The following is a 746,031-nucleotide window of genomic DNA, read 5'->3' as shown; positions in this document are numbered from 1 at the left end:
CTTTTAATCTTACCAAGTTATCAACCTGAAGTCAACAACTTTTTTCAAGATTATCATGTCGCCACTGACCGGACTCGTTTGTCGTTCAGCAGCGACATGTACTAATATATCAAGGTTCTTTATTGAAGTCAATTGAAATTTAATATTTTACTATAATTTTTTTGGAGCCCGATAATATCGGTGATAAACTCCTTTCCCTTTCGTTTCGACGTCCACTATTTCAACGAAGCCTTTATCCGTTAAATATTCAATCAGCATGCCAAGATCAACAGAGTAATGACCGGCTTCTTCATGATTAAGAAGTTCCTGAAAACTCCATTGTTCTTTTTGTTCCAAAATATTTATAAGGTGCTCCGATGCCACTTTGGTCCGGGAGTGAATCAAAAATTCGCTGGCTAAAAATAATAATTCGAGTCTTTTATCGATTTCCTCTTCGCTTGTGACAAGTTCTTCATATAATTTGTATATTTCAGGTTCAATCTGTTTCACCTGATTCCAGACGGTCACTTCAGGATGGAATCCATTTTCGATTACAGCTAGCCTGGCCAGATGGTGCAGAGAATGAACGATATGATTATAGGCATCAAGATAGTGCCTGGATTCAAAAAACACCTTCCCATCCATATATCGGCGGATCAGCTTCCCGAATTCCATTCCCATTTTGATTTTCCTTCCGTAAAAAGGGAAATCTCTCAATTCAGTTTTGAGGCCCTGCACATATTCGTTGCGATCAAAAAGGATTTTCCCATTGAACAGCCAATCGATCACTTTCCGATTGGTACCCAGCAGGATCCATTCCCGCAGCTTTTCTTCTGTGACGATATGTAAGGCGGCCTTATGGTCTTCATAAGTGTAATGTTTAACGAATACCGGTTCATCAGAGTCCTTTACAATAAGAAATAATACAATATCGAATGTATCAGTAACCGGACTCGATTTCTTGCTTTGTTCTATTAATAGGACGCCTAGTGTATTGGGATGGCTTGTACGTTCCTGATAAATCGGGCGTAAAATGTCTTCCATTTAAAACTCCTCCACATCAATCATTGGTTGGTAACTATTTCGACATCGAAACAGGATTTCCTTCTCTTTATATAGTCATTTTTCGACAAAAGGTTTTCCTGTCCCCTCACTCCACCAAATATGGTATAGTATTTTTCTAGGAGGGACAATCATGGCGAAGAATTATTCCAGTAAGATCAATAAAATCCGTACATTTGCTTTAAGCTTGGTTTTCATCGGATTTATCATTATGTATGTAGGTATATATTTTAAAGAGCATCCATGGGTAATGACTATATTTATGCTGCTTGGTTTTCTTGCTATCATCGGCAGTACTGTGGTTTACTTCTGGATCGGAATGTTGTCGACAAAGGCAGTTCAGGTTACATGTCCCAATTGCGGTAAGGTCACTAAGGTCCTGGGCCGGGTAGACATGTGTATGTATTGTAATGAACCGCTGACTCTGGATCCTGGTCTAGAGGGCGAAGAATTTAATGAAGAGTATAATAAAAAGAAATAATGAGCACAAAAAAAGACCTTCCTGAACGGAGGTCTTTTTGTTTCTGCTTCTAAATTGTACGATTAAGTATCTGAAAGCAGTTCATGATTTTTCAACTTCACTTTCGACAGGGCAAAAGAAAAAAAGATGGTTGTGAGAGCCATCTTTTCAATGAGTTTCTTTAGTTGAGCAATCTGTACAGGTACCGTAAATTTCCATTCGGTGATTGTTTACTTTGAATCCCGTTACATGCGAGGCAAGCTGCTCCACCTCATCCAGACCAGGGTAATGGAAATCGACAATTTTGCCGCAGTTGTCGCAAATGACATGGTAATGGTCTGACGTTACAAAATCAAAGCGACTAGAAGCATCACCATAGGTCAGCTCTTTAACCAGGCCGACTTCACGGAAGACCCGCAGATTGTTGTATACAGTAGCCACACTCATATTCGGAAACTTTCCTTCAAGTGCTTTATATATGTCATCAGCTGTTGGATGAGCCATTGAATCAATGAGATATTCTAAAATCGCATGACGTTGAGGGGTGATACGGACACCAGTTTCCTTCAATGTTGAAATTGCTTCTTTTAATTGTCCTTCTTCTAACATCGCCATGCACCTCTTTTCATAAGAATTATTATTTTATAATCTTTATAAATAGTGTACTAATCAGGGGTACACTTTGTCAATCTTTCTACTATTGCTGGTGTAAATTTTTCTCCTGTTCACCGAGCTGCTGGTTGATGTACCTTGCGGCCACGAATAAGAAATCTGATAGTCTGTTCAGATAAGACAGCACCAAAGGATTCACATCATCCCCAATGCCGACTGCTTCCCGCTCTGCCCTTCTCACAATCGTCCTTGCGGTATGCATTGCTGCCCCTGAAGGATGTCCGCCTGGCAGGATGAAATTTTTTAACGGTGTCAAGTTCCCATCCAGGAAATCGATTTGTTCCTCAAGTTCTTTGATGTTTTCATCATCAAGTTTCCACTTCACATCTTTTCCTGGAGGTGTAGCAAGTTCCGCGCCTACATGAAAAAGAACCGTCTGGATTTTATGAAAGAATCCCTCAAACTTTTCTTTGCCATCAAAGTACTCTGTTTTTAAATAGCTTAACCCGAGTCCGATCATTGAATTCGCCTCATCACATGTGCCGTATGCTTCGACCCGCTGATCTTTCTTTGAAACACGTGAGCCGTATACAAGTGAAGTGGTTCCTTTATCCCCTGACTTCGTATAAATCTTCATATTAATATCCCCTTTCGGCATCGATCACATTTATATATTCTCCACTCTTGTTACTATATGCTTCCAGATTCTTTTTAAAGATATCCAACGCTCTCGGCATATACATTTTTGTGATACTCGACATATGTGGTGTTACGGTGATCCCTTCTTCCTGCCAGAATGGATGTTCTGCAGGAAGTGGTTCTTCTTCGAATACATCCAGAAATATATGTCCTTCCTTCTTTTCGCTTGCTGCATCAAGAAGGATTGATTCTTCCACTAAATCACCGCGGCCGATGTTAATGAAAACCGCAGAATCCTTCATCATCTCAAAATGCTCCTTCTGCAGAATATATTTTGTATTCTCAGTGCTTGGAAGTACTGCAACAATATAATCCGCATAAAGCAGGAATTCCTCAAAATCCCGAAGTGTGTACATATGATCGAAGTGATTTACTCTTTCCCCTGTTGAATTCACTCCTGCCGTCTTCATATTAAAGGCTTTTCCTAACCGCGCTATTTCACTGCCGATTGCCCCTGCCCCCAAAACGAGCAGAGAGGCATCATTCAGCTCGGAGGTCGGGAGTCTTCTGCTCCATACTCCTTCTTCCTCCTGCTTCAGAACTGATTGAAGCTGTTTAGCATACTGAAGCATCAATCCGAAAGTGAACTCTGCCATCGGAATCTTATGTATACCCCTTGCGTTGGTGACCAGGATCCCCTTTTTCCTGATTGATTTAAATGGCATTTTCTCAAGTCCGGCAGATGTCACCATGATCCACTTCAGACGCTGTGAAAGTTCTATATGCCGGTCGTTCAAGTCTTCTCCCATCGTGACAATGATTTCTGCTTGGGGTAAAATATGCTGCGCTTCACCGATATTTTTAAAGAATGAAAATTCAACTTCAGGAAAGCGCTGGACCAAATCCTCGGCAAACTCTTCCTTAGGCTGAAATGTTACAACCACCTTCATCATTAAACCTCCTATCCCTATTGGGAATATTTTATCACATTGCGGGTTTAATCATAAAAAAAGAGGATCGATTCAAATCGATCCTTTACACGGATGAGACTGACTTATTTGAGGAGGTTGCCCTACTCTTACTATATGACAACCCCGATGATGTGAATGGACAAAAGCCTCACCCTTTGTAAAATAGGCTTCAAAATAGGCTTACGAAAGGTTTTCTTCTATATAACGGAGAGCTTCCTCCACGTGTCCTTTCACACGGACCTTTCTCCACTCTTTTGCAAGGGTTCCTTCTTTATCAATGATGAAAGTGGAACGTTCGATACCCATATATTCTTTTCCGAAGTTTTTCTTAAGCTTCCAAACTCCATATTCTTCAGCAACTTTATGATCTTCATCCACCAATAATAAAAATGGCAGGCCATGCTTGTCCACGAATTTTTCATGCTTCCCGACCGGGTCCGGACTCACACCCAGGATCACTGCATCATGTTTCCCGAAGTTTTCATGTTGATCCCTGAAGTCGCATGCTTCAGTGGTACAGCCCGGTGTCATATCTTTCGGATAAAAATAGAGCACCACATGTTTGCCTCTGTAATCGGATAACTTTACCTTCTCACCATTGCTTGCCGTCAATTCGAAGGCTGGCGCTTTTTGACCCGTTTCAACCGTCATTTCAAAATCCCTCCATATTCGCTCTTTTCTACTGATAGCGTACCCAATAGGAAGGAAAAACTCAAATCATACGGGGTTATTTGTCATAATTCATAAACGATTTCACAACAAACGCAGCAGGGATCGTATACCCGAGCCAGGATTCTATGAGTGCGATCCCCCTGCCGATACCGACAGGAGTCACATCCCCATATCCGACAGAAAACAAAGTGATGCCGCTGAAATACATCGTCGTAAATACATGATCAAAAAAATCACCTGAAACAGGATGGCCATTTTCAACCAGTATTGGTATGCCTTCGAGCTCTAATAGTGTAAACAACAGTCCGAATCCGATCATGATGGTTACATAGCACATCCCCAAAAAGAAGAAATGATGAAATGAAACATAATGAATTTTCCACCTGGAAGGATAGAATAAAGCTCTTAAACTCATGAACATACAAAACAGAATCATAGAAGCGATTACTACTATCATAAGAATTCCCTCATTTCAGGCTTGTCTTTGTATATGTACGCACACCTGCAAAAAATCATTCCGGCTTATTCGTTCATTTCCACGCAGGATTCAATTTGCTAAAAAGCTCTCACGCATACTACAATAGAAAAGGTAAGCTGACTGGCATGAAGAATCATCTAAGTTTATTTATTCAGGAGGGTACTCAATGAATTTCACTCAATCAGAATCCTTACATAAAGATGCATTGGAACATATTGTAGGCGGGGTAAACAGCCCATCCCGATCTTATAAGGCAGTTGGAGGCGGCTCTCCAGTTGCAATGGAAAGGGGAAAAGGGGCTTATTTCTGGGACGTGGACGGGAATAAATACATCGACTATCTGGCAGCATACGGGCCGATCATCACAGGTCACGCACATCCTCATATCACGGAAGCCATTACAAAAGCTGCTCAAAACGGCGTCTTATACGGGACACCTACGCGCCATGAAGTGAAGTTCGCGAAATTGATTAAAGAAGCAATGCCATATATGGATAAGGTACGTTTCGTCAATTCAGGTACGGAAGCTGTCATGACGACAATCCGAGTCGCCCGTGCTTATACAGGAAGAGATAAGATCATCAAGTTCGCCGGCTGTTATCATGGACACTCTGATTTAGTGCTTGTTGCGGCAGGTTCAGGTCCTTCTACTCTGGGTACACCTGATTCTGCCGGAGTTCCGAAGAGCATCGCACAGGAGGTGATCACTGTTCCTTTCAATGATATCGAACCTTTTAGGGAAGCAATGGAAAAATGGGGAGATCAGATCGCTGGCGTTCTCGTCGAACCGATTGTCGGGAATTTCGGAATCGTTGAGCCAAAAGAAGGCTTTCTCCAACAAGTAAATGAGATTGCCCACAGTGCAGGCAGCCTGGTCATTTATGACGAAGTGATAACTGCATTCCGATTCATGTATGGCGGAGCGCAGGATATGTTAAAGGTCAAGCCTGATTTGACTGCGCTTGGCAAAATCATCGGCGGCGGCCTGCCGATCGGTGCGTATGGCGGTAAATTGGAAATCATGGAGCAGGTTGCACCGCTCGGACCTGCCTACCAGGCCGGAACGATGGCAGGAAATCCTGCATCCATTCTTTCAGGAATCGCTTGTCTGGAAGTACTTAAACAAGAAGGTGTCTATGAGAAAATGGACAGACTCGGCCGGATGCTTGAAGAAGGTATTTTAGCTGCTGCTGAAAAACATGATACCCCGATCACGGTTAACCGGTTAAAAGGGGCGCTCACTCTTTATTTCACAAAAGAAAAGATCGAAAACTACGAGCAGGCAGAAGCAACGGACGGCGAGATGTTCGCCAGGTTCTTCAAACTCATGCTCAACCAGGGTATCAACCTGGCACCATCAAAATACGAAGCATGGTTCCTCACGACAGAACATACAGAAGAAGATATCAAACAGACCCTGGAAGCAGTTGATAAAGCGTTTGCCCAATTATAAGGTCTATTATAAATGCCCCGCACATACTAATTGAGCTGGGGCATTTTTTTTGCAGAGTTCTTTATAATAATGACTGTAAAATGTAAACCCTCCCAATCCTTATAGTTTAATATTTCGTTTAATTCCTGTTACGATAGGTAATAAAAATTGTATAAAACTATTTTCATTTGCCTATTGATATTGCCTTAAAGTACCTGTATAGTACAGTATTGTTTATCAAATCGTTACAAGAAAGGACCTGTTTTCATGAAACTTGGCGCCCGCATTCTTAAAACGGGAATTGCGATTGTCATCGCATTACTTGTTTCACAATTATTAGGATTGCCTTCTCCCGTATTTGCTGGAATTGCTGCCATTTTCGCTGTGCAGCCGACCATCTACCGATCCTATCTATCGATTGTCGAACAATTCCAGGCAAACCTGATCGGGGCGGGAACTGCCGTACTATTTGTTCTTTTATTTGGAAGCAATCCGCTTGTCGTGGGACTGGCTGCCATTGTAGCCATATCTATCATCTTAAAATTAAAGCTGGAAAAGACGATCGGCTTGGCATTGGTGACGATGATCGCCATCATGGAAGTCACAGATCAGGCGTTTATCCAGTTTGCACTTATACGTTTTTCAACGATTATGATTGGGGTATTTTCCTCCTTTCTCGTAAACTTGATTTTCATGCCTCCTAAATACGAAACAAAACTTTACTATCGTATTTCGGATTCAAGCGAAGAAATCCTGAAGTGGATCAGACTGAGCATGCGTCATGCGACTGAATTTCACTTATTGAAAAAAGACCTTGAACGCATGAAGGAAAAATTGATTAAGGTCGATCAGCTATATCTGATGTATAAGGAAGAAAGGGATTATTTCAAGAAAAACTCCATATCGAAGAGCCGGAAACTTGTCATATACAGACAGATGATTTCCTCGGCGAACCGGAGTTTGGATATTCTTAAGCGTATCAATCGTTATGAAAACGAAATCCTTCAACTTCCTGATGAATTAAAGGGCATCATGAAAGGGCAGCTCGACTGTCTTTTGACATATCATGAACAACTATTATTAAAGTTCATCGGTAAAATGCATCCCCAGTCGGATTCAGAAGCTTATCAGGATGTTTGTCTGAACCGGAAAGAGCTATTGAAAATGATGCTGGCTGAAATACAAAACAACAGCGTGAACGAAAACGTACAAAACTTCCACATGCTTCATATCTTCTCGGCCATCTTTTTATATGATGAGCACCTGGAGCATTTGGAGAAATTAATAACGAGCTTCCAGTCTTATCATACGGATGAAAATGAAGTGGAAATCGGTGAAGAAGAGGAATAAGTAAAAGAGCGTCAAACCACAATTGGTTTGACGCTCTTTTATATTAATTCTTCATCTTTGGATCAAGTGCATCCCGGAGACCGTCGCCCATCAGGTTAAACCCAAGTACGGTCAGCATAATCGCGAGTCCCGGGAAGATCATGGTCCAAGGTGCCTGAAGCATGAACATGCGGGCGTCGGCAAGCATTTTCCCCCATTCAGGAGTCGGTGCCTGCGCACCAAGACCAAGAAATCCAAGGGCCGCGGCTTCAATGATCGCTGTAGCGATGGCCAGTGTCCCTTGTACGATGATCGGCGCCATACTATTCGGCAGGACGTGACTGAACAATATCCTGCTGTCCTTCATGCCGATCGCTTTTGCAGCCATTACGTATTCTTCCTGTTTAACGCTTAACACCCTCGAACGTATGAGACGTCCAAAGTTCGGAATGTTGATGATGGCAATGGCGATCAAAGCATTTCGAAGTGATGGTCCAAGTGCCGCCACAACTGCAATTGCAAGTAGAATACTTGGGAAGGCAAGCATGATGTCAAAGATACGGGAAATGATGGTGTCAACCCATCTACCGTAATAACCTGCGACAATTCCCAGTAAACTCCCCGCTACCGCAGATCCGATTACAGCGAAAAAACCTACCCATAATGAAATCCTTGCCCCGTGAATGATTCTTGACAAGATATCGCGTCCAAAATCATCCGTTCCAAGCCAATGTTCGGAGGAAGGAGCCTGCAGCCTTTTGGATAAGTCCTGTTCGTTAATTCCCTGAGGAGCAATTAAAGGTGCTGCGATCGCAAGGATTACGAAAAATAGAACGATACAAAAACCGACCAAAGCAATTTTATTTTTAACGAAACTTTTCCATGCCTCCTTCCAGGGAGACACAGTTTCTTCTTGCAGAGACGGATTAAACTCTTTTTGCGGTTCTGCTATTTCTGCCATGAGAGTTCACCTCTTTCTTCTGTGGATGTTAGTTATATTTAATACGCGGATCAACAGCTGCATACAGCAGGTCGACAATCAGGTTGATCGTTACGAATATGGTGGCAACCACCAGGATCCCCGATTGAATGACTGGATAATCACGGTATCCGATTGCTTCATATATGTAGCGCCCGATCCCCGGCCACCCGAAAATGGTTTCGGTTAAAATTGCTCCGCCCAGCAGGAGCCCCATCTGCAGCCCGATGACAGTCAAAACAGGAATGATGGCATTTTTCAGGGAGTGCTTGTATACGACCCAGAACATTTTCAATCCTTTTGCACGGGCCGTGCGGATATAATCCGAACGCATTACTTCCAGCATACTTGACCGCGTCATACGGGCAATGATCGCCATAGGAATCGTTGCGAGTGCGATTCCCGGAAGGATAAGATGTTTAAATACCTCTCCAAGTTGAGAAAAATTCCCCTGAATCAAACAGTCAAGGATATACAGATTTGTTATCGAATCCACCGGATTACGGATGTTTTCCCTTCCGGTTGTAGGAAGCATGTCCAGCTGAATTCCGAAGATCCACTGTTCCATTAACCCAAGCCAGAAAATGGGCATGGATACACCTACCAGAGCAAGGATCATGGCGGTGTAATCAAACCATGAATTTTGGAACCACGCACTGACGATACCTGCATTCACCCCAACAAATACAGCAATGATGATGGCCACAAATGCAAGCTCGAATGTCGCAGCCAAATATGGCCAGATTTCTGCAGATACCTCTACCTTAGTACGGAGTGATTCTCCCAGATCACCCGTCAGGAGTCCCCCCAAATAATTGAAATATTGAACATACCATGGATTATCGAGCCCTAGTTGTAATCTAAGGGCTTCCACGGCTTCTTTAGTTGCCTGCTGGCCTAAAATGACCTGAGCAGGATCACCCGGTATGGCACGGATGATGAAAAATACGATTAACGTCATCCCTAACAATACAGGAATTAATTGAAGTAATCTTCGTATGGTGTATTGAAACATTTTGTTCACCTCTCTGAATGGAGATTCTATGATACTTAGAAGATAGTTCCTATCAAGTGCTCAGCTAAACTATGTATAAACGGGGGAGAATACTAAGATATCTCCCCCGTTCTTTACTGATTATCGTTCGATATCCACAGCACCTAACCAGTCGGATCCAGTTGGATGCGGTTTGAAGTTTTTCACTGCTGCACTTCCAGCCAATAGCGGCGTAGAGTGAGCTAATGGTACCCAAGGAGCGTCTTCATGAATGATTTCCTGAGCTTTTTTGTAAAGCTCTTCACGCTTCGCCTGGTCAACTTCTGTCTGAGCATCGATCAGGATTTTGTGAAGCTCATCGTTTGAGTAGTAAGAGTAGTTGTTGCTTCCGATATTATCTTTATCAAGTAATACATATAGGAAGTTATCAGCATCACCATTGTCACCAGTCCAGCCAAGTAAGAAAGCGTCAGCTTCACCTTTACTTGCTTTATCTAGGTAAGTAGCCCACTCATACGATACGATATTGGCTTTTACACCGACTTCAGCCAAGTCAGCTTGGATCGCTTCCGCTACTTTTTGACCATCCGGCATATATGGACGAGGTACAGGCATAGCCCACAGATCCATTTCAAATCCATCTTTCAATCCTGCTTCAGCAAGAAGTTCTTTTGCTTTCTCAGGATTGTACTCGTACCCTTCAATTTCATCGTTGTATCCAGCGATTACCGGAGGCATCGGATTCTTCGCAACTTCTGCTCTTCCTTCGAAGAATGCGTCTACAATCTCCTGCTTATTGATTGCGTAGTTGATTGCCTGACGTACTTTAGGATCATCAAACGGCTCACGGGTTGATGTCAGACCTAAGTATCCAACATTCATTGATGGACGTTCGAATAATTGTAATTGCTCATTGCTCTCAACCTGAGAGGCATCACTCGGATTTACACCATCAGCAAGATCAATTTCCCCTGAAATCAATGCGTTGAGACGAGCTGAGTTTTCAGGGATTGATTTAAATACAACTTGGTCAAGCTTTGGAAGGTCTTTGTTCCAATAGTCTTCATTCTTTTCAAGAACGATTTTGTCATTACGTTTCCATTCTACAAATTTGAAAGGACCGGTTCCTGCATCTGTAGGTGCTTCACCCAGTTTATCTCCCAATTCATCAATTGCTTTAGGGCTTACGATCGCGAACGGACTCATTGCGATATTTTTCAAGAATGGTGCCTGCGGGCGTTTTAATACGAATTCAACCGTTTTATCATCCACAGCCTTCACTTCTTTGATTACGTGGCCTTCATCACCCTTGAACCCGCCAAACATAGAGCTGTAATAAGGGAATTTGTCTGCATCCCCATTCATCCAGCGTTCAAAGTTCTTAACAACTGCATCCGCGTTGAAGTCAGTTCCGTCCTGGAATTTAACGCCTTCACGAAGTGTGAACGTATACGTTAATCCATCGTCGGAAACCTTCCATTCTTCTGCAAGTCCAGGATTTGGTTCGGTATCCTGTTCACCAAATTTCACTAATGTTTCGAAAATATTCTTTGTTACTTTAAATGATTCACCGTCTGTAACGGTTGCAGGGTCAAGAGCAACTGAGTCTCCCCCGCGTCCAAAGATCAACACTTTAGGATCTCCGCTGTCTTTACTGTCACTGTCACCGCCTGATGACTCCTCTGAGCCTCCGCATCCGTATAAAACGGACGACAAGACTAAAATCAAAAGCATTAAAATTGACCAGCCTTTTTTCCTCAATGAAATCCCCTCCTGAAAATTGTTTATATACTTATGAGACTTGCCGCCTAATAGAGGTGGCAAGCTACATAATGCCCTGGTTGGTGTTCCTTGAATTCCGGCACCTTCTGTTTACAAACTTCCGTTGCATGGGGGCAGCGGGTATGAAATGTGCATCCGCTTGGCGGATTGGAAGGGCTCGGAATATCTCCCTGCAGCAGGATCGTCTCTCTCTTAAAGTCCGGATCCGGAATCGGAACCGCGGAGAGAAGAGCCTGGGTATAAGGGTGCAATGGTTTGTCATATAACTTCTCACTGTCACTGAGCTCCACCATTTTCCCCAAATACATGACGCCGACTCTGTCGCTTATATGTCTGACTACACCTAAATCGTGAGCAATGAAGATATAGGTGAGTTCGAACTCTTTTTGCAAATCCTGCATCAAATTTAAAACCTGGGACTGAATCGATACGTCCAATGCAGAAACAGGTTCATCTGCTATGATCAGTTTCGGTTTCGTCATGAGTGCCCGGGCAATCCCGATCCTCTGTCTCTGCCCTCCGCTGAATTGATGCGGATAGCGTTTTGCATGATAACTGCTTAAACCCACTATGTTCAGAAGTTCATGTACTCTCTTTTTGCGTTCTTTTGCCGAGCCCATTCCATGGACTTTGAGCGGTTCTTCCAAAATTTTTTCAACGGTATGCCTTGGATTCAGGGACGCATATGGATCTTGAAAGACCATTTGGATTTCCCTTCGGATCTTTCTCATTTCAGAGTTTGATAGACTCGTAAGCTCACGATCTTCAAAAGTGACCTTTCCTTCTGAAGGATCGATCAGCCTCATCAGCATCCGGCCGGTGGTAGACTTGCCGCAACCGCTTTCACCAACTATTCCTAAGGTTTCTCCTTTATTGACTGTGAAAGAGACTCCATCTACCGCTTTTACCGAACTTACGGGTCGGCCAAGAATCCCTCCTGTAATCGGGAAATGTTTCTTAAGATTTTCAACCTTCAGCAATTGTTCCGTCATAAACTCCCTCCTCTGTTTCATCGAACAGGAAGCACCTTGTGCAATGTCCTGGTGTCGTTTCAAATAATTCAGGTGTTTCTACTAAGCAGCGGTCAAAAGCAAAATCGCAGCGCGCTGCGAACCGGCATCCTCTTTTGATAGCCCCCGGCTTTGGAACACTGCCTTGAATCGAGTGAAGCCTTTGCTGTTTAACACGCATATCAGGCACGGACTGGATGAGCCCTTTTGTATAAGGGTGCTGTGGATTTTTGAAGATTTCCTCCACTGTGCCTTCCTCGACGACTTTACCTGAATACATCACAACAATTCTTTCACATGTTTCTGCCACTACCCCTAAATCGTGAGTGATCAGCAGCACTGCTGTATTCAATTCCTTGTTCAGTTTTTTCATCAATTTTAAGATTTGCGCCTGTATCGTTACGTCCAGTGCTGTGGTAGGTTCATCGGCAATCAACACCTGGGGATCGCAGACCATGGCCATTGCAATCATGACCCTCTGCCTCATTCCCCCGGATAATTGATGTGGATATTCATTAATCAGTTCATCAGAACGTGGAAGACCTACCATTTTCATAATCTCTACTGCTTTGGCTCTCGCTTGTTTCTTTGACGCTTTTGTATGTATTCGAATCGCTTCGGTTAATTGATCTCCTATCGTAAAGACCGGGTTTAACGAGGTCATCGGCTCCTGGAAAATCATAGCTATATCATTTCCCCGGATATCTCTCATTCTCTTTTCGGATGCTTTTGTCAGGTCTTCATCCCTATATAGGATCTTACCTCCTGTGATTTTTCCCGGCGGGCTGGGTACGAGCCCCATTATTGAAAGGGATGTTACACTTTTACCGCATCCGCTTTCACCAACCACTCCCAGTATTTCTCCTTCATTCACGTGAAAACTAACTCCATCGACAGCAGGGACTTCTCCGTCATCGGTAAAAAAGGAGGTCCTTAGATCTTCTACGGTTAGTAAAGGACGTGCTTGACTCATTCAAATCCTCCCCTTAAAACAATTCTCTCTTTTCTAAATTATGATTATTTTCTAAATTTTATATGTTTTCTATTATACAAGATGTTACAAATGTTGCAATCTATTTTCAGAACTTTTCTATTAATGTGATTTATCGTCTCAGTTTCCTAGTTCATTTCAATATATGTCCAATTATTCGTTTCATTCTTGCTATTATCACGTTATTTAGACCTAACGAAGTTAAATTTCATGGATAAATAGGTCTTCTTTCAAATAAAAAAATCATGACATTTCACCCATATATTATTACGGTGAAATGTCATGATTAGGTTATTGATCCAATTGCTGGACCTGGAAGAGCTTATGATAATGTCCTTGTTTTCTCATCAACTCATGATGGGTTCCCATTTCGGCCACTTCCCCGTACTCCATGTGGATGATGCGATCTGCATGGGTGATGGTGGACAGACGGTGGGCTACTATGAATGTGGTCCTGTCTTTTGCGAGTATTTCCAGTGCTTCCTGGATCAAATGTTCACTCTCAAGATCAAGGGCAGATGTAGCTTCATCGAGAATAAGAATGGGAGGATTCTTCAGAAAGACCCTGGCAATCGCCACTCTTTGCTTCTGCCCGCCTGAGAGCTTGACTCCTCTTTCTCCCACTCGGGTATCGTAACCTTGAGGGAGCTTCATGATGAATTCATGGGCATTTGCCGCTTTGGCTGCCTTGATGACATCTTCATCACTTGCTTCCGGATTACCGAATTTGATATTCATCTTAACAGATTCACTGAAAAGGATATTGTCCTGCAGGACCATCCCGATTTTATCCCTGAGCGACCTGACTTCGAATCGTCTGATATCTGTGCCGTCTAATTGGATTTCTCCTTTTGTTACATCATAAAAACGTGGAATCAAGCTGACTAGGGAAGATTTACCTCCCCCGCTCATTCCGACAAGAGCAACGGTTTCCCCCGACCGGATGTCTAAATTGAGATTTCTCAGTACCTCTTCTTCCTTTGGATCGTACTGAAATGAAACATTCTTGAACTGGATATCCCCTTTTACATTACGGCAAGGTACCGCCCCTGGCACGTCATCGATATCATACTTTTCATCCATGAATTCAAAGACCCTGTCCATAGAGGCAATCGATTGTGTCAAAGTAGTCGATGAATTCACAAGCCTTCTCAATGGATTATACAGCCGGTCAATATAAGCGATGAAGGCCGCCATCGTACCAATGGTGAGCTCTCCTTCTATTACCTGCAGACCTGCGTATCCGATGATGATCAGCGGAGAGATATCAGTGATGGTATTCACCACAGCAAAGGCTTTAGCATTCCAGCTCGTCTGCTTTAAAGCTTTAGATAAAAAATTACTATTCTGCCCTTCAAACTGCTTCTGTTCGTGGTCCTCTACTGCAAAACTCTTAATGACCGACATCCCCTGCACTCGTTCATGCAGATGACTCTGCACTTCTGCAAGCGCCTGTGAACGCTCTCTCGTCAAGCCGCGCAGCCTTCCGAAGAAATATCGTACCGAAAAGGCATAGAACGGAAACGCAATCAGTGAAACCAGCGTCAATGTCACATCCATCGTGAACATGATGGCCAGGGCAATGATGATAGTGGCTGCATCCAGCCATAGATTCATCAGTCCAGTGATAACAAAGTTCTTCGTCTGCTCAACATCGTTGATGACCCTCGATATGACTTCACCTGCCCGGGTATTGGAATAATATTTAAAGCTTAATTTTTGTATATGCGAAAAAAGGGTATCCCTTAAATCGAACAGGATCTTATTTCCTGTCCATTGTGCAAAATATTGCCTGTAATATTCAACAGGCGGCCTGATGATGAGAAACAGCACGAGCATGACGCCCATGATCGTGAGTAAATGACTTGTTTTTTCATTTGTCGTCAAGCTTCCATTCCCTACAATATCATCGATGACATATTTAATCAGAATCGGGATCAGAAGGGGAATGGCGAACTTTATAATACCTATTAAGAGTGTACCAATAATTTGCCAGCGGTAAGGCTTAACAAATTGCAGGTAGCGTTTGATACTATCCAAGATACTGCTCCTTTCCTATTTGTGATAAAATATTCCCAATAAAAAGGGATGACCCATCAGGAGCACGGTATTCCCTTTCTCCATGTGCCTGTGCAGGAAGAGAAAAGGAGGCTCCTTACTGGGTCAGCCCTTCGTCGACTATACATTTGTTCAGGTTGGTTACCCCCTATGAGTCAAGTAGCGTTCATACCAGATATCAATAAAGTCAGGTGCAAATGGGCCCTTCCTTTGTCGAATCCACCGTACAAGCTTGTCAACATTCCTTTTAAGGATGTGATCGATCACATCCGGGTAACCGTACAATTTCCGATGAGCTTCGTATTCATCCTCATCAAGTAAGGTATACGTCATATCGGGAAACACTTTGATGTCCAAGTCATAATCGATGTACTTGATTGCTTCATGATCGTATACGAATGGTGAACTTAAATTACAATAATAATAAATCCCGTCCTCACGGATCATACAAATAATGTTAAACCATAGTTCAGAATGAAAATAACAGATTGCCGGTTCACGCGTCATCCATGTTCTGCCGTCGGATTCCGTTACGAGAGTCCGGTCGTTTCCACCGATGATGATATTGCTTGTCCCCTTGAGGACAGTCGTCTCATTCCATATCCGGTGGATATTGCCATCATGCTTATAACTATGTATTTGTACAGATCGCCCTTCAGTGGGAACAGCCATTGTATCCCCTTCTTTCCTAACAAATTCCATGTATATATAAGTGTTTATTCTATTATTATAACGTTTCCGTCGAAAATTTAAAACAAAAGGGCTGTCTTTAAAGAAAATCTCCTTTAAAGATGGCCCGATTTTTTTACTTTTATTTAGCTTTGAGTGACATTTTTGAAATCCGTTGTTGATTTCCGTTCAAGCACTGGAACCGACTCCAGATCAATAGTCTTCTTTTTCATACCAGTTATGATGTCACTTCACTATAATCTTTCTGATAAGAACGTATGACATCTTCTGTCTGTTTCTGAAATATCATATGGATTTTTTTAAGCTCTTGTTTCTTTTGGATGATTTCACTTTTCATTGATTGGACCTTTACCATCTCCTGCAACTTTATAAGTTCTTCTTCAAGCTTCTGACAGCGCTCAATCTCTGCCTGAAGAAACAACAGTTTATCCATTGTCGCAAGCTGTTCGGATACTAATTGATTAAACCTTTGCTGCATTAAACCTACCATCCCTTCTAATCAAGCTCTCTTACACATTCTTCTTCCAGTCCCCAAACCCTTTGACTACATCTGTCATAATCCCACCAGTTTTGTCGACAGAAGCATTGAGGGACGGGCCTTTAGCAAAACCAAAGGCCCGCCCCTCAATGCTTTAACATGAAAAAGCACCCGTTCATTTGAACGGGTGCTTTGTTCTGGTCTTCAGAGATTAGCGTTGTTGACCAGAGTTTTGAGATTTTTTAGCTTGGGATTGAGCGTTTTGTTGACGTACTTCTTGAGCGTTTGTTTCTGAAGCGAACTCAGTACCGAATTGTTTCTGAGCTCCTGCAGATTGTTGGTTTTGTTTTTGCACTTGTTGTGCGTTAGTACCAGCTTGAGTTTGGTTTGGTTGTTTTGCCATTGTAATCACCTCCACGCTAATTAAGATAACCAGGCGGGGAGAAGACTATCCAAAAAATTTTCGGAAAAACATTCCATGGTGAAGCATTAAACGAGCAGAGACCTTCCACCGTCTACAATGATTGTCTGACCTCTGATCATAGAAGAATCGTCAGAAACCAGGAACAGGACCGATTTCACAAGATCTTCGATTTCAACCATGCGTCCTGCTGGAGTATTTTTGCGTGCATCCTCCAATAATTCTTCGCGATTCGGGAAATGTTTAAGTGCATCCGTGTCAATCGCTCCTCCGGAAACTGCATTAACAATGATATTCCTTGGAGCAAGCTCCACCGCGAGGTAACGAGTCAGTGCTTCTACCGCTGCTTTAGATACACCTACTGTGGTGTAATTATCCAGGTAGCGAATCGATCCCAGCGAACTTATGCTGACGATTTTCCCGCCTTTATCCATCAGTTTTGCCGCTTCCTGTGCGCAGAATAATAACGCTTTACTGTTGATGTTCATCGTCCAATCCCAGTGTGACTCTTCCAGTTCCATTACAGGTCGAAGGACTCCTGAAGCTGCGTTGCTGACAAGTACATCAAGACGTCCGAATTCTTCTTTTATCTGCTCGAACATCGCTTTGATTTTATCGACATCGCCTACATTTGCACGGACGACAAAAGCTTTGCGTCCCAATTTTTCCACTTCATCAGCCGTTTCGAGTGCACCTTTTTTGCTGCGGGCATAGTTCACGACGATATCGTATCCCTGCTGCGCCAATTGTTTGGCAATCTCTCTACCAAGTCCACGGCTGCTTCCTGTTACCAATGCTACTTTTTCACTCATTCCAATCATCCTTTCAACATTCAATTACCAAATCAAGCAATTCTTTTCTTAAGCATAATCAGACGCACTTTACCAAAAACTATAATATAGATTCTTATTTACGGGAGGTCTGAATGTATGTATGTAGGTCGGGATATGACGGAGCTGTCCATGCTCCCAAAACGTGAATGGAAGAAAAGTGAACTTGCTTATTTTCATCATTCACTACAACAAATAGTACCCTATTTAAACGTCGAAGGACAATCTATTCATCGAGAAATCATTGTAGAAATCGAAAACCGTGGTGGATTGAACCGCGGGGAAGCCGATTATACACATGGCACCAAGACGGTCTACGATTGAATTTCACGATTTACAGAGTCTGCCCCCCATTGTATTAAAGCAACGGAGGACTGGCCACTAAATCATGTTTCCAGCTGTTTAATAATGGTTTCACTGGTTTCTTTCCAAATCTTCTGGTGGGATACCGGGAATGCATACTTTTCCATTTCTTCAATCGTTACAGCAATCAGATCGGTTTCTTTTAAAGTGGATGTTTCCACACTGCCGGCATATACTTCTATATCCCAGATAATATGTGTGAATACATGCTGAATTTTGGTCATGACCCCAGCTTTAAGAGTGGCCTCAACACTATAAGCTTCTTCCATGCGTTCTTCAAGCTGCTTTCGGCCGCTTCTGGTCGAGCTCACTTCAAAGTTTGGGAATTCCCACAGATTCGCCAGCAGTCCGGAGCTCGCGCGTTTATGGATCACGACCCGGTTATCTTCTGTGAATAGAACGGCTGCAGCCATATTCAGTTTGCGAGCTGCCTTCTTTTTTGATTTGACAGGGAGCTCTGTCTGCACACCTTCATTAAACGCATGACAATGATCGCGTACTGGACACAGCAGACAGGAAGGCGAGGTCGGAGTACATATTAATGCACCCAGTTCCATTAGCGCCTGATTGAAGTAGGAAGGATTTTCCTTGGAAATAAGGGCTCTTACTGCTTCCTCAAACACTTTCCTTGTAGATGGCTTTGCAATATCCAGCCAGATGGAAAGGATCCTTGAGAACACCCTCATAACATTTCCGTCCACTGCTGGTTCCGGTTTCCCATAGGCGATACTCAATATGGCACCTGCAGTATATGGACCGACTCCTTTCAATGAAGAAATCTCTTTAGGTGTGTCAGGTACGATCCCCGAGTATTTTTCAGAAACCTCCTTTACAGCCGATTGGAGGTTTCTGACTCTTGAATAATAGCCGAGCCCTTCCCATGCCTTCAATACCTCATCCTCGTCTGCCATGGCGAGAGCATCTATAGTAGGAAACCTTTCAAGGAAACGATTAAAATAAGGGATGACAGTATCGACTCTGGTCTGCTGAAGCATGATTTCGGAAACCCACACTCTATATGGATCCCGATCCTTTCTCCATGGCAGGTCACGCTGTTCTTTTGAAAACCAGGTGATTAAATCATTTTGAAATTCTTCTTGATCAATGGTTATTAAATGCTTTAATGGTTCATCTTTCAATTTTGTACCTCCAAAGATGTTAGATGTTACGATGAATAGGGAATAAATAATGTATTATGAACTCTTTTTCATTGCTGTTAATGATTTTTTCATTTGAAATCAACTCCTTTTAACCTTATCATGAAGGGCAACGAAAACAAACGAAATCAGCCAAGGGAGGACTTTTTTTGGATACAGGTACTCATGTTGTTATGGGATTCGCTCTGGGTGGCCTGGCTACTCTCGATCCCGCAGTTGCTGAAAGCAGCGCCACTTCTGCCAGTGTTCTCATAGCTGCAGTCATCGGTTCTCAGATCCCTGACATTGATACAGTGTTGAAGCTCCGTAACAATGCAGTATATATACGTCATCACCGGGGAATCACTCACAGTATCCCCGCTGTCCTCCTGTGGCCGCTGCTCATTGTCGGCTGCATCTATCCTTTTTTTCCTGAAGCCAACTTGCTTCATTTATGGATTTGGACATTTATCGCGGTATTCCTGCATGTCTTTGTGGACATATTCAACGCTTACGGCACCCAGGCTCTAAGGCCGATTTCGTCGAAATGGGTCGCTTTGGGCGTCATTAACACGTTTGATCTGCCCATTTTTTCCATCCATGTGATCGGATTGCTTTTATGGGCATTCGGATTACCGCCTGGAGAGACATTCATAGTCATGTATATCATCATTTTCGCCTACTATGTACTCCGTTTCCAGGTTCAAAAAGCAGTTAAGAATGCAGTTAAAAGAAGAATACCCGAAGCCGAAAAAATCATCGTCTCCCCCACTATACGTTTCTTCCAGTGGAGGCTTGCGGTGGTTACGAAGGATAGATTTTATGTGGCGAGGGCATTCAGGAGATCGATTACGATTTTTGATGAATTCAAACGGATACCCGTACCCGATCTGCCCGTTATAACGTCCGCTAAAAAAGATAAGAACTTAGCGGCGTTTCTCTCCTTCTCACCTGTTTACCGATGGGAAGTCGACGAATATGACGATCATTTCGAGGTACGCTTCATCGACCTTCGATACAGGAACAATGGTCATTATCCATTCGTTGCACTCGTCCAGCTCGACAAAGATCATTCTGTGGTAAGCTCCTATACCGGATGGGTATTCAGCGAAGAAAAGCTCCGTAAAAAAGTAGATATAGACATTTTAATCGATTAATCCACTGAGGGACGGGTCTTTATCATGATAAGACCCGTCCCTCAGGGCTTTAATGCAGCAAATCATCCCTACTGCTTTCATCATCCCCAACAAACAGATGCTTGTATTTCGGGTTTCTAGCTGCAAATTCGTGTATACGGGATCCATAGTTCGTAATCCATTGACGGACCACTTTCTCAGTCATTTCTTTCCCCTGATATTCGTAGCCCGCTTTTGCATAGGTGGTTTCAAAGTCTTCCCACACCAGCTCGATCCAAGTTCTCGCCCGCTCATATGACAGCCGCGGATTATTCTCCATTAATAATTCAGTAAGCTCATGGAATGTCGACTCCATTGTGTCTCCTCCTTTTCCATTTGTTTTTTATGATAATGTACTGAGATCCATCCATACTAATAGTACGTGGTTAAGCTTAGTGGTCGTCTTTGCTTCTTCACGGTATAAGATATTGAGATAACCTTTTAGGAGGCAGATTATGCGTAATAAAACAACCGGGTTCCCAAATATGAATAACAATAAGTTCGAAGGAGAACCAAGAGCGAAAGCCGAATATGCATCTAAAAGGGCAAATGGCACCATCAATACCCATCCTCAAGAACGTATGGCGTCTTCAGGAAAAAGAAAACAAGACTCGATTTGACGAAAGTTAACTTTAGGGGGTAGTCACGATGGCAAACATGAAAAACAACTTCTACCGAAATAAGTACAGCAGTCCATTCAATAAAGGATTCTATAATCCGAAACATGCACATGCACAAGCAAATGGACAAACCACACAAACCCAGAATATGATCATTCTGGAAGCTGAAACCCGTAAGCGTTCTTAAACCTGTCAAGGTCCGTCACTCACCGCTAAAAGCTGTGAGTACGGACCTTGGTTTTAATTATTGTCAGGTTTCAAAAGGGAAATCGGAAGGGCTTCCTCTCCGCCCTTGCCGCCAAGACGGTAACCCCAGGCAAACACACCGTTCAGATAATCAACTTTAAAGAAGACGCCCGGGTCCCCTTCAATGGCGTAAATGCCGCCTGGTTTGTAATTTTCAGGGTTCATCAAGTAGGCTTGGGCCATCAGTGCTTTTCGCTCAAGTACGGCAAACTCATTGACGATGCCGAGCTGTTCGGCTTTCCTTGCCTTTTCCTTAAGCCGACCAATTTCCTGCTGTAATTCATGCTGCGACATTTCACTGTATCTTCTCTCTTGCTGTTCCATCTTCTCATCACCTCTACTAATGATAAGTATAGATAAAATGATACAATAAGGAAAGTGGATAAGCTCTATTCGTCATGCTGTCTCTTTTCACATTCATATTTACATTTCAGAAAGGACGAATCATCATGAAAAAAGCAATTATTACAGGCGGAGGCACCGGTCTTGGTAAAGAGTTAGGAAAGCTGCTTTCAAAAGAGTATCATATCGTTTTGTTAGGACGCACAAAACAAAAGCTGGAAGAAGCTGCAATTGAAATAAAACAAGAAGGCGGCGACGTTTCCTATGCCGTCCTTGATGTGCGATCACCATTGGAAATTGAACAGGTCTGCTCTACAGAACTGCTTCAGAATGATATTGAATTGTTGATACATAACGCAGGAGTCGGGTACTTCGGTCCATTGACGGAGGCAAATGATGAAGACCTTGAAACAATGTTTGAAACCAATGTGCTTGGTCCGATCCGATTGACCAAAGCCATTTTGCCACATTTGGAAAAAGGAAACTCCACTATTCTCAATATCATCTCAACAGCAGGCTTAAAAGGAAAAAAGAATGAATCGCTCTATGTCGCAAGTAAGTTCGCACTAAGAGGATTCGGCGAAAGCCTCCAGAAGGAATATGAAGAATCTGGTTTAAGAGTCGTCAACGCTTATATGGGGGGCATGGATACGCCATTCTGGGACGGAAGCGATCATATAAGCAATCGTTCACGATTGCGCTCTCCAAGAGAAGTGGCAGAGATCATTGTTGAACAATATCCATCAAAGGATGAAATCGTCATTGAATCAAAAAAAGCAACGTAAAAAAGTCGGGGAACTAGCCCGACTTTTTTACTCCCTCTAACCTATTCCTCTTCTTTCAGTACTTCTAATAGCTGGTCAATTTTCTCCATCGGGAATCCCTTCCGATAAAGCGCCTGCTTCATTTTCTGTTCGTATTCATACCCTTCGTACTTAGATGATAATCTTCTATGCGCTTTCTGCCCCTGATGATAGAGGGCATCCCATTGTTCATCCGTATCACGCCCGGTCTCGACCGTTTCCCATACCGCCTTCATGACTGCACCCTGATACCCTTTACGCTGCAAATTCTGGTCTATCTTCTGTTTTGCAATCCTAAAGGAATCTTTGCGGTATTTTTTCAATAGTTTTTCTGAAAGCACAGCCGCCTTTTCAACCTGCATTTCAAACGTAAAAGCCTCAAGAGCTTCTTCAATAAATGGATCATCGACACCTTTTCTGTACAGTTCACCGCGTATCCAGCCAGGTCCTTTATCAGACGTGTTGATTTGGGTGCCTGTGAACGCATGTGCAAATTCTAAATCATTCAAATACTTCATATCATTTAGTTTATGAATGACTTCATCAATGATGCCTTCTTCTACTTCACCGTCTTTTAAATGCTCCCGAATTTCCTTTTCTGTTCTCATTCGGTACGACAGGAAATGAATTGCTTTGTTCAACATTTTTTTTACATCATCTTCATACTGCATTTCAGATATTTCGAGCTCGTCCACTTCGAGTCCTTTTCTCAACCCGAATTTGGCGAGCACGACTTCATCCACGCTGAAAGCATACTTGCCGTCAATAAATAAATTATATCGTTCATCATTTTTCACTTGCTTCGTAATCTTTGATATGACACCCATATTTTCCACCTCCTTCTTAATGTAACACATCCGTTTATGTTTTTATTTCTGCAAATAGGTAAAATAATAAGTAATACTGGAGGGATGCACATGAAGATTGCCATTACAGGAGGCTCAGGTTTTGTCGGGCAGGCGGTCACCGATGAGTTGGTGGATCATCAACATGAAGTGGTGATCCTCACCAGAAATCCTGATAAATATGAAAATCGTCCAGGCATCACGTACGTTAAATGGCTGACAGATGATGCACATCCTCAAAAGGATCTTGAAGGCACGGAAGTATTCATCAATCTTGCAGGCGAATCCATTAACAGCGGCCGATGGACAGAAGACCGGAAGAAACGGATCATAAACAGCCGCATCTCATCTACTCAAGAAGTGATAGAATTAATGAAAAATCTAACCGATAAACCAACATGTCTGATCAATGCAAGCGCCATCGGATACTATCCTTCATCGACGGCCAACACCTATACGGAAGCATCCACTGAGAAGGCACATGACTTCTTGGGGGAAACCGTTCAGATTTGGGAAAAAGAAGCATCGAAAGCGGAACATCATCATTTTCGTGTTGTCTATACCCGATTCGGCATCATCCTTGGTGACGATGGAGGAGCGCTCCCGCGGATGGCCTTGCCTTATAAAATGTTTGCAGGCGGGACCGTGTTGCCCGGAAATCAGTGGATGTCATGGGTTCATATAACCGACGTGGCAAGGGCGATTCGGTTTGCAGCTGAAAATGAAGCCGTTTCTGGTCCTGTTAACGTAACCGCTCCGACTCCGCTAAGGATGAAAGAATTCGGCATCATACTCGGAAGTGTCCTGGGAAGGCCTCATTGGATTCCGGTGCCTCCATTCGCCTTAAAACTGGCAATGGGTGAAATGAGCCAACTCGTATTGGATGGCCAAAAAGTACTGCCCAGCGTCCTTTCAGAGAATGGCTTTCAGTTTGAATACACTGAACTTGAAAGTGCACTCGTAAATATTTATCATTCTCGTTAGGTATGTCCCCTTCTTTTAAAGGTAAAAATATTAGTAAATCTTGAAAAGAAGGGAAGTACATAGGATGGATAATAAACGTAAAAAAGACAAAGACAGATCCAAGCTGTCAAGCATGCAGGAAGTAAACTATTCAAGAGAATTCAAAAGAGCTGACCGAGCTGCCGGATTCAGTCCTAAACGACACACCTAAGCAAATATTACCTAACTAAAAGTTCCCGTTTTGATAAAAAATAAAGGTACAAGCTCACATATCCGTGAGTCTTGTACCTTTGTTTTTTAACCTGACTAAAGGGGATGTTTATATTGGGCAGATCACGAGGACATAAAAAACGCGACAAAAACCTGAACAGCTTGCCACAGACACCAGCTGCATTAAAGTCAGACGGTATCGATGAAGAGTTCTCAAGGGAACTTGCCGACCAGGCTGACATGGAAGCGCAGGCTCGCGCAAATGCAGCGAACCAACGTGCACGAGTGAAGAAAAACCAATAGCAGCCCCTCACGGTTGAGGAATGGACCTGAGGAATTCGAACGAGCCGCCTTTTACATGGGCGGCTTTATTATTTTGAATCAATAGTGAAAAGGATGAAAGTTAGTTAAAATATCTCATTATTTTTACTATTCGTAATGAATTTTGCATAGGAATTGCTCCATTCAAAGTATTAAGATAATCGGTAAGCATCTATTGGAAAGGAATTTTGCGGACTGTGAACTTATTCTTGCCGGATTGATAATAATCTTGCCGATTTTGAACTTAATTTGCCGTTTCGATACACATTCTTGTCGATTTCTCTAATGATTTAGCTAATTAACTTATTTTTCCAACAAAATAAAGAAATCTCCCGCTTTTCAACAGGGGAATCACCATTCAAACAATGATTCCTTTCTTATTGTCATCTTTATGCAACAGATGTTGTCTCAAATATGGCATTACCCACTGATCTGCACCCCGGTAGTATGCCCCCCTACCAGTGAAGAGAAGAATTACTGCCACTGTTAGAAGAATTGGATTTGTGCTTACTGTCCCTGCCATCAGGAATTTCAGATTCATGAATGCTCCTGCAAGTAATGCAGGCACTGTCATTAATCCAGTGATTAATCCGAGACCAATCAGAACTTCTCCCCAAGGAATCAGGATATTGAATAGCTCGACATTTGGTACTGCAAATCCATTTAAGAACGCAGCATACCAACCTTGAACCACTGGATGCTCACCTGCTGCCTTGGCTGCCGCCCCTTGCAGAAATCCGCTTGCGTCAAAACCATCATTGACTTTATGCAAACCTGCATCAATCCACTTGATCCCCAGCCAAATTCTGAACATTGTCCACACTACGCTAACCTTTTCATTATGCCACCATTTCATGATGGTTCATCTCCTCGTTATATATTGTGAAATATTTCACAATAACATGCAAAAAAATAATTTGTTTATCAGCTGATTGGTGATAGATGTTTGTGAATTGTTTCACATTTACCTTACACTATAACATACTCCTCACCCCCAATTTCTGCAATAGACATTTTGCACAGTTCATAAAGCTGTCATAAACCTCCCGATGAAAACATCAACATCCACACTAAACCCCTCACTGAGCTGCTCAGTAAGGGGTCATGTCTACACCAGCCCCACGATCTCATCCACCCAATCAGACCGCTCATCCTCACCAAGCTTTTCACACAGACATTTATGTATCCGTTTGAATTCCGGCACAATATCCTTCATTACTGCATAGATCTGTTCTTGATTATGGCATGCGTCCCAGCCTGCCAAAAGCTTCTGCTTCCCCGTATCAAATGGAGATCGATCTCCTTCATATTTCGACCACTCACCTGGGGCATTTGGCTGCCTGCCATTCACCATTTCCCATCCCGCTGCAATCGTCCAACGCATCATGTCCAATGAATGAAGTGCATAGTAAAGTTCGGCTCTTTGCACCCTCCTGTACACCTCATGCATATGGGCGAAAAATTTACTTCTCCATATCTCGAATTCGCCGTGACAAACTTCATACTGAAGAGGTTGTGATTGTTCCCAAACACTTCTGACAATGTGGTAAGGATCGTATTCAATATGTGCTTCTTCTTTAAAATAATGTGAAGGTTCCAGATCTTCTTCTTTATAGTAAAAAGCATCCACCTTTACGAAACTTTTATAGTGAGCGACTGTATGTTTTGCCCAAGGGAAATCTTCATAAAATAAAACCTCTCCCCAAAGCTTGGCACGTACCTTCTTGTTTATTCTATACTTTTCATATACTTCTTCTTTAACGACGATTCTCAGATCTAAATCTGAAAAGCGATCGTGATTCCCCCTTGCCATCGATCCGCCATAAAAGACTGCCAGAACATTTTCGTCATTCACCAAGTCCCTTTTTATTGCTTCCTTTAATTTTTCCCGTTCTCTGATCAAATTCGCGTCTCTTTTTCCGTGTTTCGTCTCGCATTTCACAGCCATTCAACCCCTTCTCTAGTAAATCGTATTCCTCTCTTTCACTACTACGAAATCTTCCTCCCTGATCCCATTTTTATCTGATGTGAGCAGGGACTGAAATTCTGTAAATAATTCTTGTATTTCTTCACATTGATTAATCAAATCTATACTCCTTTTATATTCATCTTCATCTCTATACCGTGTGATTTCCATCCACTTTGAAGGATTCTCCTTGCTTCTAAGGTGAAGTGAATGAGAGTCTATATGCCGGCTGTAAATCTCTCCGGCTTTTTGCTGGATATTTAAATGTTCTTGTTCTTTATCAGGCTGGATATGATATTCATATATTTTTATGAACATGAATACACCCCTTCTCTTTTATTCACCCTCCATGGCTACTTAAAACTAGTCATCGCCTAAATTCTACCACAATTCACCTTTCTCTTTTTGTCATTTTCAGATAATCTAATGATAAATGTAGTAGACTTGAAATGAAATGAAGCATGATACTTAGTAGATAGAAATTACCTGACGGGAGTAGAGTGTATGAAATCGCAGAGAAAGCTTTGGAGAATGTGGAAGATTGTTTCACTGGCTGTTTCGATCGTCCTCAGAACGTATTGGTATGAGTTGAGAGGGAAATCGGATACAGAAAAAGATAGATTGTGGGAGAAAATCGGGAAGGAATTCAAGCAGACTTTATTTGAATTGAACGGTGTCCTGATCAAGGTTGGACAACTGATGAGCATACGTGAGGACGTGATGCCGAAAAGCTTTGTCGATCAGATTAAAGACCTGGTAGACCATGTTCCACCTTCTCCGTGGGAAGACATCGAGAAGGTGCTCGAATCGGAGTGGAAATCTCCTGTCAGCATGAAATTGCTATCACTGGACCGTGAAGCTGTAGCCTCTGCATCCATAGGGGAAGTGTACAAGGCCCGGCTGACCGATGGAACACAGGTGGCGGTGAAAGTTCAGCGTCCTGAAATTCCTGTTTTAGTGAAAACCGATTTCAGATCGCTTGCCATCATCCTCCGGTTTGTGAGGCATTTCGCTCCGATACCCAAGGGCTTGATCAATTTTAAGATGCTCTATAAGGAACTTAAGCAGGTCATCGAGCAGGAGCTTGATTTTTATAAAGAAATGAATACGGCAATCGCTTTCAAAGAAAGATTTAAAGATCACCCAGGTGTTAAAGTGCCAGATGTTTATCCGGATTTATGTACAGATAAAGTACTTGTAATGGAATGGGTGGAAGGCGTCAGACTTAACGACACTTCAGAGATTGCTCGATTTGAACTGGAAGGTGAGAAGCTTGGAAAGAGATTATTCCGACTGTTCCTGCCTCAATGGCTTGAAGCCGGGACCTTTCATGCAGATCCTCATGCCGGAAACATCCTGATACAGCCTGATGGAACTTTCGTTTTATTGGACTTCGGGATGGTAGGGGAAATCTCCAAACGTGATTCTGTTTATTTTCAACAACTGCTGGAAGGCATCTTGTTGAAGGACTATCGAAAGGCAGCCGAGGCCCTTGCACAATTAGGTTTTCTATTACCAAAAGCGAGCCTTCAAAGTATAGAGCAGCTTCTCGAGGAATTTGTGTCCATCGACATGGAACAGTTCAAACAAATGGATCTGATCGCTGTGAAAAAAGAAATGAACGAAATGATGAAATCCTTGCCTGTCCAGGTGCCGACCCGTTTCATTTTTCTCGGGCGTTCGTTTGCCACGATCGAGGGGCTGAGCTACACATTGTGTCCGGGAAAGGAAACTCTCGACATTATGAAACCCGCATTTCTAGATTGGGTAAAAAACTCAGATCGGAATAAATGGGACCTCTTGCTCAAATGGATTGCATCACAGCCGCTGTTTCAAGGAATCCATAGATTCCGTAAGCTTATCGACGTTCCCAATAGAATGATCCAGCAAAGGGATGAACATCATATAAACGTTTTTCAATTCAGATTGTATGAAAATCATAAGAAACACGCACTTACACTTTTCATTATCGGAACGTTCGGCATCTTCTTCGGTTACCATTTTGAATCGGAAGTACTTTGGCAAGGGAGCGCTGCCTTATCCGGGATTGGTTTACTCGGTTATTCGGTCACCGGATTGAAACAAAAAAGATGGTTAAATACAGTAAAAAATCGTTAGGATAACAAAAGCGCTACACCCTCCGAGGTGCTGCGCTTTTGTTATCGATAAGAGCACTCCCAGCTGGTGCACACGATGTTCCGTCCGCTTTGCTTGGCTTTGTACAATGCTTCATCTGCTTCTTGGAACAATGATTCTTTCTCTTCCGTACCCGGAATAAAAGCTGAGACACCAACGGAAACAGACAACTGAAGTCTATTCTGATCCGGCAGGAGAAATCCATACTCATATACAGCTTCTCTCACACGCCCGGCAATTTCTTTTGCCTGGTGCACCGTGCAGCATGGAAGGAGCAATGAAAATTCTTCTCCTCCATTCCGTGACAAAATGTCACCGGCCCTGGTCAGTCTGCTTAATAATTCAGCAAGCTGCTTTAATACTTCATCACCAGCTGTATGGCCGTACGTATCATTTATTTGTTTGAAATGATCGACATCAATCAGACAGATTGCACACGCTTCATTCTCCTCGATCGCCTCCTGGATCATCCGGTTATAATGACTGTCAAACGAACGGACATTATACAGGCCGGTCAATGCATCCCTTTGGGCATTTTCTTTATACCTATAATAGCGCTCACTCGTGTTCCTGATATAATCGACAAAATACAGCGTCAAGTATCCGCCGATTAGCGTACTGAGAACGTGAAATAAAGCAAAATCAAGCACCTCGGAATAATTGTCCACCACGATATAAAGGGCAGCCGAGAAGATCATTTGACTATAGATAAGCAGCACGGTCCACCTTTTCCAAGGACCCGCTTTCAGGAATTGTACAATCACTCCAGATCCGATAGCAATCGCAAGCATCATGAATAACGCTACATATGAAGAGAAGTTCACATCAATGAAGAAACGTCCTGCAATGATGATTGCAGCCGAAATGATCGTCGGCAGGAATCCGCCATAGAATGCCACTAGAATAACCGGTATATGCCTTAAATCGAGTATGGTCATATCATTGACACCAATGCTGTAGTGCATGAGTATATTCCCGAGTAATCCGGCCAGAATGCCATCAATTACTTTTATGGGTACCGGTGATGCCATGGTCAGCCTATTTTTCCTGAAGAGTTGGTGCCATACGAAAGTGAACGACATTATCAGCGATATGTTTATTACTAAATCACTTATCATATCTGTATCTTTCCTCACATTTAATATAATAGGTAAATTATACCGTATTAACGTATATAATTTCACGCTTTACTTCAAATAATTCACATTATTCATATTCTTCAAGAGGAACGGCAGGAGTATGCTGATATTTCTTTAACTCAATTCTGTCTTTCCCGCTAAATACCACCCCTTCTTCTTCCAGCAGCTTTTTCTGCAAAAGGAATTGATCTTCATCTTGAAAGCCGATTTCACCCTTGCTATTGATAACCCTATGCCATGGGAGATGATGCTTTCTGCTCATGGAATGAAGAATCCTTACTACTTGTCTTGCTCCCCTTGGACTTCCTGCACTGCCTGCAATCTGCCCGTATGTCATGACTTTCCCAGTCGGGATGTCTTTGATGATGGTTATTGCACGTTCAGTAAAACGTTTCAACAATGGCACTCCTTTCTATCTTATATGTTTAGTCTTCGTGATTATATGAAATAGTAATAAGGATTGAAAGATATGGCTCTAAGCCTCTTTCCTACAATATTCTACTCTTTTATAATAAACTAAAGATCAACAGAAGAGAGGACGTGATGTTTATGTCGATAAAATTAATCGCATTGGATATGGATGGGACGCTTGTCAACCACGAAGGCGAGGTTTCTCCAGAAAATGAAAGGGCCATCCGGCGGGCCAAGGAAAAAGGTATTCATGTAGTACTGAGTACGGGACGATCACTTCGTAAGTGCAGGGATATTTCAGATGAACTTGGCCGTTCCTCTTATTTGATCACTGTAAATGGCGGGGAAATTTATGATCATGAATACCAACTGGTGGACACTACTCCACTTGATACAAAGCTCGTGAAGCTTCTCTGGACATTAAAGGAAGAACATAATGTCTATTTCTGGTCTTCGACAACACAGGGATTATTCAATACCCATAATCCCTTTGATCAGGAAATCGATGCGTACAACTGGCTGAAATTCGGATTCGATATTCAAGATGACGAAGTACGCAAAGTGGTGATGGATGAATTGATGAAAAATAAAGCACTCGAAATCACCAATTCCAGTCCGACTAACATTGAAATCAATCCAGCCGGTGTCAACAAAGCAGCGGCGTTAGTAAAGGTGTGCAAATGGCTCGATCTGTCGATGGAAGAAGTAATGGCTGTCGGTGACAGTATGAATGACATCGCCATGATCAGGGAATCCGGTTTCGGAGTGGCGATGGGAAATGCCCAGGAAAAAGTAAAGAAGGCAGCGGATTGGGTAACTGGTCTGCACACAGATCATGGTGTCGCTCAAGCGATCGATCGAGTACTTTCTTCTGAAGAATACAAATAATAAAAGAACGTGGTCCCCGCATTTGGGACCACGTTCTTTTTGTCGCAATATAGGAGTACCCAGCAAGCAGACGCACTGTCCTTTCTTACCTGATTGCTAACTCATCATTTTCAAGCGACACGATGACTTCTTTTACATTTTCTTTTTCAAGAAGTAAATCAGCCATTTTGTCTTCAACTTGCTCTTGGATCACGCGGCGCAGCGGCCGTGCTCCAAATTCAGGGTGATAACCTAACTCAACCAGCTTGTCTTTTGCTTCTTTCTCAACTGTTAAAACAATCTTTTGATCGTTAAGATCAGCTTGGAGATCAGCTAGCATCAGATCAAGGATTTGAAGAAGCTCTTCATTTTCGAGTGGCTGGAATTCGATGATACTGTCAAAGCGGTTCAGGAACTCAGGCTTGAAATAAGCTCCCAATGATTGCAGGATGGTTGTTTCCTTCACTGCATCCGTGCCGCCTGTATCAAAGCCTACAATCGTTTCTTTCTTATTTGTCACTCCTGCATTACTTGTCATGATGATGACCGTCTCCTTGAAACTTACCGTTCTTCCTTGACTGTCCGTCAATCGTCCATCTTCAAGGATTTGCAGGAACATATGCTGTACATCAGGATGTGCTTTCTCAATTTCATCCAGCAGAATGATGGAATAAGGATTTCTTCGTACTTTCTCTGTCAACTGTCCAGATTCTTCGTATCCGACATATCCTGGAGGAGAACCGATCAGTTTGGATACAGAGTGCTTCTCCATATATTCACTCATATCCAATCGAAGCATACGATCCTTTGAACCGAATAATTCTTCAGCCAGCGTCTTTGTTAGTTCTGTTTTTCCGACACCAGTCGGACCCACGAACAGGAATGTCCCAATTGGGCGGTGCTTTGCCTTTAATCCTGCACGGCTCCGGCGGATTGCCTTCGCTACCTTCTTCACAGCTTCGGATTGACCGATTACTTTGTTCGAAAGATTTGTTTCCAGCTCTTTCATGCGCTTACGGTCATCGTTTTGAAGCTTCCCTACAGGAATGCCGGTCTTCGTTTCAATGATTGCCTGAATCATTTCTGGTTCGACAACAGACTTTTGTGAAGTGCCATGTTGATGCTGTCTCCCCAATTCAGCTTCTTCATCGCGAAGCTTAGCTGCTTCCTCATAGCGTTCTTCCACCGTTGCTTTTTCTTTCATTGCTTTTATTTCATTTAATTTCTTTTGAACGTCAGAAGTATCTTTGCCCTCTGATCGCAGGTTCATCTTCGATCCTGCTTCATCCATCAAATCGATTGCTTTATCCGGTAAGAATCTGTCCTGTATATAACGGTGAGAAAGTTTCACACATGCCTCGATCGTTTCATCGTTAAAGATTACACGATGGTAGTTTTCATATTTTTCGCGTAATCCTTTCAATATTTCTATTGTCTGTTCAGCAGTAGGTTCATTGACCATCACCGGTTGGAACCTGCGTTCGAGTGCTGCATCCTTTTCGATTTGACGATATTCCTTCAGTGTAGTCGCTCCTATTATCTGGAGCTCGCCGCGGGCAAGTGCAGGTTTTAAGATATTTCCTGCATCCATGGAACCTTCCGCAGTACCTGCACCTACTAATTGGTGGATCTCGTCGATGAATAACATGACATTCTTACGGTTTTGCAGTTCGTTTATGATCGCTTTCAACCGTTCTTCAAAAGAACCGCGGACTCCAGTACCAGCCGTCAATGAAGCAACGTCCATTACGTATACTTCTTTGTTTAGAAGTTTGGATGGTACATCTTCTGCGACAATCTTTAGTGCCAGTCCTTCAGCTATTGCCGTCTTGCCTACTCCCGGCTCACCGATCAGAACCGGATTGTTTTTGTTGCGGCGGTTCAGAATTTCAGTCACACGCTCTACTTCTTTCTCTCTTCCGATGACGGGGTCAATAAGACCCGCCTTCGCTGCGTGAGTTATATTGCGTCCGAATTGATCGAGAATACCGTTACCGCCGTTGCCTCCTGATTGTGTCACCGGGCTATGCTGCTCTGCTCCGAATGCTTGAGGGTGATGCCCGCTTATATTAAAGTTTTTAAACAATTCGTCCAAAGGAATTCCGCCATTTACGCCAGAAGGCATTTTAGAATGTTGCTGTTGAAAACAATCTGAACACATCTGCACTCGCGCTTTATGATTGTTAACACGTCTATACACTTCCACCGTTGCCTGATTTTGATGACACACTTGACATTTCATACAGTATTACCTCCTGATTGGCATTTATTTATATGTTGAAGATTTAGTTGTAAGCCATGTGATTTAAAGGTCATAATCATTGTGTTTTGACTTTGACTTTCTTTGACCTTATGAACACAGTATAATTTGACCTTTTTTGACTTTCAAGATTTTTGCTTATGGAAATTTTTAGAATATGTCACTTTCTATGTAAAAAACATGCAAAAAAGCTGGCGTTTTGATTGGCCAGCTTCCCCCCTATTAATACCAAAGATCACGTTCGTCATATTCGTATTCTTTTTTGTACTGCTTACTTTTGGATTTTTGTTCTGATTTATTATTATTATTTTTTTCATGTTTATCTTCTTGTTTATCTTCTTGTTTGTCTTCTTTTTTATCTTCTTTTTTATCTTCTTGTTTATCTGTTGTTTGTTCTTGTTTATTTTTTGCTTTGTTTTTACGTCGGGCTGATACTCCATCAATCAGTTTCATTATGTCCATGCCCTGGGCAAGGTTTAAAAGGTTAATAGGGATCGCGGTCCCTGTACCACCTTTCGATTGAAGTAATGAACTCAAGCCATTGATCAGTGCCTTCATATCGATTTCTTTTCCTGATGTTAATTGTCCCAATTGATTTTTTAACGCATCATTTTCAAGAATTCCGCTTACGAGTCCTTGCAGGACGTCCAAGTTTAGTGAGTTTCCTTTTATGAAATCAGCTGTTTTGCCTTTCAATGAGTCCATATCAGCAAGATTTTCAGGAATGATTGATTGAAGTTGGTTTTTAAGAGAATCCGATTGTTGTTTTAATTCATTGCTTAGTTCATTTTCTTTTAACGCGGATGTCATCATTTCCAATGCTGAATCGATTGTAATTTGTTCGCCGTCTTTATTGACCTTGTCCTGAATGAGTTTGTAAAGTTCTTCTATCATATTTTTGTTATCCATGTATGTTACCCCCTTTCCTCATTCTATTATCGATAAGGTAACTTTTTATAGAAAGCGGTTAAGATAACCGCTTTCTATGGGATTCATTTCTTATTCAAACAATTCACTGATGACTACGATGAGTAGTAGAGCAATCCCGATAATTAATGCAGCGATCGGTGCGATGCCTAATGTTATTAAAAACGCTACCACTAGTAATACCAGTAGAAGTTTGAAGAAATCAAAATCTTCTCCTGCAGCATGATGAGCTGGACCTTTTGGCATGAATATCCACCTCCTTGTTCATTTCTTTAATATATTATGGTTGTCCACATGGAATAGTTTGTTATAGATAACTAGTATCTAGTAAAATGGGTGATTCGCTTAGTAGATGAAAGAAGTAGAATGTTGTTAAGAGGAAGTATGAAAGAAATGGCGTACACATCTTGTAATGGGAGACAAAAAAGAAGCCGGATAAACCGGCTCCTTTACTCTTGCTGATTTAAATCGTCAAACGATTTCACGATCCCAATGGCGGTGCGCTGATATAGCTTCGATAAAGTCAGAGGTGAATGCCTCTATTGAATCTCCGGTCACCACACCTGAATCATCCTTAATTCCGATTTCTTCCAGGATCGATGTCCCCTCATGTGTTGCACCGATAGGCTTAAAGTGGGCAAACGCTTCTTTTAAAAAATAGGAAGTGTCCTTCTTGAATTTCTTATCTGCTTCGTTACCTCCAACCACGTATAAGCTGTCGAATAAAACGGAATCGCATGTCAAAAAAGTGTGATCCACTTCCAATTCCTCACCGTCTGCTCCTTTCAGCACACCCAGCTTGCTGCTGATGATTTCTGGCTGAAGACCTTGTTCTTTTAATCCTTCCAGCGCAGTTGTGATTTCTTTTCCTTGGAATCCTTTGCTGACAATGACCCCTACCTTACGTGTATGAGGTTTCTTGACTGTGTTTTCCTGACTTAATGCCGGAGACGATTTGGTTACTCTGGAACCCGGCCCTTCTGGAATCTCTGCTCCTATCGCTTCAGCGAATCCTTTTGCCAGGTCAAGACTGACATGCGCGAACATATCGACCACTTGCTGCTGAACGGATTTACTCATGACTTTTCCCAGTTCGAAGCTGAACGCATCAATGATGTGCTCTTTCTCCGGCTCACTCATACTATTCCAGAAAAGTGTGGCTTGAGAGAAGTGGTCTTTGAAACTTTCACTTCTTGCACGGACTTTGCGTCCTTCCATTTTTTCCTGATAATGAGTGTAGCCCCCTTCCTCTTCACTTGCTGGTGCAGGAGTATTATCCGCCAGTGAATTCTTGTGATAGCTCACCTGACCTTTATTGATCGTTTGTCGTCCGTATCCGTCACGCTGATTGTTGTGGAAAGGGCAGACTGGACGGTTGATCGGCAGTTCATGGAAGTTCGGTCCGCCGAGACGGATCAGCTGCGTATCTGTGTAAGAAAATAAACGTCCTTGTAATAAAGGATCATTTGAGAAATCTATACCGGGCACGACGGAACCAGGATGAAATGCAGCCTGTTCAGTTTCGGCAAATACATTATCCACATTTCGGTTCAGTGTCATTTTACCAATTATTTTCACCGGAACTTCTTCTTCCGGCCAAAGCTTTGTTGGATCAAGCACATCAAAGTCGAAGTTGAATTCATCTTCTTCTTTAATCAATTGAACACCGAGTTCATATTCGGGATAATCCCCATTTTCTATTGACTCATGTAAATCACTTCGGTGGAAATCAGGGTTCTTACCATTAATTTTTTGTGCTTCGTCCCAGACGAGAGAGTGAGTTCCAAGTACCGGTTTCCAGTGGAATTTAACAAAGTGGGCTTTTCCTTCTTCATTGACGAAACGGAAAGTGTGAACCCCGAATCCTTCCATCATACGGAAACTCCGTGGTATTGCACGGTCTGACATCGCCCACATGACCATATGGGCAGACTCCTGGTTGTTCGCTATAAAATCCCAGAACGTGTCATGTGCAGTCGCTGCCTGAGGCATTTCATTGTGAGGCTCCGGTTTGATCGCATGCACAAGATCAGGGAACTTAATGGCATCCTGGATGAAGAAAACGGGAATATTATTTCCCACTAAATCATAGTTGCCTTCTTCTGTGTAGAATTTTGTTGCGAACCCGCGGGCGTCACGGACTGTCTCGGCAGATCCCCTATTTCCTGCTACCGTTGAAAAGCGGACGAATACTGGTGTTTTCTTCGAAGGATCCTGCAGGAAGCCTGCTCTCGTATATTCTTTCATAGACTCGTAGACTTCGAATTCACCGTGGGCAGCAAAACCCCGCGCATGGACGATACGTTCCGGAATCCGTTCATGGTCGAAATGAGTCATCTTTTCGCGGAAATGGAAATCTTCCATCAAAGTCGGTCCGCGTTCTCCTGCTTTCAAGGAGAATTCATCTTCTGACACCTTCAATCCCTGGTTGGTGGTAAGATGTTTTCCGCTGTCGTCGACACGATATTGATCAAGCTGTTCATTCTTGCTATTGCCGTTGACACTGTTTTTCTTCTCGTCACTCATTCTCTCATCCCTTCCCTTTACTATGTAAATTGCTCTGTTCGTTCTATACCCCTCACCTTAATCTATAAACATAAATTGGAATAGTCTACATGCTGAAATCGTTTTCGTTTCAAAGAGAGAAAATGGTAACATCCGTGTTATACTCTATAATGAATAGAAATTCCAACAATTAGGAGTGCACTCATGATCGAAGAAATCCACTGTCCTTTCTGTCATCCTCACATAGACCCGGAACAAAACATCATTTTCGAAAATGAGACTTGTTATTTTTTGCAGCATAATCTCCAACAAGATGTTCTCGAAGGGTGCGGGGTCATCGTGCCAAAGAAACACCAGCAGGATGCGTTTGCACTGACAAAAGAGGAATGGAACGATACTTACGACTTGCTTCAACAAGCCAAATCCTATCTCGATGATAGATTTCAGGCAGACGGATATACACTCGGGTGGAATGTCGGGAAGGTATCCAATCAATTCATCTTCCACAGCCACTTTCATATCATTCCCCGCTACAATGATGAACCCCTTGCTGGGAGAGGGGTGCGTTACTGGTTAAAGCAGCCTGAAAACAAACGACCAACTAGATGATTATCATGGCCCGCCCTTCTCTTCTTTAGAAGAACGAAAGGCGGGCCGTCTTATATCCTTGGAAAAAACTTCTTTACAAGCGTAACAATGTTCTGCTATAGTACATATACAATAACGTAACAATGTTTTGTTACACTTAATGAAAGAGGTGATCTACACTTGGATGCCGACCTAATATCAAAGAAGGAAGTCCTGGAATTGACCGGCATTTCTTATGGGCAGCTCTATCGCTGGAAACGCATGAGTATCATTCCGGAAGACTGGTTTATCAAGAAGTCCAGTTTCACAGGTCAGGAAACCTTCTTCCCCCGGGAAAAAATGCTGGCAAGGATTGAAAAAGTGAAAGAGTTGAAAGACACCCATTCACTGGATGAATTATCGAATTTCTTTTCACCGAATCCGACGAAGATTGAGATCACATTAGATTCATTACGGCTGCAGAAGATTCTCCAATCGGAAACCATTTCGTTCTGTACCCCTCTCTTAAAAAATGTGAAATCAATTGAATTTCCAGAAATCCTCTACATGTTCATTCTTGAAAAAGCGCGTATCCGATTAATCAGTGAAGAAGATCAACTGTCACTGCTTCAGTTTTTACATGAATACTTCGATGTAGTTGACAGTCCCTCTTATGAACTGCGGGGACTGCGAAAAAAAGATACAGTCATTTGGATTTTGCTCCCGCTCCACTCCGACACATTCATTGACAGGACAACAGAGACGATTGTGAAGCTCGATTTACTCCAAATGTTTGAAGAATTAAAAATCACTTTGACAAGTGTAAACAATAATTGATCTGGAGGAATAGTAGATGAGTACTGTTGAAAATAAAGAATTACATGATTTGAAAATAAGCGGGTCCGGTTCATCCGGCGGCGGCAGGTTCAATTCGGTGAAAATCAGCGGGAGCGGAACGATTCAAGGTGATATCGACTGCAAGGACCTCAAAATCTCGGGATCCGGAAAAATTAATGGAAAAATCATAACGGAAGAGTTTAAAACCAGCGGGTCTTCAAGAATCATCGGTGGCATCAAAGCAAAAGAAATTTCGATCAGTGGAAGTACAAGGATAGAAGGACCGGTCACAGCAGCAGAAATGACAATAAGCGGATCCAGCAAAATCAGTGAGGATCTTACATGCAAGAACTTCAAATCGAGCGGGTCGACAAAAATTGATGGCAAACTACAGGGTGGAACCATTAAATCAAGCGGGTCATTGAAGGTAGAGAAAGATTGTGAAGTGGAATCTTTTATTTCAAGGGGCTCGGTGAGGATAAACGGGCTTCTCAGTGCCGATAAAGTGGATATTGAAGTGAGTCATGAATCTTTCATCAAGGAAATTGGCGGGGAAATCATTGAAGTGAAAAACGACCTTTCCACAAAGCTCCTGAAACAGGTTGTGAAATTCTTTATGCAGCGTAGTGACTGCCTTCGATCAGAATTAATTGAAGGAGACGAGATCTACCTGGAAAACACAAAAGCAAAGCTCGTAAGGGGAAAAAATGTAAAAATCGGAGAGAATTGTGAAATCGAAACAGTCGAATACTCCGGCACATTCGATATTAAAGACGGCAGTACAGTAGGTAAGTCCACTAAGAATTAACCTGCATCTGACATCATAATAACTAGAATAATGAGGCTGGGACAAAACAAAAATCAACTGCCTAAAGACGAACATTATCAGTGTTGACCCTGAATACCACTAATGATTTCCGTGCAAGACTTCGCTTTCCGCGGGTAGCCCGTGAGCCTCCTCGGCAAGCCTGCGGTTAGAAAAGCGGAGGCGGCTTGCCCAGAGGCGACAAGCATAAGACAGAGCAGCCATAAAGGCGCTCTTTGCCTTTTTGGATGGCTTGGCTTATGACTCGAGCCTCTAGCCGCCGGAGCTGGACAGGTCTCACTCCAGTCATTTTCCCGCAGGAGTCTTCGTCTTGCACTCCAATCAACCGCTGGAATAAGCAAGATACTAAATGGGCGTTTGAACTGAGCTAACAATAAACCCGAACTCATTTGAACTAAGGATCCAAATGAGTTCGGGTTTTATTCAGACTAAAACACTTTTGTCCCAGCCTCTTGAATGGTTATATGAATTCAAAAGCGGTATTTGACCAACCCGCCAATCAGTTCAGCAATGTTTTTGAAACGCCTGGCTGCTTAATGGCAGGCTGGATCAATCGTTCCTCATGATTTATTTTTAACAGCGCAGATAAAGTTTCATCGACACTGGTCGAAATGCTGGTGAGATATTGTTGAATTCTGACCAAATGATCACCAAGTTCTCTCTCATCACCAAGAATACTGGATATTATTTCCATTGGTTGATCACTATTTAATAAATACACCAACTTTTTCTCTTTTAACAACTCCAGGTTGATCTCTTCCTGTCCCGGTAAAAAATCATGAATGAAGATCGGTATTCTTTTATACAAAGCTTCCGTAATTGTCACACCGCCCGGTTTAGTAATGATGGCATCAACAGAATCGTAAATCTCATTCAGTTCTTCCCGGTCTTCAATATACATCAAAGGCTTTATATTCGGTTTATTCGAGAGCATATCAAATAATTTCTTATTATGTCCGCACAAAACAGTGAACGTATAATGATCAGCCATGGCAGGATCAACCATGAATTCCTGTATTACGCACAAGCCATTATTACCGCCTGCAATAAGCAGATGTCTTTGGTCTGTTTCACTTTTTTTCCACTTATATTTGGCATTTTTAAACATGTCTGAAACTGGTACCCCTGTTGTATAGATACAATCTGGGCTAATGGAATATTCATTGATTAGATCCTGCTTTGTTTCATTGCCTGGTACCAGGTGGAAATCTATATTTTCTTTATCCCACACTCCATTGATAAAGAAATCTGTATACACATTGATCGTTTTCGGTTCGAAAGCCAATGATTTTTTCTTCAGCTTACCCAGTATCCTTGATGGAAATGAATGGGTGCAGATGATGTGGGACGGCTTTTCTTCTTCCACTAATTTTTTCAGCTTCATCTCGAAATAGACCGAACACAATGACAGACCCTTCATCATCCCCCTATAATCATCGCTCATCATCAGCTGTGAATAGAAACCTTTATAACTTTCCGGATAAGTCTTTATCCACTTCATATAAAAACCCGAGACGGCATTTTCGAGTAATTGATTGGAGAAAGACAGGAAATCAATAATCTTCACCTCTGCATCCGGATGGCAGCTTTTTATCTTCTGTTGCAGTACTTCCGCTACTTTGACATGTCCAGTCGATACACTGAACATCGACAATAGGATGATTTTCAAAGCTATCCCCTCACTTTCCTTCGCTTCCTTAGATAGCGTGCCAGTGATGATACGATAAAAATGACCAATAAACCGACCCCTAGATAAGGAACATAATTAGGGTTAATCGGAAATGAACTTCCGAGTCCCCATCCCAGCAGGATGTATGTGATAGTCCATATCATCGAACCCGCACATGTAATAAGCAAATACCTCATGATGTTAATCGAAAAGATCCCGGACAGGTAAGGGGCGACCTGGCGAAGTCCCGGCATGAAAAATCCCATGACCAAGGTTTTTGATGAATTCCGCTTGAACTGCGTTTCAAAATCATCTGCCTTGTCCTTTGTAATCCCTATCCATTTCCCGTATTTATTGATGATCGGATACCCGATTAACTTTCCACCGTAGTATCCACCGATCATTCCGGTATAGGTTCCGAGGAATGAAAATACAATCCCCCATAACATGGATAACTGGCCGTGGGCTGCCAATACCCCGATTAAAAAAAGCAGCGATTCTTCGGGTGAAGGAATCCCTACGATTCCACAGAATAAAAACAGAAAAATGATGAAATAACTGTACATTTGTATATAGTGAATGATCTGTTCGCTGCCCATGCTATGACTCCTTCATTTGAAATGCATCATCCAGGGAGATGAAACGGATATTTCTGTTCAGCGCCTCCTCAATATATGCATCTAAACATTCTACCATATAATGAGGAGCTTCCTCCTCGGCACCAAACGTTGCCCCGTTGTCATGAAGGACGAAGATTGCTCCGCGGGTATCTGCCTCATTTAACCGTTGAAGCAAGTTTTCCTTACATTCCTTCACTTTCCAGTCCTTAAAGATATGGGACCATATGACAATATGCCAGCGCCTGGTGAAGAATAAAGTGAACAGGTTAAGATGTCCCCATGGCGGACGGTAGAAGAAAGCCTCTTCATCGGTCAACCTCTTTATGATCTGATTCGAATTATCCAATTGACTCTTTAATCCAAGAGGGCTTAAGAACCAGCTTGATCGATGTCTGTAATGGTGAACCCCAAATGAATGACCAGCCGCCTTCATCCGATCGATCAATTCAGGATACCGCTCTGCATTCTCACCCACAATGAAGAATGTTGCCTTAACCCCGTGTTTCTCAAGAACATCCAATAGTTGCCGGGTATAAACCGGATGAGGACCGTCGTCGAATGTTAATGCGATGGTATCGTCCTGCGGTACCCTTCTGATGATCCGCACGTTCAAACACCGAATGATTATTGTACTTAAAATTGAATAAATGAAAAAAATGCCTATGATAATAACCACTATTTCAACCAATGGTTCTACACTCCCAGCGGACAAGTTAAGCAATGCCTGCCTATTACAATTCTTCAGGGCACGGTCAACTCACATAAATGAAGCATCACTGCTTCTTTTCCCTATGTCATCTTATAATGCTTTCATTATTTTATCAATCATCATTACCCTGATTGCAGACATGATAATCCTCTGCTGATTTATGCGGTACTTAAATCCCCCGACCTCACTTGCCATTATGAGATGATTTTGTTCAAATTGCACTTTCCCACACACTAAATAAATCATATTTTTATTCTGAATGTTCTGTTATATTAATAGGTATATAGTACAAATTTATCAAGCTTTTTGGAGGACTTTATGACTCGTCTTACTGAGCACCTGATCGTCATCTCATTCGATTGTTTATCGTCACAGGACTACACCTTACTAAAGGATCTCCCCCACTTCAATGAACTGCTCACGAACGGATTCCTCTGTAAAAATGTAGAAACGATCTATCCATCTGTCACCTATCCATGTCATGCCACAATCGTGACCGGGAATTTCCCGAACCGTCACGGTATCATTAACAATACCTTCATTCAACCAGGCATGGTGTCCCCGGACTGGTACTGGCATCGCCGGCATGTGAGAGGCACCACTTTATATGATGAAGCAAAGAAGGCCGGCATGACGACAGCCGCCTTATTGTGGCCGGTTACTGCCAAAGCCGATATTGACTATAATATGCCTGAAATCTTCGCCAATCGCTCTTGGCATAATCAGATACTTGTATCCCTTTTTAACGGGAGTCCGCTTTATCAACTAAGTCTTAACCGCCGCTTCGGTCATATCAGGAAGGGGCTCAATCAGCCGGAACTTGATGACTTTGTCCTGGAGTCAACAGTTGCAACAATTAAAGAAAAGAAGCCCCATTTACTGCTTGTTCATTTTACCGACCTTGATACCCAGAGGCATTATCATGGTTTTTCCTCGGATGAAGCACATACCGCCATACTCCGTCATGACCAGAGGCTCGGAAGGATCATCGGATCTCTGAAGGAAGCTGGAATATATGATCACTCTGCTATCGCTGTAATTGGAGATCACAGCGCGCTTGATGAATCAAAAGCTGTACAATTAAATGTTCTGTTGAAAGAAAGAGGCTTCATCTCCCTTGATTCAGGGCGGAAGGTCAAAGACTGGAAAGCATATTGTAAAGGCTGTGACGGTTCTGCTTATGTTTATGTTAGAGATAACACTGTCAAAAAGGAGGTCGAACAGCTTCTCTATGAACTTTATGAAGATCCTTCAAACGGAATTCAACAGATTTACTCCGGTGAAGAAGCTGGTGAAATGGGGGCAGATCACACTTGTGCCTTCATGCTTGAAGCCCGGCACGGGTATTATTTCAAAGATTCACTGGATGGTGAACTCATCCATACCATCACTCATGAAGATGTGAAAGAAAAACGATATACATGGGGCTCTCACGGCTATTCCCCCAAAAAAGAAAACTACACGACCATTTTCATCGCAGCAGGGAAAGGAATCGTTCCTCATAAAGAGATCGAAGCCATGCACCTCGTAGACGAAGGTCCGACTTTCGCCCGGCTGCTGGGTCTCGATTTAGGAAAAACAGACGGGATTGTAATGGAAGAACTGATAGAAGAATAAATAGTAGAAAAGGGGATTAAGTTCCTGGGGGGGAATAGGATGATGAAACGATTTACCAAAGAAGAAAACAGCTGGATCTTTTATGACTGGGCAAACTCTGCCTATTCAATCATTATCTCAACGGCGGTTTTTCCACTCTTTTATAAAGCGGCAGCCACTAATGCCGGTGTCAGTCCCGCAGATTCCACTGCGTATCTGGGTTATACCGTTGCGATCGCCACCTTCATTTTGGCGCTGCTCAGTCCCATCCTTGGTACAATTGCAGATTATCAAGGCTATAAAAAGAAATTCTTCACCTTCTTCTTCGCTCTCGGAGTGACGTTTACAGCGATCCTTGCGTTTGTTCCCAGTGATCAATGGCTTTTACTTTTGATTTTCTATACGGTGGCAGCCATAGGATCTGCAGGTTCAAATGTCTTCTATGATGCTTTTCTCACCGATGTCACCACAGAAGAACGTATGAATAAAGTGTCATCGAGAGGATTCGGGTTCGGATATATCGGGAGCACGATTCCCTTCATCATCAGCATCGCAATCATTGTGTTGTCACAGAATGGAATCCTGCCGCTTACGACCACCGTTGCAAGTAAAATCGCATTTTTGATAACCGCCGTCTGGTGGGGACTGTTTTCAATTCCGCTTATTAAAAACGTTCATCAGCGTTACTTCATCGAACGGGAACAGAAGCCTGTGGTAAACAGTTTTAAGCGTCTCGGCAAAACACTGAAAGAAATCAGACAGTATCGTGCACTCTTCTTATTCCTACTTGCTTATTTCTTCTATATTGATGGAGTCGGAACGATCATCACGATGTCGACCGCCTATGGTACGGATCTCGGAATCACAGCAACGAATTTGCTGATCATCCTGTTTGTCACGCAGGTGGTTGCCGGACCGTTCGCGATTTTGTATGGACGTCTGGCAGAACGATTCACAGGAAAAAAAATGCTCTACGTCGGAATCAGCGTCTATATCGTTGTATGCATTTATGCATACTTCCTTGAAACGACCCTGGATTTCTGGATCCTCGCTATGCTCGTCGCTTCCTCTCAAGGCGGGATCCAGGCACTCAGCCGCGCTTATTTTGCCAAATTGATTCCTAAGAAAAACTCAAATGAGTTCTTCGGTTTTTATAATATTTTCGGTAAATTCGCTTCCATCCTGGGTCCTCTCCTAGTCGGAGTAACCGCACAGGTCACGGGCGACTCCAGCAGCGGTGTATTCAGCCTGGTCATTCTCTTCATCATCGGTCTCATCATTCTTGCCTTTGTACCTGAACCAAAAGCTGGCGAAGTCAACAAGCCGATCGTTTAATCAAAAGAGCCTGGTCCTCCAGAAACGGGAGCCAGGCTTTGTTCATTAAAATGTATGTGCCATATCCCTTGCACGTGCGATTCCGTCCGCTTTGATCCCGGCTGCTTTATCGGGCATGGCTGCATGACCCTCAACAAATAAGCCCTGAAACGACGGCACTCCGAAGAATTGCATAATGATAGTGAGATAACGGTGGCCCATTTCCATCTCAGCAGCCGGTCCCTCAGAGTAGATGCCGCCTCGTGCCTGGATATGAAGGGCTTTCTTATCCGTTAATAGCCCGACAGGACCTTCCGGGGTGTACTTGAAGCTCTTTCCTGCTACTGCCACAGAATCAATGTATGCTTTCATAAGGGGAGGAAAAGAGAAATTCCATAAAGGAGTGACAAAAACGTATTTATCTCCATTAATAAATTGATCTGAAAGTTCATTCAATCGCTGAACCTTCTGCTTTTCATCAGGGGACAGCTCTTCAAACCCTTTACCCGACTGCAGCTTCCCCCAGCCGCTGAATACGTCTGCATCAATATGAGGAATATGTTCTTTATATAAGTCGATATGTACTACTTCATCATTTGGATTCACTTCTTTGTACGTATCCATGAATGCTTTTGCTGCAGCCATACTGTAAGACATCGTATCGTCATGCGGATGTGCGGTGATGTACAATAATTTGGTCATGATATTCCCTTCCTTATCTTCAATTTTTCGTCTTATTCATTTTGTGAAGAAATTGATTTTCTATTCGCAGAAATTTAGATACCGGTGATTCCCGGTCATAATTAGCAAGCAAACCTCCCGGGGGATTCCATAAAAAAAGATGCTGTCATCTCTGACAACACCCCGTCTTCTCACTTTTCCTCTGTCACGGCTTCGAAAGGATTTGCACCGATATTTTTTCTCATTTCCCCAGTCAACTCGAATGGCTCATTCTCTGTTGGTGCACCGTCTGTCATATGGCTGCTTCCATCGTAATGAAATGGTTTATTTTCCATCAAACAACACCTCCGTCATGTTAAGTATAATGTGTCCCTTGTCCATCGTTTTATTCTTAAGCAACATAAGTCTGCTTCGTAAACGTACCACTTGAAAAACGATGACTTTATCACTAAACATATTCACTTATGTAATTCTTTATACCTATATGAAAACCCTCTAAATTTCACGTTAAATATTAAAATGTTGCACGGCATATCCAAAATGCGTACAAAAAAGTCTACCCACAGAATTCGTGAATAGACTTTGCCTTACATATGGTGTTTCTGTTGTTTCGTATAGAACCGATTCCTCTTCCTCTTGATAATCATTTCTTCCAGTGTTCCTGCCCCGCAAATGACTCCCATAATGATGAACAATAGTCCCAGTAAATGATAGGAGGTGATTTTTTCGCCTAAGAATATGGCAGCCCCTATTAAGGAGAAGAACGTGTTGAGATTAAGAAAGATAGAGGCCTCGGCTGCCCCGAGCTGACCGATCGAATGGTTATACAGCATATGTCCGACAGCAGTCGCTAGCATAGCTGAAGCAATAAACAGCATCCACATCCCAATCGATGCCCCACTTAGCTGCGTGAGTCCCTCCGGCTCTGTGACTAAGCCGATACAGAACAGGATGACGGAACCGAATACAAGCATATATCCAGTTAATAAACGTGGATCAAGCGTTTTGGCTGCCCGGCTGATGATAATGAAGCTCAGTGCCTGAGAAAAGATGGAAATGAACACCATCGCATCTCCGCCATTCAGATTTCCGAGTCCTTCCCCTCCTGATAATACAATGGTGGAAACCCCGATGCCTCCGAGAATAAACCCAATGACTTTGATGACTGTCGGCCGGTTTCTCAGTAGAATGGAAGCCAGGAGCGCCGTCAGCAGCGGACCTGTTCCCAGTATGAGACCCCCGTTGGTGGAGGTGGTCAGCGTTAAACCTACAGACAGAAAGTAATGATGGCTCACAACATTCAGAAGCCCGCCGCCAATGATAAAGATGCTTTCCCGTTTAGTCGGTTTTCTTACTTTTTTCATGATTCCCAAAATGATAAATACCGTAACTCCTGCAGTAAAAATTCGCAGTGATGTTATCGTTACGGGGGTGAACTCTGTCACCAATGTTTTCAATGCAGGGACATTGAACCCCCAAATCATCATGATAAACACTAATACTAAGTATGTCTGCCATTTTTTCAATGTACTCAAGACCTTTTCAGTAGATTTCTGCAGTCATGTTTCCTGCATTTTCATTTCATCATATCACCCCTTTTACTTCTTTACTACGGTGAATCACCAAATTTATGTAAGAAATTTGATTCTTACAGAGTTTTTTAATATATGAAGATAGACATGAAAACTTTATGCTATAGTAAATAGCGAAAGGAGCGATTTACTATGAATAATCAAGAATTACCGCCTAAAACATGCAGCATCGAGCGTCTCGTAACAAAGGAAGAAGACGTTGACCTGGTTCTTCAGGGTAAAAAAACGGCAACCCGCCGTAACGGACGTTATGCCGATGTTGGGGAAATCATGGAATTAAAAGGTAAAAAGTACATAGTGGATAAAGTATACTCTCAATCTCTTGGAGAATTGACCGATGAGCATGCGCGTCAGGAAGGCTTTCAATCAGTGGAAGAATACAAGGAAACCATTCTCTCATACCATCCGGGAATGCCTTGGCATCCAAAGATGAGAGTCTGGGTACATGAATTCAGTGCCGTAAACAACTAGGTCAGGGATATGGATATATTCTATCGAATCATTATTTATCTCCACGTTCTAAGTGTAGTGGCTTCTATCGGTCCCTTTTTCATTTTGCTGCCGATGATCAAGAAACTGCGCACAGCTTCAGGAGAAGAAGTGACTCCGTACTTGGATACATTCCGTTTTACTGTAAGGTTATCCAAACACGCTGGACACGTACTAGTCGGTTCAGGAATCCTGTTGGTATTATTGGGTCCCTGGTCTTGGGATACCCCGTGGATCGTCATGACCCTCTTAATCATGTTCTGCTCACTATTCTTTCTGGCAAGGGCCTTTTCCCCGACGCTCAGAAAGTTTGACGATGAGCAAGAGGAACGGGAACCTTTGATCGCAAAACTGAAACGAACGATATGTACTTACCTCTTTCTTCTGCTCGCTATGCTTTGGTTTATGGTAGTCAAGCCGAATTTGTGGTAAATAGAAAAAGAACATCCTGTTTGGTCATTCTTGCCTTCCGGGATGTTCTTTTTCATTATTTATTAAACAACAATATTCAATAACCCTGCCGTATTTTCATAAGAGCACAATATTCCATTCATTTGAAGGTCCTTATTTTGCTTATTTACAGGGTTTGACAGATCTTCAACAAAGCTACTCTCTATCTTTTGAATTCAGCACTTTCATGAAGTAGGCGGATGGAAGCAGAAGTCCGATGGCTGCTTCTAAGAGTGCGAAGAAGCGTAAATGTCCCACTGGAAGGAAGTCGCCATATCCTACCGCCAAGATCGTCACCCCGCTGAAGTATAGGTAATTTGTAAAGGAATGGGGTACTGGCTCTCCATCCGGCATGCTGTATCGCAATACGGTACCATTAATGCCCAATCCATAGTAAAGGACGGCAAACGCAATCATGACTCCCGTGAGTACAAAGAATAATTTATAGAACATCTTCGTACTGAAGTAACTGTATTTGAATTCTTTATTCTTAAAGAAATAGATTAAGTTAATGAGTATAAACAAGATGGCTCCTATTACTAATAAACTTCCCAAAACAGAAGATGCCTCCTTATAGATCTTTGGTCCATTCTTTATTTACCACTTTCAGGATGTTTAAAACGACTGATTTTTTTCATTCATACGTACTTCCCCCCTCCAAAAAATGGAAGATATCCCCTATCATCCACCTAAACTTCCTTCACGAATGATATTTTTATGGTAAACTAAGAAAGTTGTGTTTTCATTTACATGTTTACTAGAAACGAGGAGGAACCATCATGGATTTTCTATTTCCATTGGGGCTTGCAATTTCGTCAGGTGCCATCTTTGCCCTGTTAAAAATTATTGCGATTGATATAATCCTGTCAGGAGATAATGCGATCGTCATCGCGATGGCAACGAGAAGCTTGCCTAAGGAGCTTCAGAACAAAGCAATCTTCTGGGGTACGGCCGGTGCCGTCATTTTACGTATTCTATTCGCGGCTATCATTGTATACTTGCTGGAGATTCCATTCGTTCACTTGATAGGTGGAATTCTTCTTTTATGGATTGCTTATAAAGTATTGGTAGAAGAAGAAGGAGAAGCCAATATCAAGTCACACACAGGAATGAAACAAGCGATTACAACGATCATTCTTGCTGATGCAGTGATGAGTCTTGATAATGTAGTTGCCGTTGCAGGAGCTGCACATGGTCATATCGGAATGATCGCTCTTGGGGTATTCATTTCCATCCCTATTATGATTTTCGGTTCAAAGGCGATTGTGAAAGTTCTTGAGAAATATCGCTGGATTGCCTATTTAGGTGCAGGAATTCTGGCATATACCGCAGGTGAAATGATTGTGAGAGATCATCAATTCATGGATCTTCTGAACATTCATCACGGACCCGCAACTTATGCCATTACATTCGGCCTCGCCGCTGCTGTCCTGCTGATCGGTTATCTGGTCAATAAAAAGTCGGCTGCATCCGTTTCAGAAGAAAGACTGCATGAGGTAAATTAATAGAGAAGAAGATGCTTACTGAGAGAGTAAGCATCTTTTTTATTTTCGAATATTATGTTCCAGGGAACAACCGGCAGGGAAAACGGGGTTCAGTTCACCATCATCTTTTTGACAAGTTCTCGATTTTTCTTTTTGAAGACGTCGTTATGGGATGACACCATCGCAATTTTATCCGCTTCCGGCTGGATATACTTCTTGGCTCTATTGACAGCATTCGCCGCATCCTGGAAAGCCCCGGCGATCAAATTGACTTTTCCTTCATGCATCAGGATATCACCAGCAGCATAAAGACCCTCAATAGACGAATCGCTTGTTGACGTCCCTTCAATGTAGAAATCATTCACCATTTTGACATTCAAACTGCTGTTTTTCAGCAGGGAAGCATCAATTTCATACCCATGATTGATGATCACTTCATCGATATCAAGATTGGTCACTTCCCCTGTCTGATGATTGGTCAATTGAACCTTTTCGATCCGTTCGTGATTACTATCAGCCATCAGCTTGGTGATCGAAGTATGAAATAAACATGAAGCAGAGCTGTTGATCAGCTGTGCACATTGGGCTTCGTGCCCATTCAGTGCTCCTTTTCGATACGTCACATACACTTTTTTTGCGATTGGCTCCAACTCATTAGCCCAGTCCACTGCTGAGTTTCCGCCGCCGGAAATAACGACTGTCCTGTCTTTAAAACTTTTCAGCGACTTCACTGTGTAATGCAAATTAGACACTTCAAACCGCTCAGCACCTTCAATATCAAGCTTTTGAGGGTTGATGATCCCGCTTCCAACAGCCACGATTACACTCTTTGAGAGATGTTTTTGTCCTGAAGAACCCTCCAGAATAAACAAGCCTTCTTTATTACGTGTAATGCTTTCCACTTTTTCATTCAGCACGACCTCCGGATCAAAGGTCAACCCCTGCTGAACGAGCTGCTTGATCAGTTCTGCCCCTGGTGTCGGAGTGAGCCCCCCTACATCCCAGATCATTTTCTCAGGGTATACATGTATTTTCCCGCCTAACATCGGCTGATACTCGATGATCTTTGTTTTCATTTCCCTCAGACCGCTGTAAAAAGCAGAGTAAAGCCCTGCCGGACCTCCTCCGATTATCGTTACATCAAATAATTCCTTTTCTTTCATATCCGTCCACTCCCCATAATCAATCATTATTGATTATCATTCTCAATTACATACTACCTCTTTTTCTACACTGTGACAATGAAAAATTCTATTGACATTGGTAAAAAAGAATTATAGTATGGTATTGTTCGAGAATGAGAATCGTTATCATTAAATCCCAATCATAAATGGAGGGCTAAGGAATGGTTCGCCTATATACGGAAGAATTAAACATTGGCTATGGTGACCGCTTAATTGTGAAAGATCTCAGCGTTCAAATACCGGATAAACAAATCACCACCATCATCGGGTCGAATGGGTGTGGTAAATCAACTTTGCTGAAAGCGATTACCCGCATCATCCCCCATCAATCCGGCAATGTACTATTGGATGGTGAAAATATATCCAAAGGAAATACGAAGGAATTAGCCAAAAAAATGGCGATTCTTCCTCAGACTCCTGAAAGTGCCAGCGGATTGACAGTCGGTGAATTGGTTTCTTACGGACGGTTCCCTCATCAAAAAGGGATGGGGCGTATGTCCAGGAAAGACTACGACGTCATCAATTGGGCACTAGAAGTGACAGGCACTTCGGACTTTAAGTACAGACAAGTAGACGCATTATCCGGAGGTCAGAGACAGCGTGTGTGGATTGCGATGGCCCTAGCCCAGGAAACGGATATCATCTTCCTTGATGAACCAACTACATACCTCGATATGGCACACCAGCTGGAAGTACTTGAACTCCTGCAAAAGCTGAATGCCGAGCAGGAACGCACCATTGTCATGGTGCTTCATGACTTGAATCAGGCCGCACGCTTCGCAGATTATATCGTCGCCCTCAAAGAAGGTGAAATTGTCAAAGCCGGTACTTGTGAAGAAGTCATCACCCATGATGTCCTGAAGAAAGTATTCCAAATTGACGCTGCGATTGGTAGAGACCCTCGAACAAATAAGCCAATGTGTATCACATACAACCTACTTAAAGGAGAAGATCAACATGAAAAAATGGATACTCCCGTTTACTCTGCTGTTGGTGCTATTGGTTAGTGCATGCGGCAACGGTTCTACATCTGATAAAGAAGAAGGTAACGATTCAAATAAAGACAGCAAAAATGACACGATCACATACGAATCAGAAAACGGGCCGGTTGAAGTTCCAGCAGACCCTCAGCGTGTCGTCGTCCTTTCATCTTTCGCAGGAAATGTCATGGCACTTGACGTGAATGTGGTCGGTGTTGATTCATGGTCTAAGATGAATCCACGCTGGGAAGACGATTTAGAAGGAGTAGAAGAAGTAACCGACGAAAGTCTTGAGAAGATCATCGAACTGAACCCGGATCTCATCATCGGTTTATCCAATATCAAAAACGTTGATAAATTAAATGAAATTGCTCCCACTGTCACTTATACATACGGAAAAGTGGATTACCTTACTCAGCACATCGAAATTGGGAAACTATTAAACAAAGAAAAAGAAGCGCAAGCATGGGTGGATGATTTCAAGAAGCGTGCTCAGGAAGCAGGCGATGAAATCAAAGCCGAAATCGGTGAAGACACTACCGTTTCCGTTATTGAAAGCTTCGATAAGCAATTATATGTATACGGAAACAATTGGGGACGCGGTACAGAGATCCTCTACCAGGAAATGAACTTGAGAATGCCGGAAAAAGTAAAAGAACAAGCTCTTGAACCTGGATACTTTGCCCTTTCGACAGAAGTCCTTCCTGAATTTGCAGGAGATTACATAATCCTGAGTAAAGACCCGAATGGCGATAATTCATTCATGGAAACCGAAACATATAAAAACATCCCTGCTGTGAAAAACGACCAGGTCTTCGAAGTGAATATGATGGAATTCTATTTCAATGATCCACTGACACTTGATTATCAGTTGGACTTCTTCAAAGAAAAATTTCTAGGCAATTAATCCTGAAGAGGAATTCTTAGTACTAAGAATTCCTCTTCCTTTATAAATCAAAAAAGAGATGATGATTGAACATGACCACTTCTACTAATCAGCGAAATATTCCATTTATTATAAAATTAATAACTTCAGCCGTAATCTTTGCTGCCTGCTTCCTGATTTCAATGGTGTTCGGTGCAGCAGAAACCACTTTAAAGGACGTTTGGTTCGCCCTTTCTTCTTTCGATACAAATGAAAAAGCAACCATCCTCCAGGAAATTCGTATCCCCCGGGCAATCGCCGCCATTTTTGTCGGGGCTGCCTTATCTGTTTCAGGTGCCATTATGCAGGGGATGACACGTAACCCGCTTGCAGATCCTGGTCTGCTTGGGTTGACAGCCGGAGCAAACGCAGCTCTCGCCATTACCATTGCCTTCATCCCTTCTGTGAATTCACTCGGGATTATGATTGCCTGTTTTATCGGTGCCGGCGCGGGAGCCATTATGGTATTCGGGATCAGTTCCATGAAAAGAGGCGGTTTTTCCCCTCTTAGGATTGTGTTGGCGGGGGCGGCCGTGTCTGCTTTTTTATTTGCGATAGCCGAAGGTACTGGCCTTTTCTTTAAAATTTCTAAAGATGTATCTATGTGGACTGCAGGAGGTTTGATCGGAACTACATGGGGGCAGCTGCAAGTGATTGCCCCATTCATTGCGGCAGGGATCGTCGTTTCACTCTTTTTGTCAAGACAGCTGACCATCCTCAGCCTGAATGAAGAAGTTGCCGTCGGATTGGGGCAGAGAACTGCTTTTGTCAAAACAATTCTATTCATTGTGATTATACTATTGGCCGGTGCGGCCGTTGCTTTGGTAGGGAATATGGTCTTCATCGGACTAATGATCCCTCATATCGTACGTGTGATTACCGGTACGGACTACCGCTTTATCATACCAGTCTCCACTTTGCTAGGTGCATCATTCTTACTGCTTGCAGATACATTGGGGCGGACCATACACGCACCTTATGAAACGCCTGTTGCGGCTATAGTAGCAATGTTGGGTCTGCCTTTCTTCCTGTTCATCGTCCGGAAAGGAGGGAAGGGTTTCTCATGATACATCCTGATTTGATAAAAAAACAAAGACTGCTCCTTTTACTGTTGTCAGTTTTGATTCTTTTAACGGCATTTATAAGTATTGGATTGGGGTATTCATCGGTTTCTTATGGCCGTCTCTTACCCACTCTTTTCGGGTATGGGAGCTTCAAGGAAGAATTCATCCTATTTTCAATCAGACTGCCGAGGATCATCATTACCGTTCTTGCAGGTATGGCGCTTGCTCTTTCCGGTTCGATTCTGCAGGGAATTACCCGTAATGATCTGGCCGATCCGGGAATCATAGGAATCAATTCCGGTGCCGGGGTTTCAATTGCGATTTTCTTTTTATTCTTTCCCATCGATGCTGCTTCGTTTGCATACCTGCTCCCGATTGTTGCTTTCGTTGGAGCCATGATTACCGCATGCTTGATCTATTTATTTTCTTACAGCAAAAGAAACGGCATACAGCCTGTGCGGTTAGTGCTGGTCGGAGTCGGATTCTCGATGGCTTTCTCGGGACTTATGATCATCCTGATTTCAGCTGCTGAGCGTCAAAAAGTCGACTTCATCGCCAAATGGCTTGCGGGAAGCATTTGGGGGACTGACTGGCCATTCATTTGGGCAATTGTCCCATGGCTTGTCATTCTTATACCGCTTACACTCTATAAATCTCAAATGCTGAATCTGCTTGGCTTGAGTGAGCCTGTCTCTGTTGGTGTAGGGATTTCAATCAATCGCGAGAGATTCCTTATGCTCATGGTGGCAGTTGCTTTGGCCGCTTCCGCCGTTTCGGTTACAGGAGGAATTGCTTTCATAGGACTGATGGCCCCTCACATGGCTAAAGCATTAGTAGGTCCCCGCAGCCAGATGTTCATACCGGTTGCCATTCTACTCGGCGGGTGGCTCTTGATGCTTGCCGATACTATTGGAAGGAACATATTGGAGCCGGACGGAATTCCTGCCGGGATCATGATTGCCTTGATAGGAGCGCCTTATTTTATGTATTTGTTGTTGAAGAAATGATCGAGCACATTACAACTAAATATTCTTCATAAATAAAAAAAGGTGGTACCGGGATTTTCGGTACCACCTTTCGTTTTATCTAACAGACGCTTGCGGCTCATTGCCCTTATCCATAATTTCATTTTTATCCTTTTCTACAGTCTTTTTACTCCAGTAGGTTGCGATGATTGGTCCCGAGATGTTGTGCCAGACTGCCGCAATGACACTCGGGAGCGCTGCCAGAGGTCCGAAATGGGCAGTTGCAAGGGCCACCCCAAGCCCTGAGTTCTGCATCCCCACTTCAATCGAAATGGCACGCCGTTTGCTTTCATCCAATTTCATCAGGCCGGCTGTACCATACCCCAGCGCCAAACCAAGAATGTTATGCATCATCACAGCTGAGAAAACCATGAAGCCGGAAGATGCAATATTCTCAACGTTTGCAGAAACAACTGCTGATACAATAATGATGATTGCCGCCACCGAAATCAACGGAATGACATTCAGACTTTTTTCCACGGTGCCCGGGAACAGCTTTTTGATTACCAAACCAAGCGTTATCGGTATGATGATCACCTGTACGATTGACAGGAACATGGCATAGGGATCGACCGGAAGCCACTGTCCGGCTAACGCCAATAATATGAGAGGTGTGGCCAGGGGCGCCAGCAGTGTGGAGAGAGACGTCATCGCGACCGATAATGCCAGATTGCCTTTCGCCAGATACACCATGACATTCGACGCTGTCCCGCCTGGAACTGAACCTAACAGCACCAAGCCTGCTGCAAGCTCGTCCGGTAAACCCATCACATATGCAATCCCAAACGCGCCGAGGGGCATGATAATGAATTGAGCAAGTACCCCTGTGATGACAGGAAGCGGCTTTTGAAGAACAAGTTTGAAATCAACCGGCTGGAGCGTCAACCCCATCCCGAACATGACGACACCGAGAAGGATCGTGATATAGCTTCCCAACGGTAAAAATGGTGCCGGAATGAAATAGGCGGCCGCGGCCACAAGAATGACCCAGACGGCGAAATACTTTCCTGCCAGATGACTGATAGATTCCAGTAGTCTCATCCCTTTTCCTCCTTCGTTGTATGGATCAGTTTATGGGGATTCAATAGTCCGGACGGGTCAATGGCATCCTTTATATTCTTCATGACCTGCAGTGCTCCGCCATGCTCCCTCTTCTGATATTTCATCTTCCCTGTTCCTACCCCATGTTCTCCGGTACATGTCCCGTTTCTCTCAAGGGCATATTCTACGATCTGTTCATTGAATGCCTCTGCACGTCGGACTTCTTCCGGGTTGCTTAGGTCGAGCATGAGAAGTGCATGATAATTCCCATCACCAACATGGCCGAGGATGCCTCCTGTAAGATTAAGCTCATCAAGCTTTTCGCGGGCGGAATTGATTGCACCGGATAATTCGGATATGGGTACACAGACATCGGTTACCATCATCTTTTTACCAGGATTGCCGTGGATATATGCATATGCAAGATTATGACGAGCATCCCACAGCTTATTCCTGGCTGCCTGGTCTTCCTCGAAATGAACCTCCTCACATCCATGGTCTGAAACGATTTCCTGCATGAATGCCACATCCTGCTTCAGCCCGGCTTCGTTTCCGTGAAACTCCAGAAACAAGGTCGGCTTCTCTATATAATCTGTATCACTGAACATGTTCACCTGCCTCATCGAAGCCTCATCGACCAGTTCCACTCTGGCAACAGGGATCCCGGCTTGAAGAATCGAGACGACCGCTTCGACTGCATCCTCAATATGTGGGAATGACGCTCTTGCAGCCAGGATGTGTTCAGGTATTCCATATACTCTCAATGTCAATTCAGTAAAGCATCCAAGCGTCCCTTCAGAACCAACAAATAAATGATTCAGATTATAGCCTGATGAGGATTTTTGTGCAAGGTTCCCTGTGTGTATGATTTCCCCTGATGCAAGCACGACTTCCAAATCCCTCACCTGATCTCTCATTACACCATATTTGACGGAAGTCGTCCCACTCGCATTCGTGGCAGCCATCCCTCCCAATGTCGCGTCAGCACCAGGATCCACTGAGAAAAATAAACCATGTTTCTTCAGTTCCTTATTTAGCTGGGACCGGGTCACTCCCGGCTGCACTCTGACAAGGAAATCCTTTTCCCTTACTTCAAGAATTCTGTTCATTTGGGAAAAATCAATGCTGATCCCTTTGTCATAAGGAATCACGTGTCCTTCCAGGCTTGTGCCTAAACCAAATGGGACGATCGGAGTACCATATGTACCTGCCAATTTTACAATCTTGCTTACTTCCTCTGCATTCTCAGGGAACACAACAATATCAGGAGAGAACGGGTGATGATAAGATTCATCCTTCCCATGCTGTTCCAGAACCGTTTCATTTGTTGTTACTTGATGACTTTTCAGCAATTCTTTTAATTCATGAAGCAGCCCATTTACTTTAACTGTCATCCAGCTCTCCTCCTTTGGCAAATTGTATAATGTATGCAATTATACATAATAATCTGAATTTTACAATAGGATCAGAGTGATTTTTACTCATGAGTTTAAAAAACGGGAGCTTGGGAAGTTTAGAAAAAACTATCTGAGGGAAACACAGAAATAATTCATTCATTAAAGGAGGCACAAAATTGAAAACGTTAACCATTGAAGTTGAGTACTCCCCGGACTCTTTATCTACTGATGAAGCGAAAGATCAAATTAAGAAGTCTCTGGTCGGTTCTGATTTTAAAGTCGTTTCCTTTGCAGACTCTCAATCAGATACAGATTCCTCTTACAAAAAAATGCACTCTTCCCTGCCGAATCAGCCAAAAGGTGCAGATCCTGATGTCAACTCAACCGGAGCAGGCGGCATGGTATCACCTGACTCAAGCGGCTATCCGAATAAAGACTGATGGAAGCTGGCACAAAACTAAAACATTATGGCCTATAAAAAAATCCGAACCAATTCGAATTCTAAATAAAGAATTTGAATGAAAGTTCGGATTTTTATTCGGCTAGGACACATTTATCCCAGCCTGTTTTCATCCCTACTGTTCCGTTGCTTCCTCAATGAATTCCATCAGCCTGCGTTTGTATTCTTCTTCCTCGTCAAGGAAACCTTGTGTATGACCGACATCCGGTATGATCCATAATTCTTTTTTACCTGATGTTTTTTCATATAACAGTTCAGCCATTTCCGGCGGTACAAGCTCATCTTTTTCACCATGGATGATAAATAGTGGTAACTCACTTTTCTTTTTCTGAACCTGATTCAGTGCTGATGCCTCCTCAAATGAAAATCCAGCCCGTATTTCAGTGACCATGCTTGTAATATCCATCAGCGGGAAAGAAGGCAGATTGTAAAGGTACTTCAACTGATGAGCCAGTTCATCTTTAACTGAAGTGTATCCGCTGTCCGCTATGATTCCTTTTACTTCACCGGGAAGGTCTTCGCCTGCTGCCATGAGGACAGTCGACGCACCCATTGAGAAGCCGTGAAGAAAGATGGAAGTATCATTCTTTTCTTCTATGACATAATCAATCCATTTTCTTAGATCGTTCCGATCATGCCACCCATATCCGATATAGTCCCCTTCACTTTTCCCATGCCCTCTTGCATCGGGCTTCAATATGTTATATCCCTTTTCATAATAAAATCTTGTCACTTCAGGCAGCTGCTCGTTGTTTCCTTTATAGCCATGAGCCAATATAACCGTTTTACCAATCCCGCCATCATTGTTCAGATATAGTGCACTCAGCGTCAAACCATCGTCACTTTGAATTTCCACTTCTTCGAAATTCTGTTTCACCGTCCAGCTCCTTAGATCCTGCAATCGTTTCTGTTCTTCTTCCAGCGCACTTACCGCTTCAACCGCTTCCTCTGAACCGTAAAGCTTGATCGCTTCATCACTGCGGTTGATGGCGACGTCATAAAAATAATTCGCAGCACCGACAAGAACGATCATTGTTATGAAGAGCAGCCAACTTATAATCAAGCCGATGCGTTTTATCATATACGTATCTCCTTCACTACTATACTTTCGTTACACTTACTTGATACCCCGGAGATTTTTACTAGAAACCTGTCAGTTTGAGGAAGCTGCGTAAATAAATAAAAAGCACCCAGAAACTCTGAGCGCTTTTAGTCCTCACATTATTTTTTCTCTAATTCTTTTACTCTTTTTTCAAGTTTGCCGGCAACCGATAAAGCACTTATCGCTACCCCCAGTGAACCAACCGCAATGGAAAAAGCGAATATCAATCCGGTATCCACATGTAATTCCTCCTTTATTCAGTCATTGTGTAATCTTACTTTATACTTTCGCATCAACTATTCAATTCGCCTTTTTTACCCAAGACTTTTTAGGAAGGCTTCATGAATACAGACTATGATTCATCCCCTCTACCTGTCCTCATTTCCTCTTGGGATTCCCCCTTATCAGCACTTAGAGCAGGGGCAGCCTCTTCCTCTGCTGTCGATTCTGAAATTGCCGGCTGCTGAAAGGGTCTTTCCGGCCGTCTATTTGCATAAGACCTTAACAGTTCACCAACATCGATCCCTGTCATTTCCTTCAACGGCTCCTGCATATCCACCATCGTTTTTGTGATGCTTCTTCCAAACGATGGGACGCCCTGACCATTACCGGAATCAATGATTTTCACCGAATCAATATTGTTGAGAGGCTGTGCGATCTTCTCTGCAAACACAGGAAGCATTTCGATCAGTTTTTCTGTAATGATGACGTCTCCGTGTTTCTCCATTGCTTCAGCCAGCAGTTTACGTGATTCCGCCTCTGCCTTACCGCGCTGTCTGATGACATCCGCTTCAGCTGAACCTTCCTCACGGCGGATTTTCGCTTTCGCTTCCCCGTCGATTTCAGCTTTACGCGCTTCTGCTTCAGCTTTACGGGTCGTCTCATAGTATTCGGCGTCTGCTTTGGTTTGACGCACTTTCGATTCCTCTGCCTCGAGCTTAACCGCTCGTTCACGCTCAAGGAATTGAAGCGTCAATTCTTCTTCTTTTACTTCTTTGGAAAGCTTGGCTTTTTCCAATTCATAGGATTGCTCCGATTTCGCCCGTGCACGTTCTGTTTCTTCCTTGAATGCCGCATCTTTGATGTCTTTTTCCTTTTTGGACTCTGCGATGGAAATTTGGCGTTTATACTCTTCTTCCTTCGCTTCCTGGTCGGTCTGGGCTCGGTGAATCCGCGTCTCTCGTTCAGTATTTGCTTCCGCAATTTCAGCTTGCTTGCGGACTTCGGCGATTCGTGGCCGGCCAAGGTTTTTTAAGTATCCATTTTCCTCATCGGCATCGCGTATATCCGTCAAGCCGAGAGAAGTGATTTTGAAGCCCATCAGATCAAGCTGCTTCTGGGCGATCTCCGATACGTCGGCGTTAAACTTCTCACGGTTGCTGTTGATATCTTCCACGGTCATTTTTGACAAGATTGCACGAAGATTACTTCCTAGTACTTCAATAATTTCATCTTCGATTTCCTTCTGATCTTTACCAAGGAATTGTTCCGCATAGTTAGCGATTCCGTTTAGCGTGTCGGCCACCTTGACCATTGCAACGGCATCTGCCACGATCGGCACGCCTCCGTTTGTATAGACACGCGGTGTGGACAGTTTCAATTGGAAAGAAGTCAGATTAACAGGCGTAGACGTCTGGAATCGTCTCAGGCGGTATCCACCGCCCCTTATGATTTTCATGGAACGCCCTTCCTGGTCGGTGAAAATATTCGTCTCTTTCTCTGGATCCCCGAGTTTCGGACCCGTAATGATCAATGCCTGATTGGATCTAGCAGTACGATAGCGGAATCTCATCCAGAAATAATACGCGATCCCAACGATCGCCGCTACGATCAATACAGGAATAAGGAACATAATTACTCCGATTGCAGTTAGTGAACCCATTCTTACCTACCCCCTGAATAATAGTTAGCAGTCATACTCTTCTCTGCTTTTATAATGGTTATATGACTATCTACGGATCACGATCACTAAAGGTTTCATAAAAATTGGGAAAATATCAGTATATTCCCTTTTTATTGACAAAGTAAGGATGGAAGACGTCGAATATGGTAGAATAATAGCGTTCGCAAATTTCATAATTGCTCATTGGTGAAGAGAGTCTGTTGACACTCTTCTTAAAAGGGAAGTAGGTGAAAATCCAACGCGGTCCCGCCACTGTAAGGCTGAGATTTCTTATGATGCCCACTGTTTTCTTTTAGGAAATGGGAAGGGATAAGCTATCGAAGATGCCGAGCCAGGAAACCTGCCAATCGGGAAGAACACAGAGTTCCTACGGGAGATAGGAGGGTGTTACGCTATATGGAACAACACATCTGGTATCAATGGATCTTGATTGTTCGTCTGGAATAGCAGTATCTCCTCGTTATAAAAGGGAGATGCTTTTTTATATTCAAGACAGATGAGGAGATGACAGGTTATGGAACACGCTTATCCAACTGAACGTTCACGTACGATCCAGACTAAATTGGTACTGCCGCCGGACACAAACCACATGCAGACGATTTTTGGAGGAAAGGTATTAGCTTATATTGATGAAATAGCTGCACTTGCCGCCATGAAACATTCCAGCTCCGTAGTGGTCACCGCCTCCATTGATTCGGTTGACTTTCTTTCATCTGCAACAGTCGGCGACGCACTGGGCCTTGAAGCAATTGTGACTTCAACGGGAAGGACTTCAATGGAGGTTTATGTAAAGGTATACTCTACGAATCTACTGACAGGCATCCAGACCCTCACCACTGAATCCTTTCTTACGATGGTAGCCGTTGATGAAAACGGAAAACCAAAGCCCGTACCGAAAGTCATTCCAGAATCAGAGGAAGAGACCCGGCTGTTCAACACCGCTCTCAAGCGGAAGGAACATCGGAAGAATCGGGCTTTGATCAAGTAATAAAAAAGGGGATGAACGATTTGCTGTTCATCCCTGCTGCCTACCAATAAAAAAACACTGAACCTGCTATGACACCAGCCCATGCAACTGACGCTATCCAACCAACCCTAAGCAAGTCCCTATCTGTAAAATAACCATACGTGTAACTGATCAAATGTACAGGAGACTGGGTGACTAGAAAGAAGCCCGGCACGCAGGCAAGGAACACAGGCATTGCCATATGCAAAGGCGATAAAGCCGGGTTCGAGGTTCCAATCGTGATAGCCAATGGAAGCATGATTGTCAAGAAACCTAATATATTCACAAACACAATTCGAATGATGCTTGTACTAATAACAAGAATCAGAGAGACTACCCAAGGGGAATGACCTGCAAGAATATGATTCAAAGCGGCAGCCATCCAATCGATTGTACCGGTTCGGATCAACATCCCTGATACCATTAATGTCGAAGCAAAAAAGAGGATCAAATCCCAGTCAATGGACTTTCTTGCCTGCTCCCATCCCCACACCCCCGCGTAAGGAAGTACAGTCACGCAAGCACCGAGCAGACCGATTTGGGGAATGGAATACCCGTGTAATGGCTGGGTGACCCATAAGATCAATGTCCCCCCTATAATGATCATGACTTTCTTTTCATTCGTGCTTACAGGTCCCAATTCACCGATCTTGTCCTCAATTAACTTCATTAGGAGCTTTCTGTTTATTTTTTCTGGAGGGAATATAAACAGGAAGATCCCCCACAGAATGAAAATAAACAACAAAACCGGAATCCCGAATAACATAAACCATTTTAAGTAGTTCAAATCGGGGGATACGTCATTCATGATCCCGAACGCATAAATCGTAGAGCTTGCCCCCGTAGCAACAAAAGCACCTGAAATAGCAGCCAGATAAGCAATCCCTATAAACAAGGATTTACCTAAATGGTATACGTCCCCTATTTTCTTTAGACTTTTCATTAAACTGTCCAGGACAGAGGACACCAGACTTCCCTTTCCGACATTAGAAGGAATGAGAATGGACAGCACAAGCATCAACAAGAAAGAAATGAAAATCAATGCTTTTCCGGATCCCCTGGAGAGCCTTAGCATATAAAGAGATACCCTGCTTGCAAGTCCTGTTTCAATAAAGGATGATGAAATGATGAATGTCGAGAATAACAACCAAACAATTCCCGAACTGAAGTAGCTCAGAGTTTGTTCATAAGAGAAAAAATGGAATGAAAGAAGCAGAATGAATATCAGAGAACTGAAAGCAAGCGGAAAGACTTTGCCTATCCATAATATTTGAATGATAATAAGAGCCGCGATTGCTTTCCATTTGTCATCCCACCCAAAAACAGGCAAAAAAAACAACCCATACATGACTAATGTAAAGACCAATAGTAGTGGTTTTCTCATTGTTTTAACTCCCATCTATGAAGTCTTCATCCAAAAGGAAAAAGTCACCGATATTCAGGTGACTTCCTTTCTTTTCAACCACTAAAGATCAATTCGTAATCTTTGTATCCTGCTTATGGCCAAGTACATAGCGGGCAGCAGTGGAACCTGCCAATTTCCCATAAACCGCTCCTGACATCAATCCCGACCCTCCAGGATAGTTGTGATAGAAGATTCCCCCAACCATTTCTCCCGCAGCGAATAACCCTGACAATGGTTCACTACCTTTTTTCAATACTTCTCCTGATGGATTTACATGCAGACCTCCGAATGAGAAGGTAATTCCGCACGTCACCGGGTATGCATAGAAAGGGCCCTTTTCAATCTTTAATGCCCAGTTCGTTTTTTCAGGGTTTAAGCCGGCTGTCTTCTTCCCGTCTTTCTCTGTCGGATTGTATTCCCCTGCTTGAACGGCTTGATTATATTCTTCGATCGTTTTTAGAAATTGCTGTTTGTCCACAGATAACTGATCGACTAGCTCAACGAGGGTTTCACCCTTATAACAGGTGGCTTCTTCCAGGTCATATTCCTTTCGTAGAAGTGGACGTACTTCAGAATCGTAAATCTGATAAGCAACATGGTCAGGTTGTTTCAGAATTTCCCGGCCATATTTTGCGTATGTATAATTCCGGAAGTCAGCGCCTTCATCTACGAATCGATTCCCCTCTTTATTCAGCATGATACTCAGAGGATAGGAATGTTTCTTATAAATATCCCCTGGTTTATTGAAGTCCCCGACTTTTGGTGCATTAAAGTCTGTCCCTATCGAATGACAGCCGGAATATTCCCCAAACTTCTCTGCCCCAATAGCTGTCGCCATCGAAATCCCGTCACCCGTATTGTATTCAGTACCACGGACGATCGCTGCTTCCCATTCTTCACCGAGATGTTTACTTCGAAGTTTTTTGTCTGCTTCCAGACTCCCGCATGCCAGAATAACTCCGGTTGTTTCAACAGTCATCTCATTTTCACCCTGTTGGACGACAACACCGCTGATTTTTTCTTCTTTTTTTACAAGTTCCACTGCTGCTGCCTCGTACCAGATCTCAACACCAAGCTCCTGTGCCCGTTTAAACAGCTGCTTCATCAATCCGATTCCTTTATTTTCGGTCTTAACCGGGAGACCTCCCCAAAATTGACGCTTGCCATCCTTTTCATAAGACTGATTCTCGTAATTCAATTCAAATTTAACTCCATGTCCTTTCATCCAGACCAATGTTTCAAACGAACGATCCACCAGCTGTTTTGCAAGTTCAGGCTGACTCTCGCCTTTCGTGACGCGCATGATATCTTCATAATAGTCCTCTTCATGATAATCCGGCATGACAATCGCAGCGGCATCCTCATCTGAAAGTTCAGGTACAACTTTACGGATATCGTTGAGATGATGATAGGCAACCCTGATCGCTCCATCTGTGAAGAATGAATTTCCGCCTCTTTTATACTCTGGTCCTTTCTCCAGTACCAACACTTTCGCTCCTTCTTCACATGCCGAAATGGCAGCACATAAAGCAGCATTACCAGCACCAACAACGACTACATCATAAGATGTTTGATTTGACATCTCCATTACCTCCCATTGTTACATATCTTTTGTAATCGGGTTAACAGGGTCTTTCCCCTTCTTCTTTAGAGCTTTTATTAGCAATGGATAGAATAGAGACAGAAGAGTTAAGACAGTTAATCCGATTGCTATCGGTGTTTCAAAGAAGATACCTAAGTTTCCATTCGATGAAAGAACCGCCATTCTGAAATTCTGTTCCATATCAGCACCAACAATCAATGCCAGCACCAATGGGGCAATCGGAAAATCCATTACCTTCAAAAACAATCCGAATACTCCGAAAATAAGTAATAAAAAGAAGTCCACAGCACTGTAACTGAGTGTGTACGTTCCGATAAATGCAAGAATCACGATGACCGGATATAAAACCTTCGCAGGCGTATCAAGGATTTTAACTAATAGTCCAACTAGTAAAATATTGATGATAACCAACGCGATATTTCCTATGAACATACTATTGATCAACGTCCATACGGTATTCGGATCATTCTCAAAAAGCAATGGGCCAGGCTTCATCCCAAGCATGACGAGTGCTCCAAGCATGACAGCCGTAGTTCCGGACCCTGGAATCCCCATTGTTAATAGAGGGATCATAGCTCCCACTGAAGCAGCATTATTTGCTGACTCCGGTGCAGCAAGTCCTTCCACTGCCCCTTTACCGAATTCATCTGACTTTTTGGAGATTTGCTTCTCCGTCGAATAACTGATCATGGAAGCGATCGATCCTCCTGCCCCGGGGAGAACCCCGACGATGAATCCAAGTGGTCCGCTTCTAAGAATTGGCCACATTGACCGTTTCCATTGATTTTTTGTAAACCAGATTTTACCGACTTTCTTTTTCTCTTTTTGCACATGATCAATCTTCAAGTAGTTGTAAAGCACTTCACCGACTGCATAAACCCCAATGATGACGATTAAGAAATCAATCCCTTCACTTAAATGGGAGCTGCCAAAAGTAAATCGATAGACTCCACTTTGAGTGTCAATACCGACAGTACTGAGCATCAATCCAAGAAACATGGCGATAAATCCCTTGATCATTTTCCCTACAGACAGAGATACAATGGCTGATAGAGTCAACAACATCAAAAGGAAGTATTCAGCAGGACCAAATTTCAATGCGAAGCTAGCCAGTGGTTCAGCCAGGAAGATGAACCCTATTACTGCCATCATCCCCCCTATGAAAGAGGCTACAGCAGATATCGCCATCGCTTGTCCTGCCTGTCCTTTCTGAGCCATCGGATACCCGTCAAATGTTGCCGCTATCGCTGACCCATCCCCGGGAGTATTCAACAGAATCGAACTCCTGGATCCACCGTACATCGCACCATAATAGATGGCTGCCATCAGAATGATTGCACTGACGGGTTCCATCCCGAATGTAATCGGAATCAACACAGCTACAGCAGTTGCCGGCCCCAGACCAGGCAGCATCCCGACTATTGTTCCAAGAAACCCTCCGATGACAACCCACATAATATTAACTGGTTCTAAAGCAGTCATTAATCCCTGCATAAAGTTGCTCATATCCATTTAGCTCACCTCCTATGGCAGACTGACTCCTAATAACACACTGAATGCATACCAGGATAGAAAAGAAAAACTGATTGCAACAATCACATTCACAACGGCTTTCTTGATTCCATTGACTGTAAATAATAAAGCGCCCAAAAATAGTATGGTAGATAATAAGAAACCGATTCTCTCAAATATCAGAGCATAAATGGCCCCGTATAATACTGTGAGCCCAATTAGTTTAGGTGTTCTCCCTTCAAGCAGCAGCTTAATATCCATATTGGGGCGGTTTATATTTTTCCACTCCTGGAACAGATAAAAGATGCTGAAGATCAACATGAATGCACTTAAGCCTATTGGAAAATAAAGAGGACCATTAGGGTTCCCAAGGTTCGCTTTTGGCAGGTTCATCGATCCGATCAGAAAGGAAAGGCTTAATAATATTAAGAAAATCGGCATTCCGAGTTTAATTGTTCTCACTCATTTCACCCTCCTATAATGGCATCGACCGGGGAACCTCTTCCTTTCCCCTCCAATGCCATTCTGCGTCTTGATTAATCGGTTAAACCTGAACTGTTCACAAGATCCGTATACAGTTCTTCTTGCTCCTTCATGAATTGCTTAGTTTCTTTACTATCTTTATAGAAGTCATCCCAGTCATTGTTTTTGAGCATCTTCTTCCATTCATCCGTTTTGACCATTTCTCCAATTTTTTCATCCCAATAAGCCACTTCTTCTTCTGTCATATCCGGCGGTCCCATGATTCCCCTCCAGTGAGGAAATACCATATCCACACCCTCTTCTGTCCAAGTGGGAACATCATCCAGACCTTCGAGTCTCTTTTCAGAGGAAACAGCAAGAATTTTCAGCTTCCCTGCTAAATGCTGCTCCTTCACTTCTGACAGGGAAGTCGTTACAGCATCAACATGTCCGCCAAGTAACGCAGTCACGACATCTCCCCCGCCTTCATAGACAAGGAAATCAAGTTTGGTAGGGTCGATCCCTTTTTCACTTGCCGCTTGTACCAGAGATAAGTGGTCATCATTACCAAGCCCAGGTCCTACCCCTATCTTTAATGACTTGGGGTCCTTTTTCATTTGGTCAAGCAGAGCGGTGGCTGTGTCATACTTTGAATCCACCGGCACTGCCAATGCCTGCCACTCTGTCGCCAATGTGGCGATTGGAGTGAATTGTTCATGAGACAAATCACTTTGTCCAAGTAATTTATTTGTCAGTACCAGGCTCGAATTTATCGCAAGGTAGTGGGAATCTTTCGTTTCAAGATACTTCCACCCTGCCTCACCGCCTCCGCCGGGCTTATTGATAACATTAATATTCTTATCAACAATATCATTGTCCCTCAATACCTTTTGTACGGATCGTGCCGTCAGGTCCCAGCCGCCGCCCGGAGAAGCGGGAGCAACGATCTCAATATTCTTGGAAGGAAAATCCTTGCCTCCCGATGCAGAGCTTGAACAGGCAGTCATCAAAGCCATAACTGCAATAATCATTATCATGCCTAATTTTTTCATATTATCCAGCACCCCTTTTGTTTAATTGTTGTACTCACCTGTTTTCATCACCATATCCATCCGGTGAAATACGTTAACTTAATCCTAGTAGCTGAATCAATTTGTGTAAACGTTTTCAAAATATTGTGTTTTAAAAAACTTGTGGACCTTTTGTTCATTTTGTTCAGAATATTTATAATTATTTATAAATAACCCTTTCCTTCCCTTTCAAAGAACAAAGTCTGCCACATTAGTTTAAAGGAATATCCTTTAAACTGTGCCAGACCTGAGTTATTGGTATTATCCTATCCTGTCATTGCCCAGTCGATATCTTCTCTCCGGCCGCCCTACAATTCCATATACATGCTCGACCGACGCTTCCTTATTTCCCACTAAATATTCCAGATACCTTCGGGCAGTCGTTCGGGAGGCTCCCATCTTTTCACCTACTCTTTCTGAGGTGATGCCTTCTTTTTCTTCATGCAGGATGTCCGTCACCTTATGGAGCGTTAAATAATCGATCCCTGGAGGTAGATGGTTTCTTTTTTCAGCTTCTTTCGTTTGATTTCCGCCAAAGAAATGGTCCAATACTTGTTGGTTAACTTCATTAGCTGAAGCAAGCATCATTTTCTTTTGTAAATACGCCGCCATAGCTTCTTGAAATTTTTCCAAAGCTACAGGTTTAATTAAATATTGTTCGACTCCATAACTCAAAGCCTTCTCTAAAAAGGTTTTGTCTTTGGCAGCAGTTATCATCATGATGTCAATAGAAGGAAATTCCGCCCTGATTCGATGCAGCAGGTCCGTACCCATCTGATCCGGCATATAGACATCCAATAGAAGTAAATCCACTTGCTGCCTATGCAGAAATTCAATTGTTTCCTTTGCATTCATTGCTTTACCGGCCAATTTCAACTTTGGGTTTTTCTTAAGAAATTCTTCATGTATTTGTGCTACACGAAAATCATCTTCTGCTATAAGTACTTTAATCATACCCATTCCCCTTTTGTTTGTTTATCTTTCGGCAGTATGACAGTCATCACCGTTCCTTCATTTTCATAAGAGCTCCATTCGATCGAGCCTCCAAGGAGCACTAATTCTTCTTTCACATTCGAAAGTCCATATCCACGATTAGTACCTTTAGATGATATACCCTTTTGAAATATCAAATGTTCCTCCGCTCCTGAAATGCCTTTCCCGCTGTCAGCAATTTCGAATATAATATCTTCCCCGATATCAGTTACAAAGAAAGAAACGAATTTAACCTTTTGATCGATTACAGCTTCGAATGCATTATCTATGAGATTACCCAATATAACGATAAGAGGGGAAATTCCAATATAGTGCGGAAGAGGGGAAAGTGAACTTTCACCGTCTATTTGAAAATCAATTTTCTTTTCAGAAGCTTTCGCTATTTTGCCTAATAAAATGGCTTGAACTTTTTCATCTAAAATACTTTGAAAAAAAATTGAAGATTGGTATTCTTGAAGATCCGCTTCTTGCTTGATGAAATGAATAGCTTCTTCATACTTGTCCAACTGGATCAATCCGAGAAGAACATAAAGTTTATTTTTAAACTCATGAGTCTGAGCCCTTAAGTCATGTGAATACTGTTGAACTTCCGACAGGGCATCAACCATTTTTTTGATTTCAGTACGGTCTCTGAAACTGCACACTGTACCTACCTTTTCGTTGTTTTCAATAATCGGCTGGGCATTTACGATCATCGTCTTCTCTTTATATTGAAGTTCGATGTTTGACACGATCAGGGGAGAGTCGAAAATATCCGCCACTGCTGCAGATTCAAGGATTTCTGTCACCCTTTTTCCTTCCACCTCATCTTGAGTATCAAGTAATTCACGGGCCGATTGATTCATCATTGTAATCGTCCCTTGTTGGTCGATTGCAACGATTCCTTCCTTTACGGATTGAAGGATCGCATTTCTTTCTCTAAATAGGGCGCTGATTTGATAAGGTTCGAGACCAAATGTATCTTTTCGTATACTTCTTGCTAATAAAAGACTGCCGAAAATCCCAAGGATCAGTACGCCCCCGGATAGGGCAAGCATTGTACGAATTTCATATGCAATGCCGTTGCGGATGGTTTGCATACTAAACTCTACCGCTACTGTCCCTTCAATCCTTTTATAGTTATCATAGTGGATCATAACCGGTACAATCCCTTTTAATACTTCGTTCTCACCTTCCCCGGTATGAATCAGATCATTGCTTCCATACACAAGCGTCCGGAATCTATGATTTTTTTCATCGCTTCCGTTTCCCTGTCCTACAAAGCTATATATTTGTCCTTCCCGGTTTTGAATAAGGATGGCCGTTGCTTCTACCTGTCCGCGGATTTGTTCCGTAACCGCACTTAAATTATCTACGGGCTCATTCTCTCGGAAAGATTCCTGAATCACTGGCATATATGACAGTGTCTTGGCGGTCTGCATCGCCAGTTCCTCCGCCTGTTCTACATCTTCCTGAGATTCCCTGTAGGCAAACATCCAGGTTAACAATCCGATTACGATAAGCAGAAGTGAAATGACCAGGCCCAGTATCTTTATTTGCAGTGGTACTTCTAGAAGTCTTTTCATCTAAATACTCCCAATATACTGAATTTTCTACCTGTAAATATATCATTATTTTCTGCTAAAGGGAAACTGCGTGCTAAGTGTTTAATTCCAGTATTAACTTTTCGGAGGCAGCCCTCGAGACACAAGGAAGGATGACCCTATGTGAGCTCTTCTGCTCCTTATTATAAAACATATCAAAATGTTCCACCTCACCCTGAATCACGTTCAATTCACAGGTGCCGCAGCGGCCCGTGCGGCAGGAGTATGGTGTTTGGATTCCTTCTTCAAGCAGAGCGTCCAAGAGCGTTTGATCCTTCCTGACTGAAATGATTCTGCCTGAATCAAGGGCGACTTCAAATGGATGAGCTTCCTTTAACTGAGGCGCCGTAAAACGTTCAAAATGAATACTTCCTGGTGGATATCCATAGGTCTCTGCCCTCTGTGTAAAATATTCAATGAACGATTGTGGACCGCAGAAATATACATGTGTTCCGATTGGATGCTGTAGCAGGCTTGCATCTGTCAGCCTGTTCTTTTCCCGTGAAAAATAAAATGAAGATTGATGTGGATATTTCTCTTTCAAATAAGAGTAGAACGGACACGACTTCCTTGTTTTAGACGTATAGTGGAGTTCGAAACCAGCTCCTCTCCTCGTAAGCTCTTCCATCATGGACAAAAAAGGAGTAATACCGATTCCACCTGCATAAAATACGTGATGTCCAGCTTTGAAACTGAGTGGAAAATAATTTCGGGGATAGCTGATCCGCAGACTGTCCCCAATCTTTATTCTATTGTGCCAATACACTGACCCTCCTTTTGAGTTATCATTTTGTCGGACGGCGATCCGATACACTTGATCACTGCCATGGTTGGTCAGGGAGTATGACCTGGACAGGACTCCATCCCCCGTGTCTATATACGTTATAATATGAGACCCTCCGCTGAATAGAGGTAAAAAAGCACCATCTTCAGGTGCGAGAGTAAACACTTTAACGTCACTGATTTCCTGTTTTATTTCTACAACCTTAACCGGTATCTCTTGATGTATCTTCATTTATCCCACAGCCCTTTCATCTTTTCGCAGCATATCCGAGATATGCATCACGCAGCAAAGAATAGTGGTCCGAAATAACAAGTATTAATTTGCAGTGAGTACACTTCAACTCCAAAGTCGATTCAGACTCCCGTATCCGTGTCATACCATGACACCTGCTGCAAAAAATGTTCACGATTTTCTCCCCATGCCCCATGAACTGCGCTTCCTCTTCTGTAAAACCAATACTTTCTGCTAACGCCTTTATTTCCTTATACCGATCCCAGCAGACAGAGACATATAAATAGCTTCCCATCTTCTGAGATCGCAGCCACATTTCCAATTCAGGACTCTTCTTGATTTCCACAAATCCCGTTTCAAACTCCCCGTTCTGTGCCTTCACCGCCAATATGACCGGCTCTAAATAGCTCATTCCCTCTTTATCCCCGCAAAATAAGTATTTTCTTTTTCCCGGTAAGAAGACCGGCGTGCTTTTCCCCATAAGGATTCACCTACTTTCCTTCATCCTGTCTCCTGAGATAATCCAGTACAGGTTCTTTAAACATGGAGATTCCTTTATACTCTGCGACAGAATCAGGCAGTTCCTTGAGTATGTGAAAAAATTGTTTAAGCCAATTTGGATTCGAAGCGAACTTTTCGAGAGAGAGCAAATGAGTATGAATGGTAAACAGAACTCCATTTGATCCCGGCATCCTGAAAAGTTTCTGGACTTCTACCCTGAAATGAACAAATTCTCCCGCATTATCTTTCGTGACCTTTCTTCGATCGCCTCCCCATTGATCGAAGGTTTCCAATGAAGTATCCAGACGGTTCCCCGCCATCAGAGACCAGTTCCTGCGTACCCAGGGGGCCCCTGCTTCCATCTTCAATAAAAAAGTAAGGATCCGGTCATCCAGTCCTTCCTCTTTAAAACCCGGTATCGGTCTATGAATCTGTTTAAAATTCATGCCTGCATTAAATGCAAGGGACCAGTTCGCCGGAAAACAAAGCTGCCCTGCATCCATATATAAATCGCCGTCTCTTTGCATCATAAAGATCAAATCTTCCTGCACATGCCGTCCGATGAAATCCAACGGCTGCCAAGGGAGACTGGATTCATCACCGTAAATAAAGTGGTGGGTTTCGTTCAGTAACTTGTTATGAAGTGTCCATTTCCGATTCTGTTTCTCAAGTGAAAACAGCTTCGGATTATATGCAGTCAAGTGATTGATTATCGTACTTACAATCTCCCACTGTGCCAGTTGAGTGTGGGGAAGCGAGTGAAAGCAGCGTTCAGGATGGTTCTCAAGGAGCTTTCGTTTCAGTATCATTTCTTCTTTATACGTGGAAGTAACTGTGATTGAGCTGGGGGTTTCCAAGGGGATGGAATTGTTGGAATAGCGGTACACCTCCCCCTTGAATGGATATGGAAACTCTTTTATATCTGCAGCAGTATTCATACAATCATCCTTTTTTCCGAAAATTCTTTCTTTTATTTTATAGGAAAATGGATTGGATTTGAAGGGCGTTGTATCTTAAAAAAAAAAAGAGGCTGTGGCAAAAAACATAAAGGGGAATTGACTCTATATACCCTAATGATTTCCGTGCAAGACTTCGCTTTCCGCGGGGAGCCCGTGAGCCTCCTCGTCGCGTTCGCTCCTGCGGGTTAGAAAAGCGGAGGGGCTTTGCTCAGAGGCGGGAGGCATAAGGCGAATCGGCCACGAAGGCATTCTTTGCCTTCTTGGACGAGTTGACTTATGACATGTGCCTCTAAGCCCCGGGGCTGGACAATTAGAAAAGCGGAGGCGGCTTGCTCAGAGGCGACAAGCATAAGACGAGCAAGCCGGAAAGGCGCTTTTTGCCTTTTTGGCTTGATTGACTTATGAACTCGAGCCTCTAGCCGCCGGAGCTGGACAGGTCTCACATAAGCTACTTCTCCCGCAGGAGTCTTCGTCTTGCACTCCAATCAACCGCTAGAACAAGCTATATACTAAATGGACATTTGAACAAAGATAGTAAAAAACCCGAACTACTTGAACTTAGAATTCAAATTAGTTCGGGTTTTATTCAGATTAAAACACTATTGTCCCAGCCTCCTTCATTCAATTAAGCGGAGTCCCGGGCGGTATGTAGGAAGGTGGGGCTTTCAGCCAGCCGCGTTGTTTCATCTTTGTCTTCAAATCCATTCCGAACACAGATTTTTCCGCTTGGAATCTGATCCACATCAGGCCGATGTCGCTCCTTACACTTTGGCTGTTATTGGTGGCACACATCACGATATTCGTTGCCACTTTAGCTGAAATAAGATTGGCAATTTCAGTGTCTGTCGCTTTCACACCTAAGGGTATACTGTTAGGATTGGAGACCGGCTTTCGTTTGGATGTATCTGCAAGGGGGATCCCTTCCTTGACCATGAACTCTTCAAGCGTCTGCTTCTGGTGAGTCGCCAGTTTCAAGGCATCTTTCAAGAGTTCTACCAGGTCTTTATCCGTTGTGGTATTCATGGCAGCGTCGAGGATCGGTATCTCTTCTGCAATGGCCGTATAATATAACCAGCATCCCATCGCTTCTCCGATATGTGCTCGAGGCTTCGGTTCATCGTCGAATCGTGTCTTCAAATAATCAAACAATGCTTCCATCGTATTGGGCACAGGAAATCACCTCTTAGAGAATTTATCATTGGTTAGGATGTCCTGAAATCGGGAAGCTACTCATTATCGTTGGATAAAAAATGGAAATTGACAGATGTCGTTTGGTATCAATCTCAGTCTCTTCCCTGTCCTTCGTTTATCTTTCCTTCATAATACTGTGTTAGTTCAGGATAATCTTCTAAGTCCTTCTTTCCTTTTTCACTGATGCAGTAAACACCTCTTTGTACCCTGTCGAACCACTTATAATAATTCTTCTGCAAAATGGAAGGGGTTTTGTCGCCGGTCCCAATCAGTTTCAACGCCTTTGGGGACATTGGTCCAAGTTTATCGAGACAGCATGCGATCTGGATGCAGCTTTCTTTATATGCAGTCATGATTTTCATCTTATTGCTTCCGCCTATATTGTAGTCGGCACTGCGCCCTTCGATTTCTTTAATGAGGGCGATTCTTTTCCGTTTGCTGTAGGACATGACTTTATTACGGTCAAACGGCTTGGGATGTGCAACAAATTCAACCATCGGCCTGGTGGTCAGTGTTACGGTAATCAATCCTACTTCCAGTCTTTTTACCAAGTGACATATGTCATTCCACCTTCGGGAACGGGTGCGTTTCGGCTTGGGGATGGCGATATACACATGCTCTGTCAAACGCTGCCGTTTTGCAGCCTGTATCAGCAGATCAATCGTCAATGAGAGCTTGAGCTCCACAATGACCAGTTCTTCCCCTTTCACTGCAGTCAAATCACAATCTTTCACTTCACCGTTGACCTTGTAACCAAGTTTGGTGAAATGCTTTTGGATGGGATGATAGAGGTCGGCTTCTTTACTTTTTTTTTCAGTCATATGTAAAACCTTCTTCATGGATAATGTACTTATTAGAAGTATAGACCATTTTCAATGGTTTGTAAGGGTCATTTATAGAATAAGAGAGGGACGCCCCTGTATAATGGGTCCGTCCCTCTGGAATAGGAAATAATGTACATGATTGTTGGACATTATTACTGCCCAATTGATTTTCGTGCAGGATTTCGCACTAAAAAGAATCTTAAACGCCTTGAGTCCGGATTTTCTCAACCTCATCCGCCACAAACTGGACGGAGGTTCCGACGACTACCTGAATCGAGTTGGTTCCGACAATGTTGATACCAGGTACACCAGTGGCCTTGATTCGTTGTTGATCAACCGCATCCATATCCTTGACTTCCACTCTCAGGCGGGTCACACAGTTGTCAACGGATGTTACGTTCGCATCTCCACCAAGCCCAGCGTATATCTCAGCAGCCATCGCAGCGAAACGGTCACCTTGGGAGACAGGGTTCGAAATCGCACCTTCTTCAGTATCCTCTTCTCGTCCAGGCGTCATAAGATTGAATTTTGCAATCAGGAATCGGAACAGGAAGTAATAAATGAATGCAAATATGATACCCTGCACGAGCAGCATATAAGGCATATTCGCGAGCGGAAGTCTTGAACTCAATACAAAGTCGACGAATCCGGCACTGAATCCAAACCCTGCTGTCCATTGGAAGAAGGACGCAATAGCCAGTGAAAAACCTGTCAACACTGCATGAGCAACATAAAGAGCCGGTGCTACGAACATAAATGCGAACTCGAGAGGCTCAGTAACCCCGGTGAAGAATGACGCAAAGCCTGCTGCAAGCATAAGTGATGCCACTTGCTTTTTCTTTGCAGGTTTCGCAGCGTGATACATAGCAAGGGCAGCTGCCGGTAATCCAAACATCATGACCGGGAAGAATCCAGCCTGATACATTCCGGTCACACCCTTCTCCCCTTTTCCTGACCAGAAGTTTCCGATATCATTTATTCCAGCCACATCAAACCAGAATACCGAATTCAAGGCGTGATGAAGCCCGGTTGGAATAAGTAATCGGTTGAAGAATCCATACAACCCTGCACCCGCGAAGCTCAGGTCACTGATTTCCTTACCGAATGATACAAGTGCCGTATAGATAACCGGCCAAACGAATAACATGATGCCCGATACAACGAGCATTGCCACTGCAGACATGATCGGCACCAGTCGTTTGCCGCTGAAGAAAGCGAGCGCATCCGGCAGTTTCACGTGACTGAAACGATTATACATGCTGGCTGCAACAAGACCTGAGATAATCCCGACAAACTGATTTTCTATTTTTCCAAATGCAGGATTTACACTTTCAGGGTCTATTCCCTGCAGCAATGCTACTGCATCTGTTGAAAGCAGTGTCGTAATGACGAGAAACGCGACCAGTCCACTAAGTGCAGCAGATCCATCCTTTGCTTTCGCCATCCCAAGAGCAACACCGACAGCGAATAAAACAGACATGTTATCAATGATCGATGAACCGGCTTTAATCAGGAATGCCGCAACCGGACTTTCTGCACCCCAGCCTGTTGGATCGATCCAATACCCGATTCCCATCAGAATCGCAGCCGCCGGAAGAACGGCAACCGGAAGCATCAGTGACCGTCCGATCCTTTGTAAATATTTCATCATTTTCTTTTCCCCCTATCTTGTGAGTTCTCCGCTGATTCTTTTCGGCCAACTTATGAATATCACTGACATCACTTACCGTCTTGTGGAGGCAGGAAGTTTTGCCCTGCCCCGGACAAAACTTCCCCTAGTAGAAACTATTCATAAGTGTACGAGTTTAGAATCATATGTATTTTTAAATGAAAACCCTTTCATCCATTTTCCCCTTAAAAAACACAGGAGAAAAGAGACTTATGGCTTAGTAGAATAGTAATAGAAAATTCTGGTAATGGCAAGGCTTTTTTCGAATGATTCTTTTATCAAAAATAGACCCCCAAGGATGATTCCCTGGAGGTCCGTTCTTCAACTATGGTAGTTCAGTTGTTCCCATTAAGAAGCGGTCGCATTCCCGCGCTGCCCCGCGTCCTTCATTGATCGCCCATACGATCAGACTTTGGCCCCTTCGCATGTCTCCTGCTGCAAAGACACCTTCAACATTTGTTGTGTAGGTATCGTACTCTGCATCGACAGTTGTGTTGCTTTTCGTTTCAACTTCAAGCCCCTTCAACAGACCTTGCTCCGGACCACTGAAGCCTATCGCAAGAAGGACAAGGTCGGCAGGCCAGACTTTTTCCGTGCCGGGAAGTTCCTCCCGTATACGATTGCCGTTCTCATCGATTTTCAATGAAACGTTCACCGTATGCACTTCCTTAATATGCCCTTCTTCGTCCCCGACGAACTTCTTCGTCATGACTGCATAGGCACGGGGGTCATGACCGAATACTTCTTCCGCTTCCTTCTGTCCGTATTCCACACGGTGGATGACCGGATACTGCGGCCAGGGGTTCCCCACTTCGTCCCGGATGGATCCTTTTTTCGCATATATATCGAATTGAGTCAGGCTCTTGCAGTTATGTCGAATGGACGTAGCCAGACAATCTGTACCGGTATCACCCCCGCCGATGACAATTACATTCTTCCCGGCTGCAGATAGAAAGTTCCCATCTTCGAAATTGGAGTCCAGTAAGCTCTTCGTGTTGGCGTGCAGGAAGTCCATTGCATAGTGGACACCTTTCAAGTTTCTGCCTTCCACCTCCAGATTACGATGAACCGTCGCTCCCCCGCAAAGGATGACCGCATCAAATTCACTCTTCAATTCCGAAGCGGAAATGTCCTTGCCTACTTCTGTATTGGTAATAAATGTAATTCCCTCTTTTTCCAGAATATCCACACGTCTCTTTACAATAGAATATGGAAGCTTCATTTCAGGAATTCCATAGGTTAATAAACCGCCCACTCGGTCATTTCGTTCGAATACGGTTACCAGATGACCTGCTTTATTCAGTTGTGCTGCGGCGGCAAGCCCTGCCGGTCCGGAACCTACTACCGCGACCCGTTTACCCGTCCGGATCTCAGGAGGCTGAGGTACGACCCATCCTTCTTCAAACCCCTTCTCAATTATGGACCTTTCCACCGTCCTGATTGCGACAGGAGGTTCATTGATGCCAAGGACACATGCTCCTTCACAAGGTGCCGGACAAGCAAAACCTGTGAATTCCGGGAAATTATTCATTTCATGCTCGCGCTTTAATGCTTCTTTCCATTGCCCTTGATACACCAGGTCATTCCATTCTGGAATCAGATGATAAACTGGGCACCCCGTCGTGACCCCTGCAAGTTCCATACCGGACTGACAGGTAGGGACACCGCAATCCATGCACCGCGCCCCCTGCTTTTTGACTTCTTCCTCGGAAAGCGGGAGGGTATAATCATCCCAGTCTTTCGTCCGTTCGGCAGGATTCCTTTCATCCAGCGGCTGTCTCTTATATTCCATGAAACCAGTTGGTTTTCCCATTCATATCCCCCTCCTTTTTTAACTGTCCAGCTACAGGGCTTAGAGGCACATGTCATAAGCCAAATCGGCCAAGAAGGCAAAGGGCGCCTTCGTGTCCGAGTCGTCTTATGCCACCCGCTTCTGACCAAAGCCCTTTCGCTTTTCTTATTTAGCCGGTTCTAATATTTTTGTGCTTTCTTCGAAGGCTGTCATTTCAGCTTCGTATTTCTCTAATCCGCTGTTTTCCAGTTCTGAAATTCTTTCTTTCATTTTCAGATAGGATTTCGGAATCACCCGTACAAATTTGGACACATACGCGTCCCAATTAGCCAATATCTTCTTCCCATTCGCACTATTTGTATAATTAACATAGTTTTGAATCAGATCATATACTTCCTTTGTTTCTTCCGGATCGAATAGTGGTTGCAGAAGGACAAGCTCCTTATTGCAGCGGGAACTGAATGTTCCGTCCTCATCCAATACATAGGCGGTTCCACCGGACATTCCTGCCGCAAAATTCCGCCCTGTACGGCCCAGGATGACCACCCTGCCTCCGGTCATGTATTCACAACCGTGATCACCGACGCCTTCTACGACTACATTCGCACCGCTGTTTCTTACACAGAAGCGTTCTCCGGCAATTCCGTAAATGTACGCCTCCCCGGCAGAGGCACCGTAGAACGATACATTTCCGATGATGGTGTTCCGTTCAGGCACAAACGTGGATGTAGGATCAGGATGAACGATGATCTTACCGCCTGATAATCCTTTTCCTACGAAGTCATTCGCATCCCCGACTAGTCTCAAGGTCAATCCTTTCGGAATATAGGCTCCAAAGCTCTGCCCCGCCGAACCCGTGAACTTCAAACGGATCGTGTCTTCCGGCAGGCCTTCTGCACCGTAGCGCTTCGTAATTTCGCTTCCAAGCATCGTACCTGTTACACGGTTGATGTTCCGGATGGCAGTCGAGACTTCAATCGGCTCCTTATTCTCAATCGCTTTCCGGCATCTTGGAATCAGTTCCTGGTAATCAAATGTCTTCTCAAGTTCGTGATCCTGTTTTCTGACAGCATACCTGCTCACTTTCTCAGGTACATCCGGCTGGTGTAGAAGCGCAGATAAATCAAGTCCTTTCGCTTTCCAATGGTCAATTGCTTCATTTGATTGAAGGACATCTGTACGTCCGATCATTTCATTGATCGTTCTGAATCCAAGCTGTGCCATCAATTCCCTTGCTTCCTGTGCAACAAATCTCATGAAGTTCGCCACATGTTCAGGGTCGCCCATGTATTTCTTGCGAAGCTCGGGATCCTGTGTCGCAATACCGACAGGACAAGTGTTCATATGACATACGCGCATCATGACGCATCCAAGGACAACAAGCGGTGCAGTTGAGAAGCCAAACTCTTCCGCGCCAAGCAGGGAAGCTACAACAACATCGCGTCCGGTCATCATTTTCCCGTCTGTTTCCACGACAATGCGGTCACGCAGGCGGTTCAGCAACAGGGTCTGATGTGCTTCTGCAAGTCCGATTTCCCAAGGGAGACCGGTATGCTTCAAGCTTGTTCTCGGAGCAGCCCCCGTCCCTCCGTCGTATCCTGAGATCAACACTACATCCGCACGGCCTTTTGCCACACCTGCAGCTATTGTCCCGACACCGACAGCCGATACGAGTTTCACGCTGATCCGTGCCTGCGGGTTTGCGTTTTTCAGGTTATGGATCAATTCTGCAAGATCTTCGATGGAGTATATATCATGGTGAGGTGGTGGTGAAATAAGCTCCACTCCCGGAGTGGATCCACGCACTTCTGCCACCCATGGATAAACCTTCTTGCCTGGCAGGTGTCCGCCTTCGCCAGGCTTCGCGCCTTGTGCTACTTTTATTTGAATTTCATCTGCGTTGACAAGATAATGGCTAGTCACTCCGAAACGTCCGGAAGCAACCTGCTTAATCGAACTCCGGCGAAGGTCTCCACTTTCATCACGAGTGAATCGGTTTGGATGCTCGCCGCCTTCACCAGAGTTGCTTCGTCCGCCGATACGGTTCATGGCGATCGCCAGTGCTTCATGTGCTTCCTGACTGATCGAACCAAATGACATCGCCCCTGTCTTGAATCGCCGGCAGATTTCTTCCACCGATTCAACTTCTTCGATTGGAACCGGCTGTCTTTCTTTAAAAGAAAGAAGTCCGCGAAGGGATTGCAGGTTTTGTTTCTCATCAGTCAGCATCGCAGAATATTTCTTGAACGTATCAAAGTTATTCGTTCTGCATGCCTGTTGAAGGGTATGAATCGTACTTGGATTGTATTGATGATCTTCCCCATTTTTACGGTATTGGAATTCATCCCCTGATTCCAATGTTCGGTTGTAGTCTTTTCTATCGACATAAGCTCTGCGGTGGCGCATAAGCACTTCTTTTTCAATGATATCAAGCTTGATTCCGCCCAATCTTGAGGAAGTCCGCGTGAAGTATTTGTCGATCACTTCTTTATGGATCCCGATCGCTTCGAAAATTTGAGCTCCGCGGTAACTTTGGATGGTTGAAATCCCCATTTTCGAGAGGACCTTCATGACTCCATCGGTTGCTGCTTTCACATAGGTCTTCACAGCTTCTCTATGAGTTTTATGCTGAAGCTCACCTTTATTCACAAGCTCACGCAGTGATTCATATGCAAGATATGGTGTGATGGCTTCAGCACCGTATCCAAGCAAGGTGGCAAAGTGATGAACTTCCCTCGGCTCCCCGGATTCAACGAGAATGCTGACTTTCGTGCGAGTCCGTTGACGGATGAGGTGTTGATGGAGTCCGGAAACAGCCAATAATGCAGGAATAGCTGCACGTTCCGCTGCTACTCCCCGGTCAGACAGAATCAGCAATGTCGCTCCCTCTCTAATGGAAGCATCAGCTTCTCCGAACATGCGGTCCAGCGCTCCTTCAAGCTGGCCCTCTTCTTCGGTTGCCTTAAATAAGGTAGACAGGGTGACCGCTTTGAATCCTTCTTCGTTTTGATAACGAAGTTTTTCAAGCTCTTCACAGGTTAATACCGGTGTCTCCAAACGGATATGACGGCAGCTTTCTGCACCAGGGTTCACGAGGTTGCCTTCAGCCCCGATCGTCGTTCCCACGGAAGTGACGATCTGCTCACGGATAGCATCGATTGGCGGGTTTGTGACCTGTGCAAACAATTGTTTGAAATAGTTAAATAACAGTTGAGGTTTCTTGGACAGTACTGCCAAGGGTGAATCATACCCCATCGAACCGACCGGATCTTTCCCATCGGTTACCATCGGTTTGATGAGCTTGTTTACTTCCTCGGTTGTGTATCCGAACGCCTGCTGCTGGATCAATATTTCCTCAGACGTGTAGATTTCTGGACCAAATGGAGATTCAGGAAGGTCCTTCAGTTCTTTTTTATTGTTATTCAGCCAATGTCTGTACGGCTGTTCATTTGCCACTCTGAGTTTGATTTCTTCATCCGGGACCATTCTTCCTTTCTCCAGATCGACAAGAAGCATTTTCCCAGGCTGAAGACGATCTTTGTAGACAATATCATCAGCAAAGATATCAAGTGCCCCTACTTCAGATCCGAGAACAATCATGCCATTTTTTGTTACATAATACCTTGCCGGCCGAAGTCCGTTACGGTCAAGACATGCCCCGATCTGTTTACCATCTGTAAACACGAGGGCTGCCGGTCCGTCCCACGGCTCCATCAGGCAGCTGTGGTATTCATAGAAGTCTTTTTTCTTCGGATGGATTGTATCATCATTTTCCCATGGCTCCGGCACCATCATCATCGCTGTATGTGCAAGCGACCTTCCAGACAAGTGAAGGAACTCGAATGCATTATCGAACATGGATGAGTCACTGCCCGTCTCATCAATGACCGGGAGAATTTTCTCAAGTTCTTCTTCACTGAAAGCAGTTGAATGGCATAGCTGTTCACGCGCTCTCATCCAATTGACGTTTCCTCTTAATGTATTGAATTCTCCATTATGGATGGTATATCGGTTAGGGTGTGATCGCTGCCAGCTTGGAAATGTATTCGTACTGAAGCGGGAATGCACCAGTGCAAGTGCGGATTGGAACTCAGGGTGATTGAGGTCGATGTAAAAAGAATCGAGCTGTTCGGGAATGAGCATCCCTTTGTATACAATGGTTGTGGAAGATAAGCTGCACAAGTATACGTCCTTCAGTTCCTCAATCTCTGATGTTTCTTTCTCGATCCGTTTTCGGATTACATAAAGTTTTCGTTCAAAATCCATTCTTGTTTTCATATCAGCAGAAGCACCTATAAACACTTGCCTGATAAACGGCTTCGATTTGGAAGCGACTTTCCCTACAAAGGAATCATTGATCGGAACAGGTCTCCATCCAAGCGTCTTCTGTCCTTCTTCTTCGATGATGCGTTCGAATAATTCCTTGCTTTGCATACGCGAATCATAATGTTCGGGAAGGAAGACCATCCCTACTCCGTATTCACCTTCGCCCGGCAAGATAATATCCTCTTTTTCACACTGCTTTTTGAAAAACCTGTGAGGAATTTGTGTAAGGATACCAGCCCCGTCACCAGTGCTTGTATCTGCGGATTGTCCGCCGCGGTGCTCAAGGTTGCAAAGGATATTAATTGCGTTCTGGACGATATTGTGTGACTTTCTGCCATCTATATTGGCAATCATTCCGATACCACATGCTTCATGTTCATGCGCCGGATCATACAATCCCTGCGCTACAGGAAGATTATTTTTCATACATAAAGTCCCCCTCTTCTTAACTACCATTATTGAAAGATAATAAAATCTTTTAATCGAATTTTCTTAATTTTTGTTAGTATATCATGAAAAATAGAAAAAACGAAAAATTTAGTCAACGGTTTTAACCCTTTAAACATCGATATTTGTCGAATATCAAGAAGAAAACAAGAAAGGAAATTCACCATTTTACTAAATTTTCAAAAACTTTAAAACCTTGCTATTTCAATAAAGAAATCGTTTTCAAAAATCTCTTGAAGGAGGATACATACTTATTAACTCTTTTGAATTTTTATGTGAAAATTTTCTATGAATTTTTTTTTTAAGGGACGAAATTTCATTGATGATTTTTTACGGTACCTAGTAATAAATCCGCTGTTAATTCAATATTATATAGCCGCTTTTAGTGTAGCCCAAACATTATAATACACTGAGTGTATAGAGACTTAAACAAAAAAAAACAACCCCGATTGATGGGGTTATTTTCTCCTTTTCTCTTTTAATGATTCACTCTCTACACGATCCATAAAGTCAGTGACTACTTTGTTGTTGTTTCTCTCGCCTCCCAGTTTTAACAGGACTTTGCCAAGGAAGTTCAATCCTTTGTTCTGACCACTGTAAATAAAGTTGGTTTCTTCTTCATCAATCTTAACAAGCGTAAAACTGGCTTCGATTTCAAATGCCTTTGCCAAGGTGAATCCAATTTTATTGTGTTTTTTTTTTGGCATGTTATCATATTCCAAATCTTCTACTATATACGTCTCTATACGTTTTCCTTCTTTGTATTTCTGTTGAATCTTTGTTCCCACCACGCCTTCCTTTTGCTCCAATACTTTATTTTCTACTACATTCGGCATGATCCGCTGAATGTTTTCGAGTTTAAACAAGTTCCAAATTTCTTCAATGTTTACTGGTATGATACGTTCTTCGTTCCATTTAATCATTTTGCTCATCTCCTATTCCCAGTTCAAAAAAATCATCCATCTCTTCAATAATTCCCTGAAGACGTGTTACTTCTGCTTCTAAATTTCTTTTCTTTTCCCTGATCAACCTCTCGAGGTTATCAAATGATTCATCATTTACAACAGCCAGCATTTCCTGAATGGTAAAATTGAATCGCCTCAAGTACACCAATAATCTCGCAACAAGATACGAATTGTTATCATAGTAGCGGTATTTGTTGTGTGGATCGATATAGACCGGCTCCAGCAATCCGATATCAGCATAATAGCGCATTGTCTCTTTGCTCAGACCGGTCATGTTTGAAAACTCACTTACCTTGTACATTTTGGCCACCTCTTACTATGATGATAAACGATGTTGTGCACTACATGGTCAATATTTTCTTTATAGTTTTACTTTGGTCACTTCTCCCGATGGCGTCTTCGTCTTGCACTTCAATCACCAGCCGGAACCAGCTTAGCACATAAAAAACCTATCTCTTCGGCCTAAAAGAGATAGGAATATACTACATTTTTTATCAAATTCGACATTTTCCAGGAAATAAATAAAATGTATTCGACAGGGTTTGTCGTTTCATAAGTATCAGATGATAACCCCAGTAATAATTGCAACTATTGTCATTACAATGGTTGTTCCAAACGCCCATTTAAAAATGAACTTCTGGTGGTCGGCCAATTCCACTCTGGCCAATCCAATCAGTAAAAATGTAGAAGCTGTTAACGGACTTAATGGGAACCCTGTTGTCATTTGTCCTAATACTGAAGCCCGTGCCATTTCTACCGGAGCGACCCCATAGATATTTGCTGTCTCGCTAAGAACCGGAAGGACTCCAAAATAATAGGCATCCGGGGTAAACAATAAACTAAGCGGCATTGCTAAAACAGCCACTAATATGGACATCGCTCCACCCACCCCCTCAGGAATGATACTTACTAATGACTGAGCCATAGCCTCAATCATTCCAGTACCTGAAAGAATGCCAGTGAAAATACCAGCAGCAAAAATAATTGAAACTACTGTAACCATACCCAAAGCTTGAAGTCTTACTTGTTCTTGTTGTTCTTCCGACTTACGGTAGTTAACTATTAAAGCAATAGCGAATGCTACCATGAATACAATAGGAAGAGGAAGCCAGACTTTTATAAGGGCAATGATCGTAAAGATGGTCAAGAGTAAATTAAACCAGAATAATCCGGGTTTTCTCATATTCATTTCATCTTTGGACAACTCTTTTTGGAAATCATATTGGAAATCTTGGATGCCAATTCTGTTTCTCTCTTTTTTTCCCAGGTAGTACGCAACAAACAAGACCCATATGACCCCTGCTATCATGGCTGGAATCAATGGATTAAATATAACTGCGGGATCAATATCTAACGCCGTACCTGCTCTGGCTGTCGGACCACCCCACGGCAATAAATTCATTACACCTGCCCCGAGGGCAACCATACCGGCTAATACAAGACGGCTCATTCCGAGTCTTTCATATAGAGGTAATAGTGCTGGAATGGTAATCAAAAAAGTTGAGGCTCCCGATCCATCTAAATGCGTAAGCATTGCAATTACCGCAGTTCCAACTACAATCTTTAAAGGGTCCCCTTTTACAAGTCTTAATACTCTGGAGATGATTGGATCAAACAATCCTGCATTATTCATAACACCAAAAAACAAGATGGCGAACCCTAACATGATCCCTGTCGGTGCCACACCTACAATCCCATCCAGCATCAGCTTCCCTAATTCTTTTGTAAACCCTGCAAGCAGCGCAAAAACTAAGGGAACTAATATGAGCGCTACAATAACCGAAACTCTCTTTGATAAAATAAGATATAAGAAGACTGCTATTGTTAAAAATCCGAATAATGATAACATAATTCTCCCCCTGTAATTTCAAATCAATATCAAGTACTCCCCATCCCGCAACAAGAAAGTCAGTCACATTCAATTGGAAATTGCACTTCCATCTCTAAAAGAGCACTGCTGAAACTTTTCCCGTGAGTATCCAGGGAAACTGAAGTCGTCACTCCTCCAAGCAGACTGTTTGTGCATACAAAATTAAAAGCCTTTATAGATGGGACTTCATATCTTGTAACCTCACCCATCACTATATCTTTCAAGTGCATTTTCACTTTTTCTGCCGTTACAATTTCCTTAAGGAATTCATAATCTTTCTCAATGTATGGAATAAGGGACAAATTAATGATATTTCCTTTATCCCCTGTTCTGCTGTGGGCAATCTCATAAAGTTTTATCGTTTTAGTCATTTTTAAACACCTCTACTTTTCTATCCAAATCAACAATTTCTCTTGAAAGAAAGGTGGACACAATTCCTATACACTCTGAAACTTTTTTCCGGGCTCCTCCTCCTCCATATGGACCGTTCGTATATAATGCTTCAATTTCGTTACCAACTTTTTCTGCTAGTACTTCGTTTTCAACTAGAACAGCTGCACGCAACCTGACTTCATAAGGTCTGTACTCATCAAATGATGTTCTGTGAATGGATGAAACCCCAATTAAGTCCAGCCTCAATTCATTTATGCCATCTGCATTGCCTAACCTTTTTTTTATGACTTCTTCTGCCAGCTTTGCTCTATCAATAGCAGTACTGCCCGCATAAGATATTTCTCCTTCCCCTATAAAGCCAGCCTGATACCCAATAGATACTTTGTAGGTTTCAGGCTTCTCTTTACCACTGCCGCCTGTCACCCGTACTTGGTCCCTTGCAATTTCTTCTAATGATACTGTACTAAAATCCGCCTTTACATCTGGAGTAATGTATTGACTTGGATCATGAACTTCATAGAGCAGCTGCTCCTTGACTGTTTGAAGATTTACCACTCCCCCCGTATTGTCCGGCTTCGTGATTACGGCACTTCCATCAGCATGTATCGCTGCATAAGGAAAACCGAGTTCTTCAAGATTCGGTACTTCTTTTAACCCCGGATCAGCAAAGTAACCACCTGTAATTTGACCTGCACATTCTAATAGGTGACCGATGACAGTACCTTTTCCAAGTAATTCATAATTGTCCAAGTCCCAGCCAAAGTGGTGAATCATTGGCGCCAATGCAAGTGAAGGATCTGCAACCCTGCCAGTGATAATGATATCTGCATCACTTTCTAATGCAGGAAGAATGGAGTCTGCTCCGAGATAGGCATTAGCAGAAATTTTATGAGTGATATCATTTACCGTCTTTTCATTTTCTAACAGAGCAAAGCTGCCGGATAACTTGTTTAACACATCATCTCCCGTTACAGCAGCGACTTTGATTGATATATTTAATTTTTCTGCAATTTCTACTATTTTCATTGCTGCAGCCTTAGGGTTTGCTGCACCCATATTAGAAATGATTCTAAACCGTTTTACGTCTAATTCTGGTAGTAATGCATACATTCTTTCTTCTAATAATGGATCGTAGCCCCTTGAAGGATCATGAAGTTTTTCTTTCTGTGCAATGGCTATTGTTCTTTCAGCCAAACATTCCAACATTAAATAATCTAAATCTATTTTTTTCACTAAGTCCACTGCAGGGTCTAGACGATCACCTGAAAAACCTGCACCACTGCCTATTTTCAACATTGTTAACACCTCAGTAAGTAATTTGATTTTCCATGAACCAATAATGCGACTTTTTTTATCCTCCTTTCTTTTGAATAAGAAAATTATTACTACTTATTCGTTATGCAATTTTCGTGCCAATAAAAAAAACGCTTAATGAAAGCGTTTTCTAAAATGAATTTCTACTAATTTAGAAATTAATAATGATTCTCTGCAAACCCTTTACCGAACGCATTCACAAAATTTTCTAAATTATTGGAATGAAGAATATCCTTTTTCTAATTTCTTAGAATCCCACTAGTGATTGATCCTGTGCTTCTTCATTTTATTGTAAAGGGTAGCCAATGAGACTCCCAATACTTTTGCAACTTTCTTTTTGTCTTCAAGATCATATCCGTATTGTTTGAAGGTGGAGATGATTTTCTCCCTTTCTGCTGCATCAATCGTCTCTTTTAAAGATTTAATCATTTGCCCATCAATTGATTCTTTATAGAGAGATTCCGGTAAATGCCGAGGTTTGATGGCTCTATCTTCAGTCATACAAATCGCATAATCCAATGCATTTTTAAGCTCTCTTACATTGCCCACCCAATCATGTTCCTGAAGTATTTTCAATGCAGCATCGTCCAGTATATATTTAGAAGGGTTATTATAATTGCTTTTTTCTAATATAGACTGAATGATTTCAGGGATATCCTCCCTTCTTTCCCGAAGCGGTTTTAGATGCAGATGCAATACATTCAGTCTGTAAAACAAATCTTCTCTAAAGTGATTTTTTTCAATTAATTGATGCAAATCTCTATTTGTTGCCGCTATAACTCTTACATTTACTACTTTTTCCCTTGTTGAACCTACCCGGCGTACCTTCTTTTCTTCTAAAACCCGTAAAAGCTTGGCTTGGAGTTCATAGGTGAGTTCGCCAATTTCATCAAGAAAAATGGTTCCTTCATTTGCCACTTCAAATAAACCCATCTTGCCCCCCCTTTTAGCACTTGTAAATGTACCTTCCTCATAACCAAACAATTCGCTTTCAATTAATGAAGCAGGAATTGCTGCACAATTCACAGGAACAAAAGGACTTCCGTAACGATGGCTTGCGTTATGAATTGCCTGCGCAAAAAGTTCTTTACCCGTGCCGCTTTCTCCGGAAATGAGGACCGGTAAATCAGATTCGGCCGCCTTACTCCCTAAGCGTATGGTTTCCTGTAATCCTCCGTTAACACCGATAATTTGTTCAAAGGTATATTTAGCTTCATATAGTGAATTCATCTGTTGTTTTAACTGACTTATTTTTTCTTTATTCTTTTTTAGTTCCTTCGAAAGCTTATGCACCTCTGTAAGCCCTTTACATATTGAAACAGCACCGATTATTTCATTATTCAGCAGAATTGGGGCCATATCGACTACGTACTCAACTTCGCCTTCTTTCCGATATATACCGACTCTGGTTCTGCCGTCTTTCAACGTTTCTCCAAGCTGTGCTTTGGGACGAACGCTCCTTAGCTCCTTCCCGATAATTTCTTCTGGTGATACCCCTGTTATCCTTGTATATTCAGGATTGATCAGTCTTACAATTCTTTCCTTATCAATAATGAGGACTCCATCATGAATAGACATAATTGCAGCTCTCAACCATTGATTTTGTTCACTTCCATTTAATCCAGGGAAAACGTCATCTAATACCGCCTCCGCCATCTTCTTCACCGCCTTTATGAAGATTATTCATTCAGATACTTTACCATCGTCTTTTACCTAACATTCAATTTACACTCTAATTATATTCTTTTCATCTATAAGAAGTCTTTTCACTTTCTCTGACGCCTCATCAATACTATTCACTTTCAAAATGATTTTCTGATCCTCTGCGTACTTTCCTGCAGTATGGATGTATCTGGGGTCATAATAGTATTCGAGTAGCAGTTCGAGGATATATTCGTAATTTCCGTTCTTCAGTTCTTCCTCGATTGTATTTGCGACCGGGCTGTGAATACGGCGTTTTATTCTTCTGAACGCTTGTGTGAATTCTTCATGATGCTCATGAAGCCGGTATTCTTTCATGAGGTGCGCGACTCTTTCTTTAATAGGGAGCTCTATGAAGATGTGCGTCGCCTGTTCTTTTTTATTCAAAAGAAACGGAGGCAGTTGAACTTTGCCGACGCGTTTGCTTTCCGCTTCGAATATGACAAAGGGGTGTTGTTCAAGACGAGTGATCTCCCTGACGAGGAGCGAGTCAAAGGTTTTCTGATTATGCGGTGCGAGACCTATGCCTCCGAATACAGAGCCTCGGTGATTGGCAAGCCCTTCAATATCAAGGACCGGAATTCTATCGCTTTGCAATCTGTGTAGAATTTCTGTCTTGCCTGTACCGGTACCCCCGTTCAGGACAAATGCTTTCGGTTTCATTTCAAGTGTTTCAAGCTGCTTCATCACCCACCGGCGATAGGCTCGCACCCCTCCCTTGATCCGGTGCGTCTCAAACCCCATCAGATCGAGGAATGTTGCTGCCGCTTTGCTTCTCATCCCTCCCCGCCAGCAGTACACCACTTTCTTACCAGGGAGCTCCTTGAATTGCTTAATGAAGGCAGGGAGCTTTGCGGAAAAGAGTTCAAGACCTCTGTCCGTTGCAGTCTCTTTGCTCACTTGTTTGTAAAGGGTCCCTACTTCCGCTCTTTCTTCATCGTTGAAGACGGGAATGTTGTAACTTCCCGGTATCGACATTTCTTCATATTCTGAAGGGGAGCGTACATCAACCAAGACAAATTCATCGCTCTCTGAATTCAGTAATTCATCAATATCCATTTCCTTGAACAAGTTGCTTCACCTCTTTTTGATTTGTAAGTCCAGTATGGTCAGAATTTTTATATGTAATAAGCTTACTTTTATACTAATCTATTCAACCGTCATTTTCTATCGGATTGGACATAAAAAAACACCCTCACTCTATCGGTGAAGGTGCTGGACCATTGTTAATGCATCTTTGTCCGCTATGATCGTGACGTTGGGATGGTTTCTGAGAATAGATGCAGGGAAACTTTCTGTTACTTCATTCTCCAGGAGTTTCTTCATGGCATCCTGCTTTGATTTTCCTGAAACGAGCAGAAGGATTTCCCTGCTTTTCATGATGGTAGAGATGCCCATCGTAATGGCCTGACGGGGCACTTCATCAATTGAAGAAAAGTAACGGGCATTGGCTTCCCTTGTCGATTCGGTGAGTTCCACCAGATGTGTACCTGATTGGAATGATGTTCCTGGTTCGTTGAATCCGATATGACCGTTTTCGCCGATTCCCAAAATCTGAAGGTCGATACCCCCAGTCTCTTCAATCAATTTCTCATATCGATCGCATTCCTTTTGGAGGTCTGTGGCCATACCGGAGGGGATATGCGTATTCTCCAGGGCAATATCAATATGTGAAAACAGATTCGAGCACATATATTGAAAATAGCTGTTCGGATCCTCCTTCGAGAGTCCGATATATTCGTCGAGATTAATGGAGTTGACACACTTGTAGGAGGTGCCGTTCACATGATGGTCCTCAATGAGTTCCCCGTATAGTCCTGTTGGGGTCCCGCCGGTTGCCAAACCCAGGGTCAGACAATCCGATTTCATAATTTTACCGATCACGTGCTGTGCTGCTTTTACACTCATCTGCTTATAGTCAGACACTTCAATGATTCTCACACGTCATCAACCCCTCTTTCATAAGCAATTTCCCCTTTACAAATCGTCATAAACACGTTCAGTTGATCATCCAGAATGACGAGATCGGCGTCTTTACCCCAAGTTATGCTTCCTTTCCTGTTGAAGACGCCGAGTTGTTTAGCAGGGTTTTCAGAAGTAATCTTGATCGCTTCCTCTATCGGGCATCCGGTAAATTTCTGGATATTCTTAAAGGCGGATTTCATCTCGAGCACACTACCAGCGAGCGTATCCTCGTCTAACATTGCCATGCCGTCCTTAACGGTTACCATCTGACCTCCAAGATCATACTGACCGTTTTTCAGACATTTTGCACGCATGGAATCAGTGATGAGAATCATTCTGTCCCCTGTGATCTGCTTAAAGGCAATATCTACCGCTTCCGGCCTGACATGAATGCCATCAGCAATCAGCTCCACCATTACTTCCCCTCGATTGAACGCTGCTCCAACGATTCCGGGTTCACGGTGATGAAAGCCTGACATCTGATTGAATAGATGCGTTACATGAGATACACCTTTGTCGATCGCTTCACCCATCTCATCATAAGAAGCATTGGAATGACCTGCCGACGCTATGATCCCCTGTTGTTTCAAATGCTGGATGAGACTATGCTCTTTGTCCATTTCAGGTGCCAGTGTCACCAGCTTGATATGATTTCCTGAAGTCGCCTGCCAGCTTTCAAATGTATCCACACACGGTACTGCGATATGATGCAAAGGCTGTGCTCCAGCTTTGCCGCTATTGATGAATGGACCCTCTAAATGGATACCGAGGATTTCTGCCCTTCCTGTTTTTTGGTGACGATCGATATAATTTCCCGTACTGACGAGCGCCTTTTCTATATTTTCTTTCGACTCCGTCATCGTCGTCGCGAGAAAGCTTGTCGTCCCTTCCTTTGGTAAGGATACCGTCATCGTGTCAAGTGCCTCTGAGGTAGCATCCATTATATCTGCACCGTTGACACCATGAATGTGGACATCAATCATGCCGGGAATCACCGATGTGTTCTTCGGCAGGGAGATCCCGGTAAATCCTTCATCATTTTTGAGACTGGTCATTTCGCCTACTTCTGAAATGGTCCCGCTTTCTATTTTGATAAATCCATTATCAATGACTTTATTTTGCGCATAAATTTTTTGATTTCGAATGATATAGTTAACAGGGCGTGTGAACATATTTCCTCTTCCCTTCCATTATCATGATCTAGTTTGACTGTATCATCTTGAACGCATAGTTGTCTATACCAATTACCATTTTTCATAATTTAAGTTTATTATACCTATTAATTTACGATGAAAATTAGCAGCCCACCACAGACTGGTATAGACATCACTTCATTTTGAATGGTAATATGTTTGTGATTAAGAACTCAAATGCACTCTAAGATTTATATAAATATCGTAGGAAGGTGACAGCGAACGTGGTAAATAAACAGTCCCCATTACCTCTGTATTACCAAATTGAAGAACATATAAAAGGGTTGATCGACTCTGGAGGATTAAAACCCGGTGATGTGCTCCCTTCTGAAAGAGAATTGGCCGAATCATTCAATATAAGCCGTATGACCGTAAGGCAGGCCATCACGAACCTGGTGAACAAGAACCTTTTATATCGAAAAAAAGGCAGCGGAACTTATGTTTCCCATCATAAGTTCGAACAATCCCTCCATGGACTGACTTCTTTCAGTGAAGATATGAGAAGTAGGGGTTTTGAACCCGGCAACAAGCTCATTCACTTCGAATTGTCCAGTCCCACCGAAGAATTGGTCCATCACTTCTCTTTACAAGGTGAGGATCTGGTCTACAAGATCAAACGGATCCGGCTGGCAAATGGTGAACCCATGGCCATCGAGACAAGTTATATACCGGTGAAGCTGATTCCCGGACTCAGCCAGGAGATTTTATCGAAATCGTTGTATCAATATGTAGAGGAGCAAATTGGAATAAAGCTGGGCCATGCCTCCCAAACAATCGAAGCCTCCGCCGCCACTGAAGACGATGCCAAGCATTTGCAGCTTGAGCTTGGCGAGCCTGTTTTATTTATCCAGCGGGAAACTTTCCAGGACGACGGCGCTCCTTTCGAACTGGTAAAGTCAACTTATCGGGGAGATAAATATAAATACAAGATGAACATTGAGCGGTTACGATAAAAAAACTCACCTGAGAGACATCATGATCCTTCAGGTGAGTTTTTTTATCTACTTTTCTTAAAAGCTAGTTCTTTTCCTGGTAAAAATGGTATAGACATCTATACTAATAGTTGATATGATACTTTGTAAGCGAATTCATTTTATTACTACATTTTTATTACAAAGGGGAGAATTATATGCGGAAGGAAGAAAGATTGGCCAGAGAAATAACCGAGCTTCTTGGCGGACCGAGCAATATCGCTGCGCTGGAATCATGTATGACGCGTCTGCGCGTTAAGCCGATCGATGAGAGCAAGGTTGATTTGGCAGGCATCAAAAAAGTTGATGGGGTGCTGGGAGTTGTCGAAGCAGAAACACTCCAAGTCATTTTGGGACCTGGTATTGTGACGAAAGTTGCTGCTGAAGTATCTGCATTAACAGGAAAATCCGTATCATCTGTGGACGAGGATGAAGTCGAGGACTTTTCTTTCGAAGGACTTGCGGACCGTACGAAATCCGACTTAAAGAAAAAGAACGCCACTCCTTTTAAGTTATTCCTGAGAAAGATTGCGAGTATATTTATTCCATTGATCCCTGCCATCGTGGCTTCCGGATTAATCGCCGGACTTACGAATGTGATCATTCGCTCAGGTGCAAATCCCGAGTCTACATTCATCCAGATATTAGACTTAATCGGCTGGGGCTTATTTGGTTACCTTGCCATCTTCGTAGGTATTAATACGGCGAAGGAATTTGGCGGATCACCTGCACTTGGTGGTGCTGCCGGGATCTTGATCATCAATCCTGGACTTGCAAACATCACCTTATTCGGCGATGCACTCGTACCGGGACGCGGCGGCCTGATCGGTGTTATGCTCGCTGCTGCATTCATTGCGTTTCTTGAAAAGAGAATCAGGAAAGTTGTTCCATCCGCAGTTGATATCATCGTGACACCGACTGTTTCATTGCTGATCACCGGGTTTGCTACGTTACTCATACTTCAGCCTGTAGGAGGATTCGTTTCGGATCTCATCACAGAAGGATTACTCGGCCTTATTGATATGGGAGGTTTCTTTGCAGGTCTGATCCTTGCAGGAACATTCCTTCCATTGGTTGTAACAGGACTTCATCAAGGATTGACTCCAGTTCATATGGAATTGATCAATACAATCGGAAATGATCCATTGCTTCCGATCCTTGCGATGGGTGGTGCCGGCCAGGTAGGTGCTGCATTTGCGATTTACTTTAAAACAAAGAATCAAAGGTTGAGAAAAGTCATCAAAGGCGGGCTTCCTGTTGGAATCCTTGGAATTGGCGAGCCGCTTATTTTCGGAGTCACCCTCCCGCTTGGCCGTCCATTCATCACAGCTTGTCTCGGCGCAGCTGTAGGTGGAGCATTCCAGGCTGTCTTTAAAACGGCAACCATCGCCATCGGAGTATCCGGTATCCCTCTTGCCTTCCTAATGGATGACGGACAAATCCTTCTATATCTGGCGGGCGTGCTGATTGCCTACGTATTCGGTTTCATCTTCACATGGATGTTTGGATTCAATGAAGAAATGGCAAAGGATATTTGAGTAGATTCATATTATAGTAAAGAAGGAGGATCTTCCTCCTTCTTTACGTTTTAGTTGGAGTGTGAAATGAACATGCTTGGAATTTCCGTTTATTTGAAAGAAGAAAACAGGAAGAAAAATGCTGAATGGATAGAGAAAACCTCCTCTCATGGTTTTCGGTCCATCTTCACTTCCCTTCATATACCCGAAGATAACCCGGACACATATAAGGAATTGCTTCAAGAGCTGGGCTCCCTCGCGAAAACGCATCACATGGAACTGCTGGCTGATGTATCACCGCTGTCGCTGGGGCATCTTGGCCTCGACTGGAGTACACTTCCACAATTATTGGAGTGGGGCCTTGCTGGAATTAGGGTGGACTATGGCTTTACTGCTGATGAAATCGTCAGCCTGTCCAAACTCATGAAAACCGGTATAAATGCAAGTACCGTATCTGAATCAGAGCTTGACAGCTGGATCGAAAAAGGATTAAATGTGGAAAACGTGGAAGCCTGGCATAATTTCTACCCCCGTCCGGAAACAGGACTGGAACTTGATTTCTTAATCGAAAGAAATAGTATGCTGAAATCGAAAGGCATCACCACGATGGCGTTCATCCCGGGTAATGAAACGCTGCGCGGACCGCTCTTTGAAGGTCTCCCTACCCTGGAACAGCACCGTCATGCATCTCCTGCTTTTGCAGCAGCACAATTAAAATATTCAGGATTCACCGATAAAATACTCATCGGAGATCCGGCTGCAAATGAGAAGACCCTAAAAGAACTCAGTTTGATCAATAAGGGAATCATCCCCATAACCATCGATCTGCACCCCGGCTCGGATTACACATCGCTGCTGACCTGTATTCATACCAACCGGATGGATCCTGCGCGGGACGTCATCAGGTCAGTGGAATCACGCTCCTATGCCCGGAAAGGGATCCGGATTGCGCCACATAACCAGATCAAGCGACGTATAGGATCTGTCACCGTCGACAATGAATACTACGGAAGATATTCAGGCGAACTTCAAATCGTCAAAAAGGACTTACAAAGAGATGATAAAGTGAATGTGATTGGTGAAGTCATTCCGGAACACCTTCCCCTGATGCAAGAAATAAAAGCCGGAGGAAAATTTCAACTACTAGTGAGGGATAAGATATGAATCTAACGAAATTAAACACTGAACAGCAGAACCCCAAGACGCTAAACATCGATTTAATGGAGACAGAAGAAATTATCTCGATCATCAACCAGGAAGATCTTCTCGTTCCTAATGCGATTGCAAAAGAAATCCCTGCCATCAGTTCTGTGGTCGACCGAATTGTACAAGCCTTCAATGAAGGCGGCCGATTAATTTATACTGGAGCAGGAACATCTGGCCGCCTTGGCATACTGGATGCCTCAGAATGCCCGCCAACATACGGCACGGACCCGGAAATGGTGATCGGAATCATTGCAGGCGGTAAAGAAGCGACAACAGAAGCGATAGAAGGCGCTGAAGATGACAGTGAACAGGGCAAGCAGGATTTAGTTGATATCCGATTGACTGCAAGGGATGTCGTGGTCGGGATTGCTGCCAGCGGGAGAACCCCCTATACCATCGGGGCGCTTTCATATGCGAACGAAATCGGCGCTGCATCAGTCTCCGTTATATGCAGCAAAGACTCTGAAATGGAGAAGATCTCCTCTTACACGATTGCACCGATTGTCGGCCCTGAAGTGGTGACCGGATCAACACGCATGAAAGCGGGCACTGCCCAGAAGCTAGTACTGAACATGCTGACCACCGCTTCCATGATTAAAACCGGCAAAGTGTACGGCAACCTCATGGTCGATGTCCAGATGACTAACGAGAAACTTCGTAAACGTGCAGAAAACATTGTCAAGACAGCTACCGGCGTCTCAGACGAAGAAGCAAGCTCAGCGTTGACCGAACAGGACAACAACACGAAAGCGGCCATCCTGCAGATCATGACAGGTCTCAAAGGGACCGAAGTGACAGTATTACTTCATGAGCACTCAGGTCATTTAAGAGAAGCTGTTGCTGCTTTTCATCGTGCTCAATAAACGATTTTCAGGGGACTGACCTTATCGTGTGATAGGGTCATTCTTTCTTTCATCTATGAAAAATCATTATAAAAGGTGGTAATGTAATTGATCACACCCTCCCTTAAAAAAAGGTTCACTGACATAGTCGGTGAAGAAAACTATAGAGACAGCTCAGCAGAAAAACTCGTCTATTCCTATGATGCAACCCCAAATTTCCAATCGATGCCCGACGGTGTCATCGTCCCCCGCTCGACTGAGGAAGTTTCTGAAATTGTGAAACTTTGCAATGAGCACGGTGTACCCATCGTGCCCAGAGGTTCCGGTACCAATCTGTGTGCGGGGACATGCCCGACTGAAGGCGGACTCGTCCTGCTTTTCACTCATATGAACAGCATCTTGGAAGTCGATGAAGAAAATTTGACGGCCACCGTCCAGCCGGGGGTGGTGACACTGGATTTGATACATGAAGTCGAAGCCCGGGGTCTATTCTATCCTCCCGATCCAAGTTCAATGAAAATATCAACGATCGGCGGCAATATTAATGAGAATTCCGGCGGTTTGAGAGGACTGAAATATGGCGTCACCCGGGATTACGTCCTCGCTTTGGAAGCTGTACTTCCAAACGGGGATATCGTGCGGACCGGCGGGAAACTCGCGAAAGACGTGGCCGGATATGACCTGACCCGCCTTTTTGTCGGGTCGGAAGGAACCCTTTGTGTCATTACGGAAGCGACGCTGAAGCTCGTTCCCATTCCTGAAACAAAGCAGACGATGCTCGCTCTTTATCAGGATATTGAAGCTGCTGCTCAAACTGTTTCAAGTATTATTTCAAACAGGATCATCCCCGCCACTCTTGAGTTTTTGGATCAGCCAACATTAGAAGTTGTGGAGGATTTTGCAAAAATCGGCTTGCCGGTTGATGTGAAAGCCGTTCTTTTGATTGAACAAGACGGTCCCGCCGAAGTGGTTGCGCGCGATATGAAACGGATGGAAGAGGTTTGTCTGGAAAACCAGGCGGTGTCCGTCCAATTGGCCGCGACTGATGTGGAAGCCGAGGCACTCCGTACGGCGCGCCGGTCTGCCTTGTCTGCACTTGCCCGCCTGAAGCCGACGACCATATTAGAAGATGCCACGGTCCCCCGCTCTGAAATCGCCAAGATGGTAAAAGCCATCAACGAGATTGCGGATCGATATGAGTTGAAGATCTGTACTTTCGGCCATGCTGGCGACGGGAATCTGCATCCGACAGTGGCAACGGATGCCAGGGACCATGAAGAAATGGAACGGGTAGAGGCGGCTTTTGAAGAAATCTTTGCACATGCCATTGATCTCGGCGGAACGATTACTGGTGAGCACGGAGTCGGAATGATGAAGGCACCTTATCTGGAGTGGAAGTTGGGTCCCGAGGGAATCGGTGCGATGAAAATGATCAAGCGGTCGTTCGATCCAAACAACATCATGAACCCGAATAAAGTATTTGCTAAAGAATCAAGAAAACGAGTGGTGATTTCAAGATGACAACAACCAAAGAAAGACAGCAGATCAAGCACGAATTCCAGGAACGGATGGATCAGGATGAGCTGCTGAACTGCATGAGATGCGGATTCTGCCTTCCATCCTGTCCCACTTATATCGAATCGGGATTTAAAGAATCTCACTCACCACGCGGCAGGATCGCTTTGATGAAGGCGGTTGTGGACGGTGTAATCGAACCGGATGAAGACGTGGAGCGTTCACTTGATCTTTGTCTCGGCTGCCGGGCATGCGAGCCAGTATGTCCCTCAGGTGTGAACTATGGACATTTATTAGAAGAAGCCCGGGACATCATCAATCAGAATAAGAAACATTCCCTTCCAGTCCGCGTACTGAGAAAGACGGTATTCGAAGGGTTCTTCCCTCATCCGGGAAGAATGAGGATGCTTACTTCGCTTCTTGGTATCTATCAGCGTTCCGGGTTGCAAAAGGCCGCCCATGCCTCCGGTGTGATGAAACTGTTCCCTGACAGTATGGCGACCATGGAAAGAGTGCTGCCACAGGTTCCAAGATTGAAAGACATGAAGAACCGGCCGAACGCTTTGTTCTCCATCGGGGTAGCCAGAAAAAAAGTCGCTTTCTTTTCAGGTTGTTTGATGGATACGATGTTTTTGGAAACGAACAATGCGACCACGAAACTTTTGCAGCTGGCAGGCTGCGACATTGTAATCCCTGAGCAGCAGACATGCTGCGGTGCCTTGCATGGTCACAGCGGGGAAAAAGCTTCAGCCAAAGATCTGGCCAAGAAGAATATCGCAGCTTTTGAAGACTCTGATGTCGACTACATCATCACCAATGCTGGGGGCTGCGGAGCGTTTCTTGTGGACTATGACCACTTGCTGAAGGATGAGCCTGAGTGGAAAGAACGCGCTATCCGGTTTAAAAATAAGATTAAAGACATCTCCTCTATTTTAGTAGAATTGGAGTTTCATAAAAAAAAGAACCTTCGTACGGATGCACAGCGCATTACGTATCAGGATTCATGCCACCTCCGAAATGTGCAGAGGACATTCATGGAACCCCGGCTCCTCCTCCAATCAATTGAGGGTGCGGAATATAAGGAAATGAAACAAGCCGACCATTGCTGCGGCTCGGCAGGCATCTATAATATCGTCGAATCGGAAATGTCCATGAAGATACTGGATCATAAGATGGAGAATGCAGAAGCAACACATGCCGTAACAATTGTCACAGCGAATCCAGGATGCCTGCTGCAAATGAAGCTTGGGATCGAAAGAGAAGGCCTGTCTCATAAAATGCGGGCGGTTCATATTGTGGACTTTTTGCTTGAAGCTGTGGAGGAATGAGGAGGACTGCCCTTTTAGGGTGGTCCTTTTCTGTGAGGAGTAAGGGCTTGGTTGGATGGTGGTGCCTGGCACACTAGATAAGTGAGGAAAGCTGTACCTGGTACATTACAACTTTTTTGTACCTGGTACACCTCAAAAATTACCAAAATCCAAAGGCCCGTCGCTCACTACACTAAAGGATCAAAGTGCTTTTTCCTCTGCATATTCTTTTGTGGTGGCCTCAATTGCTTCATTCATGATATCGACCATTTTTTTCAGCTCCTCTTCGTTTGCTGCGAGTGGCGGCATGAAGACGATTGTATCTCCTATCGGACGTGTCAGCATGCCGAGCTCCCTCATTTTGAGGGTGGTCTGGTATCCGACTCTATCTTCCCAAAGGAAAGGTTTTTTCGAGTCTTTGTCTGCAACCAATTCGATGCCGCAAATCATCCCAAGCTGACGTATATTCCTTACGTGGGGATGACTCTTTAACGGCTCGAGCAGATTTTGAATAATCGTTGTTTTTTCTTGAGTTTGCTCGATTATGCGTTCTCTTTCATAGATTTCAAGGTTGGCAAGCGCAGCCGCGCATCCAAGCTGGTTCCCTGTGTACGAATGGCCGTGGAAGAAAGTTTTTAATGACGTATAGTCATCGTAAAAGGCTTTATAGATTTCTTCCGTTGTCAGGGTCGCTGCTATCGGCAGGTACCCGCCTGTAATCCCTTTCGCAACCATCATGATATCCGGCTGAACGTCTTCATGCTCGACTGCGAACATTTTTCCGGTCCTGCCAAATCCGGTCGCCACTTCGTCGACGATCAGAAGGACATTGTATTTTTTGCACAGCTGCTCCACCCCTTTGAAATAGCCCTTTGGCATAATGTTCATTCCACCGGCTCCCTGAATAAGGGATTCAACAGTCATCCCTGCAATTTCATGGTGATGTTCTTCCAAAATCAACTCCAGTTCTTGAAGAGCCTGGTCGCGTATTTCATCTTCATCAGTCAGTTCAGGATGATGATAGACATCAGGGAATGGAGCGACCAGAGTGTGGAACATGAGAGACTTGTAGACACGGTGGAAGATATCCACTTTCCCCACACTAATTGCTCCGACAGTATCGCCATGATAGGCATTTTTGAGCGTGATGAATTTCTGCTTGTCCGGCCTTCCGATATTCTGCCAATATTGATAGGCCATTTTGATTGCGATTTCGACCGAAGTTGCACCGCTGTCTGAATAGAATACCCGTTTCAGTTTTTCAGGAGAGAGATCAATCAGTTTTTCTGCTAATAAAATCGATGGAATGTTGGACGCACCGAGCAAAGTGGAATGAGCGATTTTATCCAGCTGTTCTTTGATCGCACTATTGATTTCCTCATTTCGATGTCCATGAACGTTCAGCCAAAGAGAAGAATAGGCATCAAGATATTCGTTTCCGTATATGTCACGGAGATATACGCCCTCTCCACTTTCGATTACTAGCGGATCAGCATCATAATCTTTCATTTGTGTAAATGGCAGCCATAGATACTGACTGCTTTTTTCAATAAGCTTCTCTGGATTCATGCTGCATCGCCTCCTCTAAAACATTGATGTCCCATTTTTCAAGAACCTTTCCTAAAGCCAGTTCTTCCATTTCATCTTCTTTTATGTATGGGAAGGTGCCCACGATAGGAACGCCAGATAATTTCTCCAGCATCCTCTTATTGTCTTCTTCGATTTCAGGCAATTCATCAGGTGTTATCCGGTTAAGGATGATACCTGCGATATTTATGTTTCTCTGCTTCAGTGCCATTACCGACAGAACCGTGTGATTGATCGTTCCAAGCCCTGCCCTCGCTACCAAAATGACCGGCAGCCTCAGGTGTTCGATCAGGTCAATCATGGTTTCTCCCTCATTCAAAGGGACGATCAACCCGCCTGCTCCTTCGACGAAAACAAGCTCATGTGAGTTTAAAAGTTTCTGAGTTTGATTGATGATAGGCTGAGCCTCGATCTTTTTTCCTTCCATCGCCGCAGCCAAATGAGGAGAGCTTGGTGTTTTTAGCAAATATGTATTGGTTTCGTCCCCAAATCGCCGTTTCGCCAATCGTTCATAAAATACGGTATCCGGTGCAACCAGCCTGTCTCCTCCCCACTCGGCCCCGCTTTGTACAGGTTTATAAGGAAAAACATCGACTCCCTTGTCCAGAAAATAACGGGTTAACACGGCAGTGATCATCGTCTTGCCAATCTCAGTGTCAGTTCCTGTTATGAAAAAACCACTCAAAAAATCTTCCCCCTTTTTATTTATGTTAACTATATTTACATTTTAGTTAACATATTTAATAATATGTATCATACCACATATTTTTTGAGAGGATGATATGAACATGAGTAAAACGAAAGAAATTGTCTTATGCGGTCTTTTTGCCTCGTTGATGGCTGTCGGGGCGAATGTTTCACCGTTTCTGATGATCGGCGGGGTTCCCGTCACGCTTCAATTGATGTTTTCCATTCTGGCAGGAGGGATGCTCGGGAGCAGGACAGGCGCTAAAGCGATGACGGTCTATTTGACTCTCGGACTGGTTGGGACTCCAGTCTTTGCACAGTTCAAAGGCGGCCCTTCAAGCTTATTGAGTCCCACATTCGGATTTGTGCTTTCTTTCATCGCTGTAGCATTTGGAGTAGGAATGGTGCTTGAAAGAAATCGCACCTTGACTGGATATGCTGCTGCGGGAATCCTGGCCATAGCGTTGAATTACATAATCGGTACGAATTTCATGTATGCAGCTCTATCATTCTGGGCTGAGGCACCGAGTGATTTCAGTTACACAGTCGCTTGGGGATGGATGGCAGCCTACCTTCCTCTGGATCTTGGGGTCACGGCTGTTTCAATGGTGCTCTTACAGCGGTTATATAAAGCCGTTCCGTCTGTTAAACCGCAGTACGTATCTAAATAGGGCTTACGGATTTTTAAGAAGAACACAAAATAAAAACTCAGCAACTGATTTTGTCTCTTACATCAGCTGCTGAGTCAATAAACCAGCCCATATACCAAAAACCGTTCATATACATTATGCTCGTACTCCCCGGAAAGATTGATCTCCTTCTTCAGTTCGAACAATGGGTGATTCTCAAGATAATGAACATAATCATCTGAACTGTAGTACAACACAATTTCAATGTCACGGGGAGAGAATTCTAAAGAGAACAGGATATTATTGATGATTTTCATGAAAATTTGGACTGAAAACGGATTAAAGAAATAGAAGACATTGTCGGCGGGATGGATTTCATACTCTTCGGCCAGGCAGCAATGAAATTCGATTGAGCTTCTTCTGCCTTTTTTCTTTTTCAAATAGCTATCCCGGTTTTCAACGGCTTGCTGATAAAATTGTTCATTCATTTCGATACCGATTACCGTCGATTGAAATAAATAATGAATAAAGAAATTGAGCCTGCCTTTCCCGCTGCCAAAATCAACGACTCGGTCGCTGCTTTTTAACTCGTATGATTGAAAAAGATCTTGCAGGGCGCTGTATGGGGTCGGTTCGTACCGATGGTAGTGAATCGATCGCGGCATCCCCACTTGGTCCTTACCCGTTTTTATATTTAACAATTCATCGAAATTGAGTTCTTTCATATCGATCTCCTGTCTCGGCCCCGTCTTTAGTTATTTAACGCAGTGAGGGAATGGTCTTACTTTTTGATCGGTTTAAGGATGGTCCGCTGCATAGGTACTCCGCCCATGGTAACGTTCCGTTCAATGAAGAGGTATTCTTTGCCGTCTATGATAAAACGTCCGTTACCTTGATAGTGAACTTCTTTGCCTTCTTTTTCAAGTTCTGCCTTGATTGCTCCGATATATTCCTTCCCCTTAAAATAACGTTCATCAAAATCGATTTGAATATTCCCTTTCTCATAACCCATGAGAAAATTAAATAAGAGGAACATGCCGATAACGACCGGGATGGCCAAGATGATTTCCATGATGAGCATCTCTCCTTCCATTGTATTACCATATTATACGAAACAACCAGAATATGGTTTCAAGAATCGTCTACCAATCAAATAATGTGAATCCTCAAACAACTTATGATATTTTAAGAGAGACTATTATTTCAAGTGAGGAGCGAATGTACAAATGCGGGATAAAGAAGCACTTAAGCAGGAAATACTGGATGCTTATAAATTCAGGCATGCCACAAAGCAATTTGATCCGAATAAAAAAGTAGAGGATGATGATTTTCAATTCATCATGGAAACCGGACGCTTATCGCCGAGTTCCTTTGGCTTCGAGCCTTGGAGATTCCTTGTCATTCAAGAACCCGGCCTTCGTGAAAAAATAAAAAACACAGCATGGGGAGCATACGGAAAGCTGCCCGAAGCAAGCCATTTTGTCATCTTACTGGCACGCACGAGACTGGATACAGAGTATGATTCTGCCTATCTTCTCGATCACTTTAAAAATGTCAAAGGCATGCCGGAAGATCATATGAGTAAATACCTCGAGAAAATTGAGCAGTTCCAAAAAGTTGACTTTGACCTTTTGAACGGTGAGCGTCCTCTCCTCGACTGGGCTGGCAAGCAGACGTACCTCGCGCTTGGCAACATGATGACGGCAGCCGCTCAAATCGGGGTGGACTCCTGTCCGATCGAAGGATTCGATATCGAGAAAATGAATACTCTGTTAGGTGAAGAAGGCCTGCTTGATGACGGTCATTTCAGCATCTCAGTCATGTGTGCATTCGGATACCGGGTAAACGATCCTGCACCAAAAACACGCAGATCTTTTGAGGATGTTGTGAAGTTTGTTTGAGTAAAAAAAGGAATCTTGCTGCGAAGCAGATTCCCTTTTTTATGTCATTTACTTAAGGGACTACCTTTTAAACCAATCCGCTCCTTCATCCATATGGACAAATGGGATATCTGTATCCACTTCACCTGTAAGCCGATCATGTGAAACATCTATCCCCCTCAGCCATTTTGCGAAATCAAATATGACAGGGTCCCGATCCCCTCCCAAGGCAAACCAGGCTTTCATTTCTTTAGGAAGATAAGCGGATGTATGAATCGTGCCTGCCCAACTGCCATAAAGATCTGAGAAGACGCCTCGATTACTGTCGTTCATGAGACGGAAAGCGTCTACAATGCCTGGGTTCCTCCCTTTTTCTTTTTCCATCACCGCCAATCTTCGCTTTGAATCAACCAGGTGATTTCTATTTTCCTCTTTCATGATTTCAAAGTGATTAGTACAGGTGTTTGATTGCCTTACCTTAACCCCGCGGGGAGAGGTTTCAACGATGAAGGTCCGGCTGGTCTTATCATACACGACATAACTGAACGAATGCCGATGGGGGATTTCCTTCAGTAGATCCACTGCTTCCTCTACCGAAGCAGCCGCCTCAAGTACAAGCCTGCCAATCATGCAGCAGATGAATCCATCCCCTGGATTCTTCCGATGCATGAAATTGTATCCGACAGCGAGTCCCTTCTCATTCATGCCGTCCATCCGTCCAGTAACCCTTTGACTTGGTCCGATCATCGCGTATCCTGTATCCGTCGGCTGGTAGAAAACATAGCGCCCTTCGTACGTCTTGGGATGATAATCATAATTCCGGATTAAATAATTCTCACCCGTAAGAATCGAACACCCGGAACGAACATAATCGACCCTGTAACCGCCGAATTCCTTCAGCACCTTCTCGATCGGCCACCCAAGTACATCCTGCAATCCGAGAAGTTCATCCCAGATACCCGGGGCAAACCTTGTAATGATTGATTTCGTTTCTTCCACTTCTATTGAAAATCGCGGCTTCCTCACCTTCCATTGATTGTCTCGATTCTTTACCGTAATGGAATCCTTGATTCGTTCTCCCTGCATATATCCGAATTCATAATGATTCCCTCTGAATTGAATGATGTCGCTATGTATCGTTTTCACTTTGGTCCCTCATTTATATCAGTTTTTTTCTTATTAAGAATAATGGATTGTTAGGGATAAATAAAGAATATGAAATTGTGCCTGATTCAAATACTGAGTTTCGAGCAAGGCACCTTCATGATTGATATACCTTTAGATGCAACCATTAAAAAAAGGAACAGTCACCTGTCCCTGAATAAATTCATAAATTCATTCTATTTCTTTTTTTCAATGATTTCATCGATAATCCCATATTCCTTCGCTTCATGGGCACTCATGAAATAATCTCGATCTGTATCGAGGGCGACTTTCTCTAAAGACTTCCCTGTTTTTTCCGAAATGATCTCATTAATATGCTCTCTCAGCTTCAATATTCTTTTTGCCGATATTTCGAGATCTGTCGCCTGCCCCCGTGCTCCTCCGAGCGGCTGGTGAATCATGATTTCACTGTTGGGAAGTGCGAATCTTTTTCCTTTGGCACCTGCAAGTAATAGCATCGCGCCAAAGGATGCAGCCATACCCGTGCAGATTGTGCGGACATCCGGGCTGATATATTCCATTGTATCAAAGATGGCAAAGCCTGCCGATGTTGAGCCTCCTGGACTGTTTATATAAAGTGAGATGTCTTTCTCAGGATCGTCCGCTGCCAGAAATAACAGCTGGGCAACGATGCTGTTGGCCATGTGATCATTTATTTCATCACTCACCATGATGATACGGTCTTTTAACAATCTTGAGTAAATATCATAGGAACGCTCGCCTTTACTTGACTGCTCGATAACATAAGGGATGGTACTCATTTTCATTCCTCCTTAAAGCTTATGCTGCCATTGAGAGGACGCTTGAAGGAGTGGAAGAACTTCTTGTAATGGAAGGCATTGCAACCAGCTTCGGTACGGAATGAGTGGAAATCCATACCGGGAGGCCTTCGATTAATCGAGACGGATCCTGTGAGTTTATGCTGTCCTGCAGAATGGTCAGGATGTCTACCTGAAGATGTTCTTCCCAATACTCCTGATTGGAGATTGTTTCATCATGTTCAGAAAGGTTTTCAAGTCTGGCTCTCGTCCTTCTGAGGAGTGCTTTCACGGCTGTATCCGTCATGTTTAAGAGTGCGGCGATTTCAGAGATTTTGTATTGAAAGGCTTCTTTCAGAACGAGTGTGATGAGCTGCTTTGGTGTCAGATTTTTTGTCAGTTTTTCCAAAGTCCCGTCAACCCTTTCGCCCCTTTGTTCCACAGGGTGATCGGGCACATTGCCGAGCATTTCTTTACTTTGTTTGCGGATTTTATCAATCCATGCATGATAAGCCATTTTCTTCAATAGCGCAGCGCTCCACTTTCCTTGATCAGGGTAATGTTTGAGTGCCCTGCAGATGGATTCCTGACATAAATCTTCCCCGTCCCATTTATTCTTGGTAAGAAATAAACAGTAATGCTGCAGCTTTTCCACTAACTCACTCAACCCCTGCGACTCCATTTCATTTTCTTTCCTCACAGACTCACGAAACATATTCCTTCACTCCTTTATATCCTCTCACGCTAATAACGTCTTTCGAATAGAAAAAGATACCGGCAAACGAAAATTTTATTAAGTCTCTCATAAATTAATCTTTTTTCTATTATAGTCTATCCCTTCATAAAAGTTATCCAGAAAAACAAAAGCCCGCCCCATGCTGCTTTAAAGCAGTGCGGGACGGGCCGTTGAATTATGCTTCTTTGTTGTTTTTCAGGAACATGTAGAGTGATGCACCGAAAATGATGATGTAACCGATGATGCTCCATATGTCAGGGATCTGCCCGAACAGGAAGATGCTGATGAGAGCGGAGTAAACCACAGTTGAGTAAAAGAAGATCGAGATCTCTTTTGCCGGGGCAAATTTATAGGCAATGGTGATGCCAAATTGACCGATGGTTGCAAAGAATCCTGCCCCCAGCAGGTAAACCCATTGCTTTACGCTCATCGGCTCGTAGAAAGCGAGCACAAATGGCAGCAGGATCACCGTGGTGAAAAAGGAAAAATAAAATACGACAGTGTAAAATTTTTCCTTCGTTCCCAATACCCTGAGCACTGTATAGGCACCTGCCGCAAATACGGCGGAAAGTAGACCTGCAACATAAGGGATCGTCTCATAGGAGAAGGCAGGTTTAATAATAAACAGTGTCCCGATGAACGCGATGATGATGGCCGTGATTTGAAAGGTTCTCGCTCTTTCTTTTAAGAAGATCGATGCAAAAATGATGGTTAAAAATGGACTGAGCTTATTCAGCATATCTGCGTCAGACAGTACGAGGTGATCGATTGCATAGAAAAACAATACGATTCCGGCAGCACCAAGACTGGAGCGCAGAAGAAGAAGCTTCTGGTTTTCCTTTTTACCAAACAGCCGCTCCCCATGATATTTAACAAACCCGAAGGCGATGATGGCTGATACAAAGTTCCTGAAGAACGTCTTCTGAATCGTCGGTACGTCCCCGGAAAGCTTTACTAGCGCTGCCATCATCGAAAACCCGAAGGCGGATAATAGTAAAAGAAAAATGCCTTTATTTCGATTTGTCATGGTTTCCTCCGATAAATGATATTTCATTTTCCAACCTTCTTAGTTTAACAAATATGGGAACAAGGTCAAAAAATCTGTTTGTATGGGGACCAAGAGGTGATCATACTCCTTCTCATTGCATATAAAAAAAGCCTTCCCCTCCTCATATGAAAAGGGAAAGACGCTTTATTTATCATCTACAATGATATACGTTGCCTTGACTGGTCCATGAACCCCAACGATCAAATTCATTTCTATGTCCGCTGAATTACTTGGACCCGAGATGAAGTTCACACAAGAGGCTACAAGTTCGCCGTCTGCAGTCTTGTTATGGATATCCTTTGCGACCTGCGTGATACGGGGGACAATCGTGCTTTTCGGGATGATCGCAATATAGACGGCAGGGAGCAGGCTCACTGCACGTCCTTTTCCTTTGCCGCTGTATAACACCACTGTGCCCGATTCTGCAAGAGCTGCATCGCTGAATGTGATCCCAATATCCGCTGCTGCAGAGTATGCCAGACTTTCTTCCCGTTCATCCCCATCCCACTTGCGCATATCAATTCCAACATCCTTCAATTCATCCGTAAGACCGCCCAGCCCGAATTCCTCAAACCTGGGGTCGTCCCATGTGACAACCGTTTTCCCTCCGTACTCATTAATCAAATGAGGGATCAGTGTTGAAAGTTCAGCAGTTACGGTTTCATGGACTTCTGTGTGAATGAGGAAGCATTGTTTTTTCAGTACTTCAACCAACTCATCTTGCGAAAATCCTTTATACACATCCCATTGCGGGTTACGCTTCCATACAGGTTTCACTACCTGTTCACGGCGTTCACGGCCGAAATTACCTGCCAGATTATTTAAAAAAGAGCTTCGGTTATGAATTTGTCCAATGCTCATTTCTGTCCACCTTCTCTGCTTCTCTTTTTATACCAGTCCCTGAATCGTTCTTTTTTCGGTGCAGGAAATTCACGGATGTCCGTCCAACTCTTCAACGGGCCAGGACCTTTTGATATCCTGCCGTCTTTCGTGAAGGCAGCCATCGATGACGGGGCAAGCCTCGAACCGATATTGTACATCGCTGGTGAAGCGGTACCCATACTGAATGCTTTCATTGACAAATTTTCAAAGACAGGCGCCTTCCCTTCACGCTCTACGATGATCTGACGGTGACGAAGCAGATGCTCATGCAGCGGGATTTTGACAGGGCATGCTTCCGTGCAGGCTGCACACAACGTCGAAGCAAATGGAAGTTCCTTATATTCATCGTAGCCCCCCAGCAGCGGGGATAACACTGCACCCACCGGACCTGGATAGATCGATCCGTAGGAATGACCTCCTACATGACGGTATACAGGGCACTCATTTATGCATGCGGCACACCGGATACAATGAAGGATGGATTGAAATTCAGTACCCAGTATTTTGGAGCGGCCGTTATCGACGATCACGAGATGAAACTCTTCCGGTCCATCTGCATCCCCTGCTTGTCTGGGCCCGGTCAATGCCGTCACATAGCTGGAAAGCTTCTGTCCTACCGCAGCCCGGGTCAACAGGCTGACTAGTACCTCCATTTCCTCCCAGGTCGGAGCAATGCGTTCCATGCCCATCACGGTGATCTGTGTTTTCGGGATCGTCGTTGACATCCTGGCGTTCCCTTCATTCGTGACAAGGGTTATTGTACCGGATTCTGCTATCGCGAAATTACAGCCCGTGATGCCGATATCCGCCTGAAGGAATTCCTTCCTCAATGTTTCCCTTGCAAACAAGGCAAGCTCCTCCGGCTTCTCTGTCTTGTCATAGCCGAGCTTCTTCTTGAATACATCGCGGATCTGCTCTTTATTTTTGTGAAGGGCAGGTCCGACGATATGTGACGGGGGATCATGATCGTCCACTTGCAGGATCCATTCCCCGAGATCTGTCTCGATTACTTCGCTTCCCGCTTTCTCCAGCGCTTCGTTGAGATTGATTTCTTCCGTCACCATTGATTTCGACTTGACGACTTTTTTGCCTTTTTTCTTTTTCACCACATCAGTAATGTATTCATTCGCTTCCTCCGCCGTCTCTGCAAAAAAAACATGCCCGCCACGCTTGGCCACATTTTCACTCAACAATTCAAGATAATAATCAAGATTCTCAATCGTGTGTGTCCGGATTTCTTCACCCAGTTTCCGCCATTCCTCCCAGTTACCGAGCTCTTCAGCGGCGTTCATGCGTCCGCTTCTGAAACGTCCCTGAGCAGATGAAACGGCTCCGCGCATAAAGGTATCTGCAAGTCCTTGTGAAACCCGGTCATTAAACGGTTTATCCCCGATCTTCATCGGCATATCACTGTTCCCCCCTGCTGTTCAGGACAGAGGCAATATGCATCACCTTGATCGGTTTTGCCTTGCGCTCGACCCGTCCTCCGATATTCATTAGGCAGCCGCAATCCGCTCCAATCAGGATGTCGGCTTCCGCTTCTTCTATACTGCGAACCTTTTCATCTACCATTTGTTCTGAAATCTGTGACATTTTCACGGAAAACGTCCCGCCGAATCCACAGCAGTGATAATTGTGGGGAAGCGGTTTCATTTCGAGTCCGTCAACGTGGTGCAGTAGTTTCATAGGCGCTTCTTTCACGCCGAGGAGACGGGTCATATGGCAGGATGTATGAAAAGCAGCTTTACCATCCAGCTTCGCCCCCACCTTCTCCACTCCCAATACTTCCACAATAAATTGGGTGAGTTCGAAGGTTTTATCCGCCAGCCTCCCCGCACGTACCTCCCAAACCGGATCCCCTTTGAAGACATGAGGATATTCCCTGAACATCGCAGCACAGGATCCGGAAGGGGTTACTACATAATCAGAATCTTCAAAAACGGTGATCATATGTTTCATTGATTCCTTCGCTTTTGCAGCATGTCCACTGTTGTAAGCGGGCTGACCGCAGCACGTCTGTTTTTCGCGAAAATCGACCTCGCACCCTAACCTCTCAAGCAATTCAACTGTGTCCTTTCCAACATCCGTCTGGAAGATATCGACCAAACACGTAACAAACAAGGAAACTCTCATAAGTGTGCACCTTTCCTTCTGATAGAATGGGATGATCATTCTTTATCAAGTATAAGTACCAGTATAATGAAAGTTTCTATGTATCTCAATAATGTTATTTGAATTTTCCGAAAACAAATTTTCGAGCTATCTTTGTCCTTCATGGTAATTATGATGTTCTTTCGACTTTTCACACCGTTTTACGTATTTCCGACTAAGTACTATTCAAAAAAAATCCCCTTATCAAAATTTGATAAGGAGTACTGAATATACATTATTGTTCGAGTATCTCTTTTATTTTCTTTAAGTCTTTCTGATTTGCTTTTTCCATGAGCTTAGACATGAATGGGGTGAATATTTTTGAGAAACCACTTGGTTCTCCCTGGTTTCTTAACGTCATCTTCGTACTATTTTCCTCAAGCTTTTCCCACGTATAGGTTGTTTTCATCGGGAAAGGCCCATTAGCTGTTCTCATAACCAGTTTTTCACCAGGGATATACTCCTCTATCTTATAAACATAAGCCAGTTCTCTTCCCAAAAACGCTGCTTTAAAAGCGATTTGAGATTCAAGAGATAAAGGTTTGTCCGTCAGCCACTCGGCTGAATCGATGTTGACGTACCATTCGGGAGCGTGATCAGGATCTGAAGCGTATGATGACACCTTTTCTCTCGGGCATTGAATAGTTATCTCTGTTTTAATATCAACCATGAACCTTCCTCCAAAAAAAAGTTACTTTTTTTCTATATAGTTTTTCAAGCACGTGCCGAGAAGATACTTCCATCCTTCTGTATGTTTCTCTTCCCAGTCTTCCTGAATGATACCTGAAGCTGAATGAGATAACGAAAGTAGTGTTTCACCATTCTTTTCTTCCAGACGATAGATATAAGAACTGTTGACGGCTCCCTGCATACCTAAATGTCCATGTATCCGGATTTCTTCGGGGGCGTTGACATAATACACATTTCCCCAGACCGCTCCCTGGCTGTCTCCCCATTTTTCAATAAACTGACCACCAGGAGCCGGATCGAAAGTAAACTGCGATTTCTCACCTTCTGGAGCCAGCCTGAATTCCCACCAATCCTCTGCCTTTGTTGTCAATGCGTGAAAAACCTCTTCCCGTGTAGCCTTGATCATCATTTCCTGTTCAATTATAAAAGCACGGCTTTGTTCTGTATTCATGTCTTCCTCTCCTTTTCTATTCTCGGCGATCGTACGCAAATTCAGCAATGAGTTTGCGTTCGCCTCCATATATTTTCCTACCCAACGGCGATGCATTTCCTGAAGCGGAACGGCATTCAAATAGTTTTTTCTGTATTTCCCTTCCCGTCTGATTAACACCAAATCCCCCTCTTCAAGAATGTTTAAGTGCTTCATGATGGCATATCTGGTTACGTCGGGGAAATGTTCATTCAGTTCACCCGTTGTTTTGGGTGATTGTTTAAGAATATCCAGTATGGCTCGTCTGATCGGATGACCAAGTGCTTTAAACAGACTTGAAAGTTCCTCTTCATTCATAAAAGAAAATCCTCTCTCATGTGAACAAATGGTCACATGTAATATGTGACTATATAGTAACATGTATTCTTTTTACCAGTCAAGTTGATTCTTTGAAACCTTTCCTCAATTGAACGTAATTAATAGGAATCCGATTTATCCTTCCCTTTTTAGGGTAACTTGTAAATAGATACATAGATGATGAATCCATTCATCAATACGATGACAAGGTGGTTACAATATGTACTGGGTTATCGCACTGTTTGATACCGAAACTGAACGCTTAATTAAACATATATGGAAAGAATTACGTGAAGAGTCGATCTCTTATTACATAGATGAGGTTCAGGATGGCAGACCTCACCTTACACTCGCAAGTTATAAAGAGCTCGACAAGAAAAACTATATCCGGCAGATGGAGACTTTTTATGATAATAAACGAGGCTATGATATTACGTTTAATCATATAGGTTCGTTCTTGAATTACAATACGCTGTTCCTGTCCCCCACTGTCACGGAGCAGCTTCTTGACTTTCATACGGAACATCATAAACACTTTGGTACCTATAATACGGAGGCAAATAAATTGTATGAACCCCGACAATGGATTCCTCACGTTACCCTTGCCAACAATCTTGAACCTGATCAGTTATCGAAAGCATTTCATTATTGCGTGGACAGGATCGGGCAGACAAAAGGAAGGATCGAGGAAGTGGGATTGATTGAATTGGTCGAGCAAGACGGGAACACGATGGAAGCCCCGATCATTTATTCAAAAAAACTGAAGTGAATATGAGAAGAAGCTTGAGGAAGTATCTCCAAGCTTCTTTTTTCCAGTTGATTTATTTTTTCTTAATCGGAATCCATACTTCACATCGATAGTCGTCATCCAGTACATTCCCAGGTGGATACAGTTCAAACTCAGGACCTCCCGCGTGCTCGTAGCCTGTTGATGGAAACCATTCCGAGTATACTTTCTGCCAGACGTGTTGGATGGCATTGGGCATCGGACCGACAGATGTGAATACCGCCCATGTAGCAGCTCCTACCTTTTTCGAATCGAAAATCCCACTGTCGTGATCACTTTCCGCACCAATGAAATAGGTGAATGTTTCATTAGGATGATCAAACTCTATGCACATGCCCATCAGTTCATCCATGCCAGTCTGTTCGCATATTTGTCGGGTCACTCCATTCCCGTTCACTTCACTCCAGAAATGAGTGATGTCATTCTTGTTTTGACCTCCAGCCATTGTCACCCTGATCCCTGTTCCGACTACTTGAAACGATTCTTTCTCAACAATTCTGTAATCCATTTCTTTCTCCCCTTTTAATTGAATTTGAAAAGAGATGCGGGGGAATGCTTTAAGAGACGTCCCTGACCTCCTGACTGCAGAGGGAGATACTCCATGGGTTTTGCGGAATGCTTTTGAAAAAGATTCAGGTGTTTCGTAACCATATCGAAGTGCCACATCAATAACTTTAACGTCTGGTTTCATCAGTTCCTGTGCAGCAAGGGTGAGCCTTCTCCTGCGTATATAATCTGCTACGGTGAAACCCGTCACGATATGAAACATCCTCTGGAAGTGAAATTTTGAACTCAGGGCTATGTGCGCCAAATGGTCGTGTTCTATCTTATCCTGAAGATTCTCTTCAATATACTTGATGCAATCATTCATCCTATGGAGGATCTCCATGCATATTCATCTCCTTCTACAAAAAAGTTTATCAACTTTCGTTTGCAGGTTCCTGTCTGTTTGTGCGTTGACGTGACAGGCTGGAAATCCACAACATCCTGTCCTTCTATTATTCTTCAAACCGGGGTGTTTCCCCTTTAATAAGCGTTGACATATAACCAAAGGGTGTTATATCCTATTGAAGTAAAACCATTTGGTGTTATATAATAAGGAAAGTGGGTTACACGATGACAAACGAACGTAAACAAGTAAGGGATATCGAACAGACAGCCGTCTTCAACGCTCCCATCCAAAAGGTTTGGGACGCGGTATCAACTTCTGAAGGAATTGCAGAGTGGTTCATGCCGAATGATTTCCAACCGAAAGCAGGTCATGAATTCCATATTCAATCCCCCTTTGGCCCTTCGCCATGCAGAGTGCTTGAAATCGATGAACCGAACAAGCTGTCTTTTTCTTGGGATACTGATGGATGGGTAGTGTCCTTCTTCCTTAAGGATCTGGACGGAAAAACTGAATTCACCCTGGTGCATGCCGGATGGAAGGAATCTGATGAAATTCTTACCAAACCAAATGAGAAGGCATCAGTCATTCGCGATCGCATGAACAATGGATGGGTCGGATTGGTGAATGACCGCCTCCGTAAGGTCGTGGAGGAGTAAGTGGAAGCAGCGAAACATGATGTCTTTCAGGCTATTGCAGACCCGACTCGGCGAAAAGTGATGAGATTACTTGCTGACAAAGAGCTGCCGATTTCTGAAATCTGCTCTCACTTCACGATCAGCAGGACAGCCATCACGAAACATCTTCACATCCTGTCAGAAGCTGAATTGATCAGCGGGAAGAAAATCGGCCGTGAAAAAATCTACAGCCTACATCCTGAACCACTCACGGAATTACGAGAATGGCTGTCTTATTACGAACGCTTCTGGAACAATAAACTTTCGATGCTTAAATATTATGTGGAAGAAGCGGAAGATGAATCATAGAGGCTGAGACAAAACTAAAGTACTATATACTATAGACGAACAATCTCTAGTTAAATCTTTTTGTCACTGTTAAACACCGTTTTTGATTTCCGTGCAAGACTCCGCTTTCCGCTGGCGGCCGGTGAGCCTCCTCGTCGCAAAAAGCTCCTGCGGGTTAGAATAGCGGAGGGGCTTTGCTCAGAGGCGTGTGGCATAAGGCGAATCGGCCATGAAGGTGTTCTTTGCCTTCTTGGACGAGTCGACTTATGACATGTGCCTCTAAACCCCGGAGCTGGACAATCAGAAAAGCGGAGGCGGCTTGCTCGGAGGCGACAAGCATAAGACAAGCAAGCCGGAAAGCGCTTTTTGCCTTTTTGGCTTGCTTGTCTTATGACCTCGAGCCTCTAGCCGCCGGAGCTGGACAGGTCTCACATAAGCTACTTTTCCCGCAGGAGTCTGCGTCTTGCACTCCAATCAACCGCTTGAACTAGCTAAAATGAATAACAAACTTTAACAGGACCTTTAATTCAAATCCGAACTAATTCGAATTTGAATTAAAGGTCGGATTCTTATTCAGATAAAACACATTTGTCCCAGTCTTTCCTTTTTTCTTTATTAGTAAGTGAATAAACGAACATGATAGTCACGCATTGAGGTGAAGGTCCCATCCGCTTCCAATTTCCCTTTCCAATCAATACACGTAATCGGGACTCTATGAATTCATTACCTATCGTCTGATCGATCTGCCCGATAACCTCTCCTATGACTCTCCCCGCTTTGATATACTCATTTTCATGTTTGTTCAGTATTCCTTTGGCTATATCGAGGATAAACTCATCATAGTAGTCTTCAGATGCCCCATTCAGCCTTCCATTCCTCCATAAACGTAATGTTTGGTTACTCTCGGAAAGCTCCTTCCATTCGCGGTTCAGGTCATCTAAATCATAATCTGTAAGCGGAGGGTCATTTTTAGAATGGTTATAAATTACCTCCAACTTCTCTGGAGGAATTTCTCCAGAGTAATATGGAATATAGAATCGCTTTGGCTGCTTAAACAGCTTTATGTACTTCATGGTCGGATTGATGACAAATACAGCATGATCCTTCTCTTTCAACAGGGCAGCGGCATAACGCAAGCCCGTTTGCTCATGCGCATTTTCACCAGCCCAGATCGTGATGGATTCCCCTCTGGGAATAGAGTCCAGAAACTCCAGCGTTTGATCATAATTCTTTTCGCCTTCTTCAAAGTGATTACGTTCGTTGATGAGGTTGTTGTGTTTCCACTGAAACCGCTCTTTTACGCCTCTTTCACAGTGCAAATCATTAACCGGACCGGTAGAGAATACATCCCAAAGCGCATGAACTATATGAATATTCCTCAGCCCCATGTTGCTTAGAGTGATTTTCAAGCAGCCTCCAACTGATTGGCTGAATACAAGGTGAATCATCTGCGCTTCCTCCCTTATTTTTCCATATTTAAACAATCTTATATATGGCGAAACTTTTCTACATTTTCATACGTATGTATACTTAATAACTTCACATTAGGACGTGATAATTTGAATAAAATCGAGACATACAAAGACATTTATGCAGTTATAAAAAAGAGTCTTAGTTGGAAGGTGACGGACACTCGCTCCCTCATGATGATTGCATCGCTTTATGTAACGAATAATAAGGACTTTGACGGCGTCCGTCTTGAGGAAGTGGCAGACCATATCAAAAAGGAAGTCGGTTTTTTTACCACGCTTAATTCTCACCAGCGTTATATATTTGCCGCAATGCTATACTCCCGATATCAGCATCCTGAAGAGAAAATCACGGACTTCATTGAGACCTATAAAGCGTTAGTGGATGCAGGATTCTCAATGGGGGCGTATACATATATATCTGCGATGGTGCTGATTATTGAAGAAGGAGGCAGAGAAGAGACCGCAACCCGTGCAATGGATGTGTATAAAAAAATGCGTAAAAAGCATTTTTTCTTGACCGGGAAAAGCGACTATCCCCTCGCTATGCTGCTTTCTCTGAGCAGCCGGGACTCGGATGCGCTCATCCATAAGATGGAACTTTATTATGAAAAGCTGAATGAGTCCGGCTTTTACAAAGGAAATGATTTGCAGACGATGAGTCATATTTTATCACTTGTGGATGACGTCGATTCAAATGAATTGGCGGTTCGCTGCACAGAAATATTTGATACATTCAAGAAAGAAGGAATCCGGCCGAAATCGATGTTTTATCCACAGATCGCCATGCTTTCTTTATTGAAAAATGGAAAAGAACACGTTGAACAAGTGAATGAAATCAGAGAGGAATTAAATAATGATAAATTGTTCAGGTGGCAGAAGGACATAAATCTGATGATGGCCGTTACCCTGCACCTCAGCGATCAAATCGAGAACTCCTCTCTTCTGCAAACGAACCTTTCCACCACCATCGAGGTGCTTATCCAAGCACAGCAGTCGGCATCAGTTGCAGCAATAGCCGGTGCAACAGCAGCAACCAGCAGCGGAGAATGACTAACTGGGACAACCCTTTATGACACTAAAGGGCTGTCTCTCTATGCATTAAAATGTGATAATATAAATTAAAATATCATGTTTTTGCAGCTGGAGGTTTAGAATATGCGGATTGGAGTTTCAGATGATTTAGAACGCGCCGTAAAGTTGTTTTCTGGTTCTGAAGAAGAGTATTTGGAGATTCACGATCAGGAAGGTAAAACGATTGGCATTTTGACACTGGATGATATGAAGGAGTTGTTCCAGGAGGTACAATTACATCAATCAGTAGGAGAAATCATTCATAAACTTTCGGCCATCGAGCAGCCTTCTCAAAATCGGTCAAGAATCAAGAATGATTATAGTGAACTGCTTGAGAATGATATTTTCACAGACATCATCAATTCCCTCTATGACGGGGTATTTATTACAGACGGTTTAGGCATAACGGTAAAAATAAATAAAGCGTATGAGCGGATTACTAACCTGAAACCTGAGCAGCTGATCGGTTATCATATGGAAGAAATTATTAAGGCAGGCTATATTTCAAAATCCGCTTCCATCCAAGTAATCAAAGAAAAAAAGCCGGTTACATTGATGCAGACCATTCATAACGGCAGAAACATAATAGTATCCGGGACACCTATTTTCAATGAAAAAAAAGAGATTCTTTATGTAATCAACAGCGTAAGGGATATTACTGAGCTGTTGAAACTCAAGCTTCGAATTGAAGAATTTCAAGAATTGAAAAATTTACGGCAAAGTACAAATGCAACATTCTTGAGCGATTCAACACAGTCATCATTCTATCATAGTGAAAAAATGAAGAAGACATTTGAAATCATTGACCGAGTGGCGAAAACGGATGCAAAGGTACTCCTTCAAGGTGAAACCGGAGTCGGTAAAACAATGGTCGCAAAATATATTCATGAGCACTCAAACCGTACCTCAGGAAGCTTTTTGGAGCTTAACTGCAGTGCCCTTCCTTCAAGCTTGATTGAAGCTGAACTATTCGGGTATGAACCCGGGGCATTCACGGGAGCTCTGGCAAAAGGTAAAAAAGGGCTATTGGAAATTGCTGATAATGGCACCTTATTTCTGGATGAAATCGGGGATCTGCCTTTGGAGCTCCAAGTGAAATTACTCAAAGTCATCGAGGACCAGGCCTTCATCCCGATCGGGGCATCAAAACTGAAACAAATAAATGTAAGAATTATCGCAGCTTCCCACAAGAATATTAAAAATCTCGTAAATGTAGGAGAATTCAGGGAAGATCTTTACTATCGGTTAAATGTAGTACCAATTGAAATTCCTTCTTTACAAGATCGCCAAGAAGAAATCATCCCTATGGCAGAGCAATTCCTTGAGGAATTCAATAAAGTATATGGAATGACCAAGACGTTAAGTATTGAAGCATTGAACATCCTTCATGAATATAAATGGCCGGGAAATATCCGGGAATTAAAAAATTGCATTGAACGTTTAGTGGTCACCTCCCCTATAGATAGAATAGATCCAGAGGATTTGCCTTATGAACTCTCTGAAACAAGTAACAAGAAAAATGACTATATATATGAAATGGAGATCATTCCATTAAAAGAAGCGCTGGATCATGTCGAGAGAAATTTAATAACAAGAGCATTAAAGAAATATAAAACAACACGTAAAGCAGCGGAAGTATTACAAGTCAGCCAATCCACAATCGTACAGAAAATGAAAAAATGGGAGATTTGATTATTTTTTTAATCAAATCCCCTTTTTTGATTCGTTTTCCAATCACCATTTTCTAACACAACCATACATAACCTTCTAGTTTAACTTTTCTGAAAGTTGGCACAAAACTTGCATCACCTTTCACAAAGGGTATTTTCCTAGAAGCTATCTACGAGTTTATAAATAAGAAAGGAGCTCATCATCATGACCATATCCACATTCAAAATTGCGAACAAGCTCATCACAGGGAAAGGCGCTACAGAGGCGATACCTAAAGAAATTCAGCGCCTGGAAATCAAAAACCCACTAATTGTGACAGACGAAATTTTACAGAAAGCAGGTGTCGTCGATCAAATCACCCCGTTTCTGAAAGGGCTCACTTGCGGGATATTTACTGGAGTAAAGCCTGAACCAGAATTTTCGGTGGTCCATGATTGTACGAACATGTTCAAGGAAGGGGCTCACGATGGACTGATTGCTATCGGAGGAGGAAGTGCCATCGATATCGCCAAGAGTGTTTCTGCTTTTGCAGGCTTTGATGGGAAGCTCACGGATTTAGTGGGGACAGACCTCGTACCGAAGAAAGGCGCACCGATCATCGCTCTTCCCACTACAGCGGGAACCGGCTCTGAAGTAACGAATATTTCAATTCTTTCTGATAAGGAAGCTCAGCTGAAAAAAGGCATCGTCAGTGATTACCTGCTTCCCGATGTTGCGATTGTGGCACCTGAGATGACATTGACGATGCCGCCTTCGGTTACGGCGGCAAGCGGAGTTGATGCACTTGTCCATGCAATCGAAGCTTATATATCGGTGTACGCCTCTCCAATTACTGATGCCCTTGCTATATATGCAATTAAAATGATCGCTGAAAATCTCCCGAAAGCATACGCCAGCCCGTCCCATTTAGAAGCACGCGAAAACATGGCGACTGCAAGTTTGATGGCAGGAATGGCTTTTGGAAATGCCGGAGTTGGCGCTGTACATGCCCTCGCCTATCCACTCGGGGGACGCTACCATATTCCACACGGAGTAAGCAATGCCCTCCTCCTTCCTTATGTGATGGAATGGAATAAGATTGCCTGCATGAAGCGTTTCCGGGATATCGGATTGGCTTTAGGTGAAAAAGTAAGTCATTTATCGGACGCCGATGCCGCAGACCAAACCGTTCATGCAATGAAACGATTGTGCAGCTCAGTGAATATTCCTTCTGGATTAAGAGCATTCTCCATTCCTGAAAGCGATATTCCGGAAATGGCAGGAGATGCAAGCAAGATTGAACGTCTGCTAAACAATAACCCTCGTAAACTCACACAGGAAGAAATCGAACAAATTTACCGGGCTGCCTACTAATCTGTATTTTCATATAAAGGACGGGATGAAAAATTATCAAACAAAGTTTGAAAAAGTGTCTTATCTATTTATGAAAAGGGGTATATTATATGTGGAAAAATCGTAAACATGGTGAGGAATCACCTTACATTCCATTAGGACCATTCAAATTAAGACTTCCATTTATCCATTATAAGTTTGAGTGGCCGGACTATGTACAGGGGCTGCTTCTGTGTGCAGTGGACTTAGCTGCAATTCCATTGATGATTGAACTGTTGGGAATGCCATTTGAAGTTGCTTTGGCCGTCGTGTTATTGAATGGTTTGCTCTATTTGACCCATCATTTACTTGGCGATCCGGTTGTTCCAGGCTGGATCACACCGGCCATACCTTTAATCATGGCTTATGTATCAACGTTTCCAGAAGGCGAAGAACGGGTGCACGCACTGATCGCCTTCCAGCTCACACTCGGCCTCTTCTCCATTTTCTTAGGGGTGACTGGCCTTGCAAAGAAAGTGGTGTCATTTGTTCCACCTGCGATTAAATCCGGCGTCATTCTGGGAGCAGGATTCGCTGCGGTCATTTCTGTTTTCCAGGTTGGAGGCCGTTTCGAAAGTTTCCCGTGGACAATTTCAATAGCTGTTGGTATCGCATTTTACATTATTTTCTCGCAGCATTTTAATCAACTTAAAAATAAGAGTTCCCTATGGGGGCTAATTGGGAAACTCGGAATTTTCCCTATCATTATTTTAGCGGTAATCATTGCTCCATTATTCGGAGAAGCACCTTGGCCGACGATTGAATGGGGCCTGATCAATCCAGATTTCAGTACTCTTTGGAGTGAATATACGGTATTTGGAGTAGGTTTCCCCTCTGCCATGTTATTTGTGAGTGCCCTGCCGACAGTACTTGCAGCATACATTGTCTTATTTGGTGACGTCCTTCAAAGTAAGGCGTTGATCGAAGAAGCTGATGATCTCCGCCGGGATGAAAAAATCGACTATAATCCAAACCGGGCTCATATGATTTTTGGCGGACGAAATACTATCATGAGTATCCTCGGTCCAGATGTTACGATGTCAGGTCCCTTATGGGCAGCCATGCAAGTAGTTGTAATCGAACGATTCAAAGAAGGAAAAAAAGCGATGCATTCTCTTTTTGGAGGGTCTGGTTCATTCCGATGGGGGACGAACACAGGGCTTCTATTGCTTCCCATAGTCAGTTTAGTAGAACCGATTCTCGGAATTGCACTGGCTCTTACTCTATTAATCCAAGGTTACGTAAGTGTCCGTGTAGGTATCCTTGAAGCCCGCAGTCATAGAGATCTTGGGATTGCAGGGATCATCGGGGCAGTGTTGGCCACCAAAGGAGCAACTTGGGGCTTTGCAGTCGGAATCATTCTCTGTGTACTCATCTATGGCAAGAAGTTTTTCAAAGGTGAAAATGATAAAATATTCACGAAAGATTTAGAAAAAGATGAAATAAAGCGAATTTCATAATATATGAAAAGAAAAGGAGGACAAACATGCAACACTACAATATGCTCATTAACGGTGAAGAAATCGGAAGTGATTTATCCAAGGTGGAAGTGACCAACCCTGCTACTTCAGAGGTTGTTGCAACGATTCCAAGAGGAGGAAAAAACGAAGCGGCAAGTGCTGTCGATGCGGCAGCCAATGCTTTCCGTGACTGGTCTCAGAAATCTGTCTATGAAAGAAGCGATCTCATCCGCAAATGGTACGATTTGATCAATGATCACAAAGATGACCTGGCAAGGACCATGACGTTGGAACAAGGAAAACCGCTGAAAGAAGCACAGGGTGAAATTCAATATGCAAATGGATTCATCTCCTGGTACGCGGAAGAGGGAAAACGTGTTTACGGTGAACAAATTCCTGCGACACAGACCAACAAACGATTATTCGTATCGAAACAGCCTGTCGGAGTCGTGGCCGTTATCACGCCGTGGAACTTCCCTGCTGCGATGATCACCAGGAAAGTAGCTCCTGCCCTTGCGACGGGCTGTACAGTCGTCATAAAGCCTGCCAATCTTACCCCATTGACCGCGTTGAAAATGGCTGCCCTTGCTGAGAAAGCAGGTATCCCGAAAGGAGTTGTCAATGTCGTCACAGGGGATTCGAAAGCGATTGGTGAAGCATGGCTAGAAGATACACGCGTGCGCAAACTGACCTTCACGGGATCGACCGAAGTGGGCAGACAGCTGATGAAAGGTTCGGCGGACACCATCAAGAAAGTTTCCCTTGAACTTGGCGGACATGCTCCTTCCATCGTGATGGACGACTGCGACATCGATAAAGCAGTCGATGGAGTCATCGCCTCAAAATTCCGCAATGCCGGTCAGACTTGTGTGTGCTCCAATCGGGTATACGTCCACGAAGACATAAGCGAAGAATTCACTCAAAGGCTTGTGAAAAAAGTTAAAGAGTTGAAAGTTGGAAACGGACTTGAAGAAGGCGTCGATATCGGCCCTCTCATCAATGAAGGTGCTGTGGAAAAAGTCCAGAAGCATATAGACGATGCAGTGAGTAAAGGGGCGAAAGTGGTAATCGGTGGAAATGCCGGCAAAGGTTTATTTTTCGAACCTACCGTCCTGACAGATGTAAGTGAAGATATGCTTTGCATGACGGATGAAACATTCGGTCCGCTTGCGCCCATCTCGACATTCAAGACACAGGAAGAAGCGATCGAACGTGCAAATGATTCCATTTATGGACTTGCAGCTTATGTCTTTACAGAAAATATCACGCGGGGCATCCAGATCTGTGAACGGTTGGAGTACGGGATCGTCGGTCTGAATGACGGTGTCCCTTCGACCCCTCAGGCCCCGTTTGGCGGATTCAAACAGAGCGGTCTCGGCCGTGAAGGCGGACATCATGGGATTGAGGAGTATTTGGAGGTTAAGTATATTTCGGTTGGATTATAAATCGGATCATTTATCCAGCTTTATAAAACCCCATCGGTACAATTCAATCCGATGGGGTTTTACTTTTTTTTGACTACATAGTCATTTTCACATCCAACAGTGCTCTGAAAAAAATTAAAAAGCAACCAAAAAACTGATGCCTCTTACTTTACAACTGACTATTTTCCTTTTCCATCTTCCTTCAAATCCAGCCAGGTCAACACCTCTTTCAGAATTGTATTAACCTTTTTACTCACATATTCTTCCCCGTATATACGCTTCGCTTTCTCAAGATCTTCAAGGACGCCCTCCTCCAAATCGATAAAGGGGGTATCCTCTTCCATATCATTATAGAGCTCGATCATCGCCTCTAGTCCCTCTTGCATCTTATCAATCGCATCACTGTATTTTTCGGTTTCATCTTTGTTCGCTCTCATATTATCACCCGTCAATAGTATGTGTGGGAATTGATGGGATTATACTTTATTCAGCTAAAGGCAGGACCCCAGATTCATTAAAATAAGTACCTCCCCTTAAACCGTTTGTACTATTTTGAATGGCAGCATATCAAAGGACAATGGCAACAGCCCGGATAGTTCAAAAAACTCATTCTCTGGCAAACTTTCACATACTACTGGACAGCCTGGGGGTGGTACTATATATAATAGTAAAGGTCACAAACAGTAAACGCTTACATCAAGAGGAGGATTTTATGTTAGATGTGCTAAACAAGATCAATTCATTTCTTTGGGGGACACCAAGTTTAGTACTGTTATTCGGGACAGGCTTATTTTTAACAATCATGCTAAGAGGACTGCAGTTCAAAAAACTATTCTATGCGTTCAAGCTGGCTTTCACGAAGGATAAAAGTACAGGTTCTTCCGAGTCAGAAGGGGACATCAGCAATTTCAAGACACTGATGACTGCTTTATCGGCTACAATCGGGAACGGTAATATTGCCGGTGTCGCGACTGCCATCACGATTGGCGGACCGGGTGCGATCTTCTGGATGTGGATCGTCGGACTGCTCGGGATGGCGACGAAATATGCAGAAGCGCTGCTTGCGATGAAATACCGTGTAAAGAATAAGCACGGTGAGTATTCAGGGGGACCAATGTACTATGTGGAAAAAGGACTCGGCAGCAAGTGGAAATGGCTTGCTGTCTCATTCGCTTTATTCGGTGCGTTTGCCGCACTTGGAATCGGGAACAGTGTACAATCCAATACAATAGCGGATGTAATGACGACAAGTTTTCATATTAATAATTGGGTGACTGGTTCAGTCCTTGCGGTACTGACCGCGTTAATCATTTTCGGCGGAATTCAGCGCATCAGTACAGTTGCTTCTTTCTTTGTTCCGATTATGGCGTTCTTGTACATCGGCGGATCGCTATTGATCATCGGGTTGAATTATGACCTGATCATCCCGGCTTTCAAACTCATATTCTTTTACGCTTTTAATCCTGTTGCTGCCGCCGGAGGATTTGCCGGCGTTGTTATCAGCGAGGCGATCCGCAGCGGCGTTTCACGGGGGATTTTCTCCAATGAGGCAGGTCTTGGTACTGCAGCCCTGATAGCAGGGAATGCAAAGACGGATCATCCGGTAAAGCAGGCTTTGGTTGCGATGACTGGAACATTTATCGTGACCATCGTTGTTTGTACCATGACTGGATTAGTTCTGATCATCACAGGTTTCTGGGATCCGAGCGGCGGAGCGATTTCAGGTGTCCAGCATTCACCGGACCTGGACGGAGGTGCACTGACGAGCGCGGCGTTTGCGCATTCACTCGGTATAGCGGGTGAATACATCGTAGCGTTCTCGGTAATCTTCTTCGGTTTCTCGACAATTGTGGGCTGGTATATGTATGGCGAGAAGTGTTTTGAGTACCTGACAGGCTATCGGTACATTGCATCCTACCGATTGATTTATGTTGTTGCGACAGGTATGGGTGCTGTCGCGAATCTTGAACTGGTATGGGCATTTGCAGATATGTCGAATGCGCTTATGATGATTCCGAACCTGATTGCATTGCTCCTTCTTTATAAGGTGATTGTGAAGGAGACGAATCATTACTTCAATGAGTATTTACCAGGTCAAATGCAAGCTTATCCGAAGAGGAAAGCAAGTTAATGACACAGCCGGAGCGAGGATATTCGCGCCGGCTGTTTTTGATTACTTTTTGATAACCTTTATTTCCTGGCAAGATAAACGATCTTCTGTTTGCTTCCTGTCGGCTGCATGCCTTCCTGGAAATCTGCGCAGATGTCTATTTGTGAGAATCCTATTTCTTTCAGCACGAGAGCCAATTCTTGGACCCCATACCATCGTAAGGCGAATCGTTGAAGTTCTGCAGCGATGAGTGTCCCCTCCCGCCATTTCTCATATTTCAGATGATTCACTTTACGCTGCTGGAAGAAATCAGCTTCAATAAGCTTGCTCTCCATGGTAATGGTATCCCCATCTGGTAATGGGAAGACTGATGTATGGACCTTTCCCGTTTCAAATTGGCCATCAGGCAGGAATATATCCATTATTAGACTTCCGCCTGGCTCCAGATGTTCATATAGTTTCTTTAATGCCTGGATAGATTCCTCACGATCATCGATCAATAGAAAGGATCCGCCCGGGATGATAATCGCTTCATATTTGTGAGGCAGAGCCAGACTCTGCAATTTTGACTCATACAAATCGGCTTGCAGCCCGCTATCTGTAATCCGGCGTCTGCAGGATGCCAGCATCTCCGGCGAATCATCCACTCCGTCCAAATTAAGACCACTTTCCAACAACGGAATGATGACTCTTCCAGAGCCGACCATTGCCTCGAGCACACGCCCTTTACAGCTTTGAAGCTTTCCTTTGTAAAACTCAATATCCCCGCCGAAGGATTGTCCGACTTTTTTTGTCAGATCATATACTTCGGTACATAATTTACCATAATGACTAAACGACATAGAATGTCCTCCAAAAATGATTTCACTGTAATATCCAATCTTCTTCAAATGAACAAGTGCCCGCCCCCATCTAAATAGGAGCGGACAGCTTCTTCATCTGAATGAAATGGCTCTCAATTGTTTATATGCTGCTGACAGGTCTCCTTCCCCTATGAACATCACCGTCGGTCTCACTTTGACACACTGCCCGGTGGAGGCTGACCAGTCTTCCGAGGAAGCAATGACGAGTACTTCCTGGTTGATATAGCCTTCGGTCATTTTGGAGGAATCCGGGTGAACGACCATGATCTTTTCTTTTCGTTCATCCGAGCCCGAGTGAACAAACGGTGTGTCTCTCAGTGCAAACTCTTCTACACCAGCATAATACGTATCGAATTTCCCTTCAGTCGGGAGATTCAAATAGCATGATGACAGATTATCTCCAGGCTTGAAGAATGCCTCAAGATCAACGGTTTCGTTCACAAACGTCCTTCCTGACTGCTGTTCGATCTCACAGTAAAATGCAATGACCGGAACCTCAGGAAGCGTCAGGGCAAATTGGCGAAGCGTAACGCCCTTCATCGTTTCATGCTTGCTAAATTCCGTCGTCAAGCAAAGTCCCTTCCAGGCATTTCCTTTGTCATCATGTTTTACAACTGACTGGATATTCGTCGATTCCTTCAGCATCGAGTATGGACTGACATTTATGAAACTGTATCTCACACCGCCGCCCCATGGATTCCACCAGGCTTTCGGTCCAGGTTCCGGGAACTGATGATGCAGGAATTCTTTCTCCTTGTAAATCAAGGAGTAGACACCAGGAAAGTAGGCGGCTTCCGCTTTAAAGGAAAGTATTCCGTTGTCCACCGTCCAGCCCGATTCATCATGGACCACTGAAACCTCCAGATTTCCTTTTACCAACGTGACGGTTTCCAATGATGCATGCTGTCCCCGTGAGCGGAATTGCCCTCTGATCCGCTGTAATCCGGGTTCAGAATGCGTCATTTCAATTTTCACTTCAGTCACTTCGTCCTCTTTTCCAACCGTATGTTCCAAGCTCTTACCATATGCACTGATCATCAATTCCCCTTCGAGATAAGGAGTGAGTTTCGAACGGAACGAGTAATTCACTCGTTCCCCTGCAGATGACACAAGGGTTCCATCTGAAGTTTCAAGAGCATATAGGGAGCATTCTTCCATGCGCGGAGCAACCTCTCCGAGCACAAATTCCCTCCACTCTTTCCAGGTTGGGGACACATTGACCCCGACTTGGATCGGTCCGAGGCATACTTCCTTACCGGCTGGAAGGTGATCGATCTTGTATTCGATGGCGAAATGCCAGTCATTCTTTCTGCCCAAGGCCTCTTCAGGCCAGGCAAGCCCTTTGGATTCACCATTCGCATCGGACGTGTACAGCCACCTTTCAGAAATTTCCTTATCCCGGATGTAATCCATGAAAGGTTTAATCGCTTCATCACCGATCACGGCTCCCTCTTTTGACGGGATGGCCATGCGTTTGAATTCAATTGGAAGCGGCTGAATAAGGAGTAGCTTCTCTTTCGCTTCTTCTGCCTTATTTACAACTTCATGTTTTAATTCCACCAGTCCCGAACCATAGACCTTCATATACGTGTTCAGAACCACTCCCGGAAAAGCTTCGGATTCCAAAGACGTTTTCATAACTATTGCTTCGGGAGTTTCAATGAATTCAATCGCAGATGCTTCTTTCTTGGAAAATTCTTCGCTGAATGGTTTGCCCAGTTTTGGGGTGAAAAGCGTCAGCGGATTTTGTTTGGACAGAATCGAACCTGCTTTGACAAAATGGTTCCTCTTTTCAACTTCGACATAATAGGGACCGTTATAGCAGGTCCAATGCCCTTCTGTTTCCCCTCCGAATCTCGCTCCAAGACCAGGAAAAGCAAGTGACAGCTTCGTTTTAAACTGAAATCCTTCATCGTTGGGTTTTCTGACTTCCACAAGGACCTCTTCAGAATAGAAGCCGTGTTTCAACAATTGGCATTGTAAAGGAATGGACACCCTGCTTTTTGCTTGTATTTCGAATGTATATTCCGATTTCTCCATGTGCAGGATTTTGCTTTTTGGCAGCTTGATGGTCCATTTTGCATCTTCTTCAAGTTGACTTTCAATGTCTAAATAAACATCCAGATCCTGATTCGGACGGAAATGTTTTTTAACAGTACGCAAATGGAGCTTGGCTGCCTGCTTCGGGAATACCCCCATTTTCAAAGGAAATAACTTGCCGTCAACTTCAATATCCGCACCAATAACCGGATGTGTCTTCCACGGGCTTGGTTCCCGTTCAGGCAAAGTAAGGACTGCAGAATATTCGCCTTTCCACTCGTTTACCACCGTTTCTTTCCCTATGAAACTATGATTCACGACTTCCGTGGACATTCCCCACAGTGACACGTCCACAGGTTTATCCGTTTTATTTATCACATGATAAGAAACTAACTGCTCTTCTTTTTCCAGCAGTTTAAAATCAGGAAGATTCATTTCTACCAGAAGATCCTGCGTTTCAATCAGACGGATGCCGCGTCCCGTCCGTTCAAATTGAATCCGGACAAACTCGTCCCCCGCTTCCCACTTGTATTCATAGTAAGTATGATCATTCTCCTTGATGCCATCCGGTTTCACCTCAATGACACGCTGACTGGAAGAATACCAGTCATTCTTATCAAAGAACGGCTTAAGCCAGTCGATCTGCAGCACGGACGGAATGAAATTCATTAAGTGAGTCGTATCATCGCGGTCCTCCCAGAAGAATCCGCACTTCTTATAAAGCGGTACAGCTTTCGTGTTGCCCGGCCATGTGAATAAATCAAGACGCGGCCACTTCATTTCAATCGTTTTCTCAAGTGCCTTGAGGACGAGCTGTTTGCCGATCTTTAAGCCATGATAGTCCGGATGGACATTTAACAGCGGTATATAGAGCGCACCTTCATCCTCGCGGTAATGAGATAAACCGCAATACCCGACGACCTCTTCTCCCAATACAGCAAGGTATAAATGCAGATTCGTAGAGTTCGCTTCTTTCTCTATAACATCCTGCTCTGTAGTGACCGTGGCATCGCCGCCCCAGCTCTCCCGGCTTTCGTTCCACATCTTGGCTATACCCTTTGCAAGACCTTCGTGGTATTCTACTATTTTCACTTTCTCCATTGTCGTCTTCATAAGTTCCTCCTGCATTCTGACTTTCGCTATGTCTTTATATGTCTGACCTCACACTTTTTTACCTCTTGTGACACTCCATTGAAAATAATCATCATCTTAATCTCCTCCTTTTTAATATTGGAAAAAATTACTTCCCATCCACAGTTTAAAATGTTATGCCTGATAAGTAAAGAATATTCTAACTCTTTATCACACTGCTGCATTGAGGGAAGCGCACTCCGCACGGTGATCGAATGGGGCGGGATTTCAGGCTTTCAGCAGTGGGAAGCGCAGAGGGCGGGCGTCCAGCCCCCTGTGCTTTCAGTTGTATTTGTTTCTATATTTGCTTAGGGTCAGCAGTGGCCAAATCCATTGATAGCTGTGATAGCGGACATAGAATTTCCCTTGGAGGCCAGCACCTGTGGGGTAGGTAACTGCTTGGGAAGTCTGTTCCTTGTTGATGATATCCAGGAGTTTTCTAATCCCTTTTTCAATGGGTGCTGTCGGCTGCTCTGATATACTGATGAGCGCATCCAATGCCCATGCGGTTTGCGAGGCTGTACTGAAGGAAAGCGGAATATACATCTCTTTTTGGTCGCTGCAGCACGATTCTCCCCAACCTCCGTCACTTCTTTGAATACTTTCAAGCCACTCTTTTGCTCTTTGAAGGCTTTTATCCGTTGCAGGAACTCCTGCGGCACTCATACCGGTGACCGCTGCCCAAGTTCCGTATATATAATGAATCCCCCATTTGCCCGGCCATGAGCCGTTTTCCTCCTGACTCAGCTTTAACCATTGGATGGCCCTTTTCATTTTCTGATGATCCTTTGTCAGTCCTGCCCTGCTTCCCAGGAATTCAAGAGTTCTCCCCGTCAAATCAGGAGTGGAAGGATCGATTGCTGCTGCTTCTGCGCCGTCCATTGGAAATGAAGCTAGAATCCCTTTTGTCTTGTTCTTTTCAAAGGCGGGCCAGCCTCCATCACGGTTCTGCATGCCCAGCACCCAAGCGATGCCCCTGTCCCATGCCTGCCGGATCTCAGGCTTTTCACTGGCTGAATAGGTAATGGCACGTAATGCAGCTGTCGAATCATCGACGTCAGGATGGATCAAATTGCTGTCTGAAAACCCCCAGCCACCTGGAGAAATGGTTGGAATCTCGATGGCCCAATCTCCGAATTTATAATGCTGCTTCTTCACTAAATAGCCAACTGACCTTTTTATCATCTCATCTTCACAGGAAACACCCGACTCTTGCAGCGCATCGGAAATGAGTGCCGTGTCCCAAACTTGGGAAGGTGAATTTTGTACATGAGGTCCGTTTTCGGTATGACAGATCATCTTTTTCAAACCGTTGATGGCATGTTGAATGACTGGAGATTCATCCTTATACCCGATGGATTTCAACGCATATAGCATAAAAAAGGTAGCGCTGAAATAACTGAGGCAGGTTCCATCCGACTCTATCCGCTTGTGCATGTATTCGTGTGCAAATTGTTGAGCGTGAGAACGGATGGATTCGGGCAGACCCGCAATCTCTTTTACACCTTCTGTTATTTTTCCCAGGAGAAACATAACCCGCTCATCGCTCTGATTTCGATTGGAATGAAGAAAAAGATGCCTGATGTTTGGCGTCCGAACTGTCTTCAAATGATAACGGCCATCCCTTAATAATAGAAACGGGACCATGTGACCCCTGGCGTAGCTGCTGAAATCCCAAAAGCTGATGGGAAAGCTCCTGGGTATAAGCAGAATTTCAATCGGGACAGGTAAAAGATGCCGCCATTCATACTGTCCATGAACGGCAAGCATCAACTTTGTGAGGGTATGAGCCTCTTCCAAGCCTCCTTTATCTTTGATGAATTGTTCCGCTTTTTTCAAACGCTTGTCTTCTCCATCAAGAAGTCCACTGAACCTCAACGCGAAATAAGCTTCGATCGTGGCAGAAAGATTCCCTTCTTTCTCATCCGTAAATACCTTCCAGGTCCCTTCTTTAGTCTGCATTTCCAAGAGTCTTCCGACTAACTGTGACAGCAGCCTGTCTTCATCCAGAAAGAATGAACGGATGAGGATGATCATATAGGCATCCGTCATCAGACTGTTCTCAAAACAAAAAGACCAGCTGCCGTCCGGTTTTTGCCTTTGCCGGAGAATCTCCTCCATTTTTTTGATGGTACCTTCAATTTCCCCTCTCATATTCAAGCCTCCCGCTGTCATGTTTGACGTCTTTGATATGTATATGTTGCAACGCCTCATGTTAGTAGTTTGCGAGAATGCAAGGGTGCATCCATTCTAAAAAAACAAAAGCAATCATTCCGGCTGGATGATTACTTTTGTTTTTTTATTTGAACATCATGAATACCATTTATGCCACATATGATCGTTTCTTCCCCTGACAAAGGTGTCTATGCGGTTCCTTCCCCATGAAACAGCTCCAGGTGCGGAACGCACTCCTCCGCGTGGGGCCCCGAGGTCTTCCCATCTGCTCCACCGCGAGCCGTCCCACCATTTATGCCACATCGTATTGTTGTCTCCACGGACAAAGGTGTCAATCCGGTTGGGAGCCCAGGATGAGGCTGCAGGTGCTCCTTCGAAACCGCCCCTTGGCGCACCGAGATCCTCCCACTCGCTCCAGCGGGAACCATTCCACCACTTATGCCACATCCGGTCATTATTCCCTCTCACAAAACTGTCGATCCGGTTCGGGCCCCATGATACGGCTCCTGGTGAATTCCTCACTCCTCCTCTTGGTGCTCCAAGGTTTTCCCATCCGCTCCACCTGGATCCGTTCCACCATTTATGCCACATATTATAGTCATCACCCTGGACAAACACATCTAAACGGTTTGCAGACCATGAAGCGACAGCCGGGTCTCCTCTAAACCCTCCAGGAGGACCGCCAAGATCTTCCCACTGGCTCCAGCGGGAACCATCCCACCATTTGTGCCATAAGGAGTCCCTGTCGCCCCGGACGAATGTGTCAATCCGGTTCGGCCCCCATGAAACAGCTGCAGGTGAACTCTTCAACCCTCTCCGTGGTGCACCCAGATCCTCCCAATCACTCCATCGGGAGCCGTTCCACCATTTGTGCCACATCCGATCATTTTCACCACGGACAAACGTATCCAGTCTGTTTTGCTGCCAAGATGCTACAGCAGGAGAGCCTTTCATTCCTCTTGGCGGTGCACCAAGGTCTTCCCAGTTCTTCCAGTTTGCACGCCATTCATCATAAATTCCCCCGTCATAATAAGAGTTCGGGTAATACTGAACTTGATCGGCATGCACAGCCGGATAAAGATTAGGGTCGTAATAATAAGGCTCATTCGGATAAAATGCTCTCTGGTCATAAGGTTCAATTGAGTAATAATGTGGATTTACAGGCCAATAAGTATACTGGCTTCCATCTTCACCATTCCGAAATACAGGTTGATGATAATCGTTTCTCCAATCATACTGGCTGACAGGATAAACATAAGGAAACATTGATTTTCCCCTCCTTCTCAATCTGTATTTACCTTATGCAGAAAGCTGGTGGCAGGAGTAAGTACACTTTCATTCCCCCTTTAGTGACGAATCATATCCACAATCTTATTGTAAAAGTTGAGGGAAAATGATAATTTCAAAGGGAAAACAGACATTTAAAATACATGTTCTAAATACTTATTCGGACTTTTCTATAGAAGGGTGATGTATCGATGGATACTTTCAATAAAAATGGCGGTCTTTCAATAATTTCAGAGGACATGTCTTCTTTATTACAATCAATCGGAACTCCCCGTCATGTAAAAAAAAGCACCTTCTTATTTCAGGAAGGCGAAAAAGCTGTTGACTTATTACTGATAAAATCAGGTGTATTCCAAGTAAGCAAACTGAATCTTGAAGGCAAGGAATTAACAATGGGAATTTACAAAAGGGGCGACTGCATCGGGGAACTCACTCTCTTCTCGGATGATGCCACCCACATGCTGAGCTCTTATGCACTTGAAGATGGGGAAGACCTCATCATTCAAAGGGATCACTTGGAAAAGGCTCTGATGAACAATGCCCCGCTCACCTTTGAATTCATGAAGTGGATTTCCACACAGTTAAGAAAGAACCAGTCAAAAATCAGGGATTTAGTCATGCACGGAAAAAAGGGTGCTCTCTATTCCACACTGATCCGTATTTCGAACTCGTACGGGGTGAAAGCAGATCACGGGATCCTCCTCGATATTCACCTCACCAATCAGGAGCTCGCTAGTTTTGTGCATCGACACGGGAGAGTGTCAACCGCATTCTGAGTGAACTGAAGATAAAGATAGACTACTCAGCGAATGGAAGGATCATCATTCTCGACCTTGCATACCTCCGGGAAGAAATCGGATGTGAAAATTGTCCCATCTATATTTGTAATATAGAGTAATAGAAGATGGAAAGACAAGGACAACAACTGAACTTGTCCTTATTTTTTTTGCTATGGATATACATTATGTTCATTTGTGTAAAAAGCGCCAATCACTGCGAAAAGAGTCTTTGAATGAAGTCTTCTCTAAATACTGACATTATCTGTTCATTTCCCTTATATTTCCCGGGCTATATTCGACATCAATCCCGCAAATCAGCCTTTCGATTGCCCTAGCCACCCACTATTTCCCTAGAAATCCTCCATTCGATTCAATCATCTGTCCCGTCACCCATTGAGAGTCACTGCTTGCAAGGAAACGAATCAGTTTCGCTGCGTCTTCCGGCATTCCGAGTCGCCCCATCGGAAACATCGGCAGAAACGCTTGCCCCATCTCTTCATCAATCCAGCCTGAATCGGTCGGCCCCGGGTCAACAGAGTTTACGGTAATACCAAATGGAGCAAGACCTGTCGCCAGTGGGGCTGTGATCGCCTTCAAGGCACCTTTTGTGGCAATATAAGCAAGATTATCAGGGTCAGGTCCCCCTGAAACCATAAATACGATCCTCCCCTCCCCGCCATCAGGGTTCGATTTCTCGAACTCCCTGGCAAATTCCAGCGTGAGCATGAGCGTACCTCGATTATTCACATGATAATGTTTATCCAATAAATCTGTATTAAGCGTCCGAATAGTTGACGGTGCACAGTATGTGGCATTGTTAATCAAGATATGAGGTGTCCCAATCGTTCTCTTGACACGATCAAGAATCCTTTTTGGTGCATGATCATCTTCCAGATCCGCTTTCATATGACTGGCACGGACACCCATGCCTATTAATCTATCTTTTAACCGCTGCGGCCATTCTTCTTCCACACCATTCCCTTCCGTTTCGTCAAATGGAATCCAATGTGTAAAGAATATATCAGCCCCCGCTTCAGCGAGCGCAAGGCAAATCGCCGTTCCGATGCCGCCCGAACGGCTGGCTCCCGTGACAATGGCTGTTTTTCCACGTAATGAATTCATATGAATCCTCCCCTGTCATTCTATTAAAATCAGTCTATAAAATGGCACTTACAGAATCCCAGCCATCATCATCCCACCCCCCTTATCTACTCACTGTATTTTACCAACTTCATATGAAAGAAAAAAGCTCCAGTTCATGCTAACCGGAGCTTTTCTTATGTCCAGCTACAGGGCTTAGAGGCTCGGGTCATAAGCCTCTTACCAAAGCCCTTTCGCTTTTCTTATTACAATGCTTCTTTGATCACTTTTTTATAATAGGCTACGGACAGTATTCCAAATATGGAGTAGAGAGCCGCATAGAGCACCATCACGATAATCATTGGTGTATCGAATTCCCCTCCGAATAGAAACCAGCCGGATTTTACTGCGAAATAACTGTGCACGAGACCAATCATAAGCGGGATCCCGAAGTTGAAGATCTGCTTCGCTCCGATTCCCTTGATTAGGTCCGTTTGTGTGAAACCGAGCTTCCTCAGGATCGTATAATTCGGTTTCTCCTCTTCACTTTCATCCATTTGTTTAAAGTATAGGATGCACCCTGATGTGATGAGGAACGTCAAGCCAAGGAAGCCGACGATGAACATGACAAGGCCGATACTTCGTTTCTGAGTCATCTCAAGGTTCATTTGCGAATCATGATCATACCCTTCATCAAAACCGAGGGACACAAATAGGTCATTTGCTTCCTTTACCTTTTCTTCATTATCGATATCAATTCCGATGTAAAGTGTGGAACCCTTTTGAATTGCGGGGTCGATGTCCTTTTTCAACTTTTGAAAGGTCGAGTCGTCCACAATACCTACAGGTGATCCGCCTGAGGTATAATACCACGAAATCGGGAACTCATCCTTCATTCCGAGATACTGCTGAGGAATCGAGTCTGTTTTCCCATTCCACACCACTTCCCCTGAATTGTTTAAAGGCAGCACTTTCTGGAGAAGGTCGCTGTAGCCGGTAAACAGTGTTTCGTCCTTCCCTACATCGATTCCTTTGATTTCTTTATCACTGATGACGGAAGTTTCCATCTGATCGAGGCTTCCATTCACGGCAAAATCGGATTCCGCAATGTCTTTTAAATCTGCGGACACCTGAATGACTTCAATTTCATCACTGCTATACTGGATATCATTTTTCTCTAAAGCCTTTTTGAATGTTAAAGCAGCTTCTGCATCTGTAAATGCGAAGTCAGCCGGAACATTATCCTCAGCCAATTTCTCAGCTGAGTAATAGGAAATGTAGCTAAGGGACAGCAGTCCGATTGCCAATGCCGAGACGGTTGTAATGATCGTCAATAGCAGTGAATTCGATTTCATTCGAAACATGATTGACGAAAGTGACATGACCTGATTGATATTCAGATATCCGCCCTTTTTCTTCCGGATGAGATGAAAGATGAAACTGACCGATCCTTTATAGAATAGATACGTACCGATGATAACGGATGCAAGGATGAAAATCATCGCACCGAACAGCTCCGTCATCGTCATGAAGTCCCCCTCGAATAATTTCGAGGAAACATAGTATCCGGAGACGATCAGGATGATACCGAGTATCCCTAAAATCATCTGAAATACAGAAATTTTTCTCACCTTTGTTTCTGTCGATGACTTCACTCGGAACAGGGATAAAATACTTTGTCTCTTGATGAACAGGTAATTCATCATCATGATCAGTACGTAGATGGCACAGAAGACAATCAATGTCTGGCTGAAAGCCTGTGAAGAGAAATGCAGTTCCGCGATTGCCTCGACTCGGGTGATTTTATAGAGGATCATGATGATCAGCTTCGAGAAAGTGAAACCGATCAAGATTCCGAACACCATGGATCCGAAGTACAGGATGAAATTCTCCATCGTCAGTATACGGAAGATTTTATTCTTCGTCATACCGATCAGTTGGAATAATCCTATTTCTTTGCTCCTCCTCTTGATAAAGATGGTATTGGCATAGAGAAGAAATATGGATACGATCGCCACAAGCATGATCGAAGCCGCACGGATGGCCGCCCCTCCTTTGATGGACCCTTTCGCTGCATCCATGGAAGGATCATACTGCAGCGTGACAAAAGCAAAATAAAGCGCAACGCTGAAGATCAGAGCGAACACGTACAGAAAGTAATTCTTGAGGTTCTTTTTCAAATTCCTGAATATAAGTGTATTAATGTTCATTCTGTACACCGCCCAATACACCCTGTGTCTTCATGATGTCCTTGAAGAATGCCTGCCTTTCCTGACCGCCTTTGTTCAACTGGGTATAGATCTGGCCGTCTTTAATGAAGATGACCCTGCTGCAATAGCTGGCTGCAACCGGGTCATGAGTCACCATGACGATCGTTGCTTTCAGCTGTGAATTCAAGTCACTTAATTTCTTCAACAGATCCGATGCTGATTTAGAATCGAGGGCACCAGTGGGTTCATCGGCAAATATGATGCTCGGTTCATGAATGAATGCGCGTGCAGCAGAGGTCCGCTGCTTTTGCCCGCCTGAAATTTCGTTTGGATATTTATCTTTGATTTCGGATATACCGAGTTGGGAAGCCAGCATCTCAAATTTTTCATCCGCTTCCCGCTTAGATGTCTTGGTGATCGATAAAGGCAGGAGGATATTTTCCTTGACGGTTAACGTATCAAGCAGATTGTATTCCTGAAAGATGAAACCGAGATGATTTTTCCTGAACTCGGCCAGTTTCTTTTCTTTCATCCTTGTCATCTCATTGTTTTCAATCTTGATCATACCTTCGCTTACTTTATCAATAGAAGAAAGCACATTGAGAAGTGTTGTCTTCCCGGAGCCGGATGCCCCCATGATTCCCACAAATTCACCCTGCATAATGGTAAGATCGATCCCTTTCAACACTTCCTGCTTATTGAATTTGTTCCCATAGCTTTTATGAAGTTTCACTGCTTCTAAAATTGTCATCATTCAATACTCCTTTTAGTTGGTACGTTCATTATAAAATGACAATTGATCATTTTCCTTTTATTGGACGAACAAAATGAAAAAGCATGTGACACTTTCGTCACTTGCTTATCACATGGTCGAATTCATTTTTTTTCGGGAACGTAAGAGTAATCAATGTTCCTTCTCCCAGAGTCGACTGTACATTTACGTCTATGAGGAGAGGCTCCGCTACTTTTTTCGTCAAATACAGCCCCATTCCCGTCGAACCCTGATTGTGATGATCGGTTGTAGATGTAAAGCCTTTTTCAAAAATACGTGGAAGGTCCTTCGGGTCTATCCCCCGGCCATGATCCAGGATCGTTAGGATGGTTCTGCCTTCTTTACGGTAACTCCTGACTTCAATATCCGACTCTTCGCTGTATTTAACCGCATTGGTCATCAGCTGCCTGATCATGAATGCAAGCCACTTGCTGTCAGAGAGTACCTCAGTCACTGCGAGACCGATATCAAAACCGATACCCTTTTGAATACACCAGGATTGAAGTATTTTGATTTCTCCGTAGAGGATGTCTTCGAGCTCGCATTTTTCTATGTATAGATCATTCTCAATGACATGCATCCTTTTTTGATGAAGCTGCTGATCGAGGAGAAGATGGATCCTGAGCCATTCGTATTTAAGTGGTGCTTTGAGATCACGGTCAGCCAGACGCTCGATCATCAAACTCATCGCAGTTAAAGGCGTCTTTACTTCATGGATCCATGCCAGAAGTTCATCTTTTTCCTGATCCAGCATTCTTCGGTTCACTTCAGACTTTCCTTTAAGCTGCTCTGCGTGATCGATCAGACTGCTGTATACGATTCTTTCAAAGGGCGAATCTGGTGCAGGCATCCCCGTCACATTCGGGTTGCTGTCCCACTCATACAGATCCGTATAGAATTTGGTTTCCCGATGAAACCTGACAATCAAGAAAATAGTAAACACAAGTGAGGATAGTACAACCACATAAAAAATAGATGTGAATGGAAGGGCTGAATCAAGATATGTGACGAAGAGCAGGAGAAGCTGAAGTGAGATAAATAGCAGGATCCAGCTTTTGCGTTCCCATAGATATTTCCTGATCATAAACGATCCTTTTCCAGGGCAACGTATCCCTGGCCAACTTTCGTCTCAATGTACCCGCCCAGCCCAATTTCATCCAGCCGTTTGCGCAGCCGATTCACGTTTACTGTCAACGTGTTATCACTGATGAATCGTTTATCATCCCACAGAGAGTTGATCAGGTTGTCCCTGCTGACAATCCTGTTTTTTTGAGCAATCAACAGTTTGAGGATGAATATCTCATTCTTTGTCAGGTCGATTGTACCGTTTTCATTGCTGACGGTATTTCTTTCGTAATCAACGGCTGCCCCGCACCAGGTTTTGAGGCTCACCTGCTCCGTGTTGTAATTGTAGACACGGCGGAGAGTGGCATGGACCTTCGCGATCAACACATCAAAGTGGAACGGTTTCTGGATGAAATCATCCGCACCGAGCTGCATCGACATCACCATATCCATCGGATGGTCCCTTGAGGATATGAAAAGGATCGGGACATTTGAATGGGACCGGATCATCCGGCACCAGTGAAAACCGTCAAACTTTGGCAGCTGGATATCGATAAGAACAAGGTCAGGCTTAAACGCTGAGAACTCCTCCATCACCCTGCTGAAATCATTTATGCCGCGAACATCATACTGCCACTGGGTTAGGCGGTTTTTAATTTCATTGAATAGAGTTGTATCGTCTTCGATCAACAGGATATTGAACACAATCATCACCACACTCATAAGTTAGTTAAATTTTAGCCTATTTCTGAATCGATTTCTAGAAATGATTGGAAAGGAAAAAGGACTTTCACAAAAAAGTCCTTTTTCCTTGGCGCTATTCCTTTATTTAACCACATACTGCTGATATTTTTCATAATCAGCACGTTTACATTCAACCGTCAGCTTTGTTCCATTTTCTTCGTATTCCGTAGCAAGCACATTTGCCTGTTCATTAAAATATGAAATCAGTTTACCCTCTTCGAATGGAATGAGCATTTGACATATTTTAAAGTCCTTGAACACATGGCTCTTGATCACGCCGACCAGTTCATCAATTCCGATTCGTTCTTTTGCCGACATATAGATGCGGTCGTTTACGACTTTCGGCAGGCTCTCCCCATCGACCAGTTCCGCTTTGTTGAATGCGTATACGACCGGGATATCCCCGACTCCGATATCATCCAGTGTTTCATCTGTTACCTTCATCAACGTTTCATAGTGGGGATCCGAGTAATCAACAACATGAATGATCAGATCTGCTTCAGCCACTTCTTCAAGCGTCGACCGGAATGCCTTGACGAGGTGATGCGGGAGTTTGTTGACGAAACCGACTGTGTCCGTAAGCAGGAATGCTTTTTTATCCGGAAGCGTGATGTTTCTTACAGACGTATCCAGCGTAGCGAACAGCATATCTTTTTCAAATACCTTCTTGCTTTCACCGGGATTGAATTGTTCGACCAATGCATTCATTGTCGTCGACTTCCCTGCGTTGGTATAACCGACAAGTGACACGACCGGCAGCCCGCTCTTTTTTCGTTGTTTTCGCTGGGTAGTACGAAGGTCGACCAGTGCTTCCAGCTCTTTATTTAGAGCCGTGATATTGTCCTCGATCCGGCGGCGGTCGAGTTCAAGCTTCGTTTCACCCGCACCCCTGTTTTTCAGTCCGGATCCCCCACCCTGCCTGCCAAGGGATTCACGTCTTCCGACCAGACGGGGCAGCATGTATTGAAGCTGCGCAACTTCTACCTGAAGCTGTGCTTCTTTCGTTTTCGCCCGTTCTGCGAAAATATCCAGGATCAGCATCGTACGGTCCATCACCCGGATATCGAGTCTCTCTTCAAGCACCCGGATCTGTGAAGGAGACAGTTCATCATTGGCGATAAGGACATCCGCTTCCGTTTCTTCAATTAAAGGCAGCAGCTCCTCAATTTTCCCTTTGCCGAGATAATGCACATGATTCCTGCGCGGCAAATTCTGGGTCATTTCAGCCGCGACATCGATTTGCCGGGCATCAGCCAGCCCTTTCAATTCAAGCATGCTGTAATCGAAATCTTCACCCTGTTCCTTTGTGTTGACGCCTATAGCAATTGCTTTTAAACGTTCTTCCATCATACAATGTTCACTTCCCATTCTAAAATAATAGTAAAAAAACACAGACCGCTGCCTGTGTAGGATTGTAAATGGAACGGCCGCAGCACGGCGGTCCGTTGAAGTCTATTTTCCCCTTGGGATCATAGAGGTCCGCGTTCCTTGCTTCATGCAGACCGGTCTGAACAAAGATATCCATATCCACACGGACTGACCGTTTGGAATGGGTTGAGTCCATTATTCAATTCTATTTTTAAAGACACAAAAAAGAGGAGTCCTTCGCCCCCTCTTCTTCACCATCACGATCAAATGAAGTTTCCCTTAAAAATAGGCAGACCAATTCCATTTACCCTGCACACAGGCAGAGCCTTGAACATATTCAGTTATCTGTTCAAATCGCGGAATCGAAGTCTGATTAAAATCAAAGGGAAAACCTCCATTTCTTGTAAGTTATGACTATCTTATCACATTTCAACGGTGATGAGAAGAAAATTGTGATGAATGCCAGTCACACAAGTGGACCGGACTGGCATTCGGTTGTTGGTCATGTCACCAGCGGGCTGTGAGCATTTTACGTCTTGTGTAGAACTCCACACCGTCTGATCCATTGGCATGGAGATCTCCGTAAAAGGAGTTTTTCCAGCCGGAGAACGGGAAGAATGCCATCGGGGCTGGTACGCCGATGTTGACACCGAGCATGCCGACTTCGATGAATTCCCGGAAGTAGCGGACATCGCTGCCGTCCTTCGTGAACAGGCATGCCCCGTTCCCGAAGTCAGATTCATTGGTAAGCTTGATCGCGTCTTCCAGCGTATCCACCCTTACCACTGATAATACAGGTGCAAAGATCTCATCCTTCCAGATCTTCATGGAAGAGGTCACGTTATCGAAAATCGTCGGACCGATAAAATAGCCATTCTCTTTATAGGCTTCATCATGACGGCCGTCCCTTACCAATGTCGCTCCTTCTTCCACTCCGCTTACGATATAATTTTCGGTTTTCTTCTTATGATCATCACGGATGACAGGACCAAGGAAAACATCTTCCTCGAGGCCGTTCCCGATTTTAAGGGCATCTGCTTGATCGTTCAATTTCTGGATAAGGCTATCGGCAACATTCCCTACGGCGACAACGACAGAGCACGCCATGCAGCGTTCACCGGCAGAACCGTAAGCAGCTGCGATGATTTCTTTCACTGCCCCATCAATGTCCGCATTCGGCATCACGATGGAATGATTTTTCGCACCGGCAAGTGCCTGTACCCGTTTTCCGTTACCGGCACCTGTCTTATACACATACTCGGCAACCGGTTGTGAACCTACGAACGAAATGGCCGGCACATCTTTATGCTGAAGCAGGCTGTTTACGACATCATGTGCACCGTGAACCACATTCAATACCCCATCCGGGAGCCCTGCTTCCTGGAAGAGCTCAGCCAGCCTGTTGGCAAGGAGCGGCGTCCGTTCGGATGGTTTCAGGACAAAGGTGTTGCCGCATGCAATCGCAAGCGGGAACATCCAGCACGGCACCATCATCGGGAAGTTGAATGGAGTGATCCCTCCGACTACGCCTACCGGATAGCGGTACATTCCTGATTCAATATTCGTCGCGATGTCCGGAAGCTGTTTCCCCATCATCAGGGTCGGTGCACCTGCTGCGAACTCCACGCATTCAATTCCGCGCTGTACTTCACCGTAGGCTTCTTTAAAACTTTTGCCGTTTTCTTCCGTAATCAGCTTCGCAAGACCGTCCCAGTTCTCAACGAGGAGCTGCTGATATTTAAAGAGAATGCGGGCACGTTTCGGAACCGGTGTCCTGCTCCAGGATTGAAATGATTCTTTCGCCGCTGCTACCGCTCCGTCCACATCTTGACTTGTTGAAATCGGCACCTGCGCGAGCTCTTCTCCTGTAGCCGGGTTTGGTACTGATTGGTAGTGTTCTGTTTGCGCGTCCACCCATTTTCCTTTGATAAAGTTCTTCAACGTGTTCGTCGTTGCTGTTGCCATGAATGATTTCCCCTTTCAAGATATGATTTCGCGTCTGGTTACAGAGTCTGCCAAACAGCTTACAAATTATTTAACCTTTTCCCCTGCCGAGAACTGATAATCGTAGCAGGAAAGATACAGGGCTTCTAGTTCTTCCCTCGTCGGCACCCTTGGATTATTCGCCGGACTGCCGCTCATAAATGCATCTTCCGTCATCTTGCCCACCGCATTCCTGAAGGCATCTCCATCAATTCCCCAACCTTTAAGATTTGGAATGCCAAGTTCCGTACAGAGTTTCTTCACAGAAGTCACGGCAATCCCTGCGTATTCCTCATTCGTCAGATTACGGTTATCCTTTTCGAAAATACGTCCTAAATCAGCCAGGCGGTCCACACAGTTCTCTTTGCTGAATTCCAGCACTGCCGGCAATAACATGGCATTCGAGTAGCCGTGGGGGACGGGAAACAAAGCCCCGATCGGCCTGGACATCCCATGCACGAGGCAGACCGATGCATTCGCGAACGCCATTCCTGCCTGCATCGCACCGAGACTCATCGCCTCGCGGGCATCCAGGTTTTCCCCATTGTGATAGGAAGGGGATAGATTATCCACAATCAGTTCCATCGCCGACAGTGCAATCGTATCGGTCATGGGATGGGCTTTCTTGGACAAATAGGCCTCAACGGCATGACTCAGTGCATCCACACCGGTTGCGGCCGTAACACTTTTCGGTGAAGAGATCGTCAGCATCGGATCGGCAATTGCGACATCCGGCATGAACGCAGGCTGTTTGATCATCATCTTCACATCATTGGAAGTGTTGGTGATGACCGTCACGTCCGTCGCTTCTGAACCTGTACCTGCGGTAGTCGGTATGGCGATATGGGGCACGGCCTCCACTCCGGCGATTCTGCCATTGCCCATGTAGTCACCGATGGATCCTCCGTTTGTTGACAGCACGGCGATTGCCTTCGCGGTATCGATGCAGCTCCCTCCACCGAGCGAAACGATTACATCGCAGTTTTCTTTCTCTAGCATTTCCAGTGACTCTGATACATAGCTATCCGTCGGTTCTGAAGAGACACCAAGATAGACGGCACTATGAACTCCATGTTCCTGTAAAAATTGACGGCATTCACTGACATATCCAAGCTGATCCATGACCTTGTCACTTATGATCAGGACCTTCTTTCCCCTTAATGCCGCTTCCCTGCCGACATTTACAAACGAATGTCTCCCGTAAAAAATCGTCTGTGGAACTCGAAAACCAGCAAACTTCTCCACGACCTGCACCCCTTTATCTTTTCATGCGCCCTGCGCGTCCACAAGTAAAAAAATAATTAGGGTTTCTCTCTATGTAATAAAAGCTCCCGATGTGCACCCCATCAATTAATATCAAAATATTAAAACTATTTATCTAGTATAACAGAAATTTTCCGGTCCGTCCCTCAATACGCTAAAGCGCCATAGTGACGGGCTTTTACGATGTAATGCGCAGCGGGACCCGCCTCATTAATGAAAAAACGTGCCCGCTGTTCAAGGGACACGTTTCTTACCATTTAGGTTCGATGATGATTTTCCGTTTCAACAAATCAATGTCCATGAACTGGATGGCGCATACACAACGTAAATCAACCTGAACGCAGGAATCGGTTTTTTTCAGAAGTAAGATTTCACTGCAGGAATGTGGATTACATCCGCAAATATCCAGAGGACGCAGCAAAGAAAACGTTGCGCACCCCGAATCCATATGCAGATCTTCAATTCGGAAATAGCTTGTATGAAAACATGCGGATTTCCCCGTTGGGTCATGATGATCAATACCGTTGAATGTCAGTTCCCCTTCTTCCGTATACAATCGAAATGGAATCGTATCGACACCGACGAGCTTTGAGAACACTTTTCCAAAGTATGGTGTATGGGTTTCATTTATAAAGTCCTGCAGCTTCTTTAATTCTTGCAGAGCCAGCTGGATACATGTGTGCCCCTGTGGTGCCCTCTCTCTTTCCAAGTCTCTCTCCCCCAATCTGCTACATAGTTAGTGTATGGGTCCCAGGATGGGGAGTGTGCACTGTCGTGAAGAAAAATGAAACTCTCCAAGATGCTTTCAAACTGCCATCCGTTTTCTTCCCCCTCTCATAGCGGCTCTACATAAAATTTCAATTCCTTTGCGGCTTCACGGGCGATACCCCTTGCTCGTTCGATTGATTCCGCACAGGTAATGATGCAGGCATACCGGTCCCCCATCGACCGGGGCGGAGATAAAATACTTCCCTTTTCCGCTTTCACATATACGTATTTCACCCCTTCAAGAAGCAGAGCGCGATCCTGTCCGCTTACATGGAGAAGCTTCCCCCATACATCCACAGTCAAATATTTCATATATGTGCATTTTTTAAATAAAGGAGACAGGAGAGGTGCTTCTCCCACGTTCATCTTAAGAATTTCTTTCACCAGGTTGATACCGGTGCCTTCCTCAATCAGCCGGTTCATCGCACCGCCGGACATGCGCGGATTGATTTCTACCAGCTTCCATTTCCCTTGCACACTCCTCATTTCAAAGTGGCATGAGCCAGTTGAAAGCCCCATATGGAAGAGCATGTCATAAATGGTTCTCTTCAATGTGATATCCTGCCAGGCGGGCAGTTCAGCCGGATATTTATATCCTTTTATGAGGAATGACTTGCTGCATTCCTGTTCAATTACAGCGATGATCGAGACTTCACCCCTGTATACCACCACTTCAATTAAGTATTGTGGACCTTCCAGATATTCTTCAGCCAAGATGGGAATATCCGGGTGTTTCGTTTGCAAATAGTGCATGCCCTCAGCCATCTCTCGTTCAGTCTTGACCAGCTTGATACCCTTTGACCCGTTGGATTCAGCCGGTTTGAGAATGAGTGGAAGGAAATCCTTATGGGCTGCGGCAAACTCCTCACTGCTCACTTGTTTTTCAAATACGAAGAAAGTGGGTGATGAATCCATACCCATCAGCTTTTTTCGTACTTTCACTTTGCTCTCCGCCTCATATAAGGCTTCTGACGAAATGGGATTCAGTCCCAATTCCCCTGATATCCCTGCAGCGTATGATACATAGGGATCGATGAAACTTACACATGCGCAAATTACTTTGCCCTCGACCTGAAGCTTTTGAATTTTATTCATCAATTCTTCCTTTAAAAAAATGTCCTCCATAAAAATAATTTCATCCACTTCGGGGAACTCATCCGGTTTCTTTCCGATTCCGCGCTTGTCTGTAAACAATACTGTGAAGTACGCCATCTCTTTAGCCACCTGCAGTGCTTCCCTGCTTGTACCGTGCCTCCTCGTTCCAAGAAAAATGATAGTCTGCATGCTCATCCATTCCTTCATCGGGCAAACGTCCGCCCATTTTCTTCAACATACTTAACTTTATGATAGAAAGGAGCTGATTGACACAAAGGAAATGTAAATCATTGCACACAAAAGAGACCCTCTAGCGAGTAAAGGGCCTGAGGGTTGTAAGATCCTATTCCACCTGCTTCTTTCTGCCTGTCTCCAACAAAAAATGTGCATATCCAATCGGTGTGAAATGCGTTCGCTTCCACTCCTCCAGCAGCCCTGCATTTCTGAAGGAATATCTCAGTTCCCTGCAATTGCATTCTATGACCATCGGAAAACCTTCTTTCGTGATTCCAATATCAAATCCTAAATCAGCCAGATTCGGGAGGGATTGTTCCAGCTGCCGTGCTGCTGCAAGAGACAGCGTTTCAATCTCCATCTTCACTTTCTCTTCGTGAAGATGCGGGAGCGCCTTCACTAATCCTTTCAACGCTTGACACTTTCCCCCACGTGCCACATTTGTCAGAAACCAGCCTTTTTTAGCGACTTTCCCGACAATTCCGGTTACCTGCCATTCCCCTTTTTCATTTTTCTGGACGGAGACTCTGCAATCGAATACTCTGCCTTTGCTTTTGGCAAGAGGGATCATTTCCTGTATGATGACATGGTTTCTTGAAGCGAGTTGTTTAAGAAGTGGCGGCCATTCTGTAGAAAACGTTTCCTTGATCAGTGCCTTCTTCTCCCGGTAAGTAATTAGCCATTGTCTGTCTCCCTCTTTCGTCAATTTGACGATGCCGATTCCCAATGATCCGCTATTTGGTTTCAGTATTAACCCGTTATGCCTCTCCATCATCATCTTCACGTTATCCTCATTGGACTTCAACGTTTGAGGAATATGCGGCCGAATACAATGATTTTCCGCGAGAATCTCATTGATTCTCAACTTTTTATACCGATTGTTTTCATTAAAGAAAACAATCCCTTCATTTTTCAGATCCCGTATCTTTCTTTTTTCCGCCAGCTTTCCGGTAAATGTCCTGTTATGGATGACCGCCGGTTTTGGGACAGACTTGAGGCTGTAAACGCCATCGCTCTTCACGTATGCCTCCACCGTTTCATCACCGGGGGTAATGTCTTGAAAGCGAAAGTAGCATGGGGTCACATTGTACCTTTCACCTGCTTCCTCATAAAATGACAGGTTTTCAAAGGAAGTTCTGCCTTCTGGAATCCCTTTAAACACATCTGTCCCCACCATGATGCCAATATACCTTTTCAAATCGTTGTTCCCTCCCGCTTTACAAGCATTTTTCTTATTTAACAACTATATTCATCATGCGCGTGAAGCGTATAGGCAGACAGGCAGGGTTTCAGACGTTGTTTCACGTCAATTTTTCATTTCAGCTATAAGCTTTTCATAACTGTCTGTGTTTCCTGTGGTTTCGGCAATTTCCAGCAGGACATCGTTGAAGCGATTTATATCTAAGTCATAGAGAAGATCATGGTCGAAGCCTGTGGCGGTGTACTTGGTGAAATCCCAGATATCCCTGTGGTCTTTTTTATCGATTGCATGGGCGATGGCATTCAGCACGTAGAGAAGTTCGCCGGTAATGACGGCATCCTTCTTTGCATAGTGCCTGATCGAAGCAAAACCGCGGTAAAGATAGTCCGCATACGTCAAATTTTTCAGAATGACACGTAAATTCCCGTCTTCATCTGTCAGGTACGGTGAAAATACTTCCATTTCCGAAAGTTGAATCAGCAGGTCACCGATTTGATAGATAATATTGGTCGCCGTCTTCGGATCATTATTCCCGAGTGCACGTATGGCGATTTCCACAAATTTGTTGATGCTGAACTCGATATCCTGCAGCTCCGTTTGATTTTTTCCTACCTGGAACATGTGCAGATATTTGTCTTCATCCAATTCATAGTCAGGGGATGGGTTCCAGTATGTGAAGATGGAAGTCGAACGGAAGACGAAACTGCCTATTCGATTATCCAGGCGGATGATCAGATTATCCCTGGCTGCTTCCTCGACCAGTAATGCAAAGTCAATTTTCTGCAGGTAACCCGAATGTTGTGCCATAAGCGATTCCCCTTCACCGCCCGGTACCTGCATATGCATTTTGTCGGGATTCATTGCTTTATGAGGCTTCAATTCATTGACAAGTGAACTTTCAATGATATCAACGGATTCACGCTTGATCTGCTCCGCTAAATTGGTCACTTGCAGCCATGTGACGATATGATTGATAAAGAATGCAAACGTACCGATCGTGATCATGGCAGTAAGAACGGCTGCCGCAGGGATCAGGCTGTATGCTTGAGCCGTATCTTCATTGATGAAAAATAAGCACAGTAGCACATATAGAAAGCTGCCGCTGAATATACCGAGCGTTCTTTGTGTCACATTATTCATCATGAAATTCTTAAGGATCCTCGGGGAGAATTGACTCGAGAAGGTCGACAGTGCACCGAGCACCCCATAAAACGTAAAGGTGGTCAGCGATAATATACCGGCCGTCAAGGTGCTGAGGATTGTCTTCGTCAGCCCGTAATCGACCTGGAAGAAAGAAGGCATCTCTTTATAAACATTCATTTCCAGATCCGCCCATAAGGTCATGAAGACCAGAATAAGCGAGAGCGCCGCGTAAATCATGGGAGTCATCCAAAGGTTGGAGTAGAGCTCATTCCATTTCTCCCGTTTGGTCATCCTTGCATACCGCTTCACAGAGGATGATAGTTTCTTTAGCTTATCGATCATCTTTTTTCACAACCTGTATATCTGAAGTATTCAGCTGAAACATTCAACTTTTCCCTTTTCTTCCCTCACATAGACTGTTTTAAACATAAAAAAGAAGGATCCTAATTGTGATTAGAATCCTCTTCATACTGATGCATTAAGCAGGGGTGTTGCACAATCCACTTCTAATGAAGTTCAATACATTCACGATAAAAGAAAGCACCCGGCAAATCACTGCACGCAGCCAATCAAAAAGGCAGGAACCCAGACCAAATCCCATTTCTCTCCCCCCTTTCTCTATGAAACTAGTAAAATAACTTTACTACCCTTTATCCTATGAAAACATCAATACTATGTATAAACCCTTGTACCAATCTTATCAAATTAATCTTATACGTCCGCTGTCCCCCAATATACAGCAGGGGACCCCCTTAAACAGGCCGTCCCCCATCCAATAATTCTCTGTAAATAGCAGAAATTTCATCCATTTTCATTCGCACAAGCCCGCTTGAAGAAGGTGCAACAAAGTCACGTACCCCGTTGACCGTTGATTCTTCCTGCCAGCCCCACGGAACTTTTTTCTTCCTGGAAAACTGCTGATAGACTCCCTTGCCGACAAAGCAGGCGATTCGTGGTCTGTACGATTCCAGTTTCTCTTTTAAAACCACGCTGCCTTCCCGGTACTCTTCTTTCGTTATTTCAGATGCCTCCCTCGTCGGACGTTCTACGATATTCGTCAATCCGTATCCTAACTCTATCAGACTTCCATCTTCCTCTGTACGATATACCCGTGGCGTCAATCCCGATTGGTAAAGAATCTTCCAGAAGCGATTAGTAGGATTAGCGTAATGATGCCCTGTTTCACCAGACCTGATACTGGGATTAAACCCGATGAACAAGATATCCAGCCCTTTCTTCAAATGATCCGGAATCACATTCATATTCAAACTCTCCCCTTCCTTTAGAATGATTTTCATATCCTTCAATTTTAACCCAGTGACCCTGGGAATCAAACTTACCGCATTAAATGCCCTCCGCTTCGATGCGCTGAAGGATGAAAAAATGCCTGTTTCCGGGGGGAAGCAGGCATTCTCTACTTTTAGAGATAAATGTCGATGATATTGCTGTCTTCGTTAAACATTTTCTCGAGTTCCTGTTTCGCGATTTTCATCCCGCCTTGGCGGTAGCGGTTGGAAATCGTGGTGACGGCAGCTGCCCGGCCGTTCATTTCCACACGCCTGGTGTCACTATTTCCAAAGTGATAGTTGAATGTTACCTGACGGTGATTGAACATGAAATCGAATACCAGTCCGTCGAAGTTTTCAGGCAGTACCGGGTCGATCACCAGGTCCTCCCCTTCCTGACGGATACCAAGAGCATTGGAAATCAACTGATTCATGTAGATTCCCGGTCCGCTTGAGTAGATTCTCCAGCCGCCTTTGACTGGGATTGAACCGTCACGGAGTTCGGCAAAGTGTTCCTGCGCTTCATAACGGGTGTTGAATTTCCCATCGGAAGAACTGAAATATGAATTGCTTTGGCGTCTTTCCGCATTTGGCACGACATCTTTCAGTCCCACCGGATTAATGATTTCAAGCCCTTTCCATACTTCATCCGTATATCCGAGCTTCGCCATCGCTTCCACATAACGGATGTGGGCATGTACATATTGCAGTCCGACTTCACGCCCGAAGTTGGCAGCCTGTTCCGCACGTTTGAAATGCGTGCTGACTCCTCCTTCATATTTGGCAGGACGGTTCATCAAACGGACGCCATCCGGACAGTATAAGTGCTCTTTCACCAGTTCATAGTGAGAAGCTGCCTGTTCCGGTGTGAACAGCTCTGAAATAATGCTGCGGTTCATCGGCAGCAGGCGGTAATGGATGCCTGTTTTTGTATCATTGGGGTGTACAATGAATTCCGGTTTACCTGATTCTTCCATGTAAACAAACCCCGGAATCACATCATCCTGCAGAATATATTTGTTGAAGTCCTGTTTGATTCCTTTTGCAAGAGCACTAAATTCCTTCGCTTCCTCTTCAAGGGAACCTTCAAGAACCGCAGACAACTTCACCACGACTTGATAGGTCAAGGCAACCGTCCAGCTGCTCGCCATATATTTTTTCAGATGGGCATTCGCCGGCTGCAGCGTATCATCCCAGTCTCCATCGCCATAAGAGGATAGGAACGTATCATGAAGGAAGTTTTCCTTTATATAGTTGAGCTCTTTGCGGATATGATGAAGCAGTGTTTCCTTTTCTTCTGTAAAAGCAAAGCCATTCCGCTCTGTATATGGAATTTCCTCCTGTAAAATCCCATAATCATTCGTCGCTCCGATATATTCGCTAACGACCTTCAGCGGCCAGACGATGATGTCCCCGTGGCTGTCATCCTGCTGAATCTTGTAATATTGATCGAACATGAACCATTGCGGCCAATTTCCGTTGTCTTCGTATTGATGAGAGTAAACAGTCTTGATGATTTCTTTGACAGATTCATAGTTCTGTGTCGCCATGAAATATTCCGTCGGTCCCTGGCAGACATCGCGCGTCCCCCATGCAGCACCTCCATACTGCTCCAGGCCATGAGGCACAGAGTAATGAACAAGCATATTATGCGTATACCACCAGGCGAGTGCGTTCACTTTCTCCAGGCCGGCAGGTACGGCTGACCCTTGTGAAAGGTTGAAACCGTTCATGACCCCTCTGTAGTACTCGCGGTATTTCTCGATCTCCACTTTCATGTCACGGCGGGCAAACTCCATTTCTTCACCGACAAGAAGACCCTGGACAGTCAAATTCCATTCTGCAGAAGCACTCAGATCTAACACGACCAGTGATGCCGCACCTTCTTCTACATTCTCGGCCAGCTTTTCCTCGCGGCCAATCTCGATTTCCGCACCTTCCACTTTCATCCGATAACACAAGTGAGGGAAGGTTGAACGGCTGTCTGACTTTTGATCGGCGGTAATGGTAAGGGTCCCGCCCTCCTGTTGCACGTTGAACCCTGTTTCATATTCGTTATTATTCATCGTCACCTGATTCGTCACGAGGAAACGGTATGCGTTACCTTGAAGTGATTTTACATTCAGCTGTACTTCAGGCGAATCGACCACTGTATAATTACTCACGACAATCGTATCTTCTTCCGTTTTGTAGTACCAGCGCGCGTAGTTGAACCCGAGTTCGAACATCGACGGCATCGTCAGTAAACGGTAAACACCATCCACTTCCACATAAATGCGCTGTCCCGAAGTCTTCATCATATTCAGGTGACTCCGCTGATTCGTCATCATTTTGTTAAAAGATGTATTCCCTACCACCAGCTGTGAATTAAATAATCCGTACATGAATGAGGTTGTCGTAATCGTGTTTTCTTTCAAGCGGTGGTTTTCACCGGACATCAAAATGTGCCCATGTGGCCTTTCCACCATCAATTCCTTCTCTTTCATAATCACATGTTCATGCGTATCCGTGAAGAAGGAAAGAAGTGTATCCCCTTCCCGCTCTTCATTATGCCGGCTGGCAAAAAGTCCTTCTATCTCCTCATTTGTCATCGATAGCGTTCGCAGCGGATTGCCGATTTCAGGTCTTAACTGAACCTTGACATCAGACTCGCTGAACCGGGAAGCGATTGCCTGTGCTTCTTCCCATGCTGCTTCCACTTCTCTTTCATATTCCAGAGAACCGATCGCTTCTGCATGATTTTCTTTGAACAAACCATAAAATGTAAAGCGTTCTTTGCCATTCAACCGGACCTTCCGGGTTTGAAGAGCCGTATAGGCAAACTCATACTGATACACTTCGTTCGCCAGTGACTCCTGTGTGATTATCTCAGGCTCATCACTTTCTTTATAAGACAATCCGAAGAATTGGAATCCGTCTGTGGAATAGCCTGTACTTTTCCCAAGCGATCCCTGCTGAACATACGGGAATCCGCTTGACTGCGGCTGATTCTGCCGGGAGCATACAACATAACCTTTCTTCTCATGTTCAAAAACACGATGATCGATATATTGGGACATATACGCTTCGTTCGATCTGACCGCACCTTTATCAGCGAGACCGAGATCTTGCCCATAAACCACGTCTACGTCCTCATCCAGACCTTCGACTTCAATATCCCAGAACCAGACCCCTCTATCACTCAACGTGAATATGACTTCATACGATACACCTTCGAAGGATCCTCTCCACTTCACCTGGGAGTCTGCCCACTCCACCGAGCTTTCTGACTTTACACCGATCATCGGAACGTACTTGATCCCGTCAGTCCCATGGATCCGCAAGAATAAGTTATTCAATGAACCGTCAATCGGATTGGTCATCAATCCGTTTACCATGATGTCTCTATGTGTGACAGCAAACAAGTCTCCGCCTGGTAAAAAAGTAAATTTCAGTTCTCCTGATGTCAGTACAACATTTGCATTCATTTGCTTTCCCCTCGATTCTCTATTTTACTAGTGTGAATGATTTCTCGATGATTTTCTTGCTGCTTCCGCCCACATACGCGATGAAGGTTCCCGGATCGCTCGTAAACGTAAGGTCTGAATGGTGATAGCGCAGCTGTTCCTCTGTAAGGGTGAAGGTCACTTCCTTCGTCTCACCCGGCTCCAGGCTGATTTTCGCAAAATCCTTCAATTCTTTAAGCGGACGGACGACTTCGCCGCTCATGTCGCGTATATAAAGCTGAACGACCTCTTCGCCGGAAACCTTGCCGCTGTTCGTCACATTAACCGATACTTCCAATGTATCATCACAGGTTATCGTTTCTTTTGTAAGTTTCATACTGTTATAAGTAAATTCTGTATAACTTAATCCGAATCCGAACGGCAACAGGGGACTATTCGGGGTATCCAGGTATTGCGATACATAGCGTTCCTGTGCATCTGGTGCCCCTTTCGGCCTTCCGGTATTGTAGTGGTTGTAATAAACCGGGATCTGGCCGGCGCTGTAAGGGAATGACATCGTCAGACGGCCGGATGGATTGCGGTCGCCGTATAATAAGTCAGCCACTGCCGCTCCTCCTTCCGTTCCCGGATACCATGCCTCAAGTACCGCATCTGTCTGATCCCACACACCGTGAAGATCGAGCGGGCGTCCATTGAATAAGACGGATACTGTCGGTTTTCCGAGTTCCCGGATTCGCTGAATCAATTCTAATTGTGCCGGGAGAAGCTTAATATCTGCACGGCAGCCTGCTTCTCCGCTCATGTCCGAATCCTCGCCGAGTGCAAGGACGATCACATCTGCATCTTTTGCCGCTTCGACCGCATCTTTTATTTGCTCCTCAGTGATCATTTCAATGTCACTGCCCTTAGAAACGGTCAGCTGTGCAGGGTCGATTTTTTGCAGCAATCCTGCTTTCATCGTCACAGCATCAGCCTTTGAACCAAGCCAGGACCACGGTCCAAGGATGTCCCCGCTTTCTGCAAAAGGTCCGATCAATGCCACTTTCTGATTTTTTTCAAGGGGTAAAACCCCTTCATTTTTCAATAAAACAGCGGATTTAACAGCGAGCTCCCTTGCTGCTACACGGTGTGCGGCACTCATAACGACCTCTTTTTCAAGTTCTTCATCCGCTCCACGATATGGATTTTCGAATAATCCAAGTTTTTCTTTCAGAGTCAGGATCCGGAGGACGGCCTCATCAATCAGTGATTCTTCAAGCTGACCCTCTTCCACTAATATCCCAAGATATTTCATATAAGAGGCAGTCATCATTTCGATGTCCACACCAGCCGTAAGGGCTTTCAAAGCAGCTTCTTTTTCATCTTCTGCCACTCCATGAGGAATCATCTCCTTCACTGCTCCCCAATCGGAGATCAGAACACCATCAAACCCCATCCCTTCGCGGAGGATCGTTCGCATCAATTTCCTGTTTCCTGTAGCGGGGATACCGAGCACCGTGTTAAAAGCGGTCATCACCATCTCGCAGCCTTCATCCAGTGCCGCTTGATAAGCAGGCAGGTAATATTCGCGGAGTTCCCTTTCTGACATATCGACCGTGTTGTAATCGCGGCCTCCTTCAGGTGCTCCGTAAGCTGCGAAATGCTTTACACAAGCAGCGACGCGGTCCGTTTCATTTGTCAGGTCGTTTCCTTGAAAGCCTCGGACAAATGCCCTTGCAAACTCACTATTTAAATGAGGATCTTCACCCGTCGACTCCATCACTCTTCCCCAGCGGGGGTCGCGAACCAAATCGACCATCGGGGCAAACGTGACATGTACACCGGATACCGATGCTTCTTTTGCAGCAATCTCCGCACTTTTCTCTGCCAGTTCAAGATCCCATGAACAGCCGATTGCAAGCGGAACAGGAAAAATTGTTTTATAACCATGGACGATATCAGACATAACTAATAGTGGGATACCCAGCCGGCTATCTTCAAGGTGTTTTCGCTGGATGTTCTTTACATCTTTCGCGCCGGACGCACCAAGGACCGACCCGGTGTTTCGGATCATCTCATCGGTGATGCCCATATCGGCCATCGGACCTGTGATCTGTCCTCCATCACCCGCTCCTTTAAAAAATGGGGTGGCAAGCTGAGTGAGCTGCGCGATTTTTTCATCCATTGTCATTTCATTTACTAATGAAGTAAGCTTGTTTTCATTCATAAGGAGACCTCCAATAAATGGAATTTTTTGTTGCGTTTTTTTCTATTGGTGAAACGTTTCAATTAACAGTTGAGTCGAATTATAAGGGTAATAGTACTGATAGTCAATACAGAACCCAAACCTCTACAATCACCAAAACCCCATATATATAAGTAATTTAAAGGTGTTACAACATTTTAACCAAGCCTTAGTTATGATTGGTAAACAATTTTTTAAAAAAGTGGTTGAAAGCGGATTCATGTTTGATTATAATATAGTTATCGAAACGTTTCAATAACTTTGAGTGATTTCCTGCCTTCACTTTTCAAGCGAACACAACGGGAATTACTCAGACAATGCTTTACCATTTTAAAGAAAATACAATAATAATTGAATGGAGATGGGAGTATGAGAAAGAAAACGTGGACACTTTTACTAGTCGCTATGATGGCTTTATCTGCTGTACTTGCAGGCTGCGGAGGCGGCAGTGATTCAAAAGACGGCAAGAAAGAAATTACCGTCTGGGCAATGGGTGAAGAAGGTAAGAAACTGAAAGAAATGGCTTCCAAGTTTGAAGAAGAAAACAAGGATATCTCAGTAAAAGTACAGGCAATCCCATGGGGCAACGCCCACGATAAACTTCTGACAGCTGTAGCTTCAGGAAACGGCCCGGACGTCCTTCAATTAGGAACGACATGGGTGCCTGAATTCGCTGACGCAGGTGCACTACTTGACTTGACACCTCATTTAGAAGATTATCCAGAATTCAAACCTGAAAATTTCTTCGAAGGTTCCGCCACTTCTATGAAATATGACGATCAAATCGTCGGTGTCCCATGGTACATCGATACACGTGTTCTATACTACCGCACAGATCTATTGAAAGAAGTCGGCTATGATAAAGCTCCTGCTACTTGGGATGAATTGAAGGATGCAGCTGAAAAGCTGAATGCAAGAGGCGAAGACATGTACGGACTTGATATTGATCGTAATGACCAGATCACTCCATTCATCTTTGCTTGGCAAAATGGATACAAATTCGAAGGCAAGGATAACATGAATTTCGACAGCCCTGAATTCAAGGAAGCGATCGAATACTATGCCAGCTACTTCCAGGAAGGCCTGAGCCCTACTGCTGAAGGGATTGATATTGTACAGGCATTCAAGAGCGGATCCAAGCCGATGTTCTTCAGCGGTCCATGGATGATCAATATCATCAACGACCAGGCTCCAGACCTGAAAGACAAATGGGCTGTAGCGGTGATGCCGAAGAAAGAAACGAACACATCAAGCATGGGCGGATCAAACCTGTCGATCTTCCATAACTCTGAAAATGTCGATGAGTCACTTAAATTCATCTCTTATATGAATGAAGTGGAAACACAGATGGAGTGGCTGGAAATTTCCAATACACTTCCTTCACGCACAGAGGCTTGGGAAAAGCCTAAGCTGAAAGAAGATCCATTACTGTCTGTTTTCGGTAAGCAGCTCGAAAACACAGAAGCATCACCGCAAATCAAAGAATTTGAAAAAATTGCACAGGAATTCCTTTCTTCCATTGAAAGAATCACTGTCGGCGGTGCTGATATCGATAAAGAACTAGAACAGTTCAATAAAAAAGCAAATGAGATCGTAGAGTAAAACGAAAAGCGGAGGCGGCTCGTTCAGCCCCGACAAGCATAAGATGAATGGGCCGGGAAGGCGTCCTTTGCCTTCTTGGACCATTTAGCTTATGACCTCGAGGGGCCAGCCGCCGGAGCTGGACATTCTTAAAAATATAAAAGCACTCGCTACAATAATGAAGAAAGTTGGAGTTACAGGCATTTCCCCTAAAGGAGGTTGCCTGAACTCCATTTTTAAAATAAACCTTGTGCGGTGTTTTAGTTAGGTGGGATATCATGAGCAATGGATTAAAAGACTTGAGAACAAATAAACATCCATACGTGTTTATTGCTCCTGCAGTGATCATTTTAACTGTTTTCAGTATCGTGCCGATTATAGTGGCATTCCTGATCAGTTTCACCGACCTGAATTTAAAGGGTCTTGCGGACTGGTCGAACGTCAGCTTCATCGGTCTTGAAAACTATTCAGCATTGATTTCGGATGAGTTGTTCCATAAATCAATCTACAATACGCTATTTTATGTCATCATCGGCGTTCCGCTGGTCATTGTTTTCTCACTGGGAATCGCCCTTCTCCTGAATTATGGGACAAGCAAGCTATTCACGGTGTTCCGCGGCGTCTACTATATGCCTTCGATTACAAACATCATCGCGGTTGCAGTCATCTGGGGATTTCTTTATAACACGGAGTATGGACTATTCAACTACTTACTATCATTATTGGATGTCGAGAAGATTCCTTGGTTAGGAGAGCCAACGATCGCCAAGCTATCGTTGATTGTTTTAGCTGTATGGAAGGGGATCGGAATCAACATGATCATCTTTCTCGCTGCACTTCAGGGTATCCCGAAATCGTATTATGAAGCTGCGGAAATGGACGGAGCCAACCGCTGGCAAGTCCTTTGGAATGTGACGATCCCGCTGTTGCGCTACGCTACCTTCTTCGTGACCGTCACGACGCTGATCGGCTGGCTGCAATTCTTCGAAGAGCCATTCGTCATGACTAACGGCGGACCGCTTGATGGAACCATCTCAATGGCATTATTTATTTACCAACGAGGCTTCCAGTTCAGTGAATTCGGCTACGCGGCAGCAGGATCCTTCATCCTGTTCGTGTTCATCATCGTCATTACATTGATTCAATTTAAGATTCGAAAATCTGATACAGAATACTAAGCTTGAAAATTTACCAGTATCGGGGGTAGAAATTATGAAAACATTTAAAATGGAACGGCTCTTTGTCGTCATCCTGCTGATCCTGGGCGGAATCATCGTATCTGTTCCTTTCATCTGGATGATCTCAAGCTCATTCAAACCGGAAAGCGAAGTGCTTCAAATACCGCCTACGCTGATTCCTGAGAATCCAACGCTCGAAAACTACGTCAATCTGTTTGAAAGCATGAACTTCGGCGTCTATCTGCGGAATACGTTAATCATTGTCCTATTCTCCTTTGTCGGCTTATTCTTCAACGCCATGGCCGGCTATGGATTTGCAAAATATCAATTTAAAGGTAGAGAAAAGATTTTCTACATTGTGCTGGCCACGATGATGATCCCTGCACAGGTTACGATGATTCCCGTTTACCTGATCCTGAATGAAATGGGTCTTACCAATACCATGGCCGGAATCGTACTGCCAGGTCTTGCAGCTGCATTCAGCATCTTCCTGTTCAGGCAGTTCATGACCACGATCCCGACCGATCTGATCGAAGCCGCCCGTTTGGACGGAGCCGGGGAATTCTACATTTTCTTCCGCTTGATCGTGCCGATTGCGAAACCTATTTTCGCGGTACAGGGAATCCTGACCTTCATCGGCGCCTGGAACAGCTTCTTATGGCCGCTGATCATTGCAAATGATGAGAGTCTGTATACACTGTCTGTCGGACTTTCCCTTCTGCAGGGTCAATATGCGAATAACTTTGGATTACAAATGGCTGGCGCTGCATTCATGGTTGTGCCGATCATCATTATCTTCTCGTTTTTCCAGAAGTACATTGTGGAAGGATTTACAATGTCGGGGATTAAGTAAGGTTGTTCTGGAAAAGGTGGGAGAGTTTGTACCTGGTACAGGATTTAGGATTTGTACCTGGTACAGATTAAGCAGGTGGTACCAGGTACACACTTTTAGAATGGTGGCGGGCTTCATTTCGTTGAGATGAGCCTGGCACCATTTGGTTATTTTGGCCAGGCTCGACTGGGGTGTTTTGAGCCAGGCTCGAACTCCGATGCCTGGCACAAATTAGCCTTTTTGTGCCAGGCTCAATTAAGGTCATTTGTTCCAGGCACAAAATAACGTTTTAGCCAGGATACTCAAGTTGTGCCAGCTCCACAAACCCGCAACTCCCACTCCCCTTCCCTGCAAAAAATCAACAAAAATCCAAAGCACATTAGGAGGATCTATGAATAAAAAATGGTGGCACCAATCAACGGTTTATCAAATATATCCGCGAAGTTTCAATGACCATGACGGAGACGGGATCGGGGACATTCCCGGTATCATCGAAAAACTTGATTATCTTGCTTTTTTAGGTATCGATATCATCTGGCTCAGTCCTGTGTATCAATCGCCAAATGACGATAATGGCTATGATATAAGCAATTATTATGAAATCATGAGTGATTTCGGTACGATGGATGATATGGATAGGCTGATTGAAGAAGCACGCAAAAGAGACATCCACATTATGATGGATCTCGTCATTAACCATACGTCCGATGAGCACCCTTGGTTCATCGAATCCCGGAAATCGAAGGACAATCCATACCGTGATTATTATGTATGGAGAGCAAGCAGCGATGATGGTCCCCCGAGTGATATTACGTCCGTTTTCAGCGGGACGGCATGGGAATATGATGAGGCGACCGGTGAGTACTATTTCCATCTTTTCAGCAAAAAGCAGCCAGACCTTAATCTTCACAACAAGGAAGTCAGAGATCATCTTTATAAAATGATGAACTTCTGGCTCGATAAAGGCATCAGCGGCTTCCGCATGGATGTCATTGATTTGATCGGGAAAGAGATCGATGACAAGACTCTGACCGACGGACCCAAGCTTCACGACTACCTGCATGAAATGAATAGAGAGGTTCTGTCCAGCCAGCCGACCATAACTGTCGGGGAAACTCCTTCTGCCACCCCTGAAACGGCTAAGTTGTATACTGGGGAAGGACGGAATGAGCTCGATATGGTCTTTACCTTCCAGCATATGTCGCTTGACGAAATCGAAGGAAAAGGAAAGTGGGCCCTGAAACCCCTGAATTTAATGGACTTAAAAAAGACACTTAGCAATTGGCAGACTGACCTCCATCAAAAAGGCTGGAACAGTTTGTATTGGAATAATCACGATCAGCCGAGAATCGTTTCAAGATGGGGAAATGACCGCGAGTACCGTGTGGAATCGGCGAAGATGCTTGCCACTCTTCTTCATATGATGCAGGGAACCCCATACATCTATCAAGGTGAAGAGATCGGGATGACCAACATCGTATTCGATGATATCCGAGACTACAGGGATATCGAAACAATCAATTATTATAACGAAAAAATATCGGAAGGCGTTCCTCATGAAGTCATCATGAAATCAATTCATGTGAAAGGACGGGATAACGCCAGGACCCCTTTCCAATGGGATTCCAGCCTTCATGGCGGCTTCACAACCGGGACACCATGGCTTGAATCTAATGAGAACTCCAAGGATATTAATGCAGAAGACGCTATAAGGGACGAAGGTTCCATCTTCCATCACTATAAAAAACTGATTCAATTAAGAAAAGAACACGACATCATTGTATATGGTGAATATGAGCTGATTTTAGAAGACCATTCTGAAATATTCGCCTATACGAGAACATCAGGAAGCGAGAAATTTCTTGTCATCGCGAATTTCTATGGCGGGAGTCCGGAAGTTGAGCTTCCATCCGAGTTTCTACATTCAGATGCCGGACTGATAATCAACAATTATTCCGATTCATCAGTTCACCCTTCTGATCTGAACATACTGAGACCTTATGAAGCCGTGGTCTATTCCATCAGGTCACATTAAACGAAATAAAACGCTTTCAATCCATACCAATAATTGTATAATGTATGAGTACACAACAATGATAAGGGTTTGCCTTATTTCTAAGAGGATGTGAACACATGGCAACCATTAAAGACGTAGCCAAGCTATCCGGTGTCGCAGTTTCCACGGCTTCGTATGCGTTGAACAACAGTACGAAGGTCAGTGAGAAAACACGGCAGAAAGTGTTGGCTGCTGCGAAACAATTAAATTATCAAAAAAACGGACTCGCTTCTGATCTTAAACGGACGAGCACGAATACAATCGCTTTAATCCTCAGCGACCTGTCAGGGCCCTATTACTCCGAACTGATAAAAGGCGTCCAGGATGTAGCGTCAACAAACGGATATGATCTTATCGCCTGCAGTTCGATCGGCGGTGCTCAATCCACTGCTGTAAAATTCCTCAGGGAGAAACGAGTCGATGGGGTCATCATTCTTGCTCATAATATTGATGATGAAACAATCCTCGATTCTGCTCGTGAAGGATTCCCGATTGTCGTCCTTGACCGCAGCGTTCAAAATGACCACGTCGTTCAAATTGAAGTCGATAACGTACATGGTGCTTACATGGCAACGGAATACCTGATTGATAAAGGAAGCCGTGAAATCGCCTTCGTCAGCGGTCCCTACAATTCTCATGACAACGAACGCCGATTCAAAGGGTATAAAGATGCTCTTTTGAAACACGGAATCGTGTATCGGCCCAAATGGAAGGTTTCTGGAGGATTCACAAGGGAAGGCGGCTATCATGCAACCAAAATGCTGATCGCACAAAGGGATGTCCCGCAAGCTATCTTCTATGCAAACGACGAAATGGCCATCGGCGGCATTCAAGCGTTGAATGAAAAGAATATCGCCGTACCTGAAGATATTTCCATAATCGGATTCGATGACATCCAGCTTTCGGAGTACGTCTCTCCCCCGCTCACCACCATGCGGCAGCCGAAGTACGAAGCAGGCGCACTGGCAGTCCATCTGATCTTCCAGGTATTGTCGAAGGAAAGCGTTGAACCTTACTATAAACTGTCCACCGAATTGATCGAGCGTAAATCGGTCAACTAAATTCAAAGGCCCGTCACTCGTTGCGATAAAGCAGCGATGACGGACCTTTGAATGTTGTTTGCGAAGCAACATAGTATGTAAAAAGCCTACCTGAAAAAATGGCGCATGGATATCCACACGTCATTCGGTCACTATTCAGTCATTAGAGCTGACTCATCGATTTCAACTGCGCTCTCTTTCACCTCGGCAGGAATCGTTATATCGTCGATTTCGTTAATCTTTGAGTAGCTTCCATTCATCTTCTGAACCGATTGCACCTTCTCGCCTTCGATCTCCATATCAAAATCCATATCCACTGAGAAATTAAGCGGGTGATACGTCTTTTTATCGATTTCATACGTGTAACTCAGCGCGTTCACTTTCAAGCCCTCCAGCAGTTCTTTCGGCATCAGTCCTTCAGGCAGTGTAGAATCGATTGTATCTTCTACCAAACTCTGATATTCATCCCCGGAAGCTTTAAATGAAATCAGGTAGTGATCCTCTTTTTCTTCAAATTTCACATCTTTCGCGTATTCCTTCAGCTGCTTCAGCTGCTCAGATGCATCCGCTTGATTCTTACTCATTTCAACGATTGAATCGGACAGTTCCTTCGGCGCAGCCTGCCATTGATTACTCATTGAATCCTTCGTATAAAGGCCATCTTCGGTAAAATAGGTTTCCGATTCAATCGGCATCCCCATCATTGTCATCTCAGTCGTTTGATACATTCCCAGAGGCTCAGTCACATAATCCATTTCAATCGTGGACGTCTGTGTCACTTTCTCCCCTTCTTCTCCTGATGGAATGATATCCTGCTCCATCTCCATCTTCACGTGAAAACTATCCAGGTTTTCTGATGCTTCAATAGCTGAATTCATGATCCCTTCCAGATCCTTCCCGCCAGTTGCCGTTCCGCAGGCAGTCAATGTAAACACCAGAAGTGCAGCCGTTCCGATTCCAAGTAATTTCTTCATGATATCCTCCTCATGTTTGTGTTCTACCTTACTTATACGGATAAGCGTGGGGAAAGTTTCAATAAAAAGGAAAAAAATGTACAATGTTATCATGATTTTATTGGTGCAATGGGTGTAGACCGACTTTCCCATAATGAAGAAAGACCCCCAACGAGCGCTGGAGGTCATCCATTCTTCTATACTCTTTACCATCCTCGTCACTCATCAGCTGGAAGATTTAAATCTTTTCAGGCGCAAAGCATTCAGCAATACCGATACAGAGCTGAAGCTCATGGCAGCCCCTGCAATCATCGGATTCAGCAGCGGTCCGCCAAACAGGTAAAGGATGCCCATAGCGACCGGGATTCCCAGGATGTTATAGGCAAATGCCCAGAATAGATTTTGTTTAATATTTCGAATTGTGGCTTTGCTTAGTTCGACTGCAGTCGGAACATCCATCAGGTCGCTTCTCATCAGGACGATGTCGGCTGATTCCATGGCGACGTCAGTCCCCGATCCAATGGCGATCCCGATATCAGCCTGCGCAAGGGCAGGGGCGTCATTGATGCCATCACCGACCATTGCGACTCTTCTACCTTCCTCCTGAAGTTTTTTGACTTCATTTGCTTTATCTTCAGGCAGTACTTCGCTCAGCACTCGGTCAATTCCAACCTGCCCGGCAATGGCTTCAGCGGTCCGCTTATTATCTCCGGTGATCATGGCGACTTCGATGCCCATATTGTGAAGCTTTTCGATGGCTTTGAAACTTGTTTCTTTGACCGTGTCTGCAACCGCAATGATACCTGCAATTTCTTCTTCGACTGCGATATACATCGGTGTTTTCCCTTCCGATGCCAGGCGATCTGAAGTATCGACCAAGTTCTTTAAGTCCACATCATTTTCATCCATGAGTTTACGGTTTCCAAGCAATAAATCCCTTCCGTCAATCGTCACTTCAAGTCCCTGACCTGTGATGGCGTCAAAGAATTCTGTTTTCAGAAGAGTCAGCCCTTTTGCCTCCGCTGCCCTGACAATCGCTTCACCAAGAGGATGCTCGGAACCTTTTTCAGCAGAAGCCGCCAGGATCAACAGCTCTTCTTCGGAGAAACCTTCAACAGTCACGATATTTGTTACAACGGGCTTCCCCTCCGTGATCGTTCCTGTTTTATCAAAGACGATTGTGTCTATCTTGTGCGTGGTTTCAAGTGCACCGCCACTTTTTATGAGAACACCATTTTCAGCACCTTTCCCGGTACCGACCATGATCGCCGTCGGGGTCGCGAGTCCAAGCGCACAAGGACAGGCGATAACGAGAATGGAAATGGCTACTGTGAATGCGAACAGCCCTGTTTCCCCTGCAAAATACCAGGCGAGACCCGTCAAGATGGATATACAAATGACGATCGGCACAAAATAACCGGAAATGATATCGGCCATTTTGGCAATCGGCGCTTTAGAACCTTGGGCATCTTCGACTAGTTTAATGATTTGGGACAGGGCCGTATCCTTTCCGACCTTGGTCGCTTCATAACGGATCGTCCCGTTTTTATTGATGCTCGCACCGATGATGGAAGACCCGGTTTTCTTTTCAACAGGAATGCTTTCTCCTGTCAGCATCGATTCGTCAACAGAAGTGGTTCCTTCGACCACGACACCATCAACCGGCATCTTCTCACCAGGTTTTACGATGATGATGTCGCCGGCTTCCACCTCTTCAATGGAAATCTCCACTTCCCGGCCTTCCTTTACGACTGTGGCTGTCTTGGGGGCAAGCCCCATCAGCTTCTTGATAGCTTCCGATGTTTTCCCTTTTGAGAGGGCTTCGAAATACTTTCCCAATGTGATCAACGTCAGGATGACAGCAGCTGATTCATAGTAGAGATCCTGCGCATAGCTTTCATTACCCGTTACAATGAAGATTGTGGCAATCAAGCTGTACAAGAATGCTGCACTTGTACCAAGCGCCACCAATGAATCCATATTGGGGTGGCGCTTGATCAATGTCTTGAAGCCAACTGTGAAAAATGGTTTTCCCATCACCATGACCGGTATTGTCAGGACGAGCTGGAGAATCGCGAATCCTGCAGGGTTCATCATCGGATCAATCGTTTCGGGCAGCGGCAAGCCGAACATATGGCCCATCGAGATAAGCAGAAGAGGGATCGTGAAAACCGCGGATACCCAGAAACGCTTCCACATATGTTTGATATGCTGCTCCTTCTTTTCCCTGTCTTCATCGACTGCATCTGCTGTATCCACATCTTCTTGAGCTTCATATCCCACATCGGAAACTGCTTTTTTGATGCCGGCAGTCGATAATAATGATGAATCATATTGAATGACCATCTTTTCTGTAGTCAGGTTGACACTTGATTCTTTCACGCCTTCAAGTTTACGGGTTGCCTTTTCAACTGATTGTACACACGAAGCGCAGGTCATGCCGGATACCGTGAATGTTTTCATTGCCATTTCCGTAACGGCTTTGTAGCCTGCATCATCAACAGCGCTTTTTATCTCATCCAGTGTGATTTCATTCTCATCAAAACGTATATTCAGTTTTTCAGTTGCCAGATTCACATTGGCTGCATGAACACCCGACAGTTTCTCTGTCGCTTTTTCAACCGCCTGCGAACATGACGCACATGTCATCCCTTCGATGCTTAACGTTTTTTCGGTCATCGTATGAGACCACCTTTATTATTTGATTGGTTCTGATTCGTAGCCTGATTCAGTGACCGCTTTGCTCAGACTATCAGGAGATTGCTTTGTTTCGTCGTATTTAACTTTTGCGGAAGCATTCTCAAGATCAACCTTTACTTTTTCCACTCCGTCAAGTTCATTAAGCGTTGTTTCTACTTTCTTCACGCAGTTTCCGCACGTCATACCTGTTACTTTCAATAATGTTTTTTCCATGTTTGAACACTCCTTAAATGATTTATTAATGCCGGCAGTCCATGCCGTGATCTTTTTTGCAGTTGCACTGGCCAGGGACGCAGTTGCATGCGATCTCTTCGACAGCGTCTTTTTTCTTTTTTTGTAAAGCTTCTCCAAGCAAGGCTATGTCGTCATGACTGAGTGTAGCCTCAGCAATCAAATCAGCAATTGTCTTGCCGACTGCACGGCTGCAGATATGAGTGAATAATCCTGATTTCAATGTTTTCAGGCTTTCTTCCTCGTTGACCGCGGCTGTGTAGATGAAGCGGTTGCCGGTCTTTTCTGTATGAAGCATACCTTTTTTGACCAGTCTCCCTATAAACGTCTTGGTCGTCGCAGGTTTCCACTCTTTTTTGTCTTCGAGGACTTTGCTGATTTCCTTACTTGTCACCTCTTTGAGCGTCCAGACAACCCTCATGACTTCCCATTCGGAATCCGTGATCTCAGGCTTTTCTTCATTGGACAATAGATATCACCTCAATCCGTTTACAATTGTAATCATTTTATATTTATAGTTTACAACTGTAATCGATTTTAGTCAATTATTTTATTTCATTTTTTCCCAAAAAAAATAGAGGCATGCCATTATTGAGGCAGCCTCTGCTTATATCATTGACACCTTTCAACATTAATAAGCATTTCTATAAACTCATTAATTGCTCCAATGAGCACTCCACCGTGGCCTGTGCACATGACATCTGAATCATAGCCTTGGATGGTTTTTAAACCATCAAGGAAGACTGGCAAGTCCGAGGCTGCTACCCCGCCGCCTTGGAGATACTCCACCCAAGCCTGTCTTAGTTCGTCTCCTTTTGAAACTAGACCTTCCTTCGATAATGGGTCTCCAAAGAAGCAAAGAAAGTCTCCTGTAAAAATGACGTTGGATTGGCGGTGATAGAAAATGACAGATCCCGGCGAGTGATAACCTACCCGACAATAGTCGAATCCATGCATAGTTCCTCGATCAGCTAGTGCAGGATCAAACCCCATAATCCCCTTGCCTTCCTCTTTAGGATGGATGACTTTCTTAGCCTTCTTAAACATATTGGCGCCTTCAATATGATCTTCGTGACCATGAGTGGCTAACACAAGTTTCACTTCATCCTCTGTTTTCCCAAGGTCATTCAACGCTTTCAAAAGTAAGTTCGAATGTTTTCCTTTACATGTATCGATCAAGGTTACTCCGTGTTCTTCTACAATCAAATAGCAGTTATTATAGGAATTCCATCCTGAATCCCAAAATGCAACTGCGTATATATCTTCTTTCACCTTTTCTACTATATAGTCCAATGACCTTCTCCTCCTGTCATAAATGTATTCAACAGGCTGATAGAAATATCCTCTTTTGCTTAAGGTAGAAATCGCAGGGAAGGAATAACGGTTTTCAAGAAAAAAAGGACCCTCATAATGAGGGTCCTTTTCCGGTAAAAGCTATTATGCTTTAACGACGTTAGTTGCTTGAAGTCCACGTTGACCTTGTTCAGTGTCAAACGTTACTTTTTGACCTTCGTCTAAAGATTTAAAGCCTTCGCCTTGGATAGCTGAGAAATGTACGAATACATCTTCTCCACCTTCGATTTCGATGAAACCGAAACCTTTTTCTGCGTTAAACCATTTTACTGTACCTTCTTGCATAATTATTTCCTCCTGCGTGGATTCGAGTCCACATTTTATTACTATTGTTGCTCAAGTTAGATATCAAAGGCGAAAAGTTTAAATACTTTCATTCCTTACAGACCGAACAAAAATAATTCTTTATTAGAATAACAGGTCCTAAAGGAAAATGCAAACATTCGAAAGTCCTATTTTTCCAGGTAATGCAAATTCATTCCTGCAGCAGCAGGATTTTCAGAAAAATCCTGACCTGAAATTGGTATTTAAAAGGGGAACACTTCATTTATGTCGAATATAAAAGGAAAGGGGATGGCCCAATGGATAAAAATCGATTACTTATGGAATTTAATCATGTCAGCCGCGGTAATTTCTTTTCTATAGAAATTGCTTCCAATGTGGATGGTGAAAGTATTGAGCAAATGACAAGGGAACTGGAGAAAGAGGGAAAGATCAAGATCAGAGAATGCGTTCAGAAAGAATCTTTGGTGTATGTGCAGGGAATCATCAAGTATTCCTCTACTTAGTTGAAGTAGGTGCCGGCAGTTGGATACATTTACATGTGCTTAAGCTGACGGCATTTTTTTGACAAAAAAAAGGACTCTCGGGATGAGAGTCCTTTCTTATTAAAGCAATTATGCTTTAACGACGTTAGTCGCTTGAAGTCCACGTTGACCTTGTTCAGTGTCAAACGTTACTTTTTGACCTTCGTCTAAAGATTTAAAGCCTTCGCCTTGGATAGCTGAGAAATGTACGAATACATCTTCTCCACCTTCGATTTCGATGAAACCGAAACCTTTTTCTGCGTTAAACCATTTTACTGTACCTTCTTGCATAATTATTTCCTCCTGCGTGGATTCAAGTCCACATTTTATTACTATTATTGCTCAATTAGATATCAAAGGCGAAAAGTTTAAATACTTTCATTCCTTACAGATGAACAAAAATAATTCTCCCTTAGATTAACAGGTATTGACGGGAAATGCAAATTTTATTTACGGTATTTTGACTTTTACATAAAAGCGAAGCTGAAACCACAAAAAAACAACTTCATTAGTGTGGACTCTATATACCGCTAATGATTTCCGCACAAGACTTCGCTTTCCGCGGGTAGCCCGTGAGCCTCCTCGTCGTGTTCGCTCCTGCGGGTAAGAAAAGCGGAGGGGCTTTGCTCAGAGGCGTGTGCCTCTAAGCCCCAGAGCTGGACAGGTCTCACATTGGCTACTCTTCCCGCAGGAGTCTGCGTCTTGCACTCCAATCAACCGCTGGAACATGCTAAAATGAATAACAACCTCTAACTGGCCCGATAAAAAAATCCGAACTAACTCAAACTCCAATTTGTGAATTTGAATTAAAGCTCGGATTTTTATTAAGCAAAAAACATTATCCAAAGCTTGACTATCTTTTATACTGCTTTTTCATTACCAGAATCTTCGGTTCTTTCTTTTTTTGACATAGGTTGAAGTTTGAGATAGGTAAATGATCTCCACAACCATTCAAATGGTCCGAACCTGTACTTCTTCAGCCACCAGGAGCTGAATACAAGTTGGAGGGAGAAGATAAATAGGCAGATGACGGTTCCCAGCCAGAGACTTACATCTCCATAAAACCCCAATCCTACGAACAGCCCGACAGAAAGGATTGTTTGCATCAGGTAATTTGTCAGCGCCATCTGACCTGTGTAACCAAGCGGTCGAAGCTTCCGCTGCCACTTTTCTTTCCTAAGCAACAGGGTGAGGGATGAAATGTAAAAGAAGCATAGCGTTAATCCGCTTAAGCTCGTAAACACCTGCACGACAAATTCCTGCTTCACACCAAGATCCCAAGCCTTCGTCATATACATGGCAAGAATCCCAACGAGGGGTGCACTGATCACGAAAGACAAAGTCCGTATTTTCTTAAAGAAGGACAAGTGCCCATCTACGTCACGGAAGATACCAGCTTTTCCTGCTGCCAATCCGAATAGGAACATCGCGAATACAGGGAACATTGCCGGGATTAAGTTTGCGAGCATTGCAGGAACTTCTGTACCAAGACGGTAAGAGACCCACTCTGCATACCCTGCATGTTCGTATACATGCAAATATTCTTCCATACTGCCGTATAGCATGCTGGATGCAGATGCGGATTCTGTGTCTTCAAGGATGCTTGCCGGGATCAACAGCATCAGGCTGAACAACGCGTTGATGGCAAACAACAGACTGAATGCCCAGATGACCATAGTCTTGATCTTTCTTTTATAGAAGAACAGAAGCAGTAAACCTGCGATGGCATACGTATGGAGAATATCCCCGAACCAAAGCCCGATTAAATGGGCAGCCCCGAACAGCAGCAAGGCGAAGATCCTTCTCAGGTACAGCCTGTTCATACGCAATCCCTTCTCTTCGGCACGGCTCATAAAGATATAAAATCCAAGACCGAATAAGAATGAAAAAATCGTGAAAAATTTCATGTCTACAAACAATGCAAAAAACACATCAATCCAGTGATCCAATCCACTGAAATCGTTAGGAATCCCATATATTGATTTCATGAAATCAGGTGAATGGAATGCTGGCATATTCACCAGGAATATACCGAATAATGCAAAACCGCGAATGATGTCAAGGGTGACCATCCGTTCTTTTCCCAAAACTGGTGTCGACTTCATTTGTTCTCTCCTCTAATAATCACTGTATATATTTGGTATTTCACTCTATAAAATTATACAACAAAAAATCAACAAGAGTGTAGGGTTTTTTATGTTCATCTATAACACCAGCATCCTTCAATAATTCTGTTTCTTACCTTCCCACAATGGTACGCTCTTTCTTTATATGCTGTAAAGTCACAACCAGGCCGATAAATCCTGCAGTAAATGAGCCGGGCAGACTGTATAACAGATATTTCCAATTGTCGCTCATTACTGATATAAATGTGAAAATGACAGGAAAACCGATTAATACAAATAATGCCACAAAAAGTGCTAGTTTTGTTCCTGTTTTCATGCTGACCATCCTTTCTTTTTCAAGTATGTTCAGATAATATCCAACGAGTATAATAGTTCTAGGTTCTCTCAAAAAATTCCTCTATATATATTGTATTAACAACGAATGAAGGAAATGTTTAATACCAAAACCACATATCTACTGGCACCGTAGATATAATAAAGCAGACATCAAGGATTTTACGTTACCATCCTTACTGTCTGCTTTATATTTCAATATGATTTTCGACTTAATCCTTTTTTTGCCCTTCAGATACAATTGACATAAAGGATTACTTCTTCATCCCAGTATACACATAAATGGAGTCTCTCAGGAATTCCGCGACACCGTCCCTCTCTTTGTCGTAGTAGGATTTGAACCGTTCATCTGCCACATACATATCCCCGAGTCCGGCATGTGCTTCCTTGCTGTATTTCGGCCAGTACATCGAAATCCATTGTTTGTGCAGATCGGCGGCTTTCTGTGCGGGAGCACTTGATGGATCGCCCGTTTTGACTGCTTCTGCAAGTGTTTGATGAATGTCTTCCGCAAGCTTGTTTGCCAGGTCAAAATCTTCCTGGGACATATTCTGAAGCTTCGCATTCGATTGGTCGACGGTTTCGTCACCATATTTCTCCCTGACTTCATTTCCGTATTTCCGCTCATTCTCGTCAATCATGTTTCTTTTGAATCCTTCAAACTTTTCTTTATCAGACATGGTTGTTCTCCCTTCTTTCACGGCGATGGTTTTATCGACATTGGCTATCAGCAAATCGAGCTGCTTTCTCTTCGCGAGTAATTGATCGCGATGTTCAGCCAATGCATGTGAAACGTCAAAAGCGGGATCGTCCAGAATATCCTTTATTTGATCGAGGCCAACACCCAGTTCTTTGTAAAAGAGTATATGCTGCAGCTTTTCGACTTCATTCTCCCCGTAGATCCGATATCCGGATGAATTGATCCTGGCCGGCTTCAGTATCCCGATTTCATCATAATACCGGAGTGTCCGGGTGCTTACGCCTGCTAACTTTCCTAATTTCAATATGGTGTATTCCATTGATCTCACCTCCTGACAATTTAACTGTACACCTTGACGCACCGTGAAGGTAAAGGGGTTTTATGAATTTTTTTTAATCTTTCCATAAACATCTTGGTAATAGCGGTTTTTCATTCGAACTAACACCACTGTTGATTTCTGAGCAACAGTCTGATCCACCGCCACCAGCCTTATTTAATCAAATCCTCATCCATCCGTTTCTCAGATACGACGTCACAAGCAAGGTCATACATCTTCCCCACCCCCTCATTGGATGCCTCGAAAGAAAACGCCTGTTCCTTAGGAATACCGATGGAATCCGCTTCTCCCACAGCATCGATATTGGCTCCCATGAAAATGAATTCCCAATTGTATTTCTCCTGCTGGTGATTGATCATTTTTTTCACTTTATCATACGAATACTCTCGGCTCGAGTTTTCCATTCCGTCAGTGGTGATTACGAAGATGACGTTACCGGGTCTCTTGTCTTCACTCATTTGGGACAGTCTCCTGCCTACTTCTGAAATCGTTTTGCCGACGGCGTCAAGCAGGGCGGTGCACCCCCTCACATAATACTCATGATCGGTCAGTCTTGCATGATGTGCATCAATGCCGTTCCATAGAATTTCTGTCTGATCATCAAACAGAACGGTCGTCAAATACGTTACACCTTTCATTTTACACTGTCTTTCAATTAAAGCATTGAATCCACCGATTGTATCGTCCTCAAGCCCTCCCATCGATCCGCTTCTGTCCAGAAGAAAAATGATTTCTGTTTTATTCTTGTTCATATTCAACATCCTTCCTGATTGGTTCATGCTATAATCATAATAAAAATAATCCAATATTTGGTCGCCTTGAAAGCGACATTATAGGAGGAGGCTGACCCTTTGCTTCACAAAAAGATATTAGAGGAATTGCAGGAATACATAGACTTTCATCTTACTCGTGATGAACTTGATTTCTGCCTTGAAGCTCCGCACCCTATTTATAAAGAGGAAATGCTATCGAGTGAACTGGAGGATTTCATCGTCAAGAACCAGAAACCGACGCTTAACCAGATTCTATTCAGCTATATTGATGAGAAAGGCGTAAGTGATTCTGTCATCTACAAGAAAGCCGGACTGGATCGCAGACACTTCTCGAAGATCCGGTCCAACCCCGATTACCGTCCGAAGAAACAGACGGCCATCGCCCTGGCACTTGCGTTGGAGCTGGGGATGGACGACACAGAGGAACTCTTAAGTGCGGCAGGGTATTCCCTGTCAGACAGTGATAAGTCTGATCTTGTTATCCGTTTTTGTCTGGAGAGGAAAATTTACGATCTGCATACGGTTAATGAGGCGCTTGATCATGTTCAGTTGAAACCATTGAATGCATGACAAAAAAACAGAGCATGGGATGCCTGCTCTGTTTCTTGAATTAGACCGATTACCGTTTCCGGACCGGTATCCATATCTCACTTTTAAACACCGGTGAAGTCACGTCCTTATGCTCGTTCCAGAGAATTTCAGGCCCCTCCACCTGTTCATAATTCGATGAAGGAAACCATTCGGAGTAAATCCGCCCCCATACATTCTGTAATGTTTCAGGAAATGGCCCGACTGCTTCGAATACAGCCCACGAAGATGCCGGCACTTCCAATGTTGTGAAGTGTTCCGGACAATCTTTCGTGGTTGCCGCGCCGATATAGTGGTCAAGTTCCCCTTTCTCCTCCATTCTTCCTTCTGAAAAATTGGCCGAGGCACTGATCAATCCAGATGGCTTAATATTGGAAAGCTGTTTCATTTCCTTGATCGTGTTTTCATTCAGGCTTTGCCACATGGAGGCAATTTCCGGGTTTACCCCATTGAAAATAATCGGCACTCTTTTCTTTATTCCGGCAATCCGGAAGCGTTCTTTTTCTTCGATACGATAATTCATTTCTGTCCCTCCATCTATGGTTAATCGGAAGGTCATTTTTGGAAAGGCTTTGAGTGCACTGCCGTCTTCCCTGGCTTCTGTCGGGGTGCACCCGTGAAACTCTTTGAAAGCCCTGGTGAATGAATCAGGTGAACGGTATCCGAATGTAACAGCAGCATCGATCACTTTCACGTGCTGATCCCTCAATTCCTGTGCAGCAATCGTAAGCCGCCTGCGCCGGATATAGTCCGAGAGGCTGATGCCTGACAGATATGAAAACATCCGTTGAAAATGATACTCCGAACAAGCAGCCCGCATAGCCGCTTCTTTCAAATCGATCTCATCTGACAGCTGTGCTTCAATATAGGTTAATGCCTCATTCATTTTCTGAAGTGAATCCAATGGAATGACCTCCTTTACAACAATAGAATAGCAGGATTTTCATGGGTCCATCCGACAAGTTCATACCGGATATTGCAGGCTTCCCTTGTTAATAATCATTGCGCCTTGCTCTTTCTGAATCCTTCAAAGCTGTTCAAGCCTGCAAAGAACAGGAAGATGGCGCTTGATCCCCAGACAATCCGGGATACAAACTCGTCGGCACCCACGTTGAATAGATCGGACGTGTAGGTAATGAATTCCGGTTGAAAGACGTTGGGATTCGTCACGATGACAATGAACACCAGTGTTGCAATGACTTCATAGATTGTGTTGAAAAAGGCGATTCTTTTCGTCCACTGCTTCTTTACTAATTTGTAAAGAGCCAATGCAATTTCAAACCCGATGATGACGATCACTGCCGGCCAGTATCCATTTAATACTTCCTGATTCATTGAAGGGGTGACGAAGACCAATCCGTCCCCGTTGCTTTCGTATATGCCCAGAAGCTTATTGGCATAGAAATAAACCGTTGCCCAAATGGCGGTCCATAGAAGACTTCCGAATACCTCGTATTTAGAGATGCTTCTCTTTTTAGGAATATAGGTGATCTTTTTCAAATCATCCGGCGTCCATTTTTTCAAGTCGGTTGTAAGTGGTGCGGTGTCCTTCCCTTTATCCGCCCGCTCGATAATCGCAAAAGTCAATGTAAGCCAGAAAAACACTTGCATCCCCACTTCGATGATTCTCCATATTCCTTCTCCCATAATAGTAAGCACAATATCCAGGACTGCTTTTCCTTCTGTCGGCGAGAAGATATATTCTGCGACAAGGGAGATGAGGGAAATGACAGATGCGATCGGCAGAATCATTTTAATCAGTGAAATATACACGTCATAATATCGTGGACCGATCAGATGCATCGGTCTATCACTGTAATTACCTGCAAGGACCGCCGGATTCCCCATTTCGGACAGAACTTCTTTCACGTCTTCCTCTGTATACTCCTCAGGCAGCATATCCCCGATTGCCGACCTCAGTTCAAGGGCGATATCCTCACGATTCTTCTCAGGCAGCCTGCGTGTCACTTCCCCGATATACACATCAATCAGATTCATCGTTTTCCTCTCCTTCCAATAATTGATGCAGTTCTTGCGTATTCTTGATCCATTCTTCTTTTAATTTCAGAAATACTTCGATTCCATAATCACTGAGCACGTAATATTTACGCGGTCTTGTCTCCGATGTATCCCAGCTGCTCGTCACGAGTTCCTGTTTCTCAAGTCTGCGAAGAAGTGGATACAGCGTACTTTGTTCAATCGTGATTCCGGATTTCTCCAGACGATGAACAAGTGAATACCCGTACTGGGGAGTGCGCAATTGGCTTAATACGGCTAATGTAAGGTTCCCTCTCCTCAATTCTGTCAGTAATGAATGCAGTAAGTTACTCATTTATTCACCCCGTCTCATACAACACTGTGTATCGTACACTATATATATACTATATGACATACACTATTGTTTGTGCAATATTAATTTAATATTTTTGTATCTTAGCCATCTTTTGTACCACACTAAAGAGAGGGAAACTGTTTTATCAGCTGCAATTGTATTGTTTACTGGGAAAATTCGATTAATAAAGTCCATTGTGTTTAAATTTCAATTCTCTTCAGGTAAATTTCACGTAAAAATTTTTTTATTTGCCGCTACCTCTTTTCGACAAATTAAGCTATTATTATATAGCCTGGCAATTAAATTTAGGATTAATTTGGAGGTTCGAAACGAAATGGTTTTTAAGAAAAAAGATAAGTTTGCCATTCTTCTGAGCAATATTGCTGTTAATTTAAAGGAAGGCGCTCATTATTTCGATGACTACAAAATCACGAATATCAGTGATTTAAAGACGTTTTCCGGTCATATGAAGGAACTTGAAACGAAGGGTGACAGCTATGTTCACGAGGTGATCAAGGATTTAAATAAAGTCTTTATTACACCGATTGAACGTGAAGACATTCTTGCATTGGCGATGAGCATGGACGATGTGCTGGACGGACTGGAGCATACCTCTGCGATGTTCGAAATGTACAATATCACTCAAGCAGACGAATATATGCTGAAATTCGTGGAAGCAATCCGACAAAGCAGTGATGAAATCGAAGCGGCAGTCGAGCTGTTATCGACGAAAAAGTGGACGCGAATTCATGAACATGCCATTAAAATAAAAGATTTGGAATCAAAATGTGACGGGATTCTCCGACAATCGATCAAGCATCTGTTCAACACTGAAAAAGACCCGATCCGCATAATTCAATATAAAGAAATTTATGAAGAACTTGAGCAGGTAGCAGATTATTGCCAGCATGTAGCTAATACATTCGAAGCCATTATCATGAAGAATGCGTAAGGAGCTTAATCAGGTATGGATACAGTACTAATTTTAACCATTTTAATTGTGGCCGCTGCCCTGGCATTTGATTTCATTAATGGTTTCCATGACACGGCAAACGCCATTGCCACATCCGTTTCTACCAAGGCACTTAAACCGAGACACGCGATCGTCCTTGCTGCTGTCATGAACTTCGTGGGGGCCATGACGTTTACCGGGGTGGCAAAAACAATCACAAAAGACATTGTCGATCCATTCACACTCGAAAACGGGACAACCGTAATCCTTGCGGCGCTCCTCGCTGCGATCGCATGGAATCTTATCACCTGGTATTACGGGATCCCCAGCAGCTCATCCCACGCCCTGATCGGTTCCATCGCAGGCGCTGCCATTGCTGCAGCAGGGATTTCGGCACTGAATTACGGTGGTTTCATCAAAATCATCCAGGCGTTGATCTTTTCACCGATTCTTGCCTTCATTATCGGTTTCATAGTCTACAGCATTTTCAAAGTGGTATTCAAGAACAGCAACCTGTCGAAAACAAACCGGAATTTCCGGTTCATCCAGATTGCGACAGCTGCTCTTCAATCGTTTACTCACGGTACGAATGATGCTCAAAAAGCAATGGGGATCATTACGATGGCGCTGATTGTGAACAATTATCAAACATCCGATGATATCCAGACATGGGTTCAATTCTCCTGTGCACTTGCCATGGGTCTTGGAACATCCATCGGGGGCTGGAAGATCATCAAGACAGTCGGCGGGAAGATCATGAAAATCCGTCCTGTCAACGGAGTCGCTGCCGATTTGACGGGGGCCGCGGTCATCTTCGGTGCAACGGCCATTCATTTACCTGTCAGTACGACACATGTCATTTCCTCATCCATCCTCGGTGTGGGTTCCGCTCACAGATTAAAGGGAGTGAAATGGGGAACGGCTCAAAGAATGCTGATAACGTGGGTCATCACCCTTCCGATTTCAGCATCACTGGCTGCAATCTTTTACTATATCTTGAATCTATTCTTTTAACAGCAAAAGGTCTGTCCTCGGCGAATTCACTCGCCAAGAACAGACCTTTATTATGTTATCCCGCAGGTAATTTCATTCGATTGATCAGGGTTGAGAAGTAACTCTTCGGTTCTATTGGAGGGGCATCTTTGATTAGCGAAATCGCATCTTCCTCATTCAGCTGAGCATTGGACTTTTCATCAATGAGCTCAGAAGCGTAAATCCGGGAGTCCCCCATGATTTTTCGTATAGAAGAAATCAATTCCTCACTGGGACTGTCCTTGAGTAAAAACCCTTTGACATCCGCTTTCAAGACCCGCTCGTAATACCCCTGCCCCGGGAAAGTCGTTAGAATGATGACTTTGCTGACTGAATCTTTTAACGCAAGTGCCGCTTCCAGTCCATCTTTACGGGGCATTTCCAGATCCATGATACAAATGTCCGGGTGCAGCCGCCCCACGGCCTCAACTGCTTCTTCCCCGTCACTCACCAAACCGACCACTTCCATATCATCTTCTAAATCAAGAAGGGAACCAATCGTCCCAAGCATCAACTCTTGATCCTCTGCAATCACGATTCGAATCATAGTATGTCTCTCCTTATACGGCCTTACTAAATAACGACTCCCCTTTTCACAAGGGGAGTCATTGGATGGACGTTTACAGTTCAGGTTTCGCCTCAGTTGAAATGCTCGATTTCGGTAATGATTTGACATCTTTAAAGCTCACAAAGTTCTTTCTTTCCTCATCCCACAAGCGGAAACGAAGCGATGTTAAGCTTGTCGCCAATGTAATCGTCGGTACATGCTGTAAGTCAGGGATGCTGTTGTGTGTCTCTTCAAGTCTGTAGTTCGGTACTCTTGGGCTTAAATGGTGAATATGGTGATAGCCGATATTACCAGTCAAGAATTGAAGTACTTTAGGAAGCTTGTAGAAAGAACTTCCTTCTACCGCGGCTAACACATACTGCCACTCTTTGTCTTCTTCAAAGTATGAATCTTCAAATGTGTGCTGTACATAAAACAGCCATATGCCTGCTGCACCGGAAATCATGAAGATCGATCCTTGTACAATCAGGAACTGCTGCCAGCCCACCGTCACACAAAGAAGGGCAATAACAGCCACGAGGATGGCATTCACTAAATACGTGTTCATTCTTTCTTTTTTTCTTGCACCTTTGCGGTTAAATCTGTTTTTGATCAGGAAGACCCAAACCGGGCCCAATACAAACATGACGATCGGATTGCGGTAGAAGCGATAAGCCAAACGCAATTTAAGCGGCGCCGCTCTGTATTCATCCACTGTAAGTGTCCAAATATCTCCGGTACCACGTTTATCCAGGTTACCGCTTGTTGCATGGTGAACGGTATGTTCATGTCCCCATTGGTCGAACGGGAAGACAGTGATGACACCGAGCGCCGTCCCGACAATCCGGTTCGTGCGGCGGCTCTTGAAGAAATTGTAGTGTGTACAATCATGGAAAATGATGAAGATCCTTGTCAGGAACCCTGCCGCAATCACCATCGGAACCAATGCGAGCCAATAGGAAACGAAAAGGCTTTGATAGGCAAGAATCCACAGAATTATAAACGGGATCACCGTGTTAATCAGCTGTAATATACTTTCTTTTGTTGTTCCCTTCTCAAAGGGTGCTACTTGTTTTTTCAGAGTTTTAAGGTTTGCCATTAATTTAAATCCCCTTTTCTTTGGGTTGTAAGATAACTATATAGGAAGTAGAAAAACTTGTTTAGTAGTAGGTGTCATAGGCAGAGTATGACAGATGTCATGTTGGAGGGGATATTTTCACAAAAAAAGTGCCTGAATCCCGGTTTAATCATGTTTTAGGGTACCCGGAATCAGGCTGAAAAATAATGTTTTTTTATGAAATAAGTGTGTTTTTACTATTTTTTATGAATCGGCTGTATCAATCTTTCCTGAATAAAGTGAACTTCAGCACGATTTTCATAAATTCTTCGTAGGAAGAGTTCCACTGGTTGTACCATTTACGGACGGTTTCGACCAGCCAGAACGGGACGGCCTTGCCGTCGATCAGATGGTAATATTCTTCGTAGCCTTTCTTAAGGTGTTCCCAGCGGAAATCATTGCCGGGCAGCACATACTCGGATACGTCAATGATTTTGGCACGGCCGTCCTGCATCAGGATATTCTTCAAGTGGATATCACGTGGATTCAGATCTTTTTCACGCACATAATCCCTTGCGTCTTCTACATCGTTCACGACTTGTTCCGGGATATGAATGCCCTGGAGGATACAGTCGAAGAGCGTGATTCCTTCTTCATAGCTCAATACGAGGAATGTATCGTAAGCCGCATAACAAGTAGAGAAGAAAGGGGAGTCGCCAATAATATTATAGACTTTTTCTTCTATCTTTATTTTTGATGCTTTATCTTCTGCGTATAGTTTAAAGGCATACCCGGGAACATCAAGGTGCTGAAAGACTGCCGCATCTGTTCCGACGCCGACACACCTCAGCCGGTCATGACCGCCGTCGATCGTCACGGGCTGGTTATCAGGGTTTGAAGATACTGTGACATTGGACAGAGAATGAATTGCCTCTTCCCATTTATGATTCATGTCATTCTCCCTTCGTTAACGTAACTGGAATCGGTTACTATCTTATATCTTATTCGCATAAATATAGCATTTAGTACCCTGACAGTTCAACTTATGACCCTTTAGAAATTTCTATCAGTGCATCCTTATTCAGGAGGGGTCATTCGCAGACAATCACGTGGCGGACAAAGTTCCCTTTCGCGACTGCGCATCGGTCTGTTAGTTGAAATCCTGCTTCAAGAATGACCTGGTCGACATCCTCAACCGTGACGATAACGACTTTTGAAGCAAAAGCCTTTGCCCGTTGAAGCATTTGAAGCTGCTCCTCCCGGGTGATGACTGAGCACAGGTTATAGGGAAGGTCGATGATAGCCGCGTCATAATTGCCATTCACATCCCGGACATCCTTTAATGTTACTTCCCCCGTAAGGCCAAAGTGAGCGATATTCTCCCTGACCCCGGGAAGAATCAATGGATTCCTGTCGCTCCCGACAATGTCCATTCCCATCGATAGTGCCTCGACCAGCACGGTTCCGATTCCGCAGCAGGGATCGATGAGTTTCTTGCCTTTGGGGTCCGGTGCCGCAATATTGACCACGGCTCTTGCGACACGCGTACCGAGAGCAGTCGAATAGCTGTGCGGCTTCCATTGATGCTTCAGCCATATTGCTTCGTTTTTTGCATACTCCCCGAGAATCCATCTGTCACCGGTGTTAATGATTCCAAGCAGGATATCGGGATTGACGAGTTCTGCTTCTCCTTTTAAATGAAGCCCGACTTCTTTCTCGATTTCGCGAAGCTTGTTAAAGCCCACCTTTTCGTGGTCGGGATTTTGCGTGAATATGATTTTAAAGCCATCAAATGACTCCAGGTTTTTCACTTCTTCTATTAAATCTTCCAAGCTGGCACCTTCACAGATCGCGCTGAGTCTCTCCCTGATGAATGGACTTCTGCTTGGATCGATTTCAAGAGGACTTTCAAGAATGCCGGATTGGGAGTCAACGCCGAATAATGCCCGCCTTTCCATGGCACATAAAGCTTCTTCGTTCGGCTCCCATGAAAAAGTATAAACATATGCACGGGGTGCCATCGTTAAAGTTTTCATCTTTTCATCTCCGTTGTTGTTGATTTGCTCGTCGCCGTCATCACCCCATTGGACCGTGGATGTGTTGAATTCATCCGTTTCACGGCCAGTCCTGCTGCGTACCGTGGGACTGGCCTGCTTTAGTTTCTGGCCTCGTGGACTTTCAATCTCTTGCCTTTGACGGTGGTGGTTTTCATGGCTTGGAGGACTAGCGGACCTTTTCCGTTCAGGATATCGACATAGGTCAGGTTTTCCTGGATGGTGATGATGCCAATGTCGTCTGCGGTCACGCCGGCTATTTTGGCGATGGTTCCGACAAAGTCGACTGCCCTGAGTTTCTTTTTCTTCCCGCCGTTGAAATAGAGCTTCATGATTTCTTTATTTAATTGCTCACTTTTATCGGTTTTGGCGTCCGGGAGTTCACTCAGTTTTTCTTTAAAAGCATCTGTTGCAGCATCCACCTCTTCTTTTGAAGGTGCCTGCATATTCGTGATTTCAAACCCGATATACGCTTCGATCTCCTCCAGGAATTTATCCTCATAAGGCGTGATGAAGGTGATCGCCCGACCTGCATGGCCTGCCCGTCCGGTTCTTCCCGTTCGGTGGACGTAGCTTTCTTTTTCAAGTGGAAGGTCATAGTTGATGACGTGCGAAACCTTCTCGATATCGATCCCTCTTGCCGCTACATCCGTTGCGACCAGATAACGGAATTCTCCCCGTTTAAAGTCATCCATCACTTCAAAGCGAGCTTCCTGATTCATTCCTCCATGAATCTTATCGACGGGAAATCCATTCTCATACAATTCGTCACAGACCTTATCCACATTCTCTTTTGTCCGGCAAAAAATCATGCAGCTATCTGGATTTTCTACGGTCGTCACATCCGTCAGCAGGGAAAACTTATCGTTTTCCTCCACTCGGATGAGGGAGTGATCAATTTTATTAGTGGTGATGCCCTTCGCTATCACTTCGATATTCACAGGGTCTTTCATATATTTGTGGCAGAGAGATTCGACATCCTCCGGCAGCGTGGCTGAGAATGTGAGTGTCATTCTGTCTGCCGGGAGTTGCTGAATGATCGCTTCCACCTGTTCGATGAAGCCCATATTGAGCATCTCATCCGCCTCATCGATGACAAGACAGTTGAGCTTATCCATGGGAAAAGTCCCTTTTTCGATATGGTCGAGCACTCGTCCAGGCGTCCCTACGACCACATGCGTCTTCTGTTTCAGTTCAAGCTTTTGGCGGTGAAAAGGCGATTTCCCGTATAGAGCTGCAGCTTTGATTCGTTTAAATCTCCCGATATTCGTAATGTCTTCTTTCACCTGCACTGCAAGTTCGCGGGTAGGTGTGAGGACCAGTGCCTGCGGCTTATTCTCGCCCCATTCCGCCATCTCGCATAACGGAATCCCGAATGACGCCGTTTTCCCGCTTCCTGTTTGAGATTTCACGACAAGATCCTTCTTTTCAAGCGCAACAGGCAGTACCTTGGACTGCACTTCAGTCGGAGCTTCATATCCTAATTCCGATAGGGCTCTGGTAATTTCACCACTAAGTCCGTAATCAGTAAAACGTTTCATATTCATGCAGCACCTCATTCATTCATGATATTTATATTTTCCCACAACATGCACCCATAAAAAAAGGACTCTGCAAGAGAGCCCCTCATGTAAAGCTATTATGCTTTATTTACGTTTGCAGCCTGAAGTCCGCGTTGACCTTGTTCAGTGTCAAAAGTAACTTTCTGACCTTCGTCCAAAGATTTAAATCCTTCGCCTTGGATAGCTGAGAAATGTACGAATACATCTTCTCCACCTTCGATTTCAATGAAACCGAAACCTTTTTCTGCATTAAACCATTTTACTGTACCTTGTTGCATAATTGTTTCCTCCTGTGTGGATATGTGTCCACCTGTTATTACTATTGTTGCTCAAGTTAGATATCAAAGGCGAAAAGTTTAAATACTTCATTCCTTACAGACCGAACAAAAATAATTCTACTTAACCTTAACAGGGAATGGAGCCAATAGCAATCTTTTTATAAGGCTCTTTTCGCATACTTTGTTGCTTTACATACTAGAAAATACCGGAACTTGGGTATTTTCGGATTGTACGTCCGTCTCTTGTTTAAGCTTGAGTTAGAAAAGAGCACGTGCATAAGCTACATCAAGATTACTAGCCTGTGTACAAAAAGCAACAACCTTTTATAAAAATAGAGAATTGCGGCCATTCGCCGATCGTCCTGACCTATTTGTCAGCATCTGATTTATTTCCGTGCTTGACCCCTTTACTTTTATAAGGTTTATTACTCTTTGCCTTGTTTGCTCCCGCCTGCCAGCGATTCCAGCCCTTCTTGCCGGTACCTTGACCTGTTCCGCTTTTTTTCTTCGGTTTACTCATGCGAACCCTCCTCCTTACCTGCTGCATATCAGTTAAGTTCATTATCATACCATACAAACCAATCAAAAAACAGGGACTGTCCCGCAGCGCGGTAATGATTTTGCGCTGGTGGGACAGTTCCTGTCATTGTGTCTTATTTTTCTTCGATGTATTGTTTTACCACTTTGTAGACGAATTCCTGATTGGCTTGGGCAGTATCAGGGTTGTATTGGCCGCCGTTTACTTTGTTGTTGGAGAGGATTCTGATCCCCAGGTAAGGGATGTCATAAGCCTTGGCAATCTGGGCTCCCGCTGCTCCTTCCATCTCCTCTACGGAAGTTCCGTACTTCTCATGGAACCAGTTGATCCGGTCCACTTCGTTATTCCATACATCTGCTGAACCAATTGTTCCTTCTACAACCTTGCCTTTTTTGTATTCATCTTTCACAGCTTTCGCTGCTTCCAGCAACTGTTTGTCTCCTTCGAAATAACGGATGTTCTCGGCATCTGGATCTTCTCCGGCACTTCCTTCCGAAGCCATCAGATCCATCGGGATCCAATTCTTCGGTTTGATCCCTTCGCCTTCAGCAAGATTACCCGTTTTTAGGGAACCGAGGTTCACCGTTCTTTTTCCTAATACGATATCGAACACATGAAGATCAGCGTCGTGGCCGCCTGATGTCCCTTGATTGATGATGGCAGCAGGATTATATTTTTCGATTGCCACTGCTGTTGCAGCTGCTGTGTTTTCCATTCCCTTGCCTGTCTTCGCTACGATAACAGGGTATCCATCCAGCTTCCCTATGTAAAAGATAAATGATCCCGATTTTTCTTTTTTCACGTCATCCAGGCGATCGGCGAGCTTTTCAGCTTCAATCGGCATCGGCCCCTGGATCATAATAGGTCTTTGTTCTTCTGCTTTGGCCGTATCACTTTTTTCAGAAGAGCTGCACCCAGCTAAAATAGAACAAATTAGTGCAGTGATGATGATTGGTAATGCGAACTTTTTCAACATGTTGTTTCCCCCTGGCTGATTTGTAATGAACCACAGAAAAAGGCCCGGAAGTACAGAGTGCCCTCTACCTTCCAGACCAGCGAAAGTCAAAGTATAGTTAAGTTGAAGCCGGTATGCTGCATCACAACAGTCCCGATTAAAACAGAACGATACTTCAACCCGTAGTCCGGTTCTTCCGATGGGAACCAGGTAGAGACTCTCAGACCTTATTACTGAGTTTATACGAGAATGATATGAATTTGATTACGTTGCAAGTGTATCAGAGTCGGAACAAGGAAACAACCCTAAATACGAATTTAAATATAAAATTTAATTATAATGTTCGTGTTTATATCGGAAATTCGGAATATTAAAAGCACATTCAACATTTGAATGTGCTTTTTAACGCAATACTCCAGTCGAATCATGTGCCGCAATATGTTCGGTATGGCCGGTCACAAGGGTCAGGACCCCCGGCATAAGCTTCCTGTTCTTTCGAATGTTCGTATGGAGCTGATAGAACTTTCAGGAGCCGATCCATTACACTGAGGTCACCTTTCACAGCTGCTTCAAGGGCTTCTTCTACTCTGTGGTTCCTCGGGATGACTGCCGGATTGCTGTTTCTCATTAACTCATGGCTGTCCTCTTTGGATTCCTGCTGGCTTTTGAGCCTTTCCTGCCAGCGTTCTTTCCATTGAATGAATTCCTCAGCGGCAAACAGTTCTCCATCCCCGTGCCCATCAAACGTAAGTGCCCGGAACGTGTTCGTATAATCAGCTTCATGCTCATGCATCATTCCAAGGAGACCTTCGATCAAGTCTTTATCCTGCTCAACTTCACCGAAGAGTCCAAGCTTTGCCCTCATCCCTTTAAGCCAGGCAGTATGGTACAACTTAGGGAATTCAGAAATCGCATCCTGAGCGAGCTGCAGGGATGTCTCGTCGTCTTCATGCAGCAGCGGCAGCAACGATTCAGCAAAACGCGCCAGGTTCCAACCCGCGATTGTCGGCTGATTTCCATATGCATAACGGCCTCCGGTATCGATCGAGCTGAAAACGGTCGCCGGGTCGAATGTATCCATGAATGCACAAGGACCGTAATCGATCGTCTCTCCGCTGATTGTCATATTATCTGTGTTCATCACGCCATGGATAAAGCCGGACAGCTGCCATTTGGCAACGAGTGCGGCCTGACGGTTGATCACCTCTTCCAGTAAAAACAGATAACGGTTCCCTGCTTGCATCGCATCAGGATAATGACGTTCAATCGCGTAATCAGCCAGTGCGCGGAGATCTTCCTCAGAGCCGAATCTTGAGGCATATTGAAACGTTCCGACACGCAGATGGCTTGATGCTGTACGCGTCAAGACCGCTCCAGGCAGAGTCGTCTCGCGGATGATTGCTTCACCCGTCGTCACCACTGCCAGACTGCGGGTCGTCGGGATACCCAGCGCATGCATCGCCTCACTGATGATATATTCACGAAGCATCGGACCAAGCGCCGCACGGCCATCCCCTCCTCTGGAGTATGGTGTCCTCCCTGAACCCTTAAGTTGTATATCAACCCTTTCTCCTGAAGGGGTGATCTGCTCACCAAGCAGAATCGCACGGCCGTCCCCAAGCATATTGAAATGTCCGAATTGGTGTCCGGCGTAAGCCTGCGCAAGAGGGGAACCGCCATCCGGAACCTCATTCCCTGCAAGAACACGGATGCCCTCCTCACTCTGCAGTGCCTCTTTGTCAAAACCCAGTTTTCCTGCAAGAGCACCGTTCAGAATCACCAGCTCCGGGGCCACAACCGGGTTAAGCTCAAGATTTGTATGAAACGCCCCCGGCAAGCGGTTATAACTGTTTTCAAGATTCCACCCCGTTTTTGACATGATATCCCTTCTTTCTTCTGTTCTTATAATAATCAATGGATTGATACGATTTATAGTTCCATATTAACACAATCCCATACGTTTTTTCGTCTTGCTGCCTTCTTCTGTGCCTGTACTCACATCATGCAAAAAAAGCCCGTCCCCGACTGCATTAACAAATTAATGCAGCGAGGGACGGGCCTTTCGATTATTATTTTGCTTCTAAACGGCTGATCCTGTCATCCAGATCCGGGTGTGTGGAGAAGATGGCTGATTTTCTCCGTCCGTTGATCTTCAGTGTAGAAATTGCTGTGTCATCCTCGCCCCTCATGCGGCTTGAGTATGCTTTCAGCGAGCGTAAGGCATGAACCATTTTATCCTTGCCGGCAAGGTCAGCCCCGCCGCGGTCAGCGTGGAATTCGCGATAGCGTGAGTACGCAAAGACGACCAGACTTCCAAGAATCGAAAACACGATTTGGAACAAGATGACGGCAATGAAATGAACGATCGGCGCCATTTCTTCCTTTACAAAACGGGAAGCGATCCACGCTGCGATTCTGGAGAGGAACACAACAAATGTGTTGACCACACCTTGCAGCAATGTCATCGTGACCATATCACCATTGGCAATATGGGCCACTTCATGGGCGATAACGCCTTCGACTGCATCGTCATCCATTTCATGTAATAAACCGGTTGAGACCGCAACAAGGGAACGCTTCTTTGACGGACCCGTTGCAAATGCATTCACTTCCCGGGAATCATAAATACCCACTTCCGGCATATGCATCAAACCTGCAGCCTTTGATAGGCGATGCACCTTGTCAACGATCCCCTGTTCCGCGGCAGACAGCGCACGGCTCGGATCCAAGACTCGTACATTCATCATTTTCTTCGCCATCCAGCGGGACATCGCCAATGAGATGAATGATCCTGCAAAACCGATGATCGCACTAAAGATCAGCAGAGCACCGAAATCTATTCCACCTGTATCATTAATATAGTTTCCAGCTCCAGTCACTGAAAAAATGATACTAATCGTCAGTAACACTAAAACGTTGGTCAAGAGAAAATAGAAAATACGTTTCCCCATTTCAATCCTCCACTCTTATTTTCAAGTTCATATGAACTTGTATTTGAACTTATTATATATTTTTTCAATCTGAAATTCAATCTTTTTCGTTGAATTGACGAGACCTTCCCGAAGACGTACTATTAAAGCATAATGACTTAAGAATGGGGGATCAGTGTTGGAAGCATTTACATTATCAAGAAAAGATATGGCCGACCTGCTCTCATCCCTTAAAGGCCAAACGGACAGCACTCCTATACAGGTCCTCCAGGATGCATGGTCGATCACGTACAAAGATGAGGTGAATGCGTTCATTTCATCGGGATGCCCTTCAATTTTCGAAAAGATCCTAAAAGGAAATAAGACCGAGTTCGGCTTTTCCTTAAATGAGATTGTCTCCCTTGCGAACCAGATTGAATATACGACACTCTCTTCAAGCGCAGTCCAGAATTGGGTGAAGCGCGATATTAAAGAATTGGTGGGATCCCCTCTCCTCGGCAAGAAATATACAGTCGAACAGGCGGCCACCCTGTTGATTGTCAAAGACTTGAAAGCCTCTCTGGACTTTGAATCGATCCGGAAGATACTGACGCTCGTATTTAACAACCCTGAGGACCGCTCTGACGATATCATCGATCCCATCGACCTATATTCCGCCTACTCATCCGTGTTCGATAAAGTTCATCATCAGCCTGTACCGCAGATAAAAAACGACGGGTCCATGAACGACTGGATGGATCAATTCATCAAAGACGAATGCGAGGGCATCCTGCCATCCTTCAAAAACCTAAACGAAGAAAATCTGGACATCGTATTGAACGTACTGCTCGTGACCGCCCTGACCGTCCAGGCTGCCTATTACCAATCAGCCACGAAGCGGTATGCCCAAGCGGCACTGTTTATGCAAGGAATATAAATGAAAGGTGCCAGTCCCCTTCATGCTAAATTAGTAGCGTGCGGGGTAACTGGCACCTTTCTTTTATTTATCTGCTTTGTCCATTTTGGTTATCCGTTAAATTCTTCACAGCTCTTGATGTTCCATCAACAGCGCTCATCGCCGCGTTTTCCGTTGTTTCAAGCGCGCTGTGAACGGTATGGAATGCAGCACCGGCTGTATTCTTGATACCTTCTGCTACGCTTCGATTGTTATGCTTATTTTGATTTTCGTTAATCATGGTGGTTGATTCAGATTTTCACGAACATGTATGCTTCTGGTTCACAATCTACACAATATAAAAAGGGACAAGATTATTCTATTCTTCCCAATTGCTATTCAGCTCTTACATAATTGGTATGACCGTTTACTTCCACGCCTTCCGGTACTTTCAGCAGGATGAAATCCCTGCCGGCACCCATACTCGGCCGTTCTGAAGAAAACAGTCCGTTCTTTTTTCCGGAAAACTGTTGGAAAGGAAATCCATTTGAAAATTTGGTGATGTTCACGGATGCCAAATCTGGAGCTTTGAGAGAAAGAATATTTCCCTTCAATTCTAATTGCGCCGATGATTTCTTTTCAGTCATATCCAACCCATCGATGAATACATTTCCTGTGTAGTGTACGGCTTCGATGACATCATCCCCCTTAGATATTTCTTCCACAAAAATCATCACGTAAGCCGCTCCTTCACCTAAATAGGTAATATCCAGTTTTGAATCATCGTACGGAAATGACCAGCTTTTTTTGCTGGTATAAACTCCTTCAAGATCCTTTAGTTTCCCGGAGTGTGCTGCTTCCATCCATTTCATTTGCTCACTCTCAATTTGTTTCATTTCATTGGAAGACAAGGTTTTTACTACTTCCGCATTTTCAGGGAGCACACTATACGAAAGAATGGCAGCCAGCAGCAAGATGATTATATAACCAATGATCATCCTTCTCCACTTCTTTGGACTGACCCTTCTTCTGCGGCTCGCCCTTACCATTAACGTTCCCATTCCCGCTATCAAAAGGAGAATGATCAAGATAGGTAAAAACATCATTAACATATTCATTTACTTACCTCCATTTGGTTGGAAATGCCCATACTCCCAAGCAGGAAGATAAATGAAACTCCAAGGACTTTTATAAGAAAGAAAATGAAGGATGTTTCCGAGCCAAAGAATGTTGCTGCATTTATGAGTAAAGTTGGATTCCCGGTCAATCCGTCAAGAATCAATGCCCCAATAAACACAACAGGTAAGAGAATGGAGAATATCTTGTTAAATTGGGTCAACATCCCCACAAAATAACCTGCGGTTGCAAATAAAAAAATGTACATGGCCGATGCGCCGGTGCCCGTCATGAATTCTGTTATCGTCATTGAATCAACCATTATGGAAGATTGGTCTACTAACATGTGTGTAAGCACTTTAAATAGATGGGTCGATAGATAAACCGTGACCCCTGCAAACATACTTGCTGAAAAGAGAAATAGAAAATTGGAGTAATGGCTGACCTTTCGATTCGTCACGAAAGCATAATCATCGTAGCGATAAGCCTTCGTCGTTATGATTATCGCTGAAATGAAAGCCCAGATCATCGTGAACACTTGGATGATATCATTTGTAAAATAGTGTACTTCGTAGTCAAGTGTACCAGACGATCCGCCGCTCATCCCTGTTCCGTTAAATGAAAATAAAATCGCGAGGAGCTGGATGGCCATCATTGAATTGAAAACACCAAAATAAGACTTCAGTTTATAGCGGAATTGTTTTTTTACAATATCCCATTCTTTAACCTCTGTTAAATACATCGTCTATCCCCCCTCTTGATTGCTTCGTCAAATAACTGCACAGTTTTTCCGCTGATACAGGTGCGATTTCTAGCCCGAGTATTCTCGCTTCTTCAAGTTCCTTTTTGGAGCGTTCATTTTCAATGACCGCATAGGTCATCCCAGCTCCCATTTCCTGTACATGAATCGGCTGGATTCCACTTATCCATCTGGTCACTGTTTCTGCTTCCCCTCGAACCCCCACAGCATGTTGTTTCAGATCCTCAATCCCCATATGAAGATATTTCTCGCCCGAATTAATCAGTAATATATCTTCCAAAAGGTCTTCCACTTCTTCAAGCAAATGGCTTGACAAGATGATGGTTCTTGGGTGGGCGATATATTCTTTAAGAAGCGCCCGGTAAAAATCATTCCGGGTGGGTGAATCCATGCCGCTCGTCGGTTCATCAAAAATCGTAAGAGGACATCGAGAAGAAAGGCCGATGATCATATTAAACGTACTTCTCATCCCTTTGGATAGATTCCCGTGATACTGATTGGGATTAAAGGAAAAGTATGAAAAAAGGCGGTGAGCAAGCCCACGGTCCCAGTTAGGATAAAAACTCCCCGCCGTCTCAAGTAACTCAAACAGCGTCAATCCATTGGAAAAACTCATTTCGTTATCGATGAAGATTGTATGTGCAGATACATTCAAGTTATTAAATGGACGTTCTCCGAACACGCGGACCTCACCTGAACTAGGAAGAAGGTATCCTGCGATGATTTTAAGAAGTGTTGTCTTCCCTGCACCATTTCTTCCGATCAATCCGGTAATTTTATTTTCTGTAAATGTAAACGACAATTCATTGATTGCTTTATAACTGCCATACTGTTTTATCAACTCATTGCAAACTACAGCATTCATGAACCTTCCCCCTTTTCCTTCCTGTGCATTTCCCTGATCATCTCGAACAGCTCTTCTTCATCAACCTTCAGCTGAACGGCCTCCTTCGCAATATCAGCCACCATCGATTTTAGCTTTGTATTCTTTCTTTTTTTCAGGATGATGCCGCTCGCCTCAGCTGTCACAAACATCCCCAAACCACGCTTTTTATAGAGGACATTCTCTTCCGTCAGTAGGTTGATTCCTTTTGCAGCCGTTGCCGGATTGATGTTAAACATCTCTGCCAATTGATACTGTGAATATACCTTTTGATCGCACTCAATGTTTTCGTTTAGTATTTCCGTTTCCAGCCACTCCGCAATCTGCACATAAATCGGCTTCATACTATCTGGATTTAACACCAATACCCCACCACCCTTACACAAACTACATTAGTACATTACTTATGTAATGCACTATATATATATCCATTATATACAATATTTTCTTTTCCGCCACTAAAAAAGCACAATTTCCCTGAACGGAAATTGTGCTTGGGCAGAAATTGGGACAGATTAAAGAATCAGTCCTTATGATCCATTGATATTACCGCTTCCATTCTTAGCAAGCATTGCTGCGATCAGGAATACAATGCCGATCACCCCACCAATGAATTTAGCTATATAGAAATCTCCATCCCTGACGAATCGAATTAGAAATCCTCCGCCAAAGATAACGGTGAGTGCCATTCCGAAAAAGAAAAACCCTAGTTACATATTAGCTCTCCCCCTCTACTCTTGATGCCTGTAATCATATGTTTCCCCCGGCACATTTAATGTCTCCCCGTTGATGATGACTGTGTCGTCATCGGTCCACGTGATGTCTGCTGTTTCCTCCCGGTAATTCCAATAGATCGTTTCACTCTTCCCGTCTTTTTCATTAAAAATCAATTCTCCTCTGACGGCATACGAGACCGTTGCCCCTCCGTTCGTCACGTATGCTTTCAATGTGTATGCCCCATCAGGCGATGTTTCTTCTGTAAGAAATTCTCCTTGCGACAGCCTGTCCATATCGTAAAATAGCCAGTAACCAGCGAAAGCAATGATAGCAGCCACGATCACCCCAACAATTAAGAAGATCGTCATCACTTCTTTGAAGACCCTTTTTTTATCGCTTTCAAAAGCTGCGTTTGCTGACATGGTTTGTTCTCCTTTTTAATGAGTTCTTAAAAAAAGAGGCTCAGTCGCCGCCGTCTCCTCCGCCAAAACCACCATCAAAGCCGCCAGAGTGATCTGAACTGTCAGCGTCTCCGCCATAATAGGTCGAATGACCGCCGCCTCCATGGTAACGGCCTTTCGATAAGTTGTTTAGAAAGATGCCGAACATCGTGATAAGAACGGGTACGATAATGATATAAAAAATTCCTGACATTTGAATCACCTCTTGTTAGGATTTACGAAAGTCAAAAGGGAAAAGTTTCATTTTTTGTAAAAAATACACAAAAAAGCTCCCGTTTTAAAAGGAGCTTTCAATCTAAACTATTCAAAAATGATCGAGATGATCTCGTCCATGCTCATACCGCTTTCAATCTGAAATGTTCCCGGTCTCAGTTCATTTTCCAGACCGCGATTTTCCACTTCTTTGTAGAACTTCATACCGTCGTCTATGATTCTTGCTTCTTCCAAGGCATTACCGATGTCGATGCTTGTCATCCCCATCGAAACGTTCAGGATGGTGCGGTAGACGACATCGTCATCATTTTTCTTCTCGGATTTAGTTTCGGTCGTTTCTTCTTTTTTCTCATTGGCAGCAGCTGTCTGCTTGTTCCATTCATCTTCTGTATGTACGACAAGACCATTGGCTGTCAGCTTTTCAATCATCTGTTCTTCTGTCAGCTTCTCGGATTGAGCTGTTTCTTCGGATTTCTCCGTGCTTTCGGCTTCTGTCGGGCCGAAGAAATAGAATCCGCCGGTTACAGTCGCTGCAAGTAATAGGCCTAATGCAAAACTGCGCAGGGAATTAGGTGTCATTGTGCAACCATACCCCTTTCAGCCTTTCTCGTCATGTATGGGGTAAGCATGCGTTCCACTTCATTTGAAGAGAGTTTCTTTTTTGAAGCAATGCTTTCAATTGAATATCCGCGTTTATACATATCAAGCATGTCACGGAGCATAGTCCGCTCTTCAGAATGTGATTCCATTGCCCCTGACTGCTGTGCTGTGATTTCTGCATCCAATTGAATCGTCCGTATCTGCTTCTCCAGTTCATGAACTTCATTCATGACCGAGATGGAAGCATGTTCAAGTTGCTGCTCCAGCTGTGATTTGGATTTAGTCGTCTTAATAAACGATATAATGAGCAGCACGACGGCTGTACCAAACAAAATGGCGATAATCCATCCCATTATGTGATCCTCCCTTATCTATGAATCTATTATCCGTACTAAATTATACCTCGTTATCCTGACAATTTCGATTTAAAACGACAAAACCCCTCGATAGTCCTGTGTTTATGACAGAATATCGGATAGGCGTTATTACATAGGGGCTACTTACTTAATAGGTGACAGCTCTGCAACGTATCGCTGGTTAGAACGTGCAACAGCTGGAACCAGCTATAAACTTCAATAGATCGTTTTGAAGGAAAAAGCACCCCACAAGAGGTATTCCTTAGCCGCTAATTCAATATATATACCCATGCACATGTCAGGCTTTGGAACTGTTCGTACAGTAGCCTTATTGGTATACTCTTATTAATGGTTTTACTATTCAAAAAATAGAAAGTGGGCGAGGGAGATGGAAATGAAGACGATTGGGTTTATCGGTACAGGTGTCATGGGAAAAAGCATGGCTCGCAATCTATTAAAAGCTGGATTTGCCCTTAATGTGTACACGCGCACGAAAGAAAAAGCGGCCGATCTTTTGGCAGAAGGGGCACGCTGGAAGGACAGTGTTGCGGACCTTGCACAGGAATCAGACATTATCATGACGATTGTAGGCTATCCAAGTGATGTGGAGGAAGTGTATTTGGGCGAGGGCGGAATTTTAGCTAATGCGAAGGCAGGCTCGTTTGTGATCGATATGACGACTTCTTCCCCTGAGCTCGCTGAAGCCATTTTCGAGAAAGCGAATAAAGCAGGAATCCATGCATATGATGCTCCTGTTTCCGGCGGGGATATAGGTGCCCGGAATGCTGCACTTACGATTATGGTCGGCGGGGATGAATCGAATTTCGACTACATCCTTCCTGCCCTTCAATCAATGGGTAAAAACATTGTCCTTCAGGGAGGTGCCGGAGCTGGTCAGCACACGAAAATGTGCAACCAAATCGCGATTGCGGCCGGTATGATGGGTGTCTGTGAAGCAATCCTCTATGCTGAGAAAGCAGGACTGGATCCGAAAACCGTGCTGAAAAGCATCGAAGCGGGTGCAGCCGGAAGCTGGTCGCTGTCAAATCTCGGCACACGGATGATCGACGGAAACTTCGAACCAGGCTTTTACGTGAAACATTTTATCAAAGACATGAAGATTGCAATTGAATCGGCAGAATCCATGAGAGTTCCCGTCCCCGGCCTGAAGCTTGCAAAAGAATTGTATGACAGATTCAGTCAGGCAGGCGGGGATGATAAAGGAACGCAGGCGTTGTATCAGTATTATGAGATGATGATGAGTGAGGCTGAATGATGAAATGGCCCGTCCCTCATTGCAGTGAAACCTTAACGCAGTGAGGGTCAGGGACTCCTAATATGTTCAAAAAGGTGAATGCGATGACCAATAGAGCGATATGTATATTCCCTCAATTTCAGAATCAGAAAGAAATACAAATTTTACGAGAAAAGTATGATCCCTTATATTCCTTCATTCCTCCACATATTACACTTGTTCACCCTTTTCAAAGCAATCTCAGATTGGAAGAATTAATTAATCATCTAAACCACTGTTTGTAACATACAAATCCTTTTGAGATTCGTTTATCCGGCGTGTCAGGTGCAGCGGGTTATTACTTATTTCTCAATGTAAAAATTGGGAACGACTCCATCATTCAGTTGCGGGACCAACTGTATAGCGGGATATTAGAGAAATTTAGTTTTACGGGATATAAGTTATATGCCGCATCTGACTCTAGGCAAGCTGACTGCAGATGAAGAATTTCACAAAGCTTTGAATGACACGTTACACTTCACAACTGATTTCACTGCAGTCGTTAATAAAATTGCAATTGAACGAATAGCTGAAGATGGAACTTCGACATTAGAATATGAATATAAGATTTAATTCGGTTCTTATCCTTATTGCGCCAATGCTATCAAAGGCCCGCCCCGGGATGCGTTAATGTGTTAACGCATCCCGGGACGGGCCTTTGATTTAGTTGGATGGACCTTTCTTTTCGATTTCCAATCTGCTGCTGCCCATCAGATAGACAAAGATTAAGGCGATTACGAGTGGAATTAATGCGTAGGCAAAGGTGGTCGTGATCGAGTCGGACATGGCCGTGGTGATTTTCTCGAGCACGGCATCAGGAATCTGTTCACGCATTTCCGGTTCAAAGATACTTCTTGGATCCCCGCCTCCAGGGAATCCTTCACCTGCTCCCTGCCCTTTGAATGCTTCTTCCAAATTAGAAGCAAACAGCTTTGTCTGCAGGGTCCCAAAAACCGTGATTCCGATTGTCATCCCAAGTGACCGGAAGAAAGCGTTCGTTGAGTTCGCTGATCCCCTGTATCTCGGGTCCAGTTTGTGAATCGTTGCGTTTGGCAGCAGGGAAAAAGAAAATCCTACACCAAAACCGCTCAGAATCATATAGAGTGTCAGCAGAAGTCTGCCTGTTTCCGGTCCCATTGTTGCAAGCATGACCATTCCGGCGATGAAGGAAATGATCGATACCCACATGATGTTCCGGTAACTGGTCTTCGTCATACGCATTCCAGCAATTGCACTTCCGACAACTGATCCAAGCATCAGAGGAGTCAGAATCATCCCTGCATTCGTGGCTGAACCTCCGTACACTGCCTGAACGAAAATCGGTATCAGGATGGTAAGGATGATGAACGCCGCACCATAAAGGAAGGCAAGCGCCTGTGAAGATGCGAACAAGGGACTCTTGAACATCCAGAATGAGATGATTGGTTCTGCCGCTTTCCGTTCGATAACAATAAAGCTTACGATAAATACGAAAAATGACAGCAGCAATCCTATGATTTGCCAGGAAGCCCAGGCAAACTCCTTCCCGCCCAGTTCAAGCGCAAACATGAGACTGACCACAGCAACAACCAGTGTGACCGCACCTCCCCAATCAATGCGCTGATCAGAACGCTGTGGAGATTCTTTATATGCTGTGAGGATAAAGAATAACGATAGAAGTCCGATCGGCACGTTCACGTAAAACACCCAATGCCAGCTAAGATTATCAGTCAGGAACGCACCAATCAGCGGCCCGAATACAGAAGCCGATCCGAATACAGCACCAAGTATCCCCGTCATCTTCCCCCTTTTCTCAGGAGGAAAAATATCGAATACGATCGTAAACGCAATCGGGAGTAACGCACCTCCCCCGATTCCCTGAATAGCCCTGAAGATGCTCAGCTGCACAATATCCTGTGCAATCCCGCAAAGTGCCGAGCCAATCAGGAAAATGGAAAGACCGAATATGTAAAACCGTTTTCTCCCATACATGTCGGACAGCTTACCGAAAATCGGCATACCTGCCATGACCGCAACCATATAGGCAGACGTCACCCAGACAAATTTGTCGAGTCCTCCAAGATCTGAAACAATCGATCCAAGTGCAGTCGCGACAATGGTATTATCCATCGCCGACATCAAAATCCCGAGCAACAGGCCTGCAAGCGCCAGCTTCATATTGCTTTCTTTTGCTACCATAATCTCCACCCTTTTTATGTAAAAAATGTCTTATTGTCCTTTTCATTATAGTCTTCTGTTTGGGAATGTCTAGTTAAAACAGGTCTGGTGGATTACTGTACCAACGAAGCAATTTATGCTTTGATTGCCTGTGCAGTTGAATATCAATCTTAAAAACGATGCTATTCAACATGTCTTATAGCAGTAACTTTGCTATGTTCATTGTTTTTAATGATAAACAAAAGGAACTGCTGTTACACAGTTCCTTTTGTGTTACCTTCCTGACCTGCTAAATCCAGTCTGCACTTTCATCAGCCATTCGTTGTAAGTCATTCATAAACACGCTTGCATGATAACCGTCACAAACAGCATGATGAATTTGCAAAGAGAGGGGCAGTAATACTTCATCATTCACTTCAGTATATTTCCCTCCAGTGATGATCGGAAGTAGAAAATCTCCACCATTATTAATCGCTAGATTAAATGCTGTAAATGAACTCCACGGAATCATGGATATCGGAATGTGATTATCTGGTATAGGTGTTTTTGGAAATAAACTACCCGTACCGTTGTATGTTTCTACATCCCTTTCATAGTGAGCATGAAACTCAGAAAAGTCAGCTGAAATTGGTGTCCAGATACCGGAAAATGTGTGTGTCTTCTCATCAAAAATGGTGTAACAAGGGCAAATCTCTGTCCAATAACCCAAACTGCCTTCCGAGTTAAAATCAGTCCTGAATTCTCTCTGGGAATTAACTGCTTTCGTCACCATAAAAATAAATGCAGGATATAACTTATAATTCTTTTTCTTTAAGTTCTTCATAAGAATCGTGATATTAATTTCGGTTGTGATACTGAATGTTGTTTGCTGCTTCAAAAAGTGTTCAAAGTATTCTTTTCGACCCCAAGTGTCACGATCAATTTTAATAAAATTCATATTTGACGCCCCCTACTATAATTTATCATTATCTTAGGAGGCCACTTTCACTGCTTTTTTCATGACCATCATCCTTTTAAAAAAAGATCCTTTACTGACAAAACCACTCTCATTTCCATCTTCATCATAATAATTTCTACAAAAAAGGCTCGAACCCTTTTTGATTGACCCATTCATATGTTGAGAAAAAAATCGAAATAATCCAATCTTTAGTAGCATTGACAATTTTTATTGACAATGAGAATCATTATTAGTATATTTAGAATGAAATTGAGAATGATTATCAATATTAATTAGAAAGTAGGAAAACAAATTGAAAAAAATACTTATCCCCTTCCTGCTCATGGCACTGTTCATTCTTCATGGCTGTGGCAGCAGTGAGACAGCCAAGACCGAACAAGGGAATGCAAATGACAGTAAGAAGTCTGCCCCGGAAACGATTACATATCAATCAGAGACAGGACCCGTTGAGGTACCTGCCAATCCAACCCGTATTGTTGCACTTTCGAACGCTCCTAATGTACTTGCTTTAGATGGTAAAATTATCGGCGTGGATCAATGGACGAATACAAATCCCCTGTTTCAAGAGAAGCTTGAAGGAATTGAAGTGGTATCCGAAGAAAACATTGAGAAAATCGTTGAGTTGGAGCCAGATCTGATCATCGTCGGATCTCACTCCAAAAATATTGATAAGATGAGTGAAATCGCCCCTACCGTCGCATACACGTGGGGAAAATTAGATTACCTGGAACAGCAGATCGAAATCGGCAAGCTCCTTAATAAAGAACAGGAAGCAAAGGATTGGGTCGAGGATTTCACAACTCGCGCTGAAGAAGCAGGGAAAGAGATCAAAGAAAAAATCGGGGAAGATGCCACTGTATCTGTCTTTGAATATGATACAAAATCTGCCTATGTATTCGGGAACAACTGGGCAAGAGGAACCGAATTAATATATCAAACAATGAAACTGGAAATGCCTGAAAAGGTGAAAGAAAACGCATTAGGCCCCGGCTATTATGCATTGAGCACTGAGGTGCTTCCAGAATTTGCGGGTGACTATATCGTCCTCAGTAAAAACCAGGAAGGCGACGGTTCATTCTTGGAAACGCAGACGTGGAAGAACATCCCTGCGGTTAAAAACAATAGAGTCATAGAATTAGATACAAAAGCGATTACGTATAGTGATCCAATCACGCTGGAATATCTCCTGGATATTTTTAAGAAAGCATTTCTTGAAGAGTTGAATTGATCAAATAAGGTTAGCGGTTTCCAAATCTACAAGAATATCCTGAAAATAAGCTACTAAAATAAGGGGAGAAACTCCTCTTATTGAGGAAATAGCACGAAAAATAGAGTAAATAGAGGGAAAAATTCCCCCTATTTACTCCAAAAGCATGAAAATGGACCATTCTACTTTGCCTTAACGAGAAAATCTCCCCTTATATCCCCCGAACCTGGCCCTATTCTGAAGGATAACGGGAAAAACTCCCCTTATATAAATAATCAGAGGTTACTCACAATGAAGGATGAAAAAATGTCTGATTCATTTATCTGCCTTTAAAAATCAACACCCCTTCTAGATAAATATCATTCGCAGCACACCAATTGGTATGTGAATTTTCATGCTGACAAAACTTATGACACCATGTTAAAAGGGGTTCGAAATTCAGGGGAAATTATCGTATATTTCTTACCCCCTATATATATCAACAAAAAGAAGCAGTCATTTAGTTTTTGTATTAAAATTCCGAACCCGTAATTTTAGAATCAAAAGATTTCATTTTCTACACTCTTTACCAGATGGGGTGGAACCGGAGAAAGCTCAAGATTCACATCACATTCCTGCCTATCGCCCTTCCGGCAGCACGGCTGCTGAACAGGCATCCGCCGACGAATGTTCCTTCAAGGGCACGGTAGCCATGGAGACCCCCTCCGCCGAACCCGGCTGCTTCACCTGCTGCGTACAATCCTGGAATGGCGTCACCGGAAGCATTCAGAACCCGGCCGGCAAGATCCGTCTGCAGTCCGCCCAATGTTTTTCGGCTGACAATGTTTAACCGGACGGCAATGAGAGGTCCATTTTTTGGATCTAGGATCTTATGGGGCGGAGCGACCCGGATCAATTTATCGCCAATGTAATGACGTGCTCCACGAATAGCAGTGATTTGAAGATCTTTTGTAAATGGATGGTCTATCTCGCGGTCCCTTGCTTCAATTTGACTTTTAATCTTTGTATAATCAAGTAAACTTTGCCCCGTCAACTTGTTCATACGATTGACGAGATCATCCAGATGATGTGAAATGATGAAGTCTTCTCCTTTATCCATGAACGCCTGTACCGGTCCTGATGCCCCCGGGAGTGCCCTTTTCAGAACTTTGCGGATGCTTTTTCCGGTGAGGTCGGGATTTTGTTCGGAGCCTGAAAGAGCGAATTCCTTTTCAATGATTTTTTGAGTCAGTATAAACCAGGAATAATCAAAGCCTGTTTTCTTAATCGCTTCGAGTGTTCCCAATGTATCAAAACCTGGAAAGTTCGGTGCTTGGAATCTCTTCCCGCGTGCATCGAGCCAAATGGATGATGGACCAGGCAAAATCCTGATGCCGTGATTACTCCACACCGGGTTCCAATTGTGTATGCCTTCAGTGTAATGCCACATCCGGTCGCGATTGACGAGCCTGCCTCCCGCTTCTTCGGTAATGCCAAGCATTCGCCCATCCACATGGGCAGGTACGCCCGAAATCATCTTTTCAGGGGGGTTACCAAGTCTATCCGGCCAATTTTTCCTGATTAGGTCATGGTTTGCCCCAATCCCTCCGCTCGACACCAGCACGGCTTGTGCAGAATACTCAAAGGTTCCAATCACGTCCCTGCTGCTGTCTTCTCCCCTGGGGGCCGGACTCGGGACTAGGACCGAACCGGCCACTCCTGTCACGGTGCCGTTCTGACAGGTGAGATGGTCCACCCGGTGCCGGGGAAGGTAGGTGACGAGCCCGTTCTTCATATGTTCACGGATCCGCCTTTCAAATGGCTCGACAATTCCTGGTCCAGTGCCCCACACAATATGGAATCGCGGTACCGAATTTCCATGACCATCCGCAAGATGTCCGCCCCTTTCCGCCCAGCCTACAACAGGAAAAAATCGGATGCCCATTGCATGCAGCCAGGCGCGTTTCTCACCTGATGCAAAGTCGACATATGCTTCTGCCCATTTCCTTGCCCAATAATCTTCATCTTCCTCTCTATCAAAACCCGCTGTCCCGAGCCAATCCTGCCATGCCAATTCTTTTGAATCCTTAATCCCCAGTCTTCTCTGCTCTCGGGAATTCACCAGAAACAACCCGCCGAATGACCACCAGGCCTGTCCGCCCAGTGAAGCTTCTGGCTCTTGATCGAGCAGAAGCACTTTTTTGCCGGCGTCAGCCGTTTCTGCCGTTGCAGTAAGTCCTGCAATTCCTGCACCCACAACGATTGCATCATACTCCATATTGATCCACTCTTCTTTCTCTCACTACCTGTTTTTTTACTACGGTTACGTCAAGTAGTTTCAGTATAGACCTGGCTTTTAAATGAGGTCAATTAGTTATTTGAAAAATCACACAATTAAACCAGGAACAGTTACCTCCGATATTCCATCCCGCCCCGGAATGGGTTAATTCGTTCGTGTGGTCTGGGACACCACTAATCCTCGAATCCAGGTTATGAATCTATGAGTATTGCTCTTAATACCTAAGCAAGGTTCCTCCAATCCAAAACTTCATAATAAAAAGCCCATCCTACCAGCATAATTACTGATTAGAATGAGCTCTCGCTATTATTTACATTCCATATTTCTTTCTGTATTCATCATGTTTAGGCTGAAAAACGTCTTCTTCAGATGGTCTCACGTCTGAAAAATGATCAACATTGTAATGACCATTAAGCGCATGATTATGATGCTGGATGATCTGTTCCCCCGGCAATGCAGGCGAATCTTTCGTCGAATGGCCATCCGCCACCAGTGTCACGTCAAGTCCGCTGACAGTTGCATACCGGACGGCTGTATCGATGCAATGCTCTGTTTGACATCCCATCATCACCACGTGGCCAATCTTTTCCTCTTTTAACAAGTCGAGCAGCCCCGTGCCGTAAAACGAATTCGTCGCCGATTTATCAAAGGTGACAGCATGTTCCGGTACTTTGATTCCGCTATGCACCTGGAATCCGTCACCCTCTCCCCCGGCCACATCCCGGTCTCGTACGAAAATGAGTCTCGCATCCGCTTCAATTGCTTTTCCGATGACGCGATTGATCGTTTCAATCAGTTTTTCCTTGTGAACCACCGGCTTTTCGTTGGCGTTTCCTTCAATCAGTTCCTGTTGTGCATCAATGACGAGCAATGCCTGCTTCAATAAAATCTCTCCTTTTGGTTTGTTTACTTCTACTATGATTAATCGTTTTTGAATGATTTTTCATGGAAACCGCCCCCTTTAAGATCTATGTATGTATTATTCGACTTGAAGGCGTGAGATTCCTTCAATGTTTCTATTGTTGAAAAATGCACAAGTAGGTTACTTGTTCAAGAAGTGGTAAAATGTACGAAAAGCGATGAGGGGTGTACGTTGATGACAAAAAGTAAAACAAATCCTGAGGTTGATGCCTTTTTAGGTAAAACCCAAAAATGGAAAGTTGAATATGAAACGTTGAGAAGGATTGTTCTCGACTGTGATCTGAATGAAGAGTTTAAGTGGATGCACCCTTGTTATACTCTTGGGCATAAAAATATCGTGTTAATCCATGGATTTAAAGATTATTGTGCACTTCTATTTCACAAAGGTGCCCTGTTGAAGGATTCCCATGGGATTCTGATTCAACAGACTGAAAACGTACAGTCCGCACGTCAGATCCGATTCACCAATGCCGGGGAAATTGTTGAAATGGAAACCATCTTGAAAGCATACATCCAAGAAGCCATCGAGATTGAAAAAGCCGGTCTGGAAGTGGAATTCAAAAAGAATGCGGATTACACGATCCCCGAAGAACTTCAAACTAAATTCGATGATTCCTCCCATTTTAAAGCGGCTTTTGAAGCATTAACGCCGGGACGACAAAGAGCATACATTCTCTATTTTTCAAAAGCGAAACAATCCAAGACCCGCGTATCAAGGATTGAAAAGTATGTTCAGCATATCCTTGATGGGAAGGGATTGAATGATTAGGTTGTTTGCTGGTGAATACATTTAAGGTCAGGGGCTTATCCAAAACTAGATGAGCTTATTTATGATGAAATTTCCCTGCAGGAAATTAGGGCAAACGGTTTGGAATAAGTCCCCTGTGTCACTATACTATTTTCTATCTTTTCATGAATGCAATGGTTTCCTCTATCCCCTGTTCATATGGAGTCCCCTTCACTTCACCCATGAACCTTTCCAGTTTTTCTCCTGATAGAATGGTAGGTTCCGAGTTTATATATTGCATCTCAAGTGCTTCACGCATCTTTTTTCCAGCGAAAAGGGCGAAGATGGCGAACATCGGCTTTGAGATGTAATAGAGTTGTTTCTCAGAACCAAGATGATTCTTTAGAAGTTTCTCCAATTCATGTCCTGTTATCGGGGCAACGGCAGGAACATTCCACCTATGCCCATAAGCTTCCGTGCTGCATGCCAGCTCCACCATGTTTTTTGCCCCGTCCTTAGTATACATGAACTCACGCTGAACATTCCTGGGTCCGACGAATCCCGCCTTCCTCTTATTCAGAATTTGTTCCAATGTGAAATGGATATAGGTGTTGGTGGCATTAGGACCATAGAAGTCCGGAAAATGACAGATAAACGCCGGAACAGCGGATTGCATGATCATTTGCTCCATTTCCAATCGCAGCTTCCCCTTTCGCGTATGAGGATGCTTCACTGTATCTTCGGTCAGCCTGTTACCTCCGCTTCTTCCATAAGAATAGATATTGTCAACCACTGCAAGGCTTGCTCCATTTTTTTGAGCTGCCAAGATCACATTACCTGTGATGACGGCTAATTTTTCCTTCCAATCCTGATAAGGAAGGTTCATAGCATGGAATATGACATCGCAGCCTTTCCCTGCATCAATCAGCTGGTCTTTCACTTCTGCGTCCCCGGTACGGACTGTAACGAGATCGACTTCACCAAATAATCCGATTAACTTCTCTTTCCCACGTGCAAATGCCACTACTTCAATTCCCCGGTTGACCAGCTCCGTAACAAGCGCGTACCCCATTCCTCCAGAAGCCCCGACTACCATTGCCTTTTTCATATTGAACCTCCTTTTAATTAACCACTGGTCAAACAACCCCAAAAAATTTTATCCTGTAGATTTCAGGATAAAATTTACGTGGGAATGAGCCAGGCTTTTCACTTCTTCAAACGTTTCATCACAACGACAATAATGACTGACAAAACCATGCAGAGACAAAAAAATCGACCAGGTCTGCTGAATGGTGATCTCTCTCTTGCTAAGTTCGACAAGTGATTGCGCGAATTTTTCATACGACTCATTCGGTCCCTTGTTCACATAACTTTTGACCTCTTCATCAGCAAGGAGGAACATCATTTCATACTGGCTTTTGTGAGTCAGCCCGAAGCGTATGAATGCAAGCAGAACTTCACTCAATTTTCCTTTGTCATCCATTTCCCTTTTCATCACGTCATCAAGCCACTGATCCAAAAGCTTAAAATCCGTTTCGATCATGGCGTAAAATAATTCAGCTTTGTTTTTAAAATGGTAATATAGCGAGCCATGGCTGTATCCGAGGGCGGATGCAATCTGCCTCATTGAAACCTGCTGATACCCTTTTTCCCGGAATAGCTCACGCGCCGCCATCATCACCATATCTTGTGTGAGTTCCTGTGCTACTGCTTTTCTTGGTGACATTTCATTCCTCATCCTTTTTATTGACCAGTGTTTAATTAAACTATAAACCTGTGTCAGCACTTAAATCAAGAATATTTTCCATGGAAGCTGACTTTGCCTTGCAGGCGACTTACTACCCATTAAACCAATGTATACTATTTGCATTATAGTAATAAACGAAGGCCCGTCCCAGACTACATAAATGCGTTAGCACAGTCAGAAACGGGCCTTTCTATTATTTATTCCATGTCAACGTAGCGACACATTCGACGTGAACTGTATGCGGGAAAAGATCTACAGGTTGAACGGCATCGAGCGTATAGCCGAATGGTTCAAGTTCTTTGATATCCTCCGCGAACGTATCCGGATTGCATGAGACATACACGATCCGTTCAGGCTGGGAACGGCCGATTCTTCTCATGACTTTACCGCCTGCGCCTGAGCGCGGCGGGTCGAGCATCAATAATTCAGGGTGACCGAAGCTTTCCAGCACCTGGTCGATTCCTTTGCGTGCATCTTTTGCAAGGAAGTACGTGTTCGTGATGCCGTTATCCTCTGCATTTCGCTTGGCGGACTCGATCGAACTTTCAACGATTTCAATGCCGGCAAGTTCTCCTACTCTGCTCGCGAACGGAAGGGAGAATGTACCGACTCCGCAGAAGAGGTCGATCATTTTTTCCGTCTTCTTCGGCTGGCTCATTTCGACGGCCAAATCAACGAGTTTCTGCGCCTGTACCGGATTCGTCTGGAAGAATGTATCGAACCAAAGGCGGAAACGGTATCCATCCATTTCGTCGTTGATGTAATCACGGCCGGCAAGCAGATGTATTTTCTCAGCTTGTGTGCGGTCCGCCCAATCTGTATTTTCCATCCAAAGGAAACTTTTTACATGCGGAAACTTTTTCTCCACACGGGCTTTCAGGTCGTCCACTGCAGATTGAAGTTCACCTCCTGGACCTTTCGTCGAGAACACGGCAAGCATCAACTCGCCTGTTGCAAATGATTGGCGCACCATCAAATGGCGGAGCAGACCTTCATGGGTATCTTTGTTATAGCCTTCGAGACCGTGCTCCTTTACCCAGTCAGCCACTTCCATTGCCGCTTCCACCATTTGCTCACTGGCAATCAGGCATGTTTCAAGTGAGATCACTTTACGGAAATTCCCCTGCTCATGAAGTCCCATTGAGCCGTCAGGAGCAAATGTGAACTCCATTTTATTACGGTACTGCCAAGGCTCGTCCATCCCGATCGTATCACGGACAAGAGCCGGGTCGAAGCCTTGAGCTTCAATCGCATTCATCACATGTTTCGTCTTTTCCTTCAGCTGGCCTTCGTAGGTCCAATGCTGCCACACGCAGCCGCCGCAGCGTTCAAAGTGCGGGCACGGAGCGTCCGTCCGTTCAGGATGGGCCTCCATGATTTCGTCAGGCATCGCTTTCCGTCTTTTCTTCTCAGGATGATCGACCGTCACGCGCACCTTTTCCCCCGGGAGCGTCTGCGGGACAATCAATCTTAATTTCTTCGGATTTCCAAGTTCATTCTCACGCCAAACCTCGGCTTGTCCTGAACCTTTCTTATCTAATCCATGTATAGTTACAACCATTTCTTCATTGGTAGTAGGCAATTCCAGGTCCTCCTCGATACATACTGTCTAACTTAATACTTTATTAAAAGTGGAGTGGGAATGCAACCTTTTTTAGAGATGGGAACAGGTTCATTTCGGGGTTGAAAATCACAGCCCTGCCCCAGCATATGGAAACCCTTAATCTACTGTGGGACTGACCATCATTGTCGGTCGTTATTTTCAGACCTCAAGTAGATAAACATTGAATGGAACATCCAATGATGGAATAATATGGTTATAGTTTGTAATTTTATGAGGAGGAATGTCCTATCCAAATGCCGGTGCCAGAAATTGAACAATATTTCCACACAGTGGAGATCAGTACATTCAATGTGAGTGAAGATGGAGAGAAATTGGTCTTCAGTACGAATATAAATGGAAAATATAATCTTTGGGCGATGGATTTACCCAATACGTTTCCTTATCCGCTGACTGCTGTCAATCAGAACAGCAGCCTCATTCACATCGATGGGGAGAACCGCACCGTTGTGGCTACATTTGAAAACGATGGAGATGAGAATTTCCAGCTGCATTATCTGCCGCTTTCAGGAGGCAAGCCCCTTCCCTTCAATGAAAAGGAGCAGAAATCGACCTGTTACCACGCTTGTTTTACAAAGCAGTTGGACATGTACCATTCATCCAATCATGAAAATCCTTTGCTGAATATCTATAGAACGGATTTGAAGTCGAATCAAACTACACTTATTCAGAAAGGCGAAAATGCCCCGATTGTCGTTGCAGCCGTTTCACCCGATGGTTCGGCATACATTTTCACCGAGACCTACACCAACACCCATGCCGCCGGATTCTATCAATCAGCCGGTGATAAAGTGGCGGTGGTCCCTGATCCGACTGTGCCTCATGTCATTAAAGATGTTCGATTTATCGACAACGACACGGTTTACTTCGTGACAAACTACGAAGAAGAATTCTCTTATTTAGCATCTTTCAACCTTTCAACTTATGAATTTCAGCCTCTATTAAAAATAAAAAATCAAGAAATGAAAGCGATCAAGGTTCACAACGGCTGTATATTTATTTGTTCCGAACAAGGCGTCAGGGATCACCTCTACCAATATGACATTACTTCAGAAAATGTGGATATCATTGACTTACCCTGTGATCTGATCACCAAAATCGAGTTGACCGGCGATGGAACTCTGTTTTCATTAGGTATATCGGCACACCAAATCGATACGATCTTCAAAAGAGAACCAAATGGCATATGGACGAAGCTGACCAACAATAAAGTACTTGGCATAAGCGATGACAGTATGATCAAACCTGAAGTCGTCCGTTACCCTTCCTTTGACGGACTATCGATAGAAGCTTTACTATTCAAGCCGGCTGAAGATAAAGCGAATGGATGCACGATACTTTGGCCGCACGGCGGTCCACAGCAGGCAGAACGCTTGAAGTACAGGCCATTATTTCAATATCTGGTTCAAAGCGGATACTCGATTTTCTCCCCTAACTTCAGGGGGAGTACCGGGTACGGCGCTTCATTTCAGCGGATGGTCGAACAGAATTGGGGGAATGGGCCAAGGTTTGATTGTGTGGCCGGTATGGATTGGCTGATTGAAGAAGGCCATGCCCGAAAAGGGAAGATTGTTGCGATGGGCGGCAGCTACGGCGGATATATGAGCCTGCTGCTCGGTGGCAGGCATTCGGAGTATTTTTGTGCGATCGTCGATATTTTCGGAATCTCGAATCTTCTGACCTTCTTGGAAAATGTTCCTGCAAGTTGGAGGACCCTCATGGATCAGATGGTCGGGAATCCTGAAAAGGACCGTGACAAACTGGTCAGGGACTCGCCCATGACGTATGTGGACGATATGAGTAAGCCCATGTTCGTACTGCACGGAAAAAACGACCCCCGGGTGAAAACGGAAGAATCCGGGAGAATCGTAGGGACCTTGAAAGAAAAGGGTGTGTACGTTGAATACCTTCTCTTTGACGACGAAGGGCATGGCTTCTCGAAAAAGGATAATGAAATGGACGCCTATCAGCGGATCCGGTCTTTTTTAGACAGTGTCATTGAGTAAAAATGGGGACTGTCCTTCAGTACGCTAACGTACCTCGGGACAGTCCCCATTTTTTACAAGACCGCTCTCTTCAATTCTTCCGATGCCTTCTTGACATCGGCGGCAGCTGCGATGGCTGAGATGAGGGAGACGCCGTTTGCGCCTGCCTGGATGACGTCCCTTGCGTTGGATGCGGTGATGCCGCCGATTCCGACGATCGGGATGGTAATGCCGTTTTTCCGGAAGTTTTCGATGATCGTCAGTCCGCTGACTGCACGCGCATCGTCTTTGGAGATGGTCGGATAGATTGGGCCGAGACCAAGGTAATCCGCTCCGTCTTCGATTGCCTTCTCTGCTTCTTCAATGGTATGGGTCGACACCCCCAAGATCTTATTACCTGTTTTTTCACGGACAAAATTGGCACCTGCATCCTCCTGGCCGACATGGACGCCGTCCGCATCCAATTCGACAGCCAAATCGACGTCATCGTTGACGATGAACGGGATGCCGGCATCCTTGCAGACTTTGTACAACTTTTCGGCAAGCCTCACTTTTTCCAGTCCTTCCAGAGAGCCGGCACCTTTTTCCCGATATTGAAAGAGGGTGATCCCTCCTTCAATTGCCTGCTCGAGAACATACACCGGGTCGGTGTTGCAGTTCGTGCTTCCCATGATGAAATATAACTGTAGAAGTTCCTCGATTTCATGCGGTTGAAACGTTGTCACTTCTTTTCACCCCGTTTGTTATAAGCCCAATGATTGGTCGGACCGTGTCCGCCGCCGATTCCAAGCTCGTCTTCGATTGCAGCCCGGATAAACTCTTTGGCCGTCACGACTGCAGCTTTCATCGATAGTCCGTTTGCAAGTTGTGCCGTAATTGCTGCCGAAAAGGTGCAGCCGGTCCCGTGGGTATGAGGTGTGTCGATTCGCGGGGAAATGAGCTCTTCAAAGCTTGCCCCATCGTAGAAAAGGTCGATCACCTCCCCGTCATCGGCATGTCCGCCCTTGATGACGACGGATTTCGCCCCCATTTCCACCAGGATCCTGGAGGATTCCCTGCGGTCGTCCATTGATTCAATTTTCATATCCGTCAGCACTTCCGCCTCCGGTATATTGGGTGTAATGACGGCCGTCAGCGGAATCAGTTTTTCTTTCATCGCCCGAACCGCTTCATCTTGCAAAAGCTTCGCACCGCCCTTTGCGATCATGACGGGATCAACGACGACGTTTAGCCAGCCGTAATGATGAATGCGTTCACTCACTGCTTCGATCACGTCACTGGAAAAAAGCATGCCAGTCTTCAATGCATCCGTCCCTAAATCCTCTCCGATTGCATCGATTTGTTTGACGATGCCTTCAATGCTCACAGGGTATACACCATGGACACCCAATGTGTTTTGTGCAGTCACTGCCGTGATTGCCGACATCCCGTATGCGCCAAGTTCCTGGAACGTCTTGAGATCCGCCTGGATGCCGGCGCCGCCGCCGCTGTCAGATCCGGCAATCGTGAGTGCTTTGTTTACTGTCATATTCATCCCCGCCTTTACTCTTTGATGATCTTTATTTTAGCAAATGCTTCATCTTCTTTACCAATCTTGGAAAGCTGATCGAGGAAGGCGATTTGGAAACTGCCCGGTCCCATGTCCGCAGTGGTTTCCGCTGCTTTCTCAGCGGCGATCCCATATGAGGAAACCGCTGTTACCGCTGCCCTCACCGTATCTTTTTCTATCGCCGCAAACGCACCAATGACTGATGATAACAGACAGCCCGTACCCGTGACCTTCGTTAACAGCGGATGTCCATTCTCAACTGACTGTGTCATCTTCCCATTGGTGATGACGTCCATTTCACCCGTGATCACCACCGTGCAGCCGAACTGTTTCGCCACTTTCTCAGCTAGTTCGGTCGTGCTGCCGGTGCCCGTCCCGGCGTCCACACCTTTGATCGCCCATTTCTCACCTGCGACATTGGCCACCTCTGCAGCGTTACCTCTAATTATTGACACCTTCACTTCCTTCAGGATTTTCCTGGACATTTCCGTGCGGAACACTGTTGCCCCCGCTCCCACCGGGTCAAGTACAACTGGTACGCCTTGTTCATTTGCAGCTTTACCCGCGATGATCATTGCCTCCACCTCGTCAGACGACAAAGTCCCGATATTTAGCACAAGCGCACCCGCGATCCTTGCCATATCCGCGACCTCTTCCATGGCATACGCCATCACAGGGGATGCGCCGATTGCAAGCAGCCCGTTTGCCGTGAAATTCGTCACCACGACATTCGTAATATTATGTACAAGCGGATTCTTCTCTCTCACTTCATTTACCAAATGAAACATATTGATTCCCTCCTTCATTAAAACCTTTTATGAAATCATTTTAACATGCGAGGTGATGGTCTGTCCTTTACGCGATTATGCAGCGAGGACGGCCATTTAATAGTAAGGGGGCGTGACTGTGTTTGCTCACTTTTTCACTTAGAAAATGATATAATGTGAAGTATCACTGCAAAGAAAGAGGCTTGATAAAGTTGGCGCTAACAAAGAAGAAACGTGTTTTCAATGAAGTGAAGCAGATCATCATGATCACCATCGGGGCGATGATCGCTGCGGCTGGTCTGGAATTTTTCCTAGTACCGAATAACATTCTTGATGGCGGCGTGATCGGGCTTTCGATCATCGCAGCGGAATTGACCGGAATGACAATGAGTATCTTCCTTATCCTCCTGAACCTCCCTTTCTTATACATAGGCTACAAGAAAATTGGCATGAAGTTCACCGGCCACACTCTGTATGGAGTTGTTGTATTATCCGCAGGCACTGCTTACCTGCACCACTTTGAACCGGTAACGGACGATTTATTCCTTGCCACCGTCATCGGCGCCGTGATTCTGGGTACCGGGGTCGGACTTGTGATCCGTACGGGGGGCGCTTTGGATGGGAGCGAGATCATCGCCATCCTCGTGAGCAAGAAACGCCCGGTTTCTGTCGGTCAGTTCATCATGATTATCAACGTATTCATCTTCATCCTTGCCGCCTTTCTTGTGTTCAGCTGGGAAACCGCGATGTACTCAATCATTACCTATTATATTGCGTTCAAAATGATTGACATCGTCGTTGAAGGAATCGAGGAATTGAAATCCGTTACGATCATTTCAAATGTCCCTGAAGAAATCGCAGAGGAACTTACGAAACAACTTGGCCGTGGAATGACGTACATTCAAGGTCAAGGCGTATATTCGAAAGAGCCAAAGAAAATCATCTACACCATCGTCACCCGTATCGAATTATCCACCCTCCGCTCGATTGTGAACGAAATCGATCCAGACGCACTCGTGGCCATCGAGAATATCGCGGACGTCAGCGGAAGCAACTTTGATCGCGGTACGGCACATTAAAAGAAGGAAGCTCCCGTTTTCGCGGAGCTTCCTTCTTTTTTAATAATGCCCGCCTCAACCTGCGCTTTGTGACGTACCTTGTCTCTTTTATAGTGCAGCCGGTATGCCTACTCCTTCACTCTCAACCCGAATAATGAAGCAAATGAAACCGCCTGCTGTGGCGAAACGATGCACCCTCTAAGATTTTCTGCTTCCACACGGATCCTCTCAAAGAAGCTCGAGCTGATATCGATTCCATTCAGGCTTGTCACGGTAAAATCGATGTCATTCAGATCACACTGGTCAAACGTTGCTTTTTCTAAACGGCAGTCATAGAAATTGGCAGTATGCAAAGTCGATTTCTCAAACAGCACCTGCTTTAATTTCGCATCTATGAAACTGCTGATGTTCAGGATGCAATTCTCAAACGTGACGTTTTTCAAATTTGCCTGTGTCAAATCAAGCCCGAGCAGCTTGCAGTCCTTGAAATGCACTCTATGTATGATGCCTTCTTCAAACCGGGTGTTGGATAAGTCGCAGTTATCAAACACTGCATCGGTGACATCCGCTCTTCTAAACGACGAGTTCAGAAGCCGCACTCCTTTAAATGAGACCCTCGACAATACAAGCTTGTCAAGCTCTTCCCCTTCTACAAACGCATGTTTGATCTCACAATCGCTCAACATGGGATCTTCATCAAAATAGACATCCTCAAATTGAGCCGGCTGCAAATCAGATTGGATCTTTGGCTTTTCTATTTTAAACGTTTTTGTCATAGTAGATCTCTTCCTTTCATGTTTCGTCAGGAACCTCTTTTCTAGTTTAGTGGATGCGAAATTTGAATATAAGTCTTTTAATCGGACGGGGAGTCTGCTACTCATCGGGAGTGATTTCTTGGAGTGGCTGAATTGCATGGATTGGGAGAGTGTTTCGCGGTATCGGAAAACGGTAATGGCTGCGGGACAATGCCCCTGTCCCCCCGTCCCGCAAAAAATCCACCGGCCCCTCATCCCGGCCGGTGGATTGATCGGTTTATTTATGTTGTAATAAGTTACGTGTGTTATCCCTGTTTCACTTTCGGCCCGCCGATGTTCTTTGTGACGAGCAGGCTGGTGCGCTTGTTGTTGGTTGCGATGACGTAGATCGCTGCCATCGCGATCAAAGCGGCGATGAATGTGCCGAGATTGAAGATTCCTTTCTGTGAGTACCAGACGATCGAATACCCGAGTGAACCTGCAAATAGTGCGTAGTAAGCAAATGGCAGCAAGGTTTTTCGGATGACTGCCCCTTCTTTTCCGACGAGCCCCACGACAGCTGAGGCAGCAACAACGTTATGGACGCAGATCATGTTCCCTGCTGCCCCGCCCACTGCCTGCAAGGCGACGATCCAGCTGGCGTCTACTCCCATTTGCGAACCGACATCATATTGGAAGAGTGAGAACATCATGTTGCTGACGGTGTTACTTCCGGCGATGAATGCACCGATTCCACCGATGAAGGTCGAGAAAAACGGCCAGTAGTCACCGGCAATCGCTGCGACGCCGTTCGCAAGTTCGATCGGCATCTTTTCAAAGCCTGCCGCTCCGCCACCGGTGTTCAGGAACACTTGAACCATCGGGACTGTAAAGACGAGTGCCGTCGAGGCTGCGATCATTGTTTTCCCTGATTGTGCCCACGCCCGCTTGTATGCGCTTCCATTCATTCCATGAATGAAGAATGTAATCACAGATACGGCGATGAAAATTGTGCCCGGTAAATACAGGGGCTGAAAGCTAGAGCTGATGTCCGTCCCGAACATATTGGAGAACGTAACGGTCCATGATTGCATCCACTCCAGGAATGGAAGCGATTTCAATCTTGTCAATACCAAGAACAGGCCGACCAGGATATAAGGGGTCCATGCGCGCACCATGCTCATGCTTCCGCTTTTATGCGCGATATCCTTGATTTCAAGCCTGCCGCTCCACTCTGAATCCCATTTGGACTTTTCTTCAAAATCCCATGCCTCTTCCTTCGGCGGCATCAGGAATCCTTTTTTCGCTGCTGTGATCACGATTGCAAGACCGACCAGGCCGCCGATCATGGACGGGAATTCCGGTCCGAGTACATTGGCGACGATCAGGTATGGTATGGTCATGGCAAAAGCTGCGAATAGAGCGAATTTCCACACTTTGATCCCTTCCGAGAAGGATTTATTTTTCCCGAAAAACCTTGTCATCAACGCCACCACGAATAACGGGACAAGTGTACCTGTCACCATATGGAGGAGTGCCACTTTCGTTCCGATATCCGTTACAAACGCCAGGAAATCGGTGGTGATGCCGGCATCGGCTGATAAGCCTGACTGAACACCTACCAGGATCGGCGTACCGACTGCCCCGAACGATACCGGTGTACTTTGGATCACCATACCTGCCACAACGGCGGCCATCGCAGGGAATCCAAGCCCGACTAATAGTGGCACCGCCACTGCTGCCGGCGTCCCGAATCCGGCTGACCCTTCAATGAATGAACCGAAAAGCCAGGCGATGATGATCACCTGAATCCGTCTGTCTGCCGAGATGTCCGTGAAACCTTGACGGATGGTCTTGATTCCGCCGCTCTCCTGCAGCGTGTTCAATAATAGAATTGCCCCGAAGATGATAAAAAGAAGCGTACCTGCCACAACCAGTCCATTTACGGACGCAGCAGCCACATTGGCTCCCGGTACTTTCCATACAAATAATGCAAGCCCGACTGCAATTATGTAGGAAATGGGCATTGCTTTACTTGCCGGCCATCTGAGGCCTACCAGGAAAATACCGACTGCCAGAATGGGTAAAAGAGAGAGAATTGCCAACACACCAGTACTCATGAAACGTTTCCCCTTTCAGTTTTGTAATAACAAACACTGTTTCTCAAAAACCGCATACTAAGCAACGCTGTCATACAACCCTTTAAACCTGGTGTTATAGTACATTACGAAATCCTATCTAAAATTATACATACATTCTGTCCTGTTTCAACAACTTTTTAGAAAATTTATAATATTTAAATAAAGAAGCTCTACTTTTCCTAAAAAGGAAAAAATAGAGCTTCTTTTTCACATGATTTGATTGGCATGAACATGCCCTAGACGCGCTGAGATCCGCTTAGCAATTTCGGGGATCCGAACTTTCAATTCATCCATCCGCTGACCAGACATCCGCATCGTCGGACCCGAGATGCTGACGGCGGCCACGACCTTCTCCAGATGATCAAAAATGGGGGCTGCGATACAGGTGATCCCGTACTCGTTCTCCTCAAGATCAAGCGCATAGCCCTTCTGCTTCACCGCAATCAATTCTTTCAAAAATCGATCTTTATCCGTAATCGTCTGATCGGTATGCATCGGCATCCCTTTACGATCCAGTATTTCGATGACATCATTCGCAGGCAGATGGGCGAGGATCGCTTTCCCGACAGAAGTACAGTGCATTGGCGCTCTCTTCCCGACCTTCGAATGCATCCTGAGCACTTCATTGCCTTCGAGCTTCTCAATATACACCACTTCGCCCTGATCAAACACAACGAGATGGATGACTTCATTCGTTTCCTCTTCCAACTCCAGCAAGAAAGGCTTCGCTTCCTCGCGCAGATCGATCGATTCCAATAGCTTCGAGCTGATTTCGAGAAACTTATATCCTAGCTTATAGCGCCCGGTGATTTTATCCTGTTCAATGAATCCATACTGGACAAGTGTTGATAAAATCCGGTAAACGGAGCTTTTATTGATGTCGATCTGATTCGCGATTTCCGTCACGCCCAAGCCGCCTTTTTTCAAGCTGATGAGCTGGATGATATCCAGTGCCCGGCTGACCGATTTGACCATGTTTTCTCTTTCCACAACCTTCACCTCTGCTGACAAACGTCTTGCTTTCCATTATATCACAATCGACCTCAGCGCTTACGAGACCCCGACGCTTTTCCCGGCAACCGCAAATGTATTTTTGAGCGTCCCTATTTCCTTTATTTCACATTCAATCACGTCCCCTGCCCCGACCATTTCAGCACCGACAGGACTTCCTGTTAAAATGACATCCCCCGGCTTCAAGGTCATCACCTTCGTCAGATAGGAAATCATCTCCCGGATCGGTACGATCATCAAGGAGGTCGGACTGTTCTGCTTTTCCTCTTCATTCAGCCTTGCTTCCACATTCACACGGAATGGATCCAGCTCGGTTTCGAGCACCGGTCCAAGTGGCGTGAAGGTATCGAATGACTTCCCGATCGTCCAGTGGCCGGCTTCATGGAAGAATTGCGGGGCGGTGACATCGTTCCCGACCGTGTAGCCGAACACGTAATCAAGGATCTCCTCTTCAGGCACATTCCTCGCTTCCTTCCCGATAACGACTGCCAATTCCGATTCGAATTTTACAGAATCGATATTCTCCGGGATTACGATTGTTTCTTCCGGACCGACAACCGATGAAACCGGCTTGAAGAAAAATACGGGAATATCCGGCAATGAATCTGGCAGATCTTCCGGTTTCGCTGCAAAATTCGCGCCTATTCCGATGATCTGATTGGGCTCGAGCGGGGCGAGGAGCTTTACCTGTTCCATTTCGTAAACATGCCCTGTATATTCCCAATCCGAAAACATGTCCCCCGTGATTTGTTTGATGCTGCTTCCTTCGAGTACTCCTGCGTTTACTTCATTCCCTGACTGGAATTGAATGAATTTCATTTGTGTCGATCTCCTTTCGGTGGTTTTTTGACTAAGTATGTTTACAAAACAGGGCATTCCAGAAAACAGAATGCCCCATCACACTGTTCTATGACTGTTTCACCTCATACTTCTCTTTCGCTTCGATCCGTCTGCGGTGCAGGATCGGTTCTGTATAGCCGTTCGGCTGGTCGTATCCTTTGAAGACCAGGTCGCAGGTGGCTTGGAAGGCTACAGATTGATCGAAGCCGGCGGCCATTGGGCGATAATCCGGATCGCCGGCGTTTTGTTCGTCCACGACTCCCGCCATCCGTTTCAATGTTTCCATCACTTGCTCCTCCGTGCAGATGCCGTGATGCAGCCAGTTGGCCATATGCTGACTGGAGATGCGCAGTGTGGCGCGGTCTTCCATCAGGCCGACGTTGTTGATGTCGGGAACCTTCGAGCAGCCTACGCCATGTTCAACCCAACGGACGACATAACCAAGGATCCCCTGAGCGTTATTGTCGAGCTCCTGTTGGATTTCTTCAGCGGACCAATCTGGAGAGTCCGCCACCGGTATCGTCAGGATGTCATCACGAAGACCTCCATCTGATTGCACCAGCCCATCCTGGACATCAGGTACGAACACTTCATGATAATGGAGCGCGTGGAGCGTCGCCGCAGTCGGGGACGGCACCCAGGCAGTGTTTGCGCCAGCTTTTAGGTGGCCGATTTTCTGCACCATCATTTCGGCCATCATATCAGGCATCGCCCACATCCCTTTACCGATTTGGGCACGCCCCTGGAAACCGGCGGCAAGTCCGGCCTGGACATTCGATTTTTCATAGCCCTGCAGCCATTTCGTTGCCTTCATATCATTTTTCCGGATCATTGGTCCAGCTTCCATTGAAGTGTGCATTTCATCCCCTGTGCGGTCGAGGAACCCGGTATTGATGAATACAATCCGTTCCTTTACCTTGCTGATGCAGTTCTTCAGGTTCAGCGTGGTCCGGCGTTCTTCATCCATGACCCCGATCTTCAGCGTGTTACGATCTAAGTCAAGCAGATCCTCCACACGGTCGAACAGTTCATTGGCATAAGCCACCTCTTCTGAGCCGTGCATCTTTGGTTTCACAATGTAAACGGACCCTTTTGATGTATTTTGATAGCTTCCCGTCCCGCGCAGGGTGTGCTTCGCGATTAAGCTCGTCATCACGGTGTCAAGGATCCCTTCATGCACCTCGCCGCCGTCCTCATCCAGGACCGCGCTGTTCGTCATGAGATGACCGACATTGCGAACGAACATAAGCGAGCGGCCTGACAGCGTGAGATCCTTTCCGTCTGGAGCCGTATACGTCCGGTCGGAATTCAGCGTCCGCGTCATCGTCTTGCCCGCTTTTTCAAAAACAGCCGCAAGATCCCCTTTCATGAGCCCCAGCCAGTTGCGGTACACAAGTACTTTATCTTCAGCGTCGACGGCGGCTACCGAATCTTCACAGTCCATGATCGTCGTGACCGCTGACTCGAGTACAATATCCTTCACATTGGCATCATCCGACGACCCGATCGGATGCTTATCGTCAAATTGGATTTCAATGTGGAGTCGGTTGTTCTTCAACAGGACCGCTGAAGGACTGTCCGCATCTCCTTGAAAACCCGCAAACTTTGATTCATCTTCTAATCCGGCTGTCCTTCCATTCGATAACGTTACGGCTAAAGTGCCGTCAACGACCTCATACTTCAACGCCTGTTTATGGGAAGCGCCTTTCAATGGCACAGCTTGATCCAGGAAGTTCCTGCCAAAGTCGATGACCTTTTCGCCGCGGACAGGATTGTATGCGCCTTGACGGGTGGCGCCGTCATCTTCACCAATTGCGTCAGTCCCGTAAAGGGCATCGTACAAACTCCCCCACCGTGCGTTTGCTGCATTGATCGCATACCGTGCATTGTTCACGGGTACGACCAGCTGCGGGCCCGCCTGGAGCGCCACTTCCCCGTCGACATTTTCAGTTGCCACCTTGAAATCCTCTACTTCCGCCTCGAGGTACCCGATCTCTTCAAGAAACGCTTTATAGCTGGTGAAATCGAATTCTTTGTTCTCTTTATGCCAACCGTTGAGTTTATCCTGGATTTCATCACGGCGGTATAACAGTGCTTTGTTTTTAGGTGTAAGATCCTTGACGAGCACTCCGAATTCAGACCAGAATGTTTCACTTTCGAGTCCTGTACCTGGAAGGACTTCAGAGTTAATAAATTCATATAGCAGCTGATCTACCTGTAAGGATCCTGCGTGGACATAGTTACTCATTATTCGATTCCTCCTATTGTTTATGTCGGCTTCTTAATAAACTTTTGTTTGTTATTAAGAAACACCGTTTCACATTTAATAAAATAATAATACCACGTTCACAAAAGCCATTCAATCAATTTTCAAATAATTCCGCCTTTTCATCAGATGCAAGATGATCAGCTGGTTCCGACGAAAAAATGGACATTCCTTTTACTTATGGCCCGCCAATCCAATCTGTAAAAATTGGCCGCTGATTCTATCAATCTAAGACCCAACCACTTCCTGCTGCGCCTTCAACTCCTTCTTGATCTCCACGCACCGGCCGGGACTCGGGAACAGTTTGCCGGCGTTCAGTAGATTGTGAGGGTTAAAGACTTCACGGATGTTGCTTTGGGCGATGATTTCATCGTCGTTGAAAACGAATCGCATCTCTTCCTTCTTCTCGATGCCGACGCCGTGTTCACCCGTGATGGATCCGCCTGCGTCTGCGCATGCCTTCAAGCATTCGCTTCCGGCTTTCAATGCCTTATCCGTTTCGCCTGGAATCCTTGCGTCGAATAGCACAAGCGGATGCAGGTTCCCATCCCCTGCGTGAAAGATATTGGCGATCCGCAACTTGTATTCTGCACTGATGTCGTTGATCCTCTTTAACACTTCCGGAAGCCGGCTCCGCGGAATGACGCCGTCTTGGACGAGATAGTCAGGGGAGATCGCTCCCATCGCACCGAAACCTGTCTTCCGGTTTGCCCACCATCTGCCTCTTTCAAGCTCATCCCGAGCAACCTTCACTTCCCGGACGTTCCTCGCCCTGCACACGTCCAGAATTTGCTGGATCTGCTCCTCAATGCCTGCCGATATCCCGTCCACTTCAATCAGCAGCAGGGCTTCAATATCCTTTGGATGGCCCACCGGGAAGGCGGCTGCCTCGACCCCTTCGATTGCAATTTTGTCCATCATTTCAAGCGCTGCGGGCACGATTCCTTTGGAGATGATATCGGAAACGGCCTGACTGCCATCTTCCACTCGATCAAAATAAGCAAGGACCGTCTGTTTCGCTTCGGGATTTTTCAGGATGCGCACGGTGATCTTCGTGACGATTCCGATCGTCCCTTCCGATCCGGTCATTAGGCCGAGCAAATCATAGCCCGGGGCATCCGGAATCCCGTTATGACCGATTTCGATGATATCCCCGTTCGGCAGTACGACCTCCAGTCCGAGAATGTGATTGGTGGTGACGCCGTATTTCAAACAATGTGCGCCGCCGGCATTCTCCGCCACATTTCCGCCGATCGTACAGCAGTACTGGCTGGAAGGATCCGGGGCGTAATAATAGCCCTTATCTGAAATCGAGTTTGTCAGCTTTAGATTCACGAATCCCGGTTCGACGACTGCACGGCGGTTTTCGAGATCGACACTCAGCAGCCGTTTCATCCTGACGAGGCTGATGATGACTTCCCCGTTGATCGGGATTGCACCCCCGGACAGACCGGTTCCGGCACCCCTTGCCAGGAATGGTAGTCCATTATCGGAACAGTATTTCACGAGCGCAGCCACTTCCGCCGTGTCCTTCGGGAACACGACCGCTTTTGGAAGATGCTTATGAAGAGTGAAGCCATCGCAGTCATAGGCAATCAGATCCTCCTTGTGATACAGGATGCTGTTCGGTCCGCTGACAAGTCCCGCAAGACCTTTAATATGCGGATCCTTCGTCTTCAGCTTTTTCAGTGCCATCATTTCCTCTCCCTTTCCCCATCCTCTTTTTGATAAGCCCAGTCAAGGAGCTGGACGGTATGGACGACCTGTTGGTTCTTGCCGTACTTCTGGACTCCCATCGCCATTTGCAGCATGCAGCCCGGATTCCCCATCGTAATCATCTCGACATCCTCAGGAACGTTCTCCATCTTGCTCTCCAGCACTGCGCCTGCCATTTCTGGATTGGTGATATTGTAGATGCCTGCGCTCCCGCAGCAGCGGTCCGAGTTCGCCATATGGACCATCTCGACTCCAGGAATATTGAGGAGAAGGTCGCGCGGCTCCTGGCGTACACCCTGCCCATGCGCCAAATGGCAGGCATCATGATACGTAATTCGCGTGTTCATCTCTGCCTTTGGCTTTTCATAGCCGGTATCGTGAAGATATTTGGCGATGTCGACGACTTTTCCGGAAAATTCCTCCGCCTTCGCCCTCCATAAGGGATCTTCATGAAACAGTTCAGGATAATCCTTCATCATGCAGCCGCAGCCCGCGGCATTCACAATCACCTTGTCACTATCCTTGAACGCTTCGATATTCTGCTTGGCAAGCTTCCTGCCCATCTCCCGGTCGCCGGAGTGAACATGCAAAGCGCCGCAGCACGTCTGATTTTTCGGGATGACGACATCATTTCCATTTCTCGTCAGGACGTTGATTGTCGCGTCATTGATTTCCCCAAACATCACATCCATCACGCAGCCCGTCAGCATAGAAACTTCGTGCTTCGTTTCCCCATTCGCTTTGATGACGTCTTCATTCTTGTATTTTTGCCGGACCGATCGTTTGATCTCGGGCATGATCGCTTCCATTTCGACGAGATGCTTCGGCATCACGTTAATGAGGCCGGTCTTCCTGACAAGCGTTTGTGCACCGCTCTTCTGGTAAAATTTCAGCATTCCTCCCAGCGCATTCAACCTGTTCGGATGCGGGAATAACCCCTCAAGAAATGTCTTGCTGACCACCCCTTTCCAGCCTTTGAGAGGCATGGCCTGGCGGATTTGACCACGTGCTTCCTCTATCAATCCCCCCACATCGACATCGGCCGGGCATGCGGTCGTACAGGCACGGCAATCGAGGCACGCGTATACGGGGTCCATAAATTGCTCATTCACTTCAAGCTTTCCTTCCGCCACCGACTTGATCAGATGCACGCGTCCGCGCGGCGAATGCTGTTCCTGACCCGTCAGTTCATACGTTGGGCATGATTCGAGGCACATCCCGCAGTGGACGCAGTCAGCCCACTTATTCTCATCCGGTTTGTCACTCCAAAGATAGTTGCTTAAGCTCGTGTCAGAACAGGGAGGCGTTTTCGTCAGTTCTTTTACACTCACCTAGATCCCTCCTACAAATCGTTTATGGTTCAATACTGAATTTGGGTCCACTTTTGTTTTGATTCCCTGGAGTAAGTAGAAATAGGACGGGGCTTCCCCCCACACCTTGATTTGCTGGCGCTCTGAGAACGGCAGGCTTTTGACAATGACATAGCCTCCTCGTTCGATGACTGCTGCCCTCAATTCATGAATGGCTGAAAGAACGTCTTCGCTGGCTCCAGTCATATGAACGGAACAAAGTCCGTGGCCAAGTCCGCCATTCGCTTCTATCCCGACCCGGTGACTGTCTCCAAGATTTTCACATTCTTTCAATACATGAAGTACATCAAGATTGACGACACCGATTTTCAAAATGGCTCTCACTTCAGTACTCTCATGCAAGTCTGACCCAAGTTGGGAAAAGTCATCCCAGAATTGCTGAGCTTTATCCCCTTCATAAATCGAAAGCTGACTCCGCTCCGGCTTCATCCTTTGCATCCTTTCTTCCTGATAGCGTACCGAGCTTTCCACATCCTCAAAGCTCATCGCGACTGTATACTGGTTTCCACCGGTCCATTTTTCAGACAGCTCCGGGTTCAGCAGTTCAAGTGATGTCGGCTCCAGTGTTGAATCGAGAATCTCGGTCACAAAGGAGCGGATTTCTGCTTCCTCATCCTTTGGAAAAGATACGAAGACAAGGCTCTCGCATTTTGGAATCGGACGAAGCTTGAGTGTCACTTCCGTCAGCACGCCGAGTGTCCCCATCGAACCGATGAACAGCTTGTTCATATCGTAACCGGCGACATTCTTCACAACCTTCCCGCCTGAACGAATGATCGTTCCATCCGGGTAAACGATGCGGAGGCCGATGACATTGTCGCGGGCAGACCCGTAACCGAGCCTCTTGGGACCGCTTTCATTCGCAGCAATAATTCCACCTATGGTCGCCTCGTCCGGCCAGGCCGGGTCAAGTGCGATCTTCTGTCCATGCTGCGCAAGATACGTTTGAAGCTCCTTGAAGGTCGTTCCCGCTCTCACGGTCATCGTCAAATCACCCGTTGCATGTTCGACCACACCTTTATATCCGGCCATCGACACGATGAGGTCCGCTGATTCAACGACACCGCCGAATCCCTTCTTCGTCCCGCCGCCTTCCACGATCACTTTTTTTCCATTATTATTCGCATAGGTTAATAGCGATGCAATTTCCTCTTCTGTTTCCGGATACACAATGAAATCGCCACCATTGCCGAAGCGGTCAACCTTCCCCACTTTGATCCGTTCTTCGGGTACAGCATTCTTCAACTCTGTCACAAGCTCAGTCAGCATCTTACACACCCCTTGTTCCGTAATAAGAAACACCGTTTCAAAAAAAGAGTAAAAAAAGGAACGCCTTATGGTTGGATAAGAACGTTATTAATGAGCACCTTTTCACTATAATCCAATGGTGTTTAGTATGATTCTATTTAAACACCATTAATTTGAAAATTCAATAAGTTTTTTGAATTTAATCAACATTCTAAAAACAATAATCGGAAGGTTTCAGCCAAACGGAAGAGCCCCCGACGAACAGAAATACGTTTCAGAAAGTTTGTGAGAAATTGAAATTGAGAAATAAAAAAGTGCTGAACATGGTTCCCGTTCAACACAGTCTACTCACATTATAATAATTATCGATTATTTCTCATTTAATAGTAATAAAGGGCAGTCATGACAAGCGTCTCTTATACCTGTAAAGGTGGCGATGACCCTTTCCGAGATATCACTGCCATTTGAGACGGAGATTTCTATGTTTACGTTCCTTTCCGTCTTGCTGCAAGTACGAGCTATCCGATAAATTTCGCATAAGATAAAGATTCCCCCTTTGTGCTCATTAGGGGTATACCCTATACAGAAATACGTAAACCATATTTCATAATTTGTTTTACACAAAATTACTACCAATCTCCTATCAGTTTTTTATACCGGTATGCTGCACCTTAATAATCAGCTTGTCCAGCTTTTCACTGAAACTGACCGTCTCGGGATGTGACAATCCTTTGGAAATCCCGACATGGATCATTTTCGTTTTGAGATGGTCAATTTCTTTAATGATGGGTTGTTCATTGATCATATTCTTCGCTCCTCGTTCTTACTTACCATTAATACGATTTATCTATTGTATCTCCAAAACCCTGCATATTTAAAGAGGTTCGATAAAACAAGACATTTTATTACAAAAAATTTCAAGAATCGAAATAATCAGTTGTGTCCCCCCTCCATATTTCATCCTAAAGCATCATTCCTTCGTTCCTGCTATTACCAACCGCCCCATTTGTGCTACGATGGGGATAGAAGAAGGGGGATGAATTCATGTCAATGTTCAATAAAGTGATCGCCAGTATCGGAATCGGTTCGGCTAAGGTGGATACGAAGCTGAAGAGTGCCTACATTCAACAGGGTGAGATGCTTGAGGGAATCGTAGAGGTGAAGGGTGGAAACACGGATCAACGGATAGAATCCATCAATCTTAAACTATTGACGATTTACGGCCATGAGGGCGGCGACCGATTATCACCTGCCACGGTTGAAATGCAGCAGCTGAATGAACCTTTCACGATTTCCAAAGGTGAAATGAAGACAATTCCATTCTCATTCCAAGTGCCGCTCGATACCCCGATCACGATGGTGGACCCTCAAACGCAGAAGAATGTTCCACCGGTTTGGATGGAAACGGGCATCGATATCCGGAATGCAGTCGATCCGAAAGACAGAGACTATGTTTCAGTCGAGCCGAGTACCGTTCATGAAAATATCATTGATGCCATCAAGGTCATCGGCTTTAAATTCAGGCAGATGGAGAGCCAGAACACCCCTGCCTGGATCAAGACGAAGCGTCCATTTGTGCAGCAATATGAATTCATCCCTTCCTACGGAAAATACAGCCGGAAGCTGGACGAACTTGAAGTTTACATCCTTCAAGGCGACCATGAAACGACAGTCTACTTCGAAATCGACAAGCGAAGCAAAGGTTCCATGGCAGCTATGAAGGAAAGACTAAACCTAGACGAACACAGAGGACACGTCACTCTCGACAATCAGCAGATTCTCATTAACAGAAGCAGAGTCAGCGACACATTCGAACAGATCATCGACGACGTCCTGTAACAATTGAAGGCCCGTCGCAGGGTGCGTTAATGCGTTAACGCACCCTGCGACGGGCCTCAATTTATTTGGCTGCCAGTTTCGTTTCAGACTTAATCTTGTCGAAAAGAAGGTTATTCTTTCTAAAATAAGGAATATTATCGCCGAATTCTGTACTATTTTGCCGGATTCACCTATATTCTTGCCGAAACCGTAAATAATTCAGATTTTAACAAAATATCCCATAAAGTGAAAATCTATTAATCTCTGGCTAATATGCTTTGTACCTTCCATATTCACCGGTTACGTAAGCTCTTTTTCCATTGTAGATGACTTCCCAGTAGCCTGAGCTGCTGTTCTTTCCCCTGACGGATCCGGTAACCGGAATCGTCTGACCCTTCGAAATGGTTCCGAGGTCTTTCGAAGTCAGCCGGTCGGGACGGTCCTGGATGATGGCTGCTTTCGCTACTCCCATGATCCTGATTTCCCCGATGGCAACCGGTCCTGGGGATGAACCCGGGTTCGACGGCGCGGACGATCCACCGCCGGATTTCCCCTCCACCTTCACAAATTGCGGAGCTGCCGTGACATAATACACGTGCCCCCGCGAGTTTTTGACCTCATACATATAAGCTCCTTCGACCCTCAACTTACGCAGAATCGCAGGAAACCCATATTGGTACTTCAATGTTCCAGCACGGTAAGCATCATTGAAAGTCGGCCGGCTGTAAAAATCCAGCCCATCAGCACCTCTGTAGATACTTTCCACCCGCTTCCCGATATAATCCGTCGGCACATCAGTCTCAGGAGGAGGGACACCTCCCCCTCCATTTCCGGCATCCACATACGAAACACTGAAGAAGTCACAGACTCCTCGTGCCTGCTCTTTCGCAGCTTCACGCTGGAAGTCTTCATTAATCATCAGCAATGCTTCTTTTTCATTATCCATAAACCCATTCTCCACAAGCACAGCAGCTTTATTGAACTCCCTCGTCATATGAAGATTTTGCTCAATGATGCCGCGATACACTTGCTTTGTCCCCTGCTTCAAGTATTTCGCAATACTTTCAGCAAGCCTTCTGTCATTCACATCGTTAAAATAAATATGAAGTGAATGACCCTCGGGATCTTTCCCCGCACCATCAAATTTTCCATCGAACGCATTAAAATGGTTCGAAACCAAAGCATCTGCCCCCATCGAGTTCGCCAGATCAGTCCGGTCCTTCAGAGGAGTATCCCCATCCGTCGGAGCCGTCAAGACCGTTCTGAACCCGCACCTTTCCAGTTCCGCTTTCAAAAAGAAGGTCACCTTCTCATTGAACTCATTCTCACGGATCTGCCTCCCAATAGATGGGATATAAGGCGTGCGCTTCCCGGCTGTACCGATTCCATGACCGTCGTCCAACGCTATCAAATAATCACTAGCTTTTGCCATTAAATCTATCACCCCTTCTACTAGTAAAATATTCATAACTTGTACAAAAGGTCACGGCAGTGCAAAAATAGAAACAAAGGGGACAGGTACATTGGTCATTTAAACCAGTGAACCTGTCCCCTTTGTCTTTTTCTATCCTGAACTCTACCACCTTCTTAAAACTAACTATCAACACTGCGATCCACTTCCATAACCGGAAAAAGATTGTGCTAAAATAAGCTTAATACACTTTACGATTAATGAGGGATTACATGTATAGAATAATGATCGTTGAAGACGAGGAAAAAATTAGAAGGATTGTCGCTGATTCTTTGAAGAAATGGCAGTATGATGTGGTAGATGTGACCAGATTTGATCAGGTGTTACGAGAGTTTGAGCAGAAAGAACCGCATCTTGTTCTTCTGGATATCAATCTTCCGGTTTTTGATGGATACTATTGGTGCCAGCAAATACGCTCGATTTCAAAGGTCCCGATTATATTCCTTTCATCAAGAAATGAGAATATGGATATCATCATGGCCATCAATATGGGCGGGGATGATTTTATCCAAAAGCCATTTGACCTGGACATTCTTGTAGCTAAGATCAGTGCGCTTATCCGTCGGAAATATACGTATCAGGAAGACGAGACGATCAAGTTCATCCACAGGGGCCTCCATTTGAATGTGACCAATTCAACCATTGAACACAAAGGGAAAGTCACGGAGTTAAGCAGGAATGAATTCATCCTTTTGCAGCTGATGATGAGGAATATCGGTAAAATCGTATCGCGTGAGGATTTAATGCAGGCTCTGTGGAGTGATGAACAGTTCATCGATGATAATACGCTTACCGTGAACGTAAACCGAATGCGGAGGAAGATCTCTGAGCTTGGTCTTGATCATTTCATTTCCACCAGGAAAGGAATGGGGTATTTAATCGAATGACCTTCCTTCGCTATCTTACGTATGAAAAGCCTTATATTTATGTTTATCTGGCCGGTTTCCTGATCACATCCGCTGTTTTTTTCACCGATAGCAATGATGAATTGGGATGGGGGACATTCGTATATGGATTCGTTCTATCTTTCATTGTATTGATCGGATTTTTATTGTTTCGTTACCAGCAGCATGCAAGAGTGATCAGACAAATGAATCGCGAGGAATATGAAAGCTTGTCACTGGAAGGAGAATTTGCCCGGCAATACATCGAGGAACTGAAAACGAAGCACATCCGTGAAATGAATCTGGTAGGGGAAAGGCAGAATGAACATTATGACTTTATCGTTTCCTGGTTCCATGAAATCAAAACACCGATTGCGGTACTCCGCTTGCTGCAGCAAACCGATATGAACGCAGACAGTTTAGGGGAAGAGATCACGAAGATTGAAAATTACGTTGATCAAGCTCTCTATTACGCGAAACTCGACAGCTTTCATCAAGATTATGAGATTCAAGTATGTGATTCTATCCAGATATCCAAGAATATCGTTAAGTCGCATTCGAAGACCTTTTTATCAAAAAAAATCCGCATCCACTTCCAAACAGACATAATGATGGTTCAAAGCGATGCTAAATGGCTGCACTTCATCATCAATCAAATCTTGACGAACAGCTTAAAATATACGGAACCTGGCGGGGAGATCACAATCTCAGCATTTGAGTCCCAGCAGGAAAAACAGCTTATCATTCAAGACAACGGGATCGGCATCTCCCAGAAAGACCTGCCGCGAATTTTCAATCGGGGATTTACCGGTGAAACCGGACGGACGCATTCAAAGTCGACTGGAATGGGTCTGTATTTGGCACAGCAGTTATCGAATAAACTCGGTCACTATGTTACCTGTACATCGGCGGCCGGCACACATAGTCGATTTATCATTCATTTCCCTCAGGATATCGACCCCTATCTACTACTGCAAAAAACACACGACGAGTAACTTAACGGGTTCGGATTTCGAATACAAAAAATGAATTAGCACACCAATTAGCAGTCCTATTCGCAACTGAATTAGACTGCTTCTTTTTGTTGATATATATTGGTGTTAAAAAAAATACGGTAAATCCGCCCTTAAATTCGAACCCCTTTTAGCATGGTGTCATAAGTTTTTGTCATTAAAATTCACATGCTAATTGTTATACCAATTGGTGTGCTACGAATGCTAATTAACTAGCAGGGGGTGGGTGTTGATTTTTAGAGGCAGATAAATGAAGCAGACATTTTTTTCATCCTTCATTGTGAGTAACCTCTGAATGTTTAAATAAGGGGATTTTTTTTCGTTATCCTGCAGAATAGGGCTAGGTTCGTGGGATATAAGGTGAGTTTTTCCCGTTAAGGCAAAGTAGAATGGTCCATTTTCATGCTTTTGGAGTAAATAGGGGGATTTTTTCCATCTATTTACTCTGTTTTTCGTGATATTTCCTCAATAAGAGGAGTTTCTCCCCTTATTTTAGTAGCTTATTTTCTGGATATTCTTGTAGATTTGGAAATCGCTGACCAGTGCTTATCTTGGGATAAAAAAATGCTTGGAGCATATGTCTCCAAGCATTTTTCTTTTTAATTTTTGTGCGGATTACTATACGAAAAGCAATGTTAATTCATATTTTGTACTTCAAAACAGAACCACTTACGAGTAACTCATCGTGTGTTTTTTTCGTTGATGATTCTATAGTAAATGGATGTTGAAGATACATAAAAGATTATATACGTTGCCACATAAAGCCCCATCACTGAAAGAATAATCGTCGTTAAGGCAGGTAAATCCTTTACCAGCAGTATGACGGAATAATATAAGAGAAACCAGCTGTGCAATAACCCGATGATAAGAGGAGGTAAAAACACGAACAAAAGCTGTTTGCGTATGTTTCTTTTGATTTCGGCATCGCCGACACCAATTTTCCTCAGAATGGCATAGTGTTCCCGCTCTTCAGTAGCTTCCCTCAGCTGTTTAAAGTAAATGACACTAACCAGAGCAAACAAGGCAATGACTGCAAAGAATGCCACGGAGAACAATATTAACGAGGACGACTCTGTATCAATGGAATACATATCCACATAGGCTGAATAATACGGTTCGTCTGACTTCATCACGATATCGTATATCTTTCGTGAAAGATCATTGGATGTTTTCGGATCTTCAATTTGATAGATTTCGAACGTAGACAGCTTGTGATGCTCCTTTAATGACTCAAATGCTTCATCTGAAATGATGAGGACAGAAGGCTGCAGGTCGGAATGACCGCCTGGACTCGTCGGGACACTAAGCAGCGGGTATCGTTTTTTCTCGATCACCCGAAATGTAATGTCCTCCAGAACGATAATCTCCGGGTGAGGACGCTCATACTTTATCGGATCATCTATCCCCCTTGTTAATACAATCGCTTCTTCCCCTTCCAAGTCTACTTTCTCTCCCACTTCCCGCAAATCGACAATCGCATTTAATTGTGATTCAGGAAACAAGTAAAACTCCTCTGTATAATAATCGGGATAACTTAAAAATGTTTCTCTATCAGGGATTTTCCCTGTTTTAATTCCAGTAATGGTTTCATGCCCTATAATGGGATGTGATTCATTCATGAGATGTTCGATGCGTTCTTGCGTTTCATCGTCTTGAGTAGAAAAAGCAACATGATTCGGAAATTCTTTTTTTACAACATTCGCTTTCACGGCGTAATCTACAGCAATAAATCCGACTGCAAATATGACGACTGCACTGATCAGTGAATTGAACGTAAAGTTCATTGTGTTTCCCCTTATTGAAAATCGCAGGGAAGAAATCCATAACATGTTTGTTCCATTCAAGTAACGTTTGCTTTGACTCATCTTTTGTAAAACCCATCCGGAAAATTGGCGAAAAATTAAGTACGTTCCTCCAATCAATGCCACACTAGTCGCAGTTAAGGTTTCGTTAAAATGATCTTTCCATATATTTGTATCCCCCGCTGAGGTAATCGTATAGTATGATGCTGTAATCAGAAGGACGGCCAATATAGCTAAAGGCATGGAGAACGTAAATGGTTTATCCCTTTTTTCCTTTGCATGAAACAATTCGACCAGCTGCACACGGCGGACGCTGAAATAACTTTGAATCGTAATAATGACGATTAATAAACCGAATAACAGAATGGTGGAGACGATTGCTTCTATCGGAAAGGCAAAAGTTATTTCGTCATCGTAGCGCATTAAATTCATTAAGACCTTACCGAAAAACTTCGACAGCAGCCCTCCGATTATGATCCCGCTTGATACAGATATGGTGCTTAGAAATACTGTTTCATAAAATACCATCGCGGCAACTTGCCGTTCCTTCATCCCGTAGAGCAGATACATTCCAAACTCTTTTTTCCGCTGCTTCATAAAGAAGGAGTTAGCGTACAAAATGAAAAACACGATGAACAAGAATACGATGATCGAGGCAATGGAAATGACCATCTTGTAGTTCTCTTTATTATGAATGGCTGCAACTACGTCTTCATTAAACATCAACCCGGAAAACGTAAAGTAAATGACTACCCCTGTCAGCATTGAAATGAAGTATATCGTGTACAACCGGAAGTTCCGCTTCATATTCCTCCATGATAAATCCACGAGGTTCATCGCTGGTCACCACCGATTGCACTTTGAATCGTCAGGATCCGGTCAAAGAATTCTTTTTCCGTTTGTTCTCCTTTGAACATTTCATTCACAATTTTTCCATCACGGAGAAAAATCACGCGCCTGCAGTAGCTTGCTGCATAGGGATCATGTGTAATCATCAGAACCGATGTGCCGAATGTTTTATTAAGCAATTGAATCTGCTCCAGGAGCTGGGTGGCGGACCGGGAATCAAGAGCCCCCGTCGGCTCATCGGCAAACACGATCGCCGGATTGGTAATGATGGCCCGGGCTGCAGCCGTTCGCTGCTTTTGCCCCCCTGAAATTTCAGAAGGATATTGGGGTAAAATCGATTCAATATTCAACGCTTCAACCAATTTCCCTAACCGTTCCTCCATTTGCAGAACTGGGGTTTTTTGCATGGCGAGCGGAAGCAGGATATTTTCCTTCACAGTCAGTGTCTCCAGCAGGTTGTAATCTTGAAAAATAAACCCCATCCGCTTTTGCCGGAACTCCCGCAATGCCTTCCGCTTTAAATCCAACAGCGATTTACCTTCGATCAAGACGTCGCCGCCGGTAAAGTTGTCAATCGTCGAGAGTGCGTTCATTAAAGTCGTTTTCCCGGATCCGGACGGTCCCATCACCGCCGTGAATTCCCCCTCTTCAATGGTCAAGTCAATATTCTTTAACACTTGTGTTTTCCCGTATGATTTCGATAAATTCTTTGTCTCTATTACCCTGGTCATGTTTTTCAACCTCCTTCACCAACAAACTATACACACTATTTTCTGCATCAACCATCGATTTAACAACACCCAAAGTGACATTATTGTCATGTTCGTTATGGGATCCCCTGTTGCTTGCTATTTCAATTAGAAAAACCCTGTCACTCGTTCAACAGGATTTTTCAGTAAGCTTTCTCTAATGAAATTTTCAAACAATCAATTCAATGTATGACTCCATCTTCTTGCCAAATGCGGCATGCCCATCCGAGTCCGAACAGTATTAAATCGAGGAAGATGATTTTATTTTATTATTCCTTAATCCTTGGTTGATAGTTTCGCTTTTTCATTTACAACCGTTGATTCTAAGAAATCTTGATCAATTTTGAAAAAAACCTCTTTGAGATTATCTCTTCCTCCCATTTTTGCAAACCAATCCTGGACCCGTTTCATATGTGATTCATCACTTCTGACTTTCTCTTCGATTCTTTCGTATTCTTCATGGCTGTCGTATTCCCAAATCGCGAAAATCTCTGCTGCATCGCCTTCATGTGTGGTCACCCACCTGCCAACTAATCTAGCTCCATACTTCAGCTGGGTTGGTAATAGAGTTTGATTGAAGTGCCTATTGAATTCTTCTATTATACTTGGTGCCACTTTGTACATTTTTCTGCGATAAATCATCGGTTACCCTCCTCCATATGTTTCTTCTTTTGATTGCATTCTTGTTGATGGGTACATTGGTTTATCTAAAGAAGTTATCCTTTTCTTCCAGTTCTCCGATGACCGCTTTTCCGAGCCTCGATATATCCATAATATGAGCACGTCCCGTTTTCGGATAAGTCTCTTACTTCAAACCCGCATTTTTCATAAAAAGGGAAATTGTCTGCTGATGTATGGGCAAACCAATCACCATGAGGAAGCTTCTGGACACAGAGTTCCACCAGCTTTTGACCGATGCCTTGTCCCCTGTATCGGGAAGACACATTGAGGTCCATGATATTCGCTGCCATGATTTGATCGGATATCCCCCTGACCATCCCGATCATATGCTCCTGATCCCAGACCGTGAAAGCCCAGGTAGAATTATTAAAGATCAATGTGAATTTCTCTTTCTGCCAATCCGGAGTGTCCCGGACCCACCCCGCATCTTTGAACAAAGCTTCTACTTGATCAGCAGGAATGCCTACCGTTCCTTCCCGTATGATCAGGCCGTTGAAATATTGGTACATTTTAATTTCTCCTTCCACCCCGAGACAAAATCTCTTCCCCCAATCCGTTCATCATTTATAATTCAATCACAATCCCAGCCTTATCATCACTCTTCTTAAACCTCGGGTACTTGATACATTCCGGATCCGATTCCTCGAGAGCAATCAAGTCCTTTGTGTATTGGTCCAGCCCTTTTTCAAGGATGCTCGCAGCGACGTGATTCCAATAAGGAATTCCATCCGGAACTTTTTCTGCTGGCAGGAACAGTCCGTCAGTCAGCATGATGAGACGGCTTAATCCAACTTTGTTAATCTTCCCATATTCGAAATAGTCGCTTGCCTCAGGTTCACCGTTGAGGACGCCGTACCCATTCACTGTATTGCTTTGCTGCCTATTGGCGATCAGCTGTTCTTTCACATGGGGCATGATTTCTGCTTTTGTTTTCAATCCCTCTAGGATGCACTGCTTCCATTTTTCTATCGCAGCCTCCTCCAGGTGTTCGACCTGCAGTCTGGTTAATGGTCTTACTTCACCATTTTGATAGACTGCAAGGATCATGCAGTCCCCGGTCTGGATGTATTCGATCCCGTTTTCCGTTATTTTTACCGCTGCGAGGGCGGTTCCCCAAAGCTGCTCTTTCCTGCTGCGGTCAATCTCGTATTCTTTCATTTTCGTATATAAAATCCTATTTATATTTGAAACTTCACTGAACAGATCAAGTCCCGACGACATATGCGACTCCAGATGGTCTTTGGCAGTATCTGACGCGATGAAGCCCCCTGTAAGGTTCTCTTCTGATGTGAAAGGCACCAGGGATGACACTCCGTCTGCGACACCGTACAAGGATTGTTTTTCATTGATGATTAGAGCATCTTCGTTAAGCCTTCCATCACCTTTGATAATATAGTGGTTAAGTTTCATGCTATCCCCGCCTTTTTCAAAACATTCATCCTCTGCCGGGACAAAGTACCTGTCCCTCTGTCCCGTTCTCCTTACCCGCCAATGCCTTTGGCAAGCAGCAGAAAAAATGCAAAGACCAGCACTGCACCGTTCAATAAAGTGCCTGTGATCGCAGGTATCCACTTTTTCGAGAAAAGCGCAAAAATGATTCCTAAGATTGATAGCCCGCCAAATGTGTAGACTGCCAGAGTCAAATCGGCTTCAGGTCCTCTCATGACAAAGAAAAATGCCACGCTTAGAATCACCATTAATAATGACAAAATTCCAGCTTTGTTCATTGTGTCCCCTCCAATCATAATTTTATTTACACTTCCAATTATTTCAAATCGTGCAGGTCATCTCAATCCTTTTTCGTATTTTCCTTGTTATTTTGAGCATTCTAATGAAGATTTATTGAGCAGGAAGCTTTTTTCGACAGTAACACCTGTGATTTTGCCTTTTTAACTATCTGCTTCTTTACTCTCTAAACAAATGGACAAGCAGCCGTTCCCGATCTTCGAAAAATTGCTTCATGATCGCGTAATGGCCGGTATCCTCCAACCTAGATTCAATCATTCCGGATTCCGACAACTCAATGATCTTTGCGTGCGGATAGGCCATAAGGATCGGGGAATGGGTGGAGATGATGAATTGGGAACCCTGATTGATCAGTTCATTTATCCTGGAGAGCATCGACAGTTGGCGGAGCGGTGACAATGCGGCCTCAGGTTCATCGAGTATGTACAGTCCCTGCCCCCGGAAGCGCTCGGTGAATGCAGCAAAGAACGATTCGCCATGCGATTGTTCATGGAGCGACTTACCTCCAAACGAGTCAATGACCTTTGGGGCACTTGAAGGCTCACTGTCCATTTCTTCTATATTGGATGCCACATTATAGAACGTTTCGGCGCGGAAGAAGAAGCTGTCCTTTGCACGTTCAGCACCCTTCACAAGCCGGAGATAAGTGTGCAGATTCGAGTGGGAATCATAGCTTGAGAAGTTAAAATTCAACGTGCCCCCTTCAGGATTGAACCCGAGAGCGATCGCTATCCCTTCAAGAAGGGTCGACTTTCCCATGCCGTTCTCGCCAATGATATAGGTAACATTAGGATGGAAAGTCAGTTCCCTGAAATTCTTCATGACAGGGAGGCTGAACGGAAATTGCTTATAAGAGGGGATGCGGTCTTCTTTAAGAGAGATTTCACGTATATACTGTGTATCCCTTGATAATTTCATTGATTGATCATTCCTTTCAAATAAGGTTGAACTTTTACAACTATTCTATGTGATTCCACTGTTACTTCCAACCCGCATCCATTCATCTAATAGGTTTCACACGTTAATCTACGGGCTTTCCCAATTAATCTATGAGTTTTGCTCATTTTTCATTTTATGATGTAATCTTCACTTCTCCATATAATACGATCAAAAAAAGCTCTCCCCTATATAGGAAGAGCTCCCTGCTTATCTATAAACCTTCCTTCTCATCCACTGCGTCGCAGCCCATTTGTCTCCAGCTGTGACGGGGGCTCCGCCATGCAGGGTGAGTTCGTTCAGTTCTTCGTTGTCGTAGAAGTATTCGAAGTATACAGCCATCCCTTTTTGCGGTGAGACCGAGAAGTTCAGTTTGGGGAAGTAGGTTTCGCCGCCTTCTTCCACGTCATTGAGGTACATGACGAGGGTACTGATCCTCGGATTGTTGACCGGTTTGTGTGATGCCGACCGGAAGAAGTCAAAGTGCGCTTTATATTCCTGACCGATTTTGTAGTTCAGGACTTGCAGGCCTTCGCCGTGTTCGACTGGGATGTTCATGATTTGCGACACCCTTTTTTCAATTTTCGCGACCAAGTCGTTTTCAGCTTCCTCAAAGAACATGCTGCTGCTTGTTCTGAGGTCATCCACGTTGCGGGTGTTACCGATTTTCGAACGGTTCATGCGGTCCCTTGACAGCTGGATGAGCGCTTCGCATTCCTCATCACTCAGCACATTTGCCAAAATGGCGATGCACGGTTCTTCCAATCTGGCAACGATGCGAATCACTCGATCATCTATTTTGATTGTATTTCCGGAATGATGAAAAATACTTTGTTCCTTAACAGTCATTTCATTCGTTTCCATTGTCAATTTTCCCTCAACCTCTTCTAATTTATTTAATATTCCGAATACTTGACGAAAACCTCGCATCCGGCAGGCAGTATAAACGGCAGCAATAACAGTAAAGGAGCATCAATATGAAGTTTTCCGGTTTCCCCCCAGATGACAATTTGTATTTATTTTACACCGAGCCTCTGAAAAAAAGAAGTGTTATTTCATCCTGCTATGGACATATTTTCTACTAAACTTGGTACAATAGTTTTTAGAAGAATAGGAGGTAGAGAAGATTGAACATACACTTAATGATCTTTGTTTCTTCCATCAATGAACCCGAAAAAAGCGCAGCGATGATGAAGACCTATGAATCTTTCATTCGACCGGTAAAAGGGGACATCCTTGATGACCCCGGCTTTCATCCTGATTTCCACAATGGATATGAAGTGGTGAAAGTCACCTTGAACTATGGAGAAGGAGACTGCTGGGTTTCGTTGTCGCCACTCGCGATCGAGGTCCAGGATATCGAAATCGAAGCCTATTTAGAAAACCTCGAGGCACATGGTTGGCGTGCCGTGGCACCAGAAGAATAATGAAAAGCAAACGTCCTTCATTTTACGATGAAGGACGTTTGCTTAGAAAAAGATGCTCTCAATCAAGAGGTATACCCCTGTAAAACTTAACAGTACATAGGTGAAAATCGTGAAGATCCGCTGATTGATCCAATGGAAGAGGACCTGGCCGATCAACAGGCCGAAAATGACGATTGGGATTGCTTTAAGACTTGATTCCCATATAATCCTGTTTGTCCCCGTGAACATCAGTTGGGTTCCCAAACTGATAAGGTAGATGAATAGATAGAACGCCAAAGTCGTCGCACGCAAGACGTCTTTCTTCGTACCGGTCCCTGCAAAATACAGCAATAACGGCGGACCGGGCATTCCAATGCTCGTCGTCAGTACCCCGGATACCCCGCCGATCAGGTAGTCACGGAATGGCGTCCGTTTGATCCTAAGGTTGAACACAAGCAGCACTGTCAGGACTAGCAGCATGATGCTGACTACTATCTTAAAGGTGGTAAGGTCATCGATGGTCATAAAGACGAATAGACCGATCGGGACACCAGCCAGACTTCCCTTGATGAATTTCTTCATTAATACGTAATCGACGGCTTTCCTGATTTTCCAGATGAGCGTTAGTGAAATCAGCAATGATAGGATGAGATTGATCTGAATGGCTTCGTTCGGCTGAAACAGCAGGAGTAGAAACGGTGTCGCCATGATCGAGAAGCCGAATCCTGTACTCGTCTGCAGAATCGACGCGATGAAAATGATGCACATAAAGATGAATAAATCCGTCAAAATGGAAACCTCCTGTTTTGTTCATCTTTATTTTATCATTAAAAGGTTCAAATCCTCATCCCTTGACCCCGGCGAGAACCGTTAAGCTCATCGTCTCATTAAACACTCCTCTCGCCTCAACTTCCAGCAAGGCATTTTCCACTTCCCGTTCAAAGGTTTCTAAATTCCCTTTGATGAATCGCCGGGCTCCATAGGAGGTAGAATACAAGTTTCCGAGAATCGATTCGAGATTCCAAGTGATCTTATAGGACGGAAACCGGTGCACTTCCACTTCGAATTTGGAGCTTGTGAGCACTTCTTTATGGCTCTTGCCCGGGTGTGCATACGTCGTGTCTCCCGCTCTTCGCTCGTCCCCGTACCACTTCTTGACAACTTCATTCAGTCTAATTTGCCACTTTTCCAGCTTTTTATCCGGTTCGTAATTATCGATGATCGCCACTCCCCCTTCATCGTCCACCATGTTATACAGTTCTTCCAGGATCTGCGGCCGGTCCATCCAGTGGAATGCCTTGGCGATCGTGACGAGTTTGAAATGCTTATCTTGCCCCGCTTTATATTGCTCCAGCGTGCCCTGATACCAATGAATATTTCCTGCCCTTACCTCCCTGTGAATCCTTTGAGCTTCTTCAATCATTTCATGCTCTACATCGATCCCGACAATCTCTTCGAACCAATCGGAAAACCTGAGGGTGAGCTGACCTGTGCCGCATCCTAAATCGAGCATCCTTCCCTGCCCATTTAAGGCGAAGCGATCGATGAGGAACCTCACAAGGAATGGAGGATAGATCGGTCTGTATTTTGAAAAATAGCCTGCCGTACCTTCGAATAGTCCAGTGCCGTAGTTTGGCATTGGTTGTCCTCCTTGTTTATTTTTATCTCTTTAAAAAGTCAGGATTCCATCCTCTTTCGGAGAGACCCCTGAATTCCGCTACAACTCGATTTTCACTGTGTCATCAACGTATTTCGTTGTGCTATACCCTTCAATTTCAAGCGTTTTTGGTATGACTTTCTCACCTGTCTGATTATTGTTTAGCTCAAAGCTTTGAACGGTTTGTAAATAGCGCGGCTGCTCGATTTCTTCAATAGGAAAATTCAATTCCTGAGGATTGTACTCTTTCCCATTTCTATCAACCAGGACCCCTTCTGAACCCCCGCCCATCGAAATATCATCATACTCATCCTCACCGGTCACATGGAATTGAAGAGAGTCATACTCACGATTTTCCAAGTCTCGGTTACTAATGACGACTTTGGTTGGGAAACCGACTTCCACCTTGTCGATTGAGATGGTGCTTCCAAGGTATTCGAAGGTTTGCGGATACGCTTTTGATGCATCAAGCTCGATGGATTTCGGTTCATGGACAGACATTTGAATGGCACCGAACTGGACGGACAACTCCCCCAAATCTTCACCGTATATAGAATCAAAATGTGATTGGAATGTATTCCAATCAACATTTCCTGGTGCATCTACAAACGAACTGCCATACAGGTCGGACTTCAACTTCTTATCACCTGCCTGGATGCTGTCAAAGTTGAGGATCTCGATCCGCTTTTCAGGCTGTTCATTCTTAAAACTGAATTGCAGAAGTGTCGAGGTAGGAGCAATCGTAAGTTTATCAAAGCGAATTTTGGTCCCTTCTACTTCTGCTTCCTGATCCAGCTCATGTACGACAGAAGGATGTTTCTTTACCGGAATCTCGAATGTCCACTCACCATTGGCAAATTCCGGCTCTTCATAGGACCATGGTTGAAACTCGCCAGGATGATCGGGATCCTGCACCAATTTCTGCAATCTGGTGATCCTCAATTCGATGGTTCCGCTGTCTTCTTTGAGAGGCAGCAGGCTTATTTGGCCCTGATATACATTATTCTCATCATGGATATCGGTTGGGTTAGTAGGCGGCGAGTACCTTGGGTAGGCTTGCCGGTTCATGATTTCACTTTCGTTCTGGATGAATACCCCGTCATGGGCATTCAGCACATATTGATTGTCTTTTTTCATATCGGTGATTTCATAGAAGACAAGGGTCTGTACATCATCTGCAATCACACTCTTGATCTTGATTTTGACGCCTTCGCTTTCCGCTTCCAGATCAAGCCGGTCCCCCAGATTATGCTGAAGGTACGCACGGAGCTCTTCATTGTCTTCTGTCCAGGAATAATAGAGATGGCTGAAGCTTCCCGTAACAAAGCCGGTACAGAGCAACAAGGCAAAGACACCTGCAAATGCAAGCCCGATGTTTTTACGTTTCTTTTTCTTCCGTTTCCTGCGTTTTTCGTTTTCCTCAAGCCTGACTTTCACGTTCTCCATGACACCGGATGGGACGTTGAACTCTTCAGTGATGCCGTTTAGGGTCAGCATCACATCCTGGAACGAAGCGAGATCATCCTGACAGCCTTGACAGTTGTAGATATGTATTTCGAAATCAACCTTTTGCGGACGTTCGAGGGTCCTTTCCAAGTAGTCGACATAGAGCGGGTGGTATTCCGGACAGCCGTCGAAGTGAGAACCGTAGCCCATTTCTGCTCGCAGTGACTGGACCCCGGAGAAGATTCGTGCCTTCACCGTCCCGGCTTCAACTTGCAGAATATGTGTCGAATCCTCAAGGGATAATCCTTTTAGGCAGGTTAACACAACTGCTTCTTTGTCTTCCGGTTTTATTTTATCCAAGGCATTGAATACGTCCTGCCTCGGTTCAGGTTCAGTCCTCTTTGAATCCTGGACTCCATTCTCTTTGGAAAGTTCACGGCATGTCTGAATGAAAATAGACGACGCCCAGATTTCAAAAGAAGTCTTTCTCTTAAAACGCGGCAGCTCCTCATGAATGGTCATCATTGCTTTGTAAAAAAGGTCTTCCATTTGCTGCTGATTCCTGAGGTACGACCAGCCGAGTGTGTAGAACGATTGCTGGTTTCGTTCGAACCAATCGATGATGGACTCCATGTCCTTTTCTCTGATCCTGCTGATCAGGAAGGGATCTGTTTTTCCGTTTGCCGGGATCATTTCTGTGTCCCCCTTCAATGCTTATGATTTCCTGTAAGATGACGAAATAGTATGAAAATGATTTCTATGAGTCTATGTTACCATATTCATCCACCTGATAATATTGGTTGTTTGAAAAAAGCTGAAGTTCAGTAAAAGAAGCTTCAGCTTTTGTCTGGATCCATGATATCGTTTGTCAATAGGGAATAGATGAGCAGGTCGTCGAATTTACCCCTGGTGTATTCATAGTGTCTGAGCAAGCCTTCTTTCTTGAATCCTTTTCGTTCCACAAGTTTTTGTGAGGGGGTGTTGCCGGGTTCAATTAATGCCTCGATTCTCTCCAGTTCAAGGTGAAGGAATCCATATCGGATGACGGCATCCAGGGCTTCATGGGCGATCCCTCTCCCCCAGTAGTCTTTGCTGAGTTCGAAGCCTACTTCCGCCCTGTGATGTTTGGGTGCTCGATTCAGGAAACCACAGCTTCCAATCACCTTTCCCTCCTCTTTCAGTGTAATCCCCCATCTGATGCCTGTTCCTTCTTCGTAAATGGAGTCATACCAATGGATTTCATCAAGAGCATCGTCAGTCGTCTGGAAAGGGATGAGTCCCATATGCTGTACAACCTCTTCCTCTGATAAATAGACAAGCAAATCAGATGCGTCGTCTTTGTTAACTTTTCTTAGAATCAAGCGCCCGGTTTCGATAATAGGGAATGGGTTGTTCATGGCAGATCCTTCTTTCTGTCAGGTAATATTTTTTTTGGGAAGTGTGAAGATCCATTCATTTAATCAATAATCGTTTCTTCTTCAACTGACTGTTTAGAGACCAACGTCGAATTTCCATTCAATAAAGTAACTGTAAAACCAAGAAGAGAAATCATCTTTCCATCCACATGCATTCCTTTTTCCGCTATGTACGCACCTGCAACAGCCACCAGCACGACACAGGAATACAACCGGATGAATCCTCTTCCCATTCTCTCTCTGTTAATGAAGAGGAAGACTTGTGCAATAGCAAGGAGTAAAAATACCAGCCTGATATACACAAATGGTTCATAAAAAAAGAAGCTGATGAAAATAGCAGCCGCAGCAAAAGTGTCTATCAGGATCGCCCAATTGATATCAGACACAGGAATTCACCTTCGTATGATCTTTACCTGTCCCAAGATGATCTATCTTTTGGAGAATCCCTTTAACAATCCAGCCTTCTACGCCGTCTTTTTTTATCAAATCAAACCCGCTGCATCTGTCATCTACGAGGGATACAATATCTCCTTTTTCTACATTGATTTGTGCACAGGAAATATCGGTTTTGGCATGGGTAAGCCCCTCTTCATTCTGGTGGATATATTCATTTTTCACATAAAGTTTGTGTATGGTTTCGACCTGTTCACAGAGGGTAAAGTGTTCATCTTTGTGGATGGGAACGAGCTCATAGGACGGATATGAAATCGTACCGGTCATCATTAGATCACAATGGAAATCTTCGAGCACTTCATACAGTGGAAAATGGTCGGTATATGTATAGGCGAATGTGTCTTTCTCCGTAGAGCGGTCAATGATCAAGGCATTTAGCTGTCCGGTCTTTTTTATGACATTTCCTCCATCGATGGCGATGATCTTTCTTGTTTCATCAATAACTCGGATTGTGAGACGGGATGTCAGAAGAGTAGTTGACGACCGGCCAGTGTCCGACGATTACGTACTTGTCAGCAGTATGTGTGTGGTCGAGGAATGACCTGTACGTGATGGCCTTTATTCGATCTGTTTCCTTCCAATCTTCCCTATCCTCAAGACCTGCATGGACGAAAATATAATCGTTTGTTTCGATCGCAGTCGGCAATCCCATGAGCCATTTGATTTCTTCTGAATACCTCCCCATCAGCCGTTCCTTCATGACTTTGATCTCTGTATCTTCGTTCAATTTGAAACCCAATTGGTCGAGCCACTCATGGATAATGGAATGGTTTCTCGTTCTTAAGTAGTTTAGAAGTTCAGGGTTTTCTTCTACAAGATCTTCAACCAGCGTGTCACAATTGCCTTCTGTAACGTGAACGTTCGGGTTATTCACTGACAGGTCCATTATGTAACGCACAACCCCGTGACTGTTGCTGCCTTTCTCGCAAAGATCGCCGTTTATGATTAAATAATCCTCCTGGCCGAATGCTGCTTTTTTCAACAACTCTTTAAAAAGCTCCAATTCACCGTGTATATCTGAAATGACAATGATTCTGGCATTGCCGGGTATCCTCAACTCTTTGATCTTGTTCAATGTGGAGCCTCCTTTTTCCAGTCCTGTCTCACTTCTCGGTTTGATTTTAACATAATTTCCCTATGCATCAGTCAGAAAATATTAAAAAATCTCAAAAGACCACATGGATAGGTTTCTTGGTACTTTCTTCGCAAAAAAAATAGCCGCAGGCCCTGTCCCCGTGGTTTAATAGGTATTTATTGTAAAAAAATGACAATGCTAATAACATCAAGGAGGAAATGATATGAACTGTATAATTGGTATATTGGTCATCGTACTCGCTTATTTCAAAGGCGATTGGAAAAACTGGGAGAAATACTACCCTACCATGCTTTATACATCCCTCTCATCTTTTGTTTATGAGTTTATTTCACACAGCCATTTTCACTTATGGGAACTTGAGAGAGGTCTTTTAAATTTGATGGGCGTGCATTTGATTCATAACTTAATTATCAATCCGCTAATATGCTTTGTATTTTTATCTAATTTTCCCGATCAGTTCAGACTTCGAATCGCCTATTATGTAAAGTGGGTTGTTTTGTTTTTGGCAGCTGAATGGATTGCTTCCCATTTTAGAATATTGACATACCATAATGGTTGGAACCTCTGGTGGTCTTTTCTATTTATTGTGATCATGTTTCCAATGATTCGCCTTCATTATATCCATAAGCTTCGGGCATTAATTCTTTCTGTTATCATCTCAGCGAGTTATTTACTTCTGTTTGATTACTTATAGTTAGAACCATATATCCCATGGCTCTTCCCCGCAAATAAATGCCATGGGACTGTCCCTGTGGCTCCATTTATAATTATATATTCAGATGTTCTTTCAGGGTTTGCTGCAGTGTCCCCTTTGTGTCTACTTGACAGCCAAATGACACTCCTGCTGAAACTATTTCTCTGACAAGTTCAACCCGCAGTCCTGTAAGGACAGATTTGCAACCCATCATACTAACCCCATTTAAAATTTTATCAAATTGATGAATAACGTTCATTTCCATTTCCGCTATACCCGATAAATCTATAATAAGCGTCTGGATTCTCATAGAACTGATTCCCATCAACACTTTTTCTTCCAGTCTGTTCACCCTGTGAGCATCCATCATACCAATTAAAGGCAATACTGCAATCGAGTTATTGATCGGGATGATCGGGGCCGATAGATTCTCCACCAGCTTTTTCTGCGACAATAGCAGGTCATCTTTGTAATCAGAATAACTGATAAAGAAATTGTTCAGGAACTGATCAACGCTGTCATTGATTCTTTTTTCCAATCCAAAAAATTTCTTCCGTGAAGATTCGTTATCCTCATTCAGCTGATCATATTGATAAAGAAAATGCCATAACGTTCTTCTGATTGCATGTACCCACTCCAGTTTGAATTCCAGTGTAAGAGCATGTTGTGCCCAGGCAATACCCTCTACTTTCGCAAATTCCACTAATCTCTCATCTTTGTTTTCAACGATATAGCGAGCTAAAATTTCTGCATTTTTTAATAAATCAATGTTTCCTTTTTCCAGAATCTCATTGATTTTGCTGCCAACGTTTACAGCTTCAGATAGGAGTTTTTGCTTGAAATCCTCCCTGTGATCCGTTAAATATCTCGAAACTTGTTCATGATTAAGGAATATATCACTCATTACACTCATAAAAATACGCTCCTTTATATTTCTGGATATATTCCTTATTCGCGTTTATGAATGAATATCCTTCTATATCAATGGTTATACATAAAAATTGAACATTTTCTACCAATAGTACACAGGTACAGGTCCCTCGGCACATTCATTGCACAAAAAACCACGGAATCATTCCCCGTGGTTCGATTATTTCTCTTTAACCGGCAGCACAACAGAAGAGTAGACGGCACCGTCTATTTCGAACTCCATTCTCCACTTCCCGCTTTCAGGGAACCAAAGCGTAACTGGTTGTTCTTTCTCATTTGTTTGAGACACCGCCCTGGGTTCTATTTTCCCATGGCCATCGTGAGTAAACAGAAGACGTACTTTATCTGCCCCTATAGCTTTATCGGGTAAGATCAGGTTCGTCTCGAAATTTTCTTCCTCCACCACTAATGAATTGTATTCGATGCTTCCCTTCTCATCGCCCAAATACAAATTGCCTTCTGAAACATAATCAGGGCTGGTATGCCATTTAGCCCTTCCTTCCCCTGAATAATGGAGATAGACAAAGAGCACCACACAAGCCAAACAAGCCGCTTGTGCTTTCCAGAATCCATTAACCGTTTTGAACGAATTCATCATCTCCGAGTAAGGAGCCACGATCTTCAGAATAAGAAACGCGACATTTAGAAAGAGCAGTGCCAATGCAATGAATAAGAACATATCATCCCCCCTTTTTGTTCAATCGATAATATAGATCGTTTATAACTTAGTTTATTCTAATTTGTAAGTGAAGATGATTTACGTCTCAACAACCCATGACTGAAGTCACAAGGGTTCTCGGTTAAAGCCTAAAACCCGCTAAAAGATCGGGTCACACAGCTCCACATGATCTTCATTTTCCGACCAGTTTGAGTAGATTTCTAATGACCACTTATCTGGTATTCTCGTAAAATCGTTCTCTTCAATCCATTTGTGCAAATGAGTATATACCTGAAAAATCTCTGAAGCATTCCCTTTAAAGTTTAAGACCGCATACTTCTGTGCAGGGACAACCAAACTAACCATTCCTTCAGGCAGAACCTCAATATCATGAACCTCATAACAAACCCAGTACCCATCGTCCTCTTCTGAAATTTCTTCAGCTTTAAAAGTCCCGATAAGCTTAACTGGTTCGACCAGGTGTTTAATTTCATTTTTACGGTGATTTAATAACATAGAAGCTTTAGGAATCTCTTGGCCATAACCAGTCATATCTTTGCATATCACTCGAAATCCAACTAACTTCTTTTCTTCAACTTCTTTTACACCTTTAAATGTAATCGGATTCATTTTTTCCAACTTTGTATTCTCCTCTCGAATTTTTTTATCATCCTCCAAACATTCACTACCAATTATTTCAAATTACCAAGGAGAACTCAATCCTTATCTATAAAAAAAAGGCAACGGGTTTCCCGCCGCCTAAACTGCTAATTCCCCTCAGACTCAACCGCTGTCTCCAGTGCATCGAAAGGTTCCTCTTTTTTCGAGGTAATGGTATAAACCGTTTTTCCCTCCTGCCACTTTATCACTGTTTCCGGGTGTTCTTTATATCCGTTGATTGTGATCATTCCGATATCGTGAGGGGCGGGCAAGTAATGGGATTCCAAGTATTCAACGACTTTCTTCGCCATCTCACTTCCACCTTCATACCCATCTATGATGTATTGCGGATCAGTTGGGAAGTCGAGCTCAATCAGCCAACGGCCTTCATTCCAGGATATATACTCATGACCGGCTGCCCCTTCCTGAAATCCTTGAATTCCATGACCGAGGTCAATGTTTGTCTGCTCTACTTTCCTATATCCTTCGATGGCTGCAGCCGCTTCCTCAGCTGAATCATATTGCTTCTCCTCTATGCCGTCTGCTTCCTTCTCAGGTTTATTGGGTTCATTGGAATCCTCAGTCTCCTTGGCTTCCTCAGTCTCCTTGGCTTCCTCATTCCCAGTGGCAGATTCTTTATCGTTCATATCCGGTGAGGTCTCCGTTTGACTCTCTTCCGTAGTCTCAGGGTCTTCCTTTTCTGGTTCCGCCCCGTCCTGGCTGCAGGCAGATAAAAGCAGCATACCTCCAAGAAGGTAAGCAGCACCGTTGAGTTTTATTGACATTTCTGCACCACCTTTTAGTAAAGTATATGTATCTTTACCCTTTCTATTATGGAAATATCTATTATTGTATCATAGGACAGGTCCTGCTGGTTCTCCTATCTCTTATTAATCGCTAGATAACCAAGCCCTAAGTAAATCATTCCGATACATAATAGGAAAATTTCACTTTTAACCCCCAGCGCACCGAAAGAAATAAAAGCGGTCACAATAAAGCCGATGCCAAGCAATATACAAAATACTATATAAAATATAGCCCCGGCTTTACTTTTGAGCTTGAATCCTCCAATCATGGTAATAAGACCGAAAACTGGAACGATGATAAGAATCAGCATTGGTGACCAGCCTGCTGAGGAAAATTCATATCCTGTATTCCATGCTCTTGATAAGCCCATTCCTATAAAAAACAATAAACCAAACCCGGCTCCTGCAATTATGACTAACATACCTACGATAATCCCTAAAACCTTTGTATACGTATATTCTTCTATTTCATTATCTGCCGCCATCTCAATCCCTGCCTCTACACTACACTCTATATTCTCCAGATCAGGTCACTTTCCATACTTCCTAGATTTCTTACTTTATAATATGTTGTTTCTTCAAAGTCTCAATGGCTATATTTTTCGCCTCAGTTCCACTTCCGTTAATATTGACTGCAAAGACCCATGTTTCTTTTTTCGTCTCAACGTATCCGATATACCACCCCAACCCAAAGTCTGACAATCTTGTACCGGTTTTTCCGTGCAGGATATATGCATCCTGTTCGTCCTGTATCATCATTCTTTTTACTGTTTTTTGATGTTTTTCTTCGAAGGGCAAGGTTTCCTGGACAAGCTTTTTCATAAACCGTGCCTGTTCAACGGCTGATATCTTCAGTGAGCTGTCCAGCCAGAATAAATCAATTCCGCCTGATATGTCCTGGTTGCCGTATCCTATTTCATTCACGTATTCTTGCATTCCAGTTTCCCCGATATCCCTTGCCATATCCTGATAATACCATATGGCCGACTCCCTCATCGCAGATGCCAAAGAGTGATCACGGTTCCATGTTTCGAATTCCCTCACAATCCCATCCCAACGCTTTACCTCGTACTCATCTCTCACTGCGCTCGTTTGCAAACCGATTAGCGCGTTAGGCACTTTAAAAGTTGATTCCGGAGTAAGTTTCTGGGTGCTTCTTTTTTCGTTATAGACGTAAGTGTTGTCATTCTTAAGATTTGTCAGCACCATCGTGCCCTCTTTCCCGTTATAGAACTCTTCAATCTTCAGTTCCTTTGACTGTTTGGCAACGGATGCTGCCGTTCCTGAAAAAACCAGTGCGAATGCCAATAATAGCAGTATAGCTGCTCTCCATACCTTCATCTTACATCCTCCCCGCATAATAGGAATATCTCATGATGTTCGATTCCTGTTGATACCCTATACTATAAGCAACTACATTGAAGACAGAAAGCGTTGTTTTTCCCATCTGTACCCATACAGAACAAAGGAGATGACCATTTTGCTGATGAAATATGAAGAAATCATAAAGGAAATCGAAACGAGAATTGCGGATGGCAGTCTTATGCCTGGTGAAAGACTCCCATCTGTCCGAGCACTGTCGAAAGAACTTCAATGCAGTATCAATTCGATCCTCAAAGCGTATACAGAGCTTGAGAAAGAACACAAAGTATATGTTGTTCCAAAAAGCGGTTACTTTCTTGTGGGAACCTCTTCGAAGCAACAAAGCCAGCCGTCCGGGCTGATCGATTTTTCATCTGCCGGACCCGACCGCAGTAAAATGCCATACAGGGATTATCAGCATTGTATGAATCAGGCAATCGATCTTTATAAAGAAAAAATGTTTCAATACTCAGAGCCGCTTGGTCTCCTTTCTCTCCGCCATCAGCTCTCCAGGCAGCTGCAGGATCTTCAAGTGTTTGCAGATCCTGCAAGAATAGCTGTTGTAACAGGATCTCAGCAGGCACTGGACCTCCTTGTCTCCCTGCCCTTTCCGAACGGGAAAAAGGAAATCTGTGTGGAACAACCTACGCACTTTAGTTTTATAGATTCGATCACATCCAGGGGTTTACCTTTTGCAGGCATAGAGATGACGGATCAAGGTATCAACCTTGATCACTTGGAAGAGATGTTCAGCAACCGAAGCATCAAATGTTTTTACACAGTATCGAGGTTCCAGAATCCAACTGGCTACTGTTATTCAAATGAGGAGAAAAAGAGAATGGTAGAACTCGCGCAAATGTATGATGTGTACATCATTGAAGACGATTATATGGGAGATCTTGATACAAGGAGAAAGGCGGATCCCATGTTCGCTTACGACCCATCCGGCAGAGTGATCTATACAAAAAGTTTCTCCAAAGTCCTTCTCCCCGGCTTAAGGCTCGGTACTGCAGTCCTCCCCGAGACAATGATTGAGGACTTCACGAAAGCGAAATTCGCAGCCGATGTTCACACACCCGTTCTCACACAAGGTGCGCTGGAGATCTACCTCGAAAGCGGCATGTACCATACCCACATCCAACAGTTAAGACAACAATACAAAAGAAAAGGAATGATTTTAAAACAGGCCTGCCTTGATTACCTGCCCAAAGGAACAACCTTCTCGGGAGCAGAGTCAGGTTTCTACTCAACCATCAAACTGCCCGGACGCATGAAAGCAAAATTCCTTGCCGATCACCTCAAGAAAAAAAATGTCCTTGTCCAGGATGCGACGGATATGTATCTCCCTCCTTATAAGAAGGAAAACCTCATCCGGATCAGTGTGTCCCAGGTTGAAGATCAGCACATTGGGGAAGGCGTCAGGAAGATAGGGGAAGGGATAGAGGAGCTTTTGGGGAAGACGGTTTATTTTATGTGATGATTATACTACCTTTTATCCACGGAGGATTTTTATGAAGAAGAAAAACCACGGGATATGTGTTCCCCCGTGGTTTCACCTTTGTACAAGTATATTAGTTTCTAGGATCTACATAATCGGGATAATCCGTGATGATGGCGTCGACGTTCATGTCGAATAGAAAGTCTGCTGCTTCTTGACTTCGTACCGTCCATGATCCGATTTGCATATCCAGGGCATGAACCTTATCCACTACTCCTTCTGTTACGATTCCATAGCTTGGGTTGAACCAATCCGCATAGGATGAGAATTCTTGCAAGGCTTCCGCAGTTGTATGTGCACGGTTGGAAGTTAACACACCGATTGGAACTTTGGGCAGCATCTGGTCCATTTTTTTCATTGATTGAAAGTTAAAGGATTGAATGATGATCTTTTCATTTTGCGGTTGATCAAGATTTCTCTCTTTCAATGCTTCGGCCACTTGTTCTTCGATTCCCGGGTACAGTTCTGGAGCCTTCAATTCGATTAGAATACCAACTTTTCCGTGGTATCGGTCAAGGATCTCTTCAAATGCAGGAATGGATTCTCCTGTAAACGATTCACCTTTCCAGCTGCCGGCATCAAGACGTTGAAGCTGTTGAAGTGTTAGATCTCCGACTTTTCCCGTTCCGTCAGTTGTACGATCCACTGTTGTATCATGGATGATGACCAATTCTCCATCTTTACTTCTTTGAACGTCGATTTCGATATAATCTGCCTTCATATCAACTGCCAGATCAAAACCGGCAATCGTATTTTCAGGTGCATACCCTGCTGCCCCGCGATGTGCAACATTATCCACTTGCTTTTTTTCCCCCGTTGCCGGCTCTTCTGCAAATGCCTGGCTGAAAGTGCTGAATAATAACGAAAAAGCTACCCCTGTACCGATTAATAATTTTTTGCTCATGTTCTTCATCTCCTATCTAAATATGTATTCAACTATATATTAGAAAAGAGATGTTGACCTTGTGTATTAGTAGATGTATAGCTTCATAAAGATTGTGTTAACAAAATTCGATCTTTTTTCTTACGTATTTTTACAAATCAAATCAGACAAACAGGTTTATTATAAAATCAAGAATTCACAAAACAATTTTTATAGGAATCACTCATCTTTCTAATAGCTGTTGAAACCCCTTCAATCTCGACGACAAGATTTGCATGTGATTTTATTGGGTGGTCCCCTACACAAACACTGTATTTGGCATTTTTGAATAATTCCAGGTCATTTTGATCATTTCCGAATGCAACAAACTCTCCGGGGAGGATACCTAAACGTCTTAGTCCCTCCATCTTATGTATTCCAAGCGGACTAATGTCCAGCAACCCCTCCTGGCCATGTTCGCATACTTCCAAGTGTAAACACTCCAGCTTCTTTTTTATCAAATCGTCAGCAGTGAACAATAAACATTTAGTTATCTTTTTCAGTTGTCCCAATTCCATATTTGTCGCACGTTTTTCTGGATCAAGATTTCGGTAAATTGGATGTTGAACATCTCCTGTATAGCTATAGTTCCAGTCACTGTCTATTAAATATGTAAGTTTATATTCTTCGATGATCTGTATAATTTCTTCGACCATTTCAAGAGCAAAAGTATGTACACTGATTTTCTCATCATTATATGTAAACGCACCATTTCCCCCTACCATTCTAAACTGGCGATATTTCTTAGGCAATACAGGCAATAAATCTCGAATCGGCCGGGCTGAAGCAAAAATAATTTCATGTCCATGCTGCAAACAAACATCCAATGCTTCACAAATTTCGAAATTTAAAGGTTGTCCTTTAAAACATATTGTTCCATCTAGATCAAATACAAAAATCATGCAGTCCCTCCTGATCTTTCTATTAAATTCAAAACGCCATGTTTCATTCCTTCTTCATTTACTGGACATGCTTATGCATCCCAAATAGAAGATATCACAGCGATATCACAGCAATACTCCACAATGATTAACGTAAATTAAAAAATCAGGCTTTTGTCCATTTCCTCACCTCACTTTATGATGCTGGCTGCTTTCCAAATCTAATGACAACCGAATCATATCCCTGCACTGTATTCCATTCTCAAAGATTTCTTCGGGGTAGTGCCTAATGAAGAAATCCAGATCAACACCGACGATTCTGAATCCGCATTTTTGGTAAAGAGCCAATTGTCCAATGCCAGCGTTTCCTGTACCTACCTCAATTGTTTTGTAGCCTTTCGTCCCGGCTGTCTTGATCGCATTCATCACCAGCTGTTTTCCAATTCCTCTTCCATGCTGCTCCTCTGCAACAGCCACATTCACCAATTCAATTGTCTCGGGTCTTGTTGGAAGCAAAACATACACTCCGATAATATTCTGCTTTTGTTCAGCAACGTAACATTCTCCTCTATTCACATATTCCGTAACAATCTTCTCCGAAGGATCGGCCAATAACAACAATTCCATTGGAAGTTTTTCACCTTTGATTAGTTTTCTGATATTCATTATTCAACCTCATTTTTGATTTTGATGTGCCGTCGGTTTAAACCGGACTATACTTATTAAATGATATGTAAAGCATGGCACCAATAAATGTTGCCATTACAACTGCAAGCAGCAAACCGATTGCTGCGACAGTTTTCTTTTCATTCTTTTTCAGCAGAGCCAAAACGCTAAATACGATCGTGATTGAAATGCCGATATACTGCAGCTTCATGAAGTATTTGGGAAACACGTTAGTGAAGAGAGGATGTAAAATCAATGAAACACCTAATCCAATCGACACATAACTTAACCAGGAATACTTTTTTTCTTCCATAAAATTGCTCCTTCATATTAATTTAATCTTCCATTCAATTTCACCTGTTATTAATCGCCTGACTTTTCCTGAACCAGATGGTAAGAATAGACCTATGAAGAATGAGAGCATTCCGATTTGCCAGAATAGACGGTTCCCATCTTGATATAATATCCCGGAGTGAGACTTCCCATATTAAGGATACCAGCCATGTATAGTTCCCATTTTATATTCTGCTTATGTTATTTCGTATCCTGACGCACGTAACAGCTATTCATTCACTTTTTTTCATATGTTCATAAATCAAATCTACTTTTCTCTCTATTGCATCAAGTTGTTTGCTCCGTTTAGACAATGAGCAGAAATAGGTCACAATAAGGGAAATAATCAGTCCAAAGCATGCAAAACTAAATAGTAGAAATAAAATATCCCCAATATGATAACCGCTGATACCGGTCGCCTCCTCATTTGTCATCTTAATCTACTCCTTGAAAAATCCCTCAACCATTCTATTATATATTCCCGGCTGATCTATATTTGCCGTATGCCCTGCGTTAGGAATCAACCCAACATTCACTCCATAATTCAGTTTCTTGAGATACGCAGCTGCCTCTACTTCATGTAATTCATTACTGCCATTCAGAATGAGTGTTGGAACTCTTATATTTCGAATGTCCTCTTCAGCTGCAGCAGGATAATGAAACGTCATCGTCTGGAGAACATTCTTCATAGTCTTCTTCCACTTGTCTCCGTGCAAAGTCTGAAATTGCTCCGCTATATTTGGATCGTTTTCTTCAATATTCAGGAAGTATTCATATTGCTTTTTCATAACATCTTTTAACTCTTCAGGGATGAATGGTGAGTAACCAGTCAGCACGATTCCTTTCACGAGTTCCGGCTCTTTACGTGCAACATGGATGGCCAGTGATGCTCCTAAAGATACACCAATTACATACCCTTCTCCCTTTTCCCTGATTTGAGCCGCAACCCAATTGAGAGCCTCTTCAAAGTATTGTTCAGCTGCCTCCAATAAAGAGTTTCCGTGCCCTGGCAGGTCTAAAAGAATAAGTTCATAACGATCCCCCAGCCCGGATACCTGATTTGAGAAATGTGTTTCTGCCGTACCCATAAAACCGTGTAATAAATAGACTCTCTTAATGGTAATCTCCCCCTTTTTACTTCTGTCGCTAATTTTAACATATTATTCCATTATCCTGCCTTAATATAATCAAACAAGGACGATCACCCGATTCAGGCAATCGTCCTTACGATAGAATCACATCTCCTTAAACCAGCTGCAGCCTCAACTTTTCGTTCAATTGTTCCTTGACCTCTTGTAAGGTTCTTTCCACAAAGTCATCAACTTCAGCTGCCGTAAGATAAATAAACTCGTGATCTTCTGGTATTGAGCTGGTTTGATAGAATTCGGTTATGTTCCGAATCTGTTCGAATGTCTGCCCCTTCTTAAAGAAGCTCAAGTACTCCGGGAAATCTGTGATATGTTGAAACTCCGTCCAGAATATATTGTCTTTATGATGCTTGAGATATAAGAAATCCAACCCGTACCAGTCTTTCTTCACAATTCCAGCATAGTCAGGAGAATTCAATATATCCTGATACAGTTTTTCCTTTTTCTTTCTCACTAAGAGCTTAAGCCATCCTTCATCCGTAACAAGATGAATGTAATAGCCAAGATAATAGGAGAACTCACGGGTTTGGGACTCTTTCCCTCCGTTAAGATATTGTTTGTAAAACGAAGCCGAGCTGATTCTCCCCTCAACCTCGAAATGTGTAATCTCCTTTGGAGGCTTGGGGACACCATCCTCTCCGATAAGCCCGCAATCCGGTCCAATGTTGCCAACCAAAAACTCTATTGGTGATACAGGGATATCTGTTTTTAACAATTCCTCAGCAATCCTAAAGTGGGTCACCCAAGTAGCCAATATGCTCACTCCTTTATATGTTCATTTGAAAGACTTCGGCATAGCACCTGAATATTCCTTTTTTTGGATGCGAAAAGAGCCGAAGTGAGCGTTACTATCCAAAACTCAGTAAGATTTTTGTTATGTTTCCAGATGGACAAACATAATGTAATAAGGACTACATAAGGGGGGAATGATAGTGAGGAAGATTATTATACTGATTGGAATGATCCTTATAACGGTGTACGTTATTGAACTCATTCCTGCACTTAAGAGCGGGGCAATTTTTCAATTCCCTTTTACTCCGGAAGACGAAGCAGATTCAGCAGTAAGCTCAGATTCTCAAGAATCAAATGAAGTGTTATTGATTCCAGACGGCCTGGAAATATTTTTTGAAGAAAATCAGAAAACTTCAGACATCCTCCCCATTGTCGCTGAGTTTCAATACATTCTCGAAGAAAAGAAACAAGTAGACGGTTATACAATTGAAACGTACCGAGAATATGAAATCTATACTGATGAAACAGGAAAAATCATAAAGCAAGTGCCCACATCTAACTTCGAGTATCTGAAATATAAGCAGTGAGCCAACGGGACAGGCTCTGTGGTTATATAAGAAGCTGCCATGGTATCTGGTCCTGCGGCTCTTATTATTTTCTATGCATCACTAAATGAGATTTACTAAACTTAAAGTTATTCTTTTCGTAAAACGGGATCAAATCTTCTTCACAAAACAAACTAATGATATCTATGTGTGAAAGTTCAGCTAATAATAGTTCCAGTAGCTTCGTTCCAATACCTGAGTTTTGATAGTCTTTATGTACGACAACATCTTCTATGTATGCTCTGAATTTCCCATCTGATACAGCTCTTGCAAACCCTATTAGTTCACTGTTGTGCCAAGCACCAACTGAATCCCCCTGTTTAAGCATCTCTTCGATATCTTGGTCTGTTCTTTCTTCCCACCAACCTGCCCCATTATAGAGTTTAATGAGTTCAATAGGGTTAATTGGTCTTTCTTTATTATTCAAAATTTCCACTTTATTTTTCAATTCTTACTCCTCCTTTTTGATACTCATAATTCGACATCAGCTGCTGCGAAGATAACAGCTACATCCTAAAACCATCATGCAGCTGCCCGCCAAGTGGAGAGTAAAATTCGTCGACTAACTTAATGATTGGTTCTTTATTTTTGTGCTTGTAATAAGCCTGAAGAGAATCGAAATATCTTTTTGCAAGAATGTCATTGTATTTGTTCAGCGCTCTAACGAATCCTTTGCCCCGTCCCGACCACTGATTGTTAGATCTGAGGATAAAATCACCAAATTGTATTGATAGCACATTAAGCGTGTATATTGCCTCATCTTCGTTTTTTGAATCTTTAAAGTCATCCAGCAAGTCATAGATAAAGTACCTGGATGCTTCAACGAATTCCTTTGATAATGGTTCTGGTCCTTCTTCCAAGTAAGATTTAACTTCTTTTTTCAACAAAGGAATACGCTCATCTTCTTTCAAAGGGATTCCTTCATGTATCATATTGGCCGCGATTGGTCTGCCTAGCTTCTTTTCTTTTTCCAGCTGGCTTTTATATGATCTTCTTGTATGAACAAAAGCCTCAATTTTCCAACCAAATCGTTCATAGCCTGCTCGGTGAGGGTGCAATTCCTCATCAAAAATAATGATATCAAGATCGGACGTTTCTGTTTGTTGATTTCTGGCAACACTGCCTGCAAGCAAAGCAAAATCACAATTTGAAAATTCCTCTTCAATAAATTTCATAGCAGCTTTAAGTCCGGTATGTCTCATTTTTCTCCCCCTTTCGCTCTTGACTTTCCAACCGATTAAGTAGCTGGCAACTCCCATAATCTTTGAACATTCACTAATTCCTGACCATTGAAGTCCATTCTATAAATATCCGGTTTGGATGTACTATGCAAGAATTTCTAATCAAAGCTGCGATCGTAATAGCTCATCATCAACGTCATAATCGCTCCGTGAGTACCGACCACTACTTTCTTTCCCCTGTGTTTATCCAATAGATTTTTCAATACGTTTATTGCCCTCTTTTGACAAGCAGCATTTGACTCTCCACCTTGTAAAGAGTATTGCGGGTCTGAAAAGGACTTCTCTAACAACGGTCCTAAGTCCTTGTCAGATACTCGTTCGGCAGCAGATGAAAATATTCTTTCTTTTAAATCTTCAATTACTACAACTTCTTGCCCTATTTGCTGTCCTGCTTTTTCAACCGTTAATAGTGAGCGCAAGTATGGACTCGACACAACAACATCAACGTTTTCCTCTTTCAATCTGTCCGTTATTCGTTGTGCATCCAATTGTCCCTTATCAGTTAACCCTCTTGTTCTTTCATTACCTTCCTTGGGTGAATCTCCGTGTCTCACCATATAAATCATTGTAGTTGACATACTTTTCCTCCAAAGTTTGAAGTAACATGATAGAAGTAAACCTTGACACCTCTAGATATATACACTGTCCATTAAAGTTGAGGCTTGATTAATAATCTTTCTTTGAACAAATTGGCTGTTATAATAGTACATCTATTAATATTATCCAATAATTTCTATTTACTAACAACATCAATATTTCAATTTTGATCCCGGAATGCTCTAAAACAAAAGAAGAAAGCTGGAACTCAGTATTATCTGAACCCCAGCTTTTCATCATCCACATTCAACCCTTCAAATAAAGATACACAATAAGAAAAACAATCAATCCCATCAGTAAGATAGGACCAAGCCCCATGCTGTACACGATGTAAACTTTCGCATGGAGAATGAAACGAATGACATGAATGATCAGTAAGAAAATCAATATGAATATGGAAATATTCACAAGCGGGTTCCGCTTATTCCGATACATAGGACCAGCTCCAATCGAGAGCTTTAGAAACGATGTACAATAATCGAACTTGTACCATGAGTCTTTTTATATACATATTCATTTTTAGTGCTATCATTCATGAAACTTCAGCTGAAATACTCACAGTTATGATTTTCCCAATTCAACGGGGTGTCATCGTTGTAGATGGTTCCTTCTCCATTCGGCATTAGATTCAAGAGCGGGTCCTCATTGGTTTTATCTAAATCAGGGAAAAAGTATCCTAATGACAAGATGAATCATCCTCACATAATAAACTCGGTTGGGAAAAATCGATAGACTCAGATCAAGATATCGAGTATTTTCTCGTATTTAGGTAGATATTCCTGATATACTACTCTATGAGATAATTTCTAGATAATGGAGATGATACTATTGGAATTGAATACTTCAAATCCTACAGTAAAGCTAGTTGAGTATACGGATGCACACACCAGTCAGCTATCAAACTTTTATTTACCTCAAGTCCAGCTGGAATTTACAAGCCTTCCTATAGATAAAATCAATAATCCGAGTTTTTCCAATAGCTCTATCCATGTAGTAATCATGAGTAATAATGAACCCGTAGGATATTTTGCCTTGGAAGATGGTGAAAAGGTTCTTAAGTACAGTGACAACCCAAAAGCAATGGTCTTAACTTCATTCTCAATTAATGCAGAATTTCAGGGTAAAGGACTGGCAAAACTAGGACTGAAGCTGCTTCCGACTTTCGTCAATGAAGTGAGCCCGGATACTAATGAAATTGTTCTTGGAGTGAACAAGAGGAACACAGCTGCTATAAACCTCTACCTGAAAAGCGGCTTTGCAGATGAAAAACAAATATATGAGGGACCTAAAGGACCTCAACACGTATTACACTTAGTTCTTTAATGTTTTGGGAATTGAATAAGTTCCCACTGCCGTTTTACAGGTTATATTTTTATTGCTGCATTTTACAAATGTAGCTAATCCCTTTCCCTTGTTTCAACAAATTATTACTCCTTATTCATTATAAGAGCAATCATAGATCTCTATTTCCTTAAAAGTTGTTGCTGAATCTCCTTTAACAAATAAAGCCCTCTAATAAGGCATCCCAGTATAATTCCAAAAGCCAGAACTAAGCCAATTCATCTAATGGAACTAATAGATACCCAAGAAGGCTCGATGCAAGGATCAAAAACAGTAAAAACACGAATATACCTCCAATAATCTCATCACAATTTATTTTTCTACTAATGACTTACTGCCAATCATTTCAAATATCTCTATTTTGCGCAAGAAATATTTTCCATTTATTACACTTAAAACAAGAAAAAGACACGTTCAAAATAAACGCGTCCCTTTTGGTATCAACACATTTAAGGTTCAATGAGATCCGTATCCGGAGGAATATACCCAAGCTGTCTGCCTATCTTTACAATCTGTCCTTTATGGTGAAATTCGTGTGTGACGGTATGCGTGAACAGCCATAATGCAGATATCTCGGTAGTTTCACCTTCCTCAAACGATACTTGGACGGTGTTATCCCATTTACCTTTAAACTCATTCAGGAAATCGTGAATCAGGTCATCTGTTTCTCTGAAAATTTTACGCATTTCGTTTACGCTGTCTGCGGAATCCGCAGTTATTCTTGGAAGCGGTCTGCCGAGTGCCCGACTTCCCAGCCATACCCGGTAACAATCAGCTACATGAGCATGCAGACTGCGGATTGAATCTCCTCCGAAGGATTCAAGTTCTTTAACATAATCTGCTTGTGACATGGTTTCGCAATAACTAAATAATAATTCCCTGGTGCGGCGTATCCACTCATACTGGCTTATGAAAACATCCATTTTATCGATCTCCTTTTGTTTATTACACTCTATCTTTCTTTTTAATAGTTCTGTTTGTAACTCTGTAATTCCTGTTCTGTACAGCAAATCGGGTACCAAATCTATATTGCTAATTTAATTCAACCAATGATCTGGCTTTTCTAGATAGTCTGGTATTTTCGTATGGATATTGCCTTTCGCTGAATTCAATTGAGATTGTGTTAGAAAAATAGCCCCTGTTAAGTTCGCATGGCTAAGATCTGCATCTCTGAGGTCGGCCCCTATAAAATCAGCTTTTCTTAAATCAGAATGACTTAAATTCGCTGCTATCAATAGTGCTCCCCGAAGATTGACCCCTTGCAGGTTTTCCCCTTTAAGATTAGCTCCTAAGTAGTCTGAATGATTCTTCTTTATTTTTTTCTTTTTACTTTGTTTAATTAGACCATCCCGAAATACTTCACTAGTCTTTAGCAATAATTGATTCACTTTACTTCTATGTGCGGCAATGTCTAACGCTAAAATTTCTTCTGGCTCTCTCTCCGTCAATTTTAACGTTTCTTCATAGATGTTTTGCAGGCTGGAATGAAATGATTGTGATTCCCTTAAGCTTAGAGCTTGATTGAGATACCATAGCATTTCGTGAAGTTGTTGAACGAGTGGAAATACCGCGAACATTTCTGTGGCACGCTCTGAGTTATTTCTCCAATCATCACCATCATAGATAGTCTGTGAGACATGTTGTCCAGCCCCAAAACACTCATAAGAAACGCAGCCACGAAACTCTTTTTCTCTCAATTGATCATGTATATTACAACGATTATCTGAACATAAATTTCGACAGGGCTCCCCACTATCTTTATTGTATGGAAAATCTGCTGATCTCGCATAGGGTAAGGCTACACAACATAACCCGAAACAATTATTACAATCTGATTTTAAATAATCATTCATTGATAAGACACTTCTGCTTTCCTTTAGATTTATTTCAAGTATAATATAAGACCTTGTAATTTACAGGGTTAAGAGCATAATCACTTTCATTTTTGTTTCCTTATCAGGGTATCATTTAGTCCATTTGTTATTAGTTTGGCAGGAAATCCCTAACCATTGCGGTCCACTTTACAAATGGGGAAAGGAAACATTGGGGCACTAAACTTTTTACTGATGTTGCCATTCTTAGATATAGTTACTTGGCGGATTATAGGAGTACTGACTAATAACCCCCGCAAATTGAATTTCATCAAAAAGCAGATCTAACTCTGTTGGAGAAGACCTGCTTTTCTTTATGGCTATTGGCTGTGCCAAGGGACCTGGCACACCGGCAGGACAAGGAACCTGTCCCCCTGTCTCACCCGATATTACGGTATTTCTCCGCCATTTCTCCGCTCTTTTGCTGGCTGAAGGCGCTGATTGCGATGACGATGATGAGGTTGCAGATCAGGCCGAGGATGCCGGCGTGGATGTCGAATGGCGTGGTTTCGGCAACAAGCTGGTAGTAGTAATTAACGAATGTGCCGACGATGAGGCCGGTGATGACGGCCGGGCCGGTTACTTTTTTCGAATAAAGGGCCCCGTAGACGCCAGGGGCGAATTGGACGATAGACCCGTATGCTCCGAGCAGGAGAGCGATGAGTCCCTGTCCGCCGAAGACGGTGATGACATATGCAAGGCCGCCGACAACAAAGACGCCTGCTCTCATGAGGAACAACGTCGTTTTATCCGGAAGGTCCGGTTTCATGTTCTTGATGACGCCGTCCGTGAATTCGAGCGATGCACTATGGGTGATGGCATCGGCTGTCGACATCGCTGCTGCGAGTGCTCCTGCTCCAACCAGTCCGTACACCCAGCCCGGCAGACTCAGGACAGTGGTGATCAGGTATGGAAGGATTTCATCCGGTGCCCCGACATCTGCAGGATTGACCACATTTACTGCGGAAAATCCGACGAACAGAAGCGGGATCAGAAACAGGGCAAAGATTGGATAGACCAATACCGTCTTCTTGATTGTACGTGCATTGGACGCGTATGATTTCGAGAACAGATGCGGCCACATCAAGAATCCGATCAGAGACACAAGAATCGTTGTTGTATAGGCCGTCCCTGACATCGTCGATCCTTCATTCCCGATTTCAAGGAATTGAGGGTTGTCGCGGACGAGGTTCGTGAACATTTCCCCGACACTTCCATGTATCTGGTTGACGATGGCGAGGCCGACGACCCAGGAAATGATGATCATCAGGAGCCCCTGAAAGACGTCGGACCAGGCGGCTGCCCGGAGTCCGCCTGTTGCGACATACACGACGACGATTCCATATGCCAGCAGGGCACCGAGCCAAAGCGGGATCCGTCCCTCTGTCATGATATTGAATATGTACGCCATTCCTTTCATCTGTGTGGCAAGATATTGAATCGAGGCAAGCAGAGCGATGACCCCGATCAGAATTGGCAGCGTTTTACCGCCGTATCGCTTTTTCATAAAGCCTGCAACGGTATAGATATTGAACTTGCGGCCGATTTTGCCGATTTTCGGACCGATAATGTACCACGGGAGAATTGCAAAAGCGGTATAAGTCAAAATATAAAGTGCAGGGGCCCCTTTCGAGAACGCCCAACCGGGAGCACCCAGGAAGGAAAAGGCACTGAACACAGCCCCGCCCATCAAGAACCACATCACAACCAGGCCGAGCCCTCCACCCGCAACCGTAAACTCATCCAGCGAATTCTTGTCATGACCCCTGCCCGCCATCACACCCACGATGAGTGCAATGACCAGGTAGCCGATCATCATGATCATTGCAATCTGCCAATCTGCCATTAGTTTGCCTCCTCTTCATCTTTGTCGGGATCGATTCGATAGAGTGCCAGGACGATCAAGAAGGTAATGATGATCCACATTATCACCCAGAACACCGAGAATGGCATCCCCATCACGACCGGCGTTGCCCTGTTCCCGATTGAAAACAATGGGAAGATTAATAATAAGAACGGAATACCTAGAGAAATGCAATACAATGCAGTAAATCTGCTTTTACTCATATGACGCCCTCCTTTTTTGCTGCGTATTCGATCTTTCCATCTAAAACGGTGAGCTCAACCTTTAACTCTCGCAATCTTTCAGGTTCGCACGTCAGAATCGAACCACTCAAGACGACCAGGTCGGCTAATTTCCCGGGTTCGATGCTGCCTTTCAAGTGTTCTTCGAAACTGGTATATGCCCCGTTCCACGTGTAGGCTTTGATCGCTTCCTGGACGGTGATCCGCTGTCCGGTTCCAATGTTGTTTCCGGAATTACTTCTCCTTGTGACTGCCGTGTAGATGCCATGAATCGGGTCGACCGACGTAATCGGACTGTCAGATCCAATGGCAAAAGGGATGCCGTTATCTGAAAAACTTCTTAATGGAAACATAACGTTCACCCGGTCACCATAATCCCTCACATATCCGTCCCCGAATTCATAGATGAAGGCGGGATTCGGGATCGGGATGATCTCGAGATCTTTCATTTTCTGAATAAGATCCGGCGGAGTCATGCCCGAATGTTCAATCCGGTGTCGATGGTCGTGCCGCGGCTCATCTTCAAGCGCGGACCTGATTGCCTCGATCATCATGTCGACTGCCTCGTCACCGATCGCATGCGCCGTAACCTGCCAGCCGGCTTGATGCGCTTTTCCAAGAGACTTGTTCAACTCTTCTTGATTTAAGTAAAGAATCCCCGAATCTTCCGGGTTACTTGTATAAGGCTCCCTCGTCTTGGCGGTCGGACCGCTGCTGCTTCCATCGATGAAGACCTTGGCAGGTCCGATTTTCATCCACTCGTCACCGAGACCGGTCCCGATCCCGCTCGAGAGTCCTTTCGCGACCATTCCCGGTGAGTCATGCAGCGATCCGTACAAGGCATAGGTTCTTTGTTTGATCCGTTTTGCCGAGACGGCCTTTTGAAGAAAACGGATGTGGTCGGGTCCGTAGCCGCCGGCATCATGGACACTCGTGATCCCTTTTGCCAAATAATCTTCGGAAGCGAGAGCGAGCCCTTCTTGCACCTCGTCCTCTGAATAATTCGCAAACAGAAACATATTCATATGGGCAGATTCCAGCAGCAGTCCGGTCAGCTCTCCATTTTCCCGTACATATTTCCCGCCTGCAGGATCTTCCGTTTGCGGGGCGATCCCAGCGAGCTCCAGTGCTTTGCTGTTCACGCAGGAAATATGTCCGCACGTACGGACAACGATGACCGGATGTTCAGTGGACACCTGATCCAGATCCCAACGGGTCAGATGTCTGCCTTCCTCATACTGATTCTGGTTATAGCCCCACCCCCTGATCCATTTTCCTTCAGGCGTCGATTTCGCTTTCTCTTTCAGTCTCACAAGAAGTTCCTTGATACTCCCCGCTTCCTTGCCGTTCACCCCGAGCTTGTTCGTCCCGTAGAGCTCGAGGTGGGCATGCGCATCGATGAAACCGGGCAGAATGCTTCTACCCTCCAGATTGATAATGGTCGGCTCTTCACTCTCAAGCCCTAGGATTTCTTCATTCGAGCCCACTGCGATAATCTTATTATCTTTAATCGCCATCGCTTCTCTTACTGAAAATTCAGAATTAACAGTGATCACTTCTCCGTTTATAAAGAGCATTGTTGTGCTCACTTTAACACCTCCTGTTTTATTGCTCCCTGGCAATCGTCGGGACATTGGGATCCTGGTTCACCACTCACGATTGGCTGATCTGCACAGCTGTTTTGTAAAGCAACAGAACGCCTTTTTCAATGTCCTCCATCTCAGCGAACTCGAGCGGATTATGACTGATACCTTTTTCACAGCGTACGAAGATCATCCCGTAATCACTGATATAGGACATGATCAGTGCATCATGGAAAGGACCGCTCATCAAGGTCGGCGAATCAAGTCCGAGCTTCCCGTCTTCTTCTTTCATGATGTCCTTGATCCAATCCGCACAGTATCTCGGTTCACTGCGCGTGTCCTCTTTGATTTCAACTTTCAACTTGTATTCTGCTGCGGAATCTTCAATGATCTTATACAGCTTTTCTTCAAGCCTTGTCCGTGCTTCGAGATCGATATCGCGCAGGTCGACCGTGAACTCCACCTTTTCCGCTATGATATTACGGGAATTTGGGAATACCTGAATGCTCCCGACCGTCCCGACTGTCGTTTCGGTCCCCTCTTCTTTAACGAGATCGTCGAATTTACGGATGATATCGGATGCTCCGAGCAAGGCATCCTGCCTCATCGCCATCGGCACCGATCCTGCGTGGCCGGCGAACCCTTCAAGCGTGACCGTCAGCCAAATCGGACCCGAGATGCCGGACACGATCCCGACCGGTTTCTGCTTCTGCTCGAGGACCGGACCCTGTTCGATATGCAGCTCCAGAAACGCAGCAACATCCCCTTTTTGATAAACCGGGCTTTGAGAAAGGTCAGGTTCGACGCCGAATTCTTTCAGCGCTTCTCTTCTCGTCACTCCTTGTTTGTCCTGGCGTTCGAGTTCACCTTCCTCCAGCATCCCGGCGAGTCCCCGGACCCCGAAGATCCCCTTATTGAACCGGCAGCCCTCTTCGTCAGAGAAGCAAATTACTTCAATCGTGCGCTCGGGTGTCACCCCATTTTCCTTCATGCTATGGACGACCTCGATCGCGCCGAGCGCCCCGGCCGTCCCATCGAACCGTCCGCCATACGGCTGTGAATCGATGTGGGAGCCGAGGATGAGGATCGGTTTGTCCGGCTGTGAGCCTTCAATTCTTCCGATCAAGTTTCCGAATCCGTCGATCTTTGTGGTCAGTCCGGCTTCTTTCATCCATCCCTTCACGACTTCTACTGCCTGACGGTCTTCCTTCGAATGAGCCAGGCGGCAAACACCTGTCTCGCCTATTTTTCCGATTTTGGAAAGTTCCTCAAGATGTTGCTTTAAGCGTTCTCCATTGATTGACATTGTGTGAATCCCCCCTTGAATTTGTTGGACAATGTGGTGATTTTTTGCATGAATGATCTTGGTGGTTGGTGTAGTGGTTGTTAAGGCGGACGGTAAGCTGGCTATGTATGTGCTTGGGGTTTGTTGTTTGGGGTGGAACCGTCTGCACCTTTAACGAATTAATTACCATTAAGTTTATTTTGAAAAAGCGTAATATTCATTAGACACTCTGTCTATGAAATTGTGAATAACCCTTACAAAATGTAAAGAAGAGGGAATATTCGGAAAATAAATCATGTAGTTCATTTAACGAGACGTCTGCGGGCACCCTCCTTTTCAGTTTGAAAGACTTTTTCCCCATGTTCTGTTAGGTTCGAGACCAGGCGGAAATAGTCCTGCCCACTTGTCGAAAATGAAACAATGGACTCAAAATGGAGCGGGTTTTGGGGAATGGTGAGGAATTGGTTTGTTGAGGTGCGTTTTTTTATGTGGAACTATATATGCAGGTGATTTTGGTAAGGGCAACGTTTTACAGTGGTGTTATGGTAAAATTAGGTTAATTCATTAAGAGAGGGGAATGAATGGTGAGTAAAAAGAAGCAATGGTCTTTCCTTACCTCATTAGTTGTATTATTTCTGATTGGATTAGCGGTCTACAAACTGAATGCAGATAAACCAATAATACCCCAAAAAATCCTCGCTGAGTTTACTGAAGAGTTGCGGGCAAAGGGATTTGATGTTGCTTCAATATCTTATCTCCCGGAAAATAATGAGATAAACATACAAATAACAGAGGACGACGAAAATAGTGAGAAAGATATTAAACTTTACGTCAAAACTGAATTAGAGAAAAACAAGTTGGATGACGTTCTCGTTTCTGTGGGCACCTTCGATTTCGAAAAGTCGTATATACATAGTAAGTGGTTGTCTGCCTCTTCGGAAATTGATGAACGGTTGAAGAAAGAAAGCGATGAGTACGCTGGAATTGCAGTTGATTTTCACCCGAAGCCGGTAAAATACATCTTAAAATCTTCTTATTCCAAGTCGAACTACGACGGAGCAGACCTGGAACATTGGGTTCAGCTAACCAATAATGTTATTAAATCGAAAAACTTGCCTGAACTTCTAAAAGAAGGCGAAGCTTATGAGATTAGGGTCAGAGGTAAGGATAAAAAGGTGCTTGAGAGTAAATCCTTTGAGATACAAGCAAGGGTGAAAGAAATAACAATTAAATATTGGAATAAGATGAAGGAGGATCAGGTTCAAGATCAAGCCCTTATCCATTCATTTGTAAACGCATCAAACACTTCTAAAATACTAAATGAAGTTGTTAAAACAGAGCCGTTGCTAAGATATGAATATACCAATGGAGATAAAATGGTGAAAACTTATCACCTATGGCTGTCACAAGACAACAAAGGATATATCCAAAGCCTTTTGCCCGCTGAAGACACGTATACCTATAAATTGAACGGGGCATCTGCAGAGGCTTTAAAGGTTACGCTTCAGGAGATGAACGGAAATCTTGAACTCCCAGTAAAAATTGAATTTGAGTAAAAGGATGAATAATGAATGATTTGGCTGTATATTCTAATCCCCATCATTGTTGTCTCGGCAGGCCCGATCTTTTTTGCCCGGCCAGAAATCGGGAATGAAGATGCCTTGTTCATCGGAGAATGTGATCAACGTTCGATCAGGCGGAGAAGCAGAACCGGTTGAACACTTATGGGGGAATGATTGAGAGTGCTGATTCATTTGGAATATTATGTTAACCGGCTAAATTATTCATGGTTTTGGCAAGAATATTGTCTGTTTCTGCAAGATTAATGCTCTTTTCGGTGAGAATAACTTAATCGCGGCAAAATTATCGCTCATACTGGCAAGAATGATTGACTTTCACTTGCTAACCTTCAGTTGGCTGCCTATAAACTGGTCACTGTTGGTGCCGGAAATCTGTTTGACCTTGAGCGGGCAGCCAATTCCTGCTGAAATGGGGGATAATTCTGCCGGAATAACCGTTGATCCTGCCGATTTGGACGGTATTCCTTTCAAAATCCTTGTTAATCCTGCCATTTAACAGAATATGTAAATCCCTTCGTTGATTCAAGACATTATCATAGGTTCGTATAATCAACCCCTGGCATCATGGGTCCATCACCATTTTATCCTCCGCTATTTTTTAGCCACTCCATCAAATCTTCCACCATCTCCTCAGTGAATTCATGATTAACACCCTTGTAAACCTTGAACACAACATTCGTCCTTTTTTCTACCAACGTGAGATAGTCGTAATAATTCTTCTGCCCTTCGATGGGGATAATCTCATCACTGTCGCCGTGAAGAAGAAGGATCGGTGAGGAGCTGGCCGTTCTCTCGAAGGGATCATAATTTTTCAATACTTGTTCTTCTTCCTTGGACAAAGGCTCCCTGTTATCCATTCTTCTAAAAAGATGCTCCGACAGCACAAAGGATCCGGAACCATTAATGTTTGCGAGTCCATGGAGCTTTGGCTCACGCGCAAAGATTCCATTCGCAATGAATCCTCCCATCGAGCTTCCGACCAGAATAATATCCTCTTTATCGATTCCGAAGGCAGAAACAAACTCATCAAATTCCTCGATGCTGTCAATGATCGTCTTCCAAAAGTATTCCTGCATGACGGCCCTGTCAAAAGGATGATCGAGCTTCTGTCTCGTATCATGATACATAATTTCAGGCACGATTACGCTGTACCCTGCCTCAAACAGCTCATCCGCCACATCCACGCAGCCTTCAGCCGAGCCACCCCAGCCATGGTAAATCATCACAATTTTTTGATCATTGTAAGAATCTATTTGTCCAAGAGAATAATATTTAAACTTTCCAATTGTATTTTTCTTCACACTGTTTCTCCCTTATCTTTGTTAAAAAGGATGATCCATATTCCAAATAATAAACCAGCCTAATACTGGTCCTGAGAGTCCGCTAATGATTCCCATCACCATCAGTTGAAGTCCATGCTTTTTCTCTTCATAATCCATTCTCAACACTGCCCCTATGCACAACGCAATGATGCCTAACATAATGGACCCAGTGAAAAAGGCCGCAATCACAGAGAACCATCCGACTGTCAGCAGTATTTTTTTGCCTTGTTTTTCTTTCAGTTGAAGTCCCCCATTTCGTGAGATCCCTATTCCAAATACTCATCCACCAACACATCATTCAAATACCTTGCCATCCCTGTCTTCACTTTCCTGAATCCGACGTTGCGATAGAATTCTTCTTTCCCTGTCGTCGATATTAAATGCACACAAGAAACATCTTGAAGTTCTGTCAATAAAGCCTTCATAATTTCAGCGGCAAGCCCCTTTCTTTGAAAATCTTTGTGCACCACCACATCGTAAATGGCCGCATTGAATACACCGTCCGAAATCGCTCGCCCGAAACCGGCTATGCGGCCGTCACACTTTAGGATCACTTTGACGTTGCTTGCCTCGAATACCTGCTTGATCACTTCAGTTGTATGTTTATTCCAGCCGACAGACTGGTATACTTCCTTCATTGCCTCCAGATCCTTGTCTGAAATACCATTTTGAATATCTATCTTCATCTCATCACTCCTGTTCAATTCTCCAAGATTGTAAGCATGAAGTGGATGGTCGATATAAAGATAATGAAAAAGGAACCACCGATGAGCCAATGACCGTTTCTCTTTCTTCCTCTTTGATATTCCTCTATTCCTAAAACGAAAAAAAATATTCCCGTTAAAAAGCTGCTTAAGACAATCACCTGTATATTCCTTGTCGTCCAATAGAAAATCCAAACCAATAGAACGGCGGACGCGAGTAAAATTTTTATTGATTTGAAGTGAATCATCCCTTCTTGGTAAGAACTCCTTCTATCCCCAATTTCATACCAGCTTATTCTTACCCATCATTTTTTCAATTCGAATAAAACTTTCCTTCAACCAAGGCGGGGAATCAGGATGTTGAAGAATTTCTTCACTTGTCATCCAGTATACACACTCGACCTCTTCGCTGCTTTTATTGCAGGCTTTTCCTTCCCGGTGGTGACAAAGAAACACGACATCTACAACCGGGCTCCCCTTGTCGGTGACGAAGCTTGAGCTGTAAACATAGTGCATTTCGTCCTCGACTGCCACTCCCACCTCTTCATCGATCTCCCTTTTCAAAGTTTCTTCCAGCACATCTAAAGATGCACCCTCCCAATCCACTTTGCCTCCCACCAATGCCAGGATGCCTGGTGCATGTTCTTCATTCGCCCCTCTTTTGATGAGCAGAAACTTTCCATCTTTCATGATGGCGCCTTGTACATTAACAATAAACATATGAATCACCTCGAGATTATAGTTATTCTTTATCATTGCCGTCTATCCTTTTACATTACAAAACCCGCTCCACTACCGTCTTCACTATCGCAAAATACTCCCTGATAAAATAGTTCACCTTCACGAAAAATGGCGAATTTCCGCCGAGCCCTTTGTTGTGAAGGTGAAGTTCGTCCGCAAGCATCTTCGCACGTACAACGTGGTAGTCGCTTGTCACGATCAGGACGTTTGGATCCTTCAGCCCCTTCTGTAAAAGGATGTTCTTGGAGTTGCGCAGGTTTTCATAGGTAGTGGTGGAGGTGTCCTCGTAGATGATGCGCTCCTCAGAAATACCGTGTTTCATCAGGTAGATCCCCATCGCTTCAGCTTCCGGGATTGATTCTCCTTCACCCTGGCCGCCTGATACCACTACAGGCAGCTCCTTGTTGTCAAGAAGGATGGCTTTCCCGGCTTCCAGTCTTGAAATCAAGGTTTTCGAGGGGATGTCGCCTTTCAGCCCGGCCCCCAGGATGATCATCACATCAAACTCTGCTCCATCGACATCCTTCGACTTTTCCAACTCATAAAAAATGAACCCTTCCACTGCTATGAAAGACAGCAGGAACAGGCTATAGACAGCTATTAAAAATTTGGAGGCATAGTTGAGCCGTTTCTTGAATGTCGCCCTGTACCTATTTTTAAGAAAGACAATTGTAAGGATAAAAACGAGATTGGCCGCTATAAACAGCACACCGAATGTCCGCCCGAACAGAATCAGCAACAATCCGATGATCAGAATCAGGAATATGTAGATGGGTTTTAGATGTTTCATGTTTCTTCTTTCCCCTCTCTGGTCCAGGAATACAAATTTTGCAGCACTTATTACTTTCTAGTAAAAGGGAAGAATTCCTTTTTTTAGATAGAGGAACTTATGGAAGTACTAACTTCATAAACAAAAGATGAGTATGTTTGTAAAAATACAAACATGACGATGTGGTGTTTGCCTAATAAAGATTGACATCTAACAAACTTTATAATAATATGTTTACATTACTACAAACGAAACTTTATTTTGTTTATTTTTTATGACAGGAAGTGTAATCACTATGGAACTATCAACTATGTTTTGGGAAGCCTCTTTAGAGGACCTGAAGCGCGGATATATTCAGGAGAAAGATTCCTTTAGGTGCCTGTTGTGCGGCGAGAAGGTCGAGAAAGGGATTGTGTATCCTTTAGAAGATCGCTTTTATGAAGCTGAGCGGTTCATGCGCATTCATATCGAGATGTCGCACGGGTCTGTTTTTGATTATCTGGTCGGAATGGATAAGAAGCTGACTGGCGTGACCGATCATCAGAAGAGTCTGCTCCGCCTTTTTTATCAGGGGAAAAATGATAAGGACATCCAGAAGGAACTGGAGATCGGGAGCACCTCTACCATCCGCCACCATCGTTTTGCTTTAAAAGAGAAAGAACGGCAAGCAAGGACATTCCTGGCGATGATGGAGCTGCTTAAAGAAAAAGATGAGTATGCACCTGCCTTTTTGCCTGTCCATAAAACGGCCGCAATGGTCGATGACCGCTACAATGTCACGCAGGAAGAACAAGTGAGCATCCTGAAGAAATACTTTCCGGAAGGGACATCTGCCCCTCTGCTGAAGTTCCCTCCAAAGGAAAAGCAGCGTCTGGTCGTCCTGCGTGAGATTGCTCAGCAGCTGAAGGACGGGCACTTGTACGAAGAACGCGAATTAAATGAGGTCCTGAAAGGATTTCAAGAAGATTATGTCATGATCAGAAGATATTTGATTGAATACGGCTTTGTAGACCGCAAGCCGGACGGCAGCCAGTATTGGGTAAAAAAATAATAAACGGAAGGTGACAACGATGGACTATAAAAAAGAGTTGAAACAACAGTTCAAAGAAGCCCCCGTCGATGCGGGGGTTTACCAGATTAAGAACGAAACAAACGGAAAGATATTGGTGGGCAGCACCAAAAACCTCAAGACGCTGAACGGAATCAAATTCATGCTGACGAACGGTACTTATACCACTCACAAAGAGCTTCAGGAAGAATGGAATCACTTTGGGAAGGACGCTTTTCAATTTGAAGTGTTGGAGAAATTGAAGAAGAAGGATGACCCCTATTTTACCGAGAAAGAGGCTCTGCTTGAGCTTGAGGAGAAGTGGCTGGAGGAGCTTCAGCCGTTTGGGGAGCGCGGATACAATAAGAATTGAAGATGTCAGAAACGACTCGTTCGGTGGGAATGAGTCGTTTTTTTGGTGGACAGAGAGCAGATTGGCATTCGGCTATGATTCTCTTAATACCTCGAACTTCCTTTCTCACTGTTTAGGGTTTTGTCTATATTGGCTGGGACGAACAGTACTTGGACATCTATGTTGGAATTTTTTTGTTAAAAAGCTAAATTAATAGCGATTTCGGCAAGAATGCTGGTGATTCTGACAAGATTATTCTTAAAATCGGCCAGTAAAATTCTTGAACTGGCAAGATTATTGATGAAAACAGCAAGATCAAGACGATTTACTTAATCCAATCATCGAGCAAGCTTATTGTATCGACTGAAAACCGGCATGGCAGACTAAATTTTACCTCGTCGGGGTGTTATCTTCCCTAAATGTGCGATAATCCTGCGGGAATCAGACTTATTCCTGCCGATCTAGCTCATAATTCTGTCAAAATAACACTTATTCCTGCCGATTCAGCTCACAATTCTGTCAAAATCAAGGTTAAACCTGAAAATTAGCAATAAATCCCAATTCAATTAAAACATCCTTCTTTCAAAATGGTGTCCAAACAATCTTGATTGAAGTCATTCCACCATCAAAAACCCTTAATTTGTCCAACCCATTTTTCATTCCACCACCCGATAGAACACGCTGGATAAAGAGTCTGCCCCAGGCACTGTTGAATCAAAAAAGCCAGGCTTCGGTCACGCTGAGATTCAACGGACCTGGCCAGGCTCCAAAATTCAATTTAATACGTCTAATCATCAAACCCCCGAATAAGACATAAACCCGCCGTCAACCGGCACGGTAATACCGGTTACGAATCCGGATGTGTCTTCATCCACCAGCCAGAGGAGGGTGCCCAGTAAATCTTCGGGTTTGCCGAATCTGCGCATGGGGGTGTGGGAGATGATTTTGTTTGATCGTTCAGTTAAGCTGCCGTCTTCATGGGTTAAGAGTGCCTTGTTTTGCTCGGTTAAGAAGAAACCGGGTGCGATGGCGTTGATCCGAATGCCTGATTCAGCCATGTGGACAGCGAGCCACTGGGTAAAGTTGTCGATTGCTGCTTTTGCTGCACTGTAGGCTGGAACTTTCGTCATCGGTGACGGGGCGCTCATGGAAGACATGTTGATGACGACAGCCCCTTTCCGGTTCACCATATTCTTTGCGAAGACCTGTGTCGGGATCAAGGTTCCGAGAATATTAAGGTCAAATACAAACCCGAACCCTTCCGGGGAAAGGTCGAAGAATGTCTGGATCCCTTCTGTTTTCAGGTCTTCAGCGTTCAAGGTTTCATTCGTAGTGGTGCCGCGCGGATGATTTCCGCCAGCTCCATTGATTAAGATGTCGCAAACGCCGAGTTCTTCGATGATCACCTTTTCAGATGCGATCACACTTTCTCGATCGAGGACATTGCATGAGATGGAGATGGCTTCGCCGCCTGCCTCCCTGATTTCCTTTGCGACGGCTTCGCCTTTCTCTGCTGTCCGGTTCAGGATTGCCACCTTCACTCCCTGCCTGGCGAGTTCCTTTGCCATCGAACTGCAGAGTACTCCGCTGCCTCCTGTGACGACTGCAACTTTTCCGTTCAAGCTTTCATGCTGCGGCAGCATTATGAAACCCTCCCGATGCGTTCCAATGAGTCCCATATTCCCCATAAGTACATGATACCAAGTCCGCGGTCATAGAGGCCGTAGCCGGGTCTGCATTCTTCTCCCCAAATATGCCGTCCATGGTCGGGTCTCGCGTATCCCGTAAAGCCTGAGTCATGGTACGCTTTCATGATTTCAAGGATGTCGACAGTTCCGTCACTTGATCGGTGTGACGTCTCGATGAAATCACCATTTTCATACACCTTTACATTGCGGATATGGGCAAATGGGATGCGGTCAGCGAATTCCCGCACCATTTCCGCTACATTATTATCAGGATTTGCCCCGAGCGACCCGCTGCACAGGGTCACTCCATTAGACGGGCTGTCCACCAGTGAAAGGACTCTTCTGATGTTTTGTTGATTGGTCATGATTCTTGGCAGGCCGAATATCGAGAACGGGGGATCATCTGGATGGATGCCCATTTTGATATTGTTTTCCTCTGCAACCGGGATGATTTCTTTTAAAAAATATTCGAGATTCTGGAATAATTCTTCTTCCGATACATTCTTGTATGCTTCGAATAATTCTTTAAGTTTTGATAATCTTTCAGGTTCCCAGCCGGGCATGGTGTAAGCAGAGTTGCTTGAGATCTTATCAACCAGTTCGAAGGGATCCATGTCTTCCACTTTAGCTTTTTCAAAAAACAGGGCAGTCGAACCATCTTCCATTTCCTTGAACAGGTCGGTTCTGGTCCAGTCGAAGACCGGCATGAAGTTATAGCAGATCACTTTGACACCGGCAGCTGCCAGCTTCTTGATCGTGCGTTTATAGTTTTCAATATAGTGATCACGTGTTGGCAAGCCAAGCTTGATATCTTCATGGACATTTACGCTTTCGACAACGTCTATGTTTAGGCCATATTGTTCAGCCTGTTTCTTGACTGCTTCTATTTTGTCTGAGGGCCACTCTTCGCCTGCGGGTACATCATGGAGGGCCCAGACAATTCCTTCAACACCCGGGATTTGTTTGATTTGCCCCAGAGAAATACTGTCATTCCCCTCTCCATACCATCTGAATGTCATTTTCATCGATAGAACCTCCTTCTTATGTATACATTTTAGCTGTTCTTGATTCTCTCACAATCTCGCAATATTCTTTTGCTAGTTTTGTCACTTCTTCATAATTTCCGATGGATGCAGGCTTGGTAAGGTCGCTGCCAATCCCGATCGCGACCGCTCCGCTTTTGATCCAGTCAGCTGCATTTTGGAGGTTGACCCCTCCAGTAGGCATTACGGAGACTTGCGGCAGCGGTCCTTTAATGGATTTAATGATCGAAGGGGTGAATGTATTGCCAGGGAACAGTTTGACGATATCGGCACCATATTCCATCGCGGTCTTCATTTCGGTAACCGTCATGCATCCGGGCATGTAAGGGATACCGTAGCGGTTGCAAAGCTTTGCCGTATCTTTGTCAAAGCAGGGGCTGACAATATATTCAGCTCCTGCCAGTATAGCGATTCTGGCAGTCTCACTGTCCAGCACACTTCCTCCTCCTACGATTAATTCTTCCGGCCGGAACGTGCTTTTCAAGGAACGAATGACCTCTTCCGCCCCGGGTACTGTCAGGGTGACTTCGATTGCTGCTATCCCGCCCTGGATGCAAGCACTGGAGATTTTCTCAGCATCTTGTTTAGTTTCAGCTCGCACAACGGCCACTACTCCGGACTCAACGATTCGGTTTATACTGTCAATTTTTTTAATCATTGTTTTCGCTGCACAATAAATGCGCAGCCTTCCCTCCTTCAGTAGAGTCTTCAGTCTTACTGGTCGAATGAAATGACCACTTTTCTGACTTCCTCAGGCGAAGTCTCGATTAATTGAATCGCTTGATGTATTTGTTCCAGCGGGAATACTTGAGTGACCATTCCGGCAGTATCGATCTTCCTGCTATTGAGCATCTCGATGATACCCGGGAATTGATTCGTCTGCAGCCTTGATCCCGTGATTGTGACTTCTTTTTTTGTGATCGGCAGTTGAGAGATGGGTGACGGCCGTTCATCGAACCCAAGTACCACCACTCTCCCTGCAGCTGAAGCGATTTCGATCGCCTGTTCAAACGTTTGAGGGATGCAAACAGCATCAATGACGACGTTTGCCCCTTCCCCTTTCGTCAGCTCCATGACCTCATCGATTACATTTAAGCGTGAAGCATCGATGGTATGATCGGCACCCCATTCTTTTGCAAAGTCCAGGCGGCTTTCATTTAAATCACTGATGATGACAGTCGCCCCTATTGATTTAGCGACTTTTAAACAGCAGAGACCGATCGGACCTGCCCCCATGATAAAGACCGTATCGCCGGGCCTTACATTTCCGCGCCAGGTCGCCTGGGCTCCGATTGTAAATGGTTCCGCCAATACAGACTCTTTCCAATCCAACTCAGGACTGACCTTGTGAACGAGTTTCTCCGGCATAACCAGATATTCCTGCATGCCGCCATCCCGGTGGACACCGTAAACTTCCAGATTGCTGCATACATTCCCTCTGCCGGAACGGCATGCATAGCAATCGCCGCACGGTTGAATGGGTTCAATGACTACTTTATCCCCTGCAGAAACAGATTCGACTTTTTCCCCGACATTCTCTACTTCACCAGTCACTTCATGTCCGATTACCCTTGGCAGAGTGGCTAGTGGATTTGTTCCGTGATAGATATGGATATCCGAACCGCATATCCCGACCATTTTCACTTTGACCAGGACTTCATGTTCATTTGTGATGACAGGCTTTTCTCTTTCCACAATGCTCAATTGATGGGGTCCGGTGACTTGAACGGCTTTCATCGATCAGCAACTCCTTTATCGTACAATTGATTTTTTTATTCAAATAAGCTTGGTAAGAATAGCGTGATCTCTGGAATGAAGGCGACCAGCAGTAACACGACGAGACTCGCACCCAGGAACGGCAGCAATGCCTTTGATGTTTTCCCGATCGAGACCTTTCCGATACTGGATGCAACGAATAAACACACACCGACAGGCGGAGTCGATAATCCGATGACCAGATTCAGTACCATCATCACTCCGAAGTGAACAGGATCCATTCCCACACTGGATGCGACCGGTAATAATACCGGGAATAGGATGACGAGAGCCGCGATCGTTTCCATGAACGTACCCACAAACAACAGCAGCAAATTGATTAATAGAATGACGACAATCGGATTCTCTGATATTCCTAAAATTCCATCGGCCACGAGAATCGGAATTTGCTCACTCACCAGGATCCAGCCGAAAAGGTTGGCAAAACCGACCAGGAACATAATGGACGCTGTATTGACCATCGAGTCCAATAGAATTTTCGGGAGATCTTTCAGTTTTAATTCTTTATAAACGAACATCCCGACGACCAGGGCATACACAACCGCTACAATTGATGCCTCAGTCGGGGTAAAGTAGCCTCCCAGGATTCCAAATAAAATGACAAAGGTCATCAGTAATGCCCAAAAGGCACCTGTGAACGACTTGGCGATCACACCAATCGACTGTCTTTCCCCTTTCGGATATTTCCGTTTCACGGAAATCACATAGGTGACGGCCATTAAACTGAGCCCCAGCAACACACCTGGGACCGCACCCGCCAGAAACAGATCACCAATCGATACACTGGCCAGTGTCCCAACAATGATCATCGGCAGGGATGGTGGGATAATCGGCCCGACAGTAGATGATGACGAGGTGACGGCCGCTGAAAAGTCAGCATCATATCCTTCTTTCTTCATGGCCGGGATCATGACAGCCCCGATACTGGCCGTATCTGCGAGGGCGGTACCTGAAATGCCGGCAAACCCCATGGACGATCCGACATTCGCCAATCCCAACCCCCCTCTGATATGACCGACGAAATTATTCGTGAACCCGATGATCCGTTCCGTGATTCCCCCGGCATTCATTAAGTTACCGGCGAGAATAAAGCCTGGTATACATAACAATACGAAGGAATTCAGCCCTGCAAACATTTTTTGAGGGACGATGGAAAGAGGAATCTCAGCGATTAGCAGATAGATAATTGAAGAGATTCCTAGACTGAAGGCAATCGGAACACTGATAAAAATTAAGATTAAAAAAGAAATAAATAAGATGGCTGCTAACATCAGCTTTCACTCCTTTCTTTGGCACTGCCCAAAATGGTGACGACATGTAAAATCGAATAGATGGCGATGAAAATAAACGAAATCGTAATGCTTGCATGAATGACCGACATATCCAACGCCATTGTGGCTGAAGTCTGCCCTCTTCCCACAGAGATAAATGTGGTTCCATAAAAGGCAATGACGCAAGAAAGCACGACAATGACTAAATAGATGAACGCTTCGTATAGCTCTTGTATCTTTTGAGGTAATAACCCTGTTAAAATGTCGACACTGATGAATTCTTTATTCTTCAGCGCAAGTGGTGCCGCAAACGAAATCGAATAGATAAACAGGAACCTGGTCAGTTCTTCTGTCCAAATGGCCGTGTATGGTAAATAACGGGAAAGGATTTGTATCAGCACGACAACGATGACACCGATAAACGACAGAATTGTGGCTATTTCCAGTGTTCGTGTCAGTATGTTGGTCCCCTTCATTCTTCCCCACTCCTTTCTTTAAAAGAAGGCATATGCTCAAACATTGAACGTTTCACATATGCCTTCCGTTGGTTTATTCTACTTCCAGAATTTTCTCATACAGTTCGTATTGTTCTTCCGACAAGCTTTCTTTGATCGCAGGTTTCATTGCTTCACGGAAAGCATCTTGATCAACTTCATTGAATTTCATGCCTTCATCTTTCAACTTCTGCTCATACTCTTCAATTTCTTTATCAAACAATTCCTTACCGTATTGTTGAGCTTCCTTAGCGGCTTCCTGAACTGCCTTTTTATTTTCATCAGATAAACTTTCATACTGCTCATTGCCGACTAAGATGTAGATCCATGAATACACATGTTCCGTTTCATTCACATAATCCTGAACTTCATATAACCCGCCACTGTGAATGAGGTCGACCGGATTTTCCTGACCGTCGATCACGTTTTGCTGCAAGCCCGTGAACACTTCATTAAAGTCCATAACCTGCGGCTTGGCTCCTGCCGCTTTCCATGCATCAAGGAATAAAGGCACGTTCGGCACACGCATACTGAAACCATTCAGATCTTCAGGCTTGCTGATTGGTTTGTTGGACGTTAAGTTTCTAGGTGCACGCGTATGGTAATAAAGAGGTGTCAAACCGACTTTTTCTTTAATTTCCTTTTCAATTTCTTTCCCGATATCGCCTTCAACCACTTTTTGCAGATGGTCTGCATCCCTGAATGCATAAGGAACGGCCATCAATGCGGCTTTCGGAGACCAGTTTGCCATCGTCTCTCCTGAAATGACCATATCTGCAGTACCGGCTTTGATGCTGTTGATCGTATCGGTTTCGCCGCCTAATTGATTATTAGGATAGATGGTGATTTCAATCTGGCCATCTGTCTTTTCCTTGACTGATTCAGCGAACTTTTCAGCTGTTTTATGCCAAATGTGATTCTCATCCGCCAAATGTCCGAATTTCCACTTTATTGTTTCTCCCCCGCTGCCGCCGGAAGATGATTCTGACCCACAAGCTGAAAGAAGTAACATGATAGCAGAGATCATGGCAATCCATTTACATTTTTTCAATTTCATTTCCCCCTTGTTTTCATTTTCGCCTAAGACGTGAACGATAAAGAATGCTTTCTTCCCCTGAAAAATTCCCCTTTGTGGAATCACTCCTTTCAAGGTAATTTGTTTCCTAGTTTGATAGATACTGATAAACCGATTCGGTGATCGGCACACCATCTTGGAGATGCTTCTCTTCCTTAAGCTGTTCCGGTTCCCCCGGCACGAATACCTGATCGAATCCGTCAGCCGGTTTCACCTGATGAATCTCATTGATCATCCCGTCCATCCTAGTGAGGAAATCCTCTTTGTTTGTGAAAAATGAAGGGTTGATGGCACATACATAATGCCCCAGTTTTCTTGTTTTATTGTAGTCACCATACATTTTTGAAATATGGGGACCGAACGCAGCACCGGCTAGTAAGCCCGAGAAGATATCCACTACCATGCCCAGCCCATATCCTTTTGGTCCCGCAAATGGCGTTAAAGCTCTTACTTTGTTTGGATCAGTCGTGGATTTTCCGTCTTCATCCACTCCCCAGCCATCCGGGATGTCCTTCCCTGCTTCCTTTGCGTAAAGGATTTTACCGAGGGCTGCATTGCTGGTAGCCATATCGAGAATGATGGGTTTATTCGTTTTTGCCGGAAATCCATATGCAATCGGATTTGTTCCGAGGAACGGCTCCGCGCCTCCGAACGGAACGACGATTTTGTCGGTATGCGTCATCGCGACACCAATCAGCCCCTGTTCGGCCGCCTGTTGAACAAAATAGGATAGTGCCCCGCAATGACTGCTGTTCATGACGGTGATCATCCCGATCCCATTTTCTTTCGCTAGGGTTATCGCTTCATTCATTGCCTGCTTGGCTACTGCATGACCTAGTCCGTCATCACCATCGAATATCCCTGAGCACGGCCCTGTCTGATCGAATGAGAAGGAAGGATTTTTATTCAATCCTCCTTCATTCAACCGTCTGACATAGTGCTCCGTTCTCAATACCCCGTGCGAACTGACACCTCTCAAATCAGCATGTACCAGCACCTGTGCCGTCACCTCGGCATGATTCAGATCCAGTCCAGCCTGAACAAGTTTTGAGGCAGCTAATTTCTGCAGCTCTTCATGTGATACAAACACTTCAGCCATCTTCCTCACTCCAGCTTCATAAATAATGGATACTATTCTACATTCGCATGTCTTTTTCGCAGTTCAGTGTTTTGGTCCCTTCCTTCAAGAAGTGCAATAACGATGGCATCCAACAGTAGATGGACACTTTGATCGAATTGGCTTCCGAGCGGCTGAATGGTTTGCGGTTCACCCTGCCGGCGATGTTTTGTCGCTGCCGGTATCACCAGTTTTCCATCCGTGGACAACTGATTTTCTTTCGAAGCAGTCACTATAAACGTGCTGGCTTCCTTTTCATTTGCCGTAGAGAAATGACCGGCAAGTGAAGTCGAGGAGCCGGATGCACTGATGGCAATGAGGAAGTCACCATTGCCCATACTCGGTGTAATCGTCTCGCCAATGACATAGACCTCGTATCCACAGTGCATCAATCTCATCGCGAAAGCTTTCCCCATCAAACCTGAACGTCCCTCACCGTAAACAAAAATCCGCTTTGCTTCATGAATTTTTTTGACCAGATCATCAGTTTCCAACGGACTGACTTGAGATAGTACAAGTGAATTCTCATGGAGAACCGCTTCAAGCAAACCTTTCATCATCGAGGCTGTCATCCTTTCTTCTTCTTCTGCTAATTTCTTGAATCAGCGTTCGATAAACTCTTTCTCGCCAAGTTGGATCAGGACATCTTCCAAGTATGGAAGCCCTTCGTTATCACCCGATACACTGACGACCATTGAGCCGATTGTGTTGGAGAAACGCATGATCTTCTCTAACGGCCAGCCCTGCAGGACTCCATAGATAAAACCGGCATCAAATCCGTCACCTGCGCCAACCGTATCAACAACCTTCTTCGGAGGGACAGGAGCTGAGTGAATCGATTCCCCATTGTGATAGCCCACCGAACCTGTACTTCCCAGTTTTATGGCTGTATAGGCAATCCCCAATAACTTGGACTTCTCGATGATTTCCTTTTCATCTCTTGTATCAAACAGAAGCTCTGCTTCATCCACTCCCGTCAGCAGGATGTCCACAAAAGGAAGGATATCTGATAGAACTTCCTTTGCCCTTTCTTTGCTCCACAATTTCAAGCGGATATTCGGGTCGAATGAGATGAGCACATCATTCCTCTTTGCAATGGATATGGCATGCTTGATGAGGGCAACGTTCTTCTCGTCGATGGCCGGAAATACACCCGTGATATGTAATACTTTCGAATTCTGAATATAGGATTCTTCCAAACATCCGGGCGTCAAAGTCAATGTAGGAGAATTCAATCGGTAATAAAACGTTCTGCCTGATCCGTCCTCCAATACTTCTTTAAAATTGACTGAGGTGGGATAACCATCCACAAGCTTCACAAGCGTTGTATCGATTCCCTCTCCCCTTACAAAATGCTGGATATAACGGCCAAATTCATCATTTCCCAATCTGCTGATCCAGCCGGTATTTAACCCCAGGCGGGCACAACCGATGGCTACATTCAGTTCCGCCCCGCCTACATTCCGTTCAAAAGAATGAACGAATCTCATAGGTCCTTTTGAGGCTGGGTTCATCGTGATCATCGCATCCCCAATGGTGATTACATCTTTCATTCTGCCTTCCCCGCTTTCCTGTGCATGTCTTAGCATGAATGTCGAACCATTAACGTCGGCTCGAAACGATAAACATTCTTTTCTTCGATAAAATCCGGATCCTTAATTTTATTCAGTAATAATTCAGCAGCCTGTTTTCCCATCTCGAAGGTCGGCTGTGCAATCGTCGTTAATTCAGGAGTAAACAAGCTCGCAAACGATACATCATCAATCCCGATCAGTGCCAACTCATCCGGCATGCTGATCCCATTCGCTTTTATATACCTTAAAATCTCGATTAATGTTAAATCGTTCCCGGCAATCAATGCCCGCGGCGGTTCAGCAGAAGAAAGCATGTCACGGAGACCATCCTGTAACAATTCAAGCTCCATAGACTTGATATATTCCTCTCTGACCGGTATCCCTTTATCACGTAAAGCTTTTTTATAGCCATTGATCCTTTCCACACGCGGCGTCACATGCCGTTCCAGGGAAGTGGTCATAATGCCGATTCGTTCATATCCCTTATCTGTAAAATGATCTACCGCCATTTTTACAGCGCTTTCATTATTGAGCATGATTGATGAAGTCTCAAGACCCTCAACAATACGGTCAACAAACACCAAAGGATACTTTTCATTGACCATCCTGTTGTACAGGTCAATGTTGCCCCCTGTCGGAAAGATGATGAGCCCGTCAACCTGCTTGGCCCTCAGCATCTCGATATATTCCCTTTCCTTTTCGGGATTGTCATCTGCATTGCACACAATAATGTGGAACCCCTGCTCATTACAGATGTCCTCTACAGCCCGTATCGTCTGTGTCGAAAACGTGTGCAGGATATTCGCGACGATCACCCCGATCGTAGAAGTCGACTTTTGCTTTAAGCTCCGGGCAACAATATTCGGCTGATACCCCAGCTCCTCGATCGCCTTGCTGATCCGCTCTTTCGTCTTCGGCGCCATATAATCGTAGCGCTTATTCAAAAATTGCGAGACTGTACTCTTTGATACTTCTGCATGCTGTGCCACATCTGAAATCGTAATTCTTTTCATAAAAATCTTCTCCATACCCTTTTACTAAATCGGTTTAGTAACGAGTGAAAAAGAAAAGACTTTAAAAGTCATCTTTCTGCACCCATGTGAGTAAATCGATTTACTAAATCGGTTTAGTTATTTATTGTTTTCAATTATAAGAAAATTGAAAGCGTTTTACAAGGGGGTTTTTGAAATTTTTTTAACTTTCTGTTATTCAACGTATTAGAAGACCCTGCTGCTCCGGCTGGGATAGATCGTTTGGAAAAACAACGGGAACTGGATAATCGACCTGTACCCACCGACTCAAGAACCCCACATAGAAACTATGATAAAATAAGTCTAACTTCATCATCTTAGGAGGCATCAACCATGAATAGAAGAGTCATCGTACTATCAATCCTGCTGATCTTTCTGGGCATTGGATTAGGAGTGTTATTTATATAGGAGTACATAGAAAAAGGCCAGTCCCCTACACGTAGTGAAATGTGGGGGGCCGGCCTTTTTCGTATAAAGGAGTGGGGGGCTTTTCGTCGTTGATAGGCAACTATTTGGAATACTATGTTAAAAATCTAAATTATTCTTGGTTTCGGCAAGATTATCAGCCAAATTGGAAAAATTTATCTTCATTCCGGCAAGAATAATCGGCTAAATAGCAAGATTATAGGTGGAAACGGCAAGATTGAATTTATTCACTTTATCAGAACCGTTCAAGAAGGACGTTTTCATCGCCTTAGCTGGCTAAATCGAACCATTCTACCTGCCTCTCGAGACGATCCTGCCAAATAGTGAAATAATCCAGCCGAAATTACCATTATTCCTGCTGATATGATGGTTAATCCTGCCGAAATCACCATCAATACTGTCAAAATCAAAACTATTCCTGCAAATTAACATTAAATTCCAAAAGCGAATTTTGTTTTAGCTAACGCTATCATTTAGACGGATTGTACTCAAACGATTCAGGTTAGGAAAAATCGATAAAGAGGCTAATCTTAGCGTTAGTCCATCTTTCTGTAATAAATAATTCATCATAACTTTTTCTTTTTTGAGGGATATTATTCATGACGAATTTAATTGGAGGTTGTTTAAATTGGAATATAAGCACGACCATATCAAGTTAACGGCTGCTGAAATGTCCTATTTATGGAACAGTTATATGGGTGATAGTATGTCGGTTTGTGTATTTAAGTACTTTCTTAAACACATCGAGGATGATGAAATTAAATCCGTAGTAAGTCATGCCTTGGATTTATCGCAACAACATATAGAGATGATTAAAGGAATTTTGTCAGATGAAGATATACAAATTCCACAAGGTTTTACGGAACAAGACGTCAATTTAAAGGCAAAGCGCTTATTTTCAGATAAGTTTTACTTATATTATGTTAAAAATATGGCTAAAGGCGGACTTTTATCTTATGCCGTAGTATCACCAAACATCTATCGCCAGGACATACGTGCTTTTTTTTCAAAGTGTTTAACCTCTACTTTGGAGTTAAGTAATGAGGTAACCGAAATTTTATTAGAAAAAGGATTAGCTATCCGACCACCTACGATTCCATATCCAAAAAAAGTGGAATTTGTCCATAAGCAATCCTTTTTATTAGAAGGGCTTGGAAAACGTCCCCTTTCAGGAATGGAAATAGCCAATCTTTATGCAAATATACAGACCAATCAATTGGGATCAAGTATGGCAATTGGGTTTAGTCAGGTCTTCCAATCAAAAAAAATTCGAAATTATATCCTAAGAGGTAAAGATATTTCGGCAAAGCATATAAAAGTATTTAGTGATTATTTATCCAACCATTCCCTTCCTGTACCTATGTCGTTTGACCAGGAAATAAGCGATTCAACGGAATCCCCATTTTCCGATAAGCTGATGTTATATCATTTTGCTCTTATGTCATATGCTGGTGTCAGAAACTATGGGGTAGCTATTTCTGAAAGTCAAAGAAGTGATTTAGCCGTGGATTATTCTCGTTTATTGACAGAAATATTAAAGTTTGACGAAGATGGAGTGAATCTTTTGATTGCCAATGAATGGTTGGAACAGCCTCCTTTAGCTGCCGATAGAGAAGATTTGGCAAAGGACCAGAAATGACGTGGCGAGTCGGAAAAAACTATTGCAAGAAAGAAGTCTGAGCACAAGTCCAGGCTTCTTTTCTCGCATCAACAACCTGCCCACACTCTCCAAACTTTACCTGACCACGAGTCAAACAGGACCAGTGTTCGGTCAAGATCACCCTACAACTGAAACTCCCCGATAATCATTTCAGCAACCTCTTCCGGACTCAAATTGCTATTATCGATCTTCATATAATTCTTTTTGTCAATTTCGCCTTCATTTGAGTTCAATCTTAGCCTGTCCAATGATGCCAGCAATCTTTTCTCAGAGTCCTCAACATTCCTTTTGGAAGGTTTATGCTTTAATCTGTTCGGGGTCACATTCCGCTTTAACCGAACGTCCAAATCAGACTCTAACTCCACAAAATAGACCTCGGAGCCATTGGATTCGAAGATGTCCGTCACTTTATCGACCCACTTCCAATCCTCCTGCTCATTAAATGCCCACATAAATGTAAAGACCATACCGTATTGATCCGTTTTCGAATAAGCTTCAAAGATCTCTTCCCTCATAAGACCCGAGATTCTCCACATTTCTTCAGAAAACCCAAAGAACGGCTGAAGCAATTCGATCGTCATATGATTATGAAATAATTTCAATCCCGTCTTACATTCCAGCTCCTGTCCCACCGTCATTTTACCGACAGCTTGCGGGCCGAATAATAGAACTATTTTCATGGGCCTTCCCCCTTCGTATGTTATGCTATGAAACTCTACACTTTCAACCATGCAAAAATAGATTCACTATTTGAACCAATGAAAAAATCAATGGAATTACAGCAGCTGCTTTCAACCAGTTTTTATTCGTATATAATCCTAGTAATAACAGAATAAACTAATGGCAAAAAGTGTGATGAGGATCCAAAATAGCATTTATTCATCTTCATTCCCAAAAGACCTTAATTTCATTTCACACTATCTCCAATAAACATTCTATTGTGATAAAATGGCATTCATTATTCTTTGATAACCAAAGGGTAATATGGAAGCGACTATAACACCGATAACAATGACTGAAGTTGAATAAACTACAATTTTGCGCTGTGATATCTCATTTCTCTTATATGCGATAATGAATACCTTGATCATAGAAAAGACAGTTATAATTATAATGATAGCTGAGAAAACACTTGTTAAAATGACTGCCATTGTGGACATCCTTTCTTAAAATTAAAATGCAGTACCAGAAAAATTCAAACTTTTATACCTATTCAACTCCCATCACACAATAAACTGCGTAAACCAGGCATTTGCTCCCAAAGACAAGGGACGCGCTGCCTCCTTTCTTATACCTCCCTTAGTTCAATCACTCTTCTTAATATGAATCACAAGCGATACAACAAATAATACCGGTAAATAAAAGAGGATTCCAAACACAATCAGAAATGCCGTGCCATTCGGCTCCCCGTCATCAAGAACCAATATGGAAATGAATCCGGAAAATAGTAACAACGCTATGCCAAATATCTTCAGGAACGTCAAGGGATCACCTTCTACCTTGTTTTCTCAATCTATTTCATAATTTCTACATCCATATATTCTAGAATTTAGTCAAGTTGTAAGTTTATCAAGCTCCTGGTAGAATGATTTTCACCTGTCATCTACGCTTACCACAAACCAAACCACTTCAGTAATGGATAACAATACCAATCGTCAATAAAATCGTTGTCGCAGCAATGAAGACGAGGTTGAATCCCAAAGACAACTTGCTTCCCTCTTGGAAATCCCGTATTGCACCCTCGATTCCGGTCACCATCCAAAAGCTCCCAAGGACCAGCCAGAATTCATTTCGCTGATCATTTGCGTGAAGAAAAAATGCTATTACAACTAAGGAGATTTTGATTGATAGAAAGACTTTCTTGCGCATAGTTCAACTCCAATCTGTACATTCTTTACCTTCTTTTGCTCAGTGCCATCACAATCACTCCGGACACCAGGGTCACAAGCGTATACAGAAATACCCATATCAAGAAGGTTTCGTTGAAAAAAAGATACAGGGCAATCATTGCGCAGATAAAAACCAACGCCGGTGAGGTAAAAATATTCTTAAAGATCATGTATCCTGCTATGCCTATAACGACTGAAATTATTGGAAATAAAATCAAGATCATAAAAAAGACATTCATCGGATCTCCCCCTCCTTGTCGTCTACTTTTAACTTCAGCAATAACACCGTTTTATCTTCTTGAATGATTCTTTTTACGAGTTCTCAACATGAACCATTGGTGAAGTCATGCGCCATAATTTTCCTTTTACTGGCTCCAAGCCCCCTGCAGGTCACCCGATAAAACACATACAGCAGAAATTTCAAGAAAAGTAATCTCATCAACCCATCTAAATAAGTAAATCAAATATGTAGCCGATCGTAATGAAGACGATGAAGAAAATAAGACCCGAAAGTGTAATCATATACTCCCTTTCAGCTCTAAACCATTGCATAAAGGCTTCGAATCCCCATAGCAAGATAATGATAATTGCCCCAGCCAGTTCTGATTCGAAAATCACAACTACTATAAAAAAGGCTGCCCAACCGATTCGCAGAATCCAAGTATGAATAGGGTTGACTCCCTCAGAACTGGATCTGCTTTTATTTGGAATGTTCCACCATCTCCTGGCCACCTTCTCAACAATGAAGAACACAGCTAAAAAAACAACTGCATAAATTATAAATTCGACCATCTGATGCTCCTCCAAAGCTCTGCCTGGCGGCTAATGACGAGAGTCTTCATCCCAATTATTTCAAATTAGTTTGGTATGACCAATCATTACTTCCATATTATTCCATTCATTCAGTCTTATCATAAAAAAAGTGCCTGGACCCTAATACTTAAAGGGTATCAGGAACAAGGCGTCGGGTCAGTATAAGCCAGTTCAAGGAATGTCACGTATTTTTTAAATGAAGTTAACGAATTAAAAGTATTTACTACAAGATAAGAGAATAAAAAAATGAAATCACGCCCATGCCAAAAGAGGCATATACACCTTCTTTTTCATCCTTCACTAAATATGATTCCACGCCGGAAGAAATGAGGTTCACTCCCAATGTCATCAGAATCCACTTGAAATAATCCATGGAGAATCCAGTGAGAAGGAACAGGATCAAAAGAATACACGCACAGACAAGCATGAGTACTTGTACGATGGCTAATGGCTTGATTCTTCTATTCGTTCTTTTATCTTTAAAGAACAATTTCAGCCATTTCTTTATTTGATGCATTACTCTCTGTTCAACTTGTGTGTGATGTCCCAAAGCAGCCCGATAATTACACCAAGTGAAATCGACACAACATAAAAAGGTGTCATATCTGTATCGGTAAGCATGCTCAAAGTTGTATTCCCCGTCCAACCGGCTGCCCCGCCTGCAAATGCACTTAATGCTGTCAGGTTTTCTTTTTTCTTTACTGTTTCTTTCGAGTCAGAACCTCTTTTTTCTACTTGTTCCATATTTGCCACCTCTATTTCTACAGTTTCCAATTACAGTTTATATTACCATAAAATGTAATTAATAGAGGTAGGAATTTGAATAATTTTCATGACATGCAGGAAAGATGCGCATGAGTTTGTTGATTAATTCAGGGCAAATCTGATCAACCGCGCACCGAGAAGATCCTAAGAGGCAGCGCTATCCATCCAACTCCGGATACACCACTGTCCCGCCCTCTTCAATAATTGGCAGCGCCCCCCATTTACCGAGTTCGTGACTGACCAGTTCGGCCTCCCCGTCTGAATCATCGATGATGTGGCAGACATTCCAACCGTTTGCTTGCAGTACGTTGCTGATCAGCAGTCGGTGGCACCTGGCCGGATGGCGTTCAGAGCACATGTAGGCAAGCTTTTTCCGGGAAGCTTCGTTTCTGAGTTCTTCGAGCCCATCCTTGAACTCATCCGTCAGCGTGTAATCTGCATAATTGTGAAACGACCGGTTGTTCCAACCTGCGTTCAGGTCTTCACCGATCGTGCCGGATATACGCCTCCTGCCCCCGAGTTTAGTGAAATGGCGGTACCCGAGTCCTGCTTCCGCTAGCCATTCCGACATGTTCTCCTTTTTGAACTGAGGGTGCTTGCGGCTGGCAGCGAATGCCCGGATATCCGCTATATATTCAATTTCTGCAGCCTCAAGCATCTTAAGGAATTGTTCTTTGGAGTGAGTCGAGTGCCCGATGGAGTATATATTATTCATGGAAAGACCTTCTTTCATGATTGTTGTATAATTTACTATACCCCGGTATCACATAGAGAACTCTTACTGCCCTTAGGAAAGCAACCAAAATCCCGTTGTAACAAGCAAGACTAACAAAATAGCTGTAAAACCCGTTTCGAATAAGGTATACGTGAATTCACGTTTGTCCTCGATATATTTCCTTTCCATATAGGCTTTGACTAATTGGCTGGAAATGAGCAGGTTGATAAAGTAAAAATAAGGCTGAAGATACCATCGGCTCTCACTGAAATCATAGATAATATTTAAGATAAGACCAATGAATAAGGCCGCTAACGTAAACATCCTCGTGAATTTATCCGCTTTTTCATGGTGCTTATTAATGATTTCATGCGCAAGAAGTTTCCGTCCGCCGACACCAAGACAGCGGCTGATTCCAAGGTGGCATACGTAATTCAGCAGAATGTAAATCAAAATGACGAAAATTATTTTCAAGAAGAAAAGCCCCAACCTTCTCCCCCTCTCCTTGGAAGAATCAATAGAAATAACCGAATGTAAAACCGACAGCGATAAAGACAATCATACAAGTCAAACCCATCAGTGAAATGACAAATTCTTTATCGGAGCGATTGTATTTCCACTGCATAAATGTATCAAATAACAAAAATAGAATGATAAAAAGTGCAATGAAGATCCTATTATTGATGAATACTACATTTATAAAAAACAGTGCCCAAAAGAAGCGCTCAATCCATTTATAATAGTTGTTGGACTCCTTAAGAGCCGTTCTTCGTTTATAGGGAATATTCAACTTCTTTCTCATAAGCCATTCGACGATCAGAAAAATGAATAATGAAATGGCGATGTAGCTGAAAAAAGTATACATGAGATACCCTCCAATTTCTGTCTGCCCTCAATGTGAGTTGTCTCCACTTCCAATTATTCCAAATCTTCCTGGTAGTATCAATTATTTTTTCTATATTGTTCCAATTTTTACACAAAAAAAGCCTGTCCCCTGATCCTCCTCCTCAGAGTTTTCAGAGAACAAGCACTTACCATAGATGGAACAAACAAAACAAACCATTTTCAACTTATCCTTTACTTTTCCAGCACCATATCAATATGCGGAATCCCATCATCCAAATAAGAATCCGTTATCGCAGTGAATCCAAACGATCCGTAGAACTCTCTTAAGTATTCCTGGGCCTGGATTTTTATTTTCGTTTCACCTAATTCGCCATGTAGGAAATCCAGTGATCTGATTAATAGTTCGCCTGCAAGCCCCCAGCCGCGGTATTCCTTCCTCACGAACACCCTGCCGATCGACGCTTCCGTATACGACACTCCTGGCGGGAGGAGTCTGGCATAGGCGGCAATCTCGCCGTTTTCTTCTTTATAAAGATGGTAGGAGAGAAGGTCCTTGCCGTCGACTTCGAGATACGGGCATTCCTGTTCGACCACGAAGACTTGGGTTCTTTCTTTTAGAATAGCGTACAGTTCGGTTGTTGTTAATTCATCAAAACGTTTTACATTCCAGCTCATGTGGTGACACCTCTTATGTATTGTGAGAATTTGATTCTTCTATTATAGGACAGGAAGGGATGAATTGAAAAAAGAGAACCCTCATAAAAAACGTGCCTGATCCCCGGTAATTCCGGGGGCCAGGCTCCTTTCATCATATTAACGCGTGTTTTTCACGAGATTTTTCATCGCATTTAACTTCGCCGTCAACTCAAGGAACCATTCTTCATCCCCGGTTGATAAAGCGAGGTCAATCAGGAATTGAATTTGCTCTTTATTCGCTATTTTGACCTCTGGCAGTTTCTTCACATCTTTTGCCAATAATGGGATAGATAAGCCTTCAATCTCCCTGTTGTCGCTTGTGACGACTTTGGCGCTTACAGTCGTTCCCTGAATATCGAAGTTCTCGATATAGCCGATGATCAATTCGCCGTCGCGGGATGTTCCTTTTACCCAATCGCCGGTTGTTAAGATTGTATTCATTTATTCCACCCTCTTTAAACTGAAATATTTTTTATTACATTTAAGTCGTAAGGAAAGTCGATCCCTTTCATGTCAATTTCCTTTTGAAATTAGATCGACGATGTCTTTTATCGTATATTGTTTCAAATACTCACCAAGATGTTCTTCCGCCCCGAGGAAGATGGTGAATAGTACCTTGTGCATATTCGCACCGACTACACACGCTTCATTCGATTCCGGGCACTTCGGCTGCAGGGCACCCTCTGACGTGAGTGTGTAGATGTCCCATAGGCTTACTTCGCTGAATTCCTTTGCAAAAATGAATCCGCCTCCGGTTCCTTCCTTCGACTTGATGATGCCGTGCTTCTTCAGTAAGCTCAGGACTTTCCGGATACGGACGGCATGGACCCCTGCACTCTCCGCGATTGCATCGCTCTTGGACATCCGGTCGTGCTGCAGGGCGAGATACGTTAAACTGTGAATGGCCAGAGTAAAATCACTATTCATGGGATTCCTCCTACTTTTCTATGTGCACGGTAATCGTAAATGGTACAGATCGGCGAGTCAAGTCTGCCGGTCCGCCTAGTTCGCCTCTTTCATCAATTCCTGATAATTGAACGTACGAAGTTTTCTCGGCAGGAAACTGCGGATTTCTTCATCGTTATAACCGACCTGGATTCGTTTCTCGTCCAGCATGATTGGTCTCTTCACCATTTTCGGATTCTCCATGATCAGTTGATACAACTGCTTAAGCGGCAGTGAATCAAGATCAACGTCCAACTCTTTATAGGTCTTGGAATTTGTCGAGATGATCTCCTCAGTCCCTTTTTCGGTGAGTCGCAGGATCGCTTTGATCTCATCCGCCGTCAGCGGCTCCGCCTGGATATTTCGTTCTGTATACTTGATCCCATGCTCTTCAAACCACGCTTTCGCTTTGCGGCAGGATGTACAGCTCGGTGTGATATATAGTGTGACCATTTTATCCACTCCTCTGTTTGTTTTAAAATATTTTATGTCAAGCTTACTTTAAATGTAACAATTATTTTTACAGTTATGATTTTAAAAAAGTTCCCTTGATTGAGAACTTCGCTTGTTCTTACTGTAATTATATTAGTTACAGTTGTGGATGTCAATAGCGGTTTTGGGAAAATTGGACTGTGTTCAGTCTATAAGTTTTCTTAATAAAATGGGACTTGAACCCGCTTCAGCCCTATTATCCCAAAACATTTTTTAGGAAACACGTATAAATTTCGTATTTTCAGTTAACTGAAGAATACATAGCCCCTTTTCGTATTGCAGCTCTGATTTGTTCGTGCCAAATTAACCTGCGGGAATGCAGTACAGGGGCTGGTTTCGTTTATTCGATTGTGTACCTGTTATTCTCATGCATAAGTCATGTTTAATAATAGCTTTTCCACATTCCACAGAACCAACTTTGCTTTCCTAAATAGGGATAAATCCCTTCTGTCCATAAAAACACATGCTTAGAGTTCAGTCCCTATCAGTCAGCAATACCGCCCACCTGATTCTGAGGCACATACCCAGCCGCTCCATTAGCTTACAATCAAAATGATTCCCAAGCCAATCACCGTTAAGATCGCTAGGTGAAGTCCATTTGAACGGATACCCGTCTCATAACCGGAGATTCCTACTATCTTACTGACCATTAAATTCAGTCCTGAGAATGGACTTGATGCACTTGAGATCGACCAGCTCAGTAATAACAGCATGGCCAGGGAGAGGTTGCTGATTCCGAGTTCTTCCGCCTTCAATTGCATGGCCAGTGCTGCGATGACGGCAATTTGATGAAGTCCAATGTAGGTGACCGCGACGACAATGCAGATTACCGCCAGTGCGAAGAGCAGAATTGAATCTGCTGCTACGTCTGTCAGGAAATCACTTAATGTGTTGGCAAAGGCCGTTCCCTGTACGGCATGGGCAAATAAGCCGGCGCTTGTGAACAGCATGATTTCATTGTTCATCATTGGTACGGATTGATCCCGATAGTTTTCAAGAAGCGGAATCAGGCGGGACCAGCCCTTAGTAAGCATTCCCCAGGCGAGTGGCAGGAGAATGGAAATGATACATACAATGATGATCATCGACCATTTAGTAAGGTATTCAATCGTTAATGAAGAGCTTAGTAGTACCGTTACAAACATGCCGAGCATAAGAAGTTGATTCCTGGATTTCCTTTCCAGGGGAACTTCAGGGGTATGATTTCTATCGAGCGGGTTCCTCCGTTCCCAGAATGCAAACAGGAAGTTGCCGATGAGCAGCGATAGAAAGGATAAACCGATTCCATAGACGATATATTTTCCGACTGCCATATCCAAATAGTACAGAACCAATGAAACAGATGCAAAATAGGGCGACCACATGATCGCTGTTGAGAATCCGATCATATAGCTTTTTGCACTCATGGTCGCAGGCAGTTTCAAATCGGACAGAAACTCACTAAGGATCCGAACGGAACCAAGGCTGAGAATTGGACTTAATATGAATAATGAAGTCGTGATACCTGCAAATAGACGACGTGGATGATGAAGCAGATTTCGTAACAGGGAATCGATCGCTTCAAAGTAACCGCCAAGTTTTAACGGTATCGACAGCAGCGGAGCAAGCGTCACTAAACAAAGCAATGGAAGTATCATCAAGATACCTTGACTGATTCCCTCTGCACCGGTGCCTTTGTAAAATTCGAGAATGATCCCCATTCCCATCATTAACATAGCAATGATGCGGGGAAATCCTTTTGCTTTCACGGCACTTGCCGTGAAGCTTGTGATAGCCAGCATGACAACGAGATAGCCAAGCCAGACATTTTGGATAAAATAATAACTGAGATACAGGATACACATTGACAATACGAGATAACTTCTCAAGCAAATTCCACCCCCTTTTTTATCAGCGAACCATTTACTTATATGCTCATTTCGCATGCTTTATAGTTTTACACACATGTCATTGTTCGATCGAACCTTGAAAACAGCGCGCTCATGAACTCCATTTCTGCACAAGTAGCGTAATCTTTTTATAACAAGAGAAAGGCAACCCGTATGAAGGGTATGCCTTTTCATTAAACCATTTTCATGTAACCGGGGCAGGGTTGAATAATGCCAAGTCATTGTGCAGGCTCCATTTCTCAGCCCATGTCTGTTTTCTCCCGCTTGCCACGTCTACTATATAATAAAAAAGCTCCCAGCCAACGTCCTCGATGGCGGCCTCACCAGTTGCAATTTGACCGGCATTGACGTCGATCAGATCATGCCATTGCTCCATCAGCGCATTTCTGGTCGAGACTTTGATCACCGGTGCCATGGCCAATCCGTAAGGGGTCCCTCTGCCGGTTGTGAATACCTGTAAATGCATTCCTGATGCCAGTTGGAGCGTCCCGCATACAAAGTCGCTGGCAGGTGTAGCCGCAAATAAAAGCCCCTTATGTTCCGCTTTTTCACCCGGTGATAATACTCCAGAGATAGGACTTCGGCCAGATTTCGCAATCGAACCGAGTGATTTTTCTACAACATTGGAGAGTCCTCCTTTTTTATTTCCTGGTGAGGGATTGGCACTTCTGTCTGCTTCCCCTCTCATCAGATACTCGTCATACCACTTCATTTCTTTGATAAGATCTTTTCCGACCTTTTCATTTACAGCCCTCGGTGTAAGTAAATGAACAGCATCCCGGACTTCTGTCACTTCAGAGAATAAAACCGTTGCTCCGGCCCGCACCAATAAATCTGCTGCGAAACCGACTGCGGGGTTCGCGGTCACTCCTGAGAAGGCGTCGCTGCCGCCGCACTGAAGCCCGACAACCAAATCGGAGACTGGACACGTTTCCCGCTGTCGACGGTTTAAAGTGACGAGACGTTCTTCTGCCTTTTCTTTAATAGTTTGAATCATGGTCGTAAATCCGTTCTGGTCCTGTAATGAAACGATCGATCCACTCTCACCGTCAGGGACAAGTCTGCTTGGAGCAAGCTTTTCACACCCCAATCCGACAACAAGCAGCTCCCCTCCAAAATTGGGATGCCTTGCGATATTCTGGATCGTTCGGATCGGGATTTCTGCATCCGGTGCGTTGATGGCGACTCCACACCCATATGTATGATTAATAGCTACAACATCATGAACGTTCGGATAGTTCGGCAGGATTTCTTTCTTGATTTCCCTAACTGCATAATCCAGTACACCAGACACACATTGAACACTTGTTGTAATACCGAGGATGTTCTTGATTCCAGCACTCCCATCGGAGTTCCGATACCCTTCAAAGGTAAATCCTTCAAGAGGCGGAAGCGCGTCAGGAATTTTCGTAGCGAGCTGAAGTTCATCCAATTCTGGCGGTGTCGGGAGCATGACGAGCGATTCTTTCATCCAGCTTCCCTTTTTAACAGGGGAGGCAGCATACCCGATCACTTCGCCGTAACGAATTATGGCATCTCCACTTGCAAGATCCGTCAGCGTTACTTTGTGACCTTGTGGAACGTATTCCATCAATTCAAGTCCACAAGGGAAATGGGTCCCTTCCGCAAGACCTTTCGAATTGACAATAATCGCTACGTTATCCTGCGGGTTTATCTGAATATATAGCGGAATTTCATTTAAAGACATTTGAAACGTCTCCTTTAGTCTTATATTTAGAAATCGCTCGTGTTATCTTACCAAACATGGCTTCTTATGATTAAATGTCCATCCGGGGATTAAATATTGCATGGCAACGGAATCATCCCGGCTCCCCAGTCCTTCTTTTTTATATAGGGCATGAGCCTTTTCAATTTGATCCATGTCGACTTCAACTCCCAGTCCCGGTTTATCAGGTACTTTTACCTTACCGTCCTGAATCTTGAATGGCTCTTTCGTCAACTGCTGTCCATCCTGCCAGATCCAGTGGGTATCGATGGCTGTAATACTCCCCGGCGCAGCTGCAGCAACATGAGTGAACATGGCCAGTGAAATGTCAAAATGATTATTCGAATGCGACCCCCATGTCAATCCCCAATCATGACACATCTGTGCAACCCGGACTGAACCCTGCATCGTCCAGAAGTGGGGGTCAGCAAGCGGAATATCCACCGAATGCAGCTGAATGGAATGCCCCATCTGCCTCCAGTCCGTCGCAATCATATTGGTTGCGGTCTTAAGACCCGTTGATCGTCTGAATTCTGCCATGATTTCTCTTGCTGAATACCCATTTTCAGCGCCGCATGGATCTTCTGCATAGGCAAGGACATGGTGCTGGTCACGGCATAAACGGACCGCTTCATCCAATGACCAGGCACCATTCGGATCAAGCGTCACCCTGGCACCAGGGAACCGTTCGGCAAGGGCGGATACAGCTTCTATCTCTTCTTTCCCCCGCAGCACACCGCCTTTTAATTTAAAGTCATTGAACCCATACTTGTCACGGGCAGCTTCCGCCAGCCTGACAATGGCTTCAGGTGTCATCGCTTCTTCATGACGCAAGCGGAACCAATCAGATTCATTGTTCAGATCACTGAGGTAAGGAAGATCTGTTTTCGCCCTGTCACCTACATAAAACAAATACCCAAGCATCTCCACTTCATCGCGCTGCTGCCCTTCGCCGAGCAATGCGGCTGCGGGTACATTCAGATGTTTCCCCAACAGATCAAGGAGAGCAGCTTCTAAAGCTGTCACCGCATGGATCGTCACCCGCAGATCAAATGTTTGAAGACCCCTTCCGGCGGCGTCACGATCACTGAATTGTTTCCGTACAGAATTAAGAATGGTATGGTACCTGCCAATGGACTGGCCGATGACAATCGGTCCGGCATCCTCCAGTGTTTTGCGAATCGCTTCTCCGCCCGGGACCTCCCCTACGCCTGTATGACCAGAATTATCCTTTAGGATAATGACATTCCGGGTAAAGCAGGGGCCATGGGCCCCGCTGAGATTTAATAACATACTGTCATGACCGGCAACCGGAATGACTTTCATATCCGTGATGACCGGTGTATGAGTTGGCTTTTCGTCCGATACCTGCTTTGCTGTTAGTTGCTGTTCGATCGTACCCACCCCTTATTTACAGATTCACCTACATATTCTTCTTTCCTTTGTGAAAACCTTTTTTGAATACACTACTTAACAAATACTGTCTTAATCGAGGTAAAGAACTCTTTAGCCGCTTCACCTTGCTCACGGGAATGTGAGCTTGATTGCTTCATTCCGCCGAACGGAGCTTGAAGCTCCACTCCAGCGCTTTCTGCGTTAATTCGCACCAGACCGGCTTCCATCTCCTCAATGAATGAAAGCATGCTGGAAATGTTACGTGTGAAGATTGATGCACTTAAGCCGTACTGGACATCATTCGCAATCGCAAGTCCATCCTCAAGTGTATTGACCTGGATCAATACAATGACGGGACCGAATATCTCTTCCTGTGCAATCGTCATGTCTGAAGTCACATTATCGAATATCGTCGGTTCTACGAAGTACCCTTTCTCAAGGTCTTCTTCAGTCAGCTGGCTGCCGCCGGTTAACAGTCTTGCTCCTTCTTGTTTTCCTTTTTCGATATAGGAGAGGACCGTTTTCATCTGTCCTTCACTTGCACAAGGTCCAAGCCAAATACCATCTTTCAACCCGTTCCCAATTGTGATCTCCTTCGTTTTAGCCACTAACCTGTCTTTAAAGTCTTCAAAGACTTCTGCCTCCACGATGACACGGCTTGTTGCTGTGCATTTTTGACCTGTGGACCTGAACGCCCCGCTGATTGTCGCCTCCACTGCCAGATCCAGATCGGCATCCGCGGCCACGATGACAGGGTTTTTACCGCCCATTTCCAATTGGTATTTGGCTCCACGTGCCAGCGCTGCCTGACCGATGGCTTTACCAACCGAATTGGAACCAGTGAATGTAATTCCATTTACATCGGGATGATCGGTAAGTGCCTGCCCGATGATTGAGCCGGAACCAGTCACAAAGTTCACAACACCTTTTGGAAGTCCGGCCTCTTCAAAACATTCTATGACTTTTGCCGCAGTAACCGCTGCTTCTTGTGCAGGTTTTAATACGACCGTATTCCCATAGATGAGTGCAGGAGCCATTTTCCAGATCGGAATGGCCACCGGGAAATTCCATGGAGTGATGACACCAACGACTCCGAGCGGTACTCTGCTTGTGAACATCAATGCATTGCTGTCAGTAGATGGGATGACATCTCCCACTTTACGCATTCCTTCACCTGCATAATAACGAAGGAGGGCGACTCCGCGGGCTGTTTCCCCTTTCGCTTCAGGAAAGGTTTTCCCCATTTCCCGTGTCATGCATTCTGCAATTTCATCCGTTCTTCTTTCAAGTATGTCTGCAGCTTTGTATAAGAACGCGCCTCTTTCGCTGCCGGCTAACTTTCTCCAGGCTTTTTGTGCTTCTTTGGCAGCAACAACCGCTTTGTCTGCCTCCTCTTTCGTCGACATCTGTACGTATCCGACAATTTCAGCTCGATCTGCCGGGTTTAAGCTTGGTTGAACATCTCCGCTCACTGATTCCTTCCACTCACCATTGATTAGATTCAAATACGTTTTATTTTTAATTTCTACAGTCATGTTTCTCCTCCTTTAATATTCCGTACTACCATAGTCAATTTACAGTCACTTTCTACGAAAAAGGCAACCTACCAATTTTCTAGATTAATTCCTTCGATTCTGACTGTTGAGCAGGGTATCTTTCCAATGTCCTCTCGATGATGGTCTTCAATTGTACATAGTGTTCTTTCTCAACCGGAATACATGGCGGGCGGACTGTATTGGCAACGGGAAGCCCGACAATTTCCATTCCTGCCTTGATCAAAGAAACGGCATACCCTTTACGAGCTTTTCTGATTTGGTTGATTGGAAGGAGTACATTCACATAAATCTCTTTTACAAGCTCTTCATTTCCTTCATTCAGTGCATCGTAATAAAGCCTCGAGACATGCGGAATGTAATTCGACATGGCGGAAGAATAGGAATTGAATCCGATAGAATGATAGGCAGGCATGGTGATTTCCGCGAAAGGCATACCGTTTAACCATTCCACTCTATCCCCAATGGTTTTTGTCAGCTCCAGATTCAATTCCATATTTCCGCAGCCGTCTTTGACACCAACAATCTGCGGCAATTCCTCGATCAGCTTCTGTAATGATGGCAATTGTAAAACGGCGTTATCTCTTTGATAAAGAATCGCAGGCAGACTGCTTTTTTGAATAATGGTCTTGTAGTAGTTGTATAACCCTTCCTGTTCTCCTTCAATGAGATAAGGTGGAAGAATTAAAAATCCGTTCACGCCCAGATTTTCCGACAGCCGGACTTGTTCAATGGCATCTGCAATGTTGCCGCCGACTCCAGAGTAGACCGGCACTCTTCCATTCGTAATAGAAACCGCCACTTCAACCATCGTTTGATATTCAGCTTTATTCAATGCATGAAATTCACCTGAACCACAGGCAATGAAAATCGATGACAGTCCTTCTTTAATCAGGAAATTGATATTCTTAGCTAATGCTTTCTCATCAATCTCACCGCTTTCAGTGTAAGGTGCAGTAGGGAAACCTAAAATTCCAGTTGGTGCTTTCCTTTTCTTAATCAAACCGCTCATTCCCTTCATAGATAGACAGCATATTCGTTTATTTGTCTTACAATTAAATTAAAATGAAAGACAATGGTCATTGTGTGTCAACTTCCTATTGAAAAAATGTTCATTACCTGTTATTTTTTGAAAAATAGATGCCCATAAAACCTTTGCCTATGGATTTCAGTTATTCCTTATTTAATTCGATATATTTTTCCTCAGCCTTTTTCATATACGCATTCGCTTCTTCTGGATTCAAGTATGTCGGGGTTACAAGGAATTTCTCTGCCTCTTTGACATACTTTTCGTTATTGACCACTTTCTCAACAGCCTTGGAAAATGCATCTACGATCTTATCCGGCGTATCCGGGTTGAAGCCATAGAAGAAAAACTTTTCAAACTCACTGTTTACACCTTGCTCGGCAAATGTAGGGACATCCGGCATTAGGTCAACCCTCTCGCTTGCCATGATTCCGAGTGATCTCATGTCTCCTGATTCAACATAGTCTTTCACCAGACCTAATGATGTAGGGACGATATCTACATGACCGCCCAATAATGCTGTCACTTTTTCAGAGGCGCCACCTACATCGACGATATTCAACTCGATATTCTGGTCTTTTTGCAAAGCTAATAATTGAAGATGTGTGAACCCGCCAACTTCTGTTGCAATGGAAACCTCTCCTGGATTGGCACGGGCATATTCAACCATGTCCTGCAGATCCTTAAACTTAGAATCTCCACTCACCATGAAGGTATTACCCTGGTCTAATACAGCAATTCCAGCCAGTTTAAAAGTATCATAGCTGTCTTCGGTCAGACCCAGTATTCTGTTTAACAATAAGGAGTTATGGAAGAATAGAACCGTATGACCATCGGCCTCTGCATCGAGCACTTCATTGGCACCGACTGTACCGCCTGCTCCAGTTACATTCGAAATGACAACCGGCTGACCCAGTTCTTCTTCAAGGTACTTACCAAGCAGTCTTGCATTCGCGTCAGTATCCCCGCCCGCTCCGGCAGGCACGACAACCGTTATCGGTTTCGTTGGGTAATCACTTGCCTCAACCTCTTTACTGCCTGAACTTGTGTCAGAGCATCCCGCCAACACCGTGGCAAACACCAGCAACGTTACAGCAAACAAAATACCTTTAAATGAATTCTTCATACTTTACCTCCCAGATTTATTATTTCAATAGGATTCTTCCTATTAAAATCAACGTTCTTCCTTGCGTTACAAACTGATTGTATGATTAGAATCATGATCCCGCTTTTTCTTGTAATTGCTTCTGATTTTAAATAATACAGACAACAACGCTAAAGTCAGGAATACAGCAGCAATAGGCTCTGTTAAAAACGGTGTGAAATCACCCTTCGAATACATTAGCCCTCTTCGCAGATTTGTTTCTGCAAGCGGTCCTAATATAAAACCAAGAATGACCGGTGTAATCGGAAAGTGAAACTTCAGCATGGCATAACCGAGAATTCCAAAGAATAATAGAGCGCCTGCATCAAATAATCGGTTATTCACTCCAATAGCCCCGACAACACAGAGAACGAGAATGATTGGAAGAAGGATATACTGAGGAATGCTCAATACTTTCGTAAATATTCTCATTCCCCAGAACAACATAGCGATCATAAAGAAGTTCGCGATGATCAAGGCAGCAAATATGCCATAAACCACATCTCCATTATTTTCGATAAGCAATGGCCCCGGACTCAGCCCATGTAGAATTAATCCACCAAGAAGCAAAGCTGTAACAGTATCACCTGGAATTCCCAATGAAATCAATGGAACGAGTGCTCCCCCGACTGCGGCATTATTTGCAGACTCGGAAGCCACAACTCCATCTGGAATCCCTTTCCCGAATTCATCAGACTTCTTCGATTGGTTCTTTGCTGTGACATAAGCGATAATATTCGCTGTACCGCCGCCTATACCAGGCAGGATACCGATTCCGATCCCGATTAATGAAGACCTTAAACCATTCCACCCCTGTTTGAAAAAATCTTTCAATGAAAATCCAAAGCCTTTTAATTTATATTGGACGGATTGACCTTTTTTCAGTTTCGTCTCAGAAGATTTAATGATTTCGGAGACAGCAAACAATCCAATCAATACAGGAAGCAATTGAAATCCTGCATTCAGATCTTTAAATCCGAACGTAAATCGCGGGAATGCATCAATCGGCGCTGAACCTACCATGGCCAGGGCAATTCCAAGCAATCCGCTCAATAGTCCTTTGATCAGCGACCCGCCTGATAAGCTGGATATCATCGTCAAGGCAAAAATTGTAATGGCAAAATATTCAAAAGGTCCGAATTCAAGGGCCAGCTTTGCCAATGGAGGAGCAAGTAACATCAAAACGATGATACTCAGTAAACCACCAAGAAAAGAAAACAAAATCGCATAGCCGAAAGCCGGTCCCGCCTGCCCTTTTTTGGCCATTGGGAACCCATCGAATGTGGTGGCGATGGACGATGGAGTTCCTGGAAGATTCAACAGGATTGCAGGAACCAATCCACCCGATACTCCCCCTATGTATAGTCCCATCAGTAAAGACATGGCGGCGATTGGTTCCATGCCAAACGTGATCGGCAGGGTGATGGCAATGGCCATTGTCGCAGTCAAACCGGGAATGGAACCGAAGATCAATCCAAGTGCGACCCCTCCGAGAATGTAAGCGATCGTCTTAATCGTTAATACCGAGGCAAACCCTTCTAGAATTAACTCAAACATACAAACCCCCCTATCCTAAAATTCCTGCTGGCAGCATTAAAAAGAAAATCGATTTGAAAATAAAATAAACAACTACGGATGTAACCACCGATGTAACAAGAAATATTGGAATTTTCCTTTCCTTCTTATCAGCCAACAAATACATTTGGGCAAACAGATAGACCACAGTCGTGATCAGAAAACCGATGATTGGCAGCAAAGCAACATACAGAACCAATAAACCAACCGTAGCAAAAACGGACAAAGGACTTATCTTCTTCTTTTCCTTTTGATCTCCATCATCCTCTTGCTCAAGCTCCCCTGTTTCCCCGCCGTTTGAACCTTTCAATTGTTTAATAGAATTGATCAAATAGAATACACTCAGAATGAAAATGCCGATCGCAACCAGCTTCGGAGCAAAGTCTGCTCCCACTTTAGAAACCGTCAGCTTCATAATATTGTTCGATGCCGCGTACATTACGGCTGAAAAGAGTATCAAGAAAGCGCTTGCAACTATATCCTTGTTGACCCTGATCATAAACTCCCACCTTCCCCTGTTTTTCTATCCTTCGAACTCCACAAGTGCCGCAAGCAGCGCTTTAATGTATCCGATTGAATAGGCGAAACCAACGCTGCCGTAGCTCCACCCGATATTCGAATGGGCCCAGTTTCCATCTAGATCCGGTTGATCTCCCTCCATCATCGGGACATGATCCGGATTCAGACAGCCTTTATAGCCTACTTTGCGAAGCTCAAGGAGAATTTTAAACATATTCATATCCCCATCATCCAATAAGGCTTCTTCAAAGGCTCCAGCTGTAGGAAGGCTACCCCGTACATTTCGGAAATGGACCAGGAAAATCCGGTCTTTTCTGCCATAATGATTGATCTCATTTAGTACCAACTGGCTTCCGCCTTCTTCAGCCCGGGTTCCTGCACAGTAGATGTAACCCACGTTTTTGCTGGGGAATTCATCCATAATCCGGCGATACCCCAGTCCTCCAAACGGTGTATCATGATTCGGAGAGTCCGAAGGATGCATGCCTAAGTTCACATCATAGTCTTCGCAAACCGGAACAAGCTTCGAATAGGCATCCCGGAATCGTCCCCACCATTTTTCATGTTCTTCCAGAGTAGGAGTTTCATAAGTCTCTTTATTGAATCCCAGACTTTCTCCGCGGGCGATCGCTCCACCCCTTTGCCTTGCCTGATAACTTTTCGTCATATAATTGAAGGTATCTCCTGCAAACCTCTGCCGGACAATCTTGATGCCCGCTTCCCCAAATACTTTTACCGCTTGTACAGAGCTTTCCAGCTCCGCTTCACTTCCCTCTTCAGCATCCATGAAAGACTTTGAAAGATCAGGCAATGTTACGCGATTAATATCCAATCCGAAAGAGCGGATTTTACGCTTCATCTTTAACAATTCATCCAGATCGGGGAATCCCTGCTCTTTCACCCCTGGAAACGAAGAACCCGTACCAAAGTCAACACAATCCACCCCTAATTGGCACATCTGTCTCAATTCATTATCCGTTAAATCAAATTTAGTCGTTGTCACTGATACCTTCATCATTGAAAAGTCCCCCTTCTGACTTTTATTAAGAATCCGCTTACATTTTCATGTTTTTAATTGTAAGACAAATAAAAATGTGAGTCAATATAAAATTTTTAATTTTCTAAAATTAAAATTAAACAAAAAAAACCGAATAAAGATATTTTCTTTATTCGGGCAGCTCTTCCTATTAATTGTTCGTTGAGTTTACTATTTCAATAAAATTATTATTCAGCTTTAAACCTTTTCATTGCTTTCTTTCTGACAAAATCAAGGTGACGATACATCGCTGCGTATGCCTCGATTGGATCGCGCTTCTCAAGAGCATTATATATATCCACATGATACTCGATCGTTTGAGCCAAATTACGATCCTCTAGAGGAATCTGCTCCAGCACCTTTTGATGGAAGCTTTGCAGAGGGTCAATAATCGCCTCAAATAAAGGTATTTTAGCAGCAAGGGCAATCGCTTTATGAAATTCTTTATCCACTTCGGAGGAATCCTCCGTAGGCAAACCTCTCATCTCTTCAATCAAATCTCTTAATCTCGCCAGGTCAGCATCCGTAATTTTTTCAGCTGCCATTGTAATCAATCCCAATTCCAATGCAACCCTCGTCTCAATAATTGAAACAAAGTCCGTGGATGAAAGCGCTAACATCATTGAGAACGGCTTAGAACCTACCTTTTCTGCAAAGAAGGTACCATTTCTGGTCTTCCTATTCACGATCCCCAGCACTTCCAACGACGTCATCGCTTCTCTGATCACCGGCCGGCTTACATCACAAATCTCCATTAATTCCAGCTCAGACGGTATGCGATCCCCTGGTTTAAACTTCCCGCTTGTCAACAGCCCGATGATCTCATCAATAACCTGGTTCGATAACGTTTTCCTGCTCAGGGATTTAATATCTATACTCTTCGAATTTTCCACATCTTCTCCCTCTTTCCAACAAGACTCTATGCGAATATAATTTGTAAGACAATTTTACTAAAGATTCGAAAATTGTCAAGATTAGATATTATAGAGTATGTTGGAGGAGATGCGTGCCACACTTCATTTCAGAGAAGTGGCAATAACTTTCTTGGTGGCGAGTGTTGTAATTTGGAACATTATGTTAAAAATCTAAATCATTGATCATTTTGGCAAGAATATCTTTCATATCGGCAAAATAGTTCTTTATATCAGCAAGGATAATCCAAATGCCGGCAAAATTAGAGCGGAAACCGGCTAGATTATGACCTTTCACCTGCTCAGGTCCTTCAAAATAGCCAATTTCATCGACTAAGTGCCGTTTCGGCATGTTCAACAATCATTACGGCTTTCAATCGGAGTCAATCCTGCCAGAACGGACAATAATCCTGCCGAATACATCACTATTACTGCCGATCTTAGACCAATTCCTGTCAAGATTCGCATTAATCCTGCCTAAATTCAATTTAATTCTGCCTTTTAACAAATTATACCAATCCATTCCATTCATATCGCTCTTCCCCCATCAAACAAGGAATAAAACCACTTTCTATGGAATTATATATACAAATGCTCCATGGAACAAAATGATGAAAAAATGTAAGGGGGATGAAGTTTTTGAGAAACAGAAGCTCTGTTATATTAATAGAACATGATAAAGTCGCTTTAATTAAAAGAATAAGAGATGGATCCATTTACTATGTATTTCCCGGCGGTGGAATTGAAGATGGAGAAACACCTGCAGAGGGTGCAAAAAGAGAAGCGTTAGAGGAGTTAGGGATAGAAGTAAACGTGAAAGAATGCATTTCAGAAGTGGACTTTAACGGAACCCAATATTTTTTTCTGACTGAATGGAAATCAGGAACATTTGGAACGGGGCAGGGTGAAGAATTCACAGTCGTTCAAAGAAACAGAGGAATTTACCTGCCGGTGTGGGTGGATATCGATGAACTGCCATCAATTGACGTTAGACCGAGAGAAGCGGCTTTGATTGTTCAATCCTTGTTTAAAAATGAGCGAGAGTCCGAACTAATAGCCGGAGAAAAAAGGAAATTCCAGTAAAGATATATAGAGAGGGATCAAAATGAACATCATACCATCTGAAAACCTGCACAAAAATAAAATCATTAATTTCTTTACCACCTACTGGGGGAGCCCGAAGATGGTGATTTCGAGCGGTATATTTGATTGCTCGGCGTTGGACGGCTTTGCCATTTTAAATGTGGAAGACCAAATTATTGGAATGATAACCTATGTCTTAAACCAGAATGAATGTGAGGTGATTTCACTAGATAGTTTAGAAGAAGGCAAAGGAATTGGCTCCTCCCTCCTTCAAAAAGTTGAACGCACAGCTGCTCAACACAAATGCGACCGTGTAAAATTGATCACGACAAATGATAATTTGTCTGCATTGAAGTTCTACCAAAAGAGAGGCTTCCAGTTGGTGAAAATACATAAAAATGCTGTACAGAAAGCAAGGGAGTTAAAACCGGAAATCCCGTTGATAGGGAATGATGGGATTCCGTTAAGAGATGAGATTGAGCTTGAAAAGGTCTTGAAGAAGTAAAAACACTGGCCATCAACAAATTCAACAACCCGCACCAACGTACGTTATGACACGCCGGGACGGGCTAATGAATTGGGCTATCGGACTATTCCTCTGTTAAAATCACTCCTGAAAAATTTCCGCTCAGGACCAGTTTACCGTGTTGGTTTGTGCATAGGAACGCGGCCATGATGGATACTTTCTTATGATCCTTTCGCTCCAGTTGTTCAATGGTCACTTCGCAGCTGATCGTATCTCCCGTAAAGACGGGTCTCAAGAATTCAAAGTTCATGGTCCGGGCCAGTACACTGTAATCTCCGCCAATTTTTGTTGGTAATGTTGCCGTTAATAAACCCTGCACCACCAATCTCCCTTGTTCATCAGGGTTCGTATGGTGATTCCCTTCATCCAATGATACTTTTGTGAAACGTTCCACAACTTGCTTTGTGAATGTCCGTTCAAAGCGGATTTTCTCTCCAGCGGTCAACTTCAATGTAAACACTCCCTGGATTTGTTTTTCCTCAATGCATCTGCGTCATATATTCAAATGCTGTAATCCCATATACTCGTTTAAAATGTTTATTCAAATGCGTCAAATCAACAAAATCACATTCAGCGACTGTTGCATACACATCCCGGTTTTTATCGATAGATTGCTTCGCGCGTTCGATTTTACGGCTGAGGAAGTATTGATAGGGTGTGATGCCGGTATGGGATTTGAATAATCGGATGAATTGGTATTTTGATAGATGAAGTTCTCTACTTATCTCTTCCAGTTTAAGTCCATTACCTGACTCGGAATGGAGAATGTCTTTTGCTTTACTGATGAGTGTGTGATCCTTCTTCAATTCTACGGAAAGTTCCGGTTGGATAAGGTGATCTGTGAGAGACAGAAGTAATTCACTGCACAAAGCCTCACTTTGTTCGGTTACAATGGCATCGGCCAGACGCAATACCCGGTGTTCGAGATCCGTATCGTAAACGATGGGAGTCGAGAAACGGACAATATCCTTTTTCCGGGTAACCTCCAGAAGCAACTGCGGGTCTATGTACAGCATCACATAATCGAGGCCTTCCTCATTATACGCCATCCCGTCATGTGCCTGTTCAGGGTTAAATAACATCACGCCGCTCGGATAGGACAATTGAACACCGCCGTCCAAGGTATAGTGTTGAATCCCGCGCAAGGTCACACCAATGGCATACTCCTGATGATAATGCTTTTTATATTTAAAATCAGTGATACTTGCAGACAGCGCTGTTATTCCAGCTGCCTTCTTATAAATAAACTGTTCCACTTCATTCACCTCTTCCAAACACGTTCCTATGCCCAGATCATGACCGTCGCATATACTAAACTTAATGCCATTATGACATTCACAATTCTGCTGTGCTTTTGTAAAAAGGGCCTGAAGACCGCTCCGAAAAGAACCCATGTCACAAATGCGAGAAACCCAATGATGGTTACCATTATAACATTTACTGATATGGCAGGCATGCCGGTATAGTAGGGCAGAACGAAGCTTGGAATGACAGTCAATGTAAATAAAACCACCTTCGGATTTAAAAACTGCATAAGGAAACCCGAGATAAACGTCCCTGTTTTATTATCAGTTTGTTTGGCTGTATCCATTTTATAGATTTGATAAGAAAGATATAACATATAAATGGTCCCGATTATCTGCATCCCAATCAAGATTCTAGGTATGACCGTAATCAGGACAGTATTCAACAAAGCTGACAGTCCAAGTAATAAGCCAAAAGCAATCGTTGCCCCATACGTATATTCCATTGCTTTCTTCGATCCCTGATTATGTACTGTCGATAATATTACGATATTCGTAGGTCCCGGTGTAAACGTCACAACAAAACAATAGATGATAAAAGATGTATAGTCCAAGATGAAAACCCCTTTCAATGTTTTCATCTAACTATACATCTGAAATTCTGGCGGTATATAGTATATTATTGCAACGAGTCACGGGACAGGTTCCGTGGCTCGTTGCTATGAATGGGTCGACGTACCCTTTGCTCTCATCAATAGGGATCTTTCGTGCGCGGCTTGCCCGGATCGCAATCCGGCTCCTTTCCTTCAGTGGATTCCGCTAACTTAATCAAATAATAGCATTCTTCCCTTGCCATGTGATCAGCCATTAAGCCGGAAAGCGTCCCAAGTACCTCTTCCGAAAGCTCCATCTCTTCAATTTCTTTAAGAAAGGTTCTGAACAAGCGCATTTCCACTTCGACATCCTGATTAAAGCGGTGAAGGGCAGGGAATTCACTTAAATTTGTCCGCAAATATCCGGTCAACTCTACGGCTTTTAAGTAAAACTGTTCAAAGTGTTTGCCGAATTCCATGCTTTTCTTTTTCAGCCTTTTTTCTACGCCATCCAGTTCATCATGAATCGCTCCCGCATGGCCGCCGGCATCAAGCAGCCAAAGCATATGATGATGCAGCTCATGATAGACAGGAGGGGCTTCACCCTTACTTAAATAACTGATTACGAGTAAGTATTCTTCTAGCTCATTCACCATATGATTGATGAACGTCGGAGATAAATGGATCCCCACTTTCCCTTGCAATTGATCCTTCATGATCGACAGTTTAAATTCACGCATTTTCTTTACAACGGCATCTACTTCCATAGAAAACTGCTTAAAATCACGAATATTCCCTTTACGTACGGATTCTAAGTATCGATCAAACACTGTGACAAATTCTTTGGCACGATTGATTTTATCGGTCTGGGATGGATACAGCGAATCCCGGATAAATCTCGCGTGATCCCCTAATACCTGCAGCCAAAATGTATGTTCAAACACGGCACTACTCTCAAAATTCTTCATCCTCTTCCCCCTCTTTTTTTAAATCCTATAAATATATATGGAGGAGTTGATGTATTAAGAAGTCTAATGATTGTTTTGACATGAAAATAAGCGGCGGGGACAGGACGCGGCACGTTTTTGCTATAGAAACGAGGAGAGTCGGGTAATTAAACTCTTTAGACTGGGTGGGTTTTCCAATCATTATATTTATAGTAAAATTAACCAAATAATACGTATCCACGAGGGGATCTCTATGAACGAAATAAAACAAGCTCTACTTAAACTCACCGAACTCTTCACCCTCCTTGCTGCCGGATTTCTTGTCACTTTCTACATATTAAAACCTGCTTACGAAAGTTCCGGCATTCAATTTATTGGGAATGTATGGGTGAATTGGTTTGGAGTCACTTATCTTTTATTTGTTTTTTACACGCTGATTGCCGGTTTGTTGTTAGTAAAGGAAAGTATGCTCTACAAACAGAGAATGTCATCGGTCTTCTTTTGGCTCTTATTCATCGGTTCAAATTATGTGGTGTTTGTTCCGTTTCTGAGAGGGGAGAATCCGTTTTGATCATAGATCATTCAGGAAAAGCATAAGACCAGGTTCTCGTTCTGCCCAAACAGACAGGGGAACCTGGTCCTTCATACCTTCTCTCTTCACCTGGGCAGTTGAAAAAAAGAACTCATTTCACTATAATTACCTGCCAGCCTTCCAAGCGGCTGCAGTCTGTCCAGGTTGATTTTGTAGTTTCCAAGATAGTACTCTTCTTCTATGTGATAACGCAGCATTCGGCCAATGATTAAGTGGTCACTTCCAAGTTGAATGATTTGGTCGAGCTTGCATTCCATTTGGATTGGTGCTTCTTTAACTCGTTTTGGTTGTACGACGACGCTGTCAACAGGCGTAACACCTGCAGCTTCAAATTCATTGACGCGGCTCGGAAGATTTTCTGCACTTTTTTGCATTGCATTGCCGAGAAATGTTGGAACGACGTTGATGACGAATTCCTTTTGCCCCCGGATATTGACCAGGGTATCCTTTTCGGTTCCTTCTCTCTCCCCTACACCAGGGCCAATAGAAATCGAGAGCATAGGAGGATTCCTTGAAGCTACTGAGAAAAAACTAAACGGGGCCAGGTTCAATTCACCCTCATCGGATATAGTAGACACCCACGCAATGGGTCTTGGGACAACCGACCCGCTCAGTAACTTATAAACTTGCTTTTCATTAAGCTCAGCAGGATTAAATTCCACTTTCCATTCTCCTTCCATCTCAATCCAGTTATAGTACTATACTTCTTTTCTCCTTCATCTCCAAGGATAGCAGCAGTAACAGTGTGAATACGAGTATCATGATGCCGGCGATCATCATCCAGCCTGCAGTGAAGCTGCCGAAGTGATCAACAATGAATCCGAAGATCGGAGGCAGGGTAATGACGCCTATAGAACCAAGCGTAATGCTAAACCCGCTCGAAAGGCCGGAGTATTCAGGGTCTACCACCTCGCTTGCGACATTCATCCAGATTGCATTAAAGCCGGATATGGCAAATCCAAACACCATCGTAATCGGGATCATGACCCAAAATGAGGTATACGATGGAATCAATGCCAGCGTCATACTCGATAACCCGGCTATCCCCGAAATCATCATCAGGATCATGACCCGCCTGCCGTTAAATAAACGGTCACTAATCATTCCCCACACAATCCTTCCGACTGATCCACAAACTTCTGAAATGACCAGCAGCACACCTGATAAAAGAAGGGAAAGATGCAAATATTCGTAACAGAAGATAACAATATAGGTCACTAAACACAACTGAGATCCACTCAATCCCATGGCGCTGATGCTTACAAGCATGAGTGGTTTATTCCTCATCATGTTGAGCATGCTGCGATAAAAAGAAGACAGGTTCTGAGTCTCCATATTTGTTTTCTTGATAGAATCATGATAATAGGAATAAGAGACAATCCCCCCAATGATGAGAAGAACACAAGCAATGGCTACGACATGCCTCCATCCATATATACCTGCCAGGGGCAGAAGAACGAGCCCTGCTAATGCTGAACCCGAGGTAATTCCGGTTTACTTAATACCCATTGCAAATCCCCGCTGTGTACGTGTGAACCAATGAATGATCCCTCTATTGGTAACAGGGTGCATGGCACCATACCCAAGTCCGCCGATGACGACAAGAAGCAGCACTAACCAAAAGTGATGAGAAAGGGTCATGATGATAAAGCTGGTACCTACACATAACGAAATCAGGAGCAATAAATGTTTCGATCCATTCTGATCCGCAACGAAACCGATCGGTATAGAAGAAAGTGCCTGGCCCAGGAAAAGGGCGGCAGGCAGCATTCCAATCTGGGATTTACTTAACGAGAGATCTTCTCCGATCAGCACACCTAAAGGACCGACACTTCTCCCGATAAAAGCAACAAGTAATTGGGCAAGAAGCAGGCAGAGTAACATTCTCCAAGGTTCACTAATGACATTCCGGCTGATCTGTTGATGTTCTGGAATCATCCTTCGTCTTATGCCTTCACATTCAGAGACAGCGGTTCTTCTTCAGCAATCGACTGTCTGCTTGAAACAGGGACCAGCAGGGATCCTGCTACACAAATAAAGAAGTTCAAGGATAACCCAATGACCCCGCCGTGGATTCCATATACGGTTTTATGCCCCGTGAACGTTAAGAGACCCGCAACAATTGCACCGATCAGCATGCCCCAGAATACAGATCGTTTATCAAGCCGCTTCCAATAAAGACCGAGAACAAACGCCGGGAAGACTTGAACCAGCAATTCAAATTTCAAGACAAAGATTTCATATAACGTCCCCGGGGGATTCCACGCAATCCAAAGCAGAAGGAATACAGCGATGATGCCGCCAACTTTTCCGACCATCACTTTCTTGTGTTCTGATGCACCCGGGTTGATAAACTTGCCGTACACGTCATTCGACAGCATGGAAGAAAAGCTCAGTAGTACGGAATCGGCAGTCGAAACTATCGCTGCGACAATCCCGCCGAAGAAGATGATCATCACCCAATAGAAGAATGGATTGATCGCTGCGATATCGTTGGCCATCAGCCCAACAATTTGTTCGGAACCCCCTGTATCAAGGCCGGGATAAAGCATGATTCCGATGATGCCGATGACGAAAACCAACCCTGTCGTAATAGGAGGCATCCATGCCATACGTGAAAAGGACTTTTTCAACGTCTTCTCACTCTGGGCAGAATATATCCTCTGAACAGCATGTGGATAAATACTGGCACCTAATCCAACAAGCAGAAGCATACTGAACCAGTTGACGGATACCTCCATTGGAGGAACGGCTGTTTTAGCTGGCTCCATCTCATTGATATAACGGGTCACATCTCCTAAATTCCCTCCGACCAGATATAATCCTCCAATCAGGAATACAATGATCCCCACCATCAGGATCAACCCTTGCATCACATCCGTGAAAGCGACTGCTTTCATTCCTCCCATCCACTCATAGGCAAGCATGACAAAGATAAATACAAGGACTGCAATCTGATAAGGCACTGTCCCACCTGTCATACCGGAAACGGCTTGACCGATGGCAACCAATTGTTCTAATAAATAATTCCCCAGTCCCCACAGCATGAGGAATATACTAAGAAGTGTGACAGCTTTCGACTTAAATCGATGCTGAATCCAATCTGTAGGAGTGACGAAATTCTTTCGTTTAGCGATGACATAAAGTCTGGGAGCGAATAAAAGATAGATCCCGATGATGATTGTCATGAATGAAATCGACTGAAGCCAGGAAAATCCAGTTCGATATGCAGATGGAGCGTACCCTACAATTGTATTTCCGCTATACTGCGTAGCATAAAGAGTAAAGAACAATGCAATAAACCCTAAATTTCTCCCCGCCAAGTAATATCCGGACAGACTTTTATGTAAGTCCTTTTCCCCTCTTCCGGACAAATACCCAATGATCAGCATGATAATGGCAAATGCCGACAAGATGATAATGCCATCGAGCCCCGCAAATGTTAAATCCATAATTTATTCTCCCCCTTTCATCTGCTCTTCTTCATCTTCAACAATGTTCCATTGACTCACGCATAACCAGCTCAGGTAACCGCATAACGCGATGGAAAAAACAGTAGAAATAAACGCCCATAACGGAAATCCAAGAATGATGGGTTCAACAGCACTTGATGGGAAATACCAAGGGACAATCGCAAGTACAAGCAGCACTAAACCTATCCAGATCCACACCTTCCGAATCGGTTCCTTGATTTGATTATGTTTCATGATTTTCCTCCTATCACTTTTTCAACTTAATATCTTTGAAGGCTAAGATTTCAGCCGATAATGTATTGTGTGATGTTCTTCAAAGGAGTCAATAGCATCTTGATAAGTCAAAGTAGAATCGATTTCATCCAAACCGTTTAAGAGTATTCCTTGTGGTGGCGGTCGTCCCTGCACGCAGGGAACCGCTTACATTTATTTCAAGAGTATTTGATTTATACGGCTTCAGTGTCTGAGTAGCCATACTTGCTCAATTTCACCCGTTCCAATCTCTAAGGTCAATGACCCGAACTTTTCATGAGGGGACGTTAACTTTCTCCACAACTAATCGTTTGACCGGGCTGAGTCAATCCAAGTTGGGGTGCGATACCGTGAACAATTCCTTGGAATTCGCTTTGCAAGTCGAACAGCATCCCGTTCTTCCTGGAAGACATGCTTATTCCAGATCTTTTCGTATAATGTTTCAGCCACCTTTCTTCCCCCTATACGATATTCTCATTCTCCAACTCTTTTAATTGTTCTTCCTTTAGACCTAATAACTGTATATAAATCTCTTCATTGTGCTTACCCATCCGTTCTGCACCTGCTTCCTTGACCTTCCCGGGAGTACGGCTCAGTTTTGGCACAACGCCCGGCATCGGAAATTCGCCCAGCTCAGGGTGTTCCACATTGATGATCATTTCTCTTTCTTTATAGTGAGGGTCCTCCAATATTTCCTTTGCAGTGTAAATCAATCCGGAAGGCACCCCCTTATCTTCAAGGATCTTAAGGGCATCCTGAGCATTGAGGGATTTCGTCCATTCCTCGATTAAAGAATCCAGCAGTTTCATATTTTCTCCTCTGGCATGATGGGTAGAAAATCGTGGATCCTCTCCCAATTCAGGCTGGCCCATAGCTTCACATAACCGTTTAAACACTCCATCGGCATTGGCACCAATAACGATGTACGTTTTATCCAGGGTGAAATAAATATTAGAAGGAGCGACTCCTGGCAAAATATTACCCATTCTCTCGCGGATATAGCCTGCAAGCAGGTAATCCGGTATCAAGCTTTCCATGATGGAAAAGACAGATTCATAGAGAGCCGTATCGACGACCTGACCCTTACCGGATTTCGTTCTCTCATGAACAGCGACAAGGCATCCAATGGTGGCAAACAAAGCCGTAAGCGTATCCCCGACCGAGACCCCGATTCTGGATGGCGGCCGATCTTTAAATCCTGTTACATTCCTCAATCCCCCCATCGCTTCCCCCACACTGCCGAATCCAGCCCGGTCCTTGTAGGGGCCGGTCTGTCCGAACCCGGATGTGCGGACCATGATCAATTTAGGATTGATTTCAGACAATTCTTCATAAGAGAGATTCCATTTTTCCATCGTTCCCGGTCTGAAATTCTCAATGACGATGTCTGCCTGTTTAACCAATTCTTTCAAAAGGTTCTGGCCTTTTTCTTCCCGCAGATTCAAGGTCACTGATTTTTTATTCCTTGATTGGATCGGCCACCATAGGCCGATTCCATCTTTGGATTTCCCCCAATTTCTCATCGGATCGGCTTTTCCAGGTGGTTCCACTTTAATGACTTCTGCTCCAAAGTCAGCCAGCAGCCGTCCACTGAATGGCCCTGCCAGCAATGTTCCAAGTTCGATGACTCTTAACCCTTCTAAAGGTAGCGTATGTTCAGCCAATTCGATCCCTCCTGTTTGAATTTTCTTAATCTTGTATACAAATTTATACTCTTGTATACAACAAGTCAATAACATATTAAAAAAATAGGTAATTAATCGCTTTCAAAGGAAAAATATTGTATTTTATTTTACGTTTGTATACAATGAATACGAGGTGTTGTTATGGATGCATACGAATACATTAAAGGTGCCATCATAGATGGAAAGTTCGAACCTGGTATGAGATTGGGGGAAGAATTTCTCGCAAAGGAATTAAACTTGAGCAGAACCCCCATCAGGGAGGCCATAAAACATCTGGAAGCAGACGGTCTGGTCGTGCCCCTAAAACGGGGAGTCAGCGTCAGGAACTTCACTACGGAAGACATCCGCCAAATTTACGATCTGCGTACCATCCTGGAGGGATATGCAGCGAGTCAGGCTGCCATCTACAGAACAAAAGCGGACCTTGAGCAAATGGAAGCAGCGAACATTGTGTATGAGCAAGTGATCGAAGAACATGTTCAATCTGATATGGACAGCATTAAAGAAATCGTCGCTGTCAATCAACGATTCCACGAAGTCATCATTCATGCGGCTAATAATGCCCATATACATTTCCATCTATCAAAAGTCGTCGTGGTCCCGATTGTCTACAGATCCTTTTATTGGTATAACGACTACCAGCTGAAGCAATCATTGGAGGTTCACAAAACGATACTGCAAGCCATCCGGAACAAGGAGCCTGAACGGGCGAAAATCGCCATGCATGAACATATTTATCAGGGCCGCGACCATGTATTGAAGCATTTAGAAGACATAAAAAATAGTTGATAAAGGGAGGAAGAGTTATGATTGAGATTAGTGAAGTCGGTCCACGCGATGGCCTGCAGAATGAGTGCAAACTGGTCACGACAGAAGAAAAAATCGAGCTGGTAAATCGGTTGATTGATGCAGGAATTAAGAACATTGAAGCCGTTTCATTTGTGAATCCGAAAGTCGTGCCTCAAATGGCTGACGCAGAAGAGGTCCTCAAACAACTCCCAAAGGATAAAGGTGTTCGATATGGCGGCCTCGTCCTCAGCAGGTCAGGTCTCAACCGTGCTCTTCAAACAGAAATTGATTATTTGCACGTTGTCACCACAACGAGTGACACATTCAATCTGCGCAATGCGAAACGAACAGTTGATCATGCAGTCTCTGAATTAAGTGATGTCATCAAAGAAGGTATCCTTGCAAATAAAAAGGCCGCCGGCGTACTGGGAACTGTATTCGGCTGTCCATTTGAAGGTGAAGTTTCTCTCGATAAAGTACTATTTGCAGCAGAAGAATTTTTAAAAGCCGGCTGTACAGAGATAACCCTTGCGGATACAACGGGGATGGCAAATCCCAGCCAGGTTCAGACAGTGGTCCAGACATTTAAAGATACATTTGGCAAAGACCTGGCTTTGGGTCTTCATTTTCATAATACCCGGGGACTCGGTCTGGCGAATACGCTCGCTGGCTATCAAGCAGGCGTTCGAAGATTTGATTCCTCCATTGCCGGAATGGGCGGCTGCCCATTCGCGCCAAAAGCAGTGGGGAATGTGTGTACGGAAGATATGGTCAATATGTTTCACGGCATGAACGTAGCGACGAATACAGATCTGGAAACACTCCTGGAAACCTCAAAATGGTTGGAAGACGTTATGGGTCGTTCACTTGATGGGATGCTGTTGAAAGCGGGTATTTGTTAATTTTTAAAACACATTTGAGCCTCTTCAATTTGTCGACAAACCCAACTTTGCATAATGCAAAGTTGGGTTTTTTGTTCTCCTGTTCTTATAAAAATGGTCCATTGGGATAAACTATTTTAGACATATTATGGAGGTATTTAAATGGAAAACAGCAACCATCAAACCAAGATAAGTGCATCAGAACTCGCAAACCTTTGGACTCAATATGTGAATGATAGTTTAGCACGCTGTATGTTTCGCTATTTTCTTAATTTTGTTCAGGATACAGACATTATTCAGGTGCTTCAATATGCCCTTGAACTAACGGAAAGACACCTTCAAATAGTTGAAGAATTTTTAACAACAGATGGGTATCCAATACCAAAGGGATTTACAGAAGAAGATGTTACCGTAGAAGCACCACCTTTGTTTACTGATACCTACATCATTGTTTACCTTCATATCATGTCGATTCACGGATTGACCAGATACGCAGGTGCAATAGGCAATGTCACTCGGGAAGATCAGAGGAAATACTTTATTGGTGTTATTTCCGAAACGTTGGAATTGTATGACAGGTCCACTAAAGTTCTTACAGAAAAAGGAATAATAAGTAAACCACCCAGTTTTAACAATCACCAGAAAGTTGAATTTATAAAGAAACAAAATTTTTTAACAGGATGGCTGGGAAAACGCAGACCTATAAGTGCAGTAGAAATAAGTGGTACCTATCTTAATTTGCAGAAAACAATGGTAAAGACTGTCCTTGAATTAGCCTTCAGTCAAGTGGCTAAATCGAAGGAAGTCAGGAATTATATGGAAAGATCCAGACAGCTTTGCAACGAGCACTTTAAAATACTATCTTCTATGTTAATTGAAGATAATTTACACATTCCCAGGACATTTGAGTCAGAGGTGACGGATTCAACCATTTCTCCTTTTTCAGATAAACTTATGGTGTTTCATATAACATCACTGCTCTCTTCTGCTATTGGTTATTACGGTGAGGCAATGGCAATAAGCCAACGAAGGGATTTAGCGGCGAATTACGCAAAAATGATTACAGAAATTGGACTGTTAGCTGAAGACGGCATGAATCTACTAATAGAAAATGAGTGGATGGAACAGCCCCCACTAGCCACAGATCATACTGACTTGGCAAAAAATAAATGATGTGAGGATATGGAAAAAAAGGATAAGATAACTGAGAGTATTTTATGGAGTATTGCCCTGCCTGGTTTTTCACAACTATTAAATGGACGGCTTTTAAAAGGACTGTTATTTGTTGGATTGGAGTTTGTTATAAACGTTATGGCAAACTTTAATGAAATCATCCGCTTGAGTTTTATTGGAAATATAGAGGATGCTGTTTCACATACAAATTATCAGTGGCTTATGTTTTATCCCTGTTTATACTTCTTTGCGATGTGGGATGGCTTTAAAGATGCAGGTGGAGGAAAAAAACCTTATTCGTATCTTCCCTTCGTTTGTTCCGCATTCCTGGTGACTGTAGGAATTATGTATTCAGCACAAGCGAAAGTATTCGGGATAGTATTGGGGTCGGTGTGGTTTCCAATGCTGTGTGTCATTCCTGGATTGTTAATTGGGTTTTCTATTAAAGTAATATTAAACAAAAAGCAGTGCTAGATTGAGCGAAAAACCACGTTTGCAGACAATATATTGACAATTTGTTCATGAGAGATCCATGTACAGACCAGTTTTTGAAAAGAAGTATTTAAATCCCCGCCTTTGTTTGAAGGTGGGGATTTAATTATGCTAAATTTCCTCTGTTTCATAAAGAAGCACTAATCCCGACAAGATTGGGGCTGACACCGGTCTCGTTCCTACAAGGGCAGCCGAATCAAAAAACGGGTCCCGCTGCCCTTCTCACTAAACACATCAATCGTTCCCTCATGCATCAGCACCAATTGTTTCACAATTGAGAGTCCGAGGCCGAATTCACCGTATGGATTATTGGTCCGCGACAGGTCCGCTTTATAAAACCTGCGCCAGATCGATTGGATTTCTTCGGGATCTATGCCTATCCCTGTGTCTTCAATTTCGATGACGGTTTCTTCGGCAAGGGATGATCCGCTCAGCGTGATCGTTCCGCCGGTGGTGAATTGGATGCTGTTTTTCGTAATGTTGATCAGAATTTGGATCAGCCGGTCGTAGTCGGCGTGTACATTTGCAGCTGGATCTGCAAGTACCTTGATTTCGTTCCCCTTTTCTTCTGCCTGCAAATCGAGCTGCTCTTTGATGACTTCGAATACATCCAGCAAGGGGACGGTTACTTTCGTGATGGCGATTTGGTTGGAGCGGATCTTTTCATAATCCAGATTTTCATTCACCAGTCTGATCAGCCGCCTGGTTTCCTGGCTGACGAGTCCGAAGCTTTTCTCTTTCTGTTCTTCGGGGATCATATCGTTCCTGATCCCTTCGATGACCCCGCGGATTGTTGTCAGCGGGGTTCTCAGTTCGTGTGACACATCGGCCATGAACTGCCTTCTCCGGTTTTCGAGCGTGTCGATTTCCTCTTTGGATGCCTTCAATTTTGTGACCATCTCATTGAAGTCTGCAGCGAGATCGCCGATTTCATCAAAGTTGGAGCTCGGGACACGGACATCGTAATGACCCGAAGACACGAGCGATGTGGCATCCCTGATTCGCTGGATTCGTTTCACATGCAGCTTTGATAAGAGCAAGCTGATCAACACTGAAATCGCCAATGCAAGGAGCACGATATAGAGTAGATATTGATTAATTTCACTCAGCATTTCCCTCGTGCCGCTTATCGGGGAAATCAGGATCAGCCCGCCGGCCAGTTGATCATTGACGATCCGCGGCATGATGACAAGTGATACCGCCTGGTCAAAACGTCCGAAATCCTTTTTCAGCGGGACGGTTTCCCCGCGTTCAATCTTTTGCCACTCCTCTTTTGAGAGCTCGATACGCGGGTACACCCCGCCCCGTGAATAGGAAACCTCTCCCTGCCTGTTAAACGTGATCAAATCGATGTTCCTCGCCTGAAGCAGGTTGCTGTATTCCTCCAGATAGAGCGGGCGTCTCGGACTCGGCCGTTCGAGGTCTGATAAAATTTTATCCCCATACGACCGCAGTTCCGTGACCTTATTTTCATAAACAAGATTCTCGACATAATGGGAAAACAGGGTGCCGAGGATCAAGAAGGCGATGATGAGAACCGTTGTATGGCTGAGAAGCAGCTGATACAGATACCTAAATTTCATCCCCGGCCGCCGTCTCATCGAATTTATAACCTACTCCCCAGACCGTATGCAGATACGGCTTTTCCTTGCTGCCGATTTTGTTGCGAAGCCGCTTGATATGGACATCGACCGTCCGTTCATCCCCGTAAAAATCATATCCCCATACCCGTTCAAGAAGCTGTTCCCTCGAGAACACCTGACGAGGATGCCGTGAAAGATAGTAGAGCAATTCAAATTCCTTTGGCGTCAGATTGGTGAGGGGAACACCCTTCAACAAGACCTCACGGGTTTCTTTACTGATCTGGAAGTCGGCTGTAGTCACATCCTGATTTCCGGAAGCACTGCTCTTCTCCCCCTGATACCGGCGCGCAACTGCACGAATCCTTGCCATCAGGGCAAGCGGTGAGAAGGGCTTGGTCACATAATCGTCGGCACCGAGCTCGAGTCCGAGCACCTGATCGGATTCACTGTCCTTCGCCGTCAGCATGATGACAGGGATCTGCGACTTTTCTTCCCTGATCTTCCTGCATATCGTGACGCCGTCCATTCCCGGCAGCATCCAGTCGAGGATGATGACATCCCAATCCCCTTCTTTATAACGCTTGTAGCCTTCAGCCCCGTCATGGACGAACTCCCCGTTAATCCCTTCTTTGATAAAAAACATCTCAAGCATCGATGTGACACTTTCATTGTCTTCCACTACCAGCACGTTCATCCTCATCTTCCTTTCCAAAAATCGTGTTCCCGGTCGGTTCCAGTCGGTTAAATCAAAGTTCCTTTTCCTGTGGGGATCCGCTTCTTAACACCGGGATCGATTGCCCGACTCTATTCCTATCTATCTAAATTATAGACGTTTTTATCTGTCGATTCTATTAAAACAATGCCAAAAATCCCCGCGGCGCGGCGGGGATTTCTGTTAGGCTCGTCTTATAACGTATCATTTGTGGATTCAGCTGCTTGTTCATCGCCTTGTTCAGCTTCTGGTGCAGATCCATCATGAGGTCCTTTACCATGTCCCGGACCGTGATGGCCCTTACCGCCAATTTTGAAAAAGAAACCCTCTTCCTTATTGAACGGGAAGAAATCCAGTTTCTTTGCTTCATCGGCATGATCGGTCATGATCTCACCCATCAGTTCTTTAGACGTTTTGCCTTCTGATTCTATGCCCAGTTCTTTCGCGGCTTTAAGCACGGAAGCTTCGAACACTTCCTGCATTATTTCATGATGATCTTTTCCTTCCGTCTCGATGCCAAGTTCCTTCGCCTGTATTGCCAATGCAGCTTCTCTCACTTCATCAGCCAGTGCTTCCAACTCTTTGCCATCGGTTTCGATCCCAAGCTCTTTTGCTTCTTTTTTAACCAGCGCTTCCCTTACCTCTTGAGCCAGGTCAGCCTTCTCTTTTCCTTCTGTTGAAATCCCAAGTTCTTTTGCTTTTTCAGCAAGTTCGGCTCCACGGATTTCTTCCATCACGGTACGGTGATCTTTCCCTTCCGTTTCAATCCCTAACTCCTTCGCTCTCTTTTCGAGTTCGGCTGCCATGATCTCTTTAGCCAATTCACGCGAATCCTTGTCGGAGCTGTCGATTCCAAGCTCTTCTGCCTTTTCCTTCAATTGTTCCTCATCCAGTCGGAATTTCCCGTGTCCGCCTCCGCGATGCCCGAATACCTTCTCACTCTGCTTCTCGACTGCGGCCGAGTCGTTTGAATCAGCTGTGTTCTCTTCAGCGGCGAAGGCTGGAAGAGCCCCGAGGATCCCGACAGATAATACACCTGTCAGTACATACGTCAGTGTTCTTTTCTTATTCATATTATTTCCTCCTATTATGCTGCTCCGGCAGCCGAATCACTTATGTAATTGACAATGAAGTCGAGATCCGGTTCCGTGCAAGATTATTATCTCCAGAAGTTATTGCCGATTTATGAACAAACAATTGCCGGTTCATTAACTTTACAAGCGATTGTCGATAGTGTACTCTTCTTTCTGTTCCTCAAGCCACGTCCCGTACTCCGTTTGAAGTGCCTGATCGAACAGGATGTCCTTGATTTCCTCTTTATGATCATCAAGAACCGCTTCTTTCGCGTCTTTTTTATCCGTCACTTTGATGATATGGTAGCCGAATTCTGTCTTGACAGGCTCACTGATCTCCCCTGCCTTCATGGCAAACGCCTTATCCTCAAATTCAGCAACCATTTCACCCTTTGCAAAAAAGCCCAGTTCTCCGCCTGATTCTGCATTCGAAGTATCAGTGGAGTATTCTTTAGCAAGCTCTGCAAAATCTCCTCCGTTATCAAGCTTGTCCTTTACTTCTTTTGCCGTTTCCTCGTCATCCACAAGAATATGACTCGCTTCTACCTGTTCTGCTTGAGCGAACGAGTCTTTATTTGCTTCAAAGTACTCGTTTATTTGATCGTCCGAAATGGAGATTCTGTCCTTCAGCAATTTTTCCGTCAACAGATAGGATTCTATATTCTTTTTAACAGTATCAAGATTAGACCCGCTTGATGCCAACGCCTCATTGAATGCATCTTCATCTCCATATGAATCTTTGATGCTTTGCAGCTCGGCTTCAATTTCGCTATCCTTGATGGTGATATCTTCCTTGCCACTCTCAAGCTCCACGATCTTTTCAGCAATCAGCGTATCCAGGGCGGCTTCCCCATACTGATCCACCAGCGTCGTATACAATTCCTCTTTACTGATCGACTCCTGTCCCACCTTCGCCACCACTTCCTCCTTCGAAAATCCAAACGCAGCAAGCAGCGCGCCGATGAGGACCATTCCTCCTACTATACTCCACAATGTGATCGACTTCTTTTTTGTCATTAGTCCGCTCTCCTTTAGATCTTTTTTCGTTGTTTTGGATGTACCAGGTACAATTCGGTTGATATGTACCTGGTACACTCGCGATTTTTGGTGCCTTTTTTGGTGTCAGGCACAAATCAGTTGTTTTGTGCCTGGTTCAATTCACCCGTTTTGTGCCTGGCTCAATTCACACGTTTGGTACCTGGCACCGCACAACCCTGTCATCACTCTCCCGCAATCCCATTAGTTAACCATCGCGTTACTGGTAAGGGTCACACTAATGGTCATCTCTTCTGCTCCCCGGAAGATGGTCAGTTTAATCTTGTCACCAACTTTTAAATCCGCGTACAGCTGCCTTCTCAAGTCGGCGGCATCTTCTACCGGCTGGCCGTTAAGCGCGGTTATGACGTCGCCTTCTTTGATTCCGGCTTCGGCTGCCGAGGATATGTGATCGATACTGGCGACAACTACACCCGCTTCCACATTCTTAGGCACGTCACCAAGGTAGTTGCGCGGGACATCAGTAAGATTCGTCAGTCCGATTCCAATATATGGACGCTCCACTTTACCCGTTTCGATGATTTCATTGACGATCGGCATGAAGTCTTTACTTGGGATGGCAAAGCCAAGGCCTTCCACTCCAGAGTTGGAGATCTTCAAGCTGTTGATTCCGATCAGCTCTCCTTTTGAGTTCAGGAGCGCCCCGCCGCTGTTACCCGGATTGATTGCAGCGTCCGTCTGGATGACATTCAATTCGGATTCACCTGCGGATGTTTCCACTGAAATCGTCCGGTCGACAGCACTGACGATTCCTTGTGTCACGGTTCTTGATAGATCAAGACCGAGCGGATTTCCGATTGCGATGACCTGTTCACCGGCACGCAATGCACTGGAATCGCCGACTTCCAACAGGTTGTCCGCGTATTTTCCATCGATTTTTAACACAGCAAGGTCGGTCAATGGATCTGCCCCGATCAACTCCGCTTCGGTTTTCTCACCGTCATAGAGGGAAACCTCGATCTTTGATGCTCCTTCAATGACATGGTTGTTGGTGATGATATAAGCACTGTCCCCTTCTTTTTTAAAAAGGACCCCTGAACCTGTCCCTGCCGCTGCTTCTTGTGAAGCACCAGTGTAGCGGCTGCTTTGCTGCTGATAATTCACGACTCCCACTATCGATTGGGAAGCATCCTCTACGATACTTGCCACATCGCCGCCGGTCCCGGTTGAAACTGTGGTGGGAGTGATTTCTGAAGCAGTCGAGGTCTCCGCCTGCCCGCTTTCCCCTGCAGATTGTTCGGTGCTTGGCTGGGCAAGGTTCTCATAGTAATCGGTTTGAGGCAAGATCGTCAGCGTCAGGACTGAGCCGATGATCCCCGCACCAACAGTGGATAGAAATCCTCTCCCTTTAAATAGTTTTTTCGGCTTCGCGCTTCTTTGCATCTCCCCGTTTGCTTCATTACGCTCTGTTTCAATATGTGTCATTTCTTCATTTTCATTGTTGTATTCAGTCATTTCTTTTTACTCCTTAGTTATTTTGCTAGGTTGAACTTCGCTGTTGATTTCATCTTAGAGGGAAAATATTACGAAAGTGTTAACAATCTATGTACAGGGTGGGAAGTTTTTATTGTAAAAAAATGGCCTGACCCCCGGCACGTTAAGTTACGTTCCGGTGATCAGGCCCCGACTTGCTATTCAAGCCAATTCCATCATACTTTGCTTACATGTTCAACTCTTCCAGCATCAGCATCTTTAGACGACCATACAAGAATACCGATTCCCAGCATCAACAGCATGACCCCCATCCAGGAAACGGCACTTAAGTACTCACCAACGATGAAGACTCCTAACAGTGCTGCCGTCAAAGGCTCCGCGAGCGCAAGGGTGACGGCTGTTGAAGAGGAAACACGGAGAAGCCCTCTGGCAAATAGCAGGTAGGCGATCCCGGTTGCCATTATTCCAAGATGGAGGCTCACTCCTATCCCCTGCAGACTCGCCATCCATGACATGTCATAGATAAACAGGAATGGTGATAAACAAATGGCACTGAGAGTAAAGACGACGGCAACCACTGATAATGCCGGGTGGTTTTCAACCAGTTCTCTGCTGACAAGGGTATAGATGGCAAAAGATAAACCAGCCCCCAGTGACATGAGGACTCCCATCGGATCGACATATACGGCTTCGTTATTCATGAACAGCAGCAGGCAGCCTGAAATGGACAGGATTGTCGAACACCACCAAATTGGACCCGGACGTTTTTTAAACACGAGCCATTCAATGACTCCGGATAAGATAGGTGCACTTCCAATGGCTACGACCGTTCCGATTGCCACCCCGGTCCGGGTGACGGCAGTAAAAAAGAGTGGTTGATAGCATGCCATACTCAGGGATGCTATGATCGTGGGCTTTACCTGCCAGTGTGTAAATGTCAATTTACCCGTTGCAAGTACAATCCCCATCAAGAACAGCCCGCCGACTGCTAAACGGGCAGCACCGATGGCGATCGGATGCGCCGATTCCGGTGCGAATGCCTGCGTTGTACCAGTGGTCCCCCAAAGAATGCCGGCAAGTAAGATCAATAAAGCGCCATTCATTTTGCTCACCTCAATAAAAAAGAATATCTTCACTTAGCATAGAAAATTTCACAAGAAATTTCTTTACCAAGTTTGATATCCTTTTATCCCTTTTTAAGAATTCTATATTGCTGCGGGGAAATCCCCTCTTTTCTTACAAACCATCTGGTAAAGGATGACGAATTTTCAAAGCCCAATTCCTCACTGATCACAGACATCGACCATTCAGTTGAAAGCAGCAGGTGTTCAGCCTCTCTCAATCGCAATTCCGAAATATAAGCTTTCGGGCTCTTGCCGTGTTTTTTCTTGAACCACGCCGAATAATAGGCTGGATGATAATGTTCCATTTCCGCCAATGTCTCTAACCTGATCGGCTCCTTGAAGTGGTTATGAATATAGTCGACAGACGGGGAGTGAGATTGCTGGAGCTTGGTCGCCACATATCTGGCCAAACTCATTAGCGACGTTTCGTTCTCCGTACTCTTCGCCTCCTCCAGCAGCAAGAATCTGATAGAAGCCCACTGTTCATCAAGCTGCATATACATGCTGTTCGTATCACCCGGTAAATAGAGCAGGGGGATATCTAAAATCAAAAATTCATTCCGGTCTATCGATCGGTACTGATGATCAAACGCTGGAGGCAGGTAAAAACAGTGACCCGGATCAAGATGAAGTTCCTGCCACTCCGTTTGGATATCCAGCGAGCCCTGTAACGGAAACAGAAACTGACCATACTCATGCTGATGGGAGCGGAACTCTTTAGAATAGGATCTTTTCTCACAAGTTACTTGATTGGCACGTTCCAACTCACTTTACCTCCTTCTATTTTGGGACATGGGGACAGGTACCGTGTCCCGCTTCCATTGGATAATTCCACCTCATTCACCCCTCCGAAAGAATCATTCCCCTCAATTTCTTTGTAACTTCAGGGGGTGTATGATAAACGGTATCATCACCGATATAAACGAAAGTACTGATGTCGCCTTCATCACCCAGCCATAAATGAAGGCCTCGAGTAGCCAGGTGTTCATCATCCGATTCATACTGGACCATCAAGTCAAAGTCAGGCTTTGTAAGATCAACTTTGCCCGGTTGTTTGCGTGCGGATGTGATGGCCTCTTCAAAAACAGAAAGGGCGTCTTTGTCCTGATAAGACCACAGGAACTCTTCATTCATCCCTCCCAATCCATCCGATTCCGAAATCTCTACTTTTGAAATCTTCTCGTCCAGAAGGACCATTTTTTCTGATCGCCCGGATTGGCAGGCTGCCATGATCATCATGCCCACAAAAATACACATTACTAAAATCACCTTATTCATATTAATCGCCTTCCTCTTACTCTTTAAAACTGGCGGGGACAGGAAGATCTTCATTCAGAAAACCGGGACAACGAACCTGACCCCATGTCCCACTCTTTCTTGAATTCTGCCAGCGATTGGTGACGCTTCTTCCGATCATCGCTGACTGCTTTCATGGCCACATTGTATAGCTCCTCGCTCAATCGCCATTTATTGATGGAACGGTCTGTTTCCCCGCCGAACAGGGCGAAGGCGGTAGCTCCCATGAGATAGACATTGGTGATTTCATCGATTGCTGCACCGTACTCGAATTCCTCCGGTGACATAAAGCGTGATGATCCCCACATCCGGCCCATTTCATTGGTATATGGCCGTTTGGAATAAATGTCGATATCGCATATCAGAGTCTTTTCTTTTTGAAAATCATATAGGATGCTGCCGTCGTAAAAATCGATGGCCACATATCCCTGCTCCTTCACATGAATGTGGAAATCAAGGATATCACTGAACACATCGAGCCTAGTGCTGTCGGGCATTTGTAAAAATTCCTCCCTGGACAGAGGATACATTTTCCCCATGCATACCCCGTCTGTCCATTCAAAAATGGCGGCAAATCCTCCGCCGGTTTCTTCCGTTCGAATCAGCCGGATCAAATGAGGGTGCTCCAAATCATGATAAACCCGAGTCCCGGCTTTCAGTCCTGCAATTGCATCTTCAGGTTTGCCTTCATACCGGGCTGTCGGTGCACCGGCAAATTTGATGAAATATCTCTCATCCCCATCCTTTACCCCGAAACAGATGTTTCCAGAGTCCTGATCGTCATATACTTTGAAGACTTCTCCATACTGTTCGATGAACGAAAAATCGAAAGGGGACTTTAATTTGTACGGAATCTGATTGATGTATTGAATATAAAAGTCCTCCAAATACCAGCTTGGTACAGGGTTATTCATGCCGTCAAACCAGCGCATCACTTCCTTTGCCTGATTGATCATGACATTGACCTCTTCCATTCCGAAAGAGATTGCCCAAGGGACGGATGACAGCATATTGCTGCTTATGTAAAACGCCATAAGTTTGAAGAACTCTTCCGGCGGCCTGCCGTTAAAATATCCGTTGAGCTGGCCAGTGGCAAAATGCGGACTGACCGAAGCACTCCACACAATGCGGTTGAATTCTTCCCACGGATCACCGAAATCATGACGGTTGAAATCGATGACGGAGAGTTTCTTTCCCTTCGAAATGACCATATTCCCTACATGATAATCACCGTGATGAAACGTTTGCGGTCTTCCCCGCAGAAGATGCCTGTTCGCCTCAATATAGGCAATGATGCGGTCACCGTCTTCTATTTTGATGGGGCAGTCCTTGTACTGTTTGATTTTGTTGTCTGCTTTCCTGCTGAATTTCGTTTCCCAATCCTTTTGACCGGCCGGTGCAGGAATACAGTGGATTTCCTGCAGAACCCTCCCTGATGCAAGCCCCAATTCATACTGCTCGGTATCGGTCAACTTAGGTAAAACAACCTCGGCGTCTTCCCCCTCACACCATGTAAAAAGTGAATACACACTGCTGCCGTTGTCACACAAACCAAAATCCCTCGGCTGCGAAATGGGAAGCCCCGTTCCGGCCAACTGCTTCAACACCTCAAACTCGCTCTTCTTCCTCTCATACTCCGAACGATCGGCCGTGCGAAGCAGCAACTTCTCGCCCGTCACCGTTTCAATATAATATTTCTTGTCACTCGACCACCCCTTTGTGATCGGTTTGATCGTTTCGAATGTTCGCTCTTTTTTTATATCAAGCATCGCAGCACCTCCACGAGCCATGTGAACAGGTCCCTTGGCTCTCTTTTTTTCCAAAAAAGGGAACCACAAGGCCCCTGTCTCTCAATTAAAATATTCGTTTTATGTTTAGAAGTACCGAATAGGTTATGTAGTTCTTATGTTCTCAGTTCAAAGTTACGCTCAAATGATAATGACAACCCTTTACTTTCATTGTCATTGGACACGCCCCCTTAATATAGAGCTGCTCATTAGCGGAACGGCATGCCATTGTAAACATCAAGCATAAACAGGCAAATAAACCTCAACTTCTTCATGCCCATTTCCCAACGGATGATAGGTCTCAACTATATAAGCGTCCGGGTTTCGTCTGTAACCCTGCTCCCCCGCCCACTTCATTAGACCGCTATGCAGCCTGCCGATCTGATTGATGTCTCCCCTGACTGTCACATACTCCTGGCTTAATTCAATAAAATCCATCCCGCTTGGCAGGTCTGTTGGAACTTCATTTACGATCAGCCCTACATAATAGCTGCCATCCAGATGAAGTTCATCTTTCTTAGGTTCGAAGATAGCGATTTCAGTACCCGCATGTTGCGCAATTTCATCTGCCCGCGCCATAAATTGCCGGGCAGCTTTTGGTACCTCTGTGCCGAAAGCCGCAAAAGCTCCATTGCTTTTTATGCCTACAAAACTAAACTGTTTAGTGATTTTTTTACATTCCAAACTGGCTCTCCCCTTTGATCATTAATATGGTATTTCTTCTTTTACCCTTCGATTTCCTTTAATGATTCATTTACAGCCGGGATCAGGGAGTTTGTTTTATAAACCGAAATGCTCAAAAAAAGCCCCCCATAAAAGTGAATATCCATAAGTCTGATGGACGAATCAGCCCAAACATAATGACCACGACTCTGACCGGCCCAGCCCCCGGCATTACCCGGCAGCAGCATGGCTTACCGGTATCATTAACCTTATTTTACCAGCAGTAGATTCATAAAGAAATAGGATTAATGTAAATCTCAACGCTTCCAGAACTATTTTCACAAATAAAACTCAGCCCGTGATGAACTGAGTTTCAAGCTTTATATAGATTAACGATTCAGATTGTTCTTTAGACCATCAGCGATCCGCGGAACCCCCTGGCAGCATAGTAGGAGTCTGCTCCATTATGATACACAAAGACGTTGCCGAAGCGGTAATCGCAAAAAAGTGCTCCGCCAAGTTCCCTGATGTCAGGTGGTGTCTGTACCCAGCTAGACGTTTTCTTATCGAATGGTTCAAGTTTCTGCAGCTGCCGGTATTGTTCCTCCGTTAATAATTCGATGCCCATGGAAGCGGCCAAATCCATGGCGCTGTTCTCTGGTTTATGTTTCTTTCTTGACTCCAGGGCCTCGCGGTCGTAACAAACACTTCTGCGGCCTTTGGGACTTTCCGCTGAACAATCACAAAACATGTATTCGTCCTTTTTCTTGTCATATCCAATAACATCCGGCTCGCCGCCGGTTCTTTCCATCTCATTGAGCGACCACAGTTTTTCAGGACTTCTATCCAGATTTGCCTTGACCATAGCCCAATCAAGATTTTCATGGCGGTTCATGTGTTTCTCGAACCGCACTTTCAATATGTTGAGTAATTCTTCACTTTGTTCCTGTGACAATTTTTTATCGCTGATTTTATTTGTCATGTCAGTACCCTCCTCATTTATTAATTCATCTATTTGTTAATTCCAGATTCACATCCCGAATCCCTTCCATTGAAAGAATCTTTCAAAATTCGCCGACGATGGTTATGAAGCTCTTTTACCATCATAAATACTCTTTAGCACAATCTTCAAGCCACAACATCCTTTTTATATAGAAAGAATTCACCTCTCATAAACAGCGAACCTTCTTCCTAATGAAGTGAACTTATTGACAATATTACATGTTTGGATGGAAGGTTGTCCTCCATTAAAAATATTTAAAACTATCCAATTAATAAAATCCCAGTCCTGTTGCGGAATTTTCATCGTCCTGATAATTCGAAAAATTAAAGAGGGCGATCTTGAGCACTTGTCCAACATATTTTTGATTTAATAAACAAAGACTAAAGAAAACCATCCATTTAACAGCAGGTGTTTACATGATCAATTCTACAATAAAACTATCCAAAACCATGGAAGAAAACGTTGAAATGGTGAAGTCTGCCTTTCATGAAACAGCGGACCTGAAAGATAGAAGTCTTTTATTAAATAAGACGTCTTGCAAACTTATTTATATAGATTCCCTAGTGGATAAAAAAGTGATTGAAAGAAATATTATTGAACCTTTATTGGAGTGTAAAACTGAAACAGTGCCGGAAATGATCGTGAAAAATGCCGAATATGTAAGGTCAACGGAGTTGGAAGTTACAGTAAAAAACCTTTTGGAGGGTAGTTGCGCATTGTTTGCGGAAGGAGATAATACTGTACTATTGCTGCCGGTAGCTGCTGGTGAGGAAAGAGCCATTCAGGAACCGGAAAATGAACACATCATTAAAGGCGCCCATGATGGATTTTCAGAGAATATCAATAAAAACATCTTTTTGATCAGAAGAAGAGTGAAAAATCCCTCTCTCCAGGTAAAGACGTTTTCCCTGGGATCCACAACAAATACCAAAGTATCTTTACTCTATATTGATGATCTTGTAGACCGGGGGCCGTTAGATGTCTTATTAAAAAGGATAGAGGCGGTGGATGTAAAAGAAATGCAATCATCCGGGGAACTTGAAGAATTAATTGAAGACAATAGTTATTCTTTATTTCCTCAAATGTTGTCGACAGAAAGACCGGACAGGGCAGCATCCTATTTATTAGAAGGAAAGTCAGTTGTGATGGTGGATGGAACTCCGCATGTTCTGGTATCACCCATTACATTCTTCAGCTTTTATCAGACTCCTGATGACTATAACAGCCGTTGGATAATAGGTTCCTTCTTCAGGCTCATCCGTATGTTCAGTTTTTTAATGGCAATCAGCCTGCCTGCTATTTATATTGCCGTGGTTTCTTTCCATTCAGAAGTGCTGCCCCTGGGAATTCTTTATGCAATCAGAGTGCAGATTGAATATATTCCGCTGCCCCCTTTCTTTGAAGCGATCGCCATGCAGCTTGTACTTGAACTCCTGAAAGAGGCTGCCATCCGTCTGCCTTCTCCTATTGCGCAAACGATAGGAATTGTCGGCGGTCTTGTCATTGGTACTGCAGTAGTGGAAGCAGGTTTCGTCTCCAACACGATGATTGTTGTCATTGCCCTTACTGCTATTGCCTCTTTTGTAGCACCTGTCAATCATATGGGAACTGGTGCCAGGATAATGGCTTTCCCGATCATTCTGGCTGCAAACTTTTTTGGATTCTTAGGAATTGTTCTTGCTCTAACAGTCTTATTGATTCATCTTTGCAAGTTAGAGTCTTTCGGAAAACCCTATCTGGAACCTGTAGCTCCATTACACATCAAGGGTATAAAAGATTCATTTATAAAAACCAAAAAGAAAAATAACTCATTAAAACAATCCTAGTAAGCCAGACAGGAAAGTGTGGAATCGTCTATGTCAAAGGCAGGATCCCTAACAAACTTACAGATTTTCTTTCTCATTATACAAACCCAAGTCGGATTTGGTATTCTTTCACTACCAAACACCTTGCAAAGTACAAGTAAAGGAGACGGCTGGATATCAGTTATTATCGCAGGAATATTCATTCAGATATTCTTAGTCGTTATATGGCTATTATTGAGGAAATTTCCACGTTTGACCTATACTGAGATCATAATATCCATACTGGGAAAATATCTTGGCAGCTTTATAAACAGTATCGTTTTCATTTACTTTATCACTACTGCATCCTTTGTATTGCTGCAGTTTACATCCATTATCAAAGAACATCTCTTGATTAACACTCCCTATTGGGTAATAGGTCTGCTGATGATTTTGACCTGTACATATCTGGCGGTCAGTGACATTAGAATCATTGCAAGGTTCTTTGGACTTATATCCGTTCTTTTCCTATTCTTATTTGGAATCTCTTTTTTTTCATTTCTTCTGCCTATGGACTTACATCATGTTCTTCCAGTTGGAACCAGCGGAATAAGAGAAATACTTAACGGGAGCCTTGATAGTCTCTTAACGATTTTAGGTTTTGAAGTGATCCTGTTCTTATACCCGCTGGCTGCCAAAAAGGGATCCACCTTCCTGAAAGTCATTTCTTGGGCTAATGTCTTTGTAACGGGGTTGACTGCATACTTTGTTATCCTTTGCATCATGATTTTCAGCGAACCCGCGTTGAAACAAATTCATTATCCGGTAATTTACTTTCTCCGCCCGCTTCATTTTCAAATGGTGGACCGTCTCGATTTACTGTTTATCTCGATTTGGATTGTTCCGCTGACCGCTTCAATTATCATTTACTTATATTTGGCAAGTAAGAGCCTGACTTTTATCAAAGGCAAGCCTTCTAAGCTGATTGTTGCGAATAGTCTAGTGGTTTTTACACTTTTTACGATTGCAAAGAAAGATCCCGCTTCTCTAAAGCTATATGCCGACTATGTGGAATACTTAAGTTATGGAGTTGTATTTGCTCTTCCTTGCATGCTGCTATTGTTAACCTATTTATTTAAAAAGCGGGGGGATTCCTAATGAGAAAAATTTTGTTTATATTCTTTTCTTCATTTCTTATGGCAGGCTGCTGGGATCAAAACCAGCTAAAAGACACCAGACTTGTCAACGGCATCAGTTTTGACACTGCTGAAGAACCCGATAAAATTCTGGGCACAGTCCGTGCGATTAATGTCCGCAGCGCTGGAGGAGGCAAATTCGAGGTTCAAGATGAATTTTACTTTTCCGAAAATGAAACGGTAGGTCAGCTTGAAATGGATCTGCAAAATAAAGTTTCCGGGAGGATGAACGCAGGAAAAGCATTTATCATCATTGTGGGGGAAGAAATGGCCAAAACCAAAGGCATCAATTCCTTATTAGAACCGATCATCCGTTCCACCAGAGGATATATATCTTCACGTATCATCATATGTGAGGGAAAGGGCAATGATATATTATCCTTAAAACAAAATGAAAGTCCGATTGTGTTTGAAGTGGATAATCTGCTTCTGGGCGGTGCAAAAGAGTCCTACATACCTACAGAAACCACTTTTACGGTATGGAACAAAATAACAGATAATTCGATTGATGTCATTCTTCCCTTCATTAAAAAAGATAACCAAAACAACCTGCGCTTGGCAGGGTCGGCCTTATTCAAAAGTGATAAATTCACCGGTAAGACTTTAACAATCGGTCAAACTGCATTACTTTTAACCCTAAGAGGTGATAACAAAAGCAGGACAAAAGTTATTATAGAATCAGCAGAACTAAGTCAGGCCCTCACCCTTGCTATCGAGAATAGTAAGATTAAAACAGATGTTGTGAAAGAAAATGGTAAAGTGACATGCCATATCAAGGCTGACTTACAAGCAAGAATCTTAAGCTACTATGACGGAGAATCTCCGATGAACATCAAACATTTAAATAAACTATCTTCAAAAGAACTCACCAGGAAAGTGAAGGAGTTAACCAAAATATTAGTAGAAGCCAATAGTGACGCTTTAGGGATCGCTAAAGAATTATCAACAAAATATCCTGAAAGCTGGAATCCAGAAACATGGAAGCATGAGTATCAACAAGTGGAGTTCAAACCTGAAGTAAACGTTGAAATTCTCGGGACTTACAATCTTCATTAACGCATCCTTAGTTCGTCCTATCCAACTTTTTCGTATCCCAAAGGGAACACTCTTCTTGAATGTCCCCTTTGTGATTGAGCAAGTGCATCAGTGTGTTAAGAATGATCCTGACCTGCTATTTTCTTCAGCCGCTTGGACATGAGTGATGATTTGTTAGATCACTTCCTCCACAATCGACTCCCCTTCGCTTTGATCACGGTCCAGCCATTTCCAATTTTCATAGAGACGTATTCTTCCATCTTGCAGCAATTCGGGAGTAGAGGTGCATTGACCACCCCGTATCTCGTTCTGAATATTTACATGGTTGTATCTAAACGTTAAACAGCCATCTTCTTTCACGATGCCGATCAGAGTTCCTTTCACGATTTCCCCGCCGCTATAAGCCGCTGTAAGGATATTACCTTCTTGTTTATATTCAAAAAATGTCTTTGAAGAAACTTCACCATTAGCCGTGTTTTCAGTTGATACGAATGTGCGTCCATTGTAATTTATCATCTACAGCACTCCTTTATTCTATTAGATCACTTAACTTCATTTTTCACACGATAGCGAACCCAGACTGATCCGTTCCCAAGGCGTTGTAAATCTTTCAGTTCCAATCATAGTACCCCCGCCGCTAAGTCCCAATTTCCTGAAACTCTGTACAATACCCACCGATACACGAACGGGTATTATGATCATTGATTTTGTCGATTTGATAATATATTTCTATTTTTGATAATAAATCGATGGTTTTTGATAATATATTCTGATTTTTGATAATAAGTTGGCCGTTTTTGATAATAAGATAATTCCCTAGCCAGTAATACCCCTAATAGAAACCTTCATCCTTTACATATAGAAGCTTTTCGGGCTACTAAAACAGAATAACTGAAATAAAGCACGGGTGTAATGATACAAATTCTCTATTTGTTCTTTGTTTAAGGCCGTTTATATTAATAATGTGACCTATTCTACAATCGCAATCAAATAAAACTTTCATTTATATTTTTGCAAACACTCCATGATGAGTTCCGGACGGTCCTTATGTACTTCGTGATCGCTTCCTTACTCCAACAAATAATCCCATACCTCATCTAAATAAGTTTCCAGATACGCACTGGTATCCACCACCAAATATCGATGGCCCTCCGGTTTTTTACTAGTTTCAAGAGTTCTCTTAAAATCTTCCAAAGATTGAACCTCTTTTATTTGGCTTATCTTGCTTTCCCTCTTTTTCAATCGATTATTTATTTCGTTAAAATCATCGAGGTAACACTCCACATACTTATATGCTGCATGATACTTCTTTGCCAGGTCAGTTCCTTTTTTTATCATCTGTTGATACAAACAGGGGCTGTCAAAAATAACGCTTCGCTCCTGGGATAGTATAGATTCGATGATCGACCAGTCGATCTGATAGGAAATGCTCCCCGAAGTCTTTCCATCCATTTCTGCTCCCTCTGGAGTCTCCATTAATGCAGTCTTTGTTACATCGTGATCAATTATAATGGCCCCGGTTCTCTTTGCGATTTCACGGGAAAGGGTAGACTTGCCCGAACCCGGGAACCCTGACATTTGTAGAAAAAACATGGATATACCTCTATTCGAATTATGATATTTTTTCCCCATATTTATATTTATTCTTTATGCAGAAGAATAATATTTACTATATTCCAATTATTCCAAAAACAAACACATCTTACAATGTTTTTATTAACAAGAAAGCCTGATGTTAAGTTCTCGCGCTTTTTATGGAATAGATGGTTGTTTCTTTCCTGAAATTCTTTCCTTTAACCTTTTTTAACTCCTTTATGATTTGTTCCAGGTTAATTCTTTTAGGGATCCCAATTGAAATCATCCAGTCCCAACTTCTCTTTAACCTTCATGAAGTTTCATGACGGGAATGCCAGTGAGAAGGTCTCTGTCCATGCAGCAAAATCATGATATGATAAGAAAAATGGGCTAATACGAAATAGGGGATGACAGCATGCTAGAGGGGAAAATCATCAAATTTTACCGGGAATACCGCAATATGAAACAAAAGGAGTTAGGTGACGGGATTTGTTCGAGTACCCATATCAGTAAGATTGAGCGGGGGCTGACAGAGGTATCGAGGGAGACTATCATCTTGTTGGCGGAACGGCTTGAGATCCACCTGGATGAAGAAGTCATTCAATATAAAAGGGTAGAGACACTGCTGATGGATTGGCAGGAGACCATTATTAAGAAGCAGCAGAAAAAGGCGGAGGATATCAAACAGCAGCTGGAGAGAATCCAACTTTTGCACATCCCGGATTTTTATCGTACATATACGCTCGTGCTCACAAGATATTATTTGTCCGTTTCAGATGTAAAGCATGCGGAAAATCTAATCGAGGAGATGGGTTTCTGGACGGATTTGACCAAGTATGAGGAAAATATGGTGCTTCACATCAAGGGGATCTATTTCGGCAGTGTAAAAAGTAATTTTTCCAAAGCGCTTTCTTATTTAAAGAAAATCAAACTTGAACATTATGCCAATCAGGAATACTACTACGACCTGGCTCTTACATACAGTTACTTAAATTCCAGTGTTCTCGCCTTTTATAATGCCAGTAAGGCATTGGATTTTTTTACGAAGACGCGCAGCTTTTCAAGGATGATTGATACGGAAATGCTGATGCTGATTCAATTGGAGCAATCTGAGGATCTCCCTTTTTTAATCAGTGAATATGAACGGTTGATTGACATGACCTCGGATTTCGGACTGCACCGCCAGCGGACCATCCTTTATCATAATCTTGGCTATCTCCATTTGCAGTATGGGCGCTTCCGGGAAGCAAGCGATTATTATAAAAAGGCGATGGATGCAAGAGATCCCTCCGACCCTCAATATCTTGGCTCACTGGAAGGCTACCTCAATGCTTTGACCAAGGAAGGAAATGCAACTCTGCCTACACTGCTTAACCTCATGGAAGAAGGCTTGAACATCATCAACAACAGCACCGATTCCATTTTTCATTATTTGTTTACGATGCACCGCTACTCTATCCTCGGAGAAGAAGAGCAATATTATCAATATCTGGAGACAGATGCATTCCCATATTTCGAAAAGATGGGATATGGTTTGACCACCGAATATTATGCGGTTAAATTATTCGATTATTTTATGGAGAAGGAGGATCTGGACAAAGCCAACCAATATGCCGGTCATATACTCAGGAAGATTCCAAGGAAAAACCAGTTTGTTTGAATGGAAAAAAGATGCCAGTGAATGGCATCTTTTTTCTTAACAGTTATCTCAATCCATACGCTTTGATGATTTCCTGAGAGATCTTATTCCCTTTATCATCCCAGGCGCTTGCCCTGAGTGAAACGGATGTTGCATTTTTCGGGTTATCGATGATTGCCTTGAAGCGGTCACCTTCACCGGAAAGCTTCACTTTCTTCCACTTCTTCCCTTCGTTAAAGGAGACTTCCAACGTAGTTCCTTCGATCTCGCCATACCCAATAGCATCTTTCAGTTTTCCTACAGACAGTTCCAATTCAGTCGGACGGTTGGAGAGCGCATTGCCGTTGACATCTGTATCGACTTTGTAATCGAGCGTCAGAAATGGAAGGTTGGCTCTCCATTGTTCCTCTGGGAGCTCTTCTGTCCAGAAGGTCCATTCCGTATGTGTGCGGGTGGACGTATTCCAGCGCTGCTCATCCCGCTCTGCATCGGTTACAAACCGGAACTTCGTGCGTTCGGCAGGTGCAACATCAAATGCATAGATCGCCTGGCCGTTCCCTTCTTTCACCAACCTGTCCCCCTGATAAAGCTTGGTTGTCTGGTTTTCTACGGATACATTGTAATCTGTTCCGCCGGTATTACCTGTTCCGCCGTCAGCCCATGCAGGCACATTGATCATGAGGGAATTTCCCTGGCGTTCCGGTACCCAGTATCCATCTCCAAGTGCTGGTCTCACGACAGGGGAGAACCAGTTTTCCGTCAATTTATCCCCTCCGTTGTAAGACTTCAACGGTTGACGCACTTCCCATGTTGCATCTAAAACTGACGCCTGATGATACCAATTTGTACCTTCTTCAGCAGACACATATTCCGTCCTCGCATTCGGGAAGGAAATTCTCTGAGGGAAGCCGACTGCGCCAAATGTGTGTGGACGCAGGTCATAACGGAATTCGCTTCCATCCGTTTCAACGTGGGAATTATAACGGCTCTCAATGACCGCCAGATCTTTCCTCTTTGGTGCATACGTCAATTTCTTCGGAATCGATCCTTCATGGACATCCATGAGGTCATACACATAGGGAGAATTTGTTTCCCCTTCGACTTTCAGCTTGATGTTTCCAGAGCGGACAGCCTTGATGAGTTTATCCCCTTCTTTTTTACTAATGCCTGCGACTGCCAGAGGATTATCCTTATAATCCGGTGTGCCGGCGTATTCGCTGAACTCTTTATCTTCGTGGTTTGCAATGATCAATAATTTCGCTCCTGCCTCAGCAGCAGCCGTTGCCTGTTCAGAAACGCTGATATCACCAATCCGGTCCACTACGACTGCTTTCCCTTTCGCCTTCAGGCGGTCATAGTCGGCAGGGGTTCCCTTTCCTGCATATACAGTCGACAGGTTGTATTTCCCATCCAGCAAGGTACTGCCTGCAAATGGGATATCGTCCAGTTCTTTTCCTTTAAAATTGATTGTCAGAAGCGGCTTGGTCAGGCGCCAGCGGGTCAGCTGCTCAAAGTAGCCTTCCTTCACTTCTTTTGTAGGAACCGCGTACAGCTTATCAATCCACACCGGCATCAGGTACAAGCTTGTCATCGGCATATCCCCGAGTGTGCGGTGATACTCAAGCCGGCGATAGTTTTCTTCCGATTTTTTCGGGACGTCCACCTTGATTTCTTTTGCCTTGCTAGCATCCAGCTCCACTGTTCTCGGCTTGTTCAGTTTCACTTCCGGATCACCGACCAGTGCAGCACCTGCATGATCGGTGTCTACATCCACGTCCATCAGTGACATCGCCGAATAAGTGGCAGGAGGAAGGCGAAGTTCCAAAGTACCATCTACTGCAAATACCTGCGGCTCCATGTCCTCGCTGAATATGACCGTATAAGCTAGTCCCGGGGAACCGTCACGGTCCGTCGCTTTTAACGTCAGTGGATAACGTTCTTCTTCTTTCACCATTGCCATCGTTGTTCTCACTACTTCTTTACCTTCTGATGCTGCGGTCAAATACCCTTGATAGCGGGAACCTGTTTCACTAACGTCGGAATCGAGGGTGACTTTTACGTCAGCCGTCCCCCCGGCGGGTACAGTGATGGTTGATTCAGACAGGCTGAGAAGTCCATCAGGTGCATCCTTTCCATCTGCGTTTGAAAAAGATGCTGACAGATTCAGAGAAATGTCTTCATCCCCATCATTTGAATACGTCACAACCTTCTCGACAGGGTCTTCGTCGCCGTGCGGCCACTGGTAGAAACCAAAGGAAATGGAGCCTGTCGCTCTTATCTTTGTTTCTAAAGCTGCTGCAACATCCACTCGCCCCGTTCCCACCTGATATGGCTGATAAGCATCAAGCTGGTGGGTTGTGTTCATGAGAGCTTCCTTGATTTCATCCCCGGACCATTCAGGATGCTTTTGGGCTACAATTGCCGCTGCTCCAGCGACATGCGGAGTCGCCATCGACGTTCCATCGAGGCTTTTATAATCCCCGCTTCCGGAAGAGTACTGTGAACGGGCTGCCACGATCCCGACTCCAGGAGCGGATAAATCAGGCTTTAGCGCTTTATCCCCAAAGCGAGGTCCCATTGAAGAAAAATAGGCAAGCTTGTCCGACTTGTCAACTGCTCCGACAGTCAATGCCGCATCAGCCGCACCCGGTGAACCGATCGATCCTTCCGCACCGTTGTTACCGGCTGCAATGACAAACAGCGTCCCGTTCTCTTCTGTCAAAGAATTGACCGCCTGTGCCATCGGGTCTGTCCCGTCACTCGGTTCGCTGCTGCCAAGACTCATGTTGACGACCTTGGCTTGATCCGAAGCCCATTCCATTCCGTCGATGATCCAGGAATCCTGGCCATATCCTTCATCACTCAAGACCTTTCCTACTAACAAACGGGCATCCGGGGCCACACCTTTATGCTTCCCATCCCCTGTTCCCGTGCCGAGAACCGTGGAGGCAACATGGGTCCCATGTCCATTGACATCCTTCACATCCTCTCCAGGCACGAAACTTACAGCTTCATTCAATTGCCCCTGAATATCAGGGTGCTCCGCGTCGATCCCTGTATCCAGGACTGCCACCTTTACATCCTTCCCTGTATAGCCTGCTTCCCACGCCGTATCAGCTTCAATCTGCGGCACACTCTGATCAAGGGAAGCCTCCACGCGGCCATCCAACCAAATCTTTTCTATCCCTTGCTCAAAAAGCGATGCCTTTTCCTGTTTGCTGCTCTTCGCTTCAACAGTGACATCCTTCCAGAAGGATTCTGACTCTTTTTTCTCTGCAGACAGCGCAACTCCGTTGATGCTTTCCAATTCCCTTACCTTTTTCGCCCCTTTGGGAGCCGGTATAGCAGAATAACTCTTAGCCTTTGTTTCCTCGTATTCTACTATCACCGGAAGAGCAGAGAGACTTTTGTCATCGTAACCATATTCGATCAGTTTAGAAATATTGAACAAATCCATGTCCAGTTTTCCTGCAGCCAGATAAGGCATCGCTGTGCCGGGGAATACAAAGGTCTCTTCCCCGATCGTCATGACCCGGACACCCTCCGCATTGTGATGAACTGTTTCTACATTAATGGCAAATTTCCCATTATCCAACGTCGTCACATTTACCTTATCTCCCGTGATGAGAGTGATGACGTGATCACCCGCTATATTTCCGTTCACTGTAACCCCCTGCTGTGTCGATGCATCCGCATCCACCAATGCACTTGCCTGAGGGATCGCTCCCGACAGAGTGAGTGCTGCAATCGATCCAGCCAATAATAATTTCTTTGTTACATTCTTCATTCCCATTCTCCTTTGCCATATCATTCTGGTAGATTCATAGCTTATGTACATCATGATGGAAATTGAAATAACGGTTTGACAGTTCTGCGAGTACTTTTACTCCCCCCTTTGATTAAATGCGGTCACTTGAAGTGTTCTGAAGATGACATACGATGAGGTACATTGAGGTTGATAACTGTATTGTATAGCCCCCTGAATCGTATTGACAAATGGTGTTTCCATAAGGTCTTTTGACATAGGCATACAGATGGATACTGTCTGAATTTCTTTTTTTGGGAGGGATACATACTTGAAAACTACTAAAAGTACGGGAGGGAATTGGGGTTTTTATTTAAAAGAGGAAGTGATCTAGGGAAGATACCCTTTTTAATCATAGGAAATGAATCGATATGTACTCATTGATTTCTTCATTTTAGTAAAATCGATTCAAATTCCTATTAAAATATGAATATTCACACTATTTAAAGTTAAAAACATATACTATCATAGCTCATAGAGGGGTGCGTTATTTTTTACAGAATAATACTCTTATAATACATATCCTACCGATTACTTTCCTTGTACTGGCTGGTCCCCTCTTCGCCACTTCTGCGATCTTTCTATTAACATCTTAAACAGATGTTAGTATAAAAAAATTACATATAGGAGGCATTCCATGCTGAAAAAATCATTGTCCTTAGTATTTGCCCTGATCCTGTCGTTTGCCGCTTTTGATTTTGACCTGCCAACCGCCTCGGCTATTCCGCCGGGCACACCTTCTAAATCCGCCGCACAATCTCAGTTGGACTCGTTGACCGTCAAGACCGAAAGCTCCATGACCGGCTATTCGCGGGACAAATTCCCTCACTGGATCGGCCAGGGAAATGGCTGTGACACCCGCCAACTCGTCCTGCAGCGTGACGCTGATTACTACAGCGGTGACTGCCCTGTCACTTCCGGCAAGTGGTACAGTTATTTTGACGGCGTCATTGTGTATTCGCCTTCCGACCTCGACATTGACCACATCGTTCCGCTCGCGGAAGCATGGCGTTCAGGTGCCGGCAGCTGGTCGACAGATAAACGCGAGGACTTCGCCAACGATCTCAGCGGCCCGCATTTGATCGCCGTGACCGCAAGCTCCAACCGTTCAAAAGGGGACCAGGATCCATCAACCTGGCAGCCGCCTCGTTCAGGTGCCCGCTGTGGATATGCGAAATGGTGGATCAATACGAAGTACAGCTGGGATCTAAGTCTGCAGGCATCAGAAAAGTCCGCTCTTCAGAGTATGCTCAACTCCTGTTACTACTGATGTGTTTGCTTACATTGCACTAGTGGTACTTAATGAGAAACATCCTGCATGAGAAGGGAGGCACTCGTATGGAAAAGAAGTCGACAACCTTTACTGCAACCCACGGCGTCATGACATCTGAGGCCGGTGTGATCAGCGGCGAGCTTGAACTTTTCACCTCTTGTACTGACGACGGTACGCTCGCGCTCGCCATCACGTATGCAGGTGCCGAAGAATGGTACACTTTGCCCGGAGGTGAATACCACCTTCACGATCCTCGAGACCATGAAGTTGTCCATAGGATGCTCGCGGCAGTGCTGGAACGTCCTTAGATTAATTATTTTGAATCCGAGCAATAGAATTGAAACCAGAAAGCCCCCGGACAAATGTCAGGGGGCTTTCTACTGTCTTTACGACCCTATTCTTCTAGAAACAAAGACCCCAATTAAACATAACCCGATCCCTGTTAACTTAATGACTGTGTTCCCTATAAAGTGGAAGTCATCAACTGTTAAACCAAACATAATACCTCCGATAAGAATAACAGGCAGACCGGCTAATATCCTCAACTTTCATTTCATACCTGTACCTGTAACCATGACGCATTTCAACTACCTTTTTTTCAACCCTATACCAAGGTTAAAAGGAGCAAACTGATACATTAAAGCACCGACCACAAATAGAGCCCCACAAAGTAAGAAAATATAAGACAAAGCTTGTGCTCCTTGAGTGGTAGAAGAAAACATCAGCCAGCCTAAAATAAACTGCAGAACTGCATTAATTGGAAGGTAAAAGGTGAAGAATCGTTTTCGATTCATTAACAGATAACCTGCCACCACCAATAAATATGTACTGCTGATTGCCATAACTATCGGAAAGGCAGGCTTAAACTTGATTGCATACACAATGTAATCAAACTTTGAAATATCACTCTCTTTATCTACTGCACCGGAAAAAGGGGTTGAATACTCCCATTCAAATTGCCTATCCACTATTTCGGAACCCTCGTACAATGTTGCAAAAATCGAAAATAGAAGGACTCCCACACCAAGTCCGATTTGGATTATGTAACGACTCATTTTATTCCTCCTTGCTTGTCTTCATCTATCGCCTGGGAAATGTATCCATTCGAACAACCTCATTAACGAAACTCGATTTCGCCAGACGAATAAACATCAGCAAACCACCTCAGCACCACATTATGATGATGGATGATCTGCTGCGCAGTCAGTTCATCAGAATCCCACGTACTGTGGGCATCTGAGATTAATGTAACTTTATATCCCTTACTAAAAGCACTGCGGCAGGTCGTGTCCACGCACGCTTCAGTCTGAATCCCTGCAATATACAGATGGGTGATGCGTTTTTTGATCAACTCTTCCTCTAATTCAGTGTCCAGGAATGAATCTGGTGACGTTTTTTGAATGACCGCATCCTCTGCCCGCGGTTTGATATCTGGGTGTATTCCCCATTCTTCTGTCCCATATTCAAGAGGTTTCCCTGCAGGGGCGTTATGCTGGACGTAAATGACTGAGGTATCGGCAGAACGGGCTTTCTCAAGTAATGTTTGTATGGTGGAAACGAGTCTATCCCCCTCATATACCGATGCTCTATCGGCAAACATCCCGTTTTGTACATCGATGAGCAGTAAGGCATTGTTCATTGTTTTCCCTCCTTTGTATAGAATTCCTCTTCACTTAATCTCAATTTCTGAAGAGCACCGGGACGGATCATCTGGTGCTCGGAAGCAAGGGGTCAGTCTTCATATTTCAAAATTAATGGCAATCTATGAAGTTATTTATAACCTCCATAACTTTTCCGTTTCAATTAAATGACCGATGAACTCTCCATCGGTTAATTTCATCATCAATCATCACCATTTCCCCTTTATTAGCAATCATTTAAACAGCAGTGCTCAATCTATAAGCGTTTATTTTCAACTATGGACACTTTTCGATCAACTTTCACCAGTATGTTTACTCCTGAATTTCTATTAGAGTCTTTACAAAATATGAAACTTTCTCACGATATAACCGAATCATGATTCTCACTCCCAGTCCAGTTCACTACCAATTATTTCAAAATAACCCATCTTACTCAAGAAAAATTTTCTATCGAGACAAATCCCTTAATAGAAGGGTTCATATAAGTGTCTTAATACGGCTGCAAAAATGGAACCCCAAACATGACCCCTTGATCAACAAAAAACAGGACTGAAAGCTATAGTGCAAGTCTACGGAAACATGTACAATAGAAGTAGATTTGTACACCTATTTGAACAACAACATTTTTCTTATGAGAGGAAGTTAAGTAGAATGGGAAATTCGAATAAAATCACCATCAAATCATCGGTACAGGCACCGGTGGCAAAAGTCTGGGAATATTGGACAGCGCCAAACCATATCACAAAATGGAATGCCGCTTCCGATGACTGGCACACCCCTTTTGCAGAGAATGATTTACGGGTAGGCGGAAATTTCCTTTCCAGGATGGAAGCGAAAGATGGCAGCTTCGGCTTCGATTTCGGCGGTACGTATGATGAGGTCAAAATTAATGAGGTTATTGCTTACTCAATGGAAGATGGGCGAACCGTCAGCATCACATTCAACGGGCAGGGAAATGAAACCGAAATCGTGGAAACATTTGATGCAGATACTGAGAATCCGATCGACATGCAGCGTGAGGGGTGGCAGGCGATACTTGATAATTTTAAGAGATATGTAGAGGGGACGGTTTAAGAAATAGAGAAGGAGGGTCTTCCTTTTGAGGAACGGGGGACAGACCCTGCTTTTAGTCAATTCCCCTTTTAATGTGACAGAGGATGCTGCAGTAAATAAAAAAACACCATATAGATACTGAAGAATGCCAATAGAGTAATAGAAATGAAGAATATTCTTCTCCATTTCTTCCCCATAAAATAAACATTTACCAGAAAGTAATAAATTATCCCGCATCCTAAAGTAAACAAGAAGAATTCGACGAATTTACCTGCGCTCATCTTTATTTCTTCAATCTGTGAGAACTCCCCGTTTCCATCGAGCACGATTGGAACGGTCAAACTTTGTAATAATATCCCCCCAAATATCACAATCCCCATCATATTCAATACTGTTCTGAGACTGTATTCTTTCTCTGCAATCGGCTGAGATTCAGGTGTTGTCTTATATTTCACTTCCAAGCTATCGCCTCTCCCCCTTCGATATAGTAACAAGTACGAAGGAGACCTCAAAAGGTTCCAAAATTATCCTTTCAAATGGAAACTATTCATATGATTTGCTATACAATGAGTGGTGATGTTTATCCCCGACAATTATGACATGCGGAATCTGCGGTTCTGGACCAATGTCTCTGGTATAGGAATTATTCCGACAACCTCCCCACCAGATTATAAGGTTCCACTTCCCACGTTTCATAAGGGATGACGCTTTTTGCTTTCATACAATCAATGGTACGGGATTTCATATGGGGACGAGTTATATATGTATCAATGTTCTCTTCAGTCAGCTTAATGAACGCTGCCTCTTTAATTTCTTCTGGCTGAATCTTTAATTCACCACCCGTTACACTCGCATTGAACACGACTGATAATAGATTCTTCGTTGTATTGTAATACACACCCGTTATTCCAATGGGTGAGATGAGGATACCGGTTTCCTCTTCTATTTCCCTGCATACAGCTTCATCTAAAGCCTCTCCTTCTTCCACTTGCCCTCCTGGCGGCTCCCAAGTATCAGACCGCCAATGGGTCTTGACCAATAATGCTTCTCCATTTTCATTCGTAACATATGCGGAAACTGCAATGATATGTTTTGGATGCCCCATATCCAACCACCTTCCTTTTGTTCATATTATTTGTTGGTTTGAAATAACCTGCGTCAGTCCTTTCAAAATCAATCAATCAATCATAAAACTCTATATGCGGCTTTTCCTTCCTATAATAATCCAGCCTGTCCTGCAAACTGCCCGTATGAAATTCAAATTTATGACCATCCGGATCGGTAAAGTAAACGGACTTTTTATCCCTTTCGTCTCTAAGCCGGCCAGGCAGGATATTGGTATTCAACTGCTTTAATTTATGTACTATATCATCAAACCCTGATTCTTCTACCGAAAAAGCAATATGCGTGTACGATTGGCTGATTTCATTGCGGGGGATGTCCTTTTCTTCATTAAGGGCAAGCCACATGCCGTTCAGATCAAAGTAAGCAGTAGTGCGACCCTTTACCAGCAGCTTTGCGCCAAATGCTTGCTGATAAAACAAGATTGACTCTTCCAGGTTGGACACTGAAAACAATAAATGGTTGAGTCCTTTTACTGACATGATTTCACCTCCTCGGATTCTTGCTTTGCCCGGTAACCTGTTCTACAAAATCCCCAAATACTTCTTCAAAAAATTCCTTCTCCTCTAAGAAAGGATAATGATTGCTTTCTTCAAATATCTTAAGTCTTGATTGCGGGATTGCCTCCGCTATTTCAATTGAATACGACACAGGACACTGAACGTCATGCCTGCCGCACAAGATGAGTGATGGCGCAGAGATCAGCTTAAGTTTTCTTGTTACATCAAATACATGCAATTCCCGGCTAAAATAATCTAGCCGAATACCGGACATTTTTTTGCTAATCGGAAGTGAAAAATACTGGTCATGCTTCTCTGGTCGAAATAAGGATAATTTCATCCGTTCGGCAGTGATGCCCTTTCTTTCAGCTTTACTCAGATCAAGTTGTTTCAGCGTTTCCATATAATCCTGCATGATCTGAAATTTCGAATGTTCAGGATTGTAGATACAGTCTTTCGAGAACGTCATATATTCCCTTGCCGCTGCACTGGCAATGACCATGAACGATAGACTGTCAGAATGATAGATTCCATACATGATTCCGAGCATCCCGCCAGTTGAATGGCCCGCAAATCCCCATTTTTCAAAGCCAAGGCTCTCACGGATGGCTTCCAAGTCAAAAATCGTTTCCAGCATACTCAGCTGATACGAGGCAGTGGCTATTTCGGATGCACCGGCTTCCCTCAAATTCACCAGAATGACCGTATGACTGAATGTAAAGGCCTCTGCAAAATAGTCACCCGTTTCATTGAACTCTGAATAGTGGTGGGTCACACAAAGCGGGGCACCTGTACCCTTTATGAATACTTCAAACTTTCCACGCAAAGTCTCGAGAATTCTTCCCTCCCAGTTTTCCATAAAAGTCTCAACTTTCTGCAAAAATCTCAAATCCTTCAAAACGATCATTTTTTCAATTTTGATATGGGTGTATTTTAGAAAAGAAAATTCGACAATCGGCTCAATTCCCAGGAAAGTGGCACAATTATCGGATTCCGGCTCAATTATCCGAAAACCGGCTCAATAAAAATTAGTATATTAATATTTTCGATTTTGGTAACGATCTTCCGTTTTCGACTAAAAAAGGGACACTTTTGTCCCTTTCAGAGAGGAGCCACAATAAGAAACCTTCTCCTACTATCTCCACGTATTACCATACTCCCGAACAAACGCAATATCCTTCTCATAATGCTCGACATGCCCTTCCCCGATCATCTTTTGAAAAGCAGTATCCCCTTCTCCGGCTTTTCTTTTGATGGTTTTACACAATCCTTCCAAGCGGCGGATGACCATGTCCACGACGTCTTCTTCAAAATCCATGCCGTAGGAGTCAAGGAATAATTGAATTCTCCGCTTTATCCTTCCGGCATCATTTTCTGGTTTATACACTACCGGTTCACCCGTTTCTGAAAGATGCAGTCTGCTCAATGGAACGCACGTATAGAGGGTGTATGCTATGTCATAGACCCTCGGACCGGGACCGGCGACATCGAAATCGATGATCCCCACCGGTTTTTCATGATGAAAAATGATGTTGTAAATGGGAAAATCATTGTGGCATATAACTTCATAAGGCAGGGGAGTGTTATCGATTGGCTGCCAATCTTCGTCTATTGCAAAATCACTCACCGCATCATGGTAAAGACGCAGCATCTTCGCTATCTCCTTTAGCACATCATCCGACCACATATAGTCTTTCAAAGGATAATTGCCTGCTTCCCCTTCAATATAGGAAAGAATCTCCCTGCCCTTTTCATCGATTCCCAGGAATGCAGGGGCATAAGGATAGCTTTTTTTCTTCAAATGCTTCAGTAAGGCATGTACCTTGCTGCTCTCCGGTTTCAATTCCCTGCGCACTGTATCTTTCGATCGATATACGCTCGAGACATTTCCCCCTGTCAGCTGTTCTTCGTTTTCGCGGCTTGTCATTGGGAAATCACCTCCTACTAGGTGTAAATAGTGACCAACCAATGACAGACTGGCCTGCTCCGTGTTCATTTTTTCAAAAGCGGAAATTCTGTATTGAAAAATTCATTGTAATCATTCAAATGATAATCAGCTATGTCTGATTGACCTTGGAACATGCATGTCGCAATCCCTATTTCCCTGGCCGGCAATAAATCCAATTCTCTGTCCCCAATTGCGAGGTGAATTCTTTTTTTCTTATGCAAGTGAAGGTAGGCGGCTGGATCCGGTTTACGCGGGAACCCATCGTCAATCGTTACGATATCGGCGAAATAGTTCCTCCAGCCGTAATGATCCAGTATGGTCATGACCCCAACCCTGTCTTTATGGGTCATGATCACATTACAATCGGCAAACTTCAATACTTCTTCTAAACCGTCAAAAGGTTTCATATCCAAAGGTGATATTATTTCCTCTAATCGATTCATCTCTTCGACCTGTTCACTTGAAATACCATAAAACTCAATGGCATGTGAAAAGGAAACTTTCAATTTATTATAGATTTCCTGCGTGTCCTCCTCATCCCCCAACACTTGAGAGAGAAGTCGCGTATAAGCAGGATATGTATCAAATAAAGTTCCGTCAAAATCCCATAGAATATTCAAATGGATCATCCTTTCTGTTCTACGCCTCAGATTACCATGATACCGAATGTACCTGTACCTTTTGCCCACTCAGTACAATCTCAGATTCGAGAGTCATCCCCAATTTATCTGCCACTTTTTTGGACCCGGTATTTTCAGGCTGTATCAAAGCAATGAATCTATTAATACCGAGACCTCTCCCATACACCATCAGGCTTTTGGCTGCTTCAGTCGCATAGCCTGCACCCCAATATTCTTTTGAAATCCAATATCCGATTTCTATTTCCTCTCTCCCATTAATCATTTGCGGAACCAATCCTGCATGTCCGATGGGGCTTTTAGTTGATCTATTTTCTAAAACCATTAATCCAAAAGCTTGACCAGTACTATACGTATGGTAAATCCATTCTAAAAATGTTCTGGTACCTTCCCGATCCCTCGTTTTCCCTTCTCCTATATAAAGAACCATTTCAGGATCTGATAATAAAGAATGGAGGAATTCAAAATCGACATCACCATATCTACGAAAACTTATGCGTTCTGTTTGTAAGTTCATGAGAATCTCCTTTTTTGGGTAACACGGGGACAGGTGCAGTGACTATATATATAACTGGGACAAGGGACCTGTCCCCGTGGCTCTCTCCCCGTGGCTCCCTTACTGATTTCGTCCAGTATCACTTATTAATCTCCAGCACAATCACATCAAACAATTCTCCATCCGCATAAAGCAAGAATGCCCATTCTCCCCGTTCAGGAATGGTAACAGCTGACGGGGCGTGAACATCGGCTCCGTTATTCTCGCCGCCCAGTCCAATCGTCCAGCTATAACCATTGTTCAGGACAGGATGGACTGTCTTGCTTTCTTTATGAAAACCAACGACCGTCAGTTCCGAGGCATTTGTATCCCACAGATGCCACATCCATTTTTGAGCGGTCAAGCTTGGCATGTCGGCACCTATGATGCCAGATTGGTTTTCGTTTCCTATGATGTTTCTTCCAAACGTGGTTGCTTTTCGACTCCAGTTTATTTTTTCGAAATCATGTTCTTGAACGTGGTCCGGGAGATCTTCAGGCAAGCTGACACGGTTTGTTCCTTCTTTTTCCGCCACAATCACAACCACATCACCGTAAGCTTTCCCGTCAAGGTACACTTCATATCTCCATAAGCCGCTGTAGGGAACCTGAAAGTTGGTGGAAAATCGCTGCAAGCTTGAATATCCTGCTGATGGTTCTGTAATTTTTTCAGGAGATAATACCTGCATACGCTGCCCGGTTTCTTTATGAAAGGCAGAAATGGACAGGTCTTTTCCTTTGTATGTTGTAAATGGCTCGTTAAAACGAAAGATATACCCATAAGGCTTACCCGCTTGTAATTCAGGATCAGGAAATATGCTGAAAATGACCTTCCCGTCCTCTTTATATTCGTGATTTTCTTTCCAAATCATGCTTGACGTACTGTTAATCTTTTCATTATCCGGCTTAATGAACCACTCAGTCGAGACGAAGAAACCCGCTAAGCAAATGGCAAGTGTGGCAATGATGAATAGAACAAATGAATGCGGTCTTTTTGGTGCCACTTGCATATTTGTATTTACTGCGTTCCGAATTTTATTTTTTTGAAATTCCGTAAAGTGATGACCACTGTGAGTGGTTGCATCCATCGCTTTCCTTAACCGATTAAGCCTGTCTTCCATCATCATCCCACCTTTCCATCAATTTCTTCAGCTTCGCCCTGCCCCTTTGCAGTCTCGTTTTGATTGTATTAGGATTCAGACCGAGCACTTCTTTAATCTCTTCAATCGGACATTCTTCATAATAATAAAGGATTATCACTTCCCGATATTTTATAGGGAGGGACAATACACACTTGGAGAGAAACTCTTCCTCACTCCGCTTCAACAAATTTTTTTCAGGTAACGGGTCCTTAGATGTGAAGAGAGTGAAAAGGCTGGCGTTCATCACCACTTTTCGAAATGCCGAACTCTTAAGCACATCTTTTGATTTGTTAATGGTCAGTCGATAAATCCACGCCTTAAATGAATGAATCTCATCTATTTTTTCATAATGTCTGTAGCACCTGATAAAAACATCTTGTACGATATCTTCAGCCAGATTCCAGTCCTTTACATAGTTATAGGCCATCTTTGTCAACCGTTCACCGTACTCATCCATAATCATTTCAAGCCAGACATCCCGATTTTCCGAACACCCCTCATCCTGTATCTTCCTCACACGTGTCTCACCCCACCCCTTTAATGCTAAGACGATCCAGTTAGTTGATGGTTTCATTTTTTCCAAAAAGAAATTCAATGGTTCATTTCGATAAAAAAAATACGCTTACCTTCAGTGAAGATTAAGCGTATTTGGTGTCATCTTGATTCCCCGGCACATTGAAATCAATACTCCTCGATCGTCTTCCTAAACCCATAAAACGCCCTGTAATCATTATCTTCATAGAATGTTCTCGAAGTTGACGATGCCAGCAGGTCGATTCTCGTTTTAGGATAGAGGTGATGGACATATTTTATCAGTTCCGTCCCAATCCCCTGGCCGCGGTAGCGCTGATTGATTAGCAGTTCAGTAATGTAGGTCGTCACATGCTCATCCGTGAATCCCCTTACGTATCCGGCGAGAGTGTCACCATCAAATACGAGAAACTTAATAGTTGAATGCAGCCATGCATGTTTCGTATCTTCGCTCTTTTTTACGAGATTATTCCATTCTTCTTCTGCGTTTAATTGATGCACATGTTCAAAATCCTCTGCATTAAACACTTTAATTCTATAAGTCTTACCGTTCTTTAAAGATAATTGCTGCATGTACGTTTCCCTCTTTCTTCGTTGCTCCTGCGTTCTCCGAGCTTCATCCCAGGAACTCTGTCTCAAGCTCTTCTTCTATAACCTTGTTTTCAAAATAGACCTTATACGCCTTCGCATTCGGCCTTGAGCTGACGATCTTGTGTATATCCCCGTCAATGTAATGCACAGCCGCTCCGTCATCCGCTGCAATGCCGGATTGGATTTTCCCGGATTCTATGAGTCGATGATAAACCGGTCTCCTGTCGGCTTCCCCATCGTAATGGGGACAATTGCTTCCCTGTAAGAGACCTAAGCACTCCAAAGGTTCCAACTCGTCACCGTAGGAATCCGTCACGCCCATATCAAACCAGCAAATCGAACCTGCACTGATTCCGGCCAGCAAGATCCCCTGCCCCCACGCCTTTCGTAAAATAGATTCCAATCCCCATTCTTTCCATAAGACTAATAGATTCTTGGTATTCCCGCCTCCGACATAGATGATATCTTTCTCTAATAAAAAGCCCTCCAAATCTCTTGTCGGCGGTTTAAACAATGATAGGTGGGAAGGCTGGCATTTTTCTTTTTCAAAAAAGGTGTAAAATTTGCTGATATATTGATCCGAGTCACCGCTAGCCGTTGGAATAAAACAGATCTTCGGATTTTGTTTATCGGACTGGTTAAGAATGTAGCGGTCCAGCAGCGGGTTGTCAGGTTCCATCGAGAATCCTCCACCGCCGAGCGCAATGATTTGTTTGACCAACTCGTTCACAACCTTTCGTATTATAATGTCAAGGGAACCACGGAAACAGGTACGGGTAATCTGTCCAAGGGACCAGCCCCGTGATCACTATGTATTCTCAGGCAATAAAATAGTAAACGTCGTCCCTGCACCCAATTGACTTTCCACCCGGATCTCGCCTTTCATCCGATTGACAATCTGATAACAAACCGTCATCCCGAGTCCCGTCCCTTTTTCTTTTGTGGAATAATAGGGTCTGCCTAATGATTTGAGTTGTTCCGCGGGCATCCCCGCTCCATTATCTTTGATGGTAATCACCACATGACCATCTTTATTTCGTGTGGCGGAAGCCGTTATTTCTCCGTTTTCTTTTATGGCTTCGATCGCATTTTTAAGGATATTGATGAAAACTTGTTGAATCTCCAGTTTCAATCCTTTTGCCTTCAAATCGTTTTCAATTTCTTTTTTGATTTCAATGCTGTTCATAACGGCATACGTTGACATCACATCGACAGATTCATTCATGGCCTCTGACAAACTGAACACTTCATATTCTTCCGTCTGCGGCTTGGCCAGGGAAAGGTATTGATTGATGACCTCTTGTGCCCGGTCTAATTCCTGTATGGATATATCGATAAAGTTCTTTTGTTCCTTCGATAAATTTTCTCCCTGCAGAAGCTGCATAAACCCTCTCACAGTCGTCATGGGATTCCGGATTTCATGTGCGACAGAGGCTGCCAATTGACTGACCACATTGAATTTCTCAGCTTTTATCAACTCTTTTTTGATCCTCATCTGTTCCAATCTATTTTCAATCAAATAAATAGTGAGCACCAGTGTAATCCAAATGATCAGCGTTGAGCTCACCATCAAGTGGAGTTGTTCTGTTTCATTTTTATAAAATAAGAAAAGAGATCTTGTAATCGGTATGGATAAATAAAATACAGAGATAATGACAAGTTTCTTCTTCCAATCGAAGGTACGATACCAGTTTGACAATGGTATTAGGAGAAGGCAATAGATCGCATAATTTATCGCTACCTTCAAAAATACATGGTCGGTTAACAAACCAATTGCAAGCATCACGCCGAACACAGCAAATCCAACCCTGCTGCCGCCATACATAAATGCAAGGATGATCGGAACCACCTTGAAATCGTACACATACCCGCTTGAGTAAACGACCGGAAAGATCATCGTAAACACGATGATCACCATATTCACCACAAGGAACTTGAGCTTGAACCCCTTCGTCCCCCACTCCGACTCTGTCATAAATAACTGAAAAAGAAGAATCGTAAACAATATGAATACCACATGCAACACTAAATGATGAACGGTTTCTAACATACAAGAACTCCTTTAGGACAAAAGCAGGATATTTTAGCCATCTATACTTAAACTTCGACACCTTTTTTCAATATCCCTTCAACTCGGGGAGAAAAGAACCATGGGGACTGCGGCCCATTTTAAAAATCGGACCCTGTTCCCCTCATTTTCACAACTAAATAGAGAGGTTTTTTAAAGGAAATTCGACAAGCGGCCCGATTATTGGGATTCCGGCACAATAATCGGGAAAGTGGCACAATAAAAATTAATATATTAATAATATTGAATTTATAGCCGTTCACGGGTACCTTAAAAACTTTTATTTTTATATAAAACGAGGGGAACCGTCATAAAAAGATTAAAACAGCTTATTTTTCTGTAAAATCATGTTAAAACTGCTGACTCTATATCATTCTAATGGTTAAGAGCATTGTGACCATAACGATTCCCAGAGAAGCAATGAAGAAAGGGGACATTTTGAAATTGAATAATGTCACATTGGTATCTTCAGGAATCTTCACTGCATACTTCATGAACACTCTTTCTTCATTCACGATATGGCTGGAATAATACGGCGAAAACAAGTTCACACAAAGTAAAATAAAGCTGGACACAATGAGGGAATTGATCAATCTGAAATGGTTCAAGTATCCAATCAAAATAGTCATGACCAAAAACAAGAAAAATAATATCAAACTCATCAACAATAATAAGGTCAATTGATTCAAGGAAGCAGAAAACCTTCTGTATACCCAATTCTCAAATCTCCCCCAACCCGTTGAAATCGCCACAATCGCTAAAATACCTAAAAATATATTTCCAAAGGCTAAAAAGATCATAGTTTTCCACCTGACTGGATATTTGTGATGACTGAATCAGCGTGGCAATGATCTAGCACAAGCTTGAGGATTCACATCAAAAGGTAAAAAATAAAACAACCATCAAAAACAAAGAAACTGCTACACTTAGATAGCCGTAAACTATTTTTCCTTTTTGGAACTCCTCTAATCCCATGACCAGCAGCATCACGCCCATCACAAATAACATGTAGGGCTGTATCCAAAAGTTATCTGTCATCAAACCGTAGCCAGCCATGACAATAACGATGGATGCCAATATCATTCTTAAAACTTTCAACATAGAACTATCTCCTTTATGATCATGGAGCGGTCATGCTTCCGCAGTTGAACAAAGCACCGTGATTATTCTTAAGTCTTTCTTTTACACTACAAGCTTATAATTCCTCTTAAATTGCCAGACTGCTTATTCGGACCCTTTTATTGATATGTACTGCATTTTCTATCCTCCCTCCAGAATTCAAATAAAACTGCCATCATCCTCGTCACTTTTCCCTATATGCCCGATACCAATGATAAGGTTGAACTTCCTCTAATGTTTTATAAAGGATTTCCCCTTCAGGTGTGTAAATTCCAACTTTGACTTTTGGTCCCCAATAAAAAAGTCTTTCCTGGCATATCCCGCATGGTGTCAGGATTTTATAGTCCGCTTCTTCCTCATCCCTTACTACACATATAGAATGAGTGATCTGAGTATCAAGTTTATGAGCTTCCAAGATAGCCCCTGTTTCAATGCATAATTCTGTAGAAGCATTAATAATTTCAGGAGAAACGCTTGTCAGGATTTTTCTGTCTATTGTGTACATGGCTGCAGCACCGCCCCAACCGATCGGGTATCTCTTCTCTACCAATGCTACCGCTTCTTCATAAAGTCTTTTTTCAACATTCATTTCTTCACCTCCTGCAATATCAAAATGGTTAGGCATCATGAATGCAGCTATTTTTCTTAAATGAGTCCAGCTAGCTTCTAATACGCTCAATCAAAAAACACAATTTCCCCCGGATTATGTAAGTGCCTGAACATCATCTGGATTTGCGACTCCGTATTCCTCTCCACTGATAACGGCGGCAGTTCATCTTCTGCAAAGAACTCGACGGCGCTCGTTTCTGTCCCTGCTTCCGCCTTGCCTCCGACAATTTCACACTGGATAAACATTTTATAAACGTGATACGGCGACGGCGGGTGCGGATGGCATTTTTTATCAAGTACACCTATTAGTTTCATAGCTTTAACGTTAAAACCCGACTCTTCCTTTACTTCCTTCACCGCCACTTCACCCGGCGTCAGTCCGATGTCACCCCAGCCGCCGGGCAGTGACCAGTCACCATCCGTCGTTTCCCTGACCATTAATAGTTTATTGTCCTTGAAAATAACTGCCCGGATATCTACTTTAGGCGTTGCATAGCCTGTTTCATTGGCAAACAAATCCCGGATCACGCCCTTATCCATCTCGGTATGCTGTGACAGCATTTCAACACTCATCTCGCGGATTAATTCGAATCGTTCCAAGTCATATACATCTTTAGAATAGGTCAGCCCTGCCTGCGAAATCGCCTGCAGCTGCTTTGCCCATTCCAGCCATTTCGGTTCCACAATCAATCACCTCATGTTGATTGTACCAAATATTCCCTTATGCATTTTGGATAATCAGAATATTTTTAAAAGAAATCTTCTTTACAGCAAGGATATTTTCATAACGTATAGAATGTTGTAAATGGCATGTATTCCATGCCGAGTCTAATATTGAGCGAATTTAAATAGATAATCAAAGGAGTGACGACAATGGAAAACCTGGGTCCTGCCCTGACAAATATCGCTTTCGCTATGTTATTCATTGGATTGAATATCCCTCTTTTAATGGGAAAAATAAAGATGAACCACTTTTATGGAATGAGGATCGGCAAATCATTCTATTCTGATGAATTGTGGTACAAAATCAACAAGTTCGGGGCCAAACGATTCATCATCTGGTCCATCCCTTTGCTGATCGTCGGGGTCATCTCCATTTTCCTGGATCCTTTTTCCGAGCCGTTGTCCATCTTCCTGACTTTTATGCCATGCCTGATCATCATCATTCCCACAATACAAGTTTTACTCTACTCCACCAAACTGTAATGCGGGTCAAGAGACAGGTTCCTTGACCCATATCAATTGGGGCACTTCCTGAACTTGTGAGTGTTTCCGGCTTTCGGCTGCATCCAGACGTAAAGGAAATTCGACATGTGGCGCAATTATCGGGAATGTGGCGCAATTTCTCGTATTCCAGCGCAATTAACATGAAAGTGGGGTTAAACCGTAAACCGATAGAATAAATATAAATATATTAATAATCTTGATAGTAGAGACCCTTCGCTGCTGGCTGGGGGCGGTTTTTTTAAAAAAGTTTGTCTGATTGGTTTAAAAATCTTATTTTCAACCTTTAGGAACCGATGCAAACTTATAGGAAAAAGCTTCTTCCTCACCCGTCACCATATCCTTCACCTTATACCGGTTCTCCTTCACCTCATCCTCTCCAATAAAAATGACGTTCCTCACCCCTTCTTTGTTTGCTTTATCGAGGAGTTTCCCCGGTTTTTTGCCGCTCATGTCGCATTCCACTTTGTAACCCTCTGCTCTCAGTTCATTCGCAAGCCCCAATGCTTCCTTGCCCATGCCCATCGGAATCACATAGTAGTCCAGCCCGGATTTGGAGGAGGTCTTTTTCCCGCTGACAGCAGCATAGATTACGTCCAGTCCGAAAGAGATGCCGACAGTCGAGAAGGTTTCATTCGTCCCGAGCAGTCCGCCGATGGCATTGTCATATCTTCCTCCGCTGCCGATGCTAGATTTGATCGAACCGTCCGTTAAGAACAGTTCATAAATGGTTCCTGTATAGATTTCCAATCCTCTTGCCAGAAACGGATTGAAGATACACTGTCCGTCATTGCCCAGATAATTGATGATAGATATCAGCTCCTGCATTTCCTCAAGTCCTTTTTTCACCTGTTCATTTTGACGGGAGTAAGGCTCGAAATAATCGAGTTCCCTATTGTATTCATCCGTCAGAAATCCTTTGATGGAACGCTGTGATGCTTCTGAAATCTCCAGTTCACTTAATTCTGCGATAACAGCTTTGATCCCCACTTTTTCCAGTTTATCCAGGGTCAATACTGCTTTATTAATCCTTTCAGACGGGACGCCGAATACATCAAGCATCCCTGTCAACAGCTTCCGGTTGTTGTATTGAATCACGATGTTCAGTCCGAGCCTTTTGAAGGCCTCAAGTGCCATCCCCATCAACTCTGCTTCCGCCAGCTGTGAATCAATCCCGACGATATCCACATCACACTGGGTGAATTCGCGGAACCGCCCTGCCTTGATCGGTCCGTCCCTGAACACCTTGCCTATTTCATAACGTTTGAAAGGCATCTTGAGCCCCGGATTCATCGCGGCCACTTTTGCAAACGGGATCGTCAGGTCATAACGGAGTGCCAGATCCCTCCCGCCTCTGTCAGAAAGTGTGTACATCTCCTCAAGGATCTCTGCTCCTCCGCCGTACTTTGAAGAGAGCAGATCCGTGTAATTCAAGATTGGCGTCTCAAGCGGCTTGCAGCCATATTGAATGAACACATCCTCAAGCGTGCGCCTGATTTTCCGCCTCACCGATTCCGCTTCCGGTAAATAATCCTGTGTCCCTTTTACGTTCTGATAATCCATCTTTTTCATGTTTCTCTCTCCTTTTTTTGTAAAATAAAAAACCGCACCTGATGTAAGTGAAAACTTAATCAAATGCGGTTCATTAGTAATAACCTTCCTATTTGCGATTTCTTAAAAATCGGATAGCAAGGTTACTCGTTATGATGATGTAATTGTAAAAATGATCTAGGTATAGCGTTAACCATCATTACTCACCTCTGAATTTAGATAAAGGTAACATATGGGAAATGGGATTTCAATAGAATTCTTTAAAACGACGGATTCCCGCCGCTCTAATTTTCCAGAACGATTTCCCCTTCTCCTTCTGGAATTTGAAAACCTTCAAGGTATGAAGTCAATAATCCTTCTGAAATGGGAAAAGAGTTGGCATCAAACCGTTGATTTCGCAGTGTGAGCCGGTCGCGCAAATCATCTGGGTGAACCTTCAAATAAATGAGCCGCCACTTACCGCCCGAATTTTCTATGAGTTTTTTATAACGATCTCTCCTCGCACGATCCCAGAAGCTGAAGTCAATGACCACATTTTGTTTTTGACGGATTAAGTTTAACAGGCGGCTGCGTAATGTTTCTTCGGCCTCTTTCTTGTACTCCTCTATTTTCTCGATGGGGAAATCCACTCCGTAACGCCCTCTCGTCGCCCATATTTCTTCATCAATCGAAAGTCGTATGAAACCTTCCTTTTCCAGCAGTTGTGAAAAGGTGGTTTTACCGGAACCAGCGACCCCGCACATCATCACAACCAAAGAGACTGCATCACTTCGTTCTTGTAATATTGAATCAAAATTAAATTCTTCAAACATTTGGATATCCCCCCACCTTCATCGTTGACGAAATGTTCCTATTTCTTATATCATACTAATTTTACCATATGCTCTGCTTCAAGGTCCCTATAAAAAAACGGGTCAAGGAACCTGCCCCCAACCCGCTTACGCAAACAAATGCCCAATCTTATATCCAAAAAACGCAAGCAAAATCCCGCCGCCGTAGCATATGACGTTGTAGAGGATGAAATCTGTTCTTCTTCTGTCCACATGAAGCTGGATTCCCTCAAGCTTGAATGTGGAAAATGTGGTGAACGATCCAAGGAACCCTGTCCCGAGAAGCAGGCTCCATACTTCACCTGTCCCTTTTCCGATCAACAGCCCCAATAGGAACGAACCTAGAATATTCACCAACAACGTGGCCACCGGCAGACGGAAAGAATGGCTTTTGTTGAAATATTGACTCGCTGAATACCGGGCGATCGCCCCGAAGAAACCGCCGATTGCGACAAGTAAGAACGTTAAGATACTCATCTCGCCGCCTCCCCTTTCTGAACGCGAAATCCGATCCGGCTCATCACCAGTCCTCCTAGGATGCTCACTGAAACATATATGGCACCCAATAAGACATGGCCATTCTCAAACAGCGTCACCGTTTCGACACTTAACGTGGAAAACGTCGTAAACGACCCGACGAAACCCGTCCCGATCGCCGTCTTCAGATCACCCGGAATCGAGAACCTCCTCACCAATCCAGTTGTAAAAAGGGCAAGAACAAAGCTTCCGATCAGGTTCACCGTAAGCGTTGCAAAAGGAAACACGCCGCTTTCATCAAAGAATGCATAGCCGACCCAGTAGCGGAGCATCGCACCAAGTGCACCCGCAAGACCGACCAGTATAATTGGTTTCATTATGATTCCTCCAAACCTTCCAATATACATATTTTACCACCAATAAAAAAGACCCCTGCCAGTAACAGAGCACTGACAGGAGTCATTAGCCTTCCGGCGGTTAAAGGTGAACTCCATCACCTGTATGTTTTCCATATTTATCATACTATATTTATCAGAAAATGAAAATCCCTGCGTGGCCGGCACCGAATCCTGTTATACGAAAAAGGCTAAATAGGTTCATTAGTATATACGCTGACTTTCAAAAAATATGCTGACTTATTTGATTTTATGCTGAAAAATTAGACTTTATGCTGACTTTTTCCGATATATGCTGAAATATTTCGTTTTATGCTGAGTTTAACATTAAATCCCATACCTGCGTATCGCCCATATCAATGAGTGAGTAAATTTTACCGAAAAGTACCACACTATGCCTATCCAACTATGAAGAGGTGAACGTAATGTTTAAACAAACAGCCGGTGAAAAATTAATTGAACAGCTGATTGAATGGGGTGTCGACCATATCTACGGGATGCCGGGCGACTCGATCAATTCCATCATTGAGCCGTTGCGAAAAGCGAAAGACAAGATTAAATTCATTCAAGTCCGGCATGAGGAAGCCGGGGCACTGGCCGCTGCAGCCTATGCAAAATTGACCGGAAAACTCGGCGTCTGCACCGCCATCGCCGGGCCGGGTGCCATCCATCTGTTGAACGGATTATATGACGCCAAACTCGATAAAGCCCCGGTCCTTGCAATCACAGGCCAGGTCGAATCGGACCTGATGGGGACCGATTACTTCCAGGAAGTGAACCTCGACCGCCTGTTCGACGATGTCGCTGTTTACAATCAGCGCATCATGTCAGCCGAACAGCTTCCGGCTGTCGTCAACCAGGCGATCCGGACCGCTTATGCCAAAAAAGGGGTAGCCGTTTTGACGATCCCGGATGACATCCCCCGCTTTGAAGTCGGGAAAGAAGCAAGGATCACGACTAATTTTACCGTCAAACAGGAGGTTGCCCCGCTGAAGGAAGATCTTCATAAGGCAAAGGAGCTGATCGAACAGTCTGAAAGACCGGTCATCCTTGCAGGGAATGGCATGCAGGGAAAACGGGACATCCTGTTGGCCTTTGCCGAAAAAACGGGCGCTCCCGTCGTGTTGACACTGCCGGGGAAAGGCCTCATTCCTGACAAACATCCCTACTGTCTCGGCGGACTCGGGCTGATTGGAACAAAGCCTTCCTATGAAGCGATGCAGGAAGCAGATCTTCTCATGTTGATCGGGACCTCTTTCCCGTTCACGGGATTCCTTCCGGAAGAGGCGAAGACTATCCAGATCGATATCGACCCGACTCAAATCGGGAAGCGGCTTCCGGTTGATGTCGGACTCGCCGGAGATGCCGGAGCGACCCTTTCATGGCTCACGGACCAGATTTCAAGGAAGGAAGACCGGACATTTTTAGAAAAAAATCAAGAACGGATGAACAAGTGGTGGGAAAAACTCGAGAAGCAGGAAGCGGACGAATCCGTTCCGATCAAACCGCAGCGGGTCATCCGTGCGCTTCAGCAGGTAACTTCAGATGATGCGGTCTTGTCGGTCGACGTCGGGAACGTGACCGTGTGGGTGGCCAGGCATTTCCTTATGACAAACCAGTCGTTCGTCATTTCCAGCTGGCTGGCGACACTCGGATGCGGCCTTCCAGGGGCAATCGCAGGAAAAATCGCCTATCCTCACAGGCAGGTCCTCGCCATCTGCGGTGATGGGGGATTTGGGATGATGATGGCCGATTTCGTGACTGCGGTTAAGTATGAATTGCCGATGGTCGTCGTTGTGCTCAACAACCATAAAATCGCCATGATCAAATTCGAGCAAGAAGTGATGGGAAATGCAGAATTCGGCACAAACCTCCACAATCCGGACTTCGCCAAATACGCAGATGCCTGCGGCGGCGTGGGATACCGGGTCGAGCGGCCGGAAGACCTTCTCCCTTCTCTGCAAAAAGCCGTCATGCAGAACAAACCATGCATTGTCGATGTCGTCGTCGACGCCGACGAAGCACCGATGCCAGGAAACCTCCAATTCTCCCAGGTATTCGGCTATACGAAACATATGGTGAAAGAGCTGTTCCAGGAAGGGAAATTGGATCTGCCTCCGCTGTAAAAAAATGCCCGTCCCGGCAATGCTAACACACGCCGGGACGGGCTTTTAACTCGTTTGTCAGTGTTTCTTGGTCCAAGGTTACATTATTTAAGTAAAAATTCCTTAACCACACGGGCATATTTCACCGGCTCTTCTATCCTTGGAAAATGGCCGCTTTGATTAAAGGTAATAATTTTGGCATTCCCGACTTTATCTCTAACAAACTCATGTTGTTTCTCACAAAATACAAAGTCATGATTGCTGGTGATGATTAAAGAGGGATGTGGCAGCTCTGTTAAATCGTTCAATACGGATTTATACATCGTTTGTTCTTCATGTAACTTAGTAAAATGAGACTGGGTTTGCTGCAGCCGGTTCTGAATTTCTACCGGTGCCTTGCTGAATAATGTTTCAAAGAAATCTTTTTGCGGCCCGTAAAAGTATAAACTTTCTCTATCTTTTCCTAATTTACCTCCAGTTTCAAGCCAAACCTCCATTAATCTGGGAGTTTCTAAGTTAGATTGTACTTGTTCCCTGGTTTTTTCAGCTTCCTGAGATTGATTCTTACTTTCAAAAATCACTGAAGCTTGTTTTAATAACGAATTTAAAGTTAGATGGAAGTCAAAGCCCGGGCTTTCAAAAATCAGCCTGTCGATGGACTGTGGATACTTTGAAGCATATAAAGCGGCTAAAAAACCACCAAACGAATGTCCTAAAACAGACCAGGAAGAAATGCCAAGCATCCTCCGGAGTTCCTCCGCATCTTCAACTATATCATCCGGACTTAACTTCTCGTCCTCATCAAGCATTTCTGATCGCAGCACTCCACGCTGATCCATCCCAATTAAATACAAAGATTCTCTTAACCTTTCCCCCTGAACACTCATAAAGTCATAGCAACTGGAACCAGGACCTCCATGTAAATAAACTAACGGTGGTGATGAAGGATCTCCCTGTCTTTCAACGTAAATCTCTTTCCCTCTAATAGAATGTAATTCTCCCAAACTTTCCCCTCCTTTATATGATACCTTTCTTTATGATATGGCCATTCTCCTATTAAAATCATATTTTTGCTTATTTAAATGGGGTCTGTGTACACTAGAGGTTCGGGGTAAACGGTTCCGTCGCAGGGGGCACGCTGTCTTATTGCTGTTTAACTATCCAAATATTCACCTTAAGTTTATTCCTCAATTGATATACATAAATGGCAGGCACAATGCCGCCAAAAAAAAGAGAAGAGCATATTCCTCTCCTCTCAGCCATTCTCCCTTCACCAAAGCTGCTCCAGCATCTCTTCTACACTCATCTCTTCCTTCAACGAACCAACCCCCTGCCCAGCCCATAACGACATACGGGAAGGATCGTTCCGTCTCGCAGCATCCTGCCGCATCGGCTTCGTCAATGTATTGAGATATGGATAAGGAAGGACTTCCTGTTCGCGCTTTTCATTTTCCTTCATCCATGCATTCACAATTCCGCGTGCTTCTTTTCCTGAAAAGACTTTCGTCAGCCTTGTGTCCGTTGCGGAAGCATGAAAGATTTGCTGCTTATGCAACGGATGTGCCCGGCTTTCTTCGCAGACTAAAAACGCTGTGCCAATCTGAACGCTTTGTGCTCCGAGTGCAAGTGATGCCTTCACACCTCTTATATCCGTTATTCCGCCTGCCGCAATCACTGGAACACGCAGCCTGTCGACCGTCTGTGGAATCAGTGACATTACCCCGACAGCCGCGGATGATGGCAAAAAGGCTCCCCGGTGACCTCCAGCTTCCATCCCTTGCAGAATCACTGCATCCATCCCCCGTTCTTCCATCATCACGGCTTCTTCTACTGAACATGCCGTCCCAAGTAACAAACAGCCGGCATCCCTCAGCTTGTTAACCGCGTCTTCAGGAGGCAGATTAAACGTAAACGAACAAGCTTTCACACGATGCTTCACCAGCAGTTCGACTTTTTGATAAAAATCCTTCCACTCATCCTCAACCGGCGTAAACGGCCGTGCTTCCTCAGCTTGAGGTATGATTTCTTTCCAGTGTTGAACCTGTGCCTCTGACGGGACTTCTTCCTCTTTTGGAACAAAAAGATTCACCTGAAAAGCACGGTCAGTCAGCTGTTTCATCTCGATTACCTGTTCTTCCAGCTGCCCATTTTTCAGATAACCAGAAGCCAGACTGCCGAGTCCCCCTACATTCGAAACAGCCGATGCAAGCTTTGGAGTAACCGCTCCGCCAGCCATCGGCGCCTGAATGATCGGTTTTGTCATTGAGAACATCTTCATCAAGTCGTTCATACAAATACCTCCTGTGAAAAAAATTCATTCTTGCCTTGTTATACACCCTTTTGCCCCAACAGATATTTTAGTTTTTACCTAGGAATCTTCGAGTTAGAATCAGTAATCCTCCATGTTCCACATTCACTCGCCTTTCAGGAAAGCAGACCCGGCAATTCTCACCCCGTACAGATCATCACCACATTCCCATCCGGATCCCTTACCGTAAAAAACGAAAAATCATCAAACCGGACGATGCCTTCACCTGCCTCATATCCCATTTCCTCCACAAAAGCAAAAGCCGTATCAATATCCTCAGTGTGAAAATTGAACAAGGGATTTTCCAGCGCATCCACCTTTTTAGACACCCCTTCCAGTCCCGAATCCAAGGTCAATCCCGTATGATGATTGATCTTGATATTATATACAGGGTCTGACACCGCATCTAAATCATACTCCTGACCCAATAATTCAGAATACCAACGAACCGATTTCTTGAGATTGCTTACATGGACAAACACCGTATTGATTTGGTTATTGATTGGACTTTTCATAGTAAAACACTCCTCTGTTTTTTCACTTCACTTAATAGAACGAATGAAACGCGAAAAACCTTACAGAAGAAATTAATAAATATGATAAAAATAAGCCGCATTCAGTCTAACACCAAGTTCATCGGCTGCAAGCTTCATCAGATCCCAGGAAAAACAGTAAAACTTCCAATACGTGATTTCTTCCCCATAAGTCTCAACATAATGGATATTGTTCAAATACAAATGGCCGTCAACCTTCTTTTCCCATTCGACCACAACAGGGCGCCCCCACACTTCTTTGTATTCAGCCACGATCTCATACTGTGTATCTGCAATCTGCTTCCAGTCTTTCAGTGAATTTTTCTTCGTTTCCTCCAGTCCTATTTCCAATCCGGCATGGGTGATGTCCACGACAACCTCTTCACCCAGCACAGAAGCAATTCGTTCAGGGTCTTTCGCCCGGAACCCCTCAATCAAAGTCTTTAATGGTCCGTTTGGATAAAGGGGTGCAGCACGTTTCGCAGGTGAGGCTTGGACTTCACCAAGATCCTTGAGGATCCTTCTCGCCCTGCTGAGATTTGTATACACTGCTTTCTCGGATGTTCCGATGATCCCGGCAGCCTCTTTCGCCTTAAACTGAAAAGCATCCGTTAGAATCAGCGTCACATATTGAACCGGAGTCAAATGGCCGACAAGATAATCAAGGTTGTCAATCAGCTGCAAATTGAAGGACGCACCGTCGTCCTGCTGAAATTCCTCATTGAGCGGCTGCTCACGGCTGCGGTCCCTCCTTTTTTTATCAATCCATAGATTCGTAGCAACCCTGAATATGTAGGCTTTCGTATGAACGGGCTGGTATACTTTCGCCAATATCCCCAAGGATTTCAGCAGTGTGTCCTGAACCAGGTCCTCGGCATCCCAGGGAGACCTCGTTAACTTATAACAATATCCCCACAGCTCCGACCGGAAAGGCTCAATCTCCTGTTTAAACCTCAGCTCGATTTCCCTGATTTCATTTCCAAGTGAACTCAATTTTTCGGAAGGCATACTATTCTCCTTACAATGAAATTCTCTTTTATCCAATTATTTCAAATAAGTCGTTCTTCCTCAATCATTATTTCTTGGTTTTTAATGATGAATGTACTAAGAGGGATTAAAAAAGCACACATCCATAACAACATTGATGTATGCTTCTGCGTTTCTATGTACTTTTTTTCTTAGTAATAAATAATATAAGCTGCGAGATGATTCCCAAAATGGGCAGTTCCAGTAACGGACCTATGACTAAGGTTAATGCGATTAATGGCTGGTCCGGAAATGCGGTCATGGCAATCGCTAAGGCAATGGGCGAATTTCTTGCCAGCGTAGTCAAGTTTAAGCTTGTAATGTCAGCGTTCGGGAACCTCATAAGCTTTCCCGCCTTTTGACCGACGAAGAAGTTTATCGTAAAAAACAATAAGATCGGGATGGTCATTTGCCACATTAATGCTAGATGATCAAACAGCAATTGGCCCTGTGACGCAAACATGGCAACGATTGCGAGACTCAGGAACATAATCGGCAAAGCAGAAAGCTTGGATAATAGGTTTTCTCTCAGCTGCTGCTTGTTCCTTACTAAATATTTCGTCAAAACGGCGAGGATCAAAGGAATGAACAAAACAACCAGGATACTTTCCAATAAAAAGCCCAACTCTATTACGCCCGTGGTTCCACCGAATAGGAGGAGATAAACCGGGAGCAAAAGCACCTGTAAGATTAGATTCAGAGGCAAGATAGCTGTCGAGAGTGCAACATTCCCTTTGGCAATACCCGTAAAGATCAGATACCAGTCCGTGCATGGTGTGACCATCAGCATGATAAAGCCTATATATAGAGAGGGATTGCCGCCCAGAAAGACCATCGCCAGAAGCCATGCCAGTACAGGTGTCCAGACAAAGTTAATCAGAATCGAAGTACAGGTAAACTTGATATTTCGAAAGGCTTTCTTTATTTCCTCAATGGGTACTTGTAAAAAAGTGATATAGAGCATAGCTGCCAGTACAGGAACAATAAAACTTTCCGCATTTGCCCTGATAGGTTCCACTTGTCCAATACTTAAACCAATCACAACGGCTAAGAAAATAATAAGCGTATATAATTTTTCAAATAAGTTCATTGTCCAGCACAACCTACTACATTAAATTTTCATGTTCGCATCATTTTATCATAATCTCGTTGGAGAGGTGGAAGCGTACTCCATATCATTTGGAACCTTATGGTAAAATACACATATGAAAGGAGATGTTCCATTGACCAGTATATTAAAGAACACATTCCAACTTACTGCAGTCATCCTTCTACTCTGCTCACTTTTTTATTTTCGCCACTTCAAAAAAACGAAGAAAGAACGCAAACTGACCCCCATTGAACTCTCCATTTACATCCTCACCCAAGTGGCAATGTTTCTCTGTGCAGGCAGTTATCTGCTTCTGCTATTGGATAAATAATTCAAGATAAGAAGGGCGGATCGGGTATGAATTATTTACTTTGGTTGACTGTTGGGTTCTTTTCAATCGGATTTACTGTGCTTATTTTTATTAAAAGAAAGATAGACTCCAAGAAAAATCCAAATGTACAATCAATCGTATGGTGGATCACAGGAATCACAGCCTGGGGCATCGGAAGCATCTTTCTTGTTGTTTGGTTGTTTCATACAGTTTATTAGAACAAAGAATGATCGACAAGGTGGGAATACAGTGAAATATGATGGCGTTGATGGTAGTTGTTAATTTAATCAATGAATATGTATTGAATTGCCATTATTCAGCGGTTGCGAGCTGGGTGTCTGCCGTTTTGTTTTTCTTCGGGACGTTGTATTTCATTAATGCAAGATACGTATTTTTGTTAAGAAAAAGGATGAACGGTAAGGAGGAGATCCATTGAACGCAGATTACACGATTATTCGATCGACCCCGGACCCCGATACGCTTGAGGGAATGATAGACTTACATAAACATATTTTCGGAAGCAGTGATAATCTGACCAATAAAATGAGTCGTAAGCCCAACCTGTTGGTCATTACTGCGACACATGATGAGAAGGTGATCGGCTATAAGATTGGGTATGAACTTGATCGCACCACGTTTTACAGCTGGCTTGGCGGTGTCGATTCGAATTATAGAAAGTACGGGATTGCATCGAAGTTATTGTACATGCAGCATCGTCATTTAAAAGAACATGGTTATCATGTCGTTCAGACCAAAACCATGAACAAATGGCGGGGCATGTTGATCCTGAATATCAAAAACGGATTTGATGTCATCGATACGTACACGGACGAAAAGGGACGGCACAAGATCGTTCTCGAAAAGAATTTACTCGACTAGAGGGAGAGATATCGCATGACAGCAACCTATGTGCATTGGGGAGAAGCAAAGGTGAAATTAACCTGGAAGGCCGATAAGCAGCTCCCACCAAGGGACAGGATCACAAGTGTTCATGGATTTTGTTTCAGGGATGATCAATTATTATTGGTGAACTTACATCATCGGGGCTGGGACTTTCCGGGAGGTCATATCGAAGACGGGGAAACTGCTGAAGACTGCCTGAATCGTGAGGCTTATGAAGAAGGCTATGTTTCAGGAAGACTTTCACTATTGGGCCATATCACCGTTGACCATAGCGAAAACCCTGTCTGGGATAAGGATGGGCCCTACCCCAAAGTAGGGTATCAAGTTTTTTACCGGATGAATATTGAGCAATTGCATGAATTTATGGGGAAATATGAGTCTGGTGAGAGAATGTTCATTCATCCGGGTGACGTTGCGGATTATTATCGGGATTGGAATGGGTTGTATCAGGTCATACTTGATGAGGCTGCAGGGCAGCTGTGATTTGGTACAATATACGGGTATGGGATGTCCACCTTTATAAAAATGACTAGCTCAGAGTTCATAAAACCCTGAGCATTTTCAATTATTAAATAGGTGCATACCAACTAAGGGGTTCTGTTTTGAAGTACAAAATATGAATGAACATTGCTTTTCGTATAGTAATTCGCACCAAAATTAAGAAGCCATTTGGCAAGAAAATCAGAATAGAAAAATGCTTGGAGACAGGTGCTCCAAGCATTTTTTATCCCAAGATCAGCACTGGTTAGCGATTTCCATAAAATAAACTGCCAAAATAAAGGGAGAAATTCCTCTTATTGAGAAATTAACACGAAATATGGAGTAAATAGAGGGAAACATTCCCCCTATTTACTTCAAAAGCATGAAAATGGACATTTTACCTAGTCTTAACGGGAAAAACTCCCCTTATATCCCCGAACCTAGCCCGATTCTGCAGGATAAGGGGAAAAAATCCCCTTATTAAAACAATCAGTGGTTACTCACAATGAAGGATAAAAAAATGTCTGCTTTTTGATCTGCCTCTCAAAAATCAACACCCACCCCCTGCCAGTAAAAATCATTTGTAGCACACCAATTGGTATAACAATGAGCATGCGAACTTTCATACTGACAAAAACGTATGACCCCATGTTTAAAAGGGTTCGAAATTCCGGTCGGATTACCGTTTATTTTATTAACCCCTATATATATCAACAAAAAGAAGCAGTCAAATTCAGTTACGAATAGGACTGCTGATTGGTGTGCCAATTTAGTTTTTGTATTCGAAATCCAAACCCGCTGCATACCATATTGGTTGCCTTCGATTACCCCACTATTTCCTCAACATCTCCAACAATCCACCATCATCCATATTTCGAATGGTTACAATCTCGCCTTCGTCATTGAGATTCACTCTTGCAGTGATGGCTGCAGTATTTTTCTGACCATCTTTTTCATACTCGACTTCCACTTCGTACTGATAAGCCTGATCTTCAACCTTTTCTATATCAATGGCTGCCGGCTTTAATTGATAGCCCTTTTCATACGCAAATTGTTGAAATACTAAAATGTGGTTGGCATCCATCATATCCCCCACATTCATGACCAGAGGCTTATAATTTTCTTCTGCATACTCTTTTAATTGCGACGGTCCTTTTTCAAGGGCAGATGCTAATTCTTCACCTGGCCCCGTGAATTCTTTTCCCAAAAAAGTTTCGATGGTCTTTACATCCTTATCTTCCTCTTGAGAGCTGCATCCTGCAACTAAAACGAACACAGACGCTAAAACGAATAATTTCATGAGTAATCCAATGGTATTTTTCACAGTAACAACCTCCCCTGTCTTTACATTTACGTATAAGGAAGGAAAGTGTTTCAATTTTCTTATAATATTAGGAGTTACTTAGTTTATTCCGGATAAATGTGCGTCTGATATACGGATCAGGAGGGGAAATGGAGGGGAGTCAGGCTTTTGCAACAAGATTCCCCACAAAAAAAGCTTCGAGAAATAGAGCTGCAAACTGCGACTTCTTCGCGCCGGAGGTCCATCCAACTGCAAAAAGGATTCCCACATTCACTCCACGTACTCAATCCTTACTCCCAGCCCATCCAGCATCTCAAAATAACCCGGACACGTCTTCGACACACAGCCCGGATCGTTTAGTATCACACCCGGCACCCTTGTTCCGATCAATGCCAGAGACATGGCCACTCGATGGTCGTCGTATGAAACCAATTCTGCCGGTTGTGGGTTACCCGGGTGAACCGTCAATCCATCGTCAAATTCCTCCGTCTTGATCCCCAGTTTGCCTAACTCTTTGCAGATTGCACTGATCCGGTCCGATTCGTGATGACGGATGTGTTCGATGTCTCTTATGGTGATATGACCTGTAGTAAATGGTGCGATGCAAGCGAGGGTCAGTGCTTGGTCGGACATTTCTTTCATGCTGATGTCAAACCCGCCTTTGAGGGCCGGGGTCCCCGTGAGCTCGATATAGCCGTCACCCCTGACAACCGTGCACCCCATTTTTTCATACACATCCAACATCCCAATATCAGGCTGGTTCGTTTTGACGGAGAGATTGTTGATTCTGATCCGCCCATTTGTGATCGCAGCCAATGCCAGAAAATAGCTTGCCGTTGAGGCGTCGGCTTCCAGTTCAAGTTCCCTGCCGGCATAATGTGATGCAGGGACAACGATTTGGGTGAGGTCATCGTTGAATGTCGCTTCCACACCGAACTGTTCCATCAAACCCAATGTAATTCGAACGTATTCTTTCTGAACGATGGTGTCAGGAATCGTAACGGTTACGTCTCTTTCAGCGTATGGACTTGCCAAAAGGATTCCGCTGATAAATTGGCTGGAGATCCTGCCTGAAATACTCACCTCGCCGCCACTGAGACCACCGGCTTTAATCCGGATGGGCAAATACCCTTCCTTATTCAAATAGTCTATTTCAGCCCCAAGATCCCCAAGGGCGTTAAGCAATGGTTCAATCGGCCGTTCACTCATGCGATTGCTTGCCTCAATGACCCAATCACCATCACTGCCAGCTGCCATTGCGCCAGGCAGAAAACGGGCAATTGTTCCGGCTGCTCCAATATATACACTGCATTCTTTTATCGGCCACTTGGCGTTACATCCGTGAACCGTAACGGTCTCTCCATCCACATCGACGGTAATGCCAAGCTTTCTGAGTGCATCAATGCACCAATACGAATCATCACTCTTCAAGATACCGCTCAAAGTGGACGTTCCGCGGGCCAAAGCAGCCATGATCAATGCTCTGTTGGTAAAACTTTTGCTCCCAGGGATCGTTATATCGTGGTTGATTTTGTTATCTACCGGAGAAATTTTCACAGCTTGAACATCATTTAATTCTGACCAAGGTGATCTTGCTTTTAAGTCTGGATGATTCATTGTGGAACCCCTCTCTTTTTTATTAAATTGTGCCCTGCCTCAGGGTTTCTTCCCCCAGCAGTTCATCAAACAATAATCTAAATCACAGCAAACTTCCTTAACGCAAATTCAATCCCGTCCTCACCCGACGGCTTCGTCACAAAATCCGCAACAGCCTTTAATTTTTCGCTGCCATTCCCCATCGCGATTCCCAGCCCTGCCAATTCGAGCATATCGATATCATTCTCCCCGTCACCAAAGGCAATCGCTTCCGATTGATCGATTCCGAAAAACTCCAGCGTCTTCATTATCGCCCTGGACTTCGACACATCCTCCTGCAAAACATTCAGCACATAAGGATGCCACCGTCTGAATGTAAGATGCGGGAACGTTTTTGTGTACTTCCCCACCGTTTCATCATCTGCAAACAGACACAGTAAAAATACATCTTCCTCATGGATTGAGGAATTCGTTTCAGGATATTCATCAAGAGACAGTGTTTCCTTCAGTGCCGTCAAAATCCCTCCTTCTGTAACACCATTCATACTGAACCCTTCTGTGTAAAAGGACAATCCGTTATTCTCTGTTTTCGCAAATTCCACCACTTCCTGAACGATTGTCCGATCCATCGGCACTTTATGAATCACTTCATGCCCATGTTTTACGTAACCGCCGTTTGCTGTGATAAACGTGCCGATTCCTAACTCTTCTAGTTCCTTGCACATGGACAATGGCCTTCCTGTCGCAGCCACCACCTTTATCCCTTTACTAATCAACGTATTAATCGCCTCGACTGTGGAATTTGGAATGCTGCCGTTTTCGTGGTGAGTGATGGTTCCGTCGACGTCGAGGAAGACAATTTTATAGTTCATGTACATCCTCCTTGAAATTTATATAAAGAAAAATGATTTTCTTGGATTAAGCTTATATATAATGAAAAGCTTAGCTTTTAGGGTTTATCATCTAACTCCTTTTCTACATCTTCGTCAGATAGCAGTTTTCCAGGTATTTCTTCTTTACCGGTAGTAAGCAGTATTATGCCGATTAATGCTGACAATCCTATACAGACTACCGAGAAAATGAAACCTTCTTCAGAAGATAGTATCACCGATAGCAATGCTGAAGTTAATAAAACTAATGAAATAATTAATGCTCCGAATAATCTGTCCATTATAGGCACTTCATTTATTCTCTCTTCATAATTAAAATATTGTGATGTTAATAAACGATCCTGCCTAATAGAAAATAATAGATAATGAAATAGCTGAACATCACTGAAAGGTCTCCAGCCATTGCTCCCATTAATAAGAAAATTAATACGACCGCACCGGAGAAATAAGATGCAGACAAGTAGAATTTCCGATAGGTTCGATCAACACGGGTTTCATTGATCCACCGAAGCTTACTCTTATTTCTTCCTCTTTTATTGCTCTTAAAGCATCCATTAGAAAATTCCCATCCAGTGAGATGCTTAACTCCATTTCTCCGTCTATGCTCTTTATAGGCTGTGTTTCTTCTATTTTCCCTATTTCTGAGGAGTTGGAGGAAATCTTTATTTTCGTACCATCTTTGATTTCTACATACACATTGTTATTTTTCCATTCACTTGCAAATAGACATGCCCTGTCAATTCCTTTTAATAACTTTTTAGTGTCAAGGGTTATGACCGTCTTCGCATCTTTTGGCAGTAATCCTGAAACGGTTGGATAATTCCCTTCAATTAATCGTGAATAAAGCGATGCAGTATCTGATTTAAATGCCATATAGCTTTCCGATACAACAATATGTATGAAGTCTGTTTTGTTATGGATTAACTTTATAAGTTCGTTCAGGCTTGTACTTGGCACAATGAATGAACCCTTTATAGTTGAATCAATCGGTAGTTCTCTTACCGCTAAGCGATGGGAATTCGTTGCAGCACACGTCAGACGGTTTCCCTCGAATGACAGATTGACTCCTGTCAGGATCGGTCTGGTTTCATTCTTTGCAACCGCAAAAGCAGTCTGTTTAATCATGTCGATTAATTCTGAACTGGAGATCCTTACGTGATTGGTTTCGTCAATTTCAGGAAGACTCGGATATTCTTCAGAACGGAACCCGTTAAGACTGGTTACAATTTCATCGGATTGCAGGGTGATCATTTGCTTCTCGTCCGCTTTTACATGCATGTTGCCCCGTGGTAACTTCTTAACAATTTCACTTAAATATTTGGCCGTTAACACCACACTGCCAGTTTGATTTACCTCAAGTATCTTCTCACCGTCTATCGTCAAAGGAATCATTTTTTCAATAATAAGATCGGAGTTGCTTCCGATCAGCATCAAGGAATCTTGATGGGCCGTAATCTTAATTCCGGTCAAAATCGGGAAAGGTGTCTTCATGGATACTGCTTTACTGACATCAGAAATCGCTTTACTAAACCATTCACTATCTATCCTAAATTCCATTACCAGCTCACTCCAATTTAATCGCTAGTAGAAACATTCGACAAACTTCCCTAAGATTCCTTTTCTGGAAAAATTAAGCCTTACTCGGATTCTCAGAATCTTCCAACCAAGAAAAATATCAAATTGTTTTACATAGGTTTCATATTCCTCCATAATCTTCTGTGTAGAAAGGGGGAGTGGCCATGAAAAAATTATCGCTGATTCTTTCAGCCGGATTGCTTATACTGGGGGCATGCTCCAATTCTTCGACGTCCGAGAAGACGGGTAAGGAAGTCACGTCTTCAGAACAGGACAAGTCAAAAGAGGAAAAGAAACAAGATGAAGAAACGAATGAAAAGAAAAAGGAAGAATCCCAACAGCCTTTTAAAGCGCTGGAACCAGCTGAAGATGCTGTTCCTCTGAAGGAACGTCTGTCAAAAGAGGAACAAAAGGAAATTCCTGAGGAAGAAAATCTTGATGAAGATAATGCTGGTGAAAAAAAGCAGGAGGAGAATACCGAACGAGAGGTTCCTCTGGGTGAAACGCTGGCAAAAGGCGCAAAAGATCTCTCCGATGGACCGTTGAAGGATCATCGGCTGGTTACCTACTATGGGACGCCGCAGTCTGTACATATGGGGATTCTGGGTACGCTCGAGCCGGAAGAGTTCATGAAGAAATTGAAGGAACAGACACAGGCATACTCCGATCTCGATCCCGGCCGTCCTGCGGTGCCGACGATCGAGTTGATCACGACGATGGCACAGAATGCTCCGGGTCCTGACGGGGATTATGTGCGGATGACGTCTGAGGAAAACATTGAAACGTATGTGGAGCTTGCGGAGAAGCATGACGCGCTTGTGATCCTTGATATCCAGCTTGGGACGGACACCGTCATGAATCAGGTTAAAATGGTCGAGAAATGGCTTAAACACCCGCAGGTACACCTGGCGATCGATACCGAATTCCACGTCGCAAAAGGGGAGAAACCCGGCGAAGATCTCGGGCAGGTAGACGGAAGGAAAATCCAGGAGGCAGTCGAGTATATTTCGGAACTTACGGAAAAGAACAACCTGCCGGATAAACTGGTCCTCGTACACCAATTCACCGGTCCCGTCCTGACGCATAAAGACGCGATTCAGCCGACTGAAAACGTCGAAGTCGCCATCAACTTTGACGGCTGGGGACCGGCTGCAGACAAGCAGGCCCTGTACGGAAAATACATTCGTGATGAACCGAACCAGTATGGCGGCTTCAAGATCTTCTATGATAAAGACGTACCGGTCCTGACGCCGGAAGAAGTATTGAAGATGGACCCGAGTCCGGCGATTGTTAATTATCAGTAATGTAAAAAAGCACAGGGATGGTTCTTTTGCGTAAGGAGCAGGGGAACCATCTCTGTGTTCCCACTGCTTTCCCAAGGAGTGTCACTCCTTTTTAGAAGTCTCATTCTTCATATAAAACAAATACGCACATGCTATGACGACGCCAATGATAGAAATGATGACCGAATACCGGAAGATTTGAAAGAAAAACTGGGAAAACGGCGTTACCTCATACGAACTCATCCCTTCAAAATCAGTTGTCATTTTTTCTCTTTTAAAAAAAGCTACAAATAAGAAAAAAGAAATAATAAATGAATATATCCCTGTTTTCACTAAAATTTTCTCCAAATTATATCTCTCCCCCAAATGAAAACTTCACTGTTTAGCAGCCTTTTCTATATAGCATTCAAAACCGAAGCGTCCAACTCTTCGCTCTCTATTACAATGGCAGTCAGCCCCTTATCCGTTTTCGTTTCATGCCAATCGTCTTTTTCCCAGTACACCGCTTCCCCGCTGTGAACCTTGATGAATTCATCCGTTTCCCCTCTAACCCAGCCTTCTCCGCTTACAACCAACAGAAGCTGCGGCACGACTGCCTGGTGATAACCAATCACCCCATTTTCATCCAGATGCATACATCCGATATGCGCCGCTTTCTCCGTTTTCGTGATACGGGACATCACAAAATCAGAGTTGAATTTAGTGATTTTCTTTCCTGTTTCTTTGGTAAATTGATAAATTTCCATGGTCGTCCTCCAATGGTAATTTAATATTTTTAATAGAGATCCTCCTCCTCTCAATTTCTAGCACTTTTGACGTGTCTGTCTCAGTAACTCCATATCCCACAAATCCCCCTCTATATTTTCTCAATCTAGCATTCCCTAACTAACCTCAAGCCCCCAAAGGCTTCCCAGAAACTATATGCCAATGCAAATGCTTTGAATCCTGATAATTCCCCAGATTAGTAATCACCCGGCAGGCACCATGTTCTTCGGTTACCATGGCAGCCACCTTTTTGATTACACCTAACAGTTCAAGGAGCAATGCATTGTCACTGTCCTCAAGTGCGATTAATGAAGAAATATGTTTCTTCGGGATGGCAACGATATGTACAGGATAGAATGGGCGGGTATGATGATAAGCCAGCACATTTTCTGTTTCTATCACTCTATCCACTTCGGTCTTTCCACTTAAAACCTCATCACAATAAAAGTCATTCGTCATTTCATCATCTCCCTAATTAACAATTCCATATACCAATTATTTCAAAATGTTGACTCTTTAACAATCGTTTATACAATATATTTGCTCTTTCGTTAATCCTTTCCTTCCAATAACCCCACCTGACTCCTATCTGTTCAATCTTGCAAAAATACACAAACAAACTCTGCACACTGAAACCCCTTTCATTACTTGTAAATAGACTCTATACTAGATTCATAAGATGATCATCAAAATTTCAAAAATACAAAACTGCAAAATTAAACCTGAAGTCAATAAGCAAGGAGGATCCTCCATGGTATTGGATAAGAGACGTGCACACTTATTATCCATCATTCAACATTCGGCTGATCCCGTCCCTGCGAAGGATCTGGTTGCGAGGATGAATTTGTCTCAACGGACCATTTATTATGACCTCGACCAGATCAATAGCTGGCTGCGGACTCAGAAGTTAGAAACCATTGACAGTAAGCATGGACAGGGATTGTTTCTGCCCCCTGAATCAAAATCGAAGCTGATGCTGATGCAGGATGAGAGTTTCGAAGATTGGCAGTATCAATTGTCGAAGCCGGAGCGAGAAGTTCTGATCAAGGCGAAGATTTTATTGGAAGAACAAGATGCAACGATGAAGAGCTTCATGGACTTGACGAGCATGAGCCGCGGGACGATTGCGAAGGTTATCAAAGAGATCAAGCAGGAGTTCCAAGGAGCCGGTCTGGGGCTTTACTACAAAAAAGGTTCCGGGTACCGATTGAGGGGATCGGAGGATGCAAAGAGAACGATGCTATCCACTATTCTCGCGACCATCTTCTCTCACCAGGATTGGCAGAACGTCCGGAATGAGGTGTACAAGATGATCCATCCGGAAGCCGCCACCTGGTCAAGTGAAACCGATCAGAGACGAGTAGTGAGGGAAATTCTTTTCGAAGCGGAAAGAGATATGAAATTGACGCTGACGGATGAAATGGTCGAGATCCTTTCCCTGCAGATCCTGATGATCATGAAGCGGATAGAGCTGAATGAGTTCATCCAGGTGCCCGGGGCTGAAAAACAGGTGTTAAAGCAGACGGAAGCCTATAAGGCCGCCATGCACATCACGAAGAAACTCAAAGCGTACAAAGGAGTCATCTTCCCTGAAGATGAAATCTGCTTCATCACGATGAATCTTCTCGGCTCCAAAGTCCAGCATGATAATTTTGACCATTACACTGAACAGGAATTGTCGGGACTCAGGAAAGTCGTCCGCAATATGATCGATGATTTTCAGTTGTATTCCTGTGTCGTCTTCGATGACCGGCGCGGGCTGGAAGAAAACCTGATATCCCATATCAAGCCGACCTATTACCGGTTGAAATACGGACTCCATATTGTGAATGATTTAGCCGGAAGCATCCAACAGACATACCCTGATATTTTCCACCTGACCAAACGGGTGATGAGGCATTTGGAACTGTATGTCGGCAAAAGGGTCCCAGAAGAAGAAGCAGCCTACATCACCCTTCACTTCGGCGGCTGGCTGTCGAAAGAGGAAAAGACGGTCGAGACGAAGTTCAGGGCCCTCATCGTTTGTGAGAACGGGATCGGGACTTCGAATATGCTCAGGACCCAGTTGGAGAATCTGATCGCCGGGCTGAATGTGACCGCCACGATTTCGATGAGAGAATACCAGACGAAGGAACACATGGCGGACGTCATTTTTTCAACTAATTATATAAAAGCGAAGGACATTCCCGTCATCCATGTTCCCGCCATCCTGACGAATGTGGAAAAGGAACGGGTCATGCAGCGGATGAATGAACTGTTCGATTCGAATGCACCCGGGAAAGTGATGACCGATCACCTCATAGAAGTCATCAAGCGACATGCGGCCATCCATCAAGAAGACGAATTAAAGCATGAACTGGGCCGCTTCCTGAAACAAAAAACACCACAGATAAAGGAGCTAAGAAAGCCTATGCTCAATGAATTACTGACAGATGCAACGATACAGCTGAAAGACCGTGTAAAGGATTGGGAAGAAGCTATCGAAACCGCTGCCCAGCCGCTGATCGACCAGCATTCGATCAAACCGTCATACGTGGAGGCGATGATCGAAAACGTGAAGGATTTGGGTCCTTATATCGTGATTGCCCCGGGGATCGCCATCCCCCATGCACGTCCGGAAACGGGAGTCGAAGAACTGGGGATGAGTTTCCTGCGGCTGAAGGAAGCAGTTTCTTTTTCCGAAAAAGAAAAGCATCGTGCCCAGCTGATCATCGTGCTGGCAGCGATCGATAATCAAACCCATTTAAAAGCATTGGCACAACTCACCGAACTGTTATCCAATGAAGAGAATGTGGAGAAGTTAATCTCAGCAGATGACCCAAGCACCGTAATTGAATTAATTAACCAAACTATTGAAGTGTAAATAAGAGGAGGAAATCAACATGAAAAAAGTATTAGTAGTATGTGGAAATGGATTAGGAAGCAGCATGATCGTTGAGATGAACATTAAAGCGGCACTTAAAGAAATGGGCAAAGACGCAGAGGTATCCCATACGGACTTAACAACGGCGAAGACGGAGCAGGCAGACCTCTTCATCGGGTCGGAAGATATTGTAGAAAGCCTTGAAGATGGCCGTAAACATGTCGTGAAACTGAAGAACTTGATGGATAAAAACGAACTTAGAACGGCGTTGGAGCAAAATATCTAGTCCCACTTTCAAACGAAGGAGCGATACAAATGGTTGATATCATTATGAAGGACATCCTTGGTACTCCCGCAATCCTTGTCGGTCTTTTTGCCTTAATCGGACTTCTGGTGCAGCGGAAAAATTCAGGGGATGTCGTGTCTGGAACGCTGAAGACAGTGATGGGCTTCGTCATTCTCGGAGCGGGTGCAAACGTGCTCGTCCAGTCACTGGGACAATTCAGCAGCATGTTTAATGAAGCCTTCGCGGTCGACGGGGTCATCCCAAATAACGAAGCGATCGTAGCCCTGGCTCAGGAAAGCTTTGGTACGGAGACCGCGATGATCATGCTGTTCGGTATGCTCGTCAATATTCTCCTTGCCCGTTTCAGCCCTTTTAAATACATCTTTTTAACCGGCCACCATACCATGTTCATGGCCTGCTTGATTGCTGTTATCTTGACCACTGGAGGATTTTCCGGTCTATCATTGATCATCCTCGGTTCGATTATCCTTGGATCACTGATGGTCCTTTCCCCGGCGATGCTTCAGCCTTTCACCCGTAAAATCACCGGCTCGGACGACTTTGCCATCGGGCACTTCGGATCGATTGGTTATTTAGTATCCGCGATCGTCGGTAAAGCAGTCGGCAAAGGATCAAAATCAACAGAGGAAATCAAAGTTCCAAAGTCTCTAGGATTTCTAAGAGATACTTCCGTTTCTGTATCATTGACCATGGTCATCTTATTCTTTGTCGTCGCAGGTGCTGCAGGTCCAGCATTCGTTGAAGGTGAACTGAGCGGCGGAAAGAATTTCCTTGTTTTCGCCTTCATGCAGGGGATCACATTTGCCGCCGGTGTTTACATCATCCTTGCCGGTGTTCGGATGCTCCTCGGTGAAATCGTCCCTGCGTTCAAAGGGATCGCAGACAAGATTGTCCCGAATGCGAAACCGGCGCTTGATTGCCCGGCCATCTTCCCATTCGCCGGAAACGCCGTCATCATCGGCTTTCTGTTCAGTTTCATTGCCGGTCTCGTCAGCATGCTGTTCCTGCCTTTACTCGGCTTGAAGGTCATCGTCCCGGGACTCGTCCCTCACTTCTTCACTGGTGCAGCGGCAGGAGTATTCGGAAATGCAACCGGCGGGCGCAGAGGGGCAGTCATCGGATCGATGGCAAACGGCGTCATGATCAGCTTCCTGCCGGCCCTTCTGCTGCCTGTACTTGGCTCACTCGGATTCCAGGGAACCACATTCGGAGATGCTGACTTCGGTGTCGTCGGCATCGTGCTTGGAAACCTTGTGAAGCTGTTTGATTCAGCTGGTGTTCTGTTTGCAGCAATCATTGTAATTTTAGCGGTATTGTTTTTCATTGGCTTTAGGTCTAAAGCTGGTGAGAGTAAGGATGGATCAGAAGCAGCTTGATTCTTGAGTTGATGGAGTCCCGTGATTCCCTTTTTAGGGAGTGCGGGGCTTTTTTAGGTGGACGGGGAGGGGAACTTTGTTTATGCTTCGTTTGGCAATAACGGGTCAAGGTACCTGTCCCCGACCCGACACGGTTGCCAGCAGTTGTTTAAAGATTTTTCGACAAGTTGGTTGATAAATAGGGAATGTGAATGTGGCTTGAATAATTTATAAGTGGCACGTAAATTTGGAAAGTGGCTTGTATTTTTGAAATATGGATTGAATAGTTTCAAAGTGGCTAGAATCGTTTGGCTGGAAGCCACTTAACCGTCCCCTGCCCCCGCTTTCTTCCGTTAGGACAGGGGCACCTTCCGATTTATGCTGATTTTTCACGATATATGCTGACTAATTTGGATTTATGCTGAAAAAAATGATTTTATGCTGACTTTTTTCGATATATGCTGAATTATTTCGTTTTATGCTGAATTTAACAGAAAATCCCATATCGAGATAATCTTTTTGGCTCTTGGACAAGTTACCTGTACCGATGGTTGCTCCCCTTGAAAAATATACTACCAATCCCGTCCCTCTCCAGATTGATAGTTACTGCTTTCTCCAGATTTTGTTGAGGAATCGATTCCGGATGTGTGTTTATTATTGTTATTCTTCTTTCTTTTCCAGTCAATTAGCAAAGCAAATGCCATGATCCCTAAAATCAGCATAATATACCACCACACCATAACACCTCCAATTTTGTGTTAAAGGCAACCCAGGTACAGTTCTTCATTGATCAGTCTTAGTTATTAGACCAATCATTAGTATGACTACGCCATTTATAAGAAACAAAACAGCATATATTCCAGAAATAATTCCTGTACCAAATCCATAGGGGTCAAACGGACTTATTGAAATTGCTGTGATAAAGAAAACGATCGGAGACAATAAAATAAATAATACTCCTGATATAACCTTTTTCTTTCCATTACCTCCAGATACCTTAAATGCAACAAAGTTCGATATTCCCAAAGCTAAAATGACGATTAGTATAAATAAAGCCGCCATAGCTCCACCACCCTATATTTGATGACAAAGAAAAGAATTACCTTATTCATTTATAAACAAGCTTAAAACAAATGATGACACTAAACCTGCCAATGCCACAATTAGCAAGGACAATGCAATAGTATTTATAGTGAGACCGCTCCATCCCCCTATTGCGAAACTGACTACCCAGCTTACAACCGATACAATCGTAAGAATCAAAAAGAACCTGACATGAAAGAAAGATTTCAATCTGACGTACTTTTGAAGAATTTGAAAAATGACTGCCAAAACAAGTCCAATAATAATTAAAGAAAAGAAATTAATTGGGTATATAGCTTATCTCTCCTTTACACTTGGCATTAGGTTGTTTTAAAATCGGGATCATTGCCTAATGACTTCCGATTGTTGAATAAAGATAATCGATTATACAGAGGTAAAACCTAGAACTGAAACTGTCTCACCATCTGTTAATCCATCTCTAATCATTTCCAAGATGAATTCTCCCTGAAAAATAAACACTAGTAAAAACAAAATAGACAATAAGATAATCACACCAAAGATTATTGAAGGAATTAATCCTTTTTTCTTTTTCATTGGTCTATTCCCCCTTGTAAAAATTAGACGGAAACCCAATTATTCAGGTTTTAAATAATTCTTTTAAATAGTCTTGGACCTACCAAACCATTCAGTTAATGATATGTGTAGTATTTTTCTTTTTATTTTTCGATTTTATGATAGTGACTACCAGCATAATTAGGCTGTTGAAGAGCAATAACAATGCTAAATATGCTGATCCAAATGCTTGGCCTTGATCGTGAAGATAACTTGCATAAGTAAGGCCAATAATATGAAACAAAACGGGGATGACAAGCATTATTAAACAAAGAATCCGATTGGATTTACCTTTGCTCTTGTTCCTTACAAATAAAAACCATCCACCTGTAACTATGAAAATTGCTAATAGAATTAGCATATAATTATTCTCCTCCATACATTAGGTTTAGTAAATGAGGAGAACTGAAACAAACTAACGTCCCTAATTCAGCAATAAAAAACTTAATTACTGAAATCACTCCCCCATCACCTTCTCACCAATCGATTCAAACACTACACCCTCCTCCGTCCTCACAGTCAGCGGCTCTTTAATTTCATCTACACCAATCATGATATAAGGGGTATGATTTTTGTATTCACCTTCAGAGATTTCGAGGATGATTTCGGTATCACCCATCTTGCTGACTTTTTTCACATCAATTTCTTTACCCAAATACTCTTTGCCGAGGGTCAACGTTACTTGCTTCATTCCTTCTGAAATGGTGGTGACTCTGTAGTAATTTTCATGTTCATGGTCAGCAGACTCTATATATTTCGTACTCCCTTCTTCAATGATCCAATGATTCTCTTGGAAATAGAGAAGGATAATGAATGAGGCTGCAAAGATGATCGGCATGGCAATGAGAATGGTTTTATCTCTGTGGACGAGTTGTTTTGGTTCTCCTTTTGCCGCCAGGAACTTCAAGGTAATCGCACCGATGATCGCGGTAATCAGACAGCCGACCCCCAGGAAACCATATGCCATTCCTTCGAATCCACCCACAATAAACAAACCATAGGCCGTGATAAGAATGGAGGCGAAGAAATTGACGAGCGGCGGTATATAATACGCCCCGATTTTTTTAGAAATCGTGTACGTGAAAATGAATAGCAATACACCCCAGAATAAACCCATAAATAATAAAACCATCATAGGATTTCTCCTCTCTTATATGAAAAATAACTTTAAACTAATGGCTGTCATGGTGAAAAATCAATCACTCCATTGAAATCAAATTCCACTTCTTATTGAAAGAGTAATTCTCAAGAATTCCTTTCAGCCATTTGCCGCTACTAAAGAGACGATTCACACTCAATAAAGTTGCATTATTTTTCCTTTTTTATAAAAAAGACCGTCTCTGAGTGTATGTAGTTTAATTATTATTGAAAAGGCTTCAATCAACATTTGAAATCATATGAATATGAACACAGTGAACAACGCATAAAAAAGCTCAGAGTTCTAGATGAAATGCTCTGAGCTTTACTATAGTATGAGGTTGATGCCATAAAGAAGGATAATATATCAACCCAATTTGGAATCATTACTCTTGGATTTGACTTAGAATCAGTTTCAAAATATCGTTTTGTGACATGTCATTCGTCAAAATTATTTCTCCATCAACGCCAAGACTATCCTTTGGGTTCCACCAAGCACGTAACGACTCTTCACCGAATTCCTTTTTTTTAGAACTTGAGTTGTGACGTATTACTGTTTCCTCAAAAGATAAATCAAAATAATATGTATATGTCTTTTGATCAAAAAACTGGATTAAGTTATTCAGCATTTCACCATATCGATTTTTATACAAGATTCCTTCTACTATTACGTGGTTACATTTATCCTTCCCATATTCTGCGATTTGGCGAATTAAATCTATTGAAAGGTTCCCTTCTTTATCGTGAACCTTTAACATATCACGACGAATGTTGTCCTGAGAAACCAAGAGTGTTCCGTGCCCTAAGTAATGTTGAAGATTTTTCGCAATCGTTGTTTTCCCACTCCCAGAGTTTCCGCGTATGATAATTAACTTAGACTCCATTTTATCCCCCTGCTTCTCCCGATTACCATTTTATATCAATTGGTTATACCATCACTTCTTTTTAAAAGATTCTGCCAGTTAATGTAAAGGCATAGACTATTGATATGTTCAAGCTCTTTCTAATTTCCATCTTAATGCAATGGTTGGCATTCTGATTAATAGTTTACTCATCTGCCTACCCTAGTTACAAAGTACGCTCTGCTACTATGGCAGGCAGATTTTCACGTATCAAACAATTCCCCGTCAACCGCTTTTATATAACGATCCGCCGAACGTTGAACTGCAAGAAGAGCATTCTCTTTTATGACTCTGTGAAAAGCGTTGTATAGCCTGTTGAATGGCAGCTCCATAACTTTCTTTGCCATCTCCTCCACTTTACCTGCAGGCAGAGGGATCAAGTTCGGATAACTGTACATAAAGCTCACCCAGTCGGTATCGGCAACAACTTGAATGATATCCCCGGTCAAAAGGACACCTTTCCCGCGATCTCCATTTTTCCAATGCAGCACTGCACCGCCTTTAAAATGCCCGCCAAGACGATGCAGGTTCAAGCCTTCACTCAACTCTATTTCCTCACCTTCCCATAAACGGATAGACTCACTTGGCTCCATTATCCATTCCTGGTCATAGCGATGAATATAGATTGGGGCATCGAATACTACAGCCCAATCCACCTGTCTTGAATAGTAATGGGGATGAGAAAGGGCGATTGCCTGGATCCCGCCCAATGAACGGATGAACGCAATCGTTTCAGCATCCAGGAATGTGATGCAGTCCCACAGGACATTGAAACCGTCGTTCACGATTAAATAAGCTGTTTGCCCGATTCCTATTTTCGGTGTCGTCGTGATACTGTACAGCCCTTCTTCTTCCTTCTTTATGATATTTTGATAGTTTCCACTCGCCACTAAATCATCATGTGTAGTCCAAGATTGACCATCAGGATTGACGTACTGCCTTTCTTCTTCGCAGATGAGACAGTGTTCAGGTTCGCTGTTACTTTCAGGGTATTGGACTCCGCATGTTGTACAGATGTATTTTTTCATCATTTATCCTCTCCAAAAATTCATTTGACTTAAGTTTACAAATATCACCTGAATTCTTCATCCTTCATTTAGAGGAGGATGGCTGCTACTTTAGTCGCAAGGATTCATCCAGACGCCTACCTGAAAGTGTTTTGAATATTTGATCCCTCCTGTTTCATTCTCTTTCACTTTTTGTCCTCCTCAATATGTGTATGGAAAGGATGATTTTCCTGTTGTAGAGTTACCTTCCAAAGAACGACGGTAGCTGTACGCCCAGATCAAACAAAGCACTCATAATTAAAAAGAAGAAAATAACCAACATACAGACCCCCACAAATACCGTCCAGCTTTTATTTTCTTCACTGTTTTTCTTCCTTCGGTATATTTTTTGAACTTTCCTTAACTTCCGGTTCTGCTCTTGTTCTTTCGGGTCCATCCGCTCCACTCCCGTCCGCTTAAAGGCTAATACTCAACCAGAACTTTCAAAGGGTTAACACGGCCATCCCCCAAGTCCATAAAACACTGAATCAACTCCTCTTTCCCGATTCTCAATTCAAACAGCCTATTCAACAGCGAGCCTCTTCGTCTAACATTTTCAAAATACCACTCAGCATGTTTCCTGTAGTCCCAGCCATCACTCGACCCGATGATCTTCAATTCCTTCTCATAAAATTCCGGCTGCAAATCAAAGATGTCTTTATTACCATCTGATAAGATGCATAACCCGGCCTCCTGTACGAGGGAACTCTGCAGGCAATGAAATGCATCCTTCTTTCCGGAACACTCCAGACCAAAGTGATAAAAATCTCTCGGGCACACCGATGTATCTGTAAATAAATCATTTACACCTAATTGCTTTGCCAGCTCTCTCCGTGTTGGATTTGGTTCCACCACGTCAATGTGATGGACATCCATATACTCCTTTAGAAAATAAACCGTTAAGAGTCCCATGGTCCCCATACCGGTCACCAGGACTTTATCTTCCTTGCCTGGATTCAGTTTAAGCACACCTTTTGCCGCGTCACATGACAAGATCGTGAGAAGTGCATCTGAATAATGAATATCCTTTGGGACCGGTATGGCCCTATGTTCCTGAATGACCCCGTAATCTTTATGTCCGTAAGACGCTACAACCTTGTCTCCTGCTTTCAGCACTTCAACCCCGGGACCGACTTCAACGATTTCACCGTAGTTTTCATACCCGGTTTCTTTAGGGTACTGCGGCTGTCTCTCCGTTATATCCGTTTCCAGGTACTGTGGCAATTCCGCTCCTATGCTGATGGCACCAGCTATTGTTTTTACCAGTACTTCATCTCTTTTAAGAGGTGGGATTTCTTTTTGAGTCCATTTCAGTTCTTGTTTTGCGTGTAGTACAAGTGAGTGTTGGTTCATATTAATCATCCTATTCAAGGAGCCTCACCCAAATAACCGCACCCATCGGATGCTTATAAGGGACCGGCTCTTTATACAATTTCGGTTTTTCAAACACCCAGGCGTATGTCCTTTTATAAGGCAGTTCTGCAGATTCTTCACTTTCCACACCATGGAATCTCCTGCTTTCCTGGTAATCTGTTAAACTCAGCTCTTTACTATCAATGAGATTTATTTCGCCAAATACCATACCCGAACCACTTTTTAGGAGCGCAATCGTCCCGCGTATGTTGGTATTCGATCCCCTGATTTCCCAGGTCTTCTTTCCTTCAAAAATTAGTTCGATCCATGGTGATTTGATGATTAGTCCTTTCATTGTGCTTCTCCTTTAAATGAACTGTTCGTTTGCAAAACTCAGTCGCCAATTTTTATAATAAGGCCACCAGATCCATGCCAATTCTTCCTATAATCCTCTTGTAAAATCCCATAAACCGCACAATCCTTATACTGATCTTTCGAGTTACGGATCATATCCCGAATCGTTCCTTCCTGTACCATCCCGGCCTTGCTCATGATTCTCCCGGAAGCTGGATTATCCGTGTTGTGTGCAGCAGAAATCTTATGCAGGTTCATATGCCTGAAGCCAAATTCAACTATTGCTCTCAATGCTTCAGTTCCATATCCTTTGTTCCACCACTCGTAGCCCAGTGAGTAACTCACCTCGCAATTCCCCGTTACTTTATCAATATCATACAAATCTATTTCGCCTATCAGTTCTGCACTTTCCTTTAACTTTATGGCCCAGTAACAAAATTCTTCATTTTTATAATCTGACACAATTTTGGTCAGCCTTTTTTCAGTTTGAGAGACTGATTGATGAGCGGCACTCACACGATTGTCTGATACTCTTTCGTCGGAGAGCCAATGGTCAAAGACTGCCTTGGTATCAGTGAGCTGGAATTTTTCTAGTATTAATCTTTCTGTTTCTATGCGTGGAGTTCCATAGTAGTTGATCATTTTGCACCTCATAAAAAATCATTGTAATAGAAGTTATCGGTGTCAATGTATTATAGATCTTATCAATTAAAAATCAGACTCTTAATCGCATTAACGACTACCCAGGGTTCATCATACTGAATATAATGCGCACTATTTTCTGCAGCGATATACTGGCTGTTTGAAGATAAAGTTAGCAATTCCTTCTGCATGTTGTTCCAGAGTTCTTGTGAATTTGGCGAATAATGAGCTTTTTTCCCTGCCGAAATGACAATTAGAGGGATATCAAGTTGCTTCCTTGTTTTCTTCAACAGTTTTAAACTTTCCATAAACTCATCGTAATTCCCTTCATAAACAAATTGCTCTTTGTATGCTTTCTGAAAGTCCACCGACATCGTTGGAAGAAATCTTTCTTTGTATTCCTCAGGTGTTGAATCAACCAATATTAACCCACTGACTTCTTTGGGGTACTCAGTTGCAAATAACCTCAAATTCACTCCTCCACATGAATGACCTACCAGTAGATATGGCAGCTGTATGTGCATATTGGTAAGCATTTCTTTTAACTCATCAACCATATGATCACTTGTCCTTGGGGCAGAGCTCTTTTCACTATTCCCTAAACCAGCACGGTCATAGAGTACAACTTCTGTAAATTCAGCTATTTCAGGAGCAATGTCTTTCCACGCTTTAGAATAGTCTCCATAGCCTGCATCCATCACGACCGTTGGTTTAGTTTTCTTATTTCCGAATACTTTCGCATAGAGCTTGAAGTCTTTTACTTTCACAAACTTTTCTTTAACTTGTATGTCTGTCATTGTCATAGGAATCCTTCCTTCAACCTGTACATTGCAGATCGCTGAATAAGTAAAATCTAACTATTTCATTCTATTATCAAATCACTACACGCTAATATCGTTTCCACATCTTCCGGATACATATGCTCCAAATCATTTATATCTGATAATGCTATCCAACCTGCTTCAATAACTGTTTGGTCAGGATCATGGATTTACCACTTTAATTGTTTAAGAAAGGATAGTATATCTTTATGAATTATTTTCTGATCATTTCCCAATGTCATTAAATGTTTAGAGTTAGGATAGCCTTGGACAGATTTATTATTTGTGCATACGCTATCATATATAATGGCTGCACTTTCTTTATATAAGGGCTCATCTAACTCTCCGTACATGATTCTTATAGGTTGATGTATCTTTTCTAAACCTTCCATGGTTGTTTCTAAATGTTGTTGGAAATCAAATAAGCACTTAGACGAGGACTTTTCTAATTCGCGAATTTCATAAGTTATTTTATTCTTATCCTTTCCTTCAAGTTGCTTGAAGGCTCTTGCATATTTAACAAGCCGGTCTTCCAATGAATTTACATCTCTTTTATAAGGGACCGACATAGTTATGATGCCATTAACGTTTAAGGTTTGTCCTGCATTCAATGCAAAGATCCCCCCTAGAGAAATTCCAATCACTGCAATCTGTGAATAACCTTCCCTATTTAAGTAATAGTACCCTTCTTCTACACTCCTCCACCAGTCACTTGGATCAGTGGAAATTAATTGTTCAGGAGGTAAACCATGCCCTTTATAAACAGGGGCATAACAGGAAAAACCATTCACATGTAAAAACTTCGCTAGTTCTCTTACATCACGAGTATTGCTCGTAAATGAATGTAATAATAATACCGCTTTTCTTCCTCCTTTTAGAAAGAAGTGCCTGGGTTTAACTACTTTCATCATTGTCTTTTCACATCCAACTTTCATGATTCAATACTTTACTATTTCCAGACTTACGCAAAAGCAACCCAATGACCATTACTATACTGGACTAAGAACCAATCAACCTAACCTGAACCACCGTTAATATCGCCGCTGCCATAATCAACATCTCAGCCAGCGTTAAAATTGCCTGCTTTGGATATTCACTATGCTTCCACTCAAAAAATGCCCTTACCCCATAGTCCAATACTAGAAAAAAGACTACTACAAATAAGTATAAGTAAATGATTCCTTTATTGTAGACCAGAACCCAGCTAAAACCGATCAGAGTGACTGCAGTAGTAATCCTAATCCATTTATCGATTTTGCCATGCAGGGCATTTATGTGATTATAGGAAAACAAATCTTTTTTCACTTTTTCTATATTGAATATCCTTCGTAAGATCAACTTAACGATCGAGATTAGAGCAAAGACAACAATCACAATCAAACTGAACTTTATCCAAAACACTAAATCACTCCAGTAACTTCTAAATCGGCTGTGAAACTCCTATTATGCTAAATAGCCTATCGAACGAATCGATCTCCGCATATGGTTTTATCTCAGTGTCATTCACGATCTTATGAGGGTTACACCATACGCCCTTTATATCTGCATCCTGACATCCGCCAATGTCCTTTACGATGTCATCTCCGACCAATAATGCATCTTCAGGCTGCACGCCAAGTTTATTTAAAGTTAATTCAAATATGCGTTTGTCGGGTTTACTGAATCCGGCTTCTTCAGAAATGACCACGATATCAAAACAGCAATTTAACTTTGTGTTCTTGATTTTAGCTCTTTGTCTCTGAATAGACCCGTTTGTTATGATGGCGACTTTAGCATGCTGCTTTATCGAATGTACGATATTCATAGTTTCCTTGTTGATAGAAAAGCATTGAGGAAAATGATGATTCCAAAAATCTTGAAGGCTATTGAGTGGCAATTTATGCCTTGGTGAAAATTCATCAAAAAAGGATCCGAGAACATTTGCTTTATTAAAATCACCATATGCCCTCTTATCATATTCTTTGAATTTTCGCAGCATGTCGTGAGCCACTGAATGTTCAACATCCGCATAACACTTTTCTAGAATAATCGAAAACATGTTGTCTACTGCCTGATCCCTATTAAGCAGGGTATCGTCTAAATCAAATAGGATTGCTTTATATCCTAACAACTAACTTCACAGCCTTTCAAAACGACGTTTAAATAATCTGCATGCCCTCTAACCAAGTCGACTTCACCTATAGATGCAATCCAAAAAAATTGAAAAGTATGGCCCGTTTCTTCTCCGCCACCTGTTGGCTGATGCTCCCATTGGTCACGCTCATCATGACAAACGATTTTATAAAAATACCTATTATGGACAGCACCGTCTTCATTTTCCCAATGATCTTCTGCTATCAGATTCTTAACATCGAAGGTTTCGAGTCCTGTTTCTTCTTTCACTTCTCTCATCACTGCGTTATACGTGCTTTCATTTACTTCCACCGTGCCTTTAGGAATTTGAATTCCTGCCTCGGGGATGCCTTTATGACGGAATACCAATACCTGAAGCTGTTCTTCTTTGACCCTTGTGATATACCCATAGGCTTTTTTGATAGGTTTCATATGTGTTAGACTCCCAATTTTATATATGATTTAACAATTCAAATTCTTTTTTTGATCATTCAGATACTACCAATTATTTCAAATTAAAGATCGTAACTCAAGGAAAACTTCCAGTAAAAAAAGAGCCTATCCCTTTGGATAAACCCCATCAGTTCGATCGGTCCGGACAAACACGCCATTCTTCCTCAACTTTAAATTCTTCTCCTGTCAGCTCCAACACATCATGTTTGGTTTCTGCCATTTTCAATAACTTTGGAAGGCTTTCTTCCATATAGCCTCGATGAACCGCTTCGCTCTCCCATCCAGTTAATACGAGGCAAAGATTTCTCTGCTTTTGGGAGAAGGCGAATGTTCCACCGAGCATTCCTTCTGATTTCTGCATGCCTGGATTCCAGACAATTTCCTGCATATCGGCAAAGTGCCGGACTGCAGCATCTTTTACCAGTGAAAGGGATGCCCGTATATAATTCGCTCGTACAACAATATCAAGTATGCCCGCTGCCATCCCGGCATTCTCAAGGTTTTCTTCAAACAATCTTATATCGATGGATTCGTAGGCCCCCCTTTGCCCTGACCGATCAACGATTTCATCATGTATTTCCTCCATAAAGAAAGCATACTCTCTTTGCGTTTTCCAAAACGAATAGATACAAGCAGTCAGTGGTTCTGCAGTACTCCATCCACCCAATTGACCTAAAAACCCATTTACTTCACTAAGGGGCTGCCACTGCTTTTGATGGTCAAAAAAAGCTTCTTTTTTACTTTCTTTTACCTTGCAGGAAATTCTTTTTATAATCATGAACGATCCTCCATGTTACTAAACTCAAATACTCGGCATAAAAGACTGGTCTCTCACCACTACTGTTTCTGGTGCAAATTTAATTAAAATATTGCTCTTACCCAAACCCTGAAATCTCGGATCCCAACGTTCTTCATCTGGTCCCAGATAACGCTCAAGCAATCGGGTGGCAATTCCTTTGTCAAAAGGCTCAACCGTTGCTTGACCTCTGAATCCTGCATGAAGTACTTTTCCTGTTACATGATCGAGTTCTACTATACCGATGGCACACGTTGGATTTTCTTCAATTCTTCCTGGAAAACTGTCTGAAGAAGGAGTCCCGATGATGTAAATATGCTCATCTTCCCAGTAAAACCAGACAGGTGACTCTCTGGGGCCGTCCTTAGATGAAGTAGAAAGGTGAGCAAATAGTGGTTTTTTCAGAAATTCATTTAAATCAAAGCCTTTATTTCCTGTGATAATTTTCAAAAATAATACATCCTCTCCCCTAACCTCACCGCTCGCTTAGGAACTATATTTCGTTCTTTTTCTAAGTAAATATGGTGCGGACGGGCTGCGTTTGATCAGTCCTTTTGCATTGCCTGTTATATGTAAGTAGTCTTCTGCTTCTTGAATAGACATCCAAGTTACTTCTTCAATTTCTTCCGGCATAGATATCGTAATCTCGCCGCCTTTGATCTTCCCTCTAAATACAAAGAAGACTACGTGGTGTCCTGCATCCTCAAAAAACGCTTCACTTACAGAAAAGACATCACCTATTTCGACATCCAAGCCTGTCTCTTCTTTTGCTTCGCGAATTGCTGCTTCTTCCAGCGTTTCTCCCGGTTCAACCGCCCCTCCTGGAAGGGTATAATAAGAAGAGTTTTCCCCTATATTTTTTACCATCAATACATTTTCGCGCAGTTCATCAAACAGAAGAACATATGTAACATCCACTCGCTTCATAAATTAGAAACCTCCTATAATTCACACCTTCGACCACTCATTATTCCCGCTCCGCCGGCCAGGAGCCTTGCTGTTTGCGAATGAATACAATCTGCCCGATGTGGTATACGTTGTGCATAATTTGACGGGCGAGACCCCCAACAAGTTCCTCATCCAGTTGACTGTCATTTATTTGTGCCAGTGATTTACGCAAATCCCCACAAATCAGGTGTGTTTCAGCAAGGTCTGCTTTCCATTTTTCAGAATCTGCCGGGTCCCCGGCATCTCCAAATGTATTCACTGCCAGGATTGCCTTCCATTTAGGATCTGCCGGCTCACCGATATCTCCATATGCTGCTTTTTTGTCAGATGCCTTTTTTCCGGGGGTTGCGTCATTGATTTGTCTAACAAGCACGGCATTGTAATAGTTTAAATGGTTCACAGTTTGCCAAATTGTATTCCCTCCCCCAGGGGGCTGCCAGCTTGCATCTGTGGAGTTCAAACCTTCAAGAGCAGATTCTAAAGGTAAAAACCAGGTCTCTGTATCCCAACAAAAATCAAATTCCATGCGAAAAACATCCATCAGTTCCAGGTTCATTTGCCTTCTCACCTCAAGTTAATCATATTCACAATGGGGTTGAAAAACATGATAGTACATTGCTTCTCACACTGAAATTGCTAAACAATTCTAAATTTTAACTATTTTCATATTGATTATCCGTTAATTCCTGGTTTTTATCAACAGACTTTAAATCACTCTGTACCAATCCCATCTCTTTCTTTAAAATACCAAACACTTCCTATGAATCCCCTTAGATGTCATAAAAGATTTATACAAAAACAAGGAAGCATGATGCATAATAAACCGCTTCATGCTTCCATCGACCTCAGCAAGTGAGGCTCAGTTCGATTTATGCAGACTTTTCATGATATATGCTGACTTATTTCGATTTATGCTGAAAAAAATGAATTTATGCTGACTTTTCCCTATATATGCTGACTTATTTTGTTTTATGCTGAATTTAATAAAAATTCCCATATAATGACCCTATAGTCATCCTTATGCCGGCTCACTAATAATCAGCTATCCTTCACTGTATTACTACTATAACAGTATGAATCCACTCTAAATCACACGTAGAACTCATGGTGCATTCTGGACAAATACCCCTCCCCGGAAAAAGTTTTCAAAACAGGTTGGGAAAATCCAGGACTTTATTCCTGTAAAAAAAGCTTGTCCAACCCTCTGTTTGATGAAAATTTTCCTCTATCGCCTTCAAATAACAAATTCTTCATTCAAATATTCAAGTATTTACCATAAGTGAGAATCTTCAGCCTATTCTGTAAATTAGAAAAAACTGTTACAATCCTGTTTAGTAAGAATCTCTACATAGTTCTTTCACTAGATGATTCTTGACAATGGATCCGAGCAAGGAGGCGAGCTTTTTAAAGGGAGACGTTAAACGGTTGGTTCGATTAAAATGGAGAGGGTGTTGTAAATGAAAGTAGGAAAGATACTTGGAACTGTCGTGATGAGTGCTCTTCTGGTCAGTCCGGCTTACACCAGTACGGTTGATGCCACAGAGAAAGCAGAAAAAGTCCGTGTTCTTATTTCATCCACCAATGACAAGGCAGAAGTCAGCGCTAAAAAGAATTACGATGTTCGCTGGGACTTCGACCAGAAAGGCTTTACGACCGAAGTAACCGAAGCGCAGTATACTGCCCTGCAAAAGAATAAAAACCTGTCTGTCAAACTTGTCGAAGAAGTATCATTGGAGGGCAAGCCTGGATCGAACGCATCAGCCGCTCCAAGTGACCAGACACCTTGGGGAATTGAAGCCATGTATGAGGATGCAAACATCAGCGCCACATCCGGCGGAAGCGGAGTGAGGGTGGCAGTCCTTGATACCGGCGCCAACACAAATCACTCAGATCTCGCTAACAATGTTGAGCAGTGCAACGATTTCTCCCAACGAAAAGCAAGCCTCGTGACGAACTTCTGTGAAGATAAGAACGGCCACGGTACACATGTTTCAGGCACAGTCCTTGCCGACGGCGGTGCGGGTGATGGGATCTATGGCGTGGCACCGGATGCCAAACTATGGGCCTATAAAGTATTGAATGACCGCGGCTCCGGCTACTCTGATGACATTGCAGCCGCTATCCGTTACGCTGCGGATGAAGCTGACCGCTTAAATGTCAATACGGTCATTTCGATGTCGCTGGGGGCAAGTTCTGAAAGTCCGCTGATTACAGACGCTGTGAACTACGCCTATAACAAAGGGGTACTTGTCGTCGCAGCAGCAGGAAATTCCGGTCCAAGCGCCAATACGATCGGATACCCTGGAGCGCTGGAAAATGCGGTAGCAGTGGCAGCACTTGAAGATGTCCAGGAGAATGGAACATACCGCGTTGCTGATTTCTCTTCCCGCGGAAATCCAAACACAGATGGCGACTACGTAATCGGTGTGCGTGATGTGGAAGTGTCAGCACCGGGTCGTGCCATTGAATCAACTTGGTACGATGGTACGTACCACACTATCAGCGGTACGTCGATGGCCACCCCTCACGTATCCGGCCTTGCTGCAAAGATCTGGGCGGAAAACTCCGGCCTGTCAGCAGCCCAGCTCCGTGCTGAAATCCAGGACCGTGCAACGAATAATGATATCCTTGGCGGCTCCGGTTCAGCAGCAGGAGATGACTATGCTTCCGGTTTTGGATTCCCGACTGTGAATCCTTAAAAAGAGCTAATAGTATAGAACGTAAATAATTGAATTAAGGGACCTGACATATTTTAAGTGATTAATATGTTGGGTCCTTTTTTTTATGGTTCTTTTATTAGAATTTTCTGGTAAACTAGTCAAAACAAAAATTAATAGAAGGGGAGAAGAATTAGAGTGGAGTATTTTATAGGGATTGTCCCGCCAGTAAACTATGTAGAACGAATTGAGCAATTTCAACGCAAATGGATGAGTCAATCAGGTGTGGAACCTCATATAACGTTGAAAGCACAAGGAGGATTGACTCCAGATAGAAAGTGGATAGACAAAATTCAAATGGCATGCGGGAATATCACACCTTTCCAATTATCCTTGGGCAAGCCGAAGTATTTTGGAGATAACATATTATATTTAAGTGTGAACTCTAATGAATTACACTTATTGCATCAAAAAATAGTAAAAGAGATTTCACCTTCAGATGAAGTGATAAAAAAATATTTTGAACTCGATGACTTTGTACCCCACTTAACTCTGGGGAAAGAACAGTACGGAGGCAACATTTCTACTGGTCTATCAAAAGAAGATCTAAAAGCAATGGAGGAATTGGCAGATAAAGAGCTGACACCTTATCCTGCATTTGAGGTGAATTTTATTAGGGTGTATGAGTTAAACGTAGAAAAGCAAAGGTATGATGCGTTTTTGGATATTAATTTGGGTAATTGAGATTGGGACAAAACAAAAAAACAACTATTTAAAGGCGAACATTATCAGTGTTAGACTCTAAATACCGCTAATGATTTCCGTGCAAGACTTCGCTTTCCGCGGGTAGCCCGTGAGCCTCCTCGTCGCAGTTCGTCCTGCGGGGTCTCACATAAGCTACTTTTCCCGCAGGAGTCTTCGTCTTGCACTCCAATCAACCGCTGGAACAAGCAAGATACTAAATAGACATTTGAACTAAGCTAATAAAAAACCTGAACTTATTTGAATTAGAATTCAAATAAGTTTGGGTTTTATTCAGACGAAAACACTTTTGTCCCAACCTCTTTTCCTTTGGAAGCCCACTTTTATCATAGTAGTCCCTGATGTCTTCAAAGATATAGATAATTATGGTGACCCTTAAATACCCCTAACCAAAAATGCGTAAAAAAGTACGCATAGCACACCTTATTCATCAGACAGGTTTCTTCAGCCTTTTGACAACCACCAACATCAGATAAATAAAAATTCCTGAACCAACCATGATGAGAAAAGTATTTGTAATCAGGTTAAAATCAAGATCAAGATCATTCACTACTTCTACTTCTCCGCTTCCATCAACAAGAATATACTTCCAGCCATCATATTCCAACGCAAAGATAGAGATAATCAAACCCAAGAAGAATCCTCCGATAATTGAAATTCAGCCTTTCTTCATTACAACACTCCTTTTGATACATCCTTACAACAAGCATATATACAAAGTGTTAATGCCGCCCCTGATATCCCTGATACTGCATCACTTAAAGTTCATCTTCATAAATTGCCGTACCTGCATCGTTGTAAATCGTTAAGTCAAGTTCACTTGGAATAGATAGATTGCTTTTATTCTTATCATAAAACATCAGCAATCCGTTTGTGCTGCCTATTTGTTGAACGACCGTTTTTCCATCTCCAAATTCCACCTTAACCTCATCTGCTTCTTTTAACAGTTTACTGTCATGGATAATGACATTTGCGTGGGGGCTTCCTGTGCTAGTCATCCCAACTTGTACCTTCTCTTTGCTATTTCCAGACCATCCAGTTTGGTTCACTGTCAGCTTGCCATTTTGTTCAGACAAATAATAAATGCCATTTTCATATAAAACCAATGAAGAATCCTGTACTTCTTCTACCGCTAATGGTTCAATGCCTTTTTCTTCAGTAAATTGTTCAATTTCATCTTTTGATAAAGAAGAATGCCCGATTCTTTCTTCACCTTGAAAACATCCTGCTGCCATAATGCCTAATGAAAGTAAGAACATGAATAGAATGGTCTTTTTCACCAAATCCCCCCTTATCAACTAACCTATCACCACGAGAAAAAGTCCCTAATTCACTTCAACTACTACCAATTATTTCAAATTCCAGCCACTTACTCAAGGAAAATTCCTCAATAAAAAGAGACCTACCCTGCTTCGATAAGCCCCGTTCTATATATGAAAACACTTTGCCCATCTAGAGGACTACTGGACACTTCATGAATATTTATGATGATTCGACTGAAACAGTCAATTTTGTCCATACTAAACCATATCCCTGTTTGAAAGGAGGAGAACCATGACCATATTGGAACTGAGCTTCCGGCTGGTCCTTGCATTTTTAACGCTGCTTATCCTGGCACGGGTGATGGGAAGAAAAGAAATTTCACAGATGACCTTCTTCAACTTTGTCTCGGCCATCTCTTTGGGTACACTTGGCGCTTCCCTTGCGGTCGATTCCACTTTAAGCGTTAGAAACGGAATGATAGCCTTAGGGGCTTGGACCCTATTTACATTGGGGACGGGATTATTGGACTTAAAGTCCAAAGGTATCCGCAAAGCCGTGGAAGGAAGTCCTAAAGTTGTGATCCGGGAAGGGAACATCCTCGAGGGAGAGCTTCGTAAATTAAGGCTGGATGTAGATGCCCTGAACGAGCTGCTCCGCAAGAAAAATGTCTTTTCGATTAAAGATGTGGATTATGCCATTTTTGAAACAGATGGAACGCTTTCGGTTTTGAAAAAAGAAGCAGCACAGCCTTTAACCAAAGCCGACAGGATGAATGCCGCCCCTGCTCTCAAACACTATCCGATCCCCATACCCATAATCGAAGATGGACGCTATAATGAGAAACACCTTAAGGATTACAACATTTCAAAGGAATGGGTCGATCAACAATTAAGCAAGCAAGGACTCCATTCCAGTTCCAACGTCTTTTATGCAGAGCTCCAGACGGATGGAACGCTCTTTATTGATTGGGTGGATGGTCCTCAAGATGAAAGCCCCAGGGTTCATTGAGTGAACTTTCCGGGGCTTTTTTTCTTGCAGTAGTGCAGCTGATGACAGCCACGCTGATTCATTCAATATTTCCTCGCATAATAAACCATATTTAAAAACACGACTGATATATACATAGAAGCAATCAGGAGTAATAAATGATAGGCAGAGAGATGCACCGGCCCTACATAGGGATTAACTAGAGCCATCAGGATTATGATGATGCCGAGCATCCAGAAGTAACTGACAAAAACTCCTCGTTCCCTGATTTTCTGCGCGCGTTCATCTTTTGCTGCAAAGTGATCTGTTAAATAGGCCATGCAAAAACTCATGATGGTAATAGATATGGTCATGAGACCTTCCGGAAACTTCCCGGCGGATAAGTAAGCCCAGTTGACCAAGAACGCATTTATCAGCATGATGACACCTAGAATCAAGAAGGCAGTTTTATTTTTCTTCATTCGTTATCCTCCTCATAAATAAAAATATCTTCAATGCTGCATTGAAAAACACGCGCAATCTTGAAGGCCAAATTGATGGATGGATTATACCGTTCTCTTTCCAACGAAATAATGGTTTGTCTCGAAACATCCAGTTGAGCCGCAAGCTGATCTTGTGTTAACCTTCTTTCGGCCCGCAGCTCTTTAATATTATTTTTCATCCATTCACCTGCTTTGTGTAAAGTCAACTTTACGTATAGTATACTTTACATTTATAGGCATGGTCAAGTAGACTTTACACTTTTATAAAAACTTAAATCTGACGATTATACCCACAGAGGATAAATGCTGGAATCAATAAAAAGAATCTCCGGGAAGAGAAATCCTTTTTATTCGATCTGTTCATATTCAATAGCTTATGGAACGCTAATTAGTAATCCTTCCCCTACCCCTGGCTATTCACCTTCTGGATCAGCTTACTGACCTCTTCATCATCACCCGGGTTAATGTAGATTTTTTCCGTATTTGAGATAATGTCCTCTGTGTAATCTTTCATGGATACTAAAGAGCTGTAAACAACCAGTTCACGGTCCAGTTAGCGTGGTATCATACAGTGGCTGTTAAGGGAGTTAAATGATTTCCCCAAGCCCCCCTCTTCTTCCTTCCCGAAATGAGACACCAAAACGGGACAACGTACCTGACCCCCTGTCCCATAAGGGTAGCTTGATCAATTCCCATGCTTTATAATGGTATGAAGGAGGTGAGGTAAATGGACAAGCAAATTATCGAAATATTGACCGGAATCCAAAGTGAAATGAAGGAGTTTCGAAGTGAGTTAACCGGAATCCAAGGTGAAATGAAGGGGTTTCGAAGTGAATTAACCGGAATCCAAGGTGAAATGAAGGGGTTTCGAAGTGAATTAACCGGAATCCAAGGTGAAATGAAGGGGTTTCGAAGTGAATTAAAAGAGACCCGTACTGATGTCAAAGACATTAAAGAAACGGTCAACAGAATCGAAGCATCACAAACAGAAGATGTGATTGCTTTATTAAAAGTGAGCAAACAAAACTCAGAAGAAGATTTTCACTACCTGAACACTAGAATAACAAATATCGATAAGCGGGTATTCAACCTTGAAAATCGAACTGAAGGTTAATCGTCATTTCAGGATTTAAAAGTGATGACGATTAACCTTACATCTGCACTTTCTCTCCTATCATCGTGATCCACACTGTTTTTTCTCCGATTTTCTTTCGTTTGTTAGACTTTTCCATTAAAAACTGAAGATCTTAAGTACGAAATCCTTCATTTGGCCGGGGGTCCGTCCTAATGAAGGATTTATGCTGACGTTTCAACCATTTATGCTGACTTATTTGGATTTATGCTGAAAAATATGGATTTATGCGGACTTTTCCGGATATATGCTGAATTAGTTCATTTTATGCTGACTTTAACAAAAATACCCAATTAAGCCGCATCCATTTACATATTTATCAACCAAAAGCCTACTCCCCAGTAACCTTCTCCTTCCTTCCCTAATTGGGACACCTAAATGGGACAACGTACCTGACCCCTTGTCCCACCAACCACAATTTTTTCATAAAAATTGATTTTTAGTAAAAGATATTTCTTATTACTATAATGAGGTGATTTTTATGAAACGAAAAAGAAAATTTGAACTATACCTGCTTCGCTCATTATTTGCTCTCGGTATCATATTGTTTTTCCCTTTGATAAGAAAAAAACCTGCGATACAAATGAACGAATGGATCATAATATTTTTTATTAAAAGTTACATTTCCTCATTACTAGATACAGTCGTTACTAAGAAGGGCTTTGTAACCTATCCAGTTAGACTTTTTAAGATCTTTAATATAAGTGTTTTGTTTAACTTCTTACTTTTCCCATTAAGTTGTGTTTACTACAATCAATTAACAAAAAACTCAAGCCTGCCGGGAATCCTGACCAAGTCATTATTTTTTAGTGTACCGATGGCATTTTTTGAAGATATCCTTGAAAAAAACACAAAACTGGTTAAATACAAAAAAGGGTGGAACTCCTTCATTAGTTTTTTCTCCATAACCATCACATTTTTATTTGTTAGAGGAATAATTAGTGTGATTCGATTTCTCAATAAAAATCCATCTTCATCTAATAGTAAAAATGATCAGCCAGATCGTTCTGGTTGACCATTCTTCCCCCGCTTCTTTTTGAATTCAATTTAAAAAATAATCCTCAATCGCTTTCGTTATATCAAATGGATCCGCTTCATTATTAGAAGGTATGGCCACTTTTAACTGAATATCAGGATAGACAGAGGCGCGGAAACTAACCCCCGGATCGAAACCCATGACATGATATTTATAGATATCATTATTTCTTTTATTCATCCAGATGCCATAACCGTAGTTAATTTCTCCCTTTACAAGGACATGAGGGGTCAACAATTTTCGTGTGGTGTCTTCATTTAATAGCGTAAAGGCAAATAATGATTCCCAAAGTTTTATCATATCAGGGGCCGTTGTAAATGCGCCGCCGTCAGATCCGCCTTTTGCCGGGATAGAGAATATGTTTGTTCTCCAAGTATCCTCTTCTTTATTGTGAATATACCCCATTGCCGTGTTACGGGGAAGTTGATCCATTGAAAAGTAACCTGAACTCTTCATATCCGCTTTCTGAAAAACTTCCGATCCAATGTAATCAGCAAAATCTTTACCTGTTTGTTGTTCAATGATCAATCCTAACAGGATATAACCGGCATTATTGTAGTGAAACCGTTCACCCGGTTCAAATTTCATCTTATTAGTCTGAAAAAGTGGTAAAAAGTCCTTTAGCGACCTCATCTGATAAACAGGTCTTTCTTTCCACAAATCTTCATAATCATTCATGACTTCCTCATCAAAGTAATCTGGTATTCCAGAAGTATGGGTTAATAGATGGTGTATAGTAACGGATTCACTGAAATAAGGAAAGTCAATATTTAAGCACTCCTTTAATGGAGTATCAAATGAAAGTACACCCCGATCAACTAATTGACAAATTCCGATCGCTGTAAACAACTTGCACCCCGAAGCGATCCCAAAGCGGGTATGTATCGTATTAGGGATTTCTTCCACTCTATTGGCATAGTCATATGCAATTTCTGATAAGACATCCTTACCCTGCTTTACGTATACTGCACCTGACAAACCAAGCTTCCGGCTGCTTTCATCTATTATTTTCTTTAGTTCTATCCCCTTGTTCATAGTAATTCCTCCCTAACGTTATTCAAGAGCCGTCTATCTATCCTAATAGTAAGTGAAGATCATACGGAATCCTATAGTAATCATTTTTATTAATAAAAGTCACCATAAAAAAACGAACCGCTTTTTAAGTAAGTGGTTCTGTTTTGAAGTACAAAATATGAATTAACATTGCTTTTCGTATAGTAATTCACACCAAAATCAAAAAGCAATTTGGCAAGAAAACCAACAAGAAAAATGCTTGGAGACATATGCTCCAAGCATTTTTTATCCCAAGATAAGCACTGGTTAGCGATTTCCAAATCTACAAGAATATCCAGAAAATAAGCTGCTAAAATAAGGGGAGAAACTCCTCTTATTTAGAATATAGCACGAAAAATAGAGAGAATAGAGGGAAAAATTCCATCTATTTACTCCAAAAGCATGAAAATTGATCTCTTTTACTTGCCTTAAAGGGAAAAACTCCCCTTATCCCCCCGATCCTAGCCCTATTCTGCAGGATAAAGGAAAAAACTCCCCTTATTTAAACATTCAGAGGTTACTCACAATGAAGGATGAAATCAACTAGCATGTGAATTTTCATGCTGACAAAAACTTATCACACCAATTAAAAGGGGTTCGAAATTCAGGGCAGATTTACCGTATATTTTTTAACCACTATATATATCAAAAAAAAGCAGCAGTCAAATTCAGTTGCGAATAGGACCGCTAATTGGTGTGCTAATTTATTTTTTGTATTCGAAAGCCGAACCCGTTACTTTTTAATGGAGCAGTCGTTTTTATTGATTATTTTCTGGAGTATACAATACTTTTTATGGTTTCTGTCGAAAGGAAAAAGTCAGCTGCCAACTCTGCAATGGTTGAGCCGGAATGAAATCTCTCTTTAATAAGCAGATTTCGTTGATCTATTCGTTTTCTCTCTCCAGAACTTGAACCCCATTCTTGATGATTACCCTTTTCTTTTGGAATATATATAGTCTTTCCTTGCACATACTTCTGTAACTCTCTTAATAGCTCTTCAGGTAAAATCGTATTGGCTTTGACATAGCTCATTTTTAACGGCCCCTTATTATTTTTTTTATAAATAAGGTGCAAAGCCTAATGCAGTGGAATGTATGTTACTTATTGCGATGTCATCTTATCCTCATACAAAGTATCGCATTCCATCAGGCTTTGCATGAGGTATGACCGATTTAGCAAATGTCATAACGTGCTTTCCCTCCCGTCACTTTTAAACTAAATATACCAAATACACTGACTATTTTCTATAAAACCAATAATCGCACAAAAGGAAAAGAATTAATTCTTTTCCTCCTTAACATGTGTATTCATTTCTTCGAGCAATTGGTTGAACGATACATCACTCATGGAGTTCAATCTTTGTTTCACAGTTGGAAATTCCAGATCCCGGGTCGTATGATTGGGGACAATGATACATGTCAGACCGGCCTCGACTGCAGCCAATGCGCCATTTGCAGAATCCTCAAACGCAAGGCATTCTGAAGGCGAAACACCCAAGTCTTCTACAGCCAGCTTATATAAAGCAGGATCCGGCTTGACGAATTCCACATCATCTGCCGTTCTGATGGTTTCAAAATAATCGATCAGATTAAGGTGCGTTAAATGTTCCGTGACCCACTTCTTGTTAGAGCTTGATGCCAGGCCAATCCTTAGTCCTTCGGCTTTCGCGGCATCCAGGTAGTCAAGAACACCCGGACGTGCTTCGAGAGCGCGAACCCGTTCTGAAAATTTTTGCTGATTTTGGGTTTTCAGCAGCTCGCGGTCTACTTTTACTGAGACAAGTTCCCTTTCCAATAAATCAAATATAGAAAATTTACTTTTCGTTCCGACATGATGAATCCATTCTCCAAATGGAAATTCAATATGATGGTCGTTAAACATTTCTTGAAATATTTCCACATGAAGGGTTTCCGTATCCAAGATCAGCCCATCAAAATCAAAAATAACAGCTTTATACATCCTTTACATCCTCTTTATTTAATTTTTGTTAATGATATGTTCCAGCCTTAATTTCACCCGGTCAGCAATTAAATAGTACTTTGAATAATGGACAGGTGCATCCTGTTCACCGTAAATCACTTTATCCACCAAAACGAGCATATTTAAGCTGTTTACCTTTAAGTGTCTCTGCAGTTCTTCATCCGGATGGATAAACTCCAGGTTTTTATTTACTTTTCTAAACTCTACTCCATACTCCTCATGAATAATGGCGAAGGTGGAACTTTCAGGAGTGATTTTCTCTTCGATGCCGGGATAAAGATCAGTCGGTAAATAGGCAAAGTCCAGGCTCAGCGCCTGATCATTGCGATAAACCTTTCTTACCAATTCAATATATTCATCGTATTGATTTTCAAAGACCCTGTCTAAATCCTTATTCCTTTTCACTGTCTGAATTGAAATGATATCTTTCGTGATCGTATCATTATTGGTTGTCAGTCCTTCTGTAAAACCCTGCAAATCCAATAAATGAATTTCTTTTCTTGCTGCGCTTACAAACGTTCCTTTACCCCTGACAATTTTCAGTGTACCTTCCTCCACCAGTTCCTTGATTGCACGTCTGATGGATATACGGCTGGCATTAAATAAATCTCCCAGCTCTTTTTCAGTAGGGATCCGATCTCCTTCTTTTAATCCATTGTTATCAATATATTGTTTAAGGCCGGTCATGATTTCTTCATATAAATAAAGCTGATCTCGATTTAGATTGTCTTTTTCCATTGTCAACGCCTCAATATCTCAATTTTACAATAATTATACATGAACCACGGGTGAAATAAAATGAATTACATCTTTGCAGGGTAGCCAAACCCTCCATATACTTGACATGTCTTTTCAGCTGAAATGGTCCCTTTTTCAATGGCCTTTTCGATATCATTGCTTTTCACATATTCGGTTAGGAAGCCGGCAATCAAACTGTCTCCTGCACCCATCGTATCGACCACTTCTATGTTTCGTAATGTTTGTTTGTAGATGTGTTGATTATGAACAAATACTGCAGGCTCCCCTCCCCGCGTTAAACCAACAATATCAAAATCAAACGGCGAAAGGCTTTCAACAAATTCATGAAGTTCTTCTTGGGTTAGTTCTGCAGCCGAGAAGAACGCATAAGTTATATGCGGGGCAATGGATGAGATATAGTCCAGATCTTTGCGATTTGAAAAGTCATACGAAACCTTAATCTCTTTCGCAATTTTACCGAGCTCACTTTCCATTGACGAATAGCAGCTCACATGACATAAATCGAATTGCTTGAGATAGTCTACTTCCTCCGGTATAAGCTGAATTTTAAACCGGTGTTGGACAGTGTCTTTCGGACCGCCGACGAACACCCTGTCGTTATCATCTGTAAGCGCCACTTTGGGCTGGCCGGTAATGCCGATTGCATCCCGGGAGAAATGAAAGTCGACTCCTTCTTGTTTCAGGGCCTCTTTTATATGTTCAGCAGGTCCATCCGTTGCAAATATACCGATATAGGAAACCTTGTCCGCACCATTGCGTTTAGCATTTACAGCGACATTCACACAATTACCGCCTGGAAAGTATTCGTTACGATCCAAATAGCAGTCTACAACATTGTCACCAATCGTAATTAATTTCATAGGTCACTATCCTTTCACCGAGCCTTCAGAGAGGCCGCGTACTAAATATTTTTGCAGAGCAATCAATAAAATGACCATCGGTATGGATGCAATAACCATTCCAGACAATAAGACACCCCAATCGGTTCTTAAAGCATCCCTGAAGACCATCAAGCCGGATGGAATCGTTTTCAATTCACTGGAATTGATAAATACCGTCGCAAACAGGAATTCATTCCATGCATAAAAGGCGTTAATGATGACTGAAGTAATGACGATCGGAATAGATAAAGGCAAATATATCCTCCAATAGATCCCAAACTCACTGCATCCATCAATTAAGGCAGACTCTGAAAGCTCTTTTGGTACAGTGATGAAAAAGGCGCGGATTAAGATAATGGTAAGAGGAAGACGATAAGCAACATACGTTAAAATTAATGCCCATCTTGTATCGATTAAGTTAAAGAATGTTAATATCTCAAACAAAGGAATGAGTGCAACCTCCGGATTCATCATCAAACCGCCAATGATAAATAGTAGAGCCGCATCAATCCAGCGATTCCGATAACGAGACAAGACAAAGGCAGCCATCGTACCCGACATCACCGTAAGGAGGATTGAAAATCCAGTAACATAAGCACTATTCAAAAAGTAGTTTTGAATCCCTTTTTCCCAGGCAAGTGCGTAATTTTCAAAGTGCCATTCACTTGGAAGTGCCCAAACGTTTGAATAAATTTCCTGATAACTTTTAAAAGAAGAGATAAACATCCAAAAAAGAGGGTATAGGATCATCAAGGCGAAAATCAATAAGCCAAGGAAAATGACATTTCGGGATATACGCGTTTTGAGCGGCATGTAATTTCTTTGAGCAGCCGGGAAAATTGATTTTTCAGTTGTCACATTTTCTATTTTCATCATCAATCTTCCTTTCCTGTTTTAGACACTTTGATTTGGACTAATGCAAAGATGGCTGACAATAAAAACATTAATGTGGCGATCGAAGAGGCATAGCCCATGTTGTCCTTAAAGAATCCATTTTGATACATATGGACGGCTAATGTCATCGAACTGTTACCAGGTCCTCCATTGGTTAAAATATATGGTTCATTAAAGACCAGGATGGAACCGGTGACTGTAATCAATAGATTTACAAACATGGTTTCCTTTACTTGAGGAAGAGTAATGTGAAAGAACTGACGGATCTTTCCTGCACCATCTATGTGGGAAGCTTCATACAATTCATTAGGGATTTTTTGAATAGCAACAATGAACAGCATCGTGATTAAGCCAATACTCTGCCATTGTGACATGGCAATGACACTGTAGATCGCAGTCTCCGAATTACCAAGCCACGGTTTGGCAAGATCACCGAGCCCGATTAACTCCATAAAGCTGTTTAACAAACCGATTTGCGGATTATACACAAAGCCGAACAAAAGAGCGATGACTGAAATGGAGATCATGACCGGTATAAAATAAATGACCCTCAGCGCTGGAGCGACTTTGCGAAACAACTTATCTTCCAGGATGCTTGCCAGTATAAGAGCGAAGAATATTTGAAAGATCACCGATATTACTGCATATTTCAGGTTGTTGAAGAATGCGATACCGATCACTTCATCCCGGAATAATTCTTTTATGTTGCTTAAACCCACAAACTCTTTTGAATCTGTAAATACATTGAAATCAAAGAAGCTGTTATAAAAGTTCTGAATGAGTGGTATGTAAATGAAAATACCTAAAAATAGGACGGTTGGCAGAAGGAATAAAATTGGCGTTAAAGACATTTTTTTTAAATTCATACGTGTCACCCTCTTTCATGATAATCAGAAGGCCCCGACACCCGAATGTCAGGGCCCTCTCTATTACTCACTCATTTTCGCTGCTTCTGTTTGAACCTCTTTCATAATATCCTCTGGTGTTTTCTGTTCCGTAGCCAGTTCCTGACCACCGCGCATGAAGATATCAGCAATCGTAATATCGACCGCATTATCGAACCATGGTGCTGTATTGGATGCATCTAATACAATTTGATACGCTTCATAGCTGGTAGGACTGGTATTCTCTTCTGTGACCCCATTCTTCACCGCATTTAATTGGCCGTCTGCTTTCGTAAATTCCTGAGCTGTTTCCTCAGAAGTCAAGAATTTCAGGAATTCAACCGCTTCTTCAGGAGCATCCTTGCTAAGCATCCAGCCCTCAGGAGCACCTGTCAGAGAATCAGCCCGCCCTTCTCCATCCGTTACTTCAGGGAAGTTGAAGAAACCGATTTCCACATCTCCAATGTCTTGAACCAAACCTACTTCAGCAAATTGCATATAGAGGACCGGCACTTCTCCAGCGGCAAACATATTTCGTGCTGCTTCGTGATCAATGGCGGTAGAGACTTCTCCCATATAAGCAGTAAGCTCTTGGAACATCTCTAATCCTTGGATATATCCTTTATCTGTATAGGGTGAAGCACTTTCCAGTTTATAATCTGCCTCGCGAACTTCAGGATCCACGACACGATCAAAGATCGTACCCATATAGTGAGAAATTGCCCATGCATTCGTTAATCCTTCGACTAGAGGCGTTTCATAACCAGCCGATTTTAATTGATCCAATGCATCAAGCATCTCATCGTATGTCTTGGGAACCTCAATATTATTTTCTTCAAAGATTTGTTTGTTATAAAAGAAGGCTTTTCCGTCTACTGTGAAAGGAATACCATATGTTTTATCATCAAATGTAAACCCTTGATACTGGGATTCAAGAATGTTCCCACTCCATTCCTGATCTTCACTAATGATGTCATTCAGTTCTTTTATCCGGCCGGAGCTGACCAGATTTTCAGCGAAAGAGTCTGACCATGAAGAGAAAATATCAGGGAGGCCATCATTTGATACCAAAACCCTTACCTTTTCTTTATAAGAGTCATTTAATACAGAATCAACATTGATGGTGACACCGGGATGAGATTCTTCAAATTCTTTGATTTTCTCATCATAGAATGATTTTCTCGGCTCATTTGGCCAACGGTGAAAGAAATCAATAACGACCTCACCTTCTTTAGATGCGGAACTTGTGTCAGATGAGTTACACCCTGCCAGTATACCAGCAGCGGTTAAGCCTACCAGAAGAAAGCTGAACATTTTTTTCATATTATCGCCTCATCCATACCGTTATTTTTAATAATAGATTTTACACCATGTCAATGACAATTAATACTCCATTTTCCACATGTATCTTCTAACAGACAGCGGGTGACCCGTGTGCTCTGCTAATCCATCTGCATATAGCCGCATGACGGGACCTGTTAAGGCTGGACCAAAATATTCTTTCAAATCATCGTCCACACCGCTGTAATCGAATTTGCTGACGTCTACTACTTCTACTTTCTCACTGTATTTCGTTACGAAATCCAGCGCACGCTGATCTAAAGGCTTACTTGGACCTTCACCGACAATCAGCAGGAAAGGCACATCATAATCCGTGATTTCAAACGGACCGTGGAAGTATTCCCCTGAATGAATAGCATTTGAATGGATCCATAGCATTTCCATCAGCAGGCAGCTGGTGAATGAGTATGCATGGTGGATATAAGCGCCGCTTGCCATCGTATAAATCGTTTTCTCTCTCTTATTCTTCTTGCCGAATTCGAAAGCAGCTTCTTTATGTTTCTCCTGATTCGCTTCGATTAATTCTCCAAGATTGCTCAATTGTTCAATTCCTCTATCATACTTTTCGTCACCTGTAAGGGTTTTCAGCAGTTTGAAAATGAATGAGTAATAAATACCGATTTCACCATCGATGGCATCTGATCCATCTTTGTAATTATAGTGAAGGACATATTCTGCTTCTTTGCACAGTGGAGATTCCACATCCATAGAGATGGCGACAGTGACAGCACCTACACTCCGGGCATATGTAGCTGCTTTTACTGTTTCCGGTGTTGTGCCAGAGTGAGAACGCAGGATTACTAAACTGTTTTCATTTAACGCTTTAGGTTCGGAATGGACAAATTCGTTGGAAGTATACACAAAGCTGGGTTTTCCAGTGTCTTTCGTGATGAAATAGTCACCAAAAGACAAGGATGCCATTGATCCGCCGCAAGCTACGAAAAATACATTTTGGACATTTTTCTTCTCAATTGCGTGAATGGCGTTTTGAATTTGATTAACATGTTCTTGTTTCATGGCAGCCGCCTCCTTTCCTTTGTTTTTGATTAGTGATTGAGATAATGAATGTGTCATAAAAGCACCTCCGAGATTTTATGATGTCTCATAACATCATATTGTAAATTATAATACGTCATATGACGTTATATGTAAACAGTTTATTTAAAATTTTCTTACTATTTTAAATAAACAAATTACGACAGATTTTTTAGTTGTCTCTAAAAGGAGCACATCGTATATAGAAAAGAGGTTTGGACAAATCTAAAAACCACTGCCTAAAGACGAACATTTTTAGTGCTGACTCTAAATACCGCTAATGATTTCCGTGCAAGACTTCGCTTTCCGCGGGTAGCCCGTGAGCCTCCTCGTCGCGTTCGCTCCTGCGGGGTCTCACATAAGCTACTTTTCCCGCAGGAGTCTGCGTCTTGCACTCCAATCAACCGCTGGAATAAGCTAAATCAACTAACATGCTTTAACAAAGCCAAATAAAAAAATCCGAACTAATTCGAATTCTATTTAAAGAATTTGAATTTTCGTTCGGATTTTCATTTAACTAATACACATATATTTCACAGTATCATCTCTTTGCCTTTACTCTGTCTGATTTATTATTCTATATAGATTTAGAGTTTGTTAGGATACGTTCTAAATCTACGCATTCATAACCCGTTTATAAAGAAATTCATATTCAAATCAATGAGCCATCATCTCATCTGCAATGTCTTCTCCTGTCATTTCTGATGGATAATAGGTTGGCCAGTTAGTGACTTCATTTAATAAAGCTTCACGGTCGTCACCCCAATATAGATGGTAGTGAGCAGCTTTTGTCGGATAGATGCTATGGTCACTGAATTGGATATACTGAGGAAGTTCTCCGGATTCTCCTTCTAGTTTAAATATAAATCTTACTCCCCTGTTACCGGCATCGTAGGTCAGGATTTCATATCCGTCATAATTGTATTCACCAGAATTTTCTTTCCCGTTTTCATAGAACGTTACGGTGTTTCCTTCAATCAAGACCCTATCGACATCGGTTTGGTACCCTTCCTCATAGTATTCTTTATATTCGTCCGCTGTTTTATCTCCTTCATGATCTGCTTTATGGGCAAATACTTCATCAAGGGTCCCATCTTTAAGGTATGGATAAACAGACTGCCAGTCACCTTCCCAATCAGAAAGGGAACGGTCCTTTACTTGACTGTCTTCAAAGTATCCTTCATAGATTTTCTCTGATTCTTCGTCATGAGCATGATTATGGTCGTGGTCGTGTTCACTGTCTGATGATTCTTCTAAAGCTTTTGAAGGCTCAGCTAAGGCTTTTGATAATACTTCTAAATTTTGATGCATGAGTGTAAAGTAATCCTCGTTATTATCCACATCTTCTTCTGTCAAAACAGATAAGTTGTGGATACGCAATGCTTCTGCCCCGATTTCCTTTCTAACGACTTCCGCCACTTTAGGTGTTATATTCTGTTCGAAAAGCACGTATTTCATGCCGATCTTTTCTGCCGTTTCAATAAGGTTTTGCAGCTCTTTTTGGGAAGGTTCATTACTGGGACTTAATCCGGAAACCGCAATTTGCTCGATGCCGTAGGCTTGCTCCCAGTATCCGTATGCAGCATGCGAGACAATGATTCTATTCCCTGGAAGACTCTCAATGGTTGAATGGAACTCATCTTCCAGGTCTTCAAGAGTCCCTTTTAGCTCATTGAAGTTTTTATTAAACTCTTCCTTTTTTTCCGGTTTAAGTTCCACCAGTGTATCCTTAATGTTTTCGGCCAGCTGGATGGACAGCATTGGATTCAGCCATACGTGGGGATCTTTGTCCCCATGATCATGTGCTTCTTCATGACCGCCTTCTTCCCCTTCATGTTCATGGCCGTGATCCAGCAGATCTGCCCCTTTAGATGCTTCCACTATTTTCACGTCTTCAGATTGAATAGAATCCGAGATTTGCTCTGCATAAGATTCCAGACCTGCTCCGTTAAAGATGAACGCATCGGACTCAGCGATTTTCACCATCTCTTTCGTCGTTGGTTCATAATGATGAGGATCGGAACCCGGAGGCAAGATTGACTCCACCACTGCTTCATCCCCGGCAATCTGCTCAGCAAAATAGTGCAGGGGATAAACAGTAGTAAAAACCTTCAACTTTTCATTCTTTGGATCTTTGCCTTCTTTACTGCTATTTGTCTCTACATTCCCGCAAGCAGCCATCCCAAAAATAAGGGCGAATAAACTTATAAAACCTGCCATCTTCTTTACCATTTCTTCTCCTCCAATTAATTGATTCTTTATTCGTAATGATTACGATTTAAAAAGTAAAAAAATTTTAGTTTACTTCTCTTTTTATGTAGAGACGATCTCCAGTTTCTTTACCCTGGAACAATCCAATGTTATTGACTTGAATCTATTTCGTCTACAAAAAACTTTAGCCGTTACTGCGTATTATGTCATTTCATTGAATAAATCGTAATCATTACGATTTGAATTGTAATATATGAATCAATTAAAATCAAGTTTTATATTCATTAATGCTTGAACAAATCAAGAGAACCTTAGCTCCTGCTTATAAGGAAAGACCCGTCCCAATATACATGATTGCGCTAATGCATGCCGGGACGGGTCTTTGAAATAAAAAAGGAGTGACATCAAGATTCCCGAAATCGATCCTCATACTGATTTTCCAATATATCTATACTATTCAAATTGATTATAAAATCTTGTTCTTCCTCAATCCCCCATGTTCATCTGTAATGATTCATATTTAAGATAGTCATTAGCGAAGTAAGTGGCCGTTCGCTTACTGGCGTCTTGTCATAAGGGTTTGTTTTTCAAATTAACAATTTCATAAACTGCCTGCTCAGCTGATTGAAGTGCACCTTCAAGATGTCCACCATACTGTGAATTTGTTTCTGTACCAGCAAAATGGATTTTCTCTTCCCATACCCCTGCTTTTGGTGGTTGACCATAGCTTGGGAAATTTCGAAGTGGGGCCAAATCTTCCTCGACAGCTGTTTCAGAATCAGTGGACCAATCCTTGTACAGGATAGCCCTGACGTTTTGGGCTGGGGTTCCAAATAGCCGAACCAATTGATCAATGACCAATTTCAGAACGTGATCCTCCCCCAGTTCACGGCGCGTTTTCGCTGGCATTCCGAAGAAACCAAATAATGCACCAGATCCTGTTTCAGGAGAAGCATCGTGGATTTCTTGTAAGGGTCCGACCCAACTCGTTGCGAACCCGGAGAGTCCTGATTCCCTCCAAAAAGGACGATCATAGATTGCAATTGCCTTGGCCTGTCCCGCCATCCACGTGGGTTTGCTTACAAGGTCAGTCATAATCGTTGGAAGAAGAGTGGGGGAGAATTCGATATGATGCGCCAATATCCGAGGCGGCAGTGCGAGGATAACAGCACTTGCCGTAACGTTTTTTCTCGTTCCATCAGCAAGGTGTGCCTCAACCGTGGCAGCACCGGCATCATCCAGTCGAATTGCTGTAACACGCGTTTCAAGCTCGATTACCTCCGAGGGGATAGTATCTGCTACAGCATCAATAAGAGTCTGCACACCTCCTTTGAAGCGAATCGACCTTTCTCCCGAATTTTCCGGCAGTACAAAACGCTCAGGCGGCTCGTTTTGAATTCGTTCTGAAAGCATCGCCCCTTTTGTGTACTGAACGAACGTATCTATATTCAGTTCTTTAACAAGGCTGTCCATCATGTTCTCATACTGCGGCCAGAACCATGTCGGCCCGAGGTCAAATGTGCCCAGGGCGGGTCTGTTGGGATCCGAAGTGCTCAAGACCCTGCCGCCGATCCTGTCTCTAGCCTCAAAAACCTTACACTTGATGCCCTGGGCAGTAAGCAGGGACGCAGCCCGCAGGCCACTTAAACCAGCACCAACAATGACAACAGGATTGTTCACATTTTTTCCTCCTTTCAAATGTGTGTATGTTTTACATTTGCAGCTTTTCCCTATCCGTATTTAAACATTCCGTTTATTAACCTTACTCTGATTATTACCCGCCAAAATAATGATTGGGATAATCATTAATGAAAGCACAGCACCAGCCATTGAAAGTGCTGCATAACTGGAATATGCCACAACCATTCCCGATAAGCCTCCTCCTAATGCCCCTGACAAAGCAATCAAAACATCTACTGAACCCTGCGTCTTAGCCCGGGTAGTGGGTGGAGTTGCATCTACAAGGATGGCTGTGCCGCTGATTAAACCGAAATTCCAGCCAAGGCCGAGTAAAGCCAGTGCTGTAATGAGTACTGCCATCGAATCAGCAGGTCCCATAGCAGCCAGTACGCCGGACGCAAGCAGCATAATGGCAGAAGCAATAGCCATAGCAGGACGGCCGATTTTATCAACAAGATAACCCGTTACTAATGAAGGCAGGAACATCGCACCTATGTGAAATCCAATTACAAGCCCTACATCTTTCAAACCATGTCCGTGGTGTCCCATATGTATGGGTGTCATCGTCATGATGGCAACCATCACAAATTGAGTCAGAACCATTACGGAGGCTCCTGCAAAAATGTCCCGCCTGTTTACTGATAACAACTCAGAATGTCCATCTGAAAGTGAACGGCCGGTTGTTCGTTGAGCATCTGATATTGCCTTTGCAACCATAAAGGGATCGGGACGAAGTAAAATGAACAGGACTAAACCAGCAAGTAAATAAGCTGCAGCAGCTAATATAAATGGACCGGCTAAAGCAGGAATTCCTATTGATATCGCAAACCCGCCCATGACATCCACTAAGTTTGGACCTGCAACCGCACCAAATGTAGTGGCGACCATAGCAACACTAATAGACTTTGCTCTTTGTGTTGAGTTTGCCAAGTCAGTTCCTGCATAGCGTGCTTGCAGGTTTGTAGCCGTGCCGGCTCCGTAGATAAGCAGTGAAATAAATAAAAGCAGAATGCTATTTGTTAATGCTGCCATGACTACACCGATGGCACCGATGCCTCCAGCCAAAAATCCTGCTGCAAGTCCGGAACGGCGTCCATACGCTTGAGAAAGCCGCCCCACAAGCAGTGCTGCCCCTGCTGATCCTAATGTAAATAACGCAGTTGGAATACCCGTAACACTATCTGTCCCTAAGATGTCTTGTGCTAGAAGGGCCCCCACTGTCACTCCTGCAGCAAGTCCGGCTCCTCCAAAAATTTGGGATAAGACCACAACGATTAATGTCCTTTTATATAATTGTTGTTGTTTTTCTGGAGAAAGAACATAGCTCTGTAACAACGCTGATTGAGGGTTTAATGTTTTTCCGCTCTCTTTGGGTATCATAATCCAACCTCCCTTTCTTTTATTCTATTTCTTATACTCCAACTTGATTTGAATTATCGTACCACGCACAAAAAAACCATACAATATAATAATTGTATGGCAGACAATATTAGATAAGATCGTTTAGTAAGCGTTCAAGGATCATCAATCCCTGGTCAAGTTCTTCGAGCGACCCCGGGGCACAGACTGCAATCCTTACAGCCCTCTCAGGACAACTGTTTCCAACTACAAAACGTTCAGCCGCATAGACTTGTACCCCCTGCCGTGCAGCTAAACTCTCAAATTCAGCACCTGTAATGGTACCTGGTAATAAGAGCCAGCGAAAGATGCCTGTTTCAACACCTAAACACCTATAGTCTCCCAAATATCGATTGACCAGTTGGTTTCTGCGAATGGTTTCTTCACGATGACCCTGAATCAAGAGTTCAAATTGATTCGATACAATCGTGCGTGCCGCCAGTTCTGCTAATAATGGGGAAACGGAAATAGTCAAATTATAAAGTGCCTTCGAAATCCGCTCCTTAAATTGACCCGGCACTGCTGCATAGGCAAGCCGCAATCCCGGTGCTAATGATTTAGACAAACTGGCAATGTAGATAACCTGTTCCGGTGCAAAAGATGCGACTGCTGGAAGTGGTTTTTCATTGAGGAGATGATACGACGCATCTTCAATGATGAACTGATTATACTTTTTGGCAATTGCCGCAATCACTTTTCGATTCTCGACAGACATAAAGGAAGCAGTCGGATTATGATAATCCGGGATCAAGTAAATCCCTTTAATATTGTCATTTTTACACGCATATTCAAAGGCAGTTGGACTCATTTCATCGTGCTCTGATTTTATCGGCACGATCTGCACACTGAGCATCGCTGCAACGGTTTTCAAGCCTGGGTACGTATGATCATCAACACCGATGCGATCTCCAGGCTGACATAAGCTCGCAAGTGTGGCAGCGATCGCATTTTGCGCTCCATTTGCAAATAATATATGATCAACTGTCGTTTCAAACCCGCCTCTTTGGATTAGCTTTACAGCCGCATCCTTTTGCCATAATGTTTCGCCTGCCCGCCCATAACCAAACCATTTCTCATAACCCGGCTCTTGCAGCATACTGTTCAGTTGGAGCAGCAGCGGCCCGTAAGAAGCATTATCCGGCAGAGTCGCTCCCATTTCAATTAAAGACGTCGGCTTTGTATCTTCAAGTAAATACGCATTCGACAACGCATCATACGATACAAATGTGCCGCTTCCAACCGTTGCACTTAACAATCCCTTTAACTCGCACACTTTAAACGCTTTTGAAATGGTACTCACATTCATATCTAAATAATCGGCCAGCTCCCGCTGTGGAGGAAGTTTTGTTCCAGGTATGAGTACCCCGCTTAAAATATCCTGTTCCAATTTTCCTGCGAGTGCCTGATATATGGGCCTTTCCTTTTTATCAATGGATGGCTTCCAACTCATCGGATAGTTTTCAAAAGAATTAATCGGCATGATATGCATCCTTTTTTGTACAATTTTTTATTTTATATAACCCTTGGACTCTTCAATTCATTATACTACCCCGCTAGCATAAGGGTATTTTTTCGTAAATTCAAGATGAACAGCACTCTCGAATATTGATCAGAAGTATGATTCGTTTTTTGTGGAACGAAGGAATAACTGAAATAAATTCTCAAAGATTACTGTTCGGTTTTCTTTTCAGCAGATTTTCGTTTATGCTTTTCATTAATGATTTTTTTGTTAAGTATTCTCACTTCGCCTACCATCAGCAACCTCATGTCCTCTACAATATAATCAGCCAGCTCTTGATCAGTGATGTCATCTCCATCGATATCAAGCCTGAATTCCTGCCCTTGTATTCCTCCACCATTTGTAAAATCTATTTCAAAATCAAACTGAACTCTTTTATCCATTTGAATCCTCCTTACATTTGGTTAATACCTGAATTTATTAATTCAACAGAAAGAGAGTAAAACCTTTTTCGATAATAGCACCGGTTGCGGGAATTGTCCTACCGGGGAATTCAGAAAAAAATATGATAATCACCTTTTCTTGTTTGCATTGAATCTCCAAGATGAAAAATCAATAATATTTATTTTAAATTAATTATTTTAACTTTATGATTAAATATATTAATTTTTATTATTCACATTTTTAATTATTTGATTTATAATCAAAACAAATAAAAGAAAGGAATTTCAAAATGGCTTATAAAGTAATAACAAATTGTCCAGTCTGCAGCAAAACATTGAAGATTACGAAATTGCAGTGCTCCCATTGTCATACTACGATTGAAAATGAATTTGAACTATCTAAACTGGCTTCACTATCAAAGGATCAGCTTCATTTTGTGGAAGTATTTTTAACATGTAGAGGGAATATCAAAGAAGTTGAAAAGGAACTGGGGATTTCGTATCCGACGGTCCGAGGCAAACTAACGGACATCATTTCATCCCTCGGATATGTGCAGAAGAAGAAAATCGAAGTAGACGAGAAAAAGATTGTCTCCATGTTGGAAAATGGTGAAATCACACCAGAAGAAGCCATTAAGCTATTAAAAGATGAATAGGGAGGGTTTTACCATGAAAGAGGAAATTACAAGAGTATTAACAAAGTGCAAGATGGGAAAATTGATGCAGATAAGGGATCAGAATTGATCCAGGTATTAAAAGAGAAAGAAGAAGCAGGCAGTACGCTGGCGGAAAAACCGACTAAGTATTTAGATAAAACCTTAAAACTTCGTGTTGTATCAGCTGAAAATGATAATGTCACAGTCAACTTGCCTATAAAACTTGTCAAAGTAGTATTAATGACTGGACATAATATCGCTGCGAGTATTCCTCAATCTGAAAAATATGTAAAGGATATTGACATAAACCTTCTTATTGATGCAATTGAAAACGAATTAGATGGTCAAATCGTTGATGTGAAGTCAGCAAACGGAGATACCGTTTCTGTCATCATTGAATAGAGATTGCTCATGCTGTATTTAAAAGTGAAAGCAAAAGACGTTCGTTTCTCCATCCCAATTCCATATGCCCTTTTAAACATTGGGATTTCAATTTTGACTTCAAAATTTTTCCATAAACATGCGAACAAATGGGCGAAAGATCATTTCGAAAGAAAAAAACTTGACTATACCATTCCACTTATAGACAAAAAACGCTAAAACCAATCGTGAAGGAACTGAAAAATCAAAAAGGGATCCTTCTGGTAGATGTCAAGGCGAAGGACGGTACTGAGGTAAAGGTTAGACTATAGTTCTGCACCGATCACTAACTGAATTTTCCATTTCCCCCCCGTACAGAGGCATTGTCACAGGGAACCACATTTGCTCCGTTAATGAAAAACCTGATTAAAAAAAAGTCTAATTTCCCGCTTTACATTGCCAAGAAATTAGACTTTGGATACATCAATAAGCGTCCTTTCAAAGTGCACAATTTATATCAGCATCCTTTGTACAACCGTACTGCACTCACACTAAAATTCGTCCTTGTTTTAGAATAATATCCAAACCGGGGGTATTTCACCTTACACCTCTGATTCTAATATCAGATTGTTTTTTAATGTCTGTTGAAGTGTCCCCTTCATCTCAACATGATTGCCAAAATCAACGCCTGCGTTAATGATTTCCCTGACAAGCTCAGCACGCAGTCCTGTTAGAATTGCTTTGCACCCCATCATATTGATCCCACTTATCATCTTTTCAAATTGGACAATGATATCTATCTCCATTTCTGCAATACCTGATAAATCTATGATTAAGGTTTGGATCCTCATGGATCCTATTTCCATCAACACTTTCTCTTCCAACGTATGGACACGGTGGGAGTCTATCATCCCAATTAACGGCAGTACAGAGATCGATTGACTAACCGGGATGATTGGTACTGATAGGTTTTCTACCTGCATTTTCTGTGATACAAGAAGTTCATCTTTATAATCGGAGTAACTGATAAAGAAATTATTCAAGAATTGATCAACCTGATCATTAATCTTCTTTTCTAAATGAAAGAATTTCTCCAGTGAAAATTCAGTCTCCCCCTTCTTGTTGACAAATTTGAAAAGGAAGTGCCACATCGTTCTTCGGATTGCATGTACCCATTCCAGTTTGAAAGCAAGCGTGAGAGAAAACCGTGCCCAGGCAATACCCTCTACCTTTGCAAAATCAATCAATTCCTTTTCTTTCGTTTCAACTATATAGAGAGCTAAAACTTCCGCATTTTTTAATAAATCAATGTTTCCTTTTTCTAGAATATCATTGATTTTGCCCCTTACATTTACAGCTTCAGATAATAGTTTTTGTTGAAATTCTTCTCTATGTGCCTTAATAAATTCAGCAATTTCTTCATTACTTTGTGTCTTATTACTCATTAATATCTATACTCCTATCTTTAGTATATGTATGTTTCTATGAATTCAAATGCTTGAAATGAAAAGAAATTTCTAAAAGATGATACAGTTGACCACCTCCATTTTTCATTAAACTAAGTTTAGTGACATCTTTGCATTTTTTCTCAAATATATAAAGTCAAATGGTGCTGGCGCTTCTCAATATGTACAGGAGACTCTCCAGCTTAATCGAAGTGAAAACGGTCAGTTCTAATGTAACATTCTTTTATACCCAATTTATATTCTTTGCAAACATTAAAGTTATATGAAAAAGATTACCCTTTACAGAAGTTTTTTTATTTTTTACAGGAGTGAATGGATGAAAAAGCAGTTTGGTGGATGGGATATAGAAAAGAAACTAAGGTGTTCATTACTTTTTGGTTGGGAGGTTACCGCAGATTTCCACCTCTGAAGCAAGAAGCGAAAAATTTGTTACAGGTCTAATCATAGCCGGCATTTTGCAATCTATTCGTTATCCCATGACGGAGCCTTTATGGAGTGGTGCTGACGGAGCAAACGTATCAGGTATTGCATCAATTGTACCTGCTTGTATAATTTAGCCTTTAAAACGCATTATAAATTTAAAAGACGTTATTGCATTCTGAAGTGGAGGTGTAACGAAATGAATCATAAATTCGAAAAAAATACACTTAGATTTTTGTTGATTTTTGGACTAATTGCTTTTTATAAATTAATGAAAAAATCACCTACAAAAGATTGGATGATGGTTTTTTTATTTAAAGGCTATCTCTCATCCATTTTGGATAAGCTCGTTGTACGTAAAGGCTATGTTAATTATCCAGTTAAGCTATTTAAATCATTTGATATCAGCTTTATTTTTGATTATTTACTTTATCCCATAGCCTGTGTCTACTATAATCAAGTTACAAAAAGTTCAAATATTACAGGAATAATATTAAAATCATTTTACTTTAGTCTCCCTATGACGATCGTTGAACATTTTTTTGAAAAAAGCACCAGTTTAATTCGTTACAAAAAAGGGTGGAATACATACACAAGTTTAGTTACGTTGACGACAACCTTTCTTATATCCCGTGGATTTATTGCTATTATAAGAAAAGCGAACAACAAGCCTGTTCCCGAGAATAGTTAAGTGCTCCTTTATTAATTCAGAAATAATTAATGCACCATCTCGCAATTTGAATCAAAAGCTACCTTTTTTAGAAGTTCTTTTCTTAACATTCCTGCTTGTATCGGAATAACTTAAATCTATATTTATTCCTATAATAATTTCATACAGCAACATAAGCGCGATGTTAACTCATCGCGCCATTTTATTTAATCATAACGATAATGAATGCTCCCCGGGGTCCCGGCAATGAGTACTAAAGTTTCCCACAATGTTTACATCGACCTCGTCTTCTTAAGTAATAGGCCAAAGTTGCTATCCCCAGTGATATTCCCCAGGGCAGCCAGGATAAAAAAGGAACAAGCTCTCCCCAATTTTCGAAAGTGATTGTACCATCAGCCATCATAAATATGATCTGTGGACTCAGCTTTAGGCCTGTTATTGTGATAACAGCTGAAGTCAACGTGGCTGGAACCAAAACAATCCAGATTGGAATTTGTTTACCTGCTAAATATAAACACCATTTAGGGAAAATCTCCCCCCATCTCTGTGTAAGCCCCAGCGTTAAGATCCCTCCGCCAATACATAATCCTCCTAAGATGGCTTCAGTTATGACAATGTCTTCATTCCCAACTATTGTTGAGTCGTGAATCCCCAAGGGAATGCCCAGGGCCCATGCCCAGCGGACGATACCATATGGCAGGGCCATAATGACTGCCAGGCAGGTAAACACTTTCCCCCACTGAGCAGCAGATTTCGCTGTTGATCCTTCAGAAACGTCCTTCCTGCCGCAGTTGCCACAAGCATCCCGTGTGAGGCGAAAATAGGCTAATGAAGAAGCACCCCAGATGAAACCGCCAAAAATACATAAGACTTGATTCACAACTCTCCAATCAATCAGATCAAAGTGAAGCAAAAACAAATAACCAAAGTTCTGCACGATTCGAGAATCGGGAACGATCAAAACAAGCGTAACACTCATTACCCATGAAAAGGACAGCAATATCTTACTAGGAATTCGGCGCCCCCATGTACTTACCATCGCAGCAGCTGCCACTATTCCTACTAATCCGGCAGCAGCAATGACTGCTCCCCCGACACCTGCATCAAGATTTGATAAAAACGAACCCATCATTTGTCCCCGCAGATCGTCTTTACCAAAAGGAAATCCAGCTCCTCCTAGCAACCAGTACAGCCCGAGTAACCCGTATAACAGCGACCATATAGCTGCAGCATACCCAATCCAGTGCGGCCAGCGTGACAGCCAGGAAACATGTGTGGAATGATTGATATTTATTTTCGTCTCCATTTCACCCTCCCTAAAGCTAATTGATTATTAAAGTATTTATACTCAAGAAGAAATAACCCTTTTATTCGATTTCCCTTTCATACAATCCTTTCATATTTACCATTTTTTCTATCTTGATTTTAAATCTGACGGCTCCTCCTAAAAATACTCCCCCTCTCCCATCCCATTGTTTTGAGTATTCCCTTTCTATATATTGAATCTGGAGTGAAAGAATAACCTGGTAGAAAATTTTTTCGGAAAAATTCGGAGTTAAATTAAATTGCCCGTCTCGAAGTGCGTTAAAGTGTAAACGTACTCCGAGACGGGCATTCGCCAATAAAATAAATAGGGACTGCCTGCGCAGTACCCTCCTCTCGTTCTCTACACCAGTTTTGAAGAAAAAAGTATAGCATCGTTAGTGGTATTGCATAAAAACCTAATCATTATTGAACGAGAACTGTTCTTCTTTTTAGTTCTTTCACAAAAAAGAAACAGGTGAGAACAACAATAATACAAAAGATACTGTCGCTGATGAAAGGTGTGAAGAATTTAAATCCAAACATGAATACTAAAAAGGCAGTCATCCACATTAACTTTATTTTTATCGTCTTTACTTCATTTATCCCTCTGCTGAACCTTGGGTAATATATACCCATAACAAGCAGAACAAGAATTGTGAAGATGTTGAATAACTGTGTATATACTCAAAATACTAGTATCTTACTTATAGCAAAATACAAAATAATTGAAAAGAAAGTGAAAAGGAATAGGTTATATCTTATTAGACTTTTCATATTCATCCCTCCTATATGCTTCACAAAATCTTAAAAGCACCCTGTTATATGGAGAACAGACTCCGAAACCCAGCTTCTCTATTTATTAAAAAAGTGCGGGTAAACGGTCCACGCATTAACAGAAAGAAGCACAAGAAACGCATCCTATGTTTCCTGCTATCCAGTACGACTTGTGCTAATATTCGGTCCACTTCGCGTTACCTTCATTGTAGAATTGCTGCCAGACATCGATTCCGTTATGGTAGGGTTCCTGCCAATTGCTGACGGAAGAGTAAACAAAATGAAGAATGAATGATGACTGTTTTATACAATTATCAGTAGATTTAATTTGGAGGATTAAAGTCATATGTAACCCGTTCGTCTTTGCATAATAAATATCCGCCTGCAGAAAGTGACGCGAAAACCGCCCCCACAAACAAAAATCAGCGCTTCTTCAACTCCCGCAATTCTTCAAGAATCTCCGTATTCACCTTATGCACTTTCCTTAATAGCCCTTCAACTGATAATAAAACAAGAAGTAATACGAGGAAGACAATAATCATTAAAAGCTCCATTTTCTCACCCCCTGAAATCATATAGAAGCTGGACGATTAATAATATGCCGGTGTTTCCCCCGAGCTTTGATATAATGTTGAACTCCCCCGCTTGACTTTATATGAAAGTGAATAGGAACCTTCGTCTGTTTCCGACCTCCAAGTCTCTTTGAACGTGACGGCATAGGTTTCATGGCCGATTTCTTTTACAAGAGTTTCCCTTTTTACCCGATAACCATTGATGGTTTCTTCCCTTGCGCCAATCTCCTTGGGAAAACTATCAATCATTGTCCCAGTTCCCGAAACAACGAACTCAACCGCATTTTCTTCCGTAAACGGCGGCATGGGTGGTGACATCCCTTGCCCAAGACCCCATGCAATAAAATACGCGGCTGCCGGGGCAATCACGACTATCTTGATGCTTTGATTTCTCTTCATTCTCTTGGCAATCCACACATCGATGACTCCGTAAATCACAGCTGCTGCCAGTCCACTGACCGCCATCAAGAACTCACTGAAAAGCAGCCCATTTGCCAAACCGAACAACCCGAGAATCAGCACATACGGCCAATCACGATTCCTAAACCATTTTTTCTGAAGGTACTCAACGCCTATAGATACGAGATTCCCGTAAATGAGAATAATGGCTCCGATATACATGAAGTAAACGACCGACCAGCCGAGCAAATGGTTTCCTGAATTGTAGAGGGGACCGTTCCCATTGAACGTTTCAAATAGGCTTAGGATCAATGAACAGATGAGGGTGGATGCCAGGGTTGCGAGGAATTTTCTTCGAATCATCTGGACTCCCCTCCTTTTATCTATCAATTCGACTTCTTTGGTTCGAGATCTTTATTCTCAGCGTTATTTTTAGCAGCAAATTACGTTTACCGGTAACATCATCTGAAAGACGTTTCTCCTTACGCTCAAAGATTTTACACGGAACACTCAAATATTTCTAATCAATTTTCATCATCACTTCCTGCAAGAAAAAACCAACACAACCGGAATCCTCTGCCTTCTAGTAAACTCTTCCTCACTGCTGAAATGTTCGCGCACCGGCGTCCCTTCCCGCAAATCCGTGACTGTAAAACCGCATTCCGTAAGAGTTTTGAAGTATTGCTCGATTGTCCGGTGATATTTCACCACGACCTGATCGATCCAGGGCTCTTTTCTTTCCCCTTCAAGAAAATAGTCGTCCACGATCCAGTTTCCGCGTTTGTCTCCTGATTGTTTGCTTATGAATGATGAAGTGGTGAGGGGATGCTGTACACTGAAGACAAACTTCCCATTTTCTTTCATTGAATTATGTATTTGTTGAAACAAGGTCTGGATATCCGGGACATAGTGGATGGCAAAACGGGAAGTGACGATATCAAAAGTGTCCGCTGGATAATCATATGACTCCATACTCTCATGATGAATCGTTCCATTTTTATCTGCAAGAGTCCGCTTTGCAGCTGCTGCCATCTGTACTGAACCTTCTACTCCGGTATAAGCGGCCGCTCCCCGATTCAATAACTCACTTCCAAACGAGGCATCCCCGCATCCCAAGTCTAAAATGTCCTTATCTTGAACGTCACCAATGAGTTCATAAATAATAGGACCCTCAATCGCATTGTTGGGGCTGTCCTTCCGCTCCCTTCGTTTCATATAGGTTGAAAAGAAGTCTTGTTGGTCATACGCACTTGCTCCTCTGAATTCCATTTCACATTCCCCTTTCCCACAACTTATTGGAATATTCACAAATAATTCCTTTGGATAGTTTATCATATTGTTTGTAAAATACTAGGAATATATTAACCTTTTAAAATCGGAGTTAATCCGGCAATATAGAAATATAATGAATTAGCTTCTACTCCAGCCCGCCAGCACCTTTAATGGACTCCTTAACACCTATTGTCAATGCTTGATTTTAATACTGTTATTTTAAAAAGAGTAATACGTGATGTATGTTAAATGATAAAGAAAAGCTAGATCACTCTTGTCCGTTAACATGCCGGTCAGCATAGCAAACAAGAAGGCTACAATAAAAACCAGGGATTGTTACAAGGAGGGAAAACATGGATTACAATTCACCGTTAGAAACAGTGTTAAAGGGGGAACGGTGGTCAAAAGATACTATAGCGGCGGGTCGTCGTCATACTATTGGACTTAAATCGGACGGCACCGTGACGGCTGTGGGTGATAATAAATGCGGCCAATGTGATGTAAGCGGCTGGCGCGATGTTGTGGCGGTCGCGGCGGGTAATGTTCATATGGCGGCGAATACAGGGAATGCTCATACCATCGGGCTTACATCAGACCGCACCGTGGTGGCTGCGGGGTGGAATAAGCATGGCCAATGCGATGTAGACGAATGGCGCGATATTGTTTCGGTTGCAGCGGGTTGGCGTCATACCGCAGGGCTTCAATCGGATGGCACAGTGACAGCTGTGGGGCGGGATAGTGAAGGACAGCTCGATGTAAGCGGCTGGCATGACATTGTATCGGTCGCAGCGGGTGACTGGCATTCTATCGGACTTAAATCAGACGGCACGGTAATTGGGGTTGGTAATAATCTGAAACGCCAATGCGATGTAAGCAGCTGGCGCGATATAGCGGCGGTCGCGGCGGGTTATCTTCATACAATCGGGCTTAAATCAGACGGCACAGTGGTTGCTGCGGGATTGAATAAGCATAATCAATGCAATGTGAGCAGCTGGTACGGTATTTCAGCGATTGCGGCCGGCAGTAAACATACCGTCGGCCTTAAATCGAACGGTACAGTGGCGGCTGTGGGTTGGAATGAGTATGGCCAATGCAATGTAAGTGATTGGCGTGATATTGTGGCGATTGCAGCGGGTTGTGCCCATACCGTGGGTCTTAAATCGGACGGCTCGGTGGTTGCTGTGGGTGATAATGAATATGGCCAATGCGATGTAAGCGGCTGGCGCGGCATCCAGCTGCCCAACAAGTAGTCTTCAGTGTAAAAGAGATACAATTCCTACAACTAATAAATCCTAAAAAAGGATTAGCATGAAAGGTTAGATTCCTCCTTCAGCTAGAGTGGGATTGAATGGTATAAACCTCATACAAAGAGTCTGGGACAAAGTGTTTTAGTCGAAGAAAAATCCGAACGATTATTTTGTATTCCAGGATTCAAAATAGTTCGGATTTTATTGTTTTAAAGTATGCATTAATTACAGTTACGGTAAAGGATGCCATGTCATAATAATCAAATAGGAGTCTCTTCTTTCAAGCTAACCATCCGCGATACCCGGTTCGAGTGAAGAGCCATGGTCACACCTACTAATATCGTCGTGGCTCCGATCAATTGCATAGTGCTTACTGATTCGTTCAACACAATATATCCGGCCACCATAGCCACAAACGGCTCTATATTCAATAAGAGTGACGTATTGGTGGAGCCGGCTTTTGAAATACAATGGTTCCAAATAAGCGGGCAGATCCCATGCATGATGATGGCCGTAAAAAAAAGAAGCATCCAAATGCTGAACGGAACGTGCCTCAGAAAGGAAACGTCAGTGAATGGCAAAAACACGGTCATCAGGATCAACCCGACCATTGTTGAATAAAATGTCAGTAGAACGGAAGACAGATGCTTCGCATAGCGTTCCACAAGCACCATGAAAACGGAAAAGGTAATCATCGTAAGAAAGATATATCCTTCTCCGCCCCCAATCACAATGGCCCCCTTTTTCATAATGACCAAAAGCACACCAACAAAGCTGAGCATGCTCCATATCCAGAAAGAGGAGCTTTTACGTTCCTTGAACACAACCGAATTGATAAGGGATGTACAAATGGGAGCCGTAGCCAAAATCAAGGCTGCCGTTACCGGTGATGCTTTGGTCAAGCTGGCATAGAAACTCCAATGATTCAAGGTCACACCGATGAAGCCGATGAAGATCAGCGGGATGATCATCGATTTTAACGAGCGGGCTTGTTTAATTGGTTTATAAAACAAGATCATCAGAAACAAGGTAATGAAAATCAGCCTTAAAAAAGCGATTTCCATCGGCTTGAAATACTGGACCAAGATTGCACCAAAAATAAAATTGCTTCCCCAGCAGACCACACAAAAAAGGAGGCCCATGTATAGATACACGGGCTTTCCATTAAATCTCTCTTTCATTACACCAGCTCATGGGTACACCAGAGAGACCCATATACGACTTTCCCTTTGTTCATCACGGCAGCTCGTTTCGGTCTTCGTGCAACGACCTCTGCTGAAGAAGCGGCGTCAACGAAAATAAAGCTTGCATCATCTTCTGCCAGTGGCCACTTGTATTCGCCTGTTTTCGTCAAGGCCGTTATTCCTCCCGTGATCCACTTCAAGCTGTCACGCAAGGATACTTCATCGCTTTTTCTTGTCAACTGTCCATATTTATACACCTTTTCTAAAATATCTCCGTGACCGAGCGGACTCCAGGAGTCATAAAACCCGTCACATCCAAGATGAACCTTTACGCCATGATCATCCAGGAGCTGGATAGGAGGAAGAGACTTGGTCAGCGGTATGGTGGACATGATGGCCACTCCGTTGTCTCCTAATCTCTCTGCCAGTTCAACCTGTTTCACTTCCGGTACCTCACCGATACAGAAAGCATGGCTGATCGCCGTTCGATTCTGCCAGTCAGACTCTTCCACCATTTCGATCCACTTTTCAATCGTGTACGTTCCCATATGTCCGCCGTCATGGAGATGGATGTCTACATCGGCATCGAACTCATGCGCAATATTCATGGTTTCATAGAGTGACTTCTCGATTGAGCGATCGATACCTGCCGGGTCGAGCCCTCCTACCATGGTCGCTCCATTTCTCATTGCTTCTCTCATTAATGCCGGCATCGAATCTCTCAGTAATCCATGTTGTGGAAAGGCAATGATGTCTGCCGTGACCGCATGCTTATACTCTTCCAATGCCTCGATGACACCTTCCAGGTTCTTCAATCCAATGTAGGGATCGATGTTTACGTGCGTGCGGATGTGAGTGGAACCGTTTGAAAGGATTTCGTCGATCATCCGTTTCGCTCTTTGCTTCGTGGTCGGAGCAAGTTCCGTCAGCTCTTCTGCTTCAAATTGAAGTCTTTCTTTGAGATTTTTCACTGGCTTAGTTGCTTTCCAGCCAAGTGACAGATACGTTTTATCCAAATGATTATGCATTTCTTTAAAGGTCGGAATAGCAAGGAGACCTTTAATATCATAGACCTCATCAGCGTGCTGGGGTATGGGTTGTGTATGGGGCAATTGTTCAATGATTTTCCCTTCCCTGATTCCAAGGTGAAAGGTCTCTGTTTTGGTTTCGGTTAATCCCCCGTTTACCATGTTTCCTACTTCAAGCTTCACATTTTTCAGCCAGATCATCGCAACGTCTCCCATCTATTATTTATTGATCAATACAGATTCAGATTGAGGCAGAATCACTTTTTCCCCGTTCTTATATACGGAATCAATTCTTGCTCTCCTTGCCACTGCTTCTGCTGAGCAGCTTGCTTCCACCAGGACAAAGTCTGCTGCATCCCCGACTTGCGGCCACACCTGTTTCCCTTCATGATCGAGAGGCGTAATTCCTCCGGAAGCGTATTTCCATGTACGGTTGATTGAGTATTCATCGATCAATCGGAATCGCTCAGCTAACATGTTCAACTTCTCGATTGTGTCCCCTGTTCCAAAAGGAGACCAGTGATCGGTTAAGCTGTCATGACCGACCGATACCTGCAGACCATATTGATCGAGAGTCGGAACCGGAATGGTCGGGCGGTTGATTGGAATGGTTGTGGTAATATCAATCTCTTGATCTTTCAAGATGGCCATCATGTCTGTAAGTGCCTGCCCCTCAAGATCTCCGAGGGCAATGGCATGACTGATCGTGACGCGTCCCTTCAAGTTCGCTTCCTTTGTATAATCAGCAAGACGTTCAAAGGTAAAAGCTCCAAGCGTGTCCGGATCATGAAGATGAATATCGACACCGGCATTATGCTCAGCTGCAATATCAAATGTCGTATATAATGATTGATCGATCTGACGGTCCACTGTAGCCGGATCGACCCCGCCGACGAGGGTGGCACCATTTTTCATGGCTTCCCGCATCAGTTCAACAGAATTGCTGCGCAGGAGACCATGTTGAGGAAACGCTACAATATCATAGGTCAGGTGCTGTTTATATTTCTCTAATGCGTTGACCGTCACTTCCAGATGTTTCAAACCCGAAGTCGGTTCGATATTGCAGTGAGTCCTGATGTGAGTGTGTCCATTACGCAGCAGCAGCTCGATCATCTTTTCGGCGCGGTCCTTAGCGTATGGCAATTGCTTCGGCAGCAGTTCCTGTTCTTCTTCTATTCTAGTGAAAATTCCTTTTGTGATTGGACGGCAAGCCTTCCACGGACCGCTGTAGTAGGTTTTGTCTATATGGATATGCATTTCACGAAAAGATGGCAGGATCAGCTTCCCTTTTGCATCGATAACGGCTGTCCCGGATTCAATTTGTGACTCGTCCTGCGTGATCGCCTTAATCTCTCCATCTACTATTTTGACATGGGCATATTCGGTAAGCGTCCCCGTCACTACTTCATTCTCTTTCTCAAATCCGGTTTCCATTCTCACATTTTTCATCCAAATCGTTTTCATTAAATCAGCCTCCAAGATTAAGTGTTTACTAGGTTGCGGATGGTGCTCCTCCACCATCCGCATCATTCCTATTCGATTGTTGCGTCGTTCACCATTAAGTAGTTGACAGCACTCAGCCAGAAATCTTTCACTTCATTGTTGTATACTGCTAAGTGCTCGTAATTTCGGATTGGAATGTATACCGCTTCTTCCATTTCGATGATCATTGCTTCTTCATATAATTTCTTTCTGGCTTCAGGGTCCACTTCACTTCTTGCCTGCTCGATCAGTTCATCGACTTTTTCATTTGTATAATAGAAATGGTTTCCTGGTGAACCGTGGGAAGCAGAGTGGAACAAGTTGTACTGGTTGTAGTCTCCATCACCTGTTGCATTCCCCCATCCACCGATGAACATATCATGTGCCCCTGTGTCGACAGCTTCAATATACGCCCCGTATTCAAGGACTTGAATATCGACGCTGATCCCGATTCCCTTTAACTGCGACTGGATGACTTCCGCCATATTGATCCGTTCCTTACGGTCACTTGTAATCAACGTCAGCTCCAGACCCTTTTCAAATCCTGCCTCTTTTAGAAGCTCCTTCGCAGCCTTCGGATCATACTCATACGGTTTCACTTTTTCACTATGACCGAATACTTTAGGACTCATGGCAGAGTTCGCCAATGTTCCCACACCGTTATAGATTCCTTTGATGATCGCCTCTCGTTCAATGGCCATGGAAATGGCTTGTCTTACTTTCACATTATCGAATGGCTCTTTTTGTGTATTGAATCCGACATATTCGACGGCCAGCCCTTCTGTTCGATACAGATTCAATGTGTCGGAGCTTTCGATGCGCTCGATTTCTGTAACCGGCACTTGATCGCTGATATGGGCCTCACCCGTTTCGATCATTGCTAAACGGGTCGCATCCTCTGGTACAACCTGAAACTCGATTCCATCAATTTTCGGTTGTTCGCCCCAGTACTCTTCATTTTTTTTCAGCGTGATGGACTGGCCAGACTTCCAGGATTCGAAGGCAAACGGGCCGGTGCCGATTGGATGCTTAGCAAGACTATCAGGATTTTCTTTCACTGCTTTCGGGCTCATGATACTTCCTTCATTACTTGCAAGGATCGATAATAGCGGTGCATAAGGTGCATCCAGCTTGAATTGAACGGTATATTCATCCAGTACGTTGATCTCTTTGATCATACCAAGCTTATCCTTTTGAGGAGATCCAGTGTCTGGATTGAGCAAGCGGTCGAACGTGACCTTCACGGCTTCCGCATTAAATGCTGAACCATCGTGGAATTTGATCCCTTCATTCAGAGTGAATTCCCATGTTGTATCGTCCGGCTGTTCCCAGCTCTTCGCTAAGGAAGGCACGATCTTCATGTCTTTATCGAATGTCACAAGAGTTTCATACACCTTTTGGTAGAGAACATTGGCGGATGGGATATCCGTTATAAAATGGGGATCTAAATTGGTAGCATCCGATAGCCTGACGACCTTCAGTATCCCGCCCTCTGATCCGCCGCCTTGCTTGCTTGCGGTTTCACTTTCTACATTACTTGTTGAACATGCCTGGGTTAGGAGCATGACCGCAGCAATCATCAGTCCTGCCATCCCCTTGAACAGCTTTTTCTTTTCGATCAATTCATCCACTCTCCTTTTCCATATTGTTCTTGCCTATCTGCATTATAAAAAAGAAAGAAGCGAATGATTTTCAATATCTTTACCAACTTTTTAATTATTTTGACAATTCCAACTTATCATCTTTCCTTTCCACTCCCCTTCCTCTATCTTTGAGTTACACAAACATTTCAATGAGGAGGAAACGTTATGTCGACAGAACTTAAAGTTCCAGAACTTCAATCACCGATACTCGATTCAAAACCCAGCCTTTTTGAAAAAAGGATCAAACCCTTCTGGGAGACCTTTTCGAAAAACAAGGCAGCTGTAGTTGGAGGAGGGATCATTCTCTTCTTTATTATGGTCGCCCTGTTTGCCCCACTACTTGCTGTTTATGATCCTTATGACATTCAGCTGGACAATAAACTCCAGCCCCCGAGCGCGGAACATTGGATGGGGACCGATGATAAAGGACGGGATATTCTTGCCAGGATCCTTTACGGCTCCCGCCTTTCCATGGGAGTCGGATTCGCGGCCGTCGGATTCGGTGCTTTCTTTGGGATCATCATGGGGTTGATTTCCGGGTTTTACGGAGGATGGTTGGATACCGTCCTCAGCCGGGTCTTGGATGTCATGCTTGCGTTCCCCGGTATTCTGCTGGCTCTTGCCATTATCTCAGCGTTAGGGCCGAGCCTGGTGAATGTCATGATTGCGGTCGGGGTTTTTTCCATCCCTTTATTTGCAAGGGTGGTCCGGGGATCCACATTAGAAACGAAGAAACTTGAATATATCGATGCCATCCGGTCGCTGGGAGCCAATGATTTCATCATCATCTTCAGGCACATTCTGCCAAACATTTTATCTCCCATTATCATTCAAGGGTCTTTACGGCTTGCTACCGCCATCCTTTCAGCAGCAGGGTTATCTTTCCTTGGACTAGGGGCACAACCTCCTTCGCCTGAATGGGGAACGATGCTGTCCAGTGGAAGAGACTTTTTATTCACCGCCCCTTACATCGCCCTTTTCCCTGGGTTGGCGATTTCCATTCTTGTACTGGGCTTTAACCTGTTCGGGGATGGGCTGCGGGATGCTCTTGATCCGAGACTGAAATCATAATAAGGAGGAATAAGAAATGCTATTGTACATTTTCAGAAGATTAATAGAGATCATACCCGTCATATTCGGTGTCACCCTGGTGGTCTTCCTCATCATGCAAATGGTTCCCGGAGACCCGGCCGTCATCCTTGCAGGAGAAGGGGCATCAAAAGATGCAATCGACCAATTAAGGACGGAGCTCGGCTTGAACCGGCCCCTCTATGTTCAATACGGAGAATACATCATGAATGTATTCCAAGGTGACCTTGGACAATCGTTGAAAAGCCAGCAACCTGTCATCCAGGAAATCATGACCCGCTTACCGATCACGATTGAATTGGCCTTCTACAGTATTCTGATTACGATTGTTCTTGGAATGACCGCCGGGATCATATCCGCAGTCAGACCATACTCTGCCACCGATATTACCGTCATGATCGTCGCTTTATTAGGGATTTCCCTTCCAAGCTTCTTTATGGGTCTGTTATCCATCTATCTATTTTCAGTAAAGCTTCAGCTTTTACCTGTGGCAGGATGGGACAGTATGCTTCATATCATCTTACCTGCCTTTACACTTGGGGTCGGAGGAGCTGCCATCGTAGCCAGAATGACGCGTTCGAGTATGCTGGAAGTCGTGAGGCAGGACTATATCAGGACTGCCCGGGCAAAGGGATTGAAAGGCTTTGCCATCATCTACAAGCATGCCCTTCGCAACGCATTGATTCCCGTCATCACGGTGGTAGGCCTGCAGTTTGGTGCGCTTCTGGGGGGAACGGTATTAATCGAATCCGTTTTTGCCATCAATGGACTCGGCCGCATGATCGTTGACTCCATCCGTACACGGGATCTTCCGATGGTCCAGGGCGGTGTATTGGTCGCATCCCTGGTATTCGTGATTGTCAATCTGTTCGTGGACGTATTGTACCGATTCTTTAACAAACGAATTGAACTTAACTAGGAGGGGTTGTAATGAGTAAACAGGTGGTCTTGGAAGTAAAGAACTTAAAAACCTATTTCACTTCGAAAAAAGGAGTGACGAAAGCCGTGGATGGAATCGATTTTGTCCTTCATGAAGGCGAGACGCTGGGGATTGTCGGGGAATCAGGTTGTGGAAAGAGTATGACTTCGCTTTCGATTCTGCGTCTCGTTCCCTCCCCTCCCGGAAAAATAGTGGACGGAACCGTTGAGCTGAAAGGCAGGGACATCCTTAAAATGTCCGAATCCGAACTGAGACAGGTCAGGGGAAACCAGATTTCCATGATCTTTCAAGAGCCGATGACGTCATTGAACCCCGTCATACCCGTTGGCGAGCAAATCGCAGAAGCCATTCGCATCCATCAAAAGCTCGGCAAAAAGGATGCATGGAGGAAAGCGGTCGACATGCTCGAATTAGTGGGGATCCCTTCACCTGAACAACGGGCGAAACAAGAACCTTTCCAGCTGAGCGGAGGGATGAGGCAGCGCGTCATGATTGCCATGGCCCTTGCCTGCAACCCCGAAGTCCTGATTGCCGATGAACCGACGACGGCTCTGGATGTGACGATCCAGGCGCAGATCCTCGAGCTGATGAAGGACCTTCAGAAAAAGCTTAATATGGGCATCATCTTCATCACGCACGATTTAGGAGTGGTAGCCGAGCTATGTGACAAAGTAGCGGTCATGTATGCCGGACAGGTGGTGGAATATAGTTCGGCAGAACAATTATTCTCAAATCCGAAACATCCATACACAAACGGACTGATGTCTTCATTACCGAAATTGCATGAAGACCAGGCAGAACTGGACACGATGCCGGGCAGTGTCCCTTCCCCCTATGACATGCCGAAGGGTTGCCGCTTTTCTCCCCGCTGTGCATTGGCGACTGCCCAATGTCACGAGGAAGAACCGCAGCTCCACTCCTTGAAGGATGGCAGTCAAATCAGATGTTTCTTATATAACGCCGAGAAAGAGGTGCAGATGACATGACCGCTGTAATGACCGAAAAGAAACCTGTGTTAGAAGTGAAGGGCCTTAAGCAGTACTTCCCTATCAAAAGGGAGTCATTGTTCCAGCCGAAACAGGTGGTGAAAGCCGTGGATGATATCACCTTCACACTATATGAAGGGGAAACCCTCAGTATCGTAGGTGAATCCGGCTGCGGCAAATCGACAACCGGCCGTGCCATTTTACAACTGGATAAGCCGACGGAAGGCAGCATTCAATACAAGGGAATGGAATTGAACAAACTATCCAAGAAAGAATTAAGAAACATCAGGGGCGATATCCAAGTCATTTTCCAGGATCCATTCGCTTCACTGAATCCGAGGCAAACGGTCAGAAATATCCTGAAAGAAGCCATGACCATCCAGAAGGTGCTGCCCCCTTCCAAGCAAGAGGACCGTATGAAGGAATTATTGGACTATGTTGGCCTTCCGATTACATCCCTGGACCGTCTCCCCCACGAATTCAGCGGAGGACAGAGGCAAAGGATCGGAATCGCACGGGCACTCGCCGTCAATCCGAAAGTGATCATTTGTGATGAAGCCGTATCGGCACTGGATGTATCCATTCAGGCCCAAATCCTGAATCTGCTTAAGAAACTGCAGAAGGAATTGAAATTGACCTACCTCTTCATTTCCCACGATTTAAGTGTCGTACGTCATATATCTGATCGGGTGATTGTGATGTATCTCGGGAAGGTGGTGGAGATCGGGACGAAGCATGAATTGTTCGACAACCCTGCTCATCCATATACTCAAGCCTTGCTTTCGGCCATCCCTGTACCTGATTTTTCGAAGAAAAGAGAAAGGATCCTTTTAAAAGGGGATGTCCCTTCCCCATTGAATCCGCCATCCGGTTGTAAGTTTCACACCCGCTGCCCTCTGGCAACGGATTTGTGTAAAGCAGCACTGCCCCCAATGACGGGTCAAGGGAAACATTTTACAAGATGCCATTATGTCTAAACATATGTTCAGCTTCCCCGTTTTCTTATAAAATAGAAAGTATGACTCATTCACTATAGGAGTTCTTCAGATGATTACACAGGAATCCTTTTCATTTTATATCATGCTGTCCGTATTAGCCCCAATCATTGGGGCTTTTAGCTTATTATTTCTCTTTCTATTTGAAAAACGATTGGATCAACTGGAGAAAGAAAAGCATGAGCTGCTTCTGGAACAGGAACTGCAGGAAGCCAAATACAACCAATTGAACCAACAGATCCAGCCCCACTTTTTCTTTAATACACTCAATATCATACTGAGCCTGGCACGGCTGAATCGCAAGGCAGAACTGATTTCGGCCATCGAGGTCCTTTCCAAATATTTTAAATTTAAATACAAACAGACAGACCCATTGATCACGATCGAAGAAGAGATCCAATACACCCGATATTACCTTGACATCCAAAGGCTGAGGTTCCGGGACCGATTGGATGTCGTCTGGAGCGTGGAAGAAAGCTGCAAGGCTTCCCTCGTCCCTCCTTATCTCCTTCAAACGCTGGTCGAAAATGCCTTTAAACATGGTCTCGAAAAGAACCCGGGTCAAGGGAAACTGATCATCATCCTGAATGAGCAAAGGAACAGGGTCTACTTAGAAGTATGGAACAGCTCGGCAGCCGCTCCTGAGAGCCCCGACCATGAAAAGGATGATAGAGGAGTCGGATTACTGAATATCCAGAAGAGATTGCAGATGCTCTTCCCCCAGGAAGAAATACTCATTCAGCTGAATGAAGAAACCAAAGGAACAAGCGTCCAGGTCTTCTGGCCTCATACAACGAAAGAAATGACCAAAACGTAATCTAGGAGGGAACTGAATGCACATATTACTTGTTGACGATGAGCCCCTGGAACTGGAGCAGCTCGAATATATGATTCATGAAAAATATCCATACTGGACGATTCACACAGCAGCAGATGCATCACAGGCAGTCAAAATCCTCACGAAATATCCGATCCGCCTTGCGTTACTCGATATTCAGATGCCGGGTAAATCCGGGATTGAACTCGGGATGGAAATGAAGAAGTTTGAACACATCGACATCATTATGGTGACGGCATTTCAATCATTCGATTATGCCCAAGCCTCCCTCAGGCTTGGAGCAAAGGATTATCTGACGAAACCAATCATTGAAGATGAATTATTTCACATTCTCGAACAATATAAATATGCAGCCATACAGTCCCATATTGTGCAAGAAGCGTTAACCATCATCCATGAACAATATTGCGAGAAACTTTCCCTTTCTTCCCTGGCGGGCCAGATCCATATCAACGGAACATACCTCAGCAGAAAGTTTCATGAGGAAATGGGGATCAGCTTCTCTGAATACCTGAATGATTTCAGAATCCAGGCCGCACAGAGATTACTGCGGCAGGATACAGACAAGTCCATCTCTTCTATATCCGAAGAGTGCGGATTCAGCAGCCAGCACTACTTCAGCTCCTTATTCAAGAAGCAGACCGGCTGCACTCCAAGGGAATACCGGATAAGAGAGAAGGTTTAATCAATGAAGGCACGAACCTATCGAGAATATATACAAGGAACCATCACGTTTGGAGTTGCGTATGGGGTCGTTTCGCTTCTGGCCAGATGGGTGACCGGCAACACCATTCTTTCCTCTCCTGAAACACTCGTGAAATATGGACTGCTTGGCGGGATTGGCTATGCCATGATGGGTGCCATCGCTATCTTTCTATTCGGGTGGATCACCCCCTATATCAGGGAACGATTCCCGAATTCCATGACTCTCGGGGATGTATTGAAAGAAAGGCTCAGGGGCCGGTCATACTGGTTCGTCATGTGGATACTGCTCCTGACAAGCCTGGACTCTCTTCTCATACAAGCACTCGGGGCAGGTGTGTTATTCCATTTTCTATTACAAACACCGATCTATGTAGGGTTACTCGTATTCTTTCTTTACTGCTTCCTGTTGTCCCTGGGAGGAATGAAGCAAATCCATCGCTTCGAGGGAATCCATATCTCATTTATTTTCGCAGCCATCATTTTGATTCCCGTTTATTTTTTTATCCAAAAAGGGATATTTCCCGTTTACGATGGATTGCTCCTGTATCATCCCTACTTATTATTCATTAAACATAATGAAATCAGCCTTTTCATCCTTACTGCCTTCCTAATCGGCTTCGGGCAAGTATTGATCGACAGAGCGAGCTGGCAGCGACTCTATATTATTGAAAAATCCAAAGTGCGAACGTCCTTTATGATGGCTGGACTCATATGGGCCACCATTCCCCTTGCCTTCACGGCGATTGTACTGATCGCGGTTTATGGGCAGGGCTTCGAGAACATTTACTCCATCCTGAGTCAGCTGGTGGAGAAAATCGACTCTCTGTTCCTGCTGCTGATCTTTATCGGCTGCTGCTTCAGCGCCATTGCCTCCACCGTTGGTGCGGAGCTGCATGCCACTTCCATCATGATCATCCGTAATATGCTGAATCACAAGGTCGATTGGAGCGAGGACCAGCAATTGAAGAAGACCTATTTGGTCTCTGGTGTACTTTCCCTTTTACTATTTCTTATCAGCTCGATTTTGTCACCGAGTCTTATGGAACTCATCTTCTTTTTCGCTCAAGTATATGCAGCCATCATTCCGACGATGCTGGCGGTAATCTTTTATAAAAGAACGATCCCTGCGCCTGTCCCTTATTGTTCATTAATCGGTTTAGGGATGGGATTACTGTCTCTCTTAAGCTATAATTCCATTCAATCGACTTGGATCAGCTTTTTCGTTTCAAGCGGGTTAACGGTGATATTGCTGGTGGTGAATGAGGTCAAGATTCATAGAAAATGAAACCAAACCACATTTTTAATGATCCGGGTAAAAGAATCGTCTAATAGTCGACTCTTTTGTCTTGTCTTATCACAGGCTAGTAGAATATTATCTATAAAGCCCCATCGTGATAGAATGAAACGATGAAACCAGCTAGAAAAATATAAGAAACCATGAAGGGGGACGACAAGAATGACAGCATCAAAGGAATGGAAAAATGGTGCTCGCGGGCATTCATTCATCACTTCGTTTAGCGGAGGAAAAGACAGTGCCTTAGCTCTTTACAAAGCATCGCAGGAGGGAGAAGCGATCGGCCTGATTGTGATGCTTGAGGAAGAGGGAATGCGCTCCAGATCCCACGGGATGCCTCCTGAGCTTATCCGTGCCCAGGCGGAATCGATTGGTTTACCCGTATTCACAGCAGCTGCCAGTTGGACAGATTATGAAAAAGTCTTCATGACCCTTTTAGAAAAAGCAAAGAAACAAGGGGCAGAAGTGTTAGTAACGGGAGACCTGGATATGCCTGAACACGGCTGCTGGCATGAAAAAGTGGCGAAGAACGCAGGCATGAAGCTTGGGATGCCTTTGTGGGGAATGAATCATCGTGAAGCTGTCGAAGAGTTCATCAATCTGGGATTTGTATCCATCGTTGTAACGGTTAATTTATCCCTGGGCATGAGCCAGGATGATTTAGGGCGAACGCTGACCAATGAATACATAAAGGAACTTGAAGCCCGAGGGATCGACCCCTGCGGAGAAGGTGGAGAGTTCCATACCACAGTAGTGGACGGGCCGAATTTCAAACATCCTATTCCCGTTTTAAAACGTGAGATTATGAAGGACGGAGAGTATGCTTTTTTGCCGTTGGAGCTGGATCAAATGGCGGATAGTCGCGTTGGAAAGTGACCTGTATGATTATTGAATAAGAAAAAGCTGAAAAACAATCATTTGATTCTTTTTTCAGCTTTTTCCCTCTTTCACGAATAACAGTCTATTGTTAATTTTTATCTTTACAATTAGTTGACCATTTAATCATTCATCCTATTGTTTCAATACATTTGTACCTATTACTTTTCTATTTAATGAAACCAGTGACATTCCGGTATTACAAAATCCACTCCCGTCCATTTATCGAAGACGAAAAACTGACGAAGAAGAACTCCAAGAACTTTACGAAATGCTTGGAAAAGAAAGGATTAGAAGCAAATTGCCGATTCCTGCAGAGTATAAGAATCGGCCATTTCCTCGTAATGAGCCACCTGTAAGTAAAGTCGCTCCGGATGTTTGGAACTATATTCGATTTGCTTTGATGAACCTCAGAATAAACTCATCCTTCCAAAATAAAAAGGTCAAGAAAACAAAAAAAAGAGTAAAGATATCTTAATTATATATATCTGAAAATTCTTATAATTAAATAAATACAGAAGGGAGGATGTATAGATGAAAATGATTGGTGCCAATGCGAGAAGCAAGTTTGTGATGATGGCAGCGATAATCGTCATGTTAATAATCAGCGGCTGCTCTACCAATATGGGGGCAGGCTCAGGAGAAAAGGCTGATGGACAGGCATCGAAGAAAGAAAACAGCCTGGTGATTGCCCGACTGTCCGATGTGGAGAATCTCGATCATCATTTTATGTCCACAATCAATGCTGCCAGTGTGACACACGGGAAAATTTATGAGGGGCTTGTGGGAAGAGACAAAAACGCGAAAATCAAGCCACTGCTTGCAAAAGAGTGGGAACAACTGGACGATACAACGTGGGAGTTCAAACTGAGAGAAGATGTCTCGTTTCATGACGGGACACCATTTAATGCCGAGGCTGTGAAGAAAACGTTCGACCGTTTAACGAATCCCGATGTGGCTTCGCCTCGAGCCGTTGTCTTCAAAATGGTCAAGGAAGTTAAAATAATCGATGACTATACCGTCCAATTTCTATTATCAGAGCCATTTTCACCCTTATTATCCATCCTTGCGAGTCATGAAGGCGGAATCATCAGTCCAAAGACCATCGAAAAATACGGGAAAGACATTATCCAAGAACCAGTCGGCACAGGTCCATTTGTCTTCAAGTCCTGGGAAACAGGAAAGGAGATCGTCTTTCATAAAAACGATGAGTACTGGGGAGACAAGCCCTCTATAAGTGAAGTTGTCTTCAAAGTGGTGCCAGAAGAAACAACGAGAATTTCAATGCTTGAGACGGGTGAAGCCCATATCGCGGAACCTCTATCTGTAACGATGATGGATTCTGTAAAGGCATCGAAGAACGTGAAAGTATATCGGAGCGAAGGATTTGGTACCGAGTATGTAGGGTTTAACGTACAGAAAGAGCCCTTCAATGATGTACGCGTACGGAAAGCCATTTCCCATGCAGTTGAAATGGATTCTATCATGAAAGGTGTATTTAATAATATAGGAAAGAAAGCGAACTCGTTATTGGGATCTAAGGTGTTTGGCTATCATCCGGATATGAAAGCATATGAATACAATTTAAATGAAGCCAAAAGGTTACTGTCCGAAGCCGGGTATCCTGATGGATTTAAAACCACATTGCTTACAATGGACAGCAAAGAAAGAATCAGTCTCGCTGAGGTGATGCAGTCCCAGCTCAAAGGAATCGGAATCGACTTAGACATACAAGTTCAGGAGTATGGGACCTTTGTAGAGCAAGCCACTAGCGGAAATTCGGAAATGTTCATCATCAGTTGGAGAAATGCCACTGGGGATGCGGACTATAATCAATACAACCTCTTCCACAGCGATTCCCATGGACCTGCTGGAAATACATTTTTCTATAGTAATGATGAGGTCGATCAACTGATCGAAAATGCACGTTCTGAAAAGGATCAAGAGAAACGAATTGAGCTTTATGCTAAATCTCAGGAGCTTGAAATGGAAGACGCAGTCTATATCCCGGTACGTGTGATTGAAAACATGGCGGCCATTCGAAGCAACGTAAAAGATTTTTCCATCAGCCCTGCAGGTTATTTGGAGATTAATGATATTACGCTTCAATAATGATGGGGAGTGTCCATGCCTCTTTGGAGTAACGGAATAATTGCATAAGATCAAAATGAGAAGTTGTTCAACTTCTCATTTTTTTGATCCGGGTTGTTGGAATAAACCATTCTTTACTTATTCTTTCTTTCCTGCGCCTTAATGGCAACCTTTTCAAGTCCGTTTTGAGCAAATTCCACATCGGACTTCGGCATCGCTTTATTATTCTTGAGGTCCTTATTCTTCTGTTTAGACATTCTTTCACCACCCTTTACGTTCTGTTTATATCGTGCGCAGGGAAGCCGGTAAATATGAAGGAATTTGTTTTTTGTCTGGTGATGATTTTTAATAAAAGTCGGGGCCTGATATCCCTGGCACGATCCGTTTTCCCCCTCAAACGAATAGACCGGCTATTATCTCTAATTAATCAAGTACCACTTGCTCCTTCTTCTTCAACAAAGAATTCAACTTCTCTGAACTCAACAACATCGCAGCTGCGATCACGACGGCAAAGACCGGGAAGAGCCCGATGTTTGTCCGAGAGGCGATGAAGCCAAATAGAGGGGGCATAAATGTACTCCCTGTATAGGCGAATGCCATTTGAAAGCCCATGATGCTTTGCGAATGATGTTTACCGAAACGGGCAGGTGTCTCATGCAGCATACATGGGAAAATAGGAGCCAGCCCGAGCCCGACCAGCATAAAGCCGATGAGAGAAAAAACTGTTGGCAGCGGCAGGAACAGCAGGATCGCCCCGCTCAGTGCAATCAGCTGTCCCGACCGGATGAGCAGGAGGCTGCTGACCTTGAACGTGATGAATCCGGTAATGAACCTCCCCACTGTGATACCTCCCCAATACAGGGAAACCCATTGGGCCGCATCAGCTGGGGATACTCCTTTTGCATTCACCAGAAAGCTGCTTCCCCACAGTCCCATGGCGGCTTCGATACTGCAATAAAAGAAGAACGTAAACAGAGCGAGTTTTACACCCTTCACCTGCAGGGGTTTACCTGCTTCCCTTTCCCCAATCGCCTCAGTTTCCTGGTGATTATTCCCCGCGGCCATCTGTCCAGTTTTCACTTTGCTCCATATAGGCAGCGTCACGAGCAGGATGACGGCCAATGTAAACTGGATCCCGGCAATCGCCATGTACCCGCTTCTCCATGAAAAGTCACCTGCAAGGAACTGCGCCATGATGATTGGACCCATGGTAGCTCCGACACCCCAGAAACTGTGCAGCCAGCTCATGTGGTGGGCTTTGTAATGGGCGGCCACATAGTTGTTGAGACCGGAATCTACCGCCCCGGCCCCCAGTCCAAGCGGGACCGCACACACAACCAGCCACGCAACCGACGGCGAAAACTGGAAACCGACCAGCGCAAGGGCCGTCATCAGGCAGCTAAAAAACGTGACTTTCCCCGTGCCGAACCGTTTCAGGATGCTCCCGCTTACTAAACTGGAAATGATCGTCCCCCCTGCGATGGTCATGAACAGCAAACCTGCCGATTCAAGCGGTGCACCAAGGTTCCTCTGCATGACCGGCCAAGCCGCACCCAGGATCGAGTCAGGCAGCCCCAGACTGATAAAAGCCAAATAAATAATAATCAAAAGAAATGTCGTCATCCTTAAACCTCGTTTCTATTGTTCTATTACAAAATTAACATCCAAACTTATTAAACTCCTTTAATAAGTGTACGAAAAAATACTTATTAAATTTCTTTAATAAGTATACAAAAGATCTTAACCTGATGCACCGTCCAACATAAGATCCAGACACAGCTGCTGCAATCCGAATAAATAGTCCTGCTGAAAATCACTCACGGTAAGATCCGGAAGGTGTTCGGAAGGGATAAATGTTGAACTGATGCGGGAGATTTCCTCCAAATCAGCCTGACTCACTTCACCTTCACAGAAAATAAACGTGTGGGGATTGATCATCCCTGTAAATGAAGCGACCAATCGGCTCATGGCATCGACCCTTATGGAGTGAGACTCCTTTTCCATCGCCTGTTGAAAATTCTGCTCACTATAGAGAGGCACAAATGACACCTCACCAGTAAAAAAGCTCCTTCCCCTGACCACGTCCCCATTGATCATAACACCCGCACCAGGTCCGTTTTGACCCGCGTACAAATAAACAAGGGACTGTTTGTGACTTCCGTTATGGTGATAGTAGCCCAGCACAGAGGCATTCATATCATTCTCAACCACCGTACGGATCCCAAAACGCTCCTCACAGTATCCTTTTAAATCGACATCTTGATAGTCATCGTATCCCGGGATATAAAAGATGCGCGAGCCATCGACCGAGCCCGGAACCCCGAGTGCAATCGATCTTATTTTAGGGAATCTCATAATAAGTTGCTCAATGCAATCCGTTAACAGACTCAATCCTCCATCTGCCAGCACACTTCCCATTTTCCCTTTTTCCTTTACTTCTCCCTGACAGTTGAAAATCGTATAATTCGTCTCACTCTTTTCTAAAAAAAGGGCCAACCCGTACATATACTCCGCATTATATGTATACCGTTTTGCTCTTCTTCCCCCACTGGAGCCATCCAATCCGAGCTGAAGGATTTCCCCGTCTTTTTCCATTTCGGTAATAAACTTGCTGATCGTCGGGAAACTGATCCCCAGCGAACGGCTGAGCTCCACTTTCGTAGCGCTGCCGAGATTTAAAAGGGAGGTGCGAATACTGCGCCCGATCACCTTCCCCATCGATTTAGGCGTAGCGATTTGTTTTTTCAAATGAATTTCACCACCTTGTGGATTGATTGTGACTCTACCATATACAATTTCGGGAGGTGTGGCAATAGAGAATGAAAGTCCGGGAATATCTTATACGTAAAATATAGTATGAAACCATTAAGATTTATACTCTATTTTCTGAACAACACTATAAAACTACTTACTCTTACGAAAAAGCACCTGACCTCAAGCCGATTCCTTAAACTCAACATTCAAAGGTTCCTCCAATGACCTCAGCTTAGGATTCACCAAAAAGGTTAAATCGAATATAAGAAAGCCCCCTGTCAAATGACAAGGAGCCCTTCTCAATTATTTTATTCCGTCCCCTTCTTCCACTCATCCTCCTCAATCAGCATCTTACCCGGCCAAGTATAAGCCATAATCCCTCCGTCTGCCTTGATGTCTTCTCCGGTCACATACGCACTGTCATCCGATGCCAGGAACAGGGCGACGGTTGCCATGTCGTGCGGGCTGCCGAGGCGGCCCATCGGGGTGATCCATCTGTTGGCATCCCTGAATTTCTGCCCCATTTCATCCTGCTTGCTTCCTACGAGCTTATCAATGAGCGGGGTTTCAATCGTACCCGGTGACAAGGAGTTCACCCGGATACCGTGGCGAGCGTAATCAATGGCCATCGCCTTCGTGAAATTGATGATGCCGCCTTTTGCCGCGTTATAACCCGAACGGTCAAGGTCGGCTGCATGACCGGACATGGAACCATTATTGATGATGGAACCGCCGTGATCGAGCATCAACGGGATCAGATACTTACTGACGAGGAACGTCCCCCGCAGATCAACTGCAATGATCTTATCAAACAGTTCCACCGGGTATTCATGAACCTTTCCTCCCTGTTCATCCACTCCGGCGTTATTGAACAGGACATCGATCTTCCCGTACGTGTCTTTCACATACTCCGCAAACTTCTTAACACTTTCTTCGCTGGATACATCCAGATGATACGCTTCAGCCGTTCCGCCATCTGACTTGATGTGGTCAGCCGTCTTTTTCGCCTGGACTTCATCCACATCTGCGCAGATGACAGCAGCCCCTTCTTCTGCAAATAGATGAGCAGTGGCTTCCCCGATTCCGGTTGCCGCCCCTGTGATCACGGTGATTTTTTGGTTTAGTCTTCCCATTTTTGAATTAGCCTCCTGTTTTATAAAGTCATATAGAGGATTTATCCAAGTTTGTGAAATAGTAAACATAAAAAATGTTCGGTATACGGTCCCGTTGCGCTTAGAATTCTTAGTGATGTCACAGTCCAAACTTTTATTATAACCTGCAAAAAAAGTGATATAGTTTTAATAGAGTGTTGATTTTTTTCTCAGCCACATTTCATTGATTGGTCTTTTATTTTTGCTGTAATCATGGAAGTTATAGATGAATTTCGCGGTCATGCAATTCACAAAAGATATATTTAATCTTGAACTTTACTATAATAAAAAAATATACATAACAACGGGGTGAAGGGTTGAAACGTCTCCATTATAGTTGGGTTATTTTATTCGTCGCATTTTTTTCGATTCTAATCGCCGGTATAATCCGGTCTTCATCCGGAGTCTTTATCGTTCCATTTGAAGCGGAATTCGGATGGGAACGGTCAACCATCTCATTCGCATTTGCGGTCAGTCTTCTTCTATACGGGATCTCCGGACCGTTTATGGCTGCTTTGATCGAGGTAACGGGCATCAAAAAAATGATGATTTACGCCATGTTGACTTTATTGGGCGGGGTCATGCTCACCTTTTTCATGGAGAAGCCGTGGCAATTGATTGTGATTTGGGGTGTGATTATCGGACTGGGTTCCGGGTTGTTTCTGACAGTACTGAGCCCGTATATCGCCAATACATGGTTTGAAAAAAGAAGGGGACTCGCCCTCGGTATTCTTACAGCCAGTACGGCAACCGGGCAGCTCGTACTTCTCCCTTTACTTGCGATCATCATCGACATGCATTCATGGAAATGGGCGATGGGCCTCATTCTGGTCCTCAGTGTCATCATGCTGGCCATCATCCTCTTATTTATGAAAAGCACACCAAAGGACATAGGACTGCTTCCATATGGGCTCCAGAAGGAACGGAGCGTAAGTGAAAACGTCCAGAAGAAAAATCCGGTCATGATTGCCTTTCAAACCTTATTTGACGTAATCAAGTTCAAAGAATTCTGGCTGCTGGCCACCAGCTTCTTCATCTGCGGGCTTTCGACGAGCGGATTAATCGGGACCCACTTTATTTCTTATTGTATAGGATTCGGATTCACTGCTGTAGCAGCGGCATCCCTGCTTTCGCTGATGGGTGTCTTCGATCTGATCGGAGCCACTCTTTCCGGCTGGCTGACTGACCGGTTTGATAATCGCTGGCTGCTGTTCTGGTATTACGGGTTGAGAGGAGCATCCCTTGTATTCCTCCCATTCGCACTCTCAGAAGGCTCCATGATTCTGCTTATCATTTTCTCCGTATTCTATGGATTGGACTGGATCGCAACCGTCCCTCCAACTGTCAACATTTCAAGGCAAATCTTCGGGATCGAAAAAAGCGGAATCGTCTACGGCTGGATATTCGCATCCCACCAATTAGGTGCAGCCGTGGCAGCAGGCGGAGCAGGAGTCATCTTCAACGTGTTCAACTCCTATTCATTGGCCTTCACGCTGGCGGGGGTATTTTGCATAGTCGCCAGTTTGTTTGTGGTCGTGATTAAGAAACAGCCTGTAGAGGGGCAGGCAGGTCAATCTACGATAGCGCAGTAGGAAGCACGGGGGCGGTTCTTGTACTTCCGAAGATAGAGAAAGGCTCACACTTCTTTAAATATGAACTTTCTATGTTCAAGCTCAACTCTAATGCGCTGCGTTACCTAAGACCATAGAAAAGTCCCCCTGCCAAAAAACAGGGGGCCGTTCAACGATTTTATCTTATATTTATCTACAAGTTAGTGAAAAGTCTTGATTGTTGATGTGAATCTGAACCAAATTCATAAAGATGGAAGTATTGATAATATATTGTCATTATCCCCCGCACTGACCCATGAATTCAGCTGCTTCCCTTTAACAACTGCTATGAGAAAGCTGGTGTCAGGCCCTCCGCTAAATACAGAAGGATACCTGACACCTTCACTTTACTCTTCCTGATAGTTTTCCTTATCATACTCTTCATTCACAACACTAAACTCATCAATCACATCGCCTTCTGATGTTCTCGTGATGAATGTAATGGTTTCCTTATCCACCTTCGCACTCATATAGACTGCAATGTTCTCCATGTTGACGTACTCGAATTTCTCATCTGCCACCGCATCATAGTGCTTTTTACCAGTTGTGCCTGCGACTACATAAACTGTGCCGTTTTCGTGTTCTTTACCTTCTTTCAGTTCCTTCGTTCTTCCGTAGGCATGATCGTGACCGGAGAAGACGATGTCGATTCCCAGTTCATCTGCGACCGGAGGCAGCTTTTCCTTCATGATTTCATTGCCGCCGAATGGGTTGGTGTAGTACGGAGGCTTATGGGTCACGAGAATTTTCCAAGGTTTATCCGAACTCTCCATGTCTTGTTTCAGCCATTCCAGTTGTTGATCAAGCAATTCATTGTCACTTGTAAAGCCAAGCACGCTTATGTGCATGTTATGATAATCAACGGAATACGTACCGCCTTTGTCCACATCCGGACCATTCTGGGGTGATCCCAGAATGGCTTTTGCTGTACTGGCATCACTGTCTCCCATGTATTCATGATTACCAAGGGAAGCGACAAGATTAGTCGTACGGATCTTATCGTATTGATTCATCACTCCCAATAAATCATCCCATTGATTGAATTTAGAAGATTCATCGACGAGGTCACCGACATGGATCATAAATGCCGGATTCTGTCCGTTGATATCCGAAAGAATCTGGTCAAACAGGCTTAAGTCGGATGGTGATTGAGTGTCACCCAGTACCGCGAACTCGAATTGATTTTTTCGTTTCAACGTAGTGAATTCTTGCAAATCACTCCAGGTCTCGCCATTCCCAATCCGGTATACGTAAGTCGTGTCCTGCTTCAGCTTCTTCACTGTGACCTGATTTACCCTTGCGATGCCATTCTTGGTAATATCCAACTCTCCCGAAAACACTTGATTACTCGATGATCCCTTTGCGTTCAGGAGACTCTTTTCACCTTTTTTGTCATAATCCTTCTTTCTTGCATACTGGATGATCGGCGTATCGTCTTTTCCTGACGGGCTGGACATCCAGGTAAACCGTTTCGATTTATACGGGTCATCGGTGGTTGGTGAAATAACATTTTTTATTTCATCCTCACCCACCAAAGCCGGATACGTCTGGGTATCCACCTTGAATGAGTATCTGCCGTCTTTCACGGAAAACAGGCTGACCTTTGTGATGTCATTTGTAATCGAATCGACGACGAGTGTACCGTCATCTTTTGTCTTCCCAAGAAGCTCTTCGTTTCCTTCAATTGATGAAAAAACTTCCGCTCCACTGACAGGATTGCCTTCCTGATTCATCACCTTAAACTGTGCGGCCTCTCCTATTAACAGTGGTTCTGCTTCGACTTTCAACGCTGCCTCTACTTCAACACTCAGAGGTTTCATCGAATAGGTCGGAATGAATATATCTTCCCGTGGTTGAACATAGGTGACTTCTCCCTTGATCAACTCTGCATTCAGTTTGCTGCCTTCTTTTGTAGATTCCGGAATCCTTAATGGAATTGTTGCTGCTTCTGCTGTTTTGCCCGTTTCACCACTGTTCACGAGATGTAGAGTAAGGACTCCCGTTTCATTGTCATAGCTTGATGTACTTCCCGTGAAGCCAGGTGAAAAGATGATGTCTTCCACTGGAAAGTTTTTATCCACTTTCAATGTCAGAATTGATTCAGAGATTTCAGCTGGATTTGTCGCTTTCACAGCCAGTTCAAAGGTATCACCTAAGTATGCATTCTCTTGACCTTGAACGATTTCAAACTTTGCAGATCCTGTGTTCACTGTAAAATATCCTGTTTTAACCGCCTGGTTCCCAAATTTATCAGGTACCATCAACGTAATTTGATGTGTACCATCCGCCCACTTTAATCCGCTCAGCGAGACAGAACCATCCATATCATATGAGAAATGGCCTTCACGCTTGGAATATTCCACGCCGTCCACATACAATTTGATCTTTTCCCAATCAATGCCTGTTTTGAAAGGATCGTCTTCATACTCATGAACGTCAGCCTTTAAATTCACTGAACTCGTTGTATATTCTTTCTGGTCTACACTTATGGATTCAATGACCGGCGGATATAAGTCATCGACTTTTTCTCCGTAAACCGCACGTATATTATCAATAGAAACAGACCCTTTTGTCATAGGTCCTGTGATGCCGGATTTCGTCGACATCATTCTGAAAGCCTGTGTCCCGGATATTTTGAAAGGTCCTGTAAAGGATGCTGGGATCTCGGCTTCGATATATTTCCATCCAACCCAGTCAATCCCCGGTTTCTCAGCAGTCAGGTTAATGGATTGATTCTTATTATTCCCATCCACAATGAGCATCCGGAGCCAGTACCCCTGTGCTTCCGGCGTTGCATATACCCACATCCCGATGCTTTGCGGATCCCCTTCAATCTCGGTATTCACTCCGGGACCGGCATATACTCCAAGGGTCGTCCCTGTCTGGGCATCCGTGAAATCAAAATCAAGCTTTAATGATTGATCCCCGAATCGAACGGCTTCTGGATACTCCGCCAGGCTCAGATGCCCCTTTTCTCCCCGATTCGCCGTTGCTGTCTTCCATGTACCTAAATGGTCTTCGAAGTCAAATAGCACTTGTGGAAGCATTCCTACAGAGATTTTCAACTGAGCTGTCAAATCTGTATCTTTCAGCCGGGCTGTGATGGTACCGCTCACACTTTGGTCACTCGTATGGAGGACACCTTCCTCATCAATCGTGCCCAATCCTTCAGGTATGTCAAACTCAACGTCTTCAAGTTTCCAGTCGACTATCCGTTTTTCAAATTTTGTTTGAAAACCTAACGGAATTTCACTGTTTCTGGCTGCCGTCAGTTCAGGTGAAGAGAAAGAAATTTCATCAGGTGCAGCAATCTCAATGATGCTTTTCCCAACCTCTTTTCCCTGATGGTTCAACAGCACGTGGAATTGACCTGTTTTCCCATTGGATTGAAACACCCCCTTTTCATCTATGGTACCGAATGACGGATCGGATAACTCCCATGTCAGATCAGCGCCTGGAAGCGGGGCTGAAGCCATGGCCTTATCTCTGCCTTTAGCACCGAAATCGACCGTGGATCCCGGAGTGAAGGATTGATCATAAGGGTAGACATACGCAGAGTGAAAGATGTGATCGGAAGGCTCTTCTGAGACGACAAGCCATGAGTTGGCCACACTCCTCTCCCCGCGATCAGAAGGCATATTATCAATCTCGAGCTCGTCCCCTCCCAGTGTACGGGTTGTAAACGTGGACGATCCGCCGCCATCCAGGTTAAGAGCCGACACCGCTCCTAAATCAATCATCAATTGTGCTAAATCAGGCATGGAAATCCCGCTTGAATAAGGCTCCTGCCTGCCGTCGATCACCGTAAAGAATACAGTTCCATCCGCTTTGATACCGACAGCCGTGCGAGGCTCCCTATCAGCTCCCGTTTTAGGAGTCTGGTAGACTTGGCTGTCCTTTACGAGAATCGCATTCCCACCAAGGGCTTCTTGCAGCTGATCCTTGACCACATCATACTCAGCTGTACTTCCAATGACTGCCTCACCGGACTCTTTGATACCAAAGAAACCCCATCCTTCTCTAAGTTGATCTTTAATCCCGACTCCATCTTTAAACACAATTCCGTTGGGTTCCCCTGTTGCCATATTATAAAAATCAGCGTTTACAGCAGCCACTACCTTATGGTTTTCTCCATCAGCGGCACTTGCTTGCTGCCTGACTGGCTGCAGGCCGTATTCTACACCGTCATTCGGTGTTCCCGCTTCAATCGATACACTCGGATTCTGAACATCTACCTCCACTACAAAACTCTCAATCTTCTTTCCATCACTTCCCTCAAAGCTGTAATGCTTCTCCATAACACCCGGAGCAAGATCTGCCCGGTATTGATTAATCGGTGTTTGTACTACGCTGGAATCTAAATCGAAATCACCCAAGGCCCCTGCAACATTGGGCAAAACCACGCTGCCTGCAACTGCAAATGACAGGACAACAGGCAATACCCTTTTCAAGCATTTCCTCATCACTTAACCTCCTATAGTCACTTTCCAAATTTTGATTAAATCCATCAATAAATGACACTTCCATCATAATGGAAATATATTAATAGAATGTTATTTTTTCGTAAAATTCAGAAAAAGAGGTAATAGTGCCTATCGTTTCAATCCTAGCAGTGATAGTAGAGTGGATTATCCCCTATTACAAATGGTTTATCTTGCAAAGACTGAGTATATTTTTTAACCTGATTTTTTGAAACTCCTACCCCTTGTTTGTGGTCGTGATTAGGAAGCAGCCTGTTGAGGGGCAGGTCATTCTACGATAGCGAAGTAGGTGGATTGATCGGGACTGCATTCATTTTCTTATAAAAAACAGGCCGGAATGTAAGAGCATTTCGGCCTGTTTGATCATTAATGATGAAGTATTTAATTAAAAACGGGACAATGTACCTGTCCCCTCGTCCCGCTCCATTAACCATTTGTCCTACCCGCTCTTCTCTTCAAAACTAACGAAATCAAAGCTCCCTTGACTTGACAAAGGAGTGTCCACAAACTCCTCATAGTCTTCAGATTTTCCACTTCCCTTCACCTGCCCGGAATTAAGAAGCAGAACTTTCAAATTGGAGCTGATTGTATTGACGAGAAAGATAAGGGTTGCAAAGAATACGAGTGGTGCGACAACGAGCCACGGATTTACAAAGATTTGGGTGAGATTGATACTGATCATAGCTGCCCATTCATTTGAGACCGTGAAGTATTCGGGATCTGTTCCCCCAATTCCAAAGTTTATTTTCCTGAGTCCTCCGAGGGTAATATAAATAATCCCCAATTGAATGAGTAATGCGAGTGTTTGAGATATCTGTTCCGAGAATAGGACCACCGAATGGCGGCGAAACTGCGGCCAAAGATGTGTGGTGATGAGGTGTTTCTTCGTCCCCCCCATCGTCCTCGAAGCCTCGATGAATTCGTTTCTCATGAAAATCTTCATCTCTTCGCCAATATAAATGCCCAGTGAAGGGACAACCACGATGGAGATCGCCAGCATTTGAATGATCAGGTAGTTTGTTGAGCCCAATGCATTAGTTTGAAATGCTTTATCTACATAGAAAAGAAGAGCATACACGATGATAACAAGCGGGATAAATTGAAAGACTTCAGCCAGCGCCTTTACGTGCTTCACCACTCTCCGGGACAGAAACGTATAAAAGAGCCCGAACAAGAATCCGATTACCATTCTCATAAATGCGATGCCTATGGCCGCCAAAATCGTATATTTTGCTCCCGCAATCAGTAACACCGCCACATTCCTGCCCATCTTATCACTGCCCATCGGGGGCATTTCGCCAGGAGTATACGGGGGTGCAGCAATGATATCCCCACTGGAATCTTTCAAATAACTCGATGTCTCACGATCATATTCAGGGTAGATATACGGCAGAATGAAACTGGATGCCAATAGAATGGCGATGAAGATCAAGGGAACCATCACCCCCAGCTTAGCCCGTCTAGTCAATCGTGATCCCCTCCTTCAACCACAACTTTAAACAAAGAGAACCAATTGAGTAGATCAAGAAAAATGGCAGAACGATGAATAACATCCCCAGTAGAAACGCAGGCGGTGATGTTGTAGACGCCAGCAGCAGTGCTTTCATGAATCCATTGATATTAAACAGCAGTTCAATGATCAGCAAATTGGACAACATGAGTAAAAAGACAGGCTTTGAATGATAGAAGAAATGAATCCAGACGTTACGGAAAAGATGAACCCAAAGCGTGTAGTACCTTGAAAATCCTTTCGAATAGGAAAATTCTATATACGGCTTCACCTCTTCCTCTTTCAACTGAAAAAGGAAGTTCTTAATTAAATATGTAACGGGTAAAACGGCCAGGCACACAACCGGGAGAACATAAATCCGTTCCTCACCAAGAGTATAAATATCAAATAAGAGATAACCCGTTTTCTTAAACAACCAGATGATAAAGAGTTGAAGCAGTACTACAATAAACACATCAGGCAGCGCGTCAAGTAAATCGAGGAATCTATTCACAAACTGGTTAACCTTCTTGGGCAGCAGCATAAATAAATAGCTAAAAACAATGGATACAAAGATTGCGAGTACAAATGCCAACAACAGTATAGAAAAGGAATAGAAATAGGAATCAGCAAACACATCTGTTAAGGGATAATATTTCCCGCTTTCCTCCCACCTTAATTGGATAGAGGTGACATCAAACATTTGCTGAAAAGTAGATGTCAATGTTAATAGATAATGATCAAGGTGAATAACTAGTTCATGATCATACTGAAGAAGGGAATTCACACCACTTATGAAAAAGAAGCCGAGGAATACCAGTACTGTATAGATACACCCGTTTTTTATTATTTTCATCATTTTTAATAGTGCAGCTGGCACAAAAGGACCCCCATCCTATTTTTCTGAATATTATTGACAATTCAATAAGACAATAATACCATTAAATTGTAAAAATGGAAAATTCATGAGTGCAGATGTCGAACTATCATGTAAAATACGAATTCTAAAAGGGGACGTACGTTGATGGCTCAAAAGAAAATCATTATATTTTTATTGATTCCACTCCTTTTGCTGTTATGCGGCTGTAGAGTAGTATTGTTTGAGGATATGATCAAGGAAACGATCACCAGTAAGAAAGTGCAGCTTGAATCTAATGTGTTTATCAAAAAAAAGAAACTCACAGTCAGACACGTAACGACTTTCCCCCCTGGAAGCATTTTCAATTTTGAACTAAGACCCTACCCAGAAGACACACTATTAAAGAAGATATTCAACTATGACCTTGATGCCCCCAAAGAAAGTGTATTATCAAAAGAAATTATTGTGAATGATGATGGAACACTGGATGCAAGTATACTAGACAGACCTGATCTAATGAAAAGGTATCTGTTACAAATAACGTTTTCTCCACAACTTCAGGAAGATTCAGTAAAGGAGATATTCGGTAATACAGGAGAAGGATTATCAAAAGGAGACGGTGTAGAAGCACTTGAAGACGGTTCATACGTTTATAGGAAATACATAAATATCATGAACTATGAAGATCCAGACGGCATTGGCGGTCCTTTGGAGTTCCTTTCAAAAGCAGAAATCGAGGAAATGTTTCATAAGGAACAATAACGAAGGAGAGGACCTAAAAGAGCAAACAATAAGCTCTTTTAGATTGTACTGCCAGACTCGATTAATATGAACGTTGGCGGTTCTTGTACTTACCATGCAAGAGGAATCTTTAGCCTTCTTAAATAATAATCTTCTATGATTTAGACTCAACTGACTATTGTGAAGGGATACTATTCTCCACTATCATTCCCTCCCCCACCGCTATCTCCGTCATCCAAACCGTCACTTTCCCCATCATTATCGTTATCATCGAAGAAATCGTTAATATAATTAATTACGGTTTTTTTCTGACTTTCATCATTATTCAAATGATGAGCATTAATAAAGCTCTCTAACGTGTATGTTTGTGTAGCTTGTCGTGTATGCCTTGAAATAAAGTAAAGACAGATAATGATAATAGCGATCACTAGCAATGAAATAAACAGAATGACACTCCTATTCAATGATATCCCACCTTACTTGTCCTTTAATAATGAATATGAGTTTACCTTTATTTAAATAACAGACTTTAACAAAATTGCTGTTCTGTTTAGAAGCACAAATTCTGAATTAAGATTTTCTTTTCGTATAGTAATTCGCACCAATATTAAAAAGCAATTTGGCAAAGTGAATCAAAGAGAAAAATGCTTAGAGACATATGCTCCAAGCATTTTTCATTCCAAGATAAGAACTGGTTAGCGACCTCCAAATCTACAAGTATATCCATAAGGGAAGAAACTCCTCTTATTAAGGAAATAGCCCGAAAAACAGAGTGAATAGAGGAAAAAAATTCCTCTATTTACTCCAATAGCATGAAAAAGAACCATTTTACTTGCCTTAACGGGAAAAACTTCCCTTATTATTAAACCAGAGGGACAGGTACACCGGTCCAAAAGAATGAACCACCGTACCTGTCCCCCTTGGTCCATAGCTGACAAAAAAACGGGGCACCCACCAATCGGGCGCCCCGTTCTCCTTCTATCAAACCGAAACATTCTCAGCCTTCAACTTTTTCTCACCCTTTACACCAGCACCACTCTCAGCACCAGCTTTCCCGTCAGCCGACTTCCCTGCCTTAAAGAAATTACTCTTAAAGAACCCAAACGTCAATCCAACAGTGATCACAAACGTAATCGCCATCCCAGTAAAATAGAACGTCCAGTGTTCCGGATAAACGGAAAGGAAGGATAACATTCCGCCTACCCCGACGGATGTTGCTTTCACACCTTGAGCTGCAAGATAAGCACTACCGACCGCACTTCCGATCATCACGGCGATGAACGGGTAGCGGAATCGGAGGTTGATTCCGTAGATGGCCGGTTCCGTGACTCCGAGCCATGCTGACAAGGTTGCCGTCAAGGACACACCTTTCAATTTCTTGTTCTGCTTAATGATGAAGAACATCGTCAACGCGGCCGCGCCCTGCGCAAGTGTCACCGTTTCCCCGATCGGCCACAGTGTGACGTAGCCGAGCGTTCCGGCCATTTGCAGGTTGACGCCTAAGAAAATGTGGTGCATCCCTGTGATCACAAGCGGTCCGGAGATGAATCCGTACACAGCGCCGGCAATGACAGGCGATACTTCAAACAGATACAAGATGCCGTCCGTGATCCAGTTCGAACCTGTCATCGTGACCGGTCCGATGACGCCGAATGTCAACAGTCCCGCGAACACCAATGCAAGCGGTGCCACAAAGATCATCTGTAAATTATCCGTAATGACCCGCTTCAATTTCTTTTCAGACCAGGTCAAGATCCATGTTGCAAAAATGACCGGAAGCACCTGTCCCTGATAGCCGATCTTCGCAATGTCCCATCCGAACAGGTTCCAGTATTCCACATCCCCCGGATTTTCTGCATACGCATAAGCGGACATCAGCGAAGGGTGCACCAATAACAAACCAAGCACGATCCCGAGCAGCGGGCTTCCGCCGAACTTCTTCGCAGCCGACCAGGCAATGAGCACCGGCAGGAATGTAAACGCTGTATTCGCAATTACATTGATGAACTCGGCAAAGCCAGTCCAGCCTGTATGAACATCGAGCAGTGATTTTCCATCGTAAAAGATTCCTGGATTGGCAAGCATGTTGTTCAGACCGAGCAGCAAACCGGCCGCAACGATCGCAGGCAAGATCGGAATGAAGATATCCGCGAGCACCCGTACACCTTTCTGGATGACATTCCCTTTCTCGGCTACTTCCTTCTTCATGTCGTCCTTCGTCACGGCCTCTGCACCGGTCTGCTTGACAAATTCGCTGTAAACCCTTTCAATCATGCCCAGACCGATGATCACCTGAAATTGACCGCCCGCCGAGAACGTTCCTTTCACCAATTCATTTGCTTCAAGAGCCTCTATATCTACTAAACTCTCATCCACCAGCACCAGTCTAAGCCTTGTCACACAATGCGACACACTGCTGACATTCCCGGGACCGCCTATACACTTTATTATGTCAGAAACATTTTCCTTAAAGCCCATTCTCTTGACCTCCTCATTAAATCGCTTTCATAAAATTCCAACTTGTTTAAACAAGTTCGTTATAGTACAGTATAAATTGTTATGAATCATTGTCAAGACAATTTAGAAAAAAGGAGCGCTAAACATGGATATCACGACTACACCGATGAGCCACTTCGGTTCCTATATGGCCCTTACCTGGCAGAAAAGCGACATTCCTGAAAAAAACGGTTTGTATATAAACTCTGTACGGGGTAAATCCAAACAGCATCAGAATGCCCTCAAGATCTTCCCTACTGTGAACGGGACCCCCGTCCCCTACACATATGTAGCCAGCGAATTTCAACTCTCGCTTTCATTCGACGGCGGGGAACTGAACCTGTGCTTCGAAGATTCCGAACGTATTTTTGTAAAAGGGACCGGTGAAAACGTCGGGCTCATCCTCGACACCCAGCCCGTCTTCAACTTTGAATATAACTATCTATTAGGCAATCCCGGTGAAGAGTTCTGCCTAATCAACAGCTACAAGAATCTAACCAAGTACATGATCTTCGCCCCTAACGGCTCTGTCTCCCTACAGCAGAATGTCTTCATGGACACGACCGGGAGCACAGTCGAGGCGGATAATCTGTCTTCTATACACATTACCCAGTCGGACGGCCGTCAAGACTTTCTATGTGTCATCGAGGACGTCCCGACCAATGGCGGTTTCCCTGAAGAGCGGGAATACTCATTCGAGGCAGCACTTGATAAAAGCACGAACCATTTTCTTGAGTTCCTGGCAAAACAGCCCCCTGTCCCTGCAGGCTATGAACAGACACTGAGAGAAGCCGCGTATCTGAACTGGACGTGCATCGTCAATGAGCAAGGTCTGTTAAAAAGAAAAGCGATGTACATGTCGAACGCAAACTTTCCCGGTGTATGGAGCTGGGACAATGCATTCAACGGACTCGCTCTCGCCGGTGTCGACGATCAGCTCGCTTGGGATCAGATCCAGCTGTTATTCGACCACCAGGATGACAAAGGCCAGATCCCCGGATCCGTCAGCGACTCGACCATACGCTGGAACTTCTCCAAGCCGCCGGTTCAAGGTTTGTTCGTACTGAAGATGATGGAAAAGATGACCCTCTCCACCGAACAGCTGGAGTCCATCTTTTCACAGATTAAGAGGCACGTAGAGTTCTATCTGCACTACAAGGATTTCAACCGTGACGGCATCTGCGAATACCATCACGGCAATGATTCCGGCCAGGACAACAGCACCGTATTCAGGGATGCCGACATCATCGATTCACCCGACCTGGCCGCGTTCCTGATCAAGTCGATGGATATGCTGGCAGTCGTTGCAGGGAAACTCGGACGTACACACGACCAGAACCATTGGGAAAAAGAAGCGGACAGATACACACAGAAATTCTGCGACTACTTCCTGGTAGATGACCTGCCCGTCGCCCGCTTCACAAGAGACGGAAAAGCGATCGAAAGCCAAGGGTGCCTGCCGCTGGTTTCCATTATCCTTGCTGATAAACTGCCGGAAGCTGCCCGCATAAAAATGATCGAAACATTGAGCAGCGACCGTTACCTGACCAAATGGGGAATCGCTTCCGAAGCAATCGACAGCCCTCTTTATGAAGAAGACGCCTACTGGCGCGGCCCGATCTGGGCGCCGACGACCCTTCTGTTCGTGGAAGCATTTGAAGAGTGCGGGGAACATGAGCTGGCAAAAGACGTTGCCTGGAAATTCCTCGAGCTCTGTAAACACGGAGGATTCGCGGAGAACTTCCATGCAGAGACTGGTGAAGGACTGAGGGATCTTGCGCATACGTGGACGTCGAGTGTGTTTATTCATTTGGCAGGGAAACTGAGTTAATTAAAAAGGTCAATCAGTCTCTGTAATACTTTTGGTTTGTGCTGTCAGTTTGCGTATGTTAACATGTAACCAATCTTGAAATTGACCTCAGATTTATTTAAAAAAGTCGTCGTGACCCGTCACGACGACTTTTTCTTATAATAAACTTTTGAAGTTCATAAAACTCTTCTTCAGAAAGCTTGAAATTTTGCAATATGAATCCCCTTGCTAATACCTTGAAATCTTTTCCAACAAATCATCAAGTGTTCCGTAACATTTTTCAACACCAGGTAAATGATAGAACGTACTTGTTGTTTCAACGTTATCTATTGCTCTGTCTGGCGAGTAAAGAAATACTCGCTTTCCTTGGCCAATGGCTACCCCCAATTCAATATGGGTCCCTTTTCCGCCTGGTAATATAACAACAATAAAATCCGATTCCAGGACAGCCTTTTTCTCGCTTTGGCCTATCGTTATTAAATCTTCCACTGTTAACGTATTTTCTTCCCTTGCCTTTGCATTCCTGGTCCAATCATATGTATGAACATACCCGTTATTTACTAATTGGCTGATCACATAGCGAACAGCATCAACGTTTCGAAAACTCGAGGCAACGTAAAACTTCTCCATAAAATCTTCTCCTCATCTTTAAAAATAAACCGCATCTTGAACCTCGTAATAATTCTCCAAAAAAGCCTGGATACTTCTCTTTACATATTTCTCAACCTCTAACAACCTAATATTAACATATTTTTCTAAACCCCTTAATTATCTTCTATACACTGATTTCCATCACCATTAATTCAATCATGTCCTGATATAACAACAAAAAGCACATGGAGTTCGCTGTGAAACTTCGTGCTTTTTCTTCTTATTTATTACTCAAAAACAATTAAAAACCCACCTCTGCGGCAAAGAAAAGGTGGATTTTCTAAAAGTGATAGCAAATCATACTGCACTTACCCCAACTGACGTCTAAATACTTTACCCGCGAAGAAGTAAGCGATGACCATGATACCGACGCACCAGGCAAGCGAGTTCCAGATGCCGTTGCCGACATTCCCTTCATACAACAGGGCACGAATCGAATTCACGATGGACGTGACGGGCTGGTTCTCTGCGAACGCCCGAACTACTGCAGGCATGGTTTCGGTGGGGACAAATGCCGAACTGATAAACGGCAGAAATATCAACGGATACGAGTATGCCGTAGCCCCTTCCATAGATCCAGCTGTCAATCCGGGAATAACCGCCAGCCATGTGAGGGCTAGTGTAAACAGCACGAGTATCCCAATTACCGCGAGCCAATCCAGAAGATCAGCATCAGACCTGAATCCCATCAAGAGTGCGACAAGAATCACCACCGCGACAGCAAGCGCATTGGAAAGAAGTGAGGTCAATACGTGAGCCCACAATATAGATGAACGCTTGATGGGCATGGTAAGGAAACGGGACATCAGCCCGCTCTTCACATCCGTAAAGAGCCGCAGAGACGTGTAGGCGACACCAGATGCAATCGTGATCAGCAAGATTCCCGGCAATAAAAAATTTACATAGTTATCCGTGCCTGTCTCGATTGCACCGCCAAATACGTATACAAACAGCAGCATCATGATGATCGGCGTAATCGCCACCGTGATGATCGTATCCGGGCTGCGCATGATCGTGCGCATTAACCGCCCCAGTAATACCCCTGTATTACTTTTCATTTACATCTCCTCCTTTTGATTGCCGATGATTGCGAGGAATATTTCCTCCAATGCTGGCTGCTTCTCGATGTATTCCACTTTCGCCGGCGGAAACATCTTCTTGAGTTCAGTAAGGGTACCGGTCGTGATGATTTTTCCGCCATGCAGGATGGCAATCCGGTCTGCGAGCTGTTCCGCTTCCTCCAGGTACTGGGTCGTCAGCAATATCGTCGTGCCGCCGCCTGCGAGCTCCTTGACGGTATCCCAGACTTCAATCCGGGCTTCGGGATCAAGCCCTGTGGTCGGTTCATCGAGAAAAATCACTGCCGGTTCCCCTATCAGGCTCATAGCGATGTCCAGCCGGCGCTTCATCCCGCCGGAATACTGATCCGCACGTCGGTTGGCTGCATCGGTGAGACTGAATCTTGCAAGCAGGTCATCAGCTACTTGAGAGGGTTTGGGAACCCCGCGCAACTTGGCAATCATCATCAGATTTTCCCGCCCGGTCTGCATCCCATCCAAAGCCGCAAACTGTCCTGTCAGACTGATTACCTGGCGGATATGATCCGGTTGACGCTGAACGTCAAAGCTGCAAATCCCTGCTTCGCCGCTATCTGCCTTCATCAGTGTCGAGAGGATGTTGACGATCGTTGTCTTGCCCGCTCCATTTGAACCCAGCAACGCGAAAATTTCGCCGCGCTGCACTTCAAAGTCCACTCCCTTTAAGACTTCCTTGTCTTTAAAGGATTTTTTCAACCCCTTTACAGATATCGCTGCATTACTCATGTTTTTTTCCTCCTCATAAAAAGCGCTAAATTGTCTATACTCCACTACATAGTCAGACTGATATTCTGTATTACTTACTACTGAGTGAAAAAAATAACTGAATAGGGAAGATGCAAGAAAACCATTGGTTACCAGCTATTCAGTCGGTATACTCTATTGATTTACGTTTTTAAATCGTACCAGATATTCGCTGCTTTACGAGATTGCTCCATTGTTAAAAATCAGGCGAATATCCACTTGAATTTGACCGTTAATCACGTCGAATCGAATCGTTCAATTTTGCACGATGCTTATCACTCCAGGTTTCCGCGTCCTTCACTAGTTCATCGCAGAATGCTGCCACATCTTCACCCGTGAGGTCAGTGACTTTCTTGCCTTCAGCTGCACCTTCCTCGAACAGGTCGAGAATGCCATTAAAGATACGGCTGGTGTCCTTCCAATCAGTGAGACCGCCAGCGGTCCACATATATTTCTGGATCGCTTTGTAGGCGTCGCGGTATTCACTTGGAAGTGACTTCGCTCTTGCCTCCATTGCCTTCCATTCCCGCTTGTCAGCCATACTTCCAATCACTTTTTCAATAAACTTCATCTTATCCTCTCCTTTTGAGTTCTTTCGTTTTGAGTTCATTAATTTTGCTTGAGACGAACTCCCATTTCTCCCAAAATATTTCGAGTTTCTCCTGACCTGCTGCGTTGAGTGTGTAAAATTTTCTCGGCGGTCCTACAGTCGATGGCTTTTTTTCAATGTCCACAAGATTGTTTTTCTCAAGACGCATGGTTATCGTATAAACCGTGCCTTCCACCACATCAGTGAAGCCAAGTTCTCTGAGCTGCTGCGTGATTTCATAGCCATATGTTTCACCGCGGCTAATGATCTCGAGCACACAGCCCTCAAGCACCCCTTTCAGCATCTCCGTTATATGTTCCAATAGTCCACCCCCTCATTTGTATTCAATAAACTTTCAGTACTCTGTATCTTGGTATGTTGGTTTGCGTACTTAGTAACACTAACTACTAGTATATAGTATGCCATAGTAGCGTTAGTTGTCAACAATAATTTTATTTTTCTGCCTTTATCATTAGAAAGCTGCCATCGATCCCGAAGGAATACCAATCTTCCCCACCCAATAAGAAAAGTGACCGGGTATGGTCACTTTTCTTTCTGGTGAAATCGCCGTGCTTTTGCCCGGTTGCCGCAATCGGCCATGGAGCACCAGCGGCGGCTCCGGTTCCGGCTCGTATCGAAGAATAACCATCCACAAGGGTCTCCCTCACATTGCTTGATTCGTTTCAAATCGTTTTGGGAAACAAGTAAATCTACAGCAGATTGCAAAATCGGTGGGAGCATTGTGTCCAGGTTGTTCCCGGCATGCTTGAAGCTCAACGTGTACTGATTCTGTTCATGGATTACTTGCAACCGTTGATAGAAGCGGCTCACAAATTCATTGAAATGTTCTAAATCCCGCGGGTAGGGCGGTGTTTCCTTTGAAATTGCCTTAAAGATTCGAAACATGACCTCCCGCATGTCGATTGCCTGATTCAGAATATCTCCCGCTTCAGACGGTTTCTCTTCCGCTTTTAAAAGAAGTGCTTTTGCTTGTTGTCCGGTCAAGACGTCAGCATGGATGCACCAGTCGACCAATTCGGCGTAACTCGTAAACCAATTCCGCCTTTTCTCAGCACTTTCCCGCCAGCTGACGGTATTGATGAAATCCAAACACAAACGTTCGCCGACCATCATATAAGGGTTCGTTTCCGACATAATCATAACTCCTTTACTATAACCATCATAATACATATTGACAGTTAGAAACAACTGAGTTAAACTATAACCGTCTAAAGAAGTTTTAGTGGTTAAATTCAAATTCAGGAGGTACTGAGATGAACAATCCGATGATGGCAGCTGTTAGAACATTGTTGAAGGAAACATTTGATGGACCTGAAGAAAACGCAAGCTGGTACACAGAAGCGAAACCCGGCAGTGGGTTATTCGGAACGCTAGGAACATTATCGGCAGAAGATGCTTCGATCCCGGTCAATGGCACGACAATCGCCGCACAAACGGATCATACCCGCTATTACTTATGGGCTGCGAATTCTTCCTTAAACGGCGAAGAACCCAGGAAGGACTGGGGAGCATCATGGAAAATCTCATCCGTTGATGAACTCACTTGGGCACAATATAATAGCGAACTTCAACAAGAATACACAACCCTGCTTAAAACGATTGATTCACTTGACTCCTTGGATGAACAGACATCGAATGGTCTGTTGGGAGCGGTCGCTCACTCCGCCTACCATCTCGGCTCGATACGTCAGATGATCAAAGCGATCAACGTTCCAAGCCGAACATAAACATGAAGAAAGCTCCAAGGATCGAATCCTTGGAGCTTTCAATTTGAGGCTGGTATTGAGCCGTCCCCGTGTAACAGAACGCATCAGTCGTCAGGATTTATTATCGCTAACACTTGATGATCTTCCCATTTTCCGTTTATCTTTACATTTTTTTTAGCAAGTCCTTCTTTATGAAAGCCTGCTTTTTCCAACACCCTGATTGACGCTATGTTATGGGGCATGACTCCTGCCTCAATTCGGTGCAGGTTGATCTCATTAAATGCATATTCCACTATTAGCTCGACAGCTTCAGTGGCATAGCCTTTTCCATTATTACTTTTATCCAGGAAATATCCTATAAAAGCACTTTGAAGATCTCCCCGCAGCACTTGAAATAAACTGATTGAGCCAATTAAAGTATCTGTATCATTCGTAAAAATCCCCAGATTATACTCTTCATCCGTGCTCATATGTTCAGCATATTTCCTGATCCTTTCCGTTTGACCTTCAATTGTATAGAAATCACTACTGCGCGTCATTGAAAATCTTTCAAAGAATTCCCGATTATTCAGTTGATACTTCAGGCTTTCCTCAGCATCTTTTACGGTTAATGGCCGTATATGAATGTGCTTGTTTTTCATCATAACCTTCTCTAATCCTCCTGACACGCTCCTGCCCCCTAATTAAAAAATTTTAACTAATGAATCCTACTATTAGTAAAACACCAATAAAAAACTATCTAAAGAAATTTTTAATTGCATCCATGCGCACCTTATGACTACAATCATCGCAACAAAAAATCCTATTCCTTCTTTCCTTAAATTGTTTATATTTTCGTGAACCTTCGTATACTTTGAATGTTCTTTTGCAACTGTAACAAAGTACCTCATAATACACCATTGTGATCCTCCAAAGTGACACATTACTTTTTATTTGATCGATCGAAGAGTGTAATCAGTTCTCTAATATATTCCTGAACATTGTTTATAAAAGAAATCCTTCCTCTAATGCTGCTTCTATTGCCAACCTTTTTTATCAATTTATTTCCAATGCCGTTGAATCTTATATTGTATAAATGTAACCTAATATGTAGTCATACTCTATAGGAGGAAAAATGAAGAAACTACTATTTCTTTTTATATGTACTTTTACATTATCCATAGTAGCCACAGCTTGTTCACACAATTCAGAGGCTCCAAAAGATGTAGTAAGTGCTTCTATTAAAGCAATGGAGGAAGTAAACAGCTTTAGGTCAGTAATTGAGGTTCGCCAGGATACTATTTACGCTGAAACATCACCTTCAAAGGATAGAACCACCATTAAGATGGATTATATAAAAGAACCGGAAGCATTATATCAAACGACCCACATTAGCATTGGTGATGGTTATCAGAACTTTAAAGGAGAATTATATCTCGTTGAAGGTGATGTATATTCAACTGATGTTCTTTCCAGATGGACCAAGGGCTCAGATGCAGGGGTTCACCCTTCTTTGGAAACTACTAGAAAGCATCTTAATGTACTATATGAGCTTAAATGGCTGCAGTCACATTCTGATAAGATACAAATGGAAGAAAAGGACGAACAGTATGTTCTTACACTTTCAGGTTCAGGGGATCCCTTTAAAAGTATTACTGAATACTTATTGGACCTCACTAGACCGGCATTATATTCTTCACAGTTTGTAGATAATCTCGTTACAAACTCACTAACCTACAAAGTATTCATTGATAAAGAAAGTCTCAGACCAGAAAGCACTATTATCACTACTGATTTGGAAATGTCAGTTGATGAAGGTCACAATTCTATAGAAACGATTCAAACAATCAAACAATCCTATTCTAATTTCAATGAAGTCGAATCCATTGTCCTTCCTGATGAGGTAAGAGAAAATCATATTGATCATACAAGTTCTGAAGGATAATATAACAAAATCATTGATTGAAGCAGATCTAAAAATGGACATTTGGGATGAGACAGAAGATTTAATCACCAACACAGTCATTGAAGAAGACATCACTCAATAGGACGAAAAAGAAAGTTTTGTAATTTCAGATGAAGTATTAGAAAGTGACCTCGATAATTAAACTCGAGAAAGCAAGTTAAAGAATGAAAAGCTTCCGTACTATTTGTAAGGAAGCCTTTTTATTCGGTTTGTTAAATAGTATTGTCGTAATCAATGACCACAACAAATTATTTCTCCTAGCCATGAATTAACTTTAATGCCGGCTTAGTTCTTGAAAACTCCATTATGGCATGATTCTATTACCTGGCCACTCACGCATAGGAAAGAGAGCATTATAAATCTATCCCCATCCGCCTCATTTTTGTCTCTAACTTCATTGATTCATAGAACTTTATAGCATCTTCGTTAAACTCCCACACGCTTAATTCCAATGAATCTGCTTCTATGCTCTTAGCGAACTCTACTATTTTTGCAAAGAATCGTTTCCCCAACCCTTTGCCTCTGTACTTACGATCGACACCAAAATCGTCCATATAGACAACTTTCTTTGGAATGAGAATGGGTCTTTCCTTTGTATGTTGTATCGTAATGATTGAATAAGCGATTGGCTGTTCTTCCTCTAATAGGAATACCTTTGTGTTCTCTCCATCAATCAAGTTGTTGAAATACTCCCTGTCCAACGTGGTATCAGCCATCTTATAATGGTCAGGTCTTTCCTTTGTATGAAATTCGTGAACTTGTTGCTGTATTTGATGAACCACATCATAATCATTCCTGGTGGCTTCTCTCATATCTATATCCACTATTCTCCCCCTTGATGTTGGTTGTTTGAGTTTTAGTGCTTGTTCTCAGATCATCTAAAACTTTACTATCGAATACACCTTTAAATCCCTATGTTCCCCTTTAACATACATTACCTTTCTGCTTATCCCTTCAAAAGACATACCTAACTTGTTCATAACACGCTCTGAACCCTTGTTTTCTAAAAAGCATCTCGCCTGTATTCGAACTAAATTCATACGGTCGAAGCCAAAAGAAATGACCGCCATAGCGGCTTCGGTTATTATCCCTTTGCCCCAGTATTCTTTAGATAGAACATATCCAATTTCAGCACTATTATGTTCCGGCTGCCACCAAACAAAGTGGACCGTTCCAATGAATGTACCATTTTCTTTAAGCTCAATTCCCCATAGAGCATCATATTGAGATAGAAACGTATGTATAAATTCAACTGTATCTGATAATGAGGAATGAGTTTCCCACGTTACATCTCTCGTTACTTCTTCATTCGAAGCATAGGAATACATATCTTCTGCATCATCCCGTGTGATTTTTCTAAGGATGAGCCGTTCCGTTTCTAGTTTAGGTACCTCAGCAAACTTTTCTAAAATATTCATAGATCCACCACTTTACAATTTAGTATCGATTGATAATAAGTTTATCACTTTTTGAAAATTGTGTATTTAATTAACCTGCCCTTCTTTAGAATAGAAGAAAAGCTGAAGACCTTCTTCCGGATCTTCAGCTAGTGGCCATCTTTAACGAAACAAAGGAGAATTCAATATTTTTAAATTGCGTCCGTTTATGGAAAGGCATCCATCCTTTGTTTATCAAAATTAAATTTACGTTAATTCCTTTATATATAATCCTCTAATTGATGGAATGTACCTGAAAATCCTTCATGAATCATGTGTTGTGATTCTTCAAAGGTTCTAAGTTCCTCTTCGGTTGCTGATACAGGGGTCACTATAGCTATAACTGTTGTTTTTCTATTTGCTTCTTTAAAAGTTATGGTGTTAAGGGTTTCTAAAGGCCAATTTTCGTTAAATGGCGCACGTATAACGTTACCTTCCTCATCAGAAAAGAAACTGGTATAAACTATTTTCTCTGGTTCAATCATTTCACTGTATACAAACTTAACCCACATTTCATCGCCGTCAGCAGGTTTCTGGCTGTAATGAAAGACACCACCTGAGCGAAAATCTGATTCATAAACCTTAAATGTCCACCCTTTTGGACCCCACCAGTTCTGTAAATGTTCTGATTCGGTGAATGCCCTAAACACCAGTTCACGTGGAGCATTAAAAGTATGAATTATTTTGACTTGAGTTGTCATTGTATTTCCTCCCGACTTTTTTCACATCCGGCAAAAGCTAATTGAGCTTGTTTGATACCTTTTTACAGGACAAGACTACTTGCCATCGTCGTTAATATTCGTGTCCTTCCTTTGCAGGTCCACCAGGTAATTGTCTAAGCGATCGAATCTCTCATCCCAGATGTGGCAATAAGATTGCAGCCAGTTGTCTAGATCTTTGAAAGATTCACTCCGTAGCTTGTAGATTCTGCGATTGGCGACAGGTTGAATATCCACCAGACCTGCATCACGGAGTACACGTAGATGTTTAGAAGTTTGAGGTTGACGCAGACCAAGATGATCGGATATTTCCCCTACTGTTAGTGGGCTTTGACGTAATAGTTCGATTATTTGTAAGCGATTGGGCTCGGCAAGAGCACTAAATACTTTCTCCATGATCTGAGTATAACTTATTAGGAATATTCCTGTAAAGGAATATTTAGCATGCAAGAATTAAAACAGCCATTATTATATAGAATCCAGATTTGATAATAACGCCTCCTTTAAGAACTTGACGAAAACCAAACTAATTTAGTTTCCGATATTCCAATAAACTGCTCGTCAGTGAAATGTGCATTAAGGTGTATTCCATATGAGAGTACGCACTATGAGTGGACCAATTACCGTAAATATCAGAACAACAGCATTCCCAAAATACCTATGTTCCTCATTACCCTTTGCTGCCAATCCAAGAAAGAATAACCCCACTGATTGAACCCGCTATCATCAAAGAAAAGACTACTTCATTCGGAACTAAATCAATTCCGTTCAAGAATAAAATATAAACCACTAGATCAAGTCCACATATTAAAACGATATAACATTAAAGTAATTTTTCAATTTTCACACTCCTTATACCGCCATTAATTTTACCATAAATTTCATATCCCTTTGTTAAACAGTCCTGCCCATTCGAAATAAAGAATGGAGATGAACTGCCTGCTCCAGCAAGTTACATTCATAATAGATATTTCTATCTTGTATTATTAAGTACTTTTGTTGAGCATTACTTTTATTCCATTTAATTCCCCTATACAAAAAGAAAAGAGCCTCACACAAAAATAGGGTGAGACTCTAAACCGGTACTATTATTTAGCCACATCTGCATTAAGGATGCTTTTCTCTATTGGGACAATTTTCATTTCCTCCGCGTCTGATCAAAAAACACAAAATTCCCCGGTGTATGACGCGATTGCGTATGTTCGAACATTACACCATCGGCATTGAAAATATGACTCGTTACCACGACGACGCTGTTGAAACCGTCAAGCTTCAAAAACTTTTCATCCGCTTCCGTCGTCCGCTCCACCACCATCTTCCTTTTCGCCGTGACCGCCCGCTGATCGAGTTCCTTGTCGAGATACTCATAAATCGAATCCTCCGCGATCTCGGCCGTCAGCCCTTTCACGACATCCTTTCGGAAATAATTGTAGTCCATGATCACCGGATTTCCTTCGAGATAACGGACCCGCTTCAGGTGATACACCTCAACCCCAACCGGAATCAGCGTATGGGCATGAAGTTCCTCATCAACCGTCAGCTCCTCAAACACAATCACTTTCGTTTCATGCTTCTTATGATTCCTGAGGGCAAACTCCTTGAACGTCTCTGTCTCCCCGAACATATACTCATTCTGCTTGAAATCCTGATAAATCACACGCGCACCCTGTCCGTGCTTCGTCTGTACATACCCCTCGCTCACCAAATTCCCGATCGCCCGCCGCACTGTATTCCGCGAGCAGTCATACTCCTTCACCATCGTATTCTCCGAAGGCAGCAGGTGCTGGTACTCATAAATACTCTGTTCGATTTTCTGTTTCAGGTCTTGATAGATTTCTATGTATTTCGTTTTTGGCATGGTTGCCTCCTGTACTGCACTTGTTCTTATTGAGATAGTATCATATGTGAGGGCAAAGGTGGACCTTCATGCGGTCACAAATTTATCATCCCTATCCATGAACCATGGGGATCAGCTGTGAATCCTGGTTAATAACCATTTCATTACAGGCGGGAATTGTTAATGAGGAAATGAATTCAATCATACAAATTACATGTAAATAAAACCACTCTTATCAAAGAAATAAGAATGGCTTTACTGGTCCACTAATCATTTAAAGGCTTTCGACAAGTGGCTTGAATACGGGGAAAGTAGCTTGAATATGAAGAAAGTGGCTTGAATAATCAATATGTGGCACGTAAATTTCGATAGTGGCATGTATTTTAAAAAAGTGGCTTGAATCGTTTGATTGGCAGATATGAGAACCTCCTCCGTGAGTCAATATTCCCCCCTGGACTGGGTTCCAAGACGATTTATGCTGACTTTTCAGGATTTATGCTGAATTATTTGGATATATGCTGAAAAAAATGAGTTTATGCTGACTTTTTAAAATTTATGCTGAATTATTTCTCTTTATGCTGATTTTTACAAAAATACCCAATCACAACCGGTACTGGTTCTCATTCTACTTTACCACTTTATTTGCCTGGGCAGCAGCTCATAAGGATTCTGCTAATGTAAAGTCAAAAGGCAGAACGGGAACCGAGTCCCCGCTCTACCTCCGAAATCCACGAGTACAGGTACCCCGGCCCCAAAAGCCACTGCACCTGTCCCCTGGTCTGCCCTAACTCAACAAACTCCCCCTCACCCAACCCCGCTCCCGAAATGGCCCGATTGGTATTTGAATCAAGGTCGTTCGGCCTTCTGAATCCAGTTTGTAAATTCGATCCGTCAATGTCGTATCAAACCCAAGCAGCGGGTGTCCGCCAAACCCTGCGGCGGATGCAGCCAAAAGCAGGCGCTGGACAAGCATGCCGGCTTCCATTTGCATGATCCTGTAGCCTCTGTATCCAAAGGTGTCTTTATCGTACTCTTTGTTCCCGATGATATGAAGGCAGAGCGGCACCTGCAGCAAATTAACGTTATCAAGTGACAGACCGGATTGCAGCTGAAGGCGATAATCACCTGTGCCGATTTCCCGCAATGAATGGCGGCCGCTGTCATATGCGTATGCGCCATCCGGTATGCCTTCCACGTTATAAAAACAGCCGTAAATCGAAACGCGGGGTTCTCTGTCGTAAAAAATTTCGTCTATGTCACTTCGAAATGAGTAAGACTGAGTTGCGCCCTTCAATAAAGCAGCCAGTCCCTGCTGACTGACCTTACCCATGGTAAAATCCATTTCCGGTGAATAGCGATTTTTGCATACCGAAGCAAAATCATACGCCAGGGACTCTGCCTCTGGCAGATGGATTTCTTTCTCCCCTCCTTCAAACACCGGTTGTCGACCGAGTTTCCGGAAATCATCTGTGCAATCTATTTTTGAAGCTTCATTCACCGCCAGCAACATCGGAAACTCCCGAACCCTTCCAGAACGTTCATAATGTTCTACAGAAATAGCGGGCAGTTCCCCGCATAATTCCTCAGCGGTGAATGCCCCTTCCGTCCCCCTCCCATTCCCAGCCCAATTCGTTGCAGCAGCCGAAAGCGGGATGACGGTATAGACATTTTCTTCTTCCTCGGTCAGTCCAAGCAAATGGTTGACCGCTGAATCGAGAAATTGAACATACACCCCTGACTCGAATCCAAACCGTTTGGCCGTTTCCAGCAGCTGCCCCATCAGGACGCCGGCATCCAGTCCCTGCAAGCGGTAGGAAAAGTTATTGTATTTGAAGAAATTTTTCCAAAATCGTGTGGAGACAAAGGCTGTGCCGAAACAGGATGAGATGTCGCAGCGATTGCCGAGTGATCGTTCTACGTACGAATCGAAATTCCCTTCCCGGAGCAGGTCGAGGCAGTGACGGGCGGCATCATAGTGGTAGATTCCATGGGGCAGCTCATCCAATTTTAAATAGATATATAGTTCATTCGGATAGAGCGCCCCTCCGGATGGAGCAAACCGCCGGCAGGAGTGGATGGGGTATGACTCCTGCTCGGGTGAATCATCATGATCCACCGACTGGCTTACCCCTGTGATGCCATAGACATACCAGAGAAAATGACCGATTCTTTCTACATCCGGTTTTAACGGCTGCTTGCTACCGGTGAGTGACAGTGGTACTTCGGCAGACAATGGCACCACCGGCAATCCCCGGTACAGCTTATAGGGAAGGGGCGCATCATCCCAGTCCGCTTCCCAGTTTGGCTGATTGGCCCGCTCAATATCAAATTGCAGGTTGTGCAGAAATTCTTCCAGACTCATCCTCCTTACCTCCCAGTATCCTAAGGAAACGGATGCGGTTTTTGGTTGAGCTCCTCGAATGTCAATGGCCGGTCGGCATATCCCAGTTCCGCCGGGACGGTAAGGACCCGTTCAAGTCCCGTCAGACGGGTAAGATGATGCCCGAATGTCATGGGAAGCATGCCGGGAATCAAGACTTTTACGCAGTGCAGCCCGTTCTGTGCAAGTTCTGGCGCGGTCTGGTCAACAACAATGACATCAAGGTTCCGGCTTCGTAATGCTGCCAAGATATCCTTAAGGTCATCCGTCAGATCACTGTGATCGGACGTCCATTTGAATTCTTCACGGAAACTCCGCAATGGACGGCTGTCATTCAGTAAAAACCCTAATCGTTCTTCGGCCTGCGGCAATCCATATAGCATGCCATGGTCATCCATCTGCCTCACCAGGGAATCATCGTAAATCATTTCTTCAAATTTCGCCTTGTTCTTCTCCAATTTATCATCAAGATTCAGCATCATCCCGGCAAGCTCTTGGATCGCGCTTTTTGCCGCTCTTACCGGATCCAGATGGGCACCTGCCGCGAGGATCAGATTCAGCCCCTTATCCTTCCTGTTCTTTGCCATCGCAAAGACGCTTGGAATACCGTGCTCCATTGTGGAATTATACAAATAGAGATCATACCCAGCGACCGCCCGCATCCGTTCAATCATTAACTGCAACTCCTCGTCCTCAGCTGTGAGAGGATCAAGACGCGGCAGGTTGAGTTCTGCGTACCAGGTCAAAAGGAACGAATCCCGTTCAACGACCTCCATGATTCCGTAAAAAATCGCTTCCTCCCTGCTTCCGCCTAGTGCACAGCCATTGGACGTTTCATAGACAAATCCGGAAGAGCCGCAGCCCAGACTGTAATAGCTAAGGAGCTCAGGGACGAGAATCGGCCGCTCCTCAATGAGTGAATAGCCCCATACCCAGTCAATGGCCCTGTCCCTATCAAACTTTTCAAACGGGAAACCTTGCATTGCGTACTGCTCGTTGGTATGCACGCCGACCTTCAGCGGATTCAGTGCATGTTCCTTCACATTCCGGTAGCTGTCATGGACGACTGTCCGTTTGCCGCGCGGCTCCAACCCGCAGTGACGCTCCAATCCTTCAAGAATGGCTGTCAGCTCGCTGTCCGAGTAAGCCTGAGTCCGGCCGGCCGTCCCTTCATCCCCGGAGAACATCGGCATATTGACACTCGCATCGGCAAATGGCGTCACCAGGTCAAACATCTTACTGTTAAAAAGTCCGGTCCGATTATCCAGGTAGTCTTTTATAAGAACGTCTTTCAGCTCATCAAGGGGCGTACAGCGGAAACTGTCCCTATGGATTTTCCTGCTGGGCTGAAGGGAAACACGGGCTAATTCCGGCGAATCGTCCGGAATCAGGCTGCAACTCCGGCATAACGAATCGGGAACAAAGGAGTGCCAGGAGCTGTTCAATGATTTCAAGTCGGTTAAGCATACCCGTCCTTCTGAAAGTGTCTTTTCATCCTCAAGGATCCTGCCGGCTTCTGCTGCGATGATGTGTGCCATATGCAACAAACCGGTATTCGAAGCCCATGGGTCGTTCGTTATTCCACCCTCTTCAGCGAGTTTATCCTGTACCTCCCGCATCTCCTGCCGCTCCTTTCCTCCAAGGAGACGCCGCAGATTGGCACATTGTGAGCATCCCGGCGTGTTAGGACGAACGAGTGGTCCGATGATTCCTTCTCCAAACGAAACGAAGCCTCTCAGCCATGGAACCTGAGTCCCCCTCATCACTTCTTCTGCCTGCTGATGAACAGCCGGATTCCATGTATCATGGAGTGCCAGCACCAAATCTGTACGTGCAGGGAATCTTGTTTCAAAGCTGCTCTGCCTGAAGACGGGATACCGGGCTGAAATTTGCGCACATACATGGTCCGAAAGCCTTCCCTCACCCACAATCACCACGAAAGAACTCATTGCATTTCCTCCTCTCGCAGCAGCACAGCAAACACGCCTTCGGTCTCCTGTTTAAAAACGGATTCCATATCCAGTTCATATACCGCTACCTGCTTCTGATTCCGTTTCAAGGTTTCGATTGCATCTTTCAGATTTTCAGACTGGATCCTGTCTTCATCGGCTGGAATGGCTGTTCTCTCTGCACTTCCTTCCTCTGCCACAGCTGCAACAGGTTTTGCATCGAAAGCATCAGTACCGTTCTGAGCATAAAAAATCGCATGCTGCAGAGAATTCCTCAGCGCCATGGTGATCGTTAAACCGGTGTTTCCATACCAGCCGTTTCTTCCCCGGACATAGACGACAGGAAAACCGTCCAAATCCTCACCCACTCCGATTTCCGGCTCTCCTTGTATCGTGGTCAGTGCCTTTATATAGAAAGTGCATCTTTCATCCTCGACCGCATCTAATTCAAGTCGGGAAACGGTACTCTTTTGAAGGGATTCTCTTTTTCTCAGCCCATCAGTCAAACACTTCTGAAGACCGCGTCCAACGCATTCCGCAAACGTCGCCCCTGTGCAGGTGGCCATATATTCACCTGCCCCATGAGGAACAATCAAACTGCTTAATCCTGAAGCGTATCCCTCTATTCCTATTAACCCGGCTTCCCGTCGTGCTTCTTCATGGGTCAAGCCGCTGCAGATCACCTCATCCAGCAGTTCTGCCGGACCTTCAGACAGGACATCGACCGGCTGGACCCGGCATTGAGCCAATGGCAGCTGCTTCGTATCTCCTTCCTCCCATATATGAAAAACCCCGGTCTCTTTTGACGTCAGCAGACTGAAGAAATACAGCAGTTTTTCAGGATCAGATCTTTCCGACACCTGTTCCAGCCGCGTTTCCAGACTCCCAACAGCTTCAGCCGCTGCAATTCCTGTCTCCAGAGGATGTGGTAAAAATGAATGCCAGCTTCCTTCAAGCGTTTCTGTATCCAGCAGGAAAATCCGATTCCTCTGATTAGATTTTGTCACTCCTGTAGCCTCTTTAAATAATTCAAAGACAATCATGTTTGCAAGCATCGCTCCAGGGATTTCTGATTGGGCAGAGTACTGATTTTCTTTTTTTAATGCAGTAGTGTGCAGTCGCCTCCATGCAGATTCCCAGCCAGCCTCGGAATCGGGATGGATGAGTGGTCCGGCGATTCCTTTTTGATTCTGACAAATTGCCGGAACGAACAGCTTCTGATCTGTCCTGCAAATGGTTTGAAGAAGTTCCAATTTCCCCAGGTTTTCTTTTTGAGTCACATACAGGATCGAATCGAAAGGCTTCAAGGTCTCCCGCCATCCCTCTTCACTTAATCCGACTTCCCGGAATTCTACCTCCGGATCTGTTTGACGGGCATGGTCGACAAGTTCCATCAGCCTGCCTCTATTAACAAGAACCTCATCGGTAATGAGCACCTGCAGCTTCGCCAATCCCGATTCAATCAGCGATGAAACCAATGAAGTCAGAAAAGGGCCGGACCCCACCACCAGGACATTTGAATGGCGGTAGGTCTCAAACCTTGAAGCTCCCGACTCTGCCAAACTATCCACAAATTCGATTTGTGATGCGAATTTTTCCACTGCATGCCGAGGCAGCTGGTGCGGCAGGTCCCTGCTTACATCCCGCACAAATCCATTCCCAAGCAAAACCTCTGCCATTTCCATGACCCTGTCTTTATAAGGACCAGGCAGTCCGTTCGTCAAATACTCAAGTGAGTACTCCCCATTGAACATCGGCAGCAGCTTTTCAACCCATTGATCAATTCCACTTCCTTCCATCCGGAAAGAACATTGGTTATTCCTAAAATAAACACCGCTGTTTGGTTCAGGGATGTAAAACGTATCCCTCTTTACTTTTAATCGCATAGAAGGGTCTAATTTTTCCATATCGCTCCTCCTTACCCCCGCTGCTTTCATATTGTTTAGTGACCGTCATTACCATCTTATGAATCTCACTTTGTCCGATATGTATAAAAAAGACCCCTGCACAGACTCATGCAGGGGTTGGTACTGTGATTTTGAAAACGAAATGCTAAAAGCTGATTAACGACCGCAGCGTCCGCATCTGCCGCAACCGCCACATCTTCCGCACCTGCCGCAACCGCCGCAACGGAAGCACCCTCCGCAGCCAAAACAGCTAAAGAAGCACGAGAACCCAAAGCCAAAACATCCCCCAAATCCAAGGAAAATCCGTTCGTCATGTGGATCATACATATGTTGATCCCAGGAAACAGGTTGTGTTGCCTGGAAATCACCTACATTCAGACCTTGAAGTTCATTGTGAAAATTATTCATCATCTTCATTACCTCCCAAATAAATTACCAATGGCTCTCATCCAAGAAACAAAACAATTGAGCTTTCTAAGACATAACTCTGTAATTAGGTGCATTCACTATAAATGTGACACTCCCAAACAATTTATGTAATTTTGGTGGGTATTGTTACTGATACAAAAGCCTATTTTTACTTGGGGATGCCATTGAGAAGAACAAAAAAATACTCCAGTCAATGGACGACCGGAGTTTGATCTCTTTAATAAAACTTCAGTTTATGAACCGGTATATTCAGAAGATGATAGTTCTGCAAAAACCTGACCAATAATCACCTTATCCAGTTTGATTAAATGACACAGGCTTGAATAAGAAAGAGAAAATTATTATTATTGATCCACTCGGGATCACTGTGATTTGGGTTAACCGGAGACACTTCTGCCCCCTATCCCGCAGCCACCATCACTGCACAATAAACCAGCAGACCTCCCATCACAAATCGGAAACCCTTGTCATGCTTCGCCAGGAAATCCTTCAATATCGAGCCGAATGCCGACCATAGAAGCAGGGCGAGCCAGCCCAGACAGATGGTGATGGTCATGTATAGTCCGATGGATGAAACCGATTGATGGTACGGTAAAATAAAGGCACTCATCACGGTTAAGAAGAACAGGATGCTCTTCACATTAATTACTTGGAAGATGAATCCTGACAGAAACGACGACTGCACGGCTGCGGTTTCCTTCCCCGCCCGTTTTGGCAGACTGACCTGCCAGGCCAGGTACAGAAGATAAGCAGCACCAGCCAGTTTAAAATACGGTTCGATGACGGGAATCCAGCTGTAGAGACCTGCTGTAAAAACCCCGCTGATCATGCCAAGTACGGCAAACCCTGAAAGGATGCCGCTGTTGAATTGCCACGCCCCTGCAAATCCAAACCTCCGTGACTCATTCATCATTAAAATATTGCTTGGTCCCGGTGTGACCGATGTGATGATTACATACGATAGAAACGCTGCTATATTCAACTCATTCACCTTCATTCCTCATTTACTTCCTGATAGCCTTTATTGTAAAATGAACGCAACGATAAATAAAATTGAAATATAAAATATCATTATCATTTTTTTCGATACAGAAAACGATAAGGAGACATGCGAGATGGAAATCAGACACCTGATCACCTTCCAGACCATCATCGAACAAGGCAGTTATACGGGGGCAGCCGAGAAATTAGGCTACACACAATCAACGATCACCTCCCATATCCAGGCACTCGAACACGAAATCGGCGGCGCCCTTTTCACCTATATAAAAAGGAAATTGCAGCTCACCCATCTGGGCAGGGAATTAATACCACTGGCAGAAGACCTGCTTTCCACCCACGATCAAATCAAGAACATCCAATCTGCCCGCGAAGTAAAAGGCGTCATACGGGTGGCGGCTCCAGAGTCACTGACCATCTCCCTGTTGGGCTCGATCATAAGGGACTACTCGATAAAATATCCACACGTCCGACTCATCCTGACCAACGGCACATGCGGCCAGAACCAAACCGACCTATTAAGCGGACGCGTCGATCTCGCCCTCATGGTCTACCCGGAAATCAGCCTGGACAAATGCATTCATCACAACTTGGGCGAAGAAGAAATCATCATCGTCACAAGCCATGACGGACCCGATCATTTTGATGAGTATAAAAAGAAGAACAATGCCGTCTTCATCACCAACGAAGAAGGCTGCAGCTACCGGAACATGTTCGAAACACACCTCACGAAACAAGGTATCTCCCCCTTCCAGACAATGGAACTCTGGAGCATCGAAGCCATCAAACAAATGGTCAAGAGCGGCCTTGGGTTTGCCGTCCTGCCTTACATCACTGTCAAAGAAGAACTTGAAAGCGGTACATTGAAACGGCTCCAACACTCCGAACAATTTGAACCCATCTATTCTCATATGCTGATTAAAAAGAAGAAGTGGCTCTCGCCTGCTGTAGAGGCTTTTGGGGAAATGGTGTTGGGGGCTGTTGGCGAGTCTGGGGGGTGATGGACTAGGAATAGAGTAAAGCTGAAGCCGGGTACTTTACCAGGGAGGGAAAACTATCATTTTCCCTGTAAGCAGAATTATCGATACGTCAGCGGGTATTAGAATCAGTGAAAATACGGTTTTGATAATATATTTCTCTTTTTGATAGTAAATGGGTGATTTTTGATAATATATTGGGATTTTTGATAATAAGCGGGCCGTTTTTGATAATAAATATATTCGTGGCCACTGTAATACCCCCGATCACAGTGGGAACACATGACCATTAAGGAATTGTCCAGCCATTCATACCGGATATTTACTTAACTTGACTGAATCACAGTGAAAAATGAATGTATGTTGTCAACTTTCATCCCTGCATGACATTTTCAAGTGGGTCAAGGTACCTGTCCCCCCGACCCATCCATCCAATACAGCTGCTTGTTCCCGGTTGTCAGATCTACAGTTTCAATATAATCCGGCACTTTATCAAATGTATGCCTGGCCCATTTCACGACAGACTGTATGAATGTGTGGATCTGTTGCTCCAACGGATAGACCACATATTTGCGGACGCTGAATTGTACAGGGTCGTGTCTCACAATCAAGTATTCCACTGATACATGTTGATGTATCTGCTCATCATACATTTCCCAGAATGTGCAGACCCACTCATTCTGATGAGCCGTTTCCTTCTTATCTATCGTTTGCATTAAATGATCGATGATCTGAGCCAGCGATATGTAATAGCATCCATTTGAAGGGAAATCTTTCCGATTTAAAGTAGATTGCAAATCGGAAATAGCACTTAAGACAGACAGCATCGTCCGCTCTTTACAAGGAAGCTGGTACACCTTGGATATAACTTCATCGACAAATGATTGCAGGTCATCCTTCCAGTTACTAATCGTCAATTACTCTCCACTCCTCTTACTATGTATGGGTATATCTTAATTGATAATGATTATCAATGTCAATAATGTTCTTCATTAGCACAAGAAAATTGCTTCTATGATATAAAAGTGTTTTACTTGGGTTCAAGTTGTTTAAGAAGGAAATTTTCTGTTTTTAGCGAATTAGAGTCACAAGCAAACTAATCAGGAATGCAAGATTATGAAAAATTACAGAAACAAGGAGGTTTGGATATGAAGATCAATAGAATAGATCATGTAGGTGTAATTGTACATGATCTCTCTGCTGCTAAAGATTTTTTTCTCGATATAGGGCTGGAAGTGCTGGGGGAAGCAGAAGTAGAAGGTGAGTGGGCAGAACGAATAATTGGGCTTAATGACGTTAGAGAGACGGTTGTAATGTTAGGGATGCCGAACGGTGAGGCAACTTTGGAACTGATCAAGTTTCATTCGCCTTCAGTTGAAAAAGGGATTCAGCACCCTACTTTACATACCCATATTGCATTTGCTGTTGAAGATATTGAAGAAATTGTTGCCAAATTGAAAAAAAGAGGCACAGAACTTTTTGGTGAGATACAAAACTACGAAAACACATATAAATTATGCTACGCTCGTGGCCCAGAAGGGATTATGATAGAGTTTGCGGAGAAAATCAAATAAATATTGAATGGGACTTTAATTGATTACGATTTCCAACAAACTTGTTTTGATAGTAAACAACAGCTTTATTACATTAAGAACATCGATTATTTTGTCGTTATCAATTTAAAAGACGTTATAGAATAAAGCAAACAGGCGCAATTGTGGAAATTCAAAAGCCTAATTTCTTACTAACGATACGGAGGAATCAGGCTTTTTTTATTCGATGAATTCTAAAATAATTATATGACTTTATGAGCTTTCAGCCAATTTTCAGCCTCATTTATCATCCAATTTCCCATCCGCTCTAAAAATCCCAGTATTTCATCCGGATTTTCAACCGGGTTAATCGAATAATGAACGGCTTGTTTCATCTCAGTTTCTTTCCCTGGATAATGTTTCGCAAATGCCTTATATGCCGGGTATAAGTCTCTTGTATAGTTGGATTCTTTATCAATCACTAGAGCAAGTCCTGCCCTGACGATAATTTTCATGATCCATCTGCAGCAGTCCACGATATCTTCCTTATCTTCATTCCCATCAAGATCTTCTTTTGCTTGGTCTATTTGTCTTTTTAGATTCCCAATATGTTCATTCCCAAGCGTTAGATCAGCTTTATAATCAGGTAAGAAGTCACTTACATCTTTTCCGTAAACACATACACTATGAGTCTTAATCATGAACGATATGATTGAAAAGTGATCCGATTCTAAAACATCTTTAATAGGATAAAAACTAAATTCCACTCCATCGACACAGTTATACTTTTTGTTCAAAAGTTGTTCTGCTTTTTCCACCCATCCCAGATCTATGTCTTGAATACTCTTATTCGTAAGAGCGATTGTATCCAGATCCGAAACGCCCTCTATACCCAATCCACGCGGAATAGAACCTCTAATGTATATACTGTGCAAGTCTGATTTTAAATGGGTCTGGTAATGGTCTACTGTCTCTTCAATCACCTTGGAAAATGCAGGGTTGATGTTTAACGGGCTGGAATCATTTATGATATTTCCGTTGCGATCCGTCGGACAAAATCGTCCAATATTTTTGATTTTTGTCAAAGAAGCCTCTCCTTTTGTTAAGCTGTCCTCAACTTTAAACAAAAAGTTTAATGGGGACGACTAGTATTCTACTATTTGGTGGGTATATGTATTCCCGTTATAGAACGTATGGAGCAAATATATATGCGGTAACAACAGCCAAAATTAGATATAAGGAAAACTTTTTAAAATCTTTTTCCACAAAATTTTTAATTGCTTGAGCCAGTAACAACAAGGAGAACAATGCAGGACCAGCAATGTTTAAATAGTAAGCGAAGCTGGTTTCATACCCATATTTCGTGAAATAGAAGGCTTGAAAAACCGCCCAAAACAACAACAAACCGCCCACGAGGTTCACTAAAATTTGTGTTTTTTTCACTTTCATATTTATACCTCCTTTTTGCTTAAATGGGCTAGAATATAATATCAATCGTCCCCTGACAATATGGCTCGCCGTGACTTACATCAATGCTTTTAATATCCTTGACCTTTCCGCTTTTATCTACCAGGCTCACATCTTCCTCCCATAGCATATTGGTTTTCCCATATATTTTTATTTCCTTGCATATCTCATCCTTCTTTCTTTAATCGAATAAAGAAAAGCTGAAGACCCCTCAACCAATCTTCAGCTTCCGTTCCCTGAAACTATTCATTTTCAATAATCCTCATATCCTTCAACGGGTAAAATATAATATTCGTAGTCCCCACAACCTGATCAATAGGTATCGCGCCTATCATCCTGCTGTCTGTGCTGTTCCTTCTGTTATCACCCATAACGAATAAATGGCCTCCCGGTACAGTGGCCTGTCCGACAGCGGTATCCTCCAGTTTAAATGACCTCGTTAAGTCACCTTCTATATCTTCTTTTTGCTCATCCAGGTAAGGCTCTTTATACGCTTTCCCATTTACATATAAGGTGTCGTCTTTGTACTCGATTTTATCACCGGGCAAACCGATCACACGCTTAATATAATCCTGTTTCTCATTTGCGTGAAAAACAACAATATCAAATCTCTCCGGCTCACCTATCTTGGATACTATCATTCGATCATGGTCATGTAATGTCGTATTCATTGAAGCTCCGTCAACCATGATCGGGGTAAATAAGAAGGTCCGAACAATAAAGACGATGACTAATGCTACACCTAAAGATTTAATCCATTCAAGGGTTTCATTTTTCTTTTTAACCACTTTCTTCATCCTCTCACCTGAAAAAATCTATGTATTTTATAATCTAATGTTATACCAATTATTTCAAATATAATGGTTTTGGGCAATACTCTTCTTCCAATACGTACGTGGAACACTGCAAAACTAAAAACCCCCATCTACTTGTACATCTTCCCTCCAATTTGCACCTTCACCATCTCTTTCTTTGTGATAAGTTTCACAAATCTTTCGTTAAAAAGTGCCTACTGCTTCAATTTCACCCTAACAGACCAACCACTTTGTTCCGAATACTTTCATTTCTTTTTATAAAAAAAATATTAACCTGTTAATATTTATGGAAAATACAGGGTGATATCCGATACACTGTTCATAAAACGATAAGGGTGTTGATTTCCATTATGAACAACGTAATCAAAAGCATGATTAAATGTGAAAAGTGTAAAAGAAAAATACAATGGCAATATAGTCTCTCACCACATTATGATACAACCTCTACCTTCTCGCCTTTTAACCTGAATGAAAATATTGTGGAAGCTGACTTGATTAAAAAACTGAGCAATAAACTATATAAACTCCAGGTATTCTGTACCCAGTGTGGCTACACGAATCCATTTACCTATACTATAAAAACCATCTAGTCTTTTATATGAACTGTCGGAAGCTTGCAACTTACTTCTATGATCACAAGATTCCCTGCATTCCTCGGCGGCTAACTCTTATCTGGCTGCGACTAAGGATCATAATAAAGAAGCGCGAGATCCGTAACCGCGCTTCCACATCCTATTTCCGGGTAGAGGGGAATTAATCGGCACATGCCCGTCCCATTCTCACTCATTCAAGCAAATTCAACTGCCACGAAACACCAAAACGATCATTCAGCCAGCCAAATTTCTTACTGAAACCATAATTACCAAGCGGCATAAGTGCTTCTCCACCTTCGTTCAGTTTCTCAAAAAGATGGTCAAGTTCTTCTTCCGTATCACATGTAACAAAGATGGAGAATGAAGGTGTGAAGGTAAACTGATGTGTTACATTACTGTCAATGCACATGAACTCTTGTCCTTTCAAGGTGAAAAAAGCCTGCATGACCGTTCCTTCATCTCCGCTTTCATTTGCACCGTAACGAATAATATTCGTAATGGCCGAATCCTCTATCAGAGAGGTGTAGAAATTCATAGCTTCTTCTGCATTGCCCTCTTGGAACATTAAAAATGGTGTGACCTTTTCCATTATTAACCCACTCCTTACAGTATTTATTTTCTAAAGTCTTTTTTTAAAAAATCGTAAATCCCCCGTATCGGGACCGACAATATCGACCTTACCTCAAGTCAAACATTCCCTTCCCATCCTCCATATTGATGGGCAAAGAAGAATGCTCGTGTGTAATCAGCCAGGCACCGTTTACTCTTTTCAAGCCAAATGTAAACCGGTTGGTCATCTGACGAAGTTTCTCTTCTGATCCTTCTTTGTAGGCAGCAAACGTAACAGAACAATGAACAAATGCGAGATTTGTATTTTCTTCAATCACTACTTCGTCCACATCCACTTTAAGTACATCACCGTTTTCTTTTAAATCGTTAAACCAGTCTAAAACCTTTTCTCCCCACGCATCTTTCCCCTTGCATTCCCAACTCCCCCAGCAATCATAAACATGGACGTCAGATGAGTACGCAGATAAAAGTACGTCATTATCCCTCTCGTGCACAGCCTGTTTATACGTTTCAAGCACTCCCTGAATGGTACCGATTCCTTCAGACATATGTCCCTCTCCCCTGTCGTGCGTAATGTTCGTTCTGTTACTTCTTCCATACTGATTGCAGTAATTCCTTCATCAGCGGCAGGTTAAGGTCCTTCTCCCCTTGAGCCCTCCATTCCCGTATCTATGTAAAAAGAAGCGCGAGAACCGCCCCGCGCTTCTTAATAGTGAATGTAAGTTATTGCAACACTAGTGTTGCAAGTATAAATGTTTTTTACAAATACCCCCTGATGTGCAACACTATAGTTGCGTCTAGGCGTTAATATGTGCTACACTTTGGTTGCACTTGTGAAAAGGAGGAGTAGTTATGGAAAATGATCAAATTAAAAGAGAGATTTTTATAAACGCATCTATCCAAACGGTATGGGAGTTAATTAGCCAACCGGCATGGTGGGTTGGTGATGCACCTAGTCCGGACAAGGTTCAGGTAGATGGCCAACGTGTGGTGGCGGACACAAAGTATGGACAATTCCCGGTGTTGATTGAACAATCAGAACCGCCAAACTACCTTGCGTGCCGGTGGGCAAGTTCATTTCCCGGAGCGGAACCAAACGGAGAAAACTCTACCCTGGTTGAGTTCAAGTTGTCTTCAAAAGATGGGGGAACTTTACTTAGAGTAGTTGAAAGCGGCTTTTCACACCTTGCAGTATCCGAACAAGAGCAAAGAAAGTTCTTCAAAGGGAATGTCCATGGCTGGGAGATGCAATTGGAAGTTCTGCGGAAGCGTGCAGAGCAATAAATTGGCAACTACAGACAGCAGTATTTTCGAAGATGTCTTGATCGCCTTAGCAGACCCCACACGTAGAGAATTACTTGACCTAATCGCTTTAAGTGAACAAGCCACAGCAACAACATTAGCAACTAAGGTAACGGTTTCTCGTCAGGCCGTTGTTAAACATCTAACAATCTTAAAAGATGCCAGGCTTGTTTCCAGTAATCGTGTCGGACGGGAAGTAAGATATATGCTGTGTCCTCAGCAACTGTCTTCAACAGCAGAGTGGATGGCAAATCTGGCTGCCGATTGGGACAGAAAGTTAGAATGGATTAAGCGCATAGCAGAAGATTAATAAATGAAAGTTAAATAACCTATTAAAGACACAAATTTTTATCAATCTGTGAAATAAACCAATGACCCCTGTTCTTATCAAAAAAGAAGCGCGAGATCCGTCCCAAAGCTTCCCCGCTGCTTTCAATTCAGAAGAACAACGCTACTATAATGAGCTTCGAAAAGAACGAACCCCCTCATCAGTAGAGGGGGTTCTTTATCTTCAGGTTAAATAGGGACGGTTCTCAATCAACTTTTTCGGATAAATATCCCGGATCGGACCTTCAGGCTATCCAACAGGTATAGTGGGCTTAAAACGGTTTAATGGCTTTCTCGTTTTTACCAGTTTGAGGCTGATTTTCAATTCTTCTTTCTGCAGCTTCCTTGGGGATTTTTTCTAAGGTGTTTATTTACTTCTTCTACTTGATTTGTATTTCTCACTTCATCCATTTTCAAATACCTCTATTCATTAAAATTTTTTTGATAAAAATAGTATGCAGCAGTAACGAAGATTTTATGTCCCTTGAAGTAAAATCACATGTTTTTGCAACCGGTATGTGACATAGCGGTTATCGTCTACAGGACTATTCGGAGTTTTTTTCATAGTGATCCAAGTACCAGATGACAAAGAAAAATCACGGAAGTCCTTTGAAACCCCGTGATTTCTTTATATCCGGATGATTATTTTCCTTTTAGGACTTGTTTCATTTCCTTATATTCATCACTAGTTAATTCCCCATTGACGTATCGAACGGCCAAAAGGGTTCCTGGGTTATTGATATTATTCCTGTTTCTATTGCGGGCAAATAAGAAAACAGCCGAAAAGAGTAGAAGTAAGAAGAAGAGATGAAAAATGAAAAACGGAAAGTGCATGACAATCACTCCTATATTTTATTTTGTAAAAGAGATTCCTTGTTTACGCTGACCCCAAGGCTTATAGACAGAAATTGCGAAGATGAAGATGAGCGAAACCAGTTGTAAAATGATGCCTGCCCATAACCCTAATGGCGGATCAATGAAAATAGAGGTAACTTTAATTTCATTCAAGGCATTTAACGTAAGACCGTACATCCCCCATATATTTAGAACAATCAACAAAACGGTTATGATTTCTTTCACAATGATCCACTTATATTTGAACAGCCCCCATTTTGTCCAAATGGATAAGAGAATTCCCGTTATGGTGGTTCCGATTGTTGACGCTCTGATCGACGTTTCCGAGAGAACATGCATAATTGCATAACAACTTTCCAATAGCCGATCTTCAGCCGTTGTCACGGATACGATGCTTAATAGAAGAAACGTCACCATATTCCCGAGCATTATGGCTGAAAATACAATATGTAGAGTGACCAAGCCCTTCCTTGCCGTCATGGAAAGCTTCATGTCTTCACCTCCTGTCTACAGATCAACTATATCAAGCAAAACTGAACTTCCTCTGAAGCATCTATAAACTTTTTATAAACTATCTATAAAATAAAACAGAATTAGCGGGTACCGTACGGAGAGAAAACTGATAATAACGCAAAAACGCTCAACATTTAATCTGAGCGTTTTTTTCGTAATAATCTACTTTTCATATTCCATATGCTCCTTGGAATGAGTTTTATCTATTCCCTGTAAATCGGTATCCTGATCCCCATACGGTCAAGATATATTCAGGATTAGCGGTATCAGATTCGATCTTTTTTCGTATTCTCTTGATATGAACGGTCACGGTGGCTGTATCCCCCATCGAATCCAGACCCCAAATTTTTTCAAACAGCTGCTCTTTCGAAAATACTTGATTGGGATTCAAGGCCATAAACGTGAGTAAATCAAACTCCTTATTCGTGAACTCCAACTCTTTGCCTTTAATAAACACCTGTCTGGATGTTGGATTGATTTGAAGGTCCTTTATGTAAATTTCCCCATTTGTTTGGGTTGATTGGGTCAGCCTGTCATACCTGGCAAGATGCGATTTCACCCTTGCCACCAATTCATTGGGACTGAAAGGCTTAACAATATAATCATCCGCACCCAAGCCCAGGCCGCGGACCTTGTCAATATCATCTGATTTTGCGGTGACCATCAATATAGGGATATCGTGTTCTTCCCTGATGACCCTGCATAGTTCAAATCCGTCCACTTCAGGCAGCATCAAATCGAGTATGATCAAATGAAATGCCTTACTTCTTACCATCTCTAAACCTTCCATTCCATCTGTGGCAATGTCCGCCTTGAAACCTGCGATATGAAGATAATCCCTTTCCAACAACGCTATACTTAGATCATCTTCAATAATTAAGATTCTCTTATCCACGTTCTTCATCCTCTACCTTCTGTAATGTAAAACAGATGCGGAGTCCGCCGCTATTCCTATTTTCTGCCCAAATGTTTCCCTTATGTGCATGGATGATCTGTGAGGCAATGGCTAATCCAAGTCCGCTTCCATCAGAACTCCGGGAAGCATCGACACGATAGAAGCGATTGAAGATGTTTTTCAGATCCTCCTCCGGAACGCCTGTCCCATTATCATTGATGCAGACCTCGACCATTTTTTCCTTATCCGTAAGAGAAACGGAAATTTCTCCTGGCGTTTTTTCGATATATTTAACACTATTGTAGATGATATTTTGAATGACACGTATCATTTTATTTCTATCTATGAGGACATTGCTTGTTGTATGTCCGTTTAGGTTGAGGTTAATCCCCTTTTCATCCATATCATCCTCTATTTCACGCTGATAGTCTTCGATAAATGCTGTGATGTTGACTTTTTCAAAATGAAAAGTCTCCCTGTTTACATCCAGTTTTGAGAAAAGCGCCAATTCCTCGATCAATTGATTGATATAGTTTGTCTTCGAATGAATCGTATCCAGGTATTGTTTTTGTTTCTCTGGCGTATCCGCCACTCCATCCTGAATGCCCTCAACGTACCCCATGATCGAAGTAATCGGAGTTTTTAAATCATGTGATATATTGGCCACCAATTCTCTTCGATTCCGTTCATATTGATCTCGTAATTCAATCGATTCCTTTAATTGCAACCGCATGTGATCAAATGTTCGAAGAAGTCTATTCAGTTCATCGTTCCCTTGGGGTTTTATTGTAAAATCAAAATCCCCTCTGCTGATTTTGTCAGAGGCCGATGATAATTGATTGACAGGACGTAATATCTTCTTTGACATGAAATAAGATAATGTGGCATTCGTGATGAAAAGGATTAGTATCAGGCTCAGGATAAAGATTGGAAAAAACACTCTGGCATAAGTAACAAATGACGGAGCATGATTCAGCAGGAAAATGGATCCTTTGATTCCGTCCTGAAAATAAAAATCATAGTGTAAAACGGAAAAATGATCCTCTCCATTCCGAATGACAACCGGTCTACTTTCCTCACTGCCAAAGGATGGGAGTTCATCTAAAGTCATCGTTTCAACTTCCTTAGAGGAATAAATCAAATGATTCCCCTTGCGAATAACAAGATAGGTCTCTTCTTTATCAAGTTGTTCATTGATCCTGTGTAAATAAGACTCATCAAACAATTTCTCTTCGTGAAGTGATACGGTTTTCTTCAGCTGAGTGAATAGTTCCATCTGGGTATCCGAGTCTGTATCCCCCCACGTTCCAAAACCCGATGAAGAATTTCCGGTGAAGACAATATGTAATAAACCCATGATGACTACTAGCACCAAAATGGGAGTTATGATCATGGCAGCATGAGAAATGATGAGACGTTTTCGAATAGACATGATTGTTACTCCTTCCGTAAAGCCATCTTCATCATAATCAAAAATATGGAACAATGTCTAAAGAGTTTATAAACTTTTTATAAACTGCTGTTTTGAGATGGAATGGGTTAATGCGTGTAACCAAGTGTGTTTTGGGAAACTCATTGTGGGCAGGAAAAAAACGCTTTAAGCTAAAGGGATGCGGTGGACAACAAAGAAAATCGCAGAAACTTCGTCAAAGCAGCAGGCAAGCACAAAGCCCTCATCATCGTCAGTGATGGGCTGCTGGTACAGAAGACGAAGAAAGTCTTATTCTGATGTCATTGTTTAAATGTAAAAAGCAGGAAGCAATAAATTGCTTCCTTACTTCCACGTCCTATTTCACTTCGAGGTAATGATTATAAATAATTCCTATTCTTTATTTATTTTGATTTCTAAGTGACTCTCGATCAATGGATTGGGGAGGCTTTTCAAACCATCCGTGATCAATTAACAGTTTGGCACCTTGCTCAGCATATGCACCAAGTTTAAGGATATAACCTTCATAATTTAATGTTACATCTTTTCGAAGTGATGCCGCAATAGCCAGTCCAAAATCACCAATACCGATGGCACTTTGGGCATTCGAATGGAATAGCATTAATTTATCCGAAAATGGTGCCTCTTTGCTATTAGTAATAGTAGAATCCCAGGTGGAGGGATAAGAATTATCGTCTTCTTTTAGTTTTATCATAAAATCTTCAACCATTTTCTTACCTAATTCATATCCATCTTTAAAGTAGTCACTAAGTTTCTTGGACTGAGCAACTTGGCTGAATCCTAAGAGAATTGTTTTAGCCACATTGGCCACTTCAATATTTATTCCTAAATGTGCAATTTCCACTCCAAGGAGTGGACGTCTGTGTCCTATCAGTCCACCAAGGAATTTCCTCTCTGTAACATACTCTACTTTTTCTGGGTAATCCATATAAGGAGATCGAATAAATACTCCTTTTTCCTGCATTAGTTCAGTATTCCGGTCAAACAACGTTTCGTTTTGATTTGAAAACTCTTTGAATAAGTTACGGACATCTTTACGAGCAGAAACAGACTTAGCCAAACTGTAAGAATTCAATCCCGTTCTACCCATATGATGCAAGTAACGCATATACGTTACATCCGAAAAAAGTTTCTTTGCTTGCAAGTTAACATCCTGTTTCCCAAATCCGTTTGGGATAGGAATACCTTCTTTTGTAAATAAGTCCGATAGTTGAGCCACATGTTCAATAGAGTAGCCAAGTGCAAGTTCAATAAGTGGTTTAACGTCCTGATCCTCACAGGTTTGTAAAAAATGTGTTAGAACACAAATAGACATGGTGTCACCAATATAGGTACTCCATAACATCGAGACTTCAGAAGATGTTAATTTAGGAGTGTGCTTTACCATTACTAAACCCCCATCACATATTTTTCTATTATTGTTTCCGTAGACATTATGGATTATGTATAAGTGTCAGGGTCTGACCCCGATCTTCGACTTCCCTTTAATGAAAATTTACGAAAAAAACCCTTTAGATAGTCAAAGAACCTCATCCCATCACCCTCCCTGGGGTCAGACCTTAATTCATCGAATATATGCTGACTTTTCACGATATATGCTGACTTTTTGGGATTTATGCTGAAAAAAATGAGGTTATGCTGACTTTTTCCGATATTTGCTGAATAATTTCATTTTGTGCTGACTTTAACTGAAAATCCCATTAATAGGGATCGTCCCCGCTATTTCTGTTTCCACACTTAGTTAAAAACAGGTCCGGGTACCAGTCCACCCTGAATAATCACAGTATGCCATTCACATAATAATACTGGATTGTGACATAAGTGATCGATATATAAATAATTTGATAAGGAAGATTTACTATGATGTATATCTATAATGATTATGGCGGGACACATACTACGTCTTTGGCTGCCGCTTATCATTTAAAGCAATTACCTCAATCAGAAAGAAAACTAACTCCGGAAGAAATAACAAATGTAAACTATTTCAATCAACTGACTAAAAAGGATTTTGGAAAGCTCATTTTTCACGGGACCGATGAAGATGGAAGCTCAGTGTATACAATCGGAAGGAAAAGGAATAAACTCGTTGTTCCAGCACTAAAAGAATTGACTCTATTACTGCAAAATAGATTTCAAATAAATGAAAAGATTGTCTTCTCCAATACATCACCTACGGTTCCAATGGTCATGTCGGTTGGGGGTTTTTTATCAAGAGGATTAAAAATTGATTCAATAGGGGTCCCATTATTAATAAAGGGAGCACAGCAATGCTGTGACAATATTTATCGTTTAGTGGAGAACACAAAAGAAGTTGCTAAGATTCCGTCTAATGAAAATGTGATTATTTTAGAAAATAAAATGTAAACAGTAAAAGGAAGAATTCCAAAATTGTAAATATTTAATTAAATGTGACAATAGCAGAAGATTGGGCACCTGATCTTCTGCTATATCTAGATTCCAACAAAGGGGTTTAACTGAATAAGAATGAAAAGGGAGACGTTAGTCATGGCCACAACAAATAATATCCCCAATGTTCATTCTTTCGTAAGTACAGCTGATAATAAATGAAATATAAAAATATAGTGATTGGTACACATTAAATAGAAGGTGGAACTTAATTTGCTAAATAGTTCAATTGCTTGATTTACCTGCTACAGAATTCTTATATTTAAAGAATTTGCTGAATGGCAAAGGAGTTACCTAAATGGTTTTCACATATTTTATCTTGTTAAATCTAATTGTTGTTATTCTTTTTATCAAAACAAAAAAAAATCTTCACATTCTTGAAATAGTAGTTTATTGGCTTGCCGCCTCATATCTGTTTCAAAACCTTTCAGCCTTTTGCTATATGAATTTAAAAACATTGATTATTCCTGAAAAGCTTGGTTTTGAATTATCGCATTTTTTAAATCGGACTGTACTCTATCCTGTTATCATGGTTACGTTTCTTCACTATTTCCTTCTATTAAAAGGTATCCTACGAAAACTTTTATTATTCCTCTTCTTTATTTCATTCTTAGCAGAGATGGAATATATCGAACATTTTTCAGGTGTTCTTATCCATGTTCATTGGAAGCTTTGGTGGTCATTTGCTTTTTGGCTGGGAGCCCTGCTGATTTTGATTGGAATTATGAAGGTATTTCGTAGAATCCTTTATAAAGGAGAACCACCTGTATGAATGTTACTTTTGATTGGAACGAATGGTATTTCATCATAACCACCACAATCATTTTGTTATTGTATTTACCGATCCGAAAGTACTTTTCTCCTGTGTTGGTTACGGTAATATGGATATATAACGTCGTATTAGTGGCTACTATTGATTATTTTCTTCTTGCCACCCCATTCAAACTTTATATTTTTGGCGATAATGCTTCCTATGAACTTTCCGGCGCACTATTTCACTTTATTATGTACCCTTGTGCAGCCTTGCTTTTTCTGTATGGATACGATAAGGGTGAATTATATGGAAAGAAAACACTATGGTATATTCTGTTTTGGAGTGGTTTTTCACTATTTTTCGAATGGCTGACTGTTAAAAATGGGGCTTTGACCTATACTGGATGGAAGCTGGTTTACTCTATTCCAGTTTATCCGATTGCTGCAGTAATGCTAATAATCATTTTTCGATTTACTAAAACGAAACTGCAGAATTTACAACCTCAAAAATCGAATTGAACGTCATACGAAAAACAGGTGCCTGTCCCCCGTTACGCTAAAGCTTTAGCATGCGGGAGTCAGGCACCGACTTTTTTTCATAATTACGCAGAATTAGAGCTGTCCCTTACTACTCTAATCATTTCAAAATACTGTGTATCCCCCAAGCCATACTCCCGGAAATTCCTGATAAGAAGAGACACCAGCTCTTTTGCCGGAAGATCTCCATGCTTATGAATATACACCATAAGATCACTGTCTTCTTTAAGATAATTCAAATAAAGATGATTTCCCTTGTATAAGGAAATGGGCTCAACTTCCGTAGGCATCGTTTTATAAATCATCACTTGCTTGTAAAGTTGGGCATACCCTTTTGCCTCCAGGCTGTGGGAACGTACGGGCTTGAAATGATCATCGACAAGATGGAGTTCAATTGACCCTTTAAATTCTGTTTGGTCTAACCAGGCGAGTATGGTCAGGAGATTCATCTGACAGAACATATCCTCATCAAACCATAGTTCAATCCGGTCAAAATTTTCTTTGAAGAATGGCTGCAATGGTTGCATGGTGATTTCGGCATATTGAGCCGGTGACACCTGATGAACCCCGGCACGCATTCCGATAAACTCATCGGAGAACAAATCATCACAGGTTTCCCCATAACACATGGCCTCGTTAAAGGGCATCATCCGTTCGGGTTCAAGAAACTGCGTCTCTTTGAAGTGCTTATACATTTCTGTTCCATTAAGAATATGTACGGTTCCTGTTTGAGTCATGTGGATACCTCCAGTTCGATATACGATTTCCAAGTAATGGTAAATAAGGACATCAGATGCAGTTAAAATGTATCAATGTCCAATTTCCTTGCCGTGAGTAATGCTCATTCTGTTACTTCTTCCATACAGATCACATGATTTCCTTCATTCCTTGTTGATTCTATGTAAAATGAAGTGCTGGATCCGTCTCCACGCTTCTAGATAAAGATAAGGGACTGGCTTGTTTTTTTTCATTAAAACTCCGTTTGTGTAATATCAATAATTGCGACTTTACAATAATTTATTTTTGCACCTCATTTGTTAATTTCTACTGAATAAAGAATTAAACAAAGTAGTGCATCTGATTCTTTCACCATAAATGAAAAGTTATATAGTTCAACAAGGAATACGTCAAGTCATTCTAGAATATATGTAGGTGAAAAGTGTAAATGGAGGGATTAATTTGGCTTTTGCTGCGATTTATACGGTTGGCAGGTTAAAACATCCTGAAGAACATCCTGCATCTCGTGAGTTTAATGAAGCGGGATATGAAGTAATTCGACAGGCTGCTAAAACTGGGGATTTAATAAAAGAATTTTCACCTAATAGAGTACGTTTCCCTGAGGAATCGATCGAAGGAGAGGGTTCCCCTGTTCTCACCCTAACAGTATGGAAAAACCTGCAATCTTTATTTCGTTTTACCTACTCAGGTCACCATATGCAAGCTTTAAAGGATAGGAACAAGTGGTTTGAATCTATTCAAGAGAGACAACCTAATTATGTGGTGTGGTGGACTGAGAAGTTATCGGATGTTTCATGGAAGGAGGCTTTCAAGAGATACGACTTCTATATTCAAAATGGACCTGATCCTTTTGCATTTGACTTTAAGCACGCATTTGATGAATTTGGTGAGAGGGTCTCAATTAAATAGCCTGGGTCAAATCTCCTGTACTGTCCAACCCTGTCATTATTTTAATATAAAACGTTCAAAACTCACAAAAAAACTCAGAAAAAATTTTCCCTGAGTTTTCTTCCGGCCTTTTTATAGCAAGTCCCGGTTCAAAATTCCTATCCTCACCTCAATTTAATAGGTGAATGTAGATCGTTAAAATCCCGATAGGAACGATAGGAAACAAATTTCTTCCCTTTTGAATATCCATCCAGTTGTAAAATCCGGTCAGACCTGGTTTCTAAGTAATAAAGGTGAGAGTCTTGCATATTCAGATTGGAAAAGGTATAGGTGTTGCCGAGGTAATGCTTATTGATTACTTGTGTGTCGGGGTGATGCTGAATGAACTCCGCCAATTCCTGTATCGAGGAAGAGGGAATGTCAGCGATTGAATAAAATGTCTCCTTAATATTGTCTTTTACCTTATTCATTGCAGTTAGAGTCCTGTCTTTTAATTCACTCCCATTTAACTCCATAAGTCCACTCCTCATTTCTTATTATTGCATTTCATCTTTTGCTTATTTAAAGATTAGGGAACTGACCAATCTTAATTTCATTAAATCTACCGTTAGCTTACCAGGATCTTTTCAAACTTAATGATACTGAAACCAAACAAACCACCCTTTTTCCTTACTTTTCGCCAAAAATATTTGGCCTTGAGCTAAGCTTGCTCCAGGTGCTTGAGGGAATTCTAACCGTACAAGCCACGACATTTCAGCAATTTCCTTTCCACAAAAGCTTTTTGCCATTCCGAAATAGACTTCTTCTTCTTTATTTCCAACTGTCTCGGGAAAAGGTTTGGCAGTTACTATACTCCACTTAGTGTATATGCCGGGAAAATCATCTATTCCAGTTCCATAAGTTTTTGGTATTAAAGAATTTAATGCCCCAATAACCTCTTTTGTGTCCTGGATAGATGTTTGTTCTAATTCACTTAGCACCGGACAATCATTGGATTGTGCGTGGACTTCAACTGACCCCAAAGTAAAAAAGGATATGGCAAAGAGCGATAGAGTCAATGCTTTCAAAATAAATTCACCTCTTTTCTAATTTCCCCAAAAAGAAAAGAGTTATCAAGGCTTCTTCAACTTTTACTTCATACCTAAATCGACTGTCATTTTTACATGTTGAATAGCAGCAGTAGAAATAGCAATATCCTTTTAACCATTTTTAATTTTCAAAGTAAAAATGGTGCATATTACCGGTAGGAGGTGATATGGTGGCTGACAAGAAGAAAATTTCCAAAGACATAGAAAAATACAGTTCATTAGACAATGGAAACAAAAACGATCGACACAATGATAATGCTAGGGCAGCGGCAGCTCTTGAACAAGAAACCCCAAGAATTAATACAGATAATCTTTAGGCATTTTGTGGCGGGTTCTTATTCTACTTTTCCGGTCCGATTCTCTTCACCGGCCTTAACGTAATATCTGTTATAATTCCCCTATAAAAAAAGCGCGGGATCGATCCCCGCGCTTCAAACAGCTAACATTGACAAATCATTAAATGATTACCGTCCAAATCCTCAAAGTTAAACCAGTTACCTTCAATATTTGTTGTGATTTTTACATTTTTGCTTTTCATATATTCGTAAGCTTCTTCAATATTATTTGTGTTCAAATGAAAAGGCGGAGCTTTATAGATCCTTTCCTCTGAATAAATTTTACTGTCCAATACGATATCAGTTCCGTTCATAGGCAGTATGTATAGATGACCGAATAAAATCTCTCCATCTGCCGGTAATCCCAATATGTCACAATACCAGTCGCGTGCTCTTTCAATGTCACTCACAGGAATGAATGTAGTTCCGATTTGATTTAACACTGGATTTGCCATCATCATTTCCCCCTCTTGATATATATTTTCTTACAATATCTCTTGTTGAAATTACCTGACGTGATCTTAATTCCAATTATTTCAAAATTGTGGAGCTTACTCAAGACAAATTTTTTATAAAAAAGAGAGTATTCGTTCTAGTTAATAAAAGAGACGATGACTCTCATAATAAAGGGTTCGGGTTAGGATTTCGAATACAAAAACTAAATTAACACACCAATCAGCAGTACTATTCGTTTCTGAATTAGACTGCTTTTTTTGTTGAAATATTTAGGGGTAAATAAAATAAACGGTAAATCCGCTCTGAATTTCGACCTCTTTTAACATGGGGGCATACGTTTTTGACAGCATGAAAATTCACATGCTAATTGTTATACCAATTGGTGTGCTACGAATGATATTTAATTAGCAGGTGGTGGGTGTTGATTTTTAGAGGCAAATCATTAAGCAGACATTTTTTTCATCCTTAATTGTGAGTAAACTCTGACTGTTTTAATAAGGGGAGTTTTTCCCCTTATCCTGCAGAATCGGGCCAGGTTCCGGGATATAAGGGAAGTTTTTTCCGTTAAGGCAAGGTAAAATGGTCCATTTTCATGCTTTTTGAGTAAATAGGGGGAATGTTTCCCTCTATTTACTCCATATTTCGTGCTAATTCCTCTATAAGAGGAAATTCTCTCCTTATTTTGGCAGGTTATTTTATGGGGATTATTGTATATTCGGAATCGCTGACCAGTGCTTATCCTGGGATAAAAAATGCTTGGAGCATTTGTCTCCAAGCATTTTTCTATTCAGATTTTCTTGCCAAATTGCCTCTTGATTTTGGTGCGAATTACTATACGAAAAGCAATGTTCATTCATATTTTGTACTTCAAAACAGAACCCCTTACTCTCATAAGCCATCGCCTTGTTATGACTCATTATGCCCTGCCCTATTAGATTTCCACTTGCCAAATCTATCTGGTCCCTATTGTGTTTATTCGCTCCCCGCCGGAAGTTCAACCGTAAACGGCTCTAAATCCTCAGAAGAGACGAACGATGAAAATTCAAACTGGAGGACCGTATCTTCCAGGTTAAAGTCCTGTATTTTTTCTTCTCCGTTCAAATCGAATGTGGATCGGTAGTGTGCAGTGGCTTGATCGATAATTGTTACTTTATTTAATGTAATTCCATGGTTTTTAGGCGGAAATGGATTGTCGGGATCAATTTTCGATGCATAATTCTTATCGACCAGCCAGAAAGCATATTCCAGGTTATGATTGATTATTTCCTTTTTATGATCACTCAAGTTCTCCGGGAGCCCTGTAAGTTGATAATCTACTACTAATTTATCGCCTTGCTGCATTACATCATTTACCTGCAGCCCTAAACCAATGCGCTCGCTTTTTAACGTAAATGTCTTCTTATCCAGCAGCTGCTCTTCTCTTGGAGCTGCTATACTTATCTGCGGATAAAAAGTCAGGGAAGTGATGTCAGCCTTCAGCTTGGTCATCTCTGTCCGCACGGTACTGTGATAACCATCTTCCTGTTCCGAATCCTCGAGTCTCGTTTGGTTTCCAAACCTATACACATTCCCTTTATTATCAACGGCTTTTGAAATCCTCATGTCATCACCCTTGTATTTCTTGGAGGTTTCATAAACAAGGGAAGACGTTTCCTTTGCTGTAAGAATCTCTTTTATCCGAATTTTGCCCCTCTTGTCCGGGTACTTCTGCTCTTGATCAATCGCAACGGTGCTATTCTGATCTTGCCTAATCGGAATATCAAAATTCCATTCTCCCTTGATCCCATTGATATTATGGATTGTTATAGGAAGACTGAAATTCTCCTTAAATGATTCATATGGATATTCCATTTTCCATTGAAAGTTATACCCATTATCCACTTTCCTAATGTCTGTTGACTTTCCATTCAGCCAAGGGTCGTTGTCTCCTTTATTGTCTTCAAAGTTCACATCAAAACTGACTTCGCCTTTTTCGTTTCGTCCATTTTCAACTCGATCATCTACAAATCCCGTGATGGACACGACGCTTCCATCAAAGTAAGCGCTGGTCAATTTGACCGTCACTCCATTTTTCGTAATCGCTTGGTTTAGTTCAGTAACGGCATTCTGATTGGCCAGATCAATACCCCTTTGATCGCTGAATTCTTGAAAAATCCCGCCGATTAAAGGAGCATTTGCCAAGACATTATTCATTGCAGGATGGACAAATCCGGAGGCAATCGTGATTCCAAGGACGGCAGCTGCAGACGCTGCACCGGCAAGAATCTTCTTTTTCTTTCCAGTTCCCTTATTCCCATTTCTGTTTATCCCTTTGGAAATGGCATGTAAAACTTTTTCTTTCGGCACTGATATTTGTTCAACTGCGCCCTTGAGTTCCTTGTTATCCATGGGATCTTTCCTCCTCTTTTTCATAAAGCTTTTTCAACTCTGCTTTTCCTCTGCTTAAGTAGGTTTTTACGGTATTCTCCGGGATTTCCATCGCAGTGCTGATCGTCTTGATCGAATAATCATGATAGTAGAAGAGAATAATGGCAGTACGATGATTCAGTTTCAGCTGCCCAATGGCCTGTAACAACTGTGAAGACCCTTCAATGTCTGGAGTTGAATCATCCGGCATGTTGGACAAATATTCATCATTCATTGGCACCACTTTGCCTCGTTTCTTAATTACATCCACCGCACACCGAATCACAATCCTGGTCAGCCAGGTCAGAAAATACTCCGGATGTTTCAACGAGCGGATCGATTTATAAGCCTGATAAGCTGCTTCCTGGACAACATCCAATGCATCATCTTCGTTATGTACATACAGATAAGCGGTCCTGTAGATTCGTTCATAATGCTGCTGAACTAACTTTTCAAAAGCGTTCTTATTTCCTTTTATTGCTTTTTTAACTAGACGCTGGCTTTCATTTTGCACCTGTTTTGCCCCCCTTTACTTATTAGTGGGATCTATTCTTAATAAAAGTTTCAATAAGTTTAAGTAATTTCTTGAAAACATATCATGTAAGGGTTAACCGGGGACGGTTCTTATCCTATTTTTTAAGGAGAATCCAGTGTGACCCTAACCATTCAGACCCAAAGATTTTTCGACAAGTTGGTTGATAAATCGGAAAAGTGGCTTGTATTTTTAAAATGTGGATCGTAAATGTGGAAAGTGGATCGTATTTTCCAAAAGTGGATCGTAAATGTGGAAAGTGGAATGTATATTTAATTGTGGGGATTTGGTCAGGTTCTTTCCAACTTTTTTGTCTCTATTAGTCATATTGTAATACATAAGACAGATTGTTAAAGGAAATATTATTTATTGGAGGTGTATTTAATGAAGGACAGAACAATATTGAACTTGTTGACCCTTAGTGGCATTGCTGGAAGCATATTTTTTTTATTACGCAAAAAAGGGAATACAAAAGATTGGTTTCTAATTTTCTTTATTAAAACCTTAGTTTCTACAATAATTGATGGACCAGTAGTTAAGACCAAATTCGTGCAATATCCACACCGATATTTATCTAAATTATTTGATTCTAACATTGTGTTTTTATATATATTGTTTCCTTTATCGTGTGTTATGTATAATCAATTCACTTATAAAATGAAACCATTAACTTCAGTTTTGAGTGTTTTTCTTTTTAGTGGACCGATGGCAGCTATAGAGCATTGGCTGGAAAAAAACACAAATTTAGTCAAATATAATCGAGGCTGGAATAGTTTTATTTCACTTATAGTTCTTTCGTTTACTTTTTCACTTGTAAAAGGATGCATTGAGGGAATTCGTTTCTTAAATAAAAAAGTCAATAGTCCCTCAGATAATCCTAATTAAATATTCCTTCCTTCATTAACCTGCCCCATTGAATTGAAGATGGACAATAGCGTGAGATCAGTTGTTTATCTTCAGTTATTGCCCCCTTAAGTTGAATAAATAGTTTAAACTCTCCATTTTTTTGCTTTTGATATTTATTAAATAACAAGACAACGTGAATAGGAATATATCCTAACATCCCGCCAATTGTATTTAAGATTAAATCGTCAACATCAAAACTTCCAAACTTAAAAATGAATTGAATAAGTTCAAATGTTAAACTCAAACAAAATGTTGCTATCATTACCTTCTTAAACATTCGAAAACGTTTTGATAATAATGGTAAAATAAAACCAAACGGTGAAAAACCAATTATATTTCCAGCTAGGTTTTCAATTCTTATATTTAAATTTATATCTGTTAAGAACAAATAAAAGATTATCGTTTTAAATGGAATAAAGTTATGACTGTTCCAAAAGTGACCGTCATACCTAAAAGTAAAATGATTAATCATGTCAGGGATTGTTAGAAATTTAAATAGGATTATTTTTGAAAGAACCAATAAATAAAGAAACAACACTACTACTAAAATTACTTTTATAAAAAGTCTCATACCAAATGACTCCTATCGTCTTGTCCAGAACAAGCTAGGGGCGGCTGCTATATTCAGCAAACTCCCCTTTAATGAAACTTCTTGGCTTCAATTTCTCTTCTTTTCAATTTACTGTAATAATACTATTTAACCAGGTTAGACATAAGCTTTGTAAGTGTCTCTTTTTTAATAAAAGGAGCCAGGTCTGCAACCAAATTGGGAGTTAAATCCGACAAATCAACCTTCTGAAGTAGATGATCAAGATTGTCTTTACCAACAAAAGGGGCAATGTCTACTAATGTTTCAATTTCTACCGATCTCTCTTCATCCCCAACCTTTTCAATCAAGTTGGCTAATGTTTCTTGACTAATAAAGGGCGCAAGTCCAGGTAATTCTCCCCAACTAACATCTTTTATATCCGTGTCTTCCACTAGTTGATTAAGGTAATTTCCAAGAAAGGGAGCAACACTAATTAGCTTCTCCATTGATATCTCAACTGTTTTTGTATTATTAACCAAATGAATTAACGTTTCACTTTTTAGGAATGGCGCTAGACCAACAACATGATTCCATTCAATATTTGTAAGGTCTGCATTTAACACCATTCTGTCAATATCGTTTACTAAAAATGGAGCAATCTCAATAAGTTCTTCTACATTTAAAGAAGTTTCTATGTTGGATACAAGTTTACTTAATGTACTTTGTTTGATAAATGGAGCTAATGAAGTAATTTGGTCCCATGAAATATTTGCACTTTCAACTTTGTTTACAAATCCATCAAGAGATTCTCTTTCCATAAATGGACTCAATTCTACAAGGTGTTCTAAGTCAAACGTTTGGGAAGAAACCTTGTTAGCTACATTTTCAATCGTACTTGTCTTTAACAATGGAGCTAATGATACAAATCCCTCCACCTCTGACTCCCCTGAATTAAGTAATTCTGCAGCTTGTTCAGGAAGTTTGTCAGACAGCTTCTCCACTAATTTACCCACATTTCTTGGTTGGCTGCCTGATATACCCCCACTTAGGATATTATCTACGGAAGTACCAAATAACCTCCCTACCGTTACAAGTGTACCAACATCCGGTAATGATTCCCCACGTTCCCACTTAGAGATAGCCTGGTGACTTACATTTAATTTTTCAGCAAGTTCGACTTGCGTTAGATCCTTCTTTTTCCGCAATGTAGAGATATATGATCCGATTAAGCTTGCATTTAGCATAAAGTACTCATCCTTTAACTTAAATTTTAAACAGAGCGCCCTGTTGAATAAAGAATAGCACAGGACCACATCATAGCCTATCAACTGCTGGTTGAAATAGGATTTAATAAGTTCTACCATAAGTTGAATGTCGTTTTTTTTGGTTATTGGGGACCGTTCTCCTCCTACTTTTCACGGTGGACCTGAGTGCCCCTAACCATCCTGACCCAAAGATTTTTCGACAAGTTGCTTGATAAACGGGAAAGTGGCTCGTATTTTTAAAATGTGGCTCGTAAATGTGGAATGTGGCTCGTATTTTCCAAAGTTGGCACGTAAATGAGTAGAGTGGAATGTATATTTAAATGTGGGGGATTTGTCCAGGTTTCTTCCCCAACTTTTCACAGTGAATCCAGCCTTGCAGGCAAGCTTGATAATGATGAGCTCCATTTTTTCTTGTAAAAGAAGAAAAGTAGAGCGGGTATCGTCCCCACTCTACTTCGTACCCTCCCCAAGAATATAACGAGAAAACCACCTCAAATTCTGCTCCATAACCGCCACATTCATTCCCGGCTGCTCAGAACTATAGGCCATTCCTTTAAAAACGACTAACTCTGTCTCCACTTCCATATCCTTTAACCCTTGATACAGCTCATATGCATTTGTAATCGGAACCCTAACATCCACTTCACCATGCTGGATCAAAGTGGGCGTACAGGCAGATTTGATATAGGTCATGGGTGATGTTCTCTCGTAAATCTCCGGATCATGCCATGGATCATTTCCGAGATGCATCCTGATAAACCAAGGGATATCCGTATTCACATAATGGTGACGCCAATTCGTGATTCCGCCTCCGACTGAAACAGCTTTGAACCGATCACTATAGATGGAACAGAAGGCTGAAATGAATCCCCCCTGGCTCCATCCCATCACTCCTACCCGGTCCTTATCGACAATCCCCTTGTCAACCAGTGCATCCACCCCGGATATGACATCCTGGTAGTCACCGATTCCCAGGTTTCGATAGTTCGCTTTTAAAAAATCATTTCCGTAACCGGAACTGCCCCTGTAGTTTGGTTCCAACACGATAAAGCCCTTTTCGATAAACGATTCAATCGGATATTTTTCATTAAAACAGCCAGAATGGATCGGGAAAGATGCCCACGCAGGACCGCCATGGTTGATCACTAATAAGGGATATTTTTTATTCGCGTCAAACTCTGCCGGTGTTGATAAAACCCCCTCTATTTCAAGACCATCAGTACTTTTCCATGAGATGATTTCCCTGTTGCTTTTAAGCTTTCCTTTGAAAAAACTATTTTCATCCGTTATCTTTTTATCGTCCAAATAGACTTCAAAGGTTTCATTCGGTATGGCCTTGGTATAGGCTAGATGATTTCCACCCTCAGTAATGGATGAATCCAGTATAAAACCATCCTTGCTGATCCTTTCCACCGTGCCATCCTCGGATAACAACCCGAGATGAACATTCGTTTTATCCTGCCATCTCATTAAAATCCCCTTGGTTGTCCACCGTAATGGAAGTACCGTACTATCAAAGTTGGTTAAAGGCTGAGTTTGCTTGCGAGTATGAAGATCATATACCTCCAGTGTACTGTCCTGTATATGTTTTTTATAGAACTCCTTCTCCTTTATGCTTGCTGAGTAACAGATTTGGCTGCCGTCGGGAGAAATACAGACGCTCCCGCCCAACAACTTATCGATATTCAATTTTCGCAGATCGCCGGCTTCAATATCCAGCATGTATAAATCCTGATTAAAAAAATCTCCCATGTCCGGGCTCGGGGCAGTCATCAATACAGCCTTTTTCCCATCACTTGAAATTTCAAATTCATGGATATGAAAATCCAGACCGTCCGTTAGTTGGTGCACCACGCTATCTTTCCTAGAATCAATGTAATATAAAGAATGATTCCTGTATTCTTTGCCTACATGATGGAAATCTCCATAGCTCTCCCTGCGTTTCTTAATTTCCCCGGATTCCTTTGACGGCGCAATATAATAAAGACCCTCGCCTGCAGGATTCCACTTGAATGTACTTACTCCTTCTTTTTCATCCGTGATTTGAACCCTGTTATCACCACCAAATGACTCTACAAAAATTTGATTTCCTCCACCAACACAACGAAGATATGCAAGTTGTCCAGAATCAGGCGACCACAATGGGGACGTCCCCTCTGTTAATGCGAAACATTCCCCCTTATTTTTTTCATAGATCCAAATTTGATTCTTGTATGTATTGTCTTTCCAGTCGGCAGTACGTTTGACGAATGCTATGTTTTTGCCATCGTCACTTATGTTTATGCTTGATAAGGTTGGTAGTGAGATAAGGTCTTCTATAGTTGGATATGTTTTTTCATTTATTTTCATTAATGAGACTCCTAATCTTTGTTGGTATTGTCTAAGACTTAAAAGGGCTTGACAATACCCATTGATTTTAAGCTTTTTCATTAACCTGATTAATAATTAAAGAAGGCAATGCGGGATCAATTCGCTGATCTTCAGTTAATGCCCCGCATTACGTTAAGTATAATACTTCTCGATGCCTCAATTTGAAGACAGTATAAGAAGAAGCTGCCAGTATGACAGCCTTGATTTTGTTTAGCCTCTGTTATTGAAATCAATTATTTAAAATCTCTTCTATATAATCTAAAAGAATAAATTGCACCGACTAAAAATACAATCCCTTCAAATAGAATGAACAACTGACGGAAGTACTCCATATTATTATCGACCAATGAAATAAAAATGGTAATCATGATCATTTGGGTAGTAAACATACAAGAAGTGATTTTTAAATAAATGGCATTTGTTCTTTCATCTGGTTTACCAAATTTTTTACCAATATAAATCAGTGTAAATATTGACACCACATGTAAAATCATCGTCAATCCAACAATAACATTAAAGTTTCGTGAGCTTTCCAACATCCAATCATTTAGAACATCAATCATCATTTTCACCCTTTCTCACGTAGAAAAATAACTCATTAACATCTACTTCAAAATAGTTAGCTATTCTAAACGCTAATACCAGGGATGGGGAATAATTATTTTTTTCCATTACGAAGATGGTTTGTTTAGAAACACCAACTGCTTCAGCCAATTCCTTCTGAGACATTCGCCTTAACACTCTGTGCTCATATACTTTATTTTCAATTGAATCTCCAAAGTCTTCTTTCACATATAACACCTTCTTTTTTACTTATATTTACATTATAAATAATTATTTAATAAAAGTAAAGTAAACTTATACAAATGATAATTATTTTTATATAAATGATTATTAACCTGCCCCATTCTTAAAGAAAATAACTAAAAATCAACACACACCTTTAACTATCTCCCTCAATTGTTGTATTCTTTCTATTTGACCATATCCAACCTAAATAAATGATGTATCCAATAAGAAGAGGTGATACAGCAATCAAACTGAAACTGTTTGGCAAATAAATGAACAAAACAATGCAATTAAAAAATAAGGTCAGGAACCATTAACCACGACCACATTCGAGAAGTACAAGAAACAAAAAAGGAACTCGCTGCAGCAAATAAAAGACATTGGTGGCAGTCTTGGAAAAAATAAATTATTAGAAATCAGGGATTAGCCTCTGTTCTAATTTTTCCTTTCAAAACTAAGCTCATCGCGACGAAGTTAAAGTTCAGGCAGGTCAAACAGAATTTTTGTCGAAACTTATACATTAGACATATGACATTCATTAAATTGGAGGAAAAAATGATGGCAGAAGTTTTGTTGTTACATCATGTTTTAGGCCGTACGACGGGGATTGAAGCAATCGCCGATCAACTGAGAGATGCGGGGCATATTGTGCACGTGCCAGATTTATTTGATGGCCGCACATTTTCCTCGTTGGAAGAAGGCTTGGCGTATATTAAGGAAATCGGATTTGAAGAAGTGACGGCGCGTGGCGTTAGTGCAGCCGGCGACCTTTCACGCGATGTCGTCTATGCTGGATTTTCACTCGGTGTCCCGGCAGCACAGAAGCTCTCTCAAACTCGTGAAGGAGCCAGAGGCGCACTGTTTTTTCATGCCTGCCTCCCGACCTCGGAGTTCGAATCTCCGTGGCCAGCCGACTTGCCTGTGCAAATTCACGCCATGAATGCTGATCCTTTTTTCGTTGAAGACGGCGACATCAACGCGGCCCGTGGACTTGTGGCGTCGGCCAACCACGCTGAACTTTTTTTGTACGAGGGCAAGGAACATCTCTTCACCGACAGCAGTATACCGTCTTATGATGCTGATGCGACGAAGCTTGTGATCAAGCGGGTTCTCGACTTTCTCGCATAGCTGTCAACAACAAAAATCAGCAGACTGGAATGAAAAACGCCATGGAATCAAGGCTCCCTGGCGTTCTTCATTTATTTCTCATTTAAAATGAAATGTCTTAATTAATTTCGATATTCTTACACCGTAAGTAAAGAATTTTTATGAACTCATCTCTATCAATGGGAGAAATGAGCACGGAATTATAGTAACCGTACACAACCTCAAGCCTTTTCAGTGACAATGCAGGACTTGATAATGGGTTTGTTGTTTTATTTACAGATTTTATCGTGTCTAACGGAATATTCTTTTTAAAAGGACCAAACTTAATGATTAAGTTGTTCTCGTCTATAAAATAAAAGGTGGTTAACCACATCCATAAAATAAATATTGGCAGAATAACGCTAAGAGTAAACGTAATTATAAAATCAAGGATATTTGGTGTTTTTTCTATAAGTGCATAAAGACCACTTCCAATAGCAAAGATCATAGTTATCCAAACGATACTGGATAACCACCAATCTTTACGTGACTTAAATTTCAATAAGTTCACCCCCAAGAAATTCGGAAACTCCTAACGAAAAACAAATCATTAAAGTTTCGGATTGCTACGTTAACCTGCCCAATGAATGTAGACAAAGCAAGAGACTAAACGAATGATCTTCAGCTTTTCCCCGATAGTAAAGGAAGCAGGTTATCCTTCAAACGGCAAAGGTTGAGATCCGTCAACATCTGTAAATCCATATTTCTTTGCTAGATCAGCCACCATAACGGCTACACCGGAAATCTCAGATACCTCGGTATCTGATGCCAGAGCCGCCACAGCACGGCCTACATACGCAGTCGTTTCAGTTGCTCCATCCTCTGGTCCAAAACCTGAGTCTTTAACTCTTTCCGTCCTCATCCAACCTGGGCAAACAGCAACCGCTGAAACGTTAAACTCCTTCAATTCCTTAGCCATTCCCATTGTCATGCGATTGATCGCATTCATGGCTAAATCGTAATATAAATTTCCTGAGATTCTATCCTTAATAAAAAAAGTGATGTTTACAATCAAACCTTTACGGTGCTGTGTCATCAGCGGTGCAGCATATCGAGTAGTCAGCAAGTAAGCCTGCGGTCCGGAAACCATCATCGCATCCCAATGCTCCCGTGGCCGCTGCCAAAAAAGCCGTCCCTCTCCTGCTGGCAGGGAACTTTCAGAACCTCCAAAAATACTATTGACCAGAATATCAATCCGACCGTGTTCCCTCTCTATTTGTTCAAACAGGTTTCTCACATCATTGTCGTTTGTGTGATCACAACGTATCGCGATGCCTTTGCCTCCTCGTGAAGTGACACCAGCTGCAGTTTCCTCAATTGTTTCTGGTCGATTATCGGTTGTCGCCCCCTGTACACTCCGACCTGTCACATACACCGTTGCTCCCGCACTGCCCAATTCGAAAGCAATTCCCCTGCCCGCTCCACGTGAGGCACCTGAAACGACAGCAATCTTCCCTTGCAATGGTTTCATTTAAACCCCTCCATATCAAACTCAAAAGCTATCATTACGCTAAAGTTATTCGTACTTAGCCCCCAAATGTACCCACTCAGTTCTCTATTAGTAACTAACTTGCTCATAGACGCTCCCTTAGTTTTGATTTCCACCTCAATAATTACTTACTTTCTTTGTCAATGTTCTCGCCCCATTCAAAACCAGCCTTCCCCATATAATAAAGAACAGATGCGGAGGATATAATCCCAAATAATATTAAAGTAAGTCCCATTAAAACCTCCTAATTAAATTTCTGCATATTCCATAAACCTGCCCAATTCATAAAAAAGACCATAATTAACTGAAAATCAACACAGACGCACCGGTGTATTGGTCTATCGCAACCGTTAGTTTACTGTCGGTGGCTTTTATTCGCTCTGAGGATGATCTCGTCAACGACTTGATCGATCGGTGCGGTGGCATCGATTATAATCCCGTTTTTGGGAATGCCTTCTTTCGTTTGATGCAAGCGCGAAATGATTTCCCGTTCCTCTTGCCTTCCACCCCAGTCAGTTGGGTCAAGTGCCACTCGCTCATCAATCCTCCGGAGACAGGTTTCCAGGTCGACCTCAAGGATAAACACTCCGTCGAAGAGATTGATGAATTTGGGGGAATTCCGCGAACCACCGCAGAAAAATGTTACCGCCTCATCCTGGTTGGCGACCAAAGCTTTTACTTTATCTATGTGCCAAATGTGGTTCGCGTGCGTAGCGCTATCCGTTGGTGTACCAGTTTCCGGATCACCTTGATAAGCTAATTCACGGTCACCATGAATGGCATGGTAGCCGCGTTGCTGCAATTCATTGCAGACCGCAGTTTTGCCTGTGCCGGAGACACCTTCAATCAGATAATTCCTAATACCCATGATCATTAGACCCTCCATTCAATTAGATAAGCACACTATATTGGACAGATGCACGGGGACGGTTCCAGTGCTTCGGAAGCAAGAGAACCGTCCCCACCATACTATTTATTAATTCGTTTGTTCACTTCAATCGCAATGAACTCCGGCAGATAATTGGGGGTACATCCTTTTGATACCTTTTCATCTTTGTAAAGACCCGTTTTCTCGCCAAGTTTAATACAACGTGCTCGATACTTTTCATCATAAACGCCGATCCAGCCTGCGGTGAAATTCATAGCCCATTGAACTTCCGGTTCTTCCTGCGTAATAGTAGCTTCTAATGCAGATAACAAGTATGCTGTGTTATCAGGCGGTGTTTGTCCAGTCCATCTCAATCGCCCTTGATAATACCAGAAAGTTCGCCTTTGAAGAGCTGAAGAACTATTTTCCCATGACTCCATCAATGCAATTTTCTTCTTGTCCTTGGTGAGCTGATTAGCCATTAACCAATCCATTAAGTTATTTCGCTCATCAAAAGTGTGAGTCTGCATATCCTTATCAAGCTTATTTAGCACATCTTGTGAAAGAAGTTTTTTGTCCATAATCAAGATTGCTAACAGTCTTGACAAAAATTCTTCGGTTGACCAAAGTTCTATAGCCAGTTCGTGATCTTTTTTAATGTCCTTCGCGATTTTTCGTAAGTCGCCCAGCTTAGTTTCACTATTGATCTGAGATAGAATGTTTTCTGCTTTTGATGAGCGTTTTATTTCTATACCTTTATTTTCATTCATTTTATACAACTCCTTTTTTAAAGCACTGTTTCATAATATCAAAGACTTAATTTCGTTATAAGTCATATGCAGTGGTGTGCCTCCAAAGTTAATATTGTAGTGTATATTGTATTGAAGCTTTCTCTACCTATCTTTAAAAAAAGCAGCCATCTTTAATATTATAATAACATTTATTTCCTTTTAACAACGAAAAGAGCATTCCTTTTTAAAGAAACGCCCCCGTTAGTTATACATTAGACTTAAGAAATAAATGCTGTGACAATAAGTCATTATTTCTTACTTTTTCGTTCTAAAAATATAGGTGCTATATTTAGTAAGATAGAAACAATTGTCAAAAACCATAATGCCCTTGCCATACCAGGTACTACATCCGATAAAGCCGCCCAATCTTCCACTTTTACCCACCGGGATACATAACTGTAATCTGCACAAAGTGTTAATGCTGTAAATGATAATCCCATCGCCATGGCGAGCTTATATTCCTTTCCTGCTGCATACATATAAAGATTTATAAACGTTGCTGCTATTGCAATAACCCCTAATATTACCCACATATCTTACCTCCATATAATTTTATGACGTGTGATCATACTAATGTGCATCATCTCAATTTTTTCTAAGTGAAATAATTCACATACTCTCCTGATATAGACCCCCTACATATACAGGAGTGCTTCCCTTTAAATGAATATTTCCCAGCATTACCTTAAGTGTCTAATAGAATTTGAGTTTTCTTGATCTAATACATAATCATGAACAAACCCCAATAATTTCTTCATTTATTTAAGCGGAATCATCTTTCACGAAGCTTATTTTATTTTTGAATAAATACAAGTGTCAGTTAGCTTGCTGCCATCTGAGGATAAATCATCATTTCTTAAAGTTCCTTCTAATTCAAAACCCAGTTTTTCTGGAATCGCACGACTTTTATCGTTTGTTGATTCACATCTTATTTCAATCCTTCTAAATTTGAGTTGCTGAAAGCCAAAGTTAGTTAACTCATTTACTGCTTCTGTCATATATCCATTGCCACTAAATTGCGAGTTAACCCAGTATCCAATTTCACATTTGGAAATCTTCCAATTAATTCTGTGAAGGCTGGCAGTTCCTATAAAATCATTGGCATCCTTATGAAAGATAAGGTAGCGAAAGCTTTCTCTTTTCAAAAAATCTATATGGGCGTTTCTCAGGAGAATTTCTGTTTCTTCAACAGTAGGAATTGTCTGGAATAAATTCAACCATTGCTTTAACTCATTAATTGAATCCTTAATAGCTTGGTGTACTACATTCCCGTCACCAGCTTGCTGTGGTGCTCGAAGAATTAATCTGTCTGTTTCTATTTGCAACGGAACATCTGTTAAAATAGGATCCATATCATTTCCCCTCTCTAAAACTTTAAATTAAGACCTAAAAATGAAAATATTAAAGGATTCATTGAAATTGCTATTAATGTAATTCAACAAAAAAGCACATGAATCCTCCGAACCAAAGTAATTAAATAAGCTGCCCTTAACGGCTCAAAGAAAAAGCCGGAGATCAGCTGCCCTCTCCTTAGCTATCGTCCCCGGTAATATAAGTACAATTTTTCTATTTAATTTAAATTTATTTAAATAAATCTCTTTAAATATTCGCCAAATATTTTGTTCATAACTTTGGGGGTGTTTTCTAAATAAATGTTAATTTGTTCAATGTTCGATTCGAATTGATCAGAGTTACTTTCTTCTGTTGGAAAATCAGATATTCCTTTTATAATTATGCACTCCACATCATTCTTCTTACAGATATAAGCAATTGCAGCCGCTTCTGTATCGGCTATAATTATTTTATTTTCTTTAAGTTCTACATAGTCCTTCCACATAACTACTGCTTTATCAGCGGTGCCAATTGTTCCGGTATAAAAATCATTTCCATATTTTGATAGTTCAATATCGACTATGAAGGATTGTTTAATAAAAGGCTCAATTTCTTTTACTGTGCAATCATATTGAACGGCTTTATCGGGTACAAAAATATCCAAATTACTGAACTTATCATCTATTCCTGCACATGTTCCAGCAACGATTACTTTAGTTAAATTAAATTTAGAGATCATATACTGATTCCCGCCAACACCATTTACTTTTCTTACACCGGTACTATAAAAAACGAGCTCAGTATCATTAATTGTTCTCAAGAAATACTCGCCAAAAGGATAACCGAAACGTTCGTTATCTTTTATGCTAAAGTATTCCAATGCCGCTTCATATTCCCACTTCGTCGCTAAACTTATTCCTATCATTGACTTATCACCCTACTTTTTGTATAAAAAACCTTAATATCCATTAACACCGACTTTTTGCAGATCCATAATTATATAGATTTTTTAAGCTAACCTGCCCTTCTTGAACAAAGGGGCGGCTGCTTGTTCAGCAAACGCCCCTGTTTAATGAAATAAAGAAAAAGCTTATATAGGCATACTCATACTAATTGTTCTGGTTTCAAACCCCAGATTTTCATATAGTTTAATTGCTTTATTTCCTTCAAATACACTTAAACGGATTTCTGAATATCCTTCTTGTTTAAGTTGTTCAACGGCTTTGTTAATCAGTTGTTTTGAGATACCTTTTCCTCTATATTCGTCTAAAACAAATAATTCATATATAAATCCAATTGTCTTATTTGAAAACTGGTCTTTACTGCCACCTAAAAGAATCCAACCCAACAACTTATCGTTTTCTGTTGAAATTAAATAATAGCAATTCTTCTTTAAAAGTGGTTCTACCAGTTGTTTTGCTTTTTCAATTGTTGGTTTCACTTCACCTAACGTTCCCTCATATATCGCTTGTGGTGATAGTTCCAATATCATTTCAATTTCTAATTCACTTGGTTTTCTTATATTCATTAAATTAACCTCCAAAACTTCTATCTATTATTTATGTATTTGAAGTTTTTCAACTATACTGCCCAATAATTGAATAAAGCAATTGCCGTGGTTAATGACTGGACTTCAGTTATCCTCCTTTTAATATCAATACCTTCTTATAATTATTTACTAATGTTTCTAATATTGCTACTATTTAAAATGAAATAATTTACAGAAGGGGAGGATTCTTTTGAGTATGAGAAATGATAAGACTATTATTAGTGAGGTTACAATTAATACACCATTAAATTTAGTTTGGTATGCCTGGACAATCTCTGAAAGAGTTGCTGAATGGTTTGCACCTGAAGCGGTAGTAGAAGCTAAGGAAGGCGGTGCATACGAGCTATATTTTATACCTGGAAATAAAACTTGTATGAATACTAGGGGTTGTAAACTCACTAAACTTATCAAGGAAAAAGAGCTACATTTTACATGGAAAGGCCCAGATCAGTTCGAGTCATTAATGAACAATGAAAATGAACTAACAACTGTCAATGTGAGTTTAGAGTCACTCAATGAAAATTCCACCAAGGTAATTGTTGAACATAGTGGATTCAAAGATAATAATGATTGGATTGAAGCAATTAAGTGGCACCAGATGGCTTGGTCAGGAGTCCTTGATAGTTTAAAATCTACTTTAGAAAAGGGCGAAGGAAATCTATGTTGTCAGCCAGTTAAGTAAACTTCAACTATACCAAGATGTCTACTGTACCACGTTTTTTGTTTTGTGTTCTTTACTTGGGAAACTCTTGTTCAATTATCCTGCTCCAATAATTGAAAATGGGCAATAGCCGTTTTAATTAGCTGATCTTCGGTTATTACCCCCTTTTCTTGAACAAGGAAGTGGTGACAACTTTGTACAAGAAACGCTCCTATAAATTATTTTACTTTCTTGGAATTATAGAAGAACCAAAGGCTTAAAAGCAAAAATAAAATGAAAAACCAATTGCCAAAGAGAGACGTTGAACCTGGTTGAGCTGAGAACATTTCATCACTAACATTTACACCAACAAACACAATGGCATTCGTTAATCGCTCTAAAGTATAAATGACTCCACTGGTAAGAATACTTAGCCATCCTAACAACATATAAGTTTGAGAATTCATTAAAATACCCCTTTTCTTAAAAAACTCTTTAATATTAGACGAAATCCTCATTATCTAAGTTTCGACTAATCCATTAAACTGCTCCGATACTTGAACAAAAGGAAGGCCGCTTGACCCTCTTTAACGGAATAATCCTAGTTCTTCATTTGTTACCCTTTGAATTTCTCCGATTTTGAATTCTATTATTTCTTTGACTTCTTCTTCAGATGTATATTGTTGAAAATACTTTTCAATCTCCCAAGCTAGCATCATAGTGGTATGGTCTATATAAAAGTAATTAAAATCTCGTTGATAATCTTCTGAGGGGATGTTGAGATTATGGTTGTTTAAAACATCTTGATATGACTCTTTTACAAATTGAATCAACCGTGTGTCATATAAATCTTGACACAATATTGTTATGTCTCTTAAAGGGGAACCCAAAGCTGCCCACTCCCAATCAATAAACCATATCTGTCCATCTTTTAAGAATATGTTCTCCAGATGGGGGTCCCCGTGAGTAATTACTCGTGGACACTGTTGCTTAAAATTTATCAAATCTAATTGCTCATAAGCATTGTTGATTATTTTAATCCATTCTGTTTTAGTCCAATGATTCTGTGCACCTAAGCGATTCATTTGGTCAACACACCATCCGTGCCATTCAGATGTAATTTGATGAATCGGTAACCCGTCGGCATTCTCGCTAACACTTAAACTGTGTAGGACAGCTAGCCTATCTAAAATACGCTTTATTAGGTTTTGCTTTTCTAAATCTGATAATATCTTAAAGTCATTTTTTAGTGGTGATTTTAAGTCATCCATAAGAATAGCCTTTGGTGCGGAATCCCACACTGTTACCACTTTATTGAATTGTTTAATAATCTTTGAATACTTTGAATAGAAGTCGAGTTCATTGTTTCTCTCAGTTTCAAACTCTTTATATACAAGATTCACCATTTGATTCTCTTTATCAACAGTTTCAATTCTATAAATTCTTCCTGCGTGAGCCCCATTTATAACCTCTATTTTTAATACCCGCAAGTTTCTCTCGGCCAATCTTTCCTCTAATTGTGTCAATTCACCTTCTCCTTTATTTAAGGTAGTTCTCACTCTTTATTCCATTAACCTGCCCCTTTAACTTAATACCAATTATTTCAAATTCGAGCGGTATACTCAAGATAAATATTCATAATAAAAGAGCTTACCTTATTATGGGGTAGCGTCAGGAAAATGCGGATTATTTACAACGATAAGGAAATTCCAAATTAAAAACCCAACTTCTCTTCAAATCTAAATAGAGAAATTGAGCTTTTCAGTTACTTCATTTATTTATTGAATTCATTAACTGGAAGAAGTATTCAGGTTTATGAGTCTTATTTAGGTTATACCATGAATGTAATGCATCTGGTGTAAATACATCTATTTTTTTCAGTACCTCCATTGCAAATTCCAGAGGAGCTATTCCTGATGCAGTAACTAAATTCGCATCAGATACCGCAGATCCCGACTCATAGAACTTTTCTCCTTTATAGTTAGGACATACCATTTTAGTATATTCTAAGTTATTACTTGTATGCTTTTTAGTATCTAAGTATCCCTTATTCGCGAGGCCCTCAGTTGCACCACAAATTGCAGCAACAATAGTGCCGAGCTTTAAAGCTTGTCCAATTCTTTCCAAGATAGGTTGATGAATTTCTTCACTCCAAGTAGTCCCTCCTGGTAAAATTAAAAGATCTTCACTCTCAAGAGTACATTCATCAACGGAAATATCTGGTTTTATGCTCAGTCCTCCCATAGTAGTAATCATTTCTTTATTAGCTCCTACTGTAATTATTTTTAAAGGTGCTAAATCTTTTTTGAAATATCTTCCTGAGTTTAGTTCAGCAATTAAATATCCATATTCCCAGTCCGACATTGTATTAAATACATATAGATAAGCTTTTTTTGTTTGCATCCAATAACACTCCAATCACATTTGATATAGCTATTATAATAGAACTTCCCTGACAGTTAACGTCAGGGAAGTTATCATACTTGATGAAATTTTATTAATTCCGACAGAACTTCAATAAGTCTTTTCTTAAGACTTATTGGCTCAATAACTTTAATAGATTTATTGTACGGTAAAAGTAAATAAGGTACATATGTATGTATCATATCTTTTTCAAGAAGAAAAACTGCTTGATTTGAAGTCCGTTCTTGTAAATAATGTCCTAAAAACCAATGTTGGCAAATATCAGCCAATACACTTTTGTCCCCATTAATAACCAAAGAAATAATCCCTTCCTTATCTTCTATAGTTGGAAGAAGGCTTTTTATAAAAAAGTCACGTGCTGAAAAATTTTCTGGCCGGTTAAACTTATTTTCGGTTAGCATTAGACTTTCAATTCGATCTACTCTAAAACTACGGATTTCATTTCTAAGATGACAAAATCCAATCACATACCACTTATTATTCCAATAGATAATTCTGTACGGATCGACTAATCTATCATTTAATTTCTTTTCGCTACTTTTATGGTAAAGAATTTTTACTGAGCACCCGTCAGCTACGGCCTGCTCCAACTCCTTCAAAAAAGGTTCCATAGAGAGTGACCTTAATCGACTTATTACTTCAAGACTGGTTAAATGTTGATTTATCTTTGTTCCCTGCTCTTTATTTGAGTATTTACTTAGTTTTGAAATGGCCCTATTTAGTGCTTCACCTCCATAATATCCGGCTTCTTCTGCAAAAACAGCAGCGTGAAATAATGAAGTTTGCTCCTCAAAATCAAAAAAAAGAGGAGCCTCAATAAAATTGTTCAATAAAGTGTACCCACCGTTATGTCCTGGTTCTGAAATTATAGGTACGCCACTTGTTGAAAGTGTATCAATATAACGATACACAGTCCTTATATTCATCTCTAATTTATCTGAAATTTGTTTTGCAGTAATTTTTTCACCTGAACGAAGCATCCATAGAATTGCTAACATATTGTCAATTTTAGGCATATAATTCCACCTCTATATCCCTCTATATATATAATTAATAACCATCTTACAATACCAATTACTTCAAATATTATAATATTGAGCAATCTCCCAATAAATGCACTCGTTTGTTTTATAAGGATTATTCTTCACATTGGTTTTCAAAATGTCTACCCTCATCAGGAGAATTTCCTTCTGTTGTTGACCAAGCATTTTGGAAAATATTCTCTTCATCTACTACTGAATAAGTATAAAGCCAACCTTTTTCATTTTTAAATTCAACTATGAGGTGATAAGGGTTATACTGTCTTCCTTCTTGTTGACTAATCTCCCATTCTTGTTGAGGGAATTTTACTTCTAAGTATTCATTAAGTTGTTCGGTTTTTTTCGAAACTTGATAGTCAATCCAATAAGGACGAACAGCAAAAAATATAAGTAATAGTGCAGTTAATGAAATTGAAACAATTAAACAAAGTTTCCTTATATTACTTGGTGTTAACAAGGAAATAACAAAAATAACAATTACAAAAATGACCGAAAAAGTTATTTCTGTTGCTGTTATTGGATCCAATATAAAATCCTCCTTTATTCCATTAACCTGCCCTTTACTTGAACAAAGTCTGCTTGTTCTGCAAACGCCCCCGTTAGTTGAATAGTTATTTATTTCGCTTTAACAATAAAGCTTGTATACGGTTCATCATCAACAAATATATCAATCTTCCAAAGGCCTTCTTTATCAAGTGCGAATTTTGCTCCGCTTTGCTTGTTATCAATCTGCCATTCATAAAGTTCCACAATGTCGTCTGAATTTTGATGAGTCGCAGTCATCTTATATCTCTTTCCATTAAAATCTTCTATACTCTCCAAGAAGTAGACGTTGTATTGTCTTCCTTTATTTACTGGAAATTCTGGTTCATCGCTTTCTCCGTTCACTTTGTTCATCCCGAACTTTTCTTCTGTTCCGTGTAAGGTCATATTATCATAAGTAAATGTAGGGCTTAAACTCCAGTTTGAACTATCGTTGTCTGCACATCCTGTTAATAATATTCCAGTCAAAATCATTAACCAGATTATATTCCTCAATGACATCTCTCCCCATCACTTAAATATTTATAAAAGTGTATTAGCTTTTGGGTTTATTCAACAATCCTGCTCCTTTAATTGAAGATCGCGCTGGATATCAATTAGCTGATCTTCCGTTATTGCTCCCGTCAATGGGATAAAATTCACTCAATATACTCAATTATCTTTGCTGGAACTTTTTCAAATATATAAAGTTCAGGGTTATTAAAAGGTTTATTTTTCAAAAACTCATCAACAGTTCTCATACTTCCCCAAAATTGTTTGATGAGATCCTCTTTTGAAGGTAATCCCTGAACAAAGCGTCCCTTGCCACCATCATATCTATCTCCGACATAAGCGAATAAATCACTTGCTATATCCAGGTTAAAGACCAAAATCTTATCACTAAAGATATGAAATCGATAGTATGGCTTTTCATACGCTTCCAATTCTGCTTTAAAAGCAACCTTTAAATCAATCCATTTTGGTAAATTTGCTGGTCTGAATCGTTCTGTTAATTCCGGAAAAAAATCACCGCTATTTGAATACCATTTGGTTGCTGTCTTATGATCTAACCCTTCATTTAAAACCCTTTGAGGACTTATATTTTCTCCATCATTATTATGAACGACCATATGATATAGATACAATTGAGTGCCTCCTTTACCGAAAAATCTGCTCATATAATTTTCAATCCAATAACGGAATAATAAACAGTTATCCATAAACCTCAATGGCGATAACTCGATTATCATTTTCATTTACCATAAGAATTATTTGCTTTGCAAAGGTACTAAGCGATTGTAAAGTCACTGACTCTCTCAAGGAATCTTCTAGGAACCAGCCTGAAGGCATAAGGAAGAGTGATCCATTACTTTCAAAGAATGAAGACCTAAGGAATTCACTAATTTCATCCGTTCCCTCAAGTGCTTTTTGATTAATCTTTTCTTTATTCACTAGATAATACTTTAACTTTCTAGGGTATGGTGAAATATCATATTCCATACTTCTATATAAATCGGGTACAATGGGGTGAATATTAGATGAAACTGAATTGGTTAACAATTTTCGAGATTCTTCTTTCAAAAATCTCACATTAATCTCAATCAATTTCCCATCAATGAAGACCTGCCTAACTTCAGAGTAATGAGGCACTATCTCATTATGAATTATGTTTAAAGCTTTACTATTTGGAGTAGGAAATGATGATAAGAAATCTTGATTGAAAATAACGTTTACTGAAGCAAATAGTTGAAATATTGGGCTCATTTTATCTAAAGACGTATTCGATTGAAAACTTTGTATTCGTAACTCCCCGGATTCTTCCTTATAAGGATGGATGGGCTCTTCTATTTCTCTAATCCATTCATACACAGCAATTCACCTCATTGGTCCATTTCTCTCAATACCAATTATTTCAAATCACTATAATTTTCACAAGACCTTGTTCTATTAAATGGCCCGTTAGCTGAACAACCCTCCCACAATTACCAAGATACTCCTCCATCTAAAGAACAACCCCAAATCCATATCCCTCAACACAGCCACAGCTAAAGCCCTTAATTTTTTCAAAAAAGCACGTGATCGGTCCCGGACGGTTCATTAGAAGGATATAAATGGATATGTTAAAATAATCCAAGCACTGCATTTTTAACAAAGGATTGGAGCTGTAACAATGAAAAAAAGGAACATGTTCGTCGTAACGATTTTATCCGCTATGTTACTTGTTGGAATGTCCGCCTGTAGTCAATCTTCTGATGAGGATGCTGCCAATCAATCGGAATCCGATGCGATCTCAGCGAGCACGGATGATTCTTCACAATCGGGTGACACATCTGAGGACAGTACAACGGCATCCGGTGAAAATGAGAAGGATGAAACGGATGAGACATCCACTGAAAATAGCAGCCCCGAAAGTCCAAAGCAGGATGATCCGGTCACAAAAGCAGAAGGAAAGCAGGCATACTTAGAAAAATTGGACAATATCCAAAAAGAACTCGATGCGATGCCATCTAAAAAGGATTCCGATAAAGGCGTCACCAACGCGATGAAAAATTATTACGGTGTCGCATACGAAAAATATGACGATGCCTTGAATGAAATCTATGCGCTGCTGAAAAAAGAGCTCTCTCCAGAGGACATGGCGGAGTTAAAGTCTGAACAAGTGAAGTGGATCAAAGAAAAGGAAGAAAACGCAGAGAAAGAACGACAGAAGTATGAAGGCGGAACGTTTGAAAATGTGGCGTGGTACATCTCTTTGTATGAATCGACGAAGGACCGTTGTTATGAATTGGTGAAGGAATATATGATGGATTAATAGAGAATGTATTTCGGAAGCATGGGGGCGATACCTGGCCCCTTAGCTTGCCAGTTCACTTAATCTCAGGGTAGTATCATCGATTCCTTTCCACTATAATAGTAGAAAGGAGGTGAGGAAAATGGACAAACAAATCATGAACATTTTAACCGATATTCAGAGCAATATGAAGGATTTCAATCGAAACTTGAAAGAGATTGATTGTAATATGAAAGGGCTCGAACGAAAAATGCAGGGGCTCGATGGTAGAATGCAAGGACTTGAAGAAAGTATGCAGGGGCTCGATGGTAAAGTGCAAGGACTTGAAGATAAAGTACAAGGGCTCGATGGTAAAGTGCAAGGTCTTGAAGGTAATATGAAGGAGCTGGGAAGTGATGTAAAAGAAATAAAGGAAGCGGTCAATAGAATTGAAACCCCACAAACAGAAGATGTCATTGCTATGTTAAAAGTGGGCAACCATCGTTCGGAAACGGACTTTCATTACCTGAACACAAGAATAACTGATATCGATAAGCGGGTTTTCACCCTTGAAAATCGAGCTGAAGGTTAATCGTCAGCTATAGACTCAAACGATATGACGAATGACTTATATCGACTCTTCTGTTCCCTCTCATCATGACCAGCACTGTATCTCTTCGATTTTTCTTTCGTTAGACTTCCCATTATTAAATTAAAAACGGCGCCTGACCTCCTGGGGCGGGTACCTATATAAGTTGATCGTATTCCACTACTCTTTTCGGCCATTGCCTCCAAAACAACAAAAGCGTTTCCTAGAAAAATTCATATAATCCCTCATCGAAATAATGAAATTCTTCCTTTGTCACTCTATATCGCGTATACCCCTCATAAAAAGCAGATAGATATTCAGTGTTATTCATAAATTCCCTTATCGCTAAGGATTCATCATATCGAGGATCTCCCACTGTCATACCAGCTACATCAATAAATAGTTGAACTTCTCCATCAATCACAAATACATTGTCCGTTGTGCCATCACCATGCATCATCGTTTGTTCTACTGGTGCAGGCTTGTTCGTCTTCAGATACTCTAATAATGTTGAACTCCCCTCGGTCTGACCATTTTCAACATAGGTTTGTGCTTTCATAAGCTGGCCATCTAACCAATCCCCCTTACCTTTAAGGGTTTCAAGCGGCTCTTTTTCATGAAAACGATGAAGAAATTGTCCGAAACTCCTAATTAATGACTTCCTATCAATATCCGAGGGGGCTTTGGTTAAAGCTGCCGTTAAGGACATCCCCTCCTCAAATGACATGATCAGATGGTCACTATCCTTCTCCTCAATGAAACCATAGTATTCAGGAACTGGAATGACTGCGTTCTCTTTCAGTTTTTTTAAAACCTGAGCCTCTGCCTTTAACCAGGTTCGATATTTTTCCTTGTAGGAACTTTTAAGTAAATATGAACGATCACCTGTGAAAATTCTGCGCACCACCGAGGTCCAGCCTTGTGCATCCAGTACGCTAATCTTATGTATGGAGCCAATTACTTCCTCTATCTTCCCCTGTAAACGATGATTCATATAATCTGCATCTCCAATTTCTCTCCATGTCTATAAAAAAATACATTAGCCTTCTCAAAGGTTAGCTAATGACTCTACTTTTCGATAGCTACGCCTGGCTCGGCCATTCATTGAAGCCATTTGATAAGGTGAAAAAGCAGAGCAGGAACCGGCCCCACTCTACCCATATCACTTCGAAAACAGTTTCCAATTCCCTTCGGAGATCACTTCGATCTCTCCGTCGATCACTTTGATTGCGGTTTGATCGTCGATCGCATACGCAGGCCCATGCAACCCGGCGGCCCATTTCTCTGCGGCAGCCGTGGTGTTATGCGGAAGCATTTCGTGATCCAGGTGGGGAAAGATTGAAAAATCGACCAGTCCCAGCGTGTCATCACCACCACCGGGCGGAGTCCAGCCAACGAAGAACTCCCCGATGTTAGGGGCCATCACCATGCTTCCTGCACTCATTCCCACATATACTGCTTGCAGCGACGGCAAGAGATCTGCCAGCCCCGATTGCCGCATCCAATGGTACAGGTAGAGAGCGTCGCCTCCCGACACCAGCAGCACGTCCGTCTCCCGGACCAGCGGCACCCATCTGCCTTCGTCGATACTTGGCAGTGCTGTGAGTTCAAGCACGCCGACGGACTTCCAGCCAAGGTCGACCATGGGATTCTCGGAATTGCCGCTGATAAACTCCCATGTTTTGACACCGGGACCGACCCAGGGGTGACCGTACATCGCGGTGGGGATACACAGGGCGGTGGATTCGGCGATTGGCTTGTCCAGCATGTCAACCAACGCATCGTGTATGCTTTTGTTATTGACGCCTGCAGATGTGAGCAGAAATTTCATAACTTCAACTCCTTGTTGTTGTGTGGTATTGTCCTCATTTTTCATATCTCTAAGACAGCACCTTTGATTTTTCTTTTTCACATTAACCTGTCCTGTTGGTTCAATAAGGAATTCAACTAAAAAGGCGTTAATCCTTCTTGAATCAACGGCCACGTTACTATCATAACGATTTAATAAAAACTGTTCCCCAGTAGAGAAAACTCATAGTTAAAAATACAGAGGCTATTCAAGATAACTGCCTGGTTCTTGAATAAGAAAAGCTGAAGAATATTATGCTGATCTTCAGCTCTCACTCCCTTTAATCGGATAAGAATATTTTCAAATAGTCGACTTAACCATTGTATTATCCCTACATTGAGGGAGAATATAATTTTTATTACAGGAAATTTAATTTAGCGTTTGGAAATTAATCTATTTAGCGAAATAAGTAATTTTCGTATTGAAGTAATAGTCTCATGTAATGAGCTGGAGGTTTAATATCAGATTTCTTTTGTCTAACCGTATAAAGAGCTTGATCACGTAGTAAACGATATTTCTGCATATAGAAAGCCGTTATAACAAAGCCCAAACGCTCTTTCCCAATCGTATCATGTATTAAGATACTATGTCCCGATTCCATTAACCGATTTAACCGCTTCATTAGTCTAATAACCCACTCTAGAGTTGGAGCAACTTTTACATTAAGCGGAGCCCATATCATAATTCTCCCAGAAAAATCAAAAGGAGGTTGGTCGGGTTTAGTTCGGAGATTTACAATAGCAGTTATATTGCTTTTTATAAAATCCCAGTCATCAAATAAAATTTTTCCGCCGATATACAGCCGTTTTGGAATCATTTCCACAAAACTCATTTTATAAGCTATCCTCCTTATTCAACTGAGCTACTTCTTTAGTTCATTAAAAAGCGTCATAAAGTATTACAGTCAGATCTTAACCTCTTGCATCCTATCGCTCAAAGATTGATAGCATTAATCAAAATCGTTTTCCTCATCAATTTTTATGATCTTTCCTGATTTTGCAAGAATCTCCACTTCGAATATTCTGTTTTCTGATGTTAAAATGAAGACTTCATAAACTAAAACACCATTTTCTAAATCCATATCTACGTGTAGTATTTCCCCGGGTACACGCCTAAGAGCGATTTCTTGAGCTTGTTGCATTGTAATTCTTTGTCTATACATCGGTGTTGGGTTTCCATAATAAAAATTTCCATACATTTAAAAATTTCCTCCTCTAAAAGGTCTAATTTTTTTACTATATGTATTAGACAAATTACAGGTGACCACTAACTTAATATATCTAATTTTCATAAATGGTTTTATTATAGTGATAGGTAAGCTTTTGAAGTTATTACGGCGTTTCCCCCAGTTCACACCATACAGGCGAGTTTCCCAGCACACGGCGTTCCAACTAATCCAATTCATTCAATATTTCATGGATTGCAAAAGTCGAGATGTAAAATCAGATAGCTTCGTTCAAGCATTGTTTGCGCAAATCATTTACTTCTGTAAGTTGCTTTTCGTTTAACTTGAGTGAGTTTAAAAGCGCTTTTTTTTCTCTTGATCTCTCATATGAATAAAAAGGTGAACAAATTTGTGCAATATCGACAAATTGCTTGAAAAAGGGTAAAGTGGCTTGTATTTTCAACTTGGGAGGATTTGGCATGTCAGGTAGGTTCTTATACCTGCTTTTCAAGGTGGAATCCGGCCGACTAGTGAAGCTTTTTGATGATAACGTCGATTTTTTCTTTATGAAAGGAAAAAAGTAGAGCGGGAACCTGCCCAATCTACTTTTCTTCTAACATTGTATACTTTCGATAAGCATTATAGAAACTGCTGCCAAAAAGAACAACCAGCAGTGCAGGAGTCAACTTCAAAAGGACAAACGGAGTTTCAAATATTAAGGCCTTCCAAAATAATGAACCTTCCATACTCCAAAGGCCATCATGATACAATCAGGAATCCTTGTAAAGCATGAATGAATAAGCTAAAAAAAGCATACACAACCAAAATGAGTAACCTTTCAGTCTTTTATAATAATTCCTCTTTGATTGGCGATCCGAGAAAATTTCATTCTGGTTATCCTCCTCTTTTTGCCAATATCGAATTCTAACAAGCCAGGAGCCATGTATATAATTCCAGTCGAAGTCTTCATAGATCCCTTTGTACTCTTCGGACTTATTCTTTGATAAATAATCTTGATAATCCAGTCGCATCACATATCTCTTATCGATTTCCTCGAAAGTATATATCCCTAATCCACTAATATTTGTACAACGATAGCCTTTTTGCAGCTGCTTGTTCAACTAACCTCCCAATCGTTGAAGAAGGCAATAGCAGGAGATCAATTGGCTGATCTTCACTTATTGCGTCCTATAATTGAATAACATATGAGTTATCATACATAATAATCGAATAAAAGCACCCAATAATTAGGAGTTTAATAAAAGCGATAGCTCTTTTTGATATTGGAAAACAGCCAATGGATTTAACTTTTATGGGATAAAGTAGAGAAAATGGTCACTAATTTATTAAGATTAGGAATTAAATTAATACGTGTTTAATAAATAAACTTCTTGACATAAAGTAAACTTCACATTATACCATCTAATCACGAGGTGAGTTAAAATGTATCGAATTTCTGAAGTCTCAAAATTAGTTGGCTTATCTATACCAACCATTCGTTATTATGAAAAACTAGGATTGATTGATTCACCTACAAAGGATGCTCGGGGATATAAAGAGTATAATGAAAATATCCTTCAATATCTTAGTTTCATCGTAAATTTAAAAGATACGGATATGTCCTTGGAACAAATAAAAAACTATGTCGATGCGTATAAAATCAACGACTATCCAAAGTGCAAAACTATTCTGCGGGATCATGCGGGAAAAATTCAAGACGAATTAGCGAAACGCCAACAGATTTTAGAGAAAGTTCAATACAAAGTTGCTCACTTTAGTGACCTTAAAGGTGGCGGAAAGTAATGCAAAAACCATTACAAACTGGCTATACAGCAAGAACAACTACAAATGACGTAATAAAAAATATTGATTTGACAGGTAAAACAGTCATCATCACCGGTGGTTCAGCCGGTCTTGGGTTAGAGACAACCAAAACGTTAGCCGAAGCCGGTGCAACAGTCATTGTTCCTGCAAGAAATATCAATAAAGCTAGCGACGCTTTAAGCGACCTTCCCAATGTAGAGCTTTATCCTGCTGAAATGGATTTAAGCAAACGAGAAACCATTGAAATATTTGTCCAATGGTTTCAAAAAAAATATGAAAAATTAGATATTCTAATTAACAGCGCAGGAATCATGGCAATTCCATTGGCTAGAGATAAATATGGAAATGAATTTCAAGTTGCAACAAATTATTTAGGTCATTATTACCTAACGAAAGCTCTTATACCTCAATTAAAAAATGCTCATGGCGCAAGAATCGTCAATTTATCTTCACGTGCCCATTGGTTAGGATCGTTTAACTTTGCAGATCCAAACTTCAAGGCTACAGACTACGATAAATGGGTAGCATATGGGCAATCAAAGACTGCAGTTTCCCTATTCAGCGTGGCAATGGATGAACTCTTTAAAAACGACAACATTCGTTCATTTACAGTTCATCCAGGAAGTATCGTTACCAATCTATCTCATAATTTATCAGATAAAGAAATGACTTCAATGGGAGCAATCACTGCAGCAGGCAAACGAGGCTACGAAAGTTATAACGATGAAAACAAAACAATTCCAGAAGGTGCCGCTACAATTGTGTGGTGCGCCACTAGTCCACAACTAGCTGGTTACGGTGGTATCTACTGTGAGAATTGCGATATCGCCCCCCTCGCCATCGATGATAGTAAACGAATTGGCGTGAAACCTTGGGCTGTTGATAAAGATTTAGATCTTAAACTTTGGAAGGAAACATCTAATTTATTTCAATAATTTCAAACAAAAAAAGGACTACTTTTATGGGGTAATGACAGGGTAGCTGTCACTGCCCTTCATTTTTTTGAACGATGGTTTTTCCCCCTAACTAATAGTTTGCATCAAAAACATTTTGAAAAGATTAAATTAGAAATGATTCAAACCTTAAATAATCACTATATCACCTCAGATTAGCACATCCTTGTTTCAAGAAATGCTCTCGTAAGTTTGAGTAAGGTTCTTACTAAACCCTTTACTTTTATCTATGTATCCCAAAACTTAGTAAAATTGATGTGCAGTTTTTCTTTTTCTTCAATTTAATGACCCTTTCATGAAGAAAGACACTTTCCTTAGTTCAGAAAAGCGCCCTTTTATGATGTTACTTTCATTATATTCCATCATTTAATCTCTTTAGTTCCTCTTCAATTCTTTCTAATTCAATCCTTTTAAAAAGTGGGTTAATCCCTTTAAGAGTCATTGAAGATATTTCAACTTCCTCCCATCTTAGTTCGTTTAATCCTAACATTTCTTTAACATTCTGACTTGAAAAAGGAAGAAAAGGATGAAGAAGTTGTGCAAGATTAGAAATTATATAGATACAATTTGCCATCGTATTATCACATAAAGATTTTTCTTCTTTAACTTGAATCCATGGTTTCTGCTCATCAAAATATTTATTTGCATACCTAACAAATTCAAAGATATTCTCTAATGATTTTTTAAAATGAGCATTGATAATTAATGATCCAACTTCCTTATAGAGTTGAATGATCTTGGTTTTAATTTCTGAATCCACCTTACCTTCAGGAGTTTTACTTTCATAAGATTTTTCAATAAACTTTAATGTTCGATTGACAAAATTACCATATGCCCCTAGTAATTCGCTGTTATGACTATATATAAATTCACGCCACGAAAAATCAGTATCCCGATTTTCAGGTGCATTGATTGTTAAAAAATAACGGATGGAGTCTGCATCATACCTCTCTAAAATATCCGGGACCCAGACAGCCCAACTTTGACTTGTCGATAGCTTCCGTTTCTCTAATGTCAAATACTCGTTTGAAATAATATGAGTGGGTAAAGCTGGATTATTAATGCCAATTAGAATAGAAGGCCAAATGACCGTATGAAACGGTATATTATCCTTCCCGTGAATATAATAAGAAATAGTGTCTTTATTCCACCAATCATTAATATTTTCGTTATGTTGCTTCATCCATTCATTACTTGCTGTTAAATAGCCTGCCACTGCTTCAATCCAAACATAAATTTTCTTACCTTCAAAACCTGCTATTGGAACATCAACACCATTTGGCAAATCACGCGTTACAGCTCGGTCGTGTAAACCCTCATTAAAATATCTTGTTGTTAAAGCAATCGCATTTTCACGCCATCTTTTCTCCTTACACGCTTTCTCTACAAATACTTCTAATTGTCGCTGAAATTGAGTAAACGAGAAATAAAAATGTTCCGTTTCTTTAATGGTGGGCTGGTTCCCACATATCTTACACCGCTTGTCGATTAAATCAAGTGGATCTAATATGGAAGAACAATTATCACATTGGTCCCCCCTGGCTTTCGCACCGCAATTCGGACATATCCCTTCAACAAATCGATCTGGTAAAAATTGATAATCTGTTTCACAATAAGCCTGCTCAATCGTCTTTTTGTAAAGGTAACCATTTTCAAGCAGCTTTAAAAATATAGTCTGAACAGACTTGTGATGATGTTTTGCGTCTGTACGAGTGTACAAATCATAAGTAAAACCCAGCTTTTGAAAACAATCTACAAATTCTTGATGATAGAGATTTGCAATTGCCTCAGTTGTCGTATTTTCTTGATTTGCACGTATCGATATAGGGGTGCCATTACAGTCACTTCCTGACACATAAAGTACTTTTTCTTCTTTCTGTCTGTAATACCTTGCTAAAATATCTCCTGGTAATAATGCTGCTACATGCCCTAAATGCAGTGAGCCATTAGCGTAAGGCCATGCTCCACCTATAAAAATGGTCATATTTTCTTCCTCCCTAAATTAAAAAAACCTCGCCCATAGACAAAATGATTGTCTAAGGACGAGGTATATCTCGTGTTACCACCTTAATTCACTAATAATTCACATTATTAGTCTCAATAAGTACGGAGTGAATGAATCACTCTTATACTTTGACATTTATAACGAGTGCCAAATCTCGTCAAAGTCTAATACATTAATCGAAAGTCGACTTTGCTGCTCAAAGGCCATTTTCAATCAACTATTTTCTGCTTCTTTTCAGCTACCGAAGCTCTCTGTAAGAAAATTAAGGTTGACTTACTTTCCTCATCATCGCGTTTAACAAATATATTTTCCTTATTATTACATAAGAATTGAAAATTTAAAAGCATTGTAAAAGGCCATTTTTAAAAAAAGTTCTTCCATCAAATGGCCCGTTCATGAAGAAAGACGCTTCTCTTATTTCTGAAAAGCGCCCGTTTGCCGAAGACCGTATTCACATGATGACTTATTTAATTGGAATCCAGATCTCCGAGTATAAATCTGGACTATTTGGATCCTCATCCGTATACAATTCAAATTCTGGTGTACCCGCATGCTCATACCCAGTGGAAGGGAACCATTCGGAGAAAATTCGTTTCCACGCATTTTGCATCGCAGCAGGCATTGGTCCGTGCACTTCAAAAACCGCCCACTTGGAAGCAGGGATTTCTAAGCTGAGCATCTCTTCTGGAACCTTCCCAGCGTACGAGGTTGCCACCCAATATTCAAACACATTAGCCTTTTTTTGCTCTTCACTGACTTCTCCACAAACACCTAACACTCCTTTTACTACCCCGTCATTCAATTGAAACAGCAAATCGCTTGTTCCATTTTGATTGACCTCTTCCCAAAGTTCTGGAATGCCTGCTACGTTTTCTTCCTCTGCCACACAAGAAAATTCTCGCTTAATCCCAACAATTTGAAACACATTCTTCTCGACTACACTATACTTCATTGGTTCTGCCCCTTTCAAGGTTACCTGGATGATCAGGCGGTTATAGGATTGCAGTTTTCCCTTATTCTTTCGCGCTTCACTTGGAGTAACCCCGTGCTGTCTGCGGAAAGCCTTCGAAAAAGCCTCGGGAGTGTCATAGCCATATTTATAGGCAAGGTCAATAATCTTCGCGTCTGTTGTCAGCAATTCTTCTCCGGCCAATGTTAATCGCCGCCTTCTTATATAGTCACCAACCGTAATTTCTGTCAAAACTGAAAACGTTCTTTGGAAATGAAAAGGTGACACATTGGCTTGTTTAGCAATACTGTCTATCGTCATATCTTCCAAAATATTTTTTTCCATGTACTCAATTGCCTTTTGTATTGACTCCACCCATGCCATGGCCTTCAACTCCTTATTGTCATCTTAGCAACTATTAAAAAACGTATCCTGTCAATTAATGCTTTGTTGTGGCAGGTTCGATTCACTTATTGTACGAAAGGGTAGCTTTAGTGTAACAAGGATTTTATATAGAGCACATTCATTTAGAGCATATAAGCACTCATATCTCTCGCTGTCAAATCTGTACCTACTTGAGAAACTTCATCGAATGCTCCAATTCTTATCGCGATACTAGAAAGATTTTCTTGGTAAGCAAAATATGAAGCAAGTGTTTCTCCAAAAGTTTTACCCCACACCAAATAAATTTTTGGGGCGAACAGGCATATCCGGCTTTACTTGTGTATCAATTGGATACCCTTCTACGGTCTGAGCGATGCTTGCAAATATAACTTTAGGGAAGCATGGGGGACGGTTCCCTGACCCCATACAAAAAAGACGTGTTATATAATAAACGCGCCTGATTATCGAAGAAGCTTGACCTCGTATGATTTACTCATTAGCCACACAACCATTGTATCTGCACTGAGTAAGCCTCCTGTCCATCTACGAACAGGAGGCTTTGTTTGTTGTAGAGAGGAATTCTGTTGGCTATTACTGCGGCTGCTCTCCTGGGACATTCACTTGGAACGTCACGCCGAATTTGTCCTTTACCTGCCCGTACAAAGGGCTCCAATCCGTCTTTTGAAGGGGCATGGTGACCTGTCCGCCGTCTTCCAAAGCGGAGAAGATTTCTCTGGCTCTTGTCTCATCTTTGGGATGGAGAGCAATATGGATGGTATTGCCTGGCTGATAAGGCATGCCTGGAAACGTATCGCTGAACATGAGATCCGCATCGCCGACTTTCAAGTGTGCATGCATAACGCGATCTTTCATGTCATCTGTCAACGGATGATCAGGGTCAGCCGGCATATCTCCAAACGCCATGATCCCCATCACTTTACCGCCAAGCGCTTTCTCGTAAAAATGGACTACTTCTCTCGTATTACCGTCAAAAATCAAATACGGATTCAAACTCATTGACATCATTCAACAACTCCTTCGTTCCGATTCTTTTTTTCAATGCTAAAGTAATTTACAGGTGGCAGTAACCACCATCATTATTACCCATAATTACACTCTATATCACAGAACATACGTTCGTCAATATAAACATAATTGAATCCTAAAACTTTTTAGGTTACGCTTACATTCTTCACTAAAGGATCGTGGACGATTTTAGAAGATGCCGTATTACTTAAGAAAGTGGCACCGTTTGTGGAATAGAGCTGGCTCGCACTTATTCATCACATGCCCTTATGCTGAGAGCCTGTTCTTCAGTCATGCTCCCCGTTTTTTTATGTTCCACCCTACTGTACTCCGCTTTCCAGAATCGAGAATTTCCCATTCTTACAATCTATTTCTGCTGTCGCTCCGTAAGGCAATATAAATTTCGGTTCAGTATGACCAAAATTCAAGTTATAAAGAATCGGTAAATCTTCTAATTCATATTCCTTCATGACTGTTCGAATTTCTTCTTTATATTCTTCGTAATACATCTCGTCTTGCGGCTTGCCAAAAATGATTCCGTTCACTTTTTGCAGAATGCCTTGTGCAGCATAATTGCGCAACCAATATTTAATAAACTCCGGTTCAGGCTTTTCTTCAGATGTTTCAAAGAAGAGAATACTATTCTCCCAATATTTTTCTTCTGGCCAAAGTTTCGTTCCTTTTACGAACTCCAGTACTTCAATGCACCCTCCAATCAACCTTCCCTGTACGATTTCTGTTCCTTGAAGGATTTCATATCCAGTATTCTGCTGCATGGTGCGCCGCTGATTCTTATTCGATTCTATCCATTCTAAACGCTCACTCGTCCATTTGTTGGCCGGTTGAATTTCACCGATCTTTTCATTCGAGAAGAGCGTTCGATTCACCATTTCAATCGTATACGGGTCCATCTCAACATTTTCAGCAAAATCGGTTAAAATTGCCGGACCGTAAAAAGAAGAAAATCCTGCTTTATGACAAAATAAATGAGAAATCGTTACATCAGAGTAACCCATGAAAATTTTCGGATTTTCACGTAAGACATCAAAATCAATATATGGAAGTAAGCGGATGCTATCTTCCCCGCCAATATTCGCAAATATTCCTTTAATGCTCTTATCTTTAAATGCCGTCATCAAATCTTCCGCCCGGGCTTGTGGATTCCTATAGAGATAGTCTCCACCTTTCAAGCTATTCGGCATCGGGACAACCTTAAGACCGAAAACATCTTCTAATCTCTTTACACCTTGATCATAACGCCATCTAAGCTCCGGTTCACCTGCCCCGCCCCATGAAGGACTCACAGTCGCAACCATATCTCCCGGCTCCAATTTCTTTGGTTTTATTAACACATTACCTACCACCCTTATAATCCGATTACATACAACTTTACGACCCTTATAGTTAAAGAACATCCTACATGATTTTAAGTTCTACATCTTTAACGATTTACCTGCTAGAATTAACCTGTCCTGTTGGTTCAATAAGGAATTTAACTAAAAAGAATGTTAACCCTTCTTGAATCAATGGCCGCGTTAATACTAGTTCGTTATAAACTGTCAATGTGTTAATGCTTTATAAATCGAATAATCTACTTCACCTGAGATTGTTTCCATCCCATTTTCACACAATTCCATACACATTAAATTCTCAACAGAAGGCGGCACATTTTTCTTGGAGGCATAGATCCCGAATTCAGTTGATGTTTTAAATCCAAAGCGTTGATAGTAACGAGGATCTCCTTCAACAATCATTCCCTTAAACCCCATGTTAGCAGCCAACTTAATTCCCTCCTGCAGCATATACTTGCCAACACCCTGACGTTGCTTATCAATTGCCACTGATACTGGGGATAACATCAACATTTCATTTTCATACTTATTACTAATGGGGAGTTTTGAAAGGATAAAATGGCCTATAATCATACCTTCTTCCTCAACAACTAAATCAAGCTGCGGAATATAATAGGGTTTTTCCCGGATCTCTTTTACCAAGGCTTTTTCAGCTAATCCATCTGAATAAGCGGTATTATTGAATATCTCATATACAAAGTCTTCAATAAAACGATATTCTTCAATTTTTACTGTTCTTATATTCATTCATACACCTCCAATGCGGTTCTCTTCTCGTAAAAGATATACAGCGGGTACCGTACCCACACTACCTCCAATAAATAAAGAAGGCTATAGCAAGAGATCAGGTGGCTGATCTTCGGTTATTGCCCTCGTTAGCTTAATAAAGTCTTATGAAATCCCCTTTCCTCCCCTTGTATGTAGGGTATTGATTCTTTCCATTCCAGTAATCATCGGTTTTGAACGCCTTATTAATGTTTGTGTAGCTTCAAGAGTAAGAGAAGCCTGATGGGCATTTTCATTACTCCAAACTTCATAGACATAAACAGAATTTGGTTCACTTTCAGAAATATTCACGATATATAAATCACATTCATCAAGACTCTTCATTGATTCTGCTGCTTCCAACAGAATATCTACCATTGTGTCACGTTCGCCTTCTTGTACCGTAAATTTGCCAAACAAACTGAATTTGTTCATTATGATCCTCCTTAACTTTGTGACCTGTTAATGGTTTCAACATCCGATCCTGGTTTTCCTATACATTTCAAAAGTGAAAATGTTGAAGATTTAAATATCCTATCCTACTGATTCAATAAAGAATTCCACAAAAATGGCCGTTAATCCTTCTTGGATCAACGGCTTCCTTTAGTTGAAAATAGAATCATACTAGATAAGGGGTATGACTTCTTTCAAAAGTATAGAATCTTGAGTTTGGAACTAGTTGATGAATTTCTTCTGATTAACATCTTTATTTTGAATCGAACTAATCTAACAAATTATCGCTTATTGAGCTTGAAGTATATTTAGTTAATAAGTACTGAATTATAAAGCCTACAATTAACCCAGGTACCAAAGACATCATTGGTAACCATATAGGTCCAAAGGAAATGCCAAAATAAGTGTGTGGTGAGTACATGAGGCCAGTTGTAACAAAATAGGCACCAAAGGCAAAAGGCATATATGAAAATGGACGGGTTTCCCCGTCTGAAAATTTAAATGCATCATACATGGCATACATATAAACACAGGGGTAAAACATAAGCCATTGGTGATTGACTACATTTGCAGCAAGCGATATCTTTCCAAGAAAACTAAACATAATACCAAGGTTAAAAGAGCTGTTTAGGTTGATGATGAATTCCAACAAGATAAATAGTAACCCTTTTAATACCTGACCATTTAATAATTGACCGAAACCAGGAAAAGCAATACTCCAAAAAATAGCCTCTGATTTAGATGTTTTACTCATAAGGTTAACCTTACAACTCATCTAACGATTGATTATTTTTTAATATATCCAATTTTTTTATTAATCCAATAAAGCCTCTAATTGTGAATAAGGTAAAACACACACTTCCAAAGGTATGGAAAATTGACCAATTTCTCCACTTGAATAATCTTGAGTTTTTTTCAAAGTACCATTGACCAATACTCATGGGTACACTGAATATTAAACTCTTGAGAAGTAGATTACGTAAATTATCATTGTAAGTAATCTTAACCCAGATAACACTTAAAATTGGGAAAAACAAAATATCATAAATTAGGTTTGTTTTAAAGATTTTCGGAAATGGGCGAACCGGATATTCAATCCTTTTTGTTCCGACCACATAGGCATCAACCAGAGTAGAAAGTACTCCCTTTGAGAAAAAAACAAGTAATGTTTCTCTCATTTTTTTTCCTTTGAACATGAAAGGAACAGAAAGTACACTCATTCCAAAAAGAATATTTAATAACTTTTTCTCCATCAATTTTCCTCCTTTCTATAAATTTAAGATAACCCCATCCACTTTTTTTTATTCTTGAAAATTTTCTTGTAAAAGCCAGATGAAAATATAGACATATTCAAACCTTACGATAAATGAAAACTCATATCATAGCATGTACTACCTTAACTTAGAGAAATATCATAATGTTTCTCCCCAGCATTAACATTAGATTTCCCCCCTGAAAGTTCAGCAGTCTATTTATTCCAATTTAAAGCACAGGCGCGATAAGTTCTGACATAAACGCAATTGCGAATCAGAATTTTTGGGATATAAGATACAAGCAAGCAAAAAGGGGAGAAAAGAATAGCGCAAACTGGTGTTATTCGTCGTCTCCTGCCCATCAAATAAAGAAAGAGAGCCAATCAGATTGGCTCTCCCGCTACAACTTATTGATTTCCTTTTTTAACCCACTCTGCTACTGTAACAGTACGCTTAGCTTGATGTTTTACGGCAGCTTCAACGTCCTCTACCATTTTTCCATCCTGGTCAACTGTTACGCTTGTTCCATATGGATTCCCTCCTGCCCCAAACAATACTGGGTCAGTGTAACCTGGAGAAGCAATAATAGCACCCCAGTGCATCATGGAAGTATACAATGATAATAATGTAGCCTCTTGTCCACCGTGTGGATTTTGAGCAGAAGTCATTCCACTTACTACTTTATTTACTGTTTTACCATTTGCCCAAAGTCCACCTTGCGTATCCAGGAACTGTTTCATTTGAGAAGGCATGGCACCGAATCGTGTAGGAACACTAAAGATAATAGCATCTGCCCATTCAATATCATCCGATGTTGCAACTGGAACATCTTTAGTTGCTTCAACAGTAGATTTCCAAACCTCATTTCCTTCAATTACGGATTGGGGTGCCAATTCCTGTACTTTCAATACTCTTACTTCAGCACCCTGTGCCTTTGCTCCTTCTTCTGCCCATCTTGCTAATTGATAATTCGTTCCACCCATGCTATAGAAAACTACAGCTACTTTTATATTTGACATATTTTCCATCTCCTTTTTTTTTCTTTTAAGTATTTTGTCTAGAATGCCCATATTTACACCTCTTAATATTTTTTAATTTCCAGTATCCTTTAAAAATCACCTCCATAAAAAATACACCATTTTCATCCTTGAAATTTTTTTAAAATCTCCGTTAAGAGATTGGCGAGGTGATGTACCCTTGAAAGGATTATACTTCCAATCGGTATGACTTTTACTTCAGTATAAAAATTCAATCCATCATTCCTGAAAAATTGATCAACTATCGTCTTAGGCTTTTCGTACTGCTGTCAAGATATGCGTTCTTGATGATGTTTTCAATTTCTTCCTGCAATGAAATACGAGTTGGAACATATTAAAATTTCTTTTACTGTTTCTTTTCCAAAGGGTTTGACTGCTGAGGAATTAGCAAATTCACACTTACCGTTTCGCTGTTTTATTATTGATTCCGGCAAATACTCCACCAAGGTACGAAAACAGTATTCACTTTCTTCTAAACTTTTTTGGATACGCATATACTCGGTGAAGTCTTTATAAATGCCTACTGCAAGGATTCTCTCATCATTAACCGGACAAATAGGATGCTGAGATATCCAAAATGGTTCCATCTTTTCACAATTTCATAAGGTAAGCTCTCGTCATCCTGTAATTTACCTAATAGAACTTGATGCTCTAGTTTTGACATATTTAAAATGAATGGTGGAAAGGGCATATTTTTTCAGATCTTTCAATTCCCAGCCAAGCATGTCATGAAACGCGGAGTTTGCATCGATTACTGTTCCCTGTTAATCCAGGGCGAAGAATCGCTTCCGTCGAGTTATTCCATATAAGTTCCTAAATATCATTTTGCTTTATATCTGTGTTTACACTGCTCATTTAAAATTTAAAGTCGAATACCATTTACCCGCGGCTTCAACTTCTTCTATCGTTAGTTGATGACCTCTATCCTCCCAATGCATTTCAACCTTTGCATTTGCTTTGTCTAATAATGATTGCAGCTCAATAGATTCTTCCGATGAGCATATTGGATCATTCGTCCCAGCTGCAATAAATACAGACTTTCCAGTTAAATCAGGAAGTTTAATTCCTCTTAAAGGAACCATGGGGTGATGGAGAATAGCCCCCTTTAAGGCATTCTGATAATGAAATAACAAACTTGCTGCTATATTGGCCCCATTTGAGTAACCAATAGCAATAACATTGTCACGGTCAAAGTTGTATTCTCCAGCCGCATCATCCAGGAATTGATTCAACTCTTTTGTACGGTAAACCAAATCCTCTTCATCAAATACACCTTCTGCTAATCTTTTAAAGAAACGCGGCATTCCATTTTCAGAGATATTTCCACGAACACTTAACACGGATGCTTCGTCATCTATCCTTCCAGCAAGGGGCAAGAGATCTAATTCATTGCCTCCAGTACCATGTAACAACAATAGGGTTGGCTTGGTCGCATCTTTTCCTTTATTAAAAATATGCTTCATTATTCATCCTCCTCTAATAATTGAACTTCCACAGCCGGCAAGACAGATTCTAATTCTTCACGCTTAGATTCTAACCAAGAAGGCAACATTAGTTCCTCTCCTAGTTTGTTCAGTGGCTCATCAACTGTAAAACCTGGCGGATCTGTTGCTATCTCAAAAAGAATTCCACCTTCTTCATGGAAATATAATGCTTTGAAATAATATCTGTCCTTTATCTCTGTTGGATTGTATCCACTATCGATTAAGGATTCTCTCCAGTTCTGAAGTTCTTCAGGGTTCCTAGCCCTCCAAGCCATGTGATGAACTGTGCCTGCTCCCATCAACCCCCGAACAGATGGAGTCAGTTTAATATCTATTGTGTTACCAAGGTCTTCTTCAGCTTTAAACCTAAGATATCCATCTTCTTGTCCCAAGAAATCAAGCCCCAATATATTCTCCAGTACATGTGCAGTCCTATTAGGCTTTGAAGAATAGAGAACAGTTCCAGCGAATCCCTTTATGGCGACTTCAGAGCTAATCTTATGAAAGGTCCAGTTATTCTTATGCCCTTCTTTTCTCTCCACCAGTTCCAGATGAAGACCATCCGGATCATCGAAGCACAAATACCTTTCACCAAAACGGGTAGATTTTTCAAATGCCACGTTGGACTTTTCTAAGCGATTCTCCCAAAAATCAATAGAATTCTCGGGAATGGCATAACTCGTTGTTCCGACCTGCCCTGTCCCGATTCTCCCTTTAAGCTGTTTTTGCCATGGAAAAAAAGTGATAACTGTTCCCGGATCTCCAGATTCATTCCCGAAATAGAGGTGGTAAACTTCAGGGCGATCAAAATTTATTGTCTTTTTTACAAGCCTTAATCCCAGAACTCCTGCATAGAAGTTTATATTCCTTTGAGCGTCATTTACCATAGCTGTAATATGGTGGATGCCAGCTGTTTTCATATTACTAACCTCCGTAATATCTATTTCGGCCTGTCTTTCGTGAAAATTTCACCAATCTTAGCGTAGTCATGCCCCGCAAGCCTGCTAATAGCACCTAATCCTCTGGGATCAATTCTTCCATTTTGGTAAATTTCATCATCTATATGGAATTGAATGATTTTACCTATAATGAAATCACAGCCAGGAGCAGCATGGTCTCCAAGAACCAAAGAATGTTCCAACACACACTCCATCCGGATTTTTGCTTCTTTAACTCCAGGAACGGAGAGTTTTGTACTTTTAACTGGTGTAAGTCCAGCAAATTGTATTTCACTTTGATTTGAAGGTAAATTCGCAGCAGTCTTGTTCACCTGCTCAACATTTTGTTCATCAACTATATGGACAACAAATTCTTTATGTTGAAGAATATTTCTGGAAGTATCTTTCTGTCTCCCATTCACTCGTTGAATGGATAAAGAGATCATGGGAGGATTAGAAGATACTATATTAAAATAACTAAAAGGAGCACCGTTCAAAATATTATCTGCAGATAAGCTTGTCACAAACGCAATCGGCCTTGGGATGATGCTTCCGATCAACAATTTGTAATTATCTCGTTCAGATAGTGAATCAGGATTAATTGAAAGCATATAATTCACTCCTTTTTTTAAATTAGTCGAGGTTCCTTACCTTGATCGGAATTAAACTGTGTTCAAGCTGCTCTCTATATTGTTCATACTGTTCAGGTAGTTTCAACTTCTCACCCATTGTTTCTGGAGATTCATCATGAGCGAAACCTGGAGGATCTGTTGCAATTTCGAATAGAATATCCCCATGCTCTTTAAAGTAAATGGCATTGAAATAATTTCTATCCTGAACAGGTGTTACACCATAACCATTAGAAGAAACATACTTTTGCCATTCCAATTGATCTTTATCGTCAGTGGCTCTCCATGCAATATGGTGGACAGTCCCTGCACCCATTTGCCCATTGCCGACTGTAGTCAATTTAAGGTCAATTATATTACCAATATCAGAAGAAGAACGGAAACGAACAAGATCTCCTTCTTCTCCTATTTTCTCAAGCCCCATAACTTTTTCTAAGAGTTCAGCCGTTTTTTCTGGTTTTTTTGATAGTAATGTTGCTCCGCCAAATCCTTTAATGGCTACATCTGATGTAATCTCTCCAAACTGCCGTGAATTATTTTCTCCTTCTTCTCTTTCGACAATTTCCAAGTGAAGCCCATGAGGATCATCAAATTCAAGATATTCTTCTCCAAAACGCTGCATTTTCGTGTAAGGAACATTAAATTTCTCTAACCTTGCTTCCCAAAAAGACATTGCTCCTTTCGGAACTACATAAGAAGTAACACCTACTTGGCCATCTCCAATAACTCCTTGTCGAGCCCCTGCCCACGGAAAGAACGTTATGATGGTTCCTGGTTTCCCATCTTCATCCCCAAAATATAAATGATAGGTACCCGGATCATCAAAGTTTACTGTTTTCTTTACTAAACGCAATCCGAGAACACCAGCATAAAAATCAACATTTTCTTGGGGATGACCGACAATTGCCGTAATATGATGAATTCCACTTGTTCTTTTAATCATATAATTCACTCCAATTTTTTTATTAGTATTTCTTTTAAAAGCTAGATATATTTTACAAATTCTCTAACGGGTTTTCTGTAACCCTGGGTTTTCTGCTTTCCACTTTTTCTTTGCCAAGGGTGATGATCATTGGACCTCACAATCCTCAAGTTTTGGTATGAAAGGTAATTAAATCCCCCTATTGTTTTAATTCATATATCTTTAATTCGAGATATTTATTTAAAAAAATTACTGGTTTTGAGCATGAAGTCCAAGCTTTTTTAACTGTTCAATGACATTTTCTTTTTCTTGTAGATTTAAACCACCGAGTATTTCTTGCATGGCTGCTTTATGTTTTGGAAAAACCTCGTTCATTAACTCAATTCCAGAATCCGATATCGTTGCATGGGTTATCCTACGATCTTTAGGACTAGGCTTTCTCTTTATTAGTTTTTTCTTCTCCAGCTTATCTACCACATAGGTAATACTACTGCTGGCAATCAAAACTTTTTCCCCAATTTTTTGTATAGGCTGATCGCCTTTACTGTAAATTAATTCTAGAACCGCAAATTCGGTAGGGTTTAGTCCAAGACATTTAATGTCTTCTTCAACTCGCTTTTTTATTGATTGTAATGCCCTGGATAAGACAACAAAAACCTTTAGAGATAAATTCTCTTCGTATTCCTTCATATTTTGATGATTCATTTTGTCAATCAACCCCTTTAAACTATCTCGAATTCGAGATAGTTATATAATAGCATATTTTATATTGTCAACAGATAGATAACTCAATAAAAAACACTTGATCGACATACCCAGAATCAATATTCAAATTATGCTGTCTTATCTTTTTACTTGATTAGACAGGGTTAGATACCAAAACTCCGTTATACTGCAGGGTTTAGTTGCAATTCAACTTTGATCTTGATGTCTTTACCTACTAAAACTCCACCCGTTTCAAGTGCTGCATTCCAAGTTAGACCAAATTCTTCTCGATTAATTTTACCTTCTGCTTCAAATCCATATACTTCAACCCCCCATGGGTTTATACCCTTACCGCCAAATCCAACTGTAAATGTAACTGTTTTTGTTACATCTTTAATAGTTAAATCACCATTTACTTTATAGTCATCCCCGTTTTTAGAAATACTTGTAGATTTAAAATCTATTGTTGGATTATTTTCTGCATCAAAGAAGTCTGCCGATTTCAAGTGATTATCACGGTCAAGATTCCCCGTATTAATGCTTGCTGTGTCAATTTTGAATTCAATAGAAGCTGTAGTTAGATCTGTTAAATCTTCCGCTTCAACTTCAGCGGTATAAGAGTCAAATTGACCTCTTACTTTGGATACCATCATGTGTTTCACTTCAAACCCTATCGCTGAATGTACCTGATCTACTGTCCATTTAGTCATTTTAAAAAACCTCCAGTTTAATTAGCCTCAAAAATGAGGAAAATTTATCTCTAATTCAAATATCTTTAATTCGAGATTTATTTTATCTTCATTCTTCGGTAAAGTCAATAGGTTTTAAGTTATCTAACTTTAAAATTTTTTCAAAACAAAGGATTGCTGAATTAAAAAAGCAGGAGAGTACATGAATGTCTTCAAATAATTACCCCAATAAAGATAAATAATTTTCTTTTCTACGAGGGATTAGTTACTTCTGCCGAAATATCGGCATTACATTCCATTAATATTGCTATTTTGGATGCCATCTTCCATTAAATGACCCATTAGCTGAAAAATCACCTTTCCCAATTACAAACACATTCAAGCCTCTGACCAACAACCCCAAACCAACTCCCCCCAGTAACCCTCTCCCTCCTCACCAACCCTTCCTCCTCCATCCACGTCAACACATCCATCATCACTGCAAACCGCTCATCCCTTAACAAGAACATCCCCCGATCACAACATGCCCGCCAAATCTCTCCGTAACTCAAGAACCTCAACCCGTCTTCCCTCACATCGGCTGCACCCATCAAGTCGATCAACAGTCGATACACCTTTCTTCCCTCCTCTACAAAAGAATCCCCCGCCTCAACCGCAACCTTCGTCACAAACACCGCCATCATCTCCCCATCTTTTTTTGATTGACCCTTTTAACCGGGACAATGGACCTGTCCCCTCGTCCCGAACCGCCCGCACTCTTTCTTGAATCCCAGCTTCACCGTCCCGACCGGCCCGTTCCGGTTCTTGGCCACCTTCACTTCCACTACATTCCCTGCTTCAGACGCAATGTTGTAGTACTCATCCCGGTACAAAAACAAAACAATATCTGCATCCTGCTCGATATTTCCTGAGTCACGCAGATCTGACAGCCTTGGTCTCTTATCATCCCTTGATTCCACGCCACGCGACAGCTGGGATAGCAGGATGATTGGGATGCCGAATTCCTTTGCCATGCTCTTCAGCTGCTTTGTGATATGCCCGATCATCAGGTCGTGGCGGTCGAAACTCTCCTTCACATTGATCAGCTGCAAGTAATCGATCACGACGAGGAACGGTTCGGTCGGATGCTCGCGTTTCAGATTCATGATCCGCTGCCTGATTTCCATCAGGGTGATGAGCCCGTTCTCTGAGAGTGATAGATTCGCTTTGTAGACTGAGTTCAGCGCCTCCTGCATTCTCGGCATTTCCTCCTTGGATAAGTATTTATACGGGTTATGCCATTTCATCATGTTGATGTCGGACAGATTGCAGAGCAGCCGCTGCATGACTTGCTTCGAGCTCATCTCAAGGGAAAAGAGGAGGGACACCCCGTCGGCCTTTGTGCATTCCCATGCGAGCTGGATCGCGAGCGCCGTCTTCCCCATCGATGGCCGTGCCGCGAGGATGATGAGCTCGCCTGCCTTCCATCCTCCTGTCAGCCCGTTCAGCGCGGGGAAACCGGTATTCACCCCCGGCAGCCCGCTCCGCTCCTCATAAAGAGATTCATAGAGTGCCATGATGATGCTGTCTTTCGTCTCTTCATCCTGCGTCAGTTCGGTATGCATCTCGATGAGTGCCTTGTACAGATCTTGTGCGGATTCCGTGGTATAATCGTTCAAAAAGTGATTGGCCGAATTCCGGATCAGGCTAAGTTCGTAGTATTTCATCACAATTTTCTCGTAGTAACCTAGATTCGCGACCGTCGGACAATAGGCTGCAAGCTCCAGGAGATAGGTGACGCCTCCTGCATTTTCGGTTTGATCCTGCAGCTCTTCGACAAGCGTTACCGGGTTGATCTCAACATTCTCCTTCTGCAGCTCCTTCATCGCCCCGAACACGATCCGGTTCCTCGTCTGGGTAAAGTGCTTCGGTTCAAGGCTGAGCTTGTGGATCATGTCCTGCTCCAACAGCATCGCCCCGAGGATCATACTCTCTGCTTCATGCAGCAGTCTTAAGACCGCTTCATCGCTGCCAAGGTTTTTTGGGTCCGCCCCACCGTTCAATGTGTTCAACCCTTTCCACCCCTTCCTTCTCCCATTCCACCAGCATGTCGAGCACCGTCGTTTCCGTCTCAGGCATGACATAAAGCTGGGAGACACTCGGTATATATTTGTGCTGCCTGATATGTTCTTCCAGCCGTCTTTTCACCTCTCTGAACTCACATTCCCGAAGCAGTCCGAACCATAAATTCATCGTTGTATCCGGCAGCTTCTTTGTGGGATACGCCAGATACAGCTGTCTCATAAGCTCCCTGAACTCATCCTTTGTCATAATCTTTTAAGCTCTCCTCAAGCCGGTCAAGCATCTCTTCCAGCTCGTCCATCCGCTTCCCAGGCGATTCCCGTCTCTCCAGTGCCTTCAGCAAATACTTCGGACTGTGAATCGTTGCGTTCGGCTCATGCACCTTGATTTTCTCAAACTGCTCATCCATGAACGCCTTCAGCTCGTCAACCGTCATCTCATGCAAGCTGATTTTCTCAAGCGCCATCTGATCAACCGGTGACAGCATAAGACTCGTTCCCCTCCTCACCAGGAAATGCTCCGTGATCATCGTCAATCTATCTGCCATAGTATTCGTTAGGGTGGTGAGTGTTTTTTTCTTTTCTTTCTCAACCTTCTTTACAATCTTCTTTTTGTTTTCAACCTTATCTCCACACTCCCCCAACCCTGATTCAAGTCTCGAGGGCAAAAAAAAGCCGGCATCACTTTCATTCTTTCCTGGATCTGCCCCTTCACTGTCCGGAACATCCAAAGAATGCGAATCCCCTGTCGGATCCTGGGCCTCTCGCACCGTAAACACATACCCGTGCTTGAACTTTTCCGTCGTGAGTAGCCCTGCCTTCTCCAGCCTTTTAATCGACCGCTGGATCCTCGAATTACTATACTCATCCTTCTTATTCCCGCTATAGAACCAAAGGTTTTCACGTATCTTACTGATCGACTGAACAAATTGTCCCCTCTTAAGCACCCGATGCCCCAACACGGCACCGTCCCTCACCGCTGCATGACCCGCAATCCACAAATAAATCCGAATATCCTCCGCGTGAAAAAACACCTGCGACTGCAATATCTCCCTCTCAACCTTCATCCAACCACTCAACAACATTCCAATCACTCCTTTTTCATATACTCACTTTCTATATAGTGAAATAAGGTTGAAAAGGATACCCTGATTCAAATCTTTTTTCAAAAAAATAAAAAAGCCCGGCCCAGACTGCATGAACGCAATCCGGGCCAAGCCATACCAGCTGTAATAAAGAAGCTCAAGATAAGTCCCACTCTACTAAGGGAAAACACATGGAATCATCAACCTATTTAGATACAATAGACAGATAGTTTACTGGAAATCTGAATTTCACGTTAATAGGTTGGCATACAGTAAACCGACCAAAAAGGACACAGGAATAAACCATTCCATCTATTCATCCCCCTTTTGTGTATGCACAGCCGTCTGGAGCTCGAAAGAAATAGTAAACGAATAGAACAGAAAATAAAAAACGCTTGCATGTCATCAAGCGTTTTTCGGACTTCTTACTATACAAGAAACAACTTCATTTCTTCTTCCGTTAAATCTTTCGGTTCTACTCCACGCTCTTTGCAATACTTATCCAACGCACTTATTTTCACTTTTGGGGATTCGGTGGGTGCCGGGAATGCAAATACACCGTCTGGAAAAGCGTTATCAAATCTTTCGATGTCACTTTTGCGCATAGTATCACTCCTGGTTATTCGCTTTTCAGAGATACAAATACCCCTCACAATTTCATTACTTTCCGCACTTATTTTATGCCACAAAATTGCATTTCCCTGATTAGATACCATCCTCTACATCCTATACCTCGTCAAATAAAAATGAACCCATCTCACAACCCTCACCACTTTCAGAAGAAGAAATAAAGAAGATGTTACCCACAATGAACCCAGCCGTGCAGTATAGTATATTCGATGAAGTAAAATAAGAAAAATCGAGTGGTAACCATCCCACAAATCCACCCAAAAAAAGTGACAGGCACTTTCCACGCTCTAAAGCGCATCAGTACCTCTCACCAACAATCAAGAAAAATTTGCTGCGGCTGGATCTTCGGCTGCTTTTTCCTTTGATGTTTTTTCAAATATCGGACTAGCTTCTTGTTTTGTAATAAGGGAGATTCCGACCAGGGACACGGTTGAGATCATCATTGCAATGGCTCCGGTGTCAAGGGCTGGAACGTAGATACCTTTCACTTTTAAAATGTAAAGGCCGATACTGAAGACGAATCCAAGGGCTGATGACCAGATGGCAGCTGTTCTGGTGGCGCGCTTCCAAAGGATTCCGATGCTCAATACCGGCACCAGTGAAGCGGCAAAAATTCCCCATGAAGCGTTGCCGAGCCATCCGACGAGATCCGGCGGATTCAGTGAAAGCAGGAATGTCACAACGATGATGACGAGTGTAAACCACCTGGACAGGGACAATTCTTTCTTTTCCGGAAGCTTTTCTCCTTTTTTAATAATCTGCTGATAGATATCCCTGACAATGGAAGAGCTTGCAACCAATAGGAACGCCTCGCTCGTTGACATGATGGCGGCCATGACAGCGGCAAAGATCAATCCGGCAATCACAGGCGGGAAGAAGGTTTCGATAAACATGGGTGCCACCATATCCGGAGAGGCAGGAGCCGCCATTTCACCGCGATTGACCATGACTTTTGTGTATAGACCGACAAACCATAAGAGGGCAGTAAGTCCATATGTACCTGCTGCAATGATGCACGCCCATTTCAGCATGGAGAGTTTCTTGATCATGTAAAACTTGGAAACAACATGCGGCTGTCCTTGGTGACCGATTACATAAATAAAGAAATAAGAGATAAAAGCGAAAATGCCGATCGGGCCTGTTGTATGGAATGCCTGCACCATATCCGGGTTTATGCCCGCAAGTTCCGAGTTAAGCTGGGACATACCGCCCACCATTTTCATACCGCCGATGAAGACAATCAAAGCACCGGCCACCATGACGATCATCTGAATGAAATCTGTCCAGACAGCGCTGATCATACCGCCGCCGACAACGTAAACGGTCAAGATCGCCACACCGATAAACAATGCGAGCTTATAGTCCACACCAAGAACGGTTTGCAGCATGTTCCCGAGCGCTTTGTATTGAGCCATCTGGTAACCGATCGCGCCGCCTAATATCGCCAGGGCGGTGATCGCGCGAATCGCCTTACTGTTATAGCGGACTTCCAGAAGATCTGGAATCGTCAATGCACCAAATTTTTGTGTGATTCGCCTCATTGGCTTTGCCAAGACTAAAAAGCTGACAAATATTCCTGCCGTTGCAAAGATTCCAATCATAAATATGGCATAGCCATGTTCATAAACGAGTCCCGTCAGACCGATAAATCCGTACCCCGACATGGTTGTGGAAGAAACGGCGAGAGCCACAAGCCAGGGCCCGAATCTCCTCCCTCCCGTATAAAACGTATCCATATCCTTTTGATGCCTCATGGAAAGCAGTCCGATAACCAATATAACAAGCAAATAAATAATCCCAATGGCTAATATCATGAAACATCCTCCTCTTCATTATTTTTGAACGCCAATGCGCCCCAAATGCCTGATGCCACAATGGCGCCCGGCCAGAATACAAATAACATGAAAGTCATGAGCGGCGATAATCCAAACAAGTCAATCCCTCCTTTTAAATTCATTACTCGATTACCTGTCAACAAAGTTCGGCTTCCGTTTTTGGATAAAAGCCTCCACCCCCTCCTTTACGTCCTTCGTTTGAAAGACCTGGCCGAAATATTCAGCTTCGGTGACAAGCCCTTCATCCACATGCTGCTCAAACCCATTATCAATGGAGCGTTTGGCAAAAGATAAGGAAGGGGAAGAATAACGGCTGATTTTTTCTGCAAGCTCAACTGCTTTTTTCAATGCCACGCCCTTTGGAACAACGTGATTGACCAGCCCAATTTGTTTCGCTTCTTCAGCGGTCAAAGGCTCTCCAGTAAAAATCATTTCCTTTGCCTTTGCTTTTCCTACAAGCCTTGGCAGTCTCTGCGTTCCTCCAGCTCCCGGGAACAACCCCAGTTTTATTTCAGGAAGGCCGATCCTGACCTGTTCTTCCGCAATCCGAATGTCACAGCTTAAAGCAAGTTCGCAGCCGCCGCCTAATGCAAAGCCATTAATCGCAGCAATCGTCGGTTGAGGCAGCCGTTCAATCTTATTGAGCGGTTCCTGCAGCCAAAGCGATTTCTGCTTGGCCAGTTCCACCCCTTTGCCAGTCCAGTCAGGAAAACCCTTGATATCCCCTCCAGCCACAAATGCCTTTTCAACGGCCCCCGTCAGAATGACGACCTTCACACTGGAATCGCTTCCAATTTCATCCGCGGCAGCTGACAATTGTTCGATTACCTCGGCGCTCAGCACATTTACAGGCGGATTATCAATGATGACTGTGGCAATACATTGCTGTTTTGACCATGAAACAACTTGGATTTTTTTCATCAGTGCCCTCCTTTACGCATGGCTGTATTGATTTCGTAAAATAAATTTCTGCACCTTCCCGGATGGCGTGCGCGGTAATTCTTTTACAAATATGACCTTCCTTGGCTTCTTGTAGCTGGCAAGCTGGCTTCTACAGTAATCAATAATCTCCTGTTCTGTAATATGGGCTCCCTCCTTTTTCACAACAACGGCGCAAACAGCTTCAATATAGCGAGGATCAGGAACGCCGATGATGGAGACCTCCCTTATGCCGTCAATCCGGTAGAGTACATCCTCGATTTCAGCTGCATATATATTCTCGCCGCCGCTTCGGATCATATCTTTTTTCCTGCCTGCAATCGTCAGATAGCCATCCTGATCGAGACGGCCCAAATCCCCTGTCCGGCAAAAACCATTTACGAATGTTTCCCGCGTGGCATCAGGCTTTCTCCAATAGCCGGCTGAAACAGCAGGACTCTTAATGGCAATCTCCCCAACCTCACCTGCAGGAACCCCAACCCCATTTTCATCAATAATATGAATTTCTGTAAGAGGCAGAGGCTTTCCAACCGTATGACCTTTTGTAAAAACATCCTCAGGATTCAATGACGCTGCAATGGGCGTTCCTTCTGTCAGCCCATAAACCTGAACGACCCCTATATGCGGGAATTTCTCTTTTAATTTTTCAAGGGCCCAAGGCATGAGGGGATCTCCCCCTGTGTAAATCGTTTTCAAATCCTTCAGCTGATACTTATCAATATCCGGATCGTTCAGCATTTCATAAATCATAAAGGGGAATAAGAAACAATCGTTCACACGCTCCCTTTCCATCACTCCCAGGATTCTGCCAATCTCAAATCCATGGCTTTTTGTGATGATCACCGTTCCTCCCATCATCAGAATGGGAAGGGCGATATCCTCCATGGCCCCCACATGGTACAGGGGGCCGGTCGTCATCCCGATCTCCTGTCCGGTAAAATTCCACTTTAATGCCTGCATCGCTGAAAACCAAAAGGTCGTTTCGTGTGTCCAGATGGCACCCTTGGGCCTGCCCGTCGTTCCCGACGTATACATTAGCATGACCGGTTCGTTCAGTTTGATGTTTTCAGAGCCGAGGTCGTCTCTTGACCCGTTTTCTAAAACCTGCCAGCTCTCAGCCCAATTTGGAATCTTCCCGTCTTCGTTTTGAAGGCAAATATACCGTTGCACAGAGACTTGGCTGCGTACTGGCTCCAGTTCACTGGCCAAATTTGAATGGAAACAGAGTATTTTTGTATCCGAGTCGTTAAGCAGGTATTCAAACTCCTTGCTTGAAAGCCGAAAATTAAGCCGGACAGCAATCGCCCCGATCTTGGCAGCAGCGAAATAAAGACCGAAATATTCCAGGCAGTTATAGAGCAGAATCCCAACGCGGTCCCCTTTTCTCACACCCATTTCGCGAAGCTTATTTGCATAACCATTCGATATCCGATGAAGATCCCTGTATGACCACGAATTTCCCGACTCTTCTTTAATGGCAATTTTGGATGGGTTCTGAGGGTTCAAATCGTTCGCCATTCTTCTTGTAAAATATCCGACATCCAATGGACTCCCTCCTTAGATATGTAAGCGCATACAATTTTGAGTAAGAACTTCTTTCCTCCTTTCTCTTTCCCTTTATAAATACTTATTGCAAGATTCGTGCCAAAAAAGAAAAACCCCTATTCACTTGATTTCCTTTAATTGTGGACCATATAAAATTGATGTTTTTCTGATTTTCCGGAATGTATTTTTACTTTTCTGAATTTTCTTTTATTTATCAACGCAGATAAATCCCTTAAACACGTTGTAAGTGGATAAAAAGAAGAAAAATCCGGAAGCTCGGAAAAGATTCCGAACTCCCGGATTTATTCAACACAATCAGTAATAGCGTATTTTTTAATTTTGTCATATATCGTGGAATTCCCTATTCCAAGCGACTCAGCAGCCTTATTCTTATCGTATCCGCACTGTTTTAGAGCCCTTTCAATTGCTTTCTTTTCTGTTTCTTCTATAATACTCTTCAGACTTCGCTTTTCCATCTTGGTGGTCTTGCTGTTTCTCAAGTAATCCGGTAATGCCTCCATTCCCATTTCCTCGACGTCTGATAGATGTACTCCTGCATCGATGACATTTTCCAGCTCCCTGATATTCCCCGGCCAGTCATACTGTTCGATGATGGAAAGGGCTTCTGGGCAGACAGATGTGACACGCTTCCCAATCCTTGCCGTTACTTTTTTAAGGAAATGTTCAACAAGCAAATGAATATCCTCCGTCCGCGCTCTTAGTGGAGGAATAAAAAGCTGAACAGCATTGATCCGGTAAAATAAATCCTCACGGAACAGCTTGTCTTCGATCATTTTTTCCAGGGGACGATTCGTTGCAGCAATCACACGGATATTGATCTTTTTCGGCTGCAGTGCCCCCACCGGCTCGAACTCCTTTTCCTGCAGGACACGCAGCAGCTTTACCTGCATATGCTGAGGCATGTCACCTATCTCATCCAGAAAAATCGTCCCGCCGGCCGCAAACTCAAACTTTCCGATCTTCCCTCCCTTTTTCGCACCCGTAAAGGCACCTTCCTCGTACCCGAAAAGCTCCGATTCCAGCAAATGTTCCGGTATGGAACCGCAATTGACTTTTACAAACGGCTTTTCGCTCCGCTCACTCAGTTTATGTATACTCTGGGCCAGGATCTCCTTTCCGGTTCCGCTCTCTCCCCTCAGCAGTACGGAAATATCCCCGCTGGCCACTCGTTTTACACGTTCTTTCAACTCGTTGACCTCCGGCGTGCTGCCGATTAGATCCTGCAGGGAATACTTAAGGCCATTTTCAGCTTCCCATTCATTTCGATAATAATTGAGCTCTGAAAGGACATCCTTTATATGACTGTTCATTTTCTTCCAATCATCAAGATCCCTGAAAAGGATGGTCCCGATCGCCCCCAGGATTTCATTGTCTTCGATGATGGGAATGCGATTGGCGATCACGAACTCCCCCCTAAGCAGCTGCACATCCGCCATATCCTTTTGCCCTGTCCGTGATACCAGATGCATTCTCGTATTTTCAATCACATCTGTGACATGCTCTCCAATCACCGCATCCCGGTCTGCTTCTAAAAACTCACAATAGTTATTGCTTATGTATTGGATAATCCCATCGCAATCCACAATGACAATCCCGTAATAAGCACTCTCAAAAATGAGATCAAGCAAGTGGTCATTAATAAACAGTTCGGTACTCCTCATAAGACCATCCCCTTTTTAGCTTTCTATCCTTTATAGTAGCATGATTGATCAGGTTTAAGAATGATTAAATGGAAAATTTAAAATAGTCAGAAATAATAAACACAGAATGATTCTAGAAGAAATGCACATTTATACAAAGAGAGCTGTAATAACATATCAGGTTTACTTAACAAACAAAATCCACCTGGCAGCACAGGTGGATTTTGTTTGTATATGGGCAACTTCATTCAACCTTTATCATTTCACTCCAACCTCATCCTTCAACCTACCCAAATACTCAAACGTCTCCTCCAAATTAATCACATCCGTATACTTCATCCACAAATCAAACAAACTTGCTTTATGAGACAGCTCAATACGGTCATAGACACATTCTTCAATAATCGCTACATTGAAGTTCCTGCTTACAGCATCGATGGCAGTTGCTCTTACGCATCCACTTGTTGAACCACCCACGATGAGCAGGGAATCTACTCCCAGCTTTACAAGCCAGCTGACTAACGGGGTGGCATAAAACGCACTTGCATACGCCTTATCAATCACCAGTTCTCCTTCTTTTGGGGCAATTTGATCAACGATTTGGGTGCCGAAGTGACCTTCTACATACTTGGATTGGTCGCGGTCGGTTTTATTGCTGAAGCTGTCAAAACTGATATTCTTTTGTACATTGCGGGTGTACAGAATAGGGATGCCCTGTTCTCTTCCTTTGGCTAGTAATTTCTCCACGTTTTCAATCGCGCGCCACCCTGCTTCTCCTCCGCCCGACGGCCATTCACCAATCTGCTCTAGAATAGGATCATCGCTTCCCACATAATTGTTTTGAATATCAATGACCATAATAAGAGGCTTTTTCCCAAGTCCTCTGCTCTTCCCGTAGCCCCCTTTTTGTACAACTGCTTTGTCTGTTTCACTTAACAGGTCTTCCCAAGGTCTTACTCTAGTCATAAAAGGATCTCCCCCTTGATTGAATGATTACACTACCTTAGATGCACTCTCATCAGCATCTGCTGTTTTTTCTTTATTGAAAAACTCATTTATTACATGCTGTGGCGGAGCTTTGGTTAATAAGCTGACCATGACCATAAATAATATGGCGGCCAATGTTCCTGGAATTACAGGGTGGAATCCGGTTGCAGCCTGTAATTTAAATACAAACCACAAAGTAGTAACGAGCGTTCCAGCGGTAATACTCGCCAGCGCACCTTCTTTATTGGCTCTTTTCCATGCAAATGCAGCTACTAACGCCGTTCCAATTGCAGCACCCATTGTTGCAACCATATTAGGCTGCAGCCAGAAGATTGTCGAAATTTCCATTAAAGCAAAGATTAAGGCAGCAATAGAGATAAACACGGTTACTACCCGAGAATACATGACCAGCTTTTTATCCCCAACCTCTTTCTTGCTAAAAGCTTGAAAGAAGTCTTTCACGAATGTAGTAGATGCAACAAGAAGGACGGAGCTGGCAGTAGACATGGCAGCGGCCATTAACGCACTCATAATTAATGCTCCGATGATAGGAGGAAGCATTCCTGTTACAAATGTCGGGCCTACGGTATCCGGGTCTGTGATCCCAGGATAAAAGATTTTTGCCAAGCCTCCTAAAGCACCGATTAAAAAGTAAAATAAAGCAAATGTTAAAGCGGTGATCCCTTGGCTCAAGCGGACGACTTTCGTGTCTTTGGCAGATAAGAACCGACTCATAAATTGAGGAGTCCCGAGATTACCTACTCCCCATATAACGAACCAGTTTACGATCATGAGTAACCCCATTTTCCCGCCGGCAAAGGGATCAAGAAACTCAGGATCCTGTGCAGCTAACTGAAGATGCATTTCTCCGAATCCGCCAACCTTAACAAGGCCGATGATAACTGCTGCCAAGATACCTACAAAAATCAGGATTCCTTGGAATAGATCCGTCCAGGCAACAGAGTGCATTCCACCGGTTACTGTAAACAATAAGAAAATAACGGTGCCAATTAAGATCCCTACATTCTTATCAATCCCGGTAATTTGATTGAGGATGACGCCGGCTCCCAATGTTTGAACCGTTAGGAAAATCATACTGGCAATAAGAATTAAGGCAGCACCTAATACCCTCACTTTGTTGCTATAATACCGGGCAGCTAAAATATCCGGAAGCGTTATATAACCTGTACTTCTAATCTTCGCTCCAAACCAGACTGCAGCAAAAATAGAAGTTAAGATCGTACCGCCGAACTGCCAATATCCCGCCCAGCCGATACTGTAAAAGTACCCGGGAGCCCCCAGTACGGACCAGGAGCTGATTAATGTCGCAAAGAAAGTTCCCACACTGACAATGACACCAAGTGATCGGCCGGCTACCCAGTAATCGGCCGATGTAGAAGTAACTTTATATCCCCAGCCCGCAATTCCAAAGGTCAGAAGGAGGTAGACAATTAATACGACTGTATTTATTTCCACTTGATCTTACCTCCCTCCTTCTTATTTTGGACAACTGCTATCACAATGGCTAACACTGAAAGACCAATATTAAATATCCACATAAACCAAATCCCGAATGGAATCGCACTCACGTGAAGTCCCCCTATCCCCTTTTTAGCTAAAAACTAAATGAATCTTCTGACAAATTTACCCCTGCCGTATTCTTTGATAGGTTCTCCCTTGCTTACAATCACTTCACCACGGCTGATTGTATACACCGGCCAGCCGGCGGCTTCTCTTCCTTCAAAAACAGAATAGTCGCCTTCGGCATACATTTGCTTTGGTGTAATCTTTTTCTTCTTGTGAATATCCACAATCGCAAAGTCTGCGTCAGCCCCGACCTCTATTCTCCCTTTGCTTTCAAGGTTGAACGATTCTGCTACTTGATAAGATGTAATATCTGCAATCCTCTCAAGAGGCAATCCCCTTTTGTGATGGCCTTCTGTGATCATGACCGGGAGTAAGCAGCCGACACTCGGAAATCCGTAAAGCGTGTCGAATACACCGTTTCCTTTCCCATACTTCTTATCACGCGAGTTAGGGACATGATCCGTACCGATCGAGTTGATGGTTCCGTTTATAATGCCTTCCCATAACCGTTCACGATCATGGTGACTGTGAATAGGCGGGCCCACTTTTGCATCCAGGCTGTCATCTTCAGTTAAGCATAGGTAATGCGGGCATGTTTCTACGGTTACCCCTGACTCATGGAGCCACGGCATCTTTTCCAATACATCAACACTTGCGGCCGATGATAGGTGAACAATATAGACATTGCCTCCAACTACTTGATTTAAGTAAAGAGTGCTTAGGAGCGATTCTGCTTCAGCGTATCCCGGACTTGTTGCCGACCAGGTTTTCAATCCGTCATTTGCCCCCTCATCTTTATACTTTTTAATTAGAGTGCGGTTGATGTCCATGTTTTCACAATGAACAGCAAGTAATAGTTTAGGAGAAATGGTTTTGAACTTTTCCAGCAGTCTCATCAGGTCATAGGAAGATAAATCAATTCCGTTATCAATTTTGAACTTATCATTTAGTTGTTTTTCGTAATTTCTAAAGAATTTAAAAGAGGTGATCCCACACTTCTCAACCGTCTCTTCCAATTCATCAATATGCTGTTCAGTCAGGATCCCCAAACTGTAAGTGAAATCTATATAACTATTTTTCTCCCCTATTTCTTTTACTTTGGGAACGAAATCGAGATAGCTTACGGGCTGCCTGTCCATATTGACCACGGTTGTCACTCCGCCGACTGCGTGCTGCTTCGTATCCAGAAAGTCTTCTTCAGTAGAATTATAGATTCCAATATGTTCGTGGGCATCCACCAGTCCCGGGAACACATGAAGTCCGGAAGCATCAATCTCTTCCGATGCGGTGACATCATCAGCAGATTCATAAATCCCAGTGATTTTGCCATTGCGAACTCCTATATTTACTTGCTTCACACCTATTCGCGGGAATACAACACTCCCATTTTTTATGAGTAAATCTACGTTCACTATCAACACTCCTTTTTAATCGCCTATCTTAACTTGCCCGCTTGGTGCAATGTGAAGATCCGAACACTTGCCGGCTTTGAGGATAAAGCTGTCTGATTGAACGGGGAATCGCTGCTGAAGGAGCTTCGCAACTTCTAGGACTCTATCAAGATTGATCCCTGTGTTGATCCCCATCTCCTCAAACCCGTGTACGAGGTCTTCAGTAGCAATGTTCCCGCTTGCATTTGGAGCATATGGACAGCCGCCAAGGCCTGCTGCAGAACTGTCAAAGTCGACTATTCCTGCTTCATAACCTGCTACTGCATTCGCAAATGCCATGCCTCTCGTATTGTGAAGATGCAATGAAAATCGGAAATGAGGAAACGTTTCTTTAAGCACCTCTACGATTCTTTTCAGTTTCACGGGGTTTGCCATCCCTGTCGTGTCTGCTAAAGAGATATCGGTGATCCCCAGCTGCTCATATCGTTTCGTAATCTCAATGTGACGCTCAACTGGGACATCCCCTTCATACGGACAGCCAAATGCAACCGATATGGAACCACCGACATGAACAGGACTATCTGCTGCACGTTGGACCAGAGGCTCGAACCCTTTTATCGCTTCAAAGGTAGTGGCATTCGCATTATGCCTGCTGTGAGAGTCTGTTGCCGATAGCATCAGCTTTACTTTATCTATGCCGGCATCAATGGCCCTGTCCAGCCCCCTGAGGTTTGGGATTAACGCACGCAGCTTAACACCCGGCTTTCTATTAACAAGCTGGAGTACTTCGCTGGCATCTTTTAACTGCGGAACAGCTTTCGGGTGAACAAATGATGTCACTTCAATTTGCTTAAACCCGCACTCGATCATCCGATTGATATATGCCGCTTTCTCTTCTGCAGGTATGATCTCCGGTATACTTTGAAAACCATCTCTGGGACACACTTCAGTGACTGTAATTTCCTTCAATGAATTCAAAAGCTCCTGCCTCCTTTCTTTCCGTTGTGATCAGATTACTTTATTGTTCTTTAACTCCTGCAGCTCTGTTTCATCCAATTCAAGGAGGGATTTTAATACTTCATCCGTATGCTCACCCAGGTCTGGTGCAACTTGCCGTATCGACCCCGGCGTCTCGGAAAATTTAGGGACGATACCAGGCATCTTGACTTTGCCAAGGCGAGGGTGATTCACTTCAACAATGTTTTCTCTTTCTTTAAAGTGATGATCATTGAAAATATCTTCAATGCTATTGATCGGACTGACTGGTACACCGTGGGCATCCAAGTGTTCCTGCAGCTCTGACCTGGTTTTCGTTTTCACCCAGTCAGCGACAATTCCATTGGTTAGTTCAAAATGCTTCAGCCTTACAGAATTCGTATAAAAACGGTCATCCGTCAGCATATCTTCCCGATCCATCGCTTTTGCCAGCCGTTCGAATGTACGGTCAGAACTCGTCACCAATACAACCCAATGCTCGTCCTTTGTTTGGAATGTACCTGCCGGACTGGAATGCCCGCTCAGACCGGGAGAGCGTTCTTTTATGATTCCATTTTGATCATAGTCTGCAACCAGAAACTCCATCATTCTAAAGACTGACTCATACAGTGCCATATCTACATACTGCCCTGTTCCCTCGTCATGGCTGTCGCGGTGGTAAAGAGCGGTAGTTGTCGCAAATGCTACATAGATGCCGGTTATATAATCCAGAAGCGAGAAGGATGGACTGATTGGCGGCCGGTCAGAGTAACCATGCAGATAGGTAAATCCACTAAATGCGGTGGCCGGTGTTCCAAATCCTGCTTTACTGGAATAAGGGCCGGTTTGACCATATCCTGTGACCCGGATCATGATTAAATCGGGATTCACTTCTTTCAAGGCTTCATAACCAACATTCCATTTTTCCAACGTTCCCGGTCTGAAGTTCTCAATCACCACATCTGTCTTCTCTACTAATTTTTTCAGAACACCCTGCCCTTCCTCTTTGTGAAGATCAAGCGTGATTGATTTCTTATTCCTGGCAAGTCCCGGCCAGCGAAGCGGCTCTTCCCCGTGAAAAGGACCCATGTCCCTCAAGGAATCACCTTTACCAGGCATTTCTACTTTTATTACTTCTGCTCCAAAATCTCCGAGTAGTGTCGCACCAAATGGAGCTGCAATCATGGTAGAAAGGTCCAGAATCCTCACTCCATCCAACGGCCCCCGTTTAGTTTTCGCATCTGTCATTTTGCTTCTCACCTCGTTTGACTGTTATTTTGAGACACTATAGTCACCATGCTTTTTCAAAAATGAAGTTAAGCCGCCATCATTCAAAATATCGATCATCACCTGCGGCATTTGGGTTCCTTGGTATTCTTTATTTTGGGTCAAATTATGAATTTCGCCGTTATTGAGTTCCACAACAATCTCATCCCCCTGCTTAATATCATGGTCAGGGATTTCAATGACCGGAAGACCCACATTAATCGCATTCCGAAAGAAAATCCTCGCAAATGATCTCGCTATGACAGCCGAAACACCTGCTGTTTTAAGAGCCAGCGGTGCTTGTTCCCGAGAGGAGCCGCAGCCAAAATTATGGTCTGCCACAACGAGATCCCCCACCTCCATCCTCTCTCGAAACTCAGGGTCTAAATCTTCAAGAACATGATCTGCCAGGTCTTGCAGATTTAATGTTTTCGTGTACTTTCCCGGTATAATACGGTCCGTATCGATATTACTGCCGTATACATGAGCAGCACCTTTTAGATTCATTGGAAGACCTCCCTTTTTTCTATCTTTCTGGGATCCGTTATCTTCCCGTAGAGAGCAGTGGCAGCCACTACAGCCGGAGATCCTAAATAAACATTTGATTCCGGATTGCCCATTCGGCCCCTAAAGTTTCTGTTGCTGGAAGAAATAACACCCTCGCCCTTGCCGGGAACCCCCATATGTGTGCCGACACACGGCCCGCACCCAGAAGTAAGGAATGTACAACCTGCATCCGTTAAGATTTCTACCGTTCCATCTTTCAACGCTTCCAAGTAAACTTGTTTGGAAGCCGGCGCGATTAACATCCTGACATCGCTATGAATCTTTTTTCCCTTTAAAATGTGGGCTGCTTCCTGCAAATCTTCTAATCTGCCATTTGTACAGCTGCCTAAAAACGCCTGCTGAATGGGTATGTCCAACACTTCCGATATAGGTTTCACATCATCAGGTGAATGTGGAATCGAGACTTGCGGTTCGAGCTTGGAAATATCGACTTCCAACACTCTCTCGTACTTTGCCCCGGGGTCAGGCTCAAGGTGCTCGAAATCATAGCCTAAATCCAGACCTTTCGTATGAACAAAACCTGCCTTTGCCCCCATTTCAATCGACATATTCGCAATCGTCATCCGGCTGGCAAGAGTCATGGACTCAACGGCTTCGCCTGTGTATTCGATCGCTTTATACGTTGCTCCCTCTATTCCCAGTGTGCCTACCAGGTGGAGGATTAAATCTTTCGCGGTTACCCCCTGCTGAAGCGATCCTTTCAGTTCGATCTTGATGGTCTCGGGAACTTTCACCCATGTCTTTCCTGTTAATAGAACCCCTGCTAAATCAGTCGATCCCACTCCAGTTGCAAACGCACCCAGCGCCCCATATGTACATGTATGTGAATCTGCCCCTAAGACCAGGTTCCCCGGTTTTACATGTTGGTTCTCCACCATTAACTGATGGCAAATTCCGTCCCCCACATCATAAAGCTTTACATTCTGACCTTTTGCAAAATCCCTCATCATGGAGTGCAGATTTGCAATTCTCTCATTTGGAGCCGGTGCTGCATGATCAATGACCAAGACAACTTTTTCGGAATTCCATACCTTCTTCCCGCCCATTTCCTTAAAGGCTTTTATCGTTAATGGCGCTGTGGTATCTGAAGCCATGACAGCATCTACTTCAACAACGGCTATATCCCCTTGAGACACCGGTCCTTCTGAATGGGCAGAAATGATTTTCTCTATTAATGTTTGGTTCATAGATATCCCTCCTGCTTCATGATAAATATCCCATCTTTCTCGAAATCTCTCTTGCTCCCTGAATGGCCTTCGAAATGAACTCCTGCTCCTTTTCCTCGGTGAGCCTCATCGCCAGCCCGGAAATCGACAGTCCGCCAATAAGTTCCCCTTGCATATTAAAAATAGGAGTCGAGATTGAATATGCCCCCAATACACGATCATTCTTACTCAGGCAATAACCTGAATCCCTAATCTCCTGCAGTTCTTCTTTGACGTCTGAACGATCAAATGCTTCTGCATTCATCTCTTCCCATTCATCCAGCACCTCATCAATAACACTCTCTTCACACTGTGCTAAAAGCACTTTTCCTGAGGCACCTTTCACCAATGGGTAAGGGTAGCCCAGCTTCACAAACTGTCTGATGTCTTCACTTCCATCGGCTTTTTCAACACAGATACGCCGATTAGATTGAAGAACATTCAAACTCACTGTCTCTTTAGTAAGTAAGGATAACTTCTTCAATTCAGGCAGTGCTTCTTTCCTTATATCAAGGTTCTCAGAAACAATCTGACTGAACCCTACAAAGGTTAAACTCAACCGATAAGTGCCCCGATCTTCATCCTTTACTATTAAGTTTTTTTCCTTTAAGGAAGTCAATAATCGAAACACTGTCGTCCGGTTAAGTCCCGTCTTATTCACAAAATCATTTACTGATAGTTCAGGCTCATTTAAAGAAAAACAGAATAATAAATCGACAGCTCTCTCTACCGACTGAACAGTTTCTATTGTTTTTGTCATACTCTTCACCTGCAATTTCATTAATTCCTAATTATGTTCACATAGTGAACATTAAGTTCATAATATGAATTTGTTACTTTGGAGTATAAATGTAATCGCATTCATTTGTCAATGATGAATGCTGAATTTTCTAAAAATTATAATAAAAAACCTGTGTCAGGAAGGGAAGTGTAGCCCTTTTGATAACACAGGTTTTTTACATGCTGATTACATATACTATTAAATTGTTACTACTCTTAATGCTGTGAAGAATTATCACTTCTATTAGCATCTTAATTATCAATTGGCGAATAATTATAATTATTGTTCAAACTAAAAAAAGTGGTGCAAATAGGGTGCTAAATGACTTGTCAATTCATATACATTTACCGGTGAACAACAACTCCTATTTTGAGTCTTCTAATAAGGATTTGGGGAATACAATTTTAATAATGGATACTCCATTAACGGCAAGTTTAAATCCATAAGAAGGAATAATATTCTTCTATGTAGAATCAAGAGAAAAGTATATCGCGTATTGGGGCGAAGTAGGGTATTTAAAGACTTTAGTAAAAATATTAGATATTTTCGCCTTCATTTTTCGTGAGATTGAGTTGCATGTCGGTAGTTGAGCCGGTGAGATAGATAAAAGGAGATGATAGAATGCCGATTGTTCAAGATTTATATAAAATACCCGATGATATTATGATGAAAATTTCTACGGGAGAAAATATAAGATATGGTGGCGTAGTTCGTAATAATAAAGGGCAAATTGTTAAACATCTTAAACCTATACACATGTCAGAAGCTATTTTACAATATGCATGGAATAATAGGGATACCCTTATTAAGGTAGGTAAGGGAGGTCTATATATAGCAAGAAACTATTTTAAATCAAAGAAAAAACAAGATCCTGATGTTGTTGGGAAATTTAGAGAGGGTCTAAAAGTCTACCTATACGCTGTACGCAATGGTGCTCTTACAATGGAGATAATTTCAGATATGATGGAACGTTTGGGTGAACTGAAAATACATCCAAATTCTGAAAAAATCAACATTGTCCTTTCAGTGGAGGAGTTAGATGTGCTATTGAATCAAATGTTTGAGTATACACAAAAACTTGCAGGAGATAATGCAATTGAACTTACCAGTAGAGAGAAAGAAACACTTTCGCATTCTATGAATCCGATCATTAATCTGCAGCATTGTCTTGAAACACAAAAGCGCATTTTTGAACTGGCTTCTTAGATTATAGCAACTGTGATATTTGAGTCTATCGATTTATTGAAAAAAGATTCAAAACACACCAAAAGGAGTGCCAAATCGTATTGATTTTGTCACTCCTTTTTCTTGATTTAATAGTGTTTTTCCAATAAATATTAATGAACCAGCCTCACTCCACCATTACATAAAACCAGAAAACCATATCCCCAATGTGGTCCCAACATAGTTACCAATAATATACCCCAACGTCCCCACAACAAGAATCGGCCCAATCAGGTCTTTCCATCCTTTTGCAATGGCCATGGCTGCAGCAGTTGTCGGGCCGCCGACATTGGCATTGCTGGCCAGGAGGATTTCTTCAAGGTCATATTTCAATAGTTTCCCTGCAATCAGTGACACGGCCATGTTCACGACGACAATAATGAATACAAATACTAGCAGCAGAGGAGCATTTTGAACAATGAGCGGGATCGATGCAGGAATGCCGATCACCACAAAGAACAAGTAAATGAGGAACGTACCGATCTCCTGGCTTCCGTTAATCGATTCAAAATATCTCGGAAACAGTGCAAGTGCCAGAAATGTTAATGTAGTCAACATTAAGTACTGGTCTCCGAACAATCCATTCAGTAAATTTAAAAAGAAAGACGTCTCCTCCCCGGAAGGAATCAATCCGTCCAGGAATGCTGCGATTTTAAACGAAACCATTACGAGCAGGAAGGCAGTCCCTACAGACAACGCAATATCCTTCAGCGATATATCCTTTCGCTCCCAGAAGCTTTCCGCGAGTGTCTTCCCCTCTTCCCTGATTCCTCCGCTTTCCACTTTTTCCACGTGCGGCGCTTTAAAGCGTCTTCTAAAAAAGTTCATGGCCGGAATCATCATTAGAACGATGAAATAAATGGCCATCATCAAATTGTCTGCGACCACCGCAGAAGATACCATTTCTCCAGGCGCTTCGAATTTTGCTGCCATGGCTGCAAAGTTGACCCCACCGCCAATATAAGAGGCACTAAGCATGGCACCAATCTTATCAAGGACTGGTATATGATCCTTCAATAAAAAGAAACTGATGATCACCCCTGCAACCGTACCGATCGAGCTGATCAAAAAAATAATCAGCAACCGTCCGCTTTCCTGCCAAATTCTTTTAAAGTTCACATGAAAAAGCAGCAGCGGAATGGCAAGCGGAATGATAAACGTCCAGACCGCATCATAAACCGGCGACGCTGTAGGAATAATTCCGGTATTTGATAGAATAATAGCCCCTATCAGCGCAACAATCGCACCTGAAATCTTCGCCGCCCAACTGTAGCGCTGCTCTAAGTAGATACTGGCCGAAGCCCACACTACAATAATTCCCCACAACGTCACATAATCATCTGCTTTGATAAGAGTCTCTTCCAAAGTGTTTCCTCCTTTTTTCTTTATTTCCATTATCAATATATTACCTATATTGTATTGAAAATTCAAAATATTTGTGGTGATGGCTTTCAGAGGATAGATCCCGTTCTACTTAGTAAAAAAAAGCGCAAGATAAGTCCCCGCGCTTCCTTACAATGGAAAATCTCTTCTTACCTCTTCTTTACTTCTCTTTGTGGTCTCAAAAAGAAAATTATAGATCTCATCAATATTTGAGCTATCTATTAGATTTTTAAACTTTCCTACTTGCCCTTCAAAACCTTCAAAATATACACTATGGTAATTGGTAGTGTTATAAATCATTAAGTATTCTTGATAATCTTTAGTTTTTATTTTGTCATTTATTTGAATCAGTATCTCATTCCAATCCTTTATTCGCTTGGAGTGTAGAGGCTTCTTCACAACTAATTCCTTATTCTCTTCATTTTTAATTTGTTGAATAAATTGTTCTACTTCTATTCTAGCTTGGAAAAGCTCATGTCGTTTTTTATTTTCTAACTCTGGTAATATTTCATTTATATATTTTATATAACGATTCTTTCGATAATGTATCTTAGCATCATACTGTTTGGGTTCTTTCTTATTTTCTCTGAAGTCATTTACTTTTTTCCCAAGAGTACCTACTAAAGCTGCACCTTGTGAAATCTCTTTCCAGTTATCTTTTACGAACTTCCCCACTTTTGGACCATGTGTTTTTGCAGTATCTACTATTGGTTTTATTGGTAATTTAGCCATTATTTATTCACCCCTGAATAATTTATTTGTATTTACTATATTTTACTGCGTTGGTCCACTTCCAACCAATTCACCTGAAATAATATAGTGCCTCTCCTTAGCATACTAACGTGTTTAAACCGGGATGCAAAAAGTGGAAGGAAATCTTGCTTATCTTGTACCGGAAGCACAACAACCTTCCCCGTTTACAAAAAACAACCTACCTATTCTTCTTTGCCTCAACATATCTCTGCGTGATCAGCCCCACATTAAACACTGACACAACTATTACCAAATAAATAAGCACCTGATTGAACCGGAACTCCCCGGTGAACTCCACATAAGAAAGAGCTTGATAAATAAAGGCCCCGGCTACCAGGAGAGATAAAATGAGTTGTGCTTTCAATGATTTAAACATGCTATTAACCCCATACTCATATTGAACAAAGCACTCCAACATACGCACTGACGGCCAACGCTTCTCCGAACAGAACGGGTGTAGCTATACACTTATGGATATTCCCCAAAAACTTTTTCCTCCTCATTTCCATACGGCACTGTAAAAAAGGGACTCCTTTATACTTTCGGCTCCGGCACTCTTACCTCACAACCTCCGTCAGCGGATAATACTCCTTCGCCCCAATCCCTCTCGCCATCATTCTTTTCACATACATGACTTCGTTCTCCAACTGCTCCAAGGGATCTTCGCTGATTTCATCAACAGCCAGCTCTGGGCTTACCCTTTCAGGATAATGAAACACATATTTCGTACTTCCTATAAAATACTGAACCCTAAAATCGTCCATCTTCCCATTCCACTCATACTCCTTGATAAGAATGACCTCAGTCGAATAATCGGGACGGATCTCTATCCCTTTGAAGATTTCATCAATTCTTGCTTGAATCTGCTCAATTTCATTTGAATCCTCACCCTGGACCACACCGATCAACCTCCCATAAATCTCCTTCCAAGAACCATCCAAATCCACCGTCATCACTTCCATCCAGACATTCTCACTCCACTGATACCTCTCATCAACATCCGTTCCGTTCGTTGGGTAGATCAATATCCCCCTTAAATAAAGCTCCTTTTTCTGGTGCATCAAATAGGTAAACAGCTGATACATATTATGACTGTGGAAAGTGGATTTCCCGAAATTCTCCTGAAATACATTTTTATAAAACTTTGCATCAATGATGATTTTCTCCAGTCCGTTTTTATGACTGAGAGATACATCCGTCTTCATCTGCGGCAAGAAGGCAGAGTTTCCTTGAAGCCCCCACTTTAATACTTCTGATGAAACTCGATAGTCCTTCTGTTCAATCCGATAAAAATAAAACAGGAACTTTTCAAAGATCCCATTCAAGGCTTTTTCATCAAGTTCCGCTGAAAACAAACTCCACTTGCCTTGCGTATGAGACAGCAAACTAAGCTCGAATAGCATTTTAGCAAGATGAACCATCCGTTTGTAATGTACATTATGTCTTCCAAAATAAATCTGGGAAAAAACCTTCTTCGTCAGCTGGATCTCCCCAACCTCATGGAGATAATCCAATTGCATGAAACTCTTCTTCCGCGTCTCTTTTTTCACATAACGATTCACGCAGATTGCCTGCAGCGTTGATTTCATTACTTGGTTCAGTATGATATCAAGTGAATACTCATCCTTTTCACAAACAAGCATCGGCTTTTTTCCCACTAGATATGGAATGGATTCGTTAATCATCATCCTTCCACCCAGCCGGTTGGTCACTTCCTGCTTCTCGACATAGTCCTTGGTGAATCCCCGCCTGTGAAGCCATTCCACTTCCCTGATGAATTGATTGACGATGAAGTCATAGGTAATCAGATCTTCATCGACTTCATTCAGACTTTCAATCAGCTCAGGCATGTCATTGACATAGCTTAAGAGGCAGAATAGATTGCGGATTGGTACTTTGAACATCAGGTCCATCTTACAGACCTTCTACGAGAGAGGTGACAATGTCCGGCCGGTCAAAAAAGTACTCTTCCAACAGGGGCTGGATTTCAAACATGAGAACCCCTTGATACCAAGCTTCTTCATCCATTTCTTCAGGCTTACCTGCAAAGAAGGAATGACCGATTGCATACCCCGCACCAAGTTGAAAATCATTCACAATTTCATCATTGATCTTTGTGACTGAATTCGTGATTCGCTGCATCATGTCTGCGGATACCCCTGTCTCCTGAACCGCCTTGTACCACTTTTCATTAAATGCCGGCTCAAGCGTAATAAAGGCAAAACGCCTGCGAAGGGCAACTTCCAGCTGCGCCAGTGAACGGTCGGCCGTATTCATCGTACCGATCAAATACACATTGGACGGCACAGTGAACTTTTTTTTCGAATAACCCATCGTGACATACTCATCCCGTTTGTCACGCTCAATCAGCATGAATAGCTCGCCGAACACCTTTGAAAGATTTCCACGGTTGATTTCATCGATAATGAAATAATAGTCTTCACCCGGATTTTCCAGTGCCCGCTGGCAGAAATCATAGAAAACCCCAAACTGAAGGGAAAAGCCATGCTTATCCGGCCTGAAGCCCATCACAAAATCTTCGTAAGCATAATTTTGGTGGAACTGAACCATCTCGATCCGGGAAGTATCCTTCACTCCCATAAGTGAGTAAGCCAAACGCTTAGACACAAAGGTCTTCCCTACTCCCGGAGGTCCCTGCAGAATGATATTTTTCTTGTAACGCAGAAGGCTGGTGACTTTGTTGTATTGGTTTTCATCTATGAATACTTCTTTAAGGAAGTCCTCTTTTGAATAGCTCTCCAGCTCCTCCTCAGGATGCTCATGTGTAATCACGATCGCTTCTTTTAAATTCGGTTTTAATCGCCAGATGAAATGGTTATTTTCTTCATATTCCCCGTCAAAAACCACGCACCAATAGCATTCAGTACCCTCATCTCTTACTGGGACCTCTATCCCCGTTGCTTCAGTCACTCGCTTCGCCAAATTAACAACCGGGGCGTTGAATGAAGAATGATGCTTCCCAAGCGCAGCAGCCAATTGAGAAGCCGTAGCCTCTCCTCCAAGCTCATACATCTTATAAAGATAGACGAGGTCGTTCTCTCCAAACACAGCCTCATTCTGTAAAAGTTCAATCCACTTCTCAGTAGAGATTTTGTCTGGTGACGATAAGTAAGAGTTCGTCTCTTCCTTAACTTCATCACTCTCCAAATCTCTAAATGACTCGATGACGCTCACTAATTTCTTGTGGAGAGCATCATAGGTAAACACTGATACATCTGTTTCTTCTAGAAATTCCCCCTTCAGTTTTTCTGCGTGCTCAGATCCATATAGCATGCCATATTTCACTCCGACGTCTTCTACCGATACAAACAATTGAGGAGCTGTCTTATGACTGATATGCCCTTTTTCATAAACTGCCAGCCAGCACTCTGAGCAGCCGAAATTCTGATTCCAGTTAAAGCCGTTTAGCACTTTATCTTCCACAAAATCAAATTCCTTCAGCTCTTCCATATTTCGAATCGCCTCGTGAATCTTCCGCTGCTCCTCCTGAACCTTCGCTTTCTTGTCGGCATAATAAAGCTGAAATAAGATCGTGAAATTATTCCATGAATTCAGGATGTTCGTTTCGTATTTCACTTTCACTTCATTTTTGATTTCTTCAAGCTCTTCAATCGTCACCAAACCAAACTCGATTATCCTGTCAATGACCTTGGACTTGATCAGATTAACCTTCTCAGAATTCTTATATTGCCTTTTTAATGCTTGAAGGCTCTCCGAATCCAGCTTTCCAAGGGATTCGAGCATTAATTGAGGCTCCAGCTTGAAACGATACAGTTCACTCGCGATGCCATATAAATAATCAACTGCACTTTCCACCTTTATTTGATCATATTGAGTACTGCAAAAGAAGAAATCCTGAATATCAAGAACCGTCAGATCATCGTAACTCTCCTGCAAATGCGTAAGAGCATCTTCACACAATTGTAAATAGGTCTGATAATTTGCCCCCACACTCGAAAGCTTCAGATCAATCCCGTAAGAACGCTTCAAGTCCATATAGACTTCCTGCTTGTAAAGGGGATATTTCGTATAATCAACGGCCGCCAAGATATATCCGAAAAGAGGTGCCCCCAATGAAATACTAGGATTGAACGCCTTCCCCCTATCCCGGAAAGCTTCAATCCTCTCTTCCACTGGAGCGGAAGAATAAATCAATTCATTCAGTAGATTAGCCACCTCCTGAGACTGATCCTCAGCATACTTCACCAAATCAGCCGTATTGCTCCAATGAACAAAGCTGCCAGCAGTCGGATTTTCCTTCTGTAGCTTCCTGAAAATATCCACCACCGTAAATTCATTGATATCCTGCTTCTTCATGAAATCATTTAAACGGGAAAGGATCTCTTCTTTATAAGACTCTTCGTAAAGGGAATTATTCTTAAATTGCAGGTAGCGTTTGAATGAAATATCTATGTATGAATCTTTTAAAAGTTGACGTTCGATTTCTTGATTGGTCATGGAAGGCACCCCTTTGATTTTTGTTAGTTAGATAGTTTATAAACCTGATTTTACCAGTAGATGGTTTAGAATGAAACCTGGCTAGATGTTAGTATAAAAAAGAACCCTAACAAATTTTGTTAATGGGTTCAAATTCATAATAATCTTGATAAGATACATTGACACAGCCACAAATCGCACATTTTTATTCTGGGATATAGTTCGTCCATATGAAAAAAGAGTGCTCAAAAAAGCACTCTCCGTAACAATTAAAAAGGAACCTCAATCGCATCCCCATAAATATAACTCAAAACATCAACCTCATACTCCCCATAAGTCGTATCAAGGCGGTTGCCGTCCCAGCGATGGCCAAATACTTCTTCAATTAGAATCTCCATGCCGCCTTCAGCATATGCCTCCAGCTTCTTCCTTGCTTTCAATCGGAATTCACTATTTTCAAATGTCTCTATATTTCTGCCAATCTCCAAGTCACTCAGAATAATAGAATAGGCTGCTGCTTTTTGTTTCGTTGTTAAGTAGTTCGTACGAAACTCTCTTCCATGGCCGCTGAATTTGACTTCTTTATTCTTTTTAAAGCCCACGCTGGCACAAATGAGAAATAGTTCCTGATACTTAATATCGTATTTCTCTTTGAAAAGTATATAAACCTCTTCGTATTTCTTGCTTGTATATAATAAAGCTTGGTCCATTAAGAAATCCATGATTTACCCCCTTGTTGCCATTGCTTCATTTGTATTCATTGGCACAATCTTTGAATAGCCTGTTTTCAGCTGATCAAGCTTATACCACTTGCCTAGTTTATTTGTTGACTTAAATCTCATTTCTTCTGTTTTTGACAGCTCTGTATCAGTTAGCAGCAGGATCCATTGGGAAGTTAACCCTGGTATGTGGTCAATCAGATGATCTCGGTTATTACCACTGATTCTACCAAATGGGGTATCCATAAATAGCGGGAAGTTAATATCCGATGATCCGCCTGCAGCTACTTTTGCAAGTGATGTAATAAACGATAGAGCTACCACTTGCCGCTGGCCTTGAGAAATGTCTTGTGTAATATCGACACCATCCCATCCCAGAACTTTGATTTCATATTTCTCATTGATGTCGATTCGATTAATGAGCTCTTTATCTTTGCGGTCAATCAGTTCTTTGAAGATGGCTGTCGTTTCAGTAGTCAGCTTATGTCTCATTTCATCGCTGTACTCATTAAATACTTTGGCGAATTCTTCCTTCAGGTCATCAATGTATTGAAGCACTTTAGAGTCAATTCGCAGACTTTCATTTTCACGAAGAAGTCTAGAGAATTCTTTCTCTTTAGTCTGAAGATCTTTATCTTTCTGCACCACTTGGTTTTTTAAGCTTTCAATTTCTACCCCAAGCTCATGAAGCATATTCTTTTTACCTTTTAGTGTGGCTTCAAGCTGCTTCAAGTTTTCCTGCTCTTGTGCCTTGTCAGCAATTTCAGCCTCATATTGCTGGAGCTGCTTGTTGATAGATTCGATCCCTTCTTTGATTTCTCTGAACTCCGCCAGTTTACGGTTCATTGCATTCATGATGTCCTCTTCTTCTAGTGTGAAATCATGAAGTCCAGATGTTATAAGGGAAATTAGCGGAGTTAACTCGGAACGCTTAAAGCTGTTTTTCAGTTGTTCAATATGCTGTAAATTTTCCACATGCTTACTTAGGTCATTATTACAGCATGCACACTTATTTTCACGCAGGGATTTTTCAATCACCTCAATGGGAATAAGATCCTTTTGATCAACTAGGATCTGATCAAGATATGTCTTAACAGAAGGGTAGTTGTCCTTCATGGTCAAATTGTACCCATTTGTGACCAACTCAGTTTTTATTTCATCCTTTTTACTTTTCGCCAAGCGGACCTGGATATTCTTTTTCTCCACTGCTGCTGCATGCTTTTCTTGAATTTTTCTTACGTCTTCATTCTCAGCAAGTCTGTTCTCGATATCTTCAATCTCACTCGCACAGGAAACTTTGTTGCTTTCTTTAAAACCGATTTTCTCTTCTGCCGCTTCAATTTCTTTTTTCAAGTCATCAATTTCATTTTGTTTCCTGTTTAAATCAAGACTCTGAGATCCATCCAGCACTCTTTTCTTTTCCGAGCTTTGAAGTTTTTTCAGAATACCAATAGCACTTTCCAGCTTATCGATTTGAAGAAGCTTTACAATCCCTTTCTTAACTTCTTCTCTTACTTTCGTATCACTCTTTGCCAATGTTTCAATTTTCTCGGCATCAAACAGGAAGAAGTCTTTAATACTTTCATCCAAGATTCCGTTCATAATTCTGGATACTTCTGCTGGATCTGTGATAGCATCAGCACTGTAATTCCCTGTTTCGTCTATAATATTCAACGTTACATCTTGAATACGTTCATCGATGGATTCTCCAGATTTAAGCCCCATTACGTTTCTTTCGAGCTCATATTTCTTGCTGAAAGATTCAAATACTACTCTTACACTTGCCTCCACTGGCATATTCGCATTCTCTTCTAATGCCAGAAAGTTGACTAAATGAATTCTCTCACGCGGGTTATCCTGCTGAATATGGGTGCTTCCATAAAGGCCAAACATAAGAGCCCGGAAGATTCCTGTTTTCCCTTTCCCATTTTCACCGAAGATAATCGTGATATTTTTATCTCCATGGGAAAACTCGATCTTCTGGTTTCCATAAAATTGTCTAAAATTCTTTAATTCTATTTCAAGCAGTTTCATTCTTCATCCTCCAATACAATCTCCCTGATCTCATCACGAATTAGAGCTTCTATCTGGGAATTTGATTTTGTACCTGATTCAAGTTCACTCATTATCAGCTTTGCCAGATAGGAGAGGTCCCGGGGGAATTCTTCTATTTTACGGTTTAAATCATTGTTGATTTTCATTCAAATACCTCCATTTTCTTAAACTCTCTATATACTTCCAATGGCAATTTATCCATTAAGTATTCCAACGAGTACTTTCGAAGCTCACGTCCAACCACTTCTCTTGCGTTAAAATTATTGATAGCAAATCTTGAAAACTCAGCAAACCTTGGCAGTTCCTTTGAAGCTACCGACTTATACATTTGCTCAGTCGAGTTATCCGGCAGAACAATAAAATCATAGATTGTTGCCAGGTTTTTATTCGGATACTTTCTCAGTATTCTACCTCTCCGCTGGACAAACTCCCGCGGATTTGACGTACTGGCCAGAAAGTAAGCAGTCTTCGTACTCGGTACGTCGACGCCCTCATCCAGACATTTAATGGCCACCAAGATTTGAATCGCTCCCAGATCAAACGATTCTAATATCTTTGTTCTTTCCTCGAGTGGAACCTTTGAGTCAAACCGGTGGACTCTGTACCCCAATTGAGCAAGCTTGCCCGTTATCACGTCTACTTCTCCAGGTGCGCAATACACAAGAGTATGCGAAACTTCATCACGATCCTTTTGCTCAAACATGGTAAAGAGGGCTTCCTTCTTATTTTCTGCTTTACTAATAAGAAGACTCCGCTTACGGTTTACTTCGCTGATTTCATCCTTGTTTGCTTTTTCATCGCTGTACAAATGAATCAGCCTCTTGGTAAGCTTTTCATAGCTTTCTATCTCCTCATCTGTCAAGCCTACAATGAAAGGATAATAAATATATTCGGTAAGTGCCCCATTCTCGATGGCCTGTTTCATATCATACTCATACACAGGCGGACCAAAGAATTCTTCGATAAAGCGGGTTCCTTCTTCATCCCACCAGCGTTCGGGTGTAGCGGATAGCCCAATCTTCGCTTCGAGATTACCTAATTTATTATCTCTCAGACTTTTCACTCCGAAATAATGGCATTCATCGGCTATAAGAAAACTTTTTCCTCTGACTTTCGCCATTAAGCTATTAAACTCTGAAGATGCAGCTGTTCGGTAAGTAGTAATAACCACATGCTGTTTAATTAATCCTAAATTAAAATCTCTTACATCCGTTTGCAGCTTATTCACCCAGGACTTCTTATTTCCAAAACAATGGGTGAAGTTTTTATAGTTCATCTCTTGACAATTTTTCTCCCATTGTCCTACAAGATGAGTGAACGGAACGATGATAACCAGAAATATACGTCCTTTTTGCTTATAGAATTCATTGGATATAAGCAGACTCGTAATGGTTTTACCGGTCCCGGTCGCCATCTCAAGAATTCCATGCCAATTATTCTGTACGACTGCATCAATCGCTTCCTGTTGATATGGACGGGGTTTAATGACATTAACAGGAGTATTTATTTTCTTCCCCTCCTTTTTATAACCACTAATTTTGTCCTTTACAATGTTTGGTATATCCATAATAGACAGACCATTGGTATTATCCGTCCAAAGATTCTCAAAATCACATTGCATATCGTCGATTCGTTCCTGATCATTTTCACGCCAGAATACATCTATTTTTTCAAAATTATTTTGAATACCGCCGACTGTTTCATTCGCAGACCCTGAGAAGGCTACCCGATTGCCGGACTGATCGTAGAAAATCCCGAATTTCTCATGATATAAACTGTTATTCTTCGTGAAAGCAATTTTTATATCCAGTTTTTCTTGGTAGATCAACCAAGCTAATGTATTTAAGGCATCGTCCCTAATTGTTTCTTCGCTCATTTCAATTTGACGCATAAGAGCTTGGGCGATGACATCACCCTTCGCTTTGTAGCCCAGGCGGATCGCCTCAACATCCTCTACCGTTAAATAGGGATTAGCAATCATTCTAATCCTGCCGTCTCTTTCGATAAATTCTTCCAAGCCTTTAGCAATTACGCTCAAACTGCCACTCGTAAAGTAACCTACCGCACGATCATAATGAATGGACTCACTCAAACATTTATCATAGAAATCCCGGTGAATCTTATCGTTATCTGAGCGATACTTATACTTCAAATCTAAATTATATAGAGACATACTATAACCCCTGCCTTAGTGAAACAATTCCAAGTTCATCAACATTCACTAGATTATCGACACTCTTCAGTTCATGAGGCAGCACTTTGCTTGAAGGACTGTCCTGTTCTCTGAAGATCCCCTTTTCAACTAAGAAATCATATACACTTCGTTCGTGCATATTACCTGAGTACTCATGTTTAAGTACAAAGTGAACCAACTCTTCGAATGAACGGATGCTGCTTTCTTCTTTAACCACAACAATTTTATCGTATCGATAGTCACTAATAATCTTCGTAATGTGACGATATCCATTTTCTACTAGAATGGTTTTCATCAGGAAAGGATTCCATCTGAATCCTATGTGAGGCAGCCTGCGTTTATACCCCGTTAAAGAGTGCAGCGAAATATATTCTTTTCCATTCCTCGCTTCTTCTACGAATTGTACCAGCTCTGAAACGACTGCTTCGGAAACCTCCAGTTTTGATGCGGGATATAGTTTACCAAGGTCAACCTCGACAAACATTTTTTGATCAAGCAGCTTCTTTAATAAGTTTGATGCCATGACCTCTTTATATCCATTACTTACAGCAAAATCCTGCAGTTCTTTTCTAGTTGTTTCTCCATCGAAGCGGTCAATCATGACTTCTTCAAAACTAGTAAACTTACTTCCTTCCAGGTACAAGAAGTTCATGAATCCTCTAAGCTCAGGTATTAGTATTTTCATGACTGATGCCAGCTTTCCGATATCATCTATACCCTTTTTACTTATCAAAGGGGCCAGCTTCGGATTAAACTTAAAGTCATTTAGAAGAGATCCTGCAGTCACATAACCGTCTAAGGACAGCTTTTTCTCGGCAGTCAAAATAAGAAGCTCTATTTCGGTGCTGGTGAGTCCAATTTTTTCAAATAAGATGACTTTATTTTTTCCCCAGGTCACAATTTTGTTTGAACCGGAAATCCCCAGATCTACTTTATACTGCTGCCAGCGAAGCTTTTCTTTCAATACACTTTTATCTGAGAAGCCGCCAACCTCTTCTAGTACCTTCAGCAGACTTTCTTCAATACTTAATTTATTTGCATCGCTCTTAAAGATATTTAAAGTATTGCCTTTTCCGATATCGACCTTTTCATCCAAGTAGTATCGAACAATCGAATATAGATGCTGCTTTGTATTTATCCCGAGGTGCTCTATTCGATCTTTTAATTCGTTGAATACTTCCCCGATATTTACAACATCCGTGTCTTCAAATCGTTCCTCTAAATACTCCTCGATTTCCTGAATAAGCGAGTGATCAAATGATTCTTCATCAAACCACTGGAATGTATTGCTTTCTACCAGTATGACTTTATCAGAATCTCTTAAACGGGCTTCAATTGATCTTACTGTACCTGTGATATCATAATTCAAATGTCTCTTCGCAAGCTTCTGAATGGTTTCATATCCCTCTTCATCAATCAGAAGCGGACCTGAAAGGAAGTCTCTGTAAATCGTCTCTAATACCTCAATCAGGCTCATTCTTCCACTTGAGTAATATTCTCCGTATGACCTGTACCCATAATTCTTAAGAAGCGATTGGATTAAAGGCTGTTCTGGCTGTTCGACTCCTAAAGACTCCAGAAGCTCTTCTAAGGCTGCTTCATACTCACTCAAGTGAATGACATTAGGGAGATCCTCAATAAACTGATCCATTTTCGAAAAGTCTATCTTCTTCTCAATTGAAAAGAAAAAAGCATCCAACTTTTCATAATACGTTAATTTCGCTGTACTCTCTTTTAGAATCTCGACTAAGAATTTATTTTCTTCTCCAATCAGACTCAAAAGCTCTTTTGCTGTGATAAATGAGTGAGATGAAGATAGCAAGGACGTAACTTTATAGAAATAATAATGACCAAGCTGCCAATGTACTTTATTAAGAGCTTTCTTGGCAATTTGACGAATCCTTTCCCGAGTCACATTAAAGTGCTCTCCTGTTGCTTCAAGTGTAAGCTTGTCACCGTACCTCAGCTGCAGTATCCTGTATTGATTACCTTTTAATCCGGTTTGTAATCCTCCCACTACAGATGAAGGATGCTTTGCCATCTTTAACTTTTTGTTTAATGCAAAGATCACTCCTGCATCAAAGTGATTCTCTAATTCATTTATTTCCATCCCATCAATTTCTTCGAGCGTGAGAAGGCTGTCTGTTTGATTCCCTTCAATCTGAAATACATCGATAAGGTTCTTTACTCTGTATTCCTTAAACTCTTCGTATAATTCACAATCCTTAAACTCAATCACTTTAGGGATTTCTTTCCCCCATAGGTTCTTAGTAAGGATTTCTTTAATATCTTCAAACTTCTTTTTCCCTACGCCCGGTGTTTTAGAGAATTCTTCTAATTGCTCAGCCGTTAACTCATTCATTCTCTTAATCCCTTTTCTCTCACAGAAATTACGGAATGCCACCATCTTGGAATCAGCGAATAAATCTGTGATCTCATAGCCCAAGCCTGCAAAAACTTCAGGCTGTGAAGGCAGAGCATTGTATTCCTGTAATTTTTCTTTTACAATTTCAACCCTTCCGGCCCCAACACCTTTTTCCACGGCGTATGCATCGAGCTGCTCATTCGTAATGCCCTCAATAGTTTGAATGTCGTTTTTATAGCAGAAACGGCGAAAGGTATTGAATTTATTTTCTTTAAACACAATCGAAATGGATCGTTCAGAATCCAGATTTTCCGAAAAAGTTTCTCCATACGTGTTCTTTTGAATGATGGCCTGAAGACCATCAAAGACATCCCGTACTTTTTTAAATCCAACACCAGATGCACCGGAGAAGGAGTGAATATGAGATTGTTTAATTTCACCTATAGTCAGAATCGATTCAGTGTGACAAAAACTCAAAAACCGTTTATATTTAGTTTCAGCAAAAACACCCTCTACACGAAGGGCTCCTGCTTCATTGGCAAGACTGCTGTCTGATTGTAAATGGATGCTTGGAAATTTCTCGCGAAGCTCTATTAAACTGGAAAGGGTAATCTCGCTCACCATTTCTTTCACTTCTTGAACATAATCCGTTTTTTTCTTATAGGAATCCTCAAACTCCTTTATTGCTTCACCCGTAAGATCGATCAGCTTTTTCAACCCTTTAAGCTCGCAGAAGTTCAGGAATGAGTTAAACTTTTTCGAGTGAAAGACTATATGAATAGGCGTATGAAGAAAGAATTGTTCGATCTTGAAGAGAACTGCATCTTCTTCAATAGCTTTACCTTCACTTGTTTTATCTTCACTTACTGAGGCAGCTGGAATTTCTGCTGTCTGGGAAGACCTGTTTCCATCCAGGCTATCTATATCAAATCCAGCTTTCTTAAACTCTGTTTCAAGAGAAGACACATCCAAATTAGCGTTTAACAGCTTAAAGCCTCTTAAAGGAATCTTGTGAAAAAACAGATCGTTGTCTACTTGAAATCGCTGAATAAAACCCGATAAGCCAAACAAGCTGAAATCCACTTGCTGATACCGTTCAGAATGACTCTCCGCTACTATATAGCTTGACATCTTAGGGGAATAATTAGGTAAAAGACTATTAGGTTTTTCCGTATGGAATTTAAAGCCGCGCAGTGACAATTCATCCTTCACACTTAGAAAGCGGTTACGATCCTGCCCATACAAATTTCTTAAGTAATCTAACGAGATTCTATTAACTACAACATGGCTATTATTTCGCAGATCTTCTAGATTACTGCTATGTAATTCAGATAATTGATTGATATTTTTGGGGAATTGAATATAGTCTTGCATCTTGTCCTCCAAGTATTACATTTATGTAACATATTTTACTACAATAAGGATGTATGATCTATAGATGTGAAATATTGGCTGCTGTGTTCCAATAATAGGTTACTATATTCCCTTAACGAATTTTTGTTGAGCTTGGGTTTTTTAAATAAAAAATTTAATAGGTAAACTACCAAGTTCCTTTCCCTTTCGACATAGGAAGTATTTGGAACAACCCTCCCCTAAAGTACTGTGATAAATTGTCTATAGATAAGATATAATAACCTGACTTGGAGATGTACAGATGAATCTTGAAGAAATCTTCGCTAAAAATCCTTCATTGAAGACCCAGTGGCACGACGGGAAAAACGTAGATATAGAAACAAACAACATACGTTTGAAAGACAAGGCCTGGTGGATATGCGACGCTTCTCATGAATGGGAGGCTGCATTTTCTAACAGAGTAAAGGGGAGCGGCTGTCCTTATTGCGCTGGTAAAAAAGTTACATATGAAGATAGTCTGAAAGGGAAGTTTCCAGATTTAGCAAAGGAATGGCATGCTGATAAGAACACTAAACAGCCGGAAACAGTTTCTCCGGGTTCCCATAAGAAAGCATGGTGGATCTGTGCAAGCGGACACGAGTGGGAAACACGCATCAACGTACGATCAGCTGGTTCCAAATGTCCCTATTGCTCTGGAAGACTTGCCGATAATAAGAATAACTTAGAAGTATTATGCCCCCACATTTCCATAGACTGGCATCCTGATAATAATGAAAAGCAGCCATCAGATTTTTTGCCATTAAGTAATAAAGTGGTTTGGTGGTTATGTGTAAACGGTCATGAGTGGCAGGAAAATATCAAAGTTCGGAGCCAACAGCAGGGCTGTCCCTATTGCTTAAAGAAAAGGCCGAGTCCCGAGTATAACTTAGCAATCCTTTATCCCAACATTTCCGATGAATGGCACCCAACTAAGAACCTTGATCTTATACCTTCCGAAGTCATGCCGTTCACCTCCAAACGGAAAGCTTGGTGGCTGTGCAGTAAGGGACATGAGTGGGAGGAAACCATCGGTCACCGGACGAAGGATGGTCTCGGGTGCCCTTACTGTAACAGACGGAAAGCAAACGAAGGGAACAGCATTGTTGCCACCCATCCAGACTTGGTCAAGGAATGGCATCCTGATCTTAATGAAGGGCTGACTCCTTCCCAAGTATTATCCGGGACAGAGAAGAAAGTGTGGTGGAAGTGCCGGAAAGGACATGAGTGGAGGGCAGCCGTCAATGACCGTGCCAGAAAGAAAACAGGATGTCCTTACTGTGCAGGCCAAAAAGTAACACACGATAACAACCTGGCATTCCTACGGCCCGACCTTGCAAAACAGTGGCACCCTTCTAAAAATGAGAACATTACACCATACGATGTTACGACCCGTTCAGCTAAAAAAGTATGGTGGATCTGTGAAAAAGGACATTCTTGGGAAGCACCGGTATTTTATCGGGATAGGGGCAACGGATGCAGCTACTGCTCACATCAATCCACTTCCTTTCCTGAACAGGCACTATTTTATTACTTAAAAATGGTTTTCCCTAAAATAGAAGGGGCTTTTGCCTATAATCCTGACACCAAAGAGAGTGTAGACATTTATCTATCAAATAAATATGCACCTCTCCTCGACCCCATTGCCGGTGTAGCGATAGAGTACGACGGTGTCTATTACCATAAGGATAGGGTGGAATCTGATCAGCTTAAAAATGATTATTTAAATTCTAAAAATATTGTCATCATTCGAATTAGAGAATCTGGATTACCGGGTCTGACTCGCCATGAAAAATATATAGAAATCCACAGAGATCTGAAAGACCCTTATTCAGATGTCATCCGCATGTGTCTGAAAGCACTGGCGTTGTTCACGAAAGAGGATGCCGGTTCTAAGCTAAAAACACTAGACATTGATGTTGATCGTGATGAACTGAAAATCATTGAGATGTACAAACAGAAAATTGAAGAACAAAGTATTGCCTCTCATGAGGTATTGGCTGATCAATGGCATGGAGCGAAAAATGAGAACATTGATCCAAGAGCCATCAAATTAGGTTCGCAGCTGCGTGTTTGGTGGGATTGTGACAATGGCCATGAATGGCAAACCAGAGTTTCTCACCGTGCTGCCGGGCGGGGATGTCCTTTCTGCAATAGCTTTAGCGTGGGAGAAGACAATAACCTCGAAGTGTTAATGCCTGACCTGGCAAAAGAGTGGCACCCGACGAAGAATCATGATTTATTGCCAACCGATGTGTCTCCAGGATCAGGGAAATATGCATGGTGGATCTGTGATAAAAAACACGAATGGGAAGCCAGAATTGGAAGCCGTGCCGAAGGTGTAGGCTGTCCATACTGCGCAGGAAAAAGGGTAAGCAGCGATAATTGCCTTGCAGCTATGCGACCGGATATTGCAGCTGAATGGCATCCTTCGAAAAATGGTGAACTAACACCGCAGCAAGTTGTACCAGGATCGAGTAAACAAATTTACTGGCGATGCACGAATGGTCATGAGTGGAAAGCGAAAATCCATCATAGAAATGAAGGTAGAGCCGGCTGTTCCCAATGTAAAGAGGAGGCAAACTCGCTAGAGACCCTTCATCCGGATATCGCGTCTTTTTGGGATCAACAGCAAAACAAACCGCTTCTTCCCCATAAAATCACGCCCGGTATGAACAAAATTGTCTGGTGGTCATGCCGCTGCGGTCATTCCTGGCAAGCCGGGATCAGGAATATGGTACGTCGGAAACATAAGTGTCCGGAATGTAAAAGTATTGATAATAGGTAATTGAAAAGTTTATTTATTTAGTTCGTAGCCAACTGCCCGCATGCCGATCAAATCCAACTAGATTCATGTGTAAAACGGTAAACTATATTAAAGATATATAATAGGGATGATATTCTGGCGCCGGGGGACAGGCCCCTATAATTCAATTCCGCGAGCATTATAGTACGGGCGTTGGATAAAGGCTGTGCTTGCATAACTGTTTCACGATCATATTTAAAAAGCCTGTGACCATTTTGGTTACAGGCTTTTTTTGTTATAGACCATTACGGAAACACCCTATAATTCATTATCCTCAACTCCTTCAAACTCAACATCAATAAAATCAGGAAATATTTTACGCAGCTCATAAAATCTACTTTAACTTCCTCTTCTGACAAGACAAGTAGCACTTCGGACCTGACCCCCAATACACTAAAGCTTCACCGTACCGGAGGGCAGGCCCATACCAAAGTTGATGATGTGGTTCATTTCTTCATAAAAAAGAGAAAAGTAGAGCAGGAACCTTCCCACTATACTCTTCCTATGCTTCTTTTCTCATCTATGCTTGTCAACCTTTTACCAGTTGAACAATTTCTTTCGCTTTTTCCAGATGAATTCCTTCGATCGGACTTTGATTTTTTCGCACGGCTGTACCAAAATGATAATAGCCTGTATTTACTGTTGAATGAACAGAACAAATATTGCTTGCATTTAATCCACTTCCCACCAAGATTGAAATATGTTCACATACTGTTTTCATTTCCTGTATGGTTTGCAAGCGTCCGGAAAATTCACCCTTTCCGCCAGAGGTTAAAATCGTTGTTATTTCTTTGTATTGAGCTAATGTTTTAACCGCCTGAACGGGATTGTTTGTACAATCTACTGCCCGATGAATTGTAACTTCCAATCCACTGCATTCAGCCAATAATTCTTCAAGCATGTGTTGGTTGACTTCATGTTTCTCATTCAACACTCCAAGTACCACACCATTTGCACCTAATGAACGGATTATGTTTATATCATTTTTCATGATCAAAAAGTCGTCATAAGAGTAACAAAATGATTGACTATGCGGTCTTACCATCACATTGACCGGAATACTTACACGGTTAACTGCTGCTTCGATTAAGGAGTGACTTGGCGTTAAGCCGCCCTCTGTTAAAGCGGATACCAGCTCAATCCGATCTGCCCCGGAATGTTCAATTAAAATAGTATCTTCTAACGTTGTCGCAATAAATTCTATGTACATCGTATCAACCTTTCTTATGCTTCCTGCCCATATACGTTTAAGGCGTTGCTTCTTATTGGATTATATCTTCCCTTCGCTAATCAGGCTGCCTCCATACCTTTTTAAGCACTATTTGGCCTAAACTTCTGGCAGGCAAACAGATCCTAGACTAGCGAAAAAAATTTATTTTGTGTGAGCGATATGCCCCTTCCACATTTATGCAAAATGAAGCAAGAGAACCGGCCCCATGATTCACGAGAACGGTTCTTGTATTTTGGAAGCAAGAAATCCTTCCCTATGCTGCATTTGAGAAGTATTTCCTCAATTAACAAGTTTATTTGTTGTAGTTACTTTTAAATAATGTTAGATAAAAAACACACACTAGTAGGGTAAAACTTTATTTTTCATGCCATATTAATAATTACAGAAATACCTTACTATCTATTCCAGTTCGAATGAATAGTCAAAAGTTGTTTTTAAGTTAAGTTTTCCATTTTTGAAAAGTTCATAACAGTATTGGATTATTTTCAGACGATTCTCTAGAGATTCTTTAGTTGTAGTACCTTGCTGGTTTAACAAATCAAATTCCAATAAAGTTTCGTTTTTCAGTTGATCATCCTCCAGAGTCCTATTATCTTTCCTTAAATCCTCAAAATAACTAATAAAGCTTCTAATTTCAGCACTTTCATTTTGGTCATATTGAAAGTAGAACAAATAATAAACTGGTATGTTAGTTTTAGTCTTTAGAAGCCCGTTAGTCCCATTGAACAATTCACTAAAATGATTTAAGTTAACAATAAATTTATCTAAATTATAAATTAATTCTTCAGTTCTGGCTCTTTCTGTGTCAACAATTTTATCCAAATTAGATTTATTTAAAGCAATAGCACTCATTTCATTAGAATCGATTAAGAATAATTTTAAAGCTAAATCATAATAATCATATCTTTTGTCCTTAAATTCCAGAATTTCAAAAAATAAATGACCTTCTACTAGTTTTTTTATTTCATCATTTAAAAACCCATATTTAGCATATCTTTTTTCAGCATTAGTAAGATGTTTTCCTTCATTCAAACGTAAGAACAGTTCTTCAATTCTCTCCTTTTCATCAGTTTCTACTAAAACTATATCTAAAATATATTGCTCAAAGTATTTTCTTAAATCTGGGTACATGTAAACTATCTCACTGTATGTTTTATTACTAACTTCTAAATCTGGCATATCAATAATATTGAAATTTTTACTTGTTTTGAATTTATTATCTAGAAAATCAAATATCGCATGAAATCTTTGTTTACCATCTATAATAGCGTAAAGATATTCCTCAGGATTTAATATATTTCCTCTGGTAAAAAAATAACTAACATAAAACTTTGGTAAATCGTATTTATTAAAAATACTATCAATTAATAATTGCTTACTTTGTATTGCCCAAATACCACTTACCCTTTGATAAACAGGATTAAAGTCTATTTTATTTTCTTTATCGTTCAAATACCACTCATATATAGTAGAACTTATTTTTTTTGTAATAAACAAGAGTTTCCCTCCTTCTTATTTATTTTTTAATTCACGCTCAATTTCTTTAGCGATTGAATCTAATCCTGGGTAGAGACTATTCTCGTTCACACCAAATCGAATTAGTTCCTGTTTTATTCTATCGATACTTTGTTTCTTAATTACAATTCTATAAAGAAATTGATCATGGTTTTCAGTTTCTTCTAAAGGTTTTAAATCGCTAGAAGGTTGAGGGAATAGTGTAAAGACTCCTTTTTGAGAAATTATTCTATCACTATTCATTGACCCTATTACTGAGATCGGATGTTGCATGTTATACATTGCTGCACCAGTTAGTAAATGTTTTGGTTTCATTCCAAAATGTTCCTTAATTCGTTCTTCTTCAACATTAGGAATAAACTTATAATCTCTAAAAGCATTAAACTGTGTATTTAGTCCAAAAGGATTTAATAACCATACACAAGCGTCTTCTTCATGATTATCCCCTGTAGTCCTTTTCTCTACAGCAAATGCTAATGCTATTAATGCATCCTCTGACCAGTCAAGCAATCTTGTGGGTACCCCATGGTGTTGCATTAGAAATAACCAATCCCATTCTGTTTCAGGCTTATATTTCAAAAAAGGTACGCCTTTAGCCTTAAACCTTAAGAACAAATCGTATTCAAGATATTCTTGTTCTGTTTCTCTATATATTGAAGGTAAGAGCTTATATTTATCGTTTATCTTAGATTGTCCTCTATACCATATTCTTTCTATTTGGCCTGAATTAAATACTTCATTTATTTTATTTAAATATTCTGATACTGAATTCACTTCCAAGAAAAGTCCCCCTTTTTATAGGCTAATATTACCATACCAGAAAAATATATTATGTGGAGGAAATATTATAAATACTTTTTAAACTCTATGGGAAGTCCTAATTTACTTAAACGCGCTAAAGAAAAACACCACCTCTCCCAATACGCAATGTGATGTTTTTCCGAAAAAATCATAATTTATAAATAAACTGGAACAAAGGGACAGATGTACTATAAGCACCAAAAAACCAGGGACAAGGTCTCCCTTGTCCCCTAAAAATGGCTTTTAAAAATCCTTGGGAGACAGGGACAGGTTCATTGTACTTTTACAAAAATTAGGCCGAGCTAAGTGTCACCTGGTCTCCAAAAGACGAAATACGTCTCCTATGAAAGCACCAATTGTTTAATCATAATCTAAACAATATCCTGATTACTTATACCACTCATCTTTAATTCGCTTTAGCTCTAATTTCTTCCATTCTTCTCTCCATAAATCCCAATAAGGAATGTCGTTTGATGATGGGGGCAGTTCACACTGATCTATCTGAACGATAGATGGGAGAACAACCGAATCTCCGATTAGTAGTGCTTCACCAGCTTTTAGAGACGGCATTTTCTCAATAAGATTTCCTAATGTATCGGGTAAAAGTTTCTTAACATAGTTTTGATCATGTGGATTTGTTAGTCTCATTGCTATAAAATTGTTACATTGAGAAAAAATTGTTTCGGATAATTCTGATGGTCTTTGGCTTGATAGTAATAATGATACTCCATATTTCCTTCCTTCTTTAGCTATTCTTTCAATTGAACTTTTAGAGGAACGGTACTTAGATAAATCACTATTGGGAACATATTTATGAGCTTCTTCATAAACTAAGAGAATTGGAGCATCATTATTAATCGTTTCACTTTGATTTTCCTCGCATCTTAATCTTTTATAGAAATACCCATATTCAAAAATTATCCTAGAAATGAGCGAAACTGTAATACTAAGAACTTCAAATGGAACTCCACTTAAATCTATTACAGTAATATTTGACTCTGAACCGTCGTTGTACCCTAATAAATTCTTCAAAGTGTCTTCAAATGTAATCTTTTTAGACTTTTCACCTAGAAGAAAATCATATCTTTTATCATTAATTTTATTTTCTAATCGATTTAAAAAGTTTATTAATTTTCCGTTAACGCCAGCTGCTGATGTTCCGACAGGCTTTAAGTTTTCATTAAACAGTCTGTGTTGACTTTCTTCCCAAAATGTAAATTCTTCTCCATTTTCATCTTCCCATTTAATATTATTATCCTTGTTTTTTCTTTCAATATTTTTATATTTTAAGTATTGTAATATTTCTGCTAAATCGAAGAAAACTGGTGAATCAAAATGTATTTTTTCTCTATCTTCCTTACTCCCACCCAACTTTAGTTTACGGTTCTGTACAATCGCTTCTTTAAATACGTTTCTTTGATTATGATCATTGGCTTCTGTATCCAGAAAAAGTTCTTCCAGTTCTTCGCTATTTAATAGCCAGTAAGGCAAGGTCAAACTATTAATATCAAAGTAGTTTGCGTCAGGAAATGCCGACTTGTATTCTGAGTGAATATCAAAAAGAATGATATGCGAATTGTTTATGGAAGAATATTCACCAATCTTTTCAGAAACTGCTTTCTGTAAAATTGTTGATAAAGTATGTGACTTTCCAGAACCTGTTGAACCGACTATTGCAATATGTTTATTAAAGAACTTGTTACCATTTACCGGTACCCTGACGTTGCGGTTAGTTGATAAAGAAGAAAAGGTAAGATCCTCATTATTATTAGAAGGGTGACTATAAATTTTTCTGATTTCTTCTTCTGTTGCAGGTTCTACCTTTTTAGGAGGTATAGCAATTGAATCTCCTCCTCTAATAAACTTGTCACCCTTTATTAATCCCAAAGGTATTGATTCAATAATATAATCTCTTTTACCTTGATTTGTTACCTCTATAGAAAAATTTTCTATTATAGTAATAAGAACTGAGTTTTCGTTATCCATTACTCTTAAATATGATCCAACCCTTAATGTTTCATCTGCTATTCTGAAGTTTTCCAAGTCGTCTACCACTATTTTTACTCTGTTGGGATAAACCGCTATAACCTCTGCATTTACTTCTTTTACAGCCATATCATATAATCTCCTTTATATCCTTAATTTCATCAATCTGAATTTTAATATGTTTAATTTCTTGATGAGTATTAGTGTAATAGGAGTTTTCGATATAAAATTGATAAACCTCTTTCGTTTTATTTGCCTCTTTAAGTGTTAAGTTTAGATAATCAATCTGGTTCAATATTTTTAGTTTTATTTGGTTATAATGATTGGCTGACTCACATATTGACTCTGGAGAAAAGGAAGCTCCTGAAAAATCAAAACCATCTGATATTTTAAACCCTTCTCTATATAGTTCTGATTTAAGACTGATTAATTCTTTATCAGGAATATTATGGATATAAACATACGGGCAAAATGGTGTTTGAGCCCTCTTCGAAAAATTCGACCATTTTCTTGAAATCAAGAATAGTAATTCTTTAAATTCCGCCCGTAAATAATTCCTCTCATCAATTTCAATTAAAAAAAATCTTTCAAACGGAGATGTATTTAAAGATGTAAAGTATTCTTTTCTTAGATTAGCTAAAAATTCCTTCTTTCCTTTTAACGCAATGAACCACTCATTAAATAATAAATTTTTATTATCAATTTTATCTAAGAATTGCCTTTTAGATATGTATCTATCCTCTATCCTATCCTGAATTGCCAGTTCTTTAATTACTTTCAGACCATTATTATAGAAGTAATGGTCTGCTTGAAAACTGCTACAATTAAATAACTTCTTAAGTGAATCAATAATCTTATCATATTGATCAACATAGCTAGCTGCATCGATATTAATATTAAGCTTTTGAATGAAATCTTCTAAGTCTGTGTCGTCAAGTCCAAGTTCAATATGATATTCATGTTTAACTTTTTGGCTTGTGTAAGTAAGGAAATGTTTTTTTAGATACTCTACCGATATAGGCATTTTAAGTTTATTTTGACCACACTTGTAGTGACCATTTAAATAGTAGTTGACTTGCTTTTTATTTCCTTCTTTCACTTGTTGAAAGTGATTAAGCATTAACCTTATAGGTTTTGCGATAATTGAATGATTATATTCACTTTTTGCATAATATTTACATTGTATTGCCATTTCTTCGTCTGAGGTTTTAACATCAACATCCTCAATTCCTTCAACTGTAATTGAGTCTTCCATATTATCCAAATTAAGGAGGTTAAATATAGTATAGTCAAATTGATAAACATACCCTAGAATTGTTTCTGTTGCAGATCTTTTACTCATTTCATTCTCCTTATGAATAGGGGAAATTTCATATCATAAAAATGTTACATGTCATAACTGAGGAAATCCTGACTTATCTTTCTGATTAATTTGTACAATAAATATATACTTCGACAAAACCTTATATAAATCCTACAAAAATGGTTAAATAATACAAAAATATTATATACTATTTTAAATGAGACAATGAAGTTAAGAGAATGAACGAACTTATTGTAGAAAAGAAAGGTTTCAGTCGTGAACATCTCGATCAAGTAAAAACAGTCCACTTAAACAACTATCCAATCATATATATTCTTTATAATGACAAGAAAAAGCCCTCTGCCTATATAGGACAAACGGTTCAAGCTGCTCGGCATTTGAAGAGTCATTTAGAAAATAGTAGGCGGAAGAACTTAAATCGTTCGATCTTAATTGGTCATGAGAAGTTTAATCAGTCGGCGACTTATATAATATCGAGTCTAATCTTATAAACTTCTTTTTTTTGCCGATAATCGCTACCAGCTGCAGTATGCGAGCCAGACGAATTCCAGGGAAGTGCATAACAATTACAAGAAGTCTTTTTATAAAGAGGAGCTTTTTCAAGAGATTTGGGAGAAACTCAGGAAGCACGGGAACGGTTATCGTGAACAAATCCCACTCTATCCTACCTTCCATGGTGAGCAATTTTCCCAACAAAAAATGAAAAGCAGAGTGGGAACCGTCCCCACTCTGCCTACGGTAATACTCTATACCTCAATATCCTCCACCTCTTCAAACTCAACATCAATAATCTCAGGAAATTCTTTACGCAACTCATAAAATTCTTCTATAACTTCCTCTTCTGTCATAACAAGGGTTTCTGATAACATTACGGCCAATCTTTTGCCCATGGGTCTCATTGTGGTATAAGTAATGGAGCCAGATATTACTCCCCCTACAACTGGGATTGCTTTAGAAAGACCCTTGGCAAATGTCTCTTTGGTGAGCTTTACGCCTATATATCCGGCAATCTTCTTAATAATCGGGTAGTAAACTGTTTTCGTTAATGCTTTTTGAGGCGACTTTTTCAATACCTGCTTAGATAGGCTTGAGGACAGGAATTTAATTGCTGAAGTGGAGCCCCCCACTCCAAACATGACACCTAACAAAACGATGATTTTATCCCGTGCTCTCTCTGTATCCAGGTGTTCCTCCAACCATAAGTCGTGATGTCCATATAAATAGGCCAATTCTTGTGCGAGCATCATGGCTATCCCGTAGAATTGGATGACATCCCCGGGGATCGTCCCTGCCATGGCAAGCCCTCCCGAAAGCCCGGCCCCAAATGAGATGGATGTACTGGTCAACGTTCTTTTATGAATGATCGACTTAGCAATGTTATCAATTTCCTTCCTAGCTACCCCTGCAACCGTACCGATCGAGCTGATCAAAAAGATAATCAGCAACCGTCTGCTTTCCTGCCAGATCCGTTTAAAGTTCACATGAAAAAGCAGCAGCGGAATCGCGAGCGGAATGATAAACGTCCAAACCGTATCATAAACCGGCGACGCTGTACGAATAATTCCGGTATTTGATAGAATAATAGCCCCGATCAGCGCAACAATTGCACCCGAAATTTTCGCTGCCAAACTGTAGCGTTGCTCTAAGTAGATACTTGCTGAAGCCCACACAACATTCAGCTTTATGATCTAATAGCCAATCAAGATAGAATAAACCTTGATTGATAACATTTTCATTCATTGTTCTTTTATATTCAATTATTACAGGAGAATTATTCTCATAAATCCCCAAAGTGTCAATTCTTCCTGCATGACGTTTACCTGTGCTATATTCTAAAGCCAAAAAACGCACACCGAGAAAAGTGTCTAGGTGTTTTTCAATTATATTTTGTAATGACTTTTCAATAGCAATTGATTGCCCCTCAAGCTCATCAATGTTATTATCGTTTAACCTAAATAGTTTAATGTCACCCACAATTAATCCCCTCCGTACCTTCATTTATTTATATCACCTTAAGTTGTCTATTTGTTATGGCTAGTTTCTTATGCATTCAAAAGAAGTCAGTTAATCAACTGACTCCCTTTCCTAAACTCAAGTTACTCCTCAATCAAATAATGATACAAAGAACCCTCCACCTCATCCTCCAACACCATATTCATCCGAACAACCGGCAATTTCTTACCGTTCTTATCTAACATGGTCGTCTGTTCCTCACTATTCTCTTCAGGCACAGCCTTACCAATATAATAAAAATCGGTTCCCTCATCGTCGTCTTTTTTCACAAAAAGGTGTAGATCTAGCCCTAGGTTTACAGCATTAATAATCTTTCTTACCTCTTGAGAATCCAATGTACGGTTACTACGGGTGTACCATCTAAACACTTCTTGGTTGATGAATTCATCCCCATATTTCACACTTGATTCCACATCTTCGTTTTTATGATAAGTAACAAAGATCGGACAGGTCCCATGCTTAGGTTTATAACCATACATGGTTGAGCTCTCATCATTTTGCCAGTTTAATAGCTTACATGCATCTTTACGCGAGTATTTTTGGTACAAGGTTAGTTGTTCTGAGCAATTGTAAGAAAGACTCTTTTCTTCTGCCGTTTTGATTAAGTCATATACTAATGATATAAAATGTTTATTGTTGCCAAGACTTTCAACGATTCGATCATTAAAACGGTAGTGTCCTTCCTCTTTCAGCACAATTGGTTCTTCACCATATTTCTTTACCGCTGCTTGGGTGAAGAATGACAGATCCATTACTCTTTCTACGGAAGTCAAAGTCTCTGAATCTGATTTGCATCCCACTAAGGACAATTCTTCTACATACTCACCGCGTGAGAGTTCTCGCCTTCCCAATAACATTTTTACTAAAACAATCTCATGCTTCCTCTTGCCATTCAAAATTTCTTGAGAAAGCATCGTTAACACTTCGTTTTCGTACTTAGATAGTACAGGCACTTCTTCTTTCACTTTTTCTAAAAACGTCTGGTAATTCGATTTCATTTCATTCACGATGACACAAGGATCAATTGAATTATAGGTAACAAAATCATACAAATATGGCACTCTACCAATTTTATTTTTCAACTCAACGTAAGCGTCCCGCAGGATTTTCAAGGATGTTAACTTCGTATCATTAATGGACTTGAAAATTTGTTTTTTAGCAATCTCTTCAAAGTTAATCGTAGATACACCTTTAATATAGCAAGTATCCTTTGTATTCCGACGAATGTTATCTTTATTCTGAGACCGATCACCTGATAAAGCGACTGGGATCAAGTAGTTATTCTTGTAGGTCCCAATGAAATCGATTACTGTTACATACTCTTTACTCTCATGCTTCCTTAGGCCACGGCCTAACTGTTGAATGAAGATAATACTTGATTGAGTTTGTCTTAGCATGACGACTTGATTGATGCTTGGGATGTCGACACCCTCATTAAAGATATCTACCGTAATGATGTAATCAAGTTGACCATTTTCTAACTCATTGACCCGACGTATTCTCTCCTCTTGGGAGTGATCCCCTAATAATACTACTGTCTTAAGCCCTCTCTCATTCAGAACTTTAGAAAGTTCGGTTGCTTCTTCTTTTCGACTACAGAACATTAACCCTCTTACCTTGTCACCAGAATGACCATAGTACTCTATCTTCTCGAGGATATGCTCAACTCTTTCTTCAGTTACAAGCTTGGCTAAAGCAGCTGTTTCATCTAACAACTCACCATTGAACTCATAATCTGTTACCCCAAAGTAATGAAAAGGGCATAGCATGTCTTCTTCAAGTGCTTCCTGCAATCTAATCTCATAAGCGATATTGTAATCAAATAACGAATAGATATTGAAATCGTCTGTTCTCTCTGGAGTAGCTGTCATGCCCATGAGGAATTTTGGTTTGAAGTATTCCATAACCTTCTTATAAGATTTTGCTCCTGCTTTATGCACTTCATCGATTAACACATAGTCGAATTCAGCAGGTACAAATTGATTCAGGATATAATCCTTAGACAGTGTATAAATTGAAGCAAAAAGATACCTTGCTTCGTTTTGCTTCGAATTACCGGATAAAATTCCGAAATCTCGCTCAATGCCACCTAATACCTTTTGGAAATCCGATTTCGCCTTTTGCAAAATTTGTTCCCGATGAACGATAAATAGCATTTTCTTTGGTGCAAAACGTCTAACATCAAATGCAGATAAATAGGTTTTTCCTGTACCAGTAGCGGAAATAACCAATGCCTTATCTTTTCCTTCTGCTCTTACTCGTTGAATACTCTTTAAGGCAGCTTCTTGCATAGCATTAGGCACTATCTCTACTGCATCCTTCAAAGAGTTCACCTGATATTGTACGGGATGCTCAATAACATTCTGGATGTTTGGTAGATTTGTCGCTTGGTATGTTTTTTCATACTGCTCAACCCACTCAGTAGTCAGATCAACCGCTTCATCCCAAACTTCTTCAAACTGATCAATGAAGTGATGAATAATCTCTCCTTTTTCATGTGAATTCAACTTCACGTTCCACTCGTAGTTTGCTTTTAATGCCTGGGCTGTTAAATTTGAGCTACCAACAATTAAAGAATAATGAGTACTATGTTTAAATATGTAACCCTTGGCATGGAATCCCTTCAGGTTGGTTAATTTCACTTCAACATTCGAGATCTTCATCAGCTCTCGAAATACATTCGGCTGATTAAATTGAAGAAATGTAGATGTAAGAATTCTCCCTTTGATCCCCTTTTGTTTTAGATCCCAAAGGAGTGCCTTTAACGTAGCTAAACCGCTTTCCGTGATAAAAGCAACTGAGAAAAAGAAATCCTCACAATGATTTAATTCTTCAAGTATTGTAGAAAGGATATTTTTATTACTCTTAGCATTGTTAATCAACAACTGTGGTTTGTATCGAGTTGATCTACCATGAGCATGATCAATAAATCCCTTATATATTGAGTCCGTTAAGTTTTCAACAAAGTTTACCATTAATATCTCCATTCATTTCCAGTATTATAGTAAAATTGTAATCTTAATTTCCAAGACTGTAAACCGTATCCATAAAGAAAAGCTACCCAAATGATGGATAGCTTTTCCGGTCATGCATATACTTTTGCGATTTTTCCAATGGCAGGTATGTCTGCTGGTGCCCATTCAAGAGTATGTAACTCATCGGGTGCTAACCATTTAATAGCTGAGTGTTCAGTTAAGACTGGTTCTCCTTCGACCAGCTTGCAATGGTATGTAGTCAAGTGAACAATGCCAAAATCATACTCATGAACCGTATGTTCTATGTTTTCACCAATTTCAATTGAACAATGCATTTCCTCTTGAATTTCTCGTTTTAAAGCCTCTTCTGGTTTCTCACCTTTTTCAATCTTTCCACCTGGGAATTCCCACAGAAGAGGTAATGACTTTTCGGTACCTCTTTGGGCGCAGAGAACTTTATTATCTTTAAAGATGACTGCTCCTACTACATATATGTCTTTTTTCATTATGTCCTCCTTGGAGTAAAGATTCCATTATACGAAATAGAATAACATACGGGTTAATGTACTACAATGCGTCGGTTTTAAAAATAGCTAAAAAATGTAAATTAATGTAACGAAAATGCAGGTTCTCCAAAGCTAAGTGTCGAAATAGGAATTCAGCAAATAATGAGAGGGTGATTTTATTGAAGAAGAAATTGTCTTCAGGTGAGGAAGCATTTATTAGGGGATGTATGAAGGTTATATTAAAGAACGACACATCCAAAGAGCACCGATTATATGAGCTGAGAAACGGAGTACGTAAATATGTAGTTCATAATAGACCTCATGAAAAATTGGTTTATGAAAAAGGAGAATCGGTAAAATGTATATGCATTGTTAGCAGTACATTCATAACTGACTTTCACAATAAGGCTGGTAATGATGACTTAACTAAGCCTTGGATTCGAAGGGGGTTAATTAGCCTCATAAGACATGGAGAGAAAATATCTTATTTATTATATAAAAAATGAAGTCAGATAAATATTATACAATTGTAGTTATTATCTACTTCTAATACTGTAAACTAAACTGCTTTAATAAGAGAAGCTCCCCAAAAATATAGCTTCTCTTTTATGAATACACCATTCTTCAATGCCCGGCAGAAGGGTCTGCTAGAGCCCTCCAAAAAACCTACTGGTATTAGCAAGTTAATTTCATATTACTTATCCTAGCATGATATATACAATCTCTTCATGAATTACCTATTAATTGAAACTCACATCCCCATTCTTCTCTGAAAATATGAATGTAGCCTATACTCACATACTTCTCTAGTAAACTCATAAACAATCCTCTCAAACTGTTCTGGAACTACAAACTGCACATCAAACTTACCACCTGCAAACGACACAAGCCCTTTCGAATTCTCACTCCACTTACTCATAGGCATCTTAGCAATCAAACCAGCAACCTTCTTCTCATCATACACCCACATCTGCTTAACTTGTTAAATACGCATGAAAGAATGGAGCAACCTCTATAGCAGTTATAGGCTTATACCAATCAGCTGGTCCTCTTTCAAGCATGGCCTTTAATAACACCATCTTATAACTTCTACTCATACTTCGAATGAAAATGATTTTTACAAAAGCTTCTTTAGATCAATTACATAAATAGGATTTACCATTCCTCCTAAATCTAATTTATGTGTAGCATTAGGAAATTCTTTTCCACTAGTAGCTAATGACTTTTTTGTATTTCTTTTATGGCTATACTTCTTGATTTCATCACTTTCTCATCTTCCTCTGAAACATCCCAACCCACTATACAATCGATTTCATCGAATAATTTCTGTTCATCATTAAAATATCTAAGAATGTTTGTTTTTCAACTCTGATTTAAATTCGATAACAATCTTTTTTCTTCCCCACTTAGCATATAAGTCATATCTACCTTTATACCCAGAGGTCAAGAATTTCAGATAGCTAATAATTCCCTTTGCAGCTTCTTCATAAAACATGGCACATACTTGCGCTTCTTGGCCTTTAGGTGATTTTTCGAATAAAGTATTTCTATTATTTAGATCTACCATATCACCTATTTCACCAAATACTTCATCTCTATCCCATTCATCTCCAAAATTACCTGAATCTCTCGAAACATATTTGGTAACATACTTTAAGTAACTGTTAAAGATTTCCTTGGCATATCCTTGTAATATTAATGCTTGTCTGCCATGAATTGATTTTCAGCCAATATCAAATTTAAGACTAGAATCCTCAAACAAAATGAACATGTTACCCCAATATCCTGCGTAACCAGTTTTGGGATGGTTAATCACAATACCTGTTGGCATCCCCTTTACTGAAGTATAAATTCCCGCTTGAATTAGCGCATAATGATAGTTCTCTGTATATTCTTCATCTTCAATTTTGTCTTCTGTTATTAAACCATATTCCTGTGTAATTTTATCCCACATAGCTCATCCTGGCATAAAGTAAGAATAAAATTTAATTTTCCTATTGGAATTGTGAACAAATTCTCCTTTATAGTTAATCACTTTTCCAAATAAAGCTTGTCGCTTTTCTGCATCTGTTTTTAAAGCATCTTTATAATGTGTTTTAAAATATTCTAAGTCAATTTTTTCGTGTTCGTTAAGCCCTTCTGTCAATATAAAATACTTAAACGGAAGTTCTTCTTCAAATTCTTCTCCATTCTGATCAATAAATTCAAGGTTTATTTTAATTTTTATATCATCTTCCCATAATATTTTTGTCTTCCCTATCGAGGTCCTAGTTCTTAATACGTACTTCAACTGGTTAAAAGTTAAATCAAAGAATGGGAGATCCGTAACATTCTTTAAAATCACCTCAGTACCTTGTATTGGGTCTGTTATTTCATTAAGTTGTAATTTTAAATCAGCTTCAGAATTACTGTTTTTCCAAACTGCAGCATCTTTAATACTAGCTTTAAAAGCTCACTTCCCATTTCCAGTAATGATTTCGAAATCATTACTATTAAACATAACAAAAGTTAAACCTACTCCCTTTTCTCCAACTGTCGAACTATCACTTGTTTTATTTGAAGAAAACGGTTTGAGTAACTTAGGTAGATCATCAGGATCTATTCCTATAGTCCCATTAATAAGAGTTAATAAATCAGCTACTTTCAATTTTAAAATACAGTAAAAAAAAGACTTCCGCCTAGAAGTCTTTAATGAAATTATTATATTATTTATTTTTAAAAATCCAGCGAAATCTGATCATTGTTTTTATTATATATCTCTTTGTCATTTCCTTCATTTTTTTCTTCTCTAAAATCATCATCTGTCCACAATCCATTTTTCTTTCGTAATTCCTTAACCTTGTATGGAAATAATTTATCTTTCTCTTCATAAACCTTATTAAAAAGTTTTATGTCTTTATCTTTGTGTACTATCCTTTCTTTAATGATTTCACAATTACCTAACTCAAACCCAATCCATTTACGTCCTAGTAATTCACTAACAGCATAAGTTGTTCCACTACCACCGAAAGGATCTAATACAACATCTCCCTGTTTTGTGCTCATACTAATTACCCTATCAAGTAATTTAACGGATAACTCGTTAAATTTCCTGTTTTTAGAACTACTATGTCTTACCGGATAAATATCGGACCATACATCAGATAGAGTTACGCCATTAGGATTCATTTTGTTCTTATACCCTCCGTAGTCTTTTATTTCTTTACCGCAATGAGGGCAAGTTTGTAGTGGGATTCTTTGTATGTTAAATGTTTTAGGTTTATCCCCTTTAACGTAATACAAAAGGCTGTAGTTTGCTGGATAAAGCCTATTCTGGATTGGTAGTCCAAACTTCATATCAACCGTAATCCAGTTTCTGAAATTCATTCTTCCACTGAGGTACTCTGAAAGATATGTGTTCCACTTCGGAATATTGTAAACGAACAATGAACCGCCAGGTTTCAAGACCCTTATACACTCGTCAATCCAATTGTAGTACCAGTCTAGGTATCCACTAAACGTATTTTTGTCATTTACCCCCTCATCATATTCCTTGTCTAGATTAAATGGAGGATCTGCAAAAATAGTATCCACGCTTTCATTTGGAACTTGTTTAAATAATCTTAAACAATCACCTTTATATAATTTTCCTAAATTAGATTCAAAATATGGACCAACTAATGAGTTATTATCGGATAAATTTCTATTAAAACTTTTGCCTTTATTAAGTATTCGGGCTATCTCTTTTGTATTACTAATGAATACATCCTCGAATCCTTTTGGTATTCTCCCCAAGGTTAATTCTAACTCCATATAAGACATATCCAAGTAACTTAGTAAGCCTTTCAGTACCCTTTCATCAGTTGGAATGATACCACTTTCCTTGTAGGCAACTAAATCCTTCTTATATATTTTAGTATTTTTTAAATAAGCATACATTTCATTTTCAGTATGCCCATATTGCTCAGCTTTATTTTTCACTATGTCAAAAACAGTAAAATAACGCAAAATTATACACCTCATGTAACTTATAGTCTGTAGACTTATAATCTACACAATTATATCATTCATTTTAAATAGCCGTCAATTATATAGGAGGAATTATGTCTGACAATATTAGATCTTTATTTGGTCAAAGGGTACGTCAAATTAGATTATCAAAAAAAAACTTTTCACAAGAAAAACTAGCATTTGATAGTGCACTCCACCGAACCTATATTTCTGATATTGAAAGAGGAACTAGAAATGTTTCTTTAGATAATATTGAAAAAATTGCTAATGCACTAGATGTTCTTCCAAAAGATTTACTAGATTTTACTACATTAAATCGCTTTGAACAAAGAGAAAATGATGTTGGGGGAAAAAATGAAAATAGATAAAGAATTTATGACTGATGAAGCAAAAGATTTATTAGCAAAAGATACATTATTAAAGAAAGCTTATGAGGAAGTGAAAAAATCAATTTGTTCACCTATCTGGCCAATAGAATCTGAGATATTTTCAATTAACAACACTGAAAAGAATTGTAATGGTGTAGTGCCAATAAAGGAATTATGTTATTCCATGCTTGAAGATACATATAACTGGTTTAGAGAGAAACCTTTAGATGTTCTAAAGTTAGAAAAGAAAAAAGGTGGGCCAATAGACGTTTATAAAGAGTTTGTTTTTGAACAAAGCAAGGATTCTAATCTCTACACTGTAATTAGACGCGTAGGTATGGAATTCGAAACTGGAAACATCAGTTCAGCTCATCGTTCAATGAATAAACTATTATTAGGTTTAGGACGAGAAGAAATTAATTTGGCAATTATTTTAATGCCTATTAAAGAACTCGCCTATTATCTTACAGATCGTGTTACCAACTTTGAGGAGTTAGAACCCTATTTTGAAATAGCTGAAGGACAGCCATTTATTTTTATTGGTTTTAATGCTGATGCCTATAATCCAAATGTGCCTCTTATCCCAAAAGGTAAAGACGGAATGTCTAACCGTTCCATTAAGAGATGGAAAGACCATGTAGATAAAAATTTATAATTTTATATCATTTCGTAAAACTACATATAGCATGTATCTTTTTAAAGGTAATGGGAAGAAAAACTATTTTCTTCCCATTACAGTTACAACACACATCAATCATAAAAACTTTTGTACTTCTAGTACCTTATTTAGATCTTCCATGGAGTTAACTATTATTCTGTTTTTAGAATCCGTGTTATCTTTTGCCCAATCTCTAAACTCATCTTTATTATATAGGGTGCTTGTATATTTTGAGTCAAATGCATTAAATTCGAAAGATACTATTAACTTTGTATAGTATGCAATTCTAAAAAGAAATTTATCTGTTGCCTGTAATTCAGGTTGATCTTCATAAAAATGAACATTTGAACGGTAACCAATAGAATGTTTCTCAGGGTTAAATATGCTTTTTACCCAATACTCGAAGAACTCTTCCGCTACTTGATCACCCTGTATTTTTTTGAAAAACTGTTGGAGTTGAAGTTTTTCAAGCCTGCTTAAATTTTCTATATTAGATAGTTCAAAAGTTTCTTCACTATCTAATTCCTCACTTAATCCAGTTTGAACTACTGCTTTCATCTTTTCATATAAACTTTTTATATCACTTGGACTTTTGAAAATGTTTACAGTCGTCTTTTCCATTTCTTCGATTTCTTCTTTTAGACTACTTAGTAAAATTGATAACTTTGCTGAAATATCAACTTTTTCAATAGATTCTTTAATTTCAAGACTTTGCCTAGCAATATTTGCAGGACCAATTAAATCGAATATTATTTTGCTCAGTAATTCTTTACCATATATCAGTATAGCTTTTTCGTCATCAGCAGTTACTTGATTAGAAAGGTCTTCAATTTTTGAATTAATATTCCTTTGAATTCTAACACAATTCCATACATAATAACTTGTTGTACTTGGATTAAATAATTTTTTATATTTTGAACCGTTTAAATCATCATATATTATGCTTATTTCCCTTCTAGCTTGTATGGTTGAATCGATATCAGATGCAAAAGCAAGTGCTCTAGTTGCCTCTTTCAAATTAAAAATTTGGTCACCTTCCTGATCTTCATCTTCACTTCTCATTAAATGATATGTAACACCCTTTATTGCTAGGTCTTGTTCAATTTTCTTTTGCAGTGGATCTAATACCACAAAGTCCCGACTGCCTATACTATTCTGTCTATTATTTTTTGTTGTTACATCAGAAGCAAATACTTCATCTAAATAATCTGTTCCATCTTCGTCGGTTCTCTTAATTGATATAATCCTCAAAGGAATCATTACCTCTGCTAACTTTTCTTTTATCTCATCCGACCCTTGGCCATGTTTCCCAATTACACCAACCGTTTGGGCACCGTTAACTATACTAATCCCTTTACATTCGAATAAGCCCACAGCTCTAGAAGTTCCATAGATTCTCTTCTTATCTACTTCTTCACAGACTAATGTAATTCCATTATTATAATACCAAAATAATTCTGGTTCAGTATCTAAGGTTTGTTGCATTTCCTTATTAATTTCTGTGGTGCCCAAAACTTTACGAAGGTTATAATCAAATAAAGTATTCCCATAACTTTCCCATAGTTCAGCTATCTCGACAGCATTAATTTGGCCATAAAAAGATTCCATGTCCCCCTCGTATCTTCCCCAGTCTTTTAAATTTATCTCGATATCTATTGTTCTTGAAGAACCATGATTATGGAGGGATGCATGAAACCTCTTTTGATTCATCATTTCAAACTCTGCAACTTCTCTATGGTCATTAAGGTCATCTAATAAGTCTTGGAACTCTCTTCTAGAATGTGAAGACAAATTAGTTGCTGTATAAGCAAGAATAATTTTAAATTTCAGCTTACTTTTTTTTAAATAACTAATTATATCTTCCTTTTTTTCATTAACTTTTTGATTAAACTTGTCGAATTTTAGATTAATCAAATCTCTGACACCAGTTACGAATTTCTGCACCTCACCTAAATCAGGTTCACTGCTACCAGACGCATTAAACTTTGATTGAACTAGGCAAAGCTCGTTTGTATCAGGGTGATAATAAATCAAATCAATCCCGTTGTCATTTGAGCCATCAACAATAAATTTGACAACTTCATTTGTGTCAACACTTGGATAAAGGACGTTAATACTATAAGCGGATAATGCTCTGGACAAAAAATTCTTTTCTACTTCTCCTTGATCTCCTCTTATATCACCTAAATCTATTTTATCTTCATATTCCTCTGTAAGTTTTTCTTTTATTTGACTAACTTCAAGAAGACCCAAAATAATCCCCCATTCACTATTTTAAATAAATTTTAACACAACATTTTTCTTCATTTACAATAATTTCTTTATCATACTTAGAAAATGATAATGCATCCTTCAAGTAAATTATCAAGAAGGGTTGATCATTGAAACTTCTTTAATTTAATTGCTCTCATTTCGATATAGACTGTTCTCTTGGATTAGTATCTTTGAAATCTTTATTAGTATAAACAATCATACGACTCTCCCGATTACTCTCTAAACCACTCTTTAAAATACTGCCTCAGCTCGGGGTCCATGCAATACACATAACACCTTATTTTCCTCTAATTATTAACGTCCAATACGTATTTACAAATAATTTTATTACATTTACTTTATTTTGTAAGTCGCAGTAGAAAACAGGCGATATTCTCTGCACTCCCAATCAATACTATTCAATATTTTTCAATAAGCCTTAATCCCAAACATTAATAACTTCTTAGGGAAAATATCATCTAAGTTCTGAATATCAGTATCACGCAGCTCAATCAAATTAAAGTCATACTTGTGATAAATCCTTAACTTATCTTGTTTCCTTGCAGCATACTTAGGATCGTTTTCCATTCCCCAATATTCTATGTATACTTTACCGACTGGCAGATAGAAATCAGTGTATACGTCTTCCTCAACCGGTAGTTTCCTTTCATATGCATGCACAATTTCGGACATGTACAACCAGTTATCGATTAGCATCTCTGCTCTCGATCTAACATAATGACCATCAGCCGCTCTGTGTTTAGCTTCGAACTTTTCTCTAAACTCTAAAGGGTTATGATTGGCAGCCTGAGTCACTTCTTCTGTATCATTTCCCTGCAGCTCTTTCATGGTTTCTACCAGTCTCTTATTCTGCAATATACTGGTTGGCCAGTTTACATAGGGCACACCTGTTTTATCGTATTCAAACTGTTTCCCGCCTAAGCTTAGCCCAAGCTTCGTTACTGTCCAGCCTTTGAGTCCCTTTTGAATAAAACCAAGTTCAGACAGGATTGGATTCATTTTAAGCTTTGAAACCTCAAAGAGTTTACTCAAAGCAGTTATATTTAGAAGTTCATCCTTACGATCAGTTTTAAACATGCTGTGATCTTTTATCATTTCATCCCATGCAATATATTCTCCAACTTTGGGATGCCTCTTAATTGTGCCGCCTAATTGCTTACCTTTTTCGGTTAACACCCATTGATCATCCACTCTATTAATCAATCCATTAGCAAGGAAAATGTTAAACGTTTCCTTTACATTCGTTTTTAATTCTTTTGAAAGTGCGGTGGTTGAAACATATTTCACTTTACTTGTAGTAGTCATCCTATCCCTCTCTTACTAATTTATGTTAATTATATAGTACTTCTTATTATTGCAGAGAACAACCGCAGTTTATGAGAATTAAGTAATATAAAATGTAATATTATGTTAAAATAAACGGAGTATTTTACTAGAAAAGAATAAATCGAGGAATCAAGAATGCCTATCGCTGAAAGAGATTACTGGAATGATGACCGGTATCGGCCAAGAAACAAGAAGCCTCCAAAGTGGTCCTGGGGCGCAATTGGACTCGTCCTGATCGCCCTGTTTGCCAGCGGCCTGCCCATGAAACTTTATAATGAACTGTACATCCACCACGACCAGAAGATCAGAACCTACCTGCAGGAGCGTGAACAATACTTCAGCTCAAGCGACCAAAGTTTCAAACAGCTGATGACAAAAGTAAATGAAGCAAACGGAGACCTGAGTTCCCTCAAGGTGCAAGTCAATGAGACAGACATCATGCTTAAACAAAACTACCTAAAACTCATGGACCTAAAGCCGCCAAGAAATTTTAACGATCTCCACACCAAAACAATGGAACTGTACGTGGTCAAGCAGGCAGCCGTCGACTATCTCGTTTCCTCATCTCAGTCGAATACGTATCATCATGAAATCCTGTCGACCTACATAGAAGAAAGCAATATGAAGTTGAGTCAGCTGCAGCCACTGATGATCGAAGGGCTCCAGAAAGCGGATCTGCGATATAAGATCAATCAGGATGGGTCGCTTACGTAATGGGTGAAGGAGGATTATGCAGGGAGTTTGGAGTAAAGAGCAATCAATAGAAGCGCGAGATATACCCCGCGCATCCGAAGAGAAAGCAGCAGCTTACACCGGTAAGCTGCTGCTTTCTTTTACAATATTCCACCAAAGCTTTTACTTCTTAATCTTAATCTTCGAAGGTTTATCCACCTCTACCCCATCACGATCAATCACAAGAATCTCCCAATACTCCAAGCTCGGAACAGTAATGACCAATTCTTCCTGATCCCAGCTGTACTCAAGTTCCTGCATCATCCCTTCTCGTTTGTCAGGGCTTGCTGCATAGACTTTCAAATCTGGCAGTTCTTCTGCTGTTTGTCCGATCGGGTGTCTGACCGTCAGCTCTTTTTGAGTTTCAGGTTTAGCAGCTGCGTTTCTCCAATTAGAGTCGTTGTTTAATAGATTGATGAGGTGAACGACCTCATAATCTTCAAAACCTTTATTATCCTTGTTATCTCTGACAATGGACCATATGCTGTTCTGCTCGCCGTTGTTACTCACATTGACTTCTTTTCCGCCGGTCTCGACTTTTACTTGTTTATTATTCTGGGTGCTGTCGAACAGGATGTTTTCATAGGCGGTGAAGAATTTGTAGTAGTCTTTCATTGATTCTTTGAGTGATCCGCTCATTTTCTTGCTGCGGTTCGGATAGTATTCGTGAGCCAGCATGTTTGGCCCTTCGTCGAATTTTTCGGCGGTGCCGATTTCGATATGGGTCGCACCCATGGCGGCGAGGCCGGCGTCCATCAGGCGGACGGAAGGTTCGTCGAATAATCCGATGGTCATGCGCCGCAGGTGGATCGTTCCTTGTTGTCCTTCCTCCTGCTTCAGCGTGATTTCATGCTCCCCTGCCGATATCTCAGGAAGTACGACATATCCGTCTTCGCTGTATGAATCGATGTTGCCGGTGCTTTTGAAGACGACTTTGTACGGGTTTCCGTTCTCATCAAGGACTGGCTCGCCGTCGACATAGATGGTTCTTTCCGTATCGCTTCCGGCATTGGCATACGTGAAGATGAAGCTTGTTTCCCCTTTTTCAGCGACATCGACGTCAAAGGTCACTACATCGCCGGCATGCCCGAAGTTCAACAGTGTATCCTTATAAATGTGCATCGGGGATAAACTGTCTGCTGTTTCTGCATGTACCCGCTGATTTCCTATTTGGAGATAATCCAGCTTGACGCCGTCATCGTCTATATCCTGGACTTCCATCCTGATGATATTCCGGCCTTCTTTCAGCTGAATATCCTTCATTTCGAGATCTTCCCAGCCATCAGAAGCTGAAAATACGATTTCGGCCACTTTCTCTTTGTTGACAAAGACTGCACGTTTGGCCTCTCTTTTAGAAGCTGAATCATTGTTGTATCTCCATTTCAGATCATATGAACCGGCTTTAGGCACTTCGACGGCAAAGTTCAGGAAGTCTCCTTCATCCTTGAAGTCATAGATATGCCCTGTAGTGGTGGTGATCCCGTGGCCTTCAGGGGCAAAATCAACTTCCTCGACTTGATACTCCACGCCCCCGGCAGTCATACTGTCGAGATTGATGTATTCCCCGTTTGATGCCATTTCGAAAATGACTTCATGTTCTCCTGCCGACACCTTGGCATTGATGGTTTTCTCCACCATGGCTCCGTCCCAGCCTCCCGAGGTGCTTGAGAACACCGTTTCGGAAACCGTCTTGCCGTCCACATATTGATTATTGGAAGGGATCAATTCCCCGTCCACATAGATGTTGATATGAGGGTTGTTCGCCGTCCTGTATTTAAAGCTGAGTGTATCTGTTTCGTCAGTATTGTTGACGTTGAAAAGGACACGCTGGCCTTTGTTTCCGAAGTTATTCGTATAACCCGGGTCGATCGATACCTCACTTGTAATTGTAACGACCGGAAGCCAGCCGATTTCCGCTTCTTCTGCTTCGATTACATTGGTTCCGGATTCAACTTTATCAATTGAAATGCCTGATTCTTCTGTTTTCCCTTCCATTTGAATGGAAAGGGTATTTTCCCCGCTGTACAGATAGATAGATGCTTCCGCTGTTCCCCATTGACCTTCTGCAGTCGGAGGCAGCGACAAGATGCCGGCTTTCTTTCCATTTACGAAGATGCTTCGTTTCGTCTCTTCTCCAAGGTTTTTATATCTGACCGAAATGGCTGTTTCTTTCGATTCCCCAGCATTCATCGGGAAGGAAATGTAGTCTCCCTGTTGTTTGAAGTCCGTCACTCCGGCGTCATCCACTTTTACGAGCGGCTCCTGTGATGGTTCCCAGCCGACTTCGGCTTTCTCTGCCTGATAACGGTCTTCTCCTATGGAGAGGTAGTCGATTTTAGCACCTGTATCATTGACGCCCTCCGCTTTCAGTTTTATCTTGTTCTCACCCGCTTTGAGCTTGACTGCGGTCTCTTCCGTGGATTGGAACGATTCCCATCCGCCTGTCGGATCCAGTTGGATGGAATCACTCGCCAGTTCCCCATTCACATACAGATGGCGGCTGACCGCTGTACTTTCGACTCCGTACTGGAAGCGGGCCGGATATGTTCCGGCTTTGGCAGCATCAACGGTGAATTCGATGAAATCACCATCCGTCTCAAAATTGTACACATGTCCATGTTTATCCACTTTACTGCTGATCAGCTCTGCATCTTCTGCTTCATACTCTTTCTCATAGTCTGCTTTTTTAAGGACGAGACTGTCTACGTTCAGCCATAATTGATTTGTGTTCAATGAAAGCTTGATTTCATTTTCCCCTTCATGCAGATCGACTGTCAGGCTTGTTTCAGCAATCGGGTTCCCCCATCCTGTCTTTTCAGTGAACGGAATCGAGTCTTTTACGAGAGCGTCATTTACATGAATTTTCCCGACAGGGCTTTCCCCGTTGTCATGTCCATACTTAAGGTCTACCGTATAGGTGCCGGACTCAGGTGCATCGACCTTCCAGATGATTTGGTCTTCATCTTTCATTCCAAAATCCCCGACCCATCCAGGCACCTTCTGAATCCGGGAGATGAATTGCTCCGATTTAGGTACGCCTTCTACATCCGCCACGTCGTAATGCTCGCCGGTAGCCTGCTTGTAGTTCATGTATCCGGCAATGACGACGGCCTTCCCGCCGTTCGTTTCCCTTGTTTCTTCCACTACCTTCAATAAGTCTCGGTAGTGATCTTTATCCTGCCAGATTTCACTGTAATCAAAGTCGGTCTTCGTAGACGGCCGCGGTACGTCACTGTATCCTTCGTTGCCCCCGACCATATTGAATGTGACGAAGTTCTTGGAATCATTGTTTTCGCTCAGTGAGCCCTTCACCGAGTTGATGAGAGAATCATAGTCTTTCGAGAAGTGGCGTTTATTGCCGTCATAGTCATATAGATAATCGTTGTCATGGAATCCCCACTGATCGAGGTGCATCCCGTCGAACCCGAATTCATTGACGCCCCTCACAAACTCCCGGTTGATATACTCCTGCCATTCGGCGTTCCCTGGGTCCTGTAGGTACAGTCCGGTCGGCGGGTTCACCCAGTCAAAATAGAATCCTTCCTGATCGCTTAAAGAAGGGTCTGGGAAACTCGCATTCTTCTTATACAGTCCCCATTCCTTCTTCACACCGTAAGCTTCATAGTTTTCCCTTGCGGCATAGTTCATTTGATAGGCCATGGCTGCTGCATTATATTTCTGTGCTGCATCGATCTGCTGCTTCACCGTGAGTGGATAAAGCTTTCGGCCAAGCAAGTCATTATATGCGGTATCTTTATCGATATCTTCCGAGATGAAGTTACCGTCCTCATCAAGCACCGGGTTTCCTTCACTGTCGGTTTTGGAGTAGACGGATACATCATGGCGCCACATCCAATCATAGAATTGGAAACCATTCAAATAATACTCCTGGGTCAGCTGCTTCATCTTCTTTTCACTTTCGGCTGTCGATTCTTGAGGGAATTCGGTTGCGTAACCATAACGGGGATACTGGGTCCAGTCACTTGAGACGTCGATGGCTGCCGTGACGATTTGGTCGGACCCCTTGAATGAGGCTTTCACTAAATATCCTTTGAAATCATCTGACGGCGGTGTCCAATCCACTTCAATCCCTTTCAGGCCTTTTTTTACGTGGATCTTCTTGCTTCCTTCTGCCACCTTCTCATTCAGATGATAGACTTCAAGTTTAAGATCGCCTTTCCACTCTTTTTCGGTGTTGAATAAGAGGGACAGCTTCACTTGTTCGCCGGGATTATACCTCGATTTGTCGACCAGGAATGCAGAGATCGGTTCTGCCGGGAGATTCTTTTTGGCAGGTGCTTTTTCCACGGCCTCTTTATTATTTTTGGCCTCAGCGTCTTGGGGCAGCGTGAATGATGTGAGGGCAAGGTTGATGGCGACCAGACCGGCCAGGGGCAGTTTCAATTTACGATTAATATTCATTTCCTTCCTCCTTTTTATATTGATTAAAGAATTGGCAAGAGCTTAACCTTGCCAATTCACATGTTGATTTACCTGCTCTCAAGCGGCTGGACATTCCCTAATTTCAGAACAGGGGAGTGTTGTTCAGGACTTGCCCATTTAACAGCATTCCTGATCACCTGCTGAATGTCTTCATGATAATACGTAGGATACGTCTCATGCCCCGGTCTGAAGTAGAAGATCTTCCCTCTTCCGCGTCTATATGTACAGCCGCTCCTGAACACCTCTCCTCCAGAGAACCAGCTGATGAAGATGAGTTCGTCAGGCTTCGGGATGCCAAAGCGCTCGCCGTACATTTCTTCTTTCTCGAGTTCGATGACTTCTGGGATGCCGTTCACGATTGGATGGCCTTCCTCCACGACCCAAAGCCTTTCTTTATCATCGGCTTCGCGCCACTTCAGTTCCCCGGTCCTGGTTCCCATCAGCACCTTGAAGACTTTCGAGTTATGGGCAGAATGCAGCGGGATGAATCCCATTCCATCGAGGATCCGTTCCTTTACTTTCTCCACAATGACATCACTCACTTCGTCGTGGGCGATATGCCCCCACCAAATCAGGACATCGGTTTCGTTGAGGATGTCGTCCGTCAGCCCGTGCTCCGCTTCATCAAGCGTGGCCGTCTTCACCTCAAATTCTTCCTGCAGGAAACCGGCAAGCGCCTGATGGATGCCGGCAGGATAGATCTCCTGTACAGCCGGATTCGTTTGTTCGTGTCGATGTTCATTCCAGATTGTCACTTTGATCATTGTGATTCCTCCATTTTCTCCAGTTCTTTTACGCCTGCTTCTTTTCTTAATTGGTCGGATAAGAGAACGGTATCAATCACCCGCTGTACGGCATAACCGTCTTTAAATGTCGGCCTGTCCAGTTCTTTTTTATCAAGAATGGTGTCCACCCATTTCCATATTTCGTTCTTTTCCGTTGAACGCCAGGGGCGGAATCGTTCTTCAGAAGGCTGTGATGCATCGTTCCATGGCACGATGTTTTCCAGATTGATATCCTTCCAAGGCCCGCGTAAAGGTGCATATCTCAGCCTGTTCCCCAGCTCACTGGAAAGAAGCTGCAACGCCCCTTTCTCACCTTTCACCATCAGATCGATTGTCTGGTTCCGATTTCCCTGGGTGGAAACCCAGCTAGTATAAAAGGATCCCCGGACTCCGGACGGAAACGATGCATGGAAGAAGGCGGAATCCGCAGCGCGATCCTCATCTGCTGATTCACACAGTCTCTTCATCCTGCCGTTCTCCAAACACGAAAGCGAAGCTGATACTTCCTCGATTTCTTCACCGAGGATATAGTGGACTGCGTCGATGAGATGCGAACCGAGGTCGGCGAGCACACCGCCTCTTCCCCCGGCAGAACACGTGCCGCGCCATCCCGGCGGCCCAGATAATCCGTAATCACCGGAATACTCGAACTTTCCTTCATATACCATGCCAATCAATCCTTCTTCAATCAGTTCCTTCAACCTGACGACGGCAGGGTTCTCCCGGTACGTAAAATTCACGCCGTGGATGATGGCGTTTCGTTCTGCCGTTTCCCACATCGCATATGCCTGCCGGGCATCCATCGCCAATGGCTTTTCACACATGACATGGATACCCTTCTCTGCAGCCAGCACGGCAATGTCATGATGACTTGCATTCGGGGTCACGATGCAGACTCCGTCGATGTCTTCTTCCAGCATTTCTTGATAGGAATTGAAGCTCGACGGTATATCGTACTTGGCAGCAAGTCTTTCTGCATTCGTTCCTTTTCGACTGCAGATGGCCTCAACCACGACGGAAGGATGACGTTTCAAAATGGGAAGATACCACAAATCCGCAAATGAACCTGCGCCGGCGACGGCAATCTTTACTTTTTGATTACTCATAAACGTCTCCTTTCTATTCATCTATGTTTACGGACTGACCCGTTTCAGCTGACTCGATAATACGCTCCAGCACTTTTTGATTTTGATAGCCATCATGGAAATCTGGGATCCCTTCTTGCTTCTGACCGGTCACTAAAGCGGTGAAGTCCTCCAGCTGCTGACGCTTATAGCCAGGCGGAACCTCCAGGATCTCATTTGTTGTTTGAAGTTCTTTCCCATCAACTAAACTGATTCGGACTTCATCCGGTTTTTCACAATTGACGTGTATCGTCCCGATATCCCCGTACAATGTCACTTCATGCTGGTTCCCCGAACCGATCGCGTTCCTCGTCGTAACGAATGTGCCCACCACATCATGCTCAAGCTCCGCGTGGAAACTGGCGTAATCGTCGACTTCCACTTTGTGCATGCTGCCGCTTGCCGGATCCCTGCGCTCAGAGACAAAGGTTCTCATTAACGCAGATACTGATTTGAATTCCCCGACAAGGAACCTTGCGCTGTCAATCATATGGGCACCGAGATCACCCAAGGCCCCCGTACCGGTAACCGCCTTATTGAACCTCCATAAATAGGGGACTTCAAAGATCGGCGCACCGAACGACTGAAGATAGCGGACCTCCATATGCCGGACGGTACCGATCTTGTTTTCTTCTAGCAGCTGCTTCGCATATCGAAAAGCCGGTATATAACGGTAAGAAAATCCGACCATACACGGAATCGGTGTCTTCTCATAGCGTTCCGACAGATATTCCGCTTCCTTGAAATTCAAGGTGAACGGCTTTTCTGCCATGATTGGTTTCTGATGTCGGATGCACAGCTCCAATACGCTCGCATGCAAATCATTCGGTACAATCGAAATGATGGCATCAACATCGGGATCCCGGATGAGCGACTCCATCTCATCGAACCGCTTCTCTTTCCCGATCCCCTCTTCCTCTCCCACCTTATGCAGAAGTTCCTCGTTCACATCGCATAATGCGCTTAAACGGAGCTGCTCCAGTTCAGAGATCATCCTCCGGTGGGCATCCGCCATGCCGCCGAGCCCGATCAAGCCGACCCTGATCACTTTATTCACTGTCATGTTCCTTCCCCCTTCCATTCTTACTTCCTATTGTAAAGAGAACCCTTCGACACTTGAATAGGTTAAATGAAAGCGCTTAACTTATGACACTCAATCGTGTATATAAAACACTCTTTCGCAGAAAAAAGCAGCTCGGTCGATAACAAATTTTGTTATGAAGTACAAACGTCTAATTAACAAGCGATATGGTTAAGCTATTCTCAGGCGAAAAAGAATCTTTTTTACATAAAAAAATGGTCAGTGGCTGATGTGCCTCTGACCGGTTTTTTATGGCGTTTATTCAATTAAAGCCCCATTACTTTTATAAGGATATCCTCTTATGGAAGCTCTGTATTTAGTTTTCGAAGCTCCCAGGCAATGTGCGCACTTTCCTCTAATTCTTCTAAAGCAAAAAATGCGTCCATGATACTTTTTCCTGGTACTACTGGGCCATGATGGCTCAACATCCATCCATCACTTGCATGTACGCGTTTTTCAAAAACGTTAAACAATTCTTGACTACCAGGTTTTTCAAAAGGAATTAAGCCAACGGTTCCCAGTTTCATTTTCAGGTATGGAGTATGATCCGGCATACAATCCGATTCATTTAGGCCAGGCAGACAACTCCAAAGCACACTATACGTGCTATGCACATGAAGAACTGCACCAGTATCTGGTTTTGCTTTGTATACCGACAAATGTAACGGCCATTCTTTGCTTGGTTTTATTTCATCATATTGCATTCCATCCATGTCCAGTACAGCAAACTCCTCTGGTTTCAGATTTCCAAAGCATGTTCCAGTAGCAGTAACATACATTTTGTCTTCATGCAGAAAACTTAGGTTCGCAACACTCCCGCTTGCTTTACCACGTTGAAAGAGACTTTTGGCAACCCAAATAGCACCTTTAATCTTCTGATCTAATGTTTGCTCCATATTTACCACTTCTCTCTTATGTTAAAGATAAGGCTTGAAGGAAAAAATCAGATTTTCCAAAGTTTCCGCTTTTAAACACCATTCGAATACGATGATCTTCTATTGGTATCATGATAGGTATTCCTGGTGAAATACTATCCCCAATATGGTATCCCTTGTATCCAAGCTTTTTTGCCACAGCTCCACTCGTTTCTCCGCCTGCAACAATGATTCTGTGAAACCCAGCTTGAACAGCAAGTTCTGCTAAATCTGCAGTTGCTTTTTCTAATCTTCCTGCAACTTCTTCTTTCCCTTTTTGTTGAATATCCCGTACATTCTCAGGTGTGTCGCTGCTGTATACCAGGATTGATTCTTCTTTGTTTTGAGAAATCACATTCCAAATCTTCTCGACCGATTCTTCACCGGAAATCAATTTAAGAGGATCTATAAAATAGGTTTTACCGCCTGATCTTTGATATTCTGTAATCTGGTTTCGAGTCGCCTCACTGCAGCTTCCTGCTAATAGTAACGCAGGTGAATGAGAACGTTCAAATCTATCCGCTTCCGCATTTTCCTTATACATTTTCGCCAATGGATAGGCAAGGCCGCTTCCACCAGTTAGTAGTTTGAGTTCTCCAAATAACTGTACCAGCTTTTCCGCGTCTTCTTCTTTCTCGTAATCTGGTATGATATATAAATGCGAATGCTTACTTTGTGTTGTTATTCTTGTAATTCGTTCATTTACTTCTTCCTTGTATAAAGCGTCTGACATTTTCATACTGGGAAATTTGCTTTGTGCATCCATTAAATGAACCAGATCACAATCCCACATTGGTGTAAGCGGATGATCCTTCATCGGACTCTTATGCAATGGAACTCCATTTACATATAAGCATCCTTTTTTAACAATACGTCCATTTACCGGAAGTGCAGGACAAAGAATTGTATATGGAACTTCCAGCTCTTCCAATACTGCATCACAAATTGGTCCAATATTTCCCTCAGGTGTAGAATCAAATGTAGAGCAATATTTTATATAAAACTGTTGTGCACCTTGCTCTTTTAACCAGGCGATCGCCTCGAGTGAATCTTTAACAGCGTCTTTTGAATTTTGAGTACGTGTTTTTAAGGCAATTACACATACCTCTGCCTTCGGAACCTCATCAATTTCAGGTATTCCAGTGTATAAAACTGTACTAAGTCCGCCTTTTACAAAGAAAGAAGCGATGTCACTGCCACCGGTAAAATCATCTGCAATAACACCAAAGCGCAATAGATTCACCCCCATCCTATGTTTCTATGTATTACTTTACCAATTCAGCTTCTGCTTCTTCATAGTTCTTTTTACGTACCTTTACACCCAATAAATCTTCAAAGTAACAGATCATTGCATGTTTGTAGAAATCACCTTGTCCGTTTTGTAATGCAAGTTGATACGTTTGCATGGTTCCACTCAAGGTTGGAAGTGGAATTTGGTATTTCATTAATACTTCATTCATACTTTCCATGTCTTTATATGCTCTTTCAAGTGAAAAACTATGTTCAAAATTCCCTTCTAAAACCTTGGGAATCAATGTTTTTGAAGCAAAACTTGATCCAGTTGCCGTCATTAATACGTCACCGAGTTTCTCTGGATCTAAACCAAGTTTCACTCCAACCGGTAATAGTTCACTAAAGCTTGCACAACAAATATTTAATACACAGTTATTAATCATCTTCGTAAGTTGTCCAGCCCCGTTGTCACCCATGTAGAGTATCTGTTTCCCCATCCGGTCTAGCATAGGTTTGACTGTGTTAAATAGTTCTTCATTTCCGCCGCACATGATCGTAAGTGTTCCTTCGACAGTTGTTCTTGGATGACCGGAAATAGGACAATCCATATACTCAATTCCATTCTCTCTGCAGGTTTCTGCCACTCCGACTGCACCTAAATAACTAATGGTGCTAAAGTCGACAATCGTCTGACCTGGCTCCATATATTTTAGTAAGCCGTTCTCTCCGACTACAACCTTTTTTACAATCTCTAAGTCTGGCAGACAGAGAAAGATATAATCACTATCTGCTGTATCTAAGATATTCGTTGTGGTTTTAATCCCTTGTGTATTGAATTGCTCTAATGCATGTGGATTTGCATCACACACCAGATAATCATACTCGCCTTCTTTTTCACCTTTTGCAAGATTTAATGCCATACCGGTGCCCATTACGCCTAATCCAATAAAACTTACTTTCATTGAAATCTCTCCTTTTTGTTTTGAAATTATTTCAAGGAAGTACTGTAACTGATCAGTTCTCACTTTTGTATATTTCCGTAACTAAGCGTTTACTTTATCCCGTTCTAATGCACTGATGACCACTTTTACCGCTTCTTTCGGACTTGTTAACACCGGGAGTCCTAATGTACTCGTTTCAACTTCTGCAAATGCCTGTGTGATCTGGGCAAGAATGATTACTTCGCATCCTCTTTTTTGCAATTCCACTGCCGCAAGACGATTCAGATGATTATGTTCTTCCTCATTACCAGCCTTCAATTCTGTCATAGCCTGCGTATTAATTTGCGTATCCACTTCAACCTCTTTCCCCAATTCATTGGCAAGCTTCTCTAATTGGGCTTTTGTTGCTGGTCCGGATGGTGCAGTCGTTGCCACAACGCCTATTTTTGTATAATGAGTAACTGCCTTTTCTAGCATAGGGCGATCTACCGCAAAGATCGGTACTGATATAAATGGCTTAACAGAATCCACTACAGGGGTGAGTACGGTGCACGCTACGATAATCGCATCCACTCCCGCTTCCTGTGCTTTACCGGCCATATTGACAAAATCCCGAAATGATTTGTCATCGATTCCATTAATTTGGTTAGCATGATACTGGATATTTTCATCAACAAAGTTTAAAACCGTTACTTCTGGTGCCAGTCGTTTAAAGGCTGCATTTAAAGGCGGTACAGCATTACAAGTTGCATGTATAATACCAATTTTCATTTCGATTCTCCTCTATTTTTTGTCGTTAGAGAGTTTCATTTTAGAGAGTAACCTTTACCTTACCTGATGTTTTTTTTAGTACATCTATCATTTGATTTATATCTAATACTTTTTCATTGAAATTTAATGTATTACATAACCGACTGATATGAGGCTGTTTTAACATCGCTTCTTCCAAGACACCAAGATTCCAGAAAATATCTTGCTTGTGATTATCCTCAACTACTCTCTTATTTGCCATCACGATGACACGTTCAAAGTTATTAACGACAAATTCCATATCATGTGTAATGGTAATGATCGTCTTCCCTTCTTGAACCAATGAATCAATAATGTACCCCAGTCTCTTAATGGCTTGAGAGTCTTGACCAGCTGTTGGCTCGTCCAGGATAATCGTATCTGTATCCATCGCAATGACCGAGGCAATCGTGACAAATTTCTTCATGGAATAAGGCAAGTTATACGGATGGATATCTAAGAATGACACAATCCCTGTCAGTTCTGCTGCCTTCGTGACGTTTTCTTCAATCTTCTGCTCTGAAAATCCAAGGTTTTTAGGCCCGAACCTGATTTCACTTTTTACATTTTCGTGAAAAATTTGATCATCAGGGTTTTGAAAGACATAACCTACCTTTTTAGATATCTGAGCTGTTGTATAATCTTTTGTATTCAAACCGTCGATGATCACATCACCTTGTGTAGGCTTTGTTAATCCATTCATCATTTTCACTGTTGTCGTTTTACCGGCACCATTTTGTCCAACAATGGCTACTGATTCGCCCTTTTCGAAAGACATGCTGACATTTTCAACAGCTTTAAAACCATTAGGATAACAATAGGTAACGTCATTTAAAGTTAAATAGCTCATGATTTCACCCCTTGTAATTCGATCCATTGTTTCATCACTTGAACGGAGTCTCTTTCAGTAATGGGTACTCTTTCTGTATGCATTTTGTGTTTCCGCATTTCTAAATCTAATAGCGTATACTGGGTTAATCCTAAACCATAGTCCTGTGTATCCTCTTCAGAAAGCACTTCTTCCGTTCTTCCTTGTTTCTTAATCTGTCCATCCTGAAGAACGATCACATAGTCCGCATATTCAGCAATTAACTCGATCTTGTGCTCTACTAAAATAATTGTTTTTCCTTTTTTCTTCATGATATCGATTACCCTGAATATTTCCTCCGTACCTTGTGGATCCAACTGTGATGTTGGTTCATCAAAAATGAGGATATCCGGCTCCATTACGATAATCGAGGCTAAAGCCACCCGTTGTTTTTGTCCGCCTGACAGCTCATTCGGGTTTTTGTTCTGTATATACTCGATGCCCAGCAATTGAATGATGTCTTGAACTTTCTGTCTGATGACGTCCACTTCCACCCCCAGGTTCTCCAGTCCGAAAGCGATCTCGTCAAAGACCGTTTCCTTCACGCCGCTGATCTGGGTAAATGGATTTTGAAACACAAACCCCACTTTCTGAGCAAGGTCACTTGGATCCCAATCTTGAACATCCTTCCCATCAATCAGCACTTCTCCAGTTCGTTCTCCCTTGAAAAAGTGGGGAATGAATCCCCGGATCACATTGCAGAGCGTTGTCTTCCCTCCGCCGTTCACGCCGGCGAGCGCATAGAACTTCCCGCTTTCAATCGTAAGATTCAGATCATCCAGGACTTTTTCACTGCCGGTAGGGTACTGGTATGATAGATTCCTAATTTCAATTCCACTCATAAGAAAAACCTCCAGATCAAGATTGAAACAAATACAATCACTAACACTGCTCTTACCAAATGATCACTCTTCTTCTTTTCTAAATGGTGCAGGCTTGTCTTTTTGGCCCGGGCTGTAAACGCTCTGGATTCTAACGTGATGGCTTTCTCGTCTGTGCTTGAGAATGAAGACAAGATCAGCGGGGTTAATGCTGGTACAAATGCTTTCATTCGGATACTGAGGCTTCCTTCCGTTTCAACACCGCGGGTTTTTTGTGCATCCATAATCCGCAGTAACTGCAGCCTCATTTCGGGGATAATATTCAGTGCGGCAGAAAGGACATAGGTCGCTTTTGGCGAAACGCCCATTAATTCTAATGCCCGTGATAAATCATTAATTTTGGTAATCTGAAAAAATAACACAATGGCAGATCCCACTGCTAATATTTTGGAGGTTAGTTGTAAACTGAAATTGATTCCTTCTTGTTTAATGGAGAATATGCTCCAGGACCATAAGATGGTATCTCCCGGATAGAAAAATGATTGCAAAAGAAAAATCATGACAACAATCGGGATCAATCCTTTTAAGACGAAGTCTGCGTACAGCTTTGTTTTTCCAGCTGCCATTGCAATAATTAAACACAGCACGGGAACCAAATAGGAATAGATATAACCTGGAAACAGTAACGGGGTCATCATCAAAAAGGCGACAAACAAGAATTTAGTAGTTGGATAAAGATTTAGAATGAAGCTTCTTAGTTTTTCCATATGTGTATCTCCCCTATCATAGTAAGGTTCATATTCCACTGATTCATGGAAAGAATCGGATGAATGCTTTCAAGCCCTCTTGTACGAGATAATGGGGTGAGTGATGCAGTGACCGCAGATTTATCAACATCTTCACCCCATACCTTTATGAAATGCTTTTAAGCTCCAATTTTAGTATTTTTATTATTGTGAGTATTAAGATATAAGTGACCGTATTTTTGTTTTGACAGGTATTGATCTGACATCTTCCGAACAATCATATAGGCAACCATGATCGAAAGGATTTTATCAATACTTTCAACAAATATCTTCTGTGTAAATACTGCTGTCCATATTTCTTTGCCTGAAGCTAAAAGGACGGCAGTGATCGTATCTGATCCAGTTCCTGAAGCTCCACCAAACACGATAACCGTTGTCGGGGTAGCGATTAATATGGCAACGATTGCCACAATAAAACCTGTAAAGGCAACCTTCCAAACATTTTTTGTCATCCCCTTTTTTGCCATGAGACCGACAACAATTCCTGAAGCCATCGCAACCGGCATAAACGCCAACTGAGTAGGGTTGAATATCCCGAATATTAGTTTGGAGACCCCTCCAGTTACTGCCCCAACCCAAGGACCAGCTACCATCGCAACAATCATCGTGCCAATTTGATTTAAGAAGAGAGGGATCTTTAATAATTCAACCAATTCTCCAGCAACTACATTAACGGCAACACCAATGGGAATGAGCAATATGGAAATAAGCGTAAAATCCTTTGTTATACTTTTCATCTTTTCTCCTCCTTTTTATATGGCTTTTACTAAGTTTTAATTTCTTCAGGCATTCCTTGCTCATGAGCAGCATCCAACCTGCTGCCAGCTTTTCTCTCCCCAAGATGATGATGAAATTTTTTATACATATTGGTGAAATACGGCTCATATTCATTCGCCAATTGAATACTTGCCTGGCTTTTTTCAACAAGGGATTCATGTTTTCCCTTTACTGCTTGGAGTACCGCCTCTTCATCGAATGTAACAATGTTGCGATTCTTGAGAACCCATTCTCCCTTGACCATGACCGATTCTATCGAATTCCCATTCTCGTAATATACAAGCTGAGAGATAAGATTTTCGTTCATAGCCAAAGCAGGTGAGCGTTTGGTTAGTAAAACAAGGTCCGCTTCATAACCTTGTTTTATTTTTCCGCGCTTTTTCTCTTCACCCAATAAATGTGCTCCGCCAATTGTAGCCATTTTCAACACATCTATTGGTTTCAGCCATTCTTGGAATTGAGAATGTTCTTGCCGGCTGTGCATAACAGCTATTCTCATTGCTTCAAAAAGGTTATGGGAGATCCCGCAATTGGAGGAATCTGTCCCCAAGGTCACGTTCATTCCTTTTTGCAGATAAGATGATACGTTCGCTCTCCCGCTGCCAAGCATCATATTGCTGACAGGATTATGAACAAGAGAAACACCATGCTCAGCTAACACCTCTGCCTCATCATCTTCAATCCAAATGGAATGGGCGGCGGACAACTTTCTTGAAAGCAATTGTTGATCCCTCAGTCTGCCAATTATCCCACCCGAAAATACAGAATCCCCGACTTCCTTTTGAATTTTTGTTTCGAGAAGATGCGTATGAACAAATGCCCCTTGTTGTTCACTTAATTCTTTACATAACGCCAGCATTTCCTCGGAACATCGCTGCGGAGCATTTGGACCGATTAAAATTTGAATTCGATTATTTTTATCATGCCAGTTGTTGAAAAGAGTGTGATAAAACGCTTTCATTTCTTCAACTGGTATCGGTGTTGCTTCGTCTAGTTTTCTCTTTCTGTCGCTCGGCAACTCAACTGGAAGAAAATGATGATCAGGTACATCATGCATCATGGGAGCAAATCCGACTCTAATCGATGAAGCCTCATATGCTTTAAGTGCAGCCTCTGATCTTTTGATATGCGGAAAGTGATCAATACAACTGGTAACACCGCTTTTAATCATATCTATTAAACCTAAAAGTACTGCATTGTAAATATCTTCATCATCAAGTGAATAACCATATGCTGTTGTATAAAGGGACCATATTTCCAATGGAAAATGGCTCGTTGTTCCTTTTAACAGATTCGAATAGGAATGATAATGAGCATTTGTCATACCAGGCATTAAAATCATTTCAGATCCATCGATTGTTTCATTGGCTCGAATTGGGGGTTCACTCCCAGGGCTGTGGGGGATCACTTCTTTTACGAGTCCATTTTGCACCAACACACTGCCCTGGATGATACCTGCATCATCATCATCCATCGTTATAATTGTGGCGTTTGTAATGAGAGTTGACATTACGTGACTCCTTTAAGGACTAATTATCTAAATATTTAGATATACTTTTCCGTAAAACGATTATTTATGCGGCTCGGCATATTGTGTTTCTAAAGTAGAAATACGTTCAGCAAAACGTCGTGCCAATGTCTCTCCCTCAACATCCATCAGGATGGAGGTATTGGGTTCTGAATGACCCCACTGTCCTGAAAACTCAGTGACAGTCTGCCCAGCTGTAAGTTCCCCCGTTGTCTCGATCGAAACAAAAGCCGGCTGGACCTCAAAGAGTTCAGGCCAAAGCGCATAGGCTACGGCTGGTACGTCATTAAAGAAAACGCCTGTCTCTGTTTCTGACGATTGCTGGACCGCAATGTAAGCCTTGCGCCGGAATTCAGCGGCCTCTAGGAGGAAAGCTCCTGGACGAGTATTCGTATCCCTGATGCGTTTAAGATTTTCTTGTGAAATTCTCACCTTCGTACATACATCGAGACCTACTTGAACGATTGGAACACCCGAATCGTACACTACCCTTGCAGCCTCAGGATCAGCTGCCAGATTAAAGGACGCCACTGGGGAATAGTTTCCGGCAACCCGGACTGCACCACCCATGACAATAATTCTTTTCACTTTCTGAGCGATACCAGGGTCTATAGAGAGAGCCAGCGCCACATTTGTTAGTGGACCTATCGCCAAAATAGTGATTTCGTTTGGTGCTTCATTACAAAGCCTCACAATCTCCATTGCCGCATACTCCCCCGCCTCAGATACGGTAGGATTAGGGGCCTCGACTCCGCCAAAACCATTATTGCCGTGAATGTGCTTGGCAAAGTGTGGTTGACGTATGAGTGGTTTGCTGGCTCCACGGTAAACTGGGATATCCGTTCTACCTGCTAGTTCGAGTAATGAAAGTGCATTATGCGTCGCAGTTTCCACCTCAATATTTCCATGCACAGTCGTCAAAGCTTCGATACGCAGTTCCGGAGACGCGAGTGCAAGATAGATTGCGGCAAGGTCGTCGACACCCGGATCAGTGTCAATAATTACACGTTCCACCATCATTTTAATTCCTCCTTTTATATCTTTTATAGAGAATACCGAGACACACACATTAGCACTAAACCCTCACTGGAATAAGGTTTCGTATGTATAAGGGGCCCTAATCGGTCCCAACGCCTTCGATACTCTGCTTCTATTAAAACTAAACCAATTGAGAGTTTCTTTCTCTGTCTACACCTTCGCAGAAGCGACGTGTTTTGTCCTCGTCAACTGGGTTCGTCATAATATCATCAATTTTTGCCCCATATCCAAAGACAGCTCCATCCGCATATTTGAGTAAATTTGCAGTTTCAACTTTCATTCCACTGCCGATGATGATTGGAACATCAGGGACTGCATTCCTTACCGCCTCTAAATTCTCAATTGAAGGAGGTTGAGCTGATTCCTCACCTGCAAGAATGATTGCGTCTGCCATTCCACGATAGGCAGTATCACGAGCCAAGACATCTATAGGTCGAGCCGCTAAAGGAGCTGCATGTTTTGTTTGAATGTCAGCGAAAATCTTGACTTTCTTCTCTAAACCAAGAAATTTACGATATCTCGCTACTAAGTGCGCTGTACCGTTAATGAGACCCTGATCGGTCACGTACGCATCTGTAAGGACGTTAAGTCTAATAAAATCAGCCCCTACTGTTCCGGCAACTGCCAATGCTGATTTCCACGAGTTTCTTAGGATATTAATCCCCATTGGAAGCTTCACTTCGCGTCGAATTTCGTGAGCAATTAATGTCATTGCTGCTACTGTTTCAGGTTCCTCTGTTTCAGGGTAAAATGGGTAGTCATTAAAATTTTCTACCATAACTGAGCTGGCCCCGCCCTTTTCAAGACTTTTTGCATCACGGATTGCAGCTTCTAATACTTGATCGATATTCCCTTCATATAGGGGTGATCCAGGTAGCGGACCTAAATGAACCATACCTAATACTGGTTTTTCTACACCAAAAATATTTGTAAATGACGTTTTCATATTCTTTTGCTCCTCCTTTTTTCTATTTATCATGAATTTTTTATGGATGATATCTGGCTGCATGATTGAAATCTCATTTTCTATCAAACTACTTAAAGTCGTGCGGGAATAGATTTAGCCTTTGCTTCCGGATGAACCCATCCCTAAATCGATTTCGTCGAGGGAGAGTGCAACATCGGCATCCATACTCGGCGCCCGGAGCTGAGACGTGAGGCCGCCGTCAATGGCCAGGACATGGCCTGTGATATAAGAAGCATCGGGTGAAGCCAAGAAACGAACGCCATGCCCAACGTCTTGAGGCATTCCCAGCCTGCCGAGTGGAATGAGAAGGTCAGGTGAAGACTCATCCCCGACTGCTGTACGGTTTTCAACCCACATGGAGCCTGGCATCACGGCATTCACCCGGATTTTCCATGGAGCCAGATCAAGTGCCATTGCTCTTGTAGCGGCCTCAATTGCACCCTTCGTCGCATCGTAAGCGACACGATTTCGATGGGCGCGTGTAGCTCCCCCAGAACTCATGTTGATGATGCTCCCGCCCTCACCTTGGTGAACCATGGCTCTTGCCGCCAATTGGCTGCAATGGTAAAGGCCATTTATGTGTATATTCATCAGGTTCTCCCACATACCGTAGTCAGTTTTCAGGAAATGTCTTTCTGACATCGGTCCGTGACCGATTCCTGCATTGTTAACGAGCACATCGATTCCGCCATGGAAAAGGCGGGATTCCTCAAAGAGTTTCTTTACATCTTCACTTGATGATACATCCGTATAAACGAATAGACCCTCCCCGCCAGATTCGTTGATTTCCTGTACACAGCGCTCACCTGCTTCAGTGTCAACATCAGCAATGACCACTGACGCACCTGCCTCTGCAAAAGCCAGAGCGATTCCGCGTCCAAGTCCCTTAGAGCCGCCAGTCACGATCACACGCTGCTTTTTTCTATCACTCATATTTTTACACCTCATTTAATTTCAGTTATCAATCTAGTTCGGATATAATACTTCCGGCAAACGATTCCTGTATCTATTCAGACTCTCACTTGCGAAACGAAGGCCATGTAAGCCTTTTCATTTTTTGAGTAATCACCCCCCAAGAATATGGGCAGTCCTACTTGGTCTGTTCAGCTAACACTGATTCATCTGCCAATTCGATCGTTGTATAATCCTCCAATGTTTCAGAAAACCAATAGTGCAAATCCGCTTTTCTTTCATGAAGATAAACAGGTTTCCCATCCACAAGCTTCATCGGGATATCGTGTCCGGGTATTAAAATACTGTTCTCCCTTTTTTTCCACAATCTCCAAAGGTAGTCGATTGATTGTTGGCTGTCTGAAAGATTCAATGTCATATCTGCATTCCTTGATAAAAGCTCCGCCCTGTTCTTGGCGGCATCTCCGCTGAATATCAGATCATAGTCTCCATTGTCCACGGTGTATGCCAGGTGACCTGGTGAATGTCCATCCGTCTGATGTGCTACAACCCCGGGGACAATTTCTTCAAGATGGTTGACCATCCTTATTTGTGAAGAAGAATTTAATTCCTTCACATACAATTCAGGAACATGCCATCCTCCAGGCGGTTCGTTTAATGCCCATTTCATATCCGTTGCCCCCACTACGATGGTCGCGTTAGGAAACAACGTCCAATTCACACAATGATCCCAATGCGTATGTGTCAATAAAACCATGGAGATGTCACTTGGAGATAAACCTTTGGCTTCGAGCTTATCTAATATTAAAGGTCTGACACCGAAACTGCCGACATCAATGATCATGTGCTGATCATTGCGGGATAATAAGGTGATGCTACTCCATCCTAACCCCCCATGGGTTGATGACTTTCCGGGGAACCCTTGAATAAATATGTTGTAATCGAACATGACAATCTCCTTTCACTGCAGATATTTCACTATTTCTGGAAACGTTTCCAAGGAAGACTCCCTCCAACCTATGAAATTTAATCGCTCAGGATAAAGAAAAGCTTATAGGCAGAGCTTCTTGAAGATATATAGACTTAAGAGGTTTAGTTTAAAGTTGATTATTGGCGCATAATCACTGATGTTTTTATGAATAATCAACTTCTCAAAAAAAATTTGGTTTAAATAGATGGAAACGTTTCCACTTATTTAAACCAAATTATACATACTCGGCAAACCATTTTCAATCATTTTTTGAAAATTTATAAAATTATATTAATTCAGTTAGTGTTATCAATGCTTTTTTTAGTCATCTTTTTTGGATTTCCTGCTTCGATCGCCATCGTTGACTCCCTTTCAATAAGTGTTGGATAAAAGAGGACGGTTTCTTTAATGATCTGCTTTTCTTTAATCGTTTTAACCATGATTTCTATAGCCCTTTGACCCATTTCTTTTATAGGTGTACGAATAGTCGTAAGCATAGGAGACAAAATTTGTGCATATTGAGAATCATCAAACCCAACAACTGATAAATCTTCTGGGATTCTTATATTCAGCTCCCTTGCAGCTTTGTAGACACCTACAGCAACACTGTCACTGACCGCAAAGATGGCCGTAGGTCTATCCTTTTTTTGTAATAATGTCATCGCATTTTTATACCCGCTGTCAATATAGAACTTGTCGAAAATCACATAATTCTCATTTATGGGAATCCCTCGTTCGCTCAATGCCAACTTGTAGCCCTGGTGCCTTTCGATTGATGCGTAAGATTCAAGATCCCCACCGATAAAAGCAATATCCTGATGCCCTAAATCCAAAAGATGCCTCATTGCTTTAAATGCTCCGTCAACATTATCAACTACGATTTCATTAAGAATTAATTTCGGGAATTTCCCTCCCATTATGACAATTGGAAGTTCAGGATATCTTTCCTTCAATTCTTTTATATTTCCATCATCAACCTCTGGAGATGAAAAGATGATTCCATCGACTCCCTTAGCAATCAATAGGTGTATATACTCTGCTTCTTTCTGTAAATTGTTATCAGTATTACATAAAAAAATGTTAAACCCATGACTATTTGCTCGATCTTCTACTGTTCTAGTCAGATCTGAATAAAAAATATTCTTTATATCAGGTATGATTAAACCAAGAGTTAATGTCTGTTTCTTCTTCATTGCAGCAGCTACCAGACTTCCTTGGTAGTTAAGTTTCTTTACTGCATTCAGAACCTTTTCTTTCGTTTTTTCACTTGTATATCCGCTCTTATTAAGTACTCTTGATACAGTGGAGATTGAAACATGCGCTTCTTTTGCAACTTCCTTTATTGTTACCATTACTGACACATCCTTGTGGAAACGTTTCCTCATTTTTTACTGCTACTATAATTCTACTATAATTCTACAAAATTTGTCGTTTTCCTTTTTATTAAAAATAAACCATTGTAAAAATCGTACCCCAATCTTATAAATGAATTCACACGTTAATTATACGGATACCGGATTATGTATGTTTCATATTATTCCATTAAGCTGCTAGTTAATTGAAGGTTCTGTCTTTGTATGTCATCATACATACTACCCTTAGTTACTTTGTTTTTGTGCCTTAAAGTGTATTAGAAATCGTACCACAAAATTTAGAGAACAGAAAGTTCTGTCATTTGCAATTTCAGGGTATATATTTTACATTACAAATTAAGCAGCTTTATTGGCATAAACGCAGTTAAATCAAGAAAAAGGAGTGCCAAAATCTTTGCGATTTTGCACTCCTTTTTATGTGTGATTTTTAGTATTGTACTCGAATACAGAACCCGTTACCTGCCCTGCTTTTTACTCCATTTACTTTAATTTATAGACTCTCGCTTCAAAAGGTCTCAATTGAAGCTCTTCTAAACAATCTTCCTCCGTACCTTCCTCATAATTGCGGATCATGAGAGAAGCCGATTCATACTGAATCTCTTCAGGTAATGTAAATGCCGCATTTTCCTCCGTGAAGTTGCACATGATGACCAGCTTCTCTTCACCTAAGGAACGTGTGTAGGCGTAGATCTGTGGATCATTTTCAAGGATAAGATCATACGTACCATAGACGATGATATCGTGCTCCTTGCGTAGGCGGTTCAATTCCTTGTAGTAGTAAAAAATGGATGACGAGTCTTTCAACGCATTCTCCGCATTGATTTCCTTATAGTTTGGATTGACTTTCAGCCACGGCGTACCGGTCGTGAACCCGGCATGTTCACTGTCATCCCACTGCATCGGTGTCCTTGCGTTGTCCCGCCCTTTACGATAGATGGCTTCCATGACCTTGGCGTGGTCCTCTCCTCCTTCCGTCACTTTTTCACGGTACATATTATGAATCTCAATATCGTTGTACTCTTCAAGGGAGTCGAATTTCACATTAGTCATGCCCAACTCTTCACCCTGATAGATGTAAGGCGTCCCCTGCATCATATGAAGGAAGGTGGCAAGCATCTTCGCTGATTCCACGCGGTATTCCTTGTCGTTCCCGAATCTCGAGACCATCCTTGGCTGATCGTGATTGTTGAGGTACAGACTGTTCCATCCTCTACCCTCAAGATCCTTCTGCCATTTGGTCATCACATCCTTCAGATCGGCCAGCGTCCAATCCTTGACGTCCCATTTCCCGCCAGGACCGGAATCCAGGTCCATATGTTCAAAAGTAAAGATCATGTTCAGCTCGGTGCCTTCTTCATTGGCATACCGGGCAGCATCCTGAGGGGACGCTCCAGGGCATTCCCCGACTGTCATCATGTCGTACTTCGAGAGCACTTCCTTGTTCATTTCTTGCAAATATTCATGTACACGGGGTCCGTTCATGAAATAATCCCCGCCCCAGTCATATTTCTTTCTGCCGGGTGTACTCGGGAGGCCGTCCTCTTTGGAGATCAGGTTGATCACATCCATCCTGAATCCGTCGACCCCTTTATCCAGCCACCACTTCATCATGTCGTAGATTTCATTTCTAAGTACAGGGTTTTCCCAGTTAAGGTCAGGCTGCTTTTTGCTGAAAAGGTGCAGGAAGTATTCGTCTGTTTCCTCCTCATACTGCCATGCCGATCCGCTGAAGAAAGACGTCCAGTTATTCGGTTCATTTCCGTCTTTGCCGGGACGCCATATGTAATAATCCCTATAAGGATTGTCTTTCGATTTCCTGGATTCAATGAACCATGCGTGTTCGTCAGATGAATGATTGACCACAAGATCCATCATCAGCTTCATCCCTCTGCGATGCAGACCCCCCAATAATTCTTCCCAGTCTTCCATCGTGCCAAATTCATCCATGATTGCTTTATAGTCGCTGATATCATAGCCGTTATCATCATTGGGAGATTCATAGACAGGGGACAGCCAGATCACACCGACCCCCAATTCGTTTAAATAATCCAGCTTACCTATGATCCCTTGCAAATCACCGATCCCGTCTCCGTTGCTGTCTTTAAAGCTTCTCGGATAAATTTGATAGACGACACTTTCTTTCCACCATTTCTTCTCCATTTCTATCTTCCTTTCTATGATGATAGCTGACGGTCTATATCAGCCGCCGCTTTCTTTAGTCCCTCTTCTACACTTACTTCACCGCTGAAAATGTTCCTGAAGGCATTTGTGAGGATGGTGTTGATTTCCTCCCACTGCGGCACCGGCGGCCTTAGGAAGGCTTGGTCGATGCTTTCGATATAACTTTTATAGTAAGGATATTCTTCCGCAATACTTTCAATTTCCACTCGTTTATTCGTTGGGAGCAAGCCTGCTTTTAACAGAAGGCCCTGCGGTTCTTCTGTGGTCATCCATTTGATGAACGTCCACGATGCTTCAGGATGTTTCGTCCCTTTTGTGATGACCGCATTCTCCCCGCCCAGGATCGACCGCTGCTCCCCGTTACTCGGAAACACGCCTGAAATCGTTTGTTGTTTTACAAGATCCAAGTCGTTTTCTGACCTCACGCTGTAGAACCATGGCCCTTCATCAATCATGAAATAATCCCCGGAACTGACATTCTGCCACGTCTCCGCATATCCGCTGAGCACCTCGGGCGGGATGGATCCGTTTTGATAGAGATCCAACAACTCCCTGACGGCTGAAATGCTCTCCTTGCTGTCCAGATAACCGCTTGCCTTCGTATAATCCTCATTCATCACCTTCCCGCCCAATCCGTAAAAATAGGGGAGGCTGTTCCAGGGGGAGATGTCACTGATTCCGATTTTCAGATTGTTATCCTTCACGATCCGAATCAATTCATCCATCGTTTTGGGAAGATGATCCAGGTTCAGCTCCTCTACCGCTTCTCTGTTGTAAATCGCTGCTTTCGTATTTGTGTTCAGGGGTAAACCGTAATACGTTTCTCCGAATCGATTCGACTCAAGGGGATTCTGAAGGAATCTCGTCTTCACCAGATCAAAGTCATCAAATTCACTTATGGGATAGAGTAAATCCAGGTGTACAAATTTAGGCATCCACGTAATATCCATCCTGACGACATCGGGTGTACGGTTGACAGAAGCACGCGAAATAAGCGCTGACATCAGCTGTTTGCTGTGCGGCTGCCTGACGGATTTGACATCGATCCCCGGATGTTCCTCTTCGAATAATGGAATGATCTCTTTCTCAAAGATTCTCGTTTCTTCATCGCTGTAGGTGTGCCAGATCTCGATCTTTTCCACACTGTTTTCATCAGGTAATGCCAGATTCTTTGAATCGTCGATGATATGTTGATTTCCGCAAGCGCTCAATATCAGCAACAGGATGAGTATGATGGTTGTCCGGAATCGAATCATATGAGAAATCCCTTTCCTTATCTATTTATGATGCTCCGCCCTGTAATCCCCCGGCGAAAGTCCGGTGAGTTTCTTGAATAGTTTGCTGAAGTATTTCACATCATTGAAGCCTGATTCACCGGCTACTTCATAGACCTTCCATGATGTGCGGCTCAGGAGTTCCTTTGCTTTATTGATTCGCAAACCTATGACGTAATCAATGAAATTGATCTTCATGAAGCGCTTGAATAAAATGCTGAAGTAATTCCTGCTGATATGAATATGATCGGCGACGTGCTGAAGCGTCATCTCTTGCGTAAAGTGATCATGGATATACACCAGTGCCTTATCCAGCAGCTCATTATCCGTATGTGGATGCTTGCTTTCCGATTCCAGAAAGATCTCACATTCATGCTTTGCTTCATGAAAGAGTCCCGTCAATTCCTCCAGTGTCTCGGAAGAATCCATTCTTGACATATAGTTCATGAAAATGCCCATTTCGACCTTGTTCCAGTAAAGGGCCTTCAGGATATTGCCTGCTTCCTTCTTAACATTGTCAGGGTTCATGCCTTCTTCCTGCCAGTGTGCAATCCTCATGCCCAGGAACTTCTCAAGAGATTCTTCCCCATGAATGTGAGCATTTATCTCTTCGGGACTCAGTGGATCCTGAGTCATTTCCTTTCCTCTTTCATAGGAAAAAATCTCCGTATCACGTTGAAAGAAGTAGTGCTGAGCTGCCAGGGACGCATGATGATATCCCTCGACCAATTTTTCCGGATCTGAAACGACTGTATAGCTGAACACCAGTTTCAGCGCCGTCTCCTTTTCAATCCTCCTCTTCAACGTATGGACGGTTCCACGGGGGTCTTCCGTATTTTCCAGAAAGAAAATCAGCTCTTTTTCACCTATCGGAAAACAATATCCTTCTTCCGTCTCCCTGTAGAAACGCTCTTGAATTTCTTCGATGATCAAATTTTTATAAAGGAACCCAAATTCATCTTGAAGTCGATCAAGATCCTTAATGCTCCCAAGCAGTAAAAGCTGGGGCATGTGAAGGGAGTCAATCCTTTGCGGGGATGCCATAGTGTGATCTTTTCTCAGAAGGATCCTCTTGATCGCTTGTTCCGTCCGCCGCCTTTCGTTGATTCTATTGGTCTGTTCCGCATGGTCAAGCTGCTCCGTTACTTTTTCCTCCTCGAGGATTTTGTCGATGCATTTATGGATGGTCTTAGCGAATTGATGTGGTTCAAGGGTCTGTTTCAATATATAATCGACCGCTCCATGCGTAAGGCCTTCCCTGACATATTCAAATTCGTTGTAGCTGCTGACCAGCACCACTTTCAGCCTGGGATTCAGTTGAAGTGCCTTCTTCATTAAGGTGATGCCATCCATTACAGGCATCTTGATATCGGTTATCAGGATATCAACATGGCCGGTTCGTTCCATTGCTTCCAGTGCTTGTTTTCCATTTGAAAAATCACCGATCAAGTGAAGGTCTTTATCCTCCCAGTCGATGGAGGATTTCAGACCGAAGCGGATGATCGGTTCATCATCCACAATCATCACGTTATACACCTTGATCACCCCCGGTTTTCTTCATTAATATAAGCTTCACACTCGTCCCTTCCCCGCTGCTGATCTCCATCTTCGAATCGGGTCCGAAATAAAGTCTGATGGAATCGGCCACATGACTTAACCCGATCCCTACATAGGAGTTGTCTCCATCTGATGACCTTTGCACCCGCTGTAACATATCCTTCTCCACACCCACTCCATCATCCTTGATTTCGATTTGGATTCCGCCGGGGATCGTCGTTCCGTTGATCCATACGGTTCCTTCCGTTCCGGTTGGGACGATGCCGTGAAAGATGGCATTTTCCACGATTGGCTGCAGAAGCATTCTTGGGATTTCCCAGTCTTCCACGCCCTCTTCAAAACCCGTGACCAAGTGGAACTTCTGCTCATACCGAATTTGCAGGATCACCATGAATTGTTCCACTAATTCCACTTCTTCCTTGATGGAGGTGAAATTCCCGGTCTTCCCCATATTCCCTTCGAGGAGTTTTGATAATGCCGTAAGGGCGGTGTTCGCTCTTTCCGTCTGCTTGAACTGGACGAGCCAGCGTATCGTACTCAATGTGTTGAACAGGAAGTGAGGATTGATTCTGTGCTTGATCGCCCGGAGGACGGCTTCCTGCTTCTGATGCTGTTCTTCCTTCACCTGCTGAAGTAATTCCTCCACCCGATTGATCATATGATTGAATTCGGAGCTCATCATTCCGATTTCATCCTTCGAATCCACACTCGTGCGGACTTTCAAGTTCCCTTCGCCGACAAGCTTCATTTGCTTCGTCAAGATCTTAACTGGATCGGTCACTTTCTTGGCGATGAAGCTCCCGACGAGAATCGCCAATATTCCGAAAATGACGGATGCACCAATGATGATTTTCTGAATCGAAATGATTTCACCCGTAATTTCAGAGGTGGGCACCCTTCCGACAATATACCAGCCGTTCCCGATCGGTTCCGTTACGCCATAATAGGGGATATCATCCTCTTCGAATTCGAATTCCCGCTTGTCAGAAAGGATATACTCCCGCATTTCCTTATTCTCAACAGGTTTATGAAGTGTACTTAAATCATTATCAATCACCACTTCAGCCTTCTCATTCACCACAAAGAAATGACCGGTCTTCCCAAGCTTGATTTGATTGATTTTGTCCAATATCGCCTTTCCGTCCAGGCTGACCTGGATATAGGCGATGTTCTCCATCGTATCAAAGTCTTTCAATACCCTGGTGATGGGCAGGACCAGATCAGTGTTTTCCCCGGCTCCGCTGAACCGGTCATACTGAAGCCCGCCCCAAACCAGCTCTCCATCTCTTCTAACCGCTTCCTTGGCCCACTCTATCCCATCGACATTCACTTTAGAAAGCTTATAAGGGGAAAATGTCCCGCTTCCCCAGCTCATCCCGTCTTCCTTCACTACATAAATGATCCTCACGAATGAACTCGTATAAATATTGGAATTCAAATAGGATGTCATATACTCTTGATTTTCTTCTCTCTCGCTGGCTGACGAGCTGCTCTTCAAATCATCTTTCACGATCTCCTGTATTCGTTCATTACTATAGATGAGATCGGACATATCGCTCCCATTGGAGAAGATAAAGGACAGGGATTCTGCTGCCTGTCTGGCGATCTGCCTTGACGATTCCCTTACATTTTCTTTCACGACGTCCGAGGCAGAACGATAGAAGAACACACTATTGAAGATTGTCGGGATCAAGCAAACGACCAATATGGTGAGAACGACCTTCGCGGCCACCCGTTCCTTCAGAAGCTGAATCATCTGCCTACCCCTCTTTTCCCTTACTCTTGTTATCTATCATATCTCTCCTCTTAGGCGGGAGCAATAGAGTCTATTTATAGTCGATCACAATCATATCCCAATATTTCAGGGATCGGACGGTGAATGTAATATAGTCCCCTTTTTGTTCGAAGTCGAGCTGAACAGGGGATCCTTGATAGGCATCAGGTGTCGCCACCCAGACCTTATCTGCCTTCCCATCTGCCTTCACTTCCACTTCAATGTCTTTCTGTTCATTGGGTTCAGGCTGCATCCCTTCATTGTCTCTCCACTCAAGGGAAGATGCATCCGTGAAATTAATCAGATGAATAAGCTCCCGATCCTCTTTCTTTTTGGAGAATGCCCAGACCGAACCGAGCTTCGGCTGATCGGATACGGTTAGGTCCCCTTCTATCTTCACATCTTTTTCCGTTTCCTCCCCGCCATCACGGAGAAGATTCTGATAGGCGACCATGAAATCATAGTAGTTTGTCAGATTTCCAACCATCTCTTCACTCATGCTTAATTTCTTGTGAGGAAAATATTCTTTTGAGAGCATGTTTTCACCCAGCTCCAGATGAGCCCCTCCCGACGCGAAGATGACCGCATTCGTCATCAGGACACCGGGCGCATTGAACTCTCCCATCGAGTCAGACAAATCATAGTTCATGTAGGCAGCGAGGACAGTATTCAGCTTCCCTTTGCTGAATTTACTATTCTGGTCGATGACGCCTTTAAGACTGGAATACGTTTGGTGGCCATCCCAAAGCTCTGAATACAGGAAACTGACAGGTGCCTGCGTAGCTATATACCCTTGAGCATACTGTGAAACGGCATTCATGACCAGGTCAACACCGAGTTCCTTTTTCGATTCTTTCAAAAATGGTACATAGGTAGTTGACAGATCAACCGTCTTCCCGTCGCCATTCCAAAGGACGCCCCGGTCACCGAGCTGATCGACATGCCAGCCGTCAAAGGCCAAATGATCAAACACTTCTTTTTCTTCATCGAGGATGAAATCCTGCCACTCTTTATTGGAAGGATCCATCAGGTAAATATCACTTGCCCAGTTGTCCGGGAGGGGGTGGTGATCCTGTTCTTCCGCATCCGGATCCTTGAACAGCCCCCATTCTTTCTTCACTCCCTCATTTTCGGCATTTTCATAGCTTCCGAACAGGAGATTATAATTCATCGCCTTCATATTCTTCTCATGGGCAAGGGAAATGTAGCGTTCGATCGTTTCCCGCGAGACTTCCCTGTTGGCGATATCCGGCCAGGTTTCTGCAAGCTTACCGTCTTCCATCTTCAGTGGTTTCTCATGTTTATACTGCCAGTCGTAAAATTGCAGCCCATTGATATGAAATCGATTTAACCGATTGATTACGTCTTCCTGCTCAGCTTCTTCCATTTCATAGAAATCGGCAAGATAGCCGTACCTCGGAAACTTCGCCCAATCAGAGGATACATCAACCCCTATGTTCTGGTGATCAACGATTTCATCACCCTGCTTCACATATACCTCGACCATATATCCTTTAAAATCATCCTTTTCGGGTGTCCATGACCACGATATGTTTTGATTTTTCACGTCGATTTCTTCTTCTTTCACTGTTTCGGCCAGGTGTTTATATTGAACCAGTATTTTTCCTTCTTTTACTTTCTCGTTCAGTGATAATGAAAGCTTTACTGAATCCCCAGGTGCATAGGCGGCTTTATCCGTGGTCAGTTCATTTACCCATTTCCCCTGCTGAATCGTCTCCGCCTGGAAGATCGGTTCTGAACTTGAATTCACACAACCGAAGAGCATTGCTGCCGTAAGTGACATGCTTGCCAGAACTGCCAGGCTTTTCTTTTTCCCCATTGTTCTCACCCTATTCCTCTTATATGAATTATCCTTTGACCGCACCTTCTGAATGTCCGCTCTGAACGAACTTCTTCTGGAAGATGATATAAATGATGATTACCGGCAGGATCGCAATCAGGGAAGCCGCGAAAATCCATGACCAGTTACTCGCATACTTTCCTTGGAACATCATGAGCGCAATCGGTAATGTTCTCATTGCTTCATCCTTGATAATCGTTAACGCAACAAAGTACTCATCCCATGTGCCAGAGAAAGAGAAGATCGCCATGGTTCCGAGTGCCGGCTTTGAAAGAGGCAGATAAATCCTCCTGAAAATGGTCCAGTTTCCGCCTCCATCCATTAAGATTGATTCTTCCAATTCCTTCGGTACGGTTTCAAAGAAGCCTCTCAGGAAGAAGGTAGAACCGACCACCCCACCGCCGATATACAACAGCCACAAGCCCCAGTAAGTATTAACAAGTCCAAGATTCTTGATGACCGTAAACTGAGGTACGATCGCAAGCACAAGCGGAATCATCATTGTGAATAAAAAGATCCTGAATAACAGCTCCTTGCCCGGAAACGTAAACCGTACAAAGGCATAGGCTGTCAATGCGCCAAGGAAAACACTGCCGATCGTAGCCACGCCCGCCACCAGCAAACTGTTCAGGAAATAACGGAAGAAGCTGTTCTTATTCCAGACAATTTCATAGTTTTCTAAATTGGGGACTGCCGTGAATACTTCCTGCGGCTTCGGAAGTGAGTAAGCCCCGTTAATGAACGTCGTCATCACCATATAGATAAAAGGTGTGATAAAGACGAGGACCCCCAATATAAGAAACAGATAAACAATCAACTTACTAAAAACGTTCCCATTCATCCTTTTAACCTCCTTTTATCTACATGAATTTCTGATTGCTCAGCTTTTTCTGCTGCGTGAGTGTGATCAGGAAGATCGTCAGACCCATCATTACACCCAACGCTGAAGAATAACCAAAGTTGAAGTTACTGAATGCCTGTTTATAAATCATGCTCTGGAGCACTTCTGTCTGCCCCATCGGTCCGCCGTTTGTGATGAAATACACCTGCGGGAAGAAGTTAAAGGCACCCATGATTAAATTAATGATGACAAACGCCGTAATAGGGCGCAGCATCGGAATCGTGACAAACCGGAATGCTTTTATTCCGCTTGCCCCGTCGATTGCAGCCGCTTCATATAGATTCTTCGGAATCCCCTGTAGGGCCGCCAGATAAATGACCACTGTCCACCCGACTGTTTTCCAGATATGGAACAGCCAGATTACAATCATCGCCGTCCACTGATTCTGCAACCAGCTGATCGGCTCATCCACGAGTCCCAGGTTCACCAGCAAAAAGTTGATCAGACCGTCTTCACCATCTGCAAACAGATAACGGAAAAGGAATGCAACCACGATCCATGAAGTGATGATTGGAAGGTAATATAATGTCCTGAACGTAATTTTGTATTTAACAAACTGAATATTGATCAATACAGCAAAAAACAAACCTAAAAACCAGTTGATTGGCACCGTCACGACTGTATTGAGAAAGGTATTCCTGACCGCGTACGCAAAAGCCGGGTCCGAAAAAGCCTTTTTATAATTCTCCAAACCGACAAAAGGACTTTCCGCACCTGGAATGATGTTATAGTCCTGAAAGCTCATGACAATCCCCTTAATGAGAGGATAAATGACAAATATACTTGCCCCGGCAAGCCCAATGAGAAGAAACGGCGAGACGTCAAGCCACTGTTTCGCCCCTTTTTTGAACCGCTCGGAAAATGGTTTTTTAGTAGAAAGAATGACATCACTGTCATTATGATTTAGATTCGGATCCACCTTGTTCCCTCCTTATGTCCTTATGAATGAAAGAAGATACTGCACCAAACCGGTGAGTATCTTCCCTTGTCAAACTTACTGTTGAAGAATGGCATCCGCTTTCTTCGCTGCATCATCCATTGCTTCTTTCGGTTTCATTTCTCCACGCATCACTTTCTCGAAATTCAAGTTGATGACCGCTTCAATTTCAGACCACTCAGCAATCGGAGTACGCGGCAGCGCTGTTTCCAGCTGTTTGACATATTTCTCGACAATCGGATTCTCAATCACGCTTGGATCATTCGCTGCATTCTTATTCGTAGGAATCAATCCTGCTTCAGCCATCAGTTTCTGAGGCTCTTCCGTCAACATCCATTTCGCAAACGTCCATGCCTCTTCAGGATGTTCAGAACCTGCAAATGTAACCAGGTTCTCACCGCCGATAACAGAACGGCTGCCGCCAGGACCTTCAGGAATCAATCCGCTCACCGTCTCTTCTTCCGGCTTGAACTTGCTTCCTTCTTCATTTCCAAGAATACTGTAGAACCAAGGACCGTCATCAAGCATGAGGTACTGATCTTCTTTCATGCCGTCCCATGCTCCAGGCTCACCGCCAAGGATCGTAGGGGACAGCAGCCCGTCCTTCTGCCAATTCGCTATTTCTTCAACCGCAGCAATGCTTTCTTCACTATTTAAGAAACCGTCAAACTTTGTATAATCATCATTTGTCATCTTACCGCCAAGACTCCAGAAATAAGGAAGGAATCCCCATGCATTGCTTCCGCCGATGCCGATCCCGCCTTTAGCCCCGGCATCCACGGCTTTCTTCGCTGCATCCTTCAATTCATCCATCGTTTTAGGCGCTTTATTGAAGCCTGCTTTTTCAAGTAAGTCTTTATTATAGATGGCTATTTTCGTATTCGTATTTACCGGCACTCCATAATACTTGCCATCATAGATGTTCGTAGCCATCGGAGCTTCGAATACACTGTTCTTTACGTCCTCGAACCTATCCATACCGCTTACTTCCTGAAGGGCGCCCATCTTCGCAAACTCAGAAACCCAAACAATATCCATCCGCATCAGATCAGGCGCTTCCCCGCCGGATACCCCCGCGATCACCTGCTGTTTCAACCCTTCATATGGCATCCTCGTCAGCTTCAACTCAATGTCTGGATGCTCCTTTTCAAACAATGGCTTAATCTTTTCATTAAGAATGACCTCTTCCTGATCACTGTACGTATGCCAATAATCCAACACGACCTTGTCGCCACTGCTCTCAGAACCGGTTTCACTCGATCCCCCGCTGCAGCCTCCCGCAAATAACATCGTGGATATCGCAGCACCTGTCATTAACTTCTTCCAAGCATTCATATCCTTAACCCCTCCCTTGTCTTTAACTTCATTTTCCATGAAAGCGCTTTATTATAAAACCGCTTACATTTTTGTGTTGGTGTAATTTATTTGATTGTTTTGGGAGGGTGGTTTGTTGTGGAAATAAATAAAGTGTCATATATCTCTTTTTTAGAGGGATATGACACTTTTTTTGTGAAAAAACAGAATATAATTTATGATACGGGTTTTCGTATAAGGTTTTAACAAATATTATTTCCCTGCCTTCATCTCACTTCTTAGTATCTAGCGGTAGAAAATAAGGGAAGATTATTCCCTTAAATCCAAATCATCGCTCGTTTTGGGGTAAATAAGGGAAGTTTTTTCACTTATACATAGCAAACCTTCTGTTTTAGAGTGTTTCGAGCCTAATAAGAGAAATTTTTACCTTTATTTAAGTTGATCTCAGCTGTATTTCTCAATTAAGGGTAATTTTTTCCTCTATTTATAAGATGAAAGTGCCTTACCTGACTCCCTAACTGGTAAGAGCGAACTCTCACTGTCCCTGATGCGGGAGTCAGCATCTCTTTATCGACTAGTTGTGCAAGTACTTTTCTAGCTGTCTTGACACCTAGCTTTAAATACTTCGCTACTTCTGTAGGAGATATGGCCTCGCCTTTTTGAATCACTAGCCGAAGTACTTCCTTTTCGACTAAGGAAAGAGGGATCTGATTCAGTTCATCCCCCAGCCATCGTCCAATTACTTGCTGAATAATTTGTTGGCATCGACGAGGCTTTTCCTTAACTTGGTCATATGAAAAGCGGATCACAGTCCATCCGTCAATCACCAATTGGTTTTGACGTTCCAGGCTATCGGAAAATTGCCATCTACTTATTTTCCGTAAATGAGGGCCGTACCCGTCAATCTCAAAGCAAATCCGGATGCTGGGACGAATATAAGCAAAGTCCAAGTACCTGTTGCCATAATTAAAATCATTGATCTCATATTCTGGATGCAGATACCGAAATTGGTGAAATAATGGCCACCACACCTGCTTCAAAAACAATATTTCAGCATGATTGTGACCTTCCTGTAAGCGCCGCAACCGTTCACCGGTTCTTGTCTGTAAGTGACTATTCATAAACGACTGATATTCTTCTTCAAATCCCATAGCATCCCTCTTCCTGACAAAGGTCATGTCTTTTAAATTTGAAATCCGGAAAGTTTTTTAGTGTTAATGCGAGTAAATAAAGAAGTTTAATGTAGTCTTAACTTGGGGGAAATTAAAGCTAATAAAAGCTTAAGGAAGAAACTTGAGTGTAGTGAACTATTTTTAGTTTAATAGAATTCTTATGTTTATCAATCATTTTCTTTATATTTCAACAATACTATTCTTATCATTTCTACTTCGCGTTAGGTAAATTTATTATAACCATCCTCCCCAACAGGCATTGGTCTGAACAAGCTAAAACTTTTTAATCACTATACCGGCCACCACATACTCAATTAATTCTTTCTATTAATACCATATGTTATATTATGGTAACATACAAGGAGTATTTTACTAGAAGTTTGGAGTAAAGAGCAATCAACTAGAATAGGATATATTGAGCACTTTGATTTCATGGGGTGGTACATCTATGCATTGATTGTCATCTCTTTTTGACTGGGGTCTTTTTAGTAGTTAAAAGGGGTGTCAGTGAATACGAAGACTAATATTGGGAATACGTGATACATAAAAGTGCCCGGTACGCCCTCTGTTTTCATGTGTATAGTTTGACCACCGGCACATGAAGCCTGAATCTCAAGAAGGACCTCATATCGGCTCCAAGCTGCTGGAGTTATCAAAAGAAACATTTAAAGACGATCTGGAATTGATCGAGAAATCTGGGAAGTCCGGAAACTGCCAGCCGCGGAAACGGGCCTGTATCCGATTTCGGATATGCGGAGCTTGTATTGCTCATATTACGGCTTAAGAATCAAAGGGGAGTGTACGATTTGAACAAAGGAGAAATGCACCAAAGAGAAAAAACTTTAGTCCTAGTTATGATGTTCTTTATATTTTTCCTCATGTATGTTTCCATGATATCCGCCGACTCACCCTTTGTCATAGGAGAGGAACAAGCCGGGGGATATCAATACAAAGTTATAAAAGATGAACTTACATTTTTTTGGAGCATCGGTCATCAGGACAGCTTATCTGTTATCGTTGAAAATAAGGAGAATAGCGAAGCGTTGGAGAGTTTCCGGACTTCCGTTGAAGAGATAGACTCTGCTACATTTACAATAATCATATCGACATCTTATCTTTTCATAGTTATTCTAACAACGCTTTTTATCTGCAGAAAGAACAAACAGATACTTAAAGGCAGTGCAGCCATTATTGCCGTATTTGCCGGAATTGCATTGTACTATACAATCTTGAATGGCATTGACCTGCACACTTCCCTGCAAAATGCTAATGTTTATTATTCAATGCTGACAGACTAGGAATCTATGATGGGATGTAACTGATGCTTTACACTCTTCCACCTTCCTTTAAAACGAAGCATTAGAAGCAGCAGCCCCCTCATCCGCCTTCACACAATCAATCGCAACAACCAGTGCAATCACAATTGTCTCCATCTCTTCATCCAGTACCTGCACCCTGTAACTGTCTCCCCAACTGAACAACTTCTTATCCACTTCGCCGACAACCTTGCCATGCTGCAATACCTGAAAGTTCATATCCCACCAATTGCCCTGAACTTCAATGCCTGCCGCATCGATCGAATAGCGTGCTTTTAGAAAGGAGAACTCCTTCTTGATCGTCAATACCTCTTGACTGTTTACCTCAACAAAGAACTTCGGTAAAAAGCTGAACACCTTTTTCGTAATCAGTGCTACTTCATCACGGCTCGTATTCATTATGGAGAAGGTCTTCGGTACCTTCATGAAACTTCCCTCGACATAATACCGATCCTTCTCATCCTGATCCTTTACAGTAAATTTCCCGCTAAGGCTGAATACCTTTTGTTTTATATATAGCTGCCTCATGTTTATGCCTCCCACTCATAAGTCTTTTCTTTATTTACGTTTGAAACGGACATTGGTTCCAAAATTATGCATTCCTTTTTATCACTCTTCTATCCTTATTACCGGCTTCACCATCACATACCGATATTTATTTTATTCAGAATTTACAGATTGCAATATGTAAAATTATGTTATTATAAAAGTAGATTCTTACTTATAAGCAGGCAGCCAATTTAAATAAAGGAGAGATACATAATGAGTAAATCGTTTATTGAACAAGTTCATTATATTAGAATTCCTGTACGAGATTTAGAGGAGTCTGCACATTGGTATAGAGACGTGCTGGGACTACAATTGTTGACCATTACAGAAGATCCATATGCGATTATAAAAGTAAATGAAGGCCCATTCTTACTTATTTTGGTTCCAACTACTGATGAAACCTATTCACATTTTACAATTCATAATGAGACAGCCTTTAGCATTGGCTTTACCAGTCCTGAATTATCTCAATTCCATGAACATCTAGTAGAAAATGACGTCAGGGTTGAGGATATACAAGAAGATAATGGACACGCCTATTTTCACTTTTACGACCCAAATGGTAATAAACTTCAAGTGCACTGGTGAGATGAGCCACGGGGACAGGTACAGTGGCTCTTCCTCAATCACCTGATTCACAAAAAAGAACCAGGGAACCTGTCCCCTTGGCACATTCACATTCAATTCTTGCGCTCATACCAATCCTCAAGCGTCATCATCTCAAACTCCTCCTCATGATCCAGCCTTAGTGGAGCAATGAACTCAAGTGAATTTCCATCTGGATCTTTGAAATACAGACAAGCATGGGCCTGCGGGTTATTTGGGAGGACAAGCGGCTGACGTTCCGGTGAAAAGCCGAACGCTTCCCTGACCTTAATCCCTCTTTCTTTAAGCCACCCTTTTGCTTTTATGATATCTTCCGCCTCTACATGAAACGCAATATGTCGAATGGAAGCATGATATGGGAGGTTCACTTGATCAGCGTCCCACAATCCAAGCCAGCTCTTCCCTTTCTCAATCCAGACAAACGAAACCTTCTCGCTTTCATACGCTAATTCCAAACCGAGCCGCTGATAAAAATCGATCGAAGTCCGCATATCACTCACAGGTAAATGAGCTTCATATAATCCTTTAATCATGATGAACCCTCCTTGTCTTTGTCTCTATCGTATTACGTCACATAAAGAAATGGCTCCGGTATTCGTTTGAAGTTTTATACGACTTTTGATTGAAATATAATGGATAACCCTACTAAACAAGCACATACTACTTTCTTATTCATCTGATACTAAAAAAACCAAGGGACCTGTCCCCTTGGCACATAAGAACATAGACAGCCAGAATTTGATCATTGTTCCGCAGGAGTAGTTAAGACCTCTTTTAAGAGAGCAAACGATGCATCAAAGGCTTCCTGGCAGTACTCTTTAGAATATGGATTAGCATATCCATGCTTAGCATCAAATAGATGAATGTCAATGTACTTGTTCTCTTTTTTCTCAAGTGCGGTTATAAGAGGATTTACATCAAACGACTTTTCCTGGTTTGAGAAGAATAATAATGTACGAGAAGTTGGATTCACTTGAACATAATCTCTTATCCTTGATCCATAGAAACATAGGACACCTGAAACGTCTTTGTGATCGCTGCATAACCAGGCTGCCGTGGCTCCAACACTGAATCCCAATAAATAGATGTTCTCATACTTCCCTCTGCTATCCTCAATCAATTCCTTGATTTGTGATCCGGCCTTTTGGAATCCAACATGCTTAAAGAAGCTGTTATAATCCCCTTCTTCGCTATCCCCCAATGATACGCCCGATGGATATAAATTTGGACAGATGACATCCACCCCCAGATTATTTATCAAATGAGAAATATACCTCATATGCTGGTTCACTCCATGAATTTCGTGAACAATAATGACGAGACTATCACTTTTCCTGCTAGAAAGCATCGCTAACACCCTTTCTGAAAAAGAAGAAACCAAGATAACCATCCCAATATACTTCTATTAATTTTGAATCCGATAAAAAGTGCGAGATTTGCCACCGTTGTCTAAAGGGCTAAATATCCTAATAATAATTAATGATGATCATCCCTGCGTATAAGCTAATAAAAATGCCATACTCCAGCTCCCGACAAGAAAGATCAAACTTGAGACAAAATATAAACTCCTTCCTGATGAGCTCGCCGTTTCATACTGATGTTTATAAGCATTATTGGTAATGAATTTAGCTACGGTGCCTTGCGAATTTATACTTGCCTTATTCGTGATATTGGTGATCCAGCCCAGTCCAAAGAAACACAAGCTTGATATAAAAACAGTATCGCTATAGTTCCACTCACCCAAAACGCTAATCACATACGATCCGCTTCCCATTAATACAAGAAGGATAAAGATGATCGTGATATTCAGGTATTTAGGGTGGATTCGTTTTTCAAGAGCCTTGCCTATGAAGTCGATTGCAAAAGCAGCGAATGTTAAAATGATCAAAAGAATGATTGTTAAAGCAACATTAAAATAATAGTTCATCCCTCTTCCCCCTTTGAAACTGATCGGTTATTTCCTTTTACGTATAGAATTGGAAGAAGTTTCAATAAAATCTATTGACCAACATCTAACTTCAGCAAGTTATTAGAGGTAAGTGCTCTTTACTCCTTATCTATTCAAAAAGCATTTATATGGAAGTTTCTATTCTCATCACCTTTATTCTAATAAATTATTTAAAAATTTTAATAAATCAGATAATCTTACCATATAGTATTGGTAATTTGGTATAATAATTGGTAAATAAATCTAATGAGGAGTAGAGGTGAATACGATATGGAAGAATTCAAACAACAAATTAAGAATTTATCAAATCGTATAGAACGAATTAAAGGTAATATCCATACTGAAGAAGCTACTAAAACATCTTTGATCATGCCTTTAATTCAGACCTTGGGATACGATATTTTCAACCCTGAAGAATTGGTGCCGGAATACATAGCAGACGTAGGCATCAAGAAGGGAGAGAAAATTGATTATGCCATTATGCAAAATAATGACCCTGTAATTCTAATTGAAGCAAAAAGTGTAAATGAGATACTGACAAAACATGATTCTCAGTTGTTTAGATATTTTGGAACTACAAAAGCGAAGTTTGCTATCCTGACAAATGGAATTGAATATAAGTTCTTCACAGATTTAGAAGAACAAAACAAGATGGATCAAAAACCGTTTTTTGTCATTAACATGCTTGATTTAAAAGATGTAGACATTTTGGAGATCGCCAAGTTTCGAAAGAACGAGTTTGATATTGTAAACGTGTTAACCACTGCATCAGAACTAAAGTACACAGGAGAAATAAAACAATATATAAACTTGCAGTGGGAAGAACCTTCAGATGAATTTATTAAGGTTGTTATTAATGATGTGTATCAGGGGGTTAAAACAAAGAAAGTAATTGACAATTTCAGAGACCTGGTGAAGAAATCGCTGAGTCAGTATGTGAATGAAAAAGTAAATGATAAATTACAGAAAGCATTAAACTCATCAAGTGATCAATCTGAAGTTCCTAGTATTCATGCAGTTATTGAAGTAGAAAAGGAGAAAGAAAATATATCAGCTTCTGAAGAGAAAAACTCCAGTGAAGCAATTCATACAACCGAAGAAGAAATTGAAGGATACGTACTAGTTAAGCTCATCCTTAAAGAAGAATTCGATCCTGCAAGAGTTTTCTACAGAGATAATAAGAGTTACTTCAATGTGTTACTGGACGACAATATAAGAAAATGGATATGCAGATTAGGTTTTAACGGTACAAATAAATACATCCAGCTTAATGATGTAAACAAAACGAATTATAAAATTAATTCTGTGAATGATGTATTAAATTATAAAGAAGAAATATTGGCGGTTGCAGGTCATTTTGAGTCAGTTGCTAGTAAGTAATAAAAATGTGGTGAGGAGAGGCTTTTAGTCTAAGTAAAACCTTGATTAATTTGAGTTTCAGAATTCAAATTAGTCAGGGTTTTTTATTTACTGTATTCAAATTACTATTTAATTTTTACCATGTTCCAGCGGTTGATTGGAGTGCAAGACGAAGACTCCTGCGGGAAAAGTAGCTTATGTGAGACCCCGCAGGAGCGAACTGCGACGAGGCTCACGGGCTACCCGCGGAAAGCGAAGTCTTGCACGGAAATCATTAGCGGTGTTTATAATCAACACTGAAATGTTCGTCTCTTGGTAATGTTGTTTTGTTTTTGTCCAACCTCTTTCTATTTGTTGCGACCATATAAAACCTCCAGATTCAACTTGATGCATTGGAAGTATCACCAACCACTAAGTATAGGTTAGAAGCGCGAGATCCGGACACCGCGATTCCTGGTTCAAGACCACAAAAACGCTTGCAAGTAGGAGATCATGGCTTTTCCTTTTCAAATATCCATGTCTTGAACACCGGAAAACCCCTCAAAGAAATCAAACAAACCCAGCAAACAGCCCCTAACCCCCCTGGTAACTGTATTCCATTCCCAAATGAATAATTCTTTACTGGTTCTAAAGAAAAATGAAGTATTCCCCCACTTAAAACTGTTAAACCAGATAATTACAAAAATGTTCCGATAATTCTTTTATGGTAATATATACCTAAAAGTATTTCGGAGGGGTATTCGATGAAGGTCAATATTGGTGATATAGCGGTATACAACAACGAAGAATACTTAGTTCACTGGGTTTATGATACTGGCTACTTAGAGATATCCAAGGATCAACTGAATAATTGTTTATTGGTTCACAAGTCAGAAATAGCATTGAAAACGTAATTTTAGAGAGCCCCGTTGAGTTTAGTCAGCGGGGTTTTATAGTGGGGTTGTCGGCGTGAGTAGCTGTGGGTTGTTAGTTTGCGCTGTGTAGGAGGACTGTTTCGCTGGCGGAACTGGATAATTTTGTTAAATGGCAGGATTGTTGATCGTTTTGACAGGAATATGGTTCATATCGGCAGGAATAAGCGTGAAATCGAAAGGATTAAAGACCAAATTGGCAGGATTAAGTGTGAAAACGGCAGGATTAAGCATCAGCACGTAGGATTAAGCATCAAATATCCTCTGGATCAGCTGAAATCATTTCAATTATGCCGCTTTCAGCTGTGTATTGGGATAAATAACTGCTCCTCGATTGAAAAAAGTAGTATAAAATGTTAATCGGCAAACCTAATTGTATTTTTGTCCAAAATAATGTCCATTCCGGTAAGAAAAATCGACTATTCGGAAAAACAAACATGCAGCCTTACTCATTATTAAGTTTTCCCTTTCTTCTTCCGATTCTTCAAAAAAGCCACAAACAGCAGAAGGATAGGTATGACCACTAAGAAAGGCAGATGTAAGATATACATGGTTAATTTTAATCCTTCATGAATATGTTCTTGGAAATTGCTAGCAATTGTCATTGACATAAATAAAACGACGAGACCCAAAGGGTAGGCCAGTCGGGAAGGCGATTTGACTTTAAACAGGCTGGCGGTTCCTATGACAGCTGCATAGAACAACACGCTTATTTTAAAGAAAATACCAATCACTAAGGCGAGCATAAAAAACACATCCAGGCGTTCTAAGAAATCTGCAACTTGGATGGTCTGAACTGTGCTTAGAAGCGGAAATTGGGAACGTGCAGTCAGATCTACACCAAGCACACTAATGTTAATGAGCATCGTAAGAATCAAATTGATGCCGCTTAATCCCGTTGCACATATCATCGTCAGCCTTACCTTCTTGGGATTATTCAAATACGGCAATATCATGGTGAATACAAAAACTTCTGCAAAGGGGAAATATAAGGTTTGAGTAAAAACCACTTTCAGGACAGGTGCGATCCCTTCTTCAAGTACTGGTTGTAGGTTGGTGATATCAATTAAACCAGAACTCACAATCAATATAAACCCAACGACCGAAAGGCTAAACATAAGGATAAAAAGCAGTTCCCCCGATCGGGCGATTACCTCAATTCCTTTTCGGACCATATAAATAATGACCAGTATTAACAGTGCATTCGCAATAAACAGTGGAGTTTCAGGATAGGCAAAGGTTAACAGCATTTCACCAAAATCGCGAAGGACCCTGGAGGCATCATACATAAAGAAAAAGAGATAGAGGAAAGCAAGTACGGTTCCTGCGACTTTCCCCAGGATCTTTTGCATGTACTCTGTCGGCAGAAGATCGGGATAATACCAATAAAGTTGATGATAGACGAGTAAAAGAACAAAGCTGAATACCATTCCCAGCAGAATAGCTAACCAGGCGTCCTGTTTTGCGTCTATCGCAAGAGGTACTAGTAAAGCACTCCCAAGTTCAAACAGAACCATTAAGATAAAGAGCTGACTGGCACTGATTTTGGCTTTTTCCACTTTATTGGTACCTCCTTTTCTTACCTATTGGTTTTCTTCTATAGTTGAAAGAAACGATTTATTTCGTAGGCCAGCTTGCCGGATGTAGGCTTCGACAGTAATATCCACCTTTAATTCCGGGAAGTACACATCGTTCCACATCGGTTTTAATCTTTTCCAGTCATCTGGTCTGGTACGGCGGATTTCTTCTCCAAATCCAAAGATATCTGCTTTATTTGTTTGAGCCTGCTCAATCGCTTTTTTAATATCTTTTTTTATTACTTTTTCAACCTCTTCTTCCATCCTTGAAATAACCTTTACATCTGTGATATCTACTGGTACATTCATTTCCCCTATACTTCCTTCCACGCGTGTATGAATAGAGATAGAGGGTTGACCATTCTTCAATTGCCCGGACACTTTTGTTTTTTGACGTACAGTTTGATATGCAATAGCTTCTTTTTTGTTTTTCCAATCAATGTTGATGGTTGTTCCTTGGATTTCATCAAGAATCCATACGGTTCCTTTAGCTGCTCCTCCATACAACCAATCGACTAACTTTCCTTCTTTTATCATGGCGATTCCACTGGCTTGAAGGATAGATTCAGGCTCACTTTCCTGAATGTTCCCTAACTGGCTGGCATGATTGGGATTGCCTAAAAGACGAAACCCTGATACCACGCTTACCTCATCCGGGGATTGCATGTCCGTCATCACTTCTTGGACCGACGTCTTAATGCTCTCTCCCCATTTCTTTTGGGAGAACTCTAAAGTTTTCAGCACCTTATTTGCCGGAATCTTATCAACGGGGGTTAATGTTTTCACGAGTTCTTCTGCAGTTGTTTGATGCGTGATCACCATGGTTGTAGTGACTCGAAATTCATGGTCTCGATCGATTGCATCGATAAAAGTAGTCAATCCTTCTTCTCTTGCCAGGTTCTCACCAACGACCACCAGGTTAGTGTGAGCATAATATAATCTTCGGGAAGCTTTGCTGGAGGCCCGTCTGCTTGCTTCTACCATATTATCACCAGTAGCCGAATAGATCGTTACAGGCGGGCTTTGACTACCGCCACCCCCGCGCATGCCTCCAGCCACATTCCCGGGATTAATTATTTGAAGTGTCAGAAGATATTTCCCATCGTCCGTTTTATCTACTCCCATGGCCGCCACGATTGCAAGGTCAGTCAACTCTTTTTTGCTCCAGCAACCGGATAGCAAGACGGGGATTGTCATCAATACTATAAGAAAAACCAGCTTATGCTTCATTGTTGCCACCTTCTTTAAAATCCCGATTGACCATACCGCGGGATGCAGGAGGCCCAGGACGCTGATTCTTCCCTTCGCGAACGGTATTTGCACTAATTAAGCGCGGTCTTTGTCTTAGTGTCCACCATGGCAGCCTGATGAATGTATCTCCATTATTTACGGGTGTAAAGGGAGCAAATGGGGCCATATAAGGCACACCAAATGAACGAAGACTGCAAAGATGAACGACCATCATCAGAAGAATTAAAATGATTCCGTAGAAACCAAATGTGGCTGCACCGATCATGAACAAGAACCGAAGTAAACGGACTGAAATGGCCATATCAAAGGAAGGAGTGGCAAAGCTGGCGATCGCTGTGATTGATACGATAATGACCATGGCAGGTGACACAATGCTCGCTTGAACAGCTGCTTGTCCAATCACAAGGGCACCGACAATGGATACAGCCGAACCAATCGCTTTTGGCAGCCGGATTCCTGCTTCCCGTAAGATTTCAAACGTTAATTCCATAAGAAGAGCTTCCACAAACCCGGGAAAAGGTACGGCTTCCCTCTGTGCTGCAATGGCCACAATGAGTGTAGTGGGTACCATTTCCTGGTGGAAAGTTGTGACTGCCACAAAGGTAGCAGGGGCAATAAGCGAAATGAAAAACATCAAAATACGTAAAAGGCGGACCGATGTCGCAATATCATAACGTACATAATAGTCCTCTGCCGATTGGAAAAATTGGATAAACACAGCAGGCGCAATCAGTACAAAAGGCGTTCCATCGACAAAAATCGCAATCCTTCCCTCAAACAAATTCCCTGCCACAACATCAGGTCTTTCCGTGTTGAAAATCGTTGGAAAGGGCGTCATTGTTTGATCTTCAATTAATTGTTCGATATAGCCTGATTCCAATATGCTATCAATATCAATCTTGTTTAATCGCTGACGAACTTCTTTAACAATTTGATCATTGGCGATGCCGTGTATGTACATAAGCGTCACATCTGTTTTGGTCACGCGCCCAACCTTCAAGGACTCCATCCATAAATCGGGGGTCTTAATAATGCGGCGTACCATGGATGTATTGGTGTCAATCGACTCTGTAAACGCCCCTTTGGGACCACGGACCACCATTTGAGTGGTGGATTCTGAAATGGCGCGTTTTTCGCCGCCTTTCGTGCATGCACTTAGAACTTTAGCTATTCCATCCACCAGGACAAGCGTATCACCCGCCATTAACGATAAGAACAGGTCCTCCCAGGTATTGAAGGATGACACGTTACCAACCGACATCATGTCTTCAGAAATCAGCTCTAACGCATCGTCCCGATTCAATTTTTCTTTATCATCAACTTTCATCATCGATTGCAGTAAGAACTCTTGAATCGATTGATTGTTTACGATTCCTTCGATATAGACAATAGCCGACTTAACATCGGAGTTTCTCCCCATTTTCAAATGACGAACTACGATGTCTGAACTGTTTCCCGTTTTCTGTCGAATGACGTCAAGGTTGGCTGATAATGACTCTTGAATATGGTCTTCCGACTGAACTGCAGCTTGATTTTCAGCATCACGCTGCCGGTTCTTTTTTGGTTTTCGACCTTTAAAGAACGAAGACATATATTCAGACACCCTTCTCTTATTTTTTAGGCTTTTTTCGCATACTTTGTTGCTTTACACACACAAGGAACTACCGGAACTTGGGTGTTTTCGGGTCGTACGTCCATAACCAATTTAAGCTTGAGTTTGACCCACTTCATTCAAACTCCTAGACACTAGACGTAATGCAACAATCTTCTAAATCCAGCTTTTTTTATTACTTTAACCCTATCAGCGGTTATTATGTAACTTTTAACAAAAGATATCACTGTATGATACTGAACCAATAGAAAACCTGGCAGGAGGAGTGATAAGTATGAAAATCATGGGTATATCCCTGTTAATGTTAGGGTGTTTAATGGCTTTTTCACTAAGTCTCGATATTCTCCAGGGGTTTGATGTTTCGCAGGCTTGGCAAAATGCTGTCAGTCCATTTCGCGTAATGGAAGTAGTCGAATTATTCGTGCTCTATTTTCTTCTGTTTCTGTTTTTTGTTGAATCTGCCTATTGTTTTATAAAGGGCAGAAAAGAAAACAAATAGGTGTAAATGGAGTGATAGCAAACCAGAGACGAGACCCATAGGTGAGGTAGCACTAATGAAAGATTTAATGAAATTTCTAATTCAAAAGTTTCCTGTAACGCCTCTAATTCATTAAGAAGGCATGTGTCATGAGGGGACAAGCATAGGATGAAGTAGGATGAATTTCAGGGGGAACTTACTTGGAGATTCTATTAACGTTCACTCATTATGTTGTGCTTGGGCTCAGCCTTGCAGCTCCCATCGGACCGATGAATTTAGAAGTAATTAAGAGAGGGATAACAAGCGGCTTCTTACAAGCCTGGTATGTAGGCTTGGGGGGATTGTCCGGAGATATTATTATTCTCATTGGAATATTCTTTGGTTTACATCAAGTGATCGAGCTGACTTTCGTCCAAATATTGATGTACGTAATCGGGATTTTTATGCTGGGATACTTAGGGATATCCAGTATCAAATTAGCTTTCTCAAAAGGCGCTCATATGTACAGTCAGGAGGAACTAACTAAACAAGGAAATAATGCTTACCTTACTGGATTTTTAATCGCCGTTGCCAATCCGTTAAGTTTGTTTTTTTGGTTTGGTGTGTTTGGTACTTCACTTAAGGTACTGATGGAAGCTAACTCAACCACCATCTCTTTAGTATGCAGCTTTGGCATTATAATTGGTCTCTTCCTTTGGAACCTTAATTTATGCTTTACTTCTCACTTCTCCAAGAAAGTAATGAGTGAGCGATTAATGAGGGGAATCACTTTATTGGCCGGGATATGCCTATTTGGGTATGCAGTGAATTTTGTTTATCATTTATTTCTGCTGCTTGCTTAATACGTATCGTTAGTTCAATTCGCATAATCGAGATTCAAGTTGTAGAACCCTGTAAGATTCCCATACCCTTTCCTGGTACTAACAGAAAACTTACAATCATATTATTGCAAAAGAAGACACAAAAAAAGGGGAGTAGAATTAATTGAAAAAAGTTAAGGTTAATTTACGGCCCATTGTAAGTAAGATAAACTTACCCACTGTTTTGAAAACAGCTATACTGCCGGGTGACTCATTGGAAAGATTATTTATTGCCACCCAGACAGGAGAGATCTTTTACATAGGAAACGAACGGTTAGAAACTTTCTTGGATATTGGCCCTCGGATTCTAAAACTGGGTGTTTCCGGGGGCAGATATGATGAACGGGGATTGCTGGGGCTGGCGTTTCATCCCGAGTTTTATTATAACGGTCTGTTTTATCTTCATTATTCAGTGGCTGGAACACAAGGTCCAGGTGCTCTGCATAATTCAGAAGGGGTTCTTAAATCTTTTAAGCCTGATCCGTGTGACCCTGAAACCTTACACTTAAAATGGATAAATAGAGAAACTCACTATGATCATATTGATACAGTTGAAGAATGGATACTACAATCGTACGTCCAGCCTCAGAAACGGCGGACATTACTTAACGTAAGAAGACCATTTTATAATCATAATGGGGTTAACAGCTTAAACTTCTCACCTGAAACAGGAAAACTCATTTTTACAAACGGAGATGGCGGATCAGGTTATGATCCATATAATTTAAGCCAGGACGATATGGAAATCGCCGGTAAAATAATTGAAATTGATGTAGCAAAGAATACCCCTATCCACGATCCACCCGCAGTCACACGTTTTCATGAACTTCCCGTCCCCATTCAGGCAACCCTTTCAATAATGGCCAAAGGAGTTCGCAATATCCCCGGCATTTCATTTCAAAGAACTTCGAATGGGTATATCAAATATACCGGAAATGTCGGACAGAATCTGGTGGAGTCGATTTTTTCATTCGTTCATTATAAACCACTGCCGGTTACTCAGCTTGTTCAAGCTTCTATCATGAATTCTGAACCTGTAAAACAAAGAATGATAAACTTTGGCTGGCGAGGCTGGGAAGGTGCTTTTCCCACTTCGATTATAAGAGGCTGCACGGAAACTCCGACTTTAGATGAGAAAACAATTGCTTATTACAATGAAGCAGTAACACTCTCAGAGAGCCGCCTTCAGCCCCTGACCAGTTATTTTCATGAAGATCCCCGACCCGATAAGTTTGGAGGAACCGCACTGACAGGAGTGCAAGCATATATGGGAAATAGCATCCCCGATTTAACAGGAAGCGTAGTGTTTACCGATTTTACCCGGAAAGAACCTCCAGGCAGAGGGGTGCTGGCTTATACCAAGGTTAGAGCAGATTTTAAACCCAATGATTTTAGTGTTATTGAAACCGATTATCATTTTGATTCCCAATCAGCTTTTTATGTTAGTTTGGGAACGAATCTGGGTCAATCCAGACTATATTTAGGGGTTTATGGCTCTAGGAATGTGACAGATCTTAACCAAGGCACTGTTTTTGAAATAGTTCCGTGAATATATCTATAGAGGCTGAGACAAAACAAAATAACAACTGCCTAAAGGTGAACATTATTAGTGATGACCACTGAATAAGCTAATGATTTCCGTGCAAGACTTCGCTTTCCGCGGGTAGCCCGTGAGCCTCCTCGTCGCAGTTCGCTCCTGCGGGGTCTCACATAAGCTACCTTTCCCGCAGGAGTCTTCGTCTTGCACTCCAATCAACCGCTCGAACAAGCTATATACTAAATGTAAATTTACAAAGCTAATAAAAACCCGAACTTACTTGAACTTAGTATTCAGACTAAAACACTTTTGTCCCAGCCTCTGTTTTATTTTTCCAAAAACTAAACACCTTGATATGCGGCATATACCAACAGGGCCCCACCGACTTAAATTTGGTGCAGTTCCTGAGACCACAGATTGGAATAATCACTGAATGATCATCATTTTTAATCTTTTTAAAATGATTAAAGCAATTTCAACCCACACCCAGCTATAAAGGAAGGCAAATAAAAAGATACATACAGTCGTAAGAAATGAAAAGGAATCTGAGACCGCTGGACCTAAAACCGGAAAGTGAAAAATAAATAGCAGACTCATAATTCCTGCCATTAAAAGAATGGTCCCAGCAGCAATAATACTTAATCTCTTCCTGAAAAAGGAAAAAGATGCCCCTATGCCGAGTCCTAACAATCCTGTTGTAAAAGGAAAGACGAATAATTCAGTTGGCTGCAGGATGAATAATAACATTATTGTCAGCAAGTAGGTCAACACTCCAAATGGAATGGAAAACATGGAGCATAACAGAATAGGTGCAGTGGCGAGCGGACTTATAAAATATCCTATACCTGGTAAAAAGCCACCGGCAGCCTGCAGAATAGCCGCAATACAGGCAAAAATCGACCCTAAAATAAGCTTCATCGTTCTCTTATATTGATTAAATCGTATTTGAGATAACCGAACCTCATCATAAATAGGTTTAAAAAAATTCACCTCTCTCCCCTCCTTCTAAATGATATATACGTATCCATATACTGTATTTACCATTTATTAAAAGAGGAACTATTTATTAATCCAAACATCAATATCTTGTGAAATGATAAAAAGTGAACATTTACCTTTTAATAAGAACATCCGTTTGTGGAATTAGCGGTTACGAGGATGTCTGGATAATAAGTAAATTTCCTTTACCAAATGAAAAACGCAAGGCCTTATATTGGCCCTGCGTTTTATTTGACGATTACTTCCCCAACCATTCCTTCCTGGAAATGGTACCGGCATATCAGTTCATATGTACCGGGCTGTTGTGGTTTTATGTTAATGGTCATTTCTTTTCCCGGCTGGACCTCGGCGTCAATTCCGAGCTTTTCAACTGTGAAGGTGTGCTCTTTCTTACCTTTGTTTTTCAATTTCAATTTTGTGGTTGTTCCATTCGGAATCGTGATGACTTTCGGATTAAAGTAATCATCGTTCAATTCGACCTCAATCGCTTTCTCATTCTCCTGAGGCTGAACAACACTGGATTCTTCGGCAAAAACGCTGAGTGTGCCTAGAGATGTCACCATCACAACCATTGCAAGCAAACAGACCAGTCTCGTTACCCACTTTTTCACAAACATTCGCAACCCCTCCTTTCCTACATTATTCTTTTCTAATTCATTAAAAATTATCACTATAAATTAGGTTCCAACCAGTACACTCCCTTTCATTTATAAGACTCATTAATTTCATTCATCTGTTCATACTAAAAGGAAAGAAAACCAAACCATTACTGGGGATGAAGTTATGATAAAACGTTTAGTAGTCATTTTTTCTTTTCTTATTTTTACGATCGGTTGTACCGGCAGCAGCCAGACCCCGCCCCCGGATACCAAGACACCTTTCCCGCTGCAGACCGGCAGCCAGTCCCATCCGAAAGTGGTTCTCCTCGTTATTGACTCGTTAATGGATAAATCGTTGAATAAGGCAATTGAAGATGGTAAAGCTCCCGCCATGGAATTTTTAAAGAAGAACGGCCAATACAGCACTGATCTGGTAAGTTCGTATCCGACAATGTCGGTCACGATAGACAGTTCTTTAATTACAGGCACGTATCCAGATCAGCATAAAATACCAGGGCTTGTCTGGTTTGATGATAAAGAAAGACGAATCATTACCTATGGAAATGGACTTTTTGAAATCTTAAAGCTTGGTGTTTCTGATTTTGCAAGGAACGGTCTTTATGCCTATAACAATCAAGACTTGAGCAGCAACGTAAAAACCATACATGAAGACCTGGACCATGCAGGCTTAAAGACTGCTTCTATAAATGCGTTGATTTACCGTGGAAATTATCCTCATACCCTGAAGGTCCCCGGCTTCATTTCGGCAATGACCAACCTGCCTGAGGAAATACAAACCATGGGTCCAGAAACGCTGTCATTAGGGTTGTTCTCCAGAGAGAATGAGGAAAACAATCATATCATCAATCGAATTGGCCTGAATGATTCTTTTGCAGCGGAGGAGTTGATCTATCTGATAAAGAATAACACTTTACCTTCCTTTACAATCCTGTATTTACCGGAAAATGATTTTACGGTACACAGAAAAGGTCCTTCCGCGATTAAAGGAATTGAAGATGCCGATAAACAGCTCCAAAACGTTCTAAATAGCTTTCCTGATTGGAACGATGCACTCGCTGACATTGTGTGGGTTATTATGGGGGACAGCAACCAGTCCTCAGTGAAAGCAAATAAAAAAGAAGCTCTCATAGACCTTAGAAAAGAACTCTCTGAATACAACATATTGGAGCTGGGCGAGGCTGTCCGTGCTAAAGACGAAATTGTTATCACCGCAAATGAACGGATGGCGTATCTTTATATTCTTAAAGAGGACATTCAGCTGCGGCAAATGGCGAAAAAATTACAAAAAGAGTCTCGTATTGCTTGGATAGCATGGAAGGACAACGAAGGTATAAACGTAATATCCCCTGATCATCAAGGGGAACTGTCATTTCAGCCGGGAGGCCCCTATAAGGACCAATATCACCAGTCATGGTCCGTAAAAGGAAACAGTGATATCCTCGATATGAAAATGAAAGAGAATACAATCAGTTATGGAAATTACCCCGATGCTTTAGCAAGGCTGTATGGGGCGGCAGAATCACAAAAAGGCCGATTTCTTATCATGGATGCCAAACCAGGATATGAATTCATAGGAGAAAGTTCACCTGAGCATTCCGGCGGAGGTGCCCACGGCTCGATGCACAAGGCAGATTCAACGGTTCCACTCATTGTATCAGGAACAAATAAAAGCATTGAGAACTTACGAATCGTTGATTTAAAAGACTGGATTATGGAGATTATCCAAAGATAAAGAAAGCCAGCCTGAAATCGGGAATCGAATTAGTTCCATTTTTTCTTCTTGCTAACAACAAACAAAATGTGATTATGCTTTTCGTTTAACACCCTTTACCGCCACTTTGCTATCGGGAATACTAGGTATGCTCACCAAACTGTAACTTAAATCCTGGTCAGGAACGTCATATTCCATTTGGTTCACCAGATAATCGAGACATACGTTCATGACTGCCAAGGTGATCCACTCTCCGGCACATCGATGGCCCATCATGTAGTCACCCCCGCCCTGCGGAATGAAGTTAAAGGGGCTTCCATCCCATTTGGCAAACCGGTCAGGATTGAACACATCAGGGTTTTCCCAGATTTCCGGGTGATGATTGGTGCCATACAGATCCAGTAAAGTTAATGTTCCTTCTTCAAAGCCGTAGCCGTTCCAGGTGAAATCTTTTTTTACCAGCGCTGCAACGAACGGAAAGAATGGATAAAAGCGGCGGACTTCCTGTACAAACATCTGAGCATGCTGTTTATCGCCTGATTTCAGTTTCTCCCTTTCTTCCGGATGCTGATGCAATGCGAGCGCTGTGAAATTGATGAATATAGCAATCGCCACGATCGGTCTCAAGATATTAAGGATTTCGACTGAAGCGGTGTCGGTGGTCAATAGATTCCCTTCTAAATCGCGATGCCAGGCAAATCTATAGAGGGCGGTATCCTCTGGTGGATTGATTTCATCATTACGAACCTTATCAACCAGATGCCCCATCCGTTTCTCCACTTTGTTCCGTGCCCTTCTTCCCAGCCAGTGGTTTGGACCAACTGCGGCCGGGGTCTCGAACATCGCCGCCAAATCTTTGGTTATTTCTTTCACATCTTCTTCTGGCAACGGGACACCTGCCCACTCGCAGGCTGTCCTGCACATGATTTCCTTTACTTCGTCATAAAGAATGACTTGGTCCATCTGTTCCCATTTACTTAGTGCTGTCTCCCATTGATGCTTTGTCATGTCTGTCAGCTTTTGAATTGCCTGTGGAGACATGAGGGACATAAACATTTCCTTCCGATGTTTATGCTCTTCTCCATCCAGCACCTGAACACCATTCTCCCCGAATAATGTTTGGACCGCCCGCTTCGGCGCAGCGCCTTTCCTTTTGAATTTATCATGGTCATAAAAAACTTCTGCAGCTTCTTTCCCTGACATGCAGATCGCTTTCTTTCCAAGTAATCTGGTCTCAAAGACATTCGAATGAAAGCTTTGACGTCTGTTTAAAATGTACATATATCCTTCTCTCAGAAGGCTCAAGCTATGATCGATTCCTTCTTCCCGCGGCATTTGATTTTTATTTTCCGACATATGATTCATCTCCATTTAATTAGTGATGAGGTTATTTTTATTACTTTCCCTTAATACTCTCAAAAAAACTCGGAATCTGTTCTATTTTAGAAGTATATAATGTGAAAGATTTCTACTTGCTCTTTAGTTAAATCTTTCACAGCTTCGTTTAGTTTTGTGAGAGCTTCTTCTATTATGTACAAAAGAATGGAAAACTCGTTCAGTATGTACGAGTTGAAGGGAACTTAACACACATTCAAATTCTCCCAGACAGGAAACCTATTTTCGATTATCTTGTAATCGCCCCTCCCTCCTCATCGGACAAATCCACGCCGCCTATCATTTTCGTTCACCTTTATACACAACCAAATAAAAATATAGAATTAATCCTAAAAGAATAATTTAAGAAGATATTTCAAGTAATCATACCTATTAAGTGGGTATTTACGTTTAAACGTTGCCAGACCGTCATTCGTCTCTGTCATTTTTACTAGTAGAATTATCATAGGTCTATTGCATTGACAGGTAGGTGACTGAATGAATCTCAAAAAATACAATCTGGGCGACAAAGTTTTATATAAGGACGAAGAGTATAAAATCTTCTGGATTTATGGAAATGGTTATATTGAAATTTCCAAAGAAATCTATACAACTGAGCTTGTTCATATTAATGACGTTACGTTTCTCTAACCTTACTTAATGTCTATTGATCGATAAGGACATAGCATTACCTTGCAATAGACCAGCCTTGATTATCAGTACATCGGCAAAGTGGGCAATAATATTTTCTAATACTCCTTTTATATAGAAGTGTAAATTCACATGTTATAATAATTTCAAATGTAAAGGGGGGTCATTTTATGGATACCAGGATTGATAAATCTAAAATTATGAATATTTCTGAGAGCATACTGGCACTAAAGAATATTCCTGCGGCAGAACAAATTGATAGTTTGAATCGATATAACTCGCAGAAGGGTGAGGAAGTCTTACAACGTTGGCGTGAGGAGCTTATCGAACTTTTCGCTTTTTCATTCACTAATAAAGATACTACTAACAAATCTGAAGTCGAAAGCTGGGGTGAAGAAACGATAAACTCATTAATCAAGATTGATTTTACTCTTGATAATGCTATCAATGTAATTAAACACTATCGTACTGTTGTTGGTGAAATTATTAAAAAAGAAGCAGAAGAATTAGAACTTTCATTGTCCGAATATCATGACATCATCTATAAATTAACATCAGTCATAGATTTTGCCATTCATTGGCTTAGTGTTACATATACCCGTTTTTACACAAACAGAATACATGCAGCGGAAACGTCTGTATTAGAACTTTCAATTCCGGTCATAAAAATACAAAACGGAATAGGGGTTCTTCCATTGATTGGTGATGTCGATACAAAAAGGGCACAGGAACTCATGGATCAGGCACTATCGAAAAGCGCTCAACTTTCTCTTGAATACCTTCTAATTGATCTTTCAGGAGTACCAATCATTGATACAATGGTGGCTGACAGAATTTTCAAGGTTATAGATTCACTCAGACTTCTTGGTATTAGACCCATGCTGACTGGCATAAGACCAGAAATTGCACAAACAATGGTCCAACTAGGGATTGATTTCAGCTCAATCTCCACCTTCGCTAACCTTCAAATTGCACTTTCTACTATTAAGGACTAGGAAAATTTTCATTTTTACTCACCTCATTGTGACGGTGAGTTTTTTGTTGTTTGCTATGAATCAAGAATGAACTTTTTCGGGGAGTTCTCTTATTCAACTAGACTGTACAATAATTGAATAAAGAGAAGGATGGACCGTAACGGGGTCTGTTTTGAAGTTACAATGTTAAGGAAGGTTCAATATTAAAAAACCTAATTTTTCAGCATTAAATGAGAAATTAGGTTTTTCATTAATAGAATAAGACTTATAAGTATTTATCACTAATCACTTTCATATGGTGTAACTCGTGCCCGGCAATGCCATATGCAATGGTTCCTACCGAAACTGGGTTGTTCATTACAGTTCCATTACGAACCCATGCTGCATCATCAATGGTTGAAATAAGGCTTAACGTGTTGGAGCGTACCATGTCTAAACCAGCTAGTAACTGCTCCCAGGATAATTTGTTGAAGTTTGCCGCAGAAACGTATTGATCCTGTTCCATTGCTGGGAGTGATGCACTTTCATTTCGTGCAATGGCAAGCATTCGATACGACATCACACGTTCCGAGTCGGTCATGTGTCCAATCACTTCTTTTAAAGTCCATTTCCCTGGTGCGTATGCCTTCCTTGCTGTCTCCTCTGATACGCTGCTTAAGAGGTTAATCGTCTTAGTTCGTTGCTTACTAAGTATTTCTTCAATATCTCCATCTGGCACAAGACTAACATACCTATCATGCTCAGGATTTTCAATACATAATGGTCGTGGACGCACAAGAATCCTCCTCCTCGGAATAGTTAATTCTGGTTATAGGCTAATATTCGACTGTCAAGAAGATATTTCCTTTATTTTTGATATTTAATTTCATTACCGCAAAACGCACCATGAATAGCGGGACTCGTTCCAATCGGTACTCCAGTTTCAATCAGTCTTAGGTAAAAAATATATAGGGTTGCCTATACACTTTTTTTCATTTTGAAACGATGAGAGACAGAATGTATCACCTCCCTATCCGTTTACAAAACAGCTCTCCTTGATTCTACATAATCCAAACCAAAGTGCGTATGAAGGACCCTGGCAGCCTTTTCTACATCACACCTGTCAACCAGCGCACTTAATCCTGCAGTGGATTCCCATATGGACTCCTTCGCAATATGGCAGTCATGAAAAACGTTGGTAACCTTCTCTTTTACCTCATGTGTTGAGTTGATGCGTCCTATCACGGACACCTTTGATAGATCTTCTCTCTCTTCTATATAAGAATAGGCTTGATTGTATTGTCCAACGATTCTCTTTACTTCTTGAAAATCCTGATCTTTTACTATGAGGATAAGGTTTTCCTTGTATTTAATGATTTCTGTCTCAATATGATGGGAATCGAGATCATAAAGAATCAGTGACTCTCCTCCCTGACAGTCAAAGATTGTCAGAACAGAAATGTCTTTCTGGTAGGCTATCCCGACAATAGGTGCATTACTCTGTGTTCTTTCGCTAATGACGGTCCCCCGCCCCTCATTCGAACTGGAACAAACCACAAGTGGCACATGATGTTCCTTCGCATGTTTGATCGCTCTCGGATGCAGGACAGCAGCTCCCATGGCAGCTAAACGCAGCATCTCATCATAGGAGAGGCTGTCAATTTTTGCTGCCCGGGGCACGATTCGCGGATCCGAAGTATACACTCCATCTACATCCGTATAAACATCACACCTATCCGCTTTTAAAGCGGCGGCAAGAGCAGCTGCAGTCGTATCCGAACCGCCCCTGCCTAATGTAGTTATTTCTCCTTTATCCGTGATTCCTTGAAAACCGGCGGCCACGACGATTCGTCCTTTTGATAACTCCGATTTTATCCGATCGGTATCGATCGAGGTAATCTTGGCATTCCCAAATACTCCGTCCGTTTGGATTCCCGCCTGTCTGCCTGTCAGGGATACGGCTTCCAGCCCCGTATGCTGCAGGGCCATGGTCAAAAGGGAGATCGTCACCTGCTCGCCGGTACTTAAGAGCATATCCATTTCTCTCTTGCTTTGCTTTGCAGAGAGTTCCCCTGCCAATCTTACGAGTGTATCCGTCGTTTTATTCATTGCTGATACTACTGCGACAACATCATGGCCTTTTTCTCTTTCCTTCATGACATGAAAGACCATACGTTTGATTCGATCTGTTGAACCAACAGAGGTTCCACCAAACTTTTGAACAATCATACTCAATGATACCCCTACTTTCTATCAGACCATATTTATTAAAGATTACTTCTGGGAAATTGCAGCTCCAGTCTTCGCTTCATTTTCCAAAGGAATTTCATCCAGAATAGACACAGCTTGAATATGATCATGCGTCCGAAGAAGCGATTCCAGTGTATGTTTCCTGCCTTCAACAAATACGTACAAGTAATCGCCAAGCTGAATATGATCCTTTAAAGTGAACGATGAAATCCAGTTTTGATAATCATCCTCTTCACGGATTCTCAGAACCCATTGGCGGCTGCTCTCAACCTGAACCTCCCCGGTCCTCGCTATGCTTTCGGCAGAGGCCGTGTACTTCCTCTCTATCAACGACAGAAAATCTTCTACCATGGCGCTGCCTGTAGGCAATTTTCCAGCTCCTGGACCAAGCAGGGTAATCCTCCCTACAAGACTACCCTTTAGAGATATGGCATTTTCTACATCCTCCACACCGTAAAAAGGATGGGTGTCATGAACCAGGATGGGCTCTACTTCACCTTTGATACGGTCAATTGAATCCCTCAAGAGAGAACCTGCATGCTTGAACCGCAATCGAAAAGATTCCGCTGCCTGGATCCACTCTGCAGTCAGGTGGGATATCCCCTTACGTCGAATATTCTTCCAATCGGGCTGTCTGCCAAAGGCTGTTTGACTTAAAATCAGCAATTTATAGAACGCATCATGACCTTCGATATCATTTGTCGGATCGGCTTCAGCGTAGCCCTTCTCCTGAGCAATCTTTAAGGCTGTATCAAAGGCAAGGCCTCTATTTCTCATTTGAGATAAGATGAAGTTGGACGTCCCATTTAAAATCCCTTGAATTTGTCTGATTTCATTCACCTTCAGAAGCTGCCTGATACTGCCGATCACCGGTATTCCCCCGGCTGTCGTCGCTTCAAATCCAACCGATACCCCGTTCCTTTCCGCTTTTTCCAATAGCCCGGGACCATATTTGGCAAACATCGCTTTATTGGCCGTGACGATATGAACTCCCTTCTCAATGGCTTCGGTTAAATACGTAAAGCTCGGCTCCTCCCCCACGATCGCTTCAAAGATGACGTGCAGGTCCGGGATATCCAGAATGTCTTGGAAATCCGTTGTGACGTTGATGGATGGATCAATGTCCCTCTCTTTTGCGGGATCTTTTATAAGAATCGCCCTTACCTTCACCTCTTTACCCAGTACTTCCTTCAATCTGTCCTGATGAGTATCGATTGCTTCACAGACTCCTTGCCCTACCGTTCCGAAACCCAGAATTGCCACATTAATCGTTGACATGATTCAGCCTCCTATTATCGAATTTTCACTTTATACTTAAGAATTGATTCATTCCATGAAGATCCACTTGAGGGAAGTGAGAGCGGAAAAGAAGAGGGTATACAGAAAAGCCCTCTTCTATTAAGAAGAGGGCTAAATAATCATGCTCCTCCCCTTATCTTCCAGATCCGTATGGAATCTGTAGGAATTGGCACCTTTACAGTCTGATCCTGCAGGTTGCCGGGCTTCATCGGGCCTATCCCTCCGCCGCTCTTGATAAGAGTTATAATGTTTGGTTTTGGTATTACTTGCTATTTGAGTATGAATTGGATTATAAAGAGGATTCATTGCCTCGTCAATACTATTTTTAGTATTTTTAAAAAATTCTTTCTAATGACACAGATAATATCATTACCTATCGGTTTACTATGATATTTAAACGTATGCGGTGGAACCAGTAACCAGTAACTTGAAAAACAATCCACAGCCTAAAGCTACCCAAGATAACTTTCTGCCATTATTTAATTCCCCGATGCAATTAGGATCTAAACCGATACCCCACACCCCAAATTGTTTCAATAAACACAGGCGACGAAGGTTCCTCCTCAATCTTCTCCCGGATCTTCCTGATATGCACCGTAACCGTCGTCAAATCCCCTAAAGAGTCATACCCCCAAATCCGTTCAAACAGATGTTCTTTGCTGAAGACTCTGTTTGGGTTAGTGGCCAGAAAATACAGAAGGTCGAATTCTTTGGCGGTCACGATTTTTTCTTCTGAGTCGACGAATACTCTGCGGGAGTCCGGATCGATGACGAGGTTCCGGATTTCGATCACTTTTTTCATGTCACGGTTGATCAAGCGTTCGTATCTGGCAATATGAGCTTTTACCCGTGCGACGAGTTCACTGGGGGTGAAGGGTTTGACGATGTAGTCATCGGCTCCGCGGTCGAAGCCCCTGATTTTGTCGATGTCTTCTTTTCTTGCAGTGACCATTAAGATCGGGATGTCGAGAAATTCCCTGAGCTCCTTGCATAGCTGGAATCCGTCCGTATCCGGCAGCATCAGATCAAGCAGAATGAGGCTATATGTGTTGATCCTAGCAAGGGCAAGCCCCTCTCCGCCTGTCGATGCCAGGTCACAAGCAAAGCCGCTCACATCGAGATAGTCCCTTTCGAGTTCCGCGATATCCTTCTCATCTTCAATGATCAGTATGTTTTGCATGATCCTTCACCTTTTTCAATGTAAAATAAATGCTTGTTCCTATACCCGGCTTACTTTCTGCCCAAATGCTCCCGCCGTGCCCTTCTATGATTTTTTTGGCAATGGACAGGCCAAGCCCGCTTCCTCCTGTGGCGGAGTTTCTCGAGATGTCCGTCCTGTAGAAGCTGTCAAAGATACGGGGCAGTTCCGTTTCCGGTATCCCGCTCCCATTATCCTGAATCTCCACCTTGACATCATACTCAAGCTCCGTGAGGATGACCTGAATTTCTTTCTGTTCTTTATTCATATACTTTAAACTGTTTTGCGTGATATTCTTGACGACCCGGTCCAGCTTTTCCCTGTCAGCTTCAACGAGATAAGAACCTGACCTTTCATAGGATAGCAGCGCTTCACCGTGTTCCTTTTCAAGAGTAAAGGAAAGTTCGTCGATGAAATCATCAAAATACGCATCAAGGTGGACCTTTTCAAATTGAAACGGCAATTGGTCCATATCCAGCTTCGAATATAGGAACAGTTCATCGATGAGTCCGTCCATATCATGGGCATTCTTCTTGATCTTGGCCATGTATCGGTTCAGCTTGTCTGGAGTGCCGGCGATGCCATCTTCGATCCCGCTCACATACCCTTTGATCGAGGTTAACGGTGTTTTCAAGTCATGGGAAATGCTCGCGATAAGCTCCTGACGATTCAGCTCGTATTGCCTTTGAACCGTCTCTGCTTCCTTCAGCTTCAGGCGCATCTCTTCAAATGTATTCGATAATTGCCCCAATTCATCCTTCTTGTCAGACGCCACACTAACATCAAGATCCCCTTCACTGATCTTTCGTGCTGCGAACGACAACTTCTTGATCGGTTCTATGATGCTCTTTGACATAAAATAGGTCAGCAACCCGTTCGTCAAGACTAAAATGACCACCAGCGCACCGAAGCGGAGAGTCAGGAAAGTTTGCAGATTCTTCCCATTCAATACATAAAAGAACACATATCCAACCACGATTTCCACGATTAGAAGACTGACAAGGGGAATGACAATCATTCCGATATTCGATAAGAGCAGCCTCTTCTTTATCGACATGCCATCACCTGCTTTCCATACAATGTGAACCTGGGCTGCCGTTACTGACAGCCCCTTCTGTTACTTCTCCATTATTCGTCCATCTTCTATATATAATACCCGGTCACAGAGATGGAGGACCCGTTCATCATGGGTGACCATCAGTGCAGCCTTGTTTCTTGATTTGACCTCTTTCGCAATCATCTCGACCACCTTTTTCCCCCGCGCTGAATCGAGGCTCGCCGTCGGCTCATCGGCCAGGATCATATCCGGATCATTCATAAAGGCTCTGGCAATCGCCACTCTCTGTTTTTCCCCGCCTGAAAGTTTGTCTGGATAATTCTTCAGACGGTGGCTCAAGCCCAGGTGCTCAAGCAGCTCGATCGCCCGAGTATCAGTCTTTCTTTTTCTCCCGATATCATGCACGAGGAGCAGCTGTTCTTTTACCGTCAAATAAGGGATCAGGTTTGCTGCTTGAAAAATGAACCCGATCCTGTTCAACCGGACAGAGGTCAGCTGTGTTGAGCTGTAACCCGAAATGTCTTCTTCATCAATCATTACCTTTCCTGTGCTCGGAGTCAACAGCGCGCCGATAATCGACAGCAATGTGCTCTTCCCGGACCCGGACGGCCCGACAATCGCCGCAAACTCCCCACGCTTCACCGTATATGAAATGTTCTTTAGAACCTGTACCGTCGTATCACCGTCTCCAAATGTTTTCGAAAGATTCTCAAGCTTCAATATCGCTTTTGTCATTATTCAACCCTCCCGATCGCTTCAAGTGCATCTGTTTTTGCCACTTGGCGCACGGATAATAAAGCACCAAGCAGATTCAATAGAAGAAACAGTCCTGCCGTCCCCGCTAACAGCACCGGCGTCAGCCTGAATGGCATATCTTCCGGGATGACCTGCGTCATACCATATACAAACCCGCCGCTGACCACCAAGCCAATCGCTGTCAACAGGCTGACCTGGATCATGATGCTTTTCACAATATAGCCTGTCGTCGCCCCGATCGCCTTCAGCACCCCCAGCTGATTCTGCTTGTGAATCGTGATGACATAGAAGAACACACTCGACACAAAGGCAGAAATAATAAACAGGAAAACCACAATCATCTTCAACGAGCCCTGTGTTTCTGTGTAACCCGGAATCCCCTCAACCGCTTCATCGATCGTCAGGGTATCGAAACCATCAAGCTCTTCATACGATCCCGAATAAAGAATCGCATTATACGTTGTATCCTGCCCGCGGGACTCATGAACTCCAGTTCCAAGGTCGGTGTACACTACCGGGATATTGGAATACATCTGATCTTTGGAGAAACCTGCAATGATCAGTTCTTTCCCGGTGTTCTGATCTACAACGACATCATTCATTTTAAACCCGTCCCTTTGCATGCTTTCATCCGCAATCACTTCATCCTCTTCCAGTTCACTTATATTCTTCCCTTCTGCCACTTCCATCTCCGGATACGAATCTGTATCGACAGAGAAATACGTGACATCCACTTCTTCCTTGCCAGTTTTTTTGATAGAAGACATCATGGTTACCGACAATGGTGAAAACTCCCCATCCAGCTTCCTATCAATCCTTTTCACTTGTTGATCACTCAGACTGGAACCGACGATGGCATCTTCCGCTTCTTTATTCACCACAACATGTTCTGCCTGCAAATTCTTGATCGCCGCACTGTCCCCGAATCCCAATCCATTCGCCAACCCGCTTATAAAAAATACTAGAAACAATACTGCAGTCATGATGAGGGCAATCAACGTATACCTGACTTTTGAATGCCTCAATTCTTTAAATGCTAGAAACACCTCATTCACCCCTTTTCTTTACACTTTTTTGATCCATCACCGGAACCAGCACCGCACAGACCACCGCCGTAAAATAAGGCAGAAATTTAATCCCTAACGGCTGATTGAACACTCCCATGCTCACGATCCCAATCACACTTGATAACGCGATCCCCACTGCAAAACCACCTAATAACCCTAATAGAACGGCTGCAAATACTCTCATTTCCATCACTCCTCAATATCTTTTTTCGTCATTAAATTCCATGCATTTCTAACCAGTACAACTGCCTGACCAGCAATCACGATGGCGATTACCGGGTGTAATGCCCCGGCCCAGGGAAGCGTCCTTGTAATGTTTGCGGTTAGATACATCAGAAAAATCGCCATCATCACCGCCAGAACCTCGATCATGTACCTGCGCGGCATTCTGCCGATCAGTGCAAAAATGAACATCAATAGCGGCACCAAAAATCCAAAATAGTGAACAAACTCAACATGTTTCCCCCAATTCACCGGATTCACAAACACCGCTGCCCCCGCCATAAACACTTGCACCAGCACAGCCGCAGCGAAAAACATCGAAAACAGCAGAAAACCACCCCTGCCTATCCGGACTCCAATTCCATTTCCCTTCATCAGTCACCCTCCCTTTCATTCGAACTCTACACACATCTTACAAAGCACTTCTAAACAATTTCTTAGGAGAATATTAAATAATTCTTAAATGTGGCGGGGCATAGAAAAACGACAGTTCAATAGGAGAACTGCCGCTTAGCAGGAAGAGTGGATATACGAATTCAACGGATATCCCGAGTGCATATTGACCATAATAAGAGCCTGCAACCAAGAATGGAAGGAGAGCGATTATGCCACAAAACCAACAACCCAAACAGAAATTGGATTCAGCCATGAAGCAAAGCTTTGCTGGAACGGATGCTCAAGAAGTGAAAAAACAAATCCAGAAAGATGTGAGTGAAGGTCAGGGTGCAATGACTTCCCGAGAGGCAGGAGCGATGAGGGACTAGGGTTTTCTCTTGTTACAAGGGGAAGAGGCTTTTATACCCGGACGAGTACGAGAATTATCCAAGCAGCTCCATAAATAATAAATCAAAAATGAATTAGAAGACTGCAAAAAAGGTCCATCCCTCTGAAGGATGGACCTTTCCCATTTTCTACAATCCCGGAAGTATCCCCGAGAACAAACTCAAGATCAATACAGTCGTGATCGCTGTCAGCCCGGCGATGAATCCGCCGAGCGTCCATGCTTTAAGCGTCTGCGGGACGGTCAGTTTACCGAACCTGTTCACGACCCAGAAGCCTGAGTCGTTCGGAAGGGATAGACCGATTCCGCCGGCACAGATGGCAAGACCGAGCAGGATCGGTGAGACACCAAGGTCTGCTGCCATCGGTCCCATGATACTGGACGTCGTCACTAGGGCAACGGTTGCGGATCCGAGTGATGCACGCAGGATCTGCGAGAAGATGAAAGCAAGGATCAGAACCGGCACGCTCCAGCTTTGCATCGTTTCGATGAGATAGTCGCCGATTCCGCTTTTATTGATGACGGCTCCGAATGCTCCGCCGGCACCTGTCACGAGGATGATGATCCCCGCCGAGTTGATCGCTTCAGAATACAATCTGCTGTTAGGAACAGAGATGTACGGTCTCAGCAAAATGATCGCTGCGATGACACTGATGAACAGGGCGATGTTCTTGTCACCAATGAATCCCAGTACACTTGCAAGTCCTGTATCAGGGAATAGCAGTTGAGATAGTGTGTTGAGCAGGATGAGTCCAATAGGCAGTGCCAGCATGAAGAAGCTAAGTCCTGTACTGATTTCTTTCTTTGGCGCATCTTCAAGACTAACTGCCACTTCCTCTACGGCACCTGAGTGGTTCATGCGCTTCCCGATGAATAATCCGTAGAAGTATCCGCCGGCAAGTGTGGCCGGGATAGAAACCAGAAGCCCGTAAAGGATGAATAAGCCAAGGTCAGATCCCGTATTTTCCGCTACAACAAGCGGTCCCGGCGTTGGGGCGATCATGTTATGAGATACGATCAAACCGACACCTAGTGCGGTTACAAATGAAATGATCGAGATTCCCGTTTTCTTCGATAAACTTTTAATCAACCCGCTTAAGATAACGAATGCCGCATCGAAGAATACCGGGATCGACACCGCCGTTCCCGTCAAGGCAAGACCAGCCGGGGATTTTTTCACCCCGAATACTTTTAACACTGCGGCGGCAATTTTTTCAACTGCTCCTGAGGCACCCAGGAACTGTCCGAAGATGACACCGAGTCCGATCAGGATCCCGACGCCGGTCAGCGTATTCCCGAACCCTTGTGTGACGGTGGCTGCCACTTCATTCAGCGGCATTCCAATGACAACGGCAGTGGCAAATGCGATGCCGATCAGTGATAGAAATGGTTCAACCTTCAATTTTAAAATCAAGAAAAAAAGTGCAGCCAATGATAGAAAGAAAATCACAATCAACATATTCCCTGTAACCATGTCCAGTTACCCCCTTGTTTTATGAACCTCTTTTATGACAAGCAGAATCCTTCGATCCTGCATTGTTCCTTTAATCCGTTACTTGCTTTCAAGTGCTGCTACTACATCACGCAATGTGGTGACAGCTCCGACATTCCCTGGAAAAATGACGTATGGGATGTACGGGAATGTGCTCTCTTCGCCTGTCTGCCAGACCGGGATGCCCGGCGCGATCTGTCCTGCGACGGTCGCGCGCTTCACGCATAACCCTTTCGTGCCGACATCACTGGAGGTGATCCCTCCTTTGGCAATCAGGTAATTCGGCCTCACGGAGAAGTCACGGACGATGCTTGTGACCGCATCCGAGATCTCAACGGACAGCTGCAGTTCCTGTTCTTCCATGCCGTCTCCGAGATCGAGTCTTTTCCTCTTCGTATAGATGACGGTGCTGACGCCTTCTTTCACCTTCGTTTCCGCTTCAGTCCGCGCCCGCTCGATTTCTTGTTGGAACGCATTCTTATCCAGTACCAGATGAGCATCGAACTCAATGAAGTGGAGTGAAGACAGTTCCTTCAGCGCGTTCAATTGATCGGTCGTCTTTTTGACATGGGATCCGACGATGACGAGACCGCCATTCTCCCTTTCCTCACTGATCAATTCTTCCCTGGTCAGCAGCGGGCGTGAAGAGATGTCCCCGAGCACCTTGGTGAAGGCAGCGGCCGTCCGAAAGATGAAGCGCTTTCCTTTTTCGATGGCAAGGATCAATGCCGTTGCAAAGATCCTGACATCGTTTTCTTCAACCGCATTGACGACAACTTTGCCGAAACCCTTCACCTGCAGCAATTGCTCTGTGATTCCATCAATGTCCAGGCTGCGGATCGTTTCCAGTGATATATAGGTGACGTCTTCTTTCACATACACGCCATTTGTCTTCTCTTCGACCCATTCACCGAGGTGACTCGACTTGTAACCGAACGTCCGGTCCTTTGCGAATTCGGTTTCCCCGGCTGGCACTAGTTCGTCTTCCTGCTGAACAAAGTGAATGTTCTCGATCGTCAGCCTGCCGCCTTCTTTGAAAAATGGCAGGATGACTTCCCCATCCATACGCTCATTGCTTTCAGCTTCCATCGTCCGTCTCAGAACCTCAGTCTCAAGGGGATAATGCCCTCTCAACGTGGAATCTCCACGGCTGATGATCAGATAAGGAACGCCCAATTTCTTCGAGATGATTTCGGCTCTTTCCGCGATATCACGATGGACCTCTTCGGTTTCTTTCGCCGTGAAGGCTCTCGAATTCGTCAGGATGAAGAACATCTGACGGTCTTCCAGGAAGCCCATTTCAATCGTTTCTTCCTCCCAGTCGGTATACACCGAAACGCCGTGAACGGTCTGTACACCAGTCGGATCGTCATCGAGGACGATGATCTTGTGTGTAAAGCCCGGCCGGACTTTCTCCCACCATTCGCTTACTTTCTCTTCATTGATAGATTGATAGGATGCTAGAATTTCATCGACTTTTCTATGTTCCATCACTGGCTGACACCCTTTACTTCAAAATTCGCAAGCTTCTCGTAAAATTGAATGAGTCCTCCGTGATCATCGCCTGCTTTCCCATCTGCCATCAGGGAATGGTACATCTCCAGCACCTGGCTTGAAAGCGGCAGCGGTACTCCGATTGAATGGGCGGTATCCATGACATTGGTCAAGTCCTTCGCGTTGATATCAATCCGGCCGCCGGCGACAAAGTTCCGCTCCAGGATCAAAGGAACCTTTGCATCCAGCACCGCACTTCCCGCCAGGCCGCCGCGGATCGCTTCATACATCTTCTTGATGTCGATCCCTGCTTTGGACGCAAGCGTCAGTGCCTCTGACATCGCGGCGATATGGACATTCACCAGAATCTGATTGGCAAGCTTCGCCGTCGTACCGCATCCATTGTCTCCGACGAGCGTAATATCCTGCCCCATCACGTCGAAGTACGGTTTCACCTTTTCATACACGTCTTCTTTTCCTCCGACCATGATGGCAAGCGTCCCGTCGATCGCCTTCGGCTCGCCGCCGCTGACCGGCGCATCCAGCATCTCCATGCCCCTTGCCCCGAGTGCTTCGGCGATTTCCTTCGATTGAACGGGAGAAATCGAACTCATATCGACGACAACCGCTCCATCATTGGCTCCGTAGATGACACCGCTTTCACCAAGGACCACACTTTGTACATGCTCTCCTTTTGGAAGCATTGTGAAAATAACGTCACTCTTCTCGCCGACTTCTTTCGGAGACTGAGCTCCCCGGGCTCCCTGGCCCACCAATTCTTCCACTGCTGACTCATTGATATCAAACACGGTGACATCCAGGCCACTTTTCACTAAATTCAATGACATCGGTTTCCCCATGATGCCAAGACCGATAAATCCAATTCTCATATAAATTCCCTCCTGATGATAAAGCGTTTTCATTTGTTGTCACCAATTGTACACAATAATATCTATTTTGTATACAAAATAATATAAAATGTATACAAAATTATTTTCGATAAGAACTGTTAAATCGTCTCTACTCGTTCTATACTTTTAGAAAGGGCTTTATTTTCACAAGCCGAATACGTAAAGACACTAGATTGTCTTTCATTGGAGTCGATTTACTTGAAGAAGAAAACACAACAGCACGCCTATCTGCAATCGTATGAATATATCCGGGACCAAATATTGAACGGAGAACTCGAACGGGGCACGAAACTGATCGAAGAAAAACTCGCTGAAGAACTTGGTGTAAGCCGGACACCCATCCGGGAATCCATCCGCAAACTCGAACAGGAAGGTCTCGTCCAGCAAAAGCGCGTTGTCAACCCGACCGACATGGACCTGCGCCACTACTTCCAGGTCCGGATTCTCCTGGAGTCATTCGCTGCGCGCTCAGCCGCCACCTACATGAACCAGGACGACTTACACCAATTAAAACAATGCATCGACATCGGGCGGACCGGCACAACCGAAGAAATCATGGAAGCCAACAAACAATTCCACGACATCATCGTCAACGCCACCAACAATCCCGTCATGGTCGACACCATCGAACGCATGCAGTCGATCATCTACTTATTCAGAAAAACCGTGGTCTATCACAACCGGCCATTCCTGATCGACGAACATCAGGAAATCTACGATGCAATCGTTTCCCATAATGGAGATGAAGCGGAGAGATTGATGAAGGAACATATACAGGCGGATTTGGAGTTTTGTTTGCATGTGATGCGGCGGTAAGAGTTTTTAAAAAACAAAGGACCTGTATCCCGAGCTTATAGCCAGTGTACAGGTCTTTTTTATACAAATAACGTTTCGTGATATTTTCCTCTTCTTTAAAAAAATTTATCATTTTTTTCTTTGTCACCCACTTTTCTCCACCCCCATCAGTACCTTCTCAATTATTAAAATTACATAAATATGGTAAAAACCTAAGATATCTGCGATACTTTCCTATAAGGAGTTTACTTCCAAAAGTTTACCGCCCTCCCCCTCTTTTTCACCTTTGCTTGTCCAGGAGTATACCAGGATGGATTACAATGAGTTCGGTACTTGGATTTGAAACCTATATCCAATGAAATAAAGGAGAGATAAATAATGAGTAAATCGTTTATTGAACAAGTTCATTATATTAGAATCCCTGTACGAGATTTAGAAGAGTCCGCACACTGGTATAGAGACGTATTAGGACTGCAATTATTGACCATTACGGAGGATCCTTTTGCGGTTATAAAAGTAAATGATGGACCACTTTTGCTTATTTTAGTTCCCACTGCTGATGACACATATGCACATTTTACAATTCATAATGAGTCAGCCTTTGCCATTGGCTTTACTAGTCCCGAACTATCTGCATTCCATAAACATCTAGTTGATAATGGTGTCAGGGTTGAGGATATACAAAAAGATAATGGACATGCCTATTTTCACTTTTACGACCTTAATGGGAATAAACTTCAAGTACATTGGTGAAATGTGCGCAGAAAACAAGGGTCAGTCACCCGGCGTTTACCGTGAGACTGGCCCTGATTTAATGAGGTATTTCATATGGAATCTAGTGCTTTTTATACTTCTGGACCTTGAGATAGTCATTGATCAATCAAGAATCCCTTTCACAACCTTCTCAGGCACTCCTGCCACTACCATATTTTCCGGAACTTCTTTCGTGACAACGGCTCCTGCAGCAATGACGGAATTGTCACCGACCGTTACACCAGGCAGGATGGTGGCGTTTGATCCGATCCATACGTTCTTCCCGATTGTAACAGGGGAAGCATACGTTGTGTTTCTTGTCTCCAGGGGCAGCCCATGATTAAGTGTCGCAATCGTGACATTCATGCCGATCAGCGAACCTTCTCCGATGTGAATGCCGCCTCTGTCCTGGAAGGAACACCCTGTGTTGAAGAACACGTTTTTTCCGATGGTGATGTTTTTGCCAAAGTCAGTATAGAATGGAGGAAAGCACACAAAGGAAGAATCCACTTTGGCACCGGTCAACTCGCTGAATATCTCGACTATTTCTTCTTGAGAATGATAAGAGTTATTCAATTCCATCGTGATTCTTTGGGCTTCGTAACTGCATTGAGTCAGCAGCCCGTGCAATATTTTATCCTCACCCGAAATGGGAGTGCCTTTCTTACAAAATGCCAAGAATTCTTCCATGTCCACGTTACCAACCACCCATTCCTTTTTTACTAAACTTATATTGTGCTTGTGTCAATGACGAATCGATATTTCACATCTAAAGCCAATACACGTTTGTATGCTTCATCGATTTGGTCTGCCGAGATCACTTCGATCTTGGGAACAATCTCATGCTTCCCACAGAAATCCAGCATTTCCTGAGTCTCACGGATGCCTCCGATCATCGAACCTGCAAATGAACGACGGTGGCCGATCAGCGAGAACACATTGACTTCCAACGGCTCTGCAGGCGCGCCAACATTGACCATCGTTCCATCGAGCGTCAGCAGGGAGAGGTACGCACTGATATCGATTTTTGCGCTTACGGTGTTAATGATCAGATCAAATGTGCCGGCAAGTTTCTCGAACGTATCCGGCTCGGTGGTAGCATAATAATATTCTGCCCCGAACTCAAGGCCATCGTCTTTTTTATTCAAGCTTCTGGAAAGGACGGTCACTTCGGCACCCATGGCATGTGCAATCTTGACTGCCATATGACCGAGTCCCCCCATCCCGACAACCGCCACTTTCTTCCCTGGTCCTGCTTCCCAATGATTCAACGGGGAAAAGGTTGTAATCCCGGCACAAAGTAATGGCGCTGCTGCGTCAAGCTCGATGTTATCAGGAATGCGAAGTACGAAATCTTCCGTTACCACGATATGAGTGGAATAACCGCCTTGAGTAGGCTCGCCATATTTGTCCACACCGGCGTAAGTAGGAACGTTTCCTTTGAGGCAGTACTGCTCTTCCCCCTGGCGGCAGTTCTCACAGTCACCGCAGGAATCAACCATACATCCTACCCCTACCCGGTCACCAACTTTATACTTCGTTACCTCTGCTCCTACCTCCGTCACGATCCCCGCAATCTCATGTCCCGGTACGAGCGGATACTTCACTTCTCCCCACTCCCCGTGTGCAGTATGGATATCCGAATGACAGATTCCCGCATATTTAATTTCAATCAGAACATCCTGCAGATCAAGATCGCGCCGCTCGATTTCAGCCGCTCGAAAGGATTTGTCCGGACCGTCAACAGCTCTTGCTTTGGCAGTTACCATAAAATAAAACCTCCTGTAATAGTAGCTTTCAAGAGACAGGTGAACAAACCTGATGAACTCTTGTAAAATCAATGGTAATACCTATAGTTAACTCTAGGTCAAGAGATAACGATCATTTATTCTGCCAACCTATGTTTCTATTTAGTTTCTTTGACATCCCCTCAAAACAGTGCTACTATTTTGCAAAACATAGAGTTAACTCGAAGTCCATACAACTGGAAAGGAAGATAAATGATGAAGACCTATTCAATTGGCGAAGTGGCAAAAGAGCTGGATCTCTCGGTATATACCCTGCGATAGCGACAAGGAAGGACTCATGCCGTTTGTTGAACGGACCGAAAGCGGCACAAGACTATTCAAAGAATCCGATATCGCCGCCTTGAACATTATCGAATGCCTCAAATCCACCGGGATGCCGATCAAGGAGATCAAACATTTCATCGACTGGTGCTCAGAAGGTGATGCCACCCTGCAAAATCGATATGATATGTTCCTGGAACGAAAAGCTACTGTAGAAGCAAAGATTAAAGAACTGCAGCAAACAATGAAAATCATTGATCATAAATGCAGCTATTACAAGACTGCATTGGAAGCCGGTACGGAGGAGGTTCATAAGGGGAATAAAATTGAGATTATTAATCCGTGAAGGTGCCCCCGCTGTCGTAGAATCCTTGGGAAGGGTTCTATTTTTTTTGCAGGAATTGATCGATTCAAAATAAAAATACTAATGAAATCTGACCCTGTCGATGTCTTGGGGTCTGATACCGCCGCAGTGAGTCGACCACGAAAACACAGAAAAATTATAAAAAACTGCCAAAACACCGTCATTTCTCACCTTATCAAACCAATATCCATTGCCTCTTCCTCCCGCTCAAGTCATTTATTATCGATTTCTTCAAGTTTATGATCGAAATTCAAAGATTTATTATCGAAAACGAAGATTTTATTATCGAAATGAGGTGTGCCGCTTCTCTCTATAATCGATTGTCCAGGGTACTTACCAGGTTACCCTCGTTATAATCGAATTCGTTCTGATATTATCGAACGCAACCTATTAAGACAGCGTGCTTTAAAAAGACTCTTATCTCAAGCAATAAAGTCCCGATTGATTCCGATTTGATTTGAATAAACACGTGTCGCGCAACACAAGACCAACAGGACTTCTTCTATGAAAGATGTCCATTTAAAAATACGTAATAATCATTAGAAATAAACTGATAACGGTAAATAGAACGGAGCCATAAAAGACTGTTCCTACATTTGTTTTAAGTTCATTATCCTTTTGGATCTTCCACCCAGCCTCACTTGCTTCCAGTGTGGCTCCTTTTGATAATGCTCCTCCACTGCTGTTAAAGAAGAAAAGTACAACCGATAATCCAAGGCCAATAAAGAAACTCCACTCACTATACGAAAAAGAAAAAATGATACTCGCCACCCAAACAATAAAAGCTATTACGGCAGCCGATACGAATGATTTTCCGATTATTTTTTTCAAATAATCCCCCCTCATTATTACTTTCTACGAATTTGCCAGTTAAAAAGTTTCAATCTTCAGTCAGTTAATCGACTACAACGTTTAAGGGTTCCACTGAACAGATGGGACTGCAATGATGAATGGATGGCCGACCATCTGCTTATCCGTACTCCCACACTTCACCCATCACCATACTATTCAATTTTAATATATAGATTTCTTTAAATAAATGTTAAGAAAACCAAGACTTACCGCCTACTAAAGATTGGTTAAATATGCTAATCAACTCTCATTTACTAGAGTATTCGAACAATACCCGATCTTTGTTCCCGGGAATGACGACCCTCCTGTTCTATCCTCTATTTACATTCATTTACAACAACTTAAAAATGGTCTCCTATAATATGAGCTGTTACACTCATTCGATTCTTGAAAGGAGTCATCTGCATGACAAATGAGAGACCGATGGACAATTGGATTCAACGATTTAATGAAGAGACCTTACATAAAGGGGTCGACCGTCGCAGCTTTCTTCAAGGGGCGGGCAAAGTCGCCGGCATTTCTTTAGGAGTGGTGATTGCTCAATCGATGGGCGGCTTTTCTGTGTCTGCAGAAGAAGTCGAATTTCAAAATTATCCGTTTTTACTTGGAGTAGCTTCTGGTGACCCGCTCCCGGATAGTGTCGTTTTATGGACACGTTTAGCCGTCGATCCGCTTAATGGCGGCGGCATGCCTGATCGTAAGATTCCCGTTAAGTGGGAAATCGCTGAAGATGAACATTTCCGACATATTGTTCAGCGCGGTACGGAAGTGGCAAGTCCGGTCCTCGGACACTCCGTCCATGCCGAGGTAGAGAACCTGAAAGCAGGTACGGTGTACTATTACCGGTTTAAAGTCGGGAAGGATTTCAGCCCGATTGGAAAAACGAAAACCCTTCCTGCGCTGAATGCAAACGCCGCAAGCCTCTCTTTTGCCTTTGCTTCCTGCCAGCAATATGAGCATGGCTATTACACTGCCTACAAGCATATGGCCAAAGAAGAACTTGATCTCGTTTTCCATCTTGGGGACTACATTTATGAATACGGTCCTGATGAGTATGTGGCAAGTACAGGAAATGTCCGACACCATAAAGGGCCGGAAATCCGTTCGTTGGAGGATTACCGAAACCGTCATGCTCAATACCGCTCGGACACGGATTTGCAGGCTGCTCATGCGGCTTTTCCGTGGGTCGTCACATGGGATGACCATGAAGTGGAGAACAACTATGCTGATACGATCCCTGAAAAAGGTCAGTCTGTTGAAGAGTTTGTGAAACGTCGCGTGGCTGCTTATCAAGCCTACTATGAACATATGCCGCTAAGACGATCGTCGATGCCGCATGGAGCGGACATGCAGCTCTACCGTCAGTTCTCATACGGAAACTTAGCGAATTTCATGGTACTCGATTCCCGCCAGTATCGTTCCGACCAGGCGAATGGAGATAAAAGCTCACCGCAGACAGCAGAATCCCTGGATCCTTCACGCACGCTGCTGGGAGACGAGCAGGAACAATGGGCTCTTGATCACCTTGGCAACTCCACTGCCTCCTGGAATGTACTGGCACAGCAGATCTTTTTTGCAAAAAGAAACTATGGCCAAAGCCCAGATCAGCCTTTATACAGTATGGATGGCTGGGACGGCTACACTCCTGCGAGGGAGCGCATCACAGACTTTGCCCGTAAGAAAAACATAGATAACTTGATTGTCCTGACAGGTGATGTACATGCGAACTGGGCTTCCAATATCCTGGCAGACTTTGATGACCCGGCTTCCAAGATGCTTGGTGCAGAGTTTGTCGGCACATCGATCACTTCAGGCGGGAACGGGGCGGACAAGCGGGCAGATACGGACCGCATCCTCCAGCAGAACGAACATATTAAATTCTTCAACGACTATCGCGGCTATGTCCGCTGTCATGTCACACCGACCCAATGGAGAACCGATTATCGTGTCGTTCCATTCGTCTCCAAGCCTGGCGCGGATATTTCTACCAGAGCATCATTCGTTTATGAAAAAGATTCTGAAGGACTGAAGGAAATATCAGCAACAACCGTTCCCCAAGGGGTACAGAAGTCTTCCGAGGTGGAAGATGATCGTCATGAAGCGCACACCCGCGCCCATAAAAAACAAGCCCAAAAAGGCAAACCAATGCAAATGAACTAGCCTAGTTCATCATAGAGGAGGCTGAGGCAATGAAAGATTCCAGCCAGCAGCTGATCGGACACTTGGAAGAACTGCGGAGCAGGGCAATTAAAACCGTGCTCGCCTTTATTGGTTTCCTTATAGCGGGGCTGGCTTTTGTGAAACCGATCTACGAGTGGCTGATCAGGGATTTAGACACAAAGCTTGCGATTCTCGGACCAAGCGATATTTTGTGGGTGTACCTGATGATAGCAGCCGTCTTCTCACTAGCCGCAACCATCCCTGTCGCGGCCTATCAAATCTGGCGGTTTGTTGCACCGGGTCTGAGTCCAAGAGAAAGAAAAGTGACGGTACGCTTCATACCAGCCTTGTTCTTTTTGTTCATTTTCGGCATTGGGTTCGGTTATTTTTTACTTTTCCCGATTGTCCTGGGTTTTTTAACCACCCTCTCAGCCGGTCAGTTCGAAATGATGTTTACAGCGGAAAAATACTTCCGCTTTATGTTACATCTCACTGTACCGTTTGGACTGCTATTTGAAATGCCGTTAGTGATTGTCTTTCTGACTGTACTTGGAATTTTGGATCCAGGGAAATTGAAAAAATCAAGAAGGATCGCCTATTTTTTGCTGATTGTCATTTCAGTGTTGATCACACCGCCGGATTTCCTTTCGGATGTACTCGTCATCCTGCCGCTTCTCCTTTTATATGAAATCAGCATTTCGTGTTCAACGATTGTTTATAAGAAGCGCGCTTCACGTTCGGCGGAGTCAAATGCAGGTCAAGAAAATTTACTATTAAGGAGTGAAAGGACTTGAATACACACGATATGAACAGAAGAGACTTTCTGAAAGCAAGCGGGATCGGCACAGCTGCACTTGCCCTCGGTACCACTGGATTGATGTCCCTGGGAGAGAATAAAGTATTTGCCGGCACATCTAAAAACGGGAAAGCCATCGGCGGTTATGGTCCGCTTGTCAAAGACCCCGGCGGTGTGATGGACCTTCCCCGAGGCTTCCAATACCGGATTATTTCAGAGGAAGGCAGAGCACTTTCCGACGGCAGGCCCGTCCCTGAGAAGTTCGATGGGATGGCCGCTTATGCAGGCGCCCATAACTCCACCATCCTCGTGAGAAACCATGAATTGAGCGGAAATAGCAAATATCCCGTGATCGGGAAAAATCCTTACCGCCGTGAAGAAACAGGTGGAACCACTTCCCTGGTGGTCGGCCCGGACCGCCAAGTAAGGAAGGAATATGTCTCTTCTTCCGGTACCATCCGTAACTGTGCAGGCGGGGCGACTCCGTGGGGCACATGGCTCACTTGCGAAGAAACGCTGGAAGAAGGTCATGGCTATGTGTTTGAAGTAGATCCACACAACCCTGAAGATAAAATCTCGAAAACACCGATCCGCGACATGGGTGCCTTTTCCCATGAAGCCACGGCCATCGACCCGGCAACAGGGATCGTCTACTTAACCGAAGACGCCGGTCCAAGTTATTTGTACCGCTTCCTTCCTAACGACCGCAGTCAAAGGGTCGGTGCCCTGCAAAAAGGCGGAAAGCTTCAAGCGGCAGCATACGAAGAAATGAGCCGGGACGAAACAAGCAAGTTCCATACGGGTCAGAAATTCGGGATCGTATGGAAAGATGTAGATCCTGAAAAACCGACCCTTGATGCAGGCAGAAAAGGATGCATCGCCTTCAGCCGTCTGGAGGGGGCTTATTTTGAAGGAGGCGTGTTCTGGTTCGATGATACATCCGCCGGGGATAAAGATCTCGGCCGAGTGTACCGCTATATCCCGGCCACCAACACACTGGAGCTATTCTATGAATCTACTGCACAAAACGATCTGGAAATGCCTGATAATATCTGCATCACTCCATGGGGAGACCTGTGGATCGCTGAAGACGGAGGCGGTGTCGATCGTGTCATCGGAATGACACCGGAAGGCGAAACGTATGTGTTCGCAGAAAATAAAGTGAACGGTTCCGAGCTGGCAGGACCGACATTCTCTACAGACGGCCGGACGTTCTTCATCAATATCCAGTCACCCGGTATGACCTTTGCGATCTGGGGGCCATTCGCCAGAAAAAATGCAGCCCGCAGAAGGCTGATGGGCCATGCTGCTCCGCCGGCTGCCTACGCACCGAAAATTTCGGACAAACTTTCAACCTTTGCGGAACTACAGGGAATGTCAGATTTAGAAGCAGCCGCATTCGAACGCCATGGCATGCCAATTCTATAAAACCAACTGGAGGCGAAACGTATGTTAACGAATATCGGAATCCCGGGATTAATCCTTGTATTAGTAATTGCTTTAATCATCTTTGGTCCTTCCAAACTTCCGGAAATCGGACGTGCTTTCGGAAGTACGTTAAAAGAATTCAAAAGCGCCACGAAAGACTTAGTCAATGGACACGATGATGAGAAGAGTCCTTCTGCAGAGGAAGGACAAAGATTGAAAGCCGTGGAGAAAGAGAAACAGCATACTGGGAGCTGATATTCAGCTCAAAAGAACGTCCAGGGTTTTTTACTCTGGACGTTTTTTGGTATCCCAAAGCATGTGGTGGGAAAGAAAATTCGACAAGCAGCACAATTACATTGATAAGTATGAGGGAAAGAAATGACAGGTACTTCTCCTCAGTCAACCGATGGAAAGAACCCTCCATAAAAACAAACTGGTAACCAAAAGCACTGCGAACAGCGCCTTTGATTACCAGTTTGTTATACATTCCTTATTTTATATTTTTCCATTCTTGTTTTCCCCAAAAGCTTCTCTCAGCCGTTTATTCATTTCGTCAAATCTCTTTCCTTTTGCCTCGATGTATTTTTCATCTGCTTTTTCTTTACCGGAGGCAACATGAATGATGTTTTCGTCTTCATTCTGCTTTCCCTGTTTGCTCATTATTTGATCCCTCCAAGTAATTTGATGGCAAAATTACGGAATAAGGCGGATTCCGATTCGAATATGTCTCGCAAGATATCATCTCTAAAGCGCCGCACGTTCTGTTCCGTCCAGAATCGATCGACAGGATAATGAAAACAAATCACATAATTTCCTGACTTGATTCCCAGATATAACTGTCTTTTTTTATCACTGTAAAACAACTCGGGATTTCCACTCTCGAACGCTTTTACCACAAGAGAAGTCGGACCGTTCAGGCTGTAGAATGAATGATCATCACCTGCCATACCGGATGCAGCAATGAACTGAAGTTGTCCAGCTGTCATTCGATAAAGCGTGCTGCCGGAGCAGGATTCATATTCACCTACTACCCTTTCAAAAACGGTTCCTGGTTTTGTATAAATGATACCGTTTGTCAGGAAGCGCTGCAGGTATTCGAGAAACATTCGTGGATTTTGAATTTCACCATCATTCAGGTATTCAATCATTTTAGAGGTGAATTCTGCATGTTTTCGATAAGTTGGCCCCTCTGAAATCTGTTCATCGATTTCGTCTTTCAACGCAAGGTACCTGCTGCCTTTTCGAAATAAATCACTGAAGTACCTTTTCATTCCCTTTATGGTATCAACACCAAGTGCCAGTTGCTCCAGATAGTGACCTTTTTGATAAACATCATATAGAAATCCCCATACATAGGAATCAATCTGATCCGTCTTTCCGGGATGCTTTTTCCAGGCTGCTTCGGCAATATCCTTATAGGTATCAGGCTCCACGCCATGGTGATCCTTCTTATATTCTTCCACCATCTCAGCGATCATCATCCTCAGGTCACCCCAGAACAAACGGTAGATATCTTCTTGTACAAACACGATAATGTGCTTATTATGTTGGTGTGCCGCTTGAAATTCGCAGTGCGTGACGGTTGCTTTATACGATTCGATATAACTGCCTGCCTTTTGCGCAACAAATAATAAGAACACATCACTCTTCTCTACGTGCTCCAGGCAATTTTCAACCAAATGCTGCGGCGGCCAGGGACCAAAGTCTTTCTCATACATCAGCGGCTCATGTTCCATCATTTTCAATTCTGAATGTACCTGCTCCCTCAGCAGGCTCAAGCCGGGATCCGCTGCCGAACTGATAAATACTCTCGCTGGTTCAGCCATCATACCACCTCATTTAGGTAAGTCCATTTACTATTCGATTCTATTCCGTTCATTCTTATTCATTCCATAAAACATTTCAAAAACACTTGCCTTTAAGCCCCTCCTCAAGTAAACTAATGAAAATAATTCCAATACTAAACAAGTAATGATAGGATTCAGTAGTCTATTATCTCCCTGTCGAAGAGATCTGATGGCCGGTGAAAATCAGAACAAAGATAATGGCGAATTACCCCCTTGAACTTTTCCTGTGAACGTCAGTAGCAGGAAACGGCCGGACCCGTTATCCGATTGAGTGGAAGAGTGATTCTTCAAGCAAGGGTGGTACCGCGTTAACCACGTCCCTTTTATTAGGGGCGTGGTTTTTATTATTTTAAAAAGGAGGAAAATGGGATGAAGGAACTGACAAAAGAACAGCAGACAGAATTGGAGAGGCAGATCAGCCTTTATCAGAATGGGGTAGTGGAGACCATCCCCCAGAATGAATTAAGGGACAAAGTGGCGCGTTCCATCCAGACCGGAAAGCCGTTGAAAATTAAACTCGGCCTCGATCCGACGGCACCGGATGTCCATCTGGGGCATACCGTGGTCTTGAATAAGCTGAAACAATTCCAGGAAAACGGCCATATCATCCAGCTGATCATCGGCGACTTCACCGGTAAAATCGGAGACCCGACCGGAAAATCCACCGTGCGAAAGCAGCTGACGGATGAAGATGTTAAGAAGAATGCCCAGACCTACTTTGAACAGTTCGGCCGCGTGCTCGATATGGAGAAAGTGGAGTTATTCTACAACTCCGAATGGTTGACACCACTCAACCTCGAGGACATCATTCGATTATCTTCCAGTATCACAGTCGCACGCCTGATCGAACGGAACGACTTTTCAAACAGGATGGCAGCAGGGAAACCGATCTCCCTGCATGAGTTCTTCTACCCGCTGATGCAGGGCTACGATTCCGTCCAACTCGAAAGCGACATCGAACTCGGCGGCACCGATCAGCACTTCAACGTCCTGATGGGCAGGCATCTGCAGGAGCACTACGGGAAGGAAAAACAAGTGGTCATGCTGCTTCCACTGCTCGAAGGTCTCGACGGCATAGAAAAAATGTCCAAATCCAAGCACAACTACATCGGCATCGACGAGCAGCCAAACGAAATCTTCGGAAAAACCATGTCGATACCGGATGAGCTTATCGTCAAATACTTCAACCTGATAACAGACCTGCCGCACGAAGAAAAACAAACGATCGCGGCGGGCTTATCAGACGGCACCATGCATCCAAGGGACGTCAAAATTCGCCTGGCCAGTACCATCGTATCCATGTTCCACGGTGAGGAAGCAGCCGCTGCGGCAGTCGAGCACTTCCAAACCGTCTTCCAAAAAGGAGCCATCCCAGAGTATATCCCTTCAGTCCAATGGAAAGGCGCCGCTGACGTTGCCATCATTGAACTGCTTGTCGTGCTGGGAATGCAGAACTCCAAGAGCGAAGCCAGAAGAATGATCAAAAACGGCGGCATCCGGATCGACGGTGAGAAAGTGCTGGATACTGAGCTGGTTGTTTCCGTAACGGATGGGATGATAGTGCAGGTCGGGAAGAGGAAGTTTGTGAAGGTCGGGATTTGAATGTGGAGACGTAATACAGGAAGACCCCCTCTTACTCATAAATGGGGTCTGTTTTAACGGTAAATCTATAACTATAAGACGATTAAAAAACATAAAATAAATGAGACTGGTACAAAAGTGTTTTAGTCAAAGAAAATCCCTTCCAGGACTAATTTGAATTTTCATCCTTCATTGAGAGAAACCTCTGAACGTTTAAATAAGGGAAGTTTTTTCCTTTATCCGGCAGAATCGAGCTAAGCTCGGGGATATAAGGGGAATTTTTCCCGTTAAGGCAGGGTAAAATGATGTATTTTATGCTTTTGGGGTAAATAGGGGAAATATTTCCCTCTATTTACTTCATATTTCGTGCTGATTCCTCAATAAGAGAAATTTCTCCGCTTATTTGCATTCAAGATAATTTATTCACACGCGTTTAGTTAATGAGACCGCCCTTCCTGAATGAACATGGATCAACTTCTTAATAAAAAACACCGCCCTCTGAAAAGGCGGCATTCTTCACGATTGTTCTCCATTTCTTCAACAAATCCCGAAGAAATGTTGTCTAATTTTTCTCCAAAATAACAAGTGAAGAAACCAATGGTACCAATCCAACTGGACTCTGAGAAACAACCTTCCATCCCTCTTGAAGAAGTTGATTTAACTCTTTTATCGGATTGATAATTAACTGTAATGGCCTTTTGCATAATACACCTCCCCGAATCCAATATCCTATAGTTTATATAACCAAAGCTTATCATAAATATAACCCATGGCGATATCCAGTAATCACTTCCGTCAGTTATGAAGGAACATTACTAATTTGATCCCTGGCTATTAATAGGGATATTCAATTTAATATCATGTACGTTTTCCTTCATGTAAAGGTTTCAAATCCTTGTAATCATCTCGAAATTGAGTCTTAATCTAACCTGCCCAATATGTTTAGAATACAATTTCAAAGAAAGCTCTCTTTAGTCTAACGATCGATTAGGAGGCCATTGTTTTTACCCAATCACCCCACAAACATATCCACCACAGATTTATTCCGAATAAACCCAAGGTCCTCATACAGCTTAATCGCCGGATTATCTTTCAGCACTGCCAATCGGGCAGCCGGGTACTCTTTACTCGATATATTTATAGAATGGGCTAACAAAAATCGTCCCAGCCCCCTCTGCTGATGGTCAGGATCCACGGCTAAACTCACGATGAGAGGATAGTCTTCAAACTCCATGTGCAGACAGACACCAACAATGGTGTTCGTGCTCTTCCCTACAATAACCCTTGAACACTCATCCATGGTTTTATTGGATTGATATTTTTCTATGAACTCCTCTACATGATTCATATAATCCTCTTTCGTTCCGATTTGTTTATACGCTGGATTTGCCCTATAGGATTTCATTATTAAACTTGCAATCTCATTCGTATCTTCACCTGATACTGAACGCGATCTATATCCTTCAGGCAACATTGGATTCATTGCTTGAGTCGGACGGATCATCCAATAATTCACTTCACGAATAAGGCAGCCTTGTTGTTCATAAGTTGGAACGTGTTCTTCTACAATGTCCCTAAAATAAATTTCATCTTCAGGCTTCGATATCTTTTTTAAGTGACTTAGAAGGCTGTGAACCAATCCTTCATAATCCTCATAAGGCGGCACTACAAATAAATCTGCCATGAAATTTGGTTTCAGGAATACACCGCCAACGACGGTTTCGTCTTTGATAATGAAATAACCGCAGTCAAAAATGGCTGCAATTTCAATCATTGAAGCAGGCGACCTTCGAAAAAAGTAGTCTGCATATTTTTGTCCATAATAAATGGAATAATATCGGATGAATTCTTTCGGTTCTTGATAAACCAATCTCAACCCATCTTCTAAATCAATACACTCATTTATAGATTGAACTTGCTCACTCATATTCCCCTTCCCCTCTCACCTTCATTACGGATGCAAAACAAACCTCCAATAAGCCAAACAAATAAACGTACAAATCCAAGAGACCAACCCAAAGACCGTGACAATCGTATTCTCGGACCACCCGTATTTCAACCCATAGTGAAAATGAATCGGCGTCATCCGGAAGATCCTCTTCCCTGTGAGTTTAAATGAAGCAACCTGCAGGATTACCGAAAGCTGTTCGGCAAAATAGATAATGAATAACAGCGGAATCAGAATCTCCACTTTCTCAATAATGGCAAGAAATGAAAGGGATCCGCCTATCGCCAATGATCCCGTATCCCCCATAAACGCTTTGGCCGGGAATAGATTATAAATCAGAAAACCGAGTAAGCATCCAATCATTACCAAACAAAATAGCTTCACCTCTGAAGTGTCTGAAATCACAAAGAAGAAAAAATATGTAGGAATGGCCACCACACCTAAAAGCCCGTCCAGGCCATCCGTAAAATTAATAGCATTTGCAGAACCAACAACGAATAAGGCAATCACAATGATATAGACTACCATCGGAAGATCAAATGAGACATTTTCAGTAATACGAATCCCGGTTTCGATACCCAGTTCGCTGATCACGTAGAAAAGCAGTGAACCCGTAAACAGAAATTGCAGCACAAGCTTGGTCCTCCCCGATACCCCTAATGGATCCTGGCGTGAAGCTTTCCAAAAGTCATCCAAAAAACCGATAAACCCAAATAGAATGTACGTAACAGCCAGGAAATACATGAATGGAGTCGGCAAAAAGAGAACAGATATTATAATTCCTACTAAAAGAATGATTCCAAACATTAACGGAGTCCCTTTTTTCAACTGATGATTGGAAGGAAGCTCTTTCCTGATCGGCTGAAGCAGCTTTAATTTTCTTAATAGAGCAATGAACAGCGGGGATAAAACAGCGACTACTATAAAAGCAATGATTGCCGGAATTATATAATTACTCACATCAACTATTCTCCTTTTCTATTTATTACCTATATATAAGTTCTAGTAAGATAGGTGATTTCCTTTATAAAATACAAAAAAGCCTCCCGCTCCCCAAGGAAGCAGAAGGCCGAAACCCTTTATTTTTTATTAACAGAAGCATCATAAATCGACTCAATTGCACTCTTCATGGCCCCGTCAAATTCTTCACCCGTTTGATTGAATCGTAATTCCTCAGCCAGCGCCCGGGAGAAGCTTGCGATCATGCCATCGTTTTCTTTCAGCTTCTCGTTCGCTTCTTCACGGGAGTAACCGCCGGAGAGTGCAACCACCCGGACGACGCGCGGATGCTCGATCAATTCTTTATACGCATTTGCCTTTGTTGGAATCGTGAGCTTCAGCATTACATGTTCATCTTCGGACAAATCATTCAGATGCTTGAGGATCTCCGTCCGCAGGATTTCTTCGCACTCTTCCTTGCGTTCACTGTGGATATTCACTTCCGGCTCGATGATCGGAAGCAGATCTGCCGCTATGATTTTCTTGCCGATTTCGAATTGCTGGTCCACAACAGCCTTTATCACCGCTAGATTCGGTTCATGGATGACCGAACGCATTTTGGTGCCGAAAATATTCCGTTCATTCGCACGGCGAAGCGTCTCATCAAGATCCGGATTCGGCTTCATGAGCTGGACGCCGTTTTCTTTTTCAGCCAGTCCTTTATCCACTTTCAAGAACGGCACAATATGATGTTCAGCCAGATAATCCGCCGTATATTTCCCCTCTACCTTACTGTCCATTGTCTGCTCGAACAAAATCACTCCAAGGATGTACTCTGAACTGAAAGCAGGAGATGTGATAATTCTCGTGCGCATCTCGTGCACCTGTTCGAACATTTCGTCCTCATTCGAATAGGAATCCCCCATCACGCCATAAGCTTCCAATGCCTTTGGTGTACTGCCGCCGCTCTGATCCAGGGCTGCAATAAACCCTTTACCATTCTTCATTCGATCCAATTGACTTTGATTCATCCGTTCCACTCCTTTTTCATTCTTCTGGTAAACCTTTCTTTATACTAGTTTCCCATTTTCATGGGAGTTAACACATATTACAGGATGGAATTGGACGTATCGTCAATGGCATTCTTTTTTATTTGAGTTTATGACATGTAATTACTAAAAACGGAAACGGGGGCTTCCCCTCCGCATTCTTATTAGGTTCCAAAATCTCCGAGACGTCTACAAGTCCATAATCTCCAAAGTCCCGTTTGATCGTATCGCTATCATAAAAGAACATTTTCACGCCCTCCATGATCTCGAAATAATCCTTGCCAAGCTGCCTGCCCTTCCCGTACATCGGGGCATCTTTAGAAATCGTCGTAAACACCATGTAGCCGCCAGGTTTCAGCTGCTCATAGCAGTCGCGGATAAACTTCAACCGCTCTTCTTCACTCAACAAGTGGAGGAGCGCATAGCTGAAAATCCCGCCATACTGTTTGTTGTCGAACGGCATACCGGATACCGGCCCGTGGGAAATCGGAATCTCGATCCCGCTTTCCCGCGCCAGCTCAATCGCCGTTTTTGAAATCTCGATCCCGGTAACATCCATTCCGTTGTCAGTAAAAACCTTCGCATTCCGGCCGTATCCAATCCCCGGGATCAAGACATCCTTCACGTTCTTCTTAAGGAAAAAATCCTTCGTCCGGATCGCCGAATCTGCAGGTTCAAACCCCCACATTGTTTGATTTTGTATGAAACTTGATTCCCAGAATTCAGTCATACTCATACCCCTTTCCAATGAAAACTCCAGCCTCAATAGATCATTTTTTAAAAATTCCGCCTGATTTTAACGTTGCACCGTTACAATGGATCTCTTGATAGGTAAAAAAGATTCACTTTCAAGTCAATCAGACAAAATCATTAAGCTGCCGTAACCCTGCTCACTCTTTTATTATCGAATTCTTTGAATTTATTATCGAAATCAAAAGATTTATTATCGAAAATGAGAAATTTATTATCAAATTGTCGGAAACTGCTTTCGTTTATTATCAATTTTCTGTCTCTATGATCGAATTGCTCTTGTTATTAGCTATTGCAGACTTTTATTATCAAACCAACTATTCGCAGCCCTTCCTGATTATTTTTTCATATTGTATTTTTTCATGAAGCGATCCGCACGTCCTCCGCGATCGGAGAACTTCTGTCTTCCCGTGTAGAACGGATGGGTGTCGGAACTGATTTCCACTTTCAAGAGCGGATAGACATTCCCATCCTCCCACTCGATCGTTTCATCCGACGTCATGGTGGAACCCGTCAGAAATTTAAATCCGCTAATGGTATCCATGAACACCACATCATGGTATTCAGGGTGTATGCCTCTTTTCATATGTCATGCTCCTTCCTTTTTACCAGCTTGATTTCTTCACTCCGGGAATCTGTCCTTTGTGCGCCAATTCACGGAATGCGATTCGTGACATCTTAAACTTCCTAAGGTATCCGCGCGGTCTTCCGGTTACCTCGCACCGGTTCATCAGGCGTGTGGGGGAAGAATCCCGCGGGAGTTTCTTTAGCGCCTCGTAGTCCCCCTTTTCCTTCAACTCTCTCCTCAGCTCTGCATATTTCAACACCGTCTCCTGACGCTTCTTTTCCTTTGCGACTTTTGATTTCTTGGCCAAACGAATGTCCTCCTATCTATTTTCAAATCGTAATGATTACGATTTAATGGGTATAATGATATTAAACCACATCCATGACTCATACGCAACTCATCGATTCTTAATTTTGTCCTGGTTAATTTCACCACCAAAAAGACGGTTCCTCATTGAAGAACCGTCCTATCTGCTTATATATATTTAACCACAGCCATCTCCCTGCCAAATCGATCTCCCTCATCGACAAACCCTAAACCTGCATACAGGTTATGGGCTCCCTTGTTATCCGGGTGGTAGCCGACCACGATCTTGTCCGCATCCGGCAGCTTGGCCATTTCTTCGATCATTAATCTCGTGGCTTCTTTCCCTATTCCTTTGCCCTGGCTGGCCTCGTCAACCATGATCCGGTAGACCCAGTACCCGTCAAGTTCTTCCTTTACCGAATTGAACATCAGGAATCCTGCGATTTTGTCATCACAGTAAATCGCATATGGCTTGAGCGTCGGTTCGAATTTCGTTTGTGCGATGGAAACAGCATTTGATTCCATATACTCGGCCTGTTCCTGTGATAATCCTAATTGGCAGCACTCATACCAGTTCGCTGAATTGATTTCTTCCAATCTTACACTCATCTTATTTTCCCCTTTCAATATCGGGAAACGCGTCGTCATCTTTGTTAATGAGGCGTGCTCCCCTTGTGTCTCTTGTTCGATTCAAAATGGTTATTCATAATGAACGCCTCCCTTAACAAAGATCGCCTGGTAACATCAGGCATAGTTAGTATACCATATTTTTCTATATATGAGGATTGAGTAATCCCTTTTCATTAGGATTTAATGTAGGGATCAGACTACCAATTCAACGTGTTTAACTTATTGGAATTATAATACCGTCCCTCTGTGCTAAAGGGGGGCTTACAACTCCCAAATGTCCAACGGCTCCCCTCACTCAATAATCCCGCCCTGAGTGATTTTCACTTTTGATTTGACATCTACTGATAAGTCGGCATAGTTCTCTTCCCAGTTCTTGTCGTAAAGCTTTTGCTGTCTGGCCCTCTCGCCAAGTCCGATCGGGTCGACTCCGAGAGCAATGAATTTTTCGACTAACTTTTGCGCTTTTTTCTCGATGGCTTTGCTCACTTCACGTTCCATTTTTTTTATATTTTTTTCCTTGGTCAAATCCATCCCGCCACTTTCAGAGACTTCACCGTTGTAGTGAATAGTTAGTTGGACATGGTATCTGCCTCTCTCTTTCTTGATTTTGTAATCTGTGTGGGAATGGAGGTTTTCGGTACTGATATAGCGGCCATCCTTCCATTCTGTTTCGAATTGTCCTTTTCTTATGGGTTCGTATAATAACTTGAGGATATAAGATTCTTTAAGTGACAGCGTATCGACTAATTTGTCTTTTTTATATAAAGCAACACCCAGCACTTTGAGTTGATCCTCATCTTTCGATACATAAGGCATGAACGGGTCATACCCTTTGGCATAATATTGGGATAAGAAGTCATGCAGGTTACTGTCTGGAATTGTATGATCCATGTTTTGATCCACCACGTCAATGATATGTTGAGAAACCGAATCCCCTTCTGTGTAACGCGTCCTCAGAATTTCTTCCGTGCTTCCTTGAGTCGTCACCAGATGGATATCCCTTCCTATATTCGCGTCTCTTTGATAGTTATCAATATGCCGTTCAATTCCATTCTTCGCCACTTCCTGTTGAAAGAGAACAACGCCTACTCTTCCGGTCTCAATGGGTTTGGCCGAATTTGTCTTGATTTGCTGCCTGATTTGTTTCGTTGTTTTCCCGACAGAAGTAAACACCAGATTTCTGGGCTCTGTATTTTGGCCAGGGGGGATATAGGTTGCGCCAGCAGTTATCTTGAATTCCTCACCATTCATTTCATCATAGCCAACCGCCTGGATAAGCTGGATATCCTCCAGTATCTTGGTTCCAGGTGTACATCCACTTATCGCGGCAAGGAATAAAATCAGTATCGGGAACTTTTTCACGTTTTCTTCCACCTTTTCATGATCATTTGAACAACGTATAAGAATGGAATGTAAAAATAGATGGTGTATAACCCTATCTGTGAAACAATATCGTTTAATGTATCGACCAGCTGACGATCTCGGAAAAATAGGGCGGACAACAGTACAAGCAAACAAATAAATCGAAGACTTGTCTTTTGTCTAATGGAAAAAAGCCGATGCATCCCTCTGCTGGCGCACCAAAGTCCTATACAGATATTCGGCAGGATCACGAAGAACCAAATGCAAATTCCCACGTATTCAAATCGTTCGATGATCGTCAGGTCTACAATCTTCCACAAGCTCAGCGTTGCCCAGATGGTCGTCTTTAATTGTTCCTGGCTGAAATAGACAAATGTCACTAATAAGGTTACCAAATAAATAAACGTACTGAAGATGACAGCGAAATACGCCCATTTCTCTGATTTAGTTGCTTTCTTGATGAAGGGGTAGAACATAAAAAGAACTTCAAAACCCAAAAAATTCAAGGTCATTCCTTTAGTAGCTTCATACAACTCACGAAATGTAACATCAAATAACGGAAGAAGATTTCCAAGATGACCATTCTTGAGTGGAAAATACATAACAAGTAATAGAGGGAGCCCGTATATCACACCAAGAAAGCTTATACCGGTGACCACCCTGAATCCTCCAATCACATAATAGTAGGCGATCAGCAGGATAATAAGCAGGAACACCCAAGCACCTACATCAGGAAAGACCCATACCTGGATGACCTCTTCGTATGTCCGCAAAATGACGAGGACTAATATCGCATAATATAAGATGAAATATAAGCTGAACATGCCTCCGATCCATTTCCCAAAGACATCATGATGTATCGCGACAATATCATTCTTTCCCCTGTTTAAAATACGGTAGGACAGAAACACCAATCCTATCATGATGATTCCTGCTATGATGACGGCAATCCAGGCATTTTGGCGGGCTGACTGAGCGATAATACGCTCAAACCCGAGGATGCCGACTCCTACTTGCATGGAGTGAATCAAGTAGAATACGAAATAAGGAGAAACCTGTTTATCCTCTTTAGGCAACGGATACATAAGATGAACTCCTTTACTCTTCAATATCAAGATTTCTCTTCTTATGGTGCTTCATCGAAAAGCGCTGAGGCACATGAGACCTCATCTGTATCGGGCGTTCTTTCTGAGAATACATCGGCAAACGGAATAAGGCATCTTTAAGGTCCACAAGCCTCAATGGATAGACAGGTGCCAGATATGGCCGCCCCAACGAAGTTAACTTCAGTAAATGACCTAATATCAGCGCGAAAGTGAATGTGACTCCTAATAATCCATAGAACTGAGCTGACAACAGAAACGGAAACCGAATCAGACGGATCACATTACCCATCTGATAGACAGGCGTGGTAAATGAAGCCAGTGCTGCGAGAGCGACGATAATCAAGAGTACGTTACTCGTTAATCCTGCTTGCACCGCTGCGGTCCCAATCACGATACCACCTACGATACCGATGGTCTGACCGATTTTCGTAGGAAGTCTAGCTCCCGCTTCCCTCAGTAACTCGATGGTCAATTCCAAGATGATCGCTTCCAATATCGGGGGAAATGGAACCCCGCTCCTCGATGCAATCAATGGATTCAGCAGATTTTGCGGGATCATTTCATAATGGAAGGTCATAACCGCAACATATAAAGGCGTGGAAACGACGGAAAAGAATACTGCGAATAGACGGATTAAACGAAAGGCAGATGCAAGATGCCAAGATAGAAAGTAGTCTTCAAATGCGGAGAAGAACTCGACCAAAGGGGTTGGACCGGTTAACGCATGCGGCGAACCATCTACCAGTACGGCGATCTTCCCTTCAGATAACACCCCTGCAACACGGTCGGGTCTCTCTGTATCAATCATTTGCGGAAAGAAAGAACTGCTGCTGTCCGTAATGATCTGGGTGATAAAGGAGCTGTCGATGATGTTATCGAAGTCAATATCTTCGATGCGCTGGTACATCGTATTGGCATTTTCCTCATTGGCCACTTCTTTGATATAAATGACGGCTACCCTCGTCTTCGTCAATCTGCCTACCTTCAGTTCCTTCACGATCAACTCAGGGATGGGGAGCCTCTTGCGAATGAGATTCAAATTGGCATCCAGAGATTCGACGAACGCTTCCTTTGGTCCGACCACACTGTATTCCACTTCGGGCATGCTGACAGATCGTTTCTCTATCGCCACCGCCGGAATCATGAGAGCCTCTTCCACATTCCCTTTCTGCTGAACAAGGACTGCCCCCGTAAGCAGCGAATCCCTTACCGTTTCCAAATCCTTCACAATCTTAGTACTGTCGATGGACACCTTTTCCTGAATCATGAAGAGAGTATCACCAGACTGCGCGTCCCTAAGAAAAGGAAGAATAAACTCATGTAGAATATCCGGATTGATGATGCTCTTAAAGTAATGAATATAATACTCACTGTCCTCAGAGTATCGAAATGAAATGAAATCGGCGGACATCTTGCACTGGTGCAATAAATCGTCGATCTCCAACAGGTTCTTCGTTTCGGATTCTTTCTCAGCATCACGTGCTGACTTTTTACTTTTCTTAGACCGCCTATGTATGATCAACTCTATGCCTCCTTTCATATTCGTTCAGGGTGTATGTACATTCCGATACTCACTCTATCAATGAGCATAGATTAATTTCTTCATATTTTTTGTTATCTTGTCTCTTTCCACAATAAATATTCCGATTGAAAAGCAGCCACATTTCGACACAAAAAAACGACCCCTATGCCGTTTGAAAGCATTTGAGTCGTTTAGTTAGTCTCAAACGAACCAAGGGGACACGCCTGGTGGCTTCAGAGAGCCACTTGGCCTGTCCCCTTGGTTATAATAATTCAGCAGGGTTGTCCAAACTTGAGGGTGCTAATCTTTAACTGGAAGACTCTTCACCATAAACTAAAACCATCTACAGCCTCTATCATGATGTCTATTACGATCTCTATCGCGATCATCTCTCTCTGAAAGTACATCTCTCAGGCAGCGGCGGACGCCTCTGCAAAATTCATCTCCATCAATATGGCTGTTTACTTTTACTTTGAAGCGATCATCCCTATCCCTTGCACCGCCAACATTCCGGTTACAATTTCCACTCATTCTCTCACCCCCTTTACAGTTAGTACATATTTATTCTATGCACATAGTAAGGAAGTGGTATAGGTGAGTATAGGAGCTTATTTACCCATTTCATTATTATTAATAAATCATTACTATTAAAAAATCTCTCATTTTTCAAAAGGGGCAGAAGAGGCAATTTTCGCTAGGGTGAAAAAGCCTCAACCCGTCCAAAGAAAAAAAGACCATTCCCCGGCCCAAGATCAATCTACAGCCGGAGTACAGTCCCATACCGCCAATCAACTATTCGACAGGAGCCAACTCACTCTCCGTCACCCATTTATGATTCGTCACTTCTTCCCCGCCGTCGGTCGGCATGTAATCCACCATATAGACCGTCGTCTCTTCGGCAGAATTGATCGTCGCAGCCGCTCCCTTCATCCCTTTCATATGGTCAGCATTCAAGACGACTTCATCGCCTGGTTTATAAGGTTCTTCCGCAGGGTTCTCCAACTCCTCATGAATGACCCATTTATGGTTTTTTACCTTTTCCCCACCGGTCGTCGGCGTATATGTAACGGTGTAGACTGTCGTGTCATACGCTCCTGCAATCACAGCCTCGGCACCTTTCATCCCAGGCATATGATCCGCTTCGATCATGGCTTTGCTTCCCATTTCAAATTCCGGATCCGCTGCTTCTTCCAGACCTTCCGGAACCTCGCCTGAACCGGAATGATTCATCTCTCCATGGTCCATGTCCTCCATTTCTTCTTTCTCTTCCATCTTCGGTTCTTCATTTTCTGATCCTTTGTTTCCGCTACTCTCTTCGTTATTATTAGAACATGCACCCAATACGAGGATGAGCAATGTGATGAATAATAGGACAACGCGTGTTTTTAACATGATGATTCCTCCTTTTAATGTAGTCAATAAAGATTCTACCCCGTAATTTTGCAAAATATATGTAGGCGTGACAAAACGGGAGTAACTGCAAACTTTTTTCAAAAATATCGATTATGATTAGAAGTAGTACAGAATCGAGGTTTGATGATGAAACTATCAACGAAATTAACGTTATCTTTCACGATCGTTGTATTTATCCTGGTCGTCTTTATATTGATTTTTCTTCATGAAAATATCGTGAACAGCCGTATAGAGGAAGAAATGAGTGCTATCCAATCCAGAGGCGAAAGCCATCGCGATGTCCTGGAGGATACTTATTCCCAACAGACGCTGCAGCATATCGCCCTGATGGAGACGAAAACGGATACGGTTGTCGTAGTCACGGATAAACAGCTGAACACAATCATTGCATCCGATAGAGTCGCCCCTGAAATGAAACGAATCAAGGAGAAAACACCAGCGACTTCGTATCGCAGCAGCCGAATGATAGAGGATGATTACCGAAACAACGATTATATCGCATCGGTCTCTTCCTTTTATACAGACAGCCAGTCAGGATATATCTTTATGTTCAAGCATACGGGATCCTTACGGGCGCTGATCAACGAACTGAATTCCCACTTTCTGATAGCGGGCGTGCTCAGTTTCATCCTGATGATAGTCGTTCATTTTATCCTCTCAAAGATCCTGACCAGACCGCTTGTTAAAATGAAGACCGCCACCGAGAAAATCAGCAGGGGAGATTTCAACGTGAGGCTACCGCGCGGCGCGAATGACGAACTCGGGCAATTATCGAATGCCATCCAGAAGCTTTCGGATGATTTAACTACCGTAAAGGCAGGGCGTGCTGAATTCCTGGCCAACATCTCGCATGAACTGAGAACACCCCTGACGTATGTCCAAGGCTACACAGCCATCGCTCAGCGGGACGGGATCAACGAACTGGAGCGGACTGAATATCTGCACATCATCGAAGAAGAAACAGGGACCATCGTCAAACTCGTCGAGAATCTCTTTGAACTCGCAAAGCTTGATGAGAATGCCTTCACCATTTCGAAAGAACCAGTCGAACTATGCCCTTTCCTGGACAGACTCCATGCGAAAGTGAATCCCGCTTTTCTTTCCGGGAACATGAGATTGGTGTTTCAATGTGAACCGGATCTGATGATCCATGCCGATCCGATCCGGTTGGAACAAATTTTCATAAACCTGCTCGATAATGCGAGAAAATATTCAGAAGAGGATTCAACCGTGACTCTCACCGTCAACCGTGAAATGAACCATGTCGTATTCACAATCGAAGATGAAGGTATCGGGATTGATAAAGCCGAGCTACCGAACATCTTCAACCGCTTGTACAGGGTTGAAAAGTCCCGTTCAAGAGAGCTCGGGGGATCCGGCCTTGGATTATCAATCGTCAAAGAACTGGTCGAAGCACATAACGGGGACATCAACGTGGAGAGTACCCCCGGCGAAGGAACTGTGGTACAACTGACGATCCCGATCAAGGAGGACAAGCGATGACAACCATTCTGATTGTAGATGACGAAGCAAGAATGCTGAATCTGATTGAACTTTTTCTTAAACCACACGGCTATTCATGCGTGAAAGTGAACAATGGGCATGAAGCAATCCAGCGTCTGAAGAAGGATGAATTCGATCTGATGCTGCTCGACATCATGATGCCCGAGATGTCAGGATGGGAAGCATGTGAAAGAATCCGCACCTTCTCGACGATCCCGATCATCATGCTGACCGCAAGAGACACGAAAGCCGACCTCATCAAGGGCATCGAACTGGGGTCTGATGATTACCTGACAAAACCTTTCGACGAAGACGTGCTGCTGGCTAAAATCAAAGCCGTATTAAGGAGACATAATAATGAATTCAATACGGCTGATTCGCACCTTCTGATCAGAGGGGATATTTCATTGGATTATCAGTCTTATACATTAAACCATGGTGAAAAACAGATCACCCTCACCTTGAAGGAATTCAAATTACTTGAATCCTTAATGAAAAAACCAGAACGGGTATATACTCGTGAGCAGCTCCTGTTGATGGTATGGGACAGCCGGTCGCACACCGAGATCCGCACGGTGGATTCGCATATCCGCAATCTTCGGGATAAACTGAGATCCTCGCAGTTTCCAATTGAGGATCATTTATCTACTGTGTGGGGAATCGGGTATCAGTGGAAAGTCTAAATGAAAGCAGGAGAAAACAAATGAAATTCAAAAAAACGATTGGTTTGTACCTTGCATCAGGGTTGATCATGTCAGGATGTTCGTCTTCCCAGTAGGATGGGTATCAATTTGTCAGCCCGGAAACAGAAAATGTTGAACACTTACACGGCGCAGGCTATCCCGGCAAGGAGGATGCTTTCTTCATTGCCACGCACAACGGCCTTTTTAAATACGAAGAAAACGAATGGACAGAAGCCAACAGCAATAAACATGACTACATGGGATTCTCTCCCTATAAAGACGGCTTTTACTCAAGCGGTCACCCGGAGCGGTTCCGACTTGAAGAATCCACTTGGACTCATCAAGAGTACGGACAACGGGAAGACATTGGAAAAGCTTGTTTTCTACGGAGAAACGGATTTCCACTACCTCTCTGCAGGATATGACTCCGGCCAATTGTTCGTCTTAAACGAAGAACCGAACTCAGAACTACAAACCGGACTATATTCTTCAGGTGACGGAGGAGAAAGCTGGGAAAGCAGAATGATGGAAGGTGTTGAATCCGATGGAATCATCGCTTTAGCCGCCCACCCGACCGATCAAAACCTTGTCGCCATCAGCAGTCAAGCAGGAATCTTCCTATCTGAAGACGGCGGGGACACCTTCTCCCCTGTCACGGAAGGCAAACCTGCCACCAGTGTCGTGTTAACTGACGAAACCGGTATCTATTCAAGCATAGACGGTGAAACCATCAAGCTGGTCCGATTCAACCTGGACACACTCGAAGAAACCGAGTATGGGCTGCCATCCTTAAAAGCGGATAACCCGATCATGTACATAGCGGTGAATCCGAATGACCCGTCCGAGATCACGTTTGTGACGTACAAGAATGATATTTACCGGTCCGTGGATGGAGGAAGCAAGTGGGAGGAGATTATGGACAGCGGGGATCCGCGGTAATCCTTAATTGAACATTCCCATCTAAAAGCTTGATTCCTGATACATGATTACCGATCCTCCGGGAAAAATAATCTTTGTGCACGTACTATCGTTATGAGAGGTGCCGCAATTATGAATATCAGGAGGATGATTATGGGTATTTTAAGTGGAAATCCACAGGAAGAACCGTTGCATTATGGCGAAGTATTTGGCACATGGAGTTACTTATTCACTGCCAAATCAGCTGTTGCAGGTTATCAGATGCAGCTCAACCATGCTGGAGATGACGATCTGAAGAAATTGCTGAAAGACAGCATAGAAGGTGGACAAGAAGAAATAAAGCAAGTGGAGAAACTTTTGAAAGAAAATGGCATCGGCTTGCCTCCTACTCCACCGGAGCCTCCGAGTGCCTGCCTGGATGATATTCCGACAGGAGCACGCATGCCGGATCCGGCGATTGCGGCGGCATTGTCCGCCAACATCTCAGCTGGACTCGTTTCATGCAGCATGATCATCGGACAAAGCATCCGGGAAGATGTGGCAGCAATGTTCGCCCAATTCCACATGCAAAAAGTCCAACTGGGTGGCAAAGTCCTGAAATTAAACAAAGAAAAAGGATGGCTCATCCCGCCGCCGCTTCACAAAAACAAAAATGAACACTGTGAATAACTGATTGAGAGGCAGTATCCCAAGCATAAGGGACACTGCCCCTTTTCGGGACAAGGGGACAGGTTCGTTGTCCCGTTTTGTGGTGGGACGTGGGGTCAGGTTTGGGACGCAGGGACAGGTCCAGTGTCCCGTTTTCAGAATGACTCCAGTCTCCCCTGTACATATTCCAGCACCTCCCCCGGTAGTTCCCTGACCTTGAGATCTCCTCCGAGAAAAAGAATCCAGTTCGCTATTTCGTTCAACTCCCCGGGCTTACTGACATCGACAAACATCTTCAGCACCGCTGTCGTCTGGAAAGGATTCGTATACGAAACTGAAACTTTCAAGGGATGATATTTTTTATACTGAGCGATTGCGTCCGGACCAAGCTCCAGGACAAGGTTGACTGCTTCTTCCTGCTTCTTTAGTTTTTCTGCAATCTCTTGCTTACTTAACCTATTTTCCGAAGAGCAGGGTTTGACATCGATGAGAATGTCGGCTGGGAAAATCCGCTTCTTTTCTTCCTTTAAGTCAAAGCCTTCTATCAGCCAAAGGCTTTTTTCATGATAAAGGTGCAACAAATACATGTGGTAGGCGATCGTTTCCTTCTCCTCTTTGACGGTGATGGATAAATATCGGTCCGCTATCAGCGATTGGAAAAGCATTTCCACCATGGGATGGGGGAGGTCCGAAAGATCAAGCAAGTCCGGATTATGGGGATTGGTCCCTTCAAAAAGCAGGATTTGATTCAAAAGGATGAGATCGTCTTGCTGCGTTTCCGAGATGAGGCTGAGTAATTTTTCCGCTATCGACTGACGGCTCTTCAGATAAGGGAGCTGTTGATTTCTAGTGGCCATAAAGGCGATAAACAGGGCTTTGACTTCATTATCATTAAACCGGACCTCGGGCAGGACAGAATTATGCATGACAAAATAGCCTCCATCCCTTCCAACTTCAGAAACAAGCGGCATCCCCATCGCCTCAATTTCCCTGATATCCCTGATGGCGGTCGACCGGGAAACATTGAACTCCTGCATGAGTTCAGTAATGGTAAAGTGAGCCCGGTTGTTGATATACCGCATAATGACATTGATCCGTTCAACTTTTTTCATCGGCGCCTCCAAAAGGTATCATTTATTGACACTATTTAACGCTATTATAAAGACATCAAGTAATCAACACAATTCCTTGATAAATTTTACTAAAAGGATGGTTTTCGAAATGGCAGATTATATCTTAGAAGAGAAAGACAGCTTTACCGTGATAGGATTAGGAACCGAGCTAAAGAGCGATTACACTGACTATGCCGGTGTGGCCAGGGAAAAGTCGGATTTCTGGCAGGAGGTCAGCCAGGATGGAAGACTTGACACCTTAAAAGGCATGGCGGCAAACGACTACATCTTTGCCGTGAATGAAGCGGTGAATAACAAAATGATGCATTATGCCGGGGTCATGGCAAAAGAATCAGCCTCGGTACCTGAAGAAGCAAGGGTGATCCAGTTTCCTAAAGGGAAATACCTCGTCGTCAAAGGCGAAGGGCAAACGGCCGAAGAAATGAAAAATACCGTTACCGGCATTGCCTTCGGTCAAGTCTTGCCGGAAGCACAGGATTTTGCATATGTCGGCGGACCGAATACAACGGTTGAAACAGGGCAGCAAAATGGGAAGGTTTATGGTGAAATGTGGATTCCTGTTGTGGAAAAATAAGGGGATACGGGGTCAGGTTTGGTGTTCCGTTTTAGAATGGGACATGGGGACAGGTTAAGTGTCCCGTTTTGGATGGGACACGGGGTCAGGTTAAGTGTCCCATTTCAGTAGAATGACTAGGTTGAGGGAACATGAATCAGCTCGTTAACGGAGCGGCATACAAAAGGGCAGTTTCTCCTGTAACGGAGACTGCCCTTTGTTTATAGATATACGTTTCTATCCTTGATTTTGATCAAATTTTGTCTTAAGACCCTTTTTTCATTAAAAATCCTGGCACTCCCCGAGTTGAAAAGGAGCTGGAGACTGAAATATGATCCATTCTCAGACTTTATGATCCGTTCGACAAAAAATACGCGCCGTTGTTTGCATTTATGATCCTATCAAGAAAAATTACGCTCCATTTTTCAATTATATGATCCTTTGATAATCATTCTAAACTGTCAGCATCGTATCAGCCTGCAGCCGGTGAACGAAAAGACCCAACCTGGGCGATGACTGCATCATCCTGCCAACCGGCTCCCAAGGGACCTTTCCTCCAGTTCCGGGTCCTCACCTCATCTGTCTCAAACTTCTCTCCTGCTGAACCGAATAAATAAGGATTCCGAAGAATGCCAGCACGGAAGCGAGAATGATGCCGAATGAGACGGCAGAGAGGGAGAGCATTTTCAAAAGTACGCTAACAGCGACGGTCATGTACATGAAAGAAAGCATTTTCCTGACTTTGATGACAGAGAAACGTTTCAGCTGAACGGAACCGAGCGGCGTGCCGAACAGGGCACCGATAATCAGTACAATTCCGTGCCGGTAGTCAAGGCTTTCACCAGTATACATATAGGAAGCGATGCCGGATAGCACGATGATTGAAGCAGCCGAAATACTCGTGCCGATCGCTTTATTCAGATCCAATTTGATCCATTTGGTCAGTAAAGGCGTCATCACGAATCCGCCGCTGACTCCCATCAGGGAAGATATAACTCCTGTAAAATAGCCGATCACAGGAACAGCACCTTTTCCTTTTGCCTTTGATTCCTGCTCGCGTTTGCTGATGAACTGGTAAGAGAACCAGCTTAAGATGGCGATATAGGCAATCGAGATGACAGTCGCGGCACCGTTGATGGAGTCGAGCCATTTGACAAATGGCGCGGTCATGACAGAACCTGCCACTCCGAAGACTCCAAGGACTCCTGCCAATTTCACATTCACATTGTTCAGACGGAAATGAGACAGGCTCCCTGTCACGGTCGAACCCAATGTGAGCATCAATGACAGCATGATCGCCTGGCTCGGTTCGTAACCAAGTATCAATAATACCGGAGTCAGTACGATTCCTCCCCCGATCCCGAAGAAACCGGAAATCACCCCGATCGAGGCACCCCCGAGTATAAACAATAACCATTCCATACGTTCGTCACTCCTTCTCTGCCATTATACCGTGCGGAAGGGTATAATAATAATGAATAATAACAATGAGTACAATTACGTTTTGTAATGGAGGTGTTTTTTACATGGAACTAACCTGGATTCGCACATTCGTCACGCTCGCCCATTTTCAGCATTTCACGAAAACAAGTGAGTTCCTGAATATGTCGCAGCCGACCGTCAGCATCCATGTTAAGAAATTGGAACAATCGCTCGGTGTGAATCTCATCGACAGAAGCACCACCCATCTTCCCTTCACACTGACACCGGCCGGGCAGAAAGTGTTCGCCGACGGGCAAAAGATGATAGAGCTTTGGAAATCGATGGAGCATGCCGCAGAAGAACGCGAAGAGGTACTCCTGAGGATCGGATCGACCAACACGGTTAGCGAAGCCCTACTTCCCGATTTTGTAAAAAAACTGAAAATCCTCTATCCGCATGTACGTCTCCAAATGAAAATCCATAATCACAATAGAATCGTCGAACTTCTCGAAAATCACGAACTAGACCTCGCAATCGTCGAGGGCACAAAAGGAATTGAGCCGTTCCAAACCGATGTCATCAGCCGTGACGAACTGCGATTCTTCGCAAACAGGGGCATGAACCTCCACTCCTCCCCCCTCATTCTCAGAGAAAAAGGATCAGGGACACGCGACTACGCCGACCAGTTCATCAAAACGGAACAAATCCATCCAGCCGAAATCATCGAAGCCGGCAGCCATCACCTAATCAAACAGCTGGCACTAAGGGGTCTCGGCATCGCTTTCCTCTCAAGCTCCATGGTCAAAGAAGAAGTCGCAGCAGGAAAACTCTTCCCCATCGACCCTTACGTCATCCACCGGCCATTTTATGCAGTCTGTCCTGCAGACACCGCAGCCGGTAGCGTCATCCGGGAACTCATCGGGGTGTTGAAGAAGAATTGACTTCAGAGGCTGTCCCGGTTCGGGGGCTTTTCCCGGTGGGTCGGGGGGACAGGTTTCTTGACCCACTTTCCTGCTCAAATCACATATAATTGCAAAGAAGCTTCATTATTTATAGAATAGACAATATTCCGATCAAATCTGCCGGGAAGTCAGAGGGAAAGCATGGTTTTGATGATTATTACATCGAAAACATGATGATATAGCGTTCGAAACACCTTGTTTCAATGTTTTTATCAGTAACACGCCCAACTTTCCAAAAAGATGGCCATCTGCCCGACCCTGCACACCTAAATCAGGCTGTTCAGCCTCACTTATTATCAAAACCAGAATGGATATTATCAAAAATCCAATTATATTATCAATAACAGGGATATATTATCAAAACCGAGCCATTTATTATCAAATCTCAAACTTATACCAGGAGGGGTAACTATGATTCAAATAATAAAAGCAGCCGTCATTCCACAGATGGACGGCTGGCTGCTTGTAGACTTTTCAGACGGGCAAAAAAAATTCGTTGATATTAAGCCGCACATGGTTGGAGTTCTTCAGAAACTTAAAGATCCAGAGTTCTTCCAGAAAGTGTTTGTAGATGCAAAATTAAAAACCGTTACTTGGCCAGGAGAGTTAGACTTAGACTCCGATCAATTATATAAAGAAGGTATTAAATTAAAAGATATCAAGAAATTGATTGAATTAAATAAAGGGTGAAATTCATGTCGGGGAAATCGTTCCCTGACTGTATTATTTGTAAAGAAACTTAACCAGCTCCTATGCCCAGCTTCACTCCACCACATGAAGCACAAGACCCGCCATAAAAAGAGCAATCATCGCAAATTCCAATTTTTAAAAAAACTCACCCATATGTGCATATTCACCCATCAATTAACTCTTTTTCATCCCTGACTCTCCTTCCCCCCGCAGCACCGAAAAAAAAATAAAGAAAAACTGCCTCCCGCACAAATCAGAAGGCAGCCTCTTAACAAAAAGGGGTTAAACAAATCACCCCTTCCTCCTCACCCTAATCCGATCAACAACCAAATACCCGCCGCCCATCACCAAAAAGACAAGCAGCAGTCCTGCGAATCCATCCGTAAACCCGCTCCGCTCAATCGCATATCCAAAAAGCGGAAAGCTGATCATGATCACGAAACTTTCCATCAATCCGATCAGTGAAAGGAATGTTGACCGGACGTTGCTCTCCAGGAACCTCTGAATGAAAGAGCTGAAGATCGGTTCGAACAGGCTCAACAGCTGTGCCAGGAACAGGAATGAGAGCAGGATCGCCCAGTCGCTGGCAAAGATGAACAGGATGAAGAACAAGACGAACAGACCCAGTCCATAGTGGAGGATATTGAAGAACTGGAATCGTTCCTCTACCTTGTACGCGATCTTCGCCATCACGACACCGAGAAGTCCTTCGATTGTGAATATCGCCCCGACGACGATCGAAGAGTAGCCCAGTTGAATGAAATATTCCTGTCCGTAGAACACGATGATGACCATGACAGCACTCGCCAGGATGACCAGCACGACAGGCTGGTGGATGACCGGGTTGGTTTTCCAGACGTTCAACCCCAGTTTGAATTGATGGACCCACTGATTGTACCAGCGCCCGCCGATTTCTTCGGTCTTTTCGCGCTGGGGCTCCTTCATGAACAAAAGCGGAATCACGGCAAGGACATGGGTGACAATCGTCGAGATGTATACCCATTCCCAGCTGATCTCGGCCATGAACCCGCCGAGGAATTTGGCCAGACTCAGCGATAATAATGAAATCGCCGTCATGCTTCCAATCACTCTCGTATAGTCCTTTTCCCGATTTGCCTGTTTCAGAGTATCATAAGCAAATGCCTGCTCGGCCCCGGAATGGAAGGTGACCATCAGTCCCATTGACAGGAATGCGAGTGTAAATACGGAAAACGTCCCGCTCACAAGCATCAGGAGCGCATACAGGAGACTGAACACATTTCCGATCACCAGGCTGACCTTCCTCCCGTACAAATCGGCAATCATCCCGGTCGGCACCTCAAATAACACGATGGCCAAATGAAGAAATGCCTCTAATAGCCCGATCTCGCCGAACGTCATACCCTTGTCACCGAGATAGATGACCCAAAGGGCACGGTCAAAAAATAGTTGAGCAAAAAATAAATAAAAATAGAGCAGATAGATATTGTTTTTCATTTTCATTGAATGTCGTCCTCTCTTAAACATAAAGTCAAAAAAGCCGCAGGGCATCATCCCCTGCGGCTTTCGCTATTTTTTCAGGAAATCATACAAATGTTCACATCTATGAAAGATCAGCTGAATTGGACAGACTTGTCCCGTTGACGGCTGAAATTCCAAAAATAGACATCATGAAGACAAGGTATTTCTTCTCAGCTTTGATGTCCAATGTGAACGTATGCATGATTATCCCTCCTTTACGTTTAAGATTCTTTTCTATTATATAGCTGCCGGGAATTACAGACAAGCAAAGATTTATTGGCTGACCCGCAAAGAGCCAACGGGTGCAGTCACCTCGGCCCACAAAACATATAAACCCTTAAAACAAGCATCACACTACCACACCGTGCTACAATAAAACCGAAAGTCCGTTTTTCAAAAAAAGGGAGGGTATCACAATGTTCACAACAGTAAATGATTTCTTACAGGAATGGAAACAGGAAGCGGCGGTAACCGGGAAGGTGCTGGATGCGCTGACAGATGAGTCGTTGAAACAAGAGGTTTCTCCGGGGCTCTACAGCATCGGGAGTGTAGCATGGCATATTACGGGAGCTGCTTTTTACTTTCCTTCTCAAGTCGGCATCACCTTTGAGGTTCCGGATCTTCGCAAAGAAGCACCAAAATCTGCAGCGGAAATCAGCGAGACTTATAAACTCGTAAGCCAGCGTCTTTCAGAAGCCGTTTCCGAGCAGGTGTCTGAAGAGAAGATGAACGAAATGGTGAACTTATTCGGGATGGACATGCCGATACAGGCAGTATTCCGTCTGCTCATTCAGCACCAGGCCCATCACCGCGGACAATTGACCGTCCTCATGAGACAGGCCGGCCTGAAAGTACCAGGTGTCTACGGCCCAAGTAAAGAAGAATGGGAAGCCATGAATGCTCAAAAATAATTGGAATAAAAAAAGCCGGCGCCAGCCGGTTTTTTTGTACATACAGAAAGGGAAGCAAGATCCTCTCCCCCTCGCTTCCCTTTCCGGTTTCGTCATAATTTTGAAGAAGCCAGGGAACCTGTTTCCTTTGCCTATTTTGAGGCGAGCCATGGACTCTGTCTCCTTGTCCCGCTTAGTGGATGTCCCTCTTTTTAAACCTTCCACCGCGAACTTCATTAATATCGGCCACGGCCAGGAACGCCGAGGGATCCAGTTCTTCGACAATCGATTTCAATTTGGCTTCTTCGAGTCGGGTAACGATACAGAATATCACTTTCTTGTCTTCTCCGGAGTAGCCGCCTTCTCCCTTCAGATAGGTGACACCGCGACCCAGGCGCGCTAAGATCGCATCACCGATCTCCTGGTCCTTATCACTGATGATCCAGGCAGATTTCGATTCATCAAAGCCGTCGATGACGATATCGATCGTTTTAAATGCGATGACATACGCGAGAACGGAATACATGGCACGATCCCAGCCGAGTACAAAGCCGCCCCAGGCAAAAATGAACACATTAAACAGCATAATGAATTCCCCAACGGAAAAGGGAAACTTCTTATTTAACAGGATGGCAAGAATTTCACTCCCATCCAATGCACCGCCATAGCGGATGACCAATCCCACCCCTGCACCGAGGACAATCCCGCCAAACACGGTGGCGAGCAGCATATCCGAGGTGAATGCCGCCACATGGTGAAGATAACTCGTTGCTAGAGATAAAATGGTGATCCCGACTAGAGTCGATATAGCAAACGTCTTTCCGATTTGTTTATAACCGAGAAAAAAGAACGGAATATTCAGGAAAAAAATAAACGCTCCCAGACTGATGCCCGTCAAGTTATATAAGATGATCGAAATTCCGACAATTCCGCCATCCATGATCATATTGGGAACAAGAAATACTTCGATCCCCAATGCCATCATAATCGCTCCTAACAGGATGAAAAAACCCCGTTTCGCGACCTTTGTCCTCGTTAATTTCGGATGTTGCAGCCTTGATTTCATTTGCTGCTCAAATGATTCTTCAGTCAATTTAACTTCCCCCTGTTTATATTACATTCATAGTAAATTCCATTCTGAATAAACGAAAAGAAAAGATTAGGAGAGATAGTTGGACTGATACATCATGACTTCAATGAACCCGGACGTATCTGGAGAAATATCCATCGCAGCATAATCCATCACGCCAGCAGGTGGATAGGATCTGATTTTTTCAGCTAAATAGTTTTTTAGAGGTACCCCATCATCAACCTGATGAGGAAGCGAAGAGGTTTGAGAGAGTATCATGTCAATACCCGTCAAGTGCGAGGTATCAGCTTTTAACTCCTCCTTACCGTTGACATCGTGGTAGTTCAAACCATGCGATTGCTGAAGTCCTGCCAGAAAAACAAGTAAAAAGCATATAGAAACTTTCCTCACACATTTCCCCCCTTCCGCATTCATTCATATTTAAATTATACCTTATTGCATTCATCAGGCAAATTCTGTGAACCACGGCTCCTTTTCCAGGAGCTTGCTTCCAGTTCCACTGATAAAGGACTTTTACCCCTTCTTACAGAATCTATCCTATATAGACAAATAGAAAGGAGAACCACCATGTACATCCCTCAACATTTTAAAATCACTGAGAAATCGATTGCCTTTGACATCATAAAGGACCACGGATTTGCGACACTCTTTTCCCAACAAAACGGGATGCCCTCTGCCACTCACTTGCCGTTACTGTTGAACAAGGAGAAGACCCATTTATATGGGCACTTCGCACGACCAAACCCTCAGTGGAAAGAAATCGACACCCAAACCGTCATGGCGGTTTTTCACGGACCGCATTGTTATATCTCCCCCTCCTGGTATGAGACGGATAAAGCAGTGCCCACCTGGAATTACGTGACTGTTCATGTATATGGGCAAGTCGAGCTTGTGGAGGATGAAGAGGAAGTAATGGAATCCCTGCAGGAATTGGTGACCAAATATGAAGCTCCTGACAGCTCCTACAAACTTGTGGATATCGATTCCAACTACCTCGCTGGCATGAGCAAAGGAATCCAAGCCTTCAGACTGCACATCACGAAAATCGAAGGAAAAGCGAAATTAAGCCAAAACCATCCAGCGCACCGCCGGGAACGGGTTATCGAGAAATTGGAACAAAATCCCCGTACGGATGAGCAGGAGATTGCGGGGTGGATGAAGTGGGTGCTTGCATAGGAGTGGAAGGGCTTGATGGTGTTTGATTTCTGACGGGAATCTCGCCGTGAACCACATGAACCACCGGGACAGGCAATGGTTCACTCAGCCGCGAAAGCTGTCCCTTCGGCTTCAGATAACCTCCATATCTTTACTCATTCATCCTATACATATGAACCCTACAAAGAATAAAGCCAGTCCCCCACAGGTTACTGGCTTTTCTCCACCTCAGATGAAACCGGAGGAATCGTCTTGATTTTCTTGATGAAATAATAATGTTTGTACAGGGCGAGCCCTATTAGAAGGACTCGAACGAGCAGGATGTCCACAAACACGATAGAAAGCAGAATAAAGAAATCCGCCGTCATGTTAATTCGAATCTTCTCTTTCCGGGTCATCCCCTTCTTTTGAAGGAATGCTTCAACATATTTCTCATATATGGCTGTGCTCTTAAGCCAGCGCTCCATCCTCCTGGAACCCTTGGCAAAGCAATAGGCTGCAAATAAATAAAACGGTCCGCCCGGCAGAACAGGAAGCACAGTGCCGGCAATCCCGACTACAAGGGAGATTGACCCAAGCAGTATAAACAAGATACTCTTCATTTTTTTAAGTGTCATGATCCATTTCCCCTACAATCGATATATTAATAGTCCATTTAACTTCATTGTACTATAAATATAGCAGGGACAGCCATGGGGACAGCTCCCCCGGCACATAATAAACGGCATGTTTCAATGCAGTAATACCTACGCCCTAAACGTCACTCCCAGCTTCTCCCCCAAACCATAATAATGCCGGAAATTATAGATTAACGGACTCCACTTATCCGGATTTATATGGTTTTCTTCTATTATCATGTTTTCATGCGCATGAACATGTATGGCTTCTGTTTCCACGATTGAAAAATCCTCAGAATAGTCCGGGACCCGGACCGCGTTGACTTTCGCTTCAATTTGGATTGGGCATTCAAGGATTCTTGTGGGCTGGACCGTTTCAGATTCGACCGCAGTTAATTTACTTGTTTCATATTTTTCAGGGTTATATGTAAATCCGTGTATCCTTTTCTCCTCAGGCACGGGATATTTACCTGTATAGGGTGCGAGGCTCTCAACGTTTTTCCAAAGGTTTGGTCCGGGGATGTTGATGACACATTCAGGATGACGCTTCACATTTTCAAAGGCTTTCCCTCCCACCCCGAGTCCGAGGATGATGTAATTCCCCAAGGCCCATGAGGATGACAGCGGACTAATATTCACTGTACCATCTTCATTTAAGGTTGTGAGCAAGATGACCGGTGTACCATAATATAATATTTTGGGCTGTATCTTTTTTGTTTCAGTTTCAACGAACACTTTCTCCATTTCTATTACCTCCTTCAATTTATACACATATTGTAATTGAAGAACACTTCCATTATCATCGAAATATGGATTACATAGGAGGGATCGTATGAATACAAGTCCGAATATCGCTTCAGTGGCTGCATTGATCAGTGAGCCGTCACGTGCCGCCATCCTGACGGCTCTATTGGATGGAAGGCTGCATCCTGCCAGCAGCCTTGCTTATATAGCAGGAATCAGTCCACAAACGACAAGTTTTCACCTGAAGAAAATGGTTGAGGCAGATGTCATCAAAGTCGATCAACAGGGACGGCACCGCTATTATGGATTGAAAGATCATGAAGTCGCCTCGGTGTTAGAAACGTTTCTATCAATCGCCCCAAAGATCGAGATGAAATCATTCAGGCAAGTAACGCAGGACAAAGCGGTGAGATATGCCAGAACATGCTACGATCACCTCGCAGGCAGTCTCGGGGTCAAAATGACGGATTCTTTACTCAGAAGCGGATGTATTGAAGAACATGAAGAAACTTTTGTCCTGACCGAACAAGGAGAAGAGCTGTTTGCATCCCTTGCCATCGATCTGAAAGCAGCGGAAAAAAAGCGCCGCACCTACATCCATAAATGCCTGGACTGGAGTGAACGGCGCCATCACATTTCCGGAGCCCTCGGAAATGCAGTCTTGGAAAAATTCCTGGAGTTAAACTGGGTCCGCCGGTTGCCGGATACCAGAGCCATTAAAGTAACGGATGTTGGGAAAAAGAAGCTGGAGGCAGTCTTTGGTATTACGTTATGAGTGTTTAGATGCCCTGGCAAACAATTGGACTTACCACATTTGTCTACACTAAAACCAACAAAGCACGGCGTGACAGGGTACCTGTCCTGGGCCCTGCCCGTGATCAGCCCGGGACAACGTACCTGTCCCCCCTGTCCCAATTACTCAACCTCTTCCAAGTTAACAATCATCATATGCTCTTCCTCCACAAGTCCGGTATGATAGCTCGAACCATTTACGGCGCTGTCGAGGAACGTTTCCTCTCCGTTTTCGTCAAGGGGGATCCATTGGAAGCCGGGATAAGAGCGATGGACAACTTCCCTTGGGTTCCCTTCAGCCCCCGATTCCACCACAGCTGTCCAATCGTCCGGCAGCTTCATGACACCGTACGGATGCTCCCGGAAAGAGACTTCCTTCTTCAACTGGATACTGGGATCGTATTGATGCCGGTCTCCTGAGACTGACCAATACCGCTCTCTGACAAAAAAGAAATTCAGTGTATCCAGGCTTTCTTCTGCAGGGTCGATATTCCAGACAATCCGATAGGTTGCCGGATCATCGGGGTCCACTTTCCATATCTTCGGTTCCCCATTTGTACGGACGCTTCCGAGTTTCCATTCATGATGTTTCCAGACCCAGCTGCTGACACCATAGATTCCATCTTTTGATGTGAAAGGTGCAACTGCATGCTCGTTGTCGACCATGATCGTCTCCTGGATTTCCCAGGCATCCGCTTCTGGCAGCAATCCATTGATCTCCGTTATCATCTGGTCTTGACCCGGCAGAGCATTGGGTTCAGAAAAATAGAACCAGTAGATGGCTAGAGATCCCCCAAGCAAAAGGAGGACAGCACCCGCTATGATGGCTTTCTTTTTCCCAGTCACCTTGCCATCCCCTCCTGTAGAATAGATTGATTGAACCTGAAATAGGATTGTTCGTCAGGAGTGGTGATGAGAATCCCTTTCCCGTCATCTTCCAAATAGATGACAGGCTTCACTCCGCTGCCCCACTTAGATGAAACCCCAATCAACTGATACGGAAAGCGCTCGTTTTTGTTCCGTTTGCCTTCAGATTTCCGGTACATCTGGTTATACCATACGTCGCTTTCCACTTTTTCCTGGTCCATTGAAGGCAGCTGGTCTATTAATCTATCTTTATCCAGGATCAAACCATCTTCCCCCGACGGATGAATAGCGACAACTGATGCATTATCCGCATCCGCAATATGCGTCGCTGCATCGCTTTCGGGATAGACCAACGAATAGAGCGGAATCGAAATCAGTGTAGCCGCAAGAAAGACGAAATTCGAGGCAAACCCCAGCCAGGCAAACGACCGGTATTTGTCCCACCTGTCTTCCTTCCTCTTTAAGATTCCATACAAAATCCAAACACCAAGCGGTAAAATTGGGATCTTCACTAACTCTCCGGACAACTCCCAGTTGATCGTGAATGTGACGATCCCTGCAAGCGTGGCAACTGCAGCCTTCCACCACCTGGGTTTCACCTGCTGTCTTCTATAGATTTTTAAAACCAATAATCCTATGAGTACCCACGACAAAACATACAACCCAATGGATACTGCATCGGTGACATAATTAAAATTAAGCATTTTTCCCCTTCCCTTTCTTCTAACGAATCACAGATCACTTCCAATAAACCTCTATTCTAACATTAAATTCCAACTGCCAAAAGAACGTCCCAGCTATATTAAAGCGATACTGCAGGAATTTACACTCCTTATGGTAAATATTATGTAAGAGCGATGTGTTAACCGGGGGAGTAGAAATGAAATCTTTCATTAAAAAAACTAAGTTCTTTGATTTATATTCTTTAGGTGACGGGGTGTATGCAGCGATTTCCATTCCAGGGCGAGGTGCCTGGAGTAATGCGGGAATTGTCGATCTGGGGGATGAAGTGCTGGTTTTCGATTCATTCACCACCCCTTCTGCAGGTCTTGAATTAAGGAAACAGGCTGAACTCCTTACTGGAAAAAAGGTGAAATATCTGATCAACAGCCATTACCATGGGGATCATGTTTTCGGTAATCAAGCATACAGTGATACAATCATTATTTCCACTGCTTTGACAAAGGAATGGTGCAAAGAAAAAAACAAACTGGATGATGTGGAGAAAGAAATCCAAGAAACGAAGGAATATCTGCATCAGCTGCACAAACAAATAGAACTCACTCAAGACACCATCCTCAAAGCCAGCCTGACAAATCAGCACAACGAAATGTCCAGAGTGCTGAATGACTTACCTCATATGCAAATCATTTTGCCGAATGTACTGTTTGAAGAAAAACTGATTATTGAAGGATCAAAACGAAAAGTTGAATTGCAGTGTCTTGGTGGAGGACATACCATAAGTGACACATTTATGCTTTTACCGGAAGATAATATTGCCTTCATGGCTGATTTACTGACAGAAAACCTGCATGTACCCATTTATAACCCTGAGAGTTTCATTACCATGTTGAAAAAAGTAAAGGAAATGGACATAGACCTATTTGTCCCGGGGCATGGAAATATCAGCAATGAAGACCTTCTGGATAAAGTAGAGGGGTACATTTCTTTCATTAAGCAAGAATCGATGAAAGCACTTAACAATAAAATCTCGTTGCAGAAATTTATTTCTGACTTCAAACTCCCTCCTGAATATATGGAATGGACAGGCGTGAATGGAATCAAAGTCAACCTTTCAAGTGTATATACATTTTATGCCGGTCAGGGGCGTGACTAGGTACCTTTCCTGGACCTTGCCCGGGATCAGCCCGGGACAACGTACCTGTCCCCACTGTCCCTGAACATAAAAAAGAACCTGCCCCCTCCGCGTGAATTGCGCAGCGGGGCAGATCCTTATCATTCAGCATCATTTCAGGTGAAAAGCTAAACCCTAAATATTCTCCTGCTTCAACCCTTCAATGATGTTTTCTTTCTTGATCTTCCCGATTGAGTACAGCATGGCTGAGCTGACGATGATGAAGATCGCGATGATGACGAAGAGGATATCGATCCATGGCAGTTCGAATCCGTATTCGAAGGTTTCGCCGACCGATTTGTGGATCAGGTACATGACTCCGATACTGACCGGCAGCCCGAATAGCAGGGCATTGACGCCGTAGAAGATGCTTTCATAGTTGATCATTTTATTGAAGCCTTTAGGTGTCATCCCCACTGATTTCAACATGGCGAATTCCCTTTTTCTCAGGGAGATGCCGGTTGAAATGGTGTTGAATATATTCGCGATTGAAATCAGTGAAATCAAGGTGATGAATCCGTACGTGAAGACGGACAGGAACAGGATCATCTGTTCTTCCTGCTGCCGGTTCTCGAACACATTGTAGATATACAGATTCGATGGGACCACTTCTTCAAGGGCTTTCTGGGTCTTCATCGGATCGGAGCTCTTCATGAAGATCTGGCTCCGGACTTCATGTTCCATCTTTGAATCAATCATCTCTTCGAGTGTATCCATCGGCACGATGATGTCCAATCCGCCGATCATGGCTGTCCGGATGCCCATCGGCACTTGATCCGTCACTGCCCCGATTTCAACAGAGCCAAATGGCATTGTTTTGTTGGTTGTATAGTTCGTGAACATCAAGTCTAGCTCATCTCCCGGTCCGGCTTCGATGGAATTTGTTTCGACAAACTTAGTCGTGATCGGATCCCGGTAGGAAATCTCATCGATGACGATGGCGGCCGGTTTCTCAGGATCGGAGAACTTCTGAAGGTCCGCGCCTGCCTTTTCCGCATATTCCTCAAAACTTTGTTCATCCAATCCGTAGAAATTAACGTAGTATTGATAGCTGCCATCTTCAAGAGGGATGTTTTCCCGCTCGATCATACTCTTCAATTCTTCCGGAAATTTTTCTTCTTCAACATGAGACGTCAACTGCAGGCTATTATGCAGGCTGTGACTTGTCACACTGTCGAAATGAGCCAGTTCTTCCAGCTGCTCGGCATCATTGCTGTCCCCGGATATTTGGATGTCAAAATCGACTCCGTCCTGTGACATCACCACTGATTTCTTCAGATTATCGGTAAAAAAGGAGACCGATAAGAACAGGACGATACTGACGACGAGGGAGATGATCGTTGCATGGTATCTCTTTTTATTTCGCTTCAAGTTCTTCAAGCCGATCTCCGCTTCCAGTCCGAATAATTTCCGGACGAGCTTGGAAGTCTTGACCGTTTTACCGGACAATTTGATGTCCTGAGTCTGCCTGATGGCATCGATCGCCGAGATCTTCGATGCCTTCCGTGCAGGGATATACGTCGAGATGAAAATCGTGGCGACGGAAATCAGGCAGGAGACAAGGACCGATGAAGGCGTCACGACGACCTGGAGTTTCTCGGATATGCCCAATGCCCCGTCAATATAAGAATTGATGAACCAGAAGGTGGCTGCGATCCCGCCGATTCCGGCCAGCAGGCCAAGCGGGATGCTGACGACACCGATGGCAGCCCCTTCGAAAAAGACGGAGTTCCTCTTCTGTTTCTTCGTTGCCCCGACACTTGACAGCATCCCCAGATGTCTGGCGCGCTCGGATACACTGATGGCGAAAGCGTTATAAATGAGTGAAACGGACCCGATGATGATGACCGCCATGATGATCCCGAGTAGGGAGAACAAAGTGAAGCGCAGATTGTCATCGTTCGTCACTCCGTAGTAGCGAAGCAATTCGGTGTTGAATCCCACTTTCTCGATGCCATTCTGTTCCGCCAGTTTTTGTGCGTGGTCGAATAGCGATCCGTTCACTTTATCGAGTACGACAACCGCATTGACTTTATCCGATTTCTTCAGGGAGTCCTGATCGACATAACCGATCATCGTGTACCCCGGCGACCATGTCGGCTCCCAGGATGGACGTTTGATGATTCCGGTTACGGTCAACGTTTCAGTCGATTCAACAGTAAGCTCTTCCGTAATCCCATTTTCATCACGCTGCAGCGGGTCATTCTGGCCCAAATTCTGACTTTCCCCCGGCAGCAACCGGGTGCCGATGTCCAGGGTGATCTGATTACCAATCTCATACTCCACTCCCGCATCTTTCTCGATATGATCGGAAATGACCACCTCGTTTTCAGCTGAAGGCAGACTCCCTTCAATCAATTCGATTGGAAACTGCTTCAAGCCCTGCTCGTTATATTTTTTCAAAAACAGGTAGGGCCTTTCTTCCACCTTGGCCCCTTCCAGTTTTGCGTAGCCGCTGTCGTCCGTGAGGATCAGCTTGTCTGTGGCTTCATCCTTTGCAATCGCATCGATTTGTTCAGCCGTGACGTCCCCATACTGAACATGCCATTCGCCATTGTCGGCAATGGACTGCCTTTTCATTATGTCCAGAAACGACACGCCGAGCGTCGCAACGGCCATGATCATCGACACCGAGATGATCACTCCGATGATGGTCACGAGGGTCCTTCTTTTGTTTTCCTTAAGATGCCTTAACGTCAGTTTGTTGATGATGTTCATGGACGGATCACTTCATCTTTAGCGACCCTTCCATCTGCGATTTCAATCACCCGGTCTGCCTGCAGTGCGATCCGTTCGTCATGAGTGATGACGATCAGCGTCTGATTGTATGTTTTATTGAACATTTTCAATAACTCGATGATTTCATGACTGTTCTTGCTGTCGAGGTTCCCGGTCGGCTCGTCCGCCAATATGATGGCTGGATTGCTGATCAGTGCGCGCCCGATCGATACGCGCTGCTGCTGTCCACCTGACAACTGGTTCGGCAGATGGTTCATCCGCTGCTCGAGCCCCAAAGTCGATACGATCGACATCAATTGCTTGCTGTCCACTTTATGCTGGTCCAATAACATCGGCAGCGTGATGTTTTCTTCGACCGTCAAGATCGGAATCAGATTATAGAACTGATAGATCAGTCCGATCTGTCTTCTTCGGAAAATCGCGAGCTGTGTTTCGTCCAGTTGATAAATATCGGTATTGTCGATGAGGACTTTCCCGCTTGTCGGCCGGTCGACACCGCCCAATAAATGAAGCAGGGTGGACTTCCCTGATCCCGAAGGACCGATGATTGCCACAAATTCACCTTTATTCACAGAAAAGGAGACATCATCCAATGCCTTTACTGCCGTTTCCCCCTTGCCGTAGATCTTAGACAGATTTTCGATTTGTACTATACTCATTTTGTACCTCCATGATTTCGATGTTAACCTCAGTATATCTGCCTAATATGACTTTAAAGTGACTCGAAAGTGACAATCTATTCACTTCGGGATTTCGTTTTTCTTATAAAATTTAATCGAGAACTCGGTGCCATTCCCTTTTTCACTTCTGACCTCAAGATCCCCCTGCTGACTGGTGATGATGCTGTAAGCCATCGCGAGCCCGATCCCGACACTGTCCTCCCCTGCATTCTTTCCTTTGTAGAAACGCCTGAATATGTAAGGCAGATCTTCTTTCGGGATCCCCGACCCATCATCGGCGATCCTGATTTCGGTGAAAAGAGGATTTTCCTCGAATGAGATGGAAATCTCCCCACCATTCCCGGTATGCTCTACACCATTCTTTAATAGATTGATGAGTGCTTCGGCAGTCCAGCGTAAATCGCCCGTAAAAGCGGCCTGATCATCGCCGCTCACGGTAAGCGTCTGTTCTTTAATATCCATCGGGATCAAGACAGGCTGAATGGACCGATCGATCAATTCCCGTACGGTCACCTTGTCCTTTTTAAACTCGATGGTACCTGCATCGATCTTTGATAATTTCAGCAGGGAAGAGACCAGCCACTCAATTCGATCCAGCTGCACGCGGATGTTCTCAGTGAACTCGGCCCGTTTTGCTCCTTCCAACTTACTGTCACTGAGGAGGTCGGCCATCACCATCATCGACGTGAGGGGAGTCTTCAGCTGATGCGAGATATCCGAGAGTGCATTCGTTAACGCAAGCTTGTCCCGTTCCAGATACGAACGGCTCTCGGACAGCATCAAGGTCACTTTATATATGTCATTCTTTAAAATACTCAGCTCTCCCTCGTAGTTATCCCTGAGGTCAAGGCTGCCATCCCCGCTGCTGATCCTGCGCAAATACCCTGAAAGCTTCTCTATTTCGCTGTAACGCCATCTCGTGAAAAAGAAGCAGCAGGCAGTGAGTAGAGCCGAGGTGATGAACACAACGGCTGCCGCCTGAACGGACAGCAGAAAACCAGTCACTGCCGTCCCTGCGAGAGTGATGAATCCAAGGATGGAGAAAAACAGCTGGATCTCCCGGTTCCTCCACATCTCAATCACCCGCCTTGTATCCCATACCGCGTATGGTCTTGATGATCTTCGGCTGCTGCGGATCGTCTTCAAGCTTCTCCCGCAGGCGCTTGATATACACGGTCAGCGTATTGTCGTTCACAAAATCACCGGCCACATCCCAAATCCGGTCGAGCAGCTGGGCCCGTGTCAGAACTTGTCCGACATGGTTGGCAAAGATGAGCAGCAGCCTGTATTCCAGAGCAGTCAGGATGATCTCCCCGCCATGCTTATAGACCTTTCCTTCCAGCGTATGAATGCGGATATCACAGATGTCCATCCACACATTCGGCTGAGCCGGCTGTTTCTGATAACGGCGGAGCACTGAACGGATCCTCGACAGCAGCTCCCGGATGCGGAACGGCTTCGTGATATAATCATCCGCACCCATATCAAGGCCCATCACCACATTCACCTCATCATCAAGCGCCGTCAAAAAAATCACCGGCTTATCCCCCTGCTTCTTCACCTGCTCACATAACTCATATCCGCTCCCGTCCGGCAGCGACAAATCAAACAAACACAAATCAACCTCATCCAGACGATCCGCGATCACCGTCTTCGCTGACCCTGCATCATAACAAAGAACCGTCTCATACCCCTCCTGCCGCAAGGAATATTCCAATCCCGCCGCAATCGTCCGATCATCCTCCACCAGCAACATCCTCATACACAAACACCCCAATCTCTCCACTAATCATTACCCATATAGTACCACGGAGCGGGACAGGGGGTCAGGTCCCTTGTCCCGGTTGGACCGGTTCCTCGCTGGGACACCGGGTCAGGTCCCTTGTCCTCTTGGGCTGGCAGCCGGTCCCTCGTGAAAGTTCCCTCGTGGTGAGCGCTGGATTAAGTTGTTTCCAGCCAGCAAACCCACCTCCCCTTTAATCTTGTCAAATTTGTCTTTTTTCAGCTAACTAACATGCAGTGCCGGCTGAAATTAAGCATAAAAAAAGGGACTGGTCCCCGCTGCATGAATTTCGCAGGGAATCAGCCCTCTTTTACTTTCAAAGAAAAAACTATCTAAAACAACCAAAAACGGCTTGATTTTCACACATGTTCGTAACCGCCGCTGCTCATAGAAGCAATAAATGACCAATATCGACTCTTTATTCATCAAATCGAATAAAATCGGACACTAACAGCCGCGTGGCCATAAGAATATTATCGATTTCTTAAGATCTATTATCGACTTTAAAACTTTTATTATCGAAAACATGCTAATGTAATCGAACTGGTCTCATTAAAATTACTTTTGACCTTTTATTATCCAGCCGCCTGTCCAGTTAGTATCAATCCGCACACCCACACACGCAACCTTACCGAACCCCGGTTTCATCCAATCCAACAACCAAAACCACACCTAACACCGTACATACCGCCGCTTAAACCCGATCTTCCCGCGTTCCACTTCCTTCTGGATATTTTCCGAAGCTTTCAGGATGCTGTTCTTTTTCTTCTCGCGTATCATTTCGACCGGTCCGATCTCATTCGCGATTTGGACTGCCTTTTCATGGAGCGGCACATAAGAAACCCCTACGGTCGTCACGAAATTGTTCATCGCGGATTTGGTCCGTTCCGGTGCATCGTGAATGGTTTCTTTCACTTTTTCCAGCATCCCCGCAAGCTTTTCTGTCGAGAATTCCTCATCCTTCCGGTTCCCGAGCAGCCAGCAGTAGCAGCTCCAGCCCCCCGACATCCTCAGCTCTTCACCGCTTGCGATCCATTTATCGGCGACTTCCTGTGCAATGTCTGCTTCTGCAAGCGTCACAGCCACGACATAGTCGGACAGCATATAGAAATACGCCCCGTCCATCCAACGGTCGAAATCCGCCTCGGTCATGGCCTTCGGATCAGCGATGACGCCTGCAAAGTACATGGCGTCGTAGTTCCCGGTGGCGTAAAGCTCCTCCGCCAGCTCCTGATCGATTTTGATTTTCTTCGCGATCGGTTTCATTCCACCTGTCGCACAGCCGAACAGCGGCTCCTTTGCCCCGTTAGATATGTACATCTTCTTCATCCGTTCCTTGCCGAGCGCTTCAAGTTCCTCCATCACCGTTTGGGCATCCATCTTATTTATCACTTCTTTGGATTTTTTCTTCCCAGCACCCCCGTCTCCGCCTTTACTGGTGCCCGCAAACGACAACCCTTTCTCGCTAAGAGCCTCACTCAGGATCCTGACCGCTTTCGGTCCGACCCCGTGAATCTTCAGAATATCGGCTTCGGTCACATCGGTGAACTGTTCAAGCCGGTAATACCCTGCATGATGAAGCTCCCGGTTCGCAGGCTTGCTCATCTTGGGCAATTCACTTTGTGGCACAGTTTCATTAGTCATATCCAATTCCTCCTCATTGCTTTCGTGTTTAGTATAAGTATTCTCGTTAAGCGGTGCTGTTCCTTTTTTCTCTGTTAAAAATAAAAGCGAAGATGGCCGGTGGATGCTAAAAAGCACCGCATGATGCGATGCTCTTCCTAAATAGTATGACCTGACTTCACAATCTCCCATTAATCCTCATTCGATCATACACTCTCCTGATTGTTAAGATCAGTCCGATGATGAAGATCACGGCCAGTAAAACCGCCGCTGCCGGCCAGATACCGAATGCGTCCAGCGTGGTAGAGCTATTGTCTTGGAGCATCGGGACAATAAAGAAAAAGCAGCCGATCACAGCTGCTGCTGCAAATTGCGGGATCAGCCGCAGAAAGAATCTCCAGGCCGGCTGTTGTCTGCGTCTTTCCACCCAACTCCTGCTCCTCAGTATTCCCCTGCCTCCCAATAGGAGATAAATCAAAGTGATCACACCAAGTGAACCATCAATGATTGTAGGGAGCGGCGCTTTTATTTCAGGCTGTTCTCCCCCGGTCAACCGGATGATGCCTGAACTGATTTCATACGCATGTTCCCGTGAAGGAGTGAAGCTGTTCAGCAGAACGGCAACGGCATAGCCGCTTCCCGGGACGATGTCCTGCTGGGTTTGATAGGTACTCAATGCACCGCTGTGCGAAATGCGGGGAGGTTCCACGTTCTCTGAACTCAATGACCAGCCGAGGCCGTATTTCTCACTGCCGGGCTGTGGTGAATAAGATTCTTCCACTAATTCCTCCGACAGCAATGGCTCTCCTGTTTCCGTCTTCCCATCGTATGTGTGCATGGAAAGCCACTTCCCCATATCTGCTGCTGTCGAGACAACTCCTCCCGAGCCCATGAACATCTTTTCAAGCTCCGTCCACGGGATTGCCGTCCCATAGGCAGTGACATATCCTTTCGGCAATTCTTCTACGGAATCTCCGGAATTCACAGCCGTTAGCGAGTCATCCATCTCAAGGGGGGAGAATATCTTTTTCTCAAGATAATCCGCGAACTCGATTCCACTCACTTTTTCGACTAAGTAAGCGAGGATCCAGTAGTTCGGATTGCTGTAAGCGTATTTTTCTCCCGGGTCCGATTGAAGTTTCAAGTCATGTAAGCGTTCCACGCCTGCTTCCAGATCATTGGCCGGAGCAACAATGGTTGGATTCGGGATCCCCGAGGTGTGACTCAAGAGTTGGCGGATGGTCACCTCTCCCCATCTCGGATCATCAGGCTGCACGTCCGGAAGATGATTCACTACCGCGTCATCCAAGCGAATCTTCCCTTCATCAACCAGCTGCAGAACGGCAAATGCCGTAAATGATTTGGAAACGGATCCGATCCTGAGAGGTGATGCCGCTGTCAAAGGGTTCCCCTCACTATCATGTCCATATCCTTTTTCGTACACTACCCTTCCATCTTTCACAATCACGATCGACGCCCCGGGCAGTCCGTTCCGCTCGATATAATCCGTGACAAATCCATCCACATCGGAAGGATCGACTGACTTTGCCGCCATCATTGATGATGGCACGTTCATCAGAATGAATGCCAATAGAAACATAACACCTAACTTCTTACACATATCAATTACTCCATTCCCAATCTAGTCTTCTTTCTCCACTGTTTCCCATTTACAAATTATCGACAACTGCCCTTCATGCAGCTGTCCGTATACTTTCCCGTTCATTTTCTCCATGAAGCCCTTCACAATGGACAATCCTAATCCGGTACCTTTGCCGGCTCGGGAACGATCCGCCATATAAAAGCGGTCAAACATCCGCTGCACATCTTCATCAGACAAGGAAGGTGCAGCATTGTCCACACTTAATTCCGCTCTCCCATCATGCTCCTCCAAACAGATGGTGATTTCCCCTTCTGAGTGGCTGAGGGCATTGGAAACCAGATTTTCGATCACTCTTGTCACCGCAGAACCGTCTGCAATGATGAATACATCATGCTCAGGTAAATGTATCACCGGCATTTTCTTTTTCTCATTAAAGCGGTCGTAAAAACTCATCAGCACATCGATGGCGGCCGATTTCAAGTTGATCCGTTCCCATTTCAGCGGTTGATCTGTGGATTCAATCAGACTCAGTTCAAAGAAATCATTCAGCAATGACTCCAGCTTAATTGCCCGTTTGTGTGCGGTCGCCAACAATTCTTTTCTCTCATCCCCCGTTATTTCCTCCGCTTCGGCCAGCTGGATAAAACCCCTGATAGATGTCAACGGAGTTCTTAAGTCATGAGACATATTGGCGGCTGCCTGCTTTTGTTCATGTTCGAAATGAATCCTCCGTGCCTGTTCAGTCACGTACAGATCAATCAGTTTATTGATTTCACTGCCCAGCTTTTCAATATCTTTATCCAAAAGGGACAGGTCCACTTTTTTATTCGACTTCCGGCTGGTATAGACATCCAGTTGCCTGCTTATGTTTTTCACTTCTTTTTTCAAGGAAAAAAGGCGGATGAATAGAATACCGATAACGATCAATAGGATGATTGCTGCATATATCATTTGCTTCCACCCGCTTTTCTTAGTTCATTTCTTTTCGATTAAATAGAAAGATTCCGCATGATGTGATGACGATGAGTTCGACTGCGCCAATTGCAATGGACGTTACTACCTCACCGGTTGACATCGAAATCTTAAAGGCGTCACTGAATTGATAAAAGAACGTATGCTCATACAAAAATCTGATTATCGGCTCAGAAGTCAGTTTCTCGATCGCAAACATCACAATGGAGAGTAAAAGTGTGAATAGAATGGTCTTTCCACTATCTTCCGTTACAACAGCAATCAGTAATACGATGGATGTAAAGCACAGAAATTGAAGAGTGAATAAACAATAGGCCCGTTCAAGATACATCACCGAAGAGGGACTGAATATCTCCCCGTATCCGGTGATGGTGACCGTGATCAGCGCCGTTACCAATGGAATCACAATCGCAGCGAGAATGGAAGCAAGCGAGAAGACAAGAAGTTTCGCCAGATAAATATATGATCTTCTATTGCCGCTCAATAATTGATTCTTGATTACACCGCTTTGTGAAAAATCCGTGGCGATATAATAGCCAGCCACCGTACTGACGATCAAATTAAAGAATAATGGCAGTTTAAATGGAGACAGAGCGTTCAATTCACTCAATCCGGCCTGATCGAATTCAGTCCCTGACAACTGCCACCAGTCAAAGATAATGAGAAGGTGCAGCAATGCACTAAGTCCTGTGACCGTTCCGGCTACGACCCAGAATGTTTTATTCCGGTACAATTTGTAGAATTCTGCCTTCATCAGATTACTCACCTGCTGCACCCCCCACCAGCTTTGAAAAATAACTCTCAAGGCTGTCGCCGTTTTGCGAAAGATGTTCAATGACAAGTCCACTATTCATCAATGCCATAGAGACCTTTCGTACATCATCAACATGATGATAAAGGTGGATCGTTCCATCCTGCATGACTTCAAAATCAGTGGTGGCCAACGTTTCTTCCAATACAGCCGCACCCTTTGACGGCTGATCGACTTTTATCCGGATGTGCCGCCTGCACTTTTCATCCAGCTCTTTCCCCGTCAATTCCTCCAGCAATTTTCCCTTGTGGATGATGCCAAAACTCGTAGCAAGTTGATGGAGTTCACTCAGGATATGGCTCGAGATCAAGACGGTCAGCCCTTTTTCACGATTTAATTTCTTCAGTAATCCCCTCAATTCCACGATTCCCATCGGGTCCAGTCCATTCGTCGGCTCATCGAGAATCAAGAATTCCGGTTCACTCAATAATGCGATACCAAGTCCCAGCCTTTGTTTCATTCCAAGTGAAAAGTGCTTCGTTTTTTTCTTGCCTGCATTCGCAAGACCGACCAGCTCAAGCGTTTTTCCGATACACTCTTTTCCCGGTATCCCTTTTTGCAATCGATGGACTTCCAGGTTTTCATATGCGCTCATATTTGCAAAAAGAGCAGGATGTTCTATGATCGCCCCCATCCTTTTCTGTGCAAGGGTGATTTCCTTCGGGTTATCGCTGCCAAATCGTTCGATCGTTCCTTCCGTTGGAAAAGTAAGCCCGGTCACTAAACGCAGCAATGTTGATTTCCCGGCACCATTTTGACCGATGAAGCCATATATCTCCCCTTTTCGAATGGTGATATTGATATGTTCAATGGCGAAATCATCTTTATATTTTTTTGACAGGTTGTGTGTTCTGATGATGTGTTCACTCATGCTCATTAGCCTCCCTCATTTGTCCTTCATACAGAATGACGGATAAATCGTAAGAAAAGCTTAAGGTAAATCTTAAGAATACCTTAAGATTTTAGCCGGTAGCCCATCCCCCATATCGTTTCGATATACTCTTCATCAGGATTTGCTTTTGAGAGTTTATTTCTCAAGTTGCTCATGTGAACGTTCACCGTGTTATCGTCCCCATGGTAAGGCTCATTCCATACACTTTCAAACAGATTGGATTTTGAGAACACTTTCGCGGGAGACATCATGAGGAGGACTAATATCGCGTATTCACGGCCAGTCAATAGAAGCATTGTTTCATTCACCATGACTGTTTTCGCTTCAGTATCAATGCGAATATCTTTATACGATAACGAATCTCCTCCTGTGGCTTCATATGTATGTCTGGATCTCCTCAGCAGAGAATCAACCCGTGCAGATACTTCTTCCACATCAAAAGGCTTTGAAATGAAGTCATCTGCACCAGATCGCAGACAATCAATCTTTGTCTGCTGCTCACTTTTAGCCGAAATAATGATGATCGGGACCGGACCCTTCGATCTGATTTCTGCAAGAACCTCCTCGCCCGTCATTCCAGGGAGCATCAAATCCAGCATCACCAGATCCCATCTCTTCTGTTCCAAATAAATCAGCGCTTCCGTCCCGGAATAAGCAGCCTGAGGAACGTAATGACTCTTCTCAATGATCCTGCATAACAATCGATTGATATCATTATCATCTTCAACGACCAGAATATTGATTGGTGTAGGTGTTGTCGACATGCTTGGATTCCTCCTAATTGGTATCCTGTTTAGTAGTAGTATTCTCGTTAAGCGGCGCTGTACCTTTTTTCCCTGCAGAAATAGTGCCATGGGGACAGGTACCTTGTCCCGTTTTATACAGAAAAAAAGAGCTGCCACGATGACAGCCCTTTCCTTGCACTTTATGTTTCACTGCTCAACACAGGCTTGCCCGCTTCGATCAAGACCTGGTCGCGTCCGAGCATGACAGAAAGCATGATCGTCAGAAGTCCGGTTCCTATAAGGAGCCATTCGATGTCGATGATGTCAGCAACCGGACCGAAGATAAGCATTCCGATCGGCATCATCGAAGTCGAGATCATTCCCATCACCCCGAACACCCTTCCGAGATAATTCTCTTCAATTTTCTCCTGCAGCAGCACCATGGTCGGTGTGTTGAAAATCGGCATCGCCACTCCGAACAGCACCATGAACACCAGATACATCCAGAAAATCGGGACGATGCCGAGCGAAAAGGTGCAGAACCCCATGATCAGACTTGCGAACGTCATCGTCGCGATTTTATTTTTAAAACCGCCCCAGGCAGCGATGATCCCGCCGCCTGCCATCATGCCGATCGAGAAGGCGATCTCGATGGCGGTCAGCTTCCAGATATCATCGCCGAAACTTCTCGTCACCTGCAGCGGCGTCAAAAAGGCTGCAGGAGCCATCAACACAAAGAAGATGGAGAAGAACAGGAAGAACTTCTTCAGAAACCCGTGGCTGTTCACGTATTGCAGCCCTTGCTTAAAGTCACTGAAATAGCTCGTCGTTTGCTTTTCCGCTGCCTTCTGATGCACTGAAATCTTCACGAAGGCCATCAGTGTGAAGATGGCAATCGCTGCCGTAATCACATCGATGAAAAAGATGATTTCAATCGAAGACATCGCGAGCAGTGCCGCACTGACCATCGGAGCCACAAACATGATGACCGCCTGGATGCTCCCATTTGCCCCGTTCACCTTCGTCAGCTTATCCTTCGGTACAATCTGCGGCAAAATCGCTCCGACAGCAGGTGTCTGGATGCCGGTACCAAGCGCACGGACCGCCGCCATGACAAACAGGAGCCAGATTGATTCATATCCCATCATAAAGAGAATGGCGAGAATCAGTGTCGAAAATGCAATCAGCCCATCCGCCAGCACGATCAGCAGCTTCCGGTTATAGCGGTCCGCCCAGACCCCCGCAACCGGTGACAAAAGGAAGGTCGGGATAAACCCGCAAATGATGAACAGCGTCATCATCAGACCGGACTCCGTTGTCAGCGTGATATGCCACATAATGGCATACTGCACCAGAGCAGACCCGAACAGCGAAATCGTCTGACTGCTCAGAAAGAGAATGATATTCCTTAACCAATTCTCTTTCTCATTATGATTGACCATATCCATTTCCCATCACTCATTTCTATATAATTGTTAAAAACAACCCAGCCTATATAAAGACACTAAAAAAGAAGGGAGATTCCTCCCCTCTTTTAAAAAATAACCGTCTGACACAGGTTTTTCTTAAAGACAGACAGATCCATCCCATCGCCCTGAACATAGGCAGAGCCCCAAACGTATTCAATTAGCAATTGAATTACCGGAACGCAATCTCATCGAAGCTGTCAAAAGAAAAACCCCCGTTTCTATTATATGTAAGATAATAGTAGCAGAGGAATCGCGGGGTGGCAATGGTTTTTGTGATGGTGTCAGGACTGGCCATAGGACAGATCCCCCGGGTCCGCACTACGGTAAAGTTTACTGGAGTGCGGAACGTGTCTTGAAAACAGGTCGATCGGATCACAAATAATGGGACGACCGAATCAACTGACATCTTCCCCTTGCACTATGAATACTCGTGAGGAGAAGATTCCTTATGGTGTTGACACATCACTGAATCCATTTGAGGATGGTGTTCACCATTCTCAAACTGAATGGTGACATGACCGATGCCTTTATGCTCCAGCTCGTGTTCAATTGTGCCAAGCAGTTTCCCGCTTTCCTGGATAGTTAATCCCCCATCCACTACCGCATGACAAGAAAGTGCGTTTTGCCCGCTGGTGATGCTCCATACATGAAGATCATGGATACTATGGATTCCCTGAACGCTTTCGAGGGCAGCGATCACCTCATCCAACTTCACATTCTTTGGCGTCCCTTCCATTAAGACGTGGACCGCATCCCTTGTCACTCTCCATCCGCTTATCAATACAAGGACTGCCACGATGACACTCGCTGCCGGATCGGCCCAGCCCCAGCCGAAAAAGATGATGAGCAATGCAGCCACGATCGCCCCTACAGAGCCAAGCAGATCTCCAAGCACATGAAGAAAGGCCGCCCGTACATTCAAATTATCCTCTGTATCTCCTCTCATTAACATCCAGGCAACAATGATATTGACCACTAATCCGATTGAAGCAATGATCAGCATTCCACCCGACGCCACTTCCGGAGGCTCCGTAAATCGGTGATACGCTTCATAGAAAATATAAAGCGAAATGATGACGAGGGTCACCCCGTTAAAGACAGCAGCCAAAATTTCAAAGCGTTTATATCCATACGTTTTACTATAGTCGGCCGCCTTTTCCCCCAACGCAAATGCAGCCAAACCTACTCCGAGAGAAACTGAGTCACTCAGCATATGACCCGCATCGGATAAAAGTGCAAGACTGTTGGTCATGAATCCGCCGATCGCCTCAACAATCATATACCCCGTAATGATGATAAAACTGAACATCAGCGCTTTCTTATTGGCACCATGCGCATGGTCATGACTGTGGTCGTGTCCCATATTCATTCCCCCTTCAGCATGTAATTCATATGTGAATACATAATCATATATACATATTATAGGTGCATGAGAAAGTGATGTCAAACAGACGCGGTGGTCTTCTAGGTTCATGAAGTTTGCCCGTGAATCCGAAGTTTACGTATATGATTAGAATAATTATTAGTGACACATAAAATCGGATCGGGGCTTTATCACAAAAAAGCGGGAAGATCCCTGCCCCACAAAACAAAAGTACCCGTCCCGCACTGCAGTTAAGCTTTCTTGCAGTACGGAACGGGCATTGAATTAGAGCCATAAACTACAACCCGCCCACTTACGGTTGTTTCTCGAAGGCCAATTTCAGCCCGAATCCGATCAAGACGATTCCAGTGGCCTTTTCCATCCAGCCCTGCACTTTCGGGGTGGTGAGCCATGTGCGCAGGTAGTTGATGAAGAAGACGTACAGGAAGAACCACGTGATCGAAAGCAGCGTGTAGATCATGCCCATCAGGATGAGCTGTTTGGCGGCGCCTGATTCTGCATGGATGAATTGAGGCAGGAATGTCAGGAAGAAGATAGCGACTTTTGGATTAAGGACATTAGAGAACAGTCCCTGCTTGAACGCCGACCTTTTGACCGCTCGCTGATCCACTTCCTCCACTTTGTTTTCCTTTTTAGTAAGAAATGATGTAATGCCAAGATAAATCAGGTAAATGGCTCCCACATACTTAATGATTTCGAAGGCGGCAGCCGACTGCATGAGGATGGCCGAGAGCCCGAACGCTGCTGCGAAGGTATGGACGAGTGAACCGGAAGTGATCCCAAGCGCCATCTTGAACCCGTCACCCTTCCCATCCGAAATCGTCCTCTTTGTCAGTAAAGCCGTGTCGATCCCGGGACTCATGACCACAAACAGCGAAAGCAGAATAAACGTAAGGAATTCATTCATTTCATTCAATCCTCCCGACTAATATGTTAAAATATAATTTAACAAAAGTTAATTTATTTTAACACATTCTCATCGGTAGTGTTCATTTGAATTTAGTTAAATTAAATTATTTTTAACGGAGTGACATATGGAAAAGATAAATATCGGTAAAAAGGTAGAAACATATCGAAAATCGCACGGTCTCAGCATCAGGGAATTGGCAAACAGGGCAGAAATCACCCCTTCGATGTTAAGTCAGATTGAACGGGGACTTGCGAATCCCTCGATCCAGACACTCAAAGTCCTTGCCAAAACCCTTCAAGTTCCCACTTTCACATTCTTGCTGGAAGAAGTGAATACGGAAGAATTGGTGGTCCGGTCGCAGCATCGAAAGAAAATGATAATTGATGATGTATCCTATGAATTGATCTCTCCGGATATTTCAGGGAAAATGGCCGCCGCCATCATGAACTTCCCTCCGGACAGCGCCTCATCGGATAAGCTCCTGGGACATCAGGGCGAGGAGGTCGCCTTTGTCACCGTGGGGAAAATACGTATCCATTTGGAAGGAGAGGAATACATCCTTGAAACAGGGGACAGTGTCAAGATTCCTTCTTATATGAAACATAGATGGGTAAACGATTTTAACGGCCATGCAGCCATTTTATTTTCCGTGACCCCTCCTTCGTTTTAATCAATTTTGGCCGTCAGGTTGGAGGTTGGCTCTCTTGCTTCTGCTTCTATTCAGTTGGTGAAATTATCACTATTTTCAGCAGGTGAATCTATCAACAAATTTAACAGGTGAAAATTAATGTTCATCACCTTCCTTCTTGTTTAAGGACAAAAAAAGAACTGCACTCTACCAGAGTGCAGCCCCCTTCCAATTCCAATTCCAATTCCCATTACATTCCATACCAATACTTATTATTTTGGATCTGCGTGTTATGGGCAGGATGCCAGTAGTCGACTGAATAGGAATAGTCATAGTTCATGATACAACGGATCCCGCTGCCCTGTGCGTCGTGTCCCAATCCATAATTGTGGGAGAACTCATGCTGAGCCGCTTTGGACGTGTTCGTGACACCCTGGTCGAGATTCACACTGAATGCCGCTCCCGGATCGGACGAGTACACGTAGGCAATCCCGCCGGCTTCGAAATTCACGTCTCTTGTGAAACCTACGACAAAGTCATAATTGTAGCCCGACCAGTCCCTGCTCAAGTCTGACAGGATCTGAGAACTGTTCCCGCCTTGAGATGTCCAGTTCCCGACTGCCTGCACCTGGAAATCGATGCCATGGTCGCGCGTGAAGGCATTATCCGCATTCTCTACGATTTGCTGCACGCGGCTTTGCCAATCCCCGTAAGCAGCACGATATTCTTCATCGGCAACGGCCAGCACGGTAACTGTCCTTGTTGCCTGTGCTTTCGCTTTTTTGCTCGTATCTTTTGGAAGATTGCTCTTCGTTACTGTCTTATCGATTACTTTCCCTTTTTCATTCAACTCTACGACACTAGTAGACTTCTCGATTTTCGCCGGTCCTTTATCAGGCGCGTACTCCTTCGCTTTCGGCAGGGATTCGATGTACGTGGAAGCATTCGATGAATGTTCATGATCATGATGGCCTAATTCAGATGGTACCTTTGCCATGCCGATCGCTGGTGCAGCGGTGATGGATATTGCGAGTGCAGCGGTAAGAATTTTTTTCAGATTCATAGGGAATCCTCCTTTTTTTGGTATACCTGTTAAATTCGGAGAAAATCCCTTATTTCCTTCTCTTTCGACATTGGGAAACATCGGGGTAAAAGTACTAGATAGAATGGGGTTAAGGGAGAGAATTCAAGTAAAATTTTCACCAAAAGCAGTGGATGAGGGGTGTTAATTTTTATAGCGAAGTTGAGAATATATAAAAGCTGATTCAGGCAGCAATCTTAATAAAGGTATAAAATCAAGTTGCAAACAAAAAAAGACCCTGCTCCTGTAACGAAGCAAGACCGAAGTATATACCTATCATTTTCAAAACTAAAACCAGTTTCAGCCTAAAATCCTTTGCTCACTACTACCTTCAACGAATCCTAATATGTACTAACTTATATATCTGGGCATGTCCATTCATTTCGGCCCCTTTAAATTCCCGCTATTCCGGATTTTCACATCAACGATAAAGTCTGTGGACAATTCACGAAAATACTTCGAACGCCAGTCTTCCAAATCCATCCTCGGGATCTCTTTTCTGAATAATTGACCAAGACCTAAGATATCCGCCTCGCTCTCCTGAAGTTTTTTGTTCATATTATTTAACCGGTCGGATAGTATTTTTTCCAATTCCTTTTCGATCATTTTCCTTGACGGGCTCCCTTTTGTCTCGAGGATCATGACATTCAAACTTATTTTGGATCGCAAGAAGGGGGTATCGTCCTTCACATTACTTGTATAATCCATCTTGTTACCGAGGATCAGGACACTCCCTTTGTTGGTCACCTCTATCTTACCTTGAGTGCTTTCCCCATTGAATGCATTGTATAGAAGAGTTTCATTATTATCGATTTGTTCGACCATTCTTCCATTCTTAATGACCCCTGAACCAACATGTTCCACTAACGTCGTTTCCCCGCGGCGGAGCATCGGAATCGCCACATCCCGTGTATAGGAGTGGATGCTTCGATATACCTGCCATACCCTCGTTAAGGCGATTTGCGGATCCCACCCTGCGTTTTTCTCAAAGAAGTCGAGGAGTGAAGTCCCCTGGGGGGATGTGTTTTTCTCCATGCTCCAGAAGAATTGTTCGATATCATCGTCACAGATGGCGACCATGGCTTTGGACGATACATCCCTGGACCTCATGATTCCTGCTATAAGATCTTTCGTCCCTTCCTCTGCAAAGTGACGATCGATTACGATGACCTTTACATGAAGCAAATCAACACTGCTTTCCATATTCGTACTGATGTCATCAACAATTTCATTGATGGTTTCCCCTACACCGGTGACGATCTTCGTTTGAATCGTGTCTTTCTGCGGCAGGGGAATCTGTAAATAGACCTTGTATTTCTCTCCCTCCATAGAAATACCCAGCACAACCGGCATCACTCGATGATTAATATCCCTCGTATCCCAGCACCCGCTCAACGCGAACATGACCATTATGATCAACGAGCAGACAATCATTTTAACACCTTTCAATTTGAACCCTCCTTCCCTGTTTTGATGCCATTCAAATAAATTGAGATGGGCACTCCAAATATGACAAAGAACCTTAACGGTGTATTCCATTTAAAGAGAAGTTCAACATCACTCCAAACAGGAATACCCAGGCAAATAAGATAAATGATCATCGACATGCTCAAGATCAGGTACGCAGGTTTAATGGATGGAAGCAAACAAGTATGCACAATCTTGACACTCATCCATAATACGAGTGAAATAAACAATAAGATAAAGATGACAATACTGAGTAAAAAAACATCGTAAGGCGATCGAACATGAACCATGTCAAATTGATTGCATCGACGGTCATGATAAATGGAAACATAAACTTCGAAGCGGTTGCCTCCCCAAATGTTAAAACCGGGATATAGACAGACAAGATAAACACAGGGAAAATGGCAGCTGCCGCCAGGAATACATATTTTCTTTGATAAGGGATGAGCGGTTGGATAAACCCCAGGAACAGGAACACCCCTCCAATGGCAAAGAAGCTCTGTAAATAGGATGGGGCTGTCAAGAACGAGAAATCCTTATTCCATAATGGATACACATAATGCCAATCCACATTCTTAAACGAAACTAATAAAATGAAAAAAATCAAAGGAAAAAGAAATAAAAAAAGAAGGATTCCCGCCCGAAAGATTGCCTCCACTCCCTTGATCGCTAAATAGCTCGAAAGGACGAGAAGAAGCGCCATAATGGCCCCCAATGGAGTGTTTGAGAGAAAGACGATGGTGACAACTTCGGAATAAGCCCGGACCGTAATGATATTCGCCATAAAAAAATAAAGGAAGACAGGAAACAAAAAGATGAAGGAAACCAGCTTGCCCGCACGTTGATAGATGGCAATGATGTCCTGTCCGGGAAAACGGTCTAGCCCCTTCAATAGTATGAATAGGAGGAGAAAATGTATGAAGACCCCGACCATAATCGGAATCCATTGTCCCTGAGTGGAACTTGCAATGATATTCGCAGGATACAAAAATAGAATGAGACCAATGTGAGTTAACATGAACATGGAGACTACATACCAGCTTTTATCCACTTTTACCATCCCCTTTAAGATTGAGATATGGCATCCCAAAAGTGCTGATACCGGCAAAGTATGAACATACTAAAAACAACCCCGCCAATACTCCGAATACACCAAAGATAGATGAAAGAATCAAGATAAGATATTTAAAGATCCGGATGGAGATGGAATTCTGAAAGCCGATGATCGTCGAGTTGGCAATCGTTGTCGCAGCCACGATAATGATTAATAAATTGCTTACAAGTCTTGCTTCTACAGCTGCCTGTCCAAGAATGATTCCTCCTACCATCGTTATGGTCGGACCAATGCTTTTAGGAAGCCTTATACTCGCCTCAAGGATCAATTCGAGAATCAGCAGGATGATGATGACTTCCACAAACGCAGGGTACGGAACCCCTTCACGGGATTGAGCAACGGACAGCGCCAATTCTATACGAAGCATTTCAGGATTGACAGCGACCAAGGCTACATACAAACCCGGGAGAACAAGGGCGAGCAATGTACCGATCATCCTTAGAAGTCTGATGGATACCATTATGGGAGATGAAAAATTCCTGTCATTTTCAAGGAAGAACAAATCCTGGAAATGACCGGGAAGGACGAGTGCAAAAGGAGTTCTATCAAGAAATAATACAATCTTTCCTTTTTCCAAATTTCTGTACACTTCCTGCGGGGATTCGGTGGTGTTGAAGGGGGAAATCAGACTTCTCGTTGACAATCCTAACACCTTCGACACATCTTGTACGGTATGAAGTGACGTATCCAAATTGGTCTCGATTTGCCTAATCACGCTTCCGGCAAACTCCTTATCGGCTTGATCTTGACGATACACAACTGAGAGTGCTCTTTTCGGACCTGTGCCCACTGCATACGATTTTACATATAAGTCTTTAGAGACAACTTGCTTCCGAATCATACCGATGCTTGTATCGATATCCTCATTGAAGGAATTCAAAGGTCCCTGAACGATATTTTCATTGGTGGACGATTCGATTGAACGAGTCAGTGTCTTTGGTACCGCATCCACACTGATGACTGAACCCTCAATGGAAAGAATCATCTTTCCTTCTAAAATACCCTTGATGCCGTCATTTTGATCCTGGAGGTTCTCTCCGACTTGATTCAATGGTAATCTTGAAACTTTCTCTTTCAACATTTGAATCGTCTTTTCGACATCCATCAGACTCTTAAAACCCATCAACACAACTTGAACTTCACCTAAATTTTGATTGGTTTGAAAGAAATCATCATTTCCTCCCAATGATTTATTGATTTCCGCTACTAAAGAATCCATTCTAAACAGGCTCCCTCTATACTTGTTCATCCTACTATTTCCAAATTAGTCAGGAAATATGTATCTGGGGCGTCCTTCTGCTCAATGGGCAGACATAAAGCTTTAGCTTGTCAGAAGAGATCGCTATAGAAAAAACCTCTTTCCCAGTAAAAAGAAAGAGGGCAGCATTCATATATTCGAATCAATATGAGTTTAACCCATCATGGTAGTCGCTTTTCCTCAAGATGTCCCCTTTCTACTCAACACCCCCAAATACTCCTCCCACGGTCCCACATCTTTCCGATAACGATTGGAAAAAACACGTACAATCTGAGAAAGGTGGGTCAAATCATGGACCACCCAAGTGGAGACTAATTCCCGTGCACTGACCTTGCCAAAAGCAGGATGCAGTCCTGTCGCGTCAAGGGAATGCCCGTGTGTAACCACCAACTCTTTTAATTCATTCACATTCGATGAGCGAAGTGCAGCAAATTCCTTCAGCTTTTCTTCTAAACTCTTTGAAGTTCCCTCACTCATGTGTGAAAATCGATCAAAAACAGGAAAGACAGTCCTTTCACCGTCATGAAAGATCATGTTCAACCTCGGGATCCAATTATGCTTCTCCCCTTCGATTAAATGCTCCACGACCTCCTCTGCATTCCAAGTCCCCTCCCCTTCATCACACTCCAGCCATCCTTTCGAAAGCCCCGCAAGTAAACCTTCAAGTGTTTTTGGGGTGCTCTCCAGTACTTCCATGGCTTCATTCAAGTCAAAATTCATCATCTCTCCTCCTCTCCCGTTTCTACTCTATTATAATGTTTAATTATTGTAATCATTACTTGATTCCGGCAATTATGATCACGCGGAAAGCTTTTTCCTAATAAAAACCGGGTACCTGTCCCCGTGCTCTATCATCCTCTCTATCAATACACGCACATTTTATCTATTAAATAGGTAGGAACACCAACCATTCCCCTCTTACTTCCATATGATATATCGAGATAGAAGAAGGGAGGTGATTACGTATGGGTGCAAAAGCTCCTGGACAAGTTCATTCAAAGGGCGACGGCTTTGATTTCTTCAGCTTGCTGCTTGTATTGCTTGTCGTGGCATTCCTGATTACATTAGGGATTGCTCCAATCGCGGCATTGATCATCGGGATCGCTCTATTATTGATCCTTGTCATCGGTGAGTTGTTCTAAATGACTATGTGAGTTCATAGAGTGCGGTTCCTTTATATCAGGCTGCAATGCCTTCTATAAAATGGAACCGTACTCTGTCCTCAAAAACTAAGAAAGGGGGAACATGCTTGAATAACAATGACAAATTGATTGAGGAACTATTCAACTTAATTGAGAGTCAACTAAAAGGAACGGATGGAAAGCATCCCGAACTGGATCAGCTGAAAGCTCTGATTAAAGAACAGGGTTCAAAGGTATCTCAAGAAGGTCAAAAGCTCAAGTCAAATGATGACTTGAAAGGCCTGATAGAGAAGATTCTGCCGCAGATGACCGGGAATGGATCCAATGCATCCGGTGCTTCTCCTCAAAGCAGTCCACTCAACTTGGATCTGATCCGGCCGCTCGCTTCGCTTCTATTTAAGGATAACTCATCCAACCAGAATACCATTCAATCCTTATTGGGTCTGCTGGTTCCGTTAATCAAAAACTCCGGCACTTCATCCCAGGTAACACCTGTTTTCACAAACTTGTTTCAGCAATTGAATACCTCCGGGTTACAAGAATTAGATTCACAACCAGTTAAGACTATTCAAAGGGTAACGAATGTCAAGCATCATAAAGGAAAGAAGAGAAAGAAGCATTGAACAGAACATGAAATAGCTGGCCGCATGTTACGGCCAGCTTATTGCATTCTCATACATACCGAATTACCTTCCGTGCACATTTACATCATCGGGTCAGGCATTCCATAGCCGGGTAAGGTATTCTTCGTGAACTTCTGCGTATCGTGAATATACGGCGGTGCCGGAGCAAGCTTAGGTTTCCCGGCAAACGGTCCCGGCTCACTGAAATACTGGAATTGTGATCTTCCATCCATACTTGGCCCGCTTGCCCATCTGCCGGTTTTGCTCGCCTCACCTCTTGACAAGTTATAGAAATCATACGCAACAGCTTGCTTTTCGAGCTCTCTTGGGAAAGTGGACGGTACCACGACATCCCCCTCCGCTTCCTCAAGCTCTGCGATCGCTGCAAGCCATTGATTCTGGTGGGCCGTGTCCCTTGCGATGAGGAAGGACAGGGTATCTTTCACGCCGTGGTCGTCGATCAATTCATACAGCCTGACAGCCTGCAGCCTTCCTTGTGATTCAGCTGTCAAATTCGCCCTGAAATCCGCGAGCAGATTCCCGCTTGCCCCAATATAAGCGGCCGTCCACCGGTTCCCGACACTATCAACAGGCATCGCCCCTAAACCGCTGACAATCGCATGCTGCGGGTTCATTCCACCCATTATCGCTGCAACCACAGGATCACTTTTATATCCTTCTTCCTGTACAGATGCGGGAGCCCCATCCAATAAGCGGGCAATCAACGTGGCCAATAACTCCACATGCGCCATTTCTTCCGTCCCAAGATCCAATAACATGTCTCTATACTTTTTATCCCCTCGGCTGTTGAATCCCTGAAACAAATATTGCATCATGACAGAAATTTCGCCGTATTGTCCACCTAATATTTCTTGAATCAATTTGGCATAAACCGGATTGGGCTTTGTCGGTTTCGCTTCGTACTGTAATTCTTTAATATGATAAAACACGGGCAGTCACCTCATCGTTTTTTTACTTACCCATCTAATCTATGAATAAAGGGCCTACCCTGTTCATCCCTCCAGTACTCCGCTCACTTTTTAATTAACGAATTCCCCAACTTTTTTGTCGAATAATTACTGTTAAAATCGAATTCCTCCTGTCAATCGAACTGCCCCCGGCAGGATGGTGCCGCCTGGAAACCGCCTGCTCCACTATTAAAAGCCTGACATATCAACCATACAAAAAAGCCTGCTGAACACCAGCAGGCTCATTTTGTCATATGAACTTATATGAAAAGACTGATCAACAACGAAACCCCGAAACCAACGAATGCGATGATGGTTTCCATGACTGTCCAGGATTTAAGTGTTTCTTTCTCTGTAAGTCCGAAGAATCGATTGACCATCCAGAATCCTGAGTCATTCACGTGGGACGCAATGGTTGCACCGGATGCAATGGTAATGACGAGCAGTGCAAGCATCGGACCGCCTATTCCAAGTGAGTCGATGATCGGCGAGATCAAGCTCGCTGTCGTGATCATCGCGACTGTCGCAGATCCCTGTGCAATACGGACGGCTGAAGAAATGACGAATGCGAACACGATGATCGGTACATTCAGGTTGGACATGGTTTCGGCCAATACATCGCCTACGCCTGTTTCGACAAGAACTTGTCCGAACACTCCGCCGGCACCGGTAATCAAGATGATGATACCTGCGGGTTCAAGTGATTTCGTGGCAATCGTTTGGATTTCTTCTTTCGAATATCCTCTTCTTGTTCCCAACAGATAAAATGTAAGAAGCGCTGTAATCGTCAGGGCGACACCAGGGTCCCCGATGAAGGCCATCGTCGCTCTCAGATTATTTCCTTCTGCCAATGTTGCAGCAAAGACAGTATTAAGGAGAATCAGTATAAGCGGGAGCCCGACTAATGTGGCAATCATGCCGAAGCTCGGAAGCTCTTTCACATTCGGGTTTTCCTCCACTTCAGGTATCATGTTTTCAGGAACCTTCACGTGGATTTTCTTTGAAATATACGTTCCAAATACAGGACCGGCAAGGATTGCTGCCGGAATACCACATATCAAACCAAACAGAATCACCCATCCGATATTCGCTCCCAATAAGGAGGATACCGCGATCGGGCCTGGGGTCGGCGGTACGAAGCTGTGGGTTACAGCAAGTCCGGCGAGAAGTGGAATCCCGTAGTATAGTAATGATTTCTTTGTCTTTCGGGCCAAGCTGTATAGAATAGGAACTAAAATAACAAATGCTACATCAAGGAATACAGGTATGGAAATGATGAAACCTGTCAGCATTAATGCCCAATTGACTCTTTTTTCTCCAAATTTCTTCATTAAGGTGAGGGCAAGCCGTTCTGCACCACCCGATACTTTCAATATTTCACCAAACATGGCACCGATCCCGATAATGACGGCAATCTCTGCGACGGTGCCTCCCATGCCGTCCTGGACAGCCTTCAGCACCTCTGCGGGACTTAAACCTGCCACCAAACCAATGATATAACTGACCAAGATCAAAGCCAGAAACGCTTGAAGCTTTGTACGCATAACAAGGAACAGCAATAATGCCACCCCTAATGCGGCGATCAGTATCAACGTACCTCCACTCATCCTTTTTCCTCCTTTATAAAATCTCATATAGGATTTATATTCATATATGTGATTGATTTGAACCATATGGTAACATATCGGTGAAAGCGCTTCAATACAAATTTTAAATTATTTGAATAAAACAATTACAGTTGACTGAAACGCTTTCAAATGATAGGGTTCAAGTAACAAATTCTCATTTGTGAATCAAAATCTCATATATGAATTTTAGGTGAATAACTATGTCTGTAAAATCTGCTAAACGAGTACTCGATATTTTCGAACTGCTGGCTGCCTATCCCAATGGGCTCACTGTCAAAGAAATCAGCCATCTTCTGTCCTCTCCCCAAAGCAGCACCTTCAACGTCATTAAGACGCTTGAAAGTGAAGGATACCTCTCCCAGGACAGTGGGAAAAGGTATAAGCTCGGGGCGAAACTGATTCATATCGGAAGAAGTGCAATGGATTCTTTTGACCTGTCTGTGGTGGCTACACCCCATTTAACAACATTGATGGAGAATGTGCAGGAAACGGTTTTTATGGCTGTTCTCGCAGAAGAAGAACTTTATTATATTGCCAAAATCGATAATAACCGGTCCATCCGGACGACTGCACAGCCCGGATTAAGAAAGCCGTTATACTGTACCGGCCTTGGAAAAGCTTTTCTGGCATTCATGCCTCCCCGCATCCGTGAACAAATCCTTGATGGGACGGAATTGGATGCGATCACCGATAAGACCATCACGGATCGACAAGAGCTGGAAGCACAATTGGAAGCATTTGAACAGCAGGGCTACAGCATCGATGACGAGGAGAATGAAGAAGGGTTGTATTGCCTGGCAGCACCGGTCTACGGGGCAGGAGGAGAGCTTGCTGCTGCCATCAGTGTCGCCGGACCAAAGCAAAGGATGCTTTCCAGAAAACCAGCAATCGTCCAATCACTGACGGAAACCGCCCGCACGATTTCAACGAAGATCGGCTACACACCACATAATGAAGCAAGGGGGAGATAAAATGGATGTTATCGCAATCGGTGAAACGATGATTCAATTTTCCCCTCAATCACAGGGACTGATGAGACATGCTGATTCGTACACTGCCAAAATTGCCGGTGCCGAAACCAATACACTGATCGGACTGGCACGGCTCGGCCATTCAACCGGCTGGATCAGCAAGCTTGGAGATGATGAATTCGGCCGCAGAATTCTGATGTCGATCCGCGGGGAAGGCGTCGATACAAGCCAAGTCCGATTAGACCCCGGATTTCGGACCGGTACCTTCTTCAAGGAAATCATCCGTGAAGGGGAGGTCAGGATCCAGTACTACCGGGAAAATTCAGCGGCAAGCACACTCGAACCCGGCGACATTCAGGAAAGCTATATCGAAAAAGCAGCATACCTTCTCATTACCGGGATCACCCCTGCCCTGAGTCTGTCTGCCAAAGAGACGATCTTTCAAAGTATTAAACTTGCGAAGAAGCATGACGTCAAGATTGTTTTCGACCCCAATCTTCGAAAGAAACTCTGGGATGAGAAAATCGCGAAACAGACCCTTTTGGAAATAGCCGGCCAATCTGATGTCATCCTGCCCGGCTTAAGTGAAGGAGAATTCCTTTTCGGGACGAGCGATCCCGAGAAGATGGCTGCGTCCTTTTTACAGCTTGGCGCATCACTCGTCGTTGTAAAGACAGGAAAAGAAGGTGCCTACTACGCACAAGAACACACCAGCGGCTATGTCAAGGGCTTTGACGTCGAAAGGGTGGTTGATCCAGTCGGGGCCGGGGACAGTTTTGCCGCAGGTCTGCTTTCAGGATTACTGGAGAACGAAAGTATAGATGACGCAGTCAAACGTGCCTGCGCAATGGGCGCCATAACAGTGACGGTCAAAGGGGACTATGAAGGACTTCCCGATATGAAACGGCTGGAGCAGTTCATGAGCAGTGTGGAAAACGAAGATATTTCAAGATAATAGCATGGAAAACATCAACATATAAGAAAACAGCCTTACGATAAGGAGAAGTGACGATAATGGATGTTCTTTCAACGATTAAACAGGAAAAGATGATTGCCATCATACGCGGATCCCGGCCAGGCGATGCCCTGGCTATTTCAAAAGCCCTCTACAAAGGAGGTGTCCGCGCCATCGAGATCACCCTCAATTCACCCGGTGCCCTCACCTCCATCGAGAAAGTCCGCAGTGAATTAGGGGATGACCTCGCAGTCGGAGCAGGAACGGTTCTAGATCCGGAATCAGCCCGCTCAGCATTACTGGCTGGTGCCCAGTTCATCCTTTCCCCCTCACTCAACACGGAGACGATCAAGATGACGAAGCGGTACGGGGCCGTCAGCATTCCCGGTGCCTTCACCCCCACCGAGATCCTTCAGGCTTACGAAGAAGGCGGTGACATCATCAAGGTCTTCCCTGCTTCATCCCTTGGTCCTGACTATGTAAAGGATGTTCACGGCCCGCTGCCGCAGATTCCATTACTCCCTACTGGCGGGATCGACCTGAACAACATTGCCGACTATATCGCAAAAGGAGCTGCAGGTGTGGGACTTGGCAGTTCACTCGTAAATACGAAAGAAAGCGTGACGGAAGCCTATTTGGAGAAACTCACAGAGACTGCCCGTCAATTCAAAGCGAAAGTAGAATCGGTTCACTAAATTTGAGGAGGTTAACATTGTGAAAATTACAGGTTATGAGCTTTTTAAAGTAGCACCAAGATGGCTGTTTTTGAAAATTGAAACGGATGAAGGCATCACCGGCTGGGGAGAACCCGTCATTGAAGGCCGGGCGGAAACGGTCCGTGCCGCCGTCCATGAACTGATGGCCAATTTGATTGGGAAGGATCCTGCCCATATCGAAGATCACTGGAACATGATGTACCGCTCCGGTTTTTACCGCGGTGGTCCGATTCTTATGAGTGCCATCGCAGGAATCGATCAGGCACTCTGGGATATCAAGGGGAAATTTTTCAATGCACCTGTCCATCAGCTTCTCGGTGGAAAATGCCGCGATTCCATCAAGGTCTACTCCTGGATCGGTGGCGACCGCCCAAGTGATGTCGGCACTGCCGCCAAGGAAGTCGTCGATACCGGGTTCACCGCTGTTAAAATGAACGGCACCGAAGAACTTCAATATGTGGACTCGCACGAAAAAATCGATCAGGTATTGGAACGTGTGGCAGCCGTCCGTGAAGCTGTCGGTCCATATGTCGGAATCGGCATCGATTTTCACGGCCGTGTCCACAAACCGATGGCAAAAACATTGGCGAAAGAGCTGGAAACTTTCCGACCGATGTTTATCGAAGAGCCGGTCCTCCCTGAAAATAATGAAGCACTGAGAGAGATTGCCAATCACACCTCCACGCCGATCGCAACCGGTGAAAGGATGTTCTCCAGATGGCAGTTCAAGCCGCTGCTGATGGATGGATATGTCGATATCATCCAGCCTGATCTCTCGCACGCAGGAGGAATCACCGAATGCAAAAAAATCATCTCGATGGCAGAAGCCTTCGATGTAGCCGTCGCGCCTCACTGCCCGCTCGGCCCGATCGCCCTGGCAGCCTGCCTGCAGGTGGATGCGACTTCTCATAACGCATTCATCCAGGAACAGAGCCTCGGCATCCATTACAACGTCGGCAGCGACCTTCTTGATTACATCACGGATAAAGAAGTATTCAAATATGAGGACGGCTACGTAAAAATCCCACAGGGCCCTGGACTCGGGATTGAGATCAACGAAGAATACGTCCGCAGGATCGCAGAAAACGACGTCGACTGGCACAACCCCATCTGGCGCCATAAAGACGGGTCTATTGCAGAGTGGTAGACATCGCAAATTCATAAAGAGGAACCCGGTTTTTGTGACTAAGGGGATCTATTTTGAAGTACAAGATATGAATTAACATTGCTTTTCTTATAGTAATTCGCACCAAAATTATAAAGCAATCGGGCAAAAAATCAAAAAGTAACATGCTTGGAGACATATGCTCCAAGCATGTTTTAACCCAAGATAAGCACTGGTTAACGATTTCCAAATCTACAAAAAAATAAGCTACTAATATAAGGGGAGAAATTCCTTTTATTGAGGAAATAACACGAAAAACAATGTGAATAGAGGGAAAAATTCCCCCTACTTACTCCAAAAGCATGAAATTGGACCATTCTACTTTGCCTTAACGGGAAAAACTCCCCTTATAACCCCCGAACCTAGCCCTATTCTGCAGGATAACGGGAATAACTCCCCTTATTAAACAATCAGAAGTTACTCACCTCACAATGAAGGATGAAAAAATGTCTGCTTCATTTATCTGCATCTAAACACACCAATCGGTATAACAATTATCACGCGAATTTTCATGCTGACAAGAACCATGTTATAAGGGATTCGAAATTCAGGGCAGATTTACCGTATATTTTTCAACCCCTATATTTAGCAGTCTAATTCAGTTGCGAATAGGACTGCTAATTGGGTGTGCTATTTTAGTTTTGGTATTCGAAATTTGAACCTGTTATTATGTGACCGGGTTATTTTTATTTAAGTCAAGCCCCGGGGGGCAGGTCCCTTTAGCCGCCAACCAATTGGTACAAAATTTACCATTCGCCCACACTTCCCACTTTCAATCAACGTCACCCTCCCTTATAATGATAATTAAGAATTATTATAATTATCTCACAATTCACTCTCAGCATACTATGATAATTCCTGCGATTTCACCCCCTATTAATGGAAGGAGAATGGTAGATGGAAAACAATCATAAACCTGATCAAAAGGAACATACGGCTGCAGGGCAGTGTCCCGTGACCCATCACAGGGACAGCGCGATCACGACGTCAAGGTCTCCGGGAGGTACGACGAATAAAGAGTGGTGGCCGAACCAGCTGAATCTTGGTGTCCTTCGCCAGCATGACAAGAAAGCCAATCCAATGGGTGACGACTTTGATTATAGGGAGGAATTCCTAAATCTGGATTACGATGCGCTGAAGAACGATCTTCATGAGCTGATGACAGACAGCCAGGATTGGTGGCCTGCCGACTACGGTCACTACGGTCCATTCTTCATCCGTATGTCATGGCATGCAGCGGGTACATATCGTACGGCTGACGGCCGCGGAGGCGGCGCGTCGGGATCACAGCGTTTTGCCCCGCTGAACAGCTGGCCGGATAATGTCAATCTTGATAAGGCACGACGCCTGTTGTGGCCGATTAAACAGAAGTACGGAAACAAGATTTCCTGGGCTGATTTGCTTGTGTTGACAGGGAATGTGGCACTCGAGTCCATGGGCTTGAAGACATTCGGTTTCGCCGGCGGCCGTGAAGACATCTGGCATGCCGAGGAAGACGTGTATTGGGGAACGGAGAAAGAATGGCTGGCCGACAACCGCTATTCCGGTGACCGTGATCTTGAAGATCCGCTTGCAGCTGTGCAGATGGGGCTGATCTATGTAAATCCGGAAGGCCCGAACGGAAAGCCCGATCCACTGGCCAGTGCCCGGGATATCCGCGATACTTTTGGACGCATGGCGATGAATGACGAAGAAACCGTCGCCCTTGTCGCCGGCGGTCATACATTCGGGAAGGCACATGGTGCCGGCGACCCTGCCCACGTCGGCGATGACCCTGAGGCTGCGACCCTCGAAACACAGGGGCTCGGATGGATCAGCTCATACAAGAGCGGGAAAGGCCGTGACACGATCTCAAGCGGTGTCGATGGAGCCTGGACGTCGAATCCGACTCAGTGGGATAACGGTTATTTCGATTTATTGTTCGGTTATGAATGGGAATTATCAAAGAGTGATGCCGGCGCACATCAATGGGCACCGGTCGGCATGACGGAAGAGCATATGGCTCCGGATGCCGAAGATCCTTCCATCCGCGTTAAGACCATGATGACGACAGCCGACATGGCACTCCGGATGGATCCGGATTATGAAAAAATCTCCAGGCGGTTCCACGAGAATCCCGGTGAGTTCGCCGATGCATTCTCACGTGCCTGGTTCAAACTGCTTCACCGCGACATGGGTCCTAAAATAAGATACCTTGGTCCAGAAGTTCCGAATGAAGAACTGATCTGGCAGGATCCGGTTCCAACCGTGGATTATGAACTGTCCCAAACTGACATTGCCGGGATAAAGAATAAAATCCTCGACTCCGCACTAACCATGAGCGATCTTGTGAAAACAGCCTGGGCTTCGGCAAGCACATACCGGGGGTCCGATATGCGCGGCGGCGCGAACGGTGCACGCATCCGTCTCGCCCCGCAAAAAGACTGGGAAGCAAACGAACCTGAACAGCTTGCGAAAGTCCTTGAAGTCTACGAGTATATCCAAAGCAAACTTGACAAGAAAGTCAGCATCGCCGATTTAATCGTACTCGGCGGGAACACGGCCATCGAACAAGCTGCAAAAGGTGCGGGCTTCGAAGTGTCGGTTCCGTTTACCCCCGGCCGCGGTGACGCAGCCGCAGAACAGACGGATGCGGAAAGCTTTGACGTATTGGAACCGGTATCGGACGGATTCCGCAATTTCCAGAAGAGAGAATACTCAACGAGCCCTGAAGAGATGCTCGTCGACAAAGCCCAGCTGCTGGGACTTACCGCTCCGGAAATGACCGTGTTGCTGGGAGGCATGCGCGTCCTCGGCGCCAATCACGGCGGCACGAAACACGGCGTATTCACTGACAACGCCGGCACGCTGACAAACGACTTCTTCGTCAACCTGCTTGACATGGGTATCGAATGGAAACCGGCCGGCTTCAACCAATACGAAGGCCGCGACCGCAAAACTGGCGAAGTCGTGCGTACCGCTACACGCTTCGACCTCGTATTCGGCTCAAATTCAGAACTGCGCGCCATCGCAGAAGTATATGCTCAAGATGACAACAAAGAGAAATTCGTCCATGACTTCGCAGCAGCTTGGGCGAAGGTGATGGATGCGGACCGTTTTGATGTGAAATAAACGCAGGATAAAGTCGGGTCTCCCCCGCGGTATATGAACCCGCCGGGCAGGCCCGATTTTTCATTTACTTCAGGCAGTTTTCTAAAAGATTGTGATTCTCGCACATCATGGTTTCAGAATCACCTTAATGCAATCATCTTCTTTCTTGTTAAACAATTGATATCCTTTTGCGGCTTCCTCCAGTTTAAGGGTATGGGTGATGATGGAGGTGGAGTCGATTTCCCCTTTAACGATTTGCTCATAAAGGGGTTCCATATAAGCCCTGGCAGGGGCCTGTCCCATTTTCAGCGTGATATTGCGTGAAAAAAATGCGCCGAGGGGAAACATATTGTACAGCCCCCCGTATACCCCGGTCAATTGAACGGTGCCGCACTTCCGGACCGCTTTGGTGGCGATTTGAATCGGACCGATCGTTCCACCCTGCAGCTTCAGCTTCTGCTCCATATATTCAAGAGGTGATTTCTTTCCATCCATGCCCACACAGTCAATGACCACGTCCGCTCCGCCTTTCGTCAGCTCTTTCAGAGTCTCTCCCATATCATCGTATTGGGTGAAATCAAAGGTCTCCGTATGGTTCATTTTCTTCGAGTGCTGCAATCGGTAGTCAAAATAATCCACTGCTATGACACGCTCCGCCCCTTTTTTCCAAGCAAACTGCTGCGCCATCAATCCTACGGGCCCGCACCCGAGGACGATGACCGTGTCCCCTTTTTTCACTCCGGCATTCTCCACACTCCAGTAAGCCGTTGGGAGTACATCGGATAGTAGTAAAAGATTCTCGTCATCCAATTCACAATTCTCCGGCACCAGGAACGGTGTATAATTCCCGTAAGGAACCCTGAGATATTCCGCTTGTCCTCCTGGATAATTACCGAATTTCTCTGAATAACCGAACAGCCCGCCTGAATCATAATGGGGGTTGGAATGGTCACACTGGCTTTCCAAATGGTGCTCACAATATTGACAGCTTCCGCAAGCCACCGTGAAGGGAATGATGACGCGGTCACCCTTTTTAACTTTCGTCACATCCTTCCCTGTTTCCTCGACGATCCCCATCGGTTCATGCCCGATGACATACCCGATCGGAAGCGGGAGATTGCCTTGAAAAAGATGCAGATCAGAACCACAGATGGCCGTTGAGGTAATGTTGACAATGATGTCTTGTGCATCTTCAATCACCGGATCATCCACCTTCTTGACGGCAACCGAATTCTTTCCTTGATACGTGACTGCTTTCATGAACTTCCTCCATTCCAGATTGATATCTACTATTTATAAGTCTGCAGAGTGGGACCGAAAAAAAATCCCTCACATGCAATTGGAACTTTCTACTGAAGATGCTTTGGGGGAGGATTTACTGCCGGATTCTGTGTGATTTCTTTAAATAGATCCTCTCCTCCCGGGTCCTGCCTGACAGGAGTTCTTGCTTCTGGTGAAGCTTGGAGCATATTGATCAGTCTCTCCACTTGTGCTTGAAGTTTTTCGAATTCTTTCATTGTCACGGGCTTTGCCCGCTCCATCAACTCAACCCCGACTTGTCCATTCGGCTCAAGTGTCGCCCACTTAATATCCGAGAGCTTGCTGACGCCCTGCTGTCTTAGCTTCATTTCAAGCTGGTCCACCGTCATACGCAGTTTCTTGAAATTCTTTTCGTTCAGTACCCCATTTTCCACCAGCATCTTAGATTGCCCCGTGATCATCTTTTCAACTGTATCTGATTTCACTTGCACATATTCCATGAACATTAAAGTCAGGACAAGAATGAGACCGACACCAATTGTCGTCCAGATATTCTTTCCGGCTACAGGTTGAACCAATAAAGACCCGATACCGACCATAATGACCGTCTGGGCTAGAGTCATCTGGGAAATCGATTTTCTTCCCGCGACCCTCAACAATAGAGTACCGGCCAATACCACGAGAACTGCTTTCCACATCCAATCAAATTCCACTGCCTATCACTCCTTTCATCGTTAAGAAACCCCCTTCGAATGAAGAGGGTACGAGTTACCTGAAGATTCTTGATTAGCGTGCCCTGCGGTTACGGATTTATCCCAGTTCCGGCCCTGAGGATCAATGCGGTCTTCGATTCGGCGGCAGGGCCAACTCATCAAATCGTTCTGCCAACATATTTAAAGAACGTTCCAGCTCTACACCCGCCATCACTTCACCATGACCTGTCACTGAGGATTTCGGGTTCAGCGCTGCTATTTTCCCGACAGACTCCTGTGCTGCTTCCCAATCCATGGTGAAATATCGTGGAGGGCCGCTGATTTCCTTCTTTTGAACGATCACCCGGTACAAGGATTCCTGTTTTACCGTTACAAATGCATCCCCTGCAATCAGGATTCGATCCTTCTCCCGGAAAAAGGAGACATGCCCCGGTGTATGACCAGGTGTATGGATCCATTTCCACCCTTCCATGAACGGGATATCCCCATTATCAGGAAGCTTCTGAACAGATCCTGCTACATCGATCCCATGGTGGGGATAAAACGGCGACAATTCGCTGACTAATCCGCCATCTGCCGTCGGATCCCCTTTCGGATAGTCACGCTCCCCATTAAGATAGGGGATTTCAAGCTCATGAGCATATACAGGAACATCCCATTCTTCTAAAAGGGGCTCGAGTGATCCCACGTGGTCAAAATGACCATGCGTCAATACAATGGCTTTCGGTTTTCCGGCATGACCAAAACGTTTCTCAGCTGCTTCCATTATTCTTTCCTTAGAATGGGGCATCCCGCAATCAATCAACACCCAATCCTCTGTTCCCGGAACCCCATAAAAACAGACATTCACAATCTGGTTCGTCCAGTAATAAAGATCGTTACATACTTCCCTTCCCTCTCCACTCTTCACGCTGAAGAAAGGAAGATGCGTTTCAGAAAAATCACTATCTAGTGGCTTCAATTCAATCACTCCTTCATTTTGATCCGGCCTGTTGACATGGTAGCAATCTGTTCTATATCTTCCTTTTTTCAATCATTGCTGCGTTGATGTGCTTTCTTCTCAAAATAAACAAATAAATTGGTGATCCATTTCGCAATCAGGCCGACCAAAACATAGCCGATGAACAAGCTGAAATAATTTGTCCCGCTGCTCAATTCAAATAAACCGATGGCAACAAGCAGCGGCTTGAAGACAAAGGCAAAAATCGCGCTCAATAATAGCATGAATAAATAATAATTTTTACTATGATTCAAGGTGAATTGATAGACAAACATATAGGTAACAGGGACGAGGGATACGTCCAGTGAAACCGAGCTCGCCAGGATCGGGAAGATTTTATATGGATAGAACCATTTAATCATGTTCGCCCCTATAGCATCTACGTACGTAAAGAAAACATGAACATTATATCCATAGAATCCCAAGAGCAGGGCTTTTCGTTTATCTATTGCAAAAAACAGCACAATCAGCGGAAGCACAAATAATGCAGCCAATACCCAGAATTGCCAATCGCCAAAATCTGAATACTGCTGCCAATAGCTGGTCCATAGCTCTGTTTGAATTCTCTGAACGTTCTTTAAACTAGTAAGCATGGTCTGCTGAGATTCACTCATCGTACTCGCTCCTTAAAATGAATATGTTATAGTTTGAGCAAGTAAACGATGGATTATGTTGGGATGTAAAATAATTCTTGATTTCCGGTGCTATCCAGTGTCATTTCATACGGTATGTTTTCCGGGCACGACAATACAAAAGAAAGAAGCTGAGGCAAAACAAAAAAACTACCTATAGACGAACATTTTCAGTGTGGATTCTAAATACCGCTAATGATTTCCGTGCAAGACTTCGCTTTCCGCGGGTAGCCCGTGAGCCTCCTCGTCTAGC

The 746,031-nt window shown here is 43.0% G+C and carries 743 protein-coding genes, 13 pseudogenes, 4 riboswitches and 2 other annotated features; of the genes and pseudogenes, 186 read left to right on the top strand and 570 right to left on the bottom strand.

Translation table 11 applies throughout. The features are described from left to right. Positions 1-150: 150 nt before the first annotated feature. Complete coding sequence (locus V6B33_RS03760) at positions 151-1,023, bottom strand: nucleotidyltransferase-like protein (protein ID WP_334216386.1); 873 nt, start codon at positions 1,021-1,023, stop codon at positions 151-153. 151 nt (positions 1,024-1,174) lie between these two features. Between V6B33_RS03760 and V6B33_RS03755 the strand changes: the two genes are divergently transcribed. Then, positions 1,175-1,522 carry a YgzB family protein gene (locus tag V6B33_RS03755; RefSeq protein ID WP_334216385.1) on the top strand — a complete coding sequence of 116 codons (348 nt, stop codon included), beginning with the start codon at positions 1,175-1,177 and terminating at the stop codon, positions 1,520-1,522. Between the two features lie 147 nt (positions 1,523-1,669). Here the strand turns inward: V6B33_RS03755 and perR are convergent, their stop codons facing one another. The 5 genes from perR to V6B33_RS03730 all read right to left on the bottom strand — a co-directional run bounded on the left by perR (position 1,670) and on the right by V6B33_RS03730 (position 4,852). Beyond that, positions 1,670-2,110 (bottom strand): peroxide-responsive transcriptional repressor PerR, encoded by a 441-nt coding sequence (perR, locus tag V6B33_RS03750; protein WP_334216384.1) that lies wholly within the window; start codon positions 2,108-2,110, stop codon positions 1,670-1,672. A gap of 88 nt (positions 2,111-2,198) precedes the next feature. Further along, positions 2,199-2,750 (bottom strand): cob(I)yrinic acid a,c-diamide adenosyltransferase, encoded by a 552-nt coding sequence (locus V6B33_RS03745; protein ID WP_334216383.1) that lies wholly within the window; start codon positions 2,748-2,750, stop codon positions 2,199-2,201. A gap of 1 nt (position 2,751) precedes the next feature. Beyond that, positions 2,752-3,705: a D-2-hydroxyacid dehydrogenase gene (locus V6B33_RS03740; RefSeq protein ID WP_334216382.1), complete on the bottom strand. Its 954-nt coding sequence runs from the start codon at positions 3,703-3,705 to the stop codon at positions 2,752-2,754. A 198-nt stretch (positions 3,706-3,903) separates the two neighbouring features. Continuing rightward, on the bottom strand, positions 3,904-4,374 hold the full coding sequence (bcp, locus tag V6B33_RS03735) for a thioredoxin-dependent thiol peroxidase (RefSeq protein WP_334216381.1): 471 nt from the start codon (positions 4,372-4,374) through the stop codon (positions 3,904-3,906). 76 nt (positions 4,375-4,450) lie between these two features. Next, entirely contained in the window at positions 4,451-4,852 is a 402-nt protein-coding gene (locus V6B33_RS03730) for an ion channel (protein ID WP_334216380.1), read from the bottom strand. A 187-nt stretch (positions 4,853-5,039) separates the two neighbouring features. Between V6B33_RS03730 and V6B33_RS03725 the strand changes: the two genes are divergently transcribed. Together V6B33_RS03725 and V6B33_RS03720 are read left to right on the top strand one after the other, a co-directional pair. Next, complete coding sequence (locus V6B33_RS03725) at positions 5,040-6,326, top strand: glutamate-1-semialdehyde 2,1-aminomutase (RefSeq protein ID WP_334216379.1); 1,287 nt, start codon at positions 5,040-5,042, stop codon at positions 6,324-6,326. A 246-nt stretch (positions 6,327-6,572) separates the two neighbouring features. Next, on the top strand, positions 6,573-7,655 hold the full coding sequence (locus V6B33_RS03720) for an FUSC family protein (protein WP_334216378.1): 1,083 nt from the start codon (positions 6,573-6,575) through the stop codon (positions 7,653-7,655). 43 nt (positions 7,656-7,698) lie between these two features. Here the strand turns inward: V6B33_RS03720 and V6B33_RS03715 are convergent, their stop codons facing one another. The 10 genes from V6B33_RS03715 to fabL all read right to left on the bottom strand — a co-directional run bounded on the left by V6B33_RS03715 (position 7,699) and on the right by fabL (position 17,849). Beyond that, on the bottom strand, positions 7,699-8,595 hold the full coding sequence (locus V6B33_RS03715; RefSeq protein ID WP_334216377.1) for an ABC transporter permease: 897 nt from the start codon (positions 8,593-8,595) through the stop codon (positions 7,699-7,701). A 28-nt stretch (positions 8,596-8,623) separates the two neighbouring features. Continuing rightward, on the bottom strand, positions 8,624-9,628 hold the full coding sequence (locus tag V6B33_RS03710) for an ABC transporter permease (RefSeq protein WP_172254864.1): 1,005 nt from the start codon (positions 9,626-9,628) through the stop codon (positions 8,624-8,626). 120 nt (positions 9,629-9,748) lie between these two features. Beyond that, positions 9,749-11,341, bottom strand: coding sequence for an ABC transporter substrate-binding protein (locus tag V6B33_RS03705; RefSeq protein ID WP_334216426.1), 1,593 nt, complete (start codon positions 11,339-11,341; stop codon positions 9,749-9,751). 74 nt (positions 11,342-11,415) lie between these two features. Next, complete coding sequence (locus V6B33_RS03700; RefSeq protein WP_334216376.1) at positions 11,416-12,381, bottom strand: ABC transporter ATP-binding protein; 966 nt, start codon at positions 12,379-12,381, stop codon at positions 11,416-11,418. Beyond that, positions 12,356-13,372, bottom strand: coding sequence for an ABC transporter ATP-binding protein (locus V6B33_RS03695; RefSeq protein WP_334216375.1), 1,017 nt, complete (start codon positions 13,370-13,372; stop codon positions 12,356-12,358). The genes V6B33_RS03700 and V6B33_RS03695 overlap by 26 nt, the downstream gene beginning before the upstream one ends. A gap of 309 nt (positions 13,373-13,681) precedes the next feature. After that, entirely contained in the window at positions 13,682-15,430 is a 1,749-nt protein-coding gene (locus V6B33_RS03690) for an ABC transporter ATP-binding protein (RefSeq protein ID WP_334216374.1), read from the bottom strand. A gap of 159 nt (positions 15,431-15,589) precedes the next feature. Continuing rightward, the gene (gene ntdP / locus V6B33_RS03685) at positions 15,590-16,120 is read right to left on the bottom strand and encodes a nucleoside tri-diphosphate phosphatase (protein WP_334216373.1); all 531 of its coding nucleotides are present in this window, start codon (positions 16,118-16,120) and stop codon (positions 15,590-15,592) included. Between the two features lie 235 nt (positions 16,121-16,355). Continuing rightward, entirely contained in the window at positions 16,356-16,616 is a 261-nt protein-coding gene (locus tag V6B33_RS03680) for a YgaB family protein (RefSeq protein WP_334216372.1), read from the bottom strand. Positions 16,617-16,827: 211 nt separating this feature from the next. Next, positions 16,828-17,019: a gamma-type small acid-soluble spore protein gene (locus tag V6B33_RS03675; RefSeq protein ID WP_334216371.1), complete on the bottom strand. Its 192-nt coding sequence runs from the start codon at positions 17,017-17,019 to the stop codon at positions 16,828-16,830. An 86-nt stretch (positions 17,020-17,105) separates the two neighbouring features. After that, on the bottom strand, positions 17,106-17,849 hold the full coding sequence (gene fabL / locus V6B33_RS03670; protein WP_334216370.1) for an enoyl-[acyl-carrier-protein] reductase FabL: 744 nt from the start codon (positions 17,847-17,849) through the stop codon (positions 17,106-17,108). 117 nt (positions 17,850-17,966) lie between these two features. On the opposite strand from fabL, the gene V6B33_RS03665 reads away from it, so the two are divergent. Then, on the top strand, positions 17,967-18,191 hold the full coding sequence (locus V6B33_RS03665) for a hypothetical protein (RefSeq protein ID WP_334216369.1): 225 nt from the start codon (positions 17,967-17,969) through the stop codon (positions 18,189-18,191). 62 nt (positions 18,192-18,253) lie between these two features. Here the strand turns inward: V6B33_RS03665 and mutY are convergent, their stop codons facing one another. Next, on the bottom strand, positions 18,254-19,369 hold the full coding sequence (mutY, locus tag V6B33_RS03660) for an A/G-specific adenine glycosylase (protein ID WP_334216368.1): 1,116 nt from the start codon (positions 19,367-19,369) through the stop codon (positions 18,254-18,256). A gap of 167 nt (positions 19,370-19,536) precedes the next feature. Between mutY and V6B33_RS03655 the strand changes: the two genes are divergently transcribed. Next, a complete protein-coding gene (locus V6B33_RS03655) occupies positions 19,537-20,523 on the top strand; it encodes a metal-dependent hydrolase (RefSeq protein ID WP_334216367.1) in 987 nt (328 codons plus the stop codon). Between the two features lie 49 nt (positions 20,524-20,572). On the opposite strand, the gene V6B33_RS03650 is transcribed toward V6B33_RS03655, so the two are convergent. Then, on the bottom strand, positions 20,573-20,857 hold the full coding sequence (locus V6B33_RS03650; RefSeq protein ID WP_334216366.1) for a YfhJ family protein: 285 nt from the start codon (positions 20,855-20,857) through the stop codon (positions 20,573-20,575). 139 nt (positions 20,858-20,996) lie between these two features. On the opposite strand from V6B33_RS03650, the gene V6B33_RS03645 reads away from it, so the two are divergent. Together V6B33_RS03645 and V6B33_RS03640 are read left to right on the top strand one after the other, a co-directional pair. Then, entirely contained in the window at positions 20,997-21,161 is a 165-nt protein-coding gene (locus V6B33_RS03645; protein WP_032086301.1) for a small, acid-soluble spore protein K, read from the top strand. 28 nt (positions 21,162-21,189) lie between these two features. Further along, on the top strand, positions 21,190-21,348 hold the full coding sequence (locus V6B33_RS03640; protein WP_334216365.1) for a YpzG family protein: 159 nt from the start codon (positions 21,190-21,192) through the stop codon (positions 21,346-21,348). 53 nt (positions 21,349-21,401) lie between these two features. On the opposite strand, the gene V6B33_RS03635 is transcribed toward V6B33_RS03640, so the two are convergent. Then, on the bottom strand, positions 21,402-21,731 hold the full coding sequence (locus V6B33_RS03635) for a YfhH family protein (protein ID WP_334216364.1): 330 nt from the start codon (positions 21,729-21,731) through the stop codon (positions 21,402-21,404). 125 nt (positions 21,732-21,856) lie between these two features. Here V6B33_RS03635 and V6B33_RS03630 point away from each other — a divergent pair, with 125 nt between their 5' ends. Further along, positions 21,857-22,534 (top strand): SDR family NAD(P)-dependent oxidoreductase, encoded by a 678-nt coding sequence (locus tag V6B33_RS03630; protein ID WP_334216363.1) that lies wholly within the window; start codon positions 21,857-21,859, stop codon positions 22,532-22,534. A 41-nt stretch (positions 22,535-22,575) separates the two neighbouring features. Here the strand turns inward: V6B33_RS03630 and recX are convergent, their stop codons facing one another. Further along, on the bottom strand, positions 22,576-23,379 hold the full coding sequence (gene recX / locus V6B33_RS03625) for a recombination regulator RecX (protein ID WP_334216362.1): 804 nt from the start codon (positions 23,377-23,379) through the stop codon (positions 22,576-22,578). A 90-nt stretch (positions 23,380-23,469) separates the two neighbouring features. Here recX and V6B33_RS03620 point away from each other — a divergent pair, with 90 nt between their 5' ends. The 3 genes from V6B33_RS03620 to V6B33_RS03610 all read left to right on the top strand — a co-directional run bounded on the left by V6B33_RS03620 (position 23,470) and on the right by V6B33_RS03610 (position 24,873). Then, complete coding sequence (locus tag V6B33_RS03620) at positions 23,470-24,381, top strand: TIGR01777 family oxidoreductase (protein WP_334216361.1); 912 nt, start codon at positions 23,470-23,472, stop codon at positions 24,379-24,381. A 64-nt stretch (positions 24,382-24,445) separates the two neighbouring features. Then, the gene (locus V6B33_RS03615; RefSeq protein WP_334216360.1) at positions 24,446-24,571 is read left to right on the top strand and encodes a YfhE family protein; all 126 of its coding nucleotides are present in this window, start codon (positions 24,446-24,448) and stop codon (positions 24,569-24,571) included. 113 nt (positions 24,572-24,684) lie between these two features. Next, positions 24,685-24,873 carry a YfhD family protein gene (locus V6B33_RS03610; RefSeq protein ID WP_334216359.1) on the top strand — a complete coding sequence of 63 codons (189 nt, stop codon included), beginning with the start codon at positions 24,685-24,687 and terminating at the stop codon, positions 24,871-24,873. A gap of 376 nt (positions 24,874-25,249) precedes the next feature. On the opposite strand, the gene V6B33_RS03605 is transcribed toward V6B33_RS03610, so the two are convergent. The 3 genes from V6B33_RS03605 to V6B33_RS03595 form a co-directional block, all read right to left on the bottom strand. Next, positions 25,250-25,747 (bottom strand): DoxX family protein, encoded by a 498-nt coding sequence (locus V6B33_RS03605; protein WP_334216358.1) that lies wholly within the window; start codon positions 25,745-25,747, stop codon positions 25,250-25,252. Positions 25,748-25,999: 252 nt separating this feature from the next. Next, entirely contained in the window at positions 26,000-26,839 is an 840-nt protein-coding gene (locus V6B33_RS03600; RefSeq protein ID WP_334216357.1) for a nucleotidyltransferase domain-containing protein, read from the bottom strand. 12 nt (positions 26,840-26,851) lie between these two features. After that, positions 26,852-27,175, bottom strand: coding sequence for a hypothetical protein (locus V6B33_RS03595; protein WP_334216356.1), 324 nt, complete (start codon positions 27,173-27,175; stop codon positions 26,852-26,854). Positions 27,176-27,361: 186 nt separating this feature from the next. Between V6B33_RS03595 and V6B33_RS03590 the strand changes: the two genes are divergently transcribed. Next, positions 27,362-28,975 (top strand): ABC1 kinase family protein, encoded by a 1,614-nt coding sequence (locus V6B33_RS03590; protein ID WP_334216355.1) that lies wholly within the window; start codon positions 27,362-27,364, stop codon positions 28,973-28,975. 41 nt (positions 28,976-29,016) lie between these two features. Here V6B33_RS03590 and V6B33_RS03585 read toward each other — a convergent pair whose 3' ends face one another. Both V6B33_RS03585 and V6B33_RS03580 read right to left on the bottom strand, forming a co-directional pair. Continuing rightward, positions 29,017-30,024: a GGDEF domain-containing protein gene (locus V6B33_RS03585; RefSeq protein ID WP_334216354.1), complete on the bottom strand. Its 1,008-nt coding sequence runs from the start codon at positions 30,022-30,024 to the stop codon at positions 29,017-29,019. A 175-nt stretch (positions 30,025-30,199) separates the two neighbouring features. After that, positions 30,200-30,529: an MGMT family protein gene (locus tag V6B33_RS03580; protein WP_334216353.1), complete on the bottom strand. Its 330-nt coding sequence runs from the start codon at positions 30,527-30,529 to the stop codon at positions 30,200-30,202. 146 nt (positions 30,530-30,675) lie between these two features. On the opposite strand from V6B33_RS03580, the gene V6B33_RS03575 reads away from it, so the two are divergent. Beyond that, entirely contained in the window at positions 30,676-31,431 is a 756-nt protein-coding gene (locus tag V6B33_RS03575; RefSeq protein ID WP_334216352.1) for a Cof-type HAD-IIB family hydrolase, read from the top strand. Positions 31,432-31,516: 85 nt separating this feature from the next. Here the strand turns inward: V6B33_RS03575 and V6B33_RS03570 are convergent, their stop codons facing one another. The 4 genes from V6B33_RS03570 to V6B33_RS03555 all read right to left on the bottom strand — a co-directional run bounded on the left by V6B33_RS03570 (position 31,517) and on the right by V6B33_RS03555 (position 37,123). Then, on the bottom strand, positions 31,517-33,652 hold the full coding sequence (locus V6B33_RS03570) for an ATP-dependent Clp protease ATP-binding subunit (protein WP_334216351.1): 2,136 nt from the start codon (positions 33,650-33,652) through the stop codon (positions 31,517-31,519). Between the two features lie 240 nt (positions 33,653-33,892). Beyond that, a complete protein-coding gene (locus V6B33_RS03565; protein WP_334216350.1) occupies positions 33,893-34,579 on the bottom strand; it encodes a hypothetical protein in 687 nt (228 codons plus the stop codon). A 90-nt stretch (positions 34,580-34,669) separates the two neighbouring features. Further along, positions 34,670-34,843, bottom strand: coding sequence for a hypothetical protein (locus tag V6B33_RS03560; RefSeq protein WP_334216349.1), 174 nt, complete (start codon positions 34,841-34,843; stop codon positions 34,670-34,672). A gap of 225 nt (positions 34,844-35,068) precedes the next feature. Next, on the bottom strand, positions 35,069-37,123 hold the full coding sequence (locus V6B33_RS03555; RefSeq protein ID WP_334216348.1) for a catalase: 2,055 nt from the start codon (positions 37,121-37,123) through the stop codon (positions 35,069-35,071). 183 nt (positions 37,124-37,306) lie between these two features. On the opposite strand from V6B33_RS03555, the gene V6B33_RS03550 reads away from it, so the two are divergent. From V6B33_RS03550 to V6B33_RS03540, 3 genes are all read left to right on the top strand, one after another. After that, positions 37,307-37,711, top strand: coding sequence for an HIT family protein (locus V6B33_RS03550; protein ID WP_334216347.1), 405 nt, complete (start codon positions 37,307-37,309; stop codon positions 37,709-37,711). 159 nt (positions 37,712-37,870) lie between these two features. Beyond that, complete coding sequence (locus V6B33_RS03545; protein ID WP_334216346.1) at positions 37,871-38,506, top strand: DUF4004 family protein; 636 nt, start codon at positions 37,871-37,873, stop codon at positions 38,504-38,506. Positions 38,507-38,522: 16 nt separating this feature from the next. After that, on the top strand, positions 38,523-39,314 hold the full coding sequence (locus V6B33_RS03540) for a polymer-forming cytoskeletal protein (RefSeq protein WP_334216345.1): 792 nt from the start codon (positions 38,523-38,525) through the stop codon (positions 39,312-39,314). A 517-nt stretch (positions 39,315-39,831) separates the two neighbouring features. Here V6B33_RS03540 and V6B33_RS03535 read toward each other — a convergent pair. Genes V6B33_RS03535 through V6B33_RS03525 form a run of 3 tightly spaced genes read right to left on the bottom strand, consistent with a single transcriptional unit; the run spans position 39,832 to position 42,228 of the window. Next, positions 39,832-41,001 carry an MGDG synthase family glycosyltransferase gene (locus V6B33_RS03535; RefSeq protein WP_334216344.1) on the bottom strand — a complete coding sequence of 390 codons (1,170 nt, stop codon included), beginning with the start codon at positions 40,999-41,001 and terminating at the stop codon, positions 39,832-39,834. Positions 41,002-41,003: 2 nt separating this feature from the next. Further along, the gene (locus V6B33_RS03530) at positions 41,004-41,600 is read right to left on the bottom strand and encodes a DedA family protein (protein ID WP_334216343.1); all 597 of its coding nucleotides are present in this window, start codon (positions 41,598-41,600) and stop codon (positions 41,004-41,006) included. A gap of 1 nt (position 41,601) precedes the next feature. Next, positions 41,602-42,228, bottom strand: a complete 627-nt coding sequence (locus tag V6B33_RS03525; RefSeq protein WP_334216342.1) for a polysaccharide deacetylase family protein — start codon at positions 42,226-42,228, stop codon at positions 41,602-41,604. A 420-nt stretch (positions 42,229-42,648) separates the two neighbouring features. Here V6B33_RS03525 and V6B33_RS03520 point away from each other — a divergent pair, with 420 nt between their 5' ends. Beyond that, positions 42,649-43,947, top strand: coding sequence for an alkaline phosphatase family protein (locus V6B33_RS03520; RefSeq protein ID WP_334216341.1), 1,299 nt, complete (start codon positions 42,649-42,651; stop codon positions 43,945-43,947). A gap of 39 nt (positions 43,948-43,986) precedes the next feature. Further along, positions 43,987-45,261, top strand: coding sequence for an MFS transporter (locus tag V6B33_RS03515; RefSeq protein WP_334216340.1), 1,275 nt, complete (start codon positions 43,987-43,989; stop codon positions 45,259-45,261). A 45-nt stretch (positions 45,262-45,306) separates the two neighbouring features. On the opposite strand, the gene V6B33_RS03510 is transcribed toward V6B33_RS03515, so the two are convergent. The 3 genes from V6B33_RS03510 to V6B33_RS03500 form a co-directional block, all read right to left on the bottom strand. Next, the gene (locus tag V6B33_RS03510) at positions 45,307-45,942 is read right to left on the bottom strand and encodes an FMN-dependent NADH-azoreductase (RefSeq protein ID WP_334216339.1); all 636 of its coding nucleotides are present in this window, start codon (positions 45,940-45,942) and stop codon (positions 45,307-45,309) included. A 170-nt stretch (positions 45,943-46,112) separates the two neighbouring features. After that, entirely contained in the window at positions 46,113-46,256 is a 144-nt protein-coding gene (locus V6B33_RS03505; protein ID WP_334216338.1) for a hypothetical protein, read from the bottom strand. 252 nt (positions 46,257-46,508) lie between these two features. After that, positions 46,509-47,447 carry a DMT family transporter gene (locus V6B33_RS03500; RefSeq protein ID WP_334216337.1) on the bottom strand — a complete coding sequence of 313 codons (939 nt, stop codon included), beginning with the start codon at positions 47,445-47,447 and terminating at the stop codon, positions 46,509-46,511. 198 nt (positions 47,448-47,645) lie between these two features. Here V6B33_RS03500 and V6B33_RS03495 point away from each other — a divergent pair, with 198 nt between their 5' ends. Both V6B33_RS03495 and V6B33_RS03490 read left to right on the top strand, forming a co-directional pair. Continuing rightward, positions 47,646-47,984: an ASCH domain-containing protein gene (locus V6B33_RS03495; protein WP_334216336.1), complete on the top strand. Its 339-nt coding sequence runs from the start codon at positions 47,646-47,648 to the stop codon at positions 47,982-47,984. 9 nt (positions 47,985-47,993) lie between these two features. Beyond that, positions 47,994-48,434 carry a hypothetical protein gene (locus V6B33_RS03490; RefSeq protein WP_334216335.1) on the top strand — a complete coding sequence of 147 codons (441 nt, stop codon included), beginning with the start codon at positions 47,994-47,996 and terminating at the stop codon, positions 48,432-48,434. Between the two features lie 174 nt (positions 48,435-48,608). Here the strand turns inward: V6B33_RS03490 and V6B33_RS03485 are convergent, their stop codons facing one another. Further along, positions 48,609-49,007, bottom strand: coding sequence for an ion channel (locus V6B33_RS03485; protein ID WP_334216334.1), 399 nt, complete (start codon positions 49,005-49,007; stop codon positions 48,609-48,611). A gap of 224 nt (positions 49,008-49,231) precedes the next feature. Between V6B33_RS03485 and V6B33_RS03480 the strand changes: the two genes are divergently transcribed. Beyond that, positions 49,232-49,957, top strand: coding sequence for a TerC family protein (locus V6B33_RS03480; RefSeq protein ID WP_334216333.1), 726 nt, complete (start codon positions 49,232-49,234; stop codon positions 49,955-49,957). Positions 49,958-50,046: 89 nt separating this feature from the next. Here the strand turns inward: V6B33_RS03480 and V6B33_RS03475 are convergent, their stop codons facing one another. Continuing rightward, positions 50,047-51,099, bottom strand: a complete 1,053-nt coding sequence (locus V6B33_RS03475) for an NAD(P)/FAD-dependent oxidoreductase (protein WP_334216332.1) — start codon at positions 51,097-51,099, stop codon at positions 50,047-50,049. 182 nt (positions 51,100-51,281) lie between these two features. Between V6B33_RS03475 and V6B33_RS03470 the strand changes: the two genes are divergently transcribed. From V6B33_RS03470 to V6B33_RS03455, 4 genes are all read left to right on the top strand, one after another. Beyond that, positions 51,282-52,127 carry an ABC transporter ATP-binding protein gene (locus V6B33_RS03470; protein WP_334216331.1) on the top strand — a complete coding sequence of 282 codons (846 nt, stop codon included), beginning with the start codon at positions 51,282-51,284 and terminating at the stop codon, positions 52,125-52,127. Then, positions 52,078-53,007 carry an iron-hydroxamate ABC transporter substrate-binding protein gene (locus tag V6B33_RS03465; RefSeq protein WP_334216330.1) on the top strand — a complete coding sequence of 310 codons (930 nt, stop codon included), beginning with the start codon at positions 52,078-52,080 and terminating at the stop codon, positions 53,005-53,007. The genes V6B33_RS03470 and V6B33_RS03465 overlap by 50 nt, the downstream gene beginning before the upstream one ends. A 71-nt stretch (positions 53,008-53,078) precedes the next feature. Next, positions 53,079-54,092 (top strand): FecCD family ABC transporter permease, encoded by a 1,014-nt coding sequence (locus tag V6B33_RS03460; protein ID WP_334216329.1) that lies wholly within the window; start codon positions 53,079-53,081, stop codon positions 54,090-54,092. Beyond that, entirely contained in the window at positions 54,089-55,096 is a 1,008-nt protein-coding gene (locus V6B33_RS03455; protein WP_334216328.1) for a FecCD family ABC transporter permease, read from the top strand. The genes V6B33_RS03460 and V6B33_RS03455 overlap by 4 nt, the downstream gene beginning before the upstream one ends. Before the next feature lie 75 nt (positions 55,097-55,171). Here the strand turns inward: V6B33_RS03455 and V6B33_RS03450 are convergent, their stop codons facing one another. Both V6B33_RS03450 and V6B33_RS03445 read right to left on the bottom strand, forming a co-directional pair. Continuing rightward, entirely contained in the window at positions 55,172-56,155 is a 984-nt protein-coding gene (locus V6B33_RS03450; protein WP_334216327.1) for a bile acid:sodium symporter family protein, read from the bottom strand. Next, on the bottom strand, positions 56,152-57,549 hold the full coding sequence (locus tag V6B33_RS03445; RefSeq protein ID WP_334216326.1) for an FAD-binding oxidoreductase: 1,398 nt from the start codon (positions 57,547-57,549) through the stop codon (positions 56,152-56,154). The genes V6B33_RS03450 and V6B33_RS03445 overlap by 4 nt, the downstream gene beginning before the upstream one ends. 179 nt (positions 57,550-57,728) lie before the next feature. Between V6B33_RS03445 and V6B33_RS03440 the strand changes: the two genes are divergently transcribed. Continuing rightward, the gene (locus V6B33_RS03440; protein ID WP_334216325.1) at positions 57,729-57,992 is read left to right on the top strand and encodes a hypothetical protein; all 264 of its coding nucleotides are present in this window, start codon (positions 57,729-57,731) and stop codon (positions 57,990-57,992) included. 135 nt (positions 57,993-58,127) lie between these two features. Here the strand turns inward: V6B33_RS03440 and V6B33_RS03435 are convergent, their stop codons facing one another. Further along, positions 58,128-59,093 carry an alpha/beta hydrolase gene (locus V6B33_RS03435; RefSeq protein WP_334216324.1) on the bottom strand — a complete coding sequence of 322 codons (966 nt, stop codon included), beginning with the start codon at positions 59,091-59,093 and terminating at the stop codon, positions 58,128-58,130. Positions 59,094-59,466: 373 nt separating this feature from the next. Then, positions 59,467-60,996, bottom strand: coding sequence for a flotillin family protein (locus V6B33_RS03430; RefSeq protein ID WP_334216323.1), 1,530 nt, complete (start codon positions 60,994-60,996; stop codon positions 59,467-59,469). Positions 60,997-61,184: 188 nt separating this feature from the next. Further along, positions 61,185-61,379, top strand: a riboswitch (cobalamin riboswitch). A gap of 152 nt (positions 61,380-61,531) precedes the next feature. Between V6B33_RS03430 and V6B33_RS03425 the strand changes: the two genes are divergently transcribed. Then, a complete protein-coding gene (locus V6B33_RS03425; RefSeq protein WP_334216322.1) occupies positions 61,532-62,005 on the top strand; it encodes an acyl-CoA thioesterase in 474 nt (157 codons plus the stop codon). A 40-nt stretch (positions 62,006-62,045) separates the two neighbouring features. Here the strand turns inward: V6B33_RS03425 and V6B33_RS03420 are convergent, their stop codons facing one another. The 24 genes from V6B33_RS03420 to nagA form a co-directional block, all read right to left on the bottom strand. Then, positions 62,046-63,407 carry an SLC13 family permease gene (locus V6B33_RS03420; protein WP_334216321.1) on the bottom strand — a complete coding sequence of 454 codons (1,362 nt, stop codon included), beginning with the start codon at positions 63,405-63,407 and terminating at the stop codon, positions 62,046-62,048. Positions 63,408-63,495: 88 nt separating this feature from the next. Further along, the gene (tcuA, locus tag V6B33_RS03415) at positions 63,496-65,010 is read right to left on the bottom strand and encodes an FAD-dependent tricarballylate dehydrogenase TcuA (protein ID WP_334216320.1); all 1,515 of its coding nucleotides are present in this window, start codon (positions 65,008-65,010) and stop codon (positions 63,496-63,498) included. Between the two features lie 18 nt (positions 65,011-65,028). Continuing rightward, entirely contained in the window at positions 65,029-66,537 is a 1,509-nt protein-coding gene (locus V6B33_RS03410; protein WP_334216425.1) for a tripartite tricarboxylate transporter permease, read from the bottom strand. Positions 66,538-66,555: 18 nt separating this feature from the next. Further along, entirely contained in the window at positions 66,556-67,005 is a 450-nt protein-coding gene (locus V6B33_RS03405; RefSeq protein ID WP_334216319.1) for a tripartite tricarboxylate transporter TctB family protein, read from the bottom strand. A 74-nt stretch (positions 67,006-67,079) separates the two neighbouring features. Next, positions 67,080-68,057, bottom strand: coding sequence for a tripartite tricarboxylate transporter substrate binding protein (locus tag V6B33_RS03400; RefSeq protein WP_334216318.1), 978 nt, complete (start codon positions 68,055-68,057; stop codon positions 67,080-67,082). 279 nt (positions 68,058-68,336) lie between these two features. After that, positions 68,337-69,029, bottom strand: a complete 693-nt coding sequence (locus tag V6B33_RS03395) for a response regulator (RefSeq protein ID WP_334216317.1) — start codon at positions 69,027-69,029, stop codon at positions 68,337-68,339. Beyond that, a complete protein-coding gene (locus V6B33_RS03390; RefSeq protein WP_334216316.1) occupies positions 69,026-70,633 on the bottom strand; it encodes a sensor histidine kinase in 1,608 nt (535 codons plus the stop codon). Before V6B33_RS03390 ends, V6B33_RS03395 begins: the two co-directional genes overlap by 4 nt. Positions 70,634-70,706: 73 nt before the next feature. Further along, positions 70,707-71,666: a PDR/VanB family oxidoreductase gene (locus tag V6B33_RS03385; RefSeq protein WP_334216315.1), complete on the bottom strand. Its 960-nt coding sequence runs from the start codon at positions 71,664-71,666 to the stop codon at positions 70,707-70,709. Between the two features lie 16 nt (positions 71,667-71,682). Further along, a complete protein-coding gene (locus tag V6B33_RS03380) occupies positions 71,683-72,147 on the bottom strand; it encodes a hypothetical protein (protein ID WP_334216314.1) in 465 nt (154 codons plus the stop codon). A 10-nt stretch (positions 72,148-72,157) separates the two neighbouring features. Continuing rightward, positions 72,158-73,105 (bottom strand): heme-dependent oxidative N-demethylase family protein, encoded by a 948-nt coding sequence (locus V6B33_RS03375; RefSeq protein WP_334216313.1) that lies wholly within the window; start codon positions 73,103-73,105, stop codon positions 72,158-72,160. A 642-nt stretch (positions 73,106-73,747) separates the two neighbouring features. After that, a complete protein-coding gene (locus V6B33_RS03370; protein WP_334216312.1) occupies positions 73,748-74,296 on the bottom strand; it encodes a DUF3231 family protein in 549 nt (182 codons plus the stop codon). A 113-nt stretch (positions 74,297-74,409) separates the two neighbouring features. After that, positions 74,410-75,138: a DUF2161 domain-containing phosphodiesterase gene (locus tag V6B33_RS03365; RefSeq protein WP_334216311.1), complete on the bottom strand. Its 729-nt coding sequence runs from the start codon at positions 75,136-75,138 to the stop codon at positions 74,410-74,412. Between the two features lie 202 nt (positions 75,139-75,340). Further along, on the bottom strand, positions 75,341-76,792 hold the full coding sequence (gene nagE, locus V6B33_RS03360; RefSeq protein ID WP_334216310.1) for an N-acetylglucosamine-specific PTS transporter subunit IIBC: 1,452 nt from the start codon (positions 76,790-76,792) through the stop codon (positions 75,341-75,343). A gap of 343 nt (positions 76,793-77,135) precedes the next feature. Next, a complete protein-coding gene (locus V6B33_RS03355; RefSeq protein ID WP_334216309.1) occupies positions 77,136-78,623 on the bottom strand; it encodes a glutamate synthase subunit beta in 1,488 nt (495 codons plus the stop codon). Between the two features lie 144 nt (positions 78,624-78,767). Further along, positions 78,768-83,354 (bottom strand): glutamate synthase large subunit, encoded by a 4,587-nt coding sequence (gene gltB / locus V6B33_RS03350; protein ID WP_334216308.1) that lies wholly within the window; start codon positions 83,352-83,354, stop codon positions 78,768-78,770. 479 nt (positions 83,355-83,833) lie between these two features. Continuing rightward, on the bottom strand, positions 83,834-84,298 hold the full coding sequence (locus V6B33_RS03345) for an SRPBCC family protein (RefSeq protein ID WP_334216307.1): 465 nt from the start codon (positions 84,296-84,298) through the stop codon (positions 83,834-83,836). Continuing rightward, positions 84,291-84,641 carry a MerR family transcriptional regulator gene (locus V6B33_RS03340; protein ID WP_334216306.1) on the bottom strand — a complete coding sequence of 117 codons (351 nt, stop codon included), beginning with the start codon at positions 84,639-84,641 and terminating at the stop codon, positions 84,291-84,293. Before V6B33_RS03340 ends, V6B33_RS03345 begins: the two co-directional genes overlap by 8 nt. A 258-nt stretch (positions 84,642-84,899) precedes the next feature. After that, positions 84,900-86,189, bottom strand: a complete 1,290-nt coding sequence (locus tag V6B33_RS03335; RefSeq protein WP_334216305.1) for a CitMHS family transporter — start codon at positions 86,187-86,189, stop codon at positions 84,900-84,902. Positions 86,190-86,248: 59 nt separating this feature from the next. Further along, complete coding sequence (locus V6B33_RS03330; protein ID WP_334216304.1) at positions 86,249-86,581, bottom strand: AtuA-related protein; 333 nt, start codon at positions 86,579-86,581, stop codon at positions 86,249-86,251. Further along, positions 86,574-87,899 carry an acyclic terpene utilization AtuA family protein gene (locus V6B33_RS03325; protein ID WP_334216303.1) on the bottom strand — a complete coding sequence of 442 codons (1,326 nt, stop codon included), beginning with the start codon at positions 87,897-87,899 and terminating at the stop codon, positions 86,574-86,576. The genes V6B33_RS03330 and V6B33_RS03325 overlap by 8 nt, the downstream gene beginning before the upstream one ends. Before the next feature lie 276 nt (positions 87,900-88,175). Continuing rightward, on the bottom strand, positions 88,176-89,573 hold the full coding sequence (locus V6B33_RS03320; RefSeq protein WP_334216302.1) for a sigma-54 interaction domain-containing protein: 1,398 nt from the start codon (positions 89,571-89,573) through the stop codon (positions 88,176-88,178). 69 nt (positions 89,574-89,642) lie between these two features. Beyond that, positions 89,643-90,689: a tRNA 2-selenouridine(34) synthase MnmH gene (gene mnmH, locus V6B33_RS03315; protein WP_334216301.1), complete on the bottom strand. Its 1,047-nt coding sequence runs from the start codon at positions 90,687-90,689 to the stop codon at positions 89,643-89,645. A gap of 129 nt (positions 90,690-90,818) precedes the next feature. Beyond that, positions 90,819-91,559, bottom strand: a complete 741-nt coding sequence (gene nagB / locus V6B33_RS03310; protein WP_334216300.1) for a glucosamine-6-phosphate deaminase — start codon at positions 91,557-91,559, stop codon at positions 90,819-90,821. Beyond that, a complete protein-coding gene (nagA, locus tag V6B33_RS03305) occupies positions 91,556-92,755 on the bottom strand; it encodes an N-acetylglucosamine-6-phosphate deacetylase (protein WP_334216299.1) in 1,200 nt (399 codons plus the stop codon). The genes nagB and nagA overlap by 4 nt, the downstream gene beginning before the upstream one ends. Positions 92,756-93,000: 245 nt before the next feature. Here nagA and V6B33_RS03300 point away from each other — a divergent pair, with 245 nt between their 5' ends. The 6 genes from V6B33_RS03300 (at position 93,001) to V6B33_RS03275 (ending at position 100,155) form a co-directional block, all read left to right on the top strand. Next, the gene (locus tag V6B33_RS03300) at positions 93,001-93,729 is read left to right on the top strand and encodes a GntR family transcriptional regulator (RefSeq protein ID WP_334216298.1); all 729 of its coding nucleotides are present in this window, start codon (positions 93,001-93,003) and stop codon (positions 93,727-93,729) included. A 176-nt stretch (positions 93,730-93,905) separates the two neighbouring features. Continuing rightward, positions 93,906-95,285 (top strand): PTS transporter subunit EIIC, encoded by a 1,380-nt coding sequence (locus V6B33_RS03295; protein ID WP_334216297.1) that lies wholly within the window; start codon positions 93,906-93,908, stop codon positions 95,283-95,285. 66 nt (positions 95,286-95,351) lie between these two features. Further along, on the top strand, positions 95,352-96,428 hold the full coding sequence (locus tag V6B33_RS03290) for a DUF871 domain-containing protein (protein WP_334216296.1): 1,077 nt from the start codon (positions 95,352-95,354) through the stop codon (positions 96,426-96,428). Then, entirely contained in the window at positions 96,425-97,333 is a 909-nt protein-coding gene (gene murQ / locus V6B33_RS03285; protein WP_334216295.1) for an N-acetylmuramic acid 6-phosphate etherase, read from the top strand. Before V6B33_RS03290 ends, murQ begins: the two co-directional genes overlap by 4 nt. Positions 97,334-97,420: 87 nt before the next feature. Further along, positions 97,421-98,833: a glycolate oxidase subunit GlcD gene (gene glcD, locus V6B33_RS03280; protein ID WP_334216294.1), complete on the top strand. Its 1,413-nt coding sequence runs from the start codon at positions 97,421-97,423 to the stop codon at positions 98,831-98,833. Continuing rightward, on the top strand, positions 98,830-100,155 hold the full coding sequence (locus tag V6B33_RS03275; protein WP_334216293.1) for a (Fe-S)-binding protein: 1,326 nt from the start codon (positions 98,830-98,832) through the stop codon (positions 100,153-100,155). Before glcD ends, V6B33_RS03275 begins: the two co-directional genes overlap by 4 nt. 180 nt (positions 100,156-100,335) lie before the next feature. On the opposite strand, the gene bioA is transcribed toward V6B33_RS03275, so the two are convergent. Beyond that, positions 100,336-101,703: an adenosylmethionine--8-amino-7-oxononanoate transaminase gene (gene bioA / locus V6B33_RS03270; RefSeq protein WP_334216292.1), complete on the bottom strand. Its 1,368-nt coding sequence runs from the start codon at positions 101,701-101,703 to the stop codon at positions 100,336-100,338. Beyond that, positions 101,681-102,406, bottom strand: coding sequence for a dethiobiotin synthase (gene bioD / locus V6B33_RS03265; RefSeq protein WP_334216291.1), 726 nt, complete (start codon positions 102,404-102,406; stop codon positions 101,681-101,683). Before bioD ends, bioA begins: the two co-directional genes overlap by 23 nt. A gap of 97 nt (positions 102,407-102,503) precedes the next feature. Between bioD and V6B33_RS03260 the strand changes: the two genes are divergently transcribed. After that, positions 102,504-103,079: a biotin transporter BioY gene (locus tag V6B33_RS03260; RefSeq protein WP_334216290.1), complete on the top strand. Its 576-nt coding sequence runs from the start codon at positions 102,504-102,506 to the stop codon at positions 103,077-103,079. A 74-nt stretch (positions 103,080-103,153) separates the two neighbouring features. Here the strand turns inward: V6B33_RS03260 and V6B33_RS03255 are convergent, their stop codons facing one another. Next, positions 103,154-103,762, bottom strand: coding sequence for a methyltransferase (locus V6B33_RS03255; RefSeq protein ID WP_334216289.1), 609 nt, complete (start codon positions 103,760-103,762; stop codon positions 103,154-103,156). Positions 103,763-103,818: 56 nt separating this feature from the next. Next, the gene (locus V6B33_RS03250; RefSeq protein WP_334216288.1) at positions 103,819-104,109 is read right to left on the bottom strand and encodes a hypothetical protein; all 291 of its coding nucleotides are present in this window, start codon (positions 104,107-104,109) and stop codon (positions 103,819-103,821) included. A 154-nt stretch (positions 104,110-104,263) separates the two neighbouring features. Here V6B33_RS03250 and V6B33_RS03245 point away from each other — a divergent pair, with 154 nt between their 5' ends. Beyond that, positions 104,264-104,938, top strand: a complete 675-nt coding sequence (locus V6B33_RS03245) for an NAD(P)H-dependent oxidoreductase (protein WP_334216287.1) — start codon at positions 104,264-104,266, stop codon at positions 104,936-104,938. A 60-nt stretch (positions 104,939-104,998) separates the two neighbouring features. On the opposite strand, the gene V6B33_RS03240 is transcribed toward V6B33_RS03245, so the two are convergent. The 9 genes from V6B33_RS03240 to V6B33_RS03200 form a co-directional block, all read right to left on the bottom strand. Beyond that, positions 104,999-106,063, bottom strand: coding sequence for a C45 family peptidase (locus V6B33_RS03240; protein ID WP_334216286.1), 1,065 nt, complete (start codon positions 106,061-106,063; stop codon positions 104,999-105,001). A gap of 194 nt (positions 106,064-106,257) precedes the next feature. Continuing rightward, the gene (gene clpP / locus V6B33_RS03235) at positions 106,258-106,842 is read right to left on the bottom strand and encodes an ATP-dependent Clp endopeptidase proteolytic subunit ClpP (RefSeq protein ID WP_334216285.1); all 585 of its coding nucleotides are present in this window, start codon (positions 106,840-106,842) and stop codon (positions 106,258-106,260) included. 19 nt (positions 106,843-106,861) lie between these two features. Then, complete coding sequence (locus tag V6B33_RS03230) at positions 106,862-107,554, bottom strand: sigma factor-like helix-turn-helix DNA-binding protein (protein WP_334216284.1); 693 nt, start codon at positions 107,552-107,554, stop codon at positions 106,862-106,864. A 196-nt stretch (positions 107,555-107,750) separates the two neighbouring features. Beyond that, positions 107,751-108,602, bottom strand: coding sequence for a DMT family transporter (locus V6B33_RS03225; protein ID WP_334216424.1), 852 nt, complete (start codon positions 108,600-108,602; stop codon positions 107,751-107,753). A 165-nt stretch (positions 108,603-108,767) separates the two neighbouring features. Continuing rightward, complete coding sequence (locus V6B33_RS03220; protein WP_334216283.1) at positions 108,768-109,484, bottom strand: LutC/YkgG family protein; 717 nt, start codon at positions 109,482-109,484, stop codon at positions 108,768-108,770. Next, positions 109,481-110,911 carry a LutB/LldF family L-lactate oxidation iron-sulfur protein gene (locus V6B33_RS03215; RefSeq protein WP_334216282.1) on the bottom strand — a complete coding sequence of 477 codons (1,431 nt, stop codon included), beginning with the start codon at positions 110,909-110,911 and terminating at the stop codon, positions 109,481-109,483. Before V6B33_RS03215 ends, V6B33_RS03220 begins: the two co-directional genes overlap by 4 nt. A 1-nt stretch (position 110,912) precedes the next feature. Beyond that, entirely contained in the window at positions 110,913-111,638 is a 726-nt protein-coding gene (locus tag V6B33_RS03210; RefSeq protein ID WP_334216281.1) for a (Fe-S)-binding protein, read from the bottom strand. Between the two features lie 253 nt (positions 111,639-111,891). Further along, the gene (locus V6B33_RS03205; RefSeq protein ID WP_334216280.1) at positions 111,892-112,326 is read right to left on the bottom strand and encodes an SRPBCC family protein; all 435 of its coding nucleotides are present in this window, start codon (positions 112,324-112,326) and stop codon (positions 111,892-111,894) included. Positions 112,327-112,347: 21 nt separating this feature from the next. Next, positions 112,348-113,133 (bottom strand): helix-turn-helix domain-containing protein, encoded by a 786-nt coding sequence (locus tag V6B33_RS03200; RefSeq protein WP_334216279.1) that lies wholly within the window; start codon positions 113,131-113,133, stop codon positions 112,348-112,350. A 220-nt stretch (positions 113,134-113,353) separates the two neighbouring features. Between V6B33_RS03200 and V6B33_RS03195 the strand changes: the two genes are divergently transcribed. Next, on the top strand, positions 113,354-113,902 hold the full coding sequence (locus V6B33_RS03195) for a 2'-5' RNA ligase family protein (protein WP_334216278.1): 549 nt from the start codon (positions 113,354-113,356) through the stop codon (positions 113,900-113,902). Positions 113,903-113,954: 52 nt separating this feature from the next. On the opposite strand, the gene V6B33_RS03190 is transcribed toward V6B33_RS03195, so the two are convergent. Beyond that, a complete protein-coding gene (locus V6B33_RS03190) occupies positions 113,955-114,809 on the bottom strand; it encodes an AraC family transcriptional regulator (RefSeq protein ID WP_334216277.1) in 855 nt (284 codons plus the stop codon). Positions 114,810-115,036: 227 nt separating this feature from the next. Between V6B33_RS03190 and V6B33_RS03185 the strand changes: the two genes are divergently transcribed. Both V6B33_RS03185 and V6B33_RS03180 read left to right on the top strand, forming a co-directional pair. After that, positions 115,037-115,468 carry an SRPBCC family protein gene (locus tag V6B33_RS03185; RefSeq protein WP_334216276.1) on the top strand — a complete coding sequence of 144 codons (432 nt, stop codon included), beginning with the start codon at positions 115,037-115,039 and terminating at the stop codon, positions 115,466-115,468. Next, positions 115,469-115,795, top strand: a complete 327-nt coding sequence (locus V6B33_RS03180) for an ArsR/SmtB family transcription factor (RefSeq protein WP_334216275.1) — start codon at positions 115,469-115,471, stop codon at positions 115,793-115,795. Between the two features lie 548 nt (positions 115,796-116,343). On the opposite strand, the gene V6B33_RS03175 is transcribed toward V6B33_RS03180, so the two are convergent. Further along, on the bottom strand, positions 116,344-117,222 hold the full coding sequence (locus tag V6B33_RS03175) for a DUF1835 domain-containing protein (protein ID WP_334216274.1): 879 nt from the start codon (positions 117,220-117,222) through the stop codon (positions 116,344-116,346). 111 nt (positions 117,223-117,333) lie between these two features. Here V6B33_RS03175 and V6B33_RS03170 point away from each other — a divergent pair, with 111 nt between their 5' ends. The 5 genes from V6B33_RS03170 (at position 117,334) to V6B33_RS03150 (ending at position 124,264) form a co-directional block, all read left to right on the top strand. Then, positions 117,334-118,296 (top strand): DUF4003 family protein, encoded by a 963-nt coding sequence (locus tag V6B33_RS03170; RefSeq protein WP_334216273.1) that lies wholly within the window; start codon positions 117,334-117,336, stop codon positions 118,294-118,296. A 105-nt stretch (positions 118,297-118,401) separates the two neighbouring features. Continuing rightward, entirely contained in the window at positions 118,402-120,009 is a 1,608-nt protein-coding gene (locus tag V6B33_RS03165; RefSeq protein WP_334216272.1) for a sigma-54 interaction domain-containing protein, read from the top strand. Between the two features lie 183 nt (positions 120,010-120,192). After that, entirely contained in the window at positions 120,193-121,341 is a 1,149-nt protein-coding gene (locus tag V6B33_RS03160) for an iron-containing alcohol dehydrogenase (RefSeq protein WP_334216271.1), read from the top strand. An 89-nt stretch (positions 121,342-121,430) separates the two neighbouring features. Next, on the top strand, positions 121,431-122,819 hold the full coding sequence (locus V6B33_RS03155; protein WP_334216270.1) for a hypothetical protein: 1,389 nt from the start codon (positions 121,431-121,433) through the stop codon (positions 122,817-122,819). Positions 122,820-122,845: 26 nt separating this feature from the next. Then, positions 122,846-124,264 carry an NAD-dependent succinate-semialdehyde dehydrogenase gene (locus tag V6B33_RS03150; protein ID WP_334216269.1) on the top strand — a complete coding sequence of 473 codons (1,419 nt, stop codon included), beginning with the start codon at positions 122,846-122,848 and terminating at the stop codon, positions 124,262-124,264. A gap of 158 nt (positions 124,265-124,422) precedes the next feature. Here the strand turns inward: V6B33_RS03150 and V6B33_RS03145 are convergent, their stop codons facing one another. Then, positions 124,423-124,680 carry an atypical membrane-integrating protein (Mistic protein) gene (locus tag V6B33_RS03145; protein ID WP_334216268.1) on the bottom strand — a complete coding sequence of 86 codons (258 nt, stop codon included), beginning with the start codon at positions 124,678-124,680 and terminating at the stop codon, positions 124,423-124,425. 275 nt (positions 124,681-124,955) lie between these two features. Between V6B33_RS03145 and V6B33_RS03140 the strand changes: the two genes are divergently transcribed. Next, the gene (locus V6B33_RS03140; protein WP_334216267.1) at positions 124,956-126,374 is read left to right on the top strand and encodes an alanine/glycine:cation symporter family protein; all 1,419 of its coding nucleotides are present in this window, start codon (positions 124,956-124,958) and stop codon (positions 126,372-126,374) included. A gap of 59 nt (positions 126,375-126,433) precedes the next feature. Here V6B33_RS03140 and V6B33_RS03135 read toward each other — a convergent pair whose 3' ends face one another. From V6B33_RS03135 to V6B33_RS03120, 4 genes are all read right to left on the bottom strand, one after another. After that, positions 126,434-127,195, bottom strand: coding sequence for a class I SAM-dependent methyltransferase (locus V6B33_RS03135; protein ID WP_334216266.1), 762 nt, complete (start codon positions 127,193-127,195; stop codon positions 126,434-126,436). A 93-nt stretch (positions 127,196-127,288) separates the two neighbouring features. Next, positions 127,289-130,369, bottom strand: coding sequence for a GNAT family N-acetyltransferase (locus tag V6B33_RS03130; protein ID WP_334216265.1), 3,081 nt, complete (start codon positions 130,367-130,369; stop codon positions 127,289-127,291). A 300-nt stretch (positions 130,370-130,669) separates the two neighbouring features. Beyond that, positions 130,670-132,541 (bottom strand): squalene--hopene cyclase, encoded by a 1,872-nt coding sequence (gene shc, locus V6B33_RS03125; RefSeq protein WP_334216264.1) that lies wholly within the window; start codon positions 132,539-132,541, stop codon positions 130,670-130,672. 156 nt (positions 132,542-132,697) lie between these two features. Continuing rightward, entirely contained in the window at positions 132,698-133,828 is a 1,131-nt protein-coding gene (locus V6B33_RS03120; protein WP_334216263.1) for a carbohydrate-binding protein, read from the bottom strand. Positions 133,829-134,040: 212 nt separating this feature from the next. On the opposite strand from V6B33_RS03120, the pseudogene V6B33_RS03115 reads away from it, so the two are divergent. Next, a pseudogene (locus tag V6B33_RS03115) lies at positions 134,041-134,747 on the top strand (Crp/Fnr family transcriptional regulator). A 223-nt stretch (positions 134,748-134,970) separates the two neighbouring features. Here V6B33_RS03115 and V6B33_RS03110 read toward each other — a convergent pair. The 16 genes from V6B33_RS03110 to bglX all read right to left on the bottom strand — a co-directional run bounded on the left by V6B33_RS03110 (position 134,971) and on the right by bglX (position 156,492). Further along, the gene (locus V6B33_RS03110) at positions 134,971-135,750 is read right to left on the bottom strand and encodes an SDR family oxidoreductase (RefSeq protein ID WP_334216262.1); all 780 of its coding nucleotides are present in this window, start codon (positions 135,748-135,750) and stop codon (positions 134,971-134,973) included. Positions 135,751-135,974: 224 nt separating this feature from the next. Next, entirely contained in the window at positions 135,975-137,918 is a 1,944-nt protein-coding gene (locus V6B33_RS03105; RefSeq protein WP_334216261.1) for an ABC transporter permease, read from the bottom strand. Further along, positions 137,908-138,669 (bottom strand): ABC transporter ATP-binding protein, encoded by a 762-nt coding sequence (locus tag V6B33_RS03100; RefSeq protein WP_334216423.1) that lies wholly within the window; start codon positions 138,667-138,669, stop codon positions 137,908-137,910. The genes V6B33_RS03105 and V6B33_RS03100 overlap by 11 nt, the downstream gene beginning before the upstream one ends. Positions 138,670-138,769: 100 nt before the next feature. Further along, positions 138,770-139,774, bottom strand: coding sequence for a sensor histidine kinase (locus V6B33_RS03095; RefSeq protein ID WP_334216260.1), 1,005 nt, complete (start codon positions 139,772-139,774; stop codon positions 138,770-138,772). Next, positions 139,771-140,460: a response regulator transcription factor gene (locus V6B33_RS03090; RefSeq protein ID WP_334216422.1), complete on the bottom strand. Its 690-nt coding sequence runs from the start codon at positions 140,458-140,460 to the stop codon at positions 139,771-139,773. Before V6B33_RS03090 ends, V6B33_RS03095 begins: the two co-directional genes overlap by 4 nt. Positions 140,461-140,580: 120 nt before the next feature. Further along, entirely contained in the window at positions 140,581-141,846 is a 1,266-nt protein-coding gene (hflX, locus tag V6B33_RS03085) for a GTPase HflX (RefSeq protein WP_334216421.1), read from the bottom strand. Positions 141,847-142,374: 528 nt separating this feature from the next. Beyond that, a complete protein-coding gene (locus tag V6B33_RS03080) occupies positions 142,375-143,832 on the bottom strand; it encodes a CoA-acylating methylmalonate-semialdehyde dehydrogenase (RefSeq protein WP_334216259.1) in 1,458 nt (485 codons plus the stop codon). A 66-nt stretch (positions 143,833-143,898) separates the two neighbouring features. Beyond that, positions 143,899-145,095, bottom strand: a complete 1,197-nt coding sequence (locus V6B33_RS03075) for an iron-containing alcohol dehydrogenase (protein WP_334216258.1) — start codon at positions 145,093-145,095, stop codon at positions 143,899-143,901. A 268-nt stretch (positions 145,096-145,363) separates the two neighbouring features. After that, positions 145,364-145,822: a CotY/CotZ family spore coat protein gene (locus tag V6B33_RS03070; RefSeq protein WP_334216257.1), complete on the bottom strand. Its 459-nt coding sequence runs from the start codon at positions 145,820-145,822 to the stop codon at positions 145,364-145,366. 125 nt (positions 145,823-145,947) lie between these two features. Then, a complete protein-coding gene (locus V6B33_RS03065; RefSeq protein WP_334216256.1) occupies positions 145,948-147,183 on the bottom strand; it encodes an ATP-grasp domain-containing protein in 1,236 nt (411 codons plus the stop codon). A 136-nt stretch (positions 147,184-147,319) separates the two neighbouring features. Further along, the gene (locus V6B33_RS03060; protein WP_334216255.1) at positions 147,320-148,408 is read right to left on the bottom strand and encodes a YheC/YheD family endospore coat-associated protein; all 1,089 of its coding nucleotides are present in this window, start codon (positions 148,406-148,408) and stop codon (positions 147,320-147,322) included. 108 nt (positions 148,409-148,516) lie between these two features. After that, a complete protein-coding gene (locus tag V6B33_RS03055; RefSeq protein ID WP_334216254.1) occupies positions 148,517-149,896 on the bottom strand; it encodes a DUF2254 domain-containing protein in 1,380 nt (459 codons plus the stop codon). Positions 149,897-150,032: 136 nt separating this feature from the next. Next, on the bottom strand, positions 150,033-150,155 hold the full coding sequence (locus tag V6B33_RS03050) for a hypothetical protein (protein ID WP_334216253.1): 123 nt from the start codon (positions 150,153-150,155) through the stop codon (positions 150,033-150,035). A 151-nt stretch (positions 150,156-150,306) separates the two neighbouring features. Continuing rightward, positions 150,307-150,816, bottom strand: a complete 510-nt coding sequence (locus tag V6B33_RS03045) for a mismatch-specific DNA-glycosylase (protein ID WP_334216252.1) — start codon at positions 150,814-150,816, stop codon at positions 150,307-150,309. Between the two features lie 158 nt (positions 150,817-150,974). After that, positions 150,975-154,307, bottom strand: coding sequence for a GH36-type glycosyl hydrolase domain-containing protein (locus tag V6B33_RS03040; RefSeq protein WP_334216251.1), 3,333 nt, complete (start codon positions 154,305-154,307; stop codon positions 150,975-150,977). Positions 154,308-154,326: 19 nt separating this feature from the next. Further along, positions 154,327-156,492, bottom strand: a complete 2,166-nt coding sequence (bglX, locus tag V6B33_RS03035; protein ID WP_334216250.1) for a beta-glucosidase BglX — start codon at positions 156,490-156,492, stop codon at positions 154,327-154,329. A gap of 387 nt (positions 156,493-156,879) precedes the next feature. Here bglX and V6B33_RS03030 point away from each other — a divergent pair, with 387 nt between their 5' ends. The 5 genes from V6B33_RS03030 (at position 156,880) to V6B33_RS03010 (ending at position 163,218) form a co-directional block, all read left to right on the top strand. Further along, a complete protein-coding gene (locus V6B33_RS03030; RefSeq protein WP_334216249.1) occupies positions 156,880-158,112 on the top strand; it encodes a sugar ABC transporter substrate-binding protein in 1,233 nt (410 codons plus the stop codon). A 257-nt stretch (positions 158,113-158,369) separates the two neighbouring features. Then, entirely contained in the window at positions 158,370-159,269 is a 900-nt protein-coding gene (locus V6B33_RS03025; RefSeq protein WP_334216248.1) for a carbohydrate ABC transporter permease, read from the top strand. A 34-nt stretch (positions 159,270-159,303) separates the two neighbouring features. Then, a complete protein-coding gene (locus V6B33_RS03020) occupies positions 159,304-160,122 on the top strand; it encodes a carbohydrate ABC transporter permease (protein ID WP_334216247.1) in 819 nt (272 codons plus the stop codon). A 370-nt stretch (positions 160,123-160,492) separates the two neighbouring features. After that, positions 160,493-162,136: a glycoside hydrolase family 13 protein gene (locus tag V6B33_RS03015; RefSeq protein ID WP_334216246.1), complete on the top strand. Its 1,644-nt coding sequence runs from the start codon at positions 160,493-160,495 to the stop codon at positions 162,134-162,136. A 98-nt stretch (positions 162,137-162,234) separates the two neighbouring features. Beyond that, complete coding sequence (locus V6B33_RS03010) at positions 162,235-163,218, top strand: LacI family DNA-binding transcriptional regulator (RefSeq protein WP_334216245.1); 984 nt, start codon at positions 162,235-162,237, stop codon at positions 163,216-163,218. Between the two features lie 131 nt (positions 163,219-163,349). On the opposite strand, the gene V6B33_RS03005 is transcribed toward V6B33_RS03010, so the two are convergent. From V6B33_RS03005 to V6B33_RS02980, 6 genes are all read right to left on the bottom strand, one after another. Continuing rightward, positions 163,350-164,171 (bottom strand): DUF6612 family protein, encoded by an 822-nt coding sequence (locus V6B33_RS03005; protein WP_334216244.1) that lies wholly within the window; start codon positions 164,169-164,171, stop codon positions 163,350-163,352. Positions 164,172-164,375: 204 nt separating this feature from the next. After that, entirely contained in the window at positions 164,376-166,829 is a 2,454-nt protein-coding gene (locus tag V6B33_RS03000) for a heavy metal translocating P-type ATPase (protein WP_334216243.1), read from the bottom strand. Between the two features lie 18 nt (positions 166,830-166,847). Further along, complete coding sequence (locus V6B33_RS02995; RefSeq protein WP_334216242.1) at positions 166,848-167,063, bottom strand: copper ion binding protein; 216 nt, start codon at positions 167,061-167,063, stop codon at positions 166,848-166,850. Between the two features lie 25 nt (positions 167,064-167,088). After that, positions 167,089-167,550 (bottom strand): CopY/TcrY family copper transport repressor, encoded by a 462-nt coding sequence (locus V6B33_RS02990; protein ID WP_334216241.1) that lies wholly within the window; start codon positions 167,548-167,550, stop codon positions 167,089-167,091. A gap of 143 nt (positions 167,551-167,693) precedes the next feature. After that, positions 167,694-168,374 (bottom strand): MBL fold metallo-hydrolase, encoded by a 681-nt coding sequence (locus tag V6B33_RS02985; protein ID WP_334216240.1) that lies wholly within the window; start codon positions 168,372-168,374, stop codon positions 167,694-167,696. 144 nt (positions 168,375-168,518) lie between these two features. Further along, the gene (locus V6B33_RS02980) at positions 168,519-168,719 is read right to left on the bottom strand and encodes a cold-shock protein (protein ID WP_034762315.1); all 201 of its coding nucleotides are present in this window, start codon (positions 168,717-168,719) and stop codon (positions 168,519-168,521) included. Between the two features lie 296 nt (positions 168,720-169,015). Between V6B33_RS02980 and V6B33_RS02975 the strand changes: the two genes are divergently transcribed. Further along, positions 169,016-169,222, top strand: a complete 207-nt coding sequence (locus tag V6B33_RS02975) for a hypothetical protein (RefSeq protein WP_334216239.1) — start codon at positions 169,016-169,018, stop codon at positions 169,220-169,222. Positions 169,223-169,330: 108 nt separating this feature from the next. Here the strand turns inward: V6B33_RS02975 and V6B33_RS02970 are convergent, their stop codons facing one another. The 6 genes and pseudogenes from V6B33_RS02970 to V6B33_RS02950 all read right to left on the bottom strand — a co-directional run bounded on the left by V6B33_RS02970 (position 169,331) and on the right by V6B33_RS02950 (position 173,488). After that, positions 169,331-169,531, bottom strand: a complete 201-nt coding sequence (locus V6B33_RS02970) for a cold-shock protein (protein WP_034762315.1) — start codon at positions 169,529-169,531, stop codon at positions 169,331-169,333. A gap of 159 nt (positions 169,532-169,690) precedes the next feature. Next, positions 169,691-169,957, bottom strand: a pseudogene (locus V6B33_RS22030) (hypothetical protein). 143 nt (positions 169,958-170,100) lie between these two features. Further along, positions 170,101-171,345 (bottom strand): DUF418 domain-containing protein, encoded by a 1,245-nt coding sequence (locus V6B33_RS02965; protein WP_334216238.1) that lies wholly within the window; start codon positions 171,343-171,345, stop codon positions 170,101-170,103. 133 nt (positions 171,346-171,478) lie between these two features. After that, complete coding sequence (locus tag V6B33_RS02960; RefSeq protein WP_334216237.1) at positions 171,479-171,682, bottom strand: hypothetical protein; 204 nt, start codon at positions 171,680-171,682, stop codon at positions 171,479-171,481. A 271-nt stretch (positions 171,683-171,953) separates the two neighbouring features. After that, positions 171,954-172,718: a MerR family transcriptional regulator gene (locus tag V6B33_RS02955; RefSeq protein WP_334216236.1), complete on the bottom strand. Its 765-nt coding sequence runs from the start codon at positions 172,716-172,718 to the stop codon at positions 171,954-171,956. Positions 172,719-172,888: 170 nt separating this feature from the next. Continuing rightward, positions 172,889-173,488: a vWA domain-containing protein gene (locus V6B33_RS02950; RefSeq protein ID WP_334216235.1), complete on the bottom strand. Its 600-nt coding sequence runs from the start codon at positions 173,486-173,488 to the stop codon at positions 172,889-172,891. A gap of 99 nt (positions 173,489-173,587) precedes the next feature. Between V6B33_RS02950 and V6B33_RS02945 the strand changes: the two genes are divergently transcribed. Continuing rightward, complete coding sequence (locus V6B33_RS02945; RefSeq protein ID WP_334216234.1) at positions 173,588-174,079, top strand: hypothetical protein; 492 nt, start codon at positions 173,588-173,590, stop codon at positions 174,077-174,079. A 49-nt stretch (positions 174,080-174,128) separates the two neighbouring features. Here V6B33_RS02945 and V6B33_RS02940 read toward each other — a convergent pair whose 3' ends face one another. The 3 genes from V6B33_RS02940 to V6B33_RS02930 form a co-directional block, all read right to left on the bottom strand. Then, positions 174,129-175,001: an AraC family transcriptional regulator gene (locus V6B33_RS02940; RefSeq protein ID WP_334216233.1), complete on the bottom strand. Its 873-nt coding sequence runs from the start codon at positions 174,999-175,001 to the stop codon at positions 174,129-174,131. A 95-nt stretch (positions 175,002-175,096) separates the two neighbouring features. Beyond that, on the bottom strand, positions 175,097-176,095 hold the full coding sequence (locus V6B33_RS02935; RefSeq protein WP_334216232.1) for an HAAS signaling domain-containing protein: 999 nt from the start codon (positions 176,093-176,095) through the stop codon (positions 175,097-175,099). Next, complete coding sequence (locus tag V6B33_RS02930) at positions 176,082-176,429, bottom strand: PadR family transcriptional regulator (protein ID WP_334216231.1); 348 nt, start codon at positions 176,427-176,429, stop codon at positions 176,082-176,084. The genes V6B33_RS02935 and V6B33_RS02930 overlap by 14 nt, the downstream gene beginning before the upstream one ends. Before the next feature lie 334 nt (positions 176,430-176,763). On the opposite strand from V6B33_RS02930, the gene V6B33_RS02925 reads away from it, so the two are divergent. Next, a complete protein-coding gene (locus tag V6B33_RS02925; RefSeq protein ID WP_334216230.1) occupies positions 176,764-177,381 on the top strand; it encodes a DUF47 domain-containing protein in 618 nt (205 codons plus the stop codon). A 15-nt stretch (positions 177,382-177,396) separates the two neighbouring features. Next, complete coding sequence (locus V6B33_RS02920) at positions 177,397-178,395, top strand: inorganic phosphate transporter (RefSeq protein ID WP_334216229.1); 999 nt, start codon at positions 177,397-177,399, stop codon at positions 178,393-178,395. A 55-nt stretch (positions 178,396-178,450) separates the two neighbouring features. Here V6B33_RS02920 and V6B33_RS02915 read toward each other — a convergent pair whose 3' ends face one another. The 10 genes from V6B33_RS02915 to htpX form a co-directional block, all read right to left on the bottom strand. Next, on the bottom strand, positions 178,451-178,960 hold the full coding sequence (locus V6B33_RS02915; RefSeq protein ID WP_334216228.1) for a response regulator: 510 nt from the start codon (positions 178,958-178,960) through the stop codon (positions 178,451-178,453). Between the two features lie 73 nt (positions 178,961-179,033). Then, complete coding sequence (locus V6B33_RS02910; RefSeq protein WP_334216227.1) at positions 179,034-180,059, bottom strand: fatty acid desaturase; 1,026 nt, start codon at positions 180,057-180,059, stop codon at positions 179,034-179,036. A 238-nt stretch (positions 180,060-180,297) separates the two neighbouring features. After that, a complete protein-coding gene (locus V6B33_RS02905; protein ID WP_334216226.1) occupies positions 180,298-180,969 on the bottom strand; it encodes a serine/threonine protein kinase in 672 nt (223 codons plus the stop codon). 139 nt (positions 180,970-181,108) lie between these two features. Further along, on the bottom strand, positions 181,109-182,053 hold the full coding sequence (locus V6B33_RS02900; RefSeq protein WP_334216225.1) for a TRM11 family SAM-dependent methyltransferase: 945 nt from the start codon (positions 182,051-182,053) through the stop codon (positions 181,109-181,111). 119 nt (positions 182,054-182,172) lie between these two features. Further along, a complete protein-coding gene (locus tag V6B33_RS02895; RefSeq protein WP_334216224.1) occupies positions 182,173-183,618 on the bottom strand; it encodes a DEAD/DEAH box helicase in 1,446 nt (481 codons plus the stop codon). Between the two features lie 92 nt (positions 183,619-183,710). Further along, positions 183,711-183,911 carry a cold-shock protein gene (locus V6B33_RS02890; protein WP_032086164.1) on the bottom strand — a complete coding sequence of 67 codons (201 nt, stop codon included), beginning with the start codon at positions 183,909-183,911 and terminating at the stop codon, positions 183,711-183,713. 367 nt (positions 183,912-184,278) lie between these two features. After that, the gene (locus V6B33_RS02885; RefSeq protein ID WP_071620084.1) at positions 184,279-184,431 is read right to left on the bottom strand and encodes a DUF3934 family protein; all 153 of its coding nucleotides are present in this window, start codon (positions 184,429-184,431) and stop codon (positions 184,279-184,281) included. Positions 184,432-184,564: 133 nt separating this feature from the next. Then, positions 184,565-185,425: a 5'-methylthioadenosine/S-adenosylhomocysteine nucleosidase gene (locus V6B33_RS02880; protein ID WP_334216223.1), complete on the bottom strand. Its 861-nt coding sequence runs from the start codon at positions 185,423-185,425 to the stop codon at positions 184,565-184,567. Between the two features lie 142 nt (positions 185,426-185,567). Beyond that, positions 185,568-185,671, bottom strand: a riboswitch (purine riboswitch). Between the two features lie 157 nt (positions 185,672-185,828). Continuing rightward, positions 185,829-187,283, bottom strand: a complete 1,455-nt coding sequence (locus tag V6B33_RS02875) for a protein adenylyltransferase SelO (RefSeq protein ID WP_334216222.1) — start codon at positions 187,281-187,283, stop codon at positions 185,829-185,831. 190 nt (positions 187,284-187,473) lie between these two features. Continuing rightward, positions 187,474-188,355 (bottom strand): protease HtpX, encoded by an 882-nt coding sequence (gene htpX, locus V6B33_RS02870; RefSeq protein WP_334216221.1) that lies wholly within the window; start codon positions 188,353-188,355, stop codon positions 187,474-187,476. A 157-nt stretch (positions 188,356-188,512) separates the two neighbouring features. Here htpX and V6B33_RS02865 point away from each other — a divergent pair, with 157 nt between their 5' ends. Then, positions 188,513-189,250 carry a DUF1836 domain-containing protein gene (locus V6B33_RS02865; protein ID WP_334216220.1) on the top strand — a complete coding sequence of 246 codons (738 nt, stop codon included), beginning with the start codon at positions 188,513-188,515 and terminating at the stop codon, positions 189,248-189,250. Positions 189,251-189,317: 67 nt separating this feature from the next. Here V6B33_RS02865 and V6B33_RS02860 read toward each other — a convergent pair whose 3' ends face one another. The 10 genes from V6B33_RS02860 to V6B33_RS02815 all read right to left on the bottom strand — a co-directional run bounded on the left by V6B33_RS02860 (position 189,318) and on the right by V6B33_RS02815 (position 194,311). Then, the gene (locus tag V6B33_RS02860; protein ID WP_334216219.1) at positions 189,318-189,509 is read right to left on the bottom strand and encodes a hypothetical protein; all 192 of its coding nucleotides are present in this window, start codon (positions 189,507-189,509) and stop codon (positions 189,318-189,320) included. 94 nt (positions 189,510-189,603) lie between these two features. Further along, positions 189,604-190,326 (bottom strand): hypothetical protein, encoded by a 723-nt coding sequence (locus tag V6B33_RS02855; protein ID WP_334216218.1) that lies wholly within the window; start codon positions 190,324-190,326, stop codon positions 189,604-189,606. After that, positions 190,323-191,066 (bottom strand): hypothetical protein, encoded by a 744-nt coding sequence (locus V6B33_RS02850; RefSeq protein ID WP_334216217.1) that lies wholly within the window; start codon positions 191,064-191,066, stop codon positions 190,323-190,325. The genes V6B33_RS02855 and V6B33_RS02850 overlap by 4 nt, the downstream gene beginning before the upstream one ends. Next, entirely contained in the window at positions 191,047-191,949 is a 903-nt protein-coding gene (locus V6B33_RS02845; RefSeq protein ID WP_334216216.1) for an ABC transporter ATP-binding protein, read from the bottom strand. The genes V6B33_RS02850 and V6B33_RS02845 overlap by 20 nt, the downstream gene beginning before the upstream one ends. After that, positions 191,946-192,332 (bottom strand): GntR family transcriptional regulator, encoded by a 387-nt coding sequence (locus V6B33_RS02840; protein ID WP_334216215.1) that lies wholly within the window; start codon positions 192,330-192,332, stop codon positions 191,946-191,948. The genes V6B33_RS02845 and V6B33_RS02840 overlap by 4 nt, the downstream gene beginning before the upstream one ends. 165 nt (positions 192,333-192,497) lie before the next feature. Beyond that, entirely contained in the window at positions 192,498-192,656 is a 159-nt protein-coding gene (locus V6B33_RS02835) for a hypothetical protein (protein ID WP_334216214.1), read from the bottom strand. 42 nt (positions 192,657-192,698) lie between these two features. Further along, the gene (locus V6B33_RS02830) at positions 192,699-193,106 is read right to left on the bottom strand and encodes a DUF5412 domain-containing protein (RefSeq protein ID WP_334216213.1); all 408 of its coding nucleotides are present in this window, start codon (positions 193,104-193,106) and stop codon (positions 192,699-192,701) included. A gap of 40 nt (positions 193,107-193,146) precedes the next feature. Further along, the gene (locus V6B33_RS02825; protein ID WP_334216212.1) at positions 193,147-193,338 is read right to left on the bottom strand and encodes a hypothetical protein; all 192 of its coding nucleotides are present in this window, start codon (positions 193,336-193,338) and stop codon (positions 193,147-193,149) included. Between the two features lie 107 nt (positions 193,339-193,445). Continuing rightward, entirely contained in the window at positions 193,446-193,937 is a 492-nt protein-coding gene (locus V6B33_RS02820) for a hypothetical protein (RefSeq protein ID WP_334216211.1), read from the bottom strand. Beyond that, on the bottom strand, positions 193,934-194,311 hold the full coding sequence (locus V6B33_RS02815) for a hypothetical protein (RefSeq protein ID WP_334216210.1): 378 nt from the start codon (positions 194,309-194,311) through the stop codon (positions 193,934-193,936). The genes V6B33_RS02820 and V6B33_RS02815 overlap by 4 nt, the downstream gene beginning before the upstream one ends. Before the next feature lie 376 nt (positions 194,312-194,687). Here V6B33_RS02815 and V6B33_RS02810 point away from each other — a divergent pair. The 3 genes and pseudogenes from V6B33_RS02810 to V6B33_RS02805 form a co-directional block, all read left to right on the top strand. Further along, positions 194,688-195,590, top strand: a pseudogene (locus V6B33_RS02810) (NAD(P)-dependent oxidoreductase); the annotation flags it as partial. 62 nt (positions 195,591-195,652) lie between these two features. Further along, on the top strand, positions 195,653-195,853 hold the full coding sequence (locus tag V6B33_RS22025; protein ID WP_442915442.1) for a 2'-5' RNA ligase family protein: 201 nt from the start codon (positions 195,653-195,655) through the stop codon (positions 195,851-195,853). A gap of 160 nt (positions 195,854-196,013) precedes the next feature. After that, positions 196,014-196,181, top strand: a complete 168-nt coding sequence (locus tag V6B33_RS02805; RefSeq protein WP_334216209.1) for a hypothetical protein — start codon at positions 196,014-196,016, stop codon at positions 196,179-196,181. 90 nt (positions 196,182-196,271) lie between these two features. On the opposite strand, the gene V6B33_RS02800 is transcribed toward V6B33_RS02805, so the two are convergent. After that, positions 196,272-197,786, bottom strand: coding sequence for an MDR family MFS transporter (locus tag V6B33_RS02800; RefSeq protein WP_334216208.1), 1,515 nt, complete (start codon positions 197,784-197,786; stop codon positions 196,272-196,274). 268 nt (positions 197,787-198,054) lie between these two features. Continuing rightward, positions 198,055-198,702, bottom strand: coding sequence for a type A chloramphenicol O-acetyltransferase (catA, locus tag V6B33_RS02795; protein WP_334216207.1), 648 nt, complete (start codon positions 198,700-198,702; stop codon positions 198,055-198,057). 313 nt (positions 198,703-199,015) lie between these two features. Here catA and V6B33_RS02790 point away from each other — a divergent pair, with 313 nt between their 5' ends. Beyond that, positions 199,016-199,951, top strand: a complete 936-nt coding sequence (locus V6B33_RS02790; RefSeq protein WP_334216206.1) for an iron-hydroxamate ABC transporter substrate-binding protein — start codon at positions 199,016-199,018, stop codon at positions 199,949-199,951. Between the two features lie 580 nt (positions 199,952-200,531). On the opposite strand, the gene V6B33_RS02785 is transcribed toward V6B33_RS02790, so the two are convergent. Both V6B33_RS02785 and V6B33_RS02780 read right to left on the bottom strand, forming a co-directional pair. Continuing rightward, the gene (locus V6B33_RS02785; protein WP_334216205.1) at positions 200,532-202,187 is read right to left on the bottom strand and encodes an FAD-binding dehydrogenase; all 1,656 of its coding nucleotides are present in this window, start codon (positions 202,185-202,187) and stop codon (positions 200,532-200,534) included. Positions 202,188-202,518: 331 nt separating this feature from the next. Beyond that, entirely contained in the window at positions 202,519-203,091 is a 573-nt protein-coding gene (locus V6B33_RS02780; protein ID WP_334216204.1) for a cysteine hydrolase family protein, read from the bottom strand. Positions 203,092-203,304: 213 nt separating this feature from the next. On the opposite strand from V6B33_RS02780, the gene V6B33_RS02775 reads away from it, so the two are divergent. Then, positions 203,305-203,898, top strand: a complete 594-nt coding sequence (locus V6B33_RS02775) for a YdeI/OmpD-associated family protein (RefSeq protein ID WP_334216203.1) — start codon at positions 203,305-203,307, stop codon at positions 203,896-203,898. A 133-nt stretch (positions 203,899-204,031) separates the two neighbouring features. Here V6B33_RS02775 and V6B33_RS02770 read toward each other — a convergent pair whose 3' ends face one another. The 3 genes from V6B33_RS02770 to rlmD form a co-directional block, all read right to left on the bottom strand. Continuing rightward, positions 204,032-204,964 (bottom strand): NAD(P)H-binding protein, encoded by a 933-nt coding sequence (locus tag V6B33_RS02770; protein WP_334216202.1) that lies wholly within the window; start codon positions 204,962-204,964, stop codon positions 204,032-204,034. Positions 204,965-205,012: 48 nt separating this feature from the next. Next, positions 205,013-205,582 carry a TetR/AcrR family transcriptional regulator gene (locus tag V6B33_RS02765; protein ID WP_334216201.1) on the bottom strand — a complete coding sequence of 190 codons (570 nt, stop codon included), beginning with the start codon at positions 205,580-205,582 and terminating at the stop codon, positions 205,013-205,015. Positions 205,583-205,796: 214 nt separating this feature from the next. After that, complete coding sequence (gene rlmD / locus V6B33_RS02760; protein WP_334216420.1) at positions 205,797-207,164, bottom strand: 23S rRNA (uracil(1939)-C(5))-methyltransferase RlmD; 1,368 nt, start codon at positions 207,162-207,164, stop codon at positions 205,797-205,799. Positions 207,165-207,460: 296 nt separating this feature from the next. On the opposite strand from rlmD, the gene V6B33_RS02755 reads away from it, so the two are divergent. Then, a complete protein-coding gene (locus V6B33_RS02755) occupies positions 207,461-209,230 on the top strand; it encodes a S9 family peptidase (RefSeq protein WP_334216200.1) in 1,770 nt (589 codons plus the stop codon). A gap of 53 nt (positions 209,231-209,283) precedes the next feature. On the opposite strand, the gene thiE is transcribed toward V6B33_RS02755, so the two are convergent. Genes thiE through thiM form a run of 3 tightly spaced genes read right to left on the bottom strand, consistent with a single transcriptional unit; the run spans position 209,284 to position 211,564 of the window. Continuing rightward, complete coding sequence (gene thiE, locus V6B33_RS02750) at positions 209,284-209,934, bottom strand: thiamine phosphate synthase (RefSeq protein ID WP_334216199.1); 651 nt, start codon at positions 209,932-209,934, stop codon at positions 209,284-209,286. Beyond that, on the bottom strand, positions 209,931-210,737 hold the full coding sequence (gene thiD / locus V6B33_RS02745; protein ID WP_334216198.1) for a bifunctional hydroxymethylpyrimidine kinase/phosphomethylpyrimidine kinase: 807 nt from the start codon (positions 210,735-210,737) through the stop codon (positions 209,931-209,933). Before thiD ends, thiE begins: the two co-directional genes overlap by 4 nt. A gap of 14 nt (positions 210,738-210,751) precedes the next feature. Beyond that, a complete protein-coding gene (gene thiM / locus V6B33_RS02740; RefSeq protein WP_442915441.1) occupies positions 210,752-211,564 on the bottom strand; it encodes a hydroxyethylthiazole kinase in 813 nt (270 codons plus the stop codon). Between the two features lie 173 nt (positions 211,565-211,737). Between thiM and V6B33_RS02735 the strand changes: the two genes are divergently transcribed. Continuing rightward, complete coding sequence (locus V6B33_RS02735; RefSeq protein ID WP_334216196.1) at positions 211,738-212,604, top strand: YitT family protein; 867 nt, start codon at positions 211,738-211,740, stop codon at positions 212,602-212,604. Between the two features lie 107 nt (positions 212,605-212,711). Here V6B33_RS02735 and V6B33_RS02730 read toward each other — a convergent pair whose 3' ends face one another. From V6B33_RS02730 to V6B33_RS02690, 9 genes are all read right to left on the bottom strand, one after another. Beyond that, a complete protein-coding gene (locus tag V6B33_RS02730) occupies positions 212,712-213,359 on the bottom strand; it encodes a pentapeptide repeat-containing protein (protein ID WP_334216195.1) in 648 nt (215 codons plus the stop codon). 284 nt (positions 213,360-213,643) lie between these two features. Then, the gene (locus tag V6B33_RS02725) at positions 213,644-215,437 is read right to left on the bottom strand and encodes an L-lactate permease (protein ID WP_334216194.1); all 1,794 of its coding nucleotides are present in this window, start codon (positions 215,435-215,437) and stop codon (positions 213,644-213,646) included. Positions 215,438-215,665: 228 nt separating this feature from the next. Beyond that, positions 215,666-216,448: an IclR family transcriptional regulator gene (locus V6B33_RS02720; protein ID WP_334216193.1), complete on the bottom strand. Its 783-nt coding sequence runs from the start codon at positions 216,446-216,448 to the stop codon at positions 215,666-215,668. A 60-nt stretch (positions 216,449-216,508) separates the two neighbouring features. Beyond that, positions 216,509-217,288 carry a fumarylacetoacetate hydrolase family protein gene (locus V6B33_RS02715; protein ID WP_334216192.1) on the bottom strand — a complete coding sequence of 260 codons (780 nt, stop codon included), beginning with the start codon at positions 217,286-217,288 and terminating at the stop codon, positions 216,509-216,511. Between the two features lie 88 nt (positions 217,289-217,376). Continuing rightward, a complete protein-coding gene (locus V6B33_RS02710; protein ID WP_334216191.1) occupies positions 217,377-219,557 on the bottom strand; it encodes a malate synthase G in 2,181 nt (726 codons plus the stop codon). Between the two features lie 246 nt (positions 219,558-219,803). Next, on the bottom strand, positions 219,804-221,270 hold the full coding sequence (locus V6B33_RS02705; protein WP_334216419.1) for an FAD-linked oxidase C-terminal domain-containing protein: 1,467 nt from the start codon (positions 221,268-221,270) through the stop codon (positions 219,804-219,806). Continuing rightward, positions 221,270-222,622, bottom strand: coding sequence for a (Fe-S)-binding protein (locus tag V6B33_RS02700; protein WP_334216190.1), 1,353 nt, complete (start codon positions 222,620-222,622; stop codon positions 221,270-221,272). The genes V6B33_RS02705 and V6B33_RS02700 overlap by 1 nt, the downstream gene beginning before the upstream one ends. Next, positions 222,623-223,930: an FAD-binding oxidoreductase gene (locus V6B33_RS02695; RefSeq protein WP_334216189.1), complete on the bottom strand. Its 1,308-nt coding sequence runs from the start codon at positions 223,928-223,930 to the stop codon at positions 222,623-222,625. Between the two features lie 622 nt (positions 223,931-224,552). Then, complete coding sequence (locus V6B33_RS02690) at positions 224,553-224,714, bottom strand: aspartyl-phosphate phosphatase Spo0E family protein (protein ID WP_334216188.1); 162 nt, start codon at positions 224,712-224,714, stop codon at positions 224,553-224,555. 239 nt (positions 224,715-224,953) lie between these two features. Between V6B33_RS02690 and V6B33_RS02685 the strand changes: the two genes are divergently transcribed. Further along, positions 224,954-225,748 (top strand): sporulation protein, encoded by a 795-nt coding sequence (locus V6B33_RS02685; protein ID WP_334216187.1) that lies wholly within the window; start codon positions 224,954-224,956, stop codon positions 225,746-225,748. A gap of 247 nt (positions 225,749-225,995) precedes the next feature. Here the strand turns inward: V6B33_RS02685 and V6B33_RS02680 are convergent, their stop codons facing one another. Beyond that, a complete protein-coding gene (locus V6B33_RS02680) occupies positions 225,996-227,159 on the bottom strand; it encodes an N-acetylmuramoyl-L-alanine amidase family protein (RefSeq protein WP_334216186.1) in 1,164 nt (387 codons plus the stop codon). 251 nt (positions 227,160-227,410) lie between these two features. Between V6B33_RS02680 and V6B33_RS02675 the strand changes: the two genes are divergently transcribed. Both V6B33_RS02675 and V6B33_RS02670 read left to right on the top strand, forming a co-directional pair. After that, entirely contained in the window at positions 227,411-228,085 is a 675-nt protein-coding gene (locus V6B33_RS02675; RefSeq protein WP_334216185.1) for a response regulator transcription factor, read from the top strand. Beyond that, positions 228,082-229,077, top strand: coding sequence for a sensor histidine kinase (locus V6B33_RS02670; RefSeq protein ID WP_334216184.1), 996 nt, complete (start codon positions 228,082-228,084; stop codon positions 229,075-229,077). Before V6B33_RS02675 ends, V6B33_RS02670 begins: the two co-directional genes overlap by 4 nt. Before the next feature lie 698 nt (positions 229,078-229,775). Here V6B33_RS02670 and V6B33_RS02665 read toward each other — a convergent pair. The 8 genes from V6B33_RS02665 to V6B33_RS02630 form a co-directional block, all read right to left on the bottom strand. Next, complete coding sequence (locus tag V6B33_RS02665) at positions 229,776-231,734, bottom strand: ABC transporter permease (protein ID WP_334216183.1); 1,959 nt, start codon at positions 231,732-231,734, stop codon at positions 229,776-229,778. Beyond that, positions 231,731-232,477, bottom strand: a complete 747-nt coding sequence (locus V6B33_RS02660) for an ABC transporter ATP-binding protein (RefSeq protein ID WP_334216182.1) — start codon at positions 232,475-232,477, stop codon at positions 231,731-231,733. Before V6B33_RS02660 ends, V6B33_RS02665 begins: the two co-directional genes overlap by 4 nt. 294 nt (positions 232,478-232,771) lie before the next feature. Continuing rightward, positions 232,772-233,137 carry an NIPSNAP family protein gene (locus V6B33_RS02655; RefSeq protein WP_334216181.1) on the bottom strand — a complete coding sequence of 122 codons (366 nt, stop codon included), beginning with the start codon at positions 233,135-233,137 and terminating at the stop codon, positions 232,772-232,774. 74 nt (positions 233,138-233,211) lie between these two features. Further along, a complete protein-coding gene (locus tag V6B33_RS02650; protein ID WP_334216180.1) occupies positions 233,212-233,685 on the bottom strand; it encodes a GNAT family N-acetyltransferase in 474 nt (157 codons plus the stop codon). A gap of 55 nt (positions 233,686-233,740) precedes the next feature. Beyond that, the gene (locus V6B33_RS02645; RefSeq protein ID WP_334216179.1) at positions 233,741-234,586 is read right to left on the bottom strand and encodes a protein phosphatase 2C domain-containing protein; all 846 of its coding nucleotides are present in this window, start codon (positions 234,584-234,586) and stop codon (positions 233,741-233,743) included. Between the two features lie 71 nt (positions 234,587-234,657). Continuing rightward, positions 234,658-234,903, bottom strand: coding sequence for a hypothetical protein (locus tag V6B33_RS02640; protein ID WP_334216178.1), 246 nt, complete (start codon positions 234,901-234,903; stop codon positions 234,658-234,660). 178 nt (positions 234,904-235,081) lie between these two features. Beyond that, positions 235,082-235,840: an AAA family ATPase gene (locus V6B33_RS02635; RefSeq protein ID WP_334216177.1), complete on the bottom strand. Its 759-nt coding sequence runs from the start codon at positions 235,838-235,840 to the stop codon at positions 235,082-235,084. A gap of 228 nt (positions 235,841-236,068) precedes the next feature. Further along, positions 236,069-236,722: a 2OG-Fe(II) oxygenase gene (locus tag V6B33_RS02630; RefSeq protein WP_334216176.1), complete on the bottom strand. Its 654-nt coding sequence runs from the start codon at positions 236,720-236,722 to the stop codon at positions 236,069-236,071. A gap of 263 nt (positions 236,723-236,985) precedes the next feature. Here V6B33_RS02630 and V6B33_RS02625 point away from each other — a divergent pair, with 263 nt between their 5' ends. Then, positions 236,986-237,285, top strand: a complete 300-nt coding sequence (locus tag V6B33_RS02625; RefSeq protein WP_334216175.1) for a hypothetical protein — start codon at positions 236,986-236,988, stop codon at positions 237,283-237,285. A 42-nt stretch (positions 237,286-237,327) separates the two neighbouring features. On the opposite strand, the gene V6B33_RS02620 is transcribed toward V6B33_RS02625, so the two are convergent. The 6 genes and pseudogenes from V6B33_RS02620 to V6B33_RS02595 form a co-directional block, all read right to left on the bottom strand. Further along, complete coding sequence (locus tag V6B33_RS02620) at positions 237,328-238,053, bottom strand: sulfite exporter TauE/SafE family protein (RefSeq protein ID WP_334216174.1); 726 nt, start codon at positions 238,051-238,053, stop codon at positions 237,328-237,330. A gap of 55 nt (positions 238,054-238,108) precedes the next feature. Beyond that, positions 238,109-238,903: a class I SAM-dependent methyltransferase gene (locus V6B33_RS02615; RefSeq protein ID WP_334216173.1), complete on the bottom strand. Its 795-nt coding sequence runs from the start codon at positions 238,901-238,903 to the stop codon at positions 238,109-238,111. Positions 238,904-238,981: 78 nt separating this feature from the next. Continuing rightward, positions 238,982-241,060, bottom strand: coding sequence for a DUF4179 domain-containing protein (locus V6B33_RS02610; RefSeq protein WP_334216172.1), 2,079 nt, complete (start codon positions 241,058-241,060; stop codon positions 238,982-238,984). Positions 241,061-241,203: 143 nt separating this feature from the next. Continuing rightward, complete coding sequence (locus V6B33_RS02605) at positions 241,204-241,764, bottom strand: GNAT family N-acetyltransferase (protein WP_334216171.1); 561 nt, start codon at positions 241,762-241,764, stop codon at positions 241,204-241,206. Between the two features lie 59 nt (positions 241,765-241,823). Then, the gene (locus tag V6B33_RS02600; RefSeq protein ID WP_334216170.1) at positions 241,824-242,168 is read right to left on the bottom strand and encodes a hypothetical protein; all 345 of its coding nucleotides are present in this window, start codon (positions 242,166-242,168) and stop codon (positions 241,824-241,826) included. Beyond that, a pseudogene (locus tag V6B33_RS02595) lies at positions 242,161-243,310 on the bottom strand (metallophosphoesterase). Before V6B33_RS02595 ends, V6B33_RS02600 begins: the two are co-directional and overlap by 8 nt. Positions 243,311-243,533: 223 nt before the next feature. Here V6B33_RS02595 and V6B33_RS02590 point away from each other — a divergent pair. Continuing rightward, positions 243,534-244,025, top strand: a complete 492-nt coding sequence (locus V6B33_RS02590) for a CBO0543 family protein (protein ID WP_334216169.1) — start codon at positions 243,534-243,536, stop codon at positions 244,023-244,025. A gap of 73 nt (positions 244,026-244,098) precedes the next feature. Here V6B33_RS02590 and V6B33_RS02585 read toward each other — a convergent pair whose 3' ends face one another. The 6 genes from V6B33_RS02585 to blaOXA form a co-directional block, all read right to left on the bottom strand. Continuing rightward, positions 244,099-244,929 carry an STAS domain-containing protein gene (locus V6B33_RS02585; protein ID WP_334216418.1) on the bottom strand — a complete coding sequence of 277 codons (831 nt, stop codon included), beginning with the start codon at positions 244,927-244,929 and terminating at the stop codon, positions 244,099-244,101. A 186-nt stretch (positions 244,930-245,115) separates the two neighbouring features. Continuing rightward, the gene (locus V6B33_RS02580; RefSeq protein WP_334216168.1) at positions 245,116-245,634 is read right to left on the bottom strand and encodes a hypothetical protein; all 519 of its coding nucleotides are present in this window, start codon (positions 245,632-245,634) and stop codon (positions 245,116-245,118) included. A gap of 138 nt (positions 245,635-245,772) precedes the next feature. After that, a complete protein-coding gene (locus tag V6B33_RS02575; protein WP_334216417.1) occupies positions 245,773-246,243 on the bottom strand; it encodes a GyrI-like domain-containing protein in 471 nt (156 codons plus the stop codon). Between the two features lie 137 nt (positions 246,244-246,380). Beyond that, complete coding sequence (locus tag V6B33_RS02570; protein WP_334216167.1) at positions 246,381-247,058, bottom strand: hypothetical protein; 678 nt, start codon at positions 247,056-247,058, stop codon at positions 246,381-246,383. Positions 247,059-247,153: 95 nt separating this feature from the next. Then, positions 247,154-247,564 carry a hypothetical protein gene (locus tag V6B33_RS02565; protein WP_334216166.1) on the bottom strand — a complete coding sequence of 137 codons (411 nt, stop codon included), beginning with the start codon at positions 247,562-247,564 and terminating at the stop codon, positions 247,154-247,156. Positions 247,565-247,634: 70 nt separating this feature from the next. Next, on the bottom strand, positions 247,635-248,420 hold the full coding sequence (gene blaOXA / locus V6B33_RS02560) for a class D beta-lactamase (protein WP_334216165.1): 786 nt from the start codon (positions 248,418-248,420) through the stop codon (positions 247,635-247,637). 145 nt (positions 248,421-248,565) lie between these two features. On the opposite strand from blaOXA, the gene V6B33_RS02555 reads away from it, so the two are divergent. Next, entirely contained in the window at positions 248,566-249,918 is a 1,353-nt protein-coding gene (locus tag V6B33_RS02555; protein WP_334216416.1) for an aminotransferase-like domain-containing protein, read from the top strand. Between the two features lie 94 nt (positions 249,919-250,012). Here V6B33_RS02555 and V6B33_RS02550 read toward each other — a convergent pair whose 3' ends face one another. The 7 genes from V6B33_RS02550 to V6B33_RS02520 all read right to left on the bottom strand — a co-directional run bounded on the left by V6B33_RS02550 (position 250,013) and on the right by V6B33_RS02520 (position 254,643). Beyond that, complete coding sequence (locus V6B33_RS02550) at positions 250,013-250,843, bottom strand: glycerophosphodiester phosphodiesterase (RefSeq protein WP_334216164.1); 831 nt, start codon at positions 250,841-250,843, stop codon at positions 250,013-250,015. A 167-nt stretch (positions 250,844-251,010) separates the two neighbouring features. Further along, entirely contained in the window at positions 251,011-251,763 is a 753-nt protein-coding gene (locus V6B33_RS02545) for an HAD-IIB family hydrolase (protein WP_334216163.1), read from the bottom strand. A 165-nt stretch (positions 251,764-251,928) separates the two neighbouring features. Beyond that, positions 251,929-252,408: a GNAT family N-acetyltransferase gene (locus V6B33_RS02540; protein WP_334216162.1), complete on the bottom strand. Its 480-nt coding sequence runs from the start codon at positions 252,406-252,408 to the stop codon at positions 251,929-251,931. A 37-nt stretch (positions 252,409-252,445) separates the two neighbouring features. Further along, positions 252,446-252,721, bottom strand: a complete 276-nt coding sequence (locus tag V6B33_RS02535; RefSeq protein WP_334216161.1) for a hypothetical protein — start codon at positions 252,719-252,721, stop codon at positions 252,446-252,448. A 253-nt stretch (positions 252,722-252,974) separates the two neighbouring features. Next, positions 252,975-253,175: a DUF4083 domain-containing protein gene (locus V6B33_RS02530; RefSeq protein ID WP_334216160.1), complete on the bottom strand. Its 201-nt coding sequence runs from the start codon at positions 253,173-253,175 to the stop codon at positions 252,975-252,977. A gap of 6 nt (positions 253,176-253,181) precedes the next feature. Beyond that, positions 253,182-253,859, bottom strand: coding sequence for an alpha/beta fold hydrolase (locus V6B33_RS02525; protein ID WP_334216415.1), 678 nt, complete (start codon positions 253,857-253,859; stop codon positions 253,182-253,184). 127 nt (positions 253,860-253,986) lie between these two features. Then, on the bottom strand, positions 253,987-254,643 hold the full coding sequence (locus tag V6B33_RS02520; RefSeq protein ID WP_334216159.1) for a zinc dependent phospholipase C family protein: 657 nt from the start codon (positions 254,641-254,643) through the stop codon (positions 253,987-253,989). Between the two features lie 178 nt (positions 254,644-254,821). Between V6B33_RS02520 and V6B33_RS02515 the strand changes: the two genes are divergently transcribed. After that, positions 254,822-255,208, top strand: a complete 387-nt coding sequence (locus tag V6B33_RS02515) for a hypothetical protein (protein WP_334216158.1) — start codon at positions 254,822-254,824, stop codon at positions 255,206-255,208. A gap of 64 nt (positions 255,209-255,272) precedes the next feature. Here V6B33_RS02515 and V6B33_RS02510 read toward each other — a convergent pair whose 3' ends face one another. The 5 genes and pseudogenes from V6B33_RS02510 to V6B33_RS02490 form a co-directional block, all read right to left on the bottom strand. Then, entirely contained in the window at positions 255,273-255,674 is a 402-nt protein-coding gene (locus tag V6B33_RS02510; RefSeq protein ID WP_334216157.1) for a GNAT family N-acetyltransferase, read from the bottom strand. A gap of 58 nt (positions 255,675-255,732) precedes the next feature. Beyond that, on the bottom strand, positions 255,733-256,428 hold the full coding sequence (locus V6B33_RS02505; protein ID WP_334216156.1) for a nucleotidyltransferase domain-containing protein: 696 nt from the start codon (positions 256,426-256,428) through the stop codon (positions 255,733-255,735). Between the two features lie 35 nt (positions 256,429-256,463). Beyond that, positions 256,464-257,024, bottom strand: a pseudogene (locus V6B33_RS02500) (histidine phosphatase family protein). Positions 257,025-257,310: 286 nt separating this feature from the next. After that, positions 257,311-257,499, bottom strand: a complete 189-nt coding sequence (locus tag V6B33_RS02495; protein WP_334216155.1) for a hypothetical protein — start codon at positions 257,497-257,499, stop codon at positions 257,311-257,313. A 107-nt stretch (positions 257,500-257,606) separates the two neighbouring features. Continuing rightward, on the bottom strand, positions 257,607-257,750 hold the full coding sequence (locus tag V6B33_RS02490) for a hypothetical protein (RefSeq protein WP_334216154.1): 144 nt from the start codon (positions 257,748-257,750) through the stop codon (positions 257,607-257,609). A gap of 142 nt (positions 257,751-257,892) precedes the next feature. Here V6B33_RS02490 and V6B33_RS02485 point away from each other — a divergent pair, with 142 nt between their 5' ends. Continuing rightward, a complete protein-coding gene (locus V6B33_RS02485; protein WP_334216153.1) occupies positions 257,893-258,387 on the top strand; it encodes a GNAT family N-acetyltransferase in 495 nt (164 codons plus the stop codon). Between the two features lie 467 nt (positions 258,388-258,854). On the opposite strand, the gene V6B33_RS02480 is transcribed toward V6B33_RS02485, so the two are convergent. From V6B33_RS02480 to V6B33_RS02455, 6 genes are all read right to left on the bottom strand, one after another. Continuing rightward, positions 258,855-259,328, bottom strand: a complete 474-nt coding sequence (locus V6B33_RS02480) for a DinB family protein (RefSeq protein ID WP_334216152.1) — start codon at positions 259,326-259,328, stop codon at positions 258,855-258,857. A gap of 114 nt (positions 259,329-259,442) precedes the next feature. Then, positions 259,443-260,258 carry a pentapeptide repeat-containing protein gene (locus tag V6B33_RS02475; RefSeq protein WP_334216151.1) on the bottom strand — a complete coding sequence of 272 codons (816 nt, stop codon included), beginning with the start codon at positions 260,256-260,258 and terminating at the stop codon, positions 259,443-259,445. 397 nt (positions 260,259-260,655) lie between these two features. Next, positions 260,656-262,122 (bottom strand): sodium:solute symporter family protein, encoded by a 1,467-nt coding sequence (locus V6B33_RS02470; RefSeq protein ID WP_334216150.1) that lies wholly within the window; start codon positions 262,120-262,122, stop codon positions 260,656-260,658. Next, entirely contained in the window at positions 262,122-262,343 is a 222-nt protein-coding gene (locus V6B33_RS02465) for a DUF3311 domain-containing protein (RefSeq protein WP_334216149.1), read from the bottom strand. Before V6B33_RS02465 ends, V6B33_RS02470 begins: the two co-directional genes overlap by 1 nt. Then, on the bottom strand, positions 262,340-263,950 hold the full coding sequence (locus V6B33_RS02460; RefSeq protein ID WP_334216148.1) for an amidohydrolase: 1,611 nt from the start codon (positions 263,948-263,950) through the stop codon (positions 262,340-262,342). Before V6B33_RS02460 ends, V6B33_RS02465 begins: the two co-directional genes overlap by 4 nt. Before the next feature lie 64 nt (positions 263,951-264,014). After that, a complete protein-coding gene (locus tag V6B33_RS02455) occupies positions 264,015-265,250 on the bottom strand; it encodes a Zn-dependent hydrolase (protein WP_334216147.1) in 1,236 nt (411 codons plus the stop codon). Between the two features lie 560 nt (positions 265,251-265,810). Between V6B33_RS02455 and V6B33_RS02450 the strand changes: the two genes are divergently transcribed. Together V6B33_RS02450 and V6B33_RS02445 are read left to right on the top strand one after the other, a co-directional pair. Beyond that, a complete protein-coding gene (locus V6B33_RS02450; protein ID WP_334216146.1) occupies positions 265,811-266,785 on the top strand; it encodes a hypothetical protein in 975 nt (324 codons plus the stop codon). Between the two features lie 15 nt (positions 266,786-266,800). After that, on the top strand, positions 266,801-266,947 hold the full coding sequence (locus V6B33_RS02445) for a hypothetical protein (RefSeq protein WP_334216145.1): 147 nt from the start codon (positions 266,801-266,803) through the stop codon (positions 266,945-266,947). Between the two features lie 443 nt (positions 266,948-267,390). On the opposite strand, the gene V6B33_RS02440 is transcribed toward V6B33_RS02445, so the two are convergent. From V6B33_RS02440 to V6B33_RS02425, 4 genes are all read right to left on the bottom strand, one after another. Continuing rightward, positions 267,391-268,110 carry an alpha/beta fold hydrolase gene (locus tag V6B33_RS02440; RefSeq protein WP_334216144.1) on the bottom strand — a complete coding sequence of 240 codons (720 nt, stop codon included), beginning with the start codon at positions 268,108-268,110 and terminating at the stop codon, positions 267,391-267,393. Positions 268,111-268,397: 287 nt separating this feature from the next. Next, positions 268,398-268,817, bottom strand: a complete 420-nt coding sequence (locus tag V6B33_RS02435; protein ID WP_334216414.1) for a GNAT family N-acetyltransferase — start codon at positions 268,815-268,817, stop codon at positions 268,398-268,400. A gap of 300 nt (positions 268,818-269,117) precedes the next feature. Then, entirely contained in the window at positions 269,118-269,555 is a 438-nt protein-coding gene (locus V6B33_RS02430) for an NUDIX hydrolase (RefSeq protein WP_334216413.1), read from the bottom strand. Between the two features lie 55 nt (positions 269,556-269,610). After that, positions 269,611-270,366 carry a YdcF family protein gene (locus tag V6B33_RS02425; protein ID WP_334216143.1) on the bottom strand — a complete coding sequence of 252 codons (756 nt, stop codon included), beginning with the start codon at positions 270,364-270,366 and terminating at the stop codon, positions 269,611-269,613. Positions 270,367-270,640: 274 nt separating this feature from the next. Here V6B33_RS02425 and V6B33_RS02420 point away from each other — a divergent pair, with 274 nt between their 5' ends. Together V6B33_RS02420 and V6B33_RS02415 are read left to right on the top strand one after the other, a co-directional pair. Then, positions 270,641-271,396: a DUF2087 domain-containing protein gene (locus V6B33_RS02420; RefSeq protein WP_334216142.1), complete on the top strand. Its 756-nt coding sequence runs from the start codon at positions 270,641-270,643 to the stop codon at positions 271,394-271,396. A gap of 19 nt (positions 271,397-271,415) precedes the next feature. Next, positions 271,416-271,766, top strand: a complete 351-nt coding sequence (locus V6B33_RS02415; protein WP_334216141.1) for a GIY-YIG nuclease family protein — start codon at positions 271,416-271,418, stop codon at positions 271,764-271,766. Between the two features lie 773 nt (positions 271,767-272,539). On the opposite strand, the gene V6B33_RS02410 is transcribed toward V6B33_RS02415, so the two are convergent. From V6B33_RS02410 to V6B33_RS02360, 11 genes are all read right to left on the bottom strand, one after another. Continuing rightward, positions 272,540-273,388, bottom strand: a complete 849-nt coding sequence (locus tag V6B33_RS02410) for an SDR family oxidoreductase (RefSeq protein ID WP_334216140.1) — start codon at positions 273,386-273,388, stop codon at positions 272,540-272,542. Beyond that, a complete protein-coding gene (uxuA, locus tag V6B33_RS02405) occupies positions 273,388-274,458 on the bottom strand; it encodes a mannonate dehydratase (protein WP_334216139.1) in 1,071 nt (356 codons plus the stop codon). The genes V6B33_RS02410 and uxuA overlap by 1 nt, the downstream gene beginning before the upstream one ends. Before the next feature lie 16 nt (positions 274,459-274,474). Next, positions 274,475-275,134: a bifunctional 4-hydroxy-2-oxoglutarate aldolase/2-dehydro-3-deoxy-phosphogluconate aldolase gene (locus tag V6B33_RS02400; RefSeq protein WP_334216138.1), complete on the bottom strand. Its 660-nt coding sequence runs from the start codon at positions 275,132-275,134 to the stop codon at positions 274,475-274,477. 56 nt (positions 275,135-275,190) lie between these two features. Beyond that, positions 275,191-276,213 (bottom strand): zinc-binding alcohol dehydrogenase family protein, encoded by a 1,023-nt coding sequence (locus V6B33_RS02395; RefSeq protein ID WP_334216137.1) that lies wholly within the window; start codon positions 276,211-276,213, stop codon positions 275,191-275,193. A gap of 35 nt (positions 276,214-276,248) precedes the next feature. Then, positions 276,249-277,523: a TRAP transporter large permease gene (locus V6B33_RS02390; protein ID WP_334216136.1), complete on the bottom strand. Its 1,275-nt coding sequence runs from the start codon at positions 277,521-277,523 to the stop codon at positions 276,249-276,251. Next, entirely contained in the window at positions 277,523-277,999 is a 477-nt protein-coding gene (locus tag V6B33_RS02385) for a TRAP transporter small permease (RefSeq protein WP_334216135.1), read from the bottom strand. The genes V6B33_RS02390 and V6B33_RS02385 overlap by 1 nt, the downstream gene beginning before the upstream one ends. A gap of 73 nt (positions 278,000-278,072) precedes the next feature. Further along, positions 278,073-279,044 (bottom strand): TRAP transporter substrate-binding protein, encoded by a 972-nt coding sequence (locus V6B33_RS02380; RefSeq protein ID WP_442915460.1) that lies wholly within the window; start codon positions 279,042-279,044, stop codon positions 278,073-278,075. A gap of 136 nt (positions 279,045-279,180) precedes the next feature. Beyond that, positions 279,181-280,191 (bottom strand): ureidoglycolate dehydrogenase, encoded by a 1,011-nt coding sequence (gene allD / locus V6B33_RS02375; RefSeq protein WP_334216133.1) that lies wholly within the window; start codon positions 280,189-280,191, stop codon positions 279,181-279,183. Between the two features lie 32 nt (positions 280,192-280,223). Next, positions 280,224-280,769, bottom strand: a complete 546-nt coding sequence (hxlB, locus tag V6B33_RS02370; RefSeq protein WP_334216132.1) for a 6-phospho-3-hexuloisomerase — start codon at positions 280,767-280,769, stop codon at positions 280,224-280,226. 42 nt (positions 280,770-280,811) lie between these two features. After that, the gene (locus V6B33_RS02365; protein ID WP_334216131.1) at positions 280,812-281,762 is read right to left on the bottom strand and encodes a sugar kinase; all 951 of its coding nucleotides are present in this window, start codon (positions 281,760-281,762) and stop codon (positions 280,812-280,814) included. 29 nt (positions 281,763-281,791) lie between these two features. Then, positions 281,792-282,796 carry a LacI family DNA-binding transcriptional regulator gene (locus V6B33_RS02360; protein ID WP_334216130.1) on the bottom strand — a complete coding sequence of 335 codons (1,005 nt, stop codon included), beginning with the start codon at positions 282,794-282,796 and terminating at the stop codon, positions 281,792-281,794. Positions 282,797-283,868: 1,072 nt separating this feature from the next. On the opposite strand from V6B33_RS02360, the gene V6B33_RS02355 reads away from it, so the two are divergent. Continuing rightward, positions 283,869-284,879, top strand: a complete 1,011-nt coding sequence (locus tag V6B33_RS02355) for a DUF3231 family protein (protein ID WP_334216129.1) — start codon at positions 283,869-283,871, stop codon at positions 284,877-284,879. A 143-nt stretch (positions 284,880-285,022) separates the two neighbouring features. On the opposite strand, the gene V6B33_RS02350 is transcribed toward V6B33_RS02355, so the two are convergent. From V6B33_RS02350 to V6B33_RS02220, 27 genes are all read right to left on the bottom strand, one after another. Continuing rightward, a complete protein-coding gene (locus tag V6B33_RS02350) occupies positions 285,023-285,580 on the bottom strand; it encodes an AAA family ATPase (RefSeq protein WP_334216128.1) in 558 nt (185 codons plus the stop codon). A 255-nt stretch (positions 285,581-285,835) separates the two neighbouring features. Beyond that, entirely contained in the window at positions 285,836-286,051 is a 216-nt protein-coding gene (locus V6B33_RS02345) for a hypothetical protein (protein WP_334216127.1), read from the bottom strand. A 153-nt stretch (positions 286,052-286,204) separates the two neighbouring features. Then, positions 286,205-286,384 carry a hypothetical protein gene (locus tag V6B33_RS02340; protein WP_334216126.1) on the bottom strand — a complete coding sequence of 60 codons (180 nt, stop codon included), beginning with the start codon at positions 286,382-286,384 and terminating at the stop codon, positions 286,205-286,207. A 145-nt stretch (positions 286,385-286,529) separates the two neighbouring features. Beyond that, positions 286,530-286,769 (bottom strand): hypothetical protein, encoded by a 240-nt coding sequence (locus V6B33_RS02335; RefSeq protein WP_334216125.1) that lies wholly within the window; start codon positions 286,767-286,769, stop codon positions 286,530-286,532. A 25-nt stretch (positions 286,770-286,794) separates the two neighbouring features. Then, positions 286,795-287,028 carry a DUF2651 family protein gene (locus V6B33_RS02330; RefSeq protein WP_334216124.1) on the bottom strand — a complete coding sequence of 78 codons (234 nt, stop codon included), beginning with the start codon at positions 287,026-287,028 and terminating at the stop codon, positions 286,795-286,797. Positions 287,029-287,236: 208 nt separating this feature from the next. Further along, on the bottom strand, positions 287,237-287,581 hold the full coding sequence (locus tag V6B33_RS02325; protein ID WP_334216123.1) for a DUF4181 domain-containing protein: 345 nt from the start codon (positions 287,579-287,581) through the stop codon (positions 287,237-287,239). 244 nt (positions 287,582-287,825) lie between these two features. After that, on the bottom strand, positions 287,826-288,119 hold the full coding sequence (locus V6B33_RS02320; protein ID WP_334216122.1) for a hypothetical protein: 294 nt from the start codon (positions 288,117-288,119) through the stop codon (positions 287,826-287,828). Next, positions 288,119-288,346, bottom strand: a complete 228-nt coding sequence (locus V6B33_RS02315; protein ID WP_334216121.1) for a hypothetical protein — start codon at positions 288,344-288,346, stop codon at positions 288,119-288,121. Before V6B33_RS02315 ends, V6B33_RS02320 begins: the two co-directional genes overlap by 1 nt. A gap of 178 nt (positions 288,347-288,524) precedes the next feature. Continuing rightward, complete coding sequence (locus V6B33_RS02310; protein WP_334216120.1) at positions 288,525-289,082, bottom strand: DUF488 domain-containing protein; 558 nt, start codon at positions 289,080-289,082, stop codon at positions 288,525-288,527. A gap of 72 nt (positions 289,083-289,154) precedes the next feature. Further along, positions 289,155-289,556, bottom strand: a complete 402-nt coding sequence (locus V6B33_RS02305; RefSeq protein ID WP_334216119.1) for a DUF4181 domain-containing protein — start codon at positions 289,554-289,556, stop codon at positions 289,155-289,157. A gap of 40 nt (positions 289,557-289,596) precedes the next feature. After that, positions 289,597-289,947: a DUF4181 domain-containing protein gene (locus tag V6B33_RS02300; protein WP_334216118.1), complete on the bottom strand. Its 351-nt coding sequence runs from the start codon at positions 289,945-289,947 to the stop codon at positions 289,597-289,599. Between the two features lie 212 nt (positions 289,948-290,159). Continuing rightward, positions 290,160-290,603, bottom strand: a complete 444-nt coding sequence (locus tag V6B33_RS02295; RefSeq protein WP_334216117.1) for a GNAT family N-acetyltransferase — start codon at positions 290,601-290,603, stop codon at positions 290,160-290,162. Positions 290,604-290,741: 138 nt separating this feature from the next. After that, positions 290,742-291,065, bottom strand: a complete 324-nt coding sequence (locus V6B33_RS02290; RefSeq protein WP_334216116.1) for an IDEAL domain-containing protein — start codon at positions 291,063-291,065, stop codon at positions 290,742-290,744. 72 nt (positions 291,066-291,137) lie between these two features. Next, positions 291,138-291,551, bottom strand: coding sequence for an RrF2 family transcriptional regulator (locus V6B33_RS02285; RefSeq protein ID WP_334216115.1), 414 nt, complete (start codon positions 291,549-291,551; stop codon positions 291,138-291,140). A 75-nt stretch (positions 291,552-291,626) separates the two neighbouring features. Beyond that, on the bottom strand, positions 291,627-292,022 hold the full coding sequence (gene spxA, locus V6B33_RS02280; RefSeq protein ID WP_334216114.1) for a transcriptional regulator SpxA: 396 nt from the start codon (positions 292,020-292,022) through the stop codon (positions 291,627-291,629). Between the two features lie 575 nt (positions 292,023-292,597). After that, the gene (locus V6B33_RS02275; RefSeq protein ID WP_334216113.1) at positions 292,598-293,929 is read right to left on the bottom strand and encodes a TRAP transporter large permease subunit; all 1,332 of its coding nucleotides are present in this window, start codon (positions 293,927-293,929) and stop codon (positions 292,598-292,600) included. A gap of 205 nt (positions 293,930-294,134) precedes the next feature. After that, positions 294,135-295,658: a galactarate dehydratase gene (garD, locus tag V6B33_RS02270; RefSeq protein WP_334216112.1), complete on the bottom strand. Its 1,524-nt coding sequence runs from the start codon at positions 295,656-295,658 to the stop codon at positions 294,135-294,137. 42 nt (positions 295,659-295,700) lie between these two features. Next, positions 295,701-297,071, bottom strand: coding sequence for a glucarate dehydratase (gudD, locus tag V6B33_RS02265; RefSeq protein ID WP_334216412.1), 1,371 nt, complete (start codon positions 297,069-297,071; stop codon positions 295,701-295,703). Positions 297,072-297,142: 71 nt separating this feature from the next. After that, positions 297,143-298,606, bottom strand: a complete 1,464-nt coding sequence (gucD, locus tag V6B33_RS02260; protein ID WP_334216111.1) for an alpha-ketoglutaric semialdehyde dehydrogenase GucD — start codon at positions 298,604-298,606, stop codon at positions 297,143-297,145. A 79-nt stretch (positions 298,607-298,685) separates the two neighbouring features. Next, positions 298,686-299,627 (bottom strand): 5-dehydro-4-deoxyglucarate dehydratase, encoded by a 942-nt coding sequence (kdgD, locus tag V6B33_RS02255; RefSeq protein WP_334216110.1) that lies wholly within the window; start codon positions 299,625-299,627, stop codon positions 298,686-298,688. Positions 299,628-299,796: 169 nt separating this feature from the next. Further along, a complete protein-coding gene (locus tag V6B33_RS02250; protein ID WP_334216109.1) occupies positions 299,797-300,777 on the bottom strand; it encodes a tripartite tricarboxylate transporter substrate binding protein in 981 nt (326 codons plus the stop codon). A 66-nt stretch (positions 300,778-300,843) separates the two neighbouring features. Further along, positions 300,844-302,352 (bottom strand): tripartite tricarboxylate transporter permease, encoded by a 1,509-nt coding sequence (locus tag V6B33_RS02245; RefSeq protein ID WP_334216108.1) that lies wholly within the window; start codon positions 302,350-302,352, stop codon positions 300,844-300,846. Positions 302,353-302,362: 10 nt separating this feature from the next. Then, a complete protein-coding gene (locus V6B33_RS02240; protein ID WP_334216107.1) occupies positions 302,363-302,869 on the bottom strand; it encodes a tripartite tricarboxylate transporter TctB family protein in 507 nt (168 codons plus the stop codon). A gap of 24 nt (positions 302,870-302,893) precedes the next feature. Beyond that, positions 302,894-303,907 carry a mannonate dehydratase gene (locus V6B33_RS02235; protein ID WP_334216106.1) on the bottom strand — a complete coding sequence of 338 codons (1,014 nt, stop codon included), beginning with the start codon at positions 303,905-303,907 and terminating at the stop codon, positions 302,894-302,896. Positions 303,908-304,113: 206 nt separating this feature from the next. Beyond that, positions 304,114-304,818, bottom strand: coding sequence for a FadR/GntR family transcriptional regulator (locus V6B33_RS02230; protein ID WP_334216105.1), 705 nt, complete (start codon positions 304,816-304,818; stop codon positions 304,114-304,116). 184 nt (positions 304,819-305,002) lie between these two features. Continuing rightward, positions 305,003-305,188: a hypothetical protein gene (locus V6B33_RS02225; RefSeq protein WP_334216104.1), complete on the bottom strand. Its 186-nt coding sequence runs from the start codon at positions 305,186-305,188 to the stop codon at positions 305,003-305,005. Positions 305,189-305,209: 21 nt separating this feature from the next. Continuing rightward, positions 305,210-305,368 carry a hypothetical protein gene (locus V6B33_RS02220; RefSeq protein WP_334216103.1) on the bottom strand — a complete coding sequence of 53 codons (159 nt, stop codon included), beginning with the start codon at positions 305,366-305,368 and terminating at the stop codon, positions 305,210-305,212. A gap of 107 nt (positions 305,369-305,475) precedes the next feature. On the opposite strand from V6B33_RS02220, the gene V6B33_RS02215 reads away from it, so the two are divergent. Both V6B33_RS02215 and V6B33_RS02210 read left to right on the top strand, forming a co-directional pair. Continuing rightward, positions 305,476-305,919, top strand: coding sequence for an NUDIX hydrolase (locus tag V6B33_RS02215; RefSeq protein ID WP_442915438.1), 444 nt, complete (start codon positions 305,476-305,478; stop codon positions 305,917-305,919). Between the two features lie 22 nt (positions 305,920-305,941). Continuing rightward, positions 305,942-306,424 carry a GNAT family N-acetyltransferase gene (locus V6B33_RS02210; RefSeq protein WP_334216101.1) on the top strand — a complete coding sequence of 161 codons (483 nt, stop codon included), beginning with the start codon at positions 305,942-305,944 and terminating at the stop codon, positions 306,422-306,424. Between the two features lie 85 nt (positions 306,425-306,509). Here the strand turns inward: V6B33_RS02210 and V6B33_RS02205 are convergent, their stop codons facing one another. The 4 genes from V6B33_RS02205 to V6B33_RS02190 all read right to left on the bottom strand — a co-directional run bounded on the left by V6B33_RS02205 (position 306,510) and on the right by V6B33_RS02190 (position 309,250). Next, positions 306,510-306,896, bottom strand: a complete 387-nt coding sequence (locus V6B33_RS02205; RefSeq protein ID WP_334216100.1) for a hotdog domain-containing protein — start codon at positions 306,894-306,896, stop codon at positions 306,510-306,512. A 28-nt stretch (positions 306,897-306,924) separates the two neighbouring features. Then, the gene (locus tag V6B33_RS02200; protein WP_334216099.1) at positions 306,925-307,701 is read right to left on the bottom strand and encodes a helix-turn-helix domain-containing protein; all 777 of its coding nucleotides are present in this window, start codon (positions 307,699-307,701) and stop codon (positions 306,925-306,927) included. 26 nt (positions 307,702-307,727) lie between these two features. Continuing rightward, a complete protein-coding gene (locus tag V6B33_RS02195; RefSeq protein ID WP_334216098.1) occupies positions 307,728-308,303 on the bottom strand; it encodes a LysE family translocator in 576 nt (191 codons plus the stop codon). Between the two features lie 137 nt (positions 308,304-308,440). After that, positions 308,441-309,250 (bottom strand): DUF2935 domain-containing protein, encoded by an 810-nt coding sequence (locus tag V6B33_RS02190; RefSeq protein WP_334216097.1) that lies wholly within the window; start codon positions 309,248-309,250, stop codon positions 308,441-308,443. A gap of 232 nt (positions 309,251-309,482) precedes the next feature. On the opposite strand from V6B33_RS02190, the gene V6B33_RS02185 reads away from it, so the two are divergent. Next, complete coding sequence (locus V6B33_RS02185) at positions 309,483-309,800, top strand: hypothetical protein (protein WP_334216096.1); 318 nt, start codon at positions 309,483-309,485, stop codon at positions 309,798-309,800. Between the two features lie 86 nt (positions 309,801-309,886). Here the strand turns inward: V6B33_RS02185 and V6B33_RS02180 are convergent, their stop codons facing one another. From V6B33_RS02180 to V6B33_RS02155, 6 genes and pseudogenes are all read right to left on the bottom strand, one after another. Beyond that, complete coding sequence (locus tag V6B33_RS02180) at positions 309,887-310,483, bottom strand: flavin reductase family protein (protein ID WP_334216095.1); 597 nt, start codon at positions 310,481-310,483, stop codon at positions 309,887-309,889. A 28-nt stretch (positions 310,484-310,511) separates the two neighbouring features. Then, positions 310,512-311,705 (bottom strand): annotated as a pseudogene (locus V6B33_RS02175) (MFS transporter). A 62-nt stretch (positions 311,706-311,767) separates the two neighbouring features. Beyond that, positions 311,768-313,273, bottom strand: coding sequence for a sodium:solute symporter family protein (locus tag V6B33_RS02170; RefSeq protein ID WP_334216094.1), 1,506 nt, complete (start codon positions 313,271-313,273; stop codon positions 311,768-311,770). 3 nt (positions 313,274-313,276) lie between these two features. Then, the gene (locus V6B33_RS02165; RefSeq protein WP_334216093.1) at positions 313,277-313,528 is read right to left on the bottom strand and encodes a hypothetical protein; all 252 of its coding nucleotides are present in this window, start codon (positions 313,526-313,528) and stop codon (positions 313,277-313,279) included. A 321-nt stretch (positions 313,529-313,849) separates the two neighbouring features. Beyond that, the gene (locus V6B33_RS02160; protein ID WP_334216092.1) at positions 313,850-313,996 is read right to left on the bottom strand and encodes a hypothetical protein; all 147 of its coding nucleotides are present in this window, start codon (positions 313,994-313,996) and stop codon (positions 313,850-313,852) included. Positions 313,997-314,007: 11 nt separating this feature from the next. Continuing rightward, a complete protein-coding gene (locus V6B33_RS02155; RefSeq protein WP_334216091.1) occupies positions 314,008-315,210 on the bottom strand; it encodes a CaiB/BaiF CoA transferase family protein in 1,203 nt (400 codons plus the stop codon). A 162-nt stretch (positions 315,211-315,372) separates the two neighbouring features. Between V6B33_RS02155 and V6B33_RS02150 the strand changes: the two genes are divergently transcribed. From V6B33_RS02150 to V6B33_RS02135, 4 genes are all read left to right on the top strand, one after another. Beyond that, the gene (locus V6B33_RS02150; RefSeq protein ID WP_334216090.1) at positions 315,373-316,020 is read left to right on the top strand and encodes a GntR family transcriptional regulator; all 648 of its coding nucleotides are present in this window, start codon (positions 315,373-315,375) and stop codon (positions 316,018-316,020) included. A 17-nt stretch (positions 316,021-316,037) separates the two neighbouring features. Next, positions 316,038-316,922 (top strand): hydroxymethylglutaryl-CoA lyase, encoded by an 885-nt coding sequence (locus tag V6B33_RS02145; protein ID WP_334216089.1) that lies wholly within the window; start codon positions 316,038-316,040, stop codon positions 316,920-316,922. A 141-nt stretch (positions 316,923-317,063) separates the two neighbouring features. Further along, on the top strand, positions 317,064-318,074 hold the full coding sequence (locus V6B33_RS02140) for a DUF3231 family protein (RefSeq protein ID WP_334216088.1): 1,011 nt from the start codon (positions 317,064-317,066) through the stop codon (positions 318,072-318,074). A 9-nt stretch (positions 318,075-318,083) separates the two neighbouring features. Then, complete coding sequence (locus tag V6B33_RS02135) at positions 318,084-318,548, top strand: hypothetical protein (RefSeq protein ID WP_334216087.1); 465 nt, start codon at positions 318,084-318,086, stop codon at positions 318,546-318,548. A gap of 197 nt (positions 318,549-318,745) precedes the next feature. On the opposite strand, the gene V6B33_RS02130 is transcribed toward V6B33_RS02135, so the two are convergent. From V6B33_RS02130 to V6B33_RS02080, 12 genes and pseudogenes are all read right to left on the bottom strand, one after another. After that, positions 318,746-320,149, bottom strand: coding sequence for a sensor histidine kinase (locus V6B33_RS02130; protein WP_334216086.1), 1,404 nt, complete (start codon positions 320,147-320,149; stop codon positions 318,746-318,748). Beyond that, positions 320,139-320,843, bottom strand: a complete 705-nt coding sequence (locus tag V6B33_RS02125; RefSeq protein WP_334216085.1) for a response regulator transcription factor — start codon at positions 320,841-320,843, stop codon at positions 320,139-320,141. Before V6B33_RS02125 ends, V6B33_RS02130 begins: the two co-directional genes overlap by 11 nt. Positions 320,844-321,055: 212 nt before the next feature. Continuing rightward, on the bottom strand, positions 321,056-321,934 hold the full coding sequence (locus tag V6B33_RS02120) for a hypothetical protein (RefSeq protein ID WP_334216084.1): 879 nt from the start codon (positions 321,932-321,934) through the stop codon (positions 321,056-321,058). Positions 321,935-322,075: 141 nt separating this feature from the next. Beyond that, the gene (locus V6B33_RS02115; RefSeq protein WP_334216083.1) at positions 322,076-322,951 is read right to left on the bottom strand and encodes a peptidylprolyl isomerase; all 876 of its coding nucleotides are present in this window, start codon (positions 322,949-322,951) and stop codon (positions 322,076-322,078) included. 222 nt (positions 322,952-323,173) lie between these two features. Further along, positions 323,174-324,445, bottom strand: a complete 1,272-nt coding sequence (locus tag V6B33_RS02110; protein WP_334216082.1) for a S1C family serine protease — start codon at positions 324,443-324,445, stop codon at positions 323,174-323,176. 194 nt (positions 324,446-324,639) lie between these two features. Beyond that, the gene (locus V6B33_RS02105; protein ID WP_334216081.1) at positions 324,640-325,527 is read right to left on the bottom strand and encodes an EamA family transporter; all 888 of its coding nucleotides are present in this window, start codon (positions 325,525-325,527) and stop codon (positions 324,640-324,642) included. An 83-nt stretch (positions 325,528-325,610) separates the two neighbouring features. Beyond that, positions 325,611-326,312, bottom strand: a complete 702-nt coding sequence (locus V6B33_RS02100) for a helix-turn-helix transcriptional regulator (protein ID WP_334216080.1) — start codon at positions 326,310-326,312, stop codon at positions 325,611-325,613. A 76-nt stretch (positions 326,313-326,388) separates the two neighbouring features. Next, the gene (locus tag V6B33_RS02095; RefSeq protein ID WP_334216079.1) at positions 326,389-326,826 is read right to left on the bottom strand and encodes a hypothetical protein; all 438 of its coding nucleotides are present in this window, start codon (positions 326,824-326,826) and stop codon (positions 326,389-326,391) included. Between the two features lie 50 nt (positions 326,827-326,876). After that, positions 326,877-327,758 (bottom strand): serine/threonine protein kinase, encoded by an 882-nt coding sequence (locus V6B33_RS22020; RefSeq protein ID WP_442915459.1) that lies wholly within the window; start codon positions 327,756-327,758, stop codon positions 326,877-326,879. Positions 327,759-327,902: 144 nt separating this feature from the next. Then, positions 327,903-328,613 (bottom strand): annotated as a pseudogene (locus tag V6B33_RS22015) (aminoglycoside phosphotransferase family protein); the annotation flags it as partial. A 255-nt stretch (positions 328,614-328,868) separates the two neighbouring features. Then, the gene (locus V6B33_RS02085) at positions 328,869-329,315 is read right to left on the bottom strand and encodes a GyrI-like domain-containing protein (RefSeq protein ID WP_334216077.1); all 447 of its coding nucleotides are present in this window, start codon (positions 329,313-329,315) and stop codon (positions 328,869-328,871) included. Positions 329,316-329,703: 388 nt separating this feature from the next. After that, entirely contained in the window at positions 329,704-330,276 is a 573-nt protein-coding gene (locus V6B33_RS02080) for a DUF4256 domain-containing protein (protein ID WP_334216076.1), read from the bottom strand. 437 nt (positions 330,277-330,713) lie between these two features. On the opposite strand from V6B33_RS02080, the gene V6B33_RS02075 reads away from it, so the two are divergent. From V6B33_RS02075 to V6B33_RS02065, 3 genes are read left to right on the top strand one after another with little or no spacing between them, the layout of a single operon-like run. After that, positions 330,714-332,123, top strand: coding sequence for a spore germination protein (locus V6B33_RS02075; RefSeq protein WP_334216075.1), 1,410 nt, complete (start codon positions 330,714-330,716; stop codon positions 332,121-332,123). A gap of 30 nt (positions 332,124-332,153) precedes the next feature. Beyond that, a complete protein-coding gene (locus V6B33_RS02070; protein ID WP_334216074.1) occupies positions 332,154-333,239 on the top strand; it encodes a GerAB/ArcD/ProY family transporter in 1,086 nt (361 codons plus the stop codon). Beyond that, positions 333,239-334,333, top strand: a complete 1,095-nt coding sequence (locus V6B33_RS02065; protein ID WP_334216073.1) for a Ger(x)C family spore germination protein — start codon at positions 333,239-333,241, stop codon at positions 334,331-334,333. Before V6B33_RS02070 ends, V6B33_RS02065 begins: the two co-directional genes overlap by 1 nt. A gap of 153 nt (positions 334,334-334,486) precedes the next feature. On the opposite strand, the gene V6B33_RS02060 is transcribed toward V6B33_RS02065, so the two are convergent. Beyond that, positions 334,487-334,828 carry a n-acetylglutamate synthase gene (locus tag V6B33_RS02060; protein WP_334216072.1) on the bottom strand — a complete coding sequence of 114 codons (342 nt, stop codon included), beginning with the start codon at positions 334,826-334,828 and terminating at the stop codon, positions 334,487-334,489. Between the two features lie 552 nt (positions 334,829-335,380). Then, a complete protein-coding gene (locus tag V6B33_RS02055) occupies positions 335,381-335,905 on the bottom strand; it encodes an AAA family ATPase (RefSeq protein ID WP_334216071.1) in 525 nt (174 codons plus the stop codon). A gap of 397 nt (positions 335,906-336,302) precedes the next feature. Here V6B33_RS02055 and V6B33_RS02050 point away from each other — a divergent pair, with 397 nt between their 5' ends. Next, positions 336,303-337,547, top strand: a complete 1,245-nt coding sequence (locus V6B33_RS02050; protein ID WP_334216070.1) for a helix-turn-helix domain-containing protein — start codon at positions 336,303-336,305, stop codon at positions 337,545-337,547. Between the two features lie 43 nt (positions 337,548-337,590). On the opposite strand, the gene V6B33_RS02045 is transcribed toward V6B33_RS02050, so the two are convergent. Continuing rightward, positions 337,591-341,313: a S8 family peptidase gene (locus V6B33_RS02045; RefSeq protein WP_334216069.1), complete on the bottom strand. Its 3,723-nt coding sequence runs from the start codon at positions 341,311-341,313 to the stop codon at positions 337,591-337,593. 655 nt (positions 341,314-341,968) lie between these two features. Between V6B33_RS02045 and V6B33_RS02040 the strand changes: the two genes are divergently transcribed. Together V6B33_RS02040 and V6B33_RS02035 are read left to right on the top strand one after the other, a co-directional pair. Continuing rightward, entirely contained in the window at positions 341,969-342,601 is a 633-nt protein-coding gene (locus tag V6B33_RS02040) for an HNH endonuclease family protein (protein WP_334216068.1), read from the top strand. 68 nt (positions 342,602-342,669) lie between these two features. Beyond that, entirely contained in the window at positions 342,670-342,912 is a 243-nt protein-coding gene (locus V6B33_RS02035) for a hypothetical protein (RefSeq protein WP_334216067.1), read from the top strand. Between the two features lie 279 nt (positions 342,913-343,191). Here the strand turns inward: V6B33_RS02035 and V6B33_RS02030 are convergent, their stop codons facing one another. Beyond that, positions 343,192-343,659, bottom strand: a complete 468-nt coding sequence (locus tag V6B33_RS02030; protein WP_334216066.1) for a DUF4306 domain-containing protein — start codon at positions 343,657-343,659, stop codon at positions 343,192-343,194. Positions 343,660-343,721: 62 nt separating this feature from the next. After that, positions 343,722-344,243 (bottom strand): cysteine hydrolase family protein, encoded by a 522-nt coding sequence (locus tag V6B33_RS02025; RefSeq protein WP_334216065.1) that lies wholly within the window; start codon positions 344,241-344,243, stop codon positions 343,722-343,724. A 652-nt stretch (positions 344,244-344,895) separates the two neighbouring features. Between V6B33_RS02025 and V6B33_RS02020 the strand changes: the two genes are divergently transcribed. After that, entirely contained in the window at positions 344,896-345,318 is a 423-nt protein-coding gene (locus V6B33_RS02020; RefSeq protein ID WP_334216064.1) for an SRPBCC family protein, read from the top strand. A 68-nt stretch (positions 345,319-345,386) separates the two neighbouring features. On the opposite strand, the gene V6B33_RS02015 is transcribed toward V6B33_RS02020, so the two are convergent. The 16 genes from V6B33_RS02015 to V6B33_RS01940 all read right to left on the bottom strand — a co-directional run bounded on the left by V6B33_RS02015 (position 345,387) and on the right by V6B33_RS01940 (position 356,783). Beyond that, positions 345,387-345,758 (bottom strand): hypothetical protein, encoded by a 372-nt coding sequence (locus tag V6B33_RS02015; protein ID WP_442915436.1) that lies wholly within the window; start codon positions 345,756-345,758, stop codon positions 345,387-345,389. 182 nt (positions 345,759-345,940) lie between these two features. Further along, entirely contained in the window at positions 345,941-346,402 is a 462-nt protein-coding gene (locus V6B33_RS02010; protein ID WP_334216063.1) for an NUDIX hydrolase, read from the bottom strand. Between the two features lie 76 nt (positions 346,403-346,478). After that, positions 346,479-346,901: a FosM family fosfomycin resistance protein gene (gene fosM, locus V6B33_RS02005; RefSeq protein WP_334216062.1), complete on the bottom strand. Its 423-nt coding sequence runs from the start codon at positions 346,899-346,901 to the stop codon at positions 346,479-346,481. 4 nt (positions 346,902-346,905) lie between these two features. Further along, complete coding sequence (locus V6B33_RS02000; protein ID WP_334216410.1) at positions 346,906-347,778, bottom strand: alpha/beta fold hydrolase; 873 nt, start codon at positions 347,776-347,778, stop codon at positions 346,906-346,908. Between the two features lie 276 nt (positions 347,779-348,054). After that, positions 348,055-348,846 (bottom strand): aminoglycoside phosphotransferase family protein, encoded by a 792-nt coding sequence (locus V6B33_RS01995; protein ID WP_334216061.1) that lies wholly within the window; start codon positions 348,844-348,846, stop codon positions 348,055-348,057. 65 nt (positions 348,847-348,911) lie between these two features. Beyond that, entirely contained in the window at positions 348,912-349,487 is a 576-nt protein-coding gene (locus V6B33_RS01990; RefSeq protein WP_334216060.1) for an HAD hydrolase-like protein, read from the bottom strand. A 31-nt stretch (positions 349,488-349,518) separates the two neighbouring features. Next, on the bottom strand, positions 349,519-350,022 hold the full coding sequence (locus tag V6B33_RS01985; RefSeq protein ID WP_334216059.1) for a GNAT family N-acetyltransferase: 504 nt from the start codon (positions 350,020-350,022) through the stop codon (positions 349,519-349,521). Positions 350,023-350,140: 118 nt separating this feature from the next. After that, entirely contained in the window at positions 350,141-351,160 is a 1,020-nt protein-coding gene (locus V6B33_RS01980) for a hypothetical protein (RefSeq protein WP_334216058.1), read from the bottom strand. Continuing rightward, positions 351,144-351,698 carry a sigma-70 family RNA polymerase sigma factor gene (locus tag V6B33_RS01975; protein ID WP_334216057.1) on the bottom strand — a complete coding sequence of 185 codons (555 nt, stop codon included), beginning with the start codon at positions 351,696-351,698 and terminating at the stop codon, positions 351,144-351,146. Before V6B33_RS01975 ends, V6B33_RS01980 begins: the two co-directional genes overlap by 17 nt. 164 nt (positions 351,699-351,862) lie before the next feature. Continuing rightward, a complete protein-coding gene (locus tag V6B33_RS01970) occupies positions 351,863-352,285 on the bottom strand; it encodes a GNAT family N-acetyltransferase (RefSeq protein WP_334216056.1) in 423 nt (140 codons plus the stop codon). A gap of 43 nt (positions 352,286-352,328) precedes the next feature. Beyond that, positions 352,329-353,024 carry a Type 1 glutamine amidotransferase-like domain-containing protein gene (locus V6B33_RS01965; protein WP_334216055.1) on the bottom strand — a complete coding sequence of 232 codons (696 nt, stop codon included), beginning with the start codon at positions 353,022-353,024 and terminating at the stop codon, positions 352,329-352,331. Between the two features lie 87 nt (positions 353,025-353,111). After that, positions 353,112-354,353, bottom strand: coding sequence for an ATP-binding protein (locus V6B33_RS01960; protein ID WP_334216054.1), 1,242 nt, complete (start codon positions 354,351-354,353; stop codon positions 353,112-353,114). A 383-nt stretch (positions 354,354-354,736) separates the two neighbouring features. After that, complete coding sequence (locus tag V6B33_RS01955) at positions 354,737-355,171, bottom strand: hypothetical protein (protein ID WP_334216053.1); 435 nt, start codon at positions 355,169-355,171, stop codon at positions 354,737-354,739. A gap of 76 nt (positions 355,172-355,247) precedes the next feature. Next, positions 355,248-355,472: a DUF3953 domain-containing protein gene (locus tag V6B33_RS01950; protein WP_334216052.1), complete on the bottom strand. Its 225-nt coding sequence runs from the start codon at positions 355,470-355,472 to the stop codon at positions 355,248-355,250. A 202-nt stretch (positions 355,473-355,674) separates the two neighbouring features. After that, positions 355,675-356,079, bottom strand: a complete 405-nt coding sequence (locus tag V6B33_RS01945) for a cytidine deaminase (protein WP_334216051.1) — start codon at positions 356,077-356,079, stop codon at positions 355,675-355,677. Between the two features lie 86 nt (positions 356,080-356,165). After that, on the bottom strand, positions 356,166-356,783 hold the full coding sequence (locus V6B33_RS01940; protein ID WP_334216050.1) for an NUDIX hydrolase: 618 nt from the start codon (positions 356,781-356,783) through the stop codon (positions 356,166-356,168). Between the two features lie 189 nt (positions 356,784-356,972). Here V6B33_RS01940 and V6B33_RS01935 point away from each other — a divergent pair, with 189 nt between their 5' ends. Beyond that, on the top strand, positions 356,973-357,305 hold the full coding sequence (locus V6B33_RS01935) for an SdpI family protein (RefSeq protein WP_334216049.1): 333 nt from the start codon (positions 356,973-356,975) through the stop codon (positions 357,303-357,305). A 297-nt stretch (positions 357,306-357,602) separates the two neighbouring features. Here the strand turns inward: V6B33_RS01935 and V6B33_RS01930 are convergent, their stop codons facing one another. The 4 genes from V6B33_RS01930 to crcB (V6B33_RS01915) form a co-directional block, all read right to left on the bottom strand. Then, the gene (locus V6B33_RS01930; RefSeq protein WP_334216048.1) at positions 357,603-358,895 is read right to left on the bottom strand and encodes a histidine--tRNA ligase; all 1,293 of its coding nucleotides are present in this window, start codon (positions 358,893-358,895) and stop codon (positions 357,603-357,605) included. A gap of 263 nt (positions 358,896-359,158) precedes the next feature. Beyond that, entirely contained in the window at positions 359,159-359,686 is a 528-nt protein-coding gene (locus V6B33_RS01925; RefSeq protein ID WP_334216047.1) for an AAA family ATPase, read from the bottom strand. Positions 359,687-359,812: 126 nt separating this feature from the next. Beyond that, the gene (gene crcB / locus V6B33_RS01920; RefSeq protein ID WP_442915435.1) at positions 359,813-360,181 is read right to left on the bottom strand and encodes a fluoride efflux transporter CrcB; all 369 of its coding nucleotides are present in this window, start codon (positions 360,179-360,181) and stop codon (positions 359,813-359,815) included. Beyond that, entirely contained in the window at positions 360,178-360,558 is a 381-nt protein-coding gene (gene crcB / locus V6B33_RS01915; protein ID WP_334216046.1) for a fluoride efflux transporter CrcB, read from the bottom strand. The genes crcB (V6B33_RS01920) and crcB (V6B33_RS01915) overlap by 4 nt, the downstream gene beginning before the upstream one ends. 69 nt (positions 360,559-360,627) lie before the next feature. After that, a riboswitch (Fluoride riboswitch) is annotated at positions 360,628-360,688 on the bottom strand. Between the two features lie 313 nt (positions 360,689-361,001). Between crcB (V6B33_RS01915) and V6B33_RS01910 the strand changes: the two genes are divergently transcribed. Continuing rightward, on the top strand, positions 361,002-362,702 hold the full coding sequence (locus V6B33_RS01910) for a pyruvate oxidase (protein WP_334216045.1): 1,701 nt from the start codon (positions 361,002-361,004) through the stop codon (positions 362,700-362,702). 83 nt (positions 362,703-362,785) lie between these two features. Here V6B33_RS01910 and V6B33_RS01905 read toward each other — a convergent pair whose 3' ends face one another. The 5 genes from V6B33_RS01905 to V6B33_RS01885 all read right to left on the bottom strand — a co-directional run bounded on the left by V6B33_RS01905 (position 362,786) and on the right by V6B33_RS01885 (position 367,638). After that, on the bottom strand, positions 362,786-363,685 hold the full coding sequence (locus V6B33_RS01905) for an alpha/beta fold hydrolase (protein ID WP_334216044.1): 900 nt from the start codon (positions 363,683-363,685) through the stop codon (positions 362,786-362,788). Positions 363,686-363,951: 266 nt separating this feature from the next. Further along, positions 363,952-364,971 carry a nitronate monooxygenase gene (locus V6B33_RS01900; RefSeq protein ID WP_334216043.1) on the bottom strand — a complete coding sequence of 340 codons (1,020 nt, stop codon included), beginning with the start codon at positions 364,969-364,971 and terminating at the stop codon, positions 363,952-363,954. A gap of 158 nt (positions 364,972-365,129) precedes the next feature. Beyond that, on the bottom strand, positions 365,130-365,504 hold the full coding sequence (locus V6B33_RS01895) for a VOC family protein (protein WP_334216042.1): 375 nt from the start codon (positions 365,502-365,504) through the stop codon (positions 365,130-365,132). A 72-nt stretch (positions 365,505-365,576) separates the two neighbouring features. Further along, on the bottom strand, positions 365,577-366,530 hold the full coding sequence (locus tag V6B33_RS01890) for an RNA polymerase sigma factor (protein WP_334216041.1): 954 nt from the start codon (positions 366,528-366,530) through the stop codon (positions 365,577-365,579). Between the two features lie 154 nt (positions 366,531-366,684). Beyond that, entirely contained in the window at positions 366,685-367,638 is a 954-nt protein-coding gene (locus V6B33_RS01885) for an arsenic resistance protein (protein ID WP_334216040.1), read from the bottom strand. 133 nt (positions 367,639-367,771) lie between these two features. On the opposite strand from V6B33_RS01885, the gene V6B33_RS01880 reads away from it, so the two are divergent. The 4 genes from V6B33_RS01880 (at position 367,772) to V6B33_RS01865 (ending at position 369,355) form a co-directional block, all read left to right on the top strand. Then, positions 367,772-367,969, top strand: coding sequence for a hypothetical protein (locus V6B33_RS01880; RefSeq protein WP_334216039.1), 198 nt, complete (start codon positions 367,772-367,774; stop codon positions 367,967-367,969). 26 nt (positions 367,970-367,995) lie between these two features. Beyond that, positions 367,996-368,187 (top strand): hypothetical protein, encoded by a 192-nt coding sequence (locus V6B33_RS01875; protein WP_334216038.1) that lies wholly within the window; start codon positions 367,996-367,998, stop codon positions 368,185-368,187. 214 nt (positions 368,188-368,401) lie between these two features. Further along, positions 368,402-368,848 carry a GNAT family N-acetyltransferase gene (locus tag V6B33_RS01870; RefSeq protein WP_442915434.1) on the top strand — a complete coding sequence of 149 codons (447 nt, stop codon included), beginning with the start codon at positions 368,402-368,404 and terminating at the stop codon, positions 368,846-368,848. A 15-nt stretch (positions 368,849-368,863) separates the two neighbouring features. Further along, complete coding sequence (locus tag V6B33_RS01865; protein ID WP_334216037.1) at positions 368,864-369,355, top strand: NUDIX hydrolase; 492 nt, start codon at positions 368,864-368,866, stop codon at positions 369,353-369,355. A gap of 829 nt (positions 369,356-370,184) precedes the next feature. Here V6B33_RS01865 and V6B33_RS01860 read toward each other — a convergent pair. From V6B33_RS01860 to dnaN, 5 genes are all read right to left on the bottom strand, one after another. Continuing rightward, on the bottom strand, positions 370,185-370,676 hold the full coding sequence (locus V6B33_RS01860; protein WP_334216036.1) for a hypothetical protein: 492 nt from the start codon (positions 370,674-370,676) through the stop codon (positions 370,185-370,187). Between the two features lie 249 nt (positions 370,677-370,925). After that, entirely contained in the window at positions 370,926-372,272 is a 1,347-nt protein-coding gene (gene aroA, locus V6B33_RS01855; protein WP_334216035.1) for a 3-phosphoshikimate 1-carboxyvinyltransferase, read from the bottom strand. Positions 372,273-372,349: 77 nt separating this feature from the next. Further along, on the bottom strand, positions 372,350-373,123 hold the full coding sequence (locus V6B33_RS01850; protein ID WP_334216034.1) for a Cof-type HAD-IIB family hydrolase: 774 nt from the start codon (positions 373,121-373,123) through the stop codon (positions 372,350-372,352). A gap of 77 nt (positions 373,124-373,200) precedes the next feature. Next, a complete protein-coding gene (locus V6B33_RS01845; RefSeq protein WP_334216033.1) occupies positions 373,201-373,422 on the bottom strand; it encodes a hypothetical protein in 222 nt (73 codons plus the stop codon). Positions 373,423-373,564: 142 nt separating this feature from the next. Further along, positions 373,565-374,698: a DNA polymerase III subunit beta gene (dnaN, locus tag V6B33_RS01840; protein ID WP_334216032.1), complete on the bottom strand. Its 1,134-nt coding sequence runs from the start codon at positions 374,696-374,698 to the stop codon at positions 373,565-373,567. A gap of 182 nt (positions 374,699-374,880) precedes the next feature. Between dnaN and V6B33_RS01835 the strand changes: the two genes are divergently transcribed. Beyond that, positions 374,881-376,020, top strand: coding sequence for a hypothetical protein (locus V6B33_RS01835; protein WP_334216031.1), 1,140 nt, complete (start codon positions 374,881-374,883; stop codon positions 376,018-376,020). An 81-nt stretch (positions 376,021-376,101) separates the two neighbouring features. On the opposite strand, the gene V6B33_RS01830 is transcribed toward V6B33_RS01835, so the two are convergent. The 3 genes from V6B33_RS01830 to V6B33_RS01820 form a co-directional block, all read right to left on the bottom strand. Then, positions 376,102-376,347, bottom strand: a complete 246-nt coding sequence (locus V6B33_RS01830; RefSeq protein ID WP_334216030.1) for a hypothetical protein — start codon at positions 376,345-376,347, stop codon at positions 376,102-376,104. Positions 376,348-376,394: 47 nt separating this feature from the next. After that, positions 376,395-376,745 carry a cupin gene (locus V6B33_RS01825; protein ID WP_334216029.1) on the bottom strand — a complete coding sequence of 117 codons (351 nt, stop codon included), beginning with the start codon at positions 376,743-376,745 and terminating at the stop codon, positions 376,395-376,397. 145 nt (positions 376,746-376,890) lie between these two features. After that, positions 376,891-377,223 (bottom strand): HIT domain-containing protein, encoded by a 333-nt coding sequence (locus tag V6B33_RS01820; RefSeq protein WP_334216028.1) that lies wholly within the window; start codon positions 377,221-377,223, stop codon positions 376,891-376,893. 292 nt (positions 377,224-377,515) lie between these two features. Here V6B33_RS01820 and V6B33_RS01815 point away from each other — a divergent pair, with 292 nt between their 5' ends. Genes V6B33_RS01815 through V6B33_RS01805 form a run of 3 tightly spaced genes read left to right on the top strand, consistent with a single transcriptional unit; the run spans position 377,516 to position 381,310 of the window. Continuing rightward, on the top strand, positions 377,516-379,627 hold the full coding sequence (locus tag V6B33_RS01815) for a BglG family transcription antiterminator (protein ID WP_334216027.1): 2,112 nt from the start codon (positions 377,516-377,518) through the stop codon (positions 379,625-379,627). A gap of 19 nt (positions 379,628-379,646) precedes the next feature. Further along, a complete protein-coding gene (locus V6B33_RS01810; protein WP_334216026.1) occupies positions 379,647-379,913 on the top strand; it encodes a PTS sugar transporter subunit IIB in 267 nt (88 codons plus the stop codon). A 29-nt stretch (positions 379,914-379,942) separates the two neighbouring features. Further along, complete coding sequence (locus V6B33_RS01805) at positions 379,943-381,310, top strand: PTS ascorbate transporter subunit IIC (protein WP_334216025.1); 1,368 nt, start codon at positions 379,943-379,945, stop codon at positions 381,308-381,310. Positions 381,311-382,072: 762 nt separating this feature from the next. Here V6B33_RS01805 and V6B33_RS01800 read toward each other — a convergent pair. From V6B33_RS01800 to V6B33_RS01710, 19 genes are all read right to left on the bottom strand, one after another. Further along, positions 382,073-382,351, bottom strand: coding sequence for a hypothetical protein (locus V6B33_RS01800; RefSeq protein ID WP_334216024.1), 279 nt, complete (start codon positions 382,349-382,351; stop codon positions 382,073-382,075). Between the two features lie 405 nt (positions 382,352-382,756). Then, the gene (locus V6B33_RS01795; protein WP_334216023.1) at positions 382,757-382,927 is read right to left on the bottom strand and encodes a hypothetical protein; all 171 of its coding nucleotides are present in this window, start codon (positions 382,925-382,927) and stop codon (positions 382,757-382,759) included. A 91-nt stretch (positions 382,928-383,018) separates the two neighbouring features. Then, positions 383,019-383,306, bottom strand: a complete 288-nt coding sequence (locus tag V6B33_RS01790; RefSeq protein WP_334216022.1) for a hypothetical protein — start codon at positions 383,304-383,306, stop codon at positions 383,019-383,021. Positions 383,307-383,402: 96 nt separating this feature from the next. Then, positions 383,403-384,080, bottom strand: coding sequence for a YesK family protein (locus V6B33_RS01785; protein ID WP_334216021.1), 678 nt, complete (start codon positions 384,078-384,080; stop codon positions 383,403-383,405). Between the two features lie 388 nt (positions 384,081-384,468). Continuing rightward, positions 384,469-384,966, bottom strand: a complete 498-nt coding sequence (locus tag V6B33_RS01780; RefSeq protein WP_334216020.1) for a kinase — start codon at positions 384,964-384,966, stop codon at positions 384,469-384,471. 221 nt (positions 384,967-385,187) lie between these two features. Further along, positions 385,188-386,015, bottom strand: a complete 828-nt coding sequence (locus V6B33_RS01775; RefSeq protein ID WP_334216019.1) for an MBL fold metallo-hydrolase — start codon at positions 386,013-386,015, stop codon at positions 385,188-385,190. 217 nt (positions 386,016-386,232) lie between these two features. Continuing rightward, positions 386,233-386,427 carry a hypothetical protein gene (locus V6B33_RS01770; protein WP_334216018.1) on the bottom strand — a complete coding sequence of 65 codons (195 nt, stop codon included), beginning with the start codon at positions 386,425-386,427 and terminating at the stop codon, positions 386,233-386,235. A gap of 26 nt (positions 386,428-386,453) precedes the next feature. Then, positions 386,454-387,383 carry a zinc-dependent alcohol dehydrogenase gene (locus V6B33_RS01765; protein ID WP_334216017.1) on the bottom strand — a complete coding sequence of 310 codons (930 nt, stop codon included), beginning with the start codon at positions 387,381-387,383 and terminating at the stop codon, positions 386,454-386,456. A gap of 10 nt (positions 387,384-387,393) precedes the next feature. Then, a complete protein-coding gene (locus V6B33_RS01760) occupies positions 387,394-387,738 on the bottom strand; it encodes an ASCH domain-containing protein (RefSeq protein ID WP_334216016.1) in 345 nt (114 codons plus the stop codon). A 38-nt stretch (positions 387,739-387,776) separates the two neighbouring features. Beyond that, entirely contained in the window at positions 387,777-388,379 is a 603-nt protein-coding gene (locus V6B33_RS01755; protein ID WP_334216015.1) for a GNAT family N-acetyltransferase, read from the bottom strand. A 62-nt stretch (positions 388,380-388,441) separates the two neighbouring features. After that, the gene (locus tag V6B33_RS01750) at positions 388,442-389,176 is read right to left on the bottom strand and encodes an alpha/beta fold hydrolase (RefSeq protein WP_442915458.1); all 735 of its coding nucleotides are present in this window, start codon (positions 389,174-389,176) and stop codon (positions 388,442-388,444) included. 194 nt (positions 389,177-389,370) lie between these two features. Beyond that, entirely contained in the window at positions 389,371-390,111 is a 741-nt protein-coding gene (locus tag V6B33_RS01745) for an alpha/beta hydrolase (protein WP_334216013.1), read from the bottom strand. 88 nt (positions 390,112-390,199) lie between these two features. Next, on the bottom strand, positions 390,200-390,601 hold the full coding sequence (locus tag V6B33_RS01740; RefSeq protein ID WP_334216012.1) for a DUF4181 domain-containing protein: 402 nt from the start codon (positions 390,599-390,601) through the stop codon (positions 390,200-390,202). A 19-nt stretch (positions 390,602-390,620) separates the two neighbouring features. Continuing rightward, the gene (locus V6B33_RS01735; protein WP_334216407.1) at positions 390,621-391,292 is read right to left on the bottom strand and encodes an HAD family hydrolase; all 672 of its coding nucleotides are present in this window, start codon (positions 391,290-391,292) and stop codon (positions 390,621-390,623) included. A gap of 11 nt (positions 391,293-391,303) precedes the next feature. Continuing rightward, on the bottom strand, positions 391,304-391,744 hold the full coding sequence (locus V6B33_RS01730; protein WP_334216011.1) for an NUDIX hydrolase: 441 nt from the start codon (positions 391,742-391,744) through the stop codon (positions 391,304-391,306). A gap of 148 nt (positions 391,745-391,892) precedes the next feature. Further along, a complete protein-coding gene (locus tag V6B33_RS01725) occupies positions 391,893-392,543 on the bottom strand; it encodes a YdbC family protein (RefSeq protein ID WP_334216010.1) in 651 nt (216 codons plus the stop codon). Positions 392,544-392,567: 24 nt separating this feature from the next. Next, positions 392,568-393,011 carry a pyridoxamine 5'-phosphate oxidase family protein gene (locus V6B33_RS01720; protein ID WP_334216009.1) on the bottom strand — a complete coding sequence of 148 codons (444 nt, stop codon included), beginning with the start codon at positions 393,009-393,011 and terminating at the stop codon, positions 392,568-392,570. Positions 393,012-393,047: 36 nt separating this feature from the next. Then, on the bottom strand, positions 393,048-393,488 hold the full coding sequence (locus V6B33_RS01715; RefSeq protein ID WP_334216008.1) for an NUDIX hydrolase: 441 nt from the start codon (positions 393,486-393,488) through the stop codon (positions 393,048-393,050). 40 nt (positions 393,489-393,528) lie between these two features. Continuing rightward, positions 393,529-394,065: a DinB family protein gene (locus V6B33_RS01710; protein WP_334216007.1), complete on the bottom strand. Its 537-nt coding sequence runs from the start codon at positions 394,063-394,065 to the stop codon at positions 393,529-393,531. Between the two features lie 901 nt (positions 394,066-394,966). Here V6B33_RS01710 and V6B33_RS01705 point away from each other — a divergent pair. Beyond that, entirely contained in the window at positions 394,967-396,208 is a 1,242-nt protein-coding gene (locus V6B33_RS01705) for a S8 family peptidase (RefSeq protein WP_334216006.1), read from the top strand. A gap of 150 nt (positions 396,209-396,358) precedes the next feature. Beyond that, a complete protein-coding gene (locus tag V6B33_RS01700; protein ID WP_334216406.1) occupies positions 396,359-396,910 on the top strand; it encodes a 2'-5' RNA ligase family protein in 552 nt (183 codons plus the stop codon). A gap of 448 nt (positions 396,911-397,358) precedes the next feature. Here V6B33_RS01700 and V6B33_RS01695 read toward each other — a convergent pair whose 3' ends face one another. After that, positions 397,359-397,562 (bottom strand): hypothetical protein, encoded by a 204-nt coding sequence (locus tag V6B33_RS01695; protein ID WP_334216005.1) that lies wholly within the window; start codon positions 397,560-397,562, stop codon positions 397,359-397,361. A gap of 124 nt (positions 397,563-397,686) precedes the next feature. Next, positions 397,687-398,208: a hypothetical protein gene (locus V6B33_RS01690; protein ID WP_334216004.1), complete on the bottom strand. Its 522-nt coding sequence runs from the start codon at positions 398,206-398,208 to the stop codon at positions 397,687-397,689. A 274-nt stretch (positions 398,209-398,482) separates the two neighbouring features. On the opposite strand from V6B33_RS01690, the gene V6B33_RS01685 reads away from it, so the two are divergent. After that, positions 398,483-399,199 carry a DUF421 domain-containing protein gene (locus V6B33_RS01685; RefSeq protein ID WP_334216003.1) on the top strand — a complete coding sequence of 239 codons (717 nt, stop codon included), beginning with the start codon at positions 398,483-398,485 and terminating at the stop codon, positions 399,197-399,199. Positions 399,200-399,261: 62 nt separating this feature from the next. On the opposite strand, the gene V6B33_RS01680 is transcribed toward V6B33_RS01685, so the two are convergent. Together V6B33_RS01680 and V6B33_RS01675 are read right to left on the bottom strand one after the other, a co-directional pair. Further along, on the bottom strand, positions 399,262-399,639 hold the full coding sequence (locus V6B33_RS01680; protein ID WP_334216002.1) for a hypothetical protein: 378 nt from the start codon (positions 399,637-399,639) through the stop codon (positions 399,262-399,264). Beyond that, entirely contained in the window at positions 399,636-399,839 is a 204-nt protein-coding gene (locus V6B33_RS01675) for a helix-turn-helix transcriptional regulator (protein ID WP_334216001.1), read from the bottom strand. Before V6B33_RS01675 ends, V6B33_RS01680 begins: the two co-directional genes overlap by 4 nt. A 548-nt stretch (positions 399,840-400,387) precedes the next feature. Between V6B33_RS01675 and V6B33_RS01670 the strand changes: the two genes are divergently transcribed. Together V6B33_RS01670 and V6B33_RS01665 are read left to right on the top strand one after the other, a co-directional pair. Then, positions 400,388-400,774 (top strand): hypothetical protein, encoded by a 387-nt coding sequence (locus V6B33_RS01670; RefSeq protein ID WP_334216000.1) that lies wholly within the window; start codon positions 400,388-400,390, stop codon positions 400,772-400,774. Between the two features lie 499 nt (positions 400,775-401,273). Further along, positions 401,274-401,807, top strand: a complete 534-nt coding sequence (locus tag V6B33_RS01665; RefSeq protein WP_334215999.1) for a CBO0543 family protein — start codon at positions 401,274-401,276, stop codon at positions 401,805-401,807. Positions 401,808-401,834: 27 nt separating this feature from the next. Here the strand turns inward: V6B33_RS01665 and V6B33_RS01660 are convergent, their stop codons facing one another. From V6B33_RS01660 to V6B33_RS01595, 14 genes are all read right to left on the bottom strand, one after another. Beyond that, complete coding sequence (locus tag V6B33_RS01660; protein WP_334216405.1) at positions 401,835-402,869, bottom strand: serine hydrolase domain-containing protein; 1,035 nt, start codon at positions 402,867-402,869, stop codon at positions 401,835-401,837. 777 nt (positions 402,870-403,646) lie between these two features. After that, positions 403,647-403,913 carry a CD3324 family protein gene (locus V6B33_RS01655; protein WP_334215998.1) on the bottom strand — a complete coding sequence of 89 codons (267 nt, stop codon included), beginning with the start codon at positions 403,911-403,913 and terminating at the stop codon, positions 403,647-403,649. A 246-nt stretch (positions 403,914-404,159) separates the two neighbouring features. After that, the gene (locus V6B33_RS01650) at positions 404,160-404,840 is read right to left on the bottom strand and encodes an HAD family hydrolase (protein WP_334215997.1); all 681 of its coding nucleotides are present in this window, start codon (positions 404,838-404,840) and stop codon (positions 404,160-404,162) included. Between the two features lie 18 nt (positions 404,841-404,858). Beyond that, the gene (locus V6B33_RS01645; protein WP_334215996.1) at positions 404,859-405,599 is read right to left on the bottom strand and encodes a GntR family transcriptional regulator; all 741 of its coding nucleotides are present in this window, start codon (positions 405,597-405,599) and stop codon (positions 404,859-404,861) included. A gap of 65 nt (positions 405,600-405,664) precedes the next feature. Continuing rightward, positions 405,665-406,480, bottom strand: a complete 816-nt coding sequence (locus tag V6B33_RS01640; protein ID WP_334215995.1) for a PfkB family carbohydrate kinase — start codon at positions 406,478-406,480, stop codon at positions 405,665-405,667. A gap of 6 nt (positions 406,481-406,486) precedes the next feature. Then, positions 406,487-407,377: a carbohydrate ABC transporter permease gene (locus tag V6B33_RS01635; RefSeq protein WP_334215994.1), complete on the bottom strand. Its 891-nt coding sequence runs from the start codon at positions 407,375-407,377 to the stop codon at positions 406,487-406,489. Beyond that, a complete protein-coding gene (locus V6B33_RS01630; RefSeq protein ID WP_334215993.1) occupies positions 407,377-408,261 on the bottom strand; it encodes a carbohydrate ABC transporter permease in 885 nt (294 codons plus the stop codon). The genes V6B33_RS01635 and V6B33_RS01630 overlap by 1 nt, the downstream gene beginning before the upstream one ends. Positions 408,262-408,324: 63 nt before the next feature. Then, entirely contained in the window at positions 408,325-409,602 is a 1,278-nt protein-coding gene (locus tag V6B33_RS01625) for an ABC transporter substrate-binding protein (RefSeq protein WP_334215992.1), read from the bottom strand. Positions 409,603-409,662: 60 nt separating this feature from the next. After that, the gene (locus V6B33_RS01620) at positions 409,663-410,637 is read right to left on the bottom strand and encodes an SIS domain-containing protein (RefSeq protein WP_334215991.1); all 975 of its coding nucleotides are present in this window, start codon (positions 410,635-410,637) and stop codon (positions 409,663-409,665) included. A gap of 675 nt (positions 410,638-411,312) precedes the next feature. Continuing rightward, entirely contained in the window at positions 411,313-412,887 is a 1,575-nt protein-coding gene (locus tag V6B33_RS01615; protein ID WP_334215990.1) for a metal ABC transporter solute-binding protein, Zn/Mn family, read from the bottom strand. Between the two features lie 549 nt (positions 412,888-413,436). Next, a complete protein-coding gene (locus tag V6B33_RS01610) occupies positions 413,437-414,546 on the bottom strand; it encodes a flavin monoamine oxidase family protein (protein ID WP_334215989.1) in 1,110 nt (369 codons plus the stop codon). A 60-nt stretch (positions 414,547-414,606) separates the two neighbouring features. Further along, positions 414,607-415,926, bottom strand: coding sequence for an MFS transporter (locus tag V6B33_RS01605; protein WP_334215988.1), 1,320 nt, complete (start codon positions 415,924-415,926; stop codon positions 414,607-414,609). Between the two features lie 109 nt (positions 415,927-416,035). Then, the gene (locus V6B33_RS01600) at positions 416,036-417,424 is read right to left on the bottom strand and encodes an aminotransferase-like domain-containing protein (protein ID WP_334215987.1); all 1,389 of its coding nucleotides are present in this window, start codon (positions 417,422-417,424) and stop codon (positions 416,036-416,038) included. 188 nt (positions 417,425-417,612) lie between these two features. Continuing rightward, on the bottom strand, positions 417,613-417,846 hold the full coding sequence (locus V6B33_RS01595; RefSeq protein ID WP_334215986.1) for a cyclase: 234 nt from the start codon (positions 417,844-417,846) through the stop codon (positions 417,613-417,615). A 290-nt stretch (positions 417,847-418,136) separates the two neighbouring features. Between V6B33_RS01595 and V6B33_RS01590 the strand changes: the two genes are divergently transcribed. The 3 genes and pseudogenes from V6B33_RS01590 to V6B33_RS01580 all read left to right on the top strand — a co-directional run bounded on the left by V6B33_RS01590 (position 418,137) and on the right by V6B33_RS01580 (position 419,194). Further along, positions 418,137-418,502: a DUF2089 domain-containing protein gene (locus V6B33_RS01590; RefSeq protein WP_334215985.1), complete on the top strand. Its 366-nt coding sequence runs from the start codon at positions 418,137-418,139 to the stop codon at positions 418,500-418,502. A 13-nt stretch (positions 418,503-418,515) separates the two neighbouring features. Further along, positions 418,516-418,904: pseudogene (locus V6B33_RS01585) on the top strand (SHOCT-like domain-containing protein). A gap of 9 nt (positions 418,905-418,913) precedes the next feature. After that, a pseudogene (locus tag V6B33_RS01580) lies at positions 418,914-419,194 on the top strand (hypothetical protein). 270 nt (positions 419,195-419,464) lie between these two features. Here V6B33_RS01580 and V6B33_RS01575 read toward each other — a convergent pair. After that, complete coding sequence (locus tag V6B33_RS01575) at positions 419,465-420,307, bottom strand: STAS domain-containing protein (protein WP_334215984.1); 843 nt, start codon at positions 420,305-420,307, stop codon at positions 419,465-419,467. 640 nt (positions 420,308-420,947) lie between these two features. Between V6B33_RS01575 and V6B33_RS01570 the strand changes: the two genes are divergently transcribed. Next, positions 420,948-421,439, top strand: coding sequence for a CBO0543 family protein (locus tag V6B33_RS01570; protein WP_334215983.1), 492 nt, complete (start codon positions 420,948-420,950; stop codon positions 421,437-421,439). Between the two features lie 232 nt (positions 421,440-421,671). On the opposite strand, the gene V6B33_RS01565 is transcribed toward V6B33_RS01570, so the two are convergent. From V6B33_RS01565 to V6B33_RS01550, 4 genes are all read right to left on the bottom strand, one after another. Further along, a complete protein-coding gene (locus V6B33_RS01565) occupies positions 421,672-422,724 on the bottom strand; it encodes a hypothetical protein (protein ID WP_334215982.1) in 1,053 nt (350 codons plus the stop codon). A 1,195-nt stretch (positions 422,725-423,919) separates the two neighbouring features. After that, positions 423,920-424,051 (bottom strand): hypothetical protein, encoded by a 132-nt coding sequence (locus V6B33_RS01560; protein WP_334215981.1) that lies wholly within the window; start codon positions 424,049-424,051, stop codon positions 423,920-423,922. Between the two features lie 36 nt (positions 424,052-424,087). After that, positions 424,088-424,831 carry a SoxR reducing system RseC family protein gene (locus tag V6B33_RS01555; protein ID WP_334215980.1) on the bottom strand — a complete coding sequence of 248 codons (744 nt, stop codon included), beginning with the start codon at positions 424,829-424,831 and terminating at the stop codon, positions 424,088-424,090. Between the two features lie 174 nt (positions 424,832-425,005). Continuing rightward, complete coding sequence (locus V6B33_RS01550) at positions 425,006-425,737, bottom strand: class I SAM-dependent methyltransferase (RefSeq protein ID WP_334215979.1); 732 nt, start codon at positions 425,735-425,737, stop codon at positions 425,006-425,008. Positions 425,738-426,093: 356 nt separating this feature from the next. On the opposite strand from V6B33_RS01550, the gene V6B33_RS01545 reads away from it, so the two are divergent. After that, on the top strand, positions 426,094-426,990 hold the full coding sequence (locus V6B33_RS01545) for an RCC1 domain-containing protein (protein WP_334215978.1): 897 nt from the start codon (positions 426,094-426,096) through the stop codon (positions 426,988-426,990). A gap of 257 nt (positions 426,991-427,247) precedes the next feature. Here V6B33_RS01545 and V6B33_RS01540 read toward each other — a convergent pair whose 3' ends face one another. The 4 genes from V6B33_RS01540 to V6B33_RS01525 form a co-directional block, all read right to left on the bottom strand. Continuing rightward, entirely contained in the window at positions 427,248-428,168 is a 921-nt protein-coding gene (locus V6B33_RS01540) for a DMT family transporter (RefSeq protein ID WP_334215977.1), read from the bottom strand. Beyond that, positions 428,168-429,400: an amidohydrolase gene (locus V6B33_RS01535; protein ID WP_334215976.1), complete on the bottom strand. Its 1,233-nt coding sequence runs from the start codon at positions 429,398-429,400 to the stop codon at positions 428,168-428,170. Before V6B33_RS01535 ends, V6B33_RS01540 begins: the two co-directional genes overlap by 1 nt. A gap of 18 nt (positions 429,401-429,418) precedes the next feature. Continuing rightward, positions 429,419-430,663 (bottom strand): amidohydrolase family protein, encoded by a 1,245-nt coding sequence (locus V6B33_RS01530; protein ID WP_334215975.1) that lies wholly within the window; start codon positions 430,661-430,663, stop codon positions 429,419-429,421. A gap of 68 nt (positions 430,664-430,731) precedes the next feature. Continuing rightward, positions 430,732-432,273 (bottom strand): glutathione ABC transporter substrate-binding protein, encoded by a 1,542-nt coding sequence (locus V6B33_RS01525; RefSeq protein WP_334216404.1) that lies wholly within the window; start codon positions 432,271-432,273, stop codon positions 430,732-430,734. 216 nt (positions 432,274-432,489) lie between these two features. Here V6B33_RS01525 and V6B33_RS01520 point away from each other — a divergent pair, with 216 nt between their 5' ends. The 9 genes from V6B33_RS01520 (at position 432,490) to V6B33_RS01480 (ending at position 442,159) form a co-directional block, all read left to right on the top strand. Continuing rightward, a complete protein-coding gene (locus tag V6B33_RS01520) occupies positions 432,490-433,395 on the top strand; it encodes an ABC transporter permease (protein ID WP_334215974.1) in 906 nt (301 codons plus the stop codon). Positions 433,396-433,411: 16 nt separating this feature from the next. Continuing rightward, positions 433,412-434,332 (top strand): ABC transporter permease, encoded by a 921-nt coding sequence (locus V6B33_RS01515; protein ID WP_334215973.1) that lies wholly within the window; start codon positions 433,412-433,414, stop codon positions 434,330-434,332. Between the two features lie 11 nt (positions 434,333-434,343). After that, positions 434,344-435,339: an ABC transporter ATP-binding protein gene (locus tag V6B33_RS01510; protein WP_334215972.1), complete on the top strand. Its 996-nt coding sequence runs from the start codon at positions 434,344-434,346 to the stop codon at positions 435,337-435,339. Further along, a complete protein-coding gene (locus tag V6B33_RS01505; protein ID WP_334215971.1) occupies positions 435,336-436,316 on the top strand; it encodes an ABC transporter ATP-binding protein in 981 nt (326 codons plus the stop codon). The genes V6B33_RS01510 and V6B33_RS01505 overlap by 4 nt, the downstream gene beginning before the upstream one ends. A gap of 70 nt (positions 436,317-436,386) precedes the next feature. Further along, positions 436,387-437,151: a sensor histidine kinase gene (locus V6B33_RS01500; RefSeq protein ID WP_334215970.1), complete on the top strand. Its 765-nt coding sequence runs from the start codon at positions 436,387-436,389 to the stop codon at positions 437,149-437,151. Between the two features lie 16 nt (positions 437,152-437,167). Further along, entirely contained in the window at positions 437,168-437,857 is a 690-nt protein-coding gene (locus V6B33_RS01495; protein WP_334215969.1) for a response regulator transcription factor, read from the top strand. A 3-nt stretch (positions 437,858-437,860) separates the two neighbouring features. Beyond that, positions 437,861-439,162 carry a hypothetical protein gene (locus V6B33_RS01490; protein WP_334215968.1) on the top strand — a complete coding sequence of 434 codons (1,302 nt, stop codon included), beginning with the start codon at positions 437,861-437,863 and terminating at the stop codon, positions 439,160-439,162. A 171-nt stretch (positions 439,163-439,333) separates the two neighbouring features. Next, positions 439,334-440,047 carry a diphthine--ammonia ligase gene (locus V6B33_RS01485; protein ID WP_334215967.1) on the top strand — a complete coding sequence of 238 codons (714 nt, stop codon included), beginning with the start codon at positions 439,334-439,336 and terminating at the stop codon, positions 440,045-440,047. Between the two features lie 540 nt (positions 440,048-440,587). Next, on the top strand, positions 440,588-442,159 hold the full coding sequence (locus V6B33_RS01480) for a glutathione ABC transporter substrate-binding protein (protein WP_442915457.1): 1,572 nt from the start codon (positions 440,588-440,590) through the stop codon (positions 442,157-442,159). 113 nt (positions 442,160-442,272) lie between these two features. On the opposite strand, the gene V6B33_RS01475 is transcribed toward V6B33_RS01480, so the two are convergent. The 4 genes from V6B33_RS01475 to V6B33_RS01460 all read right to left on the bottom strand — a co-directional run bounded on the left by V6B33_RS01475 (position 442,273) and on the right by V6B33_RS01460 (position 446,025). Then, a complete protein-coding gene (locus V6B33_RS01475) occupies positions 442,273-442,395 on the bottom strand; it encodes a hypothetical protein (RefSeq protein ID WP_262371810.1) in 123 nt (40 codons plus the stop codon). A 166-nt stretch (positions 442,396-442,561) separates the two neighbouring features. Continuing rightward, entirely contained in the window at positions 442,562-443,761 is a 1,200-nt protein-coding gene (locus V6B33_RS01470) for an MFS transporter (RefSeq protein ID WP_334215965.1), read from the bottom strand. A 117-nt stretch (positions 443,762-443,878) separates the two neighbouring features. Beyond that, positions 443,879-444,886, bottom strand: a complete 1,008-nt coding sequence (locus V6B33_RS01465; protein ID WP_334215964.1) for an ROK family transcriptional regulator — start codon at positions 444,884-444,886, stop codon at positions 443,879-443,881. A 314-nt stretch (positions 444,887-445,200) separates the two neighbouring features. Further along, positions 445,201-446,025, bottom strand: a complete 825-nt coding sequence (locus V6B33_RS01460; protein WP_334215963.1) for an SDR family oxidoreductase — start codon at positions 446,023-446,025, stop codon at positions 445,201-445,203. 335 nt (positions 446,026-446,360) lie between these two features. Between V6B33_RS01460 and V6B33_RS01455 the strand changes: the two genes are divergently transcribed. Next, on the top strand, positions 446,361-447,635 hold the full coding sequence (locus V6B33_RS01455; RefSeq protein ID WP_334215962.1) for an MFS transporter: 1,275 nt from the start codon (positions 446,361-446,363) through the stop codon (positions 447,633-447,635). Positions 447,636-448,000: 365 nt separating this feature from the next. Here V6B33_RS01455 and V6B33_RS01450 read toward each other — a convergent pair whose 3' ends face one another. The 3 genes from V6B33_RS01450 to V6B33_RS01440 all read right to left on the bottom strand — a co-directional run bounded on the left by V6B33_RS01450 (position 448,001) and on the right by V6B33_RS01440 (position 454,503). Then, a complete protein-coding gene (locus V6B33_RS01450; protein WP_334215961.1) occupies positions 448,001-452,116 on the bottom strand; it encodes a phosphodiester glycosidase family protein in 4,116 nt (1,371 codons plus the stop codon). A gap of 457 nt (positions 452,117-452,573) precedes the next feature. Then, entirely contained in the window at positions 452,574-453,602 is a 1,029-nt protein-coding gene (locus V6B33_RS01445; protein WP_334215960.1) for a hypothetical protein, read from the bottom strand. Next, entirely contained in the window at positions 453,595-454,503 is a 909-nt protein-coding gene (locus V6B33_RS01440; protein ID WP_334215959.1) for an ABC transporter permease subunit, read from the bottom strand. Before V6B33_RS01440 ends, V6B33_RS01445 begins: the two co-directional genes overlap by 8 nt. A 144-nt stretch (positions 454,504-454,647) precedes the next feature. Between V6B33_RS01440 and V6B33_RS01435 the strand changes: the two genes are divergently transcribed. Continuing rightward, a complete protein-coding gene (locus V6B33_RS01435; protein ID WP_334215958.1) occupies positions 454,648-455,244 on the top strand; it encodes a hypothetical protein in 597 nt (198 codons plus the stop codon). Positions 455,245-455,414: 170 nt separating this feature from the next. On the opposite strand, the gene V6B33_RS01430 is transcribed toward V6B33_RS01435, so the two are convergent. Together V6B33_RS01430 and V6B33_RS01425 are read right to left on the bottom strand one after the other, a co-directional pair. Then, positions 455,415-455,687 carry a hypothetical protein gene (locus V6B33_RS01430; protein WP_334215957.1) on the bottom strand — a complete coding sequence of 91 codons (273 nt, stop codon included), beginning with the start codon at positions 455,685-455,687 and terminating at the stop codon, positions 455,415-455,417. A gap of 517 nt (positions 455,688-456,204) precedes the next feature. Then, the gene (locus V6B33_RS01425) at positions 456,205-457,701 is read right to left on the bottom strand and encodes a PTS transporter subunit EIIC (RefSeq protein ID WP_334215956.1); all 1,497 of its coding nucleotides are present in this window, start codon (positions 457,699-457,701) and stop codon (positions 456,205-456,207) included. A 124-nt stretch (positions 457,702-457,825) separates the two neighbouring features. Between V6B33_RS01425 and V6B33_RS01420 the strand changes: the two genes are divergently transcribed. Further along, entirely contained in the window at positions 457,826-459,550 is a 1,725-nt protein-coding gene (locus tag V6B33_RS01420; RefSeq protein WP_334215955.1) for an amylo-alpha-1,6-glucosidase, read from the top strand. Between the two features lie 207 nt (positions 459,551-459,757). Here V6B33_RS01420 and V6B33_RS01415 read toward each other — a convergent pair whose 3' ends face one another. From V6B33_RS01415 to V6B33_RS01390, 6 genes are all read right to left on the bottom strand, one after another. Beyond that, the gene (locus V6B33_RS01415) at positions 459,758-460,159 is read right to left on the bottom strand and encodes a nucleoside 2-deoxyribosyltransferase (protein ID WP_334215954.1); all 402 of its coding nucleotides are present in this window, start codon (positions 460,157-460,159) and stop codon (positions 459,758-459,760) included. Positions 460,160-460,488: 329 nt separating this feature from the next. Continuing rightward, positions 460,489-461,238 carry an ABC transporter permease gene (locus V6B33_RS01410; RefSeq protein WP_334215953.1) on the bottom strand — a complete coding sequence of 250 codons (750 nt, stop codon included), beginning with the start codon at positions 461,236-461,238 and terminating at the stop codon, positions 460,489-460,491. Next, the gene (locus tag V6B33_RS01405) at positions 461,239-462,003 is read right to left on the bottom strand and encodes an ABC transporter ATP-binding protein (RefSeq protein WP_334215952.1); all 765 of its coding nucleotides are present in this window, start codon (positions 462,001-462,003) and stop codon (positions 461,239-461,241) included. 250 nt (positions 462,004-462,253) lie between these two features. After that, complete coding sequence (locus V6B33_RS01400; protein ID WP_334215951.1) at positions 462,254-462,592, bottom strand: DUF1048 domain-containing protein; 339 nt, start codon at positions 462,590-462,592, stop codon at positions 462,254-462,256. 1 nt (position 462,593) lies between these two features. Continuing rightward, the gene (locus tag V6B33_RS01395) at positions 462,594-462,932 is read right to left on the bottom strand and encodes a PadR family transcriptional regulator (RefSeq protein ID WP_334215950.1); all 339 of its coding nucleotides are present in this window, start codon (positions 462,930-462,932) and stop codon (positions 462,594-462,596) included. Positions 462,933-463,153: 221 nt separating this feature from the next. Next, positions 463,154-463,765 carry a CGNR zinc finger domain-containing protein gene (locus V6B33_RS01390; RefSeq protein WP_334215949.1) on the bottom strand — a complete coding sequence of 204 codons (612 nt, stop codon included), beginning with the start codon at positions 463,763-463,765 and terminating at the stop codon, positions 463,154-463,156. 119 nt (positions 463,766-463,884) lie between these two features. Here V6B33_RS01390 and V6B33_RS01385 point away from each other — a divergent pair, with 119 nt between their 5' ends. Further along, positions 463,885-464,358 (top strand): hypothetical protein, encoded by a 474-nt coding sequence (locus V6B33_RS01385; protein ID WP_334215948.1) that lies wholly within the window; start codon positions 463,885-463,887, stop codon positions 464,356-464,358. Positions 464,359-464,441: 83 nt separating this feature from the next. Here V6B33_RS01385 and V6B33_RS01380 read toward each other — a convergent pair whose 3' ends face one another. Together V6B33_RS01380 and V6B33_RS01375 are read right to left on the bottom strand one after the other, a co-directional pair. Beyond that, entirely contained in the window at positions 464,442-464,981 is a 540-nt protein-coding gene (locus tag V6B33_RS01380) for a GNAT family N-acetyltransferase (protein WP_334216403.1), read from the bottom strand. A 91-nt stretch (positions 464,982-465,072) separates the two neighbouring features. Then, on the bottom strand, positions 465,073-465,237 hold the full coding sequence (locus V6B33_RS01375) for a DUF2197 domain-containing protein (RefSeq protein WP_334215947.1): 165 nt from the start codon (positions 465,235-465,237) through the stop codon (positions 465,073-465,075). Positions 465,238-465,451: 214 nt separating this feature from the next. Between V6B33_RS01375 and V6B33_RS01370 the strand changes: the two genes are divergently transcribed. After that, entirely contained in the window at positions 465,452-466,261 is an 810-nt protein-coding gene (locus tag V6B33_RS01370; protein WP_334215946.1) for a DUF6612 family protein, read from the top strand. Beyond that, positions 466,236-466,364, top strand: coding sequence for a hypothetical protein (locus tag V6B33_RS01365; RefSeq protein WP_334215945.1), 129 nt, complete (start codon positions 466,236-466,238; stop codon positions 466,362-466,364). The genes V6B33_RS01370 and V6B33_RS01365 overlap by 26 nt, the downstream gene beginning before the upstream one ends. Positions 466,365-466,635: 271 nt before the next feature. Here the strand turns inward: V6B33_RS01365 and V6B33_RS01360 are convergent, their stop codons facing one another. The 10 genes from V6B33_RS01360 to V6B33_RS01315 form a co-directional block, all read right to left on the bottom strand. Further along, the gene (locus tag V6B33_RS01360) at positions 466,636-467,106 is read right to left on the bottom strand and encodes a GNAT family N-acetyltransferase (protein ID WP_334215944.1); all 471 of its coding nucleotides are present in this window, start codon (positions 467,104-467,106) and stop codon (positions 466,636-466,638) included. A gap of 54 nt (positions 467,107-467,160) precedes the next feature. Next, complete coding sequence (locus V6B33_RS01355) at positions 467,161-467,700, bottom strand: GNAT family N-acetyltransferase (RefSeq protein ID WP_334215943.1); 540 nt, start codon at positions 467,698-467,700, stop codon at positions 467,161-467,163. 239 nt (positions 467,701-467,939) lie between these two features. Next, complete coding sequence (locus V6B33_RS01350; RefSeq protein ID WP_334215942.1) at positions 467,940-468,419, bottom strand: SRPBCC family protein; 480 nt, start codon at positions 468,417-468,419, stop codon at positions 467,940-467,942. Between the two features lie 75 nt (positions 468,420-468,494). After that, a complete protein-coding gene (locus tag V6B33_RS01345; protein ID WP_334215941.1) occupies positions 468,495-468,833 on the bottom strand; it encodes an ArsR/SmtB family transcription factor in 339 nt (112 codons plus the stop codon). Between the two features lie 742 nt (positions 468,834-469,575). Continuing rightward, entirely contained in the window at positions 469,576-470,295 is a 720-nt protein-coding gene (locus V6B33_RS01340) for a UTRA domain-containing protein (RefSeq protein WP_334215940.1), read from the bottom strand. A gap of 763 nt (positions 470,296-471,058) precedes the next feature. Beyond that, a complete protein-coding gene (locus V6B33_RS01335; protein ID WP_334215939.1) occupies positions 471,059-472,636 on the bottom strand; it encodes a SagB family peptide dehydrogenase in 1,578 nt (525 codons plus the stop codon). A gap of 20 nt (positions 472,637-472,656) precedes the next feature. Then, positions 472,657-474,603, bottom strand: coding sequence for a TOMM precursor leader peptide-binding protein (locus V6B33_RS01330; protein WP_334215938.1), 1,947 nt, complete (start codon positions 474,601-474,603; stop codon positions 472,657-472,659). Next, the gene (locus V6B33_RS01325) at positions 474,600-476,510 is read right to left on the bottom strand and encodes a putative thiazole-containing bacteriocin maturation protein (protein WP_334215937.1); all 1,911 of its coding nucleotides are present in this window, start codon (positions 476,508-476,510) and stop codon (positions 474,600-474,602) included. Before V6B33_RS01325 ends, V6B33_RS01330 begins: the two co-directional genes overlap by 4 nt. A gap of 156 nt (positions 476,511-476,666) precedes the next feature. Then, positions 476,667-476,918, bottom strand: a complete 252-nt coding sequence (locus V6B33_RS01320) for a heterocycloanthracin/sonorensin family bacteriocin (protein WP_334215936.1) — start codon at positions 476,916-476,918, stop codon at positions 476,667-476,669. Positions 476,919-477,339: 421 nt separating this feature from the next. Next, positions 477,340-477,921 (bottom strand): LysE family translocator, encoded by a 582-nt coding sequence (locus V6B33_RS01315; protein WP_334216402.1) that lies wholly within the window; start codon positions 477,919-477,921, stop codon positions 477,340-477,342. 133 nt (positions 477,922-478,054) lie between these two features. Between V6B33_RS01315 and V6B33_RS01310 the strand changes: the two genes are divergently transcribed. Next, positions 478,055-478,939: a LysR family transcriptional regulator gene (locus V6B33_RS01310; protein ID WP_334215935.1), complete on the top strand. Its 885-nt coding sequence runs from the start codon at positions 478,055-478,057 to the stop codon at positions 478,937-478,939. A gap of 377 nt (positions 478,940-479,316) precedes the next feature. On the opposite strand, the gene V6B33_RS01305 is transcribed toward V6B33_RS01310, so the two are convergent. After that, on the bottom strand, positions 479,317-479,832 hold the full coding sequence (locus V6B33_RS01305) for a hypothetical protein (protein WP_334215934.1): 516 nt from the start codon (positions 479,830-479,832) through the stop codon (positions 479,317-479,319). A 231-nt stretch (positions 479,833-480,063) separates the two neighbouring features. Here V6B33_RS01305 and V6B33_RS01300 point away from each other — a divergent pair, with 231 nt between their 5' ends. Beyond that, positions 480,064-480,489 (top strand): VOC family protein, encoded by a 426-nt coding sequence (locus tag V6B33_RS01300; RefSeq protein WP_334215933.1) that lies wholly within the window; start codon positions 480,064-480,066, stop codon positions 480,487-480,489. A gap of 221 nt (positions 480,490-480,710) precedes the next feature. Here V6B33_RS01300 and V6B33_RS01295 read toward each other — a convergent pair whose 3' ends face one another. The 5 genes from V6B33_RS01295 to V6B33_RS01275 form a co-directional block, all read right to left on the bottom strand. Further along, positions 480,711-481,532 carry a nucleotidyltransferase gene (locus tag V6B33_RS01295; protein ID WP_334215932.1) on the bottom strand — a complete coding sequence of 274 codons (822 nt, stop codon included), beginning with the start codon at positions 481,530-481,532 and terminating at the stop codon, positions 480,711-480,713. A 97-nt stretch (positions 481,533-481,629) separates the two neighbouring features. Further along, positions 481,630-481,896: a hypothetical protein gene (locus V6B33_RS01290; RefSeq protein ID WP_334215931.1), complete on the bottom strand. Its 267-nt coding sequence runs from the start codon at positions 481,894-481,896 to the stop codon at positions 481,630-481,632. A 260-nt stretch (positions 481,897-482,156) separates the two neighbouring features. Beyond that, the gene (lepB, locus tag V6B33_RS01285) at positions 482,157-482,702 is read right to left on the bottom strand and encodes a signal peptidase I (protein WP_334216401.1); all 546 of its coding nucleotides are present in this window, start codon (positions 482,700-482,702) and stop codon (positions 482,157-482,159) included. A gap of 810 nt (positions 482,703-483,512) precedes the next feature. After that, entirely contained in the window at positions 483,513-483,911 is a 399-nt protein-coding gene (locus tag V6B33_RS01280; protein WP_334215930.1) for a VOC family protein, read from the bottom strand. 88 nt (positions 483,912-483,999) lie between these two features. Then, a complete protein-coding gene (locus V6B33_RS01275; protein ID WP_334215929.1) occupies positions 484,000-484,440 on the bottom strand; it encodes a YybH family protein in 441 nt (146 codons plus the stop codon). 304 nt (positions 484,441-484,744) lie between these two features. Between V6B33_RS01275 and V6B33_RS01270 the strand changes: the two genes are divergently transcribed. Further along, positions 484,745-485,176 carry an SRPBCC domain-containing protein gene (locus tag V6B33_RS01270; protein ID WP_334215928.1) on the top strand — a complete coding sequence of 144 codons (432 nt, stop codon included), beginning with the start codon at positions 484,745-484,747 and terminating at the stop codon, positions 485,174-485,176. Between the two features lies 1 nt (position 485,177). Beyond that, positions 485,178-485,504, top strand: a complete 327-nt coding sequence (locus V6B33_RS01265; protein WP_334215927.1) for an ArsR/SmtB family transcription factor — start codon at positions 485,178-485,180, stop codon at positions 485,502-485,504. An 869-nt stretch (positions 485,505-486,373) separates the two neighbouring features. Here V6B33_RS01265 and V6B33_RS01260 read toward each other — a convergent pair. The 4 genes from V6B33_RS01260 to V6B33_RS01245 form a co-directional block, all read right to left on the bottom strand. Next, positions 486,374-486,868 (bottom strand): hypothetical protein, encoded by a 495-nt coding sequence (locus tag V6B33_RS01260; RefSeq protein WP_334215926.1) that lies wholly within the window; start codon positions 486,866-486,868, stop codon positions 486,374-486,376. A 220-nt stretch (positions 486,869-487,088) separates the two neighbouring features. Continuing rightward, positions 487,089-487,793: a response regulator transcription factor gene (locus V6B33_RS01255; RefSeq protein ID WP_334215925.1), complete on the bottom strand. Its 705-nt coding sequence runs from the start codon at positions 487,791-487,793 to the stop codon at positions 487,089-487,091. Further along, positions 487,777-489,216 carry a HAMP domain-containing sensor histidine kinase gene (locus V6B33_RS01250; protein ID WP_334215924.1) on the bottom strand — a complete coding sequence of 480 codons (1,440 nt, stop codon included), beginning with the start codon at positions 489,214-489,216 and terminating at the stop codon, positions 487,777-487,779. Before V6B33_RS01250 ends, V6B33_RS01255 begins: the two co-directional genes overlap by 17 nt. Positions 489,217-489,613: 397 nt before the next feature. Next, entirely contained in the window at positions 489,614-490,621 is a 1,008-nt protein-coding gene (locus V6B33_RS01245) for a DUF3231 family protein (RefSeq protein ID WP_334215923.1), read from the bottom strand. Positions 490,622-491,094: 473 nt separating this feature from the next. Here V6B33_RS01245 and V6B33_RS01240 point away from each other — a divergent pair, with 473 nt between their 5' ends. The 3 genes from V6B33_RS01240 (at position 491,095) to V6B33_RS01230 (ending at position 492,915) form a co-directional block, all read left to right on the top strand. Further along, positions 491,095-491,601, top strand: coding sequence for a DUF3189 family protein (locus tag V6B33_RS01240; RefSeq protein WP_334215922.1), 507 nt, complete (start codon positions 491,095-491,097; stop codon positions 491,599-491,601). 340 nt (positions 491,602-491,941) lie between these two features. Further along, positions 491,942-492,415 carry a hypothetical protein gene (locus tag V6B33_RS01235; protein WP_334215921.1) on the top strand — a complete coding sequence of 158 codons (474 nt, stop codon included), beginning with the start codon at positions 491,942-491,944 and terminating at the stop codon, positions 492,413-492,415. Beyond that, positions 492,412-492,915, top strand: a complete 504-nt coding sequence (locus V6B33_RS01230) for a hypothetical protein (RefSeq protein ID WP_334215920.1) — start codon at positions 492,412-492,414, stop codon at positions 492,913-492,915. The genes V6B33_RS01235 and V6B33_RS01230 overlap by 4 nt, the downstream gene beginning before the upstream one ends. An 83-nt stretch (positions 492,916-492,998) precedes the next feature. Here V6B33_RS01230 and V6B33_RS01225 read toward each other — a convergent pair whose 3' ends face one another. Further along, positions 492,999-493,670 carry an AraC family transcriptional regulator gene (locus V6B33_RS01225; protein WP_334215919.1) on the bottom strand — a complete coding sequence of 224 codons (672 nt, stop codon included), beginning with the start codon at positions 493,668-493,670 and terminating at the stop codon, positions 492,999-493,001. 442 nt (positions 493,671-494,112) lie between these two features. Between V6B33_RS01225 and V6B33_RS01220 the strand changes: the two genes are divergently transcribed. After that, a complete protein-coding gene (locus tag V6B33_RS01220; protein WP_334215918.1) occupies positions 494,113-494,580 on the top strand; it encodes a DUF3291 domain-containing protein in 468 nt (155 codons plus the stop codon). A 143-nt stretch (positions 494,581-494,723) separates the two neighbouring features. Here V6B33_RS01220 and V6B33_RS01215 read toward each other — a convergent pair whose 3' ends face one another. Beyond that, positions 494,724-495,074 (bottom strand): hypothetical protein, encoded by a 351-nt coding sequence (locus V6B33_RS01215; RefSeq protein WP_334215917.1) that lies wholly within the window; start codon positions 495,072-495,074, stop codon positions 494,724-494,726. A 117-nt stretch (positions 495,075-495,191) separates the two neighbouring features. After that, positions 495,192-495,626, bottom strand: coding sequence for a hypothetical protein (locus V6B33_RS01210; protein WP_334215916.1), 435 nt, complete (start codon positions 495,624-495,626; stop codon positions 495,192-495,194). A gap of 188 nt (positions 495,627-495,814) precedes the next feature. On the opposite strand from V6B33_RS01210, the gene V6B33_RS01205 reads away from it, so the two are divergent. Beyond that, positions 495,815-495,964 (top strand): hypothetical protein, encoded by a 150-nt coding sequence (locus tag V6B33_RS01205; RefSeq protein WP_334215915.1) that lies wholly within the window; start codon positions 495,815-495,817, stop codon positions 495,962-495,964. 122 nt (positions 495,965-496,086) lie between these two features. Here the strand turns inward: V6B33_RS01205 and V6B33_RS01200 are convergent, their stop codons facing one another. The 3 genes from V6B33_RS01200 to V6B33_RS01190 form a co-directional block, all read right to left on the bottom strand. Further along, the gene (locus V6B33_RS01200; RefSeq protein ID WP_334215914.1) at positions 496,087-496,437 is read right to left on the bottom strand and encodes a VOC family protein; all 351 of its coding nucleotides are present in this window, start codon (positions 496,435-496,437) and stop codon (positions 496,087-496,089) included. Positions 496,438-497,410: 973 nt separating this feature from the next. Continuing rightward, the gene (locus V6B33_RS01195) at positions 497,411-498,826 is read right to left on the bottom strand and encodes a DUF4179 domain-containing protein (protein ID WP_334215913.1); all 1,416 of its coding nucleotides are present in this window, start codon (positions 498,824-498,826) and stop codon (positions 497,411-497,413) included. Then, positions 498,819-499,358: a sigma-70 family RNA polymerase sigma factor gene (locus V6B33_RS01190; RefSeq protein ID WP_334215912.1), complete on the bottom strand. Its 540-nt coding sequence runs from the start codon at positions 499,356-499,358 to the stop codon at positions 498,819-498,821. The genes V6B33_RS01195 and V6B33_RS01190 overlap by 8 nt, the downstream gene beginning before the upstream one ends. 402 nt (positions 499,359-499,760) lie before the next feature. On the opposite strand from V6B33_RS01190, the gene V6B33_RS01185 reads away from it, so the two are divergent. Continuing rightward, positions 499,761-500,261 carry a CBO0543 family protein gene (locus V6B33_RS01185; protein WP_334215911.1) on the top strand — a complete coding sequence of 167 codons (501 nt, stop codon included), beginning with the start codon at positions 499,761-499,763 and terminating at the stop codon, positions 500,259-500,261. Here the strand turns inward: V6B33_RS01185 and V6B33_RS01180 are convergent. The 5 genes from V6B33_RS01180 to V6B33_RS01160 all read right to left on the bottom strand — a co-directional run bounded on the left by V6B33_RS01180 (position 500,254) and on the right by V6B33_RS01160 (position 505,238). After that, entirely contained in the window at positions 500,254-500,853 is a 600-nt protein-coding gene (locus tag V6B33_RS01180) for a VanZ family protein (protein WP_334215910.1), read from the bottom strand. The two genes, V6B33_RS01185 and V6B33_RS01180, sit on opposite strands and share 8 nt — an antisense overlap. A 122-nt stretch (positions 500,854-500,975) precedes the next feature. Continuing rightward, complete coding sequence (locus tag V6B33_RS01175; protein ID WP_334215909.1) at positions 500,976-502,055, bottom strand: helix-turn-helix domain-containing protein; 1,080 nt, start codon at positions 502,053-502,055, stop codon at positions 500,976-500,978. A 471-nt stretch (positions 502,056-502,526) separates the two neighbouring features. Next, positions 502,527-504,425: a S9 family peptidase gene (locus V6B33_RS01170; RefSeq protein WP_334215908.1), complete on the bottom strand. Its 1,899-nt coding sequence runs from the start codon at positions 504,423-504,425 to the stop codon at positions 502,527-502,529. Positions 504,426-504,679: 254 nt separating this feature from the next. After that, a complete protein-coding gene (locus tag V6B33_RS01165) occupies positions 504,680-505,009 on the bottom strand; it encodes a 6-aminohexanoate hydrolase (protein WP_334216400.1) in 330 nt (109 codons plus the stop codon). Then, positions 505,002-505,238 (bottom strand): helix-turn-helix transcriptional regulator, encoded by a 237-nt coding sequence (locus V6B33_RS01160; protein WP_334215907.1) that lies wholly within the window; start codon positions 505,236-505,238, stop codon positions 505,002-505,004. The genes V6B33_RS01165 and V6B33_RS01160 overlap by 8 nt, the downstream gene beginning before the upstream one ends. A 294-nt stretch (positions 505,239-505,532) precedes the next feature. Between V6B33_RS01160 and V6B33_RS22010 the strand changes: the two genes are divergently transcribed. Next, complete coding sequence (locus tag V6B33_RS22010; protein WP_442915456.1) at positions 505,533-505,640, top strand: DUF3967 domain-containing protein; 108 nt, start codon at positions 505,533-505,535, stop codon at positions 505,638-505,640. Between the two features lie 150 nt (positions 505,641-505,790). Beyond that, on the top strand, positions 505,791-506,363 hold the full coding sequence (locus V6B33_RS01155) for a dienelactone hydrolase family protein (RefSeq protein ID WP_334215906.1): 573 nt from the start codon (positions 505,791-505,793) through the stop codon (positions 506,361-506,363). A 97-nt stretch (positions 506,364-506,460) separates the two neighbouring features. Here the strand turns inward: V6B33_RS01155 and V6B33_RS01150 are convergent, their stop codons facing one another. From V6B33_RS01150 to V6B33_RS01115, 8 genes are all read right to left on the bottom strand, one after another. Further along, on the bottom strand, positions 506,461-506,883 hold the full coding sequence (locus V6B33_RS01150; RefSeq protein ID WP_334215905.1) for a PH domain-containing protein: 423 nt from the start codon (positions 506,881-506,883) through the stop codon (positions 506,461-506,463). Between the two features lie 150 nt (positions 506,884-507,033). Next, positions 507,034-507,852: an SDR family NAD(P)-dependent oxidoreductase gene (locus V6B33_RS01145; protein ID WP_334215904.1), complete on the bottom strand. Its 819-nt coding sequence runs from the start codon at positions 507,850-507,852 to the stop codon at positions 507,034-507,036. A 373-nt stretch (positions 507,853-508,225) separates the two neighbouring features. Beyond that, positions 508,226-508,744: an AAA family ATPase gene (locus V6B33_RS01140; protein ID WP_334215903.1), complete on the bottom strand. Its 519-nt coding sequence runs from the start codon at positions 508,742-508,744 to the stop codon at positions 508,226-508,228. Between the two features lie 95 nt (positions 508,745-508,839). Next, the gene (locus V6B33_RS01135; RefSeq protein ID WP_334215902.1) at positions 508,840-509,508 is read right to left on the bottom strand and encodes a DNA alkylation repair protein; all 669 of its coding nucleotides are present in this window, start codon (positions 509,506-509,508) and stop codon (positions 508,840-508,842) included. Between the two features lie 269 nt (positions 509,509-509,777). After that, positions 509,778-510,062, bottom strand: coding sequence for a hypothetical protein (locus V6B33_RS01130; RefSeq protein WP_334215901.1), 285 nt, complete (start codon positions 510,060-510,062; stop codon positions 509,778-509,780). Positions 510,063-510,317: 255 nt separating this feature from the next. Next, the gene (locus V6B33_RS01125; protein ID WP_334215900.1) at positions 510,318-510,881 is read right to left on the bottom strand and encodes a GNAT family N-acetyltransferase; all 564 of its coding nucleotides are present in this window, start codon (positions 510,879-510,881) and stop codon (positions 510,318-510,320) included. A gap of 233 nt (positions 510,882-511,114) precedes the next feature. Further along, positions 511,115-511,786 carry a 5'-methylthioadenosine/S-adenosylhomocysteine nucleosidase family protein gene (locus tag V6B33_RS01120; protein ID WP_334215899.1) on the bottom strand — a complete coding sequence of 224 codons (672 nt, stop codon included), beginning with the start codon at positions 511,784-511,786 and terminating at the stop codon, positions 511,115-511,117. 165 nt (positions 511,787-511,951) lie between these two features. After that, positions 511,952-512,389 (bottom strand): GNAT family N-acetyltransferase, encoded by a 438-nt coding sequence (locus V6B33_RS01115; RefSeq protein ID WP_334215898.1) that lies wholly within the window; start codon positions 512,387-512,389, stop codon positions 511,952-511,954. A 217-nt stretch (positions 512,390-512,606) separates the two neighbouring features. Here V6B33_RS01115 and V6B33_RS01110 point away from each other — a divergent pair, with 217 nt between their 5' ends. Beyond that, a complete protein-coding gene (locus V6B33_RS01110; RefSeq protein ID WP_334216399.1) occupies positions 512,607-513,092 on the top strand; it encodes an SRPBCC family protein in 486 nt (161 codons plus the stop codon). Between the two features lie 197 nt (positions 513,093-513,289). Here V6B33_RS01110 and V6B33_RS01105 read toward each other — a convergent pair whose 3' ends face one another. The 8 genes from V6B33_RS01105 to V6B33_RS01070 form a co-directional block, all read right to left on the bottom strand. Then, positions 513,290-513,517 carry a hypothetical protein gene (locus V6B33_RS01105; RefSeq protein ID WP_334215897.1) on the bottom strand — a complete coding sequence of 76 codons (228 nt, stop codon included), beginning with the start codon at positions 513,515-513,517 and terminating at the stop codon, positions 513,290-513,292. Between the two features lie 120 nt (positions 513,518-513,637). Continuing rightward, the gene (locus V6B33_RS01100; RefSeq protein ID WP_334215896.1) at positions 513,638-514,576 is read right to left on the bottom strand and encodes a phosphotransferase family protein; all 939 of its coding nucleotides are present in this window, start codon (positions 514,574-514,576) and stop codon (positions 513,638-513,640) included. Positions 514,577-514,820: 244 nt separating this feature from the next. Continuing rightward, on the bottom strand, positions 514,821-515,453 hold the full coding sequence (locus V6B33_RS01095) for a type 1 glutamine amidotransferase family protein (RefSeq protein ID WP_334215895.1): 633 nt from the start codon (positions 515,451-515,453) through the stop codon (positions 514,821-514,823). 74 nt (positions 515,454-515,527) lie between these two features. After that, positions 515,528-516,490: a helix-turn-helix transcriptional regulator gene (locus tag V6B33_RS01090; RefSeq protein WP_334215894.1), complete on the bottom strand. Its 963-nt coding sequence runs from the start codon at positions 516,488-516,490 to the stop codon at positions 515,528-515,530. A 121-nt stretch (positions 516,491-516,611) separates the two neighbouring features. Continuing rightward, positions 516,612-517,040, bottom strand: a complete 429-nt coding sequence (locus V6B33_RS01085; RefSeq protein WP_334215893.1) for a hypothetical protein — start codon at positions 517,038-517,040, stop codon at positions 516,612-516,614. A gap of 89 nt (positions 517,041-517,129) precedes the next feature. Further along, a complete protein-coding gene (locus V6B33_RS01080; RefSeq protein WP_334215892.1) occupies positions 517,130-517,552 on the bottom strand; it encodes a hypothetical protein in 423 nt (140 codons plus the stop codon). Positions 517,553-517,695: 143 nt separating this feature from the next. Beyond that, positions 517,696-518,181: a hypothetical protein gene (locus V6B33_RS01075; RefSeq protein ID WP_334215891.1), complete on the bottom strand. Its 486-nt coding sequence runs from the start codon at positions 518,179-518,181 to the stop codon at positions 517,696-517,698. Between the two features lie 67 nt (positions 518,182-518,248). Beyond that, a complete protein-coding gene (locus V6B33_RS01070) occupies positions 518,249-518,905 on the bottom strand; it encodes a hypothetical protein (protein ID WP_334215890.1) in 657 nt (218 codons plus the stop codon). A 301-nt stretch (positions 518,906-519,206) separates the two neighbouring features. Here V6B33_RS01070 and V6B33_RS01065 point away from each other — a divergent pair, with 301 nt between their 5' ends. Both V6B33_RS01065 and V6B33_RS01060 read left to right on the top strand, forming a co-directional pair. Further along, a complete protein-coding gene (locus tag V6B33_RS01065; protein ID WP_334215889.1) occupies positions 519,207-519,848 on the top strand; it encodes a lysozyme inhibitor LprI family protein in 642 nt (213 codons plus the stop codon). Positions 519,849-519,969: 121 nt separating this feature from the next. Further along, complete coding sequence (locus tag V6B33_RS01060) at positions 519,970-520,398, top strand: hypothetical protein (protein WP_334215888.1); 429 nt, start codon at positions 519,970-519,972, stop codon at positions 520,396-520,398. A 220-nt stretch (positions 520,399-520,618) separates the two neighbouring features. Here the strand turns inward: V6B33_RS01060 and V6B33_RS01055 are convergent, their stop codons facing one another. The 5 genes and pseudogenes from V6B33_RS01055 to V6B33_RS01035 all read right to left on the bottom strand — a co-directional run bounded on the left by V6B33_RS01055 (position 520,619) and on the right by V6B33_RS01035 (position 524,530). Then, on the bottom strand, positions 520,619-521,389 hold the full coding sequence (locus tag V6B33_RS01055; protein ID WP_334215887.1) for a phosphotransferase family protein: 771 nt from the start codon (positions 521,387-521,389) through the stop codon (positions 520,619-520,621). 168 nt (positions 521,390-521,557) lie between these two features. Further along, the gene (locus V6B33_RS01050; RefSeq protein ID WP_334215886.1) at positions 521,558-522,226 is read right to left on the bottom strand and encodes a Type 1 glutamine amidotransferase-like domain-containing protein; all 669 of its coding nucleotides are present in this window, start codon (positions 522,224-522,226) and stop codon (positions 521,558-521,560) included. Between the two features lie 415 nt (positions 522,227-522,641). Continuing rightward, positions 522,642-523,076 (bottom strand): dual specificity protein phosphatase family protein, encoded by a 435-nt coding sequence (locus tag V6B33_RS01045; protein ID WP_334215885.1) that lies wholly within the window; start codon positions 523,074-523,076, stop codon positions 522,642-522,644. Positions 523,077-523,193: 117 nt separating this feature from the next. Continuing rightward, positions 523,194-523,442: a PepSY domain-containing protein gene (locus tag V6B33_RS01040; protein WP_334215884.1), complete on the bottom strand. Its 249-nt coding sequence runs from the start codon at positions 523,440-523,442 to the stop codon at positions 523,194-523,196. Between the two features lie 569 nt (positions 523,443-524,011). Next, positions 524,012-524,530 (bottom strand): annotated as a pseudogene (locus V6B33_RS01035) (DUF2812 domain-containing protein). 322 nt (positions 524,531-524,852) lie between these two features. Here V6B33_RS01035 and V6B33_RS01030 point away from each other — a divergent pair. Together V6B33_RS01030 and V6B33_RS01025 are read left to right on the top strand one after the other, a co-directional pair. Then, complete coding sequence (locus V6B33_RS01030) at positions 524,853-525,212, top strand: MerR family transcriptional regulator (RefSeq protein WP_334215883.1); 360 nt, start codon at positions 524,853-524,855, stop codon at positions 525,210-525,212. Continuing rightward, positions 525,212-526,168, top strand: coding sequence for an SDR family NAD(P)-dependent oxidoreductase (locus V6B33_RS01025; protein ID WP_334215882.1), 957 nt, complete (start codon positions 525,212-525,214; stop codon positions 526,166-526,168). The genes V6B33_RS01030 and V6B33_RS01025 overlap by 1 nt, the downstream gene beginning before the upstream one ends. A 370-nt stretch (positions 526,169-526,538) precedes the next feature. On the opposite strand, the gene metG is transcribed toward V6B33_RS01025, so the two are convergent. The 34 genes from metG to V6B33_RS00855 form a co-directional block, all read right to left on the bottom strand. Continuing rightward, entirely contained in the window at positions 526,539-528,170 is a 1,632-nt protein-coding gene (gene metG, locus V6B33_RS01020) for a methionine--tRNA ligase (RefSeq protein ID WP_334215881.1), read from the bottom strand. Positions 528,171-528,221: 51 nt separating this feature from the next. Further along, positions 528,222-528,489 (bottom strand) — a binding site (T-box leader). 165 nt (positions 528,490-528,654) lie between these two features. Continuing rightward, positions 528,655-529,524, bottom strand: coding sequence for an AraC family transcriptional regulator (locus tag V6B33_RS01015; RefSeq protein WP_334215880.1), 870 nt, complete (start codon positions 529,522-529,524; stop codon positions 528,655-528,657). Between the two features lie 591 nt (positions 529,525-530,115). Then, complete coding sequence (locus tag V6B33_RS01010) at positions 530,116-530,547, bottom strand: VOC family protein (protein WP_334216398.1); 432 nt, start codon at positions 530,545-530,547, stop codon at positions 530,116-530,118. Between the two features lie 323 nt (positions 530,548-530,870). After that, positions 530,871-531,902 (bottom strand): S66 family peptidase, encoded by a 1,032-nt coding sequence (locus V6B33_RS01005; protein WP_334215879.1) that lies wholly within the window; start codon positions 531,900-531,902, stop codon positions 530,871-530,873. Positions 531,903-532,109: 207 nt separating this feature from the next. Then, on the bottom strand, positions 532,110-532,649 hold the full coding sequence (locus V6B33_RS01000; protein WP_334215878.1) for a GNAT family N-acetyltransferase: 540 nt from the start codon (positions 532,647-532,649) through the stop codon (positions 532,110-532,112). Positions 532,650-532,793: 144 nt separating this feature from the next. Then, positions 532,794-533,102 carry a putative quinol monooxygenase gene (locus tag V6B33_RS00995; RefSeq protein WP_334215877.1) on the bottom strand — a complete coding sequence of 103 codons (309 nt, stop codon included), beginning with the start codon at positions 533,100-533,102 and terminating at the stop codon, positions 532,794-532,796. A 286-nt stretch (positions 533,103-533,388) separates the two neighbouring features. Further along, entirely contained in the window at positions 533,389-533,874 is a 486-nt protein-coding gene (locus V6B33_RS00990; protein ID WP_334215876.1) for a hypothetical protein, read from the bottom strand. Positions 533,875-533,884: 10 nt separating this feature from the next. Next, entirely contained in the window at positions 533,885-534,373 is a 489-nt protein-coding gene (locus tag V6B33_RS00985; RefSeq protein WP_334215875.1) for a CBO0543 family protein, read from the bottom strand. Between the two features lie 407 nt (positions 534,374-534,780). Then, on the bottom strand, positions 534,781-535,392 hold the full coding sequence (gene wrbA / locus V6B33_RS00980) for an NAD(P)H:quinone oxidoreductase (protein WP_334216397.1): 612 nt from the start codon (positions 535,390-535,392) through the stop codon (positions 534,781-534,783). Between the two features lie 314 nt (positions 535,393-535,706). After that, positions 535,707-535,997: a hypothetical protein gene (locus V6B33_RS00975; RefSeq protein WP_334215874.1), complete on the bottom strand. Its 291-nt coding sequence runs from the start codon at positions 535,995-535,997 to the stop codon at positions 535,707-535,709. A gap of 264 nt (positions 535,998-536,261) precedes the next feature. Further along, positions 536,262-536,873: an alpha/beta hydrolase gene (locus V6B33_RS00970; RefSeq protein WP_334215873.1), complete on the bottom strand. Its 612-nt coding sequence runs from the start codon at positions 536,871-536,873 to the stop codon at positions 536,262-536,264. After that, positions 536,873-537,814, bottom strand: coding sequence for a ring-cleaving dioxygenase (locus V6B33_RS00965; protein WP_334215872.1), 942 nt, complete (start codon positions 537,812-537,814; stop codon positions 536,873-536,875). The genes V6B33_RS00970 and V6B33_RS00965 overlap by 1 nt, the downstream gene beginning before the upstream one ends. 20 nt (positions 537,815-537,834) lie before the next feature. After that, positions 537,835-538,443: a flavin reductase family protein gene (locus V6B33_RS00960; RefSeq protein WP_334215871.1), complete on the bottom strand. Its 609-nt coding sequence runs from the start codon at positions 538,441-538,443 to the stop codon at positions 537,835-537,837. Between the two features lie 22 nt (positions 538,444-538,465). Then, positions 538,466-539,404, bottom strand: coding sequence for a ring-cleaving dioxygenase (locus tag V6B33_RS00955; RefSeq protein ID WP_334215870.1), 939 nt, complete (start codon positions 539,402-539,404; stop codon positions 538,466-538,468). A gap of 228 nt (positions 539,405-539,632) precedes the next feature. Next, positions 539,633-540,088 (bottom strand): MarR family winged helix-turn-helix transcriptional regulator, encoded by a 456-nt coding sequence (locus V6B33_RS00950; RefSeq protein WP_334215869.1) that lies wholly within the window; start codon positions 540,086-540,088, stop codon positions 539,633-539,635. 182 nt (positions 540,089-540,270) lie between these two features. Beyond that, positions 540,271-540,798 (bottom strand): YceI family protein, encoded by a 528-nt coding sequence (locus V6B33_RS00945; RefSeq protein ID WP_334215868.1) that lies wholly within the window; start codon positions 540,796-540,798, stop codon positions 540,271-540,273. A gap of 332 nt (positions 540,799-541,130) precedes the next feature. Beyond that, positions 541,131-541,391: a hypothetical protein gene (locus V6B33_RS00940; protein ID WP_334215867.1), complete on the bottom strand. Its 261-nt coding sequence runs from the start codon at positions 541,389-541,391 to the stop codon at positions 541,131-541,133. Between the two features lie 96 nt (positions 541,392-541,487). After that, positions 541,488-542,828, bottom strand: a complete 1,341-nt coding sequence (locus tag V6B33_RS00935; protein ID WP_334215866.1) for a replicative DNA helicase — start codon at positions 542,826-542,828, stop codon at positions 541,488-541,490. Continuing rightward, entirely contained in the window at positions 542,779-543,087 is a 309-nt protein-coding gene (locus tag V6B33_RS00930; RefSeq protein WP_334215865.1) for a replicative helicase loader/inhibitor, read from the bottom strand. The genes V6B33_RS00935 and V6B33_RS00930 overlap by 50 nt, the downstream gene beginning before the upstream one ends. Continuing rightward, positions 543,074-543,922: a hypothetical protein gene (locus V6B33_RS00925; protein ID WP_334215864.1), complete on the bottom strand. Its 849-nt coding sequence runs from the start codon at positions 543,920-543,922 to the stop codon at positions 543,074-543,076. Before V6B33_RS00925 ends, V6B33_RS00930 begins: the two co-directional genes overlap by 14 nt. Before the next feature lie 428 nt (positions 543,923-544,350). Next, positions 544,351-544,527 (bottom strand): hypothetical protein, encoded by a 177-nt coding sequence (locus V6B33_RS00920; RefSeq protein WP_334215863.1) that lies wholly within the window; start codon positions 544,525-544,527, stop codon positions 544,351-544,353. Between the two features lie 342 nt (positions 544,528-544,869). Continuing rightward, entirely contained in the window at positions 544,870-546,366 is a 1,497-nt protein-coding gene (locus V6B33_RS00915) for a sodium/proline symporter (RefSeq protein ID WP_334215862.1), read from the bottom strand. After that, positions 546,363-546,485, bottom strand: coding sequence for a hypothetical protein (locus V6B33_RS00910; protein WP_334215861.1), 123 nt, complete (start codon positions 546,483-546,485; stop codon positions 546,363-546,365). The genes V6B33_RS00915 and V6B33_RS00910 overlap by 4 nt, the downstream gene beginning before the upstream one ends. Positions 546,486-546,516: 31 nt before the next feature. After that, positions 546,517-547,308 (bottom strand): enoyl-CoA hydratase/isomerase family protein, encoded by a 792-nt coding sequence (locus V6B33_RS00905; protein ID WP_334215860.1) that lies wholly within the window; start codon positions 547,306-547,308, stop codon positions 546,517-546,519. Between the two features lie 12 nt (positions 547,309-547,320). Next, positions 547,321-548,871: a class I adenylate-forming enzyme family protein gene (locus tag V6B33_RS00900; RefSeq protein WP_334215859.1), complete on the bottom strand. Its 1,551-nt coding sequence runs from the start codon at positions 548,869-548,871 to the stop codon at positions 547,321-547,323. Between the two features lie 302 nt (positions 548,872-549,173). Further along, the gene (locus V6B33_RS00895; RefSeq protein WP_334215858.1) at positions 549,174-550,553 is read right to left on the bottom strand and encodes a sigma-54 interaction domain-containing protein; all 1,380 of its coding nucleotides are present in this window, start codon (positions 550,551-550,553) and stop codon (positions 549,174-549,176) included. 237 nt (positions 550,554-550,790) lie between these two features. After that, on the bottom strand, positions 550,791-551,498 hold the full coding sequence (locus V6B33_RS00890; protein WP_334215857.1) for an isochorismatase family protein: 708 nt from the start codon (positions 551,496-551,498) through the stop codon (positions 550,791-550,793). Positions 551,499-551,525: 27 nt separating this feature from the next. Then, on the bottom strand, positions 551,526-552,995 hold the full coding sequence (locus V6B33_RS00885) for a sodium:solute symporter family protein (protein ID WP_334215856.1): 1,470 nt from the start codon (positions 552,993-552,995) through the stop codon (positions 551,526-551,528). A 146-nt stretch (positions 552,996-553,141) separates the two neighbouring features. Next, the gene (locus V6B33_RS00880) at positions 553,142-554,518 is read right to left on the bottom strand and encodes a dihydroorotase (RefSeq protein WP_334215855.1); all 1,377 of its coding nucleotides are present in this window, start codon (positions 554,516-554,518) and stop codon (positions 553,142-553,144) included. Between the two features lie 15 nt (positions 554,519-554,533). Continuing rightward, complete coding sequence (locus V6B33_RS00875; RefSeq protein ID WP_334215854.1) at positions 554,534-555,475, bottom strand: hydroxymethylglutaryl-CoA lyase; 942 nt, start codon at positions 555,473-555,475, stop codon at positions 554,534-554,536. Between the two features lie 30 nt (positions 555,476-555,505). Further along, complete coding sequence (locus V6B33_RS00870) at positions 555,506-556,720, bottom strand: CaiB/BaiF CoA transferase family protein (protein ID WP_334215853.1); 1,215 nt, start codon at positions 556,718-556,720, stop codon at positions 555,506-555,508. 24 nt (positions 556,721-556,744) lie between these two features. Beyond that, complete coding sequence (locus V6B33_RS00865) at positions 556,745-557,245, bottom strand: 3-isopropylmalate dehydratase small subunit (RefSeq protein WP_334215852.1); 501 nt, start codon at positions 557,243-557,245, stop codon at positions 556,745-556,747. Continuing rightward, entirely contained in the window at positions 557,242-558,492 is a 1,251-nt protein-coding gene (locus V6B33_RS00860; RefSeq protein WP_334215851.1) for a 3-isopropylmalate dehydratase large subunit, read from the bottom strand. The genes V6B33_RS00865 and V6B33_RS00860 overlap by 4 nt, the downstream gene beginning before the upstream one ends. A gap of 16 nt (positions 558,493-558,508) precedes the next feature. Then, complete coding sequence (locus V6B33_RS00855) at positions 558,509-559,270, bottom strand: IclR family transcriptional regulator (protein WP_334215850.1); 762 nt, start codon at positions 559,268-559,270, stop codon at positions 558,509-558,511. 642 nt (positions 559,271-559,912) lie between these two features. Between V6B33_RS00855 and V6B33_RS00850 the strand changes: the two genes are divergently transcribed. Further along, positions 559,913-560,497 carry a hypothetical protein gene (locus V6B33_RS00850; protein ID WP_334215849.1) on the top strand — a complete coding sequence of 195 codons (585 nt, stop codon included), beginning with the start codon at positions 559,913-559,915 and terminating at the stop codon, positions 560,495-560,497. A 156-nt stretch (positions 560,498-560,653) separates the two neighbouring features. Here V6B33_RS00850 and V6B33_RS00845 read toward each other — a convergent pair whose 3' ends face one another. The 10 genes from V6B33_RS00845 to V6B33_RS00800 form a co-directional block, all read right to left on the bottom strand. Next, complete coding sequence (locus V6B33_RS00845; RefSeq protein WP_334215848.1) at positions 560,654-561,880, bottom strand: DUF819 family protein; 1,227 nt, start codon at positions 561,878-561,880, stop codon at positions 560,654-560,656. A gap of 147 nt (positions 561,881-562,027) precedes the next feature. Beyond that, positions 562,028-562,630, bottom strand: a complete 603-nt coding sequence (locus tag V6B33_RS00840; RefSeq protein ID WP_334215847.1) for a hypothetical protein — start codon at positions 562,628-562,630, stop codon at positions 562,028-562,030. A 199-nt stretch (positions 562,631-562,829) separates the two neighbouring features. Beyond that, the gene (locus V6B33_RS00835) at positions 562,830-563,027 is read right to left on the bottom strand and encodes a hypothetical protein (RefSeq protein ID WP_334215846.1); all 198 of its coding nucleotides are present in this window, start codon (positions 563,025-563,027) and stop codon (positions 562,830-562,832) included. A 181-nt stretch (positions 563,028-563,208) separates the two neighbouring features. Then, entirely contained in the window at positions 563,209-564,564 is a 1,356-nt protein-coding gene (locus V6B33_RS00830) for a 5-methylcytosine restriction system specificity protein McrC (protein WP_334215845.1), read from the bottom strand. Position 564,565: 1 nt separating this feature from the next. Beyond that, positions 564,566-567,130 carry an AAA family ATPase gene (locus V6B33_RS00825; protein ID WP_334215844.1) on the bottom strand — a complete coding sequence of 855 codons (2,565 nt, stop codon included), beginning with the start codon at positions 567,128-567,130 and terminating at the stop codon, positions 564,566-564,568. Between the two features lie 248 nt (positions 567,131-567,378). Then, a complete protein-coding gene (locus V6B33_RS00820) occupies positions 567,379-567,831 on the bottom strand; it encodes a hypothetical protein (protein ID WP_334215843.1) in 453 nt (150 codons plus the stop codon). Positions 567,832-567,834: 3 nt separating this feature from the next. Then, positions 567,835-569,862 carry an AAA family ATPase gene (locus tag V6B33_RS00815; RefSeq protein WP_334215842.1) on the bottom strand — a complete coding sequence of 676 codons (2,028 nt, stop codon included), beginning with the start codon at positions 569,860-569,862 and terminating at the stop codon, positions 567,835-567,837. Next, a complete protein-coding gene (locus tag V6B33_RS00810; protein ID WP_334215841.1) occupies positions 569,859-570,029 on the bottom strand; it encodes a hypothetical protein in 171 nt (56 codons plus the stop codon). Before V6B33_RS00810 ends, V6B33_RS00815 begins: the two co-directional genes overlap by 4 nt. Further along, positions 570,026-572,056 (bottom strand): DEAD/DEAH box helicase family protein, encoded by a 2,031-nt coding sequence (locus V6B33_RS00805; protein ID WP_334215840.1) that lies wholly within the window; start codon positions 572,054-572,056, stop codon positions 570,026-570,028. The genes V6B33_RS00810 and V6B33_RS00805 overlap by 4 nt, the downstream gene beginning before the upstream one ends. 1 nt (position 572,057) lies before the next feature. After that, the gene (locus V6B33_RS00800) at positions 572,058-575,816 is read right to left on the bottom strand and encodes a sigma factor-like helix-turn-helix DNA-binding protein (protein WP_334215839.1); all 3,759 of its coding nucleotides are present in this window, start codon (positions 575,814-575,816) and stop codon (positions 572,058-572,060) included. A 280-nt stretch (positions 575,817-576,096) separates the two neighbouring features. Here V6B33_RS00800 and V6B33_RS00795 point away from each other — a divergent pair, with 280 nt between their 5' ends. Beyond that, positions 576,097-578,619 carry a zinc-ribbon domain-containing protein gene (locus V6B33_RS00795; RefSeq protein ID WP_334215838.1) on the top strand — a complete coding sequence of 841 codons (2,523 nt, stop codon included), beginning with the start codon at positions 576,097-576,099 and terminating at the stop codon, positions 578,617-578,619. 547 nt (positions 578,620-579,166) lie between these two features. Here V6B33_RS00795 and V6B33_RS00790 read toward each other — a convergent pair. The 5 genes from V6B33_RS00790 to V6B33_RS00770 all read right to left on the bottom strand — a co-directional run bounded on the left by V6B33_RS00790 (position 579,167) and on the right by V6B33_RS00770 (position 585,512). Next, on the bottom strand, positions 579,167-579,847 hold the full coding sequence (locus V6B33_RS00790) for a copper homeostasis protein CutC (protein WP_334215837.1): 681 nt from the start codon (positions 579,845-579,847) through the stop codon (positions 579,167-579,169). A gap of 420 nt (positions 579,848-580,267) precedes the next feature. Beyond that, positions 580,268-581,365 (bottom strand): DUF262 domain-containing protein, encoded by a 1,098-nt coding sequence (locus tag V6B33_RS00785; protein WP_334215836.1) that lies wholly within the window; start codon positions 581,363-581,365, stop codon positions 580,268-580,270. Between the two features lie 15 nt (positions 581,366-581,380). Beyond that, entirely contained in the window at positions 581,381-582,157 is a 777-nt protein-coding gene (locus V6B33_RS00780) for an FRG domain-containing protein (RefSeq protein WP_334216396.1), read from the bottom strand. Between the two features lie 414 nt (positions 582,158-582,571). Next, positions 582,572-584,299, bottom strand: a complete 1,728-nt coding sequence (herA, locus tag V6B33_RS00775) for an anti-phage-associated helicase HerA (RefSeq protein ID WP_334215835.1) — start codon at positions 584,297-584,299, stop codon at positions 582,572-582,574. Between the two features lies 1 nt (position 584,300). Next, a complete protein-coding gene (locus V6B33_RS00770; RefSeq protein ID WP_334215834.1) occupies positions 584,301-585,512 on the bottom strand; it encodes a DUF4297 family anti-phage-associated protein in 1,212 nt (403 codons plus the stop codon). Positions 585,513-585,712: 200 nt separating this feature from the next. Here V6B33_RS00770 and V6B33_RS00765 point away from each other — a divergent pair, with 200 nt between their 5' ends. Then, complete coding sequence (locus tag V6B33_RS00765) at positions 585,713-585,985, top strand: GIY-YIG nuclease family protein (RefSeq protein WP_334215833.1); 273 nt, start codon at positions 585,713-585,715, stop codon at positions 585,983-585,985. Positions 585,986-586,891: 906 nt separating this feature from the next. On the opposite strand, the pseudogene V6B33_RS00760 reads toward V6B33_RS00765, so the two are convergent. The 4 genes and pseudogenes from V6B33_RS00760 to V6B33_RS00745 form a co-directional block, all read right to left on the bottom strand. Then, positions 586,892-587,182 (bottom strand): annotated as a pseudogene (locus V6B33_RS00760) (DUF819 family protein); the annotation flags it as partial. Continuing rightward, positions 587,169-587,468 (bottom strand): annotated as a pseudogene (locus V6B33_RS00755) (DUF91 domain-containing protein); the annotation flags it as partial. The pseudogenes V6B33_RS00755 and V6B33_RS00760, both read right to left, overlap by 14 nt. A gap of 122 nt (positions 587,469-587,590) precedes the next feature. Continuing rightward, entirely contained in the window at positions 587,591-590,482 is a 2,892-nt protein-coding gene (locus V6B33_RS00750; protein WP_334215832.1) for a DEAD/DEAH box helicase, read from the bottom strand. A gap of 110 nt (positions 590,483-590,592) precedes the next feature. Continuing rightward, positions 590,593-590,988 carry a (deoxy)nucleoside triphosphate pyrophosphohydrolase gene (locus V6B33_RS00745; protein WP_334215831.1) on the bottom strand — a complete coding sequence of 132 codons (396 nt, stop codon included), beginning with the start codon at positions 590,986-590,988 and terminating at the stop codon, positions 590,593-590,595. Positions 590,989-591,167: 179 nt separating this feature from the next. On the opposite strand from V6B33_RS00745, the gene V6B33_RS00740 reads away from it, so the two are divergent. Then, positions 591,168-591,494 (top strand): hypothetical protein, encoded by a 327-nt coding sequence (locus tag V6B33_RS00740; protein ID WP_334215830.1) that lies wholly within the window; start codon positions 591,168-591,170, stop codon positions 591,492-591,494. 839 nt (positions 591,495-592,333) lie between these two features. Here V6B33_RS00740 and V6B33_RS00735 read toward each other — a convergent pair. The 4 genes from V6B33_RS00735 to V6B33_RS00720 form a co-directional block, all read right to left on the bottom strand. Then, positions 592,334-592,555 carry a hypothetical protein gene (locus V6B33_RS00735; RefSeq protein ID WP_334215829.1) on the bottom strand — a complete coding sequence of 74 codons (222 nt, stop codon included), beginning with the start codon at positions 592,553-592,555 and terminating at the stop codon, positions 592,334-592,336. Positions 592,556-592,711: 156 nt separating this feature from the next. Then, positions 592,712-592,942: a hypothetical protein gene (locus V6B33_RS00730; protein ID WP_334215828.1), complete on the bottom strand. Its 231-nt coding sequence runs from the start codon at positions 592,940-592,942 to the stop codon at positions 592,712-592,714. Between the two features lie 3 nt (positions 592,943-592,945). Further along, the gene (locus V6B33_RS00725) at positions 592,946-593,332 is read right to left on the bottom strand and encodes a hypothetical protein (protein WP_334215827.1); all 387 of its coding nucleotides are present in this window, start codon (positions 593,330-593,332) and stop codon (positions 592,946-592,948) included. A gap of 371 nt (positions 593,333-593,703) precedes the next feature. After that, positions 593,704-594,975 (bottom strand): DNA-methyltransferase, encoded by a 1,272-nt coding sequence (locus tag V6B33_RS00720; RefSeq protein ID WP_334215826.1) that lies wholly within the window; start codon positions 594,973-594,975, stop codon positions 593,704-593,706. A gap of 95 nt (positions 594,976-595,070) precedes the next feature. Between V6B33_RS00720 and V6B33_RS00715 the strand changes: the two genes are divergently transcribed. Both V6B33_RS00715 and V6B33_RS00710 read left to right on the top strand, forming a co-directional pair. After that, a complete protein-coding gene (locus tag V6B33_RS00715; RefSeq protein WP_334215825.1) occupies positions 595,071-595,346 on the top strand; it encodes a helix-turn-helix domain-containing protein in 276 nt (91 codons plus the stop codon). Further along, positions 595,333-596,001, top strand: a complete 669-nt coding sequence (locus V6B33_RS00710) for a restriction endonuclease (RefSeq protein ID WP_334215824.1) — start codon at positions 595,333-595,335, stop codon at positions 595,999-596,001. Before V6B33_RS00715 ends, V6B33_RS00710 begins: the two co-directional genes overlap by 14 nt. 99 nt (positions 596,002-596,100) lie before the next feature. On the opposite strand, the gene V6B33_RS00705 is transcribed toward V6B33_RS00710, so the two are convergent. Together V6B33_RS00705 and V6B33_RS00700 are read right to left on the bottom strand one after the other, a co-directional pair. Continuing rightward, complete coding sequence (locus V6B33_RS00705) at positions 596,101-598,257, bottom strand: AIPR family protein (protein ID WP_334215823.1); 2,157 nt, start codon at positions 598,255-598,257, stop codon at positions 596,101-596,103. 429 nt (positions 598,258-598,686) lie between these two features. Continuing rightward, positions 598,687-599,583 (bottom strand): glycerol kinase, encoded by an 897-nt coding sequence (locus tag V6B33_RS00700; protein WP_334215822.1) that lies wholly within the window; start codon positions 599,581-599,583, stop codon positions 598,687-598,689. Between the two features lie 156 nt (positions 599,584-599,739). On the opposite strand from V6B33_RS00700, the gene V6B33_RS00695 reads away from it, so the two are divergent. Continuing rightward, complete coding sequence (locus V6B33_RS00695; RefSeq protein WP_334215821.1) at positions 599,740-600,318, top strand: hypothetical protein; 579 nt, start codon at positions 599,740-599,742, stop codon at positions 600,316-600,318. A gap of 141 nt (positions 600,319-600,459) precedes the next feature. On the opposite strand, the gene V6B33_RS00690 is transcribed toward V6B33_RS00695, so the two are convergent. The 27 genes from V6B33_RS00690 to V6B33_RS00560 all read right to left on the bottom strand — a co-directional run bounded on the left by V6B33_RS00690 (position 600,460) and on the right by V6B33_RS00560 (position 634,656). Then, on the bottom strand, positions 600,460-604,758 hold the full coding sequence (locus tag V6B33_RS00690; protein WP_334215820.1) for a glycoside hydrolase family 66 protein: 4,299 nt from the start codon (positions 604,756-604,758) through the stop codon (positions 600,460-600,462). A gap of 68 nt (positions 604,759-604,826) precedes the next feature. Next, positions 604,827-605,543 carry a ThuA domain-containing protein gene (locus tag V6B33_RS00685; protein WP_334215819.1) on the bottom strand — a complete coding sequence of 239 codons (717 nt, stop codon included), beginning with the start codon at positions 605,541-605,543 and terminating at the stop codon, positions 604,827-604,829. Next, positions 605,540-606,670 (bottom strand): Gfo/Idh/MocA family protein, encoded by a 1,131-nt coding sequence (locus V6B33_RS00680; RefSeq protein ID WP_334215818.1) that lies wholly within the window; start codon positions 606,668-606,670, stop codon positions 605,540-605,542. Before V6B33_RS00680 ends, V6B33_RS00685 begins: the two co-directional genes overlap by 4 nt. A 13-nt stretch (positions 606,671-606,683) precedes the next feature. Beyond that, positions 606,684-607,751: a Gfo/Idh/MocA family protein gene (locus V6B33_RS00675; RefSeq protein ID WP_334215817.1), complete on the bottom strand. Its 1,068-nt coding sequence runs from the start codon at positions 607,749-607,751 to the stop codon at positions 606,684-606,686. Positions 607,752-608,068: 317 nt separating this feature from the next. After that, positions 608,069-608,665: a class II aldolase/adducin family protein gene (locus tag V6B33_RS00670; RefSeq protein WP_334215816.1), complete on the bottom strand. Its 597-nt coding sequence runs from the start codon at positions 608,663-608,665 to the stop codon at positions 608,069-608,071. Between the two features lie 16 nt (positions 608,666-608,681). Continuing rightward, on the bottom strand, positions 608,682-609,917 hold the full coding sequence (gene otnK, locus V6B33_RS00665) for a 3-oxo-tetronate kinase (protein ID WP_334215815.1): 1,236 nt from the start codon (positions 609,915-609,917) through the stop codon (positions 608,682-608,684). A gap of 31 nt (positions 609,918-609,948) precedes the next feature. Next, positions 609,949-610,878 (bottom strand): NAD(P)-dependent oxidoreductase, encoded by a 930-nt coding sequence (locus V6B33_RS00660; RefSeq protein WP_334215814.1) that lies wholly within the window; start codon positions 610,876-610,878, stop codon positions 609,949-609,951. 81 nt (positions 610,879-610,959) lie between these two features. Next, entirely contained in the window at positions 610,960-611,628 is a 669-nt protein-coding gene (locus V6B33_RS00655; RefSeq protein WP_334215813.1) for an aspartate/glutamate racemase family protein, read from the bottom strand. Between the two features lie 40 nt (positions 611,629-611,668). Next, the gene (locus V6B33_RS00650) at positions 611,669-612,496 is read right to left on the bottom strand and encodes an energy-coupling factor ABC transporter ATP-binding protein (RefSeq protein WP_334215812.1); all 828 of its coding nucleotides are present in this window, start codon (positions 612,494-612,496) and stop codon (positions 611,669-611,671) included. After that, a complete protein-coding gene (locus tag V6B33_RS00645) occupies positions 612,493-613,356 on the bottom strand; it encodes an energy-coupling factor ABC transporter ATP-binding protein (RefSeq protein ID WP_334215811.1) in 864 nt (287 codons plus the stop codon). The genes V6B33_RS00650 and V6B33_RS00645 overlap by 4 nt, the downstream gene beginning before the upstream one ends. Then, positions 613,353-614,102: an energy-coupling factor transporter transmembrane component T family protein gene (locus V6B33_RS00640; RefSeq protein WP_334215810.1), complete on the bottom strand. Its 750-nt coding sequence runs from the start codon at positions 614,100-614,102 to the stop codon at positions 613,353-613,355. Before V6B33_RS00640 ends, V6B33_RS00645 begins: the two co-directional genes overlap by 4 nt. Before the next feature lie 158 nt (positions 614,103-614,260). After that, a complete protein-coding gene (locus V6B33_RS00635; protein ID WP_334215809.1) occupies positions 614,261-614,878 on the bottom strand; it encodes an ECF transporter S component in 618 nt (205 codons plus the stop codon). A 29-nt stretch (positions 614,879-614,907) separates the two neighbouring features. After that, positions 614,908-616,428, bottom strand: a complete 1,521-nt coding sequence (locus V6B33_RS00630; RefSeq protein WP_334215808.1) for an amidohydrolase family protein — start codon at positions 616,426-616,428, stop codon at positions 614,908-614,910. A 60-nt stretch (positions 616,429-616,488) separates the two neighbouring features. Next, the gene (locus V6B33_RS00625) at positions 616,489-617,514 is read right to left on the bottom strand and encodes a nucleoside hydrolase (RefSeq protein WP_334215807.1); all 1,026 of its coding nucleotides are present in this window, start codon (positions 617,512-617,514) and stop codon (positions 616,489-616,491) included. Between the two features lie 91 nt (positions 617,515-617,605). Next, complete coding sequence (locus V6B33_RS00620; protein ID WP_334215806.1) at positions 617,606-618,493, bottom strand: BtpA/SgcQ family protein; 888 nt, start codon at positions 618,491-618,493, stop codon at positions 617,606-617,608. Between the two features lie 51 nt (positions 618,494-618,544). Further along, positions 618,545-619,384, bottom strand: a complete 840-nt coding sequence (locus V6B33_RS00615) for an SDR family NAD(P)-dependent oxidoreductase (protein WP_334215805.1) — start codon at positions 619,382-619,384, stop codon at positions 618,545-618,547. Positions 619,385-619,541: 157 nt separating this feature from the next. Further along, positions 619,542-620,312 carry an MBL fold metallo-hydrolase gene (locus V6B33_RS00610; RefSeq protein ID WP_334215804.1) on the bottom strand — a complete coding sequence of 257 codons (771 nt, stop codon included), beginning with the start codon at positions 620,310-620,312 and terminating at the stop codon, positions 619,542-619,544. Between the two features lie 317 nt (positions 620,313-620,629). Then, the gene (locus tag V6B33_RS00605; RefSeq protein WP_334215803.1) at positions 620,630-621,685 is read right to left on the bottom strand and encodes a LacI family DNA-binding transcriptional regulator; all 1,056 of its coding nucleotides are present in this window, start codon (positions 621,683-621,685) and stop codon (positions 620,630-620,632) included. Between the two features lie 501 nt (positions 621,686-622,186). After that, complete coding sequence (locus tag V6B33_RS00600; protein WP_334215802.1) at positions 622,187-623,866, bottom strand: glycoside hydrolase family 13 protein; 1,680 nt, start codon at positions 623,864-623,866, stop codon at positions 622,187-622,189. Between the two features lie 14 nt (positions 623,867-623,880). Next, positions 623,881-625,143: an extracellular solute-binding protein gene (locus V6B33_RS00595; protein ID WP_334215801.1), complete on the bottom strand. Its 1,263-nt coding sequence runs from the start codon at positions 625,141-625,143 to the stop codon at positions 623,881-623,883. Positions 625,144-625,164: 21 nt separating this feature from the next. After that, complete coding sequence (locus V6B33_RS00590) at positions 625,165-626,697, bottom strand: response regulator transcription factor (RefSeq protein WP_334215800.1); 1,533 nt, start codon at positions 626,695-626,697, stop codon at positions 625,165-625,167. Then, complete coding sequence (locus V6B33_RS00585) at positions 626,690-628,474, bottom strand: cache domain-containing sensor histidine kinase (RefSeq protein ID WP_334215799.1); 1,785 nt, start codon at positions 628,472-628,474, stop codon at positions 626,690-626,692. Before V6B33_RS00585 ends, V6B33_RS00590 begins: the two co-directional genes overlap by 8 nt. 70 nt (positions 628,475-628,544) lie before the next feature. Continuing rightward, positions 628,545-630,332, bottom strand: a complete 1,788-nt coding sequence (locus V6B33_RS00580) for a glycoside hydrolase family 66 protein (protein ID WP_334215798.1) — start codon at positions 630,330-630,332, stop codon at positions 628,545-628,547. 28 nt (positions 630,333-630,360) lie between these two features. Further along, complete coding sequence (locus V6B33_RS00575; protein WP_334215797.1) at positions 630,361-631,194, bottom strand: carbohydrate ABC transporter permease; 834 nt, start codon at positions 631,192-631,194, stop codon at positions 630,361-630,363. A gap of 19 nt (positions 631,195-631,213) precedes the next feature. After that, entirely contained in the window at positions 631,214-632,173 is a 960-nt protein-coding gene (locus tag V6B33_RS00570; RefSeq protein WP_334215796.1) for a carbohydrate ABC transporter permease, read from the bottom strand. A gap of 75 nt (positions 632,174-632,248) precedes the next feature. Continuing rightward, complete coding sequence (locus V6B33_RS00565) at positions 632,249-633,526, bottom strand: extracellular solute-binding protein (protein ID WP_334215795.1); 1,278 nt, start codon at positions 633,524-633,526, stop codon at positions 632,249-632,251. A gap of 440 nt (positions 633,527-633,966) precedes the next feature. After that, entirely contained in the window at positions 633,967-634,656 is a 690-nt protein-coding gene (locus V6B33_RS00560) for a DNA-binding response regulator (RefSeq protein WP_334215794.1), read from the bottom strand. Positions 634,657-635,483: 827 nt separating this feature from the next. Here V6B33_RS00560 and V6B33_RS00555 point away from each other — a divergent pair. Continuing rightward, a complete protein-coding gene (locus V6B33_RS00555; protein ID WP_334215793.1) occupies positions 635,484-635,975 on the top strand; it encodes a geobacillin-26 family protein in 492 nt (163 codons plus the stop codon). Between the two features lie 48 nt (positions 635,976-636,023). Here V6B33_RS00555 and V6B33_RS00550 read toward each other — a convergent pair whose 3' ends face one another. Then, positions 636,024-636,521, bottom strand: coding sequence for an LURP-one-related/scramblase family protein (locus V6B33_RS00550; protein ID WP_334215792.1), 498 nt, complete (start codon positions 636,519-636,521; stop codon positions 636,024-636,026). Positions 636,522-636,755: 234 nt separating this feature from the next. Between V6B33_RS00550 and V6B33_RS00545 the strand changes: the two genes are divergently transcribed. Further along, positions 636,756-637,130, top strand: coding sequence for a VOC family protein (locus V6B33_RS00545; RefSeq protein WP_334215791.1), 375 nt, complete (start codon positions 636,756-636,758; stop codon positions 637,128-637,130). Positions 637,131-637,222: 92 nt separating this feature from the next. On the opposite strand, the gene V6B33_RS00540 is transcribed toward V6B33_RS00545, so the two are convergent. The 3 genes from V6B33_RS00540 to V6B33_RS00530 all read right to left on the bottom strand — a co-directional run bounded on the left by V6B33_RS00540 (position 637,223) and on the right by V6B33_RS00530 (position 639,075). Next, positions 637,223-637,681, bottom strand: coding sequence for a VOC family protein (locus V6B33_RS00540; protein WP_334215790.1), 459 nt, complete (start codon positions 637,679-637,681; stop codon positions 637,223-637,225). A gap of 209 nt (positions 637,682-637,890) precedes the next feature. Then, positions 637,891-638,538 carry a dienelactone hydrolase family protein gene (locus tag V6B33_RS00535; protein ID WP_334215789.1) on the bottom strand — a complete coding sequence of 216 codons (648 nt, stop codon included), beginning with the start codon at positions 638,536-638,538 and terminating at the stop codon, positions 637,891-637,893. Between the two features lie 96 nt (positions 638,539-638,634). Further along, entirely contained in the window at positions 638,635-639,075 is a 441-nt protein-coding gene (locus tag V6B33_RS00530; RefSeq protein WP_334215788.1) for a hypothetical protein, read from the bottom strand. A gap of 291 nt (positions 639,076-639,366) precedes the next feature. On the opposite strand from V6B33_RS00530, the gene V6B33_RS00525 reads away from it, so the two are divergent. Then, a complete protein-coding gene (locus V6B33_RS00525) occupies positions 639,367-640,476 on the top strand; it encodes a type I restriction endonuclease (protein WP_334215787.1) in 1,110 nt (369 codons plus the stop codon). 1,002 nt (positions 640,477-641,478) lie between these two features. Beyond that, positions 641,479-641,610 (top strand): hypothetical protein, encoded by a 132-nt coding sequence (locus V6B33_RS00520; protein ID WP_334215786.1) that lies wholly within the window; start codon positions 641,479-641,481, stop codon positions 641,608-641,610. A 211-nt stretch (positions 641,611-641,821) separates the two neighbouring features. Here the strand turns inward: V6B33_RS00520 and V6B33_RS00515 are convergent, their stop codons facing one another. From V6B33_RS00515 to V6B33_RS00505, 3 genes are read right to left on the bottom strand one after another with little or no spacing between them, the layout of a single operon-like run. After that, positions 641,822-642,925 carry a GerAB/ArcD/ProY family transporter gene (locus V6B33_RS00515; protein WP_334215785.1) on the bottom strand — a complete coding sequence of 368 codons (1,104 nt, stop codon included), beginning with the start codon at positions 642,923-642,925 and terminating at the stop codon, positions 641,822-641,824. A 24-nt stretch (positions 642,926-642,949) separates the two neighbouring features. Continuing rightward, on the bottom strand, positions 642,950-644,173 hold the full coding sequence (locus V6B33_RS00510; RefSeq protein ID WP_334215784.1) for a Ger(x)C family spore germination protein: 1,224 nt from the start codon (positions 644,171-644,173) through the stop codon (positions 642,950-642,952). Beyond that, positions 644,163-645,785: a spore germination protein gene (locus V6B33_RS00505; protein WP_334215783.1), complete on the bottom strand. Its 1,623-nt coding sequence runs from the start codon at positions 645,783-645,785 to the stop codon at positions 644,163-644,165. The genes V6B33_RS00510 and V6B33_RS00505 overlap by 11 nt, the downstream gene beginning before the upstream one ends. Positions 645,786-646,080: 295 nt before the next feature. On the opposite strand from V6B33_RS00505, the gene V6B33_RS00500 reads away from it, so the two are divergent. The 3 genes from V6B33_RS00500 to V6B33_RS00490 all read left to right on the top strand — a co-directional run bounded on the left by V6B33_RS00500 (position 646,081) and on the right by V6B33_RS00490 (position 648,693). Continuing rightward, positions 646,081-646,305, top strand: coding sequence for a hypothetical protein (locus tag V6B33_RS00500; RefSeq protein WP_334215782.1), 225 nt, complete (start codon positions 646,081-646,083; stop codon positions 646,303-646,305). A gap of 179 nt (positions 646,306-646,484) precedes the next feature. Further along, the gene (locus tag V6B33_RS00495) at positions 646,485-647,126 is read left to right on the top strand and encodes a LysE family transporter (protein ID WP_334215781.1); all 642 of its coding nucleotides are present in this window, start codon (positions 646,485-646,487) and stop codon (positions 647,124-647,126) included. A gap of 142 nt (positions 647,127-647,268) precedes the next feature. After that, on the top strand, positions 647,269-648,693 hold the full coding sequence (locus V6B33_RS00490; RefSeq protein ID WP_334215780.1) for a PQQ-dependent sugar dehydrogenase: 1,425 nt from the start codon (positions 647,269-647,271) through the stop codon (positions 648,691-648,693). A 414-nt stretch (positions 648,694-649,107) separates the two neighbouring features. On the opposite strand, the gene V6B33_RS00485 is transcribed toward V6B33_RS00490, so the two are convergent. Together V6B33_RS00485 and V6B33_RS00480 are read right to left on the bottom strand one after the other, a co-directional pair. Then, positions 649,108-649,671, bottom strand: a complete 564-nt coding sequence (locus V6B33_RS00485) for a hypothetical protein (RefSeq protein ID WP_334215779.1) — start codon at positions 649,669-649,671, stop codon at positions 649,108-649,110. Between the two features lie 236 nt (positions 649,672-649,907). Further along, positions 649,908-650,297, bottom strand: a complete 390-nt coding sequence (locus tag V6B33_RS00480; protein ID WP_334215778.1) for a cupredoxin domain-containing protein — start codon at positions 650,295-650,297, stop codon at positions 649,908-649,910. A 166-nt stretch (positions 650,298-650,463) separates the two neighbouring features. Between V6B33_RS00480 and V6B33_RS00475 the strand changes: the two genes are divergently transcribed. Then, entirely contained in the window at positions 650,464-652,032 is a 1,569-nt protein-coding gene (locus V6B33_RS00475; RefSeq protein ID WP_334215777.1) for an alkaline phosphatase family protein, read from the top strand. A 72-nt stretch (positions 652,033-652,104) separates the two neighbouring features. On the opposite strand, the gene V6B33_RS00470 is transcribed toward V6B33_RS00475, so the two are convergent. Continuing rightward, positions 652,105-653,367: a cytochrome P450 gene (locus V6B33_RS00470; protein ID WP_334215776.1), complete on the bottom strand. Its 1,263-nt coding sequence runs from the start codon at positions 653,365-653,367 to the stop codon at positions 652,105-652,107. Between the two features lie 516 nt (positions 653,368-653,883). Between V6B33_RS00470 and V6B33_RS00465 the strand changes: the two genes are divergently transcribed. Beyond that, entirely contained in the window at positions 653,884-654,036 is a 153-nt protein-coding gene (locus V6B33_RS00465) for a hypothetical protein (protein WP_334215775.1), read from the top strand. A 170-nt stretch (positions 654,037-654,206) separates the two neighbouring features. Then, on the top strand, positions 654,207-655,031 hold the full coding sequence (locus tag V6B33_RS00460; RefSeq protein ID WP_334215774.1) for an STAS domain-containing protein: 825 nt from the start codon (positions 654,207-654,209) through the stop codon (positions 655,029-655,031). A 244-nt stretch (positions 655,032-655,275) separates the two neighbouring features. Here the strand turns inward: V6B33_RS00460 and V6B33_RS00455 are convergent, their stop codons facing one another. From V6B33_RS00455 to V6B33_RS00415, 9 genes are all read right to left on the bottom strand, one after another. Beyond that, positions 655,276-655,785 carry a DinB family protein gene (locus V6B33_RS00455; protein ID WP_334215773.1) on the bottom strand — a complete coding sequence of 170 codons (510 nt, stop codon included), beginning with the start codon at positions 655,783-655,785 and terminating at the stop codon, positions 655,276-655,278. A gap of 242 nt (positions 655,786-656,027) precedes the next feature. Beyond that, positions 656,028-657,218, bottom strand: coding sequence for an aspartate kinase (locus V6B33_RS00450; protein WP_442915427.1), 1,191 nt, complete (start codon positions 657,216-657,218; stop codon positions 656,028-656,030). A gap of 45 nt (positions 657,219-657,263) precedes the next feature. Then, positions 657,264-658,517, bottom strand: a complete 1,254-nt coding sequence (locus tag V6B33_RS00445) for a homoserine dehydrogenase (RefSeq protein ID WP_334215771.1) — start codon at positions 658,515-658,517, stop codon at positions 657,264-657,266. 151 nt (positions 658,518-658,668) lie between these two features. Further along, a riboswitch (SAM riboswitch) is annotated at positions 658,669-658,779 on the bottom strand. A 255-nt stretch (positions 658,780-659,034) separates the two neighbouring features. After that, entirely contained in the window at positions 659,035-659,718 is a 684-nt protein-coding gene (locus V6B33_RS00440; protein ID WP_334215770.1) for a response regulator transcription factor, read from the bottom strand. Continuing rightward, positions 659,696-660,793, bottom strand: coding sequence for a sensor histidine kinase (locus V6B33_RS00435; protein WP_334215769.1), 1,098 nt, complete (start codon positions 660,791-660,793; stop codon positions 659,696-659,698). Before V6B33_RS00435 ends, V6B33_RS00440 begins: the two co-directional genes overlap by 23 nt. 60 nt (positions 660,794-660,853) lie before the next feature. Beyond that, the gene (locus V6B33_RS00430) at positions 660,854-661,528 is read right to left on the bottom strand and encodes an ABC transporter ATP-binding protein (protein ID WP_334215768.1); all 675 of its coding nucleotides are present in this window, start codon (positions 661,526-661,528) and stop codon (positions 660,854-660,856) included. After that, positions 661,528-662,595 (bottom strand): ABC transporter permease, encoded by a 1,068-nt coding sequence (locus V6B33_RS00425; protein ID WP_334215767.1) that lies wholly within the window; start codon positions 662,593-662,595, stop codon positions 661,528-661,530. Before V6B33_RS00425 ends, V6B33_RS00430 begins: the two co-directional genes overlap by 1 nt. A gap of 1 nt (position 662,596) precedes the next feature. Beyond that, entirely contained in the window at positions 662,597-662,800 is a 204-nt protein-coding gene (locus V6B33_RS00420) for a DUF5957 family protein (RefSeq protein ID WP_334215766.1), read from the bottom strand. A gap of 5 nt (positions 662,801-662,805) precedes the next feature. Next, positions 662,806-663,213 (bottom strand): DUF6220 domain-containing protein, encoded by a 408-nt coding sequence (locus V6B33_RS00415; protein ID WP_334215765.1) that lies wholly within the window; start codon positions 663,211-663,213, stop codon positions 662,806-662,808. Positions 663,214-663,443: 230 nt separating this feature from the next. Between V6B33_RS00415 and V6B33_RS00410 the strand changes: the two genes are divergently transcribed. Next, entirely contained in the window at positions 663,444-663,602 is a 159-nt protein-coding gene (locus V6B33_RS00410; protein ID WP_334215764.1) for a hypothetical protein, read from the top strand. Between the two features lie 147 nt (positions 663,603-663,749). Here the strand turns inward: V6B33_RS00410 and V6B33_RS00405 are convergent, their stop codons facing one another. The 3 genes from V6B33_RS00405 to garR form a co-directional block, all read right to left on the bottom strand. Beyond that, the gene (locus tag V6B33_RS00405) at positions 663,750-665,093 is read right to left on the bottom strand and encodes a GntP family permease (protein ID WP_334215763.1); all 1,344 of its coding nucleotides are present in this window, start codon (positions 665,091-665,093) and stop codon (positions 663,750-663,752) included. A 78-nt stretch (positions 665,094-665,171) separates the two neighbouring features. Continuing rightward, on the bottom strand, positions 665,172-666,602 hold the full coding sequence (locus tag V6B33_RS00400) for a four-carbon acid sugar kinase family protein (RefSeq protein WP_334216395.1): 1,431 nt from the start codon (positions 666,600-666,602) through the stop codon (positions 665,172-665,174). Beyond that, on the bottom strand, positions 666,602-667,501 hold the full coding sequence (garR, locus tag V6B33_RS00395; protein ID WP_334216394.1) for a 2-hydroxy-3-oxopropionate reductase: 900 nt from the start codon (positions 667,499-667,501) through the stop codon (positions 666,602-666,604). Before garR ends, V6B33_RS00400 begins: the two co-directional genes overlap by 1 nt. A 213-nt stretch (positions 667,502-667,714) precedes the next feature. On the opposite strand from garR, the gene V6B33_RS00390 reads away from it, so the two are divergent. Further along, complete coding sequence (locus V6B33_RS00390; RefSeq protein ID WP_334216393.1) at positions 667,715-668,332, top strand: GntR family transcriptional regulator; 618 nt, start codon at positions 667,715-667,717, stop codon at positions 668,330-668,332. A 357-nt stretch (positions 668,333-668,689) separates the two neighbouring features. Next, a complete protein-coding gene (locus V6B33_RS00385; protein ID WP_334215762.1) occupies positions 668,690-669,064 on the top strand; it encodes a VOC family protein in 375 nt (124 codons plus the stop codon). A gap of 123 nt (positions 669,065-669,187) precedes the next feature. Here the strand turns inward: V6B33_RS00385 and V6B33_RS00380 are convergent, their stop codons facing one another. Together V6B33_RS00380 and V6B33_RS00375 are read right to left on the bottom strand one after the other, a co-directional pair. Continuing rightward, positions 669,188-669,754, bottom strand: coding sequence for a sugar O-acetyltransferase (locus tag V6B33_RS00380; RefSeq protein WP_442915455.1), 567 nt, complete (start codon positions 669,752-669,754; stop codon positions 669,188-669,190). Between the two features lie 38 nt (positions 669,755-669,792). Further along, the gene (locus V6B33_RS00375) at positions 669,793-670,833 is read right to left on the bottom strand and encodes an NAD(P)-dependent alcohol dehydrogenase (protein ID WP_334215760.1); all 1,041 of its coding nucleotides are present in this window, start codon (positions 670,831-670,833) and stop codon (positions 669,793-669,795) included. A 234-nt stretch (positions 670,834-671,067) separates the two neighbouring features. On the opposite strand from V6B33_RS00375, the pseudogene V6B33_RS00370 reads away from it, so the two are divergent. Beyond that, positions 671,068-671,479: pseudogene (locus V6B33_RS00370) on the top strand (MerR family transcriptional regulator). Between the two features lie 537 nt (positions 671,480-672,016). Here V6B33_RS00370 and V6B33_RS00365 read toward each other — a convergent pair. Beyond that, a complete protein-coding gene (locus V6B33_RS00365; protein WP_334215759.1) occupies positions 672,017-672,328 on the bottom strand; it encodes a hypothetical protein in 312 nt (103 codons plus the stop codon). A gap of 426 nt (positions 672,329-672,754) precedes the next feature. Here V6B33_RS00365 and V6B33_RS00360 point away from each other — a divergent pair, with 426 nt between their 5' ends. Genes V6B33_RS00360 through V6B33_RS00345 form a run of 4 tightly spaced genes read left to right on the top strand, consistent with a single transcriptional unit; the run spans position 672,755 to position 676,988 of the window. Then, positions 672,755-674,509 (top strand): alkaline phosphatase D family protein, encoded by a 1,755-nt coding sequence (locus tag V6B33_RS00360; RefSeq protein WP_442915425.1) that lies wholly within the window; start codon positions 672,755-672,757, stop codon positions 674,507-674,509. A 29-nt stretch (positions 674,510-674,538) separates the two neighbouring features. Continuing rightward, positions 674,539-675,303, top strand: coding sequence for a twin-arginine translocase subunit TatC (gene tatC / locus V6B33_RS00355; RefSeq protein WP_334215758.1), 765 nt, complete (start codon positions 674,539-674,541; stop codon positions 675,301-675,303). After that, positions 675,300-676,733 (top strand): alkaline phosphatase PhoX, encoded by a 1,434-nt coding sequence (locus V6B33_RS00350; RefSeq protein WP_334215757.1) that lies wholly within the window; start codon positions 675,300-675,302, stop codon positions 676,731-676,733. Before tatC ends, V6B33_RS00350 begins: the two co-directional genes overlap by 4 nt. Positions 676,734-676,754: 21 nt before the next feature. Continuing rightward, positions 676,755-676,988 (top strand): twin-arginine translocase TatA/TatE family subunit, encoded by a 234-nt coding sequence (locus tag V6B33_RS00345; protein ID WP_334215756.1) that lies wholly within the window; start codon positions 676,755-676,757, stop codon positions 676,986-676,988. 240 nt (positions 676,989-677,228) lie between these two features. Here the strand turns inward: V6B33_RS00345 and V6B33_RS00340 are convergent, their stop codons facing one another. Together V6B33_RS00340 and V6B33_RS00335 are read right to left on the bottom strand one after the other, a co-directional pair. Then, positions 677,229-677,393 (bottom strand): hypothetical protein, encoded by a 165-nt coding sequence (locus V6B33_RS00340; RefSeq protein WP_334215755.1) that lies wholly within the window; start codon positions 677,391-677,393, stop codon positions 677,229-677,231. Further along, positions 677,393-678,562 carry a DUF4062 domain-containing protein gene (locus V6B33_RS00335; protein WP_334215754.1) on the bottom strand — a complete coding sequence of 390 codons (1,170 nt, stop codon included), beginning with the start codon at positions 678,560-678,562 and terminating at the stop codon, positions 677,393-677,395. The genes V6B33_RS00340 and V6B33_RS00335 overlap by 1 nt, the downstream gene beginning before the upstream one ends. Before the next feature lie 133 nt (positions 678,563-678,695). Next, positions 678,696-678,905 (top strand) — a binding site (T-box leader). A 44-nt stretch (positions 678,906-678,949) separates the two neighbouring features. On the opposite strand from V6B33_RS00335, the gene tyrS reads away from it, so the two are divergent. Then, complete coding sequence (tyrS, locus tag V6B33_RS00330) at positions 678,950-680,182, top strand: tyrosine--tRNA ligase (protein ID WP_334215753.1); 1,233 nt, start codon at positions 678,950-678,952, stop codon at positions 680,180-680,182. Positions 680,183-680,631: 449 nt separating this feature from the next. On the opposite strand, the gene V6B33_RS00325 is transcribed toward tyrS, so the two are convergent. From V6B33_RS00325 to V6B33_RS00265, 13 genes are all read right to left on the bottom strand, one after another. Next, the gene (locus V6B33_RS00325) at positions 680,632-680,865 is read right to left on the bottom strand and encodes a hypothetical protein (protein ID WP_334215752.1); all 234 of its coding nucleotides are present in this window, start codon (positions 680,863-680,865) and stop codon (positions 680,632-680,634) included. A 308-nt stretch (positions 680,866-681,173) separates the two neighbouring features. Further along, positions 681,174-682,088, bottom strand: a complete 915-nt coding sequence (locus V6B33_RS00320; RefSeq protein ID WP_334215751.1) for a GNAT family N-acetyltransferase — start codon at positions 682,086-682,088, stop codon at positions 681,174-681,176. 24 nt (positions 682,089-682,112) lie between these two features. Then, a complete protein-coding gene (mraY, locus tag V6B33_RS00315; protein ID WP_442915423.1) occupies positions 682,113-683,069 on the bottom strand; it encodes a phospho-N-acetylmuramoyl-pentapeptide-transferase in 957 nt (318 codons plus the stop codon). Positions 683,070-683,188: 119 nt separating this feature from the next. Next, a complete protein-coding gene (locus V6B33_RS00310; protein WP_334215750.1) occupies positions 683,189-684,079 on the bottom strand; it encodes a fructose bisphosphate aldolase in 891 nt (296 codons plus the stop codon). A gap of 118 nt (positions 684,080-684,197) precedes the next feature. Next, positions 684,198-684,827, bottom strand: a complete 630-nt coding sequence (locus V6B33_RS00305; RefSeq protein WP_334215749.1) for a class I SAM-dependent methyltransferase — start codon at positions 684,825-684,827, stop codon at positions 684,198-684,200. A 357-nt stretch (positions 684,828-685,184) separates the two neighbouring features. After that, positions 685,185-685,433 carry a type B 50S ribosomal protein L31 gene (locus tag V6B33_RS00300; protein WP_334215748.1) on the bottom strand — a complete coding sequence of 83 codons (249 nt, stop codon included), beginning with the start codon at positions 685,431-685,433 and terminating at the stop codon, positions 685,185-685,187. Positions 685,434-685,452: 19 nt separating this feature from the next. Further along, entirely contained in the window at positions 685,453-685,722 is a 270-nt protein-coding gene (gene rpsN, locus V6B33_RS00295; protein WP_334215747.1) for a 30S ribosomal protein S14, read from the bottom strand. 167 nt (positions 685,723-685,889) lie between these two features. Further along, complete coding sequence (locus tag V6B33_RS00290; RefSeq protein WP_334215746.1) at positions 685,890-686,330, bottom strand: GNAT family N-acetyltransferase; 441 nt, start codon at positions 686,328-686,330, stop codon at positions 685,890-685,892. 312 nt (positions 686,331-686,642) lie between these two features. Then, entirely contained in the window at positions 686,643-687,713 is a 1,071-nt protein-coding gene (locus V6B33_RS00285) for a Ger(x)C family spore germination protein (RefSeq protein ID WP_334215745.1), read from the bottom strand. Then, positions 687,710-688,798, bottom strand: coding sequence for a GerAB/ArcD/ProY family transporter (locus V6B33_RS00280; RefSeq protein ID WP_334215744.1), 1,089 nt, complete (start codon positions 688,796-688,798; stop codon positions 687,710-687,712). The genes V6B33_RS00285 and V6B33_RS00280 overlap by 4 nt, the downstream gene beginning before the upstream one ends. Before the next feature lie 13 nt (positions 688,799-688,811). Beyond that, positions 688,812-690,230: a spore germination protein gene (locus tag V6B33_RS00275; protein WP_442915454.1), complete on the bottom strand. Its 1,419-nt coding sequence runs from the start codon at positions 690,228-690,230 to the stop codon at positions 688,812-688,814. A 444-nt stretch (positions 690,231-690,674) separates the two neighbouring features. Then, the gene (locus tag V6B33_RS00270; protein WP_334215743.1) at positions 690,675-690,872 is read right to left on the bottom strand and encodes a hypothetical protein; all 198 of its coding nucleotides are present in this window, start codon (positions 690,870-690,872) and stop codon (positions 690,675-690,677) included. Between the two features lie 261 nt (positions 690,873-691,133). Next, a complete protein-coding gene (locus V6B33_RS00265; protein WP_334215742.1) occupies positions 691,134-691,733 on the bottom strand; it encodes a YdhK family protein in 600 nt (199 codons plus the stop codon). 144 nt (positions 691,734-691,877) lie between these two features. On the opposite strand from V6B33_RS00265, the gene V6B33_RS00260 reads away from it, so the two are divergent. From V6B33_RS00260 to V6B33_RS00245, 4 genes are all read left to right on the top strand, one after another. Further along, complete coding sequence (locus tag V6B33_RS00260) at positions 691,878-693,257, top strand: sensor histidine kinase (protein ID WP_334215741.1); 1,380 nt, start codon at positions 691,878-691,880, stop codon at positions 693,255-693,257. Next, a complete protein-coding gene (locus V6B33_RS00255; RefSeq protein ID WP_334215740.1) occupies positions 693,254-693,940 on the top strand; it encodes a response regulator transcription factor in 687 nt (228 codons plus the stop codon). The genes V6B33_RS00260 and V6B33_RS00255 overlap by 4 nt, the downstream gene beginning before the upstream one ends. Positions 693,941-694,123: 183 nt before the next feature. Next, positions 694,124-694,879: a WD40/YVTN/BNR-like repeat-containing protein gene (locus tag V6B33_RS00250; protein ID WP_334215739.1), complete on the top strand. Its 756-nt coding sequence runs from the start codon at positions 694,124-694,126 to the stop codon at positions 694,877-694,879. Between the two features lie 132 nt (positions 694,880-695,011). Continuing rightward, complete coding sequence (locus V6B33_RS00245) at positions 695,012-695,527, top strand: DUF3231 family protein (protein ID WP_334215738.1); 516 nt, start codon at positions 695,012-695,014, stop codon at positions 695,525-695,527. A gap of 134 nt (positions 695,528-695,661) precedes the next feature. On the opposite strand, the gene V6B33_RS00240 is transcribed toward V6B33_RS00245, so the two are convergent. Next, positions 695,662-696,618, bottom strand: a complete 957-nt coding sequence (locus V6B33_RS00240; RefSeq protein ID WP_334215737.1) for a helix-turn-helix transcriptional regulator — start codon at positions 696,616-696,618, stop codon at positions 695,662-695,664. Between the two features lie 109 nt (positions 696,619-696,727). Here V6B33_RS00240 and V6B33_RS00235 point away from each other — a divergent pair, with 109 nt between their 5' ends. After that, the gene (locus tag V6B33_RS00235) at positions 696,728-697,213 is read left to right on the top strand and encodes a GyrI-like domain-containing protein (protein ID WP_334215736.1); all 486 of its coding nucleotides are present in this window, start codon (positions 696,728-696,730) and stop codon (positions 697,211-697,213) included. 549 nt (positions 697,214-697,762) lie between these two features. Here the strand turns inward: V6B33_RS00235 and V6B33_RS00230 are convergent. Then, entirely contained in the window at positions 697,763-698,614 is an 852-nt protein-coding gene (locus V6B33_RS00230) for a sulfite exporter TauE/SafE family protein (protein WP_334215735.1), read from the bottom strand. A 104-nt stretch (positions 698,615-698,718) separates the two neighbouring features. Here V6B33_RS00230 and V6B33_RS00225 point away from each other — a divergent pair, with 104 nt between their 5' ends. Next, positions 698,719-699,555 carry a LysR family transcriptional regulator gene (locus V6B33_RS00225; RefSeq protein ID WP_334215734.1) on the top strand — a complete coding sequence of 279 codons (837 nt, stop codon included), beginning with the start codon at positions 698,719-698,721 and terminating at the stop codon, positions 699,553-699,555. A gap of 432 nt (positions 699,556-699,987) precedes the next feature. Continuing rightward, positions 699,988-700,266, top strand: coding sequence for a DUF2442 domain-containing protein (locus tag V6B33_RS00220; protein WP_334215733.1), 279 nt, complete (start codon positions 699,988-699,990; stop codon positions 700,264-700,266). A gap of 291 nt (positions 700,267-700,557) precedes the next feature. Here the strand turns inward: V6B33_RS00220 and V6B33_RS00215 are convergent, their stop codons facing one another. Next, positions 700,558-701,748: an MFS transporter gene (locus V6B33_RS00215; RefSeq protein WP_334215732.1), complete on the bottom strand. Its 1,191-nt coding sequence runs from the start codon at positions 701,746-701,748 to the stop codon at positions 700,558-700,560. 434 nt (positions 701,749-702,182) lie between these two features. Here V6B33_RS00215 and V6B33_RS00210 point away from each other — a divergent pair, with 434 nt between their 5' ends. Next, positions 702,183-702,677 (top strand): DinB family protein, encoded by a 495-nt coding sequence (locus tag V6B33_RS00210; protein ID WP_334215731.1) that lies wholly within the window; start codon positions 702,183-702,185, stop codon positions 702,675-702,677. A 172-nt stretch (positions 702,678-702,849) separates the two neighbouring features. On the opposite strand, the gene V6B33_RS00205 is transcribed toward V6B33_RS00210, so the two are convergent. After that, positions 702,850-703,722, bottom strand: coding sequence for a YitT family protein (locus tag V6B33_RS00205; protein ID WP_334216389.1), 873 nt, complete (start codon positions 703,720-703,722; stop codon positions 702,850-702,852). Between the two features lie 93 nt (positions 703,723-703,815). Next, entirely contained in the window at positions 703,816-704,136 is a 321-nt protein-coding gene (locus V6B33_RS00200; protein WP_334215730.1) for a hypothetical protein, read from the bottom strand. A gap of 177 nt (positions 704,137-704,313) precedes the next feature. Between V6B33_RS00200 and V6B33_RS00195 the strand changes: the two genes are divergently transcribed. Further along, a complete protein-coding gene (locus tag V6B33_RS00195; RefSeq protein ID WP_334215729.1) occupies positions 704,314-704,922 on the top strand; it encodes an FMN-binding negative transcriptional regulator in 609 nt (202 codons plus the stop codon). Positions 704,923-705,110: 188 nt separating this feature from the next. Here V6B33_RS00195 and V6B33_RS00190 read toward each other — a convergent pair whose 3' ends face one another. Next, entirely contained in the window at positions 705,111-705,518 is a 408-nt protein-coding gene (locus V6B33_RS00190) for a YbaN family protein (RefSeq protein WP_334215728.1), read from the bottom strand. 129 nt (positions 705,519-705,647) lie between these two features. Then, positions 705,648-706,262, bottom strand: a complete 615-nt coding sequence (locus tag V6B33_RS00185; protein WP_334215727.1) for a flavin reductase family protein — start codon at positions 706,260-706,262, stop codon at positions 705,648-705,650. An 88-nt stretch (positions 706,263-706,350) separates the two neighbouring features. Here V6B33_RS00185 and V6B33_RS00180 point away from each other — a divergent pair, with 88 nt between their 5' ends. Next, positions 706,351-707,037, top strand: coding sequence for an ArsR/SmtB family transcription factor (locus V6B33_RS00180; protein ID WP_334215726.1), 687 nt, complete (start codon positions 706,351-706,353; stop codon positions 707,035-707,037). Positions 707,038-707,177: 140 nt separating this feature from the next. Here the strand turns inward: V6B33_RS00180 and V6B33_RS00175 are convergent, their stop codons facing one another. Together V6B33_RS00175 and V6B33_RS00170 are read right to left on the bottom strand one after the other, a co-directional pair. Then, positions 707,178-707,900, bottom strand: a complete 723-nt coding sequence (locus V6B33_RS00175) for a hypothetical protein (RefSeq protein WP_334215725.1) — start codon at positions 707,898-707,900, stop codon at positions 707,178-707,180. After that, on the bottom strand, positions 707,897-708,625 hold the full coding sequence (locus V6B33_RS00170; protein WP_334215724.1) for a hypothetical protein: 729 nt from the start codon (positions 708,623-708,625) through the stop codon (positions 707,897-707,899). Before V6B33_RS00170 ends, V6B33_RS00175 begins: the two co-directional genes overlap by 4 nt. Positions 708,626-708,801: 176 nt before the next feature. Between V6B33_RS00170 and V6B33_RS00165 the strand changes: the two genes are divergently transcribed. Next, entirely contained in the window at positions 708,802-709,758 is a 957-nt protein-coding gene (locus V6B33_RS00165) for an MBL fold metallo-hydrolase (protein ID WP_334215723.1), read from the top strand. A gap of 153 nt (positions 709,759-709,911) precedes the next feature. Here the strand turns inward: V6B33_RS00165 and V6B33_RS00160 are convergent, their stop codons facing one another. The 13 genes from V6B33_RS00160 to V6B33_RS00100 all read right to left on the bottom strand — a co-directional run bounded on the left by V6B33_RS00160 (position 709,912) and on the right by V6B33_RS00100 (position 725,364). After that, on the bottom strand, positions 709,912-712,494 hold the full coding sequence (locus V6B33_RS00160) for an FtsX-like permease family protein (RefSeq protein ID WP_334215722.1): 2,583 nt from the start codon (positions 712,492-712,494) through the stop codon (positions 709,912-709,914). Beyond that, positions 712,491-713,174 carry an ABC transporter ATP-binding protein gene (locus V6B33_RS00155; protein WP_334215721.1) on the bottom strand — a complete coding sequence of 228 codons (684 nt, stop codon included), beginning with the start codon at positions 713,172-713,174 and terminating at the stop codon, positions 712,491-712,493. Before V6B33_RS00155 ends, V6B33_RS00160 begins: the two co-directional genes overlap by 4 nt. Positions 713,175-713,255: 81 nt before the next feature. After that, positions 713,256-714,269, bottom strand: a complete 1,014-nt coding sequence (locus V6B33_RS00150) for a sensor histidine kinase (RefSeq protein ID WP_334215720.1) — start codon at positions 714,267-714,269, stop codon at positions 713,256-713,258. 1 nt (position 714,270) lies between these two features. Continuing rightward, positions 714,271-714,957 (bottom strand): response regulator transcription factor, encoded by a 687-nt coding sequence (locus V6B33_RS00145; protein ID WP_334215719.1) that lies wholly within the window; start codon positions 714,955-714,957, stop codon positions 714,271-714,273. Positions 714,958-715,650: 693 nt separating this feature from the next. Further along, positions 715,651-716,358: a DNA alkylation repair protein gene (locus V6B33_RS00140; RefSeq protein WP_334216388.1), complete on the bottom strand. Its 708-nt coding sequence runs from the start codon at positions 716,356-716,358 to the stop codon at positions 715,651-715,653. Positions 716,359-716,779: 421 nt separating this feature from the next. Further along, entirely contained in the window at positions 716,780-718,222 is a 1,443-nt protein-coding gene (locus V6B33_RS00135) for a serine hydrolase domain-containing protein (protein ID WP_334215718.1), read from the bottom strand. A 21-nt stretch (positions 718,223-718,243) separates the two neighbouring features. Next, on the bottom strand, positions 718,244-719,155 hold the full coding sequence (locus V6B33_RS00130; protein WP_334215717.1) for a sensor histidine kinase: 912 nt from the start codon (positions 719,153-719,155) through the stop codon (positions 718,244-718,246). Positions 719,156-719,174: 19 nt separating this feature from the next. Continuing rightward, positions 719,175-719,942 (bottom strand): ABC transporter permease, encoded by a 768-nt coding sequence (locus V6B33_RS00125; RefSeq protein ID WP_334215716.1) that lies wholly within the window; start codon positions 719,940-719,942, stop codon positions 719,175-719,177. Next, positions 719,935-720,858, bottom strand: a complete 924-nt coding sequence (locus V6B33_RS00120; protein ID WP_334215715.1) for an ATP-binding cassette domain-containing protein — start codon at positions 720,856-720,858, stop codon at positions 719,935-719,937. The genes V6B33_RS00125 and V6B33_RS00120 overlap by 8 nt, the downstream gene beginning before the upstream one ends. Positions 720,859-720,941: 83 nt before the next feature. Continuing rightward, complete coding sequence (locus V6B33_RS00115; protein WP_334215714.1) at positions 720,942-721,643, bottom strand: response regulator transcription factor; 702 nt, start codon at positions 721,641-721,643, stop codon at positions 720,942-720,944. A gap of 161 nt (positions 721,644-721,804) precedes the next feature. Then, the gene (locus V6B33_RS00110; protein ID WP_334215713.1) at positions 721,805-723,052 is read right to left on the bottom strand and encodes an MFS transporter; all 1,248 of its coding nucleotides are present in this window, start codon (positions 723,050-723,052) and stop codon (positions 721,805-721,807) included. A gap of 439 nt (positions 723,053-723,491) precedes the next feature. Next, positions 723,492-724,442 (bottom strand): cation diffusion facilitator family transporter, encoded by a 951-nt coding sequence (locus tag V6B33_RS00105; protein WP_334215712.1) that lies wholly within the window; start codon positions 724,440-724,442, stop codon positions 723,492-723,494. A gap of 307 nt (positions 724,443-724,749) precedes the next feature. Further along, a complete protein-coding gene (locus tag V6B33_RS00100) occupies positions 724,750-725,364 on the bottom strand; it encodes a LysE family translocator (RefSeq protein ID WP_334215711.1) in 615 nt (204 codons plus the stop codon). A gap of 127 nt (positions 725,365-725,491) precedes the next feature. Here V6B33_RS00100 and V6B33_RS00095 point away from each other — a divergent pair, with 127 nt between their 5' ends. After that, positions 725,492-726,037 carry a helix-turn-helix domain-containing protein gene (locus V6B33_RS00095; RefSeq protein ID WP_334215710.1) on the top strand — a complete coding sequence of 182 codons (546 nt, stop codon included), beginning with the start codon at positions 725,492-725,494 and terminating at the stop codon, positions 726,035-726,037. Between the two features lie 208 nt (positions 726,038-726,245). Here V6B33_RS00095 and V6B33_RS00090 read toward each other — a convergent pair whose 3' ends face one another. From V6B33_RS00090 to V6B33_RS00070, 5 genes are all read right to left on the bottom strand, one after another. Further along, entirely contained in the window at positions 726,246-726,992 is a 747-nt protein-coding gene (locus V6B33_RS00090) for a zinc-dependent metalloprotease (protein ID WP_442915453.1), read from the bottom strand. 462 nt (positions 726,993-727,454) lie between these two features. Then, positions 727,455-728,525 (bottom strand): Ger(x)C family spore germination protein, encoded by a 1,071-nt coding sequence (locus tag V6B33_RS00085; protein WP_334215708.1) that lies wholly within the window; start codon positions 728,523-728,525, stop codon positions 727,455-727,457. 220 nt (positions 728,526-728,745) lie between these two features. Further along, on the bottom strand, positions 728,746-729,594 hold the full coding sequence (locus V6B33_RS00080; RefSeq protein ID WP_334215707.1) for a GerAB/ArcD/ProY family transporter: 849 nt from the start codon (positions 729,592-729,594) through the stop codon (positions 728,746-728,748). Then, on the bottom strand, positions 729,587-730,876 hold the full coding sequence (locus V6B33_RS00075) for a spore germination protein (protein ID WP_334215706.1): 1,290 nt from the start codon (positions 730,874-730,876) through the stop codon (positions 729,587-729,589). The genes V6B33_RS00080 and V6B33_RS00075 overlap by 8 nt, the downstream gene beginning before the upstream one ends. Before the next feature lie 219 nt (positions 730,877-731,095). Beyond that, positions 731,096-731,635 (bottom strand): DinB family protein, encoded by a 540-nt coding sequence (locus V6B33_RS00070; protein WP_334216387.1) that lies wholly within the window; start codon positions 731,633-731,635, stop codon positions 731,096-731,098. A gap of 245 nt (positions 731,636-731,880) precedes the next feature. Between V6B33_RS00070 and V6B33_RS00065 the strand changes: the two genes are divergently transcribed. Then, positions 731,881-732,057 carry a hypothetical protein gene (locus V6B33_RS00065; RefSeq protein WP_334215705.1) on the top strand — a complete coding sequence of 59 codons (177 nt, stop codon included), beginning with the start codon at positions 731,881-731,883 and terminating at the stop codon, positions 732,055-732,057. Positions 732,058-732,164: 107 nt separating this feature from the next. Continuing rightward, complete coding sequence (locus V6B33_RS00060) at positions 732,165-732,680, top strand: hypothetical protein (RefSeq protein ID WP_334215704.1); 516 nt, start codon at positions 732,165-732,167, stop codon at positions 732,678-732,680. A gap of 80 nt (positions 732,681-732,760) precedes the next feature. Here V6B33_RS00060 and V6B33_RS00055 read toward each other — a convergent pair whose 3' ends face one another. Next, on the bottom strand, positions 732,761-733,630 hold the full coding sequence (locus V6B33_RS00055; protein ID WP_334215703.1) for a manganese catalase family protein: 870 nt from the start codon (positions 733,628-733,630) through the stop codon (positions 732,761-732,763). A 278-nt stretch (positions 733,631-733,908) separates the two neighbouring features. Next, a complete protein-coding gene (locus V6B33_RS00050) occupies positions 733,909-735,255 on the bottom strand; it encodes a GntP family permease (protein WP_334215702.1) in 1,347 nt (448 codons plus the stop codon). A gap of 221 nt (positions 735,256-735,476) precedes the next feature. Here V6B33_RS00050 and V6B33_RS00045 point away from each other — a divergent pair, with 221 nt between their 5' ends. The 5 genes from V6B33_RS00045 (at position 735,477) to katG (ending at position 742,194) form a co-directional block, all read left to right on the top strand. Continuing rightward, positions 735,477-736,247: an IclR family transcriptional regulator gene (locus V6B33_RS00045; RefSeq protein WP_334215701.1), complete on the top strand. Its 771-nt coding sequence runs from the start codon at positions 735,477-735,479 to the stop codon at positions 736,245-736,247. 1 nt (position 736,248) lies between these two features. Then, the gene (locus V6B33_RS00040; RefSeq protein WP_334215700.1) at positions 736,249-737,202 is read left to right on the top strand and encodes a sugar kinase; all 954 of its coding nucleotides are present in this window, start codon (positions 736,249-736,251) and stop codon (positions 737,200-737,202) included. A gap of 59 nt (positions 737,203-737,261) precedes the next feature. Next, entirely contained in the window at positions 737,262-737,897 is a 636-nt protein-coding gene (locus tag V6B33_RS00035; protein ID WP_334215699.1) for a bifunctional 4-hydroxy-2-oxoglutarate aldolase/2-dehydro-3-deoxy-phosphogluconate aldolase, read from the top strand. Between the two features lie 19 nt (positions 737,898-737,916). Then, positions 737,917-739,065: a galactonate dehydratase gene (dgoD, locus tag V6B33_RS00030; RefSeq protein ID WP_334215698.1), complete on the top strand. Its 1,149-nt coding sequence runs from the start codon at positions 737,917-737,919 to the stop codon at positions 739,063-739,065. Between the two features lie 915 nt (positions 739,066-739,980). Then, positions 739,981-742,194, top strand: coding sequence for a catalase/peroxidase HPI (gene katG, locus V6B33_RS00025; RefSeq protein ID WP_334215697.1), 2,214 nt, complete (start codon positions 739,981-739,983; stop codon positions 742,192-742,194). A gap of 105 nt (positions 742,195-742,299) precedes the next feature. Here katG and V6B33_RS00020 read toward each other — a convergent pair whose 3' ends face one another. The 4 genes from V6B33_RS00020 to V6B33_RS00005 all read right to left on the bottom strand — a co-directional run bounded on the left by V6B33_RS00020 (position 742,300) and on the right by V6B33_RS00005 (position 745,760). After that, the gene (locus V6B33_RS00020) at positions 742,300-743,433 is read right to left on the bottom strand and encodes a zinc-dependent alcohol dehydrogenase (RefSeq protein ID WP_334215696.1); all 1,134 of its coding nucleotides are present in this window, start codon (positions 743,431-743,433) and stop codon (positions 742,300-742,302) included. A gap of 89 nt (positions 743,434-743,522) precedes the next feature. Beyond that, entirely contained in the window at positions 743,523-744,146 is a 624-nt protein-coding gene (locus V6B33_RS00015) for a DUF421 domain-containing protein (RefSeq protein ID WP_334215695.1), read from the bottom strand. A gap of 121 nt (positions 744,147-744,267) precedes the next feature. Further along, the gene (locus tag V6B33_RS00010) at positions 744,268-745,107 is read right to left on the bottom strand and encodes an MBL fold metallo-hydrolase (protein ID WP_334215694.1); all 840 of its coding nucleotides are present in this window, start codon (positions 745,105-745,107) and stop codon (positions 744,268-744,270) included. 68 nt (positions 745,108-745,175) lie between these two features. Further along, entirely contained in the window at positions 745,176-745,760 is a 585-nt protein-coding gene (locus V6B33_RS00005; protein ID WP_334215693.1) for a CBO0543 family protein, read from the bottom strand. Between the last annotated feature and the right edge of the window lie 271 nt (positions 745,761-746,031).

Source organism: Mangrovibacillus sp. Mu-81 (genome assembly GCF_036867415.1).
Classification (GTDB): Bacteria; Bacillota; Bacilli; order Bacillales; family Bacillaceae_B; genus Rossellomorea.
This window is presented reverse-complemented; position numbering and strand designations above follow the sequence as displayed.

Bases quoted from the DNA above. Each gene is read 5' to 3' on its own strand.
- V6B33_RS03760 (WP_334216386.1), bottom strand. From the start codon at position 1,023: ATGGAAGACATTTTACGCCCGATTTATCAGGAACGTACAAGCCATCCC.
- V6B33_RS03755 (WP_334216385.1), top strand. From the start codon at position 1,175: ATGGCGAAGAATTATTCCAGTAAGATCAATAAAATCCGTACATTTGCT.
- perR (WP_334216384.1), bottom strand. From the start codon at position 2,110: ATGTTAGAAGAAGGACAATTAAAAGAAGCAATTTCAACATTGAAGGAA.
- V6B33_RS03745 (WP_334216383.1), bottom strand. From the start codon at position 2,750: ATGAAGATTTATACGAAGTCAGGGGATAAAGGAACCACTTCACTTGTA.
- V6B33_RS03740 (WP_334216382.1), bottom strand. From the start codon at position 3,705: ATGATGAAGGTGGTTGTAACATTTCAGCCTAAGGAAGAGTTTGCCGAG.
- bcp (WP_334216381.1), bottom strand. From the start codon at position 4,374: ATGACGGTTGAAACGGGTCAAAAAGCGCCAGCCTTCGAATTGACGGCA.
- V6B33_RS03730 (WP_334216380.1), bottom strand. From the start codon at position 4,852: ATGATAGTAGTAATCGCTTCTATGATTCTGTTTTGTATGTTCATGAGT.
- V6B33_RS03725 (WP_334216379.1), top strand. From the start codon at position 5,040: ATGAATTTCACTCAATCAGAATCCTTACATAAAGATGCATTGGAACAT.
- V6B33_RS03720 (WP_334216378.1), top strand. From the start codon at position 6,573: ATGAAACTTGGCGCCCGCATTCTTAAAACGGGAATTGCGATTGTCATC.
- V6B33_RS03715 (WP_334216377.1), bottom strand. From the start codon at position 8,595: ATGGCAGAAATAGCAGAACCGCAAAAAGAGTTTAATCCGTCTCTGCAA.
- V6B33_RS03710 (WP_172254864.1), bottom strand. From the start codon at position 9,628: ATGTTTCAATACACCATACGAAGATTACTTCAATTAATTCCTGTATTG.
- V6B33_RS03705 (WP_334216426.1), bottom strand. From the start codon at position 11,341: ATGCTTTTGATTTTAGTCTTGTCGTCCGTTTTATACGGATGCGGAGGC.
- V6B33_RS03700 (WP_334216376.1), bottom strand. From the start codon at position 12,381: ATGACGGAACAATTGCTGAAGGTTGAAAATCTTAAGAAACATTTCCCG.
- V6B33_RS03695 (WP_334216375.1), bottom strand. From the start codon at position 13,372: ATGAGTCAAGCACGTCCTTTACTAACCGTAGAAGATCTAAGGACCTCC.
- ntdP (WP_334216373.1), bottom strand. From the start codon at position 16,120: ATGGCTGTTCCCACTGAAGGGCGATCTGTACAAATACATAGTTATAAG.
- V6B33_RS03680 (WP_334216372.1), bottom strand. From the start codon at position 16,616: ATGCAGCAAAGGTTTAATCAATTAGTATCCGAACAGCTTGCGACAATG.
- V6B33_RS03675 (WP_334216371.1), bottom strand. From the start codon at position 17,019: ATGGCAAAACAACCAAACCAAACTCAAGCTGGTACTAACGCACAACAA.
- fabL (WP_334216370.1), bottom strand. From the start codon at position 17,849: ATGAGTGAAAAAGTAGCATTGGTAACAGGAAGCAGCCGTGGACTTGGT.
- V6B33_RS03665 (WP_334216369.1), top strand. From the start codon at position 17,967: ATGTATGTAGGTCGGGATATGACGGAGCTGTCCATGCTCCCAAAACGT.
- V6B33_RS03650 (WP_334216366.1), bottom strand. From the start codon at position 20,857: ATGGAGTCGACATTCCATGAGCTTACTGAATTATTAATGGAGAATAAT.
- V6B33_RS03645 (WP_032086301.1), top strand. From the start codon at position 20,997: ATGCGTAATAAAACAACCGGGTTCCCAAATATGAATAACAATAAGTTC.
- V6B33_RS03640 (WP_334216365.1), top strand. From the start codon at position 21,190: ATGGCAAACATGAAAAACAACTTCTACCGAAATAAGTACAGCAGTCCA.
- V6B33_RS03635 (WP_334216364.1), bottom strand. From the start codon at position 21,731: ATGGAACAGCAAGAGAGAAGATACAGTGAAATGTCGCAGCATGAATTA.
- V6B33_RS03630 (WP_334216363.1), top strand. From the start codon at position 21,857: ATGAAAAAAGCAATTATTACAGGCGGAGGCACCGGTCTTGGTAAAGAG.
- recX (WP_334216362.1), bottom strand. From the start codon at position 23,379: ATGGGTGTCATATCAAAGATTACGAAGCAAGTGAAAAATGATGAACGA.
- V6B33_RS03620 (WP_334216361.1), top strand. From the start codon at position 23,470: ATGAAGATTGCCATTACAGGAGGCTCAGGTTTTGTCGGGCAGGCGGTC.
- V6B33_RS03615 (WP_334216360.1), top strand. From the start codon at position 24,446: ATGGATAATAAACGTAAAAAAGACAAAGACAGATCCAAGCTGTCAAGC.
- V6B33_RS03605 (WP_334216358.1), bottom strand. From the start codon at position 25,747: ATGAAATGGTGGCATAATGAAAAGGTTAGCGTAGTGTGGACAATGTTC.
- V6B33_RS03600 (WP_334216357.1), bottom strand. From the start codon at position 26,839: ATGGCTGTGAAATGCGAGACGAAACACGGAAAAAGAGACGCGAATTTG.
- V6B33_RS03595 (WP_334216356.1), bottom strand. From the start codon at position 27,175: ATGTTCATAAAAATATATGAATATCATATCCAGCCTGATAAAGAACAA.
- V6B33_RS03590 (WP_334216355.1), top strand. From the start codon at position 27,362: ATGAAATCGCAGAGAAAGCTTTGGAGAATGTGGAAGATTGTTTCACTG.
- V6B33_RS03585 (WP_334216354.1), bottom strand. From the start codon at position 30,024: ATGGCATCACCGGTACCCATAAAAGTAATTGATGGCATTCTGGCCGGA.
- V6B33_RS03575 (WP_334216352.1), top strand. From the start codon at position 30,676: ATGTTTATGTCGATAAAATTAATCGCATTGGATATGGATGGGACGCTT.
- V6B33_RS03570 (WP_334216351.1), bottom strand. From the start codon at position 33,652: ATGAAATGTCAAGTGTGTCATCAAAATCAGGCAACGGTGGAAGTGTAT.
- V6B33_RS03565 (WP_334216350.1), bottom strand. From the start codon at position 34,579: ATGGATAACAAAAATATGATAGAAGAACTTTACAAACTCATTCAGGAC.
- V6B33_RS03560 (WP_334216349.1), bottom strand. From the start codon at position 34,843: ATGCCAAAAGGTCCAGCTCATCATGCTGCAGGAGAAGATTTTGATTTC.
- V6B33_RS03555 (WP_334216348.1), bottom strand. From the start codon at position 37,123: ATGAGTGACGAGAAGAAAAACAGTGTCAACGGCAATAGCAAGAATGAA.
- V6B33_RS03550 (WP_334216347.1), top strand. From the start codon at position 37,307: ATGATCGAAGAAATCCACTGTCCTTTCTGTCATCCTCACATAGACCCG.
- V6B33_RS03540 (WP_334216345.1), top strand. From the start codon at position 38,523: ATGAGTACTGTTGAAAATAAAGAATTACATGATTTGAAAATAAGCGGG.
- V6B33_RS03530 (WP_334216343.1), bottom strand. From the start codon at position 41,600: ATGGGCAGCGAACAGATCATTCACTATATACAAATGTACAGTTATTTC.
- V6B33_RS03520 (WP_334216341.1), top strand. From the start codon at position 42,649: ATGACTCGTCTTACTGAGCACCTGATCGTCATCTCATTCGATTGTTTA.
- V6B33_RS03515 (WP_334216340.1), top strand. From the start codon at position 43,987: ATGATGAAACGATTTACCAAAGAAGAAAACAGCTGGATCTTTTATGAC.
- V6B33_RS03510 (WP_334216339.1), bottom strand. From the start codon at position 45,942: ATGACCAAATTATTGTACATCACCGCACATCCGCATGACGATACGATG.
- V6B33_RS03505 (WP_334216338.1), bottom strand. From the start codon at position 46,256: ATGGAAAATAAACCATTTCATTACGATGGAAGCAGCCATATGACAGAC.
- V6B33_RS03495 (WP_334216336.1), top strand. From the start codon at position 47,646: ATGAATAATCAAGAATTACCGCCTAAAACATGCAGCATCGAGCGTCTC.
- V6B33_RS03490 (WP_334216335.1), top strand. From the start codon at position 47,994: ATGGATATATTCTATCGAATCATTATTTATCTCCACGTTCTAAGTGTA.
- V6B33_RS03480 (WP_334216333.1), top strand. From the start codon at position 49,232: ATGGATTTTCTATTTCCATTGGGGCTTGCAATTTCGTCAGGTGCCATC.
- V6B33_RS03475 (WP_334216332.1), bottom strand. From the start codon at position 51,099: ATGAAAGAAAAGGAATTATTTGATGTAACGATAATCGGAGGAGGTCCG.
- V6B33_RS03470 (WP_334216331.1), top strand. From the start codon at position 51,282: ATGGTTCGCCTATATACGGAAGAATTAAACATTGGCTATGGTGACCGC.
- V6B33_RS03465 (WP_334216330.1), top strand. From the start codon at position 52,078: ATGAAAAAATGGATACTCCCGTTTACTCTGCTGTTGGTGCTATTGGTT.
- V6B33_RS03460 (WP_334216329.1), top strand. From the start codon at position 53,079: ATGACCACTTCTACTAATCAGCGAAATATTCCATTTATTATAAAATTA.
- V6B33_RS03455 (WP_334216328.1), top strand. From the start codon at position 54,089: ATGATACATCCTGATTTGATAAAAAAACAAAGACTGCTCCTTTTACTG.
- V6B33_RS03450 (WP_334216327.1), bottom strand. From the start codon at position 56,155: ATGAGACTACTGGAATCTATCAGTCATCTGGCAGGAAAGTATTTCGCC.
- V6B33_RS03445 (WP_334216326.1), bottom strand. From the start codon at position 57,549: ATGACAGTTAAAGTAAATGGGCTGCTTCATGAATTAAAAGAATTGCTG.
- V6B33_RS03435 (WP_334216324.1), bottom strand. From the start codon at position 59,093: ATGATAAAACGCATCGGCTTGATTATAAGTTGGCTGCTCTTCATAACA.
- V6B33_RS03430 (WP_334216323.1), bottom strand. From the start codon at position 60,996: ATGGGTTCACTAACTGCAATCGGAGTAATTATGTTCCTTATTCCTGTA.
- V6B33_RS03425 (WP_334216322.1), top strand. From the start codon at position 61,532: ATGGAACACGCTTATCCAACTGAACGTTCACGTACGATCCAGACTAAA.
- V6B33_RS03420 (WP_334216321.1), bottom strand. From the start codon at position 63,407: ATGAGAAAACCACTACTATTGGTCTTTACATTAGTCATGTATGGGTTG.
- tcuA (WP_334216320.1), bottom strand. From the start codon at position 65,010: ATGTCAAATCAAACATCTTATGATGTAGTCGTTGTTGGTGCTGGTAAT.
- V6B33_RS03410 (WP_334216425.1), bottom strand. From the start codon at position 66,537: ATGAGCAACTTTATGCAGGGATTAATGACTGCTTTAGAACCAGTTAAT.
- V6B33_RS03400 (WP_334216318.1), bottom strand. From the start codon at position 68,057: ATGAAAAAATTAGGCATGATAATGATTATTGCAGTTATGGCTTTGATG.
- V6B33_RS03395 (WP_334216317.1), bottom strand. From the start codon at position 69,029: ATGATTAAAGTACTTATAGCAGAAGATGATTTTCGTGTAGCACAAATA.
- V6B33_RS03390 (WP_334216316.1), bottom strand. From the start codon at position 70,633: ATGAAAAGACTTCTAGAAGTACCACTGCAAATAAAGATACTGGGCCTG.
- V6B33_RS03385 (WP_334216315.1), bottom strand. From the start codon at position 71,666: ATGAAGATACATCAAGAGATACCGGTTAAGGTTGTAGAAATAAAACAG.
- V6B33_RS03380 (WP_334216314.1), bottom strand. From the start codon at position 72,147: ATGGGGAAAAGCACGCCGGTCTTCTTACCGGGAAAAAGAAAATACTTA.
- V6B33_RS03375 (WP_334216313.1), bottom strand. From the start codon at position 73,105: ATGAATACTGCTGCAGATATAAAAGAGTTTCCATATCCATTCAAGGGG.
- V6B33_RS03365 (WP_334216311.1), bottom strand. From the start codon at position 75,138: ATGACTGAAAAAAAAAGTAAAGAAGCCGACCTCTATCATCCCATCCAA.
- nagE (WP_334216310.1), bottom strand. From the start codon at position 76,792: ATGATGAAATATTTACAAAGGATCGGACGGTCACTGATGCTTCCGGTT.
- V6B33_RS03355 (WP_334216309.1), bottom strand. From the start codon at position 78,623: ATGGGAAAACCAACTGGTTTCATGGAATATAAGAGACAGCCGCTGGAT.
- gltB (WP_334216308.1), bottom strand. From the start codon at position 83,354: ATGAAAAATAATCTTCCTGTAGCGCAGGGATTGTATGATCCGGCGCAT.
- V6B33_RS03345 (WP_334216307.1), bottom strand. From the start codon at position 84,298: ATGATTAAATGGAACGAAGAACGTATCATACCAGTAAACATTGAAGAA.
- V6B33_RS03340 (WP_334216306.1), bottom strand. From the start codon at position 84,641: ATGTACAAGGTAAGTGAGTTTTCAAACATGACCGGTCTGAGCAAAGAG.
- V6B33_RS03335 (WP_334216305.1), bottom strand. From the start codon at position 86,189: ATGTTATCATTATTCGGATTTTTAACAATAGCAGTCTTCTTATATCTT.
- V6B33_RS03330 (WP_334216304.1), bottom strand. From the start codon at position 86,581: ATGACTAAAACGATAAAACTTTATGAGATTGCCCACAGCAGAACAGGG.
- V6B33_RS03325 (WP_334216303.1), bottom strand. From the start codon at position 87,899: ATGTTGAAAATAGGCAGTGGTGCAGGTTTTTCAGGTGATCGTCTAGAC.
- V6B33_RS03320 (WP_334216302.1), bottom strand. From the start codon at position 89,573: ATGGCGGAGGCGGTATTAGATGACGTTTTCCCTGGATTAAATGGAAGT.
- nagA (WP_334216299.1), bottom strand. From the start codon at position 92,755: ATGTTCACACGCCCTGTTAACTATATCATTCGAAATCAAAAAATTTAT.
- V6B33_RS03295 (WP_334216297.1), top strand. From the start codon at position 93,906: ATGCGGAAGGAAGAAAGATTGGCCAGAGAAATAACCGAGCTTCTTGGC.
- V6B33_RS03290 (WP_334216296.1), top strand. From the start codon at position 95,352: ATGAACATGCTTGGAATTTCCGTTTATTTGAAAGAAGAAAACAGGAAG.
- murQ (WP_334216295.1), top strand. From the start codon at position 96,425: ATGAATCTAACGAAATTAAACACTGAACAGCAGAACCCCAAGACGCTA.
- V6B33_RS03275 (WP_334216293.1), top strand. From the start codon at position 98,830: ATGACAACAACCAAAGAAAGACAGCAGATCAAGCACGAATTCCAGGAA.
- bioA (WP_334216292.1), bottom strand. From the start codon at position 101,703: ATGAATCCAGAGAAGCTTATTGAAAAAAGCAGTCAGTATCTATGGCTG.
- V6B33_RS03260 (WP_334216290.1), top strand. From the start codon at position 102,504: ATGAACATGAGTAAAACGAAAGAAATTGTCTTATGCGGTCTTTTTGCC.
- V6B33_RS03255 (WP_334216289.1), bottom strand. From the start codon at position 103,762: ATGAAAGAACTCAATTTCGATGAATTGTTAAATATAAAAACGGGTAAG.
- V6B33_RS03250 (WP_334216288.1), bottom strand. From the start codon at position 104,109: ATGGAAATCATCTTGGCCATCCCGGTCGTTATCGGCATGTTCCTCTTA.
- V6B33_RS03245 (WP_334216287.1), top strand. From the start codon at position 104,264: ATGCGGGATAAAGAAGCACTTAAGCAGGAAATACTGGATGCTTATAAA.
- clpP (WP_334216285.1), bottom strand. From the start codon at position 106,842: ATGAGTACCATCCCTTATGTTATCGAGCAGTCAAGTAAAGGCGAGCGT.
- V6B33_RS03230 (WP_334216284.1), bottom strand. From the start codon at position 107,554: ATGTTTCGTGAGTCTGTGAGGAAAGAAAATGAAATGGAGTCGCAGGGG.
- V6B33_RS03225 (WP_334216424.1), bottom strand. From the start codon at position 108,602: ATGACAAATCGAAATAAAGGCATTTTTCTTTTACTATTATCCGCCTTC.
- V6B33_RS03220 (WP_334216283.1), bottom strand. From the start codon at position 109,484: ATGAGCATTGGACAAATTCATAACCGAAGCTCTTTTTTAAATAATCTG.
- V6B33_RS03215 (WP_334216282.1), bottom strand. From the start codon at position 110,911: ATGCCGATGAAGATCGGGGATAAACCGTTTAATGACCGGGTTTCACAA.
- V6B33_RS03210 (WP_334216281.1), bottom strand. From the start codon at position 111,638: ATGAGAGTTTCCTTGTTTGTTACGTGTTTGGTCGATATCTTCCAGACG.
- V6B33_RS03205 (WP_334216280.1), bottom strand. From the start codon at position 112,326: ATGGTTGATATTAAAACAGAGATAACTATTCAATGCCCGAGAGAAAAG.
- V6B33_RS03200 (WP_334216279.1), bottom strand. From the start codon at position 113,133: ATGAATGAAGAGGAACTTTCAAGTCTGTTTAAAGCACTTGGTCATCCG.
- V6B33_RS03195 (WP_334216278.1), top strand. From the start codon at position 113,354: ATGTACTGGGTTATCGCACTGTTTGATACCGAAACTGAACGCTTAATT.
- V6B33_RS03190 (WP_334216277.1), bottom strand. From the start codon at position 114,809: ATGGAGATCCTCCATAGGATGAATGATTGCATCAAGTATATTGAAGAG.
- V6B33_RS03185 (WP_334216276.1), top strand. From the start codon at position 115,037: ATGACAAACGAACGTAAACAAGTAAGGGATATCGAACAGACAGCCGTC.
- V6B33_RS03175 (WP_334216274.1), bottom strand. From the start codon at position 117,222: ATGATTCACCTTGTATTCAGCCAATCAGTTGGAGGCTGCTTGAAAATC.
- V6B33_RS03165 (WP_334216272.1), top strand. From the start codon at position 118,402: ATGCGGATTGGAGTTTCAGATGATTTAGAACGCGCCGTAAAGTTGTTT.
- V6B33_RS03160 (WP_334216271.1), top strand. From the start codon at position 120,193: ATGACCATATCCACATTCAAAATTGCGAACAAGCTCATCACAGGGAAA.
- V6B33_RS03155 (WP_334216270.1), top strand. From the start codon at position 121,431: ATGTGGAAAAATCGTAAACATGGTGAGGAATCACCTTACATTCCATTA.
- V6B33_RS03150 (WP_334216269.1), top strand. From the start codon at position 122,846: ATGCAACACTACAATATGCTCATTAACGGTGAAGAAATCGGAAGTGAT.
- V6B33_RS03145 (WP_334216268.1), bottom strand. From the start codon at position 124,680: ATGAGAGCGAACAAAGATGAAACCGAAAAATACAGTGATGCGATTGAT.
- V6B33_RS03140 (WP_334216267.1), top strand. From the start codon at position 124,956: ATGTTAGATGTGCTAAACAAGATCAATTCATTTCTTTGGGGGACACCA.
- V6B33_RS03135 (WP_334216266.1), bottom strand. From the start codon at position 127,195: ATGTCGTTTAGTCATTATGGTAAATTATGTACCGAAGTATATGATCTG.
- V6B33_RS03130 (WP_334216265.1), bottom strand. From the start codon at position 130,369: ATGAAGACGACAATGGAGAAAGTGAAAATAGTAGAATACCACGAAGGT.
- shc (WP_334216264.1), bottom strand. From the start codon at position 132,541: ATGAGAGGGGAAATTGAAGGTACCATCAAAAAAATGGAGGAGATTCTC.
- V6B33_RS03120 (WP_334216263.1), bottom strand. From the start codon at position 133,828: ATGTTTCCTTATGTTTATCCTGTCAGCCAGTATGATTGGAGAAACGAT.
- V6B33_RS03110 (WP_334216262.1), bottom strand. From the start codon at position 135,750: ATGAATTCATTACGTGGAAAAACAGCCATTGTCACGGGAGCCAGCCGT.
- V6B33_RS03105 (WP_334216261.1), bottom strand. From the start codon at position 137,918: ATGAACATTAATACACTTATATTCAGGAATTTGAAAAAGAACCTCAAG.
- V6B33_RS03100 (WP_334216423.1), bottom strand. From the start codon at position 138,669: ATGACAATTTTAGAAGCAGTGAAACTTCATAAAAGCTATGGGAACAAA.
- V6B33_RS03095 (WP_334216260.1), bottom strand. From the start codon at position 139,774: ATGATCAGGAAATATCTATGGGAACGCAAAAGCTGGATCCTGCTATTT.
- hflX (WP_334216421.1), bottom strand. From the start codon at position 141,846: ATGGAAGAACGTTTAAAAGCAATTGCTATAGGCGTCAACACAAAGGAA.
- V6B33_RS03080 (WP_334216259.1), bottom strand. From the start codon at position 143,832: ATGGCAACAGCAACGACGAACACGTTGAAGAACTTTATCAAAGGAAAA.
- V6B33_RS03065 (WP_334216256.1), bottom strand. From the start codon at position 147,183: ATGAAGGAATGGATGAGCATGCAGACTATCATTTTTCTTGGAACGAGG.
- V6B33_RS03055 (WP_334216254.1), bottom strand. From the start codon at position 149,896: ATGATCGATAAGCTAAAGAAACTATCATCCTCTGTGAAGCGGTATGCA.
- V6B33_RS03050 (WP_334216253.1), bottom strand. From the start codon at position 150,155: ATGGGATTTGGTCTGGGTTCCTGCCTTTTTGATTGGCTGCGTGCAGTG.
- V6B33_RS03045 (WP_334216252.1), bottom strand. From the start codon at position 150,816: ATGAATGTGATTCCGGATCATTTGAAGAAAGGGCTGGATATCTTGTTC.
- V6B33_RS03040 (WP_334216251.1), bottom strand. From the start codon at position 154,307: ATGAATGCAAATGTTGTACTGACATCAGGAGAACTGAAATTTACTTTT.
- bglX (WP_334216250.1), bottom strand. From the start codon at position 156,492: ATGAATGAAAACAAGCTTACTTCATTAGTAAATGAAATGACAATGGAT.
- V6B33_RS03030 (WP_334216249.1), top strand. From the start codon at position 156,880: ATGAGAAAGAAAACGTGGACACTTTTACTAGTCGCTATGATGGCTTTA.
- V6B33_RS03025 (WP_334216248.1), top strand. From the start codon at position 158,370: ATGAGCAATGGATTAAAAGACTTGAGAACAAATAAACATCCATACGTG.
- V6B33_RS03020 (WP_334216247.1), top strand. From the start codon at position 159,304: ATGAAAACATTTAAAATGGAACGGCTCTTTGTCGTCATCCTGCTGATC.
- V6B33_RS03015 (WP_334216246.1), top strand. From the start codon at position 160,493: ATGAATAAAAAATGGTGGCACCAATCAACGGTTTATCAAATATATCCG.
- V6B33_RS03010 (WP_334216245.1), top strand. From the start codon at position 162,235: ATGGCAACCATTAAAGACGTAGCCAAGCTATCCGGTGTCGCAGTTTCC.
- V6B33_RS03005 (WP_334216244.1), bottom strand. From the start codon at position 164,171: ATGAAGAAATTACTTGGAATCGGAACGGCTGCACTTCTGGTGTTTACA.
- V6B33_RS03000 (WP_334216243.1), bottom strand. From the start codon at position 166,829: ATGACCGAAAAAACGTTAAGCATCGAAGGGATGACATGTGCGTCATGT.
- V6B33_RS02995 (WP_334216242.1), bottom strand. From the start codon at position 167,063: ATGGAAAAAACATTATTGAAAGTAACAGGTATGACGTGCGGAAACTGC.
- V6B33_RS02980 (WP_034762315.1), bottom strand. From the start codon at position 168,719: ATGCAAGAAGGTACAGTAAAATGGTTTAACGCAGAAAAAGGTTTCGGT.
- V6B33_RS02975 (WP_334216239.1), top strand. From the start codon at position 169,016: ATGGATAAAAATCGATTACTTATGGAATTTAATCATGTCAGCCGCGGT.
- V6B33_RS02970 (WP_034762315.1), bottom strand. From the start codon at position 169,531: ATGCAAGAAGGTACAGTAAAATGGTTTAACGCAGAAAAAGGTTTCGGT.
- V6B33_RS02965 (WP_334216238.1), bottom strand. From the start codon at position 171,345: ATGAAGTCGACACCAGTTTTGGGAAAAGAACGGATGGTCACCCTTGAC.
- V6B33_RS02960 (WP_334216237.1), bottom strand. From the start codon at position 171,682: ATGAAAACAGGAACAAAACTAGCACTTTTTGTGGCATTATTTGTATTA.
- V6B33_RS02955 (WP_334216236.1), bottom strand. From the start codon at position 172,718: ATGGAATACACCATATTGAAATTAGGAAAGTTAGCAGGCGTAAGCACC.
- V6B33_RS02950 (WP_334216235.1), bottom strand. From the start codon at position 173,488: ATGAACAAGAATAAAACAGAAATCATTTTTCTTCTGGACAGAAGCGGA.
- V6B33_RS02935 (WP_334216232.1), bottom strand. From the start codon at position 176,095: ATGAATCTGATTGATGTGTATATCGGGGAAGTGACACGCAGGCTGCCT.
- V6B33_RS02930 (WP_334216231.1), bottom strand. From the start codon at position 176,429: ATGAGTAACTTACTGCATTCATTACTGACAGAATTGAGGAGAGGGAAC.
- V6B33_RS02925 (WP_334216230.1), top strand. From the start codon at position 176,764: ATGGTTTTTAAGAAAAAAGATAAGTTTGCCATTCTTCTGAGCAATATT.
- V6B33_RS02920 (WP_334216229.1), top strand. From the start codon at position 177,397: ATGGATACAGTACTAATTTTAACCATTTTAATTGTGGCCGCTGCCCTG.
- V6B33_RS02915 (WP_334216228.1), bottom strand. From the start codon at position 178,960: ATGATTCGAATCGTGATTGCAGAGGATCAAGAGTTGATGCTTGGGACG.
- V6B33_RS02910 (WP_334216227.1), bottom strand. From the start codon at position 180,059: ATGGCAAACCTTAAAACTCTGAAAAAACAAGTAGCACCCTTTGAGAAG.
- V6B33_RS02905 (WP_334216226.1), bottom strand. From the start codon at position 180,969: ATGAATCATAAATGGGAAGAGGCAATTCATTCTCTGTCCAATGTCACA.
- V6B33_RS02900 (WP_334216225.1), bottom strand. From the start codon at position 182,053: ATGAAAACTTTAACGATGGCACCCCGTGCATATGTTTATACTTTTTCA.
- V6B33_RS02895 (WP_334216224.1), bottom strand. From the start codon at position 183,618: ATGAATATGAAACGTTTTACTGATTACGGACTTAGTGGTGAAATTACC.
- V6B33_RS02890 (WP_032086164.1), bottom strand. From the start codon at position 183,911: ATGCAACAAGGTACAGTAAAATGGTTTAATGCAGAAAAAGGTTTCGGT.
- V6B33_RS02885 (WP_071620084.1), bottom strand. From the start codon at position 184,431: ATGAGTAAACCGAAGAAAAAAAGCGGAACAGGTCAAGGTACCGGCAAG.
- V6B33_RS02880 (WP_334216223.1), bottom strand. From the start codon at position 185,425: ATGTTGAAAAAGTTCGCATTACCAATCATCATCACTGCACTAATTTGT.
- V6B33_RS02875 (WP_334216222.1), bottom strand. From the start codon at position 187,283: ATGTCAAAAACGGGGTGGAATCTTGAAAACAGTTATAACCGCTTGCCG.
- htpX (WP_334216221.1), bottom strand. From the start codon at position 188,355: ATGGGGAAACGTATTTTCTATTTTCTCTTGACCAACGTTTTAGTGTTA.
- V6B33_RS02860 (WP_334216219.1), bottom strand. From the start codon at position 189,509: ATGATTAACGAAAATCAAAATAAGCATAACAATCGAAGCGTAGCAGAA.
- V6B33_RS02855 (WP_334216218.1), bottom strand. From the start codon at position 190,326: ATGAATATGTTAATGATGTTTTTACCTATCTTGATCATTCTCCTTTTG.
- V6B33_RS02850 (WP_334216217.1), bottom strand. From the start codon at position 191,066: ATGTATTTAACAGAGGTTAAAGAATGGGATATTGTAAAAAAACAATTC.
- V6B33_RS02845 (WP_334216216.1), bottom strand. From the start codon at position 191,949: ATGAATGCTGTAGTTTGCAATGAGTTGATAAAACAGTATGGCAGTTAT.
- V6B33_RS02835 (WP_334216214.1), bottom strand. From the start codon at position 192,656: ATGGCACTCACCGTTATCTTTGGCGGAGGATTTCTAATTCGATTCGTC.
- V6B33_RS02830 (WP_334216213.1), bottom strand. From the start codon at position 193,106: ATGTCAGCAAACGCAGCTTTTGAAAGCGATAAAAAAAGGGTCTTCAAA.
- V6B33_RS02825 (WP_334216212.1), bottom strand. From the start codon at position 193,338: ATGTCAGGAATTTTTTATATCATTATCGTACCCGTTCTTATCACGATG.
- V6B33_RS02820 (WP_334216211.1), bottom strand. From the start codon at position 193,937: ATGACACCTAATTCCCTGCGCAGTTTTGCATTAGGCCTATTACTTGCA.
- V6B33_RS02815 (WP_334216210.1), bottom strand. From the start codon at position 194,311: ATGGGATGGATTATCGCCATTTTGTTTGGTACAGCCGTCGTGCTGCTC.
- V6B33_RS22025 (WP_442915442.1), top strand. From the start codon at position 195,653: ATGTTCAAAAAGGTGAATGCGATGACCAATAGAGCGATATGTATATTC.
- V6B33_RS02805 (WP_334216209.1), top strand. From the start codon at position 196,014: ATGCCGCATCTGACTCTAGGCAAGCTGACTGCAGATGAAGAATTTCAC.
- V6B33_RS02800 (WP_334216208.1), bottom strand. From the start codon at position 197,786: ATGGTAGCAAAAGAAAGCAATATGAAGCTGGCGCTTGCAGGCCTGTTG.
- catA (WP_334216207.1), bottom strand. From the start codon at position 198,702: ATGAATTTTATTAAAATTGATCGTGACACTTGGGGTCGAAAAGAATAC.
- V6B33_RS02785 (WP_334216205.1), bottom strand. From the start codon at position 202,187: ATGGAGTATGATGCAATCGTTGTGGGTGCAGGAATTGCAGGACTTACT.
- V6B33_RS02775 (WP_334216203.1), top strand. From the start codon at position 203,305: ATGACAAAAAGTAAAACAAATCCTGAGGTTGATGCCTTTTTAGGTAAA.
- V6B33_RS02770 (WP_334216202.1), bottom strand. From the start codon at position 204,964: ATGAAAAAGGCAATGGTAGTCGGGGCTTCTGGAGGAATGGGGTACGCG.
- V6B33_RS02765 (WP_334216201.1), bottom strand. From the start codon at position 205,582: ATGTCACCAAGAAAAGCAGTAGCACAGGAACTCACACAAGATATGGTG.
- rlmD (WP_334216420.1), bottom strand. From the start codon at position 207,164: ATGGTTGTAACTATACATGGATTAGATAAGAAAGGTTCAGGACAAGCC.
- V6B33_RS02755 (WP_334216200.1), top strand. From the start codon at position 207,461: ATGCCGGTGCCAGAAATTGAACAATATTTCCACACAGTGGAGATCAGT.
- thiD (WP_334216198.1), bottom strand. From the start codon at position 210,737: ATGACAGTAAACAAAGCACTCACGATTGCCGGATCTGACAGCGGCGGC.
- thiM (WP_442915441.1), bottom strand. From the start codon at position 211,564: ATGAAGGAGGGAATCAATATGTTTCATTTGGTAAATGAAGTGAGAGAG.
- V6B33_RS02730 (WP_334216195.1), bottom strand. From the start codon at position 213,359: ATGACAAAAACGTTTAAAATAGAAAAGCCAAAGATCCAATCTGATTTG.
- V6B33_RS02725 (WP_334216194.1), bottom strand. From the start codon at position 215,437: ATGAGTACTGGTGTGTTGGCAATTCTCTCTCTTTTACCCATTCTGGCA.
- V6B33_RS02715 (WP_334216192.1), bottom strand. From the start codon at position 217,288: ATGAAATTCATTCAATTCCAGTCAGGGAATGAAGTAAACGCAGGAGTA.
- V6B33_RS02710 (WP_334216191.1), bottom strand. From the start codon at position 219,557: ATGAGTAACTATGTCCACGCAGGATCCTTACAGGTAGATCAGCTGCTA.
- V6B33_RS02705 (WP_334216419.1), bottom strand. From the start codon at position 221,270: ATGGCACTGAAAAAGCTGAAGACGAAGGATCCGCATATTAAAGGTCTT.
- V6B33_RS02695 (WP_334216189.1), bottom strand. From the start codon at position 223,930: ATGCTGACTGAGCTTGTGACAGAGTTGAAGAATGCTGTACCCGAAGAA.
- V6B33_RS02690 (WP_334216188.1), bottom strand. From the start codon at position 224,714: ATGATCAATGAACAACCCATCATTAAAGAAATTGACCATCTCAAAACG.
- V6B33_RS02685 (WP_334216187.1), top strand. From the start codon at position 224,954: ATGTCAATGTTCAATAAAGTGATCGCCAGTATCGGAATCGGTTCGGCT.
- V6B33_RS02680 (WP_334216186.1), bottom strand. From the start codon at position 227,159: ATGGCAAAAGCTAGTGATTATTTGATAGCGTTGGACGACGGTCATGGA.
- V6B33_RS02675 (WP_334216185.1), top strand. From the start codon at position 227,411: ATGTATAGAATAATGATCGTTGAAGACGAGGAAAAAATTAGAAGGATT.
- V6B33_RS02670 (WP_334216184.1), top strand. From the start codon at position 228,082: ATGACCTTCCTTCGCTATCTTACGTATGAAAAGCCTTATATTTATGTT.
- V6B33_RS02665 (WP_334216183.1), bottom strand. From the start codon at position 231,734: ATGAACCTCGTGGATTTATCATGGAGGAATATGAAGCGGAACTTCCGG.
- V6B33_RS02660 (WP_334216182.1), bottom strand. From the start codon at position 232,477: ATGACCAGGGTAATAGAGACAAAGAATTTATCGAAATCATACGGGAAA.
- V6B33_RS02655 (WP_334216181.1), bottom strand. From the start codon at position 233,137: ATGATTTATCGCAGAAAAATGTACAAAGTGGCACCAAGTATAATAGAA.
- V6B33_RS02650 (WP_334216180.1), bottom strand. From the start codon at position 233,685: ATGTACCAATATTTCAACGGCCTGATCATACGGGAAGGAACGGTAGGC.
- V6B33_RS02645 (WP_334216179.1), bottom strand. From the start codon at position 234,586: ATGAAACTTAACCACTATATTATCAAAGGTGATGGAAGGCTTAACGAA.
- V6B33_RS02640 (WP_334216178.1), bottom strand. From the start codon at position 234,903: ATGAACAAAGCTGGAATTTTGTCATTATTAATGGTGATTCTAAGCGTG.
- V6B33_RS02635 (WP_334216177.1), bottom strand. From the start codon at position 235,840: ATGAAATTATCAAGGGATACACAGTATATACGTGAAATCTCTCTTAAA.
- V6B33_RS02630 (WP_334216176.1), bottom strand. From the start codon at position 236,722: ATGGAAACGAATGAAATGACTGTTAAGGAACAAAGTATTTTTCATCAT.
- V6B33_RS02615 (WP_334216173.1), bottom strand. From the start codon at position 238,903: ATGCCAAACTACGGCACTGGACTATTCGAAGGTACGGCAGGCTATTTT.
- V6B33_RS02610 (WP_334216172.1), bottom strand. From the start codon at position 241,060: ATGATCCCGGCAAACGGAAAAACAGATCCCTTCCTGATCAGCAGGATC.
- V6B33_RS02605 (WP_334216171.1), bottom strand. From the start codon at position 241,764: ATGAACAACCCATTCCCTATTATCGAAACCGGGCGCTTGATTCTAAGA.
- V6B33_RS02590 (WP_334216169.1), top strand. From the start codon at position 243,534: ATGAACTGTATAATTGGTATATTGGTCATCGTACTCGCTTATTTCAAA.
- V6B33_RS02585 (WP_334216418.1), bottom strand. From the start codon at position 244,929: ATGAGTGATATATTCCTTAATCATGAACAAGTTTCGAGATATTTAACG.
- V6B33_RS02580 (WP_334216168.1), bottom strand. From the start codon at position 245,634: ATGTTCTTATTCATTGCATTGGCACTGCTCTTTCTAAATGTCGCGTTT.
- V6B33_RS02575 (WP_334216417.1), bottom strand. From the start codon at position 246,243: ATGAATCCGATTACATTTAAAGGTGTAAAAGAAGTTGAAGAAAAGAAG.
- V6B33_RS02570 (WP_334216167.1), bottom strand. From the start codon at position 247,058: ATGTCAATAAAACTCAACGGTGCTGCTTACCTTCTTGGAGGTATGCTG.
- V6B33_RS02565 (WP_334216166.1), bottom strand. From the start codon at position 247,564: ATGGCGGCAGATAATGAAATAGAAGAATATACGTATACAAAGGTTTTA.
- blaOXA (WP_334216165.1), bottom strand. From the start codon at position 248,420: ATGAAGGTATGGAGAGCAGCTATACTGCTATTATTGGCATTCGCACTG.
- V6B33_RS02555 (WP_334216416.1), top strand. From the start codon at position 248,566: ATGAAATATGAAGAAATCATAAAGGAAATCGAAACGAGAATTGCGGAT.
- V6B33_RS02550 (WP_334216164.1), bottom strand. From the start codon at position 250,843: ATGAGCAAAAAATTATTAATCGGTACAGGGGTAGCTTTTTCGTTATTA.
- V6B33_RS02545 (WP_334216163.1), bottom strand. From the start codon at position 251,763: ATGATTTTTGTATTTGATCTAGATGGAACAATATGTTTTAAAGGACAA.
- V6B33_RS02540 (WP_334216162.1), bottom strand. From the start codon at position 252,408: ATGAATATCAGAAAACTAATCAAAGGTGAAAAACTTCCAATGGAATTG.
- V6B33_RS02535 (WP_334216161.1), bottom strand. From the start codon at position 252,721: ATGGAAGAAAAAAAGTATTCCTGGTTAAGTTATGTGTCGATTGGATTA.
- V6B33_RS02530 (WP_334216160.1), bottom strand. From the start codon at position 253,175: ATGACAAATGAGGAGGCGACCGGTATCAGCGGTTATCATATTGGGGAT.
- V6B33_RS02505 (WP_334216156.1), bottom strand. From the start codon at position 256,428: ATGAGACATACCGGACTTAAAGCTGCTATGAAATTTATTGAAGAGGAA.
- V6B33_RS02495 (WP_334216155.1), bottom strand. From the start codon at position 257,499: ATGTATCGGAATAAGCGGAACCCGCTTGTGAATATTTCCATATTCATA.
- V6B33_RS02480 (WP_334216152.1), bottom strand. From the start codon at position 259,328: ATGGATGTTTTCATAAGCCAGTATGAGTGGATACGCCGCACCAGGGAA.
- V6B33_RS02475 (WP_334216151.1), bottom strand. From the start codon at position 260,258: ATGAATGATTATTTAAAATCAGATTGTAATAATTGTTTCGGGTTATGT.
- V6B33_RS02470 (WP_334216150.1), bottom strand. From the start codon at position 262,122: ATGGCAGATTGGCAGATTGCAATGATCATGATGATCGGCTACCTGGTC.
- V6B33_RS02465 (WP_334216149.1), bottom strand. From the start codon at position 262,343: ATGAGTAAAAGCAGATTTACTGCATTGTATTGCATTTCTCTAGGTATT.
- V6B33_RS02455 (WP_334216147.1), bottom strand. From the start codon at position 265,250: ATGTCAATCAATGGAGAACGCTTAAAGCAACATCTTGAGGAACTTTCC.
- V6B33_RS02450 (WP_334216146.1), top strand. From the start codon at position 265,811: ATGGTGAGTAAAAAGAAGCAATGGTCTTTCCTTACCTCATTAGTTGTA.
- V6B33_RS02445 (WP_334216145.1), top strand. From the start codon at position 266,801: ATGATTTGGCTGTATATTCTAATCCCCATCATTGTTGTCTCGGCAGGC.
- V6B33_RS02435 (WP_334216414.1), bottom strand. From the start codon at position 268,817: ATGAAGATAGATATTCAAAATGGTATTTCAGACAAGGATCTGGAGGCA.
- V6B33_RS02430 (WP_334216413.1), bottom strand. From the start codon at position 269,555: ATGTTTATTGTTAATGTACAAGGCGCCATCATGAAAGATGGAAAGTTT.
- V6B33_RS02425 (WP_334216143.1), bottom strand. From the start codon at position 270,366: ATGAAACATCTAAAACCCATCTACATATTCCTGATTCTGATCATCGGA.
- V6B33_RS02420 (WP_334216142.1), top strand. From the start codon at position 270,641: ATGGAACTATCAACTATGTTTTGGGAAGCCTCTTTAGAGGACCTGAAG.
- V6B33_RS02415 (WP_334216141.1), top strand. From the start codon at position 271,416: ATGGACTATAAAAAAGAGTTGAAACAACAGTTCAAAGAAGCCCCCGTC.
- V6B33_RS02410 (WP_334216140.1), bottom strand. From the start codon at position 273,388: ATGCTGCCGCAGCATGAAAGCTTGAACGGAAAAGTTGCAGTCGTCACA.
- uxuA (WP_334216139.1), bottom strand. From the start codon at position 274,458: ATGAAAATGACATTCAGATGGTATGGAGAGGGGAATGACAGTATTTCT.
- V6B33_RS02400 (WP_334216138.1), bottom strand. From the start codon at position 275,134: ATGATTAAAAAAATTGACAGTATAAACCGAATCGTTGAGTCCGGAGTA.
- V6B33_RS02395 (WP_334216137.1), bottom strand. From the start codon at position 276,213: ATGAAAGCCGTTCAAGTCACCGGACCCCATCAATTGAGCATTGTGGAA.
- V6B33_RS02390 (WP_334216136.1), bottom strand. From the start codon at position 277,523: ATGTTAGCAGCCATCTTATTTATTTCTTTTTTAATCTTAATTTTTATC.
- V6B33_RS02385 (WP_334216135.1), bottom strand. From the start codon at position 277,999: ATGAAGGGGACCAACATACTGACACGAACACTGGAAATAGCCACAATT.
- V6B33_RS02380 (WP_442915460.1), bottom strand. From the start codon at position 279,044: ATGATCTCTGCTATCATGTTACTTCTTTCAGCTTGTGGGTCAGAATCA.
- allD (WP_334216133.1), bottom strand. From the start codon at position 280,191: ATGGCTGAAGTGTTTGTATCACATGAAGAGCTGCAGAAATTAGCTGCC.
- hxlB (WP_334216132.1), bottom strand. From the start codon at position 280,769: ATGATGAAAGGTTTGCTTGAAGCGGTTCTCCATGAGAATTCACTTGTA.
- V6B33_RS02365 (WP_334216131.1), bottom strand. From the start codon at position 281,762: ATGAAAGATGTAATCACCATTGGGGATGCGATGATCACGATGAACCCA.
- V6B33_RS02360 (WP_334216130.1), bottom strand. From the start codon at position 282,796: ATGAAAAGAATTACGATTTCAGATGTGGCACAGCATGCAGAAGTATCA.
- V6B33_RS02350 (WP_334216128.1), bottom strand. From the start codon at position 285,580: ATGAAAATAGTTCTATTATTCGGCCCGCAAGCTGTCGGTAAAATGACG.
- V6B33_RS02345 (WP_334216127.1), bottom strand. From the start codon at position 286,051: ATGGCAGTCATTTTAACAAGTGTTTTCTCAGCTATCATTATAATTATA.
- V6B33_RS02335 (WP_334216125.1), bottom strand. From the start codon at position 286,769: ATGCGCAAGAAAGTCTTTCTATCAATCAAAATCTCCTTAGTTGTAATA.
- V6B33_RS02330 (WP_334216124.1), bottom strand. From the start codon at position 287,028: ATGAATGTCTTTTTTATGATCTTGATTTTATTTCCAATAATTTCAGTC.
- V6B33_RS02325 (WP_334216123.1), bottom strand. From the start codon at position 287,581: ATGGTCGAATTTATAATTTATGCAGTTGTTTTTTTAGCTGTGTTCTTC.
- V6B33_RS02320 (WP_334216122.1), bottom strand. From the start codon at position 288,119: ATGCATCAAATAAAGAAATGGCTGAAATTGTTCTTTAAAGATAAAAGA.
- V6B33_RS02315 (WP_334216121.1), bottom strand. From the start codon at position 288,346: ATGGAACAAGTAGAAAAAAGAGGTTCTGACTCGAAAGAAACAGTAAAG.
- V6B33_RS02310 (WP_334216120.1), bottom strand. From the start codon at position 289,082: ATGAATAATATATACTCCATCGGGCACTCGACTCACTCCAAAGAACAA.
- V6B33_RS02300 (WP_334216118.1), bottom strand. From the start codon at position 289,947: ATGTATACTTTTTTCAGCTACATCGCCATTTCATTATTCATTTTTCTG.
- V6B33_RS02295 (WP_334216117.1), bottom strand. From the start codon at position 290,603: ATGAGCTGGAATGTAAAACGTTTTGATGAATTAACAACAACCGAACTG.
- V6B33_RS02290 (WP_334216116.1), bottom strand. From the start codon at position 291,065: ATGAATACAATCTTAACAACCGGCGATTGGGTAAAAGGAACATCCCGC.
- V6B33_RS02285 (WP_334216115.1), bottom strand. From the start codon at position 291,551: ATGAATAGTGATTTTACTCTGGCCATTCACAGTTTAACGTATCTCGCC.
- spxA (WP_334216114.1), bottom strand. From the start codon at position 292,022: ATGGTCACACTATATATCACACCGAGCTGTACATCCTGCCGCAAAGCG.
- garD (WP_334216112.1), bottom strand. From the start codon at position 295,658: ATGTCTTTAAATGAAATTCCGCTATATATTCAGATAAACCCGCAGGAT.
- gucD (WP_334216111.1), bottom strand. From the start codon at position 298,606: ATGACTGTAGAAATTAAAAATAAAACGTATTTGAATCTAATCAATGGT.
- V6B33_RS02250 (WP_334216109.1), bottom strand. From the start codon at position 300,777: ATGAAGAATTCATTTAAAGGTATTTTGTTTGCTGTAACGTTGCTGGTG.
- V6B33_RS02245 (WP_334216108.1), bottom strand. From the start codon at position 302,352: ATGTTTGAGTTAATTCTAGAAGGGTTTGCCTCGGTATTAACGATTAAG.
- V6B33_RS02240 (WP_334216107.1), bottom strand. From the start codon at position 302,869: ATGATCAGGGTCAACAAGGATATAGTTGCAAGCGCTTTCTTGATACTC.
- V6B33_RS02235 (WP_334216106.1), bottom strand. From the start codon at position 303,907: ATGATGAAGGTATCAGTGACAACGACTAAATTTGATTTAACGGATAAT.
- V6B33_RS02225 (WP_334216104.1), bottom strand. From the start codon at position 305,188: ATGCCGAAACGGCACTTAGTCGATGAAATTGGCTATTTTGAAGGACCT.
- V6B33_RS02220 (WP_334216103.1), bottom strand. From the start codon at position 305,368: ATGAATGGAATGGATTGGTATAATTTGTTAAAAGGCAGAATTAAATTG.
- V6B33_RS02210 (WP_334216101.1), top strand. From the start codon at position 305,942: ATGAACATCATACCATCTGAAAACCTGCACAAAAATAAAATCATTAAT.
- V6B33_RS02190 (WP_334216097.1), bottom strand. From the start codon at position 309,250: ATGAAGAATTTTGAGAGTAGTGCCGTGTTTGAACATACATTTTGGCTG.
- V6B33_RS02185 (WP_334216096.1), top strand. From the start codon at position 309,483: ATGAACGAAATAAAACAAGCTCTACTTAAACTCACCGAACTCTTCACC.
- V6B33_RS02170 (WP_334216094.1), bottom strand. From the start codon at position 313,273: ATGGATTTAACATTTGCGGGGCTCGATGGCATTATCATCTTGTCGGCA.
- V6B33_RS02165 (WP_334216093.1), bottom strand. From the start codon at position 313,528: ATGAAACATAATCAAATCAAGGAACCGATTCGGAAGGTGTGGATCTGG.
- V6B33_RS02150 (WP_334216090.1), top strand. From the start codon at position 315,373: ATGGATGCATACGAATACATTAAAGGTGCCATCATAGATGGAAAGTTC.
- V6B33_RS02145 (WP_334216089.1), top strand. From the start codon at position 316,038: ATGATTGAGATTAGTGAAGTCGGTCCACGCGATGGCCTGCAGAATGAG.
- V6B33_RS02140 (WP_334216088.1), top strand. From the start codon at position 317,064: ATGGAAAACAGCAACCATCAAACCAAGATAAGTGCATCAGAACTCGCA.
- V6B33_RS02135 (WP_334216087.1), top strand. From the start codon at position 318,084: ATGGAAAAAAAGGATAAGATAACTGAGAGTATTTTATGGAGTATTGCC.
- V6B33_RS02130 (WP_334216086.1), bottom strand. From the start codon at position 320,149: ATGAAATTTAGGTATCTGTATCAGCTGCTTCTCAGCCATACAACGGTT.
- V6B33_RS02125 (WP_334216085.1), bottom strand. From the start codon at position 320,843: ATGAACGTGCTGGTAGTGGAAGACAATGAAAGTGTCACATCGATGCTT.
- V6B33_RS02120 (WP_334216084.1), bottom strand. From the start codon at position 321,934: ATGAATAAGAAAAGAACACTGACGTATGTACTGACAGGTGTATTATCT.
- V6B33_RS02115 (WP_334216083.1), bottom strand. From the start codon at position 322,951: ATGACAAAAAAGAAGTCGATCACATTGTGGAGTATAGTAGGAGGAATG.
- V6B33_RS02110 (WP_334216082.1), bottom strand. From the start codon at position 324,445: ATGACTGAATACAACAATGAAAATGAAGAAATGACACATATTGAAACA.
- V6B33_RS02105 (WP_334216081.1), bottom strand. From the start codon at position 325,527: ATGAATGGCGCTTTATTGATCTTACTTGCCGGCATTCTTTGGGGGACC.
- V6B33_RS02095 (WP_334216079.1), bottom strand. From the start codon at position 326,826: ATGAATAAGGTGATTTTAGTAATGTGTATTTTTGTGGGCATGATGATC.
- V6B33_RS22020 (WP_442915459.1), bottom strand. From the start codon at position 327,758: ATGAATAACCCTGTACCAAGCTGGTATTTGGAGGACTTTTATATTCAA.
- V6B33_RS02080 (WP_334216076.1), bottom strand. From the start codon at position 330,276: ATGACAAATAAAATCAGCGATAAAAAATTGTCACAGGAACAAAGTGAA.
- V6B33_RS02075 (WP_334216075.1), top strand. From the start codon at position 330,714: ATGATCAATTCTACAATAAAACTATCCAAAACCATGGAAGAAAACGTT.
- V6B33_RS02070 (WP_334216074.1), top strand. From the start codon at position 332,154: ATGTCAAAGGCAGGATCCCTAACAAACTTACAGATTTTCTTTCTCATT.
- V6B33_RS02065 (WP_334216073.1), top strand. From the start codon at position 333,239: ATGAGAAAAATTTTGTTTATATTCTTTTCTTCATTTCTTATGGCAGGC.
- V6B33_RS02060 (WP_334216072.1), bottom strand. From the start codon at position 334,828: ATGATAAATTACAATGGACGCACATTCGTATCAACTGAAAACACGGCT.
- V6B33_RS02055 (WP_334216071.1), bottom strand. From the start codon at position 335,905: ATGTTTTTTCTACAAATGTCAGGGTTCCCGGGTTCGGGCAAGTCTACC.
- V6B33_RS02050 (WP_334216070.1), top strand. From the start codon at position 336,303: ATGCTAGAGGGGAAAATCATCAAATTTTACCGGGAATACCGCAATATG.
- V6B33_RS02045 (WP_334216069.1), bottom strand. From the start codon at position 341,313: ATGAAGAATGTAACAAAGAAATTATTATTGGCTGGATCGATTGCAGCA.
- V6B33_RS02040 (WP_334216068.1), top strand. From the start codon at position 341,969: ATGCTGAAAAAATCATTGTCCTTAGTATTTGCCCTGATCCTGTCGTTT.
- V6B33_RS02035 (WP_334216067.1), top strand. From the start codon at position 342,670: ATGGAAAAGAAGTCGACAACCTTTACTGCAACCCACGGCGTCATGACA.
- V6B33_RS02030 (WP_334216066.1), bottom strand. From the start codon at position 343,659: ATGAGTCGTTACATAATCCAAATCGGACTTGGTGTGGGAGTCCTTCTA.
- V6B33_RS02025 (WP_334216065.1), bottom strand. From the start codon at position 344,243: ATGAACAATGCCTTACTGCTCATCGATGTACAAAACGGGATGTTTGCC.
- V6B33_RS02020 (WP_334216064.1), top strand. From the start codon at position 344,896: ATGGGAAATTCGAATAAAATCACCATCAAATCATCGGTACAGGCACCG.
- V6B33_RS02010 (WP_334216063.1), bottom strand. From the start codon at position 346,402: ATGGGGCATCCAAAACATATCATTGCAGTTTCCGCATATGTTACGAAT.
- fosM (WP_334216062.1), bottom strand. From the start codon at position 346,901: ATGTCAGTAAAAGGACTCAACCATTTATTGTTTTCAGTGTCCAACCTG.
- V6B33_RS02000 (WP_334216410.1), bottom strand. From the start codon at position 347,778: ATGGAAAACTGGGAGGGAAGAATTCTCGAGACTTTGCGTGGAAAGTTT.
- V6B33_RS01995 (WP_334216061.1), bottom strand. From the start codon at position 348,846: ATGACAAGCCGCGAAAACGAAGAACAGCTGACAGGGGGAAATGTCTCG.
- V6B33_RS01985 (WP_334216059.1), bottom strand. From the start codon at position 350,022: ATGAACTTACAAACAGAACGCATAAGTTTTCGTAGATATGGTGATGTC.
- V6B33_RS01980 (WP_334216058.1), bottom strand. From the start codon at position 351,160: ATGGAAGACAGGCTTAATCGGTTAAGGAAAGCGATGGATGCAACCACT.
- V6B33_RS01970 (WP_334216056.1), bottom strand. From the start codon at position 352,285: ATGCAGCAATTATCTTTAAAGAACGGTAAGACTTATAGAATTAAAGTG.
- V6B33_RS01960 (WP_334216054.1), bottom strand. From the start codon at position 354,353: ATGTTAGAAACCGTTCATCATTTAGTGTTGCATGTGGTATTCATATTG.
- V6B33_RS01955 (WP_334216053.1), bottom strand. From the start codon at position 355,171: ATGATCTTTTTAGCCTTTGGAAATATATTTTTAGGTATTTTAGCGATT.
- V6B33_RS01950 (WP_334216052.1), bottom strand. From the start codon at position 355,472: ATGTTGAAAGTTTTAAGAATGATATTGGCATCCATCGTTATTGTCATG.
- V6B33_RS01945 (WP_334216051.1), bottom strand. From the start codon at position 356,079: ATGAATGTTGAAAAAAGACTTTATGAAGAAGCGGTAGCATTGGTAGAG.
- V6B33_RS01935 (WP_334216049.1), top strand. From the start codon at position 356,973: ATGGAAAACCTGGGTCCTGCCCTGACAAATATCGCTTTCGCTATGTTA.
- V6B33_RS01930 (WP_334216048.1), bottom strand. From the start codon at position 358,895: ATGAAAAAGATGGATTATCAGAACGTAAAAGGGACACAGGATTATTTA.
- V6B33_RS01925 (WP_334216047.1), bottom strand. From the start codon at position 359,686: ATGTTTGAAGAATTTAATTTTGATTCAATATTACAAGAACGAAGTGAT.
- crcB (WP_442915435.1), bottom strand. From the start codon at position 360,181: ATGAGTATCTTAACGTTCTTACTTGTCGCAATCGGCGGTTTCTTCGGG.
- crcB (WP_334216046.1), bottom strand. From the start codon at position 360,558: ATGAAACCAATTATACTGGTCGGTCTTGCGGGTGCACTTGGTGCGATG.
- V6B33_RS01910 (WP_334216045.1), top strand. From the start codon at position 361,002: ATGTTTAAACAAACAGCCGGTGAAAAATTAATTGAACAGCTGATTGAA.
- V6B33_RS01900 (WP_334216043.1), bottom strand. From the start codon at position 364,971: ATGAACGACTTGATGAAGATGTTCTCAATGACAAAACCGATCATTCAG.
- V6B33_RS01895 (WP_334216042.1), bottom strand. From the start codon at position 365,504: ATGAAAAGTCCAATCAATAACCAAATCAATACGGTGTTTGTCCATGTA.
- V6B33_RS01890 (WP_334216041.1), bottom strand. From the start codon at position 366,530: ATGCCTTCCGAAAAATTGAGTTCACTTGGAAATGAAATCAGGGAAATC.
- V6B33_RS01885 (WP_334216040.1), bottom strand. From the start codon at position 367,638: ATGAACTTATTTGAAAAATTATATACGCTTATTATTTTCTTAGCCGTT.
- V6B33_RS01875 (WP_334216038.1), top strand. From the start codon at position 367,996: ATGAATTATTTACTTTGGTTGACTGTTGGGTTCTTTTCAATCGGATTT.
- V6B33_RS01865 (WP_334216037.1), top strand. From the start codon at position 368,864: ATGACAGCAACCTATGTGCATTGGGGAGAAGCAAAGGTGAAATTAACC.
- aroA (WP_334216035.1), bottom strand. From the start codon at position 372,272: ATGAATCATCCAGACTTAAAAGCAAGATCACCTTGGTCAGAATTAAAT.
- V6B33_RS01850 (WP_334216034.1), bottom strand. From the start codon at position 373,123: ATGAACTATAAAATTGTCTTCCTCGACGTCGACGGAACCATCACTCAC.
- V6B33_RS01845 (WP_334216033.1), bottom strand. From the start codon at position 373,422: ATGGACAGATTATTCGGAGCATTAATTATTTCATTAGTTTTATTAACT.
- dnaN (WP_334216032.1), bottom strand. From the start codon at position 374,698: ATGGAATTTAGGATAGATAGTGAATGGTTTAGTAAAGCGATTTCTGAT.
- V6B33_RS01835 (WP_334216031.1), top strand. From the start codon at position 374,881: ATGAAAAAATTATCGCTGATTCTTTCAGCCGGATTGCTTATACTGGGG.
- V6B33_RS01825 (WP_334216029.1), bottom strand. From the start codon at position 376,745: ATGGAAATTTATCAATTTACCAAAGAAACAGGAAAGAAAATCACTAAA.
- V6B33_RS01820 (WP_334216028.1), bottom strand. From the start codon at position 377,223: ATGACGAATGACTTTTATTGTGATGAGGTTTTAAGTGGAAAGACCGAA.
- V6B33_RS01815 (WP_334216027.1), top strand. From the start codon at position 377,516: ATGGTATTGGATAAGAGACGTGCACACTTATTATCCATCATTCAACAT.
- V6B33_RS01810 (WP_334216026.1), top strand. From the start codon at position 379,647: ATGAAAAAAGTATTAGTAGTATGTGGAAATGGATTAGGAAGCAGCATG.
- V6B33_RS01805 (WP_334216025.1), top strand. From the start codon at position 379,943: ATGGTTGATATCATTATGAAGGACATCCTTGGTACTCCCGCAATCCTT.
- V6B33_RS01800 (WP_334216024.1), bottom strand. From the start codon at position 382,351: ATGGCGGCTTTATTTATACTAATCGTCATTTTAGCTTTGGGAATATCG.
- V6B33_RS01795 (WP_334216023.1), bottom strand. From the start codon at position 382,927: ATGAAAAAGAAAAAAGGATTAATTCCTTCAATAATCTTTGGTGTGATT.
- V6B33_RS01790 (WP_334216022.1), bottom strand. From the start codon at position 383,306: ATGCTAATTCTATTAGCAATTTTCATAGTTACAGGTGGATGGTTTTTA.
- V6B33_RS01785 (WP_334216021.1), bottom strand. From the start codon at position 384,080: ATGATGGTTTTATTATTTATGGGTTTATTCTGGGGTGTATTGCTATTC.
- V6B33_RS01780 (WP_334216020.1), bottom strand. From the start codon at position 384,966: ATGGAGTCTAAGTTAATTATCATACGCGGAAACTCTGGGAGTGGGAAA.
- V6B33_RS01775 (WP_334216019.1), bottom strand. From the start codon at position 386,015: ATGATGAAAAAATACATCTGTACAACATGCGGAGTCCAATACCCTGAA.
- V6B33_RS01770 (WP_334216018.1), bottom strand. From the start codon at position 386,427: ATGGACCCGAAAGAACAAGAGCAGAACCGGAAGTTAAGGAAAGTTCAA.
- V6B33_RS01765 (WP_334216017.1), bottom strand. From the start codon at position 387,383: ATGAACCAACACTCACTTGTACTACACGCAAAACAAGAACTGAAATGG.
- V6B33_RS01760 (WP_334216016.1), bottom strand. From the start codon at position 387,738: ATGAAAGGACTAATCATCAAATCACCATGGATCGAACTAATTTTTGAA.
- V6B33_RS01755 (WP_334216015.1), bottom strand. From the start codon at position 388,379: ATGATCAACTACTATGGAACTCCACGCATAGAAACAGAAAGATTAATA.
- V6B33_RS01750 (WP_442915458.1), bottom strand. From the start codon at position 389,176: ATGACAGACATACAAGTTAAAGAAAAGTTTGTGAAAGTAAAAGACTTC.
- V6B33_RS01745 (WP_334216013.1), bottom strand. From the start codon at position 390,111: ATGATGAAAGTAGTTAAACCCAGGCACTTCTTTCTAAAAGGAGGAAGA.
- V6B33_RS01730 (WP_334216011.1), bottom strand. From the start codon at position 391,744: ATGAAACCTATCAAAAAAGCCTATGGGTATATCACAAGGGTCAAAGAA.
- V6B33_RS01725 (WP_334216010.1), bottom strand. From the start codon at position 392,543: ATGATTATAAAAAGAATTTCCTGCAAGGTAAAAGAAAGTAAAAAAGAA.
- V6B33_RS01715 (WP_334216008.1), bottom strand. From the start codon at position 393,488: ATGAAGCGAGTGGATGTTACATATGTTCTTCTGTTTGATGAACTGCGC.
- V6B33_RS01710 (WP_334216007.1), bottom strand. From the start codon at position 394,065: ATGAACCTGGAACTGATGGATGTTTTTCGCATGGAATTTGATTTTTGT.
- V6B33_RS01705 (WP_334216006.1), top strand. From the start codon at position 394,967: ATGAAAGTAGGAAAGATACTTGGAACTGTCGTGATGAGTGCTCTTCTG.
- V6B33_RS01685 (WP_334216003.1), top strand. From the start codon at position 398,483: ATGACCATATTGGAACTGAGCTTCCGGCTGGTCCTTGCATTTTTAACG.
- V6B33_RS01680 (WP_334216002.1), bottom strand. From the start codon at position 399,639: ATGAAGAAAAATAAAACTGCCTTCTTGATTCTAGGTGTCATCATGCTG.
- V6B33_RS01675 (WP_334216001.1), bottom strand. From the start codon at position 399,839: ATGAAAAATAATATTAAAGAGCTGCGGGCCGAAAGAAGGTTAACACAA.
- V6B33_RS01670 (WP_334216000.1), top strand. From the start codon at position 400,388: ATGGACAAGCAAATTATCGAAATATTGACCGGAATCCAAAGTGAAATG.
- V6B33_RS01665 (WP_334215999.1), top strand. From the start codon at position 401,274: ATGAAACGAAAAAGAAAATTTGAACTATACCTGCTTCGCTCATTATTT.
- V6B33_RS01655 (WP_334215998.1), bottom strand. From the start codon at position 403,913: ATGAGCTATGTCAAAGCCAATACGATTTTACCTGAAGAGCTATTAAGA.
- V6B33_RS01650 (WP_334215997.1), bottom strand. From the start codon at position 404,840: ATGTATAAAGCTGTTATTTTTGATTTTGATGGGCTGATCTTGGATACG.
- V6B33_RS01645 (WP_334215996.1), bottom strand. From the start codon at position 405,599: ATGGAAAAAGACAATCTAAATCGAGATCAGCTTTATTTATATGAAGAA.
- V6B33_RS01640 (WP_334215995.1), bottom strand. From the start codon at position 406,480: ATGAAATTAATTACGATTGGTGACAATGTTGTAGACTGCTATTTGGAT.
- V6B33_RS01635 (WP_334215994.1), bottom strand. From the start codon at position 407,377: ATGATGAAAATAGAAAATGTGACAACTGAAAAATCAATTTTCCCGGCT.
- V6B33_RS01630 (WP_334215993.1), bottom strand. From the start codon at position 408,261: ATGAATTTAAAAAAAATGTCTTTAACGCCAATTTTATTCCTTCTGCCA.
- V6B33_RS01625 (WP_334215992.1), bottom strand. From the start codon at position 409,602: ATGAAAAAAATGTTCAGCTTTCTTCTGGTAGGCTTAACCGCTGCTGGT.
- V6B33_RS01620 (WP_334215991.1), bottom strand. From the start codon at position 410,637: ATGAAACAAGAACATGTTAATCAAATTCAAAACGCCATTCACGCAATT.
- V6B33_RS01615 (WP_334215990.1), bottom strand. From the start codon at position 412,887: ATGGTAAAGAAGATGGCAGGTTTTATAAGTTTATTCGCCCTTATTTTT.
- V6B33_RS01605 (WP_334215988.1), bottom strand. From the start codon at position 415,926: ATGATACCCAAAGAGAGCGGAAAAACATTAAACCCTCAATCAGCGTTG.
- V6B33_RS01600 (WP_334215987.1), bottom strand. From the start codon at position 417,424: ATGCCGATTAATTCTTTTGAAAACTATCCGATGAGTTGGAAGCCATCC.
- V6B33_RS01595 (WP_334215986.1), bottom strand. From the start codon at position 417,846: ATGGATAAAAGAGTTCAGTTTGATTTTGAAATAGATTTTACAAATGGT.
- V6B33_RS01590 (WP_334215985.1), top strand. From the start codon at position 418,137: ATGGCTTATAAAGTAATAACAAATTGTCCAGTCTGCAGCAAAACATTG.
- V6B33_RS01575 (WP_334215984.1), bottom strand. From the start codon at position 420,307: ATGAGTAATAAGACACAAAGTAATGAAGAAATTGCTGAATTTATTAAG.
- V6B33_RS01570 (WP_334215983.1), top strand. From the start codon at position 420,948: ATGAATCATAAATTCGAAAAAAATACACTTAGATTTTTGTTGATTTTT.
- V6B33_RS01565 (WP_334215982.1), bottom strand. From the start codon at position 422,724: ATGGAGACGAAAATAAATATCAATCATTCCACACATGTTTCCTGGCTG.
- V6B33_RS01560 (WP_334215981.1), bottom strand. From the start codon at position 424,051: ATGGAGCTTTTAATGATTATTGTCTTCCTCGTATTACTTCTTGTTTTA.
- V6B33_RS01555 (WP_334215980.1), bottom strand. From the start codon at position 424,831: ATGATTCGAAGAAAATTCCTCGCAACCCTGGCATCCACCCTCATCTGT.
- V6B33_RS01550 (WP_334215979.1), bottom strand. From the start codon at position 425,737: ATGGAATTCAGAGGAGCAAGTGCGTATGACCAACAAGACTTCTTTTCA.
- V6B33_RS01545 (WP_334215978.1), top strand. From the start codon at position 426,094: ATGGATTACAATTCACCGTTAGAAACAGTGTTAAAGGGGGAACGGTGG.
- V6B33_RS01540 (WP_334215977.1), bottom strand. From the start codon at position 428,168: ATGAAAGAGAGATTTAATGGAAAGCCCGTGTATCTATACATGGGCCTC.
- V6B33_RS01535 (WP_334215976.1), bottom strand. From the start codon at position 429,400: ATGATCTGGCTGAAAAATGTGAAGCTTGAAGTAGGAAACATGGTAAAC.
- V6B33_RS01530 (WP_334215975.1), bottom strand. From the start codon at position 430,663: ATGAAAACGATTTGGATGAAAAATGTGAGAATGGAAACCGGATTTGAG.
- V6B33_RS01525 (WP_334216404.1), bottom strand. From the start codon at position 432,273: ATGGCAGGACTGATGATTGCTGCGGTCATGCTCCTAACCCAGGCATGT.
- V6B33_RS01520 (WP_334215974.1), top strand. From the start codon at position 432,490: ATGTCGACAGAACTTAAAGTTCCAGAACTTCAATCACCGATACTCGAT.
- V6B33_RS01515 (WP_334215973.1), top strand. From the start codon at position 433,412: ATGCTATTGTACATTTTCAGAAGATTAATAGAGATCATACCCGTCATA.
- V6B33_RS01510 (WP_334215972.1), top strand. From the start codon at position 434,344: ATGAGTAAACAGGTGGTCTTGGAAGTAAAGAACTTAAAAACCTATTTC.
- V6B33_RS01505 (WP_334215971.1), top strand. From the start codon at position 435,336: ATGACCGCTGTAATGACCGAAAAGAAACCTGTGTTAGAAGTGAAGGGC.
- V6B33_RS01500 (WP_334215970.1), top strand. From the start codon at position 436,387: ATGATTACACAGGAATCCTTTTCATTTTATATCATGCTGTCCGTATTA.
- V6B33_RS01495 (WP_334215969.1), top strand. From the start codon at position 437,168: ATGCACATATTACTTGTTGACGATGAGCCCCTGGAACTGGAGCAGCTC.
- V6B33_RS01490 (WP_334215968.1), top strand. From the start codon at position 437,861: ATGAAGGCACGAACCTATCGAGAATATATACAAGGAACCATCACGTTT.
- V6B33_RS01485 (WP_334215967.1), top strand. From the start codon at position 439,334: ATGACAGCATCAAAGGAATGGAAAAATGGTGCTCGCGGGCATTCATTC.
- V6B33_RS01480 (WP_442915457.1), top strand. From the start codon at position 440,588: ATGATTGGTGCCAATGCGAGAAGCAAGTTTGTGATGATGGCAGCGATA.
- V6B33_RS01475 (WP_262371810.1), bottom strand. From the start codon at position 442,395: ATGTCTAAACAGAAGAATAAGGACCTCAAGAATAATAAAGCGATGCCG.
- V6B33_RS01470 (WP_334215965.1), bottom strand. From the start codon at position 443,761: ATGACGACATTTCTTTTGATTATTATTTATTTGGCTTTTATCAGTCTG.
- V6B33_RS01460 (WP_334215963.1), bottom strand. From the start codon at position 446,025: ATGGGAAGACTAAACCAAAAAATCACCGTGATCACAGGGGCGGCAACC.
- V6B33_RS01450 (WP_334215961.1), bottom strand. From the start codon at position 452,116: ATGAGGAAATGCTTGAAAAGGGTATTGCCTGTTGTCCTGTCATTTGCA.
- V6B33_RS01435 (WP_334215958.1), top strand. From the start codon at position 454,648: ATGGCTCAAAAGAAAATCATTATATTTTTATTGATTCCACTCCTTTTG.
- V6B33_RS01425 (WP_334215956.1), bottom strand. From the start codon at position 457,701: ATGGGCTTTAAGGAAAATGTTTCTGACATAATAAAGTGTATAGGCGGT.
- V6B33_RS01420 (WP_334215955.1), top strand. From the start codon at position 457,826: ATGGATATCACGACTACACCGATGAGCCACTTCGGTTCCTATATGGCC.
- V6B33_RS01415 (WP_334215954.1), bottom strand. From the start codon at position 460,159: ATGGAGAAGTTTTACGTTGCCTCGAGTTTTCGAAACGTTGATGCTGTT.
- V6B33_RS01410 (WP_334215953.1), bottom strand. From the start codon at position 461,238: ATGAAAAGTAATACAGGGGTATTACTGGGGCGGTTAATGCGCACGATC.
- V6B33_RS01405 (WP_334215952.1), bottom strand. From the start codon at position 462,003: ATGAGTAATGCAGCGATATCTGTAAAGGGGTTGAAAAAATCCTTTAAA.
- V6B33_RS01400 (WP_334215951.1), bottom strand. From the start codon at position 462,592: ATGAAGTTTATTGAAAAAGTGATTGGAAGTATGGCTGACAAGCGGGAA.
- V6B33_RS01390 (WP_334215949.1), bottom strand. From the start codon at position 463,765: ATGTCGGAAACGAACCCTTATATGATGGTCGGCGAACGTTTGTGTTTG.
- V6B33_RS01385 (WP_334215948.1), top strand. From the start codon at position 463,885: ATGAACAATCCGATGATGGCAGCTGTTAGAACATTGTTGAAGGAAACA.
- V6B33_RS01380 (WP_334216403.1), bottom strand. From the start codon at position 464,981: ATGATGAAAAACAAGCACATTCATATACGGCCATTAACCGTAAAAGAT.
- V6B33_RS01375 (WP_334215947.1), bottom strand. From the start codon at position 465,237: ATGGTGTATTATGAGGTACTTTGTTACAGTTGCAAAAGAACATTCAAA.
- V6B33_RS01370 (WP_334215946.1), top strand. From the start codon at position 465,452: ATGAAGAAACTACTATTTCTTTTTATATGTACTTTTACATTATCCATA.
- V6B33_RS01355 (WP_334215943.1), bottom strand. From the start codon at position 467,700: ATGAATATTTTAGAAAAGTTTGCTGAGGTACCTAAACTAGAAACGGAA.
- V6B33_RS01350 (WP_334215942.1), bottom strand. From the start codon at position 468,419: ATGACAACTCAAGTCAAAATAATTCATACTTTTAATGCTCCACGTGAA.
- V6B33_RS01345 (WP_334215941.1), bottom strand. From the start codon at position 468,833: ATGGAGAAAGTATTTAGTGCTCTTGCCGAGCCCAATCGCTTACAAATA.
- V6B33_RS01340 (WP_334215940.1), bottom strand. From the start codon at position 470,295: ATGCCAAAAACGAAATACATAGAAATCTATCAAGACCTGAAACAGAAA.
- V6B33_RS01335 (WP_334215939.1), bottom strand. From the start codon at position 472,636: ATGAGTCTGGAAGAATTTCTGCACAACCTGCAATTTGATATTGAGCGG.
- V6B33_RS01330 (WP_334215938.1), bottom strand. From the start codon at position 474,603: ATGAGTTCTTTCGTGGTGATTGTGGGTGAGGGAAGGCTTTCGGACCAT.
- V6B33_RS01325 (WP_334215937.1), bottom strand. From the start codon at position 476,510: ATGGAAAAATTAGACCCTTCTATGCGATTAAAAGTAAAGAGGGATACG.
- V6B33_RS01320 (WP_334215936.1), bottom strand. From the start codon at position 476,918: ATGAATAATTTTCACAATGAACTTCAAGGTCTGAATGTAGGTGATTTC.
- V6B33_RS01310 (WP_334215935.1), top strand. From the start codon at position 478,055: ATGGAAATCAGACACCTGATCACCTTCCAGACCATCATCGAACAAGGC.
- V6B33_RS01300 (WP_334215933.1), top strand. From the start codon at position 480,064: ATGAAGATCAATAGAATAGATCATGTAGGTGTAATTGTACATGATCTC.
- V6B33_RS01290 (WP_334215931.1), bottom strand. From the start codon at position 481,896: ATGAAAGTGAAAAAAACACAAATTTTAGTGAACCTCGTGGGCGGTTTG.
- V6B33_RS01280 (WP_334215930.1), bottom strand. From the start codon at position 483,911: ATGGAAAAGGTCACACCATTTTTAATGTTCCAAGAGGGCAATGCAGAA.
- V6B33_RS01275 (WP_334215929.1), bottom strand. From the start codon at position 484,440: ATGTCTGAAGGAATCGGTACCATTCAGGGAGTGCTTGAAACGTATAAA.
- V6B33_RS01270 (WP_334215928.1), top strand. From the start codon at position 484,745: ATGGAAAATGATCAAATTAAAAGAGAGATTTTTATAAACGCATCTATC.
- V6B33_RS01260 (WP_334215926.1), bottom strand. From the start codon at position 486,868: ATGAAGCTTTCCATGACGGCAAGGAAGGGCTTGGTCACTCTACATATT.
- V6B33_RS01255 (WP_334215925.1), bottom strand. From the start codon at position 487,793: ATGAAGAACGTGGATAAGAGAATCTTAATTATTGAAGATGATCTAAGT.
- V6B33_RS01250 (WP_334215924.1), bottom strand. From the start codon at position 489,216: ATGTCTATTCGAAAACGTCTCATCATTTCTCATGCTGCCATGATCATA.
- V6B33_RS01245 (WP_334215923.1), bottom strand. From the start codon at position 490,621: ATGGTAAAGCACACTCCTAAATTAACATCTTCTGAAGTCTCGATGTTA.
- V6B33_RS01240 (WP_334215922.1), top strand. From the start codon at position 491,095: ATGATGTATATCTATAATGATTATGGCGGGACACATACTACGTCTTTG.
- V6B33_RS01235 (WP_334215921.1), top strand. From the start codon at position 491,942: ATGGTTTTCACATATTTTATCTTGTTAAATCTAATTGTTGTTATTCTT.
- V6B33_RS01230 (WP_334215920.1), top strand. From the start codon at position 492,412: ATGAATGTTACTTTTGATTGGAACGAATGGTATTTCATCATAACCACC.
- V6B33_RS01225 (WP_334215919.1), bottom strand. From the start codon at position 493,670: ATGACTCAAACAGGAACCGTACATATTCTTAATGGAACAGAAATGTAT.
- V6B33_RS01215 (WP_334215917.1), bottom strand. From the start codon at position 495,074: ATGGAGTTAAATGGGAGTGAATTAAAAGACAGGACTCTAACTGCAATG.
- V6B33_RS01205 (WP_334215915.1), top strand. From the start codon at position 495,815: ATGGTGGCTGACAAGAAGAAAATTTCCAAAGACATAGAAAAATACAGT.
- V6B33_RS01200 (WP_334215914.1), bottom strand. From the start codon at position 496,437: ATGGCAAATCCAGTGTTAAATCAAATCGGAACTACATTCATTCCTGTG.
- V6B33_RS01195 (WP_334215913.1), bottom strand. From the start codon at position 498,826: ATGGATAACAAGGAACTCAAGGGCGCAGTTGAACAAATATCAGTGCCG.
- V6B33_RS01185 (WP_334215911.1), top strand. From the start codon at position 499,761: ATGAAGGACAGAACAATATTGAACTTGTTGACCCTTAGTGGCATTGCT.
- V6B33_RS01180 (WP_334215910.1), bottom strand. From the start codon at position 500,853: ATGAGACTTTTTATAAAAGTAATTTTAGTAGTAGTGTTGTTTCTTTAT.
- V6B33_RS01175 (WP_334215909.1), bottom strand. From the start codon at position 502,055: ATGCTAAATGCAAGCTTAATCGGATCATATATCTCTACATTGCGGAAA.
- V6B33_RS01170 (WP_334215908.1), bottom strand. From the start codon at position 504,425: ATGAAAATAAATGAAAAAACATATCCAACTATAGAAGACCTTATCTCA.
- V6B33_RS01165 (WP_334216400.1), bottom strand. From the start codon at position 505,009: ATGATTGATGTTCTAAATGATTGGATGTTGGAAAGCTCACGAAACTTT.
- V6B33_RS01155 (WP_334215906.1), top strand. From the start codon at position 505,791: ATGATGGCAGAAGTTTTGTTGTTACATCATGTTTTAGGCCGTACGACG.
- V6B33_RS01145 (WP_334215904.1), bottom strand. From the start codon at position 507,852: ATGAAACCATTGCAAGGGAAGATTGCTGTCGTTTCAGGTGCCTCACGT.
- V6B33_RS01140 (WP_334215903.1), bottom strand. From the start codon at position 508,744: ATGATCATGGGTATTAGGAATTATCTGATTGAAGGTGTCTCCGGCACA.
- V6B33_RS01135 (WP_334215902.1), bottom strand. From the start codon at position 509,508: ATGAATGAAAATAAAGGTATAGAAATAAAACGCTCATCAAAAGCAGAA.
- V6B33_RS01130 (WP_334215901.1), bottom strand. From the start codon at position 510,062: ATGTGGGTAATATTAGGGGTTATTGCAATAGCAGCAACGTTTATAAAT.
- V6B33_RS01125 (WP_334215900.1), bottom strand. From the start codon at position 510,881: ATGGATCCTATTTTAACAGATGTTCCGTTGCAAATAGAAACAGACAGA.
- V6B33_RS01120 (WP_334215899.1), bottom strand. From the start codon at position 511,786: ATGATAGGAATAAGTTTAGCGACGAAGTGGGAATATGAAGCGGCATTG.
- V6B33_RS01115 (WP_334215898.1), bottom strand. From the start codon at position 512,389: ATGAATATAAGAAAACCAAGTGAATTAGAAATTGAAATGATATTGGAA.
- V6B33_RS01110 (WP_334216399.1), top strand. From the start codon at position 512,607: ATGAGAAATGATAAGACTATTATTAGTGAGGTTACAATTAATACACCA.
- V6B33_RS01105 (WP_334215897.1), bottom strand. From the start codon at position 513,517: ATGAATTCTCAAACTTATATGTTGTTAGGATGGCTAAGTATTCTTACC.
- V6B33_RS01095 (WP_334215895.1), bottom strand. From the start codon at position 515,453: ATGCAAACAAAAAAAGCTTATCTATATGTATTTAATACAATGTCGGAC.
- V6B33_RS01090 (WP_334215894.1), bottom strand. From the start codon at position 516,490: ATGCCTAAAATTGACAATATGTTAGCAATTCTATGGATGCTTCGTTCA.
- V6B33_RS01065 (WP_334215889.1), top strand. From the start codon at position 519,207: ATGAAAAAAAGGAACATGTTCGTCGTAACGATTTTATCCGCTATGTTA.
- V6B33_RS01060 (WP_334215888.1), top strand. From the start codon at position 519,970: ATGGACAAACAAATCATGAACATTTTAACCGATATTCAGAGCAATATG.
- V6B33_RS01055 (WP_334215887.1), bottom strand. From the start codon at position 521,389: ATGAATCATCGTTTACAGGGGAAGATAGAGGAAGTAATTGGCTCCATA.
- V6B33_RS01050 (WP_334215886.1), bottom strand. From the start codon at position 522,226: ATGAAATTTCTGCTCACATCTGCAGGCGTCAATAACAAAAGCATACAC.
- V6B33_RS01045 (WP_334215885.1), bottom strand. From the start codon at position 523,076: ATGAGTTTTGTGGAAATGATTCCAAAACGGCTGTATATCGGCGGAAAA.
- V6B33_RS01040 (WP_334215884.1), bottom strand. From the start codon at position 523,442: ATGTATGGAAATTTTTATTATGGAAACCCAACACCGATGTATAGACAA.
- V6B33_RS01030 (WP_334215883.1), top strand. From the start codon at position 524,853: ATGTATCGAATTTCTGAAGTCTCAAAATTAGTTGGCTTATCTATACCA.
- V6B33_RS01025 (WP_334215882.1), top strand. From the start codon at position 525,212: ATGCAAAAACCATTACAAACTGGCTATACAGCAAGAACAACTACAAAT.
- metG (WP_334215881.1), bottom strand. From the start codon at position 528,170: ATGACCATTTTTATAGGTGGAGCATGGCCTTACGCTAATGGCTCACTG.
- V6B33_RS01015 (WP_334215880.1), bottom strand. From the start codon at position 529,524: ATGGCATGGGTGGAGTCAATACAAAAGGCAATTGAGTACATGGAAAAA.
- V6B33_RS01010 (WP_334216398.1), bottom strand. From the start codon at position 530,547: ATGTCAATGAGTTTGAATCCGTATTTGATTTTTGACGGTAATACGAGA.
- V6B33_RS01000 (WP_334215878.1), bottom strand. From the start codon at position 532,649: ATGAATATAAGAACAGTAAAAATTGAAGAATATCGTTTTATTGAAGAC.
- V6B33_RS00995 (WP_334215877.1), bottom strand. From the start codon at position 533,102: ATGAACAAATTCAGTTTGTTTGGCAAATTTACGGTACAAGAAGGCGAA.
- V6B33_RS00990 (WP_334215876.1), bottom strand. From the start codon at position 533,874: ATGAGTAAAACATCTAAATCAGAGGCTATTTTTTGGAGTATTGCTTTT.
- V6B33_RS00985 (WP_334215875.1), bottom strand. From the start codon at position 534,373: ATGGAGAAAAAGTTATTAAATATTCTTTTTGGAATGAGTGTACTTTCT.
- wrbA (WP_334216397.1), bottom strand. From the start codon at position 535,392: ATGTCAAATATAAAAGTAGCTGTAGTTTTCTATAGCATGGGTGGAACG.
- V6B33_RS00975 (WP_334215874.1), bottom strand. From the start codon at position 535,997: ATGGAACCATTTTGGATATCTCAGCATCCTATTTGTCCGGTTAATGAT.
- V6B33_RS00970 (WP_334215873.1), bottom strand. From the start codon at position 536,873: ATGAAGCATATTTTTAATAAAGGAAAAGATGCGACCAAGCCAACCCTA.
- V6B33_RS00965 (WP_334215872.1), bottom strand. From the start codon at position 537,814: ATGAAAACAGCTGGCATCCACCATATTACAGCTATGGTAAATGACGCT.
- V6B33_RS00960 (WP_334215871.1), bottom strand. From the start codon at position 538,443: ATGCTTTCAATTAATCCTGATTCACTATCTGAACGAGATAATTACAAA.
- V6B33_RS00955 (WP_334215870.1), bottom strand. From the start codon at position 539,404: ATGATTAAAAGAACAAGTGGAATTCATCATATTACGGCAATTGTCGGT.
- V6B33_RS00950 (WP_334215869.1), bottom strand. From the start codon at position 540,088: ATGAATCATCAAAATATGAAGGAATACGAAGAGAATTTATCTCTAAAG.
- V6B33_RS00945 (WP_334215868.1), bottom strand. From the start codon at position 540,798: ATGACTAAATGGACAGTAGATCAGGTACATTCAGCGATAGGGTTTGAA.
- V6B33_RS00930 (WP_334215865.1), bottom strand. From the start codon at position 543,087: ATGACAAAGGATGAGTTCAGGGAGCTTATGAGACAGCTGTATCTGGCG.
- V6B33_RS00925 (WP_334215864.1), bottom strand. From the start codon at position 543,922: ATGTTGTTGAGTGGTTGGATGAAGGTTGAGAGGGAGATATTGCAGTCG.
- V6B33_RS00920 (WP_334215863.1), bottom strand. From the start codon at position 544,527: ATGCGCAAAAGTGACATCGAAAGATTTGATAACGCTTTTCCAGACGGT.
- V6B33_RS00915 (WP_334215862.1), bottom strand. From the start codon at position 546,366: ATGATATTAGCCATTGGGATTATTTATTTGCTTGTTATATTGGTTATC.
- V6B33_RS00905 (WP_334215860.1), bottom strand. From the start codon at position 547,308: ATGAAAAAAATCCAAGTTGTTTCATGGTCAAAACAGCAATGTATTGCC.
- V6B33_RS00895 (WP_334215858.1), bottom strand. From the start codon at position 550,553: ATGAGGAGTACCGAACTGTTTATTAATGACCACTTGCTTGATCTCATT.
- V6B33_RS00890 (WP_334215857.1), bottom strand. From the start codon at position 551,498: ATGACTAGAGTAAGACCTTGGGAAGACCTGTTAAGTGAAACAGACAAA.
- V6B33_RS00870 (WP_334215853.1), bottom strand. From the start codon at position 556,720: ATGACAGATGCGAAAACTAAACGGGGGCCGTTGGATGGAGTGAGGATT.
- V6B33_RS00865 (WP_334215852.1), bottom strand. From the start codon at position 557,245: ATGAATCTAAAAGGTGCTGCTCATGTATACGGCAGTAATATCGATACG.
- V6B33_RS00860 (WP_334215851.1), bottom strand. From the start codon at position 558,492: ATGAACCAAACATTAATAGAGAAAATCATTTCTGCCCATTCAGAAGGA.
- V6B33_RS00855 (WP_334215850.1), bottom strand. From the start codon at position 559,270: ATGACAAAAACAATAGAAACTGTTCAGTCGGTAGAGAGAGCTGTCGAT.
- V6B33_RS00850 (WP_334215849.1), top strand. From the start codon at position 559,913: ATGCCGATTGTTCAAGATTTATATAAAATACCCGATGATATTATGATG.
- V6B33_RS00840 (WP_334215847.1), bottom strand. From the start codon at position 562,630: ATGGCTAAATTACCAATAAAACCAATAGTAGATACTGCAAAAACACAT.
- V6B33_RS00835 (WP_334215846.1), bottom strand. From the start codon at position 563,027: ATGTTTAAATCATTGAAAGCACAACTCATTTTATCTCTCCTGGTAGCC.
- V6B33_RS00830 (WP_334215845.1), bottom strand. From the start codon at position 564,564: ATGGACCTGATGTTCAAAGTACCAATCCGCAATCTATTCTGCCTCTTA.
- V6B33_RS00825 (WP_334215844.1), bottom strand. From the start codon at position 567,130: ATGACCAATCAAGAAATCGAACGTCAACTTTTAAAAGATTCATACATA.
- V6B33_RS00820 (WP_334215843.1), bottom strand. From the start codon at position 567,831: ATGGATTTCTTAATGGACCAAGCTTTATTATATACAAGCAAGAAATAC.
- V6B33_RS00815 (WP_334215842.1), bottom strand. From the start codon at position 569,862: ATGAAACTGCTTGAAATAGAATTAAAGAATTTTAGACAATTTTATGGA.
- V6B33_RS00810 (WP_334215841.1), bottom strand. From the start codon at position 570,029: ATGAAAATCAACAATGATTTAAACCGTAAAATAGAAGAATTCCCCCGG.
- V6B33_RS00805 (WP_334215840.1), bottom strand. From the start codon at position 572,056: ATGTCTCTATATAATTTAGATTTGAAGTATAAGTATCGCTCAGATAAC.
- V6B33_RS00800 (WP_334215839.1), bottom strand. From the start codon at position 575,816: ATGCAAGACTATATTCAATTCCCCAAAAATATCAATCAATTATCTGAA.
- V6B33_RS00795 (WP_334215838.1), top strand. From the start codon at position 576,097: ATGAATCTTGAAGAAATCTTCGCTAAAAATCCTTCATTGAAGACCCAG.
- V6B33_RS00790 (WP_334215837.1), bottom strand. From the start codon at position 579,847: ATGTACATAGAATTTATTGCGACAACGTTAGAAGATACTATTTTAATT.
- herA (WP_334215835.1), bottom strand. From the start codon at position 584,299: ATGGCTGTAAAAGAAGTAAATGCAGAGGTTATAGCGGTTTATCCCAAC.
- V6B33_RS00770 (WP_334215834.1), bottom strand. From the start codon at position 585,512: ATGAGTAAAAGATCTGCAACAGAAACAATTCTAGGGTATGTTTATCAA.
- V6B33_RS00765 (WP_334215833.1), top strand. From the start codon at position 585,713: ATGAACGAACTTATTGTAGAAAAGAAAGGTTTCAGTCGTGAACATCTC.
- V6B33_RS00750 (WP_334215832.1), bottom strand. From the start codon at position 590,482: ATGGTAAACTTTGTTGAAAACTTAACGGACTCAATATATAAGGGATTT.
- V6B33_RS00745 (WP_334215831.1), bottom strand. From the start codon at position 590,988: ATGAAAAAAGACATATATGTAGTAGGAGCAGTCATCTTTAAAGATAAT.
- V6B33_RS00735 (WP_334215829.1), bottom strand. From the start codon at position 592,555: ATGGTAGATCTAAATAATAGAAATACTTTATTCGAAAAATCACCTAAA.
- V6B33_RS00730 (WP_334215828.1), bottom strand. From the start codon at position 592,942: ATGTGGGATAAAATTACACAGGAATATGGTTTAATAACAGAAGACAAA.
- V6B33_RS00715 (WP_334215825.1), top strand. From the start codon at position 595,071: ATGTCTGACAATATTAGATCTTTATTTGGTCAAAGGGTACGTCAAATT.
- V6B33_RS00710 (WP_334215824.1), top strand. From the start codon at position 595,333: ATGAAAATAGATAAAGAATTTATGACTGATGAAGCAAAAGATTTATTA.
- V6B33_RS00700 (WP_334215822.1), bottom strand. From the start codon at position 599,583: ATGACTACTACAAGTAAAGTGAAATATGTTTCAACCACCGCACTTTCA.
- V6B33_RS00695 (WP_334215821.1), top strand. From the start codon at position 599,740: ATGCCTATCGCTGAAAGAGATTACTGGAATGATGACCGGTATCGGCCA.
- V6B33_RS00690 (WP_334215820.1), bottom strand. From the start codon at position 604,758: ATGAATATTAATCGTAAATTGAAACTGCCCCTGGCCGGTCTGGTCGCC.
- V6B33_RS00685 (WP_334215819.1), bottom strand. From the start codon at position 605,543: ATGATCAAAGTGACAATCTGGAATGAACATCGACACGAACAAACGAAT.
- V6B33_RS00680 (WP_334215818.1), bottom strand. From the start codon at position 606,670: ATGAGTAATCAAAAAGTAAAGATTGCCGTCGCCGGCGCAGGTTCATTT.
- V6B33_RS00675 (WP_334215817.1), bottom strand. From the start codon at position 607,751: ATGACAGTGAATAAAGTGATCAGGGTCGGCTTGATCGGGCTCGGCGGC.
- V6B33_RS00670 (WP_334215816.1), bottom strand. From the start codon at position 608,665: ATGGAGCAAACATTAGATCAGAAGATTAAAGGTGCTATTTGGGTTGCC.
- V6B33_RS00660 (WP_334215814.1), bottom strand. From the start codon at position 610,878: ATGAAAGTAAGTTTTATTGGATTAGGCGTAATGGGCACCGGTATGGCA.
- V6B33_RS00655 (WP_334215813.1), bottom strand. From the start codon at position 611,628: ATGAAAATTGGTATTATACATGCAACTTGTAATGCTGTACCGCCTTTA.
- V6B33_RS00650 (WP_334215812.1), bottom strand. From the start codon at position 612,496: ATGAGCTATTTAACTTTAAATGACGTTACCTATTGTTATCCTAATGGT.
- V6B33_RS00645 (WP_334215811.1), bottom strand. From the start codon at position 613,356: ATGAGTGGAATTGAAATTAGGAATCTATCATACCAGTACCCTACCGGC.
- V6B33_RS00640 (WP_334215810.1), bottom strand. From the start codon at position 614,102: ATGGAAAAACTAAGAAGCTTCATTCTAAATCTTTATCCAACTACTAAA.
- V6B33_RS00635 (WP_334215809.1), bottom strand. From the start codon at position 614,878: ATGAAAAGTATAACAAAGGATTTTACGCTTATTTCCATATTGCTCATT.
- V6B33_RS00630 (WP_334215808.1), bottom strand. From the start codon at position 616,428: ATGTCAACTCTCATTACAAACGCCACAATTATAACGATGGATGATGAT.
- V6B33_RS00620 (WP_334215806.1), bottom strand. From the start codon at position 618,493: ATGCAGCCAGATATCATCCATAAAAAATTCATGATAAATAGAAAAAAG.
- V6B33_RS00615 (WP_334215805.1), bottom strand. From the start codon at position 619,384: ATGAGTGATAGAAAAAAGCAGCGTGTGATCGTGACTGGCGGCTCTAAG.
- V6B33_RS00610 (WP_334215804.1), bottom strand. From the start codon at position 620,312: ATGTTCGATTACAACATATTTATTCAAGGGTTCCCCGGAAAGTCATCA.
- V6B33_RS00605 (WP_334215803.1), bottom strand. From the start codon at position 621,685: ATGGTAACAATAAAGGAAGTTGCAAAAGAAGCGCATGTTTCAATCTCC.
- V6B33_RS00600 (WP_334215802.1), bottom strand. From the start codon at position 623,866: ATGGAGAAGAAATGGTGGAAAGAAAGTGTCGTCTATCAAATTTATCCG.
- V6B33_RS00595 (WP_334215801.1), bottom strand. From the start codon at position 625,143: ATGATTCGATTCCGGACAACCATCATACTCATCCTGTTGCTGATATTG.
- V6B33_RS00585 (WP_334215799.1), bottom strand. From the start codon at position 628,474: ATGATTCAGCTTCTGAAGGAACGGGTGGCCGCGAAGGTCGTTCTCACC.
- V6B33_RS00580 (WP_334215798.1), bottom strand. From the start codon at position 630,332: ATGGGGAAAAAGAAAAGCCTGGCAGTTCTGGCAAGCATGTCACTTACG.
- V6B33_RS00575 (WP_334215797.1), bottom strand. From the start codon at position 631,194: ATGAATGGGAACGTTTTTAGTAAGTTGATTGTTTATCTGTTTCTTATA.
- V6B33_RS00565 (WP_334215795.1), bottom strand. From the start codon at position 633,526: ATGAATGCTTGGAAGAAGTTAATGACAGGTGCTGCGATATCCACGATG.
- V6B33_RS00560 (WP_334215794.1), bottom strand. From the start codon at position 634,656: ATGGGATTTGAAGAAGAATATCAGTCGTTTATGAATAGTCACTTACAG.
- V6B33_RS00550 (WP_334215792.1), bottom strand. From the start codon at position 636,521: ATGAGGCAGCTATATATAAAACAAAAGGTATTCAGCCTTAGCGGGAAA.
- V6B33_RS00545 (WP_334215791.1), top strand. From the start codon at position 636,756: ATGAGTAAATCGTTTATTGAACAAGTTCATTATATTAGAATTCCTGTA.
- V6B33_RS00540 (WP_334215790.1), bottom strand. From the start codon at position 637,681: ATGATTAAAGGATTATATGAAGCTCATTTACCTGTGAGTGATATGCGG.
- V6B33_RS00535 (WP_334215789.1), bottom strand. From the start codon at position 638,538: ATGGTTATCTTGGTTTCTTCTTTTTCAGAAAGGGTGTTAGCGATGCTT.
- V6B33_RS00530 (WP_334215788.1), bottom strand. From the start codon at position 639,075: ATGAACTATTATTTTAATGTTGCTTTAACAATCATTCTTTTGATCATT.
- V6B33_RS00525 (WP_334215787.1), top strand. From the start codon at position 639,367: ATGGAAGAATTCAAACAACAAATTAAGAATTTATCAAATCGTATAGAA.
- V6B33_RS00520 (WP_334215786.1), top strand. From the start codon at position 641,479: ATGGCAGGATTGTTGATCGTTTTGACAGGAATATGGTTCATATCGGCA.
- V6B33_RS00510 (WP_334215784.1), bottom strand. From the start codon at position 644,173: ATGAAGCATAAGCTGGTTTTTCTTATAGTATTGATGACAATCCCCGTC.
- V6B33_RS00505 (WP_334215783.1), bottom strand. From the start codon at position 645,785: ATGTCTTCGTTCTTTAAAGGTCGAAAACCAAAAAAGAACCGGCAGCGT.
- V6B33_RS00500 (WP_334215782.1), top strand. From the start codon at position 646,081: ATGAAAATCATGGGTATATCCCTGTTAATGTTAGGGTGTTTAATGGCT.
- V6B33_RS00480 (WP_334215778.1), bottom strand. From the start codon at position 650,297: ATGTTTGTGAAAAAGTGGGTAACGAGACTGGTCTGTTTGCTTGCAATG.
- V6B33_RS00475 (WP_334215777.1), top strand. From the start codon at position 650,464: ATGATAAAACGTTTAGTAGTCATTTTTTCTTTTCTTATTTTTACGATC.
- V6B33_RS00470 (WP_334215776.1), bottom strand. From the start codon at position 653,367: ATGTCGGAAAATAAAAATCAAATGCCGCGGGAAGAAGGAATCGATCAT.
- V6B33_RS00465 (WP_334215775.1), top strand. From the start codon at position 653,884: ATGAATCTCAAAAAATACAATCTGGGCGACAAAGTTTTATATAAGGAC.
- V6B33_RS00460 (WP_334215774.1), top strand. From the start codon at position 654,207: ATGGATACCAGGATTGATAAATCTAAAATTATGAATATTTCTGAGAGC.
- V6B33_RS00450 (WP_442915427.1), bottom strand. From the start codon at position 657,218: ATGATTGTTCAAAAGTTTGGTGGAACCTCTGTTGGTTCAACAGATCGA.
- V6B33_RS00445 (WP_334215771.1), bottom strand. From the start codon at position 658,517: ATGTCAACGATTAATGTGGCAATTCTGGGTTTCGGAACGGTAGGGCAA.
- V6B33_RS00440 (WP_334215770.1), bottom strand. From the start codon at position 659,718: ATGCAAAACATACTGATCATTGAAGATGAGAAGGATATCGCGGAACTC.
- V6B33_RS00435 (WP_334215769.1), bottom strand. From the start codon at position 660,793: ATGTCGATAAAGAAGAGGCTGCTCTTATCGAATATCGGAATGATTGTC.
- V6B33_RS00430 (WP_334215768.1), bottom strand. From the start codon at position 661,528: ATGACAAAAGCGATATTGAAGCTTGAGAATCTTTCGAAAACATTTGGA.
- V6B33_RS00420 (WP_334215766.1), bottom strand. From the start codon at position 662,800: ATGAGAGTATTTGCAGCCGTTCTATTAGGGTTATTAGGTGGTTTTGCA.
- V6B33_RS00415 (WP_334215765.1), bottom strand. From the start codon at position 663,213: ATGAAGGGAAATGGAATTGGAGTCCGGATAGGCAGGGGTGGTTTTCTG.
- V6B33_RS00410 (WP_334215764.1), top strand. From the start codon at position 663,444: ATGCCACAAAACCAACAACCCAAACAGAAATTGGATTCAGCCATGAAG.
- V6B33_RS00405 (WP_334215763.1), bottom strand. From the start codon at position 665,093: ATGGTTACAGGGAATATGTTGATTGTGATTTTCTTTCTATCATTGGCT.
- V6B33_RS00400 (WP_334216395.1), bottom strand. From the start codon at position 666,602: ATGGAACATAGAAAAGTCGATGAAATTCTAGCATCCTATCAATCTATC.
- V6B33_RS00385 (WP_334215762.1), top strand. From the start codon at position 668,690: ATGAGTAAATCGTTTATTGAACAAGTTCATTATATTAGAATCCCTGTA.
- V6B33_RS00380 (WP_442915455.1), bottom strand. From the start codon at position 669,754: ATGGAAGAATTCTTGGCATTTTGTAAGAAAGGCACTCCCATTTCGGGT.
- V6B33_RS00375 (WP_334215760.1), bottom strand. From the start codon at position 670,833: ATGGTAACTGCCAAAGCAAGAGCTGTTGACGGTCCGGACAAATCCTTT.
- V6B33_RS00360 (WP_442915425.1), top strand. From the start codon at position 672,755: ATGACAAATGAGAGACCGATGGACAATTGGATTCAACGATTTAATGAA.
- tatC (WP_334215758.1), top strand. From the start codon at position 674,539: ATGAAAGATTCCAGCCAGCAGCTGATCGGACACTTGGAAGAACTGCGG.
- V6B33_RS00345 (WP_334215756.1), top strand. From the start codon at position 676,755: ATGTTAACGAATATCGGAATCCCGGGATTAATCCTTGTATTAGTAATT.
- V6B33_RS00340 (WP_334215755.1), bottom strand. From the start codon at position 677,393: ATGAGCAAACAGGGAAAGCAGAATGAAGACGAAAACATCATTCATGTT.
- V6B33_RS00335 (WP_334215754.1), bottom strand. From the start codon at position 678,562: ATGATGGCTGAACCAGCGAGAGTATTTATCAGTTCGGCAGCGGATCCC.
- tyrS (WP_334215753.1), top strand. From the start codon at position 678,950: ATGAAGGAACTGACAAAAGAACAGCAGACAGAATTGGAGAGGCAGATC.
- V6B33_RS00325 (WP_334215752.1), bottom strand. From the start codon at position 680,865: ATGCAAAAGGCCATTACAGTTAATTATCAATCCGATAAAAGAGTTAAA.
- V6B33_RS00320 (WP_334215751.1), bottom strand. From the start codon at position 682,088: ATGAGTGAGCAAGTTCAATCTATAAATGAGTGTATTGATTTAGAAGAT.
- V6B33_RS00310 (WP_334215750.1), bottom strand. From the start codon at position 684,079: ATGAATCAAAGTCAATTGGATCGAATGAAGAATGGTAAAGGGTTTATT.
- V6B33_RS00305 (WP_334215749.1), bottom strand. From the start codon at position 684,827: ATGACTGAATTCTGGGAATCAAGTTTCATACAAAATCAAACAATGTGG.
- V6B33_RS00300 (WP_334215748.1), bottom strand. From the start codon at position 685,433: ATGAAAAGAGGCATACACCCTGAATACCATGATGTGGTGTTCATGGAT.
- V6B33_RS00290 (WP_334215746.1), bottom strand. From the start codon at position 686,330: ATGAGTGTAAGATTGGAAGAAATCAATTCAGCGAACTGGTATGAGTGC.
- V6B33_RS00280 (WP_334215744.1), bottom strand. From the start codon at position 688,798: ATGTATCCGTTGCCTAAAGAGGATAAACAGGTTTCTCCTTATTTCGTA.
- V6B33_RS00275 (WP_442915454.1), bottom strand. From the start codon at position 690,230: ATGTCCGCCGATTTCATTTCATTTCGATACTCTGAGGACAGTGAGTAT.
- V6B33_RS00270 (WP_334215743.1), bottom strand. From the start codon at position 690,872: ATGAGTGGAAATTGTAACCGGAATGTTGGCGGTGCAAGGGATAGGGAT.
- V6B33_RS00265 (WP_334215742.1), bottom strand. From the start codon at position 691,733: ATGTTAAAAACACGCGTTGTCCTATTATTCATCACATTGCTCATCCTC.
- V6B33_RS00260 (WP_334215741.1), top strand. From the start codon at position 691,878: ATGATGAAACTATCAACGAAATTAACGTTATCTTTCACGATCGTTGTA.
- V6B33_RS00255 (WP_334215740.1), top strand. From the start codon at position 693,254: ATGACAACCATTCTGATTGTAGATGACGAAGCAAGAATGCTGAATCTG.
- V6B33_RS00245 (WP_334215738.1), top strand. From the start codon at position 695,012: ATGGGTATTTTAAGTGGAAATCCACAGGAAGAACCGTTGCATTATGGC.
- V6B33_RS00240 (WP_334215737.1), bottom strand. From the start codon at position 696,618: ATGAAAAAAGTTGAACGGATCAATGTCATTATGCGGTATATCAACAAC.
- V6B33_RS00235 (WP_334215736.1), top strand. From the start codon at position 696,728: ATGGCAGATTATATCTTAGAAGAGAAAGACAGCTTTACCGTGATAGGA.
- V6B33_RS00230 (WP_334215735.1), bottom strand. From the start codon at position 698,614: ATGGAATGGTTATTGTTTATACTCGGGGGTGCCTCGATCGGGGTGATT.
- V6B33_RS00225 (WP_334215734.1), top strand. From the start codon at position 698,719: ATGGAACTAACCTGGATTCGCACATTCGTCACGCTCGCCCATTTTCAG.
- V6B33_RS00220 (WP_334215733.1), top strand. From the start codon at position 699,988: ATGATTCAAATAATAAAAGCAGCCGTCATTCCACAGATGGACGGCTGG.
- V6B33_RS00215 (WP_334215732.1), bottom strand. From the start codon at position 701,748: ATGAAAATGAAAAACAATATCTATCTGCTCTATTTTTATTTATTTTTT.
- V6B33_RS00210 (WP_334215731.1), top strand. From the start codon at position 702,183: ATGTTCACAACAGTAAATGATTTCTTACAGGAATGGAAACAGGAAGCG.
- V6B33_RS00205 (WP_334216389.1), bottom strand. From the start codon at position 703,722: ATGAAATCAAGGCTGCAACATCCGAAATTAACGAGGACAAAGGTCGCG.
- V6B33_RS00195 (WP_334215729.1), top strand. From the start codon at position 704,314: ATGTACATCCCTCAACATTTTAAAATCACTGAGAAATCGATTGCCTTT.
- V6B33_RS00190 (WP_334215728.1), bottom strand. From the start codon at position 705,518: ATGACACTTAAAAAAATGAAGAGTATCTTGTTTATACTGCTTGGGTCA.
- V6B33_RS00185 (WP_334215727.1), bottom strand. From the start codon at position 706,262: ATGGAGAAAGTGTTCGTTGAAACTGAAACAAAAAAGATACAGCCCAAA.
- V6B33_RS00180 (WP_334215726.1), top strand. From the start codon at position 706,351: ATGAATACAAGTCCGAATATCGCTTCAGTGGCTGCATTGATCAGTGAG.
- V6B33_RS00170 (WP_334215724.1), bottom strand. From the start codon at position 708,625: ATGCTTAATTTTAATTATGTCACCGATGCAGTATCCATTGGGTTGTAT.
- V6B33_RS00165 (WP_334215723.1), top strand. From the start codon at position 708,802: ATGAAATCTTTCATTAAAAAAACTAAGTTCTTTGATTTATATTCTTTA.
- V6B33_RS00160 (WP_334215722.1), bottom strand. From the start codon at position 712,494: ATGAACATCATCAACAAACTGACGTTAAGGCATCTTAAGGAAAACAAA.
- V6B33_RS00155 (WP_334215721.1), bottom strand. From the start codon at position 713,174: ATGAGTATAGTACAAATCGAAAATCTGTCTAAGATCTACGGCAAGGGG.
- V6B33_RS00150 (WP_334215720.1), bottom strand. From the start codon at position 714,269: ATGTGGAGGAACCGGGAGATCCAGCTGTTTTTCTCCATCCTTGGATTC.
- V6B33_RS00145 (WP_334215719.1), bottom strand. From the start codon at position 714,957: ATGAGGATGTTGCTGGTGGAGGATGATCGGACGATTGCGGCGGGATTG.
- V6B33_RS00140 (WP_334216388.1), bottom strand. From the start codon at position 716,358: ATGGATGCCCAAACGGTGATGGAGGAACTTGAAGCGCTCGGCAAGGAA.
- V6B33_RS00135 (WP_334215718.1), bottom strand. From the start codon at position 718,222: ATGTGTAAGAAGTTAGGTGTTATGTTTCTATTGGCATTCATTCTGATG.
- V6B33_RS00130 (WP_334215717.1), bottom strand. From the start codon at position 719,155: ATGATATATGCAGCAATCATCCTATTGATCGTTATCGGTATTCTATTC.
- V6B33_RS00120 (WP_334215715.1), bottom strand. From the start codon at position 720,858: ATGAGTGAACACATCATCAGAACACACAACCTGTCAAAAAAATATAAA.
- V6B33_RS00115 (WP_334215714.1), bottom strand. From the start codon at position 721,643: ATGTCGACAACACCTACACCAATCAATATTCTGGTCGTTGAAGATGAT.
- V6B33_RS00110 (WP_334215713.1), bottom strand. From the start codon at position 723,052: ATGGATATGGTCAATCATAATGAGAAAGAGAATTGGTTAAGGAATATC.
- V6B33_RS00105 (WP_334215712.1), bottom strand. From the start codon at position 724,442: ATGAATATGGGACACGACCACAGTCATGACCATGCGCATGGTGCCAAT.
- V6B33_RS00100 (WP_334215711.1), bottom strand. From the start codon at position 725,364: ATGAATGAATTCCTTACGTTTATTCTGCTTTCGCTGTTTGTGGTCATG.
- V6B33_RS00095 (WP_334215710.1), top strand. From the start codon at position 725,492: ATGGAAAAGATAAATATCGGTAAAAAGGTAGAAACATATCGAAAATCG.
- V6B33_RS00090 (WP_442915453.1), bottom strand. From the start codon at position 726,992: ATGGCAAAGGTACCATCTGAATTAGGCCATCATGATCATGAACATTCA.
- V6B33_RS00075 (WP_334215706.1), bottom strand. From the start codon at position 730,876: ATGGATTCTTTAGTAGCGGAAATCAATAAATCATTGGGAGGAAATGAT.
- V6B33_RS00070 (WP_334216387.1), bottom strand. From the start codon at position 731,635: ATGAATTTTGACTTGAATGAAGCCATGGAAGTACTGGAGAGCACCCCA.
- V6B33_RS00065 (WP_334215705.1), top strand. From the start codon at position 731,881: ATGGGTGCAAAAGCTCCTGGACAAGTTCATTCAAAGGGCGACGGCTTT.
- V6B33_RS00050 (WP_334215702.1), bottom strand. From the start codon at position 735,255: ATGAGTGGAGGTACGTTGATACTGATCGCCGCATTAGGGGTGGCATTA.
- V6B33_RS00045 (WP_334215701.1), top strand. From the start codon at position 735,477: ATGTCTGTAAAATCTGCTAAACGAGTACTCGATATTTTCGAACTGCTG.
- V6B33_RS00040 (WP_334215700.1), top strand. From the start codon at position 736,249: ATGGATGTTATCGCAATCGGTGAAACGATGATTCAATTTTCCCCTCAA.
- V6B33_RS00035 (WP_334215699.1), top strand. From the start codon at position 737,262: ATGGATGTTCTTTCAACGATTAAACAGGAAAAGATGATTGCCATCATA.
- katG (WP_334215697.1), top strand. From the start codon at position 739,981: ATGGAAAACAATCATAAACCTGATCAAAAGGAACATACGGCTGCAGGG.
- V6B33_RS00020 (WP_334215696.1), bottom strand. From the start codon at position 743,433: ATGAAAGCAGTCACGTATCAAGGAAAGAATTCGGTTGCCGTCAAGAAG.
- V6B33_RS00005 (WP_334215693.1), bottom strand. From the start codon at position 745,760: ATGAGTGAATCTCAGCAGACCATGCTTACTAGTTTAAAGAACGTTCAG.